Raw genomic sequence first — 922746 nt, 5'->3', positions numbered from 1 at the left:
CTAGAAATGAAGTGGCCCAGGATGCAGAACGCATTGCCCAGGAGATGGCTCCCGGCGGGCAGGTGGGCATGTATCTGGATTTGCAGGTGTTAAAGACCGTAAAAAATGCCGCCGGAGTGACGGCAGGGGATCATGAGACGCCTGTACCGGACCTGAAAGGCAAAAAACTCACGATTGTGATTCCGCTCCCTGAGGAGATAAGAAACAGGGCGCCCTACTTTGTATATAAGGTCCATGGGGGAACAGTATCTGCTGTGGACAATACGTATCAGGAGGAACATCATACACTGACCATAAGGGCGGATGAATTTTCAACCTACGCAATCGCTTATACCCAGGAAACAGAGGAAACAGCAGGAGCGGTACAGGCTGAACATGACTCAGGTACTGTCAGGGAAGGAAGATGGATGCAGAATGACACTGGATGGTGGTACGCCTACAGCAACGGCACATGGCCAAGCGCCCGCTGGGCATATCTGTATTACAATGGCCGTTACGACTGGTACTATTTCGATCCTAAGGGTTATATGAAGGACGGATGGATTGAGATTGGCGGAAAATGGTATTATCTGCACAAGCTGTATGACGGCAGGCGGGGATATATGTACACGGGTCTGCGGCAGATTGACGGGAAAATCTATTTCTTCGGCAGCGACGGTGTTATGTTCTCCGGCGGATGGAAGAATGTGAACGGACACTGGTGGTATTTTAACGCTGACGGTTCCATGGCAGTGAATGCCGTGGTTGGCGGCTGCAAGGTAAATCAGGACGGTATTATTATAAATTAAGAAGGATATATAAGAAGGATATTATTAAGAAGGATAAAAAAGGAAGGTTAAAGTGAAAATAGTATATTTTGGGTCAGATGTGTTTTTGGACGTTTTTGAATACCTGCATCTGAACCATGAAATTCTGGCGTTATATACATACCACATGGAGGAGGACTATTTTAATGAGCATAATGTAGTCCAGCTTGCCCACATGTCAGGCATACCTGTCTGTTATGGACAGATCACAGAAGATGAGATGCTCTCCTATATGGAAAAGGAGGGCTGTGAATTGTTTTTTGTGGCGGAATACAGCCACAAAATTCCTGTGCCGGATGACAGCCGGTTTTACGGCGTCAACATTCACAGCTCCTTGCTTCCTGAGGGGCGCAGCTACTATCCCGTTGAGTGTGCCATGGAGCGCGGGCTGGGGAGAAGCGGCGTGACCATGCATAAGATTGCAAAGTCCCTGGACCGGGGGGACATCCTGGCCCAAAGGAAGTATGACATACAGCCGGGTAATGACAGCGTGGATATTTATTTAAAGAGCGGGCGCCAGGCCCTTTCCATGGTAAAAGAGCTGATGGAGGATTTTGACAGGGTATGGTCAAATGCCAGGCCCCAGAAGGAGAAGCTTCCCTACTGGAACCGTCCCAAGAAGGAGGCGCTGGCCCTGAATCACAGCATGACGGTGGAGGAAGCCCGAGGGGTGTACCGGTGCTTCAATAAGATGACTACGGTGTGCATAGACGGACGTTCCTGCTATGTGGATGGATTTGCGGCAGGAAGCGTGCTTCTGGGGCAGGATGACAGCCATAATCTGTTTGTCCGTGAAAACAGGGTGCTGTACGGCGTGGCTGACGGGCATCTGCGTCTGGACCTGGTGCCGGTGTGGGAGGAATAGGCGTGATGAGAAGCAGAAAAAAAGGAAAGCTGCAGCTTAAGTTCCTTATAGGACTGATTGCAATGACCGTGGTCCTGATGATAACCCTGTGTCTTGTCATCACACGGCAGTACCGCCGCAGCATGGAATCATATTACACCAAGATGGCCTTTGACCAGGCTAAGATAGCTGCGGAGTATATTGACGGAGACACCATTAAGGACTATGCGCTGACACGAAAGACAGACAGCTACTACGACCAGGTAAGCCGTTATCTCCTGTATATGAAGGAGACTATAGGCATCAAGTATTTTTACGTGGTCATCCCCTGCGAGGACCATATGTACTATATATGGGATGTGGGAAAGACGGGGGAGGAGGGAGTATGCAGACTGGGGGATGTGGACGACTATTATCAGGGCGGCAGGGAAATCATGCGGGGCGCTTATCTGCATCCGGATGGTGAGGACACCATTCTCATAACAGATAATGAGGAGTACGGCTATCTGGCTTCCGCCTATGTGGCTATTCGGGATTCTTCAGACCGGCCAGTGGCCCTGTCCTGCGTGGATATTTCCATGGACATGATTAACAGGCAGATAGGGAGCTTCGCAGCCGCGGTGGTGCTGGTCATCCTGGCAGTCCTCCTTGTCTTTATCGTGGGATATTTTTTCTTTATCCGACAGTCGGTCTTAAGGCCCTTAAACCGCCTGAGTCAGGCGGCGAGGACCATTGTCAGCGAACAGATGGATGACCTTTCTAATTTCCATGTGGACGTAAAGACCGGGGATGAGATAGAGGAGCTGGGGGAAGCCTTCAGCCACATGGCCCATGAGCTATACAGTTATATTGAGAATCTGTCAGCTGTGACAGCGGAAAAGGAACGCATCGGGGCGGAACTGGACGTGGCCACCCATATCCAGGCCAGCATGCTGCCGGGCATTTTCCCGGCCTTCCCAAACCGGTCGGAATTTGATATCTATGCAACCATGCAGCCGGCCAAGGAGGTGGGGGGAGACTTTTACGATTTCTTTCTGGTGGACCAGGGACATCTGGCAGTGGTGATCGCGGACGTGTCGGGCAAAGGTGTGCCGGCTGCCCTGTTTATGGTCATCGCAAAGACGCTGATCAAGGACCACACCCAGGCAGGCGCCACCCCGGCTGAGGTATTCGGCGAGGTAAATGCCCAGCTCTGCGAGAGCAACGAGGAAGGGCTGTTTGTCACCGCATGGATGGGGGTTCTGGAAATTGCCACCGGGCATATGGTTTATGTCAATGCGGGCCATAACCCGCCGCTGGTGCGTCAGGCAGGAGGCAGCTTCGGATACATGAAGCTGAGGCCGGGATTCGTGCTGGCCGGAATGGAGGGAATCCGGTATAAGTCAGGTGAAATTGACCTGTCTCCCGGCAGTACGCTGTACCTCTATACAGACGGCGTCACCGAGGCCGCCAACAGGGAGAATGAACTCTACGGTGAAGAACGGCTTTTGTCTGTGCTTGCCGCTCATGAGGACGCTGCGCCGGAAGAACTTCTTCCTGCTGTAAAGGCGGATATAGACGCTTTTGCAGGGGACGCGCCCCAGTTTGACGATATTACCATGCTTGCATTAAAGCTGTCAGAAAAGTTAAAGCTGTCAGAAAAAAGGGGACAGCCAGCAGAGGAGGGAGCGCTATGATGGAGTTGACGGTACCGGCCGCATTGGAGGAACTGGAGCATGTACAGGAATTTGTGGAACAGGCGCTGGAGGAACAGGGGGTTTCCATGAAGATTCAGATGCAGATTTCCATTGCAGTGGAGGAAATCTATGTCAATATTGCCCGGTATGCATACCACCCCGAAATCGGGCAGGCCACGGTGCGGTGTGCGGTGGGAGGAAATCCCCTGCAGGTAACCATTCAGTTTTTAGACAGCGGCAAGCCATTTGATCCCCTGGCCAAGCCGGATGCAGACACCACCCTTTCCGCTGAGGAACGGGACATCGGCGGACTGGGAATCCTCATGGTGAAGAAGTCCATGGATGATGTTGTTTATGAATACAGGGACGGCTGTAATATATTGACATTGATGAAACGTCTTTGACCCATTGGGCAAAGGAAGAAGGGTCATGAGAGAGGAAGATAAAATATGAAGATAAATATCAGGAAATGTCTGCTTGCCTGCATGGCATCCATGACGCTCATATCGTTTACTGCCTACGGGTCGGAACAGTCAGACCAGGATCAGATTCTAAGGGAAATAGCGGAACGCATTGCCGCCTCCGGGGATATACTGGACAAAATACAGGAAGGCGCTCCGTGGGAGGATGTGCAGAAGCTGGTGGAGGATTTAAAGCCAATGGACGTGGGCGGTCCGGGGCTTGATTCAGAGGAAGGAGAAAGCCGGGGCGCGTCCATGACCGGGGCTATGGTAGGGGCAGGTGGCACGGACTCTGGGGGAGGCAGTTCTTCCAATATAAATCTTGAGCTGGCCAGGCTACAGATACAACTGGCCAACAGCACCAAAGATACCATGACGCCCTATATGAATGAGATAAACCGCATTCAGGAGGATCAGAACAGGGCAGGCAGCTTTTTATCCCAGGCACGGCAGATACAAAAAAGCGCAGAGAGCTCCAGAAAAAGCATTGCCATGCCGGATACGATGAAGTTCTACATGGATACCAATAAGATATCGTACCCCAAGTCAAACCAGGGCCTTCTGTATTCGTCGGACCAGTGGAAGTCTGTTATACGGGGCCTGGAGGATTATATAGAAAAAACCGGCGCACAGGTTCAGTCCCTTATGGTAAAGATGCAGGAGCTTATGGGAGAGTATAACAGTTACAGCCAGGGAGCCTCCTCATCCCTTCAGGGCGGGTATAAGCCCCTCCAGGGCATTACCAGGGGACAGAGCCTTTTTTCCCAGCATGGAGGAGCTGTGAATACAGCGCCCATTGCTACCAGTATGATAATCGGCGTGTTCATCGGAATGGCTGTTATGTGGGGAATTCTCAAAAAGAAAGGTCCGGGATCCGGGAAGGAGGCCCATTCGTGACCGGCCTGAAGCTGGCAGCCGCCCTGGTGTGCGTACTCTACGGGGGATGGGAGTGTATCCGCAGAAAGCAGCCCCTCTTTTTTAAGCTCCTTCTCTACGCCATGGCCAGTTATCTGCTGGGAACCCTGTTCACAGCCGGCTATGCATTGGTCTATGGCCATGAACCGGAGGGATTTCATGTGGGAATATTGGGTTACATGGGAACCTATTTCTTCCTGCTGTCCTCCTACTATGGCGCTATGAACCGGCTGGCGGACGGCGGCGAGGCCAGATACCGGGGATACAGGCTGGCTGCTGCCTCCGGTCCCCTTCTGGTGCTGGTGCTGCTTGCCCACTCGGTGCGGACCCTGGGGGACGGGGCCTGCCTGACCTATGCCCTCCTATGCCTGCCCATTGCCCCGACCCTGTATTTTTCCATCAAGCACCTGATATTGCCGGATGTGGATTTGGGAATCATCCGGGTGATGCGCCCTTACAATGCCTGTGTCATCGTATTCTGCATGGTGCAGGTCCTTTTACAGGCCCCTGCATGTTCTGGTTTGGATATCCGGGCGGCCGGGTCTGTCCTGTCGTCGGTGCTTCTTATGACGCTGCTGCCAATGGCCGAAATGGGGGTGCGCAAATGGTTTATATAATATTTCTCTGCCTGACCATCCCCATGCTTCTGATGCTTCCGCTGCTGGAGATCAGGTCGCGCTGCATAGTGGGTTTTATGCTTCTGGGGACCGTCACAGCCCTGTCCGCCTATGAAATCAATACCATCGTGTATCCCATGACAGGACTGAGCGCCAGAAGCTTTTCCGAGCTGGTTCCGCCCATGACGGAGGAATTGCTCAAGGCAATGCCGGTGCTTTTGTACGCGGTTTTACTGGATGACCGGAGAAACAGGGTGCTCCCGATTGCCATGGCGGTGGGCGTGGGCTTTGCCATTCTGGAAAATTCCATGATCTTAATTGACAACGTGGGATCGGTAACCGTACTGTGGGCCACGGCAAGAGGCTTCTCCGCCAGCCTGATGCACGGACTGTGCACCGTGGTGGCGGGAACCGGAATCACATACGTTAAAAAACAAAAAAAGCTGTTCTACACCGGAACCTTCGGGCTTCTGTCCATTTCCATCACCATGCATGCCCTGTTCAACCTGTTGATTCAGTCAGATTATGATTATATCGGTATGGCTATGCCATTGGTACTCTATGGGCTGATTTACTGGCTGTATAAGGGGCAGAGGGTCCGCCTTCCATTTTAGGGGGCCCGGAGTACAAGACCTGGTGAATCAGGATGCCCGGGTGCAGGTGGAATTTACCGGGAGCACGGAAGCATTCCTGACGAGCCAACATCCGTCCTGGATCCTGCCATGGCGGGTGAGGTGCTTTCCGTCATACGCGCCCTGGCAGGGGAAGGGCTCACCATGCTGATTGTTACCCATGAGATGAAATTTGTCTGGGATGTTTCCTCCCGCATCTTTTATATGGACCAGGGAGAACTATATGAGGACGGTCCTCCGGAACAGATTTTCGGCCATCCAAAAAAGGAGCGTACCAGGGCCTTTGTCAAAGGGCTCGAAGTCTTTGAACAGGAGATTACATCCCGGCGTTTTGACTACATCGAAATCAATACGGCCATTGAGGAATTTGGACGCAGGCAGATTCTTTCCCAGAGGCATATCAACAATATTGAACTTATCTTTGAGGAACTGTGTGTCCAGACACTGCTGGGGCGTATGGGGGATGAGATACGTTTGGGCTTTGCGGTTGAGGTGTCTGAGGCGGATGAATCCTGCCTGGTGACAGTGACATATGGAGGCAATGCATTTAACCCGTTTATGGACTGTGCCGATTCACTGTCCATGGTGCTGCTCTCCAGGATGGTGCGCCAGTACAGCCATCGTTTCCAGAATGGAAACAATCAGATGAACCTGTATCTGTAAGAGAATGCATTACAGATATCATATAATTCCCACCAAGACAGCCTGATATTCCATGCCTTTCCCATTTCAGAATCACATTGCCTGAAATATGTCGGGATGATAAAATGGAAACAGACAGGGCGAATTGGTGGGATTTAAATTGCAAAGGGGGAGCCGGAGTGAAAAGAAAGACATGAAAAGAAAAACATGGATTGCGGTTCTGGTCTTACTATGTTTCATCGCCGTATCAGACGTGAACACAGGCATACTGTCAGGTAAACAGTCCTTCTGTCTGGCGGGACCCATTGCCATTGCGAGAATCGCAGGCAAGGAGGATTTACTGAATTGGTATCAATCAGACAGTGCCAATGGAGGATTCGCCGTTCTTACCGCGGACCTGGTGATAGACGGTAAGGTGGAGCTGGGGATGGAACAGGGGAACGCAGGCCGGAGAAGGGAATTAAACACCAGGGATTTTACCATCCGTATCGCTAATAAAGGGCGGTTGACAGTGGACAACCCGGACCTTTATTTTATGGGAAACAAGGAAATCATGACCGTGGAGAGCGGAGGCAGACTGTCTCTGTCTCAGGGCGGGACATATGAAAGCCTGTATTCCGATCACATCCTGGTCCAAGCGGGAGGAAAATACGAGATTTCCTCCCGTTTTCATCTGGCGGGAGGAATCAGGGATGAAAATAGAGAGCCGGAAACCTCAGATCCGCCCGGCGAAAGCTGGGGAGAGGACGTGCCTGCGGCAAGGCCGCTGCTGCCCAATCCCGACAGCACTGTTCCCACTGTGGCCTGCGCGGAGGGAGAACCGCCGAAAAAGGAGGAGTATCCTGCTTATGACCTTGTGCTTTATCAGGCGGACAATGGGAAATATGAGTGGGCAGAACTACCGGTGCAGTGGGACTTGTCCTCCGTGGATTTTAACCGGGCGGGTGTGTATAGGGTATGGGGAAATTATTCCAAGGAGGCTCTGACAGACCGGAACCTGTGCAACCCAAGCGATCTGCGGGCATCCCTGGACGTGGCGGTGCAGAGCAGAACGTCAATGAAAATAAAAGCGGCAGACATTCTGTCAGCAGACGCGGACGGCTATGCAGTGATGCGGATACGGATTGCGGGAATTCCTGATAATGCAGTGGGACTGTATCTTTATTACAGTTTTGACCAGGTCAGCTATGAGATGGCAGCATGGACAGGGAAAGATGGGGAATATACGAACTACCTGGAACAAAATGCTGCTTCCGGCCAGGCCTATGATTATATTGTCTTTAAATACAACATAGGAAACCGGCCCATATGGCTGAAAATCCAGCTAAAGGTAAGAGATGGGGATGCGGTGCGTACTGTGACTTCCGATCCGGTAAAATGCCAGGTCAGTCTGGTGCCGGAAGCCACAAAGCCGTCGTCTGACAGCGACGGAAGTTCCGGGGGCAACAGAGGCGGAGGCGGACAGGGAACATCCGGAAGGGGCGGTGTGGTTTCCGGGAATGCCTCAGGAGGACCTGGAGTCGGCGGGGTAAACGGCGGCGGGGTAAATGGCGCCGGTGGGGTAGATAGCGCCGGCGGAGGAGAGATGGCAGGAGACCAGGCTGGTATGGGAGAGGGCAGTCCGGGAGGAGCCGGGGTGTGGGGAGGCGGTTTTGGCATTCCTGCCACAGGGCAGCCGGACAGCATCCGGCCGGATACGGCCCGGGTAACGCAAGGGGATGCGTCTGCATCAGACCATCCTGAGTATGGACTTTTTGGGGAACGAAACAGACTGGGCAGAGACGCATATGGAAGGCGGGGGATGCCTGGAGATGAAAACGGAGACAATACGGAAGAAGCCGGTGATGCGCTCCAGGCTAATGCCGGGAAGGTTGAATCAGGGCCAGGGGGAGACGGACAGGAAGGGGGAGAAGGGGACGGTTCTTCTGCTTCCGGCGGCCGGCATGGACGCGTAAAGCGGTTCGTGTATGTTTTTGCAGGCTCTGCCGGAATTCTTCTGAGCGCCAATCTGGGAGTGGGGCTGCTGAAAGGGAGCAGAGGAGAGAGTGGGGTGAAGCGTTTAGTGAGGAAATGGAGGCGGAAAGGGTAGCTGGCCGCTGTGTCCGAACGTACCCTGACGTGGGATAGAATCGACCGTAAAATATTAATAAAAGCAAGGCCCCGGGAGTTTGGCGCTCCCGGGGCTTTTGAATGTATTTGACCCAATATCTGTACTTGCAGGTGGGGGCGTTCAATCGAAAAAAATGAATTATAAATTCAAAACTATCAATTTTACAAAACTGAATATAACCGTTATACTCATATTATAGTTAGTGCAAAAGTTATAAAAAATTAAAAAAATAAAGTAAAAATTTATGGAAAGGTGATGATTATGTTGAAATTCAAAATTCTGGAAAAGGACGGCACTGAAGGAACCATCGAGTTTGAGGAGAGGTACGTTATCAATGCGGGATACACGGGCAGGGACCAGGCCGCTGTGAAAGCTCACATTGATGAACTGAAGGAAGAAGGCATTCCTGCGCCTGACAAGACACCGGTCTACTTCGTGAAGCTCCCCGGTAAAATCACACAGGAGAAGACATTTGAGGTGCTGGATGAGACAGACCACTCCGGAGAAGTGGAATTCGTACTTCTCTGTGACGGGGAATCCATCTATGTGGGAGTGGGAAGCGACCACACGGACCGCAAGCTTGAAGTGGTGGATATACCAAAGGCCAAGCAAATCTATCCAAATACCATTAGCCGTGAACTTTGGCGTTTGGAGGATGTGGCTGGCCACTGGGATGATATTATAATCCGAAGCTGGGTAATAAACAACGGAGATAAGAAGGTTCTCCAGGAAGCAAAGCTGACAGCTATGCTGGATCCGATGGATCTTTTGGAACGGGTAAAAAAGCTTCTTAAGAATCCGGATGACACACAAGGACTTGTTATTTACTCAGGAACCGTTGCAGCATTATTTAAGGCTGACTACAGCCTGTATTTTGAAAGCGAGCTGGAGGATCCGGTTCTTGGAAGAAAGCTGAACAATGTATATGAACTGAATTGTGTCTCTTCTTGGTATAAGGGCGACTGATTCAGTCAGAAATAAGAGAATAATATAAAAAAATCAAAGGAGGATTTTACTATGGCAAAACAGGAGTATGAAATCAGGGATGTGGATTTATTTGGAGAGTGGCGTTTGGTAGAGGGCGGTTATAATGGGACAATGGAGAAGATTCTCTCATATGACCCTGAGACTGGCAACTATACCCGCCTCTTAAAGTTTCCGCCTAAGACAGATATGCCGGAAGTACTGACCCATGATTTCTGTGAAGAGATTTATGTTGTGGATGGGTACCTGACAGATACCAAAAAAAACCTGACCATGTCAAAAGGCTACTATGGTTCCCGCCTTCCAGGAATGCTGCATGGTCCCTACAGCATTCCTCTAGGATGCACAACAATGGAATTCCGTTACCAGGATCCCGGCAAGCCCATTGATCCGGAATGCAGCCTCCTCAAATTAAAATTGGGTGGACCAAGGGAATAGGGAATCTGCCCGGATACAGCCGGAGAAGGGCTCAGGAGGTAAAAGTAAGGTATGAAAGTTGCAATTGTACAATTTGCGGTTAATGATGAAGAAAGTAAGGAACAAAAAATTATCCGTATGGAAGGTATCCTGGATAACTTAAAGGGAACTGACCTTATCGTCCTGCCGGAACTGTGGAATATTGGTTTCTTTGCTTATGAGGAATATGCAAAGCAGAGTGAGCTGCTTACCGGTCCCACCTTCAGCAGTCTGGCAAGGAAGGCAAAAGAATTGGGATCCTATATCTTTACAGGAAGCATTTCTGAACAGGATGGGGATAAGTGTTATAATACAGCCGGCCTGATAGACCGGGAGGGAAGACTGCTGGGTACATACCGGAAGATGCATCTTTTCGCAGCCGAACGCCAGTATATGGAACGCGGTGACAAGCCGGTGGTTATTGATACTGAATTTGGCAAAATAGGTATGAGTATTTGTTACGACATCCGCTTTCCTGAGCTCTTTCGCAAGGAGGTGGAAATGGGAGCTGAAATATTGGTTAACTGCGCAGGATGGCCATATCCCCGTGTGGAGAGTTGGAATATGCTGCATCCGGTACGGGCAATGGAAAACCAATGTTATATGCTGAGCTGCTGCTGCGCCGGTGCCAGCCGCGGCAACCCGTTTATCGGCCGTAGCATGGTGATTGATCCCTGGGGAACAGTCCAGGCGGCGGCAGGTAATATGGAAACAGTGGTAAAGAGTGAAATATTCCCAGAACAGCTGGCAGGCATCCGCGAAACCTTTACTGCGCTAAAAGACAGGCTTTTATACTAGAAGGGGGAAAATCATCTTGGAAGATTCAAAGGCATCAGCAGGTAACATTCAAACCTATTTAAAAGAACAAAACATAGAACTCACCTTTGACCGCATTGTTATCCAGGCAATGAGCGGAATGGCTCAGGGACTTTTTGCCTCTCTTCTGATTGGCACAATTATTGGTACAATCGGAAAGTTCATACCTGGGTCAGTGGGTGAATTCTGCAAGGGGATATCCGGATATACAGGGCAGATGCAGGGAGCTGCCATGGCTATGGCCATCGGTTACGCGCTGCAATGTCCGCCATATGTCCTGTTCTCCCTGGCTACGGTGGGATTTGCAACCAATGCACTGGGCGGTGCCGGCGGTCCGTTGGCAGTATACTTTGTCTCGCTGATTGCAATTTTTTTTGGAAAGCTGGTATCAAAACGCACAGCGGTGGACCTTCTGGTTACTCCAACGGTCACCATTGTTGTAGGTGTTATGGTGGCAAATTTTCTGGCGCCTCCCATTGGAGCCGGCGCATCCGCAGTGGGATATATGATTATGTGGGCTACGGAACAGCAGCCCCTGCTTATGGGGGTGCTGGTGGCAACCATTGTTGGTATTGCGCTTACGCTGCCCATCAGTTCCGCTGCAATCTGCGCAGCTCTCAGCCTTGTGGGGCTGGCCGGAGGAGCGGCGGTAGCCGGATGCTGTGCCCAGATGGTGGGACTGGCAGTATGTTCTTACCGGGAAAACCGTGTTAATGGTCTGTCTTCCATTGGATTAGGCGCTGCCATGCTCATGTTGCCGAATATTTTAAAGAAGCCTGTTTTGTGGCTGCCGCCTTTAATTACCGGGATGATTACCGGTCCTATAGCAACCTGTGTATTTCGCCTGAAAATGAATGGTACACCAATCTCATCCGGAATGGGAACATGCGGACTTGTGGGTCCAATCGGTGTGGTGACTGGCTGGTTCTCACCAGACCAGGCAGCGGTATTGATTAATGAGACTGCAATCTCACCGGTATTAAAGGACTGGATTGGACTTGCTTTGATTTGTTTTGTTCTTCCTGCCCTGCTATCCTTTGTTATCTCCGAGTTCATGAGAAAAAAAGGTTGGATACAACAGGGAGATTATACACTTATGTAGACAAGAGTGTGTTTGTGAATAAAAGAAGAGGGAAGCCCGGGAAGGTCGTAAGAACCCAGGGCTTCCTGCTTTTTGTCGTAAAGGGAATGATGCATTACGGATGCTGGCGGACCCCATCATCTAACCGGTCGATTTCAGACCAGTATTCCTGGGTCAGTTGGATGAGACCAGCCATCTGCGGCGTTAGATATTTGTTTTTGTGATAACAAATGTGTACATGAAAGGGCAGCTCATAATCTGTTATGGGAAGAACTGCCACTTTTCCGCTAAGGAAAGCGGAGCGGACAAGATGTTCCGGTAAAAACGATATGCCGAGATTTTGGCGTACTAAGTTGATGATGATGCTGGAACTTTCAGTCTGGATTACAGGGCATAGCTCTATACCCAGGCTTCGGGCCTTTTTGGTAAGTTCCTGACGCAGGAAAGTAATCTCACCGGTGAGAATCATAGGTTCCTCAAGGACTTTGGCCAGAGTGACCTGCTTCATCTGTGTTATGGGGTGCTCCGGCGCACTGATGAACACAGAGGATTCGGCATGGCTGCAGGCACACACACAATCCGACATGCTGATTTGGTCACCCATGGCAAAAATCAGGTCCACTTCATTACGGCGCAGCATTTCAAACAGAGGTCTGGTGACGGCAGGATAAATTTGGATTATCACATTTGGAAAACGTTCCCTGTATTTTTTAATATTAGTCAGAAGCAGGGAATTCATGATAGACTCCACAATACCAATCTTCAGTGTTCCATGTATTTCAGAAGGCGCTGTCAGACTGATGGAGGATATCTGCTCCTGAATCTGAAGGATTTGGTTGACATAGGGAATGACCTGCTGGCCGTAAACAGTCAAAGAGACACGGCGTCCAACATGCTCAAACAGGGAAAATCCCATCTCTGCTTCCAGCTGCTTGATCTGCGTCGTTATGGTGGACTGCGCATAGCCGAGCTCCTGGGCGGCTTTTGTAAAGCTTCCTAATTCTACCACGCGCAGAAAGCTATAGAGATTCCGAAACTCCATATTCACACCTCTATTTATCAATTTTTTTGAATTATAATTTCTATTATATCAATTTTACAAATAAAAAGCAATCACCTATAATGAAAACAAGAAATAAAAAAGGAGGCTTTAACTTGAGTACGATTACAATAAATCAGAAATGGTGCAAGACATGTGGAATCTGTATAGCGTTCTGCCCCAGGCATGTATTTAAAATGAATGAGAATGGGTATCCATATCCGGCCAGGCAGGAAGACTGTATTGGATGCAGGCTTTGTGAACTGCGCTGTCCGGACTTTGCAGTAAAGGTTGAGGAGGGATGATTATGGGAGAATTAAGGTTTATGCAGGGCAATGAGACGATGACTGAGGGAGCAATTGCCGCAGGTGCCAGGTTTTACGCCGGCTACCCAATCACCCCATCTACTGAGGTGGCTGAGACTTCGTCCATCCGCCTGCCCCAGGTGGGTGGGGTGTATATACAGATGGAAGACGAGATCAGCAGCATGGCAGCCCTGATTGGAGCGTCCTGCTCCGGAAAAAAGTCTTATACCGCCACCAGTGGTCCCGGCTTGTCGCTTATGCAAGAGAATCTGGGGGTGGCTGTGTTGGGTGAGATACCGTGTGTCATCATTGATGTACAGCGTTCAGGTCCAAGTACAGGTCTGGCCACCAAACCGGCTCAGGGGGATGTACTGCAGGCGCGCTGGGGTACCCACGGCGATCATTCCATGATTGTGCTTTCGCCATCCTCGGTACAGGATTGCTTTGACCTGATGATTACAGCTTTTAATTATTCGGAGCAGTACCGCACTCCGGTCATATTTCTTTCGGATGAGATTATCGGCCATCTGAGGGAACAGGTGATTATCCGCAGCCCGGAGGAAATCAAGGTAGTGGAGCGGAGACATCCGGATTGTCCGCCGCAGATGTATAAGCCATATGACCATACTGAGGGGTTGGCGCCTCTTGCGGCTTATGGAAGCAAGTATGTATTTAAGGTAAATGGAAGCATGCATGATGAAATGGGGTATCCCTGTGCCAGACCGGACAATGCAGACCGGATGATCCGCCATCTATCAGATAAGATTGAGTCACACCGTGATGAAATTGCTATTACCCGTAAGTATGCAATGAAGGACGCGCAGTACGTCATCATTGCCTATGGCGGCTCAGCACGTTCCGCTCTTGAGGCCATGAAGAAAGGCCGCAGTCAGGGAATACCCATTGGTGTTCTGCAGCTGGTCACAATCTGGCCGATAGCGGAAAAGGATATAAGGGAAGCTATGGAACAAGCTGAGGCGGTGGTGGTTCCTGAGCTGAACCTGGGACAGTACATTGGTGAAATACGTATGAGGAACCCGAAACATATTCCGGTGGAAGGTGTAAACCGTGTGGATGGAAAGCCCATTGAACCGGCTGACATCTTGAAGAAAATAGAGGAGGTTGCAAGATAATGCTGCAGGATTTTTTATTAGAGGAAAAGCTTCCGCATTTTTGGTGCGCAGGCTGCGGGAACGGCATTGTATTACATGCAATTCTGAACAGTATAGACAGACTGGGCTGGACCTGCCAGGACACGGTCGTTGCCACTGGTATCGGCTGCTGGGGCAAGGCGGATGACTATGTGAAGACAAACACATTCCATGGCACCCATGGACGGGCTCTGGCATTTTCCACCGGAATCAAGCTGGCTAATCCCAGATTACATGTACTTACACTGATGGGGGATGGGGACGGCATAACCATAGGAGGAAACCATCTGATCCATGCGGCACGCCGAAATGTGGATGTGACTGCCATCATGGTCAATAACTTAAACTATGGAATGACCGGCGGACAGTATTCAGGCACCACCCCAAAGAACGCAATTACAAAGACATCTCCTTACGGGCATGTGGAACAATCCTTTGATGTCTGCGATGTTGTGAAGGCGGCAGGCGGAAGTTTTGTGGCCAGGGGAACTGTGGTTGACGCGGTCCAGCTGGAACGTCTGATTGAACAGGCCATGTCCCATAAAGGGTTTTCCTTTGTGGAGGTCATATCACCCTGCCCTACGCATTACGGACGCTCTAATAAGTTGGGAAAGGCGCCTGCCATGATGGAATGGATAAAAGAAAACACAGTTTCAGATGCAAAGGCAAGTTCAATGAATCGGGAAGAACTAAAAGGAAAATTTGTGACCGGCATTATGGAAAACCGGGAACAGGAAGACTACAGCACTGCTTACCAGCATGTGATTGATGAGTTGAAGGGAGGGGAAGCGTGATGGGAAAACAGAATGAGATAATTATTAGCGGTGTAGGAGGACAGGGACTGATTCTGTGCGGGACCCTGATGGCCCAGGCAGCCGTGCTTCATGACCACAGACAGGCTACACTTTCATCCGAGTACGGTGTGGAAACCCGGGGGACCTTTGCAAAGTCAGATGTCATTATCAGTGACCAGGAGATATATTTTCCCGATGTGACAGAACCGGATATAATTGTCTGCCTGGCCCAGACAGCCTATGAGCGGTATGCAGGCAAGTATGGGCCGGAAGTCCTGATTATTTATAATCAGGATGAGGTGGCGGCGGACCCGGCGTACAGCGCTTCCCAGCAGGGAATAGATATCACAAAGATATCCAGGGAGCTGGGCAATACGGCAGTGGCCAATATTGTGACTTTGGGAATCGTGGCAGGAGTTCTGAAGGTGGTGACAGCAGAAGGAGTCTTGAACGCAATCAGGGAATTCTTCGGCAGCCGCGGGGAAAAGACAGTTGCGTTAAACATCAGGGCATTTGAGACAGGATATGAAATAGGAAGAAATATGGACGGGTGCCACAGCGGGCCGGTACCACTGTGTGGTTGAATGAGATAAGGAGGCGTTTGTATCATGACAGTCTGGACAGCGGCAGGTATTGCATTGGTCCTGTTTCTTATCGTAGGCGTGGGCCTGTTTTCCGGAAAAAGGGTAAAGGGCGCCAGTGATTTTGTGGATGGAGGCAAAAAGGCCGGTCCTTTTCTGGTCTGCGGTACCATTATGGGAAGCCTGGTCAGCAGCCAGGCCACGGTCGGGACAGCCCAGCTTGCTTTCCATTACGGCCTGGCCGCCTGGTGGTTCACCCTGGGGGCGGGAATCGGATGCCTGATTCTTGGCGTGATGTACGCCAGACCCTTAAGAGACAGCGGCTGTATCACTGAGTTACAGATTATCTCCAGATCATATGGCGCGGCTGCCGGAAGCCTGGGATCTGTATTGTGCTCCACCGGTATATTTATCAGTGTGCTGGCTCAGGTGGTGGCGTGTTCCGGTCTGGCCATTACTCTGTTTCCCCACATTCCTGTTTGGGCAGCGGCTCTGGCATCTATTATTATCATGTGTTTTTATGTGATTTTTGGAGGCGCCTGGGGCGCTGGAATGGGGGGGATTGTAAAGCTGGTGCTGTTGTATGCAGCTTCTCTGGTCGGTATGGTCTATGCTCTGTCAGTCAGCCATGGGATAGGTGGGATTTTTTCGGAGCTCATAGAGCAGCTTTGCGGGACCGGACTTGGTCTGGTCCAGCAGAGTGCAAATGGTGTGAGCAACCTGAAAGATACTGCGGACCTGGCAGACCGATATGGAAATCTGGTTGCCCGTGGAGCCATGAAGGATATTGGCTCCGGTCTGTCGCTGATGCTGGGAGTTTTGTCCACCCAGACCTATGCCCAGGCTGTTTTGAGCGCGGAGTCGGACCGGAAGGCGAAACGGGGGGCGCTGCTTAGCGCTATGCTGATTCCGCCTTTAGGAATCGCTGGTATATGCATTGGGCTGTTCATGCGTTCCCACTATATGCTGCAGGCAGAAGCAGAGACCCTTAAAGCTGCCGGCATGGCAATACCGGACCTGCCGGTATTAACCAGCACCATTCAGGTGTTTCCGGCTTTTGTTCTGGACTACATGCCGCCCTTGTTGGCAGGCATTGCGCTGGGTACCCTTCTTATTACATCGGTGGGCGGCGGGGCCGGACTTTCACTGGGAATGGCCACCATTCTTATCAAGGACATCTATCAACGTATGACCACTAAGAGGATGGATGAAAAAAAGGAGCTGGCAGCAACACGGGGTATCCTTGGGGCTATCCTTGTAACCGCAGCGTGTGTTGCGTCCCTGGTTCCCGGCAGTACCATTAATGATTTGGGCTTTTTATCCATGGGGCTCAGGGGGTCCGTGGTGCTGGTTCCCATGAGCTGTGCCTTATGGCTGAAATACGATATTAACAAGAGATGGGTCTTGACGGCAATTGTATTGGCACCGGCCGCTGTGCTGGTGGGAAAGCTGCTGGCCCTGCCTATAGATTCATTGTATTTAGGCATCCTGGTTTCCGTACTGTGCTGCTGCGCCGGTGGGATTATGGGAAGGGAGCCGGGAAAAAGGAGGATTTGTGATGATTAAAACGTTAGGTGATGTTTTGAGGACTGCAGCCCAGTCAAGGCCGCTTGTCATGGCAGTCGCAGCAGCCCAGGATGAGGCGGTTCTGACGGCTGTGCATCTGGCTGCAGAACATGGTCTTGTTAAGCCGTTGCTGGTAGGTGATAAAACAGGTATCATCCATATTGCACAGAAGGCCGGAATTGAGTTGGAGCTGGGAGATGTAATTGATGTACCGGATAAGGAATCAGCCTGTATGAAGGCGGCTGAATTGGTCAGAGATAAAAAGGCCGATGTGTTAATGAAGGGCATGGTGGATACTGGGTTAATCATGCGCGCCGTACTGGATAAGGAAAACAACCTAAGAAAAAGTCCTGTAATCAGCCATGTGGCGGTAATGCAGGTCCCTGGATTTGACCGTCTGTTTTATGTGACCGATTCCGCCATGAATATCGCGCCCACATTGGAACAGAAAGCCGCAATTTTAAAGAATGCGGTGGAGGTTGCCCATGCTCTTGAAAATGAGATGCCTAGAGCTGCTGTACTATGTGCCGTGGAAAAGGTGAATCCTAAAATGCCCTGCACACTGGATGCCAAAGAGCTGGCCCGGCAAAATAAACAGGGTGATATTCCCGGCTGCCTGGTGGACGGTCCTCTGGCTCTGGATAACGCGGTTTCAATAGAGGCGGCAAAACATAAAGGGGTCGACAGTCCTGTGGCCGGTCGTGCCGACATACTGTTGGTGCCGGATATTGAGGCGGGAAATATGTTAAACAAGGCCATGGAGTATTTTGCCGGTGCAGACAAGGCCGGAGTTATGATGGGGGCAAAGGTCCCGATTATCCTGACATCCAGGGCTGCCTCGCCTCAGTCCAAATTATATTCCATTGCATTAGGCGTATTGATTGCATCTAAAACAAAGGAGCTTTTCTAATGAGTGAAGTATATCAGATTATTGCAGTTAACCCCGGATCCACATCCACCAAGGTTGCGGTGTTTGACAATGATAAAAAACGCTTTTCCGTAAATGTGTCCCATCCGGTCAGCGAACTGAAACAATTCCAGGAGATTGTGGACCAGCTGGACTACCGGAAGAAGACCATTCTCAGCGCATTGGAGGAACACCATGTGGACCTGAGAAAAACAGATGCCTTTTCCGGGCGGTGTACAGGGCTTCTTCCCATGACAGGTGGAGTGTATGAGGTAAACGACCTTATGTACCGGCACGGAAGCATGGGGATAGGAAGTAAGCATCCGGGTAATCTGGGTCCTATGATAGCCAGGGACTTCGGCTTACAGTTTGGCAGCCGCAGCTTTGTGGTCAATCCCAGCAGCACTGATGAGTTCCGCCTGGAGGCGCGTCTCACCGGGCTGGGGGATATCCAGAGAACCAGCCGGGGGCATCCTCTAAACCAGAAAGAGGTAGCCGCACGTTATGCAGCCCGGTTAGGGAAATGTTACGAGGATATTAATGTGGTAGTGGTACATATGGGCGGCGGAATATCTGTAACTGCCCATGAAAAGGGGAAGATGGTGGATACGGCTGATTCAACCAGAGGAGAGGGGAGAATGGCCCCTACCAGGACCGGCGCATTGCCGGCCGCATCTTTGGTGGAATTGTGCTTTTCCGGCAAGTATACGCAAAAGGAGCTGATGGATAAAATCATGAAGACCGGCGGCTGGACGGATTTGCTGGGAACCGCTGACGCTCTGGAGGTGGAGCAAAGGATTGGCGAGGGCGATATGTATGCAAAACTTGTCTATGAAACCACCGGTTACCAGATTGCCAAAGATATTGGCGCCTATGCCGCGGTGCTGTGCGGTGAAGTGGACGGCATACTGCTGACAGGAGGTCTGGCCCATTCCCAATATCTGGTAGAAATTATCACACAGATGACCAAATTCATAGCGCCGGTCTGTGTATTTCCCGGTGAGTTTGAGATGGAGGGCCTTGCAGCTGGAGCCCTCCGGGTACTCCGCGGCATAGAGTGTCCAAAATTCTACACCGGAAGGCCCGTGTTCCAAGGATTCCATAAAATGGGACAGTTGGCATAATTACGGACTGCATGGACACGCCCTGCACCCCAGCGCCTTCCCTGTGGGCGTGGCCGCACATCCGCCCAGCGCTGTTTCGCGCAGGTCAGGGGACAGCTGTCTTCCCACACGGTACATGGCCGCGAGCATTTCATCAAAAGGAATCAGCTGGCGGATGCCGCTCAGGGCCAGCTCCGCAGCGGTCAGCGCAACAGCGGCGCCAGCGGCGTTCCTGCCCTGGCAGGGGCATTCCACCAGACCTCCCAGGGGGTCGCACACCAGGCCCAGCAGGTTCATGAGAACCGACGAGGCGGCATTGAGACACTGTTTTGCAGTTCCTCCCATGAGCTCCACGGCAGCCGAGGCGGCCATAGCCGAGGCAACCCCCACCTCTGCCTGGCAGCCGCCCACCGCGCCTGCCACGGTGGCGTTTCTCATGGCCAGGTAACCGATGGCGCCGGCATTAAACAGAGCATCTATTACCCTGCTGTCAGGAATGCTGTATTCTTCCTGGAGCGCCAGAAGCAGGCCGGGGACAATGCCGGAGGAGCCGGCCGTGGGAGCCGCCACAATGAGCCCCATGGATGTATTTGTCTCCAGGACTGCCATGGAATAAGTGATTGCCCTGGAGAGAACGCTGCCACAGATGGCGGCTCCTCTGGCCCGGTGCAGGTCTGCCAGCCTGGCTTCTCCGCCAATAAGCCCCCCTATGGATTTTTTTGGTTCCTGGATAGGAGAAGAGGCTGATTCACGCATGATGGAAAGGGCATGGTCCATCTTTGCATATATATCTTCCAGGCTGGTCTCAGCCAAGGTGCATTCCCTCTGTTTCATGATATCTGAGATAGGACAGTTCAGCTTTTGGCAGAAGTCCAGAAGCTCTTTTGCATTCTTAAAATCCATTTTCGTTTTCTCCCTTCACCGGTATAAACATAACATCCTGTACATCCGGGTTTTCGTAAATCCGTGATACCATATGGTCCGGCAGGCTTCCGTCAAATTCAATGATGCTGTAAGCCCTGTCTCCTTTTGTTTCCCGGAACAGCTTCATAAAGGCAATGTTTACATATCCCTCGCTGAGACAGCGGGTGATATGGGCCAGGACACCCAGGCGGTCGCGGTGTATGATGATGAGTGTGCTGTACTCGCCGGAAAAGTCCACGTCTATATGGTCAATGCGGCTGATCCGTACCTTCCCGCCTCCCAGGGATTCGCCCCGCACCGAGTAAGTGCGCCCGTTTAAGCAGGTTATGCGGATATCCACTGTGTTGGGGTGAGTGTCCGAATCAGTGTCATCGGTGATGAAACGGTAGGAGAGTCCCCGTTCTTCTGCCACGGAACATGCAAGGGGTATCCTTCTGTCGTCTGTGGAAAAGCCCATGATTCCTCCCAGGAGCGCCAGGTCTGTTCCATGGCCCTTATGGGTCTTTGCAAAGGACTGGTAGAGGGTAAATTCCACATGTGTAATGGGACTGTCCGCCATTTTCCCGGCCAGCAGGGCAATGGAGCATGCGCCGGCTGTGTGGGAACTGGAGGGCCCTATCATTTCCGGGCCCAACACGTCAAATATACTGATAAATGCCATATGTAATCTCATCCTTTTCTTTTTTTGCAGATGGTACTGCAGAGGCTTATCCTTGATTGAACCCAGGTAATTGACTTCTGCGTAAGTGCATTGTATCATAAAGGATAAATAAATCAAATTCATGAATTTTATATATATAATAAATTAAATTCATAGATTGTCAGGAGGTAGTTAAATGGAGTTAAGACAGCTGCAGACCTTTGTGACTATCACCCAGACCGAAAGCTTTTCCAGGGCAGCAGAGGTTTTAGGCTATACCCAGTCAGCCCTGACCGTGCAGATACGCCTTTTGGAAAATGAGCTGGGAGTAAAACTGTTTGACCGTATGGGGAAACGGGTTTACCTGACAGCGCCCGGCAGGCAGTTTCTGGGCCATGCCAACCAAATTATCCGGGATATAAAATGTGCCAGGGAATTTGCAAAAAGCGAGGAGGAGCTGTGCAGCCCCCTTCATGTGGGAACACTGGAATCCCTGTGTTTTTCAAAGCTTCCCCAGATACTGAATTCCTTTCGCAGCAGCCATCCCAGGGTTCCGGTCAAGGTGACTGCTTCCACGCCCAACCAGCTGATTGATATGATGGAGAGGAACCAGCTGGATTTGATATACATTCTGGACCGGCCAAGGTATAATGATAATTGGAATAAGGTCATGGAAGTCCGGGAACCCATTGTGTTCGTGGCTTCTCCCTCCTGCGGCCTTGGGGGGAACAGGGTAATCAGCCTGGAGGAAATCATGGACGAGCCGTTCTTCCTGACGGAAAAGAATGAAAATTACAGGCGGGAGCTGGATTGTTTCCTGGAATCACAGGGAATGGTCCTCACTCCCTTTTTGGAAATCAGCAATACGGAATTCATCATAAGGATGATAAGGAAGAACCGGGGCATATCATATCTTCCCCTGTTTGCGGTGCAGGAATATGTAAAACGTGGGGAGCTGGCTGTGCTTGATGTGGCTGACTTCAGGCTGGCCATGTATCAGCAGGTTATTTATAACAGGAATAAGTGGCTGACAAAAGAGATGGATGCGTTTATCCGTATTACAGCCAACCACTCAGGAACCGGGTCAATATGCGGCGGTAACGATATATAAAGCGGCAGAAGCAGCTGGATACAGGAAGGTCCGGCAGTGCGGGGCGCTTTTTAGGGGGAAATATGGGAAGGGTGCAGATGAGTACAGAAGAGAAAACCGGCCGCAGAGCCAGGGATAGAGAAAAGAAAAATTGGCGGGAAGAAAGCTTTGAAACCACAAAATCCCACAGCAGACCAGCCGTGAGCAGGATGTCAGCCAGCATCCTTCTTTTGGCTGGTCTGTTGTTTATGGTGACAGGATGCAGCCCCGCAGCGCCCCCTGGGTCCGTCGGCCGTCAGGACCCAGAGGTGAAAATACGGGTGGTCTGCTCATCAGGGGACATTAGATGGAAGAGCGGAATGGAGAATGCGGCAGAAGCTTTTATGAAATCTAATCAGGACATTAAGGTGGAGCTGTATTTCATGCCGGAAGCAGAAAACCAGACATACGCCAGGCGGCTGGAAGTGCTGGCTGCCCAGGGAGAGTTTAACGATATCGTGGAGCTGAGGGAGACGGACTCCCTTGTACAGGCAGGGCTTCTGGCCCCCATGCCGGAGGAAGTGTATTCGCTGGTGGAGAATCCCGGTACCTGCGGCGGCATATGCTATGGTGTTCCCCTTTACACCACCACCCTGGGGATGATTTATAATGCGGAGATATTTGAACGGCTGGGACTTTGCGCACCTCGCACATATGAGGAATTTCTTCGGGTGTGCGCCACCCTTAAGGCATCAGGATATGATGCCATTGCCCTGGGAGCTGCCGGCGACCGGCATATGAAATATTGGGGGAATTACCTGTTCTGCAACTACATTGCGTCAGGGGACGGACAGGCCTGCTGGACCAAAGAAAAGGCAGCGGAGATGCTGGGGGATTTCCGTGATCTGGCCAGCCGGGGATATATCAATTCCCGGTACAGGGCAGTGACAGACCGTGAGACAGCCAGGGCCATATCCACCCGGCAGGCGGTCATGGTGTATGCAGGGCCTCAGATGCTGCAGCAGATAGAGAACCTGAATCCTCAGATCCGCCTGGGCTTCTTCTTTCTTCCTGGAAAGAACGGGACTGTCTATGCAATGGACGACAGAAGTGTGCAGTGGGGGATTTCGTCGCTGACTGCCGGGGATGGAAAAAAGATGGATGCGTGTGCCCGGTTCCTTCAGTTCTGCTATTCCGTAGGCGTATATGAAACCATATTGGAAATCATGAACGGGAACTCTGTGACAGTCCGCCGGGTGAACATGCCGGACACGCCGGACAGGAAAATCATGGAGGCTGCTTATGAGGGAAATCCTGTGTATACGGAGTTTCTGCTTAAGGATGCCCAGCCGCCGGATGGTTTTATTGAATGCTATGACCGGATGCTGGTTGAGACGCTGTGGGGCGGAACATCAATTTCATCCCTGGCAGATAATATGTTGGAACGCTGGGAGGAGCCGTGATGCAGAGAAAAGTAAACAGATTGATTCGTCTGGCCACATCCTTTGTGATTCTGGGCCTGGTGCCTCTTCTGGCTGCCGGCACGGCGTTAACGGGACATTTCAGAAGCAATATGGAACGTGTGGTGCTGGATGACATAGGGCGCATGGTGAGCTATGGGGGCAGCAATACAGAGGCGGTGTTGGAGGAATGCAGCAGCCTGACAAAGCATATCTATGACGTTTCCACGGATGATGGAATGTTCCTGTACCAGATTTTAAAATCCCCCGGTCTTGGCCGGGAGGAAAGGAAAATGGAAATCACCCTTCTTCTGAGTGATTTTCTGGACAGGGACAGCAGGCTGCGCAGCGTTTATTTTAAGGACCGGAAAGGGCAGATTTATTATGCTACCAGGAACGCGTATAAGGTACTGGATGAGGACGCGTTCCGGTATTGGACCGGGAAAGAGGATGAGAAAGGGGATTTTTCGGTCCTGCCCGCCCATATGGATGATTATTTTCAGGATTCCGGGAGTCAGGTCATTACCTTCCGGCGCAGTTATCAGGATATCACCTCCTTAAAGACCATAGGAAGCTGTCTGGGCCATTTTTATATGGATATGGATGTAAGCAGGCTGCAGTCCGCGCTTTCCGATATAGATTTGGGATTCGGCGCATCCTTTTATATTATGGATGATAGCGGAGCATGCATTTACCGTGTTGATACCGACGGGAGCGGGAATACAGCGGACAGTATGGCGTCCCTTCTCCCGTCCATGAATCAGGAGACGGGCAGCCTTCTTGGGGACGGAACCTATGTGGTGTATAAACGTCTGGAACCTTATGGCTGGACCGTGGCCGTACAGGCAGCACAGGACCGGGTCCTGGTTATGGAGAGTACCATCCGGTATACAGCAGTGTTTTTAGGCGCGGTTTTCCTGGCGTTTTTATGCCTGTACTCCTATTTCCCGGAGCGGATTCACAGACCATAGGAGTCTTTGGAGAGCGGGATGGCTGAGATCCAGAAGGGCAGCCGGGAATCCCGGTTCCATTTCCACAACTTTATTTCTTTGCATTAGCCCCGGGATGCTGTATAATGGAAAAAACAATAAACCAACAATAAACAAACAGCAGGTCAAGAGAATAGGGCGGAAAAACAGCATGGAAATCAGAATATTGGAATTGATTGAAGGAGCAAAGAAAGCAGAGGGATTAACCGTTATCATAGATGTGTTCCGGGCTTTTTCCCTGGAGTGCTATCTGTATGCCCGGGGGGCGTCTGCCGTATTCCCGGCCGGAAGCGTGGAGGAGGCCAGGCATATGAAACAGGTACATCCGGAATATCTTCTCATTGGAGAGCGCTGGGGCCGCAGGTGTGAGGGCTTTGACTATGGAAATTCACCGTCCCAGACCCGGGACGCGGACTTGTCAGGGAAAAAAATCGTACATACTACAAGCGCGGGAACACAGGGAATCGTGAATGCCGTACACGCAGAGGAGATACTGACCGGAAGCCTGGTGAATGCCAGGGCAGTTGCCGATTATATCAGCAGAAGACAGCCGGAGACAGTATCCCTGGTAGCCATGGGAAACGGAGGAGAAAGGACTGCAAGGGAGGATGTGATTTGCGCCCGGTATATCAAATGTCTTCTGGAGGGCAGACCCTGCCTTATAGACGAGGAAATACGGTCCCTGAAGACAGCCGGCGGCGAACATTTCTTTAATCCCCATACCCAGGAAATCTATCCTCAGGAGGATTTCTGGCTCTGCACAAAGCATGATATCTTCCCCTTTGTCCTTCGGGTGGAAAAGCGGGATGACGGTAGTCTGGAAAGTGTGAAGATTGATTCAGGGGAAGGACGGGACGCGGAGAGCTGAGTCTGTCAGGAATGGGAGGATTTGTATGAAAAAGAGAGAGGGAGGAATACTGGCATGGGCGGCAGCGGTATTCCTGTTAGTAGGGATGGCAGCCGGCTGTTCACGCAGTGAGGAAGCCAGGTATCAGCTGAATCCCAAACAGCCGGTTATGATTACGGTATGGAATTATTATAACGGGCAGACAAAACAGGCCTTTGACAATCTGGTGTCCAGATTCAATGAAACACTGGGCACGGAAATGGGAATTATTGTGGACAGTGTCAGCTATGGAGATGTAAACCAGCTGGCGGAGGAGGCTTACAATTCAGCCAGCGGAAGGCTGGGAGCTGACGCCATGCCCAATCTGTTTGCAGCGTATCCGGAAAATGCCTACCGCATTGATGTGTTGGGCAAGCTTGTGGACCTGAATCAATATTTTTCCGAGGATGAGCTGAAGGTATACCGGGCGGATTTTCTTCAGGACTGCAGCTTCGGCGGGAATTATGGGCTTAAAATTCTTCCTGTTGTGCGCTCTACGGAAAATCTGTTTCTGAATAAGACGGACTGGGACAGGTTTGCAGGGGACACAGGGGTCCGGCTGGACCGTCTTTCTACCTGGGAGGGGGTGGCTGAGACAGCCAAGGCCTATTACGAGTGGTCGGGGGGCAAGGCATTTCTGGGCATTGACAGCCTGGCCAACTACATCATTGTTGCGTCCGTGCAGACAGGAAATGATATTTATAAGCTGCAGGACGGCCAGGTGACGTTTTCCTTTGACCAGGACCTGGCCAGGATTTTGTGGGATGAACTGTATGTGCCCTACGTAAAGGGCTATTATGCAAATCTGGGCAAGTTCCGTTCTGATGATGAAAAGACAGGGGATATACTGGCTTATGTAGGCTCCAGCGCAGGGGCGGTTTATTTTCCAAAGGAAGTGACCCTGAATCAGAATGAAATCTACCGGATTGAGAGCAGTGTTCTTCCATATCCCTGTTTCCGCGACGGGGACTTGTGCGCCATGGTCCAGGGGGCCGGATTCGCTATTGCACAAAGCGACAGTACCCATGAGTATGCATCGGCCGTATTTCTGAAATGGCTGACCCAGGAGGAGCAGAATCTGGATTTTGCGGTGAACAGCGGTTATCTGCCGGTGGAGAACAGTTCCCTGAACCAGGGATATGCCAAGGCTATGGCAGCCTATTCCGGTACGCCGGAATATAATCCCACGATAGGAGGGTCCGCAGAGGCTACTCTGAAAATGCTCTCTGAATACCGCTTTTATTCCAATCCTCCCTTTGAGGGAAGCTATGAGATGAGACAGTTTTACGGCGAATATATGGAGGCTTCTGTGGACAATGCCCGTCTGGAGGCTGAGGATAAGATGAAGGCCGGCATGACAAAGGAAGAGGCCCAGGCCCAGGTCACGGATGAGGCCCATTTCCAGGAATGGTATGAAGGGTGGCAGGATAATGCCGCTAAATTATTAGGGAGCTGATGAGGAATATGAAACAAAAGCAGTCCATAGCATCAAAATGCTCTGCCTTTACTGCGGGTCTGGTGATTCTTCAGTCTCTGCTGGTTCTGGGGATGCTGATAGCGGGCGGAATATTGAAGCAGACCAGGGATACGGCGTACCAGTCATTTGCGTCCACTGTGACCCTCAGGGCCAGCTCCATTCAGGACCAGATTGACAACCGGTGGACCAATATTCATCCCTATGTACAGGAATTGTCCGACCGATTGTCTGAGAGCGGCTATGGGGAGGGAAAAATGGATGCGGAGTCATTTCTGATTGGCTCTGCGGATACCCTTATATCCATGCTGCATGTCAGCGGTACCACGGGCACATTTCTGATACTGGATGAACCGGGGCAGGGAAAAAGCATGCCGGCTCTGTATTTCAGGGACTATGACCCGGAGACATACAGCGCGGACAACAGTGATTTGTTCCAGGTAATGGGACCTGCAGAGATATCCAGGAGATACCAGATTCCTCTGGACAGCGTTTGGCATTACGGCCTGTCATTGAATGAAGAAAACAGGAAGTTTTTTGATATGCCGTTTCAGGCGGCCGGCCAGTCCAGGGATTATGAAAAGCTGGGATACTGGAGCCGGCCTTTCTACATGACACCTGAGGATGTGCCTGTCATTACCTACACCGTTCCGCTCTTTGACCGCGCCGGCCAGGTCCACGGTGTGATTGGGGTGGAGATATCCCTGGAGCATATAAGAAAGCTGCTGCCTGCCAACGAGCTGTCTGCCCAGGATTCACCGGGGTACATGGTTGCCGCAATGCAGGAGAACCCGCAGGAGCTGTTTGTTCTGGTCAAGAAGGGCGAGTACCAGAACAGGCTTTTTGGGGATGAACCGCTGCTCAGGATAAAGCAGGAGGACGAAACGTACTCTATCTGTCAGGTATCCAGCCTTACAGGAGAAAAGATATACGGCTGTATTAAGAGCCTGGATTTATACGGCACAAAGAATGTTCCATATGACAGCGGGAACTGGGTGGTTCTGGGATTAATGAGAGGGGATGCACTGTATGGTTTTCTTCACCGGATCATAAAGATTTTTGCAGTGACATTGATGGTATCCCTTTTGCTGGGTGCCGGGGCCGCCGGGTTCATCAGCAGGAAAATCACGGAACCTGTGGCAAAGCTGGCCGCCAAAGTAAGGAATTTTGATTATACCAGAAAAATCAGGCTGGAGAGGACCGGGATAGAGGAATTGGATTTGTTGTCTCAGGCAGTGGAGATATCCAATCAGAATCTGCTGGACAACACACTTAAGATGTCTGAAATCATGGACCTTCTGGGCCTTCATATCGGTGCCTTTGAGTACAGTCCCGGCGGATATGGAGTACAGGTCACAAAACAGATCTTTCCCCTTATGGAACTTCCATGTGAGGACGAGAATCATTTGTATGTGGATGAGAAGGTATTTCTGTCCAGGCTGTCGGATATGCAAAGATGTCCGGTGCCGGAGGAAAACGGAATCTACAGAATCAGCGGAAAAACAGAGCGCTGGGTACGGATTACCCTGTCTCTGCGCCACGGCCATTCCCTGGGAATCATTGAGGATGTGACCGGTGATATGATGAAAAAACAGAGAATTAAATATGAGAGGGACCATGACAGCCTGACCAGGATTTACAGCCGGGCAGCTTTCCAGCGGGAGGCAGAGGCCATACTGGAACAGGCGGGAGAAATGCCGGGACAGACAGGAGAAATGCCGGGCCTGAGCGGAAACGGCCCTGTCAATCTGGGAACCGCCGCAATGGTTATGCTGGATTTAGATGGCCTTAAGTCAGTAAATGATACCTACGGCCATGAAAGCGGCGATATCTATATCAGAGAGACCGCAGTATGCATGAAAGGGATACCGGAGGACCATGCCATAGTTGGCAGGCGTTCCGGGGACGAGTTTTTCATTCTGTTGTTTGGCTATGAGGACAGGAATGGCGTCAGGAAACAATTGAGGGATTTCTATGATATTCTGGATAAACACCCAGCCGTTCTGCCTGACGGAATACAGCTGAAAATCCAGATTTCGTCAGGCATTGCCTGGTATGGAGGTGAACTCTGTACATTTGAGGAACTGGTAAGATGTGCGGACATTGCCCTGTACGAGGCAAAGTCCACCATGAAGGGACAGACCGTGGAGTACAGTAAAGGATGAGGCTTCTGCGGTTTTTCAGGGGGAACATGCAGGGTCCTGCTGAAAAACATGCAGGGTTGTCATGCCCGGAATTCACCGGCAGCCACCTCCTCATCCAATAGCCGGATGAATTCTTTTAGTATGGTATTTCCCTTTACTCCTTTATGATACAAGCCAAAAGCAAGGGGAGGTATTCCCGTTACCGGGATATAACAGAGCCCTTTTTTATCACTGCCCGGATAGAAGGGGAGAAGGCTGTATCCAAGGCCTGCCCTTACCAGAGCCAGTATGCTTTCATAGGTATCCACAAAGAAAAGCTCCGAAGGATGGCAGGAGGAGGAAGCACGGATTTGAGACTGGAGTACGGTGGCTGGCAGCCTGTGGGGCTCACCCAGGACTATGGGCCCCTCCAGCTCATCCACATTCAGGCAGGTGCGCCCGGCGTAGGGATGTCCGGCACTGCACACGCAGGCCAGCGGTATCCGGGCCAGCTCATGGAATAAGCCGATGGGTTTCTTCTGCTCATCCTGCTGGAAGCCGAACATGACGTGGATGCGCTCTTCATCCAGAAGATTGGCCATGGACTTAAACGGAATCAGTTTCACAGTGGGGTGGAGGGTGGGGAAACGATCCGCCAGCCTGCGTATGACAGGGGGAAGAAGATCTAACTCTGACTGGTTATGGCACCCCACGGTGAGAAACAGAACGTCATTGCTTCCTATGCCCAGCCGTTTTTTAGCGCCGCAGGCAATCTTCAGGATGCTGGATGCATCCTCCATGAACATGAGCCCGGCTTCAGTCAGGTTTACATTTTTACTGGTACGCACAAAGAGCCTGGTCCCCAGCTCGTCCTCCAGGGATGTAATCTGATGGCTTACAGCCGGCTGGGTAATTTTTAAAAAATCAGCTGCCTTGGAAAAATTCAGATATTCCGCCACGGCCAGAAAACATTCTAACTGCACTGTATTCATAGGAATCGCCTCCTGAATTTCCTTTGAATTTCTGTTGCTGTTTCTTTTCAATCTTTGTTAATCTTCTTTTGTTCGATTGACTCTAAAAACAATACTAATAGTAAACAATAAAATATTTTTATAGATTATAACATATTTGAATTTCACATTCAACAGGATATGAGGTATAAATATAGGGAGCTAATTATTAGCTAGTTAACTATTTTGCGCGTGTTCAGAACCGTTACCGGCTAATGGCACAGTCAGTTGCAATACCTAAAAAATAAGGAGACACTATATAAGGAGACAGAATATGAGAACGATTTTAGCACAGCTTAAGCAATATAAAAAAGATTCCATTCTGACCCCTCTCTTTACCGCCCTGGAGGTAATTATGGAGGTCATGCTTCCCTTTATCACAGCGCTGATTATTGATGAGGGAATCCAGGAAGGGAACATGAGAAAGGTATATACCTATGGAGGAGTCATGATTGTCATGGCTTTTATCAGCCTGATATCCGGGGCTATGGCAGGAAAGTACGCGGCCAGCGCATCCTCCGGTCTGGCCTGTAATCTGAGAAAGGGAATCTATGACAAGGTGCAGGACTTTTCCTTTTCAAACATTGATAAGTTCAGCACGGCAGGTCTGGTGACCCGTATGACCACGGATGTAACCAATATCCAGAACGCATATCAAATGTGCATCCGGGTGGCTGTCAGGGCGCCCCTCATGCTGGTATGCAGCATGGTCATGTCCTTCATGATTAGCCCCCGGCTCAGCATGATTTTCCTGGGAGCCATTCTGTTTTTGGCATGTATACTGGGAATCATCATGATGGCGGCCAGGAAGATATTCAACGTTGTTTTCACAAAATATGACGACCTGAATGCAGGGGTCCAGGAAAATGTTTCCGGCATCCGGGTGGTGAAGGCCTATGTGCGGGAGGATTATGAGAACCAGAAATTCACCAGTGCAGCAGAAAACCTCTGCCGCCTGTTCGTAAAGGCAGAAGGCACCCTGGCATTTAACAATCCAGCCATGATGCTGGTGGTTTACGGCTGTATACTGGCCGTATCCTGGTTTGGAGCCAGGTTTATCGTCATTGGAACTATGAGCAGCGGCGAGCTGACCTCCCTGTTCAGCTATATCATGTCAATCATGATGTCTCTTATGATGCTGTCCATGATATTTGTCATGATTGCCATGAGTGCTGCCAGCATAAGGAGAATTGAGGAGGTATTTAAGGAAGAGCCGGATATCCGCAACCCGGAACGGCCTGTCATGGATGTGGCAGACGGAAGCGTTGATTTTAACTGTGTATGTTTTTCCTATGGGAAGGGTAAGGAGGACGCTGGGGGAACGGATAAGGGAATGGACAAAGGCAGAGGCGGGCAGGCGTTGTCCGATATTGAGCTGCATATCCGGTCCGGTGAAACTGTGGGCATCATAGGAGGCACGGGAAGCGGCAAGTCCAGCCTGGTAAATCTAATCAGCCGCCTCTATGACGCGGACAGCGGCAGCGTATGTGTAGGAGGCAGGGATGTGCGGGAATATGATTTGGAAACGCTCAGGGACTCCGTGGCAGTGGTTCTGCAGAAAAATGTACTGTTTTCCGGTACGATTCTGGAGAATCTGCGGTGGGGAAATCAGGATGCCACAGAAGAAGAATGCCGGGAAGCCTGCCGGGCGGCCTGTGCCGACGAATTCATAGAGCGTCTACCCCACGGATACCATACCTTCCTGGAGCGGGGAGGAACCAATGTGTCAGGCGGTCAGAAGCAGAGGCTGTGTATTGCCAGGGCGCTGTTAAAGAACCCCAGGATCCTGATACTGGACGATTCCACCAGCGCGGTGGATACGGCGACAGATGCCAGAATCAGGGAAGCCTTTGGGGCGGCAATACCGGGAACCACCAAAATCATCATTGCCCAGCGCATATCCAGTGTGCAGCATGCGGACCACATACTGGTGATAGAGGACGGGCGTATAAACGGATACGGAACCAATGACCAGCTGGTGAGGTCCAATGAGATATACCGTGAAATATACGAGTCACAGAGCAGGGGCGGAGGGGACTTTGACCAGGTTCAGGCAGAAAACGCAGGAAAGGAGAGTGTGGCATGATGGAAGACAGACAGAGCAGCCGGAAAAAACAGAACAGCGGACAGGCGCAGAGCAGCCGGAAAGAACAAACCGGCAGACAGGAGCAGGCCAGGGAGACAAAGGAAGCCATCAGGGTCCTGGGCCGCGTCATCCGGTATATGGCAGCCAATTATAAACTTGCGGTGACCGCGGTGCTGGCCTGTATCATAGTGTCCGCCGGGGCTACCCTGAAGGGGATGGTGTTCATACAATCCCTGGTGGATGACTATATCCGGCCGTTGGCCCAACAGGCGTCAACGGGGAATACAGCGCCGGATTTTTCTCCCCTGGCAGGGGCGCTGTGCAGGATGGCAGTCCTTTACCTAATAGGCATTCTGGCGGCCTATGCGTATAACAGAATCATGGTCACAGTAAGCCAGGGCACCATGAAGCGGCTGAGGGTGGAACTGTTTACCAGGATGGAATCTCTGCCCATCAGATATTTTGATACCCACGCCCATGGCGATATCATGTCAGTATATACCAATGATGTGGATACCCTGCGGCAGCTCATGAGCCAGAGTGTTCCCCAGGTAGCCAATTCTGCGGTCACACTGGCGGCAACCGCTGTTTCCATGCTGATTTTAAATATACCTCTGTCCATACTTACCTTTGCTATGGCCTGTGTCATGCTGTTTGCCACAAAATGTCTTTCAGGCAAATCTGCCGCCCATTTTGGAAAACAGCAGAACTCCCTGGGAGAGGTGGACGGATATATAGAGGAAATGATGGACGGACAGAAGGTGGTCAAGGTATTTTGTCATGAGGAACAGGCCAAAAAGGAGTTTGAGGTGCTGAATGAAAGGCTTCGGGACAACGCTGATAAGGCTAACCGGTACGCCAACCTCCTCATGCCGGTCAATGCCAATATCGGCAATCTGAGTTATGTTCTGTGCGCAGTGGCAGGAGGAATCCTGGCATTAAACGGCATAGGTGGAATTACAATCGGCACCATCATTGCCTTCGTGGGACTCAATAAAAATTTCTCCCAGCCGATTACCCAAATCAGCCAGCAGATGAACTCTGTGGTCATGGCAGCGGCAGGCGCCGGAAGGGTATTTGAGCTTCTGGACCAGAAGCAGGAGGAGGACAATGGGTATGTGGAATTTGTGAATGTCCGGGAACGGAAGGACGGCACACTGGAAGAGACAAAAGAGCGCACCGGTGTCTGGGCCTGGAAACACCCCCATAAGGCAGAGGGGACTGTTACCTATAAGAAAATGGAAGGCGGCATTGTTTTTGACGGAGTGGATTTCGGCTATGACCCATCCAAGATGGTGCTCCATGACATCAAGCTGTTTGCCGAACCCGGTCAGAAAATTGCATTTGTAGGATCTACCGGGGCGGGCAAGACCACCATCACCAACCTGATTAACCGCTTCTATGACATACAGGACGGAAAAATCCGATATGACGGAATCAATATCAATAAAATTAAGAAACCGGCCCTCCGCCGCTCCCTGGGCATCGTGCTCCAGGACACCCACCTCTTTACAGGTACTGTCATGGACAATATCCGATACGGAAAGCTGGACGCTACAGATGAGGAATGCGTCAATGCAGCAAAACTGGCCAACGCAGACAGCTTCATAAACCGTCTCCCCCATGGCTATGAAACCATCCTTACAGGAGATGGAGGCAGTCTGAGCCAGGGACAGAGGCAGCTTTTAGCCATAGCCAGGGCAGCCGTGGCAGACCCGCCTGTACTGATTCTCGACGAGGCCACCTCATCCATAGATACCAGGACGGAATCCCTGGTGCAGGCCGGCATGGATGCCCTGATGAATGGGAGGACCACCTTCGTCATTGCCCACAGACTGTCTACTATCCGCAATGCAGACTGTATTATGGTCATGGAACAGGGAAGAATCATCGAGCGGGGGTCCCATGAGGAGCTGATTGGAAGGAAGGGAAAATACTATCAGCTGTATACAGGGAATTTTGAGGAAGCGGGTTAAGGAAGCAGGACAAAAGAAAGAGGTGTTGCGACAGTTAAGGAATCCCGGACCAGTTTATATAAAGTTAATGTTTATGAGGTATACTGGTGTATGGTTAAAAATATTTTTAAGACTTGCGCTGGAACAGGAGGCGGGATCGGATGAAAATAAGACACAGATTGGCTGGGGTTGCGGTCATGGTATCCATACTGGGCTGTACATTTCCGGCCTGGGCAGGGGAATGGATACAGGAGGAGAGCGGACAGTGGGTCTACGAAGAAAATCAGGAGCTCCTAAAAGGCTGGAACCGGATTGACGGAATCTGGTATTGCCTGGATACAGAGACAGGCGTATGGATTGAGAAGCCATCCATGACATCGGAGGCAGCCTGCCGCCTTCTGGAAAATAAGCTTCTGGAGATGGGAATGTACCAGGACGAAGAAGAACCCCTGCAGTTTAAGGTGGATTATGAGAATAATCAAATGGTCCAGGTTTCAGTTGGATATGAGGATAAGCCGGATGTGTTCCACCGGATCAATACATATGAGATAGACAAGAAGAAGGGAACCGCGGACCCTGTGGTGGGAGATAAGGAATTCTCCCTTTGGTAACAGATAACGACCGCATTAATTAAGAAAATAGAAACATCTTCCTGATGATATTCTGGTAAAATAAAATCAGAAGCAAATGGTTTTGGTTTTTCAGTCATTACAGGGGGAATGAATCATGAAACGCAATATAATATCCATTGCCGCCGCAGGCGTTCTGGCCACGGCCATATCCGTACTGGCCGCAGGAAGTCCTGCGGCCTTTGCCGCGCCTTTTAACGGTGTATCAGGAGAAGGTTATCAATGTGAATCCGGTTCCAGGGACCCGGATCCCATACCGTACAATGATTCAGGCAGCATGCGCGCCATAGCCCAGAACAACACGGTGAATCCGGAGTTTACAGATGGAATATCCCGGTTTTCCTATAAGGTGTTCCTGCCGCTTTTGAGGGACAGCCGGGAAAATATGAATTTTTCGCCGGTGAGTCTGTACTATGCCCTGGCCCAGGCATCCGAGGGCGCAGAGGGAAACACCAGGGCCCAGATGCTGGCGCTTATGGGAATCGGCAGTCAGACACCTGACGGGTCTCCGGAACCGGCCCAGGCTTTGCACACGGCACAGCCTCCGGCCGGCCTGGCGGCTTCCTGCGGACGTCTGTACCGGCAGATATTCAGGAACAATGAAAAGACAAAATTGAAGCTGGTAAATTCCATGTGGCTGAAGGAAGGGGCCCCGCTGAACGACTCATTTAAGAGAACATCGGAAAACGAGTACTATGCGTCTGTTTTCCGGGTGGACTTTGGAAATCCGGACCTGCCGGCCATTATCAGACAGTGGATTGGCTGGCAGACGGATCAGGCTATTTCCATGGACGTGGCAACCGCTTCCGGTGAAAGCATGAAACTTGTGAATGCAGTGAATTACCAGGCCCAGTGGACAGGAGGTTTCAGGACTGAGGACAATATAACAGATGTGTTCCATTCTGCCGATGGACAGGATATAACCTGTCAGTATATGACAGGACATTGGAACGGCACTTATTACCGGGGCCAGGGATTCCTGCGCGCATCACTCTCCCTTACGGATAACGCGTCCATGATAGTTGTTCTGCCTGACCAGGGAGTGACAATCCGGGAACTGCTCTCCTCAGAACAGTATACCAGGGAAATGTTTGGCAGGATTGATGAGCTTGAATCCTACGGCGGAATTTACTGGAAGATTCCTAAATTCCAGACCGCCACCACGGCGGATCTGGGTCCTTCGCTGGCTAGTCTGGGGCTGACTGGTGCATTTGATGTCAGCCGGGCTGATTTTACAGGTATTACAGGCGAAAGCCTTTCACTTTCCGGCGTGATCCAATCCACTGTGTTCAGCGTCAATGAAAACGGTGTGGGTCCATTTTCAGAGAACGGAGAAGCCGGATTTGCTGGATTGTATTCAGGTGAGCCAGTTTTGCAGATGAACCTGGACAGGCCCTTTTTATATGCGGTTACCGGATATATGGGAGCGCCGCTGTATATAGGGGTGTGTAATCGTCCCGCGGTGAACAATCCTTAAGTTTCTTTTTTCGGGCAGCTTTTGAGTACCGGCGGCATCCCCTCAAATATTTTGTTTGGCACAGGCCATGAATATGTTTGAATTCCCATCTTTATTTGATATAATCGGAATAGTACATTAAGAAAAGCTGGTGCATGCCATTGATGAATCAAACATATTCTGCCTTTTCGTTCCGGACCATCCTGTTTCTGATCACAACAGCTGTCTTATGCCTGGGCTTTCCTGGGGCATCCAACGGTGCCCCGGATTCCCAGGCTGTTTCCCGTTCATACAGTGAATACAGGCAGCGCCTTAACGCGGTCGGTCAGATCGGGGATATTGAAAGGGAAGGGTTTGAGGCGGTGGACAGCCAGATATTCCCCATGACCATGAAGGGAGAGGGGGAGGTGTCCTTTATACCGGCCTTTGACAGGGAGTCCAACCGGCTGGTGCTGTTTTTTGCCAGGGCGGACGGGACCATGGCATATAAGACAGACCAGCTGGAGACCAATAACCGGATAAGAGGTCAGCTCAGGCAGCCCGACAGCCGGGTGGCCGCCGTGTCCTTTCAGGATATGGACGGGGACGGATGGCAGGATATCGTGCTCATAACCGCCTGTGCCAATGAGGGCGCCGGTAAACAGGGAAAGCCCTACAAGGTGGGGGATGTGCTGTTTCAGAAAAATGACGGTTTTTACAGGGATTACAGACTCTCCGAAAAGATGAACCGTTTTGGCATGAATAAGAGCATCCGTTTCATCACATCTTTTGTCCGGGACGGATACTCTACCGAGTTTCTGTATACGGCCACTGCCCAGGATGAGCTTTTGTCCCACGGGATGACGGTCATTTCGGAGCAGAGCCGTTCTATCCGGTTTGAGAAGTTCGGCCGCCTTTTGGTTGTCCCGGGCACCTACCGGATGGCGGAGTACACGGTATTCATGCTGTACCTGGTAAATGAACAGGGCTATATTGTCTGGAGCTTCCAGCCCATGGGAGAATATGAACATCTCTATGCGTTAAAGGGCGTTATCTGCCAGGATATAGACGGGGACGGACTCAAAGACATTGTCATACTGGCGGATTACAGCTATGAGGGAAGTGACGGGGGGACGGTCGTGGAGGGAAGCTACGCCATTTACTATCAGCGGACCGGCGGATTTTTTGAAGATACGGACATGAAACAAACACTTATATTAGAGGAAGGCGATACCCTGTCAGGCTTGACGGACAGGGCCCGCGCATATTGGGGGTGGAGGACAGAACCATGATAAAAGTACTGATAGTAGATGATGAAAAACCAATTTGTGATTTGATTGATTTAAACCTGTCGGCCAGCGGTTACCATTGTACGTCTGTCCAGGACGGGGCGGAGGCCCTCCGGCTCATAGAGAATCAGTTTTTTGACCTGATACTGCTTGATATCATGCTGCCGGGAGTGGATGGCTACGATATCATGAGCTACATCCGCCCCATGGATATACCGGTGATTTTTATAACTGCCAGACATGAGGTAAAGGACAGGGTAAAGGGACTGCGCCTGGGCGCGGACGACTATCTGGTGAAACCCTTTGACGTGGTGGAACTGGTGGCCAGAGTGGAGGCTGTTCTCCGCAGATACAATAAGACGGAGCGTCTGCTGACAGCCGGCGACGTGACCGTGGATGTGGAGGCCCGCAGGGTTACCAGGGCAGGCAGGAATGTGGAACTGACCAACAAGGAATTCGGCCTTCTGGTACTCTTCATACAAAATAAAAATGTGGCTCTTTTCAGGGAGACCCTGTATGAAAAGGTGTGGGAAGGGGAGTACTCCGGGGACAGCCGCACCCTGGACCTGCATGTGCAGCGGCTGAGAAGAAAACTGGGATGGGAAAATAATCTGGTGGCAGTCTACAAGGTGGGATACCGCCTAGAGGTAGTTCAATGAAATTTTCGTTCAAACTCCTGCTGTGGACCATGATTGTCATGGCCCTGGGTTTTGGGTTCAGCGGATATTATTTTGTCAATTACGTGTTTCAGACCTCCATGGACCGGGAAGTAAACCAGGCCATGGATGAGAGCAGCATTCTCCGTTTTGCATTTGAGACAGCTGCCCTCAATGTGCCGGCCAAGTATGATGTGCTCCAGGATACCACGGTGAGTCAGATAGCATCCAATCTGGAGTCGGGAGGCAGGAGCTCCGGCCGCCTGCTGCGTATTTGTGATGAGCAGAAAAATGTGCTCTATGCCAGCACCGGATTCGGCGGGGGAGACGGGCTTTTGGACCGGACAGGCCAGGATACCAGGACATACAGAGTCATAGAACAGGATGGAGCATACTACATACAGACAGGTACGGCTGTCAATGCCCTGGACCGGGTGCTGTATCTGGAGACCATGAAGGACGTGTCAGAGGTGTTTCGGGACAGGTCCCGGGGTTTCTCTGTCTACCGCAGGGTGACTGTGGCCATGCTGCTTTGCGGTACGGCTGTTATGTATCTCATAGCGTCCTTTCTGACCAGGCCCATCCGTCTGCTGACCAGGGCCACCAAGCGCATGGCCTCCGGGGATTATCACCACAGGGCCAGGAAAGTCAGCAGCGACGAACTGGGACAGCTCACAACGGATTTTAACCAGATGGCCAATGCCCTGGAGGATAACATCAATCAGCTGGAAGATGAGATTCAGGCCAGGGAGGACTTTGTGGCTGCATTTGCCCATGAGCTTAAGACGCCGCTGACCTCCATTATCGGTTATGCGGATGCCCTGCGCTCCCGCAGGCTGGATGAGGAAAAGCAGTTTATGTCCGCCAACTATATTTACACGGAAGGGAAACGCCTGGAGGCCATGTCCTTCCGCCTGTTAGACATCATGGTCACCAGGAGGGGAGAGGTGGAATTTACCATGGTGTCGGCCGAATCCCTGTTTCTGTACCTGTATGACATGTACGTGATCAACAAAAGCATGAAAATATATTTTAACTATGATGACGGCATGGTGAGGGCGGAGGCCAATCTGATTAAGTCTGTTCTCATGAACCTGCTGGACAATGCGTTCAAAGCTTCCGAGGCGGACGGCCTCATTGAGGTCTACGGCCATCTGATGAAGGACGGATACTGTTTTGAAGTAAAGGATCACGGAGTGGGCATACCGAAGGAGGAACTCCACAAGATTACCAAGGCATTTTACATGGTTGACAAGTCCAGGTCCAGAAGCCGCAACGGGGCAGGGCTGGGACTGGCTCTGTGCGCGGAAATACTGGAGCTTCACAAAAGCCGCCTGAACATAAGGAGCGAGCTGGGGAAGGGAACCACCATGAGCTTCACCCTGCCCCTCTGGAAGGAGGACCAGTTATGAGAAGAATGGCAGCAAACCTGTTATTCCTGTTGTTTGCGGGGCTGATTATGGCCCTGTCCATCTGCGGTCCTGAGATGCTGACCAGATACAGGGACAGGACCATGTTGGGGGAGATACATGCCATGACAGCGGATACGGAGGGGGAGGGATACCGCTATACATTAAGCGCCGCTGAAAAGCTCCACATATTGTCAGAAAGCCTGAGCAGCCAGACCTTTCCCGAAACAGGACAGGCTCTGATACCTGAAACAGGGCAGGCGTTGACGGCGGCAAACGGCAGCCAGGCGGAATATGAGAGTCTGGAGGGGGCTTATGCATTTGTGATGAATCACAGAGGGCCTTCCGGCCAGGAAATCACGGACTCCCAGATTTATGAGACATGCAACCGGGGGCTGGAGGAACTGAAAACACTGGGAATCCTGCCTGAATCCGTTCGGCCAGTGGAAAAGGATGAGTATGACGCTGTCCTCTATTCAGCCATTGATGTGCTGGAGCCCAGGAATAATGTGGCGGTCTGGAAACTGAGCCTTATAAACAGCCAGAAAAATACGGACAAGGAAAACCGTCTCATGGAAGCCTATATAGATGGAGATAACGGAAGGATTTATGAATTCTATGCCAGGTCGTCCAGGCTGTGGGATGACATGGATCCGGAGCAGATTGTGGGTACGTGGAGTTCCTATATGGGGTTAGAGAAGCCGGCGGCCTTCGGGGACCAGAATCCGTTAATGGAAGCAACCCCTTACTTTGAAAAATATGTTATCAGCCAAGGGGAGGAGGAAGAAACCATAGTAACAGTTGGTTTTTATGAAGGAATCAATGAATTGTTCCTGAAAATTTCCAGATGATGCAACTTTGATGCAAAAATGATGATAATTTGATGCCGCTCTTGTGTATGCTGATTGCAGTACACAAGAGCTTTTTATATGAAAAGGACAGGCGTCATGGACAGAATAGAGATAAAACCGTATGATTATGGCAGACAGACAGAGCGCAGAAGGCAGGCCAGGCGCAGGGCCAGGAGAAGGGCATTTTTTCTGGCCGCCGCAGAATTGGCCGCAGGCGTATGCATGACCATGGCAGTGATGGCCATGGTCATACCGGAGAAACGGGAATTGGGAATGGCAGGAACAGAGCAGGGACGGATAAAGCAGGAAATAACAGAGCGGGAAAGGATAGAGCGGCAATGTACAGGACGGGGAGGGACAGAAATCCTGTCCCGTATATTGGAAGACACATGTGTCCTGCAAAGTTCCATAAAAGGCCAGGGGGAATCCCTCCTTTCTTTTGGCAGTCAGAATTCTTTATATACAGGTCCCCTTGTTATTGCGGTGGATGCAGGCCATGGCGGTGAGGATGAAGGCGCCAGCCAGGAAGGCGTAATGGAGAAGGACATCAACCTGGCCATTGCGGAGCGGCTGAAGGTGAAACTGGAGGATATGGGATATACTGTTGTGATGGTGCGGGAGGACGACGCATACCGTTCAAAGGAAGAACGGGTGGAGGCAGCACACAAGGTCCGGGCCGGCGCTTATGTCAGCATTCATCAAAATACATGGGAGGACGCGGCGGCAAGGGGAATAGAGACCTGGTATTCCGGAAAGGACGGGGCTTCGGACAGCGGGCGTTTAGCCGCGCTGGTCCACAAGGAAGCAGTCAGAAGTACAGGGGCAGAGGCCCGCGAACTGAGAGGGGATGCAGAATTTACAGTCACCGGACAGACCTTTGTTCCATCATGTCTGATCGAGACGGGGTTTCTGTCTAATCCCCGTGAAAGAGAACGGCTGACAGACCCGCAGTACCAGGAAAAACTGGCAGGGGGCATTGCCAAAGGCATTGATCTGTATTTTAATCCCAAAACCATGTATCTCACCTTTGACGACGGTCCTTCTGCTGAAAATACCAGTGCGGTGCTGGATGTGCTGAAAGCCAGGAATATAAGAGCTACCTTCTTCGTGGTGGGAGAAAATGTCAGGAAACACCCCGATGTTGCAAAAAGAATCGCGGCAGAGGGACACACCATTGGTATCCACTGCAACCGCCATGACTACAAGGAACTCTACGAAAGCAGGGACAGCTATCTGGCGGATTTTGAGGAAGCTTACAGGGCTGTTCTGGAAGTGACCGGGGTAAAGCCTGTTCTTTACCGGTTTCCCGGAGGCAGCATCAATGGCTATAACCGGAAGGTTTACAAGGAAATCATAGCCGAGATGGACGCACGGGGATTTGTCTATTTTGACTGGAATGCCAGTCTGGACGACGCGCTGAAAAAGTCCCGGCCCCAGGAGCTGATTGACAATGCCATGAAAACCATTATGGGAAGGCAGCAGGTAGTCCTTCTGGCCCACGACATGGTCCACAGCACATCTCTTTGTCTGGATGGTCTCATTGACCAGTTGCCGGAATACAGGATGGAGCCGCTGACGCCGGAGGTGGCGCCGGTGCGGTTCAGGGAACAGGACAGTGCTGGTGTTTACTGACTTTTAGTCCAGTGTACGGATGACCCTGGCGGGATTCCCTACCGCCAGGGAATTGGACGGGATATCTTTGGTTACAATACTGCCTGAACCTATGATGACATTATCTCCGATAGAAACGCCAGGGTTGATGATGGCACCGCATCCAATCCACACATCGTTGCCAATGGTCACGGGTGTGGCATATTCCAAATCCCTGGAACGGAGCTTTCTGTCCTGGGGATGATTCACAGTAATGATGCTGACGTTGGGGCCAATCAGGCAGTGGTGTCCAATGGTAACTTTATTACAGTCCAGTATGGTCAGATTATAATTAGAATAAAAATGGCTGCCAATATGGATGTTGTAGCCAAAGTCACAATGAAACGGCTGTTCAATACAGGCATCCTTTGGTGGATGGTTTAGGATTTGCTTTAGGAGTTTCCGACGTTTCTTACGTTTGTTCGGAGGCAAATGATTATATTGATGAAGCAGCATCTGGACATTCAGGTGTTCTTCCAGTAATAGAGGGTCCTGATTATAATATAACTGTCCATCTAAACGTTTCGATTTTTCGGTATTTATCACAGTCTATTTCTCCTTATTCAATGTATGATTATTGATTTTAACATGGATAAATAAATAAAGCAAGATTGATAACTGTATAAAATGTATAGTATTAGTCGTTGACAAGCTGAAAAATTGTGCTATAATCGAATTATCGAAACGTTTTTATGCAACTAGGAGGAAAATGAATGGAAAAGAGAGCTACAATCAAAGATGTAGCTAGACTAGCAGGTGTTTCCATATCAACAGCATCCTTGGCCATTAATGGGAAAGAGGGGGTTACAGACAAAACCAGGAAGATGGTATTGGATGCAGTAGAGGAGCTATCATACCAGCCCAATAATGCTGCCCGTAATCTGAGAACATCCGGAACAAAGGTAATTGGTCTGCTTATACCGGATGTGAGAAACTGCTTTTATAGTGAGATTACAGAATACATACGAAGAGAAGTGGAAAGTTACGGCTTTTTTCTTATATTAGGGATTACAGGAAACAGCAGTAATAATGAGAAAAAGTATATTTCTGAATTCATTTCGAGAAAGGTTGACGGAGTTATATGGGTTCCGCAGCTGACTTATGTCAATGATATTGAACATATGAAGAAGCTGGATGAATATGGAATACCCTATCTGTTTCTGGCCGCCTACTATGAGCAGAGCAGCGCACCCTTTGTTATGTGTAATCTGAAAAAGGGCTCCTATCTGATGACACAGTACTTGATTGAACGGGATATTCATAACATCGTGATGCTGATTGGCGACAGACGGGTTGATGAGACATATATCAGCGGTTATAAGATGGCGTTAGAAGAAGCCGGTCTGGTTTATTCCGAGTCCAATGTTTATGAGAGTACCTATCATTTTGATGATGTGCAGAAGCTGGCCATGGAGATATTGAAGGAGAGGCCGGAGGCAATCATGACTAACAGTGATTTTACGGCTTGTGCAGTGCTTCAGGCAGCCAGGATTAAAGGCTTATCTATTCCAAGGGATTTGTCCGTATGCGGTTATGATGATGTCATATACGCTACAATCAACCAGATTCCGCTGACAACCGTGAGCCAGCCTATCGAGCGTATGTGCAAGCTGGCAGTCAATAACCTGATGAACCTTTTGCAGTATGGTATTGTTCCTGACTCAGTTATTTTGGAGCCATCCTTGATTATCAGAGACACTGTCAAACGATAAAGAATTAAGGTGTTTATCAAACACCTTAATGTTTACCTGAAAATCGAAACGTTTCGAATCATTTTCCTGCCAAAAGGAGGTATATTCATGAAGAAAAAAATGGTAGCAATGTTGTTAGTTCTTTCACTTATGGGGACATTGGCTGGATGCTCTGCATCGGGTGGAAACGCGGGCGATAAGGCTGAACAGAAGCATACGGATACAGCCGCCACATCCGGTGGGGATAATAAGGCAGACTCCGGTATGGAATTTGTATATGTGACGCAGGACAGTGCCAATCCGTATTTTATCCAGGTTTACGATGGATTCCAGTCAAAATGTGCAGAACTGGGAATTAAGACACAGATCTTGGATTCCAAGTATGATGTAGCCACTCAGGTTTCCTATGTAGAGGATGCGGTACAGCGTGATGTAGACGGAATTATGATATCACCTTTGGATGAGAATGCCCTGAAAACAGTGGTGGACCAAGCTAAGGAAAAGGGAATCGTAGTATCCGCAGAGGCGCAGCCTGTGAGCAATGCGCAGATTGACGGCTCTCTGGATGAGTATAATATAGGATATGCTATTGGCAATGCGGCCGCTGAGTGGATTAAAGCAGAACAGGGTGGAAAAGGAAGAGCGCTGATTCTTGCTCAAGATGATGTGGAGGCGGTCATCCGAAGAGGAGACGGCATCAATGATGGTATTTTGGAGAACGCCCCTGAGGCAGAGGTGGTAGCCAGACAGAATGCCAGCAATACAGATCTGGGAATGAAGGTGACGGAGTCCGTTTTGTTGGCAAAGCCTGAGGTAAATGTGATATGCGCCTGCGATGACTTTACGGCAATCGGCGCGTACGAAGCAGTATCGGCCATGCAGAAAATTCCGGACAATTTTTATATCGGCGGCTGTGATGCCACGGATGAAGGAAAAGAAAAAATGAAAGTTGAAAACAGTGTTTACAGATCATCCTGCAACCTGTTCCCTTATGAAGCAGGTGAGGACCTGGCCGAAGCTATGTATAAATATTTAACAGAAAAACAGGAAGATGCAGTGGTTCAGAGAAGGTATGAGCCAGTTTGGCAGAAAGATGTGGTTGGAAACTAGCCATAATGAAGTGCGAGGAATGATGGAGGAAGTGGATGAATGAACAATCGGTTAGAGGAAACTCCTCAAATTGATGATACAGATATAATTCTGGAAGTCCATAAGATTTCCAAGCGGTTCGGGGGAATCAAGGCCCTTAATAATATTGATTTTTCTGTCAGAAGGGGAGAAGTACACGCTCTGGTGGGAGAGAATGGGGCGGGGAAGAGCACCTTTATTAAGATTCTTACAGGTGCCCACGCACCTAGCGAAGGTAAAATCATGTTTGACGGAAAGGAATATAGCGGATTGACTCCTGCATTGGCGCTGGACGCAGGAATAACAGCCATTTATCAGGAATTTAATCTGATACCGTTCCTGTCTGTAAGTGAGAACATTTATTTTGGCCGCGAACTCATGAAACAAGGTTTTTTGGATTATGAGCAGATGAATGAAAATACCAAAAAAATGTTTAAAGAGATTGGAACGGCCATTAATCCTAAAATTCGTGTTCAGAGACTGGGGATTGCACAGCAGCAGCTGGTGGAAATCGTAAAGGCTATCTCAAAGAATGCAAAATTGATTATCATGGATGAGCCGTCGGCACCGCTGACAGAACAGGAGACAGAGACTCTCCATACAATTGTAAGACAGTTAAAGGGAAGAGGAATCACTATCATTTATATTTCCCACAGAATGGAGGAAATCTTTGAAATATGCGATCGCGTATCAGTTTTTCGGGATGGGAAATATATATCTACTCATCCGGTTTCTGAGACCAGCCGTGAGACCCTGATTGCAGATATGGTCGGAAGGGAGATGGGGGAGACATTTCCCGATTTAGGCCACATCAACGAGGAGAAAGTTCTGGAGGTGAGCCATGTAAGCAACAGAAGGCTTAAGGATATGTCACTGGTTTTGAGAAAGGGGGAGATACTGGGAATCGGAGGTTTAGTAGGTGCAGGAAGGACTGAACTTCTCAGGGCGCTCTATGGGGCGGATGAAATTACGGAAGGTGAAATCATTCTAAAGGGGAAAAAGATAAACATTACCTCGCCGGCAGTGGCCCTGAAAAACAGTATTGCTCTTTTGCCGGAGGACAGGAAACAGCAGGGTGTAATTATGGGTATGAGCATAGAACATAATATATCATTTGCCATTCTGGACAGATTATCCCGCTTTGCCGTAATTAAGAAGAAGCAGGAAAAGGATATCTGCAATAAGCTGGTTGCTGACCTTTCCATAAAAATAAGCTCACTTCTGCAGCCAGTAATGAAATTGTCTGGAGGAAACCAGCAGAAGGTTGTTCTCGCCAAATGCCTTGCAACGGAATGCAATGTGCTATTTATTGATGAACCAACCAGAGGGATTGATGTTGGAGCCAAACAGGAGATCTATAAAATCATGCGACAACTGGCTGACAACGGCACCAGCATCATAATGGTATCGTCGGAGATGTCAGAGCTGATTGGAATGTCGGATAGGATTATCGTGATGAAGGAGGGGCAGGTTGTAAAGGAATTGATGCCTGAAGAATATTCCCAGGAATTAATTCTGAATTATGCAGCTTTATAGAAGGGGTATTCATATGAAGAATAAAATGAATATTAATACATTTATTGCAGAATATGCCATTATAATCATTTTTATTGTACTTTTTGCGGCTATGAGCATATTTGCACCTAATTTTTTAACGGGTAGCAATATTGCCAATGTGTTAAGGCAGGTATCTATCAATGGAATCTGCGCTATTGGCATGACGTTTGTCATCCTGACAGGGGGTATCGACCTATCGGTAGGGGCAATCATTGGGGTAAGCGGCGTCCTGACAGCAATGATGATGATAAACAATGTTAATCCAATTATTGCATCCCTGATTTCCCTAGCCTTATGTACCCTTATAGGGTTTGCAACCGGGCTTGTTATCAGTCACATAGGGATACCTCCTATGGTAGCAACCATGGGAACCATGACTTCCTTACGCGGCGTGGCGTATCTGATTACGGGAGGAACTCCTGTATTTGGATTCGATTCACGGTATGCTGTCATTGGTCAGGGCTATGTGGGAGCAGTCCCCATACCGGTCATCATACTTGTTCTGTCATTTGCGGCAGGTATATTCTTCCTGTCAAAGACGAGGCACAGCAGATACATATATGGAGTAGGCGGCAATGAGGAGGTAGCCAGGTTGTCTGGTATCAGTGTTCACAGAATCAAGGCGTTTGTGTATGCGGTAAGCGGATTCTGCAGTGCACTGGCAGGATTAGTCATGCTGGGGCGTCTTAACAGCGGACAGCCCAGGGCCGGTGAGAGTTATGAGATGGATGTCATTACGGCAGTTGTGCTGGGGGGTGTCAGCCTTACCGGCGGTGTCGGAAAAATCAGCCATGTGGTTTTTGGTGTATTGATTATAGGTGTTCTTACTAATGGAATGACAATGATGGCAGTTGATGATTACTGGCAGAGGGTGGTAAAGGGATTAGTGCTGTTATTGGCAGTGGGATTTGACCGATTCATACAGAAGCGGCAGCAGAAATCCGAGTAGATCATTATTTGTGCAGATTTTAAATAGGAAATTCGTTTGTTAAAGAAAACATTAATGTTGAAGTCAGGAGGGACTGAATTATGATGATAAGGCCAAAAATGGGATTTATCGTGTTTGGGGTACATAAGGATGGGTTAAAGGACCCTTTAGGAGTGCCGTTCATTAACCAGAAGATTATAGATGAATCCAAGGCTGCCATTGAGGCCAAAGGTGTAAAGCTGGTAGAAAATGAAATTGTAGTGGCCTATAAGCAGGAAGCCCGTGAGGCGCTTGCCAGATTAAAGCATGATGACAGTGTGGACGGAGTGATTCTTTTTTCCGGAACTTGGGTATGGGCTTCAGAAATCGTGGCAGCGGTAAGAGATTTTGAACGTGCCGGCAAGGGTGTTATTATCTGGACCGTGCCGGGCTCTCAGGGATGGAGACTGGTAGGAACCCTAGCATTAGGGGCATCCTTTAAGGAAATCGGCATGAAGTACCGTTCTGTTTATGGAAGTGACAATGATACGGTCGAAAAGGTGGCATGTTTTTCAAGGGCATGCGCACTGCGGAATAAGTTGAATATGACAACCATAGGGGCCTTTGGAGGAAGAGGAATGGGATTGACCTGCGGATGTGCGGATCCGTCACAGTTCATGAGAGAGTTTGGCGTGGACATTGATTCCAGGGATTCCATGGATATATTGAAAGCTGCCGAAGAAGTGACAGAAGAAGAAATTCAGGACGTAAAAGAGAATCTGATTAAGCCATATTTTCAGGAGATGCCCCCGGATGACGGTTGCACGGAGCGTTCAATCAGATTGTATTTAGCAGTAAAAAAAATAATTGAGAAAGAAAAATTTGATATGTATGTCATTCAGTCATTTCCTGGTCTGGCAGAGGAATATGCTGCCAGCTGCTTTACGCAGAGTATGATGCTGCAGCAGGGAATTCCCACAGCGACACTGTGTGATTATAATAATGTACTCACTGTATTCCTGTTAAGTAATCTGACTCCGGATCCAGTATATTATGGTGATTTCCAATGCATTGATAAGGAGAAAAAAGTGGTTAAGGTAATTGGTGATGGTGCCTGTGCGCCCTCCCTGGCCGGGCCGGACAAAGCCAGATTTGCACATCATGGATTACCTACAGAAGGTTCAGCCGGAGGCCTGTCCGTAGAGGCAGTTCTAAAACCCGGAAAGGTTGTAATGGGTCGCATAGGACGTGATAACGGAATGTTTGAGATGATTCTTCACCGGGGGCAGGTTTACACACCGGATCCGGATGATTTAAAGGACCAGCGGACTGAATCCGGCATGTGGTTCTGGCCTCACGCATTTATTAAGATGGATGTGGACTATGACTATGGTGTACAGGTGTGGGACAGTGAATATATAACTCTGGCCTATGGAGATGAAGAGATTTATGGAACCCTGAAAGAGTTTTGTTACTTAACGGATATTAAACTAATTGAGATGTAAACAAAGCCCTGTTTGTGCTGGAAGGCAGAAACAGAGGAGTCGGGAGTCTAAGCCATGATAAAAAAACAAGATTTATATAAATGGTGCAGTATACCTGCGGAAGAGTTGGAGTCCCATCCTGAGTTGGTCATACGGTTCAGAATGGTGAAGGATTCCTGTGAAATGGGACAAATGATGGCCAGAGAGCTTGTTGATGAAATCGCTCAGGCGGGCAGAGAAGAAAGGCAGTTTCGGGCGATTGTGCCATGCGGGCCAAAATGCTGGTATGCTCCCTTTGCTGAGTATATAAACAAAAACCGGATAAACATGAAGCATGTAACTATATTCCATATGGATGAATGTCTGGACTGGCAGGGAAATCTGTTGGCCCAGGACGATCCCTATAATTTTAGGACATTTATGCTTCGTGAATTTTATGGTCCCATTGCTCCGGATTTAAATATACCTGAAGCCAACAGGAATTTTCTGACCCCAAAGAATATGTATGAAGTAAAAGAAAAAATAGCGGAGGCACCGTTGGATTACACGCTTGGAGGATGGGGGCAGGATGGGCACATAGCCTATAATCAGAGCAGAAGACATCCCTTTTCCCATATTACTATAGAGGAACTGAAGGAATCCAGTATTCGTATCCAGGAGAATAACCTGGATACCATTATCACCTTGGGACAAAGGTCTTATGGAGCAGCATATCAGTTTGTCCCTCCTATGTCCATTACACTTGGAATCAGGGAATGTCTGTCAGCAAAGAAGGTCAGGTTATACAGCGATACAGGTTCCTGGAAACAAACGGCTTTAAGAGTGGCCCTATTTTCGGAGAAGGATTCGGAGTATCCTATGACGCTTCTGCAGGATCATGGGGATGCCATTATTACCGCCACTTATGAGACAGCCAACCATCCCATATCAAGGCATCCCGAATGGAAATTTGCAGGAGTAAATATATGAGAAAACTGAAATACGATTACGTGGTGGGAACCGGAGGGATAGGTTCGGGAATCCTCTTCCGTTTTTCAGATAACATCACTTTGGGAAGGAATGAGTCCAGGCTGGCAGAACTTATGGATGTGCGGGACTTCTGTAAGCTTCACATTATTCTTCATTATGTTATAACCTATCTTAATAAAAGTATACCTGTCTATGCAATCGGCAGAGTCGGGGATGACGTCAGCGGCAGAGAGGTCCTGGGACTAATGGAGCAGTACGGGATAAACTGCAGGTATGTAAATGTGGATTCTCATGAAAAGACCATGTATTCAGTATGCTTTGTATATCCTGACAGTGACGGAGGTAATATTACAACCAGCAATAGTGCCAGCGGCAATATGAGAGAGGAGGATATAGCTGCCTTTTTTGAACAGGAACAATTAAAAGGCAGGGGGCTTGTACTGGCAGCACCGGAGGTTCCTCTGGATATTCGCCTGTATCTGTTGAAAAAGGGAAGAGAGAATTCCTGCTTTAATGTTGCATCGTTTACTTCTGACGAGATGGGGGAATGCATAAGTTCAGGCGCTTTTCAATATGTGGATCTTTTGGCTATCAATAAGCATGAGATGGAAACCCTTGTGACGGCAGGCGGAGTGGAAGCTGAAAGTGGTGCACCGGAGTGTTATGGGTTTCTGCGCAGTCAAAATCCTGGAATTCAGTTGATTGTTACACAGGGGGGAGAGGGAGCCCAGTTCTTTGCCAATGGCTACAGCGAACGAATACCTGCTATATGGAAGCCGGTCAACAGTACGGCGGGAGCAGGAGACTGCTTCCTCGCCACGGTTATCAGCGGGTTGATATGTGGAGTTCCGTTTTACGAGCATGATTCCAGCGTAGGCTTGGGTGGATTAGCGGCTTTGGCATCTTCATTAAAGGTTACATGCAAGGATACCATAGATTTTACATTGGACAGGGAACGCCTGAAAGAAGAGGCTGCCAAGCTGGGGATTGATTTTTCAGAAAAAATAAAGAAACTGTTTTTTAATACGGACTAGAAAAGGTTCCGGGATATGCTCCCGGACCTTTTTTGAATTTTCCAATAGTAAATAACTCCCATATATGGTAGAATATAAACAAAATGTTAAGGGCTCAGAATAACTCAAATCATGGGGAGGGAAAAAGGATGGCTGACGGTGTGAATTCCTACCTGCTCTTTTTTTCAGCGGGTTCTCATTTCCTTCTTCCGCTTTCCTGTGTAAAGCGGGTGACGGACATGAAAGAACGGGAGCCGGAGATGGCCCTGGCTGACTTTTTGGAGCTGCCGGAGGCTGGAAATTTGTCAGACCAGGCCTATCTGATTATTGCAGACTGCGGTGACAGGGAAATTGGTATAAGGGCAGAGGTAGTGACTGGTCTGGTACAGGTGGAGGAAGAACAGATATATGCCATTCCTGAGGCGGTGAGAAGCAGCCGGAACCAGTATATGGATCGCATGGCGGCATTGGATGCGGAAGAGGAAAAAGGAAAACTGGCGTTTATAGTGGTCCCGTCTCTTCTTATACCACGGCCGGTGCTGTGAAGGAGACAGAATGATGGAGCTGGTGACCGTAAAAGACGGAAGCTGTACCGTGTATGTGGAAAAAAATCTTATCAAGCAAGTGGTGATACATCCGCAGATACAGCAGGTGCCTGGCGCGCCTGACCATATCTGCGGAATCATGCTGTATGAAAGGACTCCGGTTGTGTTCTGCCGGCTGGGAGACAGCGGCGGCTGTACCTGTGGATTCATCCTGGGACTCAGGGACGGGACTATGATAGGAGTCATCGGGGAACCGGGAGCTGAAGATAGCGGGGAACCCGAGAAGATGATGGAAGTCATGCCGGGAATATGGGAGAAAAAATGTGATACGATTGAATGACAGGGAGTTCTGTGAGATTGTGGGATACATCCGGGACAATTATGGTATAAATCTGGAAAAAAAGCAGGTGCTGATCGAGTGCAGGATGGCCAGGGAGCTGGAAAAAAGGGGATTGACCTCCTTTGCCCAGTATATGGAGCAGATGAGAAAGGACAGGACCGGTGAGATGGCTGGTGAGATGGTGAACCGCCTGACCACCAATTATACTTATTTTATGAGGGAGCCGGCCCATTTTTCTATCCTGAATAATAAAATATTGCCGGAGCTGTTTGAGAACCGGAAGATGGGGGGCTGCAGCATATGGAATGCAGGATGTTCCACCGGGGAGGAGGTCTACTCCATAGCCATGCTGATTCAGGATTACGGGGATAGGTTTGAGCGTATGCCGGCTGTCCGCATTCTTGCCACAGACATATCCGCAGAAGTATTGAGAAAGGCAGAAAAGGGAATATATCCGCTGAAGGAAATGGAGGATCTTCCGGAGCTTTGGAAGAGAAAGTACTGTACGGTGGAGGACAACCATACATTCCGGGTGGATGAGAAATTAAAATACAATATACGTTTCAGAAGGCATAATCTGATGGAGATGCCTCCTGGGCCGGAGAAATTCGATTTGATATTATGCCGGAATGTTATGATTTATTTTGACCGGATATCCAGGGAGAAGCTTATAAAGCAGCTGGAACGCTGCCTGAGTCCGGGCGGTTACCTTCTGGTGGGCCATGCAGAGCTTTTGTCCAGGGAGGAGACCAGGCTGGAAGCAGTTTTTCCGGCTGTATATAAAAAGCCTGTCAAAGAGAATGAGGATAGAGGGGGACTATATGGATAAGAAGATTCTGGTAGTAGACGATGCCATGTTCATGAGGAGCATCATTCGCAAGATACTTAAGGAGGACGGATATACCCAGGTGTGGGAGGCCCAGGATGGGGAAAGGGCCATGGAGCTGTTTCGGGAAGTCAGCCCGGATCTGGTGCTTCTGGATATCACCATGCCGGGACGTTCCGGCCTGGAGGTGCTGGAGGAGATGCTGAGCCTGGTCCCCAATATCAGGGTCATTATGTGCTCTGCCGTTGGGCAGGAGATGATGATTCAGAAAGCCCTGACCATAGGGGCTGCTGATTTTATCGTAAAACCATTTAAGGCGGATGAGTTCTCCAGGATAGTCAATCGCTGCCTGGAACAGTAGAAAAGCGGGGAAACAAAGGATGAGAGAGCGGTTCAGGAACTATAAGACAGGAAGGAAGATGGTCATTGCATTTTTTTCCATTATCCTTTTGTATGTAGTGACAGTGACAGTGGCCATTGTCAACGTGGAAACGATATCGTCGCGTATGGAGGCCATTTACGCTGACCAGTTTGCCAATGTGCAGTCATCCCTGCGGATGACTGCCAGTCTGCGGGCAGTTGGGAGAAATATCGCTATTTTGGCTGCCACGGAGGGGCTGGTGGACGAGGATGAATACCTGCAGAATACCAGGGAGCTGATCCGGGATGAACAGGCTGCATTGTCCGAGCTGTCCACCGGATATATTACAGCGCCGGAAAAGGTGGAGGAGCTGAACGAAAAGTTTCAGATACTGGCAGAGACAAGGGCCAGGATAATGACCCTTCTGGAAGCGGGCGAGGATGAGAGGGTGCTGTCCTTATATGCAGACGAGTATCTGCCCCGTTCCAATGATGTAAGGATAGTGCTCTCGGAAGTGGCGGACCTGTCAGCTGAAGAAACAGCTGCAAGCATAGAAACAGAGCACCACAGCAACCATCGGGTCATAATCATGCTGGTTATACTGTCGGCGGTATGTATAGCAGCCACCATCCTTATATGCTCCATGGTCACCAGAAATATCGTGCGCCCCATCAATGAGGTGAAAGAGGCTTCAAATACCATATCCAACGGCCGTTTGAATATTGCCCTTGGGTACAGGTCCAAAGATGAGCTGGGTCAGCTGGCAGATGACATCCGCCGTACTGCAAAGGTTCTGAACAGCTATGTGTCTGAGATACAAAGCGGACTGACCGCCCTTGGAAATGGCCGGCTGAATTACCGCTCTGAAGTGGAATTCAAAGGGGATTTCGTGGCATTGGGCAATGGGCTTAAGGAAATCAGCCGTCTGCTGCGCAATTCACTTCAACAGATTAACAGCAGTGCGGAGCAGGTGTCACTGGGAGCGGAGCAGGTATCAAACAGTTCTCAGGCTCTGGCCCAGGGAGCATCTGAACAGGCGGGTTCCATAGAGGAGCTGGCGGTCAGCATCAACGAGATTGCGCAGAGCGTAAAGGATAATGCTGACAGCGCCGTGGATTCCAGCAGGCAGGCGGCTCTGGTGGGACAGAAGCTGGAGGAATGTGATGGGCAGATGGAAACCCTGATGAAGTCCATACATGAGGTCAAGAACAATTCAGGAAAGATTACCGGCATAGTCAGACAGATTGAGGACATTGCTTTCCAGACCAATATACTGGCGCTTAATGCTGCTGTTGAAGCGGCCAGGGCAGGAGATGCAGGCAGGGGATTCTCTGTTGTGGCAGAGGAGGTAAGGCGGCTGGCCACCAAGACCGCAGGTGCATCCAAGCTGACAGCTGAATTAGTTGAAAAGAATTCCGATGCGGTAAGCGACGGCATGGATGCAGTGAATTTAACAGCACAAACCCTGAAGACTTCCGTGGAAGGCGCCAGACAGGTGAGCCATAAGATGGATAAGATCTCAGAGACATCTGTACAGCAGGCGGATGCCATTACACAGATAAGAAAGAGCGTGGAACTGATTTCTGAGATTGTTCAAGGAAATTCAGCTACATCCGAGGAGAGCGCGGCAGCTAGCGAGGAGCTGTCTGCCCAGGCCCAGTTGTTGAAGGAGCTGGTGGAAAGGTTTGAATTTTAATCACGGGAGATACAGGGAATGGATGGTTATGTACAGTTGGATGAGATATCCAGGGATATATTAAAAGAAATAGGAAATGTGGGGACGGGAAACGCAGTGACTTCACTGTCACAGATGATGGAACAGCCCATTGAGTTGGATATGCCTTCCCTAAAAGTGGTAAAGTACTATAAGATGCATGAACTCCTGGAACAGCCGGAGGAATTGCAGACAGGCATTCTGATTGAAGTTACGGGTCAGCTAAAGGGGATTTTCCTGTTTATGCTGAGCGAAGCCTTTACCAAGACCGTAATAAATACCATTTTGGGGGAGGAGGAACGGAACCTTACGTCTCTGGATGATATGGAGTGTTCTTTGATCAGCGAGCTGGGGAACATCATGTGCGGTTCCTACATACGGGCCCTGTCCCAGCTGATGGACATGGATATGGATGTGTCGGTGCCGGAGCTGTGCATTGATATGGGCGGGGCAATTCTCACCTATCCCATGTCCAAGTGGGTAATTGTAAGCGATGACATACTTCTCATAGAAAATATATTCCATATGTCCGGGGAAATCTTTAAAGGACGTATTCTTTTCCTTCCGGAGCAGGAAGATTTGGGAACTATGCTTTCACGGCTCAGGGAGCAGCGCTATGGATAAAATCATTGTGGGAATCGCGGAAGGAAAGGTTGCCAGGGAAAATCAGGTGCTTATATCCTATGCCCTAGGCTCCTGTGTGGGGATTTGTCTCTACGACCGCAGGGAGCGCATAGCGGGCATGGCCCATATTATACTTCCGGAAAGGAAGTATTCAATCCATTGGGATAACGCCTACAAGTTTGCCGATGAGGGCGTACATGAGCTGATAAATCAGATGAGAGAGCAGGGAGCGCGGCCCGCAGGTCTGATTGCAAAGATTGCCGGGGGCGCCAGAATGTTTGGTGCGCCGTCCGGAATGTTGGATATAGGACAGCAGAATGTAGTGGCCGTAAGGGAATGCCTTGCTCAGGAGGGGATTCGTCTGGTAGCCCAGCATACAGGTCAGAATTACGGCAGGACCATACTATTTTACGCAGAAAACGGAAGGCTGGAAGTGAATACGGTCAGGCATTCAGCCGTCGTATTGTAAGGCCGGGAGGGGAAATAATGTCCATGGATGAAAAACAGACAATACTAATTGTGGATGACAGTCTTTTGATTTGTGAACAAATCAAGACAGCGCTGAAGGAGGAGAGTATCATAATCTGTGAGGCTCACAGCGGACTGGAGGCTCAGGAGCAGCTGAGACAGTGCCAGCCGGATTTGATCCTTTTGGATGTGGTCCTGCCGGATGCCGACGGATATGAACTGTATAAAATATTACAGGACTTAGACCATAAAAATGCCGTCATTATTTTTCTTACATCCAGGTCCAGCGACGAGGATGTGGTAAAAGGCTTTTCTATGGGGGCATGTGATTATATCAAGAAGCCTTTTGTGAAAAAGGAGCTTCAGTCCAGAATCCGTGCGCATCTGATACAGAAAAAGCAGAGGGACGACCTGGACCGCCAGAACAGGGAGCTTCGCAATAATATGGAGAAGCTTAACTATATGGCCTACAGGGACGGGCTTACGGGGCTGTATAACCGGCGGTATGTGGTGGGAGATCTGATGGAGGATATGCGTTCCTGCGGTCAGGATGAGGTAAAAACCGTATTTATCATGGCGGATATCGACGACTTCAAGCAGGTGAACGATACATACGGCCATGACGCGGGAGATATGGCGCTGGTATGCATTGCCAATATCCTGGAATCAAACTGCCGCAGACACAGAGTGGTCCGGTGGGGCGGCGAGGAGTTTCTTTTAATTCTTTTTAATGTGACAAAGGACGAGGCATATGAACTCAGTGAGAAGGTGCGCCGGCAGGTGGAACAATTTGTGATACCTTACGGCGATAAGGGCTTTTTCTGTACCATGACTCTGGGACTTCACATCTTCCATGAGCAGGAAGGGCTGGAGGAAGGAATTGGCTGTGCGGACAAGGCACTGTATTATGGCAAACGGCATGGCAAGAACCAGAGCGTGTGGTATAAGGAGCAGTAATGGACGGAGTGTATTATGGGATATTTTGAGTCAGATGCCCTGGAGATGCTGGAAGTATACCTGTTGGAGACCAGGCAGTTAAACGGCCAGCTGTCAGAGATACTTTTAGAGGCTGAGAGAGCGGGCAGATTTAACGAAAGCAGTATTCACAGTATTTTCAGGGTCATGCATACCATCAAGAGCTCCTCCGCTATGATGGACATTAACGGTCTTTCTTCCCTGGCCCATAAGCTGGAAGATTTGTTTTCTTACTACAGGGAAAATATGGACAAGCTGGAGCATCCGGAACCGGACCTTTTTGACCTTTTGTTTGCTGCCTCTGATTTTATTGCCCAGGAACTGGAACAGATGAACAGGGAGGATTATGCGCCCGGGGATACGTCTGTGCTTGAGCAGATGACGGATGACTTTCTGGGGCATGTCAGCAGGGAAGAGGAGAAGGACAGCGGGAAGGGCGGGAAGACGCAGGGGGAGGAAGAGGGAAAAGAGGAACTGCCTGTCATACCTGAACTATTTGTCTCCAAAAGCGGAACCGTAGTCAATGTGACGCTGGAGGAAGGCTGCCGCATGGAGAATATACGTGCTTTCATGCTGGTGCGATCCATTACCGGTCTCTGTACCCTGGTGGAGACTTATCCGGAAAACCTGGAGAAACAGGGTGAAAGCGCGCAGTACATTGAAGGCCATGGTGTGTTCATCCGTTTTGAGAGCGGCGATAAGGAGAAGGTGCTGGAGACTCTGAGGAAGGGGCTTTTTGTGGCACAGTGCAGGGTATTGGCTGACAGCCAGCCTCAGGATACGGCTGCGGCTGCCCAGAAGGCGGCGCCTGAGCGGGAAAATACAGATTCCAGGGAAGGCGAATTTATGGAGGTTCGGACAGAGCGTCTGGACTATCTGCAAAACCTGGCTTCAGAGCTTCTGCTGCAGATGCAGGTGCTGGAAAATGAACTTAAACGGAATGGGATGGAGGATTTAGAGAGCGGACTGGGCCATCAGATCAGCCTTTTGGTGGGACAGATTGAGCGGTCCGTGATGGAGATGCGCCTTGTGCCTGTGTCCAGAATTGTGCCAAAGCTTAAGAGGGCACTGAGGGATATTTGCCGTGACCAGAAAAAGGAGGCTGACCTGGTGGTCAGATGTTCGGACGTGGAAGCGGATAAGAGTGTGGTGGATTATGTATCAGAAGCACTGCTGCATATTCTGCGCAATGCGGTGGACCATGGAATCGAATCCCCGGAGGAACGGCTGGCTGCCGGTAAGGACAGGAGAGGAAAGATTACCTTTTCGGCTGATAATGTGGCCGGGGAACTTAGAATGACCATCAGCGACGATGGAAAAGGCATTGACGAGGAGCGGGTCAGGGAACGGGCCAGGCAAAAGGGGCTGTTTGCCAGTGCGGACGAGGAGTATGACCCCCAGAAAATCAGGGAGTTTATCCTATATCCCGGCTTTTCCACCAATGAAAAAGTTACTGAATATTCCGGCAGGGGCGTGGGGCTGGATGTGGTAAAGAACATTATGGAAGACGTGGGGGGAAATCTTTCCATCCGCAGTACTATTGGACAGGGAAGCGCCTTTTCCATATCAGTTCCCTTGAATCTGGCATCTATCGAGTGCGTGCGTTTCCGCGTGGGCCAGTACCGCTTCTCCATACCGGCCCGGCATGTATATCATTTTCTGGAGTATGAGTCCTTCCGGGGACAGATTCGTGAAATTAACGGACGGGATTACATCCTGTATGAAGACAGGATGATGCCTCTTATTAATCTCCGCAGGTTCTATTCCCTGGGAGGGGAGATTCCGGAGCGGGCCATTCTGGTGTATGTGAAGGGTGCGGAGAAGGAAGGCTGCTTTTTCATAGATTCCATCTATGAACAGAAGCGCATTGTGGTGAAGAATCTTCCTGCACTTCTGGGAACAGGATTTCGGTCCAGGACAGGCATCTGCGGCTGCAGCATCATGGGCAGCGGCCGTATCTGCGCAGCGCTGGATACGGAAATTATCATAAGCAGATATGAGAAGGAGGGAAGGTATGGCGGATGAGGCGTTAAAGACATTGCTCTGTTTACCGGGAAAGCACAGGAATTACGCTGTTGAGTTTCCCTATGCGGAGGAAATCTGCAAGGATATGATGATATCCCTGATGCCATGTCTTCCGGGACATTTTGCAGGCGTCTGCAACTATAAGGGGAGCATTGTGCCGGTGGTTTGTCAGGAAGGCTCTGCGTCCGGCGGAGAAGAGGCAGAAGTCAGGCAGATGGTACTGGTCCTCCGTCATCAGAAATATTTTCTGGGCATCCTTCTGTATCAGGAGCCATATCTGACTCAAATTGGCGTGGATGAACAAATCAAGGGGCCGGAACAGCAGGAGTCAGGTTTATGGGTTGAAAAAGCATATTTTATGTGGAATGGCAGCCTGTATTCCCTGATAGATGTGGAAAAAACACTGGAGAAACTGGTCATCTTTGAATAGAACGCAAACCGGAGCTGGGAAATAAACGATTTCCTCCAGCTCCGGTCCTTTTTTATAGCGGATAGATATTAAGCCGCAGGATTTTGCCGTCCTCATCCACCCCGGACAGGAAGGCGGTTACAGGAACCACATGCTCGTTGTAGGTGATGAAATACCATACCGTATTGCCGTCCAGATATTTTACGCTGTGTATGGGAAAGGGACCTCCGTTAAAGCCGAACTTGTGGTGAAACATCATTTCCACTGCCATTCTGCCTTCCAGGTGGAGGGTGTCCATACCTGCCTTAATGAGAGACGAGTCATGAAGCACTCCGTATTCGTTGAACAAATCCGCCAGGGCCGCTTCGTCGCCTCTTTGCATACAGTCAATATAGCTTTCCAGAATTGTCATATCCATATCCTCCATTTTCATTTAGAAACGTTCGGACCGGAGCAGCGCGTCGATGCCTCCGTCCACGAACAGTATGACCCCGTTGATGCCGCTGGCCATGGGTGACGCCAGGAAGGTGATGCCGTTGGCAATCTCTTCCGCGTCAAGGAATTCCTTGCGTCCATAGCGGGTAGGAATGGGAATCAGCAGTGCGGATTCCATCTGGGCATCGGTCATGTTCTGTGTCATGGGCGTAGTGGTGTTGCCCGGAGCAACGGAATTAATGCGCAGTCCGTCCACTGCCCAAGATGGTGAAACCCGGCGGACCCACCGTGCCAGGGCATGCTTGGAGGAGCTGTAACAGGATGCGGCCTGGGTACGGGGAATGTCTTTTACAAATTCCAGGATGCGTTCTTCATCCATAACGTTGGACAGCATATCCACCCAGTCCATGCGCACCGTCATGTTGGTGATGGAGTTGGAGGAGGTTACCACACAATTGCCTTTCTTTTTCTTTAACAGGGGACGCAGTGCCTCGGCAATCTTGACGCTGGCAAAGAAATTCAGCGCAAATATCATCTGGGGCGGAGCCGTGGGTCCTACGCCGGCATTGCATATCAGTACGTCAATGCCGTCGGGATAGCGGCGGAATACCTCGTCAATAGCGCCCTGGCGTCCTTGCGGAGCGGACAGATCCGCAAGGCAGTCCCCTCCCTTAAAATCAATGTTAAACACTTCATGGCCCTGGGACAGGAGCAGCTTGCGGGTGGCAGCTCCTATGCCGGTAGTGCCGCCTGTAATCACGTATGTACTCAATGTAATTCCTCCCTTTTAATTGAAAATAATTTGTTAAATATTGATAATTCTGAATAAAAAATTTACTACAACAATATCATGAGTAAATTGCTTTGTCAATTTAAATAAATAAATAACAATATCGCACAATTTTTAACAGATAACACCTATATTGACAGTGATTTTCAGCCCATTATATACCGCTGCCTGGGGCAAAGCAGCCGGCTCAGACAGCTATCCCCCGTTGAACAATGTGTTTAGGAATGTTACAATAAGACTTTAGATATTCTTTTGTTTTTTATGAAGGTTAAATTTTGTTTTAGTTGTTAGTATAAATAGCGTAAGGAGGAAATGAACATGAATGGGGACCGGATTTTACTGGTAGAGGATGACAAAGAGATACGGGAAGGCGTGGAAATATTCTTAAAGAGCCAGGGATATGCAGTATTCCAGGCAGCAGACGGAGTGGAAGGGCTTAAGGTGCTGGAGGAAAGAGAGATTGATCTGGCCATTGTGGATGTGATGATGCCGCGTATGGACGGTATTACTATGACAGCAAAACTCCGTGAAAAATATGACTTTCCCGTTATTTTCCTGTCAGCCAAGTCAGAGGAAGTGGATAAGATACTGGGCCTGAACATGGGGGCGGACGATTACATCACAAAGCCCTTTACTCCAATGGAACTTATGGCCAGGGTCAACTCACAGCTGCGGCGTTACCACCGGTTTCTGGATCGTTTGAACTCAAAGCAGACGGAGAATCCGAAGGTGCACAGGCTGGGAGGTTTGGAGGTCAACGAGGAGACGGTAGAGGTGACCGTGGATGACAAAACGGTTAAGGTAACCCCTATCGAGTTCAAAATCCTTCTTTTATTGATACAGAACCCGGGGCGTGTATTTCCCGCAGAGGAAATCTACGAACGGGTGTGGAACGAGAGGGCAGTGAATACGGATACGGTCATGGTACACATACGTAACCTGAGGGAAAAGATAGAAGTGAATCCCAGGGAGCCCAAATATGTAAAGGTGGTGTGGGGAGTTGGATACAAAATTGAAAAGCAGCCATAGGCTGGGAATATTGATTATTATTCTGGCATTGCTTTTGGCATCAGCCGGAACCATAGGATTATACCCCTATATGAAAACAAAGGCGGAGAGCTACCACAACAGGAGGTCCGTCCGCCAGGTTGAGGAGAGCAGTAATTTTGGAAACCTGGCAACCCAGGTTATGAATTTCAGTTATGAAATCTGGCATCAGAAAATGCAGGAGGATACGGGACGGCGTCTGACCTATGCCCAGACATTCCTGCCGGGGCTGGAGGAAAAGATCCGCCAGCAGCAGCCGGAAGACGAAGCCGCGGTACAGATAGAGTATGGGGAAGATGGGGAACAGACCATGGTCTACGACAGTGGGGATCCCTATGACATTTACTATTACCAGTCCATGCAGCAGACCATTGACAGCGCGGGAAGCGAATGGGAAAGCCTCTACAGGCAGTATTATTCCAGCTTGTCCTATGGGATCTGTGAGCAGGATGGGACCTATGGACGCAGCAATGTGACGGATCCAAAGACATTTTTCCAGGAACCCCTGAAGGATGACCAGATTCAGTTCACCATAAACTTTAATTCAAACGGCATACTGAAGGTTCTGGATATAAAGGGAAACAGGGATGATGATATTACGCGCATCAAGGAGTCATTGACCAGATTTGAATTTTACGATCCGCTGGAGGTAAGACTGGACGAGAACTATCGCTACAGCGGCGTGGAATTCCAGGGACCCAAGGACATGACAGTGGTGTTCCGGTGCAGTCCATCCCAGATGTTCGGCTATACGGATGTCAGGTCTAACAGCGCGGATCAGCAGCTTACTATCCGGGATTACCGTTTCAGCAACGGCTATTTTGCCATAGGCGCATCTGTACTGGGACTTCTGACCGTGCTGGCCCTGGCTTTGCCGGCTGTGAAACGGTTTGAGATTGGTAAGAGCGCACTGTGCAGGCTTTCATTTGAGCCGCTGAGCTGTATCGGAGTGGCCTGGCTGGGTATTATTGGTGAGGGAACCATACCCATGGCGCTGATTGCTTCTACCATGGACGGCAGCTTAAAGAGCGAACTTATGAGAGCGGAATTTCTTCCCTGGTCCGCGGATGTGATGGCAGTGGTCATTAATCTGGCGTTCTGGATGGTGAGCTACGGAATGTTTTACTGGGGAATTACCTGTTACAGGGCTATCTTTTCCCTGGGCCCCTGGCGCTATTTCAAAGAGCGCACATGGCTGGGACGTTTCCTGCGCTTCATCAAGCGCTGGACATTAAATGCCCTCAATGTTTTTAACGAAACTGACTGGGAGCGCCGTTCCACCAAGATTATAGGCAAGGCCATTATTGCAAATTTTGTCATACTGACCATTATCTCCTGTCTCTGGTTCTGGGGAATCGGAGCCCTGGTAATTTACTCCCTGGTTCTGTTTTTCCTATTACAGAAATATTGGGGGCAGATGCAGCAGAAATATAATACGCTGTTAAAAAGTATCAATGAGATAGCAGAGGGAAACCTGGATGTGGAGATTCAGGAGGATCTGGGAATCTTTAACCCGTTTAAGGAGCAGCTGAGCCGGATTCAGGACGGCTTTAAGAAAGCAGTGGCCCAGGAGGTGAAAAGCGAGAGGACCAAGTCGGAATTGATTACCAATGTATCCCATGACTTAAAGACACCTCTTACGGCTATCATCACTTACGTAAATCTGTTAAAGCAGGAGAATGTGACAGCAGAGGAGAGAAAGTCCTATGTCCGGGTGCTGGACCAGAAATCCATGCGTCTGAAGGCGCTTATAGAGGACCTGTTTGAGGTCAGCAAAGCCAGCAGCGGCACAGTCAGCCTTCACCAGGAGGACGTGGATATCGTGAGCCTTTTAAAGCAGGTGCGGTTTGAGCTGTCTGATAAGATTGAGGCAAGCGGGATCGAGTTCCGCTACAATCTGCCTGAGGAGAAAATCCTTCTTTATCTGGACAGCCAGAAGACCTACCGTGTATTTGAAAACCTGCTGGTAAATATAACAAAGTACGGAATGCCGGGCACACGGGCCTATATCCAGGTGGTCAGGGAAGATGACGGCCATGTACTGATAACCATGCGCAATATTTCAGCCAGGGAGCTGGAGGTATCTCCTGAGGAGCTGACAGAACGGTTTGTCCGCGGGGATACATCACGCAACACAGAGGGCTCAGGACTGGGGCTTGCCATTGCCAGAAGCTTTGTGGAGGTCCAGGGCGGTACCATGAAGCTGGAAGTGGAGGATGATTTGTTCCGCGTATCCATTCGCTGGAAGATAGAGGAACCAGGCGGAGCCGGGCAGGAGCCTGGGAGGGATCCTGAGAGGGAGCCTGTGCGGGAAGAACGGGAAACTGCGGCTGTGCCGGGAGCAGCAGGAGAACCGGATATGTCATGTATGCCGAATATGCCGGAAATACCTAATATGCCGGAAATGCCGGGAGCAGCAGATGGGCCGGGAAAGACGGCAGCAGATGTGCAGAAAGGGAATGTGAGAGTATCTGCGGGAGCGGAAGCAGACCATGACATTGACATATCCGCAGGCACATTTGACATGGAAGGCGTGGTTTGGGGCGCTAAGGAGGCCCAGGAAGGTAAGAAAGACAGAGAAGAATAGAAGTAAAAAGAAACACCTCATAGAAATCCCCTGTATCTATATCACAGGTTGTTCTATGAGGTGTTTCTGCTATACTAATTTAAAATATCCTCCATGGGCACAAAGAATTTATGGCTGGATATTATCCGAATCCGGATTAGGATGAAGGGCCTTCTGCCCGCTTCCAAGGATAATATCAGGGGCGCCGGTCAGGTTCACGTTCCGGTTGACCTTGGCGTCATATGTATCCGCCTTCATGATTTCTGCCAGGTCCACGCCTGTGGTTTCTTTCATGGATTCAAATAGCTTTGCCATGACCACAGGCACATTGCCGGCAATGGCCCCTACGCCGTTATCCGAATCACTGCCGCCTCCGATAATTGTAATCTTGTCAATCTGTGACAGAGGCTCTGCAATCTTCCCGGCGATGTCAGGAAGCACCTGAATCATCATCTCAGCCATGGCCGCCTTATTATACTTCTGATAAGCCTCGGCTTTTTTCTCCATACCTTCTGCCTCAGCCAGTGCCTTGGCACGGATAGCGGCAGCCTCAGCCTCGCCCTTGGCCCTGATACCTTCTGCCTCCTGGACCATGGAATACTTCTGTGCCTCAGCAATGGCCTTCTGCGCCTCAGCGTCTTTTTCACGCTCATACTGTTCCGCGTCAGCCTGGGCTTTTTTGGCCAGGGCCTCCTGCTCCTGCTCGTACTTCTTTGCTTCGGCCTCGCGCTGGCGCTTGGTCAGGCCGGCAGCGGCAGCCTGTTCAATGGCATACCGGTCCGCATCTGCTTTTTTGTTGATCTCAGCTTCCAATGCCTGCTGCTGTACCAGTACTTCCTGTTTACGCAGTTCGGCCTCGCGTTCAGCCCTGGCAATCTGGGCGTTGACCGTGGCGGTCTGGATGGTTTTCTGCTGTTCCTGTTTCTGAATCTCGTAGGCAGCGTCAGCCTCCGCTTTTTTTGTATCGGACGCCTTCTGCAGTTCGGCCTTCTTGATGGCCAGCTCGTTGTTCTTCTGGGCTATCTCGGTCTCGGCAGCCACCCTTGCGTCATTGGCGGCATTGTCCGCAGCTGCCTGGGCAATGGCAATATCACGTTCTGCCTCTGCCTTTGCGATGGATGCGTCCTTGCGGATTTTGGAGGTGTTATCCATACCAAGATCCTGGATGAGTCCGTGTTCATCCGTCACGTTCTGGATGTTGCAGGAAAGGATGTCAATACCCAGCTTCTCCATGTCCTTGGAAGCCTTAATCATAACCTGGTCAGAGAAGGAATCACGGTCCGTGTTAATGGCCCTCAGTGTAAGCGTACCGATAATCTCACGCATGTTGCCCTGAAGGGAGTCCTGCAGGTCGGCGGCAATGTTTGCCGGCTCTTTGTTCAGGAAGTTCCTCATAGCCAGCTTCATCCGTTCGTCGTCGTCAGCCACCCGTATCTTGGCAACCGCATCCACCATAACATTGATGAAATCGTTGGTTGGGATGTATTCATCGGTCTTGATATCCACTGTAATCTGTCCAAGGTACAGTTTATCCAGCTGCTCAAAAAACGGAATTTTGATGCCTGCCCGTCCTATGAGCACCCTTGGCTGCTTGCGCAGGCCGGAAATGATGTAGGCGTGGTCAGGCGGCGCCTTGACGTACCCCTGGGTAATGATGATGATGACCAGAATGACCGGGACAATAAATCCCAGCGAGGTGAGAATAAAGTCTAAATCGAACATAAGGACTCCTTTCTGCATATGAAAATTTTTTGTATTTGATAGGTACTATTGTAACATATGCTGGAAAATTAAGGAATAGAGGTTCTGAAAATCGACAGAATTTGTAGGATAATATTAATAAATTTTCTGATATATAAAGTCAGAATAAATAAGTGTTGGGCTGTTTTTGAGATTGTTAAATATTAGATTGTATATTGACAAGTACAATGTCCTTGTGATATTATGGAAAAAATACAAAAAAAGTTATAATATACAAAAATTTTTAGGCACATTAATTTTTACGTGAAATCAAGACAGGGGGATGCGGTATGAAAATCAAAGGCGGACGCGGTCATTTACGATACCGCAGACGAGATAATTTTAAAAAGTCAGTAAAAGTTATACAGGGTCTTTTTGGCGGGAGTAACCGGTAAGGTTGCTCCCGCCTTAACTTTGTATAATTTTTCACAATACAATCCTCCGGACGCAATGGGGGGAACCTGCGGTGAGGGAGCCGACAGACAGACTGCAGCTGTCTGCCCGGCCAGCAGCGCAACGCTTTTAGAGGTGAGCCACTGCGCAAAACGGTCAAGGGACGGCCGTTTTCGTGCCAGTGGCATGTATTGCACACAAGCGCCGTATAACAGGCGGTAAGTGCTCATAACAAGGAGGAATGAAGTGATGGGTGAAAACACACATGCATGCTGCTGTGACCACAGTGAAGAAGCGCTGTTAAAGCGGATTGGCGAGTTGGCGGCAGAGTACAGGGGGAAAGAGGGAAGTCTGATACAGGTCCTTCATATGGCGCAGGGAATATATGGTTATCTGCCTCTGGAGGTCCAGAAGGTCATAGCAGACGCTCTGGATATCAGTCTGGCAGAGGTATCGGGGGTAGTGACGTTTTATTCTTTCTTTTCTACCCAGCCCAGAGGAGAACACACCATACGTGTCTGTCTGGGGACGGCCTGCTATGTAAGGGGCGGGAAGAAAATCGTAGAGCGGTTAAAGGAACTGCTGGATGTGGAAATAGGTGAGACCACGGCGGACAGAAGGTTTACCTTTGAGGTGGCCAGATGTATCGGGGCCTGCGGTCTGGCTCCGGCCATGTCAATTGACGACCAGGTTTACAAACAGGTAAATCCTGACAAACTGGAACAGATTCTGGAACGCTACTATGAAGAGGAGGGGCAGGAGTAATGGATGCAGTAAAAAACCGTGATGATTTATTAAGCATAAAAGAAGAATATCTGAGACGGCAAAAGTCCTACCGGCGTCAGGTGCTGGTGTGCGGCGGAGCAGGGTGCATATCCTCTAACTGCGGGGAAGTAAGGGATGCGCTTATAAAGTCAGTGAGTACATATAAGCTGGATGATGAGGTTAAGGTCATGGTCACCGGATGTATGGGTACATGCGCCATGGGTCCCGTCATCCTGGTTGAGCCGGAGGGAATCTTCTACACAAAGATGAATCCTGAAAAGGCAGAGGACGTGGTGGCCAGGCATCTTCTGAAGGATGAGGTGTGCGAGGAATATACATATTTTGACGAGGACGAGGGAGTCCATGTGCCGAGGATGGAGGATATTCCGTTCTTCAAGGGCCAGGTACGTGTGGCGCTGAGAAACTGCGGACACATGGAGTATGCTTCCCTGGAGGCATACATATCCAGGGACGGATACGGCGCCCTGGCAAGAGCACTGTCGGAGATGACGCCGGCCCAGGTGGTGGAAGAGATGAAGGCTGCCGGCCTCAGAGGGCGCGGCGGCGCCGGATTCCCTACCGGAGTGAAGTGGGAAGCAGGTATGAAGGCTGTGTCTGAGGACGGACGCAAATTCATGGTCTGCAATGCGGATGAGGGGGATCCCGGCGCATTTATGGACAGAAGCATCCTGGAGGGCGACCCGCACAGCATTATCGAGGGCATGATGTTAGGAGGATATGCCATAGGAGCCTCCAAGGGTTATGTATATGTGAGGGCAGAGTATCCCATAGCAGTGGAGCGGCTGGGCAATGCCATTGACCAGGCCAGGAAAGCGGGCATTCTGGGAGAGAATGTGATGGGAAGCGGTTTTTCCTTTGACCTGGAAATCCGTATCGGCGCAGGCGCCTTTGTCTGCGGCGAGGAAACCTCCCTTCTGGCGTCCATCGAGGGAAAAAGGGGAGAGCCAAGGCAGAAGCCGCCGTTCCCCTTTGAAAAGGGCTTGTTTGAAAGTCCCACCATCATTAACAATGTGGAAACCCTGGCAAATGCAGCGCCCATTATTCTGAACGGCTCACAGTGGTACAGGGGATTCGGCACGGAAAAGAGCGCGGGCACAAAGGTATTTGCCCTGGCGGGAGATATTGTCAATGCAGGTATTATCGAGGTTCCCATGGGTACGATTCTGGGAGATATCATATACAAGATTGGCGGCGGAATCATTGGGGGCAAAAAATTCAAGGCCATTCAGTCCGGCGGTCCCTCCGGCGGATGTCTGACCAAGACACATCTGAACACGCCTGTGGATTATGAATCCCTGTCCAGCCTGGGGGCAATCATGGGTTCCGGCGGACTCATTGTCATGAATGAGGATACCTGTATGGTGGATACAGCGCGGTATTTCATGGACTTTATCTGCGATGAATCCTGCGGTAAATGCCTTCCCTGCCGCAACGGCACCAGAAGAATGCTGGAAATACTGGAGCGCATCACCGAGGGAAAGGGGCAGCCTGAGGACCTGGAGCTTCTGGAGGAGCTGGCCGGAACCATTCAGCAGACAGCCATGTGCGGCCTGGGACAGACAGCGCCCAATCCTGTCCTGTCCACCCTTAAATATTTCCGCAGCGAATACGAGGCCCACATCTATGAGAAGCATTGCAGCGCAGGCGTCTGCGCCGAGCTTCAGACCTCACCCTGCCGCAATGCATGTCCTGCCAATGTATTTATACCCGGATATATGTCCCTGCTGGCAGCCGGCAGAACAGAGGACGCGTACCGCCTGATTCGGCAGGATAACCCGTTCCCGGCAGTGTGCGGACGTGTCTGTACCCATCCATGCGAGGACCATTGCCGGCGCGCCCAGGTGGATGAGCCTCTGGCTATCTGCAGCGTGAAGCGTTTCATCGGAGATTATGCGCTGCGGGATGAGTACAATGTGCCTCTGGTTGAACCCAGACCGGCTACCGGAAAACGTATATCCGTTATCGGAGCAGGTCCTTCAGGCCTTACATGCGCTTACTATCTGGCGAATATGGGCCATGAGGTACATGTGTATGAGTCAGAATCTGTGGCAGGGGGCGTTCTGTACTGGGGCATTCCGGAGTACCGTCTGCCAAAGGCCGTGCTGCAGAAGGAGATTCATGCCATTGAGAGGAGCGGTGTGCAGATTCACCTGAATACCAGGATAGGATCTGACATTACCTTTGAGGATATGAAGAAACAGTCGGATGCAGTGTACATTGCTTCCGGAACCCAGGTATCCAGGCTGCTTGATGTGCCGGGAGAGGACCTTAAGGGCGTGGAAAGCGGGCTTGGATTCTTAAAGCGCATCGGCCTTAAGAAGGATATGTCCGTGCCCAACAAGCTGGTGGTAATCGGCGGCGGCAGCACGGCCATGGACGTGGCCAGGACCGCGGTGCGTCTGGGAACCTCAGAAGTAACTGTAATTTACCGCAGGTCTGAGAAGGAGATGCCTGCCGGAAAGGATGAAATCATCGAGGCCAGGGAAGAAGGCGTGAAGCTGATTGCCATGGCGTCGCCGGTGGAATTCCTGGGAGCCGATGGAAAAGTGACAGGCATTCACCTGGTCCGCAGGAAAGAGACTGATTATGGAAGCGACGGGCGCAGGCGCACGGCCCATATTCCGGATTCTGACTTTTTCCTGGAGTGCGACGGCATCGTTACAGCCATCAACCAGGATGTGGATCATCAGGTTTACCGCACCACTCATGTGGAGGTGGCTAAGAACGGTAAGCTGGATATCGGCAGGTTTACATCTGAGACAGGAGAGTCAGGCGTGTTTGCAGGAGGCGATGTAAGCCCATGGGGCGCCAATGTTGTGATTCACGCCATTGCGGACGGCAAGAAAGCTGCCATGAAGATTGATCAGTACCTTGGAGGCAAGGGCGAGCTGAATATGGGCGAGTGGTTTGATATACCTGAGATAGCGGATATTGAAGTCAATGAACCTCATAAGCGTTTCCCGACTAGGTGTCTGTCTGTGGAGGAGCGCAAGGACAATTTCAGGGAAGTGAACTGCGGATTCCACAAGCTGGATGCCATGGGCGAGGCTCTCAGGTGCCTGCACTGCGACAGGAGATAGGAGGTAGATTATGATACATGTAACGATAAATGGAAAACCGGTGGAGGTTTCAGAGGGCTCCACCATTATGGAAGCGGCTGAGACAGTGGGAATCAGGATTCCCAGTCTGTGCCATATGAAGAATGTCCATCAGTACGGCTCCTGCCGTATCTGTGTTGTGGAAGTGGAGGGAATGAAGAACCTTCAGGCCTCCTGCATGGCTAAGGTAAGGGAGGGAATGGTCATAAGAACCCATTCTCCCAAGGTGCTGGCTGCCAGAAAGGTACTGTATGAGCTGCTGCTGTCCAATCATCCAAAGGATTGTCTCAACTGCAGCAGGAATACTAACTGTGAGCTTCAGGAGCTGGGCTATGAGCTGGGAGTCAGCGAGAGCCGGTTTGAGGGAGCCATGACCAAGCCCATGGTGGATATTTCCCCGTCCATCACAAGGGATACCAGCAAATGCGTTCTCTGCCGGAGGTGTGTCACTGTGTGTACCCAGATTCAGAAGGTGGGAGCGATCCAGGCCCAGAACCGCGGATTTGATACGGTGGTAAGCCCGGCCATGGGGCTGCCTCTTAACTCCACAGCCTGCGCCATGTGCGGCCAGTGTACTGTGGTCTGCCCCACCGGAGCCTTGAAGGAGACAGACGGCCTTGCACCGGTGTGGCGGGCGCTGGCTGACCCTGAAAAGAGAGTGGTGGTCCAGGTGGCCCCGGCAGTGAGGGCTGCCCTGGGTGAAGAGTTCGGCCTGCCGGTGGGAACCCCTGTCACCGGGAAAATGGCAACGGCTCTTCACGAAATCGGGTTTGACGATGTGTTTGACACCCTGTTTTCCGCCGACCTTACTATATTGGAGGAGGGAACTGAACTTTTAGGCCGCCTGAACGCAGCTCTGAAGGGGGATGAGTCCCAAAAGGAAAAGGCGGTACTTCCTATGATTACCAGCTGTTCTCCTGGCTGGATCAAGCATATTGAGCATCAGTTCCCCGAGGAGTTAGACCATCTGTCCACCTGCAAGAGTCCCCATACCATGCTGGGCGCCGTGGTGAAATCCTTCTATGCAGAGCGCACCGCAACCGCGCCGGAAAACATGTTTGTGGTATCTGTCATGCCCTGTACAGCCAAGAAGTATGAAATACAGCGCCCGGAAATGGAAGTGGACGGCAACCGCGATGTGGACGCCGTACTGACCACCAGGGAGCTGGCCCGTATGATTAAGACGGCAGGCATTGATTTTGTGAATCTTCCGGAGGGTGAGTTTGACGCGCCTCTGGGACTGGGAACAGGAGCAGCTGATATATTTGGCGTAACCGGAGGCGTTATGGAAGCAGCCCTGCGTACGGTATACGAAGTGGTGACCGGAAAGGAACTTCCCTTTGACAAGCTGCATGTGGCGCCTATAGTGGGATTGGAGCAGGTAAAGACAGCCTCCATCACAATTGAGGATACGCTTCCTGCATACGAACATTTAAAGGGAGTAACTGTGAATGTGGCGGTAACCAGCGGACTGGAAGGCGCCTCCATGCTTATGGATGAGGTGGCGGCAGGCACATCGCCCTATCATTTCATAGAGGTAATGGGATGTCCGGGAGGCTGCATAAACGGCGGCGGACAGCCAAGATGCACGGAGGAGAATTACCGTGAAAAACGTTCAAACGCTCTCTACAGTGAGGATGAGCGCAAGGTGCTGCGCAAATCCCATGAGAACCCTGATCTGATGAAGCTCTACAGCGAATATCTGGGTGAACCCAATGGACATTTGTCCCATCATCTGCTGCATACCCACTATGTGAAGCGGGGAAAATATAACCAGCTGGTTTAGCGGATGAATGGCCGGAGGGAAGGATTGGACTTTGAGGTTGGAGTTTAAGTAAGGAGCAGCCTGCGGCCGGGAAACCATGTGATTCATTTCCCGGCCGCTGCTGTTTGGAAATGAAGTTTTTTGCGGCTGGGGGTATGGATGAGTTTCTATTTTGAGATTGCAATAGGCACACTGACATGCTATATTAAAAAACAGACGCCGGGGCGTGAACGCATATGAGGGACCGCCGCCATAATTGTATAAGAATAAAAATCTAAGTTCTGATAACAGAATTCTGCAAAAATCAAATTACGTAGTATCTATGTAAAAATCTTCCCGCTGTACCGGGTGTGAAATCCAACGAATCAAGTAAAATAAGTAACTATAAATTGTATGATATCAGGCAGGGCGTCCTTGTCTGGCAGGGTGACATTAAGTATAATGGAGGCAGGTTCCTGTATGGTTTGCCGGAACAGGAGGATGTATGGGTGGATCATGAATACATCTGGAATTTGAGAGTGACAGCATAACGGAACGTGATTTGCGGCGTTTTCGTGAGTACGAGGCATATATAGGCATGATTTACAATGTGCCGGTTGCAACATTAGCACTGTGTACATCAAATGTAAAGGTGCTGAAGCGGGAACGGATGAACGGAAACAGCATATACCGCATTGAGCCCATACGTCTGAAGGACGGGAATGCAGATAAAGTATTCCAAAAATCAGAGCGAAAAATCAGAAAGAAAAAACGGCTGAAACGCTGCGATGTATTTTCGCTTCTTTTGACGCCTTTGATGTCAGGCACTATGGAAATCAGCGAACGCATCTGCCGCGGCATGGATATACTGGAGAATCCGGGATTGGATATGAAGGAAGAGGACGTCAAGAGAATGCAGTCCGTGCTGTACGCATTGGCAGTTAAATTTTTGGATCGGAACCAGCTAATGGATGTAAAGGAGAAGATAGGAATGACAATACTGGGACAGATGCTTTTTGAGGATGGAGAGAAAAAAGGAATGGAGCGGGGCGAAAAACAAGGAATACAGAGACAAGATGTTTAAAAGCCTGGGAGTCTGATGGGCTGCGGGGAGGGGACATCGGATGGGATATTTAGTGGAGGCGTTTGAAGCAGGAAGTGTTCTGACATATGACGGGATGCACTATGCATCAGAGTGCAGTGCAAAACAGAGTGCAGAGTAAAACAGAGTGCAGAGTAAAACAGAGCGCAGAACAAAACAGCGGACCCGGGACATAATCCCGGAGTCCGCTGTTCGCATATATAGGACTCATAAAAACTGATAGAAATTAATTATGCTCAAAATGCGTCCCATTTTTCAGCACATCGATCTGTTCCTTTCTGAATTGCTCGGCCAGTTGCAGGGAGTTGATGATTTTATTGTACTGTTCATTGCAGCGGTCGGCGGCCATGCGCAGGGACAGCAGCATTTTCCGGCAGGAGCTTTGGGCGGGGGAACCTTCGCTGCGTTTGTTTGCCACGGAGCTGCGCGGTGACTGTAAGGATGCCCATTCTGATTCTGTCAGCGTGGTGTCATGGCCCAGATGCTGTTTGCTGCTTTTGTTGAGCTGCTTTAAGGTGATTTTGCTGCTGGGATTATCACCCTGGGCCCGGACGGCTGAGGCGATGATATTGTGGGCGCTGCGGAACGGTATGCGGTCCTTTTGCACCAGAAAATCCGCCATATCCGTCAATATGGAGTCATTCATGCTGGCTGTAAATTCCATCCGGTCGTAGTGGAAGGTGATGTCCTGCAGGGTTCCGATGGACAATTCCAGCATTCCGGTGACCTGTTCCACCGCATCCCAGAATGGGGGCATACATTCAAAAAGGTCCCTGCAATGACCATAGCTGGTTCCCTTCAGGCACATTGCAATATCCAGATAAGTGCTGGTCAAGTGGGAGGATTTGCTCTTTATGTGTTCGATTGACAGAGGATTTTTTTTCTGGGGCATGATGCTGCTGCAGCAGGAATAAGCATCGGAAAAGCTTACATAGTTAAATTCTGCTGTGGACCAGAGGTACAAATCCTGGGCAAAGCGCGACAGGGTGGATCCCAGGGTGGAAAAATCAGCGGCAAGCTCCAAAAGATAATCCCTGGTGGCCACCGCGTCCAGCGTGTTGGTTATAATGCCGTCAAAGCCCAGAAGCTGGGCGGTGTATTCACGGTTGATGGGAAAGGAAGTTCCGGCCATGGCACAGGCTCCAAGGGGGGAACGGTTCAGGTTCTGGTAAGCAGACAGCAGCCTGTCCATATCCCGCACCAGGGCTTCTGCTATAGCCAGGAAATAATGGTCCAGGGTTATGGGCTGGGCCGGCATGCAGTGGGTATACCCTGTGATGATACGTCCCTGATTTTCTTCGGCAAGAGCCAGCAAGCGGCGTATCAGTGCCAGAAGCCGCTCGTAAACCGCAAGCATGCTGTCACGGATGCTCATTCGCATTACAGTTGGAGTCATATCGTTGCGGCTTCTGCCGGTATATATTTTTCCGGCCAGATCGATTCCCAGATGGGAAATCAGATATTGTTCAAAATTTAAGAAATAATCCTCGTTAAGCGGATTAAAGCCAATGGTCTGGGGATGCATATCCATCAGGGGGACAATGAAATCCAGGGCATTTTTTCCGTCTTCCTGGGATATCAGCTTTTGCTCGCACAGCATCAGTATATGGCTGATGTGGGTCAGCAGAAGGTTCTGGTAGGAATGCTCCATGTCATCCTGAAGAATGGGCATATAAATATATTTGCACACAGAATCACTGGGCTGCGTGGAAAGTCTGTTCCTGGAATAAGCGGGCTGTGTGACGTATGTGCCCGAACCCTGTTTGCGCATTAAAAGGCCGCCCTCTACCATTTTATTTACAGCCTGGCGTATGGTAGTGCGGCTGACCCCAAAATACTGGCATAATTCTGTTTCTGTGGGAAGCTTAAATCCAGAAGGCCACTCACCTGATTCGATTTTTGTCCGGATATAAGTCTCTACCTGATAGTAAAGAGAAACTCCTTTTTGATTAAAAGAGGTATTGGACAAGGGGATAACCTCCCTTCATAGGTAATATTTTGAATATTATATCATTGATTTGAATGCGTTTCAAGCAATATCAGGTTTTTGGACTGTTTGTATATCTGAATACATATCTAAATAGATATATATTTCGGGGCGTAAGAAGAAAAGTAATTTGCTGTAAATTGCTGCTAAAAATACGATGGGGAGGGGGATAATCCTGCAATTATCGGTATAACTTAACAATTAATCAAAAAAATATCGTTATATAGTTGACAATATTAGACACATCATATAGAATATAGGTATCGTAAATGATATGAATTTACATCATTCAAAAAAACTATAAGAGGAGGAAATGTATGAAGAAGCTGGGAAAAACACTGATCCAAGTGCAGTATGGCGCGTCAATTGTGGCTGCTCTCATGTTATTGCTCATGATAGGCTACGAGGTATTCGCGCGATACGTACTGAAATCATCACTGATGGGCATTGAGGAATTGATGTTATTTCCTATTATATGGCTTTACATGCTGGGCGGCGCCAATGCTTCCTATGAGAAAAGCCATATTGAGTGTGGAATCCTGACCCTTTATATCAAGAAGGAACGCTCAAAACTGATTTTTGATGCAATCAAACGTACATTGTGTATCATTATTCTTGCCTGGATTTGTTACTGGGGATTCTATTTCTTTTCCTATTCCCTGAAAACCTGGAAGCTGGCTGACATTACATACGCCCCTCTGTTTTTTGCGAATATAGCGCTTACCGTAGGATTTGTGCTGATGTTTATTTATGCGGTAAGGGATGTATATATGGCCTACCGGGCTTTGATTGGTCAAATGAAAAACAAGGATGAAGCAAGGGAAGGAGGTGAAAACCTATGACTTCTCTGTCAATCATACTTATGGATGTAATATTGCTGGTTTTTCTTCTGATGCTGAGCATCCCCCTTCCGGTCTGCTTTGCCGGCGCATTGCTGTTTTTGAGCCTCTTTGGCGACGTATCCATGAAGACCATGCTGATTTGGGTATTTTCCCAGTCCACGGGAACCGTGCTCCTGGCCAGTCCCCTATTCATCCTGGCAGGAACGTATATGGGCGGCAGCGGGATAGCAAAACGCTTGCTGGACTGTGTAGACGCATTTGTGGGTCACATCAAATCCGGCCTGGGCGTGGTGGCTGTTCTTGTGTGCGCCATTATGGGAGCCATATCAGGAAGCGGATTTACGGGCGTGGCAGCTACCGGCCCCATCATGATTCCTAAGATGGAAGAACAGGGCTACCCCAGGGGATATGCGACAGCACTGGTAACTGTATCCTCTGTTCTGGGGCTTCTGATTCCTCCCAGCGTTGTTATGATTATGTTTGGATGGGTGACGGAATGCTCGATTCTTGCCTGCTTTTTATCCACTCTTGGTCCGGGGCTTATCATTACGGCGTTATTTTGCATCATACATGTATTCTGGAGCCGCCAGTTTGATTTGAAAGTAACGGAAAAGAAACCTTTTGGGGAATTTGCGTCAAACGCCGGAAAAATGACCTTTAAGGCTGTACCGGCCCTTATTATGCCCCTCATCATACTGGGAGGAATTTATGGGGGTGTCTTTACTCCCACCGAGGCGGCAGCCATGGCAGCCATCTATTCCATTCCCATTGGATTGTGGGTGTATAAGGCCTGCACATTTAAGGGGTTCCTGGCAATGACAAAAGAGGCTACCAGTACAGTTGGATCCATTATGGTCATGATTGTATGCTGCCTGATGCTGAGCCGCGTGTTTACCGTGTATCGTGTCCCTGAGCTGGTTTTAGAACTTCTGATGAGCATTACCACCAATAAATATATACTGCTGTTCATCATTGACATCTTTCTGTTTATTGTAGGAATGATAGTAAATGACACCACGGGCGTTTTGATATGCGCGCCCCTGCTTATGCCTGTTATGAATCAGCTGGGAATCAGCCCCATTCACTTTGCCTCTATTATGGGTGTGAATCTTGCCATGGGCGGAGTTACGCCCCCATACGCAAGTATCCTTTATCTGGGAATGAGGATAGGAAAGGCTGAATTCCATGAGATTCTGAAGCCCACCATGACATTTTTGATACTGGGGTATGTACCCATTGTATTTCTCGTCACCTATTGGCCGGATTTGGCCCTTGCGATTCCGAGAATGGCTGGTTTTGCTGTATAAGAAAATGATTTCTTACCATAAAAAAGGAGAATACTATGAAAAATATTAAAAGAGGACTTTCTATAGCGATTGTTGCGGCAATGGTATTAGGCATGACAGCATGCGGCGGTTCCGGCAAGACGGAAAGCGCGGGCAAGGCCGCTGAGAAAAAATCATTTTCATTGAAACTCAGCCACTACCGGGCAGAGGGGTCACCGGCGGATATCAATGCCAAGGAATTTGCGGATAACGTTAAGGCGGCTGACGATTCCCTGGAGGTGGTGGTATATCCCGCTGCGCAGCTGGGAGATTATACAGCAGTCCAGGAGCTGGTAAGTGTGGGAGATGTGGAGATGCAGATGGCCACCCTCAGCTCCACTGTGGATAAATACCTGGGAATCACAAGTGCTCCCTATATATGCGCTACCTGGGATGAAGCAAAGGCAATTTTCAGCCGTGACAGTGAATTTACGGAAACCATCCGGACACATCTGGAAGATCAGAACATTAAACTGCTGTCAGTTTATCCTCTGTACTTTGGCGGCGCAATCCTGAATAAGGAACCAAATCAGCCGGCAAATCTGGATGTAAGGGAGGGCTATAAGGTCCGCTGCCAGACCATGAAGGGTGCGGAACTGGTGACAAACATGCTGGGCTACAATGCAACCCCAATGGCCCTTAACGACTGCTTTACCGCCCTGCAGACCGGGGTCATTGACGGAATGATTGGATCCGGAGCAGAAGGATATTACAGCAGCTACCGGGATGTGGCGACCTACTATCTGCCATACAATGATCATTTTGAGGTTTGGTACCTGTATATCAATCTGGACAAATGGAATGAGATGACAACCGAGCAGCAGGACGCTTTGCAGACCGCGGCCAATAAACTGGAAGATGACAGGTGGGAGGTAGCGCCCAAGGAAACCGCGGAGTATGAGAAGAAACTGGAAGACTATGGCGTCAAGATTATTGAATTTACAGATGATGAGCTTCAGAATTTCTATAACAAATGCTGGGAGTCTGTATGGCCTGAACTGACTGAATTATATGGGGAAGACGCTGTGGAGCTTGTGAAAAATCTGAAGGCAGAAGCCAAATAACGCTGTTTGCAAGGAGGAACCAGACATGGGTCACCCATTCCGTTGTATTACCAATAATCCAATGCTTATAGACCGCGGTTTCACAGACCTGGAGTATTACGAGACAGATGTGTTGGAACTGTTCAGAGTGGTTTTTCAGAAGGTGAATTGCGGATACCGTCTTCTTACGCATCCGCTGACAGGAAGCATCCGGCCGGATATCACACCCTATAAGACGGTTCTGCTGTCGGGGACGGCGGGGACCATTGATATGGAATCAGTGACCCTGATTGGGAAGGCCATTCGCTATGCTGAGGATTTGTACAGGCTGAGGGATATACCTGTTTACAAAAAATGGGGAAAGGCAGCCCGGGAAGATTTTCAGCTCATTGATTTATCCATCATTGAGCGGGCGCTGGAAGTGGAGGAAATGGGCAAATAAACTGATATTGGAGGAAACATAATGAAACTGACACTGAATAAATTTCATGTGCAGGACATCCAATTTGCAGAAGCAAGCAGCTTTTGCAGCGGTGTCTTATACATAAATAAAGCAGAATTGGCTGAGTATCTCATGGAAGATACCAATATCCGCAGTGTGGATTTTGATATAGCAAGGCCGGGGGAGTCTGTGAGAATCGTTCCCATCAAGGATGTGGTTCAGCCCCGCTTCAAGCAGAGCGGCTCAGGACAGGTATTTCCCGGATTTGTAGGAGATGTGGAAACGGTTGGAAATGGGGAAACGAATGTGCTGGAAGATTGCGCGGTTGCCACCTCAGGAAAAATTGTGGCATTCCAGGAAGGTATCATTGATATGTCCGGGCCGGGAGCGGAATTTAACAGTTTTTCAAAGATGAACATACTGGTACCGCTGATATACCCGGTGGAAGGCCTGGACAAGCATACCCACGAAGCCACGGTCCGCATCGCAGGTCTTAAGACGGCTGCGTATATGGCTAAGACAACCCTGGGGCTGGAACCGGATGAGAAGGAAGTATTTGAACATGAGAGCATCCTGGAAATGGGACAGAAGTATCCGCATCTGCCCAAGGTTGTATATGTGGACATGGTACAGTGCCAGGGATTGATGCATGATACGTATGTATATGGCCTCAATGTGAAAGGAATCCTTTCCACTATGATTGGTCCCCTGGAGGTGCTGGATGGAGCTATTATAAGCGGAAACTGCGCTGCTCCCGGACATAAGAATGCCACCATCCATCATGAGAATAATCCCATCATACTGGATTTGCTGCGCAGGCATGGGAAGGAGCTGTGCTTTGTGGGCGTTCTGCTGAGCAATGAGAGCGCCATGCTGAAAGAAAAGAAACGGGCGGCGTATTATACCAGCAGCCTGTCCCAACTGTTAGGCGTGGATGGTGTGATTGTCAGCGAGGAAGGCGGCGGTAATCCTGAAACAGATTTGATGTTCAACTGCAGACTCCATGAGAATAAGGGAATCAAGACCGTTTTGGTTACGGATGAGTACTGCGGGCGTGACGGAGCATCCCAGGGACTGGCGGATGTGACCCCGGAGGCAGATGCTGTGGTAACAAATGGAAACGGCAATCAGTTTGTGGTACTGCCAAAGATGGAACGGGTGATTGGAGATATAGAGACTGTCCGCATCATCACAGGAGGAAATGTGGACAGCATTGGTGAGGACGGAACTGTTTCGGTGGAGATTGCGGCTATCATGGGCTCATGCTGCGAGATGGGCTATGAGCATATGACAACACGTTTGCGGTAGAGGAGAAACCATATGAAGAGAATTGTACATTATCTGAATCAGTTTTATGGTCAGATTGGCGGAGAGGAGTTTGCCGATCAGGAACCAATCCTGCGGGAAGGCATTGTGGGACCTGGCACAGGTCTGCAGGCTGTTCTGGGGGAAAAGGCTGAGATTGTGGCCACTATTATCTGCGGGGACAACTATTTTGCGGATCACCAGGAAGACGCACTGGAAACAATACTGACCATGACAGAGGGACTGGCGCCGGATATGTTTATAGCGGGTCCGGGGTTCAATGCGGGGCGCTATGGCCTGGCCTGCGCAACTATCTGCGCTGAGGTTAAGAAACGCCTTTCCATTCCGGTTCTGACCGCATTGTACCCGGAGAATCCGGGGGCTGAAATGTTTTGCAGTAAGATATATATTGTGGAAACATCCATCTCTGCCGCAGGTATGCGTCAGGCGCTGCCTGTCATGGGAACGCTGGCGGAAAAACTGCTTGAAGGCGGGGAAATCGGATTTCCAGAGGAAGAGGGATATATTGCCCAGGGATTCCGTGTGAATGTGCATACAAAAAAGAACGGAGCAGAGCGGGCAGTGGACATGATGATCAAGAAGCTGCGGGGGGAACCGTATGTCACCGAGCTTCCCATGCCTGTATTTGACCGTGTAAAGCCTGCCCCTGCTGTGAAAGATATGGCTCATGCAAGGATTGCGCTGATTACATCCGGCGGCATTGTACCTCAGGGAAATCCGGACCATATCCCGTCCGCCAATGCCGGCATATATGGCATCTACGACATAGAGAACCTGGACCGTCTGACCAGTGAAGGCTTCATGACTGTCCATGGGGGATATGATCCGGTATATGCAACAGAGGATCCGAACCGTGTCCTGCCCCTGGATGTATGCAGGGAGATTGAGCGGGACGGGGGAATCGGGGAACTCTACGGACGCTACTACAGTACGGTTGGCAATACCACTGCGGTCAGCAGCGCCAAGAGATTTGCTGAGGAGATTGCCCAGGATATGATACGTAATGAAGTGCAGGCGGCAATCCTCACATCCAACTGAGGGACCTGTACTCGTTGCGGCGCAACGATGGCTAAGACAATAGAGAGTTTTGGAATTCCGGTTGTACATATCTGTTCCATTGTACCCATCTCCATGGCAGTAGGAGCAAACAGAATCATACCCGCAGTGGGAATTCCTTATCCTGTGGGAAATCCGGGCCTTCCAAAAGAGGATGAGCTTCAGGTGAGGAGGCGCATTGTTAAAAAGGCGCTGGAAGCATTGTCCACGGATATTGAAGAGCAGACGGTATTTGAATGAGCAGGAAGCATATGAACCATTGGCTGAAGAGTGAGACGTTGAGACGCTGCCTGTTTCCCCTGGCATTTGTGTGCATCTTCATTGTGTGGAGACTGGCGGAACACGGTGTACGGAGTGTATGGGTTTACCTGCTTCTGACGGTTGGCGTCATATGCCTGGCTCTGGACCGCGTTTTTAAGCCCTGGGAGCATGACAGGATGAGAAAACGGCAGGAGCGAGACCGTGGTTTAGAAGACAATAGCATAAAAAAACAGGGGTTGAATCAGTGATTCAGCCGGAAGCGGATGCAGGAGTGGCCATTGCATCCGCTTCTTTTATTCTGCGCCAGGCTTTGTTCTGCTAATGTTTTGTTCTGCCTGAATTCTGTACCCGTTATTTTCCCTCGTTTTTTCCTTTATGCAGCGGAAAAATCAAATTTTATCTTTTTATCCCGGCTTGTTATAATGAGTTCATAAAAGACAGGAGGGATTAAACGTGAACGATTTTTTATGGGGAGGAGCAACGGCCTCCTACCAATGCGAGGGAGGCTGGCAGGAAGGCGGAAGAGTGGAATCCATGTGGGATGTGTATTTGCACGAAAACCATCTGGAAAACGGGGACGTGGCCAGCGACCATTACCACCGCTTCAGGGAAGACATCCGCATGATGAAGGAAGGGGGACAGAACAGCTACCGCTTTTCACTGGCCTGGCCCAGAATTATCAAAAACAGGGAAGGGGAAGTGAACCAGGAGGGCATTGATTTTTACAACCGGCTCATCGACGCCTGTCTGGAATATGGAATCACACCCATGGTAACTATTTTTCACTGGGACCTGCCACAATACCTGGAGGAAAAGGGCGGATGGCTGAACCGTGATACGTGTGTGGCCTACACCCACTATGCGAAGGTATGCTTTGAACGGTTTGGGGACCGGGTAAAGCTGTGGGCAACCTTTAATGAACCAAGATATTATACCAACAGCGGTTATCTGATTGGCAATTATCCTCCGGGACATCAGGACATCCAGGAGACTGTCACTGCATCCTACTATATGATGCTGGCCTCGGCCATGGCTGTGGAGGCGTTCAGGACGGGCGGATATGACGGACAGATTGGAATTGTGCACAGTTTTTCTCCTGTCTATACCACGGACACAAGCGTGGAATCGGCCATAGCCAGGAGATTTGCCGATAATTTCTATAATAACTGGATATTGGATACGGCAGCCATTGGGGAGATTCCGGGAGATTTGCTGGGAGAGCTTAAAAAGACCTGCGACCTGTCCATGATGACTCCGGAGGACTTGGCTGTCATCCGCCGGAACAGGGTGGACTATCTTGGGCTGAACTACTATGCCAGGGTCATGGTGAAACCTTATGAGAGCGGGGAGACAACCCTGATTGTCAATAACCAGGGAAAGAAGGCAAAGGGAACCTCGCAGACCATTATTAAGGGCTGGTTTGAGCAGGTACGGCCGGAGAGCAGCCGCTATACTGAGTGGGATACTGAGATATTTCCCGAGGGGCTGTATGAGGGAATACAACAGGTATGGAATAAATACCATCTGCCCATCTATATCACGGAAAATGGTATCGGACTCTATGAGGACACATCAGTGAACCAGGTGGAGGATGATGACAGGATTGAGTTTATGGACATGCATATTGCGGCGGTGTTAAAAGCCAAAGAGGGAGGCTGTGATGTGCGGGGGTACTATGCCTGGTCGCCGTTTGATTTGTATTCCTGGAAAAACGGAACTGAGAAGCGCTATGGTCTGGTTGCCATTGATTATGAAAACGGCCTGGAGCGGAGACCGAAAAAAAGCTATTACTGGTATAAGGATGTAATTGAAACGGATGGAAAACATATCACAGGAAAATAATGGGGGAGTGTTATATGAATATACAGAGTATGAGCGTTTCAATGGAAAAATATGTTATGCCTCTTGCCAACAAGCTGGGGAATGAGATACACCTGCGGGCAATCCGGGACGCCTTTATGTCCCTTCTGCCCATCACCTTTACAGGAGGTATTGCAGCTGTACTGAGCTCTGCTCCCTCCGTGGACGCGGCCGGAACAGGAATCACCCTGGCCTGGGCCAGGTTCGTGGAGAGCAACAGCATGATTTTCTCCTGGATTAACGCACTGACCTTGGGGGCCATGTCCCTTTATATCTGCATCGGAATCATTCATTTCCTGTGCAAGAGCCGGAAGATAGAGTCGTTTCTGCCTATTCTTTTAGGTGTCTGCGGCTTTCTGATGCTTATTGTGGAGCCCATGTCCCTGGGATGGGACGGAAAAATGGCGGAGCTGTCCTATATGGACGGCAAGGGATTGATTCCGGCCATGTTCATATCTATTCTGACCGCGGATTTATATTGTTACATGAGAAAACGGGATTTTGGAAAAATTTCCCTGCCGGATACGGTGCCAGCTTCCCTTTCCGATGTATTTGCCTCCATCGTGCCGGGGGCGGTGCTGATGGTAATTTATATAGCATTGTACGCCATAATGAATAAGGCAGGAACCACGCTGCCAAAGCTGATATACAATGCCATTTCCCCGTCCCTGACAGCAGCGGACAGTGTTGGTTTTACCATTATCATAACACTGATGGTACATATTTTCTGGTTCTTCGGTATCCATGACGCTGCCCTTTCAGGTGTGCTTGCGCCTATCCGCGACGGCAATTTATCCATAAACGCGGCTGCCCATGCAGCCGGGCAGGCCCTTCCATCCATATTTACCACGCCCTTCTGGGTATATTTTGTGGTGATTGGAGGATGCGGATCCGTGCTGGCATTGACGGCACTGCTGTGTTTTTCGAAATCAAAACAGTTAAAGACCATTGGAAGGCTGGGAATTGTGCCTGCATTTTTCAATATCTCGGAACCTGTTATTTTTGGTCTGCCCCTTATGCTGAATCCGGTATTTTTTGTTCCCTTCCTGCTGACCTCGGTCATCAACGGTACGGCTGCGTATCTGACCATGCAGGTTGGCCTGATTGGAAAGAGCTTTGCCATGCTGTCCTGGCAGATGCCTTCTGTCATCGGAGCATTTTTCTCAACCATGGACTGGAAAGCGCCGCTGCTTATCCTGGTGCTGATTGTGGTTGACGGGCTGGTGTATTTCCCGTTCTTTAAGATTTATGAGAAGAATCTGGTTAAGCTGGAGAGCGGGGAAGAGGACATTTAAACTATAAATATAATATCAATCAAAAGAAGGAGGATTTAAAAATATGAAACGAATCGTATTATTGTGCAATGGCGGTTTATCCACCGGAATCCTTGTGAAGAAAATGAAAGCAGCAGCAGAGGCGCAGGACTTTGCATGTGAGATTTCGGCTGCCCCTGTTTCCGACGCGGAAGCAGTTGGAGCTGAGGCCGACCTGATTCTCTTAGGCCCCCAGGTGCGATTCCAGATGGAGACCGTAAAGAAGCAAGTGGCCTGTCCGGTGACAAGCATTGATCCTGTGTCATACGGTACAATGAATGGAGAGAAGGTATTAAATCAGGTTAAGAAAGAATTGGGGGAAGCGTGATGGAGGATATGGAACTGATATGCCTGCAGATTATCAGCAATGCGGGAGAGGCCAGGAGCGAGTCCATGGCTGCCCTGGCCGCTGCCAGAAACAGCAGGTTTGACGAGGCCGGGGAGCATCTGGCGGCTGCCGGGGAGAAGATGAAAGAGGCCCACCATGTACATACCAGACTGATTACTATGGATGCCAGCGGGGAGTTGGATAAAATAGGACTTATCATGATTCACAGCGAGGATATTATGATGGGGGCTGAAATTACATTGGCTCTGGCAAGGGAAATGGTGGAGATGTACAAAAGCAGAGCTTAAAATGGGGGAGGGGTATGAATATGAAGATAAGGAAGCTATGTTTAGGAGGTGCTATGATTTTGGGGGTGGTGGCTTTGGCTGGCTGTCAAAGGCAGGCTAATACGGAATCGGTGGTACAAGAGGCAGTAGAACAAGCAGCAGAACCGTCAGGAGCGCCGGAGAAGAAGGATGTCACAATTTATTTGGTACGGCATGGAAAGACTTTTTTTAACACCACAGGACAGGTACAGGGATGGGCGGATTCACCTCTTACAGAGGAAGGGGAATCCCAGGCTGACGCGGCCGGAAAGGGCATGAAGGATATTGTATTTACCACTGCGTTTTCCGGCGATTTAGGAAGACAGCGGGCAACAGCAAAGCATATTCTGGCTCAGAATCAAGGGGATATCCCTGAATTGCAGGAAGTCATCGGGTTAAGGGAAGAGTTTTACGGCGGCTTTGAGGGAAAACCGGACGAGGAATTGTGGCGTCCGATATACGAAGCCAACGGGGCTTCCTATGACGAGAAGGGATCAACCTATCTGGAGCTGTCAAAGAAAGAAAAGGTGGATACAATCGCTGCCATTGATCCTCTGCATATGGCGGAGACCTATGATGACATCTCAAAGCGTTCCATTGAGGTTATGGACACCATTGTAAAAGCAACCCAGGAGGCAGGCGGCGGAAATGCCCTGGCAGTTTCCAGCGGCGATGAGATTGCCACTATTTTAGATTTGCTGGTGCCTGAGCAGTATCAGGGGGAACGCATTGCAAATTGCAGTGTGACGGTCCTGACTTATAAGGACGGCCTATATGAACTGAAGGCATGTGGGGATGTGAGCTATATGCAGGCAGGAGAAGAAAGCAATAAATAAGGTAAAATATAAATACGCTTCAATGAAAATAACAGCCTGGCGGGTCAGACACATTGCCCGCCAGGCTGTTACCGCTTTATATCTGCTCCGTTAAATCAACAAATCCATAAACTGACGGCAATCCCTGATCTTTGCCAGTTTGTAGATGGTATTGGTCTTAAACAGATTATCAATCATCACATTATAGATGGGAATAATGGTATGGTTCCAGGTTGGCGCCAGGGCAAAAAGAAAGATGATCTTCACATTGTATTCGCCCCAGGGAAGCTTGTTTTTCAGCACACATACACAGACCGCGGTCCGTTTCGCGTTGTTTTCCATGGCATGGGCAAAGGCGAAACCCGGCTCAAAGGCAGTGGGAGCAATGGATTCGCGCTGCATGACGCTTTCCAGGAAGCCGGGTCCCACATAGCCCTGTTCCCTGAGTTTTCCGCACAGAAAGGCAACGGCGCTCCGGCGGGAATCGAACTCCATGTCGGTGAAGAACAGGGACGGTTTGAACAGCGTCCTAAAATAGGTTCGTATGCTGTTGACCTCGCTGTCCCTGACAACGGTGAGCAGTTTTTCCTTCTCATGATAGTTCAGGAAGTTCCTGCACAAAATTACCGGTACATCTGCGGGCTGGACGGGCAGGGGAACTGTGGTGAGGACAGCCAGGATATCCTTGGGCATTTCATGGGGATAATCAAAGACAGACCAGGTATAGGCAATCTGAAAACGGCACTCTCCCATATCCCCCAGGCGCTTGACCATGAGCTCCTTAATCTGTTTTCCATATGGATTAATCAGCCCCACCCTTTGCTCTGTCCTTCCGAGATTTGTCTCCATGGCCCTTATGAAGTGGATGGCAAACAGGCTGATTTCGTCTTCGCTCAGGGATATGCCTGAAAGATTTTTAAAACGGTCTGCAAAAAAGATGGCAATATCATATTCTAAGGGATATTTGGACTTGATAGTGGATAGGACAGGATTGATGACATGCTGCCTGTGCCGTCTCCGTTCCAGGGCTCCGTGGAGCTGTTCTGTCATTTCGTGGCAGAAGTTCTTGTCAACAGTGAAGTCAAAGCCATATTCCACATTGATTTCTATTAGTATTTTCTCCAGCAGGCTTTCAGCCTGGCTGTCTGGCTGCTCCCTTACATAATAGAAATCATTTTGGAAGAGCCGGGAAAAATACTCATATTCTGATGGGGGAAAGGAAATAAAAAGCCGGGAACCCAGTTCTTCTAAAAAGTGTCTGCCTGTGTTTACGGCGCCTTCTTCGGATGATTTGCCATAGGGCGTTTCCGGTGTGACAGAAGGCGTTTCAGGCATGAAAAAGCCGCATACAGCCCGTTCGGCCATGACGGCAGTGTCAATTATCAGGCGGACGATAGTAGTGTCATAAAGATGCCGGCTAAGCAGGTCCAGTTCACGGAACATAAGTTCCTTCAGCTCCTTTAAATCAACAATGTCAAAAAAGGGCTGGAATTGTTCCATGTCAAAATAATGGTTAACATTCCGGTTCATGATATATAGCGTATAGTAGGAACGCTTTTCTTCTTCTGAGGCAGCCAGGGAGAGGATGCCGTTTTGTTTGAGGATGGCGGGCAGGCTGTGTCGTCTGGTTATGTTCCGGTTCAGCTCGGACACGATTTTAGAAAGCAGTGTATCGCTGATGAACAGTTCTTCTGCCAGTTCCAGATAGGGCGTTTCACGGCAGAATAGAACCTGCCGGATAATGGCCCATTCCAGATCGTCTTCCGGACGTTGGGGTTTTGAGGCGGGAACGTTCTTTTCAGGCTGACCGGCGTCTATGAAGTATCCCTGTCCTTTTTTGGAGCGGATGACCTCAGAGGCGTGCTCTCCGTTGATTTCCTTGATATCGCTTCTAACTGTCCTGTCACTGATGTGCAGAAGGGCGGCAATCTGTTGGGATGTCAGGCAGTCGTGTTCTGCCAGTAAATCCCAAATCCGTTTCTGACGTGCTGTCATGGTATCCTCCTGGAATGTAGCAAAACAGCGGATGCAGGGGCAAGCCTGCGGTCCGCTGTTTTGCATATATGTACATTGCTTGCAAAAACCATTGAAAATCTGTCTTTACGGAATATACGTGATTATTACATGTGGATTACGGTATGGTGCTTAATGCTGGTTAATACTCCTCTTCACATAAGTGGTGTGGAGCAGGTGGTGAGCCTTCTCGCTTCCGGGCTCTCCCAGGTAAGTGGCGTAGAGCTCCTTAATAGCAGGATTCTCATGGGACTTACGGATTGGGTTGGCTGTATCTATATCATAGAGCACCTTTGCGCGCAGGCCGCGGATATCCGTGGTGTTGCGGACGTGCCCGGGCTGCTGGGGCTGTCCGCCGCCGTTTACACAGCCGCCTGGGCATCCCATGATTTCGATGAAGTGATAGTTGGCTTCTCCGGATTTAACCTTATTTAACAGCTCTCTGGCATTGCCCAGGCCGGAGGCTACCGCAATCTTTACTTCCATGCCTGCCACATTATAGGCGGCTTCCTTGATTCCCTTTGTGCCGCGGACTTCTGTGAAGTCCGGCTTGGGCAGCTCTTCGCCGGTCAGGGTTTCCACGGCAGTTCTCAGTGCTGCTTCCATTACGCCGCCCGTAGCGCCGAAGATAACGGCTGCGCCGGTTCCAAGGCCCAATGGTGCGTCAAATTCCTCATCCGGCAGGTCTAAGAATTTGATACCTGCCTTTTTGATCATGCGGGCCAGCTCCCTGGTGGTGATGGAGATATCCACATCCGGCATTCCGTTGGCATCCTCGTCCTCACGGCCAATCTCAAACTTCTTGGCGGTACATGGCATTACGCTGACACTTACGATGTCCTTTGGATCAATTCCTGCCTTCTCGGCATAGTAGGACTTGGCAATAGCGCCAAACATCTGCTGAGGAGATTTACAGGACGACAGGTTCTCTGTCATGTCCGGGAAATAGTGCTCGCAGTATTTAACCCATCCAGGTGAGCAGGAGGTGATGAGAGGCAGTACGCCTCCGTTCTGTACACGGTCAATGAATTCGTGTGCCTCTTCCATGATGGTAAGGTCTGCGGAGAAATTGGTGTCAAAAACTTTGTCAAAGCCCAGACGGCGCAGGGCTGCGGCCATCTTGCCTTCCACATCCGTGCCGATAGGAAGCCCGAATTCCTCGCCCAGTCCTGCGCGTACAGCGGGAGCGGTCTGAACGATTACATGCTTCTTCGGGTCTGCAATGGCTGCAAATACATCTGCGGTGTAATCCTTCTCGGTCAGTGCTCCGGTTGGACATACTGCAATACACTGTCCGCAGGATACGCAGGAGGTTTCTCCCAGACCCATCTCAAAGGCAGAACCAATGGAGGTTGAGAACCCGCGGTTGTTGGCGCCGATGACGCCGATGCCCTGTACGTTCTCGCAGACAGCCACACAGCGGCGGCAGAGGATACATTTGCTGTTGTCGCGGATCATGTGGGCGGCAGAGGTATCAATTTCAGACGGGGTAATCTCGCCGTCATAATATCCCTCATCGTCCACGCCCAGCTCATGGGCCAGCTCCTGGAGCTCGCAGTGTCCGCTGCGGACACAGGACAGGCAGGAACGGTTGTGGTTGGATAACAGGAGCTGTAATGTCTTTTTCCTGGAATCCAGAACCTTAGGTGTATTGGTATATACCTCCATGCCTTCCTCAGCGGGATAGACACAGGAAGTTACCAGCTTTCCGTTTTTTAATTCTACTATACAGATACGGCAGGCACCGATCTCATTGATTTCCTTTAAGAAACACAGAGTAGGAATCTCGATATGTGCCAGTCTTGCTGCCTCCAGGATTGTGGAACCCTTGGGAGCTTCGACTGCAATGCCGTTGATTTTAAGATTAATTGTCTCCATCGTATATTCCCTCCCTCATTATTTCTTGTAGATAGCGCCGAATTTACATTTTTCCATACAAGCGCCGCACTTGATACACTTGTTCTGGTCAATGACATGCGGATTCTTGACAGAGCCCACGATTGCTCCGGCAGGACAGTTGCGGGCACACAGCGTACATCCGCGGCACTTGTCACGGTCGATGTTGAAGGAGAGAAGCGCCTTACATACACCTGCCGGACAGCGTTTTTCCTTGATGTGTGCTTCGTACTCGTCGCGGAAGAAATGAAGGGTGGAGAGTACAGGGTTGGGAGCTGTCTGGCCCAGGCCGCACAGTGAGTTGGCCTTTACATAGTGGCAGAGCTCCTCTAACTTATCCAGGTCTTCCATTACAGCCTGGCCTTTTGTAATCTTGGTCAGGATTTCCACCATGCGCTTGGTTCCGATACGGCATGCGGTACACTTGCCGCAGGACTCCTCCACGGTGAATTCCAGGAAGAATTTGGCGATGTCCACCATACAGTCATCTTCATCCATAACAATCAGACCGCCGGAACCCATCATGGAACCAATGGAAATCAGGTTGTCGTAGTCAATGGGAATATCAAAATGCTCGGCAGGGATACATCCGCCGGAAGGTCCGCCGGTCTGTGCTGCCTTGAATTTCTTGCCGTTTGGAATTCCTCCGCCGATTTCTTCTATAACGGTGCGCAGGGTGGTACCCATGGGAACCTCCACCAGACCGGTGTTGTTAATCTTGCCGCCCAGTGCGAATACCTTGGTTCCTTTGGACTTCTCAGTACCCATGGAAGCAAACCACTCAGGACCGTTCAGGATAATCTGAGGAATGTTTGCGTAGGTTTCTACGTTATTTAAGATACTTGGTTTGCCGAACAGACCCTTCTGTGCAGGGAATGGAGGCCTTGGCCGGGGCTCGCCGCGCTTGCCCTCGATGGAGGTCATAAGAGCGGTTTCCTCGCCGCAGACGAAAGCTCCTGCACCCAGGCGCAGGTCGATGTCAAAGTCAAAGCCGGTTCCGAAAATGTTTTTGCCTAAGAGTTCCATTTCACGGGCCTGCTGAATTGCTATTTTCAGACGCTCCACAGCGATGGGGTACTCGGCGCGTACATAAATATAGCCCTGGTTGGATCCGATTGCGTACCCCGCAATAGCCATTGCCTCCAGAAGGGCATGAGGATCGCCTTCCAGCACAGAACGGTCCATGAATGCGCCGGGGTCGCCCTCGTCGGCGTTGCAGCACACATATTTCTGGTCTGCGTCGTTCTGCTTACAGAGCTTCCACTTAAGACCGGTTGGGAAACCCGCGCCGCCGCGGCCCCTGAGTCCGGCATCCAGAAGGGTCTGGATTACATCGTCCGGAGTCATCTCCGTGAGCACCTTGCCCAGTGCCTGGTATCCGCCTGTACCTATGTATTCCTCAATGTTTTCAGGATTGATGACACCGCAGTTGCGCAGGGCGATACGGTGCTGTTTTTTATAAAAATCAGTGTCAATCAGCGCCTTGATGCCGCCGGTTGGGCTTACGGTCTCCTGGTACAGAAGACGTGTCACCACACGGCCCTTTAACAGGTGCTCGGAAACAATCTCAGGAATGTCGTTTACCTGCACCATGGAGTAGAAGGTGGCATCGGGATATACAATCATGATAGGGCCTAAGGCACAGAGTCCGTGGCAGCCTGTCTCTACAACAGCCACTTCCTCTTCCAGTCCCTGACGCTTAATTTCATATTTTAAAGCTTCCATAATCTTCGGGCTGCCGGAAGAAGTACATCCGGTACCACCGCAGACTAATACGTGTGAACGATACATCGTACTTTCCTCCTTTATTTAAGACCTGCAGCGCCCATGGTGTACTTCTCCACGGGATGGCCGCCAACCAAGTGGCGTTCCACCACTTCCAGGGCTTTGTCGGCATTCATTTTTACATAAGTAATCTTATCCTTGCCAGGCTCCATAACTTCCACAATGGGTTCATACTGGCATAAGCCGATACAGCCTGTCTGGGTAACAGAAATTTTATTGGTAAGTCCTCTTTTCTGGACTTCGTCAGCAAGCGTATTCAGAACCGGCCTGGCGCCGGCAGCGATACCGCAGGTAGCCATACCTACAACCACACGGATATGATCGTGGTCTTCGGCACGCATATTGACCTGGCTCTGCATCTTTTCTCTGATTGCCTGTAATTCAGCAAGAGTTTTCATGTGCGATTATCCTCCTCGTTATGAGCACTTGGCGGCCGTCTTTTGGCCGCTTACGTGCGATACATGTCATCTCCACTTGGTGAGGTGTTTCACGAACCTAGTGGAGTGGCTCGTTATGAGCACCTGGCGCCTGTCTTTCAGGCGCTTACGTGCGAAACATGTCATGTTTGACGATACCCTTTTAAATCAGGGCACCTCCGTCAGTTTCCTGTTGATTTTCTTTCAGATATTCCATTATGTAAGCGGACACTTCGGGGGTGTTGAGCGGGATTCCTCCCAGAATCTCCCTCATCTGCCTGGTGTCCAGGGTGAATGATGCATCGTTGTATGTATAGGTATAAAGAAAATCCGTATCGGGATGATACACGATCAAGTTGTGTATGGTGGCGTTCATGTCACCCAAAGGCATCCTGTCGATATGGGACAGTCCAAAGACTGCTGTCACGGTGGTTCCCTTACCTGGTTCCGATTCAATATGGAAGCTGCCGCCGGTGCTTTCCGCGGCATATTTGAAAAATGGAATCCCAAGCCCGACCTTCCGGGTGGTCCTGGTGGTAAAGAAAGGATCCGTTACATGGGCTGCCTGTTCAGGGGTCATCCCGCATCCGTTGTCAGCTATGACAATGGTCAGCTTGTCAGCGCTTGTATCAGCGGTTACCAGAATGGTCACAAGCGAGGCGCCTGCCCGTGTGGAATTCTCCGATACATCCAATACATTCAGGGAAATCTCTGTCATCATAGGCTTAGTTGTACTTGGCTAAAATGCCTGGTATGTCATCGACAGTAAGCCTTCCGTATACCTCGCCGTTAATCATCATGACGGGCGCAAGTCCGCAGGCGCCAACGCATCGGCAGGAGTCCAGGGAGAATTTGCCATCTGCTGTGCACTCACCATTGGTGATGCCCAGCAATTCTTCCAGCTTCCTGAAGATTTCACCGGAACCTTTTACGTAACATGCGGTACCGAGACAGACAGATATCTTGTACTTACCCTTAGGCTGTAACGCGAACTGGGCATAAAATGTGGATACTCCGTAGACTTTTTCCAGCGGAATACCCATCTCATCAGATATCATGGTCTGCACTTCGATAGGAAGATAACCATAAATTTCCTGGGCCTTCTGCATAACCGGCATCAGCGCGCCCGGCTGGTCACCCAGCTCGGCAATCGCTGATTTCAGCGCTGCTTCCTGCTCAGGCGTCCCCTTAAAGGGAACAGTTTGTTTTTTGCAAGCCATCTTTTTATTACCTCCTCACTAGTTGTACATTGTGCAATGTATCAATATTTTATCACGTATAGGAAAAAAAATCTACTATTAATGTGAAAATTCTAACGATAAAAAACATGTAAAAAAACGGAATTATATTGAAAACACACAAAATGGATGGTATGCTATAATGTACGGAAATGTGTACAATTGACAAGTAATGATAGTGAGGAGAGACAAGGGTATGACGGTTAAGGATGTAAGAGATGTATTAGGGGCCAGAGTGCTGGCAGGAGAAGAATTCCTGGATCGGGAGGTAAAGTCGGCCTGCGGTTCAGATATGATGAGCGATGTACTGGCATTTTCCAAAGACCACTCCGTACTTCTGACAGGTCTGTGCAATCCGCAGGTTATCCGGACAGCGGAGATGTTAGACATTGTCTGTATCATTTTTGTTAGGGGAAAGAAACCGGATGAATCCATGTTGGAAATGGCCAGGGACCGGGGCCTTGTGGTCATGGAAACGGGCCACCGTATGTTCTCCGCCTGCGGTATGCTGTACCAGGCTGGGCTGCACGGCGGGGCTATCTGATGCTCCTGGTGTTTGATTCAGTGTGTCCCGGAATGGCTCAGCGTGTTCCGGCTGATACCGGGAGAAAATATATTTAATAATGAAGGGAACCAATTATGGAGGAAGCAATTGTATTAACATATGACATATCGGCAGATGACTTCACAAGGGCAGGTGAAGCCAGCAGCGATGTGAAGCGAAAACTGAAACAGATGGGCGTGAGCCCTGACGCCATCCGAAAGGTGGCCATAGCTATGTACGAAGGGGAAATCAACATGGTAATCCATGCCAAAGGGGGTGTCATTACCGTGGAGATAACCACGGAGAAAATTAAAATGATACTGGCCGACGTGGGGCCGGGTATACCGGATGTGAAGCTTGCCATGCAGGCAGGCTATTCCACTGCGCCGGATGAAATCCGTTCCCTGGGCTTTGGGGCCGGCATGGGTCTGCCGAATATGAAGAAGTACTCTGATTCCATGGATATTGACACCAGAATAGGTGAAGGGACCACCATCACCATGGTGGTGAATCTGTAGAATGCGAGAATGAAAGAATGAGGTGGTAAGATGGATAAATTTTATCATTCCGTAAGGCTGGATGAATCCCTGTGCAAGGGCTGCATCAACTGTATCAAACGGTGTCCTACGGAGGCCATCCGGGTGCGGGGCGGCAAGGCCAGTATCAATAACAAATTCTGCATTGACTGCGGTGAGTGCATACGGGTTTGCCCCCACCATGCAAAGCTTGCGACCTATGATAAGCTGGATGTGATGAAGAAGTATAAATACACGGTGGCGCTTCCGGCCCCATCCCTGTACAGCCAGTTCAACAATCTGGACGATGTGAATATTGTGCTCAATGCACTGCTGCTTATGGGCTTTGACGATGTGTTTGAGGTCAGCGCCGCTGCGGAGCTGGTCAGCGAGGCTACAAGGCAGTACATATCGGAGCATGAGGAGCAGCTGCCTCTTATCAGCACGGCATGCCCGTCTGTGGTGCGTCTGATTCGGGTCCGCTTCCCCAACCTGATTCCCCATCTCCTTCCCATCAATCCTCCGGTGGAGGTGGCGGCTGTTCTGGCTGTCAGAAAGGCCATGGAGGACACGGGGCTTCCGAGGGAAGAGATTGGCATTATGTTCATTTCCCCCTGTCCCTCCAAGGTGACCTATGTAAAGTCACCTCTGGGAACGGAAAAGAGCGAGATTGACCAGGTGCTGGCTATCAAGGACGTGTATCCCAAGCTGCTGGCCTGTATGAAGACCGTGGTGGGAGAGGATTATCCTGTCATCGGTACATCAGGGAAAATTGGAATCAGCTGGGGACACAGCGGAGGAGAGGCCAGCGGACTTTTTACGGAAAACTACCTGGCAGCGGACGGCATTGAGAATGTGATTCGTGTGCTGGAGGACATGGAGGACCAGAAGTTTACCAATCTCAGGTTTGTGGAGCTGAACGCCTGCAACGGCGGATGTGTGGGCGGTGTCCTGACTGTGGAGAATCCCTATGTGGCGGAGGTTAAACTGAAACGCCTGCGCAAGTACATGCCTGTGGCCAGGAGCCACATGCATGAGAGCGAGGAGAACGTAATTAAATGGACGACCGGCGTCCAGTATGAGCCCGTATTCCGCCTGGGCAATAACATGATGGAGAGCTTTTCCAGGCTGAACCAGGTGGAGCGCCTCATGAAAAAGTTTCCGGGGCTGGACTGCGGCTCCTGCGGAGCGCCTACCTGTAAGGCCCTGGCAGAGGATATTGTCAGGGGGGATGCCAATGAGACGGACTGTGTTTACTACCTGCGGGAAAATCTCCACAAGCTGTCCGAGGAAGTGGCTGTGCTGGCAGACGACCTGCATAACGGAGACCGGGGAGGCCAGGAGACACTGCGTATCCTGAAGGGATACATACAGAGAATCTCGGATGAGATGTCCGTGCTGGATAAGAAGGACGAGGATGAAGAGTGAAAGCGCCGCAGGCCGGAGTTCCGGAAATGACGACGCTTTGAGAGCAGAGGAGGATGTTATGACAGTTCAGGAATTGATTGACAAACAGATATTCGGCGTGGTGAACCTGGGTGACAGCCTGGACCGGCAGATTACGGTTCCGTTTTGCTGCGACCTGCTGAGCATTGCCATGGGCCGCGCCCCGGCGGGCTGCGCCTGGGTGACCGTCATGGCCAACATGAATACACTGGCGGTGTCTGCCCTGACAGATACGGCCTGTGTCATTCTGGCGGAAGGAGCGGTTCTGGATGACGCTGCCAGGAAGAAGGCCCTTGACCAGGAGATAACGGTGCTGTCCACAGATATGCCTGTCTTTGAAGCGGCCCTTAAGATTCACGGTATGCTGTCATGATGAACCTGGCTTATGACCTGCATATCCATTCCTGCCTGTCGCCCTGCGGGGATGATGATATGACGCCTGCCAACATTGCGGGCATGGCGGCTCTAAAAGGATTGGACGTGGTAGCCCTTACAGATCATAACACATGCCGCAACTGTCCGGCCTTCATGGCCGCGGCCGCAGAGTACGGCGTGCTGGCAGTGCCCGGCATGGAAATCAATACGTCCGAGGAAGTCCATGCAGTGTGCCTTTTCCCTACGTTGGAGAAGGCACTTGATTTTGATGCCTATGTTTATGGTAAACTGATCAAATTTCCTAACAGGGAAGAGATATTCGGAAAACAGCAGATTTACGATGACCGGGACCAGGTGTGCGCTTCAGAGCCCAATTTGCTGATTAACGCAACGGAAATATCCTTTGACAGTCTGTGGAATCTGGTCCGCTCCTATGACGGCGTCATGTTTCCGGCCCATGTGGATAAGGCAGCCAACAGCCTGATTGCAAATCTGGGCTTTATCCCTCCGGACAGCTGTTTTAAGACAGCGGAGGTCAGGGACCTGAAGAAACTGCATCAGCTGAAGCGTGATAATCCGTATCTGGAGCAGTGTAGGATTATCAGCAATTCGGATGCCCATTATCTGGAGCATATCAATGAAGCCAATCTTACCATGCAGGTGGAGGAACGGTCCGCAGAGGCGGTGGTGAGGGCTCTGCTGTAGGAATGGCGGCTTTTCGCTGCGGCAGTTCTGTGGGGCAGCCGGTGTCTTTTTGGGGCCGTCCCTTGGCAGCGCCGTGTCATAGAAAATAGCAATAACAGACTGGAAATGCATAGAAAAATTGAATTTGAGCCCTTTTGTCATATGTGCTATTCTTGACTTGCAAAAAATGTACAAATATGGAATTTATGACAATGGGAGGAAAATATGAAAAAGTTTATAGCAGTAGTTACATCCATGGCAATGGCAGCCAGCCTTCTGACTGCCTGCGGCTCTAATGCGGCATCAACTGAGACAACAACAGCTGCAGCCAGTGAAGCGGCATCTGAGAAGGAGACTGCCGGAAAAGAGGCAGAGGAGACAGAGCCCGGGGCAAAAACAGACGGGGCAGCTTCCGCGCAGTTCCAGTCATCCATCCTGTTCTGCGGTTCCACATCCCTGTATCCGATTCTGTCATCCCTGGCATCATCCTTTACTGAGAAGTATGTGACCTGGGATGCGGTGGATTCATCGTTTCCGGATTCCAATATCTCTGTTTACGTGGCACCGGGCGGTTCCGGCGTGGGCGTAAGCGCTGCCATTGACGGCACCGCTGATTTCGGTATGCTGGCCAGGGATATCAAGGACTCTGAGATTGAAGCCCTGGGAGAGCATTACCAGGATTTCGTGGTGGCAAAGGATGCCCTTACCGTGTCGGTCAATGCTGAGAATCCAATCTGCGGCATCATGGACGACATGCCTGTTGAGACCATCCGCCAGATTTTTGCAGGTGAGATTGCTACCTGGGACCAGGTGGACTCCACGCTGCCGGCTGAGGCCATCAATGTCTATATCCGTGATTTATCCGGCGGCGCTTATGAAGTGTTCCAGAAGAGTGTTATGGGTGACAGCGAGGTGACTGCGTCCGCAACTCAGTCAGCGTCCATGACAGAGCTGGCCACCAACATTGCCGGAGACAAATGGGGAATCGGTTATGCGGGATTCGGCGCTTATAATAAGGCCAACGCAGACGGACAGGTACTGACTGCCATGAAGGTGGACGGAGTGGAAGCCACGGCTGAAAACATCATAAGCGGTGCGTATACCATCCAGAGACCGGTTATGTTTGTTACCGGTGCAGAGATTACCCCGTCTGAGCAGGCATTTATTGACTACATTTTCTCACAGACAGGATATGACGTGGTGGAGGCCAACGGATACATACCTGCCTTTACACCTGAGGCTTAATCTGCGCCGGGAAAACGCCGGGGAGATTGTCAGGGAAATATTCCCTTGAAAGAATCCCCTGAAATGGAGTCAAACCAATGAATAAACAGCTGAATGCATTATTTTCAGTTCTGATAAAGGCCCTGACCGCCCTGACCGTGATGGTCCTGGCCTTTGTCATATACTTTATTGTCAAGGAGGCACTGCCCACGTTCGATGAAGTGGCAGTGCCTGATTTCCTGTTGGGCCGGAGATGGATGCCTATTGCTTACACAGGGGAGCCGTCCTTTGGCATTTTTAATTTCATAGCGGCTACGCTCTACGTATCTCTGGTGGCAATGGTCCTGGCTGTGACAGTGGGGGTGGGGGCCGCCATTTATCTTTCCTGCGTTGCCACCCAGCGGATGCGGGGAATCCTATATCCCTTTGTGGACCTTTTAGCAGGAATCCCATCCGTGATATATGGCTTCATGGGGCTGACCCTTATGGTCAGGCTTTTCATCAGGGCCGGAGTCCACACAGGCTCCTGTGTGCTGGCGGCCGGAATCCTGCTGGCCGTTATGCTGCTTCCATTTCTGATATCCTCCTGCAGTGAGACCATGCTGAAGGTGAGAAAACGGTATCAGCCCGCAGCAGATGCCCTGGGTATCTCCAAGTGGCATATGGTGGCCACCATTGTCCTTCCTGGGTCGTGGAAGAACATACTGCTGTCCATGATTCTGGCCATCGGCCGGGCCATGGGGGAAACCATGGCAGTGATGATGGTCATTGGAAATGCAAACCTGTTTCCCTCCCTGCTGGGCAAGAGTGAGAGCATTGCCGCTGTGATTGCGCTGGAGATGGGAACAGCGGTGGTGGGAAGCACCCACTACCACGCCCTGTACGCGGCGGGGCTGGTACTGATGCTCTTATTATTCCTTATCAATTCCGGCATCACCCTGCTGCGAAGTAAACTGGAGCAATAGGCCGGAACCATAAGCCGGAACCATAGGCCGGAACCATAAGCCGGGGCCATAGGACGGAACAGGCATAAAGGAGGGAAAACCATGCATCTGCGCGCATCACTTACAAAATTCTGGGCGTATTCCAGCATGTTATTGGTGACAGGCATCATTTTGTTCCTGTTCGGATATGTTTTTTACCGGGGGGCAGGCACAATCAGCTGGGAATTTTTGTCCCAGCCGCCCAGGGGAGCGGTACTGGGGGAGGAGGGCGGAATCTGGCCTGCCATTGTGGGGAGCCTGTGTTTTACGGCGACAGCTATTGTCCTGGGAGGAATCCCTGCTGTCGCCACAGCACTCTTTATGGTGTTTTACTGCAAAGGACGCAGGACAGCGGGATTAATCCGCATGGTAATCCAGTGTATTTCGGGAATCCCGTCCATTGTCCTGGGACTGTTTGCTTACAGCTTCCTGGTGCGGGACCTGGCCTGGGGGCGCTGCATCCTGTCCTCTGGTGTGGCTCTGGCCGTGATGATTCTTCCTTTTATAGAGGTCAGGGCAGAGAAAACCTTCAGGGAGCTGCCAAAACAGCTGGTACAGTCCTCCTATGCCCTGGGCTGTTCCAGGTTCTATACCATCCGGAAGATTGTGCTGCCGGCCTGTAAGGGGGAGATCGTGTCGGGCGTAATACTGGGAGGCTGCTACGCCATGGGGGCCACGGCCCCTCTCATATTCACAGGGGCAGTGGCGTATTCCGGCCTCCCGGCCCGGCTTACCGCCCCGGCCATGGCCCTGCCTATGCATCTTTACCTGCTGGTAGCCCAGGGAGCCACTTCCATGGACGCGGCTTACGGGACCGCTTTTGTCATGATGGCGCTGATTTTATTCAGCAGCCTTTTGGCAACAATTTACGCAAGGAGGAGCCAGAAAAAATGGAACATATCATGACGCTTCACAATGTCAGCGCATCCTATGACGGCAGGGAGGTATTGTCTGATTTGTCCTTAGACATACCGGTCCGCCGGATTACGGCCGTCATCGGTCCGTCCGGGTGCGGAAAAACCACGCTGTTGCGGTGTATGAACGGATTGCTGGCAGAGGAAAAGGGTGTATCTGTATCCGGAAGGATTTTGTTGGACGGACAGGAGATAAAATCCATGCAGAAGGATGTGCTTCGCCGCCGTGTGGGTCTGGTGTTTCAGACGCCGGCTCCCTTTCCATTTTCCATCTATAAAAACATGACATATGCGCCGAGATATTACGGCGTCCGGGATAAGGCTTCCCTGGAAGCGCTGGTGAAGGAAAAACTCCGGATGGCCGGACTGTATGACGAGGTCAGGGAAGATTTGGGCAGGAATGCTCTTAAACTTTCAGGAGGACAGCAGCAGAGGCTCTGTATCGCCCGTGCCCTGACAGTGGACCCGGAAGTACTATTGCTGGATGAGCCCTGTTCCGCCCTGGATGTGAAATCATCTGCCGTAATCGAGGAAATGCTGACAGAACTTAAGAAGCAGTATACCATTGTCATTGTCACCCATAACATAGCCCAGGCCCGCAGGATATCTGACTATGGGGCCTTTCTTTTAGGGGGCCGTCTGGTGGAGTGGGGGGAATCGGACCAATTGTTCGGGTGCCCGGCGCAAGAGGAGACAAGGGCGTTTCTGGCAGGAATTTACGGATAAACGGATTTGGGCCGGAATCTGCGGATAGACGGATTCGGGCCGGCAGGGATATGGGGATAAGTGATACGGGATAGAAGATACAGGACAGGAGATACAGGGAGGAGACAGACAGTGATTGTAATAGAAATACCCGGGCGGGAGCCTTTGAAAATCAACCATGTGGTCCTGGATTACAACGGGACAGCGGCAGTGGACGGCATGCTGCTGAAGGGGGTCAAGGAGCGTATTGCCCGGCTTAAGGAGCTGGCCCATGTGTATGTGCTCACTGCTGATACATACGGCACGGTGACGCGCCAGTGCGAACCTTTGGGCATAACTGTAAGGACTTTTCCGCGGGAGGGTGCTGCCGGATGCAAGGAAGAAATCGTAAAGGGGCTTGAGGGAGGCGTGGCCTGTCTTGGCAATGGCTTTAATGATATACAGATGTTTGACGCAGCCCAGCTGTCCATAGCGGTTCTGGAGCGGGAGGGTATGTGCGCAGCCCTGTTAAGCCATGCATCCGTGGTGGTTCGCTCCATTGAGGATGGGCTGGACCTTCTGCTGAAGCCGGACCGTCTGCGGGCCACACTGAGAAGCTGACGGACCGGCAGGCGGTTGTCCTTCCCTTGTCAGGGAATGAACTGTTTACAATGAAGTGCCTGCAATGAACAGCCCTCAATGGACGGTTTCAAAATGAAAGAAAACCAAAAAAGTTGCATGGTAAATTATGAAATTTTAGGAAAAGGATTGAAACAGTTTTTTAAGTTTAATTACGGAACCATTAATGTTGGCCTGGCTGCCTTGACAAAAGGAGCCAGGCTCTTTATGTTAGAGTGTATCACCGGACGCGGTGGATGAAATGCGTATTTCACAGGGGTGCATGCTCATACCGGACTCTGGAAATGCAGCTTTTACATAAAGAAAATGATACTGAAAATCAGATAGATGAGGAGACGTAATTATGAAAAGAAAATTAGCAGTTTTAGGAACAGCCATTATGGCGGCGGCAGCCATCACAGCCTGCTCAGGCAAGGATGCCAAGACCACTACAGCGGCAGAGGTGGTAACACAGGCCGACACCACAGCCGGGATGACGGATGGGGAGACAGAGGACGCAGGCGCTGCTTCGGACTCTGAAACCGCAGCAGAATCCCAGTCATCCGAATCCGCCTCCCAGGAGGCCGCACTCTTGGAGGAGGCAGAGGACGTGTCCCATGCCGGGGCAGAGCTGGAACAGAGTGAGATTAAGCCTTTCGCAGAGAAGGTGCAGAAGGCGGTGGCAGATAAGGATATGGAGGCATTGGCAGGCCTGTGCGTTTACCCGGTCTATGTTTCCCTTGGAGAAGGACAGGGTGAGGAGATTGCCGACGAGTCAGCTTTCTTAAAGATGGATGCAGGCCAGATTTTCACTGAGAGTCTGTTAAAGGAAATTGCTGATACGGATGTAGACACGCTGGAGCAGTTTGGCGCCGGAGTCATCATGGGCGAGGAAAACAGCATTATTTTCAACAATGTGGATGGACAGGCAGCCATTACAGGTATTAACCTGAACTAGAGCATGTCTGAACATGCAATGTCTGGACACACGGTGAAGAAGAACAAAATATCCCATTAATCAACAGGGCGTCCTCCTGCCGCAAGGCAGGGCGGGCGCCCTTTGCATCTAATCTTCCAGCGCATCCTTAAGTGCTCCTAAGAATTCCAGGTCGGATTTTTTGACCCGGATGTTGGAAGCAATGGTCTGGCCGGTGCTGGATGTGACGGTAATTTCAATCAGGGTCCCCTCGTCCATGACCCCGTCCCTGGATGCGGCTTTCATAAATGACAGCATTTTGGGATGGTTGGCCTTAAACTGGTTCCAGGCCGGTTTTAACTGAAGAAGATTCATTGGATTCATATGCTCACCTCCAAACAGGAATTTACGCTCTAGTTTACCATATTTGAAAGGCAGAGGTCCAGTCCAATCTTTCAATAAGGCAGTCCTCATAGTTCAATAAGGCGGTCCTCATGGAAAAGGACGGGCCGTATGGTCTTGTAAATGGTGCCCGGCTCGTGGTATTATGGTTAAAGATGTACATGAAAGGAAGAACTATGAAATTTATTCATTTATCAGACCTTCATATCGGAAAACGGGTCAATGGTTTTTCCATGCTGGAGGATCAAAAATATATATTAGACCAGATTCTCATGATTGCGGAGGAGGAAATGCCTGACGGTGTTCTCATAGCCGGGGATATTTATGATAAACCTGTGCCTCCTGCTGAGGCAGTACAGGTCTTTGACGCTTTCCTGACCGGGCTGGCGGACCGGAACCTGCCCGTGTTTGTTATCAGCGGGAACCACGACAGCCCGGAGCGGCTGGCCTTTGGAGGGCAGCTTATGAAGGACAGGAGAGTTTATATGGCGCCTGTGTATGACGGTCATCTGGAGCCGGTTCAACTGGAGGACCGGTACGGAAGCCTGCGGGTCTATATGCTGCCCTTTATAAAACCTGCTGTTGTGAGAAGGTGCTGCCCGGAGGAAGGCATTGAAACCTTTGAAGATGCGGTCCGCTGGGCTCTGGAGCATATGGCGGAACATAAGAAAGGGGAAGATGGCCGCAATATCCTGATTGCCCACCAGTTTGTCACCGGTGCGTCCTGCTGCGACTCGGAGGAGCTGTCCATAGGCGGCTTGGACCAGGTGAGTGCTGAACTGTTCGATTCCTTCGATTATGTGGCCATGGGACATATCCACGGGCCCCAGAAGGTGGGAAGGGATACCCTGCGCTATAGCGGGACTCCCCTTAAATATTCATTCTCAGAGGTGAACCACAGGAAGTCAGTGACCGTGGTGGAGCTGCTGGAAAAGGGGAATGTGACCGTGAATACCCGTCCTCTCAGGCCCCTCCATGATATGCGGGAGCTGAGAGGAAGCTATGAAGAACTGACCAGCCGTGATTTTTACCAGGGTACGGCTGTGGATGATTACCTTCACATAACCCTTACGGATGAGGAGGATATACTGGATGCAATAGGCAAGCTGCGCTCCATTTATCCCAATGTCATGAAGCTGGATTATGATAACAAGCGCACCAGGGAGGGCAGGGTGGTGGAAGCTGCCGCCAATGCGGACAAGCCCCCCATTGTTCTGATGGAGGAGCTGTACCAGCTTCAGAACAATCAGCCCATGACAGAGCAGCAGGCTGACTTTGCGGTAAAACTGATGGAAGAGATATGGGAGGGAAGCAGATGAGGCCCACAGAACTGATAATATCCGCATTTGGACCATATGCAGGTGAGGTCACCCTGGATATGGCCTCCCTGGGGGACCGGGGACTTTATCTCATTACGGGCGACACCGGAGCAGGCAAAACCACCCTGTTTGACGCCATTGCATTTGCCCTTTACGGCAACGCTAGCGGGGACAGCCGCAAACCCAGGATGCTGCGCAGCAAATATGCCAGGCCGGATGCCAGGACCTATGTGGAGATGGGATTTTCCTATAGTGGAAAGGAATACAGGGTGCGGCGCAATCCTGAGTATATGAGGACAAAGCAAAGAGGTGAAGGGGAGACACGGGAAAAGCCGGACGCACAGCTTCATATGCCGGACGGCAGGCTCGTTACAGGGGACAAAGCGGTAACGGTGGAGGTGGAAGGGCTTCTGGGCCTTAACAGGGAGCAGTTTTCCCAGATTGCCATGCTGGCCCAGGGCAGTTTTTCCAGGCTCCTGTCAGGCAGAACCGAGGATCGGGGCATCATTTTCCGGGAAATATTTAAGACAAAGCCCTACCAGTTGTTTCAGGAAAAGCTGAAGGACCGGGCCAAGGGTCTGTATGGCCGCTACGCGGACAGCAGAAAGAGCATGGAACAGTATGCCGGAGGTGTTATCACAGAGGGCCATAGTGAGGAACTTAAGCTGCGCTGGAAGGAGGTGCCCCAGGGGAGCCTGGAAGCTCTTTTGGAGGTGCTGGACCAGCTGATTGGGGCGGATGAGGCGCAGCAGCAGGGGAGGGACAGAGCCATGGCCCTGGTCAGGGACGAGATGGCTGCCCTTGGAATGGAGCTGGGGAAAATGCAGGGGGATGCCGCGGTCTGCCGGGATATGGCGGCTGCCGCGGATGTGCTCAGGGAAAATATGCCGGTTCTGGAACAGGCAAAGGTCAGGTATGAGAGGGAAAAGGAACGCCAGGCTGACAGAGACGGGCTGATTGGCGCTGTTACCAGGATGGAAGAAAACCTGAAAACCTATGACCGTTTTGACGGGCTGCAGGAAAATCTGAAGGCATGCAGGAAAGAGACAGAGAGCCTTGAAAAAAGGCTGGAGCAGGCGGCCCTGGAGGAAAGGCAGTGGAAGGAACGAAATGACAGCGATGAGAAGATACTGGAAAGCCTTCGCCAGGCAGGAGAAGAATACCAGGCAGCCCTGACAGCAGGGGAGAGACTGCGCGAATACAGCGGGCGCATCGGACTTCTGGCAGAGGAGCTGGGGCAGTACGGGCAGGAGCGGAAGAAGCTGGAGGCAGCCAGAGAGCGTTACAGGGCAGCAGGCGAGGAGAGCCGCAGGGCAGACGATGCCTACCGGGAGATGTACCAGAGATTCCTGGACAACCAGGCGGGAATCCTGGCTTCACGGCTCACAGAAGGCCAGCCCTGTCCTGTATGCGGCTCTGTCACTCATCCGGCGCCTGCACGGTATCTGGAGGAGGGAAAAGAGGCAGCCAAGGACAAGGTAGACCGGCTTAAGGCTGCTGCCGAGGAAAAGGATAAGGCGGCTGCCAGGCTGAGCCTGGAGGCAGGAAGACTGGCAGGCAGTCTGGATACCCGCTATGAAAGGATGAAACAGCAGATTGATGCCGAGGTGGCTACCTGGAAAGAGGACTGGCAGCAGCGGATTCGCCAGGCGGAAGCCGATGCCGGGGCGTTGGTTGCAAAGACAGGGGATGTACGGCAGGGGCGCAGGTATTTCCTTGAACAGTGGGAGCTGATGATGGGGCAGCTAAAAGGCCAGCTGGAGCGCCAGGCTGCTGCCCAGAAGGAGAAGATTCAGGAAAAGAAGAAGAGAAAAGAATATAAGGAAGCCATTGAAGGCAGAAGGGTCTTAGGGCGTCAATCCCTGGAAGCAGCCTCGGAGTTGAAACAGCAGGCCCAGAAAATGCTGGCAGAGAGCCAGGCAAAGGAAAGGGAACTGGAAAGCCGCCTTAAGGAGATGGAGTCCTCCCTGCCCTATGAGAACAGGAAGGCCGCCCAGGCGGAGCTGGCAGAGAAGAAGGCATTTCTGGCCGGACTGGAAAAGGCGTTTAAGGAGGCGGAAGAATCCTATAACCGGATAAGCCGCAGAGTGTCGGACGCTCAGGCCCGATTGGAGGCGCTGAGAGGCCGGATGGCGGAGAAGGACGCAGAGGGAAGAGAGTCTGTGGGAGAGGACCGGGACCCTGTGAATGGGCCGGACACAATGCTTCCGGGCGGCATGGACGTTAGAACCGTTATGGAACGCCTGGAGGCGCGGATGCAGGAGAACCGGCTTCGCCAGTCTGAGGCAAGGGAGAGGCTGACCGGCCTGGAGCAGGAAAAAAGCAGGCTTCACCACAGACTGGAAACCAACCGCATGGCAAGGGAACGTATTTCGGAACAGAAGGCGTCCATGGAAGAGATACAAAAGGAATGGACATGGGTCAAGGCCCTTTCCGATACAGCGGCAGGTGAAGTGGGGGGAAAGGAAAAAATTACCCTGGAAACGTATGCGCAGATGGCATATTTTGAGCGTATCATTGCCAGGGCAAATACCAGGTTCATGGTCATGAGCGGCGGCCAGTATGAGCTGAAACGGTGTACGGAGGAGGATAACAGGGGGAAGAACGGGCTGGGGTTAAATGTCATCGACCATTACAATGGTACGGAGCGCAGCGTAAAGACATTGTCCGGCGGGGAATCCTTCCAGGCATCCCTTTCCCTGGCTCTGGGCCTGTCGGATGAGATACAGTCAGCTGCAGGCGGAATCCGCCTGGACACTCTCTTTGTGGATGAGGGATTCGGGTCTCTGGATGAGGATACACTGAACCTGGCCATGAAGTCCCTGGGAGACCTGGCAGAGGGAAGGCGTCTGGTGGGCATCATTTCCCATGTGGGAGAGCTGAAGGAACGAATCCAGCACCAGATTGTTGTGGTGAAGGACAAGACAGGCGGAAGCAGGGCATATATTGAACTGTGATGGAACCATGGCGGCGCTGTGGGGGAATCATGGCAACATTATGGCAAAACCATGGAGGCACCGGGAAACCGCTTTGCCGGAATAGAACACGGATAAGGAGAATATGGTGAGAAGGAAGGACAGGGAAATTAAGGATACATATGGAATAAGGGAAATTATACGGGAGTGCGACTGCTGCAGGCTGGCTTTTCCAGATGGAAAGAGCGCCTACATTGTACCTCTCAGCTTCGGATACGACGAGGAGGAAAATGCGCTCTATTTCCACGGGGCTGCCGAGGGGAAGAAGATGGATTTGGTCAGGCAGACCGGGTATGCAGGGTTTGAGATGGACACTGCCCATGGCCTTAAGACGGCGGACCAGGCCTGCGGATATTCCTTCCGGTACCGAAGCGTGGTGGGGGAAGGACCCATCCGGGTAGTGGAGGAGACACAGGAAAAGAAAAAGGGCCTGAACTGCATCATGGGCCACATGTCAGGAAAGGACAGCTGGGATTACCCGGAGGCTATGCTTAAGAGAACCGCTGTACTGCGCCTGGATGTGGAACAGATGTCAGGGAAAGAACAGGTTTAGGAGGCTGTAACAAAGGAGGAAGAATATGTTTGAGTCAAGATGCGGAGTCTGCTGCAATCAATGTGAAAGAAAGGAAGCGGTCCGCTGTACAGGGTGCGCAACCATGGAAAAGCCCTTCTGGGGCGGTGAGTGCGGTGTTAAATCCTGCTGCGAGGCAAAAGGGCTGAACCACTGCGGAGAATGTCCTGATTTTCCCTGTGAGATGGAGGCGTCCATGGGAACAGATATGGGCTTTGATGCAGAGCCAAGGTTAAAACAGTGCAGGGAATGGGCAAAATAAAATCACCATGGAGGAGATATGCTGTCAGAGGATATGGCGGAAGCAGCCAATCAGGAATGTCCGATTTTGGATAAGGTTTATGAAGACCAGACGGTCGTTGGGATATCGGGAAAAAAAGTGGAGTTTGACACGGTGAAATTCGTCAGGTGCAGGATGGAGGAGTGTGATTTCAGCGGCGCGTCCTTCTGCAATGTAGTATTTGACAAGTGTGATTTTTCTAACTGCTCCTTCCGGGATACCTATTGGAAGAATGTGAATGTATCAGACTCAAAGGGGGACGGAAGCCAGTTCTGCAACTCCACGTTTAAGTGGGTGAAGCTTCTGGACAGTCAGTTCCACTATGGGAATTTCTCTACTGCCTTCTGGGAGTTCGGCGAAATAAAGGGCTGTAATTTCCGGGAATCCTTCATGTCTGAGGTGAAATTTAAAAAGACGGTTTTTTCCTCCACGGACCTGGCCGGTACGGATTTTTTCCGTACACCGTTAAAGGGAATGGATTTATCAGAGTGCGTCATTGACGGCATCATGGTCTCGGATCAGTTCACGGAACTGGCGGGTGTAAAGGTCAGCCTGCTGCAGGCCGCCGAGCTGGCCAGGCTGATGGGAGTTAAAATTGTGTAAATGGGTTATATAATATAAACTATATATAGAAAAACAGGAGGATGTTACAATGGTAGAGAGCATGACGATTCAGGAGTTTCTGGATGTATTATCTTCAAAGGAGCCGGTACCGGGGGGCGGCGGCGCTTCGGCCCTGGCCGGAGCCCTGGGCAATGCCCTGGGACAGATGGTGGCCAATCTGACCATAGGCAAGAAGAAGTACGCGCTGGTGGAGGATGAGATTAAGGAACTGGCAGAGCGGATGAAGGGAATCCAGGGACAGTTTAGCGCGCTGGCTGACCAGGATGCAAAGGTATTTGCGCCTCTGGCCAAATGCTACAGCCTTCCCTCAGGTACAGAGGAAGAAAAGGCATACAAGGCAGAGGTCATGGAAGCACGGCTGTTGGATGCCAGTCTTGTGCCAATGGAAATCATGGAAAAGGCATGGGAAATGCTGGAAATCATGGATATCCTTGCGGATAAGGGAAGCAGGATGGCTGTCAGCGATGTGGGCGTGGGAGTCCAGTTCATCCGGACCGCACTGCTGGGCGCGGTGATGAATGTGTACATCAATACCAAGTCCATGAAGAACAGGGAGAAGGCAGAAGAAATGAACGAGAAGGCGGAACGCCTGATTAAGGAGGGGACAGAAGCAGCGGACCGCATATATCAGAAGGTACTTGAGCAGCTGAGATAGAAGGTGTCAGGCAGAAAGGAAGGAGAAGGAAAATGAAAATATTAAAAGGCGCCGAGGTTTCGGCAAAAATCAAGGAACAGGTAACACAGATGATGGAAGGTCTGGAAGGCCCGGCTCCGAAGCTGGCCATTGTGCGGGTGGGGGAAAAACCGGACGATATGTCCTACGAACGGGGGGCTGTGAAGAAGATGGAGAACTTCGGCCTGAGGGTCCAGACATATGTGTTCCCGGAACAGATAAGCGACAGCGATTTCAAGGCTGAATTCAGTGCCATTAACCGTGACCCGGATGTATCGGGAATCCTCCTGCTCCGTCCGCTGCCAAAGCAGATTGCGGAGACGGACATCGAGAAGATGATTGACCCGGAAAAGGACCTGGACGGGATTTCCCCGGCCAATATTGCCAAGGTATTTGCAGGGGACAAAACCGGTTTTGCGCCCTGTACCGCAGAGGCGGTCATAGAGGTACTTAAGGCCAATGAGATAGATATGACAGGAAAGAACGTGACTATCGTGGGCCGCAGCATGGTGGTGGGCCGTCCGCTGTCCATGCTGATGCTGAAGGAAAATGCCACGGTCACCATCTGCCACACCAGGACCAGGGATCTGGAGACAGAGTGCCGCAGAGCTGAAATCCTGGTGGCCGCAGCAGGAAAGGCTAAAATGCTGGACGGCCGTCACGTGGGACAGGATGCCATAGTCATTGATGTGGGTATTAATGTGGATGAAAATGGAAAATTATGCGGAGATGTGGATTTCCCGTCCATAGAGCCTCTTGCATCCATGGCAACACCTGTGCCGGGAGGCGTAGGGGCCGTGACAACGGCCGTGCTGGCCAAGCATCTTGTGCTTGCAGGCCGGAGACAGAGAGGGAATTAGACGGCATCTTTGCTGATTCTTTGGTGATTCCCGTATTTTCCTCTTGCTAAACCAGAAAAATGCATTATAATATAAAATGTTGAATACATTTATAGTTATGCAATTTGATGCATAAAAGAAAAGAGGAGAATATTATTATGAAGAAGAAGGTTTTAGCGATCACCATGGCGGCACTGATGGCAGCTTCCCTGACAGCCTGCGGCGGCGGTGCAAAAGAGACAACAGCAGCAGCCACAACAGCAGAGGAGAAGGCAGAGGATACCACGGCAGCCGAGAGCAAGGATGAGACCAGCGCAGAGGCGGCTGAGACTGAGGCAGCCAAGGAAGCAGCAGGCGGCAAGCTTGTCATGGCAACCAACGCAGAGTTCCCTCCTTACGAGTATCATGACGGAGATGCCATTGTTGGTATTGACGCGGAAATTGCAAAGGCCATTGCCGATGAGCTGGGCATGGAGCTGGAGATTGAGGACATTGCGTTTGATTCTATTATTCCTGAGATTGTATCCGGTAAGGCTGATATGGGTCTGGCCGGTATGACTGTTACGGAAGACCGTATGCAGTCCGTAGATTTTTCCGATACCTATGCAAAGGCATCCCAGAAAATCATCGTTACAGAGGACAGCGAGATTGCCTCTCCTGATGACTTAAAGGGTGTAATCGTAGGCGTGCAGCTGGGAACCACAGGCGATATCTATGTATCTGACCTGGAAGCTGACGGAACCACGGTAGAGCGTTACAACAAGGGCTTTGAGGCTGTTCAGGCACTGAGCCAGGGCAAGATTGACGCGGTTGTAATCGACGGAGAGCCTGCCAAGACCTTTGTTGCTGAGACAGAAGGACTGAAGATTCTGGATGAGTCCTTTACCGATGAAGAGTATGCCATTGCTGTAAAGAAGGGCAACACAGAGTTACTGGAGAAAATCAACGGCGCTCTTAAGACCCTGAAGGACAACGGCACACTGGACGAAATCGTAGCCAAGTATATCAAGGCTGAGTAATCGTACCGGGTATGGAATCGCCCACTTAAGACAGACATGACAGTACCGGCATATACAGGAAGACGGCCGGTATAAGACTGCCGCAGGCTGCAGAAAGGGAGGTGCAATACTGCACCGCATCCCCGTTCCTGCAGGGCGGCAGTTTTTGACTGTATGACAGAGGAGAAACAGGGCGTCTGCCCTGCCTTATGAATCATAAAGAAAGAGCAGAGGATGATGAGCATGTGGAAGACATTTACAGATGCGTTTTACCTGAACTTTGTGTCAGACAACCGGTGGAAATATCTGACCGAGGGTCTGAAAACAACGTTGATTATTACCTTTTTTGCCTGCCTTATGGGCATTGTGCTGGGATTTCTGGTGGGAATGATACGATCCACCTATGAGAAGACCCATAAGCTTAAGGTGCTCAATGCAATCTGTAAAGTGTACCTGACCGTAATCCGGGGCACCCCTGTGGTGGTGCAGCTGCTAATCATTTACTTTGTTGTATTCGGAAGCGTCAGGGTAGACAAGGTCATAGTGGCCATCCTGGCCTTCGGAGTCAACTCGGGAGCCTATGTGGCGGAGATATTCAGAAGCGGCATCATGTCCATTGATCCGGGACAGATGGAGGCAGGCCGCAGCCTGGGCTTCAACTATGCCCAGACCATGTGGTACATCATCATGCCCCAGGCCTTTAAGACAGTACTCCCAACCCTGTGCAACGAGTTTATCTCCCTGTTAAAGGAGACTTCGGTATCCGGCTACATTGCCATCCAGGATTTGACCAAGGGCGGGGACATCATCCGAAGCAGGACATACAGTGCATTTATGCCGCTGATTGCGGTTGCCATTATTTATCTCATCATTGTAATGATATTTACAAAGCTGATACAGATACTAGAAAGGAGGCTGAGACAGAATGAGCGGTAATACAGGAATGTTTAACGGACAGCCCTTAATCCGGGTGCAGGACCTGGGAAAGAGCTTTGGCTCCATTGATGTCTTAAAGGGAATCACGGTGGATATCCACAAGGGGGATGTGGTCTTTGTGGTAGGGCCTTCCGGTTCCGGCAAAAGCACCTTCCTCAGATGTCTGAACCTGCTGGAGGAGCCCACAAGCGGGCACATTTTCTTTGAGGGCACCGACATCACGGACCCTAAGACAGATATTGACAAGCACCGCCAGAAAATGGGGATGGTATTCCAGCAGTTTAATCTATTTCCCCACATGGATATCATGAAGAACCTGACCATTGCTCCCATAAAGCTTCAGGGAAAGGGACAAAAGGAAGCCGAGGATGAGGCTATGGAGCTACTGGAGCGTGTGGGACTGGCAGACAGGGCCCACGCATATCCCAGCCAGCTTTCAGGCGGTCAGAAACAGCGTATTGCCATTGTCCGGGCTTTGTGCATGAAGCCGGATGTGATGCTGTTCGACGAGCCCACCTCCGCCCTGGACCCGGAGATGGTAGGAGAGGTATTAAGCGTTATGCGCGACCTTGCCAGGGAAAAGATGACCATGGTGGTGGTGACACACGAGATGGGCTTTGCCAGAGAGGTAGCCACCAGGGTTATGTTCATGGACGAGGGGCACTTTATGGAGGAAGCCGCACCGGAGGAATTCTTCTCCAACCCTAAAAATGAGCGTCTGAAGTCCTTCTTAAGTAAGGTATTGTAAAGAGGGGTGAGGATGCACCATGCAGCACCTGCTATCCACGCCAGAACCAAGCCTGCGGATCTAACCGCAGGGCCCGCTGCGTATCATAGCACCTCCATCGTTTATATCCAAATCAGAAGAAAAATGGCATGCCTGGGTAGATGGCATACCATTTATAAAGAGGACCGCATTATCTTGATATCATCTTGATATGCGGCCTTTTAGTTTAGGATTAATTATCAAGGATACAATCTAAGCGGGCAAAAAGTCCGCCAATTGTCCAATATCATTAGCGGGGATATTATTTTTTTCGCTGCGGGGAATACACAGCGGACGCAGGAAGAATGCAGTGGGTGAGAGGCGGGAACGCGGGGCAGGAGGTGGCTTTGGAGCAGTTCGGAGAGACTTAGGCGGAAGGAACAGGAAAAGCCGGGGTTGCGCAGGGCGCTCAACGCCCGGAGCAAAGCAAACATGGAGCCGGACTCATCAGGAGTCCGGCGTAATTTTTGCGGTCCCCGGGTTTTCCTGTTCCTTCCGCCTTAGTCTCTCCCACTGCGGAAACGGCCATCTTTTGCCCCGCATTCCCGTCTCTCACGGACGCGAATCACCACACGCGTCCGCGTACCTCTCCCCCATTCCCTACAACTCAGGAAAATCCCCGCAGGATGCTATATCCTCCGCAGCAGCGAATTTCTCCAACAGGGTGCTTAAACGTATCAGGCAGTCGTCCAGCTCCGCCAGTTCCTCCTGATTATACGAGGAAAGTCGGGACACCGTGCACTCCAGCATAGCTTCCCTCAGCTGCTTCATGATGGATGCGCCTTCCGGTGTAATCATCAGATATACATGGCGCCGGTTCCTGGAGCTGTGCTGTCTGCGGACCAGGTTCTTTTCTTCCAGATCATTGATAAGCTTTGTCAGCTGCTGTTTGGTAATGCCCAGCTGCAGGGCCATCTCCGACATGGTGGGCGCCTGTCTGTCCGGCTGGTTTAACTGCATCAGGACCTGGAAAGCAGCGGAATTCGCCCGTATCTGGTTCTGCTGGTGGTAGCTGTTCTTTGCCAGATTAAAAAAATCAATGGCAAATTCCATGAAATGTTCCCCCACATGTCTGCTGTCTGCTGGTTCACGGTTCATGCCGATTACCTCCTCGCTCTATTCTGTAATCGTTTTATCATATCTGGTGTAAAAAGTCAATAAATATTAAAAGTAAATAAAAACTTACAATCAACCATTGACAAAAGTTGCAAATGGTATTATCTTACATGGTGAACAGCGGGAAGCGGATGCAGCTGGAATCAGGCTGCGTGTATCCCGGCCTATGAGTATGAATTAAGAAAAGGAGACCTGGTATGGGTGCGAATGAAGACAGCGGAAAGAGAAACTTAAAAAGCGGCACGCCTAAAAAGCCGTTCATTTACTATTATTTCCTGGTCATATTGGCAGTGATGGTGTTAAATGCCCTTGTATTTCCCATGATGGAGCATTCCGTAGAAGTGCCGTACAGCGAGTTCCTGAAGGAACTGGACGCCGGTAATGTGAAGGATGTGTACGTCAGCAACGGGGAATCACAGATTCAGTTTACGAAAAAGGACCAGAAGCAGTGGAATGTCAGCTATAAGACAGGACCGATTCCGGGAGACGACCTGGTTAAGCGGCTGCAGAATGCGGATGTGGAGAATTTTACAGGAGAAATCCAGACAAAGGCTTCTCCGCTCTTAAGCTTTCTGATGTCCTGGGTTGCGCCCATTCTCATGTTTGTGGTCATTGGAAATATTATGGGGCGCATGCTTTCCAAGCGCATGGGCGGCAGCAATGCCATGACCTTCGGAAAGTCCAATGCAAAGATATACGCAGAGAATGAGACGGGAATCACCTTTGCCGATGTGGCAGGTGAGGAGGAGGCCAAGGATGCCTTAAAGGAAATCGTGGATTTCCTTCACAATCCGCAGAAGTATGCGGATATAGGAGCAAATCTTCCAAAGGGAGCGCTGCTGGTGGGCCCTCCCGGAACCGGCAAGACGCTTCTTGCAAGGGCGGTGGCAGGAGAAGCCCACGTCCCCTTCTTCTCCATATCCGGTTCTGAATTTGTGGAGATGTTTGTGGGGATGGGCGCTGCCAAGGTCAGGGATCTGTTTAAGCAGGCCAATGATAAGGCGCCGTGTATTGTATTTATTGATGAGATTGACACCATCGGCAAGAAGCGCGACGGCGGAGGCATGAGCGGAAACGATGAGCGTGAGCAGACCCTGAACCAGCTGCTGACGGAGATGGATGGTTTCGACGGAAAGAAGGGCGTAGTCATCCTGGCTGCCACCAACCGTCCGGAGTCCCTGGACAAGGCCCTGCTGCGTCCCGGCCGCTTTGACCGCAGAGTGCCGGTGGAGCTGCCTGACTTAAAGGGACGTGAGGCTATCTTAAAGGTTCACGGACAAAACGTGAAGATGTCGGATGACGTGGATTACAATGCCATTGCCAGGGCCACGGCAGGCGCCAGCGGCGCGGAGCTGGCCAATATCATCAACGAGGCAGCCCTGAGGGCAGTGCGTATGGGCCGCAGCGCCGTGGTGCAGGCCGACCTGGAGGAAAGCGTGGAGACGGTCATTGCCGGATACCAGAAGAAAAATGCGGTTATTTCCCAGAAGGAGCGCAGAATCGTGGCGTATCATGAGGTGGGCCATGCTCTGGTGGCTGCCTGCCAGAGCCACAGCGCTCCGGTTCAGAAGATTACCATTATCCCCAGAACATCGGGGGCATTGGGATATACCATGCAGGTGGAACAGGGAGAGCGCTACCTTATGAGCCGGGAGGAGGCACTGGATAAGATTGCCACCTTTACAGGCGGCCGGGCGGCGGAGGAGCTGATTTTCCATTCCATTACCACAGGCGCGTCCAACGACATTGAGCAGGCTACCAAGATTGCCCGTTCCATGGTGACCCGGTTCGGCATGACCGATGAGTTTGACATGGTGGCCATGGAAACCGTGAACAACCAGTATCTGGGAGGAGACACATCCCTGATTTGCGCTCCGGACACGGCAAAGCGCATAGATGAACAGGTGGTGTCCATTGTGAAGGAGCAGCATAGGAAGGCTCTTTCCATTCTCAGGGAAAATGAAGGCAGGCTCCATGAGATAGCCGCCTATCTGCTGGAAAAGGAGACCATCACAGGAGACGAATTCATGGAAATCTTCAACCGTGGAGAAGAAGAGCAGGTCCGGGGAGAATAGGATATGTTTAGTTGCATTTGACCACGGGCTGTGCTATTCTGGATATATAGACAGGTGGGGGAGCCATAGCCCTGCGCTGCGTATATCCTTTATAGATGATGAGAGAAGATGATTGGTTGATGAGAGAATGAGTTGAGAGCGGATGGAGAATGCGGCGTGACGGCCCCCGCCTTTCTGTGAAAATAATTTGACAAAAGAAAGGCAGGAAAAAGGTATGGGAAAGATTTTGCAGCAGTTGTACAGGGGGGACTTATGCCCGGCGGAAAATACCATACGCGGCAACGCGGAATACGATGCACTGACCAGGCAGTCCATGGACGACTTCAACCGGTTTACCGACAAGCTGGACAGGGACATGAAGGAGGAATTCGACCTTCTGATGGAACATTACCTGGAGCTAACCTTTATTGAGAAGACCCAGTGTTTTACAGATGGGTTCCGCATCGGTGCAGGTGTTATGTGCGAAGTATTTTATGAAAATGCAGCTGAAAGAAACTAAATTATAAGCATGGCTTAAGAATGAAAGGCAGGATTGCTGATAAATAAAAGCAATCCTGTCTTATTGTGTAAAAATGGGTCGATTTCCCTGGTTAATATTGACAATAGGGAAAAAAGTAGATATACTTAACTGGTATTTGTGTTACTTTTTAATGGGTAGGACAACGATGGAACGTCAGGTGTAATGGAGCAGCCAGTACCTGACGTATTTTAATCGGGTTCTGCAAACTTACACTTCATGGAGGAGAGTATTATGAAATTAAAAAAGTTAGCAAGCATGGCCATGGCAGGCGTGATGGCAGTATCACTGGCAGCCTGCGGCGGATCTGACACAGCAAAGACGACTGCGGCAGACGCAGCCACAACAGCTGAGGCTGAGACAACTGCGGCGGCAGAGGATGCAGAGACCAAGGAGACCGAGGCTTCAGAAGCACCGGCCGCAGGCGGCATTGCCAAGGAAGATTTAAAGATTGGCTTTGTCTACATAGGCGATGAGAACGAGGGCTACACAGCCGCTCATTACAACGGCGCCATGGAGATGAAGGAAAAACTGGGCCTGAACGATGACCAGATTATCGTTAAGTGGAACATCCCGGAGGATGAGACTGCAAAGGATGCGGCCATGGACCTTGCGGACCAGGGATGCCAGATTATATTTGCAAACAGCTTTGGACATGAGTCCTATGTGATTGAGGCGGCAAAGGAGTATCCGGATGTCCAGTTCTGTCATGCAACCGGCTTCCAGGCAGCTTCCAGCGGCCTGAGCAACATGCACAACTATTTCACATCCATCTACGAGTCACGTTACGTATCCGGTGTTGTGGCCGGACTGAAGCTGAACCAGATGATAGAGGACGGAACCGTGAAGGCGGATGCATGCAAGATTGGTTATGTGGGCGCTTATCCATATGCTGAGGTTATCAGCGGATACACCTCCTTCTTCTTAGGCGTGCGTTCCGTATGCCCGGACGCCACCATGGAAGTGAAGTACACCAACAGCTGGGCAAGCTTTGACCTGGAGAAGGAAGCAGCTGACGCCCTGATTTCCGACGGATGTGTTCTGATCAGCCAGCATGCAGATACCACCGGCGCTCCTACCGCATGTGAGGCGGCAGGCGTTCCCTGCGTGGGCTACAACATTTCCATGATTGCCACTGCTCCAAAACAGGCTCTTACATCTGCTTCCAATAACTGGGCCGCATATGTGACTGAGGCTGTACAGCATGTCATTGACGGAACCGAGATTCCGGTTGACTGGTGCAAGGGCTTCTCTGACGGCGCTGTGCTGATTACAGAGCTGAACGAGGCGGCTGTGGCACCCGGAACAAAGGAGAAGGTGGATGAGGTAGAGGCCAAGCTGGCATCCGGCGAGCTTCATGTATTCGACACCTCCACATGGACCGTTGGCGGCGAGACACTGGATACATATAAGAAGGACGGCAGCGACATCGAATATATCTCCGACGGATATTTCCATGAGTCAGAGTTTGGTTCCGCACCTGCCTTTGACATCCTGATTGACGGTATCACCACAATTGACAACTAAGATAGCAGATGCTATAATTTCCCGCTGGAAATTAAAGGCTGTAAAAGCGGAGCCATTCATATCTGGCTCCGCTTTTTTCCACGAGACAATGCAACAAGGCTAAATACAAAGAACGGAGGTTGGCCGGGTGAGCGAAGAATACGCAATTGAACTGAAAAATATCACAAAACGGTTCGGCAAGGTAACTGCCAACGACAAGGTATGCCTGTCTGTAAAAAGGGGGGAAATCCTGTCCGTCCTGGGTGAGAACGGAAGCGGAAAGACCACCCTTATGAACATGATTTCCGGTATCTACTACCCGGATGAAGGGCAGATATTCGTAAACGGAAAGGAGGTTACCATTCGTTCGCCTAAGGACTCCTTTGCTCTGGGTATCGGCATGATTCACCAGCATTTCAAGCTGGTGGATGTTCTGACAGCGGCTGAGAACATTATCCTGGGACTGTCAGGAAGGGAAGTGCTGGACATGAAGGCTGTGTCCGCCAAAATCAATGAGCTGACAGCCAAATACGGGTTTGAGCTGGATCCGGACCAGAAGATATACACCATGTCCGTATCCCAGAAGCAGACCGTGGAGATCGTAAAGCTTCTGTACCGCGGGGTGGATATCCTGATTCTGGACGAGCCCACAGCCGTCCTCACACCCCAGGAGACAGACAAGCTGTTTGCAGTGCTGCGCAACATGCGTGAGGCAGGCCATTCCATTATTATCATCACCCATAAGCTCCATGAGGTTCTGGCGCTGTCAGACCGGGTGTCCGTACTGCGCAAGGGCCAGTATATCGGTACGGTATATACGGCAGACGCCACCGAGGAATCCCTGACCGAGATGATGGTGGGCAAGAAGGTAAGCCTGAACATCGAGCGCCCGGATCCTATGAACCCGGAGCGCCGCCTGGTGGTGGAAGGCGTCACCTGCGTGGACAAGGAGGGAGTGACCACCCTGGACCATGCCTCCTTTACTGCTTACAGCGGGGAGATACTGGGGATTGCCGGTATCGCGGGAAGCGGCCAGAGGGAGCTTTTGGAGTCCATTGCCGGACTGGAACCCATGACGGGCGGAACCATCACCTATTATCCGCCGGAGGGCGGCGAAAAGCAGCTGTCCGGCATGAGCGCCTCAGCCATTAATAAGCTGGGGATAAAGCTTTCCTTTGTGCCGGAGGACCGTCTGGGCATGGGACTGGTAGGAGCAATGGACATGACGGACAATATGATGCTCAGGGGATATCGCAGGGGACGTTCCTTCTTTACGGACAGAAAGACGCCAAAAAACCTGGCGGAGCAGATCATAGAGGAGCTGGAAATCGTGACCCCCGGCGTCGCCACTCCGGTGCGCAAGCTGTCAGGGGGAAATGTCCAGAAGGTGCTGGTGGGAAGGGAGATTTCTTCCAATCCCAAGGTGCTTATGGTGGCCTATCCGGTCCGCGGACTGGATATCAACTCATCCTACACCATCTATCATCTCCTCAATGAGCAGAAGAAACAGGGAGCGGCCGTTATATGCGTGGGCGAGGACCTGGATGTGCTTCTGGAGCTGTGCGACCGTATCCTGGTGCTGTGCGCGGGACAGGTAAACGGTGTTGTGGACGGCAGGACAGCGACCAAGGAACAGGTGGGGCTGATGATGACCAGGACAGGAGGTGGATTAAGTGAGTAAGGAGATGACGGCAGTGTCCAACAAGGAACCTCTGATGCATATTTCCAAGAGGGATGAGATTGATATGTGGAAGGCCTGGGCCATCAGGCTGGGAGCGGTTCTCTTATCGCTGGTGGTCTGTGCAGGGGTCATCTATGCCCTGACAGGGCTTAATCCCCTGGAGGTTTATAAAGGAATCTTTGACGGGGCAGTGGGTACCAAAAGGCGTACCTGGATGACCATTCGCGATACTCTGGTGCTACTCTGTATAGCAATCGGCATCACGCCTGCATTCAAGATGCGGTTCTGGAACATCGGAGCAGAGGGACAGGTTCTGATTGGCGGCGTCACATCCGCTGCCATGATGATTTACCTGGGCAATTCACTGCCTCCCCTGGTTCTGTTTCCGCTGATGCTTTTGGGAAGCGCCCTGTCAGCCATGGTCTGGGCAGCCATCCCGGCATTTTTTAAGGCATACTGGAACACCAACGAGACACTGTTTACACTGATGATGAACTATGTGGCCATGCAGGTCATCACATACTGCATCATTTTCTGGGAGAATCCAAAGGGATCCAACTCCGTGGGAACCATCAACTCCTCCACAAAGGGGGGATGGCTTCCAAAGCTGTTCGGCCTGGAGTACGGCTGGAACCTGGTAATCGTGCTGGCGCTGACCCTGGCCATCTTCATCTACCTGAAGTACAGCAAGCAGGGATATGAGATTGCGGTAGTGGGAGAGAGCGAAAACACGGCCAGGTACGCCGGAATCAATGTGAAGAAGGTAATCATCCGCACCATGGCCCTGTCCGGCGCCATCTGCGGCATTGCAGGCTTCATCATAGTCAGCGGCGCCAGCCATACCATTTCCACCAGCACAGCGGGCGGCAGGGGATTCACGGCCATCATTGTATCCTGGCTCAGCAAGTTCAATGCATTTGCCATGGTCCTGGTGTCGTTTTTCCTGGTATTCATGCAAAAGGGAGCCGGGCAGATTGCCTCCCAGTTTAACCTGAATGAAAATGCCTCTGATGTAATAACAGGCATCATCCTCTTCTTCATCCTGGGCTGTGAATTCTTCATCAACTACAAGGTGGGAATCCGCAGCAAACGGAAAGAAGCAGGGGCAAAATTGTCATAAGGAGGCTGAAATATGGGTTTTTTAGTTATATTTATTCAGAAAGCAATCGGCCAGGGTATCGGCATCCTGTACGGAGCCCTGGGAGAAATCATGACGGAGAAATCAGGCAACCTGAATCTGGGTATTCCCGGCATGATGTATATGGGCGGCATTGCCGGACTGATCGGGGCTTTCCTGTATGAAAACGGGACAGACAATCCAAACGGTCTGGTGGGGCTTCTGATTTCCTTTGTGTGCGCCTTTGTGTGCGCTGCCCTGGGAGGACTGGTATACAGTGTACTGACCATCACGCTGCGGGCCAACCAGAACGTGACAGGTCTTGCCCTTACCACCTTTGGGGTTGGCTTCGGCAACTTCTTCGGCGGTTCCCTGGCAAAGCTGGCAGGGGGAGTGGGACAGATTTCCGTGGCAGTGACAGGCGCTGCCTATAAGACTCCTATTCCCGGACTGTCCAAGTTTGGCGTCATCGGACAGATTTTTTTCTCCTACGGATTTCTGACCTATCTGGCAGTGGCCCTGGCCCTGGCATTGGCGTTTTTCCTGGCTAAGACCAGACGTGGACTGAACCTGAGGGCTGTGGGCGAGAGTCCGGCCACGGCAGATGCGGCCGGCATCAATGTAACGGCCTACAAGTACCTGGCCACCTGCCTGGGAGGAGGCATCAGCGGCCTGGGCGGATTATACTTTGTCATGGAATACTCCGGCGGTACCTGGACCAACAACGGATTCGGCGACAGAGGCTGGCTTGCAATCGCCCTGGTCATCTTTGCACTGTGGAAACCGGTCAATGCCATCTGGGGTTCTATCCTGTTTGGCGGTCTGTACATCCTTTATCTGTATATACCTGGCCTGGACAGGGGCGCCCAGGAGATATTCAAAGCCCTTCCCTACGTGGTTACCATTGTGGTCCTGGTTATAACCAGCCTGAGAAAGAAGAGAGAATACCAGCCGCCCCAGAGCCTGGGACTTCCGTATTTCAGGGAAGAACGGTAGGGAATTGATGCCGGATACCAGGGAAGGAATCGTCATGCAGTACAGGAAACAGAGAAGCAAAGAACGAAACAGATAAGTAAAAACGAAACAGATAAGTAAAAAATAAAATTGATAAATGAGTAAGATAAAAGACCCTCCCGCAGGACGGATAGAATATCAGTATCTAACCGGCCCGGGAGGGTCTTTGCGGTTCAGTGTCACCACCGCATTTGTATTCAGGACTCCGATGTTTTTCAATGGTTTTCCCTCCGCTATATCTGAAATAAAATGAATACAGGAATTTCATGATATAAAAAAACTGCTTATAATACCCCTGTGAAAGTATTATTAACAGTCTTGCTTACCCTTACGTAATAACAAACTTGTTTTCTGCATCTACGATAGCAACCCTGTTGTTTTTTAAAACAGGGAATTTTATTTTCGTTAAAACAACCATTTTGGTACAAGGTTTTTTGTGCAGGTTATACAATGGGTATTGATATCCCGGAATGAATGGAATATACTGGGTCATATATAAAATAAAGGCAGTATTCAGGAAAAGAGGCGTTTGCTTTGTTGTTTGAAAAACAGATATATGATTACCTGCGGGGGATGGTTTCCATTCCCAGCGTGTCCAACACCCCACAGGAGAAGGAGGTTTCAGACTATATCGCAGGATGTCTGGAACGCCAGCCCTATTTTGCGAAACACCCGTCCCTCTGCGGGCAGTGCGCTCTGGAAGGCGACAGTCTGGGACGGACCGTTGTGTACGGCCTTGTGAGAGGGAAGGGAGCCGGGACGGTTGTGCTTACCGGTCATTACGACGTGGTGGACACGGACGAGTATGGACGGTTCCGCGCCCTGGCATATGATATGGAGGCATGGAAGCACATCCACGGGGAGGAACTGGAGGCGCTTAAGTCCATGCTGCCCCAGGAGGCCAGGGATGATTTGGCGTCAGGGGAGTGGCTGTTCGGCCGGGGAGTGAACGACATGAAAGGCGGGCTTTCCATTGGCCTTGCCATCATGGACTGGTTTGGACAGAAGGTGCTGGAATATCCTGAGACAACCGGAAACCTGCTCTTTGCGGCGGTGGCGGACGAGGAGGCATATTCTGCGGGGATGAGGGGAGCTGTTTCCCTGTTTACAGGGCTGCGGCAGGAATATGGGCTTACATATGACTGTCTTGTGGATTTGGAGCCCAGCTTTAATGAGGGCGGCAAGCAGCAGGTCTATATAGGGTCTGTGGGCAAAACCATGCCGGCTGTTCTTGTACAGGGCGCCAAGGCGCATGTGGTGGAATGCTTTCACGGACTGAATGCCATCGGCGTGCTGGCGGAGATGTTTATGGCCACGGAACTGGCGCCTGAATTTTCCGAGACCTTTGAGGGAGAGCATTGTCCTCCTCCCACCTGGTTTAATTTGCGGGACCGCAAGTACGGATATGATGTGTCTGTCCCCCTGCGGGCAGCCGGATATATGAGTATGCTGGGATTTTCAAAGACCACCAGCCAGGTCATGGAACGGCTGAAGGAAATGGGCCGGCGGTCCTTTGCGTCCTATATGAAGCGGATGGAGAGCCAGGAAGTCCTGGTCAGGTCGGGAAATATCCTGCCCAAGGTGGACTTGGAACACTGCGTGCTGGAGTACGGGGAGCTGGCAGAGATATGCCGGAAGAAAAAAGGATATGGGAAATGGTATCAGGACCTTTACGGAAGAATAGAGTCGGACGTGCGAACAGGTGCCATGAATTATCCCCAGGCTACGCTGGAAATGATGGATGCCATGCTGACGTTTTCGGGCATCACTTCGCCTGTCATGGTTATATCTTTTGCGCCGCCATATTATCCGGCCTTTCACAGCGACAGGCTGGGGGAGACAGATAGGGCGGGACGGACTGGAGGTATACAGGAAGGAGGTATACAGGAGGGAGGTATACAGGCAGGAGAGGGTACCCGTCTCTATAACCTGCTGCAAAAGGCGGCGGAGGACACCTGCGGTCTCTGTCTTGGAAAGCGCAATTACTGCTGCGGGATATCGGATTTAAGCTACTGCGGGGGACCGGATCGGGAGGAAATGGCCTCCTATGCGGTCAATGCCCCTCTGTGGGGAACCATGTACCGGATGGACCTGGATGCCATGGCGGATTTCAGGGTCCCCTCCCTTTTATTCGGCCCCATCGGCAAGGATGCGCACCAGATGTCGGAGCGGGTTCACGCCAGGAGTCTGCTGGAAGAGGTTCCAGTAATTTTGCAGCAATTCATCGAACAAATGTTTGCAAATGCATAGGCGATGTGCTATACTAGAGGCTGTCAGCGCTGTGTATCAGCGCTATGCAGAAAGAACATTTTTACAAGAAGCCAATTAAGATAAAAGACAAGGAGCATGTTCGATGGCAAAGCAGTACATTAAAATCCGCGGGGCGAATGAGCATAATCTGAAGGATATTTCCGTGGATATACCGAGGAACGAGCTGGTGGTCCTTACAGGACTGTCCGGTTCAGGCAAATCATCCCTGGCTTTTGACACCATTTATGCTGAGGGGCAGAGGCGTTATATGGAGTCTCTGTCTTCCTATGCCAGGCAGTTCCTGGGACAGATGGAGAAGCCGGATGTGGAGAGCATAGAGGGTCTGTCGCCGGCCATTTCCATTGACCAGAAGTCCACCAACCGGAATCCCCGTTCCACTGTGGGAACGGTTACGGAAATCTACGACTACATGAGGCTTTTATATGCCAGAATCGGTATACCCCACTGTCCAAAATGCGGCAAGGAGATACACAAACAGACCATTGACCAGATGGTGGACCAGATTATGTCCATGCCTGAACGGACCAAAATCCAGCTGCTGGCCCCTGTGGTCAGAGGGCGCAAGGGCGAGCATGTGAAGGTGCTGGACCAGGCCAGAAAGAGCGGTTATGTGAGGGTCCGCATTGACGGCAATCTCTACGAGCTCTCAGAGGAAATCCGGCTGGAGAAGAACATCAAGCACAACATTGAAATCGTGGTGGACCGTCTGATTGTAAAGGAAGGTATTGAAAAAAGGCTTACAGATTCCATAGAGACAGTCATGGCCCTGAGCGGCGGACTGATGATGGTGGATGTGAGCGGCGGTGAGCCGGTGAATTTCAGCCAGAGCTTTTCCTGTCCTGACTGTGCAGTCAGCATTGACGAGGTGGAGCCAAGGAGTTTTTCCTTCAACAATCCCTTTGGAGCCTGTCCGGAGTGTTTCGGCCTGGGGTATAAGATGGAATTTGACGAGGACCTGATGATTCCGGATAAGTCCCTGTCTATAGACCAGGGCGCAATCGTGGTCATGGGATGGCAGTCCTGTGCGGACAAGGGCAGCTTTACAAGGGCAATCCTGGAAGCGCTGTCCGAAGCTTATGATTTCAGGCTGGATACGCCCTTCCAGGATTACCCCAAGGAAATCCACGATGTGCTGTTATACGGAACCGGAGGCCGGGAGGTGAAGGTCCGCTATAAGAGTCAGAGAGGCGAGGGCGTCTATGACGTGGCGTTTGAGGGCCTGATTGAGAATGTAAACCGCCGCTACAAGGAGACTTTTTCCGAAGCGTCCAAGGCGGAATATGAGACCTATATGCGGATTACCCCCTGTCCGGTCTGTAAGGGGCAGAGGCTTAAAAAAGAGTCCCTCGCAGTTACGGTGGGCGGGATGAATATATATGAAGCCACCAACATGTCCATAGTCCGGTTTAAGGAATTCATGGACGGGCTGAAGCTGACTCCTATGCAGGAGACCATAGGCGCTTCTATTCTGAAAGAAATCAGGGCCAGGATATGCTTTCTCATTGACGTGGGTCTGGATTATCTTTCCCTGTCCCGGGCCACAGGCACTTTGTCCGGCGGTGAGGCCCAGCGCATCCGTCTGGCCACCCAGATAGGCTCCGGCCTGGTGGGAGTGGCCTATATCCTGGACGAGCCCAGCATCGGACTCCATCAGCGGGATAATGACAAGCTCCTTAAGACGCTGACCCATCTGCGGGATTTGGGCAACAGCGTATTGGTGGTGGAACATGACGAGGACACCATGCGGGCAGCGGACTGCATCGTGGACATCGGACCTGGTGCGGGAGAGCACGGCGGAAAGGTCATTGCCATGGGGACGGCCGAGGAAATCATGAAGAACCCGGATTCCATTACAGGAGCTTACTTAAGCGGGCGTGTGAAGATTCCGGTGCCTGCCGAGAGAAGAAAGCCCACGGGCTGGATTACAGTAAAGGGCGCGGCGGAGAACAATTTAAAGAACATCAATGTGGACATTCCCCTGGGAATCATGACATGTGTGACCGGCGTGTCCGGTTCCGGCAAAAGTTCCCTTGTGAATGAAATCGTTTATAAATCCCTGGCAAGGAAGTTGAACAGGGCCAGAACCATACCGGGCAGGCACAAGAGCATCGAGGGCGTGGAGCAGCTGGATAAGATTATCGACATCGACCAGTCGCCCATCGGGCGTACTCCCAGGTCCAACCCGGCTACCTACACAGGTGTATTCGACCTCATAAGGGACCTGTTCGCCTCCACTCCGGACGCCAAGGCAAAGGGGTACAGCAAGGGAAGGTTCAGCTTTAACGTAAAGGGCGGCCGGTGTGAAGCGTGCAGCGGAGACGGCATTATCAAGATTGAGATGCATTTCCTGCCGGATGTATATGTGCCCTGCGAGGTGTGCGGCGGCAAACGGTATAACCGTGAGACCCTGGATGTGAAGTACAAGGGAAAGAACATCTACGATGTGCTGAACATGACTGTGGAGGAGGCTCTTAAGTTCTTTGAAAATGTACCCTCTGTTACCAGGAAGATACAGACCCTGTATGACGTGGGACTGGGATACATCCGGCTGGGACAGCCGTCCACGGAGCTGTCCGGCGGCGAGGCCCAGAGAATCAAGCTGGCCACGGAGCTGTCCAAGAGAGGCACGGGAAAGACCATTTACATCCTGGACGAGCCCACCACCGGACTTCATTTCGCAGACGTCCATAAGCTGATTGATATACTTCACAGGCTGTCGGAGGGAGGCAACACGGTTGTGGTTATTGAGCACAATCTGGATGTAATCAAGACAGCGGATTATATCATCGACATTGGTCCGGAAGGCGGGGACAAGGGCGGAACGGTGATTGCAAAGGGAACACCGGAGGAAGTGGCCCGTTGTCCGGTATCCTATACGGGAATGTATGTAAAGAAATATCTGAATTGACAACAGTTATGACAGCAGATGCGGCCGGGAGCGGCCGGAGCGCGGCGGGGATGAGGTAGTCCCCGCCTTTTTCTAAAAAGACAGGAATCAGGTATAGAATGGAAAAAGTGTGGACAACAGACGGAATTTATAGGGAAACCAGGGATAAGGCGGCCCGCAGGAGGGCGTAGGTCTGTGCCTGTGTGGAGATGGAATGTGATGCCATAGCGGCTCCGGCTCAGTTCAGGAACCGGTCTGTCAGCCGGTCTTTTTACAGCTCGGACAATCTGGAAAATATCATGGATATTGAAAATCCTTTGACATTTGCGCAGGGCCTACGTTATAATGGACAGGTTAAAGAGCAGTGCTAGGAGCGGGGATTGTAATGGATAAGGAAAAAAAAAGAAGTCTTTCAGAGGTGGCAGCAGATTATGTGAGGGAGCAGATTCTTCAGGGAAAGCTGGCTCAGAGAGAAAAGCTGGTTGAAAATGATATAGCCGTAACGCTGGGGATGAGCCGGGGGCCGGTGCGGGATGCGCTGAAGCAGCTGATGTACGAAGGGTTTCTGGATTATGAGACCAATAAAGGGTACTCTGTCACCATGCTTTCGCCTAAGGATGCCTATGAGATATTCTTTCTGCGGGGCAACCTGGAAAACCTGGCTTTGGAGCGGTGCGGGGGCCGTCTCCTGAGCGACAGCATTTTTCTTATGGAGGATGCGGTGCTGGCCATGAAGGAGGCAGTGTCAGAGGACGACATGGGGAAAATCATCAAGTATGATGAGATATTCCATAAACAGATTTTATTATCAGGCCAGATGGAGCGTCTGACCAGTCTGTGGGAGACATTAAGCCCCTTAAACGGAGCCATGTTCTATACCATCAAGCAAATCAACGGGTATGTGTCTGAAGAACAGGTGGATTTGGACCAGGAGGACATTGCTGCCCAGGCAGGACGGCGGGGAAATAACTATCTGGAGCATAAATGGCTTTTGGAAATCCTGCAGCGGGGAAACCTGGAACAGTCCAGGAGCGCAATCAATACCCACTACATAGCCAACGGCGAGAGAATTTACCGGATCGGAATGAAGATGAAGAACCAGGAACTGTTTTATCATGTGTAATTGCGGATGCACAGGGACAAAAAATAAAAGCGGATGTGCAAAAGCGGAAATGCAGGACGTGAAGACGATTGTATCACGTTCCCGTATTTCCGCTTTTTAAATATATGTATGTGTTCGATCATGCTGCCGGTTCATACTTTTAATTCATATGCTTCCTCTATGTTTCAGCTCTTACTCTTCAGGCATCCCCTCTATCTGTCTGCATATATATTCCATATCCTCAGTTCCATATCTCTGGTCGCAGGTAAAGGACAGCACATGGCTGTAGATGTAGTCCGCGTCGCCATGGCCTTCGGTGTCCACCATGGGGCCCTGGGGCCAATAGGTGGTGGTCTTGGCGCCTTGTCCGGCCAGATAGGACTGGACCATGTCCCTGTCCTTTGCATACACGGTAAAGTGGCTGGGAACAGCGCCCTCTTTAAGAACCGGGAATATCACGGTAATCTGGGGATGTTCCGGCATATGCTCCAGAAGATACTGGTAATTGGCACGGCGTCTCTGTTTCAGCTGCTCAAAGTCATAGTGCCGGATGATGTACTCTGAATCCCGGTCGCTTCCATAGGAATCAAAGATGCGGCGCAGCATCATCTCGGCGTCCCAGAAGGTATCATTGAACTTCTGCATGGCCTGGGGGTCGGGAGTCCCTGCCTGCAGAAGCTGCTGTTTGCCTCTCATGGACATACTGCGCATGGAAAGATGGGTTTCATCAGGAGGCAGAACGGGAAGGGAAAAGCCGCCTTTCCTCTTAATAGCGAATCCGCCAGCCGGTACTCCAATCCATTTGCGCATGCTGCCCACCACATAATCGCAGTGAGGGTCAACACCGTCGGCTGAAAAGATGGAGTGGGTCGTATCCTCCACAATGATGATGCCCCGTTCGGAGCACTTCCGTATAAATTCCCTGTCGTAGCTGCAAAAGCCGTAATAGCCGCAGAGATTGACAACGCTGATGCGGTCCAGGACCCTTTCATCAAAAATGGGGGTCAAATCCCTGGATACATCGTAGAATAAAAGTTCATAGCCGGCTTTCAGAAAAGGGGCCAGGACTGTCTCGCAGGTGTAGACAGGCACATAGGCCACTTTTTTGGTGTCGGACAGGCAGATATCCTGGAGCGCATAGTAGTTGGCACATCTGCCGGACATGAAAAAGCGCAGGCTTCCTCCTGGCGGGCATAGGTTTTCCAGATAATGGTTCTCGGTTTCGGGCAGTGGTTCATATGTAAAAAATCCGCCAATCTGTTTCAAATTTTCTTACCTCCCAAACATGTGCCGGCTCCAGGATGTGTGCGCCCCAGAGAGACACTTAGATTTAATATACAGACAAGTATATCATAGATTTGAAAAAAAGCACAATAGAAATGTTGACAAAATATTTAAAGTGTAAAATTTAAACAATGATTGTTGACAATTTTGATATATTGTTTTATAATTTGAATGAAGCGAGGGAGTTTCAAATCCTAAGGCTTCTTTTTTATTATTTTGGTTTCAAACCCCTGTGCGGGGTTGTGAAATATGTATTTTGCTTCGCTGCGTTAATGCAGCAAATATACGAGGATTGGAGAGAGAAAAATGTACAAGTATGTGTTAAAAAGACTGCTTATGCTGATTCCGGTCATTATCGGCGTGACGTTCATTGTGTTTTTCATTCTGAACCTGTCACCGGGCGACCCGGCGGCAATCATCCTGGGTGACCAGGCATCAGCCGAGGCGCTGGCCATGAAGAGGGAGGAGCTGGGACTCAACGACCCTCTGCTGGTCCGTTACGGACATTATATGATTAATATGCTTCACGGGGACCTGGGCACATCCTATAAAAATAACCTGAGCGTATGGTCGCAGGTTATGGAGCGGTTTCCTAACACAGCGGTGCTGGCAGTGGCAGGTATCCTGGTAGCCATTCTGATAGGAATTCCCACGGGAATTATTTCCGCCAAGAAACAGTATTCCATGATGGATAATACAGCCATGCTGCTCTCACTGATTGGCGTGGCCATGCCTAACTTCTGGTTCGGCCTGCTGATGGTTATTCTGTTTGCGCTGACCCTGGGCTGGCTGCCTTCACAGGGAATGGGGGAGGGATTCATACCTCTCATCAAGAGCCTGGTCCTTCCGGCGGTGACGCTGGGCACAGGGGCTGCTGCCATGATTACGCGTATGACACGCTCATCCATGCTGGAGGTTATCCGTCAGGATTACATAGACACAGCCAGGGCAAAGGGGGTTTCCGATAAGAAAATAACCACCCGCCACATGCTTAAGAATGCCATGATTCCGATTATCACGGCAGTGGGCCTGCAGTTCGGCACCCTTTTGGGAGGCGCCATGCTGACAGAGACCGTATTTTCCTGGCCGGGCCTGGGACGTCTCATGGTGGATTCCATCAAGTCAAAAGATATTCCCATGGTATTGGGGTCTGTTATCTTTCTGGCAATCATGTTTACCGTGGTCAACCTGGCGGTAGACATCATATACGCCTTTGTGGACCCGAGAATTAAATCACAATACAAGAGAAAGTAGGTGCAGTTCATGGGAAAGAAACATCTGATTGCCGCGGAAGCGGAAGGCGACCAGCGCTCCCTGTGGGGCGAGGCATGGCGCAGATTCAAAAAGAACCGGCTGGCCATGATTGGCATGTATTTTATCCTGGCACTGGTCATCATAGCAATAGCAACCATCATCATTGACGCGGTTACAGGCAAATCCATTTACCTGAATTACGTGGTAAAGCAGGATCTGAGGGGACGTCTGCAGGGACCAAGCCTGGCACACCCCTTTGGGCTGGATGAGTTCGGCAGGGACATGCTGCTGCGCATGCTTTGGGCGGTCCGGTACTCCCTGTTTATGGGAACCGTGGCCATCATCATTTCATGTATCTTCGGCGGTCTCCTGGGAGCTTTCGCAGGGTATTACGGCAAGACCGCTGACAATATCATCATGAGAATTATGGACATTCTTCTGGCTATCCCGTCCATGCTTCTGGCTATCGCCATCGTGGCGGCCCTGGGGACCAGCATCACCAATGTGCTGATTGCCATTGCCATCTCCTATGTGCCCACCTTTGCCAGAACGGTCCGGGCATCGGTGCTTACGGTGAAGGACCAGGAGTTTATTGAAGCGGCCCGCTCCATTGGGTGCAGCGACTGGCGCATCATCATCAAGTACGTGATTCCCAATTCCATGGCGCCCATTATCGTGCAGGTGACCCTGGGAATCGCAGGAGCCATCCTTTCCATCGCAGGACTTTCCTTCCTGGGACTCGGCATCCAGCCGCCCACCCCTGAGTGGGGCGCAATGCTGTCCAATGCCCGAAGCTATATCCGCGACGCATGGCATGTCACCATCATCCCGGGCATGGGAATCATGCTCACCATCCTGGCCCTTAACCTGGTGGGAGACGGACTGAGAGATGCCCTTGACCCGCGTTTGAAGAGCTGACGGATGAACACTAAGAAAGGACGAGTATGACATGGCAGATAAACCATTATTGGAAGTAAAAGATCTGGTCATCCACTATGAAACGGATGACGGAGTGGTAAAGGCGCTAAACGGCGTCAATATACATATCGGCGTGGGAGAGACCCTTGGACTGGTGGGAGAGACCGGTGCGGGAAAGACCACGCTGGCAAAAGGAATTATGAGGCTGATTCCCAATCCTCCGGGCAAGATTCTGGGCGGAGAGGTGATTTTTGAGGGACAGGACCTGTTGAAGCTTTCCACCAATGGAATGGAGGCCATTCGCGGCAGGGACATTTCCATGATATTCCAGGATCCTATGACCTCCCTGAACCCGGTGCTCACGGTAGGCGAGCAGATCATGGAGGTAATCGAGAACCACAACACCAGCCTGTCCAGGCAGGAGGCCAGAAAATGGGCTGAAAACATGCTGGAAAGGGTGGGAATCCCGGCAGAGCGTTTTGGAGAGTATCCCCACCAGTTTTCAGGCGGTATGAAGCAAAGGGTGGTCATTGCAATCGCCCTGGCCTGCAACCCCAAGCTGCTCATTGCGGATGAGCCCACCACGGCTCTGGACGTTACCATACAGGCCCAGGTGCTGGAGATGATATACAAGCTTAAATCTGAAAATAACACATCCATGATCCTCATTACCCACGACCTGGGGGTGGTTGCCCAGAACTGTGATTACGTGGCAATCATCTATGCGGGGGAAGTGGTGGAATACGGAACCCTGCGGGAAATATACAAGGACACAAAACATCCGTACACGGAGGGACTCTTTGGTTCCATTCCCAGCCTGACAAGCGATGTGAAGCGGCTTCAGGCCATTGACGGCATGATGCCCGACCCCACCAAGCTGCCTGAGGGCTGCGTTTTCTGCGAGAGGTGCAAGTATGCGGTTCCTGAATGTTCCAAGACCCATCCCGGGATGGTGACTGTAGGCGGAACCCACCAGGTCCGCTGCATCCGCTACCGCTAAGAAAAGGAGATTGACATATGCAGGAACAGAAAACAGAGATATTACGTGTGGAACATCTGAAAAAATATTTTACAACCCCCAAGGGCACTCTCCATGCGGTGGACGATGTAAACTTTTCCATCCGTACCGGGGAGACACTGGGAGTGGTAGGGGAGTCCGGATGCGGAAAATCCACCATGGGAAGGGCTATCCTGAGGCTTCACGAACCCACAAGCGGCAAGGTTTATTTTGAGGGCAGGGATATCCTGGGCTACAACAAGAAGCAGCTAAAGGATTTGAGGAAGGATATGCAGATTATATTCCAGGACCCCTTTGCTTCCCTGAATCCCAGGATGACGGTCAGCGAGGCAATCATTGAACCGCTGCTGGTGCAGGGTATTTACAAGCCCAATGAAAAGGCCGCCATCACCCAGCAGGTGGAGAAGATCATGAACCTGGTGGGACTGGCCAAGCGTCTGGTAAACACATATCCCCATGAGCTGGACGGCGGCAGGCGCCAGAGAATCGGAATCGCCAGAGCGCTGGCGGTCAATCCAAAGTTCATTGTATGCGACGAGCCTGTATCGGCCCTGGACGTATCCATCCAGGCCCAGATCCTTAACCTGATGCAGGATCTGCAGGAGGAGCTGAACCTTACCTATATGTTTATTACACACGATTTGTCGGTGGTAAGGCACTTTTCCAATGACATCGTGGTCATGTATCTGGGACAGATGGTGGAGTCAGCACCTGCCAAGGCGCTGTTTAAGAATCCCATGCATCCGTACACAAAGGCGCTGCTGTCAGCCATACCGGTTCCTGATCCGGACTTTAAGATGGAGCGCATTCCGCTAAAGGGCGAGCTCACATCGCCTATCAACCCGGAGCCGGGATGCAGGTTTGCAAAGCGCTGTCCTTATGCAACGGAAGGCTGTACCAGCAATGAAATGACTTTAAAGGAAATGGAGCCGGGGCACTTTGTGAGCTGCCGTATGGTTCAGGAGCAGGGTTAAATTCCGGAGAAATCCAGGGCAGGAGCCTGTGGTCCGGTATTTATAGAGAGCAATATTGACAGAGAGAAATGTAAGAAAGAGAGGAGCTAGTATGAGAAAAACATGGAAGAAAGTCATTGCATTATCCTTAGTGGCGGCAATGGCAGTAAGTGCAGCCGGCTGTTCCAAGTCCGGACAGACCTCCACGGAAGGCGGCAGCGCTCAGACAGAGGCAGGTTCCAAGGGAGCAGAGGCAGGAGGAAGCGCCGGCGGTTCAGGGGAGTACAAGGATACGCTGGTATGGGCGCAGGGAGCGGATGTTACTTCCTTAGATCCCCATCAGGGAAAGGAGACGCCGGCTGTAGAGGTTACGGACCAGATTTTCGACACGCTGACTGTTGTTGACGCTGCGACCGGAGAGCTGCAGCCCCAGATTGCAGAGAGTTGGGATCAGAATTCCGATACATCCTACACATTCCACATCCGCCAGGGCGTGAAATTCCACGATGGTTCTGAGGTGAAGGCAGAGGATGTAAAGTTCTCCCTGGACAGGGCCATTAATTCCGCCGCTGTTTCCTACATTGTTGACTTTATCGACAAGGTAGACGTGGTAGACGATTATACAGTTAATGTAGAGCTGAAGGCGCCTTATGCACCGGCTCTGAGAAACCTTTCCGTACCATTTGCAGCCATTGTTCCAAAGGCAGTGGTGGAGGCAGACGAGGAAGCCTTCAAGCTTCATCCAATCGGTACCGGCCCATATAAGTTTGTAGAGTGGAAGCAGGGCGATTCCGTTACCCTGGAGCGCTTTGACGATTACTATGCAGGACCGGCAGAGACACAGAAGCTGGTTATGAAGGTTATCCCTGAGGCATCCCAGAGAACCATCGCCCTGGAGACAGGAGAAGTGGACCTGGCTTACGACCTGCTTCCAAATGACCTGGAGAAGGTAAGGAGCAATTCCGACCTCCAGCTGTTTGAGGCTCCATCCCTGACCTGCTACTACATTTCCATGAACATGAACAAGGCGCCATATGATGACCAGAAGGTAAGGGATGCCGTTAACTACGCCATTGACCGCCAGCTGATTATCGACACCATTGCCAGCGGATCCGGAGAGCCGGCTGACGCCATCATTGCACCGGCCGTATTCGGATACTTCAGCCCTGGCGCTTATGAGTATGACCCTGAGAAGGCAAAATCCCTTCTGGCCGAGGCCGGATATCCAAACGGATTCGAGACCAGCATCTGGGTAAATGACAACCAGACACGTGTAGAGGTATGCCAGGCTGTACAGGCCATGCTTCAGGATGTGGGAATCACCTGCAACATCGAGGTAATGGAATTCGGCAGCTTTATTTCCAGGACTTCCGCAGGGGAGCATGACATGGGATACTTTGGCTGGGTGACCTCCACCACAGACGCAGACTACACCTACTATTCACTGGAACACTCCTCACAGCAGGGAGCAGCCGGAAACCGCAGCTTCATCGGAGATCCTGAGGTAGACAAGCTCATTGAGACAGGAAGGACCAGCGCAGATGAGTCCGTGAGACTGAAAGCATATGAGGACCTGGCTGTGAAGTTAAAAGAAGTGAACAACAACGCACCTATCTACTACAGCACCATCACCGCAGGCGCCAACGCCAAGGTGGAAGGTTTCGTGATGGATCCAATCGGCTACCACAAGCTGGAGCATGTAAAGGTTGCAAAATAAGAGAAGTAAAAGGAGAGATGCATCATGAGATTATCAAAGATTACATGGCCAACAGCGGAACGGTATTTTAAGGAAAATGACATGGTCATTCTTCCAATCGGCAGTACGGAGTGCCATGGACGCCATATGCCGCTGGGAACAGACACCCTGATACCTGACAAAATCCTGGATCTGATTGAGGAGAAAAATGACAACATCCTCATCGCGCCCATGATTCCCTACGGAGCATGCCAGTCACTGGCTGATTATCCGGGAACCATCAACATTGATTCCGACGTACTGTACCAGTATGTATACCAGATTGTGGACGGGCTGTACAAGCACGGCGCGCGGAAAATTCTGGTGCTCAACGGACACGGAGGGAATATCAAGACCATCGAGCGCATCGGCCTGGAATTTGACAAGAAGGGCGCCATGGTCGTGATGCTGAACTGGTGGCTGATGGCCTGGGATATGAAGCCTGAGTGGAAGGGCGGACACGGCGGCGGCGAGGAGACAGCTGGCATCATGGCAGTTGACCCCTCACTGGTAGATATGAGCAAGATTGACCTCCCTCTGGAAATGACCAATCTCACCGAAAACCTGGTGGCTACCGGCTTCCGTACCGTGCGCTTCAAGGGTGTTGAGATTGAAATTCTCAGGAACACACCAAAGGTGACAGACAATGGATGGATTGGACCGGATCATCCAAACACTGCCACCGTGGAGTGGGGCCAGGAGATGGTACAGACCACAGCCGACTATATTCTGGATTTGATTGAGGAGCTTAAGAAGGTTTCACTGTAAGGCTTTTCCTGCGGAGACAGGGGAGGTTGGACAGAGATAGGTGAGGCAGAAATAAGTGAGGCAGATTAAGTAAGGCAGAAATAAGTAAGGCAGAAATAAACAGAGCAGAATTAGTTAGGCAGAAATAAGTTAGGCAGAAATAAATAGAGTAGAAATCAATAAAGCAGAAATAAGTTTAGAAGAAATAAGTTAAGCAGAAATAAGTTAAGCAGATGCAGTGCCGCAGGCATGGTATGGCAGGAGCGGTACCATGTGATGCGGCACTTTGCGTCTCATACCTGGAGGAAATCATGGCAAACATAAAAGAAATCGAAGCGTTGACCAATGCCTTTGGTCCCAGTGGATTTGAGGACGAGGTCATCCGGGAAGTAAAGAACTGGTGCGGGGGTTTGGACGTGGCAAATGATGCTATGTACAATGTTTACGCCACCATGAAGAAGAAAAAGGCCGGGCGCCCCGTGCTCATGCTGGACGCCCATCTGGACGAGTGCGGATTCATGGTACAGTCCATACTGGAAAACGGACTTTTAAGTATTCTGATGCTGGGAGGATTCCATCTCACCAGCCTGCCCGCCCACTCTGTCATCGTAAGGACAAGGGACGGGAAAAAGCACAGGGGAATCACCACATCCAAACCAGTTCATTTTCTGACAGCGGCTCAGAAAAACGACAACTCCCTGGCAATCGAGGATATCCTGGTGGATGTGGGTGCCAGCAGCCGGGAGGAAGTGACGGAGGTCTATGGAATCCGCCCGGGCGACCCTATTATGCCGGATGTAAGCTTTGAGTATCATAAGGAAAATGGAATTCTGTACGGCAAGGCTTTTGACAACCGTCTGGGCTGTGTGAGCATTATTGACACCATGCAGGCGCTTCGGGATGAGGCGGACCAGCTGGCAGTGGAAGTGGTAGGCGCATTTGCGGCCCAGGAGGAAGTGGGTACCAGGGGGGCCACGGTGACGGCACAGCAGGTTCAGCCTGATTTGGCCATTGTGTTTGAGGGATCACCGGCGGATGATTTCTATTTCCGTGCCGGTATTGCCCAGGGATGCTTAAGGAGCGGTGTGCAGATTCGCCACATGGACAACAGCTACATTTCCAACGTGGAATTCATACGTTTTGCCCAGGAGACAGGAGATAAGCTTGGAATCAAGTACCAGGACGCAGTGCGCCGGGGCGGCAGCACAAATGCCGGAAAAATCAGCCTCACGGGAAAGGCGGTCCCGGTACTGGTGTTAGGCATTCCGTCCAGGTATGTACACAGCCACTATAATTTCTGCGCGGAAGAAGACGTGGACGCCACTGTCAGAATGGCCGTGGAGGTAATACGCGGACTGGATGAGGAGAGGATTGCGAGGATTCTGCGGAAGGAAGTTATCTAATTAAAGGGTTTGCGGCAGAGCAGAAGATGGAGCGGAGCAGAAGATGAGGCAGTGCGGAAGATGGGGCGGAGGATGAGAGTCTGTTAAAAAGCTCCGATAAGGAGTTCCGGCAAAAAAATCTCGGCAAAAAATCATAATATAAATGCTCGTCAAATAGCCAGTAAAAAATTCTGAAAAAAGTGTCAAAATAGCTTGATATTTGTCGTTCTCTGCTTTATAATGTATTTATACGAAAGATAAAAAAGAGATTGTACTATTCTGTACAATCTCTTTCAATTTTATAGGGAATAAATATTTTTCGGTAAATTGGGTCAAGGTATATAATAAGGGCGGGTTTGGAAATGGTTTGTATCTGGTTAGACCTTTGGCACTGGCAGCAGCGGAAGCAGGCGGGTTACGCACAGCTTTCATCAGACAGGCTGCTGTGGGGTGTCGGATACAGGGTATTTTCAAACCCGTTCTAGGATACAGTTTTACTATAATTGTTTTGGTGGGAAAATCCGTAAAATAATGGAGGAACGAATCTCATGAACAGAGAGATGATTATTGTATTGGACTTTGGCGGCCAGTACAACCAGCTGATTGCACGCCGTGTCCGCGAATGCAGCGTATACTGTGAAGTGCATCCTTATGATATGAGCCTGGAGAAAATCAAGGAAATGAATCCAAAGGGAATCATTTTCACAGGCGGACCTGACGTTGTGTTTGAAGATGGGGCACCCCGCTGCTCAAAGGAGATATTTGAGCTGGGAATACCGGTTCTTGGAATCTGCTATGGTGCCCAGCTTATGAGCTACCTGCTGGATGGCGTTGTAAAGAAGGCTGTGGTCAGCGAATACGGACACACAGAAGTGGATGTGGATACTTCCTCCAAGCTGTTTGATGGCGTTTCTTCCAAGACCGTATGCTGGATGAGCCACGGCGTGTACATTGCAGAGGTGCCGGCGGGCTTCCGCATCACTGCACATACAGACTCCTGCCCGGTAGCCGGCATGGAGTGTCCGGAGAAGAATTTTTATGCGGTGCAGTTCCATCCTGAGGTGGTTCACACCAAGGAAGGCACCAGAATGCTCTCCAATTTTGTATATAATGTCTGCGGATGCTCCGGCGACTGGAAGATGGATTCCTTTGTGGATACCACCATCAAGGCTCTGAGGGAGAAGATTGGCAACGGTAAGGTGTTGTGCGCTCTGTCCGGCGGTGTGGATTCCTCTGTGGCTGCCGTCATGCTGTCCAAGGCCATTGGCAAACAGCTTACCTGCGTGTTCGTGGACCACGGTCTGTTGCGTAAGAATGAGGGAGACGAGGTAGAGGCTGTATTTGGACCAGAAGGTGCGTATGACCTGAACTTCATCCGTGTCAATGCCCAGGAACGTTTCTACGCCAGGCTGAAGGGCGTGGAAGAGCCTGAGGCAAAGCGTAAGATCATCGGCGAGGAGTTCATCCGTGTATTCGAGGAAGAGGCAAAGAAGATTGGCGCAGTGGATTACCTGGTACAGGGAACCATTTACCCGGATGTGATTGAGTCCGGCCTGGGTAAATCTGCTGTCATCAAGTCTCATCACAATGTGGGCGGACTGCCGGAGCATGTAGATTTTAAGGAACTGGTAGAGCCTTTAAGGCTGCTTTTCAAGGATGAGGTGAGAAAGGCCGGACTGGAGCTGGGTATACCTGAGTATCTGGTATTCAGACAGCCATTCCCGGGACCTGGTCTGGGCGTCAGGATTATCGGTGAGGTGACAGCTGATAAGGTCCGCATTGTACAGGACGCTGATGCGATTTACAGGGAAGAGATTGCAAAGGCCGGGGTGGACAAGAATCTGGGCCAGTATTTTGCAGCTCTGACGAATATGCGGTCTGTTGGCTGCATGGGCGATGAGAGAACCTATGATTATGCTGTTGCCCTGAGGGCTGTGCTTACATCTGATTTCATGACCGCGGAGTCAGCTCAGATTCCATGGGAAGTGCTGGGGAAGGTGACCAGCCGGATTGTGAATGAGGTTAAGGGGGTTAACCGGGTGCTGTATGATTGCACGGGGAAGCCGCCGGCTACGATTGAATTCGAATAACGTCCTAAGTTCCGGGAACCACGTATTTATGCGTGTTCCCGGGCTTTTTTATGCCTCCGTGACATTGCTGTGACATTATAACGTGTAGAGCCATTGTAGAACCAGCCTGGGAACCGCCGGTTGATTATCTGGAAATTTCCTGCTATAATGCTTTCATGAGCACCGTGTACAGGGTGGCAGCCTCCCATCTTACAAGAGAGGGGAGGTGGTGTGTTATGGGAACATATGAAATTTTAAGTCTGCTCTTTTTGGGCGGCTCGTTCCTTATCGCATTACTGACCTACATAGACAGGCATAACAAGAAATAAAAAAATGCCTACCCTGTCAGCCAACAGGATAGGCGCGTCCTCATGTAGGACGTAAATTGACTCGTAGGCTTCCACCTTGTGGGCGGTTGCTCTTTTATATGCTTATTATACATTATATTTTTAGATTTTGCAAGGCTCAGAGAAATTTCATCGGCAGGCCGCGGCTGGCGAGACAATAAACCATACCGCAAATTTCCAGGTACCCGGCCTGGAAGCATTGTTATAGTATGGAATGGAGGACTACCCAATGAATATACAAATCTTCGGAACAAAAAAATGCTTTGACACAAAGAAAGCCGAACGCTACTTCAAAGAGCGGAACATCAAATACCAATTAATCGACTTAAAAGAAAAAGGCATGAGTAAGGGGGAATACACAAGTGTGAAACAGGCCGTGGGCGGTCTGGATGTTATGTTGAATGATGATTGCAAAGATAAGGACGCACTGGCATTAATCAAGTACATTGCTGCTGAAGACCGGGATGAGAAAGTCCTGGAAAACCAGAAAGTCCTGAAGTCGCCCATTGTCAGAAATGGTAAGAAGGCTACAATTGGTTATCAGCCCGAAGTATGGAAGACATGGGATTAAACCGGATTAAATTATATGGGTCTAACTCGACTTGACTTATCCCATTGCAACTTACTCAATGCAACTTACTCAATACAATTTACCCCAATGCTGCGAAACTTACCCCAACCATGCCCAACTCAACCAAACCAAACTTAACCCCAACCCAACCACAAGCACCACCTGCCCACAATCATAAGAATAAAAAAGGGGGTCAATCCCATGGAAACACTCCGTGTGGCTGTCTGCGATGATGACAGGGTATACCTGGAGCAGATCAAAGAGGAAATAAAAGAGTATATCGGCAGTATGCCGGGAACCGTGGACATGCAGGTAAGTCTTTTTACCGATGGACGCAGGTTATATGAAGCAGGGCAGCAGCAGCCCTTTGACCTGGTGTTTCTGGATATTGAGATGCCGGAGAGGGATGGGTTCTGGCTGGCAGAGCAGCTGGGCATTAGCTGTCCGGAGACCCGGCTTATATTTGTTTCCAGTCATGAGAGCTGGGTGTTTGATGCCCACGAATATATGCCCCTGTGGTTTGTAAGGAAGGGACTTTTAAAACGGGATATGGGACGGGCGCTGCAGAAGTATTTTCAGGTGACGGCCCGCAGGAAAATCAGTTATAAAATTCAGGGGGGCTTTGGCGCAGGCGAGGTGCTTCTGCGGGATATCATGTACATAGAGTGTAATGGCCATACACTGACCTACAAAATGTCCGGCGGAGCGGAGTACTCTGTTTACGGGAGCTTAAAGCCTGTGGCGGAGGAACTGAGGGATTATGGTTTTTTACGTATTCACCGGAATTATCTGGTGAATCAGGCGTATATTTCCCAGATAGAAAAACAGGATGCTGTTCTTAAAACCGGGGCAGTTATTCCTATGGGAAGGGACAGAAAAAAAGGCGTAAGGGAGATGATGATGGAGTATGGGAGAAAGCACGGCAGCCGCTTATGTGATTGATGTATTGTCCACCCTCGTGGCAATGGAATATATGGACCATGGTTTTGATAAGAAATATTCCGGTGCTGCCCGAATCATGCTGTTTACAGGCGGATGCCTTGCCTATTATGGAATCATGGTCCTGCTCAACCGTTATATTGTCTTTGAAGGATTCCTGGGAATCAGCTATGGCGTGGTATTGACTGCATATGGCTTGATTGCCCTGAATGGGAAGGCGCAAAAGGTCATTGTTCACAGTCTTTTGTGGATTCTGATAGCCATCAGCAGTTCTTATATGATCTATGGGACATTGGGGATTATTACAGGCAGAAGTCTTAATACACTGATGATCATGGACCGGGACGCGGTGGTATTTCCCATACTGGCAGGATGTGCCCTTAAATTTTCCATGGGCCGGGCAGCTCTGGCACTGTACGGACGGAAAAAGGGACCGGTCCAGGCTGAGGATGGAATGCTGGCAGGAACATTTTTCTGCATGTTTATTCTGATTATGGGAATGTTTCTTATGGAGGAAGGCAGACTGGACCAGAGAGGGAGATATGTTCTGGCTCTTTGTATGTTAATGGGAATTTTTGGGGTGATTGTTTTTATAGGAGGCTTTTACCACAGGCTGGAGCGGTACCGGAGGGAAGAACGCGAGGCGGAATTCAGAAGAGAAACCAAGTGCCAGCAGGAGGAACAGATTCGGGATTTATACAGAATGGGCCGGGAGGTAAACCGCCTGCGCCATGATATGAAGGGGCGCTTTAATGTGTTGTACCGTCTGGTGGCAAAGGAACGGTACGCAGAGGCGGCCGAATATATTGAACGCATGGGAGCAGACCTGGGAAACTATCCTGAACTGCCCCAGGATACAGGCAATGAGGGATTAAATGCAGCCCTGATTAAAGCGGTTCAGGAGTGCAGGGAAAAGGGAATCCGGTTCCGGTATGTGGTTATGGGAAGGCCGGACAGGATTGACAGCATGGACATGGGCACCCTTTTGTATAATCTGCTTTCTAATGGAATCGAAGCCTGCATGGCGGTTGAGACAGAACGTGAACTGGAGCTGGTGGTGAGGGAAGAGGACGGAACAACCGAGATTTTCATGGAAAATACCATATCAGGGTCTGTGCTGAAGAACAATCCCAATCTTGAAAGCAGAAAACAGGATAAGAGGTATCATGGGTTTGGAATGGAGAGCATACGGGGGATTATTGGAAAATATCAAGGACATTACAGTTACAGGGAAGAATCAGGACGGTTCATTCAGGAAATTGATTTGCGAGATGGCTGAATGATACCGTCTTGCTTTTTGTGCCGAAATAGTACGGCTTATGCTGTACCAATTGTTTTTTTACGATTCATACGTATAATAAAACTGGAAAGAATGACTGAAACATTTCTGCATTCTATCACGGAAATGCCATTGTTACAAAAGAGGAGGAAACAGTATATGACAGCCCAGAACAAAGAAACATACTTAGAGAGTATGAACGAGGAGTACAAGCAAAAGCATTATCCGGAAGGATCTGTGTTTAAGGCTCATAAAAAGGCCATGAAGGGAGTCAATGCGGGCCTGGGCCTGTTTTTTATGGGAGCCTTTCTGGCGGGCAGCATAGCCGGCCTGGTCTGGTCCATAAACAGAACCCTGGAAATCATCCGGGATAAAGAGGAAAATATGCTGGGAGTGGGAATCGGGATTTCGGTTTTCTTTCTTTTGCTGGTGGCGGTATTCGGAGTAGCTGTTTTTTTTATAACCAAAGATATTAGAAAGACTGTGGATGATTGGATTCGCGTTGCTGCCAAGGCCGGCGGATTAGAGGAACAGGAGATACGGGAATTTGACAAACAGGCCATGGGTTCGGACAGCCTGATCCTGAATCACCTTGGAAAGCTGAAATCCTTTACCACCGGACAGAAGAGGGGAATTCTGACCAGGGATTATATCTGTCTTTACGGCGGCAACATGCCATGCGTATTGAAACTTAGCCGGCTTACACAAGCGTACATCAAGGATAATACATACTATGTGAAAGTCGGAAAAACCAGAAAGCAGGCTCATTACCTGACCATCCATCTGATGACTGAGGATAAAAAAACCGCATGGGCCGAGACATCACGGGAAGCTGCCAGGGCGCTTCAGGAGGAATTGGAGAGCCGGTGTCCCGGAATTGACACTGCCGGAGGATCGGTACTGCCGGGATAACAATGAGGGGGATATATGGTATGGGAAGCGATAATACAAACAGGAGAACGGTGGAAACAGAATTCAAAAAGGCCATGGTGCGCGTCAATGTGCCTGTAGGTCTGTTGGTAACTGCCTTTGGGATTGGCCTGATGGTACTGGTAGGCAGCTATCTGATAAAGTATTTTCGGGGTGCAGTTCCGCTCCGTGAAGTATACGGGACAGAACAGGCCGGGGATGAATATGTAAGCTTTGATATAAACTATGTGCTGGATGCCTTCATGGAAAGCTACCGTACCCGCAGCGGGGTGCGCACCAAGAGCAGTATATATTATCTGGTGCTGGATGAGGAGGCGGGAGCTGTTCCTGTGCGTATTTCCGGTAAAATGGAGGCGGAAATGGACCGGATTATGGACGAAACCTGGGATTATTTAAAGGGTGTGCGTTCCGATCCGCCTCAGGGGTTGCATGTGGAAGGCACCCTGAAGAAACTGAAGGGTGATGGCAAAAAATACTATGACAGGGCGGTCCGGAGTTTTGACCTGGAGACGGAAACGGAGGGTTATTATTTTTGGGCAGGCATGCTGGATAACCAGACACCCTCCAGTGCCATGGGCACCACCGGCCTCGGGGCCGTTATCGCGTTCCTTGGGCTATTTATCCTGTCCTCCATGCTGAAAAAACATCATGTCGCAGCAGTACGGACGTTTCTGGACAGCCATAAAACCATAAACAGGGAAAGGCTGGATGAAGATTTCCGGAATGCCCGGAAGATAAGCGGCACATTCTGGATTGGTGAGGATCTAACATATGGAATCGTGGGTAAGCCAGTGATTCTGGTGAACCAGGAACTTAAAAAGGTTCGGTTCCAGGTAAAGAAGGTTGGGCGCGGCACCAGTACGGAGCTGGTGTGCGTGATGGCGGATGGAAAGGAATACGAATTTACGATGAACCGGAAAGACGCGGACGAGGCCATAGCTCTTTATCACGCAAAATTTCCAACCCTTAAAATGGCTTCCAGCCTCAAGGGAAAGCTTATAGTGCCAGAGGATGGGGATACAGAAAGCAATTAAAGTCAATGAAATAAAATAGAAAAGCAGGGTATAAAAATCCTGCATAAGAAGTAAATTATGAGAACAAACACCGGTAGGTACGGACTTGGAGCCGTTATTTCCCGGTGTTTGTTTGTATTTTGCCTGTCCTGCCAAAACCGCAGGCACAGGCTTATGGGCCGGTTAATCTGCCGGTCCGCATCATCTCAAGTTCAACAATATTCCCAAATCCGGTATCCTGCGTAAATGTATTACCGGTAAGCATAAAACCCATATGCTCATAAAAACCAATTGCGGGGTTATTGCCCCGGAGGACATATAATACGGCTTCTTTATGGGGCATCATACTCAGGGATTTTTCCATAAGAGCTCTGCCTATGCCGTGGCCTTGATACTTTTTTAATACATAAAGGGCATTTATTTCAGACATGCCTGTTTTTCGTGTATATTCCCTTGCATCCGGTGAATACCATATGAAGCCCGCCACTGTTTCGTCCACAAGGGCCACATAGGTGTCCTGAGGATGCTTCAGCGTGGACTCATAACAAGACTCAAGTTTTCTGTTATCAAGAAATTCATCCGGCATTAATCCCCTGTATGTTTCAAACCAGGCCGCATACTGGACATATGCTTTGCCATAATAATGTTTTTCTGTCATTTCCGTAATTGTATAAATCATTTATCCACCTGCTGTGTATTGATATATGAAGAAGCTGCTGCGGCAGCCTGTTGCTGCTTAGCGGCATTATTATATCGCATAATGATGAATCTGTCCATTAAGGGCAAGAGAACCAATATGTCTTTAGATACTCTTCTGTATATATATGCTCACTGGTTGGAGCTGTCTTAAGAAGATAGGAGCAGGATATATGGAAAAATTCTGTTAAAGCCTTTATTTCAAAATTATAATTGCAGTACCATATTAATACCAATCAAACAAAACTACAAAATCTAATAGATATAGAATATGCACAAAAATTGATTAATATATTTTAAAATATGTACATATTTACAAAACATACAAAGTGTGTTATATTGACACTATGATAGAAACAATGGTAACAATGGAAACAAACAATAAAACATTATAAATGTTGCCCAACAGAAGGAAAGGACAATTGGAATATCTATGATTCATTACGCCGAAGTGTGGAAAATCAATAAGGACTCAAAAATCCCATACACGGACCAGCTGGTCAGGAATATCAGATGGAGCATTTTTACCGGAGAGGTGCGGTGGACAGAAAAGCTTCCTCCCATCCGCGTACTGGCGGATGAGCTGGGAATCAGCATTAATACGGTGCGCAATGCATACAAGCGGCTGGAGCAGCAGGAGCTGGTGGTTACCAGGCCCCATATTGGGACCATTGTGCAGACAGAATCCATGGACAAAAAAAAGCTGGAGGAGGAACTGGTCACATCCATTAAAAACGCCATTTATTATCAGCTTTCTGTGGACGAGGTACGGAGCATTGTGGACAAGGTCCTGAAGGAGATTGAAGAGAGCAAGAAGAAAAGCGTTATTTTTGTGTATGAGGAAAAGAATATAGGCCACCGGTTCGCCATGCAGATTGCCAGAGAAGCGGATGTACAGGTTGAGGAGGTCCATTTGGACCAGCTGCGGGATTATCTGGAGGAACACCGGGACCAGATTGAGCACCTGGACGCAATCATCACCACATATTTCCAGTATGCCCAGGTGAGGAGCATAGCCAGAAGCTACCAGCCTATTATTTACGGTATGACAGTGGAGGTTGCCCCGGATGTGATGGAGGCGCTGCAATCCCTGGAGTCAGGCTCCGTGGCAGCGGTTATCTGCAAAAAGGAAGAGTCGGCGGACGGCTTTGTGAACCTGGTTCACAGGATGTGTCCTGAGCTGGATGTGGAAGTTTACTACGAGGATAAGAGGAGCGGGTGGAAGAAGATTGCCCAAAAGGCATCGGTCATCTGTGTAAGCCCTCAGCTGGCGGAGAAGGTACGGCAGTGTGACTGGAAGATTCCGGTGTATGAGATGTGGGACAGAATCAATGAGCAGTCCATGAACATGCTTAAGGATTATCTTCATTAAATCATATCAGGAATGTAGATGATAACAGAAATGAAGACAATAACAGAAATGAAAGCTTTAAGAAGATAAAAACGGAATGGAGCTGGAATATGGAAGAGAAGCTGTTGGAAATTAAGGATCTGAGCGTGGAGTATACGACGGACGAGGACATTGTCAAGGCAGTCAATCACGTATCCCTCACCCTGAACAAGGGGGAGACCATTGGTCTGGTGGGAGAGACCGGCGCCGGTAAGACCACCCTTGCCCTTTCCCTCATGCGCCTTCTGCCAAAGGTATCGGGGAGGATTACCGGCGGAGAAATCATGTTTAACGGGGAGGATTTGGTAAAAGCAGCCGAGGAGGACATGCGGAAGGTCAGGGGAGAAAAGATATCCATGATTTTTCAGGACCCCATGACCAGCTTGAATCCGGTCCTTACAGTGGGGAACCAGATTGGTGAGGCCCTGGAGCTTCACATGGATCTGACGCCTGAGGAAAAGCAGGAGCGGATTGAGGAAATGCTTAAGCTGGTGGGGATTGCGGAGAGCCGTAAAAAGGATTACCCCCATCAGTTTTCCGGGGGTATGAAGCAGCGTGTGGTCATAGCAATGGCCCTGGCCTGCAAGCCTGAGCTTTTGCTGGCCGATGAGCCTACCACGGCCCTGGATGTAACCATTCAGGCGCAGATTCTGGATATGATGCAGGAGCTGAAGGAGAAAATCAACACGTCCATCATCCTGATTACCCATGACCTGGGGATTGTGGCTGAGATATGCGACAAGGTCGCAATCATGTACGCCGGAGAAATCATTGAGTACGGCACGGCGGAAGATATATATGAAGGAAAGAACAGACATCCTTATACGGAAGGACTGTTTGGCTCCATACCGGATTTGGAGGTGGAAAGCAGGAGGCTCAATCCTATTGACGGACTGATGCCGGACCCCACGGATTTACCCCCTGGGTGCAAGTTCCATCCCCGCTGTCCTAAATGTATGGATATATGTAAGAATGCCCAGCCGCCGGAATGTGTGGAGGGAACCCATATGATTCGGTGCCACCTGTACCAGGATGGACCGGAAGGTGTCTCATAACCCGCTCCCGCAGTCTGTACTGAGGAATCCGCCGGGCTCTGCCCGGGACCTCTGGGGACAAAGCAGGCTACGGCGCAAATATAATAACCGCTATATTTTTAAGGCACCAAGACAAGGTATAAGGAGAAATTGGCATGTCTGATAAAAAAATATTACTTGAGACGAAATCTTTAAAAAAGTATTTCCATACTCCTTCCGGTGAACTCCATGCAGTGGACGATGTGAACATGCAGATCGTGCAGGGACAGACCCTGGGAGTGGTAGGGGAATCCGGGTGCGGCAAGTCCACGCTGGGCAGAACCATACTGAGACTGTCAGAGCCTAATTCAGGGCAGATTTTCTTTGACGGCAAGGACATCTTAAAATGCGGAAGGAAGGATATGCAGAATCTGCGCACGGATATGCAGATTATTTTCCAGGACCCGTATGCGTCCCTGAATCCGCGTATGACAGTCAGCGAAACCATAGGGCAGCCTATGATGGTGAACAAGATCTGCCGGAAGAAATCTGAGGTGGAAAAGCGGGTGGCTGAACTGATGGACACGGTGGGCCTGGCCTCCCGTCTGTACAATGCGTATCCACACGAACTGGACGGCGGACGCCGCCAGCGCATTGGGATTGCCAGGGCCCTGTCCTTAAATCCAAAGTTCATTGTCTGCGATGAGCCGGTATCGGCTCTGGATGTTTCCATCCAGGCACAGATACTGAACCTGTTAATGGATTTGCAGGAGCAGAGAGGCCTTACATATATGTTCATCACCCATAACCTGTCTGTGGTAAAGCACATTTCCAATGAAATCATGGTCATGTATCTGGGCCAGTGCATTGAAAAGGCTTCCAGCAGGGAGCTATTTAAGAATCCGCTCCATCCTTATACCCAGGCGCTTTTGGATTCCATACCGGTACCCAGGCTTCAGGGAAGGAACAGGAAAAGACAGAGCATAAAGGGAGAAATCGTGAGTCCCATTGACCCGGCTCCGGGCTGCCGTTTTGCGCCGAGATGTCCAAGGGCAACGGAAAAATGTATGGGCCATGATATTCCTTTGAAAAATGTTTCAGAGAACCACCAAGTTGCATGTGTATTATTTAACTAAATTAAGGGAGGTAAACAGATGAAGAAGAAATTAATCAGCATGCTTTTAGTGTGCGCAATGGCAGCCGGTGCCCTGGCTGGGTGCGGAGGAAGTTCAGGGGGCAGCTCAGGGGGAGGCGCTGGTGCAGGAACCGAGAAGGCGGCGGATGCAGGAAACCAGGAAGGCGGAAAGGACACCATCAAAATTGCTGTGTATTCCGACTTTGCGGGCTTTGACCCATATAACAGCGGCATGGACCTGGATAAGGTGGTGTACAGCAATATATTCGACTGTCTGCTGCGTTATTATGACGGCAAATATGAAAATGTATTGTGCAAGGATTACAGCATCAGCGAGGACGGCACAGAGTATACCTTCAACCTGAAGGAAGGCGTTAAGTTCCACAATGGGGAGACCCTGACTGCGGGCGACGTGGTATTTTCCATGATGCGCGCCAAGGAATCCAGTGAGATGTCTAATTTCACAAAGAATATCGTGAAGGCGGAAGCCGTGGATGACCTGACGGTAAAAATCGTTCTGGACCAGCCATATGTACCGTTCCTGACAGCAGTGGCCTCCACGGTCTGTATCATGAATGAGAAGGCGGTAAATGAGGCCGGCGACAACATCAGACAGATGCCTGTCGGTACAGGACCATATAAATTTAAACAGTGGGATTCCGGCTCCCAGGTTGTCCTGGAACGCTTTGATGATTACCATGATGCCCTGCCTCAGATCAGAGAGGCCAACTATGTGGTGCTGACTAATCCGGAGACAGCGCTTACAGCTCTTCAGACAGGTGAGATTGACATGACGTACACCATCCCGCCAATCGCGGTGCAGGAGCTTAAGGACAGCCAGGATCTGGTGCTGGATTTGAATCCTACCATGGGTAGCGGATACATAGTCATGAACCTGGAAGCGCCCTTCTTAAGCGACCCGAATTTCCGTATGGCCCTGGCTTATGCCACCAACCGGGAACATATCGTGGAAGTGGGTATGGACGGCGTTGCCAAGGTATCCAGCCTGTTATGGGATGAGAGGACCGCTGGGTATTCCGGCAAGTACACAACACCTGAGTTTAATCTGGATAAGGCGAAAGAGTATCTGGCAAAGACTGACTATAATGGAGAGGAAATCCCCTTCGTGGTCGGCTATGAGAACTATAAGAAAATTGGCGTTGTCTACCAGGAAGAGTTAAAACAGATTGGTGTGAATATTTCCGTGGAACAGCTGGAGGCCAATACATGGGTTTCCGATATGAAGTCCGGTAATTTTGCCATGTCCACCATCGTACAGACTATGGACCCTGATGTGGATTTCTGGAGTACGGTGTTCATGTCCAGCGCTATCGGCGGATATAATTTCTCCAGGCTTAATGATGCGGATGTTGACAAGGCTTTTCAGGACGGTTCCGTATGTCAGGACCCGGAACAGAGAAAAGACATTTACTCTGTTATAGAGAAGAAGCTGTATGAAGATACAATCATAATCCCCATTTATGACCGTGTGGTTACATGCGCATACAATAAGGGAGTCACGGTAGACAGATCCTATGATTCCGGTTTCTCAACCCTTCGGGATATGCACTGGGATTAAGGCCGGCACGTTTTAAGCCGGATGTCTGAACTACCGATATCTGAAAGGAAGCATATCTATGATTAAATATGTTTTGAAAAGGTTGCTGCTGATGATTCCGGTATTGCTGGGCGTGTCGTTCATCGTATATGGTATCATGTCATTTACACCGGGTGACCCTGCCTCTGCCATCCTGGGAACATCGGCAACAAAAGAACAGATTGATAAGCTGAATGAAGAATTGGGGATGAACGACCCGTTTGTGGTGAGGTATGTGCACTATCTGGAGGATGCCCTTCACGGGGACTTCGGAACCTCCTACAGAACCCGTCAGCCTGTATTTGATGAAATCTTTTCCCGTTTTGGCGTGACATTCCGCATAGGTGTGCTTTCTATCTGCCTGGCAGTGATGATAGGTGTTCCCATCGGCGTCATATCGGCGGTGCGGCAATATTCGGGCCTGGATTTTGTCAGTACCATATTGGCCATGTTTTTTGCCGCAGTGCCCCAGTTCTGGCTGGCAATGATGTTTGTTATGCTGTTTTCGCTGAAGCTGGGCCTTCTGCCATCCACCTTTACAGGAGTGGTCACCATGAAGCATTTTATCATGCCTGTGGTGACCCTGGCCATGGCCACGGCAGCCAGCATACTCAGGCTGACCCGTTCCAACATGCTGGAGACCATCCGCCAGGACTATGTAAGGACAGGACGGGCAAAGGGAGCGTCTGAACATACTGTTATTTACAAGCATGCACTGAGAAATGCGCTGCTGCCGGTTATCACGGTCATTGGAAATGAATTCGGCTACCTGTTGGGAGGCACCGTACTGGTGGAATCCATTTTCGGAATACCGGGACTGGGCTCCCTGACCATCACGTCCATCCGCTCCAAGGACATTCCCCAGACAACTGCCTGTATCCTGTTTCTGGCAGCCCTCAATGTGGTGATTATACTGATTGTGGACATTTTATACGCATACATTGACCCAAGAATCAAAGCCAAATATGTAGGAGGTGTTAGACGTGCCAAACGACAACCTGCAACCTGATACAGTTAAGAAAGACAGGAAGAAACAGAGCCGTGCGGCTGAGATATGGAAACGCTTCCGAAGGAGCAAGCTGGCTATGGTTGGCTTTGTCATCATCGTAACCGTGGTCCTTCTGGCGGCCTTTGCATCGGTTATCTGCGACTATGAGGCGGATGCCATTACCCAGAATTATGACGCCAGATTTCTGGGGCCCTCCCTGCACCATTTGTTTGGAACAGACGATTATGGCCGCGACATTTTTGCCCGTGTGCTCTTCGGGGCCAGGGTGTCCCTGACCGTGGGTATTGTATCCACGGCAGTGGCCTGTCTGATTGCCTGTCTGCTGGGGTCCATCGTGGCTTATTACGGGGGCAAGGTGGATACGGTGCTGATGCGCATACTGGACGTATTTATGGGGATTCCAACACTGCTTCTGGCTATTGCCATAGCGGCGTCCCTGGGAGCCGGTATACGCAACCTGATTCTGGCGCTCATTATTTCCCAGGTACCCGGCTTTACCAGGGTGGTCCGGTCCGCGGTATTTAATATTGTGGACATGGAGTACATAGAGGCTGCCAAGGCTTACGGCTGTTCCCCTGTATTCATCATAGTAAGACACATATTACCCAATGCAGTGGGAACAATTATAGTGCAGGCCACCATGGCTGTGGCGGCGCAGATTCTGAATACGGCAGCCCTCAGCTATCTTGGCCTGGGCCAGCAGCCGCCGGCTCCGGAGCTGGGCTCCATGCTTTCCGACGCAAAGGAGTATATGCGCTACTCTGTATGGGGCGTACTGTTTCCGGGGCTGACCATTGCAACCATTGCCTTATCCCTGAATCTGGTGGGGGACGGCCTGAGGGATGCCCTGGACCCAAGACTGAAAAATTAGTACTGCGTTTAATGAATCTGCGCAATACAGCACCGGAGCCTGCAGGAACAGGCTCTGATGAAAGGGGAGAATTCCCTCCTTGCAGCCGGCCGGTATGGGCGGCCCGGGAGGGGGCTCCCTACGGTTATTTTAGCGGAGTATTTTCCCCGCAAAAAGGAGGATAAACGATTTGAAATATAATTTTGATGAACCCGTGGACCGCAGCCGTAATTTTTCTGCAAAGTATGATGAATGCGCCAGAAAATTCGGCAGGGAGGGCCTGATTCCCATGTGGATTGCAGATATGGATTTGAAAACTGCCCAACCCATCATGGACGCCATGGAGGAGAGAAACAAACAGGGGATATTCGGCTACACCACGCGGCCTGCTTCCTACTATGAAGCTGTGTGCCGGTGGCAGAAGGACCGCAACGGTTATGACTTTGACAAAAGCCTGGCAGCGTTTGCCCTGGGCGTCATTCCGGCTATCTGCACCATTGTGCGCGAGTTTACGGAGCCGGGCCAGGAGGTGATGTATTTTACTCCGGTCTACTCTGAATTCCATGATTCCGTTGTCAACAGCGGCAGGACTCCGCTGACTGTTTCACTTAAGGAGCAGGACGGGTATTATGAAATTGATTATGAGGCTTTTGAGGAAGCCGCAAAGCGCAGGCCCGGCCTTTTAATCATGTGCAATCCGCACAACCCGGTGGGGCGCTCCTGGACAAGGGAGGAGCTGGAAAAGGTAGGGGACATATGCGTCCGATACCAGATACCCATTATTTCCGATGAGATTCATTCCGACCTGATGCTATATGGACACCGCCATACTGTTATGGCAGGTGTTTCCGGAGAAATTGCTGATATTACCATCACCTGCACCTCGGCTACCAAGACATTTAACCTGGCAGGACTTCAGGCAGCTACCCTGTTCTTCCCAAATCATGAGATGAAGGATAGATATGAGAAATTCTGGTTCGGCATGGATGTACACCGCAATAATTGTTTTAGTCTGGTGGCTGTGGAAACCGCATTCCGGGAAGGCGGGGAATGGCTGGAGCAGCTTCTGGATTACCTGGAGGGGAATATTGACTATACATGGGATTACCTGAAGAAAAATATACCGGAAATTCATTTTCTTAAGCCGGAGAGCACGTATCTGCTGTGGCTGGACTGCCGGGAGCTGGGGCTTTCAGGGGATGAGCTTCAGACATTTATGGTGCAGGATGCAGGACTGGCCTTAAACGACGGACGGGGATTCGGACCGGAGGGCGGCGGCTACATGCGCATGAACATTGCGTGTCCGAGGGCGACCATTGAAAGGGCATTGGGACAGTTAAAGGCAGCCGTGGACAGGAAGATGGGACGGTAAATTTGCCGGACCATGAACTGGCAGATGTGCGGGGCAGCACATGCAGTTAGGAGCGCAGAAAAATGAAATATGAGAAGGTAGTCATAAAACCAAAGGAGCGCCGGATTAAGTCAATGCTCCGGGAAAGGGGCCTGGATGGCGCTATCGTGTCATCGCCGGAAAATTTCCACTATGTGACAGGGTTTGCAGGACACCAGCACACGGTTTCAAGACAGCCTGGTTTTGCTCTGGCAGTCATGTCCTCGGATGACAAGACTGCCACCCAGCTTACCACCATGGACTATGAGGAACTCACGTTTGAAAAGCGGGTGAGGGAACAGAAGGAAAGACTGGGAGAGGAGGCTTCGGAGTTTGTGGTTCGTCCCTATGATACCTGGGTGGGAGTAAAGACCTGGGACGAAATCACAGGGGCTGCCAAAACAGTCGATAAACAATCCATGGAATCCTCCTTTGACATGCTGAAGAAAATGGTACGGGACATGGACCTGGCCCATAAGAAGCTGGGAGTGGAGCTTGCGTATCTGAATGTACCCTATTTCCGGCAGCTTCAGGAGACGTTTCCGGAAGCCGAATTTGTGGATATATCGTCCATGTTTGTACTGGCCAGAAGCGTGAAAGCGGAGGATGAGATACAGATGTTCCGCACCCTGTGCCGGATTGCGGATGAAGGCTTTTACCAGGTGAGCCGGATGGTGCGGCCGGGGGTGAGAGAAAGAGAGATGGCGGACTGTTTCAGACAGTCAGTCATTGCAACGGGTTTCTGTGTACCCAGCTCATGGTCTATGTTTTCCACAGGCCCTTCGGGAGCCAGGCTCACGCTCCCGGAGGACGGAATCATAGAGAGCACCCATGTGGTCAAATATGATGCCGGGGTTAATGCGGAGTTTGATTTTTATACCACGGATACTTCCCGGGCATGGGTTATGAAGGATGCCGCCCCGGAGCTGTTCCGGCTGAAGGACCGCCTGTATGAGGGACAGAGAAGGATGATTGCAGCCGCAAGGCCGGGGCTTCCTGTCTGTGAATTGTTCCGGACTGCCTATGAATATGTAAAAGAGCAGTATCCCTGTTACAGAAGAGGCCACTGCGGCCACAGCATCAGCCTGGGTCCTGCCACGGCAGAGGAGCCGTATATCAATGCTTCCGCAGAACGGCTTTTGGAACCAGGCATGGTCCTGGCTATGGAGGTGCCCTGTTATATACGGGGAGTCAATGGATTTAATATTGAGGATATGGTGCTGATAACGGAGGACGGCAGTGAGGTGCTGACACCAAAGACCCCTCATTATCTGTAGGGAACCAGTCACTTTAAGACTATTTAAAATAAAAGGCCGGGCAGCCAGTCACAGGCGCCCGGCCTTTTGACGTCCTGGCTGTTCCGTGTTACAATGACATAAAAAAGCATGGGGGATACCATATGAAATACCATTGGAATGATCACAGCAAGGATGACCCGGATGCCGGTGTATCCGCCGGGCAGTCCCATCCGGTTGAAATCCTTACCATGGAAGAGTTTCGGACCGCCTGCCCGGATATTTACCGGAGAATATTTTCCGGCAGCGGTCTGAACCATATACGGTTCTGCAAGGCAGATGTGTTTAGAGCAGCGGTGGCAGGCACATTTGCCATTCCTTCCAAGGAGGACCCGTCAAAGGAAAAGCAGGTATTCGGCTATTGCCTTACCGGGGAAAAGCTGATCTTTATGGATGACAGCGGTTATGTAAGGGGGCTTCTGGATGAGATGCAGGATTACCAGATGACAGATGTAACATCTCCTTCCCTGCAGCTTTTTGATGTGATGGAATATCTGCTGAAGGAGGATGTGATTTTTCTCCAGCAGTACGAGGACCGCCTGACACGCCTGGAGGAAGGACTGCTTAAGAGGGAGTCAGAGGAATTTGACGTGAGAATCCTGGCAGCCAGGAAGGATTTGTCCGCATTGAGCGTTTACTATGAACAGCTCTCCGACATGGGGGAAACCCTGCAGCAGGATGCGGCCGAGAGAGGGAATGAAAGGGACAGCCTGCTGTTCGGCCTGTTTTCCGATAAGGCGGGGCGCCTTTATGCCACGGTGCAGATGATGAAGGAGTATTCCATGCAGCTGCGTGAAATGCACCAGACCCAGGTGGACATACGCCAGAATGAAATCATGAAATTCCTCACCATTGTGACCACTGTATTCATGCCCCTTTCCCTGATCGCGGGATGGTACGGCATGAATTTTATCAATATGCCGGAGCTGGGCTTTCCCTATGGCTACGCAGTGATCTGCATTCTCTGCCTGCTGATTGTGGCAGTGGAAATATGGTTCTTTAAGAGGAAAAAGTGGTTTTAGGACAGGGGATTTTGGAGCGGGGAATAAGCCAGGAGGAAAATGCATGAACCGGATTCACATGGAGCTGGTACAAACCATATATGATTACGGGGAATACTACTGGATGATTGACGGCAGACCCATTGTCAGATATCTGAATGAGGCGGTAAGTGCAGGGGCATGTCCCAGGCTGGAAGTATTCGGCTCCCTGGAAGGACTGCTGCCCGCATGGACAGGTGAGCTGGTGTGGAAGGCTGAGAACCGTTTTATCTGGGAGATGGTGGATTCGGTGGAGGACTTGAATGTGCCTGTACTTGTGTGCGAGGATGACTGCGATTTGAGCTGCATTGTCATAATGGCGAAAATCAGGAAGGAACCGGATACTGTATACTGGGACAGTCTGGGGGTGCTGAATTTGGAAAATCAGGATTTCCGGATGGAGAAGCAGTCTGGTATCCTGTGCCTGGAAGCATATTCGGACCAGGACTGGGAGGAATATGGGGACAACATAGCATGTGAGCAATTTGACAGTCCTGAATACAGGAAATGGGTGTCGGAACATTGGGATGAAGAAATGATTCGCAGGAGGCGAAACTATACGAAGCCCTATATGCAGAGGGAGGAAAATATCACCTGGATATGCTCTCCCTTGTGGCAGTTTGAACGGAAGGAATACGAACGCATGGTGGAGGATTACCGGAAGGTATATGAGGACAGGATGGGAAGGGATTGAGCCTTGGAGCAGAACGGTTCTGTTTGGGGGTGGGGGCAAGAATCTGTTAAATTTCCGTATATTAAAAATCCGCTAAGATTCCGTGTATACCGTTGACAACCCGCCGCCCATCCCGTATAATGCTGCATAATACAGAGGTATCTGCATTCACACAATGATTTCAATATAACTTTAACATAACTATGTAAAGACAACTATTTTAGTGATTGGCAAGAGGAGCTTGGAATAAGGATGGACGACGCTGACAGCGACGGAAGCCAGGATTGTGATTATAACAATATAGGATTATGCACCGGCAGATTCAAGGCATAACCTGCATCTTTCATAAGAATGCGGGCTATGTCTTTTTGCGTTGCCGTACCGTTCATTTTATCCGGCTCATGGCTTAAAAACAGTAATGACGCAAAGCGGAGGGACACACATGTATTACGGAAAAGATGGATACTGGAAGAAAGTACAGGAATACCTGCCGGAAGAAAACCGGCTGACCGGCGTTTGGCGGCCGGATGAGTATTTTGTGGGAATAGGCAGGTTTGGCATACATATAGACCACTACAGGGTAAAAGAAGCAAAAGCGCGGGTTATACTGTTTCACGGTGTGGGGGGAAACGGAAGGCTTCTGTCTTTGATAGCAGTACCCCTCATGAAGCAGGGTTACGAGGTAATCTGTCCGGACCTTCCCCTCTATGGAATGACCGAGTATTACGGAAAGGTGGTATACCAGGATTGGGTGGACTGCGCGGCCGAGATAGTCATGTACTATCAGGCCAGGGAGATAAGGCCCACCTTTCTGTTCGGCCTCAGCGCAGGGGGAATCCTGGCATATCAGACTGCATCCGGACTGCCTGAGATTCAGGGAGTGATAGCAACCTGCCTTCTGGACCAGAGAGAGCCGTTGGTCAGGAAAAACGTTGTGAGTTCCGGGTGGATGGCAGAACACGGCCTCAGGCTCATATCAAAGGTATCCGCATGGCTGGGCTTTATAAAAGTGCCTATAAAGTGGGTGGGGAATATGAAGGCAATCGTAAACAATGAGGAACTGGCTGAGGTGCTGATGAGAGACAGGCGTTCTTCCGGGGCAAAGGTGCCGGTGGCATTTCTGCACACGCTTTTAAATCCTCATATCCACCCGGAGCCGGAGCGCTTTAGCAGGTGTCCCGTGCTTCTGGTGCTCCCGGAAAATGACAGATGGACAGATGCCAGTCTCAGCAGAATATTCTATGACAGACTGAATTGCAGCAAGGATATGAAGCTGTTAAAGGGGGCGGGCCATTTTCCAATAGAAAAGGAAGGGCTGATGCATCTGGAACAGTACTGTATGGAGTTTCTGGAAGAATGTCTGGCGCAGCGCCTTGTAAGCAACTGCCAATAGGGGAAGCTGGCTGGATTGCCATGTGGTAAATCATATCAAAAGATGGTATGATAATACTCATTGAAACAGGCTGTATGATTGTATGGGAGAATGCGCGCATGGAAGAACGGATATTGCAAATCATAAAAGGTGAGGACAGTAAGAATCCCCTGACAGATGAGGAGATAGCGTCCCGACTGCAGGTATTCAGGGAGGATGTGACCACGGTACGCCGGGAGCACCATATACCTGATTCCAGGAAGCGGAGGAAGCCGGTTATATTTGAGGACATGAAGCGGATTCTGACAGAACATCCGGACGTGTCGGACCGCGGGCTTACCAGGATGCTGGAGGAAGCCGGCTACAGGATAGGAAAATATGCCGCAGGCAGGCTGCGGGAGGAACTGTTGGAGATATGGACTCCTTTTGGCGACTGCCAGGAGAAGGAGGGAGCCGGTCTGGCACCGGATTTAGCGAAACATACGGAATATGCGAAACATGCGGAATATGAAGAACCTGCGGAATCCGGGGCGGAGGATGAAAGGGCTAATGCGTTCAGCGCTTTTGTAGGGTTTGACGGTAGCATGAAGACTCAGATTACCCGTGCCCAGGCTGCCGTGCTGTATCCGCCCAGAGGGCTGCACTGCCTTATATACGGACCTTCTGGCGTGGGGAAAAGCTTTCTGGCGGAGCTCATGCATGAGTATGCCTGCGGTACTGAAAATTTTGGTAAGGACGCTCCCTACTTTGAGTTTAACTGTGCGGATTATGCGGATAATCCCCAGCTTCTGCTGGCCCAGCTCTTCGGATACAGCAAGGGGGCATTCACCGGCGCTTCTGACAACAAAAAGGGGGTAGTGGAGCTGTGCAATGGGGGAATTCTGTTCCTGGATGAGGTGCACAGGCTGCCCCCGGAGGGCCAGGAGATCCTTTTTTATCTGATGGATAAGGGGAGGTTCAGACGTCTGGGGGAAGTGGATACCCAGCGGGAAAGCCATGTGATGGTCATTGCCGCAACCACGGAAAATCCCCAGAGCTCCCTGCTTCTGACCTTCAGGCGCAGGATTCCCATGGTGATAGAAATTCCCTCCTTAAAGGACCGTCCGGCGGGAGAGAAGCTGCAGTTTATCCTGCGGTTTTTCCAGTGGGAATCCAGACGTCTGGGGAAACAGATAAAAATAAGGCAGCAGGCGCTCTGGTGTCTGTTGGGCGGGGACTGTCCGGGCAATGTGGGACAGCTTAAATCGGATATACAGGTGTGCTGTGCCAAAGCGTTTCTGGAAGGACGGGCCAGAAAGGACGGACGTATCACCGTATCATTCGCCAGCCTGACGGAGAACCTGAGGAAGGGTTATGTGCCTGACCGGATTACCAAAGAAATAAAGGAACTGTGCCCTGACGACTGTTATGTGTTTCCCGATGATACCGGGGAATCAGCAGGAAAATCAGGAACGGAAACCTTTTTGGAGGGCTTTAACATATATGAATCCCTGGAGGAAAAGTATGACCAGCTGCTGAGGGACGGCCTTAGGGAACAGGACATCGAAGTCCAGCTCACCGACGAGATAGAGTCAAGGTTCCAGCGCCATATCCATGAATTCCAGAAGTCGGGTATACGGGAGGACGAGATTGCCTCTATTGTGGGGGACGACATTCTGCGCATGACGAGGGATATCTGTGATCTGGCCAGGAAACGGCTTCCCGGGCTGGAGGAACAGGTGGTGTTTCCTCTGGCCATTCATCTGAACATGGCCATGGAGCGGATGCGCAGTCACGGGCGTATGGTGTACCCAGGCATGGAGAATATTCGCCAGCAGTCTTACGAGGATTATGAAGCTGCCTGCTATGCTGTGGATGAAATACAGAAAAAGTATTATCTGACCCTGCCGGAAGAGGAAAAGGCATTCCTGGCCATGTACTTCAGGAAATTCAAGAAAAAGGATATGGCCCAGGAGGGGAGAATTGGGGTGCTGGTGGTATCCCATGGCCCGGTGGCCAGCGGAATGGCCCAGGTTGCCAATGCCATCATGGGAACGGAACACGCTGTTGGAGTGGATATGAACCTGTGGGATACGCCGGCTCAGATGGCGGAAAAGACAGTGGATATGGCCAGGCGCGTCAACCAGGGAAAAGGCTGCATCGTGCTGGCTGACATGGGCTCACTCCTGAATGTGGGACAGAAAATTCGGGAGGAGACAGGCATGCAGGTCAGAGTGCTGCCCCGTACAGACACCATGATGGTGGTGGAAGCAGTGCGAAAGACCATGTGGACGGATGAATCCCTGAACGAGATTGCGGATGAACTGGACAAGATTAAACTTACCGGAACCAGGGAACAGAGCGAGTCCAGGAAAAAAGCGATTTTGTGCCTGTGCATCACAGGACAGGGAGCTGCCGTAAAATTAAAGGAACATTTGACGGAACGCCTGAAGAGCAACCTGGCCGGGACCGTTGTAGTGACCAGGGGGTACATTGAGGATTCCAGCATTGATCGCATCATTGCCAATACGGAAAAGGAGTATGAGATACTGGCTATTGTGGGCACCATCAATCCGGATTCAGGCACTTATCCGTTTATATCTGTAAGCCGGGTTTACAGCCCGGAGGGCATCAGGCAGCTTCGCGGCATATTAAAGCGGAGTGCCATGTTCGAAGAAAACCAGCTGTCGGAGGTTATCTCTCTGGGCCATATCTATATAAGGACAGAGGCGGAGTTTAAGGACCAGATTATAGATGAGGCAGTGGGACATATGGCAGAGGAAGGATTGGTCCGGCAGGAATTCCTTCTCAGCGTCTATAAGCGGGAGGGAATGATGACCACCCGGCTCAGCCAGGGGATCGCCATTCCTCATGGCGACCCTGGATTGGTTACAAAACCAGTCATTTCTGTTACAAAATTAGACAAACCCGTTTTATGGGATGGAGTCAACACCGTGGATGTTATTTTTGTGCTGGCCATTCAGGAGGATTCCAGAAAATATTTTGAACAGCTGTATCAGATTATTTCTGATGAATCCATGGTTTCTGCCATCCGCGCCAGCCGGACACGGGAAGAGATCCGTAATCTTTTATGTAAAAATACAAAATCAGTCAATTAGTTGGCATCATTCTTGCTTTATATATTGTCAGAAAGGAGCGAGAATGATGAATATAGAAAAATTTCCGAAAGTGACAGTAATCTTAAGAGGCTATACCTATTCACAGACCCGCACGGTTGTCAAGAACCTGGTGGGGACCTGCTTAGGCTCCGTTGAAATTACCATGAATACTCCGGGAGCCCTGGAATCCATACGGAAAATCAGCCAGGAATTTGGAGCACAAATCATGGTGGGAGCCGGCACGGTCCTTACTTATGAAGAAGCCGTGGAGGCCATTGAGGCAGGTGCAGCCTTTTTGTTGTCTCCCACGGTATTTGAAAAGCGCATATTGGACCTGTGCCGGGAGCGCGGCGTGGTGTCTGTACCGGGGGCTTTTTCACCTTCGGAAATCAGACAGAGTTTTCTGGACGGGGCGGATATTGTGAAGATATTCCCTGCCGGCAGGCTGGGGAGCAGATATGTGTCAGATATCCAGGCGCCTCTGGGGAAAATGCCGCTGATGGTCGTGGGGGGCATCGGTACCTCAAATGTACAGGAGTACTTTGCGGCAGGGGCATCATTTGCGGGAATCGGTTCGGGTATTTTCCTGAAAGAGGATATACTGAATGAAAATGAAGAGGGAATCCGCGGTTCCATAGCAGCCATGGAAGAGAAAATGAAGAGTATGGAGGAAAAAGAATCATGAGCGGCATTGCGTTTAATGAATCATTGATTCTGGAATTTGACAAACCTATGACGGACCGGGAGGTTCTGTCTGCCATGACAGATTATCTCTGTGAAAAGGGCATTGTAAAGGATACATATAAACAGGCCATCCTGGAGCGGGAGCAGTCCTTCCCCACGGGTCTTAAGACCGGGGGAATCAACGTGGCCATTCCTCATGCGGATATCTGCCATGTTAATGAGGCGGCCATCTGCGTGGCGGTGCTTAAGACACCGGCTCCCTTCAGGGCCATGGATGAGCCTGACAATGACGTACCGGTAAGCCTGGTCATCATGCTGGCCCTGACAGAGGCCCACGGACATATTGAGATGCTTCAGCGAATCGTAAAGCTGATTCAGAACCAGGAGGATATGAAACACATAGTGGAGGCAGGACAGCCTGACACCATCCATAAAATCATCAAGCAGTATCTGCTGGAAGATGAAAACTAAAAGAGACTATCAAAGGAGAAAATAAAAATGAAACGTATATTAGTGGCATGTGGAAATGGAATCGCAACATCAACGGTAGTGGCAACCAAAATCAGGGAGAAATGTGAAGACAACGGAATCCCGGTATCTGTAACCCAGTGCAAGCTTCTGGAGGTGGAATCCAAGGCGGATGATTTTGATTTGCTGGTTACCACAGGAAAGTTTACGGGCGGCAATGTGAATATCCCGGTGGTAGGCGCCATTTCCCTGCTGACAGGAATTAATGAGGATGCAACGCTGGATGAGATTCTGTCCCATCTGAAATAAAAAGGGGTTTGAGTGTGTCTCAAACGCGCTCAGGACAGACAGCCGTAGGCTATGAAAGACAAATGAAATCTTAGGGGAGATTAATCATATGCAGATACTTTATAATATTTTCAATACGATTCTGGATGCAGGCGCTGTGGTCATGCTTCCAATCATCATAACCATCATAGGGCTTATTTTCCGGGTGAAATTATCAAAGGCTTTCAGAAGCGGCCTTACCATCGGCATTGGCTTTGCGGGTATTAATCTGGTCATCAACATGATGAAGAGCAATCTGGGGCCTGCCGCCCAGGCCATGGTGCAGAATTTCGGTATTAAGCTGGACATTCTGGATGTGGGCTGGGGAGCCATCGCGGCAGTTACATGGTCATCGCCGATTATCGCTATCCTTATATTCTGTATTCTGGCCACCAACATTGTTATGCTGGTACTGAAGGCCACAGATACCCTGGATGTGGATATCTGGAATTATCATCACATGGCAATCGTAGGAATCATGGTTTATTTTGTGACTAAAAATGTGGCAATGGGTATCGGTGCAACGGTCATCATGGCCATTATCACATTTAAGCTGTCAGACTGGACCGCGCCTCTGGTGGAGGATTACTTCGGTATTCCCGGCGTATCCCTTCCAACCATGTCAGCTCTTTCCTCCATCATTATCGCAGCACCCCTTAACTGGCTGCTGGATAAGATACCCGGAATCAACAAGATTGATTTTGAAATCAAGGATGCCAAGAAATATCTGGGATTCTTTGGTGAACCCACCATCATGGGCCTGGTACTTGGCTGCGTTATCGGTGTTCTGGCCAAGTATTCAGTGGCTGATATTATGGCGTTGGGCGTAAACATGGCGGCTGTCATGGTATTGATTCCCAAGATGACCTCTCTTTTTATGGAAGGACTTATGCCAATCTCAGAGGCTGCCAAAAAGTTTACCCAGGAGAAGTTTAAGGGCAGGAAATTCCTTATCGGCCTGGATGCGGCGGTTGTAGTGGGAAATCCTGATGTCATCACCACATCCCTGATTGTCATTCCGCTAACCATCCTTATGGCTGCCGTACTTCCGGGAAACCGCGTGCTTCCCTTTGCGGACCTGGCGGTTGTGACCTTCCGTGTGGCCCTGGTGGTTGCTATCACCAGAGGAAACCTGTTTAAGAACATCATCATGGGCCTGGTGTGTACAGGGGCCATCCTGCTGGCAGGTACGGCTACAGCGCCTGTCCTGACCCAGCTGGCCACCTCCGTGGGACTGGACCTGGGGGAAGGAATGATTACATCCTTCGCTGCCACCAGCCTTACGGTAAGCTTTCTGGTGTACGAGGCATTCATCAAAAAGCCGTACATTTTTGTGCCGGTACTGATTGCGGTTATGGCAGCCGTATGGGTGTTCATGAATCGTTATAACAAGAAGAAAACAATGTTAGCAGGAGGAAATGATGTTGCGGGCAATTGATAAATTGGAGCCGTTCCAGAAAGCCATATCCAAGGCCCATCTGGCATCGGCAGGCGTTTCCATCGACTCCCTGGACCACAAGCCGCTCATTGCCGTTGCCAACAGCTGGAATGAGATATGTCCGGGACATGAGCCTTTAAAACAGCTGGCTGAGGAGGTAAAGAAGGGAATCCTGGAAGCCGGCGGCGAGCCCATTGAGTTTAACACGGTAGCCATGTGTGACGGTATTGCCCAGGGGCATTCCGGTATGCGATACTGTCTGCCCCACAGGGAAATCATCACGGATTCCATTGAAGCCATGGTGGTGGGCGAGGGAGTGTTTGACGGAGTAGTGTACATGGGTTCCTGCGATAAAATCGTGCCGGGAATGCTGAACGCAGCAGCACGGATTGACCTTCCTTCAGTTATTGTCACGGCCGGTCCCTGCTATGCCCAGATAAAACCCAATGAGTCAAAGGAACTGCGCCAGCAGTTCCTGCGGGGAGAGATAACAGAGCGGCAGCTGATTGAGGGGACGCTCAAATATTACACGGGCCCCGGAATCTGTCCCTTTCTGGGAACAGCCAATACCATGGGCGCTCTCTGTGAGTCCCTGGGTATGATGCTGCCGGGAGGAAGCCTGATTCCTTCAAGCACCAGCATGCGCCGTTTCAGCGCAAGAGAATCAGGGCGGGCTGTGATGAAGATGGTGGAGAAGCAGATTCGCCCCAGCCAGATTATGACACGGGAGGCGCTGGAGAATACCATCACCCTTCTTTCCGCTATCGGAGGCTCCCTGAATGCCCTGATTCATCTACCGGCACTGGCGGCAGAGCTGGGGATTTCCCTGGACTGGGATGATTTTTCAAAGATTACCACTGCCACGCCGGTACTGTGCTCCATTGTACCCAACGGAAACCGGACCGTGGTAGACCTGCACTATGCAGGCGGAATACCGGCTGTGATGAAAGAGCTGGAGTCTGTAATGAATAAGGATGTGCTGACAGTGACTGGGGAAACACTGGGGCAGATTCTGGAGCGTACGTCTCAGGGCGACAGGGAAGTTATAAAGTCCATGGACGATCCTGTATCCAGGGCAGACGGAATCCAGGTTCTCTATGGCAATCTGGCGCCCCAGGGAGCCCTGGTAAAGACATCGGCAGTTCCCATGGAAGTGCGGCGTTTTAAGGGCACGGCCAGGGTATTTGAGGGCGAGGATGAGTGTTATGCTGCTTTCCGGGCAAAGGAGATAAAGGAAGGTGATGCCGTTATTGTACGCTATGAAGGTCCAAAGGGAGGTCCGGGAATGAAGGAGCTGCACCGGATTACGGAAATCATCAAGGGAATACCCAACACAGCGGTCATCACCGACGGGCGTTTCTCAGGGGCCAGCGGCGGCTTAAGCATCGGATATCTGTGCCCTGAGGCAGCAGAGGGAGGTCCAATTGCCCTGGTTAAGGATGGGGACAGGATAACTGTGGATTTGTATAAGGATTACCTCCATCTGGAGGTCAGCGACGAGGAGCTTGAAGCCAGACGCAGGGAATGGAAGGCAGTGAGGCGTCCAAGAGAAAAGGGGCTTCTCGGCCGGTACGCCCGCCTGGTGAACACAGCCAGGTCAGGCGCTACCCTGAGCAGAGAGTAGAGAAAAAGAGTGCAAACCAGTTTCGGGAGCGGTTCCGTGCGGTTTGCGCTCTTTTTCGATTTGCGGTAAGAACCGTCAGGAAGAGGGCGGGGAGGGGGAACAGCGGAGGGCAGGAAGTGGATATGAAAACCGATATAAAAACAGAAAAATAAGTATTAACCGGGATAGGGATTATGGTATACTGAAATGAGATTGGCCTAAGAATAAGAAATGAATGGTTAACAGGAGGATACGGCAATGGAAGAACAAACAACGGGATGCCTGGTATGCGGTGCGCCGCTGGAATATTTCCCGAGTCAGATTGAAATGGAATGTACCTACTGTCACAAAACATTTATGAGCAATGCCAGATGTGTGAACGGTCACTTTATCTGCGACAGCTGCCATGAGCAGATGGGCCTGCGTGTCATTGAAGATATATGCAGGCATACAGACAGCAAGGATCCGGTGGCAATCATGAAGAAAATCATCCTGTCTCCCTATATCTATATGCATGGACCGGAGCACCATGTGCTGGTGGGCTCCGCGCTTCTGGCTGCCTATAAGAACGCCGGGGGAGAACTGGATTTGGACGCGGCCCTGGAAGAAATGAGGAACAGAGGGGCACAGGTGCCGGGAGGTATCTGCGGTTTGTGGGGAACCTGCGGGGCTGCTGTGAGTACAGGTATTTTTGTCAGCCTGATTACAGGGGCCTCACCCTTAAGCGGAAAAGAGTGGGGGCTTTGCAATGAGATGACCTCCAGAAGCCTTGGGGCTATTGCCAAAACAGGGGGACCCAGATGCTGTAAACGGGATTCCTACACAGCCATACTGGAGGCAGTGGATTTTGTGGGGGAGAAATTCGGGATATGGATGGAGCGGCCCAAAAAGACAGTATGCGGATTGTACGGCCGGAATGAACAGTGCCTGAAGGAAAAATGTCCTTACAATCCGCAGGGATAAACAGCGGGACATAGGGATCATTGTATGCCCCTTCCGATGGCTGACAGAAGGCTTTTGCCGGAATCGTCCGTGTCCTGGGTCAGTTCCCATATCATGATTCCGCCCAGGTTATTCCTGGCGTACGCGGCCTTTTTTTCAATGGTGGAAATGCCGTTATACCAGACATCCATTCCACTCACCATGGCATGGTCTTTATTCCCGGCATCCGGGTCAGCGGCCAGGATATCCCCGTAACCGGCCCAGCCGGGACGTCCGTAGAAGGGAACACCCAGCACCACTTTACCGGCCGGCATTTTTCTTGTGCCGCACCAGTAGGCGGCGCTGTTTACTGCAAAGTCATAGGAAGAATGGCGTTCCCCGTCACCGCCGTCATAGGCCATAACATGAATCCAGTCCACTGCGTTTAACACGGCATCGCTATGGGCCGCGGCATCATAATAAATATTGCCGTCTGCGCTGACCCCGCTGACGACAGCGCTGGTCAGAAGCTTTCCCTGGGCATGGAGCGCGTCTGCCAGGTAAAGAATCAGCTCCTGGTACTGGTCCTTGGAGGGCCCGTCTACCCTGGGATGCTCCCAGTCCATGTCCACGCCGTCAAACCCGTACTCATTGCACATGGCCAGTATTTCATTACCCAGCTGCCTGGTTTTTTCACTGGTTGAAGTGGCGCTCACGAAGACTGGTTCCAGCTCGGCACCGTTATAGCTCCATCCGCCCACAGCTAATAAGACCTTGACCTGGTTTTTATGGGCATCCTCTATCAGGCGGACTGCTGTTTCCGGGTTTTCCAGGGGGAGCAGTCTGCTGTCCGGTGTGGGTATGGCAAATGCGTAGGCGATGTGGGTCAGCACATCCATCTGCAGCTTTTGGGGCTGGTAGGATTTCCAGTCAGGGTAATAACCCACCACCTTTACCGGGGATGAGGCGCCGGCTTTGGGAGCGGCCTGGGAATCTGCGGGAGGGGGCGTCTGCGGAGCGGCTTCCCACACATCGGCCTGCCCTGGAAGCTCCCCTAAGGTCCACCACCTGGCTATATATATTTTACCGCCGCAGACCACCTGATCGCCGCCTGTATAGGTGGTGTTTTTGTCCCACTCAGGATAGGACGGTCCGGAGGTCAGGATGGCCTGGGGAGCAGATATGCTGACGGCAGCTTGTTCCGGGGAAGCCGGGAGTGCTGAGTCCTCTCCGGTGGTTATAAGGGGGACGTTTTCCTGTCTGCCGGATATCCGGGAACCGGAAGTATCTGCGGCTGCATGTCCTCTCACCGCGCTGGAGAGCAGGAATCCGGCTATGAGTCCAAGCAGGAATATGAGAAGAAAAATGCCTGTTTTCCGTTTGTCCATGATTGTTCCTTTCTTTTGTTTTATCAGATTTCTGCTGTATTTTCAGATTTTCATTCCCACAGGCTCTGATTCAGCCTGTTATTGATATGAGTATATTATACAATAAGATTAGGGTTAAGGAAACAGGCGGCGCCGGAACTGCTGCAAATGAAAGACCGGAAAAGACCTTTCAGAAAGGCAGTTCTGCCATGTCAGTCATAGACAGGCAAAACAGTGCAATGATATAATAATATAAATACCTGTAGTTTTACGGAACATAATCCGGACAACAGGAATGACACACAACTGCCCGCATGGAGGAGCTTATGCAAGAGGATACCCTTAAACAATTCCTGCCAGCCACTGAAAGCTGGTTTAGGAAAACATTTGGAGAACCCACCAAAATACAGAGAGAAGCATGGCCCGCCATTGCTGACGGAAAGCACGTGCTGGTAAGCGCTCCAACCGGTACAGGAAAGACCCTTTCAGCTTTCCTGGTGTTCATAGACCAGTTGGGCGGACTGGCTGAGAGGGGGGAACTTAAGGAGGAGCTGTATGTGATATATGTGTCTCCCCTTAAGTCTCTGGCGGGGGACATCAGGGAAAATTTACGCAAACCTTTGGAGGGGATCGGAGCGGAAGCTCCCGGGGAAAGCAAAGCGGAAAGCAGACCGGGTAATCCATCCATAGGGCAGATTCAGACCGCCATCCGTACCGGGGACACGCCTCAGAAAGAGCGCCAGAGGATGGTAAAGCATCCGCCCCACATCCTAATTATCACTCCGGAATCCCTTTATCTCATGCTGACATCCAAATCCGGCCGACAGGTGTTAAAGACTGCAAAAGCAATTATTTTGGACGAGATTCACGCCCTCATAGACACCAAGAGGGGGGCGCATCTGATGCTGTCAGTGGCCAGGCTGGATAAACTTTGCGGCCGCAGGCTTCAGAGAATTGGCCTGTCAGCCACCATTGAGCCGTTGGAGCTTGCGGCCGCCTACCTGTCCCCGGAACCGGCCGTTATCTGTGCACCTTCCATGGATAAACAGGTGGATATACAGGTTATTGGTACGGCCCCTGCTGTGGGAAGGCGGAAGGATCCGGTATGGGAAGAGCTGGGAATGGCAGTATACCGCCAGTGCTTAAGCTGTAAGAGTGTAATTGCATTTTCCGAAGGAAGGCGTTATGTGGAAAAGCTGGCATACTATGTAAATCTGTTGGGCGGGGACGGGTTTGCCAGAGTCCACCACGGAAGTCTGTCAAAGGAACAGAGGGATGAGGTGGAACGGGATTTAAGAGAGGGGAGGCTGAGACTGTTATGTGCCACGTCGTCCATGGAACTGGGCATTGACGTGGGGGATGTGGAGCAGGTTCTGCAGGTCGGATGCCCCCGCACCATTTCCAGCACCATGCAGCGCCTGGGCCGGGCCGGCCATAATCCGGGCCGGGTCAGCGTCATGTATATGTATCCCAGGACTGCGCCCGAATCAGTATACTGCGGCATGACCGCACAAGTGGCCCGCCGTGGAGGCGTGGAACGGGCCAATCCTCCGCGCATGTGTCTGGATGTACTGGCCCAGCATTTGGTTTCCATGGCTTCGGGAGAGAGCTACAGCATAGATGATGTGATGGATGTGCTGGAGCGGTCGTATCCATTTTACCAGGTGACCAGGAAGGATGTGGAGGACGTCCTTGCCATGCTGGCAGGAGATTACGAACACAGCCGGGAGATACCGGTGCGTCCGAGGATTTTGTATGACCGGATTCACGGCCGGGTGGCTGGGGATGTTTACAGCCGTATGCTGGCCACGGCAGCGGGAGGGACCATACCCGACAAAGGGATGTACGCAGCCAAAACAGAGGACGGGGTGAAGTTAGGAGAGCTGGATGAGGAATTTGTCTATGAATCCAGGATCGGGGACCGGTTCATGCTGGGGTCCTTTGGCTGGCGTGTGGTCCGTCAGGATAAGGACTCTGTTATCGTGACCCAGGCCCCGGCCGAAGGCGCCAGACTTCCATTCTGGAAAGGGGAGACAAAGGGAAGAGATCTTAGAACCAGTCTTGCCTTTGGCCGTATATTAGGAGAGCTGGAGAAGGCATGCCGTGAGGGAGAGCTGGAAAAAGCTCTGGAGAAACTGGGATTAGACGAGTCTGCGTCGGTCCATGCGTCCGGATTTATAACACGTCAGATTCAGGCCACAGAAGGACTGCCTGATGACAGAACCATAGTGGTGGAGCATTTTAAGGACAGTACAGGAAGCCACCAGGTCATGGTCCATGCTCTGTTTGGAAGACGGGTAAATGGTCCGCTGTCCCTCGTCCTGCGTCATATGATACGCAATACCATGGGGATGGATGTGGGGAGTGTGGATGAGGAGGATGGCTTCCTTCTGTATCCATATGGCAGGGAGCAATTGCCGGAAGGACTTTTATTCCAAATCAACCCGGACCAGGTACGGCCGGTGCTGGAAGCAATCCTGCCTGATACGCCTCTGTTCGGCATGACATTCCGCTACAATGCTGCCCGCGCCCTGATGATGGGCATGAAACGGAACGGGCGCCAGCCGCTTTGGATGCAGCGTCTTAAGAGCACGGAAATGTTAAGCTCCCTGATGGACCAGCCGGACCATCCGCTGATTCGTGAGACAAAACGGGAATGTCTGGAACACCAGTGGGATATCAGCGGAGTGATGGAGATACTGGCCAGGATCCGTTCCGGCTTCATTACGGTCAGAGAAATCTGGCTGGATGTCCCTTCTCCCATGTCTCTGCCCTTCCAGTGGCAGGCAGAGGCAGAAGAGATGTATGAGTACTCACCGGTGACGCCTAAAATCCGCCAGACCGTGCAGGAAGATTTGAAAAAAGCATTGCTTAAGCCCACACCAGAGGAACTGTCCAGGGGATGGTCACGGAGAAAAATGCCGGAAAATGAGGAAGAGCTCCATTCGCTTCTCATGATGGAGGGAGATTTGGAGGCAGGAGAGCTGGATATACCTGCTGACTGGCTGGAGGCCCTGGCCCGGCAGGGACTGGCCTGTTATGTGGAGCCGGGAATATGGATAGCGGCAGAACATGAGGACGAATATATGAGGGCATTGCAGCAGCAGGATGAGGAAGCCGCAATGCACATTGTCCGGCGCATGCTCTATTACCGCGGCGGTCAGACTGCGGTGGATGTAAGGGAACGGTATTTTCTGTCTGAGGAGATGACAGAGGCGCTTTTAGATAAACTATGCCGCTGCAAAAAAGCAGTGGAGGACCAGGGCGTATACTATCACGAAAAGCTCTATGAGAGGGCCAGGGAAGGCCATATACGCATCCTGCGCAGTCAGACAGCCACGCAGCCCGCATCTCATTACGCCGCGCTGATGGCAGCCAGGGCAGTGACACATTCCACGGCAGAAGAACAGTTAAGGGAAGCCGTGGAAAAAGGATGCAGAAAGCCATGCCCTGTACGCTTTTGGGAAAATGTGTACTTTGCCAGGCGGGTGGAGCGGTATGGAGCCAGTCTTCTGGACCGGCTGCTGGCCCAGGGGGACTATTTCTGGAGAATGTCGCCGGAAGGAACCCTTTGTTTTTGCAGCTATGAGGATATAGACTGGGAGGCATCTGCCGGGGCAGAGACAGCAGGGCTTAAGGGCGATGAGCTTCTCATGTACCAGGAGTTAAAGCGCAGAGGAGCCAGTTTTCTTAAATTCCTTACAAAAATACCAAAGGAAGGCAGCGCCCAGGAAGTATTGTTAAGTCTGGCTGAAAAGGGCCTGGTATGTGCAGACAGTTTTGTGCCTGTAAGGCAATGGCAGAATCAGGACAAGGTAAAGAAAGTTGCTGTGAGACAACGTGTGAATACCAGGGTCATGGCACTGTCAGCTGGGCGGTGGGATATAGTAAGGCCGGTAAGAAAATATGGACCGGAGGAATGGCTGGAGCAGTTTTTTGATGAAAATATGATTCTGTGCCGTGAGACTTTTAGAAAGTCTGTACAGGCTGTGTCAGACTCGCCCTATGTCCAGACCGGAGAAGATGGAAAAAAATGGGAGTGGAGCTGGGCCCAGGCATTGGAAATTCTTCGTATCTGGGAATATACAGGCCGCATCCGCAGAGGTTATTTTGTAGAGGGGATGTCGGGAGCCCAATTTGTCCGCGGAGAGGATTATGATGCCGTGACCGGCGCATTGAGGGAGCCGGATGACCATACGGTATGGTTAAACGGAACAGATCCGGCCCTGGTGTGGGGAAAAGTTCTGGAACTACCTGAAAAATGTGGATTTCTGGCAGTGGCCGGAACAGCGGTGGCCCTGAAGGCGGGAAAGCTGGCTGCTGTAATGGAACGTCAGGGCAGAGTACTGCGTATTTGCGATGCCGAAGATATGAAGGAAGTGATGGCGGAATTTGTCCGTGCGTTCAAGCAGGGAGCCATATATCCGGAACAAAAGAGGCTTGTATTGAAAGAGTATCCGGCGGAGGCGGCAGAGGCTTTGCAGCATGCAGGATATATGCGGGAAATGAAGGATTATGTAATATATAAGTAGAGTTGGTTTCTGTGAGTTGGGAGCCCTTCAAACCAGGTGCGAATGCCAAGCTGACATGAAATGCCAGGGAGATTCGCACCTGAAAAACAGAGGAAAAGGCCGTGAAAGCGGGCTGGGTGAATGGACTGAATTGGTTGAACTGGGGAGAGAAGAGCATAATGCATAAAATGTTAGGGGGGATGTGGAGTAGGTTTGGATAATTTTGCTGTCGAGGCTCGCGAGAGCCTTGTGGATTGAAATATAAAGCTGTGCCTGGGCGTTCTTTTCGGCCTCTGGTCGAGGCTCGCGAGAGCCTTGTGGATTGAAATCTATATCCCTGCTTTATTTTGGGCGGCTCCGTCGTCGAGGCTCGCGAGAGCCTTGTGGATTGAAATTCCCCGAACCGGATTACCTGGCTGTTAATCCCGGTCGAGGCTCGCGAGAGCCTTGTGGATTGAAATACTAAAGGAAATATGTTTAAGGTTGGGTACCATATGTCGAGGCTCGCGAGAGCCTTGTGGATTGAAATAAATACTCCACTGTGCGGTCCACATCCACGGAAGTCGAGGCTCGCGAGAGCCTTGTGGATTGAAATTCAGTCCGGCACCCGGTTCATATGGCTGCAAAGTCGAGGCTCGCGAGAGCCTTGTGGATTGAAATTCCGTTATTAGGTTATTTGTAGGTGTGTAACCGTGTCGAGGCTCGCGAGAGCCTTGTGGATTGAAATATTTGTAAGATAATCAACCAAATTTTGCGCAGAGTCGAGGCTCGCGAGAGCCTTGTGGATTGAAATACCGATAGCAGAGCCAGCCACATCAATATGTATACGTCGAGGCTCGCGAGAGCCTTGTGGATTGAAATAACGGTCTGTGTGCCAGCAGTTACAAAATCTGCGTCGAGGCTCGCGAGAGCCTTGTGGATTGAAATATCAGATGCTGCTTATCATTTTAAATCCATCAAGTCGAGGCTCGCGAGAGCCTTGTGGATTGAAATGTCAATGTAATTTATCAATCCTGCTTCCCGCATATCGTCGAGGCTCGCGAGAGCCTTGTGGATTGAAATCATGTTGATTATCAGATTATGAATCAACTGTATGTCGAGGCTCGCGAGAGCCTTGTGGATTGAAATGCCTATAGCAGAGCCAGCCACGTCCACATGAATACGTCGAGGCTCGCGAGAGCCTTGTGGATTGAAATACGAAAACCACAATCATCACAACCGTGAATATAGTCGAGGCTCGCGAGAGCCTTGTGGATTGAAATGTAAGGCCCGTGCTCTATGAGAAAATCAAAGAGGTCGAGGCTCGCGAGAGCCTTGTGGATTGAAATACCTTCCACCTGCGCATCCTTAAAAGCTGAATGCAGTCGAGGCTCGCGAGAGCCTTGTGGATTGAAATGTAATGTCCTCCCCTAAAAGGGGTAACTGAATCAGCGTCGAGGCTCGCGAGAGCCTTGTGGATTGAAATAACATAAGCATTTACGGCTGCGAGTATGTCTGCCCCGTCGAGGCTCGCGAGAGCCTTGTGGATTGAAATCTATATGTCACGTTATCTCACCTCCGCTCATAGTGTCGAGGCTCGCGAGAGCCTTGTGGATTGAAATGATATATAGTATAACAGACTAAAATGTATAAATCGTCGAGGCTCGCGAGAGCCTTGCAGACCAAAAGATACCTGTAAGCCCCTAAATTAATGCAAAAGGAAAATTGCTCCCCGCGTACCTAATGCATTGAAAGCAGCCATAATTATATATTGAGAATTCGCAAAACATCAGTTAAAAGAACATATTAACAGTATCCCGATCAACAGGGAATCCGTTAAGCGCATACCCCCCTCCGTAAAAAACATCCGCCCCAAAAAACACCAACATAAACAAAGGAGTAACACATATATGATTGAAATAATCTATAGAGACAAACGCTTTCTTGTTAAGGGCAGCTTTTCCATAGGAATAGCAGGAAACTATGTAAATGAGGATTTTGGGGATGAGAATATCATGATTAACGATACGTTAGAGGAAATCATGAAAGAATTGCAGGATGAGGACTCCTTTTGGTACAAGCCGCTGTTTCCCTATCTTAAATCTGAGACAGCAGACAGTGGCGGAATAGCCAGAGGTCTTACTGCGTACTACAATCAAAAGGAAAAGGAAATCAGGGAGAATGAAAAGCAAATTAATGATTGTATATTATATCGGCTTTTCAGTGACTTAACAGGCAGCGGATATCCATTTTGGGAGATAGAACAAGCGGTTATACCGGGGCGTATGAAAAATGGAGGCGGGGAGTTCCGGGAAAAAGAAGTATACTCAAAAGAAACAGCCGAAGTTTTCCAGTGGGCTGATGAATTCGACTGCGTACCCAATAATGGAACCGTGGATAAAACAGATGTGGAAGAAAGGCTTAGGGAATTGTTTCCCATGTTCAACTTTGAAGGGTTGGTTAAGACCATGATTCCGGAAGGCTTATCATTGCAGGGGCGGTTCATGGCATTTCAGTTTTCAGACGGATGGGGATCTGATTTGCTGGAATGCGCATATGATGAAATGGATGAGGAATTTGCCTTCAGGGATTGGCACAATCATTAAGTGAAAACCAATCCGGAAAAGGTAAGTTGAGTGCCATAATGGTGCCCAAGTCAGCAGACAGAATATGGACAGTAGCGTGAAGCAGTGAAACGAAATGAGCTGTTTGACATTTCCATGCGCTAAGATTAGAATGAAAAAAGCAAGTTATATGCAAGTTATTTGTTTGCCTGACTTGGGCAGATTACCCGGCATATCAGCAGTTGCAGAGGAGATAAAGATATGCATCCAAATTTTTGGTTAATTATTATTTGTGCTGTTATAGTGATTACAATAGCTATTGTAATGAACAAGAAAAAGAAATAGTGAAAGAAATTCCAGGTTATGGAGAGGGCGAATTCCTCTGTTAATTGAAAACTGCAGGAGGCGGTTATGGACTACAAAATCAGAACAATATCAGAGGGAGAAGAAAGCCTGCTTCAAGATTTTTTGTACCAGGCTGTCTTTGTGCCGGAGGGAGTGCCTGCACCGCCCAAATCCATTATCAGTCAGCCGGAATTGCAGATATATATAACCGGCTTCGGGACGAAAAAAGACGATATTGGTTTGGTTGCAGAGGTTAATAAAAAGGCTGTGGGCGCTGTTTGGGTACGCATTATGAATGATTACGGACATATAGATAATGCCACTCCGTCTATTGCAGTTTCCCTGTATAAAGATTACCGTGGATTGGGAATAGGTACAGCTTTAATGAAAGAAATGCTCCGTATTCTGAAAGACAGAGGATATAAGCAGGCGTCACTTTCCGTACAAAAAGCAAATTATGCTGTGAATATGTATCAAAAAACAGGATTTGAAATTGTGGATGAAAAAGGGGAAGAATATAGTATGCTTTGCCGTCTGTGATAATACAATTCCAGCTTTTTGCCCGTATACGGCAAAATCACAGTAAGATAAACTAGAACATGAGAATATCCGGTTTCTTAGTAATCATACAGATCCATTTCTGAAAGGAGAGATAAAAAGCCATGGAACAGATGTCATTATTCGATGACAGAGAAGTATACAATCCTCTGGCCAGCAGGCTGCGCCCGGATGACCTGGACGGATTTGTGGGACAGGAGCATCTTTTGGGAAAGGGGAAGCTGCTGCGCCAGCTCATTGAGCAGGATAAGATTCCATCCATGATTTTCTGGGGGCCTCCCGGTGTGGGCAAAACCACCCTGGCGGGAATCATAGCAAAGCGGACCAATGCCCAGTTCATTAATTTCAGTGCTGTTACCAGCGGCATAAAGGAAATCAAGGAGGTCATGGTCCAGGCTGAGAACAGCCGGAGGATGGGAATTAAGACCCTTTTATTTGTGGACGAGATACACCGCTTCAACAAGGCACAGCAGGACGCGTTTCTCCCATATGTTGAAAAGGGAAGCATCATTCTGATTGGGGCCACCACGGAGAATCCTTCCTTCGAGATCAACAGCGCTCTCCTGTCACGGTGCAGGGTCTTTGTGCTCCAGGCATTGACGGAGAATGACCTGGCCCGCCTTATAAAGACAGCGCTTAAGAGTCCTAAAGGGCTGGGTTATCTGAATGTGGAGATCACAGACCCTATGATTGATATGATTGCCGGGTTTGCCAACGGGGATGCCAGGACGGCTTTGAATACCCTGGAAATGGCAGTGACAAACGGGGTAATCAGTCCGGATAAGACCACGGTCACAGAGGATGTGCTGAAGCAGTGCATCGGGAAAAAGAGCCTTCTGTACGATAAGAAAGGGGAAGAACACTACAACCTTATATCCGCGCTCCACAAGTCCATGCGCAATTCCGACCCGGACGCAGCCGTATACTGGCTGGCGCGTATGCTGGAAGCAGGGGAGGACCCGCTGTATGTCGCCCGCAGGCTGGTCCGCTTTGCCAGCGAGGACATAGGAATGGCGGACAGCCAGGCTCTGACACTGGCAGTGTCTGCTTACCAGGCGTGTCATTTTCTGGGAATGCCTGAGTGTAATGTACATCTGAGCCATACCGTGATTTACCTGTCCATGGCGCCTAAATCCAATTCTGCCTATATGGCCTATGAATCCGCCAGGACTGACGCCCAGAACATGCTGGCTGAGCCGGTGCCCCTTACCATTCGCAATGCTCCTACCGGACTCATGAAAGATCTGCATTATGGCGACGGCTACGTGTATGCCCATGATACAGAGGAAAAGATAGCCCGGATGCAGTGCCTGCCGGACTCCCTGGCCGGAAGGGAATATTATCATCCTACGGACCAGGGCGCGGAGGAACCTGTAAAAAGCAGGCTGGAGGAAATCAAGAAGTGGAAGAGAGGGCAGTAATGCCCAATAGCCCTGGCATCCGTACCTGCCTCCGGCCATTCATACGGATTTCCGGCCATCCTTCTAAACAATCATCAGTTCCTTTGTCATGGTATTAAGGGATTCACAGCCTTTTTCCGTTATCACGATTAAATCCTCTATACGTATGCCAAACTGTCCAGGCAGGTAGATGCCTGGCTCATTGGAGATTACATTTCCGGTTTCCAATACACCTTCTTCGCTGGCTGAGGCAAAGGGCGGCTCATGAATATCCAGCCCTATGCCGTGGCCCAGCCTGTGGGTGAAGTATGCCCCATAGCCAGCCCGCTCTATGATACTGCGGCCTGCCAGGTCCATATCACGGCAGGCCGTGCCCGGGGCAGCTGCCTTCAGGACAGCCAAGTGGGCTTCCAGAACAATGGAATACACCTCTTTAAATTCATCTGATGCATATCCCACGGCGCAGGTTCTCGTCATATCTGCATGATATCCCTTATAGGTCCCGCCAAAATCGAACATTACCGTGTCTCCTGCCTGTACCTTGTTGTCCGACAGGATGGGATGGGGGGAGGCGCTGCCCGGACCGCAGGCAATGAGGCCGGGGCCTACTGCGTCAAAGCCTTCCTCCAGACGCAGTTTCATCAGCTGTTCTGACAACTGGCGCTCTGTTTTTCCTTCCAGGCCATTCTCCAGCAATCTGGCAAAGGCCCTCTCGGCCATATCCTGTGCTCTCCTGATTATGGTAATCTCTTCCGGCGTCTTGCTCTTTCTCAGGGGAACCAGGACGCTGTCTGCATTGTTCCATGAAATGCCGGGATACAGTTCCATGAGCCGGATAAGGCAGCTGCTCTGCATTCTGCCTGCCACAGCAGCTTTTATGCAGGATTTCCTGGATATGCCGGGAGCGGCGGACAGGACCGAGTACATTTTTTTAAATGGGTCCCCGCTGTCTTCCCAGAGGATGGGGGCTGCCTGGCAGTCCACCTCTTTAAAATAGTTTTTTTCCACGGCAGGACACAGGAAATAGGAGTCGTGTTCGGTTAGGAGCAGGGCGGTCAGACGGTCCGTGGCTGGTTTTGAGTAGCCTGTAAGGTACATAAGATCAGATGAAGGCGTGATGACCAGCAGTGAAATGCCGGCATCCTCCATGCGGTTTCTTGCTTTTGCAATGCGCTGGTCATAAATATTCATAAAAATTTCCTTTCTCACATTCAAAAATTACCCCGTGCTGATAATATTATAAAACATATTAGATATAGAATAAATGTACAAATTTAATGAATTATTTTATTAATAATAGCCAAATAACACAAAAAATGCTTGACATACACCCTGACTGATAATATTATTGATAATATCAACAGAGAGAATAATATACATATACATGCATCAAAAAGGGAAAGGAAGTAACAAAATGGAAACCATGACAAAGAGGGAACGTATCAGAAATGTATTAGAAGGAAAACCAGTGGACAGGACGCCTGTGGGATTCTGGCTTCATTTTCCGGAAGAAATGCATCATGGTGAGAAAGCCATTGAGGCCCATCTGGACTTCATGAAGGCCACGGATACAGATATCCTGAAAATCATGAATGAAAATATCCTGTATGACGGGAATACAAAAATTGAGCGGCTGGGTGACATCAGCAAGTTCAGGGGATTTTCCAGGAAGGATGCCATCTTCCAGGACCAGATGGAGATTATCAAGAGGATAGCCGACAAGGCAAAGGGAGAGTATCCCATCATGTCCACCATCCACGGCCTTATTGCCTCCGCCTTCCATGAGACAGGTTTTGCAGGCAACTACACCAGTATGGGATACCAGCTTACCCTATTCTGCCGGGAACGTCCGGCTGAGATGAAAAAGGTGTTCCGGACCGTGGCTGAGACTCTTATGGAATTTTCAGATTGTTCCCTGGAGGCCGGCGCGGAGGGCATCTTCTATGCGGCCCTGGGAGGAGAGCGGAATTTCTTTACAGATGAAGAGTTTGAGGAATTTGTGGCCCCCTATGAGAAAATGGTGTATGACCACATCAAAAAGACCACGGATTTCAATGTGCTGCACATATGCAAGAGCAATATTGACTTTAACCGCTATAAGGATCTGCACCCGGCCATTGTGAACTGGGGGATTTACGGAAATGATTTCAGCCTGACAAAGGGCGCCGGGCTTTTCAGTGACAGTATTATTCTGGGAGGATTCCCGGACAGGCACGGAGTCCTGGTCACCGGGACAGAGGAAGAAATCTTTAAACATACCAGCGAGGTATTGGAGGAGATGAAGGGAAGGCCCTTTATCGTGGGCTCAGACTGCACCCTTCCCACGGAAATCGCCTATGACCGCATCCGGTGCGTGGTGGACTCAGTGGAAAAGCTGGAGCAGAGGTAAAACCGGAACCGGCATCCATCAGGTGGTGATGCCGGTCCCCAGCAGTTCATCCTCCATAAACAGGATATCTTTTTTCAGATACTCATGAGCCGAGAATACGTCGTGTCTTTCCAGGCTGGACACGAAGAAGTCGTGGTAACTGGCTTTATTGGCAGCAATTACATCCTTTTTCAGGGTGTATAGCTGGGCATAGGCCCGGCGGTAGGTGGTCATGGCCTGCTCCATGGCATTGTTCACCTGCTCGTTGCCTGCCAGGCGCACCACCGTCATGTGAAACTGGTAGTTGTTGCGCCAGGCTATCCACAAATCCTTTTTTTCCGGATTTACCAGGCGCACCTGGTTCTGGCGCTTCAGCTCTTCGATGTCAGCCGTGGTGATGTTCTCCATGACCTTGGGGAGGCTGGACAGTTCCAGGTAGAGACGCAGCTCCGTCACATCGCGGACATTCTTACTGCTGATGGCAGTCACCTGATAACCGCATCTGGGAATGCTTTTCAGTACATTTTCATGGCATAGCTGGATTAAGGCTTCCCTGACAGGGGATTTGCTGACCCCGAAGTAGGATATCATATGGTTTTCCGTGAACAGGGTGTCAGGCAGCAGCTTTCCCTGGCAGATTAGCTCGATTAACTGCTGGTATACGGTGTCCTTTAAGGATAGTTTCGGTGACTGGTTGTCCATGTATAACTCCTTTTTGCATTGAGATAAGCGAAGGGAGAGAGAATCGCTTTTAATATTATAATAGGCCAATATAAAAAATTTGGCAACGGAATTTTTAAAATATGAAATGAGGAGGATATGCAGATGGAACGTTATAGGTACATTGCGAAACGGCTGTTGACAGCAATCCCTACCTTCTTGGGTATCACCATTCTGGTGTACGTGGTGGCCTCCCTGGCGCCCAGCTCGCCGTTGGAAATCCTGTTTAACGACCCTTATGCCACTGCCGAGGAGATGGCAAGGAAGAGTAAGGAACTGGGACTGGACCAGCCGGTTATCATCCAGTATATCAGATGGCTGGTGCAGCTGGTGCAGGGAAACATGGGAATGTCCATCCGCACCAACGGCCAGGTGCTGGATATGATTCTGGAGCGGATAGGGCCCACGCTGATTCTTACAGGAAGCGCCATGGCCCTGACCATTATCATTGCCCTGCCCCTGGGAATCATGTCGGCTTATAAGCCCTACTCCGGCTGGGATTATATTTCTTCCGGACTGTCATTTATCGGGTCCGCCATGCCGAATTTCTTCGCAGGACTGGTGTTGATATATTTCTTCTGCATCAAGGTGAAGCTGTTCCCTACCTCCGGCATGTACGACTCCTCCGGAGTCAGGACCTGGCCCATGTTCTTCCACCACCTGGTGCTTCCGGCCGTGGTTCTGGCCATTCAGCAGATAGGAAGCCTCATACGCCAGTGCAGGGGCTCTATGCTGGAGGTGCTCCAGGACGATTATGTCCGCACGGCCAGGGCAAAGGGGCTTCATGAGCCGTCGGTGCTGGTGCGCCACGCTTTGAGAAACGCATGGATTCCGCTGGTATCCTGGTTCGGCATGCAGATTCCTTTTCTGATAGGAGGGGCGGTTGTGACGGAGCAGATATTTGGATGGCCCGGGCTGGGAAGTCTGATGGTACAGTCCATCAATGCCAGGGATTATCCTGTTATCATGGGCATCACGGTGGTGATTGCCATTGTGGTGTTATTGGGCAACCTGCTGGTAGACCTGATGTACGGACTGTTGGATCCAAGGATACGTTATGACTAAGAAGAAGGAAGGTGAGAACATGAAACAGGATGAAAGATTAAAGGATATTCCGGCAAATTCTTATTTTCATGACGTGCTCCAGCGTTTTTGCGCCCACAAACCGGCCATGGTAAGCGCTTTTGTACTGACCCTGGAAATCATACTGGTCATTGCCCTGCCCTACATACTGCATCTGGACCCGTATACATCGGATTACGAGGTGATGTTCGGTTCTGCGCCCAGCGCCCTTCATTGGCTGGGAACAGACGATATCGGGCGGGATATCTTCGCCAGGTTCATTTACGGAGGGCGGGTATCCTTAAGTGTGGGTATCATATCCGCAGTCATCAGTATGGCGGTGGGTGTGCCCCTGGGACTTCTGGCAGGGTACTACAGGGGAATTGCCGAGACACTGATTATGCGCTGCGCGGATGTGTTCATGTCGTTTCCGGCCATGGTTCTGATTCTGGTGCTGGTATCCGTACTGGGGCCCTCTGTGGCCACGGTTACCATTGTTATCGGAGTCCTGGGCTGGCCTAAGTTCGCAAGGCTTATCTACGGAAATGTGCTGTCGGCCAGGGAACAGGATTACGTGGAGGCGGCCAGGGCCATCGGCACAAAGGACGGCACTATCCTGACAAAATACATACTGCCCAACACCTTTGCCCCGGTGCTCATTTCATTTACATTCCGTGCAGCCCAGGCCATTATTACGGAATCAGCCCTTAGCTTTTTGGGAATGGGGGTCCAGGCGCCCCAGGCATCCTGGGGAAACATCCTCTATGATGCCCAGTCCATCAGCGTGCTTTCCCAGAGACCGTGGCTCTGGTTTCCGCCCGGCCTGGCCCTGCTGATAACCGTGCTCTGTATCAATTTCCTGGGAGACGGAGCCAGGGACGCCCTGGACACCAAAATGGTGATCAAATAGATACATGAAAATAAGTTCAAAATCAATGCCGAAAAGGCTTGAATAAAAAGGAGGATATAGTAATGAGAAAACGTTTAACAAAAATGACAGCTCTTGCCCTGTGTCTTATGATGGGACTGTCCGGCTGTTCAGCGCCTTCAGCGCCCAGCGATACCAAGGCCCCTGCCGCAACAGGAACAGCAGCCGAAGGCGGGGACGCCAAGGCGGAAGGCAGCATAGACGGCAATGCCCAGGAGAACACTGCCTCCCAGGGACAGAAAATCGTGACCATGGCCATGACGGCCCCGTGGGACACCCTGATTCCCTTTAACACCACCAATGCCAACACGGATGCCGTGCTGGAGCTGATTTTTGACAAGCTGATTGTGGTAAAGGCAGACGGATCCTTTAAACCCCGTCTGGCAGATTCCTGGTCTATGGATGATGAGACCCATACCAAGATTACATTTAACCTGAACAAAAACGCCAAGTGGCATGACGGACAGCCTGTGACGGCTGACGACGTGGTATACACCGCAGAACTCATGTCCAACCCTGACATCAGTGTGGCCCGCCGTTCCAAGGTGGCTCCCTTTGCCGGTACGGAAGACGGAATCCGTGTGGAAGGAGAGGAATTCGGCGTGAAGGCCATTGACGCCAACACAGTAGAGTTCACACTGAAGGACCCCACCAACCTGGATTATATGCTGGACATCATGTTCCGCGATTTTTACATCCTGCCAAAGCACTGTCTGGAGGACATTCCTGTGAAAGACATGCTGGCAGCTGATTTCTGGAAAGCCCCCATTGGTTCCGGTCCATGCATTTACGAGTCTGAGATATCCGGCGAGCGCGTGGAATTCACGGCTAATAAGGATTACCACATCAACGCTCCTGAATTCGACCGCTTTGTTGTTAAAATCGTGCCGGCGTCCAACCTTCTGTCAGGTCTGATGAACGGAGAGATTGATATTGTGGCCGGCGCAGGCATCGGCAACATCCCGTTAAATGACTGGGATATGGCGGGACAGCAGGAAAACCTGACCACAGAGGCAGTGGAATCCCTGGGTTACCAGTATCTTTCCTGCAATACCAAGAACATTCCCCAGGAAGTGCGCCAGGCAGTAAACATGGCCATTAACCGCGACGCCCTGGTCAATAACCTGATGAAGGGCGAAGGCGTACCGGCTCCGGGCCCCCTGGCTCCAAGCCACAGATACTTTAATGAAGAACTTCTTCCCATCCCATATGATGTGGACAAGGCAAAACAGATGGTGGAGGAATCCGGATTTGATACCAGCAAGACCTACCGCCTCAATGTGTCAAAGGGCAATGAGGTGCGCGAGAAATCGGCGCCCATGATTCAGCAGGACCTTGCAAAGATTGGCATTAACGTGGAAATCATCACCACAGACCACCCGACCCTGCTGTCCACCGCAAGAAAGGGCGAGTATGATTTTGCGCTGATTGGATCCGGCGGTTCACCCGACCCGGGCGAGAGCGTGATGAACGTGACTCCGGGCCATCTGAATAACTTCTCCCAGAACGAGGATCCGTCCCTGGGCGAGGTGGGAAGAAAGGGCCTGAACCAGTTCAGCTTTGAGGACAGGAAGCCATACTATGATGAGTACCAGATGATGCTCAGGGAACAGTGTCCGTTTGTATGGCTGTATTTCCAGAAGGACCTGGTTGCCTACAACAAGAAAATCTCCAATGTATGCTTTGAGGATTACAGTCTTTTGAACCGTTCCGTTTGGGAATGGCATGTAGAATAGTCATGACGCAGCAAAGGCACCGGGATATTCCCGGTGCCGGCCCTGCAAAGGAGGTAGAATATGGCACAGCCATTATTAGAGGTTAAACATTTAAAGACACAGTTCAGGACCAAGAGGGGGACCGTGACTGCTGTGGACGATGTGAGCTTTTCCGTAAACCAGGGCGATACCCTGGGTATTGTAGGGGAGTCCGGCTGCGGCAAGAGCGTCACCTCCCTGTCCATCCTGCAGCTGCTTCCCCATGCAGTGGGTTCTGTGGCAGGCGGTGAAATCCTTTATAAGGGCGAGGATATTGCCAAAAAAGGGAATAAGGAAATGTGCCGGATAAGAGGCAGGGAGATTTCCATGATATTCCAGGACTCCATGACATCCTTAAATCCTGTGCTCACCATAGGAAGGCAGCTGGAGGAAACCATTTCCGTACACAGCAGTCTTTCAAAGGACGAGATAAAAAAGCAGGCCCTGGATATCCTTACAAAGGTTGGTGTCTCTTCTCCTGAGCAGAGGCTGAAGGAATTCCCCCATCAGCTGTCAGGGGGAATGAGGCAGAGGGTTATGATTGCCATGGCATTGTCCTGCAGTCCATCCCTACTGATAGCGGATGAGCCCACCACGGCGCTGGACGTAACCATCCAGGCCCAGATTATCGACCTGATGGTGGAGCTGAAGAAGAACATCAATGCTTCCATTATCCTTATCACCCATGATATGGGAGTGGTGGCTGAGATGGCTGACTACATCATGGTCATGTACGCGGGCAAGGTCATGGAGTACGGAAGCGCCAGACAGATATTCAAGGAGGCCATGCATCCTTATACACAGGGCCTTCTGGCCTCCATCCCCCGCCTTGACAAGGATTTGGACCGCCTGTTTTCCATTGACGGTACGGTGCCGTCCCTGGACAGGATGCCAAAGGGATGCAGGTTCTGCGCCCGGTGCCTCCAGGCCATGGACAAATGCAGGGAGCATCAGCCGCCGGTGTATATCACGGATGACGGCCACAAGGTGAGCTGCTGGAAGTATGAGAATCTTAAGGAGGAAAAGGTATGAGCGGCAACGAGACAATTCTGGAAGTCAGAAATTTAAAAAAATACTTTTTCTCCGGCAAGAAGCGCAGGGGCAGGGAACCGCGGGCGGTAAAGGCCCTGGACGGAGTCAGCTTTTCCATGGAGTACGGGGAAACCCTGGGCGTGGTGGGGGAGTCGGGCTGCGGCAAGTCCACCCTGGGCAGGACCATACTGCGCCTTCATGAACCCACGGAGGGACAGGTGGTTTACAGGGGAAAGAATCTGGCGGAATACGGCAGAGAAGAGATGCGCCAGATGCGCAGGGAGCTCCAGATTATATTTCAGGACCCCTATTCCTCGCTGAATCCGCGTATGACGGTCAAGGAGCTGATTTGCGCCCCGCTGGATGTATTTGCCATGGGTTCAAAGGAGGAAAAGGAAGCCAGGGTGATTGAAATTATGGATAAGGTGGGGCTTCCGCTGGAATTCATGAACCGCTATCCCCATGAGTTCTCCGGCGGCCAGCGGCAGAGAATCGTTATTGCCAGGGCCCTGGTGCTCAACCCAAGATTCGTGGTGTGCGATGAGCCTGTATCAGCCCTGGACGTATCGGTCCGGGCCCAGGTGTTAAACCTGATGATGGATCTTCAGAAGGAGCTGGACCTGACCTACCTGTTCATTTCCCATGACCTGAGCGTGGTGCGGTATATCTGTGACCGGATCATGGTCATGTATCTGGGAAATGTGATGGAAATAGCAGACAAGAAGGCGCTGTATGAAGACGCAAAACATCCCTACACCCAGGCCCTTCTCTCGGCTATCCCGATTCCGGATATGGATATTGAGTACAACAAAATCCACCTGGAGGGGGATGTGCCGAGCCCCTTTAACCCGCCCCAGGGCTGCAGGTTCCACACCAGATGCCGGTATGCAACGGAAAAATGCCGTGTTCAGGTGCCGGAATTAAAGGATGTGGGGGACAGGCATTTTGTGGCCTGTCATCTGTATGATGAATAAAGGCAGAAATTCAGACGGCAGGATGATGTGCCGTCTGAACTGCTATGAATAGAGGAAAATAAGGATATGGATGTAAAAGAATGGGTATTGTCCCAGAGAGAAAATATGCTGGATACTGCCATGGAGCTCATGAAAATACGCAGTGTCAGCGAACCGGGAACAAGGGAGCATCCCTACGGGGAGGGCTGCGCCATGGTATTGGACAAAGCTTTGGAGATAGGGAAGCAAATGGGCTTTGAGACGGAAAACCATGATTACCGATGCGGAAGTATTCTCATGCCGGGCCGGACAGGACAGGAAATAGGCATTTTTGTCCATCTGGATGTGGTGCATGAGGGAAACGGATGGACGACAGAGCCCTACAAACCTGTGATAAAGGACGGTTGGCTGTACGGTCGGGGAAGCGCGGACAATAAGGGGCCTGCCGCTGCCGCGCTCTACAGCATGAAATATCTGAAAGAACAGGAAGTCCCGCTGGAACACACCATACGGCTGTATCTGGGATGCAGTGAAGAGCGGGGGATGGAGGACATTGAGTACTATACCTCCCATTATCCTGCGCCGGAATTTTCCTTTACTCCGGATGCCTCATTTCCAGTGTGTTACGGGGAAAAGGGAATCCTGGAAGGGGAATTTTCATGTGCCATACCGGAGGGCCATGTGACCGGTTTTTCGGCCGGAGTGGCGTCCAATGCGGTTCCGGCAGAGGCACGGGTATGGCTGAGCCGGACAAGCTGCGATGCGGTCCGGGATTATGTGGACAGCCTTGATAACCCCCAGGATTTTACCGTAGAGGGAGGCAGCCAGATCGTTATAAAGGCTGCCGGAAAAACAGCACATGCCGCCTTTCCCGAGGGTTCTGACAGCGCGGCGGTGAAGCTGGCCCATATGCTGGCCAAAGCCCCCTTCCTGACAGAGGAGGAACAAGCCTGCTTCCGGTTCCTGGACCAGGGATTTGCTGATTATTACGGGGAAGGTATGGGCATTGCCTTTGAGGATGGGCTGTCCGGCAGACTTACCCTGGTGGGAGGCATGGCCAGGACAGAGAGAGGACGGTTCATCCAGAACTTTAATATCCGTTATCCGGTGACTGCCGGCGCGGAAGCACTGGTAAAGCAGATGAGCGCACAAGCCGGAAAGTACGGATGGATTCTGGACTGGAGCCGGGATAACCCGCCCTGTGTCATTGATCCGGAAAGCCCGGTGGTAAAAGAGCTGACCGCCCTGTGCCGCCAGGTGCTGGGGACAGAGACAAAGGCTTATTCCATGGGCGGCGGCACCTATGCCAGGAAACTGCCTAACGCGGTCGCCTTTGGGCCGGGCATCAGAGGACAGAAAAAGCCCTGCCCTCCGGGCCACGGCGGTGGTCACCAGCCGGATGAGTGTGTGAAGATTGAAAACCTTACCAATGCCATGGTGATATACATAGAAGCCCTGAAACGGCTGGATGTCCTGATAGGGGAGTGATACAGCGCCTGTTTTCTGCTTCCTGCTATTTTGACCGTAAATATTAAGAAAGCCGTCAGGTCTCTTCCTCCTTTTACATGCTATACTAAAACCACCACATCCTGCGCCGGGCGTGCAGGTTTGCAGGAACATGTATATAAAAGGAGGTTTGTGAGAGATTGGAAGAGAACAAGGAGAAAAAAGAAAAGACAGGCTTCATGGCTCAGGGCAGGTCTGTGATTATCGCAGTCATCGCGGCACTCAGCGCCATTATCTGCGTCAGCATCTTTACAGGCGGACTGGTGGATTATAAGAAGAGCGGCGGGGGAAGCGGAATCACGGCAACCGGTTCTGCCAGCTGTGATTTTGAGTCGGATTTGATTGTGTGGAGAGGCAGCTTTTCTGTCCACGGCGATACGCCCAGGGATGCCTACGCCATCATAAAGAAGGATGCGGAACTGGTGAGACAGTATCTGGAGGAAAACCAGGTGGCGGATGACGAGATGATATTCAGTTCCGTGAATATTTCCCAGACCTATACATCCAGATACGATGAGGAGGGCAAGTACCTGGGAGATGAGCCGGACGGATATGACCTGACCCAGAGTCTGACGGTTTCATCCTATGATATTGACAAGGTGGAGAATATCTCCAGGGATATCACTAAGCTGATCGAATCAGGGGTGGAGTTCGAGTCTGAGCTGCCGGAGTATTATTATACCAAGCTGGACGAGGTGAAGCTGGACCTGATTGAGAAGGCCACTGCCAATGCAAAGGAGCGCATTGACATTATGTCTGCCGGTTCAGGGGCAAAGGCGGGAAAGCTGTTAAGCGCCACTCTGGGCGTGTTCCAGATTACGGCAAAGAATTCCGGGTCGGAATCCTACAGCTACGACGGGTACCTGGACACCAGCTCCCGGTATAAGACTGCCAATATTACGGTGAGATTGAATTATGCGGCAGAGTAGGCAGTAAGATCAGGACGGCAAACGGGCTGTTCGGGAATATAATCTGTTCCCGGACAGCCCGTTTCGTATATGGGTGAGCCAAACATAAATCAGCAGCCGGCATCCGTCAGGCAGCCGCCTGTCCCAGGGGCTTTATCTTATCCAGATAAATCTTGCGGAACAGGATGGAGCTGAGCACCACAGAGGTGATTTCAGCCAGAGGCAGGGAGAGCCACACTGCATGCAGTCCAAAGGTCCGGGCAAAAAACCAGGCCAGGGGGAGGATACATACAAGCTGTCTGGCCACGGATATAATCAGGCTGTATACGCCGTTGCCCAGGGCCTGGAACACGGATCCCACGATGATGCAGTATCCTGCGAACAGGAAGCTGAGGCTGATAATCCGCAGGGCGGGAACGCCGATGGCCAGCATCTCCTCGTCTGCCTGGAAGAGCATGAGCAGCTGGGGCGTCATAAGGTGGAACACCATCAGTCCGATGAGCATGATGCCCACTGCAATGCCGATGCTCAGCCAGACCGTTTCCATGATGCGCTTTTTACTGCGGGCCCCGTAGTTGTAGGCCACAATGGGTATCATGCCGTTGTTCAGTCCGAATATAGGCATGAAGATAAAGCTTTGAAGCTTGAAATATACTCCGAATACGGCTACGGCTGTCTCGGAAAAACCAATCAGGATTTTATTCATCCCAAAGGTCATGACAGAGCTGATGGACTGCATGATAATCGAGGGAACGCCTACCTGGTAGATAATGGAAATAGTTCTCCAGTTAGGGGTGAACGAACGGAAATTAATCCGCACCTCCTTGTTTTTGGAGTGGTTCAGGATGAGGGCCAGGAACATGGCCACAATCTGGCCGAATACAGTGGCTGCGGCAGCTCCCTGGATTCCCATTTTCGGCACTCCAAACAGGCCGAAGATAAGAATGGGGTCCAGTATAATATTGATGATGGCCCCGGTGCCCTGTGTAATCATACAGTAAAAGGTCTGGCCCGTGGACTGGAGAATCCGCTCGAACATCATTTCCCCAAAAAGCCCGAAGCAGAAAATGCAGACAATCTGGAGATATTGTACGCCGTATTCAATGATGACCGGGTTGTTTGTCTGGCTTTCAAAGAACAGCCTGGATCCGAACAGGCCGAATACTGCAAAGGCCAGGAAGCTTAAGAAGGCCAAAAACAGGCCGTTGGCAGCAGCCAGATTGGCCGCCTTTGAATTTTTTTCTCCCAGGGAACGGGACAGCAGGGCGTTGACGCCCACACAGGTTCCGGCGGATACTGCAATCAGCAGGTTCTGGATGGGAAATGCCATGGACACCGCAGTCAGGGCAGCCTGGTTTATCATGGATACAAACACGCTGTCCACGATGTTGTACAGGGCCTGCACCAGCATGGAGATAATCATGGGCAGGGACATGGATATAAGCAGCTTATTAATGGGCATAACGCCCATTTTGTTTTCTTGTGACATGTAGTGCGACTTCCTTTCTCGTTTGTGCATAAAAGATATTGTAACATTACTTATTATGGTAAGTCAATGACATATAGGGGCATAAAACGCTGGACATTGCGGGTTGTTTGTGCTATATTTAAAATAGTAATAATTACTATTATTGACAATAATTTAGAGAAGGGGGAAACATAATGGCAGTATACCGTTGCAGATTCTGTGGTTCAATTTATGATGAGGAGAAGGAGGGAGTTCCTGTATCTGATTTAAAAGTCTGTCCCGTGTGCATGGTCACAGCCGATAAGCTGGTGAAGGCAGAGGATGGAGGGGCCGGCGCCAAGGCTCCGGACAGAGAAAAGGAGAAGCCCGTTAAAAAAGACGGAACCCGGGAAACATGCCAGGACTGCGGCGGCAGTACAGGGGAGGCTGCTGCCTATGATCCTGAGTATGCCAGGACACAGACCGATGCCCGCTATATGGACGAAATTCATGAGATGGCTGTAAAGGGACAGTCCATCATTGCAGCCATGGGAACCCAGATGCCCATGCCGGGCTGGGATGACATCCTGTTTCTGGGGGCCCAGCTGAACCCCATGCCGCTTGATGAACATGCTCCGGTAAAAACAGAAACCATTATAGGAAAACATGCGGCCAAGCCCATGGTGCTGGACCATCCGGTTTATATTTCCCACATGTCCTTTGGAGCACTTTCCAGGGAAACAAAGACAGCGCTGTCCAGGGGAAGCGCCATGGCCCGCACAGCCATGTGCTCCGGCGAGGGCGGCATACTGCCGGAGGAGAAGGCGGCGGCCTACAAGTATATATTTGAATATGTTCCAAACCAGTACAGTGTGACAGACGAGAACCTGAGGGAAGCAGACGCCATTGAAATAAAAATCGGGCAGGGCACAAAGCCAGGCATGGGAGGCCATCTGCCCGGAGGCAAGGTCACGCCGGAGATCGCGGCCATAAGGAATAAACCCTTGGGACAGGATGTCATCAGTCCGTCGCGCTTTCCGGGCATTGACACCAAAGAGGATTTGAAGGCCCTGGTGGACAGGCTGCGCCTCGTATCCGGCGGACGGCCCATCGGCATAAAGATTGCAGCGGGAAGAATTGAGAAGGACTTGGAATTCTGCGTCTATGCCGGACCTGACTTTATTACCATAGACGGCAGGGGAGGGGCAACCGGAGCCAGCCCCAAGATTATCAGGGATTCCACCAGCGTACCCACGATTTACGCCCTTTACAGGGCCAGGAAATACCTGGACCAGGCAGGCTGCGGGGCCCAGCTGGTGATAACGGGCGGCCTGCGGGTATCCTCTGATTTTGCAAAGGCGCTGGCTATGGGAGCGGACGCGGTGGCTATTGCTTCTGCAGCTTTGATGGCAGCCGCCTGCCAGCAGTACCGCATATGCGGCACCGGAATGTGTCCTGTGGGAGTGGCAACCCAGGACGAGAAACTGCGCAGCCGCTTCAAGGAGGACGCGGCCGCGCAGAGAGTGGCTAATTTCCTCAGGGTATCCCTGGAGGAGATAAAGACATTTGCCAGGATTACAGGGCATGACAACATTCACGACATGGATGCGGATGATTTATGCACGGTCAGCAGGGAGATATCGGAGTTTACCAATATACGCCATGCTTAAGGGCGGTCAGGAACAATACGCTCCGTAAACCTTTTCAAAAATTTCCACATGCAGCCGTTCATCCAGGATAATGCGCCTTAAGTTTTCGGTGATATTTTCATCCCGTATGTAGGAAATCTGGTGCTGGTACTTGCTGATGGCTGCCTTTTCTCCGTCGATAACATTGCGCATCAGGGTCCGCAGCTCTCCGGGATACTGGTTGTAGCTGGGGGACCAGTATATCTTCTTACATCCGTGCTGAGTCCACAGCCGCGGCTCCTCTCCCAGCTGCTGGGCCAGCTTGCCAAATATTTCCAGATGGTGCATTTCCACAATGCTGACCTTGTGGAATACAGCGCTGACATCGGGATTGTATCCGGTAATCAGTTGGTTGAAGACATAGAGGGATATGGCGGACATTTCTGAATTGCTCCCGCCTATGTTGTCCAACATCACCCTTGCATAGGCCGGATTCCCGGACTCTGCTTTGATGGGTGGATAGGGTGCATCGGAGGAATAATGAAAATCATGGATGGATAACATCATGAGCTCCTTTATATGTATAGTAGTTTCCATATTGCAGTCTATGCAGAGCGGAGTAAAAATATGACATGCCGGGACCTGCTTTCCATCCGCTTTATGGGATGACGGCAGACAGTTTCAATTGTTACAATAAATATTCAGACATGGACATGTTTATTGTGAAATTATCTAAAATTCATCCCGGAAAAATATTTGCCCTTGACTTTGATTCAGTGATGTACTATTTTAGTAAATAAATAATCAACAGCAATGAAAGAGACTCTGGCCTGAGAAATGTGACAGGAAGGGGGCGTCACCGACTGAGAGCGCCGCCGGGCAGGACTGGGCTAAGGGAACACTCTGGAGCTGGTATATCGAAGCGGCCAGGACACGGCTGATAGTAGGTATATCCGTTGTACACGTTACGTACATAGAGAGGGGAGCTGGAAGCGCAGGGCAGTCTGCTGCGGGACCAGGTCTCAATGCGGGTGGTACCGCGGGAAATGTCTGAATTGAATCCCGTCCCGGAATGCAGTTACTGTGTTCCGGGGCGTTTTTTTATTTGTGGACCAGACAGCCGGCTTATGTCCATGGAAAAGAAAATCAACCGGAACCGAAATCCAGTTTGCACTAGACATCTAAAAGACAGATGTCAAGTGCTCATAGCGAGGAGAGAGTGCCATGGAATTTGTGAACGGAGTTAAGGAGAAGAGGGTCCTGGATATCAGGGAAGTGCTTGAAGGGGAATATGAGGGCAAGGAAATACGGATGAACGGGGCTGTTCATACCATACGCCATATGGGCGAGGTGGCCTTCGTCATCCTGCGCAAGTCCCGGGGGCTGGTGCAGTGTGTATATGAGGCCGGGATTACGGATTTTGACATCAGGGAGTTGAAGGAAGAGAGCGCCGTGGAGGTAATGGGTGTTGTAAAGGCCGAGGAACGGGCGCCCCAGGGTTTTGAGATACGGTTAAAGGAAATCCGGGTGCTGTCCCGGCCTGCAGAGCCCCTGCCTCTTGCGGTCAGCAAATGGAAGCTGAACACATCCCTGGAGACAAAGCTTTCCCTGCGCCCCATCTCCCTGCGAAACGTGCGGGAGCGGGCCAAATTCAAGATTCAGGAAGGCATTGTAAGGGGATTTAGGGATTATCTTTTAAGCAGGGATTTTACGGAGATACGCACTCCTAAAATCGTGGCCAGGGGAGCAGAAGGCGGCTCCAACGTATTTAAACTGGAATATTTTAATAAGAAGGCAGAGCTGGGACAGAGTCCCCAGTTTTACAAACAGACCATGGTGGGCGTATATGACAGGGTGTTTGAGGCAGCGCCTGTGTTCCGGGCTGAAAAACATAATACCACCCGGCATCTCAACGAATACACCAGCCTGGATTTCGAGATGGGGTATATCGACAGCTTCCGGGACGTGATGGATATGGAGACGGGAATGCTCCAGTATGTCATGAAACTTCTGGAGCAGGATTATAAGAAGGAGCTGGATATGCTGGGTGTGACCCTGCCGGAGGTGGGACGGATTCCAGCGGTCCGGTTTGACCAGGCAAAGGAACTTGTTTCAAGAAAATATGACAGGAAGATACGCAACCCCTACGATTTGGAGCCGGAGGAGGAGCTGCTCATAGGACGGTATTTCCAGGAAGAGTACGGAAGCGATTTTGTGTTCGTCACACATTACCCTTCCAAAAAACGGCCCTTCTATGCCATGGACGACCCGGCAGACCCCAGATTCACTCTGAGTTTTGACCTTTTGTTTCGGGGGCTGGAGGTGACCACCGGCGGACAGCGGATTCACGATTACAGGGAAATCACAGCCAAGATGGAGAAGCGGGGCATGGATCCGGAGGACATTGCTTCCTATCTTATGATTTTCAAATACGGCATGCCGCCCCACGGCGGCCTGGGCATTGGACTGGAACGCCTTACCATGAGGCTTCTGGATGAACAGAATGTCAGGGAGGCGTCACTGTTCCCAAGGGATGTGACCAGGCTGGAGCCATAGGGACAGGAAAATGACTGAGAGGAGCAGGAAATCATGGCAAATATCATAAGTGACGAGACAATCGAGTATGTAGGCATCCTGGCAAAGCTGGAACTTTCCCCGGAGGAAAAGGAGGAAGCGAAGAAGGACATGGGAAGGATGCTGGATTATATAGATAAGTTAAATGAACTGGACACACAGGGCGTGGAGCCTATGTCCCACGTATTTCCGGTGCATAACGTGTTCCGGGAGGATGTGGTCACAGGCACGGACCAGAGGGACCAGATTCTCTCCAACGCCCCCCAGCAAAAGGACGGAGCATTCAAAGTGCCTAAGACCGTAGGATAGGAGGAATGGGAACATGAGCATATCAGATATGACAGCCCTGGAGCTGGGAAGAAGAATTCAGTCAGGGGATATCACTGCGGTCCAGGCAGCAGAAGCATCTCTGGCTAGGATAAAGGCCATGGAGCCATCTGTCCACGCCTTTGTAACCGTAAATGAAGAAAAGACCATGGAACAGGCCGGGAAGGTCCAGGCAGACATTGAGGCGGGAAGGTTGAAAGGCCCCCTGGCCGGAGTACCGGTGGCCATCAAGGACAACATGTGTACAAAGGGAATGCGGACCACCTGCAGTTCCAGGATACTGGGAAATTTCATTCCCACCTACACGGCCCAGGCAGTTTCCAATCTGGAGCAGGCAGGAGCCGTTATCCTGGGAAAGACCAACATGGATGAATTTGCCATGGGAAGCACCACGGAGACCTCCGCCTTTGGTGTTACTAGGAATCCGTGGAATCTGGAACATGTGCCGGGGGGATCCTCCGGCGGTTCCTGCGCGGCGGTGGCTGCCGGGGAGTGCTTTTATGCCCTGGGGTCTGATACAGGCGGTTCCATACGCCAGCCCAGCTCCTTCTGCGGCGTCACGGGCATCAAGCCCACCTACGGGACCGTGTCCAGATATGGGCTTATTGCCTATGGTTCATCCCTGGACCAGATAGGGCCTGTGGCAAAGGACGTGTCGGACTGCGCCGCTGTTTTGGAGGTCCTGGCCTCCCATGACCCCAAGGACAGCACATCCATGGAGCGGAGGGATTGTGATTTCACCTCAGCCCTGTCAGAGGATGTCAGAGGAATGCGCATCGGCATACCGGAATCCTACTTTGGGCAGGGGCTGGACCAGGAGGTGAAGGACGCTGTGCTGGAAGCAGCTAGGGTGCTGGGGGAAAAGGGGGCCATTGTGGAGACCTTTGACCTTAAGCTGGCAGAGTATGCCATACCTGCCTATTATGTCATTGCTTCTGCGGAGGCCAGCTCCAACCTGTCCCGGTTTGACGGTGTAAAGTACGGCTACCGGGCGCCGGAATACGAGGGGCTTCACAGCATGTACAAAAAGAGCCGGTCCCTTGGATTCGGACCGGAGGTGAAGCGACGCATCATGCTGGGATCCTTTGTGCTGAGTTCCGGCTACTATGACGCATATTATCTGAAGGCTCTCCGCACAAAGGCACTGATTAAAAAGGAATTTGACCGTGCATTTGCGTCCTATGACGTCATACTGGCGCCGGCAGCGCCGTCAACAGCCCCGCGGTTAGGCCAGTCCCTGGGGGATCCTCTTAAGATGTATCTGGGGGATATCTATACCATTTCCGTGAACCTGGCCGGTCTTCCCGGAATCAGCCTTCCCTGCGGCCTGGATTCAAAGGGACTTCCCATTGGACTGCAGCTCATAGGCGACTGTTTTAAGGAAAAAAATATCATCCGGGCCGCCTATGCTTACGAGAAAACACGGGAGTGGAAGCTGTCTCTTTTGGCTGCCGGGAAGGCCAAGGAGCCGTCCGGCGCCTTGACCGGGAGGGCAGAGAGGAGGAGCCATGAGTAAACAGTATGAGACCGTTATCGGCCTGGAGGTCCATGTGGAGCTGGCCACCAAAACCAAGATTTTCTGCGGCTGTTCCACCCGGTTCGGGGGAGCGCCCAATACCCATACCTGCCCTGTCTGCACCGGCATGCCGGGCTCCCTGCCTGTGTTAAATAAGCAGGTGGTGGAGTATGCGCTGGCTGTGGGGCTGGCAGCCAACTGCCGGATTAACCAGTACTGCAAATTTGACAGAAAGAACTATTTTTATCCGGATAATCCGCAGAACTACCAGATATCCCAGCTGTACCTGCCTGTCTGCCGGGACGGCTGGGTGGACATAGAGACGGAGTCCGGCCTTAAGAAACGCGTGGGAATCCATGAAATCCACATGGAGGAGGATGCGGGCAAGCTGATTCATGATGAGTGGGAGGACTGTTCCCTGGTGGATTACAACCGCAGCGGAGTCCCTCTGATTGAGATTGTGTCGGAGCCTGATATGCGCAGCGCCGAGGAAGTCATAGCCTACCTGGAGAAGCTGAGGCTGATTATCCAGTACCTGGGCGCCTCTGACTGCAAGCTTCAGGAGGGATCCATGAGAGCGGACGTGAACCTGTCCGTGAGAGAGGCGGGGGCCCCTGAGTTTGGCACCAGGACCGAGATGAAGAACCTGAACTCCTTTAAGGCCATTGCCAGAGCCATAGAGGGGGAGCGCAGGCGTCAGATTGAGCTGCTGGAAGAGGGCAGGCAGGTAATCCAGGAGACGCGGCGCTGGGATGACAACAAGGAGAGCTCCAAGGCCATGCGATCCAAGGAGGATGCCCAGGATTACAGGTATTTCCCTGATCCGGATCTGGTGCCGGTGGTCATAAGCGATGAGTGGATTGCCAGGGTTAAGGCCCGCCAGCCGGAGCTGCGCACGGAGAAAATAGCCAGGTACAAGGAGGAATACGGGCTTCCTGAGTATGATGCCAGGCTTCTCACCAGTTCCAAGCACATGGCGGACATCTTTGAGGAGACCACCCGCTTGAGCGGCCGGCCCAAGGAGGCATCCAACTGGCTTATGGTGGAAGCCATGCGTTTGATGAAGGAACAGGAGATGGAGCCGGAGGACATGGAGTTCTCCCCCTCCCATCTGGCTGCCCTTATCCGCATGGTGGAAAACAACATCATCAACAGGACGGTTGCCAAAACCGTGTTTGAAGAGATATTCAGGCACAATGCGGACCCTGAGGCATATGTGGAGGAAAATGGCCTTAAGGTGGTGAAGGATGAGGGTGCCCTGCGGGACACCGTAAAGGCGGTCATGGCTGCCAATCCGCAGTCTGTTGAGGATTACAGGAACGGCAGGGAAAAGGCCATGGGATTTCTGGTGGGCCAGACCATGAAGGCGATGAAGGGAAAGGCGGATCCGTCCATGGTGAACCAGCTTGTAAGGGAGCTGCTTGCCGGCGGAGATGTATAAGCTGTGATAGAGACAGATAGAAAAAGGCATAAGTATATCTTTTGACAATATAAGAAAATTTTGTATTGACGGAATGCTTTTATTGGTGTATGCTTGTGTACAATGTACGAAAATGTTGACCGGTGGCTGACAGATGTATGCCTGACGGACACATTTTATAGAAAATATAGTGAGCCAGGAGGATATTATGAAGCCATATGCAGAGATGACTAAAGAAGAACTGCTTTCACTGCGCCAGGATCTGAAAGCACAGTACCATGAGTTTCAGGCAAAGGACCTGAAGCTGGATATGTCCAGGGGAAAGCCGTGTGTGGAGCAGCTGGACCTTTCCATGGGTATGATGGACGTACTGAGCAGCACCAGCGACCTTACCTGCGAGGACGGTACAGACTGCCGCAATTACGGTGTGCTGACAGGAATTGACGAGGCCAAGGTACTGCTTGCGGATATGATGGAGGTGAATCCTTCCACCATTATCATTTACGGCAATTCCAGCCTGAACGTTATGTACGATACCGTATCCAGGGCCATGACCCACGGAATCATGGGATGCACTCCCTGGTGCAAGCTGGATAAGGTGAAATTCCTCTGCCCGGTTCCCGGATATGACCGCCATTTTGCCATCACAGAATACTTCGGCATCGAGATGATCAATGTACCTATGTCCGAGGATGGACCTGATATGGATATGGTGGAGGAACTTGTGGCTTCCGATGATTCCATCAAGGGAATCTGGTGCGTACCCAAGTACTCCAATCCCCAGGGCTATTCCTATTCAGACGAGACGGTCCGCCGTTTTGCAAGGCTGAAGCCGGCCGCGTCCGACTTCCGTATATTCTGGGACAATGCCTACGGCGTACACCACCTGTATGACCATGACCAGGATCATTTGATTGAAATTCTGGCAGAGTGCAAGAGGGCCGGAAATCCTGACCTGGTTTATAAGTTTGCTTCCACCTCCAAAATCAGCTTCCCGGGGTCCGGCATTGCGGCCATTGCCACCTCCCACAATAACCTGGAGGATATCAAGGCCCAGTTAAAGAACCAGACCATTGGCCATGATAAGGTAAACCAGCTGCGCCATGCCCGTTTCTTTAAGGATATCCACGGCATGGTAGAGCATATGAGAAAGCACGCAGACATCATCCGGCCAAAATTTGAGGCAGTGGAGGAGATATTGGAGCGTGAGCTGGAAGGCCTGGGAATCGGCCGGTGGACAAAGCCAAGGGGCGGATATTTTATCTCCTTTGATTCTCTGGAGGGGTGTGCAAAGGATATTGTGGCCAGATGCAAGAAGGCAGGAGTGGTTATGACATCTGCCGGAGCCACCTATCCTTACGGAAAGGATCCCCATGACAGCAATATCCGCATTGCGCCCACCTATCCCACATTGGGGGATTTGATAACGGCTGCCGAGCTGTTTGCACTCTGCGTAAAGCTCTCCTCTGTGGAAAAGCTTTTAAAAACAATGGCATAATTGGAGGTCAGATACCTTCAAAGGAAAATGATTCAAGTGTAAAAGTCAGCACTTCATCAGATAATGATAGGGAGCGGCACATCGCAAGCAGATGTGCGCGCTCCCTTCCTCATTGTCCCGGATATGCGGATAGCAGGCGAGCCGGGACAGATTTAAGAGCAGGGACTATCTGATAAAGGAGGCAGGACCATGCAGGGCCGGAATGTACGGTTTCAAGGAAAATACGACCTCTTCACGATTTATCTGATTCCCGGCGTGACCATATTCCTGGCTTCCTTTGACAGCTGGACCGGTACCAACCTGTCTGTCCTGGGCAACCGCACCGGCAACAAGCTGCTGTTTGCGGTGTGGGGATTTGCCACCGGCATCTATTACTGTGTGTATGTCCGTTATCTTTTTCACATAGGAAGATACAGGAATCCGGGAGGCAGGACCCTGATGTATACAGCAGCAGCCTTTCTTCTCATGGCGGTTATGATTCCCTATATGCCGGAGAAATATCCCCTGAAGGCAGACCTCCATGTGCTGCTTGCATTTTTTTCACCTGTGCTTCTGGCCTTCAGTATCATTGGCTTCCTCCGCTTTCTCAGTTCCCGCGACCGGATGCGTTTTCGCAGGGCATGGGGCATCCTGTGGATGATGGCAGCCTGCTCCGTCCTCTTCCTCCTGGAAGCAGGCTTTATCACCAGTTTTCTGGAAATATTCATCATTACAGGGCTGTGCGGGTATCTGCGCTATATGGAACAGCTTCTGGCAGCGTAAAAATAGCAATGTGAAAAGGGTGGGAAAGACGAATTCTTTCCCACCCTTTTCGGGCAGTAAAAACAAACCGTATATATGGAGTGTAACACAAAAGGGGGCAGTTAAAAATCTACTTCCTCGTCATAGTAGCAGCATTTTAACAGCTGTTCCATAACCTCAGGAGTGATGGTTCTTGGGTTGGAGCCGGTGCAGGCATCGCCTACGGCCAGTTCGGCAACCTTTGGAAGCTTATCCATAAATTCCTTCTCATCAATGATTCCGCCTTCATAATCCTTTATGCAGGCCGGGATGTCCAGGGCCTTGTTCATCTCTAAGAGACGGGCAATAAGGGCATCTGTCAGTTCCTCATCCGTGGTGCCGGGAAGGTTGATAAATTTAGCGATTTTCGCATATCTGGCGGCGGCCTCAGGTTCTTTGGAGTTGAATTTTATAACCTTGGGAAGGTACATTGCATTAGCACAACCGTGAACAATGTGACCGCCGGAATATGCAGCACCTGTCTTATGAGCCATAGAGTGTACGATTCCAAGCAAAGCATTGGAAAACGCCATTCCGGCCAGACACTGTGCATCGTGCATCTTATCACGGGCTTCCATATCCCCGTTATAAGAAGGTATCAGATACTCGTTAATCATCTCGATGGCATGGAGTGCTAACGGGTCCGTATACTCGCAGTGAAGGGTTGAGACATAAGCCTCAATTGCATGGGTCATGGCATCCATTCCTGTGTGTGCGGTCAGCTTCTTTGGCATGGTCTCAGCCAGGGCCGGGTCCACGATAGCCACATCAGGGGTGATGTTGAAGTCGGCCAGAGGATATTTGATGCCTTTCTTATAATCAGTAATAACGGAAAATGCGGTAACCTCAGTTGCTGTTCCTGATGTGGAGGAAATCGCACAGAATTTAGCCTTGGTACGAAGGGTCGGGAAGCTGAATGGTGTAATCAGGTCCTCAAAGGATGTGTCGGGGTATTCGTAGAATGCCCACATTGCCTTTGCCGCGTCAATGGGAGAACCGCCGCCCACAGCCACAATCCAGTCAGGTTCAAATTCCTGCATGGCAGCAGCGCCTTTTAAAACTGTATCCACAGATGGATCCGGCTCAACACCTTCAAATAATTGAACCTCCATGCCGGCTTCCTTCAGGTAATCAACTACCTTGTCCAGAAAACCAAACCGTTTCATGGACCCGCCGCCCACAACAACAATGGCTTTTTTGCCGGCCAGGGTCTTAAGGGCTTCCAGTGCATCTTTTCCATGGTACAAATCTCTTGGCAGTGTAAATCTCATGATAATACCTCCCAGTATATGTAAAATGTTGTTTTGGTGTGTTATTTCTTTAACGATTACATCTTAACACCTTTGACCTGGAATGGGTAGGTATGAAAAAGGAATACCGGTATTCCTTTTCCGGTATCTCCCGAACGGAATTATAAAAATATTGGAAACTGGAGAGAAATGCTATCCGGTATGTGAAACTTATGGTATACTTCTCTAAAATGACTGAGAAAGGGGAATACCGGATGAATTTTTTCATGGGTAAGAAGTTCGTGGGACCTGGAGGCGGTAAAAAAGATCAGGGACCGGAAGTAGTATTTGACAACGGGGAAGAAAGCAATAAGAGGATGAAGCGGATGCTCCGCCCCATAAAGATAGCCATTGCAGTGGCTGTTCTGGCCATTGCGGCCTTTGATTCTTTCTATACCCTGTCAGAGAACGAGATGGCAGTGCTTACCACCTTTGGCCGTCCAAGCAGCGTCACTACCTCGGGACCCAAGTTCAAGGTGCCTTTCATACAGAAGGTACATAAGATGTCCAAGGAAATCAAGGGCATGCCCATTGGATATGACCCGGATTACAATGCACAGAACCATGCGGACAGCGAGAACAATCCGATAACGGTTTCGTCTGAGTCAGAGATGATAACCAAGGATTTTAACTTTGTGAATGTGGATTTTTACATTGAGTACCAGATTGTGGACCCCATTAAGGCGTATATCCACAGCGACACGGCCATTCCGATTTTAAAAAACCTGGCCCAGTCCTATATCAGGGATACGGTGGGCTCCTACAGCGTGGACGAGGTCATCACCACCGGCAAATCCGAGATTCAGGCTAAGGTGAAGGCACTGCTGTCTGAGCGCCTGGAGCAGGAGGACATCGGCCTGGGTATTAACAATGTGACCATCCAGGACGCGCAGCCGCCTACAGACGCTGTAAACAATGCGTTTAAGGCAGTTGAGGATGCGAAACAGGGCATGGATACCAAAATCAACGAGGCCAGGAAGTACCAGTCCGAGCGGCTGCCGGCAGCCAATGCAGAGGCGGACAAGGCTGCAAGGGACGCGGAAGCCTACCGCCAGCAGAGAATCAGCGAGGCAGAGGGGCAGGTATCCAGGTTCAACGATATGTACCAGGAATATGCAAAGTATCCTCTTATTACAAAGAAGAGGATGTTCTATGAGACCATGGAGGATATCCTTCCAGGGCTTAAGGTCATCATAAACGGATCAGACGGGACACAGACCATGCTTCCCCTGGACTCCTTTGTCTCCGGAACCCAGAGCAGCACCGGCTCTCCGGCAGGTTCATACAACAGCCAGGCAAATCAGCCGGACCAGACAGGACGGGCAAATCAGGCAGGGGCCGACAGCGGCAGCCAGTCCGGCTCCTATGACCAGGAGGAATTGTATGAGGGCAATGACCAGAACGGAGGTGGACAGTAATGAAGACATTGACTAAATTTATGAGAAACATGGGAATCATTGTTATCGTGCTCCTGGCTGTCACCATTTTCAATCCGCTGGTGGTCACAAAATCCAACGAGTACTCCCTGATTATTCAGTTCGGAAAGGTGGTCCGGGTAGAGAATTCGGCAGGACCATCCCTCAGGGTTCCCTTCCTGCAGTCTGTGCAGAAGATACCTAAGTATAAGATGATTTCCGACCTGTATCCAAGCGATGTAACCACAAAGGATAAAAAGGTAATGACCGTTGATTCTTTCGTCATATGGGATATCAATGATCCGGTGAAATATCTGGCGTCCCTGAACGCCAGCAAGGAAAAGGCGGAGGTCAGGCTGGGGAACGTGGTATATAACTCCATCAAAAATGTGCTTTCCTCCACCAACCAGGCGGATATTATATCAGGCCGTGACGGGAACCTGGCTAAGACCATCACGGAGAATATCGGTGATGCCATGGATTCCTACGGCATCCACATCTATGCGGTGGAGACAAAGAAGCTGGATCTTCCTGATTCCAACAAGGAGTCCGTGTACCAGAGAATGATATCTGAGCGAAACAACATCGCGGCCCAGTATACGGCTGACGGCGATTACCAGTCATCCCTGATTAAGAATGAGACGGATAAGACGGTAAAGGAGACCATAGCCAAGGCCAACGCTGAGGCAGAAAAGATCAAGGCGGAGGGCGAGGCCAGATACATGCAGATATTGAGCGATGCCTACAATGACGAGGCAAAGGCCGACTTCTATAATTATGTGCGATCCCTGGATGCCCTTAAGGCTTCCATGAAAGGGGACAATAAGACTGTCATACTGAACGAGGACAGTGAGCTGGCGAGGATTCTCTCCGGGTCGTGGTAAAACGGATTACACTATATAAATAGGAACAAACTAAATAGGAAAAAACGGGATTTAAGAGTAAACGAAAAGCCCGTCAGCCGCTCAATGAAGGGGCTGACGGGCTTTTATGTACGTGCGCCCGGCGGGTCAATCGGAAAGACGGCTTACCATCCGTGAAAGGCACCGGAGAAACTCCTCCTCTTCCTTGGAAAAGCGGTATCCGTTCCTGTAAATCAGCAGGTCCTTGTGGATGTTTCCAGGATAACTGCATGTCTTTTGAATCAAACCTGAGGAGGTGAGACAGCCGTAAGGCACAGGAGAGGTCCACATATAGGAACCGGGCAGCTGGCGCAGCAGCTCAAACTGGCTTCCCCTGTCATAGATGGAAACGGTTTTCTTGGAGTTGCCGCCGGTGGCAGAGGCATCCTGGGCCTCAAAGGTAAAGGAAGGATTCTGGATGTCGCCCTGGACGATTTCAATGTAATCGGTAAAATCCAGGTAAGTCAGCTTGTCCCTGGAGGCAAGGGGATGGCTGGGGGACATAAGGACATTGCAGGAAAATTGCCACAGTTCCTTCCACTCCAGGTTCTCATCCTGGAGAAGCTTCATATAATAAGATTCATACAGGGCCTGACAGCGTATAATGCCCACGTCAAAGGTCTTGCCTGACACACCCCGGATGGTGTCCCTGGAATTGGTTTCCATGTAATGTACATTGACAGAGGGACAGCTGTCCATATGCTTAAGAAAATCAGAGAAGGCATAGGAAATATAGGTGGCTCTGGGAACACACAGATTCACCTCCAGGGCTTTTTCGCTGTTCTTCACGCACAGGGCCTCAATCTGTTCCTCCTGGACCAGGATTGCCTTTGCATAGCGCAGGAACTCCTCACCCTTCTTGGTGGGAACCATCCCGCGGCTGGTCCTGTCGAAGATGTCACAGCCCAGGTCACGTTCCAGCTCACGGATGATTTTACTCAGATGAGGCTGATTCATATAAAAATTCTGAGCCGCCTTAGTGATGGACCCAGTTTTTTCCACTTCTACCGCATATTTCAAATAAGAGAGATTCATAGTACAACTCCTGGATGATTTGTGTTATAATGTCCACGAAGCCTGTGACCCGGACAAAGGGCATAGCCCGGCGGCAAGGCGCACTGCGTACCGGGCAGTCACGGCGAGGGCAGTGCAGAAAATGCATTCTATCCACCTACCAGTATATACTACGAAATCACATTTGAAAAGCTAAAATAACAGGGGGACAAGATGGATAAACTTGACTATAAGATACTGAACATCCTAAAAGAGAACGGAAGGGAGACAGCCTCAGACATCAGCAAAGCCATTCATTTGTCCGTATCGGCCGTACTGGACCGCATCAAGAAGATGGAAGAGTCCGGCATCATCAAGGGCTATACGGTAAGGGTGGATGCCAAGGCCCTGGGGAACGATGTCACAGCCCTAATGGAAATCAGCCTGGAACATCCCAGGTTCCATGACTCCTTCACCGAGGTGATCATGGATCACCCTAATATCCTGGACTGCTACTATCTGACCGGAGATTATGACTTTGTGCTGAAGATATCCTGCGCCTCCTCCGATGAGCTGGAGCGCATCCACCGCACCATCAAGAGCATACCCGGTGTGTCTGCCACCAGGACCCATTTCGTTCTGAAGGAAATCAAAAACATGTATTCCGCCATACCGGAAGAAGAGAAAAAGCGGTTTTAGCATCATGTTTCAATGAATATTTTATTATAAAGGAGATTACATATATGAAAACGCTTGGATATTATAATGGAAAGTACGACGAACTGGAGAACATGAGCGTTCCCATGAATGACAGGGTATGCTGGTTTGGAGACGGTGTATACGATGCAGGTCCCTGCCGCAATTACAAGATTTTTGCAATTGACGAGCACGTTGACCGCTTCTTCAACAGCGCAGGCCTTATCAAGATGCAGGTGCCGTGCACAAAGGCAGAGCTGAAGGCGCTGCTTCAGGATTTGGTCAATAAGATGGATACCGGAGATCTGTTTATCTATTTCCAGGTAACCAGGGGTACCGCTGTCAGAACCCATGAATTTCCGGAGAATGTACCAGCCAATCTCTGGGTTATGTTAAAGCCCATGGGAACACCGGACCTGTACAAGAAGATTCGCCTGCTTACCCAGGAGGACACCCGTTTCCTTCACTGCAACATCAAAACCCTGAATCTGCTGCCCAGCGTCATGGCTGCCCAGAAAGCAAAGGAAGCAGGATGCCAGGAAGCAGTGTTCCACAGAGGCGACCGTGTGACGGAATGTGCCCATAGCAACTGCCATATCCTGAAGGATGGAATTCTCTACACGGCTCCTGCGGACAATCTGATTCTTCCGGGCATTGCAAGAGCCCACCTGATTCGCATTTGTAAGAAACTGGAGATTCCTGTAAGCGAGACTCCCTATACCCTGAAGGAGATGATGGATGCGGACGAGGTTCTGGTGACATCATCCACCAAACTGTGTGTGGCTGCCAATGAGATTGACGGCACGCCGGTGGGAGGCAGAGCGCCAGAGACACTTAAGAATATTCTGGACGCTGTGATGGATGAGTACATGGAAGAGACCAAAGCCTGATGGGGCTGCCTTGACTTTTACATGCCCGGGTGCTAGAATGTAAGGCATGAAAAATACAGGATTAAAGACAATAATAACAGCAGGTTTGATTATCATGTGCACGGCTTGGCTGGCAGGATGCAGCAAGAAAGTTGCGGATCCTGTCACCAGGTCGTCTTTTTTGTTGAACACATTTGTCACCGTCACCTTATACGATTCAGAGGACCAGACCATTCTGGACGGCTGCATGACACTCTGTTCCGACTATGAGAAGCTGCTCAGCAGAACCCTGGAGGGCAGCGAGATTTACAAACTGAACCACCGCAGGCCGGGCGAGAGGACCATCACGGTATCGGAGAAAACAGCCCAGGTACTGTCGGAGGGGCTGGAGTACTGCCGTATGTCCCGGGGGGCCTTTGATATAACCATAGAGCCCTTAAGTTCCCTGTGGGATTTTACAGGAAAGACGCCTCATGTGCCGCCTGAGGAAGAGATTGAGGCGGACCTTAAAAAGGTGGGCTATGAAAACGTGCTCCTGGACGGCAGACAGGTCACCTTTCTCAATGATGAGACAACCATTGACCTGGGCGCCATAGCCAAGGGGTTTATAGCAGATCAGATGAAGGCATATCTGGAAGAAAACGGTGTGAAAAGTGCGGTCATCAATCTGGGAGGAAATGTGCTCTGCGTGGGAAAACGGCCGGACGGCGCCCCTTTTAAAATAGGACTCCAGAGGCCGTACGCAACCCATACAGAGACAGTGGCGGCATTGAAAATAGACGACATGTCAGTGGTTTCGTCAGGGGTGTACGAGAGGCATTTTGTGGAGAACGGTGTCAACTATCATCATATACTGGATCCGGCTACCGGCTACCCATATGAAAATGGGCTGACCCAGGTATCCATCATTTCCCCCAGGTCAGTGGACGGGGACGGACTGAGCACCACCTGCTTTGCACTGGGATTGGAAGAGGGCACCAGGCTCATAGAATCCATGGACCAAATCTACGGCATATTCCTTACGGAAGACGGGGAACTCCATTACACCAGGGGAGCCGAGGATTTCCTGGACAGATAATGGTTTTTTCTTTACAATTCCATGATGCTACCATATAATAGAAGGGATTATTGCTCCAGGGATTGTGTGTGTGTACTCTGGAACAGGGCAGGAGCAGAAAATGTTACGTAAACTATGGGAAAAATGTGTTAACTACGAGACTGTAAGCTACATTATATGCGGGTTTCTCACCACGGCAGTTGATTTTGCGGTATATGCCCTGCTGAGGCAGATTGAGATAGGCGTAGGCCTGTCCCAGGCCATGTCATGGCTGGCGGCTGTGCTGTTTGCCTATGTGGTGAACAAGCTTATTGTGTTCCGCAATTATAATCTGCGGCCTTCCTACCTTGTGAAGGAAGTGGGTGCATTTGTGGCTGCACGGGCGTTCTCAGGAGCCGTTACCTGGGTGCTCATGGTGGTCATGGTGAAATTAGGCGGCGACAGGGGAATGCTGTATGAGCTGTTCTGCAAATTCACATCCTCTGTAATCAACATGGTACTGAACTATATTTTCAGCAAACTCTGGATATTCAAGAATAAGCCTGAATAGAGAAAGGTGACTGTGATGGAACGTGAAGAGATAGAACGGGTTGAACGGGAGCTTGACGCAATCCTGAAGCTTGTGCAGCCAGAACCGACCATGCAGGATAAAGCCCGGGAGGAAGCGCTCTCAAAGGAGCCGGTTTCCGGCGGGGATAAAACGACATCAGAGGAATATTTAACGGAAGAAGGCACACTGGAGGCGTATCTTTTCGGTGATGATTCATCAGAGGAAAATGCTTCGGAATATGATGGGGCGGATAAATATGCGGCGGATAAATATGCGGCGAATAAGTATGCAGCGGATAAATATGCAGTAGATAAATATGCGGTAGATAAATATGCGGCGGATAAGTATACAGCGGATAAATATGCCGCAGATGAATATGCCGCAGATGAATATGCGGCGGATAAATATGCGGCAGATAAGTATGCAGCGGATAAATATGCCGCAGATAATTATATAGCGGATAGATATACAGCAGACGAATATACATCAGAGGAAGACGAATACGGAATGGAAGAAGAGAATGAGACTGCCGGACAGGACAGGCAGCAGTACGATAAGAGAGAGACAGGGATGTCACAGACAGAAAACAGGCGCGGACTTCGGCTGCTAAAGCCTTCGGATGGTCTTGTGGCAGCATTTTTTGTCCCTGTGGTGGCCATGATAATCATATTTGCCCAGAGAGGTATCTTTCCATTTGGGGAAGAGTGTTTTCTCAGGACGGATATGTACCATCAGTATGCCCCGTTTTTTTCAGAGTTCCAGTATAAGCTGACCCATGGGGGAAGCCTGCTTTACAGCTGGGATATCGGCATGGGGGTGAATTTTTCTGCGCTCTATGCCTATTATCTGGCCAGCCCGGTAAACTGGCTTCTGATATTATGCCCGAAGAAGTTTATCATTGAGTTTATGACCATACTCATTGTTCTCAAGACAGGATTGTCCGGCCTTAGCTTTTCATGGTATCTGAAGAAACACTTTGGAGTTAAGAAGTTCGGCGTGGGCTTTTTCGGTATTTTTTATGCCCTTAGCGGTTATATGGCTGCTTACAGCTGGAACATCATGTGGCTGGACTGCATCATGCTGTTCCCGTTGATTCTGCTGGGGCTGGAGCAGCTGGTAAAGGAGAAGAAGGGGACGCTTTACTGCATTACGCTGGGCCTCTCCATCCTTTCCAATTACTATATTTCCATCATGATTTGCATTTTTATGGTTATCTATGTGATTGCGCAGATGACGCTCAATCCGCCCAAAAGCTTCGGGGAGTTCATGGGAACAGGGCTGCGGTTTGCCTTCTATTCCCTTCTGGCAGGCGGTCTTGCCGCGGTGGTGCTTTTGCCGGAGATTTATGCGCTGCAGGTCACGGCGTCAGGGGATTTTGATTTCCCTAAGACATTTTCATCCTATTTCTCCATCTTTGATATGATTGCCCGTCATATAGGAAATGTGGGAACCGAGATAGGATTGGACCACTGGCCCAATATATACTGCGGTGTGGCAGTGCTTATGTTCTTCCTTTTATACCTGGGCAGCAGGAAGATTACCTTCAGGGAAAAGGCAGTGTACTGCTCCATGCTGGTTCTGTTTTACGCCAGCTTTTCAGTCAATGTGCTGAATTTTATCTGGCATGGGTTCCACTATCCCAACAGCCTTCCCTGCCGTCAGTCCTTTATTTATATTGCACTGATGCTGTTTATGTGTTACCACGCCTATATTCATCTGGAGGATATGTCCTGGAAATCGGTATGCCTGGCGTTTTGGGGGGCTGTTTCCTTTGTGCTGCTGGCAGAGAAGCTGGTGGATAATCCGGAACAATACCATTTTTCCGTGTTCTATGCGGCACTCCTGTTCATTGCCATATATGGAGGTCTGATTTACCTGTACCACAAGGGAAAATGGAGTCTGGACGCCATTCTTCTCACTGCTCTGGCCGTGGTTGCCATTGAGGCGGCTGTGAATACCGCGGTAACCAGTATCCCTACCACCAGCAGAACTTCTTATGTGAAAGATAACCAGGACGTGGAGGATCTGGTGTGGAATATTAAGTCGGATACATTCTATCGTGTGGAAAAGACAGATAGAAAGACAAAGAATGACGGCGCCTGGATGAATTTCCCGTCCGTATCCCTGTTTTCATCCACAGCCAATGCCTCCCTGTCGGATTTCTTCCGCAGGATGGGGTGTGAGAGCTCCACCAATGCCTACAGCATCACAGGAAGCACGCCTCTGGTGGACAGTCTGATGTCCGTTCGCTATGGCATATACGGGGACCAGCAGCCTGCCGATGGACTTAGGGATTTGTCCGCGAGAAAAGGAAGTATGTGGCTGTATGAGAATAAATTTACCCTGCCCGTGGCATTTATGCTGCCGTCGGATGTGGAAGGAAACTGGATTTTGGATTCCGGGAATCCGGCCCATGTCCAGAACGATCTCTGCGATGTGCTGGATACAGAGCATGTACTGCTTCCCAACGAAAGTGTGACAGAGGGCAGGAAACTTACATTTACAGCCCAGGAAACCGGCGATTACTATGTGTATGTGACCAATAAGAAGGTAAAGGAGGTCACGGCTGTAATCGGAGAGCAGACCGAGAGCTTTGATAATGTGGACAGGGGCTACTTCATGGAGCTGGGCCGTATCAACAAGGATGTGGAGGTTCGCCTGGAGACAGGAGATGACGGCAGCCCGACCCTGCAGGCAGAGGTGTGGCGTTTTAATCCCCAGGCCCTGGAAGCTGTTTACGGAAAAATGAACCAGAATCCCATGGTGCTTTCCAGGTGGACGGATACGGAATTGTCAGGCAGCATCACCGCTGAGTCGGCCGGCGTTATGTATACCAGCATTCCTTATGATAAGGGATGGACCATACTGGTGGACGGCAAGGCCGTGACCCCGCGGAAAATGTTTGACACGTTTCTGGCAGTGGATATCGGTGAAGGGACCCACCGAATCAGCTTTTCCTATGAACCGGAGGGACTTAGGACCGGGGCTTGGATTACCGGAGCCAGCGCGGCTGTCCTGGGAGTCACTGTGCTGGTGGGAATCAGCCGGAAGAAGAAAAAGGACCGTGTAGTAAGCGGATACAGCATAAGAAAGAACAGCAAAGAGAACAAAAAGAGCCAGAAAAAAGAAAATAGCAGCAAACAGGAAAGCGGTGGTAAATAGGAAAGCCGCAGCAGGCCAGGAAAGCTGCAGCAAACCAGGAAAGCTGCAGCAAACCAGGAAAGCCGCAGTAAACCAGGAAAGCCGCAGTAAACAAGAATACAGGACAAAAGAAATTTAGAAATAAGGAGATAAGAGCCATGAAATTATGGGGCGGACGTTTTACGAAAGAGACCAATCAGCTGGTACACAATTTTAACGAATCCCTTTCCTTTGACCAGAAATTCTACCGTCAGGACATCAGGGGCAGCATAGCCCATGTGAAAATGCTGGCCAAGCAGGGAATTCTCACAGAACAGGACAGGGATGATATTATCCGCGGGTTGGAAAGCATTTTAGAAGACCTGGATAATGGGAAATTGGCCATATCATCCGATTCTGGATATGAGGATATCCACTCCTTTGTAGAGGGTACCCTGACGGAGCGGATTGGGGAGGCGGGAAAACGCCTTCACACAGGACGCAGCCGCAATGATCAGGTAGCCCTGGACATGAAGCTCTATACCAGGGATGAGATTGACGCCATCGAAGCGCTGGTGAAGGAACTGCTGGAAGAGCTGCTGGCGGTTATGGAGAAGAATACAGACACCTTCATGCCTGGTTTCACCCATCTTCAGAAGGCCCAGCCAATCACCCTGGCCCATCATATGGGCGCTTACTTCGAGATGTTCTCCAGGGACCGCTCCCGCCTTAAGGATATACGCAGGCGCATGAATTACTGCCCTCTGGGCTCAGGCGCCCTGGCAGGCACCACCTATCCTCTGGACCGGGAATACACGGCAGAGCTTCTGGGATTTGACGGACCTACCCTTAATTCTATGGATTCAGTGGCTGACAGGGATTACCTGATTGAGCTGCTCAGCGCCCTGTCCACTATCTCCATGCATTTGTCCAGGTTCTGCGAGGAAATCATAATATGGAATACCAACGAATACCGTTTTGTGGAGATTGATGATTCCTACAGCACAGGAAGTTCCATCATGCCTCAGAAAAAGAACCCGGACATCGCAGAACTGATCCGCGGCAAAAGCGGGCGCGTATACGGCGCCCTGGTATCCATGCTGACCACCATGAAGGGGATACCTCTGGCTTACAACAAGGATATGCAGGAAGATAAGGAGCTTACCTTTGACGCCATTGACACAGTAAAGGGATGCCTGGCCTTGTTTACCGGCATGATTTCCTCTATGAGCTTTCGGAAAGAGGTAATGGAAGCCAGTGCAAAGAACGGCTTTACCAATGCCACAGATGCGGCGGATTATCTGGTGAATAAGGGAGTGCCTTTCAGGGATGCCCACGGCATCGTGGGACAGCTGGTCCTTGCTTGCATTGCCAAAGGAATTGCCCTGGATGATCTCAGCCTGGAAGAATACAAGGCCATCAGTCCGGTGTTTGAGGAGGACGTATATGAGGCCATCAGCATGAAGACCTGTGTGGAGAAGCGCCTTACCATAGGGGCTCCCGGCCAGGAGGCCATGAAAAAAGTCATTGGGATATATAAAAAACAGCTGGATATGGATGATGTCCGGTGATGCTGAATGAGATTTTATCTCACAGAAAATCCCTCTTGACGGAAAAATCTCTTAATTATATAATATTTACAGCAAAAGAGTTGTAAATGCAACGGAAAGAAGGGCGAATATGGAGGAATGGCTGCCTCTTGTGAAAAAATCTCCGCTATTTTATGGCATAAATGATGACGAGCTCTATACCCTGTTAAAATGCTGTGCCTCGGAGCAGGTGCTTTATGAGGATGGGGAATACATTTTCCGCATGGGAGAATCCGTCAATAAGGTGCTGGTTCTGCTGAGGGGGAAGGCATGCGTTATCCAGGAGAATTTCTGGGGACATCAGGAACACATATATCATATAAAGGAAGGGGAGCTCTTTGGCCAGTCCTATTCCTGCGCCAGGACCCCGGTGCTGCCGGTGAGCGTGGTGGCAGAGGGGGGATGCGAGACCCTGTTCCTCAATTACCAGCGGATGATCACGTTTTGTCCTCTGGCCTGCGATTTCCATACCAGGTTCATACACAACATGCTGCGTCTGGTGTCGGAGCACAATGTGAAGCTGGAAAACAAACTGGAGCATGTGTGCCGCAGGACCACCAGGGAAAAGCTTTTGTCCTATCTGTCAGAGCAGGCCATGGCAAAAGGGGGCAGGGATTTTGACATACCCCATAACCGCCAGGAGCTGGCTGAGTATCTCTGTGTGGACCGGAGCGCTATGTCCAGCGAGCTGAGTAAGATGCGGGCTGAGGGGATACTGGATTTTCAGAAGAACCACTTTGTGCTCCATGATAGAGGTGCGGGGGATCGCAGGGAAGGGGCTTAAGGGCAATCCATATATTAGAACAGTTATAAAAAAGGGAGACAACAGGCAGAAATGCGGTGTTGTTTCCCTTTCATAATTTAGCACAACTTCATAGTATAATTCACATTACTTTGGGTAGGCAGCATTGAGACAACGCTCTGCCGCCTCTTTTGATATCAGATTCACGGCTCTGGAATCATCCTTTCTGGTATAGTAGCCTGTACCATCTTCGGTGGAATTTCCAATGGCCAATGATACGGCACTGTCCCTATCTCCGCTTTCATATGTCCAGGAAAGCGTCATAATCGGCTCAGACAGGCCATAGCTGCCTAATTCCTCATCGCTTGCCTTATATGATACACAGGACTGGAACGACAAACCGCTTATGGCATCCGCCAGATTATTAAGAGCGCCATTGTCATCCAGGCGGTTGGCCTCGTCCGCGTCAGAGTCCTTATACCAGGCAATATTGCCTGCGTCATCCACGGTCTTCTTACAGAACCGTCTGGTCTGTCCGTTCCTGGATACAGTGATTTCCCGGATGTCGGCACCAGCCACATGGGGAAGGGATTCTGTCTCAACAAAATCATAAAGTCCCTTGGCAGCTGTTTCGGTCAGATAACTGCCGATGGTATAAATCTGACTGTCCCCGTCCATAGCTGCATAATACTGGGCGGGGAGCTGGGAACCGTCCGGGCCTGAACCGCCGGTACCGGGAACCTGGCTTCCCACCAGGATAGAGTGAGAAGAACCATCAGAGGAAACGGTATCAAACCGTACGGAAGGGTTATCCAGGCCATATGCTTCCGGAGAATCCGCGCCTTCCAGCTTCCGCTCAGCTTTTAAGTGGGACAGAGTATCTGACAGGGTGGTCAGGGGATATTGGCGGATGGGGCAGTCCGTATCCCCTTTATAATACCAGGTACCGCCTTCCCGGGTAAAGGACAGACTCTTGCCGTCCTTTGTCCAGGACAGGGAAGACAGCTCCGGAAGGTCGGTCATATATACAGAAGCATTTTCCGGTGACAGGGCCTGTGATTCAGCATTCCTCCCCTGATGCCAGGTGATAATGCCGTAGGCTGCGCATAGAAGGACCAGGGCTCCCAGAGCGGGAACCATTGGCCGTATATGTTTCTTCATGTTTAACCTCCTTTTTATGAGCACGTAAGTGACCGTATTCCGGTCACTTACGTGCGATACATGTTATATGTGATGCGTATAAACGTGATTTATAGCTTCCGGCGCTTCAGCCAGATCACAAAGCCTGCAATCAGGAAAATGACAGGAATCACGATAATAAACAGCGCACTCCACAATCCGGCGGATGTTACCATATTATAGGTAATATCCAGACTTTTGCTGGGGATGGACAGCGGTGTGACTCCGGGCAGTCCGCTGGCCGCGGCGTTCATGAACAGAGTCAGGTTGGTGATGCTGGGGAAACGTGACAGGATGGAATCATCAATCATGCTTGGCGCTGTGATGACGGTAAGCATGGAGGATGTGCCTTCTTCCTCGTTTACAGTCTCCGTGGCCACAGCTCCCAGCACATAAGTGCCCTGCGTCTTTTCCTGCGTGGCAGGATCCACTAAAAATGCAGAATCAGAGGTAGTCAGGAAGGGCTGGACCGCAATGTCCTCCGAAGGATTTTCCTGTATGGTCATACCCGCAGGCTGGACCAGAAGGGCCGCTGCGGAGGAATCAATTCCTGAGAGAAGGCTGCTGGCAAAGTCGTAATCCGGAATTACGTTAAAGGGATTATTGTTGTAGTAATGCTGGGGAGCCGGGTCGGCCACAAATCCATTTTTCAGGTCCATTCCGTACTGGGAAATGAAATCTGTCAGATTGGACAATGTATCCTGGGTACAGCCGGCAAGGAGCAGCATGCGGCCGCCGTTTTTCAGGTAATCGGTCAGAGTTTCTTTTTCATCCGCGGAGATATCCTTGACAGGTGCGTTCATGATGAGAAGGCTGCAGTCCTGGGGAACGGCTCCCTGGGTGAGCAGATTCAGATCGGCTGCATTCATGCCGGATTTATCCATGGCATCTGAGACGGCTGACGAGAGGGCGGTTTCCCCGTGTCCGGCCAGGGTATATACGGTCGCCGCTGTATCGCTTGTGACATAGCGGATGGCGCTGGTAATCTGTCCTTCACCGTCAAAGGCGGTTTCCTTGATTTGCCCGTACTGGTAGTAAACCATGGGGTCAAACTGGATGATATCGTCAAATGAAATGGATGTTTTTTTTCCGGTGGACTCGCAGGATACAATCAGATTGCCGGGCTCTGTGTCCAGGGAAGCAAGTACATCCGGGTGAAGCACAGGGTCATTGGCTTCCACCGAAATATGCGGGGAAAGGTCCTTATACAGATTCACAAAGGATGTAATCCTCTCATCCACTGAGTTGGGATCGGCCACAATATGGATGGTAACGTCTCTGTCCAGCTGTGCCAGGATGTCCCTGGTTGTATCACCCAGGGTAAGGATTTTGTTGGAACTTAAGTCATGTTTCAGGTATTTGGCAGAAAGCTTTCCCACTATCAGGTTGAGTACAATGACAGCGGCAATGACCACAAGGGTGAACAGTGCCATATAGCTGCCTTTTTTACATTTTCTGGTCATATGATTCAACTCCATCTTCTTTTCTCGATTGACTGGACCGTCAGGAACAACAATATACCGGCCACACTCAGATAATAGACAAGACCGCTGACATCCAGCATATGGCTGCTGACAATGCCGTCAAATACGTCTGTCAGTACGATTTTTCCCAGAAGTCCGGTCAGAGCCCGTTCAAATATGCTCTGCTTTACGAAAAAGGTTCCTATAAGGACTGCCGCTCCGGCTGCTTCCAGTCCAAGGGAAAGGGGGATATGGCCGGTCAGCCGGTATAGGATAAAACACACCAGGGTCCACAGGATAAGGAAACCGACCAGGGAACCTGATGCGGCAGCCGGTATAAAGTTTAAAAGCCCTGGCCAGAGGATGCTGAGCAGCAGTATGCCGAAGGTCCCTGCAGCGGCTATGAGCTGGCTTTCCGTAAGGGAGGAGATGAAAAGCCCAATGGCAATATACACACATCCCAAAAGGAAGAAGGCCAGTATAGATGCATAGTCCTCGGTCAGATAAGCGGTGCCGGCGCTTCGGATGATAAGGGGACAGAGGCAGGCAATGGCCATGGGGACAGCCAAAATAGTGACCATGGAAAGAAATTTTCCCATAACAATGCCCCATACGGACACAGGGGAGGTGAGAAGCAGCTGGTCTGTCCGCGCCCTGTGTTCATCCGACATGCTGCGCATGGTCAGAATCGGCACCGCAATCATAAGTATCATCAGGATGGAATTAAGTGTATAAGAAAAATAGGGGTAACCGTTAATCATATTGTAAACCATGAAATAAATGCCCATGAACATGGTCATGAAAGCAATGAAAACATAGCCTGTCATGGAGCAGAAATAGGATTTCAGCTCCCGCTTATAGATAGCTCTCATTGGGAATCCTCCTCCTTTGATGGGTCTGTGGGGTCTGTGACGCCTCTGTCCTCCCGCAATTTCGGGGAGTCCTCTGTCAGCTCCAGGAATATTTCTTCAAGGGATGCCTTGGAGGGAGCCATGGACAGGATGGGAAGTCGATGATTGGCCAGGGCGTAAAAAATGGTTTCGCGGATATCTGTCTTAGCGCCGGAAGCAATGCCGCCGGGAGCAATGCCGCCGCCGGGAGCAATGCCGCCGCCGGAACCAATACCGCTCCCCGAAACACTGCTATCTTCATCCCCTCCAAACTGCAGATTCACCACACAGGTGCCTGCCTCGCCTCCGGCCCCTATACGCTCTATGGACAGACCGTGAATTTCCTCCAGCACAGGCATTACCGTTTCCTCGCTGCCTTTTACCGTCAGCTCCAGGCCCGCGGCGCCTTTTAAACGTTGTTCCAGGTTTTCAGGAGTATCGCTGGCAATCAGCTTTCCGTGGGCAATAATCATGATATGGTCGCAGACAGCGCTTACCTCGGACAGGATGTGGGAGCTCAGGATGACGGTATGCTGTTTGCCCAACCCCTTTATCATATCCCGTATCTCAATGATTTGTTTCGGGTCCAGTCCCACAGTGGGTTCATCCAGGATGATAACAGAGGGCTTCCCTAAAATAGCCTGGGCCATACCCACCCTCTGGCGGTAACCCTTGGACAGATTTCGGATCAGCCGTTTTCTGACATCCGTAATCTTAACCAGTTCCATCACTTCCTGTATAGCGTCCTTCTGCCCTGCTTTCGGCAGCTTTTTAAGGCAGGCCGCAAATTCCAGGTACTCATCCACGGTCATATCCATATACAGAGGCGGAATTTCCGGCAGATACCCGATGCGTTTTTTTGCGGCTTCAGGCTCTTCCAGTATGTCGTGGCCGTCTATGATGACCTGGCCCTCTGTGGCGCCCAGATAACCGGTCATGATGTTCATGGTAGTGGACTTCCCGGCTCCGTTAGGGCCCAGGAAGCCGTATATCTGGCCGTCTTCCACCCGGAAGCTTAAATGGTCCACTGCCAGATGGCCGCCGTAATCTTTTACAAGATTTTTTACTTCAATCACTGATTGTGTCCTCCTGTCAGTTTTTTATAAACATATACACCAAACAGTTTTAAAATTAAAATGTGATGAAAATGTGTTTAAATTATAATCTTTTTATAACAATTGTTTTTAAATTTGCAAAATAACGCAAAGAACCGCAAAATGTTGCACTGATTTTTGCGAGAAAAAGTATTGCCCTGCATGGATGGAATTGGTATAATAAAGGGCAGTTGGTAAAAAAATAACATCTATGATGCGTGGGCCCCCTCGGGGGCACCGGAATGGAGGGAACTATGAATCAGATTGATACCATGTCAGTCAATGCAATCCGCGTTCTGGCAGCAGATGCTGTACAGAAAGCCAAATCAGGCCACCCAGGTCTTCCTTTGGGAGCCGCAGCCATGTCCTTTGAGCTGTGGGCAAAACATATGAACCATAATCCTAAGAATCCGGGATGGGAGAACAGGGACCGTTTTATCCTTTCAGGAGGCCATGGCTCCACACTGCTGTATTCCCTGCTTCATCTTTTCGGCTACGGCCTTACAAAAGAAGATATGATGAATTTCCGCCAGATGGATTCTCTGACACCGGGACATCCGGAGTATGGCCATACAGTAGGCGTTGAGGCCACCACAGGCCCTCTGGGCGCAGGCATGGGCATGGCAGTCGGCATGGCTATGGCCGAGTCACATCTGGCAGCTGTATTCAACAAGGACGGATATCCGGTTGTTGACCATTATACCTATGTGCTGGGCGGCGACGGCTGCATGATGGAGGGCATTTCCTCCGAGGCGTTCTCACTGGCAGGTACCCTGGGACTGGGCAAGCTTATTGTATTTTATGATTCCAACCGTATTTCCATCGAGGGAAGCACAGATATTGCATTTACAGAGAACGTGCAGAAGCGCATGGAAGCCTTTGGATTCCAGCTGATTACCGTTGAGGACGGAAATGATCTGGATGCCATCGGCAAGGCCATCGAGGAGGCAAAGGCAGATACCGCACGTCCGTCTTTCATCACCGTAAAGACCCAGATTGGCTACGGCTGTCCCGCTAAGCAGGGCAAGGCCAGCGCTCACGGCGAGCCTCTGGGAGATGACAATGTAAAAGCCATGAAGGAATTCCTGAACTGGCCGTCTATGGAGCCTTTCTATGTACCGGATGAAGTATATGCCAATTATAAGGCATACGCTGAGAGAGGCGCTGAGACAGAGGAAAAATGGAACGCATTATTTGCGGAATACTGCGGGAAATATCCGGAGATGAAGGAATTATGGGATAAATTCTATAATCCCAATCTGGCTAATGATGTTTATGACAGTGAAGACTACTGGGCATTTGAGGACAAGCCGGATGCTACCAGAAGCCTGTCCGGCAAGCAGCTTCAGAAACTTAAGAACCTGATGCCGAACCTGATTGGAGGAGCAGCAGACCTGGCTCCGTCCACTAAGACCTATATGGCTGATATGGGGGACTTCTCCAAGGATAACTATGCCGGACGCAACCTGCATTTCGGCGTCCGCGAGCTGGCCATGTCCGCTATCGGAAACGGTCTTATGCTTCACGGCGGCCTGCGGGCATTTGTGTCCACCTTCTTTGTGTTCAGCGATTATACAAAGCCGATGGCAAGGCTGTCCGCTCTTATGGGTGTGCCCCTTACCTTTGTATTTACCCATGACAGCATCGGCGTGGGCGAGGACGGACCAACCCATGAGCCCATCGAGCAGCTGGCTATGCTGCGCGCCATGCCTAACTTCCATGTATACCGTCCGGCGGATGCCACGGAGACAGCTGCTGCATGGTACAGCGCCGTATCTTCCAAAAAGACTCCTACGGCTCTGGTACTCACAAGACAGAACCTGCCACAGCTGGCCGGATCCAGCAAGGAGGCATTAAAGGGAGCCTATATACTGGAAGATTCCGCAAAGGAAGTTCCGGATGCCATCATCATTGCCACTGGTTCCGAGGTGGAGCTGGCAGTGGGTGCAAAGGCAGAACTGGCAAAAGAGGGCGTGGATGTGCGTGTTGTCAGCATGCCCAGCATGGACGTGTTCGAGGAGCAGCCTGAGGATTACAAGGAGAAGGTCCTTCCAAAGGCAGTTCGCAAGAGAGTGGCGGTAGAGGCACTGGGCGATTTCGGATGGGGCAGGTATGTGGGCCTTGACGGAACCACCGTCACCATGAAGGGCTTTGGCGCCAGCGCACCAGCGGGACAGCTCTTTAAGAAATTCGGATTTACGGTTGAGAACGTTGTGGCAGCCGTGAAGTCACTGTAGACATAAACAGCTGCTGCTCAATGGCAGTTAAAACCGGACCCATGAAGAACAAGCTGCTTCTTCATGGGTCCGGTTTCATTTAAAGCAGGATAAAGATATATTCAGGCGGCACTGTGCGTATTTGTAAAATTGACAAATAGCTTCCCAAATAATATAATATTATTCAAAGCTGTTTAAAGTTATATGGTTTCCAGAAAAGCGAGGTACGGCAGATGAAACAGATACGAAAAAAACATAAGTTTTCTCTGCCGATAACCATCACAGTCTGTATCGCCCTTGCGATTGTCTTTTACTTATCATTATCTTATTTCCTGGAAGGATACCGCAGGGACATCTACGACCGCATCATCAATTCCAATATCTCTGCGCTGAAAGAGACAACCAGCACCCTGATTTCCAAGACAACCGAAGGTTTTGACCATTGCCGGCATGAGATACGCGTGCTGGGAATCGGCATGTCCGAAGAACTGAAGGAAAATGGTTTTGACTCCATTGACGGCCTCAGCAACGGGGACCGCAGTTATCTCAGGGATTTTAACAAAGTGTCTGTGTTCGATTACTGCGTACTGCTGAATGAATCAGGCCGCGGTGTCTACAGCCAGGGGGATAGTGTGAAACCCATCAACCTGTATTCCAGTCAGGCCTATGTGGACTGCCTGAACAGCCCGGACGGGGAGGCGATCAGCTTTATTTCAGACCCGTTCAGCGCTTCGGGGCAGGATGTGGTGGCATTCTCCTGCCGCGCGGGCTCTGTCATACTGATTGGAATTTACAGCCAGGAATCCTTTCGGGCCCTTTATGATTCCACTGCGTTCGGGGACAATGCTTCCTATATGATCACCACTGACTCAGGTCTGATTCTCTCCCGCACCCATGTGAACCGGGAACTGGGAGAGACCCTGAATCTGTTTACATATTTTGAGGAAAATCCCCTGAATGCGGAATTCTTTAAGCCGGACGCCCAGGGCGGCACGGAATATGAACGGGTGCTCTCTGATTTCAGGGACGATAAAGGCGGCAGCGCCGAGATTTACTTTGGGGATTCCCGCTATGAGCTTGTGTATGCGCCCATCCCGCGGACCGGCTGGGATTTCATTTCCTGTGTCTCCTATGACCACATTACGGCGGACGCGGCGCAGATTAACCAGGAGACCATCCAGCTGACCATGTTTATCATTGTGCTGATGCTGGGCATGTTTCTGGTGATTGTAATTATGCTGGTATTCGTGGTGCGCGCCAACGCATCCAGGGAAGCTGTTCGCCGCGACCGTATTTTCACCCTGATGACCCATTATGTGCCCAATGTGATTGTCATTGCTGACAGTGAAAGCGGTGCTATTGAGTATGCGTCCCGCAACACGGAACAGGTCCTGGGGATTGAGGATGCATTTGGAAATGCTATAGAAGATAAGTTCTTAAGCTGTATCAGCGGCAGCGACCGCCAGGCGGTCCTGGACCTGATAAGCCGGGTCCGCAAGGGAGATTGTGCCAGCGGAAGCCTGAAGCTGCATTTTACCCGGCCTGACATCCAGAAGGATATCGTGCTGTCCCTTAACGCCTATCTGATTTCGGAACAGGACAGCAGCCAGCGCTTTATCACTGTGACTCTGGAGGATATCACGGAACGGGAGCAGTCCCGCAGGCGCCTGGAAGAGGCGCTGGAGAGCGAGGCACGGGCCAATGCTGCAAAGAGTACTTTCCTGGCCAGTATGAGCCATGATATCCGTACTCCCCTGAATGCGGTAATCGGCCTGACCAATCTGGCTCTATATTCACCGGAGGACAGCAAAAAGGTGACCGAATGCCTTCAGAAAATCGCTAATTCCTCCCAATTACTGCTGGGACTGATTAACGATGTGCTGGACATGTCCAAAATAGAATCCGGCAAAATGCAGCTGGCAGAGACAGAGTTTGAACTGGGTGAATGGCTGTCCGGCGTGGTTACGGTGACCCAGTCCCAGACAGGCGTGCGTAGCCAGCATTTTGACGTCAATGTCTGGAACATTACCCATGAATTGCTGTGCGGCGATACGGTGCGCCTGGGGCAGGTGCTTACCAATGTGCTGGGAAATGCGGTGAAGTTTACGCCAAAGGACGGGGAAATCTATCTGGATATCACGGAGGTACCATCACAGGATCCTTCATTTGCCAGCTTTGTATTCCGGGTCAGCGATACCGGCGTGGGCATGAGCCGGGAATATATGGGCCGGATTTTCGAGATGTTTTCACGGGACCAGAATTCTTATAAACAGGGAATCCAGGGAACCGGCCTGGGCATGGCCATTACCAAGCGCATTGTGGATCTGATGGGCGGCACCATCCGGGTGGAGAGCGAGCCGGAAAAGGGCACCACCTTTACCATTGGGCTTTCCATCCGTTTAAGCAGCCGCCATGTGCCTCTGGCCGCAGGCTGCGCCATGCTGGTCATCGGCGAGCCGGGAAGTGAGGAAAAGTGCAGGGATGCAGTGGAAAAGCTGGAGGAAATCGGTGTGGATGCTGCCTGGGAGACAGACTATCAGGCAGCTGTTTCCCTGGCGGCCCAAAAGAGGGCGGCAGGCCGTCCTTTCTCCATGGCATTTCTTCCCTATAAAATGCTCCGCTTTGACCGGACCTTAACCGGAGAACAGCTGAAGCGGGATTTAGGCGGGGATACGCTTTGGCTTCTGGGACTGAAACCGGATGAGCAGGAGCTGTTTGAGGAGATTAAGCAGAAGGGATTTAAATATACAATCAGCCTGCCTCTGTTCCGGATGAGCCTGTACCGGAAAATTACCGGAATGCTGGGACAGGGGGAGAGCATATCCGGCGGACTGGCAGGGGAGTTAAAAGGCGTGCGTTTGCTGGTGGTGGAGGACAATGCGGTCAACCTGGAAATCGCAGTGGAAATGCTCTCCGGACTCATGGGAGCGGCGGTGGATACTGCCCGGAACGGAGAAGAGGGATGCACCCGTTTTCTGGATGCACCTGAGGATACATATGACGTGATTCTCATGGATTTACAGATGCCGGTTCTGGGAGGACTGGATGCGGCCCGCAGGATACGGGAGAGCATCCATCCCCGGGCAGCGTCCATCCCTATTATAGCCCTGACAGCCAATGCCTTTGAGGAGGATCGCAGAGAAGCCCTTGAGGCAGGGATGAATGGTTTTGTTCCAAAGCCCATAGACTTCGCGGTCCTGGCAAAGGAGATTGGCCGGGTGCGGCGTGAGGGCCGCTGCCTGCGGCTTTTGTTGGCGGAGGACAATGAACTTAACCGGGAGATAGCAGCAGAGCTGATACGGGCCGACGGCCAGCAGGTGGATGCGGTGGAAAATGGACACCAGGCACTGGAGGCATATCTCAATGCTCCGGACGGCACATATGACGCCATCCTGCTGGATTTGCGCATGCCGGTCATGGACGGCTTTGAGGCAGCGGCAGCTATCCGCAGCAGCCAAAGAAAGAGTGCCGGATCCATTCCTGTCTTTGCGTTTACATCCAGCAGTGAGGATGAAGTGCGGTCAGAGGCGGCGCGGGCAGGATTCGGCGCTGTACTGACAAAGCCCATCAATATGGAACAGCTGCGGGGCCTGCTGGGCTAAAAGGGCTGTCCCTGAACGGCTGGGGCAGCCGGTACGGCCGGAGCTGTGGGGATGGGGCTGTGGGGCTGGAGCTGTGGGACTGGAGCTGTGGGGATGGACAGGAGGATACCCGGTACGGCAGCGAAACGTGATTCACGAAAACCATACCCGGGGAAGAGGGAGAATAAATATGAAGAAACGGATGGTAATAGGGCTGTTTCTGGTGCTGGTGCTGATATCTGCTGCTACCGGATGCACGGCCGTTTGGGATACCGGGGCCACAGAGGATAAGAAACAGAGCGGTGCGCAGCCGGCTGAGGAGCCGGTTGTGCTGCATGTGTACAATACCATGGGTGAGAATATCAATACGGAGCAGGCGGAAGCCTATATCCATCGCACGATGCCCGGAGTTAAAATTGAGAGCACATATGAAATAGCGCCAAAGATGGAGAATGCCCAGCTGGCAGCGGTGCGCAGCGGAGGCGGCCCGGAAATCCTCTATACACAGGATTATTATACCTATGTCCAGAGCGGTTATCTGAAGGATTTGACCTCCGAACCATTTTTGAAGAACTACATGATCAGCGCCTTAAATGATGCGGAGGTAGGGGGTAAGGTATATGCCCTTCCGGTTGGAAACGGGTATATCTCAGGGCTGATGGTGAACAGACAGCTCCTGGCGGATATGGGATATGATATGCCCCGGACACAGGAAGAGTTTATAGGGCTCTGCCGCCGGATTCAGGAGAGAAGGGAGGAGACCGGGGTACGGGCCTATGCCTTTGGGATGCTTTACAATGACGCAGCAGCAGTGGTGGCCATGCCCTTTCTTCTGGATGCGTACACGGACAGCGAATATGTGCAGTGGCTGAATCTGTACCGGAATAATCCGGCAGGGGTTTCCTTTGAAAATCCGGCATTTGCCCGTGTCCTTAAGGGAATTGATGAGCTGGAAAGCATGGGGCTGTATGAGAACGGCGACTTCCTGATGAGCAGCAAACAGAATCTGCGGGAGGTGGTTCGGGGAAACGCAGTCATGTGTTCGGTGAGCTATGTGGACTATGCGGTTCATTTTGAAGAGAAGCTCAGGGATGTGAACGGGGTCCCAAGCTTTAAAATAGAAAAGGACGGCAAACAGGTATGGGTGAAGGCTGAGGACTTTGTATTCATACCATATATGGGAAGAACCAGGGAGGATCGCTGGCTGGCCACCAACGGGGACTGGTATCTGGGAATCAATGCAAACATAACAGACGAGACTGTCCTCAGGGCCTGCCGCCTGTATCTGGAATATGTGGCCTCCACAGAGTTTGCGCCGGAATATTACAGTGCTTCGGTTCCCGTGGGCGCTACCACCTACTACCGGCGGGATGACACATTAAATTATGATTATTTTCAGAATACCCATCCTGAATTTTACCAGTGCCTTACAGAACACTCCATTGTGAAAAATCCTTACCAGTTTTACGGTTCGGATTTGTTTACCTTTGCCCTGCGCCATTACCTGTGCGGACAGAACTATTATGCGGGTCTGGAAGGCGCCAGCTCCTACATGAAGATTGGCGGCACAGAGGGGATGCTGGAGGCGCTGGAAGAATACCGCACTACAGGGAAAAACCGTTACCAGGTCCCGGACCATGTGGTCGGGAAGACAGATAAGACATACAATTATGTGCGTATATTTTCCCGCTCCAATGAATCAGCTCTGGGAAACCTGCTGGCTGATGCCCTGCGCCGGTACACGGGCGCAGATCTGGCCGCCATCAATGCAGGAACTCTGACAGCGGAGCTTGAGGAAGGGGAGATAACAGAGTCTGATTTGGCCACCTCCATGCTCTACGGCCTGAACAACCATGTGGTCACTGTGCGCTGCAAGGGCGCGAACCTGATATCCATACTTTCCACCAATAACCTGACCGATGCGGTGAGAGCGGACCAGTCCAGTGTGTTCGGCGGCATGGTGATTCCCTCCGGTTTCACCTATACCATTACCTACGAACCGCTGGAGGATAATGCGTATGGGGGACAGGCGGAAATCAGCGATGTCCGCCTGTCAAACGGAGAAACGATAGACCCTGACGCCTGGTATACGGTGGCGACCACGGATTATGAGCTGGGGGGAAGCGACGGCTGGGACGCGTTTACGGTGTTACCACCGGACAAGCCGGCTCAGCTGCCTGAGGGGATTGCCCTCTACCAGACCTTTGACCCTGGAAATGAGAGCGCATGCAGGTTATTTGACCTGAGTACGGACACCTATGACGAGCAGTATCAGCAGATAACGGACTGGGCCAGAAATCAGCCCAACATCATTGACGCGGTGATTGCCTATATTGAGAGCCATAGTGAAAACGGAGTGCTTGAGCCGGTCACCATCGACGGAAGGATCCGGATTGTCAATATGCCGGAGGGGCTGGATGTGGAGAAAAACAAGATCCGACTGGATTGACGGCGGGGAAGGAGAATTCCTGGCGGCAGGAGCAGCCGGCTCTTTCCTGCAATATTAATATTTAGTTTCATCACATCCCTGAACCATGTAATTGGACTCATCAGGGACCGGCATCACGGGCTCCTCCCCGGATTCCGTGCTGCCAAATTTAAACTGCCCAACCAGATTTTTGAGGATCTGGGCCTGCCCGGACAACTCTTCGCTGGCAGCCGCGCTTTCCTGTGCTGTAGCTGAATTTGTCTGGACAACGCTGGAAATCTGGTCTATGCCCTGTGTGACCTGTCTGGCGGAGGACGCCTGGTCTGCACTGGCCGCGGAAATCTCATTGATGGCCGCAGATACATCCTCAACGCCATTTACCACTTCGTCCAGCGCCAGAGCTGTCTCACTGGCGATTTTGGTGCCGCGTTCCACCGCATGAAGGGATCCCTCAATCAGTGATGATGTATTTTTAGAAGCATCGGCGGATTTTCCCGCAAGATTGCGTACCTCATCCGCCACCACCGCGAACCCTTTGCCTGCTTCTCCTGCCCGGGCGGCTTCTACCGCGGCGTTCAGCGCCAGGATATTAGTCTGGAACGCGATATCCTCAATTGTCTTTATGATCTTACTGATTTCACCGGACCCTTGATTGATGTCATCCATGGCTGTCAGCATTTCCTTCATGCGCTGGCTGCTTTCTTTTGCCTGGTCCATTACAGAGGCAGCTTTTTCGCTGGCTGTTTTCGCATTGCCGGCATTTTTATCTATATGATTGGAAATCTCGTTTACAGTAGCAGCTAATTCCTCTATGGAGGACGCCTGCTCGGTCGCCCCCTGGGAGAGTGCCTGGGCTCCTGCCGCCACCTGTTCAGAGCCGCCGGCCACCTGCTCGGCACTCTGGTCAATGTTCCTTAAAACTGCTGATATCTCCTTTAATATTTTGTACATGGAGTCGGAAAGTGGTTTAAAATCCCCCACATATAAATCCTGGGACTGGCTGGTGATGGCAAAGTTACCTGCGGCCATCTGGCTCAGCCCCCAGTCAATATCATTGATAATATTGCTTATGGAATCAGTAATGAGACGGGTGGCTTCGGATAGTCTGCCCGTTTCGTCTTTGGAATGTATGACAGGTACCTGTGACTTTAAGTCACCTTCCGACAGTTTCTGGATCCTTTCCGTGCAGATGTGGATGGGATTGCCGATTTTCTTGGCCAGCCAATAAGCGATTGCCACTGCAGCAATCAGTGATATTACTAACAGAGCACATGTGATTCCGATAGAAGTAAGGGTCGCTCCCATAAAATCCGATGTGGGTGCCGTGATGGCCATGCCCCATCCGTCTGTGCCGGCGATTGGAGAGTAGGCGGCCAGCTTCTGCACACCGTTAATTTCATATTTGTCAAAGCCGCTTTCGCCCTTTCTTATTTTTCCATGTATGGCAGCCAGCCTGGCCAGTGATGAATCGGATTTCGCTTCCTCTTCTATGTTTTGTGTCATGATTGTGCCGGTGGTGTTGTCCGCAATGGTATAACCATCTGAATTGATGGCATAAGCTGCACTGTTATCGCTGATGTGCACTTGTGAAACGATATCATTTAAAAATGTACTCTGCGGAACAAAGAACACCACGCCTGCGATTGTTGTATTAGGCCGTCCGTCCTTCCATAAGGGAGCAGCCACAATAATAGACAATTCTCCGTTGACTTTGCTGACCAAAGGATCGGATATATTGGCCTGGCCGGCCATGGCTTTATGGAAATAATCCCGGTCAGAATAGTCCTTGCCGTCAAGGGCGCTGATTCCATCCGGCCCTATGATGTTCCCTCTCTGGAAACCGTACTGTTTTACCTTGTCATCAATCAGAAGCTGCTTATTCCCAGGGCTCTGCTGGGGATCCGTCAGCCGTGCGATGGTTCCTGTGTCAATAGCCACGTTAAGATAGGATGTAAGTTCATTTGCAACCTTGTCGGACGCGATCTTGACGGTTTCCCTGAGCGTCTGCTCCAACAGCTGATTGGTACTGCTGTAATTCAGACAGATGCCTGCGCCCCCTAAAATGCTCAGGCATATGACAACAGTCAGTGACATGCATAATAAAATTTTTCCTTTTATACTTTTCATCTTCCTTTTACCCCTCTTTTGTGCTGATGGATTTAATATACATACTATCTTATATATTCGACACATTTTTGGAAAAAAGAAGAGGATCTATGCAGATTTAAGGTTATATATTCGTATATTTTTTAATATATTACCGGTTTTTCAAGTTAAAAAGGCTCTAAGGAAATTCAGGAAAGCCAATGCCGGGCCGGATTCCCTTATCCATAACCTTGCTCCTGAGCGGATCGGATGCAGGGGGAGAACAGCGGACACGGCGCTGTCTTTCCATGGAAACAGATTGAGTCCTTTCCCAAGAGATTGAAATCCTGGCCAATCTGATCAGCATCATAAAGCTGCAAAGTCGTATAAATAAAAGTAGAATGAATTAATGAAACAGTTTCAACAGATAAAATAGCGCGGCTAAGATGGCAAAGGCATAAAGAAATGCCCCGGAGATGGAAAATGTAATATCTCCGGGGCATTTTCTTTATGTGTAACAGTGCATCCTGTCTCTTTACTGGTCCTTTTTGGCAGATTCCACCTCAGCCATTTTCATAGCCCTTACCTTAAGGGGCAGTCCGAACAGGGTAATGAAGCCGTCTGCGTCATGGTGGTCGTACAGGTCGCCTGTGGTGAAGGAAGCCAGGGACTCACTGTATAAGGAGTAAGGGGATGTGGTTCCGGCCTTGATGATATTGCCCTTGTACAGTTTGAATTTTACTTCGCCTGTCACATATTCCTGGGTGGACTCAACAAATGCCTGGACAGCCTCGCGCAGAGGTGTAAACCACTTGCCCTCATAAACAATCTGGGCCAGCTTATCAGCCATGGTCTTTTTCGTCTCCATGGTGGCACGGTCTAATACCAGCTCCTCTAACTGCTGATGGGCCTCCATGAGAATGGTTCCGCCCGGTGTCTCATACACGCCGCGGGACTTCATGCCAACCACACGGTTTTCCACGATGTCCACAATGCCGATGCCGTGTTTTCCGCCCAGCTCATTTAACTTGCGGATAATATCGGAAACCTTCATCTTCTGTCCGTTTACGCTGGTGGGAACACCTTTTTCAAAGGTCATGGTCACATACTCGCCCTCATCCGGTGCTTTTTCGGGAGTCACGCCAAGTACAAGCAGATGCTCGTAGTTGGGTTCCTGTGAAGGATCTTCCAACTCCAGGCCCTCATGGCTGATATGCCATAAGTTCCTGTCACGGCTGTAGCTGCTGTCTGCGGAGAAGGGCAGGTCAATGCCGTGCTGCTTGCAGTATTCAATCTCGTCCTCGCGGGACTGCATGGTCCATACATCGGTCATGCGCCAGGGAGCGATGATCTTGATATCCGGGGCCAGAGCCTTGATACCCAGCTCAAAACGAATCTGGTCATTGCCCTTGCCGGTAGCGCCGTGGCAGATGGCTGAGGCGCCTTCTTTACGTGCAATATCAACCAGTCTCTTGGCAATGGCAGGACGGGCCATGGAGGTGCCTAAGAGGTATTTGTTTTCATATACTGCATTGGCCTTTACGCAGGGCATGATGTAATTGTCGCAGAAATCATCCACTAAATCTTCGATATATAATTTGGAGGCACCGGATAATTTGGCTCTCTCGTCCAGTCCGTCTAATTCGCTGCCCTGACCGCAGTCAATGCAGCAGCAGATGACTTCATAACCAAAATGCTCCTTTAACCACGGAATGATTGCGGTGGTATCCAGTCCGCCGGAATAAGCTAAAACTACTTTTTCTTTCATATTGATATCCTCCTGAGATTGCTGTACTGATTGAACTTTCATAAATATACAACATTATGTGATAAAATGCAAGTGCTAAATAAAAATATTTAAAAGATGTTGCATATTATGCATTTATAATGTATAATTATGAAATCCAAACGGGAACCAGGAAACAGGGTTCACAGAAATGCTTCTTTTCATTTAAAGAAAAACTGACTATAATGAAGGCAGCAGCCAATATTTATAAATATAAGGAGATACGGATATGATTAAGGCAGGTATTATCGGTTCCACAGGATATGCGGGTGGAGAGCTGGCAAGGCTCCTGCTCCAGAGGGATGACATAGAGATTAAATGGTATGGTTCCAGAAGCTACATAGACCAGAAATATGCATCCATCTACCAGAACATGTTCCGAATCGTGGACGACGCGTGTATGGATGATAATATGAAGGAGCTGGCAGAACAGGTGGATGTGGTGTTCACCGCCACCCCTCAGGGACTGTGCGCCACCCTGATGGACGAGGACGTATTATCTAAAGTAAAGGTCATTGATTTAAGCGCCGACTTCCGTATTAAGGATGTGTCGGTTTATGAGAAATGGTATAAGCTGACCCATGCATCCCCGCAGTTTATCGGTGAGGCCGTATACGGGCTGCCTGAAATCAACCGGGAAAAGGTGAAAAAGGCCAGGCTCATTGCCAATCCTGGATGTTTCCCCACCTGCTCCTTCCTGTCCACCTATCCTCTGGTAAAGGAAGGGCTCATCGACCCCAATACCCTTATCATTGATGCCAAGTCAGGCACATCCGGCGCAGGCAGGGGAAGCAAGGTGGACAGTCTGTACTGCGAGGTCAATGAGAACATTAAGGCTTACGGGGTGGCCTCCCACAGACATACGCCGGAGATAGAGGAGCAGCTGTCCTATGCAGCAGGAAAGCCGGTAACCATCAGCTTCACCCCCCACCTGGTACCCATGAACCGCGGAATCCTGGTGACAGCCTATGCATCCCTTACAAAGGAAGTATCCTGCGAGGAGGTAAAGGCTGTATACGATAAATATTATGGGGATGAATATTTTGTGCGCGTCCTGGAAAAGGATGTGGTGCCTCAGACCCGGTGGGTGGAGGGCAGCAATTTTGCAGACGTGAATTTCAAGATAGACACCAGGACCAACCGGGTGGTTATGATGGGAGCCATAGACAACATGGTCAAAGGAGCGGCAGGCCAGGCCATACAGAACATGAATTTGATGTTCGGCCTGCCGGAGAATACGGGACTTAAGCAGATTCCCATTTTCCCCTGATGGTTCAGGCTGTTGGTTTAAAGACATCTCTGAAAAGGATGAAAGAGGGAAAGAGAAAGGAAATATGAGATCATGGCAGGTACAATGGATATCCTTATCCGCGAAATGACAATAGCGGATTACGACCAGGTCTACGGCCTGTGGACAGAAATCAAGGGCTTTGGAATCAGAAGTATTGACGATTCACGGGAGGGCGTGGATCGCTTTCTTGGGAGGAATCCCACTACCAGTGTGGTGGCTGTCCAGAACGGTCATATTATAGGAAATATCCTCTGCGGCCATGACGGCAGGACCGGTTGTTTTTATCATGTGTGCGTGGCGCCGGGATACAGGAAACACGGCATTGGATACCGCATGGTGCGCTTTGCCATGGAGGCCCTTCAGAAGGAAGGAGTCAGCAAAATCAGCCTGATTGCGTTTAAGGGTAATGAGGTGGGAAATGCGTTCTGGCAGGGAATCGGGTGGCAGGAACGGGAGGATGTGAATACATACGAATTCATACTGAATGAGGAAAACATCACCCGGTTTGTACGGTAAAATGAAAGGATGGTGCACCGTGATAAAGGCAGGTGCATCTTCATATGACATAAAGGTATGGAAATAAATGGAGGAATGAGTGATATGGATGAGACAGGCATGGGAATCAAAATCATAACCGGCGGCGTCACGGCTGCCAGGGGCTTTAAGGCTGCTTCAACAGCAGCCGGAATCAAATATAAGGACCGTCAGGACATGGCTATGATTTACAGCCAGGAGCCCTGCAGGTCGGCAGGAACCTTCACCACCAATATTGTGAAGGCAGCTCCTGTAAAATGGGATAAGAACCAGGTGACAAGCGGGGCGCCTGCCCGGGCAGTGGTTATAAACGCAGGCATTGCCAATGCCTGCACCGGAGAGGAAGGCATGGGGTACTGCGGACAGACAGCAGAGGCAGCGGCCCTGGCCCTGGGAATTTCTGCTGAAAGCGTCCTGGTGGCATCCACAGGCGTCATCGGCATGCAGCTGCCCATGGACAGGATTACGGCAGGGGTCAAGGCCATGGCTCCTTTGCTGGACGGAAGCCTTGAGAGCGGCACAGGCGCATCCATGGCCATTATGACTACGGATACAAAGAACAAGGAGGTGGCTGTCCGGTTTGAGCTGGGAGGAACCACGGTGACCATGGGAGGCATGTGCAAGGGCTCCGGTATGATTCATCCCAATATGTGCACCATGCTAAGCTTTGTGACTACGGATGCGGCCATCAGCAAAGAGCTGCTCCAGGAGGCACTCAGCCAGGATATACAGGATACATACAACATGATTTCCGTGGATGGGGACACATCCACCAATGACACGGTTCTACTTCTGGCAAACGGTCTGGCCGGCAACAAAGAAATTACAGAGAAGAATGAGGATTACCATACCTTCTGCAGAGCCTTAAAGATTGTAAACGAAACATTAGCCAAGAAAATGGCAGGCGACGGCGAGGGCTGCACCGCTCTGTTTGAGGTAAAGGTAGTGGGGGCAGAGACTAAGGAACAGGCCAAAATTCTGGCAAAATCAGTAATCTGCTCCAGCCTTACCAAGGCAGCCATCTTCGGCCATGACGCCAACTGGGGCAGGATACTCTGCGCCATGGGTTATTCCGGGGCACAGTTTGATCCGGAAAAGGTGGACCTGTTTTTTGAGAGCGCGGCAGGAAAGATGCAGATTATTAAGGACGGCGTGGCCGTGGACTACAGCGAGGAGCAGGCTACCCGGATACTGTCAGAGCCGGAGGTGACGGCTGTGGCCGACATCAAGATGGGGGATGCAAAGGCCGCTGCGTGGGGCTGCGATCTGACCTTTGACTATGTTAAGATTAATGCGGATTACCGCTCATAACGAGCCGCTGCACTAAGCTCGAAAAAGACCTCGCCAAGTGCCAGTGAGATGTATCGCACGTAAGCGCCTGAAGGACAGGCGCTAAGTGCTCATAAGGAGGAGTATGAAAATGAATTTGGAACCAATGCAGAAGGCGGCCGTGCTCATTGAGGCACTGCCTTATATCCAGCGTTTTAACAGGAAAATCGTGGTGGTAAAATACGGCGGAAGCGCCATGGTGGATGAGGAACTGAAGAAAAAGGTTATACAGGATGTGGTGCTTCTTAAGCTGGTAGGCTTTAAGCCCATCATTGTGCACGGAGGCGGGAAGGAGATCAGCCGCTGGGTAGGCAAGGTGGGAATGGAGGCCCAGTTTAAGAACGGACTCAGGGTTACAGACGAACCCACCATGGAGATTGCCGAGATGGTCCTTAATAAAGTCAATAAGAGCCTGGTCCAGCTGGTCAGTGAGCTGGGTATCAATGCGGTGGGAATCAGCGGCAAGGACGGCATGATGCTTAAATGCCGTAAGAAATACGCCGGCGGAGAGGACATCGGGTTTGTGGGAGATGTGGAGGAAGTGAATCCCAAAATCATATATGATTTGCTGGAAAAGGATTTTCTGCCCATCATCTGTCCCATAGGCTTTGATGAGGATTTCCTGAGCTATAACATCAATGCGGATGACGCGGCCTGTGCCATTGCAACGGCAGTGGAGGCGGAAAAGCTTGCTTTTCTTACGGATGTGGAGGGCGTGTATAAGGATTATGAGGATAAGTCCTCCCTTATCTCCGAGATGACGGTGGAGGAGGCCCAGAATTTTGTGGACAGCGGAATGCTGGGAGGCGGTATGCTTCCCAAGCTTCAAAACTGCATCAACGCCATAAAAAACGGCGTATCCAGGGTGCATATCCTGGACGGGCGTATTCCTCATTGCCTGCTGCTGGAAATCTTTACTGACAAGGGTATTGGAACCGCTATCTATAATTCCGAAGAAGATGAGAGGTATTATCATGGCTGATAAACAGTTGATGGAACGGGCAGAACAGGCCCTTTATAAGGTGTACAACCGGTTCCCTGTGGTGTTTGACCATGGGGAGGGAGTGAAGCTCTATGATACAGAGGGAAACGAGTATCTGGATTTCGGTGCTGGCATTGCGGTCATGGCGCTGGGATATGGGGATGAGGAGTATACAAAGGCCGTGGAGGAACAGCTTCACAAGCTGACCCATATCTCCAATCTGTTCTACAACCAGCCCTCCATTGAGGCCGGCGAGAAGCTGCTTCAGGTATCCCATATGGATAAGGTGTTTTTCACAAACAGCGGTACCGAGGCCATTGAGGGGGCTCTTAAGATTGCAAAGCGCTATCACTATAACAAACTTCATGAAACCATGGGAGACGGCTGCGACGGCTGCGAGGACGCGGAGCCGGACATGACCGGGGAAATCATTGCCATGAACCATTCCTTCCATGGAAGGAGCCTGGGCGCCCTGTCCGTCACCGGCAATGCCCACTACCAGGAGCCCTTTAAGCCCCTTATACCGGGAATCCGCTTCGCTGATTTCAATGACCTGGACAGCGTGAAGAAGCTGATTAACAGTAAGACATGTGCGGTCATCATGGAGACCATCCAGGGAGAGGGAGGTATCTATCCTGCAACGGAAGAATTCATAAAAGGGGTCAGGGCCCTGTGCGATGAACATGACCTGCTCCTTATACTGGATGAAATCCAGTGCGGCATGGGCCGTTCCGGGGAAATGTTTGCCTGGCAGCATTACGGCGTGAAGCCGGACGTGATGACAGTGGCCAAGGCGCTGGGAAACGGGCTTCCCGTAGGCGCTTTCCTGGCATGGGGCAAAGCGGCCAGCGCCATGGTTCCGGGCGACCACGGCACCACCTATGGCGGCAATCCGCTGGTGACGGCGGGAGCCAGCGCAGTGCTTGATATTTTTGAGAAACGCCGTATCACGGAACATGTAAAGGAGATTGGCGCCTATCTCTATGAGAAGCTGGAGGAGCTGTCAAAGGAACTGGATTGCATCAGGGCACACCGGGGAATGGGATTGATTCAGGGGCTGGAGTTCTCTGTACCGGCAGGCCCCATTGTGTCAAAAGCGCTACTGGAGCAGAAGCTGGTGTTAATCAGCGCCGGGACCAATATCATCCGTTTCGTTCCGCCTCTGGTGATTGAGAAGGCGGATGTGGATGAGATGATGAAACGTCTTAGGGCAGCGGCAGCAGAGTAGGGAATCGGTAACAGCGCAGGGAATAAGCAGCAGAGCAGAGAATAAGCAGCAGAGTAACGGTAACGGACCAAGGAATTGATTTAGAGAAAGAATCGGTTTCAAAGTAAGAATAGGCGGGTAGGGCAAAGGAAGATGCCCTGCCCGCCAAAGGCGGCAGGAAATACCTGTGTTACAGGGACCTGCCGTTTTTTTGTATGGTTGCCCCTTTCCTACTACAATATATTTATGGTTAATATCCCTTACAGCCAGTAAGGAATTATCCATCTTGTTGCTTAAGCTGTTACAATGTTGGAGCAATCGGTATATCGGCCTCCTTTCTTGGACTTCGCGTCCGTAATTAAGACTGATAACCAGCTCCTCATTTGCAGCGTTCGTTTTATGCAGGTTGAACTGCCTTTGGTACGTTCGTGTCACACCACAGTAGATTGAATAGGCAATGAGTAAAACTGGTACTTATCTATTGCAATAATCTTTAGGAGTGACAAATTTATGAACATGAACGCTGTTGGTATTGATGTTTCCAAAGGCAAAAGTATGATCGCCATTCTACGACCTTATGGAGAAATCGTTTCTTCTCCCTTTGAAATCAAGCACACCTCCAGTAACATCCAATCCTTAATTGAGCAGATCCGATCAATCGAAGGTGAATCACGCATCGTTATGGAACATACTGGCCGTTACTACGAACCACTGGCTCGTGAGCTTTCTCTGGCAGGTCTTTTTGTAACTGCCGTAAATCCTAAGCTCATTAAAGATTTTGGAGCTCATTCTCTCCGCAAAGTAAAATCTGATAAAGCTGACGCTGTAAAAATAGCTCGTTACACCCTTGACAGTTGGACGGAATTGAAACAGTATAGTCTTATGGACGAACTACGCAATCAACTAAAGACCATGAACCGTCAGTTTGGCTTCTACATGAAACACAAAACAGCTATGAAGAATAACCTCATCGGTATCCTCGATCAGACTTACCCTGGTGTTAATACTTACTTTGATAGCCCTGCCCGTGAGGACGGCAGCCAGAAGTGGGTTGATTTTGCTACTACATACTGGCATGTGGACTATGTTCGTAAATTCTCATTAAATGCATTTGTCGACCATTATCAGAAGTGGTGCAAACGTAGGAAGTATAACTTTAGCAAAGACAAGGCTGAAGAAATCTATGGAGCTGCAAAGGAGCTTGTTCCTATACTTCCAAAAGATGATCTAACCAAGCTGATCGTGAAACAGTCCATAGAACAATTAAACACTGCTTCCAAGACCGTGGAAGAGCTCCGTACCCTGATGAATGACACAGCCGCCAAGCTGCCGGAATATCCCGTTGTTATGGGTATGAAGGGTGTTGGCCCGTCTCTTGGCCCTCAGCTTATGGCTGAAATCGGAGATGTCACACGCTTTACCCACAAAGGGGCTATCACTGCATTTGCTGGTGTAGACCCAGGTGTCAACGAATCCGGAACCTATGAACAAAAAAGCGTTCCAACCTCCAAACGCGGCTCATCTTCCCTCCGAAAAACCTTATTTCAGGTCATGGACTGTCTCATCAAAACAAAACCGCAGGACGACCCTGTATATGCGTTTATTGATAAGAAACGTGCTCAAGGAAAGCCTTACTATGTCTACATGACTGCAGGCGCTAATAAGTTTCTGCGTATCTATTACGGAAGAGTAAAAGAATATCTAATGTCTCTTCCAGAATAGAGAATACCACATCCTTTCAGACCAGCAGATAATGGTGGTCTATTTGTTGAGGTAAGATAACGATACCTTTTTTGCAGAGGGTGTTATCTTACCTCTTTTTGATGTATGTTAGATAGCATAACTCTTTACGTCGGCTCCTATCTGTCTGAAATAGGAGATACTTTCAGTAGGCTTGTCGCCTGTATCAACTCTGCCGACAAAGCTATAAAAGATTTCGATTTTGCGGGTGTTCGTTTCCTTATCCAGTTCGTGAATAAGAATACGGTCAATAAATTCATGGACGTTTTCGTAGGTCAGTTCTTCAATCGCTGTGTATCTGCGTACCAGTGCGACAAACCTTTTTACGTCCGCGCTGCGCTCGGTGGCGTTGTCGATTTCCTGTGACAGCTCCGCAATCCTCCGGGTCAGCGTCTTTTTTTCTTCATCATAGCCGGAAGTCAGAAAAGCAAATTGTTCATCTGAAAGTTTCCCTAAAGCGTTGTCCTCGTAGAGCTTGCGGAATAAGATGTTCAGCTCGTTAATACGGTTCTGCGCCTTGTCAAGTTCTTTCCGCTGCTGTGTCAGCGTCTTTTGTACTGCCTTTGCGCTGCACTCGTTGGCGGTTTCGATAAACTCCTGTTCATGCTCTTTCACATAAGACGTTACTCGCTGCAAGTCTGCAAGGACAAGTTCTTTCAATACGCTTTTGCGGATATAATGCGTAGTGCAGAGCATATCATTTCTTGCCCGGTTGCGGTAGTTGCCGCAAGTGTAGGCGTGTTTCCGTTCAAGCGTCCCGGCTCCGCGTACTGCATACATTTTGTAGCCGCAGTCCCCACAAAAGAGCAGCCCGGAAAACAGGTCAATTTCATCAACCTTTGTCGGGCGTTGCCGGGTGGCAATCCGCTTCTGTGCAAGTTCAAAGGTTTCTTCATCAATCAAAGGTTCGTGAGTGTTGGGGAAGAAATACCTTTTTTCCTCCGGGTTCTTTTTCGTCTTTTTCGACTTATAAGATACCTTGTAGGTTTTCCCGGTTATGGTATGCCCTAAATACTCTTTCCTTGTCAGAATGTCGTACAGTGTCTTATCCGGCCAGTTGTACCATGCGTTGAGCTGTGGGCGGGGGTGGCGTTTGCTCCCTGTCCTGCGGTAGCGCAGTTCCCCGACGGTCAATATCTCATTGTCCCGCAGCCAGTTCTGGATTTCACACATACGGTCGCCCCGTACATACATTGCAAAAATCTGTTTTACGACGTGTGCCGTTTCCGGGTCGGGTATCAGATGATTGCGGTTATCCGGGTCGATAAGGTAGCCGTAAGGAGCTTCGCCGTTGACGCGCTCGCCTTTCTGTGCCTTTGCCTGTTTGACAGCCCGGATTTTCTTTGAGGTGTCGCGGGCGTAAAACTCGTTGAACCAGTTCCGCAGAGGGGTAAACTCGTTATCTTCCCTCGCTGTGTCTACACCGTCGTTAATGGCAATGTAGCGCACTTCGTATTCGGGGAAAACAATCTCTATCAGTTCGCCGGTTTTCAGATAATTACGTCCCAGACGGGAAAGGTCTTTTGTTATGACGGTCGCCACGTTCCCGGCTTCAACCTCATGCAGCATGGCTTGAAGCCCCTCACGCTCAAAGCTCACGCCGGAAAATCCGTCGTCTACAAAAAAGCGTGTGTTGAAAAAGTGGTGTTCGTCAGCATACTTTTGTAAAATCAGTTTTTGGTTCTGTATGCTTTCGCTTTCCCCGGCTTGCATATCTTCCTGGCTCAATCTGCAATATAAAGCGGTAATCTTGTCTGTCTGTAACATTTTGTCCTCCTTTCCGACGACAGACAAGCATGGTATTTGTACTGTCTATATTATACCACATACCGCTGCCTGTGTCATGTATAAAATGTGAAGAAACGCCCTATTTCCGGGCGTTTGCGGGGTTCAGCTCCATGTCCTTGCGAATGAGCTTCTTTATCTTTTTATCCAGTGTGTCCGTTGCGCGTTCACTTGCGGACGAACATACAAGGTAAGTAACTTTTCCGATTTTATGCTCCGTTGTGGTAACGGGCGTCTGGTTTTGCGTCAAAGAAAATCCCCCTTTCTTTCGCAAACATATAATACAGTCTATGAATAGCAGCAAGTCCACTATTCAAGAAAACAAAGGCTTTAATCGGACGGTTATTAGCATAACCTCATGGGAATTTCACCCCGGCATGGTTCTCATGCAGCCCTACCCATTGCCTGCGACGCTCTTAACGCTCGGACTGTGGCTGTAAGGAAGTATCATTGTATATTTTGCGTGTCGTCGCCCGCAAGCCGCTACACTTGCTTTCCGGCGCGGTGTTGGTCGCTCGGCTGTCCGGGCGGGGATAACCTCACCCGGATAGCGTCATGGCGCACCCACCGTATGGCTCGGCGCAAAAGGAACGTATCCGATTTGCCCTATGCTGCGCCGCCGTTATCTTGCGCCGCTTTCTTTGTCAAGGTTCAGAATGGCTTTGCTGCCGCGTCAGCAGCGGAACGGAAAAGGGGGAGAGAGAAAGCGTCCCGCCGCTGCGGTTTATTCCTCTGCCTTAAAGGTGAGGACAGCCATCATCAGTTTTGCTTGCAGCCGTTCCCGAATGTCGTGGTCTACGCCAAAATAGACGTTCCCGCGCTCGTCGTACAGCTTCCGCATGGAGAGGCGGGCTATGTAGCCGCTGAAATGCTGCAAGACAATCTTCATAGCGTCCGGGTCGCCCTTTGTCGCTGCCAAAATGACAGGATAGGGAACAAGGGCTTTTTCCGGGTAGCCGGGTTCGTTACCATTCGTCCCATTCATCAGCATTTTCCTCCAGATATTTTTTTAGCAGCTCAAAAGAGCTTGTCCGCCTGTACTGTATCGTGCTTCTCGACGTATCGAACAGCTCCGCAATCTCGGTGTCGTTCATTCCCTCGAAATAGTACAGGAGTACGGCTTTGCGCTTTTCTTCCGGCAAAGTACGGATTGCTTCAAGAAGCAGCTTCGGCGTGATTTTCTTCCCGGCTCTTTCAAAGGCGATTTCCCCTTTGAAATATTCATCAAAGGTATGAAGCTGCCGCGCTTCTTCTAAGGTCAAGTCGGAAAAGGTAATCTCCCTTGCCTTATGCCTGTGCAGCTCTTTGTGAGCGTCACACGCTTCATTGTGCAGTACCGTATTACAAAACTTCTGGAAAGCGCACTGTTTTATAAACTCCCTGCGATTAGGTTCCACATTCTCACCCCCTTTCTCGTTGGAAAGTTGGTGGTGCTTCCCCCTTTTCGCGGGGCAATACTGCCTTTTGAAAAAAACGCCGAAGATTTTCGGATTTTTTTCAAAAAATTTTTTGAGCAGCAAAATACGCCTGTCCGAAAAGCCCGGACAGACGTATAGGTATTGTAAGCGGTATTCAGATGATTAGACAGTTCATATTGATAGACGTAGTTTTCCCCGGCGGTGGTCGGGCTTTTTTTGATGTGTCAATGACCGTCGGATTTTGTCGATATGGTATGTGCTTCATGGCGGCTACCTCCTTTTAGCCGCCGCTTTTAACAGTGATACCGCGTCATTTCATTAGAAGATAAAAAGAAACGGCGGCTTTGGTTTTTCAAAGCTGCTGCGGAAATCAAAGAACGACAAGCAACAGTTCTGATTTTGCTCCAATATGGTTATTGGGGGCACAAATTAAATCAAAAAAGAGCCGATAACAGCAGTATTTCAAACTGCATATTATCGGCTCTGCGTCTGTGCGTCTGGCTCTTTTAATTAAATTATTTTTGTTGTTTTTTGGCTTTATTATATGTATTAGCTAACTGTCCACAAGCTGCTTTAATCTCTCTACCATGAGAAACTCTCATGGTAACTTCAAGTCCTGTTTGCTCTAATTGATGTTTGAACGCAACCATTTCTTGTTTTTGTGGTGCTCTAATTTTTGAATTACTCGTCGGGTTGTATTGCAGCACGTTAATCATAACATTTTTGCCCTTAAACCATTTTGCAAGTTGCCTTATATCTGAGGAACGGTCATTTATACCTGGTAAAAGCAAATACGCAAATACCACTTTTCGATTATGCCTTTGTGAATAGGACAATGCTTGCTTAACAACATCTTCAATAGCGTACATGTGCATATGAGGAATGATGCAGTTTCTCGCAGCCTGTGTTGCTGCATGTAAAGATATTGTCAACTGAATTTTTAGATGTTCTTCGCGCAATTTTTTTAATTGATTAACTGGACCAACTGTTGATACGGTAATGCCGTCGGTTGGAAAGTTAAGTCCATTTCTATCTCGAAGAATATGGATTGCTGCAATCAAGTTGTCGTAATTGAATAAAGGTTCTCCCATTCCCATAAAAACGATACGATTTACTTTTTGACGTATCAATATGACCTGTTGCACAATTTCAGATGGTGTTAGATTACGAACGAAACCATTGCGTCCGGACTCACAAAAAATACAGCCAACAGAACAACCAACTTGCGTACTTACGCAAACAGTCCCACCATCTCGCCGTTTAATAAAAACCGTTTCGATATACCTGTTGTCTTTCAATTCATAAACATACTTTTCAGTATCGCTACTTTTATAGACTTTTTTTGTTGATATTGATAGATTTTTTTTGTGAAATGGCTGTTTATACAATTCCGCATATAAGGCTCTTGCTTTATCCTCTCCAATTACTTCCGACATTTCTTTGTAAGTAAATCCGTATGGGTCATTCAATATTTCCGTAAGTGTACTTTTAGGTAAGTGTTTCATTTAATATCCTTCCTTTTGTTTTTCAGAGTTTTTGATTATGATTTCTAATTTTTCAACATCAATGATATGTGTTAATTTACATTTAGGGCAGAAAAGAGGAAAATTTCTTAATACCGTATTATAAAATACTTGAACCCTCGTCTTTCCGTTACAAATTGGACATTTTATCCAATATTTTTCAAGCATAATATTTCTCCTTTTGTGCAAAAAAATACAGGTCAATTCTCAACATGAGCATTGACCTGCATTTATACATATAACACTACAACAAAATTAAGGCATAGTTTTTATACTATGTCTATACATCGTTAGTTTTGTTGTATAGCATACGCAAAATAAGCATGACAAAAAAGCCCATATTGAAAATGGGAAAAATCTTTTTTGATTTCAATGCTTATCGAATACGCATGCTATGTAACATAAACATTTCCCCCTTTTAATAATACTATACAAAAAAAGCGGCTAATTGTCAACATATACATATGAATTATTTTGGCTAACTGATTGAATTGTGTAGACATATCCAAGAAGAAAGGGGAACAGTAAAATGTAACAGGGTGAATAACTATGGCAAAAAGACCAGTACCGAAATACGATTTCAAGGCTTTTGGGGCAGCGATAAAGGCGGCGCGGACAGGGCGCAAGGAGAGCCGCAAGAAAGTGAGCGACGAAATGTTTATCTCGCCGCGCTACCTTGCGAACATTGAGAACAAGGGGCAGCACCCAAGTTTACAGATTTTCTTTGAGCTTATGCTCCGCTACAATATATCCGTAGACCAGTTTCTTTTGGAAACGCCGCCAGAGAAGAACACGCAGCGGCGGCAGCTTGACGCGCTTCTTGACGGTATGAGCGATACAGGCATACGGATTGTGAGCGCAACGGCAAAGGAGATAGCGGAAGTCGAAACAGAGGGCAGATAAGAAGTGTCCGTCAGAATTGAATAAGGTTTAGAGAGCGTTGTAATCTTTTTTTGAGGATTGCAGCGTTTTTCTTTTGCGGAAGTTTGGCAAAACCGGGCATAGCTCCGTAGTAAGGCATAAGGGATAAAAACATTCGTAGCAAGCATAGGAAGCGGGTACCCACTTCCGTATTTTCCCCTCCCGCGCTGCGGCGCGTCGGTTGAAAATTGCTTGTTGGGAAGTGTCCCAAACCCTCGGAACGGAAAGGAAAGGAGCGAATACATGAACGGACGCAAAAGAACGGTGCAAATCAAATTCAGAGTGACGGAAGCGGAACGGGATTTAATACTGGAAAAAATGAAGCTCGTACCCACCCGGAACATGGCGGCATATCTGCGGAAGATTGCCATTGACGGGTATATCATTCAGATAGACCATGCCGATATAAAGGCAATGACCGCAGAGATACAGAAAATCGGTGTCAACGTCAACCAGATAGCACGCCGCGTAAACGCGACGGGGAACGCATACCAAGAGGACATAGAGGAAATAAAGGGGGTGCTTGCGGAGATATGGCGGTTACAAAGATTAAGCCTATTAAAAGCACTCTAAGCAAAGCCCTTGACTATATCGAAAACCCGGACAAGACGGACGGAAAAATGCTTGTGTCCTCTTTCGGCTGCTCCTATGAAACGGCAGATATTGAATTTGAATATACCTTGTCCCAAGCACTCCAAAAGGGGAACAATTTAGCCTTTCATCTGATACAGTCCTTTGAGCCGGGGGAAGTCGATTATCAGAAAGCCCATGAAATCGGAAAGCAGCTTGCCGACGCGGTAACAAAGGGGCAGCATGAATATGTACTCACGACGCACATTGACAAAGGACACGTCCACAATCACATTATTTTCTGCGCCGTAAATTTCGTAGACCACCGCAAATATAATTCCAACAAAAGGAGCTATTACGGCATACGGAACATGAGCGACAAGCTGTGTCGGGAAAATGGCTTGTCCGTCGTCGTTCCCGGCAAGGGCAGCAAGGGAAAGAGCTATGCGGAGTACCAGGCAGAAAAGACGGGTACAAGTTGGAAAGGCAAGCTAAAGATTGCCGTTGACGCGCTTATCCCCCAAGTTTCCAGTTTTGAGGAATTGTTGCAGCGGTTACAGGCGGCGGGCTATGAGATAAAGCCGGGGAAATATGTGTCATGCCGCGCCCCCGGACAGGAACGCTTCACCCGTCTTAAAACCCTCGGCGCGGATTATACAGAGGAAGCCATAAGGGAACGGATAGCGGGCAGACGGGCAAAGGCGGCGAAAGCCCCCAGAGAGCAGCGCGGCGTTTCGCTGCTTATCGACATTGAGAACAGTATCAAGGCGGCGCAGAGTAAGGGCTATGAACAGTGGGCGAAAATCCACAATCTGAAACAGGCAGCAAAGACCATGAATTTCTTGACGGAACATAAGATTGAACAGTACGCGGATTTAGTCAGCCGGATTGAAGAAATGGCAGCGGAAAGCGGACAGGCGGCAGACGCATTGAAGGACGCGGAAAAGCGGCTTGCGGACATGGCGGTGCTTATCAAGAATGTTTCCACCTACCAAAAGACAAAGCCCGTCTATGACGCATACCGCAAGGCAAGGAACAGGGAGAAGTACCGCGCCGGACAGGAACAGGCGATTATCCTACATGAAGCCGCCGCAAGGTCGCTGAAAGCGGCGGGCATTGCAAAGCTCCCGAACCTTGCCGCGCTGCAATCGGAATATGAAGCCCTCCAAGCGCAGAAAGAAGCCCTTTATGCCGACTATGGGAAGCTGAAAAAGAAAGTCCGGGAATACGATATTATCAAGCAGAACATTGACAGCATTTTACAGGCAGACAGGCAGCCGGAACGGGAAAAGGGAACAGAGCGCGGATAAGGATAGCAAAATCCCCGCCGCTGTGCTATGATAGGGCTATCAAAAAGCAGAGGAGCGTTGAGCATGGAAAACCAGAAAATGCCGGAATATGAAACCATACGCGCCGCCGTTGCCGGGGAAAAATGGGCGGTGGAGAAAGTCGTGGAGTGCTACAAGGACGAAATCGACAGGCTATCGACGGTAGCGGTCAGACAGCCGGACGGAAGCACGAAACAGGAAATCAACGAAGATATGCGCCAGTCCATCACAAAGAAGCTGATAGAAGCCCTCCCGCAGTTCCCGCTTGAAGAAATGGAAAAGGGAAATGTCAGATAGGCAAAAAAAGAACAGGGCGCGGAAGCCAGTATATGACTTCCGCGCCCTGTCTTTTTATGGGTGCTGTTTTCGTGAATGTTACGCAGTAGAACGCCATTTTTGGGGGTAAAGGTATAAAGTATCGCCTATCCGATTTTCACGCCCGGAAAGCCCTGTAAATCAAGGGATTTTCCGCGCCTACTGCGTAACAGGGGCGCGTCTTTTCCTCATGCGCTCGGCGGCTTGTCTGCGGGTGATACGTTTCCGGCAGACGGGGCAGTATTTGACACTGTTAGAGGTTGACGCAAAGAACGCGCCGCACTCGGTACATTTCTTCTTATCCCCTGTCTGGTAAAGCTCCGCATAAAGCAGCCTGTCGGCGGGAAGCACCGCAACCCGGAACCACTTGCAGAGAAGCGAATAGGAAATGAGCTGCGGACATACGCACTCGTCCCCGTCGTCCAGTAAGATACAGTTCCCGTTATCATAATTGCAGCACGTCCGGCGCACAAGGGCGTTGACTTTCCGGCTCTGGGGCGGCGTCAGCCGCTTAACCCCGTTCATACTTCATCAGCGGCGTAAATGGGAAGCTCTGCAAATTCCGCTTCGGTCAAAGCGTCCACTTTGGAAAGGGTGCGCTTTGCAAGCTCCCGCATATCCGCGTCCATGTAGGGCAGCGCGGCGTTGACATTCTCAATCAAAGCCCGCTTGCCGCCCTCGTTGTAAATGCTCAAAAGGTTTGTTTCTTCAACAGTCAGTCTAATCATGCTCATACCTCCATATCGTGATTTTTTGTTTTTGCCGCCGCCTTTTTCGGGGCGGTCTTTGCCTTGTCTGCTTTAAGCTGCGCCCGGATAGAGGGGCGGGGCTTCCTTATCTCCCTGTCCCGGTTCTCCCCCTTGTCAATCAGCGCATACGTCCCATGTCTGCCCTCGATTTTGGAAAAGGAAAGGGTCTTGTAGGGCAGCATGGAGAAAAGGCGGTCAGTGTCCTTTGTGGCTGCAAGCCGCATGAACGCCGGGGAAAGCTCTGCCATGAAATGGGTCTTGTTCGGGCTGTTCGGCTCGTAATGCCGCTTCATTTCCCGCACAATGCGCCGCGCTTCCGTTTCAATCAGCCCGTCCCGCAAAGCGGCAATATGCGCCTTGAAATCCCCCGGCGAAAGCTGCTCCCGGCTGCGCCGTTCTTCCTGTAAGAGCGATTGCAGCGCGTCCGGGTCGTTGGGTACGGCTTCAAAGCGTTCAAATTTCCCAAGCTGCGGGTCTGGGGTTCCGTCAAAATATCTCCCGGCTTCCTGTACCCTTTCCCCATGCTCATAAATCAGCTTCACCGTATCGGCGGGCAGCTCCTTTTCCTTGACGCGCTCATAATGTTTAGAGTAGTCCAGTTCGTACAGATTGCCCTTGATTTTCCCGCGCTCCTTTCCCGTCAGCTCGATTGCATAGGCAAGAACGCGGTCGCTTGTCTGCTCCATGTAGAAACGCCATGTGTTGTGGGGCGCGGTGTCTTTGAGGAAAACGTCGCGCTCCCGGAAACAGTGCGTCCCGGACGGGCGGCAGAACCACAAAAGTGTTTTGTCCTCCCTGTGGGGGCTTGCCGCCGCCTTTGCGATAATCTCTTTGTCAATGTCTAAGTCGCTCTGGTAAAAGCCTGTGTTCTGCTTCATAATCGCTTCAAGGGAAGCAAACAAATCCATGTTTTCAAATTTGCTCTGTTCCGGCATGGGTCAGCTCCTTTCCAAGTCCTGTGACTTCTGCTTTGCGTTTTTCTTCTGTGCCTTTTCCTTGTCGGCTCTAAGCTGCGCCCGGATAGAGGGTTTCTTTTCCGGCTTCGCTCCCTTGCCGCGCTCCTTGTCGGCTTTGACAGCGTTAGCCAGGTCAACAAGGGAAATCTGCTCGCCCGCCTTTACCTTTGCTTCCAGTTCGTCAACGGTGGGGGTGTTGTTGATGATACCGTCAATCATGTTCCCGTTCTGCTCTGTGGTCTGCTCGGCGGTTTTCAAGGGATTGTCCCGCTGCGCCTGTTCTGCGGCAACGGCAAACGCCCGCGTCCCATTCCCCATAATCAGATACTTTCCGTCGTCCGACTGGTGGTGAAAGCCATATCCGGCGGCTTCTATCTGCTCCCGGCTCATGGCGGTCACATGGAAAGTCCCCCTCGGTGTCTTGACAGTTTCGCCCGTTTCCAAGTCGTCCGGGGTAAGCTGCTTTTGCTCCTGTAAAAACTCCGGCACTTCCCGAAAACCTACACTGTCAACGAAATGCGCCGCGTCCTGTCCGTCCTGATGAAGCACTACCACGTCGGAAACGGAAAGGCTGTGTCCCTTAAAATCTTTGGGGTGGTCGATATTGAAACAGGTGTAAATATCTTCAAGGGAAGTTTCCGGCGCAAGGGGCGCGGAATAGACAAGCTCATAGTTCGCCCTGTCAACCACATTTCCCGCCGCCTGCAGGCGGTCGTATGGCTCAAAGCGGAAATCCCTTGTTTCGTCCCCGCCCTTTATCTGGTAAATGGAAAAGGTGTCTTTGTCCTGTCCGGCGGTCTGCGCCGTTTCCTGTGCCTTTGCGTAAAGCTGCTTCACGTCGCCCTCGGTCAGCTCGCCGCTTTTGAGCTGCCCCATAAGCTCGCGGCATTTCTCCGGCGTTCCCGTATAAAGCACGTCGCCCATTTTCGCCCGCCCGTTCTCCTGTGTCACATAGGCTTGCAAGAGGTAGCTGTTTTCCCGGCTGTCGCTGTAAGGGTTCCGGCGCACTCTGTAAATCGTTTCCGGGGTAAAGGCTTCTTTCGGGGCTGCGCCCGCTTTTTCCTGTGCGCCGGATTTTCCCGGTGCGGCTGCTTCCGGATCCGGCTTCTCCGGCGCGGCTTCCTGTCCCTCTCTGGTGGGCTGCTCCTGTCCGGCGGTCTGCTCCTTGTCCTGTGCCTTTTGCAGCTCCGCTAAGTTCTCGTCTATGGAATTGATAATCTCGGCGGCTGCGCTGCGTATCGTTTCAAGGGAGCTTTTCAGCTCGGACAGCTCCCGCCCGCTGCTCCACCCGGCGACATAGCCGAAAGAGTAGTCCGACGTGTCAAGCCCGTAATGTTGGCAGACAGTATAGGCGACGCTTTCCGCTTCGACTTCGCGGGTGCGGCGGTCAACGTGGGGCTGCTGCTCGTCCTTTGGCGCGTTGAGGTCAATGTCGTGCAGCTTCGCATGGGCGATTTCGTGAATAGCGGTCTTTAAGGTCTGTAATTCGCTCATGCCCTCGTTGATAGCAATGCGCTTGTCCTCCAAGTGGTAGTAGCCATGAGAGCCGCCCTCGATATTCTCAAAGGCGATAGGAACGGGGGAAGTCTTTTCAAGGGCTGCGAAAAAATCCTTGTAGCGGTCAACGTCGCCTGTCAGCTCGTCAACCGCAATGTCCGGCAGCTCCTTTCCCTCGGTCTGGGAAACGTCAAAGACGGATACCACCTTGTAGGCGGGTATGGTGACTTCCTTTTCCTCGGTGACGGGCTTCCCGTCCTTGCCGATAACGGGCTTCTGCGTGTGCGGGTCGATTTTCTGCATTTCCTGTTTGATTTTATAGGGTGACGGAGCAATGATTTTAATTCCCTTTTGCCCTTTCATCACGTTTCGTTCAAAGTTGTTCTTCCAAGCGGAAAAGCCCGCCACAAGGGAAGCGTCCGGCTTCTGCATGGCGATAAGGACGGTGTTTCGGAAGCTGTAATTATGGAATTTTGACATGACTTTCAGATATTCCCGGTAACGCTCGCTGTCAAAGAGTTCCGCAATACCCTGTTCCAGACGGTCGGTAATCTCTTTGAGCTTTTCGGCGGGCTTCTCGCTCGTCAGCACGATAGGGATAACCGGGCGCGGCTCCTGTGGCTGCTCTGCGGTCTGCGCCGTTCTCTGCCCCGGCGCGGCTGCGTCCATTTCTACCTTTGACGGGTCGGGTCTTTCCGGCTGCGGGGGCTGCGGCGTTACCCGGTATTCCTCCGGCACGTCGCGCCCGTCGTACCATTCTGTAAAGGTGTTGCGGTTGTTGTAGATATAGCCCTTTTCGGTAAACATACCGTCGTCGTTAATGGAAGCGTCCCGCCCGTATTCCTCATACATGAAATACTTTTTCGCTTCTTCGGGAAGTTCCGGTTCTTCCAGTTCATCAACCAGATAACGCCCGTATTCTTCTTCATTGTGGACGGACGGATAAATCCAGTAGCAGTCAAGGTTCTGTGCAAGGTTGATAATGTCCTGTAAGCTGTCGGCATGGTCGCCGTATTCAATGGCTGCAATGAATTTCTCCCGGTCGTCGTCAAACTGCATTTCCAAGAGCTTCCCTAAATAGTTCAGCTCGTCGGGGTGGGAATACTCGCTTAAATGCTCCGTCAAGCCGGGGATAGTGGATTGAAATTCTGTGAAATGCCATTCCTCATAGTGCTTGAAGTCAATCCCGATACGGTCAAAGACTTCTTTCAGATGTTCGGCAGTCGTGGGGAATGTCACCCATTCGCCCGCGGGTCTGCCCTCGGTGTACTTCCCAAGATTGGAAAGATAGCCGCTTAAAATCGGTTCTGCCATTTGTTCGCTCCTTTCTTTTTCAATCATGCGGTGCATAAGCTCAAAATCCTCAATGCTCATGCTCCCGTCAAATACATAGGGGTTAAAATCCTCCCCGTCCCGGTAGGGCTTTTCGGAAAAGGGAAGCCCCGCTTCATGGGCGGCTGCCCTCGCTTCCTCGATAACCTCCGGGGGAAGCCTGTCGTCATGCGCTCCGATAAAACCGTCAATGTCGTTCATGCTGTTTTCGTAGTGGTAACGCACTCCGGCGGTCAGCTCGTCAAGGCTCATGTCCTCGCCTAAATGCCCGCAATAGTAGCCGTTTAAGATAACGGCGGCGGGGTCAATGCTTTTTATTTCCTCTAACCGGCTCCTGTCCTCCGGGTAGAGCGTATCGTCCATATCAAGATGAAAATATTCCGCGTTCCATGAACGCCCCTGTTTCCAGAACGCCACCCATGCGATACCGTCCCTAAGCTCGTCTTGATAGTCCTTTACGGTGTCCCGTAAACTTGCCATAGTGAAAAACCTCCTTTCTCTGCGGCAGCGTCATAAGCTGCATTTTTTGGCTGCATGGTCTACTACGGGTACGCCCGCATTTCTGCCAAATATTTTTGAAAATTTTTAGAGGGTGAAGCCCTCCGCAAAAGAGGGTTTGGGAAACTTCCCAACAAGCAAAATCCCCGTCCGGCGCGTCAGCGTCGCAACGGGGATTTACGGAAGTGGGTACCCGCTTCCTATGCTTGCTATTCAAGTTTTTAGTTCTTCTGCACTTCGATACGGTAGTTGACGTATTTCCCGCCAGTGTCAGCCAGAACGATAGTTCCGTCGTAGGTCTTGCCTGTTTTCGGGGAGTAGAGCTTCTTCACATTCGCCTTGCCGGATTTAAGGAGCGCGGCGGCAATCTTCGCGGAAAAAGCGGTCTTGCGTTCCTCGAAAAAGCGGTCATTCTTCCACATGACAAAGGCACATTCTTTGTTGCTGCAATAATAGTTTTTCTTCCCCTCATGGACGGGGGAACCGCAACGGGGGCATTTGCCGACAGAGGGCTTTTCCTCCCGGAACAAATCCTTTTTCCCGTCCAGTGCTGCGGCGTGTGTCTGCACAAGCTCCCGCGCCATAGCTTCAATGCCGGACAGAAATTCGCCGGGGTCTGCGGCTCCCTTTGCTATCTGCGTCAGATTGTTTTCCCATTCTGCGGTAAGCTGTGGGGAAGTGAGTATATCCGGCAGAATACAGATAAGGCTGTTCCCGTTTTTGGTAGGGATAAGCTGCTTCCCCTTGCGCTCCGCAAAGCCGCCCTTTACCAGTTTTTCAATGACGGCGGCGCGGGTGGCGGGAGTGCCAAGCCCCCGGCGTTCCGCGTCCGGGTCGGTGTCCCCGTTCCCGGCGCGTTCCATAGCCGACAAAAGGCTTGCTTCGCTGTGGGGCTTCGGCGGCGTTGTGGTATGCTCCGTTACTTTTGCGGCGGGGTTAGGAAAGCCCTGTCCCTCGGAAAGCTTCGGCAGCGTCACGTCTGCATTTTCCCCGTCCTCCGCTTCGGGCTTATCTTTCAGCGTCGCCCGGTATCTGCGTTGAAGCTCTTTCCAACCCTCCGCAAGTACGGTCTTTCCCCTTGCGGTGAAGTCTGTCCCGGCGCATGAGAAAACCGCCGTAACCGCTTCATAAATATGCGGCTCGGCGGTGGCAAAAAGCAGACGCGCCCCCGCAAGGGTAAGGATATTCTTCTCGCTTTCCGGCAGCGCGTCCGGGTCAGCCTTTGCAAGCTCCATAGTGGGAATGATTGCGTGGTGGTCTGATACTTTTTTACTGTCTAATACCTTTACAACCTCCGGCGTGAAGTCCGCGCCCGCCATAAAGGGGAGTTTTTCGCAAAGCAGCGCGATAATGCCCGCTGCGGTGCCGCCCATGTCGTCAGTAAGAAAGCTGCTGTCCGTCCTCGGATAAGTAAGGAGCCGCTTTTCATAAAGGGATTGTGCAAGGTCAAGGGTCTGCTTCGCGGTGTAGCCGAAAATGCGGTTCGCTTCCCGCTGCAAAGAGGTAAGGTCAAAGAGCTTCGGCGGGGCTGCGGTTTTCTTCTCTCTGGTGAGGGAAACGCATACCGCCGTTTCTGCTTCGCAAGCCCCTTTCAGCGCGTCGGCTTCTGCCTTGTCGGAAATCCTCCCGCTTGCCGCTTCCGCGCCGGATAAATCAAGGCGCACATGATAATATTTTTCTTTCTGGAAATGGGAGATAGCCGCGTCCCGGTCGGTGAGCATTTTTAAGGTCGGGGTCTGGACGCGCCCCACGTTCAAGGTCTTTCCATACAGGCAGGAGAAAAGCCGGGTGGCGTTAATGCCGATAAGCCAGTCAGCCTTTGCGCGGCAGAGGGCAGACGCAAAGAGCGCGTCGTATTCCTGCCCGTCTTTGAGGGAAGCAAAGCCCGCCTTGATTGCCCCGTCCTCCATTGAGGAAATCCACAAGCGGCGCATGGGCTTCTTGCAGCCCGCCGCTTCGTAGACAAAGCGGAAAATCAATTCTCCCTCGCGCCCCGCGTCACACGCATTTACCACTTCGGAAACGTCGGCGCGGTGCATAAGCTCTTTTAGGGTTTTGAATTGCTTCCCCTTGTCCGGGTCAACGGCGTACTGCCATTCCTCCGGCAGAATGGGTAAGCTCTCAAAACTCCATTTTTTATATTGCTCCCCGTAGGCGGCAGCTTCCGCAAGCTGTACCAAATGCCCGACGCACCATGAAATGAGGCAGCCGCCGCCCTCGATATATCCGTCTTTCTTTTCCTTAACGCCAAGCGCGGCGGCGATAGTCTGCGCCACGCTCGGCTTTTCTGCAATAATCAGTTTCATTTTCTGTTCTCCTTTCGGTTGTTTTAGGTTTGAAATTGGTTTATACTTTAAGCATTACTATAAGAAACAGGTGACAATATGAAATCAATACATACTTTCGATGTTTTTGCTCCTACTGATGAACAGGAAGAAGCAATGAATAAAAAACGTGGCGGGCATTACAGGCGCGGTAAAAACAAAGAAATGGATTACTTTATTGAGTGTGCTACTTCGCTATTTCCCAACAACCATTATTCAAGGTTCACACCTATATATGATACGACAAAAGAGTTTTATCAACTGATTACTTCTTCCGATACAACAGAAAGAGCTATACTAAATTGGATAGCTTCTAATCGTGCATGGAATTATTTGTTTGGCTTATTACGGCATTATTACAGAACAGGACACCATGACGATAATTATATCTTTCCAGAGTTCAAAATCGGGTCGGCTTATGTGGCTGATTATCTGCTCATAGGTAATAGTTCAGACGGTTATCAATTTGTCTTTGTGGAATTAGAAGCTCCCAACGGGCGGATAACAAAAGAAAAAGGTACTCGTTTCGGGGAAGTAATCAATAAAGGGATTGAACAGGTTAGGGATTGGCAAATGTATATTGCTGCAAATTGGAATGTAATTGTAGCAGAATTGGAAAAGCACTCATTCTCCAATACAAAGTTACCCAGACAATTATACAAATATTGCCCTTATCAAATCTACTATGCTGTGATAGCCGGACTCCGTAAAGATTTTGAGAATATTCGTGATAGAAAGCTCCAACTGCAAAATGAAAATAACATAACACTTTTGCATTACGAAAATCTCATAGATGTTGCAAACGAAAATTAAAAGTCCATTTTCAGCGTTCCGGCTCACTTGCCTTTTTCTCCTGTACCTGTTTCAGACAGTAGCCCACACAAGGGAGCTGCCCTTTGTACGGACAGGAAGCGCAAGCCGGGGAATGGGGAACGGGCGGCGCATTGTCACGCCGCCCGCCCGGTCTTTGTATCATCATCTTTTCAAAGGGATTGTCGGTAAACAGGGTCATGCTTCCTCGTCCTCCTGTTCTTCATCAGAAAGCCCGTCCCCCTCGTCCGGCTCGTCCTCGTCGTAGTCGTCAAAATCGAAATCTTCAAGGTCGGTGCCGCCCTTGACGTTTTGCTTCGGCTTCATAAACTTAAAATAATAGAACGCGCCCCCGCCGCCAAGAAGTGCCACGACAAGGAAAAGCACAAGCCCGCCCGCATTGCCTTTCTCTTTGGGCAGCTCCGGCGGTTCCTCGGTTTCCGGCTCTGCTTCCTTGCCGCTGCAAGCGGTCATGTTGTCCTTGCAGACGGGGCAGCTCACATTTACCTTTCCGGCTTCGCATTTTTCGGTGCAACTGCAAACGGCGGGCGGGGCTGCTTCGGTGCTTCCGTCCTCCATAAGTGCTAAGAGGTCGGCTTCGTCCACTTGATTAAGGAAATGTACGGTGTTCTCGCCCTCGTCGTCCCGGTCAATGAGGATATAAAAGTAATTGCCGTTTTTGGTCGTTACGGTGATAAGCTGCTTGTTGCCGCCGAAATCGTCTACAAGGGTCGCGTTCCCGTCCGGGGTAAGGGGTTCTTCCTTTTGGGGTTCCTCGTAGACAACGCCGCTGTCGTTGGTGTCGTCCTCTCCCTCCGGGGTCTGTGCAAAAGCGGTGACGGAAAAGCCGCCCGAAAGCATAAGGGCGGCGCAAAGTGCGGTCAGTGTTCTAAGGATTTTCTTATTCATTCTCGGTGTCCTCCATTTCTTCGGTGTCGTGGTCTGCGGGTTCTGCGGGGTAGCCCGGCGCGGCTTCCATGCCCGGAATACCGCCCCCGGAAAGCATAGCGGAAAGCTCATGCGGGGAAAGGCGCATGGAGCGCACAAGCTGTACGATTTGCAGGTTTTCCGCTTCGGTTTTCTGCGCTTCAAGCCCCCTTAATTTATTCTGGTACTCGGTGATTTTCTCGCGGGTCTTTGCAATCTCCTTGTCGATACGTTCAATTTTGTTCATAGCCATCAATAAATTTCTCCTTTCAGATTTTCATTTTTTTGTTGTCAGTTCCAATTCATTAAGCCGTAGCCCTTGATACAGGAGTAATTGACGGGGTAGCTCTTTATCTTGCAGGCGTCGCCGGAATTGCCCTCGACGGTATAGACGCGCTCCCCGTCCGTCCCGATAACAAGCCCTACATGGTCTGCGCTCCCGTCCCCGTCCCAGTCGAAAAAGATAGCGTCGCCGGGGGCGATATTCTCATAGCCCCTCGCGCCCCATTGCCCGCGTGACTGGAACCAGGGTACGCCCTGTGACTGGCACCCGGCAAAGCGCGGCTCGCTTTTCCCGGCTTGATTGTAGCACCATGAAACAAAACAGGCGCACCATTCCACGCGGCTGTTAAATCCGTACCAGCTCCAAAAGGGTCGCCCGCCTACGTTGCCGACTTGCCGCTTCGCAAGGTCTACAACGGCGGTGTTGCCGGGGCGTGTGCCGTTTACAAGCTGTACGCCGCTTAAATCCTCGGACGCGCCCATATCGGGGGAGCCGCCGCCGAAAATCAGCGGCTTGTTTCCGCTTGTTTCCAGATAGACGCGGTACATTTCAAGCTGCTGTGGCGTTAGAAGTTCCTCCGCAATCTCGGAAATGGGCTTGTTCGTCAGCTTCACGTTGAGGATATGGTACTCGTAGGGTACTTCCTCGCTGGTCGTTTCCCCTGTTTCCGGGTCTGTGCTTGTTTCTGTGCGGTAGCGGATTTCCGTTTCTTCCGTCAGCGTCAAAGTGTACTGCATGGCAAAGACGCGGTTTAGTTCTGCCTGTGCGCTCTGCGGGGTGTAGGTCTGTAAAAGGGCGGTGAGGTAGGACGCTAACTCATGGGGGTTATGCCCGATACTGTCAAGGTCATAGCGGTATTCGTCATAGCCGGGGTGGGTGCTTTCGATATTGTCAATCTGCTGCTGAAGCTCGTTTTCCTTTGCGGCGTAATTATTTTCCGTCGCCACAAGGTCGCTGTCCTCCGACGTGTAGGAAGTCCCAAGTATGCCGTTCATCAAGCCGGAGAACATGGAGCCGCAAGAGGAAAGCCCCGCCGATACCATGATGAATAAGAGCAGCGCGGCAACGGCGATACATACGCCCGCCGGGTGCCGCCCTACAAAAGCGATTGCCTTTTTTGTTTCCTCGGCGGTCTTTTTTGCCGCCTTGCGGGTGTTCTCTGCGGCTTTCTGCGCCGTTTTTGCGCCGCCTTTCCTTGCCGACTTTGCATACTGCCGCTTGATTTGCTGCTTCTGCATGAAGCGGGAAAGGGGATTGCCCGCAATCTGCGGATTGTCATGTAGGGATTTATGGTACTGGAAATCCACATTCGCCTTGAACGCCGCTTTCTCTGCCTTTGCCGCCGCCCGGTAGGGTTTGAGCTTGTGGCTGCGGTAGCCCTCCTTGACTTTCCGCGTCCCGTACTTTGCGCCGCGCTCTGCCAGTTCTTCGGATTTGTGCGCCCCCTCAACGCCGGAATTGTCCTTTTCAACGGAATGTATCTTGTTGTGGACGAAAATACCCGCTTCCTGTGCGGGGCGGGATAGCGGGTTATTGTGGGGCTTATTCCTTCCTATGGGCTTTTCCTGTTCCTCAAAATGTAGGCGGGTCTTGCCTTTCCCGGTGGCTTCATCAAAGGTGCGCTCCCGTACAAGTTTCTTTTCTTTGGGGATAGCCGCCTTTGCCGCGTCCAGACGGTCGGCTGCTTTGTCCGATTTTCGGATATACCTTTCAAGCTCCGGCGTTGCCCGTTCCTCGTCGGTAAACTGCAAGCGGGAAGATTTTTCTTTTGCTGTGGCTTCTGCCTGTGCTTTCCTCGCCGCCTTTTTGCTCGCCTTTCTGGTACGCGCCCCGTCGATACGCTCCAAGACGCGCTCGGCTGCGGCGGTGTCCTGTTCCCGTTCTGCCCCCGGCGCATGGGGAAGCGGCGGCGCGGCGGCTGTGGGCGCGGGAGCTGCGCCGCCCGGTATGGTCTGCGCTGCCTGTTCCGGCGGCTGCGGTGCTTCGGTCTTTGCAAAGTCCGCGTCCCTTATCCGCTTGCTGATACGTTTCTTTTTCCCGGTGGCGGCGTTTACCTCGACAGCCCCCTCGCGGGTCATTTTCTGCGTGACTTTCTCACGCGCTCGATACTGTTTTATTTTTCTGTCCCTCCAATCCGCGCCCTTGCAAGGGCGCAATACTCGGCGTTTATCTCAATGCCTATATAATGCCTGTCAAGCTGCCTTGCGGCTGCTCCCGTCGTGCCGCTGCCGAAAAAGGGGTCAAGCACAACGCCGCCTTTCGGACAGCCCGCCTTGATACAGGTTTCGGCAAGTTTTGGCGGGAACGCGGCGAAATGCCCGCCCTTGTAGGGTACGGTATTGATAAGCCACACGTCCCGCCTGTTCCGCATGGTCGGCATGAGGGCTTCGTCGTAGTAGCTGCCGCTTCTCGCCCGGTTAAGCCCCTGTACTTTCCCCTGTCCGGGTACTTCGTCCGCATATTTCTGTCCCGCGCTGCGCCCGGTGCGGTACCGCGCCGCCGTTGTGGGGGCTAACGGCTCGGCTATGGCGGCTGCGTCATAGAAATATTTCTTTGACTTCGTAAGCAGAAAGATATGTTCATAGCAGCGGGTAGGGCGGTCTTTCACGCTCTCCGGCATGGGGTTTTCTTTCTGCCAGATAATGTCGCTCCGTAAATACCACCCGTCAGCGCGTAGGGCAAAAGCTAAAAGCCAAGGGATACCGATTAAGTCCTTTTGTTTGCAGCCGGAAACGCGGTTGTTTTTTGCAATCTGCTGTCCGTTTCTGCCTTTCGGGTTCTTCGGGTCTGCATGGTAGCCCTTGTTCCCTGTGCCGCAGTAGGTGTCCGCGATATTCAGCCAGAGCGTACCGTCAGAACGCAGTACCCGGCGCAGCTCGCGGAAAACCTCGGTCAGCCTGTCAATGTACTGCTCCGGCGTGTCCTCCCGCCCAATCTGCATATCAAGCCCATAATCCCTAAGCGCATAGTAGGGCGGGCTTGTGACGCAACAGTGTACGCTTTCCTCTGGAAGCTCCCGCAAGGCATAGAGCGCGTCCCGGTTGATGATGGTGTCAGTTTTCAGCCCGTTCATGCTTCGCCCACTTCCTCCGGCTTCGTCGTCATTACCCGGTAAAGCTCGGTGTCTTTCGGGAAGCGGTCTACAAAGGGCAGCACCACGTTCCCGTAGAAGATAAGCCCCTCGCCCGCTTCGGTGTGGGTGACATATTTCATCTGCTGCGGGGAGATGTTGAGCTGCTTCGCAAGGATAGCCCGGTCGCCCGCCGCCTGATTGAGCATGAGGACAAAATCAGAGTTTTCAAAGATATTCTCCACTTCGCGGGAAGCAAGCAAATCCTTGACATTCTGCGTAATGGCTGTGGGTATGCCGCCCCATTTTCTGAAACGCTTCCAGATTTCAACGGAATAGGCGGCGGTCTGTTCCTCTTTCAAGAGAAGATGAAATTCGTCCATAAAATACCGGGTGGATTTCCTTTCTGCCCGGTTGACGGTGACGCGGTTCCATACCTGGTCCTGCACAATGAGCATACCTAACTTTTTGAGCTGCTTCCCAAGCTGCTTGATGTCAAAGCAGACAAGGCGGTTGTTCAGCTCCACGTTGGTACGGTGGTTGAATACGTTAAGGCTCCCGGAAACATACAGCTCCAACGCCGCCGCAATACGCGCCGCTTCCGGCTCCGGCTGCTTCAAAAGCTCGTTGTAGAGGTCGCCCAAGATAGGCATTTTCTCCGGGTCGGGGTCTGCAAGGAAAGGGCGGTACACGTTCCTAACGGCGCGGTCAATGACGGTCTTATCGACGGGCTGCAAGCCCTCCTTGCCGCCTATGACAAGCTCGCAGAGGGAGAGGATAAAGTCGGATTTCAGCGCAAGGGGGCTGTCGTCCTCGCTGTAATTGAGGTTAATATCCATAGGGTTCACATACTGGGGCTTCCCGTCAATGCCCTTGCCCGTAGGGGATAAGCGTATCACTTGCCCGTCAAGCCGCTGCACAAGGGAAAAATACTCTGCTTCCGGGTCGCAGATAATTATGTCGTCGTCGGTAATGAGGAAAGCGTTTGTCATTTCCCGTTTGGCGGCAAAGGATTTCCCGCTTCCCGGCGTACCCAAGATTAAGCCGTTGGGGTTCTTTAGCTGCTTGCGGTCGCAGAGTATCATGTTGTTACTAAGGGCGTTTAAGCCGTAGTACAAAGCCGCGCCCGTCTGGAAAAGCTCCTGTGTGATAAAGGGGATAAAGATAGCGGTGCTTGACGTGGTAAGCCCTCTTTGAATGGGGATAAGGTTCTCCCCAAGCGGTACAGAGGACATAAGCCCCGCTTCCTGTTGGTAGTCAAGGCGGGTTAAGGCGCAGTTGTTCTTCTGTGCAATGCCCGCCGCCGCGAATACGTCATTTTCCAGTTTCCGCTTCGTGTCCGCCATGTTCACCACAAGGAACGTCAAGAGGAACATTCTTTCATTCCGGCTCTGCAAGTCCTGTAAGAGATTCTTCGCTTCGCTGCCGAAAGTGGCAAGGTCGGACGGTAATAGCGATAGGTAAGCCTTTGAAGTTATCTCCAGCTTTTCCCCCGCTTCACACCGGACATGCGACTTTCACCGCATCCGGCGTTCCATCAATCAAACAGTTTTCTTAGTCTCCTTAGTCATACCATTATGAGAATTATTCGTAAGATTTAGGTTCTCCAAATCAATAGGTTTCCGATTTGCCAGAATTCGCAGTCTGTTTAGCTTCATAAGTTGTGAAGCGTCCAATTTAAGAGCGGAGAGATAAGAACAAATAGTATCCTCATTGACTGCGTGTATCAGTTCGTGTACTGGTGCAAGCACCAATACCAGATTTTCATACTTGTCACTGCCACCATTACCCTTTGGTGTTTTATGGTGACAGTGGATTTCTGAAACACACTGAAATTCCTTTCCCGTTATTGCACATTTCCCCCATTGAGCGGAGAATAGTGAAATACGGTTGTCCGCATATTCTGCACTACGGCGGTATGTAGGCGCTCTCATAAGCTGTAACAGTAAGGAAGTGTTTATCCGTAAATCGTCATGGATTGCACTTCTGCCTGTCGCTGTGTAGGCGCATACTTTTCGCCGCAAATTCATTGGATTTGTGCATTGAACATAGCTTATCGGATAAATCGGTTCTTTGGATTGTGCTATATATCTTAGCTGTTCCGATTTCCCATATCTTTGGAGCTCCATTTTTGTAAGGTCTCGACCTTCTTCTTTTAGTCGGTGCGTTTTTCCTGATTTCAGCCTGTTTTTAAGGACTATATTAACAGTTCTGCCAATATCACCGCAATCAATGCTGATGTCTGTGGCTAACTGATAATAATTCTGGATTCCCATAACCATTGAGTTAAACAGCCGTACTTCTCCGGCCTCTCCACGGTCTTTTCTTGGAAATTTGATGTTCCCGACCTGCTTTGTCAGGTTGGCCTTGACCTTTCTATAGGCTTTATCGCACATGTGCGATTGAACGACATACTTTTTCCCCTTTTTGTGCAGTCTGATTTTGAATCCGAGAAATTCAGAATAGCTCCGTCTGGTGTCAACAACTCTCGTTTTCTCTGGCGAAACATCAAGACGTAAGCGTTCTTTCAGCCAATGCGTTACCGCAATCAGCGTCCGGTCTGCCTGTTCTTTCGTCCTGCAAAGAATCCGAAAATCATCCGCATATCTGACGATATACATTTCTTTCAACCTTGTATTCCGCATTGCCCGATACGCATGGCTTTGTATCGGACAGCCCGTCGCATTTTCCCTGTAGGAGTAGTTTTCCGTTACCGGGTTGCACTGCCACTGGCTTTCTATCCAATGGTCAAGTTCATTCAGAACCACATTTGCCAGCAGTGGTGAAATAATGCCGCCCTGCGGCGTTCCCTTTGCTGGGTGTTCTATATGGCCATCCGGCATGAGGATTGGTGCTTTGAGAATCCTGCGGATTACATAGAGCAATTCTTTATCCCGAATATTAAGTGACCATAACTGTTTTATCAGCTTTGAATGGTCTACATTGTCAAAGAAGCCCTTAATATCAAACTCCACAACATAGTAAAGTCCTGACCTCTGCATAAGCCTGTAGATTGCCGCTATCGCATTTTCAACCGACCGATTCGGACGGAATCCATAGCTGTTATTGCTAAATCTGGCTTCGCAGATAGGCTCCATGACTTGCTTGATACATTGCTGTACCAATCTATCCCATATACAAGGGATTCCCAGAGGTCTGGTACTCCCGTTTGGCTTAGGGATTTCTTTGCGTCTCACGCTTCTTGGGGTGTAGCCGTTTTTACCTCCCTTTACGATTCTACGTACCCTCGCTGTTACTTCGTCAGCGGTAAGTTTACCAATATCAGAAATTTTCAGCTTATCCGTCCCCGGTGTAAAACTCCCGGTATTGGATTTGATGTTCCGATAGGCCAATAGGATATTTTCTCTCGAAAGTATCACATCCATCAGGCCGTCAAAGATTTCTCCGGCTTGACTTCTGGCATACAGCTCATCAAAGGTACTCTGCATATCGTAGTATTCAGCATGGCGGAGATACTCCACGTATTTTGTTTTTGGTTTCTTCTCATTTGGCATCAGGCATCACTCTCCTTTACGGCGAGTGACTTCTTTTTGTCATACTCGCAATCCTAATTGCGACTAAGTGCTAAGTTGTCTGTTTGACTGACTTGAGGCCATTCCTCCGTTTTCCTCTTTTTCGCAGAAAACATCATCGGTTCGACCTCTGCTTTTCAGCAGTAGTACAGCAGCTTATATGATTCGTCTGCTTACTTCCTAATGGTGGAAGCCTACTGCCTTTCCTCGTTCCAACAATCCTATCTTTACATATACCTTTAGGTCTCCGCTTTAAGCCTGTCAGCTTGAACACGCCTGTAACGTGCTATGGTGTTTCATAACATCAATTTTTACTCCACCACACTGATTAGCGATTAACGCTACCGGCACATTTCTATGCCGTCATGGTATAGACCCTTACATTCGCGGTTTTCGTCAGTCATATTTCAAACATTCTGACCTTGGGTATTTTGTAGACCTCCGGCCTATAGGTAGCACCGTCCACCTCTGGACAGCTTTCGTGAGGCTGGTATTTATCCAGCAATCCATACGGCTACTCTCAGCCGACTTCACCGAGCTTCTGACAAGTCACATTTCTGTTGAAATGCCAGTCGGAGTATTAAGGGGGCGTTTCAGGGCGTTACCCCATCATTCCACCTCTCGGATTGTTAGTTCTCCTAACATTTGAAATTTTCGTTCTTTTGTTAATGCCTGATTTTGTCCTTCAACCACGAAGGCTTTGTTCAGGAACGAGTCGCACTAATATCCATGTCATAGCCGCTGCGTACCGCTTTCTTCTGTTCCTCGATTTTCATTTTGTCAAGGTCGGTAATCTTGCGCTTGATTGTCTTTATGGCTTCGGTCTGGTCGATACTGTGGATATGCAGATTGACGATAACGCCCGTTTCCAAGTCCAGAATGTCAGATAAGATACGGTCGTTTAATTCCGGCGCAAGGATTTCAAGGAATGAAACCGCGCCGATTTTGCGCCCCATGCGGAAATAACGCCCCTCGCCAAAACGGAAAGAGGACGGGGCGATAAAGTCCTTTGTGGAAAGCCCGGACGGGGCAAGCCATGAAAAATCAAAGGCAAACTGCCCGCCCTCCGGGTGGAAAATGCCATGCAGCATTTTAAGGCGTTCATAGCCTGTCATGGGGCGGGCAGACACGCCCAAGAGCTTAAAGTTGTTGAGTACGTCCGTTTCGATACGGGCAAGGCGGGATTTCGCCGCGCCCAGACTGTCGGCTTCAATGGCAAAGGTGATATATTTTGCTTTGACAAGCCCGTTGTTGCCCTTTGCAAGCTGGTTTTTCAGCATATCCCGGTATTCTGTGCGGATAGAATTGAAAGCGTCCTCCTGTGCCGGGATATTGACCGCCTTTTCCGCTTCGCCGCGCTGCGTCCCTTGATTGATGAAAGAAAGCTGCACCGAAACGGAAGCGTCAAAGTAGTTGAGGAAGTCGCACCAGTTCTCAAAAATGGCGGTCTTGTCGTCTGCCTGTGCAAGCTGATAGTTAATATCTTCAAAGGCGACGGTCTTTGAGTATTTCCGTCCCGTAACCTTGCAGATACCGTCCGGGTACATCTGGATATAGGGGATTGTCTGCTGCGCGGTGTGGGCTTTCCCGTCGCCCTTTGCCTGTCTGATGATTTCCGCAATCTGCTTTTTCTCGGCGCGGGTGAGCTTGCGGGGCGGGTTAGGCTTTGTGCTTCCCGCCGCGCTGTTTCTTCGTGTTTCCTTTTGCAATCGCTGATACCTCCTTTTCAAGTTTTCTCTGCCGTTCTAAGACGGAATAAAAGTTGTCTGTCCTGTATGGTCGTTCTTTGGGGGCTATGAATTTTGTCCGTATGATGTTCTTCACCACCACTTCAAGGGGCTGTCCATGCTTCTCATACATGGCAAAGAGGAAACAGGGCAGCATGACGGCAATCATAGCCATAGACGCAAGGCTTGTGCCTGTGCTGTCTTTGAGCAGAAAGAAAAGCGGCAAGCCGAACAGGAGAGCCGCCGCAAAACATACAATCTGCCGTTTGGTAAGGTTGAAAGCTACTTTTGTCTTGACTTTGGATAAGTCTTTGGGTACGGGTACATACGCCAAGTGAAAACCTCCTTTCTCTGGGTTTGGTGTTGCTGTAATTTTCCATAAGGGTAATCAAGGCAAAGGTCAATCTATGCCCTTTGCCCGCCCGTATTATATGGGGGTTATCCGCGTCAAGGTCGGGTCGTATTTTCGCCGCTTCGCTCTGAAAATCTCCACCCTGCCCTTGACACGCCGCTAATGCGCGGAGAATATCGACTTCGCCAGTGCGCCGGATTTGAACAGGGAGAAACAGAGGATAACGGTATAGGCTGCAAGGGAGAATATCGCGCTGTGCAGATTGTCCGCTATTATCATGTTGTTTACCAGAACCGCGTAAATGCCGACGCATATCATAATGAGGAAGCCTTGAAAACCGATAGCGAACAGGGATTTTAGGTAGTTGTTTCCTATCTGCCCCCATTCCCGGTTCGTCATAGTTGCAAACGGGATAGGCGATACCGAACAGTAAAGTAAGGTAAGAACCCGGCGCCTTGCCATATCACTATGGCAGGTTTCCGAAAACTCCCCTCCGAACCGGACTTACACCTCTCAATGTATCCGGCTCTCCAGATGTCAGTCTAATTTCCCTGCGTGTAACTTATCGTGACAGTCAATACAGAGTGCCATTGTCTTGCGCCTGCGCCCAATCATGGCGATTTCCCATTGTTTCCTGCCACTTAAATCTTTGAGTTTTCGTACATGGTGTACTTCAAGCGGCACATTCTCTGCGCCGCACCACTCGCATTTATTCGCTTGAAGTCTTTTTATCAAGCTGTTGCGCCCGTAGTTCTCAACCACTCTTGCCACTATGTCGGGGTTGCCGCTTTCGACTTTGGTATTCCGGCGGAACCCATTGTTGTAGAACAGCACTTTACCCACTTTGCCGTTTTTCTTCGGATATTCCACTGCAAAATCTTTCCCTTGGCGGTACTTGCGTATAATTCTGCTGATTCTTGTTCGGTATTTTCCAGCAAAAGTTTTGAGCATACTGTATCTCATTACATAGTAGAAGTTATTGAGTACGGACACGTTGTTTGCGAGCCGGTAGTAGTTATACAATCCACGGATTTCTGCATTGTACTGGTTTAGGATTTCCAAGTCGTCCAGGTGCAACAGGCGGATGCGCCGGACTGGTTCCCAGACCTCTTTGTTTCCATTCTGTTTGTCGTATTTAATCTTGAGGGCATTGTAGGAGAGCAGGCGTTTTAACCATTTATCATGGGGAACATAGAGCAGGACTTTTCCGTTGTTCACTCGTCTGGTAGCCCCGGTTTTGGTCTTTTTGCTGTACTCGCCTTTGGTGATTGTGACCTCGTACCCCAGAAACTTTGCAAAGTCATGTCCGTGGGTAATCAGTGTCTTTTCCCCGGACATTTCCAGATGAAGTTTTTCCCGGATAAAACAGCCCACTTCTTGTTTTACCTGTTCTGCGTCCTCTTTACTGCCGATAACCCCTATCAGAAAATCATCCGCATACCGGACATAGCAAATCCTCTTATAGCTGTCGTCCATCTGGTCACTGTACGGCATGGATTTCAAACTTCGCCGCAGTTCCCGGATTTCCGCAATTAAGTCCTCTTTTTCTTCCTCGCTCATTTTAGAAAGATTTCTTTTAAGCCGCTGTTCTTTTCCCCGGCAAACGTCCAGCTTCTTCTTGAACGCAGGATTGATTTTACGGCGGTTTCCGCAGTTGAATTTCTCTGCGTATTCTGCCATATAGCTGTCCAGTTCGTTCATATAGATGTTTGCAAGGATTGGACTGATGATAGAGCCTTGGGGAGTGCCGGAGTAAGTATTGTGATAATTCCAGTCCTCCATATATCCGGCTTTCAAAAACTTCCATAGCAGACCAATGAAATGTTCGTCTGCAATCCGCTTCCGCAGAATGTCAATCAGCACATGATGGTCTACATTGTCAAAACAGCCCTTTATATCCCCCTCAACGAACCACTTTGTTCCCGTAAAATATTTCTGCACATATTTGAGTGCCGTATGGCAGCTTTTGTTTATGCGGAAACCGTGGGAGTAGTCGCTGAAAGTTGGCTCATAGATGCTCTCTAAGATGAGCCGCACCACCTCCTGTATCAGTTTGTCGTCAAATGACGGTATTCCCAGAGGGCGCATTTTCCCATTGGATTTCGGGATATACGTTCTCCTCGCCGGGTTGGGCTGGTAGCTGAAATCACGCATTTTTTCAATGAGGGCGTTTATCCTTGCCATTCCCATACCGTCAATGGTTTTGCCGTCTGTTCCGGCTGTCATGTTGCCTGGTTTCGCCTGTATCCGCTGGTATGTCAGCAGATAGAATTGTGGATTGTACAGATTGCGGTATAACCGCCCATACTTGTAACTCTTGTTACACGCCTTGGATTTCAGGCTTTCCAACACATTTTCAGGACTTCTCATAATGCCTCACGCACCTTTCCTTTTTATGAATTGGTTGACATCCTGCCTCCCTTCGCCATGTAGACGGCTTTCCCGCCCTCGGACTACTACGGAGGCTCCGTTGCCATGCCGGATATTCAGCGTCATCTTTCTTGGGTTTTTACCCCTTGAAATTTATCGCCTTGCGGCATTACGCATAGCCGGATAATCCCGGCGTTCCGGTTTAGGCAATCTCCAGTTAGACACTTTGGGAAAAGCGTATTGTGATGTCGGTAATGGGTTTTCGTCCTTTTCCGCTTATTGCGGCTGGCTGTCATAAGTATCGTGCGGTCTGTGTTTACCTGTCACATTCCGCTATGACATACGGCGAATACAACCATCCTGCGCCGCCGGGTCGAGTATCCCGCCTCGGACTGCCCTTAAAGCAGTTTAGCCTTGTTCCTCATTCACAATGTTGCATCTTGCCGCTCAGTCGTGGGTAGATGGTTTCCCCAACTTGCGATTTTTCCGGTACGCTATTGTCCCCCTTATGGTTTCCCTCCGGAGTAAACCGAATGACGCTAAAGTGACGTTTTTCACATCTTTGATACTTTTCTTTACCGGCTTGCCAAAGCCGGATTCCCAGAATGCCCGCGTACCGCCTTTGGATGAAAAGCGGCACTTCTGGACGCGCGGTAAATTTCTATCATGCGCCCGTAGAGGATAACGGTTATCAGTACGGACATGATTTTCATGCACAAGCTCACAAGGCTTGTTTCCATGACAAGTAAGAGCAGTTCGGGGATTTCCATAGCGTCAAGCCCGCTCTGCATGGAAGCAAGGGCGGCGGCAACATCAATCTCTGTGCTGCCGCCGATTACCCCCGCCGCGCCGGAAACAACGTGCTGCGCCATATCGAACACCGCCATAGTAATGTCAAAGGTGTGCGTCACAAGGTAGACTGCCACAAACGCCTTGAACACCCACTTGAAGAACATGGAAGTGTCAACGTCGTGCATATTGTTCTTTTCCGTTACCATGCTGATAAGCTCATAGCATAGGACGTAGGTAATGACAAGCCCCGCAATGGGTACGATTACATTTTCACTAAGGGTCTGTATCATGGAGAATATATTTGCGTTCCACCCTTGCGGGGTCTGCCCTACCTCTGCGGCGATAGTGCCGACTTTTTCGTTTACGTCCCCGAACATAGTTGACAGATTACCGTTTATGGCTCCTATGAGGATTTCCTTTATCCATTCGTTAATCGCGTCAAGTATGCTCTGCATAAGCCTTTACCCGCGCTTCTTAACCGAACAAGCCGGAAAGCAGCGGTACAAGGGTCATGCCGATAAGGGCAACGCCGCCGCCCGCCATAAGCTGCTTCATGCCCTGGCTCTTTGCGCCCGGATTGTCATTGCCGTAGCCCTCCATCAGATTGATTACGCCCCAGATACCAAGCCCGGCTCCAAGTGCTACAACAAGGGTCTGCAAAACGTCTACTGCGCTATTGAAAAATGCCATAAATATATCCTTTCTGCCGCGTCTGCGGCTGTCCGGCAAGCGGACAAAAGGCGGTCAGCGTATGGTCGCCGCCGCACAAAAAAACCGCCCTCTGGTAAAGGCGGCTGTCCCCGCGCTGCGTAAGTTCTGCGGCGCGGCGGTATTCAGTTGTAAGGGGTGCGGCTCCTGCCGCTGTGTACTGCGCCGGAAAGTGGGGGCGCGTATCATGTAGCCGGTATGGATAGATGTGATTGCTTCAATCGCTCCTTTCTGTGTTCCGCTGTGCTGCCGGACGTTTTTTTCAGACTTGCGGGAAGTGAATAGCTTGCGTAGCAAGGTGTTCGCTTCCCGCAAGTTCACAAAGGGGTAGCTGCCGCAAGGCAGCGTAGGGGAAGTGTAGCTTCCCCTGTCCCCCGGCGGTCTGCCATGCTGTCACTGTTGCGGGATAAGCCCCCGGCGCGTGACATACTCCGTTGCAAAACGGCGGTGTTCCGCTTCCTTTTCCCGCCAATACTCCCATAATGCAGCGTCGGCGGCTTCCGCAACATTCATTAAAAACCGTTCAAGCTGCTTTTGTTTTTCCTCTGCGCTACGTTTCCTCATGGTCTGCGTCCTCCTGTAAGTCTGCCGCGTCAAGCTCGTAATAGTCAAAAACCTCGTCGGGCTTGACAATGGCGGGGCGGCGTTTAAGGTGCTTTTCCATGTCAAAGGCGTTCTTCGGGTCTGCGTCGGACAGGTACTTGTATTTCGGGTGCTTCGTTATGTCGAATTTGTCCGAAAAGAACGGGCGCACCCCGCGTAGCTGCAAGATACATTTCCCTCCGTCCATGACTGCAATTTCATCTTCCGTCATAAGCTGCTTTCCCAATTTCTGATAGTTCAGCCCATGCGAAAGCTCCCGCCCCCTTGTTTCGGACGTGTTAAAGCTGTCTATCGTTTCTTTTCCTAAAATTTCCGATATTTCTTTAAGGGTGGTTTTCTCCTTGCCGCCCAAGAAAAGCGTGGTGTCGCAGTTGCCGACTATGGTATCGGCGTTGTCTTTGTAAATGGCTTTTAGCTGTGACTGGCTCTGCAAGATGATTGACGCGGATATTTCCCGGCTCCGTATCGTTGCAATGAGCTTTTCAAACTTTGGTATCTGCCCGATATTCGCAAATTCATCAAGTAAGCACCTAACATGGACGGGAAGCCGCCCGCCGTATTCATCATCTGCCTTGTCACAAAGCAAGTTGAATAGCTGTGTGTAAAGGATTGAAACGACAAAGTTAAAAGTGTCGTCGGTGTCGCTGATGATGACGAAAAGGGCGGTCTTTCTGTCGCCTATGGTGTCAAGCTCCATTTCGTCGGTTTCCATAAGCTCCCGCAGCTCCTTAATGTCGAATGGGGCTAACCTCGCGCCGCATGAGATAAGTATGCTTTTTGCGGTCTTGCCCGCCGCAAGTTTGTATTTTTTGTACTGCTTGACTGCAAAATGTTCCGGGTCTTTTTCTTCCAGACGTTCAAACATGAGGTCAACCGGGTTCTGGAAATCCTCGTCGTCCTCGCGGGCTTCCGACGCATTTATCATCTCAAGCAGCGTCGTGAAGTTCTTCTCGTCCTCCGGGGCTTCATACCAGATGTAGCCGATTAGCGCGGTGTAGTAGAGCTTTTCCGCTTTCACCCAGAAATCCTCGCCGGATTTTTCCCCGTCGCCTTTGGTGTTGGCGATAATGGTATTGACTAACTTCAAAATGTCCTTTTCGCTCCGCAGATAGGCAAAGGGATTGTATTTCATGGATTTTTTGAAGTTAATCGTATTTAGCACTTTGATACGGTATTTGTACCGCTGTAACATTTTCCCGGTTTCCAAAATCAGTGTTCCTTTCGGGTCAGTGACGATATACGACGTTGGAAAATCCTTTGACGTACATTGCATGAGCGACGGTTTCACAAAGAACCGGGTCTTGCCGCTGCCGGAACCGCCGATTACAAGGATATTTTTGTTTCTTGCGTATTTCGGCTGCTTCGGGCGGCTGTTCATGGTGAGCCGTTCCGTCTGCGTTAAGGGGATATTGTTCTCAAATACCGGGTCGGTGTACGGCTTTATGTCGTCAGCCCCGCCCCAACGCGCCGAACCGTATTCTGTCCCGCGGCGGTATTTCTTCGCGTTCTTGCCTTTGGTGTAGATAATCAGCCGGACAATGACCGCCCCCGCAATGCCTAAAGCTAAGTCTGCCGGGTGGAAGCTCGGCGCGATACTGGAAAAGGCGGCGGTAAAACCGTCCCCAAGATGTAGCAGCTTTGCGCTTGCGTCCGCGCCGGGGGAGAGCCGGACAGCCGCGCCCACTTTATCAAAGAGCCAGACAAAGAGCAGATACGGGAGATTTAGGATAAGCAGCTTCTTGATTTCCGGCTTCATAGCGATACCTCCCTGTCCTTGTTCTTGACCTTTGCCCGTTCCGCGTTTCTGCCCTGTGCAGCTTCTTTGAGGGTAGAGAGCAGCTTTCGGATTGAGGGCTTTTTCTCCTGTGTCAGCTTTTTTGCGGAAAATTCCTTAAAGGCTGCGGTCAGTACGTCCGCGTCCCGCCCCTTGAAGAAAACCAGATAGCGGGGCGGGCTTTCCGTCGCGTCCTTTTTCAGCGCAAAGTCGATACCGTACTTTTTCGCCGTACTCTCAAAGGCTTTGATATTGCCCTCGGTAATCTCAATGTTGGAAACGCCCGCGTTCTGCTTCATAAGCTGCTTTAAGCTCTGCTTGCCCTGTGGCGGTTTTGCAAGCTGCTTTTTGCCCTTTGACAGTATGGCTTTCATTGCCTTTTGGAGCGTCTGCGCGGTCAGCTTCCCGGTCTTGATGTAAAGGGCTATGGTCTTTTCGTTTACTTCGTCCTGCAATTTGTCGCGTCCTCCTTTCGCGTTTCTTTATGGGGCGGCGGTCAGATACGCACCCGCAGCCCGTTCAAGTCCTCGGCTCTGATACCCACAAGATACCAGTTGTCGCCGTACTCAATCCGGGTCGGCTTCCACTTGCCCCGCACGAATACGTCAAAGCACTCGCCGCAATGCAAGCCCCCGTAGTAGCTGTTTAAGTCAAAGCGGATGTCGTAACGGTCGGTGCGCTCGTCAAATACCAATGCTCCTGTCATTTTCTGTGCCATAATAAAATCCTCCTTTTGTGGTTGTGGGTGGTTACAGGCTTTCGCCCTCATTGCATGAATAATAGTCCGGGTCGCCGTACTGCGGCTTTTTCGGTGACAGTGCGCCGCTTGCCATGTCATGGGCGACAAGGGAAGTGTAGTAGTTGCCGATTGTGGACGGGGCGTTGAAAAGGGCGGCTTTCAGATATTGCTTGATGTTGCGGATTTTGGTTGTGTTCTCCCGCATACAGTCAAGCACAAAGCGGATATGCTCGCCGTCTAGTTTCATAAACTTTGACTTCACAAGCTCTGCCGGGTAGTCGTCCCCCGCAATCCGTACCCGCTTTCTGGCGGTGCATACGGTTTCAAGCATGAGGTCTACAATCTCGTCCAGCCTGTCACTGTCAAACTTCATGTCCTGTTTGAGAATGTGGTAGTCGATATTGTCCTTGATGATTTCCCGGTATATATCAACTGCGCTCTGTGCTGCCGCTTCCGTTCCTTTCCGTTCCGGCGGCGCAGCCGCTTCTCTGCAAGGAGAGGGGTTAGGGGAAAGGATAGGAATGGAATGGGTACTTGATAAATCTGTATTTGATTTTTCTTTTTTTGGTAAGTCAGTTCTTTGTATATCTTTATTTAATTGCGTTGGATTTTCCAACGTAGGTTTTTCCAATGTTGGTTTTTCCTGCATTGGATTATCCAATGTTGGATTTTCCAATGTAGGTAAATCCGGCGTAGGCGGCTGCGGCTGCTCGAATATCACATAGTCCGCGCCCCGCAAGCGTCCTTTCTCGTCGCGCTCCCTTGAACGGACGATATACCCGGCGCGTTCAAGTTCCTTAATGGCTTCGCGGATAGCGTCTATCTTCTCCCGGTTGATAAGGGATAAGCCTTTCAAGGTGTAGTCCCAATCTTCGGGGAGTGACAGCATTTGCGACAACAGCCCCTTTGCCTTTAGGGAAAGCTCCTTGTTGCGTAGGTGGTGGTTGCTCATTACGGTATAGCCCTTGTTTCGTTCCACTCTGAAAACTGCCATAGTTCATAGCTCCTTTGCTTTGGATTTGTTACGCAGTAGAAGCGCGGTTTCGGGGGATAAGGTATAAATCCCTTTCCGCGCCAGATACGCGCCCGGAAAACCGCTTGTAGCAAGGCTTTTTCTGCCCCTACTGCGTAACAAAGGGCATGAAAAAAGCGGCGTTCCTGTTCTCCCATGTAGAGAGTAAGAAACGCCGCTTCTGCGTCGTATTCAGTTTTTAGTACAATACCCTGCTTGTCCGTCGCTCGAAAAACCTTGATTTTCCAGTGTTTTCAAAAGTATCGTTATCTAACGTCAGCTTTTGTTGTACCTGAAATTTAATCAACAATAAATCTTGAAAATTTCTCATTTTCCTATTGACTTTTTATTTGCAGGCTTAAGTAAATCTTTCGTTTTCATTTATGAAATGTTATGAAAATACAGGATGAAATATTTATGGCAAACCTATATAATAGCCTTATTAAATGAACAGCAATGGCGCAAATGTTTATTTTTTGTTGTATAAGTATGCCATATGTGATATAACTGTATTAATATAAATAATACAGTATCCGCTGGTATTAAGGAGGGAGTCATGGGAACAGAGAAAAAAGCTGGTGATTTAGAGGAAATCCAGGTTTTGGAAGGCATTTCAGAGTCTGAGGAAATTGACCGCCGTGTGGAGGAGCTGATGGCTCCGGAGGAGGAAGGAAACGGAAAGAAAAAGAAGAAAAAGCAAAAGCAAAAGACCGGACACCGGTCATCGGAGGGAGGCTTTCACCCCGTCCGGCGCTTTAAGGGGTTCAGCCGTAAGCGCAAGATAATCACGGTCCTGGTACTGGCGGCAGTGGTTTTGTTTGGGTTCTCCCGTATGTCTGGAGGAAAGAAGGATCTGGGGATCCCGGTTGCCGTGATGCCCCTTGCCAAACAGGACGTTCAGGAAAAGCTTACGGTAAGCGGTCCTGTATCAGGCACAGACAGCGTGGATGTGGTGTCCAATATTCATGCGGAAATCACTGCCATGAATGTGAAGGAGGGTGATACCGTGACAAAAGGACAGGTGCTGGCCGTGGTGGACAGCACGGATCTGGAGCGGGAAGTGCAGATTGCCCAGAACGCCTACGACCTTGCGGTGGCTAATAAGCAGGAAAAAGATAAGGAAGCAGCCCTTGGATACGAAAAGGCGGTCCAGGATTTCCAGAAGGCCAGCCTGGATCACAGCAGGAACAGCCAGCTCTTTGCCACCGGCGACATTTCACAGATGGAGCTGGAAGCCAGCGCCAATGCCCTGAATGATGCCAGAAGGCAGATGGAAGGCTATACGGTTGAGAATGGGAGAGGCGTTGCAGATTCGTCCTACGGCATACAGATACAGAACGCAGCCTTTGATTTGGAAAAGAAAAAAGAAGAACTGGATAATACCCAGATAAAGAGCACCATTGACGGCACTGTGGTCCGTGTCAATTCCAAGGTGGGCCAGTTTGCGGATAAGGTGGAGGATGATAAACCTATTCTCAGCATCGAGAATCTGGAGCAGCTGGAGCTGGAAATCAAGGTAAGCGAGTTTTCCATCGGCAAGGTAAAGGTGGGACAGATGGCGACCATCACAGCGGATATCCTGGACGGTGAGACTGCAGAAGGCGAGGTCGTAAAGATATCGCCCACAGGCGAGGAAAAAGGCGGCGGATCCACGGAGAGGGTTATTCCCACTACCATACGGGTGGACGGTGGAAGCTCAAAGCTTATTGCGGGAATAACGGCAAAAGCAGAACTTTTAATCAGGGAGGCAAAGGATGTTTTCGTCGTTCCCTCATCGGCGCTTTTTGACGACGGGGAAGTGACATACATAGCCATTGTGCAGGATATGAAGGTTAAACGAATACCTGTGACCATGGGAGTGGACGGCGACGTGGTGGTAGAGGTCATTCCCACAGACGGTACAGTGCTGGAGGAGGGAATGCAGGTTATCACCAATCCGGGACCCCATCTCATGGACGGTGCTGCCGTGCTGATTACCCAGTAGCAGGAGGCGCCGTATGAAGAAGTGGATGAAGTTTTTACACAGGGACAGCATGATTCAGGAAGAGGTCTATGACGGACCCCTGATTAAGCTGGAGAATCTGGTCAAGATATATGATACCGGGGCCATTAAGGTACTGGGACTAAAGAAGATAAACCTTACCATTGAACGGGGGGAGTTTGTGGCCATCATGGGACACTCCGGATCCGGAAAATCCACCCTGATGAACATACTCGGGTGTCTGGACCGGCCTACCCTGGGACATTACTACCTGGACGGCATTGACGTGGCAGACATGACGCCGGACCAGCTCTCCGATATCAGGAACCGGAAAATCGGGTTTGTGTTCCAGTCCTTTAACCTGATATCCAGGACATCGGCCCTTAAGAATGTGGAGCTGCCCATGACCTATGCCAGGGTGCCAAAGGCCAAACGGGCGGTCAGGGCCCAGCTGCTATTGGAACGGGTGGGGCTGGGAGCCAGGAAGGAACATATGCCAAACGAGCTCTCCGGAGGTCAGAGGCAGAGGGTTGCCATAGCCAGAGCCCTTGCCAATGAACCGCCCTTAATTCTGGCAGACGAGCCCACAGGAAACCTGGATACCGCCTCCTCGGTGGAAATCATGGAGCTGTTTACAAAGCTTCACCAGGAAGGGGCTACCGTGGTGCTGGTTACCCATGAGGAGGATATAGCAGCCTTTGCCCACCGCGTGATACGGTTCAGCGACGGGCAGATACAGAGTGACAAATTGAATGCGGCCAGGGTGACTTCTGAGGACGGGAAGGGGGGGAGAGCAGAATGCTGATTGAAAACATGAAGATGGCATTTTCTGCCATCCGGTCCAATAAGATGCGTTCCGCCCTGACTATGCTGGGAATCATCATCGGCATTGGTTCCGTCATAGCCATCGTGTCCATCGGAGATACCATGCGCGGACTTTTCTCTGATTTATACAAGGATGTGGGGATTACCCAGGCCTATATATCCATTGGTTACTGGGTAGATGATGTGCGGCAGAGCGATTATTTTACCCTGGACGAGATGGAGCGGGCCAAGGAGGCCTTTAAGGACCAGGTCGCCTATATAGACAGCAGTGCCTATACCAGCAGTGATGCCGAGTATAAGCGGACTAAGATTAAATTTGACTATCAGGGAATTGACTACAATTACCAGGATGTGCAGCCGGTGAACGTGGTGTACGGCCGCTATCTCAACGAGGGAGACATCCTGGGAAGAAGGAAGAACGTGGTCATGGATACCAAGAGCGCCCAGATGCTGTTCGGCACTGAGAATGCGGTTGGGCGGTCCTTCAGAACCACCTTATATGGCTCTACCGACGACTTTACGGTGGTGGGTGTGTACCGCAAGGAGGTCAACGCCTTCCAGGCCCTGATGATGGGCAACAGCGATGACAAGGGGTCGGCATTCATTCCATACACCCTTCTGACCTGGCCCAACGACTATTTTTACCAGCTTCATGTGTATGCAAAGGACGATGTGAACCTGGACCAGTTTTTCAGCCAGTTCAAGGCATATGCGGCCAAGATGCACGGCAGGCAGCCGGAGGATATGTACATGTATACGGCCATGCAGGAAATGACCTCAGTGGACAGCATGATGGGCAGCCTGTCCATGGCAGTGGGCGGTATCGCGGCCATTTCGCTGATGGTGGGCGGAATCGGCATTATGAATATCATGCTGGTGTCCGTGACGGAGCGTACCAGGGAAATCGGCATCCGGAAAGCCCTTGGAGCAAGGACCAGGGATGTGTTAATACAGTTTTTGACGGAGTCAGCCATATTGTCAGCCTGCGGCGGCATTATCGGTGTCATACTGGGAGTGGGAACCGTATCCCTGGGAGGATTCCTTCTGGGATTTGCGGTGGTCATAAAACCGGGGGTCATCGTGGTTGCAGTGTCATTTTCAGCAGTGGTCGGTATCTTCTTTGGATTATATCCTGCATCCAAGGCAGCCAAGGCAGACCCGATAGACGCGCTGCGTTACGAATAGACGGGATATCCCGACGGAGCAAATCAAGGATGCGGCCGGAGGAAATCAATGATGCGGCTGGAGGATATCAAAGGATGCGGCCGGAGGAAATCAAGAATCGAGACAGGAGGAAAGCAAGTGAGACGGATGAGCGGTACATGGAAGAGAGCAGGAGCCATGGGATTGGCCCTGATGCTGGCCCCGGTTCCGGGCATGCTGCGGCCGGTGACTGTATGGGCCAGTCCGGAGTTTGCCTATTCTGCGGACAAATGGGCGGCGCTGAGGGATGATGTGCTGGAATACGGGGAGCTGGCTGACCTGGTCCACGAATACAATGCCACGGTTATCAATAACCGTCTGGAATACGACGACTACAGGGGCAAGGACCACGATGAAATGAAAAATGCCTACCAGGATATTGCTGACAGGCTCTATGATTCCAGCGATAAGATAATGGATTCCGTCAATGAGGACCAGCCGGGATACGCGGGAACAGCGGTGGGGGCCATAAGCGCCCGCCTGCAGGCTGAACAGAACCAGGAGCTGGCTGATTCACAGAATGAGGACGGACGGGTGAAGAAGCTGGAGTACGACAGACAGGAGGCTGTTCTTGTAAAGGATGCCCAGACAAAGATGATATCCTACTGGCAGAAGGCCAAGGCGCGTCCTGCCCTGGAGGAGGATGTGAACCAGGCCAGGTCAAAGTATGAGGCCATGGCAGTGAAAGCAGGCCAGGGCATGGCTACCCAGGCTGAGCTGCTTGGGGCCCGGGAAAAGATGGAGGCAGCCCAGGCAGCCCTGGAGACCAATGACAGGGAGAGGGACGGACTGCGCAGAGAGCTCTGCGTCATGACGGGTTGGGATCACAATGCCCAGCCGGATATCAGGGAAGTGCCGGTGCCGGATGCCGGGGAGATGGATCAGATTGACCTGGAGTTTGATAAGGAAAGGGCCATAGAGCAGAACTTTACCCAGACAGCCAATGAGCGCCGTCTGATATTTACAGGCAACGGGACCCAGTGGGATGTGATGAACCAGAAGGTGGAGACTGGCCGCAGGCAGATTGAGGCGGATGTGGAAGCCAGATATAAGCTTTTGGAGCAGGCCAGGGCTGATTATGAACAGGCGGCGGGCGAGCTGGAGCTGGCCCGTACCGGGGCCCAGACAGCCGAGCGCAAATACAGCCTGGGCATGATTTCCAAAAATGAATATACACAGCAGCAGGGAACCATGGCCTCCAGCCAGTCCGCATGTGACACGGCAGGCCTGAAATACAGACAGGCCCTGGAGGATTACAGATGGGCGGTCAACGGCCTTGCACAGACAGAGGGGGCATAGGATATGGTGAAAAAATACTTACTGCTCTGCATGGGCCTCTTCTTTGCCTGCCTGTACCCTTTGGAGGCCCATGCAGATGCAATGCCCGATGTCATTCGTTATGAGGAGTTAGAGACGCTGGTAAAAGCCAGCAGCCCCCAGATACAGATGGAACAGGCGCAGTATGACAGCCGCCTGGCGCGGTACGAGAATGCCAGGGAGGAAATCATGGAAACCAGACGTCTTCTCAGGGAGGAGGCCGAGGACCTGGAGAAGAACGGGGACAAAGACAGTGCCGGCCAGTACCGGGCCCAGGCCAAGACCCTGGAGGATGCGGCCAAGGATATGGATAAGCAGATTCGCTCTGCCCAGGGCAGCCAGGCGTCCATGTCCCTTCGCAGGATGGAGGATACCGTACTCTGGACAGCCCAGAATCTTATGGGCACCTATAATACCCTTAAAACGGAACAGGAGGCGGCTTTGGCTCAGGCAGAGTGGAAACAGAGCCAGTATGAGAAGCTGCTGCGCCAGGTTCAGACAGGAAGCGCCTCTGCCGCCCAGGCGGACCAGGCAGGAAAAGAGGCTGATGCGGCAGCTGCCAAGGCAAAGGCTGTACAGGACGAGATGGAACGGGTGAAGAAGGAGTTATTCATTCTCACCGGAATTCCGGAAGGCTCCCAGGCAGAAGTCGGTCCCATGCCAGCGCCCCGGCCTGAGCGTGTCCTGGAAATGGGAGGCAGCACCGACAAATGGCGCGCGCTGGGCAACAATTATTCCCTGAGGGAACAGAGGAGTGGAGGAGCCAGCTCCAATAAAGAACTCCATGCCCGCCAGCGGGATATCCGCCAGAGTGAGGAGGCTATGTACGGCCAGCTGGATACACTGTATCAGGATGTCCTGGCCAGCCAGACACTCTGGACCAGCGCAGCAACGTCCATGGCATCCCAGGAAGCCGCGTTCCAGGCAGCATCCAACAAGCTGGCCCTGGGAATGCTGTCGCGCCAGGAATATCTGGAGGCAAAAGCGGCCTACATGGACGCCGCCGCTGCCAAAGAAAGGGCAGACACAGGCTTCCAGCAGGCCATGGATACATATGACTGGGCTCTGAAGGGTTTCATGACATAAATAATGACATAAATACCATCGGATTTCATCTATTGGTTGTATAATCCCTTACCGCTTCATCATCCGGTACCCCACTCCCACGTGGGTCTGGATGTACTGGGGCTGTGAGGGATTTTTTTCAATCTTTTTCCGCAGGGAGGCCATGAAAACACGGAGGGAGGCCACGTCCCCTTCCCAGGCTGCACCCCATATTTCCCGGGTTATGTAGGAGTGGGTCAGGACCTTTCCAACATTGTGGGCAAGGAGGCAGAGAAGCTTGTATTCATAGGGAGTCAGGTGCAGTTCCTCCCCGTCCAGGCAGGCGCATCCCGCCGCATAGTCAATGGTCAGCCCGCCGTTGGCAAACAGGGAGGTCTGTACTTCCTCCAGGGACTGCATATAGCTTAACCGTCTCTGGGTGGAGCGGAGTCTGGCTAAAAGCTCGTCCACGGAAAAAGGCTTGGTCAAATAGTCGTCCGCCCCGGCGTCCAGGGCCGCTATCTTGTCGCTGTCCTCGCTTCTGGCGCTGATGACAATAATGGGGGTATTGGTCCAGGAACGGATTTTAAGAATCACGTCCACTCCGTCCATGTCCGGAAGCCCCAGGTCCAGTAAGATGATGTCAGGTCTCTGGGAAGCAGCGGACAGGATGCCCTGTTCTCCCTTATCCGCCCATATATAATGGTAATCGTGCATCTCCAGGGTGGTGGCGATGAGATTTTTCACTGCTTTGTCATCCTCTATAATCAGGATGGATGGCTTATTCATGTAGGGATACCTCCTTGGCTGGTAATGTAAGCCGGAATATGCTTCCGGCAGGTTTGTTGTCTAAAACTTCGATGGTGCCCTTGTGGGCGCTCAGTATTGCCCTGCAAAGGGGCAGTCCCAGTCCCATGCCCCGCTTTCCGTCCGCGGATTTGTGGCCGGTGGTATAGAACATTTCAAAAATCTTTTCCTTTGACTCATCGGGAATACCGGGCCCGTTGTCGCTGACGTCAATGACGGCAGAGGCGCCTTCCTGGCGGCTGTTTACCATGATGGTGGAACCTTCCGGTGTGTACTTCACCGCATTGTCCACCAGGTTGGTTATGACTTGTATAATCAGCCTGGCATCCATGTCAGCCAGGATATAGTCACCCACCTGATTTACCCTGATGGTGTGGTGTTCGTGACGCCGGTTGATATGGCGCATGGCTTCGTCTATGACTTCCTCCAGCAATTCGGTTTCCATGTGCAGGTGGACGCCCTGGCCTTCCATACGGGTGATGGACAGAAGGTTTTCCACCAGATTGATAAGCCACATGGAATCATCGTATATGTCCCTGTATATCCGGCTACGGTGTTCGGCCGACAGGTTCTCCCCATCGCTCATCAGGACACCTGCATTGCCGGATATGCTGGTGAGCGGGGTGCGCAGGTCATGGGAGATGGAACGCAGCAGATTGCTCCGGAGCTGTTCCGCCCGGGCCATGGCCGCTTCCTCCTCCCGCTTCCTGGAAATATATTCTTTTTCCAGCGCCATGGAACACTGGGCTATGATGGCTACTGCCAGACTGTTTTCAAAGTCGCCGGGAGGCGTGGTGCCCACATGAATTCCCATGACGCCATAGACAGCGCCTGAGCTTTGAAGGGGCAGGAAGTGGTAAGCTGCTGCAGGAAACAGCCCTGTGGCAGCCCCTGTTTCCTTTCCCTCCTGAAAGCATTTCCGGGCAGCAGTCAGTTCCTCTAAGGTGTCAGGGGCTGGTCCCCTTCCTGTTGCGGGAGAAGAGTACTCACGGAAACAAAGGGGGGACTTAAGGCCGGCTCCATCCTGTTCAAAGCAGGTAATGTCCCTTTTGAGCAGTTTGTTCAGCTGTATGGCGGTACAGGTCAGGATATCCGCCGGTGCAGCGGCCTTCTGGAGCATCTGGCTGGTGTCCAGGATGACGCCGGAGCGGTAGGCATCCTGTTGGGAAAGCCGTGCCTTTTCTTTCATCTGCACGGTGAAGGAACTGGTAAATACAGCTGCCAGAAATGTAATCAGAAGGGTAAGCTGGGTGCCTGCGTCCTCTGCCTTCAGGACGAACATGGGCTCTGTAAATATGTAGTTGAACAGCAGTACGCTGGCCAGGGAAGCGCTGATGCTGTACCAGCGGCTGGCTGTGACTGCCGCCACCACCAGGACTCCCAGAATATATACGGTAATGATATTGGCCTGGGACAGGCCAAGGGTTTCTAACAGGAATCCAATGGCAGTGGCTGCGGCCAGGACTGCCATGGTTTTTAGGGTGTCAAGGATTCGGGAACGGGCCATGGAATGAAAAACCTCCTTCATTGTCTACCCGGACAGTATATCATATCTTTGGGTTAAATGACTGTATCTTTATATAATATTTATATAATCTTTATACCGGAGGCGGTTCCGTTATACCTGCTTTATGCCCTTAGTGGTAAGCTTGAAGGCACTAGGAGGTGATTATATGAAGTATCTGGAAAGGCAGTCTCCGGCCAGAATCATTGCCATTGGTTTTCTGGCCGTTATCCTTACAGGATCTTTTTTGCTGATGCTGCCGGTGTGTGTAAAGCCGGGAGTCAGGCTTCATTATGTGGATGCTCTGTTTACATCCACCAGCGCAGTGTGTGTTACCGGTCTTATAGCCGTGGACACAGCCGATACCTATACGACTCTGGGCCAGACCGTGGTGGCTCTTTTGATTCAGATCGGCGGTCTGGGTGTGACCTCAGTGGGCGTGGGCGTGATTCTGGCTCTTGGAAAAAGGGTGAATTTAAAGGAACGCCTTCTGGTAAAGGAAGCCCTTAACCTGGATTCCGGCAGGGGAATCGTGTGTCTGGTGAGAAATGTACTGATTACCACCCTTTGTTTTGAGGGAGTGGGAGCTGTCTTAAGCTTCCTGGTATTTTCCAGGGATTATCCGCCCTTAAAGGCGGTTGGCATCAGCCTGTTCCACTCTGTGGCCGCGTTTAACAATTCGGGGTTTGATATACTGGGGGGACTTAAAAACCTGACAGGATATCAGGACAATGTGCTGTTGAACCTGACTACGGCCGGACTGATTATATTTGGAGGGCTGGGCTTCCTGGTCATCATGGATTTGATAAAGAACCGCTCCTTTAAAAAGCTGTGCCTTCACTCCAAGGCGGTGATTGTGACAACCCTGATACTTTTGGCATCCGGCACAGTATTGATTTGGCTGACAGAGGATATTACCTGGCTGGGCGCGTTCTTTACCAGTGTATCGGCCAGGACAGCGGGCTTTTCCACATTTCCTCTGGGAGAATTCACTTCCGCCGGACTGCTGAGCGTTTCCGTGCTCATGTTCATCGGCGCTTCACCGGGGTCCACAGGAGGCGGCATCAAGACCAGCACCTTATTTACTTTGTTTCATACCATCAAAGGTGCTGCCTGCAATGAGGAGCCCCATGCCTTCCATTACCGGATTCCCCAGGAGGCATTTTACAAGGCAGCCATTGTGACGGCGCTGTCGGCCCTGGTGGTGTGCCTGGGAACCTTTTTCATGTGTATCCTGGAGCCTGGGATTCCTTTTGAGGATATTCTGTTTGAAATCACATCGGCTTTCGGAACCGTGGGTCTGTCCACCGGCATTACGCCGGGACTCAGCTCCCTAAGCAAGCTTCTGGAGGTGCTGGTAATGTATATCGGCAGACTGGGGCCGCTGACCATTGTGACGATTTGGGTATTCAAACCCACTAAATCCGTATCCTATGCGGAAGGAAGCATTTCCATCGGATAGGGGAAGATAAGTGAAATAGCGGTAAGCACATTTTGAATGGATAGAGGAGGTTTTATATATGGCACGAAAACAGACAGAGGCAATGTCCTATGGAATCATAGGTCTGGGAAGGTTTGGAAGCGCACTGGCGGCAACCCTGGCAGAGGCGGATAAGGAGCTTATGGTGCTGGACAGAAGCGAGGAAAAAATCAGGCAGGCCAGAAACTACACGGAACATGCGTATGTGGTAAAGGATCTGCAGAAGGAGACACTGCGGGAGACAGGAATACAGAACTGCGATGTGGTGGTGGTCTGCATCGGTGACAAGGTGGATGTGAGCATTCTCACCACTCTCAATGTAATCAATCTGGGTGTGCCCCAGGTGGTGGCCAAGGCCAACAGCCCGGAACAGGGCGAGATTCTGGAGAAAATCGGAGCCCAGGTGGTATATCCTGAAAGGGACATGGCAGTCCGCCTGGCCAGAAGGCTTATCTCCAAGCGCATATTCAATCTCTTTGAGCTGGACCAGAACGTGGATATATCTGAAATAAAGACCACCAGGAAGCTTACGGGCCAGTCTGTGCGGGATGCACAGCTGAGGAACCGGTACGGCATCAACATAATCGCTATCACCAGAGGCGGATGGCTGACCACAGATGTAAGCCCGGATTATGTGTTCCAGGACGAGGATACGGTGATTGTGATTGGGGAGCGGGAGAAGATCAAGCGCTTGGCAGACGATTTGGCGCGGTGACAGAGGATGGGATGCGTGGGGGAAAGTCATTTAAACAGATGACCAAACAGCTCTTTCTCTTTAAAAATGTAAAAAAACCAGGAGGAAATTTTCTTGATGGAGAGTTCCTTCTGGTTTTTTGCATAGGTTCATAACCGGCCTGTTTCTTCTGCTGTTATACTGTTTCTGTTAACCGGAATAAACAAAATCACACCGTAAAACGGCATATGCCAGCCGTAAACCATCCGGCGTTCCGGACACGTTTGGGACAGCTCCTCCGTCTGGCGGATCTATATTAACCACATCGTTATGTTTTGAAAAGAATATTGGTTTCGCACAAAGAAAAAGGAGGAATTTCATATATCTGCCAATTATTTTATACAAAATGTAGAAAATGCACAAAAAACACAAGATATATTGACATTGAGTTGTCTATTGTGATAGACTCAAGATGTCAGAAGATGACGCAATAGAATAGAAGTATAAGTATTCAAAACTTATATATGCTCAAGATAGGTTGAGCGTTTCTACCAACTACCGTAATAGTTGACTATAAGTTTTCACATCAGGTACTGCCCGGGGCGCCGGAGACAGGCTGATGTGGAGCCTTAGGAACAGCGGTGGTTTTTTTGTTTGCAAAAAAATGCAGATAGAAGCCCGGGCCCGCCGCTGTACGGGTGAATACAAGGGTGCGCCGGTCACCGGCGTATCACGGAAAAGGAGGAGCATATGGCAGAAAATTTTGTATTAAAGGGCAATATCTGCTACAGCCAGGATTCCCGCACACTGATTTGTGTTGAACAGGGATATCTGGTATGTGCAGACGGCGAATCAGCCGGCGTGTACAAAGAACTTCCGCAGATGTATGCAGGCTTTCCTCTGACGGATTATGGAGACAGGCTGATTGTGCCGGGTCTTACGGACCTTCATCTCCATGCCCCGCAGTATTCATTCAGAGGTCTGGGTATGGACCTTGAACTATTGGAATGGCTGAACACGCGGACGTTTCCAGAGGAGGCCAAGTACAGCGATATGGAGTATGCCGGGAAGGCATATACCATATTTGCGGAAAACATGAAACACAGTGCAACCACAAGGGCTTGTATATTTGCAACCATGCACAGGGAGGCTACGGAGCTTCTCATGGATTTGATGGAGGAGACCGGACTTAAGACCATGGTAGGCAAGGTCAACATGGACCGGAACAGCCCGGATATCCTGGTGGAGGAGACAGCGGAATCCCTGAGGGAGACCAGACAATGGCTGGAGGACATAAAGGGACGGTACAGGAACACGGCTCCCATTCTCACGCCAAGGTTCATTCCCACCTGCTCCGACACCCTGATGGAAGAGCTCAAGAAGATTCAGATGGAGTATGATCTTCCGGTCCAGTCCCATTTGTCGGAAAACAAGGGAGAGATTGACTGGGTGAAGGAACTTTGCCCGTGGTCTGAGTTTTACGGCGATGCATACGACCATTTCGGCATGTTCGGCAGCGGCGTGAAAACCATCATGGCCCACTGTGTGTGGCCGCCGGAAGAGGAAATACAGAGAATGAGGGACAACGGCGTATACGTGGCCCATTGTCCCCAGTCCAACACCAACCTGTCCTCCGGCATTGCGCCCGTCAGGACCTATCTGGAACAGGGTATCCCCACAGGACTTGGCACGGATGTGGCCGGAGGAGCGGGAGAGTCCGTGTTCAGAGCCATGGCTGACGCCATCCAGGTGTCGAAGCTGCGCTGGAGACTGGTGGATGAGACATGCAAGCCCCTTACGGCAGAGGAGGCATTCTACCTGGGAACAAAGGGCGGCGGCGGATTCTTCGGAAAGGCCGGAAGCTTTGAGGAAGGATATGAGTTAGACGCGCTGGTGCTGAACGACGAGAGCCTTAAGCATCCTCAGCCTCTGAGCTTAAAGGAGCGGCTGGAGCGGTTCATTTACCTCTCGGATGAGCGCCATATTGACGCCAAGTATGTGGCGGGCAGAAAGATATTTTAACAGAAGATGTTTTAAATGAAAATTGAATAGATACATAAAAGGGCGGAAAGGGGTACCGTTCTTTAAAATAGAAACAGCGGAAAACTATAGGTATGAATTCAAGGAGGTATGAAGTATGGAGAACAAATCAAATCAGGGATTCCTGGAAAAAGTATTTCACCTGTCGGAAAACCACACAGATGTCAAAACAGAGGTAATTGCCGGTATCACCACGTTCATGACAATGGCCTACATCCTTGCAGTGAATCCGAACATCCTGAGCGCCACGGGAATGGACAGAGGTGCTGTCTTTACAGCCACTGCCCTTGCATCCCTGGTTGCCACCCTGCTGATGGCTGCATTTGCCAATTATCCTTTTGTGCTGGCGCCCGGCATGGGACTGAATGCTTACTTTGCATACACCGTAGTACTCCAGATGGGTTATACCTGGCAGATGGCTCTGGCAGCCGTATTTGTGGAAGGCCTTATCTTTATCGCACTGTCTCTTACCAATGTGCGTGAAGCTATTTTCAATGCCATTCCCATGAATCTGAAACACGCAGTATCCGCTGGTATCGGGCTTTTTATCGCCTTCATCGGTCTGCAGAACGCTAAAATCGTGGTGGAGAGCGCCACCCTTGTATCCGTATTTTCATTCAAAGGCTCTCTGGACGCAGGAACATTTAATTCTGTTGGAATCACTGTACTGCTGGCCCTTATCGGCGTACTTATTACCGGTATCCTGGTTGTTAAGAACATAAAGGGAAACATCCTCTGGGGTATTCTCATCACATGGATTTTAGGTATTATCTGCGAAGTGACAGGGCTGTACCAGCCAAATGCAGAGCTGGGAATGTTCAGCGTACTTCCTGATTTCTCCAGCGGTTTCGGTATCCAGAGCATGGCGCCCACCTTCTTTAAGATGGATTTCAGCGGCATCCTGTCCCTGAACTTTGTAACCATCATGTTCGCGTTCCTGTTTGTGGATATGTTCGATACACTGGGAACACTGATTGGCGTGGCATCCAAGGCCGACATGCTGGATAAGGACGGAAAGCTTCCTAAGATTAGAGGCGCCCTTCTGTCTGATGCCATCGGTACCTCCCTTGGCGCTGTATTCGGTACCTCCACCACAACCACATTCGTTGAGAGCGCTTCCGGTGTTGCGGAAGGCGGAAGAACCGGACTTACATCCGTAGTGGCAGCTATATTCTTTGGTCTGTCCCTGTTCCTGTCACCGATTTTCTTAGCCATCCCGTCCTTTGCAACGGCACCGGCTCTGATTATCGTAGGTTTCCTGATGATCAGCTCAATTTTGAAGATTGATTTCAACGACTTTACAGAGGCAATTCCAAGCTACATCGCCATCATCGCCATGCCTTTCATGTACAGCATTTCCGAAGGTATTGCAATGGGCGTTATCTCCTACGTGGTTATCAACGTTGCAACCGGCCATGCGAAGGAGAAGAAAATCAGCCTTCTGATGTATATATTGGCTATATTATTTGTACTTAAGTATGTATTAATTTAAAACGAGCAGCATATAATGCAGACGCCTGGAATACAGGCGTTTGCGCATTCAGGATAAGGAGGTAGAGCACACCATGGGAATTGGTAAAAACATGACCCGCGTTGACGCATTTGACAAAGTCACAGGCAGTGCCAGGTATACAGCCGATTTAGAGCCACAGGGTCTTCTGGTGGCAAAGGTAATACGCAGCACCATCGCCAACGGCGTGGTAAAAAGCTTTGATTTGGAAGAAGCACGGAAGGTGCCGGGGGTAGTGAAGATTGTAACGTGCTTCGATGTACCGGACATCCAGTTCCCCACACCCGGCCATCCATGGTCCGTGGAAACGGCCCATCAGGATATTGCGGACAGGAAACTTCTCAATACCAGGGTGCGGGTCTATGGAGACGATATTGCAGCCGTGATAGCGGAGGACGATATAGCGGCAGCCAGGGCAGCCAGGCTTGTGAAGGTGGAGTATGAGGAGTATGCTCCCCTGCTGACCGTGGAGGACGCCATGGCAGAGGGCGCATCCCGACTTCACGATGAAAAACCGGGAAATGTCATTGCCCATTCTTCTTTTGTGGTGGGCGAAGGGACTTACGGGGAAGCAGTGAAGGAGGAGGGACTGGTGGAGATAGAAAAGGACTACCGGACCCAGAGCGTGCAGCACTGCCACATAGAAACGCCCATCTCCTTTGCCTATATGGAAAAGGGAAGAATCATCGTCACCACATCCACACAGATCCCCCATATTGTGCGCCGTGTCATCAGCCAGGCGCTGGGACTGCCCATGGGCCGTATCCGTGTGATAAAGCCCTACATCGGCGGCGGATTCGGCAACAAGCAGGATGTACTCTATGAGCCCTTAAATGCTTTCCTTACCACCCAGGTGGGAGGAAGAGGGGTCAGGATGGAGATATCCAGGGAAGAAACTCTGGGATGTACCAGGGTGCGCCATGCCATCGAGTTCAAGGTAAAGGCAGCGGCCAGGAAGGACGGCACGCTGGTTGCCAGGAAGCTGGAGGCATATTCCAACCAGGGCGGATACGCGTCCCATGCCCATGCCATCGTAGCCAACTCCTCCAATGAGTTCAAGCAGATTTACAAGGATGAGAAGGTGCTGGAGTCCGATGCCTGGACTGTGTACACCAATCTGGCCACGGGCGGCGCCATGAGGGGATACGGAATTCCCCAGGCAGCGTTTGCCGCGGAATGCATGGCAGACGACCTGGCCCTGGCCCTTCACATGGACCCGTTGGAATTCAGGAAAAAGAACTGCATGAGGCCGGGATACGTTGACCCCCACACTCATGTGAAATGCAATACATACGGCCTGGCGGAATGTATGGAAAAGGGCCGGGAATTCATCCGCTGGGATGAGAAACGCAGGGAATATGAAAACCAGACAGGACCCGTGCGAAAGGGAATCGGTATGGCTATCTTCTGCTATAAGACAGGCGTATATCCCATATCCCTGGAAACAGCATCCTGCCGCATGATACTGAACCAGGACGGCTCCATGCAGCTGCAGATGGGGGCAACGGAAATCGGCCAGGGCGCCGACACCGTGTTTACCCAGATGGCGGCAGAGGTGACCGGAATCACGGAAGATAAGGTAAATGTGCTGTCCACCCAGGATACGGACGTAAGCCCCTTTGATACCGGCGCATATGCTTCCAGGCAGACCTATGTCAGCGGTATGGCAGTGAAGAAAACCGGCGCTATATTTAAGGAAAAGATACTGGATTACGCTGCTTATATGCTGGAGAAGCCCCAGGATACCCTGGATGTGAGGGATAACCACATTGTGGATAAGGAGACCGGAACGCAGCTGTTGCCCATGGAGGAGCTGGCCACCACGGCATTTTACAGCCTGGACCGCTCCGTACATATCACGGCAGAGGCCACCAGCCATTGCAAGACCAATACATTTGCCACGGGTGCCTGCTTTGCGGAGGTGGAGGTGGATATGCCTTTGGGCAAGGTGAAGGTGACCAATATCGTCAATGTACATGACAGCGGAAAACTGATTAACCCCAAGCTGGCTGCTGCCCAGGTACACGGCGGCATGAGCATGGGACTGGGCTACGGACTCAGCGAGGAGCTGCTCTTTGACGCAAAGGGGAGACCGTTAAACGACAATTTGCTGGATTATAAGCTGCCCACAGCCATGGATACTCCGGACTTAAACGCACTCTTTGTGGAGTTGGATGATCCCACAGGTCCCTTTGGAAATAAGGCGCTTGGGGAGCCGCCGGCGATTCCGGTTGCCCCGGCTGTGCGCAACGCAGTTCTTAACGCCACAGGCGTTGCAGTGGACAGTCTGCCCATGGATCCACAGAAGATGGTGAAGCATTTCAAGGAAGCGGGATTAATATAGAAAGGGCGGTGAAACAGCATGTATGATATCGGAAAATTTTATCAGGCAGCAGATGTGGAAGATGCGGTGCGCGCCCTAGTGGAAGACCCTGAGGCAGTGGTCATCTCCGGAGGCAGCGATGTGCTGATTAAAATCAGGGAGGGAAAGCTGGCCGGCTGCTCCCTGGTTAGCATTCACGGGATTAAGGAGCTGGAGGGCATAAGAATGGAGGAGGACGGAACCATTGTTATAGGTCCGGCCACCACATTTTCCCATATTACCAATAATGACATCATTCAGAAGCATATTCCCATGCTGGGAGATGCGGTGGACATGGCAGGCGGTCCCCAGCTGCGCAACATCGGAACCATAGGCGGCAATGTGTGCAACGGCGTGACCAGCGCGGACAGCGCCAGCAGCCTGTGCTGCCTGGATGCGGTCCTGGTCCTTAAGGGGCCTGACGGCGTCAGGGAGGTGCCCATCAGCCAGTGGTACACCGGGCCGGGAAGGACTGTGAGGAATCACGATGAAGTGCTGACGGCTATCCGGATAAAGAAAGAGAACTACCAGGGCTACGGCGGTCAATATATCAAATACGGCAAGAGAAATGCCATGGAGATCGCCACCCTGGGGTGTGCTGTAAGCGTGAAGCTGACAGAGGATAAGAAACACATACAGGACCTTCGCCTGGCATACGGGGTGGCTGCGCCCACTCCGATCCGCTGCCATACGACAGAAGAGGCTGTAAAGGGAATGGAAACAGGGGAGGCCCTGGCCCAGGCTGTGGGAAAAGGCGCTCTGGAGGAAGTAAATCCGCGTTCCAGCTGGAGGGCTTCCAGGGAGTTCAGGCTGCAGCTGGTGGAGGAGCTGGGCAGGCGTGCCGTAAAGCAGGCCGTAATCAACGCAGGAGGTGAGTGGGATGCTTAACATAGTGCATATGACTGTTAATGGAAAAGAAGTGGAGTTGGCAGTGGACCCAAGAGAATCCCTTCTGGAGACATTGCGGAACCGCCTGGGACTGACCAGTGTGAAAAAGGGCTGCGAAGTAGGGGAGTGCGGCGCCTGCACAGTGCTGGTGGACGGAGAGGCCATAGACAGCTGCATCTACCTGACCATGTGGGCGGAAGGCCGCAGCATCATGACAGTGGAAGGGTTAAAAGGGCCAAACGGCGAGCTGAGCACCATCCAGAAGGCATTTATAGAGGAAGCGGCAGTTCAGTGCGGTTTCTGTACGCCGGGACTGATCATGACAGCGGTGGAGATCGTAGGTACCGGAAAGCGGTATAACCGCGATGAGCTGCGCAAGCTGATATCCGGCCACCTGTGCAGATGCACAGGGTATGAAAACATTCTCAACGCCATGGAGCGTATTGTGGAGGAAACGTACAAGGTGGTGGGAAAATAAAAGAGATATGCAGGTGCGGTAAAGGCGGCAGCCCTGAGGAAGCTGCGGCTGACACCTGGGTATACAGGATTTTAGGATAAGAAACGAAGGACCATAGTGAAAAAGAAGGGCGCCGCGGAATGGAAGCGGAGCCTTTCTTTTTTAACCACTTATTTTTAACACAGGTGGGTACTAACATTGCGGAGGCAGATTAAAATCACAAATATAATAAACCAGTTGAAAAAATACATATTTTAGGTAAAATATGGAGGGGCATTATTTGTATTTTCATGGATATACAACTGGTCTTACAATGACATTTATGTTAACATATAAATAGGACCTGATGGCTGAGGAGGATACAAATAGGAGCACACAAAGAGAAGCAGATTCTCTTTGAATACGGGATGATAGGTGAGCATGAATCATGTTTGATATAACATCGGATAAGGTATATGTAAAAACCTTTGGTGGTTTTGATTTGTATTATCAAGGTGAGCTGATATACTTTTCCAGCAGCAAAGCCAAAGAACTTCTCGCAATACTTGTGGACTGGAGCGGAAAGGAAGTAACATTATCTCACCTGGCTGAGATTTTAAATGAAGGAGAACGGGACGAAACCGCAGCCAAACAGGCTGTCCATTTAGCGTGGCACAGACTGAAGCAGACATTGAAGAAATATGGGATTGAGAAGATTGTGGTGAAGGGCAGAGGAACCTATGCCATTAATAAGGAGGCTGTGGTCTGTGACAGCTACGATATGGTCCGCCAGGTTCAGGGGGCTTCTAACTTTTTCGTCGGGGAGTACATGCCGGAGTATAGCTGGGCGGAGGTTACTTTGTCGAATTTGATAAGGGATTATTTTGAGGAGGGGGAGTCGTAGAATTATATAGTACATATGCTTAACTGTGTGAAGCGTTCTCATATGAACGCTTCCTTTTTTTGTAAAAAATCACCATAACCCCCCAGATTGGCAGGCTTTAGGATCAATGATATGATAGTTCAACACAGACAGTTAAGACTGACTGCAAAAATATTAGGGGGAAGATAAATAAATGGAGAAGATGTTGATGCAGGAATACATTGAGGATTATGCCAAATTTCTATGTTTGGAAGAAAATGAAGGAACTCTGTTTTATTTTTTATCGAATAGAGATAGACATATTGCAGTTGGGAGAGATCCCGGAGTATTCCAGGATAAAAACAGCCTGGATATATACCAACAAACGGAAAAGAACATAATAAAATACTATCTAAATTAGGACTTGTCTATAGGGAAATCACATAATCAGAATTATGTGATGTTTGACCTTCTTACTGTAAATCCAATTTTAAACAAATTCAAGCTTCTTTACGGCAGCGGCTGCAAACACATAATTTTGATTATGTGTTTAAATAGGTTATTTTTGTGATTTATACCCATTTTAAGTGGATAAATTATATTTAAAATTTCCATAATACTACAAAAGTTGCCAAAAAGTGCCTTCTGAAACGGTTTTGTAACGATGTTGAAAGCAATTGAGTGGTATATCCTTACAAAGAATGGTGGCATGCGGCCTGGAATAACGGGAGAAATAACGCTAATGGCAGATACGGAAAATGTAAATATATTTATAAAGACATTCGACGGATTCGATGTCTATGTGAATGGCAAAATGTTGTATTTTCCCAGCAGCAAGGCAAAAGAAATGCTTGCTATCATGGTTGAAAAGCGTGGAAGCAGCGTATCCTTATCCCAGATGACGTATCTGCTGTATGAAAATATAGAAGAACGTACAGCAAAAAATAATTTAAGGGTTGTATACTATCGTCTTCGCATGAACTTAATGGAACATGGGATTGAACAGATACTGATTAAAAAGAGAGGAAGCTATGCCGTTGATACGGAACTGTTTATTTGTGATTTCTACGAATTTATCAAGGGTAATTCGGATTACATAACTCTTTTTTCAGGGAGTTATATGCCTGAATATGCATGGGCAGAGGATATGCTTCCTTACCTTCGAAATCTATATCGAAAATATAACGGGGGACTCATATGACTGGAATTATTGACATTCATGCCCATATTCTTCCTGGAATTGACGATGGTTCCAGAGATTGGGATGAGAGCAGGAGAATGCTGGAAGAGTCTTACCGCCAGGGAATCAGATACATTATTGCGACCCCGCATTATTCAAGACGCGGCCTGAACCCTGACATATACGATTTGTCAGAAAAGCTGAAAGAAGAAGCACGAAGGATTGCACCTGATTTTCGGACTGGGTTGGGACAGGAGACATATTATCACGATGGATTGGTTGAGAATCTTAGGGATGGAAAAGCCCTTACCCTGGAAGGGAGCCAGTATGTACTGGTGGAATTTGACCCTCAGGTACCTTACATGAAGATGTACCAGGCTGTCAGGAAGCTGACGATGGCCAGATATATTCCAATCATAGCACATGTAGAACGTTATGCATGTCTGAGAGAAGATACCAATATGTCTGAACTATTCCAGTGCGACTGCAGGCTGCAGATGAATTTCAGCAGCCTGAAGGGAAACAGCATATTGGATAAAGAGGTTCGATGGTGCCGAAAACAGATTATGCAGGGCAGGATTTATTGTCTGGGAACTGACATGCACCGAATGGATTACAGAAAACCGGAAATTGATGAGAGTTTCCAATGGCTGGTTAATCATTTGGATGGTCTTAAATTGCATGGATTGTTGCGGGGAAATGCAAAGAATGTGATACGGAAAAGATAATATAAAAAAGTAAAACAGGAGAACAGAAAGACACATGGAAAAGACTTATGATGACGACGAAATTGAAATCGACCTTTTGGAACTGCTGGGGGAGTTTCGGCGGAAGATATGGATTATATTGGGCACCATTATACTGTTTGGCAGTGTTGCAGGTGCATTCAGTGCATTTGTACTAACTCCTCAGTATAAATCCACTGCAATGGTTTATATTCTTTCAAAAGAAACCACATTGACATCACTGGCTGATTTGCAGATAGGAAGCCAGCTGACAAAGGACTATAAAATTATTGTGACAAGCAGAAGAGTCCTCAATCAGGTAATTGAAGATATGGAATTGAGCCTTACATATAAAGAGTTAGTGGAAAAGGTAACCATTGATAATCCTCAGGACACGCGTATTCTCTCCATCTCCGTGGAGGACCCGGACCCCGCCATGGCAAAATTGATTGCAGACAAGATAGCCGTTACTTCTTCTGACTATATTGGCGACATCATGGAAATGGTACCGCCTAAACTGATTGAGGAAGGTGAGGTTCCGATTCTTAAATCTAGTCCGAGCAATACAAAGAACGCATTAATAGGCGGTTTTATAGGGGCAGTATTGGTATGCGGTTTCATTACAGTGAATGTAATTCTGAACGATACAATCCGCACCGAGGAAGATGTTACAAAGTACCTTGGATTGTCTGTCCTTGCATCGGTGCCGGAACGTGAGGGAGAGAAACCAGAAGATAAAGAGGCAATGATTTCCTCTAAACCAAAGAACAAACCAGCAGTAGGAAAATCCAGAAAGAAGAAAAGAGGAGGCCATGCGTCATGAGTCAATTTGTTACATTAAACAGGATAATGAAGGATGACTATCATTATAACGAAGCCATCAAGACGTTGAGGACCAATATACAATTCTGTGGAAACGGCATTAAGACAATCATGCTGACCAGTTCTCTTCCCGATGAGGGAAAAAGTGACATAACTTTTGCCATGGCCTCATCCCTTGCCCAGATTGGAAAACGGGTAGTGATGATAGACGCGGATATTCGTAAATCAGTTCTGGTTTCACGTTACCAGCTGGAACATGAGGTGCCTGGATTGTCACAATATTTAAGCGGACAAAGGCCGCTTGAGCATGTCCTCTATGATACGAATATAGAAAATCTCAGCATCATATTTGCAGGACCTTATTCGCCGAATCCGGCGGAGCTTTTGGAGGAAAGCCTGTTCAGCGACATGATTTCAAAATTAAAGGAAAAGTATGATTATGTCATCATTGATACGCCACCCATGGCAAACCTGATAGATGGAGCTATTGTGGCCCGTCAATGTGATGGGGCGGTGATGGTGATTGAAAGCGGTTCAATAAGCTATCGGCTGGAGCAGCGGGTAAAGGGACAGCTGGAAAAAAGCGGGTGCCGTATTTTGGGGGTAGTTCTCAATAAGGTAAGCATGGAACGAAATGGATACTATAGTAAGTACTATGGAAAATACGGGAAATACTCTAAATATGGTCATTATGGAAAATATGACAGATACGAGAAGGCAGAGGCATGAGTTGGATCCGAAACCATAAGAATTTGGTGCACCGGATAGCTGTGGGAGCTGCAGCACTTTCATTTACCTGTTTCATTTGGACTGGTGTTCAACTGTATCGGGGCAGGAAGGTCCTGGAGGCAGAGATTGCAGCCAGGAATCATGGGAAACAGTATGAGGTACAGGAAGACAGCATGTGCAGTTTTAGCGGAGATGTTGTGAAATATAAGGGAAAGCAGTACAGACGCAACAGCTATGTCAAGGCTATTTTGTGTATAGGGGTGGATCGGTCAGGAAATATGACGGAGAAGACCACCACTGGATTTGGGGGACAGGCAGACGGTTTATTTTTAATTGCCCAGGATACGGTCCGGAACACGGTGAAAATACTGATGATACCCCGGGACACCATGACGGATATTATGCTCACTGATTTAAGTGGAAATGAGTTGGGAAAAGACCTGCAGCATTTGAATCTGGCATATGCGTATGGGGATGGGCGGGAGAGAAGCTGTGAGTATATGGCGGAAGCAGTATCTGAGCTTTTTGGAGGATTGAAAATAGAATGGTACATGGCAGCTGACACAAGTGCCATCCCAGTATTGAATGATGAGGTTGGTGGGGTTAGCGTAACCATTGGAACAGATGGGATGGAATCCAGGGATCCTGCGTTGGTGAAGGGTGAAACTGTAATCCTGAAAGGAAAACAGGCGGAGATATTCGTCCGTTACAGGGATATTCGTGTTGACCACTCGGCAATATACCGTATGGACCAGCAGCAGCAATACATAAAAGGTTTTTTTGAGGCAGTCCAAAAGCATTCGGCTAAGGACAGCGGGCTTGTGGTCAGGTTATTTGACCGGGTTCAGGAATACATGGTTACTAATATGGCCAAAGACCAGTATCTAAAAGTAGCTATGGACGTAGTTGGAAGCGGGAAACTGAGTGATGAAGATTTCTACACAGTGCCTGGTGAAGGCGTGGTGACTCCCAGATATGATGAATTTTATGCTGACAAAGAGGCACTGACGCCTATACTGCTGGAGCTGTTTTATCGGGAGATAGAATAGGACGGCAGGGCAGAGAACCGCCATACCCGCGGTGCAGTAAAATACTGCAATATCCAGCATGGTATTATGCTGTTTATTGAATATAACTACTCTTAGGAGAGAAAGGAGAGGTGAAGGATATGAAAAAGAAATGCATAGCAGCTTTAGTGCTGGCAGCAGCTCTGGCATCTCAGCCTGCATGGGCTTTTGCAGCAGGCAGTGCTTCCAGCAGCGGCAGTGATGGCAGCGGTTCCATTAGCTCATCCAGCAGCAGTAGCAACAAAGGCACTACAAGCTCTAAGTCCAACACCACAGTATCTGTATCATCTACTGGTGTCAAGACTACAGGCGCCACAACCAGTGCAAGCCCAACAGGCAGTACGATTGGCGTTGCAGTAGACACAGTAACGACTACAGGACAGCAGGTAACAACCAATTCTAAAGGAGAGGCTGTTATCGGCGACACCGCTGTTGCATTTGCAGACAGCGTTGCAGCAACAACAGGACTTCCTTCTAATGTGGTATCAGCTATCAACGATATCAATGCAGGGAAGCCTCTGAATGAAGCTGTACAGGGGGTTGACCTGACAGGTTATAATGCCTTGACAGGAACACACGCAATCATCACAAAAGATGCAGCTACCGGCACAGTTAAGACTGGTGCGGTAGAGGTATCTCTGTATGTGCCTAACCTGGTTTCCAACGTTAACAACGTACAGGTTTTGTTCTATGACAATGCTACTGGCCAGTGGCAGCTGATTCCGGCTGTTAAGGTGGATCCGGTAACAAAAACAGTAGCTGTCAATGTTCCTGGGTCTGGTACATTATCCGTAGTGTATAAGAACTAGCAGCATTGAGAAAAGACTGGCCGGGGGCAGTAAATGGCTGAAGCCGGGCCCCCGGTTTTACAGAAGTGCTGTGGAGAAAAGAGTGGTGGGAGAGAGATGTATCGAAAAGCAGATAAAGGCTGGCTGAAGCATTGTGACTTCACCTTAATAGATGCAATATGCCTTCAGGCCGCATATATTGCTGCATACTTTATACGACAGGGGATCCGTTGGCCTTATGCCAGTCAGTTGTACCGAAATATGGCATTTGTATTTCTGTTCATACAAATTTTTGTGACCTTTTTTGGCGAGAGCTTTAAAAATGTGTTAAAAAGGGGGAAATTTAAGGAGCTTACAGAAACTATAAAACACGTATGCCAGGTTATTCTAATTGCGGCTTTTTATCTGTTTGCGACCCAAAAAGGGGAGGAGTATTCCAGGATAACCTTAGTGACAACAGGCATTTTATATGTTGTTATTAGTTACATAGCCAGAATTTATTGGAAGAAATATTTATTGACAAGAGGTTTGGAAGGAAAAGGCAAGCGTTCTTTACTTATTCTTACATCCAAGGGAATGGTGGAAGAGGTGGTACAGAATATACTAAATAAAAATTACGAACGTTTCCACATCATAGGCGTATCTCTGATGGATGCGGATTGGGCTGGCAAAACTATAAATGGAGTAACCATAGTGACAGACAGGACCGGAATTGCTGAATATGTGTGTCGGGAATGGGTGGATGAGGTGTTCATAAATCTGCCGAAGAACATGCCGCTGCCGCAGGAGCTTATGGATGATTTCATTGACATGGGAGTCACAGTACATCTTAAGCTGATTGAGATGGGTAGGCTGAAAGGACAGATACAGCATGTGGAGCGTTTGGGAAGTTATACGGTTCTTACCAGCTGTATTAATATGGCGTCATGGAGGCAGGCATTTTTTAAGAGGGTCATGGATATTGCGGGAGGGGTGTTAGGCTGTATATTGACAGGAATATTGTTCTTGTTCGTGGCGCCCTGTATCTATGTTCAGTCACCGGGACCGATTTTTTTTTCGCAGGTGCGCATTGGAAAGAATGGCAAGAGATTTAAATTATATAAGTTCCGCAGTATGTACATGGATGCGGAAGAACGGAAAAAGGAATTAATGAATCAGAACCGTGTAAAAGGCGGGATGATGTTTAAGATAGAGAATGACCCCAGGATTATAGGCGGAAAAAAGGGAATTGGAAATTTTATCAGGAATTATTCAATCGATGAGTTCCCGCAGTTCTGGAATGTGCTTAAAGGGGATATGAGTTTGGTAGGCACCAGGCCGCCTACTGTGGATGAGTGGGAGAAATATGATTTGCATCATAGGGTCAGATTAAGTGTAAAGCCTGGAATTACAGGTATGTGGCAGGTAAGTGGAAGAAGTGAGATTACGGATTTTGAAGAGGTCGTGAAGCTGGATAAGGAATATATAACTGAATGGAGGATGGGGTTGGATATTAAGATTTTGCTTCAGACAGTGCAGGTTGTGCTGGGGAGAGGCGGAGCGATGTAGGGATGGTGTACTGTAATGTATGTTATCACTACTGTTCTAAAGCGTGATTTTGAATTCGAGTTGAGTACCAAGCTTGCGGGATGGTACGCGGAAGTTTGCCGAAAGGTATAAAGAGTTTTTCTGTAATCCTAGGGACATATCTTGGAATATATGTCACCAAAAACGAGTGGCTGTAAATAAAAATGTCAGCCAGAGAGTGAGGATGCATCTGAAACAAGAACATTGGATCTGGTGGTCGCACTTGATGCAGAAGTTGCATATTCTGATGGAAATTTTGTGATTATTGTTGCATCAATGAATTACAACGGTAAGAAGAATTTCTTTGACACATATGTGGTCGAGGTGGTTATCAAGCTAGGGGGTCAGTATAATCCAGATACAATGCTGGTAATTAAGTCCACAATTTCGGTTGGATTTACTGCATTTGCGCATGAATTCTACCACTGTGACAATATCATCTTCAGTCCGAATTCTTGCATGAATTTAAGGGATTGTATGACAATGGCTAGCCTCATGAATTAATTGGCCAGAAAAGCGGTATGATGACCGGAAAATACATGAAAGTGGGTTGGAAAAGATGTTTTCGTGTAGAAGCGTTTGTATAGTGATCTCTTCATTATAAAGCGAAACTGTGATGAGTCAGGCGTAGGTCTTTCCTATTTTAAAGCGAAAGTGGGAAGTGTCATTGGCTGATAGGGGAATGAAATTATTCTTTTTGGATAGATGATTACAGAGAGTGATTACCTTATTATAAGGCGAAAGTCATAGCACGAAGAATGATGTCCATACCGCTGAAAGCTTGATAAATCAAGGACTTTTTAGAAATATTTGTTACATGATGGCAGGACTAGCCAAATGATATTAGTCGCATCCAAAGCATCGTTTTTCGGTTGTTATGTACAAAGGCTGTCTATCCAAAATGGATTATTGAAGTCAATAAGGTATTCAACATTCGAAGTGTTTGTCCAAACGGAAATAGTTGATGAATGGATAATAAGAATGAACATTTCAGGTATTGATTTTACTAGATTCTCGTTGCGTTGATTGGATAGACCAGACATGAAAAATTGACAGAATAAATTACTTGGCAGAAAGGACACTGTGGAAATCATGAAGATGTTATGAATACTTGGGTGATTATCCGCAGTGATTTCGATCATAGAGAAAAGAAACAAAGGGGAACCACGAGATGAGTTATGTGGATTTGAAAAACAAAACTATTTTGGTTACTGGCGCTGCCGGTTTTATAGGCTCTAACCTGGTAAAGCGACTTTATAAAGATGTGGAGGATGTGACAGTCATCGGCATCGATAACATGAATGATTATTACGATGTGCGATTGAAGGAAGCAAGGCTTTCTGAACTGTCAGCGCATCCTTCCTTTATTTTTGTTCAAGGTAGTATTGCGGATAAGGAACTGGTCAATAAGGTATTCGAACAGTACAGGCCACAGATTGTTGTAAATCTCGCTGCCCAGGCAGGTGTCCGATATTCTATCATTAATCCGGATGCCTATATTGAATCGAATCTGATCGGTTTCTATAACATCCTGGAGGCTTGCAGGCATTCTTTTGATGATGGCCACACGCCGGTAGAACATCTGGTCTATGCGTCCAGCTCATCTGTCTATGGTTCCAATAAGAAGGTACCGTATAGCACTGATGATAAGGTGGATAATCCTGTTTCCCTCTATGCAGCCACGAAGAAATCAAACGAGCTGACGGCTCACGCTTATGCGAAGCTGTACAACATTCCGTCTACAGGACTCAGGTTCTTCACAGTGTATGGTCCGGCCGGTCGCCCGGATATGGCGTATTTCGGCTTTACGGACAAGTTGAGGGCAGGAAAAACGATCCAGATATTTAACTATGGCAACTGTAAGAGAGATTTTACATATATCGACGATATCGTGACCGGCGTGGAAAAGGTGATGACCAAGGCTCCTGACAAAGCAATCGGTGAGGACGGGATTCCTGTTCCACCTTACGCTCTCTATAACATTGGAAATAACCATCCTGAGAACCTGTTGGATTTCGTGCAGATACTGAGCGAGGAATTGGTAAGGGCTGGCGTGCTATCGGAGGATTATGACTTCGATGTACACAAGGAACTGTTGCCAATGCAGCCCGGGGATGTCCCGGTGACCTATGCAGATACAAGTGCGTTGGAGCGTGATTTTGGGTTTAAACCAAGTACTGATCTGAGAAGTGGATTGAGAAGGTTTGCGGAGTGGTATAAAGAGTTCTATATGTAAGAGCGGTATTTGGACGGTAGAGATACAAGAGCTGGGAGGAGAACACGATTATGAGAGAGTTTAAAGATTTGAAGATCGCAGTCGCCGGAACTGGGTATGTGGGACTTTCGATTGCCACGCTTCTGGCGCAGCATCATAAGGTAATAGCTGTAGATATTATCCTTGAGAAGGTTGAATTGATTAATAATAGAAAGTCCCCTATTCAGGATGATTACATTGAAAAATATCTTGCTGAAAAAGATTTGAATCTGACGGCTACTTTGGATGCAAAAGAATCTTATGCGGATGCAGACTTTGTGGTGATTGCTGCACCTACAAATTATGACAGCAAGAAGAATTTCTTTGATACTTCAGCAGTTGAAAATGTGATCGGTCTGGTTATGGAATATGCCCCTGACGCAATCATGGTCATCAAATCCACCATTCCGGTTGGATATACAAAGAGCATTCGCGAGAAAACCGGGAGTAAGAATATCATCTTCAGCCCTGAGTTTTTAAGAGAGTCAAAGGCATTGTATGATAATTTATATCCCAGCCGTATCATCGTTGGTACTGATATGGAAGATGAACGTCTAGCTGAGGCAGCACATACCTTTGCTGAGCTTCTGCAGGAAGGTGCCATCAAGGAGAACATCGACACACTGTTTATGGGCTTTACAGAAGCAGAAGCAGTGAAACTGTTTGCCAATACATATCTGGCACTTCGTGTGGCGTATTTCAATGAACTTGATACTTATGCGGAAATGAAAGGGCTTAATACTCAACAGATCATCAAAGGCGTCTGCCTGGATCCGCGTGTCGGAGATTTTTACAACAATCCCTCTTTTGGATATGGCGGCTACTGCCTGCCGAAAGATACCAAGCAGCTGCTGGTCAATTATCAGGATGTTCCAGAGAACTTGATTGAAGCAATCGTAGAAAGCAACAGGACGAGGAAAGATTTCATAGCAGACCGTGTACTGGAGATAGCCGGCGCTTATGGAGCAAATGATTCCTGGGATGAAAGTCGGGAAAAGGAAGTTGTTGTCGGTGTGTATCGGCTGACTATGAAGAGCAACAGCGATAACTTCCGCCAGAGCAGTATCCAGGGCGTAATGAAGCGGATCAAAGCCAAGGGAGCTATAGTAATCATTTACGAACCGACTATGAAAGACGGGGATACTTTCTTCGGAAGTAAGGTCGTAAACGATTTGGATGAATTCAAGAGGCAGAGCCAGGCTATCATTGCTAACCGGTATGACAAGTGTCTGGATGAAGTGAAAGAGAAAGTATATACGAGGGATATTTTCCAAAGGGATTAATGGAGACAGATATGGATAAAAATTTTAAACATAAGCATGAAAAACCAAGGCTCTGCCTGGTATCCTCATCGGGCGGTCATTGGGAGCAGTTGCAGAAATTGCAGCCATTAATAGATAAGTACGATGGATTTATGATTACTGAAAAAACGCAGTTTCAACAAAATGCGAAGTATTTTATGATTCAAACAGACCTTAAGGATAAATTCATGCCTTTTAAGATGGCCATAAATTGCCTTAGATCCATTGTAATATGGATTAAAGAGCGTCCGGATTTTGTGATTACCACAGGGACTATGGTTGCTTATTCATTTTATCTTCTAGCTGTGTTGTTTCACAAAAAGTTTGTTTATATAGAGACGTTTGGCAGAGCGAATATGCCTACTGTGGCAGGAAAGAGGATGGAGAAGCACTCTGCTCTCTTTATCGTACAATGGGAATCTCAAAAGAAGTATTACAAGAAAGCCATTTATGGAGGATGTCTTTATTAAAGATTATACCAGAACTTATGGTTGTGGAGGATACATAAACGAATGATATTTGTAACTGTTGGCTCAAGAAAATATCCCTTTGATCGATTATTTAAAGAATTAGATGAGTTGTATGAGGATGGAACTCTATGTGAACCAATGTTCGCGCAAATAGGAACATCTACATATCAACCGAAACATTATAAATTCAAGGATTTTATTTCGCCTGAGGAGTTCATCGAGAAGATTAATGAGGCTGATATTGTTGTATCGCATGGCGCATCCGGTTCCATTATGAAAGCTCTTAATGCAGGTAAAAAGGTAATTGCTGTAACACGCCTTGAAAAGTATGGAGAACATATCAATGATCATCAGATACAAAATAACGAAGCTTTTAGCAGTAATGGATACGTTTTGATGGCAGGGTTGGAGCTTGACGATCTCGGCGAATGCTTCAAGAAAATATATGACGGTGCAGACGGGGTGAGACCTTGGGAGAACAAGGATCCGATGGCAATAGTGAATATGATTGATAAATTTATTCAGGAGAATTGGTAATATGAGCAGCAATAGATTAGCGAAGAAAGTCAGATATGCATTACGTTTTTTGCCCGATGAATTATATATACAACTGAATTATTTTGCACATTTTAAGAAATTTGCCAATCTTAAGAAGCCAGTTACATACAATGAAAAATTAAATTGGTTGAAATTACATGATCACAATCCGTTATATACGATGCTTGTGGACAAGTATGAGGTGAAAAAATATGTAGAAAAAATAATCGGGGATGGGGGGGGGGTATCATACCAACTCTTGGAATCTGGGAGCGCTTTGAAGATATAAATTTTGAGGCATTACCTAATCAATTTGTTCTGAAGTGTACGCATGACTCGGAGGGATTAGTGATTGTAAAGAACAAAAACCTTTTAGATAAAAAGGCTGCAAAAGTAAAGATTGAAAATTGCTTAAAACAGAATTTTTATTGCATAGGACGCGAGTGGCCTTACAAAAATGTTAAGCCTAGAATTATCGCTGAAAAGTATATGGAGGACGCTGAAACTGGAGAACTTCGAGATTATAAATTTTTCTGTTTTAATGGTGAGCCAAAGGCAATGTTTATCGCTTCAGATAGAAACTCTGGTCATGTAAAATTTGATTATTATGATATGGAATTTAATCATCTTGACATAACACAGAAATACCCAAATGCAGAGATTCCTAATAAAAAACCGAATTGTTTTAATGAAATGATAGTCCTGGCAGAAAAGCTATCGTTTGGAATCCCGCATGTCCGGGTTGATTTATACGAAGTAAATGGAAACATATATTTTGGTGAAATGACATTTTTTCATTTTAGCGGTTTTATACCATTTAGACCAAATAATTGGGACAAGGTATTTGGGGACTGGCTGATTCTTCCTGCTAAAAAAGTCAAACGCCAACTGTAATAAATGCCAGATGGTGAATCTGGACATATTATACAGGAGATAAAATTACAGATGAGAAGATAAAAATATTTTAGAAAATTAAAGTATATGTTTCATGCGGATTCCTGCAAAATCAGGCTCGATCTTTACAAAGTGGAAAGAAAATCTGTGTTGGAGAGTTTATACTGTATATATTATGTGCTTTCGTCGTCTTTAAGCCTAGTAAGTGGGATAGAATAATGGGAGACTGGGTAGAGCTACTCCAAAATATATCGTAGTGTAATATCCGATTTCTTGATATGGGAGGAAAACCACAGCGTGAAGAAAATAAAAATACTTATAGTTACAACTACAGGATTAGGGAAAAAAGAGGGAATATCTACAATCATCTTAGATTATTTCTCCCGCTTTGATAAAGATAAATTTGATATTGATATTATTGCATCAGGCTCATATAACTATGATCTGGTGGTTGAATTTCAAAACGCTGGTATAAATATACGTTGCCTTCCATCCAGAAAAGCAAGCGTGAGAAAATATATCATCGCGTTTTATAAACTTTTTAAACTACAACATTATGATGCTCTTTATATTCATGGAAGTAGTGCAATTATGTCAATAGAACTTGGAATAGCAAAACTTGCAGGTTGTAAGGTAAGAATTGCTCATTCTCATAATACAACCTGTGACCATAAAAAAGCCGATAAAATATTGCGACCTTTATTTTATATTTTATATACAGATGCATTTGCATGTGGGAAGGAAGCAGGAAAATGGCTTTTTGGCTCTCGTCCATATCAATTAATAAAGAATGGGCGTGATATAAAAGGATATAAATTTGATGAGCTTAAAAGAGCGGCGCTCCGCAGACAATTAAAAGTTCATAATGAAGACTTGCTGATAGGTCATGTTGGGAATTTTAATCGACAGAAAAATCAGGAATATCTGATTAATGTATTTGCTGAATTACTTCAATTAAAACCTAATTCCTGGCTTTATCTTATGGGGGATGGGAAGAATAAACAAAAGTGTATGGAACTTGCAGATAAATTGAAAATATCAAATAGAGTCATTTTTACCGGTTCCATTACTAATGTGTCAGATATGCTCCAGGCAATGGATGTAATGGTACTTCCTTCAATCCATGAAGGTCTCCCCTTAGTGGTGGTAGAATGGCAAATGGCAGGATTACCTTGTTTAGTGTCGGATACCGTAACTAATGAATGTGTATTCACGGATCTAGTTTATTTCATGTCACTAGAAGAATATTTGAAGTGGGCAAATAGAATTATTACTTTGGGAAAAACAGATCGATTAACAAATTCAAAAATTGCAATTGATAGTGCAATAGAAGCTGGTTTTGATATAGAATTAGATGCTTCACGTCTTCAGGAGTATTTTATAGAGCGCTGTGATAGGGGATGAAAATATGCTATCTATAGAGGGAATTCGGTTAAAAATCAGAAACAAAGTTTATATTCCGCTTACCTGTAGATCGCGGGGCAAGAAGTTAAATAATACGGATTTCACTATTATTTCCAACAACTGTTGGGGTGGCACTGTATATGAAGCATATAACCTGCCCAAAGAATCGCCTACAGTAGGTATGTTCTTTATGGCAGAGGATTACATAACATTTTTGTCGGATTTAAAAGGGTATATAAATGGAACACTTGAATTCATTAAGCCGGAAGAATCACGATGGAAAGACGCACCCCAAGTATCAGGAGATAGGCGTTTTGGTTCATATCCTGTCGGATTACTTTCAAATGGTAAAAGTTATATAGAGATCTTTTTCCTGCATTATCATAGCGAAAAAGAAGCTAAAGATAAATGGGAACGAAGGTGTAAGAGAATCAATTGGGATAGATTGTTGGTTAAATTTAATGACCAAAATGGGTGTGCTGTAAAAAATATATATGATTTTATGGATCTTCCGTTTAAGCACAAATTGTTCTTCACGTGTAAGAAATGGCCTGGAATTAGTGGGGGGGGGGGGACTATTATACGACAGTTCCCAAAACATGATTCTATAATGGCTTCTTATGAGCCTTTTGGAAAGAGTAAGTATATAGATATAACGAAATTGCTGAATTCCTTGTAAGGAAAACCGTTGGGAGGAGTTATGAGCGAAAATAAAGAGCCGTTGGTAACAACAGTTATTACTACATATAAACGAAAGCCGGAAATTGTAAAAAGAGCATTAGATAGTATTGTCGGACAGACATATGACAATATCGAGATATTTGTGGTTAATGATTGTCCGACTGATAAAAAACTGATTGAAGATTTGAAAAATATGATTGCTTCGTCTTCGGGAGATAGAACGGTCCATTATATTGTTGTTGAGAAAAACGGTGGCGCTTGTAGAGCGAGAAATATAGCTCTGGAAAAAGCAAAAGGAAAGTATTTTGCTTGCCTAGACGATGATGATGAATGGCTGCCAAAGAAAATAGAGCTTCAAGTGAGAGCGCTAGAAGAGCATCCAGATGCTGTAATAGCGTACTGTAATGCTGTAATTAGGTATGCAGATATAGGTAAGGAAACAGTGCGGTTTACAAAAAAACAAAATGAAGGAAATTTATATTATGAATTGATTGGAAAAAATAATATCGGCTCATGCTCATTCCCAATGTTCCGTGTAGATGCTATAAAGAGAGCAGGTGGCTTTGATGCAAATATGCTAGCATTACAGGATTGGGATTTGTACCTTCGGATTTTGAAAGAGAACAAGGCTGTGTATGTACATGAACCTGTAGCGGTTTACTATTTTTATGCAGGTCAAAGAATTTCTGCTCATCCAGAAAATAGAATTATTGCTTACGAACGGTTACATCAGAAATTAGGTAAAGATCTTGAAAATAACCGTAAATCAGCAGCTGCTTTTTATTTGATGGGGACATATTTTTACAGCTTAGCGGGCAATGTAAAGACGGCAATGCATTATTACATCCTTGGAGTTAAAAATGATCCCTGCAATTTTAAGAGAAATATTAAAGATTTCTTTAGAATGACAGGCAGAAAATTTGTAAAGACAAAGAATGTATAGCAGAGGTGAACGAACATGGATTACAATACCCTTGTAAAACAATTGGCAGATAAAGAACTGACCTATATATTAGAGCACGGATTCGCACATGCCGGTTTTAATGGTCCTTATTATAATCAGGATACACCGGTAAGAAATTCTGCTCACTGGATTGTAACATATAGTTATCTCTATGAGAAAACAGGAAAGCAAGAATACTATGATGCGGCAAAAATTCTGAGTGAATACCTGTTAAGAAAAGAAAATTATGGGACAAGCGGAAGCATTCGATGTAGAACAGATGCAAGATACGACCACACGAATGGACTAATTGGACAGGCGTGGGTTATTGAAGGGCTAGTGGAATCTGCTAGATTGTTTAAAGACCTTTCTTACTATGAAAAAGCTGTACAATTGTTTAAGATTCAAGAGTACAACTCTAATAACAACTTGTGGGAAGTAACCGATTGTAATGGTGAAAAGGACTATGATCTAACCTTTAATCACCAGCTTTGGTTTGCAGCATCAGGGGCGATGATATTAGAATTTGAAACGGAAAACAAGATAAATAAATCCGTATTCATCGACAATCAAATCCAAGACTTTTTGTCTGCGGCGGAAAAAAAATACTTTAAGGTAAAAAAAGACGGCTGTATTGTTCATGTAGTAGACTATCAAAAAAGTCCAGATGAGGTTGAACATAGTAAAAAATTACAGAATGCGCGGAAAATGGCCAGTATCACAGAAAATCCGGTAAAGGTCATTAAGAAAAAGATAACCGATAAGCTATCGAAATTTTCGCTTACCGAAGGATTAGAAGAAGGATATCATATTTTTGATCTGTATGGATTCGCCTTATTAAAGAAATTGTATGGAAATCATTCGATTTATAAATCTGATAATTTTAAAGCAGCAGTACATTACGCGCTGGACACGAACCAATTATTGAAATTACGAAATAGTTGTGGCGGCGAAAAATTCAATAAGTTTGCTTTCGGTTATAACTCGCCAGCATTTGAGTATCCTTTTGTTGCATACATGTTTAATGGAACAATTAATCAATTTTTAGTAGATAAATTATTTCAATTTCAGCTAGATGCAACATACAAAGAAGACAGATTATCTCAAAATTGTGTCGATCCCAATACGTTAGAAGCACGAATATATGAACTTGTACGCTATCTTCAACTCAATGAACTACATTTCACAAGAAGAAAAAAACAAAAGGTTTGTTTTCTAACAAATAACATTGCAGAAATGGGTGGAAGACAGAGGGTCAATGCCTTACTTGCAAGTGAAATGTCCAAAACTGATGATTTGGATGTTTCAATCGTTTTTACTTCGAATTATAAAACTGCAATGAAACGGTTTTATTACCTGAATAATAATGTGAGGGTGTTATGGAGTCAGAAATTGAGCCCAAGCAAGCGAGATTCCTTATATAAGATTGCTAGGTATATTAACAAGAAAATAATCCGATTTAGAAACACTAGCTTTTTACAGTTTGTGTATTTTCCTCCATATGAAGTAAGAAATTACAATCAATTTTTTTCTGATAATAAGTTTGACGTAGTCGTTGGTGTCGGTACCAGAGCGGGTGCGATGCTTTCGTTACTCAACGATAAAAGTAAGAAAGTTGTTTGGTTACATAATTCTTATGATGTATATTTCTTAAAGAAAGATTACTTTCAATGGCATCAGGACGGTTTATATAAGAAGTTATTGAGTAAGCCTGATGCGATGGTAGTTTTAACAGATGGAGACATTAATAGGTATAAGAGATACATAGAATGTGATCCAATTAGAATATATAATCCTCTCACTCTTGTCTGTAAGGATGAAGCAAAGCTGGAAAATAATGAGTTGGTCTTTGTCGGAAGACTTGATTATGATATAAAAGGGCTTGATTTATTAGCAGATATTTTTTCGATTGTAAAAATGAAAATATCTGAAGCTCGATTGACGATTGTAGGAGATGGAAATGGAAGAAAGCGGCTGGAAGAAACTTTAGCAAAGTTAAATCTGCAACATAGTGTAAATTTTGTTGGTCAAAGAGATAATGTTATGCAATATTATCAGCAAGGTTCAGTTGTGCTTTTGACATCTAGAAAAGAGGGATTTGGTCTTGTGACCACAGAGGCAATGGAGTGTGGCTTACCGGTTGTGTCTTTCAAGACGGAAGGTCCATCGGAAATTATAAATGACGGGAGAAATGGGTTTCTTATTGATAATTATGATGTTAATGCATTTGCGGAAAAGGTTATCTTGATATGCAAAAATAAAGAGTTAAGAAGTGTAATGGGTAGAAAGGCAAAGGAACGAGCGAAAGATTTTTCAATTGATAAGATTGTTAATGAATGGAGAGAATTGTTTGTTCGGATCTAAAAGGAGCTGTCATGCTAGTGGGAAAAAGTAATAATGGTGTGCATGGGAAAATGGACCAAGCGATACTATGGGTATTGATAGGGCTATTTGCTGTACCGATTTTTGTCAGAGAAATGGTGCTTTCAAATTTTTATCAAATTAATATTTTTGCTGCATTGGGCTGTTTGTTTGTATTTCATGTCACGCTAAAAGGAGGAAAGCTACGAAGAAAGGACTTTGTACCATATTTAATTATTGTATGCTTGATTGTAATATTGGCACTTTCTGAAATTCATGCAGGACGAACTTTGAAAGGTTTTGTCCGAGTATTTTTTGGACTTATAATGCCACTACCATTGCTTTTTTATGAAATGTACAACCCAAGGAAAACAATTCGAATTATTGTATATACTTTTAGGACTGTATCATTTTTAATAGTATGTCTTGGCATTGTGGACTTAGTCTTAGGAAGACGAATTATTGTATCCTATTTCAATTTGGCGCATGATGCCAACTATGCAAATATGGCATTAGGCTCCATACGTCTGTATTCATATATTGGTCATCCGCTTTATAACGCAGAACTGTTTTTAATGACTTTTGGATTGAACTATATATATGGTGAACTATTTGAGAAAAATCATAAGCAGGATAAATGGGTTATTTTAATAACAGTGATTGGTGTTGCGTTGACTGCTTCAAAATCTGCAATAGCAATCTTTTTGGTATTATTAATTGTTTTGTATGTAAAAAGCATTCGGTATACCGTATTCATTTTGGCCATTTTGGCCATTGGCTATTTTTATGGCGTGTTCGATCTTGTTTTACAACGTTTCAGTGGTTCTTTGACAACTGGACGAGCAGAGGTTTGGAGTCGTATTAGTTCGAAAGGTATAAAATTTTTCCATTTCTTTTGGGGAAATGGATCCGATAGCAAATATAGTTATGCGTACCTTGAGGAGTGGGCTAGAGCAGCATTTGAGTATCCATATAGATTGTACGCACTCGAATTTGGTATCTTATTTACTATATTGATTTTTGTTTTTCTCTTTGTAATCCCTGAGGTAAGAATTATTAAAAACTGTACAAGATGGATACTTTTTTCAATTGTATTTTTAGCTGTTGTTGCACATGTAAATACATATAATGGTATTGGTACCTACTCAGATCCGATGTATTTATACTGCTTATTTGGCTGTACCATGCTGAATATGAGTATGTTGCTGAAAAAGGAAAATTTAGATGAATAATAAATTTCTTAAGCACTTCTTGGTAATAGGAAGTGGAACCTTTATAAGCATGGTTATCGGTTTTTTGACGACACCGATAATTACACGCATTGTTAGTCCGACTGAATATGGACAGTTCTCTATTTTTACAATGTACTCCAATATGGCCTTAATGGTTTTATATTTAGGCTTGGATCAATCATTGGTTAGATTTTTTTATCAAAAAGAAACGGATCAATATAGAAGAGAACTACTATTTAAATGCTTGAAAAATCCTGTAATTGGTACAGCTGTTTCTGGAATTGTTGTATTAATATTATCGGCGATAGGCCTTATTCAATTTGAATTAGGAAAAGTGGCATTATCCTTAGTTTGCTTTTATACTTTTATTCAGATTATATATCGCTTTTCTTTACTTTTGGTAAGACTTCAGTATAAAAGTAAACTATATTCGATTCTCGGTATTGTCCAAAAAACTGTGTATGTTGTGCTTACAATACTTTTTGTTAAGCTAAACTTTTTCTCGGACACAATGTCTTTGGCCGTAGCTACAGTTTTAGCAGCACTGACATGCATGATTATTAGCATCGTAGCAGAGAGACGGTTATGGAATCCGGGGTTGCTAGGGAAAAACGAGTGTACAATCACCCAAGGAGAATTGATTGGATATGCTTATCCATATATTTTTTCTATGGGCGTGACAACATTGTTTCAATATATTGATAAAATATCATTGAATTATTATTGCTCATATGAAGAAGTTGGAATTTATTCATCAACAATGACATTGATCCATGTGTTTTCTATTATCCAGACAACCTTTAATACGCTTTGGGCGCCAATGGCGGTAGAACATTATACAAATGATAAGGAAGATGTGTCTTTTTACCAAAAAGGAAATCAAATTATTACAGTTATAATGTTTTTCATTGGATTTACATTGATTTTGTGCAAAGATGTGTTTTCTGTTTTGCTTGGAGCAAAATATAGAGAGGCTGCATACATATTGCCGTTCCTGATTTTCAATCCAATTATGTATACGATATCTGAAACCACTGTAAATGGATTGGTATTTAAAAAGAAGAGCAATATGCAGGTCGTGGTTTCACTGGGAGCGTGTATTGTGAACATTATAGGTAATACGATTCTTGTCCCTAAACTTGGTTGCCAGGGGGCAGCGATATCGACCGGTTTTTCCTATATTGTATTCTTTACATTAAGAACTATTTTATCAAATCGATATTTCTATGTAGATATTCATTTGAAAAAGTTTTATTTTATTACCGCATTAGCTATTATGTATGCGTTTTATAATACTTTTGTCAAATTTAATATAGGCTCCATTGTTGGATATATTGTATGTGCGGTTTCACTAGTCCTTCTGTACAGAGCAACAGTTAAATGTGGCATTCAATATGTAATGGATATGGCAACCGTATTTTTTAGAAAGAAGGCCGACAAATGAATATAAAAAATTACTATGTGTACCTAAATCACTAGTATATAATTTGGCTATATTTGGATGGTGAGGGGGGGGGGGGGTGGCTTCCGATATTTTTTCAAATAATGTCAGAATAAAAGGCATACAACCTTTTAAGAAAACCAATATCATAATCGGAAAAACAGGTAAGATTGAGTTCGCAGGAAAGGCATTTATCGCAGGAGGAACGACCATAAGAGTTGAAAATGGTGTATGTACATTTTGTGCGAATTTTAGTTGTAATACAAACTGCTTCATCTCTTGTACGGAAAAAGTTACTTTTGGAGATAATTGTCTTTTGGGGTGTTATGTTAATGTAAGGGACTCCGATGGACACACTATTATATTAAACGATGTAGAACAAGTCTCTTTAAAATCGGTTGAAATAGGTAAAGATGTTTGGATTGCTGCTAATGTGGATATCCTGAAAGGTGTTACCATCGGTGACGCAAATGTCATTGGTTATCGGAGCTGTGTTACAAAGAGTGTGAATGAAGAACACTGTATAATAGCAGGATATCCAGCTAAAGTAGTAAGGAGAGAAATAGACTGGAAAAGGTAAGGAGAAAATGAAAGATGAATCCATTATCTAAGCAGGCATACTTGATAATTACACACAAAGATGATTTGGTATTCCAAACACTGTTGAAGATGCTTGATGATCCAAGGAATGACATTTTATCCATATGGATAAAAAGAATCAGGTCTATGATGCAGGGATGGTTACAAGCCATATAAAGGAAAGTGCAGTTTATCATGTGGAGCGTACTTGTGTCACATGGGGGGGGGGGGTAAACGCTGAATTACTTTTATTGAAAAAAGCCGTCAGCGTTGGATCTTATCAACACTATCACTTGCTCTCTGGAGCAGATCTCCCGATTAAAACACAGGAGCAAATTGTTTCTTTTTTTGAAGCAAATAAGGATAAAGAAAACATTCCGATCTACATTTTGCTGTGATGAGGTGTTCTTGCAGACGCTATTGATTGCATTTCCTTATATAGATAATCTGTACCATAAGGAGTTTGATAATGATTTGCATGCGATTATGAGACTTATTGATTGGAAACGTGGTAAGCCATATACGTTTAGGTATTCTGAATTTGATGAGTTATGTGAATCAGAGATGTTTTTCGCACGAAAATTTGACGCATCTGTTGATTCTGAGATAATTAATTTTAATAAAGAAAAAGTTCTCGAATGAGTGAAAAATAAAACAGTGAGGATGGATATAACGTGGAACAAAGTAGGTGTAAAGAGGTTGACATATTTAAAGGATTGCTAATTATTCTGGTAGTTGTGGGACACTATGATTCGGACATTGTGCATGATGTTATTTTCCTATTTCATATGCCGCTGTTTTTTATCATATCTGGATTACTGCTAAAAAGAGAACATATTATGGAAGGAACAAAGTACATAAGGACGAAAATTCAAAATTTAATGATTCCATACTCTGTGTATCTTATCATTGATTTGTTTCTCATAAGACGAGATTATGCCGTTGGCTCAATTGTTCGGGCACTATGGGGTGGTCGTGCAGTTCCAGGAGTTTATTGGTATATAACTTGCTTCCTTTTTTCATTGATTTTGTTCTTTGGCTTGTTAAGAAAATTTTCAGATAAAACAGTAAAACGAGTTATTTTAATCTTTGGTGGGGGGGGGGTAATTGAATCACACATTGTTGAAAAGGTTCATTTTCTACAATCACCCGGCATACCGTGGAACTTAGATGTTTCCTTAATAGCGTTAGTCTATGTTGGTATAGGTTTTTTCTATAAAGATAAAATTAAAAACTTGCTGGAGTCAGATTCAAGAAAATATGATGCAGTAGCAGGTGTTACTGCTTTCGGATTGGTGATGTTTAGTTGGTTTATTTACAGAGATGGGAATAGGCTTTATTATTTTGATATGAAACCTGCATATTATAAAGAACTCCTATTGGCAGTGTTGATTCCATGTGCATTTGGAATTGTATTTGCTAGGTTTGCCTATTGGCTGGAAAAGGAAAAGTATTTTGAGATTTTGAAGCGGTTTTTATACCTATGTGGAAGGGCTACTATTCCCATTATGTTTATGCATGTGCCGCTTAATCATTGGAAAGACTGTGTGGGGTATGGTCGCCTAGAATACATGGTAATTGGAATAGGGATTCCTTTAATGATTATCTTTGCTTTTAATGAGAATTCAGTGATGCGTAAGGTGTTAGGAATTCCAAAGCTTAACAGATAATCGAAAATTTGGAGAGGAAGATAAAATGAACACAACGTTACTTATCATGGCGGCCGGAATCGACAGCCGATTTGGAGCAGGAATTAAACAGTTGGATCCGGTCGATGGTGATATCCATATCATCATGGACTACTCAATCCATGATGCGATTGAGGCGGGCTTCAATCATGTGGTATTTATCATCCGCAAGGATATCGAGAAGGAGTTCAAAGAGGTCATCGGTGATCACATTGCCTCCATCTGCAAGCCCAACAATGTAACTGTGAATTACGCTTTCCAGGATATCAACGATATTCCGGGAGAACTTCCGACAGGCCGCACAAAGCCGTGGGGAACTGGGCAGGCTGTGCTTGCAGCGAAGAAGGTCATCAAGACTCCGTTCATTGTGATCAACGCAGATGATTACTATGGCAAAGAAGGCCTCAAGGCCGTCCATGAGTATTTGGTGAATGGCGGCGAATCTTGCATGGCAGGCTTTGTATTGAAAAACACGCTATCCGATAATGGTGGTGTGATCCGTGGCATTTGCAAGATGGACGAGCAGAATAATCTGACTGAAAAGGTAAAATGACAGCGATACTTAATCATATTTCTCCATGGATGATTGCTAGTATTGGATTTTTAGTATTACTTGTTGTACGTCCATTGGGTTACATAGATTTGTCGGACAATAATATTGAGAATCCGATATATTTTCTGCTGGTGTCTGTCACAGGCTGGTTTATGATGTATGCCATAGCAGAAATGCTAAGGCGAAGAGATTTTATTGGCAACAAGTTCATTTCTTACTTGAGTCTGCGTTCTGTGCCCATCATAGGCCTGCATTTCCTGTCATTTAAGCTGGTTAGCTGGCTTGCAGTAGGAGTTTATCATATGAGAAATTATATGATAGCTACGTTTCCTGTGTTGATGCATGGATCATGGTGGATATTGTACATGATTTCAGGTATAGCAATACCGCTTTTGATTGATAAATTATATTTAGCTTGTAAAGGTAAAATTATTGATACGGTGTGTACTCTCATGCACTCAGAATAATTGAAACTGTCGCAGAGCACTCAAAATGCAGAACAGACCGCTAAGATAAGCAAAAAAGCTAATTACTGTGAATCCACTCATCTGCCTCTGTGTAATTAATGTGCGGTGGAAAGTGCGGTGCTGGTATGGGCTGCACAGCAGAGTGTGGACAGCCAAGCCAGCGCCAGATAGTATCGACATCCACACGCACATCGGATGGACCCGACACTACAAAGCCTGATATTTTGGCAGAACATAATTCTTCCCAGCCCGTTGCCATTCTTCATGGCAGAAACGGTTTGACTCTGAAGCTTCTTTTAGCAGTACCATCTGAGCTGGTAGACGCGGTACTTAAGGTGATGTCCCATGCTGAGTAAAAGCGAAAGTTCTACAAACACTGGTTTTGGCGGAGTCATGACACTTAGGTCTGCCTGACTTTCCTAAGGCGATAATAGTAGGTAGCTTTGTTGATTCCATGCAGCAGACACCAGGAATCCAATGTCATTTCACAAGGACGGTTCTGGTAGTCCCTGATCAAATCTGCCCATTATTGAATACGAACCTGCTGTGCAACGGAACTTGTTTGAGAACTCATACTTCTAAACCTCCATAGCTTGGTATAAAAGGTTGAAAACTCAACTGTTTATACTATAGTTTAATACTGAAGTATATTTTCTCAAATGTTTTGATTTTGCGGAAGAGTACGGGCTATGAAGCGTTTACAGTCTAACTGACACTAGGTAATGTCTTTAGCTTCTAATCTTTTTCGTGGCCGTCGATATTGCCCTTGGGAAATACTGTGATGCTTTTATAAAAGTACATATCTATCTGGTTCATGAAGCAACTCTTTGATGCGGTTACGACGTTTTCCACAGAATCGGAACAGAGAAGACTGGTTCGGCTCCATAGACAGTTTATCTCTTACGATACTGCACAATCTATCAATGGACTTTCGCATATCAGTCGTTCCTCAGGTGATGCAAATGTTGTCAGCACAGAAATGTCGCCTAGCATATAGAAGTTAGGGTCTGGTCCAGCTTGACCACTTCCTGCACAACAGGTGGTATAGGGGATTCCCTTGAAATCGGCTCTAGGATTTCGTAGTAGTTTTTTTCTTAGGCGTCTTACCCAATTGTAAAAAGTACCCGGATGGATTCCATCTATTTGCACCACTGGTAATCCGTGAGGCCGCTGCTCCGATACTTCATGCTCAGTTGATACTGATGTTTGGCCGGTACTCTGGCATTGTAAGTGGACATTGTTTGAAACATCTCCATAATTTTGTAGTAAAATGCCAGTATCTATTCAAACACAAGATGAATTTAGGAGTATGATGCTTGCATCTAGCGATACTCATTGTGAGGCAAATGGTGGTTGAACGTCAGCCACCCTCATATTTGGCGTTACGAATGCTTCATAGAAATACTCCCATATTTTCTGTTTTTTGAGTCAGACATGAACCTCAGACCACATTCGGTCAAGAGAGCTGTCTACATTGTAGGTGTCATTGGAGACAGGGGAAGTTGATTTTTTTTTGGTTTTTTTGGGGGTGGGGTGGCTGCGGAAATTTGTGGATGATGCTGGTATATAATTCAGTACGAGCGGATGTAAGTAGAATAAGAGATAATAGTGCAGCCACGAGGCGACGGAGGGAGAGCATCTCCGGGAATTGTTTTAAATAATCGTCCATAAAGGAACACCCCTAAAAAGGAAAGAGAATCGACTATCCTCTATCAGAAGGGACAAAAACTTGCGGATATGTAGTAGTTGAGGCCCCAAATCCATGATAAACTAATCATAGCAGTATTTTGGGAATAATTACGGTTATGTTAGAAGTAACTTAACAATACAATATATATTCAAAAACTGTTACTTATTTGAAAAAAGTAGTAGTTTTACATAACAAGGACTAGCCGCCGTGCCAGCGGCTTGGCACAATGTATTTATATAAAGGCAGGGGAGTAAGCATACCAAAATTTTACAGGCAATATCTTATAAGGAGCCAACCATTTGAATTTGTCGTTTTCCAAAACCATTCAATTTATTCTGCGGGATATATTAAAAGAAATGCAGTACCTCCCTTTAGCCATTTTATGGGGTACCGTGTTATATCTGGTAACTATTCTGTGCACGCGCCGTTACAAAAAGCCTATATTCAGCACCACATTCATTATCTACTTTATAATGCTTTTTATTATAACCATATTTGAGCGTGAGCCAGGGTCACGCACAGGAGTAAGCCTTAAATTTTTTGAGACACTAGGTGGACCAAAAGCAAATGCATATGTGGTTGAAAATGTACTTCTTTTTATTCCTTTTGGAATCCTTGTTCCATTAAAATGGAAGCAGTTAAGGAATACTTTTGTTTGCACATTCCTGGGATTTTGCTTGAGCTGCGTTATCGAAATAATACAGTTGATTACAGAGCGAGGTCACTTCCAGGTAGATGACATTCTAACCAATACGCTGGGAGCTTTAATAGGGGGGATTGTTTTCAGAGCATTTTCGTTTGTGATTATAAAATACAGATATCATTACAGACATGATTATGACTAATAATATCAAACAGTTAGACATTATATATTTAAGTTTTTATTTGTTAACCTGGATTCACATATCAAACATAAATTTACGAAAGTAATGTAATATTATAACGAGATACTATTTACAGAATGTTTTTTGCAATAAGTCCCCTCTGTGTTACTGGTTTTTTGGAATTCTGAGAGAACGGAGTGAATGATGCATAGCGGCTGTAAGAGGAATAACAGATAAAATAGTATAGTACACCGAGGCGGCTGACAATACAGGAATGGTTCCGTAGCAAATTCTGGCTTTGCTATTACTGTTTTTAGCTCATCTGTTCATATAAAAAGAAAGCCCCCCTCCATTTTTTTTTTAGATTTCAGCCCGGGAGCTGACCTATTAGGGATTTAAGACTTTCTCGCCTGTATATTGCGTTTTAAGGCATTTCCAATCAATGGTGTTTTACCATTTACAATACCTCCAGTTACCGGGATTCCAGATTTCTTCAGGAATTCCAGGGATTCTTCCACGGCGCCCCGCAATACCCAATCAGGACGAACAACTAAAATAACACTATCCATGAGTCCGCGCATCAGCTGTACATCAGACAGAGTACCTACTGGAGGAGTGTCAATCAGAATATAGTTAAATGTATCTTTCATGGAGTGAATGGCTGGAAAAATCTGATTATCAACCTGAAAGATATTTTTTTGTGAAAAACCCTGTATGGTGTAAATGCCATTATACATCTGTTCTACTTGCTGCCTTAGTTTTTCGCCAATGCGGGGCTCATTGCGTTCATCCCCATCTTTGGGCTTTATTTTTCTGGTAAATTGATACAGTACCCCTTTTTTGAAATCAAAATCCAACAATAAAACCTTGCATCCCAACTCTGTCAGATGAAGAGCCAGATTATAAGCAACGGTTGATTTTCCTTCTCCTGGAATGCTGGAGGTTACAGCAACTACCTGCTGCTTGTTCTTTTCGGTTAAATAGCGGAAGACAGCGGCTAGCCGTCCATATGCCACCTGATATTCCTCAGGAACATTCTTATTATCCAGAAATTCCTCAACTGTATGTTTAGTGGATTCGATATACGGTATCTCGCCGATTATGTCAATACCGAGAGTTTCCAAAGGACTGTTATTACGTATCTTGGGTACGAATAAATAGTAGATAATGCCCAGAATACTGCCTGTAATTAGACCAACAGCCATTCCGATTACCACATTACGCAGAGATGGCGAGGATACTCCTTGGGCCTGCCGAGCAGTATCAATAACACTGACTGAACCGATATCCATTACCTCCAGCATTACCTCTGGCAGGACTTCCATAAGATGATTCAGTATATCTATGGCCTGCTGTGGATTCTCCCAGCTCAGGGTAAGCCATAGAAAAGCAGTGTCATCCTCAGCCGTCACAGAAATGTTCTGTTTTAATTCTTCAAGAGGAATACTGCTGTATCCATCCTCATCCAATACAATCTCCAGAACACGATTGCTTGTTGCTAAAAGCTGCACTGTTTTTACAAGATTTCTTGCCATTTGGATATCTTCATTTCTGGGAACATTCGACCCATTTTGATAAAGATCATTAATATTTCTGGCGTTTACTATCATTGAAGCCCTTGTTTCGTAAGAGGGAGTGCTATCCCAGGATAGTATAGAGCCGGCTATTCCTCCCAGGGTAATAAGGAATAATACAATCCAGCGGAGCTCCCAGATGGAATGAAGCAGGTCTGGAATGTAGATTTCTATTTCATCATTTGTTTCTGACATCGGCGTACCTCTCACTTTATTCTTCAGTATCGGCGGATTATCCCCCTCCCTCATTATTTTACCAGAATACGCAGAAACATCAATAGTATCAAGGTGCATTTTCGGTTGTTAGTTTCATTATTTTATTACTTTTTCGATAAATTTTTAATAGGTCCCATAGCTTTAGACTATGCGCCATTGATATATCTGCACCCAGTACATATACTGGACATATCTGCTATATAAGAAATAAAAGAATCTGTGTGGAAAATCATCATTATTCTCCGCCTCCGCTCCAAAACCATCCATCCAATCATCCCCTATGTATCCTCCGAAACGCCGCTGGAGATACCTCTTACTTCTTCTTAAATGTCTTGAATAAGCTAGGATAGTCATTAAGCCTGCAGGCAAAGCACTTCTTATTGGTGGGGATGTATTCCGGTATCAGACTCTTGCCGATCAGATGAAGGTAACGGAAATGGTTGCCATGGACAAATTCTCTGTAAGATGGTTCTGTATATAACGCAGTATATCGTAACCGCTTGACGTTTACAGTATATCTGCCGGCAGATTATCCCGTACCCAGCTCTGTGTCATGCCGGAGTATTCCATGAGGGCAAGGTTATATTCCACCATAAGATGCAGAAAGAAGGCCTTGCTCTGGGCATGTCTCAGGTACTTCTGTTCTTTAAGGGCCTCTTTACCTGTTTTTTGACTCCCTATACTTACGCAGAAACTCCAACTGCGCCTCATCATCAGCCTCCCTGTCATAAGGTGTCGAGCCTGCCACAAAACAGCAGACCAGGATGGATAGAACAGTCAGTATCAGGAATATAATGAGTATAATCATGTCCGGTCCTTTCTATAATTAAATGTATCGTGATAAATGTACTACTATAAACCTACTACTATAAAACGACAGCCATATTTATACAACCACATGCCTACAGCCATAAACCTACAATAATACATCTTTATAACAAATCATCTCACATATAGTCTATCCGTTTTCCATCCTTCTGTTCATGGAAATTAAAAGAAAAATCCCTGAAATACCGTTGATGACTCAAGCTGCATCTGCACCAGTATTCAGGGATTTTCTACTTTTAAACCTATTTTTCAAGCTATTTTTAAACCTATTTCTCCTCACAAACCTGGAAAATATAAAATTTCAAGTAATAAGACTCATCCGCCGCCCACAAAATAGGATGGTCTGCAGCCTGGGTCCTGTACTCCACCTGCCTGAGCCGTTTGTGTACATTGCCCGCTGCTTCACGTATGGTTTTGGTAAACAGTTCCGGGTCCATGAAATGGGAGCAGGAACAGGTGGCCAGATAGCCGCCGTCCTTTACCAGCTTCATGCCTCTCAGGTTGATTTCGCGGTAGCCCTTGACTGCGTTTTTAATGGAATTTCTGGACTTTGTAAATGCAGGCGGATCCAGGATAACCACGTCGTATTTGCGGCCTTCCTGCTCCAGCCTGGGAAGAAGGTCGAAGACATCGGCACACTCAAACTGAACCTGTTCTGTCAGGCCGTTGAGGGCAGCGTTTTCCCTGGCCTGGTTTACTGCCAGCTCCGAGGCGTCCACGCCCAGCACATGTGCGGACCCTGCCAGACCGGCGTTGAGGGCAAAGGACCCGGTGTGGGTAAAGCAGTCCAGCACTTGCTTTGGCTGGATGCGGCGGCAGAGATTCTGGACAGCCAGCCTGTTGTATTTCTGGTCCAGGAAGAAGCCGGTTTTCTGGCCGTCCTCCACATCCACCATATACCGGACTCCATTTTCGAGGATTTCCACCTTGGTGTCAAATGCATCTCCCATGAATCCCTTATGGCGCTCCATTCCCTCCTGCAGACGGACCTTGGCATCGCTGCGCTCGTAGACGCCGCGGATGGTAATCCCGTCCTCCGCCATGACCTTTCTGAGCTTGTCCACAATGACCGGCTTCAGTCGGTCGATACCCAGGGCCAGGGATTCCACTACCAGCACATCTGAAAATTTGTCTATGACAATACCGGGCAGAAAGTCGGCCTCCCCGAATATGACGCGGCAGCTGGAGGTATCTGTCACAGCCTTCCTGTAGTCCCAGGCACTGCGCACCCGCATTTCCAGAAAATCGCTGTCAATGACCGTATCCTTTCTGCGGGACATCATGCGGACCGTCAGCTTGGATTTGGTATTGATGAAGCCGGTACCAAGGGGATATCCGTCAAAGTCCTCCACGGTTACCATATCGCCGTTTTCAAAGGCTCCATTGACACTCTCTATCTCATTGTCGTAAATCCAGGCGCCTCCGGCTTTCAGGGAACGTCCCTGTCCTTTGCGGATGCGGACCATTGCTTTGGGGCTGTATTCAATTCGTGTTTCCATTGTATTCTCCTGTTTTCTGTTGTGGTTTATTTCCCATCATATCATAACATGGAGAAAAATTCATCCGGTTTATGGATATACATGCCACTGCGCACACATGACTCTATTTTTAGGAAATGGAAACAGTTCAGGGGTCATTATACGTAGGGATCAATTTCCAGGACACCGATTCCCTTGGTGATGATGTGTTCTGTCAGCTTTGCCATTTGTTCCGGCGTTTCCTTGAGGCCTGTCTGGAGCCAGTACTGTACCAGGCCGATGCATCCTGACACGATGAAGGAGAAGAATGCGTCAAAGGCAGCTGCATTGCCGGAGCGGAATACCTCCATCCAGTCCTTCAGGCATTTTTCGCGTATGAGCTGTTTCAGACGGTTTACAAAATTCAAATCCCCGTTTTCCCCCAGAAGAATCTCAATCAGGTCCGCGTTATCATATACTAAGGAATATATTTCATTGAATATGACAGAAGGGCGCTGTTTTAGATCCACGGCGTCATGTTTACAGACCAATTGGTTGAAATCTTCCTGGAGCTCTGCTTCTGTTTTTTCCAGAAGGTCAAACACATCCTTATAGTGGAGATAAAAGGTGCCCCGGTTTAAGTCCGCCATGTCGGTCAGCTCCCGAACCGTGATATCCTGGACCTTTTTCTCCTTGAGCAATGTTATAAGACATTCACGAAGCTGTCTTCGGGTCTTACGCACCCGGCGGTCCACAGGTTCAATGCCCATTATCTGTTCCTCCTTTTGTTTATGTGGGTTTGCGTGTATTTACAAAGATTTAACAATTGTATTTTGCACAAAAATGGAAAAAATGTTGATTAACCATCAAAATGAAGGAAATTAATCATTGTATTTTTGCCATAATTTATTATAATCCATTATAGTCAATAAATAAACAAAAGTCAATTAACAAAATGGACGTTGTTTAACAGTATAAAAGGTGTATAATGGATATATATATAAGGAACGGGGGCAAATGGCATGAGATATAGAATATGTGCAGTCATTCTGGCTGCTGCGGGAGCTCTGTGGGCCTTTGAGGGGACCGGACCCGTGACGGCTCTGGCAGATGAACAGGCGCAGGAGATAAGCGTTTCATTTGTACCGGGCTGGAACCAGACAGAGGGAATATGGTATTGGCTGGAACCGGATGGAACTTTACACAGGGGATGGCTGCAGGCAGACGGAAGGTCCTATTACATGGATGAAATTGGGGCCATGGTTACAGGCTGGCGGGAAGTGGATGGGGAGTGGTATTACTTCCACGAAGATGGGGGCATGAACCTGGGAGAGCTGATACTGGATAACGGGAAATACGAGTTTTCAGCACAGGGAGCCCTGGTTTCGGCCGGCTGGGTGGAAAATACAGGCGGAGGGGCTTATGACGCAGGATGCTACGACCATATGGCCCAGGATTTGTTTGACCAGCTGAATGAGGAAAAGAAGTATTTATTCTTTGAGGAATATCCGGACCGTGAGGATGAATATGACGGTGATATGCACCGTGTCTATGACCGGTACGCGGGCTTTCAGATGGATATGACCCTCAACAAGGCGGCGGACCACAGGCTGGAGGGAGCCATGGCAGGGGGCTATGCAGATGACAGGATTCCCGGAGAAGGTACCATTAACGATTACCTCTCCGTTATCAACTACAGAAGGAGTGCTTCCTGTCTGGAGCTGTACGTGAGGGACTGTGAGGACGCGTCAGAGGCCTTTGATAAAATAAAGGAAAAGCTGGATAAACGTTTCCAGTCAAAGACCGACCGGAAGTATTCCCTGGAATATTACCGCAGCCTGGGGATGGCCCACAGGGAAAAGGACGGGAAGCAATATTTTGTGGTGATTCTGATGCGGTGAGCGTAAGGATTTTGTGGAGGAATATTGAAGCAAATTGCCGGAGCGGAAATTTCGCAGCGGTAATGCCGGAGCAGAAACGCCGGAGCGGAAATTTCGCAGCGGTAATGCCGGAGCAGAAACGCCGGAGCGGAAATTTCGCAGCGGTAATGCCGGAGCAGAAACGCCGCAGCAGAAATACCGGAGCAGAAATACCGCAGCAGAATTGCGCGGCACAGGGTATAAGGCCTGCAGGGCACAGCCGCAATGGGCGGCAGCATAAGGAGCATGGAAATATGGGACAGAAGCTGTTTGGCAGAATCAAGGACAGAATGCACAGGGTAAAAGGCCGGGAGCCGCAGGAGGGGGATAAGTTTTCCTTCCGTATGGCCCGGTTTATCATACATAAAAAAGGCTGGATTGAGAGCGTATTTGTGGCAGGGTGTGTTTTCTCCCTGATAGCGATGCTTTTTGTAAATGTGAATTATGACCTGACGGAGTACCTGCCTGCATCGGCCAGATCCTGTATCGGACTGGACCTGATGGAGGATGAATTCGGATATCCGGGCACTGCCAGGCTGATGATTAAGGATGTGAGCCTGTATGAGGCAAAGCAGTACAAGGATAAACTGGAAGCAGTGGACGGGGTGGACCAGATTCTCTGGTGCGACAGTACGGTAAATATCTATTCAGGCGAGGATTTTATACGCCAGAAGGATATTGAGGACTACTACAAGGACGGATGTGCTGTTATGGACATCACCTTTGACCAGGGGGATACGGCAAAGAAGACATCCCAGGCCATTGATGAGATGAAAGCTATTACAGGCGATAAGGGATATTATGTGGGAATGGCTGTACAGAACAAATCCCTGACGGAAAATGTGGAGAGCGAGATGAACCTCATTCTTACGGTTGCCGTCATTATGATATTTGCGGTGCTGTGCATCAGTACCACCGCCTGGTCGGAACCATTCCTTTTTCTGCTGGTTATGGGTGTGGCTATTTTGCTGAACCGGGGCACGAATATTTTTATCGGGACAGTCTCGTTCCTCACCAATAATGTGGCTATGGTGCTGCAGCTGGCCACCTCCATGGACTACTCTATTTTCCTGCTGGATGCATTTTCCAGGGAAAAGCAGAAGGGGCTCTCAGAAGAACAGGCCATGATCAATGCCATTGACGCTGCTATCAACTCCATATTTGCCAGCAGCCTGACCACGGTGGTGGGCTTTCTGGCATTGGTATCCATGAAGTTTACCATTGGATTTGATATGGGACTGGTGCTGGCAAAGGGAATTGTGTTCAGCCTTATAACCGTGCTGTTCTTCATGCCGGCTATGATTCTCAAATTTTCCAGGTGGAATGATAAGACCAGGCACCGTCCCTTCCTGCCCTCCTTCCGGAAATTCAGCGAATGGGTCTACAGGGTGCGTTACGCATCCCTTATCATTATGCTGATTCTGGCGCCGCCCGCTTATGTAGCCCAGGGAATGAATGATTTCCTGTACGGCAACAGCGCGGTGGGAGCCAGCGAGGGAACCCAGGTCTATGCGGATGACCAGGTAATCTCCCGGGAATTTGGAAGAAGCAATATGATGCTGGCCATGTATCCCAATACTTCGGCTGTAACGGAGAAAGAGATGTCAGATGAGATAGAGGATCTTCCCTATGTGAAAAGTGTGACGTCCATGTCCAATACCCTTCCGGAGGGAATACCCGAGGAGTTCCTGCCATATTCCGTTACCAGTGAGCTCCACACAAAGGATTACTGCAGGATGCTTATTTACATACGGACCAAGACAGAGAGCGACCAGGCATTTAAGGGCGCGGATGAAATACGGGATATTCTGGAGCGGTATTATCCGGAGAATTCCTATCTGGTGGGGGAAACACCTTCCACACAGGATATCAAGACTACGATTACGGCGGATAATTCCAGGGTAAACTTGTTATCCATGCTGGGCGTGTTCCTGGTGGTCATGTTCAGCTTCCGGTCCTTTGCCATACCTATGATTGTCATGGTGCCCATTGAGGCTGCGATTTTTCTCAATATGGCCATGCCTTACCTGGCAGGGGATACCATGGTGTTTATGGGGTACATCATAGTGAGCAGCATCCAGCTGGGAGCCACGGTGGATTATTCCATTCTGCTCACCAACAATTATGTGTCCTGTAGAAAGTCCCTGGAGAAGAAGGAAGCGTGTATCCAGGCGCTGATGCTGTCCTGTCCCTCTATTTTTACTTCGGGAACCATTATCATATTGGCTGGATATATCATTCATTTCATATCAACCACAGCGGCTATAGGGGACCTGGGCCATTTGATTGGACGGGGGGCGCTGTTCAGCGTGATTCTGGTGCTGACTGTGCTGCCGGCCCTTCTGGTGCTCTTTGACCGTATCATTACCAGCAATGAATGGGACCGCCTGCAGAAGTATCTGAAACGGCGCCATGAAAAGCGCAAAGCCCTGATAAAGGCAGGAATAGGTACCATTGTCAACAAGGCGTCCGCATTGAAACGGACTGATTTAGAACCAGCGGAGGTGGAAAGCGATGAAAATGAAATATAAGAGAATCATGGCAGCGGGAATGGTCTTTGTCATGCTTTGCACCGGCACTGGCAGCGCGCCTGTATACGGAGCACAGCCTTCTGTGGACGTGGATGAAACTATGTATGTGAACCTGGACTATTACGGCAGGGTGGATAAGATTAATGTGGTAAAGGGGGTGGGCCTCAACGGCCAGACGGAATTTATGGATTACGGAACCTATGAAAATGTGATTAACATGTCTAACAGCATCGAACCTGTGCTGGGGGACGGAATGGTGACGTGGCAGCTTCCGGAGGACCAGAGGGGAAGATTTTATTTTAAATGCTCTGTGGATAAAGGCATGATGGTACTGCCCTGGGACTTTGACGTATCCTACAAGCTGAACGGTGTACCCATGGACGGCGATAAGCTGGCAGGAGCTTCCGGGCTGATTGAGATCAATGTGAAGGCAGAGCCCAATGACAATGCCGGGGAGTATTACCGCAACAACATGATGCTTATGGTGGCTGTGCCCGTGGATATGAGCAAATGCTACAGCGTGGAGGCTGAAGGGTCCCAGACCCAGAACCTGGGTGAAACCACAGCGGTGGTATTTACCGCCCTCCCCGGGGAGGATGGGGATTACACGGTGCGCATCGGCACGGACAGCTTTGAGACCATTGGCGTGATCATGGCCATGGTACCGGGTACGGTGGAGGATCTGGAACATATCAAGGACCTGAAGGAAGCCAAGGATACGTGGCAGGATGCAGGGGATGAGCTTTACGACAGCCTGGAGCAGCTGGCAAAGTCTGTGGAGAACATGCGGCAGGGCGTGAACCAGGTCCGCCAGGGTATGGACTCAGCGGAGAGCGCCAGACAGAAGTGGAGTAATTCCAAGGACAGCATACTGGCCGGAAATGACCAGACGCTGGCAGCGCTTACATCGGTGTCACAGCAGATGGATACCATGATTCCCCATCTGCAGACAGCCAAGGACTGTGCCGAGGTGGTTCACAGCAGCATGAATGACATTGTCAACACGCTGGGAGACATGCAGGACCCTTTGAGAAAGCTGCAGACCAGACTTAAGAACATAGAAAACAGCGCAGGCGGTATCAGCAGCGATTTGCCGGAACTCCAGAAGACCATGGAATCCATCATTGCGCTGGATACCCAGCTTCAGGCATCCCAGGACACACTGCTGACGTATCTCAGTCTGTATAAGAGTTCCAGCACCAAGGCCAGAAGGCTCTATGACGAGGAGCTGGATGAGGAAGAACTGGAAAACATGGAGGATGTGGATTACGGGACATCAAATGGCGGGAGCCATTCGTCATCCGGCGGAGGCAGCAGCCAGGAAAACACCCAGAATAATAATCAGGGGAATGACCAGGGAAGCGGAAATTCCGGCGGCAGTACGGAGGGGAAAGATAACCCGGATGGAAGTGCCGGAGGAAGCGGAAGCACAGACGGAAACGGAAGCACCAGCGGAACTGGGAGCGGGAGCGGAAATGCGGACGGAGGCGCAACCGGGAGCGGAAGCGGAGCCGGAAGCGGAAATACAACCGGAGGCGCAAGCACGGACGGAAGCACAACCGGGAGCGGAAGCGGAAATACAACCGGAGGTGGAAGTACGGACGGAAGCACAACCGGGAGCGGAAGCGGAAATACAACCGGAGGCGCAAGTACGGACGGAAGCGGAACTGGAGCCGGAAGCGGAAATACAACCGGAGGCGAAAGCACGGACGGAAGCACAACCGGGAGCGGAAGCGGAAATACAACCGGAGGCGGAAGTACGGACGGAAGCACAACCGGGAGCGGAAGCGGAAATACAACCGGAGGCGCAAGTACGGACGGAAGCGGAAATACAACCGGAGGCGAAAGCACCAACGGAAGCGCAACCGGGAGCAGCAGCGCAAGCGCAGCAGAAAGTGGAAATTCCAGCGGAAACTCCGGCAGTAACACCCCGGATACAGGCACTGCTATTAGCTCTGCCATAAATACAGGAAACACCGGCCTGGCAGGCCTGGCGGCCACCGCATCCATAGAGAAGAAAAACATCCCTCTGGTAAGCAGTATCGACCAGCAGGCCGCCGCAGAAGCCGCGATAGCCATTGAACAATCCCTGTATGACAAGGTGGCAGTCCTTCAGGATTTATCTGCCCGGAGCAAATCCCTGACAGACAAGATGGCGAACCTGATGGATGACACGTCTGATTCTGCGAAATACAGCGCCGAGATAGTTGACAATATGGATTATCTGATTGAGGATTTAAAGGCCCTCAATGATTCTCTGGACGTATATTATCCGGATCTCCAGACTGCCCTGGATGACTCCCAGGAACTGGTAAGGCGTACCACAGATGCCCTCAACAATGGAATCAGCACCCTGACTATCATCCAGAACACATTAAAAGACAGCAGCGATGATTTTGACGCGGCTGCCAGGGACAGCCTGCGCGGCAGTATGGAACTTCTGGATAAAAGCCTGAACATCCTGGACAGCACCACGGTGATGCGCCAGGCCGGACGCACCATGAAGGATACCATTGACAATGAGCTGGATAAGTTTGATACAGATAACCGTTTCCTGTTTATGGATCCGTCCGCAGACAAGGTATCCTTTACCTCGGACCGGAACAAACCGCCCAAGACACTGCAGATTGTCATGCGCACCGATGAGATCAGCGTGGACGACGACACGGCCAAGACCGCGGATGCAGAGGTGGAAAAGGCCAAGGAAAGCCCCTTAAGGCGGATGTGGAATGTGCTGGTACAGATGTGGAAGGCAATGGTAAGCATTTTCAAAAACAGGTAGAAGCCTGTCTCAAAATTTGATATACTGTCCATAGAAGCAGCGGGCAGTGCAGCGCAACCAGGGCTGCACTGCCTGTTGTGGCGCAGGGATATGTTACAAAATACACAGGTACCGGAGGGTTTCCGTGCAGTACCTGCCGCAGGAGGAATACCATGGCCGTTACAGGAAAGCAGGAGAAAACAAAATACAAGCTGGCTGAATCCGTTAAGGAGTGCATGAAGACAGCGCCCGTGGATAAGATTACGGTCAAAAATATTGTGGAGGGCTGCGGTGTGACCCGGCAGACCTTTTACCGGAATTTTCTGGACAAGTACGATCTGATAAACTGGTATTTTGACAAGCTGGTGCTTCAGTCTTTTGAGCAGATTGGCATGGGGCATACGGTGGGGGAGAGCCTGACCCGGAAGTTTGAGTTCATTCTCAATGAAAAGGTGTTTTTCACAGAAGCGTTCCGCTCCGATGACAGGAACTCATTAAAGGAACATGATTTTGAACTGATTCTCCAGTTTTATACGGACCTGATTGCAAGAAAAACCAGCCAGCCTTTGGGCCGGGAGCTTCAGTTCCTTTTGGAGATGTACTGCCAGGGCTCTGTATACATGACGGTGAAGTGGGTTCTGGGAGGCATGAAGGACACACCCCGGGAAATGTCGGATAAGCTGGTGGAAGCCATGCCGCCAAAGCTGGCAGAGGTGTTCGGAAAATTGAAACTGCTTTAAGCCCCGGAAAGTCCCGGATATCCCCAGCCGCAGCAGAGACAGAACATGGTGATTATGCATAATCCTAAATGGTGAAACTGCACAAAACTTAAAGGAAAGTGACAGACAGGGATGTTTGTCACTTTTATTTTAAAACAGGACTTGTTATAATATTAACAAAAGCAACCAGGTAAATCCACGGACACTTAAGATGGGTCCGGCGGCATACTGTCAATGTAAAGGAGAAGAAAATCATGGCAAACAGAATCGTATTAAACGAGACATCCTATCACGGCGCAGGTGCAATCCAGGAGATTGCAAATGAGGCAAAGGCAAGGGGATTTAAGAAGGCTTTTGTATGTTCCGACCCTGACCTGATTAAGTTCAATGTAACCTGCAAGGTGACAAAGGTACTGGAGGATGCAGGACTGGCCTACGAGATTTATTCCAATATCAAACCTAACCCGACCATCGAGAACGTGCAGACCGGCGTTGCGGCTTTCAAGGCATCCGGAGCCGACTATATCATTGCCATTGGCGGCGGTTCCTCCATGGATACCTCCAAGGCTATCGGCGTTATCATCACCAACCCTGAATTCGAGGATGTGAGAAGTCTGGAAGGCGTTGCTCCGACCAAGAATCCGTGTGTGCCGATTATTGCAGTTCCCACCACAGCAGGCACCGCGGCGGAAGTTACCATTAACTACGTGATCACGGATGTGGAGAAAAAGCGTAAATTCGTATGCGTGGATACCCATGATATCCCGGTAGTGGCAGTGGTTGATCCGGAGATGATGTCTTCCATGCCCAAGGGACTGACAGCAGCTACCGGTATGGATGCCCTGACCCATGCAATCGAGGGCTATACCACAAAGGGTGCCTGGGAGATGACCGACATGTTTAACTTAAAAGCCATTGAAGTAATCGCCCGCAGCCTGAGGGATGCGGTGGAGAACAAGCCAGAGGGCAGGGAAGGCATGGCTTTGGGCCAGTATCTGACCGGAATGGGATTCTCCAACTGCGGTCTGGGCATTGTGCACTCCATGGCTCATGGCCTGGGCGCTTTATATGATACCCCCCACGGCGTTGCCAATGCCATCATCCTTCCAACCGTCATGGAATACAATGCGCCATGTACAGGAACCAAGTTTAAAGACATTGCCATTGCCATGGGCGTGGATGGTGTTGAGAATATGACACAGGAGGAATACCGCAAAGCAGCAGTGGACGCGGTAAAGAAACTGTCCGCTGACGTGGGAATCCCTGCTGACTTAAAGGAAATCCTTAAGCCAGAGGATGTGGACTTCCTGTCACAGTCTGCCATGGATGATGCCTGCCGCCCGGGCAATCCAAAGGATCCGTCCTTTGAGGATATCAAGAACCTGTATCTGTCACTGATGTAATTACATATACAGCCGCCTACGGCACAAAAAGGCCGCAGGACATGCCCCTGTTAGGGTATGTCCCGCGGCTTAACATTTGCCTGCGGCAAAGTCCTGCATGGGCCGGGAAACAGTCTGCGGCAAAGTCTGTTATCACCCCTGCAGCCACGCCTGTCCAGGTGCCAATTTCTCGCAGAATATACGGCCCTGGTCTTTTTCATATTTTGCCTGATGATATTTAAAAAGCATGTTTTTGTCGGGCATTTGGCCCAGGATTTCGATTTTACCGGTGACGTGGGACATGGCGTAGCGGATGCATTTGCCCTGGCCGTTCTGCATGTTTTTTGCCTCTTCCACAATGCGGCAGCCCTCTGTCAAAGGAATCTGGAACTGACTCTTTACCCCGGATACGGGACGGCACTGGAAAATGTAATAGGGAATGACACCGTATCTTGTCAGATTCTTTAACAGGGTTCCGAGACTCCCTGCGTCATCGTTGATTCCTTTTAACAGAACGGTCTGGTTCTTTACAATGATACCAGCGTCCATCAGGCACCGGATCGCTTTTACTGCTTGCGGAGTCAGTTCATTTGAATGGTTAAACTGGGTCACCACATAGATTTGTTTGATTTTTGTATAGCGGGCCAGAATATCCAGAAGTTCCGGGTCATCATAAATCCGCATAGGCAGCACCACCGGGGTGCGGGTGCCGAAACGGATTAGATCCAGATGTTTAATGGAGCTGAATGCCTCCAGATACCGGCGTATGATTTGATTGCTGTTCAGAAAGGAATCCCCGCCGGATATGAGCACATTGGTTATTTCAGGGTGGGAGACGATGTAGGCAGCCATCTGGTCCACATTTCCGGCTGTTTCGCCGCCGGAGATTCCCACCAGCCGCTTGCGGAAGCAATGCCTGCAATACATGGCGCACCGGTGGGTGGACAGGATGAGCGCCGTCTGCCTGTACTTGTGCTGCAGGCCGGGCAGCACTGTGTTATCCGCCTCCCCGCTGGTATCAAAGTCCCCCGACAGGTCGGTTTCACGAATGGAGGGTATAGACATCCTGAACACAGGATCCTGTTCCGGATTGTTCCAGTCAATAAGAGACAGATAGTATCTTGTGACTGTCATGGGAAACTGTTCCAGGATTCGGGTCATGTGTTCTTCCTCCTGGCTGGTAAGCCTCATATACGTTTTCAGTTCCTGGGCGCGGGTTACATTGTTTCTCAATGTTTCATTCCAATTCATCCAAACATCCCCTTCATTCATTATTTTTTCCATTATACCATCAGCAATATCAGGTTCTGATGAATAAAAAGTGAAGGTTTTGTAAATATTAGAATATTCGCTAATGCTTAAAATATTATAAAATTTCGCCTTTTTTGTATATGGTATTCCCTGGGACTCCATGGTAGAATGAAAGAACCCAAAAGAAATTGTTGGAAAGAGGAGTGTGTAAATATATGGGAATGCAGATTACAGTGAAGGATAAAAACGATGCGGTAAAGGCGGAGGCCGCAGGCAGGGAACAGGCCGTACTGGCATGGAAGGGTGAGTATGAGGAGGGAGACAGGATTATATTTTCTCTTCCGGAAAAGAACCGTTTCTATATCATACGTGTGGATGATACCATGGATGAAGCCTTTATCTATGGGGCGGGAAATGAGCTGGTTTATGAGGTTCCCTTTGCAGAGGGTAAGACATCCTATAACCCCAAATCATTTACAGGAGAGCGCCACTATCTGACTATGCGGTATGCCAGGGATTATGAAATTAAATCATACCGGAATCTGGCCAAGAACGTTATGGACCAGCACAGGGGCCAGGAATGTTATCCCCACGCCCACGCCAATGTGGAAACCAGGGGAGAGGCTGTGTTTGCGGCCCGCAACGCCATTGACGGTGTGACGGCAAACCTGTCCCATGGAAAGTGGCCATATGAGTCATGGGGAATCAATATGCAGGACGATGCCCAAATGACGCTGGAGTTTGGCCGCCCCGTGGATTTTGACCAGATTGTCCTCTATACAAGGGCTGACTTTCCTCATGACAACTGGTGGGAGAAGGTGACCTTTACCTTTTCCGACGGAACCTCTGAGACAGTGGAGCTTGAAAAGAGCGTTGAACCTCATATCATCAGCCTGGAGCGCAGGGGTATCACATGGCTTACCTTCGGACAGCTCATAAAGGCAGACGATCCGTCCCCCTTCCCTGCCCTGACACAGATTGAGGTCTATGGCCGGGAGCATGAGGCCGCGCTTTAGGGCTTTGCCGGAAGCGGAATGAAGGAAACGGAATGAAGGAAACGGAATAAAGAAAACGGAATGAAGGAAACGGGGAGGAGGGACCGCATAAGTGGCCCTTAAAGATAATTACAACCAAACATTGAATGCCAGCTGCCTGGGATATGTGGTCCAGGCAGTGGTCAATAATTTTGCTCCGCTTTTATTTCTCACTTTCCAGAAAAGCTATGGCATATCTCTGGCGCGCATTGCTATGCTGGTTACGGTGAATTTTGGCATTCAGCTTGCGGTGGACCTGTTGTCGGCGCGGTTTGTGGACAGGATTGGATACAGGACATGCATTGTGGCGGCTCATGTGTTCGCTGCCCTGGGGCTGGCCGGGCTGAGCTTTCTGCCGGATATGGTTCCGGGACATTTTGGAGGACTGCTTGTGTGCGTTGCCCTGTACGCAGTGGGGGGAGGTATCATAGAAGTACTGATCAGCCCCATTGTGGAAGCCTGTCCAACGGCCCGCAAAGATGCGGCCATGAGCCTGCTGCACTCTTTTTACTGCTGGGGGTCCGTGGCCGTGGTGGTACTGTCCACTGTCTTTTTTCAGACAGCGGGTCTGAACAGCTGGCGGGTATTGGCCCTTCTCTGGGCAGCAGTCCCTGTTATGAACGCTGTCCTGTTTTCGCGGGTTCCCATTCTGGCACTGACAGAGGATGGGCAGGAGATGGGGATTCGGGGACTGTTAAAAAGCAGCCTGTTCTGGCTTTTTATTTTTATTATGGTCTGCGCAGGGGCATCGGAACAGGCTATGAGCCAGTGGGCCTCCGCTTTTGCTGAATCAGGGCTTAATGTGTCAAAGACAGTGGGAGATCTGGCCGGACCTTGTATGTTTTCAATTCTCATGGGCATATCCAGGGCAATGTATGCCAGATACAGCCAGCGCATCCGTCTCACCGCCTTTATGACAGGCAGCGCCGTTTTGTGCATTTTCAGCTATGGGCTGGCGTCCACTGCCGCCAGCCCTGTTCTGGGACTGGCCGGCTGCGGGCTGTGCGGGTTTTCCGTGGGTATCCTGTGGCCGGGAGCATTCTCGCTGGCGTCCGTGAGCTGTCCGCGGGGCGGTACTGCCATGTTTGCCCTGCTGGCCCTGGCCGGGGATCTGGGATGTGCCGGCGGTCCGGCGCTGGTGGGACTCATAGCAGGGGCATCAGGAGGTAATTTGAAGGCGGGTCTGGCCGCAGCCGGCTGGATACCGGCAGTTCTTGCCATCGGTCTTTTAAAAATCATGTATAATAACAGGAAAAAACAATATACTCAATAAATGGATAATGGTGCGGCTCTGCTGCGGGGAGATTTGTAAATATATGTATTTCCAGAAGAAATTTTACACATAATTTACATAGACTTTACATTACTGGCGGGAAACGATATTGACGACATATGAAATATCCCGTATAATGAGTATGTGTAAAGAAGTCGTAAAGAAATGGTAAATAATCAGGAAAAGAGGCTATAGATATCATGGGAAACGCCCTGTGTGACGGATGCCGCAAGAATATGATAAAGGAGGCATAACCTGCGATCGTTTGTTTGGGATGGCGGGCTATGCCATATTTTTGCCCATTTTTACCCGGAATCATTCCGGAACACATAAGGTTATCCGTAAAATGATAATATAGCAGAAGCTAATTTCCTCGGACAAAAGGAGAAAACACATGGGAGTAGAATTGGTTTTAAGCCTGCTGGGCGGCCTGGCCCTGTTCATGTACGGCATGCAGATGATGAGTACCAATCTGGAAGCTGTGGCTGGAAACCGTATGAAGCAGATTCTGGAGCGCCTTACGGCAAACCGTTTTCTGGGAGTGCTGGTGGGGGCAGGAATCACAGCCCTGATTCAGTCGTCTTCAGCCACAACCGTCATGACAGTTGGATTTGTCAACTCGGGTCTTATGACACTTAAGCAGGCTGTATGGATTATCATGGGTGCCAATGTAGGTACCACCATTACGGGACAGCTGATTGCCCTGGACATAGGAGCATTGGCTCCGCTCATCGCCTTTGTGGGCGTTATGTCCCTGATTTTCGCGAAAAATAAAAAGGTACAGCATGTGGGAGGTATTATTGCCGGTATCGGCGTCCTGTTCATCGGCATGGGCATGATGAGCGATGCCATGGTTCCCCTGCGGGATTCCGAAACCTTCATCCATATGGTGACCAAGTTTTCCAATCCCCTTCTGGGAATCCTGGTAGGAGCGGTATTCACAGCCATTATCCAGTCCTCGTCTGCGTCTGTGGGTATCCTTCAGGCTCTGGCTATGGGCGGCGTCATCAACCTTCACAGTGCCGTGTTCGTGCTGTTCGGCCAGAATATCGGTACCTGTATTACAGCGCTTCTGGCTTCTGTGGGAACCAGCCGCAATGCAAAGCGCACCACCCTGATTCATCTGATGTTCAATGTGATTGGTACGGCCCTGTTTGTGACCCTGTGCATCCTGACTCCTTTTACGGACTTTGTGGTAAGCCTGACTCCGGATAATCCGGTGGCTCAGATTGCAAATGTCCATACTATTTTCAATATCAGCACCACCTTGATTCTTCTGCCCTTTGGCGCCCTTCTGGAGAAGATTGCCATTGCCATTCTTCCGGATAAGGCAGTTCCTGTAAAGGATGCGGACCAGTGGTTTGAGGGGCTTATGGCCTCCAAGCACCACCTTGGTATCTCCACCATTGCGATCAACCAGATTCATGACGAGATTAAGGGGATGCTGGCAACTGCGGCAGAGAATGTATCCCAGAGCTTCAAGGCTGTGGAGGAGGGAGCTTCGGAGGGAATCCAGGCCATCGCAGACCGGGAAGAGGAAATTGATTTAAGCAATATGAGACTGTCCCAGAAGATTTCCAAGATACTTGTGCTGGACCAGACGCCCAAGGATATTGACACCCTGAACCGGATGTATACCATTCTGGGAAATATTGAGCGGATCGGTGACCATGCCATGAACCTGGCGGAGTATGCCGAAACCATAGAGGCAAAAGGACTTCAGTTTTCCAATTACGCCAGGAAGGAATTTGCTGTCATGGAGGAAACCTGCCGGGAAGGCATGGAGCTTTTGAAGGCGGCGGCTGCCGGGGATACGCAGTCCCCGCTGTCAGAGGTGGCTGAGATTGAACAGAGGATTGACGATATCACCCGCAAGTTCCGGCAGAATCAGATTGACCGCATGCGGGAGGGAAACTGCAATGTGGAGTCCTCCATCCTGTATTCGGAAATGCTGACCGACTACGAGCGAATCGGTGATCATATGCTGAATATTGCCCAGGCCTATGACGCCATAGAGTGGTCAGGGGACAGGGGACAGACAGCGGCGGCAATCGCGTAAGCAGTGTAATCGAAATATAGAATTCGCAAGTACCACTTGAATCCGTAGTGCCATTAGAATCTGCATGTATGGGTTAAATAAATAACCTTAAAGCCCTGGGGGCGCCGTGATATTCACGGCCCCTCAGGGCTTTTTTGCATTTTCGGCGATTTATTACTTTTGTTTTTTGTATAGTGCATTTTGCATTGTGCAATATGCACATGACAAATGTCATATAAAATATTACCTATGTAATAATTGCACACAAAGCATTGGATTTATTCATGAAAACTGCTATGATTGGGTGCGGAAGGGGGAAGTAAGATGGAAGAAGGAAATAAAAAGGTAGCGGTGGCCGGGCATATTTCCCTGGACATTACGCCGGTTTTCCAAAACAGCGGGAAGCAGAAGCTCTCTGAACTGTTTCAGCCGGGAAAGCTGCTTAAGGTGGGAAAAGCCATGATGTGTACAGGAGGAGCTGTTTCCAACACAGGCCTGGGTCTTAAACGTCTGGGTGCAGACGTGGTTCTGATGGCCAAAATAGGGGATGATTATTTTGGCAATGCACTGAAGGACATGATAAGCGCACATGGCTGTGAGACCTGCATCAGCCAGGTTCCTGGTGAGAATACGTCCTATACCATTGTACTGGCGCCCAAGGGACTGGACCGTTTTTTTCTTCACGATCCGGGCTGCAATGATACCTTTGGCTGCGGGGACGTGGACTTTGAAAAAGTAGGGGAGGCATCACATTTTCATTTTGGTTATCCTCCCATTATGCGAAGGTTTTATCTGGATGAGGGGGAGGAGCTGGTACGGCTTTTTAAGAAGGTAAAATCCATGGGGCTTACCACGTCCCTGGACCTGGTGGCGGTGGACCCGGATTCTGAGGCAGCAGGCATGGACTGGGCAAGGATACTGGAGCGGGTGCTGCCCTATGTGGATTTCTTCGTGCCAAGCATTGAGGAGCTGGGATACATGCTGGACCGTCCTCTGTACTGCAAATGGCAGGAGAAGGCAGGTGGCGAGGATGTCACAGGCATATTATCCCTGGAGGAGGATGTTAAGCCTTTGGCTGCCAGAGCGCTGTCCATGGGGACCAGATGCGTTCTCCTGAAATGCGGGGCAGCCGGCATGTATCTGAAGACCGCACCTGAGCCGGTATGGAGGAAATTCCTGCCGGAATTTACAGGATGGAATGATATCAGCTATTTTGAGGACAGCTATGTGCCGGACTGCATCCTGTCAGGAACAGGGGCAGGGGATACCAGCATAGCCGCCTTCATAAAGGCAATGCTGGACGGCTGCGGGCCCCTTGAATGCATCCGTCTGGCAGCTGCCACGGGTGCGTCCTGCGTCACGGCCTACGATGCCCTGAGCGGCCTGCTGTCCTTTGAGGAGCTGAGGCAGAAGATGGAAGCTGGATGGGAGAAGCAGAACATCATCCATCCGTGACATAAAAAAAACCATCTTTGCGGCCAAACAAAAGGAATGCCGCATAGGGAAAACGCGGCTTCCTCCGTAAGAGGCAGAAGAAGCATTACTAAGGAATATATTTCATTGTATGTCCCGGCCCAGGCTGGAAGAAAGGAGAATATATAACATGTTAGTTTCAATGAAAGCAGTTTTAGACCTGGCAGATGCAAAAAAAATAGCAGTCGGCGCCTTCAACATCACATCTCTGGAGGGGATTCAGGCCGTATTAGGGGCGGCTGAGGAGCTGGGACAGCCGGTTATCCTGCAGTTTGCGCCGGTCCATGAGTCCATTATCCCTCTTAAGGTCATCGGGCCGGTGATGGTGATGATGGCAGAGAAATCCTCTGTGCCTGTATGCGTCCATCTGGACCACGGCGATAAGCTGGAAATCCTCAGGGAAGCCCTGGAAATGGGCTTCACCTCAGTGATGTATGACGGCTCCGTTCTGCCCTTTGAGGAAAATGCGGCAAACACAAGGATTGCGGTGGAAATGGCCGGAGACTGGGGCGCTTCCGTGGAGGCTGAGATAGGAGCCATGGGAAGGCAGGAATTCTCAAGCGTGGGAGAAGGCGAAGAAGGGGAAGCTGTGGAGAGCTGCTATACGGACCCGGAACAGGCACGGGCTTTCACCGGGCTTACCGGGATAGACGCCCTGGCCTGCTCATTCGGCACCGTGCACGGGCTGTATCTGACCACGCCAAAGCTGGATTTTGACAGGATACGCAGGATACGGGAAAGCATCGGCATTCCCATCGTGATGCACGGCGGATCCGGGGTCAGCGACGAGGATTTTAAGAAATGTATTGCCAACGGGGTCAGGAAAATTAATTACTACACGTACCTTGCCAAGGCGGGCGGCATGTATGTAAAGGAAAAATGCAGGGCAGCCGAAGAATATGTATTTTTCCACGATGTAACCCAGTGGGCGGTCCAGGCCATGAAGGAGGATGTGCTCCACACAATCAGGGTGTTCTCCCATCTGGAGTAAGTCGGCAAAGGAGGAAAAGCCATGAAACGTTCAGAAATCAACAGGGCATTGAGGGACATGGAAAAGATGATTGACAGATGCTCCTTTAAACTGCCCCCGTTCTGTTATTTTACACCGGAAGAATGGAACGAAAAGGGCCATGAATACGATGAGGTCAGGGACAACATGCTGGGATGGGATATCACGGATTTTGGGATGGGGGATTTTGACAAGGTGGGATTCTCCCTCATCACCCTGAGAAACGGCAATGTGTCCATGGATAAGTACACGAAACCCTATGCGGAAAAGCTGCTGTACATGAAGGAAGGACAGTCTGCGGCCATGCATTTCCACTGGAATAAGATGGAGGATATCATCAACAGGGGAGGAGGAAATGTGCTCATAGGCGTATATAATGCCGGCAGGGAGGAGCTGGCTGACACAGATGTGCGGATACACAGTGACGGGCGGGAGTACACGGTTCCCGCGGGAACGCAGATACGGCTGTGTCCCGGAGAGAGCATTACCATCCAGCCTTATCTGTATCACGACTTCCATTTGGAGCCGGGCACAGGGCCGGTTCTGTTGGGCGAGGTATCCATGTGTAATGACGATAACCGGGACAACCGGTTCTATCTGCCGGCAGGCCGTTTTCCGGTTATAGAGGAGGATGAGCCGCCCTTCCGTCTGCTGTGCAATGAGTATCCCCCGGCGGGCAGTTGTGCAAAACGATGAAAATTTGCGGCGGCTGAACGGGAAAGGGCAAAAGTGATGATGAAAAATATGACAAATGTCATATGAAAATGATTACATTGTGCACATGTGTTAAAAAGAAAAGCGTGATAAGATTTGATTACAGCAAAAACAACAAAACATTTTGCAAAAGGAGGTAACTTATGAAAAAAAGTACTAAGAAGCTGTTGGCGGTAATGATGTGCGCAGCAATGGCAGGTTCTGCCCTGGCAGGGTGCAGCAGCGGGGACTCCCAGACAACGGCAGCAGCCACCGAGGCGCCAACCCAGGCCCAGACCACAGAGGAAGCCAAGGAGGCGGCCGCTGAGCCTGAGAAGGCAGAGGAGAGCAAGGAAGCCACAGAAGCGGCAGCTCCGGCAGCAGCCGATATGGCATCTGCTGATGTGAAGAAGAAGGACCCGGACAAGCATTACAAATTCGGTTATACCTGTATGGATGGAACCAACCCGTTCTTTGTCACCATTGAGAAGAGAATGAGGGAAATGGTTGAGGCCAACGGCGACGAGCTGATTGCAGTGGATCCCGCCAATGATGTCACTCTTCAGATTACCCAGGTAGAGGATTTGATTTCCCAGAACATTGACGCCATGTTCATGAATCCGGCAGAGGCAGAGGGAATCCTTCCGGCCCTGGATCAGCTTAAGGAAGCAGGAATTCCCATCGTGGGATTTGATACAGAGGTAGCGGACTTGTCCTACCTGATTTCCTACACCGGTTCTGATAACTATAACGCAGGCAAGGTCTGCGGCGAGGACCTTGTAAAGAAATGCCCGGACGGCGGGGATATCATTGTACTGGATTCTCCTACCATGAACTCTGTTACGGACAGGACAAACGGATTTTTAGATGCAATTGAAGGAAAAGGCTTTAACATCGTTGCACAGCAGGATGCCAAGGGCAATCTGGAAGTTTCCATGGGTATTGCAGAGGATCTTCTGCAGGCTCACGGCGATGTGGTTGCCATTTTCGGAGGCAATGACCCCACTGCACTGGGAGCACTGGCAGCAGCCAACGCAGCCGGTCTTACAGACTGTATGATTTACGGCGTGGACGGCTCTCCTGACATCAAGGCAGAGATGGCTTCCGGGGAATCCCTGATAGAAGGAAGCGGCGCACAGTCTCCTGTTAAGATTGCACAGTCCGCAGTGAATATCATGTATACATACTTAAACGGCGATAAGGTAGAATCAAGATATCCGGTAGAAACCTTCCTTATTACATCAGAAAATGTAGATAAGTATGGCACAGATGGATGGCAGTAAGAGATTAGTCTGAAAAGTGCTGGGCCCCTGCGGGGGCCAGGCACTTTTTATCTGACAGGCTCAAAACGCAAAAGCACGGCAGGAAACTCTGTCAGGAACCATATGAATAGAAGAACAGGCAGGTGAGATTATGAGTGAAACAGTTCTGCTTCAAATGAAGAACATCCACAAATCATTTCCGGGAGTCAAGGCGCTTCAGGGGGTGGACCTGGAACTGAGGGCCGGCGAGGTCCACGCATTGCTCGGTGAAAACGGGGCAGGTAAATCCACGCTGATTAAGGTTCTGGGCGGCATCTACATCGCAGAAGAGGGCGAGATTTTTATTGACGGACAAAAGGTAACCATTGACGGGGTAAATGCATCTCACAACAACGGAATTTCCATTATCCATCAGGAATTGGTACTGGTACCTCACATGACTGTGGCGGAAAATATCTTTCTTGGCAGAGAGCCGTCAAAGGGGCTATGGGTCAGCCATGAGACCATGGAAAAGGAAGCCCAGCAGCTGCTGGATACATACCACATGAGCATTGACGCTGGGACGCTGGTCAAGGACCTGACCATTGCCCAGCAGCAGATGGTGGAAATCGTCAAGGCCATTTCCTATCACTCCAGGATTCTTGTGATGGACGAGCCCACTTCATCCATATCGGACAAGGAAGTGGAATTTTTGTTCAGCACCATGAGAGAGCTCACAAAGAAGGGCGTGGGAATCATATATATATCCCATAAGATGGACGAGCTGGAGCAGATCTGCGACCGGGTTACTGTGCTGAGGGACGGAACCTATGTTGGCACCGAGCGGGTGAAGGATACCACAAGGGACCATCTCATTGCCATGATGGTGGGCCGGGAGCTGACCAAGTATTACACCAGGGATTACATGGAGCCCGGACGGGTGGTTTTAAAATGTGAAAACATTGCAGACGGAAAGATGGTCAAAGGGGCCAGCTTTGAACTGCGTGAGGGGGAAATCATTGGTTTTGCAGGGCTGGTAGGCGCTGGAAGAAGCGAGACCATGAAGTGTATCTTCGGACTGACGCCCGGCTGCACGGGTGAAATCAGCGTGGATGGAAAAAAGGCGGCCATCAAATCTCCCATTGATGCCATGAAGTTCGGCATTGCCCTGGTGCCTGAGGACCGGAAACAGGAGGGACTGTATAAGGTTCAGAGCGTCCGGTTCAACTCCACCATTGAGGTGCTGAAGAGCTTTATAAAGGGCATATGGGTGGATGCGGACAAGGAGGAGGAGATTACCCGGCAGTATATCGAGATGATGGATACCAAGACCCCGTCCCAGGAACAGCTTATCGGAAACCTGTCCGGAGGCAACCAGCAGAAGGTAATGATTGGAAGATGGCTGGCCACCGCCCCCAAGATACTGATTCTGGACGAGCCGACCAGGGGCGTGGACGTGGGCGCCAAGTCTGAGATATACGGAATTATGAATGAGCTGGTGAAGAAAGGCGTGTCCATTATCATGATATCGTCAGAACTGCCTGAAATTCTCAACATGAGCGACCGGGTCTATGTCATGTGCGACGGCCGGATAACCGGGTGCTTCAGCCATGAGGAATGCGTCACCCAGGAACAAATCATGAAGCTGGCGGCAAAGTAAGAAAAGGGGGAAAGTCAAATGACAACCAGATTGCAGAAAAATGTAAAACAATATTTCAAGGATAATATCGGCATCATCGGGGCCCTGCTTATTTTGTGTATTTTCTTATCCGTGTTTCCAAAGACCAGCGGCTCCTTTCTGACCCAGAAAAATATATTCAATGTGCTGAGACAGATATCGTCCAACCTGTTCCTGGCCTGCGGCATGACCATGGTCATTATCCTGGGGGGCATTGATTTGTCCGTTGGCTCCATCATCGCCCTTTCAGGCTGCTTTGCAGCCGGCTGCGTGTCCCGTTACGGCCTTCCAATCGCAGTAGGCGTGCTGGGCGGCGTGCTGGTGGGCACCGTGGTGGGTATGTTTAACGGCGTTGTCATATCAAAGACAACCATACCGCCCTTTATCGTGACCCTGGCCACCATGAATGTGGCAAAGGGACTGGCCTATGTATATACAGGCGGTTCACCTGTGCGTGTGGTTACAAAGGAATGGCAGTTTTTGGGAGCCGGGTACGTGGGCGGAGTCCCCACTCCGGTTATACTTCTGGCAGTGGTGCTGGTTATCACGGCCATTATCATGAATAAGACAAAGCTGGGGCGCCATATCTATGCGGTGGGCGGCAACTCCCAGGCAGCCAGATTCTCAGGCATCAGCACAGCCAAGGTTAAATTCCTGGTACATACCTATTCAGGAATCATGGCGGGACTTGCGGGCGTGGTTCTGGCCTCCCGTATGTATTCCGGCCAGCCGACGGCAGGAGACGGAGCCGAGATGGACGCCATTGCGGCTGTTGTGGTGGGCGGCACCTCCATGGCAGGCGGCTCCGGTAAAATCGGAGGCACCATCATAGGCGGCCTGATTATCGGCGTGCTGAACAACGGACTGAATCTGCTGAATGTAAATTCCTTCTGGCAGTACGTGGTAAAGGGAACTGTTATTCTCCTGGCTGTTTTTGTGGATTATCTGAGAAACAAAAAGGCGGAATAGAGCCTGGTTTACGGCAAAAGCGTTTCACGGCAGTGGGGCGCTTTTTGTCGAAGCCAAAGTTTTATAAAAAGTTCCTATGAAATATTACAGATTTGCATCTTTGAGGTATAATGAGGAAGGACCGGGCAGCCGGGGGCATGACCGGACAGCCGGGGATATGACCGGCAGCCGGGAAGTTAAGCCAAGAATAGGGAGGCGGGAACCAGATGAAGATAGGGACAGGTCTGTTAATCCTGACAGCGGGCGCCATGCTCCTGCTGGGGGGCTGCGGCCATGGGGATGCAAGCGGGCGCCAGCATGAGGCCAGGCTGTTCGGGGCCACCTATATGACCAGGAATAATCCGTATTTTGATGTACTCAATGAGGGGATTGAAGAGGTGGTGGAAGCCAACGGCGATATCCTGCTTACCCGGGATCCCCTTCAGGACCAGGAAAAGCAGAATGAACAGATTCAGGAAATGATAGACGAGGGCATCCAGATGCTGTTTTTAAATCCCGTGGACTGGGAAAAGGTACAGCCGGCCCTGGATGCGTGCAGAGAGGCGGGAGTCGGCATCATCAATGTGGATACGGTGGTGAAGGACCGGGACTCCGTAATTTCCATTATTGAAACGGACAATTACCAGGCGGGCCAGCTCTGCGCCCTGGATATGATGAAACGAAAGGACGAGGCTAAAATTGTCATCCTTGACAACCCTATACAGACCTCCATTACCAACCGGGAACAGGGATTTCTGGACACCATAGCGGACAATCACAATTACCAGGTGGTATACAGGGAAGCTGCGGCAGGCGAGATTGAGGTGTCATCCCATGTGATGGCCGACCTGCTGCGCCGTGACATCAGCTTTGACGTGATTTTGGGAGGCAATGACCCCACGGCACTGGGGGCTCTGGCAGCCCTGCAGCAGGCCAGGAGGGAGGAGGGCGTCCTGATTTACGGAATCGACGGCTCTCCGGATTTCAAGGCAATCCTGGATGTGGGCTATGTGACAGGAACCAGCGCCCAGAGCCCAAGGTCCATAGGAAGGAAGGCGGCTGAGACCGCATACCGATACCTGGACGGGGAGCCGGTGGAGAAATACATAAGCATGCCCAGCACCATGATTACGAGGGATAACCTCCACGAGTTTGAGATAGACGGGTGGCAGTGAGAAGATGGATACGAACATGGATAACAGGCGGGTACGCATCCTGCAGCTGGGCATTCTGACGCTGAATGTGGTATCTGTCATGGGACTCAGCATATTTATATATGCCACAATTGAAAATATACGGCGCAGCTATGTGGCCAGGGAGTTTTTAAGCGGCATCCAGGCCATTGTCTGGTATCCTTACTGGAACATCTGGCTCTGCGCCCTCCTTCTGGCTCTTCTGGCAGGCAGTATGTTTGTGCGGGACCGGCTGTTTCCGGACAACAGCAAGGTGATTCTTTTCAGCCTTGTGGCTGATTTTGCCATATGTTTTGCCATCATCATACTTTTGAATTTTAATTACAACGGAATTCTGCTGCTGGTGTTTTCCAATGTCATTCTCTATGCCAAGAACGGGAAATCCAGGTATTTTCTGGCGGCAGTGGCAATCGGCAGTTTTATACTGGCTGATTACGAACTGCTTTCCATTTCATACCGCCTGTATTCCATACAGGATTATATCTCATTTTACAATGCAACCACCCAGCAGTATCTGCTCAGCAGCTATAATATCCTGGTATCCCTGAATGTAATCATGTTCGTGGTGTACTGTGTGAACATCATCAACCAGCAGCAGGGAAATCTGGACGAGATACACGCCCTGAACGAGCAGCTTCAGGATGTGAATGAGCAGCTTCAGGAGTATTCCGTGATGGCGGAAAAGATGGCTGAGACACGGGAGAGAAACCGCCTGGCCAGGGAAATCCACGATACCCTGGGGCATACCCTGACCGGAATTGCTGCGGGAATAGATGCCTGCCTTGCCACCATAGGCACGTCGCCCCAGCAGACAAAGGACCAGCTGGAGCTTATTTCCAAGGTCACAAGGGACGGCATTAAGGAAATACGGCGCTCAGTCAGCCAGCTGCGCCCGGACGCCCTGGAGCGCTTCAGCCTGGAATATGCCATCAGCAAGATGGTATCGGACATGAACGCTGTGTCCGGCGCAAGGGTGTATTTTGACTGCCAGGTAAAGAACCTGAAATTTGACGAGGACGAGGAAAATGCCATTTACAGGGTTATCCAGGAGGGAATCACCAATGCGCTGCGCCATGGCCATGCCAGCCAGATATGGATTACCATAAAGAAGGAGGATACGGATATCCTTCTGCAAATAAGGGACAACGGAATCGGATGCAAGGAGATAAAAAGCGGATTCGGAACAAAGCATATGAAGGAGAGGATTAAGATGCTGAGCGGCGTTGTTACATTTGACGGCAGCGACGGATTTACTGTTAATGCAAGAATACCAATCCGATGGGGGGAGACTTATGATTAAAGTATTGATTGCCGACGATCAGGAATTGATTCGCCAGAGCCTGCAGATTGTGCTCAACAGCAGGCCGGACATAATGGTTACGGATGTGGCTTCCAACGGACAGGAGGTCATCCGCAGCGTGAGGAAGAATAAACCCGATGTCATACTGATGGACATACGGATGCCCAAGCTGGACGGTGTGCAGTGCACGAAAATCATCAAGGAAAATTATCCTCAGATAAAAATTATTATTCTCACCACGTTTGACGATGACGAGTACGTTTACAATGCTTTGAAATATGGTGCCAGCGGATATCTCTTAAAAGGCGTGTCCATGGATGAACTGGCCAATGCCATCACCACGGTGTATAATGGATGGGCTATGATTAACCCGGATATTGCAACCAAGGTGCTGAGGCTGTTTTCGCAGATGGCCCAGGCAGATTACAGCATACTTGTGGGCGATAAGAATGTGGATGAGCTTACAAAGACAGAGTGGAAGATCATAGCCCAGGTGGAAGTGGGGGCCAGCAACAGGGAGATAGCTGAGGCTCTTAAGCTGTCTGAGGGAACGGTGCGCAATTATCTCAGCACTATACTGAACAAGCTGGATTTGAGGGACCGCACCCAGCTGGCCATCTGGGCTGTCCAGACCAACGTGAGAAAGCGGCTGGGCACATGAGATTTGACCGGACCAGTGTACGGGGATCGGGAGAGGTCAAGATGTTGGCAGAAGGAAGGATGAGATTGGGATGAAGGGATGGAAATGGACACTGGGGTTGGGAGCAGCCGTGTTCCTCCTTGCAGGCTTCCTTGGATGTATATATAAGTACTATGAGAAGGAGATTGTCCTGGAATTCGGCATGTTCACGGGAAGCAACTGGGATGTGGCCAGTGCCAGCAGCTTTGTCATGATAGACAAGGCCATCGCAAAGTTCGAGGAGGAGCATCCCGGGGTGAGGATACATTACTACAGCGGAATCAGCAAGGAGGATTACTCGGAGTGGTGCGCCAGAAAGCTTTTAGAGGGAAAGATGCCGGACGTGTTTATGGTGCCGGACACGGATTTCAACCTGTATTCATCCCTGGGAGTCATGAAAAAACTGGACGAGCTCATTGAACACGACGCCGGGTTTAACCGGAATGATTTTTTCACTACTGCCCTGGATGCGGGAAAGTACGACGGACACCAGTGCGCCCTTCCTTATGAAACGGTTCCCGTCCTTTTATTTGTCAACAAGTCCCTTCTGGCGAAAGAGCAGATTGAGGTGCCGGGGGAGGACTGGACCTGGGACGATATGTATGAAATCTGCCGTAAGATAACAAAGGATGTAAACGGAGACGGACTGCTGGACCAGTTCGGAACCTATAATTACAGCTGGAGAAATGCGGTTTACACCAGCGGGGGAAGGTTTTATGATGGGCATCAGCAGCAGCTTCCCTTTACAGACTCCCATGTCCTGGATGCCATTAAATACATGAAGCGCCTCAATGACCTGAACCAGGGACAGAGCGTGACCCAGGAGGATTTCAACAAGGGGAACGTGGCTTTCATGCCCCTGACCTTTGCGGAGTACAGGACCTATAAAACATATCCTTACCGGATTAAGAAATATACCAAGTTCCAGTGGGACTGCATCACATTTCCCGCGGGCAAGGAGGGGGAAAACCGTTCCAGAGTGGATTCCCTTCTCATGGGAATCAACAGCAATACAAAGCATGAAAAGCTGGCGTGGGAGTTTCTGAAACAGCTGACGGGAAATGAAGAGATGCAGATGGACATATTCCGGTATTCTCAGGGGGTGTCTGTGCTCAAAAGCGTTACCGGATCCGCCCAGGCAGCTGCCATTATACAGGAGGACATGGACGAGGGCGAGCAGGTTATCAACAGCAGCCTGCTTTATAATGTAATTGAAAATGGGGTTATAGAGCCTAAATACCAGCAGTATGAGCAGGTCATGAGTCTGGCGGACGGTGAAATATCAAAGATACTCATGGAAAACAGGAACGTGGACAGCAGCATGAAGATATTCCAAAGAAGCATTACTAAGTATTTACAGCAGCAGAGGTGAGTTTCATGCATGTTTTATAAGAGCAATACAAGCGCATGGAAAGAAAGTCCGGGCCGTAATCATCGTTACATTGGTTTGTACAATGATTACGGCCCGGACTTGTTTTATTTATTTGTTCTTAGTATGGTATGCGGTGGGAAGGTTCCAGTCGTACTTGGTCGCCAGAAGGCGGATGAGCACCACCAGGATTGCGCTCAATATCATGGAGGCATCCCTGGAGAGCCAGCCGTTAAGGCATACATAGCACACGGCCCCGGCAATAGAGGCAGAGGCATACACATGCTTGCGCAGGATATACGGGGACTGGCCTGCCAGCATATCTCTCAGGATACCGCCGCCCACGCCTGTGAGGACGCCCAGAAAGATGGAAAGGAAATGATATTCCCCGTAACCGGCTGTCCCCGCGGTATTGATGCCGGTGACTGTGAATGCGCCCAGTCCGATGGCATCAAACAGGTTCATCATCTTCTCATAGGCCGAGATATACCGGCTTTCCAGTATCTGCTGGTTCAGCCACACCAGGATGAAGAGCACCATGGCCGTGAGAAAGGCGGTGTACACGTAAACCGGGTTCATGAACAGGCTGGGCGGGACGATGCCCAGTAGGATGTCCCTGAGCATACCGCCGCCAACGGCAGTGGTGACGCCAAGGACCACCACTCCCAGCAGATCCAGACGCTGCTTGATGGCTACCAGGGCACCGGAGGACGCAAAGGCCACGGTACCGATTATTTCGATGATAAAAAAGATTGAGATATTCGATTCCATAATACGCTCCCAGCCAATGGCTACAGCAGATAAATCTTGTTCTCCCCGCAGATATCGCGCATTTTTTGGGGCCAGATACTGGCCTGTACTTCACCGATATGGGCGCGGTCCAAAAGCAGCATGCACAGACGTGACTGTCCGATACCGCCGCCAATGGTGTAGGGAAGCTCGCCGTTTAAAAGCATTTTATGATAGGGAAGGCTGCGGCGGTCCTCACATCCCGCCTTCTTCAGCTGGTATTCCAGGGCAGCCTCATCCACGCGGATACCCATGCTGGAGATTTCCAGGGCGCACTGCAAATGCTCAAACCAGAAAAGAATATCGCCGTTCAGCTTCCAGTCGTCATAGTCAGGCGCACGTCCGTCATGGGGCTTGCCGCCGGCCAGTTTGTCGCCAATCTGCATCAGGAACACACAGCCGTGCTCCCTGGTAATCAGGTTTTCCCTTTCCTTAGGAGTGTTATCAGGATACAGGTCCTCAAGCTCCTGGCTGGTGATGAAGTAAATATCTTTGGGAAGATGTTTGACAGCCTCCGGGTATTTATACCACACTTCATGCTGCATGTGCTTGATAATTTTGAAGATCTCCCGCACCGTATCCTTCAGGGTGTCCAGGGTGCGCTGCTCCTTTGTAATGACACGTTCCCAGTCCCACTGGTCCACATAACAGGAGTGAAGGTTATCCAGCTCCTCGTCCCTGCGGATGGCGTTCATGTTGGTGTAAAGTCCCTCGCCTGGCTTAAAGCCGTATTTCTTTAATGCCATACGTTTCCATTTTGCCAGAGAATGCACCACCTCCAGGGTTTCGCCGGGTAGCCCCAGCATATCAAAGGAAACAGGACGCTCGGTGCCGTTTAAGTTATCATTAAGTCCGCTGCTCTTTTCCACGAATAAGGGAGCGGAGATACGTTCAAGGTGCATCTCCCTGCCCATTTCCTTCTGGAAGGTATCGCGTATGTATTTGATTGCGTCCTGGGTCTCCCGTATGGAGAGGCGGGGATCGTAATCTTTAGGTATGATTAGTTCCATTTTAAAAACCTCCAAACTAGTTGAATTCATTACATATGTTTCTTATGGTATCATCATTGGGAAAAACGTGCAAGTGCTTCCACCAATTTTTTATGCCGGAAATGGCCTGAAAATGAGAAAATCCCCTGGAAAGATGCTGAAATACGGAGTTACACACAGATAAAAACATGGTAAAATAGAGTTAAAAATGAAATCGGGAGGTAATGAGATGAAACGTACAGTAAAGGTATGGGTGGCAGCGGTCATGAGCGGAGTGCTTCTGGCAGGAGGCGCGGCAATGACGGGACAGGCCCCGTGGGGAATGGAGGCCCAGGCTCATTCAGGCAGAACCGATGCCAGCGGAGGACACCGGGATAACAAGAATGCCAGCGGGCTGGGAAGCTATCACTACCACTGCGGAGGTCATCCGGCACACCTGCATCCCAATGGAGTGTGTCCCTATGCAGGAGGCGGGGAAAGTACCCAGACCCAGACCCGGGCCCAGACAAAAACCCAGACACAAGCCCAGACCCAGGCTCAAGCACCGGCCCAGACCCAGGCCCAGGCACCGGCCCAGGCGCAGACTCAGCCACAGGAACAGGCAGTGGTCCGGGCAGCTTCCGGGGCAGGAGAAGCTTCAGGTACTTCGGGCTGGCATCAGAATGGGGCATACTGGAACTATATCTGCGAGGACGGAACCCGTGTGATTGGATGCTGGAAGCAGATTGACGGCGTATGGTACTCGTTTGACGGTGACGGAAACATGAGGACCGGATGGTACGGGGAAAATGGTTCTCTCTATTACCTGGGAACAGACGGGAAGATGGCTGTGGGAACCTGTGTGGTTGATGGAAAGGAATACCAGTTTGACCAGGACGGGAAAATGATATCGCCGGATAACAGGTAGGGTATGGATGAATGGATGGAAGTATGACAGGAAGTACGGCAGGAAGTATGACAGGAAGGACAGCAGGAAGTATGGCAAGAACGACAGGAAGTATGGCAGGAGTATAACGGGTAACTTAACAGGAGCATAACAGAAAAGGCGGGCCCCATTGGCATAGACAATACGGGCCCGCAGTCATTTGTCATTTTTTGATTTTATTCAAACAGATCCATAAGCTTCTTCTTCATTTCACGCCGTCTTTTATCTGTTTCTTCGGAATCCAGGAAAAACCTGCCTTCCTCTTCTCTCAGCACGTCGCCTTCCTTAACTTCCTTTGGAAGATGGCTGACGGGAACAGAGATGCGTTTCCTTAATTCAGTTTCACATATGGCCAGACCCTCTTCCAGCCGGTCGATGATATATTTCATATAAAAATCCTTTCTGTGGGTTTGGTTTAAGGCTTGCACTGCTTACAGGGTTCATACCCCTCCTGTACCAGTTCATCCCTGGATGCTGCCACGTCTTTGCGGTTCTCAGGTTTCATCTGGGTGGCAGAGGCGCAGTCGGGGCGGTGGAATTTGCCTGTGTTGGTATTTATGACATAGCTGGAGCGTGTGGAGGGATTGCCGGCCTCATTTTCAGCAGCGGCCCCGTTGTCAGTATCTGGGATAGCGGCTGTCTGATTGCCGCCGCTGCCGGCGCTGGTGCCGGGAACCGCGGCAGTGCCGGTACTCCATGTAATTGTCTTGCCGTCACTGAATGCGGTAATGGTTCCCTCCTCGTCTGTGCGCAGTACCTGGCAGCCTGCCTTCTTAAGCTTTTCCATGGTTTCCTTATGTGGATGGCCGTAGGAGTTGCCCTTTCCGCACTGGATTACCACCCAGGAGGGGGATACCTTTTTCAGAAATGCGTCACTGGTGGAGGTGCTGCTGCCGTGATGACCTGCCTTCAGAACATCTGCTTTTAGCACTGCGCCGTTTTTGATAATATCTTCTTCAGCCTGATTCTCTGCGTCACCGCACATGACAAAGCTGTTATCGCCGTAAGTAAGGCGTACGCCCACGGACCAGTTGTTCAGGTCGCTGCCATAGTCTTTTACAGGGGAGAGTATGGTGAAGGAGGCGTCTCCCAAATCATAGGAATCCCCGGGGGTGGGTTTTGTGATTTTAAGTCCCCTGGAGGCAATGGAGTCAAGTACGTCCTCAAAGGTTTTTGTGGTGTGCTCCACAGGTGGCAGAATGACCTTGTCAACGGGAAAGGTATCAATGACCTTGTCCAGGCCCCCGATATGGTCGGAGTGAGGATGGGTGCCAATTACATAGTCCAGCTTTGTTACGCCCTGTGCTTTTAGATAAGAGATTACGGTGCCGGCCTGGTCATTTTCACCTGCATCAATAAGCATGTAGTGTCCGTCTGATTCGGCCAGTATACTGTCGCCCTGGCCCACATCAATAAAATGCACAGCCAGTCCATAACCGGATGGCGCGGTTATGGATGAACCCTTATCCGGTGAAAAAGAGGGGGAGGAATCCGTGCATCCTCCCAGCAAAAGAGATATTGCACATAAAATGGATATTATCAATATTCGGATATTCTTTAATTTTGTCATAAACTAGTCAGCCTTCCTGTCTTAATAATTACATATATACATGTGAGGATAATCCCTTTGGATAACAGCATCGCCTACAGATGCCGTCATTACCGGGAATCCTGCGCCTGGACCGCGCTGCAGAATGCGGTGTCCCACTGAGGGTAGGAACGTTTTAAGGATACAGGTCTGCCGCCTGTATCCAGGAAACAATGCCTGCTCTCGCCGGTGGTTTTGAGTTCACCGGTGGCTGCATCGCGCATCTCATAACCAAGGGTCATGCGGATGGCATTATATTCCTTTACCCATACATGTATCTTTACATGGTCATCAAAACGTACCATGGACCTGTACTGGCAGTGCACCTCCAGAACCGGGCTCATGATGCCGGATGCTTCCATGGCCTTATACCCGCAGCCCATCTGTTCCATTAAGTTTACCCTTGCCTCCTCCATCCAGCGGATGTAGTTGGAATGGTGCACACAGCCCATCTGATCGGTCTCGTAATACTGTGCGTGATGTTCGTAGTCTTTAAACATAGTTACCTCCTGGTTTTATTCGGAATCCATTTGATCCTGATACCATAATTCAAATCCTTCATCTGTCATATCCCTGGTATCTGTCTGGTAGTAGCCTTTCAGCTGTTCTTTGAATTGTTCCAGGTCCTCGCGGCAGTTGTGCGTGGGGAATCCGGATGTTTCCAGCAGACGGCATGCCGTGACAGAATGCAAGATAGCCTTGTCCAGACTGTCCTCTGATTCAGCGTATACGGAAGCCAGGGTATTCTGGACATTGGATTCAGCATAGGCATTGTCGCCATCCTGGTTAACAAACTCCAGCGCCTTGTCAAGGGCGGCCAGTGCAGGAGAATACTCTCCGCGCTCATGGTACATCTGTCCCATATTGTAGAAAGCCACCCCTTTTGTGTAGGAGTCGGCTGTTTCCGACCCGGAAGCCTTGCCATAAAAATGTTTTGCGGCATCATAATCCTTTAAAGCATTATAAATCCTTGCTATACGGATGTAGGACCAGGTCTGGTCGCTTCCATTGGATTCCTGGATCTCCAGGGCCTGCTGATAATTCTCCAGGGCCTTTTCATAGTCCTCGGTTTTCTTGTACGCGTCTCCTAAATCGGATAGAAAAATGGCTGTATACTCAGAGTCCTTTCCGCAGGCCTTTTTTATAGCCTTCAGACCTTTTTCATAATAGTTCAGGGCCTCGTCCATATGGCCGGCGTCCTTACAGACGTCGGCCATGGTGTTATAATCCCATGCCAGTTCTTCTGTATTGGAAGTCCTCTTGTCCACATCCGCGCACTCCTTCAGATAGAGAAGGGCCTGGTCATAGTTTTCCAGTTTATAGTATGCCATACCCAGGTTAAAATAGAGCGGACCGTTGGCCGGTTCATACCGCTTGCCGTTTGAAAAAACTTCGTCCACCTTTTCCTGGTAATAATCAGCAGCCTCCTGATATCTTCCTTCCTCGTAATACTGGCTTCCCAGGTTAACCTCCGGCTCCGGACCCATATAAAAGGTGAGGGTTGAATGTCTGTAGTTACAGGACCTGGACATGAAGATGAAGCACAGGAGAAGAATCACTCCCAGTACGCATTTGGCAGCGGCAGACCCCTCTTTATAGTGTGACATATCAATCTCCATTCCATCCGGAAGCTCATGGGAACTGTCTGAAAGCTCACGGGAACCGTCCGGCACGCCCTGGGTTTCGTTCAATCCTTCGTCTTGGTTTTGGCATACATCAGGCCCTTTATCTGTCTCATTCATTATTGTTTTCCTTTCCGGCAATATGGCGGCACATGGAAGTCATGGAAGTATTATACCATGAAATTTTCCAAAAGACGAGTAGGCGGAAACAGATGTTTGCATGGGCTTCTCTTTATGGGCTTCTCTTTATGGGACTCTCTTTATGGGACTCTCTTTATGGGACTCTCTTTATGGGCCTCTTTTTATCTGCCCTCTGCGGCTGCCCTTTTGTCCGGCTTACCGGAGCTGCCGGGCTTTGGATGATTCCGTTGATTTACCGGCTGCAAGGAGAGCTTACCTGACCCGGGACAGCGAACCTAAACCCGGAGCGGATTTTATACAGCTTATGTATATTTTGAAATTTGCTTACATATACTGGTAATAAATGGACCTGTCCTCCGAACAGATACCCGGAAGCAGATTCAGACCAGATATTATCAAAAAGAAAAGGAGCGCACGTTTATGGCACGGGGAGTAAGAAAGTCACCGGTTGAAAAAATGCAGGGAGAGCTGGCGGATGTACAAGCATCCATAGCACAGTATGAAAGCTGTCTGGAAACCATGAGAGAAAAGGAAAAGGCACTGATGGAACATATCCAGCTGGAGGAATTTAAGGTGGTCAACGAGATGTTAAAGGAACGGGACATGACCATAGATGATTTAAAAGAAATGCTGGCAGGAGGGGACGTGACGCTCAGCGCATGATACATGAAAACCTGTATAAGCGGTAAGTTGGGAAACATTCGGATTGGGCAGCCGGCAGGCGGAATGGGTTTTCCAAGGGGCACCCTTTGGCACACGGCTTTGGGCGAAGTAAGCGTATTATGCGCTCTGCCGGCGTTGCCGTGAAAATACCGCTGCCGCAGGCGCAGGTCTGGTTTCAGCATCAGACAGGGTGTATAGAAAGCCCATGTCCTGCTGAATGGGCAGACAAAACGGGCAAGCCCCTACTGTGCTTGCCCGCTTTGATTACATATCAGAAAAAAGTTAGAATTTATTCCGGGTTCATTTCTTTGGCACATACCATATAATAGTGCCGTCCGTTGGCGCTGGTTTCGTACTCCGCCAGTTTTTCCAGCGAGGAAGCCTTTAGGTGCAATACTTCCTCTTTTGCTGAATTCCCATTGGATAAAAGTAAATCGCATAGTTCCAGACACCATTGGTATTCTTGGTGGGAAAGGGCTGTTTTGGCCGCGTCCAAAACAGTCTGCACGCCGCCGATTAACGCAATCATCTTTTGTGAATGTTCTTCGGGGGACAGGGGGTGCAAATGCGTGGGGTTCCCGTCGAACCATCCCAGGTAAGCCGAGTAAATGGACCGTATCGTCCATTCCACACAGCCATAATGCTCTGCCAGATAGGGAAGACCTGCATATTCGGGGGGTAATTGTATATCAGCCGCCAACTGATCCGCAGTCTTTCCCGCGTTCATTCCCTCCAACGTTTGCGTCAGAATATATTCAAATGCATTTCTGAAATTCCCCAAGGTGCTGCTGATGGTTTTATGTCCCAGAATCGCCGCCGTGTGTCCCGGCAGGAGACACTCAGCCGGATAGGACATCAGTACGTCAATACTGTGAATCCATGCCGCAAGATCACGGTATTGCCCTCCGCGGATCGCATAGAGGTTGGGAAAACAGCCGTAGAAATTATCCCCGCAGCACAACACCTTTTTCTGCGGCAGCCAAATCATTATTTCTTCTTCCGATTCTCCGGGGAGACGAACCATTTCCAACTGTACGCCGTCGATTTCACGGCTTACCTTGTCTTGTTCATAAAGAGTGGTGGGCAAAACAAAGGCACGGTGTTCTCCGTGGGTAATCCCTTCACGGGGACCGATGCCCTGTGAAATTGCTTCTTGGTCGGTAAGGGGATAGCCAAATTGCCGTGCCCCCCGCAGATTTTGAATATCCTGTAAAAGCCCGGTTTTTTCTAAGGCTGGAGCCGCCGGCGCAAAGGCGATGACCTCCGGCCTGCTATCCATAAAAGCTCCTGCGCCGCCCCGGTGGTCAGGATGGCCGTGGGTGTAGATGATTGTACCGACTTCTTTTTTTGTATTTTGCCGGATCAGGTCCAGCAGCTGTTCCCCTCGCTCCCGTGTATCCAATGTGTCAATCAAAATAACGCTGGAACCCGCTTCAATAAAAATGGCGTTGCTGTGTCCCAATCCCAAAACAAACCATACGCCCTTTGTCACTTCAGTTATGGTTTGTTTATAGTTCTTATTCGTAAAGTCCTGTAATTGTTGATGCCCATTTTGTATCAGCATAAGCCCTTATACCTCCTAATCTAATTGCCCAAGAATGCCTAAAACAATCTCCGCGGATATTTCAGAGGCCGCTTCGCAGTTCTGGTCAAAGGTTTCGATGCCCTGATGCGTAACGGTATCCGTAATGGTCCGCACTGCCAGAAATGGAATGCGGTTTACATAGCAGACATGGGCAACGCCGGCCGTTTCCATGTCTGTGGAGAGGGGGTCAAATTTCTGATTGATTTCCTCTCTTTTTTCATCTTCAATAAATTGCTCCCCGGTAACCATGGTTCCAAACAGAACAGGATGTTTTGACGTCCGGCTATAGGCTCTGGCTATGGCGCACAACTCCTGATCTGCTAAAAAATAATTTGATTTCAGCCATGGGTGAAAGCCCGTCAGAATATCATCGGCCACATCATGGTAAATCACCCGTTCCGAGATTACAGTATCAAAAAGCTGCACCCCTTCCTTCATCCCGCCTGCGGTTCCTGCGTTGATGATTAAGTCCACATGGAACATATCGATCAAAAGCTGGGCCGCAATGGCGGCGTTTACTTTGCAGACGCCGCTGTATACGGCGGACACATTCACATGATTTATGGTTCCCGTATGGAATTTAAGCATTGCCTTTTCTGTAATTTGCTGCCCTTTCATATGTTCTAAAAAAGGGGCCAGTTCCGTATCGCCGGCGCAAAGAATCCCAATCTTTTTCACCGCATAACCTCCCTGCTGCGTTCAATCAGCTGTTCTCGGCGTATCTGCCAAAGACATTCTTGTTTGCCGCTTTGTTTTATCCATTCTATCACAAATCCGGGAATGTGGAAACAGTGTGTTTACCAGCAGGATATCCAACCCGCCGGATATACGGGACGTGGGGTCAAAACAGCGTACAATTTTATGTTTGTTTGAGTCCTTCTGTTGTAGATGGCAGCAGTTTTATGGTAGAATAATAAAAAACAGCAGGCTTGAAGGAGGTACATAAGATGGTGGAAGTTACTTTGGGGAAAACCGGTATAACGGTGAACAAAAATGGGTTCGGGGCCCTTCCCGTCCAGAGAATACCGAAGGAGGATGCCGTATACCTGATAAAAAAGGCATATGAAGGCGGAATCACGTTCTTTGACACAGCCAGGAATTATACGGACAGTGAGGAAAAGCTGGGAGCCGCCCTTGAGGGAATACGTGACAAGGTGTTTGTCGCAACCAAGACAGCCGCAAAGACTGCGGAGAAATTCAGGGAGGATTTGGAAATTTCCCTGAAAAACCTGAGGACAGACCATGTGGATCTCTATCAATTCCATAATCCTTCCTTCTGTCCAAAGCCGGGAGATGGCACTGGACTGTATGAAGCCATGCTGGAGGCTAAGGAGCAGGGCAAGGTACGCCACATAGGAATCACCAACCACAGGCTGTCAGTGGCCATGGAGGCAATTGATTCAGGCCTTTATGATACACTGCAGTTTCCATTCTGTTATCTGGCCACGGATAAGGATCTGGAGCTGGTTAAACGGTGCAGGGAGGCGGGCATGGGATTCATTGCCATGAAGGCATTATCCGGCGGTCTTATCAATAATTCACGGGCAGCCTACGCGTATTTGGCCCAGTTTGACAATGTGCTTCCGATCTGGGGCGTTCAGAGAGAGCGGGAGCTGGATGAATTCCTGTCTTACGTAGGAAATCCTCCTGAAATGACAGACGAGATACGGGCAGTGATTGATAAGGACAGGGAAGAGCTTCTGGGAGAATTTTGCAGAGGCTGCGGATACTGTATGCCATGTCCCGTGGGCATTGAAATCAACAACTGTGCCAGGATGTCCCTTATGATACGCAGAGCCCCTTCCGCAGCCTGGCTGACACCGGACGCACAGGAGAAAATGAAGAAGATTGAACAGTGTCTCCACTGCAACCAGTGCAAGGGAAAATGTCCCTATAACCTGGACACGCCCGCACTGCTGGAGAAGAACCTGAAGGATTATCAGGAGATTCTGGACGGGAAGGAATATTAGAGGAAGCAGAAAAAGAAAATAAACGGCGGTAAAGTAAAAGGAAACAGCGCCCCGCTGCCATTGCAGGCAGCGGAAGCGCTGTTTTTATAAAGCCATTACGGTTGGTGGCAGAAACTAATTGCGGTATCGGTTAAGGCAGGCGAAAATCTCCTGTATTCTGGGCATGGAAAAGCCGCAGGCCGCATAGGAGCTGTCTCCCACGGCTGCCAGTCCGCCTTTTTGTATCTCCTTAAGCAGCATGGCAACCGTATCCTTTAGCGTGTACCGCTCCAGCAGCTGGTGTTCCACACAGTAGCGCAGCATCTGTGCCAGGGAGTTGGTCTGTTCAGAGTCAATGAGCTGCTCCACGAACCGGAGGTCCACAGGGGACTTGCCGATTTGAAGGGAATCCTTTCCGTATACCTTGACCTTGATACGCTCATCGCGGCCGCCGTCGCGGGGGCCTCTGCCCCTGTAATTCCCCCTGTTTGATGAGGCATAATTTCCCGGTGCAGTCTGGGAACCGCCCTTATTGCTTAACAGTTTGCGCCCGCCGGACGGAAGAAGAAAGCCGGGGGCGGAGGTGATGGGCTCAACACCGTAGCCGGAACAGAAGGCCTTGGTCTTATCCGTAATGTCCAGTGGTTCATAGCAGTCCATCTGGAGGATGGTATCTGCAATATAGAAATATGCGCCTGAACTTCCCGCCACCATGACAGTTGAAATGCCTGATTTTTCATACAAATCCCTGGCTCTCTCAATGAATGGGGTAATGGGCTCCTGGTCCCGGCTGATGATTTTCTGCATCAGATCATCCCTGACCATGAAGTTGGTGGCGGAGGTGTCCTCGTCAATCAGAAAGACACGGCTTCCGGCCTCAATCCCTTCGATGACAGCGGCTGCCTGGGAGGTGCTGCCGCTGGCATCCTCAGTGGAGAAGCAGTGGGTGTCTTTTTTGTTGGGCAGATCGTTGATAAACAGGGAGATGTCCACATTCTGGACGCTTCGGCCGTCCTCTGCCCGCAGCTTCATGGCAGTGGAATCAGTGATGACATATTTCCGTCCATCCCCGGCCACATGGTTGTAGACGCCGGACTCCAGTGCCTTTAACAGAGTGGATTTGCCGTGATATCCGCCTCCCACAATCAGGGTAATGCCTCTGCAAAGACCCATGCCGGTAATTCTGCCGCCATGGGGAAGGTTTAATTCCATCCTGAGGGAATCCGGAGACTGGAAGGGGACGCTGCCCTTCATGGGACGGCTGGAAATGCCGCTTTCCCTGGGAAGGATGGAGCCGTCTGCCACAAAGGAGACAAGTCCCAGGCGTTCCAGCTCACAACGGATGAAATACTGGTCTTCCGCCAGGTCTGACACGGCCTTTACCTCCTGGGCCGGCCTGTTTTTATAGTAAAATACAGTTTTGACGCACCTGGGCAGGAAGTCAAACAGGATCTTAATCAGTTCACCGGAATTAATGGTCCTGCCGTTGGCCGGAAAACCTGCCTCAAAGCGGGCCGTTATGCCCTTAATACTGCATTCGCAGGCTGTCCGGCTGAGAATCTCAGGCCCTGGATGGCTGGTGGCTATCAGGCCGCTTTTGCCGGAACCCTTTGCCTTAAAATTGTATTTGGCGATCTCCTGGCAGAACTGCCTGACCAGATAATCCTCCAGGGCAGTCTGCTTGTGGGGGGCGTCAAAATATCCGCTGGGGTAGGCGGCCCTCTGGAGCGGAATAAATACACTTAATTTGGAAGGGGACGCAAAGGGATCTCCCTGTACATGGTCGATGGAAAGTACATAATCCGTAAAGTCATATGAACCCCGCGTATCTTTATAGGCCGGATACCCTTTCCGGTCAATGGATTCCAGTAATCGTCTCAGGTCTTGTGCTGATTTCATGATGATGCTTCACCTCTTCACCTGCGCCGCCAGGCCGGAATTCCATTCCGGTCTGCCTTTTGACAGGCTCCTTTTTCTGTATTTGCTTTCTATATTTTATAGCAGGTCCGGCAAAAATGCAACCGGGAAGAGCTGTCTGCCCATCCTTCTGCCCGTCCCCCACGGGATTAGGCAGCGTTGAAGCCCGCCCTATTTTATGATATGATAGCATAAGACGGCGCCGGGGACAGGAGCGGAATATCAGAGGTACACGGGTCCCCGGACAGCCTTATGAATGACAGGAGTGAAGATTGGATATGGACCAGCAGAAGAAGGATTTGTTAGAGGCGCTTTCCGGCGCGGAAAAGGTACTTATAGGCATCGGAGGGGAGTGGAGATTAAGGGATGACGGTAGAGATGTGCGCCTGCGCAGTCTGGGGGATCCGGTACAGAAGGAGCTGCGGGAAGCTTACGCGGTCCTGTGGAGCCTGGTCAGGGACAAGGACTATTATGTGGTTACCACTGTGACAGACGGAGCTGTCTATGACACGGATTTTGACAGCGGGCGGGTGGTGGCTCCCTGCGGAAATATCCATTGGAGGCAGTGTTCCAAAGCCTGTACCAAGGATATATGGGAAGAGGGTGAGGTGCCGGATGATATCTGCCCTCATTGCAGGGCACCCCTGACAGGCAATACGGTTGAGGCAGAGACTTACATAGAGGAAGGCTACCTGCCAAGGTGGGAGGCATACAAGAAATGGCAGACAGGAACCCTGAACCGCAGGCTGGTTATCCTGGAACTGGGAGAGGGATTTAAGACACCTACCGTTATGCGGTGGCCATTTGAGAAGATAGGTTTTTTCAACCAGAAATCAGTATTTTACAGAATACATGAAACCTTTTTCCAGATACCCAAGGAAACGGGAGAGCGGGCCGCGGGAATCCAGGCAGATTCAGTTGCCTTTATCCGCGGACTGGCAGATATTTAAGTGATTATAAAAACAAGTTGCCTTTATCACGTTACAATGCTAAAATATTAAATCATAGGAACGAGGTTGAATGTATGATTGCCATTATTGATTACGACGCAGGAAACCTGCGCAGTGTGGAAAAAGCCCTGCTTTCACTGGGGGAAACGCCTGTCATAACCAGGGACAGGAAAACGATACTCAAAGCGGACAAGGTCATTCTGCCGGGGGTGGGCTCCTTTGGCGATGCCATGGGAAAGCTGGAGCAGTATGGTCTGGTGGATGTGATTCATGAGACAGTGGACCAGGGAACTCCGTTTCTGGGTATCTGCCTGGGACTGCAGCTTCTATTTGCGGGCAGTGAGGAGTGCCAGGGGGCTGCCGGCCTGGGCATCCTTCCGGGAAAGATACTTAAGATACCGGAGCATCCCGGACTTAAGATTCCGCATATGGGCTGGAATTCACTGAAGATAAGGCCGGAAGCAAAGCTTTTCCGCGGGATTGAGGACGGATCCTATGTTTACTTTGTCCATTCCTATTATTTGAAGGCAGAGGATGAGTCCATTGTGGCAGCTTCCACGGAGTACGGCACCGTAATCCACGCTTCCGTAGAACGGGAAAATGTGTTTGCATGCCAGTTCCACCCGGAGAAAAGCGGAGAGGTGGGCCTTGCTATTCTTAAGAATTTCATCGGACTGTAAAAGTCCTGCGCTGTCTGAACGGGGATACCGGAGGCAGCGCCATACCAATTAAAACAGGAGATAGGAGAGGCGATATGTTTACCAAAAGAATCATACCATGCCTGGACGTGAACAATGGACGGGTGGTAAAAGGCGTAAATTTTGTGAACCTGCGGGACGCAGGGGACCCGGTGGAGATAGCCGCGGCTTATGACAGGGCAGGGGCAGACGAACTGGTATTTCTGGATATCACGGCATCCTCGGACAACCGCCGTACTGTGGTGGACATGGTGCGCAAGGTGGCGGAGACTGTTTTTATTCCGTTTACTGTGGGCGGCGGCATACGTACAGTGGAAGACTTCCGCATGCTTCTCAGGGAAGGCGCGGATAAGATATCCATTAATTCTTCAGCCATTGACAATCCCCGTCTTATCAGTGACGCGGCGGATAAGTTCGGCCGCCAATGTGTGGTGGTAGCCATAGACGCCAGGCGCAGGGCTGATGGAAAGGGCTGGAATATTTACAAGCACGGCGGACGTGTGGATGTGGGGACCGATGCCCTGGAGTGGGCCATGGAGGCAGACCGCCTGGGAGCGGGAGAGATACTGCTCACCAGCATGGACTGCGACGGAACCAGGAACGGATATGACAACGAACTGACTTCACTTATAGCATCCCATGTATCCGTACCTGTTATTGCCTCGGGAGGCGCCGGAAATAAGGAACATTTCTATGATGCGCTGACAAAGGGCGGAGCGGACGCTGCCCTGGCCGCCTCTCTGTTTCATTATAAGGAACTGGAGATACGGGATCTTAAGAAGTACCTGTGGGAGAGAGGGATTGCCGTAAGGATGTAGGGCGGGCGCAATCCCGGCTCTCTTAATTATTTTGTCGATATCCGTTGTTTCCTGCCGTTTCCTATGCTAAAATATGAAAATGTGAATTTATATTGTTGAAAAGGAGAAGCAGGATATGGCCGCTATTACAAATGACTGGCTGGGGCCCTTAAGCAGCGAGTTTAAGAAGCCCTATTATAAAGAACTGTATAAGACAGTAAAGCATGAATATGAGACTAAAAGGGTGTTTCCTGAACCGGATGATATCTTTAACGCATTTGCATTTACACCGCTGGCGGATGTAAAGGTAGTGATTCTGGGGCAGGATCCTTACCACAATTATGGTCAGGCCCATGGCCTGTGTTTTTCAGTAAAGCCGGACGTGGATATTCCTCCCTCACTGGTGAACATTTACCAGGAGCTTCACGATGATTTGGGGTGTTATATACCGAATAACGGTTATCTGAAAAAGTGGGCTGACCAGGGGGTCATGCTGTTAAATACAGTGCTCACAGTGAGAGCCCACCAGGCCAATTCCCACCGGGACATTGGATGGGAGAAGTTTACGGATGCAGCCATAGGCATTCTTAACCAGCAGGACAGACCCATGGTGTTTATTTTATGGGGACGTCCGGCCCAGACCAAGAAGGCAATGCTGAACAATCCCAGGCATTTAATCCTGGAAGCGCCCCACCCAAGTCCCTTGTCCGCATCCAGGGGATTTTTCGGCAGCAGGCCCTTCAGCAAGACCAATGCATTTTTGACAGAGCACGGCCTTACTCCTGTTGACTGGCAGATTGAGAATATATAAAACAGGTATAGGGATAGATAAGAATACATAAAATGTACAGCAGGCAGGGGCTTCTGCGGCAGGATGGCAGCAGGGGCCGGATGCCGGAAGGCGTCAGGGAATGGAGACTGTCTGCGGTAAGGAGAATTTATGAGTTTAGTTGAAGTGTTAAAAATCATTGTATTGGGAATTGTGGAAGGGTTCACGGAGTGGCTTCCTATCAGCAGCACCGGTCATATGATTCTGGTGGATGAAATCATACACCTGAACCAGCCGGACGCGTTTAAGGACGTGTTTCTGGTGGTGATTCAGTTAGGGGCCATCCTGGCTGTGGTTGTCATGTTTTTTCACAAGCTGAATCCCTTTAGCCCCAGCAAGTCCAGCCGGCAGAAGGATGCCACCTGGGCCCTCTGGATTAAAATTATCATTGCCTGTGTTCCGGCAGCCATTCTGGGACTTTTGCTGGATGACTGGATGGAGGCCCATTTGTTTAACGCCTATGTGGTGGCAGCGGCCCTGATTGTATACGGCGTACTTTTTATTGTACTTGAGAACAGCAGCGTGTGTACCAATCCCAGGTTTAACAAGGTGGGACAGATCTCAGCCAAGACAGCGTTCCTCATTGGCATGGTACAGCTTCTGGCTTTGATTCCGGGAACCTCCCGTTCCGGTTCCACCATACTGGGCGCCATGGTCCTGGGCTGTTCCAGGGCTGCCGCGGCAGAGTTTTCATTTTTCCTGGGAATCCCGGTTATGTTTGGAGCCAGTCTGCTGAAAATTGTGAAGTATTTCCTGGCAGGAAATGTGTTTACGGGACCGCAGATTTTCTATACCATACTGGGAATGCTGATTGCCTTTGTGGTTTCTATTTATTCCATTCAGTTCCTTATGAGCTATGTCCGAAAGCATGATTTTAAGTTCTTTGGATATTACAGAATTATTCTGGGTGTGATTGTGCTGGCATACTTTGGGATTACGGCGCTGGCCAGCTAGGGATGAAAACCGGGAGCAAAGACCAGAAGCAAAAAAACCAGAAGCAAAGACCAGAAGCAAAAACAGAAGCGTGATCATAAATATAAAGAATGGTTCACAGAATGGAAAAGGGCCTGCCATGCAAAACGCATGGCAGGCTCTTTTCCGGGCTCATATTTCGTTTGGGTTATAGTATGGTCCTAGTCCAGATTATCCGCAATCTCGTACAGCAGCCGCTCCGTATCATCCCATCCCAGGCAGGGATCGGTGATGGACTTGCCGTAGCAGTGTTCCCCGATTTTCTGGCTGCCGGGCTCAATGTAGCTCTCAATCATAAGGCCCTTTACCAGATTCTTGATATCGCCGGAGTGGCGGCGGCTGTGGAGCACTTCCTTGGCTATACGAATTTGTTCATGGTACTGCTTGTTGGAGTTGGCGTGGTTGGTATCCACGATGCAGGCAGGATTCTGTAACCCGCGCTTATTATAAAGGTCAAATAAAAGCTTCAAATCTTCATAGTGGTAGTTGGGGTTGCACTGGCCCCTCTTGTTTACAGCCCCCCGCAGGATAGTGTGGGTCAGAGGATTGCCGGGGCACTGCACTTCAAAGCCGCGGAAGATAAAGTCGTGGGGAAGCTGGGCAGCCACCACGGAATTCAGCATGACTGTCAGGTCGCCGCTGGTAGGGTTCTTCATGCCTACGGGCACATCGCAGCCGCTGGCTACCAGCCGGTGAAACTGGTTCTCCACGGAACGGGCGCCTACCGCCACATAGGACATCATGTCTGAGAGATAGTTCATGTTTTCAGGATAAAGCATTTCATCTGCAGTGGAGAAACCTGTCTCCCGCAGCACCCTCATGTGCATATGGCGGATAGCCAGAATTCCTTCAAACATATCAGGCCGCTTCTCAGGATCGGGCTGATGTATCATTCCCATATATCCCTCGCCGGTGGTTCTGGGCTTGTTGGTGTAGACCCGGGGAATAATAATTAGCTTGTCCTTTGTTTTTTCCTGGATTTTCACAAGGCGTCCGGCGTAATCACATACAGATTCCTCGTTGTCAGCTGAGCAGGGGCCGATGATGACAACAAACTTGCCGCTTTCACCGGTAAATACCCTTTTTATTTCCTCGTCCCGTGCGTGTTTGATTTCTGCCAGCTCTGGGGCCAGCGGGAATTGCTCCCGGATTTCTGCCGGCGTAGGCAGCTTATTGATGAATGTGAATCCCATTTTTTCGTCCTCCCATTATGTAAACACCGGACTGCGGTGTAAGATACATTTCAATGCTTCATTATAGTATAGAAAACCGGATTCGTAAATAGTGAATCCCACGAAAATATTGACAATAAGGTGTTTTCCAAGTATAAATAGATACATGACTGTTGCAGGAGATTAACGTGTGAGATGAAGAATGATAAGAGACAGACAGCGGGAACCATAATGGCCCTGGTAGGCGGAACCTGCTGGGGATTTTCGGGCTGCTGCGGGCAGTATTTGTTTGAACAGAAGGGAATCGAGGCGCCGTGGCTGGTGGCTGTCAGGCTGTTTTTTGCAGGCATTATACTGGTGCTGGCAGGATTTAAGCTTCACGGCAGGGAGAATCTGAGGGTGTTCCGGAAAAAAAGGGATACCATCCACTTGCTGGCATTTGCTATTTTCGGCATTACCTTCTGCCAGTTTACATATTTTATGGCAATCCAGGCATCCAACGCGGGAACGGCAACCGTACTCCAGTACCTGTCGCCCATTCTGATTCTGGCAGTGGTGTGCATGCGGGAGCTGCGGCTTCCCAAGGGGCTTGAGCTGGCAGCCATCGGTCTGTCTTTGTTTGGCACCTTTGTCATCGGAACCCACGGGGACATACATTCCTTCCACATTACGGGGGAGGCCCTGTTCTGGGGGCTTTTGGCAGCTGTGAGCTCCATGATTTATACTATTATACCAGGAGGTCTTATCCTGAAATATGACATATACCAGGTGCTGGGATTCGGCATGTTTTTTGGCGGGATTGCCATGGGAGCCGTGGTTCAGCCCTGGAATTACGGGGTGGTCTGGGATGCAGGTACACTGGGAGCGCTGGCAGGCGTGGTGGTGGTGGGCACTGCCATTGCATTTGGCCTGTACCTTCAGGGCGTCAGCATGATTGGACCCTTAAAGGGCAGCATCATGGGAAGCGTGGAGCCGGTATCCGCGGTGGTCATATCCGTGTTCTGGCTGGGAACCCGGTTTACGCTGCCTGATTTTCTGGGATTTGCCCTGATACTGGGAGCTGTGTTCGTGCTTACCTTTGCACACCGCTGATTCCCTTTGCATACGGCTGATGATTCCCTTTACATATGGCTGATTAACTCTTGACAAACCGGGAGAGTCTGTCTATAATGGTCATAATTTCATGAATTGGCTATGACGGGAACAAGTAGTAGCCTGCAGGAACAGACAGAAAGCAGCCGGATGATGAGAGGCGCATGGAAAGCAGGTCATGAATACATCCCTGAGCTTCGCACCCAACAGCGCTGCTTCATATAACAGCCTTAGTAGGCTGCGACGGGTCCTGCATCCGTTATCGTGCTAGAGTATACGGGCGTTTGGCCAGAGCCTGGCGCCAGTACTCGAAGAGGCAGGCAGCGTGAGCTGTCTGTGAACATCAGGTGGTAACACGGGGCTTACGGGCTTCGTCCTTTTGAGAAAGGGCGGGGCTTTTTTTCGTTCAGAAAGGGAAAATCGTGTCGGCGGTATGCCCTGTGCCCCTGCTGCCCCTGTATAAAAAATGTAAGAATCAAGCCCTTGCATGAAAGCAGAAGTATGGTAAAATAAAGAAAGTAAGAAGAGGAGAGAATCACCATGCAGATTTATGAAGAACTGGTTGCCAGAGGCCTTATTGCCCAGGTGACCAACGAAGAAGAAATTAAGAAAATGGTCAACGAGGGAAAGGCCGTATTCTATATCGGTTTTGACCCGACAGCTGACAGCCTCCATGTAGGCCACTTTATGGCGCTCTGCCTGATGAAGCGTCTTCAGATGGCAGGCAACAAGCCGATTGCCCTGATTGGCGGAGGCACGGGCATGATTGGCGACCCGTCGGGACGCTCTGATATGCGCACCATGATGACGCCTGAAATCATCCAGCATAACTGTGACTGTTTTAAAAAGCAGATGAGCCGTTTCATTGATTTCTCAGAGGGAAAGGCCATGATGGTGAACAATGCGGAGTGGCTCATGGGCCTTAACTATATTGAGTTCCTCAGGGAAGTGGGACCTCATTTTTCCGTCAACAACATGCTGCGGGCTGAATGCTACAAGCAGAGGATGGAAAAGGGCTTAAGCTTCCTGGAATTCAACTACATGATTATGCAGAGCTATGATTTCTATGAGCTGTTCAAACGGTACGGCTGCAACATGCAGTTTGGCGGCGATGACCAGTGGAGCAACATGCTGGGCGGAACAGAACTGATTCGCCGCAAGCTGGGCAAGGATGCACATGCCATGACCATTACCCTGCTTCTGAATTCTGAGGGCAAGAAGATGGGTAAGACACAGTCCGGCGCAGTATGGCTGGATCCTGAGAAGACATCACCCTTTGATTTCTACCAGTACTGGAGGAATGTGGGGGATTCCGATGTGCTTAAGTGCCTGCGCATGCTTACCTTCCTTCCGCTGGAGCAGATTGACGAGATGGATCAGTGGGAAGGAAGCCGGTTAAACCAGGCAAAGGAGATACTGGCATTCGAGCTTACAAAGCTGGTGCACGGCGAGGAAGAAGCAGCCAAAGCGCAGGAAGGCGCCAGGGCCCTGTTTGCGGCAGGAGCGAGCACCGAGAACATGCCTACTTTTGAACTTTCAGAAGAGGATTTTACAGATGGAACCATTGATATCTTAAGCATTCTTAACAAGTCCGGCCTGGCAGCTTCCCGTTCTGAGGCCAGAAGGAACGTGGAACAGGGCGGTGTGTCCGTGGACGGAAATCCTGTAAAGGATATCAAGGCCGTATTCTCCAGGGAACAGTTTGCCGGAGATGGCGTGGTCGTTAAGCGCGGCAAGAAGAATTTCAAGAAGATTATATTGAAATAATGGCTGGCGGATGCGCCGGGAATTCACCCTGGATGTCATCATGAGTAGTCCAAAGGTTTGAGAGGAGGGTACCGGATGAGACGGTATATGTCTGTTAAGCGGTTAGGCGCGCTGGTTCTGGCGGCAGTGCTCAGTGTGTCAGCTGCATTTGTCTCAGAGGCAGCGGCTTCGTATAAGACTGAGGTGCCTGTTACCCTGCATTTGGATGTTAACAGCAGAAGGACCACGATTTATGACGGATATTCGTCCTATCTGCTGGGGTACAGGGTATCGGAATACGATACGTTCACAGTTACAAAGGACAAAAGTGATGTGGACCTGAATGAAGTGACACTGAATTATTATCTTGTCACCTATAGGGGCGAGACCCAGAAGTATCTGGAGTGTACGGTGTACGGTTTAAAGGAAGGGACCCATTACCCTGTAATCCGGCCTGAGACCGTTGAAAAAGAGCGGTCCGCTGAGGGGGATTATAATTATCTGGATCAATGTTATATGGTAGAGTTTTGTTATCAGGATAAAAAGGAGAGCCGGTATTTCATGCTGCTTCCTGAGGAGGACATGAGCAACTACCGGAACATCCTGCTGGGCAAATGGAACAAGGATATGCGCGGCTGGAGGTATCTGTATCAGGATGAATACCTTACATCCTGGGCCATGATAAACGACAAGTGGTATTTTTTCAACACAGACGGCTATATGCAGACCGGCTGGCTGGAATATAAGGGACAGTGGTATTATATGGACCCTGAAAACGGAGTGATGCAGACGAACCGCACCATTGACGGTTACCAGCTGGACAGCAGCGGCGTCAGAATCTGAGACCGGGAAGGCTTAAGTTTCTGAGCCTGGGAACAGGATTTCAGACAGGAAAAGGATAATAAAAAGACAGTGGGGCAGCGTATTCCGAGAGGACGCTGCCCCGCCGTCTTTGCGCAGGTATGGCGGAATGGGAAGGTAAGGATGGTCTGCCGGATACTTATGTTTCGCTTACCCGAACAAAATCCCCAGGTGCTCCAGCAGTATCTTGAATCCCATGAGAATGAGGATGGCGCCGCCTGCCAGCTCGGCCTTGGATTTATAGCGGCATCCAAATGCGTTGCCTGCCTTTACGCCGGCCACGGACAGAAAGAAGGTGACGCTTCCGATAAAGGATACGGCGGGGAGGATGTCGACATTCAGGAAGGCAAAGGTCACGCCCACGGCCAGTGCATCAATGCTGGTGGCAATGGCCAGAAGCACCATGTTTTTAACATCCAGATCCGGGTTCGGACATTCCTCGTCTTTGCTGAAGGATTCTTTTATCATGTTTGCGCCGATAACAGCCAGCAGGATGAAGGCCACCCAGTGGTCGTAAGCACGTATGGCCAGGCTGAAGCTGGAACCCAGGAAATATCCGAACAAAGGCATGGCGGCCTGGAATCCGCCGAAGTACAGCCCAACCAAAAGGGCGCCCTTCCAGTTCATTTTGGGCATGGCCAGGCCCTTACAGACAGATACCGCAAACGCGTCCATGGACAGCCCCACGGCGATGACAAACAGTTCAGCTAATGACATAATGATTCCTCCCTGGTGATGTTTTAATATATGGATTGTGGTATAAAAAAAGACCCACCTACAGCCTTGGAATGCTGTAGATAAGTCTCATTGTTTCAAATAAAGCCAGATAGAAACTATCAGTATGTTGACCTTATTACATGCCCGGCAGGGCGGGGCATGCCAATTACTCCCTTATCACTTGCTCCATTTTAAAGGACGGGCCGGGAAATGTCAAGAAAATTCGCAGGTTTTCATGGCCTTTTAACCCATTGTAAAAAACGCGGCCCTGTGATATAACTGATAAGAACATATGCCATGGACTGGCATGGAGAAAGAATGACACAGGGAGTTAACAGAAGATGAAAAAGTCTTATGAGATTGACATGACAAGCGGCCCGCTTCTGGGCAAAATCCTTTTATTTTCCATTCCTTTGATGCTGTCAGGCATATTGCAGCTGCTGTTTAATGCAGCGGACATCATCGTGGTGGGCCGTTTTGCAGGCAGCGGGGCTCTGGCGGCAGTGGGATCCACATCTTCGCTTATCAACCTATTAATTAATGTATTCGTGGGACTCTCAGTTGGTGTCAATGTGCTGGTGGCCCGGTATTACGGGGCCCGCAAAGACAAGGATGTCAGTGAGACCGTCCACACGGCGGTGACCACCAGCATTGTGAGCGGCTTTATCCTGGTTGTGCTGGGAATTCTTCTGGCAAACCCGCTGCTGCGCCTTATGGGAACCCCTGAGGACGTCCTGAGCCAGTCGGTCCTCTATATGAGGATATACTTTCTGGGTATGCCGGTACTTATGGTCTATAACTTCGGCGCAGCCATTCTGCGGGCTATCGGGGATACCAGGAGACCTCTGTATTTCCTCTTTGCTTCCGGCGTGGTGAATGTGTGCCTGAACCTGTTCTTTGTGGTGGTGCTGGGAATGGGAGTGGACGGTGTGGCCTGGGCCACGGTCATATCAGAACACATCTCCGCTTTTCTGGTCCTGAGGAGCCTGATGAGCGCTCCGGGAGCACTTAAGCTGGATTTAAAGCAGCTGCGGATTCACCCCAGGAAGCTGAAACGAATCGTAAAAATCGGACTTCCCGCAGGCATGCAGGGAGCCATATTCTCCATATCCAATGTACTGATTCAGTCCTCGGTCAACTCCTTCGGCTCCATTGCCATGGCCGGGAACACGGCCTCCTCCAACATCGAGGGTTTTGTCTACACGGCAATGAACGCGGTGTACCAGACCAACCTGAGCTTTACCAGCCAGAATCTGGGCGGCAGGAAGTACAGCAGGATTAATAAAATCATGTACATATGCCTGGGAGTGGTGACGGCCGTGGGTTTAATCCTGGGACTCACAGCCGTGGCTGCGGGAGACGGACTTTTGCATATCTATTCCTCAGACCCGGAGGTGCTGCGCTACGGGATGCTCAGGCTGGAAATTATCTGCACAACCTATTTCCTTTGCGGAATCATGGACTGCATGGTGGGAAGCCTGAGAGGGCTGGGATATTCCATCATCCCCATGTTTGTATCCCTCACAGGGGCATGCGGATTCAGGGTGCTCTGGGTATTCACCGTATTTGCGGCGTACCGTTCCCTGGACGTGCTGTATCTGTCCTATCCTGTCTCATGGGCCATCACAGCCATTGCCCATATGGTGACATTCCATAAGATACGGCGCAAGATACCAAAGCAGGACGCTGTCTCCATGTAGCCTGCATCTCTGTGATACATGATTGATAAACTTTGATAGAAAGGGAATTTTCATAAATATGCTGTTTAGTTCACTGACGTTTGTATGGTTTTTCCTTCCTGCCCTGGCCCTGATATACTATATTTCACCGGGCAGGAAGCTTAAAAATGGGGTTCTGCTCATGGCCAGCCTTGTGTTTTACAGCTGGGGCGAGCCGCGGTATGTGGTTCTGGTGGTCCTTTCCATCCTGCTAAACTACGGGTTTGGCCTGGCCCTGGATGGCTGCGAGGAAAGGAAGGGGCTTAAGAAGGCAGTATTTATCCTGAGCATCCTGGTCAACCTGGGGCTTTTGGGGTATTTTAAATATTTCAATTTCTTCCTGGAACTGGCCATGTCCCTTCTGGGGCGCCAGGGCTTTGCTCCAAGGGATATCGCGCTGCCCATCGGCATATCATTTTACACCTTCCAGTCCATCTCTTACCTGGCTGATACCTTCCGCGGGGAGAATCCCGCCCAGAGAAATGTATTCCGTCTGGCGCTGTACATCTCTTTGTTTCCCCAGATACTTTCCGGTCCCATTGTCAAGTATCATGAGCTGGAACCGCAGATTGGGAACCGGCAGGAGAGTCTGTCCATGCACGCATACGGTATTAAGCGTTTTGTGTACGGCCTGGTGAAGAAAATGGTATTTGCCAACATGTTCGGCCAGGTGGTGGACCGTATGTTTGACCTGCCCCTGGAACAGCTAGGCACGGTTACGGTATGGCTGGCCGTGATTCTGTACAGCTTCCAGATTTACTATGATTTTTCCGGGTACTCCGACATGGCCATCGGCCTGGGCAGGATGTTCGGCTTTACCTACAAAGAGAACTTCAATTATCCGTATCTGTCGGCCTCTGTCAGCGAGTTCTGGAGGCGCTGGCATATCTCCCTCTCCACCTGGTTCAGGCAGTATCTTTACATTCCTCTGGGAGGCAACAGGAAGGGACTGGCGCGCACCTGCATGAATCTTTTCCTGGTATTCCTGGCAACGGGACTGTGGCATGGGGCCAGCATGAACTTCATATGCTGGGGCGTGTATTACGGCATTCTTATTGTGGCGGAACGCCTGTGGATTGGCAGGATTTTAGAAAAAAATCCCCTGAAGTTCCTGAATCATCTGTACACCCTTGGGGCGGTGGCAGTGGGTTGGCTGCTGTTTCGGGTGGATACCCTGCACAACGGAAAAATACTGTTAAAGGCAATGCTGATTCCCAGCAAGGGACTGTGGAATCCGCGGATTTTTGCGGATAACCGCATTCTGTTTCTGCTGGTGCTGGCAGTGGTATTCTGCGGGCCCATCCAGCAGCTGATGCCCCGTCTCAAAGCCCGGCTGTTTGATGAGGAGAACGTGACCGCAGCGGATGTGGCTGTGATGGCAGCCCTTTTGCTGCTGGGAACGTTGCTCATGGTCAGCAGCACCTATCAGGCCTTTATTTATTTCAGATTTTAGTCCATACGGAAAGAGAGCAGCACCTATGATGAAGAAGATTATGATTGCGGGGTTCTGGGCCCTGCTTCTGATACCCAACCTGCTGTTTCCCTTTGTGAAGGGAGGCAGCCAGACAGGCACCGGGGAAAACAGGAACCTGGCAGAGTTTCCCGTGTTTTCACCGGATACATATGAGGCGTATCCGTCTGCGGTCAACAGTTATATCAATGACCATGCGGCATTCAGGAACCTGTTCCTGAGCCTGAATTCCATGATTAATTTAAAGCTGTTCGGCTATGCGGATTCCCAGGATGTGATTGTGGGAAAGGATGGCTGGTACTTTTTTGCCGGGGGCATGAGCCTTTATGATGCCCTGGGAACACAGCCCTTTTACCCGGACGATGCTGCCTGGATTGGCGGACAGATCATAAAGGCAGCCGGATATTATGAGAGCCGGGGCATACCCTTTCTCATGATGATTGCTCCCAACAAGGAAGGAATCTACAGGGAATATATGCCGGATGCATATAAGCGGGTCTGGGATGGAAACCGGCCCGGACAGCTGGAGGATTACATACGGGAGCACTCGGATGTGACGGTTCTGGACCCCAGGGAGTACTTTAACACGAACCGGGATTATGTGTGGTATTATAAGACGGATACTCACTGGAACAGCGCAGGAGGATACGCGGCAGGCCAGATGCTCATTGAGGCATTGGGAGGGACACCGCTGCCCATAGAGGATGTGCAGGTGGATTATATCAAGGGAGCCCCGGGTGACCTGGCCAATCTGTTCCACCTGCCTGAGAAATACTGCGATGACCAGATTGCCCTTGTAAGCGGGTATCACGAAGACCTTGCGGTCACGGTGCAGGATGTAAACGGGGATAAGAATATTGTCCATACAAGTACACCCGGGGCGCCGGATAAGCGCCGGATTGCCGTTATACGGGATTCCTTCGGCACAGCCCTCATGGATTTCCTGCCCAGGTACTTTGCCAATGTGGACTTTTATCACTGGCAGGCCTTTGACCGGTCGCTTTTGGAGGAGAACCCTCCGGATGCAGTGATATATCTGATTGTGGAGCGGGACCTGACCCGGATTCCCCAGGATGTGGGGAAGATGGTGCCGGAAGAATAAAAAATCAAACGAATGGAAAGGAGAAGGAGAATCATGAAGATACTTAATTACGGTTCACTGAACATAGATTACACCTATAGCGTGGACCACTTTGTCAGGGGAGGGGAGACCATGTCCTCGGAAGAAATGCATGTGTTTTCAGGCGGCAAGGGGTTAAACCAGTCCATTGCCCTGAGTAAAAGCGGGGCAGAGGTATGGCACGCAGGTGCCATCGGCACCGGGGACGGGGATTTTCTCATTCGCCAGTTAAAGGAAGCCGGGGTGAATACGGAGTATATATCCGTGCTGGATGGAAAGACCGGCCATGCCATTATCCAGAAGGCAAAGGACGGGGGCAACTGCATCCTTCTCTTCGGCGGCGCCAACCAGAAGATTACCAGGGAAATGGTGGATGGGGTTATGGACCACTTTGAGAAGGGGGACTACCTGGTACTGCAGAATGAAATCAGCGAGATTGGCTATATCATGGAGAGAGCCCGCGAAAAAGGCATGGTGCTTGTATTCAACCCTTCTCCCATGGACGATAAAATCAGTACCTATCCCCTGGAATATGTGGATTATTTCCTGTTGAATGAGATTGAGGCAGGAGATATATGCGGGGAGCAGGGAAGCGGTGAGGAGCTGCTCCAAAAGCTTTCTGACAAATTTCCGGCGTCAAAGATAGTTCTGACACTGGGCGGAGACGGCTCCCTTTACAGGGACGGCCAACGAATCCTGACACAGGGAATCTATAAGGTTCCTGTGGCGGATACAACGGCTGCCGGTGATACATTTACCGGTTTCCTTATTGGCGGGCTGGTGCAGGGGCTGGATGCGGGAGAGGCCCTTGACCTGGCTGCCAAGGCAGCCGCAATTGCGGTTTCACGCCCCGGGGCAGCACCCTCCATACCCTCCAGGGAAGAAGTGGAAGCATTTAAGGGATGATTCAAACAGATAAAAAGTAAATAACAGGAAAAAGATACCTGTATCCGGTAGGAATAGGTATCTTTTTTTGAAAAAATCAGAATATTTAAACAATTAACACAAATAAAAGGTTAAGACATGTATAAAAAGAGAAACAATTGTAATAAAATGGATTCAAATATTAATAAACTAAAAAAATAATAAAAAAACTAAAAAAGTGTTGACAAATGCGGGGGCATTTACTATAATGAAAACAACAAAAGAACAGAGAACAAAAGATTTCAAGGAACTGTAGACAATCAGTTCACAAGTAATAAAATCCAAGCAAAGGAGGTACGGACCGCCAAAGACTTAAATTTCGTTTCATTTATAACTTAAAGAAATTTAATTATAAATGAGACCAGGAAAAACCAATCTACCAAAGTGAAACGCTCAAACAGATAAGTAATTTTAAGAAATTGATTTAAAGAAACAGGAATCCAATCGGTTGGTAAACAATTCAAGAAGTAGCAGGTTTTCATGAGTTAAAGAAATTTATATGTGAATGGGTAAGTTCACAGACAGATAATTTAATAATCGAAATACAAGTTATATAGATTGAATGTTTTAAAAGCAATTGCAGTTATTTAAAGATATGAATTAAAGATACAGACTGTTGAGTGAAGCATTTATAAACAAATGAATGATTGAATTTGTAACACTATCTCAAGAGTATCAGAAAAATAAATTCGGTTTGGTGATATGACGAGAAAGTATTATTAGAACGAAAGATGATACCGGATAGTAAAGAAAAAGCAATAAAAGAAATGAATCAGACATAAGTGAAGAAATGCAGAAGTAGGAGCGAAGTAACAGAACGTAGAATGGTGTAACAACTTAATATAGAAAAGCCAGAAATAATTAAAAGAATTGTTTCGGAAAAGTGAGGTTTAGTCCAATGGACGAAATAGTTAGAAGACGGATATCGTAATCTGCGAACGTGGTTAGTCAAAGATTCGATATCCGTCTTCATGTTTTTATGAGATTCAGGAAAGTCTTTAGAGAGCAGGTTTGGGGAACAGGGGAAAAGAAAAACGGGATGGCGCAGCCGGATGAGGCAGGCGCTTTTTTTGTTCTGAAACCCGTTCATCTGTCCCGAATACTTTTGTCCGGAATACCTTTGTCCGGAATACCTTATAGTCCTTCCAAATCAAAGGGCGGAGTATATTCTTCCCTGGCACTGCTTTTTTCCTGCATGAAGCCCTCGGTGAGTCCCAGACGGATGGCGGCATCCACCACCTTGTCATATTCGTATGATGTGATGCGGCGGTTTAGTTCCGGGAATTCCTGGTTTTGGATGTAGGGAGTGTACTGGCTCATAAGGCTGATCATATACCGGCCCCGGGGCAGATTGCCGCTTATCCATTCCAACAGGGCAATGGAATCACGGCGCTGTCCCGGCAGGACCATGTGGCGGATGATGACACCTTTTGCCAGCAGTCCGGGAGAGACAGACTGGTAAACAGGAGCGCCGGTCTGGTCAATCATCTGCCGGATGGCGGCAGCGGTCGTCTCAAAATAGTCCGCAGCCCTGGAATATCTCTGGGCCAGACGGTTATCATAGTACTTGAAGTCGGGAAGCCATATGTCCACGTAATCCTTTAATGCCTTTACTGTCTCCGCACGCTCATAGCCGCCGCAGTTATAGACCACAGGTATGGTGAGCTTAAAGCGTACCTGGTCCAGGGCGGAGATAATATGGGGCAGGTACTGGGTGGGTGTCACCAGGTTTATGTTATATGCCCCCTGGTCCTGGAGACGGAGGAAAACCTGGCCCAGTTCCTCAGCGGTCATCTCCCGGCCGAAGTGCCCGCTGCTGATTTTATGATTCTGGCAGAAGCAGCAGCCCAGGGTACAGCCGGAAAAAAAGACGGTGCCGCTGCCGCCGGAATCCGAATGGGCGCCGCCGGGCGCTGTTAAACCGCCGTCTGCATCCGCAGATCCGCTGATGCAGGGCTCCTCCCAGTGGTGAAGGGCGGCCCTGGCAGCCGTAAGGACGCTGCTGCAGCCGCAGTAGCCTGCGGCGCGGCTGCGGTCGGCTTTGCACATTCTGGGGCAGAGGATACAGTTTCTGTATGTGTCAAAGGAAAGGATGTCAGGTGTATTCATGTCAGTCAAATCCCCTTATATGGTGTAATCCTGCTGTTCAGGCAGGCGGTGCTGCTCCCGGTACTCCTTGGGGGAAACACCGTACTCTTTTTTGAATGCCCTGAAAAAGCTGGTGTAGTCCTTGAAGCCATACTGGAGGTAAACATGGCTGATGGGCTGGTCGGACAATATGGCGTTCTTGCTGGCGTGAAGCCGTTTTTTCAGGATGTACTGGTGGAGCGGGATACCCATGTTGTCCTTGAAGATGTGGGAGATATGGTATTTGCTCACATAGAAAAAGGACGACAGGCTGTCCAGGCTTAAGTCCTCCTCCAGGTGCCGGTTGATATAGTCGCAGATGTTCAGGTACAGAACATTTTCGTAGACAGCTGATTTCTGGTGGAGGCTGTCATAGAGAAGGCGGTTAATGTACACCAGGAAGGAGACAGCCATGAGCTCCGAGACAAGGCGGTGGAAGGAGCGTCCGCCCGCAAGCTCCTCCATCAGGTCGGTAAGCTTTCCCTGAATCTCCTGGGTGGTAATGGTGTCTGTGTGGAACCGGTAGGCCTGGTGGCTCTGGGCATAGTCAAAACAATATGTCAAATCTTCGTTGGTCTGGCGCAGCTTTTTGTGGTAATCCTGATTCAGCCAGAATACAAACCTGCGGTAGGGTTTATCATAGGAATGGAACTGGGGATAATGGGGGGTATCAGGCGGAATCAGCAGACAGTCCCCGTATTCCAGCTGATAGCTTTTATCACCGATGTGGTATGTAACATCGCCTTCCAGGAAAAAATAGAACTCGTAGTAGTCATGCTCATGGGCATCTACGGATTTAAGCGCAGTGTCATTGTAATAGAAGAGTTCAAAGTCTCCGGACTGCATGTATTGCCGTGTGTTAAAGTCCATGGACAGCTGTTTTTTCACGGGAGTCCCTCCTCTCGGGAAACATGATTTATCATGATTTTATCCCCATCTTAGCATGAAACAACAACATTTGCAATATGGACGGCAAGTATCACTATGGACGGAAAAATGGTTTCTGTTATAATAAAACCATAGGTTAGGGAACGTAAAACAACACTTATCAGGAGGAGTTTACACATGAAATTATCATTCAGATGGTATGGGGAAGACGACAAGGTAACACTGGAGAATATCCGCCAGATTCCGGGCATGCAGTCCATCGTTACGGCTGTATACGATGTTCCGGTAGGCGAAGTGTGGAGCAGGGAGAGCATTGCAAAGCTGAAGAAGCAGGTAGAGGATGCTGGCCTGGGCTTTGATGTGATTGAGAGTATTCCTGTCCATGAGGATATAAAGCTGGGCAAGGCTTCCAGGGACAAGTACATCGAGAACTACTGTGAGAACATCCGCCGTGTTGCGGAGGCAGGTGTTAAATGTATCTGCTACAATTTCATGCCTGTATTTGACTGGACCAGGACCCAGTTAGACCATGAGCTGGCTGACGGCTCCACCTCCCTGGTGTACTATCAGGAGCAGGTAGATGCAGTGAATCCTCTTAACAGCGACAGCGACCTGACACTTCCGGGATGGGATTCCAGCTACACCAAGGACGGACTTAAGGCTGTAGTGGAGGAATACCACAGCCTGACAGAGGAAAATCTCTGGGATAACTTAAAATATTTTCTGGAGCGCATTATTCCGGTTGCGGCCGAGTGCGACGTGAATATGGCAATCCATGAGGACGACCCATGCTGGAGCATCTTCGGTCTTCCCAGAATCATTACCTGTGAGGAGAACCTGGATAAGTTTTTAAAGCTGGTGGATGACAGGCACAATGGAATCACACTGTGTACCGGTTCCCTGGGCTGTTCCGCTAAGAACGACGTGGTTAGACTGGCCGGTAAATACGCTGCCATGGGAAGAATCCACTTCGCGCATCTGAGAAATGTGGCTGTGCTGGATAACGGCTTTGAGGAAAGAGCACATCTGTCCTGCTGCGGTTCCCTGGACATGTTCGGTATCGTGAAGGCCCTGGTGGAGAATGGTTTTGACGGCTATGTAAGACCTGACCACGGACGTATGATTTGGGGAGAGACAGGAAGAGCCGGATACGGCCTGTATGACAGAGCATTAGGCGCTACCTACCTCAATGGCCTGTTCGAGGCTGTGGAGAAAATGAGCAGGTAATGTCCTGACAGCCGGTCTGTACAGCACAAAATCAGACAAAAAACACAATATAAATCAGGAAAGGGCCGGGAAGAACGTTCTCAGGCCCTTTTTGTCCATCAGCCGGTGAGGATGAATGGGAAAAGAATGAAAGTAAAGAGCAGGAAAGGAGGAAGGAAAGGTGGTATTGGGGACGGATTTGACGGGAAAGATGGCGGTGGTGACCGGCGCGGGGGGAATCCTCTGCGGCATGTTTGCCAGGACGCTGGCCAGAGCCGGCGCAGCAGTGGCCCTTCTGGACATTAACCTGGAGGCGGCTGAGGAGACAGCCAGGGACATACGGGAGGCTGGAGGGACGGCTGCTGCCTATGGAGTGGATGTGATGGATAAGGATATGCTGGAGAGCGTTCATGCCAGGGTGCTGGCCCGGTTAGGACCCTGCGATATCCTGATAAACGGAGCGGGAGGCAACCAGGCCAGGGCTAATACATCGAAAGAATATTTTGAGATGGGGGATATAGAGGCCGATGTGGCTACCTTCTTTGATATGGAGTATAAGGGGGTGCAGGGCGTGCTGGATTTGAATTTTTTAGGAGGATTTCTGACCTGCCAGGTCTTTGCCAAGGATATGGTGGGACGGGAGGGATGCAATATCATCAACATCTCCTCTGCCAGCGCGGCCAGGCCCCTTACCAGAATACCTGTATACAGCGGGGCCGTGGCCGCACTCAGCAATTTCACCCAATGGCTGGCCGTGCATTTCGCAAAAGCCGGAATCCGGGTCAATGCCATTGCTCCGGGTTTCTTTGTGACCCGGCAGAATGAGGGCCTCCTCTATGAGGAGGACGGAAAGCCCGCGGCCAGAACCGCCAAGGTGCTGGCCGCCACCCCCATGGGGCGGTTCGGCAGGCCTGAGGAGCTGAACGGGGCCCTCATGTTCCTGCTCAACAATGAGGCGGCCGGTTTTATCACCGGAATCATACTTCCGGTGGACGGCGGATTTTCGGCATATTCCGGGGTGTGACGGCTGAGGCGCTTACTTCCTGCAGAGATATTTTGGCAGTCCGTTTTCCATGATGTGGTCCGGCTGCCCCTGAATCAGGGGAAGGGCATAGTCCAGGAATTCCGGTCCGATATCGGAGCCTTCCGCCGTGATCCACTCCACAGGAAAGGATTTTTCGCGGTTGCACACATTGCCTACCTCTGTAAGTCCATATTCAAGTTCATATCCGGGCCCTGACAGGCGGGAACAGGTAACCATTTTGCCGGTTTCTCCCTGCAGGGCCTTTTCTACGGCTGTTCTGCCGGAGCTCTCTGCCTCCTGCACATCGGCGGCAGAGGCCAGAAGGCTGCTGCAGCGCTGGTTTACATTCAGCTCCACGGAGCGGACCTTTACCTGGAAACGGTTGCGGACATAGCTTTCCAGTATCTTGGCGCAGCCGGTAAGCATCTTGTGGCCGAAGGTGTCAATCTGGGCGTCATTGGTGTATTCGCAGATAAAACGGCCGTTTTTGTCGCAGATGCCTTCGGATACGCAGATTACCACATTGGGCTGGCGGGACAGGGCCTGCTCCACGTCCTTAAAAAACTGTTCCATGGAGAACGGCACTTCCGGCATATAAATGAGAAGAGGATTGTCGCCGGGGAATTTTCTGGCCAGGGCGGCAGCAGCCGTTACCCAGCCTGCATGGCGTCCCATCAGTTCCACGATAGTGACAGCCGGCTGCTGGTACACAGAGGCGTCCAGGGAAATTTCACGGACCGTGGAGGCCACATACTTGGCGGCGCTTCCATATCCGGGGGTATGGTCAGTCACAGGCAGATCGTTGTCTATGGTTTTTGGCACTCCGATGAAGGAGATGGATTCACGGCGGATCCGGGCGCATCGTGAGAGCTTGTCAACCGTGTCCATGGAATCATTTCCGCCGATATAGAAACAGGCTCCTATGTTCATGGATTTGAATTTTTCAAATAAAAGGCTGTAAACCGGCGCATCCAGGTTTTCAGGCAGTTTGAACCGGCATGAGCCCAGATAAGCGGCCGGAGTCTGCTTAAGCAGGATGAGGTCCTCATGGGTAAGAGAGGACAGGTCCATGACGTGGCCTGAGAGGAAGCCTTCGATGCCGTTTACCATGCCGTACACATGGTCCACCTCTTCCGGCCGGGCCATGCCCTCTGCAATGACTCCATATAAGCTGGCGTTAATGACGGCTGTGGGGCCGCCGGACTGGCCCACCAGGATGTTTTTTTTCATAATCATTCTCCTCGCTGTAATGTTTCATGGTCAAACACGGTCAAGTATATAATAAACAGACACACAACGCAAGCCTTACTGTTGTGAACATGCATAGAAAATCACTGCAATTTTGTAGAATATGCCCATTGAAAAAGATATACGACTGTGTTAATCTGTATACAGATTTAAAAAGTTGTATACAAGTTGCTAGAAAGAAATACAAACTCAAACGCAATCTAAATCGCAAAGGCAAATGTAGACACAAAAGAAAGTCAAGATTAAAGGAATCTAAGATTAAAGGAAACTAAATTTAAAGGAAATCAAGTTTAAAGGAGGAAACAAGATAATGGATATTCGCTATTCTGCAAATCAGAGGGATGTAAAGCGTTACACCACCCAGGAGCTGAGGGATGAGTTCCTGATTCAGAACCTGTATGCGGCCAATGAGGTAGTGGCTGTGTATTCACATGTGGATCGTATGGTGACATTGGGATGTATGCCTACCACAGAAACTGTTTCCATAGATAAGGGAATTGACTGCTGGAAGAATTTCGGAACTCACTATTTTCTGGAGCGCCGCGAGATTGGTATTTTCAATATCGGCGGAAGCGGCAGGATTGTGGCTGACGGACAGGAATTCCAGATGGGATATAAGGACTGCCTGTACATCACAAAGGGAACAAAGGAAGTATATTTTTCCAGCGACGATGCTTCTGCACCGGCTAAGTTCTACATGGTAAGCGCGCCGGCCCATACTTCTTACACCACCACCTACATCCCCATTGCAAAGGCAGCCAAGAGGCCCTGCGGAGCTTCTGAGACAGCCAATAAGCGCGTTATCAACCAGTTTATCCACCCGGATGTACTTAAGACCTGCCAGCTGTCCATGGGCATGACTGTGCTGGAGGAGGGAAGCGTATGGAACACCATGCCGTCCCACACCCATGAGCGCCGCATGGAGGTTTATATGTACTTTGAGGTTCCAGGCGACAACGTGGTATTCCATATGATGGGAGAGCCCACCGAGACAAGGCACATTGTGATGAAGAACGAGGAAGCTGTTATCAGCCCTTCCTGGAGCATACACAGCGGAGCCGGCACATCCAACTATACATTTATCTGGGCCATGGGCGGAGAGAACATGGAGTTTGACGACATGGACACCATGATGCCCAATCAGATGAGATAAGCAAATCAAGGAGGAAAAAGAAATGGCAGATTATTTAAATAACTTTTCACTGGAGGGCAAGGTAGCCCTGATTACAGGTGCATCCTACGGAATCGGCTTTGCCATCGCCAAGGCCATGGCAGGCGCAGGCGCAACCATCGTGTTCAATGATATCAAGCAGGAGCTGGTTGACAAGGGACTGGCTGCATACAAGGAAGAGGGAATCGAAGCCCACGGCTATGTTTGCGACGTGACCAGTGAGGACGCCGTCAATGAGATGGTTGGAAAGATTGAGAAGGAAGTAGGCGTGGTGGACATTCTGGTGAACAATGCCGGCATCATCAAGAGGATTCCCATGTGCGATATGACGGCTGCCGAGTTCAGACAGGTTATTGACGTGGACCTGAACGCGCCGTTCATCGTGTCCAAGGCAGTTATCCCCAGCATGATTAAGAAGGGCCACGGAAAAATTATCAACATCTGCTCCATGATGAGCGAGCTTGGCCGTGAGACCGTATCCGCATACGCCGCAGCCAAGGGCGGCCTTAAGATGCTGACCAAGAACATTGCTTCCGAGTACGGCGAGTACAACATCCAGTGCAACGGCATCGGGCCCGGTTACATTGCCACTCCCCAGACCGCTCCGCTGCGTGAGATTCAGCCTGACGGCTCCAGACATCCATTTGACCAGTTTATCGTGAGCAAGACTCCGGCAGGGCGCTGGGGCGAGGCCGAGGATCTGGGCGGACCTGCCGTATTCCTGGCTTCCGACGCATCCAATTTCGTCAATGGACTGGTGCTGTATGTGGACGGAGGAATCCTGGCATACATCGGCAAGCAGCCTAAATAATCCGGCTTGAATTTTCCGGGGGAATCATTTATAATATAGACCAGTTGGCAGTCCGGCAGCTTTTGATGCGGCCGGACTGTTTGATAGGAAGAACGGCATTTTATGCCTGTGCTGTATGCGGGTATTGATAAGGGGGTCCAGCCATGGGAGAGATGAACTTCAAGAACCGGGGAGAGCTTGTATACGAGACACTTAAGCAGGAAATCCTGGATTTAAGGCTTAAGCCGGGCCAGATGATTAGTGAAAATGATATATGCGAGCGCTTTGGGGTGTCCAGAACACCGGTGCGTGACGCACTCCGGCTTTTGCAGGAGCAGGGATTTGCAGAGACCATTCCCTACCGCGGCACTTATGTGACTCTTCTGAGCCTGGATAACATCAAGCAGATGATATATATGCGCGTGGCCGTGGAAACCATGGTGCTCAGGGATTTCCTGGAAATCCAGACGCCCATGGTCATGGAGGACATCCGCCACAGTATTGCGCAGCAGAGGGCTGTTATCAGGGAACCGGGCTTTGAGCCGGAGCAGTTTTACCGCATGGACGCGCAGATGCACTCCATCTGGTTTGCGGCTGTCAGGCGCCAGAAGCTGTGGGAGATGCTTCAGGCCCAGCAGCTCCACTATACCAGGTTCAGGATGCTGGACTTTATCACGGAAACTGATTTTATGCGCATTATCGGTGAGCATGAGGATTTATTCCGTCTGATTGCGGATAAAAATGAAAAAGGGCTGGAGGAAGCCTTGAAGGAACACCTTTATTACAGCATGAAACGTATGCGCCGTTCTATTGAGGTGGACTATAAGGATTACTTTGAGGAAGAAGATGAAGAAGGGCGGTTTGTCATTTGACAGGCCGCTCTTTTACGTGATGGAAATATTGGATGGATACCTATTTTTTCAGATAGATTCTCTCGTCCGGGTTCTCATCCAGATATTCTTCCAGCTCCTCAGGGGACAGATGGGAGCGCACCTCCTCGAAATAGGCCGCACCATCCATGGCCATGAACTCCGTCAAACGGCGGACTACCTCTTCATCCTCCAGAAGCTTTTTCATGCCTTCTTTTGTGAAATAATCCATTTGCTTTGCCCTGCCTTTCAGATATGTAAATAACAGCATTTACATTTATATAGTATATTCGTAATTGCGAAGATATTCAAGATGTGAAATCTAACTTATGCTTAATCTATCTAAGAAACCAGCCCTTCGGCGGCTTGAGCGTATACAGGAGATAAAGATGATAGATTATTCACCATTCTGGAAGACACTGGAGCAATCTGAGGAAAATTGGTACACACTTACAAAGAAGCACCGCGTGTCGGACAGTACCCTTCACAGGCTGAAACACAACATGGACATATCCATGAAGACTGTGAATGACCTTTGCAGGATACTGGACTGCGATATTGAGGATATTGCAGTGTATGTGCCTTCCGAAAAGGACCAGCTGCTGTGATGGTCCGCGGCTTACGGCCGGCGGCCTCAGGAAAACGCCTATGTCAGTAAATACAGACTGCCTTACTGGCTGCAGGCGTTTTTTGCTGCGCAAAAATACAAAGTTCCGCCATGTTTTTGGTTTGTCTCTTCCAAAATGTTAAAAACTATTATAGAATAAGCTATGAACGATGGAGGTAGACTGGATGGAAGGAAGGCAAGGAAGAAAACTGCATGGTATTTGGATGTCCTGCTCCCTGGAGCGGAAGGTCAGATGGATTACCATTTCCACGGCTGCCGTGGTTATACTGTCCATAACAGCGGTGATGCTGATCGCCGGCTATGGCATGAAGGGATTCGGGGATTTGCTTATGGGCAATTCGCGGAGCCTGGCCTTCTGGTCGGCCATGGATGCTGAGAGCAGTTCCTTCCAGTATTATGCAGGGGACAGGTCGCCTGAAAACAGGGAGAAATATGAGATGTCCTGCGCCAGGACCCGCTCTGCGCTTAAGTCCCTGCCCTTTGACTATGAGGAGATCGGTGCGGACCGTTATGGGGTCACCTGGTCCATTTTAAATATGTATGAGAATTACGCCGCTGCCAGGGATGCGTTTCTGGAGATGGAGGAAGGGGCGCCGGATTATCTGGACCGTCTCTATACCATTTACCGGGTTCAGGGATATCTGGCAACCCATGCGGGCCGTCTGGAACAGATGACCGTGCAGTCGGGCAATGAGCGGTATGAGATGCAGCGCCCGCTGTTCATTATTGTGCCGGCAGTCAGTATTTTGTGGGGTGCAGCAGCCCTTTTGATGGTCAGATGGCTGAACCGTTCCGTCCAGAAAAACATTGTCCGCCCCATGGTAGAGCTGGCGGAGGACTCCAGACGGATAGGGGAAAATGATTTTACGGGCCCGGACACCTGTGCGGAGGGCAGTGATGAGATTGCCAGCCTGGTCAGGGCCTTTTGCACCATGAAAGCCAGTACCAGGGGATATATTGAAGCCCTGACGGAAAAGCACAGGATGGAGAAGCAGCTGGACGAGGTGCGGCTGCAGATGCTGAAAAACCAGATAAATCCCCACTTTCTGTTCAATACACTGAATATGATTGCCAGTACGGCCCAGATTGAGGATGCAGACACCACAGAGAAGATGATCCATGCCCTGAGCAGGCTGTTCCGCTATAACCTGAAATCCACGGACTCCGTGATGCCCCTGGAGCGGGAGCTTAAGGTGGTGCAGGACTACATGTATTTGCAGCAGATGCGGTTCGGACAGAGAATCCGCTATGACACGGACTGTAAGCCGGATACCATGGAGGTGCTGGTGCCCTCCTTCGCCCTGCAGCCTCTGGTGGAAAACGCCATTATCCACGGCATTTCTCCCAAGGGACAGGGGGGAAGGATACATGTCCGTTCCTGGATGGAGGGAAGGCGGCTCTGGATATCGGTGGCTGATACAGGACGGGGAATGGCGCAGGAACGGCTGGAGGAAATACGCCTCGCCCTGGCAAGGGGAGAGGAGAAGGCCACCGGCGTGGGCGTGGGAAATATTTACCGCAGGGTCCATGGAATGTACCGGGACGGCGAGGTTTTCATTTACAGCAGTGAGGGACGGGGAACGGTCGTGCAGATGGCCTTTACACCCTGATGACAGGACGAAAGGATGAGGTATATGTATCGTGTATTGCTGGCGGATGATGAACAGATTGAACGTATGGCGCTGGCCAAGCGTCTGAAGAGGCATTTTTGCGGCAGCCTGGATATCAGCGAGGCAGTGAACGGGGCAGAGGCCCTGGAGACATTCAAAAGGGAAAAAAGCCAGATTGTGGTCATGGATATATCCATGCCGGAGATGAACGGGGTGGAGGCGGCGGAACGCATCCGCAGCCTGGACGAGGACTGTATTATTATTTTCCTGACAGCCTATGATGAGTTTTCCTATGCCAAGAGGGCCATTGTCATACGGGCCCTGGATTATCTGCTGAAGCCCTGCGAGGAGGATGAGCTGGTGGCTGTCATGGAGGAGGCCATGCGGCTGACGGATAAACGGCTGAATGTTTCGGGCGTTCCTTCTCCGGGTGTTCCTTCTCCGGGTGTTCCTTCTCCGGGCGTTCCTTCTCCAGGTGTTCCTTCTCCGGACATCCGCCGGGAGGAACATGCAGAAGCCATGCCCAGGGATGACGGGGACGGACGCCTGGCCCAGGTGGCGGAAACCATTCGGGAGTATATACGGAATAATTATATGAAGGAAATATCCATGCAGGATGCTGCCAGGATGATGAATTATTCAGACGCCTATTTCTGCAAGCTGTTCAAACAGTGCTTTGACCAGAATTTCACCTCCTACCTCACCGGTTTCAGGGTAAACGAGGCCAAAAAACTGCTGAAGGACAGGAGCATAAGTGTCAAGGATGTGAGTATGCAGGTAGGGTATTATGATTCCAATTATTTTGCAAAAGTGTTCAAGCGCATGACCGGAATGATACCATCCGAGTACAGGGATAGTGAGACTGCACAAAAATAGAACAGGTTTTTTGTGCATTTATGCGAAGGTAACTAGAAAAAAATGGGGAAGGACAAAATCTTCTTCCTGTATGACAAACTTTTACGGTACAAAATAAAAGCCCCTGGCTATATAATTAAGAAAGTGTTAAGAAGGCGCCAAAAAATCTTAACGTTTTCTGGTTGATAGCCAAGGGGCTTTTGTTGTGGAGAAAAGGGCCGGGACTCTGAAAGAGCCGGGCAACGGGCAGCAAAAGGCCGCCGTTTTGCGGTATGGGAAACAGTATTTCAGTCCAGAATAAACAGGAACGCAGGTTTCTGGGATGTATTGAAACAAAAGAATTTGCCGTATAAAGGGAAAGGAATGAAAAAAGTGAGAAAATTCATAAAGAGAGTGGCGGCTGCCGCCCTTGCGGCTGCTGTGGCAGCAGGTCTTACAGGCTGTGGCTCAGTGACTTCCGGAAAACGGATTATCCGTGTATCCCATGCCCAGTCAGAGACGCATCCGGAGCATATAGGGCTTTTAGCTTTTAAGGAATATGTGGAGGAACGGCTGGGGGACAAGTACGAGGTCCAGATATTCCCCAATGAAATCCTGGGTTCTGCCCAGAAGGCCATTGAGCTGACCCAGACAGGGGCCATTGACTTTGTTGTGGCCGGAACCGCCAATCTTGAGACGTTTGCAGGCGTATACGAAATATTCAGTATGCCCTATCTTTTCGACTCAGAGGATGTGTACAAATCTGTAATGCAGGATACGGACTACATGGAAAAGGTTTATGAGTCCACGGACGAAGCCGGTTTCAGGGTGGTTACCTGGTACAATGCAGGCGTCAGGAATTTTTATGCCAAGACTCCGATTCATACCCCTGATGACTTAAAGGGAAAGAAGATAAGGGTTCAGCAGAGCCCGGCCAGCGTTGCCATGGTCAATGCCTTCGGAGCAGCGGCAGCCCCCATGGGATTCGGTGAGGTATATACGGCTATCCAGCAGGGCGTTATCGACGGTGCGGAGAACAATGAGCTGGCCCTTACCAACAACAAGCACGGCGAGGTTGCCAAGTATTATGCCTATAACAAGCATCAGATGGTGCCGGATATGCTGGTTGCCAACCTGAAATTCTTAAACGGTTTGAGCCCTGAGGAATACCAGGTATTCAAGGACGCTGCAGCCCTGTCCACAGAGGTGGAGCTTGAGGAGTGGGATAAGAGCATTGAGGAAGCCAAGGATATTGCACAGAATAAAATGGGCGTGGAATTTATAGATGTGGACGTGGATGCGTTCAAACAAAAGGTGCTGCCTCTTCATGAGACCATGTTAAAGGATAATCCCAAGATTGTGGACCTGTACAATCATATCCAGGAAATAAACGAAAAAGCGAAGGGAGGAAAGCAGGATGGAGACAATGCATAAAGTGAGAGCCAGAATCATGCAGATTCTGGGAGTTTTTATCATCTGCCTGTTTATGCTGATGACGATAATCGGGACCTACCAGATTGTTACCCGCTATTTCTTCAATAAGCCCAGTACTGTTTCAGAGGAGCTTTTAACCTACAGCTTCACATGGATGGCCCTGCTGGCTTCCGCCTATGTGTTCGGCAAAAGGGACCATATGAGGATGGGATTTCTGGCGGATAAGATTAGCGGTTCCGCCAAGAAATACCTGGAAGTCATCATTGACCTGCTGACCTTTGCCTTTGCCGGTGTGGTCATGGTTTACGGAGGTATCTCCATCACAAAGCTGACCATGATCCAGACCACAGCATCCCTCAGGGTGCCTATGGGATATATTTATGTGATTGTACCTGTGACAGGCATTATTATCATGATGTTCAGTCTGATGAATGCGGCAGACATGCTGCACACGGATTTTGGCAAAAAGGAGGATGCAGGAGTATGAATATAGCAGTAGTCTGCGGACTGATTATTTTGGTGCTTTTAGTAGTGATGCTCTTAGCGGGGGTTCCCATTGCGGTAGCCCTGGCAGTGTCATCCATCTGTGCCATTCTTCCGGTACTCAATACAGGAGCAGCCGTGCTTACAGGGGCACAGAGAATTTTTTCGGGCATATCCGTATTCAGCCTTCTTGCCATTCCGTTTTTCATCCTGGCAGGAAATATCATGAATAAGGGCGGTATTGCCATCCGTCTCATCAACTTTGCAAAGCTTTTTACAGGAAGCATTCCCGGCGCCCTGGCCCATACCAACGCAGTGGCAAACATGCTGTTCGGCGCCATATCCGGTTCTGGTACCGCAGCTGCCTCCGCCATGGGTTCCATCATCGGGCCTATTGAGGAAGAGGAGGGCTATGACAGGGATTTCTCTGCTGCTGCTAATATTGCCACGGCGCCAACCGGCCTTCTGATTCCTCCCAGCAATGTAATGATTACCTACTCCCTGGTCAGCGGCGGCACTTCGGTGGCAGCCCTGTTCATGGCGGGATACATTCCGGGCATCCTCTGGGGCCTTGCCTGCATGGCGGTTATCTTCTATTTTGCCAAGAAGAAAGGGTACCGCAGCACAAAGAAATATTCCAACAGTGAAAAGGTAAAGGTGTTCTTCCAGGCCATTCCCTGTCTGCTGATGATTGTCATTGTTATCGGCGGCATTATCAGCGGTATTTTTACAGCAACTGAGGGAAGCGTGGTGGCGGTGGTGTACAGCCTGATTCTTTCCCTGTTCTTCTATAAGTCCATAAAGTTCTCTGAGCTGCCTAAGATTTTCCTGGACAGCGCGGAGATGACTGGCATCATTATTTTCCTGATTGGCGTGTCCAGCATCATGAGCTGGGTTATGGCCTTTACCGGAATCCCCACAGCCGTGTCAGAGGCAATGTTAGGTATCAGCAATAACCGGTATGTGATTCTTTTTATCATCAATATCCTCCTGCTGATTATCGGTACATTTATGGACATGACGCCGGCCTGTCTTATCTTCACACCTATCTTCCTGCCAATCTGCCAGGCCCTGGGTATGAATACCGTACATTTCGGTATTATGATGATATTTAACCTGTGTATCGGAACCATCACACCTCCGGTAGGAACGACGCTGTTTGTAGGTGTAAAGGTGGGTAAGACCAAGATTGAAAATGTAATTAAACCCCTGCTGCTGTATTTTGCGGCCATATTTGTTGTGCTGCTGCTAGTATCCTATGTTCCGATTCTGTCCATGTGGCTGCCGGGACTGCTGGGATATGTATAGGCGGTACGGAAATCCGGAGTACAAAGCTGCCCTTTAAAGGAGACAGAGGACTGGGACACATGTGAGCATGTGTGCTGTCTCGCAAAGGGATTGGAGAGACCGGCGCCAGGTTGGGCGTCCGGTCTTTCTTTCTGTCCTCCTGCTGTACTGGGGCTGTACTGGAGATGTACTTGGGTTATACTGGGGGTGTACCGGAGACGTACTGGAGCTGTTCGGGGATTCCTGGGGATTTGTCTGCCTCAATTTGCCTGCCTCATATTGTTTTGTTATTGCAGTCTGCCGTTGTTTTTGATATTATAACAAGGACTTGCGATAACCAGGATTTGCGAAATGAAGGTTTAAATCAAAAGGTTTAAATCAAAAGGTTTAAACCAAAAGCCGGGGCGGGAAGAGAAAACGGATGGGAGAAATGATAAAATGGCAGAAGTGTTGATGAAGGCCGGATCTTTTGTGGCTGTCATAATAATGGGAAATCTGCTGAGAAGAGCAGGCTTTTTTAAGGAGGAAGATTTTTATGTCTTATCGAAAATCGTACTTAAAATAACCCTTCCCGCGGCGATTATATCTAATTTTTCAGGGATTGACCTGAAGCCGTCCATGCTGGTGGTGACACTGCTGGGCTTTGCAGGCGGGATTTTGTATATCGCCGTGGCCTTTTTCATGAGTATCGGAAAAGAACGGGAAGAACGGGCATTCAATATACTGAATTTGCCAGGATACAATATAGGTAATTTTACCATGCCCTTTGCCCAGAGCTTCCTGGGTCCTGTTGGTGTGGTGGCAACCAGTCTGTTTGATACCGGAAACGCGTTTATCTGTCTGGGAGGGGCCTACAGCGCGGCGGTGGCGACAAAAGAGAAGAACGCCAGGTTCAGCATGTTTCCGGTTATAAAGACGCTGCTCAAATCCATTCCTTTTGACGCATATCTGATTATGACCGTGCTGTCGCTTCTCCATGTGGGACTGCCGGCCCCCATTACCTCATTTACCGGAGTGATTGGAAATGCAAATGCATTTATGGCCATGCTTATGATTGGGGTGGGATTTAAGCTGAACGGGGACAGCAGCCAGCCGGGTAAAATCGTGAAGATACTTGCGGCCCGGTATTCACTGGCCATTGTACTGGCTCTGGTCTTTTATTTCCTGCTGCCCTTTGGGATAGAATACAGGCAGGCTCTGACCATACTTGCCCTCAGCCCCATGTCCTCTGCCGCACCTGCATTTACAGGAAACCTGGGGGCGGATGTGGGACTGGCAAGCGCGGTGAACTCTATATCCGTCGTCATCAGTACGGTGCTGATAACCGGGACACTGATGATGATACTGTAGGGACAGAGCGGAATAAAACAGACGGCAGGGGAGCGGGAATGGCGGGAAAAACAGGGGAGAGGAAAATAATTTAAAAAAATGTATCGGGTGTGTATAATTCTTTGGGATGGGGCCATAATAGGAGTATACACGAAAGAGAAAATAATTAATACTTATCCTCCCCTTTTTAAATCAGCTCCGGCGCCAGTGGCGTGCCGGGGCTGATTTTTTAAACACAGGGGCTTTGCCGGGGCGGAGATTTCTGATACTGTATATCTGATACATGTTTCCCACTGTCATGGTACATACTATCCCAGAGGTGATGAAAATGAAACAGGGAGAGCAGAAATCCACAAAGGAACTGGAAGAGCAGGCAAAGAATGTAGAGACATTCAATCCCAGATGGCACGGTGGCGAGTATCTGGGGCCTAACACACTGAGACAGAAAGCAGATACTGAGGTTTATGGGAAAATGGAAGAGGAGCCGTAGGGCTTCTCTTTTTTGGGCTTGGGACTGTCAAAACCTGTTCAGCTTAATATACTGATAGTAAGACAAGTAACAGGAGGAAAGTGTGTATGCAGATAACGGATTATGTAAAGCCGGAGTTAATTGTGGTGGCTCTTGTGCTGTATTTTGTGGGCATGTGGATTAAGCAGAGTGAGGCGGTGAAGGACAGATATATCCCCTTAATCAACGGCGGCCTGGGAATTGTCATATGCGGGATTTATGTGCTTGCCACAAGTACATGCCGGTCTGGGCAGGAAATTTTCATGGCAATATTTACCGCCATAACCCAGGGAATCCTGCTGGCAGGGCTGAGCACGTATGTCAATCAAATCATAAAGCAGATAGGCAGGGAGGAATAGAAGGGGGAATCCATGGAGTATCACTGTTCTGAATCTGTTTTAAGATATGTGGACCTGCAATGAATGCGCTATGTCTGAATAAGATATTGTAAAAGGCTGCGGGTATTAATATGACAACAGAGCAGTATATTATCACATTTTTTGGGATTGATACAAAATATTACACAGACGACTTTGTGGGAAGATGCTGGGAAATGGCTGCGGACGAGGAGTACGGCTCCACAGGAGTCTATGTCACCGGGACAGTGACAACACACAGCTTGATATGCGGTGAGATACGCGGCTGCCAACTGGGGAAAGTAGGGCATTGTGTCTCTGCTGTCAGGAACCCGGTGGAGGTGGCTGATAGCGGAACCTATAAGAAGTCGCTCATAAATGTTATAAACAGGACAAGAAGTTTGCTGGATAACCCCAATATGAGTATTATCATCAATGAGGTGGAGTATTTTTATTTTTGTCAGATATAAACTGGGGGAGGCGTCAGATATTGTTTGAATCTGGAGCCCTCATCCGCGGGTGGACAAGGTGTGGGAGGAAGAGTACAGGTCAAAAAGCCTTAAAAAAGGGAGGAGCCGGTCAGGATTTCTCCTGCCGGCTGTATTATGAAAAAAAGTCTGATTAGCAATATCAACTTACAAGATATAGTATATGGGCTAAATATGAGCATCCTATGAGCATCCTGTAGCGAAAATATGAACGATTTGTAAGAAAATTGTGAATATCAGCGACAGGGTATCAAAAAAGGAACCTAATCGGTTCCTGTCATGATCTCTTTCATTTGCTGGGTTACGGGGCGATAACCGTCATTGCTGAAAAGACCGTTGAATATGCTGTCGCCCAATGCCAATATAAGGAGAATAACCGCCAGGATGATGAGTGCCTTGGTGAAGAATTTCATTTTAATACCTCCCGTGGTGTGATTGATAGGTCAGTTTACTAGATAATATATCCTAATCATACTACATTATAAATCATGGGGCAATATTTTGGGGAGACAAATAAAATGGTAAATAAAACGGCGGGAAATGAAATATGGATGGAGGAACCATAAAAGGGAACCATAAAAAGGAATTATAAAAAGAAAACGGTTTGCATCCACATTTAATCCACCGGTTATCCACACACTTATCCACATTATCCACTAAAAACACAAGATAATCAGGATTGATATTGTGTTTATCTATATATAGTGGTATTATGGTTGTGGATAAGTGGCAGAGAGGAGTTTATTTATAAATATGAAGGGATTGGATATTTATAATTAAGGTCATTCTGGAATTACCCATGACAAAGTGGATGGAAGTGACACAATTAAAAGATGAGAAATTGTAACGTAGTGTATTTGATTACGAGGTGGACGAAATGCTGATATTATCATTAAAAATCAAGCTCCATGCGCCCTGGGTTCATTCATTGAAAGAAAAACGCATGGTTGTTAAAAGCCTGCTGTCTAAAATGCGGAACAAATTTAACGTGGCTGTGGCAGAGGTGGGAGAGCAGGATATACACCAGACCATTGTCATTGGCGTGGCTGCTATCGTATCGCATAGCGCCCAAGCCGACAGTGTGATGGAGGAGATACGGTATTTTATAGAAGAGAGTACGGAAGCTGAGATTACAGATATGGAAAGAGAGATATTTTAATCGGCATTATGGCAGTACCTATGTACGTGTGGCCTGGGAACTGACGGATGGTACGTGGATAAGAACGGAATCTGGAACGGGAAAGAGAATGATAGTAATTGAAAAACTGTTTGCAGAGAAGGGATTAGGCCAATCGGTTTAGTCCCTTTTTGAGCAATTGTCATCAGAATAATAAAAAATGTGCCAAGACCCTGTAAAAACAAAGGTTCCGGCACAAATATCCAGTGGAGACAACAGGACTCGAACCTGCGACCCTCTACACGTCAAGCAGATGCTCTCCCAGCTGAGCTATGTCTCCAACGAGACTAATTATATCATATAGGCAGGGAGGATGGCAAGCAATTCTTGTAATGAACAGTAAAAACAGAAAAAATAAACAGAAAAAATAAACGATAAAATGTACCATAAACAATGGTCCTTGGTATAATGCGCCTTTCATAATGTACCCCGATAATGTACCCCGATAATGCATCACGATAATGCATCACGATAATGCATCACGATAATGCATCCAAGAGAGGGCTCTCATAACCGTATAGAAATTGTGAGGCTTTCATTTCTCACGAAGTTCCGCAGTATAAGAACAAAATTGTAAACTGCTTCGGGCCTTATTTCATATTGTGTATTGTTTTATCGTAATAGTTCTCCTGATATTATAAGTGTCGGAAATAAATCAAAAAATACAAGCATACTGACCGAACAAAGGGAATTATTATACACTTCTCCGTTCTATTAGTAATGGAGGGGGAGAAATGAAAAAAATATGGAAATATATGGCCGCCGCAGGCCTGTTTATGGTATTGCTCCTGGCGGCCTGTTATATTCGGCTGCCTGATTACAGAATCTATAAGGTGTTCTCATATAGCGGTTTGAATGTCAGAGAAACGGACCTGTATGTCATTGTATATAAACCCTGGCGGATTGACCATGAGGTTCAGGGTATTGTTTCCCAGCATAATGAGATGAATGGAACACCCGATAAACTGACTGTGTGGCTCTATTACAGTAAATATAATCTGGACCGGGGGAAGGATTTTAACAAGGTAATATTCGAGTACAGTAAAAGCCAGGTAACGGATCCGCCTGAAGCATGGTAGGAAATCCGAATATACCAGGTTTAGAGATATCATGGCCAGGCTGTGACGTCTGGTTTTTTTGCATTTCAGAAAATATATTTTCGTATTAAGCTGTTTTGGGGCTGAACTCCTGCCGGGCAGATGAATTCCCTGAATGTAAATAAATGTATGACTATAGTCGAATGAAGTCAGAAATTGTAAAAAATATTTTAATTTATCGTTAAAATATTAGTAAATATGTTAAAATACAAACTATTGTTCTAAGTTATCGCGATTAGTGATATGATGGTACAATAAATAAGAGAGAGGGAGGTTTAACAGATGAAGATAACAGCAGCAGTTGTGAGAGAGAAAGGTAAGCCCTTCCAGTTTGAGGAATTGGACCTGCAGGATCCCCGTGAAGGGGAGGTGATGGTAAAGATAGCGGCCAGCGGTGTATGCCACACGGATGAGGTGGCACAGCATCAGATGATTCCGGTACCACTCCCGGCCGTCTTGGGCCATGAGGGATGTGGGATTGTTGAGAAGGTGGGAGAGGGAGTGACGGAGTTTCAGAAGGGGGATCATGTGGTATTTTCCTTCGGATACTGCGGACATTGTAAGAGCTGTCTGGCGGGCAGACCCTATGCCTGCGAGAATTTTAATGCCATTAATTTTGGCGGTGTCATGAGCGACGGCACCAAGCGTCTGTCCAAGAATGGCCAGGAAATTTCTTCCTTTTTCGGACAATCCTCCTTTGCAACCTATTCCGTTGTCCATAAGAACAGTATCATTAAAGTGGATGAGGATTTGGAACTGGATATCCTGGGACCATTGGGATGCGGAATCCAGACAGGAGCGGGCGCTGTCCTGAACCGGCTCAAACCCACGGCCGGCTCAAGCCTGGTGGTGTTTGGCTGCGGTACAGTTGGCATGAGTGCCATCATGGCAGCCCATCTGTGTCCCTGTAAAAATATCATTGCAGTGGGCGGAAATGAAGAAAGCCTTGTCCTGGCAAAAGAACTGGGAGCCACCCATACCATCAACCGGAAAAAATGTGACTGTATTGTAAGTGAAATCAAGAAAATTACGGAAGGCGGAGCGGATTATGCTATTGATACCAGCGGCGTACCTGACTTTGTAAAAAAGGCACTCGCCTGTGTGAAATTCCTGGGGACGGCCGTGGTATTGGGTGTGACGGGAGAGCTGACCATACAGGTCCAGGAGGAGCTGATGGGCGAGGGAAAGTCCCTCATAGGCATTGTGGAAGGGGATTCAAATCCCAAACTGTTTATCCCCCAGTTGATTTCATATTACAAGCAGGGAAAGTTCCCCTTTGACAAATTGATTCGCGTGTTTGAATTTGATGAGATTAATGAGGCGTTTGATGCTTCCCACAGCGGGAAAGCCATTAAAGCCCTGCTGAAGATGAGATAGGAGGCATTGAGAATGGAATATCAATTATACATAAACGGGGAATGGAAGGACACTGTGACAGGATATGTGGCTGAGGATAAGAATCCGGCTGATGATTCTGTGTTTGCCAGGGTGCATTTTGCAGGCGGGGCAGAAGTGGAGGAGGCCATTGCAGCTGCCCAAAGGGCATGGAGGCCGTGGGCAGACACACCGGCCGCCCAAAAGGAGCAGATTCTTCTGAAGGCAGCTGACTGGATGCAGGAGCACATAGATGAGGTGGCGGATGTGCTGATGGGGGAAAGCGGTTCTGCTTTTGGAAAGGCGTACTTTGAAGCTGGATTTGCAGTGGATATACTCAGAACAGCAGCCGGTGAGTGCCGGCGGGTATTCGGCCAGGTCCAGCAGCAGGAGGCGGGGGAAATATCCATGATCCGAAGGCTTCCCCTGGGGGTGGTTGCAGGGATTGCGCCCTTTAATTTCCCATTGTTATTGGCTCTTAAAAAGGTGGCCTTTGCCCTGGCAGCAGGCAATACCTTTGTGCTCAAACCAGCCAGCGCAACGCCTGTTTCAGGTGTGATGATAGCCAAGGCCCTGGACGGGGCAGGAATTCCAAAAGGTGTGTTCAATCTGGTTCCTGGTTCCGGTGAGGAGGTTGGAAACAAGCTTATTGAAGATGAACGCATCCGTATGGTGGCATTTACCGGATCTACTGCTGTTGGCAGGGGGATTGCCTCTAAAGCGTCCGTTCTTTTTAAGAAATATTCTCTGGAAATGGGCGGTAAGAATCCTCTTATCCTTTTAAAGGATTTTGACGTGGAACAGGCTGTCAGGATTGCGGGATTCGGAGCATTTTTCCATCAGGGAGAGATATGCATGTGTACATCCAGGCTGATTGTGGAGGAGCCGGTATACGACCCGTTCTGTGAAGCGTTTGCTGCCTATGCCAGAACCATGAAGGTAGGGGATCCGCACCAGAAGGATACCATCATCGGGCCTCTCATTAAACAGGAGCAGTGCCAGATCATTGACAGCCAGATTCAGGATGCTGTATCCAAAGGCGCCGTGCTGATGACCGGCGGGACCCATGAGGGAAACTTTTACCAGCCCACAGTGCTGAAGGATGTAACGCCGGATATGAGGATATTCTATGAGGAAAGCTTTGGGCCGGTCACTTCCATCATTAAGGCAGTGGATGCGCAGGATGCTGTCCGCCTTTGCAATGACAATCAATACGGACTTTCCTCATCACTTCTGACCAATGATTTGTCAAAGGCCATGTCCCTGTCTCTTGACATGGAGGCCGGTATGGTGCATATCAATAACGCGACGGTTTCTGATAACTCCACTGTGGCTTTTGGAGGAGTCAAGAACAGCGGTGTGGGAAGAGAAGGCGGTTCCTATTCCATTGACGAGTTTACGGAGCTGAAATGGATTACGGTCCAGTATACACCGGCACAGCTTCCATTTTGATGGCGGGGAGAGGCTGCCTGGGTTAAGGCTGCACGGCTTGGCAGGCGGCTTTATGCCCACCCTGCCATTTTCGCACAAGACGCCGGGCGTTGTATTGGTCTTTCCGGAATCAGCCGGTTCATCCATAGAATCTAAGAACCCCGGAGTCAGGCAGTGGAGAGAATGTCTCAGCCTTTTGTATTTTTTGAAAAATAGGCTGTCAATATCTTTAGGCTTTCGTCCCTCAGGACCCCGGACGTAACCTGCGGTTTCCAGGGGGAATGCTCAAAGACGATTTTGCAGCATTCGGCTCCTTTCTCATGAAGTATGCTGCACAAATCAATATCGCTGGCGCCATAGACCAGCCGCCCCAATTTGGTCCATACCATTGCGCCGCAGCACATGAAGCAGGGTTCACAGCTGGAATAGAGTGTATATTCGCGTAAATCCGTGATATGCGTCTCTGCGCAAAAACGCCGGAGCAGTCCGGCTTCTGCGTGGAAGGTGGGATCGGAGCCGGTATAAATCTGGTTCTCGTTGCTGAAGATAATTTCGCCGTCCTTGACCAGCACTGCTCCAAAGGGTTCGTTTCCATGGCTGACAGCCAGCTGGGACAGGCGTATGGCTTCTTTCATAAAGATTTCATCATTCATCATGTAGTTCCTCCTGGTTTCATTCATGTTACGGATGATTTTTATGTTTTACAGGTTTTATTTGGGATGTATATGGAATTTATAGGGGGATATAAAATAAAAAGGCCAAAATCCTTTCTGTGCAAAGGGTTTTGGCACACCATATAAAATGGAGACAACGGGATTCGAACCCGCGGTCTCTGCGTTGCGAACGCAGCGCTCTCCCAGCTGAGCTATGTCCCCATTGATTCGATTATAGCACGGTTGGAAAAAAATACAAGTTAAGTTTAGAACTTTTTACATATTTTTCTTCTTTTCGGGACATACTGTTGTCAGAGAAATCACAGCCGTGCATGCACCGTGTGTGCACCCGCGGATGCAGGCGGCGGATGGGAGACGGATATGGACAGATTTGAAGAAGAAAAGCAGGCCAGAAAAAAGTCAAATGAAATGTTTAACAGCATTACGGAAAAGGTAAAGCCGGAAAACCAGAACCAGACCCATAATTCCAGGCGGGAAGGAATGGGACCAAATACAAAGAGAAAACCATGTTAACATAGAAAGCATCCACTGTGATTGATGATATTATATCACTGCGGGTGCTTTTCTTTTTGACTGTTTTCGACAGGCTTGCGGATGAATCAACGAATTTGTCGAGTTATCCACAATGTTGTGGAAAAGAATGTGGATAATATGTTATTATCTGATAAATAAAAGAAAAAAGAGACTGTGCCAGACAGCAATATATCCTGTCCGGACACAGTCTCTGAGAACGGAATTACTGAGCCTTATTTACAAAAGACTCGCAATCTGTACATTCCTTCTTGGTTGGGTTCATCTCATGAGTTCCGACCTTGATGGCTTCAAGGGTGCAGTAATCCTCGGACTGTGCATTGTAAGCACAATTCTTGATGGTACATTTGATGCTCTCATTTTTTCCGTTTACTTTCATGGTAAAGCCTCCTTTTTAATTGAATTGGATTCAGGTATATTATTTGCAGAAAAACAGAAAAAATACCCTTGATCTGCAGGGGAAACAAAAACAGCGTATTGGGATGTATGGGGAATGCCTCAGGTTTTAGGTTTATTTGGCTGTATTTAGCTGTATAAAATAAAATATGTTTGAAAAATCTTATGTTTTGTTATATACTAAGGGTTATGGGCGGCCATGGACAGGCAGCAGAACGGTCCGGCAGACAGAAAGAGGCATGGCGCCCTGGACAGGAAGCACCTGGAACATAAATAATACAAAAAGGATGGTTTTACTATGGCACTGTTAGAGACATGGAGAAATCTGGCTTACGGCGACGGCCTGGATGATAAAAAGAAAGAAGAATTGTGGGCTGGATATTTTCAGATTGAGAAGGGAATCTATGAGCAGATTCTTTCTAACCCAACAGAGGTTATCACGGGCACTGTAAAGGACCTGGCAGAGAAGTACAATACGGAAATCCTTATCATGACCGGTTTCCTGGATGGAATCAATGAGAGCCTGAAGGGCTATGAGAACCCCATTGATACCATGGAAGAGGATACTGAGGTTAAAATTGAGATTGACCCGGAGAAGCTGTACTACAATATGGTAGAGGCGAAGGCTAACTGGCTGTATGAGCTTCCCCAGTGGGACGAGATTCTTACACCGGATAAGCGCAAGGAACTGTATAAGTCCCAGAAGGCGTCCGGTACCGTGCGCAAGGGCAAGAAGATTTTCCCAAATGATCCCTGTCCATGCGGAAGCGGCAAGAAATATAAGAAATGCTGCGGAAAGAACGCATAAAGCCCCTGATTTTACCCGCCTGCCCGGAACTGTTCCGGACAGGCGCTTTTGTAGTTTGATGATTTGGCGATGGCTGCGGGAATGAGACGCGGCGCCGTTGGGAAGGATGAGGACATGGAAGCTTACAGCAGTTTTGCGGAGGTCTACGATATTTTCCAGGATAATGTGCCCTATGAGGAGTGGTGTTCCTATGTAACAGGACTGCTCCGGGAGCAGGGAGTGGAGCGTGGCCTGGTACTGGACCTGGGCTGCGGCACGGGAAGCCTTACCGGGCTTCTGGCAGAGGCCGGGTATGATATGATTGGGATTGATAATTCCGGGGAAATGCTTCAGATGGCAATGGATAAACGGGCGGCCTCGGGCCAGGACATTCTTTATCTCCTGCAGGACATGCGGGAGTTTGAGCTTTACGGCACGGTGCGGGCAGTTGTCAGCATATGTGATTCCATGAACTATATGATGGAGTACCGGGATTTGGTGCAGGTGTTCCGGCTGGTTAATAATTATCTGGACCCAAGGGGGGTATTTATATTTGACCTGAACACAGAGTATAAATACCGGGAATTGCTGGCAGATAACACCTTTGCGGAGGCCAGGGAGGAGAGCAGCTTTATCTGGGACAATTTCTATGATGAAAGTTCAGGAATAAACGAATATGACCTTACCCTGTTTATCCGTGAGGGCCAGTTGTACCGCAAGTATGAGGAGACACATTTCCAGAAGGCCTACAGCCTGGATGAGGTGAAACGGGCAGCCTTGGAGGCCGGTATGGAGTTTGTGGCTGCTTACGATGCGTGCACCCGCAATCCGGTGCGGGAAGACAGCGAACGCATCTATGTAATCATGAGGGAACAGGGAAAGACAATGAGAGACGAGGAGTGAATCATATGGCAGATTATGTAATCAGAGCAACTGCGGCACAGGGGCAGATCAGGGCCTTTGCCGCCACCACCAGGGACCTGGTGGAACAGGCCAGAATATCCCATAATACCAGTCCGGTGGCAACGGCTGCCCTGGGCAGGCTGCTGACGGCCGGTGTGATGATGGGCTGTGACATGAAGGGGGAAAATGACCTTCTTACCCTTAAGATACAGGGGGACGGACCCATCGCAGGCCTGACCGTGACAGCGGATTCCAGAGGAAATGTGAAGGGATATGCGTTTAATCCCATGGTGATGCTTCCTCCTAATGAAAAGGGAAAACTGGATGTGGGCGGAGCGCTGGGCGTGGGCGTCTTAAGTGTCATCAAGGACATCGGGCTTAAGGAGCCGTATGTTGGGCAGACCATTTTGGTGACAGGAGAGATTGCGGAGGACCTGACATATTATTATGCCACCTCTGAACAGACTCCGTCCTCCGTGGCGCTGGGGGTCCTGATGAATAAGGACAACACGGTGCGTCAGTCCGGGGGCTTCATCATTCAGCTGATGCCGGGGGCTTCCGAGGATATCATCGGCAGACTGGAGAACAAGCTGAAGGAAATATCGTCCATTACCACCCTGCTGGACGTGGGCAACACGCCGGAGATGATACTGGAGTATGTACTTGGGGAATTCGGCCTGGAAATCGGCGGAAGGCTTCCGGCTGCATTTTACTGCAACTGTACAAAGGACCGGGTGGAGAAGGCGTTGATCAGCGTGGGCAGAAAGGATATAGGGGAAATGATAGAGGATGGCAAGCCCATTGAGGTGAACTGCCATTTCTGCAATAAGAATTACACGTTTTCCGTGGATGAACTGAAGGATATGCTGGAAAAAGCAAAATAACAATAAGAGCCAGTCGCAGGACTGGCTCTTACTTGTAATCATTTGAAATCAGATATAACTTACTTCAACCTCTATCAGTGATGATATATGTTTGAAAAAGGTACACTGTTGTTCATTGATTATAATTTGGTTACGTTTGTAGCCTGAGGACCCTTAGCTCCGTTTACTACATCGAACTCAACTTCTGCGCCCTCATCTAAGGACTTGAAGCCATCCATGTTCAGACCTGAGTAGTGAACGAATACATCGTTTCCCTGCTCGTCGGAAATAAATCCGTAACCCTTCTGGTTGTTGAACCACTTAACTGTACCTTTCATTACGATACCTCCAAAAAATATAAAAAATAAAAAAATGTGATATGTTGCAAACTATTTCGCAACTGTCCTAAGGATATCATAAATGTTGAAAAGTGTCAAACGTTTTTGGGCATTAAGTATAAACAATTTATATAAACCTCAGATTCTGTTGTTCAAAGGTTAAAATATGAAGAAATACAGCCAAAAAGGCGAAATTTATGATATACTAGAGCATATTTCAATGCAGTGCGCCATGCGTATTAATGTGTAAAGAAGGGATTTGAATGAAAATCTGTAATATATGGAACCATTTTTCTACCATTACAAGGCACAGAAACCTGGTCAGGAAGCATTGCTTCCAGATTGGCCTGTACTGGCAGGGACTTACCCATGATCTCTCCAAGTACAGTCCGGAGGAGTTCTGGACCGGGGTAAGGTATTATCAGGGAAACCGCAGCCCCAATGCAGCGGAGCGTGAGACCGTGGGGTATTCCAGGGCCTGGCTTCACCATAAGGGCAGGAACAAGCACCATTATGAGTATTGGATTGACATTTCCAACCATAAGGAGGAGGGCCTGGTGGGAAATAAGATGCCTCTGCGGTATGTGGCTGAGATGGTCTGCGACCGGATAGCTGCCTGCGAAGTGTATAAGGGCAAAGCCTACACCAGCGCGGCCCCGTTAGAATATTACGAGTATACAAAGAATTATATCACCATCCATCCCAGGACCAGAGCGCTTTTGGAGAAGCTTCTCCACATGCTGAAGGACCAGGGGGAGGAAGCCACCTTTGCCTATCTGCGTAAACTTTTGAAAAAGGGAACGTATTAAGGAAAGAGGGCATGGAAGAAGCCGCCTTGGGTCTGGCCGGATACCGGACAAAGGCGGCTTTTTGAATGACTGAAAATCTGCATGACTGAAAATCTGAATGTCTGAATGGATGGCTGGAGGCGGGCGGCGGAAACCGTCAGAACGGTTACCGGGGAAACAGCCGGCCCAGGGACAGCTGGCAGATAAAGCCTCCCAGAACCATGGCTGCCAGGTACAGTAGGTTTCCTGGGGCCGTACCTATGGTGAGGGCAATCTGGTGGAAAACAATCTGTCCGTTTGGATAATAGGGGCTGATATAAAACATATCGGCATTGCCGTAGGGATGGGAAGCCACATTTATGAACGTGGCTATGCATACGCAGGCCAAAAACAGGGGGAGCATGGATACAAAGTCGCCTGGGGTTCTGCCTCCCAGTCCGGTCATGGCGCAGTACAGGCCGATGAAGATGAGCATGAAATGCCACAGAAACCCATGGAGGGTCAAAAGCAGATAGGGGTGCATGAGGCCGCTGGGTTCAGCCAGGGCCATGACGCCTCCCAAAAGTGCAAAATCCTGCATGAAGGTGCAAATGCATTTTTCCGTCCGGCAATGGGGCGTATGCTTGAATAACGGAAGAATCAGACACAGGTACATGGGGACGCTGCACAGCTGGAAGGGAAAATACCACCAGTTGTACCGGCCCTGGCCTGCGACAAAATATAGGAAGCCCTGTTTATACAGTTCACTGACAGCTAAAACCAGGCCGCAGATAAACAGCACACCGCAAGGGTGAGTACTTGTGCGTGCCAGGCGCCGGGCCAGAAAGACGGCAAGCGGTATGCCGGCGGCGCAGAGCAGGATGTGAAAGGCGGAGTATGGCTCAGGTGCCTGGATGGGCCATGCGCTGGCCTGTAATAATGTTTTTATAAATGATAGCATAGCTGTGCCTCCTGACGGAACGATTATACATCATATGCAGAGAGAATGCCAGAATAAAATAGAAACCTGTGGGAATGCTAAGATAACGGTAAAATGAATGGAAAGGCAGGAAAATAATACATGGGATTTATCATAGCATTGCTGTCAGGCGCCTTAATGAGCATACAGGGCGTATTTAACACGGAAGTGACAAAGCAGACCAGCGTCTGGGTGGCTGCGGGCTGGGTACAGCTTACGGCCTTTATTACCTGCGTGGTCATATGGCTGTTTACAGGCAGGGAGCCTGTGGCCGGCCTCATGCAGGTTACGCCCAAATATGTGCTTGTGGGCGGTATCATGGGAGCACTTATCACCTACACGGTTATCCGGAGCATGGGAAGCCTGGGACCGGCCAAGGCGGCTCTTCTGATTGTGGTCTCTCAGATAATCATAGCTTATGCCATTGAGCTGTTCGGGCTGTTTGGCGTTGAGAAAGCCCCCTTTGCGTGGAACAAGATAATCGGGGCGGTCATTGCCATAGGCGGAATTGTAATTTTTGAAAGATAAAATTTGGAAATTAACGCTTGTATTTGCAGGGGGTTTCCGATAGAATAGGAGTATCAGGCTGGGACGGTGCTCTCTGGAAGGAGGGATACCGCCCAAGATGAAACTTACATCTTTCAAAGTAATAAAACTGGCAGTGATTGTCATATGTATGTTGGCTGCAGGCATATGCTATAGCTGCAGTGTGAAGAACCGGGATATCGAACCGGAAAATATGGTTATGGCATTGGAGTCTGACAGTGGTTTCGCTGTTGAGGAACGTGGGGGGATTGAAGGCCCGCGGTACCGGGACGAACCGGAAGGCGGGGCCGGGGCCATGTCCGGGGACGCGGATGGAGAGCATCTGCGTGTACAGGACAGTGTGCCGGGACAGGATGGCATGCGGGGACAGGAAGGTACGCCGGGACAGGATGGCATGCTGCCCCAGAAAGGCAGCCGGTCCGGGGAAGATACGCTGCCCCGGGAGGATACATTGTCCGGGGAAGATATGCCTCTGGTATATATTCATGTATGCGGCCTGGTGAGTACGCCGGGCGTATATGGACTTCCTGCAGGCAGCCGGGTATATGAGGCCATTGAGGCGGCGGGAGGATTCTCAGAAGCAGCAGTGCCGGATTATCTGAATCTGGCCCAGGTGTTAGAGGACGGCATGAAGATACAGGTGCCGGACCGCGAACAGGCAGAGGAGTGGAAGGCCCGTGGGCTGACCCAGTCAGGTATATCCATGGGCGGAGGAACAGCAGGCGTTCAGACGTCCGGCAGGACAGGGAGCGGCGAAGGCGGTTCTAAGGCCAGGGTGAATCTTAACACGGCTTCCAGGGAAGAACTGATGACCCTCAGGGGAATCGGAGCGTCCAGGGCAGATGACATTATCCATTACCGCCAGGAGTTTGGCGGATTTAAGTCCATTGAGGATATTATGAATGTATCCGGTATCAAGAATGCTGCGTTTGAAAAGATTAAGGACAGTATTACAGTGTAAATAACGGCAGGCGGCCTTGGTTATCGGGCCGCCGTTTAATAATAGATAAGGGGAATGGAACATGGCAAGAGTATTAGTGGTTGACGATGAGAAATTAATTGTAAAAGGAATCCGCTTCAGTCTGGAACAGGACGGGATGGAAGTGGACTGTGCATATGACGGCGAGGAGGCCATTGAACTGGCCAAAAAGACAGAATATGATATTGTGCTTCTGGATGTGATGCTGCCCAAGTATGACGGTTATGAGGTGTGCCAGGCCATACGTGAGTTTTCGGATATGCCCATCATTATGCTGACGGCCAAGGGCGGCGACATGGATAAGATTCTGGGGCTGGAGTACGGCGCCGATGATTATATCAGCAAGCCCTTCAACATACTGGAGGTCAAGGCCAGAATCAAGGCCATCATACGAAGAAGCGGGAAGAGCAAACGTCAGAAGCGGGAGGAGGCGGAATCCGGCGTGATTGGCGCAGGGGACCTTAAGATGGATACAGAGAGCCGCAGGGTATTTATCGGCGAGCGGGAAATCAATCTCACAGCCAAGGAATTTGACCTTCTGGAGCTTCTGGTACGCAATCCCAACAAGGTATACAGCAGGGAAGCGCTTCTGACCTATGTATGGGGAAATAAGGCCATGGACAGCGGGGATGTGCGTACCGTGGATGTCCATGTGAGGAGGCTGCGCGAGAAAATCGAACCCAGTCCCAGCGACCCAAGGTATGTACATACGAAGTGGGGCGTGGGATACTATTTCAGGGTAAAGGCTTAAGAACAGCAAAGGATACGAAAAGAGGACAGAAGATGGATGGTATTACCATAAGGACAGCGGTACCGGCTGATTTGGACGCAGTGGTGCAGGTGGAGGCAGCCTGCTTTCCGGCAGCGGAGGCAGCAGACAGAAAAAGTTTGAAGGAGCGTCTGGATGTATTTCCTCAGAGTTTTTTGGTGGCTGAGGATGGAAACCGAATCATCGGGTTTATCAATGGCGCTGTCACAAATGAGAGGACCATTGGGGACGAGATGTTTGAGGATACTTCACTCCATGAGCCGCAGGGCGCCTACCAGAGTATATTCGGCCTGGATGTGATTGAGGAATACCGGCACCGTGGGGTGGCTTCCCGTCTGATGAAGGCCATGATTGAACGGGCCAGGAGCCAGGGGCGCAGGGGACTTATTCTTACCTGTAAAGAACGGCTGATTGGGTATTATGAAACCTTTGGATATGTGAATATGGGCATTTCCAAATCCGTTCACGGCGGGGCTGTGTGGTACGATATGATACTGGAGTTTTAGCAGATGAAGATTACCCTTGTAACGGTTGGAAAGATTAAGGAACGATATTTTGAGGATGCCATCAGGGAGTATGCCAAGCGCCTGAGCCGCTACTGTAAACTGGATATTATCCAGGTAGCGGATGAAAAGACGCCGGACGGGGCCGGCGAGGCCATTGAGCGGCAGATTAAGGAAAAGGAAGGACAGCGCATCCTTTCTAATATTAAAGATGGGGCTTACGTCATTGCCCTGGCCATTGAGGGGAAGATGCTGACCAGCGAGGAGCTGGCAGGCAGGATTCAGAGGCTGGGAGTGGATGGGGTAGGCCATATTGTGTTTGTCATAGGCGGTTCGCTGGGATTGTCCGGGGACGTTATGAAGCGGGCGGACTTTGCCCTGAGCTTTTCTAAGATGACATTTCCGCATCAGCTGATGCGGGTGGTGCTGTTGGAACAGGTTTACAGGAGTTACAGGATTATTACGGGGGAGCCGTATCATAAGTAGTGGGAGTATAAAGCATCTGTAGTTAATGAAAGTGGCTGAAAAACAGCTGGATAATTACCAATAGTTACCAATGCGTTACAATTAGGTGGACGATTACCTGAATAAGTGTTAAAATGAAACAAAAAAGGGGAGGAGTATACATATGAAAAAATCGTTTCTGGTAATTTTATCAGCTGCAATGATTTTAGGGGGCTGCGGAGGTTCGGGGACATCCGCTGCAACAAACACGGAGAAGGCACAGGAGAGTGCGTCCGAAACAGCGGACATGCAAAAGGAGACAACACAAAAGGAAACCACTGAGGCTGAAACTACAGTTCCTCCTAAAGAGGTAAAGGAACTGTCTGTAGAAGAATTTGATGAGTTGCTGTCAGGCCTTCCGGTTTCGGTTGTTAAGTCGGAATACCTTGTACAGGATGAACAGTATAAGTCTCTTTACCCGGATATGCTGAATGCGGTGATTCAGAATAACACGGATGCGGACATTAAAGATGCGGTTCTTGCTTTTGTGGCCTGGGACAGCAATCATCTTCCGGTTAAGCTGGTGGGCAACATGGACTTTTCAGGAGGAGACTATTTTGCAGAAGTAAATTATAGTGATATCAATTTAGTGGGCGGAAGTACATTTGGGGAGGATTTCGGTTTTTCCATTAATGAATCCTGTAAGGTGGATACATTTAAACCCATCATACTGTCATTTGAAACATTTGATGGTGACAAATGGAAGAATCCTTATGTAGACAGCTTCCGCCAGGCCTATGAGGGAAAGAAGTATTCCGATGATATTAAAATTGAAGTGGAGATGCAGGATGTGACTTTTGCAAAGTCAGAGGCTCCGTCAGGGACAAGAGTGGAAAATGCATCCGCGGAAGAACTGGAGGCATCTTTGGCCGGACAGCCGGTGTTTGTGAGCAGCACAAAGTATGTGGTTCAGGATGAGAGATATAAGTCACTGTATCCGGATATGCTTCAGGCCGTAATTCAGAATAATTCAGAGGAGGACATCCGTGATGCGGTTGTGGCCTATGTTGGCTGGGATGCCAATGGTCTTCCTGTGAAAATCAAGGGACATCTGAGCTATGGCGATTCCACATATGTGACGGAAGTATTATTTGAGAATATTAATCTGGTTCCAGGCAGTTCTTATGGTGATTCCCAGGGGTATGCCATTGATGAAGATTGTGGTGTGGATACATTTAAAGCAGTTGTCGTATCATACACAACGTTCGAGGAGAAAACATGGGAAAACCCAGATTATAAAGCGTTTTGCGATTTATACGGAGGAAAACGGCTGGCACAGTGATGAGGTCAGGACCGTTTGAACTGAGAAAATTTAAAACTATAAAATATTGCCCATCCACACTATCAATATCTTGCGGCCATGTCTTATTTCTTATAGGACATGGCCCATTTTTTGTAGTTCAATTTAAAGCGGAAAAGTTTATAATCTTCCTGTAAAGAAAACGTTAAGAATCCCAACGGGGAGAACAGGAGAAAGATTATGATGAAAAAGGCATTAACATTGGTATTGGCCGGGGTAACCGCGTTGTCATTGACTGCATGCGGGGGAGGCGCGTCCGCGTCCGCAACCACAGCAGCACCGGCCGCAGGCGGAGAGACCAAGGCAGGCGAGGCCAAGGCACCTGAAAAGGACGTAAAGACAACTACATTAAAGCTGGCTTTTAACCAGTCGGAGAAGCATCCCCAGTATCTGGCTTTGTCCGAGATGAGCGATGCTTTCTATGAGGCAACCGGCGGCGCATATAGAATTGAAATCAGCCCCAACGAGCTTCTGGGCTCACAGAAGGATGCCTTTGAGCTGGTACAGAGCGGTACCATCCAGATGGCCATGGTGGCCAACTCCATTGTGGAAAATGTAAATCCTGATTTTGCCGTGTTGGGCCTTCCTTACGCCTATGACAGCGTGGAGCATCAGAAAAAGGTATTTACCAGCGGAGCCCTGGACGATATCTTTGCAAGTACAGAAGCCAACAATTTCAGCGTTATGGCGGCATTTACAGCAGGAGCGCGCTGCATCTATACAGACAAGCCGGTTCAGACCCCGGCTGATTTAAAGGGCTACAAGATCCGCGTTATGGAATCCCAGACCTGTATCGCTATGCTGGATGCAATGGGCGGAGTGGGAACACCTATGGCCCAGGGAGAGGTTTATACCGCGATTCAGCAGGGTGTAATCAACGGCGGCGAAAATAATGAGATTACCTATGCAGATTTAAAACACTATGAAGTGGCTCCTTACTTCTCCTACACACGTCATCTGATGATTCCGGATCTCCTGGTTATGAATACAGCCACCTTAAAGGGGATGAGCGAAGAGGACCAGCAGACCTTAAAGGATCTCTGCAAGGAATACACAGAGCGCGAATTTCAGCTGTGGGATGAAAACCTTGAGGGTGCAAAAAAGACAGCAGAGGAAGCTGGCGCCCAGTTTATTGATGTGGATATCGCTCCGTTCCAGGAAGCATGCCAGCCTGTTATCGACAATGTGACAATGAAGAGCGAGGGCGCAAAGGCATTATACGAAGAAATTCGCAGCCTTGCCAACTAACAGGGATTAGCAGAAAGCGGGGTCATGACTCATGGAATCAGCAAAGAGAATCCTGGACAGGATTATCGAATGGGTATGTGTGGTACTATTGGCTGTCATGACAATCCTGGTAACCTTCCAGGTTGTTGTGAGATATTTCTTTAACAGTCCCAACGCATATACGGAATCACTTTCCAAGTATATGTTTGTCTGGATGGTTATGTATGGTTCGGCCTATGTGTTTGGGCTGCGGGAGCATATGAATATCGGCTTTGTCCGTGACCATATGCCTCCAAAGACAAGAGTGGTTGTTGAAATGCTGGGTGAACTGATGGTTGCCTTATTCGCAGCAGGCGTCATGATATTCGGCGGCTATAAGCAGGTTACAAGCCAAATGATTCAGATGGACGCGGCGCTTCAGATTCCCATGGGAATTATCTATTCGGCAGTGCCTGTAAGCGCATGTTTCATCCTCTTCTATTTTGTCTACAATGAGATGAAGCTGGCAAAAAAACTGAGAGAAATCTAAGAACAAAGGAGATAGAATTATGGATCAGGCAATACTTGTAGCACTGGTTATGCTGGTCTGCGTGCTGACCATGCTGGTTTTGGGAATTCCCATCAGTATCAGCATCGGTCTGGCCTCCACCATCGCCATGCTGTGCGTGCTTCCCTTTGAGAATGCCATGGGAACAGCGGCACAGAAGGTATTTACAGGCGTCAATTCCTTCTCGCTGCTGGCAATACCCTTTTTCATACTGGCGGGGAATATCATGAATAACGGCGGTATCGCCATACGGCTGGTTAACTGCGCAAAAATCTTAAGCGGCAGGATGCCGGGAGCCCTGGCAGAGACCAATGTGGTGGCCAACATGCTGTTCGGAGCCATCAGCGGTTCCGGCGTGGCGGCGGCCGCGGCTATAGGCGGAACCATCGGACCGCTGGAGGAAAAAGAGGGCTATTCAAAGGATTATATGGCGGCTGTCAATATTGCATCCGCACCCACAGGAATGCTGATTCCTCCCAGCAATACCCTGATTGTGTACTCCACGGTTGCGGGCAGCGTGTCAATCTCCGCGCTGTTTATGGCGGGATATCTTCCAGGCCTTTTATGGGGAATCGGAGTAATGGTGATTGCGGGTATTATGGCATCCAAACGCGGATACAGAAACCGGGATGAAATCACCCTGGCCATTGTGTTGAAAACCGTATGGGCGGCCATACCCAGCCTGCTTTTGATCGTGATTGTTATTGGCGGTATTTTAATAGGGGCTTTTACGGCCACGGAAGGTTCCGCTATCGCGGTTGTATATTCCCTGCTGCTGAGCTTTATCTACCGCAGCATTAAGATAAGGGATTTAAGAAAGATTCTGTTAGACAGCGTAAAGATGACTGCCATTGTAATATTCATGATTGGCGTATCGTCCATCATGAGCTGGATTATGAGCTTTACCAATATACCTGCCATTATTGCGGATGTACTTTTGGGACTTACCAACAGCAAGATTGCCATTCTTCTGATTATGAACCTGCTGCTTCTGGTGGTGGGAACCTTCATGGACCCGACCCCGGCAATCCTTATATTTACACCCATCTTCCTTCCGATTTGTACCAGCTTTGGCATGCACCCCATCCATTTCGGAATCATGATTGTATTCAACCTGTGCATCGGTACAATCACGCCGCCGGTAGGACCTATTCTGTTTACAGGCTGCAAGGTGGCAAATGTGAAAATTGAAGAAGTATTTAAGACACTTCTTCCATATTTTGCAGTGACAGCGGCCATACTGTTACTGGTGACCTATGTACCGGCCATTTCCATGACCATCCCTAATGTACTGGGGCTTGTAAAATAAAATCATATGGCATCCAATATCCCTCAGCTTCGGTTGAGGGTATTTGGTGTTGTGGAAAGGAGGGAGTTATGATACAATGTCCGCAAAATTTATTTTCCTGAAAGGAAGGTCTCACGTGACTTTGAATATGCATCCACGTATCCCCGCGCAGACATCAGCAGCCCTGACAAAGGCCCTGGCAGCGGTTCTTATGGCGGCATCCGTCCTTCTTACCGGCTGCGCTTTTGACGGCGGACCGGAGAGTCCGTCCCTTCCCCGGAGCCAGGCCGTAATCCTGAGGCTGGCGGAGACCATGCCGGAGAATCATCCCTCCGCCCAGGCCATGGCGTATTTTGCGGAAATGGTGAGCCGTGAAACCCAGGGCAGGGTAACGGTCAAGATTTACTATAACGGAAGCCTGGGAACCCCCACGGAAATCATTGAACAGGTAAAGTTCGGCGGTATCGCCATGGCCCGCGTCAATGTCCTGGAGCTGTCGGAGGAGGTGGAATCTATCCGAAAATACTTTGTCCCTTCCAACTTTGCAGGCGGAGACGCACAGACAGAGTGGATACACAGCAATGAGGAAACCCTGAGGGACGAATGCCAGATGGACCGCATCACGCCCCTGGTCTGGTATTACCCCGATTTTCGGTGCTTCTATGGCACAGACTCAACGTTCCTGGATAAAAAGGATTTGGAGGGCAAGAAGATTGAGAGCAGCGAGTCCGCTCTGATGGCGGAGATTTTCCGGGATATGGGAATCGAGCTGGCAGGCTCCGTCAATACCAACACATATAAATCGCTGATATCAGGCAATATCGACGGGGCTGAGTCCTCATTTTCTGAATTTATATGCAATAACTACGACCAGTATATCCATTTTGTCACCAAAAATGATGCGTGGTGCCTTCCGGATGTGATGATCATTAACACGGAAAACCTGACCTCGCTCTCCAAGGAGGACAGGGAGGCCGTGGAAAAGTGCGCGCAGAGCACGTACCAATACCAGAAGCAGAGCATGGAGCAATTCCATCAGGTTTGGGTGGAAACGCTTACGGAGGAACCGGAGGTCAGCTTCAGCGAAGGAGTGTTCAGATGAAGAAACTAACATTCTGGTGGAAACAGTTCTGTTTTTCAGTGGGCGCCCAAATCAATGCGGTGCTGCTTCTGATGCTGATACTGTTTCTCTCATTTTCCATTTACAACCACTCCCTGTTTAACCAGTTTAATGCCAGATATCAAAAGGAAATCGACCAGTACTACTCCATACTGGAGCTGAAAAACCATTTTCTCCAGAGCGGCATCCTGTTTGAGGAGTACATGAAGACGGGAAACCGCACCACCTTGGCTGAGTTTAATGATACCTATGAAAAAGCCAGGTCTGTTATAGATATCCTGTATACAGAGAGCACCAATGAGGAATCCTGGTATCTTCTGCGGGGAATTGACCAGTCCTTTGAGTCATACTACAGTGAATGCTGCAATGCCTCCTTTCTGTACAACGGCAGCGATTACAGGTATTATGACAGTTTTTACTACAGCCAGACCATCGGCGGATATCTGGAGAAATACACCAATGAACTGCTCCAGTATGCGCTGGAGTCCAGTGTGGACAGCAACCGGGAGCTGACCTACAGACGGAAGGTGATGACCGCATTCAACATGGGAGCCGTGGCAGCTGCCTGTGTCCTCATTGCGGCGTCAGCCAGCTATATATTCGTGAGGGTGACGCGGCCCTTAAATGAGCTTAAAAAACAGGTGGAGGAGATAGGCAGGGGAAATCTGGACGCGCACGTTAAGGAGAGCTCCGGGGAAAATACAGTGAGCATGCTCTCGCGGGCATTTAACCATATGGCCTTCAGCCTGAAGGAAAAAATAGAGAGCGAAAAGCAGCTTCTGGTGGAACAGCGCAAAAATGAGGAGTATGAAAAGCTGCTGAGCCAGGCCCGTTTCCTTGCGCTGCAAAGCCAGATTAATCCCCATTTTCTCTTTAATACCTTAAACAGCATCAACAGGACCGTCATGCTGGGGCGCCGGGAACAGGCGCTGACCATGCTGGATTCATTGTCAGTGCTGCTGCGCTATAACCTGGCGGACGCTCAGATGCCGGCCCTTTTGGGAGAGGAGCTGGGAATTACAGAGGAATACCTGAAGATCCAGAAGATGCGTTTTTCATCCAGGCTGAACGTGGATGTCAGGCATGACAGGAAGCTGGAACAGGCTGTGACGCTTCCCAGGTTTACCCTGCAGCCCCTTGTGGAAAATGCGGTAATCCATGGCCTGGAGCCCAAGGAAGAAGGGGGAACCCTTATTCTGGATGTCAGAAAGACGGGGAATTATATACGGATACGGATTTGCGACAATGGAATGGGGATAGAAAAGGAACGCCTGGAGAGGATCAGGAGGCGTCTTTCGGAGAAGCAGCCGGAACGGATTGGAGTATGGAATATATGGCAGAGGCTTTCCTTATATACAGGCAGGGATGACAGTCTTAAAATCATGAGCAAAAAAGGTGCAGGCACCATTGTCAGTATTTACCTGCACAGGGGAGAAGAAGATGTATAAAATATTGATTGCAGATGACGAGGAACTGGAGCGGGAGGCACTGCGCTTCTTTATCAATGAATCCTCCCTGGATATAGACCAGGTTATAGAATGTGCTTCGGGAACAGAGGTTATCAAGCGGGTGATGCTCGACAGGCCGGATATCATTGTGCTGGACATCAACATGCCCGGCCTGAACGGCCTCCAGGCTCTGGAAAAAATAAAGAGTCAGGATTACAGGTTCCGGGCCGTCTTTTCCACTGCTTATGACTATTTTGAGTATGCAGTGGAGGCACTGCGCCTTGGGGCAGTGGATTTTATGGTAAAGCCTGTGAAAAAGGAGGCGTTTATCAATGTAATCATGCGGGCCATTGACGAGCTGGACGCGGAGGCGGAGAAGGAGTACCGTGAAACAAAGCTGTTAAAGACCCTGGATATGATGGAGAGCAAGATGGTTCATGATATGGTTCTGGGCAATATGCCGGAGGAGGTGCTCTACTATCTGGATTTGAAAAACATCAGAACTGAGTGCAGCGGAAACTGTTTCTGCATCCGCCTCCAGGGCTCCCTGGATAAATGCGCCAGGCAGAAGCTGTTTCAGGCTGTCAGGAAGGAATTTGATTATCTGGACCTGACCGTCATGTTCAGCGAGACAAACCACATGGTTACGGCTGTTGTTTTCTGCCGTGAGCCGGATGTGCTTCCGGGGATTTTCAGGAGGATGGAAGAATTCCTGGCTTCGATTTTAAAACAGCAGCAGATTGCCTTTATGATGGGAAGCGGAACCCCCTTTGTGGATGTCAGCCAGATAGAGGAAAGCTATGAGAAAGCCCGGGAGCGGGTGGGGGACATGGTGGCCCGGACCCGGTGCGGGGAGGAGGGCACGGAACAGGACAGGGACATGCCCAGGGAGGTGGAGGGCATCTGTTCCTTCATACAGGAACATTACCAGAAACGCCTGACCCTGGATACCATTGCCTCGGAGGCCGGGTTCAGCAAATACTATGTAAACCGCCTTTTCAAGCAGTATATGGGAACCACGGTGGTGGATTACCTGATTCAGATCCGGATGAAGAAGGCAAAGGAACTGCTGAGAAACGAGACCTACAGCATCAAGCAGATAAGCGGTATGGTGGGATATTCGGAGCCGAATTACTTCACATGGACATTTAAGAAAATGGAAGGTATGTCTCCGTTAAAGTTCCGCTATGAGCAGGCGGAAGGCATCAGAGAGGAGAATGACGGGGAATGAGAACAATATACAGGGCAGGGATTCTGACAGCGGCTCTGATGGTGCTGGTGCTGGGAGGCTGCAGCGGTTTTGATAGAGGGGGAGAGGAGATGGCATCCGCCGCAGGCCGGGGCGCGGATGCGCGTCTGGGGCTGGATGCAGGCCAGGGTCCAAATGCAGTAATAAAAGAAGGCGGACAGGGGAAGGAGGGGTTGGAAAAAAAACCTGAAAAGATATATTCCATGCAGATTGGCCATTCCCAGCCTGTGGACAACCCGCGCCACCAGTCCTTCCTGCTGTTTAAGAAGCTGCTGGAAAAGAAAACAGACGGCGGAATCCAGGTGGATATCTACCCGGCCGGTCAGCTGGGCAGCGAGGCATCCATGCTGGAACAGGTCTGCGACGGCACCATACAGGGATTTCGCGGGGGACAGCTGGAGATAGTTCCCAGGATGCTTGTGTTTTCCCTTCCCTTTCTCTGCGAAGACAGAACCCAGGCAGAACGTCTGGTAAACTCCGAATTTGCCAGGGAAATAAGCATGGATTCCCTGAAAAGCGGAGCCACCATATTGGGAATCGGCGATGCGGGCGGATTCCGGCAGTTTTCCAACAGCGTGCGGATGATCCGCAGGCCGGAGGATTTGAAAGGGCTTAAGATGCGCTCCAACGGCATGGACACCATCAATAAAACATTGGAGGCCCTGGGAGCCGAGGTCATGATTGTTCCCTACAACGACCTGTATATGGCCCTGAAGTCAGGCGCCATTGACGGTCAGGAAAATCCGTGGGTCAATTCCTCCGGAATGCGGTTTTATGAGGTCCAGAAGTATTTTACAGAAGTGAATTACCAGTTCCACCCGGAACCCTTCTATGTAAATACCAGGTGGTACGAGTCGCTGCCCCCGGAGTATCAGGAGATTCTGGCAGAATGTACGGAAGAGATGATGAAGGAAAATAACCGTCTCATTGATGAAAATGAAGTGCAGGCAATGGAAAATATCCGGGCCAACGCAGAAATTTACACCCTTTCCAGGGAGGAGCGGCAGGCCTTTGTGGAGGCCACGCAGGTGGTGTATGAGGAATACATGGACAATGGCCTTTTGACCATGGATGATCTGGCACGTATGAAACGAATCATCAGGGGGGAAGAAAAGTAAGAGTGCCCATACAGATGATTCCCTGTATGGGTTATCGGACTGGTATGGGTTATCGGACCGGAATGTAAATGTCAATCCGGCTGTCAGGATGATTAAATCCCAGGAACCGCTCATCGTACAGCTCAAAATCCTCCCTGCCGTCCAACTTCTCCTGGGCGGTCAGGGACCAGGTGCCCCAGATATACTGATAGGTCAGGGGCAGGCTTTTTAGGGAGCCTGTATGGGTGAACACAGCGTACTTTCCGCCGGGAATGGTTTTATACACCAGGGGAGGAGGAAGGACCGACATGGAGCTGACTTCCACGGACACCACCTCGGAGAACAGCAAATCATCGTTCATGGTGTACAGGGTGTTTCCCTCACCGCAGGATTCACATATGCCAAAGCCGCGGCCGTGGGGGATCTGATCGGGAATCTGCGGCATGAGGTCAAGAAAACGGGTCCACAGCTGGGGAATCCGGTTGTTTCGCAGGGTGGTGCGATCCCGCAGGCCGGCGGTGAGGATATCGGGAATCTCCACAATCCGGGGGCGGACCGTCAAGGATTGTGTCAGGTGGGCCAGCAGGTGCTGGTCGGCTTTTGGTTTCTGGCTTATGATGACATCCAGCCTGTTTTTGCGGTAGCCGGCCGGACTTGTGTGGTAGACGGCCTTGAAGGCCCTGCTGAAGGCTTCGCTGGATTCAAAACCATGGTCCAGCGCAATGTCGATGATGCGTCTCTCCGTGTAGATGAGCTCCCTGGCCGCATGGGACAGACGCCGTTTCTTTATATAGCTGCCGACGCTCTCCCCGAGGACGGCGGAGAACTGCCGGTTTAAATGGTAATAAGAATATCCCGCCTCCCTGGCCGCATCCTCCACGGTGAAGGATGCGGTCAGGTGGCTTTCTATAAACAGGATGGTTTTTTCTATGGCATTGTTGTAGTTCATACGAGGCTCCTGTATGCAAAGATGGATGGGTCCGCTGTCTGGTTATGGATTTCGATGGCAGCGGTTTCCTGGGGAAATGGATCCGAGAAGTTAAAGTCATGCCAGCCGTTTTGAGGCCGTCCTCCCCAGCACAGGGAAAGACTGCCCCGGACAGGGTCCAGGACCATGGTTTTTGTGGTGCCGAAAAATTGGCTGTAGTAACTGCATGACAGGCCCTCCGGATAAGGAGTCAGAAAGAAATCCTTCAGCTGCCCGGCAGTGATGCCCTTCTTGTGCCGCTCCAGGAAGGCGGTGATGTTATCATACCGGCGGATGGAGTGGACGAATGCTTTGGGTTCATAGGGAATCAGTTCCTCCAGCACAGGATGGTTGGTGGCATAGAGGGTCTGTTCCCCGGAGTCACTGTCAATGGCCTTCACTGCCATACGTCCGTCCAGGGTTTCCACCAGGGCGCAGCGGCCTTCCCTGTCCAACACAATCAGGTTCAGGTTGTATGCCACAGGCATGTCTTTCAGCATGGACAATGCCTCCTTTACATCGCGGCAGTTTTCCAGCAGGGTACGGACCACGGCCCAGAACTGCAGACCGGTAACCGCGGGCCTGCGCATCTCAGGCAGGGGGCCAACAGGAAAACCGCTGGAGCTCAGTGTAACGGTCAGGCCCATTTCATTGATGCCGTCGTCACGGCCGATTCCCAGCACACTGGTTCCTATATGCGTATATTTTCCCTTGATGCAGGTTTTTATGACGGTAAAATCCTCTGCCTCATCGTTAAACTCATAATTCCTGGCAGTCATGGGATGACCGGAGGCAGTCATGGAGGGCAGAAGGGCCAGGTGGCTGCAGCGCGGTGTAAGCCAGGTCATGCCGTAATAGAGAACCTGCTCAGGGGCGCAGCCCAGGGCATCGGCAAATCCGGCCAGCTCTTCGTTAAGCCCGGGACACCAGCGGCTAAAACATTGGCTGGCCTGGTTAAACTGCGTCAGGCCGAAGCCGGGGAAACCGCCTGAGAGGCGCTTCTTAAGACTGGGAACAGATGCCAGACGGCTGCCCAGCAGGCGGCCGGCCTCATAGCTGCTTCCTGAAAGCTCCAGGGCATGTGTATGTATGGTTTTCATAGGGATACCTCCTCTTGTTGTTATACCCCTATTTTAGGTGAAATAAAGGAGGAATCATGATATTTCCTGCGGAATTTGAAAGCAGCCTGCCATTGTCCGGGCGTATGGGTCCAATATATCATATCCGGGGTAAAAACAAAAGACGCCAAAAGAAGCCATGGGGGGCAAAAATAATGGCTAAAACAGCGGCAAAAACAATGGGGCAGACAAAAATTAAGTATAATATAGTTGTGAATGCAGGATGATAGAGATATAATGGCAGAAAATACAGTTTGCGCCGGACCGGCAGGAAATCTGCGGGACGGCCGGCAGAAAGGGGCGCTATGAAAAAGAATCCCCAGGGAAAACGGTGGCACAGGCTGGATAACACAGGTAAGATATTTCCCATGATAGCCAATGAAAACCTGAGCAATGTATTCCGTATTTCCGTAACATTGAAAGAAGAGATAGACCCCGGACTGCTGGGACAGGCGCTGGAAGAGGTACTGCCCTGGTTTGCCGGGTTCAAGGTGAAGCTTAAGAGAGGTTTTTTCTGGTATTACTTCGAGGAGAACAAACGCCAGCCCTTTGTGGAGCAGGAGGGAAGCTGGCCCTGCCGCTATATCGACCCCAAGAGCAACCAGCTCTACCTGTTCCGTGTAAGCTATTATGGAACCAGAATCAATCTGGAGGTATTTCATGCGGTGACGGACGGCATGGGGGCCGTGAATTTCCTGAAGGAACTGACCGCAGGATACCTGGAATTAAAGCGGGGAGGGCGCAGGACCGGCGCGGGGCCGGGAGAAGGCGTGTCCACCCAGACAGAGGACAGCTACCTTAAGAATTACCGGAAAATGCAGACCAGACGCTACAGCTCCCGGCCGGCGCTGCGCCTTACTGGGAGATATATTCCCTTTGGAGGGGAGAGTGTGGTCCACGGGTACGCGGACACAGGGGAGCTTAAGGCGGTAAGCCGTAAAATGGGGGTCAGTATCACAAAGTACCTGACCGCCTGCCTGATCTGGTCCATTTCCAGAGTATATGAGGAGGAAGGCCGGAAGGGACGCCATATCGGTGTGAACCTTCCCATTAACCTGAGGGCCTTTTTCGGCTCCGACACAGCCTCCAACTTTTTCGCGGTGACAGCCATTGACCATGAACCGGGACAGGGCAGGGATGAATTTGAGGAAATTCTCGCATCGGTATGCAGGCAGATGGACGAGAAGATAGTGAAGGAAAAACTGGAGGAGACCATTTCCTACAATGTCTCAAATGAGAAGAAATGGTATGTCCGCATCCTTCCGCTGTTTGTCAAGTGGCTGGCTCTGGGCTTCATCTTCCGGCGCAATGACAGGGCCCATACCATTACCTTATCCAATATCGGTCTTATCTCCATGGACCGGGAGTATCAGGATGACATTGAAGGGTTCCGCATGCTGATCGGGGTGTCAAAGCGCCAGCCGGCCAAATGCGGCGTGTGTTCCTTCGGCCACAGGACCGTCATCACCTTCACCAAGGTATTCCAGGATTCCAGGCTGGAGGAATGTTTTTTCGGCCGCCTGAGGGCGGACGGCATTCCGGTGGAGCTGGAGAGCAACGGCGTTATCATGCCGGAGGCGGATAAGGGGAATTATCCGGTGATTCAGCATGACGAGAGCATATGGAAAAAACTGGTGCTTGTATGCTACGGTGTATTGGCTGTGGTGGCACTGTTTCTGGGCCTGGTTAATATTGTTACCTATGACGGGCTCTGGTGGTCGGGCATTGCCATACCGGGTATCGCCTATGTGGGCCTGACCCTCCGGTATTCCATCCTGCGCCATGCCAATCTGGGAAAATCACTGCTGATAGAAACCATTGGCATGCAGATTCTGCTTGTGATGATAGACCGGGTCCTGGGATTTGAAGGCTGGTCCGTCAACTATGCTGTGCCGGGAACCATACTGTTTGCGGATGCGGCCGTGGTGTTCCTCATTGTTGTGAACCGTTTGAACTGGCAGAGCTATTTCATGTACCAGATCGCCATTACGGTTTTCAGCTTTATCCCGCTGATTTTGTGGGCCGCAGGGCTGGTCACCCACCCTGCCATGGCAATTATAACAGTAATACTGACCGTGGGAATCCTGGCTTTGACCATATTCCTGGGGGACAGAAGGTTTAAGAACGAACTCATCAGACGGTTTCATCTGTGATAACGGAGGGACCCTGCATTTACAGAGAGGATACAGATAAGCATGCGTAATAAAAATGTGAGTATACGGGGGGCGCTGGTGCGGGATATGATTCACGACATCATGGAAACGTCCCTGGGAAAACCCATCCAGACAGGGGAATTCAGGAAAAATCCCGTGGAACCGGCCTGGGTATGCCCATCTGGCTACGAGTATGAAATTATTGACAGGGAACCCTTTAAAATGGAATATCTTAAGCCGGAGGGAGTGGTCACCGGCAGGGTGGTGCTTCAGCTTCACGGAGGCGGATATATAGGCCCCATGAAGAATATTTACCGTAAGTTTTCCGTGCGCTACAGCCGTCTCAGCTACGGCGGGGATGTGCTGACCGTGGATTACAGGGTGGCGCCGGAACACCCGTATCCGGCGGCCCTGGAGGATGTTATTCACGCCTACCAGTGGCTGGTTAAGGAAAAACACTACAGGCCGGGCCAGGTGGTGGTTGCCGGTGATTCCGCAGGAGGCGGCCTGGCCCTGGCCCTGTGTCTTTACCTCAGGGACCATGGGATGCCTCAGCCCGCCGGGCTGGTGCTCATGTCCCCCTGGGCCGATTTGACATGCAGCGGTGACAGTTATGAATTTAATTTTGAAAATGATCCTCTCTTTGGCAATTCACGGGAGAGTATGCTTTACAATTCCTCATACATCAGCGGCGCTGATCCCAGGGATCCTTATATGTCGCCTGTATTCGGGGATTTCAGGGGCCTGCCGCCCATGCTTCTTCAGGCTGGCGGCCATGAGATGCTTTTAAGCGATACGCTGGAGGTGGCCCAGAATGCCCGGAGGGCCGGAGTAAAGCGCCGGGTGTCCGTGTATGAGGGGATGTTTCATGTGTTCCAGATGAGTATGGACCTGGTTCCTGAGAGCCGGGAAGCCTGGGACGAGGTGGCCCGGTTTATGCAGATTGTATACAAGATTGACAGGAGGCCTACGGGCCAGATTGTTAAGAAGGTAAAGAGAAGAAGATAGATAGATAGATAGAAGGAAACAGATAAGACAGATAAAACAGACACAGATGAATCAGAATTGGCAGCACAGCCCCCGCCGGGCCGGTGCTGCCTTTTTTTCGGCTCCAGTCATATTTTTGGACACGTTTCATATATTGAGGTAAAAGGGGTGAAGATTATGGCTGGCAGGGAAGAAGTCTTAAAAATATTCCCAAGGGATCTGCGTGCAGTACTTGGACAGGTTACTGTGGATTTCGACAGGGTACAGGAGATACGGATGAGGACCCAGAAGCCGCTGCTGCTTATCTGCGGCGGCCGGGAATATGCGGTTAAAACAGATGGAAGCCTGGCGGTGGGGGTTCCCGATCCGCCGGTAAGGGATATCCGGGGAAGCGGCCGCTGCCAGGAGCAGGAGCGGTACTGGGCCAGGGCCGGAATCGTAACGGTCAGCCAGGCTCAGATGAAGGAGACCGTGGAATATATGTGCAGCTTTTCCGTCTATGCAGCGGAAGAAGAGCTGCGTCAGGGATTCATCACCATACAGGGCGGGCACCGGATTGGTGTGGCTGGCAGGACCATGGCTTTTGGACAGGATATACGGCTTATGAAATCCATCTCCTTCATCAATATACGGGTAGCCCATCAGATTCAGGGCTGCGCCAACCAGGTGATGGATTATCTGTATTCAGACGATGGCCGTTTCCTGAATACATTGGTGATATCGCCGCCCAGGTGCGGCAAGACCACCCTGCTGCGGGACATGATCCGTCAGGTCTCGGACGGACCCAGGACCCAGCGATCCGGCAGAAGGATAACGGGGGTGTCCGTGGGAGTGGTGGATGAGCGGTCTGAGTTAGGAGCCTGCTACCAGGGAGTGCCACAGAATGATCTGGGCATGAGAACCGATGTGCTGGACTGCTGTCCCAAAAGCCAGGGCATGATGATGTTGGTGAGGTCCATGGCGCCCCAGGTCATAGCGGTGGATGAGATTGGGAGCAGGGAGGACGTGCAGGCCATTGAATATGTGAGAAACTGCGGCTGTTCTCTGGCAGCCACCATCCACGGCAGTTCGCTGGAGGATATCATGCAGAAGCCGGCTGTGGGAGAGCTGATACAACAGGGCGCCTTTGAGCGGATGATTCTTCTGGACTGCCGGGGAACGGCAGGCCATGTGGCGTCTATATGGGACGGCAGGGGAAATGTCCTGTATGCAGATGGAAGCGGAAAGGAGTCGGAAGGTGGCGGCATTTAAATGGACAGGGGCAGTTCTGGTGCTGTTTTCCGCTGGCGGACTGGGAATCTGGTCTGCCATGCAGTGGAAAGGGCGGCTGAGGATGCTGGAAACCCTGAGGCAGATGATATATTTCTTAAAAGGCGAGATTACATACAGCCGGGCGCCGCTGGCGGAAGCCCTGGAGCGGGTGGGGAAACGGGAGCCGGGACCTCTGGGGGGCCTGTTTGAGGCCGCGGCAGAGGGAATTTATATGCAGGAGGGAGAATCCCTTCAGGAGATATGGAAACGCCAGGTGATGAACCTGAATACGGATTCGGGCCCCATTCCCCTGGAACAGGAGGATTTGGAACAGCTGGCCCATCTGGGGGAGCATCTGGGGTATCTGGATGTGGACATGCAGGAACGGACCCTGAAGCTGTATCTGGAACAGCTGGATTTGACGATTGATTATCTGAGGCAGAACCAGAGGGAGAAATGCAGGCTGTACACAAGCCTGGGAATCATGGGCGGGATGTTTCTTGTGATTGTAATGTTTTAAGACAAGTCAGGGACATATGCTTCACGATGGTGATGTGACTGTGCGGCACAGGACACATTTATAAATATATTTTAAGAAGATTGAGGAGACGGCAATGGGTGTAAATCTGATATTTCGCATAGCGGCAGTAGGAATCCTGGTATCTGTCATCTGCCAGGTATTAAAGCACAGCGGCCGGGATGAACAGGCTTTTCTTACGAGTCTGGCCGGGCTGGTGCTGGTTTTATTTTGGATGATACCTTACATATACGACCTGTTTGAGACAATGAAGAATCTGTTTGCGCTGTAAAACGCGCCTTTTCAGGGAGGAAACCATATGACAATTATTACCATTGCGGCTGCGGGGATTGCCACGGTCCTGCTGGCGGTGCAGTTAAAGGGATTAAAGGGAGAATACGCAGCATATATGGTCATGGCGGCAGGCGCCTTTATCTTCTTTTACGGTACCGGAAAGCTGAAGGATATATTGGAGGCCCTGGAACGGATTCAGGGCTATATCAAGGTAAACAGCGTGTATCTGGTGACCCTGCTTAAAATGGTGGGCATTACCTATGTGGCCGAATTTGCATCCGGAATCTGCAAGGACGCAGGGTATGGTTCCCTGGGAAACCAGATTGAAATATTCGGGAAGCTGTCCATTCTGGGTATCAGTATGCCCATTCTGCTGGCGCTTTTTGGGACATTGGAGACATTTTTGGGATGAAGAGATGGAAGAAATGGGGAGTCAGGAGCGCGGCCCTGTGGGGCCTGGCAGTGCTGTTTGCCGGAGTCCTGGGATGGGCAGGCGGACCTGTTTACGGCGCTTCGGCGGGGGGACAGGGGACAGGCATTGGCGGGGAACAGGCCCCAGGCCGGGGATGGGACACCAGCGGAGCGCAGGGGGCAGAGACAGGGGCGGACCAGGCTTTGCAGGACATGGGACTTCAGGATGAAATGGAGGGGCTTCAGCAGTTTCTGGATGATGTCATGGGACAGCAGGACGGGGGAATGGAAGGACTTTCCTTCTGGGGGCTGATGAAGGAGCTGATGAAAGGAAACTTAAAGGGCATCCTGGGCCAGACCGGAATGGGGCTTAAGAACGCTCTGTTCTCGCAGGTGGACAGGGGGAGCCAGATGCTGTTTCAGGTGGCTGCCATTGGTCTGATTGGAGCTGTATTTACCAATGTTTCTTCCGTATTTAAGGGAGGCCAGATTTCCGACACAGGTTTTTTCGTTACATATCTCCTGCTGTTTACATGTCTGGCAGCCAGCTTTTCCGCCAGTCTGCAGGTGGCGGCCCAGGTGATGGAACAGATACTGGAATTCATGAAGCTGCTCATGCCGGCCTACTATATGGCGGTGGCGTTTTCCGGGGGCAGCATGAGCGCCCTGGCGCTGTATGAGTGTATGCTGGGCGCGGTGACCGGGGTACAATGGCTGTGCAGCACAGTCCTCATATCCATGGTCAGGATTTATGTGCTCATGGTATTGGGAAGCCATGTGGCAAAGGAGGCGCTTTTATCAAAGCTGACTGAACTGCTGGAGCAGGCCGTGGTGTGGAGCCTGCGGACCCTGACCGGGCTGGTGGTGGGATTTCATCTCATACAGGCCATGATACTTCCCTATGCTGACGCGGCAGGCCAGGCAGGAATGAAACGGCTTATGGAAATGATTCCGGGGCTGGGCCAGGGGGCCGGGGCCATGGCCCAGATGGTTCTGGGCTCAGGGGTGCTGATTAAGAATACAATGGGAGCCGCGGCCGTGGTGGTATTGGCTGTCATATCCGTTGTTCCGGTGATGAAGCTGACAGTCCTCATGATCATGTACCAGTGCGTGGCTGCCGTGATGCAGCCTGTGTGTGACAAACGGGTGGTGTCCTGTGTGTCGGGCGTGTCCAAAGGACATAAGCTGCTGCTGCAGATTGTGCTTTACTCCATGTTTCTGTTTATGGTAGCCATAGCCATTACATGCGCCACCACCAATGTGAATTATTTTGCCTCCTAGCAAAGCAGACTGAAAAATCCCGGAACCTATTGTGTTAAATAAAAGGAGATGCCTATGGAAGCTGTCTATGGATGGGTGAAGAACATCATATACTACATGATTTTTCTTTCTGTGGTAAATAATCTTCTGGCGGATTCCAAATACGGCAAATATATCCGCTTTTTTTCGGGCATGGTCCTGATTCTTCTGGTAGTGAGCCCATTTACAGGAGGGCTGCACCTGGATGAGCAGATATCGTCCATGTTTAAATCCATTTCTTTTCAGAATGATACGGATGATTTGAAGCAGGATCTTTGGGGGATGGAAGAACGGCGTCTGGACCAGGTCATCCGTGAATATGAGCAGGCAGTGGCAGCGGATGTGGAGGCCATGGCCAGGGCGGAGGGACTGGAATGCACCGGAGCCAGCGTACAGATTGACGGTGACAGAAACAGCAGCCGTTATGGGCAGATTGAAGGAATCGGTCTGGTCATCAGCGGGAAGAAGGCGGATACAGAGCTGGGCAGCTGGGATTATATGGGGAGCAGGCCTGTGAATGTGGACGCGGGGAGGATTGACAGTGTGAAGGTTGAGGATGTGGAGCTGGGAGAGCTGCCGGAGACCGGAGGCGTGGAGAATAACGGGGACACACCGGAACAGGGGGAGGGGGAGGCAGGAGGCATGGCGGCGGACAAAAAAATAAACCATTTAACAGGAAAGGTGGCGCAGTACTATGGGCTGGAAGAATCGGATATCCAGATTCAATGGAAAAATGACTAAGGAAAAGTGGCTGTTATTGCTTCTTATAGGAGTTCTTCTCATGATTCTCTCCTTTCCCCTGCCCGGAGGAAGCAAGAAGGATAAGAATACCGGCGGGCAGATCGCGGGGGCCGGCACAGAGGGCGCAGGAGCGGTTCCGCTGTGGACAAAGGACAATACAAACGGCAGCGGAGAGGACAGCGGCTTTGGCCAGGGCTCCTCCCAAAACGGGATGGCCCAGGGGCCGGACGGAAATGGGGCAGGCGCATCAGACGGCCGGGAAGATTCCTACCCGGCGGCGGCCCGCACATCCGAGGACGGATCCTATGAAGCACAGATGGAAAACAGAATCAGGAATATATTAAAGTCCGTGGACGGCGTGGGGAAGGTGGATGTCATGGTGGTGCTTAAATCCTCCAGCGAAAAGGTGCTGCGGGTGGATCGCTCCACGAATACCAGTACCACCCAGGAAAAGGATTCAGGGGGAGGCACCAGGGATGTGACAAACAACCAGATACAGGAGAATACCATACTGGCAGGAAGCGGTTCCGGCAGCAGTACAAACGCGCCCATTGTTGAAAAAGAACTGAGTCCGGAGATATCGGGAATCATCATCAGCGCAGAGGGCGGAGGCAGCCCAACTGTAAAAGCTGAAATTTCTGAGGCTATGGAAGCATTATTTGGCCTGCCGGCACATAAAATAAAAGTATTAAAGAGGGTGGAATAAATAAAGGAGTGCAGGATATGAAAATCAAGAATATGAAACAGGTAAAAGAGCACATGAAGGACATGAACATGAAACGTCTCTTCCGCAGGAACCAAATCATCATCACGACACTGGCTGTCATGATTGCGGCAGCCGGATATCTGAACTACGCGGGGAAGAAGGATTTGGCAAGCGGCAACCGGGTGTATGAGGCAGGCGCCATGGACATTTCGGATGAAGATATCCTGGCGGAGAACCAGGCAGCCTCCTTAAACGGCCAGGCCGGACTACAGGAGATTCCCAGCCTGGACCAGGACCCTTCTGACCTGGATGCGGTAAGCGACGCAGACGGCGCCCAGGCGGCAGCCGATACCGGGGCTGACCAGGGACAGCTGGCCCAGGCCGGAGACGGCACAGGAGTTGAGGAGGCTACCCAGGCAGCTGATCCGGGGCAGATGGCAGCGGCTGATACGGACAGCTCCGCCCAGGCCGGCCTGGAGAATCCCGGGGAAGCCGTACTGACCAGCGGCATGAACGTGGCTGATTACATAGCAAACGTGCAGCTCAGCAGGGAGCAGGTGCGCGCCAAGAACAAAGAGACACTGATGAGCCTGATTAACAGTGACAGCATTGACGAAGCAGCCAAACAGCAGGCCATCCAGGACATGATTGACCTGACCGAGGTTTCCGAGAAGGAAAATGCCGCAGAAACCCTCCTGATGGCAAAAGGCTTCTCAGATCCGGTTGTCAGCATCACCAAGGATAAGGTGGATGTGGTTATCAACGCTCCTTCCATAACGGATCCCCAGCGGGCCCAGATTGAGGACATTGTGAAACGCAAGGCAGAGGTGGGAGCAGACCAGATTATCATTACACTGCTCAATATGGCAGAATAGGCAGAAGGAACACAGAAGGCCGGGCTGCCGCTTTAACGGTTGAAAGACCGGAAAGGCGGCAGCCTTTTTACGCTTTGCCCCACTTTCCATTGCAACCCCCTCCAAATTTCCGTATAATGGAATAAATAACCAATCACATAGTTGTACCGCAGTTCGTGTACAGGATGGAGGATATTATGAGGGAAATCCCGGAACAGCAGATTGCCGCCATGGCTCCCAATGCCAATGCGGTCAATAATGCAAGAAAAATTGTCAAAAGCGGAGGTTTCACAGAACATGCCCGGTCAGAGGACGACACCTTTTACATGGGCTCCTGCAAGGGAAGCGGCAGTTCGGCCTACAGGGTGACCCTGGATTTTGCGGACAATGACGCCCCGGTGTGCCGCTGCAGCTGCCCCAGCAGGCAGTTTCCGTGCAAACATGGTCTGGCTCTCATGATGGAGCTGTCACAGGGCCGCCATTGGGATATCTGTGACATTCCCCAGGATATATTGGATAAAAGGGCGAAGAAGGATGTCAGGGCAGGAAAAAAGGAGAGTCAGGGTGACAGGCCCAGGGCCCCTAAAAAGACGAATCAGGCAGCCAGGACAAAGAAGCTTAAGAAACAGCTGGAGGGACTGGACCTGGCGGAGAAGGTGGTGAGGGAGCTGGTGGAGGCAGGACTGGGAACCCTGAACGGAACATCGGTGAAGGTATACCAGGACCTGGCAAAGCAGCTGGGGGATTACTACCTTCCGGGTCCCCAAAGACTGGTGCAGTCCCTTGTGCTGGAGGTTTCGCGGCTTAAGGAGGATGGAAAAGGGGATTACAAAGAGGCCGTAAGAATCCTGGTATTTCTCCGGGCCCTGATAAAAAAGTCAAGGGCTTATCTGACGGAAAAGCTGGAGCAGGGCCAGGTGGAGGATGACGCAAGCGTCCTGTATGAGGAGCTGGGCGGAATCTGGAACCTGGATAGGCTGATAGAGCTGGGGCTTAAAAAGGAAAACGTACGCCTGCTCCAGCTGTCCTTTCATGTCAGCTATGACGGGGCCAGAAGGGAACTGGTGGACAAGGGCTGGTGGCTGGATTTGGACAGCGGTGAGATTGATATTACCTATAATTACCGCCCTGTGAAGGCCCTCAAGTATGTGAAGGAAGAGGATTCCGTGACGGAAGCGCTCAGGGTGCCCATGCTGGTATATTATCCGGGAGAGAACGGACGGAGGATACGCTGGGAGGGACAGGAATTCCTGCCGGTGACCGGAGAACTGCTGGCAGAAGCCCGTGATAAGGCCTCTTCATCCCTTCCCGAACTGGTAAAGGCGGCAAAGAATGAGCTTAAAAACACATTGTCGGACGGGCGGTTCGGCTGTCTGGTATCCTATGACGGGCTGGGGACAGTCGGCACAGAAGGCGTCAAGGGGGAGCAGCGGGAATACATAATGTACTGCGGCAACAGCACCATAGAACTGAAGGACAGGCCGGGGGACAGGCCGTCTGTCTGCCGCCTGGACATCCTGCCTGACAGGCAGATGGCAGGAAATCAGGTGATGTTCGGAGTTCTCTGGTATGACAGGAGCAGACATAGGATATGTCTGCACCCCTATTCAATCATCACGGCAAAAGAAGTGGTCCGCCTGCTCTATTGACGGACAGAACCAGGAAAGGGAGGAATTACCATGGAATTGCAGGGATTATATGAACTCCATGAGCGCCTTGGAGCAGCGGCAGTGGCCGGGGTGAACCTGATTGGAGATGATTTCCGGCTCAGGAGGGCAGTGGAGCAGATCCGGCCCCTGGCCCAGGCCGTGCCGGTGATAAAAAAATTGTATACAATGGCAGAGAACGTTATGGCACCGGACTGTGAGGACCGTCCGGGCTGTCTGTTAGATGCCCTGGCCCTATCAGAGGCCCTTTTGTGTACCCAGGCCGGATATGAGACCGGTTATCATATAGGACAGGACAGCGGGGATGCACTGACCCGGCCTGAACCAGAGGCGGGGGCTGAGGCAGGGCCCCGGCCGCTGGAGCTGATATCACGCAGTTATGCGCCGTGCCTGCCCTACAGCCAGGTTCATCCCCTGGAGCAGGCGCTGACGGAGTCCGGAGGAGGACGGCTGGTGCCCATCACCGAGGCCATGGAGGAGCATCCCCTTGTTTTTGAGGATTACCGTCTGCAGGCGGCTGTCATAACGGCTCTTTCGGACCGGTATGCGGAGATAGCAGATGCGGCAGAGAAGTTTCTGTCTGGGAAGGATGGACAGATTGTTCCGCTTGTGAAGCGGGGATTCTGGGAGACCACGGATAACGGGCGGATACACAGGCTCAGGGTCATAGAGTCCATATGCGGCGGGGCGGAAAATGAATTTTATCTGGGCCTTCTTAAACGGGCGAAGAAGGAACTGAGGGCAGAGGCTATCCATGCCCTCCGGTTTAATACGGAAAACACAGGCGTGCTGTTAGATTTGGCACGGACAGAAAAGGGACTATGCCTGGAGATGACAGAGCAGGTGCTGGGCATGATGGAGCAGGAAGAGACAGATGCATACTGGGAGGAGCAGTTTAAAAAGAAGGGGCGGGAGATCGTGGGGTATCTCCGTTTTTCCAAATCCGACCTGGTTTCAGACCGGCTGGCCGGGATAATAGAAGAAACCCTGAACCAAAAGGAAACCATGAGCAAAAAAGAGTTTGACGGACTTATGAGCCAGCTGCTTACGGCCCTTCCGGGCAAAGGCTCCGGGGCCATGCAGGAAGTATACCGCAGGGCAGCCCGTATGAACCCGGCGGGCCCGGAGTTCTGGCTGAAATTTCCCGCCATGCTGATAGATTCCATTATTTACAGCCAGGATGAACGGCTGATTTCCCTGGCAGGGGAGCTGGCCGGTGAGCAGGAGAGGAGCTGGCTGGGACCAGCCCTGGCAGCTGATTTTCTGACAAAACCCGCTGCCTTTGTCTATGAATCCTATTGCAGAAAGATTCCCAGGGATTCCCTGCTGGGAAAAGAAGATAAACGCAAGACCAGAACGGCTGTGCTGGCTGTGCTGGGCCGGATTCACTGTATCCGGGAAGACGGGGAGTGTGAAATCCTCTGCCGTGTGGACGAAAAGTCCGGGACAGCCCACCGCATCGGGCGCAGGCTTTATGAGAAGCCGGATTCCCGATGGATGGATATGCTGATGGATGCCAGGATATTTGGAAATGACACAGCCGCGGGACTGGACGCAGCAGGCAGACAACGGGAAACTGACCGGGACAAAATCCTGTTCTCCATGCTGCCGGCAGCGAAAAGGGCTGAGAAGGGATCCTATTTTTATAAGAGGGCTCTGACCGTGACGGATAACCGGGAGCTGTACGGCATTCTGGTACAGTGCGGCTGGAAGGATTTCAAGGGACTTATAAGCACATATGTGAAAAAGAATCCCAATGCCGGCATATCACTGTGGTCCGTACAGCATCAGATGAATCAGCTTCCCATGACAGAAGAGGAGCGTCAGACGGAGCTTCGGGAGATCGACCGTATCTTGTGCGGCTTCCCGAAAGGAAGCTCCGAGAGAAGAAGCTGGGATGCCAATGATTATTGCAGAAAGGCCATCAACGAGGCTGCCGGTCTGCCGGAACAGGGCTGACGGACCATATCTGCGGGAAAATAAAGTGAGACTTGGAGGATATCATGGGAAAAATAGCAGGAAAAGAAGAGAGCGTGCAGCGACTGCCTGCGGAACAGCTCTACCAGGAGGAAATTGACGCACTGATTGCAGCGGAACAGGACCCGGTTCCCACGGGCTGGAGAATGAGTCCCCGTTCCGTCCTCACCTATATCACGGGAGGAACTGTTGGCGGAAAGGAAATCACACCTAAATACATCGGAAACCGCAGGCTGGTGGAAATCGCCATTGCCACCCTGGTAACGGACAGGGCCCTGCTCCTGATCGGGGAGCCGGGAACCGCAAAGTCCTGGCTGTCCGAGCATCTGACCGCAGCCATCAACGGGGATTCCACCAAGGTGATACAGGGAACCGCAGGCACCACGGAGGAGCACATACGTTATTCATGGAATTACGCCATGCTCATAGCCCAGGGGCCGTCCAGGGAGGCCATGATAAAAAGCCCTGTTTACCGCGCCATGGAGACAGGCAGCATTGCCCGTTTTGAGGAGATATCCAGGTGCGCCAGTGAGGTACAGGACGCATTGATTTCCATTTTGTCGGAAAAGCGCATCTCCATACCGGAGCTGGCGCTGGAACTGCCTGCCCAGAAAGGATTTTCCGTCATTGCCACAGCCAACACAAGGGACAAGGGAGTCAACGAGATGTCCGCAGCCCTGAAGCGGAGATTTAACATCGTTATCCTCCCGCCGCCGTCCGATATGTCCACGGAGATGGAGATTGTGAAGTCAAGGGTGGAGCAGCTGGCAGGTAGCCTGGAGCTCAGGGCCGGGATTCCCCATGATGAGGTGGTGGAAAAGGTATGCACCATTTTCAGGGAACTGCGGGGAGGCATGACCCTGGACGGCAGGCAGAAGGTAAAGCCGTCCTCAGGCGTGTTGTCCACTGCCGAGGCCATTTCGCTTTTAGCGGGCAGCATGGCTCTGGCAGGCAGCTTCGGAAATGGGGAAATAACAGATTATGACCTGGCGTCCGCCCTTCAGGGCGCTGTAGTCAAGGATGAGGATAAGGACGGACTGGCGTGGAAGGAATACCTGGAAAATGTTATGAAGAAACGCGGCAGCCGGTGGCTTGGACTTTATAAAGAGTGTAAGGAGTTGAACCAATAGATGGGACATCCGAATTGTTTTGGTATCCGTCATCTGTCGCCGGCCGGCGCCTATCATCTGAGAAGCTTTCTGGATGAAAAACAGCCGGATCTGATTCTGGTGGAAGGCCCCTCTGATTTTAACGGGCTGATGGATGACATGGTGAGGGAGGAGACCAAGCCGCCGTTTGCAGTCATGGCGTTTACTAAGGACTCTCCGATACGCACGGTTTTGTACCCCTTTGCAGAGTACTCTCCGGAATACCAGGCCATTGTCTGGGCCAAAGAACATGGGGCGCAGTGCCGGTTTATGGACCTGCCCTCGGATGTGTTTTTGGGAATCCGGCGGGCCGGGGAGGGTCAGGCGTCCCCGGAACATACGTCCGGCTCTGCGTCTGAGCATGTGTACAGGCTTTTGGACCGGTTTAACGGGGAGGACGGCCATGAGACCTTCTGGGAACGTGTCATGGAGCACTCAGAAAATCATGAGGCGTACCGGGACGGCGCGGACGCCTTTGGGCGGCAGCTGCGGGAGCTGACAGCAGGCGGTGACAGCGACTGGCCGGAGATACTTGTGCGGGAAGCATATATGAGAAGAAAGCTGGAGAACGCACTGAAGGAGGGATTTCAGGCAGAACGAATCGTGGCAGTGACAGGTGCTTATCATGTGGCGGGACTGGCCGGAGAGGAGCCTGCCATGACAGATGCGCAGTTGGGATTGCTGCCTTCTGTGCCCTGCAATGTGACGCTGATGCCTTATTCCTATTACCGTTTGTCCACACGCTCCGGCTATGGGGCGGGCAATCAGGCGCCTGCCTACTACGGGATGCTGTGGCAGGCACTGCTGGAGGGCGACAGGGACATGGGAACCTACCGCTACCTTACAGCCATATCCGGCTATCAGAGGCAGCATGGTTTTCCGGTATCCTCTGCCGGGGTCATTGAGGCAGTGGAACTGGCCAGGTCCCTGGCCTGCCTTAAGGGATACAGCGTGCCCTCCCTGCGCGATTTGAGGGACGCCGCAGTGACGGCCATGGGGCACGGCAGTCTGCCGGAACTGGCATTAGCCATAGCGGACACGGAGATAGGAACGGCTGTGGGGGAGCTTCCCCAGGGAGTCAGCCGTACCTGCCTGCAGGACGATTTTTACAGGCAGCTAAGGGAACTGAAACTGGAAAAGTATAAGACAGAGACTGCCTTTACCCTGAACCTGGACCTGCGGGAAAAACTGAATGTGAAATCGGAGGCAGCCGCTTACCGGGAGCTGCGCCAGTCATTTTTCCTGCACCGCCTGCGTGTGCTGGGAGTACATTTCGCAGTCCTGAGAAAGGAGCAGCAGGAAGCTGCCACCTGGGCGGAGAGCTGGGATATCCGGTGGACCCCGGAAGTGGAAATTGAATTGGTGGAGTCTGCCCTGAAGGGAGATACTGTGGCCGGCGCGGCATCCTTTGCCATGAAGGAGCAGGCCGTGAAGGCGGAGCAGATTGGGGAGGCAGCGGATATCATTGAGGCCGCATGCTGCTGCGGTATACCGGAGATGGTTGCTTATGCAACGGATATTCTGCAGGGGCTCTCGGTGGAGGCGGCAGGCTTCATGGAGCTGGCCGGGACAGCGCAGAGCATTTCCGCTGTGGTGCGGTTCGGCAACATACGTCATCTGGACAGCACACCCCTGCTGCCTGTACTGAATCAGATGTTTCTTAGGGCCTGTCTGGTGTTTCTTAATTCCTGTACCTGTGGCAGTCAGGCGGAAAAGGGCGTTATGGAGGCCATGGATCAGCTCAACAGCCTGTGTCTCCACCATGACTTTCTGGATGAGGAGCGTTTTATCCGCCTGCTTGCGGAGACAGCTTCCAGGGATGACCTGAACACGGGCATATCCGGTTTCGCTGCCGCCATCCTGCTGGAGCGGGGCCGGATGGAGGAAGAGGAATTAAGCCGTCAGGTCCGCCGCCGTCTTTCCAGGGGGATTCCGGCGGAACTGGGGGCAGGATGGTTTGCAGGATTGTCTAAGAAGAACCGGTATGCGCTTATTGCCAGGCTGGATTTATGGCGGGAGCTGAGCGCCTATATGGATACTCTGGATGATCAGGAATTTAAGCGGGCCCTGGTATTCTTACGCAGGGCGTTTGCTGTTTTCAGTTCCAGGGAAAAGCTGGATGTGGCTGAGAATCTGGGCGAAATATGGCAGGTGAATACGGCCCAGGCAGGAGAGATACTGAACGGGCCGTTAAAGGGAGAGGAAATGGAGCTGCTTGACAGCCTGGACGGTTTTGACTTTGACGATATATAGGATGGGTGGAATATATGGAGCTTGAAACCAGAATGAAACGATGGCGCCTGATACTTGGGGAGGAAAGCAGTCCCCAGTTTGGAAAAATGGGCGGTGTGGAGCTGACAGATGAACAGCTTTTAATGGACCAGGCCCTGGCGTCCATCTATAATCAGACGGACTCCGGCGGATTCGGAGACGGAGCCGGCAAAAAGGTACCGGGAGGCAGAGGCGCAGGAAACGGCCCTTCTGCCCCTGTCCTTTCCAAATGGCTGGGGGATGTCAGAACCCTGTTTGACAAGGAGCTGGTGACTATCATCCAGTCCGATGCAATGGAGCGCTGCGGCCTGAAACAGCTGTTGTTTGAGCCGGAGCTTTTGGAGAACCTGGAGCCGGATATGAACCTGGCTTCCATGATACTGGCCTTAAAGGACCAGATACCGGGGCGGTCCAAGGACCAGGTGCGGGCGTTTATATCCAGAATTGTGGAGGAAATTAACAGGCTGCTGGCCGATGATATCCGCCGGGCAGTGACCGCTGCCGTGGACAGAAGGAGACATTCCCCTATTCCGTCAGCGGCGGCCCTGGATTATAAGGACACCATACGCAGGAATCTTAAGAATTACAACCCTGAATTAAAGAGGCTGGTGCCGGAGCATTTTTATTTTTATGACAGGACCACGTCCAACGCCGCCAATAAATATACGGTTATCCTGGACGTGGATCAGAGCGGTTCCATGGGGGAATCGGTCATCTATTCCTCGGTTATCAGCTGTATTCTGGCCAGCATTGCGTCGGTTAAAACCAGAATCGTGGCCTTTGACACAAAGATCACGGACCTGACCGAACAATGCGAAGACCCCGTGGATCTGCTGTTTGGATTCCAGCTGGGCGGCGGCACGGACATTGAGAAATCCGTGGCCTACTGCCAGCAGTTTATGGAGAATCCGGGAAAAACCCTGTTCTTTCTCGTAAGCGACCTGATGGAAGGCGGCAACCGGGCGGGACTTTTAAGGCGCATCCGGGAGATGAAGGAATCCGGTGTGACAGTGGTCTGCCTCCTGGCCATTGCGGACGGCGGAAAGCCCTATTATGACGAGCAGATAGCGGGCAGGATTGCGTCCATGGATGTGCCCTGTTTTGCCTGTAATCCCCAAAAAATGCCGGAGCTTCTGGAGCGGGCCCTGAAAGGACAGGACCTGAACGCGTTTCAGAAGGAACTGTCGCGGTCATCAAATGCTTCCTGACCGCCTTTTTACGGGGAAATGAGCTGTCTGAAAGGCTGCGGCTGAGAAAAAGACGGAAAGAATGACGGGAGAAAGGACAGGAGAGGGCGCACAAATTAATCCTATACATATCCTTGCGGATTTGTTATAATACTAATAATTAAGTCTTGACAGGAGGTAAGTTGTGATGTCTGAGGAAAATCGCAGTACCCATAAATTATACGAGAAAGAGAAAATAGGCGAGGTACAGATTGCGGATGAGGTAGTGGCTATTATTGCCGGTCTGGCTGCCACAGAGGTGGAGGGAGTGGATTCCATGGCCGGCAACATTACCAATGAACTGGTAGGCAAGCTGGGCATGAAGAATCTGAGCAAGGGCGTCAAGGTGGATGTGACGGAGGAGCATGTGTCGGTAGACCTGTCCCTCAATATCCGCTACGGATACAGCATCCCGTCCGTAAGTGAGCAGGTTCAGGAAAAGGTAAGCACGGCCATTGAGAATATGACAGGCCTGACGGTGCTGGATGTGAATGTAAAGATTGCCGGAGTCAATATGGATGAAGGCAGATAAAACCACGGTTTAATATAATATCTGTAAACACTCCCCGGAGCGTTGCCTGGGGAGTGTTTTATACATTTTTTATTGTTTTTATGCACTGGGTTTGCTATAATATCTAAAGCGGCTTCATCTCCGGGCTATTTAGGACATGCCCAGGAAAGGGAAGAAGCGGACATCACGAAGAAAGGAAAATGTACGGAAAGCCACCGCTTTTTAGTACAAGCAGAGAAAATGACCAGAAGAGAATTGCGGGAGCATTGCTTTAAGATGCTGTTCTCGGCTGACTTCTACCCGACGCAGGAAGAGGCCATAGCCCAGCTGGGCCAGTATTTCCAGTCCCCGGAAGAAGACGATGTAGATGAGTCGGGTATTCTTCAGGTATTGCATAAAGTAGAATTAAAAGAGGCAGACAGTGAATATCTTCAGGCAAGAACAGCAAACATAATGGAGAAGATTCCTGAGATAGATGAGAAGCTGAACCAGGCAGCCGCCGGGTGGAAGACCAAGCGCATGGGAAAGGTGGAGCTGACCATCCTGCGCCTGGCCCTGTATGAGATGCTCCACGACGACGCCATTCCTGAAAAGGTATCCATCAATGAGGCAGTGGAGCTGGCGAAAAAGTTCGGCGGAAATGATTCTCCGTCCTTTGTAAACGGAATACTGGCCAAGTTTGTAGTCAAGGGAGCCAGGGCTGCCGCAGAGGCCAAAGCGCCGGAAGAGAACAGGGTTTGCGGGGAGACTCAGGAGCCCCGGGAAACGCAGGCTTCCCAGGAGATTCAGGCTTCCCAGGAGATTCGGGCTTCTCAGGAGCCCCAGGAAACTCCAGTTCCCCAGGAACCGCAGGAGATTCAGGCTTCTCAGGAGCCGCAGGAAATTCCGGAGAATAAGGAAAGCGAAGCGTAGGCAGGACGTATGGCAAGTGTTTACACCGTATCTCAGGTAACTGCATATATCAGGAACATGTTTACACAGGATTTTGCCCTGAACCGGATTTCCATTCGGGGAGAAGTGAGCAACTGTAAGTACCACACATCAGGCCATATCTATTTTACATTGAAGGACGGCGGCGCGCAGATCGCTGCTGTCATGTTTGCAGGACAGAGGAAAGGGCTGGATTTTGAGCTCAGGGAAGGCCAGGAGGTTACGGTGTCAGGCACCGTGGATGTGTACGAGAGGGACGGAAGATACCAGCTCTATGCAAAGGAGATTACCAGGGAAGGAAAGGGAGACCTGTTCCGCCAGTTTGAAAAGCTGCGGAATGAGCTGGAGGAAATGGGAATGTTTGACAGCTGTTACAAGCAGCCCATACCCAAATATGCCAGGAAGGTGGGAATCGTCACGGCCGGCACAGGAGCGGCTATCCGTGACATCATGAATATATCCGCCAGAAGGAATCCCTATGTCCAGCTCATATTATACCCGGCCCTGGTCCAGGGAGAGCAGGCAAAGTACAGCATCGCAAAGGGCATAGAGACTCTGGACCGTATGGGGTTAGATGTCCTGATTGTGGGAAGAGGCGGAGGTTCCATCGAAGACCTCTGGGCTTTTAACGAGGAAATGGTGGCCAGGGCCATCTTTAACTGCACCACCCCGGTTATCTCAGCCGTGGGGCATGAGACGGATGTGACCATAGCGGATTATGTGGCGGATTTAAGGGCGCCCACTCCGTCAGCGGCAGCGGAACTGGCTGTGTTTGATTATGGTCAGTTTGTGGAGCAGGTGAATCTGTACAGGCAGGTGCTGGAGCGCTCCATGGAGCGCAGGCTGGAAAAGCTGCATTTCCGGCTGGACCAGTGCGGTATGCGCTTAAAGCTTCTAAGCCCGGAAAAGCAGCTCAACGACAGGAGGCAGCGCCTGGCAGACATGGAGAGCCGCCTGGAACGGATGATGGAAGAAAATCTGGGATTGTCCCGGCGTAAGCTGGAGGATAGGAGACGGCGCCTTGAGGCGCGTATGGCCTTAGGACTTACAGAGGGAAAGCACAGGCTGGCCCTGTTGTCAGGGAGACTAGACGGATTGTCGCCCCTTAAGAAGCTGGGCGGCGGATTCGGATTTGTGACAGACGCCAGAGGCAGGGCGTTCACCTCCATTACACAGGCAGAGCCTGGAGACATAATACGCGTCAGCGTAAAGGACGGGCGTGTGGACGCCCGGGTCGTGGAGACGGAATCCATGAAACTGCCGGGAAGTGAGGGATAGAGGATGCCGCGTAAGAAGACGGACACACAGGAAAAGGAAGAGAATAAAGCCAGCATTGAGGAAAATTTTGCCCAGCTGGAGGAAATCATAAAAAAACTGGAAGCCGGGGACAGTACGCTGGAGGAATCATTCACCTGCTATGAAGCGGGGATGAAGCTGGTGAAGTACCTGAGCGGTCAGATAGACAATGTAGAAAAACAGATTCAGATATTGAGTGAGGGTGATGAAAATGAGTGATAAGGAAACATTTAAACAGGAACTTGATGCGCGTACAGCAGAGATTGAACAGTTAATTGGAACTTATCTTCCGGAGGAAACAGGCCATCAGAAGACTATCTTCGAGGCAATGAATTACAGCATGAAGGCTGGAGGAAAGCGCCTTCGCCCCATGCTCATGCAGGAGATGTGCCGGCTTTTTACAGGCACCCTTCTGGAAGCTGTGATTCCCTTTATGGCGGCTGTGGAGATGATACACACCTCCTCTCTGGTGCATGATGATCTTCCCTGTATGGATGATGATATGATGCGCAGGGGCAAGGCCAGCACATGGGCTGAGTACGGCGAGGACATCGGTGTGCTTACCGGGGACGCCCTTATGATGTATGCCTTTGAGACAGCTGCCAATGCCTTTGAAACAAGCATTGATCCGGACGAATTATCCAGGATTGGGCGGGCTATGGGGATTCTTGCCCGTAAGACCGGCGTGTACGGCATGATAGGAGGCCAGACCGTGGATGTGGAGCTGGCCGGAGGCCCGATACCGGGAGACAAGCTGGAATTTATCTACCGTCTGAAGACGGGAGCGCTGATTGAGGCTTCCATGCTGATAGGCGCTGTCCTGGGCGGCGCTGCTGAGGAGGACTGCAAGATTGTGGAATCCCTTGCAGCCAAAATCGGAATGGCATTCCAGATTCAGGACGATATCCTGGATGTGACGGGAAGCCAGGATGTGACCGGCAAACCTTCAGGAAGCGATGAAAAGAATAAAAAGACGACCTATGTAACCCTGGAAGGCCTGGACAAGGCAAAGAAGGATGTGGAACAGATTTCTACAGAAGCCATTGAAGAGCTGAACAAGCTTCCGGGGAACAATGATTTCCTGGAGCAGTTAATCCGCGCATTGGTGGGCCGTCAGAAGTAAGACTGGAGATACCGTTATTATGATACTGGAACAAATTAATGGGCCGGAGGAACTGAAAGCCCTTCCGCCCGAGGATTTAAAGATACTGGCCCAGGAGATACGGACCTTCCTGATTGAGAAAATCAGCCATACCGGAGGCCATCTGGCCTCCAATCTGGGCGTGGTGGAACTGACCATCGCCCTTTTTAAAACCTTAAATCTTCCGGAGGACAAGGTTATATGGGATGTGGGGCACCAGTCCTATACCCATAAGATATTGAGCGGGCGCATGGCGGAATTTGACGAGCTGCGTCAGTACGGAGGCCTGAGCGGATTCCCGAAGCGCAAGGAGAGTCCCTATGATTCCTTTGACACGGGCCACAGCTCCACCTCCATATCTGCGGGGCTGGGAATCGCCCTGGGGCGCGATATCAGAGGTGAGGACTACCGTGTGGTATCCGTCATTGGAGACGGGGCCCTTACCGGCGGCATGGCGTATGAAGCCCTGAATAATGCCGCCAGGATGAAGAAGAATTTCATCATTGTGCTGAATGACAATAAGATGTCCATTTCAGAAAATGTAGGGGGCATGTCCCGCTACTTAAACGGCCTGCGTACAGGCAGCGGCTACAACGACCTGAAAAAGAGCGTGGCAGACGCCCTGGACCGGATTCCGGTGGTGGGCACTGCCATGATAGATAAAATCAAACGCACCAAGAACAGCATAAAACAGCTGTTTATACCCGGTATGCTGTTTGAAAATATGGGCATTACCTATCTGGGCCCGGTGGACGGCCATAATATCCAGGCCCTCTGCAAGGTGCTGAGGGAGGCCCAGAAGCTGGATCACGCAGTTCTGGTCCATGTGATGACGAAAAAGGGTAAGGGATACCGTCCGGCGGAAAAGAATCCATCCTATTTTCACGGAGTGGGTCCCTTTGATATAAAAACGGGACAATCCCTGTCATCCCAGAAGAATCCATCCTATACGGATGTGTTCTCCAGAAAGCTCTGCCAGCTGGGGCAGGAGCATCCGGAATTGGTGGCAGTGACGGCCGCCATGCCTGACGGTACGGGGCTGGCTGCATTTGGAAAGAAGTTTCCGGACCGTTTTTTTGATGTGGGAATCGCGGAGGCTCATGCGGTCACGTCTGCTGCAGGCATGGCTGCGGCCGGGCTCAGGCCCGTGGTGGCGGTCTATTCCTCCTTCCTGCAGAGGGCCTATGACCAGGTCCTGCACGATGTCTGTATCCAGAACCTGCCGGTGCTATTTGCAGTGGACCGGGCAGGGCTTGTGGGTAGCGACGGGGAGACCCATCAGGGAATCTTTGACTATTCTTTCCTGACCTCCATTCCCAACATGAGCGTTATGGCCCCCAAGAATCTGTGGGAGCTGCGGGCCATGCTGGACTTTGCCATGGATTATAACAGCCCTCTGGCTGTCCGTTATCCCAGAGGCGAGGCGTACCGGGGACTGAAGGAATTCAGACAGCCCATATCATACGGTGTGGGTGAAATACTTTACGAGGAAGAGGATATTGCCCTTCTCGCTGTGGGCAGCATGGTCAGCACAGGCGAACATGTGCGGCAGAAGCTGAAGGCGGAGGGATACAGATGCAGCCTTGCCAACGGCAGGTTTGTGAAGCCCTTTGACAGGAAAATGGTATCACGTCTGGCGAAGAATCACCGCCTGATTGTCACCATGGAGGAAAATGTGCTCCAGGGCGGTTACGGCCTGGCGGTCACTGCATTCATACATGAGAACTATCCGGAAGTAAAGGTACTTAATATTGCCATTCCTGACGCATATGTGGAGCACGGCAATGTGTCCATATTAAGGGAAGGACTGGGAATCGACAGCGATTCCATTATCCGGACCATGAAGGCCGGCGGTTATATCGGCAAAAAGGATTGACAGATAGCAGATAATACAGGCGGCATTGCACCTTAAGCCGGAAGGCAGCGGGGAAATGCCGCTTCGGTATAAGGAGAACGGTAATGAAGAAAGAGCGGTTGGACGTGCTTATGGTCCAGAGAAACCTGGCGGAGTCCAGGGAAAAGGCCAAGGCCCTGATTATGTCAGGGATAGTCTATGTCAATGGACAGAAGGAAGATAAGGCGGGCACGTCCTTTGAGGAGACAGTACAGATTGAGGTCAGGGGAAACACCCTTAAATATGTCAGCCGGGGAGGGCTTAAGCTGGAAAAGGCCATGAGCCGCTTCGGCGTTCAGCTGGCAGGCAAGGTATGCATGGACGTAGGGGCTTCCACCGGCGGATTTACGGACTGTATGCTCCAGAACGGGGCGGTGAAGGTGTATGCCGTGGACGTGGGACATGGACAGCTTGCCTGGAAGCTGCGCAATGACGACAGGGTCATCTGTATGGAGAAAACAAACATCCGGTACGTGACCCCGGAGGATATAGGGGACCGCATTGAATTTGCCAGCATTGATGTGTCCTTTATATCCCTGACAAAAGTGCTGGGACCGGTAAAACAGCTTCTGACCGATGAAGGCCAGGTGGTGTGCCTGATAAAGCCCCAGTTTGAGGCCGGACGGGAAAAGGTGGGAAAGAAGGGCGTTGTCAGGGAAAAGAGCGTTCATCTTGAGGTCATAGAGATGGTTATGGATTATGCCCGGAGCATTGGTTTTGGTATACTGGGGCTGGAATTCTCTCCCATCAAGGGGCCTGAGGGAAATATCGAATATCTTCTGTACCTCCAGAATATTTTGCAGGAAAATGGGGGGCAGGAGGATAATGTACAGAAAATAACCGGAGAGAAAACAACCGATCAGGAAGAAATGAATCAGTCAAAAACAGAGCATGCGGAAATGAAGCAGACAGAAAACCATCAGGCGAAACGAAACCAAACAGAATATGAATTGTCAGCCCGTGCCATTGTGGAACAGGCCCACGGATGTCTGGATTAAACGGCCGGCGGTTTGCACAAATGGATAAATAACGTATAAAAACGTCAGGAGCCCCATAACCATGAAACATTTTTATATTATTGCCAATCTTGACAAAGAATATGTACAGGAGGCCCAGGTGTTTATCAAGGCTTACCTGGAGGCAAAGGGAGCAGAATGCCTCCTGCACCATACACCTGAGAGAACCAGGGGGGCAGCCCACATTGACGGGGCCCAGGTGCCGGAGGATACGGAGTGCGTCATAACAATCGGAGGGGACGGTACCCTCATACAGGCTGCCAGGGACCTGGCGGGCCGCAACATTCCCATGCTGGGGGTGAACAGGGGCCATCTGGGATATCTCAACCAGGTGAGCCGCCAGGAAGACATTGCGCCGGTCCTGGAGTCCCTGTTAAATGAGCGTTACCAGCTGGAACGGCGGATGATGATACACGGGACAGCATGGCGGAGGGAAGAGACTCTTTTAAAGGATATCGCCCTCAATGAAATTGCCATTACCAGAAAGGATCCCCTGAAGGTGCTTCGCTACAGCGTCTATGTCAATGACGAGTATCTCAATGAATACGCGGCAGACGGTGTCCTGGTAGCCACGCCTACAGGCTCCACAGCCTATAATCTTTCGGCGGGAGGGCCGGTCATAGCGCCGGGGGCCAGGATGATGGTGCTGACACCTATCTGCTCCCACTCCCTCAATGCCAGGAGTATCGTGCTGGCACCGGAGGACAGGGTTAGGATCAAGGTCCTTAACAGCGGTCAGGTCGTATCCTTTGACGGGGATACGTCCATGGAATTAAAGGCAGGGGACTGTATAGACATACGGTGTTCCGAGCTGCAGACAGTGATGATAAAGGTAAAGCAGATATCATTTATGCAGAACCTCAGCAACCATCTTGGAGGAATATAGACATCAGGATCCGCAGAACATTATAAATCAACAAGGAGGGAAGCGTCTCACATGAAGGTAGAGCGCCACAGCAAAATTGTCGAATTAATTGGAAAATATGAGATAGAGACACAGGAGGAGCTGGCTGAAAGGCTGAATGAAGCTGGTTTCAATGTGACCCAGGCAACTGTTTCCAGGGATATCCGTGAACTGAAGCTGACCAAGATGCAGTCGGAGAGCGGCAGACAGCGCTACATGGTATTGGAGAGCCCCAGGGGGACATCTGCCATCAAATATATCCGCATCCTTAAGGACGGATACATGTCCATGGACATGGCTCAGAATATCCTGGTAATCAAGACCGTATCCGGCATGGCCATGGCTGTGGCTGCTGCCCTGGACGCCATCCAGTTCCACGAAATCGTGGGCTGTATTGCAGGTGATGATACCATCATGTGTGCCATACGCAGTGTGGACGATACCATCATTGTCATGGAGAAAATCAAGAAAATGGTGGAAGACTAACGGAAAAGGGGTGTAATATGTTACTGGAACTGCATGTAAAGAACCTGGCCCTTATTGAGAAAGCGGATGTGGAATTCGGTGAGGGTCTCAATATCCTCACCGGTGAAACCGGAGCCGGCAAATCCATTATCATCGGTTCCGTAACCATGGCCCTGGGCGGCAAGGCACCGAAAGGCAGTATACGTCCCGGGGCAGACTACGCCTATATTGAGCTAGTGTTTTCCGTCACAGGGGAGGAAAAGCGGAAGGCTCTCAGGGAGCTGGATGTGGAACCCACAGAGGACGGACTGGTAATCATATCCAGAAAGCTGACTTCTGCCAGGAGCATCAGCCGTATCAACGATGAGACAGTGACCATGGCCAGACTGAGCCAGATTACCGGCCTGCTGCTGGATATACACGGGCAGCATGAGCATCAGTCCCTGCTTTACAAATCCAAGCATCTTGAAATTCTGGACGCCTATGTCAAGGCCGCGACCCAGCCTGTAAAACAGACAATTGCAGACAGGTACCGTATATACCGTTCCCTTGAAGAAAAGCTGAGGGGGTTTGATTTGGATGCTGAAAGCCGTATCCGGGAGGCTGACTTCCTCCGGTTTGAGATAGAGGAGATAGAGGCATCGGCCCTGAAGGAAGGGGAGGAGGAGGAGCTTACCTCGGTTTACCGCCGTTATTCCCATTCCAGGCGCATTGCAGAGTGTCTGGGAGCCGCTTACGAGGCAGTGGAGGGAGATTGGCTGGCAAGGGCTTTAAAAGAGGTGGAGCAGGCGTCAGAGTACGATGAGAGCCTGGGCGGCGTCCGGGACCAGCTCTATGATGCGGATTCCATTCTGAGGGACGCGGGAAGAGAGATGTCTGCCTATCTGGATTCCATGGAGATGGACGAGGAAACATTCAGAAAAACCGAGGAACGCCTGGATCTGATACATAACCTTCAGGCAAAATACGGGCCGACCGTGGAGGCTATATTCCAGAAATTGGAACAAAAAAAGAAAAGGCTGGGAGAACTGGAAGACTATGACGCTCACAAAAAGCGTATGGAGCAGGAATTAGAAGAATGCAGGAATGGTTTGGAGAAACTCTGCACACAATTAACAGGGATACGTAAAAAGGCATCCAGGACGCTTGTAAAGAAAATCAGGCAGGGTCTGGTGGATTTGAATTTCCTGGATGTGGAATTTGACATGGAATTTGAAAAACTGGATCATTTTACCCCATCCGGATGGGACGGGGCCCAGTTCCTGATTTCAACCAATCCGGGACAGCCCATGCGTCCTCTTATGGATGTGGCGTCAGGAGGAGAGCTTTCCAGAATCATGCTGGCTATCAAAACTGTGCTGGCTGATTCCGATGATATCCCCACACTGATTTTTGACGAGATAGATACTGGTATCAGCGGGCGAACCGCCCAGAAGGTATCGGAGAAGCTCATGCTCATAGCAAGGAGCCACCAGGTCATCTGCATCACCCACCTGCCGCAGATAGCGGCCATGGCGGATTCGCATTTTGAAATTGCAAAATCTGCCAGCCAGGGCAGGACCATAACCACCATCCGTCTGTTAGACAGGCAGGCTTCCGTAGAAGAGCTGGCCAGGCTGTTAGGCGGCGCCAGGATTACGGAGGCAGTGCTTAAGAACGCAGGTGAAATGAAGGAATTGGCAGACAGAACAAAATAAAACAGATTGAAATTCTGAGGATGGATAATACTAAGAAAGAGGCATTGAACGTTGCTTCTTTCTTTTTTTTGTTGTGGTTCATCCCCAAATGGAGGAACTATGGCTTTGTATTGACCCATTTAACATGAATGACTATATAAGGAGGCAGGGCGATGAAGGGGAAATCAATCTTTTACCGGTGGCTGGGGCGCATTTTCTGGCTGTCCGCTGTGGCTGTTACGGGGTACACGTGGTATTACATGGACCAGGCAGTGCCAGACCGGGTGAGCATTATAGAAAATGAAGAGGAGGAATTTTCCTTTGGCCTGCCTTTAAAGGCAACCATATCCAGCGACAGCCAGGAGGTAGCCCTGTCCAATGAGAGCAATATACCGGCAGATCAGATTACCATAAGCGGCAGGGACCATTTTTCCATGTTCGGGGGAGAAAAGGGAAGCTACCAGGTAGGTCTTAAGCTGTTTGGAGTTATAAAATTAAAGGACATACAGGTGGATGTGGTGGACACCAGGTATGCCATTCCCTGCGGCTCACCCATCGGCATCTATCTGAAATCGGATGGCGTCATGGTCATCGGCACCGGGCGAATCACGGGAAGCGATGGCATGGAGGTGGAACCGGCATACGGAATACTGAAATCAGGTGACTATATCGAAGCGTTCAACGGAAAGCCCATGAACACAAAGGAGGATCTGATACGGGCTGTCAGCGAGTCAGGGGGCCAGGACTGCGTGCTCCAGGTGCGCAGGGAAGGCGAGGACGTGGATATAAGCCTGAAGCCGGTCCAGGGCGCTGACGGGCAGTACAAGCTGGGAGCATGGGTCAGGGACGATACCCAGGGTATCGGCACCATTACCTATGTGGATATGAACGGCAGGTTCGGCGCGCTGGGCCATGGAATCAGCGACAGCGATACAGGCGATCTAGTGGAATCCTCCGACGGAGCCCTGTATTCCACGGAAATCATGGGAATAGAAAAAGGATCCATGGGAAAACCAGGACTGCTGTCCGGCGTAATTTACTACGGCCCCCAGTCCCATATGGGAGATATAGAAAAGAACACAAATGAGGGCATATTCGGCACGGTCAACCAGCAGTTTAAAAAGCAGATATCAGGAGAACCCATGGAAATCGCCTGCCGCCAGGATGTAAAGCAGGGACCGGCTTATATCCGCAGCAATATTTCCGGCGAGCTGAAGGATTACGCCATTGAGATCCAAAAGGTGGACTATAATTCCGGCCATAAGAACAAAAGTATGGTCATTAAGGTGACGGATCCGGAGCTATTGGAGCTGACAGGAGGAATCGTGCAGGGAATGAGCGGCAGCCCGATTATCCAGGACGGGAAGCTGGCCGGGGCAGTGACCCATGTGTTTGTGCAGGATGCCAGCAGAGGGTACGGGATTTTAATTGAGAATATGATGGAGCATTGAGTCCGGGCAGGACATAGTGAAAAGAAAGGCCTTGGGAGCCTGCTCATGGAGCAGGCGATAAAGAAGGACGACAGAGCCGCAGGTATCATCCTGATTTTTCTGCGCCCCCGCCATAAAACCACCCCCTCGTCAAAAATCGACAAATACTGCCTCACCCCCTCCTGAGATTTTGCCAAAGTTTTAAATATCAGGAGGAAAAATAGAGATGTTTGCGTTCTATAATCGTGCCTGTGAGAATATAATGAATTGAAACATCAACGTGCTGAAATTACAAAAATGGTGTCGAATTAATGTAAAATAAAGGAATAAAACCGATTGTTAGTTACAGAAATGTTAATCAATATAATTAATAATTGCAAAATGACACCAAAAATGATACAATTTAATCTCGACGCGTGTCTAAAATTGCGACCACGAATCGTTGCTATATGGTATGGGGACCATATATAATAAATTTCGCCAGGAATTATATTGACGAAGGAGATGGATTTGATGTTAAGGTGGTCGAATAGCAGCTACCGATTTTTTGGCAGGTAGTTCAGCACAGGCAAACAATTTTAGGAGGTAAAAGGAAGTGGAAAAGCTGAATGTTGCGATTGTCGATGACAATCCGCTGATTCTGAATACGCTGGATGAACTGATTAACGCAGAAGACGGATTATCTGTAATTGGAAAGGCAGACAATGGCGCTGATGCCATTAACATGATTGTTGACACAACGCCGGACATTGTACTGCTGGATTTGGTAATGCCGAAAATTGACGGTATATCCGTGGTGGAAAAAGTGAAAAGCGAGCATACTTTCCTGAAAAATCCTGCATTCATTATACTTAGTGCAGTAGGTGGAGAACAGATGACAGAAGATGCCTTTAAGGCGGGCGCTAATTACTATCTGATGAAACCCTTCGACAAGGAAATCCTGGTAAACAAGATTCGTCATATTGGAAAACTGCCCAATAAACAGCCGGCAGGAAAAGTAATAACGGCTCCTTTTGAGCCGGGGGAAGAATCCCATATAACCAGGGAAGAGTACATGAAGGAGCATCTGGAGACGGACATTACAAAGATGCTTCATGAGCTGGGCATACCGGCCCACATTAAAGGATATCAGTATCTGCGGGATGCCATCGCCATGTCGGTGGAAGACCAGGAAATGATGAGCAGTGTGACGAAAATTCTATATCCGGCCATAGCCAAACGCAACCAGACAACGGCCAGCCGGGTGGAACGAGCTATACGTCATGCCATCGAGGTGGCCTGGGGCAGAGGCAAGATGGAAACCATCGATGAAGTTTTCGGTTATACAATCAGTACCGGAAAGGGTAAGCCTACCAATTCTGAATTCATTGCGCTGATATCGGATAAAATACTCTTGGAATACAAAAAAATTTAAGACAAATTCATCAGAAACAACTTCCTAATTTCGGAAAAGTAAGGTATACTATTAGGAAAGGCATATAGAACCTGTTCGTCAGGAGAGGGAGGTTTTGATGAAGAAAATACTATTTGCAGCTTCAGAAGCAGTGCCGTTTATTAAAACAGGAGGACTGGCAGACGTAGTAGGCTCCCTGCCAAAATGCTTTGATAAAGAGTATTTTGATGTCAGGGTCATCATCCCCAAGTACCTTTGCATCAAACAGGAGTGGCGCGACAAGATGAAATATGTACACCACTTCTATATGGATTATCTGGGACAGAGCCGTTATGTGGGCATCCTGCAGTACGTACATGAGGGTATAACCTTTTACTTTATTGATAATGAGAGCTATTTTAATGGCGCAAAGCCATACGGGGACTGGTATTGGGATCTGGAGAAGTTCTGCTTTTTCTGCCGGGCGGCCTTATCAGCGTTGCCTGTGATTGGATTCCAGCCCGATGTGGTACACTGCCATGACTGGCAGACAGGATTGATTCCTGTTCTTCTCAAGGATAAGTTCCGCGAGGGAGAGTTTTTCTGCAATATGAAGTCTGTAATCACCATCCACAACCTGAAGTTCCAGGGCGTGTGGGATGTAAAGACTATCAAGCGCTTTACCGAGCTGCCGGATTACTATTTCACGCCGGATAAGCTGGAGGCCTATAAGGACGGAAACCTGTTAAAAGGCGGTATCGTATTTGCTGATGCCATCACAACAGTCAGCAGCACATATGCAGAGGAGATAAAGCTTCCATTTTATGGCGAAGGACTGGACGGCCTTATGCGTTCCAGGGCCGGAAGCCTCAGGGGAATTGTCAACGGCATTGACTATGATGAGTTTAATCCTGAGACTGATACGTATATTGCCCAGAACTATAATGCCAAGAATTTCCGCAAGGAAAAGATAAAGAACAAGAAGGCGCTCCAGCAGGAGTTAGGCCTTCCGGTGGACGAGAAGAAGTTCATGGTGGGCATTGTCTCCCGCCTTACGGACCAGAAGGGCTTTGACCTGATTCAGTGCGTCATGGATGAGCTGTGCAGCGACGATTTGCAGCTGGTAGTTCTGGGAACCGGTGAGGAGCGCTATGAGAACATGTTCCGCCACTATGACTGGAAGTATCATGACAGGGTATCTGCCCAGATTTACTACTCAGAGGCTATGTCCCATAAGATATACGCTGCCAGCGATGCGTTCCTCATGCCGTCCCTGTTTGAACCATGCGGCCTGAGCCAGCTGATGGCTCTGCGCTACGGCACGGTTCCCATTGTAAGGGAAACAGGCGGCCTTAAGGATACCGTGGAGCCTTATAACGAATACGAGGGCAAGGGCACAGGATTCTCCTTTGCGAATTATAATGCTCATGAGATGCTGGGAAGCGTGCGTTATGCCGAGTATGTCTACAGCAGCAAGCGGCGGGAGTGGAATAAAATAATCGACAGGGCCATGGCCAAGGATTATTCATGGTGGACCTCTGCCGCCAAATACCAGGAACTTTATGATTGGCTGATTGGATATTGACAACAGACCTGTAATGTCGGATAATATGCTGATGAACTAAGAAAGGTGTGATGCCCATATGGAGCCGTCAATGGTTTCAGAAATAACAGAAGACCAGGAGTACATGGAGTGTGTAAAGGATATATTGTGCCATCCTGTATTCCAGTCCATGGACCAGTACATACAGCACGGGACTACCACATGTAAGACCCACTGTATACAGGTTTCATACCTTGGATATAAGCTGTGCAAACAGCTGGGAGGAAACTGGAGAAGCGCTGCTCGGGCAGGGCTTCTCCATGATTTGTTTTTATACGATTGGCATACCCATGCTAAGGAGACGGGCCAGTACTTTCATGGATTCACCCACCCAAAGGCAGCCCTGGAGAACGCGGACCGGTATTTCCGGCTGACCGGGGAGGAACGGATGATTATTCTGAGGCATATGTGGCCCCTGACCCTTATACCTCCCACATCCAAGGCAGGATATGCAGTTACTTGTGCGGATAAATATTGCAGTACAGTGGAAACCACGGCCCGGTTTAAGCACTGGATTCGGATGTGCCTGTTTGCACAGCCGGCCAGACGGTAATCCAACGATTTGCTATAACCGTCCCGGAGCCCGTTTGAAAGGGGAAAGAATAATCCGATTATGAATGTATGGACACAGATGCTTGGCAATCAGCTTCTTATGAGTGCTGTTACAGGATGGGTGGTTGCCCAGTTCTTAAAGACTCTGATTGACTTTGCTTTGAATAAGAATTTTAACGCGGAGCGCCTGGTGGGGTCAGGCGGTATGCCCAGTTCCCACTCCGCCACAGTCTGCGGCCTGACCACAGCGGCCCTGCTCAAATACGGTGCCGGGTCCTTTGAGTTTGCCGTGTCCTTCGTGCTCTCCATGATTGTCATGTATGATGCTATCGGAGTGAGGCGTGAGACCGGGAAACAGGCCAAGCTTTTGAATTCCATCCTTTCAGAGAATCCGCTTAAGCTCAATGCGGAGGTACTTCAGGAGAAGCTTAAGGAGTATGTGGGACACACGCCTTTGCAGGTTCTGGCAGGGGCTATACTGGGAATTGGACTGGCTTTGGCCCTGAATTCCTATTATTAATACGGCGGGGGGTATCATGTTAGACAGGAAGGACAGAAGATACCATGAATATTTATGATTTCATCAACTGGTTTTTTATGTATAGTTTTCTTGGTTACCTGCTGGAATGTATTGTGCTGAGTGCAGAATATAAGCGGCCTGTAGTGGACCGTGGCTTTGGCCATGGCCCCTTTTGCGTCATATATGGTTTCGGTGCCCTGGGTGCATGCATGCTTCTGCGGCCTGTTTCCGGCAGCCCCATGGAGCTCTACACGGCATCCATGGCCATGGCCACTACCATGGAACTGGTCACAGCCAATATTATGGTACGGCTGTTCGGCTCCTTCTGGTGGGACTACAGCCACAAACCCTTTAATTATAAAGGAATGGTCTGTCTGGAAAGCAGCCTTGCATGGGGACTTCTGGGCCTGTTTTTCTTTTATTTTCTGGATATAAGGGTTCGTGCTGCCGTGATCAGTCTGCCCGGCCATGTGGGGACTGTTTTGGCAGTAGGGCTTACCATGTTTTATCTGGTGGATTTCATCCACTGTTTCCGCCTGCGCATGGGCGGTATGGAAGAGGAAGATGAGCCGGCAGTGGGCCGGCTGAAGATATATTAATTGGATGAAAGGCTGCTGCAGGTGGCTGTTACCATTGGTCTACATGCAGCAGTCTTTTCGTCGTTCTGACCCGCCGGTGTTTTGTGACGGATTGAATAAAGGAGAAAGACATGGATATGAGACAGACTTGGGGAGGATATCAGGTCGTGCTGGCCTCGGCGTCTCCCAGACGGAAGGAACTGATGGCACAGATTGGCCTGGAGCCTGAAATCAGGCCCAGCCGGATGGAGGAGGAGACCAGGGAGAAAAGGCCGGATAGGGTGGTCATGGAACTGTCCAGACAGAAGGCAGAGGATGTTGCGTCGGGATGTCCCGGGGGTACCATGGTGATTGGGGCGGATACAGTGGTTTCCGTGGGAAATGAGATACTGGGTAAACCGGGAACCCCCATGAGGGCCTATGAGATGCTGGAGAAGATTCAGGGCAGGACCCACCAGGTATACACCGGTGTGACGGTGCTTCTGTGCCAGGGGGAGGACAGGTGCCACGGGATTACATTTGCGGAGCGCACGGATGTCCATGTGTACCCCATGACCTGCGGGGAAATGAAGGAATATGCCCAGTGCGGGGAACCCCTGGATAAGGCGGGGGCTTACGGGATTCAGGGCAGGTTTGCCGCTTATATAAAAGGAATAGACGGGGACTACGCCAACGTGGTGGGACTGCCGGTGGGACGTCTCTATCAGGAGATAAAAAGACTTTTGGAGGACAGGGAAGATGATTAAGCTTATAGTATCGGATGTAGATGGAACCCTTGTACCGGACGGATCCCCGGATTTGGATCCGGAAGTATTTGACATCATTCTGAAGCTTCGTGAAAAGGGAATGCAGTTTGTGGTTGCCAGCGGGCGCCCGTGGGCCAGTGTGGAAAGCGCGTTTGAACCGGTTAAGAAGAAGATTTTCTATGTTGCCAACAATGGGGCGTACGTGGGATGCCATGGCAGATGCCTGTACGCCTATACGATGGAGCGTGAGCTGGCCCACCGCATCATACGCAAAGTACGTATGCATCCGGAACTGGAGATGGTCTATGCCGGCGTGAACGGGGATTATCTGGATTCTAAGGACGACACCCTGTGCGACTGGCTGACCAACGGCTATAAGTTTAATGTCATCCGGGTAAAGGATGTGCTGGAGCTGGAGGAGCCGTGTGTGAAGATTTCCATTTATAAGAAGGAGGGAATCGAGGCAGCCACCAGGGACATATATGATGAGTTCAAGGACCAGGCTAAGATGGCCTGCGCCGGTGATATGTGGATGGACTGTATGGCCAAGGATGTGAACAAGGGGAAGGCTGTACGCACCATCCAGGAAAGCCTGGGCATTAAGATGGAGGAGACCATGGCCTTTGGCGATCAGCTCAACGATATAGAGATGCTCAACCAGGCTTATTACAGCTTTGCAGTTGCCAATGCCAGGGAAGAGGTGCGAAAGGCTGCCAGGTTCCAGGCGGACAGCAATGTGCGGGGCGGAGTCCTCAAGATACTGAAAGGGCTGCTGTGAGAGGAGTGTGACAGTGGACAGAAGCAGGATATACAAGGTGCGGGGGAAGAGATGGAAAAGGGCCGTGGGCCTGTGTCTGACAGCCGTCCTGGCGATGGCTGTTTTGACGGGATGTTCAAGGAAGGCAGCTGCCACAACCGGCTCCAGGACAGTGGACAAGGAGTATACCAAGGGGCAGATGATGGTGATTGCCATTACGGAGCGCAACCGTTACCAGAATATATATACCAGTGAGCTCTGGTCTGTCAAAGCGGACGAGAACGGTGATACATTCGAGGACAAGCTGATGGACCAGGTGGAGCAGTTCCTGATTGAGCTGGCAGCCACCAATTTGATGGCGGACGAACAGGGAATTGAGCTTACAAGCCAGGAAAAGGATTCTCTTAAGTCCCTGGCCCAGGAATATTACAGAAATCTGTCGGAACAGGACCGCAGGTTTATGGATGTATCCGAGGATGAGGTGTACGACCTGTACTGCCAATACTACCGTGCGGATAAGCTGGTGGCAGAGCTGACCAAAAACGAGAATCCGGAAGTCAGCGACGCGGAGGCTAAGGTCATAGGCATTCAGCAGATTGAGCTGGATTCAAGGGCTGAGGCAGAGAATGTTTTGGCCCTGGCCCAGGCAGAGAAAGCGGATTTTGGGGCTATTGCAGCCAAATATTCAAAGGACAGCAGGACAGACAGGACGCTGGAATGGAAAAAGGATATGGATGGCCTTGAAAGAGCTGCATTTGAGCTGGAGCAGGACCAGGTCAGCGGGATTCTGGAGCAGGGCGGAAGATATTATATCCTTAAGTGTGTCAATGCCTATGACGAGGAGGCTACGGCTGCCAGAAAGAGCAGGCTGGCCCAGGAGAAGAAGACAAAGGCGTTCCTGGGAATCTATGAGCCGTATGTAAAGGAGCACATAGTGAAGCTTAAGAAGCTGCCCGGGGATGTGGTGGAGTTCTCCGGCGGTGAGGGCTGTACGGCAGACAATTTTTTCCAGCTGTATCACGGATATTTCAGTAAATAGTATTCACGGAACTACCTATAAGAATATTGCCTTTGACTCAGGGTGCTGCAACAGCAATTGATGGATTTCGATGGCTTTGCAGCACCTTTTACAGGAATTACATTTTTGTATATATAATTTGGGAAAGCATAGGCTTATGGTGCGCGGGATAAATTGACGGAATTTGTAATTTGATGTAATATATTAAAGAGATGTTAAAGAAATCAGCAAATAATAATAACCAGGAGGGGATACAATGTTTGATTTAGGTAAATGTATTCTGGTCACCAACAATGACCGGGCAGCAGAAAAATGGGGAGAAAACGTAGAGCAGGTGGTTATGGTGGAGACTTACGAGGAGGTACTGTTAAAAACCAGGGATTTGATTCATACAAACCACAAGCTTCTGACCCATCCCCAGGCATCCAGCTTAAAGCCCAACCAGACGCCCTATAGGACCATCCTTTTATACAGTGAAACCGGAAAAAGTGATGCAGGGGATATCCGTCTGATTGAGGAAGCCATAGAGGCCTTCAATAAGTGGACCGCCATTAAGAAGGTGCCTAAGTATGACGAGAAGATTGCCTACGATTACAAGACCATTGATTTGTCAATGATAGAGAATGTAATCCCTAAATTATAGGGATAATAAGGAACCGAATGTGAGGAAGTCATGAAAAAGAATGTGGGAACATCCTACTTTAAAGATTTGAGCAGGAAGGATTATGTGGTTCAGGCCAGCAGGATCATAAAGAAGGAGGGAGTGGAGGCCATCAGCATCCGGCGCATCGCGGCGGAACTGGGATGTTCTTCTGCCAGTATGTACCGGTATTTTCAGAATCTGGATGAGCTTTTATTTTATGCCCAGCTGGATGCGCTCAACGAGTATATCCTGGATTTGTCAAAATGTGAAAAGGAGTGGAATGATATCTGGGATGTGCATTTCGGTATATGGCGCTCCTATGCCAAAGAGGCATTTAAGAAGCCCCAGGCCTTTGAAGCTGTTTTTTACCGGAATATAAACCGGGACCTGGGAGAGGCCCTGAAGGAATATTATGAGATGTTTCCGGACGCCATCATACAGGTAAGCCCCTTCATCAAGGAGATGCTTGAGATACCCAGCTATTACCAGAGGGACTATTATATATGTAAGCTTCTGGTGGCAGAGGGAAAGATTTCTGAGGAAAATGCTAAAAAGCTGAACCATATCATATGTACCCTGTTTCTGGGATATTTTAAGTTTGTCCAGGAGCACGGCATCAGCCAGGATGAGATTCCGGAGCTGGTGAACCAGTTCATTCAGGAGAGTAAGGAAATCACACAGTGCTATGCCTATGATTTTACACCTAAATAGTGAATATACACAAAAAACATGACAAATTTATAACAAATTGACGAAAAAGTCGATTCCTACAAGAAGTAACAAAAAGTATCAACAGTTCCATTGATTATCGCGATAACATATGTTATATTATAGACATAAGTTATCGCGATTACTAATTTAAAGTATCATTTTTGCACAAATCCCAAATTTTGTAACTGAAAGAGTACTGTCAGGATTGCCAAGTTGGATATATGGGAATATCATGGACAATCAGGCAGTAAAATATAAAGAAGTGGAGGTATTTCATATGAAGCTTGAATTGGGAAAAATCTTTATCAAAGATATCCGATTCGATGACAAGACTCACGTGAAAGACGGAGTGCTCTATGTCAACAAAGAGGAAGTTGAAAAGCTTGTGCTGGAAGACGATAAGCTGACCGGCTGCCACGTTGACATTGCAAAGCCAGGTGAGTCCGTTAGGATTACACCGGTTAAGGACGTGATTGAGCCAAGGGTTAAGGTCAGCGGCGGAGAGATTTTCCCAGGCGTGATCGGAAAGGTAAGTCCTCAGGTGGGCACCGGAAGAACGCACGCTCTGGAAGGCTGCTGTGTAGTGACTGTTGGTAAAATCGTAGGATTCCAGGAGGGCGTTATCGACATGAGCGGCCCTGCTGCGGATTACTGCCCATTTTCACAGACCTATAACCTCTGCGTTGTAGTGGAGCCGGCTGACGGCCTGGAGACTCATGTATATGAGAAGGCTGCTCGTATGGCAGGCTTAAAGGTAGCGACTTATGTAGGCGAGGCAGCAAGAGAGCTGGAGCCGGATGAAATTGTTACTTATGAGACAAAGCCTATTTTCGAGCAGGCTGCTATGTATCCGGACCTTCCAAAGGTAGGCTACATCCATATGCTGCAGTCACAGGGACTTCTGCATGATACATATTACTACGGCGTGGATGCAAAGCAGTTTATCCCCACCTTTATGTATCCAACAGAAATCATGGACGGCGCTATTGTTTCCGGTAACTGTGTTGCGCCATGTGACAAGGTTACCACATACCATCATTTCCACAATCCGGTTATTGAGGACTGCTATAAGCACCATGGCAAGGATATCAACTTCATGGGTGTTATCCTGACAAACGAGAACGTATTCCTGGCAGACAAAGAGCGTCATTCCGATATGGTTGCCAAGCTGTGCAACTGGATGGGATTAGACGGTGTGCTGATTACCGAGGAGGGATACGGCAATCCTGATACTGACCTGATGATGAACTGCCGTAAGGTAGAGCGCGCAGGAACCAAGGTAGTTCTGATTACCGACGAGTTCCCGGGCAAGGACGGAAAGTCCCAGTCTCTGGCTGACGTGTGCGAGGAAGCTGACGCACTGGCATCCTGCGGACAGGGTAATGCCACACTCCAGTTCCCGGCCATGGATAAGGTCATCGGAACACAGGACTTCATCGAGATGCAGATTGGCGGCTGGGACGGCTGTAAGAACCCGGACGGCAGCTTTGAGGCAGAGCTTCAGATTATCATCGCCTCCACCATTGCCAATGGTTTCAACAAGCTGGCAGCTAGAGGCTATTAATCGAAAATAAAGGAGATGGAAAGATGGCTAAATATAAAATAGTACATTATATTAACCAGTTCTTTGCCGGAATCGGCGGTGAAGAAAAAGCCGACTATACCCCTGAGCTTCGGGAAGGGGTTGTAGGACCAGGTATGGGACTTAAGGCTGCACTGGGAGAGGATTATGAAATCGTATCAACCATTATCTGCGGTGACAACTATTTCGGAGAGAATCTGGACGCTGCAACCGATACCATTATTGAGATGGTAAAGAAATGTGAGCCTGATGTATTCGTGGCAGGCCCTGCATTCAATGCCGGACGTTACGGCGTTGCCTGCGGTACTATCTGTAAGGCAGTGGAAGAGCGTCTGGGCATCCCGGTTATCACCGGTATGTATATCGAGAATCCTGGCGTGGATATGTTCCGCAAGGACCTTATCATTGTGGATACACCTAACTCCGCAGCCGGTATGCCAAAGGTACTTCCTGTTATGTCCGCTCTGATTAAGAAGATGGCGGCCGGCGAGGAAATCCTTGGGCCGAAGGAAGAAGGATACATCGAGAGAGGAATCCGCGTAAACTACTTCGCTGAGAAGAGAGGTTCTGAGCGCGCCCTTGAGATGCTGGTTAAGAAGTTAAAAGGCGAGGAATACGGCACAGACCTTCCTATGCCTAAATTTGACAGAGTTGCGCCTGCTGAGCCTGTTAAGGATATCAAGCACGCAAAGATTGCAGTGGTTACCTCCGGCGGTATCGTTCCAACCGGTAACCCTGACCATATCGAGTCCTCCAACGCCACCAAGTGGGGCAAGTATGACATCACCGGTATGGACCGTCTGTCAGCGGATGAATTTACAACCATCCACGGCGGATATGACCGTCAGTTTGCTATGGCCAACCCTAATGTGGTTGTTCCGTTAGACGCATTAAGAGAACTGGAAAAAGCAGGCGAGTTCGGCGAGCTTGTGAACTATTTCTGCACTACTACCGGTACCGGAACTGCGACTGCATCTGCAGCCAAGTTCGGCAGCGAGATTGGACAGATGTTTATTGATGAGCATGTGGATGCGGTTATCCTCGTCTCTACCTGAGGTACCTGTACTCGTTGCGGTGCAACGATGGTTAAGGGTATCGAGAAATACGGCATTCCGGTAGTTCACATGGCTACTGTAGTTCCGATTTCACTGACAATAGGCGCTAACCGTATTATTCCTGGTATAGGCATTCCTTATCCTCTGGGCGATCCGCCACAGGGCGAGAAGGACAGCTACAAACTCCGCTTATCCATGGTCAGAAGAGCTCTCAAAGCACTTCAGACACCGGTTGATGGCCAGACTGTGTTTGAGAAATAATACAGAAATGACAAATCCGGCGCAGCAGGCAGCTTGCCCGCTGCGCCGGCATAAATTAGGACAGCGTTACGGCGCTGTATCAGACCATGGATAGGAGAAGGCGTATGGATAGTGATAAGAAAGTTAACTGGGGACGGGTACTTATACTTGCCGGAGCAGTCATCGCATTTACCATTGGTTCCGGGTTTGCAACAGGACAGGAGATTATTCAGTATTATACTGCATACGGGGTGCAGGGAATTTTTACGGTGTTACTGTTTGCGGTCTGCTTCATCTACTACAATTACAACTTTGCCAAGGCCGGAGCAGAGGAGCACTTTGAAAAAGGAAATGACGTATATAAGTTTTACTGCGGTAAATACGTTGGGACCTTCATGGATTATTATTCTACTATATTTTGTTACATGTCATTTTTCGTTATGGTTGGAGGCGCTGCCTCTACACTGAACCAGCAGTATGGCCTTCCTTCCTGGGTAGGCGGCGTGGTTCTGACAGCACTGGCAATCCTTACCGTGGTAGGGGGACTTAACTCACTGGTTGACAAGATCGGTGTGGTTGGCCCGGCTATCGTTGTACTGTGTATCGGTATCGGCGTGGTTACCCTGTTCAGGGATGCCGGTAATGTAGGAGCCGGACTGGAAGTTATCCGCACAGGTGCATTTGCCGAGGCGGGCAGTGAGACAATCAAGAACGCAGGACCTAACTGGGTGATATCCGCCCTGTCCTATGCGGGATTCGTGCTTCTGTGGTTTGCCAGTTTTACGGCGGCGCTTGGAGCCAATAATAAAAAGAAAGACGTGGAGTATGGCATCTACGGCGGAACCATCGCTGTATGCGTTGCCATTGTCCTTATCATGCTGGCACAGGTTGCCAATATTAATACAGCAGGTCTGGGAAATACAGGCATCTTCGTATGGAATGCAGACATCCCCAATCTGATCCTGGCAGAGCGCATCTGGAAGCCTTTTGCATCCTTCTTTGCAGTCGTGGTATTTGCAGGTATTTATACAACAGCAGTGCCGCTTCTGTATAATCCATGCGGCAGGTTCGCAAAAGAGGGAACCAGCCAGTTTAAGATCCTCACGGTTGCACTGGGAGTAATTGGACTGATTGTAGGACTCTTCCTTCCTTTCAGGGTCCTGGTTAACATCATTTACGTGCTCAACGGATATGTGGGCGCAGTACTGATACTGTTCATGTTATGGAAAAATATTAAGGATGTATTCTTAAAGAAGAAATAGGATGAGAATCTATATTGTGGACTGCGACAGGAATTCGCGGACAGAACTGAAAACAATGATTGAAGATGGCGGTATGGGAACTGTTGCCGGCATTGCATCCAGATGGGAGGAAGCCTATCTGGAGCTCCAGGAGATGTGCCCGGATATGATTCTGGCAGACCTTACCCTTTCCGCACCCAAAACCATTGCTTACATACAGAAAATCAGGGAGGTACTGCCCCAGACATCGGTTGTTATCCTTTCGCATGTCAATGATATGGATATTATCAGGATGGCTTATGAAAAAGGCGCTGAGCTTTTGATACATAAACCGTTCAATGAGATAGAAGTTAGAAACGTGCTGCACAATATGGAGATGTCCAGGGCCATGCAGTGGATGATTGTCAAGGCCAGGAATGATTTTTCCGCCGGGGCATTTTCATGGGAATCAAATGTGCGGGTACGAAAGATGCAGCCCGAGGAACTGGAAACAGATTATAACCAGTCCATACGGCGCTTAAAGAGCATCTTACAGGAAATAGGTATACTCAGCGAGGCGGGAAGCAAGGATATTATACGGATTGTCCGCTATCTGATTGAGGAGGACCTGGACATAAGAGACATCACGGTACGTGAGCTGTGCAGCAGGATGGGACAGAATTCCAAGAGTGTGGAGCAGCGCATACGGCGCGCGGCCTCTGTGGGTATGGCGAATCTGGCATACAGAGGAATGGATGATTATGCAGATCCTGTGTTTAACGAGTATGGAGCCAGGCTATACAGTCTGGAACAGATTAAACGGGAGATGAGCTATATCAGAGGAAAGAGCGACGGACACGGCAACGTGAGGGTCAGAAAGTTCCTTAGCGGCCTGTTGGTCTGCTGTAAGGATATTTAGAAATGTACTAAATGTAGCAGAGTGGAAGGGGGCAGGCTGTCCGCTCCCGGTTTGTAAAGCTGGGATAAGAGGTCTGCCTCCTTTTTGTGAAAATTTTGTCAAATCACCATGACCGGGTGGGCGGATGGCCCGTCCACATGTCCGATAACAGCCGGGGACTGGCAGGCTTTCTGAAGCGCTTCCATGATACGCCCTGCTTCCTGGGATGCCACACTGTACAGGAGGCCGCCGGATGTCTGGGGATCGAAAAGAAGGTCGTGTACATGGGACGGAAGGTCCTTTGGCAGCGCTACCTTATCCTTCAGGTGATTCATATTCTGGTATGCCACTGCGGGCACAAGTCCCATGGACGCATAGCTGTCCGCACCCGGGAGCAGAGGGACGCGGCTGCTGTCTATGATTACAGTAAGTCCGGATTCCCCGCACATCTCATAGCTGTGGCCCAGCAGTGAGAAGCCGGTCACATCGGTGCAGGCATGGACCCCGTCCAGGTTTCGTACCGCATCGGCTGCATACTTATTCAGCGCAGCCATACAGTCAACCATGGCCTTATGTTCTGAGTCAGATAAAAGGCCGCCCCTGTCCGCATTGGTCAGAACGCCGGTGCCCAGAGGTTTGGTGAGAATCAGAACATCGCCCTTTTGGATGGAATTATTGCGCAGGATGCGGTCCGGATGGACCACGCCTGAGACGCACAGTCCATATTTGGGGATGTCATCCTTGATGGTATGGCCGCCCACTACAATGGCCTCAGCTTCAGCCACCTTGTCATAGCCGCCCCGGAGGATAGCCTGAACCGTTTCAAAGGGCAGGTGCTCAGGGAACATGAGAATGTTCATGCATAGTCTGGCTTCCCCGCCCATGGCCCATACGTCGGACAGTGAGTTGGCAGCGGCAATCTGGCCGTACTCATAGGCATCATCCACAGCCGGCGGAAAGATGTCCACGGTCTGTATCAGGGCAAGTTCAGGGGTAAGCTGATAGACGGCCGCATCGTCGGAGGTGTCATATCCAACCAGAAGCCGGTCGTCGTGAAAGGTTGGTAAACCGCGCAGAACCTGCGCGAGGGTATCAGGCCCTATCTTGGACGCTCAGCCGCCGCAGGAACCTGTTAACTCAGTCAGTTTAATATCGCTCATCAGTGATACTCCTTATCATTGGATGAAAATTTTATTAGCTACTAACTTAATATATTATCTGTTTTCCAGGGTTTGTCAAGGACAAACACGGTGAAAAGCCCGGTTTTTGGAAATGGATATAAAGAAACTATTTAACCATAAGTTATCGCGATTACATTTGGGAGGTTAAAAATGATTGATTTGACCAAGGAAAATTTTGAGGAAGAGGTATTAAAGGCCCAGGGCTATGTGCTGGTAGACTTTTACGGGGACGGCTGTGTTCCCTGTGCAGCCCTTATGCCCCATATCCATAAGTTTGAGGAGGTGTACGGAACAACTGTAAAATTCTGTTCCCTGAACACCACAAAGGCCAGACGGCTTGCCATTGCCCAGAAGGTGCTGGGACTGCCTGTGATTGCCATATATAAGGATGGGGAAATGATTGATTCCAGGGTAAAGGATGACGCCACCCCGGAGGGCTGCGAGGAAATGATCAGGAAATATGCCTGATGCCAGGGCACGGCCAATAGGCCGGATACAAATGATGCATAACCGCAGACGCGGCTGATGTATAAAAACAGCGCTTTTAAGCGCAATAAAGAAAAGGAGGAACAATGTATGGCTATACTGAAAGACAAGTATGCTATCATCATCGGTGACCGCGACGGCGTACCCGGACCAGCCATTGAAGAGTGTGCCAAGACAGCAGGCGCAAAGATAGCCTACTCTTCCACAGAGTGCTTTGTCTGAACGTCCGCAGGTGCCATGGATCTGGAAAACCAGAAGAGGGTTTTAAACATAAGTGAGGAGCACGGCCCGGAGAACGTAGTAGTTCTTCTGGGAGCTGCTGAAGCAGAGGCCGCAGGCCTTGCAGCAGAAACCGTTACAGCCGGCGATCCAACTTATGCAGGTCCTTTGGCAGGAGTCCAGTTGGGACTAAGTGTATATCATATCTGTGAGGATGAAGTGAAGGCTGAGACAGATCCAGCTGTTTATGAGGAACAGGTGGGAATGATGGAAATGGTTATGGATGTTCCGGCCATCCATGAAGAGATGGAAGGAATCCGTAAGGAGTATTGTAAGTACTAGAGGTTAGGCTAATGCACCCCAATGCATATAGTTAGGCTAATGCACCCCAATGCAGGGAGAGCCGGCAGTCCTTTGTGGCTGCCGGCTCTTCTGTTACATGGGTTATTCTGCATAGGGTAAATCCACGACTGTGTGCGGATGTCCAAGGGCCGGGAGGATTTTATCCATTAAATCCCGGGTTGTGAACTTTAAGCTGGAGGTGTTGATGCAGGGATGGCAGGCGAAATACTCACCTTCCAGTATATCCTTGTCAATCAGCAGCCTGACGCGTTTTTCCCTGTCATTCATAAGCCCCATGACAGACACGGAGCCGGGTTTGATGTCAAGGAAAGACTCCATGAATTCTGCCTCCCCAAAGGACAGGCGGGCGCTTCCAATCTGTTTGGACAGGACAGCTGTCTTGAACTTTTTATTGCCTGGCATGAGCAGCAGGTAAAAGTCGGTCTTTTGGGCATTGCGGAGGAAAAGATTCTTGCAGATTTCCGTGCCCAGAAGCTGGTCTACCTCGCGGCAGGCTTCAATGGTTGGAAGGGCGTCGTGGTCCACACGGACAAAGGGGACCTGAAGGGAATCCAGCAAATCATAGGTGCGGATTTCTTTATCCTCACGGCCGGATGTGTCGGCGGGACGGCCCTCATATAGGGTGCGGTCAATATGGTATGCGGGAATAGACTCCCCGGTATCGTTAAGATTTGTCATTTCTATACCTCTGTTTTTTTGTTGGTGTGTTGGATGTGAATGCGATTAAAACATTTCAATTATAACAAATGGGACACGTAATGTCCATAGGCGGGACGACTGATTATGAAGACCTGAATATGAAGATGCGCGGCATAGGGAAAAAATATGGACAGGGCTGTATTTTACAGGCCTTTACAGGGTTTTATGGGGATATTAAAGCATCTGTATTGCATCGGCAGATAATATCTGATATAATAGGGAGCAGTTGAATGTGAACGCGATAACATTAAGTGGACTTATGTCCAAATTATAAATATGAAGGAGGTATTTCAGATGAATATTCTTAGTACTGACAAGGCGCCAGGTGCCATTGGGCCTTATTCCCAGGGATATGAGGTAAACGGGGTTATTTATACGTCAGGACAGATTCCGGTGGATCCGGCAGACGGAACCGTGGCAGAGGGAATCGCTGCCCAGGCTGAGCAGAGCTGTAAGAATGTGGGAGCAATCCTGGAGGCAGCCGGCACCGGATTTGACAAGGTGTTTAAGACCACCTGTTTCCTGGCTGATATGAATGACTTTGGTACATTTAATGAGGTGTACGCAACGTATTTCGTATCCAAGCCAGCCAGAAGCTGCGTGGCAGTCAAGACTCTCCCAAAGGGTGTGCTCTGTGAGATTGAGGCAATTGCTGTAAAATAATGTGCAGAAAAGCAGTAATGTTTCGGGCTTCTGCCATATAAGCGGATTGTGTAAGGCCGCCGGATATTTTCCGGCGGCCTTAACTTTCCAGTGAACATTTTCCTGATTGTTATACAGCTGTGCGGAAATTAGTGCTGTCTCCCAGACGGACAACGGTCAGGGAGGCATCCTCAAAGGTGTATCCGGCATCGCTGGTTACAACCTCCAGAGTACCAGCGCCGGTTACCGGGAATGGTGCATTCATGGAAAGGGTTACTTCTTCATTGGAAGCAGTGAAGGTGTGGCGAGCCACTGCTCCGGTAATGGGAACTCCGTTCAGTGTGAGCTGGACTGTGAGCGTAGAGGGGATGGTGGTCCCTGCATCAATCAGGACTGTACCGGTAAAGAAGGCCTGATAGATGCCGGGCTGGTTAATCTGCACATCAGGAGAACCAGCAGTATGGGTAATGGCAGTTCCGGATACCAGCGGAGTTTCGTTGAAAATCAGGGCCCCGTTAGCCGAAGTGGGCTGAGGGGTTGTATCTACTGTTGCCAGGACTTCCGGAGCCCCGCCGCCTCCGGGCTCCCCGCGGGGAATGACGAAATCAAAGACTGCATCTTCTGAGGTGCCGGAATTGGTTACAGATGCCTCGGTACCGGGGTCGCCTGTGGTTACGCTTCCGATGGTGATGGTGGCTGCTGCGCCTGTTGGTCCGGTTTCTCCGGTTGGCCCGGCAGGCCCCTCTGGTCCCATATCACCGGTAGCCCCCGTGGGTCCTATATCGCCGGTGGCGCCGGTAGCGCCAGCGGGCCCCTCTGCTCCCGTATCACCGGTAGCTCCTGCGGCTCCAGTGGCCCCTGTGGCGCCAGTTGGTCCGGCAGGTCCTTCTGGCCCCGTGTTACCGGTAGCCCCTGTAGCGCCGGTGGCGCCGATAGCACCGGTGGCGCCGGTAGCGCCAGTTGGCCCGGCAGGTCCGGCAGCGCCTGTGGCACCGGTAGCGCCAGTGGCCCCGGCAGGTCCGGCAGCGCCTGTGGCACCGGTAGCCCCGGCAGGTCCGGCAGCTCCAGTTGCTCCTGTTCCGCCCTGGGGGCCGGCAGGCCCGGTGACTCCACGTGGAATGGTGAAATCCAGCACATGGTTGGGACCGCCAGTTATATCTGTGACGCTGGCGGCAGCACCAGGTTCACTTGTTGTAGTATTGCGTATGGTTATAGTTTGTGCTTCTCCAGTTGCGCCAGTAGCCCCGGTAACACCAGTGGCCCCCGTAATACCGGTGGCCCCTGTAGCGCCCGTGGCTCCCGTAGCGCCGGTGGTTCCTGCGGCCCCTGCAGCGCCAGCCGGTCCGGTAGCACCGGCAGGCCCCTGTGGTCCTGTGGGTCCGGTGGCGCCAGCAGGTCCCTGTGGGCCGGTAGGTCCGGTAATGCCTGCAATACCTTGTGCTCCCGTGGCTCCTGTAGCACCGGTAGTACCTGTAATCCCCCGGGCTCCTGTGTCACCGGCAGGTCCTGTAGCGCCGGTAGCTCCTGTAGCACCTGTGGCTCCCCGCGGAAGATAGAAGTCCAGGATGTGGTCAGGGGAACCGGTTATATCCACTACTGCGGCTGGAGATTCAGGTTCGCTTGTAACAGTGTTGCGTATAGTTATCGTTTCAGCAGCGCCGGTAGTTCCGGTAACGCCACGGGGGCCGGTAGGTCCGGGTATGCCTTGCGGGCCCTGAGGACCAGTTGGGCCGGCAGCGCCGGTAGCGCCGGTTATTCCGGGAAAGCCCTGAGGTCCGGTGGGGCCAGTGGGGCCGGTGGGGCCTACATAACCCTGTGGCCCCATGGCACCGGTGGGTCCTGCGGGGCCAGGTGCGCCGGGGCACCCTCTGGGTCCCATTGGTCCCTGAGGTCCCATGGGCCCGGTGGGGCCAGTGGGACCAGCCTGTGGGCAGCAGCCGGGCGGCGGGCATGGATTGCACGGATCACACCAGCATCTGTTCCTGTCATTGCCGCTGTTATTGAGGCGGCAGCCGGCAGAGGAGGGGTCATAGTTGGAAGGCTGCGGATTTATATTATCTGAATAGTTATAATACATGGTAGTCTCTCCTTTTTGTTATAATGAATGGTGCAGGTCTGAAAATATAAGGCACGGCTGGGTAATTGTGGCAGGAAGGCCTGTCGCTTTATTCCTGCATTCCTCATGTCTTTAGACCTGAAGTGATGGCATTATGCCAGACGTATGATATTAGGTTTAGCTCCAGTTCCAGCCTGGAGAATTGGCTTGCAGCAACAGCCAGGGCATCAATGGTATCTGCCATGGGAATGTTAATTTAAAGAATATGCCAGAACATGAGCAGAGCGTCTGTTGCCTTAATATGATAGGTTATAAAGTAAGTGCCGGTTACGGGAAACGTAAAAATGGTATTGGCAGCATTTATTGTAAAGCAATTGAGAAACTGGTCGTTTGGAAGCGGGATTGCTATTTTGCCTATAATGATAGCCAGAGGGGATGCTGCAGTATTCTGAGCGTTCATGCTAATGGTAGCGGCTGCAGGTCCAGCCGGGCCAGCAGTATCTTTTGCCCCTGCAGTTTCAGCAGGTCCCATGGGACCGGTGGAGGCGCTTTTAATAGGAAACAGCAAAATTAGTTCGGCTCCCATTGATTGCTTAATTAAACAATTGTTAATGAGCGATTTATATAACCTAAAATCATAGGAAAGCCCATACAAATATTTACACCAACGTTATCTTTTGATGTTATGGCAGCCCAAAAGGCAAAGGTTGAGCAGTTTTTGTTAAAATTTTGTGAAGTTATATTCTTAATAACAGGCTTCCATCGGCAGTAATAATAGCATTTGAATACGGTTAATCCTGATTTGGTGCAGCAGTGGCTTCCCTGTTATTCAATCTGGTTGTCTGGCAGATTTCACGTTTGCTTGATATCAATGCTTTGTCCGTTTTGATGGATGTGACCGAATCCGATAAAAGTCTAAGGATATTAAATGCGGCGGGGATGAATGTTGTTTTTGCATCCTCCATTGACAGCCAATCAGTTGTACAAAGCATAATAAGCCTATATATAACGATGCCTCTATCTGTAAAGAGTCTTATTAATTTACTGCAACAGGTATAAAGCATATACTCAGGAGCCCGGACAGACGGCCCTGCGCGTACCCTGTAATTGATTTTGTATGAGGCATGATTTACTGCGTAAAGTTTTTTAATCTGCACTTTTTGACATATTATGCTTAGACATAAATTAAGCTATTTTCACAATATTAAGAGATGCACCGGTGCCGGTCTGTAATGAGACCGGACCATTTACGCCATATAATTGTAATGCCAAAATGTCACCTGCTGTTAAAGGCTGCATAAAAGTCACACTATATTCATTTGTAGATGTTGAAGAGGTATTAATTGAATTCGTTATTGGTGCGCCATTTAATGTTACTCTTGATGACATTGGTAATCCGGATGTCATTTTGATATCATAGGAAATTAAATAGGTTCCTGTTTGAGCAACTGTAAACTCTGTATTTGTAGCATTTACCGCAAATCCATCCATATAGGGTTGAACTGGCAGAGGAATATTAGTCCCATCTGTTGTTACTGAAATGGTACTTGCTGAAATATTAAGTGCTGACATTGCGCTTGAGATTGCAGATGTTCCCGTTGGTCCGGTGGCTCCTGTAGGGCCAGTCGCTCCCTGGATCCCGGCAGCCCCTGTAGCGCCCGCAGGTCCCGTGGCTCCGGTAACACCCGCAGCCCCGGCAGGTCCCTGAGTTCCGGTGGAGCCCGTAGCGCCGGCAGGCCCCTGGGCGCCGGTAGCACCCGTAGCACCAGTGACTCCGGCAGGCCCCTGAGCTCCGGCAGCTCCCGTAGCGCCAGTGACCCCGGCAGGCCCCTGAGCTCCGGCAGCTCCCGTAGCGCCAGTGACTCCGGCAGGCCCCTGAGCTCCGGCAGCTCCCGTAGCGCCAGTGACTCCGGCAGGCCCCTGAGCTCCGGCAGCTCCCGTAGAACCAGTGGGGCCGGCCGCCCCTGTAGCCCCGGTCATGCCGGGAATGCCCTGAGGTCCGGTGCTGCCGGTGGGCCCGGTCGGTCCTACATAGCCCTGAGGTCCCATTGCGCCTGTTGGCCCGGTGGGACCGGGCATACCGGGGCATCCCCTGGGACCCATTGGACCCTGTAATCCGGTTGGACCCATAGGTCCGGTCGGTCCGGGGAACGGGCAGCATGTGGGCGGCGCACATGGTGTACATGGGTCACAGCACCATCTGTTCCTGCCATTATTACAGCCATTTTGGCGGAATTCGGCAGAATATGGTTCAAGGCCATCCTGTTGTGGATTTATATTGTCTGGATAGTCATAATACATAATGGTCACTCCTTATTATTTTAATGGATAGATAGGTCCTGAACCGGAATCCGCTCTCCGGAATCTGTTTTAAAGCGTGTCTTAAAATTCATTCCCGCCATCTGACCTAAGGAGTCGGCCGTAGGTGTCTCCTTGGGACAAAGCTTGCCCCACTTGCGGTATATTCGGCCCTAATTCACTTGACGTGGCACATCATATCGCGTTTATCAGGACCAAATCTACCATAAGAAGAAACGAACAACTGACGGAGCGTATATTTGCGTTATGCCGGCCGGGTGACGGAGAATTTTCCGGTTGCAACGGCGGGTGCTTCTATGCTTCCTGCCATGGGTGCGTTATTAAGAAGAATACATGAGGACATGAGCAGGGCAGCTGTGGTATTCCGGGCGTGCGGACTAGGGGCGGTGACTACCGGCCGGTAGCGCCGGCAGCCCCTGTGGTTCCAGCAGGTCCTTGTGCCCCAATTGGTCCTTTTGGTGCAGCAGGCCGTACATAATAGGAAAATTGTTATGTCCCATAAATGAGGATAAAATAAAATATAGCATAATCACATCAATTTACATTGTTTAAAACACAAAGGTGTTTTAAACAATTATCAGCTAAGCTGCTTTACTGTCAATGTTGCATTTGTTCCTGTTGATAAAGTTAATGTTACGGCCAGTGCAGAAGACAAAACCATATCTATTACATCTCCAGCAGTTAAATTGAAAATAACGCTGCCTTCAAATAAACTTTCAACACCAAGTGATAATGTTCTTGTACTGGTGGTTGATGCAATAGGAACACTATTACGGCGTATAGCTAAAGTTAATGCCACTGCCACTGATGCTGTTGATACTAACTTCCAGTTAATCTCATATATACCGGTATTAGCTACGGTAATAGCATTGGCAGCTACGGTTGTATTTAATAATGGCATGGTATTATTAAAAGCTACTTGTTGTGTAGATGCAATACCGATAGAAATTGGCGTTGTGGTTGTTCTATACATTCCGCCGTATGCTGCAATCCCACCAGCTGCGCCTGTAGGTCCGGTAGCACCAGTTGGTCCGGTGGTCCCGGCTAAGCCGGTCGCGCCGGTTGCCCCTGTGGTTCCGGCAGGCCCGGTTATGCCAGTTGGCCCGGTTGCTCCAGTTGCGCCGGTTGCGCCAATTGCCCCGGTAGCTCCGGTCGGCCCGGTTACTCCGATTGGTCCGGTTGCTCCTGCGATACCCTGAGGCCCGGTAACGCCGGTAGCTCCCTGAGGTCCCTGTGGCCCCTGGATGCCCTGGATACCCTGAGGTCCGGTTGGCCCCGTCGGTCCGATGGGTCCGGTAGCTCCGGTCAGTCCCTGAGGCCCTGCGGCTCCGGTGCTGCCCTGAGGTCCCTGCGGCCCCTGAGGTCCCTGGGGTCCTTGAGGTCCGGCAGGTCCGGTAGCTCCCTGGGGTCCCTGGATGCCCTGAGGTCCGGCAGGTCCGGTAACTCCCTGAGGCCCCTGTGGTCCCTGGCTTCCGGTGGCGCCTGTGCTGCCGGCTATGCCCTGTGGTCCGGGAAGTCCCATTGGTCCCTGGGGTCCCTGAGGCCCTGTCTCACCGGTGAATCCTCTGGGTCCCTGAGGCCCTGTCGGCCCGGTGGGGCCTACATAGCCCTGAGGCCCCATGGCACCAGTTGGTCCGGTAGGGCCCTGTGCTCCGGGGCATCCTCTGGGTCCCATTGGTCCCTGAGCGCCTGTTGGTCCGGCAGGCCCCTGTGGTCCTCTGGGTCCTGGGCAGCAGCCCGGAAACCCGCCGCCTGGAAAATTGCCGCCTGGAAACCCGCCGTTACCTGGGCATCTGTTATCTGTCTGGGCTGTGCTGTCGCTGCCACAGCCGTCGCTGTCCTGGCAATCATCTTCCGGGTATCTTCCGGAACCTGGGAAACCATAGTCGCCGGGGCAGCCGCCATTACCTGGAAAACCGTTGTTTCCGGGGTATCCGCATGGTCTGCGTTGTTCTATATTATCATTTCGATTCATTCCGTTGGAAAAATTAAAATACATAATTACCTCTCCTTATTTTATAGTGCGGAAGGCTGCCCTTCCGCCGGATGTTTCAGTTTGTGTTCAAAGTAGGTCTGGTTCTGCCTGACAGATGGGTGTTCAGGTTTCAGCTTTTGTGACTTCAAGTGATAGTGCCATGCTCTTCGGTGGTCGCCCAGACGGTCATAGCATACACACAGCTGAATAGAAGGCAGGAAGCCGTAACAGTCCTTTCGGACAAAAGCTCCTGTCTGTTCCGCAGGCCGGGAGGATAATGCCTGGGTATACCAATAAGCAGCCTCCCTGTATTTTTCTTCCTTCATTTTCATCCGCCCCAGTTCACAGCAGGCTTCACCGCGGGGACTGTCATATAAGAAGCTCTTTAAAAGTGCCTCCACGGCCTTTTCCGTATGTCCCAGATGCTCCTCGCACAGAGCCAGATGGAGACAGGCGTCTATCTTGTTTTCCACCCATCCATCCGGTTCCTGCAGGAATGCCCTGAACACCCGTACCGCATCTTCATAGCGTTCGTGGTAATACAGCTCCCTGGCGTAGTAGAACTGGTGTCTGGGTTCCAGAGGTTCTCCCTGGCTCAGCATGGTTTCGTATATCCGAAGGTTGCGGTCCTTATCCCCGGCGCCCTCCTTCCGGTGCTGAATCTCAATATCGGTGTATAGGATATTGCCGGCAGGGGGGACAGCTTCATGCACCCGGCCCTGCCACTGGAATCCCTTGTGGTTTTTTAAGATACGCTCCCTGTAATAGGAAAAGGAGGTTCTCCCGTTTTCGTCAAAACCCGTGAGATATTTCATCATCACCACATCCACAGAGGGGTCCAGGGTTTCCTTCAAATTCTTTAAGCGGGCAGCCTGTTCAGGCTCCATTACATCGTCCGCGTCCATCCACATCCAGTAGTCCGACACCGCCTTCTGGCAGACGGCGTTCCTGGCAGCGGCGAAATCATCCGTCCACGGGAAATCGTAGACCTCATCCGTATAGCGGGCTGCGATTTCTTTTGTCCGGTCCGTGGAGCCGGTATCCATAATAACAATCTGATCCGCCACAGTGGACATGGTCCTTAGGAGCCGTTCCAGAACAGCCTCCTCATTTTTTACAATCATACAAAGACTAATGGTTATCAAAAGCAATCCCCCTGTATATCTGTTTCATTATAGGCCGGATGTCCATTAACGCCCCGGCATACTATACTATATGAAAATGGAACAAGTTTGGTGTGCCGGAGGATGACAGAAGCCGATGATATGTGCTATAATAGGAAAACAGACGCAAGCGGGAAGGAGGAGGTTCAAATGAGGAAAAGAGGAGCATATGCCGTGCTGGCAGGTGCAGCTCTGTTTATGGCCTGCACCCTGTCCTTTACAGCCTTTGCAAAAGAGGAAAGGACACCAGTGGGGAAAATTAAACTTAATTTCACATCGGATATCCAGGCAGGAGAAATAGGCGGAAACGTGGACGTGAGCCTGGAGGATGGGGAGTGTTCCATTGAGAGCGTGGATATTGTCAATGAGGGCGACAGCTGGGTAGGCGGGGACAAGCCGAAAGTGGAGATATGGCTTTCCGCTGACAGTGATTATTACTTTAAGAAATCGGGAAAGAGCGCGTTTTCATTTTCCGGCGATACGGTCAAGTATGTATCCAGTTCCACTAAGAATGATAAGGAAGAGATGGTCCTGGTGGTAAGGCTGGATAAGCTGGACGAGGATGATGAGGATCTGGATGTAAGCGGTCTGATGTGGGATGAAGATAACGGGGTGGCCCACTGGGACGATATGAGCCTGGCTAAGAATTATAAGGTCCGCCTGTGCCGAAGGGGAGGCAATTCTTATGAGGACGGCATCGGAGCCACCTATACGGTAAAGGAAAACAGCTATGATTTTTCCGGCAAGTTCCCAAAGGCAGGCACCTACTATTTTAAAGTCAGGGCCATGGATTCCAGGAACAATGCCGGTGAATGGCAGGAATCTCCCTATATTGAGATTACAGAGGAAGACCTGACCAGGGTGAACGGCCAGTGGCTCAGGGATGACCGGGGCTGGTGGTACCAGAAGGGAGACGGAACTTACACGTCAAACGGCTGGCAGTATATCAATTACAAGTGGTATTTCTTTGACCAGGAGGGATATATGAAGACCGGCTGGATATCCTGGGAAGATAAGCTGTATTACTGCGACCCGTCAGGGGCCATGCTGGTATCTGCGGTCACACCGGATGGATTTACAGTGGGCGCGGATGGGGCCAGGATAAATTAAGGATGGATGAGCCTGCTAAAATGACTGATTCCATACATATAATGTTAAAAAATGGCTATCCTTATATCAATGATAAGATTGATATGAGGAGGTCATTTTTTTATGGTAAACGAACTGGAGATAGAGGCGGTAACCGGCAGAGAGATACTGGATTCCAGGGGGAATCCTACGGTGGAGGTGGAAGTGTGCCTGACAGGAGGCGCCACCGGCAGGGCGGCCGTTCCCTCCGGTGCATCCACCGGAAAATTCGAGGCCGTAGAACTTCGGGACGGCGGGAATCGGTACAACGGACTGGGAGTCCGGGGAGCTGTAGAGCATGTGAATACTGTGCTCAGCGAAGCAGTTCTCTTTGAAAGCGCATTGGACCAGAGACACATCGACCGTCTGCTTCTGGAGGCGGACGGAACAGAGAATAAGGGAAAGCTGGGGGCCAATGCTATTCTGGGCGTGTCCATGGCCGTGGCCAGGGCTGCTGCAAATGGGCTTCGGATGCCTCTTTACAGGTATCTGGGAGGAATCCATGCATCCGTCCTGCCTGTTCCCATGATGAACATTCTAAACGGAGGAAAACACGCGGACAATACAGTTGATTTGCAGGAATTCATGATTATGCCGTTCGGAGCCTGCTGTTTTGCGGAGCGTCTGAGGATGTGTGCGGAGGTCTATCACACCTTAAAGAAGCTTCTTAAAGAAGAAGGCTACAGCACAGGAGTAGGGGATGAGGGCGGATTTGCGCCGGACCTTAAGGACTCCGAGGCTGTGCTTGAATTTCTGGTGAGAGCCATGGAAAAGAGCGGACTGAAGCCGGGAACCGATATGAAGATTGCCATTGATGCGGCGTCCAGTGAACTCTATGATGAAGCCAGCGGCATGTACCTGTTCCCGGGAGAAAGCCGCATGGCGGGAAAGGAAATCCGGCGCAGCGCACAGGAGATGGTGGATTACTACCGCCGTCTTGTAGATGCGTTCCCCATCTGTTCCATAGAGGACGGACTCCAGGAGGAGGACTGGGAGGGCTGGAAAATGCTGACCAAGGAACTGGGAGGACGTATTCAGCTGGTAGGAGATGATTTGTTCGTCACCAATACGAAACGGCTGTCAAAGGGCATTGAGCTGGGAGCAGGAAACGCCATTCTGGTGAAGGTGAATCAGATAGGTACGCTGTCTGAAAGCTTTGAGGCTATCGAAATGGCTAAGAGGGCCGGATTCGGCACCATTATATCCCACCGTTCCGGTGAGACGGAGGATTCCATCATTGCAGATATTGCAGTGGCTGTCAATGCAGGACAAATTAAGACCGGCGCTCCCTGCCGTTCTGACCGCGTGGCCAAATACAATCAGCTGCTGCGTATTGAGGAAAATCTGGAAGGTTAAAAGGTGATTGGAAAACGCATTTGTGCTGTCTGCGCACTTCACAGGGGCCTGCAATGACAGGAGATGCAGCGTAGGAGATGCAGCGTAGGAGATGCAGTGCAGGAGATGCAGTGCGGTAGATGCAGTGCAGGAGATGCAGTGCAGGAGATGTAGTGCGGTAGATGGGAAAGGGGATGCTTCCGGGCGGTGATTCGTCCGGAAAATTCTTTCCCCGTCCCATTTAAATCTTGACAACCGGAAAAAGCAGGGTATGATGTAAGAAGATGCATTGATTGCATCAAAAAGGGGAAAAATAAGGAGAGAGACATGAGAGAATTACTATTTATGGAACCTGTTTTTAAGGAGGCCATCTGGGGAGGAACACGTCTTAAAGATGTGTTTGGTTACGATATCCCAAGCAGCCGCACAGGCGAGTGCTGGGCTATCAGCGCGCATAAGAACGGGGATTGCCGTATTGCAGGCGGAACATGGAAAGGACAGAGCTTAAGCTCCCTGTGGGAGAGCCACCCTGAGTGGTTTGGGGCTGCGGCAGGCTGTCATAAGGAATTTCCATTGCTGGTAAAGATTATTGATGCCAGGAACGACTTAAGCATACAGGTTCATCCGGATAATGCCTATGCCGGGGAGCATGAAAACGGATCTCTGGGCAAGACAGAATGCTGGTATATCCTGGACTGCGATCCGGATGCCACCATTGTGATTGGGCACCATGCAGGCAATAAGGATGAAGTAAAGCAGATGATAGAGGAAAAACGCTGGAAGGATTTCATACGGGAAATTCCTGTCAGTAAGGGAGACTTTTTTCAGATTAATCCCGGATGCGTCCATGCCATAAAGGGCGGCACCCTGGTGTTGGAGACCCAGCAGAGCAGTGATATTACATACCGCGTTTATGACTACGACAGGCTGTCCGGCGGGAAGCCCAGGCAGCTCCATATAAAGGAGAGCATTGATGTGATAGAAGCGCCTTTTAAGGAGGACCAAAATGCAATGCCGGCAGTTGTGAAGGAGACGGACAGCGGTAGAAAAGAACATCTTGTGACCTGCGCTTACTATACTGTGGACAAGATAGACATGACAGGCTGCTGGACGGAGAATTATGGGGACAGCTTTGCCAATGTGAGTATTCTGGACGGAGAGGGAAGTGTAAACGGCATCCCGGTATCAAAGGGACAGCATTTTATTGTGCCTGCCGGATTCGGGGATGTTATCTTTGAGGGCAGCCTTTCCATGATTTGTTCCCAGGCGGTTTAAATGCGATGCCTGAATGAAGCTTCTGCAATGTCTTACCTATAAAAATATAGGAAAACAGGTTGTGTTTTAGGACAAAGTATGGTAAAATATTTTTGTTTGACTATAAGAAAATGGAGAGGTGCAGGCGGATGTCAGTAATACATGTTATTTTGTCAATCATATATGTAATTCTTGGTGTTGCAATATCAGTGGTTATCCTGATGCAGGAAGGTAAGTCCAACGGACTGGGGAGCGCAATTGGCGGAATCTCCACAGACAGTTACTGGAGTAAGAACAGAGGCCGTTCCATGGAAGGTGCGCTGGAGCACTTTACCAGGTATGGAGCCATTGCATTCATGCTCATTACCATTGCCCTGAACGTGCTGCTTAAGGTCATGGGGTAATTAAGATAACAGAAGGATAAGTGACGAAAACACCCTTGTATTCATATAAGGGTGTTTTATTTCATTCAGGCGGGTTTTGACCTGTTTTCGGACAGGCAGGACATTTATAAGAAAGAGGTTATATGGAAAAAGAAATATTGGAACAGAAGGCAAAGATGCTGGAAGAGGTGATGAACGACAAGTCCTACGTGCCCATGAAGGCAAAGGAACTGGCCATGCTTTTAGGCATTCCCAAATCACAGAGAGATGAACTGACACAGGTATTGGACTATCTGGTATCTGAGGGCAGAATCGGAATTTCCAAGAAGGGAAAATATGGAAAACCGGAAGTTTTTTCTGTCAACGGTATATTTTGCGGACATCCCAAGGGGTTTGGTTTTGTGACCGTGGAAGGCATGGAGCAGGATGTGTTTATCCCTGAGGACAGGACAGGAGCGGCCCTTCACGGGGACAGGGTCCAGATTGTGGTGGAATCCCAGGACCGGGGAGGCGGCCGGAGGGCTGAAGGCTCGGTGCTTAAAGTGCTGGAACATGCCAACAAAGAGGTGGTTGGGTATTACCAGAAAAGCAAGGGCTTCGGGTTTGTGATTCCGGATAACCAGAAGATTTCCAAGGATATTTTCATTCCCCAGGGCTGCGATATGGGTGCTGTCACCGGGCATAAGGTGGTGGCGCGGATTAAGGAGTTTGGAGACGCGAACCATAAGCCGGAGGGTGTAGTGACTGAGATTCTGGGCCATGTCAATGATCCGGGAACAGACATACTGTCCATTGTAAGGGCCTATGGACTGCCGGAGGAGTTTCCGCCGGAGGTCATGGACGAGGTGGAAGGGTGTCCGGATGAAGTGGCTGTGCCTGGTATGACAAGGGATGAGGAAACCTGGGACGGACCTTACGGCATTGGTGATTTGACATCGCCGGCAGACTGGACCGGTGATTTGGCCGGCCGCCTGGATTTACGGGGACTGCGCACGGTCACCATTGACGGCGAGGACGCCAAGGACCTGGACGATGCGGTAACCCTGTGCAGGAACGGACAGGGAGGTTATATCCTGGGAGTTCACATTGCGGATGTGAGCCATTATGTAAAAGAAGGCCGTCCGTTGGACAAGGAGGCATTAAAGCGGGGCACCAGCGTTTATCTGGTGGACAGGGTGATTCCCATGCTGCCCCATAAGCTGTCCAATGGAATCTGTTCCCTTAACGCTGGCACAGACCGCCTGGCCTTAAGCTGCATCATGGAACTGGATGACCAGGGAAACGTGCTGGACCACAAAATCGCGGAGACAGTGATTCATGTGGACCGTCGAATGACATACACGGCGGTGAATGCCATTGTCACGGACGGGGACGAAGCTGTCATGGCTGAGTATGAGGGGTTTGTGCCCATGTTCATGCTGATGAAAGAGGTATCTGACATACTCAGGGAAAAGCGGAAGAAACGGGGAGCCATTGACTTTGACTTTCCGGAGAGCAAGATTATCCTGGATGCCCAGGGAAAGCCCCTGGAGATCAAACCATATGAGCGCAATGCTGCCACAAAAATCATAGAGGATTTCATGCTGGCAGCCAATGAGACTGTGGCGGAGGATTACTTCTGGCAATCCCTGCCCTTCCTCTACAGAACCCATGACAATCCGGATCCGGAGAAGATGAAGCAGCTGGGAACCTTTATCCATAATTTTGGATATTTCATCCGGCTTCAGCAGGGGGAGATTCATCCCAAGGAATTACAAAAGCTTTTGGATAAGATAGAGGGAACGCCTGAGGAGGTGCTTCTTTCCAGGCTGACCCTGCGCTCCATGAAGCAGGCAAAGTACACCACCCTGTGCTCCGGCCATTTTGGCCTGGCTGCCAGGTATTACACACATTTTACTTCGCCCATCCGAAGATATCCGGACCTCCAGATTCACCGTATCATAAAGGAAAGCCTGAAGGGCGGACTGGGAGACAAGAGGGCCGGTCATTACGAAGCCATACTGCCTGGGGTCGCCATGCAGACATCGGCTCTGGAGCGCCGTGCAGAGGAAGCGGAGCGTGAGACGGACAAGCTTAAAAAGTGCGAGTATATGTCCAGATTTATCGGGCAGGAGTTTGACGGCGTGGTATCAGGCGTCACCAACTGGGGGCTGTATGTGGAGCTTCCCAACACGGTGGAAGGACTGGTCCGCATAAGCGAGCTGAGGGATGATTATTATATATTTGATGAACAGCATTACGAACTGGTGGGAGAGATGACCAGGAAAACATTTAAGCTGGGCCAGCCCATACGGGTCCAGGTGGCGTCCACGGACCGTCTGCTTAGGACAGTGGATTTTATCCTGCCCAGAGACTGGGACAGGAGCGCGGGTAAGGGAGCTTCCGTGTAAGGCTGTAAGTCATACATGCAATTATGACTGGAAAGAAAGGGAAACACCATGGGGAAGGAAAGTATTAAACTGGTTGCGAACAATAAGAAGGCATACCATGATTATTTTATTGATGAGAAATACGAGGCGGGCATCGAGCTCTTTGGCACGGAGGTGAAATCCATTCGCATGGGAAAATGCAGCGTTAAGGAAGCCTTTGTGAAGATTGACAGAGGTGAGGTGTATGTGTGCGGTATGCACATCAGCCCCTATGAGAAGGGAAATATATTCAATAAAGATCCTCTGCGTGTCAGAAGGCTTTTGCTGCATAAATACGAAATCATGAAGCTGAACGGCAAGATTGCGGAGAAGGGCTATACCCTGGTGCCTCTCCAGGTTTATTTTAAAGGCAGTCTGGTGAAGGTAGAGGTGGGTCTGGCCCGTGGTAAGAAGCTCTACGACAAGCGGGCAGACATTGCCAAGAAGGACCAGAGAAGGGAACTGGAAAAGGAATTTAAGGTAAAAAATCTGTATTAGGGATAGGAACGAGAGGATATTATGAGGATTGGCAGTAACAAGGGGAGTGAAGTGGAAGCATACACAGATTTCATAAAGGAGGCTGAGGGCCTTAAGTCCACTCTGCGCACTGCCTGGACTGCTGAGGGACGGCAGGAGAGCACTGCGGAGCACTCCTGGCGCCTGGCTCTGTTTGCCGGGGTGATGTGCAGGGAATTTCCGGAACTGGACAGGGAGAAAGTACTGATGATGTGCCTTGTTCACGACCTGGGGGAACGGTACAGCGGAGACATATCGGCAGCATTGCGGCCGGACGCCGGTGATAAACTGAACCAGGAAAGGGAAGATGTACAGCGGATATGCGGTTTTTTGCCAAAAGGAGAGGAAGGGGAGGTGTCCGGGCTGTGGGAGGAATACAGTCAGGGCATTACCCCGGAAGCCAGATTTGTAAAAGCCCTGGATAAGGCGGAAACCATTATCCAGCACAGCCAGGGAAGAAATCCTGCCGGGTTTGACTATGGATTTAATCTGGAATACGGAAAGGAATACTTTGAGCAGGATGAACGGCTGGAAGCCCTGCGCAGCCTGATTGATGCAGAAACAAGGACGCGCATGGAAATAAAATAATGCGCAAGAAACGGTGAAGAATAGAACAACAAAAAAGCAAGCAGTTTCATCTGCTTGCTTTTTTCATGACCTGACCGGGAATCGAACCCGGGTTTACGCCGTGAGAGGGCGTCGTCTTAGCCGCTTGACCATCAGGCCTTGTCTGTATATCTCAGCGACAGCTTGTTTATAATACCATAAAGTTTTTTGTTTGTCCAGTATTTTTTGAAAAAATGTAATTTGAAAATGTATTTACTTAATTTTACAATAGTTTGGAGTCCGAAAAAATAAAAAACAAGCAGTTTTGTCTGCTTGTTTTCATGACCTGACCGGGAATCGAACCCGGGTTTACGCCGTGAGAGGGCGTCGTCTTAGCCGCTTGACCATCAGGCCTTATCTGTGCATCTCAGCGACAGCTTATATATAATATCATATAAAATTCAGTTTGTCCAGTACTTTTAATAAAAAAACAGAAAAAATATTTTCCCGATATTTGCAAAAATATGGAACCAATAAAACAGCAAAGTAAAATGACCAGTCGGGGAACTGGTCATTTTAGGAGAAGGTATTTCGTTTCTTATGGGGTGTAACAAAAACTATATAATGTATTGGGGGGGTTTACGTTAATTATAATAGCATACGCTATCCAAAAAGTGTGCACAAAGTTTGCAGAATGAAAAAAACTATTTTATGCATTCTTACAACGGTCTTGTGAAAATGAAAAAAAATAATTCCTTACAGGTCTATGAACACAGCACTATGACCCGGTTAGGAGCTGTCTGTGGCGGTATGCTCTTTGTGGCAGCCGCATAATATACCAGCAGGAAATGATTTGCCGGGAAACAGAAATATGGCTGGCCGTTTAAGGTTGACAAAACTGTGGACTGATACAGGTTCAGCTTCAGCGATTGATCAGAGGCAGTGAGGGTTTCATCAAACCAGGAAAGGTTTACATCCTCCTCCGGCCTGACTACAGCGATTAAATCAGCCTGGTATTGAGGCGGGTAGATGAGGGGGACCGGCAGGGTGTTGTCATAAAACGCAGCCACACGCATACCTGGCATCAGGCGCATGGTGTCCACCACAAAGGTGTCATCGGATAGAATCATGTTGACGGGCTGTCCCTCAACACTGAGGGTTATAACCTGGGTACAGCAATCCCCTTCCTGTGTGGAAATGTTGGTAATGACCCCAACTACGGGAGTCAGATTTTCATATTTCATAAAAAAATATCCTTTTTTAATTATCATATGCCGGGATAGTAAAAAGAATCCAGAAAGTTGAATAAAAAGGAGGAGGCCGGAAGGATTTCATCCCTCCGGCCGAGTATTATGAAAAAAAGTTTAATTAGCATTAGCTCTTTACATAAATTAGTATATCCATAAAATGTGAGGAGAATTTTATGATTCTGTAACGGATTTATGAACAGAATGTGAGAAGTTTGTGAATAGACAGGCCGGGCTGAGCATCATGCTGATTAGGGCCTGATTACGGCCGTTATAGCTGTTATGCTATTGTTAATTTTCCTCCATTGTCTTGCAATAAGACAGAATTGTGATAGACTGGATTCAGACCATACATAAAAAAAGGAGGTACAACATGAAATTTTATATTTGTAATCACTGCGGCAACATAATTGCCTATGTGAAGAGCAGCGGTGTCCCGGTTGTCTGTTGTGGGGAAAAGATGCAGGAACTGGTTCCAAACACCACAGATGCAGCAGTTGAAAAGCATGTGCCTGTCATTCAGATAGATGGGTCTAAGGTCACTGTCACAGTAGGCTCAGCCGAGCACCCCATGATTCCGGAACACTATATCCAGTGGATTGCTCTGGCTACCAGACAGGGAAATCAGAGAAAAGAGCTGCAGCCGGGACAGAAGCCGCAGGCAGAGTTTATGCTCTGTGAAGGAGATGAGGCAGAGGCTGCATACGCATATTGCAACCTGCATGGTTTGTGGAAGGCAGAACCTTAATCTGACTCTGCCGGGAACCTGCCGGAACTTCTATCCAAAAGGTGTGCAGAGCTGTCTGGCGCAGCATAATACGAACGGACATAACCGGGAATAAACGAACATAACCGGGAATAAACGAACATAACCGGGAGTAAACAGACATAACCGGGCGTAAACAGACATAGCCGGGAGTAAACAGACATAGCCGGGCATAGACAAACAGCATTTTGGCCGATACGGCACGAAATGCTGTTTGTTTTATATACGCGTATTGCCAGCCTGTTCTTTGCTATTCTTTGGGAGTTTCATACAGAATGACGATATCCCCATCAACAAACCCTGCACCGATTCCCTGATACGCCTTTAACCTGCCGGAGTATGTTCCATTTGCCAGATAAGCACGTATTGTATGTACCGTATCCTCCAGCACCTGCTGCCAGCCGGTATTTTGTACCCAGTGGAGAGTGCTGTCACGGGAAGTAAATACTTCGTCACAGGCCCAGTCCGGGTCATACGCGTCGAAGCTGCGGGTTCCGGTGAACTCCATGGACCAGCAGCTGTCTCCATCATCATAGAGATTAAAGTTGACGGCAATGATTTCCTCCGGCAGGGGGCCGGCCATTATACGGTCAAGCCACGGTATGAATGATTGCATAAAAATGCCGCCTTTTATACGGTCTTGCGGTCCATTCAGCAGGAGATGCAGAATTTGCTGTTGGCTGCTCAAACTATCATAATCCCCCATCAGCAAATTGGGATAATGATATACAACACCACGGCATTGGTTTTTCTCCAGTGCGTCTATCAGGGAGTCCATGCCATATTCCTTAGCAAAATCTGCAAATACCTGAATCCTGGTTTTTTGCAAGATGGCAGCACCGCAGGGGAACTGAGGACATTCCCAGCATCCCTCCCATCTGTTTTTTATGCAGCAGTTAAACGGTTTGCAGGTTTCTCTGCCCGGGCAGCCGCCGCTGCGGCAGCCAGGACAAAGAACATTTTCGCTGCACACACAGCAGGCAAGCCCGCAGTATGCAATGCCCTTTTCTCTTTCCATGAATACACCTCACCTGTTTATCTGAAACTTATTTTTACTATGTGCAACTTTTATGAAAGCTCTCCCGTCTAATTGTATGAACCCGTATGGAACTTAAAATAATTTAGACGAAAAGGAGATTTACCATGAAAAAACATTTAGCTGTCATTACCATCTGTACACTGGCTCTTGCAAACGCAGTTCCCGCAATGCCTGTGTATGCTGCATCCAAAAAACCCGCGGCTGCTTATTCCGCAAAGCAGAGACGGGAGGGACAGAAAAAAATCAAGGACGCGGCTTCCAGGATAAAATCCGCATTTAAGAAACAAGACCTGAATGCATTGGCGGATTTATGCAGCTTTCCTCTTATCATATCATATGCATCCGGCGAATTGACTGAACTTAAAAGCAAGTCAGAGCTGCTGGCGCTGGGGACCGGTCCCGTTTTCACAGAGGGAATGAAGTCTGCCATCGCATCCACAGATGTTTCAAAGTTAAAGGAAGTGGGGAATGCAGGAGTACAGATGGGCGGCGATGCAGGTCTGAGCCTGTTTAAATTTGGAGGAAAATGGAAGATCAACAACATATATAGTGATTACAACAGCCAGGCTGGCAGTGATTCAGGGGCCCTCAAAATTGGAAACCTGGAAGAAGCAGCCACTACAGTCCAGAAATGCTTTTCGTACAGAGATATTGAAACTCTTTCCAGGATTTGCAGTTATCCGGTGAATGTAATTTACGAGGATGGGACATCAGCGGAATATAGTGATGCGGCCAGCTTCATTTCCAAATGCGGCGGCAGGCTGTTTACGGACCGTCTCTGTAATTCGGTTACTGCCACGGACGCATCCGGGCTGCAGGCAGTTGGAAATGCCGGAGCGCAGCTGGGAGGGGATTCCGGCCTGTCCATGTATCAGTTTGGAGGAGCCTGGAAGGTTAATAATATTTATCAGTAACGTATTTTTCATTGTCTGTATCAGTAATAAGGGTTAGGAAATCCAGTGTATTCCTGGAAAATAGCGGAATAATGCCTTGGCAGTTATGGCTTCCTCCGGAACAAAGGGGTCTGACCAGTCCCGGGCATCCCTGGAATGATTCCTGTTGTCACCCAGCATGAGATAGCAGCCTTCCGGAACCTGGAAATGATAGTTCTCTGAGTCCATGGGTTCCGGAAGATATGGCTCATCCAGGGGAGTGTCCGACTGATTGATGTATATTTGGTTATCACGGATATCCACGGTTTCCCCTGGAAGTCCTATGATTCGCTTTACCAGCCGGGTCTTGTCCTTGCCCGGCTCCGCTTTGTGGTCAAAGAGTACGATATCCCCCCTCTGAGGCTGTGCTCCGAAGGCGTATGAAAGCCTGGAGCCGATGATCCGGTCACCTGTCATAATGGTATTCTCCATGGAACCGGAAGGAATGTAGCTGTTGGCGATGACAAAGGTATTGAGGACAAAGGCAATGGCAGCAGCGGCCAACAGAATTTTGACCCACTCCAGAACCTCCTTTTTAAATCCGGAGTTTCCGGTATGTTCGCTTTTTGCTGATGTGTTCATGGAAGTCTCCTTTATAATAAATCATATTTGAATCGGATAAATGTTATTTACCAGTTTAGCATTAACGTCTTATAAAGTCTTTAGTATTTGCCAATACGTAAGAATAATTAATAGTTTATTTATTAAAAAAATCTTCCTGTAATGTTATTCTATGAATAAGAATGAAGCAAAGGGAGTGGAATATGAAACGGATTGTACATACTGTAAGCATTATACTGGCTGTTCTGTTAGCCGCGGCCGGCGGCTACTATGGGGGAAGAAGGAGCGTCCAACCACTGGTTGGAACCACATTTTATGCCGTCATCGAGGAGATAAGGGAAAACCGCCTTCTGGTTCAGGGATTGGAGATAAATGATATCAATGGACGCGGGACCTTTGAACTGGCAGTGGGAGATAAAACAGAGCTTATATGGAGAGGCGTTCCCATAACGGTGAAGGATTTGAGGGTAGGGAATACCGTATCAGTCACTTATATCGGAGAAGTTTTGGAGATATCTCCGGCTCAGGTCAGTGATGTGCTCCGGATTCAGCTGCTGGATGATGAAACGCCTTATTAGAGTATGCCCGGTGGACAATGTAAAATACAAAGTAAAATGGCCAGTCGGGGAACTGGCCATTTTAGGAGAAGGTATTTCGTTTTTTATGGGGTGTAGCAAAAACTATATAATGTATTGGGGGGGTTACGTCTATTATAGTATCACCTGTTGTCGAAAAAGTGTGCACAAACTTTGTTGGAGTTGAAAGCTTATTTTGTGTACTTTTTTGGGGGATAATCATGTTTTACATTTGCTCACGGACAATACATTCCGGGGTTGGGCAGAATGCTGTGGGGGGAGTATATTGTTTCGTGGTGGTGTGCAGATTATGAGGATTTCATAGGCTCTGTAAAAGATTGTATTGCAAACAAGATATAGATGAGAACGGTGTTGGTGAACTCATTCCTGAAGTGATCGAAACCACTCCGGAGCTTTGGCCAACATGGGATAGTGTTATCTATAATATCTATACAATTTCGGATGGAGCGTTTGTTCAAGTGTTAAACAGCTGAGAGAGAAACAGATATTATGGACCTGTTGACAAATTAAAGGAAATGCCCTTCTGGTATGGTATAATAATTATAGTAACAGTAATAATGACCGTGAAAAGTAATACTAAAAGGAATGATTACATGAACAAAGAATATGGGTATGGTAGAATATCAACAGGGGAACAGAATGTAGAAAGACAGGTTAGGAGTATACTGGCTGCTTATCCCTTTGCCATCATTGTGAAAGAGATTTTTACAGGAACAAAATCTGGGGGTAGAAAAGGACTGGATAAGATACTCTCAAAATTCAAACAGGAGATACGATTATATTTGATTCATTTTCCAGGATGTCCAGGAATGCAGAGGAAGGTTTTTCTCTATATGAGGAATTATTTACCAAGGGAGTCAACCTTGTGTTTTTGAAAGAGCCACATATTAATACGGACACATATAGAAGGAACAGGTTCCCAACATGGGAATTCGGTTCCTTCTTTTATGTCTGGGGCATTAATTTAGGTCTATTGTTCCATGCTTCTTCTCAAATTCAGCAACATGGTTTTTTATAAGCACTTCCAACTCACGATTGGCAGAACGACCATTATAATCAGCTACAATCCGTAATTTTTTCATTAATTCGGAATCAGTGCGTAAGGTGAATTTTGCTATTTCGTTAGTCATGCGTGTTACCTCCATATAAGTCATATGACCTCATTATAAAGTCAAAATGACGGCTAAATATTGATTGACGGCATAATGACGGCGTAATATAATTATGGGAGAAACGGGATAAAATTATGCTTATAGTGATATTATTTAAAATATAAATGGGGGAACTATGGAGGAGTGCAAAAAACTAATTTATGATTTGATGAATGGGAGGTTAGACTTTAAAGATAATCCGCCTGAAGAGTGTAAGTATGTGGAGGATGAATTCTCAATGAATTCTCAGAGGGAAAAGTGTGTGAACAGGCATATACAGAGATAATGAGTGCTTATCAGCGCCTATGCCAAAGGTTGGGGGCGGACGGAGAGGAAGATAAGGACATAGAGGTTATCATAAATAGCTATGAATTAATTACAGAATATTTGTGCATGAAAATGTTTGACTATGGGGTGTTATGCGCAAAGGGATTAGTTGAGTAGCTTATTATTTGTGGAATGACTTGTAAAATGATAAATTGGTTGAGAGGGACTGTTTTCTAGCTGTTTTCTGGTTGGAAGGCAGTTCTTTTTATTTTGTAGATATGTTATAATTCATATATATAATTTTGAGTTACCGCTATATGGAGAAAGGAAAATAATGGATGACAGTAAAAAAATGGATCGCTATGATTACACTTTCGATGCTTTTTTCGGGCACCTTAATATGGGAAGCATATGCAGGAACTTGGAAACAAGGAATTGACGGGGATGTATCCGCATGGTGGTATGATAATGGAGACGGAACATTTCCCATATCCACATGGATGTGGATTGATGGTAATGACGATGGAATTGCCGAGTGCTATTATTTTGATGATACAGGACGTATGCTGAGTGATACAGTTACGCCGGACGGCTATACAGTTGATAAAAACGGTGCGTGGAAGCTGGGATTTGTACGACACATGTATTCGTTGAATTCATATCAGGAAGAGATTTTCAAAGATGCTGCCGAAGGCCTTTTGAACCTATACGAAGATCAATTTTATGTTCCGTCTTTTACATATGGACAGCTCCGGTATTTAATGTATGAGGACAGGCAGAAATTAATGAATTCCCTTCTGGCTGCGGATACAGAGAAACATTTAAATAATCCTGATATAACTACAATGTTTGTTCCATTGCGTATAGAAGATGGAATAGGGTATTTTGACCGAGACAAGACGCTTGACGACTTTTACGCAGTGTTTAATATAGGTCTGAATCCTGAAAACATACCACAATCAGAGCAGGGCGAATTAAAAGGAATACCTTTTGAAAAAGAAAACAAGTATAAAATTACTGACTGTGAACAGAGTTCTGATGGAACTTTTTTGTATATGAAATTGAAATACGAAAAAACTGATGTTGTTACAAATAAGATATTGCGTACAGGGACTTTTTACATGAAGCTTTATAGGAATAAGTCAGATGATATTGGCTATTACATTGATATAATCAGTAATCAGGAGTCGTTTGGATGATTTGGGAAATTAAAAGGAGGTTATACGGCTGGGGACATATCCCTGGCCTTTTTTGCTCCTCTGCTGGTATGGTTATTAACGTTATCATCAGTAATGCAAGATAATTGGGAACACTATTAGTTTTTCAAAATGGATATCCATAGATATACCTCGAATGAAGTGGAAAACAAGCAGGAGTTATGGTACAATCTTTTCAAGGGAAATTTGGGAGAAGTAGGAATAAAAAATATGAATGATATATTCTTTGATAAAAATTTTAACAGAAAGATATTAAAAAAATGGGTAAGTTCACAAACAAGCATGTTAACTGAAAATAATGGGGTAACTTATATTGAAAAAATAGAAAATCAAGTTAATGATAGTGGCCAAAGTTCTATAGTGCCTTATGGCTCAGATGAGCTTGAGATATATGAAAATATTTTAACCCCCTTAAAAGTGGAACATGTACATGTTGTTGCAAGTAAAAGAAAACAGGGTGAAAGCAAGTTTGTTCTTGAATATATTGACGGATTAACGTGTAGTGATGCTCCACAAGCTATTCATTTATATAAAGCAGCTTTAAAAATCGGGGATTTATATAGAACATCACGAAATAACATTAGTTGTGTTAACGAGACAACATTCCAAAAGTATTATTTATCAAAAGAAAAAACACTTAATCATCTTTATGAAATTTCAAAAGCGTTTGATATAAGTGGCTTAGTAAGCTTTACCAGTGATAGTTATGAAAAATATAGCAAATACCCAATATTTCTGAACCATTATGATATGCATTTTAAAAATATGATTTATTCGAAGGGTGATATTCGTATTATTGATTGGGCAACGGCACAATTTTCACCTTTTTATTCTGATTTATATGTATTGCTTCGTCAAGCTGAACAAGTTGATGCTGATATTTCTGTTATTATAGATAATTATAAAAATTCGGCAGGTTTGGAAGAATTAACAGAAGAAGAAATGCTTGTTGGCAGAATTTTTTGGTGCATACCGGCTATTCATTGGCTTTTAGAATTACAAGGCACTGATAATGTGCCTTTTTATGAGTGGGCAGAGGATGAATATACAAGTTTGTTAACCGCTTTTAGGCGATATAAAGAAATATTAGCATAATACTGTATTCTCGCTTGACGCTTTTTGGTGCCCACGTTTACAAAAAGAATATATTTGAATCCTATTGAGAAGATATAAGACGTTTTTCGGCCAATTAATCAATAATAATAGAATTGTAGGGAAGCAATCAATGAAGAAAATTATACGTGTTACAGGTAAAGGGCAGATATCAGTACCTCCAGATAGAATATGCTTGCTGTTTGAGTTAGAGGAACGTAAGGATACATATCGAGAAGCCATTAAAGACAACTAACTTTGAGATTGATTCAGTCTTTGAAACTGAAAAAATTAAAAAGGGCGAATACAAACGAGTCTTTAAAGGATATAAGTATAGTCATGTATTGAAAAATAAATTACTTGAAAAGGCTGTAAAGGATTCAAGAGTGAAAGCAGAGGTTCTTGCTAAAGCAGCTGAAATGAAACTGGATGAGCTTGTGTCTATAGATTATTCATGGGGAAAGTTAAAGCTTACTACTTCACCATATGGGAGATTAAGGATGCTATGCCATTAAGTTTGGAAGAAGATACTTGCTATATGTCAGATGAACCCTTGCAGTTAGAACCTGAAGATATTAGGGCCAGCGATACAGTGACAGTTGTGTGGAAGCTGCGAAATAGTTAGGAGAAATGCGTATGAGAATTCTATTTTGTAAAATTTCTGCCATGAAGTTTTATAAAGGTGTAATCCCTGGTAAAGATGAGGCTTTTAATGGGGGCAGCTTTGTTAAGGAGCATGGGGAAGGAAATGAGCAGTATAATTTTGCTCCAGTTATTTCAGAAGATGGACAAGCATATTGTTTAGGGTTCGTGGAAACAAAGTCATCCAGCAAAGGGAAACACAATGAACTACATATCGAAAATATTCAAGGTTGTGATTTGCTTAAAGATGACCAAGAAGTTGATGATGTATTGGTAATATGGTGCGCTACTACAATGTTGAATGAAACATCAATCGTAGGATGGTACCAGAATGCAACAGTTTTTCGTAATTATCAGTCAGTGGAACTTGACAATGGAGATATACAAGATTATAACATTTTGGCTAAAAAAGAAGATTGCGTTTTACTACCAGAAGGGAAACGACATAATCACATATGGGATGCGCCTGTTTCAAGAAAACGTACGTATGGGTTTGGTCAATCATTGGTATGGTATGCGCAAGAAGAGAAAGCACAACCATATATAAAAAAATTATCAGAACAGATTTTGAACTATGATGGGGAAAACTGGATTGATAAAAGTGCAGAGGAATAAATGAATAATGAAAATAAGTCACTAGTATTTTGTGGAGCCGTATCAGCATTGGTACGGCTATTTTAATGAAAAAGAAGTTCGGCAATGATTTGAATATAAAGTATTTTTGTAAATCACTAAAATAATCGAATAATTTTCTACCCATTACAAGATATCCTATAATATAGTTGTTTTTCACTATATAGCTTCTTTTACATGGCATATTTAAACGGGCTAAAAAAAGAAATTGACTTAAATAGATATTGTTAGCTTTTTAAAATGCCTTGAATTGTCCAAAAACATATTTTCTAAAAAGATTATCAGCAAAGAAGAACAAGTATTCTCGGAAGATGAAATTCCTAAAGTAGTTGGATTTCTACAGTAATAAGAATAATAATACCAAAACACAGCAGATAAATCGGGCTGCAATTCCAATGAAAACAGCCTGAAAAGGTAATCAAGCATTTCTAAAAAGAAAATGCCGGAATCCCTTATAAAATAAGGAAAAACCGACATTATCCAGAGTGGAGCTGAGGGGAATCGAACCCCTGTCCGAAAATCAATTCCCTGTTCTTCTACTATCATAGTCCTTTATTTGACATTCCCTCTGCCATCAGAGAAAGGACACCCGGATGGTTTCAGTAGCTTCATCATACGCCCATATGCTCAAAGCTTTGCATACGTCGTTTCCCACATAGTCGATGCCAGGGTCTTAAAGTGCGGGTGCTCTAAGTCTGACAGCTGCCATTAGGCAGCGATTGCTAATTCGTCGTTAGCGTTTATATTTATTTTTGCCATTTAACCCATCGCATGGGGATAGCTTCACCAGCTGCATGACCCCCGTCGAAACCAGTACAACCCCTGAATATTCAGTGCTGCGCTTACCTGGTATGCTAACGAAATCCTGCGCTCACTCTATATTAGCAGTTTCCGGTGCCGCTGTCAAGGGCCGCGGTGAAATATCAGCAGGCAAGATATGGAGCCGAAGATATGGAGCAAAGATATGGAGCCCAAGTTATGGAACTGAAGATATGAAGAAGCTCCAGGCATTGCCGGAAATAAATTCGTATAAACTTTGTAATGAAACATACCTCTATAATTAAGAGAAAAGAAATACCAGAATTCCCTCTTTCTGGTAGTATAGGGATAGGGCATATTCGTGTGCCCGGTATCATATGATTAGATTCCGATAAAACAAAAAAGAGGGAGGCAATTATGAAACATATTATGAAGAAGACAGTATACACAGCAGGCATCAGCGCGGCAGTGGCCGCTGCAGCCTTGGGGCTGGGCGGATGCGGGGCCGGGGCACAGATGCCGGACACGCTGAAGGTACAGAATGTAGGAGCGGCAGAGAATGTAATTACGGTGACCGGGCGCGAGGAGGTAAAGGTTGTGCCGGATATGGCGCAGATTGAATATGCCGTCTATACCAGAGAGGATACGGCTGCTGCCTGCCAGGAGAAGAATGCCAATGACCTGAACGCTGCAATTGAGACATTAAAGGGCCTGGGAGTGGAGGAAACTTCCATACAGACATCTTCTTATGGCCTGAGTCCTATCCGCAACTGGAATTCAGATAAACAGGAGATAACCGGATATGAGATGACTACCAGTTTGATGGTCTCTGACATACCGATTGACAATGCGGGAACCATCATCACAAAGTCAGTGGCTGCAGGAGTCAACGGTATTAATTCCGTCAGCTATTTTTCCAGCAGCTATGATGCCAGCTATCAGGAGGCGCTGAAGGGAGCCATGGCCGTGGCCCAGGCAAAAGCCCAGGCTCTGGCGGAGGCCAGCAATAAGACACTGGCCGGTGTGGTCCATGTGGAGGAATTCGGCTATCAGCCGGAGACCAGATATGCTTCCTATAATGCAGGCGGTTCTGCCAAGATGGCGGCTGCGGTTGCGGAAGATGCGGCTGCTTCTGTTATGCCCGGACAGGTCAGTGTGGAAGCCCAGGTAACGGTTTCCTATGAGCTGAATGATTAGATTAAATGAAACTTACCCAATGGAAAACAAGTGAATAACGCCGTGTGTATACCCCGGAAACAGTATCAAATAACAGCATATGGTACTGTTTCCGGGGATATTTGTCATTGATATTTAAGTATAAATATATTATTATTATTTTAGAGTCTAAAGAAGACAGGGGTACTATGAGATGACAACTGCAGATGGCAGAGGAAAAAGCCGCAGGGACACGCTGCTTCCTATCATACTATGCTTATGTTTTATTGGCAGCAGTATTATTTTTCTTGTACAAATGATTTTGAAAAGCCAGAAAGAGAACGTGGCATACCTGTATGATGCTGCGAATCAGACAAGGACATCCATTTTGAAACAGATTGAGGGAGACTGGCAGACGCTGGAGGGGCTGGCTGTTAGCCTCAGAGAGCTGGTTATTCTGGATGAGAACCAGATCCTGACCATATTGAATGATATAAATGAGGAAAATGCCTTTATCCGTATGGGTTACGCGGATATTAACGGTAATGCCCGTATGGTGGATATGGAAGGCAATGTGGAAGAGGTTAATCTGAAAGGGATGGACTTTTTTGAACGGGCTTTACAGGGTGAAAAAAGCATATCCAACACATTTGCAGACCAACAGGATGCCAGCGGATATATAAACTATTTTGGCGTCAGAATCAATGACGAAAGCGGCAATGCCAGGGGCGTTCTCTGTGCGGTTCACTCGGCTGTCGTACTGAGGGAAATCATTGACGCACCGGTTCTTAAAGGAGCCGGTTACTCCAATATTCTGGATGCAAACGGCAATTATGTGCTTAAGACCATCAAGACATTTGAGGGTGACATTCTTCCTGATAACAAGGAGAAGATTGCAGAGGTCATAAGAGACACCGGCAGGGGGGATTTCATACTTACGGACAGGCAGGGAGTCAGGCAGATGCTGGTTATCCTTCCCATCATCGAGGGTCAATGGTATCAGGCGAGTATGGTTCCTGTGGATGTGCTGCGTTCCAGCTACATCCAGACAGCATGGGGGATCATGATTATCATTGTGGTTGCCTGCAGCCTGTTTATATGGCTGATGAGCAGACAGCGGAAGATGGCTGTGAATAATCAGAAGATGCTGATGGAACTGGCTTACAGTGATTCTCTTACAGGCCTGCGTAATTTTGCGGGCTTTAAACGTGAAGTGGAGATATTTCTTAACCGTCCTGAGATCTCCCGTTCTGAGCTTACCTCCTATGTGCTCTGGTATGGTGATTTAAGGAATTTTAAGCTGATTAATGATGTTCTGGGGTACGAGGAAGGCGACAGGCTTCTCAGGCTGGTGGCAGAGTTTCTGAGGACAGTGGAAGGACCTGGCTGTATCAGCTGCCGCATAGCGGCTGACAATTTTGCCGGTATAACCCGGTGTGAGGACACACAGGTGCTGGACAGCGGTCTGTGCCAGCTTAAGGAGTATATGAGGAATTCGGGCATGGATGAACAGCCATTCATGGAGATTCCTGTAGGCGTCTACCGGTTCCGGGCCGGTGACGGGAAGCAGTCTCTGGATGTGCTGGTGAATTATGCCAACATGGCCCATAAGATTGCAAAGGAAAGACCGGGAAGCTCCTATGTGTTCTATGACGACAGCCTCCGCAGGCGCATGCTGGAGGATACCGTCCTGGAGTCTGAGGCAGAGGCAGCCATGGAAGAGGAGGAGTTTAAGCTCTATATGCAGCCCAAGATAGATATTCAGAACGGTAATCAGATTACCGGGGCAGAGGTGCTGGCCCGGTGGCTCAGTCCAAGAAGGGGGCTGATACTGCCGGGGAATTTCATCCCATTATTTGAGAAAAGCGAGCTGATTGTGAAATTGGACCGCTATATGTTTGAGCATGCATGCCGTTGGTACAGGAGTCACCTGGAACAGGGCGGGAGGCCGGTGAGCCTGGCGGTCAATGTTTCCAAGGCAGGCCTGTTCCAGAATGATTTTGTAGATTACTATACGGATATCAAGGCTAAATATTCCATACCGGACCGCGTTATGGAGCTGGAGTTTACGGAAAGCATACTGGCTGCTGACACGGAGTTATTTGCGGAGCTGGTGGTCAATCTCAATGCGCGTGGGTTTATCTGTTCCCTGGATGATTTTGGCTCGGGTTATAGTTCCCTTAACCTGTTAAAGAACCTGCCCATTGATGTGCTGAAACTGGATATCCTGTTCTTCCAGAAGAGCCGGGACATCAGGCGCGAGCGCATTGTTGTGTCCAACGTCATTAATATGGCCAAGGAGCTGGATATAAAGACCATTGCCGAGGGCGTGGAGGATATGGACACCGTGGAATTTTTAAGAAAAGCAGGCTGTAATGTAATCCAGGGATATGTTTTTGCAAAGCCCATGCCCCAGGAGGATTTTGAACATCTGCTGACGGATAATCAGGATGGTTCTTTTGAAGGTTGTTAAGCCGTATGGTTTATCCAAAGCATAACTGAAAAACGGACTGCCCGGGAGCGATATGCTCAGGGACAGTCCGTTTTTCAGTTATACCATTACAATAATAGGATTAATTCTTTTTAACTTTTCCAGTATCCTTCGGAAGGGTGACATTCAGCAGGATAGCCACCAGGGTTGCGATGACAACCGGGGATTTTCCGAAGATTGTGGTAACCCATGTCGGGAATGCGGACAGGGAGGCGGATGCCTGTGACACGCCCATTCCCAGGGCAGCTGCAAGACCTACGATAGAGGTGTTGCGGTAGTTCATATCTTCCGTCATGACCAGTTTCATACCGGTCATGGCAATGGAAGCGAATACAGATACAGTCGCACCGCCTAAGACCGCATAGGGAATGGTGGTCAGAAGGGCGGAGAATTTGGGAAACAGTCCGGCAACCAGTATAATCAGCGCGGAAAGCCCTAATGTCACGCGGTTAACAACCTTGGTGGTAGCCACGATACCTACGTTCTGGCTGTAGGTGGCGGTGGGCAGACATCCCAGGAAGGCTCCTATGATGTTTGAAAAGCCGTAGCCCAGAATAGCGCCGTGAAGCTCGTTTGTGGTGGGCTCGCGGTCCAGGCCTCCTGCCGTGGTGGCAGAGAAGTCGCCGATTGCCTGCACGGAGTTGATAACGAACAGCAGTCCCAGGGCCACACAGGCAGATGCCTCAAAGCTGATGCCGAAATGCATGACCTGAGGAAGCTGGAACATGCCGGATTCAGCCACATTTCCAAAGCTTACCATGCCAAAGAACATGGAGAAGATATAGCCTGCAATCATACCCATAAGAATGGATGCCAGTTTCAGGAATCCCTTGGCAAAATGGTTCAGCACAGTGACAACCACCAGAGTGAAGATGGCTACCACCCAGTTCTGCCATGCACCGTAGGTGGGCTGGCCCGCGCCGCCTGCCATGTAGTTGATGGCAGTTGGGTAGAGAGACAGACCAATGGTAAACACAACCGTGCCTGCAATCAGAGGCGGGAAGAACTTTCGTATCTTCTTGATGGTAAGGCCTACGATAATGGCGCACACGCCGCCTACAATCTGGGCTCCCAGTATGGCGGGAATGCCGGACTGTTCCGCGATGGCCTGCATGCTGGGAACGTAGGCAAAGCTTACGCCCAGGATAACAGGAAGGCCGGCACCCAGATGGAAACTGTTCTTATTGCCTATGGGGAAGAGCTGCAGCAGGGTGGCCAGGGCAGATACAACCAGGGAAGCCTGAATCAGCAAAACCCGGTCTGCCGTGTCAATGCCTGCTGCGCCGGAAATAATAATGGCCGGCGTCACACAGCCTACAATCATGGCTACTACATGCTGAAGGGCCAGGGGAATTGCCTGGCTCATTTTTGGCACACCATCCAAATCAAACAGGGATGCGTGCTGTTTCGCTGTATTGTCTGTATTCATTTTTTAATTGCCTCCTTTACGCTAAATGGATATGAGTACCGGTTTTTCCCTGGATACCGTCTTTTGCTTTTTCCAACAGCGTAATGAGGGCAGTGCGTCCTGGTTTTGATTCAGCAAATTTAACAGCAGCCTGAACTTTGGGAAGCATGGAACCGGGGGCAAAATGTCCCTCTTTGATAAACTGTCTTGCTTCTTCTGTGTCCAGGTCATCCAGCCACTTTTCTTCCGGCTTTCCGAAGTTAACAGCAACCTTTTCAACTGCAGTGAGAATAATCAGGAAATCAGCGTTCAGATTCTCTGCTAACAGTTCACTTGCGAAGTCCTTGTCGATTACAGCGCTTGCACCCTTTAAGTGGTTTCCCTGACGGGTAACCGGGATACCGCCGCCGCCGCAGGCGATTACCAGCTGGCCTGAGTCTACCAGAGAGCGGATGGCGCCGATTTCAACGATTTCAGCAGGCTTTGGAGATGCCACCACGCGGCGGTAGCCACGTCCGGAATCCTCCTTCATGATGTATCCGTACTTTTCTTCTGCAATCTTAGCCTGTTCTTCGGTCATGAAGTGGCCGATTGGCTTGGAAGGAGCTTCAAAGGCAGGGTCGTCTGCATCTACACGGACCTGTGTAATCATGGTTGCAACCGGAATATCATACATTTCACGGTTATAGAGTTCCTCTCTTAAGGCGTTCTGCAGGTCGTAGCCGATATAAGCCTGGCTCATGGCCACACAGACGGAGAGAGGGGTGTTGGGCTGTTTTGCGTCTTCGCGGCTCAGCGCAGCCATTGCATTGTTGATCATACCTACCTGAGGGCCGTTGCCATGGGCTACGATAACCTCGCAGCCTTCCTCGATGAGATCTACGATGGCTTTGGCTGTGATCTTGACAGCTTTCATCTGCTCAGGAAGGGTATTGCCCAGTGCATTGCCGCCCAGAGCGATGACAATACGTTTTTTCTTGTTTTCCATAGTGATTTTCCCCTTTATAGGGCGGGATATGAGGGTATCCCGCCGAGTTTTTGCATAATTTGAGACAAAAAGGGCTGCAGGACTCAGTCCGGCAGCCCTTACATTGTATTGCTTGGTAAGATGAATGATTTATTTGAATACTCTAGGAGTTCCTTTTTCTTCCAGCTTCTTTAAAACCTCAGCCGGGTCAGCGAACTTAGCCAGCATAATCATGGCAGCGATTACGTATGGCTTGTAGCTTGCTTCTTTGTACAGAGGATCACGGTAGCGGTCAAATACAGTTGCCTCAACCTCGCCGTCCTTGCAGCTTACATCGTTGATGTCAGCTGGTAAGCAGTGCAGGTACAGAGCTTTGCCGTCTTTGGTGGTCTTCATCAGTTCCTCAGTACAGCACCAGTCTTTGTGCTCTGCGTTCTGAGCCAGCAGTTCTTTCTCCAGAGTCTTGATGCCCTCGGAATCGCCTTCTGCGTACAGGTTGGTTCTCTTTTCCATAGCTGCAAATGGAGCCCAGCTCTTTGGATATACGATGTCAGCATCCTTGAATGCGTCAGCCATGTCATGGGATACACGGAAGGAACCGCCGGTCTTTTCTGCGTTCTTTCTGGCAACTTCCTCAACCTCAGGCATGATTTCGTAGCCTTCCGGATGAGCCAGAACAACTTCCATACCCATACGTGTCATCAGGCCAACAACGCCCTGAGGAACGGAGAGAGGCTTGCCGTAGGAAGGAGAGTAAGCCCATGTCATGGCTAACTTCTTGCCCTTTAAGTTCTCTACGCCGCCGAACTCATGGATGATGTGCAGCATATCAGCCATACACTGTGTCGGGTGGTCGATGTCGCACTGTAAGTTAACCAGGGTTGGCTTCTGCTCCAGGATGCCGTCTTTGTGGCCCTGTGTAACAGCGTCAACAACTTCGTGCATGTAAGCGTTGCCCTTGCCGATGTACATGTCATCGCGGATACCGATAACGTCAGCCATGAAGGAAATCATGTTAGCTGTCTCACGAACTGTCTCGCCGTGAGCAACCTGGCTCTTGCCTTCGTCCAAATCCTGAACTTCCAGACCTAACAGGTTGCAGGCAGAAGCAAAGGAGAAACGTGTACGGGTGGAATTGTCGCGGAATAAGGAGATGCCGAGGCCGCTCTCAAATACCTTTGTGGAAATGTTGTTCTCTCTCATGAAGCGGAGAGCGTCAGCAACGGTCCATACTGCTTCCAGTTCCTCGTCAGTTTTCTCCCAGGTCAGGAAGAAATCGTTCTCGTACATTTCCTTAAAGTTGAGGCTGTTTAACTTATCAATGTAATCCTGTAATGTTTTCATTTGATTGACTCCTTTATTATATTAATTTTTAATTTGGGTATCGTTGTTGGATGTTACAAAAATAAAAGGGATATCCGTTCTTTCATGAATGTAAGCGGGCCTGAGCCGTTCCGGCGGCCTTCAGCATAGACCGCCGAAACAAACAGGTCACTTAGGACTTCATGGAAAACGGTAAACGAATGAGCAGTGTGAAGGGCGTATGCCCTATGCTTCCCGGCTGCCCCTCAGGCCAGAAGAACGGCTCTGGGGCCAGCGGACCAAGACCGCGGTTTAACGGCAGCCGGGACAACACCCTGCGGACAATAAACGAAGGTAGTTAATTACTTGCAGTAAACACTGGGCAGAGCAGCGTAAACAGCTGCGCAGGTAACCAGATCCTGCTTCCATGTAATCTCATTGGGAGCATGGGCCTGAGCCTCAGCGCCAGGACCAAAACCGATACAAGGAATGCCGTTGCGTCCCATGATGGATACGCCGTTGGTGGAGAAGGTCCACTTATCGGTAAGAGGACGTGCTTTTCTCATCTCTGCTGTTGCGTCCACACCGATACGCTCGTCGCCGAACAGATTCTTATAAGCTTCTTCCAGGGACTTGGTAACCTTGTGGTCCTCCGGGATAACCCAGGTTGGGAAGTAGCACTCGATTGGATATGTAAGGCCCTTATAGGAAGGACGGGAATACTCATACATGGATACGGTAACATCATCGCCGTACTTTTTAACTGCAGGAAGAGCACGAATCTCGTCTAAGCAGCTCTCCCATGTCTCGCCTGCCGTCATACGGCGGTCAAGGGATACGGAACAGGAATCAGCAACTGCGCAGCGGCTTGGAGATGTGAAGAAAATCTCGGAAACAGTAACAGTGCCGCGGCCTAAGAAGTTGGCTTCCTTATACTCAGGATTGTACTTCTCATCCAGCATCTTCACAAGGCCCTTAACTTCCTTGTCATCAGCAGCGTCGTTTTCATTCAGAGCACGTACATCCTGAAGGATGTCAGCCATCTTATAGATAGCGTTGTCGCCGCGCTCAGGAGCGGAACCATGGCAGGAAACGCCCTTAACGTCAACGCGGATTTCCATACGGCCTCTCTGGCCGCGGTAGATGCCGCCGTCGGTGGGCTCTGTGGATACTACGAAATCAGGACGAACCTTGTCTTCGTTGATGATGTACTGCCAGCACAGACCGTCGCAGTCCTCTTCCTGAACCGTACCGGTTACCAGAACCGTATATTTGTCGCTTAACATTCCTAAATCCTTCATGATTTTAGCGCCGTATACAGCAGATACGATACCGCCACACTGGTCGGACACGCCGCGTCCGCCAATCTCGGTGTCATTCTCATAGCCCTCATAAGGATCGAAGTTCCAGTTGTTCTTGTTGCCGATGCCCACTGTGTCGATGTGTGCGTCAAAGCCGATGAGGGTCTCGCCGGTTCCCATATATCCCAGAACATTGCCCATGGGGTCGATGTCTACCTTGTCAAATCCCAGCTTTGTCATCTCTTCAGCGATACGGTCGATGTGAGCCTTCTCATCACAGCTCTCGCCCGGGAATTTAACGATGTCGCGTAAGAACTTGGTCATGTCTTTTTCATAGTTCTTTGCTGCTTCTTTGATTTTTGCGTAATCCAGATTCATTTCTTCATTTCCTCCATTATACATTGATATTTGTTTTGGGTGTGATATAGGTGATTGTTATTTATCCAGACCTTTCCATACAATGTTCTTGTAACGGTCAGGGTCAGTGTCGCCTTCAGTGGAGAAGAGCAGTACTCTGGAATTCTCATCCAGGCCAATGTCTTTTCTCAGGTCAGCGTATTCATCCATGGACATAACGGCTGCCAGTGCGCCGAATGGAGCTGCGCCGGATTCTCCGGAGGTAACAGGCGCGTCGCCCTTGATAGGAGCGCCCAGCATACGCATACCGGTTGCGGCTACCCAGTCAGGGGCAGCGATGAATACTTTGACATGGTTCTTTAAGATATCCCATGAAATGGTGTTGGGCTCGCCGCAGGCAAGGCCGGCCATGATGGTTTCCATGTCGCCGTCCACGATACGGATTTGTCCGTCGCCGGCAGCAGCGCCTTTGTACAGGCAGGCGGCTGCCTCAGCTTCCACAACTACGAAAACAGGAGGATTATCAGCATACAGATTGGAGAAGTAGCCTACCACAGCGCCTGCCAGCGAACCAACGCCTGCCTGGACAAAGATGTGGGTCGGGCGCTCGCAGCCGTATTCCTTTAACTGCTCGCCGGCCTCCATGGCCATGGTTCCGTAACCCTGCATAATCCAGGATGGAATCTCCTCGTATCCGTCCCAGGCGGTATCCTGTACCATGACGCCTCTTGGGGTTTCGTCGGCTTCCTTGGCCGCAAGACGTACGCAGTCATCGTAATTCATCTCCTGGATGTCTACGGCAGCGCCTTCCTTGGCAATGTTCTCCAGACGTGTCTGGGTGGAACCCTTAGGCATATGTACCACTGCCTTCTGTCCAAGACGGTTGGCGGCCCATGCAACGCCGCGTCCGTGGTTGCCGTCTGTGGCGGTGAAGAAGGTAGCCTGGCCAAATTCTTCTCTTAACTGGTCAGAAGTGAGGACTGAGTAGGGAAGTTCGGATACGTCCCTGCCGGTTTCCTTGGCAATGTAGCGGGCCATGGAGAAGGAACCTCCCAGAACCTTGAATGCATTGAGGCCAAAACGGTAGGACTCATCTTTTAAGTAGATTTCCTTTACTCCCAGATAAGCTGCCATGTGGTCCAGCTTGGTGAGTGGTGTTTTGGTGTACTGGGGGAAGCTTTCGTGGAATGTCCTCGCCTTTGCAATCTCCTCCAGTCCCATAATCGGCAGGTTCTTGTCATCTGTCTTAGGCATTTGATTGACCGCCCATAGAATCTTCTGATCCATGTTACATAATCCTCCTTAATTATCATCACGCTTTTTTATCTTCCGACTTGCGGCTGTTTACATCAATGTAGCTGTACAAAGTAAATTTGGAGATTCCGAAGTACTTGGAAACCTTGTCCCCTGATTTTGTTATAAGGAAGGCGCCTGCATCGTTCAGGAACTGGATGGCAGTGACTTTCTCCTCCTTGTTCATCAAGGCGGCCGGCTTGCCGATAAGGGCTACCGACTGTTCAATCAGGGTATCTAACAGGTCGTTGACGTTGTGGACAATCTGTTCGGGCTGCTGCTTCACGTCCGCTTGGGGTTCGGTGTCGATGAGAGCTTTAATGGAACGGTCCACAGTCATCAGGCCTGTTATGTCGTAATTAATGGAGAGAAGATAGTCAATGGAATCTCCTTCCTCATTACGGATGTAGATGGTGCTGGACTTCAGTATCTTGCCGTTGGATGTACGGGTCAGGTATCCAAGATGGTCTTTTAAAGAAGCCGGATCCTTGTGAAGGGTTTCCAGGACTACTTTTGAAGGTCCGTCCCCCTCCTGGCGGTTTGTCACATGACCGTTGTTGATGTGCACGATGGAATGTTCCAGGTCGTGCTTTTCAAGGTCGTGTATGACAATTTCACAGTCAGGTCCGAACTGTCTCGCAAGGCCATCAGCAAGCTGTTTCAGTAAATCTAGTGTGTATGACATGGCTTAACCTCCTTTTCCTCGGACTCTTCAAATCTGGTGACTTTGTACAATAAACATTTCGCAAAGTTGTGATGCGTTGTTTATGATTCCATCATAGCACAAAAAAAAGGAATTGCAAGAGGTTTTTACAAAAAAATTTTGAATATCTAAAAATTTTTGCATTTTCTGCTTGCAAATGGATTTGTATGGTGTTAGTATAGGGGTACAGGAAGTCCTGTTCTATCTTATTAAAGTTTATGAAATCCCGATGGTGTTTAGGACAGATTTAAAGAGCAGGTACATAAAATAATAAAAAGCAAAGGAGAGAGGTTATGTTAGTGATTGGGAACGGTCGTCTGGTTACCAGAGACCCAGAACAGCCATTTTTTGAAAATGGGGCAGTGGCAATGGACGGTACCGCAATAAAGAAGGTGGGCACACTGGAGGAGATTAAGAAGGAGTTCCCTGATGCCGAATATGTGGACGCAAAGGGGGGCGTCATCATGCCGGCCTTCATCAACACCCATGAGCATATCTACAGTGCCATGGCAAGAGGTCTTTCCATTAAAGGATATGACCCCAAGGGTTTTCTGGATATTCTGGACGGCATGTGGTGGACCATTGACCGCCACCTGACCAATGAACAGACCCGCCAGAGCGCCAGGGCCACTTATCTGGATTCCATTAAGAACGGAGTCACCACCGTATTTGACCACCATGCCAGCTTCGGGGAGATAAAGGATTCCCTGTTTGCCATTGAGGACGCCGCTAAGGAGATGGGCGTCAGGACCTGTCTGTGCTATGAAATTTCCGACAGGGACGGCATGGATAAGGCAAGGGCGGCTGTTATGGAAAACGCGTCCTGGATCAAACACGCCCTGGCGGATGACACGGACATGATTGCAGGTATGATGGGAATGCACGCCCAGTTCACCATCTCAGATGAGACCATGGAGCTGGCGGCAGCCAACAAGCCGGCTGAGGTGGGATACCACATCCATGTGGCAGAGGGCATCGAGGATCTCCACGACTGTCTTAAGAAGTACGGAAAGAGAATTGTGGACCGTCTGATGGACTGCAATATCCTTGGGGAAAAGACCCTGCTGGCCCACTGCATTTACGTAAATCCTCATGAGATGCAGCTGATCAAGGATACGGATACCATGGTGGTACATAACCCTGAGTCCAACATGGGCAATGCCTGCGGATGCCCGCCTACCATGGAGATCGTGCACAGAGGCATTCTCACTGGCCTGGGAACAGACGGTTACACCCATGATATGACAGAATCCTTCAAGGTAGCCAATGTTCTTCACAAACATCACCTCTGCGACGCCAATGCGGCCTGGGGCGAGGTACCCCAGATGCTCTTTGAGGGTAATGCAAAGATTGCCAACCGCTATTTCAAGAAGCAGCTGGGCGTACTGAAGGAAGGCGCTGCCGCTGACGTGATTGTCACTGACTATATCCCGCTGACTCCAATGGACGCGTCCAATGTAAACGGACACATCCTGTTCGGCATGACGGGAAGAAGCGTGGTGACCACGGTATGCAACGGCAAGGTTCTGATGAAGAACAGGGAGCTTGTGGGACTGGATGAGGAGAAGATCCTTTATGAGGTAAGGGAAGAGGCAAAGAAGCTGGCCCATTCCATCAACGGTTAATTGCCGGGGCAGCAGCCGGCATCCATAGGAAACGCCTTCCAGGGATGGCTGGTCTTTCCTATATATAAACAACGCATACGCAATGTATAATTTATAAGTGATATCCGATTGCAGGGCGGCGGGAAAGCAGCACCCCGGGACGACAATGTCTTCCGGGCGGCTGAGCCGGATGGAGGACCCGGGGACAATGTCCCCGGTATCCGGTGCTGGGACCTGGTCTGGTTATAAAGGAGGATAAGAATAATATGAGCGACATTATGACCCCGATTCCATTTGGAAAACTGATGAACTGGATCCTTGAAGAGAACAAGAAGGGCGCTGTATTTGGCATCAAGAGACCATTCATTGCAGACCCGGACAAAACCTATGAGATTTTTGGCCGTAAGCTGGAGACTCCCTTCGGACCCGCAGCAGGACCCCATACCCAGCTGACCCAGAATATCGTGGCTTCCTACGTGGCAGGTAGCCGTTTCTTCGAGCTTAAGACCGTACAGAAGCTGGACGGCGAGGACCTTCCCGTATCCAAGCCGTGTATCAAGGCTGACGACGAGTGCTATAACTGCGAGTGGTCCACAGAGCTCTATGTGCCCCAGGCATTTGACGAGTATGTAAAGGCCTGGTTTGCCTGCAAGGTGCTGGCCAGGGAATTTGGACTGGGCAGTCCTGAGGGCTTCCAGTTCAACATGTCCGTGGGATATGACCTGGACGGCATCAAGACAGAGAAAATTGACCGTTTTATTGAGGGCATGAAGGATGCTTCCGAGACCGCCATTTTCAAAGAGTGCAGGCAGTGGCTCCTTGACAATCTGGACCGGTTTGAGAAGGTGTCCAGGGAGGATGTGGAAGCCATATCTCCAAAGGTATGCAACTGCGCAACCCTTTCCACCCTTCACGGATGTCCTCCCCAGGAGATTGAGCGCATCGCCAGATACCTGATTGAGGAGAAGAGGGTACATACATTCATCAAATGCAACCCCACCCTGCTTGGATATGAGTACGCAAGGAAGATCATGGACGATATGGGATATGACTATGTTGCCTTTGGCGATTTCCATTTTAAGGATGATTTACAGTACTCAGACGCGGTTCCTATGCTCCAGAGGCTCCAGGCCCTGGCAGACGGGAAGGGACTGGAATTCGGCGTGAAGATTACCAATACGTTCCCTGTTGACGTAAAGCAGAACGAGCTTCCCAGCGAGGAAATGTATATGTCCGGAAAGTCCCTTTATCCCCTTTCCATGTCTGTTGCCGGGAAGCTGGCTGAGGACTTTGGCGGGAAGCTGCGCATTTCCTATTCCGGCGGCGCTGACTTCTTTAATATCGCGGATATCGTGGATGCAGGCATCTGGCCGGTAACCATGGCCACTACCATGTTAAAGCCGGGCGGTTATGAGAGACTGGAGCAGATTGGACAGTTATTTGCAGCCAAGGAAGCTGCTGCCTTTGAGGGCGTGGATGCTGCCAGGGTAACCGGACTGGTGGAGGCTGTGAAATCCGACAAGCACCATGTAAAGGCGGTAAAGCCCCTTCCTTCCAGGAAAATCAACCGGCCGGTTCCGCTTACCGACTGTTTCATCGCCCCCTGTCAGGAAGGCTGTCCCATCCATCAGGATATCACCAGATACCTGCAGCTGGCAGGAGCAGGTGAGTTTGAGCAGGCTCTGGAGGTTATTCTCAATAAGAATCCGCTGCCCTTTATCACAGGTACCATCTGCGCCCACAACTGTATGAGCAAGTGTACCAGAAACTTCTACGAGTCCCCGGTGGATATCCGCAGGACCAAGCTGGAGGCCGCAGAGGGCGGATTTGAGGCGGTTATGGCTAAGCTCAAAGCGCCTGAGGTTTCCTCTGATAAGAAGGCGGCTGTGGTAGGCGGCGGCCCGGCCGGACTGGCGGCAGCTTATTTCCTGGCCAGGGGCGGGGTGAAGGTTACCCTGTTTGAGAAGGAAGAGAAGATGGGCGGCGTTGTCCGCAACGTGATTCCGGGATTCCGTATCAGCGGCAGTGCCATTGACAACGACGTGAAGCTGGTGGCAGCCATGGGCGTGGAGATGGTGAACGGTAAGGAAATCACCGATATAGAGGCCCTTAAGAAAGATTATGATTATGTTGTCCTGGCAGTGGGCGCGTCCGAGCAGGGCGTTCTTAAGCTGGAGGCAGGGGATACCATGAACGCACTGGATTTCCTGGCACGGTTTAAGGCAACAGAGGGCAAGGTGGAATTAGGTAAGAACGTGGTTGTGATCGGCGGAGGCAACACAGCCATGGATACGGCCAGGGCAGCCAAGAGAAACGCAGGCGTGGAGAAGGTTTCTCTGGTATACAGAAGAACCAGACGCTACATGCCTGCTGATGAGGAAGAACTGGTCATGGCTGTGGAGGACGGCGTGGAATTCGCTGAGCTCCTGGCTCCTGTTAAGCTGGAAAATGGAGTTCTGTACTGTAAGAAGATGGTGCTGGGAGATATGGACGCCAGCGGACGCCGGGGCGTGGTGGCGACAGATGAGACAGTGGAAGTGCCTGCCGACACCGTGATTGCCGCTGTAGGCGAGAAGGTTCCGGGGGCATTCTATGAGAGTTTCGGCATTGCCCTGGACAGCAGAAGACGTCCCCAGGTGAACCAGGAGACGCTGGAAACCTCTGTGAAGGGTGTCTATGTGGCCGGAGACGGCCTGTACGGTCCTGCCACGGTGGTGGAAGGAATCAGGGACGGCAAGATGGCTGCGGAGGCCATTATCGGAAAAGCCCTGGCAGAGGACCTGTTCAAGCTCTCTGACGCAGAGACCATCTACGGACGCAAGGGCAGGCTGTCAGAGGAAAATGACCATGTGGTTGACAGCGCCCGCTGCTTATCATGCAACAGCTACTGCGAAAACTGTGTTGAGGTATGCCCCAACAGAGCCAATATCTCTCTGGTTGTTCCGGGCATGGAGAAGCATCAGATCATCCACGTGGATTATATGTGCAACGAGTGCGGCAACTGTAAGAGCTTCTGTCCGTGGGACAGCGCTCCCTATCTTGACAAATTCACCCTGTTTGCCAACGAGGCTGACATGGAAAACAGCAAAAACCAGGGCTTCACGGTACTGGACGCTGCTGCCGGTGTGTGCAGGGTAAGGCTTCAGGGCAGGATCATGGATTACACGGTTGGTACCGTAAACGCAGATGTGCCGGACGGCATCCAGAATATCATCCGGACAGTCATCAACGACTATTCATATATGCTGTAGATAATGTGTGGTGACAGTTCACATCGGATTTCTGAACTGTTACAATGTGTGCGAATTGCCGTACAAAGGAGTCCTCAATGAAAATGTGGGGACTCCTTTGGCAAAGGCTTGTTAAAAAAGTAACGTTATTCTTTTGCAAGAATAATGAAAGGAGAAGAACAAAATGGCACAAAAGCGCAATAGAAAAGTAGCCGTGGTGCAATGCCTGGGGGGCTGTCACGCAGAGGCGGTTATTCCCCGTGGGGACCTGGCAGGGGATTGCAGCCAGGTCTTGGCAGAACATCCGGACGGCATATTGAAATGTAAATGGGGATGTCTGGGCATGGGCAGCTGCGTGGCTGCCTGTAAGTCGGATGCCATCCACATAAACAGTTTTGGAGCAGCGGAGGTGGACCGGGGCAAATGCGTGGGCTGCGGCCTGTGCGTGAAAGCCTGTCCTCTTGGTCTGATTCGCATTACCACACCAGAATACCCGGTTTATACGGCATGTATGAACCAGGACGGGGGAGCCCAGACAAGAAAGGATTGTTCAGTGGGCTGTATTGCCTGCGGTATCTGTGTAAAGAACTGTCCGGCGGATGCCGTCAGGATAGAGAATAACCACGCGGTAATAGATGAAGCAAAGTGTATCGCCTGCGGTATGTGTGCAGTCAAATGTCCAAGAGGAATTATACTGGATGCCGACGGCATTTTCACGGTAAAGGCGTAGAGGCAGGAGGCATAAAATGGGAGAGAACTTTTGTTTTACAGTAAATGGAGTGGAACGCTGCACCAGCGAGGATAAACCGCTGCTGCGCTATCTGAGGGACGACCTTCACCTTCATTCTGTCAAGGACGGGTGCAGCGAAGGCGCCTGCGGCACATGTACCATTGTGGTGGACGGCAAGGCGGTCAAGTCCTGCGTCCTGACCACCAGGCGGGCAGTGGGCAAAAACATCATTACCACGGAGGGATTAAGCGACGCGGAAAAGGAAGCCTTTGTGTATGCCTTCGGGGCAATGGGATCCGTGCAGTGCGGATTCTGTACGCCGGGCATGGTGATGGCCGGAAAGGCGCTGATTGACCGCGTTCCGGACCCCACTGAGGAGGAAATCAAGGTTGCGTTAAAGGGAAATATCTGCCGCTGTACAGGATATAAGAAAATTATCGAAGGCATCCAGCTGACGGCAGCCATTCTGAGGGGCGACGCCCGGATTGAGGAGTCACTGGAAAAGGGGGATGAGTACGGCGTCGGAAAGCGTGCCTTCCGCCTGGATGTGAGGGAAAAGGTGCTGGGCTACGGCGAGTACCCGGATGACGTGGAGATGGAGGGAATGGTATATGCTTCGGCTGTCCGCTCCCAGTATCCGCGGGCACGGGTTCTGGATATTGACTGCGGGAAGGCAGCGGCCCTTCCCGGCGTGCTGGCCGTGCTTACGGCCGAGGATGTCCCCAATAACAAGGTGGGCCATCTCCAGCAGGACTGGGACGTAATGATTGCAAAGGGAGATATCACCCGCTGTGTGGGCGACGCCATCTGTCTGGTGGTTGCCGAGTCCAGGGACATCCTTGAGAAGGCAAAGCGGATGGTGAAGATTGATTATGAGGAGCTGAAACCCGTGTGCTCCATTCAGGAAGCCATGGCAGAGGACGCGCCCAGGGTACATGAGAAGGGAAATCTGTGCCAGAGCCGCCACGTTACCCGTGGGGATGCAAAGAAGGCCCTGGAAAATTCCAGATACGTGGTGACCCAGACGTACCGTACGCCCTTTACCGAGCATGCTTTCCTGGAACCGGAATGCGCGGTGGCCTTTCCTTATAAGGACGGTGTGAAGGTATATTCCACAGACCAGGGCGTCTACGATACCAGGAAGGAAATATCCATCATGCTGGGCTGGGATCCGGACCGTGTGGTTGTGGAAAACAAGCTGGTAGGCGGCGGCTTCGGCGGTAAGGAGGACGTATCCGCACAGCACATAGCAGCCCTGGCAGCCCTTAAGGTGCAGAGGCCGGTAAAGGTGGTGTTTTCCAGACAGGAATCCTTAAGCTTCCATCCAAAGCGCCATGCCATGGAGGGGACATTTACCCTGGGATGCGACGAGAACGGTATATTTACAGGACTGGATTGTGAGATTTATTTTGATACAGGAGCCTATGCTTCCCTGTGCGGACCTGTGCTTGAGAGGGCGTGTACCCACTCCGTAGGGCCTTACTGCTACCAGAACACGGATATCCGCGGCTTCGGCTACTATACCAACAATCCGCCAGCAGGCGCGTTCCGCGGTTTCGGCGTGTGCCAGAGTGAATTTGCCCTGGAGTCCAACATCAATCTGCTGGCGGAGAAGGTGGGGATTTCCCCGTGGGAAATCCGCTACCGCAACGCCATTGAACCGGGCAAGGTACTTCCAAACGGGCAGATTGCGGACTGCTCCACAGCCCTTAAGGAAACTCTTCTGGCTGTAAAGGATGCCTATGAGAGCAATCCCGGCAGGGCCGGAATCGCCTGCGCCATGAAGAACGCGGGCGTGGGCGTGGGGCTTCCCGATAAAGGCCGGGCAAAGCTGGCGGTCCGCGACGGAAAGATTGAGCTGTACAGCGCTGCTTCCGATATCGGGCAGGGGTGTGCAACCGTATTCGTACAGATGGTTTCCGAGACAACGGGGCTTGGAAAGGAAATGGTCAGGAATATGGGGGCCAATTCCGAGGTGGCGCCTGATTCAGGAACCACATCAGGTTCCCGTCAGACCCTGATTACAGGCGAGGCTGTCAGGATGGCTGCGGCTGATTTGAATGAGGCATTGCAGGAAGCGGGAGGAGACTTAAGCCAGCTGGAAGGCCGTGAGTTCTTTGCGGAATTCTTTGACCCCACAGATAAGCTGGGAGCAGATGTACCCAATCCAAAGAGCCATGTGGCTTACGGATTTGCAACCCATGTGGTGGTGTTAGACGACGACGGCCGGGTAAAGGAAGTGTATGCTGCCCATGACTCCGGAAAGGTAGTAAATCCCATTTCCATACAGGGCCAGATTGAGGGCGGTGTTCTCATGGGACTGGGCTACGCCCTGACCGAGGACTTCCCCTTAAAGAACGGTGTTCCCCAGGCTAAATACGGCACCCTGGGACTCATGCGCTCCACCCAGATTCCGGATATCCATGCAATCTATGTGGAGAAGGAAGAACTGCTGTCCTTTGCCTACGGCGCAAAGGGGATTGGGGAAATTGCCACCATACCAACCGCTCCGGCGGCACAGGGAGCTTATTATGCAAAGGACCATGTGCTGAGGACAACGCTTCCCATGGATGACACGTACTATTCAAAGAAAAAGTAAAAATAACATTGGAAATGAACGGCGAAAGGCAGTCCACCTGCTTTTCGCTTGTTCCGCATAAGGAGATGACATCATGGACAACACCCTTGACAAGACAGGGCATGGAATGGAACATAAAAGGGCGGATAAGGCCGTTGAATTCCGGTTTGCCAAACCACAGGACATACCCTTGATTCTCAGGTTCATAAGGGAGCTGGCTGATTATGAGGGAATGCTTGACCAGGTGGTGGCTACAGAGGAGCTGCTGAACCAGTGGCTGTTTGAGAAGGAAAAGGCAGAGGTGATTCTGGGGATGAAGGACGGGGAGACAGTGGGTTTTGCTCTGTTCTTCCATAATTTCTCCACCTTCCTGGGAAGGGCCGGCATATATCTGGAGGACTTGTATGTGCGCCCGGAGTACCGGGGCCAGGGCTTCGGCACCGCCTTTTTGAACCGGCTGGCAGCCATTGCCGTGGAACGGGGGTGCGGACGCCTGGAGTGGTGGTGCCTGGACTGGAATAAGCCAAGCATTGACTTTTATCTGGGAATAGGCGCCCGTCCCATGAGTGACTGGACCGTGTACCGGATTGACGGGGAACGGCTGGAGGCCATGGCGGCTGATGCCCGCAGGTGACAGATGCCCATAGGCGGCAGATGGATGCAGGTGCCGGATGTCCGCAAGGCGACAGGAAAAAGGGAAGAAAGCCGGAACGTATCGTTAGATTGACAGAGAGAAACAGAACAGGAGAGTGATATATATGAAGAAGGTATTAAAAGGCGGAACCGTAGTTGGCGGAAGCGGCAGTGTCCGGGCAGATGTGCTCATTGACGGGGAAAAGGTGGCGGCAGTGGGAACCGGTGAGGAAATGGAGCGCCTGGCAGATGAGGATACCCAGATTGTGGATGTGGAAGGCTGCCTGCTCTTTCCGGGGTTCATCGACGCACACACCCATTTTGACCTCCATGTGGCGGGAACGGTTACTGCGGACGATTTTGCCACAGGAACCAGGGCGGCTGTTCGGGGCGGCACCACCACCATCGTGGACTTCGGGACCCAGTATGAAGGGGAGAGCCTGGCGGACGGCCTCAGGAACTGGCATGAGAAGGCGGACGGCAAGTGTTCCTGTGATTACGGATTCCACATGTCCATATCGGACTGGAACCCGTCGGTCAGCAGGGAACTTGACGACATGATGGAGGCCGGAATCACCTCCTTTAAGCTGTACATGACATACGATACCCAGGTGGACGACAAGACTATTTTTGAAATCCTGCGCAGGCTTAAGGAGGTGGGAGGAATCACCGGTGTTCACTGTGAGAACAGCGGTATGATAGCTGCTCTCCAGGCAGAGGCAAAGGCTGCCGGAAGAATGGGTGTGGAAAGCCACCCGGCCACCCGGCCGGCTGCCGCTGAGGCAGAGGCCATTGACAGGCTGCTCAGGCTGGCCGAGGTGGTGGATATCCCTGTGATTGTGGTGCATCTCACCTGCCGGGAGGGATACGACGTGATCATGGAAGCCAGGAGAAGGGGACAGAAGGTATATGCGGAAACATGCCCCCAGTATCTGCTCATGGATGACAGCCTGTACGGGCTTGCCGGCATGGAAGGGGCTAAGTATGTGTGCGCGCCGCCTCTGAGAAAGCAGGAGGACAGCGCATGCCTTTGGAAGGCTCTGGCGGACGGAACCATCCAGACCGTGTCAACGGACCACTGCAGCTTTACCACAGAGCAGAAGGCGCTGGGGAAGGATGACTTTACAAAGATTCCGGGAGGCATGCCCGGAGTTGAGACAAGGGGCACGCTGCTCTACACCTACGGCGTGGACGCGGGAAGAATTACAAAGGAAAAAATGTGCCAGCTTTTGTCGGAAAATCCCGCCAAGCTGTACGGAATGTATCCCACAAAGGGAGCCATTGCCCCGGGAAGCGACGCGGACATTGTTGTCATGCGCACCGGTGTGGAGGATATGGTTACGGCTGCGGACCAGGTACAGAATGTGGATTACGCTCCCTTTGAGGGAAGGAAGCTGACGGCACGCATAGAGAGCGTGTTCCTGCGCGGTACCCAGGTGGTGAAGGACCATCAGGTGGTGGTGGAGAAGGCCGGGAAGTTTGTGAAGCGCGGGAGATATGGGCTGTAATCAGCGGGGAATAACGGTGGAATAAAACCGGCTGGGAAGTTGGGAAAAGGGTGCAAATGCGGATCATTTATCTGCGTTTGCACCCTTTTTATGCACTTTTTTAGTGAGGGAGGTCATTTGCTCATCAGTATCTCGCGAAATCCCCTTGCCACAGGGGAAAGATTGGCGTCCCTGACCCATACCAGATATATTTTCTGGATAAGGGGGATACTGGTGGCGATGTGCAGTTCCGTAAATCCCAGGCTTTGGAATTGCTTATAAAAGGTATATGAGACAATAGAAATGCATTGGTTTGAAATCACCTCGTTAATCAGCCCATAGTCATTGTAAGCGGCTGTCAGGGTCTTGGGTCTGAATCCGGCGCCGTCGCATAATTCATAGAGCAGCCTGTTGGTACCGTTGGTACTCACGTTATAGACTGCAAATGGTTGGTTTTTCAGTTCGGCGGCCTCTACGGATTTTTTGTGCGCCAGGGGATGATTCCTGCTTATGACAAATTTGACGGGTTCCGTGTAAAGCAGGATTTTTTCCAGGCTGGTATATTCAGATTCATTGTCAAACTCTCCGCATAAACCAAAGGTGCTGTTATAGTTGGATACATCCTTGATGATAGCTGTTGTATATTTAAAGGTGATGTTTAGGCTGCAGTCTGGATAGGCAAGGTGAAACTGCGCGCTTTTCTTCGGCAAAAAGGTCGTATTAATGGAGCATAAGGCAGACAGGTCAACGGTATTCAGATCACTGTTGACCTGATGCTTTACGGCGGATATTCCATGGTTGATTTCTTCAAGGGAACGCCTTGCATAATCAAAAAAAATCGTTCCATATTTCGTAAGTTCAATATTCCGGCCCCGCTTCATGAACAAAGGTGCGCCGATTTCTTCCTCAATGCCAAGTATGGCCTTTGTAAGAGCAGGCTGTGTGATATGCAGATGTTCAGCGGCACGCGTGTAGTGCTGGTATTCAGCTGCTTTAAGAAAGTATTCCAGATGCTGGTAATTCATACGCCCTCCTATTTCCAAAAGTTATTAATTGGCAAAAAAAAGTAATTTGTAATAATTGCATAAATATGGTTGAATTATATTAAATAAATCAGTAAATATACTCGTTGACACTATAATTATAGATTGAATTATCAATATATTCAAGCAGGTGGGGGTGGATAAGGAAAAATATTAGGAATCACGGTTTGGTTAAGGCAGGTTTCAGACAACAATTTTATCAAAAGGAGGAACTAGAATGAAAAAAGTGATGAAGAAAGTGATTGCAGCCATGGTTTCAACCGCAGTGCTGCTGCCGCTGGCAGCCTGCGGAAACTCTGATACAGACAGTGCCGCCGCAACAACTGCCGCTGCCGCCACTACAGCAGGTGATTCCAAGGCATCAGAAGGTGGGGGTTCAGTGGGCGCGGACGGAGTGGACCACACACAGGGGGAGCCATTTAAAATCCGTTTTGCCACCAATGCATCAGCAGGGGATGTCGCCGGAGACGGAATCAGCCAGACTGGAAAGGGAATGATTTATTTCTGCAAACAGATTGAAGAGCGCAGCGGGGGCCGCATTACCACACAGATATTCACTGACGGCCAGCTGGCGTCCTCCACTCAGGAATATATTGGCGGTGCCCAAAATGGCGCGTATGAGATATTTATGCTGAACTGCGGTTCATGGGCTGATTATACCCCGGCCTACGCAGGCTTAAATATTCCTTATCTCTATATGGATTATGACGACGCATATGCGGTCCTGGATTCCGGGCTGCGCCAGGAGTGGGACCAGCGGGCCCAGGCCGATACACAGTGCATTCCTCTTGCCCACCTGGATATAGGGTTCCGCCAGCTTACGGCAAATAAGGAAATCCATTCCCCGGCTGATTTAAAAGGCGTCAAAATCCGCACTATGGTGGACCCGATTCAAATGAACTGCTGGGAAGCCTTTGGGGCCAGCGTGACGCCGGTGCCCTATGCGGAACTCTACACCGCTCTTCAGCAGAAACTGGTAGATGCCCAGGAGAATCCGCCCTCCAACATTGTTTCTTCCAAGATTTATGAGATGCAGAGCTACTGTATGAAGACGAACCATAATTTTACAACCACAATCATGGCTGCCAGTCCGGTATTCTGGAGTACGCTGTCGGAGGAGGACAAGGTATTTATCCAGGACCTTTGGAAGGAGACAGAGATGTATGTCCGTTCCCTGACCGAAGATTTATCTGATGGATTCTTCGACGAGATGCAGTCCAAGGGTACAACGGTGATTGAACTGACAACGGATGAACTCAAGGTATTCCAGGATGTGGCCAAGTCTGTGTGGCCCCAGGTAGAAGAACAGATGGGCTCAGAAGCTTACAATAAGCTGGTGGATTTTGTGCTGGATTACCAGGCAAAGAAATAAGCGGGGGGTAGATCGTATGAAAGATGGAAAGTTCGACCTGAAAACTTTTCTGGATAATATAGAGCTGTATATATCGGCTGTGTTATTCATAGCCCTTACCGTACTGCTTTTTGCAAACGTGTTCTGCCGGTATGCGCTGAAGCATTCTTTTGCATGGGTGGAGGAGGTTGCGACCATTGCCTTTGTGTGGATGATTTGGTTTGCCATGTCCGCGGCTGTCACCAAAAGAAAGCACCTGCGCATCGACTTTATACTTGAAATGGTTCCGTTTAAGGTGAAAAAGGCAATGCTTGTCATCTCCAATCTGGTCTTTGCTGCTTTTGATATATATTTGCTGTATATTGTCATGACCATTATCAGGAGACTTGGAAACAGCCAGACCACGCTGCTGAGGCTTCCCCAGCAGATGGTATACGCCATTATTCCTATCGGGCTGGTGCTCAGTGTCGTAAGAATCGCGCAGGATACCATAAAACTCATGCATGAGAATGAGGCCAATCTGGGCGCTTCCAAGCCTGCGATGGACCTTGATGAATGTGAGCGGATTTATCTGGAAAAGAAGGCGGCAAGGGAGGCGGCTGCTGTGAAGGGAGAGGTGAGATAGTGGCTACAGGTGTTATGTTTATTGTAATGTTTGGTCTCATGTTCCTTGGTGTGCCCATTGCAGTGGCAATGTTCATCAGTATGTTTGTACTGATAAATGTTGACCCGGTTACCACCAGTTCATTCATTGCCCAGACTACATATGGAGGAGTTGCCAGCTTCACCAACCTGGCTCTGCCCTTTTTCATGATTTCGGGTACCATCATGGAAACAGGGGGTCTGTCCAAACGTCTGGTGAGTGCAGCCAATTCAATCATAGGCGGTGTTACAGGTTCCCTTGGAATGGTTACGGTCATAGCATGCATGTTCTTTGGCGCAGTGTCCGGTTCCGCACCGGCCACAGTGGCGGCCATCGGCGCCATCATGATACCTATGATGGTGCAGGAAGGGTACAGCAAGTATTATGCAACAGCTCTGGCATGCTGTGCTGGCGGTCTGGGAGTCATTGTGCCTCCCAGCTATCCTCTGGTACTCTACGGCGTCACCTGTAATCAGTCGGTAGGAGATTTGTTCATTGCCGGACTGCTCCCATCCTGCGTGGTGGGCGGAGTACTTATCCTTATCAATTATGTATACTGCAGGAAGCACCGCCTGAAGGGCGAGAACCATTTCCATATCAAATCAGCGGTCAGCGCCTGGTGGGACGCAAAGTGGGCGTTAATCATGCCGGTTATTATACTCGGTGGAATTTACGGAGGCTTCTTTACTGCGACGGAGGCAGCGGTGGTGGCTGTTGTGTACGGCATATTTATCGGATTCGTGGTATACCGGGAGTTGAAGATTGAGAAGCTCTGGGCCGTGTTCAGGGACAATGCGGCGTTTATAGCAGGCACCATGTTCATCATGTGTCCGGCAAAGGCAACCGGTTCTGTATTCGCGTATCTGAACATCAACCAGACCATTGCTGATTTCATGTTCAGTATCTCCAGCAATTATTATGTGGTTATGTTCATGATATTCATTATCATGTTTATTGTGGGAATGTTCATACAGACAACGCCGGCCATAATCATTCTGGCTCCCACCCTTTTATCCGTTGTAACCCAGGTGGGATGCGATCCCATTCACTTTGGTATCATCCTGGATTTGGCCCTGGCTATTGCATTTGTAACACCGCCTGTGGCAATCAACCTGTTTGTGGGTTCATCCCTGACAGGCATCAGTATAGACAAGATAACAAAGGCCGAAATGCCCCTTCTGTTTGGCCTGATAGCAGCATTTTTCGTGGTGGCATTTATTCCGGCCATTTCACTCCTGCTGCTTGGCAGGATATGATGGCGGGGATGATAACAGGGATGATAGCGGGGATGACGCGGGTGTGATGCAGGAGATAACGCGACGCAGGCGTTACGCAGACTATAGAGCCGGTCATCCCGGACAGACTGGAGAAATTAGACTAAGCATCAGGAGGAAACATGGATATCCTATATCTTTCCATAGTGTTTCTGGTAATTGTTGTGATTATATGGCTGAAAAAGCCGCTGTTTGTGGCAATGATAGGGGGGATAGCAGCTACCATTATTTTGTTCCGGGTCAATCTGAAGGACGCGGCGGTTGTTCTGGGAAGGCAGACAGTGGCCTGGGATACAATAGATGTGCTGCTGAGCTTCTATCTCATCATATTTCTCCAGCTTATGCTGGAGAAAAAAGGAAGGCTGACAAACGCGAAGGATTCATTTAACCGCCTGCTCAGGAACCGCAGAATGAATACCATTGTATCACCTGCAATTATGGGACTTCTTCCGTCTGCGGCAGTCATGACAATCTGCGCGGATATGGTAGACAGGACATGCGGGGAATACATGGATGATAAAAACAAGACGTTTGTATCCTGCTATTACAGACATATACCGGAAATGTTCCTTCCAACCTTTCCGGCGGTCCTCTTGGGACTTACACTTAGCGGACAGAATGCGGGGGTGTTTGTGCTGGCCATGATTCCTATGGTGGTGGCGGCATGTCTTGTGGTATATATTACACATTTAAAAGGAATACCCAGGGAAATGCCCCTGCTTGAAGAGACCATTGATAAGAAAGCGGAAATTATCAATCTGGTGAAAAACCTGTGGACCCTGATAGCTGTGCTCTTAATCATTATTATATTTAATCTTTCCGTGTGCATAGCCGCGCCCCTGGTAATTGCTTCCAATTATATATTTGATCATTTCAGCTTAAAAGATCTTCCGGATCTTATGGTGAGGTCTGCGGAACCCATATTATTGGGCAACATGTACCTGATAATGCTTTTTAAAGGCATATTGTCGTATACCGGCGTCATAGGGCTTCTGCCTGATTTTATAGGACAGTTTCCTATTTCCATGACAATGTCCTTCGGCCTGCTGTTCTTTATCGGCACAGTTATAAGCGGCTCCCAGACAATCATTGCTCTTTGCATGCCCATGGCGTTTTTGGCGTTTCCCCAGGGAGGGATTCCGTTTCTTGTCATGCTGATGAGTGTCGCGTGGGCTGCAATGCAGATATCTCCCACACACGTCTGCTCCTTTGTTGCGGCTGATTTTTACCACACCACACTGGGAGACATCGTTGTGAGGGCCCTTGGACCGGTCATTATATTTTCAATTATTGCATATGGTTACGGACTGCTGCTGGGGCAGATTTTCTATTAGCGGATTTATAAACAAAAGCTCATGATACAAGGAGGAAAAATATGAAAATAACAAGCGCGAAGTTATTCCTGGCCGAATACAACCGTTATGAAACGCCTGAGTTTCCTAAAAAGAGTAAGGTGGTGGGAATCCGTATTTACACAGATGAAGGAATTTACGGGGACGGAGAGGTGGCGGGAATTCATGCAACCTACGGGGCCTTTGGTGTGATAAAGGATATGTGGCCTTTTATCTCGGGAAAAGACCCCTTTGACAATGAGGTGCTGTGGGACCAGCTGATGCTCAGAACCTTTTGGGGGCAAAACGGCGGTGCCTTCTGGTACAGCGCAGTCAGCGCCATTGATATCGCTCTGTGGGATATCAAGAGCAAGGCGCTAAATGTGCCGTTATATAAACTCCTGGGAGGAAAGCGGCGGGATAAGGTGCGCTGCTATGCCTCACAGCTGCAGTTTGGATGGGGGCCAATAGATTCCCCGGCCGTAACCGTACAGGATTATGTGGACAGGGCCAGGCTTGCCCTTCAGGATGGTTACGATGCCATTAAGATTGATTTCCTTAACTGGGATGAAAAGGGCAATATATTGAATGAGACCAACCGTCTGGGCCTGCTTCCTCCTGAGCTTGTACAGGTTTTCTCCGACCGTGTCCATGCTGTCAGGGAGGCCATAGGCCCCAAGGTTGACCTTATTATTGAAAACCACGCGGGAACCAATTCCAATTCGGCAATCCAGCTGTCGGCAGCAGTCCAGGACTGTAATATTTACTATTTTGAGGAGCCTAACACGCCGGTATTCTACAATAACAAATATGTAAAGGATAATGTGAAAATGCCGCTGGCCCATGGGGAGCGGGTGTTCGGCCGATGGGAATACATACGGTATTTCATGGATAATTCCATTCAGGTAATCCAGCCGGATATCGGCAATGCCGGCGGAATCACTGAAACAAAAAGAATCTGCGATATGGCGTATACCTTTGATGTGGGTGTTCAGATTCATACATGCGCGTCCCACCTGCTGACGCCGCCGTCTGTACAGCTTGAGGCATGTATACCTAATTTTGTCATTCACGAACAGCATATGCGCAGTATGAATCCTTCCAACCAGGAACTTACAGCAAAGGTAGTGATGCCGAAGAATGGGTATCTGGACGTGACGGACGATATTGGCATTGGAAACGAATGGTCTGACAAGGCGCTTGCATCGGAAGACCAGATAACACTTAATTAAAGGGGGAAATCAGAAGATGAAGATTACAAGTGTGGAATGCTATAAAGGAGCATTCATAACGGTTAAGGTAAACACGGACGAGGGAATCAGCGGTTTTGGCGAGGCCGGGCTTTCCTACGGCAGCTGCCAGAACGCGGCGTGGGGAAACTGCCAGGATTTTGCCAAGATGGTCATTGGAATGGATCCCTTTGACACGGAAAAAATTTATGAACATCTCCACCGCCATACGTTCTGGGGCATGAACGGGGGCGTTACGGTATCTGCCGCTATGGCCGCCATCGACATTGCCTGCTGGGATATTAAGGGAAAGGCATTGGGGCTGCCTGTTTATAAGCTCCTTGGAGGAAAGACCCATGATTCCCTCCGGGCGTACGCCTCCCAGCTGCAGATGGGGTGGAGGACCCTTATTACAAAACTGGACCGGTCTGAGCTTCAGTTTGAACCGAAGGATTACTATGACGCTGTAAAGGATGCCATGGCGGACGGATACGATGCAGTTAAGATTGACCCGTGCTTTGCCGGATTATCAAGAGAGGATTTTAACCAGGCGTACTTAAAACGCGGCGACAATCTGAAGGGAGCTTATCCGGAAGCATTGAGGAAAATTGCGGTGGAGCGCATTGCGGCTGCCCGTGAGGCGGGAGGGGACGAGCTTGACATTATCATAGAGATCCATTCCACCCTTGACGCCAACACGGCCGTGATTTTAGGAAAATCCCTGGAGCCTTACCGCATCATGTACTATGAGGAACCTACCATGCCTTCCAATCCTGAGGTATTTAAGCATATCAAGCAGAAATGCGATATCCCCCTTGCAACCGGTGAGAGGAGCTATACGCGCTGGGGATTCAGGCAGTTCTTTGAGGACAGGACACTCAGCATCGCCCAGCCTGACCTGTGCAATACCGGCGGCATCACGGAAGTAAAGAAAATCTGCGATATGGCCAATGTATATGATATCGGCATCCAGCTTCACGTGTGCGGCGGCCCCATTGCCACGGCGGCCGCCCTCCATGTGGAGACCGTCATACCTAATTTTGTCATTCATGAGGAGCACTGCGCTAATTTCAAAACAGATTACCAGAAAGCGGGGAAATACGCCTGGGCTCCGGAAAACGGCAGATATGTGATGAATGAACGGCCCGGAATCGGCCAGGAGATGAGCGAGGAGGCCATGGCTTCCTATGCCAGGGTGGTAGTTGACTAGATTTTTGAAAGCAGGCGGTAAAACGCCTGCTTTTCCTTATGAAGGGCGGCAGTCTGCATGAGGGGAGAGCCGTCCGGGCTTAAACAGGAATGGATTCCGGTACAGGCCGGCACAGATTCTGTTTTTCAGATGGTGCTTTTCCTCCCGGAATGTGATAAAATAACTAGAATATCGAACCAACATACAAAATTCCGGAGGTAACAGTATGAATAAGATGGAACATATAACCGTTGTGTATTTCAGCCCCACAGGCGGCACCAGGAAGGCCTGTCTCAATCTGGCTATGGAGATGGGGAAGAAGGTCAAGGATGTGGACCTTTGCAGCCTGGAGGGAGAGTATTCCTTTGGGCCGGAGGACACCGTGATTGTGGGCGTGCCCGTGTTCGGCGGCAGGATACCCGGATATGCGGCGGAAAAGCTTACATACCTGAAAGGCGGCGGGGCAGTGGCGCTGACTGCGGCAGTCTACGGCAACAGGGCCTTTGAGGATGCCCTTCTGGAACTGGATGACTGCTTAAAGGCCCAGGGGTTCAGGATTGGGGCAGGGACAGCGCTGCTGGCAGAACATTCCATGGTACGGGATGTCGCGGCCGGCCGGCCGGATAATCAGGACCGGAAGGAAATGGCTGACTTTGGGGCCAGGATACTTGAAAAGCTGGAAGAGGAGGGCTGGCAGGAGCCTCAGGTGCCGGGAAACCGTCCTTACCGTGACTGGAAGCAGATGCCGGTGATTCCCCTTACCAACGCATCCTGCATATCCTGCGGGCTGTGCGCTGCCAGATGTCCTGTGCAGGCTATCCCTGTAAGCAATCCTTCCTCCACGGACCAGGCGCGCTGCATCCTCTGCATGCGCTGTATTTCCGTCTGTCCGGTGAAGGCCAGAAGCCTGCCTGAGCAGGCCTGTGCCATGCTGGAGCAGAAGCTTTCCCCTGTCAGGGATATCAGACGGGAAAATGAGCTGTTTTTATAATCCCCCCTATTGAATCCTGACGCATTTCAGATTATAATTTTAGGATGTAGTTGTAAAAGGATGGAAATATATGATGGGTGATGGAGCAGACAGGCTGGCTGTCATTGGTATGGGATGGATTGGGGCGTATATGGTTCCCTGCTACAGAAGCCTGCTGGGAGAAGGATATGAAAAGCGGATGTTTGCGGTGAAGGCCGGTTCCAGGGGGATTGAAGAGCTGAGGCACAGATACGGCTTTGAAATCATAGCGGGCAATTGCCTGGATAAGCTGAAGGAATATAAGCCCGGCATACTGGTGCTTTCCGTCAGGCCCCATGAGGTGGCGGGAGTGGCAGAGGATACCATAAAGCCCTATGTAAAGTACCGCAGGGAACAAGGGGGTGGAGGGCTGCTGCTGTTGTCCTTTGCTCCCAGTCCGCGTCCTGAATGGTATACCAGGATCCTGGGTGACGGTGTCAGGACCGTATGCATCCTGCCGGCCATGGAGACTGTGATCGGCGGCCTGGATGTGTATTCACTGGCTTTCAATAAGATTACATACGACCCCGGCTGTCCTCCCGGCAGGGAGCAGCTGGACGCGGTCAGACAGTTTCTCAAACCCCTAGGACAGGTATTTGAATGTACGCCGGATGAATCCCTGCGTCTGCTGTCCATGAGCATTACCTATCATATGCTGTACCTCTTATGTTTTGGGCTGGAACCGCATTATGGGGATGAGAGCGGTCAAGGCGGCTGCGCCCGGGCGGCCGGCATCCTGTATGCGCTGAACCGCAGAAGGCTGGGCCTTCCCGGTCTTATTACGCCTGCCGCAGCGCCGGACGGGCGACAGATGGACGGGCGACAGATGGACGGGCAGCAGATGGATAGGCTGGCCTGGCTGGAAAAGGGCTGGTATGAAGGCGCCCTGGCCTTTGCCCGCGGGGCGGGCGGGGAGGCCGGAAACAAAGCCGGACCATATGACGGCCGGGAAGGCGGAAACGGGAATGGGAATGGAACCAGAGCAGGAACGGCCGGGAACGCGGACATTATTGCCCCCAGGTCCTTTGAGCTGCATCTTCTTTCTTTGCAGCTGGAGACCAGAGAGTTCCTGGAAGCAAAGCTTAAGGACCACGCCACGCCGGGGGGCATGACGGAGGAAGCGGTCAGTGGATTCAGGCAGCTCTGGACAGGGAAGGACTGGATGGACGGGGATGTGTCCATGGCCTATGATATATCCTACAGGCTGGCGGAACTGGTTTATAAAAAAGGGAAGGCATTGGAGAAAAGAAGATGAAGACGAAGAAAACCCTGAAAGAAACCGTGGTGGAGGGAATCTACCGGGAGATAGAAGAAGGCATCTATAAGCCTAACGATATCATCCATGAAGGGGAAATCATGGAAAAGTACGCCATGAGCAAATCACCGGTGCGGGAGGCCCTTATTGAGCTGTGCAAGGATAATGTCCTGAAAAGTATACCAAGGGTGGGCTATCAGGTGGTTCCTGTGACCCTGAAGGAGATACTGGATCTTCTGGAATTCAGAATTGATGTGGAGACAGGCAACCTGAGGCGGCTGTGCCAGAGAATTACCCCTGAGCAGATAGAAGATTTAAGACAGCTGGATACCATCACAAAGGATAACCATGAGAGGATGGTGGCCATTCATTGGAACCGGAACACGGATTTTCATTTGAAGCTCTGTGAGATGGGCGGGAACGGTTATATATGCGATGTGATTGCCGCAGCCCTTCAAAAATCCTGTTCGTATATTTCCCAATATTTCCAGACAGCCTGGAAAAAGAACGCAGAATCCAACAGCTTTTATCACAGGGAAATCATTGAAGCCCTGGTAAAACATGATACGGAGCGGGCCGTGGAAATGCTCCAGAAGGACATACTGAATGTGAAAGAGCAGATTCAGGAGAACTATTCCCTTTGAGAACAGGCCCCTGGATACGGGAAAATGCATAAATACTAAGGATGTAAGATTGATGCCGTCAATTTTACATCCTTTTTTTGAATAAAAATTGCATACAGCGTGAAAATAAACAAAAATTATGTCGGATGATAAAATTATTTTAATAAAATGGATAAAAAATATTTGACACGGCTTGTCGGCAGTGTTATAATCACGATTAGTAAGATTACTAATCACATTAGTGATATGATTAATGGAGGAGACAGCCATGACAAAAAAAGAGAGAGTGACAGCAGCTATCCGGGGAGAAGAAGTTGACAAGATACCCAGCGGATTTTCCCTGCATTTTCCTAAGGAATCAGCTTTTGGAGACGCGGCCGTAAAAGCCCATCTGAAATTTTTTGAGGAGTCTGATACAGACATCCTTAAAATCATGAATGAAAATCTGGTTCCCTATATGGGCGAGATTAACAATGGAGCCGATTACAGCATGGTAAAAGAGATGACCATGGAGGACGGCTTCATGCAGGACCAGGTGGAGCTGGTTAAGAAGATTCTGGCCGGATGCGACAGGGATGCATTTATCCTGGGCACACTTCACGGTATTACCGCATCATCCATCCATCCTCTGGAAAAGATGGACCCCAACTATACATACGACCAGGTAAGGGAGAAGCTCTGCCGCCTGCTGCGTGAGGATGAGGATACGGTTCTGGCAGGGATGAAGCGCATTGCGGACGTGATGTGCGAACTGGCAAGAACATACATTGAGCTGGGCGTGGACGGCGTGTATTATGCGGCTCTGGGCGGCGAGACCAGGTTCTTCACGGATGAGGAATTTGAGAAATGGATTAAGCCCTTTGACCTGCAGATTATGAAGGCCATCAAGGATGCGGGAGGATACTGTTTCCTTCACATCTGCAAGGACCAGCTGAACATGGACCGCTATAAGGATTACGGCCCCTACGCGGACGTGGTGAACTGGGGCGTATATGAAGCACCCTTCAGTTTAGAGGACGGACGGAAGATGTTTGCTGGAAAGACCATCATGGGCGGCCTTCCCAACCGCCACGGCGTACTGGTGGACGGACCGGCAGAGGCAGTGAAGGAAGAGACAAGGAAGGTCATCCGGGAATTCGGAAGAACTCATTTTATTCTGGGAGCTGACTGCACCCTTGCAACAGAGCAGGATATGGACCTTTTAAAGGCAGCCGTAGAGGCAGCCAGGGAATAATGTAACAGTGAATATCAAAAGGAGGAACAGAGAATGATGAAAAGAAAGTTAGCAATGGCACTTGCGGTATCCATGGTGGTGGGCTCCCTTGCAGCCTGCGGCGGCAAGACCGACCAGGCAGGCACCACCGCGGCGCCCAAGGCAGAGAATGCCCAGGGTGACCAGAGCGGGGCGGCAGACGGGGGCGCAGAGGCAGCGGACAGTGAAAAGACCGTATATCCCGCAGGAACCCTGGTGGTTTACGCCATGGGAAATCCCCAGTACAGACAGCAGTGGTTTGAGACATGGCTGGAGAACCACAAGGATATTGCGCCGGATGTGAAGATTGAGTTTGTCCAGACAGAGGGAACCGCGGACATCCGTGAGAAGATTACCATGACAGCACTGTCGGGAGCCACCGAGGATCTTCCCGACGCAGCTATGCTGGACCCTGTAACCATCATGGATTTGGCAGGCGCAGGCCTTTTAAAGGATGAGACTGAATATCTGACTCCTCTTCTGGATAAGATGGTAGATGGAGCCACCACAGACGCCACCATCGGCGGACGCATCTATGCGCTGCCGGATTCCGTAAGGCCCCAGGTGCTGTTTTACAACCAGGACATCTTTGACAAGTACGGCGTGGACGCAGAGCAGATGAATACCATGGAAGGCTACATAGAGGCAGGACGCCAGTTAAAGGAAAAGAGCAACGGGGAAGTTTATCTTTCCTACATCGACCCAACCAGCAAGACCTGGAGATACTGGGGCCGCAGGGGGCTTATGCCGTCAGCTGGCGCTAAAATCTGGGATGAGAACGGAGAAGTTGTAATCGGCAGCGACGAAGGAACACAGAAGGCATTAGGCGCCCTGGATACCATGAATTCCGAGGGACTTCTTTTAAAGACCACCATCATGGAGCCGGCTCTTTATGACGCCATCAACAAACAGCAGGTAGCTACTTTCTGCATCGGTGCTTTCTGGGATGAATTCATGAGAAAGAACTGCGAAGCCACCAAGGGACAGTGGAGAGTCATGTCAGCTCCTGCGTTTGAAGGCGTTGACAAGGCAGGCGCTCCTGTATCCCAGTACATGGCCATCATCGAGAAGGGCGATAATCCTTATTCAGAGCTGTTCCGCCAGATGTGGTATGATTTCACCTTTGACACCCAGGCAAAGGAAGTATGGGTCAATTCCATGGAAGAGCAGAATGCTCCTTATTCCAACCCAGTATCCAAGGAAATGCTGGAGGATCCATTCTGGAAAGAGCCATCTGACTTCTACGGCGGCCAGTCCTTCCGCGAGATGGAGGGCAAGTGCCTTGAGAACGGCGCTGCAAACCTGGTGGTAACACCTCAGGATGCAGAGGCAGATGAAATCATTTCTGCTGAGCTGGAGAAGTACGTGGCAGGCAACCAGTCCATGAGCGACGCTATCGCCAACATGGATAAGAACTTAAAAGCTAAGATCGGCAAGGCTGAAATCAGCCAGTAATGCAAAAAAGGCTCCCGCCCCGAGGAGGGAGCCTTTTATAAACCTTAAGGAGGAGGCAGCGAATGTTAAAAGCACTGAAAAAATACAGGGCTCCCTATTTGTTTATCATGCCCTTTTTTATCCTGTTTCTTGTATTTCAGCTGGTGCCCACCATATGGACATTCTACATCAGCCTGACAAACTGGAAGGGAATCGGGACTCCGGATTTCTGCGGATTTGACAATTACAGGAAAATGCTGATTGACGATATGTTCTGGGAATCCCTGGGCAACACAGTGGTCTACTGGCTCACCGGACTGGTATTCATTATCTGCTGTGCCCTGCTCATCGCGTCCCTGTTAAACAGCAGATACTTAAAAAGTAATTCCGCCAGGGCATTTTTCAAGACGGCTACCTTCCTTCCGAATATATGTGCAGCCATTGCCATGGGTCTTATTTTCCGAATGCTGTTTGATGAGAACGTGGGTCTGGTCAATGAGGTGGTGACAATATTCGGGGGCAGCAAGATCCCCTGGCTTACCAGCACCACATTTTCAAAGATACCTGTTATTATCCTGAATGTCTGGAGATATACACCATGGTTCACCATGATTCTCTTATCGGGACTGCTCAACATATCCAAGGATTACTATGAGGCAGCCACGGTGGACGGTGCCAACGGGTGGCAGCAGTTCTGGTTCATCACCCTGCCGTCCTTAAAGAATATCCTGTTTTTCTGTTCCGTGACACTGACAGTGGATATGTGGAAGCTGTTCAATGAATCCTATATCCTTCCAGGACCGGGAACCTCCAACTCATCCCTGTTCCAGTACATGTATGAGTCAGGCTTTAATGTATTCAACATGGGTTATGCATCGGCAATCGGCGTTATCCTGATTCTTATTCTGATTGTCATATCCATCATCCAGTTTGTGGTAAGACACAAGCAGGGCGAAATATAGAAGGAGGGAATAAAATGAACAGAAAGAAAAATGCGTCCACGGTCCTGGTATACGGCGTACTGATATTCATCACCCTTATCTGCCTGTTTCCCATTGTGTGGATGTGCCTGATTTCCATAAAGAGCACCAGTGAGAGCATCACGGGATTTAATTCCCTGATGGTGTCAAATCCCACCATGGCTAACTTTAAGCGTCTGTTTGAAATGATTCCTGTTGGACAGAATGCCTTCAACAGCGTGTTCACCACCATCATGGGAACCATTACCTCCCTGTTTTTCTGCGCCCTGGCAGGCTTTGCCTTTGCAAAATACAGGTTTCCGGGCAGGAAATTCCTGTTTTACTTTGTCATTGCCACCATGCTGGTGCCGCCGGAGGTGGGAAGTGTGCCTTTGTTCATCATCATGAAGAAGGTGGGACTGATTAACAGCCTGTGGTCCCTGGTAATCCCCAGGATTGCCACGGCAGTGGGTATCTTTTACATGAACCAGTATATAACTGATGTGCCGGATGAACTGGTGGAGGCGGCCAGGATTGATGGATGTTCCGACTTCGGCATCTTCACCAAAATCATTCTTCCGGTTATCAAGCCGGCCATGGCGTCCTGGGGAGCCATCACCCTGATTGCCAGATGGAACGATTTCTTCTGGCCTCTGCTCTACTTAAGGAAGCAGGCAAAATACACGCTGATGGTGACGATATCACTGCTGCCGGTCAGCGAGGGATTATCCACCCCGTGGCCCGTTATACTGGCAGGCACCACCCTGGTTATCATACCTATCATCATCCTGTACCTGATTCTGGAGAAGTTCCAGAAGGCCGGTATGATGGAAGGCGCTGTTAAGGGATAAGTGCATCTTAAAAGAAACATATATAAAAGCACATATATAAAAGTACATTGACAATCCAATGTTTTTTGCCTATGATTATGGCATAAGCAAAGACAGGAAAAGCAACAGCATTTTCAGGAATATTGCATAGGCAGTAAGCCTGGACGGACAGCGAGTCGCTGCCCGGAGTGAATAGCAGAGGGATAAGTCCGCAAGCTGCGCCGTGGTACATCCGCACATTTCATGTGCCCGCCGCTTTGCGGCCCGGTACCCCTATGCATCTTACGGTATCCGGATACGTGTTGCTTCTCCTGTCTTTGTTTTTGTAATAACTGTTTGATTTGTCAGGAATTAATTTGGAAATTGATCTGTGAAATGATCTGGAAAATGACCCGGAAAATGACCCGGGAAATGATCCGGAGAATCGGCATGGGTTCCAGGAGGTAAGAGATATGGCCCGGACGGATTTGTGGAAATATTGCAGCGCTGAGCAGTGCAGGGAGATGATGATTTCCTTCCGGCTGATAGGGGCCGGGGACTGGCCTCCTGAAAAAATAATGGGCTGTCTCTATGCCCTCAGTAATCACGCGGAAAAACATTACCAAAGGGTGAACATTCCCAAGAGAAGCGGCGGCTTCAGGACCCTGCTGGTGCCGGATCCCCTTCTGAAAAATGTGCAGAGGAATCTGCTTCATCATGTGCTGGACGGATTTACAGTGTCCGACAGCGCGGCGGCTTACAGGAAGGGGGCTTCGGTGGCTGCCAACGCAGGGAAGCATCAGGGCAGGAAGATTGTCATGAAGATGGATATTGAGGATTTTTTTGGGAGCATCACCTTTCCCATGGTGCTGCATCACGCATTTCCGACAGCCTATTTTCCACCGGCAGTGGGTGTCATGCTGGCCTCCCTTTGCTGCTGCCATGACCGTCTGCCCCAGGGAGCGCCTACGTCTCCGGCCATTTCCAATCTGGTGATGAAGCCCTTCGATGAGTATATGGAAGCCTGGTGCGGGGAACGGGAAATTGTATACAGCAGGTATTGCGATGACATGACATTTTCAGGTGTTTTTGATGGTTCTGAGGTGAAGGGAAAGGTATACGGTTTTCTCAGGTCCATGGGATTTGAGCCTAATCTGAGGAAAACCCGGATTCTGACCAGGGGAACCAGGCAGGTGGTGACCGGCCTGGTGGTGAATGAACGGGTCCGGGTTCCCGCCCCCTACAGAAGACGTCTGCGGCAGGAGATTTATTACTGCATGAAATATGGGGCAAAGGAGCATCTGACGCGTACCGGAAGGCAGGCATACCTGAATGATGGGGATGGGGGAACCAGACGGTATCTGGAGTCTCTGCTGGGCAAGACGGCCTATGTGCTGCTGGCCTCAGGGGATGGGGATGCCTGGTTTCGGGAGGCCCAGGTGAAACTTAGGGAGATGCTGGGGCAGGATATGTGTCTTTAACCGCTGTCAGCCTAAGATATTAGTTTATCAAATTTCTTTTCCGACAGTATCTCATGGGTTAAGAGTTCTCCATCGCGAAACAGTGAGAATGTTGTAAAGGGAGCCGGGGCGTTTTGGGCGTCCTCTCTTGTCTGTATATGCACGGTTTGAAGCTCCACATTTCTTTCTTTGGCTGTTTTTTCCAGAAGCGGCACATATTTTGCCGTAAAGGGACATTGGCTGGTGTAGTACAGGACCAGGCCCTTTGGCATGTCCTCACGGTTTTTAGCCGTATGTCTGAAACATGGTTTGTCAGCATTTCTGTCAAAGGCCAGATACATCAGTTCAAAATAGGGGCCTGCCGCGTCTGCGGTTTCAAACCCTTTATATTTCAGATATTCAGGGTCGGAAAGATATCCCATTTTTTTCTTTGAGGATAAGATAACAAGTCCTTTTTTACCTTTTTCCTTACTGTCCCGGATACATTCGTCCAGCAAAAGCGTTGAGTAGCCAAGTCCCTTAAACTGTCCGGATACCCACAGGCAGTTGATATACATATACCCGTCCGCTTCTATCGGCGCCCAGGCGTATTCAGCGGGAATATACTCAATAAAGCACTTTCCCCTCACATTGCATTTTAAGAATATAAGTCCCTCGTCAAGTCTTTCTTTGAGCCAGGCTTTTTTTGTCATGACCTGAATGTCTTTGTTGTTTGATATGGCACAACAGATATGTTCCTGTTCAAGGTTGCCGTGTGTTATTTTGATAAGCTCCATTTCCTTATTCCTCCGTATCGTATGCCTGTATCATAGGGCCTGGCCTGATGGGCGGTTTCTATGGCTCATCATGTGCCGGCTCCCTGAATTTAGTGATTCGCCAGATTGGTCCTTCAGGGCCTTTTTCTATAAGGATAGAACATTGAATATGACAACAGTATGTCATGTTCTTTCGTTAAGGGAATATATAATATTGAGCGAAATACTGGCGCGGATGTCTGCTGAGGGGCCGGGATCATGCTGTGGCAGCATGCTTCCGGCCCCAGTGATTTTTGCAGCGGAGAGATTTTGACGGAAGAGTCCTACAGCCCCTGTATAACCGGCTGTATCTGCCTGCCCTCCAGGGCCTCCTTAAGGGTATCCTCTATGAGTCCGGTATGGGCAATCATGGAGGTGGGCTTTTTCACCGGATCATCCTGGCCAAAGGGAACAAAGTAAATGTTCTTCATGTTGAACAGCAGGCCGATGTTCTTAAGGTTGATGCCAAGGGCATCGTTGGTGGATACGGATATCACCAGCGGCCTGCCGTTTCGCAGATGTGCTTTTGCAGCCATAAGGACCGGAGTGTCCGTGATTCCGTTGGCCAGTTTGGCCAGGGTGTTGCCGGTGCAGGGAGCGATGAGGAGGACATCCAGGTACCCCTTTGGACCAATGGGTTCGGCCTCCTCGATTTTCAGTATTGGCTTCATTTCCGTGATGGATGTGATCCGGTCCATAAACTGGCCGGTATCCCCGAAACGGGAGTCCGTGGACTGGACGCTTCCAGAGAAGACGGGGTGTAGGATGGCCCCTGTCTCCTTCAGATGCCTGATTTCCTGTTCTATTTTTGCAAAGGTGCAAAAAGACCCGGTGACGGCCAGGCCTACATGTTTTCCTTTTAATTCCATAGTATTCTCCTTATTCCTTACTGAGTCTGTGAATCCCGGATATACTCCATGACGGCCTCATAAAGAATCAGGGCAGAGGAGAGGGGTGAGCAGCGGCCGGGAAGTCCGGGACATAATCTGGCCCGTATATTCCGGCGTTCAAGGGCTTGGAAATCCACCCCTCCCGGCGCGGAGGCAATGTCGATGACAGCCGCATTTTCCTGAACCTGGTTTGCCAGGGCAGCGTCCAGTACCAGGGACGGTATGGTGTTGAAAATAAAGTCAGATTCTCCTATGACGGCGCCCAGTTCCTTTAACAGGCAGGTATCGTATCCCAGACAATGGGCCGGGACCAGCCGGGAGGCATTGCGGCCCGCCACGGTTACGCGGGCTCCCATGCCCTTTAGCCGGTCGGCCAGAATGGCGGCGCATCTGCCGTACCCGGTTACCAGGCAGCGGCTTCTGTAAAGATTTACCGGACTTAAGGATATGGCCTCTGCAACCGCACCTTCTGCGGTGGCAACCGCATTTTTCCATGCCACGTCCTCCATCTTCATGAAATCATGGCAGGGAATGGAAAGAAGGTCACAGCGCTCCCTGACAGCGGAAGGGATATTCCCTCCAAAGAGTATATGGGTGTTTTTCAGGCAGGCCGTGAAGGTCTGTATTTCCAGGCCGGGCAGGCTGTTTTCTGAGAAAATGGTTTTACCGTCCTTGGTAAAGGGAACGGGGCAGAGGATGATATGGGAATCTTCCATGGCTTCCCTGAGAGAGAAGGGGGAAGAGGGTCTGTCATAGTAAAAGCAGGTACTGGAACCGGACTGACTGAGAAGCCAGTTCAGGCAAACCTGCCTGGAGTCTCCGCCCAGTATGAGGAATTGATGCATGGATACTCTCCTTATGAGATTGGATTCATATTGTCACTATATGACAGAAGGAAATAATTGGTACCATAAAGACGGGTTTGTCATATTTTCATAGTATAATGATTGAATCGGGGGACTGATGTTTATGAGTCACAGTATTTTTGAGGGCAGCGCTGCGGCAGTGGTGACGCCCATGAACGGATATGGAAATCTTGATTTTGATGCCTTTGGAAGGCTTCTGGAATGGATGATAAGGGAAGGCACGGACGCTGTGGTGGTGAACGGCACCACAGGGGAGTCGGCCACCCTGGACGACAAGGAAAAAATGGCTGTTATCCGCTACGCCGTAAGACAGGTGGACGGCAGGATACCGGTGATTGCGGGTACGGGGAGCAACTGTACGGAGCATGCGGTGGAGCTGTCCAGAAAGGCCCAGGAACTGGGGGCGGATGCCCTGCTGCAGGTGACTCCCTATTACAACAAGGCATCCCAGGAGGGGCTGGTGCGCCATTTTACCCAGGTGGCGGACCATGTGAGCATACCCATCCTTTTATACAATGTGCCCAGCCGTACCGGGGTAACCATACAGCCGGAAACCTACAGGATTTTGTCGGAGCATCCCAATATACGGGGGACAAAGGAGGCCAGCGGCAACCTGTCCCTGATTGCCAGGACAGCAGCCCTGTGCGGGCAGGGATTTGACATCTATTCAGGCAATGATGACCAGACCGTACCCATCATGTCTCTGGGCGGCAAGGGTGTGGTGTCGGTGCTGGCCAATATCATGCCGAAAGAGACACATAAGATGTGCCGTCTGTACCTGGATGGGGATGTGAAGGAGAGCAGACGGATGCAGCTTCAGCTTCTGGAAATCATGGAAGCCCTGTTCTGGGATGTAAACCCCATACCAGTGAAGACGGCCCTTGGCCTGATGGGGGTCTGCGGGGATGACCTGCGCCTTCCGCTGACACCCATGGAGCCGGAGCAGAGGGAGAGACTGGCAGAGGTTATGAAACGGCAGGGAATCAGCCTGAAAAAAGAATTGCATAATCAGACAAATCTGCTATAATAAAGGGAGTGAAAGAATAGCAGTTTGGAGCTTTATGCACAGAGAATCAAAAGCCGGCGATTGCCCGGCTTTTATCTTTGAGGACGTTATTCTTGAAAAAACATAACCATTCAAAAAAGGGGGCATATCATTGGACCAGAATCAGCTTCACTATGGGATATCACTGAAATTATATTTTGAAAAAAAGGCATTCGGACCCGGCATGTCGGTACTGCTGAGGGGAGTGGAATCCACCGGTTCCCTCCAGGGGGCGGCCCAGGCCATGAACATGGCTTACAGCAAAGCTTGGAAGATGTTAAAGGAGTCAGAAAAGGCATGGGGGTTCATGCTGACGGAGCGGGAGACAGGAGGAAGGGACGGAGGCGGCTCCACCCTTACGCCTCAGGCAGTCCGGCTTCTGGAGGCATACGACGCCTTCATGGCAGAGACAAGGCAGGAACTGGACCGGTTATTTGAACAGCACTTTTCACAGGAATGGGTGGAAGAGCTGAAGCAGTCAGCTGAACAGGCAGACGAATAATTAAAGATGGAAGGAAATGGATGTAAAATGACGGAACGTGCAAAACAACTGGTAATTGTAAGAGGCGGCGGTGATATTGCCACCGGTACCATCCACAGGCTTTACCGCTGCGGATACCCGGTGCTGGTGCTGGAGTCGGGATACCCCTCGGCAATCCGCAGATGCGTGGCCTTTTCCGAAGCAGTATATGACGGTACGTCTGAGGTGGAGGGAATTACCTGTATCAAGGCTTCCGGCTATGAGGAAGCCTGCGCCATCATGGAGCAGGGAGCAGTGCCCGTCATGATTGACGAGAACTGCGCAGTGCTTGAAAAAGTGCGTCCCTGGGCTCTGGTGGATGCCATACTGGCCAAGAAGAACCTGGGGACCACAAGGGACATGGCGGATAAGACCATCGGCCTCGGGCCGGGCTTCACAGCCGGTCAGGATGTGGACCTTGTGATAGAGACCATGAGAGGCCACAATCTGGGACGCATCATTGGAAACGGAAGCGCTGCCCCCAATACCGGAATTCCCGGAGTCATCGGCGGCTATGGGGCAGAGCGGGTCATCCATGCCCCGGCCAAGGGGATTTTCTTTGGCAAGGCCCTGATTGGGGACATGGTGGAGCAGGGCCAGGCCATTGGAGTCATTGTGACCGGACAGGGCGAGGTCACGGTGGAAGCTTCCCTGACAGGGCTTTTGAGGGGTATCATAAAAGACGGGTATCCGGTAGTGAAGGGATTTAAGATCGCTGACATTGATCCCAGAAAAAGTGAATATGAAAACTGCTTCACCATATCGGACAAGGCCAGATGCATCGCAGGCTCCGTGGTGGAGGGCTTACAGATGCTGGAGGTGAAGCAGGGGTATTGATTGAAAAGCCTATAGGGCACAGACCGCGCATTTTTCTTCCAGGATTTCAGTGAGGGCTGTGCCGCTGCTGGTATGGCAGCGGACGATCTCCGTGCCGTTTCCCACCTCGTCCAGGGCGCAGCGTATCATTTTGTGGGACACAGTGTTGGTAAACAGGACCAGCAGGTCAGGACTGCCAATCTGTTTATCCAGGCTGGCGCTCATCTGGGTAAATACCTTTGCCTTACATTTGTAATTCCTGCAAATCTTCTTATATTGGCTTACCATGCGGTCATGGCCTCCGATAATGACAACGCTCATGTAAAATCCTCCTTTTTTGGTGTCCAGGTGGTTAGTCAGAACTAACTATGTAATGACATAATACAATAATTTTGTAAAATTGTCCAGCCCTTTACATGAGAAAGTTTATCATGTTACCGGGGTATATTTTGCGTTGTTTCGGCAGCAGGACTTTGAAATGATTCTGAAAACCCACCGAAGGAATGCCGCCGGCCGGAGTGCCGGAACCTTTGCCGGCTTACGTGCCGGATACCTTTGTCGGATGCCTGCATTTTACAAATAGGGAAAAGTGTGATATACTATATAGATACCCCGTTAACACTTGAACAGTATCTGTTCGGAAAGGTGGGAATTTGTTTAAAAAAGGAGAATATATTCTCTATGGAACTGTAGGCGTATGCCAGGTGGAAGGCATATCGAAACCTGACTTCTCTAATAATGACAAGGTGTATTACAGCCTTGTACCGAAGTTTGACCAGGATACCACCATCTATATACCGGTGGACAGCCCAAAGGTAAAGATGAGGGAAATCATGACCAGGCAGGAAGCAGAGCAGTTCATACTGGCCCTGCCGTCTGTTGAGGGAAAGCAGTATGCAAACGACAAGGAAAGACCCCAGGCATACAGGCAGATCCTTGAGTCCGGCGATTGTACTCAACTGGCATCTATGATTAAGGAGATATCAGAGATGGAGCAGAACCGCAGGGGAAAGGGAAAGCCCTTGTCCATCCGTGAGCGGGACGGCGTAAAGAGCGCCCGGAAGCTGCTGTTTGGAGAACTGGCCACTGCCCTGGATATCTGCCCGGAGGAGATACCGGACTATATTACCAGCCAGATTGGTGAAGCGTGATAAAACTGTGAAACATTTAACTATTTTATTTTAATCTGAACTGTGGTAAAATCTTGAGTTGGAAGAATCAGATTTATCAGATTCCTAACTTGGGAAAGGCGGCAGGAGAGATGGAAAAGAGTATGGGTACCCGTGGACAGATGTCGGAGGCTGTGTCAACGGGTATTTTTTTGACTTTATCCGGAGGGTTCCAGGATGCTTATACGTATTACTGCAGGGGAAATGTGTTTGCCAATGCACAGACAGGCAATATCGTTCTCATGGGAAGCCATTTGGCTGCCAGGGAGTGGAACCTGGCTGTGCGGTATCTGGCTCCTGTTCTGGCCTTTGCCGGCGGCGTGTATATGGCGGAGCATGTAAAACGGCTTCACCGGCAGGACAGAAGGTTCCATTGGAGGCAGCTGATTGTGGCTATTGAGATCATATTGCTTTTTGTGGTGGGATTCCTGCCCCAGGATATGAATATGGCAGCCAATATCATTGTCTCATTTGTATGCGCCCTTCAGGTCAATGCCTTCAGGAAAATCAAGGGAAGCCCCTATGCCACCACCATGTGTATCGGAAATCTGCGCAGCGCCACGGAAAACCTGTACTGGTACCGCCATACGGGCAAAAAGGACCATCGGGATAAATGTATCCGCTACTATGGAGTCATCGGCATATTTGCAGTGGGTGCCGTCATGGGCAGTGTACTTACAGCCTATCTCAGGGAGCGCACCATATGGGTCAGCTGCGGGCTTCTGCTGGTCAGCTTCCTGATCATGTTTGTGAAAGAAGATATAGAAGGCGGGCGCAGGTAGAAGCTCCCTTGTAAAGAAATGGAGATATATGGAAAATAATCAAAAAACGGAACCGGACCGCTGTTTTGGCGGCTACGGTTTATCCGGTGAAATCACGGAGACGCTGGCGCTGTTAGGGTATGAACATCCCACCAGAGTGCAGGAGGAGGTGCTGCCTCATGTGCTGGCAGGCAGGAATGTGGTGGTGCGGTCCCAGACAGGAACCGGCAAGACGGCTGCCTTTGCCATTCCTGTCTGCGAACAGATAGTCTGGGAGGAAAACCTGCCCCAGGCTCTGGTGCTGGAGCCAAGCAGGGAGTTGGCCGTGCAGGTCAGCCAGGAGATATTCAGGATTGGCAGGAAAAAACGGCTGAAGGTACCGGCTGTGTTCGGCGGCTTTCCCATTGACAAGCAGATACAGACACTGCGCCAGAAAACCCATATTGTGGTGGGGACACCGGGGCGTGTCATGGACCATGTGCGCAGGGGGAGCCTGAAGCTGACAGGGGTGAGATACCTGGTGATTGACGAGGCGGATCTGATGCTTGATATGGGGTTCATGGACGAGGTCAGGCAGATTGTGGGGCTCCTTCCTGAGAAACGGCAGACCCTTCTTTTTTCAGCCACCCTGGATGAGGATGTGAAGAACCTGGCAGAGGAAACGGTAAAGGATGCGGTTTCCGTTTTCCTGGAACAGGAGGGGGAGACGCCCCTTCCCATCCGGCAGTCAGTGTACGGCGTCGCACAGGACCAGAAGTATACGGCATTCAAGCGCGTTCTCATGAAGGAAAACCCGGAGCGCGCCATGATATTCTGCGGTACCAGGGAAATGGTCCAGGTGTTATTCCAGAAGCTGAGAAGAGACAGGATATTCTGCGGCATGATCCACGGTGATATGGAGCAGAAGGAACGGCTTAAAAATGTGGACGCATTCAGGCGGGGAGGGTTCCGGTACCTGATTGCCACGGATGTGGCCGCAAGGGGAATTGATTTTGAGGACGTGGGCCTGGTGGTGAACTACGATTTTCCCATGGGAAGGGAGACTTATGTGCACCGGATTGGACGGACCGGGAGAAATGGAAAGGCAGGCAGAGCGGCCAGCCTGGTGACTGAGGATGAGATAAGGACGCTTCACAAGGCGGAGGCGTATGTGGGAGTGCCGCTTCCGGTTCTTCCCTGTCCGGAGACAGAGGAAGAGGAGGAAAAGGCTTTCTGGGCCCTCCAGAGAAAGAAGCCGGATCCCGGCCCACATAAGGGGGAGAAGCTGGACCGGTCCATTACCAGACTGTCCATCGGGGGCGGCCGTAAATCCAAGATGAGGTCCGGCGATATCGTGGGCGCTGTGTGCAGCATAGAGGGCGTGGATGCGGAGGACATAGGAATCATAGATATCAGGGAAAGCCTCACCTTTGTGGAGATATTGAACCGCAAAGGCTCTCAGGTTCTGGCAGGCCTTCAGGACAGGACCATCAAGGGGAAAATCAGGAAGGTGAGAATTACTTCGCAGAATAATGGAGTATAGTATTCTGCGCGTTTCACTGTCATTTCAAGCAGATGGTTTCCATATCCGCTATGGCCAGGCTGCCGGTATCCGCAGGAGATACCGGCAGCCTGGCCATTCGTTTATTTATTGCAGCTGTTTTTTTGCATTTCCCATTCCCCCAGGATGTACGCGTGAAACAGAGACAAAAGGTGTAACAATTGCAACATCTGTGATATACACTTCTGGCAAGCGGAAGCGTTTCCTTCTACAATTATGATACAGGGAGAACGTAACAATTAGCAGGCAATAAAAAGAAGTGTAAGGAGGAAAACGTAAATGGTATTACCTCAATTCGAGTATCTTGCTCCTAAGACCATCGGGGAGGCGTGCAATCTGTTCCTTGAGCTTGGAAGCACAGCCAGGGTTATGGCAGGCGCAACGGATCTGATTCCGCCAATGAAAGACAAGGTTATATCACCAGAGTATATCATTGACCTTAAGAAAATTCCAGGTTTGGATTATCTGGAATACGATGACAGGGAAGGTTTAAAAATAGGGGCGCTGACAACACTGCGTACCATAGAGACATCTCCTCTGGTTAAAGAAAAGAATCCGGCAGTGGCTCATGCCGCCAAGGTAGTGGCATCCACACAAATCAGGACAAAGGGCACCATGGCAGGCAATATCTGCAATGCGTCCCCATCCTGCGATACAGCCCCCAACCTACTGGCTCAGGGCGCTAAGATATTGGTACAGGGTCCCAACAAGGACCGGGTCATTCAAATCGAAGACTTTTTCCTGGGTGTCAAAAAGACTTCCCTGGAGCCGGGAGAAATCGTGACAGGCATTGTGATTCCGCCGCTGGCTGAGAATGAGAGGGCTGCATACATAAAACACGCGGTCAGAAAGGCGATGGACCTGGCCATCATCGGCGTCGCAGTCAAGATTAAGGTGGAAGACGGCGTCTGCACAGACGCCAGGATTGCCCTGGGCGCGGTTGCGGCCACGCCGGTACGGGCACCCGGGGCGGAGGAAGCCCTGATTGGCAAAGAACTTACCGATGAAGTGATTGTGAAGGCATCGGAGGAAGCAATGAATTCCTGTCATCCAATCTCTGATATCCGCGCATCGGCCGAATACAGGAAGGATATGATCCGCGTGTTTACAAAACGTGCCATTAAGCAGGCCATGGAATGCTATAACTAGGAGGGAGACAGGAATGAAACATAGTATAAGTTTAATCATCAACGGAGATCCGGTTGATGCTATTGTGAAGGATAACCTGACGCTTCTGGATTTTCTTCGTGACCAGTTGTTTCTGACAGGCACGAAAAAGGGGTGTGAGGAAGGGGAGTGTGGCGCCTGTACCGTGATGCTTGACGGTAAGCCGGTTAACTCCTGCTGTACCCTGGCCGTGGAGTGCGACGGCCATGAGATCATAACCGTGGAGGGAATTGCCAGGGAGGGGATGCTTCATCCCATTCAGAAGCAGTTTATAGAGAAGTGGGCCATGCAGTGCGGCTACTGTACTCCGGGTATGATTATGTCCGCCAAAGCTCTTCTGGATGTGAATAAACATCCTACGGAACTGGAAATCCGGGAAGCCATTGAGGGCAATCTGTGCCGCTGCACCGGTTATGCAAAGATTGTGGAGGCAATCCAGGCAGCCGCTGCGCAGATGAACTGGGAGGAGGAAGCAAAGAATGCATAAAGACTGTGACAAACATTATTTTAAAAAACCGGAATTTTACCGTCTGACCGGCGAGAACAATTATGTCAGGATTGACGCTGAAGACAAGGTAACAGGACACGGCCAGTATGTGGGTGACATCATGTTTCCGGATATGCTTACCGGAAAAATGGTCAGAAGCCCTTATGCATCTGCAAAAATCCTGTCCATTGACACCAGCGAGGCAGAGAAGCTTCCAGGTGTAAAGTGCATCCTCACTGCCAGGGACTTTGAGTGGAAGTCCCTGGTGGGAAATGGAGAATTTGCAGCTGAGTTCGCGGACAAGGAAGTATTGTGTTCTGAGAAGGTGCGCCAGGTTGGTGACGATGTGGCAGCCGTGGCAGCCGTGGATGAGGAAACCGCCCAGCGGGCCGCGGATCTGATTAAGGTAGAGTACCAGGTGCTTCCGGGGGTGTTTGACCCCTTTGAGGCAATGGAGGAGAATGCCCCCGAGGTAAACTGGGAGGGCAAAGGCATACACAATATCGGCATGCAGTCCGTGATGAAGGCGGGCACGGATATTGATGAGGAATTTGACCGCGCATCCTATGTGCAGCACAGGGATTACAAGACCCACCGTATGGTACATGCGGCCATGGAGCCCCACGGTGCGGTGGCTACCTACAGGAATGGGACCTACACCATCTGGATGTCCACCCAGATGTCCTTTGTGGACCAGTTCTGGTATGCCCGCTGCCTTGGCGTTGGAGAGAACCAGGTGCGGGTAATCAAGCCTCTTGTGGGCGGCGGTTTCGGCGGCAAGCTGGATTCCTATTCCTTTGGCCTTTGCGCTGCCAAGATGGCGGAGATGACCGGACGCCCGGTACGCATGATTCTGTCCCGCGAAGAAGTATTCCAGACCACGCGCAACCGCCACCCCATTTACATGCATATTGACACTGCCTTTGGGACAGACGGTAAGCTGCTGGCAAAGAAATGCTACCATGTGCTGGACGGCGGGCCTTACGGCGGGTCCGGTGTTGCGGCCTGCGCCCAGTCCACATTGTGGGCCAACTTCCCTTACAAGATGAATTCCGTGGATTTCCTGGCAAGGCGTGTGTATACCAATAACCCTTCTGCAGGAGCCATGAGAGGATATACGGCATGCCAGGTGCATTTTGCCCATGACCTGAACATGCAGTTCGCGGCTGACCAGATGGGCATTGACCCGGTTGAGTTCCGCAAGATAAGCGCGGCAGACCCCGGATACGTGGCTCCGGCCGGACTGGCAATCACCAGCTGCGCATACAAGGAGACACTGGATACGGCTGCAAAGGAAATTGGCTGGTATGAGAAGAAGGATAAGCTGAAAAAGGGAGAGGGCATTGGTTTTGCGGGCACCGGCTTTGTATCGGGCACCGGATTCGCGGTGCTGGAAGCGCCCAACCAGAGCTCTGCGTGCGTGACCCTGCGCATGAACAAGCGGGGCATGGCCACCCTGTACATCGGCTCCCACGACATAGGACAGGGTTCCGATACGGTTATGACGGCCATTGTGGCCGAGGAACTGGGGCTTCCCATGGATATGGTCAAGACCTTTATGTCCGACACCTTCCTGACGCCCTGGGACTCCGGCTCTTACGGCAGCCGTGTTACCTTCCTGGCCGGCAATGCGGCCCGCCGCGCTGCCGTGGATGCAAAACGCCAGCTGTTTGAGGTCATTGCGCCTATGTGGGGGGTGATGCCGGAGACATTAGAGTGTCTGGACGGAAAGGTAATCAGCAAGGAGAAGGCAGAGTATCAGATGTCCATTGGAGACGCCATGTTCAAGTATATGACGGTCAAGGGCGGCGATGAACTGATTGGCGTGGGATCCTATTACCACCGTACCGACAATTCACAGTATAACGGCAACAATACCACCAACTACGCGCCTGCATACAGCTTCTCCACCGGAGCAGCCCATCTGACTGTGGACGAGGAGACCGGCGTCCTGGATATTGATGAATTTGTATTTGCCCATGACTGCGGCCGCGCACTGAATAAGAGGGCCGTGGAAGGCCAGCTGGAGGGATCCATCGGCATGGGCCTGGGCTATGCTGTCTATGAGCACAATGTAACCAGGGAAGGAAAGATTCTCAATCCCAACTTCCGCGATTACCGGCTGCCCACTGCCCTTGATATGCCGAAGATGCGCACCTTTTACGACTTTACACCGGACGAGGAAGGACCTCTGGGCGCAAAGGAAGCTGGCGAGGGCTCCGCAGCACCTGTGGCGCCTGCCATTGCCAATGCGGTCAACATGGCAACCGGCGTGTACTTCACAGAGCTGCCTCTGGACCCGGAGCATATCTGGAGAGCGCTGCACGGCATGAAGGATGACAGGAATTCAAAATAAAGGCAGTTCAGCGGATGATCAGATGAAACCAGGAAGGCGGCTTCATGCCGCCTTCTCAGACTGTAGACAAACTGGTTTTGGGCTTTGTATCCCAAAGCCAGTTTTCTTTTATTAACCAAATTGCGTTCAAAATAAAGTTTGTGAAATGGGCTGCTCCCCATTTCGCTTTCATCCTGGCCAGCTTTTTCAGATTCATGCAGGCAAATGTAAGCCCGACTTTCATTTCCATTCGGGCTTTTCCAAACATCTGTGTATATCGAAAACCATGATTCTCCTTTGCACTTCCAAAGATTCGTTCTATGGTTTCTTTCCTTTGTGAATATAATTCTTTCATACCCAGGGTTTGGCGGATCTCCTCACACATCTCCATGTAAGGTTCCCATATGTGGCGCATAACCGTCTTTACATGATCTTTGCTTTGGGTACATTTTGCAAGATAGGCACAGCTTGCACAGGCACTTCCACAGCTTTTGTACTCGCGATATCCCTCACGGTTGGTTGTTCGATAGGTCAGCACCTGATTGTTGGGACAGATATAGCAGTCGTAATACTCATCATAAACGTACTCGTATTTCTTGAAGAAACCCTCTTTTGTCAGGGGGCGTTTGTATGGTAGGAGCGGTTTGACTCCTTGATCGATCAAAAGTTTTGCTATACCGGGAGTTTTATATCCTGCATCGGCTATCAGGGTCTCTATTCCGATCCCTTTTATCTTGTCATATAAAGACTTGAAGGTTCTGCTGTCATGATTGTTCCCGGGATGAACGCTATAGCTGAGAATCCATCCATTCTTATCACATGCGGTCTGTACTGCATAAGCAAATACATGTTTATGTTCTCCTTTGCGAAACCATCCGCTTTCCGGATCAGAAGTGCTTGCTTTCACTGTCTTTTCTTCTTTGCCGCCGGCTCCACCGGATGGTGTATTGTTGTCATCCTCTTTTTCTTTCAGCGGACGTTTCCCGTGTGCTTCACGGTCTTCATTGATTTCCTGTTTCAGCAGATCTTCAAAAAATAATGCCTCATCATGAGCAATACGCTTCTGCATCTTTTTATTGTTTGCTCTGGCTTTTACATGGGTGGCATCCACAAAAACTTCATTAGGGTCTACCAGCTTAAATTTGTAGCATTCAGAAAGGATATGCGCGAATATCTGTTCAAACAGGTCGGTGTCTTTAAAGCGTCTCGTATAGTTCTTTCCAAAGGTTGAAAAATGTGGCACTTTATCCAGCATATCCAACCCGAGGAACCAGCGATAGGCGACATTTACCTCAATCTCTTTTACCGTCTGGCGCATGCTTTTAATGCCATAAAGATATTGGATGAAAGGAATCTTGATCAGCATGACGGGGTCCATACTGGGGCGTCCGTTGTCCTGACTGTATTTATCTTCTACCAGTTCATAAATGAAGGACCAGTCGATTGCTTTGTCGATGATCCGCAGCAGATGGTCCTGTGGAACCATGTCATCCATGCAAAACAACTGAATCTGTTCTCTTTTTTTATCCGCATTCTGTGTCATCATAAGCATCTCACCGCCTGTATTTGATACATCTATTATACCAAAAAAGAGCCTCAAAGTCTTGTAAGTGCTGACTTTTCTGGCTCAATCGCGAAGAAATTCCGAGGCACTTGTCCTCGGAATTTGTCTACAGTCTGGGAAGGCGGCTTCATGCCGCCTTCTTTCAAAATGGAAAGGAGGCTGCCATTATGGGCCGTCAATTAAAGAAAATGCGCCTGCCGAACGGCGTGGTAGCGGAGGAAAGGGCCTGCGGCGATTATGTCTGTAAGTATTGCGGGGGCAAAGCCACTGCCTGTAATTTCGTGGCTGATATGTGCCTTCAGGTATACGCCCGCCATCAGGGCATGTGCGGGGCTTATATTGAGACTGAGAAGTATGTGGGGTATGTCACGGATTGCAGCACCTGCCATTACCAGGGCATATCCGGGGAGTGCAGGTATGAAGGCAGGGCTGCCATGGGGCAGGGTGTCTGATTGAATGGGAATAGAGATAAGATTTGGATGATGCGGGCTTCCGGGAACAGGAGGCCCGTATTTGTTTGGCCGCAGGATCAAAATGAATGTGAATCAAGGTTGCATTTAAATTACAGTTGTAATATGCTGGTAGCAGATAGTTTTAAACATGCAGTAAGGACCAGGAGGAAAAAGAATGGACAGAGTATCACAGGCTGTAAAGGATCTGGTTGAGGAGATACAGAGAATGCCGGAAGCGCCGGACCCGGCAGAGACGGACAGGCATGCATTTACCCTGCTGCTCAGCGGGATTGCCGCATGCCGTAGGGCGCCGGGGATACCGTGCCACATGGGGTACCGGACCCTTTACCGGTGTGGGGATGAACCGGCGTCAGAGGAGCTGAAGGCCCATCTGTTCCGGCTCTATGGTATCTATGACAGGGAAAGCCTTGAAAAGGTCTGTATGGAGCAGTTTACCTCGGGCAGGGAGTATGAGCAGTTTATGACCTTCTGGTGCGATGCGCCGCTGTTTGATCTGGAGGAGCTGGAGGAGAAGGGCAGACGGGCGTTTGAGACCCGGTTTAAGCGGGCCTCCCTGTTCCGTCCCTATGTGGGGGAGCGGGGGTTCTATGCATGGGACATCAATGAGAGAATCGGACTGGGACGCCTGGCCTGTGCCTGCGGCATCATAGACAGGGAGACATTTGATGAGCTGACCGACTATCAGGTCCGCAAGGCCCAGGTATTTTACCACACCTTTAAGGACTATGCGGTCAGCTGTATCTGCGGGGCTGTCTACGATGTGCCGGGCGGTGATGAGGAAGACATGCTTTCCTTCCTGGACCTGAATAGAAAGCTGGCCTTACACTTGCTGGAGGAGGGCGGAGCCTGGTACAGGAATGCCTGGTACGCGCCGGAAAAGCGGGAATGGGTCAGTCTTCTGCCCCATAATGGAGGCTGCATTGTTTCAAAGCAGATTGAGGAGGGAAGGGCCATCGGATATATGTACAGGGACAGCCGGCCCAGCGAACAGTGGGCGGATACGGGATGGAGGTTTTTTGCCGGGGATGAGAGCGATGAATACAGCAGGAATCCGGACAACTTTACCATCTGGTCCCTAAATGATATATGCAACCTGGATGCCACCATCCTTGGCTATGCAGAGGCAAAGGAGGGCAGTGCCTTTGGCAGGAATGCAAAAGGGGAGTGGCAGAGGGAACGGTAGAAGGAACGGTAGAAGGAACGCAGAGGAAAAATGAAAGGAAAAAGGGCATCCGCGCATGGACCAGTCACGATGCGGGATGTCCTTTTTGGCCGTTATTCCTTATTGAAACTGATTCTGGGGTGAATGAGGGGATTTAAGTTCACCCACAGCCTGCTTTGCAATCCTGATGGCTGCCTTTGTCACGAAAAATGCGAATACATAGCTGATGATAAACATGATGGGCCAGTCGTGAAGCACGCCCTGCACAAATGCGGTCAGGGTATTTGGCAGAAAACCGGCTGCCACGGCAGCCTCAATTTCCGGGTTGTGAAACACATTGACTGCTGTGAGGACAATGGTGGCCGTGGTGTTAAAAAACAGGGTGGCCACAAAGTTTTCCACAAGTACATGGGGCAGGGTTTCGGGCCTGAGTCCCATTTTCCTGCAAAGGGCAAAGGACCAGTCCGTCAGAGGAAAGGCCATTCCGGTCAATGATATCACCAGGAAAGCCGTGCCCCAGTTCTTGATGAGCAGGGGCAGCGTGAACGTGAGTTTGTCAACAAAGATTGCCGATGTGGCCATAATCAGGGAGATACAGATAGCCACAACAGAAGATATAATCATACCAAAATGATTTTTGTAAAAGTTCATAAAATACGCCCTTTCTGGTCTTTAATACAAAGCATGGCGTATCCTGGGAGATTCGCCATTCAATTTCTCTACAACCAGGGTTGGATAACCGGTGTGCGGCTGCACAGGCCGACAGCGCTGTACCGGCTGCTTGATTACAGCCCCGAAAAAATTACCTTTTCCATCCCTCCTTGTCTGTACGCTGCCTGCGTATTCCCCAATACAGATGCATGCGTTTTTTGGCGGCGGGCAGTTATGCGCTCTTTTCCATCCTCAAAACCGCCAGGTGAAAGCCGGAACGTGCCATGTAAAGCAATTTTAAAGCACGCCATAGGAAGAACGTAAAGGATTGGGCTTTTTTGCCTGCGGCTGCTGCCGTTTCCGGATTCCATATGTCCGGAATCCATAAGTTGATTTTTATTCTATGATTTCCCATCCTACGGATGTACAATCATCACTGTGCCGTCTAAGTCTCCCACCGGAAGCATAAGAAGGGCGCCGTATCTGGTTTCCAGGTCCTCCACTGCTTTTGCAACGCCTCTGTACCGGGTGCCGCTGCATCCGCTTAAGAGGATGACGCCTCCTCTTCCCATGCGGGGAAAGAAAAATTCCAGGCCGGCCAGGGTGGGCTGGTACAGGCAGGCGTCCATGCAGACCAGACAAAATGTTTCATCTTCAATGTCAAAGGCGGTTTCGGGAAACCAGCCCTTCCGGATAACAACCTGTCCGGGCAGGGGCATCCGCTCCATCAGCTTTTCCTTGTCTGTCCCGGAATACAGGCCCGTCTGAGCGTCGGAGCATCCCAGCTTTCGTTCCATGTCAACATCCCGTTCATCGAACCCCTCAAAGGTGTCAAAGAGATACAGTTTCCGGTCCGGCATCAGCACGTTGAGCTGCCAGGAGGTGTCGCCCCGGTAACAGCCCAGCTCTGCCACATTTCCCTCCACCCCCAGCCCGGTGAGCCGCCGGCACAGACGCCGCAGCACGCTGCATCGGATGGAGAACTGCTCATGCAGGTCCCGGATGAAAACAATGTCGTTCAGGAATCCTGCGCGGATGGCCATGTATTCCAGGGCATGGCTTTTTTCGGAATCCGTGGCCGCGATGACCAGGACATCCGGCTGAAGGGCCACTGCCAGATCTGCCGGCATGATTGGCATTCCCTCTATTTCTTCCTTCAGTTCCCCTTTTTCCAGGTCTGAAAATACATTCCAGGTTTCCTGTCTGGTATCTCCCATACCGACCAGTTTCATTTCACGCGGATTCAGCATATCTGCCACAGTCATACCAAGATTGTCGGTGCTCAGAATAACAACTGTCTTCATGGATTCTCCCCCTTATCACCCTATCATACTGTCTGCAGATATTGTAGGTCATAAATTTAACAGACACAAGTAGCCCAGGTCACATGTGATGTCAGATTACAATTGTTGCCTGCTAATCACAAGGCTTTACAATCACCGCGCTTCCATGAAGGTCGCATAAGGGAACGAGACACAGGCGGCCGTATTGTTTTTCAAATTCCTCCACAGCCTGTCTGGCTCCGCGGAACCGCTCATTGTTGTAATCGTGGAGCAGAATCATGCCTCCGGGTACAAGGCGGGGGTAGAAAAATATAAGACCGGACAGAATGGGGGCGTACAGGTCGGCATCCAGGCTTACCAGACAAAAGCGCTCCTGTTCCAGTCCTGCCGCTGTATCCGGAAAATATCCCCTGCGTATGACGGCCTGTCCCGGAAAGGGGAGCCGCCCCAGCACGGCCTGTTCGCTGGTGTCAGAGAATTCACCTTCCCTGGCAAAGGAACATCCCTTACTTTTTTCTTCTTTTATATCCCGTGGGTCAAATCCCTGGAATGTATCGAATAAATAAAGCCTTTGCTGCGGAAACAGGGCGTTGAGCTTCCAGGCCGTGTCGCCCTTAAAAACGCCCAGTTCTGCTATGCTTTCCTGCAGGCCCTGTCCATGAATCCGCTCAGCCAGCCGTTTCAGGGTGGCGTTTCGTATGTCAAAATACCGGTAAAGCTGGCTCAGCATCAGAAATCTGCCTTCGTATCCCAATTCCAGGGCCTGATCCTTAAGCTGGCCGGAACGCAGCGGGTCCGTCACTCCGGTAATGATATAATCAGGTTTCAGTGAAAGGGCTTCATCTACCGGCAAAACCGGGACATTGGCTGGAAATCCTTTCTCTGTCCGCTCTGATTCGGTCAGCTGGTGCAGGGCAGGGTTATTATCCCCAAACGCCAGAAGGGCCATGTTTTCCTGATTCAGCAGTCTGGCAGCTCCGCGGCCAAACTGGCCAGCTCCCAGTATGATGACAGTTTCCATATAATTCCAATCCTCCTATGATTTAATTACGTGATTCATTGTATCACGAAATGATTATCTGTGGAAAGTTACTGCTGCAATATATATGACACTTACATCACATGTGAAAATTTGATATAATGTAGCATAGGCTACTAGTTGTTAAAATACTAACAGTGTTATAATTTTGTTGAAGGAAACAGGCGTTTTTGGGGATTCATATGGTGAAAATCCATAAAAGAGAGGGTGGTTATATGGTAGGTCAGGAGTGTAATACCGCAGTACAGATGCCGCATGCTAATTTTGTATCACGTCTTCTATATCTGCCCAGGGGAATATCGCGTCTGGAAAAGCTGGGACAGAGAAAGGTATTTCCAAAGAACCATATGCTGGTGCAGGCAGGTACAAAGCCCAACTACTGCTACATAGTCAAGACCGGGCGTGTGGCTGCGTTTGAGACAACGGTTACGGGCGAGGAGCGTATTTATAATTTCAATGAGAGCAATTCTGTTTTGTTGGAAGGAAACCTTCTCTTTGACCAGGAATCAGCTGTGAATTTCAAGACCGTGCAGCCGTCTGAATTAGTGTGTATCACCAAGGAGATGCTGTTAAAGGGCATTGCCCATGACCCGCAGCTCTCCATGGATATTATGGAGTCCCTCTCCACCAAATTCCTGTCAGCCATGGAGCAGGTGCGCCATACCAATTTCCACAACGCCGGCTGGAAGATTTGCGATCTGCTGCTTATATTTGCAGAGCACTACGGGGTTCCCTATGACGGGAAAATACTTATCAAAGAAAAGATAAGCCAGCAGCTCCTGTCAAATCTGCTGGGAATTAACCGGGTAACGGCGGTCAGGGCCATCAAGGATTTAAAGGAGATGGCGCTGATAGAACAGATTAACGGATATTACTGCATCCGCAGCCTGGAGAAACTGAAACGGCACCAGGAGAGGATGTGCCAGTAGGAATAATGAAAGAAAAACACGGAACCGGAGTAAAATCTGCTTCCGTGTTTTTCTTTGTTGCACATGTACAGGGTGTATCCTGCACTACTGGAATCCCGCACTCCGGCCGGATATAATACCTGTAAGGCAGCCTTTTAAGACGGTCTTTTACAGGAAAGGGGCGGGAAGCATGAAGAAAACAGGAGCTGTCCTGGCAGCGGCAGGACTGTCCTCGCGCATGGGGGATTTCAAACCTCTGCTGCCGTTTGGGGACACTACCATAGCATTTCACGTCACGTCCATGCTCAGGCGGCTGGGGGCAGACCCGGTGCTCGTGGTTACCGGTTACAGGGCGGAAGAACTGGAGGATCATTTAAAGGGCACAGGCGCCTGTTTTGTCAGAAACACCAGATACCGCCATACACAGATGTTTGATTCCGTAAAGCTGGGTATACAGGCGGCACTGGAAGGGTGTGAGCGGATCCTGGTCATGCCCATGGACCTTCCCGCCATAACGGATGATATCATTAAGCAGGTGATGGAAGCTCCCGGGCAGATTGTGCGGACGGTCCATGACGGCGAACCGGGGCATCCCATATGCATGGAAGGGGAGATTGCCAGACGCATCTGCACCTATACCGGGGACCAGGGACTTAAGGGGGCCATTGAAGCCTCAGGCGTGCCTGTAGAGGACCTGGAGGCCGGAAATGAGAGTATTTACCTGGATGTGGACACCAGGGAAGAGTACAGGGAACTGCTCAGGTGGGTCTGCAGGCAGGAATCAAGTCAAAGAAAATGTAAGATGCATTGAGGCGCTTTATATTTACAGCCATCCGCCATATGTGATATACTCAAATCAACGTTGTTTATGAGATTAAATAACGATAATTGAAGAATATGGCCTTTCTGGCTGCCTTATATTGTAATTTAAATGCATCTGTGCTACACTGGAAACACAGAACTAGGTCGGACGACCTATTTAGTATCGGCGATGCATCGAAATGAGGTGGCATATGAGGACGATATACCTTATAAGGCACGGGGAACCGGAACGGACCGGGCATGTGAGCAGATGTCTTGGACATACGAATCTCGCACTGAGTATCAGAGGGAGGAAGGAGAGCATGGAACTGGCTTCCTGGTTTAAGAGCCGCTGTGTGGAAGCTGTTTATTCCAGTCCTCTGTCCAGGTGTATGGAAACCGCGGAGTATATTGCAGGAGAGCAGCAGAGAGTGCATGTGGAAGAGGGACTGGTGGAGCTGGATGCAGGTGAATGGGAGAACATGGAATTCACTGAAATCCGCAGCCGGTATCCGCAGCTCTATGAAGAGAGGGGACGTTCCATCGGCACGGTCCCGCCTCCGGGAGGGGAATCCTTTGCCCGGGGCGCAGAGCGGCTTCAGGATGCCCTGGACCGCATTCTTGGGAATACCCGGGGGGATGTGGCGGTGGTGACCCACTGCGGTGTGAGCCGGGGGCTGATGTGCGGTATTCTTGGGTGGGATATCAACCGCGTACTGGAAGTTCCCCAGCCATATGGAGGAATCAGCCGGATTCTGGCAGACGATGACGGCGGGTTCAGAGGATTCTATGAGCAGACCGGTGTAAAGCCCCTTCTCTATCCTGACCACGGCATCTGCCGCAGGCTGTCGGACCGCTATAGCGTCCCTGAGCATATACGGCTTCATGAGGCAGCAGTGGCAAGACTGGCACACCAGTGGGCTGTAAGGCTTAAACGTCTGGGGTATGACATAGATCCTGAGCTTTTGAGGACAGCCGGGCTGCTTCACGATATCGCGCGTCTGAAGCCGGACCACGCAAGGGCAGGAGCCAGAATCCTGCGGATGGAGGGATACCCGGTGATGGCAGGAATCATTCAGTGCCATCACCGGCTGGAAGGCGGGGAAGAGTCAGGGCTGACGGAGAGAACCCTTTTGTTTCTGGCGGATAAGATGACGCTTGAGGACAGAATGGTGGATATTGATGAGCGTTTCCGTCAGAGCGCGCCCAAGTGCACCACCCCCCAGGCCAGGGAGAACCATAGACTTCAATATAATCAGGCTCAGGCAGTCAGGCATTGTCTGGAATCGGCCATGGGAAGCCTGGAGGCGGCAGATGCCTTCGGCACCAGTCCCCAGGCATCTGTGGACAGGAAGGCGCGGATACGGGAATGGGCTGCCGGCTGAGCATAAGGAGATGAAGTCACATGGAAGGAAATAATTCAACTAAGACAAAGCTGATAAAAGCCGGCATTAAGCTTTTTTCGCAGTACGGATATGCAGCCACATCCACCAGAATGATTGCTTCGGAGGCAGAGGTGAACCTGTCAGCCATTGCCTTTCATTATTCCAACAAGGAGAGGCTGTACGTAGCCTGCCTGGAATATATGCTGGAAAAGGTAAAGGGATATTATGCGGCCTCGTATATGGAGATTGAGGGGACCTTTAAACAGGATGCAATGACTCCGCAGAAGGCATATGAATTCCTTGAAAAGCTCATAGATCTTCAGATTGAGGTGGCCTTTGCCCCACAGTATAAGACCACCCTTGCCCTGATATACTGGGAGAACAATGGCCCCGGGGATATGAGGCCTTTGTCAGCCGCTGCCTTTGACCGGCAGGAACGGGTGATGGCTGAGCTGATTCAGACCGTGGCCCCTGTTTCCCAGTCCCAGGCCATTATAGCCAGCAGACATATCAACGGATCCATCATATCCTTTGGGGAACACCGGGGATTCATAGAGGATCTGATTCCAAAACCGCTGGAGGGGGAGTCTGTGCCCCTCTGGATACGGGAGGAGATAAAGGGAAATTGTCTGGCTATTGTCCAGCGGCTGATGAAGCCTGAGCTGTTTCCGCCTTATCCGGCCCAATAATCGTATTTAGACGATATACACAAATGAGAATAACCCTTTGGAGTGCAAGTTGCACAAATCCAAAGGGTTATTTGTCGTTTAAATCTGTAAAAATATACAAATAAATAAATTGATATTTATATATCATTGACAAATGTATCACATTGTGATAAAAATAAATCAAACGACCGACCTAGATTAGCATAATCTTAACAAATATATCCCATTAACTTAATCCAGATAAGGAGGCAAGGAAACGTTATGAAGAAACAATATGTTACTCTGACGGTAAACGGGAGGGAATATCGTTTCTCAATCGGGGACGGATTCGGACAGGTTCCCCCCTCAGAGACACTATCCCAGACCCTGCGAAAGAGGCTCCAGCTCACAGGCTCCAAGGAGTCATGCAGTGAAGGAGCCTGCGGGTGCTGCACCGTGCTCATGGACGGAAAAGGGGTCACGTCCTGTATGCTGCTGACCGTGGATTGCGATGGAAAGGACATTGTTACCATAGAAGGGCTGGAGGACCCTGAGAAGGGGTTAGATCCCCTTCAGCAGGCTTTTATTGACGAGTATGCATTTCAGTGCGGTTACTGTACCCCGGGAATCATCATGGCGGCCAAGGCGCTTCTGCTGGAAAATCCCCATCCCACGGGAGATGAGATTAAGGAAGCCATGTCGGGCAATTACTGCCGCTGCATCAGCCATTATACGGTGCTGCGGGCCATTAACAGGGTGGCGGGGAATGAGGAGGACCACCTGGCTGTGATGCACCGGGCCAATGATGATGTGGAAAATCCCATCCCGGTACGCCAGGAACTGTTCTTAAGTCCCTATGCAAATGGTACAAACAGCGACCATTCATTGGATTAGAAGGAGGGTTTGAAGAATGAGCAAGCTTGAATACCGCGATATCAAACAGCCCAATTACCGTCATGTGGGCAAGTACACACCCAGAAAAGACGCAAAGGACATTGTAACAGGAAAGGCAATTTTCCTGGACGATTTTTCAGTGCCCCACATGCTGTACGGAAAGACCAAAAGAAGCCCTTATCCTCATGCCAGAATCCTTTCCATAGACACATCCAGGGCAGAAGCCCTGCCGGGCGTACGGGCTGTCATCACCCACAAGAACATGCCGGAGCAGTGGGGACTGGGCCTTCCTGTACACAGGCTTTTGATGGAAGACAAGGTTTACTATGTAGGGGATCTGGTGGCTCTGATTGCAGCCGATACAGTGGAGAGTGCAGAGGAGGCCATAGACCTGATTGATGTGGAATATGAACAGCTGGAAGCCGTGTATACGGCTGAGGACGCCCTGAAGGAAGGGGCAGTGGAGATATATTCCAGGTTTAAGGGCAATCACGTTGACAACGGAATCAAGTATTTCCAGCCGGACGGTCCCTGGTGGCAGATTATCCGCGGGGATGTGGAGAAGGGATTTGAGGAAGCAGCCTATGTGGCGGAGGACAAGGTGGCCTTTGACAAGATGCCCTCTCCTCTGGCCCCGGAAACCCCGTCCTGCATCGCCAAATATGAGGGCGGCAATGAGTATACCATATGGGCATCATCCCAGAGCTCCCATATTCTTAAGCTCATGGGCGAGGGAAGGATTCCCAATTCCAACCTGAGCGTAAAGACCTTTAACGTGGGAGGAAGCTACGGCAACAAGCAGTCCCTTATGACAACGGTGCTCTCCGCCGCCATGCTGTCCCTTGTCACCAAGCAGCCGGTAAAGATTGTGCTCACAAAGGCAGAGCAGCTTATGGCCTACGAGGTACGTCTGGGCAGCACCATCACCGCAAAGGTGGGAATGGACAAGGAAGGCTATGTAAAGGCTGTGGAAGGCGACTGGCTGGTGGACACGGGAGCCATTGCGGACTCCATACAGGGCCAGGTGGGCGTGGGACTGGGAGAGGCGCAGCTGGTATGCGCCAAATGTCCCAACTGGTATATGGACAGCCACATCGCAGTGACCAACAAACAGGCGGCAGGCATTGTCCGCGGCTACGGCGGGCAGGAGCTTAACAGCTGTCTGGAGCGCCTGATGTGCGCCGTGATGAAGAAGGGCAATTTCGATCCTCTGGACGTGTTTAAGAAAAATTATATTGCTCCCGGCGACCGGTTTATCTGGCGTGACGGGCGGTGGTGGCAGAGCCGCTCCTCCCTGTTCTTCCCGGAAGCCATGCAGAACGCGGCGGACCGCTTTGGATGGGCCGGTAAATGGAAGGGCTGGAACGTGCCCACATGTGTAAACGGAACCAAGGCAAGGGGTGTGGGCATGGGCGTCATCGGAAATGCTGATATCAGCGAGGACAACACAGAGGCCATTGTAAGAATTGTTCCGGATTTGGTGGGCAGCCGCAGGGCGTCCACGGCCATCATTGAGTGTGACATCACGGAATCCGGCATGGGTACCAGAAGCAACGCGTGCAAGATTGTGGCCGAGGTCCTCAATGTGCCGGTGGAAAAGGTATCCATCACGGAGCCGGGCTCCAAGTTCAACCCGTCCAACTACGGTCTCTGCGGTTCCAGAGGCACCATCACCACAGGCAAGGCAGTATCCCTGGCAGCCATGGAGGCAAAGAAAAAAGCCCTGGAGCTGGGCGCCCTTTACTTTAAGCGCTCCGTTGACCAGCTGGACACAAAGGACTTTATGGTCTATGTGCGGGATAACCCGCAGCTGGTAGTGCCCATGTTCAAGCTGGCCCCCAAGGAACTGAGCATTGTGGGATATGGAAAGCACATGGAGATGTTTAATATCCCCAGCTGTATGGCCATATTCGTGGAGGCGGAGGTGGACCTGGAAACCGGCAATACCAAGCTGGTGAAGGTGGCCGGAGGCACGGACATCGGACAGATTATTGATTCCAAGGCAGTGGAGATGCAGCTGCACGGAGGATTTGGATCCGCCTGTATTGATACAGCCATATTTGAGGAGTGTATCCTGGATCCGTCCACAGGAAGGCTTTTAACCTCCAGCCTGATAGATTATAAGTGGAGAACGTTCAATGAATTCCCGCCATATGACGCCTATATCATGGAATCCCAGATAGATTCCTTCATGTTTAAGGCCCTGGGAATTGGCGAGATTTCCGGTGCGGCAGGAGCCAGCGCGGTGCTGATGGCCATTTCCAACGCAATCGGCGTGGACATCAAGGATTACCCGGCAACTCCGGCAGTTATACTTAAGGCGTTAGGCAAAGCATAAGAGGGGAGGATTCACTGTGAAATATTTCGAGCATGAGAGCGCTGCCACCTTTGATGAGGCAGTCTCCTTATTAAAAGAGTCCCCAAAAGGGAAAACAGTCGTAATGGCAGGGGGCTCCGACCTGATTGGAGTGTTAAAGGAACAGATTCTGGAGGATTATCCGGAAAAAGTGGTTGACCTTAAGACCGTCCGGGGCGGGGAATACATAAAGCAGGACGGGGACACCATAGAAATAGGCGCCCTGACAAAACTCTGCGACATCGTAAAGTCGGACCTGCTCAATGAAAAGGCTCCGGTCCTCTCTCAGGCGGCCCGCTCCGTGGCAACACCGTTAATCCGCAATGTGGCCACCATGGGAGGCAACATATGCCAGGATGTGCGCTGCTGGTTTTACCGCTATCCCCACGGCATCGGCGGCAGGATGGACTGTATGAGAAAGGGCGGAAAAGAGTGCTATGCCGTTATGGGAGACAACCGTTACCATTCCATATTCGGGGGCATGAAGGTCCACACCACACCGTGTTCTGTCCAGTGTCCGGCCAATACGGACATACCGGCCTATATGGAGCGGCTTCGGCAAGGGGATGTGGAGGGAGCGGCCCATATACTGATGGAAGCCAACCCCATTCCCATGATTACATCCAGGGTCTGCGCACATACATGCCAGGAGCAGTGCAACCGCTGCGGTTCCGATGAGAGCGTGTCCATCCACGGCGTGGAGCGGTATGTGGGGGATTACATACTGGAGCACCCGGACACATTTTACAGGGCGCCGGAAACAGAGACAGGCCATAAGGTGGCTTTAGTGGGAGCCGGTCCGGCCGGCCTAAGCGCTGCCTATTATCTGAGGAAGGCGGGCCATGATGTGACGGTCTTTGACAAGATGGAGGAGCCGGGCGGCATGCTGACCTATGCCATTCCCAACTACAGGCTGCCCAAGTCCTATGTGAAGCAGGTGGCTGCCGCCTATGAAAAAATGGGAATCCGTTTCCGCCTGGGCTGCTGTCTGGGAGAGGATATACAGGCAGAGGATCTGGAGAAGGAGTATGACAATGTGTTCTATGCCACCGGCGCCTGGAAACGTCCTGTGCTGGGATTTGACGGCGAGGAGTTCACGGAGTTCGGCCTCCAGTTCCTGATGGAAGTCAACCAGTGGATGAACAAAAAGGACCGCCGCCATGTACTGGTGGTGGGAGGCGGAAATGTGGCAATGGACGTGGCCATAACCGCCAGGCGTCTGGGCGCAGAGAGCGTCACCCTGGCCTGCCTGGAGTCCGAGCCTGAGATGCCGGCCAGCAGGGAAGAGATTGCAAGGGCCAGGGAGGAGGGCATTGAAATCATGCCGTCCTACGGCGTATCAAAGGCAATCTATGAGGGCAGCCAGGTCACGGGAATGGAGCTTATGCGCTGTACCTCCGTCAAGGATGAGAACGGGCGTTTCAATCCCCGGTACGACCGGGAGGAGACTCTCAGGGTATCGGCGGACTCCATTCTGATGGCAGCGGGGCAGAAGGTGGATTTAAGTTTCCTGGGCGACAAGTACGGCCTTGCCCTGGAACGGGGACTGATTCAGGTGGACAAGGACACACAGGCCACCAGCAAGTCCGGGATTTATGCCGGAGGCGACGCCACCACAGGACCGGCCACCGTGATCCAGGGCGTGCGCTCCGGGCGCAACGCGGCGGAGGCCATTAACAGGGGCTATGCAGTCATGCCTGAGCGGCGCAGGGAAGATAAGTTTATCCATTTTGACACCGCAGGCGTCAAGGAGGAGCACGCGGTAAAGGACAAAGAGCTGTCTGCCGCAGAGCGGGCCCTGGATAAGGAGGACAGCTTCACCCTGACCGGGGAGGAAGCGGCCAGGGAGGCCGGACGGTGCATGAACTGCGGCTGCTACTCCGTCAACGCCTCGGACATTTCACCGGTGCTCATCCTGTTAGATGCCCGGATTGTGACCACAAAGAAAACCGTAAGGGCGGCGGACTTCTTTACCACCCGCCTGAAAGCAGCTGACATGCTGGATACAGACGAGCTGGTGACGGCTGTCCGGTTCAGGGTACCGGAAGGATATACCACGGCCTATGATAAATTCAGGGTCCGTGAGGCAGTGGATTTTGCCATTGTCAGCCTGGCTTACGCATACAGGATGAAGGACGGCCTCATAGAGGATGCGCGGATCGTTTTGGGCGGCGTGGCCCCGGTGCCCATGGAGCGGAAAAAGGTGGAGGCGTTTTTAGCCGGCAGGAAGCCGGATGAGGCGCTGGCAGAGGCCGCTGCTGAACTGGCAGTGGAGGGGACCGCGGCCATGGCCAATAATTCATATAAGATACAGGAGGTAAGGGCTCTTATAAAGAAGATGATTCTGGATATGGGGGCGGTCCAGGCATAAAAGTACATGGATGACTGGGAGTTTATGGTTTCACCTTCCCGGAGCGGGTGTCAGATGTGCTCCGGAGGAGGTGGAACCGTAACTATATTTTTCAAATTAATGTTAAAAAAATAACAATTAACGGCAGGTCTTTAGGCGAACAAGGAAGAAGGTTATTTATGGATCTGATGAAAAAAAGGTGGGCGGTACTGGTTGCCAGTGTTATTGTTAATATATGTATCGGTACGGGGTTTGCATGGAGTGTTTACCAGACAGGACTTTTCAACGAAGGGGCAGTGATATTCGGCACAGAGGTGCAGAAGTCGCAGCTGGCCCTGGCATTTACAATCTGCAGCGGTGTGGCGCCTATTCCCATGATTGCGGGCAACGGACTTCAAAAGAAGCTTAAGGGGCCCAGAAATGTGGTGTGGCTGGGAGGAATCCTGTTCAGCGCGGGACTCATATGCACCAGCTTTATCCACAGCCTGACCATGCTCTATGTGACATACGGACTTCTCTGCGGTTTTGGAATTGCCTTTGCCTATGGCATTACCATCGGCAATACGGTGCGGTTTTTCCCGGACAAGCGGGGATTGATTGCAGGCATATCCACGGCTGCCTACGGGGCAGGCAGCATCATTTTCCCGCCTATTATGCAGTCCCTGATTGGTTCCGGCGGCGTCATGTTTACCTTCCGGGTGCTGGGAATTTTGTTTGGTGTTATGATAATCATAGCTGCCTGTTTCATAACCGAACCTCCTGAGGGATGGCTGCCCACTGGTTGGACGCCTCCGGCAGTGAAGAACAGTTCGGGTGCTTCTGCAGAAGGAAAGAACTGGAAGCTGATGCTGGCCGACACAAGATTTTATCTGATGATCATTGCATTTACCATATTTGCCACAGGCGGCCTTATGGTGGTGAGCCAGGGATCTCCCATGGCCCAGGCCATAGGCGGGGTGGACGCGGCAGTGGCGGCAACCGCGGTCAGTATCATTGGTCTGGCCAATACGGGAGGCAGGGTGCTCTGGGGATGGGTTTCCGATAAAGTGGGGCGGTATCCGGCACTGAGCATCATGGCGGTGATTGTAGCGGTAAGCGGCTTTGCCCTGTCCGCGTTTACGGAAAGCGGATCACTGGCCCTGTTCCTGGTATTTGCCATGCTGATCGCCATGTGTTACGGCGGAAGCATGGGTGTTTATCCGGCTCTGACGGCAGATGCCTTTGGAATCAAATATAACGGGGTTAATTACGGCATTATGTTTATCGGATTTGCCCTTGGCGGTTACATAGGGCCGATTCTGGCCAACAGTCTCTACGACAACACAGGGTCATACAGCGTGCCGCTGATGGCAGTGGGTGCCATGGGCGTGGTGGCATTGATTATATTGTTTGTTCTGACAGCTATGAAAAAACAGGCTCAGAGATAGGGGAAGGTTGGATGGAAGACCTGATTGACGGAAAGAGAAGAATAGAAGCAGTGGTTTGCAGGGATGAGAACGGTCCCGGGGAAGCCTCCTTTCTCTTTGACAGGAACGGCTGCCTGCTGGATTTCAGGGGCGCTGTGCCCTGTTCAGAGGCCTTCGCGGATATGCTTTCAGGGATATGCAGGAACAAACCCCTGGTATCCGGCCGGGAGTACGTGGAGGCCATGTGGGAGGGCAGGCCTTACCATGTCTGGCTCAACCGGTACATCCATCTGACCCTGGGTGAGCTGGCGGACATACAGGCACGGCGCTTTCCCGACAGGGAGGCTGTCGTTGACAGCCTGGCAGGTGTGCGCCTTACATACAGGGAGGTTAAGAGGCGCAGCGACGGTCTGGCAAAAGGGCTGATGCACATAGGTATCTTAAAAGGGGACCATGTGGCGGTTATCATGGATAATTGCTGGGAAAATGTGGTGACTAAAATAGCTATCGAGAAGACCGGGGCAGTGATAGTGAACCTGAACATCCACGAAAAGAAGGATATGCTGGAGTGCCTGCTCCACAGGGCGGATGTGAAGGCGGTCATCCTTAAGCAGGGAATCAAGAACAGGGAGCACATGGACATGTTTTACCAGATCAGCCCGGAACTTAAGGAGGCTGTTCCCGGAAGGATTTATGCGCCCCGTCTGCCTTTGCTGCGCCATGTGATTGTCACGGACCAGGAACGGCCCAGGAGCTGCGCCTGGCAGTTTGAGAAGCTGATGGAACTGGGAATGTCAATGGGTGACAGTCTGCTGAAGGAGAGGATGAAGGCGGTCCGTCCTTTTGACGACGCCACCATTATCCATACCTCCGGTACCAGCGGCGTGCCAAAGGGCGTGATGCTGAATCACTGCCAGATTCTGGAAAATGCTTGGATTCATGTACAGTACCTGGGGCTGGAGAAGGAGGACCGGCTGTGTATGACGCCGCCCATGTTCCACTCCTTTGGCTGTGTGGGATCCGTGCTGAGTTCCATGATGGCCGGCGCAGCCCTGGTCTGTTACGAGAAAACGGACAGAATCTGCCTTTTGGAAATGCTGAGGAAGGAGCGGTGCACGGTGCTGTGCAGCGTACCTACTGTCTATATCCGCCTTATCCGGGAGATGAGGGAAGGAAAGGCCGGCGGGGAGGATTTATGCCTGCGCCTGTGCGTTACCGCCGGGGCGCCCTGTCCGGAACATACCCTAAGGGACATGAAACGGGTTATGGGGGCAGAGGCGGCAGTTGTCATGTACGGCATGACAGAGGCGGGACCGGGAATCAGCAGCACCTCCATGGACGACAGTCTGGAAACAGCGGTCTCCACCGTGGGAAGGCTGTGGCCGGGGGTTACGGGCCGGATACAGGATTTAACCACAGGCCGGGTGCTGGGGCCGGGCCAGGCCGGTGAACTGTGCATCAAAAGCTACGGAGTGATGAAGGGGTATTACAACAATCCGGAGGAGACGGAAAAGGCAGTGGACCGGGAGGGCTGGCTTCACACCGGGGATATTGCCTCTCTGTCAGAGGACGGGCTCCTGACCCTGAAGGGAAGATGCAAGGATTTAATCATACGGGGCGGGGAGAATATAAGCCCCAGGGAAATAGAAGATTTTATACGCAATTATGAGCCGGTGGAGGATGTGGCCGTGGTGGGCGCGCCGGATGAACAGTACGGCGAGCTGGTATATGCCTTCATCCGTCCAAAGGAAGGTGCGGTGGTTACAAAGGAGGGCCTGAGGAACTGGTGCCGGGGAAAAATCGCCACCATCAAGATTCCCCAGGAGATAGAGCTGACAGACCATTTCCCCATATCAGCTACCGGGAAGATATCCAAAGGCCAGCTGCGAAGCCTTGCCAGGGAGCATCTGGAAGGAAGGGGGCCGCGGCAGACGGAGCCGGAAACGGGAGAGGGAGGACTGCGGCAGACGGAAGCGGAAGAACTGCGGCAGGCGGAAACGGAATCAGGAGGACTGCGGCGGTCAGATAGGGAGACAGCTGTCTCTGGTCAGAGGGCCGGAGAGACAGGAAAGGACGGTATGGATACATGGCAAAAATCATAACAGTGAAAGAGGCGGCAGAGCTGGTGCAGGACGGAGCGGTCATCGGTTCGGCAGTTCAGGGAATGACAGGCTGGCCTGAGGAAATCGGGCTTGCAATTGAGAACAGATTTATGGAAACAGGACACCCATCGGGCATTACCCATATCCACGGCGCAGGCCAGGGGGATTTCGGCCGGATGTCTGAGGACGGAAAAACCTGCAGGGGGGAGTGTGCCCTGGCTCACGACGGACTGCTTTCATGCAGCATACACGGCCATGTGGGATGTTCCTTTAAGGTGACAAAACAAATCGTGGACAACAAGATTCTGGCATACAACATTCCCCTGGGAGTGGTGGGGCAGATTTGGCGGGAAATGGGACGGGGTTTTCCCGGGCTTCTGACAAAGGTGGGACTGGGCACGTTTATGGACCCGAGATACGACGGGGCCATGATCAATGAAAAGACAAAAAAGGAAGGGAAACAGATTGTCACCTACATTCCCGACTTCCTTGGAGAAGAGTATCTGTTTTATACACTGCCCAAGCTGACAGTGGCCCTTTTGCGGGCCACCACCGCGGATGAGGACGGAAATCTGACATACGAGAAGGAATGCATGCCCTGCGAGCCGCTGGACCTGGCCATGGCTGCAAAGGCAGCGGGTGCTGTTGTCATTGCCCAGGTGGAGCGGGTGGCCGCCACAGGGACCCTGGACCCCAGGAATGTGAAGGTGCCGGGAATTCTGGTGGATTATATATGTGTTGCAGAGCATCCGGATCGCATGATGCAGACCCATATCACCCACTTTAATCCTGCCTTTACCGGAGAAATCCGCATCCCCATGAAGAACAGCGCAGCGCCCCTTCCGTTAGATGATAAGAAAGTATTCACAAGGCGCACTGCCATGGAAATACATGGGGGAGACAAGTGTAATCTGGGCATTGGGATGCCCGGACTGGTTCCCAATGTGCTCATGGAGGAAGGGGTTGACTCACAGGTGACCCTTATATCAGAGTCCGGCCTCATTGGGGGAATTCCTGCGCCGGGAGGAGACTTTGGCGCCCATTATAACCCGGTGGCCATGTATCCCCAGACAGACCACTTCAGCTTCTTTGACCAGGGAGGACTGGATGTGGCTGTATTCGGACTCAGCGAGGTGGACAGGGACGGCAATGTAAATACCACATTCCTCAACGGCAGGATAGCCGGGGTGGGCGGCTTCCCCAATATATCGGCCAACGCCAGACACTCCATTTTTGTGGGCTCATTTACGGCAGGAGGGCTGAAATGCCACATTGAAGACGGTAAGATGTGCATTGACCAGGAGGGACGTTTTGACAAGTTCGTGGAATCCTGCGCACAGCTTTCCTTTAACGCGCAGCAGTGCCTGGCAAAGGGAAACCGGGTTACATTCATCACGGAGCGGTGCGTGATTAAGAGGACAGCCCAGGGCATGGTGCTGGCCGAGGTGGCTCCGGGCATTGATATACAGACACAGATATTGGACCACATGGGCTTTAAGCCAATCATACCTGAGGGGGGACCGGCCCTCATGGATGCCGGCCTGTTCTCAGAGACCTGGGGACGCCTGGGAGACCATTTTTAGGGAAATGAGGAAACGTGTATGAGAAGGATGGAATCAGATAACTGCTTTGTCTGCGGAAGCCTGAACCCCATAGGGCTGCACCTGGACATTACAGAGGGAGAAGGCTGGGCCAGGGCTTTGTGGACCGTGGAAAAGCCGTATGTGGGATATGAAGGCATGCTCCACGGGGGCATCATGGCTTCCATTATGGATGACCTTATGGCACACGCCCTCTACTATACGGACCTGGATGTGGTGACAGCCCATCTGGAACTGGATTACAAGGCTCCGGTTCATGTGGGGGAACGGATTGAGTGTGAGGCGCAGGTGACGGAGTTTGGAACGGGACGTTCCATCCGGGCCCAGGGCACCATTAAGCGGGAAGGCGCTGTGGCTGCCCGGGCAAAGGGCGTCATGGTCATAGTGAAGGCGCCGGGACAGGAGGTTTAGCCAAAGTCCCGGGAAACACCGCAGTGACAAAAGCAGGAGGTATCTTCAGGAGGTATATTATGGAAAGGACCGGAGCAGTGATACTGGCGGCAGGTTTGTCCTCCAGGATGCATGAATTCAAACCCCTTCTGGAGCTGGGAGACAGCACCATTATTGTAAGGGCCATTGAAAATCTTAAGACAGCAGGGGCATCTCCGGTCATCATCGTGGCGGGATATAAAGCGGACCAGCTGATGGATTATCTGTGGCCTCTGGATATCATGTTTGTCCGCAATGAAAATTATGCCTCCAGCCAGATGTTTGACTCGGTGAAACTGGGGATATCCAGGGCCGCCGGCCTGTGCAGCCGGATTCTCATTACGCCTGCGGACGTCCCGCTGATAGAGCAGGACACCTTTAAGCAGGTGATGGAATGTCCGGGCGCTCTGGTGCGCCCGGTCTGCGGCGGCCGTCCGGGCCATCCTGTCCGGATGGATTCCCGGCTGGTACCGGATATCTGCGCCTATAAGGGCGCAGGAGGGCTTAAGGGGGCCATGGAGCACCTGGGAGTGCCGATTACAGAACCGGAGGTGGAGGATCCGGGAATATACCTGGACGCGGATACACCTCAGGATTACATGAATCTCAGATACTGGAATGATTACAGCCAGATACAGAAACAAGGTCCTAAAATGATACATTTCCGTATCTCAATAGGAATTACCTCATAGAGGTGTGGAAATGGTCAGGTGTGCCGCGCAGATGGAACACCCGGCCATTTTCTCTTATAAACTGATAAAAACATATATTAATTTCCATTTGTAGTGTATGTATCTTTACAAAATCGAACGCTGGTGCTATTCTATATGTAATGCGTTATTTGAAAATATAAATAACGGGCGGAGGTTAAATAGAATGAAACTGATTCAGACAGTGGATGCGGAAGGCACCGTACTGTGCCATGATATCACCCAGATTATTAAGGGAGTGACAAAGGATGCGGTATTCCGCAAGGGCCATGTGGTCACGAAGGAAGACATCCCGGTCCTCTTAAGTGTGGGAAAGGACCAGCTTTATGTGTGGGAGAAGGAAGACGGAATGCTTCATGAGAATGATGCGGCAGAGATTCTCTGCGACATGTGCAAAGGGCAGCATATGGAGCGTTCCCAGGCAAAGGAAGGAAAGATTGAGCTGACGGCAGCATGTGACGGCCTTTTAAAGGTGGATAACCGGGGGCTTAAGGCGGTAAACGGATTCGGACAGATGATGATAGCCACCCGTCACGGCAATTTTGCAGTGAAGAAGGGGGACAAGCTGGCAGGGACAAGGATTATCCCTCTTGTGATTGAGGAAGAAAAGATGGAGGCAGCAAAAAAGGCGGCCGCAGAGGCCACCGGGGGATGTCCCATCCTGGAGCTGAAACCATTTTTACATAAAAAGGTGGGTATCGTTACAACGGGAAATGAGGTGTTTTACGGCCGTATCAAGGATACCTTCACCCCTGTGATCCGGGGAAAGCTTTCAGAGTTTGACACAGAGGTTATTGACCATGTGACATGGAACGATGACGATACCAAGGTGACGGCCAGCATCCTGGATATGATACAAAAGGGCGCGGACGTGGTTGTCTGTACGGGAGGTATGAGTGTGGACCCGGACGACAAGACGCCGCTTGCCATCCGCAACACCGGGGCAGACATCGTATCCTACGGCGCGCCGGTGCTGCCGGGAGCCATGTTCCTGCTGGCCTACTACCAGGTTAAAGATGGGGAAAATCCCCGTACGGTTGCCATCATGGGACTTCCGGGCTGCGTCATGTATGCCAGGCGTACTATATTTGACCTGGTTCTGCCCAGAATCATGGCGGATGACCAGGTGACGGCAGATGATCTGGCCGCATTGGGCCAGGGCGGGCTTTGCCTTAACTGTCCGGAATGTACCTTCCCCAACTGCGGGTTCGGCAAAGGGATGTAACAAACCGTTGGAAAGGAAACAGACATGGAATTTACACATTTTGACGACCAGGGCAATGCCCTGATGGTAGATGTAGGGGATAAGGCTGAGACAAAGCGGGAGGCAGTGGCCAGAGGCAGTATTTTTATGAGCCCTGAGTGCCTTGAGAAGGTGGCCCGGGGAACCATGGCAAAGGGAGATGTGCTGGGGGTTGCCAGAGTGGCAGGCATTATGGGGGCCAAAAGGACCTCGGACCTGATTCCTCTGTGCCATATACTGAATCTTACGAAGCTCACCGTGGATTTCACCATAAAAAAAGAGAGCAATGAGATTGAGGCGGTCTGCACGGCCAGGACCACGGGAAAAACCGGGGTGGAGATGGAGGCGCTGACCGGGGTGTCTGTGGCGCTGCTGACAGTTTACGACATGTGCAAGGCCGTGGATAAGTCCATGGAGATCGGAGACATTTACCTGGAACATAAAAGCGGAGGCAAGAGCGGGGAATTCCATAACCCCAGATGTGCCCGGAACAGGGGATGAGCAATATGAAGGATGCATTGGGAAGAACCATTGACTATATGAGGATATCCATTACGGACAGGTGCAACCTGCGCTGTAAGTACTGCATGCCCTATGGGGTGGAGTGCGTGCCCAGATGGGATATCCTGTCTCTGGAGGAGATCCAGGCCGTGGGAATCTGTGCTGCCGGCCTGGGCATACGCCATATCAAGGTGACGGGGGGCGAACCACTGGTGCGCAGGGACTGCTGCCAGCTGGTGAAGCAGCTTAAGAGCACGCCGGGCATTGAGAAGGTAACCATAACCACCAACGGCGTGCTGCTGGAGCGGTATCTGGATGATTTGGCGGAGGCCGGGATAGACGGCATCAATATAAGCCTTGACACCCTGGACAGGGACCTGTACCAGAGGATAACGGGAACCGACGCCCTGGGCACTGTGATGGAAGCCGTCAGGCGGGCCTGCGCCATGCCTGTATCCGTAAAAATCAATGCGGTGTCCATTGATTTCAGCCAGATGGACGAGAAACAGCGGGAAGCCGGACAGGATGGCTGGCGGCAGATGGTGGAGCTGGCAAGGGAATATCCGGTGGATGTGCGGTTTATTGAGATGATGCCCATTGGCTACGGAAAGAATTTTAAGACCATCAACCACCAGGAGCTGCTGGAGGAGATGATGAGGGCATACCCCGATATGGAGGAGGATGACAGGGTCCATGGCTTCGGACCGGCTGTCTACTACCGGATACCGGGATTTAAGGGCAGTATCGGACTGATCAGCGCGATCCACGGAAAATTCTGCAGCGACTGCAACCGGGTGCGCCTTACGTCCCAGGGGTATCTGAAACCCTGTTTGTGCTATGAGGACGGAGTGGATCTGAGGCGGATACTGAGAAAAGGACAGGAACGGCCTGAGGAGGAGGGGCATTACCGCTGGCCCTATGCCGGCTGCCCTTCTGACGAGGGGCTTCAGAGGGAACTGAGGAAGGCCATGGAACAGGCTGTATTATGCAAACCCGCGGCCCACTGCTTCGAGCGTCCGGGTCAGATAACAGAAGCACACAACATGATTGCTATTGGAGGATAAGGTATATGTCAGAGCAGATTAAACAGGGTGTCTGTCCCACCGGAGTGGTGAAGGCTATCTGTATCAGTGATAAACGGGGAATCGAGAAGAGAGCCATAGAAGAGGGGCATTTCCTGGTGGATTTCGGTATTGAGGGAGATGCCCACGCAGGCCACTGGCACCGTCAGGTAAGCCTTCTCTCCTATGATAAGGTGATGGCGTTCAATGAGCGCGGAGCCAATGTCATAGACGGGGCCTTTGGCGAGAACCTGGTGGTGGAGGGCATTGATTTCAGAAGCCTTCCCGTGGGTACCAGACTATACGCGGGGGATGTGCAGCTGGAGATGACCCAGATAGGAAAGGAATGCCACAGCCACTGCGCTATCTACAAGCGCATGGGCGAGTGCATCATGCCGAAGGAAGGCGTGTTTGCCAGAGTCATCCGTGAGGGAATTATCCGCCCCGGGGATGTGATGCGGGTGGAGCCGCCTGCAGAGGAACGGCCCTTTACAGCTGCCGTCATTACCCTCAGCGACAAGGGCGCCAGGGGAGAGCGGAAGGACGAGAGCGGTCCTGCGGCCAAGGAGATGCTGGAGGCAGCCGGGTATGAGGTGGTGGAGCTTCTGCTCCTGCCGGATGAGCCGGGCCAGTTAAAGACCCAGCTTATACGTCTGGCCGACAGCCGCCAGGTGGACCTGGTGCTGACCAGCGGAGGAACGGGATTTTCCCTCAGGGATCAGACGCCGGAGGCCACCATGGCTGTGGCTGAGCGCAATGCGCCTGGAATCGCTGAATTCATCCGCATGAAGTCCATGGAGGTGACAGACCGGGCCATGCTCAGCAGAGGCGTGTCTGTTATCCGGGGAACGACCCTGATTGTGAACCTGCCGGGAAGCCCCAAAGCGGTTAAGGAGAGTCTTGGCTTCATTCTGGGAAGCCTTGACCATGGCCTTAAGATACTCAGGGGAAGCGCCTCGGAATGTGCCAGAAGATAACACGGCGCTGCGTAATTATCAGTGAATATAGCACCCGCTACCTATGCCAGGTGCGCGCCTGAGAGCAGGTTCAGACATGCTCCGGAGAGACCCATAACAGAAATATAGGAATACAGGTATTTGTCCGGTATAAATGCTCATCCTCAGCAGATGGGCATTTATGTGGGAAACGATATGGTCGTCTGAGTATAACGAGTACCTGTATTTGTATATAAAAAAGATTAAGAATTACAGGAGGAATTAATTATGAAGAAACAGATTTGCATGATGATGGCGGCAATGATGGCAGCGGCAGCTCTGACCGGATGCTCAGGCGGCGCAAAGGAGACAGCAGCAGCTACCGAGGCAGAGACAACGCAGGCAACTGCCACTGCAGCAGAGACAGAAGCAGAGACTTCTGCCAGGGAGACCACCGCAGCCCAGGCAGGCGAATCCACAGAGATTCTGGTTGCGGCGGCGGCCAGCCTTAAGAACGCCTATGAGGATGAACTGATTCCCATGTTCCAGGAGCAGTATCCGGGCGTGACAGTGAAGGGTACCTATGACAGCTCAGGCAAGCTTCAGACACAGATTGAGGAAGGACTGGAGGCGGATGTGTTTATGTCGGCTGCGGCAAAGCAGATGACAGCCCTGGACGAGGAGGGCATGATTGAATCTGACACCATCACCAGCCTGCTGGAGAACAAGATTGTGCTCATTGTTCCAACAGGCAGCAGCGCGGGCATAGAGAAGTTTGAGGACATTGAGAAGGCAGAGACCATTGCTCTCGGGGATCCTGCCAGCGTACCGGCAGGACAGTATGCAGAGGAAGCCCTTACCAGCCTGGGAATCTGGGATAAGATACAGGACAAGGTAAGCTTTGGAACCAACGTGACAGAGGTGCTTAACCAGGTGGCCGCATCCAGCGCTGACGCGGGTATCGTATACGCTACCGATGCAGCCAGCATGGCGGACAAGGTGGAAGTGGTGGCAGAGGCTCCGGAGGGAAGCCTTGCCAAGAAGGTCATTTATCCTGTGGCGGTGGTGAAGAACACGGCTCACCCGGAGGAAGCAAAGAACTTTGTGGAATTCCTTAAGACGGACGAAGCCATGAAGGTATTTGAAGAATACGGATTTACAAAAGGCGAGTAAGGAAAAGGGGAGGATCCATTCATGGACTGGTCACCGATACTGATATCTATGAAGACAGCCAGCCTGTCGATTTTCATTACGTTTTTTCTGGGAATCTTTGCGGCGTGGGCTGTGGTGAGCATGAAAAATGAAACATGGAAGCTGATTTGGGACGGCGTGCTTACGCTGCCCCTTGTCCTTCCCCCTACGGTGGCCGGTTTTTTCCTTCTCTATATGTTTGGGGTCAAACGGCCGGTAGGACAGTTTTTTATTGAATATTTCAGTGTTAAAATCGCATTTTCATGGACAGCTACGGTGATTGCAGCCGTGGTCATGTCCTTTCCTTTAATGTACCGCTCTGCCAGGGGCGCATTTGAACAGGTGGACCAGAACCTGGTGGCGGCAGCCAGGACCCTGGGCATGAGCGAGTGGGGCATCTTCTGGAAGGTGCTCATGACCGGAGGCCTGCCGGGGGTTGTCAGCGGAGGCGTCCTGGCATTTGCAAGGGGACTGGGAGAATTTGGGGCCACTGCCATGATTGCGGGAAACATAGCAGGCAAAACAAGGACCCTTCCCATGGCGGTCTATTCAGAGGTGGCCGCAGGCAATATGGATACGGCGTACCGCTATGTGGCGGTTATTGTGGTCATCGCATTCCTGTCCATTATATTGATGAACTGGGCAGCATTAAGGCCCGTGAACCGGAAGGGATGAAAGGGGAACAGCCGTGAACTCAGAATACAATCTTCATTTGGAAGTTGATATAAGAAAGAAATTAAAGGATTTCAGCCTGGACATCAGCTTTGAGGCCGGACGGGGATGCCTGGGCATACTGGGGCCGTCGGGCTGCGGCAAAAGCATGACCTTAAAATCCATAGCCGGCATCATCCGCCCGGACCAGGGCAGGATTGCCCTGCGCTATGCCCAGGGAGAGGCGGCCGGGGGCCGTGTTCTCTATGACTCTGCCCTCAAGATCAATGAGAAGCCCCAGGTAAGGCGTGTGGGCTATCTGTTCCAGAACTATGCCCTGTTTCCGGGCATGACCGTGGAGCAGAACATCATGGTTGGATTAAAGGGGGGACGGGGAAATGTGGGGCTTAGAAGGCGCCGGCCCATGTCCGGGGAAGCCAGGCAGCAGAAGGTGTCCGAGATGGTGGAGCGGTTCCGGCTCCAGGGGTTGGAAAAGCGATTCCCGGGCCAGCTGTCGGGAGGACAGCAGCAGAGAGTGGCCCTGGCCAGGAGCCTGGCCTATGAGCCTGAGGCGCTGCTGTTAGACGAGCCGTTTTCAGCCATGGACACATACCTGAGGGAAGGGCTGCGCATGGAGCTGGCTGACGCCCTTAAGGATTATGACGGTGTGACCATTATGGTGACCCATGACAGGGATGAGGCCTACCAGCTCTGCGACAATCTGCTGCTCATGGACCGGGGATGCGTGCTGGCGGCCGGAAGGACACGGGACATCTTCCAGAACCCGGTTACATGCCGGGCAGCCAGGCTTACAGGATGTAAGAACATATCCAGGATTGAACGGCTGGGGGAACGCAGAATACGGGCCGTGGACTGGGATGGGCTGGAGCTGGCCACGGACCGTCCTGTGGGCGACGCTATAACAGGCGTGGGCATCAGGGCCCATGATTTTGAACCCCTGTCGGAGAGCAGTGCCAGGGCTTATATGGAGCGGGAAGACGCAAATCTTATAAAAGTATGCGCTCCATGTATTTCCGAAATGCCGTTTGAGTGGTATATTACTTTACAGAACGGTTTGTGGTGGAAGAAGGAGAAGGATATCCACACCCACGATACGGCGGGAGTGGTTCCCCGGTGGCTCAGGGTAGAGCCCTCCGCCCTTTTGCTCCTGACAGGAGAACTTTAGGGGCGCGTACCAGACTGTTAATATACCAGGAAAGGCGGAACAGACTTATGAAGACAGGGGCTGTCATTATCGCAGCAGGCCACAAGAGCACAATCAGCCGTTTTCAGCCCATGCTTCCCGTGGGGGACAGCACGGTTATACGAAGAATCATCATCACACTGAAACGGGCGGGAATCGATCCGGTGGTAGTGGTTACAGGGCAGAAGGCGGACGAGGTGGAAAAACATATTGCCGGACTTCGGGTCATCTGCCTGCGCAACCAGGATTATGAGCAGACTCAGATGTATTACAGCATCTGTATGGGGTTAAATTATATAGAGGATTTATGCGACCGGGTATTTGTCCTGCCTGCCAAATTCCCTATGTTCCTTCCTGATACCATACAGCGGATGATGGGTTCCCGGGCCATGGCCGCCTGTCCTGTGTATGACGGGAAACGGGGCCATCCGGTTCTGGTGTCCAAGGCAGCCATTCCGTCTCTTTTGATCTATCACGGTGAAAGAGGACTCAGAGGGGCCCTGCGCCAGCCGGAAATCAATGGGCATCTGGAAGAGATTCCGGTGGAGGATGAGGGGATTATCATGGCCGTGGAATCGGACGAGGACTGCGCCCTGGGCAGCCTGGGCAGGGAAAAGCTGGCCGTATATCCCCAGGTACAGCTGACATTGGAACGCAATGAAGGGTTTTTCGGACCCCAGGCAGCCCAGTTCCTGTCTCTGATCGACCACACAGGCTCCATGCAGACAGCCTGCAGGCAGATGCATATGTCCTATACCAAAGGATGGAAGATTTTAAAAGAGGCGGAGCGGCAGCTGGGCTACCCGCTGCTGATTACACAGTCAGGAGGGGCGGAGGGAGGATTTTCACAGCTTACGCCCAAGTCTAAGGATTTTCTGGACCGCTACCTGCGGATGGAAAGGGAACTGCGCATGGAGGGGGAACGGCTTTACAAAAAATATTTTACCGGGGAGGAAGAGACGGAGTCATGAAAACATTATTTACAGAGTTAAGACAATTACTGGAACAGGGGGAGGAAGCTGTCCTGGTGACTATCATTGCCAGTTCCGGCTCCACTCCCAGGGGAACCGGATCCCGGATGCTGGTAAGGAAGGACGGGTCCATAGAAGGAACCGTGGGCGGGGGCGCCGTGGAGTACCAGGCAATACAGGCAGCCCTTAAGGCCATGGAGGACAAGGTTTCCTTTGCCAAAGGATTCACACTTACCAGGAACCAGGTGGCGGATATCGGAATGGTGTGCGGAGGAAATGTGGTGGTATATTTCCAGTACATCCGTCCCGGCGACCAGGTGCTGACCGGTTTCTGCGGCCAGGTCCTGGACGCCCTCTCAAAGGATGAGGACAGCTGGCTTATACTGGATATCACCGACGAGACATGCTGGCAGATGGGCCTTTACAGCCCCAGTCTGGGGCTGTCCGGTATTAAGGGGCTGGGACAGCTGTTAGAGGGGGAACTTTTCGGCAGCAATGCTTTCCAGAAGGAAGTGGATGGACGAACGTTTTATATCGAGCCCCTGGTACAGGCCGGGACTGTCTATATATTCGGAGGCGGTCATGTGGCCCAGGAGCTGGTTCCGGTTCTGGCCCATGTGGGATTCCGCTGCGTGGTTATGGATGACAGGGAGGCGTTTGCCAATCCCCAGGTGTTTTTGCGGGCAGAGAGGACCGTGGTGGGGGATATGGAACATATCAGCGATTATGTGGATATCCGTCCCAGAGACTATGTGTGCGTCATGACCAGAGGGCACCAGTTTGATTATTACGTGCAGAAGCAGGCCATGGCTCTGCATCCTTATTACATCGGAATCATGGGAAGCAGGAACAAGATACGGGTGGTGACGGATAAGCTGCTGGCGGACGGCTTCTCCCTGGAGGAAATCCAAAAGTGCCATATGCCTATCGGTACGGACATAGGAGCAGAGACTCCGGCGGAAATTGCCATCAGCATAGCAGGGGAACTGATCGCCCGCAGAGCTGAAAGGATGGGTAAAAAGAAATAAATACAAAAATTTTTAGGCAATCTAAAATATTTTGCATTCATGCACAAAAAACAAATGGGTGTTCACCAAAAGATTAGATATAATGCGGATTGCGCAACCGGTCTGCCTGACATATAATGAATCTATCACAGTGATGGAAAACATTTTGAAAGGAAGGAATCAGTTATGGCAGTCATCGGAGTTATATTAGTGTTTGGTATCCTGAGTTTTGATTTGTATGGTGTGATCAGGAATAACATCCAGAAATAAGGACAGGGTAAGGATGGAATAAGGCCCGGGCAGGCCGAAGTAAGGCCGGAGTAAGGCCGGAGCAAGGCCGGGCAGGATAAAATCCAGCAGAGATAGAACAGCAGGAATAGAAAGCAGGAATAGAACAGCAGCCGGAAGCAGGGGATTCCCCTTGTTTCCGGCTGTTTTTGAATGATGATTTTTGGATGTAAGTTTTGAATGGAAGGGAAAATCATCTTTCCCAATCCAATGTTTTATGATAAAATAGTCAAAGTATCAAAATAAGGGTTTGCATTAACTGTAAAAATGGAGAAATTGCCATGAGGGCTTATTTTTACCAGTGCGGCATATGGACCGGAACAGACAGCCTGTGGCATGGCCTGGGGCTTAATGGACGGATAAAGCAGGCACGGTCCGGGAAAGGACCGGGCCCTTTTGTGGTATCTCTTGCAGGAGCGGGCGGCAAGACATCCACTATCCGCAGACTGGCCTGGGAGGCTGTGGGACGGGGACTTAAGGTCCTGGTGGTTACCACGACCCATATGGCCCGCCCCGGTGCGTTCGGAGTATTTGACGGCAATGCAGAAGAAATCAGGACCGTTCTGGAACGCCGCAGCCTGGCGGTAGCCGGAAGGCCGGCAGAGAAGGGGAAAATTACATTTACAGGCTGGGAATTATATAAAGAAGCCTGTTCCCTGGCGGATTTGGTGCTGGTGGAGGCCGACGGCTCCAGACGCCTGCCTTTGAAGGTGCCGAGGGCCGGAGAGCCGGTGATACCGGACAATACAGATATGATTTTATGTCTCAATGGCCTGACATCCCTTGGAAAGCGGGCTGAGGAATGCTGCCTGAGGATTGAGGAGGCCGGGGCTCTGATGAAACGATATGGCCGGAAGATGTATGAGGATAGCCGGGAGCAGCGGGGCAGCGGGACAGATGCATTGGAGCTGAACGCAAAGCATAAGACAGACTGGATCATACAAAAAGAAGATATGATGACACTGATGAAGCATGGATATCTGCTGCCTCTGCGGGCAGCCCATCCGGGAACCGAGGTCCTGCCTGTATTCAACCAGGCCGACACCCCGCAGGAAGCAGCGCTGGCCGGAGAAATGCTGGATTGCATGGGAGAGACATCAGGGATTGCATGCGGACATCTTGACAGGGACGGCTCCGCCCGGTTATTTTAAAGGATGGTTAAGGGGAATGAGGATTTCATTTATCTATATGGCTTCCGGATTTGGAAGCCGTTTTGGCTCTAATAAGCTGCTGGTACCCTTTAAAGGAAAAGAACTTTACCGCCATGGTCTTGACTGCATCTGCCAGGCAGCAGGGGAGCTGGAGAAAGAGGGGCACCAGACAGAGGTTCTGGTGGTCAGCCAGTATGAGGCGATTTTAAAGCAGGCTGAGAGCCGGGGACTTCTGGCAGTTCCCAACAGATTCAGCGGTGAGGGAATCACCGCCTCTCTCAGATTAGGGACTTCATCGGCCTCTCCTGAAACAGAGGCCCTTCTGTTTTCAGTGGCCGACCAGCCATATATGAGTACGCCCACCCTGAAAGAATTCATACATGGTTTCCGGCTGTCAGGGAAGGGCATGGGCTGTGTGTGCCATCAGGGAAGGCGGGGGAATCCCGCTGTTTTCAGCAGCTTTTACAGGAAAGAACTTATGGCACTTCGCGGCGACAGGGGAGGAAGCGTAATCATGAAGGCGCACCCCGGGGATGTGTGGACCATGGAGGTGCCGGAGGAAGAACTTAAGGACATTGACCGAACAGAGGATTTGGGCGCGGTATAGACATTGCCGGCAGCATTTTCCAGGTATATTTGGTGCGGCCGGGTCAAAACAGACAGAATGTATGGAAATGTGGTGGGAGTATGAAACAGTCGGATAATCAAATGGACAAACAATCGGACAATCAGAAGAAAAACGATTTTTCCAGGGGCAGTGTGGTGGGAAATATCATGAAGCTGGCGGTTCCCATGACCCTGGCGCAGCTCATCAATGTGCTGTATAATATTGTGGACCGCATTTATATAGGAATGATACCGGAGAACGCCACCCTTTCCCTCACCGGGCTGGGTCTCTGCCTGCCCATCATATCCATTGTGATTGCCTTTGCCAACCTTTTCGGCATGGGCGGCGCTCCCTTGTGCTCTATTGAAAGGGGAAGGGGAAATGAGAAAGAGGCGGAGGCCATCATGGGCAATTCCTTTGTGATGATGGTGGCAGTGGGAATCCTGCTGACGGTCCTGGGCCTGATGTTCAAGCGGCCCATGCTGTATCTCTTTGGCGCCAGCGACGCCACCATACCCTACGCAGACGCTTATGTGACGATCTATCTCATGGGCAATATCTTTGTCATGACAGGCCTGGGCATGAACAGCTTTATCAATTCCCAGGGCTTTGGGACCGTGGGTATGATGACCGTGCTTTTGGGGGCGGTCACCAATATTGTACTGGATCCTGTTTTTATCTTTGTTTTCCACATGGGGGTAAGGGGCGCTGCCCTGGCCACCATTCTTTCACAGATGCTGTCGGCCCTATGGATTCTGGCCTTCCTCACAGGCAGGCGCACCATACTGAAGCTGCGGCCTTCGGCCATGAAGCTGGACGCCGGCCGGCTGCTTCGCATCGTGGGCCTGGGAATGTCCGGATTTACCATGTCCATCACAAACAGTCTTGTACAGATCATGTATAATTCCATGCTCCAGAAATTCGGCGGCGACCTCTATGTGGGAATCATGACCGTAATCAACTCGGTCAGGGAGGTTATTTCCATGCCGGTAAACGGCCTGACCAACAGTGCCCAGCCTGTGCTGGGGTATAACTACGGAGCCAGGGAGTATAAAAGGGTACAGAAGGCCATTGTATTCATGTCCGTGGTCTGTATCCTGTATACAGTTGTGGCATGGGGATTCGTGGACTGGTTTCCGGCGTTCTTTATCCGCATCTTCAACCGGGAGGGAGACATGGTGGAGGCGGGAATTCCGGCTATACGCATGTATTTCTTTGGATTTTTCATGATGTCCCTTCAGTTTGCGGGCCAGTCCGTGTTCGTGGGACTGGGAAAATCCAGAAACGCGGTATTTTTTTCCATTTTCCGCAAGGTTATCATTGTCATACCCCTTATCATCATACTGCCCACTGTATTCGGAATGGGAACCCAGGGCATACTGATGGCAGAGCCCATATCCAACTTTATCGGAGGCGCCGCCTGCTTCGGGACCATGCTGCTCACTGTGTGGCCTGAGCTGAAACGAGGCGGAGAAAAGAACCACAGCTAAAGGAGAAAGAACCAATGAAAAGACCATGTATGAAGGCCGCGGTTATACTGGGGGCGGCAGCGTTCCTGTTTACATCCGGGTTTGCCAGGGCAGAGGACCATGCTGCGGGGACAGCAGGTTACCTCAAATCAGCCACCTATTATTCCGATGACTGGGTCATCAATTTCTGGAACAGCGAGAGTGGCAATATGGACCAGGAGCTGGCCCGCATTGCCCAGGACGGCTTTAACAATATTATCCTGGTGGTGCCCTGGAGGGAATTCCAGCCCGGCATGACCCCCTGTACATACAACCAATATGCCTGGGACAAGCTGGACCGTGTTATGGATGCAGCTGCCGCCCAGGGACTGAGTGTGATGCTGAGGGTGGGATATACCTGGGATTACTGCGGGGGCGGCAATGTGATGGACCGGTACCAGGGGCTGATGCAGGAGGGGACAGAGCGGTCTGCCTGGCTGGAATATGTGGGCCGTCTGTACCAGGCGGCATCCTCCCATGAGAATTTCTGCGGAGGGTTCCTGACATGGGAGGACTTCTGGAACTTTACGGATTCCAGCGCGTCCCTGGGAAACGGGGTAAAGGGGCGCAGCATGGCCAAAGCCTTCGGATATGTGGATTACGCCATGGAAAATTATGAGCTGGAGGAATTGGAGGAAATGTACGGCCATGAGCTGGCCAGTTATGACGACCTGTATTTTCCGGCCAGGGATTCCCAGGCCAGAAGTGTATTTTATGGGTTTTACGACCAGTTTTTAAATGAACTTCTGGCTGACAGCCAGACGGTGTTTCCCGGTCTGTCCATGGAAGTGCGCCTGGATGTGGACCCGGTGGAGCACAAGGACGGAAGCCAGGAGGGCTTTATGCATTCCTCCACCTTCCCCAGCGGCAGCGCCGCCTATACCAGCGCAATGTACGGCATTCCCATGGGCTTTATGAATGAGCATGAGCGCGTGACGGCAGCGGAAGCACTGGAAAAGATTCCCGTGTTCCTGAACCGGCTTCATGTGTACAGCGGAGGCAAGCCTGTGTATCTGGACCAGTTCCTGTTTACGGACAATACAGTTGGATACGAGCACAATGCCCAGCTGCGGGATGATGAGAAATCATTGTACCTGGATGGCGTTGCTCCCATTCTTAAAAATTCCACCATGGGGTACGGCATCTGGACCTACCGGGATTATGGGGATAATAAGCTGTTCAATGCCCAGTTTGCACTCGGTATGGACGGATGGCGTTTTTCCGGAGGAAGCTACATTGCGGAGGATGAGACCGGAAAATCCGCAATGATTCCGTCGGGCGGAAATATATACCAGAACCTGGGCGGCCGGATGACCGGCAACACAGGCAAGGATACCTATGTGAAGCTGAGGACAGGGGCAGAGGAAAAATGCAGGCTGACCATACGCATGGGATCCCAGACAAGGACCGTGGACGTGAAGGAGGAGCGGAAGGTAGAGCTTAAATTCAGCAACTGCCAGCCTTCTGATGTTACCATCAGCGTAAGCGGCGGCAAAGGCGCCTATGTGGACGATATCCAGGTATATACCTTTGTGACCAGAGGAGAGCTTTATAACATGGACGGCAGTGAAGGAAAATGCATTGAAGCCCTGCGGCTTATGAATCAAAAATTATAATCCGTACATACTATCCTTGTCATTTGGTAAACATGAAGACCAGGAGAAGGAGGTAAGGACTATGACCAAGCTGGAATGTAGTGTAAAGAACTGCCTGCACAACGCTGACAACTGCTGCTGTAAGGCGGCCATTGCGGTGGATGGCAACAAGGCTAAGACGGCGGAGCAGACCTGCTGTGCAAGCTTTGACGAGAACAAGGGAGGCAAGTTCACCAACCTGTTCAAGACCCCTGAGACAAGGCTGGAGATTGCCTGCGACGCAGTAAAATGTGTCTACAATGAGGAGCACCGCTGCAGCGCTGAGCGCATTGATATAAGCGGTGACGGTGCCTGCGAGTGCACGGAGACCAGGTGCAGTACCTTTAAGGCCAGATAGATTCAGAATCAGGACAGGATGGGCGGGGACGTCTTACGGGGAACCGGAAGGCGTCCCCGCCCTTTTGCCGAAGACTGTAGAAGGGGTTATAAAGGTTTAGAAGAAAAGCATTATAAGAAATCATAAGAAAAGTTTTAAAATTAAAGTTGACAAATACGATCAAATGTAGTAAATTAATATAAGTTGTGAGAACGACTGACAGGAAAGCAGGTATCCGCCTCACCCTGGCACGAACATGTGACCCGGGTTCATAGATGAAACGATGTGCTGTATTATTTCAGGGAGTTTCCGTGTGAGATAGGGCAGCAGATGGTTTTATATGAGGAAGTGGATAGCCAAGCTGTCCGCTTTATTTTTTGCCCTACAGGGAAAGAACGGGGCATGCCGATTCCAGAACAACATGACTTATTTGGAGGTGTACGACTATTAGCGAATTAATGATTAACGAGCAAATCAGAGACAAGGAAGTACGGCTGATTGGCGAGGACGGGGAGCAGTTAGGCATCGTGCCGGGAAAAGAGGCACTGAGGATGGCTCAGGAAGCAGAGCTTGACCTGGTGAAGATTGCACCTACGGCAAAGCCGCCGGTATGTAAGATTATCGACTATGGCAAGTACCGTTATGAACTGGCACGCAAGGAAAAAGAAGCCAAGAAGAAACAGAAGGTAATCGAGATAAAGGAAGTTCGTTTGTCACCCAACATTGACACCAACGACTTGAACACCAAGGTGGGAGCTGCCAGAAAGTTTTTGGAGAAGGGCGACAAAGTGAAGGTGACACTTCGTTTCCGCGGTCGTGAGATGGCCCATATGTTCAAGTCCAAATACATCCTGGATGATTTCGCTGAGAGTTTAAAGGATATCGCAGTTATAGATAAACCCTCCAAAGTTGAAGGAAGAAGCATGGTTATGTTTTTAACTGCAAAACGTTAAAATAGAAAGTTTTAAGGAGGAAATTTACAATGCCAAAGTTAAAAACCAGCAGAGCAGCAGCAAAGCGCTTTAAAAAGACAGGAACCGGTAAGTTAGTCCGCAATAAAGCTTACAAGTCTCACATCTTAACTAAGAAATCCACTAAGAGGAAGAGAAATCTTAGAAAAGATATCGTTACCGATGCTACCAACTCAAAGGTAATGAAGAAGATTTTACCATATCTGTAAGTTTGAATTGTAGAAGGAGGAATTACCGATGGCAAGAATAAAAGGCGGTTTAAATGCAAAGAAGAAACACAATAGAGTCTTAAAGATGGCTAAGGGCTACAGAGGCGCCCGTTCCAAGCAGTACAGGATTGCAAAGCAGTCTGTAATGCGTGCCCTGACCAGCTCCTATGCAGGCAGAAAAGAGAGAAAGAGACAGTTCAGACAGCTGTGGATTGCACGTATCAACGCTGCAGCACGTATCAACGGCCTGTCCTACAGCAAGTTCATGTACGGCTTAAAGTTAGCTGAGGTTGACTTAAACCGTAAGGTTCTGTCTGAAATGGCTATCAATGACGCAGAGGGATTTGCAAAGTTAGCTGAACTGGCTAAGTCCAAGATTGCTTAACTTAGAATTGATATAGGATTACAAGAGGGTATTGCAGGACAAGCTGCAGTGCCCTCTTTTTTGAAACGGACTTTTCGCGGCTGTTTCAAAAAAGGGAGGAGAATGAGTTGAAGAAAGCGCTGATATACGGGATTCTGGCATCCTTTTTCTTTGCGTTTACCTTTATCCTGAACAGAAGCATGAATCTGGCCGGAGGATACTGGATGTGGGCGGCCAGCCTCAGGTATCTGTTTACATTTCCCATATTGTGGATTATGCTGGCAGGGAGCCCCTCGGCGGGCAGGGTGTGGAGCGCCGTAAAAGAGGCGCCTGTCTCATGGCTGGTATGGAGTACGGTGGGTTTCGGACTGTTTTACGCACCTCTTACCTTCGGATCCGTGTTGGGGGAATCCTGGCTGGCAGCGGCTACCTGGCAGCTGACCATAGTGGCTGGCGTGCTTTTGACGCCGTTATTTGGAAAAAGAATACCAATCCGGAACCTGGGGTGGTCTGTTCTCGTACTGGCAGGCGTATTTATGATGCAGGTGCCTCATCTGAAGCGGATGGAGGTGAGGACTGTGCTCTTTACGCTGGCACCCATACTGGTGGCGGCATTTTCCTATCCCCTGGGAAACCGCAAAATGATGGCGCTTTGTCCGGCAGGCATGACCACCCTGGAACGGGTTTACGGCATGACACTGTGCAGCATGCCCTTTTGGATTTTCATGTCTGGCTGGGCCTGGGTAAAAGCTGGGCCGGCAGGCCGCGGACAGGTATTCCAGTCCCTGTGCGTGGCTCTGTTTTCAGGTGTTATTGCAACGATCCTGTTCTTTAAGGCCACGGACCTGGTAAAAGAGAATCCGCGTCATCTGGCAGTGATAGAGGCTACCCAGTGCGGTGAGGTGGTATTTACCCTGCTGGGAGGAATCCTGCTGCTAAAGGACAGAGTTCCGGAGCCGGCGGGACTGGCCGGAATTGCGGTGATTGTGGCCGGCATGGTGGGAAACAGTCTGTCCGCGGGGAAACAGTGCGGTGAAAGCGCGGTATACCCGGCGGATTCCCGGCAGTAAATAAGGGAAAAAGCATCCTCCAAGCGTTATAATAACCAAAGGAGGTTGTGGGCAATGATTAAGGATGCATATGTACAATACCAGTCGCGGAAAGCGGCAAAGGACCTGTTTGATGCAATGGAACTGCTGCCGGGGCGGGTGAAGATGGAGCGGGATGTCCACTATATTGACGATAAGACAGCAGCTATGAATCTGCATCTGGTCCTGATGATGGCGGCTCTGGAGGACGGGTTATGGCAGTGAGGCTGTTCATGGAAAGTCAGACCGCAGGAAAGTAAGGGAGAAAAAGAGAGACAATGAAGAAGGCGGATAATAAAGATGAGAAACTGAATAGGAATCTTTCATGGAAAATACTGGATGAGACAACTGTAATTAAGGATTCATGGATTGATATGCGCGCCAGCACCTGCCAGCTGCCGGGCGGCATGGTCATTGCCCCCTTTTATGTCAATCATCTGCCGGATTTTGCGGTGGTAGTGGCGGTAACGCCGGAGCACAGGGTGATAATGGTGCGCCAGTACCGCCACGGTGTGGAGAAGGTGCTTCTGGAGCTTCCGGCGGGATGCATCGAGGCAGGAGAGGATCCAAAGGACGGTGCTGCCAGAGAACTGCTGGAAGAAACCGGATACAAGGCAGGGAGTCTGGAATTCCTCTTCAAAATCGCCCCGAATGCCAGCAACTGCACCAGCTATGCCCAGTGCTACCTGGCCAGGAATGTATTCCCGGCCGCACCCCAGAATCTGGATGAGACAGAGGCCTTGGAGGTAGTGGAGTTGGAGGGGGAGGAAGTGAAGCGTTTGCTGAGGGAAGGCGGGGTAGAGCAGGCCGTACATGTGGCGGCGCTGTACAGGGCGGCTGAGCTGGGAGCATTAGGTTAAATGGGATGACTGTAAACCGTATGGGTGATGCTATGAACAAAAAATGAAACTTTGATTTGATACAGGCGGGCGCCGGATGTGGCCAGGCCCGCCTTTCCATACCTTTAATGCTCTCCTGTTTTATAATCATCTCTTGCCCAGTTGGGAGCATTGATAGGGCCTGCTTTGGCGTTTCCGTTTTTGGCAGCCCCCTGGATTTCGGGAACCTGGGCCTGCTCATTTTTGGGATGGTTCATTTTGTGGTGGTTCTCGGTTCCGTGATTATCAGCGTCGTAAGGGCTGGGCCTTCTCATTCCTGCTTTTGCCATGGTAATACCTCCTGTCCATCGTAGTTTTTGTATGATTGGCGGAAAATATTCGGGAGAAGGTTCCTTTCCGATTTTGCATTTGGTTTTTCCGCCAAATCCACATATTGCCAGCTGTGAATTTGCCTGCGTACCCGATACAGAAACATTAAAAAAACAGTACTGAAACATTACAGATAACGTTGAAAACAACGAAAAAACGTTACTGTCATTATGGCATAGTTAAGGAATCGTTAATAATTATTATTTTGCATTCCCTCCCAATATATGGTACACTGAGTCCTGTATCATATATTGTTTTTACGGGAGTGATTGCGGCGATGCTGGAGATATCAGGAATTTATAAGTCCTATCACAGACAGAATATTTTAGCGGGAGCGGACCTGACAGTGGCTCCGGGAGAATGTGTGGGCATTGTGGGGTATAACGGCTGCGGCAAGACGACTCTTTTGTCCATTCTGGCAGGTGCCCAGAAAGCGGACCGGGGCAGTATCTTATATAATGGCAGGGAGGCGTCGGGCCATCCGCGGGTATTTGCGGAGGAGGCGGCTTATGTGCCCCAGGAGAATCCTCTTATGGAGGAACTGACAGTAAGGGACAACCTGCTATTGTGGTACAGGGGAAGCAGAAAGCAGATGGAATCGGATTTAAAGGACGGAGCAGCTTCCATGCTGGGTGTGGACCGCATGCTGGATCGTACAGCGGGAAAGCTTTCCGGCGGGATGAAGAAGCGGCTCAGCATAGCATGCGCCCTGTCCAACCATGCTCCTGTTCTTATTATGGATGAGCCGGGGGCTGCCCTGGATTTGGAGTGTAAGGAAATTATCCGGAATTATCTCAGGGAATATATGGCTTCGGGCGGGGCTGTTATACTGACGTCCCATGAGCTGGCGGAGCTGGCCTTGTGTACCAGGATGTGCATACTAAAAGGCGGAGTTTTAAGGGAAATCGAATGTGGACTGTCGGCAAAAGAGCTGATTAGCCAATTTCGATAGATTCATAACAAAAGGACAGCCGCAGCAGCATTTAAGGCAGCGGAAGGATCCTTTTACAAGGGAGGAGAGAGAAATATGAAATGTACCAAGTGTGGAGCAGAGCAGGAAGCAGATGTGAAATTCTGTACCCAGTGCGGGGCTCCGATGGAACATGAGGATCAGACACCGGAAAACAACGGCCCGGAGCCGGCAGACAAGGAACCGGCGTCCGGCGCGGAGGCAGTAAAGTCGGAAGAACCGGCATCCGGTGCGGAGGCAGTAAAGACGGAAGAACCGGCATCCGGTGCGGAGACAGTAAAAGCAGAGGAACCGGCGGACGAAGCAGAGGCAGTAAAAGCAGAGGAACCGGCGGCCGAAGCAGAGAATGTAAAAACAGAGGAACCGGCTCCGGCAGCAGTGACTGTGCCGGAAGAGCCCCAGCCAAATAAGAAGTTTATCAAGATATTGGCTGCGGTCATCGCCTTTGCCGCTGTCATTGCCGTTGCAGCGCTGGCCTATGTGAAGATGACCACAAAGGATCCAAAGCAGGTGGTCATTGACGCTTTTGAAAATGTATTCCCGGAAGGACAGGTTTACCCTTCTGAGGAGCTGTTCGGCCTGAAAGACTTTGCTGAGACAGTGAAGACAGCAGACAGCCAGGGCGGCCTGACACTTAAGATGGACAGCTGCTCGGATGCGACAGTCAATGCTTATGCAGGAAGCGGCCTGCGCTTTGAGGCAAAGGATGACAAGACCAACGGCAGGAGCTTCTTCAACATGGGAGTTATCTACAGCGGAATGGACCTTGCCAATCTGAACGCATATTACGGGGATGATACCCTGATGCTTGCGGTTCCGGAGCTGTCCGCCAAGGTGTTTACCGTGGACCTGGGAGAGGGACTGGCAGACCGTATTAAGAATTCGCCTACCGTGGGACCTCTGCTGGAGCAGAACGGCGTGGATGTGGAAGGCATGGCTGTTTATTTCACAGAGCTGATGGACGAGGCTGAAAAAGCACAGACAGAAGGCAGACAGCCCTTTGACGTGGAGGCGCTGATTAACCGTTATAAAGAAGGATGCAAGGCCCAGGAGAATTTCAAGGCTGCCCTGACAGTTGAAAAGGCCGCTAAGGGAACCTACACCATAGACGGCGCCCAGGTAAGCTGCAAGGGATATAATGTGACTGTCAGCAAGGATTCCATGATTGAATTCCTTCGTCAGTCCTCTGATTTCTTCCTTCAGGACGAGACCCTGAAAGCAGATTTTATGCGTCAGCTGGAGACCACCGTTAAGATGAGCGAGCTTATGGGCGGAACCATGTCAGGGACCGGAACCATGTCCGCGGAGGAGATGCAGCAGCAGTCCTACGAGGAGGCAAAGAAAATGGTGGACCAGATGATAGAATATCTGGACAAGGCGCTGACTGATGTAAACATGACGGTTTATGTGGATAAGAAGGGACGCCTGGCAGCAGTGGAAGGCTCCACCAATCTCTATGTTGAGGATACAGATGTTTCTGAAGAGGGATATATTGCACTGACCTTTAGCTGCCAGCTTCAGGGCGGCGCCTATCTGACTCAGAATGCCCTGGCCAGCATTACGCTGGAGGATGCCACGGATACGGTGAGCATTGATATGGTGAAGCAGGGAAGCTACGATAAAAGCGTGCTGACCAGCGACCTTTCCCTGGATTTGACTGTTCCCGGTGATGAGACCTATAACTTTACATACACCAGTACATATGATTCCAAGGACGGAAGCTACCACCTGTCAGGCGAGGTAGGAGGAAATGGCTCACAGCTTGTGAAGATTTCCGCTGAAGGCGCAGTGGACCAGCTGGAAAAGGGAAAATCCGTCCATGTGAACATTGATTCTCTGGAGACATCCATTATGGATGATTCCGTGAATGTGGTTCTCAGCGGTGAATACTACTATCAGCCGCTGGAAGGCGAAATCAGTCCTTTAGAGGGCGAGACCATGGATGTGCTGTCTGCCACGGAAGAGGATTGGACCAATGTAGGGATGGAAATGCTGTTTGGCGTCATGGGATTAGGCAGCCAGATGGGAGTATCCATGTATTAATAAGATAAAAGGAATGGGAAGATATGTCTGCACGTCTGGTTTATCTCAGGCTTGAGTTGAAACGAGCATGTAAAAAGCTTCCCCACATCTTTGCAGGGGCAATCGTGCTGTTACTTTTAGCGGGTACGATTGCCCTTTTGTCAGCCAGGATGCTGTATGGGGAAACATCGGCAGGGAGGATTACCGTAGGGGTAGTGCTTCCTGAAGGAGATGCTGTGGCGAAGAAGGCACTGGCCATGGTCAGTTCGCTGGAAAGCGTCAAGAGCATCTGCGATTTTGAATATATGAATAAAGAAGAATGCCTGGATAAGCTGAAAGCAGGAAAACTGTACGCAGTGATGGAGGTGCCGGAGGGATTTGTGCAGGATATTATGAATGGAACCAATACCCCGGTGAAAATTCTGCTGCCAAAAGGAGCGGGTCTGGAAAGCCGCATTTTCAAAGAACTGACTGATGCAGGCGCATCTACTCTGGGAGCCAGCCAGGCGGGAATCTACGCGGGGGACGAACTGCTGTACCTTTACGGCATGGCGGATTCGGTGAGCAGCCTGGAGGCGGACCTGAACCGGATTTATATGGGTTACAGCCTGCCGCGCATGGATTACTTTAAGAATGTAAGAGTCAGTGCCACAGGGGACGTGGATACGATTCACTTTTACGGCATCAGCACAGCTGTACTGTTTCTGCTTCTCTGTGCCATTCCCGTATCAGCCTATCTTGCCTCCGGCTCTGCGTCCATGAAGGGCCAGCTGGCCCTTATAGGAGTGGGGAAGGGGACTCTGGTTGCAGCCAGGATTTTAGGGGTGGGGATGCTGTTTCTGTCGGTGGCCCTGTGTACGGCTCTGGGAGCGTCTTTTGCGGGGCTGATAGAATTCAGCCTGCCCGGGCTGGCAGCCCTGGTGATGGTCTGCCTGGGGGCCGCGTCCCTGGTGGTGTTCCTCTACCAGGCGGCCGGAAGCCTGATGGGCGGTGTCATGCTGCTGTTTCTGGCGGTGACTGCCATGCACTTTTTGTCCGGGGGATTTCTTCCCCTGGTATTCCTGCCCACCACCTTCCGGGCTGCAGCGCCGTTTCTGCCCACCTATGTGCTGATGGAGGGGATGAAGCTGGTGGTCACATCTTCTTTTAGCCTGGCAGTATTTATAAAGCTGGCAGTCCTGGCCATGGCCGGGTTTCTGCTCAGCGTGGGAGCGGAGGTGGTCAGGGAATGAAACGGGTCGCTATGTGGTTTTTTCTGTCATGCAAGCGATATATGAGAAAATGGTCCTTTCTTTTCATCCTCCTGCTCCTTCCTGCCGGGGTGCTGGCAGCCGGCCAGGCCCAGAAAAAGGGAAGCCAGGACATAAGTATAGCCATCAGTGTGGAAGAGAGCGGGGAGAACTCCCTGGGTGATGCCCTGGCGGACAGCCTTGTGAACCGGCCGAGAGGAGAGGATGCGGGAATGTTCCGTTTCTATCTGTGCCGTGACGAGGAAGAGGTAAAGGCAGAAGTGGCGTCCCGGCGGGCGGAATGCGGTTATGTGATATATGCCGGACTGGAGGAGAAACTGGATACCAAATCCTATAAGCGTTCTATCGGCGTATATTCGGCGCCGTCCACCGTGGCTTCGTCTCTCTCCACGGAGACCGTGTTTGCAGCCCTTATGAAGATATACGATGGGAAATTGCTGGCGGATTATGTGGCTGAAAATGAACTGTTTGACCCTCTGGGAGCACCAGGCGGCGAAGCCAGAGAGGAAGCAGCCGTACAGGCAAAGGAGCTTTACACAAAATGGCTGGAGAGTGGTTCCACCTTCCGGTTTGAATACCAGTTTCAGGGCAGGGATGGAGAGGAAATAGATGTTGCCAGCAGCCGGACAGATGTCTTTCCGGTGAGGGGCCTGGTGGCTGTTTACGTGTTCATTACCGGGCTATATGGAGCTGTGGTCATGTGCGGCGATGAGGAGAGGGGATTATTTCTTCCCCTTTCATACGGATACAGGATACCCTGCCGCGTGGCTTCCATGGCGGCTCCTGCCGTCATGGTCAGCATATCAGGGCTTCTGGCCTTGTGGGCGGGCGGCGTGATGACATCCTTTCCAAGAGAGGCTGCGGCCATGGCCGGTTACTGCTGTGTTGTCATAGCATCGGCCTGGATTCTGCGCCTGGTGTGCCGCAGGCCCCAGGTTCTCTGCTGCATCATACCCTTCCTGGTTATCGGAAGCCTTGTGTTCTGTCCTGTTTTTGTGGATGCAGGGAGGTTCTTTCCGGGACTGGACCAGGTGGGGAGGCTGTTTCCTCCCTGGTATTATCTGCAGATGTTCAGGTGATTTGAGAATTGGATATAGTGACATTGGATATAAAAAGTGATGGATGAAATGGCTGATTGGCAATTTCATCCATCATTTTTTGTATAAAGTTGAATTTTACTATTGACAATTTGGTAAATGAGTGGTAATTTTATTGCATGAAAGTTACTTGCAAGAAAGATAAATACATGCAAGATAATTTCAAATCAATCTTTCACAAACCTAAACAAACTCATTGCAATAAAAGGGGAAAGGAAATAGAATGACTTTATAAACTATGTGAGGGGTGATTTAATGGGCATGAATATGAATTTCGAACAGGTAACACCAACGATTGTACTGGATATCAGATCTAAAATGCAAGATTTTAATCCAGCCCAGAAGGCTGTGGCTAATTATATCCTAAATAATTTCTATGATATGGAAGGTATGCCGATTCGTGACCTGGCGGTAGAGAGTGAAGTGAGTGAAGCAACTGTGTCGCGGTTTGTCAAGGCAATGGGATATGAAAATTACAGAGCGTTCCAGCTTGAAGTTACCAAGAGTAAGGCGGAACGAAGGAAGGGCAGCCTGAAGGGATACGCGGAGGTCACGGAGGAGGACAACGCGCCGGGCATCTGCAGAAAGATATTTGAATCTAATATCCAGGCTCTCCAGGATACGTTGACAGTAATTGATTACGATGCCCTTGAAAGAGCGGCTGACCTGATTGCGAGGGCAAGGCGGCTTTGCATTTTTGCACAAGGACGGTCAAAGGTGACTGCCAACAGTATCCGGCTGAGATTGCATCGTTTGGGGATAGAAGGGACTCTGTATACAGATCCCCATGAACAGGCTATTGCCTCTTCCCTTATGGGACCTGAGGATGTGGCGGTGGGAATCAGTACGTTTGGGCGAAGCAGATCTATATTGGTAAGTATCAGAAGGGCTGCTGCCAGAGGAAGCAGTATCATCGGGGTTACCAGTTACCAGAATACTCCGCTGGAGAAAGAAGCGGATATTCTTCTCAGGACTGTGAATAATGATGAGGCTGATTTTGGATCAGAACCATCCTGCGCGTCTGTTACGCAGATGGTCATGCTGGACTGCCTGTATATGCTGGTTGCAAAACGGATGGAGGGAAAAGCAGAGGAACGGTTTAAAATCACCAGAGATGCGATACAACAGGAGAAGGAGTAACTTTTTAAACCGAGGAATTTTTAGGAGGATGGCAGATGAAAAGAAAGGTATTGGCGGCATTACTTACATTGACGATTGCGGGGGCTTCTCTGGCAGGATGTTCCGGAGGAAAAACAGGGGAGACAACCACGGCGGCTCAGACTCAGGCAGAGACAAAAGCAGAAACAAAGGCAGAGGCGAAGGAAACTGCAAAAGAGTCCATTGCGGAAGTGAAGGAAAATGGAGGTAAGGAGCATTATAAGTTTGGCTTTGCGGCAACAACGATGAACAATCCGTTTTTCCATGCGATTCAGGAAGCCATAGAAGAGGTGGTCGATGAGAACGGGGATGAATTGATTGTCATAGACGCTCAGAATGACGCCCAAAAACAGATTTCCATGGTGGAAGATTTGTTGACCCAGGGAATTGACCTTCTTTTCCTGTGCCCCATTGATTCGGCCAGCATCAAATCTTCCCTTGAACAGTGCGGCAAGGCAGGCGTTCCGGTTGTAAATTTTGACACGGATGTATATGATGTGGACCTTGTCAATACCATAATCGTTTCAGATAACTATTATGCGGGAGAACTGGTTGCGGAAGATATGATGAAGAAGCTTCCTGAGGGTTCTAAAGTCTGTATCCTTACATCACCTAGCGCAGAGGCATGCATCAAGCGCCAGAACGGTTTCAAGGATAAGGCTGACGGATACTTTAAGATTGTTTCAGAGATAGACGGCAAGGGCGATACCGCCACATCCCTGGGAATCGCGGAGGATGTGCTTCAGGGAAATCCGGACTTAGGCGCGTTTTATGCAATCAATGACCCGTCAGCAATCGGGTGTGTCCAGGCTTTAGAATCTCAGAAAAAGACGGATGTTCTTGTATACGGCGTAGATGGCCAGCCCATGGGTAAACAGGCAATTTCTGAGGGAACCATGGAAGCCACAGCAGCCCAGTCTCCCATTAATATCGGTAAAGAGTCAGTGGCAGCGGCCTATAAGATTCTGAGTGGAGAAAGTGTGGAAAAGAATATACTTGTTCCTACGTTTTTGATTGACAAGAATAATGTGACAGAATATGGACTGGATGGCTGGCAGTAATTAGCAAGTGAATACGGAGTCAAACTGGGCTGTCCAATCTGTGAAACACAGGATTGGGCAGCCCGGTTTGTTTGGAGCATCCTTTCAAACTTCCATACGTGGAAAAGGAGGAACCCTTGATGAATCAGGTGTTACTGAAAATGAAGAATATCCGAAAGACGTTCCCTGGCGTACTTGCTTTGGATAACATTGATTTTGAGCTGGAATCGGGTGAAATCCATGGAATGCTGGGAGAAAATGGCGCTGGTAAATCCACTCTGATTAATGTGCTGGGCGGTATCTATATCCCGGACAGGGGTGAAATCATTATAAATGGCCAAAAGACCCAGATTAACGGGGTAAAAGATGCCCAGGAGGCAGGTATAGCGGTTATCCATCAGGAGCTGGTACTGGTTCCTCACATGTCCATTGCGGAAAATGTGTTTTTGGGCAGGGAAATAAAAAGTCCGGCAGGTCTGGTGGATAAGAAGAGGATGGAGCGTGAAAGCGTTGAAATTTTAAAGCGGGTAGGGCTGGAAATTTCTCCGTCCGTACCCGTGCGCAGCCTGAGCGTGGCCCAGCAGCAGATGGTGGAGATAGCCAAAGCATTGTCCCTTAACGCCAGAATCTTGGTGATGGACGAACCGTCTTCCTCGCTGACGGATTCTGAGGTGGAACGCATGTTTGCGATCATGCGGAAGCTGAAACGTGAGGGTGTAGGGATTATTTACATTTCTCATAAAATGAAGGAACTGTTTGAAATTACAGACAGGATAACAGTGATTCGCGACGGATCCTATATCGGCACAATACAGACATCAGAAGCTGATATGGACCAACTGGTCCATATGATGGTAGGGCGGGAGCTGACTAGCTATTACACGCGGACAGAGCATGAAATAGGGGATGTCATGCTTGAATTAAAAGATATAAACCGCAGCGGAGTCCTGAAAAACATTGATTTTTCTGTCAGGGCAGGCGAGATTGTGGGATTTGCCGGCCTGGTGGGAGCCGGACGTTCTGAACTGTTTAAGGCAGTTCTGGGAATTGAGCCCATGGACAGCGGTACGGTTCTGATTGAAGAAAAAAACGCAGGAAGGTTATCACCCAAAAAAGCCCAGGAAATGGGGATGGTGCTGGTGCCTGAAAACAGGAAAAAAGAGGGGCTAGTTCTGATTAACACGGTTGCATTCAACCTTACATTGCCGGTTCTGGACCAATTTGTAAAGGGAATATTTGTAAACAAAAAGAGGCAACTGGAGATTGAAAATACATACATAGACAGCATGAATATCAAAACACCAAGCAGGCTGCAGAAGGTTGGAAACCTGTCCGGTGGAAATCAGCAAAAGGTGGTTATCGGAAAATGGTTGGCGGCAAGGCCTAAGATACTGATTCTGGACGAACCCACCAGAGGGGTGGACGTGGGAGCCAAAGCGGAGATATATAAAATCATTGACCGTTTGGCAGAGCAGGGAATCGCCATTGTCATCATATCTTCTGAAATGGCAGAACTCATCAACATGTGCGACCGGATGGTGGTAATGAATCAGGGAAGCATAGCAGGCGAACTAAAGAAGAGTGAGATGGGATTCTCGCAGGAATCCATTATGAGACTGGCTACAGGAGGAGGCACACTATGAGCGGACAGGAAAAACAAAAGAGGGAGGCAGCATCTATTCCGGTTATAGGTTCAATCTACCGGTACTGCCGGGAAAATATAGGAATCATTATGGGATGTCTTTTGCTGGGAATACTGCTTACATTTGCATCGGAAAACTTTATGAAGGTCAGCAACTGGACTAATGTACTGCGCCAGATATCCACCAATTTTTACCTGTCGGTGGGAATCATGTTGGCTATCATACTGGGGGGAATCGATCTTTCCGTGGGCTCTGTGTTGGCTGTTTCAGGGGTTATCTCAGCCAGCCTGATTACAAACAATGGTATGCCGGTGGGAGCTGCCATCCTTTTAGGTTGTTTGGCGGGAACGGCAATCGGTCTGTTAAACGGTCTGATTATTGCCTTCACGGACATGCCTCCCTTTGTGGTAACCATTGCTACTATGAATATAGGGCGCGGGGTTGCATATCTGTATGCCGACGGAAATCCAATCCGTGTCTCAAACGATACCTTTGAGGCAATTGGCCTGGGATATCTGGGCCCCATTCCTCTGCCTGTCATCTATATGGCTGTCATTCTGGTATTCATGTATTTCCTAATGAACAAGTCAAAGATGGGAAGCCATATCTATGCGGTGGGCGGCAACCGGCAGGCGGCGGTTTATTCTGGAATCAATGTGCGCAAGGTCATTATCTTTGTATATACGCTCAGCGGCCTGGCCGCATCCTGGGCCGGCATTGTGCTTGCCTCTAGAATGGCATCAGGCCAGCCGGCCACAGGCGTGGGATACGAGGCGGATGCGGTTGCGGCAGCCGTGCTGGGTGGAACCAGTATGACAGGAGGCGCCGGAAAAGTCGGGGGAATGGTCCTTGGCGCGCTTCTGATTGGAATGCTGAACAATGGACTTAACCTTCTGGGCGTTAATTCATTTTGGCAGTATGTGGTTAAGGGAACCGTTATTCTTGTTGCGGTCTATATAGATATTTTCAGAAAAAGAAAAGAAAGATTTTAATAAGAAAAGGAGATAATACTATGTTAGTAAGCTTACAGGAAATGCTGCAGGAGGCAGAAAAAAAGAATTTCGCAATTGCATCCATCAACACACCAAACCAGATATCCCTGAGGGCGGTTATACAGGCGGCAGAAGATACAAACATGCCGGTTACCATCAACCATGCTCAGACAGAGGAGGATGTGGTGCCTATTGAAATAGCGGTTCCCCTTATGCTGGAATATGCCAGAAAATCCACAGCGCCTATATCTGTTCACGTGGACCACGGATATGATTTTGACCATTGCATGAAGGCTGTAAGGCTGGGGTGCACCTCTATTATGCATGATAACTCCAGATTCAGCCTCAGGGAAAACGTTGAAAGGACAAGACGATTTGTGGATATTGTTCACCCTCTTGGCATTGGCGTCGAAGCTGAATTAGGCGCCATGCCAAATAATATGCCCAGCGAGGTACACGGCCAGGAAACCAGTGATCTCTCAGATTTGAGCGTCTACTTTACGAACCCGGATGAGGCGGAAATTTTCTGCCGGGAGTCTGGCTGTGATGTCCTCACGGTTTCCTTTGGCACAGTACATGGGATGTATGCAGGGGAGCCTAATCTGGATATCGAACTTGTAAAAAAGATCCGGGCAAAGGCGGGAAATGTTGCTCTGGGAATGCATGGCGGTTCCGGCACTCCTTTTAACCAGATTCAGGCAGCCATTGATGCAGGGATAAGAAAAATTAACTATTTCACAGCAATTGATACCGCACCTGCGCCATATCTTGCAAAGACGATCAGCGAGGCAACCAATCCGGTTAATTTCTGCCACCTGGCAAATCAGGCCATGGAAATTATTTACGAGAAAACCGTAGAGATATTGACTGTATTTAAAAATGAGAAAAAGTTTTAGGAAGTATTAGAGGGTGCTTGCTGTAAGAGGGGAGGTATTGGCAGATGTATATGGGATTGGACATAGGAACGTCCGGGGTGAAGGCGGCTCTGGTGGACGGGCAGGGAAATATCATACGCCAGCATCAGGTATCATATGGTTTTTCCAACACCTCAGGCGGCTGGAGGGAATTAAATCCGGAAGAGGTGCGCTCGGGAGCCAGGGCATGTTTGGCAGCGGCGGGCGGAGGATATCCGGTGAGGACAATCACGGTGTCTGCCCTTGGTGAGGCCGTCATACTCTGCGGCGGTTCGGGAAATTGCCTTTGCCCCGGCATTACGGGAACGGATATCAGAGGAGCTGGACTGTTTCCGGCCTTTCTGGAAAAAGTAGGGGAGAAGGAATTTATAGAGATAACCGGCCTTAATCCCAGTACCATTTACTCGGTCAACAAGCTGATGTGGCTCAAACAGAATTGCCAGGACTTGTATGGAAGGGCTGTCATGGTTTTTACCTTCCAGGATTTTCTGATTCACACCCTAGCCGGAGTCAGAGCCATTGACTTTTCCATGGCATCCAGAACAGGCCTCTTTGACTGCAATGAAAACAGCTGGTCGGACAGGCTTCTGGAAACATCGGGAATCCGGGAAGGGCTTTTGTCGGAGCCAGTAAGGGGCGGAACGGTTGTGGGAAAAATCCTTCCGAATGAGGCATTCGAACTCAATCTTCCCCAAGATACCCTGATTGTGGCCGGAACCCATGATCATATCTGCAATGCCATTGGTTGCGGAGCCGTAAAAGAGGGATTGTGTGCCAATACCGCAGGGACCACAGAAGGGCTTACGGCAATTTTGAACGAAAAAAACATGATTCCCGGAAGGGCACAAAGACATCATATTGCCTGTGAACCTTTTGCCGCAGACGGCTTTTTCAATACAGTTGCATGGGAAAATACTTCCGGTGTTCTGCTTAAATGGTTTGCTTCTGAGTTTGTAAGGGAAAAGGGAATGGATTTAAAACAGGTCTTTTCGTGGCTTAACGGGCATATGGAGCCAGGCCCAACCGGAATCCTGGTGCTTCCTCATTTTTCGGGAGCAGCAACACCTCATATGGATGAGCATTCGAGGGGAGCGGTTTTGGGATTATCACTGGACACCCGGAGAGCGGATTTATACAAAGCCATGATGGAAGGAATCAATTATGAGCTGGCCCTGATTATGGATGCCCTACTGGATGCAGGCATTGAGGTTGGGCAAATCATATCAACGGGAGGCTCACTATCGCCCCAGCTTCTGCAGATAAAAGCGGATATCCTTGGCAGGAACATCCATACGGTCAGAAACCAGCAGACTGGCTCACTGGGAGGAGCAATGCTGGGAGCCGTGGCATTTGGGGAATACGATAATTTGGAAACAGCTGTAGCCGGAATGGTGCGCTCCGGAATCACCTATAAGCCTGACAGAACAGCCCATGAATTGTATGCAGAATATATGAATCAGTACAGACGCGTTTATTCTGCCGTCAGGTCGGTCTTTGAATGACGGAATATAGAGCTCTGAATAAGAAAAAAACAAACCGGAGCTGAAATCCTCTAACACAGATTTCAGCTCCGGTTTTAATTTCTAGTATCAGTCTTTTGTAAAGTACATGGAGATTCCCTGCCCGCCGCCAATACACATGCTTACCATGGCGTCCTTTTTATCGGTCCGCTGCAGTTCATAAAGTACCTTCACGGCCAGGATAACACCGGTTGCTCCGATGGGATGGCCGATGGAGATTCCTCCGCCGTAAATATTTACTTTTTCGGGGTCCAGTCCCAGGTCGCGCCGTACGGCAAAGGCCTGGCTTGCAAAAGCCTCGTTGATTTCAAACATATCAATGGCCTTAAGGTCCAATCCCAGTTTCGCTGCCAGCTTTTCACTGGAGAGCTTGGGAGCGTATCCCATGACGGCTCCGTCGTTGCCGGCAACCGTGCAGCCCTTAATGGTAAGGAGAGGCTTGACGCCCAGGGTGTCTGCCTTTTCCCTGGACATGACAACCACAGCGGCAGCGCCGTCGTTCAGACTGGAGGAATTGCCCGCAGTCACGGTTCCGTCCTTCACAAAACATGGTTTTAAGCGCTCCAGCTTTTCTATGGTCTGGCTGGCTCTGGGGCCTTCGTCAGTGTCAAAGACAGTGATGTTTCCTTTTCTGTCCTTTAATTCCACCGGGAGGATTTCGTCTTTGAACTTACCGGCTTCGATGGCTGCCGCTGCCCTCAGGTGGCTTTCCAGGGCATACTGGTCCTGCTCCTGGCGGGTCACATTGTATTTTTCTGCTACATTTTCAGCTGTCACGCCATTGTGGTAGGGGCCTAAGGGCCAGGTCAATATATCAATGACGCCGTCCTCAAACACCTTGTGTCCCATCCTGGCACCCCAGCGGGCGTCCTTCACATAGTAGGGGAGCTGGGAAATGTTCTCGGTGCCCGCAGCAACCACCACGTCTGCAAACCCTGTCTGTATCTCCATCACTGCGTCGGCAATGGCCTGAAGGCCTGAGCCGCACTGGCGGTTGACGGAATAGGCGCATGTTGTTTCGGGAAGTCCGGCCTTCAGGCTGACGGCTCTGGCTACAAAACCGCATTCCGCAATCTGGCCCACCTGGCCCACAATAGTCTCATCTACATCAGAGGGCTCTATACCGGCACGCTTCACGGCCTCTTTTACAACCATGGCGCCCATATCAATGGCGGAAATATCCTTGAGGCTTCCGCCGAAAGAGCCGACGGGAAGCCGGACTCCGCTGACAATTACTACTTCTTTTAAATTCTCCATATCCGTATCCTCCTCATTTTATATCATTAAAGAATCATACCGCCGCCCACGTTGATTACTTCGCCTGTAATGTAGTTTGCCTCGTCAGAAGCCAGGAAAGCAACCATATTGGCTACGTCCGCAGGGCTGCCGGCCCTTCCCATAGGTATCTTGCTTATCATGGTATCCCATACCTTTTCAGGTACGCCGCGGGTCATGTCCGTGTCGATAAAACCGGGGCAGATGGCATTGCAGGTGACGCCCTTTCTTGCCAGCTCGCGGCATGCTGTCTTGGTGAGGCCCACCACGCCGGCTTTGGAGGCGGCATAATTGGCCTGTCCGATATTCCCCAGCCAGCTGGCGGAGGAGATGTTGATGATGGCGCCGCTTCCCTTTTCCCTCATAATCTGGGCAGCATACTGGACGCAGTAGAATGTGCCGGTCAGGTTAACCGCAATGACCTGATCCCACTGCTCCACAGTCATCTTGTGCAGCATGGCGTCGCGGTTGATTCCGGCGTTGTTGACAATAACATCCAATGTGCCGAAAGACTCCACGGTAAAGTCCATCATTGCCTTTACCTCGTCCTGCTTGGCGATATTGACGGCAAAGGCCTTGGCTGTGCCGCTGGAAGCGTTGATTTCCTCAGCAGTTGCAGAGGCTGTTTCCATTGACATGTCGGCTACGATGACCTTGGCGCCTTCTGCTGCCAGTTTTAAGGCAATCCCTTTGCCGAGGCCGCGGCCGGCACCTGTTACAATTGCGGTTTTGTTTTCGAGTCTCATGATTAATCCTCCTTAATGTGAATATGTTATTGGAACTGTTCAGGACGGAGTCTCATCCTGACCGTCCCGAACTGCTGCGTATTAATTAGAAAATATATACTTTCTAAGTCCGAAGGGAGCACCCTCCATGAAAATGGCTGTATCCATCTCCTTCAGATCAGGGCTGATCAGGGGAGTGAATTCCATCAGGTCCAGGACCTGGGTCTGGATATCAATTCCGGGGGCGATTTCGGTCAGGGTCAGTCCCTCCGGACGAAGCTCAAATACGGCCCGTTCCGTTACATAGTGCATTTTCTGGCCCTTTTCTCTGGCGATTCTGCCGTTATAGGAAACCTGTTTAATCCGGCTGACAAATTTAATTAAAGAGCCCTCCTGGTTGATATGAAGCCTTCCTCCTTCAAAGGAGCAGTCCAGTCCTTTGGCGGTAAAAGAGGAGCAGAAGACCACGTGCTTGGCATTGGTGGTAATATCAATAAAACCGCCTGCTCCCGTGGGCTTTGGCCCTAAACGGGTGGCATTGACATTTCCCTCGGCGTCCACCTCGCCTGCACCCATGTAGGTGACATCCACACCGGGTCCGTTATAATAGTCAAACTGGTCGTCGTGCCGTACCAGGGCAAACTGGTTCCTGGCAATTCCAAAGTCGATACCGCCCATGGGAATGCCACCGTAGATACCGGATTCCACGGTTATGGTCACATCCTCCGACATCCCCTCCTCTGTGATAATGGGGCCGACGACATCATTGGGAATCCCGGTTCCCACATTCAGCACATCATCGGGCGCCAGCTCCATCAATGCCCTGCGCCCGATAACCTTGCGCAGCGAGATGGGGAGGACGTCGTCGGATGATACAGGCGCCTTGGTATCTCCGCAGTAGGCAGGGTCCATATAGAAACTGTGGGTCTGCCTGTGGTCCTCTTCGGGATTGGGACAGATGACAACCGCATCAATGAATACCCCTGGCACAATCACGCGTTTGCAGTGGAGGGAACCGGCCCTGACTTTATACTTTGCCTGGGCCAGCACCTTTCCGCCGAATTTTTTGCATGCCATGACGGCGGAGAACACTTCCAGCTGCATGGCCTCCTCGTCTGTGGTCAGATTGCCGTATTCATCCACATAGGTTCCCCGGATGATGCAGTAATCCAGAGGGATGGGTTTATAGCGCATATATTCCTCGCCGCCGATGGTAACCACCTCATTGATATCGGGAGCGCTCATGGTGATTTCGTTCATTTTGCCTCCGTCAATCCTGGGGTCGATGAAGGTGCCCAGGCCCACCTTGGTGATTTTTCCGGGCTCGCCTCCGGCCATGCTGCGGTATAACTGGGCAAACTGGCCCTGGGGAATGCAGTAGGCCAGAATCTTGTTGTCGGCAATCAGCTGCATCATTCTGGGCTGCAGTCCCCAGTGGCCCCCGATGATTCTGGAGAGCATGGTCTCATGGGCAAAATGCTGGATACCCCGGTCTCGGTCGCTCTGCCCGCAGGAATGGACCAGAGTCAGCCCTCTGGGACTTCCTGTCTCTAAAAAGCGCTGTTCAATGGCTTTGAGAATGGTTTCGGCTGCCGACACCAGGGTCATGCCGATGGTTGCCACGGTTGCGTTGTCGGCAATCATGGCAGCGGCTTCTTCGCCGGTGATAAAAACTGGTTTTCTCATTTTTGTGTAACCTCCTTACTGTTCTGGCTGCATGAAAAGTTTCCGTATGGCTGATTTATTTACTTTGTTATTGGGCGTGAGAGGGAGCTCGTTCAGGAAAAGGATGCGGGAAGGGATCATGTATTTGGCAATCCTGCATTTCAGCAAATCCTGTATCTGCTGTTCCGTCAGAATGCTTTCAGGAGACAGCTTCACCGCAGCCACAGGCACTTCGCCGTATATATCGTGGGGAATCCCCACCACAGCCGCCTCATCAATCCCGTCCAGCCTGTACAGCTCATTTTCAACATCAAAGCTCCATATTTTTTCTCCGCCCCGGTTTATCATGTCCTTTTTCCGGTCCACGATAAACAGATACCCCTCCCCGTTAAAATATCCCAGATCTCCGGTACGGAGCCAGCCGTCTTCGTCCAGCTCCCCGGTTCCCTTTTGATAATACCGGTCCAGGAGAACCGTCCCCCTGACTGCGATTTCCCCTACCTGGCCTGTCTGCATCTGTGAACCTGAGTCATCCAGTATACAAAAGCAGGTGCCGGGAATGGGAAGGCCCGAGGAACCAATGTAACTGCTGGTGGAAGCATCGCCCGGAAAGATGGTGGCAGGCGAACATGTCTCGGTCAGCCCGTATACAGTGTGAAATACGGCGCAGGGCAGCCAGCGGTGGATTTCTGTCAGCTTTTCCTTTGACATGTTGCTGCTTCCGCAGGCCAGAAGCCTCAGACTGGGCAGGGAAGGAAAACTGTCCTTTTCCCTCAGCAGCAGGGAAAATACGGCCGGTGCGGCGTGGAGAAATGTGATTTCCTTGTCGTTTACATCCCTGAGAACCCGTTTGGCATCAAAGAACTTGTGCAGGTAAACGGTTCCGCCTGCATACAGGGTCAGCCCCAGAAGCGCCACCAGCCCGGTTACCAGGTATATGGGAATGGGAATAAGGGTGGTGTCCCGGTCCGTTATCTGGAAAATTCTCTGGTAGGAGACAATGGCGTGCATGATGCTGTAATTCTTGATAATGACTCCCTTGCTCTGGGAGGTGGTGCCGGATGTAAACATGATGAGCGCGTCATCCTCCTCCCTGCCAAGGGAGGGAACGGGGCTGAGATAGGAGGCGCACAGGTGGGAAAAACCAAATCCGTCCTGACTCCGTCCGGGCTTCATCAGATGGACGCCGGAGGTTTCCAGCGGTACGAACCAGTCATAAAACTTTTCATCACACAGGATGTACTGGAGATCGGCCTTTGCTGTCAGTGAAAGCACTTCGTTCCGGCTGTATTTGCTGGGGAGCGGTATTACCACGGCTCCCAGTTTTGTAAGAGCCAGGAAGGTCACGCAGAATTCAACACTGTTGAACATCATGATGCCTGTCTTGGTTCCCGGCTTGATATCCGATATGTAATATAGGTAAGAAGAAAAATGGTCGGCCATGTCCCTTAGTTCTGTATAGGTATAAGCGGCGCCGCTGTCATCCACAACTGCTGTCTTGTCCGGATGGCGTGCGGCAGATAAGGATAAGGCGTCGTATAAATTGGCAGGAAGATTGGGATAGGTCAAATAAGTCTTACCGGAAAAGGTCTTTTCTATCATATCTGCAGTATAAGAGCGATTCCAAAGAGTTGTTCCGTTAATCATAATTAATACCCCCGTGTATTAGAGAAACCGATTTCGTTCTTTAAGGCTAATAGTAAACGAAAATGATTCAATAGTCAATAAGAAAAATATGTTTATTTTTGGCATTCTATTATAATAGAGACAATGCGATATAAAAATATGTAAAAAATATTATGCATATTGTACATTTGATGAAGAGGCGAGCCAGATTTAAAACGGGTAAAATCTGACCATCTGCACAATTACATTGATAAAAAATAAACAATTTTTGAAAAATAGACAATATATATACTGAAAATTTGTCAAAAAAGTAAAAAAGCATTAAAACAAGAGGAAAACAAGAATAAACTTATTGATTTTAACGAAACCGTGTGCTATGCTTGGAACAACGTAACGAAACTGTTTTCTAAAAAGAACGAAACATTACGAAACTGATTCGCTAATTACGATTGGCGGACACAAACTGTATGATGCAAAAGGAGGGGATTGATTCGTTGAGATACAGGGAAAGAAAGGGGGAAGATGGAAGATAATGATACTTGATTTAGAAGGACGCCGGGCGGTTGTCACAGGAGGCAGCCGTGGACTGGGATATGGAATTGCCCAGGCGCTGCACGATTCAGGTGCAGAGGTAATCATAACCGGCAGGACCGGGAAGGTGTGGGAAGCTGCCGCAGAAATAGGAAGCAGCGGACCTCCGGCTTATGGAGTGACAGGAGATTTAAGCAGGCAGCAGCAGAGGGAAACGGTCTGTGAGCAGATTTTGGAGATTTACAATGGACGTGTTGATATCCTGGTTAATGCGGCCGGAACATTAAACAGATGTGCCGCTTTTGAGGTGACGCAGGAGGATTGGAATGAAGTGGTGGAGCTTAATCTGAACGCTGTGTTCTTCATGTCTCAGAGAATTGGAAGGTCTATGGCGGCCCGCCGTTACGGAAAGATTATCAACATAGCATCCATGGATTCCTTTTTTGGCAGTGTTCTGGTTCCGGCCTACAGTGCCAGCAAAGGCGGGGTTGCCCAGCTGACAAAAGCATTATCAAATGAGTGGGCGGCAGAAGGAATCAATGTCAATGCCATTGCCCCTGGATACATGGCCACGGCGCTGACAGATACCATGAAGGTAAAGAATCCTGCCCAATACGAGGAAACCACCCGCAGGATACCCATGGGAAGATGGGGGACTGCGGAGGATCTTAAGGGGCTGGCAGTGTTTTTGGCTTCCGATGCCTCTGCTTATATATCCGGGGCAGTTATACCGGTAGACGGAGGTTTTTTGGGAAGGTAGAAACGGGTGGAAACGTGTTCGTGAACACGGAGCTGTTATCAAATTAGTTGGGAGGTAGTAACATGAATATATTTTTGCAGGCGGCTGCCAATGGGATTATGGTGGGCGGAATTTATGCACTGATAGGTATGAGCCTGACGCTGATTTTCGGAGTTATGAAGATTATCAATTTTTGCCAGGGCGAGCTTCTGATGCTGGGTATGTACATATCCTTTGTTCTGTTTGACCAATGCGGTCTTGACCCCTTTGTGGCAATCCCCATTGTGGCGGTGGTGATGTTCGCCTTTGGGGCGCTTTTGCAGTCAACGCTGATTACGCGGTCCCTGCACGGCAATGACGATACCAATGTGCTGTTTTTAACGGTTGGACTGGGAATTCTGTTCCAGAATGTAGCGCTTCTTTATTTTAAATCGGATTACAGAACGGCCCAGAGTATGTTTTCCGAGAAAATCGTGCAGCTGGGAGCCATAAACTTAAGCCTTCCCAAGGTGCTGAGCTTTGTGATTCTTCTGGCGGTAACCATCCTTTTGTTCGCTTTCTTAAAGTATACCAATATAGGAAAGCAGATTCGCGCCACTTCCCAGAACAGTACCGGAGCCCAGGTCTGCGGTATCAAAACAAAGCTGGTCTATGCCACTACATACGGTCTGGGAGCAGCCATTGCCGGAATCACCGGAGCCTGTCTGATGTCCTTTTATTATGTATTCCCTACGGTTGGCGCCGTGTATGGGACGAGGTCCTTCATTGTGGTAACCATGGGAGGACTGGGAAGCGTTATCGGAGCCTTTGTCAGCGGCATTGTATTGGGGCTTATGGAAACCGTGGGAGCCGTGGTTGTGGGTTCCTCCTTTAAGGATACCATCGTGTTCCTGGCATTTATATTGATTCTGGTAGTGAAACAGACAGTGAAAACAAGACGGGGGTAGATAGCAATGAAGAAAAAAATAGGTTCCAGACAGATTTTATTATTGATTTTACTTCTAATCGCAGCTGTGATACCCGTATTTGTCCGTACACCGTACCTGCTGTCGATTTGCGTGATGACATTTTACATGGCCAGCGCGTCCCTGGCCTGGAGTATCCTGGGCGGGCTGACAGGCCAGATTTCCCTGGGACATGCCTCCTTTATGGGGCTGGGCGCATATATGTCCACTCTTTTGCTGGTTAAGCTGAATGTATCGCCGTGGATCAGCATTCCTCTGGTGTTTCTGTTTGTGGGAGCGTTAACCGCATTGCTGCTGTCGCCCTGTTTCGTGCTGAGGGGGCCGTATTTTTCACTGGTTACCATTGCGTTTGGAGAGGCGTTCCGCAATCTGATGACCAACTGGGATTTTGCCGGCAAGGGGCAGGGGCTTTTGCTTCCCTTTGGCGATAATTCCCTGGCTCTGCTGCGATTTAAGAGTAAAGTGCCCTATTTTTATCTGTCCCTTCTTATGGTAATAGCGGTATATCTGATTGTGCGCGCAATTGACCGTTCCAAGTTTGGATATGCCTTAAAGACAGTGAGGGAGGATGAGGACACAGCCAATGCAATCGGAATCAATCCTCTCAAATATAAGGTGCTGGCCACCTTTGTCAGCTGCGGCCTGATTGCTGTATGCGGTGTGTTCTATGCAAATTATATCCGTTTCATTAACCCGGATATCATGATTCAGGCACAGTCCGTGGAATTCGTTCTTCCGGCTGTAATCGGAGGAATCGGAAGCGTGACAGGCCCCCTGATTGGAGCTATTATTCTTACACCGTTAGCTCAGTATCTCAACTCTACCCTGAGCAGTATAGCGCCCGGAGCCAATCTGCTGGTTTACGCCATCATTCTGATTGTGGTTATCCTGTTCCAGCCAAGAGGTATTATGGGCTGGTATAACGGCAGCAAATTCAAGGTAAAGGTCAATGATATGTTTGACAGGATGGACGGTAAAAAGTAAATCAGGAGAGGAGGCGTTTTAAGTGGGCAATATATTGGAAATAAAGGATTTGAGTAAGAATTTCAAAGGACTGAAGGCTGTGGACAGTGTCAGCTTTGCTGTGGAGGAGGGAGGCATTACCGGGCTCATCGGTTCCAACGGAGCCGGAAAGACAACGGTATTCAATATGATAAGCGGCGTGTTCCCGCCTACGGCCGGCCATATTATCTATAAAAATAAAGAAATTACCGGCATGAAGCCATATCACTATACGTCCATGGGAATTGCCAGGACATTCCAGATCATGAAGCCTCTGGCTTCCATGTCTGTATTGGATAATGTTGCTTCGGGTGCTCTATATGGAAGAAAAAAATATAAATCAGTAAAAGAGGCAAAGGAATACGCAGAGGAAATCCTGCATTTTACCGGATTGTACGAGCGGAAGGACTGGCTGCCGGGAGAAATGGGCACTCCCTTTAAGAAGCGTCTGGAGCTGGCCAGGGCCCTGGCCACGGATCCTGATATGCTGCTTTTGGATGAGGTTATGGCTGGCTTAAATCCCACGGAGACAGATGAGGCCGTGGAGCTGATTCGCAAAATCAATGAGAACGGGACCACCATACTGCTGATTGAGCATGTAATGAGAGCAGTGGCCAATCTCTGCCAGAAAGTGGTTGTTATGCATCATGGTGAGAAAATAACAGAGGGAACGCCGGAGATGGTAATGAATGACCCCTATGTCATCGAGATTTATCTTGGTAAGGAGGAGCATTGATATGGCAGACAGGTATTTTGAGGTAAATAAAATCAATGTCCGGTACGGGGACATTCAGGTGCTTTGGGATATTGAATTTACGGCGGATAAAGGGGAAATCGTAGCCTTGGTGGGAAGCAACGGGGCGGGCAAGAGCACCACGGTTAAGTCCTGCGCCGGCCTGATCAGGCCGTTTCAGGGAAATATCCGTTTGGACGGACATGATCTTACCGGAGCGGCTTGCAGAACCTTTATTGACCACGGTGTTATCCTGGTTCCGGAGGGCAGGCAGCTGTTTCCTTCCATGACAATCTATGAGAATCTGGAGATGGGAGCCAGCAGCAAGGCGGCGAAAGCGGCTAAGAAGGACACCATTGAACGGATCTATAACTGGTTTCCTAAGCTGAAGGACAGAAAGAACCAGCTGGCAGGCACCTTAAGCGGAGGCGAACAGCAGATGCTTGCCTTTTCCAGAGGCATGATGGGACTTCCGAAGCTTCTTATCATGGATGAACCCTCCCTGGGACTGGCCCCCAACATTGTGGACAACATATTTTCCATTGCCAAAGAGGTGGCGCAGGAATCCGGGCTTACCATTATCCTGGTGGAACAGGATGTGAGGAAGGCGCTGAGGATTGCCAACAGGGGATACGTGATTGAAAACGGCCAGATTACCGTATCGGGCACAGCCGAAGAGCTTTTGAACAACGATGAGGTGAAAAAGGCGTATCTGGGATTTTAGAGCGCGGTTGGCAGCTGTGTTCCTGCTGCTGCGGAAACAAACTAAAAATGAAAGATGGCCCGTATATGGGTTAATCAAATAAAAGGAGGAGAAATACATGAGGAAACAATTGGTGGCATTGACATTAAGCGCGGCTATGGCAGCGGGTATGCTGTCCGGATGCGGGGGATATGGTTCTGGTTCAGGAGGACAGAAGGATGCGGCAGAGGCAGCAGGAACGGCAGCGGGGGCGGCGGCCACGACCGCGGCCGCAGGCAGTGACGGGACGGCGGAGCCGGCAAAGGCGTCCACCGCAGATGGGGAGCCCATACTGATTGGCGCGCTTTATCCCATGACGGGAGCGCTGGCTGATTCGGGCCAGAACATGAAGGACGGTATTGACCTGGCAGTGGAGGAAATCAACGCGGCAGGAGGAATAAGCGGCCGGCCTATCCAGATTGTATACGGTGATACCCAGGGGGCCAATGCCACGGGCATGACTGAGATGGAACGTTTGATTACACAGGATAAGGTGATGGCGGTAATGGGCGCATATCAGAGCGGTGTTACCGAGGTGGTGTCCCAGGTGGCGGAAAACTACCAGGTGCCCATGATAACAGCCAATGCCACGTCGGATTCCCTTACATCTCACGGATATGAGTATTTCTTCCGCCTGGCTCCCACCAATATGATGTTTATACGTGATATGGAGCAGTATCTTCTGGATTTGTCGGCCAAGGATCCGGCGGATGATATCGACGTCAAGAGTGTTGCGGTCTGCGCGGACAATACTGAATTAGGACAGCAGACAGCCACCTGGGCAAAATACTTTGCAGAAGAAAATGGACTGGAATTTAAGGGAGAGGTTCTTTACTCCCAGGGCGCGGCGGATTTGACCAGCGAGGTGCTGCAGTTAAAGTCCCTGAATCCGGACGCCCTTATTGTTGACAATTATGTATCGGACGCGATTCTCCTTACAAAGACCATGAACGAGCAGGGGTACAAGCCCAATATCATGATTGCCAAGGCAAACGGTTATACGGAATCTTCTTATCTTCCGTCTGTGGGCGGCCTTGCAAACGGAATCCTTACAGCCACGGAATTCCTGCCGGGGGACAAGGGAACCAAGGTTTCGGACACGTTTAAGGCAAAGTACGGCGTTGATATGAACGGGCATTCCGCGGAGGCGTACACGGTAGTCTGGATTTTCAGGACAGCTCTTCAGAATCTTGCAGACGCAGGCAAGGAGATTACCTCTGAAGCATTAAAGGATGAGCTGAGTACTCTGGAGATTAAAGATGCCTTCCCGGGAGGCGAGGAGATTATTCTTCCTTATGACACTATCAAGTTCTCCGAGTCTGAATTTAACGGTATTCCTTATAAGAATACCAATATGGACGGCAAGCTGACAATCGCTCAGTTCCAGGATGGTTCGCTTGTTACTGTATGGCCGTTTGATATTGCAAAACACGATACCATTTATCCGGCACCGTTCAATTAAGGATGACGGGCGAAAGGGGGAACAGCTGGGGGCTGCTCCTCCTTTTTCGTTTCTCGCAATACCGATTGCATTACATTTTTACTTATATTATAATAATAGCAAGACGCTTATTGGGATAGGTGGATCACAGCCATGTTATTTCAAAGCAGATAAGGAAGTAAGAGAATGAGTATCCAGAAAAAAGATAAGTATACCATTTCCGACGTGGCCCAGATGCTGGGGGTATCGCGTTCCACTATTTCCAGAGCCATGAATAACTCGCCGGGAGTCGGGGAGGAGCTGCGCAAAAAGGTGCTGGATTTTGTGGAGGAGATAGGTTATCAGCCAAATACAATAGCCAGAAGTCTGAGCAAGGGCAGACAAAGCATCATTGCGCTGATTGTCAGCGACATCCGCAATCCGTTTTATGCGGATCTTACCTTTTACATCCAGAAGATTCTTCACAACAATGGATATATGCTGATGGTCCTGAACAGTGAATATGATATCAGGCGGGAAAAAGAGTTCATTCATATGGCTATCCAATTTAATTTTTCAGGTGTATTTTTGCTTACTGCCCAATCAGAGGAAATTGAAAAGGAATTAGATGATATTGAGATTCCGGTTGTGCTGGTAAACAGGATCCTGGGGTCCTATGAAGGGGATTCGGTGCTGTCGGACAATTTCAAGGCCGGTTATATTGCGGCCATGCATCTCATTGAGCTGGGGTATCCGGAGATTGCCTTTGTGAAGGGGCCGGATGTTTCGTCCGCATCGGAGCAGCGGTTCAGGGGATACAGGCAGGCGCTGGAAAATTACCGTCTCCCCTTTAAGGAACAAAATGTATTCAAGGGTGATTTGAAGCTGGACACGGGAAGTGAACTGGCAAAGATTTATATATCGGATTTGAAGAACCGTCCAAAGGGAATCGTGATTTCCAACGATATGATGGCCATTGGGTTTGTTGAGCACTGCCGGGAGTCCGGAGTCAAGATTCCGGAACAGATTTCCGTGGTGAGTTTCGACAATATTGTTTTTTCATCACTCTATGACATCAGCTTGACAACGGTGAGCCAGCATGTCAGGGAGATGAGCGAGCATGCCGCCAGACTGATGTTAAAACAGCTGAAAAACCCACAGGAAAAGCCGGAACGGGTGATACTTGACCCCACATTGATTGTGCGCAGAACCACATGTCCGTATGTTCCTGAACAGGATGGGGAATAGGCGGCCGGCTGCTGGGCCGGAGAAGGACCGGATGTGCCGGCGGTGCCGGACTGTCTGGTGCCTGGCCGGTCTGCTGCAGAAAAAATGAACATAAAAACAGGAATCTCCATACTGGAAATTCCTGTTTTCTGCCTGCAGAAGATGGGAGTCGAACCCACAAGGTATTACTACCACACGGACCTGAACCGTGCGCGTCTGCCAATTCCGCCACTTCTGCATTTTGTTTTGTTCTGCTGCTTTGTTCAAGCAACGAAGGTTATTATAAATGAGCAGCAGCGATTTGTCAATATTATTTTTTAAATTTTTTATCGAATTTGTTTTTTGAAAAAAATTAAAAAAATTTGTCAAAAATGGTTGCCAAGTCGAAAAATCTATGCTATACTACCATTCGTGTTGCGGGAGTGCTGGAATTGGCAGACAGGCAAGACTAAGGATCTTGTGGGTGTATGCTCGTGTGGGTTCAAGTCCCATCTCCCGCATTTTAGAAAAAGGAATCCTTCCAGGCAGGGTTCCTTTTTTGTTTCTCATAAACTTCCGCTTGTTCCGCACTTGTTCTGTAATTTCCTCATATCGTTGCACAAATATCCTCAACCTGCTATAATTTATACAATATGTTATATTTTTTTCGTCATTTTCATTTGAGAACGGTTTCTGTGACCAGAACCGGAATGAGGGGGATTTTCATGGATTTAAATACAATACTTGAATTAAAGGGCGCAGGGGTGGATATAGATGGCGCCTTACGGCGTTTCAGCGGCAATTCCGCACTGTACGAGAAGTTTCTGAAGAAGTTTCTGACAGACAGTACTTTTTCCCAGATCACAAAGGCCTTTGAGGGAGAGAACCGGGAGGATGCCCTGATGGCAACCCATACCTTTAAGGGTGTTACGGCCAATCTGGGTATGGATAAGCTGTTTAACATATCCTCTTTTATGGTGGACCATATCAGGGCAGACCGTTTTGATGAAGCTGCCGGAGCATATCCGGAGCTGGAAGAGGCTTACAAGGAGATATGCAGAATACTTGCAAATGACTAGCGGCAGCTTGTGTCTTACGGCTGCGGAGAGGAAGTGACGATATGCGTCAGCGGGATACCATACTGATTGTAGACGATATGGAAATAAACCGCGTGATTCTGGATGGACTGTTCCAGGAGGAATACCATCTGCTGGAGGCTGAGAATGGGGAGCAGGCCCTGCTTCTGCTGCGGCAGTATCACGAGAATATAGCCATCATGCTGCTGGATGTGGTGATGCCCGTGATGGATGGATACAAGGTGCTGCAGGAGATGGGGGCCAACGGGCTTCTGGACGAGGTTCCTGTGGTGGTAATCACGGCTGATAACTCCCTGGAAGGGGAGCTGAGGGCCTTTGACCTGGGGGCGTCCGACATCATTGTCAAGCCCTTTGAGCCCCATGTGGTCAAGCGGCGGGTACATAATATCATAGAGCTTTATCTTCATAAACATAATCTGGAGGACATGGTAGAGCAGCAGGCGCAGAAGCTGAGGGAGTCCAACGATGTGCTGGTGGACGCCCTTTCATCTGTCATTGAATACAGGAGTCTGGAGTCGGGGCAGCATATCAAGCGCATCCGTCTGCTGACCCAGGTGCTTTTGGAGGAGGTGTGCAGGAATTGTCCTGAATACGGGCTGGATAAGAAAAAGATTGAAGTCATTGCCTCGGCCTCGGCCCTTCACGATATCGGCAAGATTGCCATTGAGGATAAGATACTTAATAAACCGGGCCGCCTCACTGCGGAAGAGTTTGAAATCATGAAGACCCATACGCTCAGGGGATGCCAGATTCTGGAGGGCCTGGAACGCATGAGCGATAAGGGGTATCTTGAATACGCCTACAACATCTGCCGGTACCATCATGAGCGCTGGGACGGCAGGGGATATCCGGATGGGCTGTACGGAGATGCCATCCCTATCTGCGCCCAGGCCGTGTCCATTGTGGATGCATACGATGCCCTCACGTCGGACCGTGTTTATAAGAAGGCGATTCCCCATGAACAGGCCTTCAACATGATTCTAAACGGTGAATGCGGATGCTTTTCCTCCAGACTGCTGGACTGCTTTAAGAATGTGGAGCCGCAGCTGGCTGACCTGTGCAAACGGTACCGGGACGGCAATGTCCCTGCGCCTGCAAAGCTTTCCCACCACGGCAGTGTCCTGGGGGTGGGGGACGGCAGCCTGAGCGCCCTGCAGCTGGAACAGATGAAGTATTTTGCCATGCTGCGGTATGTGGATACCACGGTGGCTGAGGTGGACTTTTCCACGGGCAGCTATCATGTGGTATACGCGCCGGACGAGCGGATTAAGAAGCTGTTTCAGGGAGAATGCCTGGAAGCCGTGGCGGAATGCTGCATAAATGATTTGGTGGTGCCGGAGGAACAGGACAATGTGCGGCGGATATGGAAAACAGAGATACCGCGTTTCTTTGAAGAGGGGATGCTGAAACAGAGCTGGAAGTACCGGCTGAAGGATGAGCACAGATCTGAGGAGTGGTATGAGCTGACCCTTCTGCGGGTGGACATCGAACATCCCCGCCGCCGAAAGGCATTGCTGCTGTGGCGGCTCGTGGACAGAGCGCATCAGGAGGCGGATTTGGACGAAAACAGGCTCCGTGAGGACCGCCGGGTTCTTCACAACATATTGAAGGGAATCCTGCGCTGCCGCAATGACAGGTGGTTCACCATGATGGATGTTGACGACGGGTTCCTTGGATATACCAGGGAGGAGATAAAAGAGCGGTTCAACAACTGTTATATAGAAATGATACGCCCGGATGACAGGGAGCGGATGCGCAGGGAGCTGACAGAACAGATCAACCGGGGCGGGGAATATGAAGTGGAATACCGGGTGGAGGACCGCAGCGGCCGCAGCATCTGGATGCTGGACAAGGGGCGTCTGATGTATGATAACGAGGGCAGGGAATATTTTTACAGCGTAATCATAGACATTGACCAGACCAAACATGCCCAGGAGGAGCTGCGCCTGGGACTGGAACGGTATAAAATCGTTATGGAACAGACCAATGATATTTTCTTTGAATGGGACATCGGTTCTGACACAGTGGTATACTCCATCAACTGGAAGGCCAAGTTCGGATATGACCCCATCTCAGAGCAGGCATCGGTACGGATACCTAAGATATCCCATCTGTATCCGGAGGATATGGCGCCGTTCGGACATCTTATCGAAGAGATACGGGACGGAAGGCGGTATGGTGAGCTGGAGTTCAGGGTGTCTGATTCCAAGGGCCGCTATCAGTGGTGCAAGCTGAGGGCCACCACCCAGTTTGACGACCAGGGACAGCCCTGCAAGGCAGTGGGAATCGTTATTGACATAAATGATGAAAAGCTTGCCGCCCAGGAGTTAAAGGCACGGGCGGAGCGTGATACCCTGACCAGGCTGTACAACAAGGAATCAGCCAGGCAGAGAATCGAACACCTGCTGGTGAACCGGGAGGAAGGGGAAGGGGCTGCGCTGTTCGTCATTGATATTGACAATTTTAAGATGGTCAATGACCAGTACGGGCATATGTTTGGGGATGCGGTGCTCACAAAGATTGCAGGGCAGCTTTCCCGGCTGTTTCGCAGCAGCGATATTGTCTCCAGAATTGGAGGGGACGAGTTCATGGCCCTTTTGCAGGGAGTGGTCAATGAACAGCGGGTAAAGTCTGTGGCCGGCCGGCTCATCGAGTGCTTTGAGCGTGTGCTGGAGGAGCTGCCCAAGGACTGCTGTATTACATGCAGCATCGGAATTGCCGTATGCCCAAGGGATGGGGAGAACTTCCAGACTTTGTTCCGGCGGGCTGACGTGGCGCTGTACCAGGCCAAGGCCTGCGGAAAAAAGCAGTACCAGATCTACGACCAGTCCATGGAGGACAAGGCGTTCGGCCAGGGAGCGGGGCGAAAGGCAACTGTGAATACCACCATTGAGTCGGAACAGAATGGGGACATGATGTTAAATGACCTGCTTCCAAGAGCCTTTAACATCCTGTCCAAGTCAGAGAAGATGGACAAGGCCGTTGAAAGTGTGCTGGAGCTTTTGGGGGAGCGTCTGCAGGTGAGCCGCGCCTATGTATTTGAGAATTCGGAGGATGGGACCTGCTACAGCAACACCTTTGAGTGGTGCGCCCGGGGAATCCGGTCCCAGAAGGATTTGCTGCAGGGATGTTCCTATGCGGAGTTCAGTACAGATTACCAGAGCTGCTTTAATGAGAGCGGGATTCTCTACTGCGATGATATAGGCCAGCTTCCCGGCGACATCCAAAAACGGTTGAAGCAAAGGGGCGTCAAGTCCATGCTCCAGTGCGCCATCAGGGATAACGGCGTGTTCAAGGGATGGGTGGGATTTGATGACTGTACCTCCCACTGCCTGTGGACCATAAGCCAGATCGAGGTACTCTCCTTTGTGTCCGAGCTGCTGTCCCTGTTCCTCCTTAAGCAGAGGGCACAGGACAGCGCCGTGGATTTGGCAGAGGACTTAAGGACCATTCTGGACCACCAGAACTCATGGATTTATGTGGTGGACATGGAAAGTCATGAACTGTTGTTTATAAACGATAAGACCTACAGGCTTGCGCCGGATTCAAGGCTGGGCATGAGCTGTCATGAAGCGTTTTTTAAAAATGATAAGCCCTGCCAGCGGTGTCCCATGAAGCAGGTGGAGGATAAGATAAACTACACCATGGAGGTCTATAATCCAGTCCTTAAGGTCTGGTCATCGGCCGACGCCTCCCGGATTCACTGGGGCGGCAAGGATGCCTGCCTGCTGTGCTGCCATGATATCACATGCTATAAGAAGGCGGAAGAAAATAGTGCAAATCAATAAAACAGGTGAGCAGAACGTGGAATCTGGAATATTCTGACAGTAGAGACTTTTGTCAAGAAGGAGTTCCATATGAAACGTTGTGTACCGTTAGAGCCGGCGGCAGAGGAGGTCTGTCAGGCAAATTCCAAACCGCCCCTTATATTTGAGCTGCCGCCTGCCGAGGGAAGGATGGTTCTGGAAAAGGCCCAGGATACGCCTGTGTACAAATATCCCGCCCGGGTCGGCAAGGTGCGGGTCAATACAGGAAGATGGGGGACCATTCCGGTATGGCTGGTGGATCCGGGGGTTTCCTGCCAGCCGGCCAATGTGATCTTTTATATCCACGGCGCAGGCTGGGTGTTCGGAAGCTTCCACACCCATGAAAAGCTGGTGAGGGAACTGGCTGCCAGGACTGGCTGCCTTTTGATATTCCCTGAGTACTCCCGTTCGCCTGAGGTGCGCTGCCCCACCGCCATTGAGCAGTGCTACAGCGTCATGTGTACGGCTCCCGACCTTGTGAAGTCCATGGGATATGCCATGAATCCCGGAACCTTCACTGTGGCGGGGGACAGCGTAGGAGGCAATATGGCTGCGGCCATGACCCTTATGTCAAAGTACAGGAAGGGGCCCTTCATCCAGAAACAGCTGCTGTATTATCCGGTCACCAATGCCTGTTTTGATACCTGTTCCTACAATGAATTCGCAGCGGGATACTACCTGTACCGGGCAGGCATGCAGTGGTTCTGGAACCAGTATGCCCCCTGCCAGAAAGACAGGGCGCAGATTACGGTCTCTCCCCTCAGGGCGTCTGCGGAGCAGCTGAGGGGTCTGCCGGATGCCATGATACTGAACGGCGAGGCGGATGTGCTCAGGGATGAGGGGGAGGCCTATGCCGGGAAGCTGCGCGAAGCAGGGGTGGATGTGACGGCCCTGCGGTTCCAGGCCATAATCCATGATTTTGTTATGCTGAATTCCCTGGACCAGACAAGGGCCTGCCGGGCGGCCATGGATGTGTCAACGGAATGGATTAACCGGAAGAACCGGGAAAAACAGTAAGCCGGTAAAATGAAACAAAGGCGGAGACAGCGCACAGGTCTCTGCTTTTTCTTTTTTAGGAAGAATCTTGAAAATGAATGTGTTATATTTTATACTGTAAGACAGCAAATGGATGGTATGGAAAAAAATACATAAGAGGGGGGAACTGGATTATGATAAAGGTATTTCTTGTGGAGGATGAGATTGTCATGCGAAATGGCATCAAGAACAACATCCCATGGGAGAAGGAAGGGCTGGAATTTGCAGGGGAAGCCAGCGACGGAGAACTGGCATATCCGCTTATCAGGAAGGTGCAGCCGGACATCCTCATAACAGATATCCGCATGCCCTTCATGGACGGACTGGAACTCTCTGAACTGGTGAAGAAGGAATTTCCCAGAATCAAAATCATTATTCTCAGCGGGTATAATGAATTTGACTATGCCAAGCAGGCCATCCACATCGGGGTGACGGACTACCTTCTGAAGCCCATCACGGCTGCCAAGCTTCTGGAGGCAGTGAAGAAGGTGGCGGATGTGATTGAGAAGGAGCGGGAGGACGCCAGGCTTATGGATAAGTACCGCCTGGAGATGGCTGAGAACACGGTGCTGGAACGCCAGCGCCTTCTGCGGGACCTGGTGACGGGCCGGGTCAATTTTAAGGAAGCCCTGGAGAGGGGAGAACAGGTGGGGATGGATTTGTCCGCCTCCTTTTACCAGCTCATGCTGTTTAAGCTCATGCCTATGGGATCTGCCGTTGCCTATTCCGACCGGGTGGTATCCTGCCAGGAGGCGATTGAGGAACGGATGGAGGGCCGGCAGCACATTCTGGTTTTTGACCGCGGGGACGAGGGGTGGGCCTTCGTTCTCACGGGGGAGTCTGAGCAGGAGGTGGAACGCAGAATGAGCGAGTGTGCCGCCAGCCTGGGAAAGATGGCCGGAGCCTGTAAGGACATACAGTATTTCGGCGGAATTGGAAGCTGTGTGAACCGTCTGGGCGATTTGCAGACCTCCTATCTGCAGGCGGGGAGGGCGTTTGCCGCCAGATTTTTCACGGAGATGAACCGGATTATAAGCTACAGCCAGATGGACGGCATGGTCCACGGAACAGGGGAAACCATTGATATTAATTCAGTGGATGCGTCCAAGGTGAACAGAAAGACCCTGGAAAATTTTCTGAAACAGGGGACCGTGGGAGAGGCCTCCGGGTTTGTGGAGGAGTATTTCCAGAATGTGGGGGAAAAGAACTGCCAGTCTTTTATGTTCCGCCAGTACATTGTCATGGACTGCTATCTCTGTGTCAGCACATTTCTGGAACAGCTGGGACTGGACATGGGACGTCTCCCGCGGGAATTGTCGGATATGGAAAAGGTACTTAAGGACGGTTGTGCCCTGGACATGCTGAAAGAGAAGCTGGTGAGGCTTTTTGAGGAGGTCATGACCCTGAGGGACAGCCAGACAGCCAGCAAGTACAGTCAGGTTCTGGATGAGGCCAAGGCGTTTATCTATGATAATTACGCCAAGGAGGAGATTTCCCTGAACACGGTGGCTGCCAGGGTCAATATCAGTCCCAGCTATTTCAGCTCCATCTTCAGCCAGGAGATGGGAGTGACTTTTGTGGAGTTTCTGACAGGAGTGCGCATGGAAAAGGCAAAGGAGCTGCTGATGTGCTCTAATCTTAAGACCTCTGAAATCGGGTACGAGGTGGGATATAAGGATTCCCATTACTTCGGCTATCTGTTTAAGAAAACCGTTGGATGTACACCTAAGGAGTACAGGGCGGGAAGCAGGGAGGGGTCATGACGGGAAAATGGAGGACCGGGTCCGGCAAAAAAGGGCAGGACGGAGCAAATGAGAAGGAACAGGGCATTGGGAAGGATTGGGACACGAACCATATCCTGGATCGCCTGCCCCTGGAAAAGCGTCTGAACCTGATGACTTTTATCATCATCATTCCCCTGGCGGTGCTGGTTATCTATCTTATGGCCACGGTGGCCAAGTTTTGCAATGCCTACACCCAGAGTATCGCCAATATCACCCAGGCCAACAGTGTCACGGCCAACCTGCGGGAGGATGTGGACTACAGCATGTACCGCATTGTCATAGGAATGCGGACCTACCAGTCCATCCATGAGCTGATGGAGGAGGACCGGCCCTACGGATGGGAACAGATTAAGGACCCGCATCAGACCATAAGTGATGCCAGAAAGACATACCGCCAGCTGTTAAAGCGGACGCCGGAGGGGGCCAACCGGACCAGGATTAACTGGCTGCTCCACTGCCTGGACCAGCTGGAGCAGAGGGTGGACGAGATAGAGGACAACCTGCCCCACGGCATGTATGATAAAAACATGGAAATACTGGATTACGGCGTCCGTGTACTGACCGCTGATATTGAAAAGCAGGGCAGGGAGTATGTATACTATGAGACGCTCCATGTCCAGGAGATACAGAAGGAGCTGGAGAGCCAGGAGCACACAGCCATTGTGGTCAGCCTGACGCTGCTGGTGTCCATCCTGATTATCAGCCTTCTGCTCAGCCGCAGGATAACCAAGAGCGTCACCGTGCCCATACAGAAGCTCTGCAATGAGACGGAGAGGGTTGCAAAGGGGGACTTTACCTCCGGCCCCAAGATTGAGGCAGGGGATGAGCTGGCAATTCTTACGGGAAGCTTTGACCACATGAAGGAGGAAATCGGACGGCTGATTGAGGATATACGGCAGGAACAGAACCAGCGCCGCGTCATGGAGCTGCAGCTGCTCCAGGAGCAGATTAATCCCCATTTCCTCTACAACACCCTGGATACCATTGTGTGGCTGGCAGAGGGGGGACAGAACCGGGCTGTGGTGGACATGGTTACCTCCCTGTCCGAATTTTTCCGCACAACCCTCAGCGGCGGAAAGGATTTTATCACCATGCGGGAGGAAATCGGCCATATCAAAAGCTATCTCCAGATCCAGAAGATCCGGTACCAGGATATTATGGATTATGAGGTCACCCTTGAAAAATCCCTGGAGGAACGAAGAATCCTGAAGCTTACCCTCCAGCCCCTGGTGGAGAACGCCCTTTACCACGGAATCAAGAATAAAAGGGGCAGGGGACGCATCTGGGTCCGGGGATACGCAAAGGAGGACATGGCTGTGCTGGAGGTGGAGGACGACGGAGCCGGCATGACGGAAGAGGAGATGGAGGCCGTCAGGCGGAAGCTGAGAGGGGAAAAAGATTTGGCTTTCCAGGAGGGACCTGCTCCCAAGGGCGGTTTCGGGCTTTTCAATGTGGCGGAGCGCCTGCGCCTGAACTATGGTTCCCGGTGCAGCCTGGAGTTTAAGAGCGTCCTGGGGCTGGGCACAAGAGCTGTGGTGAATATTCCGCTGGAGTCCGGATATGACAGGGAAGGGGAGGATTGAAAAATATCCAACTATAATCGTAAAAAAACACCCAAATGTATGAACAAACTGTAAAAATTCTAAAAATCGTGTACAAAACAACGGAGAAATTCCGTTGTTTTTGTTATTAACAACTGATATGATTATACCAACAAGGGGAAACAAAATACAAATCAAGGAGGTTTACGTATTATGAGGAAAAAAGGATTAAGCGTTATGTTATGTGCAGCAATGGCAGCATCCCTGCTGGCAGGGTGCGGCGGCGGAAATAAGCCTGCAGAGACAACAGCAGCTCCCGCAGCAGCTGAGACAACGGCAGCAGCAGCCGACACCACGGCGGCTCCTGAGAAGTCAGAGGCTGAGACAGAGGCAGAGGCAAAGGATGACGCTGCATCCGGTGATTTGATTGTGGTTGGCTACGCTCAGGTTGGCGCTGAGTCTGACTGGAGAACAGCTAATACAGAGTCCTTCAAGTCCACCTTTACAGAGGAAAACGGCTACAAGCTGATTTTTGACGACGCACAGCAGAAACAGGAGAACCAGATTAAGGCCATCAGAAGCTTTATCCAGCAGGATGTTGACTACATCGTAGTGGCTCCCGTTGTTGAGACAGGTTGGGAAGCAGTTCTCCAGGAAGCACAGGAAGCAGGCATTCCGGTTATCCTGTCCGACCGTCAGATGGACGTGGATGAAAGCCTGTATGAGTGCTGGGTAGGCGGCAACTTCATCAAGGAAGGCGAGACAGCAGGAAACTGGCTGGCTGATTACTTAAAGGCACAGGGAAGAGACGGCGAGGACATCAACATCGTTACTCTTCAGGGAACCATCGGAGCATCCGCTCAGGTTGGCCGTACAGAAGGTTTCGGAAACATCTTAAAGCAGCATGACAACTGGAAAATGTTAGATATGCAGACAGGTGAATTCACACAGGCTAAGGGCCAGGAAGTTATGGAATCCTTCCTTAAGTCCTATGACGATATTGATGTGGTAGTAGCTGAGAACGACAACATGGCATTCGGCGCTATCGACGCAATCAAGGCAGCCGGCAAGACCTGCGGACCTGACGGCGACATCATCATCTTCTCCTTCGACGCAGTTAAGGCAGCATTTGACGCCATGATAGCCGGCGACTTAAACGCAGCATTTGAGTGCAACCCATTACACGGACCGCGTGTAGATGAGATCATCAAGAAGCTGGAGAAGGGCGAGACCGTTGAGAAGATTCAGTATGTAGACGAAGCTTACTTCGATACATCCATGGATTTAGAGTCTATCAAGGCTGAGCGTGCTTATTAATCAACATTTTCGTAACAGTTCAGGAAAGGCGGTGGGGAGAGTCGTTGCACGGCTCTCCCCCTTTTCAAGCCTGAGGCTGGATGTGTTCTAGTAACTGAGCCCTGGAAATGGGGCGTATAACGGTAGAAAGGCGGAAATCGCATGGAGCAGAACGTTGTTTTGGAAATGCGGGGAATCAACAAGAATTTCCCCGGTGTAAAGGCGCTACAGGATGTGGATTTTACTTTGAGAAAAGGCGAAATCCATGCCCTTATGGGCGAGAATGGTGCCGGGAAGTCTACACTGATCAAGGTGCTGACCGGCGTGGAGGAGTTTGAGACCGGTACAATCCGAATGGAAGGTTCATCCAATACCATCATCAACCGGTCGCCCCAGGAAGCACAGGAAAATGGCATCAGCACAGTTTACCAGGAGGTGAACCTGTGTCCCAATCTGTCAGTGGCAGAGAACCTTTATATTGGCAGAGAACCGAAAAAAGGTCCCATGATTGACTGGAGGACCATGAAGGAGGATGCCAGGAAGCTGTTGGAGGGACTGGATGTCCACATTGATGTGACCATGGCTGTGGAGAACTATTCCATTGCCATCCAGCAGATGATTGCCATTGCCAGGGCGGTGGATATGTCGGCCAAGGTGCTGATTCTGGATGAACCCACATCCTCCCTGGACGACGGTGAGGTGGAGAAGCTGTTTGTGCTGATGAGACAGCTTAAGGACAAGGGAATCGGAATCATCTTTGTCACCCATTTCCTGGAACAGGTATATGCTGTGTGCGACAGGATTACGGTTCTTAGAAACGGAACCCTGGTGGGAGAATTCAAGGTGGAGGAGCTGCCGAGGGTACAGCTGGTGGCCAAAATGATGGGTAAGGATTTCGACGATCTGGCAGCCATCAAGAAGGAGGGCGTGTCCACGGTCAAGGAAGATGTAATCATAAGCGCCAGGGGGCTGGGCCACAAGGGAACCATCAAACCCTTCAGCCTGGATATACATAAAGGCGAGGTCATCGGCCTTACAGGACTTCTGGGATCCGGACGTTCCGAGCTGGTCCGCGCCATATACGGCGCCGATAAGCCGGACAGCGGCGAGCTGGCCGTAAAGGGGAAGAAGTTAAAGGTCAACGCTCCCATTGACGCCATGATGGAAGGCATGGCCTATCTGCCTGAGAACCGCAAGGAGGAGGGGATCATCGCGGATCTGTCTGTGCGCGAAAATATTATCATTGCCCTCCAAGCCAAGAAAGGCATGTTCAGGCTCATGAGCAGGAAGGAACAGGAGGAATTCACGGATAAATACATTGATATTCTTCAAATCAAGACAGCCGACAGGGAGACTCCTATCAAACAGCTCTCCGGCGGCAACCAGCAGAAGGTAATTCTGGGACGCTGGCTCCTGACTAATCCTGATTTTCTGATTCTGGATGAGCCTACAAGGGGAATTGATATCGGTACCAAGACAGAGATCCAGAAGCTGGTGCTGAAGCTTGCGGAGGACGGCATGTCCGTGGTGTTTATATCCTCTGAAATCGAGGAGATGCTCCGCACCTGCAGCCGTATGGCGGTCATGCGCGACGGCGGGAAGGTGGGAGAGCTTAAGGAAGACGAGCTGAGCCAGGATTCCATCATGAAGGCAATTGCAGGAGGAGGGGAAGAATGATGGGGAAACTTAAAAAGTTGACAGGTTACAGGCTGTTTCTTCCGTTATCCTGTCTTATCATAGTACTGTTAATCAATCTGATTACCACGCCCACGTTTTTTAGGATTACGATTAATAACGGCGTCCTCTACGGATATATCATTGACGTAATCAACCGTGCCAGCGAGCTGGTGGTGCTGGCCGTGGGCATGACCCTGGTGGTATCTGCCTCCGCCGGAACCGATATTTCCGTGGGCGCTGTCATGGCAGTGGCTGCGGCTGTGTGTACCAGGGTCCTGGCAGGCGGTGAGGTGTCGGTCAATGAGTATGCCAATCCCTACGTCCTGGCTGTGCTGGCAGCCCTGGCAGCGGCCGTGGTGTGCGGCGGCTTTAACGGCTTACTGGTTGCAAAGCTTAAGATACAGCCCATGGTGGCGACCCTGATTCTGTTTACCGCGGGCAGGGGTATCTCCCAGCTGGTGACAAACGGACAGATCACATACATCCGCGTGGACGGATATAAGCTGCTGGGCAACAACATACCGGGAATTCCCATTCCCACCCCAATTTTTGTGGCTGTAATCGTGGTGGCGCTCACCTATATTCTGCTGAAGAAAACAGCCATGGGAATGTACATCCAGTCCGTGGGCATCAATGAGAGGGCATCCCGGCTGGTAGGTCTTAAATCCGTGAAAATCATCTGGATGGCCTATGCGTTCTGCGGACTGTGCGCAGGTATCGCAGGACTGGTGGCATCCTCCCGCATCTATTCCGCAGACGCCAACAACATCGGCCTCAACATGGAGCTTGATGCCATCGCGGCAGTGGCCCTGGGCGGCAACTCCCTGGGCGGCGGCCGGTTCTCCCTGCTGGGCTCCGTAATCGGCGCATATACCATCCAGGCCCTGACCACCACCCTCTATGCCATGAGCGTGCCTGCGGACCAGATTCCTGTATATAAGGCCATTGTGGTTATACTGATTGTGGCTGTGCAGTCAGAGGAACTTAAGAAATTCAGGAAACGTCTGGCATCCAGACATTCATCCAAGAACGTGGAAGGAGGAGTGGCATAATGAAAAACAGAAGTGAAAAGAAAAGACTGGACGGCAACTCCTTCCTGCTGGCTGTGACCATCATATTATTCTTTGTGATGTATATAGCAGGTATCATCATGTTTGGCGGCAGAGGATTTGCAAAGGTACAGAACTTCCTCAACCTGTTCATATCCAACGCGGGCCTGATTGTGGTGGCAACCGGCATGACCATTGTCATGATTACAGGCGGTATCGACATTTCCGTTGGTTCTGTGGTGGCCATGGTGTGCATGATGCTGGCCTGGATGATGGAGAGGGGAAATATCGGTGCGTTTCCGGCCATCCTTATCGTGCTGGTAACGGGATGTATATTCGGCCTGGTACAGGGCTTTTTGGTGGCCTACCTTAAGATACAGCCCTTTATCGTGACCCTGGCGGGCATGTTCTTTGCAAGAGGCATGACCTCCATTATCAGCCAGGAGATGATCAGCATCACAAATAAGACATTTACCGGCATTGCCACATTCAAGATGTACCTGCCCTTTGGCGGTTACCTGAATAAAAAGGGAGTCATGATTTATCCTTACGTATACCCCAGTGTTATCATCGCCCTGGTGGTTCTGGCCATTGTGTTTGTAGTGCTTAAGTATACCAAGTTCGGCCGTTCCATTTACGCCATTGGCGGAAATGAGCAGTCTGCCCTGCTGCTGGGTCTGAATGTGAGAAGAATCAAGCTCCAGGCTTATGTGCTGGATGGATTCCTGGCTGGACTGGGCGGCCTTCTGTTCTGTATGAACACATGCTCCGGTTTCGTGGAGCAGGCCAAGGGATTTGAGATGGATGCCATCGCGTCCTCAGTTATCGGCGGAACCCTTCTGACCGGCGGCGTGGGAAATGTTATCGGAAGCCTTTTCGGAGTTTTGATTAAGGGAACCATCGAGTCCTTTATTACCTTCCAGGGAACGCTTTCCTCCTGGTGGGTGAGAATTACCATTGCGGCCCTTCTGTGCTTCTTCATCGTGCTTCAGAGTCTGATTGCAGCACTGAAGAGAAAGAACAAGTAAGGGGAATCACCGAAACATGGCCGTCAGGCAAAAGTAAACAAAAAAGAGTTAAAAATTTAACAGAACATTGTGCCAGCAAGCCTGTCGTCGGCTTGCTGGCATTTTTTGCGTCCGGGGAACGGGATTCAGAACTATTTACAGGATGAGACAGGTCGTTTTTAGACGAAAATAGGAAAAATGACGTTAAAGTTGTACGTACAATAATAAAAAATATAAAAAAGTTCTAAATACCTATTGACAAACAAGCATCAAAAATGTATAGTGTATTTAAAGAAAAACGTAAGAAATATTGACGAAACGCACAATGCAGACAGAGTAAAATCTACAAAAGTGCAAAATAGTCCAAATGAATCAGATGGTATGACGCAAGGGTTGGCTGAATTAACGAAAGTACAAGCTTGTGAACATGTACACAAGTTGTATGTATAAATTAAACCATGGGAGGTAACATATGAAACGAAAAATTTTAAGCATGATACTGGGGACGGCAATCGCAGCTTCACTGTTAACAGGATGCGGCGGCTCACAGGAGGCAGCAGCTACCACAGCGGCAGCGGCAGCAGACACAACCGCAGCAGCGGCTGATTCCAGCGCAGCGGCAGACGCAGCTACCGAGGCAGCCAAGGCAGCAACCGGGGAAGGCAAGAAGGTAGGCGTTGCCATGCCTACACAGTCATCCGAGCGCTGGATTAACGACGGTGCCAACATGAAGAAGCAGCTGGAAGCACTTGGATATGAAGTAGACCTTCAGTATGCAGAAGATGATGTGCAGATGCAGGTTTCACAGATTGAGAACATGATTGCATCCGGTGTTAACTGTCTGGTAATCGCATCCATCGACTCCTCCGCACTTGTAAACGTAGAGGAGCAGGCTAAGAACGCAGGCATCCCCATCATCGCTTATGACCGTCTTCTGATGGATACCGACGCAGTTTCCTACTATGCAACCTTTGACAACAAGGGAGTTGGTACTGCAATCGGCAACTACATAAAGGAAGCAAAGGACCTGGACGCAGCCAAGGCAGCCGGCGAGTCCTACACCATCGAGTTCTTCATGGGCTCACCTGATGACAACAACGCACTGTTCCTGTACAACGGACTGATGGAAGTTCTTCAGCCATACCTGGATGACGGAACACTGGTCTGCAAGTCCGGACGTACCTCCTTCGAGGATACATGTATCCTGAGATGGTCCCAGGAAACAGCACAGCAGAACTGCGAGAACTATCTGACCGGCTTCTATGCTGACGAGAAGTTAGACATCTGCGCAAGCGCATTTGACGGTTTCGCATACGGCTGTAAGGCTGCTCTGGAAGGCGCCGGCTACAAGGTTGGCGAGGACTGGCCGCTGATTACAGGACAGGATGCTGAGCTGATGGCAGTTAAGAACATCATCTCCGGTTACCAGACAGCAACCATTTACAAAGATACACGTCTCCTGGCTGAGAAGTGCGTAACCATGGTACAGGCTGTTCTGGAAGGCGCAGAGCCGGAAATCAACGACACCGAACAGTACAATAACGGCAAGGTTGTGGTTCCTGCTTACCTGTGCACACCGGTAGCAGTAGACAAGGACAACTATAAGGAAATTATCGTAGACGGCGGCTACTATACAGAGGAGCAGCTGGCACAGTAAAGATGATTCGGGCGGCGGCATAGGTTCCGCCGCCCGATTGCGCTTTTTACAGAGTATCTTTCAAGAAAAGGAGTTGAAAAGATGTCCGATTATATTTTGGAGATGAACCACATCACGAAGGAATTCTCGGGCGTGAAAGCCTTGGACGATGTCAATATCAAGGTGAAACGCGGAGAAATCCATGCGCTGTGCGGTGAGAACGGGGCTGGAAAGTCCACCCTGATGAATGTGCTGTCCGGCGTTTATCCCTTTGGTTCATACAGCGGGGATATCGTGTATAACGGCAATGTGTGTCAGTTCCACAGCATCAAGCAGTCTGAGGCCAAGGGCATTGTTATCATCCACCAGGAGCTGGCCCTGAGCCCGTACATGTCGGTGGCTGAGAACGTGTTTCTGGGAAATGAGCAGAAAGCAGCCAAAGGTATCATTGACTGGACACTTACCCATAAGAAGGCCCAGGAAATGCTTGAAAAGGTTGGACTGGGAGGCGAAAACCTGAACGCGCCCATCAGCAGCCTGGGCGTGGGAAAACAGCAGCTGATAGAGATTGCCAAGGCCATGGCCAAGAAGGTGGAGCTGCTGATTCTGGATGAGCCCACAGCCGCACTCAACGACGAAGAGAGCCGCCGGCTTCTGGACATCATGCTGGACCTTAAATCCCATGGAATCACCAGCATAATTATCTCCCATAAGTTGAACGAAATCAGTTATGTGGCTGATTCCATTACCGTTATCCGTGATGGAAAGACCATTGAGACCCTGGAGAAGGGCAGAGATGAATTTACGGAAGACCGCATCATCAAAGGCATGGTGGGCCGCGAGCTGACCAACCGTTACCCGGAACGGCACTGTGAAATTGGTGATACGATTTTCGAGATAAAGGACTGGAATGTGTACCATTCCGACGACGCCCAGAGGCAGGTCATCAAGGACGTTTCCCTTCATGTGCGCAAAGGCGAGGTTGTGGGCCTGGCAGGACTTATGGGCGCGGGCAGGACCGAGCTGGCCATGAGCATATTCGGCAGGTCCTACGGACAGAAAATAAGCGGTACCATTAAGATAAACGGCAGGGAAGTACATATAAAGGACGTTAAGGACGCCATCAACAACAAACTGGCATACGTGTCCGAGGACAGGAAGAATTATGGACTTGTGCTGATTAAGGATATCAAGTGGAATATGACCCTGTCCGCCATGAGAAATTTCTTTTCCAAGAACGGTGTTCTCAATGAAAATGATGAGATTCTGGCTGCGGAGGATTACAAGAAGAAAATTAACATCAAGTCTAATTCCATTAACCAGACCGTGGGCTCCCTATCGGGCGGCAACCAGCAGAAGGTGGTTCTTGCCAAGTGGATGCTGACACAGCCGGATGTGCTGATTCTGGATGAGCCTACCAGGGGTATTGACGTAGGCGCCAAGTATGAGATTTACTGCGTCATCAATGAACTGGCCAAGTCAGGCAAGGCGGTAATCGTCATCTCCTCTGAGATGCAGGAGGTAATCGGTACCTGTGACCGTGTATACGTCATCAACGAAGGACGGATTGCAGGAGAGCTGACCAAGGAAGAGGTAACCCAGGAACGAATCATGAAATGTATTATGGCGGATAATGGAAAGGAAGCGTAGAGATGGATAAGAAGAAAACAGTTAATATTGATATGAAGCAGTATGGCATGGTACTTGCTTTAATCGCGGTGTTCTTGATTTTCGCAGTCATGACCGGCGGAAAGAATATGTCGCCGGCCAACATCAACAACCTGATCATGCAGAACGGATATGTGGTTATCCTGGCAGTTGGTATGCTGTTATGCTGTCTGACAGGAAACATTGACCTGGGCGTCGGCTCTATCGTGGCCCTGTGCGGCGCAACCGTAGGTATCCTGATGATTGACTACCACACCAATATGTGGGTCGCCATCCTGGCTGCCCTGGCAGTGGGCGCCCTGGCCGGTATGTTCGTGGGTCTGTTTGTATCCAAGCTCAGCATTCCGCCGTTCATCGTAACCCTGGCAACCATGCTTATGGGCCGCGGACTTACATATACCCTGTTAAAGGCCCAGACAAAGGGACCCCTTCCCACCAGTTATACTTATATCGGCGCAGGCTTTCTGCCGACTGTGAAGATTCCCTTTGGAAACGGCACCCTGGACCTGGTTTCCATTATTGTGGCAGGCATTGCCACGGTACTGGTTATTATGGCAGAGCTTAAGAGCATTAATACCAAGAAAAAATATGGTTTCTCAACCAATCCATTGTGGCAGGTTATTATAAAGGAAGCCGTCATTCTGATGATCGTATGGTTCTTCTTCTACAAGCTGTCACGCTATAACGGCATCCCGTTTGTGCTGGTCATCATGGGCGTACTGGTGGGCCTGTATCATTTCATCACCAGCAAGACCGTTGCCGGACGCCAGATATACGCCCTGGGCGGCAATGCCAAGGCGGCAAAGCTTTCCGGTATCAATACTGAGAAAGTGTTCTTCTGGGTATACACCAACATGGGTATTTTAAGTGCCATTGCAGGTATCGTGCTTTCCGCACGTAATGCCTCCGCAACCCCCAAGGCCGGCGACGGTTTTGAGATGGATGCCATTGCCTCCTGTTACATCGGCGGCGCGGCTACCAGCGGCGGTATCGGAACCATCATAGGAGCTGTGGTAGGTGCTTTTATCATGGGTATCCTGAACAATGGTATGTCCCTCTACGGATGGTCCACCGACATCCAGAAAATCGTAAAAGGCGCTGTACTTTTAGGTGCGGTTACGGTAGACTTGTTATCAAAGAGGAAAAAAGGATAGGTTTTGATTATGGGTACACAGGAGCTGAAATATAAAGCAGTCTATAACTGGGTGTTGGAAAACATTAACAGCGGGGCTTTGAAGGTGGGCGAAAAGTTGCCTTCGGAGAATGAACTCAGCGAGCGTTTCGGGCTGAGCCGCCAGACGGTGCGCCATGCCGTGGATATTCTGGAGCAGCAGAAGCTGGTCTTACGGGTGCGGGGAAGCGGTACGTATGTGGGCGGCAACGGCAAGGCGGAGCGCCAGGAGCGGTACATGAACATCGCTGTAATCAGTACCTATGTGGACAGCTATATTTTCCCTCCTGTGGTGCGGGGAATCGAGAGGGTTCTCTCCAAAAAAGGTTACACCACCCAGATTGCCTTTACCGGCAACCGGGTCAGCAGGGAACAGGACATATTGAATAACCTGATCGACAAAGACATTATAGACGGACTGATTGTGGAGCCGGCCAAAAGCGCCCTCCCCAATCCAAATCTGCATTACTACCAGGAGCTTAAGGAACGGGGAATCCCGATCCTGTTCTTCAACAGCCGGTATCCGGAGCTGGAGCTGCCCTGCGTGTCCATGAACGACGAGCAGGTGGGCAAAAAGGCTGTGGAATATCTGATTAAGAACGGCCACCGGAATATCGGAGGCGTGTTCAAAAGCGATGACGGACAGGGGCATTTGAGGTATAAGGGGTTTCTGTCAGGCATGCTGGAGGCAGGAATCAAGGTAAAGGATGCCAATGTGGTATGGCTGGACACGGAAGATTTTCTGGACCTGGACCAGTGGGCGGATTATCTGTTTCGCAGACTGGAAAGCTGTACGGGAGTGGTATGCTATAACGATGAGGTGGCCTATGTGCTGTCAGGACTCTGCGAGAAGCGGGGCATTGCCATCCCGGACCAGCTGTCTGTTGTCAGCATTGACAACTCGGACCTGGCAACCCTGGCCGGCGTAAAGCTTACCTCCTTCCCGCACCCCATGGAGGCGCTGGGCAGGAAAGCAGCAGAGAACATGATAAGTATGATTGAAAATCCCTATTTTGACGGTAACTATCTGTTTGATTCGGATATCATTGAGCGGGATTCGGTAAAGGTCCTGAAACAGCCGCATAAGGAGGAAATGTAATGGGTGCAAAAACCGGTGCAAAGAAAGAAGAAAATGCCGCGAAACCAACTCAGATAACCGTAATACTGCGTCTGGCGGCAGGAGGCTATCTTGTATACCTGGCCTTTGGCCTGCTGCAGGAGTTTTTAAAACCTGCGGGCGGAGGCAAGATGGTACAGCTTGGCTGTGCAGTTCTTTTTGGCGCCATAGGTGCATTTCTGGCCGGCTGGTCCCTTAAGAAATTCATAAAAGGCGAATATATTAAGTATGGCGAGATTCCGGATGATGAGGAAGAAGAACAGACAGAAGATTGACAGACAGCGATGCGCCAACCGGCCGGCAGCGGCCTGAGGGGCTGACAATTAAGGAGGATGAGAGATATGATAGCAGTAAAGAATTATAAGTTCTGGTTCTGTACAGGTTCACAGGATCTCTATGGAGATGAGTGCCTGGCACATGTGGCGGAGCATTCGGGAATCATTGTGGACAGTCTTAATAAATCAGGCATCCTGCCCTATGAGGTGGTGTGGAAACCCACACTGATTACCAATGAGCTGATCCGCAGGACGTTTAACGAGGCAAATGCGGATGAGGAGTGTGCAGGCGTCATCACCTGGATGCATACATTTTCACCGGCCAAGTCCTGGATTTTGGGACTGCAGGAATACAGAAAGCCCCTGATGCATTTTCATACACAGTTTAACCAGGAGATTCCCTATGATACCATTGACATGGATTTCATGAATGAGAACCAGTCCGCTCACGGAGACAGGGAATACGGCCACATGGTGACACGCATGGGCATAGAGAGAAAGGTCATTGTGGGCCACTGGAGCGATGAGAAGGTGGTGGGCCGCATAGCCGCATGGATGCGCACTGCTGTGGGCATCATGGAGAGCAGCCATGTCAGGGTGGCAAGGTTTGCGGACAACATGAGGAATGTGGCTGTCACCGAAGGCGACAAGGTGGAGGCCCAGATGAAGTTTGGCTGGGAAGTGGACGCTTACCCGGTCAATGAGCTGGCCGAGTATGTAAAGGCTGTGCCAAAGGGAGATATCACAGCCCTGGTGGACGAGTATTACAGCAAGTACACCATCCTGCCGGAAGGCAGGGATCCGGAGGAATTTAAGCGCCATGTGGCGGTACAGGCCCAGATTGAGGCCGGCCTTGAGAAGTTCCTTTTAGAGAAGGATTACCACGCCATCGTTACCCACTTTGGGGATTTGGGCGAGCTGCAGCAGCTTCCCGGTCTGGCTATCCAGCGTCTCATGGAAAAGGGATACGGATTCGGCGCAGAGGGCGACTGGAAGACGGCTGCCATGGTCAGGCTGATGAAGATTATGACCCAGGGCATGAAGGACGCCAAGGGAACCTCTTTCATGGAAGATTATACATACAACTTAGTGCCTGGCAAGGAGGGAATCCTGGAAGCCCACATGCTGGAGGTATGCCCCACCATTGCAGACGGGGAAATCAGCATCAAGGCCTGCCCGCTGTCCATGGGTGACAGGGAGGACCCGGCCAGACTTGTATTCACATCCAAGACAGGCCATGGTATCGCCACATCTTTAGTGGATCTGGGTACAAGGTTCCGCCTGATTATCAACGATGTGGAGTGCAAAAAAACAGAAAAGCCAATGCCTAAGCTTCCTGTGGCAACCGCGTTCTGGACGCCGGAGCCAAACCTGGCAACCGGGGCAGAAAGCTGGATTCTGGCAGGCGGCGCCCACCATACGGCGTTCTCCTATGACCTGACGGCCGAGCAGATGGGAGACTGGGCTGATGCCATGGGTATTGAGACAGTCTATATTGACAAGGATACAAGCATCCGCGCTCTTAAGAACGAGCTTCGCTGGAATGCGGCAGCTTACAGGTAGGCATGAGGCAGAATGCTTTGCGTCCGGAAGCTGCGGCGGTTTGAGGCGGCCTGCGGATTAGGAACAGGATATATGGGGCGGACCCTGGGAGCATATTTTTACTGTGCCCTCAGGCCCGCTCCTTAATGAGTAAGTGGAGGGGCAATTCATGAGTTTAGATATAAATAAGATAAAAGAACAGATTGAGCATGGAAATACTTCCCTGGGCATAGAGCTGGGCTCCACCAGGATTAAGGCAGTCCTTATCTGTGAGGACCACACACCCATTGCCTCCGGCAGTCATGATTGGGAAAACAGGTATGTGGATCACATCTGGACCTATACCCTGGAGGATATCTGGACCGGCATCCGGGACTGCTACGGCAAAATGGCTGAGGATGTGAAGGAAACCTACGGCATCACCCTGACCACCATTGGTTCCATTGGTTTTTCAGCCATGATGCACGGTTATATGGCATTTGATAAAGAGGGCGAGCTTCTGGTGCCCTTCCGCACCTGGAGGAACACCATTACAGGTCCTGCCGCCGGGAAGCTGACAGAGGTATTCCGGTACAATATCCCTCAGAGATGGAGCATTGCCCATCTCTACCAGGCCATCCTCAATAAAGAAGAGCATGTGAAGGATATCGACTACCTCATTACACTGGAGGGATATGTGCACTGGAAGCTGACAGGCAGACGTGTTCTGGGCATTGGTGATGTGGCAGGCATGTTCCCGGTGGACATCCATGCCAGGGATTTTGACCAGAAGCGCGTGGAACAGTTTGACCAACTGGTAGCAGGAGAGAATTTCCCATGGAAGCTGCGGGACATCCTGCCCAAGGCTCTGGTGGCGGGAGAGGACGCAGGTGTCCTGACGGAAGAAGGGGCAAAGCTTCTTGATGCATCCGGAAACCTGAAAGCCGGCATTCCCATGTGTCCGCCGGAGGGCGACGCAGGCACCGGCATGGCGGCCACCAACAGCGTGGCTGTGCGCACCGGAAACGTGTCTGCCGGTACCAGCGTGTTTGCCATGGTGGTATTGGAAAAGGAACTGGAGCACGTATATCCTGAGATTGATCTGGTGACCACGCCGGCCGGCGATATGGTAGCCATGGTGCACTGCAACAACTGTACGTCGGATTTGAATGCATGGGTGAACCTGTTTAAGGAGTTCTCAGAGGCCATGGGTATGAAGGCAGATATGAACCAGCTCTTTGGAACCCTTTACAACAAGGCCCTGGAGGGAGATTCCGACTGCGGCGGACTGCTGGCCTACAATTATTTCTCAGGAGAGCACATCACACACTTTGAGGAAGGCCGTCCCCTGTTTGTGCGTATGCCGGACAGCCGGTTTAACCTGGCAAATTTCATGAGAGTACACCTGTATACATCCCTGGGCGCCCTTAAGACCGGCATGGATATCCTGCTTAAGAAGGAGCATGTGAAGGTGGACAGTATTCTGGGCCACGGCGGTCTCTTTAAGACAAAGGGTGTGGGACAGAGAATCCTGGCAGGAGCCATGAACGCGCCGGTGTCTGTCATGGAGACAGCCGGTGAAGGCGGTGCCTGGGGCATTGCGCTGCTGGCCTCCTACATGCGGTGCAGGCAGGAGGGCGAGACCCTGGACGCTTACCTGGCCAACAAGGTTTTTGCCGGGGATAAGGGAACCAGAATGGAGCCTGTGAAAGAGGATGTGGAAGGATTCGAGGCATTCATGAAGCGGTATGCAGAGGGGCTTGCCATTGAGAAGGCTGCTGTGGAGCATATGAAGGATTAAGCTGTGAGCAAGAAGGACTAAGCTGTGAACAAGAAGGACTAAGCTGTGGAGCACAGAAGGATTAACAGGAACGGGAGCGGATACAGATTATGTTAGAAGAATTGAAACAAAAGGTATATGAAGCCAATATGGAGCTGCCCCGCAGGGGCCTTATCACCTACACCTGGGGAAATGTAAGCGGAATTGACCGGGAAAAGGGACTGTTTGTCATAAAGCCCAGCGGGGTGGATTACGACGTGTTAAAGCCATCTGATATGGTGGTCATGGACCTGGAGGGCAATAAGGTGGAGGGTGAGATGAACCCGTCCTCCGACACAGCCACCCATGTGGAGCTGTACAATGCGTTTAAGGAGATTGGCGGTATTGTCCATACCCATTCCCCTCATGCAACGGCCTGGGCACAGGCAGGCAGGGCTCTTCCCTGCTACGGCACCACCCATGCGGACTATTTTTACGGTGAGATTCCCTGCGCCAGAAACCTGACGGCAGAGGAAATCGAGGAAGGCTACGAGATGAATACTGGAAGGGTTATCATTGAGACCTTCCAGGGCAAGAACCCGGTTTACATTCCGGCTGTGCTTTGTAAAAACCATGGTCCCTTTACATGGGGGAAGGACGCGGCTGAGGCTGTCCACAATGCCGTTGTGCTGGAGGAGATTGCCAGGATGAATTTCATGACGGAACTCATCAATCCCCAGGCAGGACCAGCTCCCCAGTGTATGCAGGATAAGCATTTCATGCGCAAGCATGGGCCCAATGCTTATTACGGACAGGGGAAATAAATGCAGCAGATGTATATGAAATAGTAAGAAGGCCTTCGGGGCAGTCCTGTGTTTTTGGATTTGTCCTGGGGGCTTTTTGGGTTTTGTATTTTGTCTGTTTAAATGGTATGCTTCATGATACAATATATATATACTTTTTGTGGGCAGGATTCAGATATATAGAAATGGATTCCGAAAAAATAAGTGAGATAAATGGGCATGGCTGCTGCCGGAGGATAAGGAAGATGGATTTTTATAAACGGGTGGGAATTACGGTGAGGACAGTGCCGGAAGGAAAGGTAGCTACCTATGGTCAAATCGCCCTGCTCTGCGGAAAACCGAAAAACGCAAGGCAGGTGGGTTATGCGCTGAACCGCGGTCTGGCCGGAGAAGTTCCGGCCCACCGTGTGGTCAACAGCCAGGGATATCTGACCGGCGCAGCGTCCTTTGAACATCCGGACCTGCAGAGAATGCTTCTGGAGGAGGAAGAGGTCCTGGTATCGGCGGAGGGACGCGTGGACATGAAACGGGATGGATGGAAGAATACGCTGGAGGACGCCCTCAGGCTGAAGGAGATATTTGAGCGGGAGGGGATATGAATTCCGGAGGATGGATGATATATGGCGGAGAGAAAATATGCGTCGGAGAGAAACCATGTGACGGGGAGAACCATGAGACGGAGAAAAACCATGAGACAGAGAGAAACCATGTGACAGCGTAACGTTGACAATGAAAGAGCAGCAGAGGAGGCAGCGGAAAAAACCATGGAACAGCAGTTTGCAGGATGGAGAAAGAAGTTTTTTGTAATTTGGACCGGCCAGGGTATATCGACCCTGACCAGCTCTATTGTACAAATGGCAATCATATGGTATATAACCGGAAAGACAAAGTCAGCGGCCGTTCTTTCCTTTGCAACGCTGGCCGGGTTCCTGCCCCAGGCCGTACTGGGAATGTTCATCGGCGTGCTGATAGACCAGCATGACAGGAAGAAAATCATGATTTGCTCGGATCTGGTGATGTCCTCAGCCTGTGTGGCACTGGCTGTTTCAGGTATTTGGGGGGACATTCCGATCTGGCTGATTTTTATTGTATTATTCATCCGAAGCATTGGCAATGCGTTTTACGCCCCGTCCCTTCAGGCTATTATGCCGTCCATCTTACCAAAGGACCAGCTGACAAAATATGCCGGTTATTCACAGAGCTTTGAATCTGCGTCCATGATAGCCAGTCCTGCCATTGCGGCTGTATTGTACAGTATGTTCCCGCTGAAAGCCATTCTGATGCTGGATGTGTTGGGAGCGTTTTTTGCAGTGGGTACCCTGGTGGCAGTGGATATACCGGGAATTTTCAGGGAAGATAAGGAAAAAACGAATCTTCTGGCAGAGGTCAAGGAGGGGTACAACGTTATGCGCAGTGTACCCGGAATGCGGGAGCTGCTGGTGATTGGCGCATTATATGCAGTCATATATTTTCCCATAGGGACCCTGTATCCTCTGATTACCATGTCTTATTTTAACGGCGGTGTCAGGGAATCGGGGCTGGTGGAGACTGTTTTTGCAGCGGGTACCCTGGTTGGCTCTGTTTCCCTGGGTATATGGGGCGGACGGATAGACAAGATAAAGGCAATCGCCGGGTCCATAGGTATATATGGAGCCGGTACCCTGATAACCGGCCTGCTGCCTCCGCAAGGATTTTATATCTTTGCCTTCCTGTCATTTTTCATGGGAATCTCTGTCCCCTTTTATTTTGGGGTACAGACATCCATTTATCAGATCAAAATTCAGGGGGAATACCTGGGCAGGGCGCTGTCATTGTCCGGCAGTATCAGCATGGCGGCAATGCCGCTGGGGCTTGTTCTGTCAGGAGCCCTGGCCGGTCCGCTGGGAATCGAGAACTGGTTTCTGATATCCGGCGGGGCAACACTGGGGATAGCGGTGTTTGCCTTAACTCTTCCTGCTTTGCGGCACTGTATGGACGGATGATTCCGGCAAAGTATGTCTCAGGGAGGCAATCCATGATTCAATTGCCTGGGCCAGGATGAACTGTTGCTGCAGCACTGCCATACCTGTCTCAGGAATCTCCGGCAAATGTTCTTTCAGCGAGATATTTTCTTCCAGGTATGTTTTTAAAATGTTCACGTTCTGTTCAATCCTGTCCAGACAATCTGCCTGATTGTCCGGGGACAGGCTTGGCAGATTTACAATGACGGAGTTAAAATCCAGAAAGATGTGGATTGGTTTGGACGCAATTTCCAACATCAGGCCTTCAAATGCCTGTTCACCGGCTTCTGTCAGGGAATAGACTGCCTTTTCCGGCATTTTTCCTTCTTTTATCATATTGCTCTTAATATATCCCTTTTCTTCCAGCTGGATTACTTTTTTGTAGATGGATGGGGTGCTGATTTTCACCCACTTTGAAATGTTCCGGTATTCTACCAGCTTCTGGATATCATAGGCGCTCAGGGATTCCTTTTTTAAAATACCCAGTACAATTAAATCTATGGTTGCCATGGCGACCTCCTTTTTTCTCTTGACAAGTACTATAAATTATAGTATCATGTGCCCTATGGCCATTTTACTATAATTTATAGTACTATATTTTACAAGTTGTGTCAAGTGAAAGGAGAGTACAAGATGGAAGGACGTAATAAGAAAATGGAGCTGCTGGGAAACGCGCCCATACCAAAGGCACTGTTAGCCATGGGGCTGCCCACCATGATTGGAATGATGATTAATGCGCTGTATAACCTGGTGGATGCTTATTTTGTGGGAGGTCTGGGGACAAGTCAGATGGGGGCGATTTCCGTTGCGTTTCCCCTGGGGCAGGTCGTGGTAGGATTGGGCTTACTCTTTGGAAACGGCGGGGCATCCTATATATCCAGACTGTTAGGCCGCGGGGACAGGGAGACTGCGGACAGGGCGGCAAGCACGGCCCTGTACAGCAGTATTTTTGTGGGAGCGGCGGTCATCCTTTGCGCGGTCATTTTTTTGAAGCCCCTGTTAAAGTGTCTGGGAGCAACGGACAGTATACTTCCCTATGCTGTTACATACGCGGGTATTTATGTGGTGTCATCCATATTCAATGTGTTTAACGTCACCATGAATAATATTGTGACCAGCGAGGGCGCAGCCAGGACCACCATGTGCGTTCTGCTGACAGGCGCTGCGTTTAATATGGTCCTGGATCCTGTTTTTATCTATGTCCTGAAGCTGGGAGTGGCTGGAGCAGCCATTGCCACGGCTATTTCACAGGCAGTTTCCACCCTGATCTATCTGTATTATGTTATCAGCGGAAGGAGCATGTTCAGCTTTCGTTTCAGGAACTGCTGTTTTTCCAATGAAATCATGTCTGAGATACTGAAAATAGGGATTCCCACTCTGGCCTTCCAGCTGCTGACCAGCCTCTCCATCACCATGATTAATATGCAGGCAAAGCCGTATGGGGACTCTGTGATTGCCGGGATGGGAGCTGTCACAAGAATGATTTCCCTGGGAAGCCTGATGGTATTTGGATTCATCAAAGGATTTCAGCCCATTGCCGGTTATAATTACGGGGCAGGGAACTATGAGCGCCTTCATGAGGCAATCAGGATATCGGTGGTGTGGTCCACCCTGTTCTGCGCGGTATTCGGACTTACTATGGCAGTTTTCTCCGGCCCTGTCATTTCACGGTTTACAAAGAACGACATGGAAATGATCCGTATAGGACAAAAGGCTCTTAAGGCCAATGGATTATCCTTCCTGTTATTTGGATTCTACACCGTGTATTCCTCTCTGTTCCTGGCTCTTGGAAAGGCAGGGGAGGGGTTTGTTCTTGGGGCATGCAGACAGGGAATTTGTTTTGTTCCCATTATCCTGGTTTTCCCGGCGCTGTGGGGATTAAACGGCATCCTGTATGCGCAGCCGGCGGCAGATGTTCTCTCCGCCATGACAGCCTTATTCATGGCTGTTCATTTGAATAGGGATATAGGAAAGAAGGGAAAGGGGGATTTTGGGATGAACAGTGGTATAAGATGAACAGTGGTATAAGACGGTGAGTACGGGAGGATAGGATTATGTATCCCTGAAAAGGAGAGGAGCCGGCGCGATGGGGTCGCGCCGGCTGGGTATGAAAAAGCTGTATATTGTATTAATCAGGATGTTTTATCTATCTATGACTAAAGTATACAGTTCAGATATGTCAAAAGTTTGAGCAGCCTCTTAATAAAATATGAAAATATTTAATAATTACTTATGGGAATCTTATTTTTGACAGAGGTATTCATAAAAGCGGCTCAATGGGCCTGACTGCTTAAGTTGGTAATTTTGATAATTCTCTCATGGTTTATAAGAAATCCCTGCGGTTCGGCGTATTAAGATGCCCTTCATACATGAGGTATCGTTGTGGGCTTTGTATATCAACATCTTTTCTTCCTCCGTACAATCCAGGAGAATTTTGATTTCAGAATCCCGTTTCAACAAATCAACCGTACACAGGATGGCGTCAATCCCGGCCGTATGGTCACTGCCTGCCCAGATGTCTATGCCCTCCCTGTCCATGGATGATGTATTTCTCAGAAATCCATAATCCACCTGATAGATAAAGTCCGGATGTACGGGATGAACCGACCCCTTTGGACGGTCTATGATAATCTCTGACTGTTCCACTAATTTGTCCAGTGCGGTCCAAAATGTATGTTCCAATATTGTGCTCCTTTCCTGAAAACGGACTCCATTCCGGAATTAGACCTCCTTCCGAAATGGAGTTTCTTTTTGTATTGGGCTTTTTTCCTATGGGCAGAGGATTTTGGAGCAAGGCCCTATTTGTGCTGCGAAAGCCAGCGCTCCAGTTCATCCGACTCATCAAAGATTCCCTTTTGCTCATTGTACAGAGATAAATCCCTGCTAAGGGGAAAACCATCCATGAAATCCGACACGATCCTGTGATTCCGGCTTATGACAAGGGTGCAGGAACTGTCCCAGGGAACAATTTCCACCTGGGCCAGGGGGTGCTGGATGGAGACAGGATTGGTCCAGAATCCGGTGTACATGTCAGCATAGGGCAGGTCGTATTCCAGTACCTGGTCCAGGGAGATATGCCGGGGGAAGCCGGAGAGAACAGCCCCAATCCACTGGAAATCCTCTGTCTCAACCATGCGGGTCAGCTCCTCTCCGGAGAGCCAGCCATATCGGTCATACTGGAATATTCTCTGATAAAAGGCTTCGCTTTGGGTACAGCACTGACAGTCGGTGATGAGCCAGTTAAAGTCCTTCTGGGCGTGGCGGATTGAAAGGAACAGTTTTTTTAGATAGGTGTAACCTGTTTCACCTTTTTCGAGAATCGCGCCTTTCATTTCCTCTCCTCCTTTTTCCGGCAGTTATCCGTTCATATGGAACCATTATAGCAAAAGGTCATCCCAAAATACAGACATGTGTGAAATTAAGATTTCTTAAGATTTATATGAGGTATTTTCCAGGGGATTATTTTCTATCATAGACACATAAAAAGAGGAGTGACAAGATAATGGACCATGGAAAACCAATCATATATGTTAAAAATGTGCGCAAGGTTTACCGGATGGGGGACGAGGAAGTGGTGGCCCTTAAAAGGATTAATCTGAGGATTTATAAAGGCGAGGTCTGCTGTATTTTCGGAACGTCGGGGTCAGGAAAGAGTACGCTTTTGAATCAACTGGCCGGAATGGAGAAACCCACAAAAGGACAGGTGTTTATCCGCGGGAAAAATATATCGGATATGAATGAGGAGGAACTGGCCGCTTTCCGGCAGGAACATATGAGCTTTATCTTTCAGTCATATAATCTGCTGCCGTCCATGACAGCGGTTGAAAATGTGGCTATGCCCCTGATGTTTAAGGGAATGGACCGGAAGAGGCGGGAGGCCATGGCAGAAGAAATGCTGAAACGTGTGGGGCTTTCACACCGGCTTCATCATTATCCCTCCCAGATGTCCGGGGGCCAGCAGCAGAGAGCGGGAATAGCCAGGGCATTTGTGTCCAGACCTGAGGTAGTGTTTGCAGATGAACCAACCGGAAATCTGGATACAAAAACAACAGCGGAAATCATGGACATGGTCATGGGCTTTGCCAGAAGATTTAACCAGACCATCATACTGGTGACCCATGACCCGGGCATGTCCAGGTATGCGGACCGAATCGTGACCCTGGTGGACGGAATCATAACGGGAGATGAAAGGAAAGGACAGTGAGGATGGAGATAACAGGAAGGCTCAAACGGGCAGCGGCAGTGATGATTTCAACTGCTATGATAATAGGAATGTGCGGAAATGCTTTGGCAGAGGAGACAGACAGTTCCGGGGGGCGGGAAACGATTGCCGCAGAAGGGATTAATGAGAGAAACGAAGGCGGAATGGCTGGAGAGGGGACTGGAGGAATGGAAGCCGGAGCAGCAGGAGCCAACGGAGCAGGAGCCAACGGAGCAGGAGACAGCACAACAGAAAGTGCCGGAACGGAAACCGGTGTAGCGGGAACATCCCAGCCGGGCAGTGGGACGGGCCGTGAGATGGGCAGTGAGACAGGCGGTTCAGGGGCTGATTCCGTCAGCGGGGCTCAGGACGGCGGCAGCCAGGAGGGCAGCGGAGGACGGGTCAGAGGAAAGGAGGATTCCAATAATCCGGACGATGGTGCCCCGGGAAGTGGAAGCCTGTGGGTGGGTGAGTATGAGATTTTTGCACCGGGCGGTTCGAAGGACACCCTGGATGTGCTGCGCAAAGGGCGCCAGGCAAAGGTGGTGGTCAATGTAAGAAGCAATGGAATCAAGACAAGTGAGGTGGGAAAACGGGGAGTAACGGTAACAAAACTCAGCGACAGCTTCCGCAATGGGGAAAATCCAAAGGTAAAGATCACATCGGACAAGGAGGACGACCTGGAGTTTACAGTGACGTTTACCAGGCTTACTTATACGGGAAAGGGGGATGTTCTGAGGCTGAAGGTGGGATTTAAGAGTTCCGGAATTCCCTCTGAACAGCTGGAAGTAAATATTTCGGAATGCGAGGAGTCGGCTCCCAGGGAAAATGGGGATACGGGAAGTACCACAGGGCAGCCAATCATAAGAGTCAGGAGAATCTCGCCGCAAAATCCCGTTGGCCCCGGTGACCACTTCACGCTGGAAGTGGAGCTTGAGAACACCAGTAAAGATGCGGATATCGAGGATATGGTGGTAAATGTATCGCCGGGAAGTTCCCTGTTCATAGGCGGTGACACTAACACAAGGATCGTTAGCCGCCTGGATACCGGGAGAGCCGAGCTGGTTAAATTCAATCTGATAGCGGGACAGGATATATCCGGTCCCAGCCAGCTTATTGATTTGGAGTTAAAATACAACTATTATTCAGGAGGACAGCTTACATCGGCTGCCTCTGTGCAAAAGGTGCTTCTGCCTGTAAAAGGAGGCACGGCTACAGGACAGCCCGTGCTGCTCATAGACAGGGGACCTATGGGACCAGTGAGTTCCGGCCAGCCGTTTCAGATTACTTTAAAACTGGAAAATACCGACACAGTCAAAGGAATACGGAATCTTACAGCTACCTTTGAGCCAAATGACCAGATATCTCTTCTGGAGGCAACCGATACACGGCAGATTGGGGATATAGGGCCGGGACAGTCCGTGGACGTGTCTGTGAACCTTAAGGCGGGATCCGAATTGTCGTCAGCAGCATCCCAGCTTTTGGGTATCACCTTGAAATTTGATTATGATACAGATAAGGGAACGGTCCAGGGTACGTATTCCCAACGAATCGTGGTGCCTACCAATGGCAAGACAGCCACTCCGGGAGCCCCCACGCCAAATATCATACTGACTAATTATACATATGGAGATAAAGTCTCAGCAGGCCAGGTGTTTCGTCTGAACATGGAGTTTATGAATACCAGTCAGGTGTCTCCCATAGAAAACGTGGTCATTTCGCTGGAAACAGGAGAAGGTTTATCTATCAACTCGTCCTCCAACACATTTTATGTTCCAAAGATGGGGCCGGGTGAGAAAAAAGCACAGCAGGTGGATGTCCAGGCATTGTTCCAGACAAAGGATTCCAAGGTACAGTCCCCTAAGATAACCATATCGTGCAAATATGAGTACATTGATAAAACAGAGAGAAAACAGTCTACTGCCGCAGAAACCATTGCAGTGCCGGTTTACCAGCCAGACCGGTTCCAGGTGAGCCCGCCCTCTTTTGTGGAGGAAATCCGTCAGAATGAGGAGACCACCATCTCGCTTCCCTATGTAAACAAGGGAAGAGGACAGGTGTACAATGTGGAAGCCAGTTTGGAAGGGGACATACAGGTAATTGACAGAAGCCTGAATCTGGGGAATTTTGATGCGGGAAAAAGCGGGACCATTGATTTTATAGCAACCCCGAAAAAGGCAGGGACCTTTGAGGGCAGGGTAAAAGTGACATATGAGGACGAGTCCATGGAGATAAGGACCATGGAGATTCCTGTGACATTCGAGGTGAAAGAAGGAGCTGCTGAAGAAACGGACGGCGCAGATATGATGGACGGAGAAATGGATGGGGGAAGGAAAATGAACTGGAAAATGATGGCCGGTATTCTAACTGCAGCACTGGTGTCAGGAATTCTGTGGATTAAGAGAAAAAAAGCCAAAGGATTGAAGGACCGCAGCCGGTGCCAGGAGCAGAATGGCTGGGATGAACTGGAGGACGGTCAGAATTTGGAAGGCTGGGATGAACTGGAGGACAGTCAGGATTTGGAAGGCTGGGATGAACTGGAGGACAGCCAGGTCTTGGATGGCCGGAATGAACTGGAGGACAGCCGTGATCAGCCATCGGAAAATGAGGAAGATAAAACATGAAAACAAAGGACTTACTCACCATATGTCTCCAGAATCTGACCCGCCATAAAAGCAGGACCTTTCTCACTGTATTGGGAGTCATCATAGGCTGCTGCTCCGTGGTCATTATGATATCCATTGGAATCGGAATGAAGGAGGCACAGAAGAACATGCTGGCCCAGATGGGAGATCTGACCATTATCAATGTATATTCGGCCGGCAAAGGGAGCCGCTCGGCAAAGCTGAATAACCAGGCAATCCGGCGTTTAAAGGAAATGAAATCAGTGGAGGCAGTCACGCCAAAACTTACAGCTGAAAACATCCCCATCACCCTGTATGCCGGAAGAAACCGGCGTTACAAGTCCGCCTACACCACCATTGTGGGCATTGACGTAAAGGCAGCCGAAGCCATGGGATACAAGCTGACGGACGGGACCTGGGACAAGGGGGGAAGGGATGGTGTCTTTGTGGGGGAGAATTTTGCCTATATGTTTGAGGACACCAAGAGGCCTTCCGGCAGAAACACGGTTGATATGTACAGCGGATATGATAACCTGGATGAAAGTGGAATGCCTGTGAAGCCCCAGCCATATTTTGATTCCATGAAAACAGCCTATACGCTGGATATCAGCAGCGATAAGGAGGATGATAAGAAAATCACGCGCCAGCTGGAAGCCGCGGGAAGAATGAAGGAGGATTACGGAAAAGGAGAGGAGACATCCATGGGGCTTGTGATGGACCTGGAAATGCTTAAGACCTTATTGGACCAGCAGGCTAAGCTGAGCGGCAGGAAGCCGGAGTGGAAAAAGGGATATTCAGGCGCCCTGGTGAAGGTAAAGGATATGAACCAGGTGGCGGAGGTGGAGACGGAAATAAAACGTATGGGCTTTCGGACCAGCTCCATGGAGACCATCCGAAAGCCTATGGAGCGGGAGGCCAGACAGAAACAGATGATGTTAGGCGGCCTGGGAGCCATTTCCCTGTTTGTGGCAGCCCTGGGAATTACCAACACCATGATTATGTCCATATCTGAGCGGACAAGGGAAATAGGAGTTATGAAGTCGCTGGGGTGTTTTGTCAGGGACATAAGAAGGATATTCCTTCTGGAAGCGGGCTGCATCGGGCTGTTAGGAGGAGTGACAGGGACTGTATTCAGTTATGCCATATCCTTTGTCATGAATATGACCTCCGAAGGAATGTCGTCCTCATCCATGGCCGGAGCCATGGAAGCGGACATGGCGGGGCTTCCTTCCAGGCTGTCCGTGATACCGTGGTGGCTGTCCCTGTTTGCGGTCCTGTTTTCCATTGCAGTGGGCGTGGGGGCAGGTTATTATCCGGCTGGCAAAGCAGTAAAGATTTCAGCGCTGGAGGCAATCAAGCATGACTGACGGGAAAGAACAGCTGGAAGAAGGGACAAAAACAGTTGAATCAATAGGACTATTTGGTGGAAGTAAGAGAATATCTGAGATATAATGAAGATAGTTTGGCCATCCCGGAACATCCATACCCGGATGGTTAAAAATGAAACACGCCATTATAAAGAGAGGTGTCAGGTTGGACAAGCGGAAGATTTTATTTGCAGATGACGATCCGGAGATAAGGGAGGTAGTGAGAATCCTGCTGGAAAGTGAGGGATACCAGGTTGTGGAAGCAGAGAACGGGGAGCAGGCTGCGTCTGCGGCAGACGATACATTTGACCTGATTATACTGGATGTAATGATGCCGGGACGTAATGGATTTTCTGCCTGCGCAGAGATACGAAGGAAGTTAAATACGCCCATTTTGTTCCTCACGGCCCGCACCCAGGACTCCGACAAGACCATGGGATTTGGGGCAGGAGGTGACGACTATCTGGCAAAACCATTTTCCTATGCGGAGCTGGCGGCCAGGGTAAAGGCCATGATACGCCGGTACCATGTGTATAAAGGCAAGGAGGAGGATGGGGAGGAATCCATAACTGTTAAGGATCTGGTCATTCAGAAATCATTTAATGAGGTCATGAAAAACAGCCGGGAAATTCTTCTTACGGATTTGGAATACCGCATCCTTTTACTGCTGGCGTCCAACCGGGGAAAATTGTTTACCATTGAGAATATTTATGAGAGCGTGTGGGGGGAAGCCTATTTTTACAGCGCCAATAACACGGTGATGGTACATATCAGGAATCTCCGCAGGAAGCTGGAGGCGGACCCAAAGAATCCAAAGTATATTGTCAATGTATGGGGAAAGGGGTATCGGATTGAGTAAGAGCAGGAGAATCAGCAGGCTGGGGACAGAGCTTACCCTGGCGGCAGTGGCGTCGGCCCTTGTTTCACTGGCTCTCTACATGGCCCTTAATACACTGCTTTTTGGTATCCTGGACCGTGTGCTTTTCAGTGAGGACAGAATGATTCTGAGGGAACAGGCCTGCGTGGAGCGGCTTCAGGCGTATGTGACAGAGAACGGACTGTCCACGAATGACGGTAAAATGCTGGACAAGTGGGCGTCGGGAGAAAAGAACCTTCTCATAACCATCTATAAAGACGGCAGGTTTCGGTACAGCAATGACGCCAAGGTGATGGTTATGGTTCCGGAAATGAATGAGTGGGAAGATACCTCATGGCTTTATGAGGTGAAATTTGCAGACGGGACTGCCCAGGCAGGGGTCAGCTATTATGTGGAATATGGATATTATGCTGCCGCCAGTGTGCTGGGAGGCGTGATCTCCATGGCAGTGTTTGCGCTGATGCTGGTCATGCTGATTCGCGGAAAAATCAGGTACATAGATTTGATGGAACAGGAGATACAGATATTAAAAGGCGGGGACCTGGATTACCGGATTACGGTAAAGGGGAAGGATGAGCTTGCCTCCCTGGCAGCGGAAATTGATGCCATGCGCTGTGCCATCAAGGAACGGCAGCAGAAAGAGGAGGAAGCGGGAAAGGCCAACCGTGAGCTGGTCACTGCCATGTCACATGATCTGCGCACTCCTCTGACGTCCCTGTTAGGTTATGTGGACATACTTCAGATGGAGAAGGGGGAAGACCGGGGGCAGCAGAGAAAGTATCTGAATTCCATTCGGGATAAGGCATACCAGATAAAGGAACTTTCAGATAAATTGTTTGAATATTTCATTGTTTATGGAAGAAAAAGGGAAGAGCTTGAGGCAGAGGAGGTTAATGGGGCTGAATTCCTGGGCCAAATCGTGGAGGAGAGCCTTTTTGACATGGAGAGCGAGGGCTTTGACATCAGGCGCAGTTCCGATGAAATCAATTGCAGGCTTTTGGCGGACATTAATCTGTGCCGCCGGGTATTCGGAAATATATTTTCCAATCTGCTCAAATACGCAGACAGGAACCGCCCGGTAACCGTATCCTATCAGCAGCGGGCGGATTGTCTTATCATCTGTTTTGGCAATTATGTGGCAGAGGACGCGCAGGAAAAGGAGAGCACCGGAATCGGCCTTAAGACCTGCGCTAAAATCATTGGGGACCATGGCGGAAGTTTTTACAGCGGCCGGGAAGCCGGTTTTTTCCTGACAAAGATAAGCCTTCCCCTAATCGTTTCCTGAAAGCCAGCATACAGCCACCACAGCCAGAATACCGATTCCCGATACCAAAAACCACATATTTACCCCGAAAATCTGGGCTACAGGGCTGGATATGAGGAGCCCCACAGGCATGGCTAAGGACATGATGCTTCCCAAGAGGGAGAAGGCCCGTCCCTGGGCTTTTGCAGGTATGGTCTCCTGCAGATAGGCCACGAATGGAATATTGTAGGCGCTGCCGGCCCCGCCCATGAACATGCAGGTCGCTGCAAAAACATACCAGGCCCACATATCAGAGGGCAGGATGCCGCAGATAAAGCAGGTGATGCCGCTTCCGGCCAGTCCCAGGTAGGAGGCCTTCAGTTTATTGTTTACCTTGCCCAGGCTGCCGAATATGATGGCGGATACCATCATGCCAAGGGCATAGAGGAATTCCACCGCGCTTCCATGCCATGCACTGGCCTTAAAATAAGTGCTGGACATCAGCGGATAATAGGAGGCCAGGGGCAGATAAAATACCATGGTAATGGCTGCGGCCGCAGTCAGCTTCATCAGCCTGCGGTCGCTCATGCAGATGCTAAGCCCCTCCTTCATTTCCCGGATTAAATGAGGGGCCTCCTGATGGCTGTGTTCCGGTTCAGGGATGGTTACCACCGCCATTGTAAGGCTGGCAGCACATGCGCCTATAAAATCAGTCAGCAGGATGACCGGAAGCGGCAGCGCGGCATACATGGCAGCTCCTATGACAGGTCCCAGCATAAAGGCGCCGGACTGCATGAACTGGTTCCAGCCATTGGCCCGGACCAGCTTGTCCGGCGGTACCAGCTGCGGCACGATGGACTGGATGGCAGGTGTATGGAATACACTTCCCAGGGCCCGAATGCCCAGAACCGCGCAGGCAGACCAGTAGGGAGGATGGCCCACCCACAGGAGGACAGCAAAGACCACGGCTACCAAGCCGATGAACATATCCGCTGCAGTGGCCACATGTTTCCGCTTCAGGCGGTCAATCCACACCCCGGCAAAGGGACCCAGGAAGATTTGGGGCAGAAATGCCACCAGGCCGGATAACGCCATCATCATGGGAGAGCCGGTTTCGCTGGCCAGCCACCAAATCAGCGAGAACTGGACAGCAGAGCTTCCGATAAGGGAGACAGTCTGGCCTGCTGCAATGGTCAGAAATTTCTGTTTCCATCTTGAATAATCATTCATATTAAAAAATCCTTTCCGTATTCTGGATCTGACCTGACATGGCGTCCTGTTTTGGGTTTGTCCCAAAGCCTGTTTTGGCTGTATAGAGCATACATACTGCATAAATACAATATAAATACAACATGAAAAGGCAGATAAAGCCATTACGGTTCTATCTGCCTTGCCTGTATGTAGAAAACAAACTGTCCCCCGGATCAGCGGCGGGCAATTCACATATTACATAAAAATATATCAGGCGTATCTGCATCTCATCCGTAAAACAGGCACAACAAAAAAACCATATCAGGTTTTATTTAATTGCTGCTTATCTTAAACGAATGGATAAATACATCAAACGCCCTCCTTGTTATGAACACTTGGCGCCTGTCTTTCAGACGCTTCCATGCGATACATGTCACCGGCACTTAGCGGGTTCTTTCCGGGCTTCGTGCAGTGGCTTTTGTAAAGTAAAATCATCATATCAGAAAATGTGCGGTATGTCAAAGAAATTTTACCGGGGAAACTCATGGCAGAATTCATGGCAAAATACACGCCGGGAAATTCACATAGAAAATCACCGGAAAATCGCCGGAAAAATTCACAGAAACTTACAGAACCGAAGGCGGTGGGATAATAGGAAGGTTCACCGTAAAGGTGGTACCGATACCGGCCTCGCTGACGACTCGGATCTGACCTTTGTGGAGGTGTACGATTTTTTCCACCACCGTGAGGCCAATGCCGTTTCCCTCTGCAGTATGGGAGCTGTCTCCCTGGTAGAAACGGTCGAATATATGGTTCTTTGTCTCCTCATCCATGCCGCATCCATTGTCCAGAATCTGGAAAACCACCTGGTCTTTCTTCCTGTGCAGCTTCAGTTTTATCTTTCCGTTCTGAGGGGAAAATTTGATGGCGTTGTCAATCAGGTTAATCCATACCTGGTTTAGGAGCGCCTTATTTCCGCGGTATTCCAGTTCATCCATATCAATAAACAGTTCCAGGTCCTTTTTCTGCCATTTTGATTCCAGCAGCAGGACAGACTGGCGCACTTCTTCCGACAGGTCAAAAGATTCCATATCGGACAGGATGCTCATTTTTTCTATCTTGGACAGATTCAGCACATTGGTGGAGAGCTGGGACAGACGGTTGGATTCACTTATGATGATATCCAGATATTCGTCCCGTTCCTCCTTTGTGAGTCTGTCATTTTTCAGTATCTTGGCAAAGCCTCTCAGGGATACAATGGGAGTCTTGAATTCATGGGAAAAATTATTGATGAAGTCAGAGCGCAGCAGCTCCGTGTTCTCCAGTTCCTGGGCCATGCGGTTAAAGCTTTCGGAGAGGCGTTCAAATTCACGGTTCAGGTCCAGGTGGATGCGCACCTTGAAGTTGCCGTCCGCCAGCTGGTTGATGGCCTCAATCAGGTCGCGGATGGGCTTAAGGGGGATGCGGCTTAAGAGCAGGGTGAGGCCGGCGCCAACCACGGCGCTGAGCACGGCCAGCAGGGGAATGGGGCGCCAGAACTGGGGGATGGGAATATCAGCCTGGTAGAAAATCCTCCAGTACAGGTACATCAAAAATCCCTGCAGGGTCATGACCGTGAGCATGATTAAGAAGATACCTGCGGTCAGTATGAGGGTCATGGTACCCAGTGGTTTACGGTTTCTCCTGTGTCTCATAGATGTTTCACCGCCTTGTAGCCCAGGCCGCGTATGGTTTCAATGGTAAACTCGGGATAATCCTCAAAACGCTTGCGAAGCCGGTTAATGTGTACATTGATGGTATTGTCGTCCGACTGGGATTCCATGCCCCATATCTCATCCATGAGCTGGATACGGGTGAATATCTTGCCGGGATAGGACAGGAGCTTGTAAAGAAGATAGAACTCCTTGCGGGGCAGCGTCTGGCTTTCATCCCCTCGGCTTACGGTCAGGGAGTCGTAATCCAGGCACACATCTGCGATGGTGATGCGCCGTTCGTTCACAATCTGTGCCCTGCGCAGAAGGGCCCGGATGCGCAGAATCATCTCCTCCTCATCCACGGGCTTTGTCATATAATCATCTGTTCCAACAATGAATCCCTTCCGTTTGTCCTCCGGCAGCTGTTTGGCGGTGACCATGAGAATGGGCAGGGTGTAATCTGTAGCCCTCAGCTGTCTGGTGAACTCATAGCCGTCCATGCCGGGCATCATGATGTCCAGGATAACCAGGTCTACATGGTGGGTATCTAATAATTTCAAGGCCTCCAGGCCGTCGCATGCCAGGATGGGATGGTAGCCGTGTTCCTTCAGTACAGCTTCCATCAGCCGCCGGGTATTCTTGTCATCTTCCGCAACCAGTATCTGAAACATGTTCCATTACCTCCCTCTGCTACATTTCATTATACATATATAACATCTTTTTATAAAGTAAACATAAACGAATCATCAGAAAATGAAAGAATATTTATTTTTTTATTTAGGATGTTTATGTTTTACAATCGCGATACCAGACGCAGAGAGGCCGGTTACCGCTCCCTGCCGCAGGAAACCGAATCACATAAACTGATAAACAGCTGCATGAGCGGACTGACCCACTTGTTTTTATGGTGCGCGCAGACGGCAGTGATTTTTGTGCCTGAAATAGTGGTTGGAATTTTCACCAATTCACCACGGTTTAATTCCTCTGTTACTGTAAATTCGGGAAGAAAGGAAACCCCCACATTGTTTTTAACAAGATTTTTGATTGTGGGAATACTCCACAGCTCAATGGTATGGTCGAGAATAATTGATTTATCACGAAGATATTGTTCAAAAATCTGCCGGAAAATGCAGTTCGGTTCATTGATGATGAGAGGGAGCGGAATGGTTCTGTCCGGTGTCACAAAATCCGGGTATCTGTTTTGTATTTCGGGGGACGCCACCAAAACCACGGGATAATCACCTAAAGGCTTAACCGCAAGATTCGAGCCAAAACCTCCCACATCCTCATAAAATACGCCTAAATCCAATCCGCCGCTGAAAAGCTCATCCCGAATATCATAACAGTTCATAGAGCGCAGGAACAAACGGGCTTTCGGAGCCTGCCTGTGAAATTCCTTCAAAATAGCGGGAAGTTTGTAACATAGCAGACTTTCGCCAACGCCGATCTGGATATCTCCCTGGTATTCCGATAAATGTTCGCCTAAAAAAGATAACTTGTCCACGGACTGGAGAATGTCATCCACATAAGGAATCAGATGCTCTCCTGCCTTTGTCAAAACCATTTTCCTGCCGATTTTTTCAAATAAAGTAGTGGATAAGTCGCGTTCAAGCTGATTCATTTGAAACGTAATGGTAGACTGTGTATAATTCAGCTTTTTGGCAGCTTTGGAAAAACCGCCTTCATCAATAATCGTGCGGAATGTTCTTAAACATTTAAGCTCCATGGGTTTTCCTCCAATACTTCAATAAAATTGAACTATATATATAAATACTTTGATTTGTTCGCTGCATTGTTTTGTGTTATTATAACAGACAAGAGGAAGGAGGGCAAGTTCGATTTGTCAAAGCTGGTTTCCTTTTCACATGGTTTTGCGGAATGAAAATTCAGGAGAGTCAAAAATAAAATGACGGAGGTACAACGTATGGAACGATTTATTTTACAGCCAGCAAATAGGAAAGAAGCAGAGAAAGCAATGGCGTTGATCGATGAAGCCAAAGAGTTCTTAAAATCGCAGGGCATTGACCAGTGGCAGACCGGATACCCGGATATGGAAACCATCATCGGGGACCTGGCGCATGGGCGGGGATATTTTATCGAGGAGGGTTCTGACGCTGCGGCATACCTCTGCATTGATTTTGCGGGTGAGGCGTCCTATGAAACGCTGCAGGGCAGCTGGAAAAGCGATCTTCCCTATGCGGTAGTCCACCGTATGGCAATATCCGGGGCTTACCGTGGGCATGGTATAGCAAGTATTGCGTTTCAGCTCATTGAAGAGCTGTGTATTCAAAATGGAATTTACAGCGTTCGGGTTGACACCGATGAGAAAAATGCTATTATGAGGCATGTCTTGGAAAAGAACGGTTTTGACTACTGCGGAACCATATGGTTTGATAACAGTGTCAAATATGCTTATGAAAAAATGCTTAAGAGGGATGCCGGCGTCAATGGAGCAGTTTAATTCACATTGGCTGTCATCGCCTCCATCGCAAGTCCAAACAGAACTAAAAGACAGGCAGGTACCGTATGTGTGTACCTGCCTGTCTTTTAGTTCTGTTTTCGGACAGCTTATGCTGCTGCATCAGACATCAGGTAAAGTCACAAAAAATTCACAGAATCACGTGAAATAAATGACATTCATACCTGTTTTGTTAATGTTGAATTAATCTTCAACCTTTAATATTAGGAATCAGTTGAGTAAACCAGCAAAGGAGATTGGATATGAGCAAGAGCAGGAAAATAAAGATAGGCATTGCAGCCGGAATCATTGTCATACTGGCTGTGGCTATGATTGTAATGAAGGGAGGAAAAAAAGCAAAGGGCGGCATGCCTATGGGACAGGAGGCTTCTGTCACAGTGGTGAGGGCAGAACAGCCGTCCTCCGGCGATATTATCCTTACCACAGGGCTTACCGGCACAGTGGAGCCTTCTGATGTGGTTCATATCTATGCAAAGGCAGCAGGTGACGTCACGGCGGTATATGTGAAGGCAGGGGACATGGTGACACAGGGCCAGGTCCTGTTTGAGATTGATACAGAGCAGGTGGAGACGGCAAAGAACTCCATGGATGCTGCATCTGTATCCCTTTCAGAGGCCCAGAGCAACCTGAGAAGAATGCAGATTCTTTACAGCGGCGGCGATTTGTCTGAGCAGGAATACGAGCAGTATGTCAATGCGGTGAAGTCCGCGCAGCTCCAGTATGAGTCCGCTAAACTGGCTTACGAAAGACAGGTGCAGTACAGTTCCGTCACCGCTCCTATCAATGGGAAGATTGAAAGCTTTGACGTGGAGGTGTATGACAGGGTGAGCCAGTCCCAGGATTTGTGCGTGATTGCCGGCGAGGGAGAGAACATAGTCTCCTTCTATGTGACCCAGCGCATGATGCAGAACGCCAATGTGGGCGATGAGCTGGAAATCCAGAAGAACGGAACTACATACAAGGCATATATCAGCGAAATAAACTCCATGGTTGACAGGGATACAGGGCTGTTCAAGGTAAAGGCCCAGATTGAAAACACACAGGAGATTGCAGCCGGAAGCACGGTGAAATTAAATCTTGTGACGGAACGGGCACTGGATACAATGGTGGTTCCCATTGATGCCATCTATTACAGCGGGGGCAATGCCTATGTTTATCTGTACCAGGACGGCACCGCATCCATGGCCCAGGTGGAAGTGGGACTGGAGGACGAGGAACATGCCCAGATTCTTTCCGGCCTGTCAGCCGATGACATGGTTGTGAGCACATGGAGCTCCAACCTGTATGAGGGGGCGAAAATACGGTTGAGGGATGAGGTGCAGCCAGGAGAAGAGGCACAGTTTAGAGAAGAAACACAAGCCGGAGAGAAAACCCAGTCCGGAGAAGAGTTTCAGTCCAGAGAAGAGTTCCAGTCCGGAGAAGGGAACCAGTCCGAGGAAGAAACACAGGCCGGAGAAACAGCAGCACCCGGCGGGGAAGACAGCAAACATGCAGCATCACAGGCGGAACAGGAGGCATAACCCATGGGATTGACAAGGTTTGTATTAAAACGTCCGGTGGCCACGGTTATGGCATTGCTTTGCCTTCTGGTATTCGGTATTTCTTCCGTTTTTAATGCCACGCTGGAACAGATGCCGGACACGGATCAGCCCATGCTGATTATCATAGCGTCTTATTCCGGGGCTGGTCCTGAGGATATAGATGAACTTGTGACCCAGCCCATAGAAGACCAGGTGGGGACCATAGAGGGCGTGAAAAGCATGAGCTCCACTTCCAGCGAAAACAGGGCCATGATTATGCTGGAATATGATTACGGCACCGATATGGATGACGCATATAATGATTTATCCCAGAGTCTGGATGCATTGAGCCGCCAGCTCCCTGACGACGCGGAGACCTCTGTCATGGAGATGAATAACAATGCGGGAACCACCATGATGCTTTCCATATCAAATCCTTCCCAGGAGGATTTGTACGATTATGTGGACCAGACCGTGGTGCCTTTGCTGGAACAGATTTCCTCTGTGGCAGAGGTGGAGGCCATGGGCGGTAAGTCGGAATATTATAAAATTGAGCTTCAATCCGATGAGATGGCCCAGTATCAGGTGACCATGAGCGACGTGTCCACTGCTATGAGCACGGCAAATCTTTCCTACCCATCCGGCGATGCTGTATCCGGAAAACTGGAGCTTTCTGTTTCAACGTCCCTGGAGCATGAGACCATAGAAGCTCTGAAGGAAGTCCCCATCACCACCTCCAGCGGAAAAATTGTGTATCTGGAGGACATTGCCAAGGTTTATGAGGCAGAGGAGAGCCGGGGAGGTATCTCGCGCTACAACGGCCAGGACACTATTTCCATTTCCATCACCAAGCAGCAGAGCAGCACGGCCATGGATGTGTCATCCGAGGTCCAGGAGGTTATCGAAAGCCTGGAGGCGGACGACGAGAACCTGAATATCAGGATTGTCAGGGACAGCGCGGACAGCATTCTCAGCTCCCTTAAGGATGTGGCCCTTACCCTGGTGCTGGCAGCCGTGATTTCCATGATTATCATATTCATTTTCTTTGGGGACTATAAGGCGTCCCTGATTGTAGGAAGCTCCATACCTACCTCTATCCTGGTGTCCCTGATTCTGATGACCAGCGCCGGTTTTTCTCTGAACATCATTACCATGAGCGGTCTGGTGCTGGGCGTGGGCATGATGGTGGATAACTCCATCGTGGTGCTGGAGAGCTGTTTCAGGGCCATCGAGACAGAGGAGGACAAGGGCCTTCTGGGATATGCCAGGGCTTCCCTGTCAGGTACAAACATTGTGCTACAGTCCATTTTGGGCTCCACGGTGACTACCTGCGTGGTTTTCCTGCCGCTGGTATTTCTGCAGGGTATGTCGGGACAGATGTTCGGCTCCATGGGATACGTTATCGTGTTCTGTATGCTCGCCTCCTTTTTGTCGGCTATTACCATTGTTCCCCTTACATATATGGCGTATAAGCCCCAGGAGAGGATGCAGGCGCCGATGTCGCGGCCAATGGAGCGGATACAGAACGGATACCGCCGCATCATGCCCGGACTTTTAAACCACAAGGCCATTATCATGATTGCATCTGTAATCCTGGTGATTGCAGCCTATTTTCTGGCCAGCGGGATGGAAACCGAGCTTATGACCGCGGACGATACGGGAACGGTCAGTGTTTCCATCGAAACAAGGCCGGGGCTGCTGTCGGAAAATGCCGACGCCATGCTGCTGCAGGCAGAGGAGATTGTCCAGGGGCATCCGGATGTGGAATCCTACATGCTGCGCTATAACAATGACAGCGGTACCATAACAGCCTATCTGAGGGACAACAGGGATATGAGCACCGACGAGGTAGTGGAGCAGTGGGAGACAGAGATGGCGGATCTGGATAACTGTACGGTGACAGTGGAGGCATCCTCGTCCATGAGCTTCATGAGCAGGAACCGGGGATATGAAGTCATCCTTAACGGAACAGATTACGACGAGCTCCAGGAAGTCAGCAACAAGATTGTTACCGAGATGACGGCCAGGGACGATGTGATGAACGTCCATTCCAGCATAGAAAATACAGCGCCTGTGGTTACCGTGAAGGTGGACCCGGTACTGGCGGCAGCGGAGGGGCTTACTGCATCCCAGATTGGTTCCCAGGTAAAGCAGATGATGGACGGCGAAGAGGTGACCACCCTGGATGTGGACGGCAGGGAGGTCAGCGTGATGGCTGAGTACCCGGAGGATGAGTACCGCACGGTCAGCCAGATGAAGGATATTATACTCTCCAAGCCTTCCGGAGGCTATGTGGCCCTGACGGATGTGGCGGAAATCTATTATAAGGACAGCCCGGCTTCCATTTCCAAGACGGATAAGGCATATGAGATAACCATTACAGCAGATTATACAGGGGGAAATGTCCAGTCCGCCATAGACAGCGAGGTCATAAACCCCAACTTAAGCGGCACCATCAAAAGGGGCGTCAACTCCATGAACCGAATGATGCAGGAGGAATTTGCAGCCTTGTACCAGGCGATTGCCGTTGCTGTGTTCCTGGTATTTGTGGTACTGTCAGCGCAGTTTGAGTCACCGAAGTTTTCCTTCATGGTAATGACTACCATACCATTCAGCCTCATTGGCTCCTTCGGGCTTTTGCAGATTACGGGGGTCAGCATCAGTATGACGTCTATCCTGGGCTTCCTGATTCTGGTCGGCACTGTTGTTAACAATGGTATCCTCTATGTGGATACAGTGAACCAATACCGCATGACCATGGATTTAAAGACAGCCCTCATTGAGGCCGGCGCCACACGTTTAAGGCCCATTATGATGACCAGCCTTACCACCATCCTTTCCATGATTCCCATGGCCCTGGCCATAGGGGACAGCGGTTCCACCACCCAGGGTCTGGCCATTGTTAACATCGGCGGACTCAGCGTGGGCGTGGCGGTGGCTCTGTTCATACTGCCAATCTACTATGCGCTTATGAACGGTGATAAGAAACGGGTTGTACTGGATATTTAAGAAAGAGGTGTCAATCATATGAAACATGGAAAAATAGGGGCAGGATGCCTGGCAGTGGTATTGTGCCTTGGCACCATGCCGGTGACGGCATGGGCCGGCACCCCGGAGTTTGCCTATACCGCAGAACAGTGGGCTTCCCTCAGGGATAATCAGCTGGAATTCACAGAGATAGCGGATTTGATTCATGTATACAATAACACGGTGATCCAGAACCAGCTGGAGTATGAGGATTTCCGGGGCGAGGACGCGGACGATATCGCGGATGATTACTATGATGCCGCCGATGATATATACGGAAGCCTGGAATATCCTGATTCGTCGGATTCAGATTATGCCAGCCGCCTTTCCTCCTATCTGAGCAGCCAGATTCAGGCAGATAATCTGCGGGAGCAGGGAGACGACAATGTGGAGGACGGGGACGTCAAAAAGCTGGAATATGACAAGACAGAGGCAGGTCTGGTGAAGGAGGCCCAGGAGCTGATGATAAGCTACTGGAGCCAGACATACAGTCTGGAGAGCCTGGAACAGAATAAGATACAGGCCCGGTCCTCCTATGACCAGACGCTTAACCGCCTGAGTGCGGGTATGTCTACCCAGGCCCAGGTGCTGTCGGCCCGGGAGGCCGTCACATCGGCAGATGCATCCCTGCTGTCGGCCCAGAGCAGTCTGGGGCAGACAAAAGAAACTCTCTGCCTTATGCTGGGATGGACCTACGGGGCGCAGGTGGATATAGGGGATGTGCCGGAGCCGGACCTGGAGGGAATGACAGCCATTAACCTGGAGGAAGATGTATCCAGGGGAGTGGAAAATAACTACAGCCTTAAAATACTTGAAAAGAAAATAGCCAATGCAAAAAGCGGCACCAACAAAACCAGTCTGGAACAGAGCTTAAAGAGCCAGAAGGAGACAGCTGCTTCCAGCATAAAGAATGCATACGAGAGCATGATGATATCCAAATCCGACTATGAGCAGGCCCTTAATACGTATGAAATCGAGGCGGCAGCCATGGCGGCGGCGGAGCGGAAAATGGCAGCCGGAACCACGACAAGGAACGATTATGTAACACAGCAGACCGCCTTTGCCGCGGCCCAGGTCAATGTGCGCACACAGAAGTTGGCCCTGCTTAAGGCCCAGTTGGAATACCGTTGGTCGGTGGACGGACTGGCGTCTGTGTCATAGGATGTGAGCATATGGGAGACGGAATAGAACCGTGTAAAGCACAGGAAATGGCAGAACGAAACGAGGTGGGACAGAAATGAGAAACCGCAGTGATATAAAGGAGAGCGGCAGGAACAGGGGGGACATAATAACGGGAAATACAGAAACGGGAAACACGCAGACAGGAAACACCCAAAAGGTTAAAATAGTTCTTCTGGCAATGGTACTGTGCCTGTGGGGAGCCGGCGGCCGGACTTCCTATGCAGCTCAGGACACATCTCAGGACATATCTAAGGATATATCCCAGGCCGGAGCAGCCAGCACCACCCCGGAAACCGCAGGGAATACAGCGGGTGCCATAATCATTGAATACGGCAATCTGAGGGAACTGCTGAAACAGGGGAACCTGTCTTTAAAAGAGAGCATAGAGGATTATGAGGACAATATAAACGCCTACCAGGAAATATGGGACACCCTTAAGCGGGAGCAGGACAACATGGAGGATAAGGCGGAGGACATGGACGATGAGGACAGCCAGACAGCCGGAATCTATGCCTCCAATGCCGCCATGTTAAAATCCTCAGCCAGCCGTATATACAGCCAGCTGGATATCATGACCAGTGAAAAGAGCACCCGCAGCCTGGAAAAATCCGCGGATACCTTTACCATGACAGCTCAGACACTGATGAATTCCTACAACCAGATGGTGCAGAACGTGGAATACCAGGAAAAGCGGGGTGAGTCCTTACAGGCCGCCTTTGAGGCCATGGGGAGAAAGCAGGCAGCCGGTTCCGCCACCCAGGCCCAGCTGAAGGAAGCGCAAAAAAACCTGGACACTGCCAAAAATTCGCTGGAATCCCTCAGGCTCCAGGCCAGTCAGCTGCGGCAGCAGCTTCTTACCATGCTGGGGATTGAGGACAGCAGCCAGGTGGTCATAGGAACCGTACCGGAGCCGGATATGGCCGCCATTGAAGCCGTGGACTATGAGAGCGATAAGATCAGGGCCATGGGAAATGACAAGAGCGTGCAGAATGCCCGCCACACCTCAGCCAGCAGTACCACTGAAATAAATATCAGATTCAAGCTGGTGGATGAGGCGGAGGGGACAAAGGAGGCAGCGTTTTTGGCTTCCTACCAGAACCTCCAGGCCAGCAAGACAGCCTATGAGGCGGCCCTCACTGCCTTTCAGAGCGCCCAGCTGACCTACGAAGGACTCCAGAGAAAGCAGCAGGCCGGACTGCTGACAGGCACGCAGTACCTGGAGGGCCAGGCATCCTATCTGGAGAAAAAGGCAGCAAAAGAGACCGCTGCCATGAACCTGACAGCGGCCTATGAATCATATTGCTGGGATGTGAAAGGAATCAGTCAGACGTGATATGTCTGGCAGGGATCCGAACGGTTACCTCCGTGCCTTTGCCCAGGGTGCTGGTGATGGAGAGGCCGTAGGATTCGCCGTACAGGCTCTTCAGCCTTAAGTTGGTATTGTAGATGCCGATATGGCCGGAAAAGGCGGTGTGCCTGGGGCTGGCGGAGGAGCCGGTGCCGGCATTCACATCATCCTTTAAAGTATCAAGCGTTTCAGGCGGTATGCCTGCCCCGTCGTCAGAGATGATGAATACAATATCATCTCCCTCTGGCCAGCCGGTTAGCAGGATACTGCCTTTTTTTTCTTCCTTCATCATGATTCCGTGGAGAAAGGCATTTTCCACAATGGGCTGGAACGTCAGCTTGGGGATTGTGTACTCGCAGAGTTCTTCCGGCACATCCACCACAAAGGCCACACAATTGTCATACCGCATGTTCTGGAGACGCACATAAAGGCTTACATGCTCCAGCTCCTTCTCAATGGAGTTCATCAGCTCCCTGCGGCTCAGAGTCAGTTTATAAAAACGGGACAGGATCTGGACTGCTTCCGTTACTTTCTCGCTCTGCCCGGTCTGGGACAGCCAGTTAATCATATCCAGGGTATTATAGAGAAAATGGGGATTGATCTGGGCCTGAAGGGCGCGGAATTCCGCCATCCGAAGCTCATCCGAAGCCTTTTTCTGGCTGTCCATTAAGGTGATGATTTCTTCTGTCATGTAGTTGTAGGTATCGGAGAGCACACCAATTTCGTCGCAACCCGTGTCAGCCACATCCATGGGCTGGGGCGGGCCTGTGCGCACCGTCTCCATCTGCAGGGCCACACCTATGATGCGGTCCGCAATGGAACCCGACAGTCGGAAGGCAGTGTACAGGGCCAGGGCGGTGAACAGCAGGTAAATCATGGCAAAATGCGTCATCAGCGCCTTTCCGGCGTCTCCGATATGGAGGGCAGGAATAATGGACATCATGTACCAGTCCGTGTCCGCGATGGGAAAATAGGCGACATAGGCAGAGCCGTCCAGATAGGAAACAAGGGAAAAGGTCTTTTCCTTTCCCACCCGCTGCTCCAAATCACGGCGGGGAATGAAGTATTTCCCGGCCAGGCCCATATCTGAGGCGGACACAATTACATCCCGCTCATTAACCAGAAAGGCAGCCTCATCCGTGACCGTGGCGTCGTTGCGCAGCACCGTCTCAAAGGCAGGTCCGGACAGATACAGGGCCACATAGGCGGAGGCATTTTCAATGTCGGACACAGTACCGCCTTCATAGGTATAAGGGATTCGGGTAATATAGGCCAGCTTTCCGCTCTTTCCCGTCTCGTCCGGTGTCAGGTACAATTCCGGGCACAGCAGGCGCGACTGCTGTGAGGTGCTGAAAATGCCGTACCAGTAGCTGCTGCTGACGGAAGAAACCGGGTTAAACAGGGCATTCCCTATCTTGTTGTACTGCATCAGGTCCCCGTACACGCTGTCATCATAATAAATCTTCACATCCATAATCATGGAATGGTCCGTAATGCTCTGCACCAGGTGGAACAGGCTGTTCATCTTGGAGGTGGAGATATCCCGGGTACTGGCCTCTGATCTGGGTACCCGGAACAGATCCTGTACCATCATGGAGCCGGTGATGGTGTCAGAGGCGTGCCCCACATGGGAAACGAGACTCTCGATGGAGGTCACGGTCTGTGCGGACAAAGCCTGCTCCGAGCGGATGCTGTCATCCATAACAATGCCGTAAATGCGCAGGTAAAGAAAGCCTGACAGTACGGCGGTGGGCAGCAGAACCAGGATGATGTGCGATATGACAAGCTTTGTTTTCAGGCGCATGTCATAGGTATAATGGTGAATTAGCTTTGTGAACGGGTTTTTCATGCAAGCATTTTCTCCCTGTATTCAGAAGGGGACAGGCCCACGATTTTCTTAAAGGTCTTGCTGTAGTAATTGCCGTCGCTGTATCCTACCTTGGAGGAAATATCGGCAATCTTGTATCTGGGATCGCTTAAGAACTGCTTGGACATCTTGATGCGGTAATCCGTCAGGTACTGGTTTAAGGTCTGTCCTGTCTCATTTTTAAAAATAGTACATACGTAGCTGGATGAAAGGCGGACGTATTCGCTGACATCGGGCACGGAAAGGGACAGGACCGCATAGTTCTTATGGATGTATTCCTTTATCTGGAATACCACCGGATTTCCCACGCTGTTTCCACGAAGGCGCTCAAAGAACAGGCGCACCTTTGCCGCCAGAAGGTCGTTGAGCTCCCTCAGGATGGTGCAGTTCATAACCCCTTCCCAGATGGATTCAGACTCCAGTCCTTCCTTCTGCCACAGGGAAATATAGCTTCCCAGGCCGTGTTCGTCCAGCTTGCTGAAATACTTGTAATAGATATCCTTTACCTGGCTGGGGCCAATCATGTCGTTTGGCACAAAGGATTCGTACAGCCGCCTGACGATGTCCAGGGCTTCCTCCTCCTGCTTTTCGGACAGGGCCATGGAAAATTCCAGAAGGAGATCTGCCGGCGGCCGGAAAACAGCTGTTTCCATATTGCGGGTCAGTATGAATCCGTAGTCGTGGAAAAATGCCTCCTTCAGATGTTCGCTGGCTTCCTGGTAAGATAGATGCGCGCGGTCCATTCCGCTTACAACCGGGCCAAGAGAAATGAAAAAGGGACATATCTTAATAAGCTTTTGGGCCAGGAGACCGGCGCAGTCGTACAGGGTCTTGTCCGCGGGACGCACCGGGGAGTGGAGGAAAACAATAATGCGGTGGTCCCCCCTCAGCACATAGGCCTGGGATATGTCCATGGATGTGAGATACTCCATAAAATAATCCCTGATTCCGTCCATCTGTTCCTCCGGCAGTGCGGATAAGGGAGTGACACAGTCAATGATAATGCAGCAGAAGCAGGTGGTATGGGTGATAGAAAGACCCAGGTCCGCCGCCAGCTGTCCTGCCTTTATAAGACTTTCCTCCTCTGGCTGGGACAGCAGGAGGCTCAGATGGCCCAGCTGTTCCTTTTCCTGAAGCCTTGCTGCTGCCTGGCTTATTTTCTCGTTCCTGCTGCTGTCCACTGCCTCCTTTACGGCTGAGGCCAGTTCCTCCATGTCAAGGGGTTTTTCCACATATCCCAAAGCCTTCAGTTTGATAGCGGCTTTCAGGTATTCCTTGTCGGAATAAGCGCTCATAAAGATGATACTGGTCCCGGGCAGCTCCTTTAAAATCCGTTCCGCCATCTGGACCCCATTCATCCTGGGCATCCGGACGTCTGTGAGCACAATATCCGGGCGCTCCTCAAGGGCGGTTTTAAGGCCGTGTATGCCGTCGTCCTCTAACAGTACCTGGCTGATGCCAAGGCTCTCCAGGCCCAAGCTGTCCCGGATTCCCTCACGGGTCAGTTTTTCATCATCAACAATCAGAAGTTTCATCTATCATCATCCATCCTTTTCTAAAAGGCAGTGATTTGTATACAATAATCAATACCGATACAACTATTGTATCAAGAAATCATAAATTTGCAACGGAAATGGACAAAATACGACATTAGGTATATACTGGGAAAAAACAGCAGGAAGGCGGGAACGGCAGGGTGAAAGGAAAAAATTGGGCTTGGATAGCGGGGGCGGTCATGATGACAGGCGTGTTGTTCCTGTTTTCCTGCCAGAGCAGCCAGTTTAACAGGGGAAAATACGCCATTATCATGAAATCCAGAAACAACTGGTACAATGAGCTGGCCAGCGAAGGGTTTAAACAGACGGTGGAGGATGCCGGCAAGAACTGTATTGTGCTGTACCCCGACCACCCCTCTGCCCAGGAGCAGATACATCTGATACAGAACCTTATCGACGAGAAGGTGGAGGCCATTGCCGTGGCTGCCAACGATGAATATGCCCTGACTCCGGTCCTGACCCAGGCCAGGGAAAAGGGAATCTCCGTCATCACCCTGGATGCGGATGTGGAGGCGGGAAGCCGCAGTATTTACATAAGCCCGGTGGATGCCAGGGAGCTGGGCAAGGAACTGGTCAGGGAGGTGGACCGTATATGCGGTCACAGCGGCCAGTGGGGAATCCTGTCGGCGGGAAGCCGTTCCGCCAATCAAAACGAGTGGATATACATGATGAAGCAGGAACTGCAGAACCTGGAGTACCGTGACCTGCGTCTGGTGGACATTGCCTACGGGGAAGGGGAATATGAAAAGGCGGCTGAGAAGGCAAATCTGATGCTGGAGACTTATCCTGACCTGAAGGTAATGTGCTGCCTGTCCACGGAAGGAATCAAGGCAGCGGCTGATGTGGTGAAGGCGCGGGGCCAGGCCTCAAAGGTAAAGGTCATCGGCCTGGGACTTCCAGACCAGATGGAGGACTATGTGGGCAGCGATCCTGAGGATATCTGCCCGGTACTTTACATATGGAACCCCATGGACCTGGGAAGGGTGGCAGGGTATGTGTGCCTGGAGCTGTCTGAGGGACGTATTGAGGAGAGGGGGGACCAGGAGCTGCTTCTGGGAGGCAGGACATACCCCATGGATTACGGTCATGACGGCGGGCTGGAGGTCATAGCCGGAGAGCCCATAAAGGTGGATTCGGAAAATATTGGTTACTGGAAGGACCAGATTTAGATGATATAAGGATAATATTTGAAAATATTCCATGAGATAGAAAAATATTACCATGGAAATCCAGTACCTGAACGTGGTATTATAAATATGTCGGAAGACAAACAAAAGATAACGTTAGCAGGCATTGTCAGATGCGGACTTACCAGTAAGTACCATCCCCCAAGTATCTGACAGTGATACTAAATAAAATACCATACGGAGGTGAACAACATGAAACGTATCCTTGTTAAGTTTGACCAGGCAGACCAGATTATCAATTTTGTAAGAATCATGAACCGTTTTGAGTGCGATGCAGATGTGAAATGCGGCAGCCGTATGGTTGATGCAAAGTCTATTGTAGGTGTATTATCACTGGCAAAGTCCAAAACCGTAGAACTGATTCTTCACACAGATGACTGTGACCAGTTGATGGAGGAAATCGCTCCATTTGCAGCATAGTCAGATATCAGATACACTTTCCTTGATTTCTACATATAAAGAACCGGGTCCGCAGCAGATGCTGCGGCCCGGTTTTTTGTGCGCCAGAGAGCGTACGTTTTCTTTTTCTTACTCGTTTTCCTTTAAGGAGAAGCTGTCAATGATATTGTTCATGCTTCGTTCAATGTGGTGCTCCATTTCCTTTCGCACCAGATAGGGATTGCAGGACTGGATGTATTCCAGGATGTTCCTGTGTTCCCTGATGGAGAGAATCTGATGGTCCTTGGCTGAAACGGTTTTTCCAAAGGAACTTCCATTCCACAGTGAGGAGAGGGTGGAATACATCTTACTGTTGTCGGCAGCCTTCCATATGGAGGTATGGAGATTCTGGTTATAGGACTGATACTCGTCATCTGTGAAATTTTCTCCCAGGCTTTCGATGTGGACCTGGGATTCCATCAGTTCCGATACGTCAAAATGTCTCAGGGTGGCCCTGACAGCGGCCTCCCCTTCTAATAATGATCTCATCTCAAAATGCTCACGGATTGTTTTGGTGGTGATTCCTTTTACAATCGCCCCTTTATTCATTCTCAGCAGAATCAGATTTTCGGAGGAGAGAATCTGAAATGCTTCACGGACCGGCGTCCTGCTGACACCCAGGTTATTGGCTATGTCTGTAAGGGACAATTCTTCCCCTTCTTTAAACTCGCCTGACAGAATCGCCTTGCGAAGAATGGAAGCGATTCGGATGCGCGTGGGCATTATTTCCAGCGAATCCAGCTTTTTCATTTGTTTCACCCGCTTTTCTTAGAATAAAGCTATTTTAGCATACAAACCCAAAAGAGTCAAAACTTAGTTGCGTTGGTAAATGAAAAAGTGCACATAAAAATTAGTGATATTAGCCAAAATATAAAAATAATATACAAAAGTAATTGAAATTTCATCGAAAGTATGATAAAACTACAGTAAATCGTATACGATATACGATATTCAGAGGAGGCGGCATGTATCGCACGTAAGCGTCTGAAAGACAGACGCCAAGTGCTCATAACGAGGAGGATATGGGAATGAAGTGGAACAATCATCATGTATCAGATATCAAGATGGCTTACATAGGAGGGGGATCCAAGGCATGGGCGTGGAAACTGATGGCGGATTTGGCCCTGGAGCCTGCGCTGGACGGGACGGTCTGGCTCTATGATATAGATGCCAGGGCAGCTGAGGAGAACCAGATCATCGGCAGCCAGCTTAAGGAGAGAAAAGAGGCCGCAGGCCGGTGGGATTATAAGGTGGCATATTCCTTAAAGGAGGCGTTAAAGGGCGCTGACTTTGTGGTAATCTCCATTCTGCCGGGGACCTTTGAGGAAATGCGTTCCGATGTACACCTGCCGGAACGGCTGGGCATCTACCAGTCGGTGGGGGATACGGCGGGTCCGGGCGGTATGGTCCGCGCCCTTCGCACCCTGCCCATGTATGAGGAGATTGCGCTGGCTATCAGAGAGTTTTGTCCCTTTGCATGGGTCATCAGCTATACCAACCCCATGAGCCTGTGCGTGGCCAGTCTCTATAAGACATTTCCTGAAATCAAGGCCTTTGGCTGCTGCCATGAGGTGTTCGGCACACAGAAGGTGCTGGCCGCCATTGCTTCGCAGGAGCTGGGGACAGGCCCCATTGACCGTAAGGATATTCATGTAAATGTATTGGGAGTCAACCATTTTACCTGGTTTGACGCTGCTTCCTATGAAGGCGCGGACCTGTTCCCTGTCTATAAGAAGTACATTGGGACACATTTTGAGGAGGGTTACGACGACCCTGACCGTCCATGGGAAAAATCCACCTTTAACTGCCGGCACAGGGTGAAATTTGATTTGTTTAACCGTTATGGACTGATCGCTGCCGCAGGAGACCGGCATCTGGCAGAGTTCATGCCGGGAAACACCTATCTCAATGACCCGGAGACAGTCAGGTCATGGAAGTTCGGGCTGACCACAGTGGACTTTAGAATCAGTCAGATGGAGGAACGCCTGGCCAGGAGAAAGCGCCTGATTCAAGGAGAGGAGCAGATGGAGATTGTTCCGTCCGGTGAGGAGGGGGTACAGCAGATAAAGGCTCTGGTGGGTCTGGACCGGATGGTGAGCAATGTCAATATGCCAAACAGCTTCCTGCAGATTCCCAATCTTCCAAAGGAGGCTGTGGTGGAGACAAATGCAGTATTCTCCCGTGACAGCATCAGGGCAGTGGCAGCCGGTCCCCTGCCGGAACCAATCAGGGAATTGATACTTCCACATGTACAGAATCACGGATACATACTGGAGGCAGCAGATACATATGACCGGAATCTGGTGGTAAAGGCATTTATGAACGATCCGCTGGTGAAGCACAAATGCCGGGATGAGGGTGAGATAAGGAAACTGGCAGATGACATGATTCATAATACAGAACGTTACCTTCCGGCCGGATGGAAATAAACGTATGGGGGATAAGAATGAAAAAAAAGAAGAAGGGATTCTGGAAACGCAATATAGGACTGGCATTTGTCATGCCCTGGCTGATTGGACTGTTGGTATTTAAGCTGTATCCCTTTGCGGCCTCCTTTATTTACAGCTTCCATTCCTACAATTTGTTCAAGACAGCCTCCTTTACCGGGCTGGAAAATTACAAGTACATCCTTGGGGATAAGCTGATTATCAAGGCATTCATACAGACCTTTAAGTACGCGTTTTTAACCGTGCCGCTGGAGCTTATGTTCGCCCTGTTTATTGCCTACATACTCAACAATAAGATACGGGGACTCAATTTTTTCAGGACCATTTATTACATTCCCTCCATACTGGGAGGGTCAGTGTCCATTGCGGTCCTGTGGAAGTTTTTGTTCAAGACAGAGGGCCTTGTAAACATCATGCTTGGGGCGCTGGGTATTCCGGCCTTTAACTGGCTGGGTAATCCCGACGGGGCGTTCTTTGTAATCGTGCTTCTGAGGGTGTGGCAGTTTGGTTCTCCCATGGTCATCTTTTTGGCGGCCCTGAAAGGGGTGCAGGGAGATCTTTACGAGGCAGCGGCCATTGACGGAGCGGGAAAATGGAAGCAGTTCTTTCAAATCACGGTTCCGTTAATCACACCTGTTATTTTTTATAACTTCGTGACCCAGCTGTGTCATAAATTTCAGGAATTCAATGGTCCCTTCATCGTGACCCAGGGAGGTCCGCTGCGCTCCACCACCCTGGTATCGCTTCTGGTCTATAACGAAGCCTTTAAGCGGAATGAGATGGGGCTGGCCAGCGCTATTGCATGGCTGCTTTTCCTGGTAATCATGACCTTTACGGCGGTGGCTTTTATCAGCCAGAAGTATTGGGTTTACTATGCAGATGAGGATGGGAGGTAGGCATATGAACAGAAAAGAAAAAGCACGTCTTAACCTGTTTTTGCGGTATCTCCTGCTGATTGGCCTGGGAATTGTGATGATATATCCCCTGTGCTGGATGATAGGAGCGTCCTTTAAGACAAATTCAGAGCTGTTTTCCAGTGCGGGAATCATTCCCATGGCGCCTACTCTGGACGGATACAGAAATGGATTTAAGGGTTACGAGGGCATGAACCTGCTGCATTTTATGGGGAATACATACAAGTTTGTACTGCCGAAAGTGGTGTTCACCGTTATATCCGCGGTAATTACATCCTATGGATTTGCCAGGTTCCGGTTTGTGGGCAAGAACCTGCTCTTCGTGCTGCTGCTCTCCACACTGTTTCTGCCACAGGTGGTCTTAAATGTACCTCAGTACATCCTGTTTAACGAGGTGGGATGGCTGAATTCCTATCTGCCGATTGTGATTCCTTCCATGCTGGCAGGGGATACGTTCTTTGTATATATGCTGATACAGTTTTTAAGGGGGATTCCCAGGGAACTGGAAGAAGCTGCGGAGATTGACGGATGTAATGTGGTTGAGAGACTGTGGTACGTGATTGTTCCCATGCTGAAGCCGTCTATCGTTTCATGTGCCCTGTTCCAGTTTATGTGGGCCTCCAACGATTTCATGGGGCCGTTGATTTATATTAATTCAGTGCGCAAATATCCGGTATCCATATTTTTGAGAATGTCCATGGATACAGAGACGGGATTTGACTGGAACCGGATACTGGCAATGTCGCTGCTGGCAATTATCCCGTCCCTGGCCGTATTTTTTATGGCGCAGGATTCGTTTGTAGACGGAATTGCAGCAGGCGGAGTAAAGGGGTAAAGAAAAATAAATAAAATTATAATGGGAGGTTACACATGAGAAAACGAGGAAAACAACTGGTTAGTCTGATTCTGGCGGGTGCCCTGGCAGGGTCCCTGGCGGGATGTATGCCCACACAGTCAAAGGAGACCGCAGCCGCTCCGGCTAAGACCCAGGATACAAAGGCGGCGGAAAACGCAGCCGGAGCAGACCCGGAGGCAGCCGGGGCAGACACAGAGGCGGCAGCTTCTGCTGACATGGAGGTAAACACCACAGACCCAATCACCCTGCGTTTTAACTGGTGGGGAGGGGATTCCCGCCATGAAAAGACACTTAAGGCCATCGAGGCATTTGAGGCCAAATATCCCAACATAACCGTGGAGGCGGAGTACGAGGCTTTTAACGGCCATGAGGAGAAGATATCCCTGGCCCTTAATGCGGGATCCGCGGCAGATGTGGTGCAGCTGAACATGGACTGGGTTTTTGCTTACTCACCCAACGGAGATACCTTTTATGATCTGAACAAGGTTTCCAATATCATTGACCTGTCTAATTATGATGATTCCGACAAGGCCTTTTATACGGTGAACGGAGCCCTGCAGGCCCTCCCTATCGCCAATACGGGCCGCGGTTTTATATGGAACAAGACAACCTATGATAAGGTAGGGGCAAAGATACCCACTACCCTGGACGAGCTGTATGAGGCGGGGGAGAAATTCGCGGCTTATGAGGATGGATCCTACTATCCCTTTGCCTGTGCGGATTATGTAAAGGTGCATCTCATGATTTATTATCTCCAGTGTAAATACGGCAGGGATTGGATTAAGGACAATGCGCTTCAGTACTCCAAAGAAGAAATCGCAGAAGGACTGAACTTCATCAAGGAGCTGGAAGACAGGCACATCATCCCTGATTCCGAGAAGCTGGCAGGGGAAGGCACCTCTGAACTTTTGGAGACAAGCGAGAGCTGGATTAACGGCCATTACGGCGGCGCCATGTGCTGGGATACCAATATTGCCAAGTATGTGGATGCGGTCACTGACGGCGAAATTGTGGTGGGCGATATGATTAATATGGGCGAATACCATGGCGGTCCCATTAAGGCATCGCAGGTTATTGCAATCACTTCCACTTCTGAGCATCCGGTGGAAGCTGCTGCCCTGATACAGTTCCTGTTTGGGGACGAAGAAGGAGCTGTTATCCTTGGAGACAGCCGCGGCATCCCGTGCAACAAAAATGCGGTTAAATATGTTGAGACTGAGGGAAGCCTGGTGGCTGAAATGAATGAGAAACTGATGGCATGGTCTGCCTTCAAGCTGGATATATTCACAGAGCGGGCTGCATTAAAGGCGCCTGACGGTGTGTATACCCTTGCAATCCAGTCTTTGAGCTATGGGGAAGAGGACGCTGCTGCCTGTGCGGATATGCTGATTGACGGAATCAACCGGGAAATAGAGACAGCAACTGCCCAGTAAGGGCAGGAAGGAACAGGAGAGAGATGCCGCAGAATGGGGAGATGCATTTTGCGGCATTCCCTTTTGTAAAGGACATCATATGAAGATAACAGATGTAAGACAGGAATATTTCAGATGGGAGAAAAGCCGTCCCATCACCAACGGAATGCATACCTACACCCACTGCGGCCTGGCGGTTATCACAGTGGAGACAGACCAGGAAATTACAGGATACGGCCTTTCCGGTCCGGTACTGGGCATAAATCCTTTCATGATGGTGGATGAGCTGAAAGACCGGTTGATTGGACAGGATCCTATGCGCACGGAGTGGCTTTGGGATAGACTCTATGTGCCTAAGCTTACAGGGCGCAAGGGAATCAGCACCAGAACGATCAGCGGTATTGACATGGCCCTTTGGGATATCAAGGCCAAGTCACTGGGACTGCCGCTGTACCGGCTCTTGGGGGAATACAGAAGGAGCGTGCCTGTTTATATTGCCGGCGGATATTATGAACCTGGAAAAGGAATCGCGGATCTCCAGAGAGAGATGGAGGGTTATATGGAACAGGGGGTCTCAGGCGTCAAGATGAAGGTGGGTGCCCTGAGCATCCGTGAAGATGCTGCCAGGGTAAAGGCTGTGCGGGAAGCCATAGGCCCCCGGGCCCTGCTCATGCTGGATGCCAACTGTGCGTATTCCAGCCACAGGGCAGTCCAGTTTGCCGGGCTGGTGGAGGAATACGATATCTACTGTCTGGAGGAACCGGTGGCGCCCCATGATTACGGCGGGATGAAAAGGCTGGCGGACAAGACAGTGATTCCCCTGGCGGCCGGGGAGAATGAGTATACCAAATGGGGCTTTAAGGAGCTGATTGACACCGGAGCTGTTCCAATCTTAAACCCGGCGCCTTTCCTCATGGGCGGCGTCACGGAGTTCTTAAAGACAGCAGCCCTGTCCCAGGCCCACTGTCTGGAGCTGGCGCCCCATGGGGACCAGACCATCAATATTTCCCTGGGAGCGGCAGTGGGCAATGTGTCCTATATTGAGTATTATCCTCCGGCATACGATGAGGTGTGGCAAAATGCGTTCAATGACTCCCTGGAGATTGACAGGGAGGGGAGGCTGCCGGCCCCGGAACGTCCGGGAATCGGCTTTGAGCCTGACTACAGTGTGTTGGACAGATTCAGAATCATATAAGCAGGACAGGAGAAAAAAGCAGGACAGGAGAAAAGGATATGCATGCGATAGAGAAGATATTGGCAAAGCACAGCGGCCGTGACCGGGTGGTCAGCGGGGAAATCATAACGGCCGACATTGATTTTGCGGAGATTAACGACCTGTATCTCCAGACCATCTATTCCTTCCGGGAGATGGGAGGCGAGAAGGTATGGGACAGGGACAAGGCGGCCTTTGTGTTTGACCACTATGCGCCCTCCCCCACCATTGAGGCGTCCCGCAACCACAGGGAGATGCGCCTGTTCAGGCAGGAGCAGGGACTTACCCATCATTTTGACATCAACGCGGGTATCTGCCATCAGGTTATGCCTGAGGCGGGCCTGGTGTATCCCGGCATGATTCTGGTGGCAACCGATTCCCATACCACCACCCACGGCGCGTTCGGATGCCTGGGAACAGGCATTGGGGCCACGGATATGGCCACGGTCCTGATAACCGGAAAACTCTGGTTCAGGGTGCCGGAAATCATACGGATACACCTGGAAGGCATGCCGGGAAGCCATGTGCTTCCAAAGGACGTGATTTTGTATATCATAGGGAAAATGAAGGCGGATGGGGCAGTGTATAAGGCTATCGAGTTCACCGGCTCCTATGTGGAACAGCTGGATGTGGCTGGGCGCATGGTGCTCTGCAACATGGCGGTTGAAATGGGGGCAAAGACAGCTTACATGGAGCCCAACCAGGCGGTTTTGGACTATGTGGCAGGCCGGACCAGCCGCCCGTTTACGGTGGAGCAGACGGACGGTGATTTTGAATATGAGGAAACCTATGTCTTTGATATAAGCGGACTGAAGCCCCAGGTTTCCATGCCCTCCAGCGTGGATAATGTGGGTGCGGTGGCCCTGGCGGGCAGGGTCCGCATTGACCAGGCATTTGTGGGAGCATGTACCGGCGGACGTGTGGAGGATATAGGAGAGGCTGCCCGCATACTGAAGGGGCGCACAATTGCCCCCCATGTCCGTATGGTTGTGATTCCGGCATCCGCTGAAGTACTTAAAGAATGTATTGCAAAGGGCTTCCTGGACACCCTCATAGACGCGGGAGCCACCATATCCGCGCCTGGATGCGGTCCCTGTCTCAGCGCCCACCAGGGAGTCCTGGCCGCAGGAGAGGTGTGCGTTACCACCTCCAACCGGAATTTTCCGGGCAGGATGGGGAGCAGGGATTCCGCCGTATATCTGGCGTCGCCAGCTACCGTGGCCATGTCTGCGCTGACCGGATATCTGACCGATCCGTCCTGGGAAAATCAGGGGCAGGCAGAGAGACGGGAAACAGAAGCAACCGGGAAAGGGGAGTGAGAAAATGAAGGAAAAATTTGCAGGCCAGGCCCTGGCCCTGGGAAATAACATTGATACGGACCAGATTTATCCTGGCCGTTACCTGGCCCTTACCAATCCGGAGGAAATCGGCAGCCACTGCCTGGAAGGCGTGGATGAGGGGATTGCCCGAAATTTTCCAAAGGGAGGAATCATTGTGGCGGGCACTAATTTCGGGTGCGGATCCAGCAGGGAGCATGCAGCCATTGCCCTGCTTAACATGGGAGCAGGGGCGGTGGTGGCCGAATCCTTTGCAAGGATTTTTTACCGCAACGCCATCAATCTGGGCCTTCCGCTGCTGGTGTGCAAGGGTATCGGAGGAAAGGTGGAGAGCGGCCAGAACCTGGAAATCAATATGACGGCAGGGGTACTTAAGAATCTGGATACAGGGGAACAGCACCAGTGTGAAACAATCGGGGAATACGCCATGTCCATTCTGGAAGCAGGAGGCATCAAGCCATTGTTTATCAAGCGGATAAAAGAGGAGGGCCATGACAGCTGAACGATATATCAGTCAGTATGCAGAAGAGTTCATGAAACTGGACAGGAAGTTCTGGAACTATGAGGACGGCTGTGTCCTCACTGGCCTGGAGGCCATGTATAAGGCCACAGGCAGGAAACGCTATGCAGAGGCGGTAAGGGTGTTTCTGGACCGGTACATATGCCCTGACGGCAGGATACGGTGGTATGACCGGGAGGAGTACAGTCTGGACAAGATTCCGTCCGGCCGCGGCCTGCTCTTTCTGTATCGAGAGACAGGGCAGGAGAAGTACCGGCTGGCAGCAAAGCAGCTTATGGAGCAATTGCGGCGTCAGCCCAGGACAGAATCCGGAAGTTTCTGGCATAAGAAGATATATCCCCGCCAGATATGGCTGGACGGCCTTTATATGGCGGCGCCCTTTTACCTTCAGTATGAGATGGAGCTGGGGGATAAAAAGAACTGCGCAGACATCATAAAGCAGTTTGAAAACGCCAGGCGGTTCCTGTACGATGAGTCAGCCAGCCTGTATATCCACGCATATGATGAGGGAAAATGCCAGTTCTGGGCCGACCCTGAGACGGGGCGTTCCCCGAATTTCTGGTCAAGGGCAGAGGGCTGGTATCTGATGGCACTGGCAGACTGCTGTTCCATATTGCCAAGGGGGTCAGAGGACTGGCAGTACCTGGCCGGTTTGTGGAAGGAAGCCATGGAGGGAATGCTCCGGTATCAGGACCAGGAAAGCGGTCTGTTTTTCCAGCTGACGGCCCTGGGAAAGACACCGGGCAATTATCTGGAGACGTCTGCCTCGGCCATGGCAGCGTATTCCATTTATAAGGGATATGAGATGGGAATATTTAACAGGCAGACAGTCCAGCGGGCGGACCTTATCATGATGGCTCTGGAGACAGAGAAGCTGAAGCTCAGAAACGGATGCCTCCACCTGGAGGGAACCTGCGCAGGCGCAGGCCTGGGACCGGCTGACCGGCCGGAACGGGATGGAAGTGTTTCTTATTATCTGGGAGAAGCAGTTGTCTCAGATGAGCAAAAGGGCGCGGCTGCCTTTATGCTGGCTTACAGCCAGTGGGAGGTCCGCAGAAGAAGTATACAGGATACGGAGGTAACAGGGATGGTAAAGCTAAACGATGTGTATGAGCTGCGGCACAGGGCTGTGGAGGAGATAGAGCTTGGTTATGGTACAGGCACGGAAAAGGTAAAAATCCCCAGAGACGCCATTGCCCATATCCTGACTCCCCATAAAAAAGAGATGAGAGCGCCGGAGGAAGAGATTATTGAGAGGGCTCTGGATTCCCCCATAGGCACAGAACGGCTTGAAAAGATGGCATCAGGGAAAAAGGATGTGGTCATCATTACAAGTGACATCACCCGTCCCATGCCTTCCTGGAGGGTGCTTCCCCATGTGTTGAAACGGCTGGAAAAGGCCGGAGTCAGCCGCTCCCATATCACTGTGGTGTTTGCCATGGGGACCCACAGGAGACATACGTCAGAGGAGATGCGGCATCTGGCGGGGGACGAAGTATATAATACTTGCAGATGCATGGACTCGTCCGAATGCAGCTTTATTCATATGGGAGAGACAAAGGCCGGCACACCGGTGGACATAGCGGATAAGGTGGCGCATGCTGACCTGAGAATATGTCTGGGCAATATTGAATACCATTTTTTTGCCGGTTATTCGGGCGGAGCAAAGGCAATCATGCCGGGCGTTTCCACCATGCAGGCCATTCGGAAAAACCACAGCAGGATGATTCACCCCATGGCAAAGGCGGGAACCCTTGAAGGGAATCCGGTGCGGGAGGACCTGGAAGAGGCGGCAGGTATCTGCGGCGTGGATTTCCTTTTGAACGTGGTTCTGGACGAGCATAAAAATGTGATTCACGCTGTGGCAGGTGAGCTTAAGGAGGCCCACAGACAGGGATGCAGGTTCCTGGACGGGTTTTACCGTATGGAGATCAATGAGCTGGCAGATATCGTGATTGTATCCCAGGGAGGGGCTCCAAAGGATCTGAACCTGTATCAGACACAGAAGGCCCTGGCCAATGCGGAGCAGGCAGTACGTCAGGGAGGCATCATCATTCTGGCGGGCGCCTGTCCGGAAGGATTGGGGGGAGCTGTGTTTGAGCAGTGGATGCTGGAGGCAGAGGACCTGGACAGCATACTAAAACGGATACAGAGGGATTTCCAGATTGGCGGACACAAGGCTGCTTCCTTTGCCAGAGCGTTAAAACGGGCCAGGATATTTCTGGTGTCAGGCATTGACAGGGAACTGGTGCGCGATATTTTCATGGAGCCTTTTGACCATGTGCAGGAGGCATATGACGCGGCGGTAAAGGAGATGGGACCGGGGGCCAGGGTGATTGTGATGCCCTACGGCGGTTCCACTTTGCCGGTACTGTCCGGAGACGGGAATGGCGAAACCGATGGGAGGAAGGATTAGCAGACAGGAATGTGAACAGGCAGGGCATTTGAAACAGGCAGGGCATTTGAAACAGGCGGGGCATTTGAAGCAGAATGCCGCTGCCTGTTTTTTGTGTAATCTATTGAAGTTGTGAAGGAAATTTCGTATAAAGTATCCATATGCAAGAAAAAACAGATATGATAGACTGGGCATAAAGGTATTACCATGATACTATAATGCCATACGGAAAAGCCCGCAGATTGTGAAGCCGGATATAGAAAGGAAACAGAATATGCCTTCAATAGCACCCATCCGAAAAAAGACATTGAGTGACAGTGTGAAAGATTCGCTGCGAAAACTGATATCAGAGAAAGCCTTTAATGAGGCGGGGAAACTGCCGCCGGAGGAGGAACTGGCCAGACAGCTGGCGGTCAGCCGTATTACCATACGCAAGGCCCTGACGGACCTGGAGCAGGAGGGGCTGCTTCTGCGCATTCACGGCAGGGGAACATTTGTGAATCCCGCTGCCAGGCAGGTGAAGGTGAATCTGTCCGGCATGCTTGAATTCGGTTCGGTTATCAGCGGAAACGGATACCGGCCTGAGTGCAGGCTGGTTTCCGTGGACGAGGAGAGGATACCGGCCTCCGTTGGGGAACACCTTGGCACCGGAAAGGGAGGCAGGGGTATACGGGTGGAGAAGCTGTATCTGGCAGACGATATTCCGGCCATTGTCAGTGTAGGGCGTATTCCCCTCCATCTGTTTTCAGAAACACCTGCCCGGACGGACTGGCAGGAAAAGTCTAATTTTGAGGTAATCCAGGAATATACCGGCCGCATGGTGGTGCGGGACTGGATAGAAGTCAGTTCCCTGTCAGCGCAGGAGGCGGGAGAGATGCTGGGACATCCCTGTCCCCTTAAGGCAGCTTCTGTGCTTATGATTCAGGCAGTGGGATACGACCAGAACAGTGAGCCTGTCATACACGGGGTGGCTCTCTATGATACCAGCCACATCCGTTTTAATCTCCTGCGTCATGCGGAAGGGTAATCCATAGGGCCTGTGAGAGGGTAAGTTATAAAGATTCATTCCTGTGATGACGGCTGCATGTGACAGGAATGAATTTTTCCACAGCCTCCTATCAACCTGTATGCACAGATAAAAGCATGCTGTCAACAAGGTATTACCATAATATCATAGTACTGATTTACACAAAAAAGGGGTTTTATTTCGATTTAACTTTAAACTTAAATAATAAAAATACAAAGGAGGAAGCTATGAACACATTGGAAAAACATTTTAAAATCAGGGAGCGGGGGTCCAGCGTCAGGACTGAGGTGCTGGCCGGGATGACCACCTTTGCCACCATGGCCTACATCATTATCCTGCAGCCGGTAAACATGCGGGATACGGGGATGGACACAGTGGGAATACTGATTGCCACAGCGCTGGTTTCCGCGTTTATCACCATGCTGATGGGGGTGGCGGCCAACATGCCTATTGCTCTGGCTCCCGGGATTGCGTCCGGCATTGTGCTTACTTATTCTATCGTAGTGCCGGGATTGGCTGACTGGAAGGTGGGTCTTGGCATGTCCATGATTTCTGCTATATTGTTCCTGGTGCTGAGCCTGTTTAAGATTCGGGAAAAGATAGTGGAGCTGATCCCTAAAAATATCAAGATTGGCATTAGTGCAGGGCTGGGTATTTTTATCATCCGCACGGCCCTGGTCAATGCCAGGCTGGTGAATCCGGATTTCCGGGGATTCGGGGATTTCTCCGATCCTTCGGTGCTTCTGTCAGCCGTCAGTATTGTCATATGTTTCATACTGTATTTCCTCCGCATTAAGACGGGAGGAAGAGAGTACAGAATCAGAAGCTCACTGCTGATTGCCATTGTTGTCACTACTGTGATTGGCATTCCCATGGGAGTGGTCCAGGTACCCTCATCCATATTCACATCGGGAGGTGTTGCATCCCTGGGCAATATTGCTTTTAAAGCAGATGTGCTGGGAGCTTTGAGACCGGAGTACATTGCTTTTGTACTGGCTTTTTTTGTAAGCGATTTCTTTGGGACGCTGGCTACTGCCCTGGGGCTGGGGCAGCAGATGGGCATGCTGGATGAAAACGGAAATTTCCCTATTATCGGCAAGATCTTCCTGGTGGATGCCATCGGGTCCGTTGTAGGGACCTGCATGGGAGTGACTGTGGTCACAAGCTATGTGGAAAGTGCGTCAGGTATTGAGGTGGGGGGAAGGACCGGACTGGCCTCCGTGGTTACCGGGCTGTTTTTTCTGCTGGCCGTGTTATTCGCCCCTCTGTTTTTGATGATACCCACTGCAGCCACCACGCCGGTACTTCTCATTATCGGATTTGTCATGATGCAGGGACTTAAATCCATTGACTTTGGGATTGAGGAGTGGGTTCCGGTAGGAATGCTGATTATATCCACTTTGTTTTATGGGATATCTCAGGGCATTGGCATCGGCCTTCTGACTTACTGTGGTGTGAAGAGTGCGTACTACCTGTTTACGGATGAGCGGGGAATGGATAAGCTTCCATCTCCTTTCACCATTATATTTACCCTGTTGACCTGTATTCAGTTTTTTATCTAATCTGTTTCCGAGGAGGAGGAAATCGTATGAAAATAGCAGTGTGGATGGACCGTGGAAAAATGGTCAGGGCAGCTATGGGAGAAATCCCCTGTGACCTGACTGTCTGCAATATACAGCTGGTCAACATGTTTTCCGGGGAGGTTTACCCGGCCCAGGTAGATATACTGGACGGCATCATTGTGCGGGTGCGCACAGACAATGAATGTCCGGCCCTGCCTTCGGAACGGATTTTTGACGGGGGAGGACGTTACCTGATACCGGGGTTTATTGACTCCCATCTTCATGTGGAAAGTACCATGATGATTCCGGAGAATTTCGGAAGGGCCGTACTTCCCTGGGGGACCACTACCATTGTCATGGATCCTCATGAGATTGCAAATGTGCTGGGGATTGAAGGGGTCAGCTTCATGCTGGACAACGCAAAGAAAACACCCCTGCGCCAGTTTGCGCTGGCTCCCTCCTGTGTACCCTCTGTGCCTGGAGCGGAGAACAGCGGGGCTGTATTCGGCGAGGAGGAAATTGCCCGCCTTCTGGAACTGCCGGAGGTGCTGGGAATCGCGGAAATCATGAATTATGTGGATGTATGCAGGGGGGATGAAAGAATGAGCCGCATCATATCCCAGGGGCTGAAACGGAATCTGTATCTGCAGGGCCATGCCCCCCGCCTGGAGGGAGATGCCCTTGCAGCCTACTTGCTGGCAGGACCGGAGAGCGACCATGAATGCCGCAGTGCCCGGGAGTGCAGGGAGAAAGTCAGGCAGGGCATGCATGTAAACCTTAAGACCAGCTCTCTTTCCAACCATCTGCCGGATGCACTGGAGGGAATCAGGGACCATCGCTGGCATGACAGTGTTTCCCTGTGCACAGATGATGTCCACGCAGGGGTGATTTACAGAGAAGGACATCTGAACCGGGTGGTCCAAAAGGCCATAGGCTATGGTGCCCATCCATTAGACGCCATCCGTTATGCCAGCTATAACGCTGCCAGAGAGTATGGGTTTGATGACCTTGGAGCGATTGCCCCGGGTTATGTGGCGGATATGCAGCTGGTGGATGCCCTGGACGGCCGCCGGCCCAGCCATGTGTTCTGCAGGGGGAAACTTGTGGCTGAAGAGGGAAGGTATCTGGGAAGTCCCTACGACGGAGGACTCAAGTTCACCAATACCATGAAACTGTCCTATCTGTCCGGCCCCGGGGATTTCAGGCTGAAAGCGCCTGCTTCCCAGGGAGAGACGCTGGTGATATACAGCAAGTATGACGGACCCTTCAATAAGGCCTTTTATGAGACGCTGCCTGTTGAGGACGGATACATCTGCATCAGGCAAGATCCGAATCTGGCTATGGCATGTGTGTGCAACCGGCACGGACTGAACCAGAGGACCGTTGTTCCCATCCGGAATTTTGGAATTACGGAAGGAGCCATTGCCACCACGGTATCCCATGACTGCCATAACCTGACCATGATATACCGGGACCCGGAGGATGCATGGATTGCGGCGGAGACCTTAAAGAGAAGCGGAGGGGGCATAGCTGTGGTTCTCAATGGAAAGGTGCTGGCAAGCCTGGCCCTTCCGGCTGCCGGGCTGATGTCCCAGCTGTCTGTTGACAGCCTGGCCCCGCAGGTGGAACAGGTGGAAAAAGCAGTGTATGACCTTTGCGCGGGAAAGAGCTCGCTGCTTAAGATGTCCACCTTTGCCCTGGCTGCCCTGCCGGGAGCCATTATGACGGATAAGGGCGTGCTGGACGGACAGTCCCAGACATTTATGCCTGTTTTCCGGTAATCATAGCGGTTACAGGCAGTGTACGATACTGTCAGGTAATGACGGATGAAACGGGGGGAGGAGGACAGAGTATGCATCAACGGGGGAGGGATCTGAAGTTTTAAAGATTTTGTATTGATTCCCGGGCTTTTCGATGGTATAGTAAGCAGTCGTGAGATTATGAACGTAAAAGCGGGGAATGAAGGATGAATAAGGTTAAAGGGTTTGTCAAAAGGGAAACAGTTCTGAGCGCTGCTGTTATATTGGCGATTCTGTCTGCCATGGTCATAAGGCCGGACAGGGAATATGGGTCTTACATTGATTATAAGACAATTGGCCTTCTGTTTTGTCTGATGACCGTGATGGCCGGACTTCAAAGCCTGGGAGTGTTTAAAAAGGCAGGGGAGCGGCTGTTAGGTTATGTAAAGGGTCCGGGGGCTGTGTCGGCCGTACTGGTGTTCCTGTGTTTTTTCTTCAGCATGGCGATTACCAATGATGTGGCGTTGATTACGTTTGTTCCCTTTGCCATCGCGGTCCTTAAGATGGCCGGCATGGAACCGTTAGTGCTGCCTGTGGTGGTGCTCCAGACCATTGCGGCCAATCTGGGAAGCATGCTGACGCCCGTCGGCAATCCCCAGAACCTTTATCTGTATTCAAAAGCCGGTTTAAACGCAGGCCGTTTTATGGAGCTGATGGCTCCCTACACAGCGGTATCCTTTGGGATGCTGGTCCTTTGTCTGGCCGTAGTGGCTGCAGGAAACAGAATGCCGGGAAAAGAGAGGAACGGCAGGGGACAGGGGCCTATGGTCAGCGGGTTTCCCGGATTTTCACAGGAAGCAGCGGGTATGGAGGCGTCAGGAAAGAGGATTTACTTAGGCCGGTTAGGCCTGTATCTGTTCCTCTTTCTGCTCAGCCTGGGGTGTGTGGCCCGCATTCTTCCGTGGCAGCTTCTGCTGGCCGTTGTGATAACAGGGGTGTGGATTGCCGACAGGAGCCTGTTTCTGGCAGTGGATTATTCCCTCCTCCTGACGTTCTGCGCATTTTTTGTATTTATCGGCAATATGGGAAGGGTGCCGGCTTTCTGCCGGTTCCTGGGCCGGATTCTGGAGGGCCGGGAAATCATCACCTGTGTGGGCGCCAGCCAGATTATCAGCAATGTGCCTGCCGCCCTTTTGCTGTCCGGATTTTCCGGGGACTACAGTGCCTTAATTGTGGGGACGAATCTGGGAGGGCTGGGAACCCTCATTGCCTCCATGGCGAGCCTTATTTCTTATAAGCATATCGCCCGCATGTATCCCATGGAAAAAGGCCGGTATCTGGGATGGTTTACCGTGGTTAACCTGCTGTTCCTGGCAGTGCTTCTTGTGCTTTCTTTGTGGGTTATCCCCTTTTAAAATAGGATTTCCAATGCTATACTTAAACCAGAGCTTGTTAAAGATCGCAGGGTGCGGTGGAACGCACCGGACGGAAAGGAGCGGTATTATGGCTGTGGCTGCGGGGATCATGGTGCCCCATCCGCCTTTGATTGTGCCGGATGTGGGAAGAGGGCAGGAGATTCTGATTAAGGATACTATTAAAGCATACCAGGAGGCGGCCGGGATGGCAGCAGAGCTGAAGCCGGACACCATTGTGGTGATTTCGCCCCATGCAGTGATGTATGCGGACTATTTTCATGTATCGCCGGGAAAGGAAGCCAGGGGAGACTTTGGCCGGTTTATGGCTCCTCAGATAGGGGTAGAAGCCGGATACGACGAAGCCTTTGTAAGGGAACTGGACAGACTCTGCGGGGATGACGGTTTTCCTATGGGTACAGAGGGGGAGAGGGAAAAGGAGCTGGACCATGGGACTCTTGTCCCGCTGTATTTTATTAACCAGCATTACAGGGATTATAAGCTGGTGCGGATCGGCGGATCCGGACTGTCCTTTGCCGACCATTACCGGGCAGGACGCTACATTGCCAGGGCGGCAGAGAATCTGGGGCGCAGTGTATTCATTGTGGCCAGCGGGGATTTGTCCCATAAATTGAGAGGGGACGGGCCTTATGGGTACAGTGTCCAGGGGCCGGAATATGATGAGCGGATCATGGATGTCATGGGAAAAGCGGAATTTGGGGAGCTGCTGGCTTTTCCGGAAGACTTCTGCGAAAAGGCAGGAGAATGCGGCCACCGCAGCTTTGTCATGATGGCGGGAGCCATGGATAAAAAGGCAGTTATGCCCAGGCGCCTCACCTATGAAGGGCCCTTTGGGGTGGGCTATGGGATTTGCACGTTCCGGGTCACAGGGGATGACGGCAGGCGCGGATTCCTGGACTTATATGAGAGCTGCCAGAGGGAAACATGTAAAAAACGGCAGATGGAGGAGGATGAATATGTGTCTCTTGCACGCCGGTCGCTGGAGTATTATGTGCATGAGGGAAGGATGATTCCCTTTGGCAGGGCAGAGGAAGGCCTGCCGGAGGAAATGCTTCAGACAAGGGCGGGAGTGTTTGTATCTGTCCGCAAGGGCGGCGCTTTGCGGGGCTGCATCGGGACGATAGAGCCGGTTTGCAGGAATATTGCGGAGGAAATCATACAGAACGCAGTGAGTGCAGGCATCCATGACCCCAGATTCCCGTCTGTCCGCAGGGAGGAACTGTCTTTCCTTGAATACAGCGTGGATGTGCTGGGGGAGACAGAGCAGATTCAGGGTGAGGACCAGCTGGACCCGCTGCGTTACGGCGTCATTGTCACCAAGGGCAGAAAAAGGGGACTGCTGCTTCCAAATCTGGAGGGAGTGGACACGGTGAGGGAACAATTGTCCATCGCCAGGCAAAAGGCGGGGATAGGTGAGGATGAGACGGATGTGCAGCTGGAACGTTTTGAGGTTATCCGTCATGGTGCAAAGTCATGAGGGCTGTGTGCGGGGGATGCATGAACCGGTGCAGCCTGGAAGAAGGGCAGACCGGCATGTGCCGGGCCAGGAAGAATACAGGCGGCGCAGTGATTCCTGTTAATTACGGGAAAATCACGTCCATGGCCCTGGACCCCATAGAGAAAAAGCCTTTAAGACGGTTCCTGCCCGGCTCTGTTATATTGTCGGTGGGAAGCTTTGGATGCAACCTGCGGTGCCCCTTCTGCCAGAATCATAAGATATCCATGGCGGGAGAGGGGGATTTTGAGTCCGTGACCGTAAGTCCTGAGGAGCTGGCCCAAAAGGCTGCAGAGCTTGGGAAAAACGGAAATATAGGTGTTGCCTATACCTACAACGAGCCCCTGGTGGGCTGGGAGTATGTCAGGGATACAGGGCGTCTTGCGAGAAAAGCAGGGATGAAAAATGTAATTGTCACCAACGGAAGCGTATCCGATCAGGTACTGGATGAAATCCTGCCTGTGGCCGATGCCATGAACATTGATTTAAAAGGATTTACAGAGAATTATTACAGGAAGCTGGGCGGTGACCTTGAAACTGTAAAGCATTTTATCACATGTGCCAGCCGCCGATGCCATGTGGAGCTGACCGCGCTTATCGTTCCAGGGGAAAATGACTCGGATGAGGAGATGAGGGAGATGGCGGGCTGGATATCATCCCTGAGCCCGGAGATTCCTCTCCATGTAACCAGGTTTTTTCCGCGCTGGAAAATGGATGACAGACCCGCAACAGATGCGGCCAGGGTATATGCCCTGGTCCAGACTGCCAGGGAGTATTTAAGGTATGTGTGGACCGGTAACTGCTGAGCAGAAAACACCGGGCATAAAGTTTTTTCAGACTATACGAAGTCCCCTGATTTACAGACCCCGGAAACAGTGCAGGTCTGATGCATATATTGATAGTAATGTATTATTACAAAATATGTGCAGAAAGGGGAACTAACATGTGGAATGGCAATGAGGAGGATTTCAGGGAGAGAGCAGGGTGCTGGTATAAGGAGTGCTGCTGCTGTCCGGGTCCCGCGGGGCCGGTAGGCCCCAAGGGAGATACAGGCCCCGCTGGGCCCCGCGGTCCCATAGGAGCTGCGGGAATGAGGGGGGACACCGGTCCCCAGGGGCCCCAGGGTGTACCGGGGGAGAGAGGCGTGACGGGAGCGCAGGGCCCGGCCGGCCCTCAGGGAGCTCCGGGCCTCCAGGGAAATACCGGCGCTGAGGGCCCCAAGGGAGATACCGGACCACGCGGAGCCATGGGACCGGAAGGTCCCAGAGGGGAAATAGGCCCGGCAGGAGTCACCGGCCCCACAGGTCCACGTGGGCCAATGGGAATCCAGGGCCCCCAGGGGATTCAGGGAGTCATAGGGCCTACCGGTCCCCAGGGACCTCAGGGACCCCAGGGAAATCCGGGTACTGTTGGTCCCCGGGGAATACCAGGGGCAGCAGGAGTCCCGGGTCCGGTGGGGACAACCGGTCCTCGTGGGGAGACGGGGCCGACCGGAGCCACCGGACCGGCCGGAAATCCGGGACCAACCGGACCGACCGGAATCCCAGGCTCTGCCGGAGCCACGGGCCCAGCCGGAGCCACGGGCGCTACCGGAGCGACCGGGCCAACCGGAGCCACAGGCACGACAGGAGCGACCGGTCCAGCCGGAGTCCCTGGCACGACAGGAGCGACCGGTCCAGCCGGAGCCACAGGCACGACAGGAGCCACCGGTCCAGCCGGAGTCCCTGGCACAACAGGAGCCACCGGTCCAGCCGGCGCCACAGGCACGACAGGAGCCACCGGGCCTGCAGCAGGGGATGTGTTTGCATCCTTTATCACGTTTGCCGGCGTGTGGAATAATGCCCAGCGGATACCAGTGGGAGTGGGGGTCGCGGATACCACGGGAAACATTGTCCTGACAGATTCCACCCGCATTACGCTTGCTCCAGGGTATTACTGCATATCCTATCAGGTATCATCCATGCTGGCGGATGCCGGTTATATGCAGATAACACCTGTATACAATGGAAGTTCCCACATTGAATATGGCATATACTTTTGGACGGCAAATGCCAGAAGCAGCGCATTTGGAGCCAGTTCTCTCATTGTGGAAGTGCCCCAGTCCACTACGCTGTTCTTGTATTTTAACAGCAATACAAGGGCACAGGAAGGGACAGTCACCATGGTGATTTTTAAGCTGAACAGGCCTGTGTGAGTCATAACAGATATGGCAAAAGGGGCCTTGCAGGAATACAGGATGACGGTTTTCTAAATATGGTTTGCCGAGATTATTGTAAATCGTAAATGACAGGCAGGAAATGGAGGTGCAGGATGGATTTCAGATACGAGACAGTGATTCCCAATGATGATCTTCCTTTTCGGATGTTTATATTCGAGGGGAGGGATGGGAATTACCGGGTAAGCAAGCATTGGCACCAGTCAGTGGAGCTGTTCCTTGTGCTGGAGGGAACACTGGATTTTTTCATTAATTCCAGGCAATACACATTGAAGCCCAATGATTTTGTCATAGTGAATCCCAATGAAATCCATTCCATTGAATGCCCTGACCCCAATATTACCATTGTCCTGCAGATCCCAATGAAATCCTTTGAGGGATATATGAGCGATGAGTCCCGCATCACCTTTGCGGATAAGGATGAGAGCCAAAAGGCCAGGCTGGTAGCCCTGGTCACTGCCATGTACCGGACGTATGAGAAAGGGGAATTCGGCTATCGCCTGAAGGTAAAGAGCCAGTTTATGGAGTTCCTCTATCTGATTGTGACAGAATTCAGAATTGAGCAGATTGATAAGGTCCGGGTGCAGCAAAAACGGCATTTGGATAAGCTGTCCCAGGTTACGCAATATATGAAGGAGAACTATGATAAGGAGCTGAGCCTGGAAATGGTTGCGTCCAGGTTTGGCTTTACACCCTCCTATCTCTCCCATATGTTCAGGGAATATGCTCAGACAGGATACCGCACATACCTGATGGATTTGAGGGTTAAATATGCCATGCGGGAATTGCTGAATTCGGACCGTTATGTGGGGGACATTGCTCTGGACCATGGGTTTGCCGATGCAAGGGCATTTGCCAAAGCCTTTAAAAAGCGGTACGGCTGTCTGCCCAGCCAGTACCGTAAGCAGATGAACCAGAAACAGGTGAATCAGAAGCAGATGAATCAGAAGCAGATGAATCAGAAGCAGGCCAATCAAAAACAGAGGAACCGCAAGTCATTGGCGGGGAAGTCATTGGCGGGGGAATGAAGATCGCAAAAAAGTGCTGTTAGTTCGTAAAATAACAGCACGTTTTTTTTGCCCGTTTATATTATAATGGATACCAGAGAAAACAGGCTGGTGCTGATGGAAAATCGCACGGCCCGATATAAGGAGGTATGAACATTGGGGATGACAGTCAAGAAGGTGACAGATCCGGCATTTAAAGCCTATGGAAGGGTCATCACAGGTTATGATTTCAGCGGTCTGTTAAAGGCAATGGAGCAAACGCCTTTACCAGAGGATGTTATTTACATACCCTCACTGCCTGAGATGGAGGCCCTGCCTGCGGCAAAGGAGCTGGAGAATGGAATCTACGGACAAATGCCAATCCAGATAGGATGCTGCAACGGACATAACAAGAAACTGAATGCGGTAGAATACCACCGGGATTCAGAAGTGGACATTGCTGTGGACGACCTGATTCTGATACTGGGAAAACAGCAGGATATTGAGGAGGACCACACATACGACACATCCAGAATGGAGGCATTTCTGGTTCCGGCAGGAACAGCGGTGGAGGTATATGCAACCACCCTGCACTATGCGCCCTGCCATGTAAAGGACGAGGGATTCAGGTGCGTGATTGTCCTTCCAAGAGACACCAATCTGGACATGGAGCCGGTGGAAGTGAAGGACCCTGAGGACAGGCTTTTATTTGCCAGGAATAAATGGCTTATCGGCCATGCCCAGGGCGGTCTGCCGGAGGGAGCCTTTATCGGCCTTAAGGGTGAGAACCTGAGTGTCTGATATAGATGATAATGGATGTTTTTCAGATGCAAACAATAAAAATCAATCATGTATGAGGAGGAAAGTACAATGAACAATACACCAGAAGTAAAAATCGGAATCGTGGCAGTGAGCAGGGACTGTTTCCCGGAGTCTCTTTCTGTCAACAGAAGAAAAGCATTAGTGGAAGCCTACAAGGCTAAATATGACGCTTCAGAAATTTACGAATGTCCTGTATGCATCGTGGAGAGCGAGATACATATGGTTCAGGCATTGGAGGACATCAGGAAAGCAGGCTGCAACGCCCTGTGCGTATACCTGGGCAACTTTGGTCCTGAGATATCAGAGACCCTGCTGGCAAAGCATTTTGACGGACCTAAAATGTTCGTGGCAGCAGCCGAGGAGTCCGGGGATAATCTGTGCCAGGGACGCGGCGACGCATACTGCGGTATGCTCAATGCCAGCTACAACCTGGCGCTGCGCAACATCAAGGCATATATCCCGGAGTATCCGGTAGGGGATGCTGAAGACTGTGCTGACATGATTCATGAGTTTGTGCCCATCGCCCGCGCAGTGGCTGCATTAAGCGAGCTGAAAATCATCAGCTTCGGCCCAAGACCTCTTAACTTCCTGGCCTGCAACGCGCCCATCAAGCAGCTTTACAACCTGGGCGTGGAGATAGAAGAGAATTCCGAGCTGGATTTGTTCGAGGCCTTCAACAAGCATGCAGGGGATGAGAGGATTCCAGGCATTGTAAAGGAGATGGAGGAAGAACTGGGAGCAGGCAACAAGAAGCCGGAGATTCTCTCCAAGCTGGCTCAGTACGAGCTGACCTTAAAGGATTGGGTGCAGGAGCACAAGGGCTACCGCAAATATGTGGCCATTGCTGGAAAATGCTGGCCCGCATTCCAGACACAGTTCGGTTTCGTGCCCTGCTATGTGAACAGCCGCCTGACAGCCCAGGGAATCCCGGTGTCCTGTGAGGTTGATATCTACGGAGCGCTCAGCGAGTACATCGGTACGGTTATCAGCCAGGATACGGTTACTCTTCTGGACATCAACAACACCGTGCCCAAGGATATGTACGAGGCTGATATCAAGGGCAAATTTGATTACACACTTAAGGATACATTCATGGGCTTCCACTGCGGAAACACTGCTTCCGGAAAGCTGGCCTTCTGTGAGATGAAGTACCAGATGATTATGGCCAGGGCTCTTCCAATCGAAGTGACCCAGGGAACCCTGGAAGGAGACATCAAGCCGGGCAGCATTACCTTCTACCGCCTCCAGAGCACGGCAGACAACAAGCTGAGAGCCTACATTGCACAGGGAGAGGTGCTTCCGGTTGCCACACGTTCCTTTGGCTCCATCGGCGTGTTCGCCATTCCGGAGATGGGAAGGTTCTACCGCCATGTGCTCATCGAGAAGAACTATCCGCACCACGGGGCTGTTGCCTTCGGAAACTACGGCAAGGCATTGTTTGAGGTATTCAAGTACATTGGCGTGGATGTGGAGGAAATCGGCTACAACCAGCCAAAGAGCGTAAGATATAAGACAGAGAATCCATTTGCATAAAAATGCAGGGAGGGAAAGATATGCTTTACATAGGAGTGGACCTGGGAACCTCAGCAGTAAAATTGTTGTTAATGGATGGAAGCGGACGAATCCACAAGGTGGTTTCACGGGAGTATCCCCTGTATTTCCCCCATCCCGCATGGTCGGAACAGAACCCGGAGGACTGGTTTACGGCCTCCATGGACGGCATGAAGGAGCTGACCTCGGAGTGTGACAAATCACAGGTGGCAGGCATCAGCTTCGGAGGCCAGATGCACGGTCTGGTGACACTGGATCAGGCGGATGAGGTCATCCGCCCGGCCATCCTCTGGAATGACGGACGGTCCGAGAAGGAGACAGATTACCTGAACCAGACCATCGGCAAGGAAAAGCTGTCCGCTTACACGGCCAACATTGCCTTCACCGGCTTCACGGCCCCTAAGATTCTCTGGATGAAGCGAAATGAACCGGAGAACTTTGCGCGCATATGCAGGATCATGCTGCCAAAGGATTATCTGGCTTACAGGCTGTCAGGCAGCTTCTGTACGGATTATTCCGATGCATCCGGCATGCTGCTTCTGGATGTGGCCCATAAGTGCTGGTCCGAGGAAATGATGGAGCTGTGCGGCATTACCAGAAAACAGCTCCCGGATCTGTATGAGAGCTATGAGGTAGTGGGAAATCTGAAGGAGGAACTGGCTAAGGAGCTGGGATTTTCACAGGATGTAAAAATCATTGCCGGCGCAGGGGACAATGCCGCTGCCGCTGTTGGAACAGGAACCGTTGGCGAGGGATGTTGCAACATTTCCCTGGGTACCAGCGGAACCATCTTTATTTCCAGTGAGAGCTTTAAGGTGGACTGCAACAATGCCCTTCATTCCTTTGACCATGCGGACGGACATTTCCATCTCATGGGATGTATGCTCAGCGCTGCTTCCTGCAACAAGTGGTGGATGGAGGAAATCCTTAAGACCAAGGAGTTTTCCAGGGAACAGGAGGGAATCGTTAAGCTGGGTGAGAACCATGTGTTCTATCTGCCCTATCTCATGGGAGAGCGTTCTCCCCACAACGACCCAAGGGCCAGGGCATGTTTTATCGGCATGACCATGGATACCAGCAGGGAGGAGATGACCCAGGCCGTGCTGGAAGGCGTGGTATACGGACTCAGGGATTCGCTGGAGGTGGCCAGAAGCTTGGGCATCCGCATTGACCGCACTAAAATCTGCGGCGGCGGCGCAAAGAGCCCGCTGTGGAAGAAGATGGTGGCCAACATCATGAATGTAAAGGTGGATGTGGTTGAAAATGAGGAAGGCCCTGCCCTGGGAGGCGCCATACTGGCGGCCGTGGGCTGCAAAGAGTACCCGGATGTGAAAACTGCTGCTGACAGCATCGTGAAAGTGACGGAAACCATTGAACCTGATGGGGAACTGACGGAGAAATATGAAAAACAGTACAGCAAGTTCAGGCAGATGTATCCTGCGCTTAAGGCTGTATTCCAGAATTTAGGAGAATAGTGCGAACTGGGAGCCGGGTGCTCCAGGTTCCGGTGTATCATGATTGGATGCACCGGAACGCTGGAAACCAGGCTCCCTTTTTCGCAGCCAGGGCGGGCTTCTCATCCGCCCTGCGTTCCCGGCTCTCACCCGCTGCTTATTCGGGGGGCCGCTGTCTCATGCCTGCCAGAGGAAGAGGAAAAAATGAGGATAAGGGGCTTTTCAGTGGAAAATGTCAAAGAACTTGCATTGACGGCTTGGAACGTGCTAATATTTATAATATGGATCAATCATACTCTGAGAGAACAGGAGAGATAAGATGACAAGGGACAGGATTTATGAGTACTTCATCGAAAAGGATAATAACTGTGCGGAAGCCATGCTGCGGGCACTGAATGATGAATACTGCCTGGGTATACCGGATGATTCGGTAAAGCTGGTGGGCGGATTCGGAGGGGGAATGGGATGCGGGAAGGCGTGCGGCGCGCTGTGCGGAGGATGTTCCGCCATCAGCTATCGGCTCATTCATGAGAGGGCTCATGCCACCCCGGAGCTTAAACCGGCTGTGGCCGCATTTGCGGAGGAATTTGTGGAGCGTTTTGGTTCGGATGCCTGCTGTGAGCTGGTTAAGACCTATAAAAAAGAAGATACCCGCTGTCTCGACATGATTTGTATGGCTGCGGACATTGCGGATGCATGTTTTGAGAGAATTATATCAGAAGAAAGGGAACAGAGCAAATGAGAATATTGATTGTTGGCGGTGTGGCAGGCGGCGCGTCTGTGGCGGCCAGGGCCAGGAGACTGGATGCCCGGTCTGAAATTATCATGTTTGAGAGAGGTCATCATGTGTCATTTTCCAACTGCGCCCTCCCCTACTACCTCAGCGGCACGGTAAAGAACAGCGATGCCCTGGTTATGATGAGTCCGGAGAAGTTTAAGAAGCAGTATGACATAGAGGCGAGAACGGACAGCGAGGTGCTGTCAGTGGACAGGGAGAAGAAAACCATCCGGGTAAAAAACGGGTGTACCGGGGATGTCTATGAGGAGCGGTATGATATTTTGGTCCTCTCTCCGGGGGCGAGTCCCATCCGGCCAAAGAGCATAGAGGGCGTGGACAGGCCCAATGTATTCACTGTAAGGAATGTGACGGATATTGTGAACCTGAAGAAATTTGTCACCGACTGCCAGATCCGGGATGTGGCTGTGGTGGGAGGAGGATTCATCGGCATTGAAGTGGCCGAGAATCTGAACATGGACGGAAGGCATGTATCTGTCATTGAGGCCCAGGACCAGATTATGGCGCCTTTTGATTATGATATGGTTCAGATGCTCCAGAAGGAGCTGCTGGACCATGGAGTGGATGTAATTGTAAATGACGGTGTCAGCGCCATCGGGGAAGACAGCATTACCCTGGCTTCGGGTAAGGCTGTCAGGGCAGGGATGACTGTGCTGGCCATCGGTGTTGCGCCTGAGACCGGACTTGCTAAGGATATGGGGCTGGAGCTGGGAGAGACTGGGGCCATTAAGGTGGATCATAATTACAGGACCAGTGACCCTGACATCTATGCGGTGGGAGACGCCATCCAGGTGTTTAACCGGCTGACCCATAAGCCGTCCAGACTGGCTCTGGCGGGACCGGCCCAGAGACAGGCCAGGGCAGCGGCAGACCATATGTACGGCATACCCCATAATAACAAGGGGGTCATTGGTTCCTGTGCGGTCCGTATCTTTGACCTGAACGCAGCGGCCACCGGACTGAACGAAAAAGCAGCCGCAGAAGCCGGCATTCCCCATGATTCTGTGTATATCATACCCACGGACAAGGTGGGGCTTATGCCGGGAAGCGCTCCCCTGCACTTTAAGCTGGTTTATGAATATCCCACAGGAAAGATTCTGGGAGCCCAGGCCATTGGACGGGGAAATGCGGATAAGAGGATAGATGTCATTGCGGCCATGATTTCCATGGGAGGCACCCTGGAGGATTTGAAGGAGCTGGAGCTGTGTTATTCCCCGGTATTCGGCACTGCCAAGGATGTGGTAAACCAGGCAGCCCTGGCGGCCCTGAACCTGCTCTATGGAAGAGTGAGGCAGGTGCCTGTGACGAAGGTGCGGGAGCTGGTGGAGACAGGCGCGTGCATTATAGATGTGCGCGAAAAGAATGAGTACGGCCTGGGCCATTTAAAGACATCCGTCAATATCCCATTGTCGGAGCTTCGGGACCGTCTGGATGAGATACCCAGGGATCGCCCTGTGTATCTCCACTGCCGCTCCAGCCAGAGAAGCTATAATGCGTGTATGGCCCTTGTGAACCGGGGGTACAGGAATGTGTGGAATATATCGGGTTCTTACCTGGGAATCTGCCTGTATGAGTATTTTACAGATGTGACCACCGGGCGTGAGAAGATTGTAACTGAGTATAATTTCAAGTGATTTTTCCGGAGAATTCCGGAGGCAGAGAACCGGCGGACAGCCGGTTCTCTGCTGTCCGGCAGGAACAGGGGTGTCAGGACATGACAGCCGCAAAAGGAGAGGACGGGAACGCTGCTGTGCCGGGAACTTCTGGGCCTGGAGGGAACGGGAAAGGACAGCTTCATACCGTCTGACAGGACCGAAGCCTACTACCAGTCGCGCCCCTGCAAGGCGCTGGTTGGACTGGCAGCGGCCATACTGGATGCTTATCTGGCGGAGCATTCCGGCAGAGCATAAGCTGGCAGAGCATTCCGGCGGGGTATAAGCCGGTCTGGCAGCCGGCCTCGTCCGTCCCTGGCTTGTATGGATGCCGGTCAATTGGGAGACAATGACAGATAATGACAGACAATGGGGGTCATAAAGTGACCGGGAGGTGTATATGCACAGGTACGGCCGTTTACTTAAAATCCTAAAAATAGCCGTGGGAAGCATGCTGGCCATGGCGGCTGCCCAGGCGCTGGGCCTTAGATACAGCTCCTCTGCCGGTGTGATTACCCTGCTCAGTATCCAGGATACGAAGCGGGAAACCATACGGGTTACAGGCAGGCGGTTTCTGGCTTTCCTGGCGGCAATGGTCCTGGGGCCGGTATCCTTTGCATTGGCAGGGTACCGGCCTTTGGCAATGGGGATTTTTCTTCTGATGTTTACCCCGCTGTGTATGAAATGGGGCATACAGGAGGGGATATCCGTGAACACGGTCCTGATGACCCATATTCTGGCTGAGGGATCCATGGGAATGGCGGATATTGCCAATGAAGCCCTTCTGCTGTTTGTGGGCACGGGAGTGGGCGTTGTGCTCAACCTGTATATTCCCGGATCGGAGACAGCCATACGCTCTGCACAGGGGGAGATTGAAGAAACGTTCATCAGCCTGCTGAGCCGGATGGCATCAGAGCTGGAAACACCGGGAGAGAATGGGGAGCAGCCGGACGGCCGCGGGTTTCAGGCCCTGGAACAGGCATTGGGGCAGGCATTGGAGCAGGGCGAACGCAGAGCCTACGAGGGGATGGAGAACAGTCTTTTGGCGGACACACGCTATTATCTTGCCTATATGGGGCTGAGGAAGAACCAGTTTGCCATCCTTTGCAGGATGCGGGACTGCTTTTCAAGAATGGAGTCCACACCGGACCAGGCGCTGGTGGTGGCGGACCTGCTTCAATCTGTAAGCGGTTCCTTCCATGAAAGGAACAATGCCCTGGGATTGCTGGATGAGCTCGAACAGGTGAAATTACAAATGAAGGCCCAGCCTCTTCCTGTCCGCAGGCAGGAATTTGAGAGCCGGGCCTTACTGTACCTGGGTCTGCTGGAACTGGAACAGTTCCTGGTGCTGAAAAAGGAGTTTGCGCTGGGGCTGAGCCGGGATGAAATCCGCAGGTTCTGGGGGAGGGGATGATGACGGCCTGTGCCCGCCGCCATGGCCCGCCCCGGATGCCTGTGCCCCATTACCATCCACGAAAAACGCCAAAAGCAACCGGTTTAAGTAACCTTTGATCTTAAGCCGGGGCGGCAAACTGCTCCGACAGCTTGTGGAACAGGGACTGGGCTTCGTCTCCCTGCCGGTTGATATAATCTGCTTCCGGAATTTCAATATCGTGAATCAGCACATTGCGGATCTTGCGCAGGGATACAATCTGGTTGATGCACTCCTTGTCCAGCAGATTCAGCCGCTTCAGGATGTTGATATTGAAGGCTCCCCGCACCTTGGGGGAGTTTTTGGAGGAGACGCGGTTAAGCAGCTGTTCCAGGGGAACCCACTGGCTGAAAAAATATTCCACAGCATGGCGCTCGTCCTCGCCTATGCCGTCCTGGCCGGCCCGCAGCTCCTGGTAAATATGGTAACGCTTTTCACTGCCCGTAATCATCTGGTCAATGATCTGCTGGGAAATGTTGCGCCGGTCCTTCTCGAATTTCACGGATTTGAGTACTGGCTCCAGCTCTTTTACGCTGTTTATTTTCAGGCGGCTGCTGAGTTTGAACAGCAGCTCAATATTCCCCATGCGCAGCTCTATGTCCTCGGGACGGAAATTGTTGCTGAGATAATTATACAGGTAGGAAGCCAGCTCGTACTGGGAACCGAACTCTGCATTTTTGTTCCGTATGCGCTCATTGCCCGCGTTCTGCAAGCGCTCCAGGGCAATTTCCCCGGCAAGGACCAGGCCGTTCAGCTCGTCCAGAATCGCCAGCTCCTCATCGGACAGGGTTCCCTGCAGGGGCTTGTAGACCAGATCGTGCTCCACCTCGGACCAGGCGTGCATAAGGACCGAAGCCACCTGTATCTCAATGCGGGCCGTGGTATACTTTTTCTGGGAACGGTCCAGGGATTCCTCCCTCATATGAGCCCGGTAGTGGTTGGCCCAGTAACCGGAAAAACGCTTATTATAAGAAGGCGCCTTGGACTGTTCCGGAAACTGCTTGGTCTCCAGAAGGGTGAAAAGGTCGTTGATAAGGCTGTCCGCCTTGTCGCGGTCACCGGGGAAGTACAGTGACACCCTGACACCGCACAGATCTGCGATATCCTCGTATATTTCACGCATGTTTTTATAGGGGACCGCCCGCCTGGAATTGCGTATGAGGACCTTGCTTTTCAGACGCCCCGGGGCTTTTGCGCGGGAGGTCACGATGGCCCGTATACCGGCTGCCTGAAGGGCGCTCTCTAACTGCCGGGCAGCCATCCGGCCGGCTGTTTCATAAAAGTTCATCTTTTTCTTGTAATTCTCTATGAACTGGTTGATTAAATCCATATCTGTTCTCCGCATTGCTTTGATACCCAATATTATATAACATTTTCAGAAGGAAGTCACCCCTGTGGTAACAATTAGAATAAATAGTAAAATCCTGCTGGATTTAATGAAATTAAGTGTTATACTTAAGATATGAAAGTGCCGGAGAGCATCCGGTTATGAAGGATGGTACGTATGAAGAAAAGACTGATTCCCATTGTTCTTTTCCTGTCCCTGGTGGGACTGGGAGGCCTGTCCCTTGTGTCCATACACAATCTCCAGGGAAATGCCAGGGTTATCAACTATACAGGTGTTGTCAGAGGCGCCACCCAACGCCTTGTAAAGGAAGAATTGAAAGGGCGGGCGGATGACGCCCTTATTGCGCGTTTGGACGGCATTATGGAGGAGCTGGCCACCGGGGTGGGGGAAAACCGCCTCATCCGTTTGAATGATCAGGCCTACCAGGAGCTGCTGGCATCCATGGAGGACCAGTGGCAGGTGCTTAAGGAAGAAATCATGCTGGTGAGGCAGGGGAAGGATTCAGAAGAGCTGTTTGAACTCAGCGAGCATTATTTCCAGCTGGCGGATACAACCGTGACAGCGGCGGAGCAGTATACTGAGAAACAGGTGAACCGTACCAGCAGGGGATTCGGAATTCTGATACTTGGGGCCATGGGTGTGTGGGGAATCCTGGTATGGCAGGAGCGCAGGCAGGATAAGATGCAGGCCGTCATACGGGAAAAGGAAAATGCCAACCGGCAGCAGAAGCAGCGTCTGGACCGTATGTGGGATACGCTTCGCGCGCCCCTCAACGATATATCCGAGATGATGTATGTCTCTGACGTGGAGACCCATGAGCTGCTTTTTCTGAACGAGGCCGGAATGAGGAATTTTCATCTGGATTCCATTGAAGGAAAGCGCTGTTATGAGGTATTCCACGGACGCAGTGAGCCATGTCCGTTCTGCAGTGAGCATTTTACGGATTACGATAATATTGTCACATGGGAGAATACCAACCCCATAACAGGCCGCCATTATCTGTTAAAGGACCGCCTGATCGAATGGAATGACAGACCGGCCCGCCTGGAGATTGCCTTTGACGTGACGGAAGCGGAAAAGGAGAAACAAAGTCTTAAGTTTGCCCTTCGCGCAGAGGATATGCTGGTGGACTGTGTGCGCAGCCTTTATGAAGACAGGGGCATCGGGGAGATGCTTCCCGTTATCCTTGATAAACTGGGGCGGTTCATGAACGCGGACCGGTCTTATGTATTCATGCTGAGGGACGGCAAGCTGTACAATGAATACGAGTGGTGCGCCGAGGGCGTGGAATCCCAGATGGATATGCTGCAGGGTCTGCCTCTGGAATTCATCGACCGCTGGCTTAAAATCTTTGACAGGCAGGAATGTATGGTGTTAGAGGATGTGCAGGATCTGAAGGAGGACTACAGAAATGAGTATGAGATTTTAACGGCCCAGGGGATCACCAGTCTGGTGGCGGCGCCTCTGGAACGGGACGGTCATTTCTGCGGTGCCATTGGAGTGGATAATCCTCCTTTGGAACAGCTGGTCAATATCGGCCCACTTCTGCGCACACTGGGTTATTTTCTTATGCTGTCCTACCGCAGGGATGAGAATGAAAAGGAATTAAACAGGCTCAGCTATCATGACACCCTGACCTCCTTCTACAACCGCAACCGGTATACTGCCGATACGGATAACCTGAGAGTTACGGATTCCCCGGTGGGCATTGTATATCTGGATGTCAACGGCCTGAAGGATATCAATGATTTGAGAGGCCACGCATTTGGAGATAAGGTACTGGTGGAATGCGCCAGGAGGATGCGGGAGACGTTTGATGGAGCTGATTTCTACCGAATCGGCGGGGATGAATTTGTCATCATCTGCCGGGAATGGAGCAAGGAAGTATTTGAAGAAAAGGTGGAGCTGCTCAGGAAGAATTTTGAGCGGGATTCCATATGCAGGGCAGCTGTGGGCAGCCGCTGGGCAGAGGGAAGCGATGATTTGTCCCAAATCATTGCGGATGCAGATGCAAGGATGTATGAGGATAAGAAAGAATTTTACCGCCGGAGTCCTGTGTCCCGGCGCTACAGGCACCAGAGCGACGAGGTAATCAATCTGTCCAACCCGGAGGTACTGGCAGACGAACTGGGAAAGAATCATTTCGTGGTCTATGTGCAGCCAAAGGTTTCCTCTGCGGACCGGTCCGCGGTGGGGGCAGAGGCGCTGATACGATATCAGTCCAAGGAAGGGTCCATGGTGCTGCCGGGCAATTTCCTGCCCCTTCTGGAGGAAGCCCAGACCATCAGCCAGGTGGACTTCTTTGTCTTTGAATTTATCTGTTCCAAGGTAAAGGAGTGGGCTGACCGGGAGAAGCAGGCATTTCCTGTTTCAGTGAACTTTTCCAGGTTTTCACTGGCCCAGCCCTCCTTTGTGGAACAGCTGGTGAAGCTGTGTGATAAATATGGAATCTCTCCGGGACTGCTGGAAATCGAGATAACAGAGAGCATACGGAACGCGCCGGAAATCGACTTAAAGGAGCTCATAGGGAAACTGCGCCAGGCAGGATTTACAGTTGCCCTGGATGATTTTGGAACAGAGTATGTGAATCTGTCCCTGTTATCCTCAGTGGAATTCGACGTGCTCAAATTAGATAAGACCATGGTGGACGACATGGTCAATAACCCCAAGGCCCAGGCCATCATTGAGTCCATAGCGGGAATCTGCAAAAAAATGGGAATCCGGGTGGTGGCAGAGGGAATCGAGACAGAGGAGCAGATGTCCGTGCTTCGTACCTGCGGGGTGGAGACAGCCCAGGGATACCTGTTCAGCAGGCCCATACCCGTGGAGGAGTATGAGGAGAAGTATCTGTAAGTATACGGCTGTATACCATATGTCTGTATATGATACGGCAGTAAATACTCCTGGCCCTAGGTGGCCGGAGCCATCTTGTTTTCCTGGCGCCACTGGCGGGGCGGGATGCCGTATGTTTTTTTAAAGGCGCGGGAAAAATGGAGCTGGTTGGGATAACCCACAGCATTGCTGATGTCGTTTATGCTCAGCTCCGTAAGCTTTAGCAGTTCGGCGGCCTTGGTCATGCGGTAGCTGATAAGAAATTCCTGAGGACTCTTACCCACTGCGTCGCGGAAGATTTTGCCGAAGTAGCTGCGGTTCAGATTGCAGAAGGCGGCAATGTCCTCCACCGATATGTCGTTCTGGAAGTTCTGCTCAATGAAGGATGTGGCCTCACGGATATAAAAGTCCTGGAGACGGCCTGTCTTTAACAGCCTGCGGGAGGCAGAGGAGCGGGTCAGATAGTCCAGGAACAGATAAAGGTGGCCAATCAGGTGGAAGGGCGACTGGTCGGAGTGCCTGGCAATGTAGAGCATTTCATTTTTCAGTTCCAGGCTTAGGTCACGGGCGTTGGAATGGTATACAGGGGCATCCATGGTCAGTCCTGCCAGCTCCAGAGCTTCCTTAACGCGGAGGCCGTCAAATTCCACCCAGGTATACTCCCATGGATGGTTCTTGTCCGCAAAGTAGGTGTTGATCTGCTTGGGATAAATCAGGAACCCTTCCCCGCTTTTAATCTGGTAGGTGTGGGATTCCCCTTTGGAATCCGTGGATATGAGGGTGCCTGTGCCGGATATGCAGTAGTGGAACAGATAGTGGTTTCTGGCATAGGGACCATAAGAGTGCAGCGGTTCACACTGTTCCCAGCCGTATTGATATAACCCCAAATCCACGAAGCGCTCGTTGGGAAATATAGAAAACAGTACATTGCTCATTGCCTGAAAACCCCCTTTTTAATCATTATATACCCAAATGCCAGCCTATATCAAGTTATAGGTATAAAAATAGCATTTGGGTATATTTTTTGTGTAAACAGAATATTTACCTGCCTTAAAACCCATGATATCATGTAGTTATCAAAGAAATCCGGATGGAATGAAGGCGACAAATTGGATGGTTTTAGAATAGAAGGAACAGGGATGACAGGGGGTATATTATGCTTAAAACGTTCAGAAAGGGAATTCTCACAGCGGCCGCAGCCGTGCTGGGGGCAGCTTTGCTTGGAGGATGCGGCTCCGGAACAAGGGCCTCGGATGGATTGGTGCATCTGAACTTCCAGATTTGGGACAATGCCCAGAGAGGCGGTATGGAAGCAGTAGCCAGGGCTTATATGGATAAGAACCCGGAGGTGGAAATCCAGGTTCAGGTTACCAGCTGGGATGAGTACTGGACCAAGCTGGATGCGGCGGCAGAATCAGGACAGCTGCCGGACATCTTCTGGATGCACACCAATCAGATTCTTAAATATGCGGACTATGGAAAACTGGAGGATGTGACGGATTTATATGACGATGTGGAGCCGGATTATTATACCAGCCATTTTTCAGATATTTCGCTGGCAAATGCCAGGGGCTCCGACGGGCGGATGTATGGGGTTCCCAAGGATAAGGATACGGTCTGCCTGGTATATAACAAAGAGATGTTTGATGCGGCAGGGGTGGCTTACCCTGATGAGTCCTGGACGTGGGATGACCTTACATCGGCTTCGGCTCAGATTTATGAAAGAACCGGAAAATACGGATATATGGCATATGCGGATGAGCAGCTGGGATACTGGAATTTCGTATACCAGGCAGGAGGTTACATACTGAACGAGGATAAGACCAGGGCAGGGTTTCTGGATTCCGGCACAAGGAAGGCCATGGAATTTTATATCGGTCTTCAGAAGGAGCCGTGGTGCCCTGACCAGAACTATTTTGCTGAGACGGCTCCGGGCAACGCATTCATGTCAGAGCAGGGGGCCATGTACCTGGAGGGAAACTGGAACCTTATTTCCTTTATGGAGAATAACAAGGAGATGATCGGAAAATGGGATGTGGCCGTGCTTCCCAAGTGCCCGGACCCGGTCCGGGGAGACGGCAGAGCCACCATATCCAACGGCCTGTGTTATTCCACCGGAGCCAAGGGAAAGAAGCTGGAATATGCAAGGGATTTCCTGAAATTTGCAGGTTCCGAGGAAGGACAGAGGGTCCAGGGGCTGTCAGGCGCAGCCATACCGGCCTACAAGGGGCTGGAGGATACGTGGATAAGCGCCTTTGACCAATATGACTACAAATTGGATGTCCAAAAATGCGTGGATATGTTTCCTTATGGTGTACAGAGCGTCAACAATGCATCCAGACCCAACTGGAAAACCCAGATTAACGACCTGCTGTTAAAGATATACAGCGGTGAGCTGAGTCTGGACCAGGGACTGGAGGATATGCAGAAACTGGTGGATGAAGCAAAGGCGCCGTAATGATGGCAGGACTGGAGGAGAATGATGGGTAAGAAACAATATTTGACAGAGGATGCAAAATGGGGCTATCTGCTCATTGCCCCTACGATAATAGGTCTGATTGTGCTGAACGTGTATCCGTTCCTGCAGACCCTGGTACTGAGCTTTTCCACCACCCATCCCTTTGGGTACTATGAGGTCAGCGGAGTGGAAAATTATGTGCAGATGTTTGGGAACAAGGAGTTTTGGAAGGCCACCTGGAATTCCATTTACTTCTGTATTCTGACCGTGCCCCTGGGAATTTTCCTTTCCCTGCTGACCGCTGTGCTGCTCAATGCGAAGATTCGGGCAAAGGCTGCTTTCAGAGCCATTTATTTCCTGCCCATGGTGGTTGCGCCGGCAGCCATAGCCATGGTGTGGAAATGGATTTTCAACGCAGAGTACGGCATTATCAACCAGATCATCGGAAGCAGGATAAACTGGCTGACCAACCCCAAGCTGGTGCTTCCGGCCTGTGCGGTGGTGGCAGTCTGGAGCGCCGTGGGATATGACGCGGTTCTGCTGCTGTCAGGAATACAGAACATATCAAAGAGCTACTATGAGGCCGCCAGCCTGGACGGGGCTTCCAAAATACAGCAGTTTTTTAAGATTACGCTTCCCATGGTGTCGCCCACCCTCTTTGTGGTGTTAATCATGCGGCTCATGGCATCCCTTAAGGTGTACGACCTGATTTACATGATGGTGGACCAGACCAATCCGGCCCTTACAAACGCCCAGTCACTGATGTATCTCTTTTACCGTGAGTCCTTTGTGGCAGGAAACCGTGGGTATGCTTCCGCCATTGTTGTGTGGACCGTACTGCTTATAGGAGCCGTGACAGCTCTGCAGTTCTGGGGACAGAAGAAGTGGGTCAACTATGAAGTTTAGGATGGAGGGAAAATATGAAATCATTGGAGACAAACCGCAGTATTAATACCGCCCTTGTGTATGCGGCCCTGGGAGCGGGAGCCCTGCTTATGATATTCCCGTTTATATGGATGGTGTTCACCAGCTTTAAGTCGGCAGGGGAGAGCGTACAGATTCCGCCGACCATCCTGCCGAAGCAGTGGATGAAGGAGAACTACCTGCGAGCCATCGCCTCCCTGCCCTTTATGAAATTGTATGTGAATACGGCGCTGCTGATTCTGTTTCGGGTGCTCTGCGCGGTGGCGTTTTCCTCAGCAGCCGGGTTCGCATTTGCAAAGCTTAAATTCAGGGGAAAGAATCTTTTGTTCTCCCTGGTGATTGTACAGATGATGCTGCCGTCCCAGATATTTATTATTCCCCAGTACCAGATGTTAGCCAGAATGGGACTGACAAACAGCATGTTTGCGCTGGTATTTCCGGGGTTAGTCAGCGCGTTCGGCACCTTTTTCCTCAGGCAGGCTTACATGGGCATTCCGGATGAGCTGGGGGAGGCCGCATACCTGGACGGCTGCACCAAGTGGCAGACCTTTACCAAGGTCATGATGCCTCTGACCAAGGCCAGCATGGCTGCCCTTACCATCTTCACTGCAGTGTTCGCTTATGCAGATCTGATGTGGCCTCTGATTGCCAACACGGATCTGAACATGATGACCTTGTCTGCCGGTCTTTCTACCCTGAGAGGGCAGTTCACCACCAATTATCCGGTGCTGATGGCAGGCTCTGTCCTGGCTATGGTTCCCATGGTGATTCTGTATCTGGTATTCCAGAAGCAGTTTATAGAAGGAATTGCAATGACAGGCGGAAAATAGAGATGGAGATAAAGATAGAAAACAGAGACGGATAACAGAGACGGAGGATGACACATGGCAATACAGTATCAGGAAAATGGAAGGATATTCACCCTTCACACGGACCACTCCACATATCAGATGAAGGCAGATTCCTATGGGAATCTGCTTCACCTGTACTACGGGGACAGGACAGAGGGCTCCATGGAATATCTGCTTACCTTTGGGGACCGGGGGTTCTCACCCAATCCATATGAGGCAGGTGATGACAGAACCTATTCCCTGGACGCCCTTCCCCAGGAATATCCATATCAGGGCTCAGGGGACTTCAGAAGCCCTGCCCTTGCAGTGGAACAGGCTGACAAATCCTATGGGCTGAATCTGCGCTATGGAGGATATGAAATAAGCAAAGGGAAATACAGCCTTCCAGGCCTTCCTTCTATGTATGGGGAGGGCCTGGAGGACGCAGAGAGCCTTAAGATACACCTGACAGACCAGGTCAGCGGACTGGCGGTTACGTTGCTCTACGGCGTATTCCCCGGATACGACATTATTACCAGGGCAGTCTGTGTGAAAAATGAAGGGAATGGCCCGGCAGCCCTGAAACGGGTATACAGTGCATGTCTGGACTTCCTTCACGGGGAATACGATCTGATTCAGTTTTACGGACGCCACGCAATGGAGCGCAATTTCCAGAGAACCGCCCTGTGCCACGGCGCCCAGGTCATAGGAAGCCGCAGAGGGACTTCCAGCCACCAGTATAATCCATTTCTGATACTGGCAGGACGGGAGACAACCGAAAACCATGGCCCCTGTTACAGCATGTCCTTTGTGTACAGCGGGGCCTTTAAGGCAGAGGCGGAGACGGACCAGTACGGTCAGACCAGGATGTCTATGGGGCTTCAGGATGAGATGTTTTCCTATGAGCTTAAACCTGGGGAGATTTTCTTTGGGCCTGAGGTTATCATGGGGTACAGCAGCCATGGGCTGGGTACATTGTCGCGCAGCATCCATAAGGCCATGCGCCGCAGCCTTTGCAGGGGAAAGTACAAGACCATTCCCCGGCCTGTGCTGATCAACAACTGGGAAGCCACCTACTTTGATTTTACCGGGGAAAAGATACTGGACATCGCAAGACAGGCAAAGGAACTGGGCGTGGAAATGATGGTGCTGGACGACGGATGGTTCGGAAAGCGGGATTCGGATTGCTCCGGTCTGGGAGACTGGCAGGTAAACGTAAAAAAGCTGGGCGGTTCCCTGGGCAGCCTGGTTAGCCGGATTAACGGCCTGGGAATGAAATTCGGAATCTGGATGGAGCCGGAGATGGTGTCTGAGGACAGCAGTCTTTACAGGGAACATCCGGACTGGGCCTTTGCTGTGCCCGGAAGAAAGCCGGTCCGGGGCAGAAGCCAGCTGGTGCTGGATTTTTCAAGAAAAGAGGTGGCGGATTATATTTTTGACAGTATCTGCCGGGTCCTTGACAGCGCCCATATAGAGTATCTGAAATGGGATATGAACCGCAGCATAGCGGACGTATATTCCGCGGCAGGTAAAATGGCGGGTGGAGACAGTCCGGGCAGTATTTTGTACCGGTATATGCTGGGACTCTATGACTTCCTGGAGCGTCTGACAAAGCGCTATCCGGACCTTCTGATTGAGGGGTGCAGCGGCGGCGGCGGGCGTTTTGACGCAGGCATGCTGTATTACACGCCCCAAATCTGGTGCAGTGACAACACCGATGCGGTGGACCGCATCCGGATTCAGTACGGAACTTCCTTTGGCTACCCAATCAGCGCAGTGGGTTCCCATGTATCAGCAGTGCCAAACCACCAGACAGGCAGAATTACGCCCATGAAAACCAGGGGAGTGGTTGCCATGGCGGGAAGTTTTGGATATGAGCTGAATTTAAGCGCCATATCGGAAGAAGACAAGAATTGCGTGAGGGAGCAGATAGACGCGTACCATAAATACTGGCATCTGATTCATGACGGGGCGTATTACCGGCTGACGAATCCCTTTGAGGACAGGGAAGCGGCCGCATGGCTCTTTGTGAGTGAGGATAAGGGGGAGGCGCTGTTAAATACAGTTGCTCTGGAGACCCACGGCAATCCGCTGTCATTGTATATTCCTATGGAGGGGCTGGATCCCGAGGCCATGTACAGGGATGAGGATACAGGGACCGAATATCCGGGAGCAGGCCTTATGTCGGCCGGAATCCCCATTCCGTCCGGGACAGGGGAATACCAGGCGTTCCAGGTACATTTAAGGAGGATATGAAGGGGATGAAGCGCGATAACATCTACAGAAAACGTCTGGATAAGCATATGGACGAACTGAAATGGCTGTATATGGAGCTCTACAACAGTCAGGATATGTTTGACGGGCTGTTAAAGGGAATGGAAGGGTTTTACAAGGAGCGCGCAGGGTGTCTCAGAGCGCTGGACGCTGCCAGAGAGGAGGACCCGTGCTGGTACAGAAAGAGCTCCATGCTGGGCATGATGATGTACGCGGATCATTTTGCCGGCAGCCTGAAGGGCGTGGAAGGCAAGCTGGATTATATTGCTCAGTGCCATGTGAATTATCTCCACCTGATGCCTCTTTTAGATACCCCCAGGGGGCGTTCGGACGGAGGTTATGCCGTATCTGACTTCAGAAAGGTGAGGGAGGATTTGGGAACCATGGAGGACCTGGAGCAGCTGGCCCATGAATGCCACGACAGAGGCATCAGCCTTTGCCTGGATTTTGTGATGAACCATACGTCGGAGGATCATGGGTGGGCGAAAAGGGCAAGGGCAGGGGAAAAGGAATATCAGGACAGATATTTTTTCTTTGACAGCTGGACGGTTCCCTCTATGTTTGAGGAGACGGTGCCCCAGGTATTTCCCGCCACGGCGCCGGGAAACTTCACTTGTCTGCCTGAAACAGGGCAGTATGTGATGACCACCTTTTATCCTTATCAGTGGGACCTGAATTACAGAAATCCTGTTGTCTTTAATGAGATGATGTTCAATTTTCTTTACCTGGCAAACCGCGGGGTGGATGTGCTGAGGATTGACGCGGTTCCCTATATATGGAAGGAATTGGGGACGGACTGCCGCAATCTTCCCAGGGTCCACACCATTGTCAGGATGATGCGCGTGATTGGCGAAATCGTGTGTCCCGGTATCCTGCTGCTGGGGGAGGTGGTCATGGAGCCGGAGAAGGTGGCTCCTTATTTCGGAACCGTGGAAAAGCCGGAATGTCATATGCTCTACAATGTGACCACCATGGCGGCCATCTGGAACACGGCAGCCACAAAGGATGTAAGGCTCTTAAAAAGCCAGATGGAGACGGTCAGTTCCCTGCCCTCTGCCTGTACCTTCCTCAATTATCTGCGGTGTCACGATGATATAGGCTGGGGACTGGATTATCCTCTTTTGGAAAGGTGGGGGATGAGGCAGGTTCCCCATAAGAAATTTCTGAATGATTTCTTTACAGGAAGGATACCGGAGAGTTTCAGCCGGGGCGTCCTGTACAATGACGACCCGGCCACGGGCGACGCCCGGTTCTGCGGAACCACCGCCTCCATGTGCGGTGTGGAAAAAGCAGGATTCTGCCATGACAGGCAGGCCATGGAGGAGGCTGTCAGGCTGGATACCATGCTCCACGCGTTCATGCTGTTTCAGTCGGGCATCCCTGTGCTTTACAGCGGGGACGAGGTGGGACAGGTCAATGACTACACCTATAAGGACAATCCCGAAAAGGCACCGGACTCCCGGTATATACACAGGGGAGAATTTCAATGGGATCTGGTGGAACGGATAAATGAACCAGAAACAGTCCAGAATCGTATTTTCCATAATCTGGAACAATTGGAGGCCATACGGGCCGGGGAACCCCTATTGGATGCCGGGTGTCCTTTCCGCACCTTGGAGACTTGGGACAACTCTGTCCTGGGTATGGTAAGGCAGGACGGCAGAGGCAAAAAACTCATCGGTCTCTTTAATTTCAGCGGCGAACGCCGTACTGCGTGGGTTGATGAAAGGGACGGAATGTATGGGGATATGGTTACAGGAGATCTCATGGAAGCATCCGGTGTCAGTCTGCCTGGTTACGGATTTCTGTGGATGAAGCGTCAGTGCGGATGACAAAGCCGTATTCCGCCGTGCTGTTGTCATCCCACCGGCAGTTTACACGAAAACCTCTCAAAATACCTGCTTCTTCATACGAAGACATATCAGAACTCAGTAAAGCCGCGCTGTTGATATCCAGGGTAAAACAGGCCGCGCTGCCGGAACAGGCCAGGGTGAATTCCTCTGTGACCTGTTCCGTGTATTTCGGGGAGCCGTCGCCGCGGAGTATGAGGTCCTGAACCGTGACCGAATCTGGGACAGTGCCTTCCCTGAAATCCAGGGAAATATCTGTCCCCAATTTGACGTAGGGAATGTCCGGCACCTTTCCGACCAGATAGGAGAGAGGTTCGGCTCCGCAGGCAATGACAGCCTCTGCTGTCCCCTCATCATCCGGCGTATATAATTGATATCCTCCTGAAAAAGAAGGAATTTCCGTTTTGTCCGGTCCGTATGTGACAAGGAGCTGCGGGATGGCGGTGGGCGGTGTTATATGAGAATCCTTGGTTTTGTCAGCCGCGGTTATACCGGGGCTGTATGTGATGGCATACTGTCCGTTCCTGCCTTGGGGATTTGTGATATTTCCCTGTAAAACCAGCTTCCTGCCGTCGCTGGAAACCAACTTTCCCAGGAGAATGGAGTTATAGGTACCGCCTTTCTGGTGCAGCAGGTACCAACGTGATACGGCAGCCGTGCACAGGACAGTCAAAATAAATGCGAAAATCAATACAGGAATCAATCTGTGTTTTTCTTTCATGAAACGCTCCCTTCCTGCCAATAAAGGCCAATCATATTTCCGGACCATCATACTTCCATACAACCAATATAATACAATCAGCTCCATAAGACTTGAAGAAAAGCTGAAAAATTCTTACGATTCCATGAGAAAGGGGAATGGGAAAAAACATGAGGGAAGCTGTGAGTTTGTTATTGATACTTTGGGAAATGGGGTGTATTCTTTAGGAGAGAAAAATGGAAATGAAAGAGGAACCTTCATGAGTCACTATGAATTAATTGGTTTTGATATGGACGGCACCATACTGAACAGCCAAAAGACCATATCACACCGTACGCTTGAAGCCGTAAACCGCGCCGCCCGTATGGGAAAACGCGTCATATTATCCACCGGCCGCTGTATCAGCGAGCTGGAGGAATTCAGGGATGTCCTTGCCAATGTCAGCCACTATGTATGCGAAAGCGGCGCCCTGATTTACGACGCGGTGAACCAGAGCATCCTCCATTCAGAGACCCTGCCCCGGGATTTGGTGGAACAGGTTCTTGAAACAGCTGCCCATGAGGATGTGATGGTATACATGATGAGCGGCGGACAGGCTCTGGCAAACGCAAGCCAGGTGGCGGATACCAGCCATTACCATATGGGCGTCTACCAGGAGATGATGGACCGGGTAGTGAATAAGACGGATGACATTGGGGCCCTTTACAGGAAACATCCCTTCCCGGTGGAGAAGCTGAACCTGTTTTCCGCCTCCGCTGACATCCGGGAACGGCTTCATTCCAGGATATGCGGGCTTCCCCTTGCTATTGCCTTTGCGGAAGGCGCTTCCCTGGAGCTGTCCCCCCGTAATGTCAGTAAGGCCAGCGGCCTGGTGTGGCTGTGCGGACATCTGGACATACCGCTTCATAAGACCATCATTGTGGGAGATGCCGATAATGACGCCCAGGTGCTTCGGATTGCCGGTCTCTCTGTTGCCATGGGCAATGCCCTGCCGCACATAAAGGAACTGTGCGATGTGGTGGTGGCTGACAATGACCACGACGGCTGCGCCGAGGCAGTGGACCGTTACCTGCTGGAAGCGTGAGATTCGGGTACGGCGGGCAGACGGACCAGGAAACAGGCGCCTCCGTCCGGTGAATCCGACACGCTTATGGTGCCTTTGTGGAGCTGTACCAGCTCCTTTGCAATACTGAGCCCCAATCCGTAATTCTGCTTGTGGCTTCTGGCGCTGTCTCCCCGGTAGAACCGGTTAAATATATGCTTCTTGGTCTCGTCATCCATGCCGCTGCCCTGATCTGACACGGTGAGGCAGACTATGCTCCGGCTGCGGGAGAGCAGATGCTTATCTGTCTGTACGGATGCGGCAACAGTGACACTGCGTCCTTTTGGCGTGTAGCGCAGGGCATTGTCCAGGAGGACGGCAAAAATCTGTTCCAGGCGGTTTTCATCGCCGTATATCCTGGGAAGTGAGGCTTCGGGCAGGTCCAGCTTCAGGCAGACGCCCTTGTCCTGGTACAGCGGTTCAAACCGTTCGTAGATACTGATTAGAAGGGTATCCATGTCCAGGGAGGAGGTCCTGAGACTCCACTGTCCGGTGTCGGCCGAGGCCAGAAGCAGCATGTCCCCCACCAGACAGGACATGCGGGAACATTCCCGGTCTATATTAGCCATGAATTTTTCTCTCTGGTCAGGAGCTGTCCGTGCAGCGCATATGCTGGAGCGGATGACGGCAAGGGGAGCCCGCAGCTCATGGGATGCCGCCGCTATGAATTCATTCTGCTGTTTCTGGCTTTCTGCCAACGGTTTTAAGGACTTCCCCACCAATATCCAGCTGACGCACATCAGCGCGGCGATACCAGCCAGATTGAGAAGAAGGAACAGGATACCCTGACGGAACAGGCCGAATCCCATGGAGTCCTTGCTGGCCAGCAGTGTAAGACTCTGAAATCCTGTCTGCGTGGGAAGAACAAGCACGCTGCCCAGATAGGTGTCATTGCTGTCTCCTGTCACTGTAAATACAGAGCTTCTGAGAAGAGATGAGGATACCGGCCTTGATGACGGGTCAATGCGCTCGGCCATGGCAGCTTCCCTGGCCCGCATGATTAAGGTGTCCCGCCTGGTGTCCGGAGTCCAGGAACCGTGGTAGAGAAGAGGCCTGCCGTTGTCCTCGATATGTATAATCAGGCGGTTATCGCTTTCCAGCCTGGACAGCCAGGTACAGCTGACGGTGGAGCCGGACTGGAGCCGTGAGGTGATGTTCAGGATTTGGTTCTGAAAGGAGTCCAGGGTTTTTTTATTGAATTCCCTGGCGCTTATGACCAGGATGCCGATGACCACCAGGGTCAGAATCAGTCCGGTGGTAATGGTAAAAAGGGCGGTAAGCTGCCGCCGGAGCTGCTTAATCATGGGTCCCTCCGATTTCCAGGCGGTATCCGATTCCGTGGACCGTCTTAATCTGGGGCAGGGCTCCTATGGATTTGAGACGACGTCTCAGAAAATAGATATAGTTGTCCAGATTCCCCTCCTCCACATCTGAGTCAGGACCCCATATGTAAGAGAGAATCAGCCCCCTGGGGAGGACCTGGCCCTTATTGCGAATCAGGTATTCCATCAGGGCGGATTCGCGTTTGCTCAGCTGCAGGGTTCCCAGGGGTCCTGTGAGCTCCCTTTTCTCCGGATCCAGGCTGATGTTGGAGCAGGCGGCCGAGGGACTCTGCTTAAAATTTCCCGGCCGCCTGGTAAGGGCCCGGATTCTGGCAAGCAGTTCCCCGGCAGCATAAGGCTTCACCAGATAATCGTCGGCGCCTGCGTCCAGGCCGTCAATCCTGTCGTTGATGCCGTCCAGGGCAGTGGTGATGATGACCGGTGTGGTAATATTCATTCTCCTTAAGCCGCCCAGGACGCCAAGCCCGTCCATCTGGGGAAGCATCCGGTCCAGTATGATCACATCGTAGGGGTATTCCGATGCATAATAAAAGGCTTCCTGCCCCTGGCCGCAGCAGTCAGTCTCGTATCCCGCCCGCTCCAGCTGGAGCTTTATGGCGTCACATAATTCCTTATCATCTTCAACCAATAGAATCCGCATTGTACCATCCTCATTGTTATTGATATATAAAACCATTATATCAGACAAATCTCTAAAAAACCTAAAAGAAATTCTTCCAAATTTTAAGTTTTTTTAGAGATTTGTCTGGTATGATACAGGGGACATGAAGATTGTCCGGGAGGAGAAATGACAATGAAAAATAAACTTATGAGCCTGTGTCTGGCTGTCAGCATACTGTCAGGATGTTTGTGGGGCTGCGCTGCGCCGTCCGGTACAGCAGGCGGCAGCACAGGTGAACAGCAGACAAAATCAAAGACACAGGAGGAAAAGCAGCAGGAGGGACCGATGGGGAGATATGCGGAGAGCAGTATAAGCATTTCCCTGGAAGAAGGGGAGACAGCCGCCGATATCATCCAGACAGGGGACCAGGTTCTGGAGCTGTATACGGTCAAAGACAAAAAAGCTTCCAGATACATATGGACGGGTGAAAAGTGGGAGAAACAGGACAACAGCCTGCTGGAGGGACTGGAGTTTCCGTACGGGACCCTGCATATGATATGGGGAGAGGACAAAAACCGGTATGTGCTGTACCAGGGCGGGGATGATTATAAGACATATATGATGAAGCTGACAGAGGGACAGGAACCCATGATGCTTTTGGACCCGGTGTTTTCCGTTAAAAATGACCAGGGATATTACGATGTGAGGCCTGATTTTGCGGCGGTGTCCGAGGAGGGACTTATTTTCCTGTCTCACAGCAGGGTGACGGATGTGTACACGCCTGAAGGAGAACTGGTTCTTTCACTGCCCCAGCAGTGGAGTTCCATGGAATGGAAGGGAACAGGCCTGCTCAAGGGAAACCGGTATATCACGTACAGCGAAAGCTCCTATATCAGCTACGATATTTCCGGCATGTCGGCGTCCGCCAAAGAGGAGATACCATTTCAGTCACCAGATTTTGACATGTGGGCCCCCATGGCATCGGACGGCAGCGGGGGAATATACATTGCCAATCCCCGGGGAATCCACCATATGAACCAGGGGGGAAGCCTGTGGGAGACTGTTGCTGACGGCACCCTTAATTCCCTGAGCCTTCCAAGCGCCAATCTCAGGAAGCTGTTTGCGGGAAACCAGAATGATTTTTATGTCTGGATGTCCCAGGATGACAAGGAAGAGCTGAAGCATTATACCTATGACCCTCAGATGCCTTCCGTGCCCACCCAGACGCTGACTGTATATGGGCTGAACCTGGAACAGACAGATACCATTCACCAGGCTGCATCTATGTTCCAGCTGGAACACCCGGATGTCAGGGTGGAATTGATTGACGGCCAGATCACGTCGGGCAGCACCACGGTATCTGATACCATAAGAGCTCTCAATACAGAGCTTTTAGGCGGAAATGGGGCAGACCTGCTGGTTCTTGACGGTCTCCCGGCGGAATCCTATATAGAAAAGGGGATTCTTGAGGATATGAAGGATTTCTTAAGCCCCATGATAGCTTCGGGAGAGCTGACAGAGCAGGTGTCAAAGCCTTATACAGAGGAAAGCGGGAGTATTTACCAGATTCCCACCAGGATGACGCTGCTGGCTGCCTATGGGGACAGCCAGGCCGCAGCCAGCCTGGTGTCCATGGAAGCCATGAGGGCCTACCAGGAGGATCCGTCCCATCTTCCCCTGCGGCCCAAAACCAATTATGAAAGTCTGCTGCGCCAGATACTGATGCTGCGGTACGATGAAGTCGTGGATATGCGGACAGGAAAGCCGTATCCGGATAAAATTAAGGAGCTGCTGGAGACAGTGAAGGTCCTGGGAGAGGCAAATGGCGCCAAGTCTGCCTTTGATAAATCCGAGGATGGGGGACGGGGCAATGTCTATAACCTTATGCCGGGATTGGACGGACTTTTGGGCAGCGAATATAGCCGTGTGGACCAGGGGATGAGTGCCGTTGCAATCGACAAGATAGATGGCATGTACAATATCCTGCTGCCTCTGGCAGTACAGAGAAAACACGGATTTACCATGGAAAATGTAAACGCCTCCTACCTGCCCTCAGGCACCATGGGAATCAACCAGGCCTGCCAAAATAAGGAGATGGCAAGGGAATTCATTCTCTTTGTGCTGGGACGCGACGTCCAGTCAAAGGACCTTTCAGATGGCCTTCCGGTCAATACCCTGGCAGTCCGGGACTGGGTGGATCGGGAAGATAATAAGGATACATCCGTTGCAGTCAGCGGAGATGACGGTTACGAGCTGACCGGCAGCTGGCCTACAAAGGAAGAACGCCAGCTGGTGTTTGATGTGGCGGCAAAGGCGGATCACCCCATTCGGATGGACCGGGTTTTGACGGATATTATCATCAATGAGACAAAGGGATATTTTGAGGGGAGATTGTCCCTGGAACAGGCGGCTCAGAATGCGCAGAACAAGGCAATGCTGTATTTTTCGGAGTAGAAAAGCTATAAATCAATCTTCCGGGAACCGATTTGGCATTTATCTCAGGAATCTGAGGCCATGGCTGTTCCTGGCCCCAAGTTTGGCGGGGACAGCCGTATTTGTGCTCATACCCTTTGTGAATGTGGTGGTCCGCTCCTTTTTTCAGGCAGTGGGCGGACAGTTTGTGGGAATGGAGAATTTTATACAGGTCTTTCACAGCCAGGCATTCCGGCTGGCTGTAAAGAATACCCTGCATTTTATCCTGGTGTGCATCCCTGTGCTGATGGCCTTTTCACTGTGGGTTTCCATCCTTATGACGGGAGCTGCGGACAGCCGGAGCCTGTATAAAACAACCATTCTGCTTCCAATGGCCATACCGGTGGCCTCCGTTGTACTGTTGTGGAAGCTGTTGTTTTATCCCCAGGGGATTCTTGACCAGATGGTGGTATGGGCAGGCGGGAGCAGCCAGGACTGGCTGAATCAGGGAAGTGCTTTTTATATCCTGGTATTGACCTATATATGGAAAAACACAGGCTACGATATGATGCTCTGGCTGGCCGGACTGGACGGAATTCCAAAAGAGCTTTTTGAGGCAGCAAAGGTGGACGGAGCCGGTTCCTGGCAGAGCTTTTTCCATATTGCTCTGCCGGGGCTGAAAAGTACGGCCTTTCTGGTGCTGGTGTTGTCTGTTATCAATTCCTTTAAGGTGTTCAGGGAGGCATACCTGATATCAGGGGATTACCCACATGAGAGTATCTATATGCTCCAGCACCTGTTCAACCATTGGTTCGTATCCCTGGACATTCAGAAGATGAGCGCGGCATCCGTGATGGTGGAGGTATCCATTATGATTCCGGTGCTGCTGTGGACCTGGAAAAGGAAAAAGAGATGATAAAACGTATTTTAATACATGCGGTCCTCGTTTTGCTGTGTCTTTTTATATGGCTTCCCCTTTTACTCATGGCAGGCAGCGCGCTGATGTCCGAAGGGGAAATGCTGGAACGTTTCGGTGCTGTCTTTGGCATGGGAAACGCTCCCATAAAGGCAGCTTTTATTCCCTCCTACCCAACCCTGAGCCCCTTTGTGGAGCTGCTTTTGGATTCACCGGGATTTTATGTTATGTTTTGGAATTCCTGTCTGCAGACCGGGCTGGTGCTGGCAGGGCAGCTGCTTATAGCCCTTCCGGGCGCCTGGGCCTTTGCCCATTTCTGTTTTCCCGGAAAGAGGGCATTGTTTCTTTTCTATATCATTCTCATGATGCAGCCCTTTCAGGTGACCATGGTCCCGAGTTATCTGGTCCTTAAGCGGTTCCATCTTTTAAATACCCATCTGGCTGTCATTCTGCCGGGAATCTTTTCCGCTTTTCCCGTCTTTATCATGACAAAATTCTTTGCATCCATCCCAACGCCTCTCATAGAGGCGGCCAGGCTGGACGGAGCCGGTGACTTTTCTATATTTATGAAGGTAGGAATACCGGTGGGACGGCCGGGAATCATTTCAATGCTGGTGCTGGGATTCCTGGAATACTGGAATGCCATTGAACAGCCCATGACATTTTTAAAGGAGCAGAGACTCTGGCCGCTGTCCCTTTACCTGCCGGACATTACGGCTGATAAGGCAGGTGCTGCCTGGTCTGCCTCGGTCATTATGATGGTGCTTCCTGTTCTTTTGTTCCTTATGGGACAGGAGACGCTGGAGCAGGGGATTGCCGCATCAGGAATCAAGGAGTGAGAGTCAATGAACGTGAAAAAAGCAGCGGCCATATTCCTGGCCCTCATGGCTGCCCTGACCTTTCTGTCCAGAGCCATGGACTCCTTTACCGTCATACGGGTGAATACAGGGTTTGGAAAGCAGGATGTGGTTCTCTACACAATACAGGGAGAGGGAGAGCTTACTGCCGGAAGAACGGTATACATATCACTGCCGGAGAATATGCAGGTGGAGGAAATTGCAGCCAGGCCCGGACAATCCGTTAAGGCAGGAGACACGGTCCTGACCCTTCAGATGGAAGGACTTGAGGAGGAGCGCGACGCCCTGTCCCTGGAATACAAAAAGGCAGAGCTGGCGCTGAAACAGGAACAGATGTCCCTTGCCTCAGTGCCGCGGGTGACTGAAGAGACCCTGGCTCTGCAGCAGCTGGCCGCTGCCCAGAGAGCCCTGGAGCTGGGAAACCAGGATTTTGCGGAGGCGAAGGAGGACCATGAGCAGGCATCCATTGAGCTGGAACACGATTATGTGCAGAAAAAGAACAGAACCAGGGAACAGGTGAAGGAGGATAACCGCAAGGCCATGAAAAGTGCCAGAAGATCATATGAGTCAGCCCAGAAATCCAGGGATTCTGCTGTGAGAAAGGCGGAGCGGGAGGTGGAGGATAAACAGAAAAAACTGGACCGTTTGGAGGAGCAAGGGGGGTCCGATGAAGAGCTGGAACGGGCTGAGCTGGAACTTGAGAGAGCGGGGGAGGATTTGGAGGACATCCGGGAGGAAGAGGACCTGAAGGTGGAGGAGGCCAGGGCAAAAATGTATGCGGCCGAGGAAGATTATGAGGATGTGGATTACGGGGAAAGGGAAAATCAGGACGACTTGCTAAAGGCGTATGAGGATGCATTAAAGGCTGAGGATGAGAAGCTTAAGGAAGCTGGAAGAAAGGTTCAGGATTTGGAGGAAGTCCTGTATCAGGCCATGGAAAAGGTGGAAAATGCGAGGGTATCGGATGCCGGTACAGCGGCAGGGGAAGCTGCCGGAAGGGAGATGTCCGGTCTGAAACAGGAGTCCATGAAGCTTGACATGGAGGAAATTCAGAAAAAGCTGGGAAAGATAGAGCAATTCATAGATAACAAAGGACAAATCAAGGCACCGGTGGATGGGGTTGTAGTGGATACCGGATTACAGGCAGGGGACAGGATACAGGACGGACACCAGCTCAGGCTGGCTGTGGGAGGCCTGGAGATGAGGGCACAGATTGACAAGGAGACAGCCGGGGCAGGTCTTCTGAAAAAGGGTGTCATGATGCAGGTGAAGATGGCGGGACAGTCAAAGAATGTGGAAACAGAAGTGGAATCCGTGGACCAGATGGCAGAGGGCGGGAAAATCCAGGTAACAGCCTGGATACAGGAAGGCGAGGGAAGGCTGGGAGACCTGGTATCCTTTACCGTGAACATGGAGTCCGGGGCATACCCTTGTGTCATTCCCATTGAGGCACTGCGTGAGGATAATAAAGGATATTACTGTCTGGCTGCAGAGCCGGAAAAAACCATACTGGGTGACGAACAAAAGGCGGTGAGAATCCAGGTGGATGTACTGGAAAAGAGCAGTTCTGCCGCTGCTGTGTCAGGTCCTGTGACAAAGGATATGAAGCTGATTACAGAATCCAGCAAACCAGTGAGTGAAGGAGACCGGGTCAGGGTGGTGGAAGAATGAAAAAATGGATCATACTTATACTCATTGCCGCCTTATGGGGCTTTGGGACCATCCTGGCCTGGACCATGAGGGATGCCGGCTGCCATGTATTCATGTACTTTGGGGAAGGGGACGCGGTAGAGAAACAGCTGATTACCCATGCACTGGACAGTGAACAGGAACAAGGCAGGAATATGCTGCCTGAAATCACAGCATGGTCCCGTGCAAAAAGGCTGAAGGTAATGAACCCCGGACTGGGAAGGTCCGGGGAGGCGGACTGCATCGCTGTATACGGACTCATGGAAATGGCGTCATATTCCAGGCTGATTGGAGGAACATACGGCTACCGCTCGGACCAGGACGGATGCCTTATCAGCAGCGGTCTGGCCATGGAACTGTTCGGAGGTCTGGATGTAGCGGGAAAATACATCTGGTGCAGGCAGAAACCTTACAAGATACGGGGAGTCACAGATGACTCATCCCATGTCATACTGCTGCCTGCCAAGGACAAAGACGCCATGCGGTATATGATGTTTACATACGCAAGGAGCGGAGAAGGGCGTACGGGGGAGGAAGGGACATCCCATGGGATGGAGACAGGAAAAGCAGCAGCGGTAAATTTTCTTTACAGGAATGAGATTAAGTCCGGCAAGGTCCTGGTGGACGGAGCGTATGTTTCCGCTGCCGCCGGCCTTGGAGCGTGTCTGCCCCTGTGGATAACTTCGGTATGGGCGCTCTCCGTCCTGATGGGAAGAAGGGGGGCAAAGGCGGGAGCAAAGATGAGGGCAAAGACGAGGGCAAAGGCATTCATCCTGGCTGCCGTATTTTTTTTGGCGGGCTTATTCCTGGCATGGAAGCTGGAGCTTAAGATACCTCCTGATTTGATTCCCAGCAGATGGTCTGATTTTGAATTCTGGTCCGGGAAAATAGAGGAACTGCGTTCTGATATGGCGGCCGTGGGGGAGGCTGGGGATGTCTGGTGGCTGGCGCAGATGAAGAGCAGGCTGTTATTGTGTTTGTTCTGCAGCTTTGCAGGCACAGCGGGAGGCGTCCTGTGGGGAGTAAAATGTACAGGGCGTCCCGGAGAGTAAAACAGGTTCTCTCCGGGGCGCCCTGAAGCTGTGCGGTTTTGTTTACAACTGCCTTTGGTATATACTAATTCCGCTTTCCGCTGCCGTCCACATAATAACCGTCCGGTGTTGTCTGGTCTGCATACATGGCGCCGCTGCCATCCAGGTAGTACCAGGCCCCGTTGATGAACTGCCACCCGGTGAGCATGATGCCGCTGTCATTCATGTAATACCAGTGTCCGTTGATGAACTGCCACCCGGTAAGCATGGCGCCGCTGCCGTCCAGGAAATACCAGGCCCCGTTGATAAACTGCCATCCGGTGAGCATGGCGCCGCTGCTGTCCAGGAAATACAAGCGTCCGTTGATAAACTGCCATCCGGTGAGCATGGCGCCGCTGCCGTCCAGGAAATACCAGCGTCCGCCGAGATACTGCCACCCGGTGAGCATGACGCCGTCGCCGTTCATATAGTACCAGCGTCCGTTGACAGACTGCCAGCCACGGGTCATGGCTCCGTTTGCGCCAAGATAATACCAGGAGCCGCTTATTTGCTGCCATCCGTTCAGCATGTACCCGTCCCTGTTGAAATAATACCATGTATTATTGATTTTTTCCCAGGTATTAGAAGGGTATCCCCCATCATAGTATCTGTACCACCAGCCATACTGGTTCTGGATCCAGGAGCCGTTTCCATTGCTTGAAACCTGGCGTTCCGTGACCGTATTTTCATCGGAATACTCAGACCAGTCCCCGGCTCTGTCCGCATACCGGGCAATGGTCCGCACCCGGAAGGTGTAATCGCCGGCCCGGGTGATTTCATTTCGGAAGTCATAAGAGGTGCCGGAAGCAGTGACAGTGGTCACAAGATTCCTGTTGCGGTACAGGCGGACTTCATAATGCTTTATATCTTCTTCTGCCTTATCCCATCTGGCGCGGAATCCGCTCCAGTCCAGTCCCTGTATTTTACCGGGTTTTCCGTCTGCCTGGCTGAGATAGCACTCCAGGTTCAGGGTGCTGCCGCTGTCGGATATCTTGGCCTTGATAAAATCCGCGCCGCGTCCGCTGAGCTTGAAATGGCTGGATGTGGTGTAGGAGAAACGGTATCCGTCTGCCGCCTCCAGAACCACCCTGACCCTGGGTTTGTCTCCCAGGCTCCATACCTCCACATCATTGGTATACTCAGTGCTTTTTACGGTGAACTCCCTGCTGCCGGTCTTGGCAGTCACGGTCCCCGGTGCTTCTCCTGCTTTTGGGACAGGATCGCATGTGAATGATAATTTTACCGTGTCAATTTTTTCTGCAGCTGCAAATGCCGTAATTCCCATGAAAACAGTGAATATCATGAGAAGGAACAAACAGCGCAGAACAGGCCGGACGCAGGCCTTTGTGCCGCGGGCATTCCAATCTCTGGTCATCATATTCTTTTCCTCCTCAAACATTTCTCCCCGGAACCATGAGGCTGCTTGGGCCGCAGTGGTTCCTGCCATGATTTTATTATATTCCATTTTTATTATATTCCATGAGATAGCGTAGTTCAATTTCAAACCTATTACGTATCTTTACAATTTTCTTCCAAAACATCCCAGGCAATCGAAGCATCCCAGGCAATCGAAGCACCCCGGGCAATCGAAGCATCCCAGGCAATCAAAGCATCCCAGGCAATCAAAGCATCTCAGGCATTCAGGCGCAGAAAATCCTCATCGTCCAGCCCGGCTCCGGCGTGTTCCACCACAGCGGCAGATATACGGTTGGCTGTGCGGATGGCTTTGTCCATGGGAAAACCCTTCATGCGGCATGCAATCACTGCACCCATGTGGCTGTCCCCGGCCCCGGTGGCATCCACCTGCCGTGCCGGACAGCCGGGAATCAAGGCATGCTTTCCCGAAGGCTCCATATGGAACGCGCCATGGGCTCCCAGGGTGATGATGACATGATTGCGGGTAAGGGCTGTAAGACGGGAGGCAGCCTCCGGCAGACATGCTTCTAACCTGTATTCCCGGCAGGGGAGGTCCGCTTTTTTCCACGGTTTTTTATTCTCAGGGCTTCCTGTGGTGCCTGTATATTCCAGGGCTTCATCTCTATTGAGATGCAGGATGGGAGACAGGGAAAACATGCGCCTTAGACTGCTTTGGGGGATGAAGCTGATTCTGGGACCCGGCGCAAAGTATACAGTGTATTCCGGGTGCTCTTCCAGGTAATCCAGTATGAAGCCCCCTGTATCCTCCTCCAGTTCCAGCCCGCACACATAGACAGATCCCACGGACAGGGATTCTGCCAGGCTGAACCACTGCCTTTCAAAACGGTATTCCGCGCCGTGAAGGGCCGCAAAGGTCCGCTCACCTGATTCTTCCACAAAACAGTAACAGCAGCCGTTATCTGCCGCAGGCGCGGGGATGAGAATGGGAATCTGCTTCCGTTTTAGATGTTCCCTTACATAGTTGCCGTAAATCCCTGTCCCAACTGGAGAAAACAGGGTGTATGGGACACCGGACTGGCGGAGGATTTCCGACACATTATAGGCGCATCCTCCCAGGGACATGGACTGGCTCTCCACAATCACATCCTCGCCGGTAACGGGCAGATGGGGCAGTCTGACGGTCACGTCCGCCACAGTGGAACCGATGATCAATGCCTGCTTCAATTTTATTTCCTCCCATGAATCATATTTTTATATGGTGCAGTATAAGCACTGCTGCTTATAACTAAGGATATACTATTTGAACAGAGTATGCAATCCTGTGTAAAATGTAAGGGAAACGAAAGGGAAATGAATTTGCTTCCCGGGCCTGTATTATATACAATATTAGAAAGGGAAGGAAAATTAAGGAAGAAAAAGAAGAGGAGGGCAGTATGGACAGGCCAAAAGACCGATTCATTCATCAGTCCGCGTTTTTGTTTTATTTTTTTATGACAGCCGGAGTTTTAATCGTGGCGGCCGGCAGTCTGCTGCAGCATTATTTTGCGCTGAGGCATCCTGTGTTTATTCCTATGCACATAGAGCTGGAGATGTACTGGGATGGCGGTATGGATGGGGATACGATGGGGAGTACGGATGGGAATGCGGATGTAGATGCAGGGAGCGCTGCCGGTGAGGACAGATATGTGTGGAAGGAATTTCCCATATACTATATCCAGGACAGTGAGGATACCTCCAAAGTGGCGGAAATTACCTTTCCCCAGCTGGAAGGCATAGGGGAATACTGGATGACCCCATACGACGGAGCAGGCGGCCTGTTTCAGTCCTATTCAGGCTCTGTGCAGGACGGCCGGTACCAGTTTAAGCAGCTGTTTGTCAAGATGATGATGCCGGCCAGAAGCCTTGGAGCCAGAGGAATCACTCTGGATACCATAAAAGTCAGATACGGCGATGGCGCAGAGGAGGAGGTGTCCATAGGCCAAATCATCCTTACTCTGGATAAGCCCATGGAATATGTTACGGTCACAGGAGGATCGTCCAGTTCCGACGGAACCTCCATGACCCGCTATCTTGTGCAAAGGGATTGCCGTCTGGAAGGCTTTGAGATCCAAAACCCGGAACAGGTAAGAGGAGAATTCAAGGTTACAGTGGACGGAACGGATATATGGGAGTGGGAGCCTGCTGCGATGACAGAAGGGGATACCTTTCTGGTGGAATCTACATGGCGAGGGACCGGAGATATAAGGGAACAATTTGAACCCTATACCGCTCTGATTCAGTGGAAATGTTCTGACGGCTCAGGAGGAGAGTCCTGGTTTACCACGAACCTGGACCGGCAAAATAACAGAAACACAGACCGGTTTAAGCAGACATACCGTTACCTGAAGGAAAGGGGGATTAAACCGTGAATGAGGCCGCAAAATGGATGATGGCGGGAATGTTTCTTTTGTCATTTCACATTGATTTTATGGGGATACCCATAGTTCCGGGGATTGTGGGCTGCCTTGTATTTCGCAGCGGTTTCAGGATGCTGGAACGGGAGGGGGACGGGGAAGGATTTGAGTGGAACCGTAAGATGGAACAGACAGGCAGACTGTGGCTGGGCATTACCATCCTGGACCTGATTCTGGCAGTGTTCATGAGACAGAGCACAGGGATATCCATACAGATCACGGCAGTCCTTATGCTGGCAGAGACAGCCTGCGGGTGCAGTACGTTGAATCATTACGGAGAGCTTGGCAGGCAGTATACGCAAAACTGCAAAAAAGGACCTTCCTCCCTTGGATACCTCATATGGATGACAGCAGGGCTGGCGTCCTATGAATACTCGGTTGTATTGGGAAGCAGCGGGTGGAATACCGCGGGAGCTGTGTGTGTAATAATTGGGCGCATCATGCTGGTAAAGGAGCTGGCAGTGTGGGCGCCCGGGGAGAAAACAGAATATTGACAGGGTGATGGGCAGGGAGGAAGATTATATTCCCCCCTGTCTTTTATTGAGCCGTTAGAAGGTGTTATAATGAATCTGTTTGAATGACGTACTAAAATAAGAGGAAATAATGGCTTAACAGGGGGATTTCTATGCTGAGAATGGTAATTGCAGATGATGAGACATTTATATTAGACTGTTTGTCAAAGTACATACCTTGGAGAAATTATGGTATTGAAGTAGTTGCAACGGCTAAAGACGGTGTAGAAGCATTAAATTTTGTGAAAGAGAAACGGCCGGACATACTGATAGCGGATATAAAAATGCCGCTGTTGGATGGAATTTCATTGCTTGAACGTGTAAAAGAGGTCAAAAGCAATATAGAGGTAATCATTATCAGCGGATTTCAAGAGTTTGAATATGCAAGAAAGGCACTGAAACATGGCTGCATGGGATATGTACTAAAACCAATTGAACCAGAGGAACTGGTAACATATGTACAAAAGGCAGCCGATAAAATCTTAAAATCCCGGGAAGAACAGATAATGATTCAAAAGGTCATGCGACCGGAAATCTACATAAATGGAATGATAAATGGCACCCTGACTTCTGAAGAATGTGCTTATTATATGGAACAGTATCAACAATTTTCAGAAAAGACACTGAGGATGGGAATTCTCCTGTTTAACGGGTTTTCTTCTGAGACAGGAGGAGAAAGCAAACATCCTTATAAGCGGCTTATGGATGATATTGAAGATATGGTACAAAAGAGTGATTCATTTTTCATAGTTGAAAAGGGATTTGATAACGTTGTCCTTCTTTTTCATGCGCAAACAAAAGAGGAGATATTGCAAACCGAGGAGATGGTATCAAAACACGTGACAGTTCTGAATCATATACAAAACAGCATAAAGGTGACCTTTATAAGGGCTGGGGATTTTAGTTCAATTGATACGGTTCACGAACAATACTGGAGACTTGTCTGGGATTCTCTAAAAGAGGAAGATGAATCGGAAAAAGAGAAAGTTGATTCTGGTACACAGGGAACAAAGGATTTGATACAGGAAGCAAAGCTGTTTATCGAGAAAAATTTTAAGGATTCGGAGCTATGTTTGAATAAGGTAGCAGTAAATCTTGGAGTATCACCGGGGTATCTTTCTTCCCTGTTTTCCACAAAATGTGATTGTGGTCTGACATCATTTATCAACAGGGTACGTATTAACTATGCAAAGCTAATGTTAGAGAAGGATGATGACAAAATTGAGTATATTGCAGAATCCTCGGGTTATGAAAATGCCACCTATTTTTCAACTGTTTTTAAGCGGGAAACAGGATTGCCACCATCTGAGTATAGGAGAAACACCCGAAAATGAATAGGATAAAAACAAAGAAAAAGGAAAACATTGTACAGGTTCTTCGGAGGATGTACCTGTTAATTGCAATCATTCCGATGATTGTTATGACCATCATAACAGCAGTATTTTATGTAAATTCCTTGATTGATTCCACAAAACAAAATCTTCAGACAGTTTTGAATTTATATGCTGATAATATAGACGGTACAATCAGCCAGGGGATTAAAGTGATTGATATTGTTCAAAATGATTTGTCTGTTCAAAATGCCTTAAGGGTATCACGATTTGAGGAAAAAGAAGAGTACTATATTCAGCGAACGACCATCAATACAACCATGATGCTGATTAATCAGAATTATGGCAATACATTAGATGGTATCTATATTCTTTTGGATGACGGAAGATGTTTTAAATCCAGCGTATTTCCTTACAATAAAGAAAAATATAGCCAGCAGCAATGGTATAAAGATATAAGAGACACACAGGGAATACAGGGAAATGGTTTTTATAAGTATTCCAGGGTGATTGCAAATCCGGGAAAAGAGGGTTATATATCCATAGGTGAGCCCATTATCAATTATCGAAACGGGGAAATTGTAGGTGTCATATTGGTGGAAATTAATTTGAATACCTTCAGTGAAATGCTTTCCAAAACAGTTACAACACAAGACCTGAATGTATCCATTACAGAGGAGGATGGTACACCTGTATGGCAGTACGATTTAGGAGAGATAAGGAAAAAGGGAAATATACTAAAAACACATCTTGATGAATCAATTCACCGTGAATTAAGCAACGGATGGGAAATCAGTATGACAACAAATTGGTTCAACAAGATAAAAACCGAAGTGCTCAATACGCTTACAATTCTATTTATCCTTATTATAATGGTTACTTTTGCCTCCATTTATTTTGGAAGGCGATTTGCGGATACAATTAACCATCCTCTTAAGCAACTTCAGGATGGAATGAATCGAAATCGGGAAATTTGGAGAGGGGAGTACATAGCGGTAGAGACCGAATACCATGAACTGGATGATTTAAATGAAGGTGTAAATGATTTAATAAGCAAAGTAAATCAGATGTTTGAAGAGGTAAAGAATAAAGAACGTGCTATGAGAAAAGTGCAGTTTTCTGCTCTTCAGGCCTAAGTGAATCCGCATTTTTTATATAATATGTTAGATCATATTTCCTGGCAGATTAGAGTCGAACAGTATGAAAAGGCAATTCATTCCCTGATGTCGCTATCTAAATTCTTCCGAATATCTTTGAGGATGGAAGAAGAGATGGTTACATTGGAAAAGGAGTTGGACCACGCAAAAATTTATGTAGATTTGCAGATGATTCGTTATAGGGATGAAATTTCTGTTGAAATAGTGAATGATTTGGACGAACAATTGATGAAGACAGTCATTATACCTAAATTTACATTACAACCGTTAATAGAGAATGCGATTACGCATGGTCTAAGAGATAGTGGAAGAAAAGGGTTTATAAGAATACATCTGATGAAAAGCGGGGATATAGGAATCATAGAGATATATGATAATGGTATAGGAATTGCACAGGAAAATTTGAAAATTTTAAGACAGGCATTGGAAAAAGGAACGCCAGTCAGCAAGGAAATAGGGGGATATGGGATTGTTAATGTAAGTCAGAGAATACACTATTGCTACGGGGACAGCTATCAAGTGGCAATAGCAAGTAAAGAGGGCGCTTATACATCAGTAAAAGTGATTTTTCCAATTAAGTGAGATATAAGAAGCTGCTGGGTAGATGCTTTGAAAAAGTGTGGTATCCTGTAGCTTTTTTTGATTATGTAAATACTGCACAAATTGTTTGATGCAAAATTGTAATTAATATATATTATTACATTAAAAAGCGCAAAATAAGTGAAAAATGTTAAGAATTATATAAAAATGCTTTATTAAATAAAGAAATAATTATGGATATAATTAAAACATGAAAAATAATTAGCTTTTATGAAAGACACTAATAATTAGGAGGAGAAAGGCATGAGAAAAAAAGGTTTGGCAATGTTAATGGCAGGTATCATGATAGTCAGTAGTTGTGTTATGGGATGCGCAAAAGACGATTCAAATGATATTCCAGCAAAAACATCAGCTGCAGCATCGGAAACAGAGGCTCAGTCAGAGAAAGCAGGTACTGATACAACTCAAAAGGTATCGGGAGAAATAAAAGGAGATATAAACGGTGATGGTATTTTTAAAGTGGGATTTTCCGAATTGGCTATTGACGGTGCCTGGAGAGTTGCGCAGGTTGACAGTATGCAGAAGGAAGCAGAATCCAGAGGGTATGAATTTGTAATGTCCAATGCAGAACTGGATACAGCCAAGCAGATTTCAGATGTAGAGGATTTGCTTACACAGGATTTGGATTTTCTGTTTATAGCACCTATTGATATGGAGGCCATTATGCCTGCAATAGAGGCAGCAAAGGCTAAGGGTGTTCCTACAATTCTGTTAGACAGAGAGGCCAATGGAACACCGGGCGTGGATTATATCTGCACGATTCTTTCAAATTATATATGGCAGGGAGAAGCATGTGCTGACTGGTTAAGCGAGAATGGAGGCGCAGACAGTTATAAAATAGTTCAGATTACCGGCAAAGTAGGGGGAAGTGATGTACGCGACCGCCAGGCAGGATTCGAGACCGGAGTAAAAAAGTATGAGAATATGGAAATTGTAGCAACCCAGAGCGGTGAGTGGTCCAGAACAGAAGCTCAAAAGGTAATGCAAAATATTATTCAATCAACAGGCGGTGATTTTAATGTGGTTTACTGTCATAATGATGAGATGGCACTGGGGGTTGTACTTGCTTTAAAAGCAGCGGGAATGAATCCGGGAACTGATGTAAAGGTAATTGCTATTGATGGACAGGCTGAAGCAGTAGAGGCAATCATAGCAGGGGAAATGAACTGCATTGCTACCTGTAATCCAAGATTTGGTCCAGTTGCTTTCGATACTATGGAAAAGTATTTGAACGAAGAAAAACTGGAGCACATCATCAATAATGAAGAGTATATTATTGACAGTACAAATGCCGAGGAGAAATTGCCGGATGCGTTTTAAGTAAATAAGTCCCATGGTTTAACTGCCCCTTCTATGAAATAACCAGGAGGGGCAGTCAAATTATAAGAATAACTGAGTGTCAAAGAGAGTAGAGGGGTGAAATTATAGATGGAAGAAGAGTATATCCTTGAAATGCATGGGATTGTAAAAGAGTTTCCTGGCGTACGCGCTTTAAAAGGGGTGGATTTTAATCTAAAGCCAGGCGAAGTACATACTATAATGGGGGAAAATGGAGCTGGTAAATCCACTTTAATCAAAATATTGACAGGCGTTTATGAAAAGGATGGGGGAAATATTGTATTTAATGGCAGGGAAGTACATTTCCATAATACCTTTGATGCCCAGAAAACAGGCATTAGTACGGTATATCAAGAATTGAACATGATCCCATATCTGAGCGTGGGAGAAAATATATATCTGGGACGGTACCCCAGAACAAAAGCAGGAATAGACTGGAAATCCCTACATAAAAATGCACAAAAACTGCTCGATGATTTAGGTTTGGATATAGAGAGCAGACTTCCATTAAATCAATACGGTACTGCTTCGCAGCAGATGGTTTCTATCGTCAGGGCGGTAAGTTTAAATTGTCAGGTGGTGGTTCTGGATGAACCAACCTCCTCTCTGGATTCAAAAGAGGTCAGAATGCTTTTTAATATAATTAAACAGCTGAAGGAAAAGAAACTCGGTATTGTCTTTATATCACACCGTCTCAATGAAGTTTACGAAATATCAGACCGTATTACCATTTTAAAAGACGGGGCCTATGAGGGAACGTATTTTCCGGAACAACTGACCGAATTTCAGTTAATTGAAAAGATGGTGGGAAGGGATGTCAGGGAAATAAAAGGTAATAACCGTGTTTATGATGGGAATGGTGAACCGTTTATTGTCATGCTGAAAGACATAGTACGTCATCCTAAACTGTCAGGTGTAAGTATTGATGTTAAAAAAGGAGAAATTGTGGGACTTACCGGACTATTGGGCTCAGGAAGGACAGAAACCGCCAAAGTACTGTTTGGTTACGATATACCAGATTCCGGTGAAATCGTAATTGATGAAAAAAGGGTTGTTCTTAAAGCACCTAAGGACGGATTGAAAAATGGTTTGGCATTTGTGACGGAAAACAGGCGGGAGGAGGGGGTTATTCCAAATATGACAGTCCGTGAGAATATCTCAATTTCTAGTCTTCCGCAAATATGCAGAAGAGGGTTTATTAACCGAAAGAGACAAGAGGCATTGGCAGAAGAGTATATTCGGAGATTTAAAATAAAGACACCGTCCATGGAGCAACAGCTTAAGAATCTGTCTGGTGGTAATCAGCAAAAGGTATTGCTTGCAAGATGGATTGCTACCAAGCCAAAGTTGATTATATTAGATGAACCCACAAGAGGGATTGATGTGGGGGCAAAAAAAGAAGTGGAGGATTTAATAAAAGAGATTGCAGATACAGGAATCAGTGTTTTGTTGATTTCTTCTGAGTTATCAGAACTGGTGCGTGGATGTGACAGGATATTTGTTTTGAGGGATGGAACTGTCCGGGGTATGCTGAACAGAGATGAAATATCTGAAGAAAATATCATGAAGTGGATAGCCAATAGCCCTGCATAGAGGAGGTATCACTATGAAAAAGAATCCCAGTCAGAATCTGATGCGGCAGTATGGAGCGCTAATTGCATTGATTATACTGGTTGTTATTAACTGTTTTACTACTAAAAACTTTATCAGTGTCATGACTCTTTGGAATTTATTTACGCAGGCCACAACGGTTATGATACTGGGACTTGGAATGACAATTGTTATAGCAACAGGAGGAATTAATATATCGGTTGGGTCCGTACTTGCTTTGTCATCCATGGTTTTGGCAAAATTTATTCTGAATGGGCATATTGTCATGGGCGTGATTGCATCTTTGGCTGTGGCCGCATTAACAGGAGCAGTCACTGGCATTATAGTTACCAAATTTAAGGTACAGCCGATGATTACTACCTTGGCTATGATGTATACCTTAAGAGGTATTGCCAAGTTAATGAACGGCGGTACACGTTTAAGTTATAAGAATGCTGCATTCAGCCGTTTTGCCTACATAAAAATAGGCGGTTGCATACCGATTCAATTTGCTTTCATTGTAATCCTGTCTCTGGCTATTTTTATATTGATGCGAAAGACATATTTCGGTAATTATGTGGAGGCATATGGTGATAATGCGCTGGCAACCAGAATATCCGGCATCAATGTAGTGGCAGTTGTGACCATGTGCTATGTGCTCTGCAATGTCCTGGCTTGTGTGGCGGCCATTATTGAAACCAGCAGTATTACCTGTGCTGACCCTGTAAACATGGGATTGAATAAAGAGACAGATGCGATTGCAGCGGTTGTGGTGGGCGGGACCCCCATGTCAGGCGGTAAACCTAATATTGGTGGAATGCTGTGTGGGGCTTTGGTGCTCCAGCTAATCACTATAATGATAAACATGAATAATATTCCGTATTCATATTCGCTTATTATTAAGGCAGCCATTATTGTTGTGTCATTATATGTTCAGAATTGCAGGGATAAAAAGGTTTAAGCCATGAGAGCGGGGTAGAGGAAATGAAAAGAATTCAGATAAAAACACTACTAAAAAGACATAATGCCATTTTGGGTTTAATCTTCATGATTATCCTGGCTGCCTGTATCAACAAAAGTTTCCTTACTCTGGAAAATTTGACAAATGTACTGAGACAGGCAAGCATGAACGGAATGATTGCCGTTGGAATGACAATGGTAATTATATGCGGTTCGATTGATTTAAGTGTGGGAACCATGATTGGATTATGTGGATATATTGCATTATATTTCAGCAATTATAGTTTGATACTGGCAGTGATTGTTCCGTTGCTTACAGGCGTTATAGTTGGGACTATAAATGGATTTCTTATCAATAAAATAAAAATTGCGCCTTTTATTGCAACCCTGGCAACAATGATGGCTGTAAAGGGAACCACACTTGTTTTAACCAACGAGAATACATACTTTGCATCAAATTCCATTGAACAATTCCAGTATATAGGGAGAGGACTTCTGGCACCATATGTTACGGTTCCATCTGTAATGTTTATATGCTGTGCTGTTGCAGGAGCTTATATTCTCAGGCATACCATGCTGGGGAGAAATATGTATGCAGTAGGCGGTAATACTGAGGCAGCAAGGATGATGGGAGTAAATGTAGAAAAAACACTTATGTTTTCTCATATCTTTACAGGGGGGATGGCGGCTTTGGCAGGAATTACCCTGGTATCCAGGGTGGGAGCCGCTTATCCTCTGGCAGGTGAGGGGAAGGAACTGGATGTTATAGCTGCATGTGTCATTGGTGGAACTGCATTGACAGGTGGAAAAGGTCATATATCGGGTACCTTCATAGGTGTTTTAATTATGGGAATGCTGACGAATATTTTCAATATGCAGTCATTGCTGAATCCATTCTGGGAAAAGGTTATTATAGGCATACTGGTATTGATTGTGGTATTAATACAATCGGCAAGCGAAAGCGGAGTGACCTTTGGAAAAAATATAAAAACATTAATGAAAGGAAAGATGTAAAATGAAAAATTATCCGTCTGAAAAAGAAGCAAGGGAGTTAATCTGCGAAATAGGACACAGGATGTGGAGCAAGCAGATGGTAGCAGCTAATGATGGGAATATTACGGTACGAGTTGGGGAGAATACGGTTTTAATAACTCCTACAGGTGTCAGCAAAGGGGAACTGACACCAGATATGCTGTTTAAAATAGACCTGGATGGAAATATCCTTGAAAGTGCAGAGGGATATTCCCCAACTAGTGAGACAGCCATGCACCTTATGGTTTATAAACATAACAAGGATGCAATGTCCACCTGCCATGCTCATTGCATGTACCTCAGCACGTTTGCCTGTGCCGGCATTGAACTGGATATGGCCACTGCGCCGGAACCCACATTGATTACCGGTAAGATACCAGTTGCCCCGTATGCGTGCCCAGGAACCAGTGATTTGGCGCAATCAATCGTTCCGTTTCTGAACGATCATAAAGTAATCCTGCTGGCTAATCATGGGCCTATCTCATGGGGAACGTCACCTAAGGACGCATGGTATTGTCTGGAATCAGCAGAAGCATTTGCCAAGTCATCTTTAATACTGAAATATATTATCAAGGATTTTCGTCCTTTGAGCAACGAACAGCTGGATATACTGGAAAAGGCGTTCCATCCCATTTCTGCACTGAATAAGGTGAGGACAGGCCGGGAGACCGTTAATCTGGAAAAAGGGAAATCACTTCAGGATATTGAGGTGGATTCGGTGACACTGTCCGATGACTGTATTGAAAAATTGGCTGATATGGTGGTAAAAAGAATGACGAGTATATCTTAGTGGGGAGGGGACCCAATGGATGATTTAAAAAGACAGGTACATATCGCGGTCGATATCGGGGCATCTACAGGGAGGCTGATTGTGGGATGGATTAATGACGGACAGCTATGTACTGAAGAAATACATCGTTTCGTGACAGAGGATGTGTTTGTGATTCAAGACCGGATACGGGACGTATATAGATATTACGAAGAAATCATTCAAGGAATCAAACAATATACAAAACAGAATCAGGTTCAGATTATAAGCATTGGCGTAGATGCGTTTGGTTCGGATTTTGGACTGATCGATAAAGACGGAAATCTGTTGTTGCTGCCTAAATCATATCGGGGACTGACATTTGATGATGATATTTTTCAGTTGGCTGATGGCTGCATGGAACCATGGGAAATATACCAATACAATGGAAATCAGTGTATGCTGAGTGATACTCTTCACCAGTTGGTCCGTCTTAAAGAGAAAGGTGACTGCCGGTTGAGGGACGGCTGTCAAATCCTTTTCGTAGCTGATATTTTTCATTATCTTTTGTGTGGCAACAGAGGAGTTGAACATTCACTGTCCAGTTACAGTAGGCTATGGAATCAGAAAACAAATGGATGGGAGAATGCCATATTCAAGGCATTTGACTTACCATTGACTCTTCAAAGCAATGTGATACAATGTACAGAAACGTTAGGTTATGTTCATGCGCAGACAGCGGCTGATATGGAATTATCATATTGTCCAAAGGTAATAGCTCCTTGTTCTCATGATACGGCATGCGCGGCATTTGCAGTTCCGGATGATGGAGAAGACTGGATGTTCATATCCAGCGGTACCTGGTCACTTATAGGTATGGAGACAAGAAATCCTGTCATCTCAAGGGAAGGATGGGAATTTAACGCATCTAATTCGTCTATGCCCCTTCACTCAAACATGTTTAAGAAAATTGTTACAGGAATGTGGATTGTACAGATGTGCCATAAAAGATGGGAGACATATACGTTTGAGGATATTGTCCGCCTGGCAACCCAAGCAAAGGAAACGAATCTTTACATAGATCCGGATCATATTGATTTTTACAGACCTTCAGATATGCCGCTTGCAATTAGCCGTAATATTGAGAGGCGATATGGAATTAAAATAAATCCATATTTGCCTGGTCCTATTGCAAAAATTGTGTTTGAGAGTCTGGCGTTAAAGTATTGTCTGACCATACGCCGACTTATCCTTTTGTCTGGTAAGAATATTAAAAAAGTTTATGTATTGGGAGGTGGGAGTAAAAATGCCTTGTTAAATCAATATACCGCTAATGCATTGGGATTGCCGGTCCTAACAGGTGTGACTGAGGCTTCTTCCGTTGGAAATCTGCTTTGTCAGTTATATGGTGAAGGATTGCTTAAAAGCCGTAAAGATGTAAAAGATATATTAAAGAGGACATATCCACTGACAACATATATGCCCGAGGACACAGGGAAATGGAAAGAAAAATTTGAAGATTTTATGAGGGATGCATATGAACCGCTGAATGTATGTTCCGGCAGAAAATTTTGGAAGGAGTTTTAATGATAGAAATATAACAAACATTTTCTGGTGCCATCAAAAAAAAGAAGAAATTTTCTTCTCAGGCACCAAGTGTTAGCCAAGAAATTACAGTTTGATAATACTCTATCCAACCCCTGCCCGGACTATTCCGGACAGGGGTTTTTGCTCTCCGTCTCAAAAATATACCAATTAGAATTGTCGTTATTTTCGGACGAGAATAACTAATTTATCGGAAAATATCACAAAGAAGGAGTGGGGGAATTGTAAGTAATACATGAAAATGCTTTGTTTGGCGAAAATCTTTTGGTAGTATATTGACATTTTGAGATTAAGATGTAAAATGTAGACATAATCATAAAGCTCCACCAGGAGAGAAAAATTTTTGTTAACCCTAACAAGAGTTTGGCAACCTTTGACAAAGCGTTGCGGCTCTTGTTTTTTTTGTTTATATTTGTCTAAAAATTAACGATAATTGCGGTAAAAGCCGGAATAGGAAGCTGGTTTAACCGGGAATACGGGATAAAGTACAGGATAAAGAGGTGAAAAGGATGCTGCTAAAAAACGGAATTGTGGTCAGCGGGTCAGGATGTACCCGGCAGGATATCCGCATGGACGAGGGACGAATCCTACAGACAGGCGCTGGCCTGAATCCCCTTGAAGGGGAAGAGGTGATGGATGTGTCCGGCTGTCTGGTTGCGCCGGGAGGAATCGACGCCCACACCCATTTCGACATGCCCTGCGGCAGCATCATGACTTCCGATGATTTTGAGACCGGCACCAGGGCGGCTGTGGCGGGGGGAACCACCACCGTGATTGACTTCTCGGAGCCGGACCATGGGGCCAGCCTTCAAAGCGGCCTGGACCGGTGGCATGAGAAAGCGGACGGACGGTCATTTACGGATTATTCCTTCCACATGACCGTGGCCCGGTATGACGAGGGGATAGAGGAGGAAATCCTCTCCATGATTCGCCAGGGAGTCACTTCCTTTAAGGCCTACACGGCTTACAAGGGGGACCTGGGAGTGGAGGACCGTGATATGTACCGGCTCCTGTCACTGATGAAGAAACACGGTGTCCTTCTGATGGTACACTGCGAAAACGGCGATATCCTGGATGTGCGCCGGGAGGAACTGGCAGCCGGGCATCCGGCGGATATATCCCTCCATCCGATGTCCAGGCCCAATGAGGTGGAACATGAGGCCGTGTCCCGGATGATTGACATGGCAAGGCTTCTCACGGTTCCGGTTTACATAGTCCACACCAGCACCAGACAGGCGCTTGAGGAGATAGAGGAAGCAAAGGAAGAGGGAGTGAGGGTCTACTGCGAGACATGTCCTCAATACCTGTTCCTGACAGAGGAAAAGTACCATCTTCCCGGTTTCGAGGGGGCCAAATATGTCTGCAGCCCGCCGCTCAGAAGCAGCAGGGACCAGGAAGCCCTGTGGAGGGGACTTAAGAAGGGGATTGTGGATACGGTTTCCACGGATCACTGTTCCTTTAACTACAAGGGCCAGAAGGATTTGGGCCTGGGGGACTTCCGCCTCATACCTAACGGACTTCCGGGTGTGGAGAACCGGCTGGAGCTTATGTATTCACAGGCTGAGAGCCATGGCCTTACATACAGCGACATCGCCAGGATGACAGCAGAAAATCCAGCAAAAATATTTGGTTTATATCCAAGGAAAGGAGTGATACAGCCAGGCAGCGACGCTGATTTGGTGGTAATCCGGCCGGACAGCAGTCATGTCATAGATGCCGGCACACAGAAACAGTATGTAGACTACAACCCATACCAGGGAATGGTAGTTTCACATAAAGTCCAGCATGTATTTCTGAGAGGGCAAAAAATCATAGAGGACGGCGCATTTAAGACAGATGTACCGGCCGGCAACTATTTACTCAGGAACACATTGGTCAGATAGGCTTTTCTCCGGCTTTAGTCTATCTGTCAAGCCTGTACACTGGACGGATAAAGAACCATACCACAGGCACATCCTGGTACGAATCAGGGTGGGTAACGACGAAGTCAGGAACACCCGAAGGGAAGAAGCCCCCTTTCGTATTCTTAATCAGTTAAAGGAGAACAACATGAATAAGAATGCATCCAAAAGTACTTCAACTATTAAAACTGGCTCCATTTATGAGTTAAATGGACGCCCTCCATTCGCACAGGCATTTCCGCTGGGATTCCAGCAGCTTTTAGCCATGTTCGTGGGAAACATAGTCCCCATGATTCTGGTAGCAAATGCAAGCGGCATGGACACTTCACACGCTACACTGCTTCTGCAGTGCTCCATCCTGGGAGCCGGCGTGGCCACACTTCTGCAGGTATTCCCCATACGGTTCGGCAATATTCAATTCGGATCAGGGCTGCCTGTCATGATGGGACTGACATACACATTTCTTCCCATCTGCATTTCCGTATCTGTCAATTATGGGTTAGGGGTATTATTTGGGGCGCAGCTTATAGGCGGTCTTGTGTCTATTGCTATCGGTTTTGCCCTTCCAAAAATTAGGAGATTTTTCCCGCCAGTGGTGACAGGAACCATCATCACCTCTATCGGTATCTCCTGTTTCCCCATAGCTGCCTATAATCTGGCAGGCGGACAGGGTGACCCGTCCATGGGACAGCTCCACAATTTTGTCATCGGTCTGATTGTTATTCTGGCCATTCTGATTTTGAACGGCTACGGCAAGGGCATGGTCAGCGCGGCAGCAGTGCTGGGCGGCATGATTGTGGGATATGTGATAGCAGCCATCTTCGGATACATTAATTTTTCGCCCATCAGCGAAGCGGCATGGTTTGCTGTTCCAAGGCCAATGGCTTTCGGAAAACTGGAGTTCCACCTGAACTTTGTTTTGGTATTTATCCTGCTGTTCTTCATTAATGCAGTGGAGATGTCAGGAGACTTTACGGTTTCGGCCACAGGCGGTCTTAACAGACAGCCGAAGAATGAGGAGCTGCGGGGCGGTATCATCGCCAACGGCATTGCATGTATCTTTTCCTCCTTCTTCAACTGTTTTGCAACAGGAACCTACAGCCAGTGCTCCGGTATCGTTGCATTGACAAAGGTTTGTAACCGCTGGGTTATGGGCTGGGGCGCCATCACACTGACGGCAGCCGCGTTCTGTCCAAAGCTGGCCAGCGTGCTTTCCACCATCCCAAGCTGCGTTATCGGCGGAGCCACCATCGTGGTATTCTCCATGATATGTATGTCAGGCATGAGCCTGGTGGCAAGAGCCAGATTTACCAACAGGGCAATGCTTATATGCGGACCTGCCCTTGCACTGGGACTGGGCATCTCTCTGGCAAAGGATACGCTGTCAGGCATGGGTGAATATGTACAGATGTTCTTCGGGGAGTCATCCATCATCCTGGTGGCCGGATTTGCCATTATACTGAACCTGATACTTCCAAAGGACCAGACGGACAAGGAAGTGGAAGCAGAGTACATAAGGGAAATCAGCCAGACGGAAGATGACGCTGTATCTGCCAAGGACCAGGAGCTGGGAACAGCCAGGGCCTGATTGTAAGAGCCGTACGTGTGAGAGCCATACGTGCGAGAACCATACGTGTGAGAGCAGCATTTGTGTGAATCAAAGAGAAAAGGAGTTTTGACTATGATCAGCCATTTATTTAAAAACGGAATCATTGTAACGGTAAATCCTGACAGGGAGATATTCTTTCACGGTGCGGTAGCCGTTAAGGACGACCGGATTGTGGAAGTGGGACCTACCGAGGCAATGGAGGCCAAGTATACGGATTGTGAACGCGTGACGGACCTGGAGGGCAGGGTAATGTTCCCCGGCTTTGTGAACACCCACAACCATTTGTTCCAGACCCTGCTTCGGGGACTGGGAGATGATATGGTGTTAAAGGACTGGCTGGAAACCATGACCTTCCCCGCAGCCACCAACCTGACTCCCGATGACTGCTACCACGGCGCCATGCTGGGCCTGATGGAGGGCATCCACAGCGGTATCACCACCAACGTGGATTATATGTATCCCCATCCAAGGGAAGGGCTGGACGACGGCGTTATAAAGGCCATGAGGGAGCTGGGAATCCGCGGCATCTTCGGCAGGGGCTGCATGGACACCGGAATCCAGTACGGCGTGCATCCGGGCATCACACAGCAGAAGGACGACATCGAGAAGGGCGTCAGGGATATCTTTGAGCGCTACCACAACTGTGACAACGGCCGCATTAAAATCTGGGTGGCGCCGGCAGCCATGTGGTCCAACACCAGGGAGACGCTTCAGATGCTCTGGAAGGTGACCAACGAGTACAAATCAGGCATTACCATACATATCTCTGAGACAGAGTTTGACAGGGAGGCAGCCAAGGGCATCCACGGACTGTGGGATATCGACGCCATGATTGACATGGGAATCTGCGGACCCAACGTACTGATGGTGCACTGTGTGCATCTGACGGATGAGGATATCGAGAAGGCCAGAAAATATGACCTTAAGATCTCCCACAATGTATGTTCCAACATGTACCTGTCATCAGGTGTGGCACCTATTCCAAAGCTTTTAAAGGCAGGGGTCACCTGTTCTCTGGGCGTGGACGGAGCTGCTTCCAACAACGCCAACGACATGATAGAGCTGATGAAGAACACGGCCCTGCTGCAGAAGTGCGCTACCAGGGATCCGCTGTCCATGTCGGCTGAGAAGGTGGTGGAGATGGCCACTATAGACGGCGCAAGGGCCATTGGAATGGAAAAGGAGATTGGTTCCATAGAAGCAGGCAAGAAGGCGGATATGGTAATCTTTGACCCGTATGAGTGCGTCAAGGCAGTACCTCTTCACAACCCATGCTCCACCCTGGTGTACTCCGCGTCATTAAAGAACATTACAGACGTGTATGTGGACGGCAGGGCAGTCATGGAAAAGGGTGTTATCCTGACAGTAGAGGATGAAAAGACAGAGCTTCGGGCAGCCCAGAAGGCAGCGGAGGAACTCTGCGTGAGAGGCAATATCACCAACCGCTTAGAAGGACATAAGTGGAATGATACTTATAGAAAATATGAGAGGCAGTAGAGAATGATAAAAAATGGAAATCTGGCAGCGGCCATTATAAAACCAGACTATGTATTGACGCCGGAGGGCCTGAAAAAGGGCTGGGGCGTCCGGATAGAAGAAGGACGGATTGCCTGTGTGGGTCCATGGGATACCCTGGGCAGCGGAAGCAATGAGGAGGTGCAGACAGTCTGCCTTCCGGGACAGATGCTTCTTCCGGGCTTTGTCAATGGACACAACCATATGTACGGCGTCCTTTCCCACGGCATCACGGCAGAGGCAATGGTAACGGATTTCTCCGATTATCTGGAGGATTTCTGGTGGCCCTACGTGGAGGACAGAGTGGACCATGACCTGGCGCGTATCACCACCAGGTGGGCCTGCGTGGAGATGATTGACTCCGGGGTTACATCCTTTGTGGATATCCTGGAAGGACCTAATTCCATTCCCGGCGCTCTTGCGGTAGAAAAAGAGGAAGTGGAGAAAGCCGGCCTGCGGGGCTTCCTGTCCTTTGAGGCCTGCGAGAGAAAGAGCGGGGAAAACGGCCGGCTGGGTCTGAAGGAAAACTTCGACTTTGCAAAGGCCTGTAATGAGGAAAACGGTCTTGTGAAAGGCGTCATGAGCATCCACACCCTGTTTACCTGCGGCGAGGATTTCATACGTGAAGCAAAGCGCATGGCAGACGAAGCCGGATGCCTGCTTCACATGCATATGAGTGAAAGCGACCTTGAACCGGCATGGGCCAGGGAACATTTAAAAACCACGCCGGTGGAAGCATATGACGGCATGGGATGCCTGGACGAAAACGTCCTGGCTTCCCAGCTGGTACAGGTCACTGATAAGGAAATAGCTATCCTGGCAGAAAAAGACGTGAATGCCATTTCCATGCCGCTGTCCAACTGCGAGGTGGGCGGAGGAATAGCTCCCATAGAGAAAATGCTGGAGGCCGGCATGACCGTTGGCCTGGGCACGGACGGCTATGTGAACAATTTCTTTGAAGTAATGCGCGGAGCGTTCCTGATTCACAAGGGCTACCATAAGGATCCCCAGGCCATGCCTGCAAGGAAGGTGTACCGTATGGCAACGGAGCTCGGCGCAAAGGCAGTGGGCATAGAGGCGGGAGTCATAAAGGAGGGCATGCTGGCCGACCTGATTACCGTGGATGTGGCAAGACCCACTCCCATCAATGAATATAACGTATATGACCAATTAGTACTTTTTACCAACCCCCAGAATGTGATAAACGTGATGGTGGGAGGCGCATGGCTTAAGAGGGACGGAAAGCTGGTGACTCTTGACAAAGAGGCTGTGCGCAGAGAGATGGAAGAAAAGACAGAGAGGTTCTGGAAAGGAGATTCAGAATGTCGTTAACAAAAGTAGGCGAAAAACATTTTTCTGTGGTAAACCACTGCGTACCCCGTATTGACGGGGTGGATAAGGTAACGGGAAGGGCGCGCTACGCAGCGGACATATATATGGAAGGAATGCTTTACGCTGGCGTTTTAAGAAGCCCCTATTCCAGTGCCAGGGTAGTGTCCATTGATGCCGCGAAAGCAAAAGCGATTCCGGGCGTGGAGGCTGTTGTTACCTGTTTTGACATGCCCCGCACCAGAAGCTGGGCAGGATACATGTATCTGACGGATACCATCCGTTACTCCGGCGACTGTGTAGCCATGGTCGCAGCCCAGTCAAAGGAGCTGGTGGATGAGGCTCTGGAGGCGATTCATGCGGAGTATGAGGAGCTTCCGGGCGTGTATACCATCGAGGAAGCCTTAAGCGAGGGCGCCTTTGCGGTCCATGAGAAATATCCCGACAATATTTTTAAGGATTCCGTGTTCCATATCCGCAAAGGAGACCCGGACACAGCATTTGAAAAGGCGGATATTGTTCTGGAGAGGGAATACAGGACCCAGTACATTGAGCACTCCTATATTGAGCCGGAGGCATGTATCTGTTACCTGAATCCCAATGACGGCGCCATGACCGTACATTCCGCTTCCCAGAATCCCTTCTTTACAAGAAGGTATGTGGCGGATGTGCTGGGAGTGCCCATGAACCAGGTCCGCATGGTCCAGGAGACCCTGGGCGGCACCTTCGGAGGCAAGGAAGAAGGAGCAGGACTGGTGGCAGGAAGATGCGCCTACCTGTGCAGCCTGACGAAAAAGCCGGTTAAGTTCGTGTTCAACAGGGAGGACTCCTTCCTGGAATCCGCTAAGCGCCATCCCTTCCGCCTCCGCTACAAGGCCGGAATCACAAAGGACGGACGGATCGTGGCCTGGCAGGGCGAGCAGGTGGATAACTGCGGTGCCTACAACAACCAGACCCAGTTCATGAACTGGAGGGCAAATGTCCATTCAGCAGGCCCTTATGAGATTGATAATATCAAGACGGATACATACGGTGTGTTCACAAACAATGTACACTCCGGCGCCATGAGAGGCTACTCATCCCCTCAGCTGATTTGGGCGCAGGAGCAGTTCATCGAGGAGCTGGCCATGGCCTGCGGTATGGATGAACTGGAATTCCGCCGCAAGAACCTTCTCCACGACGGAGCTCTGACAGCCACCGGCGTACCCGTGGAACACTGCGTGATACAGGATATCATGGACGCCACCGCAGAGCAGACCGGTTACAAGGAGAAGCATGCGGCCTACTTAAACCAGCCTGAGGGAAGCCGTAAGCGCAGAGGCATCGGCCTGGCCGTTTGCCACAGGGGTTCCGGCCTGGGAGCTGAATCTCCGGACGCTTCAGGATGTATGATGATCTGCAACGAGGACGGTTCCGTGATGATTAATTCCGGTCTGGCAGAGAACGGCCAGGGATTAAAGACAGCCTATGCCCAGATTGCGGCAGAAGCCCTGGGTGTGAGCTATGAGGCAATCCGTTTCTTCGGCACCGACACCCATTCCATCCCGGACTGCGGCATGACAGTGGCTTCCAGAGGAACGGTCATGGGAGCACAGTCCGTCAGAAAGACGGGAGAGAAGCTGAAGGGAGTCATGATCCAGAATGCCCTGGAGCTTCACAGCCTTCCGCTGGAGGAAATCGAGAAGGCATACGGCCTTAAGAAGGGAACCCTGGATTACAGCAAGCTGACAGCAGATCAGGTGGAGCTTTTAGACAGCCAGTTTTATTTGAAGAAATATCCGGATGTGAAGGTCCCCTTCTCCGGCGTCTGCAATGCCTGTCTCTGGACCGGCAAACAGATGGCTGCCTTTGAGTGGTTTAAGCCCCAGGATTTGATTCAGGACCACGAAACAGGACAGGGAAAAGCATTCCCCACCTTTGCTTATGGCTGCATCGTGGCTGAAGTGGAAGTGGATATGAAGACCGGCTACGTGGATGTGCTGGAGGTAACAGCCAGCCACGACGTGGGTACCGCCATCAATCCGGCTCTTGTAAAGGGACAGATTTACGGAGGCATTGTCATGGGCCAGGGCTTTGCGGTGACAGAGGACGTGGTAACCGGAAAGCGGGGGCAGAAGACAAAGAATTTTGACAGCTACATTCTTCCCACCTCCATGGACGCTCCGAAAATGAACATCAATATATATGAAAACCAGGATCCGGCAGGAACCTATGGAGCCAAATCCATCGGGGAACCAGCCACCGAGGGCGTAGGGGCAGCCATTGCCAATGCCATCTTTAACGCCACCGGCCGCCGGGTCTATGAAAATCCTGCAGACTTAGAGACAGTATTGCTGGGACATAAATTACAGTAGAAGGGAGATTCGGCAAATGATTCAGTATAAGTATCACAGGGCCGCTTCCCTGGACGACGTAGTGAAAGTGCTTAAGGAATACGGCGGCAAGGCCCGTATCGTCGCCGGGGGAACGGACATCATGGTCCAGATTCACGAAAAGGATAAACGATGGAAGGACCTCCAGTGTCTGCTTGATATCACCTATTTAGACAAGGAGCTGCGCTATATCAGCCAGGACGAGGAGTATGTATACATCGGCCCGCTGTCCACCCACACGGATTTGGAACAGTCGGAAATCATTGCAAAGCACATCCCCTTCCTGGGATGGGCCAGCGCCACCGTGGGTTCCCCGCAGATACGAAACCGCGGGACCCTGGGCGGAAGCATCGGCAATGCATTTCCTGCCTCCGACCCCCTTCCGGCCCTGATTGCGGCGGACGTCCTTATCAAGGTGTACGGCCAGGACGGCGAGCGGGTATGCCTGCTTAAGGATTTTTATGAGGGAAAGGGAAGCCTTAAGCTTGAACCGGGAGAATTCATCCGCGAATTCGTGGTAAAGAAGCTGCCGGAGGGAACCAGAATGGGATTTTCCAAGCTGGGCAGAAGAAAGGCTCTGGCCATATCCAGGCTTAACTGCGCTGCGGCCCTTACCATGGACTCTGAGGGAACCATCACAGAAGCCAGAATCGCTCCGGGATGTATCTTTATACTGCCTGACAGAGTGGAGAAGGCCGAGCAGGTCCTGATAGGGCAGAAGCCGTCTGAGGAGCTGTTTGCCAAAGCAGGAAAAGCCGTGTCAGAGGTCATGATAGAGCGCACCGGCGTCCGCTGGTCCACCCAGTATAAGGAGCCTGCGGTCCAGGAAATCGTACTTCGGGCCCTGTGCCAGGCAGCAGGAATGGAGGTATAGCAGTGGAGAAGATGAAAATAAGTTTTACATTAAACGGAAAGCCCTGCCAGGTGGAGGTAAAACCCCACCAGAGGCTTTTGGATATGCTGAGAGACGACCTGCGCCTGACCGGTACCAAGGAAGGCTGCGGAATCGGTGAGTGCGGTGCCTGTACCGTGATTATGGACGGCAAGGCAGTTACGGCCTGTCTGGTGCCGGCTCCGGCGGTGGACGGCCGGAACGTGGTCACCATCGAGGGCGTGGGCTGCGACGGGAAGCTGGATCCGGTGCAGGAGGCAGTTCTTGAGAACCATGCGCTCCAGTGCGGATTCTGTACACCGGGATTCATCATGAGCGCCAAGGCTCTCTTAGACGAGAATCCGGATGCCACACGGGAGGAAATCCGCCGTGCCATATCCGGAAACCTGTGCCGCTGTACAGGGTATGAGCAGCTGACCGACGCCATCTACCAGGCGGCAGAGGAGCTTAAGAAGCTCCATATGGAGAAGCTGTAACCGGTAATAAGGGGCAGGACGCGTCTGACGTTTGCCTGTAATATTAAATCAAGGAGATATTGGAACATGAGCTGTGAAATCAAATGGGCTTTAAACAAGATGCCTAAGACAGAAGACAAAAATCTTCCCATCATGTCTGTGGTGGAGGTAAAGAAGGCAAGGGCTTTCCATGAAAGCATTCCCCAGTACCAGGTAACACCTCTGGCAGACCTTAAGAATATGGCGGAATATCTGGGCCTGGCAAAGGCCTGTGTAAAGGATGAGAGCTACCGGTTTGGATTAAATGCATTCAAAGTATTAGGCGGTTCCTATGCCATCGCCAGATACATTGCAAAAGAGACAAAACGCGACATCAGCCAGATGCCTTACAGCGTGCTCACTTCCAAGGAGCTTCGCGACGAGTTCGGCCAGGCCACCTTTTTCTCTGCAACAGACGGAAACCACGGCAGGGGCGTTGCCTGGGCCGCCAACCGTCTTGGCCAGAAATGCGTTATCCGTATGCCTGTGGGCTCCACTGAGAACAGGCGCCGCCACATCGAGGATGAAGGCGCTGAGTGCACCATCGAGAAGGTAAACTACGACGACTGTGTCAGGATGGTGGCCGAGGAGGCCAAACACGCGGAGCGCGGCGTGGTCATCCAGGATACTGCATGGGAAGGCTATGAGGAGATTCCGTCCTGGATTATGCAGGGCTATTCCACCATGGCTGACGAGGCAGTGGAGCAGTTTGAGGAGCGTCCCACCCATGTGTTTGTCCAGGCAGGCGTGGGAAGCCTGGCAGGAGGCGTGGTGGGATACTTTGCCAACAAGTATAAGAAGAATCCTCCGGTTATGGTAGTGGTGGAAGCAGAGCCTGCAGCCTGCCTTTACAGGGGCGCAGAGGCGGCAGACGGGGAGATACGCATTGTGGACGGCGAAATGCCCACCATCATGGCAGGCCTGTGCTGCGGTGAACCCAATATCACTTCCTGGGATATCTTAAAGAACCATGTGACCGCCTTCCTGGCAGTGAACGACGATGTGGCCAGAAGAGGCATGCGCATGCTGGCAGCTCCCTTTAAGGGAGACCCCCAGGTGGTTTCAGGTGAGTCCGGCGCAGCCACATTCGGCGCCCTGGCCACCATCATGAAGGATGAATCCTACCGCGAGCTGCGTCTGGAGCTTGGACTGAATCAGGATTCCAAGGTACTTATGTTCTCCACCGAGGGAGACACGGATCCGGACCGCTATAAGACCATTGTATGGGAAGGCGGACTGAAGTAAACAAATGCTGGAGGTAAAATATGTTAGATAAATCAAAATTAACCGGAGCGGATATCTCCATTGACTTCTGCGGATGCCATCTGCAGAGCCCCTATATTCTCTCATCAGGACCCTTATGCTACGGGGCGGAGGGAATGATTAAGGGCCATGAGGCCGGCGCCGGCGCGGTGGTGACAAAGACCATCCGCCTGGGAGCAGCCATCAACCCGGTACACCACATGGGCACCGTGAACCAAGATTCCCTGATCAACTGCGAGAAGTGGGCTGATTCCGACCGCCTGAACTGGTATGAGAACGAGATACCGAAAACCGTTGCAGCCGGAGCCGTTGTCATTGGTTCCGTGGGCCATACCTTAAAGGAGGCCCAGGCCATTGTAAAGGATGTGGAACGTGCCGGAGCCCATATGATTGAGCTGGTATCCTATACAGAGGACACACTGCTTCCCATGCTGGACTACACCAAGGAGCATGTGGATATTCCCGTTATCTGCAAGCTGTCCGGCAACTGGCCCGACACTGCGGCAACCGCCAGGAGATGCCTGGAGCACGGCGCCAACGGAATCTGCGCCATTGATTCCATCGGACCCACACTGAAGATTGACATTGAGAAGGCTGCTCCTGAGATGATGAGCGGGGACGGCTTCGGCTGGATGACAGGCGCTGCCATGAGGCCCATCGCCATGCGCTACAATTACCAGATTGCCAAAGAAAATCCCCAGCTTATGAACCTGTACGCGTCCGGCGGAGTCATGAAGGCGGATGACGCCATCGAGTACATGATGGCAGGAGCCATGGGTGTAGGCGTCTGCACGGCCGGTATCCTTAAGGGCGTGGAGTATGTGGAGAAGATGTGCTATGACCTGTCAAAGCGCCTGGCAGAGCTGGGATACAGCTCCATTCAGGAGGTAAACAGGGCAGCCCATCCAAACTTCCCCAGTGAAGAGCATATTTCCGGTCTGAAGTTCCATTTCACACCATTTAAGGAAGACGGCACCACAAAGAAATGTGTGAGCTGCAAAAAGTGCGAGACCGTCTGCTGCTATGACGCCAGGAAGCTCACCTTCCCGGAAATGACAGTGGATATGGATAAATGCAGGTGCTGCGGTCTCTGTCTGGACGTATGTCCCACAGGCGCCCTCACCGCAGAGCTGGCTCCTCAGACAGAAAAGGATCTGGAACTGGCACAGAAGTCAAAGGACTTCTACGAGTTGGTTAAGTAGCAGTATATAATAGAAAGGAAGAAAAAGAAATGTCAATGTTAAATGAGAAAAGGGCAGAGGAACTTCTGGCCCTCACAACTAAAATGATTCAGGCTCCCAGCTACAGCGGCCAGGAGAACCTGGTGGTGGACGTCATGAAGAAATTCTGTGACGAGCACAAATTTACCGATATCCACGTGGACAGATACGGCAACTGTATCTGCCACATAAAGGGATCCAAACCAGGTCCGAAGATCCTCTTTGACGGTCATATGGATACGGTACCTGTACCGGATAAGACAAAATGGGATCACGACCCATTTGGCGCTGAGATTGTGGACGGCAGGATGTACGGCCGCGGAACTTCCGATATGAAGGGCGCCCTGTCCGCTATGCTGGCAGCAGCACTTTACTATGCAGAGGATGCAGACTACGACTTCCCCGGCGATATCTACGTTGCGGGTGTTGTCCATGAGGAGTGCTTCGAGGGCGTGGCTGCAAGGGAAATCAGCGCTTATGTGAAGCCGGATTATGTTATTATCGGCGAGGCATCCCAGCTGAACATGAAGATTGGCCAGAGAGGCCGTGCTGAGATCGTGGTGGAAACCTTCGGTGTTCCCGCCCATTCCGCCAGCCCCCACAAGGGTGTAAACGCAGTCTATAAGATGTGCAAGGTAATCGAGGAAATCAACAAGCTGACACCTCCTCACCACGATGTGCTGGGCGACGGCATCCTGGAGCTGGTGGATGTGAAATCCTCCCCATACCCAGGCGCCTCTGTTGTGCCGGATTACTGCCGCGCAACCTATGACAGACGTCTGCTCACCGGCGAGACAAAGGAGAGCGTACTGGCTCCCTTACAGGAGCTTCTGGACGGCATGATGAAGGAAGATCCGCAGTTAAAGGCAAAGGTTTCCTACGCAGTAGGCCAGGAGAAGTGCTGGACCGGCGAGACCATCGAGGCAGAGCGTTTCTTCCCGGGATGGCTCTTCGACAAGAACGAGGACTGGGTACAGAACATTTATAAGGAAATGAAGGAAATCGGCCTGAACCCAACCATCACCAACTATGATTTCTGCACCAATGCCAGCCACTATGCAGGCGAGGCAGGAATCCGTTCCGTAGGCGTAGGCCCGTCCTTAGAGACACTGGCCCACACCATCAACGAATACATTGAGATAGACCAGTTAAACAAGGTCATGGAATCCTATTACGGAGTCATGAAAGCGCTGTTGAAATAGGATCACTAAAAGGATAGTCCCCTGGCAGACAGGGCTTAAGCGTGTACGGTTCACCCCGCACGCTTTGCCCTGTTTGCCGGGGTATAACTGGTTACGCAGAGAACATAGCGAGGAGGAAACTGATTATGGCAATGAAGAAGTGGGCTATGGTAATCATGAACGCGGGCTATGACCCGGAAAAGGACATGGCGCGCCTGGACCTGGAGCAGGTTGAGACACACATCCTCACGGTGAGGAATCCCGAAGAGGCTGTGGCGCTGGCCAAACGTCTGGGAGAGGAAGGCTTTGGAGCCATTGAGGTCTGCGGGGCTTTCGGGGAGGAACTGGCAAAGAAAATGTATGAGGCCACCGGATGCAAGGTTCCTGTGGGCTATGTGACCACCCCCCAGGACCAGTTTGAGAAGGCCCTGGCATTCTGGAGCTGATGGCCGGGCTTTGACACATAACCGGCACAGGCAAATCCAGAGAGAAAGGAATACATACTATGAGGCTGTTTGATTTACACTGCGACACCATAGAAGAATTAAAAAAACGGGGAGAAGATTATCTTAACTGCACCACCCAGTTCTCCCTCAGGGACAGGGAGAAATTCCAGAAGGCTGTCCAGGTCATGGCTGTTTTCGTGCCTGATGATATCCGCGGGCAGGAGGCAGTGCAGTTCGTACTGGATTACCACCAGTACATGGACGACCAGGTGAGAAGGACAGGAGGCCAGGCTGAACTGGTGGAGAAAATCACGGACCTGGACCGGATACTGGATGAGGGAAAATGGGCCTTTATCCGCTCCATTGAAAGCGGAGCCGCGTTAAACGGAGACCTGGACAACATAAACCGCTTTGCTGACTTGAATTTCAAGATGCTGGGACTGGTGTGGAACGGGGCCAATGAGCTGGGTTCAGGGCCAAACAACGATACCGGGCTCACTGCCTTTGGAAAGGAAGCAGTAAAGAGGATGGAGCAGGTGGGCATGATTGTGGACTGCTCCCATCTCAACGATGCAGGGTTTGAGGACCTGTTAAACATAGCAGAGCGTCCCTTTGTGGCATCCCATTCCAATGTCAGGGCCTGCTGCAGCCATCCCAGGAATCTTACGGACGCGCAGTTTAAGGAAATTGTGCGCCGTGGAGGCCTGTGCGGCCTGAACCTGTTCTCACGGTTCATTGACGACGATGACAATGGCAGCAAGGACTATCTGCTGCGCCACATCTACCACATGCTGGAGTTAGGCGGAGAGGACGTGATAGCATGGGGCGGGGATATGGACGGCGAGATTACCTGCGACCCCGACCTGAACACGCCTTACGGGGTGGGACGGTTTGCGGACTATCTGGTGGAACACGGCATCGGGGAAGCGGCCGTGCAGAAGATTTTCTTTGACAATGCATACCGGTTCTTCAAGCAACAAGTTAAATGATGTTCTGAAAGGAAATACAATATGGAGACAATTAGCCTGAATATCAACGGGGTCTGCCGGGAACTGGCAGTGGGAAAGAACTGGACGCTGTTAAAGACGCTGAGGGACGGACTCAGGCTCACAGGAACAAAATGCGGCTGTGAGACAGGGGACTGCGGAGCCTGCATGGTCATCATAGACGGCGTAGCCACCCGCTCCTGCCTGGTAAAGGCTGTCAATCTGGAAGGTAAGGCCATTGAGACCATTGAGGGCCTTTCAGACGGCATCCATCTCCACCCAATCCAGCAGGCCTTTGTGGATGCCGGAGCCGTACAGTGCGGTTTCTGCATTCCCGGCATGATTATGTCAGCCAAAGCCCTTCTGGACCAGAACCCGGACCCAAGGGAGGAGGAGGTCAGAAAGGCCATTGACCCGAATCTGTGCCGCTGTACCGGGTATGACAATATAGTAAAGGCCATTTTACTGGCTGCCAGTCGGATGGGAGGAAACCGGAATGGACAATGAATACACTGTAATCGGAAAACCGAGACCCATAGGCGACGCTGCCTTAAAGGTGACGGGACAGAAGATATATGTAGGTGATATGGAACTGCCGGGAATGCTCTACGCAAAGGTGCTCTTAAGCACGGTTCCCCATGCCAGAATAAAGAGCATCGACACCTCCGCGGCTGAGGCGCTGCCCGGAGTAAAGGCGGTTGCCACCTACAAGAACACGCCCCAGGTGCGGTACAACAGCGCGGTCCGTTTTATTGAGCACAAGCTTCCGGACACGGAACGTATCTTTGACGACACCGTGCGCTTTGTGGGAGACAGGGTGGCTGCCGTGGCGGCGGAGTCCCCGGACATAGCGAAAAAGGCAGTAAACCTGATTAAGGTGGAGTACGAAGCCCTCCCGGTGATTACCGATGTGGAGGAAGCCATAAAGCCGGAGGCCTGGCCCATTCATGAGGGAGGAAATATTGTGGGGATCTCCAGGGCAGAGGCAGGCAATGTGGATGAGGCCTTTCAGGAGTGCGATTATGTATTTGAGGACCGTTACACCACCCAGGCCATTCATCATGCGGCCATCGAGCCCCATGTTGCCATAGCTGACTTTGCTCCCAACGGAAAGCTGACCGTATACAGTCCATGCCAGAACACCTTTGCCTTCCGTGTTATCATGTCGCGTATCTTCGGCCTGTCCTATAACAGGATACGGATGGTGGCGCCGGCCATCGGCGGGGCCTTCGGAGGCAAGCTGGAGGTGACGGTGGAGCCTGTGGCGGCAGTGCTCTCCCAGATGACGGGAAAGCCTGTGAAGGTGGAGTACAACAGAAAGGAAAGCATTCTGTCCACCCGTGTGCGCCACGCTTCCGTAAACTATGTTAAAACAGGGTTCATGAAAGACGGAACCTTAAAGGCAGTGGATTTTAAAGTCTACACCAACACGGGAGCCTATGCTTCCAGCGCCCTGAATGTAAGCGGCGCCATGTCCCACAAGGTCTTTAAGGCATATAAAATTGACCACATGCGTTTCCAGTGCCAGCCCGTGTACACCAACACCGAGATAGCAGGAGCCATGAGAGGGTACGGCTCGCCCCAGGTCTATTTCGGATGGCAGAGACAGATGCAGAAGATTGCGGATTTCCTTCACATGGATATGGCGGCTCTGCAGATGAAGAACATGGTGGACCCGGACAGCTGCGACCCTATTTTCCACAAACCCCACGGCAATTCCAGGCCGAAGGACTGCTTAAAGAGGGCGCTGGAGCTCATTGACTATGAAGCTTGCCTGAAGGAGCAGGAGGCTACAAGAAATCAGGATATACGGATTGGGGTGGGCCTGGCTCTGGGAGTCCACGGCAACAACTGTGTAGGCGCCCACCGGGATGTGTCAACCCCCATGCTTAAGATGAATGAGGACGGATCCTGCATCTATTACACCGGCTCTCATGATATGGGTACCGATACGCTGGGGATGCAGATGCAGATTGTATCCGAGGTGCTGGGAATCAGCATGGACCGGATTGACTGCCTGGCAGCGGACACGGATGTGGTCCACTGGCACATTGGGGATTATTCCAGCCGGGGCGTGTTCGTGGCAGGAAGCGCAGCCAAAAAGACAGCTGAGGCCATGAAACGGGAATTGCAGGTTGAGGCAGCCAAGCTGTTAGAGACAGAGCCGGATGATATCGAGCTTCACCACGACAGGGCCTGGAGCAGGAAGAATGAGGAGAAAAACGCCTCCCTTCACGACGTGATGGTCCACTGCCAGTCCGTGAGCATGAGGGAGCTGATGGTGGCCGAGACTTACGAGGCAAAACGGGGAGCCACCTCCTACGGGGTACATATCGCAAAGGTGGAAGTAAACACCCTGACCGGAGAGGTAAGGCCCCTGGAATATGCGGCGGTCCACGATATCGGCCGCGCCATCAATCCCCTGATGCTTAAGGGACAGCTGGCAGGCGCCATACAGATGGGACTGGGTTACGGTCTTTGCGAGGATATGGCATATGACGGGGACGGAAAACCTCTGGTACAGACACTGAAAAAATACAAGGTGCTCCGGGCCTCCCAGATGCCAAAGCTATATATGGATTTCGTGGAAACCCCACAGGGAGAACCGGACGGTCCTTACGGGGCAAAGGCCCTGGGCGAGTGTCCTGTGGTTCCTGCGGCTCCCGCTGTGGTGAATGCCATCTGCAATGCGGTCCGCGGGGAAATCAATGAACTTCCGGCAAGGCCCGACCGGGTCCTGGCAGCCTTGGGAGATAAATAGATTTTATACGGTGCAGTGCGCTGCACCGGGAAAGGGGAAGAGAATATGGTAAAGATACTGGGAATCTGCGGCAGCCCGCGCCGCAAGTCCTGCTACAAGGCGCTGGAGACAGCCCTTGAAGCGGCTAAGAATGCAGAGGAAGGCGTGGAGGTGGAGCTGGTGGAGCTCCGCGCCAAGAAAATGAATTTCTGCATCCACTGCAACAAGTGCCTGCGGGATAAATCCGACCGCTGTACCGTGTTCAAGGACGATATGACGGAGCTGTACGACAAATTTTACGAGGCTGACGGCGTGATTATCGCGTCACCGGTCTACGAGATGAACATAACGGCCCAGCTGTGCACCTTCTTTGACCGGTTCCGCTCCGCATGGCTTAAGGGAGTGGAGGATCCTGATTTCTTCGCCCACAAGGTAGGGGCGGGAATCACGGTGGGCGGCACCAGAAACGGCGGCCAGGAGGCCACCATGAATTCCATCACCAACTTTTTCCTGACACAGGGAATGACGGTCTGTACAGGCGGCTCAGGGATGTATTCCGGCCCCATGCTGTGGAATCCCGGGGACGGATCCACGGAGATAGAGGACCCGGACGGATTCAGAAACTGTGAAATCCTGGGAAGGAAAATGGCTAAAATGTCCAGGATCATGAAAGAGGCAAGATTCTAGTATTTCGTAACTTGACAACTGATGTATAAAAACTTATAAAGGGGATATTTTTATGAAAATGCAATATGGATTTGACGACAAGGTTCCCGCCGGTAAGGCTGTACCTTGGGCCCTTCAATACGTGTTTACTATCTTTACAGGTTCTATGACAGGCTCCATCATGCTGGCAAGCGGTGCCGGAATGAACTCGGCCGACACGGCGTTTCTGATACAGTGCGGATTGTTTGCCTGCTGTATCACCACGCTGATTCAGTCTCTGGGAATCCGCATCGGCAAGTTTCAGATTGGCGCCAGGCTGCCCCTGGTATCTGCGGGAAGCTGGACCCTCATCACGCCAATGGTGCTGTTTGCCAATGATCCCAACATCGGAATTCCGGGAGCCTTTGGTGCTGCCTGTCTTGGCACGCTGCTCCTGTTCCTGCTGGGCCCCATTGTGATTGACAAACTGTACAAATACTTTACGCCCGCAGTAACCGGTTCTGTGGTTCTGGCAGTGGGAATGTGTCTGATTCTCAATGCATGGAACGACATGGTGGATTACAACCCCACGGGACCGGACGCCATGAAGATGTTTTTAATCGGCATTGCCATCGCGGCAATCTGCGTCATTATCGACCATTTTGCAAAGGGAATTGTGCAGTCATTGGCAGTACTCATCGCCATGGTGGCAGGTTATGTGTTCTGTTCCGTAACAGGAATGGTGGATTTCTCCCAGGTGGGAAGCGCGGCCTGGGTAGCTGTCCCCAGACCTCTTAACTTTGGAATGACCGTAAATCTGGGCGCCGTAATCACCGTATTTATCATCCATATTGCAACCATCATGGAGAACTCCGGCAACACCACCGGTGTTGTCACTGCCACGGACGAGGGCCTTCCCACCAAGGAAACCTTAAAGGCATCTGTGCGCGGCGACGCCCTGGGCGGCGTGTTCTCCACCCTGTTTAACGCCCTTCCCATGTGTGTGGCGGCCCAGAACTCCGGCGTGGAGGTTATGTCCGGCGTGGCTTCCAGGTTTGTAACAGCCATTGCAGGCGTTATCTTCGGCCTCATGGCCATATTCCCCAAGTTCTCCCAGGTGCTGGCCCTGATTCCCAATCCGGTTTTAGGCGGCATCCTGCTGGTTACCTTTGGAAACATCATTGCCAGCGGTATCAAGGTTATTGGCTTTGACGAGAACAACAAGAGAAACTTTACCATCATCGCCCTGGCGGCGGCAGTGGGAATCGGCGGCAACTTTGCCCAGGCCGCAGGAACCCTTGCGTTCCTTCCCTCCACGGTAGTTACGCTGTTTACCGGTATTTCCGGTACGGCCATCACTGCCCTGGTACTGAATATCATTCTTCCCGGCGAAAAAAAGGAAGAGGCATAGAGGCAGAATATAACTGATAGGGAGGTCAAGATGGAATTAGTAGCATTAAACGTTAACGGAAGAACTTATAATATAGCAGTGGAAAAAAACTGGACCCTGCTTTACACCCTGCGGGAGGTCATGGACCTGACAGGCACCAAATGCGGATGCAGTACAGGTGACTGCGGCTCCTGCAAGGTCATCATTGACGGCGAGGCTGTCAACTCCTGTTCCGTGAGGGCAATGGATATGGGAGGGAAGGCTATTGAAACCATTGAAGGAATATCACCTGGCCATGTAAGCCTTCACCCCATCCAGCAGGCATTCATTGACTGCGGCGCCGTGCAGTGCGGTTTCTGCACTCCGGGCATGGTCATGGCTGCCAAGGCTCTTCTGGATAAGAATCCGGATCCAACGGAGGAGGAAATCAAGGAAGCCATGAAGGGAAACCTGTGCCGGTGTACCGGTTACGTGAAAATACTGGAGGCTGTTAAGCGTGCGGCCCAGGTCATGAGAAAGGAGGGAAGATAGCTATGTCATGTGAGATACCCAAGAATGGAATGATAGGAAAAAGCGTGCCGGTCAGGGATGCCGCCATGAAGGTGACAGGGCAGATGCGGTATGTGGCCGATATGAAGCTGCCCGGAATGCTGTATGCCAAGATTTTATTTTCACCCGTTCCCCATGCCAGGATTAAGTCCATTGACACCACCCAGGCCCAGGCTCTGGAGGGGGTCCATGCCGTTGTCTGCTACAAGGATTCTCCCAAGAACCGTTACAATGGAAACGGTGAGGATAAGGACATCAATCCCTCCGAGCTGGTGTTTGACCAGACCGTCCGCTTTGTGGGGGATAAGGTGGCGGCTGTGGCGGCCGACACAGAGGAGATTGCAAGAAAAGCCCTTTCCCTTATCTCTGTGGAATATGAGGAGCTTCCCTTCTATCTGGATCCGGAGGAAGCCATGAAGGAGGACGCCTACCCCATTCATCAGGGCGGCAATATCATCATGGAATCCAACAACTCCGGCGGTGACGTGGACGGCGCCATAAGGGATGCGGACCATGTTTTCCGGCACAGATACGAGATGCCGGCCGTGAACCACTGTTCCCTTGAGACACATGTCTCCATTGCGGAGTATGATGCGGACGGCAAGCTGACCGTGTGGACGCCTACCCAGGATGCCTTTGGCCAGAGAATCAATCTGCAGCGTATTTTCGAGCTGCCCATGAGCAAGATACGCGTTATCAGTCCGGTGATGGGCGGCGGCTTCGGCGGTAAGATTGACCTGGTCACAGAGCCGGTGACAGCCCTCTTAGCCATAAAGACCGGCCGTCCCGTGAAAATGGTCTACAACAGGACCGAGGAATTCTGCTGTACCCGCACCCGCCATGCTGCCAAGGTGGATTTGACCATGGCAGTGAAAAAGGACGGAACCATCACTGCAGCCGATGAGACCATGATCTTAAACGCAGGCGCCCACACCAGCGCCACTATGTCCGTGTGCTGGGCGGCAGGGGGCAAGTTCTATAAGCTCTTAAAGACCCGCAATATGAGGTGCCGGGGAATACCGGTATATACCAATACGCCGGTGGCTTCCGCCATGAGGGGATTTGGTTCCCCGCAGCAGTTTTTCCCTGTATCGTCCATGATGAACGAGATTGCCCAGAGCCTGCGCCTGGACCCGTCTGACGTGTTCCTTAAGAACCTGGCGGATCCCTTTGAGGCGGCCTGCAATGACGGGGAATCCTTTGGCAACTTCCGCCTGAAGGACTGCGTGGTCCGCGGACGGGAGCTCATCGACTGGTACGAGGCCAAAAAGCAGATGGAGGCATCCAGGAAGGAGAAGGGCCGCTACCTCATAGGAGTGGGCATGGCCTGCGGTTCCCACGGAACATCCATGTTCCCCTTCATGCCGGATATCACGGGCATCACCATCAAGATGAACGAGGACGGGACCATCGTGTTTACCACCGGAACCTCGGATATGGGAAATGGATCCGTGACCACCCAGTGCATGCTGATTTCCGAGGTGCTGGGCATCCCGCTGGACCATATCGCCTACATAAAGACGGACACGGACGCGGCCATGTCGGATCTGGGAGCCTACGCGTCCAGAGGCACCTACACCAGCGGCCACGCGGCAGTGAAAACAGCCCAAATCATGCGTGACAAGATAGCTGTACTGGCGGCAGAGCTTCTGGATACCACCACGGATAACCTGGATTTCCACGACGATGCAGTGTGGTGCGTGGATATTCACAGGAAGTTTGTCAGCATGAAGGAGATTGCGGTTCATGCCAGGGAAAAGCATCAAGAGGATTTAAGCTGCTCCTATATGTTCCACTCAGAGGCAGGCCCCATGAGCAGCGGAGCCCATTTTGCAAAGGTGCAGGTGGACACGGTCACCGGCGGGATTAAGGTTCTGGAATACGCCGCAGTCCATGACGTGGGACGGGTGGTGAATCCAATGGGCATCACCGGACAGCTGGAGGGTGGTATTTCCATGGGTCTGGGCTATGCCCTCTGCGAGGAGATGAAGCTGGACAGCACGGGCAGGAACCAGACCAGCAGTTTCAAGAAATACCACATCCTTAACGTGAAGGAAATGCCAAAGCTTTCCGTGGATTTCCTGGACTCCGAGGAGGAGACAGGTCCTTACGGAGCCAAGTCCATCGGAGAGTGCGCTGTTGTCCCGGTGGCGCCGGCCATAGCCAACGCAGTGTCCAATGCAGTGGGCAGGCAGTTTTACAAGCTTCCCATCCGTCCGGAGGACGTGCTGGAGGCATTGTCATTGGCAAAATAGGAGCGCCCGGACCGTTTTTAAGGACCGGAACCAGATTATAATAACAGATGGATACAATGTCCCGCCGCAGCCAAGCATTTGCTGCGGCGGGACATTGCTGTCTCAGATATGCTGCGGCATGTTGTAAGGGATTCCCATGTTAAATCTTAAATACAAGGTAGATATCTGTATGATTTGGTAGTACAATAAACGGAGTTCCGTTAAAACAACAGGGGGTTTCTGCCTGGGAAGGCGGGAAACCGGAAGAATGAAAGCAGGAGGGACACAATGATACCGGACAGAGAGAGGGCAAATAAAGAGCTTAAGTGGGCGGCGGATTTAAATCCGGGACCCTGGAAGGAGCATTCCCTGTACGTGGCAGCTGCCTGTGAGAGCATAGCTTCCAGGTGCAGCCACATGGACCGGGACCGGGCCTATGTGCTGGGCCTCCTTCACGATACAGGCAGATATGCGGGCCGGACATCGGAGCGCCATCTGTTAGACGGATACCGCAGATGCATGGAACACGGATGGGAGGAGGCTGCCAGAATCTGTATGAGCCATGCGTTCATGATACAGGATATAGGCACGTCCATTGGTGAGTTTGACGTGACGCCCCAGGATTATGAATTTATGAAGGAATTCATTTCCGGGGCAGTCTATGACGATTATGACCGTCTGGTACAGCTCTGCGACAGCCTGGCCCTGCCTACGGGATTCTGTCCTCTGGAAACCAGGTTCGTGGACGTGACCATCCGGTACGGGGTTCATCCCAGCACCATTCCCCGGTGGAAAAGGGTGCTGGAAATAAAGGATTATTTTGAAGAACAGATGGGATGCACCATCTATGAAGCGCTGCCCTGCGGGGGAAGGCTGCAGCATTTATAAGGAGGTACAAATGATATACACATTTCCCCACTATTACAATCATTTTAAATGTACTGCGTCCGGCTGTCCGGACACCTGCTGCGCGGGATGGGGCATCATGATTGACAGCGCATCCCTTAAGAAGTACAGGAACATGGACGGACCCTTTGGCAGCAGGCTCCATAATTCCATTCATTGGAAGGAAGGTTCCTTTAAGCAGTACCATGGACGGTGCGCGTTTTTAAATGAGGAAAATCTATGCGACATCTACAGTGAGGCCGGGCCGGAGTACCTGTGCCGTACCTGCCGCACATATCCCAGGCATATAGAAGAATTTGAGGGATGCAGGGAAATGACGCTCTGCCTTTCCTGCATAGAGGCGGCAACAATCATATTGGGCTGTGAGGAACCGGTGCGGTTTCTTACCAGGGAGGATGAGCGCCAGGAGACATATGAGGACTTTGACTTCTTTCTCTTTACCAAGCTGATGGATGCCAGGGAACTGGCACTGGATATCCTCAGAGACCGTACCTGGTCTTGGGAAGACAGGACATCCATGTGCCTGGGACTGGCCCACGACCTTCAGGCCCGTATCAGAAAAGGGCGGCTCTATGAGGCGGACGGGCTTATAGAGCGGTACCGCAGGGCGGCGGGGCGCAGACGGCTTCCTTCAGGCTGGGACAGGGCGTCCTGTTCCAGGTATGAGGTCATGGAGGAGGCCTTTTCCCTGTTTTCCGAAATGGAGGTTCTGGGAAAGGACTGGCCGGCCTTTGTCTCCGGGATGAAGGCAGCTCTTTACGGGAAGGGCAGGCAGGCATATGAGACGCGGCGCAGGGCATTCCTGGAAAGTGAGATTGGAAAACGGCTGCCGGTGCTTAAGGAACAGCTCATGGTGTATTTTGTGTTCACCTATTTCTGCGGGGCTGTTTACAACGGGAATCCCTATGGAAAAATGAAGATGGCGGCAACAGCCACCCTGCTGATTGAGGAGCTGGCCCAGGCTCTGTGGACAGACCAGGGCGGCAGGCTTACTTTTTTGGATTTTGCGGATGGGGCCCACCGGTTTTCCCGGGAAGTGGAACACTCGGATTCCAATAAGGCAGTGTTGGAGGAAGCAGTGGTCAGGCGGCCGGGATTTGCCCTCAGGCGTCTGCTGGCCGCGGTGGAAAGTGATGGCAGTGGAGAGTGACGGCAGGAGAGTGACGGCAGCCAGAAAACAATGGACAATCTTGTGAAATGGATTTATAATGAAAATTAGGTTTAGAAATATTGGAAGGAGAACAAAAAAATGAGTGAATGTAACCATGACTGCGGCTCCTGCAGTGCAAACTGCGACAGCCGCAAGGCAGATAAAAGTGAGTTCCTGGAGGCACTGAATCCGGCCAGCTCCGTAAAGAAAGTAATTGGCGTTGTCAGCGGCAAGGGGGGCGTGGGCAAGTCCTTAGTCACCTCCATGCTGGCAGTGAGCATGAACCGCAAGGGCAAGAAAACAGCTGTCCTGGACGCTGACATTACAGGTCCGTCCATTCCCATGGCCTTTGGAATCGGCAATGAGGGCGTGGCCACATCACCTGACGGCAAACTGATGCTTCCGGCCAAGTCCATGGAAGGCGTGGAAGTCATGTCCGCCAACCTGCTTCTGGATAAGGATACGGATCCGGTTATCTGGAGAGGCCCTGTGATTGCGGGAGCCGTGAAACAGTTCTGGTCTGAGACCTTATGGCAGGATGTGGATTATATGTTCGTGGATATGCCGCCGGGCACAGGCGATGTACCCCTGACCGTATTCCAGTCCCTGCCTGTGGACGGCATCATCATTGTCACCTCACCGCAGGAACTGGTTGGAATGATTGTAGCCAAAGCAGTGAACATGGCAAAGAAGATGGATATCCCCATTGTGGGAGTTGTGGAAAATATGAGTTATCTGGAATGTCCCGACTGCGGCAAACGCATCAGCGTATTCGGAGAAGGCCATGTAGAGGAAATCGCGGCAGAGCACGGCATCAAGGTCCTGGCTCAGATACCAATTGATCCTGCCATTGCCCAGATGGTGGATGCAGGACGGGTGGAATATCTTGAAATGCCGTGGTTTGATGAGGCTGTAAAGGCAGTCGAGGCATTATAAAAAACTGCGGCAGCAGTAAACCATAGATAATGAGGTGAACCGATGAACATTAACATCAATCCCAACAGTGAGCTTCATCAGTCCATCGTCAATGTACCGGATATGGTCCAGGTGCCGGAGATGTGGGTTGACCAGGCTCGCCAGTTCCAGCAGGCTATGATGAGGTATACCTGTGCAATCAGGGAGGTCAAGACAAAGCTGGAAGTGTTGAACGACGAGCTGTCCGTAAAGAACCAGCGCAATCCCATCGAGATGATAAAGTCCCGTGTGAAGAAGCCCAAGAGCATAGTGGAAAAGCTGCAGCGCAGGGGATTCGAGATATCATTGGAGTCCATGGAGAAAAATCTGGATGATGTGGCCGGAATCAGGATTATCTGTTCCTTCCTGGATGATATCTATGAAGTGGCGGATATGCTGATAAGGCAGGATGATGTAAAGGTGATTGCGGTGAAGGATTATATTCAGAATCCCAAGCCCAACGGATACCGGAGCTACCACATGATTATCGAGATACCGGTGTTCTTCTCCGACAGCAAGAAGCCTATCCGTGTGGAGGTGCAGATACGTACCATTGCCATGGACTTCTGGGCCAGCCTGGACCATCAGTTAAAGTATAAGAAGTCCTTTATTGACGACAACGGAGAAATCAGCGAGGAACTGAAGCAGTGTGCGGAGGTCATTGCCGGCACAGACGTGAAGATGCTGGAGATACGCAAGAAAATTGAAGCCCAGGGCGTCACGGTGCGCAGGGACTGACAGAGACTGTAAATCAGATAGTTCAGACAGGCTCTAGTAGAGATAGTAAGACAGGGTTTCCGTTATGCGAAACCCTGTTTTTCTATAGAGATGCAGGGCAGGTTCATTGGAGCCGGATACCTGGAGGCAGATCCGCCGGATACCCTCACGCTCCAGATAGCGGATGAGCTGTATGAGAAAACAGCTGGCCAGCCCCCGGCGTCGCAGGGCCGGAGCGGTCTCCAGGCTGTACAGGTATGCGGCGGTGCTGTTCAGGGAAAGACGGCAGGTAACGCAGGCGTCCGGCGTGCTGTCTGTACCGGAGGTGTTATCCTGGGCGGTGCTGTGAACTTTGCTCCGGGCGGTGCTGTGAGCTTTGTTACGGGCGGTGATGTCATCCCTGTCCTGGGAAGTTATGCCATCCTTGTCCGGGGAGGGATGGTCCCCCGGCCTTCTGGCGCAGATGAGCAGCCCTTCTAGAGTTGGGCGGATGTCCATGTCCAGTTCCATATCCTGCTTTCTGCCATCCGCTCCGTCCGACGCTCTGTTCGGCAGGGAGGCGTGGGAGGCGGATTTTCCATCCTTAGAAGAATCGGCTGCTGTATTATATTCCATCATATATTCTTCATTCCAAAGCTCTGCCCCCAGTTCCCGGAGAGCGGCCGTGGCCGCCGGGCACTTGTTGTCGGTTACAAGGCAGAGTTCCGGCTCGCCCAGGGCCTCGCTGTACTGGCAGACCTGTTCCAGGAGCGCAGAAAAATATCCCTTTCTTCTAAAATCCGGGTGTGTGAAAGCATAGCATTCCCACATTGTTTCCTCTGTTTTATACACGGCCAGGAAGGCAGCCGCAGTGGCGTCCTCCTCCAGAAGCCAGTATTCATCCCCGTCCTCAGGGCAGGAAAGACTCAGGCCGTCCGTGAGGCGGCACAGGGCCGAAATCCTGCGTATATCTTCCTGTTCTTTCCGGGATAATGTGGTTGTATGGGTGATATTTGTATGAGTCATATTCGTACGAGTCAGATTTGTATGTGCGGTATTGGTATGCATCATATTCATGCGGGCGCGGCCTCCTGGATTCTTACCTTTGGACTTTCCTATATTGTAGGGCAGTAAGGCGTTCATTGCAATGGCAAGATTGTATTTCTTGTGTATTTATCTGTATTCTGGTTGATTATGGAAAAATGCAGTGGTAGAATAAAGGCCGTGCGAATTTCAAACATAATCGGAGCATGGCTTAAAACACGCTCTAACGCAGCAGGAGGAAACAAAAGATATGAGATATGTAAAACAGATAGGAATTATCCTGGGCATAACCCTGGCGGGAGAGATATTGAATCATGTGGTGCCCCTGCCTGTGCCGGCCGGTGTGTACGGCCTGTTCATCATGCTGGCAGCCCTGATGTGCGGGGCCGTGAAGCTGGAGAGCGTGGAGGGCACGGGTAATTTTCTCATGGATACCATGACCATGATGTTTATACCGGCAACGGTTGGGATTGTGGAATGTATCGGAGAGGTGAAGGCAGTTCTGGTGCCCTTTCTGATAATCATAGGAATATCCACCCTTCTGGTCATGGCAGTGACCGGATGCATGGCCCAGTGGGTCATGGGCAGAAAACACAGCGGGGAGGAGCAGTGACATGAGGGAAGGCATACGGTTGATACTGGAACAAACACAATATTTCGGTCTTGTGCTCAGCATAGGCGCCTATCTGTTTGCCTGCTGGCTTAAGAATAAAACAAAACTGGCTATCCTGAATCCTCTTCTGGTGTCGGCAGCCCTGATTATTGCCTGCATTCTGGGAGTAGGAATGGATTATGAAACATATAATAAAGGTGCATCCTATCTCAGCTGGCTCCTTACGCCGGCCACGGTCTGTCTGGCAATCCCATTGTATAAGCAGCTGCATCTGCTGAAGAAACATGCTGACGCCGTGGCGGTGGGCATCACATCGGGGGTGGTCACCAGTGCGGTGAGTATTTTCCTCATGTGCAAGGTGCTGGGTATGGCCCATGTCCACTACGTGACACTGCTTCCCAAGTCCATTACCACGGCCATCGGAATGGGTATCAGCGAGGAAGCAGGAGGCATCGTAACACTGACGGTCATGAGCATCATACTTACAGGGGTGTTAGGCAATATGGCCGGGGAGACCGTGTTAAAGCTTTTAAAGGTCCGCCATCCCGTTGCCAAGGGCCTGGCCATGGGAACCAGCGCCCATGCGGTGGGGACGGCCAAGGCCCTGGAGATGGGAGAAATCGAGGGCGCCATGAGCAGTCTCTCCATTGCGGTGGCAGGGCTGATGACGGTTATTGTGGTTCCTCTGGCAGCGAATTTAATTTAGCGTGTAATTTAAAATAATGTATATTTAATTGAGCGCCCATTTAATATTGTATTGGAAGGAGTGTGTTCTGCATGAAAAAACGAAGCGAAGCAGATAGTAAGTATACCTGGAAACTGGAGGATATGGTGGCGGAGGACAGCCAGTGGGAACAGATGTTTAAAGAGGCTTCCGGGGAAATAAGCGAATATGCTTCCTACAAGGGAAGACTGGCCGGGTCCGCGGATACCCTGTATGCCTGCCTCTTGTTCGACGACAAGCTTTCCCAGAAGATAGAGCGTCTGTATGTCTATGCCAGGATGCGTTCCGACGAGGATACCACCGTGCAGAGATACCAGGATATGTTTTCCAGGGCCCAGACGCTGTCCTACCGGGCAGCTGAGAACAGCTCCTTCCTGGTGCCGGAAATTCTGTCCATGGACCGGGAGCTTCTGGAACAGTATATGGCGGCGGATAACGGCATAGGCCATTTTAAACGGGCGCTGGAAATCATTCTTGCCAGGCGGGATCACACCCTGTCCGGCGAGATGGAAGAGCTTCTGGCCCAGTCCTATGACGCCACCCAGGGCGCCAGCCAGATTTTTACCATGTTCAACAATGCGGATGTGAAGTTCCCCGTTATCACGGGGGAGAGTGGGGAGGGAATCCAGATTACCCACGGCAATTACATTTCCCTGATGGAGAACCAGGACCGCAGGATACGCAAGGATGCATTCGAGGGGTTATACAGTGTGTATGAACAGTTTTCCAATACTCTGGCAGCTGCATTTTCCTCCAATGTGAAGCAGGCCGTATTCTACGCAAAGGCAAAGAAGTATGCCTCCAGCCGGGAGTATTACCTGGCTGACAACGAGGTTCCTGAGCTGGTCTACGACAATCTGGTGAAGGCAGTGCGGGAAAATATCGTGAAGCTTCATGAATACACCCGGGTACGGAAGGATGTGCTGGGAGTGGATGAGCTTCACATGTATGACCTTTATGTACCCATGGTGGCAGCGGCTGACCGCCGTTACACCTATGAGGAGGCAAAGTCCATTGTGCTGGAGGGCCTGGCTCCGCTGGGAGAGGAATATCTGTCCTTGTTAAAGCAGGGATTTGACAGCCGGTGGATTGATGTCTATGAAAATGAAGGCAAGCGCAGCGGCGCTTATTCCTGGGGGACCTACGGCAGCCATCCCTATGTGCTGCTGAATTTCCATGGCACCCTTAACGATGTGTTTACCCTGGCCCATGAGATGGGACATTCCATCCATACCTGGTATTCCGACAGGAACCAGCCGTTTACCTATGCCGGGTATAAGATATTTGTGGCAGAGGTGGCATCCACCTGCAACGAGGCGCTTCTGATACGCCATCTCCTTAAGAAGGCAGGCAGCAGGGAGGAAAAGGCATATCTGCTGAATCATTTCCTGGAGAGCTTTAGGGGAACCCTGTTCCGTCAGACCATGTTTGCGGAGTTTGAGGATATGGCCCATAAAAAGGCGGCCAGAGGGGAGAGCCTGACGGCTGAGAGTCTGTGCAGTATCTACCGCCAGCTGAATGCAGACTATTTCGGGCCGGCCATGACAGTGGACCGCCAGATTGATTATGAGTGGGAGAGGATTCCCCATTTCTATACACCTTTTTATGTATATCAGTATGCCACGGGATTCTCAGCAGCCGTGGCCATCAGCAGCCGCATTATGAGCGGGGAACCAGGCGCGCTGGAAGGGTATAAGAAGTTCTTAAGCGGAGGCTGCTCCATGAAGCCAATCGATCTTCTGAAGCTCTGCGGTGTGGATATGTCCACCACCCGGCCGGTGGATGAAGCCCTTGGTTTCTTCGGGGAGCTGATTGAGGAATTTAAGAAGTGTATCCATACAAATGAATGATTGAGGGAAGAACATGAATCAGAGTGCAGCAAAAAGCCGTGAACAGGGAAAGCAGATAAAAAAGCGGATTGACTTGACGGAAGGGAGTCCGGGGCGCCGCCTTCTCCTGTTTGCCCTTCCCATGATTCTGGGAAACCTGTTCCAGCAGTTTTACAACATGGCGGACTCCATGATTGTGGGCAATTTTGTGGGCGAGGACGCGTTGGCGGCTGTAGGTGCTTCCTATGCCCTGACCAATGTGTTTATTATGATAGCCATAGGGGGAGGAAACGGCGCGTCGGTTTTGACATCCCAGTATCTGGGAGCCAGGCAGCACGGAAAAATGAAAACCTCCATTTCCACGGCCCTGATCACCTTCCTCTTTGTGAGCATTCTGCTGGGGAGCGCGGGATTATACCTGAACGGCCTCATACTGGAGTCTCTTAAGACACCGGCCAATATCATGGGCCAGGCAAAGCTGTACCTTGGAATTTACTTCCTGGGAATGCCTTTCCTGTTTATGTACAATGTTCTTGCCGCCATATTCAATGCCATGGGGGATTCCAGGACGCCTCTGTACCTTCTCATATTTTCATCCATCCTGAACGTGGTTCTGGACATTATATCTGTCACATGGCTGGGGATGGGGGTGGACGGTGTGGCCATTGCCACTGTCATGGCCCAGGGAGTATCCGCCCTGATATCCTTCGGCATCCTGATGAAAAAATTAAGGGGATATGAGCAGGAGGACGGGGATAGTTTCAGGCTCTACGACAGCAGCATGTTAAAGGCAGGGACCAGAATTGCGGTGCCGTCCATTCTCCAGCAGTCCATTGTATCCATCGGAATGCTGCTGGTCCAGTCCGTGGTCAATGGGTTTGGCTCCGCTGCCCTGGCCGGTTACTCAGCGGGAAGCAGAATTGAGTCCATCTGCGTGGTGCCCATGATTGCAACAGGCAACGCCGTAGCCACCTTCACGGCCCAGAACATCGGCGCCGGGAAGATGGAGCGGGTGAAGGAGGGGTACAGGGCCAGCTACGGCATTGTAGCCGGTTTCTCCGCCATCATAGCCGTGATAGTGGTGCTTCTTAACGGCCCGATCATAACCTCCTTCCTGGGAGACGGCATGAGCCGGGAAGCCTATGGGGCGGGCACGGGATACCTGTCCTTTATCGCCTACTTCTTTGTGTTCATCGGTATGAAGGCGTGTACGGACGGAGTTCTGCGAGGCTCCGGGGATGTGCTGGTATTTACCATTGCCAATCTGGTGAATCTGACCATACGTGTCTACGCAGCCTTTCATTTTGCTCCCATATGGGGTGTGGCAGCCGTGTGGTACGCGGTCCCCATGGGCTGGATTGCCAATTATGTCATATCCTTCAGCCGTTACCTCACAGGAAAATGGAGGGATAAAAAGGTTATATAAGGAAGCGGAAGGGCTGCATCACAAAGCCCACCACCTTCCAGGCCGCCCTTTTATACGCCGGGACATCTGCAATGGTCAGATGTTCCGGTATTTCATATGTTCCGTCCGGCAGGAGACGTCGGCAGTCCTTCTGGTAGGAGACCATGTATTCTTCCAGCTGGGCTGTCAGCTCCGGGCTCTGGATGACCAGCATAAGCTCTGTGTCCAGATAGGTGCTGCGCAAATCGAAATTGTAGGAGCCCACGGCGCACAGCTCATCGTCAATGACAAGGGATTTGCCATGATAAGAGAGACCGCCGTCATATTCCAGAATCTCCATGCCCGTATCCCCAAATGCGTCCCTGTGCATGGGATAATCGCTGGAGGCAAAAAAATTGTCGCCGTTTTCAACTGAATTAATCATCATGGTCACCGGCACCCGAGCCGTGATTTCCTTCATGGTATCGTACATATAGTCATTGAATACAGCATAGGGAGTGTGGATCAGCACACTCCTTTTTGCGTCCTTCATAAGAACAGACATGGTGTGAAAGACCACGGGTTCCTTTCCGTAGATGCCGGTGGGGTTGGACACCAGGGTGATTTTCCCCGTGGGAACCGTGTTGGAACCGTAATACTCCAGGGCCTTTGACTGATTGGCGGTCAGGGATAAGGCCGGGAACAGGGGGGGAGCGGTATCCGGGGCGTCCGGGATATCCGGGGCGGCGGGGTAATCGTCATCGTTGATACTTGAATCCATGGGCAGGGCCGGACAGCCGGGCTGGCCGGGCGCGGCGGTGCAGCTGGCAGAATCCTCCTCACTGTCAAACAGATCCGGATATTGGATGGCCAGGACCTTATACCGCTCCCTCAGCATGGCCGCCGCGTTCCGGACAGAGGTCCTGTCACCGGTCTTTTCGCTGTCATGGAACAGGGAGGACACATCCAGATTCCATACCTGCTCAAAGTAATCTTCCACCTGATACAGAGAGCTGTCCTTTCCCCTGTCTGTGCCGTGGGCTGTATTGTAGACCAGGACTTCGCGGTCATGGCTTCTGGAATCCGTGGGATAGGAACCGATGAAATAATCAAAGGTATTCCGGCCGCCCAGTATATATCCATAATCATCCACAATCACATACTTGTCATGCATCCTTCCCTGGGTTTTCCACGGAAGCAGGGGATTCATTTTGTTGTAAATCTTGATTTCAATGTTCGGATGGCTGGAGAGGGCATAAAAAAGCTTGCTGGGCTCCATGCGCACCAGGCCGGAGAAACCGTCCACCAGTATCTTTATGCTGACTCCCTGGTCCGCCTTGTGGAGCATGACTGCCATCAGATCCCTGGGGCTCTCGCCATCCCTGAAATCAAAGGTGGACAGTATAATCCGTTCCCTGGCCAGGTTCATGAGGCGCATCCGTTCATCCCAGGCGCTCTGATTGGTTTCCAGTATCATGGCGCGGTCCCGGCTGTCTCCCTCCTGATAGAAGTTCTCAGCCGATACCGTATCTTGTGTTTCCTGGGAAATTGGCTTATAGTGATAGAAGGGAGCTGTGGCTCCAATCACCAGATACATCAGTATCAGGAAAAAGAGTGAGAGGACAGGGTGCTTTTTAATCCATGTAATACACCTGCATATCATAAGAAACTCCTTTTATGTGCATACTTTTAGTACTGCGGATAGCGGGCGCCGTGTGCACAAGGACCTGCGATACGCTGTACCAGTGATAATATAGGTACTATACTAAGAAAAACAGGGAAAGTCAATTCATAGAACAGGAGGACAGGACATGGCGCAGACGCTTTACTATAACGGCACCATTCTTACCATGGAGGACAGGTGCCCCCAGGTGGAAGCCGTGCTGACAGAAGACGGAAGAATCCTGGAGACAGGAACATGGGAAAAGGTAAAGGAAAGAGCAGGGGATAAGGCCCGCAGGCTGGATCTTCAGGGAAGGGTGATGATGCCGGGCTTTATAGATTCCCACAGCCATTTTACGGCCTGCGCCAGCCACACAATGGAAGTGGACCTGGGCGGGGCGGGCAGTTTTGAGGACATGATAACATGCATCCGGCAATACATTGAAGATAAGAAGATTCCAGAGGGAAAATGGGTCACTGCGTCCGGATATGACCACAACCGCCTGAAGGAACACAGCCACCCCCGCAGGAAGGTCCTGGACCAGGCAGCGCCTCAGAATCCATTGATACTGAAACACCAGTCAGGCCACATGGGGGTGTTTAACACCATGGCTCTCAACCTTCTGGGTGTGACCGGACAGACACAGGCGCCTCAGGGAGGCGTCATAGAAATGGAGGGCGGGCTTCCCACCGGATATATGGAGGAAAATGCATTTTTGGGCTTCCAGGGACGCATCCCCATGCCGTCGGCAGAAGATTTCCTGACTGCCTACGGCCGCGCCCAGGAGCTCTATGCTTCCTATGGAATCACCACGGTCCAGGAGGGACTGATGGCAAGCCAGCTGGTGCCGCTGTACCAGATGCTGCTGAAATCAGGACTTTTAAAGCTGGATTTAATTTCCTTTATGGATATACGGGACAGCGATGCTGCACGGACGGCATTTGAAAGCCATATAAAGAACTATAAGGGGCATATGAAGATAGGCGGGTACAAAATGTTCCTGGATGGATCGCCCCAGGGAAGGACGGCATGGATGCGTACGCCCTATCTGCCGGAAACACCGGATGCAGAGGAAAAGGCACAGGCGGATGCATTTCCCCGGACCCGGGCAACAAAAGAGGATTACTGCGGTTATAATACCCTGGAGGACAGCCAGGTAAAGGAAAATATTTTAAAGGCAGAGCTGGAAGACATGCAGCTTCTGGCCCATTGCAACGGTGACAGGGCGGCAGAGCAGTACATGGATATGCTGGAGGCAGTTTACAGGGAACTGGGGAGCGGGAACAGCAGGAAGCCTGGTTTTTACAGGGGCGATATCCGTCCGGTAATGATTCATGCCCAGCTTCTGGGGCTGGATCAGCTGGAACGGGTAAAGAGACTGGAAATCATTCCCTCCTTTTTCCTGGCCCATGTATACCACTGGGGGGACATCCACGTCCGCAATTTTGGTCAGGAGCGGGCGGGACGCATCAGCCCGGCTGCATCGGCCCTGAAGGAGGGCATCTGTTTCACCCTGCACCAGGACAGCCCGGTTATTATGCCGGACATGATGGAGACTCTGTGGTGCGCCGTAAACCGGCGTTCCAGGGAGGGTAAGGTGCTGGGACCGGAGGAGCGCATTCCGGTGCGGGATGCGCTTAAGGCAGTGACGGTCAACGGGGCATACCAGTATTTTGAAGAAAATGAGAAGGGAACCGTCACGCCCGGGAAAAAGGCGGATTTTGTGGTGCTGGAACAGAATCCTCTGGAAACAGGGGCAGATGAGATACGAAATATCAGGGTGCTGGCAACCATCAAGGAGGACCGGCTTTTGTGGAAAGCATAGGATGAAAGAAAGAATATAAAAGAACTAAAAAGGACACAGCCGGGATGGGGGATTCACGGCTGTGTCCGTTATTAGGGATAATATATATAAAAGGAGTTGGGCATTCAATGATGATTACAGAATATCAATATACTTGGGTGTTTCCTCCACCTTGGGCGCATCCTTTGGCACCTGAAGCCTCAGTATGCCGTTTTCAAAACCAGCCTTGATATCTTCCTGGCGAATCTGCTCGCCTACAAAGAAGGTTCTCTTACATGAACTGGTATAGCGCTCCTTGTGAATCAGGGTGCCCTTGTCATCCTTGCCCTCGCTGGACTTGGTTATATCAGCGCTGACAGTCAGATATCCGTCCTTAAGCTCTGCCCTGATATCCTCTTTCTTGAATCCGGGAAGTTCAATCTCTAAAATATAGTTTCCATCCTTCTCCATGATGTCGGTACGCATCACCGGAAGCTTCTTGGCCTCCTCACCCTTTTCGGAGGCGCTGGTAAAGAATGGGTCATTGAAAAAGTCATCAAATAAATTAAGTCCGTAGTTTCTTCTTGGTATTAACATCATCGTTATATCCTCCTCGCTCATAGAACTGTTTGGTTTCATTTGCTTTATGCTTGTATTATAGCACGATTGTTAGCACTGTCAAGAGGTGAGTGCTAATAAAATTATAAAAAAAGTATGAAGTATATTAAGAGAGCATTTGCAGCCTGTACGCAGCATATCCTGCGGCCTTCAGAGAAAAAACATAGAACCGTAAGCAGGGATTAAAGTAAAACGTGGAAGGATATGGTAAAGTAATCATAAGGTTTCCGCATATCTGCGGCAGGGAGGGGAATATGATGAAACATTTGATGCAAATGATAACGAAAAGGAAAAGGAAGTATCTGGGAGCTGGGCTGCTTCTGACAGCCATATTTTTATCTGCGCTCACATCCGGGTGTGCTTTAAATGGCCTTCATAAGGGCACCCAGGATCTTACCCGGAATATACCCAAGGAAGAAGTGGAGACAGTGGATATGATGGAGCCATCCTATGAATCTGTAAATCCACGGAAGGAACTTACAGAATTTTCTCTGGAACTTCTGAGTGAAAACCTGTCCCATGGCAATTGCCTGATTTCGCCTCTTTCCATTGTCTCCGCCCTGGGAATGACTGCAAATGGAGCGGAGGGCAACACGCGGGCGCAGATGGAACAGATGATGCATACGGATACGGCTGTCCTGAATGATTATCTGAAGGCATACACAGATTATATGCCCAACAGCGAGGCCTGCCAGGTCAACATAGCGAATTCCATATGGTTCAGGGACAGGGACAGCCTGGCTATAAATGAGGATTTTCTTAAAACCAGCCGGAATTATTACGATGCATCTATATTTGAGGCTCCCTTTGACGCGGGCACAAGGGATGACATCAACAGCTGGGTAAAGAAGGAAACCAACGGCATGATTCAGAAACTGCTGGAAGAGGCGCCGCCCCGGGACGCGGTTATGTATTTGGTCAATGCGCTGTCCTTTGACGGGGAATGGCGGGATATCTATAAAAAGAACCAGATACATAAAGGAACATTTAACGCGGAAAACGGGGAACACCAGTCCGCGGAGTTCATGTATTCCACAGAAGCAGTCTATCTTGAAAATACATTGGGGAGGGGATTCCTAAAACCATATGGGGACGGCGCCTATGCATTTGCCGCGGTCCTGCCTGATGAGGGTATGACGATGAAGGAGTTTCTGGAGAGGTTAAAGGAAAATGGGATTACAGATCTTCTTGAACAGACCCGTAATAAAACCGTCTGTGTCAGATTGCCAAAATTTACAGTGGAATACAATGTGGTTCTCAACGAGTCCCTGACGGAATCCGGAATGAAAGATGCATTTGACAGCCAAAAAGCGGATTTTTCCTCCATGGCCCATTCAGATAATGATAATATTTATATAAGCAAAGTGATTCACAAGACTAAAATTGATGTGGACGAAAAAGGGACAAAAGCAGGGGCAGTGACGGCAGTTGAGGTATCGGAGGGCAGTGCCGTTCAAACAGAGGAACCAAAGGAGGTTTTTCTTGACAGACCGTTTTTCTATATGATTATAGATACCAGACAGAACTTTCCTCTTTTTATGGGCTGTCTGATGCAGCTGGAATAAAACGGATTTTCCCAAAACGGATTTCCCCAAAATTGATTTCCCCAAAATTGATTTCCCCAAACCGGATTCTGTGCATTCTATGGAATTGCTGCCTGCGGGCTTGAAAAAAAGTGAAGGATTGTATAAGATATATCGTAAGGCTTGTTTTAAATATAATTTGACCTTATGAGAAGACGAGGAAAACCACATGAAATCACAGATTACCATGAAGGATATGGCACAGCATTTTAATGTGTCCCTTAATACAATCCATAAAGCGATTTATGGAAAGCCCGGGGTGAGTGAAGCTACCAGAAAAAAAATAGTATCCTATGCGGAAAAAAATGGTTACAGGCTGAACGCCATGGCATCCATGCTGAAACGGAAAAATATGAAAATTGCAGTATGCCTGCCCAAACTGGATCAGGACAGCAAGTATTTCTACAGCTATATATGGCAGGGATACAGAATGTACCTGGCGGAACAGAGCGAGTTTAACCTGGAGATTCAGGAGCTGGCCTATGAAAAGGGAGAACTTTCCCGGACACTGGAAGCATTATGTGAAAAGGTGAAGGCAGGGGAGGAGTTAGACGGACTTCTGACGGTTCCGCCGGGAGACGAAAAGGGAATCTGTGCAGTCAGATACTTTACAGATAAAGGGCTGCCTGTGGTTTTTGTGACCGAAGACCAGGACCGGTGCGGCCATTTAGGAACCGTGGTGGGGGATTATTACGCGGCAGGCCAGCTCATGGCGGAACAGGCCTGCAATATCCTGGCCAGGGGCCGGCGCATTCTCCTGATGACAGGTGACCCCTATAAGGATTCCCATTATCTGGTGGCAAAAGGGTTTCACGAATATATGCGGCAGGAGAAGAAGGAGTATGCTGTTGAGGATTTATACGGCTATTATGAATTAGACCATCTGGATAAAAACGTGCTGGATATTTTGAAGGAAAATCCCCCGGATCTGATTTGCTGCGTGTTTTCCAGAGGCAGCGCTGTCCTGTACAGGGCATTAAAGAAAAGCGGGATGGCAGGCAGGATTCCCGTCATTGCAAGCGATGTATTTGATGAGACGGTGAGGGCCTTAAAGGAAGGAACCTTTACCAATCTGGTGTTCAAGGACCCCTGTAAGCAGTCATATCTTGCCATCAAGATGCTTTATGAGTACCTGCTCATGGATAAGGAACCAGCGGAAAAGGTACGCAGGGTGGAAATAGTACTGATATTTAAGAGCAACGTAAACTACTTCTGGGAAAATATTAAGGACATGCAGTATACGCGGACATAAACCGCGGACTTAACTGGCTGAAGCCGGAAAACAAAAAGACAGGGGCAGCGTTTCCTTCATAAATGCTGCCCCTGTCCTGGTCAAAGCTGCCGTTTAGTATTTACTTCCGTCCGGGTAAACGGGAATTGGATCCATCTGTCTTGGAACATCCTGCATCACCATGGGGGCGCTTCCCATATCCTTTAACTTAAACTGGCTGATTAACCCCTTAAGAATCTGTGCCTGTCCGGATAACTCCTCGCTGGCTGCTGCTGATTCCTCCGCGGTGGCTGAATTGGTCTGCACCACATTGGAGATCTGGTCTATCCCCTGGGTTATCTGGCTGATGGAGGATGCCTGCTCCTCAGATGCCCTGGAAATCTGGTCTATGGTTCTGGTTACCTTCTGGGCGCCTTCCACGCTCTCTAACAGAGTGTGGGCTGTCTCGTCTGCAATCTTAGTGCCCTTTTCCACTGCCAGAATGGAGCTCTCTATCAGCGCCGCCGTATTCTTGGATGCTTCCGCTGACTTGCTGGCAAGATTACGCACCTCATCCGCAACCACTGCAAAGCCCTTTCCTGCTTCTCCTGCGCGGGCCGCCTCCACCGCTGCGTTGAGCGCCAGTATGTTGGTCTGGAAGGCAATATCCTCAATTGTCTTGATAATCTTTCCGATCTCGCTGGAGGAGGAGCTGATTTCCTTCATCGCTTCAATCATGGTCTGCATCTGCTGGTTGCTCTCCGTCATCTTTAGCCCCACATCATCTGCCAGCTTGTTGACATTGTGCGCATTCTCCGCGTTAGACTTCACCTGGTTGGAGATTTCATTGATCGTGGCGGCCAGCTCCTCCACTGAGGAGGCCTGTTCCGTGGCTCCCTGGGAAAGGGCCTGGGAACCGGACGCAACCTGGTCACTGCCGGATGCCACCTGGTCCGCAGACTGGTTAATCTGTCCCAATACAGATGAAAGCTTGTCAATGATCTGATACATGGATGTTGCCAGCTGTGCAAATTCGCCTACATAAAGCTCTTTGGCCTTAGAATCCACACTGAAATCCCCATTACCCAGAGCCGACAGCCCCATTCCCATATCCTGTATAATCCCCTTAAAATTATGGGTCAGGGTCCTCATGCTCTCAGAGAGGCTGCCCAGTTCATCCTCTGAAACGTAGCTGATCGACACCTCAAGATCTCCCGCAGACATCTTTTTAGCTGCTTCCTCAATCTCGCTGATTGGCCTGGTGAGGGCTTTTGTGATATAAATGGCAAGTGTGACCGTCAGTGCCAGAGCCAATGCAGCTATGGTGATCAGAAATACCAGGGCAGAGGTCTGGGCCTTGGCGGACTGAGAATAGTCCTCGGCCGCGATCGCAGTGGTATCAGAATCAGCTTTGTTCATTAAATTCATAAATTCCAGCATTAATGGCTGGTATTTAGTAAAAAGCAGGTCAGCCGCTTCTGTATTCTTATTCTGTCCTGCCAGGTCAAGAATCTCTATCCGGTATGGCTTTGCCTCTTCCAGAATTTTCTGGGCCTGGTCAAGCACCGCCTTATCACCTCTGAAATTCTGCCGTAAATAGTCGAATCCCGGAGACAATGTATTAAATTGTTCATTGGCCTGGGTAATATAATTCTGTGTTTCAGCAGCATCATCCGTAAGCATGCTGATTGCTATACACTTTAAGCCTGTCTGGGTAGCACGGCACATATCGGTTGTCTTATTGGAAACCGGGTATCCCACTGTGTAGAAATCTCCAAAATTCTTACCGGAGTTGCTCAGACTCATAATTGATACCATAAGTGAAATTAAAAAAAGTATAATGATAACTCCAAATGTAACAATTAATTTTTTTCCAATTTTTAAATTCTTCATAAAATTCATAAATCGACTCTCCTTAGTAATCATGCCCCGGTGATTGGGGGCATGGCAGTCTATGCATTCTGCAAATCATCTGTTTGTATGGCTGCTCTGTTACTCCTTCCGGTCTCAGCCATTCATCGCTGATTATACTCTCCCACTCAACAGCATGGTTGACTATAAAAATAGTTTGCATATTTCCCCCTTTTACATCATTTTTAGCAGAACCGTGGGAACAATTTACCGGCCTGAACCATGGCTGGACAAGATTGCCGGTATTTATTCCCCGCCCTGTGTGAGTGTACCAAACCAGCACACAAGGTATATGCTATATATCGGCATGAAAAGCTAAATTATAAATGATTTATTTTATTCAATGGCGTTCTACCGATGGATTCTTTCTCATAAAGATTAAAAAACCACCTATCCAGCTTTTTCCAGGAGAATGTCCCATGAACAATATTCAATATAATATCCGCGCAAACCCGGATTCTTTTCCGGTTGCGCACTCAAACTGGTATCCTCCCGTTGCTGTTCTGGAAAAGAACCAGCAATACGCCCAGATCCTTATGGCGGATTTAGCCTCAACCGCCAGCGAAATGACCACGGTACACCAGTATCTGTATCAATCCTGGACCATCAATGATCGTCATCAAAACATCCGCCGTGTCATTCAACGCATAGCCATCGTTGAACAGCACCACTTTTCCATAATCGGACAGCTCATTCACCTTCTTGGAGGCCAGCCCGAATGCCGTTCGTCCAGGCCCAATTCCTATTGGTGCGGGAATATGGTAAGTTACAGCTGTGAACTCCCTGCAATATTGTCTGATAATGCCCGGTCAGAACAGTTTGCAGCTCAGGCATACGCGGCCCAATCAAAAGAAATCAAAGACCCTCATGTTTCTAAAATGCTTGCAAGGTTATCATTAGACGAAAAACTGCATTATAAAATTTTTAGTGATTATCTGTCTCAAATTGAATGAACCTATCCGCCGTCCCAGGTTTTGATGGGGCGGTTTATTTAAATGGATTTCCTGCATCTAAATCAAAAAAGGGGATGGTGCAAAATCAGGTAACCAATCTGGTTTTGCACCATCCCCTTTTTTGTCGTTTTTTGCGGAATAAGGGAAACGTTACTTCTCGGAAATGCGAAGAGGATAAACGGGACGGCGGAAAAGATAATATGAAAAAATGTTAAGCATATGTTAATAAAATGATAAAATAGCAAAAAAATACCGAAAAATTATGCAAAATAACAATAAAGTCAACCTCCGCATCTTGACACCGGCAGAATAATATAGTAAGATGAAAATATGGTAAGGGAAACGTTTCACTAAAATGTATCAGGAGGTTTATTATGAAGACAAAAAAGGCGTATTCGTTGGCACTGGCAGCTGTCATGGCATCATCCGTACTGTGGGGGTGCGGTTCTTCCTCAACTGACCCGGGGACTGGGGCGGCTGAAGCTTCAGACAGCGGGACAAAGGAGGCCGGGGGAGGGCAGACCCTGCGGGTGACTGTTCAGGCGTGGATGATGGGGAAATATGATTTTGAGAGGATTGCAAAGGAATTTGAGGAAGAGAATCCGGGCGTAAAAGTAGTCTATAACCAGGTGGACAATGTGGACGTGACCTCCAGCATGCTGGAGTGGTCCCAGGGAAAGACAAACTGCGATTTAGCCTTGGGCGGCGACCGCTCTGAGACGGTTCCGTACGCTGCCAATGATTATGTGGTGGAGTTTACGGACGAGAACTTCTTTAACGGGGATTTTACCAAGGATAAGTTCATCGAGTCATTTCTGGAAAGCGGAAATGCTGACGGAGTACAGTACATGATTCCGCTGCTGGGAGAAGTCTTGGGATGCGTGGTAAATATACCGATGATGCAGGAGGCCGGCTACGTGGCAGAGGACCAGACTGTCACTGCCCCGTCAGACTGGAATGAGATGTACGAATATGCAAAGAACCTGACAAAGGACGGACAGACCGGCCTGGCGATTGACTGGGGCAACAACATGGCGGTAAAGGCCTACGACGCATGCGTCATGGGAGCCAACGGAAACTTGTACGAGTCAGACGGAAATACATTGAACTTCACGGCCGGGCCCGTCAAAAACATGCTCCAGGTATGGCAGGATTTAGTAAAGGACGGCTATACCACCACGGATGTATTCGCGGATGCCGATGCAAACAGGACAAATTTCAAGGCCGGAAGGGTAGCCATGCACATTGCCCCGGCTTCCAGATGGATTGAGGCAGGGGAGCTTCTGGGGGCAGAGAATGTAGGCGTTATGCCCATACCGGGCACAGATACCCATGGTTCTGTTTCCTACATACATGGCGCCGTTATTCCCAAGGCATCTGAAAACCAGGAGCTGGCCATTAAATTCATCAAGGATAAGCTTTTGCAGGAACAGTTCCAGGCTGATTCCATGAATTCCTACGGCAAGATGTCACCCATGAAGGCCCATTACGAGAAACTGGATAATCCATATTGGCCAACCGTACTTGATTTCACAGAAAAAGCAACGACGCCTCCTCTGTACAAGGACTACACAAAGCTGGATACCAACATGCAGATAGAGCTTCAGAAGATGCTGTCAGGCGGTTCCACGGTTGATGAGTTTTCTGCCAATATGAGTAAGTTCATGACGACCATTGACCTGAGCACTGGTATGAACAAATAAAACCAGCCGGCAGGGCCGGTTCAATGACAGTCTTTGCATTGGCCGGTTTTCCTGCCGCTATCATAGAAATAGGATGAGGTGGAATATGGGGAATAAAAAAAGTGTGGGCGTGCAGCTGAAAAAGATGATACCCGGCTATGCGTTTGCAGCTCCGGGGGTTATATTTGTGGCTGTTTACATGGGGTATCCGCTGTTACGCTCGCTTTACCTGAGCTTTACCAATTACAATTTTGCCTTTGACAAGAAGCCGGTATTCGCAGGTCTTTCCAACTTTGCAAAGATGTTTTCCGATGCATATTTTATGGATTCCCTGAGAAATACCGTGGTATTTTCGCTGCTGTTTTTCCCGTCCATCATGATTATTTCCCTGATAATCGCCATGCTTTTAGACAAGGGCGTCAGGGGATCGGGAATCTTTCGCACCTGCGTATTTGTATCCATGGTGGTGCCGCTTTCCCTGACCGGCATTATTTTCCAGTGGATTTTAAACAACCAGTATGGCCTTCTCAACAGCGTGCTCAGGGAAATGCTGCACCTGGACACATGGGCCCACAACTGGCTGGGAGAAGGAAAATGGGCCATGTTTTCCATCGTAATTGTCAGCTTATGGAAAAATATGGGAATGCTTGTTATTTTCTTTATGGCAGGCCTTGCAGGAATCCCATCGGATATCATCGAATCCGCCAAGATTGACGGGGCCAATGCATTCCAGAGGATTTTCAGGATTATTCTGCCTAATCTGAAGGAAAGCTATGTAATCTGCGGCCTGTGGGCCATTATCCAGTCCGTGAAGGTGTTTGAACAGCCCTTCGTCATGACAAACGGCGGGCCGGGCACATCCACTCTGGTTCTATACCAGTACACATGGATGAACGCGTTTAAATATTACGAGATGGGCTATGCGTCTGCCATCGGTTATTTTATGGGGGCGGTTATCCTGATCTTGTCATGTATCAATCTTTACATCAACAGGACAAAGGATGAGGATGAAGTGAAACGGAAAAAGACCGGAAAAAGGAGGAACAGGGCATGAGTATTAAGAAAAACGCCGGCAGCATAGCCGTGTTTATATTGCTGTTCGTCATATCCTTTATTTTCATTATTCCCTTCATATGGACGATGCTCACCTCGCTAAAGCCGGATGAAGAGATATATTCGTCAGTCCTTACCTTTCTTCCTGTAAATCCCTATCTGGGCCACTATACGGGTATTTTTACAAAACTGGGCAACTTCTTTAAATATTTTTCCAATTCCGTTGTGGTATCCTTTTGGAGCGTGCTGTTCAACGTGCTTTTCGCAGCCACCCTGGGATATTCCTTTTCCAAGTTTCAGTATTGGGGAAGGGACCTGTTCCTTGGATTTGTTCTGCTAATCATCACCCTGCCCTATGTTATTTACCTGATACCGATTTACATTATGCAGTCGCGTTTTGACCTGATTGATACCAGGCTTGGCCTCATACTTCCGTATATTGCAACCAACCTGCCCATGTCCGTATTCATCATGAGAGGACAGTTTAACGGCGTTCCCAACGAGATGATGGAAGCAGCCAGAATTGACGGGGCAGGCCAGTGGCAGACCTTCAGCCGTGTGATGCTGCCCATCGTGAAGCCCGGAATCGCCACGGTCATCATCATGACATTTATCTCGGTGTGGGGAGAGTTTACATACGCCAGAACCCTGTGCACCACGGCAAAATCCCAGACCCTTGCAGTAGGCATCACCTTTCTGCGGGATGAGGCTGCTTCGTGGCAGTACGGTACCCTGACAGCAACCATTATCCTGTCCCTGATTCCTGTGCTGGCAATCTTTTTGTCCATGCAGAAATATTTTATCAAGGGAATCATGGCAGGAGCAGTGAAAGGATAGGAGACAGCTTATGAAAATCGTAAAATTTGAAACCTGGTGGGTTAAACGAAATAAGTGCCTGTTTGATGAAAAACGCAAGGGCAAGAGCAGTATGGATTGGGATGTGGTGGTGCTTAAGCTGACAACGGATAACGGATACGAGGGAATCGCAACAGCCCTGGCAGCGCGGTCAGGCCGGGTGACGGAAAGCTATCTGCACGATAATATTGCTCCGGTGGTTCTGGGTGCCTCTCCCTATGACAGGGAAAAAATATGGCATGAGCTGTGGAACATTGACCGGCACCTGACCTTTTTTCCTGTATATCTGCCGGGCCCGGTGGATGTGGCTCTGTGGGATATCTGCGCCAAGGCAGCAGGACTTCCGCTCTATCAATACATAGGCGCCTACCGCCGGTCTCTGCCTGTATATGCCAGCGGGCTGTTCCATGAGGACCCGCAGGAGTATGTGCGGGAGGCCCTCTATTACAAATCCAGGGGAGTCAACTGTTATAAAGCCCATCCCTCCGGTCCCTGTGAGCTGGATATGGAAATCCACGAGAATATACGCAAGGCAGTGGGACCGGATATGAAGCTCATGAGCGACCCTGTGGCGGAATATACACTGGAAGAAGCAGTCAGGGTGGGAAGGCACCTGGAGAAGCTGGGGTATGAATGGCTGGAGGAACCCTTCCGGGATTTTGAACTGAACAAATATACCCAGCTGTGTGCCGCCCTGGATATTCCCATTGCCGCCACGGAGACTACCAGGGGATGTCACTGGGGGGTGGCGCAGGTCATCAACCAGAAGGCGGCGGATATTGTCAGGGCCGATGTGTCATGGAAATGCGGGGTTACGGGAACTTTGAAAATAGCACACCTGGCAGAAAGCTTCGGAATGCAGTGCGAGATTCATACCACGACCATGAATTACATGGACCTGGTAAACCTTCACGTTTCCTGCGCCATACGCAATTGCAGATATTTTGAGTATTTTGTGCCGGAAGAGGATTTCATGTTCCCCATGAAGGGACTTCTTCCCATTGATGAGAAAGGGATAATTACAGTTCCTGACAAGCCGGGAATCGGCGGAGAACTGGACTGGGAGCTGATTGAACGAAATTGTGTTTCCCATCAGATGGAGGTGTCGGAATGATGGAATTGGCGGGTAAGACGGGAATTATTACAGGCGGATCCAGCGGACTTGGGTTTGCCGCGGCCAATGTTCTGGCTGAGGCAGGGGCAGTGGTGTATGCTGTCAGCCGGAGCGGCAGGCCGAAGCTGGAAGGGGAGACCAGCCATGAAAATGTGATTCATCTGGCGGCGGATGTAAGCGATTATAAGGAGATGGGGGAACTAACAGAGAGAATCGGCCGTGAACACGGCATTGATTTTCTGGTAAACAACGCGGGAATCACGGTAAAGAGCCTGGCGCAGGATGTTTCGGACGCAGATTTTGAGAAGGTGCTCCAGGTAAACGTAAGCAGTGTGTTTAAGCTGTGCACCTTGTGCTACCCCTATTTAAGACAGTCTCCCAACAGGGGCAGAATCGTGAACATCACTTCCATGGCAGCCCATCTGGGGTTTTCGGAGGTGGTGCCCTACTGTACCAGCAAGGGAGCTGTGCTGTCCATGACAAGGGGGCTGGCGGTGGAATGGGCCCAGGATGGTATCAATGTAAACTCGGTTGCACCCGGATGGTTTCCCTCGGAGATGAGCCGCAAGGTCATGGACGAAGAGAGGAAGCAGAAAATACTGGCCAGAATGCCGGTGCACTGTTTCGGCAATCCCAGGGATATCGGCGCCATGGTAAAGTTCCTGGTGTCAGATGAATCAGAGTATATAACCGGACAGGACTTCGCCGTGGACGGCGGGGCTTTAAGCTTCGGTTATTAGCAGAGGAGGTAATGTCATGAAATTGTGGAATGATGAAAATGAAAAATTCGCCCTGATGAGGGAGAAGCTCTATACACCCGTGGTGGGCGACATACTGGACGAACTGGGATATTATCACCAGTTTCTGCCCCAGGATATCCGGCCTCTGCGCGAGGATATGAAGCTGGCGGGAAAGGCCATGACCGTGCTGATGACAGATGTGTACGGACCGCAGAAAAAGCCCTTTGGGCTTCTGACGGAGGCGCTGGACCAGCTGAAGGAAAATGAGATATATATTGCTGCGGGCGGAACCAAACGGTGCGCCTACTGGGGGGAGCTTCTGACTGCAGCGGCCAGAACCAGGAAGGCGTCCGGCGCCGTGGTGAACGGGTGGCACAGGGATACGCCCCAGGTGCTGTCCCAGAACTGGCCGGTATTTTCCTGCGGCTGTTATGCCCAGGATTCCAGCGTCCGCACTCAGGTGGTGGATTTTAGGTGCGACATTGAGATAGGACAGGTAAGGATTCATGACGGGGATTTGATTTTCGGTGATGTGGACGGAGTGCTGGTCATTCCCAGGGAAGCAGCGGATGAGGTACTTATAAAGGCCCTTAAAAAGGCTGCCGGGGAAAAGACAGTGAGAAAGGCCATCGAGGACGGTATGAGCGCCACGGATGCATTTGCGAAATTCGGTATTTTGTAGAGGAGGGACGACGGGCCGGATGGATGGAACAATGGAAATAATACAAAGGGCATTTCAGATTGAACAAAAAGACAATGTGGCCACTGCCCTGGAGGAGCTCATCCCCGGTGCGCTAAGGCTTCTAGGCGATGGATGCATGAGGGAAGCCGAGGCTGTTCAGAAGATACCAAAAGGCCATAAAATCGCTCTCCAAAACATAAGGGCCGGGGAGGATGTCATAAAATACGGGGTGCGCATTGCCAGGGCATCAAAGGACATAAGGGCCGGGGAATGGGTCCATCTTCACAATATCCGCAGCGTGTACGATGAGCGCTCCAGCCACCTGGACGTGATGACCGGAGCGCCCAAGGATACCAGATATGAGTAGGAGGCAGGCGATGGATAACCTTAAAAGGGAATATAGCTGGATGGGCTATGTGAGGAAGAACGGCGCAATGGGAATACGCAATAAGGTGCTGGTCATCTACACCGTGGAGTGCGCTTCTTTTGTGGCCAGGGAAATCGTAAGACTTGCAGGGGACCCGGAGACAGAGGTGGTCGGATTTTCGGGCTGTACGGATAATGAATATGCGGTGCGCCTTCTGATTGCCCTGATACGCCATCCCAATGTGGGCGCTGTGCTGACCGTTGGGCTGGGGTGCGAGTATGTGCAGCCGGAATGGCTGGCGGACATAGCCGGGAAGGAGGGAAAGGAAGCCGCCTGGATGTTCATTCAGCAGGAGGGCGGAACCAGAAAGACCATAGAGAAGGGCCTGGCTGTTGTGGGGCTGATGCGGGAACGGCTTAAGGATACCAAAAGAAAACCCATGGGAATCCGGGATTTAATCATAGGGGCAGAGTGCGGAGGGTCTGATTACACCAGCGGGCTGGCCGGAAATGTGGTGGTGGGACGGTTTTTCGACCGGCTGACCGATTTGGGAGGAACGGCCATTTTTGAGGAAATCGTGGAGGCCATAGGCCTTAAGGAGATGCTGGTGGGGCGCGCTGCAAATGAAAGGGCCAGGCAGGAGATTGGGGATACATATGATAAGGCCCTGGAGTACTGCAAATCCGTGCGCCAGTATTCGGTCAGCCCGGGTAATTTTGCGGGAGGGCTGTCCACCATTGAAGAAAAAAGCATGGGAGCCCTCATAAAAAGCGGAAGCAGACCCATTGAGGGAGTTCTTAAGGTGGGGGTTAAGCCGCCTCATCCTGGTCTGTGGCTGTTGGATTCCACGCCGGATCCATACTGGATGCAGTTTGGAATCACCAATCCCAATGACAGCGAAGGGCTGATGGATTTGGCTGCATGCCACAGCCATATTGTATTTCTGGTAACAGGCAGGGGAAATGTGGTGGGATCCGCTGTGGTTCCCTGTATTAAAATCACGGGAAACTCTGCTACCTACAGGGCCATGGAGGAGGATATGGACTTTGACGCCGGGCCGGTGCTGGAGGGGCGCTGCTCTCAGGATGAGATGGCACAAAGGCTTCTCAAAATGGCGGCAGAGGTGGCTTCCGGCACAAAGAGCAAAAGCGAGGCGCTGGGCCACAAAGAGTATTTTATACCGTATAAATATCAGGACAGGGACGCAACGAAAAAATGCAGGGAGGCATAGGCAATGTTTGATACAGGAAGTTATTTTTCATTAGAGGGGCAGACCGCAATTGTTACAGGCGGCACCACCGGACTGGGGCTTGCAATCACCAGGTGCATGGTGGGGGCAGGCGCAAAGGTGGCGGTGCTGAGCTATGAGAGCCGGGAACAGGGGCGGGAAGCCTTAAAGGAGTTTGGGGGAAAGGCTGTGTTTTATCAGTTTGACATAACGGACACAGACCATACCCAGGAGATGGCGGACCGGGTCATAGCGGAGCAGGGGCCGGTGACCATCCTGGTGAACAATGCGGGAAACCATTGCAAGAAATACATTGAGGACATGACGGTGGAGGATTACGTAAACGTGCTGAACGTACACCTGGTGGGCGCTTTTGCGCTGACAAAGGCACTGTTCCCCCACATGAAGGAGCAGGGGAAGGGAAGTATCCTGTTCCAGGCCAGCATGACCAGCTACATCGGCCAGCCGCAGGTGGCAGGCTATGCCACGGCCAAGGCAGGTTATCTGGGCCTGGTGCATACCCTGGCAGCAGAAGGCGGTCCTTACGGGGTGCGCGTCAACGCCATTGCGCCGGGATGGATTGATACGCCCATGTTCCATAAGGCCACGGACGGGGACCAGGTCCGTTTGGGAAAAATCCTGGGACGGATTCCCATGCAGAAGGTGGGAAGCGTGACAGATATAGGTATGGCTGCCGTATTTTTAAGCAGTGACGCGGCCGGATACATATCAGGCACCTGCCTGCCGGTGGATGGAGGTGCTCTGATTGGGTTCTGATTGTTTTTCCGAGGAGTTTCTTCTGACAAACCCCACGGGAAGCCGGCTGTACCACAGCTATGGGGAGAGGCTTCCTATTGTGGATTACCACTGCCATCTGGAGGCCAGGGAAATCTGTGAAAACAGGGAGTTCAAGGATTTGGGTGAAATGTGGCTGGCTCATGACCATTATAAATGGAGGGCCATGCGCACATTCGGAATCAGCGAGGAGTATATCACCGGAACAAAAAGCTACTATGAAAAATTTCTGAAATTTGCGCAGATCATGCCCTATCTTGCAGGCAATCCCCTTTATATATGGTGCGCCCTGGAGCTGAAGCGGTACTTTGACATAGAGGAACCCCTTGGACCGGATAATGCGGAGGAGATTTACCGGCGCACCAACCAGCGGATCAGGCAGCTTCACATGACGCCCGGATGGTGTCTGGAACGGTCCGGGGTAGAACTGCTCAGCACCACGGAGGATCCGGCGGACAGCCTGGAATATCACATGAAAATAAAGGAGAATGCAGTTTTAAAGACGCGCATTCTCACGGCCTTCAGGCCTGACAGGGCATTTTACTGCGAGCGGAAGACATTTTCGGATTATATGAAAATCCTTTCCCAGGCAGCGGGGCAGGAAATCGTGGATTTTTCCTCCATGATGGGAGCGCTGGAACAACGTCTGGCATTTTTTGCGGAATTTGGAACAACGGTCAGCGACAACGGCATTGCCCACATTGTGTGGGAGGAATACACCGAGGCCCAGGCGGAGGACATTTTTCAAAAGGCTGCGGCTGGGGAGCAGTTATCAGAGGTGGAAATAAACAGGTATAAATCCGCGTTCCTGATTGAAATGGCAAAGCTCTATAAAAAATATCATTTTGTGATGCAGCTTCATATCGGTACCTATCTGGACGCCAATCACAGGAAGGTGCAGGAAATCGGGCAGTCCACAGGTTTTGACTGTGTGGATGACTCCACGTCCGTAAAATCCGTGGGACGTATCCTGGACCGGCTGACAGAGCTTGATCAGCTTCCAAAGACAATTCTGTATCCCTTAAACCCTGCGCAGATGGAACCCTTTGCCGTTCTGGCAGCAGGCTTCTGCGACGGCACGGTAAGGGGGAAGGTACAGCTGGGCGCTCCCTGGTGGTTCAACGACCAGCCCTTCGGCATCATGCGCCAGTTTGGCGGAGCAGGGAATCTGTATCCCCTGAGCCTGTCCGTTGGAATGCTGACGGATTCCAGGAGTTTCTTAAGTTATCCGCGCCATGAGCTTTACCGCCGCTGTCTCTGCAGCTATCTGGGAGAACTGGTGGAGCGCGGAGAATATTTCTCCGGCGAGAAATATCTGAAGGAAATAATAGAAGGAATATGCTACAGGAATGTAAAAGAATACTTTGGATGGTGAGAACATGACTGCAGGTAAAATGAATGTAAAAGAAAAGATAAAGGATATACATTTTTACAGGGCTGTGTCTGATATCAGCAGACCCATTGCGGATTCCACACACACAATCAGCCAAATCGGTTTTTATATTGTGGAGCTGATGACAGCGGAGGGTGTAAGGGGCCAGGGGTATGTGCTGTCCTTCCACTATTCTCCGGGAGCAATGGAGGGAGCGCTCAGGGATGTCTGCAGCTTTATCAGCGCGGGAGAGTACGCTGTATATGATACGGTGCTGGCCAGGGCTGACTGGGACCGGGAGGCGGAATACTTTGGCAATACGGGAATCAACAACTGCGCCATTGCTGCCGTGAACCTGGCCATGTGGGATGCCTGGGGACATACATGCCGCCAGCCGGTGTGGAAGATGCTGGGGGCCAACCGGAGAAGGATACCTGTATACGGCAGCGGCGGCTGGATTTCCTACACGGACCAGGAACTGCTGGAGGAAGTGCTGGATTATAAAAAGAGAGGTTTTAAGGCCGTTAAAATCAAGGTTGGTTCGGGAAGCATCGAACGTGATGCGGAACGTCTGGCAAAGTGCAGGGAGGCGCTGGGGGACAGTGTGAAAATCATGATGGACGCCAATCAGGGATTCAATGTGCCGGATGCGCTGGAGCTGGCCCGCAGGGCTTCCTCCATGGGAATACAGTGGTTTGAGGAGCCGGTGGTCCACACGGACTATGCCGGATACCAGCTTTTGAGAAACCAGTGCGGCATTGCGCTGGCCATGGGGGAGCGGGAATATGATTTTGAGGCTTTAAAACAGCTTTCAGTGCGCAACGCCCTGGATTTATGGCAGCCGGACATCGTCCGGCTGGGAGGGGTGGAGGCGTGGAGGGAATCCGCTGCCCTGGCTGAGGCCTTCGGATTGCCGGTCCTGCCCCATTATTATAAGGATTACGATGTCCCACTGCTGTGTACGGTCAGGAGTCCTTATGGAGCAGAGTCCTTTGACTGGATTGACGGCATCATAGATAATGCCATGGAGATAGAAAACGGATTTGCCAGTCCCAGGGAAGGGGACGGATGGGGATTTCGTTTCAGGGAGGAGTGTATGACAGAAGTATAGGAATTGAGTTGGGATTTGCCGCCGGACAGGAACTGATATCACATCGGTTTTCCCTGTACGGCGTTTTTTTCGTTTACGGGTCCGTTAAAATAATTGCAATACTGGAATATCATTCCTTGAAACAAGGTACTTTATATGATAAAATGGGGAAAGAATTCATGCAAAGTGAAAAACTCGTAACAAAGGAGACCAGCTATGAAAAGTCAAGTATAAATTAGGTGGAAATTTCAATTCCGTGTTTCGCAGAAAGAAGGGTAACTTTAACAAAGCTCCCTAAAAGCCCTTTTTCAAAATCTATCGATTATGGTATACAGACCTCTTATTCGAGGTTGAATGCTACTTCGTCAGTGAGCATCTTCCAGATGACTCTGACAAGTTTGCCAGCACAGTGCCCAAGGGCATTGTAATGAGTCCGGCCTTCCGCTCTCTTGGCATCATAATAAGCTTTGAAAGTAGCATTGTTTTTTACGACATTGTGAGCTGCATTCATGAGGGCATAGCGTAGCACTTTAGATCCTCTTTTGGACATCCTGGTTCTGTGAGCCTGGAAGTTTCCAGACTGATAAACGGTCGGATCCAGTCCAGCAAATGCAAGCAGTTTCTTTGGATTAGAGAATCGGTGTATATCACCAATCTCACCAAGAATCATTCCGCCATTCACGACACCAATTCCGGGAATGGTCATAATTACAGAGTGCAGGCAGGTGACAAGATTTGCCATTTCAAGCTCTGTAGAAAAAAGTTGGCTATCCAGTAACTCGATCTGTTCAATGGTATGAGTTATTTGAATAGATAGAGAACTGTCATTGACACCGACAGACTTCTGTGCGAGAACTCTTAATTCTCTGGCTTTATCCTTACCGAAATGGCCGTGGGAAGCAACTTCGAGGGTGTGAGCAAGATGGGTCAAATGCATAGAAGCAATAGCGTTGGGTGTCGGAGCCTCCTTAAGGACGGCATAGACAGAGTTTTGATGCAAGCCAGACTTAAAGAAGTATTGTAGTTCCGGGAATGCCTGGTCTACATAGGAAGTCAGCTGAATTTTTAAGCGTGTACGCTGCTTCACAAGTTTCTGGCGGAATCTACCGAGCTCTTTGAGCTCAATGTAATCCAGATCCTCTAAGGCCATAAACCGAAGGGAATCCTGCATCATAAGGGTTTTAGCAATCACAAACGTGTCGACTTTATCAGTCTTCGTTTTGCGTACATTATTTTTACGCATGAACGAAGTCTGGATAGGGTTGAGAACACACACTTTAAAGCCCTTGCTGATGAGAAAACGAACAAGGTTGTCACCGTAGTGTGCCGTTGATTCAAGACCTATGATGATACTGTTCTGGTCAAGTGGTGCCAGATGAGAAAGCAGTAGATAGAAGCCATCATAGTTATTAGAAAATTTGAACGGCTCGATGAGTATTTCGCCGTCGGAAGAAATCGCGGCGGCGAAATGGTTGAGTTTGGCAATATCAATGCCTACGTAAATCATGAGGTTGTACCTCCCTTTCATAAAGTCTGATACCGTGATATCCACCAGCAGTTATCATCGTAGACTTGATTGAAATAAGTACTCAGAGCAAACGCTCCGGCAACATCCAGCTAATAAACAATTCAGATAAAAGAGATGGCAATACACTCCTGTCGAGTAGTCGAGGCTACAAAAAAACATCAAAAGTCACAGTATCTGAATGTATTAAACCACGAAACAGAAAAAGAAAGGAAGTATGTTGTGTTTGCTTCTAACAACATCATACAAGAACATTATGATAAGCCAGTTAATTGAAAAAATAAAGAAAACCAATGCCCCAATCTGCGTAGGACTGGATCCCATGCTGTCCTATGTGCCGGAACATGTGGTAAAGAAATCCCTGGATGCTTACGGAGAGACACTGGAGGGGGCTGCCGATGCCATCTGGCAGTTTAATAAGGAAATCATTGACCATACATTTGACCTGATTCCGGCTGTAAAGCCGCAGATTGCCATGTATGAGCAGTTCGGCATCGAAGGACTGACCGTATATAAGAGGACTGTGGACTACTGCCATGAAAAGGGACTGATTGTTATTGGCGACGCCAAGAGAGGCGATATCGGCTCCACATCCGCTGCCTATGCAGCAGGCCATCTTGGCAGGGTGCAGGTGGGAAGCAAATCCTTAAGCGGATTCAATGTGGATATACTTACTGTAAACCCATATCTGGGAACAGACGGCGTGAAGCCCTTTGTGGATGTATGCAGGAGTGAGGACAAGGGCCTTTTCGTTCTGGTCAAGACCTCCAATCCGTCCAGCGGCGAATTCCAGGACCGCCTGATTGACGGTAAGCCCCTCTATGAGTGGGTGGCCGCCAAAGTGGAGGAGTGGGGTGCCGGCTGTATGGACGGTGAGTACAGCAATGTGGGCGCTGTTGTAGGCGCCACCTATCCTGAGATGAGCGAGATTCTGAGAAAGCTCATGCCCCACACCTATTTCCTGGTACCCGGATACGGGGCACAGGGAGGAACAGCCGCTGACCTGAAGCATTGTTTTAATCAGGACGGGCTTGGCGCTGTGGTTAACTCCTCCAGAGGAATCATTGCGGCTTACAAACAGGAAAAGTATAAGAACTTCGGGCCGGAGCACTTCGGCGAGGCATCCAGACAGGCAGTGATTGACATGGTTGCTGATATCAGCAGCGTACTGTAAGAGACAGGAGATTCATGTTATGGCAAAAGTGAAAATAACAGCAGCCGTCACGCTCCAGGAGCAGCTGGCTGCCGATATATACGATATGAGGATAAAAGCGCCTGAGATAGCGGAGTCAGCAGTTCCGGGCCAGTTTGTATCCCTTTATTCAAAAGACGGGGCCAGGATTCTTCCGCGTCCCATCAGTTTGTGCGGCATTGATAAGGAAAAGGGAGAGCTGAGGCTGGTGTACCGCATTGCGGGGGAAGGCACGAAGGAGTTCTCCGGGCTCACGGCAGGCGATACCATTGATGTCCTGGGACCTCTGGGCAATGGGTTTCCCCTGGAGGCCGGAAAAAAGGCATTTCTGATAGGCGGAGGCATCGGTGTTCCGCCTATGCTGGAACTGGCAAAAGCTCTTCATGAGCTTAACAAGGACGAAGAGGACAATCTGGTCCAGTCCGTGCTGGGATACAGAGACAGCCAGATGTTCTTAAAGGATGAATTTGAGGCATACGGTCCGGTATACGCAGCCACGGAGGACGGCAGCTTCGGAACCAGCGGAAATGTGCTGGACGCTATCCGCGAGCAGGGCCTTACGGCGGATGTCATTTACGCCTGCGGTCCCACTCCCATGCTCCGGGCACTGAAGGCATATGCGGCCGAAAAGGGGCTGGAGTGCTGGCTTTCCCTGGAAGAGAAGATGGCCTGCGGAGTAGGCGCCTGTCTGGCCTGTGTGTGCCGGTCCAAAGAGGTGGATGACCATTCACAGGTACACAATAAGCGTATATGCAAGGACGGTCCTGTGTTTAGGGCAGATGAGATTGAGCTGTAGGCATGTATAGGTGAAAGATAGCGAGGTACCGTTTAGATGAATATGAGTGTAAATATTGCCGGTGTGGAATTTAAGAATCCGGTAATGGAAGCGTCGGGCACATTTGGTTCCGGCATGGAATACAGTGAGTTTGTGGATTTAAACCGTCTGGGCGCAGTGGTTACCAAGGGTGTGGCAAGTGTGCCGTGGCCGGGCAACCCAACTCCCAGGATAGCGGAAGTATACGGCGGCATGCTCAATGCCATCGGCCTTCAGAATCCGGGCATTGACGTGTTCACAAAGAGGGATATTCCCTTTTTAAAACAGTATGACACAAAAATCGTGGTCAATGTCTGCGGAAAGACCACGGAGGAATATATTGATGTGGTGGAGCGTCTTGGGGACCAGCCGGTGGATATGCTGGAAATTAATATATCCTGTCCCAATGTAAAAGAAGGCGGTATCGCTTTCGGCCAGGACCCAAAGGCGGTGGAGGCCATTACCAGGGAGGTAAAGGCACATGCAAGGCAGCCCATCATCATGAAGCTGAGCCCCAATGTGACGGATATCACTGTCATGGCCAGGGCGGCAGAGGCTGGCGGGGCAGATGCCATTTCATTAATTAATACCCTTACAGGCATGAAGATTGACATTCACAAAAGGGCATTCGCGCTGGCCAACAGGACAGGAGGACTGTCTGGTCCTGCTGTGAAGCCGGTGGCTGTGCGCATGGTATACCAGGTTGCCCAGGCAGTGAAGGTTCCTATCATCGGCATGGGAGGAATCAGAAATGCAGATGACGCCCTGGAGTTCATACTGGCAGGCGCCACGGCTGTTGCCATCGGCACGGCCAATTTCCATAACCCCTATGCCACGGTGGAGACTGTGGATGGAATCCGGGCATATATGGAAACGTACGGTATCGGAGATATCCGGGACCTTATAGGGGCTGTGAGGTAGCACCGGCAGGGTAAGGCAGTGATAAAAGGCAGTGATAAAAGACAGTGACAAAGGCAGTTTAAAAAAGGCATCAGCAAAAGAATTACAGAGCGGTTAAACGGCCCGTAAATACAGGAGGTTTAAGGAAGATGGAAAACTATAAGCAGGAATTTATAGATTTTATGGTGGAAAGCAGTGTGCTAAAATTTGGCGACTTCACATTAAAGAGCGGACGTAAGTCCCCGTTTTTCATGAATGCGGGAAGCTATGTCACAGGAACCCAGCTGAGAAAATTAGGAGAGTACTACGCAAAGGCCATCCATGACAATTTCGGACTGGATTTTGATGTGCTCTTTGGGCCGGCTTATAAGGGGATTCCCTTAAGCGTGGCAACCACCATGGCAATCAGTGAGCTGTACGGAAAAGACATCCGTTACTGCTCCAACCGCAAGGAGGTCAAGGACCACGGCGATACAGGCATCCTTTTGGGCAGTCCTATCAAGGACGGGGACAAGGTAGTTATCATCGAGGATGTGACCACTTCCGGCAAGTCCATCGAGGAGACATTCCCCATCATCAAGGCCCAGGGAGATGTGGAAATCAAGGGACTCATGGTTTCTTTAAACCGTATGGAGCGCGGCAAAGGCACCAGGAGCGCTCTGGATGAGATTAAGGATTTATACGGTTTCCCCACTGCCGCCATCGTTTCCATGGCAGATGTGGTGGAGCACCTCTATAATAAAGAAATAAATGGCAAGGTAGTCATCGACGATCAGATAAAGGCAGCCATCGACGCTTACTATGAGCAGTATGGAGCCCAGGCATAATGATGTTTCCAGGAAGAAAGGCGATGAATATGGAGAGAGTGTATAAAACCATGCGTAACACAGGGGCTGGCTGCATAGCGATAGGAGTCATCATAGCAGTGACCGGCCTTACGGTTGGAATCATTTCCATTGTAAATGGAGCGCTGCTGCTGAAACGAAAATCCGAAATTGAATTTTAGTAAGCGGGGCTGACAATGATAAGAAATACAACAAAGCGTCAAAAGCTGGGCTGGGTATTATTCATACTGTATCTTTGCTTTCTGGCGTATTTCATGTTTTTTTCAGAATCCTTCGGGCGCACAGACACTGACAGGGGGTACCAGTATAATCTGGTGCCCTTTAAGGAAATTACGCGGTATTTCCGGTATTATGACGTGTTGGGCCCCACATTGTTCATGATTAACATGATAGGAAATGTGGCGGCCTTCATGCCTTTTGGGTTCTTTCTCCCCATTATCAGCAGACGCAGCAAAAAGTGGTACAACACGGTTATGTTCGGCTTTGTTTTCAGTCTGATGTTAGAGACTCTGCAGCTGGTGTTCAAGGTGGGAAGCTTTGATGTGGATGATATGCTGCTCAACACCCTGGGAGCAGCCGCAGGTTATCTGTGTTACCGCCTGGTACAATGGACCCGGTGCAAATTGAGAAAAAGGAGGCTTTCCCGTTGAGGCAGATTGGCGATAAGGTATCGTATGTTAGAAATCCTTTTGCAAGAAACAGCTACTATTGTCTGACACTGGCAGTGCTGGGACTGGCTTTAGGCACGGCCAGCATGTATCTGTCTGTGGCCAGGGCGGGCCAGGGAGGCCTGAATACAGGGGCTTACGGCTTTTCCAGCCTTGCTGCAGCCCTTATGGGGCTGTGGTACGGTGTGCGCTCATTTATGGAAAAGGACCGCAATTACATACTGGCGAAAATAGGAATCAGTATCTGCGTGGTGCTGGTCATCGTGTGGGCTGTGATTATCGTAACCGGTATTGTAAGATAGATGGGAGTAAATGCAGATGGATTACAGAATCTTATTACAGGAAGAGAATGATGCCGTAAGGGAGCGCTACGAATTGTCCATGGAGCGTATCAGGTCCATGGATACAGAGGAGATGGGGCTGCCTTACGGCTGTTATTTTAAGAAGGTTTCGGCTTTTATCCGCAGGATAGAGAGACTGGCAAAGCGGGTGGAAGAAACCGGTTTAAGCGGGGAGGACGGGCTGGAGGGGACTTCTTTGACCCTGGAGGCGCTGCAGGAGGAAAATTACGCCCTGTACCAGGACATTCTGCCTGAAAATTACAGGGAGAGCTTTGCCAATCCGGATTACGCGGTGGAGGTTTTGGGGGATGGCTACGGCCAGCTTTTATCCTTTCTCTATACGGAAATCCGGGCTGATATTGTATATGCCTTTGAGATGCGGCTTATGAATATCACCATACTGAATGAGCTGTTCCTGGAAGTGTATAACCTTTTTGCACAGGCATGGGAGGAGGGAAAAAATGCGCCTCTGGAGCAGCTGATTAAGGATTCCCTGTACTGGTTTGTCAGCGACTATGCGGAGGTCACCGTGGACTGGCGGATTCGGGAGGGACTGGATCCGGCCCTTTCCTTTGGAACAGATATCGTGATGAAGCGGGATTTGACTGATTTGCGGTATCTCTATGCCTATGGGGAATATGTTTCGGAGACAGAGATAAAGCTTGCCTCTTTCATGAACAGTCTTCCCCAGGAGACCATTGACCAGATGGCATCCACTTATACGGAAGGATTCAGGAAGGGGTTTCAGGTCATGGGCAGGGACCTGAAGAAAAAACGAACCGTTGTGGTGGAATTCCAGCTGGGCTTTGAGCGGATGATCCGCAGGGCGGTGGAGTACTTCCGGGAGATGGGACTTGAACCCATCTGTTACAGGGCAGCGGTGGAGTCCGTGAACCGCAGGGCGAACGGACGCAGGGGATATTACGGCACATCTCCCAACAAGCAGTACGATTATGACCATCGTTATGACAGCGCCCTTTATATGGGCAATGCTTTTAAGGAGAGGAAGCTGGCCGTTCTGCGGTCCGCCTATGAGACCTACCGGAAGGAAGCCGCCTGGTGCGCTGGCCCTGCCCTGGTGGAGACATTTGGTGAGGAAGGCTTTGCTCCTGAAAATAAAAAAGCGGCTCTGGCTCTCAACGCCCATCAGGAGGCGCTGACCCTGGCTTATGCCAATGAATCCAGGCAGATTGTAAATCAATATATGCCGGGAGACGAGACCAGCTTCACCATCATTGCCTTTCCCAAACCAGAGATTGGGCCGGATTTCGAGGCTGTTTTCAGGGAAACCATCCGGATCAATACACTGGATTATGAGAAGTACCAGAAAATACAGCAGTGTATCATCCAGGCACTGGATGAGGCCGGCTATGTGCTCATAACAGGCCGTGACGGCAATGAGACATCCATGAAGGTGGCTCTCCACCCCTTAAGGGACAGGGAAAAGGAGACTAATTTCGAGAACTGTGTGTCTGATGTGAACATTCCGTTGGGAGAGGTTTTTACATCCCCCATACTGAAGGGGACAGAAGGACTGCTGCACGTAAAGAATGTTTATGTGGAGGATTATCAGTTCAGGAATCTGCGCATGGTGTTTAAGGATGGTAAGGTGACGGAGTATTCCTGCGGGAATTTTGAGGAAGCGGGGGCTGCCGGGGACGCTGGAAATGATAAGGGCGCTGGGGCAGCTGGAAATGATAAGGACACCGGGGACGCCCGCAGACAGGGCCAGGCCCTTGTGAAGCAGGTCATTATGCGAAACCATGACTGGCTGCCTTTGGGCGAGTTCGCCATCGGTACCAATACTACGGCCTATGCCGTGGCCAGAAGGTTTTCCATTGGCGATAAGCTGCCTATCCTTATTGCCGAAAAGATGGGGCCTCATTTTGCAGTGGGTGATACTTGCTACAGCTTTGCTGAGGATTCGCCCATGTATAATCCTGACGGCAGGGAGGTCATTGCCAGAGACAATGAGATATCCCTTCTCAGAAAGACAGATATGTCCAAGGCATATTTCAGCTGTCATACGGATATCACCATTCCCTACTCGGAATTAGGGGATATAAAGGCTGTCAGGGCAGATGGAAGCCGGATTGATATTATCCGTCAGGGCAGGTTTGTGCTGGAAGGCACAGAGGAGTTAAATGAGGCTCTGGATGAAGCGGATGACGGCGCGGCCGGGTTAGATTGTGAATAACAGTATGATTCGATGATGGATGAGGGAGACACTGCTCTGGTTGTGGGGGAGGGTGTGCTCTATATTAAAAAATCACTTGTACAATCCAATTCATGGATGGAACAAGTGATTTTTTCTGTTATACTAGATAAAAGGAAATAAAAAGGAAAAGAAAAAGGAAACAATTTTCCTGTGACCCCGAAACAGAAATGGTTCCTGCGTATTCTATGGTAAATGGAGGTGATATCTTGGGGGAAGAGTACCAGATAGTCCGTTTGGTCTATGAGGCAAAGAAGAGTCCGGAAGCTGCTGACAGCCTGATTAGCCAGTATATGAATTTCATACAGGCAGAGACAGTCCGCTTTACCCAGGGAGCTCCAACCCAGGTCAGGGAGGACCAGCTTAGTGTGGCCATGTTTGCCTTTTATGAGGCGGTCCAGGGGTATGAGCGGGGAAGAGGGGCGTTCCTGCCTTATGCTGCCGCGTCCATACGCAACCGGCTCATAGACTACATCAGGAAAGAGGGGCGCCATCAGGGATTGGTTTCCTTTGATGCCCCGGCAGGACAGGAGGATGATTCCCATGCCCTATTGGAAGTAACGCCTGATGAGAAAAACGGAATCCAGCTGTGGAATGTGAGAACGGCTACCAGGGAGGAGCTGGATGAGTTCCGAAGGAATCTGTCTGAGTATGGCATCAGTCTGTCTGATGTGGCGGATAACTGCCCCCGGCAGGACCGTACCCTCAGGGCATGCCACAAAGTGCTGGAGGCTGCCAGGAGCCATCCCAGGCTGCTGGAACACCTGATACAGAACCGCAAACTTCCCGTTGCGGAGCTGGCAGAGCTGTCCGGCGTATCCAGAAAGACCATGGAACGGCACCGGACGTATCTGGTTGCCATTTTGCTGGCTTATACCAACGGATATGAAATCATCCGGGGACATCTGTGTCAGATATCACCGGGAAAGGAGGGAACCGTATGACTTATCTTGTAATGGAGTGCCATCCGTCATATGCCATTGTCCTTGACAATGAAGGCAGAATGATAAAGGCTGCCAATATGGGTTACCAGGAGGGCCAGGTGGTAGGAGAGATAATTGCCCGGCAGACACCAAAGGCTCCCATCCTGTTCCGTCTTGCTCCGCTGGCCGCGGCTGCCTGCCTGTGCCTGGCTGTATTGGGAGGCGGGGCCTATGGCGCATACGGAATGCCGTATGGTACAGTGGAGGTGAGAATCAATCCGGATGTGAAAATGTCTGTGAGTTATATGGATCGCGTAGTTGGCCTGGAAGGTGTGAATGAGGACGGAAAAAAACTCATTGACCAGGTGTCATATAAGGGAAGAAACTCAGAATATATGACAGGTATATTGGTGGAACGGGCCATGGAAATGGGATATCTGACCGAAGGAGGGACCATATATGTGGCGGCATCCGGCGGGAGCGAGCGCTGGAAGGCAAAACGGGCCGATGCCATACGTACAGGGCTGGACACCCTTTTAAAGGATGGTATGCCGGTGGAAGTACATGTGGAAAGCATAGGAAAGGACAGCCCCCCCGCAGCCGCCCCCCATCATAAGGGTGAGATACCCGGAGGAACAGGAGGGGATAAGCCGGCATTCATCGGAATGCCTCCGGGAGGAACGGGGGAAGATGCAGACGGCAATGGTGAAGATGACAGGGACGAGGATGAGCGTGGGGATGACACTGAAAATGATGATGAAGAAAATGATGCTGACCCCGATAAGTATGATGAAGATGATGGCGATGACAGGGAGGAAGATGCCGGTAAAGATAAAGCTGGTGATAAGGATGACGGCAGGGACGATGACGGCAAAGACGATACGGATGACAGAGATGATGATATCAAAAAAGCCAGGGATAAATCCGGCAGAAACAATGTGGTGAGACAAAGCAGCGGTGCAGGCGATGATAAGGATTTGGATGATTTGGATGAAAGAGATAATGGGAAGGCCGGAAATGGATTAAATGATAACAGAGACCGGGACGAAGATGACGGCGGGGAGCATTCTGACCAGGACGATTCCGATGAAGGAGACTCTGATGAAGACGATATCGACGAAAACGATTCCCAAGAAGAGGATAACGACGGGCATGAGGATGGAGAAGATGATAAGGACGAAGATGAGGACGACGATGACTGATATCATGTGCTGGTCATGCAGCGTGTTATGTAACGTAAGAAAATAGAGGAGATGCCGCCGGGCGGAAATACCGCCAAATGACTACGGTATGGCCAAAAGCAGGACGGAACCAGATGGGCTGGGATATACTCCATCTGGTTCCGTCTTTATGTTATTACCTGCGGCAAAGCAAAAGCCGCAGCGTATTTATGGAGAAGAGTAATCCCCAATGTGTATTATGCGGTTTGCCCAGCTGCGGTAAAAGGATTCTTCATGGGAAACCAACAGTATGGTTCCGGGAAAGCTCTTAAGAGCTGCCTGCAGTGAATCCTTGGCCTGGATATCCAGGTGGTTAGTGGGTTCATCCAAAATCAAAAAGTTGGAGGGACTAAGCGTCAGAAGGCATAATTTGACCTTAGTCTGTTCGCCGCCGCTTAATGTGCCCATGGGCTGCACGGCCTGCCGGCTTAGAACCCCGCATCGGGTAAGATGCTGGCGTATCTTCTTAAGCGTGAGCTTCGGGTAGGCATTGGAGACAATTTGGACAGGAGTCAATGTATCATTTTCCCAGCTGAAATCCTGTCCGAAATATCCGATTGTAACCTGCTGTGAAAAAGCGAAGACCCCATCCAGGGGATTCAGGCTTCCCGTCAATGTTTTCAGCAGGGTGGATTTCCCGATGCCGTTAAAACCAGTGACCACCACCTTCTGTCCTCCGGTTACGGAAAAATCCAGATGGGACAAAATGGGATAATCATACCCCACAGATAAACGCTTTACGGACAAATGCAGGCATTTGGTCAAGGGAAGGCATTGGAAACAGAATTCCGGTTTGATTTCCTTTTGTTCCAGGGCCGCCAGCTTATCCATGCGGTCCAGCTGCTTCTGCCGTCCGCGGGCCATCTGTGCTTTCCTGCCGGCTATGTTCTTCCGTATGAACTCCTCTGTTTTTTTGATTTCTTTTTGCTGCGCATTGTACTGCCTTATATGGTCCTCGCGCAGAAATGCCTTCTTTTTCAGAAACTCCGTATAGCTGCCGTAATACTTGGACAGCCTGCCGTTGTCTATATCGCAGATACGTGTGCATATCCGCTCCAGAAATGTGCGGTCATGTGAGACAACCATAAAGGCATTTTCAATCGCCGAAAGATAACCGCCCAGCCATTCCACATGTTCCTTGTCAAGGAAATTAGTTGGTTCATCCAGGAGAAGGACGTCCGGTTTTACCAAGAGAAGCTTGGCCAGGATGACCTTGGCTCTCTGGCCTTGACTCATGTCCTTAAGAGGACGGGACAAACCGATTGAGACCAGTCCCAGACCGGAAACCACCTGGGCAATATGGGTATCAATGGAGTAGAAACCGCTGCGCTCCAACTGCTCCTGAAAAAGTGATGCCTGGTTCAGAACCTCCATATTGCAGGATAATGCGGCCTCGTCATAAAGACGATTTATTTTGGCTTCAAGCTCATATAGGCTGCGAAAGGATGATTTTAAAAACTGCTCCATGGTCAAAACGTGATTGGTACAGGCATACTGGTCCAGATAACCAATGGTAATGCCCGGCTGCCAGGCCACGCGGCCTGAATCAGGGATGACCTGTTCCGTGCATATTTTGATAAGCGTACTTTTGCCGGTTCCGTTCTGACCCACAATCCCCATATGTTCCCCGCGGTTAAGGGAAAGAGCGGAATCACTGTAAAGGCGGCTGTCCCCATAAGAATGGGAAAGTCCTGTTATATCTAATAAACTCATAATTGAAACACTCCTTTTATATTTAATGGTGCTGCGCTGTATTGCAATGTATGGATGAGCGGTGAAAGCTGTATGGGAGGTGAAAGCTGTATGTGAGGAGAATGCTGTATGGGAGGAAACCGTATTGTTTGTAACCGGACAAAAAAGGCAGAAGGTAGATGCCAAATTTGCACCTGCCTTCTGCCGTATTACAAAATCATACGATTTCCTCACATTACAAAAGGCCATGGACAAAACATTGTCCATAGCCTTTTATGCACGGATAACCACGGGAAAAAAGAGCAATCAAACCGACGGCAGCCTACACTGCTGCCTCCAGTCCATTACTCAGTTTCCCGATGAAATCACGAAAGCGCATAAGATACGCCATACTCTGTACAATGTTTCATCGGTATGAATTGTACAGAGATCTCTTTCTTCCGAGGTTGATTTAATATATAAAAGCCCATACCTGCCTCTCCTTCATTACAATGCGGCAACTATATCACAGCCAACTGCATTTGTCAATATTTTGGCAGCAGCAATGAGAAGGGAAATAAAATAAAATTTTTTGTCCGCGACCCCGGTTTTACATTTTGTCTCACGTATTCTACGGATGTAGATAAATAAATCACAGCAGACAGGAGGAAAATAATTATGACGGCAAAGAGGATTAAAAAGGCAGCTATATTGGTGTGTGCAGGTTTCATGGCCCTTTCTCTGCCTGGTGTGGGCAGCACGGCACTGGGTGCGCCCTCCAACAGGGAAACAAGGATTCAGGAAGAAACATGGGGACGTGTGTTCCTCAGCGCAGGTCCGAAGATATCCCTTTCCTATGACAGGGAAGGAGAGGTCCTGGAGGCAAAAGGACTGAATCAGGACGGACGAAAATTATTAGAGGGGGCAGGGAATTTTGCCGGTGCGGACTGTGATACAGCTGTACGCAGACTGGTAAAGCGTATGGATGATAAGGGATGGTTCCGCGGAGACAAAAATGAGAAAGAGCTGCTCATTGAGTCTGAAAAAGGATCTGTTTATCCCAGGGCCGACTTCATGAAAGAGATAGAAGAGGCTGCATGGGAAGCAGTAAACAAAAACGGCATTGATATCACCATAACACTTAAGGATAACGGGAAACAGTCAGAACAGTTATATATAGGGAAGAATGAGGCGAAGCGGATCGCCATAAAGGAATTGGGGCTGAAGGAAAATGAACTGACCTACAAGGGATGTGACCTGGACGACGGTGTTTATGAATTGAGGTTTCTGGTAAATGGAAGGAAACTCGAGGTGGATGTAAATGCCGCTACAGGCAGGATTGCGGATGTGGACTGGGACAATGATACGGGAGCCTGGGATGATGACCGGTTTGACGATGATGACCGATTTGACGATGATGACCGATTTGATGATGATGATCGTTTTGACGATGATGACGACCACGATGATGATGACGACCACGATGATGATGACGATGACCGGCACGATGATGACCACGATGGCAATGACTACGATGACTGATGGATGATTGAGATTTTTAATGCCCGGCTAAGACGGCAGCGTGCAATGGAAGTTACGGATGATAGAATGTAATGCTGAGGTGCAATGTGTGATAATACTGAAGAAAGCCGCAGAGAAGTATGATTACTGATGCCAAGGAAAACATAATGATAAATTTTATATTTCTGGAATTGAGATAATGTTTGGAATTTATCAGCAGGCAATAGGAACCGGAAAGAAACTTGAAGGATTTTGCAGGGGAATGTACGGCGGACCCATATGGGCTCCATACCGGCATTCCCCTGCGTATTTTGTTCACCAGCCTGTGTCGGAAATGATAGCCTGGCTGATAGATGCAGGAACCAGGCAGTTTTAGGCAGATACATTATAAAAACAATTTAAAATGCAGAAGACTTTTTTCAAGTTTTATATTGACGGCATACGCATTTCCTAGTATTATGATTATAAGTAGAATTGAGCTATATAAAGATACTTATAAGAAAAACTAATAATAATTATCTACAAGGATAATGAGCTTTAGAAAAGGAGAATGAACAATGGCAAAAGTAGGAATTGTAATGGGAAGCGACTCTGATATGCCTGTTATGGCAAAGGCAGCTGAGATTCTGGACAAGCTGGGCATTGATTACGAGATGACAATTATTTCCGCACACAGGGAGCCTGATGTATTCTTTGACTGGGCAAAGGCAGCTGAGGATAAGGGCTTTAAGGTTATCATAGCAGGTGCAGGCAAGGCTGCACATCTTCCCGGTATGTGCGCGGCTATTTTCCCTATGCCGGTCATTGGAATTCCTATGAAGACATCTGACCTGGGCGGTGTGGATTCACTGTATTCCATCGTGCAGATGCCAAGCGGTATCCCGGTGGCAACCGTGGCTATTAACGGCGGTGCCAACGCCGGAATCCTGGCGGCAAAGATACTGGCCACCTCCGATGCGGAGCTGCTTGCAAAGCTGAAAGCGTATTCCGAAAGCCTGAAGAACGATGTGGTGAAAAAGGCTGAGAAGCTGGAGCAGGTGGGCTATAAGGAATATCTTGCACAGATGAAATAAGACAGATTAAAGGAAACGGGCAAAGGAAATATCCAGCTAAATATAAAAGGGAAATAAAAGGAAATTTTAAAGGGAAATCAAATGAAATAGCAGATAAGAGAGGATAGAAACCATGATGGATTACAAGAAGGCCGGAGTTGATATTGAGGCAGGCTATAAATCAGTGGAACTGATGAAGGAATATGTAAAGGGAACCATGCGCCCTGAGGTATTAGGCGGCCTGGGCGGATTTTCAGGAGCATTTTCCATGTCCGCGTTCAAAGGGATGGAGGAGCCTACTCTGCTGTCCGGTACGGACGGCGTGGGAACCAAGCTGAAACTGGCATTCCTGATGGATAAGCATGACACGGTGGGAATCGACTGTGTGGCCATGTGTGTCAACGACGTGGCCTGCGCTGGCGGTGAGCCTCTGTTCTTCCTGGATTATATTGCCTGCGGAAAGAATGTTCCGGAGAAAATCGCTACAATTGTAAAAGGCGTGGCTGAGGGATGCAGGCAGTCCGGCTCTGCCCTGATTGGCGGAGAAACAGCAGAGATGCCGGGCTTTTATCCGGAGGATGAGTACGACCTGGCAGGATTCTCAGTTGGTATTGTTGATAAGAAGGACCTGATTACAGGCGAAAACCTGTGTGCAGGAGATGTTCTGATTGGAATGGCCTCTTCCGGTGTACACAGCAATGGTTTTTCACTGGTGCGCAAGGTATTTGAGAAGGAGCTGACAAAGGAAGGCCTGAATACATATTATGATGAGCTGGGGACTACCCTGGGCGAGGCGTTGATTGCCCCCACCAGGATTTATGTGAAGGCCCTGAGAAACGTAAAGGAAGCAGGCGTTACCGTAAAGGCGTGCAGCCACATCACCGGCGGCGGCTTCTATGAGAATATTCCGCGTATGTTAAAAGACGGCGTGAAGGCTGTCATCAGAAAGGACAGCTATCCCGTTCCTCCAGTATTCAAGCTGCTGGCTGAAAAAGGGCGGATTGAAGAGCAGATGATGTATAATACCTATAATATGGGATTGGGTATGATAGTGGCCGTTAATCCTGCTGATGTGGAGAAAACCATGGAAGCCATGAAGGCGGCGGGCGAAGCTCCTTATGTAGTGGGCTCCATTGAAAAAGGAGAGAAGGGTGTATCCTTATGCTAAGAGTGGGCGTACTGGTATCCGGAGGCGGAACCAATCTTCAGGCAATTTTGGACGCCGTGGATCATGGTGATATTACCAATGCAGAGGTATCTGTGGTCATCAGCAATAATCCGGGAGCCTATGCTCTGGAGAGAGCCAGAAAGCATGGGATCCGGGCTGTCTGCATTTCTCCAAAACAGTTTCCCACCAGGGACGCGTTCAACCAGGCATTTCTTGCCAAAATAGATGAATATGATTTGGATTTGATTGTACTGGCCGGATTCCTGGTGATGATTCCGGCGGCCATGACTGAGAAGTATAAAGGGCGTATCATCAATATCCATCCATCCCTGATTCCCTCTTTCTGCGGTGTGGGTTACTATGGACTTAAGGTTCATGAGGCAGCCCTGGCCAGAGGAGTGAAGGTGACAGGGGCTACGGTCCACTATGTGGACGGGGGCATGGATACCGGCCCCATTATCCTCCAAAAGGCAGTGGAAGTGGAGGAAGGGGATACCCCGGAAATCCTGCAAAGAAGGGTTATGGAGCAGGCAGAGTGGGTAATCCTTCCTAAAGCAATCAACATGATTGCCAATGGGCAGTAACATCTCTTTGACAGTAGCGCACGCCATGTGTGCCATGTTTTCAAAATAAGGAGGAACGTCATGAAAGTATTGATAGTAGGCGGCGGCGGTCGTGAACATGCAATTGCATGGAAGATATCACAGAGCCCGAAGGTGGAGAAGTTATACTGCGCTCCCGGCAATGCGGGCATTGCCAAGGTGGCTGAATGCGTTGATATCGGTGTCATGGACTTTGAGAAGCTGGTCGCATTTGCCGGAGAGCAGGCCATTGATTTAGTGGTCGTAGGACCGGATGACCCGCTGGCAGCCGGTGCTGTGGACGCATTTGAAAATGCGGGCATCCGTGTGTTCGGCCCCAGGAAAAATGCTGCCATACTGGAAGCTTCCAAGGCATTTTCCAAGGATTTGATGAAGAAGTACAACATCCCTTCTGCCGCTTATGAGACCTTTGATTCTCCGGAAGCAGCCCTTGCATACCTGGAGACGGCTCCCATGCCTATCGTGCTGAAAGCAGACGGTCTGGCGCTGGGGAAGGGCGTTCTTATCTGCAGCACCAGGGAGGAGGCAAAGGAAGGCGTCAAGACCCTGATGCTGGATAAACAGTTTGGCTCTGCTGGTGACAGGATTGTGATTGAGGAGTTCATGACAGGACGGGAGGTATCCGTACTCTCCTTTGTGGATGGAAAGACGATTAAAATCATGACTTCAGCCCAGGACCACAAGAGGGCTAAGGATGGGGACCAGGGACTGAACACAGGGGGAATGGGAACATTTTCACCCAGCCCATTCTATACGGATGAGGTGGATGCATTCTGCAGAAAGTATGTGTACCAGCCAACCGTAGACGCCATGAAGGCAGAGGGCAGGGAATTTAAAGGAATCATTTTCTTTGGTCTGATGCTGACGGAAAACGGCCCCAAGGTGCTGGAGTACAATGCCAGGTTTGGAGATCCGGAGACCCAGGTAGTGCTGCCCAGGATGAAGAATGATATTGTGGATGTGTTCGAGGCCTGCGTGGACGGAACCCTGGACCAGATAGAGCTGGAATTTGAGGACAATGCAGCCGTATGTGTGGTTCTGGCATCAGACGGATACCCGGAGCATTATGATAAAGGATATAAGATAGACGGCCTGGACCGGTTTGACGGACAGGACGGGTATTATGTATTCCACGCCGGAAGCAGGTTCGATAAGGACGGGAATATAGTGACCAACGGCGGAAGGGTGCTGGGGGTTACAGCAAAAGGAAATACTCTGAAGGAAGCCAGGGAAAATGCTTATAAGGCAACGGAGTGGGTGGAATTTGGGAATAAGTATATGAGGCATGATATTGGTAAGGCGATTGATGAGGTTGGAGTTGTGATGTAGATGACATCCCCTGGTTTGGGCAGCAGACCAGGGGATTTTCTTTTATCTGGAAGTTGTTTTGCCCATGTCTGTTTAAGATTGCTTGAATGGGGATGGAGCATGGGACAGGATTATACATATGCACAGAAGGTACCGTTATGTTCTTTTGGGTTGCTATGTGTTATAATTTATATAAATCCATGTTTGTAAGGGAGGTAAAGAAATGTTTAGCACAAAAAAATTGCTATTTTTTTTAGTTGGCATTATTAGTGTTGTCAGCTTGTTCGCGTGTCAAAAAGCCAGCGCTAATCAATCAAATGTATCAGATACTGAGGAAACACAAAAAACCGTTCTTGAAATGGAAATGAATGCAAATTACAGTAATTCAGATCCGTTTGAGAATGGACGCTTATTTTGTGTGTCTGAGGATATAGAAACTTTGGACGCAGAGGTCTATTTTCAGATGGATGGTGAAAGGGGTATTGTGGAAATAAAAGATAGAAATGCAGATGAAGTTTTATGGAGCAATACATGGGATGAAAAAGTAAGTGGTGATACCATCACAGTTTCGCTCAATAATCTACAAAAAGAGAAAGAGTACGATGTGCGGTTTACTGGAACGAAAATAAATCATGCTGTTGTAAACGTTACTTTTGAAAGTGAGTTGGTTCAGGAGAAATCAAGACCTTCAAAATAAATGTCCGGCTTGCGTGGGGAGTTGGACAAATCGGTATTTGAAACGGAGGTATTCTAAGGTCCCATAGGGCGGTCATAGGGCCAAGTCATTCGGGCAAGTCCATTTGGGTCAATCCATCTGGGCCAATCCATTTGGCCAACGAAGGGGTAGCAAATATCACTGTTCTGTGTGCGCACTTCGCGTGCCGTTTGCAGTCCGGCGGCTCCACTTCCTATTGTTTCCTTTTGTCTGGAACGTTGAAAAATAGACAAACAACTGATAAAAAGATGAGCAAACCTGATATGGAAAGGGCTTCCAAGCATCCGGCCGGATGTGGGGGCTCTTTTTTTTATAAAAAATAGTGGTTAATTATGCACAATTAAAAACAAATGAAAGAACATATAATAGCAGTATTGACATGAGATTGACGAACCAATTCCCAATGATATACGTACTAATGACTCTGCTATGTTAAAAAAACGATAATAAATTATAAAATTTTCATAAGTGTTGGAGCTCCAACACATCCCACGAAAAAAACCTGTTATAATTTTAACTATCTTAAGGGAGGGATTGGTGGAACGAATATGAAGACTGAGGAAACGAAACTTACATTTTATGGTAACCAGGCGTTTGCCATGCTGCCGTTAGTGGGATATATACTGATCGGCGGGACATTTTCAGTTGGACTTCACTATTATTCCATGAAGGGCCTGTCCTTTGCAGCGGCGGTCTCCCTCTTTGCAGGCTTTTTCCTATGCAGGGAGAAGGACAGATATTGGGACAGCGTGGTCCATGGTCTGGCCCAGTATGGCAATTCCAGGCTGATATTTGTTTTTATGGTCATCGGCATTTTTTCCAAGCTGATGAATACAGGAGGGATTGGGGACGGGTTTATCTGGCTCAGCCTCAAACTTGGTATTTCAAGAAGCGGATTCGTGGTATTCAGTTTCCTGGCGTCAGCCATGATTTCCATGGGGGCAGGTGCACCGATTGCAGCCATGTTTGCAGTGATACCGATTTTCTATCCGCCGGGAATCCTGCTGGGAGCCAATCCGGCCATGCTGGCAGGGGCCTTAATCAGCGGTATTTTCTTTGGGGATGCAATCTCCCCAAGTTCACAGGTCATCAATACAACGGTGATGATACAGCATGACGGCGTGACGGGACAGCCCGCAGACCTGTTGAAGACTCTGAGGATGAGAACCCCCTATATCCTGGCGGCTGGCGGGGCAGCCATGGTGGTTTATCTGATTTTTGGCGGACGCGGAGGTGCCATGGGGGATATTTCCCAGATATCAGCCATGTCCTCCCCCCAGGGACTTTGGATGCTGGTTCCGCTGGCAGTGCTGCTGCTTGTCTGTTTCAGGACCGGAAATCTGTTTATGGGATTGTCCTTTGCAATTGTGTCAGGATTCGCAGTGGGACTTCTGACAGGGGTTCTTGCCCCTTCCGACATCGTGGCCATTGACTATGGCACTTTGGGGCTCAAGGGAGTTATCTTTGAGGGAATCAGCGGAATGCTGGATGTGGTGGTTTCCACCATCCTGCTGTATGGGCTGATTGCAGTGGCTGTGGATGGGGGGGTGATGGAACGGTGCTGTAACTGGCTTTTACGCAGGAATATCATGGGAACCACACGCGGCTCTGAGACCGTACTGACAGCAGGAATCGTCATTACCAATATACTTCTGGCAGGCTGTGTGCTGCCGTCTATCCTGATGTTCGGCGGCATGGCGGACCGGATTGGGCAGGAAAGCGGCATATCCCCGGAACGCAGGAGCATTCTCCTGACAGCGAATGCCACCAACTTCAGCGCTATTATTCCTATCAACAGTGCATTTGTCATGGGCAGCGTGACAATTATCAATGAGATGGTGCAAAAGCATAGCTATCTTCCAACGGTATCCCCATTCCAGATTTTCAGTGCGGCATTTTACTGCCTGTTCCTTACGGGAATCTGTGTAATCTGGGTGGTTTTGGGAGAAAGGGCTGGAAAGGGCGGACATCAAAAGGCACAGGAGATTTCCCCGGTAAGGGGGAGCTGAAGCAGAGAATGATATGAACCAGAAAATAATGTGAACCAAAATCGTGTTTTATGATAGAAAGGAGAGTTGTTTATGGACTCAGTATATGATCTTATTATTGTTGGCGGCGGACCGGCAGGACTGTCAGCAGCCATTTATGCCGGACGTTCCGAGCGCAGGACACTGCTGCTGGAAAAGGGCAGCTATGGCGGAAGGATTAATGATACGTATGAAATCAGGAATTATCCGGGAACGAAAGCGGACAGCGGGCAGCACCTGATGGAACTGTTCAGGGAACACGCGGCCGGCCATCCCACGGTAGAACTTAAGCGCACTACCGTGACAGGGGTCCGGAAAGAGGACGATACATTCATTGTGGAGACAAAGCGGCGGGGGGATTTCATGGCACGCAGCGTCATCCTGGATCTGGGCACCAGGCCCAGGGAACTCAATATCAAGGGCGAGAAGGAATTTACCGGGCATGGGGTTGCTTACTGTGCGACCTGCGATGCGGAATTCTTCAAGGGAAAGGAAATCTATGTGCTGGGAGCCGGCGACCAGGCCATTGAGGAATCGGATTATCTGACCGGCTTTGCATCCAAGGTGACCATTGTAGTGCTTCATGAGGAAGGACATCTGGACTGTAACGAGGTTGCGGCCGAGCATGCCTATAAGAACCCGAAAATTGATTTTGTGTGGAGTTCCACGGTACAGGAAATCAAGGGAAGCGACCATGTGGAATCCCTGGTATTAAAGAATGTTGACACGGGCCGGGAAACAGAGGTGAAGGCTGACGGCCTGTTCCTGTTCGTAGGTATGGTGCCCCAGACCGGACTGGTGAAGGACATGGTGGACTGCGACAAGGCCGGTTACATTAAGGTCAATGAGAAAATGGAGACCAATGTTCCGGGACTTTATGCGGCGGGCGATTGTACCCAGACATTCCTGCGTCAGGTAGTTACCTCGGCGGCAGACGGCGCGGTGGCGGCAGTTGCATCGGAGCGCTATGTAAAGGAACTGGAACAGATACAGGAAATCCTGGGGCCGGATTCGGGCAGGACCGTATTTTTATTCTACAACCCGTACAGCAATGAGGAGATTGAGAAGACCGCCCGGCTGGAACAGGAGTTAAGCGGACAGTGGAGGGTATACAGGCAGGACGTCACAAGGCAGAGCCTGCTCTACAACAGCCTGAAGCTGGAACGGACGGTTGCGGGGGCATTTTACGATAACGGAAAGCTGGTTGAAATCAAACAGGCTTTTTAACAAATAATAATAATTAAATGGAGGATATGAATTATGGGACAGCCACTTGTTTTTCCACACGGAGTCACTGTTTACAACCCTGAAAAATGCTGGAGCGGTTATACGATTGTTCCGTTAATCAATGATGGCGTGTTATTGTTTGACATGAACGGCAACGAGGTAAGGCGCTGGAATATGCACGCCATGCCGCCAAAGCTTCTTCCCGGCGGATATGTGATGGGTCTTTCCGGATACCGCCATCCTGACTATGGCATGCAGGACGGGGTCAACCTGATTGAGATTGACTATGACGGCAATATTGTATGGGAATTTGACCATTTTGAAAATATCGACGACCCTGGCAGGGACCACAGATGGATGGCGCGCCAGCATCATGATTACCAGAGGGAGGGCAACCCGGTTGGTTATTACGTACCCGGAATGGATGCAAAGCCACTTTCAGGCAACACCCTGATCCTGGTCCACCAGACCATCCACAATCCCAAGATTTCCGATAAAAAACTGCTGGATGACGCCATGATTGAAGTGGACTGGGATGGAAATATCCTATGGAAATGGTCCATCAGCGAGCATTTTGACGAACTGGGATTTGACGAGGCCGCCAAGAACGTGCTGTTCCGCGACCCCAACCTGCGCGCATCGGACGGAGGTGTGGGCGATTACCTGCATGTGAACTGCATGAGCTATCTGGGACCCAATAAATGGTATGACCAGGGAGATATGCGTTTTAAGCCGGACAACATAATCTTTGACTGCCGGGAAGCCAATATCCTGGCAATCCTGGATAAGGAAACCGGAAAGATTGTATGGCGGATCGGACCTGATTTTAATGCAGCGCCGGAGCTTAAGAAGCTGGGATGGATTATCGGACAGCATCATTTCCACATGATTCCCAAGGGTCTGCCGGGCGAAGGCAACCTGATGGTCTTTGATAACGGCGGCTGGGGCGGCTACGGGACCCCCAACCCATCTTCTCCAATCGGCATCAAAAATGCATTGAGGGATTACAGCCGTGTGCTGGAGTTCAATCCTGTTACATTGGAAGTGGTATGGAAACTGACTCCCAAGGAGCTGGGCCATGCGATTCCCACGGACGCCAGCAAATTCTACAGCCCCTATGTCAGCAGCGCACAGCGCCTGCCCAACGGCAATACCCTGGTAACCGAAGGCTCAGACGGCAGACTCATTGAGGTAACGCCGGACCATGAGATTGTTTGGGAGTGGATTTCGCCGTATTACACGCACAATGAAAAGGGGCCCAGGAACAATATGATTTACAGGGCCTACCGTTACCCCTACAGTTATGTGCCGCAGGAGCCGGTTCCGGCAGAGGTACCGATTGAGCGCATTGACAATGTGACCTACCGTGTTCCGGGCGCGGGCGCGTTTGGGGCAAAAACGGTGATTGACGTTGAGGGGACTTTGCCGTATTATCAGGATGTGGCGCTCTGTGTGGCAACGGATGATGAGGAAGACCTGTCACAGAGGGAAAAGGTCTTTGAAGTGGATACGCAGGTATTCCATCCCGCCGGCGCGGCCAGCTGGAAGGATGAGGTCCTGGCAGTGGAGGATAAACCGGTCCTGGTACTGTTCGGCGCAGAGCGCTGCGTTCACTGTAAGGCCCTGCACCCTGTGCTGGAAGAGGCCCTGAAGGAAGAATATGACGGGGCATACGAAATCCGTTATGTGGATGTGGATGCAAACCAGGAGCTGGTGGACACCTACAATGTGGGAGGTATCCCGGTCGTAGTCATATTCCGGAATGGAAAGGAAGTACTGAGGTTTAACGGCGAGATGGATTATGACGATCTGTGTGATATCCTGGACCGCCCATTGGAAAAAGCCTGAACCTGCCGTAAGCAGTGTTAGAAAAACCAGAATGCAATATATTCGGCCACGTCCACAACAATCCCATGGATGCGGATGTGTCTGAACAGAGTTATATATAGATATGCTATGCGGTCCGCTTATTCCCGGCGGGCCGCATATTTATTTCAGCATGCACAGCATTGGGCGGCGCATGGGAAGGCCTGCTTTTTCGTGCATGTTTAATCCGTTATTTGGCAATGGATTCCGTTATGTTCTTTTGGACTGCTATGTGGTATAATTTACCTGAATCGGAAGTTATAGCAGCGTTTATTTATATGTTACGAGGAAGTAATGATATGGAAAAGAAGATTGTGTTTAAGTATCACCCCAACGTATATGATAACGATATTATTGTACATGAAAACGGCATCTGTCAGTGTTGTGGAAAAGAAGTGAATGAATACTGTAGTACTATGTATTGTATAGATGATATTCATTGTATCTGCCTGGAGTGTATATCAGACGGGAAAGCGGCAGAAAAATTGAGGGGTGATTTTATTCAGGATGCGGAAAGCGGCTTGGTTTCCGACCCTCAAAAAACAGAGGAATTGTTTAAGCGGACTCCGGGATATGCAAGCTGGCAGGGTGAATACTGGCTGGCTTGTTGTAATGATTATTGTGCATTTATCGGTGATGTTGGAACAGAAGAGTTAGAGCGGATGGGCATCGCGGATGAGGTTTTTGCCGAATACGATGCCCGTGATGAGTTTGACAATGCACGGGAGTATTTGGAAAAGAGCGGCAGCTTGGCCGGATATCTATTTCGGTGTCTGCACTGTGGAACATATCATTTGTGGGTAGATGCTGACTGAATAGTTTCGGTGGATATCAAAATAGATAACATAAAAACGGGAAATTATCTTATTGCAGATTCTTTTCCGTTTTTTGCGTACTGCGAACTCTTCTTTCACTTAAAGGTCCGGCTCCACCAATTTGTATTCCTGAAGTTTATGGGTCTGGAAGCGTATAGGATTAAATTGAAAATTGACCATTCCTACTCCGGGAAATGGGCTTTAGACATAAATAAATTCAGAATAATGTAAGTTTGAAATGCTTTTTGAAATGGTTTTCCTGTATAATGGTTATAATTGGAAAAATAGACGCTAAAAGGCGGTACCATAGATGAATGAGATAAACAAAAATAACCTGGCGGTCAGGAATACATTATATGCCCGGACGCTGGGAACACTGGAGATACTTTATAATGGAGAGCCGTGGGAGCTGCCGATGTCGGTTAAGGGAAAGGTGATGCAGCTTTTCCTGCTCCTGATATGGGCTGGAGAAAATGGAATCAGCCGCGTAAAGCTTCAGGATTTTCTTTATGACAGAAGAAGTACGGATGCTGCAAACGCGCTTAGGATTACAACAACACGTCTGAGAAAAATACTTTCCCAGTCTGTTCTGCCTTCGGGAGAATATGTGGTGGTCGAAAAAAATACATATTATTTGAAAATGGGGAGAGTGGGGGGAGAACTTGAACTCCAGATAGACGCCGCTCTCATGGAAGATTATTATAACCGGGCTATGGAAACAGAAGATGAAGCTGCACGTCAGCTGCTTCTGGAACAGGCCTGCCGTCTTTACGGCGGAGAATTCCTTCCTGTTCTGTCCGGCGAGGTGTGGGCGGAATCTCTTCGGAGCCATTACCAGGATATTTATTTCAAAGGCGTGAGGGAAGCCTGCCGCCTGATGAAGAACCATCGGGACCATCAGAAGATTGTGAGGCTGTGCGATGCTGCAACTGCGGCCTATCCCCTGGCAGAGTGGGCGGAGCAAAAGATCGGAGCTTTGTTGGCGTTAAAGCGGTATGGAGATGCATTAAAGACATATGATTATGTAACACAAACGCTGCTTGACGAGACCGGCAGCATTCCCCCGGATCACGTGCTGGCATATTTCAAACAGATTGGCAGCCAGATAGAGCATGTGAATGGCGGTCTGAAAGAGATCAGGGGGAATCTTGAGGAAAGGGAGTGGTCGGCCGGATCGTATTATTGTACTTATCCGGGATTTGTTGACTGCTTCCGTATGGTTATCCGGTCCGTGGAGCGGGGGAAACGCAGGGGATTTCTGATTGTATGCACGGTCCGGGACGGGAAAGATTGTCCGGTAGAGGATGGCGGGAAGCTTCAGGAGTATGAGGACGCTCTGTGTGAAGTGGTCCACAGTACCCTTCGCAGAGGAGACGTTTATACAAAGTACGGACCAGATCAGATTCTGATTCTGGCAAACGAACTGCGGGAAGATAAATGCCGCATTGTTGAAAACCGTATTGTATCCGGGATGCGCAGAAGGTATGGGCAAAAGGTAAGTCTGCATATAGAAAACGTGAATCTGAAGGATTGGTGTCCGGGGACAGAAAAAGGAAAAGAAGATAACAGGCGTGAAAAAACTGTAAGGAGAAGGCCATGACCGCGCAGAAGCGGCAGGAGTCCTTTGGGGATATGATGTCGGTGGCTTTGGAAACAGCGTGGAATACATTGGTATAAGCACCGTGCGTGTCTGTGTAAAATGGACAGGCAGATTTTTGCTTGGGCGGTCATTCTGTGCATATAGAAATAGCAAGGGAATCTTGAAAAAGGTTCCCTTTTGGTTACATTTCAGTCACATATTGGAAAAAGCTGAAAATAGACACGAAAAGGTGTTTCTTTGAAATGCTTTTTGAAATACCCTCTCCTATATTATATTACCATGAGTTGAGTAAAGGGTTGTATTTGTAAATATCAGGAGGTACTGGTTATGATAAAGAAAAATGTTATGAAAAAGCATTCACGCCATGCGGCGCTGCTGACAGCCATCGTGCTTGCTTTTTCTAATGTCGGCACATGTTTGAACGTGTCTCTGGCTCAGGAGATTACCAGTGAAGGCGGAAGCAATAGCACGGGAGGAAGCGGGAGTGACAGCTTGGGAGGAAGCGATAGCTCCGGTGGAAGCGATAGCACAGGTGGAAGCAGTAGTTCCGGTGGAAGCCACAGTTCCAGCGGAAGCCACAGTTCCAGTGGAAGCGACAGTTCCGATGGAAGCGGCAGTTCCGATGGAAGCGGCAGTTCCGGCGGAAGCGACAGTTCCGGCGGAAGCGACAGCACAGGTGGAAGCGATAGCTCAAGTGGTAACGGGAGCGGAGAAGGAACCGGAAGCGAAGGGGAAGGCGGAGAGACCGCCGGAGGCGAGAGCGGAGAAGGAACCGGAAGCGAAGGAGAGGGCGGAGAAAACGCCGGAGGCGAGAGCGGAGAAGGAACCGGAAGCGAAGGAGAAGGCGGAGAGACCGCCGGAGGCGAGAGCGGAGAAGGAACCGGAAGCGAAGGGGAAGGCGGAGAAAACGCCGGAGGCGAGAGCGGAGAAGGAACCGGAAGCGAAGGGGAAGGCGGAGAAAACGCCGGAGGCGAGAGCGGAGAAGGAACCGGAAGTGAAGGGGAAGGCGGAGAGACCGCCGGAGGCGAGAGCGGAGAAGGAACCGGAAACAAAGGGGAAGGCGCAGAAGATCCTGGAGTCGAAGGAGAAGAAAACGTCAATGGAGAAACAGGTGGTGTAGCAGCTGGCGGGGCGGCAGCTGGAGACCTGGCAGACAAAGAGGAAAAAGAGAAGGAATTTACAATCACCTATACGGTAAATCCGGAGGGTGCAGCTGAGGTTGAGGGTGAAACCTTAATACAGGAAGGTGAGGAGCTATCTTTCACGGTTAAACCTGTGGATGGTTATGCGATTCAGATTGTAACAGCCAATGGATACGAGCTGGCTGCTGAAGCAGAAGAGGATACGGAGGAAGACAGCGGGCTGGCCGGTATGGCAACGTATGTAGTAACGGATATTGAGGAGAATCTGGATATTGAGGTTGAACTTCTCGAAACAGAGGAGACGGTTTCTGATACAGCAGCATTTATGGCAGAGATTGACGGAATTACAATTTCAGTGGAGCCATTGGATGGTGAATTTGACGCTTCGGTAAAATCGTTATCTGCAATTGCTATTGATGATGAAGATACCAGTTCTGTTATTAAAGGAAAATGTGCAGCGGATGGTTACGGGTCGGTTGAAGTAAGGGTATTTGACATAACTCTGGAGGATGATAATGGACAGCCGGTTCAACCGGGATGTAATGTAAAGGTTTCATTTTCCGGCCTGGATATTCCAGAATCAGTTTCAAATGAGCGATCTGTAGAATCAGATAAAATTAACGTGTTTCACCTTGAGGATCAGGAAAATGATCTAAAAGTTAATGATATAAAATGTGATGTAAATGAAGGAGAGGGGACGGTTGCATTTGAAACCAGCCATTTTTCGGTATTTGCAATAGCATATCCGGATGGCAACGAATTCGGACATAGATATGTGCCAACATCATATTTATCATCTACAAGCACATTTGAGTATAGAAATAATTCAGAATATATAGTAATTGATACAACAAATAGTACTTTGAATAAAGTGCAGGGTGGGTATGATCTTACCGTAGATGCTGCAATCGCAGAAGATGCAGAGGGACCACTTACATTTGTGTTGAGTGACGCTTTTATGGAAGCAATGCGCAAATTTGGGGCGGACGATGGAGTCATGCCAACGTATAAATTTAATTTAAATTTAAACCTGACTAATAATTCAAAAATAAAGTATTTATATGAGGCAAACAGCCTATCGGTTCAAACGCCGGAATCAAATGTTGACACATCCTTTTCAGGAATGGATGTGACGATCAAAGGATTTGACGGACAGATAATTGACCGTACTTATGGAGCATACCGGGTTCAAAACAATGCAATAAAAGAGCTGTTTGGCAAAACAAAAATAAGTTTTGAAGACATGCTGACTATTTACGATGTCTTATATGAAAAAGGTTATGATGGCGATTATCCTTTAACGGATTATTATAAGAATTACTATCACACAGATGATTTAAGTACTGTATTTGGCAATTTATCAATGGAAAGTGTGGGTAATAACGGCACATTTGATTTAAGCGGTACAATTGATGAAGTAGCAGCTAAGTATGACGGTACTTATCCCTACTTTGACTTCGCTAATATTTTCACATCAAAAAGTAAACTTGAAGCGCGGCTTTATGAGGTGGAACCGGAGCTTGGAGGCCTTTTATATGACACTTTTTATAAGGAACTATTTGGTGTGACATTTGGTGAGAGAACCGGATATGATACACCCCTTGCACTGTTTAGGGATCATGATACCAGCGAATGGCAGAGCGCGGATGCAAGTTTCGCAGATACACTCGGCGATGGATTATCCAGCGGGGAAAGCTGTGACTTTACTCTGGGAATGTTTTTCCATCCCAGAATGGGAAATGCATATCAGGGTTACAATTGTGGATACTATGCTGCAATTACTTTAGTACCAGAAAACACCACCCCTCCGACCCCTCCGACTCCCCCTACCCCTCCCACCCCGCCAACTCCCCCATCCGGCGGAGGCACCAGTGGTGGAGGCGGAGGTGGTACCACCCCGGGCGGGCATCGCGCGACACCGGATACCAACGGACCTGGTGTTACCATTGAACCGGAAGCAGTTCCCTTAGCGCCTCTTCCCGAAGGAGTTACCATTGAACCGGGAGAAGTTCCGTTGGCGCCTCTTCCCAAGACAGGGCAGAATCCAATGGCACAGTGGGTATGTCTGATGTCAGGACTTATGCTTGGCCTGTATGGCTTCCTTGGCAGAAAAAGAGGGGATGACAATGAAAAATAAATGGATAAGCAGTGCAAAATTTAATTTTGGAAGTAGCTTTTAGAAAATAAAACATGGAATATGGAAATCCTGTAAAGACTGTCAGCCTTTACAGGATTTTTAATGGAATGACACTATATTTCTAAACAGTAAATATGTATACGTGAAGTATTGCCAGGCAATTCGAGAAAAGAAATTTTGCTTTTGTCTTTTATACGGTATTATATGTAAATCTCGCAGGGGCAGTTGATGAAATGAATCATAAAGCAGAATTCATGGAAATGTCTTACCGGCTCCGCCGGCTTAAAATTCTGGGTGATGTTGTTTGTGGAATGATGCGAAAATGAGAATAAAAACCGCAATGTACAGTGGCTATCAGGCGGAAAATGAAACTAACAGGAGATTGCCGGACCAGCGCTGTGAAAATTAATAAAAATATAATATTAAAAGATTTATAAATCGTATATAATTACAAATTAGACTATAATTCAAAACAAGCTTTATGATATTTTTTGAAAAAGTCTAATAATAAGCAAAAAGTCCAATATCTCAAAGGGGATATAGGATGTTTTTTGCCGTCTGAGCAAACTATATCATTTCACGTAATTTCAGGAGGCTAGAATGAAAAGAAAAGGTGAAAGGCTCATAACTTACCAGAAGATAGAAGCGTTTGGTCAATGGCTGGAAAGTTGTGAAAGAAGCATGGAAACAGTAAAGAAATACAGGCATTATTTAAAACAATTTAAAGAATTTATCGGAGAAGAGCCGGTTACAAAGGAGATGGTACTTTTATGGAAAGCAAACCTGAGGGAACATATCACCCCAGTTACCATTAACTGTGTCATAGCTGCACTCAATGGTTTCTTTAAATATTGTGGATGGGATGGCTGTGAAAGTAAATTTTTAAAAATCAGCAAAAGTTCTTTTTATCCTGAGAGAAAGGAATTGACAAAGGACGAATATAAGAGGCTGGTAAAAACTGCTTTTGACAATGGGAATGAACGGCTGGCCCTTGTGCTGGAGACTATCTGCGCGAGCGGGATCCGCGTATCAGAATTGTCGTTTATCACGGTGGCAGCTATTCATAAAGGCCAGGCTGAAATTGAGTGCAAGGGCAGGATAAGGACTGTGCTGTTAACAAGACAGCTATGTTCGCTCCTTCATTCTTATGCGCAAAAAAATAATATTAGTTCAGGTATGATTTTTGTAACGAAAAACGGTAAGCCGTTGGATCGGAGTAATATATGGAGGGAAATGAAAGCGCTTGGCATAGAGGCCAATGTTAAGGCTGAAAAGATATTTCCCCACAATCTGAGACACCTTTTTGCAAGGACATACTATGAAATAGAAAAAAATCTGTCAAAATTAGCGGATATCCTGGGACACAGGGATATTAATACCACCAGAATTTATACAAAGGAAAGCGGAAGCCAGCACAGAATACAGTTGGAAAAAATGAAATTGCTGCTGTATGATACAACAGAATATTTCTTTTGTTGTACTTTAGGATATTCCTGAAAGATTTAAAAAAAGTATACTACATTTGTTGACAAAATTCTACATAATTTTAAAAAAATTTCGATAAAAAAGGATATAAAAAGTAAGCTGGGTAACAAATTAAACCAACTTGGTATTATTTTCACATTTTTTGTTATTTATCTTTCTCTCAAACTTCAGAATTAATTCTCTTAAAATTTCCTATAGTCAGTAAATATCCCGTTTTACCATCCCCTCCCCCTTTTTTAGTTACAACAAAAGAAATATTTAGTTGTAAAAACAGGACGGGAGGGATGAGAAATCAAGCAATTTAGTTCTATTTGCTTTTTATTTGTTTTTGTATTTATCATGAACATCTGTTTTGCAAAAAATTTGTTTGCAATGCAGCAAACAGAATCCTCCGCTGGCCAGGTTGACGTTGCTGGGCAGCTTTCCAGCCAAATGTGCAGCCAGTATCCAGAATTTGAATGCCTTGGGGAAGATGTGCTGGATGCACTCGAAGGAGGAAGAGAAAACGGCAGTTTTATAAAAACTGATATTGTTTTTGACTCTCAGGAGGAAGCCTTTTCCTTTGGCAGATATTATTACAGGTACATATATTTGGGAAAAGAAGAGGTGACATTATACTCATTTGATGAAAATGGGAAGTTCGTCATTTATGTGTCATGCGGGAATCCGGCTCGGGCGGTATCAGAACACAGTCAGGTTCAGGACAGGCTTTCTGAGGTGGTGCAGAAATGCAGCACATTGGGAGATCGGGAGAAGGCTGAGTATTTTTATGATTGGGTCTATGATAATGTTTCCTATGACCAGACACTGAAGAACCGGACCATCTATGATGCGGTTATGAACGGTAATGCTGTGTGCTGGGGATACGTGTCTGCTTATCTTATGCTGTGCAGGAATGCGGGACTGATTTGTGAGCCTGTATATGCCGGAGATCATGCATGGAACAGAACCTGGCTTGATGGGGAGTGGAGATACTGTGACATTACTTGGGACAAAAGTTTGGGAGGCACCAGATGGAAATTTATAACACAAAAAGATATGGATATGGACTCCATGCATAATAATTTGTGATACTCGGGGGACAGGAGGATGACAGATAACATTCATGGATACAGGATGACGGAATTCCGCAGATCCTGCCGAAGGCATAATATGATGAGGAAATTTCTCAGGCCGGTTATCTTTGGATGCGGCCTGATTGGATTGGTGGCCTGGATTTTATTTTCCCAGCTGTCCACAGCGGGTGCTGAACAGATGCAGCCGGACCTGGAAGGAACCGGGACCGTTGATAATCCATATGCGGTAGAACGGCTGGAGATTATATCGAACCGGGAATCAACCCAGAGTGAACGCCAGACGGAACACCAGACGGAGTTTGAATACCTGGGGGATTGGGAGGTGGCGGCCTACAGTTCGGATGAAAGTGACATGACGTATTCCGGGGGAGTTCCGGTGGAACACCATACAGCGGCAGGCATACTGTCTGTCTTTAAAATAGGGGACACGGTACTGATTGACGGAGATACCTATGTGATTGAGGATAAGGTGGATGAAGACGCCAAAGAAAAACTGCGGATATATTTTGACAGCTATGAGGAAGCAAAGCGGTTCGGCCGGAAGAAATGCGCCATATACAGACATTCCGAGTTGCCTGAGGAGAGTCCCTATTATCTGGGAGAGTTTCAGGTTACAGGATACTGCAGCTGTACAATATGCTGCGGGGAAAAGGAGGAAAGGCTGACGAAATCGGAAACCGTGCCCAGGGCATCCCATACCGTTGCCGCAGACCCGTCTGTGATACCGCTTGGTACGAGGATTGTAATTGATGATGTGGTTTACACAGTGGAGGATACTGGAAAAGCGGTAGAGGGAATGCGGCTGGACATCTTTTTTGATTCCCATGAAGAGGCGGTACGATACGGAAGAAAAGAAAAGTATGTGTATTTAGAGGGGTAAAGCAACCCATAACAAAGGGTTTAAAATAAATATATATTTCAAATAAGGATTGGAAGGACAGTAGGATGATGAAAAAGAGAATAACGCTCATTGCCAGCACTCTGGTCGTTACAGCTTTTGCACTGACTAAGCTTCATCCAGTGACCGCCTATGCGGTTGAGGGATGGATGAGCGAAGATGGGGAGTGGAGCTATTTAGATGAAAACGATGAGCCGCTGCAAAATACGTGGAGACAGTCAAGAGATTCCTGGTTCTATCTGGGCGACCAGGGGCTTATGCTGAGGAATTGTTTTATTGACCAGGGGAACAGCCTTTATTATGTGTTTGATGATGGAGCGCGGGCTGAAAATATGTGGGTTCTGGTGGAGGAGGGGGATGAGAAGGGCCATGAGGCCGGATGGTATTATTTTGGCGCTAACGGTAAGGCATACCGAGATACCACATCTTCTTTTAAACGGAGTGTGGATGGCAGGAGCTACATATTTGATGAAAGCGGCCGCATGCTGACCGGATGGTTTGATGAAGATGGGAGGCCGTTGGATGAGGATGAAAACCCGTTGGAGGAAGGCGTGTACTATGCGGATAAAGACGGTGCCTTAAAGACTGAGAGCTGGTTGGATTATTCGCAGCTGGAGTTAAGTGGACTGGAGGATTTGAACAGTGATATCAGCGGCAGGGATTACGATGAATATGACCAGGTGTGGCTGTATTTTAACAACCGTTCCAAAAAGGTGAAAAGCAATGGAGACCGGCTGATACAAAAAAATATAAACGGCAGCACATACGGCTTTGATGAGTATGGAATCATGCTTCCCTGGTGGACCAAGGTGGCAAGTGTCAGCAATGCGGATAAAAGCAATCCCACCAGCGATGTGCCCGCCAAATTCTTTGCGGGGTATGACGGCGGAAGCCTTCTGAGGGACTCATGGCTTTGGATGTATCCATCGGACAATCTGATACAGGATGACTATGATGATGGGGAGTACAGTTGGTGGCGCACGGACCAAAATGGAAAGATTTTTCAGAATAAGATAAAAAATGTGAATGGCCGGTATTATGCATTTGACGGACTTGGCAGGATGCAGACGGGGTTTGTGCTCTTTGATACCCGTAGCACATTCGTAGCCCAGTATGATATGGATGCATGGTCGTCGGAGGATTTCATAGAAGGGAATATATATGGTATAGAGAAGGCGGACCTCTACTTCTTTTCGCCGGACGAACTGAATGACGGTTCCATGCAGACCGGCAGTGAATTGAAGGTGGAACTGGATGATGGAGTGCATACCTTTGGTTTTAAAAGTGATGGTGTCGCCTATGGGAACAGAAACCGTCTCAAACGGGTAAAAGATTCCTATTATATAAACGGACTCCGGCTGGAGGCGGATGAGGAATATGGGTACGGCGTGGTCCGGGACAGTGAAGATACCTACCGGGTGGTCGATACCAACGGAAAGACCGTCACCGGCAATAAGAAGGTTGTGAAGGATAAAGACGGCGGATGGCTGGTTATCATTAACGGCCGGTTCGCGGCCAGGGTGGACGATGAGTTTAAGCCGAGATGGTATAAGGGAGAAGAGGGGACCGGATTCTACCATTATGATTCTGACAACAGAGAAAATAAATATGCTGGAGGTCTGATCGCCGGCAGCAATACGGAACCTTTACTGGACGGACTGCCGGAGGAAGAATGTCTGAACTTTTAATGTGAGGAGACAATGTGAGCAATGAGTAAAGAATTATATCATATATGGAAACGTATTGTTTCCCTGATTTTAACGGTGTGTCTGACTGCGGGATTATGGTCGTCACAGATGGCTGTGGTCGCATATGCCTCCACAGAGCTGCCCGATGAAAACCTTGGAAATGGAGCCAGCGAGGGAACGGCCTACGCATGGATTACACCGAGAAACGGAACCGGGGAAAATCCCACCAACAGCACATACCGTTTCGATTTGTGCGGATTACAGGCCGGACAGACGGGATACAGCCAAAGCGGAATTAAGACTACATATAGCTGGCAGGGGTATGCCACCTACATTCAGGTGGAAAACGGTACCAAGTATAAGGCCAATGGAAGTGCCAACGGCGCGGTGGAAGATATAAGCAGTATGGGCATTGAATTTAAAATCGCCCTGTCACCAAGCCCGGATAACAAATATATATTTGTGGATTATTATGTGTATGACAAGACCGGACGGGGAGGAACCGAAGGCAGGTCCGTGAAACTGGGAACAGGTACGGATGTCATGATAGGCGGCAGCCAGGAAGACGACTATGCCACGGTCTATAAGAACAACCGCGGTTTCCACATGGTGAACCAGCATGTGAAAACTACCTTTGACTGTATTACCAATGACAGTAGCCTTGGCGTTACGCCTCCGACCACTAGATGGATTGGACGCTACAGCAATTGGGGAAGCAATGTGTTCAATGAAGACGGAGGGGATTCCTTAAGCGGACAAGACTCCGGTATGGCGTATTCCTGGCATTTCCAGCTCCATCCGTATGAAATCGTACATAAGCGTGTCGCCTTTGCAATCAGGGATACATCGTACTATGTATCGGAATCCGGAGTGGATTCAACGGCCGCTGATGGCACGTACAGCAGCCCTTTTAAAACCATAGAATATGCTTTGGAGAAGATAGGGAATAAAAAGGGATATATCTATATCATGGATTACCCGGACATCACATCCCCTATCGAGGTGTCAGGTTCAGGCAGGGATATTACCATAGCAAGCACGGATTATGACAGAAACGGCAATCCCACCAATGAGAATTCAGATTATATTAAGACACTAAAACGAGCCGGTTCTTTTAACGAGCCTATTTTTAAGGTATCGGGAGCAACTCTGAAGCTGACGGATCTTGTCCTGGATGGAAATGGCAGTGTGAGCAGTGAACCGCTGGTATCTGCCGGATCCGGCAGAGTGGAAATAAACAGTGGGGCGGACCTTCGTAATTGCCACGGAGACAACACAAGCAAGGGAAGTGCCGTCAATATAACAGGCAGTGCGGCTCTTTCCATGAACTACGGAACGATATCCGGAAATGTCTCGGAAGGCAAGGGTGCTGTTTACTTTGACAGCACAGGAAGATTCAACGTACTGAATGATGTGATGATAGAGAGTAATACAACCCCCTCAGGCGCTAAGGCCAATGTGTATCTGGCAGAGGGGAGGACCATCACGGTAACAGGTGACCTGAACACCTCAAGGATTGGTGTTACAACGGCCAGGCAGCCTGACGCGTCGCCGGGGGGAATATCCACGCTGGCCGGCCAGGAGATAAAAATTGCCGTTCCTTTGTCGGGAAGCGGTGTGGATACAGCTCCAAGTCCCTTTGCGGACAATTTCTTTGCGGATCAGGCAAAAACGGACGGTACAGGGGTATATGTGACGGTGGGCACTAAGAATCTGACAGGCGCCGGCACGGGAAATGACAGAAACGCCGTAATCAAACGAAACGGCCTTCAGATCAGCTTTACTGTTAGGGACGCTGATACGGGCGGTTCAATCCCCGGAGTCACCCCTATTCCCACCGTCTCAAAAGCTTCCGGAGAATCGGTGGATCTTGCGCCGGGACCGGCCATTACAGGATACGAGCTGGCCGGTGTGGTCATAGAGCAGGGGACGCCTCCCACACTTACGGCTAACCTGACACCCGGGGCGGACTTTGGCCGGGTTACCGGAACCATGCCGAACCAGGATGTGGCAGTCAACTATGAATACCGCAAAATCGGATCACAGATTATATTCAACAGCAACGGAGGAACACCGGAACCGGAGACACTGGTGGGAACAGCAGGCAATCCGGTCACTTCACTGCTTCCCACTACAACACGGTATGGTTACATATTCAAGGGATGGAGTGCGGTAAATGACTGGGAGCACCCCCAGTTCATAAGCAGCCTGCCGCCGGTGTACCCGGAGACACCTGTAACCTACTATGCCATATTTGAGGCGGACCCAAGTATAAAGTTTAACTATACGGTAGAGCACTCTAATGCATCGGGCGATATTATGTTCGCTTCCAACACTCTGGAAGGCGCCTACAGTGTGGAGCAGCCGCTTCTGGAAGAGAAAAGGGCGGTCAGGGGGTATTCCTGGAGCCAGGAGGATTCCAGCACCACTCCGTCTGAATACAATTTCAGCGGCACATCTGTTCCCATCGGCCAGTTTAACGGTACGGGTACATTCAGCGGAAAGATGCCGGGACAGGATGCGACCATACGGTACGGTTACAAAGTACGGTATGGGGATACAAGCGCCAGATCCCTATTTGAGGTACTGCATCAGACCAATAACGGTACCACGGTATCCACTGCGCAGTCTGAACTGTATTATCCGGAGAATGAGATCAGTGCACAGCCGGCGCAGGTTTACGGCTACCAGTGTACCGGCTACCGGTTTGACCTGGGAGAAGAGGCGGGTGAATTGGCGGACGGACTGGTGAATGGTGTGAGAGGAGAGTTTGATGACAGCTTTACGTTTAACGGTATCATGCCCAACCAGCCGGTGCGTCTTGTCTACCTGTATGAATCAACCATCGAGGGATATGGGATAACTGTTAAATATGAGGATAACGGAACGGCTGACAGCAGCTTAAAAGATATCATCCCTCCTGAAGTATCAGGCCCTTTCGAGGCGGACAGCAGTGTGGAGGGCGACTATCTGGAGCAGTATGGTTACAGCCTGGAATCCCATACGGTCCGGCCTGCCGGTACACAGATACAGTTTGATGACAGCGGATGGGCGGGAATCATGCCCAACGATGACGCCACAATTACGTATAGGCATGACAGGATTCCATCTAAGTGGGCGGATATTACTTATAAGCCTGGCGTTAACGGAACCCTGCAGGGCGGAAGCGGAGTATCCCAGGATGTGCAGGCCCTGTCGGGCGGAAGGTTCAAGGCCAGCGTGCTGTTGGACGATGGCGTATCCCCGGGGCATGAGAACTCCTATACCCTGGAAACCATCAAGGAAAAACGGCTTATGCCGGTACCGCAGCCGGAGAATAATTATTACCGCTTTGGCGGATGGTTTGTTGATACAGACGGGGACGGGGTCCTGAACAATGGGGAGACACTCCTGCCTCAGGATTACCGGTTTACGGCAGCGGCAGTCATAACCGCCCATTTTGAGGAAAATCCGGATGCCTGGATTCATATTAATTTTGAGGCGGGCAGCCACGGTTCTATCAATGCAGGGCAGCCTCTTACCCTGCGCACTACATTCGATAAGAAGTGGGGAGACATTGAGGCAAGCCTTCCGGAGTACACGCCGGAGGTGAACTACCTGGTGGATGACTGGTATGTACAGGGAGAGCTTGTGGATGATGATACGGACCTGGTGAACGGCCAGACTTATACCATCCAGTTCTATCCGGATCCAGCTATCTTCGGCACGGAGGTAGCGGAGCCCGAACCGGCGGCAGGACTTAACGGCCAGGGAAAGGGCCGCATTACGGTATTCGGAACCACACAGGGTTATAAATATATACTTACGGACCTGGACGGAAAGGTACTGGCAGTGAACAAGGGCAACATCCTCACCAGCCGCACTGTATTTGACAACCTGTATCCCGGCATGCGCTATGTGGTATATGAGGCCACCGGACAGACCGGGGTGGGGACCGGAGACATGATAGGGGATGTGCAGGGTACCCTCAGTGACGGTGCAGAGGTACTGACGCCGGTGGTGGATACCAATTATAAGATTCTCTATGACGAGGAAGACGAGGGCAAGACAGAGTTGATTATACGGCCCGCGGACACGGCCTCCGACTACGCGGTATTAGACAGCGACGGACATGTGGTGGCGACGCCCCAAACCGGCGCGGGCGGATGGCAGAGTGTGTCCGGAAACCCGGGAAGCGTAAGCTTTGGCGGACTGGATTACAACAGGGAGTATACGGTGGTGGCCCGGCCAAAAGGCCAGAATACCATCACGGCGGAGAGCTGCGAGGAAAATGGAAGTATTATCACTACGGACCCGGGAGGGGATCTGGAACTTCCGAACTACATCATCCAGACAATTTACGGTGAGGTGGTGAGCGCAGGTGATATAGAAGTGGGCGCGGACCGTTACGAGGAGGCCCACAAAGGCGATTGGGTGAAAATCAAAGCGGAACCAACCAATGACGAGGGCCGCCCTTTCTTACACTGGAAGTTCACCATCGGAGCGGTGGATGGAATGGATACCAAGATTAACTCCAGGGAAGCCAGCTTTGCCATGCCGGACACCAACTTGGTGCTGACAGCGGTATATGAACGGGCGGCAACCCCCAGCAACGCTGTTGTGGTGGATGAAGTCCGGGGCGGCAGCCGTGAGGAGCTGGCCCTGGATCCGGACGAGGTACCGGTTCTGGAGGACGAACTGACCACGGACGCGGACCGGGAGCTGATGGACGTGAACCATGCGGACGTGACCTATAAGGTGGTTTACAGAAAGAACAATGTACGCGCTTCCGAATCCAATGCCATCAAGATGGGAGGCGACTACGATACGGACCATGAAGCAGCCTATAAGGCGGCCTGGGGACTGGACGTATCCATTGAGAGATATGTGAACGGCAGGAAAGTCAACCGTGCAAGTGCGTCGGAGGCATCTTTTAACACCTATGTACAGCTGGGGAAGCGCGATGTGGACATGATGGATTACCAGCTGTATGAAATCGAAGAGGACGATGACACGGGAATAGCGGTAAGCCTTGTACCCATGGACTACGAGCCGGAAGAGACAGGCGGCCTGTTCACGTTCACGGCCACAGAGGGAAGCAGGTATGTGATGGTGTATAACCGTGCTTACCGGCTGTATTTCCTGAACAATACGGCTCCGGATATCTACCGGTACTGGTTCAAGGTGCGCAAAGAAGAATCCCCTCTTGATTCCTATTATGAGACCGAGTATGCGGGGATTGAGGAACAGCTCGACTATTTTATCAGCCCGGCAGGGGCAGAGTACAGCTACGTGGGCTGGAGCTACCGCCAGGACCGTTACAGGGAGTTTGAACCGGACCGCAGCATAACCCGCAAGACATATATATATGCGTACTATGACGATAATGAAAAAGAGGTGGACAACACCCGCAGGGAGCTGGAAGAGGCTATCCGTGAGGCCATCGGCATAAGCGATGACCATTTCCTGAAGCTTGGTGAGAGTAAGAAGCTGAAGGAATACATTGAAGCGGCATTAGAAGTACTGGACCGCGAGGAACCCAAGGCTACCATTGACCAGCTGGAGGAGGCGCTTTTTGAACTGAAGGACAAGACAGAACCATACAAGGAACTGTTAGACAACCGTTATGACCACTATGACGACCAGCAGAAAGGCGGCAACAAAGGCGGAAGCAAGGGCGGCGGCGGAGGCGGAGGCGGAAGCAAACAGGCGCCTTTTGCCGGAACTGCGCCGGAGAGTTACCTCATAGGAACCAACGGTAACTGGGTGGAAAGCACGGGTCCGTCCGGGGAGAGACAGCTGAGTTTTGTTCTCAACGGAGGCACAAGCCTGAGCGGCATGTGGGCCAGGCTGAAATACCCGGAAGGAAGCCGATCAGGAGACAGCGGCTGGTATTACTTTGACGATAAGGGAATCATGCAGAGCGGCTGGATCTGTGATAAGGCAGGAAAATGGTATTACTGCAATACAGAGAAGGAATCTCCTTATGGAAAGATGGTTACAGGCTGGAGACTGGATACAAGAGACGGCAACTGGTATTATCTGGATCCGTTGAACGGCGTGATGGCCCAGGGGTGGAGGAAGATAGACGGAAAATGGTATTATTTCTCCCCGGTGGGGGCAGGCGTATATGCCTATGACCCCGCAAAACAGCAATGGATCTATGGGGGAGGTACAGGACGCCCCTTAGGTTCTATGTATAAAAACGAAATAACACCGGACGGATACCAGACAGACGCCGACGGTGCATGGATTCAGTAGGAGGAACCGGATGAGAAAGAGATATAATATAAAATCAAAGCTGGCAGGGATGCTGGCGGCAGCCATGGTATTTTCCATGGCTGCCCCGGGATATCCGGCGTATGCGGTTAATTTTGGGGATCCGGTTAAGCTTAAATTTGATCCCCAAAACGGTCCGGGAGTCCAGCTTTCCAGTTATAGCAGCGTGGCATCCGGCGGGGCTATGGAGGGAAATCTGTTTGTGGCAGATGGACAGGCTGGGAGTCCTCTGACCAGTTCTGCCAACTTTGCCGGACTGCCCACAGATGACTTCGGTTCCGGGGCAAGGCCGAAGGTCCCGGATTTTAATGGTATTACATGGGACGGCTATACATTTGACGGCTGGTATGGAACCAGCGGCAATCGGGTGGAGACACTCCCTTATGCTTTCCCGTATGATTCCGTAACAACCTACAACGCGGTGTGGAAGGGAAATGAAACCACCCCATATACGTTCAGGGTAGAACATTACAGGGATTTTAACACAGCCAGAGATGAGGCGGATGACAGCAGCGGGTGGCCGGGGGATTATGATGATCCTGATTTAAGAAAATTCTTTGAATCAACCTGGGAAAGCACCCAGATGGCCAATAATCCCATCTCCGCAACATACAGAAGGGATATTCCGGGATATCGGTTTAAGTCCGTGCTTCTAAAGAATAATAAAGTCCGCAAATACGGCGAAGCAAGCGGACATGGCACCATGACAGAGGGAGGGGCAAGCATCAACGCTTCCACCAATGCGGTAAGGGGAAGTATGCCCAATGATTATCTGACAGCGGCTTACCGTTATGAACCTGATCCGACAAAAAAATTCCTGATTACTGTACGGTACGTGGATATGGAGGGCAATCAGATTAAAGCCCCGGAGAGCAGAACCCTTCCGGTGGAATCTGATTATGTTATTGAGCCGGCTGCCATTAATTCTTATCTGATTGCATCAGCGGAACTGACGGACGGCGGAATTACGGATCTGGAGGGGACGGGTGTTATATCCGCTGAGGATGCAGGGGTGAGTCTCAATACTTCCAACTATCATTTTACGGGTAAGATGCCGAACCAGGCCATAACATTTACCTATCAATATGAACTGGATCCCAGCTTTGTAACCACACTTCGGGTGAAACGCATGGATAACCACGGCAATATACTGCGTGAAGAGGAGACGCGGGCCGTGCAGCCGGGAGTACCGGTGGAAGTTGATGTGGATAAAATGTCAGGTTATGTTTATCCTCCTAATATAGTATGGGAAGACAGTCTGTCAGACGTATCCCTGGACCAGGAGACTAAGAAACTGAACCTGACCCCAAATCTTCAGGGTGGAACTGTAACTATCACCTACACCGAAGAGCTGACGGATGAGACATATTGGGCAAAAGTAGAATTCTACAATGGACAGAATGGCTCCTTTAATGGAAATACAGCCCCTAAGTTTGTTAAAAAGTCAGAAAACAATACCCTGGCCCAGGTAACGGAAGGGCTCATGCCAACTCCTTCACCTCACTACAGTTTTGACGGCTGGTACAAGGCTACATCCAACGGAAGTAATAAAACAGGACAAAAGTTGGCAGATGACACTGCAATTAATGCCTCCATTAAACTGTTCGCGAATTTTGAGGAAACAGAAGGAGAATGGTTTGATCTGAAATTTGTCTCCGGTCCCCACGGTACCATTGAGGGGAGCAGGACAAGCCATGTGGAAATAGGGACATCCTGGTCATCCCTGGCACTTCCCAGCACCCTGCCTGATAATTTCTATATGTTTGGCGGCTGGTTTGACGAGAATGGAAACCGGATGCAGAATGCACAGACAATCAATGCAGACCAGACCTATACTGCAAGGTTTATCCCTATTGGAATCAGTGATGACAACATATTGGCAATGCCGGATGCCCGGGGGACCGTAGACAACGATGGAAGCGGGAAAGTGAGCGTATCCGGCGCCAATGAAAACCGCAGATACGCATTGACTGATATGGATTACAGGGTGGTTGGAACCAAACTGGGAAGCCAGTTAAAAAACACTGGGTTTACCGGATTAAATCCATGTACAAGCTACTATGTCTATGAGCTTAACCAGAGCGCTAACCCGGATATAGGCGTAATCCTTCCGGAACATCTGGACCCGGATACCTTCGGCCCGCCTTCACGTGTGACAGTGCCCGCTCTCGGCACCAACTATGATGTGGAAGATGATGGGGCTGGTATGAAGCAGGTGGTGGTTGAGCCTGCAAATCCGGAAACCCTGTATGCAATCCTTAACATGGAGGGCGATGTAATAGATGTACCCGGGGCCGATGAGGACGAATGGGTCATGTCTTCCGGCGCATCACCTCGTGCGGTACTTGGAGGACTGGAGTCAAACCAGCTGTATGTGGTGGTTGCAAAACAGCCGGGAGAGGACACGGCCGCTGCCGATAAGATTCTTTTAGGTACGCAGGTTGCGGTTATAGGAAATACGCAGGAACAGCAGGATTATACCATAGCCCTGACAAACGGCGGTTTTATCACTAAAATCATGCGTGACGGAGCCATAATTGACTTTGATGATGATAAAACAGCAGTGGTAAAGGCCGGGGATGTAATTTCATTGGATGCTGAAACCACCAACAGCCAGGGGCAGGGGTTCCGGCAGTGGAGCGCGCTGATTGGCAAGCTGACACTGGCCGATAAGACCAGGAGAAACCCTGCTATCACCATGCCGGAAGGGAATCTGGTGCTTCAGGCGAACTATTATGCTGCGGCGGCAGCAACACCCGGCAATGCTTCTATTGATTATACCCCTAAGACAGGGGCTGTGGCCCTTGACCTGTCAGATGACAGGATGGAGGATTTAATTGATGAACTGACTAATAACAGCAGTGACCAGGATGCTATGACAGCAGGGGTTGACGTACTTTACACAGTCAAGTTCACCCAGCGCGCGCCCAAGGCATCGGAGTCCGAAGCGGTAAAATCTGAAGTCGGCAATGATTCGGTAAAGGTACCCTGGACATTATCGTCTGTACTGGCAAGACAGGTGGGCGGCAGCAATAAGGAGATTCCGTCCGATGTGAATAAAGAACCGGATATCAGGGTGTACGCTGTCCTTGACCGCAGTATGCACGGCTATACGGATTACCATCTGTGGAACTTGGAGGATTTGGATGGGGAATATACATGTACAGAGGTGCCTATGGAGCCGGCTCCGGATGATATGGATTCCGGTTTTACAGGAGTTGTCTCCTTTGATGCAAACGTGGAAAGCACCTATGTACTGACCTACCTGAAAGCCCATGAGGTAAAAATCATTGACGATAAACGTTCCATGGAACATATAATTAAGGTCAGGTCCGACACAGCCCTGGAGGACGCGGAAGGATTCATGGATCTGGATATATTTGAGGACTATACGGATCCGATTACCGGAATTGTATGGGAGTATAAGGGGCTGGGAAAGACTGCCTCTTCGGGTAACGGTTATGACACAGGCGAGCCGGTTACAAAGAACCTGACCCTGCATGTACTCTACCAGACGGAAGATGATGCGCAGTGGCAGGAAGCAAGACAGAAGCTATTAGACCAGATTTCCATTGCCCAGGTATTGAAGAACAATCAGTCGGTAAGTGAAGAGGACAGGGAGGAGTTAAGCGAAGCAATTGACATTGCCCTGGAGGTTGCCAACAGAATCTACCGCCCGACTGTTGATGAGCTTTTGGAAGCCTATGACACTTTAAAAGCCCTTGTGGACTCCATTACTTCCGGCGGCAACAATCCAGATGACCCGGACAATCCCAACCAACCAGGCGGCGGGGGTTCCGGCGGGGGTTCCGGCGGGGGTTCCGGCGGGGGTTCCGGTGGGGGTTCCGGCGGCGGCTCACGGGGGGGTTCCGGCGGGGGCAGAAGTCTTGGACCGGGAAATACCTTTAACGATTACAGAACATACACCATTGGTACGGAAGGGCGATGGGAAAGCATTGACACGGATGGCAGACAATGGTCATTTATACTGAGGAGCGGAAGAATCATCAAAGACCAATGGATAAACATCAAGTACAAGGATGCCCGGCAGACCTGTACCTATCATTTTAACGCAGCCGGTATCATGGATTACGGATGGTACATGGACGCGGGCGGACACTGGTATTATCTTAAAGAGGACCAGGGGGCTGACTTTGGACGTTTAGTCATGGGCTGGTACTATGACGCAAAGGATATGAAGTGGTACTATCTGAATCAGTTTACCGGAGGTATGGCAACAGGATGGCAGAAGCTGGGCGAGTACTGGTATTTCTTCAGTACCGGAAGCCAGAGCGGAAAGCCGATGGGTACATTATATGTAAATGAAATAACCCCTGATGGATATATGGTGGATGAAAACGGCAGATGGATGAGGGAGACACCGTAAAAACGGCGAATAAAGTTCCAAAACAATGTCTGCGGTTGTACTGCAAAGGAGTGGACCATGCTGAGTGAGGAAAGGAACCTTCAGATTGAAATGGCAGGTACGGACAGGGCGTGTATGATGCTTGTGTGTATAAACGGTCATGAAAATAATATGCCATATGGTATCATTGTAAATTATCATCTGCCTTGTCCTGTAAGCTTTAGAGGAATCCACGGGCTGATACTGGCCCTTGATGAGGTGTGTGAAATGGTGGGTGCCCCTATGGCAACAACAGAACCGCGGTTCCTGCAAAAAGAAAGGGAGCAGCAGTACAGGGCGCTGAGGGGGAAACGGCAAAAAAGTTCCGGGAAAGTTCTGGAAAAAGAGGAAGTGGCAGGGAACCTGTACCCATATGTAACAGCTGCGAAGGAGGTCATTCTGATCCATGTGTTGTTCCGGCAGAATTCCTCTATGCAGGGGAGGCTCCGGTGCAATTATACAGGGACGCATTATATTGCTTTTCGCAGTGCGCTGGAGCTGATGAGAATGTTGGAGGAGGCAAATACCTATATGTGCCAAAAACGGATAAATAAGGATTTAAAGATGTAAAAAAGAAGGAGTAACGGAGGCAGCCATGGTATCAGTCATGGCTGCTTCTGGAATTACCTGAAAGGGGGGAGTCATGGATAGTGGGAAGAAAACCAGTATTGCAAATATTAAAAGTTTTTATTCAAAATGGCGAGGGATGAATTCCGGACTGGCAGGTATTTTTGCGATCATTATAATAGGGGTGTTTCCTCTTGCGTTCAGGGACTATTACTTTGATATACTGAATTTTAAAACATTTTTTTATTACAAAGTAGTGATTATCTTTGCAGTTGTATTTCTGATGGTAAATGTAATTTTTTTAATTTTGTCAATCTATCTGGGCTGTGACAGGAGTACGGGCAGGAGAAGGAAAATCTGTGCCTCTGACTGGTCCATGCTGGATTTTATACTGATAGCCGGTATATCCACTCTGCAATCCGCAACTCCCGCAGCAGCATTGTTGGGAAATGATGGAAGGTATTCTGGTCTTCTGATATGGATTGCTTATGCTTTTATGTATTTTGCCGTAAGAAGGAGTCTGCGTTTAAGACAATGGTATCTGGACCTGTTTCTCGGAGCCGGCATGGGGGCGTGTATCATAGGAATCCTCCAATACTTCGATATAGATCCTATTGGATTTAAGAATCTTATGGACCCTGGACAATACTATATGTTTATGTCAACCATTGGCAACATTAATACATATACATCCTATGCAGCCATGCTGGCCGGAGCGTCTGTCCTGTTGTTCTTTACAGAGGAGGTCCGGATAAGGAAAACATGGTATCTTTTCTGCATGTCGATTTCATTCGCTGCCCTTATTACCGGGATGAGTGATAATGCCTACCTTGCAATCTTTGCTCTGATTGGGCTTTTACCGCTGTATGCATTCAAAAACCTGAGGGGGGTCAGAACCTACATTTTTATACTGGCAGTGTTAAGTTCGGAATTCTGGAGCTTGCACAGGATGACAAAGCCGCAATCAGGAGCTGCCGGTCAAATGGGAGGATTGTACCGTATCATAACCGGTTCACATTACCTGATTCTTCTGGTGGCAGTCCTGTGGGCCTTGTACTTCATACTGTGTTGGATGATGAAAATGATTCCGGACACCCATCCCCTTATGCGGGATGGAAACAAGGGGAGGTGGGCCTGGCTGGCATTCCTGTCCGTGGGAATTATCCTGACCGGCTTTGCCCTTTATGATGTGAATGTCTGTGGAAATGCAGGGAACTACGGCGGATTGGCACAGTACCTGACGATCAATGACGACTGGGGAACGCATCGCTGGTACATATGGAGAATCGGTATGGAAAGTTATGGGAAGTTTCCCTTTAAACAGAAAATATTTGGTGCAGGACCGGATACATATGGGGCGGTTGTCATGGAAAACCATTATGATGAAATGGTAATGCGCTATGGGGAATTTTTTGACAGCGCTCATAATGAATATCTTCAATATCTGGTGACGGTTGGTTTGGCCGGACTTGTGGCCTATCTGGCATTACTGGTTACATCCATCCGGAAAATGATTCGTTTATCCGGAAAACGGCCCTATGTAATGGCAATTGCCTTTGCCGTAATCTGTTATGCTGCCCAGGCAGCAGTCAACATCAGCGTTCCTATCGTGACACCTGTCATGCTGATGCTGCTGGCAATGGGAGTATCCGGGGAGGATGAGGCCGATAAAGAAATTTCGTAAATCAGCAAACTTTTAAAACCAACATAGAAGTGCCACACGCCGGGGTACTGAGGGGCTCATAGCCAGAGGCCGGAAAGAATGAATTACGCCAGTCCAGGAGTGGGAAAAGATATTGCTGTTTCTGATGGGATAAACATTTCCGGAGATTTCATTACAACCAAAGGGATATTGGAGATGTGCGTTTCAACACACACCAATATTTAGTACAGAACCTCTATTTTTATAGTATATAAAAGTTAATGTTTTGGAACCATGACAAAAAGCTAACTATAATCGTTTATACTAGATAGAATTCTTTCCATATTTAGTGATAGACTTACTATCAGTCTCCTGTATCCCATATTTGGCTAGCCGTTCAGATACAAATTGAACTGCCAGGTTTGATGCCTCTTCCAATATTGCAGCAAATCCCTCTGCATCGGAACTTTTTAGATAATTAAGCATAGATTGATGATATGGTCGGTAAATATCATTGATAACTTCCTGTGTTCCCATCATACCTCTAAGCGGGACTCCCCAAAATAATTGCTTGTATAATTCTGAGTAGAATGTTCTGATTGTCTGATAAGGTGCGGACTGGCTCATGAATTTCAAAGAAAACGGTACTATAAGCGCCAATTTGTCTAATTGTTCGAATAAAATGAGCTGTTCCATCCATATCGTCAGACTTGATTCATCCATGGAGGAAATCGTAAATGATGCAACATCTCGGCAGGACAATGCAAAGAGTTGCAAGCTTTGCTTACAGTCTAATAAGCGTTTCCTTACAATTGGATTCGCTAAATTACAGTTGTCTGCAATCTGATCCATCGAAAGAACCTGCGTGCCGACTCCATTGATAGTCTTTACAATACCGAGATTATTTAATAATGAGAGGGTTTGGCGGATTGTACTGACAGAGACATGTTTTTCTTTTGCGAGTTTTTTTTGGGAAGGTAAAAAACTTCCTACAGGGTAATATTCACGGGCAATTGAAGTTAAAATATCCATTCCCACAGAATAACAAATCTGCGATGCTCTTTTGTAACAACTCCAAGTAAATGTGATTTGGTTTTTTGAGGGAGGAACAGAAATTCTGGTTTTATAAAAACTGCTTATATTGGACTGGTGTTTCTCAAGGACATTTTTGGAAATGACCTGAAGTGCCGTCCAATTTTCCTCCCGGCGGAATTTTATTATATCTGGTATGGCACAGATGTCTCTGTCTACATATTTTTCATAATCAGTCAGACTCAAAAAAGGTAATGTATAAAAGGTATTCAACCAAAGGAAAAAATTCATTAATAGGTCATTATTCAGCGTTCTATATAGGGTCTGTATATAAAACAACACCCAAAAGGCAGGTTTAGTCTGTAAGGCATCAAGTTCAATCTTATCTAATTCTTCCAGTGGAATACTTTTCCATGTTGATACCTGAATACCTCTTAGCAGCAGCGGGATTGAACGGCATATATCGAGCAGAGAGTCAGCTCGTTCTGCAAAATAAGTCTGAATATTCTGTTCTACTTCTTTATCATCGTATTGAACTGTAACTACAGAACCAATACGTTTTGAAAGGGTAATATACCCATCTGTCTGCAATCGGCGATAAGCAAGCCGTATGGTATCTACAGATACAACCAGTATGTCCGCCATCTCTTCTATGGGCGGTAGATGTTCCTCAAAGCGATAAGTTCCAAATTCAATCTGGGTTTTAATTATGCTGTAAATGAGTTGATTTAATTCTAGTTGTTCTTTCAAAAGGATACCTCCTGGTAGACGAAATTTAAAAACTCATTACTTAAATCAGTATAACATTGAAAAAAAGAAATTTCTACTCATTTTGCAGTCGGTATCTATAAGCTGGTTGCTGTTTTTTGTATTTTATGCTATTCTTATAAATATGTATATAAACAAGGTGCAATACGTCAAGGTTACCGTGCTTGCTATATATCAATATAACTATCCATAATTATTATTGGCTATAGGGAGAATATAATGTTGAAAAATTTGAAAATCAGAACCAGGCTTTTATTGTCATATGTAGTTATCATATTTCTTTGCCTGTGTGCAAGTATTGTGGCCCTGATTATGCTTAATCACATCGGCGATAATTTAACCATTTTCTATGACAACAACTATACTGTGACAGTCAATGTAGCCACAGCCCGAAGGAAAATACAAGAGGCAAGAGGTGATATATTAAGGGCTATTGTGGAATCAGATCAGGAAATCTCAAAAGAGTTGATTGAGAATGCTGACAATAGCCTTATAATGATGCGTGAAACGTTTCCTATCATACGTCAAGTCTTTCGGGGTGATAAATCACTGATAGATGAAGTGGAATCAATTCAAAAAGAAGCGATTGTTTATCGCAACCAGGTGTTTGACGCAATACTGGCTAATAAGAAAGATAAAGCGTTCGACATAATGAAGAATGGTTATGTACCGCATTTGAATCAAATGGCGGATAAATTGCAGGCGATAGCCGATATTGCAGGAGAAAATGCAAAGAAAATGGTACAGGATGGTCAAAAAGCTCAGGAAATGTCTATCACCCTTGTAACAGTCATTATTATCCTAAGTTTTATATTGGCGGGAACAATTGGACTATATATATCGAACACCGTCCGTAAGCCTATAAAGGAAATAGAAATGGCAATCCAAAAGTTAGCTAGAGGAGAACTGGAAACAGCACAAGTCAAATATATATCAAAGGATGAGGTGGGTGACTTATCCAATAATATACGCTACTTAATTGGTATACAAAAGAAAATAATTTTTGATATCGCCCATATAATGGGAGATTTGTCAAAAGGGGACTTCACAACCTGTTCCAATGCCTTAGAAGCTTATATGGGAAATTATGAAGGGATTCTAATCTCAATGCGAAATCTCCGTAATAATTTAAGTGATATGCTTCAACTTATTAACCAGGCTGCGTTTCAGGTGGCAGCAGGAGGAGAACAGATTTCTGCCAGCTCGCAGACTCTGGCACAGGGGGCAGCAGAACAGGCATGTTCTGTCGAGGAATTGGCAAACTCTATTTCTGTAATATCAGAGCAGGTACAGGAGACGGCATCGAATGTGGAAAAGGCCCGCGAGCAGACGATGCAGGCAGGCGGATCTGTTAACGATTGCATGCATCAGATGCAGGAAATGGTTAATGCAATGAAAGATATCAGCCATAAGTCGTCCGAAATCAAAAAAATAATAAAAGTGATTGAAGATATTGCTTTTCAAACTAACATATTGGCACTTAATGCTTCGGTGGAAGCTGCACGTGCTGGTGCTGTTGGAAAAGGATTTTCTGTAGTGGCATCTGAAGTGCGGAATCTTGCTGAGCAGTCAGCAAGGGCCTCGAAAAATACTGCAGTCCTGATAGAAGGTTCCCTTCAGGCGGTAGAAACAGGGCGTAAAATCGCTGACAAAACTGCCCAATCCCTTGAACAAGTAGCCCAAAATACGCAGACAGTATCTTGCACGGTGGATGACATTGCCGATGCCGCCAGTCGACAGGCTTCCTCTCTGACCCAGGTAACACAGGGTATTAGACAGATTTCCTATGTGGTACAGACTAATACTGCAACTTCTGAGGAAAGTGCTGGTGCTAGCGAAGAACTAGCCAGGCAGGCTCAGTCATTAAAAAATTTAGTTGATGGTTTTAAACTGGAAAATAGCGAAGCGCGTTTGGTATCGAAATCCTGTAAGACTTAACTGGCAGGTATCAGCGTGCACTAATGTTAACAGATATCCAGAAAAACGAATAAATGATGGGCATGGAAAAGCACATCCGCAGGACTTCTTTTGAGTTCAGAAAAATGTGCAGAAGATGAACTTTGGAAGGTTAAAGGGAAGCGTATGAACTTAGAAATAAAGTCAAAAATAACAATTATTATCTGTGCCGTCACTATAATATTTGCATCCATCAGTATATATACTGCCAATAGGATGCAGGAAACAGCCCAAAATATATATGACCATCCCTATACATCCAGCAACAGTGCCAGGGGGATGAGGTCACGCTTGTTGGATATGAAACGTTTTGTGAGTATATTCCTGACCTATGATTTTAAGGGGGAGCAAAATGTTCGTTCGATTTTTCAGGAACGGTATGATTTGCAGTTCAGTGATATAGAGAGGCTTTATAGCTGTTATTCCGGCCCTAAGGAGGATGTGGACACCCTTCAGGCTGCCATGAATCAGCTGATTGCCCAGCAGGATAAAGCCGTAGACTTTGTGGTTGGACATACCGAGAACGAGATCTCAAACTATTTAGCTCTGTATGTATATCCTCAGTATGACAGGGTTAGTGACTGTTTAACAACAATAATAGATTTTGCTGATGATAAGGTCTGTGAGTTGACGGAAACATCAAAACACACCGCAGTACTTACCGTGTCAGTCTCCTTACTGCTTTCAATCGGTATTATATTACTGAGTATATATTCCGAATATATGGATAAAAAAAATTTAAAACTTTTATCTATCCAGGAGCAGGAGTTAAAGGATGCACTTAATAACGCGCAAAAAGCCTTCAAAGTAAAGAAAGAGTTTCTATCATGTATGTCCCATGAAATCCGTACCCCCTTGAGTATAATCATTGGAATGACAAAAATAGCGGCTACACATTTGGATGATTCCAACAGGATAGAGGACTGTCTTTCTAAAATTACATTTTCTTCCCGACATCTGATGACAATTATCAACGATGTGTTGGATATGTCTAAGATAGAAGAAGGAAAACTCTCCGTAAACCACGAACCTTTTCAACTACAACAGTTGCTGGAACCGCTTGTAGCTACCATTTATGCCCAAGCAGAAGAGCAGGGATTGAAATTTGAATGTGGTATAAAAAACGTTCCGGAAGCAGTGTATATTGGGGATTGTATGCGTATCAACCAGATTCTCCTTAATCTCCTCTCCAATTCAATTAAATTCACTCCAAAAGGCGGTGTGGTTCATCTGGAAGTAAACCCAGCACCTGTTGTTGATGGAAAAACCCATCTCCAGTTCATAACCAAAGATACAGGGATTGGTATGAGCGATGAATACCTGAAACGTATATTTAAACCATTTGAGCAGGCCGACAGCGGCACTTCCCGAAAATATGGCGGAACAGGTCTTGGGATGGCTATTACTTATAATCTGGTTAAATTACTGGGCGGTTCCATACAGGTTGAAAGCAAACTGGGTGAAGGAACTACCTGTACGGTTGTTCTGCCTGTCGATGTACCAAACGAAGGAAAACATAAAAAATGGGAATGGGAGCCTCTCAAAGTGCTGGTTGCAGACCCCGATGAGGACAACTGTAATTATGCTTCCATGCTTCTGAATAGAATGGGTATTCATGCAGACTGTGTAAGTGAAGGACATGAGGCTTTACAGAGGGTGTTTAATGCCCACAAAGCATTACAGGATTATGATATCTGCATGATTGATTGGAAATTGTCAAATGTGGATGGTATAGAGGTAATACGCTGTATTCGCGAAAAAATTGGTCCGAAGAAACCAGACATTATAATCTCTACCTACAATTGGGCTGAAATTGAGGACAAAGCAAGGTCAGACGGAGCAAATGCGTTTATCTTAAAACCGTTGTTTGAATCAAGCCTTTATGACATATTAGTATCGCTGACAAAGAATATACTTGGGCAGGAGCCAGAACAGATATCTCAGTTCATTCCTCCGGAATTTCCGGGCAGACATTTTCTGCTGGTAGAAGATAATATACTAAACAGAGAAATTGCCATGGAAATCCTTAAGGTGACTGGTGCCGAGATAGACTGTGCTGAAAATGGAAAAGAGGCGCTGGATATATTCCTTGCATCCCCTGGTGGCTATTACGATTTAATTTTAATGGATATACAAATGCCTGTTATAGACGGTTATGAAGCAACAAAACAATTGCGTGCCAGTAGCCATCCTGATGCTGAACGTGTGCCTGTCATAGCAATGACAGCTAATGCATTTAAAGAGGATGTGGAACATGCATTGGCTGCCGGGATGAATGGACATTTGGCAAAGCCCATTAATGTGGAAATCTTTTATGATACATTAGTATCAAAGCTGAGGTAGACAAAAGTATGATTGTCTACCTTTGAAAGAATCTCATTTAAGCTATACCAAGAGAAAAGGCGGACAGGTGAAAAATAGTTGAGATAAAAAGGAAATACAATCTATCATAATGAGTAATTATTTACTTGGCCGTCGCTAACGTGGCGGTCATTTTTCGTTTCAATGTTTACAGACCTTGCTGTCTGTAAAATCGGAACCCAGTACTCTATTTTGCTTTTCCCTTCTTCACCCACTTCCTCACCATGCTTTGCAAAAACATATGTTGCGGATTCATTTAACTGACAAGTCAATTGCGGAAACCCTATTTAATAAATGTTATCGGCAACTGGCTCTAAACTGTCTTGGCATTTTAGCCCCGAAATGAAACACTACATATTCGCTGGCAGGCATTTCTTTTATTATCATTCCTTAATCTCCGCCATATAATCCATCAAACCTGCACAATATATACAATAAAAAACCACCATAAATCCATATTCTTTACAACGATTTGTTGTCAAAAATAAATATAACCTTGTTTTACTGTTGTTAAAAAAGAATATATAATGATATCAGAAAATAAAAAGCATGCTGAATATTTTAAATGAAACAGAAGGAGGTTCAATATGACCAAAATAACAGAAGAGATGGTTAGATCATATTTTCCCCAATTATCAGAGATAAAAAATCAGGAATATGCAAAAAAGGCAGCTGAAATCTGGGTGGAAGCATTTGAAAACAGCTCATGGGAAGATATAGCGGACGCGCAGTTTGCAACCCGTGCTCCTGGGGTGGCACTGGTGAAGCATACGGAAAGTGTTACAGCGAATGCGCTTATGATTGCGCGAAATACCGTTGAAAAATATGGTTATGAGATTGATACTGATATTTTAATCCTTGCTGCGGTTTTGCATGATGTATGTAAGCTTGAAGAAATGGAGATGGGTGACCAGGGAAGCAAAACGAGCAGGAAGAGCAGTCTGGGTAAGATTTACCAGCATGGATTTTTGAGCGGTTATTATACACAAAAATACGGGCTTCCTAATGAGGTTACAGGGCTGGTGGTTGCTCATTCCGGACAGTCAAAGGTGATTCCCAGATCAATTGAAGGAATGATTTTATATTATGCGGATATGATGGATGCGGATATCCATTTTGTTCAGGCAGGAACAACACTTTGCCTGGAAACGCATTGATAAAGGAGGAGAAGGAAATGGCAGTTGGAAATCGTGTTTTTTTAAAGAGAAATTTACCGGATAACTATTTAGTAGAAGAATTCAGCAAATTACCGGCAGCAAATGTAGCAGATTGTATGGGACGGTTATGCGGCATGAATCCCAGTATCAGACTGATGTCAAACCCGTCTGAAGCAATTATGTGCGGTGTGGCTTTAACGGTGAAGGCAAGGCCTGGTGACAATATGATGCTTCATAAGGCAATGAATATGTCTATGCCGGGCGATGTGATTGTTGTTTCCAACGAGGGCGAGCGGAGCCGGGCGATTATGGGAGAAATCATGTATAATTACATGCAGGGTTTCAAAAAAATTGCCGGAATTGTGATTGATGGGCCGATTCGGGATATTGATGTGATTTCAAAAGGGCATCTGCCGATTTATGCAACTGGAACGAATCCGGCCGGCCCTTATAAAGAAGGTCCTGGCGAGGTAAATGTTCCGATTGCGTGCGGCAGCATTACTGTAAACCCCGGAGATATTATTCTGGGCGATAAAGACGGCGTAATCGTTATTCCGAGACAGGATGCGGCAGAGATTCTTGAAAAAGCCAGGACACTCTCAGCGGCAGATAAACAGAAAGCGGAGAATTCTGCAAAAGGGACTGTGAACCGCCAGTGGGTAGAAGATTTGATGGAAAAGAAAAATGTAGAGATTATAGATGACGTTTATAACTGCTAAAAGAGGAGGAGAAACAGATGAAAAATCGTCTGGTAAAAATGATACCGGTAGTTTTGTTTCCGCTCCTGACATGGCTTATCTCTGCTCCCGCAGGCCTGGAGACAGAGACCTGGCATATGTTCGGTCTGTGTCTGTCCCTGCTGTGCGGATTGATTTTGAAACCTTTTTCAGAGCCGGTAATCAGCCTGATTGTATTGGGACTTGGGGCCTGCTTTGTTGAAAAACCAGCTGTTTTGTACAGCGGATATGCTGCCCAGGGAGTTTGGTTTTTGCTTGCAGTGCTTCTTGCCTGTGGGGCGTTTAAGAAAACCGGATTAGGAAAACGTCTTGCATACATATTGCTTTCCAAATTTGGGGGAACCAAATTCGGAAGATCCTCTCTGGGTCTTGGATATGTCATGATGCTTTGTGATTTAATACTGAGTCCGGCCACCGGGTCCAATACGTCCCGTTCTGCCATTGTATTTCCTATTTTCCGGGGCGTCTCAGAGTCACTGGGTTCTTATCCGGACAAGGATCCGCAAAAGCTGGGAGGATATCTGGAGCTGCTGGAACATGTAGTTGCCATGTCCACAGCAGTATTGTTTCTGACAGGAATGGCATCCAATGCAGTGATTGCCTCAACCATTAAAGACATTGCCGGAGTGGAATTGACATGGATGCTGTGGTTTAAGGCGGCATTGGTGCCGGGACTGATTGTTTTGTTTTTGTGCCCGCTGGTTGTGTATAAGCTCTATCCGCCCCAGATGAAAGATTTGGGAGATATTAAACCCTTTGTTGTCAGTAAAATGCAGGAAATGGGCGCAATGAAAAAAGACGAGAAAATTCTGCTGGCATTATTTATCATGGCGATTCTGGGATGGATGCTCGGGGGAAAAATTGGAATCAGTATGTATGTGGTTGCATTTGCTTTTCTGGCATTGGAGCTGCTGCTTGGGGTCATGGATTGGAATGACTTGATGGCGGAAAAGGGTGCATGGAACATGTACATATGGTACGGTGCATTTTTCAGTATATCCGGCGCAATTAATGAAGGAGGATTTTATTCCTGGCTGTCTGGCCAGATACAAAATTATCTGGATCTCTCAGCTGTGAATGGAATGGCTGTATTAGTGATTCTGCTGTTAATAAGTTTTGTTACAAAGTACTTCTTCGTGTCCAATGCAGCCTATATCGCCTCTATTTACCCGGTTATTTTGACATTGGCGGCATCCACAAATGTAAATATAATGGCATTGTCTTTGATGCTGGCGTTTTTCGGCGGATATGGCGCGCTTTTGTGCAACTACGGAAACGGTGCAAGTATCTATATTTTTGGAAATGGTTATGTGAGCCAGAAAGACTGGTATCTGAAAGGAACCATTTTATTAGCTATGATTTTTGCGGTATTCCTTATTATCGGACTTCCGTATTGGAAAATCATGGGCATTTGCTAAGAATAATGAAGAATCATGAAATGAGAGGAAGAAATTATGGGTTGGAAAATTCTTTTACCACAGGAATTAAAAAAAGATGCACGCGATTTGCTGGAAAGCCATGGACATACGTTGATTGACGGCCGCGGATTTGAAACGGAAGATGTAATTGCGGACATGAAGGAGCATAAGCCGGACGCCATTATCGTACGAATTACGAAAATGCCCAGAGCTGTATTTGAAGCAGCTGCACCGAATCTCAAAGTTCTGGTACGCCATGGGGCCGGATATGACGCTGTGGACTTAAAAGCGGCAGCGGATTATGGAGTGAAATGCCTTTACGCTCCGGTTGCGAACAGCACATCAGTTGCGGAGACAGCTCTTATGCTGATGCTGTATATGAGCAGAAATGTAACACGTCTTCGCGATATGTTAACAGTGGATTTTTACGATGCAAAACTGAAAACATATATGACTACGCTGAACGGAAAGACTGTTGGTTTGATTGGATGTGGAAATATCGGAAGCCGCACGGCGAAACGCTGCCTGGCAATGGAGATGAATGTGCTTTGCTATGATCCATATAAGCCGGCATGTGATTTCCCGGAGGGGGTTGAAGTGGTCAGAGATATAGAACGCATTTTCAGAGAAAGTGATTATGTATCTTTACATACGCCAAATACCTCTGTTACAAGAAATATGATTAATAAAGAAACACTCTCGATGATGAAGCCCACCGCATTCCTGATTAATACAGCAAGAGGCGCGGTGGTCAATGAACAGGATTTATATGAGGCCTGTAAGAATCATGTAATAGCAGGCGCTGCGCTGGACGCTGTTGTGCACGAACCCATTCTTCCGGATATGCCGCTGATCACTCTGGATAATGTGCTGATTACTCCGCATGTTGGCGGCAATACGGTGGAAGCGGCAATGCGGGCTTCTTACATGGCTGCAATGGGAATTGTGGAGATGTATGAAGGAAAAGAGCCAACCTGGCCTATACCGGATATTGATTATGAAACAGCTCCCGTATATACTGATACGATTAAGCCGGACAGAAAACCGGTGGGTATGTATGATTATTAATAACTGAGATGAAAGAGCAGACATTCGGCTTTGAAAAAGCGGAGTGTCTGCATGTTCTGTATAAGGAAAAATCTAAAATATAAAAGGAAAAATTTAAAATATAAAAGCAAAAATCGAAACTATAATAGGGAGGAGAAAAATGGGGGATATTCAGGTTACATTATTAATAGGATTTTTTATGCTTATTAGTTATATCTGGGCAAAAATTCCTTATGGAATGACAGCGGTTTTTTGCTGTCTTGCATTAGAGATTACGGGGGTACTGTCATCAGCAGAAGCCTGGGCGGGATTTGGAAACACAACGGTTTTTCTGTTTGCTTCGATTTTCATTTTAGGCGCCGGACTTATGAAAACAAGTTTTATTATAAAGATACAGAAGCTTCTTCAGAAAATTGGCAGCAGTGAGAAGAAAATGAGATGGATTTGTATGTATATTGCCTCTTTTCTTGCAATGCTGACCAGTGCCACAGCAGCGGGGGCAACAATGCTTCCAATGGTATCCCTGCTTAGCAGGAAAGGGAATTTTCAGAAAAGACGTTTGCTGAAGCCTGTTATGGACGCAGCTTGTATGGGTTTCGCAATTATGCCATTTGGAATGGGAGCAGCTTTTATGGAACAGGGAAATTCGTATTTACAGATGATGGGGTCATCTGTTCGTATGAGTTTATTTGATTCAGCTATTGCAAGATTGCCGGTATTGATAGTGACAATCAGTTTTATTGGATTATTTGGCTATAAGTTTATTTCAAATCAAAAAGAAAATGGGGACAAAAATCAGGAAGAGATTATTTTGAACGAGAACTGCAATCTTTCTGAATTTAAGGATAAAATGGGAATTGGAATCTTTTTTGGCAGCATTGCTGCAATGATTATCAGTTCTCTGGTGGGGATTCCGTCACACTATGCGCCTCTGATCGGCGCATTGCTGATGATTGTCAGCGGCGTGCTGAGTGGAAAAGAAGCATTTGGAGCAATTGACTTAAATACTGTGTGTATATTCGCGGGAAGTCTGGGTTTTGCAAATGCGTTGACCAAAACCGGAATTGCAGACTGGATAGTAGAAAAACTGGTTTTCGCAACAAACTCCAGCCAAAGTGAATATGTGCTGGTTGCTATTTTTTTGCTTGTACCCTTTGCCATGACGCAGTTTATGGGCAATATACCTGTGATCAATCTGACGATGCCCATTGCGGCTACTGTGGCCTGTACAACAGGAATCAATCCCACTGCCATTATGGTTGCCACAGTGGCAGGCGCCACGCTTTCTATTTCTACTCCGATGGCGGCCGGAATCCAGGCGCTGATTATGGAAGCAGGTGAATACCGATTCAGCGATTATATAAAAGCAGGACTGCCAACGGCGGCTGTTTTTGCCGCCGCTTATATTATATGGGCACCATTTGTTTTTCCTTTATATTAATAATTAACAGGAAGAATTTTCAAATGATGCAAAAAAAGATTTTAACCGCTCCATGAAATCCTGTGCATATCTGGGAAGAAAACGGTCTTTATGGTATACAATGCCGAGTGGATTGAGCAAGGTTTTTCCATTCAGCTGTACCGGGAAAAAGTAAGTGTTTGGATGGGCGGTTTTGAGCGATGGAACCCGCATCCCTGTGCAGAAAAAGGCGCCCAGACTATATGGGAACAGAGAAATCATCAGGTCGATGGATTCCACTTCCAGAATCTGCCGTGGTTTATAGCCTACAGCCTGAAAACACTTGTCAGTCAGCATACGGAGCCGGTAAGTGGATTTCAACCGCATAAATGGTACCTCTTTAAATTCTTTCAGGGTGGTGCCATTGCTGCATTTTGTAATAATCGTATCAGTCTCTTTACCAAAATATTGCTCCATCAGCTCCCTTGTGATAGCCATATATACTTTGTCATTCATTAACGGAATAAATCGGAGCAGGGAATCATCGCCGTGCTTGATTCCTACGAAAAAGTCCAGGTCCCCCGAGACAAGAAGCTGTTCCATCTTTTCCGACCGTTCCATAGTGACCTGCACATTTATATTTGGCCAGCACTTTAGATAGTCAGGAAGAATGAGCGGAAGCCAGTACTGGCCACGGTACTGGCTTGCTCCGATGGAAAGAGAACCCACATTATTTTGAATGATATCATTCATTTGCCGTGAGATATTATCTTCCTCTGTGAGAATTTTAATGCATGAGTCATACAAGGCTTTGCCCGCTGGCGTCAATTGAAGCTTTGGTTTTCTGTAGAATAATGGGGTACGGTAGTGAGTTTCCAGTTTGTTTATATGCTGACTCAGATTTTGCTGGGAAATATACAGTTCTTGTGCTGTTTTGGTAAAATGAAGATTACGGGCTAATGCGACAAAGTACCGAAGGCTGGTTAAATCCATAATATTCTCCTTTTATAGTCAAATCTCGAAAGAATCTTTTTAAATCCCTAATAAAAAATTATAGCATAAACAAAGTTTTCTGCATAATAATTTTTAGAAAAGTAAAAAGGAACAACCGGATATCTGTGAAACACCCCGGCAGACATCTTCATAATTAAGAGTAAAAGTGTTCCCATAGCCATTTGTTGAAAGATGTATTGTGCCGATACAGGCATCGTTATATTATATAGGTTTTTTCAACATGCATCAAATTGCGTTTGGCCGGTATATGTGTTAAAATAGCCTTAAAGCTCAAAAAGGAAAGATGCAGTTTGTATGAATAATGGAGCCGAGCCGTTGAGGAGGGAATTCATATGCAGACAAAGGTAAAAGGGATGAATGGGATATTGATGATAGCCGTGCTTCTCATTGTATTCCTGTTCCCTCTGGACGTATCCGCAGCGGAGACGGCTTCTGCCGCGCTTGTAGGCTATTATGAAGATGGCGATTACATGTATCATAATGCGCAGGGGGAGTATGAAGGTTATAACTTCGAGTTCCTCCAGGAAGTCTCAAAACTGAGTGGACTATCTTACGAGGTAGTGGATTCCCCCAGCTGGCAGGAAGCGTTCCAGCTTTTGATTGATGGCAGGATAGACATTCTGCCTGCTGTATACCGCACGGAAGGCAGAATGGATCAGATGTTATTTACCGATGAGTCCATGTGTACGATTTATACTACCCTCAATGTGCGGATGGATGATAACCGTTACAATTATGAGGATTTTGACGCTTTCCAGGGCATGAGGGTAGGCATTATTAAGGGGGGTGAGGATGGCGAAAGTTTCAAACGCTACTGTGCGCAGAACGGCGTTGCGCTCACCATCATTGAATATGATGAGACGCAGGAACTGCTGGACGCGCTTGGGAGCGGGACCCTGGATGGTGTGGCAATTACCCACCTGGGCCGCAGCAGTGTGTTCCGCAGTGTTGCGCGGTTTGCCCCGACCCCAATGTACATTGCGGTCTCGAAACAGCGTCCGGACCTTTTGGCTCAGATTAACCGGTCCATTAATGACATTCTTCTGCGCAATCCTGATTATCGGACGGACCTTTATGACAAGTATCTCTCACCAAGCTCCAATCAGGTTCCGGTACTAACCAAGGAAGAAGTTGAATACATCGAGGCTGCGGATGAGCCGATACATATTTCTTACGACCCTTCGTTTGCCCCTTTCTCATATAAAGATGCTGAAGGCGAGTTAAACGGTATTATGGCAGATATTTTTGCCCGGATTGCAGAGAAGAGCGGGCTGGACTTCCAGTTTGAAGCCTGCCCTGCAGCCACGGCCTTACGTGCAGTGAAACTGGGGGAGACGGATGCCGTTTCCGTTGTGGATGGAGATTATCTGTGGGATGAGCGCAACCATATGAACACCACACTGCGTTTCCTGAATACTCCCAGTGCAATGATTACCCAGGCTGAAAGAACGGAGATAGAGGTGCTGGCTCTTCCGGAGGGGTATCAGCTCTCTGAACATGTCGCCCAAAACAATCCGGAAAAGGAAATCCAATATTACGATTCTATACAGGCGTGTTTTGATGCAGTCCTGGATGGAAAAGCTCAGGCAACTTATACCAATACCCAGACGGCAAATTACATAATCAGCGCCCCCAAATATGAAAAGCTTCATGTCACTGCGCTGACCCAGTACCCAAACGACCTCTGTATCGGCGTATCCAAATCTGCCGACCCCAGGTTGTTCTCCATATTGGATAAATATATCCAGTATATGTCCAATGAAGAGATTGATACCCTGCTGCTGAACAACTCCGTTTCTGTCCGTCCCATTACCATGGAAGCGTTTGTACATCAGAATATCTGGTTGATAACAGGGCTTGTGGCAGCTGTATCCGGCAGCATCATCCTGCTGCTGTGCATCAACCTGTTTAATATTTCCCGCAGTAAGCGCCGTATCCAGGACCTGCTCTACCGGGATGAGCTGACAGGTCTGGATAATATAAACCGTTTTTATGTCCGGGCGGAGGAACTCCTGGCGACGGGGAAATATGCGGTGGTTTATTGTGACATTGACCGTTTCAAGCTGATAAACGATACCTTTGGCTTTGAGGAGGGGGATGAAGTCCTGCGCGCATTCGGGAGTATCTTACAGAAATCAATGGAGGACAGGGAGTGCTGCGCCAGGCTTTCGGCTGATAACTTCGTGATGCTCAGGCATTACAAACAATGGGAAACGCTTGCTGCTGATTTGATGCATATCCAGGCGGTGCTGAACAAGTGGCGTGGGGAGAGGGGAATCATACCTTATGAGATCGCGGTATCCTTTGGTGTTTACCAGGCGGATGCCGGCGAGACTAACGACATGAAACAGATGCTTGACTTTGCGAACTATGCCATGCGTAGCGCTAAGACAGCGGCAGGCGGAAGCTGCTTCCTATATGATGAGCAGATGCGGAATAAGGCCCTGTTTGAACAGGGGCTGGAGGGAAGGCTGGCCTCCGCGATGGAACAGGGGGAATTTGAGGCGTATTACCAGCCAAAGGTGGACATGGATACAGGCAGGATTGTGGGCTGCGAAGCCCTGGTTCGCTGGAATCACCCGGAACAGGGGCTTCTGATGCCGGGGTCCTTCATTCCATTTTTTGAAAAGAAGGGTCTTATTGTCCGAGTGGACCTTCATATGTTTGAGCAGGTATGCCGCACAGTACGCAGATGGCTGGATGAGGGACGTCCCGCTGTTACAGTCTCATGTAATTTCTCGCAGATGCATTTCGGACATGACGGGTTTGCCGGCCAGGTTTCTGAAATTGCTGATCGGTTCCAGGTTCCCCATCATCTGCTGGAAGTGGAGATTACCGAAAGTGCGATTGCCGATGCACCTGAGAGTGTGTCCTCCGCCCTGACGGAACTGAAGATGCGCGGATTTCAGATTGCCATAGATGATTTCGGCTCCGGATATTCCTCCTTGGGGCAGCTGCAAAGGCTGAGGGCGGATGTCCTCAAACTGGACCGCAGCTTTGTATGTGCCGGGCTTCAGGGACCGCGGGAGCAGATTGTCATTGAAAATCTGGTGAACATGGCCTCGGAGCTGGGGATGGAGGTCGTATGCGAAGGAGTGGAAACCCAAGTACAGGTAAAAGTACTCCAGGATATTGGCTGCCACATCGCCCAGGGCTATTACTATTACCGTCCGATGCAGACAGCAGCGTTTGAGCAGCTTCTGGGCTAAAAACAACAGCATGGATGAGCTGCAATACTGCTGCGGCTTGTGAGGCGGCTCCAGAGTGCCTTTTTGCCAGGGTAATACTGTATGATGAGGCATGGGCAGGATCTTCCCTGCGGGTGATGTCCCTGGAAGGGGCGGTGGTAGACTGACGGTCTTTGCACCGGATAGCAGATTATAAATATTTCAGATTTAAATTATTGACCACTTAGTCAATTTGTGATATCCTAATCATAAATAGACCGAGTGGTCAATAATTTTGGAGGGGAATGTTCATGAAGCGGGAAGAGAAAAATCAACAGACAAAACACCGGATTATGGAGAGCGCGCTGAAGGAATTCGCGGAACAAGGATATGGAGCCAGTTCCGTTAACAATATATGCAGCTGTGAGGGTGTGTCCAAGGGAATCATTTACCATTATTTCCAGACCAAGGATGAGCTGTATCTGGCCTGTGTGGATGGATGTTTTCGGGCTTTGACGGAATATCTGAGAGAAAAGCTGATATTGGAAGGGGAAACCGTCCACAGACAGCTGCAGCTTTATTTTGATGCCAGGTTTGAATTTTTCCAGGCATTTCCCATGTACCGCAGGATTTTCTGCGAGGCGGTTATCATGCCGCCGGCCCATCTGGAATCAGCCGTCAGGCAGCGCAAATCCGGGTTCGATGAATTTAATATATCTATATTGAACCGGATATTGGAGCCTCTTAAGCTCAGGGGCGGGGTGTCACGGGAAACGGTGGTGGATATATTCCTGCAGTTTCAGGATTATATCAATGCAAAGTATCAGTCATCCGGGGAGAAGGAGATTGATTTCAAGACACATGAAGAGGATTGCAGGAGAGCATTGGATGTGCTTCTCCATGGTGTGGTGGAACGAAAGGATGTGGACATATGAAGAAAGAAAACGCACGTCAGGAATCCATACTGGGTGATATGAAGCCCTCCAGAGCCATTACCAGGCTGGCAGTTCCGGCCACCCTGGCCTTATTGGCAAAGGCCGTCTACAATATTGTGGATACAGCTTACATCGGAATGCTTGGTTCAGATATTGCGCTTGCAGCTGTAGGCGTTACCCTTCCGCTGCTGCTCATCATGGTTTCAGTGGAAAATATTTTTGCGGCAGGGGCAGCGGTGCTGGCTGGCAGACAACTGGGAGCGGGCGATAAGATGGGGGCTAACAGGACGGTCACATCCGTGGTTGGGTTATCTGTATTCATTGGAATGTTTCTATGTGCGGCAGGTATCATTTTCATGGAGCCTTTACTGCGGGCCTTCGGAGCCTCCGAAGCTGTGCTGCCCCAGGCCGGGGATTACGCATTCTGGATGTTTGTGGCGGCCCTTGCCAATCTTCCCGCCCAGAGTATGAACTGCGCGGCCAGGGCAGAGTCATCTGTAAAGATCTCATCTATCGCGGTTGTGACGGGTGCTGCTCTTAATGTGGTGCTGGACCCTGTCTTTATGTTTGACTGGGGGTTTGCAATGGGAGTGGAGGGGGCTTCCCTTGCCACAACAGTCTCACAGTTTGTCACATTTTTTATCCTGGGATGGTTCTACCTATCCGGACGTTCCATCATTAAAATAAAGAGGGAATATTTTAAACCCCAGTGGACTCTAATCAAATCCGTCACACTTATCGGTATACCTACAGCTGTTATACAGATCTGCCTTGCGGCGGCAACATCCCTTACCAATATAGCAGCAAAGTCCATGACAGACGCAGACCTTATTATAGCCGCATACGGTGTGGTACAGCGCCTGGTGCTGATTGGATGCTATGTAGTCATGGGGTTCATGCAGGGATATCAGCCGGTAGCCGCCTACTCCTTTGGGGCCAACAGGGAGGAACGGTTTCATGAGTCCGTACGCTTTGCATTGAGGACATCCCTGATTCTTACCGTGCTGGTGGCGGGAACCTATATTCTTCTGGCCAGGCCGTTGATTATGCTGTTTAACAGGAATCCGGCTGTCATTGATTACGGTGTCAGGCTTTTGATTTCCCAGGTGGCCCTTTATCCGGCTTTTGGGCTGTGCTACATGATGACAATTACATATCAAACCATTGGTTCTTCCAGATATGGATTATTCCTGTCCGTCATACGCCAGGGACTGTTTTATGTCCCATTCATACTGATTTTGCCCGGAATAATGGGTGTCACGGGAATTTATCTGGCACAGCCGGCAGCGGATATACTGACTATGGCGGTCTGCCTGTACTCAGTCAAACCAATGAAGCGGATGGCGTCGGAACATATGGCGGCATTCCGGTAAGAATGGACATAAAACAGAATGGGGCAGTAAATGCCAGGTACCAGGCGGGGCGGGAATCGGTGAAACATCGGATTCCTGCCCTGACTGCATTTTATGGTTAAAAAACTTAATCATATGCAACTTTTAAGACGAAAGAAGAATCTATATATCAGCAGCAAAGATGTACCGCTATGATGTGCCGCGAAACAACACTGCAAGGAGGGATGTAAACCCCATGAAGGAAGATTTATATAACAGAATTGTGGACTATATCGTCAGCAACCAGGAGAAATTTTACAGGCTGGCCTACAGTTATGTCCATAACCAGGAGGACGCCATGGATATTGTCCAGAATGCTGTCTGCAAGGCATTGGACCACTATGAGGCGATCAGAAATGAAAATGCCGTAAAAACATGGTTTTACCGTATTCTTGTAAATGAGAGCCTGCTGCTGCTCAGGAAACAGAAGATGGAGATTCCCACAGAGGAGGGAATGGGGCAGGAGATACCATATTATGAAGAAGGATACAACCATGAGTACGATGTTTACGAGCAGTTAAACCGGCTGGAGGAGGATGTGCAGACCATCATAAAGCTCCGCTATTTCGAGGAGCTGACGCTGAAGGAAATAGCTTACGTAACAAGGACCAATCTGAATACGGTGAAGGCAAAATTATACCGCGGTTTGAAACTGTTAAAACAAAACATACAGGAGGCGGACTTATGAGACAGATAGAAGATGCAAGAAAAAGATATGAGGAGATACCTATTCCCGCGGAACTGTCCGGGCGGGTCAAGGCAGCAATTGTCCGGTCAGAGGAAAAGCGGAAAAGTCAGAGGCAAAGAATACCAACGGTCAGGATACGCAGAAAACACAGGATATGGGGAACATGTGCAGGTATGGCAGCAGCCCTTGTACTGGTATTTACTACGGCGTTAAACACAAACACAGCTTTTGCGGAAATGGCGGCAGGACTCCCTGTCATAGGAGCAGCGGCGCGGATTCTTACCTTCCGGTCTTACGAGAGGGATGAAGGGGACTGGAAAATATCGGTGGAAATTCCCAGCGTGGAGATGATAGCAAAGGATACAAATGGGCTGGATTCTGCATTGAATCAGGAAATATACGATTTATGCAGCCAGTATGCAGACGAGGCAGTGGAACGCGCCAGGGAATATAAGAAGGCGTTTATGGAAACTGGAGGAACAGAGGAGGAGTGGGAAGCACATGATATTAACATTCATGTGGGATATGAAATCAAGGCCCAGACAGAGGCGTATCTTTCCTTTGCGGTACAGGGAACTGAGAACTGGTCCTCGGCCTACAGTGAAACAAAATATTACAATATTGATTTAAAGGATAATAAAATGGTTACGCTGGCAGATGTCCTGGGCCATGACTATGCCAGGATTGCGGATGAAAGCATACTCCGCCAGATGGAAAATATGGAGGAGAAGGAAGGCATCGCTTTCTGGTCCAAGTCAGAGGGCGGGTTTACAGGAGTCACGGATAAAACCGTGTTTTACATGAATGAGAAGGAAAATCCGGTTATTGTGTTTGATAAATATGAGATTGCTCCCGGAGCTTATGGAAAACTGGAGTTTGAGATAGACAAAACAGGGAACATGGCAGAAAAAACCGGCTATACGGATAATTTCATGGTGCCGGAAGAAGAGATAACTGCTTTTGCCGGAAAGGTAAAAGAGGCTGTTGCAGACCGGGATATGGATGCATTGGCCTCCCTGGCCTCCTATCCTTTGTATGTGGGATTTAAGGACGGCGGCGTTTCGGCGGGGTCACCGGAAGAACTGGCTGCCTTGGGAACAGACCGCATATTCACACCGGAATTGGCGGCGGCAGTGGAGGCGGCGGGAGATGAAACGCTTTCACCCAGCATGGCCGGATTCGTCCTTAAAAAAGACGGAACCCCGAACATTGTATTCGGGGTATCCGAGGGAGTGCTGGCCGTTAAAGGAATTAATTATTGATGGCCTTATCCTTACCAATCACACTTAATATGTAACTGCTCAGCAGGAATCCGGCGCCGGCGGACACGGCCATGATAAGGAATACAATGCGGTAGCCGCTGAGGCCGGGATTGTGGTCCAGGATACTCCCATAGATGGAGTAGAGGAATGCGCCGGGCAGATAACCGATGAAGGAACCAAGTGACATGGCGGAGCCGGTTATTTCCCTGGGTACGTTAATCTCATCCATGGGAGCGAAGAATATGGCCCGCATGCTGAATACACAGGCACCGATGCTGAGGGTCATGAGCATGCCGAAATATACATTCATATGGCTGTGGGGAAGGAACGCAAAGACAGTCAGGGCTGTTCCTGTAATAACAAATACCACGCGCAGATATTTTGTGGCGGAATGGAATACCTTATCGGTCAGGTAGCCGCCCACAGGACCGCCCAGCATTTTCAGGGCATATTGGTTGATGATTCCATAAGCGCCAACCAAAACAGCAGGTATCGCATACAGGTCTTTGAGGAAGGGAATAAAATATGTAAGTCCGCAGTAAACACAATAGACCGAAAAAACATTAAATGATACCAGCCAGATGTTCTTGTTTTTAAGGGCCAGAATTACATTATCCATAGCTGCCTTGTTTCGGCTCACTTTTTCTCCGGCAGCATTGACAGCCTTTATCTCGTCCGGCTCAAGAAGGAAATAAGCGATGATGCCGATTACCATGGGGACTGCTGAGTAAAAAAGGATGGCAGCCTTCAGGCTGGCGGCATTGCTTCCGAGCAGTGCGAAGACGCCCAGGGCGCCAAAGGCAATGACTGTATCCACAAGTCCCCGTCCGGCTTCCATGATACCGAACATACGGCCCTGTTCTTCTTCTGAACCCAAAAGACGGACCGTCTTTAACATGGTGGGCCAGTAGAGCATGTCCGCACAGACGGCGAGGCCGCAGTTGATTAACAGAAAGAGCCAGTAGGGCGGGAAGGTAGAAAGGCCGATGCCCAGTAAACCGATGCCCATAAGCGACATGGGAATCATGACCTTTTTAGACACCCGGTCCGTGAGATAGATGGAGATCAGAAAGCCGAAAGTGGAAATCAGTCCGGCCACACTCATGGCTGTACCTATCTGTGTGTGTGTGAGTCCCATAAATTCCTGCATGGGAACATAAAAAGCATCCTTTAAACACCCCAGCTTATAAATGGTTCCGGCACCCAGCACCAATGTTCCAAATGAAATCCACTTTTTTGATTGACGGTTGTCTGCAATTGTTTTCATTTTTTCATCTCCTGATTTTACTTTTTATTCTATTGTGTTTGGTTGTTTCCGTACACACAGTATATGTGGTAAAATAAGCTAAGTCAAGTTAATATGAGCTAAAATGAGTTAAATTGTGGAATTTATACGAAAATAAATAAGCGATTTTGTGATGTTTTGCGGAGAAAAAGGGTTGAATAGTGTGCTTGTGTGTGCTATTATGAGTTAAAAGTAGTTAAAAAAAGTACAAACAAGCTAATTAAGGGGAAGAAAGGAGCGTTTGCGGATGCTGGCGGAACAACGGTACCAAAAGATAATAAACCTGATGCAGACGGACGGAAGCGTTAAGGTTGCGGATTTAAAGAAGAAGATGGGGGTTTCTCCCGAAACAGTCCGCAGGGATTTGGAAAACATGGAGGCTCAGGGACTGATACGGCGTACGAGAGGAGGGGCTTTTTTAGCTGACAAGGAAGAGATGCCCGGGGAGCGGACCATCCAATATCAGAATTTTTCGGCCAGGGAGAGAGAGAATCTGGAGAGCAAGGTGGAGATTGCAGAGTTTGCGGTCCGCTTTATTAAAGAGGGCCAATCCATTGCGCTGGATTCGGGAACCACTGCCTATGAGCTGGCCCGTGTCATAAAGAGGACATTCCGTTCCCTGACAGTCGTTACCAATTCCATCGCCATATTAAATGAGCTGGCCGATGCAAAGGGAATCACTCTCATTGCCACCGGGGGTGTGTACCGCCCTGAGGAGATGGCTTTTGTGTCTGATATTGCCGGCATGATATTTTCTAAATTAAGTATAAACACATTTTTCCTGACCACCTGCGGTATCTCGGTAGACAGGGGGATCACTTACCAGCGCATGGATGAAATTATCGTGCAGGAAAAGATGATGGAAGCGTCAGACCAGACCATTGTCATTGCGGACAGTACCAAGCTGGGGGTGAATTCCCTGGTGAAGATGTGTGATATTGACCGGGTGGGGATGATTATTACTGATTCCGAGGCATCGAAGGAGCAGATACGGCCGTTTGAGCAGGCAGGCATATCTGTTGAGAAGCCGGAAAACTAAGGGGGATAAAGGATATGGAGAGAAATAAGGTAAGCGTATTGCTGGTATCCGTGGACGCGTTAAAACCGGAGTTTGTTTTTGAACAGGAGCGTCTGGGAATCAGTCTTCCTAATATAAGCAAATATTTTGTGGAGAATGGTACATTTGCAGGCGGGGGAGTTCAGAGTGTGTTCCCTACCTTTACGTATCCCTGTCATCAAAGCATCATAACGGGAACTAATCCAGCCACCCATGGTATTTATAACAATGGTATTTTTGACCCTATGGGGGAACATATGGGGGCATGGCACTGGTTTGCCAGCAAAAAGGCGGAAAATTTGTGGGAGGCTGCCGGAAAACATGGATATTTGTCTGCCAGCGTGGCCTTTCCCACTTCTGTGGCTGCCGGAGGAGACTTTATGGCACCTGAATTCTGGTGGGACGGCACGGAGCTTGACAGCCGTTTTATTGATGCCATGTCCGTGCCCCAGGGCATGATTCTGGAGATGGAAAAGGAGATTGGAAGGTACGCAGGGGGGCTGGACCTGACGGAAGCAGGGGACAGGCAGAGATACCGGGCAGCTATGTGGGTATTGGACCATAAACTAGCGCCAAAGGCTGGGAAATGTCCTTTCTTCATGACCGCCTATTTTGCATCCTTTGACGAGATGGCCCACCAATACGGAGTGTACAGCAAAGAGGCAGCACATGCAATTGAGGCCATTGACAAAATGCTGGGGGATCTGATTGAAAAGGTACATAGTATGACAGATGGCCAGGCCGTTGTCTGTGTGGTATCCGACCATGGGACACTGGATAACCGGTATAATATCCGGCCCAACGTAAAGCTGAGGGAAGCAGGGCTTATCACTACAGATGGGAACGGCAGGGTGACGGACTGGAGGGCCTGGTCCCAGCGCGCGGGGGGGATGTCTGAAATCCGGCTAAAGAATGGACAGGATGAGGATGCAAGAAGAAAGCTGGATCAGATAATGAAGGAGCTGTCATCCGATCCGGTTTTTGGAATCCTGGAGGTGTTGGACCGGGCGCAGGCCATAGAGAGGGGAGGTTTCCCACTGGCTGACTATGTGCTGGTTTCCCGGAAGGGATATGAAATACGGGATGACGCAGAAGGGGATTACTGTACGGAAACACTGCATCAGAAAGCCCAGCATGGTTATTGTGAACGATTTGAGGAGATGAGGGCATCCTTCATGATTGAGGGATGCGGGATAGAACGAAAGTGCGACATAGGGTCCATGAATCTGATTGATATAGCGCCTACACTGGCATCTGTCATGGGATTTGATATGCCGCAGGCGGAGGGAAGGAACCGGTTGAAGTGATGAAAACAGCAGAGGCAGTACTGGGGAATCTGGCCGGCCTGCTGTGGGGGAACTGGATGTTGTTTGTGCTGCTGGGGCTGGGAGTGTTTTACACCATTGCCACGGGCGGAATCCAGTTCAGGTCCATCCCCTGGATCATAAAGGAATTATGTCCAAAAAAAGAGAAAACAGAGGGTACCCGGGACCATAAGGGAACCGTATCCTCTATCCAGGCGCTTTATATGGCGATAGCCAGCTGTGTGGGAAGCGGAAATATTGTTGGTGTCGCCACTGCATTGATTGGAGGAGGACCGGGCGCATTGTTCTGGATGTGGGCAGCTGCATTTTTAGGCATGGCCACAAAGTATGCTGAAATTGTGTTGGGACTGGTGTTTCGTCAAAAAGGTGCGGACGGAAGCTATTACGGAGGCCCCATGTATTACATTGAAAAGGGGCTCCATGCAAGGCTGTTGGGCGTAGCCGCGGCGGTTCTCCTGTTTTTCCAGAATGCGGGAGGAACGTTGATTCAGTCCAATACCATATCGGATGTGGCCTTTCAGGTATTTGGAGTCCCGAAAGCAGTCACAGGGATTTTAATGGCGGCTGTCATGGTTTTCATTATAGGCGGCGGACTTAAGCGCCTGGCGGATGTGGCTCAGAAAATCGTGCCGGTCATGGCATCGCTGTATATTGTGGGAGGTATCGTGGTGGTGTTCACTAATCTGGATTCCATCCTTCCCATGTTCAGAAGCATTTTGCAGGACGCCTGTTCCATGAAAGCAGGGATGGGGGCCGCCGCGGGACTGACAATGAAGGAGGCCATGCGTTTTGGTGTGGCCAGGGGGCTGTATTCCAATGAAGCAGGCGAAGGATCTGCGGCCGTTATTCATTCGGCGGCGCAGGTGGACCATCCGGCCAGACAGGGATTTTATGGTGTTGTGGAGGTGTTCGTAGATACTATGGTTATCTGCAGCACCACTGGTTTTTCCATCCTGGCAAGCGGGGTGCCTCTGGAAGGTGCAAGTGCGGCGTCATTGGCGGCTGAGGCATTTGGGACCGTCGCTCCTCTTTTTAAATACGTGGTTTCGGTCAGCCTGATCTTGTTTGCATCCACCTCCATCATGAGCCAGTGGTATTTTGGCCATGTGAGCCTTATGTACATAAAGAGCCTGAAAGGAGACCGTTTTTACCGCATTCTGTTTCCCGTATTGATTTTATTGGGAAGCCTGAGCACGGCCGGGATCGTTTGGTCTGTTCAGGATTGTATGCTGGGACTTTTAATCATACCCAATGTGCTGGCTCTTCTTAAACTTTCACCGGTGGTAATGAGGATGACCAGGGAATTCTTCAGAGAGAACCAATAGGGCGCAAAGAAACTATAAATTTACAGACAGAAAGGAATGGATATTATGGATTCAAGAATAGAAGCATATATGAAACAGATACCGGTATTGGCGGAAGCTGCCGCCGGAAAAGAAGTGTTCTGGGTGAACAGCAGGGAGTGCCCGGAGAGCGGGCAGGGAGAAAAAGCAGTATCGAAGGAGCAGATACAGGATGCGGCAAGGCGGCTGGAACGTTTTGCGCCTTATCTGGCCGAGGTTTTTCCTGAGACGGCTGCCCGGAATGGCATAATAGAATCGGAGCTGCGGGAAATCAGGGCCATGAGACAGGAACTGAACCAGGAGTGGGGGGCCGGTATAACCGGAAAACTGTTCCTTAAAATGGACAGCCATCTCCCCATATCCGGTTCTGTAAAGGCCAGGGGAGGTATCTATGAGGTGCTGAAACATGCGGAGGACCTGGCCTTTGAGGCAGGGCTTCTCAACGAAAATGAGGATTACCGGAAACTGAACACCAGTGAAATGAGAGAGTTCTTTGGCCGGTATAAGGTTCAGGTGGGATCCACCGGTAACCTGGGGCTCAGCATCGGCATCATGAGCGCCAAACTGGGATTCCAGGTGACGGTACACATGTCGGCGGATGCCAAACAGTGGAAGAAGGATTTGCTGAGAAGCAAGGGGGTTACAGTTATCGAATATGAGTCCGACTACTGTGCGGCTGTGGAGGAAGGAAGAAAGAGTTCCGACCAGGACCCTATGAGTTATTTTGTGGATGACGAGAATTCTGTCAATCTGTTTCTTGGATATGCGGTTGCAGGACAACGGCTGAAACACCAGCTGGAGGAACAGGGAATCCAGGTGGACAGACAACATCCGCTATTTGTATATTTGCCCTGCGGGATTGGCGGAGCGCCGGGCGGGGTGGCCTATGGTCTGAAAGAGATTTACGGCGACTGCGTTCACTGCTTTTTCATGGAACCGACCCAGGCCTGCTGTATGCTGATAGGAATGGCCACAGGAGAGCATGATAAGGTCTGTGTTGGAGATTTTGGAATCAGTGGAAAGACAGATGCGGACGGGCTGGCCGTCGGAAGGCCGTCTGCGTTTGTGGGAAAGGTGATTGAGAAGCGGCTTGCAGGAATCTGCACAATCGAGGATGGAAAGCTGTATGAACTGATGCGCGCGCTTGTGAAAACAGAGGATATATTCATAGAACCTTCTGCATGCGCCTCCTTTGCCGCGTTCCTTCATGCAGATGAAATGGATAATTATATCAGGGAAAAGGGTCTCAGCGGCTGTATGGGGCAGGCTGTCCATATAGCCTGGGCGACAGGCGGCAACATGGTGCCTCCGGAGATGGTGGCGGAGTATTTGAATATCCGGACACAATCTGCCAGCCTCTAAAGAAAAAACAGCGGATTCTGCTATGGCGGCAAAATCCGCTGTTTTTTAGATGGATAAGCAGGCGATGTGACCCAGGTGTCCTTTTTGATATACAAAAGCCCCTGTCTTGCTGTAGCACGGCAGGGGAACTTTAACTGGATATGGCGGGGATTTCTCCCCGCCAGGTATGGTACGGCGGCATATTGTGATATGTCCCATTTATATCTTGAATATTATGCAGCGCAGACATTTACAGCCTGTAAGCCGCGGTTGCCATTGGTTATGTCAAAGGTTACGGACTGTCCGTCTTCTAATGACTTAAAGCCATCTGTAGCAATACCGGAAAAGTGAACAAAAATGTCCTCGCCGTTTTCTTCATTCGTAATAAAACCAAATCCTTTTTGTGAGTTAAACCATTTTACTGTACCTTTGTTCATGAAAGATACCTCCTAATATTTTATTGTGATTTTAAATAAAATAAAAAAATCACATATTTTTGTAAACCATCATAGGAATAATGACTTACAAAAACATGTGAAATCAAAATCTTATAAAAAATACTTCTTGAGTATACCTTGCTTTTAGAATATTGTCAAGGGGAAATTTTATTATTTTTGTCAGTCATGGCAGAATGTTTTAACTGTTCTTCCATTATATGGCTCCGCAATTTTATATATTCCCCTGTTTATCATTTATTTAGGCTTGTGAATAATCAGCGGGAGACGTATTATAATTGGGAAGGGAAGATGGCGCCATACAGCAAGTAAAATCAAGTATCAGCCCCATTTTTTTTGTATAATGAATCGCAGAGTGGTTGAAACGAGGTAAACAGACGGATGTATGAGTGGAAAAAGCAGATTCAGATAATTGTTGATGAAATTGACCGGTGTATTAAATGTTATAATGACGAAGCCTTGTCATTGCGTGCCCTTTCCTGCAGACTGGGATATTCTGAATATTATACGTCGAGGAAATTTAAAGAAATATCAGGCATACAATTCAGGAATTACCTGCAGCTCAGGAAATTGGCCTTTGCATTAAAAGAAGTCAGGGACAGCCAGAAGAATCTTTTGGAGGTTGCTTTTGATTATGGCTTTTCATCACATGAGGCTTTTACCAGGGCTTTTAAGGAAACATACGGTGTGACGCCCAGCGAATATCGGAAAAATCCTAAACCCGTGGTTCTCCGTACAAAGATAAGTGCTTTTGACCGCTACTTTTTAGGATTAGGAGAAATCGGTATGATTCAATCAGCAGATGGAGTTAAAATTTATTTTGTTACTATACCCGCTCACAAATTTTTGTATATTAAAAACCGTGAGAGCAACGGATATTGGGATTTTTGGCAGAAGCAGAATCTTATTCCAGGGCAGGACTATGAGACGGTCTGCGGCTTGCTGGACAGCATCAAGGGAAAACTGGACGATGGCGGAGGAAGCGAGGTCAACTGTGGAAGCGGTCAAATCATGGCCTATATGAATGATCCGGATGGCAGACTATGTGACTGGGGAATACTGCGCTCTGAATGCTGGGGAGTACGGCTTCCTCCTGAATACAAAGGAGCGGTTCCGCCGCAGATGCTTATGGATGACATTCCTGAAGCCGAGTATATTGTTTTTGAACACGGGCCATTTGATTATGAACAGGAAAACCGGAGTGTGGAGGAAAGAATAGAAAATGCAATGGCAGCGTTTGATTATGCTGATACAGGCTATTGCCTGGATACTTCTCCCGGCCGGCTCATGTATTTTTATTATAATCCCGAACAGTATTTTAAATATATCAGACCTGTACGGAGGGTATGAGCAGGTACCCGGTATAATCCTGGCAGAAAAAGGAGTATATGCCGGCTGCCGTGAGCCTGCTGTGGCCGTGAGTAATGCCCGGAGGCCATCCCGGCCGGTACAGAGTTTGCCGGCAGGGGAGGCTGTACGGCCTTTTAGCGGTGCGGGAGGGTTATGTTGCCTGCTGCTGACAGGCAGAGTCTGTAATTTCTTCACTGATGCCTCTCATCACTATATAATTTACCAGCGCGTCTATAAATGCCCCGTTGCGGGGTTTCTGGCTAAGTTCAAAATCAAAGATTTCATTTAGCAGTTTTCTGTCCCCATGTAACCAAATCGTATTGATAAGAGTGCGTATATTCCGCTCCACACAGCCGATTGAGGTCTGGTAATGGACCGCTATATCCACATATAACCCCTTGGATATATAAGCGAGCAAAGTGGGGTCATGGACGGTCCGGATGACGCCGTAGATTGTGTAACGAAACCCTACATAGGAGTTGTTTACACCGAGGCGCCGAAGCAGGTTACTGATTTCTTTTTCGTGGTTCATGTTAATCCCTCCTTGGTTTTTGTTACCAATGTTACGTTATACGCAGAGGCGTGGTTTGACAAGGGAGATTGGACGACAAAATTGATATAAATAAGTCGAAAAATGCGAATATCCTGGCAGTACTATCCTCAGTGACTTGAATTCATCCGTTGTTTTATCCGCTATTTCCAGAATGTCTTCTGTCCGTTTTCAGGGCAGCATCCCTTCCAGTGCTATATCCTTTAGCTGCTTTGACAGTGCGGGCCGTTAGATACGCAGGTAAGCAGCTGTTTTTGTTATGTTTTCCTCTCTGGCCGTAATCGTACCATCTGAGTCAGGACAGCGGAATTTTAACGATGGGCCTCATTCCATAAAAAATACCCCCCCGGTTTTTGGATGTATAAATATGATTTACAATATAAAAACTAAAAAAGGATATTCTGTATCCTATATGACATCAATGACAACTTGTTAACAGGGCTGAAATGGAGGGTTTTATGGAAATGGAAATGGAAATGCTGCTGATGAAATTTGAATCGTATTTGTGTGACGAGGAAAAATCAAAATCAACCATAAACAAGTATCTTCATGATGTGAGAGAGATGCTTGATTTTATGGGACAGGAATGTATCAGCAAAGAGTTGCTGATACAGTACCGGGGGCATCTCAGCCGTCGATGCAGGGCCCGGACCGTGAACGGAAAACTTTCAGCCATAAACGCATATTTAAAGTGTATGGGATTGGAGGCCCATAAAGTGAAATTCCTGAAGGTCCAGAAAAGAATCTATATGGATGAGAAACGGGATCTGACAGAACAGGACTGCAGACGGCTGTTGGAGACAGCCAGCCGTACAGGAAAGACCCAGTTATATTTCCTCATGCTGGTTTTGTACGGGACAGGCATACGAATCAGTGAACTGCCATATGTGACTGTGGAGGCTGTTTATCAGGGAAATGCTGAAATAAATATGAAGGGAAAATACAGGGTCATTATTTTTCCAAGAAATCTGGTCAGACAGCTTAAGGAGTATATAAGGGATGCAGATATAAAAAGCGGATGTATATTCAGGACAAAGAGCGGAAAATGTCTGGACAGAAGTAATATATGCCATTCCATGAAGAAAATATGCCGGGAGGCGAGGGTGGACCAGTCAAAGGTATTTCCTCATAATTTCCGTCATCTGTTTGCAAAGAGCTTCTATGCCATCGAGAAAAATCTGGCACATCTGGCAGACATTCTGGGACATACCTCCATAGAGACAACGCGGATTTACGTGGCATCCAGCCTGAAACATTATGAGAAGGTGATGAACCGTATGGGAATTGCAAAGGACATTAAAATACCACAGAATAATCATTCTGTGGTATCATGCCGGCATTTCTGCAAACCAAAATTACAATCTTCTTGTATTTTATAATAAAAGGCGGACTGCGTCAATATACATATATTATTTTTCCTCAAAGCAAACAAGACCGGGAAGGAAAAAAATACTTGCCGGTTTCTTGGTGTGTCAAATTTGCTTGATTGTTCCTCTGAGTTTCCTATAAAATCCTTAGCGGATTCTTTTTGATACACGCCCAGGCGGAGAAAGTACCACAGAATGATTATTCTGGGGTAATCCACATGAAAACGCCGGAATTCACATGCATCACCGGATTGGTGCTGCTTAAGGAAGGAGATACAGAGATGGTGAGTTGTTCCTTGTTAGAGTATCTGGCCTTGAAGGCAAAATGTGAGTATATGTCAGATTTACGATTCATGCACGTGGAAGAACGGTGGCTGAGGGAATTCATCCTGCGTAACAGAGATGACTTTACACAGGAAGAATGGAAGGAGGCGTGTATCTATCTGACAGGACAGAAGGCATCCACTGAGGATGAGGCAATCGGAACAATCCTGCATCGCTGGACGGATACGAAAGACCGGCCAGGCATGAATTACAGGACAGATATGAATTGCAGGACAGACAGGCAGGATAAAATTTAATAGGAGAGGGCCATGGGAGAAATAGAAAAATTTATAATCATGGAGGATGAAATTGCCCGTGACGGAGGGCGTTATCCGGAATATACATATACATTTCTGATTGGCCTCCAGTCATTTTCAGAAGGGATTGCCAGAGGGTATGTAAAATCATTCCATGTGGAAAAATTATTATACTTCCAGGGGCTTGACCAGATGATCTTCATTATGGAAGATATAATGGATGCAGTGGGTGCCCCCATGAGAGGGAGAGTCCCCCGGAGTCTGACCGGTAAACGGAATAAAGATGCAGTAACGGTTCCCTTTGTGGATTTGAGAGGGAAAATAAAGAAGGAGTATGGTTTTGAGCGGGAGGTTTTAAGGGAATTTCCGGTTTATCCCGCGGTCTCTGTCCGGGTTGTGGGCCGTCAGGACGCAGGGATACAGGGGATATTCCGCTCTAAATATGGGGATGTGGGATTCAGGAGCGGTGTGGAGCTTATGCGTTTGATGTACGAGTTTTTTGAGAAAATGTGCTAAAGCAATTTCAAGAGCTGTTGCCCCAGCTCTTTTTCTATTTTAATCAGCTGCCGGTCCAGGCCGGACTTTTCATAAAACCATGGATTCTCAGGGCTTTATATACTATAATTAATAATCATCAGGGCAATAAGGCCCTATTCCAGGTAATGGAATTAAACAGGAAAACAGGAAACAGCGAAAGAAGACCAGGAGATACCATATGCCAAATATAATTGAAATAACAGATTTTGCGGCCCCGGAGCTGGATATTTACGCCCGGCTTACAGAGGGGCAGCTTTTAAACCGTCATGAACCGGACAAGGGCGTTTTTATTGCTGAAAGCCCCAAGGTGATAGAGCGCGCTCTGGACGCGGGATGCGTTCCCATATCCATGCTGATGGAAAAGAAGCATGTGGAAAGCCAGGCACGGGAAATAATACAGCGCTGCGGTGAAATCCCAGTGTATGCGGCGGAATTTGATGTATTGACACAGCTTACCGGGTTTCACCTGACACGGGGCATGCTCTGTGCAATGTACCGGCCGCCCCTGCCCGGGCCTGAGGAAATCTGCGAAGGGGCGCGCCGGATTGCTGTGCTGGAAAATGTCATGAATCCCACCAATGTAGGAGCTATATTCCGCTCAGCAGCAGCCCTGAATATGGACGGAGTTCTGCTGACATCCGCCTGCAGCAATCCTCTCTACCGCCGCGCCGTACGGGTGAGCATGGGAACCGTTTTCCAGATTCCATGGACCTTTCTGGACAGCCGGCTGTCCTGGCCTCAGGAGGGGGTGGGATTTTTGCGGGAGCTGGGATTTGCGACAGCTGCCATGGCATTAAACGATGACTCTGTCAGTATTGATGATTCCGGTTTGATGTCAGAGGAAAAACTGGCTATTATCCTGGGGACAGAAGGGGATGGGCTGGCGGCAGGAACCATTGCGGGCTGTGATTATACGGTCCGCATTCCCATGTCTCACGGCGTTGATTCGTTAAATGTCGCTGCGGCAAGCGCCGTTGCTTTCTGGCAGCTTGGACGCAGGTAAGAGATTGATAAGATGCGGAGGAGGCGGAAAATATGGCTGATAATACACAGGAAAAATATATTCTTTTAGCAGTAAACGGAACGCTTATGCGCGGATTGGAACTGGAGGGGAATTTACGGGAGGCAGGAGCTGAATTCGGGTTTGAGGCCAGAACGGAGGTAAGTTAGAGAGGAAAGAGAAACGGATATTTTGCAGGAAGTTCCGTGGTTCAGAAGGCATGGCAAAAAGAATGCCGCAGGATGTTTCATATGCGGCAAGTGTGAATATATTTGTGCCTGCTACAGGCGAAGCACACCGATTCCCACCAGTCCGGGACCGGTGTGTACAGCCAGGGACGCGGTGATGGCCTTTTCCATAATCAGGCGTCCTTCCGGGATACCGGCAATCAGCCGGGGTCTCAGTTCATCGGATGCATCCTGCCCCTGACCGTTTAACAGGGCGGTCAGGCAGGGGCGGCCGCCTGCAAAGGACCTGGCTTCTGTCAGCAGCCGGGATAGTCCCTGCCTGGCTCCGCGTATCTTAGCGGCAGTATAGTATACTCCGTCCTCATTGCAGGAGATAATGGGTTTTATGTTTAGAATGCTGCCTACCACGGAGGTGACCAGACCAATTCGGCCTCCCTTTCGCAGGTAGGTCAGTGTATCCATATAATAGAAAACCTTGGAATCCCCCACCTTTTTGGGAAGCATTTCTTTCAGCTCATCAAAACTTCTGCCTTCTTCCAGCTGCATCGCTGCCCATACGGCCAGTATACCGGCTCCAAAGGAAATACTCCTGGTGTCCAGCACAAAGGAAGTCAGCTCCTTTTCATCCCCCAGAATGCTTCCCACCGTATTATATGTACCGCTTAATCCACTGGAAATACAGAATGCCAGCACATGGGTATAGCCCTCAGCCTTTATTTCTTCAGCCATATCTTTCACATCCTGGGGACTGGGGGTTGAAGTGGCGGGAATTTCTCCCGGAAAACGCTGATAAATGGTCTCAGGCAGAATATCCACCCCGTCAACATAATCTCGTTCCGGATAAATGATATGAAGGTGCATTACCTTCATGTGAAATCTCTGGATTAACTCATGGGATACATCGCAGCCAGAATCAATTAAAATCGCTGTTTTCATACAACACCTCCATATGTAGTATTCGATACTATATATAAAAGTATCTCATAACACAATGGCTGTGTCAACATGAAAATGAATATATCTCCTGTTTACTAAAACTGTAAGCGGAGCCGCACTGTTTCATGGAAGTCCGAAGCAGCGTTTCTTTAAGCATGTCCAGCAGGTCCCTTTCTGTAATCTGATTTCCGCCTGAAAGAATGCAGCGCCGTATATTAGTCTGGATATTGCCATGAACGGCGGGAAAGGATATAATATCAGCATGTATCAGCACAAGAGGTGCAAAAACAGTACAAGAAGGGTAAGAGTTGCGTTGGATGAGATAGCAGACAGCAGGAAAAAATTGTCAGAATCCATAGAATATCTGTTGAGCAGAAAAAGCCTGGATGATATCCCGGTAAGTGAAATTGTAAAGATGGCAGGCGTATCAAGAAGGACCTTTTACCGTCATTTCTGTGATAAGTACGAACTGGTAAACTGGTATTACGATGAATTTTACGAAGAGAGCTTTGGCAGCATTGTGTTGGGCGCCGGTCTGGAGGAAGCGCTGACCCAGTGCCTGAAGATTTACCGGCAAAAGCGCAGTGTCCTGAAACATGCATATGAGAGCCGTGATATCAATGGCCTGAAGAATCATGATATCGAGATTACCAGAAGGATTTATGAGACATTCCTAAAGCAAAGGGGAGCCGACATCCGGTCTGAGATTATGTGGTTTTCCATTGAAATAGCTGTGCGCGGCGGAAGCGACATGGTGATTCAGTGGATGCTTGGCAATATAGATCTTCCGGCTGAGAAGATGGCGCGGCTGATTTGTGAAACCCTGCCGGAAGAGATTAAAAAATATCAGATGTCTCCTGTCACACATGTGTAAATCTGTGACTTCCCTTTTGACGCGTCCCCTGCTATACTGCACATGTAATAAAGAATGCCATGAAGGAGAACAGTAGTACAGAGGCTTTTCTTACAGAGAGCGCCCGGTTGGTGGAAGGACGCAGGAAAGACTGTATGAATACGCTCCGGAGCAGCAGCCTGAAGGTTTTAGTAGGGTTTGACGGGAACGCCCGATACAGCGTGAGAGTGTTGACAGACACTCGATGAGGAATGTTCTGTGAAGGACATTCAAGTACAGAGGTGGTACCGCATAACCTGCCCTCTGCAGCAAGCTGCTGCAGGGGCTTATTTTTTTGTCTAAAAGGAGGAAGACATGGGAATTTATGAAGAATTGGAAGCGCGGGGACTGATTGCGCAGGTGACGGATGAGGCAGAGATAAGAGAGCTTGTAAATGCGGGAAAGGCTAAGTTCTATATTGGCTTTGACCCCACGGCGGATTCCCTGCATGTGGGGCATTTTATGGCACTGTGTCTGATGAAAAGACTGCAGATGGCGGGAAACCGCCCCGTGGTCCTGTTGGGCGGGGGCACCGGATACATCGGCGATCCGTCGGGCCGCACCGACATGCGCTCCATGATGGGGCCGGATGTGATTCGCCGCAACTGTGAATGCTTCAAGAGGCAGATGGAACGGTTCATTGATTTTGACGGGGAGAATGGAGCCATTGTTGTAAATAATGCGGACTGGCTGCTGAATCTGAATTACATTGAACTGCTCCGGGACGTGGGAGCCTGTTTTTCCGTAAACAATATGCTTCGGGCGGAATGCTATAAGCAGAGAATGGAAAAAGGACTGTCATTCCTGGAATTCAATTACATGATTATGCAGTCCTATGATTTTTACCATCTGTACAAGGAACTTGGCTGCAACATGCAGTTTGGAGGGGACGACCAGTGGTCTAATATGCTGGGAGGAACGGAGCTGATTCGGAGGAAGCTGGGAAAGGACGCGTATGCCATGACCATTACCCTTCTCATGAACTCAGAAGGAAACAAGATGGGTAAGACTGCAAGAGGCGCTGTATGGCTGGATCCGGAGAAGACATCTCCCTTTGAGTTTTACCAGTACTGGAGGAATATCGCGGACGCGGATGTGATGAAATGCATCCGTATGCTGACCTTTATTCCGGTGGAAGAGATTGATGCCATGGACGGATGGGAGGGAGCACAGCTAAACAGGGCAAAGGAAATCCTGGCCTATGACCTGACTGCTCTGGTCCACGGGGAAGAAGAGGCACGCAGGGCAAAGGAGACCTCCGTTTCCCTGTTTACCGGGGCCATGGATGATGACAACATGCCGTTTACAGAGGTTGGGGAGGAAAAACTTGTCCAGGGCAGCATCAATATCATGGATCTCCTGGTGCTGTGCAGACTGGCGGCCTCAAAAAGCGAGGCCAGAAGGCTGATCACACAGGGCGGCATCCAGGTCAGCCAGAAAAGGGTGGAATCCATAGACTTTACCGTGACCCGGAACATGCTGATGGACGGAATCATCATTCAAAAGGGCAAAAAGGTGTTTAGAAAAGCAGGGCTGAAATAGTAAAATGACTGCCGTATAAGCCGTCACATAGGTTTCAGATTTTTCTCCAGCCGTTCAACCATCCATGCAAAGCGTCTGGCGCGTCCGTCGTCTGTCCTGGCATCATAGTATGCCCTGGTATAGGTTTTTTGGACGGATGGAGGCATTTTCTGAAAATTAGTATAGGCCGGCTCATGTTCTTTTAAAAGGCCGGCCACGGTCCCGATTTGTTCTGCTGTGACAGCAGGCGGTCCGGAAGGCTTGTCCCATTGACCGTTCTTCCTGGCCTCCTGTATTTTCTCTCTTCCAAAATCAGTCATCAGGCCGCGTTTTTCCAGGTCTTCTGCCAGAGCTTTATTTTTTTCAGACCATTTGCTGTCCTTTCTGCGGGCAGAAAAATATTTGATATAGGATTCATCGTCAATCCGTTTCATCACTCCGTCAATCCATCCAAAGCACAGTGCCTCTTCCAGGGCGTCGCCGGCCTTAAACGCTGTATTCTTTGACTTTTCAAACTTCAGCCATATGCCGCCGCCGGACATGCAGTGATTTATCAGCCAAATGCGGAACTCGTCACGTGTCTTAAAGTGAAGGGGCTCGTTCATAATACATTCTCCGTTCTGTATTGGGGTGAATTCAGGTGCTTAAATTATAACATGGGTCAGGGAAAAAGAATAGGACCTGTGGGAAGATATCAGAGCGGGCAGACTGGAACCGAGGAAAAACCGCTGTAATCTGGTGATATATACTTTGTTTTTATGGGGTTGTCTGTTATAATATTCAAAACGATTGACGGTTCTGAGTGTGACGGCAGAAGGAGATATTAATGGAACGCAGAAAAGTGATGACCATTGCGGCAGTTTTGATTTCAGTTATGGTGGCTGTTGGGGCCTGCGGTAAGATGATGGGAGATGCCCCAGTGCCGGCAGAAAAGGCCGGAGTCTCATCGGGAGACAGGAAGGCACCGGCAGACAGTACTGAAAAAGCTGAGGCAGGTACGGCAGATACGGAAAAGAATGAAAAAGAAAGAACAAAAAAACAGAGTCCGACGGAGACACAGGCCGAATCAGAACAGGCTGCTCTCAACGTGCAGGAAGTGCCTGTTCTAAAGGGTGAAGCAGAGCCTGCGAAGCTGGATTCTTCCGGTCTCCTGGCTAAGGCATCGCCTGAAACCAGCGCCATGACTCTGTTCATATACGACGGAACCTCTGTGCGCCTTTACTATATGTTTGACAGCGAAAAGGAGAGGGAGATACTGGATGACTTAAGTTCCGTAAAGGCAGAGCCGGCGGAGGACTGGTCGGCCAAGGATGCCTCCCTGCCTGTTTACGGAATTGAGATTGGCCGGGAGGATGGACTGAGCCTGTTTGCGGCGTGGACCAACGGCAGGTGGATTGCCCAGGATGGGTCTGTGTATCAATTCGATTATGATTTTGAAGCTCTGAAGCAGAGGAAGGAGTGGGAGAGTGCAGGAGAGCTGCCCTCTTTTACAAACTTTCCGTGTGCGCGGGTATTTACACAGGAAAAAGAACAGTGGAATACCCGGTTCCTGGTTCCGGCAGCTCCTTTAAATCCTCCCAGGGGAATTACCATGACGCTGGATTCCTGGGATAATGATATAGCGGCAGTGACCATTAACAATGAGAGCGGAGGGGAATGGAGCTGCGGTGAATTTTATGAGCTGCAGGTTCTGATTGACGGCGTGTGGTATGAGATTCCGGCCATGCCGGGCAACTGGGGATTTAACTGCATGGGGTTTTATATACCGGACGGAGGCAAACAGAGCATGATCAATCATCTGACAATGTACGGGGAACTTCCGTCAGGAACATACCGTCTTGTCATCAAGGAATTGTCCGCAGAGCATGTCATACCGTGATTTTATCAGGAACACGCTGCGGGGCCTGCTGGCTGGGGAAGAAGGCAGCGTTCTAAAAGCACGATGCTGGAGGACGCAGACAGGAACTCCTGGGTGGTGAGCATGGATTTTTGCTGCTGCTTCAGTTCATCGTGCCGGAAATTCCGTCGGTATTCCTTGGGGGAGCATCCATACTGCCGCCTGAAGCCGCTGTTAAAATATTTGGAATCAGAAAAACCGCAGGACATGCAGATGTCTAACAATGGGAAGTCCGTCAGCAATAAAAGCTGGCGGGCTTTTTCGCATCGGATTTTGGCCAGGTATTCCTGAAAGGGAAGTCCCAGGTAATCCTTAAAAAAGTGGGATAGGTAGGTAAGGCTCAAATCTTCTTTGCGGGCAATGTCCGACAGGAGAAGTTTTTCTGAATAATGTTCGTCGATATAGTGGGTGATTTTGCGCATGCGTGAAGCCTTGCTCTGGGAGGCGTTTTTTTCCTTGTCGGACAGAAGCCTGTTGGGCAGGGTGTCCAGCAGGCCGGCAAAGAGCAGATTTAAAAGTCCGACACATTTTAATTCAAATTTGTCAGCTTTTTTCAGGTAAAGGCAGGCAAGCTCTATCATCATGTCATACAGTTTTTTGCAGACATCCGTCCCGTCCCTTTGAAGAATCAGGGAGGTAAATTCCAGATTGGCAATCCGCGGGTAGTAAGAAGAAAAAAAGGATGGGTGTACCTGTAATGAAACTAAGAGGGCAGGGGAATCAGCTTTCAGCTCATGGCTTTGAAATGGATTCACAACAAAGAAATCCCCGGTTTCCAGGCTGTGGGTTTCATTTTGGGCCTGAAGAAAGAGACTGCCGTCCAGAAGAAGGCAGAGCTCAAAATCCTTATGGATATGGGGGGTGCGGTAAAGCATATTTACAAGAAAAAGCTTAAAGTTCATCTGGCTGTGGGATATGATTTCAAACTCCTGGTTCATGGTATCTCCTCCCTTTCTGACAGTATACGTCCCCAGGGGCGGGCTTGTAAAGTAAAAAGCAAATTTGTCATGGTTTGAACCGTAAATTTGTTTGGGATTTGAGGCCGGGAACTTGATATAGTATAGGTATGAGATACAGATAACCGATGAATCAGGAGGGTAAGGATATGACAAAATTCAAGTTTTCCGTGGGACCGTGGAATGTGCATTCAGGAGCGGACTCCTACGGACCCGCGACCAGAGATGAAATTGCCTTTGAGGAGAAAATCAGAACATTCGCTGAGCTGGGGTTTTCCGCCATCCAGTTCCACGATGACGATGCGGTGCCCAACATCAATGATTATACGGAGGAAGAGATAAAGGAAAAGGCCAGAACCCTTAAAAAGATGCTGGATAAATACGGACTGGCTGCTGAGTTTGTGGCTCCCAGGCTCTGGATGGACGGGCGGACCGCGGACGGCGGATTTATGAGCACCTCAGAGGAGGACAGGGAATACGCCATGTGGAGGGCTTACCGCTCCATTGACATTGCAAAGGAGCTGGGCTGTAATATGGTGGTGCTGTGGCTGGCAAGGGAGGGCACCCTCTGCGCGGAGTCCAAATCCCCTGTATGGGCCACGAAGATGCTGATTCAGGCCATCAATAAAATGCTGGAATATGATTCTGATATCCTTATTTGCATTGAGCCCAAGCCAAACGAGCCCATTGACAGAAGCATCTGCGGGACCATGGGCCATGTGCTGGCAGTGTCGGCAGCCACCATTGACCCGGGACGGGTGGGCGGTAATCTGGAGAGCGCCCATGCCATCCTGGCCGGCCTTGACCCTGCCCATGAAATCGGGTTTGCAATGGCAATGGGAAAACTGATGACCGTCCATCTCAATGACCAGAACGGTATCAAGTATGACCAGGATAAAGCCTTTGGTGTGGAAAACCTGAGGGCTGCCTTTAACCAGGTAAAGGTGCTGAAGGAGAATGGCTACGGTGAAAACGGGGAGTATGTGGGCCTGGATGTAAAAGCCATGAGGACCACCAGGGATCAGGACAGCTATAAGCATCTGGAGAACAGCCTGAACATATTTAAGGCACTGGAAGAAAAGGCGGACCGGTTTGACTATGAGTTCCAGAAGGAATGTGTGAGGAACAGAGACTTTGAGGGGCTGGAAATGTATGTGATGAATCTCCTGATGGGCCTTGTCTGATGTGAATGTGAAGGATGGTAACAGCGGATAGGAAGGTAAAACGGGAAGGCCAACTGGAAAGGCCAAAGGCATAAACCCGTGAAAGGGGGTGTTGTGGTGGCTGATGAGAGGGCAGCGCAAAACAAGAGAGCAGCAAAAGGCAAAAGGGCGGTGGCGGCAGGACATATATGCATTGACATCACTCCCCTGTTCCCGAAAGGGAGCACAGGAGAGGCAGGAAGGATACTGGCGCCCGGACAGCTGGTACAGATGGAGGGGGTGAATATCCATCCCGGCGGGGCAGTGGCCAATACAGGCCTGGCCATGAAGCACCTGGGAGTGGATGTCCGTCTGATGGGTAAGATAGGAAAGGATGAACTGGGAACCCTTATCCTTAACTGCCTGGAGAAATACGGGGCGGCTGAGGATATGATTTTGGCGGACCAGGAAAAGACTTCTTATTCCGTTGTCCTGGCTATTCCGGGAATTGACCGTGTTTTCCTTCATGATCCGGGCGCCAATGTGAATTTTTCGGGCAGCGATCTGGATTTTGAGGCGATCAAAGAGGCGGACCTGTTCCATTTCGGATATCCCACCCTGATGCAAAACATGTACCGGAACCAGGGGGAAGAGATGGCCCGGATGTTCAGGCAGATAAAAGAGGGGGGAACCGCCATATCCTTAGACATGGCCGCCATTGACCCGGCCTCAAAAGCAGCCGGAGCGGACTGGAAAGGGATTTTGGGAAATATATTGCCCTATGTGGATTTCTTTGTGCCAAGCGCCGAGGAGCTGTGCTTCATGCTGGATGGGGAGCGTTACCGGGAGTGGACCAAACGGGCGGATGGAAGGGACGTCACAGAGGTGATCCGGGTCCGGGATGTAAAGCCTCTGGGTCAGATGGCCCTGGACATGGGGGCCAGGGTTGTCCTGATTAAATGCGGCGCTTTAGGCATCTATTACCGCACGGCATGCAAAAACGGCATAGAGGACATGTGCAGGCAGCTGAATCTTTCCATGGAAGCCTGGAAGGGCAAAGAGGGCTTTGAGCCGAGCTTTGAACCGGATACAGTGGTATCCGCCACAGGCGCGGGGGATACCAGCATAGCCGCCTTCCTGGCCTCTGTTCTCGGAGAAGCTGATTTAAAGGAGGCAGTGGAGATGGCAGCAGCAGAAGGGGCATGCTGTGTGGCTGCTTATGACGCCCTCAGCGGATTACGGTCCCTGGAGGAAATGAAAGAGAGAATCAGGAAGGGATGGAGCAAACGGGAATACAGACCGTGACAGGGCGGAGTGTAAAAAAGCAGCAGAACCAACCATGAAAGGAGAAAAAAGATGGCAAAGAGACTGACATACGCAATGGTAGGCGGGGGTCCGGATGGGTTTATCGGCGATGCCCACCGCCGGGCAATCGGGCTGGATGGAACAGCAGCCATCGCGGCAGGGGTATTTTCAAGAAACCGTGAGAAATCATTGCAGATGGCGGAAAGCCTTGGCATTTCCCCGGACCGGTGTTATGAGGATTACCAGACAATGGCCAGGGCTGAGGGGGAACGTGAGGACGGCATTGACTTTGTGACAGTGGTCACCCCCAACCAGTCCCATTATGAAATCTGCCGGGCCTTTTTGGAGGCGGGAATCCATGTGGTATGCGATAAGCCAGTGACAACAACGTACCGGCAGGCAAAGGAGCTGGAAGCCCTGGCAGAGGATAAGGGACTTCTGTTTATGGTTACCTATACCTACATGGGTTATGTGACTGCAAAATATGCCAGGGAGCTGGTGGCCTCCGGCGCCATCGGAGAGGTACGCACGGTCATGGCGGAATATCCCCAGGGCTGGCTTGCCTTTGAGGACGATTTCGGGGGAAAACAGGGAGAGTGGCGCTGCGACCCCGGTCAGTCAGGCGGAGTGAACTGTCTGGGAGACTTAGGCACCCATGTGGAGAACGCGGTGGCTGCCATGACCGGGCTTAAGATTAAGCGCCTTCTGGCTAAGATGGATGTCATTGTGCCCGGGCGGGTACTGGATGACAACGACAGCATTCTGGTGGAATATGACAACGGCGCCACCGGAATATACTGGACGTCGCAGGTGGCGGTGGGCCATGACAACAGCCTGAGAATCCGTATCTACGGCAGTAAAGGCACCATCCAATGGTTCCAGGAAACGCCTGATAAGATTACGGTTATTGACGCAGACAATACCATCCGGGAAATACACCGCGGATACGGCGCCATCGGGGAAAGGGCAGGTAAATACGCAAGGATTCCGGCCGGACATCCCGAAGGCTGGTTTGAGGCCATGGGCAATCTCTACCGCAGCTTTGCACAATGCGTAAGCGCAAAAAAGGATGGAACGTTTACAGCGGAAATGGTGGATTATCCCACGGTGAGCCAGGGCGCTGAGGGGCTGGCGTTTGTGGAAGCCTGTCTGGAAAGCAATCAGAACGGGAATACGTGGGTGGAGTTTAGGAGGAAATGATTATGGCAAGACCGGTAACGATTTTTACAGGACAGTGGGCTGATTTGGGTTTGGAGGAGATGTGCAGGACAGCAAAGGACATGGGATACGACGGACTGGAGATTGCCTCCTGGGGCCAGATTGATTTGCAGAAGGCAGCGGAGGATCCGGAGTATGTAAAGAACCTGAAGGGCACTCTGGAAAAATACGGACTTGGATGCTGGGCTATCGGCGCCCACCTGCCGGGCCAGTGTGTGGGCGATGTGTGGGACCCGCGTCTGGACGGGTTCGCGCCCCCAGAACTGGCGGGCAAGCCGGAGGAAATCAGGGCATGGGGCATACAGCAGTTAAAATACGCTGCCATGGCCGCGAAGGCCATGGGAGTCAAGGTGGTGACCGGCTTCATGGGTTCACCTATCTGGAAGATGTGGTATTCATTCCCCCAGACCACAGAGGAAATGGTAGAGGAGGGATTTAAACAGATTAAGGAGCTGTGGACCCCTATCTTCGATGTGTTTGACCAGTGCGGCGTGAAGTTTGCCCTGGAGGTCCATCCGACGGAAATCGCCTTTGACTATTACAGCACGCAGAAACTGCTGGAAGTGTTTGAATACCGCGAGACACTGGGTATTAATTTTGACCCCAGCCATCTGATTTGGCAGGGAATGGACCCGGCCATGTTCCTCTATGATTTTGCCTCCAGGGTATATCATGTACATATCAAGGATGCGGCCGTGAACCTGAACGGAAGAAATGGAATCCTGGGCTCCCATATCACCTTCGGAGATCCAAGACGGGGGTGGAACTTTGTATCGCCGGGCCACGGGGATGTGGATTTTGATAAAATCATCCGGATACTGAATGTGAAGGGCTATGAAGGGCCTCTTTCCATTGAATGGGAGGACAGCGGCATGGACCGTATTTTCGGGGGTACAGAGGCGTGCGCGTTTACGAAGAAGATCAATTTCTCACCGTCAGATATTGCCTTTGACGACGCATTAAAGACAAAGTAAGAAGGACAGGTAAAGGACAATGCTGGTAAACTTAAATGATGTATTGGTTCCCGCCAGGAAGGGGAAGTATGCGGTGGGACTGTTTAACACGGTCAACCTGGAGCTGGCCAGAGGCGTGATGGAGGCTGCCGAGGAACTGGATTCCCCTGTTATCATCGGAACAGCAGAGGTACTGCTGCCCTATGGTCCCTTAGAGGACCTGGCAAACCTTCTGATTCCCATGGCAGAGAGGGCGTCGGTTCCGGTGGTGGTGCATTTGGATCACGGCCTGAGGGAGGAGACATGCAGGCTGGCTCTGGAACTGGGATTCAGCTCCATTATGTACGACTGTTCCACTATGGACTACGGGGACAATATGGAGCATGTAAAAAAGATGGCTGAAACAGCTCATTCCTTTGGTGCTTCCATTGAGGCGGAGCTGGGCCATGTAGGGGATAATGAAGGAGGAAGCGCTGAAGGAAGCGGCCCTGGGGCCGAACCGTCGCAGTTTTACACGGATCCGGTCCAGGCGCGGGACTTCATTGACCGGACCGGGGCAGATGCACTGGCCATTGCCGTGGGCACGGCCCATGGAGCCTATAAGCTTCCGCCTAAGCTGGATTTTGACCGGATTTCGGAAATTGCAGAAACCATTTCCACACCTCTGGTCCTTCACGGCGGATCCGGTCTGTCTGACTCTGATTTCAGGACAGCGGTTGAACGGGGAATCAGCAAGGTCAATATTTTTACAGATATCAACCAGGCCGGGGCCAGGGCCGCAGGCAGCGGATACAGGGAAGGAATAGGACTTACGGATATGATACTGCCTGAGATAGAGGCGGTGAAACGGTCCGTGATGGAAAAGATGAGGCTGTTCGGCTCTGCGGGGCAGGGGAGCGGAAGATAATAATATGAAATAAAGAGGGATGCAGTACCGGCTTACGCTGGTTTTGCATCCCCTTTTGCTATATTGAGGAATTCCTCCATGGCCCGGCTGAAATACCGTCCGTTTTTCCAGTAAAAATACAGATTCCTCTGGCAGAGGCTGCCGTCCAGCTTATAGTACACCACGCCGGGGTGGAAGGGGACCTGTTTAATCAGAGTATCGCTGATGAAGGATATGCCCATTCCGGAACAGGTGATGTTGTAGGATGTAAGCTGCTGGTCCAGTTCAAACCGGATGTCAGGGGTAATGTTATGGCCGGCCAGGATTTTCACCGCCCGTTTTCTGGTATCATTATCCGGCTTAAGCATGATATAAGGCTCCCCGCTGAACCGCTCCAGGGGAACAGGCGCAATGCTGCTGTCCAGGAAGGAAGCGTCATGAATCATTTCAAGAGGAATCTGGTACCGGGCTGCTTCCCTGTTTACGTCAAGGGCTGCCGGCACTGCCAGAAGCAGGTATTCCGTTCGGTAGACACGGCTGTCAAAGGCAGTCTTGTCCAACTGGCAGTTATCAATCATAAGGTCGATTCCGCCGTTTTGCAGCAGTAATTTGAGTTCCGATGTATTTTCTTCCATCAATTCCACCTTTACCATGGGAAACTGCCGTGTAAAGCTGCCAATCAGAGGAGGAAGCACCCATGATGAAAAAAGACTGCTGCCGCCCAGAACCAGTTTTCCTGTTTTTAATCCGCCCCAGTCATTCATGAAGCTGCTGAATTCATGTTCTACGGAGATGATTTGTTCCACAGAGCTGATATACCGTTTGCCGAACTCAGTGAGGGTCAGGGGCTTTGTACTTCTGTCAAAAATAGGATAGCCTATGTGTTCCTCAACTCTTTTTACGGTGGCGCTTAAGGAGGGCTGTGATATGAACAGCTTCCTGGCTGCTTTGGAAAAGCTTTTTTCCTGATAGACCGTGTAGATGTATTCCATTCCCTGAAACATAACATCCCCCTTTATTTTCCAAAAAGTATACTTTCAAAGTTATAATCAATATAGAACCATATGTATTGGATTATATTATAACCCAGCCTTATAATAACATCAACTTGATATTATATCATTCGTATATGGGAGGTTTCGTTAAAATGGACGGAAGAAAAGATTACAGGGTGGAAATGGATTCAGTGGGCGCAAAGGATGTGCCGGAAAATGTATACTATGGGGTTCAATCCATGCGCGCGGCAGAGAATTTCCAGATTACTGGTCTGAATATGCACCCGGAAATCATCAACAGTCTTGCATACATAAAAAAGGCGGCGGCAATCACCAACTGCGAAATCGGGCTGCTGGAAAAAAAGACGGCGGAGGCAATTGTACAGGCATGCGACGAGATTCTGGAAGGCAGGTTCCATGAGGACTTTATTGTTGACCCCATTCAGGGCGGGGCTGGCACATCCCTGAACATGAATGCCAACGAGGTGATTGCCAACCGCGCCATCGAGATTCTGGGCGGCCAGAAGGGTGATTACTTTATAGTCAGCCCCAACGACCATGTGAACTGCGGACAGTCCACCAATGATGTGATTCCCACGGCCGGCAAGATGACTTCCCTGCGGCTGTTAAAAAACCTGAAATCAGAGCTTATGCGCCTTCACAGGGAGTTTAGCCATAAGGCGGAGGAATTTGACCATGTGATCAAGATGGGGCGCACCCAGATGCAGGACGCTGTGCCCATCCGTCTGGGGCAGGAATTCAAGGCGTACTCGGTAGCTGTCATGCGGGATATCCGCCGTATGGACAAGGCCATGGAGGAGATGTGCACCTTAAATATGGGCGGCACTGCCATTGGGACAGGAATCAATGCGGATGAAGCCTATCTGAGAAGAATCGTTCCCAATCTTGCGGAAGTGTCCAACATGGAGTTTGTGCAGGCCTTTGACCTGATTGACGCCACCCAGAATCTGGATCCCTTTGTGGCTGTATCGGGCGCAATCAAGGCCTGTGCGGTGACGCTGTCCAAGATTGCCAACGACCTCAGACTGATGTCCTCAGGACCAAAAGCAGGCTTTAATGAAATCAATCTTCCGGTTAGGCAGAACGGATCTTCTATCATGCCGGGCAAGGTCAATCCCGTCATACCGGAGGTGGTAAACCAGGTTGCCTTTAACATCATTGGAAATGACCTGACCATCACCATGGCGGCGGAAGCTGGACAGCTGGAGCTGAATGCCTTTGAGCCCATTATTTTCTACTGTATGTTCCAGTCCATCGACACTCTGGCCTATGCGGTCAGGACATTTGTGGACAACTGCGTATCCGGCATCACGGCCAATGAGGAGAGATGCCGCTCCCTGGTGGAAAACAGCATTGGAGTCATTACGGCCCTTTCTCCCCATGTGGGATATGAGAAGGCGGCGGATATTTCCAAGAAGGCCCTTCAGACCGGTACGTCTGTGAGAAGCATAATTCTCCAGGAGGGACTGCTGGATGAGGAGGAGCTGGACCATATCCTGGATCCGGTGCGGATGACTGAGCCCGGAATATCGGGTAAAGAGCTGCTGATGAAGAATAATATAGATGAAAAATAGTACGGAACAAAATGACGCGGGGAGGCACGGGATATGGATTATGCAGAGGCGGCTTTAAAAATGCACCGGGAAAATCACGGCAAACTGGAGATGGCAAGCAAGATTCCTTTAACCACAAGGGATGAGCTGAGCACAGCATATACACCGGGGGTGGCTGCCCCCTGTCTGAAAATTAAGGAGGACAAGAGCGAGGCATACACCTATACGGCAAAAGGCAACCTGGTGGCCGTGGTGACGGACGGAACCGCTGTGCTGGGACTGGGAGATATCGGCCCGGAGGCCGCCATGCCGGTCATGGAGGGAAAAGCCGTCCTCTTTAAAAAATTCGGCGGCGTGGACGCGGTCCCCATCTGTCTGGATACCAGGGACACAGAGGAAATAATAGAGACTGTAAAGCGGATCGCCCCCACATTCGGAGGCATCAATCTGGAGGATATAAGCGCGCCCCGCTGTTTTGAAATTGAGCAGCGGCTGGAGCGTGAGCTGGATATTCCTGTTTTCCATGATGACCAGCACGGCACCGCCATTGTGGCCACGGCCGCCCTGATCAATGCCCTCAAGCTGACAGGAAAGCAGATGGATGGGATTAAGGTCATTGTAAACGGGCCGGGAAGCGCCGGCACGGCTATCACTGAGATGCTGCTTGGTGCAGGGGTCAAGGACCTGATTGTCTGCGATGAGCACGGGGCGCTGTGTCCCGGCCGCGAAAAGATGGATGGACATAAAGAAAAGCTTTCCCTGATGACCAACGTAAGGAAGGAAAAGGGGCGGCTTGAGGATGTCATTGCCGGCGCGGATGTTTTTATCGGTGTCTCGGCAGCAGGCGTGGTATCAAAGGACATGGTAAGAACCATGAAAAAAGATGCCATAGTGTTTGCCATGGCAAATCCAGTGCCTGAAATTATGTATGAGGAAGCAAAGGAAGCCGGAGCCCGCGTCATGGCTACCGGGAGGAGCGACTGCCCCAACCAGATTAACAATGTGCTTGTATTTCCAGGATTATTCCGCGGAGCCCTGGACTGCCGGGCCAGGGACATCACCTGCGGCATGAAGCTGGCGGCAGCTTACGGGATTGCGGGCCTGGTCAGCGGTGAAGAACTGGGGGAGGAGTATATCATTCCTTCTGCTTTTGATGAACGTGTGGCTAAGGCAGTGGCTGAGGCGGTGAAAAGGGCAGCGGTTAAGAGGGATGCGGCGAAGAGGGATGCGGCGAAGTGGGATGCGGTGAAGCCTGCGGCAGTGAAGGCGGCCGGGGAGGTAAAGCAGGGCCGGGAATAGAACATACTAAAAAGGGGCGGATATTTTCCGTCCCTTTTTCTGCCATTTTTTATGGGTAGAATTTCTTATGGGTAGAGATTCATCTTTGCAAAACCTGTCAGACACTACAGAATACGGTCGAATTCACTTGTTGAGTAAGCTTTCCCCTCATCCTTAAGTTTTCTGGCGTTCTGCATGGCGCGGAAGCGGACTCTGTTTATGGGATAGAAACAAACAACCAGCGCGCACAGAAGCATCAGGCATCCGGGGATGATGGAAGCCATATTGGTGACAGCGGCTTTGGCGCTGTCCGGCTGTATGGTGAGCGACGCGTCGTAGCCGCCCAGGTCCAGAAGGATTCCCACTGCCTGGAGCGCGGTTGCCTTGCCCAGCTTGATGAAAAATGAGAAGTAGGAAATCATGACCCCGGTGAGCATCTCCCCTGTCTTAAACTCATAAACCTCACATACGTCGTAGAGCAGGTTATAGCTGAGCACCAGGAAGCCTATAATGGCAAAGTGCGCCATACAGAACTGGATAACCTGGTCCGTGATGCTGTGGAAGCCCACAAATTTGAATATCACCAGGGCAAAGCCCGCAATGGCCATGAAGGTGATAAAGACCCATTTTTTATCAAACACAACAGCCAGCTTTCCGATGAGTACGGACAGGATAACTCCCACAATGGTGCCTGCCAGATACACAACAGCCGTATCTGCCTCAGTTGCGCCCACCACCACGATGGTATTGTAAATAACGCTGGCATTGCAGGTGTTGAATGCAAAATAGAAGAGGAAGGAGGCCACAATCACCAAAATGTAAGGCTTATACGTCAGCACCTTGCCCAGACTCTTGAAAATGGGCTCATCCTTGCTCTGGGGCGGATATTTGATTTCCCATCCCCTGGTGGCGCGCCATGTGATAAAGATGGCAGTACCTGCTATGGCGCCCAGTGTGAGGGCTGCAAACGTCCAGGCACGTTCCTCGCTGATTCCCTGGCCCTTAAACAGGCTCACCAGTATCATGGGCAGGGCGTTGGCAAAGAACAGGCCGCAGGTGCCGAATACCTGGCGTATGGAGGACGCGCGGGTCTTTTCATCGTTGTTGGTGGTCAGCTCAGAACCCAGTGACAGGTAGGGAATATTGAACAGGGTGTAAGCGGTCCAGTAAAACACAGACACAACAACGAAATATACAAACTTTAAATTAGCTGAAAAGTTCACTTTTGTGAACATCATGGTAGTCAGCAGGATCAGGGGCACGGTGGATATCAGCAGGAACGGACGTCTGCGCCCGGCTTCCAGTGTGCACCGGTCTGACATGGTTCCTATGATGGGATCGCTGATGGCATCCCACATAACTCCCAGAAAGACAATGGTACCGGCCAGGGCAGGCCGCACGCCTGCGATATTTGTCAGAAAGAAGATGAAAAATGCTCCTACAAACTCAGTGATGACTGTGTCGCCTAAGTTGGCAATACCAAAACCCAGTTTTACCGGCATGGGCAATAGTCGGTCATAGTTATCTTTGTGCTCCATTCTTGTTTCCTCCTCTTATTTGCTTTTACCTGCTACTGGCCGAGAATATCCTTGCTGATTGTGCCGGCTTCCATGCGTTTGCGAAGCTGCCTGTATGTAACTGCTATTTTATCAAAATCCATGACTTCATCCAACAGGGTGTTATGGATGGGAGCGTTATGGGGAGCGCTCCTTATTGTCTCCGGCTCCTCATAACATTCCCTGGATATCTCTTTGAGGATGGCCGCGAATTCATCCAAATCATCCTTGGAAAATGACTCCGTAGGCTCCAGCGTAAATGGCTCAGGCACAATCCACGGATGGTGGGACTGCCAGTAATGCTGCATGCCGAAATCCACCAGACGCTTGGTCACATCCACGGTTCCAAAGCCGGTGTCCTCTTTTAAGGGCTGCCAGCTGTAACGGCATTGTTCAATCCGGCGTTTCCCCTCGGCATAGAATATCTTAACGCCTTTAATCTGTCCCACCTTTTTCATCATATACTGATTGTTGAGAACAGCGCACACAGCGGCTTCCCGCAGGCCGTCGGCTCCTAACTGGCGGATCCACATGTAAACGCGGAGGATTACGTTGGCATTTCCCATGAACATGCGGACCTTTCCAATGCTTTCAGGGCAATTGCAGTCCATATAATACTGTTTGCCGTCGTATTCCACCCGGGGTACGGGCAGAAATGCCTTTAACGGTTCCCTGACACAGAGAGCACCAACGCCGGGTCCCATGCCGCCGTGAGGGGAGGAGAAGGTTTTGTGCAGATTGTAGTGGATTAAATCAGCTCCGATTTCCTTTGCACGGGTAATGGTCATGATGCCGTTTACATTGGCCTGGTCATAGTAGCAGAGGGCGCCTGCTTCGTGGGCAGCATCCACGATTTCCTTAATCTGGGGATTGAAGATGCCTGTATCCTCCGGATTGGTGATAAAGATGGCGGCAGTGCGCTCTGACAAGGCGCTCCGGAAGGCTTCCAGGGAGGGCATGCCTGTCTCCGGGTCGCTCATCAGGGTGATCACCTTGTAACCTGCGGTGGCAGGGGCGCCTGCGTCACAGGGGTGAGAGAATATGGTGGTGATGATTTCATCCTTCTGGGTATTGCCCTTTGCCTCATGATAAGCACGAATCACGCTGGCTCCGGCAAAGCAGGCAGCGGCGCCTCCGCCCATGTGACAGCAGGCAGCGTCCATACCGGAAATTTCACAAATCATTTCTTCTGTTTTTTTGTATATTTCCAGGATGCCCTGGATGGTGGATGCATCCTGCAGCGGGTGTACGTCGATGATGTTGGGATGGGTATTGGCAATATGCTCCTGCACCTTGGGGCTGTATTTGATGGTACAGGTTCCTTCGCCCAGATCAGGGGTAATGTCGTTGCCCAGAATTTCCTGGGTCAGACGCAGATAGTGGCGGTTGACCCTGGCCTGGTGTACCTCAGGCAGGAACGGGGGTGTCTTTCTTCTCATGCAGGGAGGAATGTCGTCGGCGCCGTCGCCCACTTCTTCTGTTATCTGTGGACTTGGCTTTGTTACATTGACACCTCTCTGTCCGGGAACGGACAAATCAAAAATCAGCTCTTCGTCCCATTTTGCTTCATGGAACCTGCGTAAATGTTTGCTGTAATCTCGTTTCATATTCTAATGTCCTCCCTTAATTTAATATAGCCTGCAACGCACCAGCCAGCCGGTCTATGGATTCTTTGTCTGCAGTCTCGGTCACACAGTACAGAGCGCTCTGACCAAGTTCTGGATAATCCCGGGACAGGTCCACGCCGCCAAAAATCTGGCGGGAGAGCAGCAGCTGATTGATTTCCTCCACTGTTTTGCCGGTTTTATCGAAATTCACCACAAATTCCTTGAAGAACACAGATGGAAACCGGAGTGATACGCCGGGAATCCCAGCCAGTTTTTTGGCTGCGTATTTTGCGTTGGTCATAATGGTATGGCCGATTTCCTCCATGCCTTTCGGGCCCATGAGGGACAGGTAAACAGCCACGGGCGCGGTCCACAGATTGTTCTGGGTTCCGGTAAATTCTTTTCCGTTTTCCCTCATGGCATAGTGGGTGCGCTCGATGAGCACAACCGAATAGCCCTGTTCCCCGGGTACCGTGGTCTCCACCATTCCGTCCACCAGCTCCTTGAATTCCGTGATATAGCGCATATCGTCATGGCTGGCAATAAAACCTGCCTGGCCGCCGCCAAAGTTCAGATGAAGGCCCAGTCCGTGAAGGTCGCCCACACAGATGGTAGCGCCGTAGTTGGCAGGAGCCTCCAGCACGCCCAGGGAAATGGGGTCCGTATACACGATGAATTCGGCTCCCGCAGCCTTTGCCAGCTTCCCGATTTCCTCACCCTGGGTTTCGATGATGCCCAGAAAGGTTGGATTTTCAATGTAGACAGCTGCCGTATCCTGGTCCAGCCTGGATTTAAGGTCTTCCAGGTCCAGCATTCCGGTATCGCTGCGGCAGGCTATCAGTTCAATCTTAATTTCCTGGTCCGCATCTATCATTTTCAGGTAATTGCGCACCAGAGCCAGGTTCTGACGGTTCATGGTATGGGGAAGGAGGACCTTGTTCCTTCCGGTGATACGGCAGGCCATGCGAAGGCCTGTGGCTGATGCCTGACCGCCGCAGTGGCATGGGACGGTCAGGAAGGACATGTCTAACAGCTCTGCCATCAGGCTCTGGTATTCAAAGAATATCTGGTATTTTCCATGGTCGGCCCATGTCTCGGCTCCGTAAGTGGTCAGAAGCTCTCCCCTGGATGCAATTTCATCGCAGACAGCCGGCACATAGTGCTGGGCGCAGCCGGCTCCCATGAAGTTGGAGAATTCATTGCAGTTTTTGTTTTTTGACAGGATGCCTTCGATATGGCGTTTGATTCCCTGTTCATCCGGAATGGCCTCCGGCAGATTTAAAGCACCCTGGTAGCGGATGGCCTCCGGTATTTCTTCGTAGAGCTCCATTACATCACTGATTCCCACCTCAGCCATCATCTCAGCCTGTACATCCGGCGCGGAGTTAGGGATGTAGGGGTATACTGTTTTTTTGCTGTCCATTTCTTACCTCCTGATTTTTGATTTTATTTGTGGATTTAATAAATTACGTTTGCCATGATTACGTCCTTGTACCCGGTGGTGACCGGGATATAACCGGTGAGCATGCGGTTTACCTCCTCGTCGCCCGTGTCAATCAGAAGAGGGTTTCCGCCCAGAGAAAAGATTTTGTCCCTGGAGGCAATGACCATGATGTTTTTCGTCCCCACCCTGCGTATGACTTCGGCGGAGATCTGCTGGTTTCCCCTGCCGAAAATATATCCCTGTCCTCCGATCACAGTGACTATGATTTTAGCCCTGGGATACTTCTTAAGCGCTGCCAGGATATCCTGCTCCGTGCAGTCTGAGCCTATGACCTGGCCCTGGAAAAGGAGATCCACCCCTAACAGGGTGTTGGGCTTACCCATATAATTCATCAGCCGGGCCGTGGTGGATCCGGTACCCACAATGTAGAGATATTCCGGCTCCTGTTCTATGAGCCGGCTGACGTACATGCACATGGACTGGATGGACGCGTCCTCTGAGCAGCCCCTGCCGCTTTTTAAATTCTGGACAAATTTCTTTTCATTGGGGACCTTCAGGTATCCGTACAGCCTGGCGTCGCAGATGCCCTGGCGGAACAGATTTTCGTCAATATCCATGACTTCTGCTTCCCTGTATTCCATGACCCTGCCCTCTGCATACCGGAGCATCAGTTCGCCGGCTGCCCTGGGGGTGCGGGCATAGACTGCAGAATGTATCTTACATCCCGCCGGGATGCCCAGGACCGGAATAGAGGTTCCCACTGCATCCAGGATGTTGCGCGCGGTTCCGTCGCCGCCGGCAAACAGAATCAGGTCCACTCCTTCATTGCAGAGCATCCCGGCAGCGTCCATGGTGTCTTTGGGGGTAGTGTTCCGGGAAGAGGGGGAGCACTGGCTCCAGGCTTTGGTCCCCTCAGCTAAGCGGTAGTTTAACCCGGCCTGTTTGCAGATGTCCTCACCCATATTGCCTGGGCAGGTATGGATTTCCAGCTGTTGTTCCATTGGCTTTAAAAGCTTCATGGTGCCCAGAGCCTTTGCGCCTGCTTCAGGAACAGCGCCAAGCTCCAGGGCTTTTTTCAGGGTCTGTGTTCCGTCCGAACCCTTTAATCCTACTTTTCCTCCGATACCAGCCACAGGATTTACGATAAATCCTATTTTTTTCATATTATTTATGTACTTAATCCGCTGCTGATGATTTAAGTAATCTCCTTTCTTTATGGATTAATAATCTGATAATATGTTTAAAAATTAACTAATGTCATTATAAGGTATGCTCTATAAGGGATTGTCAAGAAATATTTTGAAATAAAACCGAATTGAAAAAGAAAAACCTTCCTCTTAAGGGGAAGGTTGCAGAAAAACAAAGCGCTATGGATTTTGGCAGATGACCATGTGAATTTTTGTGACAAACTCATCTGCGTTTTTAATCAGATTGGGTCCGATGAAATAGCTTTCAAAAGACTGGCCTGTCAATATGATTCCGTTTTTCTTTGCATAGGCCAGAGTCCGGTGGTAGGCCTCCATGATTTCCTTATAGCTGCCAAGGTGTATGGTGGTGAGACACGGATATTCCGGCATGACCTTGATTTGGCTGTCTCTGATCTGGGTTTCTTTAATAGGATAAAAAATCTGAAAGTGGGTGGGAATATCAAAAAACTGGTGGCTGAAATGGTCATAAAAGAATGCGGTCAGTTTACCGGCAATCTCCAGGTGGCGCGTGTCCATATAATTTTCCAGCTCTATTTCATACTCCAGAAAGAGGTTGCTGACATAGGCGCTGCTGTAATGATTGGAAAAGGCAATGAGTCCGGGAGAATAGATTTCACGTTTCACCTGTCCGGCAGTGGAGGACAGATTATCATAAAACTGGTCTGACAGGCGGTCGCGGAAATCGCTGAGGCGCAGTATGCTTTTGCGCAGGCGCGTAAGCTCCCTGGAGCAGTCCTCAATCTTTCGGTTGAGCAATTTGACCTTATCCTGTCTCTGGTTCTTTTGCAGGTAATCCCGGATTTCATTTAATTTCAAGCCTGCATTCTTTAATTTTTTTGTGGTGATAATATCCTGAATCTGGTCTTTTGTATAATAACGGTAATTATTGTTCTCATCAATATCAGGTATGATAAGCTGAATTTCATCGTAATACCGCAGTGTTTTTGTGCTCACATTGCTCAGTCTGGCAGCTTCCCCCACGGAATACTTATCCTTGATTTCAGACACGACCCCTTCCCCCGTTTCATAAGATGTTACCCACGATGTTCCAAAATAAGTATAGTCCATTGAAAGGGGTTTGTAAATATTTACACAGCAAGTACACAAAAAGGAAAAGCCCTTGGAAAGAGTAACACATTGTCCACCTGTCCCATACAATATACCATAATCATATTTATTAGAGGAGGTTTTGATATGTGTTGTAATAGATGCTGCTGTAGGTGTTGTAGATGTTGTAATTGTGGCAATAATTGCGGTAATAACTGCGGTGGTAACTGCGGTAATGGCTGCGGTGGCAACTGCAGATGCTGCCGGTGCTGCAGATGCTGCAGGTGCTGGGGCTCCAACCAGAATGACTGGGATAATAACTGGTGGCCGGTATGGGACCCGTGTGCAGGCGAGAGGCGCCAGGCTTACCGCGCAGGTTTTAACGAAGGATACAGAGTGGGATTTGAGGACGGAAGGCGGAATTGGCGTCCTATCAACCGATAAAACAGGAGGGCGGGTACCGGCAGTGGCCGGACCCGCCTTTTGCGTTGGAATTTTGTGTTGAAAATTTCCCCGGAGGGCGAAGGCGGCGGTCTTGCCGCATTGCCAGGACCGGTTTGAAGGGAGATGAAGAGCTTGTTTTGTAATCCTTCCCGTGGTAGAATCAAAAGAAGCCTGCACAGTCTGTCTGTGCGGGGCAAGGAGGCAATTTACATATGATGGATGACAAGACCATTTTATTCGAAAAGACACCAGTTCCAAAGGCCGTGATGCAGCTGGCAGTACCCACTATCCTGAGCTCGCTGGTCATGGTGATTTACAACCTGGCGGATACATACTTTGTGGGGATGATGAACAACCCTGTGCAGAATGCCGCGGTGACGCTGGCGGCGCCTGTACTCCTGGCCTTCAATGCGGTCAACAACCTGTTCGGCGTGGGAAGCTCCAGCATGATGAGCCGGGCATTGGGGCGCCGCGATTATGAGTCGGTCCGGCGCAGCAGCGCGTTCGGGTTTTACTGCGCCCTGTTTTTCGGCCTTCTTTTTTCAGTTCTGTGCACGGTTGGCCTGAATCCTCTGCTGATTCTTCTGGGGGCGGATGCCAACACAATGGATGCAACGGCCGGATATCTGAAATGGACTGTGCTCTTTGGAGCTGCTCCGGCTATCCTGAATGTGGTAATGGCATACATGGTCCGAGCTGAAGGTTCATCCCTTCATGCCAGCATCGGAACCATGAGCGGCTGTCTGTTGAATATCATTTTGGATCCTATCTTTATTCTGCCGTGGGGGTTTGATATGGGAGCGGCGGGAGCCGGCCTTGCCACGTTTCTTTCCAACTGTGTTGCCTGTGTCTATTTTTTTGTGCTGCTCCGGGTTAGAAGGAAAACAACCTTTGTCTGTATCAATCCAGAGAAGTTTTCGCTTCAGAAGTACATTGTGCTGGGAGTGTGCGCCGTGGGTATACCGGCGGCAATCCAGAATCTTCTGAATGTGACAGGTATGACCATACTGAACAATTTTACATCCTCCTACGGCGCCCAGGCAGTGGCTGCCATGGGCATTACCCAGAAAATCAACATGGTTCCCCTGCAGGTAGCCATGGGCTTTTCCCAGGGAATCATGCCCCTTATCAGCTACAACTATGCCAGCGGCAACCACAGGAGAATGAAGGAAACCATATTCTTTACCATCAAGACCCTGCTGCCGTTTCTGGTGGTGGTATCCCTGGGGTATTTTGCCGGGGCGGGCTTACTTACAAGGGCGTTTATGGACAATGAAGCGATTGTGGCTTACGGCACAAGGTTCCTCCGGGGGTTCTGCCTGGGACTTCCGTTCCTGTGCATGGATTTTCTGGCAGTAGGGGTATTTCAGGCAGTGGGCATGGGAAAGGCAGCACTGAGCTTTGCCATACTGCGTAAAATCGTGCTGGAGATTCCGGCCCTGTACCTGTTAAACCTCCTGTTCCCGCTGTACGGTCTTTCCTATGCCCAGCTGGTGGCGGAGCTGGTGCTTTCCATTGCATCTGTTATTATGCTGGCCCGTATTTTTAGAAGGATGCAGAGGGAGGACGGAGCCTTAAGGGAAGGTGCGGAAGGCGGAAGCAGTTCCTATGGTAAGTAATTCTTAACTGCCGCCAGGGGGGATAAAAAAACATGTCTGCGGGCTAGAAGTTACAGCCATGGTTTGCTATAATATACTTATTATAACAATAGCAGTTGGAGAAATAAGATGCAGAATACGAACGTGAATCAGTATATATTACAGTCAGTAGACAATTCGCTGTCATTAATTGAACTGCTCTGTGACCATGAAGAGCTTAGCCTGGCTGATATGGTGTCCATGACGGATTATGGGAAGAGCAGTATTTTTAGGATGTTGAATACCCTTGAAAAGCATAAGATGGTAACAAAAACAGAGAATAACCGGTACAGGCTTGGTTACCGCCTGGCTACCATTGGTTCCATTGTAACCAGCAGGATGGAGATTACAGGGATTGCACATCCTTATCTGGTGGATTTATCAGCAAGGACAAAGGAGACGACCCACCTGGCAGTCCTGGTGGATGATACGAAGGTCCAGTTTTTTGATAAGGTCCGGGGGGATTCCTCAATCTGGATGGAATCCTCAGTAGGTATGACCAGGAAAGCCCATCTGACAGGAACCGGGAAAGCCCAGCTTGCTTTTTGCGATGAAGCCCAGATTGAGAGTTATATTAAGAATACGGAGTTCAGCCAGATGACCCGATATACAATTAAGGACGAAAAGGAGCTGCGGGAGGAACTTGATAGGATAAGGCAGCAGGGATATGCTTGTGATAAGGAGGAGAGTGAGGAAGGCCTGGTATGCTTTGCCGCTCCGGTGGTAAATTTTAAGGGGAAGGTTGTTGCTGCTGTGAGTATTTCCGGGTTCAGGGACAAGATGTATGCCAGACAGGACGAATTCATCAGGGAGATAAAGGAGACAGCAAGGCAGATATCGGCTGAACTGGCGTAGCCGGTATAGAAGAGAATATGGTTTATTTGGGGAATGCACTGTTTTTCACAAAACAGCGCATTTTTTTTGATTGTTTATTGACATTTGCGTATATCGGTTGTATAGTAAAGATAGTTCTTTATAAGAAATGACGTTTCGTATAAAGAAACAAAAACGGGTAAGAATGTTTCTTTTACATTAAATAAGGGAATAGAATGCAGGTATGCATTTTAGATAAATCAGCACAGTGATTACTGTCTGGCAACACCAGGTAATGTCCGGACAAAACATGAATACGAAAGGAGGGAGAAGGTTCAGTTGAATCATACAGTAACAGGCTGATGAAAGTAAATGGGGGTGTGGCAGGGCATATGCCGGCCACGGATTAGCCTACACCTGAGGAAAGGTAATAGGCTGTCATTACAATATGAGGAGGATTTTTCATGGGTACAAATGCAGCTGATTCACGTAAGCGGTCACCAGGTATGGTTCTTGTCGTAATGCTGATATCAATGGTTGCAGGTTCCATCTGTATGAACAAGGTTGCGCCGGTATTGACAAACATTGTATCTGATCTGGCAATTGCTAACAGCACGCTTTCAGGCATGCTGATGTCCATATTTGTTATATCTGGCATATTCCTTTCCATACCGATGGGAATGCTGACAACCAAGTACGGAACATTTAAAACAGGGCTGTTTTCTCTTGCAGCCATCATCATTGGTTCTTCCATGGGTGCTGTTGCAGGTAATTACACCCTGCTGCTTGTCAGCAGGATGGTGGAAGGTATCGGGCTCATGTTTCTTGCGACCATTGGTCCGGCCGCAGTGGCATCGTCATTTTCAGACGAAAAGCGCGGAACTGCAATGGGACTGCTGATGTGCTTCATGTCATTCGGGCAGATTATTGCGCTGAACCTTGCGCCGGTCATGGCCGCCTCAGGTACATGGAGAAACTTCTGGTGGTTCAGTGCAGGGTTTGGGGCAGTGGGCATGGTGCTGTGGGTTATTTTCATCAAGGGGATTGACGATGGGGCCGACGGCGCGGCTGCACAGGAAAGCAGTGTGGGAGCCACCCTTGGAGATGTGCTTGCCAATAAGGGGGTATGGCTGGTCTGTATTACATTTTTTGCTTACATGATTACACATATGGGCGTGTTCAATTATCTTCCTACGTATCTTACCGAGGTGGGCGGCATCAGCGCCACACTGGCAGGAACGCTTACAAGCGTGGCCAGCCTGATTGGCATACCGGTAGGAATTGTGGGCGGCATGATTGCGGATAAGTGGGGCTCCAGGAAGAAACCTCTGGCTATAACCATGATTCTGTTTGCTGTCCTGATAGGGACCATTCCCATGTTTAACAGTTCAAACTTCATAATTCTTTTAGTATTGTACGGTATTGTCGCCATGGCAGAGGCCGGATTATGTTTCACATCCGTAACTGAAGTGGTTAAGGCAAACCAGGGCAGTTCTGCGTCTGCGGTCCTGAATACGGCGCAGTGGCTGGGAGCATTTTTAAGTACCATGATTTTTGGGACACTGCTGGACAGCTTTGGATGGAGCACCAGTTTCTATGTCATGGTTCCTATCGCACTGGTTGGAGCGGCAGCTGCACTATGTAACAAAGACTTAAAATAGAGGAGGATTTTAAAGATGAAGGATATCATAACCATAGCGGCGGTTAATTTTGACCCTGTCTGGGGAGACAGTGAAGATAACCTGAAACGGATGCTGGAACATATTGAGGCACAGGCAAAACAGGGATGCGACCTGATTGTATTTCCAGAGACAGCACTGACCGGATATGACGATGAAACAGGTAAACTCTTAGAGGAGAAGATGCACCGCAGGCTTGCCCAGACAGTTCCCGGGCCATCCACGGACGCTGTCTGTGAACTTACGAAAAAGTACGGGATATATGTTGTATACGGGCTGGCTGAGAGGGATGCACAGGATACGTCCAAGGTTTACAATGCAGCGGCTGTCTGCGGGCCTGACGGGGTAATCGGATGCTGCCGGAAGATACATCTTCCCTTTGCAGAGCAGAACTGGGCGGTACGGGGGGATACACCCATGCTCTTTGACTCGCCATGGGGGACCATTGGAGTGGGGATCTGCTATGATACATACGCTTATCCGGAGATTACCAGATATGCAAGGGCCATGGGTGCCCGGCTGTTCATCAACTGTACTGCCATCGGAACATCTGAGTCCGGCGGTGCAGGCGGATACACGGGTAACTGCTCCCTGGAATACCATGCCCATACCAACGATATGTTCATCGTATCCTCTAATATGTACGGAAAGGATGTAACGACTTATTTCATGGGTGGGTCCAGCATCATCGGCCCAGGAAGCAAGCCTCCCCATATTTTCTATTATGCAGGAACTCCTTTTGAGGAGGAAGGCGCAGATGAGGGAACCATTGCAAAGGCTACTATTGATCTTTCTATTGTGAAGAAATCCTTCCTGAATGGCATATGGGAGAACCCGGACTGGCGTCCGGACCTGTATGCGAGGTGGTTTGACAAGGTTACAGAGACAGGATTCCTGAAAAAATAGCGGTTTCTGTCAGAACAGAGCAGATACGGATAAATCAAATGGAGGCGGGGCGCGAGGGGGCGTACCGTCTCCCGTATAAAAGGATGGTGCTGGAATGGTTATATCAATAATAGGGGCCGGTGCAATGGGCTGCAGGTTTGGTGTGGCTTTTGCCGAAGCCGGTGCCCAGGTATGGCTGTACGATGTGTGGCAGGAGCATGTGAATCAGATGAATGCCAACGGCCTTGTGGTGGAAGACGGAGTTGGCGGGGAACGGACACTGGAAGTAAATGCCGTGTCAGATATAAGCAGGATGCCTGTATCAGATGTGGTGGTCATTTTTACAAAATCCATGTATACCATGGACGCAATTACGAAAGCTGTTCCCATAATAGGCAGGGATACAGCAGTACTGACCCTTCAGAATGGCCTGGGTAATATTGAGGCGATTAGAGAAGCCACGGGCAATAATCCGGTAATTGCAGGTGTGACCAATTATGCCAGCGATCTTTTAAAACCAGGCCGGGTGGAATTAAAGGGGAGCGGTGTCACGAAGATGATGGCACTGGATGAAGGCGCCAGGGAGAAAGCGGCCCGTCTGGTGGGGTTGCTGTGTGCAGTGGGACACAATGCCATGCTCTCTGATGATGTCCTCATTGATATATGGGAAAAGGTGGCGTTTAACGCGGCCCTTAATACGACAACGGCCATCACCGGACTGACGGTAGGCGGTGTGGGAAGCCTGTCTGAAAGCCGGCAGCTTTTATTTGACATCTCGTCCGAGGTTGTTATGGTGGCAAAGGCGGAAGGAATCAATGCCAGTGAGTCCCATGTACATGGGATTATTGAGAGTGTGTTTGATCCTGAGATGTCAGGTGACCATAAAACCTCTATGCTGCAGGACCGTATTCTGAAACGGAACACGGAAATTGAGGCGGTCTGCGGCCGGGCGGTACAAATCGGGAAGAAGCATGGACTTAAAACACCAAAGCTGGAATGTGTTTATGCTCTGGTCAGGGTCATTGAATGTAATTACAACAAAATATGCTTGTAAGCTTTTGGGGAGGAAAGAAATGATTAAACTTAAATTCTTCGGACTTGGAGGACAGGGGGTTGTCACCGCGGCAAAGATGTTTTCCGAGGCATATTCCCTGTACGAGGGGAACTTTGCAATTACAATACCAGCCTATGGTCATGAGAGGAGGGGAGCTCCTGTCAACACAAGTATTATTGCAGATGACAAGCCTGTGATGCAGAACTGCTTTGTGTATGAGCCGGATGTTGTGGTTGTGATGGATGCTTCTGTGATTGATAAGGGAGTTGATATAGCTGCCGGCATACACCGTGACAGTATTCTTGTTCTCAACACTCATAAGAAATCCGATGTGGAGCGGTACTCTGCCCTGGGGTTTGCAAAGGTTTACCATACGGACGGAACCGGGATTGCGCAGACCAACATAGGAATGGGCATACCTAACGGTTCCATGCTGGGCGCCCTTGCAAAGACCGGAATTGTGGGTATTGATGCAATTGAACATGCAATTATGGATACATTTGGGAAGAAAGCGGGGGAAAAGAATGCTAAGGCAGCAAGAGAAGCATATGAAAAAACGGAATGCTGAACATCTGATGGGGCCGGTTGCAACTGTATTTGCGGCCGGAAAGACAGGGTCGTGGAGACTGGAGCGCCCGGTTGTGGATTACACTTCCTGCATTAAATGCGGGACATGTGAACGGTACTGTCCGTCAGACATCATAACCATAGATAAAGATGCAGAGGAATGTGTGAGGATAGATTTTGACTATTGTAAGGGATGCGGCGTCTGTGCCAATGAATGTCCTAAGGATTGTATTGCCATGGTAGAGGAAGGAGGCGGGGAGAATGTATAAAATGCTGGATGGGAATTATGCGGCGGTGGAAGCCATGAAACTGGCCAAAGTAAAGGTTATCGCGGCATATCCGATTACACCCCAGAGTTCCATTTCTGAAAAACTCAGTGACCTGGTGGCGGACGGGACCCTTGACGCACAGTATATCCGCGTGGAGTCAGAACACTCTGCCATGTCTGCCACCGTGGCAGCCCAGATGGCCGGGGTACGCGCTGCGACCGCAACCGCATCCAACGGCCTGGCCCTTATGCATGAGGTTTTGACCATGGCCTCGGGCAACCGCCAGCCAATTGTGATGCCTGTGGTGAACCGGGCAGTGGCATCCCCATGGTCACTCTGGTGTGAGCACGGCGACACCATGAGCCAGCGTGACCTTGGATGGATGCAGGTTTACTGTCAGAACTGCCAGGAGGTACTGGACTTTATGCTGATGGCTTATAAGGTTGCAGAAGACAGCAGGGTCCTTCTTCCGGTGATGGTCTGCCTGGATGGATTTTTCCTATCCCATTCCATGCAGAAGATCGATGTGCCGGATCAGAATGAGGTGGATGCTTATATTGGTGAGTACACTCCCAAAAATCTGTACTTGAATCCGTCAGACCCCATGTTTATCTGTGATTTGACAACCTCGGACGAGTATACGGAAATGAAATTCCAGCAAAAGGTAGCAATGCTGGATTCTGTTAGTGTAATGGAAGATGCCATGGATGAATTTGAACATAAATTTGGCAGGAAACTTTCCATTGCCGAGCCTTACAGGCTGGACGATGCAGAGGTGGTGCTGGTAGCCCTTGGTTCCATGTGCGGAACCGCAAAATGTGTGGTAGATGAGCTGCGTGACAGAGGGGAGAAGGCCGGTCTTTTAAAATTGTCCGTATTTCGTCCATTCCCCACAGAGCTGATTGGTAAGTACCTTGCCGGTAAAAAGGTAATCGGGGTATTTGACAGAAGCAGCGGCCTGGGAAGCCAGGGAGGCCCGCTGTACAATGAAATCAGGAGCGCCCTGTGCACGCAGCAGTCCCAGATTGTCAGCTTCATTGGGGGACTGGGGGGACGGGATGTCTCAGACATGACACTGCACAGGCTATACAGTCAAATGATAGATATAAGCAAAGGCAGTACCGGTACATACACACAGTGGATAGATGTGAGGGATGATGCCATGCAGTTAAGGGAGGTGCAGCATGTATAAACTGGAACATGAATCAAAGGGGGCTGTCTCCCACGGTATCAGCACGTGTGCGGGATGCGGCCTGGAGATAGTGATGCGGAATGTTCTCTCAGTTGTGGGGGATGATATCATATTGATCATTCCGCCCGGATGCGCGGCTCTTTTTTCCGGGTGCGGCATTGAGACATCTGTAAAGGTGGCTGGTTATCAGTGCAACCTTGAAAATGTGGCCTCCACGGCAGCAGGGGTTAAGGCATCACTTCTTGCCCAGGGTAATGACCATACCACGGTAATCGGGTTTGCCGGGGATGGCGCCACTGTGGATATAGGAATCCAGGCTCTGTCAGGTGCTATGGAACGCAGGGATAAAATCCTCTACATCTGCTATGACAATGAGGCGTATATGAACACAGGAATCCAGGGCAGCAGTTCCACTCCCATGTTTGCCAGCACCACAACTACACCCGCGGGCAAGCGCACAGTCAGAAAAGACCTTGTGGGTATTGCCATGGCCCATGATATTCCCTATGCAGCCACTGCCAGTATCAGCAACCTGACTGATTTAAGGAGAAAAGTACAGAAGGCAAAGGATACACAAGGGCCGTCTCTTGTCCATGTCCATGCGCCGTGCCCAACAGGATGGCGTTACGCTTCTTCCAAAACAGTGGAGGTGGCAAGAAAGGCGGTTCAGACAGGATGTTGGGCTTTGTACGAATATGAAGACGGCAGGACAACGGTTAATTACAGGCCAAAGGAACTGAAACCCATAGAGGAGTACATTTCCCTGCAGGGGCGTTTTAAAAACATGACAGAGGATGAAAAGGCCCTGATGTCCGCAAATACAGAGAACCATTTCAGGCGTTTGATAAAACGGCTGGATGATATGAATGCTTGAGGTGCCTATGGAGAGATATGAGATTTTAGTAATCAATCTTGGTTCATCCTCAACCAAAGTGGCGTATTATATCAATGATACCTGCATGGTTAAGGCGAACCTTGCCCACCTGTCAGAGGAACTGAAACAGTATGACTCCATATGGAAACAGGCCGACATGCGTATGGATGCGATAGAGAAATTCCTGGATGAGAACGGCATAGACAAAGGAAAGCTGGCAGCTGTGGTATCCAGGGGCGGACACACAAGGCCGCTGACAGGCGGGACCTATTTGATTAATCAGGTCATGCTTGAGGAATCGGCCAGTGAGGTGTATGGCAACCACGCATGTGACCTGGGCCTTGTCCTGGCTAGCCGCCTGGCCCGATATGGGGCCAGGCCCATGACAGCCAACACGCCTGTTACAGATGAATTTGAACCTTTGGCAAGATATTCGGGTTTACCAGAAATAGAGAGGAGAAGCAGTTTCCACGCACTGAACCACAAAGGAGCTGCCAGACACTATGCAAAGGAAACCGGAAGGGATTACGGCTCTCTGAACCTGATTGTGGTCCATATGGGCGGAGGGATTTCTGTAGCAGCCCATAAAAGGGGGAAAATGGTTGATGCCAACAATGGACTGGCGGGCGATGGGCCGTTTTCCACCAACCGAAGCGGTGGGCTGCCTGTAGGAAGCCTGATTTCAGAATGCTTCAGCGGAAAATATACACAGAAGCAGATGATGCGCCGGGTTAATGGTGAAGGAGGTATGCTGGCATATGTGGGGGAGAGCGACACCCTTACCGTTGAAAGGCGGGCAGAGTCAGGAGATGAATCATGCGCCATGGTCCTGGACGCAATGGCCTACCAGGTATCCAAGGAAATCGGCGCGTGCGCAGCAGTCCTTGCGGGACAGGTAGATGCAGTCATCCTGACAGGAGGTATGGCTCATTCCGAACGCCTGACCGGATTCATAGAAGAAAGGGTGGGATTTATCGCACCTATTGTAAGATATCCGGGCGAGTACGAGATGCAGTCCCTGGCGGAAAATGCCTATGAGGTACTGTGCAAAAAACAGCCGTTGCTTATTATGGAGCAGGGGGGAGAACATGTTTAACAGTTTTAAGGATATTGAGAGTGCAGTACGCTTAAGCGGGCGCAGAATTACAATCGCTGTTGCGGGCAGCCACGACAGTCATGTGCTGGAAGCTGTTGCAAAGGCCTGTGAAAGAGGATTGTCAAAGGCTGTCCTTATTGGACATCAGGCTGAGACGGAGCGCCTGCTTAAGGACATGGGATATACAGGGCAGAATATGGATTTTACGTTTGCGGATATGGATGGGGATGAGGCAATTGCAGCCTATGCATGTGACATGGTAGTGCAAAAGAAAGCAGATATCCCTATGAAGGGAATTATCAGCACAGCATCATTTATGAGAGCAATCCTAAATAAGGAAAGAGGATTTGTTCCTGCCAATGCCCTGATAAGCCAGTCGACCTTGTTTGAGTGGCAGGGCAGGTTCATGATATTGACAGATTGTGCAATCAATATTGCGCCGGATTATGATGACAAGATAAAGATAATAAAAAATGCAGCAGCTCTTGCAAAAAAGGCGGGAATAGACTGCCCCAAGGTAGCTGTGCTGGCTCCGATGGAGGTAGTCAACCCCAAAATAGAGAGTTCGGTCCATGCAGCCATGCTTACCATGGCAAACAAGAGAGGCCAGATTAAAGAATGTATTATTGATGGTCCCCTGGCCCTGGATAATGCGGTATCCGAGGATGCGGCCAGGCGAAAGGGCATAGACAGTGAGGTGGCAGGACATGCTGATATTCTGGTTGTACCCGATCTGGATGCCGGCAATATGTTTACAAAGTCGCTGACATTCTTTGCGGGACTTAAGACCGCGGGAACTGTAAACGGGACAAAGATTCCTGTTATCATGTGCTCCAGGACAGACTCCACGGACGATAAATACCATACAGTGCTTGCTGCGCTGATGCAGTTAATCTGTGATTAAGGCGGCAGATGAGGGATCGGAGTATTATTTTAATATAATAGTTGGTAGAATAGTCAGAAGGGACGGCGAATTACGCTGCCTCTTCTGGCTATTTTGTTATAGATTCAGCCGGTTTACGGCATTGGAGTTTTTCGTGTTCAGGTAGTATTGAGTCCTTTTGCTGTCAAAGATAGGAATATAGAAGAACAACAGCCATAAGGCCTCATATAGAAAAAAACTATACATAACATTCAATGCATATATTTCACCGATTGGACAAAACAAGCAGGTGTTTTTATAATTATCAAGGTAATATAGAATGTGCAGCATAACAGATACATCAATATAAATTTGGGAGTGGAGAAGGATTATGAAAAGAAGATGGTTAGGCATTGCGATTTGCGCCGCCGCATTATTGGCAGCAGGATGTTCCTCAGGTACGGATGTGTCAAGGGCCGCGGATGAGTCTGATACCGGCACGGCTGCCGGCAAGGCATCTGAGACAACCGCTGATACGGCTGCGGCAAAGTCAGAAGCAGGCGGGACGGCCGCAGAAGCATCTGCGGTAAAGGCAGATCCGGTTGAAAAGAAGAAGGTCTATGTGTCGCCAGACTGGGTTCAGAGCGTTCTGGACGGCAATCAGGAGGAATCAGAGGATTATATGGTTCTGGAATGTGCCTGGGGTACAGTCCAGGATGCGGCGGCTTATAAGGAAGGCCACATTAAAGGCGCCTACCATATGAATACGGATGATATTGAATCGGAGGAGTACTGGAATATCCGGACTCCGGAAGAGATAAAGGATCTGATGGCTGAATACGGAATCACAAAAGATACAACGGTTATCTGCTACAGTGATAAGGGCACGAATTCAGCGGACGACCGCGTGGCATTTACCCTTTTATGGGCAGGGGTGGAGAATGTAAAATGCCTGGACGGCGGTTATGAAGCCTGGCTTAAGAGCGGATACGGAACAGAGAAAACCGTTAATACCCCGCAGCCCTCTGACAGGGAGTTTGGCGCGGATATCCCGGTTCATCCTGAATACATCCTGTCCATTGACGAGGTTAAGGACAAGCTGGCAGGAGACGATAACTTTAAGCTGGTCAGCATCCGCAGCAGGGACGAGTTCCTGGGCGGAACAAGCGGATACGGATATATTGACAGGGCAGGCGAACCGGAAGGTGCTGTATGGGGACATGATACGGATGACGGTTCCTATCATAATGAGGACGGAACCACAGCAGGCCTGGATGTATTGAAGGGCTATCTGGAGGAATCTGGCGCTTCCCTTGACAATGAGCTGTCCTTTTATTGCGGCACAGGATGGAGGGCTACTATTCCGTTTCTGATTTGCTATGAAAACGGAATGACCAATATGACCGTATATGACGGAGGGTGGTACCAATGGCAGATGGATGATTCTCTTCCGGTACAGGTGGGGGATCCCGCGGAAAGCAGCTGCCAGTTTACCACGGTGGGTGAGCTGTCCACAGACAAAGCAAAAAAATAAAGACTGATAAAAATAAGCGTTGCGTCTTGATTGAGCCAACGCTTATTAAATGTAAAAGGGAAAATGATAATGAAGAAAGTGGCATATATATCTGCGACAATTCTGGAAATCCTGTGCCTGGCAGGGGCCTGGGCCGTACAGTTCTTTACCCGCACAAAAATGGGAATGGCCCGGTATGTTGTATATAAAAACAGGGGATGGGAGTCCAGATATCCCATGGAACTGCTGGCAAAAGGGGCCGCGCTTGTGATGGTCCTCCTGACCGCCATGCTTCTTCTCTGTTTCCTGCGCCGGAGAAGGAACCTGACAAAAGCGCTGTGGGTTATGAGCGCCGGTATGGTGCTTCTGACATCTGGATATGCGGTATTTACATGGATGAATTCAATAAATGAATTTCGGGCATATTATTTCATCAGCGCAATATTGGGGGCTGTGTCTCTGATACAGTGTATCAAAACATGGATTGGAATGCTGGGGTGCCGGCAGGAAGGCAGCGGGGCGCTGTTCCTTCCATGACCTGACAGGGAGAGAAAACAGCGGGGGCAGCGGCTGTGCCTATTTCTGGGGAATATGCCTGGGATTCCGGAATGTGATGAGAAGCCGGATATGGGGAAATCAATGGTCAACAGGATGCTTACAAAGTTTTGGTGAAGGTTTGACAAGACAGAAAATGGAGAGAATCGTATAGATGAAACGCGCGATTATTATTTTTACAAGGGTACCTGAACCCGGACAGACAAAGACCAGGATGATGCCTGCGCTCAGCGCCAAGGGCTGCGCCCGCCTCCACACCTGTTTCCTGGAAGATATAAAAAGGGAATGCGGGAAGGTGGAGGGACAGCTTTTTGTATGCTTTACACCGGATGATGGCAGAGAACGTTTATATCCGGTTTTTGGCAGAGGGGAGCATTACATTTCCCAGAGAGGCAGCGGCCTGGGAGAACGGATGTATCAGGCCATCCGGGAGGTGCTGGGCCGGGGTTATGAGGCATGCATCCTCATGGGAACCGATGTACCTGAAGTGAGATCGGAGTATCTGGAACGGGCGTTTGGCCTGCTTGAGCAAAACGATGTGGTATTGGGGCCTACCAGGGATGGGGGGTATTATCTGGTGGGTATGAAGAAACCGCAGCGGGACGTGTTTGATGTGGAAGGGTATGGACAGGGCTCCGTGCTTCGGGATACCATGTACCGGCTTAAGACGGCTGGCTGCAGGGTGGGATTAACCGAAACCCTGTGGGATATGGACGTTTACCAGGATCTTCAGGGATACCGGCAGAGAATGCGGGAGGATAAGAGGCTGCAGGAGACGTCCACGGGACGGTATCTGGCCAAAACCAGCCGTATTTCCATCATCGTACCTGTTTACAATGAGGAGAAGACCATTGTACAGATGCAGGACCAGCTGGAGCCGCTGAGGGGAAAATGTGAAATACTGTTTGTAGACGGCGGCAGCACGGACAGAACCATGGAACGGATTCGCCCCTGGGTTAAAGTCATACATTCGGAAAAGGGACGGGCCAGGCAGATGAATACGGGAGCCATGGAAAGTCATGGGGACATCCTGTTTTTCCTCCACTGCGACAGTGAACTGCCTCCCCGCCCGCTGGCCGAGATACGCAGGGTGATGAAGGACCACAGCGCGGGATGCTTTGGAATTGCCTTTCATTCGTCCAATTTCTTCATGTTTACCTGCCGTGTAATATCAAACCACCGGATTAAGGACCGCAGGATCATGTTTGGGGACCAGGGCATCTTTGTGGACCGCAGCCTGTTTTTTGATGCAGGCATGTTCCCGGAGATTCCTGTGATGGAGGATTACCAGTTTTCCCTTACGCTTAAAGAGAGGGGAGTAAAGCTGGGCATGACAGGGCGGCGCATCTACACATCGGACAGACGTTTTCCAAAAGGAACCCTGCCCAAGCTTAAGCTGATGTGGAAAATGAACCGGCTGCGTAAGATGTACCGGGATCGGGTGCCCATTGAACAGATTGACCGGATGTACCGGGATGTGAGGTGAGATGAAATGGAACGGATAGCCGGGTTAAAGGAATATGTGGCCTGGAAGCAGTACCGCAGCGCGCTGGGACTGCCGGACCAGGTGACGGAGGAATACCGTATGCTGGCCCAGGGGGAGTACAACAGGAATTATCTGTTTACCCACCCTGTTACCGGAAGAAAGCTGGTGCTCCGGGTAAACTGCGGCAGCCAGATGCATTTGGAACATCAGATACAGTACGAATATGAAACATTAAAGCTGCTCTGGCAGTCGGGCAGGACACCGCGGCCTTTTTATGCGGACGGGAGTCTGGAGAAAATTCCTCATGGCATCATGGTAATGGAATTCCTGCCGGGTCACGCCATGGATTACAGGACAGAGCTGTCCTTTGGGGCGGAGTGTCTGGCGGATATCCACAGTGTCAGGGTGGGAAGCGGCAGCCATCTGGTCAGGCCAGAGGATCCCTTGGAGGCAATCCTGACAGAATGCGAGGCCATGGTCAGGACATACATGGATTCAGACCTGGGGGACCAGGGCATCAAAATGAAAATAAGACAGATGCTGGACCGGGGCTGGAAGCGCTGCCGGGAAGCAGCAGCCTGCAAAGGCTATGAATGCTGCATCAACACGGAGCTTAATTCCACCAATTTTCTCATCAACGGAGAGGGAAAGGGAAACTATCTGGTGGACTGGGAGAAGCCTGTCTATGGGGAGCCTGCCCAGGATCTGGGCCATTTTCTTGCTCCAACCACCACCTTCTGGAAAACAGATGTGATTCTGACCCCGGAGGAGATGGAGGACTTCATACATCTGTATATCCAGAAGGTGGACGGCAGATTTGACACAAAGGGGCTGATGGAGCGTACCCTTGCCTATATTCCCATCACCTGCCTGCGCGGCATTACCTGGTGCGCCATGGCCTGGGTGCAGTACCAGCAGCCGGATAAGCTGCTGTTTAACCAGTCCACGTTCCAAAAGCTGGGGCAGTATCTGGACATGGAATTTTTAGAGAAAATGGACAGGCTGTAGGAAAGGAATATAAATGGAGAAAAACAGAGTAAATGGATATGGAAAACCATGGTGGCCGCATGCATAGCTGCGTCCATACTGAGCTATATGTGCATACCATCTGTAAAAAATATGATGAACAAAATCGTGGCTATGTTTGCCGCCGGCTTAATGATATTATTTGCCTTATCTGCCTTTGTTGTCATGGTAAGGAAAATATATAGAAAAACAAGGAAAAACAAGGAGGAAGAAATGAAAAAGAAATTCGTAACATTAGGAATTATGATGGCGCTGTCCATGACAGTGGCGGCCGGATGCGGCCAGAAAGCAGGAAATGAAACAACAGCCCAGGAAACGGCTGAGAGTACGGCGGCAGATACCGCAGCCGCAGACACCACAGCGGCGGACACCGCAGCCGCAGATACAACAGGAGCGGACGGGGCAGGAAGTGAGACAGCGGCGGCATTACAGTCAGATGGCAGTTATCAGTATGTATCCCCAAAGGAGGCTGTGGCGGCAGCAAAAGATAAGAGTGCCCATGTGCTGGATGTAAGGGAATGGGATAACTATGTGAAGGGAAGAGTGGCTGATTCCATGTGGTGCCCTATTTTCCCGCTGGAGGATGACTCACTGGCAGAGGCCATGGGTACATATGCCAAGGAGAACTTAAGCGACGGACAGAAAATCTATATCATCTGCAACAGCGGCAAGAGAGGCGCTGAGAAGGCAACCGGTGTTCTTAAGGAGGCCGGCATTGACGGTTCCCTGATTTATACTGTGGAGGGCGGTGCCAAAGCCCTGGAGTCTGAGAAAGGCGCCCTTACCACCAACCGCGCTGAGGAGGATATTGACTGGAAGACGGTTGCGGCGGCAGATGCCTTAAAGGCAGTGGGTGGAAGCGATGTTCAAATCCTGGATGTCCGAGACAATGATACATATGCAGAAGGCCATTTAAAGGGATCCCTCCAGAGCTCCTTAAAGGAAATCGAGGACCCGGCCGCACAGACTGCCATGTACAAGATGGCAAAGGAGGAGATGGACCCGTCCAAACCTGTATACCTGCTTTGCTACAGCGGCAACAAGTGTGCCAAAACTGGTATTTCCGTTATGAAGGATGCCGGATTCGATGTTGATAATCTGTTTATCATTGAAAATGGCGCAAAGGATAAGGATATCCAGGCTGCATTTGTGACAGAATAGGATAACCCTTCCGGTGATGTGATTTCTCCTGTCCGTACTGCATAAGATTACGGCAGGGGGAATCATAGATTCATCAGACAGGGTTATTATTTTTAAGGAAAACAGCGGAGGAGAAAGTATGAAGAAAAGAATCATGGCAGCGGTACTGGCTGCCGCAATGACGTTGTCCCTTGGAGCGTGTTCGGGCAGCGGACAGACACAGGGCGCCGGAAGCAATCAGGCTGAGGATGCCGGAAGCAGTCAGGCTGAGGATGCCGGAAGCAGCCAGGCCGGGGATACCGGAAGCAGCCAGGCCGGGGATACAGACAGCCGCCGGTCCGGACGGGAGAATATGACCTTTGACCAGATGAAGGAGGAGGCAAAGGGAACAACGGTCACCTTCTACGGCTGGGGCGGGGATGAAAAACTGAACCGTTGGCTGGACGATGAATTTGCGCGGGTCATGAAGGAAAAATACGATATCACAATGGAACGTGTCCCCATGGATATCGACCAGGTTTTAAGCCAGCTCACCGGGGAGATTCAGGCGGGAGAGAAGGACGGAAGTATTGATATGATTTGGATTAACGGGGAGAACTTCCAGTCGGCAAAGGAAAACAATATGCTGTACGGCCCCTTTACAGACAAGCTTCCCAATTTTAGTGACTATGTGGATGGGGAAAGCGAGGACGTGACCATGGACTTTGCTTATCCCATCGAAGGGTATGAGGCGCCCTACGGTAAGGCCCAGCTGGTAATGGTGGCAGACCTGGCAGTGACGCCGGATGTGCCAAAGAGCGCCGGAGAGCTAAAGGAATTCGTGGAAAAATATCCGGGCAAGGTGACATATCCCGCGCTTCCTGATTTTACGGGCAGCGCGTTTGTGAGAAATATTATCTATGAAATCTGCGGCTACGAGCAGTTTATGGATATGGCGGCTGATAAGGAAACTGTCCGGGCGGCAGTGGCGCCGGCCATGGAGTACTTAAGGGAGCTGAATCCATACCTTTGGAATCAGGGCGCTGCCTTCCCGGATTCCTCCACTACCGCGGACAACATGTTTGCGGACGGGGAACTGGTGATGAGCATGACGTACGGAGCCTATGACGTGGCTCTGAACATTGAGGACGGAAAATATACAGATACCACGGCAGCCTTCCAGTTTGAAAAGGGAACCATCGGTAATACCAATTTTATGGCAATTGCGGCTAATTCCGGCAATAAGGCCGGGGCTATGGTGGCAATTAATGAGATGATATCGCCGGAGATCCAGGCAGACCGCTATGAAAAGCTGAGGGTCATTCCGGTTCTGGACAACGAAAAGCTGTCCGGTGAGCAGAAAGCGGCCTTTGACAGGGTGGATCTGGGTAAAGGTACAATCCCCCAGGATGAACTTCTCTCTAAACGCCTTCCCGAAATGCCCGCACAGCTGGTTCCCATTATCGAGGAAATCTGGGCTGAGGAAGTAGTGGGTAAATAACGGGGGAGAATCGGATGGGTGGAATCGGAGTGGAAGGGAACGTAATGCAAGGGAACAGCATAAGAGGGGACGGATGGAGAGGGAACAGAATGGGTGGGAACGGAGTGGTGGGAAAGATATGAGAAGGAAAAAAATGAGAAGAAATCTGATTCCGTACTTACTTCTGGTCCCCCAAATCATATTAACCCTGTTTTTTATCATAGGATTGACAACTGGAATTACCCAAAGTCTTGGGGTAATTCCAGCTTTTGGATTGAGGGAACCAACCTTAAAATACTACCGGGAAGTGCTGACCAGGCCGGATATGCTAAAGTCCGTGCTGTACAGCCTTAAGGTGGCATTTCTGTCTGCGGGTGTTGCCACTGCGGCAGGTGTGGGTTTAAGTGCTGTGTGTGTGATGCACAAAAGGACAAAGGGGTCCATGATGCGGGTGATACAGCTTCCCATCATTGTTCCCCATGTGGTGGTAGCCATTTTTATGGTCAACATCTTTTCTCAGAATGGTTTGCTGGCCAGAATTGGTTACGCCCTTGGAGTAATACAGGAACAGCAGCAGTTTCCCATGCTCATTTATGACACAAAGGGAGTGGGAGTCATCCTGGCATATCTGTGGAAGGAGATTCCCTTTATAATTTATTTTGTTATTGCTTTGATGGCGAATATCAATGAGAAACTGGGGGAGGCAGCCATAAACCTGGGGGCGGGCCGGTGGACTGCTTTTTGTAAAATCACCCTGCCGCTTTGTAAGGATGCGGTAATCAGCGGGTTCCTGATTATATTTGTATTTGCCCTGGGCGCCTATGAGCTTCCCTTTCTCCTGGGCGCAACCTCCCCAAAGGCCCTTCCGGTGCTGGCATACCAGCAGTATATCCATCCGGATTTGAGAAACCGGCCTTATTCCATGGCGTTAAATGGAATCATTATCGTTCTCTCCGTGCTCAGCGCCTGGATGTATTATTTCATCATGCGTAAAAATATGAAGGCACTGACAGAGCAGTAGAAGATGGAGCGGATGGAGATGAAGAAGAGAAAATCGTTTATCACAAATATGATTCTGGCCCTGCTGTGTGCATCCATTCTGATTCCCGCGTCCAGTCTGGTTGTATGGGTATTTACGGAACGGTGGGCCTGGCCAGATCTGTTTCCCCAGGTGCTCTCGGACCGGGCAGTCATGGAAATTGTCAGAAGAAAGGGAGAACTGGTCTCACTCATGGCATCCAGCGTCATGATTTCTTCTGTGGTGGCCGTCCTGTCGGCCGTCATCGGGATACTGACATCCAGGGCCCTTGTCCTGTACCGGTTCAGGGGGAAGGATTTGATGTCATTTTTTACCGTGCTTCCTCTCATGGTACCTGGGACTGTGTTTGCCATGGGGATACAGATTACGTTTATCCGGTTGGGACTTAACAATACAGTGGCGGGGGTCATTCTGGCACACCTGATTTATTCCCTGCCCTACGCGGTGTGCCTCATTATGGACGGCACCCGGGCAGTGGGCATTGCGCTGGAGGAGCAGGCCCGGGTGCTGGGGGCCGGTTCCTTTCAGGCATTCAGAAGGACCACACTGCCAATGCTGGTTCCGGTGATACTGTCGGCAGTCAGCATGTCATACATTGTATCCTTCAGCCAGTATTTTCTGACACTGCTTCTTGGAGGCGGCAGGGTAAAGACCTTTGCGGTTGTGATGGTTCCCTACTTACAGAGCGGCAGCCGGAATATTGCCTGTATTTACAGCATTTTGTTCATGGGCATCACCCTTCTGGTATTTGCTGTTTTTGAACGGATTGCGGGGTATTGGACAGGACAGATAGTTGGAGGATATTATGAGTCTTAACATAGAAAATCTGAGGGTATCCCTTCAGAAAAAGAAGATACTGCATGGAATCGACCTGGAAATACAGGAGGGAGAGTTTGTATCTCTCTTGGGAAAATCCGGCTGCGGAAAGACCACACTGTTAAAATGCATAGCAGGTCTTTTGGAGCAGGAGAGCGGGGATATACGGATACAGGGAGCATCTGTGATGGACCAGCAGCCAAAAGAGAGGGGAACGGTAATCGTGTTTCAGGATTTGCGGCTGTTTCCCCATATGACGGCGGAGAAAAATATTGCCTTTCCCATGGAACTCAGAAAGGTGCCGAAGAAAGAGCAGAAGGAGCGGGTGGAGGCACTGCTGCGGGCGGTTCAGCTTCCCGGATTTGAGAAGAGAAGGATGAAGGAGATGTCAGGGGGCCAGATGCAGAGAGTAGCCCTGGCCAGGGCTTTGGCAGCAGAACCCAGGGTGCTGCTTCTGGACGAACCCTTTTCCGGCCTGGACGAGGGGCTGAGGACAGAGATGGCGCGGCTGGTAAGAAAACTTCATGAGGCGTGGAAAATCACAACTATTCTCGTCACTCACGACAAGGCTGAGGCCCTTCGCTTGTCCGACCGCATAGCATTGATGGAGGATGGGAAGATTCTTCAGTACGGAACACCGGAGCAGATGTTCTGCCATCCGGGAACAAAAAAGGTGGCAGAGTACTTTGGAAAGGTAAATTATATTTCCGGGTCAGTGGCAGGAGGCTGGTTTGTCAGCCCTTTGTTTGAAAAAAGAACGGATTTGCCGGATGGGGTCTATGATGCCATGATTCGTCCGAACTCAGTGCAGCTGAAAGAGGAGGGCGATTATACCGTGGAGGAAGTTACCTTCATGGGGGAGATGACAGAGATAAGGGTGAGGGTGCCTGAGAAAATGGCTCCCGGCGGAAGCATCCTGTGCCAGAGAATGGAAGGCCCCGGCCGGCCGGCAAAATTACGGGCAGGAATGAAGGCCGGACTGGCCGTGGAAACGGAAGGGGCCGTGCTGTTCAGGCATGATATGGAATGAGGGATATGGGGCCGGAAACGGTATGTGGTGGCAGGTTATGTGCTGTGGCGGGGATTGTGTCCAGGCGGGGACTGTGTCCAGGTGGGGATTGTGCCCAGGCGGGGACTGTGCCGGGAAAACATGGACGGGAGGAGATGCAGATGAAGAAAATCATATTTGACTGTGACAATACCTTTGGAGTAAAGGACTGCGATGTGGATGACGGGCTGGCCCTGATGTATTTGCTGGGAAACAGGGAGACCCAACTTCTGGGAATTACGTCCACCTATGGAAACAGCAGCCTGGATGTGGTGCAGGCAGTGAATCTGCGGATGCTGGAAGAATTGGGGCGCAGGGATATTCCTGTAAAAAGAGGCGGGGAGAAGAGGGGCTGTTACCAGAGCGAGGCTGCCGTCTTTCTGGCGGAAATGGCGGACCGCCATCCGGGGGAGCTGTCGATTCTTGCCACGGGTTCCCTGACAAACCTGAAAGGCGCATATGAGAGGGACAGTCATTTCTTTGAAAAGGTAAAAGAAATTGTTTTAATGGGCGGAATCACAAGCCCCCTTGTATTTGAAAAGAAGGTGATGGAGGAACTGAATTTTTCCTGTGACCCGCCGGCTGCCAGGACCGTCCTCACAAAGGGCCGGAATGTTTCCGTGATAACAGGCAACAACTGCCTTAAAGTTTTATTTACAAAACAGGAATACAGGGAACGGTTATCGGGAACGGAAAACAGGGCGGCAGCGTATATTATGGAAAAAACAGATGATTGGTTCAGATATAATGATGAGGGCTACGGCATTCACGGTTTCTATAACTGGGATGTGACGGCAGCGGCTTATCTTATGCATCCGGAATTGTTTGCGGATAATGTGAAAGGCCTGTGTGTGTCGGACCAGGACCTGGAGACAGGATATCTGAGAATGGAGGAGGATGAGATGAACGGGGGATGGAAAGCCGGAATCAAAGCTGGGATGGAAGCCGGAATGAGAGGTGCTATGAGAGGTGCAATGAGAGATGGAACGAAGTCCCGGACAGCAGACGGGAGGTGTATATGCAATCTGCCGCTCATCAGGGATGGGGCGGTGTTTAAGGACAATATTTATCGGAGTTGGCTGAGTGTGACCGGAATCCTGGCGGATGTCTGAAGATGCCTTGAACAGGTATGAATCAGGTCTGAGCAGATAAGCATATGAAAAAGGACCCTGAAATGAGATGTAGGGGTCCTTTTGCGGTATTATAATCTTTTTGTCAGTCCGGCTGTCAGGAAAGCTTAAGGACGCACCAAAAGTTTGGCGGCTGTCATGCGTTCCACAATCTCATACATATTGGTGACGCTGCCGACCTGAAGCTTCTCGCTCAATCCATAGAAATTCAGGCAGGTTCCGCAGGTGAGAATCTCCACGCCCTGGGATTCCATGGATTTTAAATCCTCCAGGTTATCAGAGCCTTCGCAGGAAAGATAGGCGCCGCTGTTATACAGAAGAATGGTTTCCGGCAGGACATCCTGCTGTGTAAGGGCGTAGACAAACCCTTTCATGAGAGCCTTTCCAAGTTCAGGGTCACCGTGGCCCATAAGGTTGGAGGACAGAACCACTGCCATGCCCTTTTTGCGGCTGTCAGGCAGGCAGGCCGCCGGTTCCTCATCCGAATCATCCGGCGCTCCGGAAGCAGGGGTTACTCCCTGGCCAACTGGTATTTTTACGGAAAATTCATTGTCGCTTATTTTCTCGGAAACAGCTGAAAGGCCTTTGCTGGCAGCCATCTTGCTCAGGTTCTGGACCGCAATCTCATTGTCTACCAATACCTCAACCGTCTCCCCCGGATTGCAGGATTCCAACGCTTTCTTAGTGTCAATGACAGGCTTGGGGCACTGTTTTCCGCGTTCATCTAATTTCATAGTTCGTATCCTCCTTAAACATGTATCTGATTCTTCCTATTCCCGGAAGTGTGCTTTGAAATTATCATCACATGTCTCTAATTATAGCAGGTTTGAAAATGTATGCAAACGCTTTTGCCCCTTTGCAGGCCTGGCATTTATTTTTTCTATAAGGAAACAGCCGGCTATTTTTTTTATCTATACGGATGCGGAGCCGTTTCCTGTTTTTTGTACAGTTTATCCCGGTAAGTCTTAACCGGAGCTTCTCCGTCCGGAACCGTGTAAAAGTAATTCAGGGCAGCCATCCGGCAGTGCTCCATGTGGACACGCATTTTCTCGGTGGCAGTCTCCAGGTCGCGGTCCAGCAGAAGCCTGAGAATTTCCAGGTTCTCCCCGCTGTCATCGTGTACGGCTGCATGATTCTGGTGGATGAAAAATATAATCCGGCTGCTGATATCATAGACCCGGTGCATGATGTCCACCATGTAGCGGTTTCCGCAGTGTTCGATGATGAACAGATGCATCGCAGTGTCTAACCGGATCCGATCCATGACGGTGTCGTCCGGATCCGGGTTCTCAAAACGCTGTATAAAGTATAAAAGTTCATCCTTTGGAAGACGTGACGCGGACAGCCTCAGTATAGTGGGCTCAAATTCCGTCCGAATCTGGAAAATCTGAAGCACATCGCTTAAGAGGATATCCGTTACATGAATTCCCTTTTTGGGAATCACTTTCACAAATCCCTCTGTCTCCAGACGGCTGACAGCTTCACGCACAGGTGTGCGGCTGAGCTTCATCTCTGAAGTGAGATGGGCTTCATTCAGAATGCTTCCTGGTGCGTAGGTACAGTTAATCAACCGTTCTTTCAGTATGTTGTAAGCATAATTCTTCAAATCATTTCCCGCAGTATTGGTTATGTCTGTCATGGTACAATTCCCCCGATACGGTCTGAGACCGGTGATAGTAACAATTATATAGGGATGTACTTAAAAATACAATCATTAATAAATGAACGGTGCGCCGCTCTGCCATAACTTTGGCCGGGAGTTATCCATCAGCACATTCCTAAATATCTCCAGAGGGGAACGCTGGCCAGCAGCCCTAGTATATGTATGACCATATAGGCATGGGACATGGAGACTACATTTTTATGGGTAATCAGACCGTCCACCACTGCCTCGGCCTGAAGGTAATAGGGATTGTGGAAGGAAAGATTCCATACCAGCATGGCAAGGTAATCCGCAAACAGGGTGATGAAGGGATGGATTCCCAAAGGAGCTCCTATGGGAAGGAATATGGCAGCGATGATGGCAAGGGTGGCCAATCCGGTACACTCCAGGTATCGCAGCAGGTAGGTGCTGATACACAAAAGGATGATAAACACATACACGTTTGGTATGAACCGGATAATGACAGGAGCCGCCACGCTGGCCAGCCAGTTGTTGACTCCCACTACATTGAGCAGGGCGGAAATGGAAAGCAGGGAGGCTACCAGAGTAATCAGCCCGCCCCAGGGTACCATGTCCTGAAAGTCCTTCATGGTAAATATTCCTTTAAGAAACATGGCGCAGAAGGCAAGGGCCGCAACCGTGTAGGCCTTAAGTCCTGTATAGGATCCGGTAATCCAGAGCAGGATGGAGACAGCGAGGATGCCGGCCGCAGCCTTCTCATCACTGCTCATGGGCTTTAATTCCGCTATTTTCTGGTGTATCAGTTCCTTTGAAATGTTCAGCTTTTCTTTCGGCTTATAGTAGACCTGTATAAAGAGGAATGTCAATACCAGGTTTACGATAAACCATGGGGAGCAGCATACAAACCATTCTGTCCAGCTGAAGGCATACCCATCACCCATCATACCAATCAGCACAAAGGTCATGGCGCTGCCTGTCAGAAAGGCCATAGTATGGATGGCGGCCGGAACAAAGAATGCACAGAACAGTCCTGCGGCAGCCCTGCTTCCCTTTTTGATGTTATTAGCCTTTGCAACAGATGCGGCAAACGGTCCCAGAACCGCGCATTTGGAATAGGAATTAGGTACAATGGGCGACAAAATTGTGGAGGTGGCCATGATGGCTACTACCATGCCCGTATAGGTGGCTGGGAAAAACTTGATGATATTGTATGCAATCCGGTCAATAAGACCTGTCTTGGCAATGCCGGTGGCAAAAATCATCATCAGGATGACCGTCCACATGGTGTCGCCGCTCCAGGCAGAAAATGCTTCCGGAAACGTACAGACATGGAATGCAACAAATGCTATGCAGGCAAATAAGGCAACCAGAGGCGCCGGGTACAGCTGCAGAATCAGCAGAAGGACAGCGGTCATAAAAATACCCAGGTACCGCATGCTTTCCACGGTCAATTCTCCGGGCGGCCGAATCAGGCCAATCACAAGGCCAATCAATATGCACAGGATGCTCAAACAATATTTTCTTGTATTTACAGATTTCATGAAAACCTCTCCCTAACTCATTTTATTGGTATGTTTGGATGCAACGGTGCAAACGTAAAACACCCTGTGAATATAGTAGTCCCTGGAGTGAAATAAGTCAATGATATTTTGTGCAATTGATACATAAAACATGTATATATCATGTGTATTTTGTGGATATTTTTAAAACATATCAAAGATTATTTTGCGACATAACCGATTCATTAGATAATATGCATAAAAATATTTGAAATAATTAGTAAAAATTATCAAAAATTACTTGCTATTTGCAAAACGCTATGCTACAATCAGTCTCGCAAACGTAAAACAGGGCCTGCCTTGGAACAGACAGGCCAGACCTGTGAATGAACTGATATAAAAACGAAATAATGGAGAAAGGTAAATGAGTACACATAACTTTGTATTGATTGGGGAAGCGGGAAGCGGAAAGACGGAGATTGCTGCAAATCTGGCCCTGCGTCTGGCGGAAGACATGCCCGTACCAGTGTGTCTGATTGATATGGACCAGACAAAATGTATGTTTCGGGCCAGGGATTTTTCCTCCCTATTGGAAAAGGGGCACGTACATATGGCGGTCAACCCGGAACTGTGGGATTCGCCTCTGATGCCCCAGGGAGTCACTTCTTTGCTTAAGGACGACAGCATATGCTGTGTGTTTGATGCAGGAGGAAACGCTGTGGGCGCAGCCATGCTGGGACAGTTTGCGGGCCTGATGGCTGAGAAAAATACCAGTTATTACTATGTAATCAATCCCTGCCGCGCTTTTTCAGGAAGTATGGAGGACATCCTGGAGAGCCTGAGCGCAATCCTTATCTCAGCCAGGATACCGGCAGAAGGTCTGAAGTTCATTGCAAATCCGTTTATGGGAGAGTATACGACGCCTGAACTGATTATGGAATATGTCAGGCATCTGGAGGCAGAGCTGGGTAAGGCCGGCTTAAAGCTACACGGGCTGGCTGTCTCGGAACGGTTTTTTGGGGAAGTAAGAAAACTTACCGGACTTCCGATACTGGAACTTAATACGTTTGTAGACAAATTATATGTCTGAATGAAGCGTTCAATGTGGCGGTCTATAGGAAGGTCCCCATATGAATCATAATTAAAATTAGGAGAGGAAGTGTGATTATGGCAAAACTTGAAATCAGCAGGGAAAGCTGCAAAAGCTGCGAATTATGCGTAAGCGTATGTCCGAAGAAGGTCCTGGAGATCGGAGGGGAAATCAATAAAAAGGGCTACCGGTATGTAGTGGACGCCCATCCGGAAGCATGCATCGCGTGCTGTATGTGCGCCCAGGTATGTCCTGACTGTGTCATTGAAGTGTTTAAATGATGAACTCATATTTGAAGTAAGAACAACCATAAGAACGTATGAAAGGAAGAACAGTGATGGAAAGAAAATTTATGAAAGGCAATGAAGCCATTGCGGAAGCAGCGGTCAGAGCCGGATGCCGGTTTTACGCCGGTTATCCCATTACGCCTCAGAGTGAGGTGCCTGAGTATCTGTCACGGGCACTGCCAAAAGCAGGGGGGATATTTGTACAGGGAGAAAGCGAAGTGGCCTCCATCAACATGGTTTACGGGGCAGCGGCAGGAGGAACTCTTGCCATGACCTCTACATCCGGACCGGGAATCAGCCTGATGGCAGAGGGAATCTCATCCCTGGCAGCTGCCAGGGTGCCGTCGGTGATTGTGGACATCATGAGAGCCGGCCCCGGAACCGGGGTTATGAAGCCGGCCCAGTCCGATTATTTCCAGATTAACCGCGCATCGGGCCATGGCGGTTATCAGACTATTAACTATGCGCCGGCTACCATCCAGGAAGCAGTGGACCTGGTAACAAAGGCTTTTGATGTGACACAGAAATACCGTATGCCGGTGTTTGTCTTTGCAGACAGCTTAGTGGGCGGACTGATGGAGGCAGTGACGCTGCCGGAGGCAAAAGAACCGCCCAGGACCCCGGAATGGGCTGTAGTGGGCAAGGGATACCATGGCGGCCGGCCCAATATTGTGCTGAATGCCTCCTTTGTGGAGGAACAGCAGATGAAAAAGGCACTGGAGTGGGCTGAAATCTATGAGGGTTGGAAAAAGGATGAGGTCATGGTGGAGGAGTATATGACAGAGGATGCCGAATTTATTCTCACTGCATACGGTTCCTGCGGCCGTATCTGCCATACCTGCGTGGATGAGCTCCGGGAGGCAGGGTACAGGGCTGGTCTCATACGCCCCATTACCACCAATCCGTTCCCGTCGGACGCCTACAGAAAAATAGCGGATAAGGCCAGGTTTATCCTGGATGTGGAGATGGCCATTCCCGCGCTCATGGCTCAGGATGTGGAGCTGGCAGTGGGCGGCCGTCTGCCTGTTTACACGTGTCTGACGACCGGCGGTGTCATCGTGGATGCGGATGATGTGGCAGAGCGGGCTATCCGTCTTGTGAAAGGAGAGTAGAATCAATGGAAAAAGTATACAGCAGACCTGAAAGCCTTGATATAACAAATAATAAATTCTGTCCCGGCTGCATGCACAGTACGTTCATCAAGCTATGTATGCAGGTGATTGATGAACTGGGCATTGCGGACCGGGCAGTGGTTGTACAGCCCATTGGATGTGCCAATAACAGTTCACCATGCATTAAAATCGATCAGGGATGCGCGCTCCACGGCCGTGCTCCTGCCTATGCCACCGGATTAAAACGCTGTAATCCGGACAGCATCGTATTTACATATCAGGGAGACGGAGACTTAAGCTCCATCGGATTTGCGGAGGTGATGCATGCTGCCAACCGGGGAGAGAATATCTGTGTGTTCTACGTGAACAACTGTAATTACGGAATGACAGGAGGCCAGATGTCGCCCACCACCCTGATTGGACAAAAGACCACCACCTGTGTGGAGGGACGAAGGGCGGATTTGACAGGATATCCCATGCATATGGCAGAAATGATAGCGGCCTTAAGGGGCGTAGTGTACTCAGGACGTTTTGCCCTGGATACGCCGGCCAATATACGAAAGGCCAAAGAGGCCCTGCGCAAGGCATTCCAAAACCAGATGGACAACAAGGGATTCTCCTTTGTGGAGATGTTAAGCAACTGTCCCACCAACTGGGGACTGTCACCGCTTGAAAGCGTAAAGATGCTTCAGGAGAAGGTTATGAAGGAATTTCCGTTGGGTATTTATAAGGACAGCGAAGAGGAGGCGGCAGAATGATTAACCGATTAATGATAGCGGGCTTTGGCGGCCAGGGTGTTATGATGATAGGAAAACTGATTGGTGAGTGCGCCATGGAACAGGGGCTTTACGCTACCTTTTTCCCATCCTATGGGGCGGAGCAAAGGGGAGGAACCGCAAACTGTACTGTGATTCAGTCTGACAGGATGATTGGTTCCCCTACTTCCAACAAACTGGATGTGCTGTGCGCCCTGAACCAGCCCTCAATGGTGGATTTCCTTCCCAGGCTCAGGCCGGGCGGAACACTGCTGGTAAACAGCTCCATTGTGGACACATCCGGTGTGAGCCGTGATGATATACAGATAGTAAAGGTGGATATCGACAATATGGCTTACGAGCTGGGAAACCGGAAGGTGGCTAATGTCATTATGTTCGCAGCGTATATGGCTCTGACGAACACCATTCCCGCAGACAAGGCAGAGGAGATTGCCATGCATAAGCTGGGCAGGAAACCGGAGCTGATTGAACTGAACCGCAGGGCATTCAGGGCTGGAATGGATGTGATTGAGAAATTAAAGGAGGCAGGTGAGTGCCGATGAACCGGTATCTGGAACAATATAAGGCAAAGCAGTGTACGGTAGACGATGCCCTGGCTGCCATCAGGGACGGGGACTTTGTGGCTACCAGCGGAGGTGTGAACGCGCCGCTGCTGTTTTATAAGAACCTCCACAGGATTGCGCCCAGGCTCAGGGAAGGTTTTGACTTCTTTTACGGAACCACATATAAAAAAGGGGATTTTGAATTTCTGGACAGCGTGGAATGCAAAGAGAAGATACATACCCTGTCCGGCTTTGTTCTCTCCGGTGATGAGCGGGAATATATACGGCAGGGCCATGTGGACTATGTGCCAACCCACTACCACAGCCAGGGGAGCAAGATGATTCAGGCCAGGGGAGGTTTGGACGTGTACGTGGCGGCAGTGTGCCCCATGGATGAGAGGACAGGGTATTTCCGCACGTCCCTGTCCAATGTAAATGAAACAGATTTCCGCAACGCCGCGAAGAAAATTTATCTGGAGGTAGTCCCCAGCCTTCCTGTTATCTATGGAAACAACGAAATTCACATCAGCGAGGTGGAGGGAATCTATGAATATGACCATCCCCTGGAGACCATGGATCCCCTTCCCTTCGGAGAGGTGGAAAAACAGATAGGAGAATATGTGGCGGAGCTGGTGGAAGACGGTTCCACCATACAATTGGGAATCGGCGCAATCCCGGATGCAGTGGCCCATGCCTTTCTGGACAAGAAGGATCTGGGAGTCCACACAGAGATGATTACAAACAGCATTCTGGAGCTGGTGGAAGCCGGGGCTGTAAACGGACGGAAAAAGAGTATTAACCGGGGCATCATCGTAGGCGCCTTCAGCCGCGGATCCCAGAGGCTCTACGATTTTATGGACCACAATCCCTGTGTTGCCATGAATCCATGCAGCTATGTGAACAATCCCCATGTAATTGCCCGGAATTATAAGATGGTTTCCGTCAATACGGCCATGGGAATTGATTTGCTGGGCCAGGTATCCTCCGAGAGTATTGGTCCCATGCAGTACAGCGGAAGCGGAGGCCAGGTGGATACGGTAACAGGTGCCATCCATGCCACGGGCGGCAAGTCCATCATTGCTCTGGCATCCACCGCAAAAAACGGGACTTTGTCAAAGATATGCCTATCCCATGCACCCGGTACAGCCGTGACCCTCTCCAGAAATGATGTGGATTATGTTGCCACGGAATACGGTATCGTCCGTCTGAGCGGTAGGACGGTGAGGGAGCGCGCAAAGCTTCTAATCAGCATAGCGCATCCCAGGCTCCGGGATGAACTGACAGCCCAGGCTAAATCAATGGGATTCCTTCTGTAGTTTTTTTGTAATATATGGAATATGTGAATGGTAACATGAGTCGTAATATAGTGGTAATATGAATGGTGATGATGCAAAAGGAGCTGTCCTGGTCTGACGGCTCCTTTTGGTATGTCCCGAAGGCCTTTGTTAGTTACACGGGATGATTGGCTTACCTGGAATTGAATGTGAAATTACTTTTAAGCAAAGGCAGATAGTAGTCTGCGATTTCATGAAATTTTATCCCCATGGGCTCCTGATCACCCTTCTGCAGAGCGTCGTATTTCTCATCGCTGATTACTATATTATACGCTTCCACCTCAATATTTTCAAGTTCACCTTGAATGAGTGGAATGTAGCATACACCTGTTTTCAGTCCATTGCCCATACGGAACGATATACAATCGCTTTCTATTTTTATTCCGGCCTTAAACTCCGTTTTTCCTTTTTTCGGAAAGGCGCATAAATGCCTGGCAAACATATCAATATTTTCAGAGGCTGCTTTTGACAGATTTCCCCCTTCCCTATATACCGGTATGTTGCTAGATAGTACGTTATCTAAAATAGAGCCAAGGCTGTGCGCTAATGTGAATTTTACTAATACTTCATGATTCTGGCTCAGCCCTGTGGGGTCATCCGGGGAATATTGCCACAAGCCATCCGGAGAAAAATAGTTGCCGTTACAAGGCAGTTCCTTTCTGTTACAGAGATACGTGTATTCTGCAAACGTCATCTTTCGATATAATAGATTCGATGTAAGAAATGATGCGGTATCCTGAGCTTTGAATGAACTTTGAGACTGTCCCATTTTGCTGGAAAACAGAACATCAGGCGCAGGCAGTAAAATACGTTGGAATCTGCTGCCGTATATGCTCACATATGTGTTCAGAACATTCACGTCATGCTCATGCTTGGAAAGCTGCAAATCCAGTGCTTTTCTGAGCACAACCACCGGGGGTATCCCCGGAATGGTAAGCCTGTTTTCCTGAGCGGGATTTACACATCCCAGAATTTTTTGCTTAATGCCGTCTTGGGCAGGTAAATCGTGTATCTCGTTCGTCGTATCGGCGAGTGCTTCAAAACATATTTTCAATTTATCCTCATCGAAAATATGGACATATTCGCGGTCGCCGTCTACATCTTTATGATATAACATAATGCTTCCTCCTGGTAATTTTAATTTTATATCTGCAGATCTGCTGAGTCCAGGATATTATAAATGACATGACTTTTACAATAGGTGGCATAATCGGCATACTTTTAGGCATATATAGTATCAAAAACAACACTGTCATGTATATTGCCGGCCGTTATTTTACAATCAGGTATAAAGCTGTTTATATCACGTTATTAACCCGCTTTTGATAATGATGTATATACCAAGTCCAACAAAGACAGCCGGTACGGCAAAATACTTATACGTTTGAATGATTGCTTTTATCTTGGGGAAATCGGTTATCTTTTCTCCCAGGAAGCACCAAACCGCCATCATTAAAACAAACACAATGATAGTTATAATGACCTGTATTGATGAATAGCCAGTAAACAATGGAATATAAACGCCAATATTATCAGCTCCATTTGCCACGCCTACGAGAGCAACGCTTAAAATTTCAGGCTTTACGATTTTACTGGCCATAGATGTTACATTCCGCAATATATTCTGCAGCTTGTTGGGGTGGGCAGCTTCGGTTTTTTCTGTTTCCAACGGAAATTCTTTACGATTGGATTTGTTTTGGGCAGGTCTTTTGTATGATATCCATTCTTTGACGCCTAAAGCAATCGGTATAAAACCGAGCAGACCGACGTATTTTTGCGGAACAAAGTTGAGGCCGAAAGCGGCTGACAGGCTTATTGCTGTCAGTATGCCAATAGCAAGATATTGCCCAATGACAACATATTTCTTTTTAAAAGTTTCGTCAACCTTGGCATAGAGCACCATCATGACAAAAATATTATCTATGTTGGTACTGATAAATGAAACAATAGATGTAGTTACTATGCTGCTCATTGTTTGGAACGCCTTTCTGCAAAATATAAAAGCCCATGCACACATTTTAAGTGTGTATAGGCTTACTATTCCAGTTCTAACCAGTTATATTCTGATTGACTTTTATACCTGATGGTATGAACTGCCCCCGCCCTATACGGATACATTGATTATAGCATAGCAATACGTTTTCTTTCAATGACTTTGTTCGTTGACCTGCGTACAATCATTTTATCTTCAGGAACATAAAAAACGCCGGAAGAAGCAGGCATTGCCGCCGGAAGCTTAGTGACTGCTGCGGGAAACGAATCTGCATGTTAATTTTCATCCAGCTTGTCAAGTGCCTGGGCAATGTTGAACGCATGGTCGCCAATGCGCTCATAATCGGTCAGGATTTCCGAATACAGGATGGAAGTCTCCACATGGCATTTCCCCTTTCGCATGCGTTCAATCTGGTTGGAGCGGTACCGGGCGGTCCGGCTGTCAATGTCTTGTTCCAGCAGCAGGGCCTGTTCCAGAAGGGAGGCGTGCTGCGGTAAGGATATATGTTCTGCCGGAGCGTCATGTTCCGTCAGAGAGCCGCGTTTATCTGGAGATTCCTGCTCTGGAGCAAAAGTGAAATCAACGCAGCAGGCGCTGCAAATCAGGTTTACGGCGCGCATGCAGGAGGTCCTCATATCGGCCAGTTCAACCGATGCCTGGGAAGAAAGCTCCAGCCTGCGCTCCATCATGGTCCGGGCATAGCCGGCAATATTTGTTGCATGGTCGCCGATGCGCTCCACATTTCCGATGATGGAGAACATGCGGTTAAGCGCATTTACTTCAGACGGGGAATTTTCCACTGCAAGGACCCTGGAAATCCTTCTGGATAACTGGGCATTGTAAAGATCAATCTCTTCCTCACGTTTTTGAATCTGCTCCAATTCGTATTCATCCCTGTGCTCAAAAGCCAGAAAACTGGTTTCAACATTGGAGGCCGCCAGAGCAAGCATCCGGCTGATGTCCTCATTCAGCTGCTTCCTTGCTATGACTGATACGCCAAGTACATGTTCGGAGGCCAGCAAATCCTCAAACCAGCGCTCCTCATCCGTTGTTTTCTGCGGCTTATCAGGCAGAAGCTTTTCGGATATCCGCGCAAGCTGTGTGCCGAAAGGCAACAGAAGCAGGGTTGTGACAATGTTAAACAGTGTATGTACATTGGCAATCTGCGCCGCGGGATTGTCCGGTGTGAACGAGGCCATCCACTGTGTAAAGGGGGACACCAGGCAGATCAGGGTAAACACAGTTGTGCCAATGACATTGAATATCAGGTGAATCAGGGTGGTCCGTTTCGCGTCGCGGTTTGCCCCGATAGAGGCCAGGACTGCCGTGATGCAGGTGCCGATATTCTGGCCGAACAGGACAAAGACCGCGCTGTCCAGTCCGATTAATCCGCTTACAGCCAAAGCCTGAAGGATACCAACAGATGCAGAAGAGGACTGTATGATAGCAGTAAAAGCTGCTCCGGCCAGAATACCCAGAAAGGGATTGGAAAACTTTGTCATCAAATTGACAAAATGCTGGGAATCGCGCAGCGGTATCATTGCCGCGCTCATCATTCCCATGCCGAGAAAGAGGATACCCAGACCTGCAATAATACCACCGGCAAACTGGACCTTTTTCTGTTTGACAAAAAGAATCAGGGCAACACCTGCAAATGCAATCAACGGCGCGATGGCCCCGATGTCCAGGGCTATGAGCTGGCCGGTCACGGTGGTCCCGATATTGGCGCCCATGATGATCCAGACAGCCTGTTTGAGCGTCATGAGCTGGGAGTTGACGAAGCCTACCACCATGACGGTTGTGGCGGATGAGGACTGGATGATAGCAGTGATTCCGGCTCCCACGAACACGCCTAAAAACCGGTTGGCAGTCAGCCGCTCCAGAATCTGCTTCATGCGGCTTCCGGCTGCGGCTTCCAGATTGGTGCTCATCATCTGCATGCCGTACAAAAATAATGCCAGTCCTCCTAATAGACTGAAAAACGAATGAATACTCACAATGATTCCTCCTCTTTTATCTGTTTGGCAGTATTATTTCAAAAGAAAAAGGCATTGCCCGCATCCATGTGTATGAATGCGGGTCATGCCTTTTCTTTTAAACATATGAAGCGTGGTTTTTGGGTGAAAATTTGGTCATCGTCGTTGACGGTGGCGTCCATATGTATGTCATTTCCCTTCTGATGTTTTGTATATGGAAATATCCTGTCCTGCTGGAATTATATGAGGATAAAGGGACAATGTCAACGGGATGGGAGGAATATTAACGATACTTTAATGCCAAGCCGCATGCAGTTTTATTTGTTTTGTTATCATGCAGGTTTTATATGCGGAGGGAACTAAATATCTTATCGTAGAAGGACGGACAGTTTACATACGCTGGTCCGGTTCAATTTCCTTGAGGCGAAAGCAGTAGTAATCTATGACGAGCCCGGTCATATTTGGACTAGACGTCATAACTTTTCATGGCTCAGGGCCATCCCTGGGCCATAGTTCATAATATATATGATTAGGAGGTCTGCTATGAGAGACATTACATTTTGCCATCCCCGCCTGCAGCATCTGGCCGGTCAGTTAATAGAGGAGTGCGGCAGACAGGGGTTGAGTATTAAAATAGGCGAGACATTTCGTACTGTGGCGGAGCAGGACGCCCTGTTTGCCCAAGGCAGGACGAAACCGGGGAATATAGTAACCAACGCCCCAGGCAGCAACTACAGCTCCTATCATCAGTGGGGGACAGCATTTGATATTTACAGAAATGATGGGGCTGGAGCTTATAATGATTCTGCTCTATTCTTCCAGCGGGTTGGCGCCATCGGCATGTCCCTGGGCCTGGAATGGGGCGGGAACTGGAAATCCATTATGGATAATCCCCATTTCCAGCTGCCGGACTGGGGAAGTTCCACCAGTGGAATCAAAAAGGTATACGCCACTCCGGAGGCGTTCATGAAGACCTGGATCCCGGAAGAACGTACTGGCTGGATAAAGGACAATAACGGCTGGTGGTACCGTCGGCCGGACGGCAGTTATCCAGCCAACGCATGGCATACCATTAACCATCATTGGTACCTTTTTAATAAAGACGGATATGCCTGTACCAGCTGGCATCGCTGGAATGGTAGCGTGTGCGACCCGGAAGACGGTTCCGGCGATTGGTATTACTTCGACTCCACCGCAGGCGGACCATTGGAAGGTGCCTGCTGGCACAGCCGGAATAACGGGGCGCAGGGGATTTGGTTTGTAGATACGACGGATACTATTTAAATTAGACTAGTAAGCGCCAGGCATTTCCCGGTTCAAACTGAGCAGGGAAACGCCTGGTGTTTTTACTGCAGTGAAATAGAGGACGAGTTTACCAGTTCCTCAATCGGAATCTGCTCAACCTCATGGAAATATTTTAGTATCAGTTCCTGAAAATACTGCGTATAGGTGGAGAGATAGCGGTCCTTGTGATGAATCACGGATATCTGCTGAAGGAGGGGCTCTCCCTTGCAGTACAGCGGAAATACATTGATATCCTCAGAGATTTCACCCTTCTGGTTCAATATGCTGTTGCGGGTGGCGAAGCATGCGGCAAGGCCTTTTAGGCCGATGGATGTGCTGATCTGCACATAGGCGCTGGTGGTGTAAATGTTGGGGACAAATCCGGCCTCGTCAAAGCATTTCTGGATATTCTGACCCATGCGGTTATTGAGAATACAAAAAGGCAGCCTGGAGAAATCTTTTACATCCGCCATGTTTCGGGCCTTTCGTTTTAAATCCTCTGTCCCGTCGCCATAATATTTCCGAAGCAGTGTATCGGCAGCACAAAGGTAAATCTGGTCGGACATCAGGGGTTTTTCCTCTATACTGGGATGTTCGCCCCCGGATATGACGATGGCCAGGTCCAGGTCTCCGCTCAGAATCAACTGTTCCAGCCGCTTGGAGTTCATGTCGGTGATACGGATTTCCACATTGGGATACCGGGATGAGAACTCAGGCAGGATATCAGGCAGGCTGGCGCTCATGCGCAGGGTGCTGGCGCCGAACAGGATAAGGCCCCGTTTCTGCTTCTGTATATCTGCCAGAATATCCATAAGGTTTGCGTTTTCACGGTTCATGGTCTCTGCAAATGACAGTACATACTCTCCGGCATATGTAAGGGAGAGGGAGGGCTTACGGTTCAGCAGCTTTACCCCGTAATATTCCTCCAGTCTCATGATATGGTTGCTCAGTGTCTGCTGGGATATAAATAAACGGTTGGCAGTGCGGGTGATGTGCAGATCCTTGGCAAGCTCCGAGAAGTAATACAGGCTTAGTGTATCCATGATTTCAACCTCCACAAATTTATTTTGTTAAAAACTTGAAAATACATTGTTTGATTTGTGATTAGCTATATATTACAATAAAACTATCAGGAAAGCAAATGGTTTTAAGGAAAATTACAACAAAAAACTCGTAAGGAGTCAAGTGTTTGGTAAGAAAGGAAGGTAATGTTATGTCAGTAGGGAAACGTATTTATCTAAAAAGAGAGATGCCGGACATGGAGGTAATGAACCAGTTTAAGTCCATACCGGCCTCCAACACAGCGGATGTCATGGGAAGGAGCTGTGCCATGAACCCGCGCATCCGCCTGGTCAGCAGCCCAAAGGCGCAGATGATGGTGGGACCTGCCTACACGGTTAAATGCAGGGCGGGTGACAATCTGGCCCTGCACGCAGCCCTCAGCATGTGCAATGAGGGGGATGTGATTGTGGTTTCCAATGAGGAGGACAGTACAAGAGCCCTGATTGGCGAGGTCATGATGGCATATCTGCGGTATACAAAGAAGGTGGCGGGCATTGTTCTGGACGGTCCAATCCGCGACATCGACGAGATTGGCAAATGGGATTTTCCGGTTTACTGTACGGGAACCACCCCGGGCGGTCCTTACAAGGAGGGACCGGGCGAGGTCAATGTACCAATAGCCTGCGGAGGAATCAGTGTGAACCCGGGCGACATCATCCTGGCAGATCCGGACGGTGTCATCGTCATTCCGCGCAAGGACGCAGCGGTCATTCTGGAGGAAGCCAGGAAATTCCAGGCAGCAGATGAGGCCAAGCTGGAAGCTTCCAAAAACGGCACAGCCAAACGTGAGTGGGTGGACAAGGCGCTGGAGGCAAAGGGATTTGAAATTATTGACGATGTTTACAGGCCATAATCAATCGTAAATTGATTTGGTGCCCCAAACCTTACGTATATAAATGTAAATCACATATTATAAAAGAAAATTCACAGGGAGGGATAAGAACATGGGATGGAAGATTTTATTACCACAGGAAATCATGGATGAAGGTGAGCAGTTATTAGTGGATGCAGGACATACCCTGATTAGGGGACGCGGCTTTGAGACAGAGGACGTGCTGGCTGATATGAAGGAGCACCGGCCGGATGCAATGATTGTGCGTATTACGCCAATCACCAGGGAAGTAATCGAGGCCAACCCCAACCTGAAGGTGGTGGTACGCCACGGTGCAGGATTTGACGCACTGGATGTAAAGGCATGCCATGACAACGGGGTACAGACCCTGTACGCGCCGGTGGCAAACAGCACCTCAGTGGCAGAGACAGCCATGCTTCTGATGCTGGAATGCAGCCGCAATGTGATTGAACTGAGGAAAATATGGGTTCAGGATTACTACAAGGCAAAGCTTAAGACCAGAAAGACTACAGTAAACGGCAAGACAGTGGGTATCATCGGATGCGGAAATATCGGAAGCCGTCTGGCCGTGCGAGCGCTTGGCATGGAAATGAATGTCCTGGCCTATGACCCATATAAGAAAGCGGATGAATTCCCGGAGGGAGTTGAGGTGGTAAGGGACCTGGATCGGATTTTCAAGGAGAGCGATTACGTTTCCCTGCATGTGCCGAATACCCCAATTACCCGCGGTATGGTAAACAAGGAGCGTCTGGAAATGATGAAGCCGACCGCTTTCCTGATTAATACGGCAAGGGGCGGCTGTGTTGTGGAGCAGGATCTGTACGAGGCATGTAAGAATAAAACCATTGCAGGTGCGGGACTGGATGCCATCCAGAAGGAGCCGGTGGATCCTGCCAATCCTCTTCTGACCCTGGACAATGTAATCATTTACCCACACATTGGAGGAAACACAATGGAGGCAGCGCACAGGGCGTCCTATTTTGCGGCCATGGGAGTACAGGAGGTCTATGAGGGGAAGGAACCTACCTGGCCAATCAATGATATTGATTATGTGACTGCGCCGACTTATACAGACACGAAAAAGCCAAATAAGAAAAGTTCCGGTATGTTTGACTTTTAAATCATGGCAGGACAGAGTTTCATGCTATAATAAAGCTTGAAATTACAGGAGAAGACAGAAAAGAAAAACGGGGGATTTATCATGACAGTGTCATCTTTATGCAATGATATGTTAATATTGGCGGTTTTTATGCTGGCTGGTTTTTTCATCCGGGAGATCTTTAAGCCGGTACAGAAGCTGTTCCTGCCCTCGTCCCTGATTGGCGGACTGCTTCTGCTTCTCCTGGGCCATCAGGCCATGGGTATCATTGCGGTGCCGGAAAGCTTCCATGAACTGCCCGGTGTGCTCATTGACATTGTCATGGCGTCCCTTGTGTTCGGGGTTAATTTCAACCGGGAGAAGATCAGTTCCTATCTGGATTACTCCTGTGTAACCATGACCTCCTACGGGATGCAGATGTGCCTGGGTGTAGGCCTGGGCTGGGTTCTGTCAAAGATATGGACCGGACTTCCCCAGGGATGGGGCGTCATGGGCGTTTTCTCATTCCATGGAGGCCACGGAACAGCCGCTGCCGCGGCATCTGCTTTTCAGAAGCTGGGCGTGGACGGCAACATGGCAGTGGGAATGGTGCTGTCTACCTTTGGCCTTATATTTGCCATGGTTGTGGGAATGGCCATGGTCAATTATGGGATCAGAAAAGGATGGGGTACATATGTAAAGGAGCCAAAGAAACAGCCTTCCTATTTTTACGGCGGGACTCTGCCCCAGGAAAAACGGGCTGCTTCCGGCCATACAGTGACAACCGCCATCAGCATCAACCATCTGGCGCTTCAGATATCATGGCTGCTGGCAGCACTGTTTCTGGGAAGGACCATTTTCCATTTCCTTGGAACCTGCATTCCCTTTTTTACAAAATTACCGGGTGTGCTCCACGGCGTGTTTGGAGGAGCCATCCTGTGGAAGATACTTAAGATGACGAAGCTGGACCGGTATGTGGACATAAAGACAGTTAAGATGCTCAGTGGATTCTTTCTGGAAATCGTGGTGTTTACAGCCATGGCAACACTGAATCTGGAGTTTGTCTCTACCTATATAGCGCCTGTCCTGATATATACGGTTACTATCTGCGGATTGACGGTCCCCCTGATTTTTTACTTGTCTTACCGTTTCTGTAAGGATGAATGGTTTGAAAAGGCATGTATGGCCTTTGGGGCTGCCACCGGCAACACATCCACCGGGCTGGCCCTGGTGCGCGCAATCGATCCGGACTCCCAGTCAGGGGCGGGAGATACCCATGGTGTCTATTCCACCATCATGTCATGGAAGGATATATACGTGGGCCTGACGCCTGTGTGGCTCATGAATGGAATCGCACTGACATTCGGAGTGGGTTTTGTCATGATGATTGGGTTTGCCGTGACTGGTTTTGTGTTTTTTAACAGAAGGAAACGCCGGTAGAAACTGCCGGCTGATTGGAACATATGGAGGATATATATGGAAAAGAAACGGTTTTTAAAACTATTCCTCATAGCTGCCGTAACAATTGCTATCTGGAACATACCGGCGCCGGCCGGATTGGAAGTGGAGACCTGGCATATTGTGGCGCTGTACCTGGGGCTGCTGCTGGGACTGGTAATCAAACCATTTTCAGAGCCGATCATTACTCTGATTATCGTGGGCATTGCAGCCATGTTCATGGATACATCCATCCTGCTAAAGGGATATGGGAATAATATGGCATGGTTTATCGCTATGGTAACCATTGTCTGTACTGCGTTTGTAAAGACGGGGCTGGGCAGGCGTATTGCCTATAATCTGCTGCTTAAGTCCGGCAAGAATACCCTGAGTCTGGGCTACATTATGGTATTTACAGACCTTGTATTAAGCCCGGCAACCGGTTCCAACTCTTCCAGGACAAGCATTATTTATCCTATTTTCCAGAATATTGCGGAGGGCACCGGTTCAAGCGCCAAGAATGCACCCAGAAAGCTGGGCGCCTATCTGACCGTACTCATGTACGCAAGCTCTCAGGGAACATCAGCCCTGTTCCTGACCGGTATGGCCACCAATGCCATAACCGTGTCCCTGATTACCGAGATGTTGGGAATTACCCTTACCTGGGGAACCTGGTTTCTGGCATCCATTGTACCGGTAGGCCTGTTTTTGCTGCTGGCTCCCTATGTGATTTACAAAATCTATCCGCCTGAACTCAAATCCCTGGATGACATCAAGCCGCTTGCGCAAAAGGGGTTAAAGGAGCTGGGAGCTGTTACATCTGCTGAGAAGAAAC

807 protein-coding genes, 6 tRNA genes, 1 other RNA gene, 5 pseudogenes, 1 CRISPR repeat array, 1 riboswitch and 1 other annotated feature (2 of these 822 cut by a window edge) are annotated in these 922746 nt (G+C 50.0%); of the genes and pseudogenes, 646 read left to right on the top strand and 173 right to left on the bottom strand.

All coding sequences use genetic code 11. The features are described from left to right. The 13 genes from CGC65_RS22905 to CGC65_RS22845 form a co-directional block, all read left to right on the top strand. Nucleotides 1-788 carry the 3' end of an N-acetylmuramoyl-L-alanine amidase family protein gene (locus tag CGC65_RS22905; protein ID WP_002568655.1) on the top strand. 2812 nt of this gene lie to the left of the window's left edge, so the window shows 788 of its 3600 coding nt (coding positions 2813-3600); its start codon lies beyond the left edge, outside the window; it ends in the stop codon at nt 786-788. A gap of 52 nt (nt 789-840) precedes the next feature. Then, nucleotides 841-1671, top strand: coding sequence for a formyltransferase family protein (locus tag CGC65_RS22900; protein WP_002568654.1), 831 nt, complete (start codon nt 841-843; stop codon nt 1669-1671). 5 nt (nt 1672-1676) lie between these two features. Continuing rightward, nucleotides 1677-3326, top strand: coding sequence for a PP2C family protein-serine/threonine phosphatase (locus tag CGC65_RS22895; protein ID WP_002568653.1), 1650 nt, complete (start codon nt 1677-1679; stop codon nt 3324-3326). After that, nucleotides 3323-3730 carry an ATP-binding protein gene (locus tag CGC65_RS22890; RefSeq protein WP_002568652.1) on the top strand — a complete coding sequence of 136 codons (408 nt, stop codon included), beginning with the start codon at nt 3323-3325 and terminating at the stop codon, nt 3728-3730. Before CGC65_RS22895 ends, CGC65_RS22890 begins: the two co-directional genes overlap by 4 nt. Before the next feature lie 45 nt (nt 3731-3775). Continuing rightward, on the top strand, nt 3776-4684 hold the full coding sequence (locus CGC65_RS22885) for a hypothetical protein (protein ID WP_002568651.1): 909 nt from the start codon (nt 3776-3778) through the stop codon (nt 4682-4684). Beyond that, a complete protein-coding gene (locus CGC65_RS22880; RefSeq protein ID WP_002568650.1) occupies nt 4681-5319 on the top strand; it encodes a hypothetical protein in 639 nt (212 codons plus the stop codon). The genes CGC65_RS22885 and CGC65_RS22880 overlap by 4 nt, the downstream gene beginning before the upstream one ends. Further along, on the top strand, nt 5307-5933 hold the full coding sequence (locus tag CGC65_RS22875; protein ID WP_002568649.1) for a PrsW family glutamic-type intramembrane protease: 627 nt from the start codon (nt 5307-5309) through the stop codon (nt 5931-5933). The genes CGC65_RS22880 and CGC65_RS22875 overlap by 13 nt, the downstream gene beginning before the upstream one ends. 108 nt (nt 5934-6041) lie before the next feature. Further along, nucleotides 6042-6614, top strand: coding sequence for an ATP-binding cassette domain-containing protein (locus tag CGC65_RS22870; RefSeq protein ID WP_002568648.1), 573 nt, complete (start codon nt 6042-6044; stop codon nt 6612-6614). A gap of 172 nt (nt 6615-6786) precedes the next feature. After that, entirely contained in the window at nt 6787-8682 is a 1896-nt protein-coding gene (locus CGC65_RS22865) for a hypothetical protein (RefSeq protein ID WP_002568647.1), read from the top strand. A gap of 282 nt (nt 8683-8964) precedes the next feature. Next, nucleotides 8965-9669, top strand: a complete 705-nt coding sequence (locus CGC65_RS22860) for a DUF2848 family protein (RefSeq protein ID WP_227124152.1) — start codon at nt 8965-8967, stop codon at nt 9667-9669. A 51-nt stretch (nt 9670-9720) separates the two neighbouring features. Then, nucleotides 9721-10125, top strand: a complete 405-nt coding sequence (locus CGC65_RS22855; RefSeq protein WP_002568645.1) for a cupin domain-containing protein — start codon at nt 9721-9723, stop codon at nt 10123-10125. Nucleotides 10126-10176: 51 nt separating this feature from the next. Continuing rightward, nucleotides 10177-10941, top strand: a complete 765-nt coding sequence (locus tag CGC65_RS22850; RefSeq protein WP_002568644.1) for a carbon-nitrogen family hydrolase — start codon at nt 10177-10179, stop codon at nt 10939-10941. A gap of 16 nt (nt 10942-10957) precedes the next feature. Further along, the gene (locus tag CGC65_RS22845) at nt 10958-12061 is read left to right on the top strand and encodes a PTS sugar transporter subunit IIC (protein ID WP_002568643.1); all 1104 of its coding nucleotides are present in this window, start codon (nt 10958-10960) and stop codon (nt 12059-12061) included. 94 nt (nt 12062-12155) lie between these two features. On the opposite strand, the gene CGC65_RS22840 is transcribed toward CGC65_RS22845, so the two are convergent. After that, nucleotides 12156-13082: a LysR family transcriptional regulator gene (locus CGC65_RS22840; protein WP_002568642.1), complete on the bottom strand. Its 927-nt coding sequence runs from the start codon at nt 13080-13082 to the stop codon at nt 12156-12158. Between the two features lie 113 nt (nt 13083-13195). On the opposite strand from CGC65_RS22840, the gene CGC65_RS22835 reads away from it, so the two are divergent. The 7 genes from CGC65_RS22835 to buk (CGC65_RS22805) are packed head-to-tail and all read left to right on the top strand — an operon-like array spanning nt 13196 to nt 19507. Then, a complete protein-coding gene (locus tag CGC65_RS22835; protein WP_002568641.1) occupies nt 13196-13384 on the top strand; it encodes a 4Fe-4S dicluster domain-containing protein in 189 nt (62 codons plus the stop codon). 2 nt (nt 13385-13386) lie between these two features. Continuing rightward, complete coding sequence (locus CGC65_RS22830; protein WP_002568640.1) at nt 13387-14517, top strand: 2-oxoacid:acceptor oxidoreductase subunit alpha; 1131 nt, start codon at nt 13387-13389, stop codon at nt 14515-14517. Beyond that, nucleotides 14517-15329 (top strand): thiamine pyrophosphate-dependent enzyme, encoded by an 813-nt coding sequence (locus tag CGC65_RS22825; protein ID WP_002568639.1) that lies wholly within the window; start codon nt 14517-14519, stop codon nt 15327-15329. The genes CGC65_RS22830 and CGC65_RS22825 overlap by 1 nt, the downstream gene beginning before the upstream one ends. Further along, nucleotides 15329-15913, top strand: a complete 585-nt coding sequence (locus CGC65_RS22820) for a 2-oxoacid:acceptor oxidoreductase family protein (RefSeq protein ID WP_002568638.1) — start codon at nt 15329-15331, stop codon at nt 15911-15913. Before CGC65_RS22825 ends, CGC65_RS22820 begins: the two co-directional genes overlap by 1 nt. 24 nt (nt 15914-15937) lie before the next feature. Further along, a complete protein-coding gene (locus CGC65_RS22815; RefSeq protein WP_002568637.1) occupies nt 15938-17476 on the top strand; it encodes a sodium:solute symporter family protein in 1539 nt (512 codons plus the stop codon). Then, nucleotides 17469-18386, top strand: a complete 918-nt coding sequence (locus tag CGC65_RS22810; RefSeq protein WP_002568636.1) for a bifunctional enoyl-CoA hydratase/phosphate acetyltransferase — start codon at nt 17469-17471, stop codon at nt 18384-18386. The genes CGC65_RS22815 and CGC65_RS22810 overlap by 8 nt, the downstream gene beginning before the upstream one ends. Next, entirely contained in the window at nt 18386-19507 is a 1122-nt protein-coding gene (gene buk / locus CGC65_RS22805; RefSeq protein WP_002568635.1) for a butyrate kinase, read from the top strand. The genes CGC65_RS22810 and buk (CGC65_RS22805) overlap by 1 nt, the downstream gene beginning before the upstream one ends. On the opposite strand, the gene sdaAA is transcribed toward buk (CGC65_RS22805), so the two are convergent. Both sdaAA and sdaAB read right to left on the bottom strand, forming a co-directional pair. Continuing rightward, nucleotides 19508-20389 (bottom strand): L-serine ammonia-lyase, iron-sulfur-dependent, subunit alpha, encoded by an 882-nt coding sequence (gene sdaAA, locus CGC65_RS22800; protein ID WP_002568634.1) that lies wholly within the window; start codon nt 20387-20389, stop codon nt 19508-19510. It lies immediately after the preceding gene. Then, complete coding sequence (gene sdaAB, locus CGC65_RS22795; RefSeq protein WP_002568633.1) at nt 20379-21071, bottom strand: L-serine ammonia-lyase, iron-sulfur-dependent subunit beta; 693 nt, start codon at nt 21069-21071, stop codon at nt 20379-20381. Before sdaAB ends, sdaAA begins: the two co-directional genes overlap by 11 nt. Before the next feature lie 175 nt (nt 21072-21246). Between sdaAB and CGC65_RS22790 the strand changes: the two genes are divergently transcribed. From CGC65_RS22790 to CGC65_RS22765, 6 genes are all read left to right on the top strand, one after another. Continuing rightward, nucleotides 21247-22161 carry a LysR family transcriptional regulator gene (locus CGC65_RS22790; RefSeq protein WP_002568632.1) on the top strand — a complete coding sequence of 305 codons (915 nt, stop codon included), beginning with the start codon at nt 21247-21249 and terminating at the stop codon, nt 22159-22161. A gap of 77 nt (nt 22162-22238) precedes the next feature. Further along, nucleotides 22239-23582, top strand: coding sequence for an ABC transporter substrate-binding protein (locus CGC65_RS22785; protein WP_235622180.1), 1344 nt, complete (start codon nt 22239-22241; stop codon nt 23580-23582). After that, nucleotides 23582-24550, top strand: coding sequence for a cache domain-containing protein (locus tag CGC65_RS22780; protein WP_002568630.1), 969 nt, complete (start codon nt 23582-23584; stop codon nt 24548-24550). The genes CGC65_RS22785 and CGC65_RS22780 overlap by 1 nt, the downstream gene beginning before the upstream one ends. A gap of 169 nt (nt 24551-24719) precedes the next feature. Next, entirely contained in the window at nt 24720-25436 is a 717-nt protein-coding gene (locus tag CGC65_RS22775) for a 2-phosphosulfolactate phosphatase (protein WP_002568629.1), read from the top strand. A 25-nt stretch (nt 25437-25461) separates the two neighbouring features. Next, nucleotides 25462-26910, top strand: coding sequence for an extracellular solute-binding protein (locus tag CGC65_RS22770; protein WP_002568628.1), 1449 nt, complete (start codon nt 25462-25464; stop codon nt 26908-26910). 8 nt (nt 26911-26918) lie between these two features. Beyond that, complete coding sequence (locus tag CGC65_RS22765; protein ID WP_002568627.1) at nt 26919-29093, top strand: sensor domain-containing diguanylate cyclase; 2175 nt, start codon at nt 26919-26921, stop codon at nt 29091-29093. A gap of 59 nt (nt 29094-29152) precedes the next feature. Here CGC65_RS22765 and CGC65_RS22760 read toward each other — a convergent pair whose 3' ends face one another. After that, nucleotides 29153-30043 (bottom strand): LysR family transcriptional regulator, encoded by an 891-nt coding sequence (locus CGC65_RS22760; RefSeq protein WP_002568626.1) that lies wholly within the window; start codon nt 30041-30043, stop codon nt 29153-29155. A 292-nt stretch (nt 30044-30335) separates the two neighbouring features. On the opposite strand from CGC65_RS22760, the gene CGC65_RS22755 reads away from it, so the two are divergent. The 9 genes from CGC65_RS22755 (at nt 30336) to CGC65_RS22715 (ending at nt 42003) form a co-directional block, all read left to right on the top strand. Then, complete coding sequence (locus CGC65_RS22755) at nt 30336-32147, top strand: ABC transporter ATP-binding protein (protein ID WP_002568625.1); 1812 nt, start codon at nt 30336-30338, stop codon at nt 32145-32147. Beyond that, a complete protein-coding gene (locus tag CGC65_RS22750) occupies nt 32144-34123 on the top strand; it encodes an ABC transporter ATP-binding protein (protein ID WP_002568624.1) in 1980 nt (659 codons plus the stop codon). The genes CGC65_RS22755 and CGC65_RS22750 overlap by 4 nt, the downstream gene beginning before the upstream one ends. 140 nt (nt 34124-34263) lie before the next feature. After that, entirely contained in the window at nt 34264-34713 is a 450-nt protein-coding gene (locus CGC65_RS22745) for a hypothetical protein (RefSeq protein WP_002568623.1), read from the top strand. Between the two features lie 115 nt (nt 34714-34828). Continuing rightward, nucleotides 34829-36208: a serpin family protein gene (locus CGC65_RS22740; protein ID WP_002568622.1), complete on the top strand. Its 1380-nt coding sequence runs from the start codon at nt 34829-34831 to the stop codon at nt 36206-36208. A gap of 143 nt (nt 36209-36351) precedes the next feature. Beyond that, nucleotides 36352-37458: a hypothetical protein gene (locus CGC65_RS22735; RefSeq protein ID WP_002568621.1), complete on the top strand. Its 1107-nt coding sequence runs from the start codon at nt 36352-36354 to the stop codon at nt 37456-37458. Then, nucleotides 37455-38114, top strand: coding sequence for a response regulator transcription factor (locus tag CGC65_RS22730; RefSeq protein ID WP_002568620.1), 660 nt, complete (start codon nt 37455-37457; stop codon nt 38112-38114). Before CGC65_RS22735 ends, CGC65_RS22730 begins: the two co-directional genes overlap by 4 nt. Continuing rightward, nucleotides 38111-39523, top strand: a complete 1413-nt coding sequence (locus CGC65_RS22725; protein ID WP_002568619.1) for a HAMP domain-containing sensor histidine kinase — start codon at nt 38111-38113, stop codon at nt 39521-39523. Before CGC65_RS22730 ends, CGC65_RS22725 begins: the two co-directional genes overlap by 4 nt. Then, the gene (locus tag CGC65_RS22720) at nt 39520-40371 is read left to right on the top strand and encodes a hypothetical protein (RefSeq protein ID WP_002568618.1); all 852 of its coding nucleotides are present in this window, start codon (nt 39520-39522) and stop codon (nt 40369-40371) included. Before CGC65_RS22725 ends, CGC65_RS22720 begins: the two co-directional genes overlap by 4 nt. A 96-nt stretch (nt 40372-40467) precedes the next feature. Then, entirely contained in the window at nt 40468-42003 is a 1536-nt protein-coding gene (locus CGC65_RS22715) for an N-acetylmuramoyl-L-alanine amidase (RefSeq protein ID WP_039896917.1), read from the top strand. Between the two features lie 3 nt (nt 42004-42006). On the opposite strand, the gene CGC65_RS22710 is transcribed toward CGC65_RS22715, so the two are convergent. Further along, a complete protein-coding gene (locus tag CGC65_RS22710; RefSeq protein ID WP_002568616.1) occupies nt 42007-42567 on the bottom strand; it encodes a sugar O-acetyltransferase in 561 nt (186 codons plus the stop codon). A gap of 167 nt (nt 42568-42734) precedes the next feature. On the opposite strand from CGC65_RS22710, the gene CGC65_RS22705 reads away from it, so the two are divergent. The 17 genes from CGC65_RS22705 (at nt 42735) to CGC65_RS22625 (ending at nt 59078) form a co-directional block, all read left to right on the top strand. Beyond that, nucleotides 42735-43733 (top strand): LacI family DNA-binding transcriptional regulator, encoded by a 999-nt coding sequence (locus CGC65_RS22705; RefSeq protein ID WP_002568615.1) that lies wholly within the window; start codon nt 42735-42737, stop codon nt 43731-43733. An 87-nt stretch (nt 43734-43820) separates the two neighbouring features. Continuing rightward, nucleotides 43821-44822 carry a sugar ABC transporter substrate-binding protein gene (locus tag CGC65_RS22700; protein WP_002568614.1) on the top strand — a complete coding sequence of 334 codons (1002 nt, stop codon included), beginning with the start codon at nt 43821-43823 and terminating at the stop codon, nt 44820-44822. A 39-nt stretch (nt 44823-44861) separates the two neighbouring features. Next, nucleotides 44862-46376 (top strand): sugar ABC transporter ATP-binding protein, encoded by a 1515-nt coding sequence (locus CGC65_RS22695; RefSeq protein WP_002568613.1) that lies wholly within the window; start codon nt 44862-44864, stop codon nt 46374-46376. Between the two features lie 13 nt (nt 46377-46389). Further along, nucleotides 46390-47346 (top strand): ABC transporter permease, encoded by a 957-nt coding sequence (locus tag CGC65_RS22690; RefSeq protein WP_002568612.1) that lies wholly within the window; start codon nt 46390-46392, stop codon nt 47344-47346. 80 nt (nt 47347-47426) lie between these two features. Beyond that, entirely contained in the window at nt 47427-48809 is a 1383-nt protein-coding gene (locus tag CGC65_RS22685) for a hypothetical protein (protein ID WP_002568611.1), read from the top strand. Nucleotides 48810-48863: 54 nt separating this feature from the next. Next, nucleotides 48864-49757 carry a sugar phosphate isomerase family gene (locus CGC65_RS22680; RefSeq protein WP_002568610.1) on the top strand — a complete coding sequence of 298 codons (894 nt, stop codon included), beginning with the start codon at nt 48864-48866 and terminating at the stop codon, nt 49755-49757. Beyond that, nucleotides 49754-50791 (top strand): carbohydrate kinase family protein, encoded by a 1038-nt coding sequence (locus CGC65_RS22675; protein WP_002568609.1) that lies wholly within the window; start codon nt 49754-49756, stop codon nt 50789-50791. Before CGC65_RS22680 ends, CGC65_RS22675 begins: the two co-directional genes overlap by 4 nt. Nucleotides 50792-50919: 128 nt before the next feature. Next, on the top strand, nt 50920-51315 hold the full coding sequence (locus CGC65_RS22670) for a CheW domain-containing protein (RefSeq protein ID WP_002568608.1): 396 nt from the start codon (nt 50920-50922) through the stop codon (nt 51313-51315). A 10-nt stretch (nt 51316-51325) separates the two neighbouring features. Beyond that, nucleotides 51326-51655: a hypothetical protein gene (locus tag CGC65_RS22665; protein WP_007036048.1), complete on the top strand. Its 330-nt coding sequence runs from the start codon at nt 51326-51328 to the stop codon at nt 51653-51655. Beyond that, the gene (locus CGC65_RS22660; protein WP_002568606.1) at nt 51639-52484 is read left to right on the top strand and encodes a CheR family methyltransferase; all 846 of its coding nucleotides are present in this window, start codon (nt 51639-51641) and stop codon (nt 52482-52484) included. Before CGC65_RS22665 ends, CGC65_RS22660 begins: the two co-directional genes overlap by 17 nt. After that, nucleotides 52477-52842 (top strand): response regulator, encoded by a 366-nt coding sequence (locus CGC65_RS22655; protein ID WP_002568605.1) that lies wholly within the window; start codon nt 52477-52479, stop codon nt 52840-52842. The genes CGC65_RS22660 and CGC65_RS22655 overlap by 8 nt, the downstream gene beginning before the upstream one ends. 19 nt (nt 52843-52861) lie before the next feature. After that, on the top strand, nt 52862-54538 hold the full coding sequence (locus tag CGC65_RS22650) for a methyl-accepting chemotaxis protein (RefSeq protein ID WP_002568604.1): 1677 nt from the start codon (nt 52862-52864) through the stop codon (nt 54536-54538). 18 nt (nt 54539-54556) lie between these two features. Further along, nucleotides 54557-55180, top strand: a complete 624-nt coding sequence (locus CGC65_RS22645) for a chemotaxis protein CheC (RefSeq protein WP_002568603.1) — start codon at nt 54557-54559, stop codon at nt 55178-55180. Beyond that, nucleotides 55173-55649 (top strand): chemotaxis protein CheD, encoded by a 477-nt coding sequence (locus CGC65_RS22640; RefSeq protein ID WP_002568602.1) that lies wholly within the window; start codon nt 55173-55175, stop codon nt 55647-55649. Before CGC65_RS22645 ends, CGC65_RS22640 begins: the two co-directional genes overlap by 8 nt. Before the next feature lie 17 nt (nt 55650-55666). Further along, complete coding sequence (locus tag CGC65_RS22635) at nt 55667-56605, top strand: GGDEF domain-containing response regulator (protein WP_002568601.1); 939 nt, start codon at nt 55667-55669, stop codon at nt 56603-56605. A 15-nt stretch (nt 56606-56620) separates the two neighbouring features. After that, nucleotides 56621-58648: a chemotaxis protein CheA gene (locus CGC65_RS22630; protein ID WP_002568600.1), complete on the top strand. Its 2028-nt coding sequence runs from the start codon at nt 56621-56623 to the stop codon at nt 58646-58648. Then, on the top strand, nt 58638-59078 hold the full coding sequence (locus CGC65_RS22625) for a chemotaxis protein CheW (protein WP_002568599.1): 441 nt from the start codon (nt 58638-58640) through the stop codon (nt 59076-59078). The genes CGC65_RS22630 and CGC65_RS22625 overlap by 11 nt, the downstream gene beginning before the upstream one ends. Nucleotides 59079-59130: 52 nt before the next feature. Here the strand turns inward: CGC65_RS22625 and CGC65_RS22620 are convergent, their stop codons facing one another. Then, on the bottom strand, nt 59131-59469 hold the full coding sequence (locus CGC65_RS22620) for a hypothetical protein (protein ID WP_002568598.1): 339 nt from the start codon (nt 59467-59469) through the stop codon (nt 59131-59133). Between the two features lie 21 nt (nt 59470-59490). Next, nucleotides 59491-60264 (bottom strand): SDR family oxidoreductase, encoded by a 774-nt coding sequence (locus CGC65_RS22615; protein ID WP_002568597.1) that lies wholly within the window; start codon nt 60262-60264, stop codon nt 59491-59493. 336 nt (nt 60265-60600) lie between these two features. Here CGC65_RS22615 and CGC65_RS22610 point away from each other — a divergent pair, with 336 nt between their 5' ends. Both CGC65_RS22610 and CGC65_RS22605 read left to right on the top strand, forming a co-directional pair. After that, complete coding sequence (locus tag CGC65_RS22610) at nt 60601-61311, top strand: response regulator transcription factor (RefSeq protein ID WP_002568596.1); 711 nt, start codon at nt 60601-60603, stop codon at nt 61309-61311. Then, on the top strand, nt 61283-63916 hold the full coding sequence (locus CGC65_RS22605) for a sensor histidine kinase (RefSeq protein ID WP_002568595.1): 2634 nt from the start codon (nt 61283-61285) through the stop codon (nt 63914-63916). Before CGC65_RS22610 ends, CGC65_RS22605 begins: the two co-directional genes overlap by 29 nt. A gap of 108 nt (nt 63917-64024) precedes the next feature. Here CGC65_RS22605 and CGC65_RS22600 read toward each other — a convergent pair whose 3' ends face one another. Further along, nucleotides 64025-65617, bottom strand: coding sequence for an SPFH domain-containing protein (locus CGC65_RS22600; protein ID WP_002568594.1), 1593 nt, complete (start codon nt 65615-65617; stop codon nt 64025-64027). A gap of 660 nt (nt 65618-66277) precedes the next feature. Between CGC65_RS22600 and nuoE the strand changes: the two genes are divergently transcribed. The 4 genes from nuoE (at nt 66278) to CGC65_RS22580 (ending at nt 72740) form a co-directional block, all read left to right on the top strand. Beyond that, on the top strand, nt 66278-66793 hold the full coding sequence (gene nuoE, locus CGC65_RS22595) for an NADH-quinone oxidoreductase subunit NuoE (protein ID WP_002568593.1): 516 nt from the start codon (nt 66278-66280) through the stop codon (nt 66791-66793). Further along, nucleotides 66793-69894, top strand: a complete 3102-nt coding sequence (locus tag CGC65_RS22590; protein ID WP_002568592.1) for an NADH-ubiquinone oxidoreductase-F iron-sulfur binding region domain-containing protein — start codon at nt 66793-66795, stop codon at nt 69892-69894. Before nuoE ends, CGC65_RS22590 begins: the two co-directional genes overlap by 1 nt. A 10-nt stretch (nt 69895-69904) precedes the next feature. Beyond that, nucleotides 69905-71698, top strand: coding sequence for an NADH-dependent [FeFe] hydrogenase, group A6 (locus CGC65_RS22585; RefSeq protein WP_002568591.1), 1794 nt, complete (start codon nt 69905-69907; stop codon nt 71696-71698). A gap of 556 nt (nt 71699-72254) precedes the next feature. Beyond that, on the top strand, nt 72255-72740 hold the full coding sequence (locus CGC65_RS22580) for a hypothetical protein (protein WP_002568590.1): 486 nt from the start codon (nt 72255-72257) through the stop codon (nt 72738-72740). A 244-nt stretch (nt 72741-72984) separates the two neighbouring features. On the opposite strand, the gene argH (CGC65_RS22570) is transcribed toward CGC65_RS22580, so the two are convergent. Continuing rightward, the gene (gene argH / locus CGC65_RS22570) at nt 72985-74727 is read right to left on the bottom strand and encodes an argininosuccinate lyase (RefSeq protein WP_002568589.1); all 1743 of its coding nucleotides are present in this window, start codon (nt 74725-74727) and stop codon (nt 72985-72987) included. A 335-nt stretch (nt 74728-75062) separates the two neighbouring features. Between argH (CGC65_RS22570) and CGC65_RS22565 the strand changes: the two genes are divergently transcribed. From CGC65_RS22565 to CGC65_RS22510, 12 genes are all read left to right on the top strand, one after another. After that, on the top strand, nt 75063-75587 hold the full coding sequence (locus tag CGC65_RS22565; protein WP_002568588.1) for a TRAP transporter small permease: 525 nt from the start codon (nt 75063-75065) through the stop codon (nt 75585-75587). Further along, on the top strand, nt 75584-76894 hold the full coding sequence (locus CGC65_RS22560; protein WP_002568587.1) for a TRAP transporter large permease: 1311 nt from the start codon (nt 75584-75586) through the stop codon (nt 76892-76894). Before CGC65_RS22565 ends, CGC65_RS22560 begins: the two co-directional genes overlap by 4 nt. Nucleotides 76895-76929: 35 nt before the next feature. Further along, entirely contained in the window at nt 76930-77976 is a 1047-nt protein-coding gene (dctP, locus tag CGC65_RS22555; protein ID WP_002568586.1) for a TRAP transporter substrate-binding protein DctP, read from the top strand. Nucleotides 77977-78001: 25 nt separating this feature from the next. Beyond that, on the top strand, nt 78002-78397 hold the full coding sequence (locus CGC65_RS22550) for a GrdX family protein (protein WP_002568585.1): 396 nt from the start codon (nt 78002-78004) through the stop codon (nt 78395-78397). Nucleotides 78398-78418: 21 nt separating this feature from the next. Then, nucleotides 78419-79705 carry a glycine/sarcosine/betaine reductase component B subunit gene (locus CGC65_RS22545; RefSeq protein WP_002568584.1) on the top strand — a complete coding sequence of 429 codons (1287 nt, stop codon included), beginning with the start codon at nt 78419-78421 and terminating at the stop codon, nt 79703-79705. 12 nt (nt 79706-79717) lie between these two features. Next, complete coding sequence (locus tag CGC65_RS22540) at nt 79718-81019, top strand: glycine/betaine/sarcosine/D-proline family reductase selenoprotein B (protein WP_080548676.1); 1302 nt, start codon at nt 79718-79720, stop codon at nt 81017-81019. A gap of 11 nt (nt 81020-81030) precedes the next feature. Then, the gene (locus CGC65_RS22535; protein WP_002568582.1) at nt 81031-81288 is read left to right on the top strand and encodes a hypothetical protein; all 258 of its coding nucleotides are present in this window, start codon (nt 81031-81033) and stop codon (nt 81286-81288) included. A 205-nt stretch (nt 81289-81493) separates the two neighbouring features. Beyond that, complete coding sequence (locus CGC65_RS22530; RefSeq protein ID WP_002568581.1) at nt 81494-82882, top strand: glycoside hydrolase family 1 protein; 1389 nt, start codon at nt 81494-81496, stop codon at nt 82880-82882. A gap of 14 nt (nt 82883-82896) precedes the next feature. Beyond that, nucleotides 82897-84195, top strand: coding sequence for a PTS sugar transporter subunit IIC (locus tag CGC65_RS22525; protein ID WP_002568580.1), 1299 nt, complete (start codon nt 82897-82899; stop codon nt 84193-84195). A 43-nt stretch (nt 84196-84238) separates the two neighbouring features. Continuing rightward, nucleotides 84239-84541 carry a PTS sugar transporter subunit IIB gene (locus CGC65_RS22520; RefSeq protein ID WP_002568579.1) on the top strand — a complete coding sequence of 101 codons (303 nt, stop codon included), beginning with the start codon at nt 84239-84241 and terminating at the stop codon, nt 84539-84541. Next, entirely contained in the window at nt 84541-84849 is a 309-nt protein-coding gene (locus CGC65_RS22515; RefSeq protein ID WP_002568578.1) for a PTS sugar transporter subunit IIA, read from the top strand. The genes CGC65_RS22520 and CGC65_RS22515 overlap by 1 nt, the downstream gene beginning before the upstream one ends. A gap of 20 nt (nt 84850-84869) precedes the next feature. Further along, nucleotides 84870-85703, top strand: coding sequence for a histidine phosphatase family protein (locus tag CGC65_RS22510; protein ID WP_038281479.1), 834 nt, complete (start codon nt 84870-84872; stop codon nt 85701-85703). Nucleotides 85704-85793: 90 nt separating this feature from the next. Here the strand turns inward: CGC65_RS22510 and CGC65_RS22505 are convergent, their stop codons facing one another. The 6 genes from CGC65_RS22505 to CGC65_RS22480 form a co-directional block, all read right to left on the bottom strand. After that, nucleotides 85794-87677: a BglG family transcription antiterminator gene (locus CGC65_RS22505; RefSeq protein ID WP_039896901.1), complete on the bottom strand. Its 1884-nt coding sequence runs from the start codon at nt 87675-87677 to the stop codon at nt 85794-85796. 150 nt (nt 87678-87827) lie between these two features. Continuing rightward, on the bottom strand, nt 87828-89573 hold the full coding sequence (locus CGC65_RS22500; RefSeq protein WP_002568575.1) for an NADH-dependent [FeFe] hydrogenase, group A6: 1746 nt from the start codon (nt 89571-89573) through the stop codon (nt 87828-87830). Nucleotides 89574-89591: 18 nt separating this feature from the next. Continuing rightward, entirely contained in the window at nt 89592-91382 is a 1791-nt protein-coding gene (nuoF, locus tag CGC65_RS22495) for an NADH-quinone oxidoreductase subunit NuoF (RefSeq protein ID WP_002568574.1), read from the bottom strand. Between the two features lie 14 nt (nt 91383-91396). After that, on the bottom strand, nt 91397-91774 hold the full coding sequence (locus tag CGC65_RS22490; protein ID WP_002568573.1) for a (2Fe-2S) ferredoxin domain-containing protein: 378 nt from the start codon (nt 91772-91774) through the stop codon (nt 91397-91399). A 181-nt stretch (nt 91775-91955) separates the two neighbouring features. Continuing rightward, on the bottom strand, nt 91956-92513 hold the full coding sequence (locus CGC65_RS22485) for a sensor histidine kinase (protein WP_002568572.1): 558 nt from the start codon (nt 92511-92513) through the stop codon (nt 91956-91958). Between the two features lie 4 nt (nt 92514-92517). Beyond that, nucleotides 92518-93012 (bottom strand): NADH-quinone oxidoreductase subunit NuoE family protein, encoded by a 495-nt coding sequence (locus CGC65_RS22480; RefSeq protein WP_002568571.1) that lies wholly within the window; start codon nt 93010-93012, stop codon nt 92518-92520. A gap of 214 nt (nt 93013-93226) precedes the next feature. On the opposite strand from CGC65_RS22480, the gene CGC65_RS22475 reads away from it, so the two are divergent. From CGC65_RS22475 to CGC65_RS22420, 12 genes are all read left to right on the top strand, one after another. Further along, nucleotides 93227-93574 (top strand): DRTGG domain-containing protein, encoded by a 348-nt coding sequence (locus tag CGC65_RS22475; RefSeq protein WP_002568570.1) that lies wholly within the window; start codon nt 93227-93229, stop codon nt 93572-93574. 95 nt (nt 93575-93669) lie between these two features. Beyond that, nucleotides 93670-94092 carry an ATP-binding protein gene (locus CGC65_RS22470; protein WP_002568569.1) on the top strand — a complete coding sequence of 141 codons (423 nt, stop codon included), beginning with the start codon at nt 93670-93672 and terminating at the stop codon, nt 94090-94092. Nucleotides 94093-94122: 30 nt separating this feature from the next. After that, entirely contained in the window at nt 94123-95517 is a 1395-nt protein-coding gene (locus CGC65_RS22465; RefSeq protein ID WP_002568568.1) for a [Fe-Fe] hydrogenase large subunit C-terminal domain-containing protein, read from the top strand. Between the two features lie 58 nt (nt 95518-95575). Continuing rightward, nucleotides 95576-95908 (top strand): DRTGG domain protein, encoded by a 333-nt coding sequence (locus CGC65_RS22460; protein WP_038281856.1) that lies wholly within the window; start codon nt 95576-95578, stop codon nt 95906-95908. After that, nucleotides 95905-96615 carry a PHP domain-containing protein gene (locus CGC65_RS22455; protein ID WP_002568566.1) on the top strand — a complete coding sequence of 237 codons (711 nt, stop codon included), beginning with the start codon at nt 95905-95907 and terminating at the stop codon, nt 96613-96615. Before CGC65_RS22460 ends, CGC65_RS22455 begins: the two co-directional genes overlap by 4 nt. 204 nt (nt 96616-96819) lie before the next feature. Further along, entirely contained in the window at nt 96820-97839 is a 1020-nt protein-coding gene (locus CGC65_RS22450) for a phosphate ABC transporter substrate-binding protein (RefSeq protein ID WP_002568565.1), read from the top strand. Nucleotides 97840-97916: 77 nt separating this feature from the next. Further along, nucleotides 97917-98783 (top strand): phosphate ABC transporter permease subunit PstC, encoded by an 867-nt coding sequence (gene pstC / locus CGC65_RS22445; RefSeq protein ID WP_002568564.1) that lies wholly within the window; start codon nt 97917-97919, stop codon nt 98781-98783. Between the two features lie 81 nt (nt 98784-98864). Continuing rightward, nucleotides 98865-99707 (top strand): phosphate ABC transporter permease PstA, encoded by an 843-nt coding sequence (gene pstA, locus CGC65_RS22440; RefSeq protein ID WP_002568563.1) that lies wholly within the window; start codon nt 98865-98867, stop codon nt 99705-99707. Further along, complete coding sequence (locus CGC65_RS22435; RefSeq protein WP_002568562.1) at nt 99692-100441, top strand: phosphate ABC transporter ATP-binding protein; 750 nt, start codon at nt 99692-99694, stop codon at nt 100439-100441. The genes pstA and CGC65_RS22435 overlap by 16 nt, the downstream gene beginning before the upstream one ends. Before the next feature lie 111 nt (nt 100442-100552). Then, nucleotides 100553-101020, top strand: a complete 468-nt coding sequence (locus CGC65_RS22430) for an HAD family hydrolase (RefSeq protein ID WP_002568561.1) — start codon at nt 100553-100555, stop codon at nt 101018-101020. A gap of 93 nt (nt 101021-101113) precedes the next feature. Continuing rightward, on the top strand, nt 101114-101278 hold the full coding sequence (locus CGC65_RS31400) for a hypothetical protein (protein ID WP_002578279.1): 165 nt from the start codon (nt 101114-101116) through the stop codon (nt 101276-101278). A 103-nt stretch (nt 101279-101381) separates the two neighbouring features. Continuing rightward, a complete protein-coding gene (locus CGC65_RS22420; RefSeq protein WP_002568560.1) occupies nt 101382-101975 on the top strand; it encodes a hypothetical protein in 594 nt (197 codons plus the stop codon). 108 nt (nt 101976-102083) lie between these two features. Here CGC65_RS22420 and CGC65_RS22415 read toward each other — a convergent pair whose 3' ends face one another. Beyond that, the gene (locus CGC65_RS22415; RefSeq protein WP_002568559.1) at nt 102084-102317 is read right to left on the bottom strand and encodes a hypothetical protein; all 234 of its coding nucleotides are present in this window, start codon (nt 102315-102317) and stop codon (nt 102084-102086) included. Between the two features lie 194 nt (nt 102318-102511). On the opposite strand from CGC65_RS22415, the gene CGC65_RS22410 reads away from it, so the two are divergent. The 10 genes from CGC65_RS22410 to CGC65_RS22365 all read left to right on the top strand — a co-directional run bounded on the left by CGC65_RS22410 (nt 102512) and on the right by CGC65_RS22365 (nt 112298). Then, nucleotides 102512-103654, top strand: a complete 1143-nt coding sequence (locus CGC65_RS22410; RefSeq protein ID WP_038281858.1) for an exonuclease SbcCD subunit D — start codon at nt 102512-102514, stop codon at nt 103652-103654. After that, nucleotides 103651-106611 (top strand): AAA family ATPase, encoded by a 2961-nt coding sequence (locus CGC65_RS22405; protein ID WP_002568557.1) that lies wholly within the window; start codon nt 103651-103653, stop codon nt 106609-106611. The genes CGC65_RS22410 and CGC65_RS22405 overlap by 4 nt, the downstream gene beginning before the upstream one ends. Before the next feature lie 106 nt (nt 106612-106717). Continuing rightward, nucleotides 106718-107182 (top strand): pyridoxamine 5'-phosphate oxidase family protein, encoded by a 465-nt coding sequence (locus CGC65_RS22400; protein ID WP_002568556.1) that lies wholly within the window; start codon nt 106718-106720, stop codon nt 107180-107182. A 25-nt stretch (nt 107183-107207) separates the two neighbouring features. Next, nucleotides 107208-107462, top strand: coding sequence for a DUF3795 domain-containing protein (locus CGC65_RS22395; protein WP_002568555.1), 255 nt, complete (start codon nt 107208-107210; stop codon nt 107460-107462). Nucleotides 107463-107480: 18 nt separating this feature from the next. Further along, on the top strand, nt 107481-108083 hold the full coding sequence (locus CGC65_RS22390; RefSeq protein WP_002568554.1) for a pentapeptide repeat-containing protein: 603 nt from the start codon (nt 107481-107483) through the stop codon (nt 108081-108083). Nucleotides 108084-108132: 49 nt separating this feature from the next. Further along, nucleotides 108133-108759: a cyclodeaminase/cyclohydrolase family protein gene (locus CGC65_RS22385; RefSeq protein WP_002568553.1), complete on the top strand. Its 627-nt coding sequence runs from the start codon at nt 108133-108135 to the stop codon at nt 108757-108759. 32 nt (nt 108760-108791) lie between these two features. After that, on the top strand, nt 108792-109637 hold the full coding sequence (locus CGC65_RS22380; RefSeq protein WP_002568552.1) for a bifunctional 5,10-methylenetetrahydrofolate dehydrogenase/5,10-methenyltetrahydrofolate cyclohydrolase: 846 nt from the start codon (nt 108792-108794) through the stop codon (nt 109635-109637). Between the two features lie 137 nt (nt 109638-109774). Further along, entirely contained in the window at nt 109775-110635 is an 861-nt protein-coding gene (locus CGC65_RS22375) for a basic amino acid ABC transporter substrate-binding protein (RefSeq protein ID WP_002568551.1), read from the top strand. A 222-nt stretch (nt 110636-110857) separates the two neighbouring features. Then, nucleotides 110858-111550, top strand: coding sequence for an amino acid ABC transporter permease (locus tag CGC65_RS22370; RefSeq protein ID WP_002568550.1), 693 nt, complete (start codon nt 110858-110860; stop codon nt 111548-111550). Next, nucleotides 111540-112298 carry an amino acid ABC transporter ATP-binding protein gene (locus CGC65_RS22365; RefSeq protein WP_002568549.1) on the top strand — a complete coding sequence of 253 codons (759 nt, stop codon included), beginning with the start codon at nt 111540-111542 and terminating at the stop codon, nt 112296-112298. The genes CGC65_RS22370 and CGC65_RS22365 overlap by 11 nt, the downstream gene beginning before the upstream one ends. Nucleotides 112299-112916: 618 nt before the next feature. On the opposite strand, the gene CGC65_RS22360 is transcribed toward CGC65_RS22365, so the two are convergent. Further along, on the bottom strand, nt 112917-113414 hold the full coding sequence (locus CGC65_RS22360) for a MarR family transcriptional regulator (RefSeq protein ID WP_002568548.1): 498 nt from the start codon (nt 113412-113414) through the stop codon (nt 112917-112919). A 215-nt stretch (nt 113415-113629) separates the two neighbouring features. On the opposite strand from CGC65_RS22360, the gene ftsH reads away from it, so the two are divergent. The 9 genes from ftsH (at nt 113630) to CGC65_RS22315 (ending at nt 127623) form a co-directional block, all read left to right on the top strand. Next, entirely contained in the window at nt 113630-115507 is a 1878-nt protein-coding gene (gene ftsH / locus CGC65_RS22355) for an ATP-dependent zinc metalloprotease FtsH (protein ID WP_002568547.1), read from the top strand. A 214-nt stretch (nt 115508-115721) separates the two neighbouring features. Beyond that, nucleotides 115722-116006, top strand: coding sequence for a DUF6809 family protein (locus CGC65_RS22350; protein ID WP_002568546.1), 285 nt, complete (start codon nt 115722-115724; stop codon nt 116004-116006). A 252-nt stretch (nt 116007-116258) separates the two neighbouring features. Further along, nucleotides 116259-117551: a BMP family ABC transporter substrate-binding protein gene (locus CGC65_RS22345; RefSeq protein ID WP_002568545.1), complete on the top strand. Its 1293-nt coding sequence runs from the start codon at nt 116259-116261 to the stop codon at nt 117549-117551. A gap of 127 nt (nt 117552-117678) precedes the next feature. Beyond that, nucleotides 117679-119211 (top strand): ABC transporter ATP-binding protein, encoded by a 1533-nt coding sequence (locus CGC65_RS22340; RefSeq protein ID WP_002568544.1) that lies wholly within the window; start codon nt 117679-117681, stop codon nt 119209-119211. Continuing rightward, nucleotides 119204-120331 (top strand): ABC transporter permease, encoded by a 1128-nt coding sequence (locus tag CGC65_RS22335; protein WP_002568543.1) that lies wholly within the window; start codon nt 119204-119206, stop codon nt 120329-120331. Before CGC65_RS22340 ends, CGC65_RS22335 begins: the two co-directional genes overlap by 8 nt. Before the next feature lie 12 nt (nt 120332-120343). Beyond that, complete coding sequence (locus tag CGC65_RS22330; RefSeq protein ID WP_002568542.1) at nt 120344-121324, top strand: ABC transporter permease; 981 nt, start codon at nt 120344-120346, stop codon at nt 121322-121324. A 552-nt stretch (nt 121325-121876) separates the two neighbouring features. Then, nucleotides 121877-123592: a M20/M25/M40 family metallo-hydrolase gene (locus CGC65_RS22325; RefSeq protein ID WP_002568541.1), complete on the top strand. Its 1716-nt coding sequence runs from the start codon at nt 121877-121879 to the stop codon at nt 123590-123592. A 103-nt stretch (nt 123593-123695) separates the two neighbouring features. Beyond that, a complete protein-coding gene (gene uvrA, locus CGC65_RS22320; protein WP_002568540.1) occupies nt 123696-126521 on the top strand; it encodes an excinuclease ABC subunit UvrA in 2826 nt (941 codons plus the stop codon). A 364-nt stretch (nt 126522-126885) separates the two neighbouring features. Next, the gene (locus tag CGC65_RS22315; protein WP_002568539.1) at nt 126886-127623 is read left to right on the top strand and encodes a GntR family transcriptional regulator; all 738 of its coding nucleotides are present in this window, start codon (nt 126886-126888) and stop codon (nt 127621-127623) included. A 171-nt stretch (nt 127624-127794) separates the two neighbouring features. Here the strand turns inward: CGC65_RS22315 and CGC65_RS22310 are convergent, their stop codons facing one another. Beyond that, a complete protein-coding gene (locus tag CGC65_RS22310; RefSeq protein WP_002568538.1) occupies nt 127795-128868 on the bottom strand; it encodes an aspartate aminotransferase family protein in 1074 nt (357 codons plus the stop codon). A gap of 324 nt (nt 128869-129192) precedes the next feature. Here CGC65_RS22310 and CGC65_RS22305 point away from each other — a divergent pair, with 324 nt between their 5' ends. The 14 genes from CGC65_RS22305 to CGC65_RS22245 all read left to right on the top strand — a co-directional run bounded on the left by CGC65_RS22305 (nt 129193) and on the right by CGC65_RS22245 (nt 144062). Continuing rightward, entirely contained in the window at nt 129193-130140 is a 948-nt protein-coding gene (locus CGC65_RS22305; RefSeq protein ID WP_002568537.1) for an ABC transporter permease, read from the top strand. 9 nt (nt 130141-130149) lie between these two features. Continuing rightward, nucleotides 130150-131058, top strand: coding sequence for an ABC transporter permease (locus tag CGC65_RS22300; RefSeq protein ID WP_002568536.1), 909 nt, complete (start codon nt 130150-130152; stop codon nt 131056-131058). Nucleotides 131059-131089: 31 nt separating this feature from the next. Then, nucleotides 131090-132058, top strand: a complete 969-nt coding sequence (locus CGC65_RS22295; RefSeq protein WP_002568535.1) for an ABC transporter ATP-binding protein — start codon at nt 131090-131092, stop codon at nt 132056-132058. 17 nt (nt 132059-132075) lie between these two features. Further along, entirely contained in the window at nt 132076-133050 is a 975-nt protein-coding gene (locus CGC65_RS22290) for an ABC transporter ATP-binding protein (protein ID WP_002568534.1), read from the top strand. A gap of 91 nt (nt 133051-133141) precedes the next feature. After that, on the top strand, nt 133142-134746 hold the full coding sequence (locus CGC65_RS22285) for an ABC transporter substrate-binding protein (protein WP_002568533.1): 1605 nt from the start codon (nt 133142-133144) through the stop codon (nt 134744-134746). A gap of 24 nt (nt 134747-134770) precedes the next feature. Continuing rightward, on the top strand, nt 134771-135532 hold the full coding sequence (locus tag CGC65_RS22280; protein ID WP_002568532.1) for a creatininase family protein: 762 nt from the start codon (nt 134771-134773) through the stop codon (nt 135530-135532). 290 nt (nt 135533-135822) lie between these two features. Next, the gene (locus CGC65_RS22275) at nt 135823-136914 is read left to right on the top strand and encodes a M42 family metallopeptidase (protein ID WP_002568531.1); all 1092 of its coding nucleotides are present in this window, start codon (nt 135823-135825) and stop codon (nt 136912-136914) included. 527 nt (nt 136915-137441) lie between these two features. Beyond that, nucleotides 137442-138983: a glutamine-hydrolyzing GMP synthase gene (gene guaA / locus CGC65_RS22270; protein ID WP_002568530.1), complete on the top strand. Its 1542-nt coding sequence runs from the start codon at nt 137442-137444 to the stop codon at nt 138981-138983. A gap of 155 nt (nt 138984-139138) precedes the next feature. After that, the gene (locus CGC65_RS32815) at nt 139139-139291 is read left to right on the top strand and encodes a putative holin-like toxin (protein WP_330369685.1); all 153 of its coding nucleotides are present in this window, start codon (nt 139139-139141) and stop codon (nt 139289-139291) included. Between the two features lie 247 nt (nt 139292-139538). After that, the gene (locus CGC65_RS22265) at nt 139539-139880 is read left to right on the top strand and encodes an arsenate reductase family protein (RefSeq protein ID WP_002568528.1); all 342 of its coding nucleotides are present in this window, start codon (nt 139539-139541) and stop codon (nt 139878-139880) included. Nucleotides 139881-140081: 201 nt separating this feature from the next. Next, on the top strand, nt 140082-140822 hold the full coding sequence (locus CGC65_RS22260; protein WP_002568527.1) for a LytR/AlgR family response regulator transcription factor: 741 nt from the start codon (nt 140082-140084) through the stop codon (nt 140820-140822). Next, the gene (locus CGC65_RS22255; protein ID WP_002568526.1) at nt 140788-142098 is read left to right on the top strand and encodes a sensor histidine kinase; all 1311 of its coding nucleotides are present in this window, start codon (nt 140788-140790) and stop codon (nt 142096-142098) included. The genes CGC65_RS22260 and CGC65_RS22255 overlap by 35 nt, the downstream gene beginning before the upstream one ends. Before the next feature lie 159 nt (nt 142099-142257). Beyond that, nucleotides 142258-143010 (top strand): hypothetical protein, encoded by a 753-nt coding sequence (locus tag CGC65_RS22250; protein ID WP_002568525.1) that lies wholly within the window; start codon nt 142258-142260, stop codon nt 143008-143010. Between the two features lie 20 nt (nt 143011-143030). Then, nucleotides 143031-144062, top strand: coding sequence for a DUF6709 family protein (locus tag CGC65_RS22245; RefSeq protein ID WP_002568524.1), 1032 nt, complete (start codon nt 143031-143033; stop codon nt 144060-144062). Nucleotides 144063-144213: 151 nt separating this feature from the next. On the opposite strand, the gene CGC65_RS22240 is transcribed toward CGC65_RS22245, so the two are convergent. Then, nucleotides 144214-144720, bottom strand: coding sequence for a GNAT family N-acetyltransferase (locus CGC65_RS22240; protein WP_002568523.1), 507 nt, complete (start codon nt 144718-144720; stop codon nt 144214-144216). Nucleotides 144721-145170: 450 nt separating this feature from the next. Between CGC65_RS22240 and CGC65_RS22235 the strand changes: the two genes are divergently transcribed. From CGC65_RS22235 to CGC65_RS22150, 18 genes are all read left to right on the top strand, one after another. Next, nucleotides 145171-146109: a GntR family transcriptional regulator gene (locus CGC65_RS22235; protein ID WP_002568522.1), complete on the top strand. Its 939-nt coding sequence runs from the start codon at nt 145171-145173 to the stop codon at nt 146107-146109. Between the two features lie 89 nt (nt 146110-146198). Continuing rightward, nucleotides 146199-147182: an ABC transporter ATP-binding protein gene (locus CGC65_RS22230; RefSeq protein ID WP_002568521.1), complete on the top strand. Its 984-nt coding sequence runs from the start codon at nt 146199-146201 to the stop codon at nt 147180-147182. A 134-nt stretch (nt 147183-147316) separates the two neighbouring features. Next, nucleotides 147317-148276, top strand: a complete 960-nt coding sequence (locus CGC65_RS22225; RefSeq protein ID WP_002568520.1) for an ABC transporter ATP-binding protein — start codon at nt 147317-147319, stop codon at nt 148274-148276. An 18-nt stretch (nt 148277-148294) separates the two neighbouring features. After that, a complete protein-coding gene (locus CGC65_RS22220; protein WP_002568519.1) occupies nt 148295-149854 on the top strand; it encodes an ABC transporter substrate-binding protein in 1560 nt (519 codons plus the stop codon). 58 nt (nt 149855-149912) lie between these two features. After that, nucleotides 149913-150881 (top strand): ABC transporter permease, encoded by a 969-nt coding sequence (locus CGC65_RS22215; protein ID WP_002568518.1) that lies wholly within the window; start codon nt 149913-149915, stop codon nt 150879-150881. Next, nucleotides 150856-151752 carry an ABC transporter permease gene (locus CGC65_RS22210; RefSeq protein ID WP_002568517.1) on the top strand — a complete coding sequence of 299 codons (897 nt, stop codon included), beginning with the start codon at nt 150856-150858 and terminating at the stop codon, nt 151750-151752. The genes CGC65_RS22215 and CGC65_RS22210 overlap by 26 nt, the downstream gene beginning before the upstream one ends. 169 nt (nt 151753-151921) lie before the next feature. Beyond that, on the top strand, nt 151922-153103 hold the full coding sequence (locus CGC65_RS22205) for a MalY/PatB family protein (RefSeq protein WP_002568516.1): 1182 nt from the start codon (nt 151922-151924) through the stop codon (nt 153101-153103). A gap of 62 nt (nt 153104-153165) precedes the next feature. Continuing rightward, nucleotides 153166-154398 (top strand): M24 family metallopeptidase, encoded by a 1233-nt coding sequence (locus tag CGC65_RS22200; protein ID WP_002568515.1) that lies wholly within the window; start codon nt 153166-153168, stop codon nt 154396-154398. Between the two features lie 122 nt (nt 154399-154520). Continuing rightward, nucleotides 154521-155438 carry a magnesium transporter CorA family protein gene (locus CGC65_RS22195; protein WP_002568514.1) on the top strand — a complete coding sequence of 306 codons (918 nt, stop codon included), beginning with the start codon at nt 154521-154523 and terminating at the stop codon, nt 155436-155438. Nucleotides 155439-155481: 43 nt separating this feature from the next. Continuing rightward, nucleotides 155482-156150: a hypothetical protein gene (locus tag CGC65_RS22190; RefSeq protein ID WP_002568513.1), complete on the top strand. Its 669-nt coding sequence runs from the start codon at nt 155482-155484 to the stop codon at nt 156148-156150. 421 nt (nt 156151-156571) lie between these two features. Next, nucleotides 156572-157522 carry an alpha/beta hydrolase gene (locus CGC65_RS22185; RefSeq protein ID WP_002568512.1) on the top strand — a complete coding sequence of 317 codons (951 nt, stop codon included), beginning with the start codon at nt 156572-156574 and terminating at the stop codon, nt 157520-157522. A gap of 98 nt (nt 157523-157620) precedes the next feature. Further along, a complete protein-coding gene (locus tag CGC65_RS22180) occupies nt 157621-160599 on the top strand; it encodes a sigma 54-interacting transcriptional regulator (protein ID WP_002568511.1) in 2979 nt (992 codons plus the stop codon). A 46-nt stretch (nt 160600-160645) separates the two neighbouring features. Then, nucleotides 160646-161284 (top strand): bifunctional 4-hydroxy-2-oxoglutarate aldolase/2-dehydro-3-deoxy-phosphogluconate aldolase, encoded by a 639-nt coding sequence (locus CGC65_RS22175; RefSeq protein ID WP_002568510.1) that lies wholly within the window; start codon nt 160646-160648, stop codon nt 161282-161284. After that, a complete protein-coding gene (locus CGC65_RS22170; RefSeq protein ID WP_002568509.1) occupies nt 161281-161754 on the top strand; it encodes a PTS sugar transporter subunit IIA in 474 nt (157 codons plus the stop codon). The genes CGC65_RS22175 and CGC65_RS22170 overlap by 4 nt, the downstream gene beginning before the upstream one ends. 27 nt (nt 161755-161781) lie before the next feature. Then, a complete protein-coding gene (locus CGC65_RS22165) occupies nt 161782-162060 on the top strand; it encodes a PTS sugar transporter subunit IIB (protein WP_002568508.1) in 279 nt (92 codons plus the stop codon). Nucleotides 162061-162148: 88 nt separating this feature from the next. Beyond that, nucleotides 162149-163516: a PTS galactitol transporter subunit IIC gene (locus CGC65_RS22160; RefSeq protein ID WP_002568507.1), complete on the top strand. Its 1368-nt coding sequence runs from the start codon at nt 162149-162151 to the stop codon at nt 163514-163516. Then, nucleotides 163500-165140 (top strand): dihydroxy-acid dehydratase, encoded by a 1641-nt coding sequence (gene ilvD / locus CGC65_RS22155; protein WP_002568506.1) that lies wholly within the window; start codon nt 163500-163502, stop codon nt 165138-165140. Before CGC65_RS22160 ends, ilvD begins: the two co-directional genes overlap by 17 nt. A 237-nt stretch (nt 165141-165377) precedes the next feature. Next, on the top strand, nt 165378-166082 hold the full coding sequence (locus tag CGC65_RS22150; protein WP_002568505.1) for a DUF5714 domain-containing protein: 705 nt from the start codon (nt 165378-165380) through the stop codon (nt 166080-166082). A gap of 17 nt (nt 166083-166099) precedes the next feature. Here the strand turns inward: CGC65_RS22150 and CGC65_RS22145 are convergent, their stop codons facing one another. Continuing rightward, a complete protein-coding gene (locus tag CGC65_RS22145) occupies nt 166100-167428 on the bottom strand; it encodes a glycosyl hydrolase family 18 protein (protein WP_002568504.1) in 1329 nt (442 codons plus the stop codon). Between the two features lie 305 nt (nt 167429-167733). Here CGC65_RS22145 and CGC65_RS22135 point away from each other — a divergent pair, with 305 nt between their 5' ends. The 4 genes from CGC65_RS22135 to CGC65_RS22120 all read left to right on the top strand — a co-directional run bounded on the left by CGC65_RS22135 (nt 167734) and on the right by CGC65_RS22120 (nt 176785). After that, nucleotides 167734-171939, top strand: a complete 4206-nt coding sequence (locus CGC65_RS22135) for a DEAD/DEAH box helicase (RefSeq protein WP_002568503.1) — start codon at nt 167734-167736, stop codon at nt 171937-171939. Between the two features lie 207 nt (nt 171940-172146). Further along, nucleotides 172147-173586: direct repeats of the CRISPR family, unit length 33 nt; unit sequence GTCGAGGCTCGCGAGAGCCTTGTGGATTGAAAT. A gap of 221 nt (nt 173587-173807) precedes the next feature. Then, nucleotides 173808-174503, top strand: a complete 696-nt coding sequence (locus tag CGC65_RS22130) for a hypothetical protein (protein ID WP_002568501.1) — start codon at nt 173808-173810, stop codon at nt 174501-174503. A 369-nt stretch (nt 174504-174872) separates the two neighbouring features. Continuing rightward, nucleotides 174873-175346 carry a GNAT family N-acetyltransferase gene (locus CGC65_RS22125; RefSeq protein WP_002568500.1) on the top strand — a complete coding sequence of 158 codons (474 nt, stop codon included), beginning with the start codon at nt 174873-174875 and terminating at the stop codon, nt 175344-175346. Between the two features lie 122 nt (nt 175347-175468). Then, nucleotides 175469-176785: a replication-associated recombination protein A gene (locus CGC65_RS22120; protein WP_002568499.1), complete on the top strand. Its 1317-nt coding sequence runs from the start codon at nt 175469-175471 to the stop codon at nt 176783-176785. A 63-nt stretch (nt 176786-176848) separates the two neighbouring features. Here the strand turns inward: CGC65_RS22120 and CGC65_RS22115 are convergent, their stop codons facing one another. Next, nucleotides 176849-177955 (bottom strand): M24 family metallopeptidase, encoded by a 1107-nt coding sequence (locus CGC65_RS22115; RefSeq protein WP_002568498.1) that lies wholly within the window; start codon nt 177953-177955, stop codon nt 176849-176851. 223 nt (nt 177956-178178) lie between these two features. On the opposite strand from CGC65_RS22115, the gene CGC65_RS22110 reads away from it, so the two are divergent. Continuing rightward, complete coding sequence (locus CGC65_RS22110) at nt 178179-179153, top strand: uroporphyrinogen decarboxylase family protein (protein WP_002568497.1); 975 nt, start codon at nt 178179-178181, stop codon at nt 179151-179153. An 18-nt stretch (nt 179154-179171) separates the two neighbouring features. Here the strand turns inward: CGC65_RS22110 and CGC65_RS22105 are convergent, their stop codons facing one another. Continuing rightward, on the bottom strand, nt 179172-179834 hold the full coding sequence (locus tag CGC65_RS22105) for a GntR family transcriptional regulator (protein WP_002568496.1): 663 nt from the start codon (nt 179832-179834) through the stop codon (nt 179172-179174). Nucleotides 179835-179957: 123 nt separating this feature from the next. Here CGC65_RS22105 and CGC65_RS22100 point away from each other — a divergent pair, with 123 nt between their 5' ends. From CGC65_RS22100 to CGC65_RS22070, 7 genes are all read left to right on the top strand, one after another. Continuing rightward, on the top strand, nt 179958-180917 hold the full coding sequence (locus CGC65_RS22100; RefSeq protein ID WP_002568495.1) for an ABC transporter permease: 960 nt from the start codon (nt 179958-179960) through the stop codon (nt 180915-180917). Further along, nucleotides 180910-181824: an ABC transporter permease gene (locus CGC65_RS22095; protein WP_002568494.1), complete on the top strand. Its 915-nt coding sequence runs from the start codon at nt 180910-180912 to the stop codon at nt 181822-181824. The genes CGC65_RS22100 and CGC65_RS22095 overlap by 8 nt, the downstream gene beginning before the upstream one ends. A 62-nt stretch (nt 181825-181886) precedes the next feature. Continuing rightward, complete coding sequence (locus CGC65_RS22090) at nt 181887-183578, top strand: peptide ABC transporter substrate-binding protein (RefSeq protein ID WP_002568493.1); 1692 nt, start codon at nt 181887-181889, stop codon at nt 183576-183578. 60 nt (nt 183579-183638) lie between these two features. Beyond that, nucleotides 183639-184628 carry an ABC transporter ATP-binding protein gene (locus CGC65_RS22085; protein WP_002568492.1) on the top strand — a complete coding sequence of 330 codons (990 nt, stop codon included), beginning with the start codon at nt 183639-183641 and terminating at the stop codon, nt 184626-184628. Beyond that, nucleotides 184625-185602, top strand: a complete 978-nt coding sequence (locus CGC65_RS22080; protein ID WP_002568491.1) for an ABC transporter ATP-binding protein — start codon at nt 184625-184627, stop codon at nt 185600-185602. Before CGC65_RS22085 ends, CGC65_RS22080 begins: the two co-directional genes overlap by 4 nt. 66 nt (nt 185603-185668) lie before the next feature. Continuing rightward, nucleotides 185669-187069: a Sapep family Mn(2+)-dependent dipeptidase gene (locus CGC65_RS22075; protein WP_002568490.1), complete on the top strand. Its 1401-nt coding sequence runs from the start codon at nt 185669-185671 to the stop codon at nt 187067-187069. Between the two features lie 158 nt (nt 187070-187227). After that, complete coding sequence (locus tag CGC65_RS22070) at nt 187228-188016, top strand: SIMPL domain-containing protein (protein WP_002568489.1); 789 nt, start codon at nt 187228-187230, stop codon at nt 188014-188016. A gap of 106 nt (nt 188017-188122) precedes the next feature. Here CGC65_RS22070 and CGC65_RS22065 read toward each other — a convergent pair whose 3' ends face one another. After that, entirely contained in the window at nt 188123-189484 is a 1362-nt protein-coding gene (locus tag CGC65_RS22065; RefSeq protein ID WP_002568488.1) for an MATE family efflux transporter, read from the bottom strand. A gap of 173 nt (nt 189485-189657) precedes the next feature. Between CGC65_RS22065 and CGC65_RS22060 the strand changes: the two genes are divergently transcribed. Then, a complete protein-coding gene (locus tag CGC65_RS22060) occupies nt 189658-191112 on the top strand; it encodes a glutamate synthase-related protein (RefSeq protein WP_002568487.1) in 1455 nt (484 codons plus the stop codon). A 6-nt stretch (nt 191113-191118) separates the two neighbouring features. On the opposite strand, the gene CGC65_RS22055 is transcribed toward CGC65_RS22060, so the two are convergent. Then, the gene (locus CGC65_RS22055; protein WP_002568486.1) at nt 191119-191634 is read right to left on the bottom strand and encodes a ferritin-like domain-containing protein; all 516 of its coding nucleotides are present in this window, start codon (nt 191632-191634) and stop codon (nt 191119-191121) included. 660 nt (nt 191635-192294) lie between these two features. Between CGC65_RS22055 and aspS the strand changes: the two genes are divergently transcribed. The 6 genes from aspS (at nt 192295) to CGC65_RS22025 (ending at nt 199167) form a co-directional block, all read left to right on the top strand. Next, on the top strand, nt 192295-193626 hold the full coding sequence (aspS, locus tag CGC65_RS22050; RefSeq protein WP_002568484.1) for an aspartate--tRNA(Asn) ligase: 1332 nt from the start codon (nt 192295-192297) through the stop codon (nt 193624-193626). Between the two features lie 33 nt (nt 193627-193659). Further along, entirely contained in the window at nt 193660-193953 is a 294-nt protein-coding gene (gene gatC / locus CGC65_RS22045; RefSeq protein WP_002568483.1) for an Asp-tRNA(Asn)/Glu-tRNA(Gln) amidotransferase subunit GatC, read from the top strand. A 13-nt stretch (nt 193954-193966) separates the two neighbouring features. Further along, on the top strand, nt 193967-195487 hold the full coding sequence (gene gatA, locus CGC65_RS22040; RefSeq protein WP_002568482.1) for an Asp-tRNA(Asn)/Glu-tRNA(Gln) amidotransferase subunit GatA: 1521 nt from the start codon (nt 193967-193969) through the stop codon (nt 195485-195487). Next, nucleotides 195480-196928 (top strand): Asp-tRNA(Asn)/Glu-tRNA(Gln) amidotransferase subunit GatB, encoded by a 1449-nt coding sequence (gene gatB, locus CGC65_RS22035; protein WP_002568481.1) that lies wholly within the window; start codon nt 195480-195482, stop codon nt 196926-196928. The genes gatA and gatB overlap by 8 nt, the downstream gene beginning before the upstream one ends. 187 nt (nt 196929-197115) lie before the next feature. Then, complete coding sequence (locus tag CGC65_RS22030; protein ID WP_002568480.1) at nt 197116-198405, top strand: aspartate aminotransferase type Ic; 1290 nt, start codon at nt 197116-197118, stop codon at nt 198403-198405. Between the two features lie 189 nt (nt 198406-198594). After that, on the top strand, nt 198595-199167 hold the full coding sequence (locus tag CGC65_RS22025; protein WP_002568479.1) for a hypothetical protein: 573 nt from the start codon (nt 198595-198597) through the stop codon (nt 199165-199167). 101 nt (nt 199168-199268) lie between these two features. Here the strand turns inward: CGC65_RS22025 and CGC65_RS22020 are convergent, their stop codons facing one another. Further along, on the bottom strand, nt 199269-200456 hold the full coding sequence (locus CGC65_RS22020) for an iron-containing alcohol dehydrogenase (RefSeq protein ID WP_002568478.1): 1188 nt from the start codon (nt 200454-200456) through the stop codon (nt 199269-199271). A 233-nt stretch (nt 200457-200689) separates the two neighbouring features. Here CGC65_RS22020 and hflK point away from each other — a divergent pair, with 233 nt between their 5' ends. Next, a complete protein-coding gene (gene hflK, locus CGC65_RS22015) occupies nt 200690-201892 on the top strand; it encodes an FtsH protease activity modulator HflK (RefSeq protein ID WP_002568477.1) in 1203 nt (400 codons plus the stop codon). After that, nucleotides 201892-202773, top strand: a complete 882-nt coding sequence (hflC, locus tag CGC65_RS22010; RefSeq protein ID WP_002568476.1) for a protease modulator HflC — start codon at nt 201892-201894, stop codon at nt 202771-202773. The genes hflK and hflC overlap by 1 nt, the downstream gene beginning before the upstream one ends. Nucleotides 202774-202899: 126 nt before the next feature. Here hflC and CGC65_RS22005 read toward each other — a convergent pair whose 3' ends face one another. After that, nucleotides 202900-203826, bottom strand: a complete 927-nt coding sequence (locus CGC65_RS22005; RefSeq protein WP_002568475.1) for a LysR family transcriptional regulator — start codon at nt 203824-203826, stop codon at nt 202900-202902. A gap of 192 nt (nt 203827-204018) precedes the next feature. Here CGC65_RS22005 and CGC65_RS22000 point away from each other — a divergent pair, with 192 nt between their 5' ends. The 7 genes from CGC65_RS22000 to CGC65_RS21970 all read left to right on the top strand — a co-directional run bounded on the left by CGC65_RS22000 (nt 204019) and on the right by CGC65_RS21970 (nt 212449). Continuing rightward, nucleotides 204019-204483 carry an Lrp/AsnC family transcriptional regulator gene (locus CGC65_RS22000; RefSeq protein WP_002568474.1) on the top strand — a complete coding sequence of 155 codons (465 nt, stop codon included), beginning with the start codon at nt 204019-204021 and terminating at the stop codon, nt 204481-204483. Nucleotides 204484-204527: 44 nt separating this feature from the next. After that, a complete protein-coding gene (locus CGC65_RS21995) occupies nt 204528-205370 on the top strand; it encodes an aminotransferase class IV (protein WP_002568473.1) in 843 nt (280 codons plus the stop codon). A 94-nt stretch (nt 205371-205464) separates the two neighbouring features. Beyond that, nucleotides 205465-206427: an FAD:protein FMN transferase gene (locus CGC65_RS21990; RefSeq protein WP_002568472.1), complete on the top strand. Its 963-nt coding sequence runs from the start codon at nt 205465-205467 to the stop codon at nt 206425-206427. Nucleotides 206428-206527: 100 nt separating this feature from the next. Continuing rightward, nucleotides 206528-206956: a GtrA family protein gene (locus CGC65_RS21985; protein WP_002568471.1), complete on the top strand. Its 429-nt coding sequence runs from the start codon at nt 206528-206530 to the stop codon at nt 206954-206956. Between the two features lie 15 nt (nt 206957-206971). Continuing rightward, on the top strand, nt 206972-210118 hold the full coding sequence (locus CGC65_RS21980; RefSeq protein ID WP_002568470.1) for a YfhO family protein: 3147 nt from the start codon (nt 206972-206974) through the stop codon (nt 210116-210118). Between the two features lie 137 nt (nt 210119-210255). Continuing rightward, entirely contained in the window at nt 210256-211647 is a 1392-nt protein-coding gene (gene argH / locus CGC65_RS21975; protein ID WP_002568469.1) for an argininosuccinate lyase, read from the top strand. 109 nt (nt 211648-211756) lie between these two features. Further along, nucleotides 211757-212449 carry a Crp/Fnr family transcriptional regulator gene (locus CGC65_RS21970; protein ID WP_002568468.1) on the top strand — a complete coding sequence of 231 codons (693 nt, stop codon included), beginning with the start codon at nt 211757-211759 and terminating at the stop codon, nt 212447-212449. A 105-nt stretch (nt 212450-212554) separates the two neighbouring features. Here CGC65_RS21970 and CGC65_RS21965 read toward each other — a convergent pair whose 3' ends face one another. The 4 genes from CGC65_RS21965 to CGC65_RS21950 form a co-directional block, all read right to left on the bottom strand. Continuing rightward, nucleotides 212555-213568: a DUF4340 domain-containing protein gene (locus CGC65_RS21965; protein ID WP_002568467.1), complete on the bottom strand. Its 1014-nt coding sequence runs from the start codon at nt 213566-213568 to the stop codon at nt 212555-212557. A gap of 89 nt (nt 213569-213657) precedes the next feature. Further along, entirely contained in the window at nt 213658-215049 is a 1392-nt protein-coding gene (locus CGC65_RS21960; RefSeq protein ID WP_002568466.1) for a GldG family protein, read from the bottom strand. A 5-nt stretch (nt 215050-215054) separates the two neighbouring features. Then, nucleotides 215055-215921: an ABC transporter permease gene (locus CGC65_RS21955; protein WP_002568465.1), complete on the bottom strand. Its 867-nt coding sequence runs from the start codon at nt 215919-215921 to the stop codon at nt 215055-215057. Beyond that, a complete protein-coding gene (locus CGC65_RS21950) occupies nt 215918-217015 on the bottom strand; it encodes an ABC transporter ATP-binding protein (protein ID WP_002568464.1) in 1098 nt (365 codons plus the stop codon). Before CGC65_RS21950 ends, CGC65_RS21955 begins: the two co-directional genes overlap by 4 nt. A 272-nt stretch (nt 217016-217287) precedes the next feature. On the opposite strand from CGC65_RS21950, the gene tkt reads away from it, so the two are divergent. The 3 genes from tkt (at nt 217288) to CGC65_RS21935 (ending at nt 225279) form a co-directional block, all read left to right on the top strand. Continuing rightward, nucleotides 217288-219270 carry a transketolase gene (gene tkt / locus CGC65_RS21945; RefSeq protein WP_002568463.1) on the top strand — a complete coding sequence of 661 codons (1983 nt, stop codon included), beginning with the start codon at nt 217288-217290 and terminating at the stop codon, nt 219268-219270. Nucleotides 219271-219482: 212 nt separating this feature from the next. After that, complete coding sequence (locus CGC65_RS21940; protein ID WP_002568462.1) at nt 219483-222851, top strand: response regulator; 3369 nt, start codon at nt 219483-219485, stop codon at nt 222849-222851. A gap of 169 nt (nt 222852-223020) precedes the next feature. Continuing rightward, nucleotides 223021-225279 carry an extracellular solute-binding protein gene (locus CGC65_RS21935; RefSeq protein WP_002568461.1) on the top strand — a complete coding sequence of 753 codons (2259 nt, stop codon included), beginning with the start codon at nt 223021-223023 and terminating at the stop codon, nt 225277-225279. A gap of 54 nt (nt 225280-225333) precedes the next feature. On the opposite strand, the gene CGC65_RS21930 is transcribed toward CGC65_RS21935, so the two are convergent. Together CGC65_RS21930 and CGC65_RS21925 are read right to left on the bottom strand one after the other, a co-directional pair. Continuing rightward, nucleotides 225334-227385, bottom strand: coding sequence for a methyl-accepting chemotaxis protein (locus tag CGC65_RS21930; RefSeq protein WP_002568460.1), 2052 nt, complete (start codon nt 227383-227385; stop codon nt 225334-225336). 493 nt (nt 227386-227878) lie between these two features. Further along, a complete protein-coding gene (locus CGC65_RS21925) occupies nt 227879-229111 on the bottom strand; it encodes an argininosuccinate synthase (RefSeq protein ID WP_002568459.1) in 1233 nt (410 codons plus the stop codon). Between the two features lie 247 nt (nt 229112-229358). On the opposite strand from CGC65_RS21925, the gene argC reads away from it, so the two are divergent. The 6 genes from argC (at nt 229359) to CGC65_RS21895 (ending at nt 236194) form a co-directional block, all read left to right on the top strand. Beyond that, nucleotides 229359-230399: an N-acetyl-gamma-glutamyl-phosphate reductase gene (argC, locus tag CGC65_RS21920; protein WP_002568458.1), complete on the top strand. Its 1041-nt coding sequence runs from the start codon at nt 229359-229361 to the stop codon at nt 230397-230399. A gap of 72 nt (nt 230400-230471) precedes the next feature. Further along, the gene (locus CGC65_RS21915) at nt 230472-230936 is read left to right on the top strand and encodes a GNAT family N-acetyltransferase (RefSeq protein WP_002568457.1); all 465 of its coding nucleotides are present in this window, start codon (nt 230472-230474) and stop codon (nt 230934-230936) included. Between the two features lie 84 nt (nt 230937-231020). Next, the gene (gene argJ, locus CGC65_RS21910; protein WP_002568456.1) at nt 231021-232265 is read left to right on the top strand and encodes a bifunctional glutamate N-acetyltransferase/amino-acid acetyltransferase ArgJ; all 1245 of its coding nucleotides are present in this window, start codon (nt 231021-231023) and stop codon (nt 232263-232265) included. Nucleotides 232266-232374: 109 nt separating this feature from the next. Further along, a complete protein-coding gene (argB, locus tag CGC65_RS21905; RefSeq protein WP_002568455.1) occupies nt 232375-233265 on the top strand; it encodes an acetylglutamate kinase in 891 nt (296 codons plus the stop codon). Next, nucleotides 233258-234493 (top strand): aspartate aminotransferase family protein, encoded by a 1236-nt coding sequence (locus CGC65_RS21900; RefSeq protein WP_002568454.1) that lies wholly within the window; start codon nt 233258-233260, stop codon nt 234491-234493. Before argB ends, CGC65_RS21900 begins: the two co-directional genes overlap by 8 nt. A 495-nt stretch (nt 234494-234988) precedes the next feature. Next, on the top strand, nt 234989-236194 hold the full coding sequence (locus tag CGC65_RS21895) for an IS110 family RNA-guided transposase (protein ID WP_193466550.1): 1206 nt from the start codon (nt 234989-234991) through the stop codon (nt 236192-236194). A 108-nt stretch (nt 236195-236302) separates the two neighbouring features. Here the strand turns inward: CGC65_RS21895 and CGC65_RS21890 are convergent, their stop codons facing one another. From CGC65_RS21890 to CGC65_RS21850, 6 genes are all read right to left on the bottom strand, one after another. Beyond that, complete coding sequence (locus CGC65_RS21890; protein ID WP_002569190.1) at nt 236303-237979, bottom strand: recombinase family protein; 1677 nt, start codon at nt 237977-237979, stop codon at nt 236303-236305. A gap of 100 nt (nt 237980-238079) precedes the next feature. Further along, nucleotides 238080-238307 carry a transposon-encoded TnpW family protein gene (locus tag CGC65_RS21885; RefSeq protein ID WP_004607973.1) on the bottom strand — a complete coding sequence of 76 codons (228 nt, stop codon included), beginning with the start codon at nt 238305-238307 and terminating at the stop codon, nt 238080-238082. Nucleotides 238308-238721: 414 nt separating this feature from the next. Continuing rightward, nucleotides 238722-238982: a helix-turn-helix domain-containing protein gene (locus CGC65_RS21870; RefSeq protein WP_002590583.1), complete on the bottom strand. Its 261-nt coding sequence runs from the start codon at nt 238980-238982 to the stop codon at nt 238722-238724. Continuing rightward, the gene (locus CGC65_RS21865) at nt 238963-239394 is read right to left on the bottom strand and encodes an RNA polymerase sigma factor (protein ID WP_009255547.1); all 432 of its coding nucleotides are present in this window, start codon (nt 239392-239394) and stop codon (nt 238963-238965) included. Before CGC65_RS21865 ends, CGC65_RS21870 begins: the two co-directional genes overlap by 20 nt. Before the next feature lie 536 nt (nt 239395-239930). Further along, the gene (gene rlmN, locus CGC65_RS21855) at nt 239931-240920 is read right to left on the bottom strand and encodes a 23S rRNA (adenine(2503)-C(2))-methyltransferase RlmN (RefSeq protein ID WP_004607971.1); all 990 of its coding nucleotides are present in this window, start codon (nt 240918-240920) and stop codon (nt 239931-239933) included. Next, nucleotides 240921-241106 (bottom strand): cysteine-rich KTR domain-containing protein, encoded by a 186-nt coding sequence (locus CGC65_RS21850; RefSeq protein ID WP_004607970.1) that lies wholly within the window; start codon nt 241104-241106, stop codon nt 240921-240923. Nucleotides 241107-241487: 381 nt separating this feature from the next. On the opposite strand from CGC65_RS21850, the gene CGC65_RS21845 reads away from it, so the two are divergent. The 4 genes from CGC65_RS21845 to CGC65_RS21830 all read left to right on the top strand — a co-directional run bounded on the left by CGC65_RS21845 (nt 241488) and on the right by CGC65_RS21830 (nt 244054). Further along, complete coding sequence (locus CGC65_RS21845) at nt 241488-241841, top strand: helix-turn-helix transcriptional regulator (RefSeq protein WP_004607969.1); 354 nt, start codon at nt 241488-241490, stop codon at nt 241839-241841. A gap of 261 nt (nt 241842-242102) precedes the next feature. Next, a complete protein-coding gene (locus CGC65_RS21840) occupies nt 242103-242432 on the top strand; it encodes a plasmid mobilization protein (protein WP_002585086.1) in 330 nt (109 codons plus the stop codon). Further along, nucleotides 242393-243739 carry a relaxase/mobilization nuclease domain-containing protein gene (locus CGC65_RS21835; protein WP_002585087.1) on the top strand — a complete coding sequence of 449 codons (1347 nt, stop codon included), beginning with the start codon at nt 242393-242395 and terminating at the stop codon, nt 243737-243739. The genes CGC65_RS21840 and CGC65_RS21835 overlap by 40 nt, the downstream gene beginning before the upstream one ends. 63 nt (nt 243740-243802) lie before the next feature. Beyond that, nucleotides 243803-244054: a helix-turn-helix domain-containing protein gene (locus CGC65_RS21830; RefSeq protein WP_002585088.1), complete on the top strand. Its 252-nt coding sequence runs from the start codon at nt 243803-243805 to the stop codon at nt 244052-244054. A 177-nt stretch (nt 244055-244231) separates the two neighbouring features. On the opposite strand, the gene CGC65_RS21825 is transcribed toward CGC65_RS21830, so the two are convergent. From CGC65_RS21825 to CGC65_RS21805, 5 genes are all read right to left on the bottom strand, one after another. Next, nucleotides 244232-244597, bottom strand: a complete 366-nt coding sequence (locus tag CGC65_RS21825; protein ID WP_002585089.1) for a cysteine-rich VLP domain-containing protein — start codon at nt 244595-244597, stop codon at nt 244232-244234. Then, on the bottom strand, nt 244594-244806 hold the full coding sequence (locus tag CGC65_RS21820; protein ID WP_004607965.1) for a transposon-transfer assisting family protein: 213 nt from the start codon (nt 244804-244806) through the stop codon (nt 244594-244596). The genes CGC65_RS21825 and CGC65_RS21820 overlap by 4 nt, the downstream gene beginning before the upstream one ends. Continuing rightward, entirely contained in the window at nt 244803-245756 is a 954-nt protein-coding gene (locus CGC65_RS21815; RefSeq protein ID WP_002585090.1) for a hypothetical protein, read from the bottom strand. Before CGC65_RS21815 ends, CGC65_RS21820 begins: the two co-directional genes overlap by 4 nt. A 3-nt stretch (nt 245757-245759) precedes the next feature. Next, entirely contained in the window at nt 245760-249086 is a 3327-nt protein-coding gene (locus CGC65_RS21810) for an antirestriction protein ArdA (RefSeq protein WP_006859298.1), read from the bottom strand. A 239-nt stretch (nt 249087-249325) separates the two neighbouring features. After that, nucleotides 249326-251410, bottom strand: coding sequence for a DNA topoisomerase 3 (locus tag CGC65_RS21805; protein ID WP_007037046.1), 2085 nt, complete (start codon nt 251408-251410; stop codon nt 249326-249328). Between the two features lie 78 nt (nt 251411-251488). Here CGC65_RS21805 and CGC65_RS21800 point away from each other — a divergent pair, with 78 nt between their 5' ends. After that, a complete protein-coding gene (locus CGC65_RS21800; protein WP_004607960.1) occupies nt 251489-252241 on the top strand; it encodes a Shedu anti-phage system protein SduA domain-containing protein in 753 nt (250 codons plus the stop codon). A gap of 10 nt (nt 252242-252251) precedes the next feature. On the opposite strand, the gene CGC65_RS21795 is transcribed toward CGC65_RS21800, so the two are convergent. The 18 genes and pseudogenes from CGC65_RS21795 to CGC65_RS21715 all read right to left on the bottom strand — a co-directional run bounded on the left by CGC65_RS21795 (nt 252252) and on the right by CGC65_RS21715 (nt 270110). Continuing rightward, nucleotides 252252-252440 carry a hypothetical protein gene (locus CGC65_RS21795; RefSeq protein WP_004607959.1) on the bottom strand — a complete coding sequence of 63 codons (189 nt, stop codon included), beginning with the start codon at nt 252438-252440 and terminating at the stop codon, nt 252252-252254. Next, nucleotides 252437-253147, bottom strand: a complete 711-nt coding sequence (locus tag CGC65_RS21790) for a DUF4366 domain-containing protein (RefSeq protein ID WP_004607958.1) — start codon at nt 253145-253147, stop codon at nt 252437-252439. Before CGC65_RS21790 ends, CGC65_RS21795 begins: the two co-directional genes overlap by 4 nt. Beyond that, nucleotides 253140-253418 carry a DUF4315 family protein gene (locus CGC65_RS21785; protein WP_004607957.1) on the bottom strand — a complete coding sequence of 93 codons (279 nt, stop codon included), beginning with the start codon at nt 253416-253418 and terminating at the stop codon, nt 253140-253142. The genes CGC65_RS21790 and CGC65_RS21785 overlap by 8 nt, the downstream gene beginning before the upstream one ends. Before the next feature lie 38 nt (nt 253419-253456). Beyond that, complete coding sequence (locus tag CGC65_RS21780) at nt 253457-255526, bottom strand: C40 family peptidase (protein ID WP_007037045.1); 2070 nt, start codon at nt 255524-255526, stop codon at nt 253457-253459. A gap of 35 nt (nt 255527-255561) precedes the next feature. After that, on the bottom strand, nt 255562-256521 hold the full coding sequence (locus tag CGC65_RS21775; RefSeq protein ID WP_006876012.1) for a DNA-methyltransferase: 960 nt from the start codon (nt 256519-256521) through the stop codon (nt 255562-255564). Next, nucleotides 256518-258002, bottom strand: a complete 1485-nt coding sequence (locus CGC65_RS21770; RefSeq protein WP_463674839.1) for a VirB4-like conjugal transfer ATPase, CD1110 family — start codon at nt 258000-258002, stop codon at nt 256518-256520. The genes CGC65_RS21775 and CGC65_RS21770 overlap by 4 nt, the downstream gene beginning before the upstream one ends. Before the next feature lie 57 nt (nt 258003-258059). Then, entirely contained in the window at nt 258060-260033 is a 1974-nt protein-coding gene (gene ltrA / locus CGC65_RS21765; RefSeq protein WP_002569213.1) for a group II intron reverse transcriptase/maturase, read from the bottom strand. A 740-nt stretch (nt 260034-260773) separates the two neighbouring features. Continuing rightward, nucleotides 260774-261760 (bottom strand): annotated as a pseudogene (locus CGC65_RS21760) (VirB4-like conjugal transfer ATPase, CD1110 family); the annotation flags it as partial. Next, nucleotides 261711-262112, bottom strand: coding sequence for a PrgI family protein (locus tag CGC65_RS21755; RefSeq protein WP_007037042.1), 402 nt, complete (start codon nt 262110-262112; stop codon nt 261711-261713). The gene CGC65_RS21755 and the pseudogene CGC65_RS21760, both read right to left, overlap by 50 nt. 177 nt (nt 262113-262289) lie before the next feature. After that, nucleotides 262290-262568: pseudogene (locus CGC65_RS21750) on the bottom strand (hypothetical protein); the annotation flags it as partial. 99 nt (nt 262569-262667) lie between these two features. Further along, nucleotides 262668-264500, bottom strand: coding sequence for a reverse transcriptase/maturase family protein (locus CGC65_RS21745; protein WP_002569170.1), 1833 nt, complete (start codon nt 264498-264500; stop codon nt 262668-262670). A 575-nt stretch (nt 264501-265075) separates the two neighbouring features. Then, the gene (locus CGC65_RS21740) at nt 265076-265747 is read right to left on the bottom strand and encodes a VirB6/TrbL-like conjugal transfer protein, CD1112 family (RefSeq protein WP_007037038.1); all 672 of its coding nucleotides are present in this window, start codon (nt 265745-265747) and stop codon (nt 265076-265078) included. 19 nt (nt 265748-265766) lie between these two features. Further along, the gene (locus CGC65_RS21735; protein WP_002569168.1) at nt 265767-265982 is read right to left on the bottom strand and encodes a Maff2 family mobile element protein; all 216 of its coding nucleotides are present in this window, start codon (nt 265980-265982) and stop codon (nt 265767-265769) included. Nucleotides 265983-266393: 411 nt separating this feature from the next. Then, nucleotides 266394-266564: a hypothetical protein gene (locus CGC65_RS31395; protein ID WP_002569167.1), complete on the bottom strand. Its 171-nt coding sequence runs from the start codon at nt 266562-266564 to the stop codon at nt 266394-266396. Further along, nucleotides 266551-268359 (bottom strand): VirD4-like conjugal transfer protein, CD1115 family, encoded by a 1809-nt coding sequence (locus CGC65_RS21730; protein ID WP_007037036.1) that lies wholly within the window; start codon nt 268357-268359, stop codon nt 266551-266553. The genes CGC65_RS31395 and CGC65_RS21730 overlap by 14 nt, the downstream gene beginning before the upstream one ends. Continuing rightward, nucleotides 268356-268832, bottom strand: a complete 477-nt coding sequence (locus CGC65_RS21725) for a PcfB family protein (protein WP_007037035.1) — start codon at nt 268830-268832, stop codon at nt 268356-268358. Before CGC65_RS21725 ends, CGC65_RS21730 begins: the two co-directional genes overlap by 4 nt. Before the next feature lie 41 nt (nt 268833-268873). Then, complete coding sequence (locus CGC65_RS21720) at nt 268874-269095, bottom strand: DUF5348 domain-containing protein (RefSeq protein ID WP_002569164.1); 222 nt, start codon at nt 269093-269095, stop codon at nt 268874-268876. Between the two features lie 31 nt (nt 269096-269126). Next, on the bottom strand, nt 269127-270110 hold the full coding sequence (locus tag CGC65_RS21715) for a DUF6017 domain-containing protein (protein ID WP_007037034.1): 984 nt from the start codon (nt 270108-270110) through the stop codon (nt 269127-269129). 574 nt (nt 270111-270684) lie between these two features. Between CGC65_RS21715 and CGC65_RS21710 the strand changes: the two genes are divergently transcribed. The 5 genes from CGC65_RS21710 to CGC65_RS21690 all read left to right on the top strand — a co-directional run bounded on the left by CGC65_RS21710 (nt 270685) and on the right by CGC65_RS21690 (nt 276540). Then, nucleotides 270685-272112, top strand: a complete 1428-nt coding sequence (locus CGC65_RS21710) for an efflux RND transporter periplasmic adaptor subunit (RefSeq protein ID WP_002569835.1) — start codon at nt 270685-270687, stop codon at nt 272110-272112. A 13-nt stretch (nt 272113-272125) separates the two neighbouring features. Continuing rightward, the gene (locus CGC65_RS21705; protein WP_002569834.1) at nt 272126-272914 is read left to right on the top strand and encodes an ABC transporter ATP-binding protein; all 789 of its coding nucleotides are present in this window, start codon (nt 272126-272128) and stop codon (nt 272912-272914) included. Further along, complete coding sequence (locus tag CGC65_RS21700; RefSeq protein ID WP_002569833.1) at nt 272908-274119, top strand: ABC transporter permease; 1212 nt, start codon at nt 272908-272910, stop codon at nt 274117-274119. Before CGC65_RS21705 ends, CGC65_RS21700 begins: the two co-directional genes overlap by 7 nt. A gap of 117 nt (nt 274120-274236) precedes the next feature. Continuing rightward, entirely contained in the window at nt 274237-275436 is a 1200-nt protein-coding gene (locus tag CGC65_RS21695; RefSeq protein ID WP_038281868.1) for a TolC family protein, read from the top strand. Between the two features lie 3 nt (nt 275437-275439). After that, a complete protein-coding gene (locus CGC65_RS21690; RefSeq protein ID WP_002569831.1) occupies nt 275440-276540 on the top strand; it encodes a TolC family protein in 1101 nt (366 codons plus the stop codon). Nucleotides 276541-276588: 48 nt separating this feature from the next. Here the strand turns inward: CGC65_RS21690 and CGC65_RS21685 are convergent, their stop codons facing one another. After that, the gene (locus CGC65_RS21685; protein WP_002569830.1) at nt 276589-277287 is read right to left on the bottom strand and encodes a response regulator; all 699 of its coding nucleotides are present in this window, start codon (nt 277285-277287) and stop codon (nt 276589-276591) included. Continuing rightward, entirely contained in the window at nt 277280-278812 is a 1533-nt protein-coding gene (locus CGC65_RS21680) for an ATP-binding protein (RefSeq protein ID WP_002569829.1), read from the bottom strand. The genes CGC65_RS21685 and CGC65_RS21680 overlap by 8 nt, the downstream gene beginning before the upstream one ends. A gap of 166 nt (nt 278813-278978) precedes the next feature. Between CGC65_RS21680 and CGC65_RS21675 the strand changes: the two genes are divergently transcribed. The 34 genes and pseudogenes from CGC65_RS21675 to CGC65_RS31040 all read left to right on the top strand — a co-directional run bounded on the left by CGC65_RS21675 (nt 278979) and on the right by CGC65_RS31040 (nt 313098). Next, complete coding sequence (locus tag CGC65_RS21675; protein ID WP_002569828.1) at nt 278979-280271, top strand: TrkH family potassium uptake protein; 1293 nt, start codon at nt 278979-278981, stop codon at nt 280269-280271. 58 nt (nt 280272-280329) lie between these two features. Beyond that, nucleotides 280330-281004, top strand: coding sequence for a potassium channel family protein (locus CGC65_RS21670; RefSeq protein WP_002569827.1), 675 nt, complete (start codon nt 280330-280332; stop codon nt 281002-281004). Nucleotides 281005-281460: 456 nt separating this feature from the next. Continuing rightward, nucleotides 281461-281556: riboswitch (purine riboswitch) on the top strand. A gap of 156 nt (nt 281557-281712) precedes the next feature. After that, nucleotides 281713-282984, top strand: coding sequence for an amidohydrolase family protein (locus CGC65_RS21665; RefSeq protein ID WP_002569826.1), 1272 nt, complete (start codon nt 281713-281715; stop codon nt 282982-282984). A 115-nt stretch (nt 282985-283099) separates the two neighbouring features. Continuing rightward, entirely contained in the window at nt 283100-284494 is a 1395-nt protein-coding gene (locus CGC65_RS21660; RefSeq protein ID WP_002569825.1) for an NCS2 family permease, read from the top strand. A 73-nt stretch (nt 284495-284567) separates the two neighbouring features. Next, nucleotides 284568-286856 carry a xanthine dehydrogenase subunit XdhA gene (gene xdhA / locus CGC65_RS21655; protein WP_002569824.1) on the top strand — a complete coding sequence of 763 codons (2289 nt, stop codon included), beginning with the start codon at nt 284568-284570 and terminating at the stop codon, nt 286854-286856. 18 nt (nt 286857-286874) lie between these two features. Then, the gene (xdhB, locus tag CGC65_RS21650) at nt 286875-287762 is read left to right on the top strand and encodes a xanthine dehydrogenase subunit XdhB (protein WP_002569823.1); all 888 of its coding nucleotides are present in this window, start codon (nt 286875-286877) and stop codon (nt 287760-287762) included. Next, entirely contained in the window at nt 287755-288240 is a 486-nt protein-coding gene (xdhC, locus tag CGC65_RS21645; protein ID WP_002569822.1) for a xanthine dehydrogenase subunit XdhC, read from the top strand. The genes xdhB and xdhC overlap by 8 nt, the downstream gene beginning before the upstream one ends. A 406-nt stretch (nt 288241-288646) precedes the next feature. Next, on the top strand, nt 288647-289102 hold the full coding sequence (locus tag CGC65_RS21640) for a hypothetical protein (protein WP_002572086.1): 456 nt from the start codon (nt 288647-288649) through the stop codon (nt 289100-289102). A 172-nt stretch (nt 289103-289274) separates the two neighbouring features. Continuing rightward, the gene (locus CGC65_RS21635; RefSeq protein ID WP_007037027.1) at nt 289275-289481 is read left to right on the top strand and encodes a hypothetical protein; all 207 of its coding nucleotides are present in this window, start codon (nt 289275-289277) and stop codon (nt 289479-289481) included. A gap of 321 nt (nt 289482-289802) precedes the next feature. Beyond that, nucleotides 289803-290261, top strand: coding sequence for a hypothetical protein (locus CGC65_RS21630; RefSeq protein ID WP_002569819.1), 459 nt, complete (start codon nt 289803-289805; stop codon nt 290259-290261). Continuing rightward, complete coding sequence (locus CGC65_RS21625; protein WP_002569818.1) at nt 290258-290968, top strand: CpsB/CapC family capsule biosynthesis tyrosine phosphatase; 711 nt, start codon at nt 290258-290260, stop codon at nt 290966-290968. The genes CGC65_RS21630 and CGC65_RS21625 overlap by 4 nt, the downstream gene beginning before the upstream one ends. A gap of 34 nt (nt 290969-291002) precedes the next feature. Continuing rightward, nucleotides 291003-291788: a YveK family protein gene (locus tag CGC65_RS21620; protein ID WP_002569817.1), complete on the top strand. Its 786-nt coding sequence runs from the start codon at nt 291003-291005 to the stop codon at nt 291786-291788. Next, nucleotides 291785-292516 carry a CpsD/CapB family tyrosine-protein kinase gene (locus CGC65_RS21615; RefSeq protein WP_002569816.1) on the top strand — a complete coding sequence of 244 codons (732 nt, stop codon included), beginning with the start codon at nt 291785-291787 and terminating at the stop codon, nt 292514-292516. Before CGC65_RS21620 ends, CGC65_RS21615 begins: the two co-directional genes overlap by 4 nt. Then, the gene (locus CGC65_RS21610; RefSeq protein ID WP_002569815.1) at nt 292513-293565 is read left to right on the top strand and encodes an LCP family protein; all 1053 of its coding nucleotides are present in this window, start codon (nt 292513-292515) and stop codon (nt 293563-293565) included. The genes CGC65_RS21615 and CGC65_RS21610 overlap by 4 nt, the downstream gene beginning before the upstream one ends. Nucleotides 293566-293684: 119 nt before the next feature. Then, on the top strand, nt 293685-294392 hold the full coding sequence (locus tag CGC65_RS21605) for a hypothetical protein (RefSeq protein WP_002569814.1): 708 nt from the start codon (nt 293685-293687) through the stop codon (nt 294390-294392). Nucleotides 294393-294488: 96 nt separating this feature from the next. Then, nucleotides 294489-295919, top strand: a complete 1431-nt coding sequence (locus tag CGC65_RS21600; protein ID WP_038281499.1) for a sugar transferase — start codon at nt 294489-294491, stop codon at nt 295917-295919. A gap of 1189 nt (nt 295920-297108) precedes the next feature. Continuing rightward, nucleotides 297109-298173: an NAD-dependent epimerase/dehydratase family protein gene (locus CGC65_RS21590; protein ID WP_002569812.1), complete on the top strand. Its 1065-nt coding sequence runs from the start codon at nt 297109-297111 to the stop codon at nt 298171-298173. A gap of 50 nt (nt 298174-298223) precedes the next feature. Beyond that, nucleotides 298224-299474, top strand: coding sequence for a nucleotide sugar dehydrogenase (locus CGC65_RS21585; RefSeq protein WP_002569811.1), 1251 nt, complete (start codon nt 298224-298226; stop codon nt 299472-299474). Nucleotides 299475-299485: 11 nt separating this feature from the next. After that, nucleotides 299486-299962, top strand: a complete 477-nt coding sequence (gene pssD, locus CGC65_RS21580) for a PssD/Cps14F family polysaccharide biosynthesis glycosyltransferase (protein WP_002569810.1) — start codon at nt 299486-299488, stop codon at nt 299960-299962. A 42-nt stretch (nt 299963-300004) separates the two neighbouring features. Then, nucleotides 300005-300499, top strand: coding sequence for a glycosyltransferase (locus CGC65_RS21575; RefSeq protein ID WP_002569809.1), 495 nt, complete (start codon nt 300005-300007; stop codon nt 300497-300499). Between the two features lies 1 nt (nt 300500). Beyond that, on the top strand, nt 300501-300788 hold the full coding sequence (locus CGC65_RS21570; RefSeq protein ID WP_007037022.1) for a hypothetical protein: 288 nt from the start codon (nt 300501-300503) through the stop codon (nt 300786-300788). Next, a complete protein-coding gene (locus tag CGC65_RS21565; RefSeq protein WP_235622224.1) occupies nt 300710-301393 on the top strand; it encodes an ATP-grasp fold amidoligase family protein in 684 nt (227 codons plus the stop codon). The genes CGC65_RS21570 and CGC65_RS21565 overlap by 79 nt, the downstream gene beginning before the upstream one ends. A 297-nt stretch (nt 301394-301690) precedes the next feature. Then, the gene (locus CGC65_RS21560; protein ID WP_002569806.1) at nt 301691-302797 is read left to right on the top strand and encodes a glycosyltransferase family 1 protein; all 1107 of its coding nucleotides are present in this window, start codon (nt 301691-301693) and stop codon (nt 302795-302797) included. Nucleotides 302798-302801: 4 nt separating this feature from the next. Then, entirely contained in the window at nt 302802-303476 is a 675-nt protein-coding gene (locus CGC65_RS21555) for a DUF1919 domain-containing protein (RefSeq protein WP_002569805.1), read from the top strand. Nucleotides 303477-303497: 21 nt separating this feature from the next. Further along, on the top strand, nt 303498-304421 hold the full coding sequence (locus CGC65_RS21550; RefSeq protein WP_002569804.1) for a glycosyltransferase family 2 protein: 924 nt from the start codon (nt 303498-303500) through the stop codon (nt 304419-304421). A gap of 15 nt (nt 304422-304436) precedes the next feature. Beyond that, nucleotides 304437-306785, top strand: coding sequence for a glycosyltransferase family 4 protein (locus tag CGC65_RS21545; protein WP_002569803.1), 2349 nt, complete (start codon nt 304437-304439; stop codon nt 306783-306785). Nucleotides 306786-306796: 11 nt separating this feature from the next. After that, nucleotides 306797-308014, top strand: a complete 1218-nt coding sequence (locus CGC65_RS21540; protein WP_002569802.1) for a hypothetical protein — start codon at nt 306797-306799, stop codon at nt 308012-308014. Further along, nucleotides 308007-309458 carry a lipopolysaccharide biosynthesis protein gene (locus tag CGC65_RS21535; protein ID WP_002569801.1) on the top strand — a complete coding sequence of 484 codons (1452 nt, stop codon included), beginning with the start codon at nt 308007-308009 and terminating at the stop codon, nt 309456-309458. The genes CGC65_RS21540 and CGC65_RS21535 overlap by 8 nt, the downstream gene beginning before the upstream one ends. Before the next feature lie 76 nt (nt 309459-309534). After that, a complete protein-coding gene (locus CGC65_RS21530; RefSeq protein WP_002569800.1) occupies nt 309535-310035 on the top strand; it encodes an acyltransferase in 501 nt (166 codons plus the stop codon). Between the two features lie 124 nt (nt 310036-310159). Then, nucleotides 310160-310432 carry a beta-1,6-N-acetylglucosaminyltransferase gene (locus CGC65_RS31050; RefSeq protein ID WP_007037017.1) on the top strand — a complete coding sequence of 91 codons (273 nt, stop codon included), beginning with the start codon at nt 310160-310162 and terminating at the stop codon, nt 310430-310432. Nucleotides 310433-310708: 276 nt separating this feature from the next. Continuing rightward, nucleotides 310709-311704 (top strand): acyltransferase family protein, encoded by a 996-nt coding sequence (locus CGC65_RS21520; RefSeq protein ID WP_007037015.1) that lies wholly within the window; start codon nt 310709-310711, stop codon nt 311702-311704. A gap of 25 nt (nt 311705-311729) precedes the next feature. After that, a pseudogene (locus tag CGC65_RS21515) lies at nt 311730-312272 on the top strand (sugar phosphate nucleotidyltransferase); the annotation flags it as partial. Next, on the top strand, nt 312272-312742 hold the full coding sequence (locus CGC65_RS21510; protein ID WP_002569796.1) for a hypothetical protein: 471 nt from the start codon (nt 312272-312274) through the stop codon (nt 312740-312742). The pseudogene CGC65_RS21515 and the gene CGC65_RS21510, both read left to right, overlap by 1 nt. A 125-nt stretch (nt 312743-312867) precedes the next feature. Next, nucleotides 312868-313098: a hypothetical protein gene (locus tag CGC65_RS31040; protein ID WP_146111408.1), complete on the top strand. Its 231-nt coding sequence runs from the start codon at nt 312868-312870 to the stop codon at nt 313096-313098. 431 nt (nt 313099-313529) lie between these two features. On the opposite strand, the gene tnpB is transcribed toward CGC65_RS31040, so the two are convergent. After that, the gene (gene tnpB / locus CGC65_RS32740; RefSeq protein WP_080548704.1) at nt 313530-313679 is read right to left on the bottom strand and encodes an IS66 family insertion sequence element accessory protein TnpB; all 150 of its coding nucleotides are present in this window, start codon (nt 313677-313679) and stop codon (nt 313530-313532) included. A gap of 1052 nt (nt 313680-314731) precedes the next feature. On the opposite strand from tnpB, the gene CGC65_RS21495 reads away from it, so the two are divergent. Next, nucleotides 314732-315277, top strand: coding sequence for a VanZ family protein (locus tag CGC65_RS21495; RefSeq protein WP_002569795.1), 546 nt, complete (start codon nt 314732-314734; stop codon nt 315275-315277). A 374-nt stretch (nt 315278-315651) separates the two neighbouring features. Here CGC65_RS21495 and CGC65_RS21490 read toward each other — a convergent pair whose 3' ends face one another. The 4 genes from CGC65_RS21490 to CGC65_RS21475 form a co-directional block, all read right to left on the bottom strand. After that, nucleotides 315652-317025, bottom strand: a complete 1374-nt coding sequence (locus tag CGC65_RS21490; RefSeq protein ID WP_002569794.1) for a tyrosine-protein kinase domain-containing protein — start codon at nt 317023-317025, stop codon at nt 315652-315654. 528 nt (nt 317026-317553) lie between these two features. After that, nucleotides 317554-317760: a hypothetical protein gene (locus tag CGC65_RS21485; protein ID WP_227898803.1), complete on the bottom strand. Its 207-nt coding sequence runs from the start codon at nt 317758-317760 to the stop codon at nt 317554-317556. Nucleotides 317761-318140: 380 nt separating this feature from the next. Beyond that, the gene (locus CGC65_RS21480) at nt 318141-319373 is read right to left on the bottom strand and encodes a class I SAM-dependent rRNA methyltransferase (RefSeq protein WP_002569791.1); all 1233 of its coding nucleotides are present in this window, start codon (nt 319371-319373) and stop codon (nt 318141-318143) included. Between the two features lie 137 nt (nt 319374-319510). Beyond that, nucleotides 319511-320101, bottom strand: a complete 591-nt coding sequence (locus CGC65_RS21475; protein WP_002569790.1) for a TetR/AcrR family transcriptional regulator — start codon at nt 320099-320101, stop codon at nt 319511-319513. A gap of 252 nt (nt 320102-320353) precedes the next feature. Between CGC65_RS21475 and CGC65_RS21470 the strand changes: the two genes are divergently transcribed. The 5 genes from CGC65_RS21470 (at nt 320354) to fucO (ending at nt 328664) form a co-directional block, all read left to right on the top strand. After that, nucleotides 320354-321232: a hypothetical protein gene (locus CGC65_RS21470; protein WP_002569789.1), complete on the top strand. Its 879-nt coding sequence runs from the start codon at nt 320354-320356 to the stop codon at nt 321230-321232. Between the two features lie 272 nt (nt 321233-321504). After that, nucleotides 321505-323781, top strand: coding sequence for an efflux RND transporter permease subunit (locus CGC65_RS21465; protein WP_002569788.1), 2277 nt, complete (start codon nt 321505-321507; stop codon nt 323779-323781). Then, on the top strand, nt 323765-326563 hold the full coding sequence (locus CGC65_RS21460; protein ID WP_048928913.1) for a hypothetical protein: 2799 nt from the start codon (nt 323765-323767) through the stop codon (nt 326561-326563). Before CGC65_RS21465 ends, CGC65_RS21460 begins: the two co-directional genes overlap by 17 nt. Nucleotides 326564-326715: 152 nt before the next feature. After that, a complete protein-coding gene (locus CGC65_RS21455; protein WP_002569785.1) occupies nt 326716-327282 on the top strand; it encodes a TetR/AcrR family transcriptional regulator C-terminal domain-containing protein in 567 nt (188 codons plus the stop codon). Between the two features lie 233 nt (nt 327283-327515). Next, entirely contained in the window at nt 327516-328664 is a 1149-nt protein-coding gene (fucO, locus tag CGC65_RS21450) for a lactaldehyde reductase (protein WP_002569784.1), read from the top strand. Between the two features lie 132 nt (nt 328665-328796). On the opposite strand, the gene CGC65_RS21445 is transcribed toward fucO, so the two are convergent. Then, complete coding sequence (locus CGC65_RS21445) at nt 328797-329894, bottom strand: KamA family radical SAM protein (RefSeq protein WP_002569783.1); 1098 nt, start codon at nt 329892-329894, stop codon at nt 328797-328799. Between the two features lie 215 nt (nt 329895-330109). On the opposite strand from CGC65_RS21445, the gene CGC65_RS21440 reads away from it, so the two are divergent. From CGC65_RS21440 to CGC65_RS21380, 13 genes are all read left to right on the top strand, one after another. Continuing rightward, entirely contained in the window at nt 330110-330910 is an 801-nt protein-coding gene (locus CGC65_RS21440) for a DUF7402 domain-containing protein (protein ID WP_002569782.1), read from the top strand. Between the two features lie 91 nt (nt 330911-331001). After that, entirely contained in the window at nt 331002-332201 is a 1200-nt protein-coding gene (locus CGC65_RS21435) for an MFS transporter (RefSeq protein ID WP_002569781.1), read from the top strand. Nucleotides 332202-332595: 394 nt separating this feature from the next. Continuing rightward, nucleotides 332596-334260, top strand: coding sequence for a Na/Pi cotransporter family protein (locus CGC65_RS21430; RefSeq protein WP_002569780.1), 1665 nt, complete (start codon nt 332596-332598; stop codon nt 334258-334260). Between the two features lie 303 nt (nt 334261-334563). After that, nucleotides 334564-335694 carry a carbohydrate kinase family protein gene (locus CGC65_RS21425; protein WP_002569779.1) on the top strand — a complete coding sequence of 377 codons (1131 nt, stop codon included), beginning with the start codon at nt 334564-334566 and terminating at the stop codon, nt 335692-335694. Nucleotides 335695-335842: 148 nt separating this feature from the next. Beyond that, the gene (locus tag CGC65_RS21420; protein WP_002569778.1) at nt 335843-336703 is read left to right on the top strand and encodes a class II fructose-bisphosphate aldolase; all 861 of its coding nucleotides are present in this window, start codon (nt 335843-335845) and stop codon (nt 336701-336703) included. Nucleotides 336704-336724: 21 nt separating this feature from the next. Beyond that, complete coding sequence (locus CGC65_RS21415; RefSeq protein ID WP_002578288.1) at nt 336725-337417, top strand: D-lyxose/D-mannose family sugar isomerase; 693 nt, start codon at nt 336725-336727, stop codon at nt 337415-337417. Nucleotides 337418-337578: 161 nt separating this feature from the next. Further along, nucleotides 337579-338697, top strand: a complete 1119-nt coding sequence (locus CGC65_RS21410; protein ID WP_002569768.1) for a sugar ABC transporter substrate-binding protein — start codon at nt 337579-337581, stop codon at nt 338695-338697. A gap of 130 nt (nt 338698-338827) precedes the next feature. Next, a complete protein-coding gene (locus CGC65_RS21405; protein ID WP_002569767.1) occupies nt 338828-340315 on the top strand; it encodes a sugar ABC transporter ATP-binding protein in 1488 nt (495 codons plus the stop codon). Between the two features lie 18 nt (nt 340316-340333). Further along, nucleotides 340334-341302 (top strand): ABC transporter permease, encoded by a 969-nt coding sequence (locus CGC65_RS21400; RefSeq protein WP_002569766.1) that lies wholly within the window; start codon nt 340334-340336, stop codon nt 341300-341302. 206 nt (nt 341303-341508) lie between these two features. Next, on the top strand, nt 341509-342456 hold the full coding sequence (locus CGC65_RS21395; protein WP_002569765.1) for a sugar ABC transporter substrate-binding protein: 948 nt from the start codon (nt 341509-341511) through the stop codon (nt 342454-342456). Between the two features lie 4 nt (nt 342457-342460). After that, nucleotides 342461-343774, top strand: coding sequence for a sensor histidine kinase (locus CGC65_RS21390; RefSeq protein WP_002569764.1), 1314 nt, complete (start codon nt 342461-342463; stop codon nt 343772-343774). Further along, on the top strand, nt 343767-344435 hold the full coding sequence (locus tag CGC65_RS21385; protein ID WP_002569763.1) for a response regulator transcription factor: 669 nt from the start codon (nt 343767-343769) through the stop codon (nt 344433-344435). Before CGC65_RS21390 ends, CGC65_RS21385 begins: the two co-directional genes overlap by 8 nt. A gap of 70 nt (nt 344436-344505) precedes the next feature. Continuing rightward, nucleotides 344506-345825 carry an ABC transporter substrate-binding protein gene (locus tag CGC65_RS21380; RefSeq protein ID WP_002569762.1) on the top strand — a complete coding sequence of 440 codons (1320 nt, stop codon included), beginning with the start codon at nt 344506-344508 and terminating at the stop codon, nt 345823-345825. Between the two features lie 108 nt (nt 345826-345933). Here CGC65_RS21380 and CGC65_RS21375 read toward each other — a convergent pair whose 3' ends face one another. Both CGC65_RS21375 and asnA read right to left on the bottom strand, forming a co-directional pair. Next, nucleotides 345934-346593, bottom strand: coding sequence for a trimeric intracellular cation channel family protein (locus CGC65_RS21375; RefSeq protein ID WP_002569761.1), 660 nt, complete (start codon nt 346591-346593; stop codon nt 345934-345936). A 20-nt stretch (nt 346594-346613) separates the two neighbouring features. Further along, on the bottom strand, nt 346614-347621 hold the full coding sequence (asnA, locus tag CGC65_RS21370; protein WP_002569760.1) for an aspartate--ammonia ligase: 1008 nt from the start codon (nt 347619-347621) through the stop codon (nt 346614-346616). 208 nt (nt 347622-347829) lie between these two features. On the opposite strand from asnA, the gene CGC65_RS21365 reads away from it, so the two are divergent. Next, nucleotides 347830-348507, top strand: a complete 678-nt coding sequence (locus CGC65_RS21365; RefSeq protein ID WP_002569759.1) for a YHYH domain-containing protein — start codon at nt 347830-347832, stop codon at nt 348505-348507. Between the two features lie 7 nt (nt 348508-348514). Further along, nucleotides 348515-348637, top strand: coding sequence for a hypothetical protein (locus tag CGC65_RS32125; RefSeq protein ID WP_007036992.1), 123 nt, complete (start codon nt 348515-348517; stop codon nt 348635-348637). A 64-nt stretch (nt 348638-348701) separates the two neighbouring features. Here CGC65_RS32125 and CGC65_RS21360 read toward each other — a convergent pair whose 3' ends face one another. From CGC65_RS21360 to CGC65_RS21345, 4 genes are all read right to left on the bottom strand, one after another. Beyond that, a complete protein-coding gene (locus CGC65_RS21360; protein WP_002569758.1) occupies nt 348702-348914 on the bottom strand; it encodes a DUF3006 domain-containing protein in 213 nt (70 codons plus the stop codon). A gap of 26 nt (nt 348915-348940) precedes the next feature. Further along, nucleotides 348941-350095 (bottom strand): ComEC/Rec2 family competence protein, encoded by a 1155-nt coding sequence (locus CGC65_RS21355; RefSeq protein ID WP_002569757.1) that lies wholly within the window; start codon nt 350093-350095, stop codon nt 348941-348943. Between the two features lie 89 nt (nt 350096-350184). Beyond that, nucleotides 350185-350613, bottom strand: coding sequence for an acyl-CoA thioesterase (locus CGC65_RS21350; protein WP_002569756.1), 429 nt, complete (start codon nt 350611-350613; stop codon nt 350185-350187). Between the two features lie 15 nt (nt 350614-350628). Then, on the bottom strand, nt 350629-351855 hold the full coding sequence (locus CGC65_RS21345; protein ID WP_002569755.1) for a tetratricopeptide repeat protein: 1227 nt from the start codon (nt 351853-351855) through the stop codon (nt 350629-350631). Nucleotides 351856-352296: 441 nt separating this feature from the next. Between CGC65_RS21345 and CGC65_RS21335 the strand changes: the two genes are divergently transcribed. Beyond that, nucleotides 352297-352539: a hypothetical protein gene (locus CGC65_RS21335; RefSeq protein ID WP_002569753.1), complete on the top strand. Its 243-nt coding sequence runs from the start codon at nt 352297-352299 to the stop codon at nt 352537-352539. A 289-nt stretch (nt 352540-352828) separates the two neighbouring features. Here CGC65_RS21335 and CGC65_RS21330 read toward each other — a convergent pair whose 3' ends face one another. Both CGC65_RS21330 and CGC65_RS21325 read right to left on the bottom strand, forming a co-directional pair. Continuing rightward, complete coding sequence (locus CGC65_RS21330) at nt 352829-354103, bottom strand: alkyl/aryl-sulfatase (RefSeq protein ID WP_002569752.1); 1275 nt, start codon at nt 354101-354103, stop codon at nt 352829-352831. A gap of 15 nt (nt 354104-354118) precedes the next feature. Further along, on the bottom strand, nt 354119-354802 hold the full coding sequence (locus tag CGC65_RS21325; RefSeq protein ID WP_002569751.1) for a 5'-methylthioadenosine/adenosylhomocysteine nucleosidase: 684 nt from the start codon (nt 354800-354802) through the stop codon (nt 354119-354121). A 269-nt stretch (nt 354803-355071) separates the two neighbouring features. Here CGC65_RS21325 and CGC65_RS21320 point away from each other — a divergent pair, with 269 nt between their 5' ends. Beyond that, nucleotides 355072-356094 (top strand): aldo/keto reductase, encoded by a 1023-nt coding sequence (locus tag CGC65_RS21320; protein WP_002569750.1) that lies wholly within the window; start codon nt 355072-355074, stop codon nt 356092-356094. Nucleotides 356095-356208: 114 nt separating this feature from the next. Here CGC65_RS21320 and CGC65_RS21315 read toward each other — a convergent pair whose 3' ends face one another. Continuing rightward, on the bottom strand, nt 356209-357972 hold the full coding sequence (locus CGC65_RS21315) for an ABC-ATPase domain-containing protein (RefSeq protein WP_002569749.1): 1764 nt from the start codon (nt 357970-357972) through the stop codon (nt 356209-356211). 296 nt (nt 357973-358268) lie between these two features. Here CGC65_RS21315 and CGC65_RS21305 point away from each other — a divergent pair, with 296 nt between their 5' ends. From CGC65_RS21305 to CGC65_RS21285, 5 genes are all read left to right on the top strand, one after another. Continuing rightward, a complete protein-coding gene (locus tag CGC65_RS21305; protein WP_002569748.1) occupies nt 358269-358940 on the top strand; it encodes a hypothetical protein in 672 nt (223 codons plus the stop codon). Nucleotides 358941-359014: 74 nt separating this feature from the next. Beyond that, entirely contained in the window at nt 359015-359620 is a 606-nt protein-coding gene (hisH, locus tag CGC65_RS21300; protein WP_002569747.1) for an imidazole glycerol phosphate synthase subunit HisH, read from the top strand. Between the two features lie 74 nt (nt 359621-359694). Further along, nucleotides 359695-360456 (top strand): imidazole glycerol phosphate synthase subunit HisF, encoded by a 762-nt coding sequence (hisF, locus tag CGC65_RS21295; protein ID WP_002569746.1) that lies wholly within the window; start codon nt 359695-359697, stop codon nt 360454-360456. Nucleotides 360457-360571: 115 nt separating this feature from the next. Further along, nucleotides 360572-361246 (top strand): uracil-DNA glycosylase, encoded by a 675-nt coding sequence (locus CGC65_RS21290; protein WP_002569745.1) that lies wholly within the window; start codon nt 360572-360574, stop codon nt 361244-361246. A 129-nt stretch (nt 361247-361375) separates the two neighbouring features. Next, nucleotides 361376-362218: an undecaprenyl-diphosphate phosphatase gene (locus CGC65_RS21285; RefSeq protein ID WP_002569744.1), complete on the top strand. Its 843-nt coding sequence runs from the start codon at nt 361376-361378 to the stop codon at nt 362216-362218. 179 nt (nt 362219-362397) lie between these two features. Here the strand turns inward: CGC65_RS21285 and CGC65_RS21280 are convergent, their stop codons facing one another. Then, nucleotides 362398-363429, bottom strand: a complete 1032-nt coding sequence (locus tag CGC65_RS21280; protein WP_002569743.1) for a 3-deoxy-7-phosphoheptulonate synthase — start codon at nt 363427-363429, stop codon at nt 362398-362400. 174 nt (nt 363430-363603) lie between these two features. Between CGC65_RS21280 and CGC65_RS21275 the strand changes: the two genes are divergently transcribed. The 3 genes from CGC65_RS21275 (at nt 363604) to CGC65_RS21265 (ending at nt 367089) form a co-directional block, all read left to right on the top strand. Continuing rightward, nucleotides 363604-364500 (top strand): EamA family transporter, encoded by an 897-nt coding sequence (locus CGC65_RS21275; RefSeq protein ID WP_002569742.1) that lies wholly within the window; start codon nt 363604-363606, stop codon nt 364498-364500. A 540-nt stretch (nt 364501-365040) separates the two neighbouring features. Beyond that, the gene (tyrS, locus tag CGC65_RS21270) at nt 365041-366267 is read left to right on the top strand and encodes a tyrosine--tRNA ligase (protein WP_002569741.1); all 1227 of its coding nucleotides are present in this window, start codon (nt 365041-365043) and stop codon (nt 366265-366267) included. Between the two features lie 75 nt (nt 366268-366342). Beyond that, nucleotides 366343-367089: a hypothetical protein gene (locus CGC65_RS21265; protein WP_002569740.1), complete on the top strand. Its 747-nt coding sequence runs from the start codon at nt 366343-366345 to the stop codon at nt 367087-367089. Between the two features lie 168 nt (nt 367090-367257). On the opposite strand, the gene CGC65_RS21260 is transcribed toward CGC65_RS21265, so the two are convergent. Continuing rightward, nucleotides 367258-367824, bottom strand: coding sequence for a manganese efflux pump MntP (locus tag CGC65_RS21260; protein WP_002569739.1), 567 nt, complete (start codon nt 367822-367824; stop codon nt 367258-367260). A 341-nt stretch (nt 367825-368165) separates the two neighbouring features. On the opposite strand from CGC65_RS21260, the gene CGC65_RS21255 reads away from it, so the two are divergent. The 4 genes from CGC65_RS21255 to CGC65_RS21240 are packed head-to-tail and all read left to right on the top strand — an operon-like array spanning nt 368166 to nt 373039. Then, complete coding sequence (locus tag CGC65_RS21255) at nt 368166-369524, top strand: MATE family efflux transporter (protein WP_002569738.1); 1359 nt, start codon at nt 368166-368168, stop codon at nt 369522-369524. A 58-nt stretch (nt 369525-369582) separates the two neighbouring features. Continuing rightward, nucleotides 369583-370995, top strand: coding sequence for an MBOAT family O-acyltransferase (locus CGC65_RS21250; RefSeq protein WP_002569737.1), 1413 nt, complete (start codon nt 369583-369585; stop codon nt 370993-370995). A gap of 25 nt (nt 370996-371020) precedes the next feature. Continuing rightward, nucleotides 371021-372115, top strand: coding sequence for an alginate O-acetyltransferase AlgX-related protein (locus CGC65_RS21245; RefSeq protein WP_002569736.1), 1095 nt, complete (start codon nt 371021-371023; stop codon nt 372113-372115). A 33-nt stretch (nt 372116-372148) separates the two neighbouring features. Continuing rightward, nucleotides 372149-373039 (top strand): ribokinase, encoded by an 891-nt coding sequence (locus tag CGC65_RS21240; protein WP_002569735.1) that lies wholly within the window; start codon nt 372149-372151, stop codon nt 373037-373039. Nucleotides 373040-374191: 1152 nt separating this feature from the next. Here the strand turns inward: CGC65_RS21240 and CGC65_RS21235 are convergent. Both CGC65_RS21235 and CGC65_RS21230 read right to left on the bottom strand, forming a co-directional pair. Beyond that, nucleotides 374192-375166 carry a radical SAM protein gene (locus tag CGC65_RS21235; RefSeq protein WP_002569734.1) on the bottom strand — a complete coding sequence of 325 codons (975 nt, stop codon included), beginning with the start codon at nt 375164-375166 and terminating at the stop codon, nt 374192-374194. A gap of 15 nt (nt 375167-375181) precedes the next feature. Next, nucleotides 375182-376072: a helix-turn-helix domain-containing protein gene (locus CGC65_RS21230; protein ID WP_002569733.1), complete on the bottom strand. Its 891-nt coding sequence runs from the start codon at nt 376070-376072 to the stop codon at nt 375182-375184. Nucleotides 376073-376249: 177 nt separating this feature from the next. Here CGC65_RS21230 and uxuA point away from each other — a divergent pair, with 177 nt between their 5' ends. Continuing rightward, a complete protein-coding gene (gene uxuA / locus CGC65_RS21225; protein WP_002569732.1) occupies nt 376250-377299 on the top strand; it encodes a mannonate dehydratase in 1050 nt (349 codons plus the stop codon). Nucleotides 377300-377459: 160 nt separating this feature from the next. After that, entirely contained in the window at nt 377460-378302 is an 843-nt protein-coding gene (locus CGC65_RS21220) for an SDR family oxidoreductase (protein WP_002569731.1), read from the top strand. A 12-nt stretch (nt 378303-378314) separates the two neighbouring features. Here CGC65_RS21220 and CGC65_RS21215 read toward each other — a convergent pair whose 3' ends face one another. Beyond that, entirely contained in the window at nt 378315-379532 is a 1218-nt protein-coding gene (locus CGC65_RS21215) for a 6-phosphofructokinase (RefSeq protein WP_002569730.1), read from the bottom strand. Between the two features lie 328 nt (nt 379533-379860). Between CGC65_RS21215 and kduI the strand changes: the two genes are divergently transcribed. The 3 genes from kduI to CGC65_RS21200 all read left to right on the top strand — a co-directional run bounded on the left by kduI (nt 379861) and on the right by CGC65_RS21200 (nt 382383). Then, a complete protein-coding gene (kduI, locus tag CGC65_RS21210) occupies nt 379861-380703 on the top strand; it encodes a 5-dehydro-4-deoxy-D-glucuronate isomerase (protein ID WP_002569729.1) in 843 nt (280 codons plus the stop codon). Between the two features lie 22 nt (nt 380704-380725). Then, nucleotides 380726-381532 carry a gluconate 5-dehydrogenase gene (locus tag CGC65_RS21205; protein ID WP_002569728.1) on the top strand — a complete coding sequence of 269 codons (807 nt, stop codon included), beginning with the start codon at nt 380726-380728 and terminating at the stop codon, nt 381530-381532. Nucleotides 381533-381675: 143 nt separating this feature from the next. Further along, entirely contained in the window at nt 381676-382383 is a 708-nt protein-coding gene (locus tag CGC65_RS21200) for a GntR family transcriptional regulator (RefSeq protein WP_002569727.1), read from the top strand. 40 nt (nt 382384-382423) lie between these two features. Here CGC65_RS21200 and CGC65_RS21195 read toward each other — a convergent pair whose 3' ends face one another. Further along, nucleotides 382424-382612: a hypothetical protein gene (locus CGC65_RS21195; RefSeq protein ID WP_002569726.1), complete on the bottom strand. Its 189-nt coding sequence runs from the start codon at nt 382610-382612 to the stop codon at nt 382424-382426. A 157-nt stretch (nt 382613-382769) separates the two neighbouring features. On the opposite strand from CGC65_RS21195, the gene CGC65_RS21190 reads away from it, so the two are divergent. The 10 genes from CGC65_RS21190 to CGC65_RS21145 all read left to right on the top strand — a co-directional run bounded on the left by CGC65_RS21190 (nt 382770) and on the right by CGC65_RS21145 (nt 391319). Continuing rightward, the gene (locus tag CGC65_RS21190; protein ID WP_002569725.1) at nt 382770-382988 is read left to right on the top strand and encodes a helix-turn-helix domain-containing protein; all 219 of its coding nucleotides are present in this window, start codon (nt 382770-382772) and stop codon (nt 382986-382988) included. Nucleotides 382989-383172: 184 nt separating this feature from the next. Further along, a complete protein-coding gene (locus CGC65_RS21185) occupies nt 383173-384618 on the top strand; it encodes a sensor histidine kinase (RefSeq protein WP_002569724.1) in 1446 nt (481 codons plus the stop codon). 24 nt (nt 384619-384642) lie between these two features. Beyond that, a complete protein-coding gene (locus CGC65_RS21180) occupies nt 384643-385494 on the top strand; it encodes a response regulator transcription factor (protein WP_002569723.1) in 852 nt (283 codons plus the stop codon). A 342-nt stretch (nt 385495-385836) separates the two neighbouring features. Continuing rightward, nucleotides 385837-386886 (top strand): TRAP transporter substrate-binding protein, encoded by a 1050-nt coding sequence (locus CGC65_RS21175; RefSeq protein ID WP_002569722.1) that lies wholly within the window; start codon nt 385837-385839, stop codon nt 386884-386886. Next, complete coding sequence (locus tag CGC65_RS21170; RefSeq protein WP_002569721.1) at nt 386870-387373, top strand: TRAP transporter small permease; 504 nt, start codon at nt 386870-386872, stop codon at nt 387371-387373. The genes CGC65_RS21175 and CGC65_RS21170 overlap by 17 nt, the downstream gene beginning before the upstream one ends. Next, nucleotides 387370-388677, top strand: a complete 1308-nt coding sequence (locus CGC65_RS21165; RefSeq protein ID WP_002569720.1) for a TRAP transporter large permease — start codon at nt 387370-387372, stop codon at nt 388675-388677. Before CGC65_RS21170 ends, CGC65_RS21165 begins: the two co-directional genes overlap by 4 nt. A 417-nt stretch (nt 388678-389094) precedes the next feature. Beyond that, on the top strand, nt 389095-390006 hold the full coding sequence (locus CGC65_RS21160; protein ID WP_002569719.1) for an AEC family transporter: 912 nt from the start codon (nt 389095-389097) through the stop codon (nt 390004-390006). Between the two features lie 307 nt (nt 390007-390313). After that, complete coding sequence (locus tag CGC65_RS31390) at nt 390314-390475, top strand: hypothetical protein (protein WP_002569718.1); 162 nt, start codon at nt 390314-390316, stop codon at nt 390473-390475. An 86-nt stretch (nt 390476-390561) separates the two neighbouring features. Beyond that, nucleotides 390562-390852: a phage holin family protein gene (locus CGC65_RS21150; RefSeq protein WP_002569717.1), complete on the top strand. Its 291-nt coding sequence runs from the start codon at nt 390562-390564 to the stop codon at nt 390850-390852. A 110-nt stretch (nt 390853-390962) separates the two neighbouring features. Next, complete coding sequence (locus CGC65_RS21145; protein WP_002569716.1) at nt 390963-391319, top strand: hypothetical protein; 357 nt, start codon at nt 390963-390965, stop codon at nt 391317-391319. Nucleotides 391320-391600: 281 nt separating this feature from the next. On the opposite strand, the gene CGC65_RS31385 is transcribed toward CGC65_RS21145, so the two are convergent. Beyond that, on the bottom strand, nt 391601-391750 hold the full coding sequence (locus CGC65_RS31385) for a hypothetical protein (RefSeq protein WP_002569715.1): 150 nt from the start codon (nt 391748-391750) through the stop codon (nt 391601-391603). 464 nt (nt 391751-392214) lie between these two features. On the opposite strand from CGC65_RS31385, the gene CGC65_RS21140 reads away from it, so the two are divergent. Further along, nucleotides 392215-392496: a DUF503 domain-containing protein gene (locus CGC65_RS21140; RefSeq protein ID WP_002569714.1), complete on the top strand. Its 282-nt coding sequence runs from the start codon at nt 392215-392217 to the stop codon at nt 392494-392496. 225 nt (nt 392497-392721) lie between these two features. On the opposite strand, the gene CGC65_RS21135 is transcribed toward CGC65_RS21140, so the two are convergent. Further along, nucleotides 392722-392794: transfer RNA gene (locus CGC65_RS21135), tRNA-Val, on the bottom strand. 454 nt (nt 392795-393248) lie between these two features. On the opposite strand from CGC65_RS21135, the gene CGC65_RS21130 reads away from it, so the two are divergent. The 3 genes from CGC65_RS21130 to CGC65_RS21120 all read left to right on the top strand — a co-directional run bounded on the left by CGC65_RS21130 (nt 393249) and on the right by CGC65_RS21120 (nt 396437). Beyond that, nucleotides 393249-393593, top strand: a complete 345-nt coding sequence (locus tag CGC65_RS21130) for a hypothetical protein (RefSeq protein ID WP_002569713.1) — start codon at nt 393249-393251, stop codon at nt 393591-393593. A gap of 300 nt (nt 393594-393893) precedes the next feature. After that, the gene (locus tag CGC65_RS21125) at nt 393894-394988 is read left to right on the top strand and encodes an NAD(P)-dependent alcohol dehydrogenase (RefSeq protein WP_002569712.1); all 1095 of its coding nucleotides are present in this window, start codon (nt 393894-393896) and stop codon (nt 394986-394988) included. Nucleotides 394989-395000: 12 nt separating this feature from the next. Further along, nucleotides 395001-396437: an aldehyde dehydrogenase family protein gene (locus tag CGC65_RS21120; RefSeq protein ID WP_002569711.1), complete on the top strand. Its 1437-nt coding sequence runs from the start codon at nt 395001-395003 to the stop codon at nt 396435-396437. 167 nt (nt 396438-396604) lie between these two features. Here CGC65_RS21120 and CGC65_RS21115 read toward each other — a convergent pair whose 3' ends face one another. Further along, complete coding sequence (locus CGC65_RS21115) at nt 396605-397072, bottom strand: nucleoside deaminase (protein WP_002569710.1); 468 nt, start codon at nt 397070-397072, stop codon at nt 396605-396607. 146 nt (nt 397073-397218) lie between these two features. Further along, nucleotides 397219-397291 (bottom strand) — tRNA-Ala (locus tag CGC65_RS21110). A gap of 159 nt (nt 397292-397450) precedes the next feature. Here CGC65_RS21110 and CGC65_RS31380 point away from each other — a divergent pair. Then, nucleotides 397451-397603 (top strand): hypothetical protein, encoded by a 153-nt coding sequence (locus CGC65_RS31380; RefSeq protein WP_166433957.1) that lies wholly within the window; start codon nt 397451-397453, stop codon nt 397601-397603. Nucleotides 397604-397826: 223 nt separating this feature from the next. On the opposite strand, the gene CGC65_RS21105 is transcribed toward CGC65_RS31380, so the two are convergent. Next, the gene (locus tag CGC65_RS21105; protein WP_002569709.1) at nt 397827-398000 is read right to left on the bottom strand and encodes a DUF1540 domain-containing protein; all 174 of its coding nucleotides are present in this window, start codon (nt 397998-398000) and stop codon (nt 397827-397829) included. A 315-nt stretch (nt 398001-398315) separates the two neighbouring features. Between CGC65_RS21105 and CGC65_RS21100 the strand changes: the two genes are divergently transcribed. The 3 genes from CGC65_RS21100 to hslO all read left to right on the top strand — a co-directional run bounded on the left by CGC65_RS21100 (nt 398316) and on the right by hslO (nt 400591). Further along, nucleotides 398316-398825, top strand: coding sequence for an SEC-C metal-binding domain-containing protein (locus CGC65_RS21100; RefSeq protein WP_002569708.1), 510 nt, complete (start codon nt 398316-398318; stop codon nt 398823-398825). Between the two features lie 114 nt (nt 398826-398939). Continuing rightward, a complete protein-coding gene (locus CGC65_RS21095) occupies nt 398940-399707 on the top strand; it encodes a class I SAM-dependent DNA methyltransferase (protein ID WP_002569707.1) in 768 nt (255 codons plus the stop codon). 5 nt (nt 399708-399712) lie between these two features. After that, nucleotides 399713-400591 (top strand): Hsp33 family molecular chaperone HslO, encoded by an 879-nt coding sequence (hslO, locus tag CGC65_RS21090; protein ID WP_002569706.1) that lies wholly within the window; start codon nt 399713-399715, stop codon nt 400589-400591. Nucleotides 400592-400710: 119 nt separating this feature from the next. Here the strand turns inward: hslO and CGC65_RS21085 are convergent, their stop codons facing one another. Continuing rightward, the gene (locus tag CGC65_RS21085; RefSeq protein WP_002569705.1) at nt 400711-400908 is read right to left on the bottom strand and encodes a cold shock domain-containing protein; all 198 of its coding nucleotides are present in this window, start codon (nt 400906-400908) and stop codon (nt 400711-400713) included. 263 nt (nt 400909-401171) lie between these two features. On the opposite strand from CGC65_RS21085, the gene CGC65_RS21080 reads away from it, so the two are divergent. After that, nucleotides 401172-401717, top strand: a complete 546-nt coding sequence (locus CGC65_RS21080; RefSeq protein ID WP_002569704.1) for a DUF5662 family protein — start codon at nt 401172-401174, stop codon at nt 401715-401717. A gap of 145 nt (nt 401718-401862) precedes the next feature. On the opposite strand, the gene CGC65_RS21075 is transcribed toward CGC65_RS21080, so the two are convergent. After that, the gene (locus CGC65_RS21075; protein ID WP_002569703.1) at nt 401863-402636 is read right to left on the bottom strand and encodes a TMEM164 family acyltransferase; all 774 of its coding nucleotides are present in this window, start codon (nt 402634-402636) and stop codon (nt 401863-401865) included. Nucleotides 402637-402756: 120 nt separating this feature from the next. Between CGC65_RS21075 and CGC65_RS21070 the strand changes: the two genes are divergently transcribed. The 13 genes from CGC65_RS21070 (at nt 402757) to CGC65_RS21010 (ending at nt 415252) form a co-directional block, all read left to right on the top strand. After that, on the top strand, nt 402757-403182 hold the full coding sequence (locus CGC65_RS21070; RefSeq protein WP_002569702.1) for a DMT family transporter: 426 nt from the start codon (nt 402757-402759) through the stop codon (nt 403180-403182). Nucleotides 403183-403279: 97 nt separating this feature from the next. Further along, nucleotides 403280-404161: a helix-hairpin-helix domain-containing protein gene (locus CGC65_RS21065; protein WP_002569701.1), complete on the top strand. Its 882-nt coding sequence runs from the start codon at nt 403280-403282 to the stop codon at nt 404159-404161. A gap of 61 nt (nt 404162-404222) precedes the next feature. Continuing rightward, nucleotides 404223-404930, top strand: coding sequence for a response regulator transcription factor (locus CGC65_RS21060; protein ID WP_002569700.1), 708 nt, complete (start codon nt 404223-404225; stop codon nt 404928-404930). 32 nt (nt 404931-404962) lie between these two features. Continuing rightward, entirely contained in the window at nt 404963-405454 is a 492-nt protein-coding gene (locus tag CGC65_RS21055; RefSeq protein ID WP_002569699.1) for a GNAT family N-acetyltransferase, read from the top strand. 3 nt (nt 405455-405457) lie between these two features. After that, complete coding sequence (gene rlmH / locus CGC65_RS21050) at nt 405458-405937, top strand: 23S rRNA (pseudouridine(1915)-N(3))-methyltransferase RlmH (RefSeq protein WP_002569698.1); 480 nt, start codon at nt 405458-405460, stop codon at nt 405935-405937. 142 nt (nt 405938-406079) lie between these two features. Next, a complete protein-coding gene (locus CGC65_RS21045; protein WP_002569697.1) occupies nt 406080-407237 on the top strand; it encodes a DUF5780 domain-containing protein in 1158 nt (385 codons plus the stop codon). 198 nt (nt 407238-407435) lie between these two features. Further along, nucleotides 407436-408503: a TRAP transporter substrate-binding protein gene (locus CGC65_RS21040; protein WP_002569696.1), complete on the top strand. Its 1068-nt coding sequence runs from the start codon at nt 407436-407438 to the stop codon at nt 408501-408503. A 31-nt stretch (nt 408504-408534) separates the two neighbouring features. Further along, nucleotides 408535-409011 carry a TRAP transporter small permease gene (locus CGC65_RS21035; RefSeq protein ID WP_002569695.1) on the top strand — a complete coding sequence of 159 codons (477 nt, stop codon included), beginning with the start codon at nt 408535-408537 and terminating at the stop codon, nt 409009-409011. A gap of 19 nt (nt 409012-409030) precedes the next feature. After that, the gene (locus tag CGC65_RS21030; RefSeq protein WP_002569694.1) at nt 409031-410338 is read left to right on the top strand and encodes a TRAP transporter large permease; all 1308 of its coding nucleotides are present in this window, start codon (nt 409031-409033) and stop codon (nt 410336-410338) included. Nucleotides 410339-410414: 76 nt separating this feature from the next. After that, nucleotides 410415-411419 (top strand): TRAP transporter substrate-binding protein, encoded by a 1005-nt coding sequence (locus CGC65_RS21025; protein WP_002569693.1) that lies wholly within the window; start codon nt 410415-410417, stop codon nt 411417-411419. Further along, nucleotides 411416-412885, top strand: coding sequence for a sensor histidine kinase (locus tag CGC65_RS21020; protein ID WP_002569692.1), 1470 nt, complete (start codon nt 411416-411418; stop codon nt 412883-412885). Before CGC65_RS21025 ends, CGC65_RS21020 begins: the two co-directional genes overlap by 4 nt. Further along, nucleotides 412878-414116, top strand: coding sequence for a response regulator transcription factor (locus tag CGC65_RS21015; RefSeq protein WP_002569691.1), 1239 nt, complete (start codon nt 412878-412880; stop codon nt 414114-414116). Before CGC65_RS21020 ends, CGC65_RS21015 begins: the two co-directional genes overlap by 8 nt. Next, entirely contained in the window at nt 414113-415252 is a 1140-nt protein-coding gene (locus CGC65_RS21010) for a TRAP transporter substrate-binding protein (RefSeq protein ID WP_002569690.1), read from the top strand. The genes CGC65_RS21015 and CGC65_RS21010 overlap by 4 nt, the downstream gene beginning before the upstream one ends. Before the next feature lie 49 nt (nt 415253-415301). Here CGC65_RS21010 and CGC65_RS21005 read toward each other — a convergent pair whose 3' ends face one another. Both CGC65_RS21005 and CGC65_RS21000 read right to left on the bottom strand, forming a co-directional pair. After that, nucleotides 415302-416180, bottom strand: coding sequence for an effector binding domain-containing protein (locus CGC65_RS21005; RefSeq protein WP_002569689.1), 879 nt, complete (start codon nt 416178-416180; stop codon nt 415302-415304). Next, nucleotides 416177-417298: a C45 family autoproteolytic acyltransferase/hydolase gene (locus tag CGC65_RS21000; protein WP_002569688.1), complete on the bottom strand. Its 1122-nt coding sequence runs from the start codon at nt 417296-417298 to the stop codon at nt 416177-416179. The genes CGC65_RS21005 and CGC65_RS21000 overlap by 4 nt, the downstream gene beginning before the upstream one ends. A 56-nt stretch (nt 417299-417354) precedes the next feature. Here CGC65_RS21000 and CGC65_RS20995 point away from each other — a divergent pair, with 56 nt between their 5' ends. The 41 genes from CGC65_RS20995 (at nt 417355) to CGC65_RS20795 (ending at nt 459597) form a co-directional block, all read left to right on the top strand. After that, nucleotides 417355-417543, top strand: a complete 189-nt coding sequence (locus tag CGC65_RS20995; protein WP_002569687.1) for a hypothetical protein — start codon at nt 417355-417357, stop codon at nt 417541-417543. Nucleotides 417544-417621: 78 nt separating this feature from the next. Then, entirely contained in the window at nt 417622-419469 is a 1848-nt protein-coding gene (locus tag CGC65_RS20990; RefSeq protein ID WP_002569686.1) for a DUF6320 domain-containing protein, read from the top strand. Between the two features lie 42 nt (nt 419470-419511). Continuing rightward, the gene (locus CGC65_RS20985; RefSeq protein ID WP_002569685.1) at nt 419512-420477 is read left to right on the top strand and encodes an alpha/beta hydrolase; all 966 of its coding nucleotides are present in this window, start codon (nt 419512-419514) and stop codon (nt 420475-420477) included. A 156-nt stretch (nt 420478-420633) separates the two neighbouring features. After that, on the top strand, nt 420634-421707 hold the full coding sequence (gene spoIIIAA, locus CGC65_RS20980) for a stage III sporulation protein AA (protein ID WP_002569684.1): 1074 nt from the start codon (nt 420634-420636) through the stop codon (nt 421705-421707). Beyond that, the gene (locus CGC65_RS20975) at nt 421694-422227 is read left to right on the top strand and encodes a stage III sporulation protein AB (protein WP_002569683.1); all 534 of its coding nucleotides are present in this window, start codon (nt 421694-421696) and stop codon (nt 422225-422227) included. The genes spoIIIAA and CGC65_RS20975 overlap by 14 nt, the downstream gene beginning before the upstream one ends. Nucleotides 422228-422321: 94 nt before the next feature. Further along, on the top strand, nt 422322-422516 hold the full coding sequence (gene spoIIIAC, locus CGC65_RS20970; RefSeq protein ID WP_002569682.1) for a stage III sporulation protein AC: 195 nt from the start codon (nt 422322-422324) through the stop codon (nt 422514-422516). 27 nt (nt 422517-422543) lie between these two features. Beyond that, entirely contained in the window at nt 422544-422930 is a 387-nt protein-coding gene (locus tag CGC65_RS20965; protein ID WP_002569681.1) for a SpoIIIAC/SpoIIIAD family protein, read from the top strand. Further along, entirely contained in the window at nt 422927-424210 is a 1284-nt protein-coding gene (locus CGC65_RS20960; protein WP_002569680.1) for a stage III sporulation protein AE, read from the top strand. The genes CGC65_RS20965 and CGC65_RS20960 overlap by 4 nt, the downstream gene beginning before the upstream one ends. Nucleotides 424211-424264: 54 nt before the next feature. Continuing rightward, entirely contained in the window at nt 424265-424969 is a 705-nt protein-coding gene (locus tag CGC65_RS20955) for a stage III sporulation protein AF (protein ID WP_002569679.1), read from the top strand. Then, a complete protein-coding gene (locus CGC65_RS20950; protein ID WP_002569678.1) occupies nt 424923-425675 on the top strand; it encodes a stage III sporulation protein AG in 753 nt (250 codons plus the stop codon). The genes CGC65_RS20955 and CGC65_RS20950 overlap by 47 nt, the downstream gene beginning before the upstream one ends. 17 nt (nt 425676-425692) lie before the next feature. Further along, the gene (locus tag CGC65_RS20945) at nt 425693-426550 is read left to right on the top strand and encodes a SpoIIIAH-like family protein (RefSeq protein WP_002569677.1); all 858 of its coding nucleotides are present in this window, start codon (nt 425693-425695) and stop codon (nt 426548-426550) included. A gap of 176 nt (nt 426551-426726) precedes the next feature. After that, a complete protein-coding gene (locus tag CGC65_RS20940) occupies nt 426727-428178 on the top strand; it encodes an SWIM zinc finger family protein (protein ID WP_002569676.1) in 1452 nt (483 codons plus the stop codon). Nucleotides 428179-428208: 30 nt separating this feature from the next. Then, entirely contained in the window at nt 428209-430155 is a 1947-nt protein-coding gene (locus CGC65_RS20935; RefSeq protein WP_007036941.1) for a hypothetical protein, read from the top strand. A 44-nt stretch (nt 430156-430199) separates the two neighbouring features. After that, nucleotides 430200-431303, top strand: coding sequence for an AAA family ATPase (locus tag CGC65_RS20930; RefSeq protein WP_002569674.1), 1104 nt, complete (start codon nt 430200-430202; stop codon nt 431301-431303). After that, a complete protein-coding gene (locus CGC65_RS20925) occupies nt 431304-433574 on the top strand; it encodes a DUF5682 family protein (protein WP_002569673.1) in 2271 nt (756 codons plus the stop codon). A 14-nt stretch (nt 433575-433588) separates the two neighbouring features. Beyond that, on the top strand, nt 433589-434800 hold the full coding sequence (locus tag CGC65_RS20920; RefSeq protein WP_002569672.1) for a VWA domain-containing protein: 1212 nt from the start codon (nt 433589-433591) through the stop codon (nt 434798-434800). Between the two features lie 166 nt (nt 434801-434966). Then, a complete protein-coding gene (locus CGC65_RS20915) occupies nt 434967-435350 on the top strand; it encodes an Asp23/Gls24 family envelope stress response protein (protein WP_002569671.1) in 384 nt (127 codons plus the stop codon). 219 nt (nt 435351-435569) lie between these two features. Beyond that, nucleotides 435570-436241: a transcription antitermination factor NusB gene (nusB, locus tag CGC65_RS20910; protein ID WP_080548706.1), complete on the top strand. Its 672-nt coding sequence runs from the start codon at nt 435570-435572 to the stop codon at nt 436239-436241. Between the two features lie 9 nt (nt 436242-436250). After that, complete coding sequence (gene xseA, locus CGC65_RS20905) at nt 436251-437537, top strand: exodeoxyribonuclease VII large subunit (protein WP_002569669.1); 1287 nt, start codon at nt 436251-436253, stop codon at nt 437535-437537. 3 nt (nt 437538-437540) lie between these two features. Continuing rightward, nucleotides 437541-437774: an exodeoxyribonuclease VII small subunit gene (xseB, locus tag CGC65_RS20900; RefSeq protein ID WP_002569668.1), complete on the top strand. Its 234-nt coding sequence runs from the start codon at nt 437541-437543 to the stop codon at nt 437772-437774. After that, entirely contained in the window at nt 437767-438678 is a 912-nt protein-coding gene (locus tag CGC65_RS20895; protein WP_002569667.1) for a polyprenyl synthetase family protein, read from the top strand. The genes xseB and CGC65_RS20895 overlap by 8 nt, the downstream gene beginning before the upstream one ends. A 19-nt stretch (nt 438679-438697) precedes the next feature. Then, nucleotides 438698-440572, top strand: coding sequence for a 1-deoxy-D-xylulose-5-phosphate synthase (gene dxs / locus CGC65_RS20890; protein WP_002569666.1), 1875 nt, complete (start codon nt 438698-438700; stop codon nt 440570-440572). Nucleotides 440573-440655: 83 nt separating this feature from the next. Beyond that, the gene (locus CGC65_RS20885; protein WP_002569665.1) at nt 440656-441588 is read left to right on the top strand and encodes a TlyA family RNA methyltransferase; all 933 of its coding nucleotides are present in this window, start codon (nt 440656-440658) and stop codon (nt 441586-441588) included. Nucleotides 441589-441649: 61 nt separating this feature from the next. Further along, a complete protein-coding gene (locus CGC65_RS20880) occupies nt 441650-442492 on the top strand; it encodes an NAD(+)/NADH kinase (protein WP_002569664.1) in 843 nt (280 codons plus the stop codon). Between the two features lie 51 nt (nt 442493-442543). Beyond that, entirely contained in the window at nt 442544-442996 is a 453-nt protein-coding gene (gene argR, locus CGC65_RS20875; protein WP_002569663.1) for an arginine repressor, read from the top strand. 17 nt (nt 442997-443013) lie between these two features. After that, nucleotides 443014-444672, top strand: a complete 1659-nt coding sequence (recN, locus tag CGC65_RS20870; RefSeq protein WP_002569662.1) for a DNA repair protein RecN — start codon at nt 443014-443016, stop codon at nt 444670-444672. A gap of 152 nt (nt 444673-444824) precedes the next feature. Then, complete coding sequence (gene spoIVB / locus CGC65_RS20865) at nt 444825-446102, top strand: SpoIVB peptidase (RefSeq protein WP_002569661.1); 1278 nt, start codon at nt 444825-444827, stop codon at nt 446100-446102. Nucleotides 446103-446676: 574 nt separating this feature from the next. Next, nucleotides 446677-447495 carry a sporulation transcription factor Spo0A gene (gene spo0A / locus CGC65_RS20860; protein ID WP_002569659.1) on the top strand — a complete coding sequence of 273 codons (819 nt, stop codon included), beginning with the start codon at nt 446677-446679 and terminating at the stop codon, nt 447493-447495. 97 nt (nt 447496-447592) lie between these two features. After that, a complete protein-coding gene (glgA, locus tag CGC65_RS20855; RefSeq protein WP_002569658.1) occupies nt 447593-449038 on the top strand; it encodes a glycogen synthase GlgA in 1446 nt (481 codons plus the stop codon). Between the two features lie 70 nt (nt 449039-449108). After that, a complete protein-coding gene (locus CGC65_RS20850) occupies nt 449109-449609 on the top strand; it encodes an HD domain-containing protein (RefSeq protein WP_002569657.1) in 501 nt (166 codons plus the stop codon). 78 nt (nt 449610-449687) lie between these two features. Then, on the top strand, nt 449688-450128 hold the full coding sequence (locus CGC65_RS20845) for a divergent PAP2 family protein (protein WP_002569656.1): 441 nt from the start codon (nt 449688-449690) through the stop codon (nt 450126-450128). 44 nt (nt 450129-450172) lie between these two features. Continuing rightward, nucleotides 450173-450727, top strand: coding sequence for a putative ABC transporter permease (locus tag CGC65_RS20840; protein WP_002569655.1), 555 nt, complete (start codon nt 450173-450175; stop codon nt 450725-450727). 110 nt (nt 450728-450837) lie between these two features. Further along, nucleotides 450838-451452 (top strand): Maf family protein, encoded by a 615-nt coding sequence (locus CGC65_RS20835; protein WP_002569654.1) that lies wholly within the window; start codon nt 450838-450840, stop codon nt 451450-451452. Beyond that, nucleotides 451445-452230 carry an HAD family hydrolase gene (locus CGC65_RS20830; protein WP_002569653.1) on the top strand — a complete coding sequence of 262 codons (786 nt, stop codon included), beginning with the start codon at nt 451445-451447 and terminating at the stop codon, nt 452228-452230. The genes CGC65_RS20835 and CGC65_RS20830 overlap by 8 nt, the downstream gene beginning before the upstream one ends. 13 nt (nt 452231-452243) lie before the next feature. Further along, the gene (locus CGC65_RS20825; protein WP_002569652.1) at nt 452244-453248 is read left to right on the top strand and encodes a peptidylprolyl isomerase; all 1005 of its coding nucleotides are present in this window, start codon (nt 452244-452246) and stop codon (nt 453246-453248) included. Between the two features lie 235 nt (nt 453249-453483). Then, complete coding sequence (locus CGC65_RS20820) at nt 453484-453870, top strand: GrdX family protein (RefSeq protein WP_002569651.1); 387 nt, start codon at nt 453484-453486, stop codon at nt 453868-453870. Between the two features lie 30 nt (nt 453871-453900). Further along, nucleotides 453901-454581 carry a TetR/AcrR family transcriptional regulator gene (locus CGC65_RS20815; protein ID WP_002569650.1) on the top strand — a complete coding sequence of 227 codons (681 nt, stop codon included), beginning with the start codon at nt 453901-453903 and terminating at the stop codon, nt 454579-454581. Nucleotides 454582-454858: 277 nt separating this feature from the next. Continuing rightward, on the top strand, nt 454859-456145 hold the full coding sequence (grdG, locus tag CGC65_RS20810) for a sarcosine reductase complex component B subunit alpha (RefSeq protein WP_002569649.1): 1287 nt from the start codon (nt 454859-454861) through the stop codon (nt 456143-456145). Between the two features lie 23 nt (nt 456146-456168). After that, entirely contained in the window at nt 456169-457479 is a 1311-nt protein-coding gene (gene grdF, locus CGC65_RS20805) for a sarcosine reductase complex component B subunit beta (RefSeq protein ID WP_080548703.1), read from the top strand. 104 nt (nt 457480-457583) lie between these two features. After that, entirely contained in the window at nt 457584-458720 is a 1137-nt protein-coding gene (locus CGC65_RS20800) for a YkvI family membrane protein (RefSeq protein WP_002569647.1), read from the top strand. Nucleotide 458721: 1 nt separating this feature from the next. Next, entirely contained in the window at nt 458722-459597 is an 876-nt protein-coding gene (locus tag CGC65_RS20795) for a DNA-binding domain-containing protein (protein WP_002569646.1), read from the top strand. Between the two features lie 98 nt (nt 459598-459695). On the opposite strand, the gene selD is transcribed toward CGC65_RS20795, so the two are convergent. Next, nucleotides 459696-460736 carry a selenide, water dikinase SelD gene (selD, locus tag CGC65_RS20790; protein WP_080548702.1) on the bottom strand — a complete coding sequence of 347 codons (1041 nt, stop codon included), beginning with the start codon at nt 460734-460736 and terminating at the stop codon, nt 459696-459698. A gap of 171 nt (nt 460737-460907) precedes the next feature. Between selD and trxA the strand changes: the two genes are divergently transcribed. Next, entirely contained in the window at nt 460908-461225 is a 318-nt protein-coding gene (gene trxA / locus CGC65_RS20785; RefSeq protein ID WP_002569644.1) for a thioredoxin TrxA, read from the top strand. 108 nt (nt 461226-461333) lie between these two features. Beyond that, nucleotides 461334-461804 (top strand): glycine/sarcosine/betaine reductase complex selenoprotein A, encoded by a 471-nt coding sequence (gene grdA, locus CGC65_RS20780; protein ID WP_080548701.1) that lies wholly within the window; start codon nt 461334-461336, stop codon nt 461802-461804. Nucleotides 461805-461906: 102 nt separating this feature from the next. Here the strand turns inward: grdA and CGC65_RS20775 are convergent, their stop codons facing one another. Next, the gene (locus CGC65_RS20775) at nt 461907-462503 is read right to left on the bottom strand and encodes a prolyl-tRNA synthetase associated domain-containing protein (RefSeq protein ID WP_002569641.1); all 597 of its coding nucleotides are present in this window, start codon (nt 462501-462503) and stop codon (nt 461907-461909) included. Nucleotides 462504-462818: 315 nt separating this feature from the next. Here CGC65_RS20775 and CGC65_RS20770 point away from each other — a divergent pair, with 315 nt between their 5' ends. Next, a complete protein-coding gene (locus CGC65_RS20770; RefSeq protein ID WP_002569640.1) occupies nt 462819-463187 on the top strand; it encodes a RidA family protein in 369 nt (122 codons plus the stop codon). A gap of 109 nt (nt 463188-463296) precedes the next feature. Here CGC65_RS20770 and CGC65_RS20765 read toward each other — a convergent pair whose 3' ends face one another. The 3 genes from CGC65_RS20765 to CGC65_RS32810 all read right to left on the bottom strand — a co-directional run bounded on the left by CGC65_RS20765 (nt 463297) and on the right by CGC65_RS32810 (nt 467523). Next, nucleotides 463297-465243, bottom strand: a complete 1947-nt coding sequence (locus tag CGC65_RS20765) for a collagen-like domain-containing protein (RefSeq protein ID WP_002569639.1) — start codon at nt 465241-465243, stop codon at nt 463297-463299. Nucleotides 465244-465478: 235 nt separating this feature from the next. Then, nucleotides 465479-465682, bottom strand: a complete 204-nt coding sequence (locus CGC65_RS32735; protein WP_412912548.1) for a BclA C-terminal domain-containing protein — start codon at nt 465680-465682, stop codon at nt 465479-465481. 725 nt (nt 465683-466407) lie between these two features. Next, nucleotides 466408-467523, bottom strand: a complete 1116-nt coding sequence (locus CGC65_RS32810; protein ID WP_039897192.1) for a BclA C-terminal domain-containing protein — start codon at nt 467521-467523, stop codon at nt 466408-466410. 124 nt (nt 467524-467647) lie between these two features. On the opposite strand from CGC65_RS32810, the gene CGC65_RS32580 reads away from it, so the two are divergent. Beyond that, nucleotides 467648-467878 carry a DUF6783 domain-containing protein gene (locus tag CGC65_RS32580; RefSeq protein WP_105105469.1) on the top strand — a complete coding sequence of 77 codons (231 nt, stop codon included), beginning with the start codon at nt 467648-467650 and terminating at the stop codon, nt 467876-467878. Nucleotides 467879-468118: 240 nt separating this feature from the next. Here CGC65_RS32580 and CGC65_RS32575 read toward each other — a convergent pair whose 3' ends face one another. From CGC65_RS32575 to CGC65_RS20745, 3 genes are all read right to left on the bottom strand, one after another. After that, nucleotides 468119-469216, bottom strand: a complete 1098-nt coding sequence (locus CGC65_RS32575; RefSeq protein ID WP_416387633.1) for a BclA C-terminal domain-containing protein — start codon at nt 469214-469216, stop codon at nt 468119-468121. After that, complete coding sequence (locus CGC65_RS32805; protein ID WP_320945429.1) at nt 469141-469392, bottom strand: hypothetical protein; 252 nt, start codon at nt 469390-469392, stop codon at nt 469141-469143. The genes CGC65_RS32575 and CGC65_RS32805 overlap by 76 nt, the downstream gene beginning before the upstream one ends. 165 nt (nt 469393-469557) lie before the next feature. Then, the gene (locus tag CGC65_RS20745; RefSeq protein ID WP_002569635.1) at nt 469558-470661 is read right to left on the bottom strand and encodes a glycosyltransferase; all 1104 of its coding nucleotides are present in this window, start codon (nt 470659-470661) and stop codon (nt 469558-469560) included. Between the two features lie 168 nt (nt 470662-470829). On the opposite strand from CGC65_RS20745, the gene CGC65_RS20740 reads away from it, so the two are divergent. From CGC65_RS20740 to CGC65_RS20705, 7 genes are all read left to right on the top strand, one after another. Next, nucleotides 470830-471789, top strand: a complete 960-nt coding sequence (locus CGC65_RS20740) for a hypothetical protein (RefSeq protein WP_002569634.1) — start codon at nt 470830-470832, stop codon at nt 471787-471789. Nucleotides 471790-471891: 102 nt separating this feature from the next. Then, nucleotides 471892-473163, top strand: coding sequence for a phosphopyruvate hydratase (gene eno / locus CGC65_RS20735; protein ID WP_002569633.1), 1272 nt, complete (start codon nt 471892-471894; stop codon nt 473161-473163). 306 nt (nt 473164-473469) lie between these two features. Then, nucleotides 473470-474417 (top strand): type I phosphomannose isomerase catalytic subunit, encoded by a 948-nt coding sequence (locus CGC65_RS20725; protein WP_002569632.1) that lies wholly within the window; start codon nt 473470-473472, stop codon nt 474415-474417. 128 nt (nt 474418-474545) lie between these two features. Continuing rightward, nucleotides 474546-474800, top strand: coding sequence for a preprotein translocase subunit SecG (gene secG / locus CGC65_RS20720; RefSeq protein ID WP_002569631.1), 255 nt, complete (start codon nt 474546-474548; stop codon nt 474798-474800). Nucleotides 474801-474955: 155 nt separating this feature from the next. Then, nucleotides 474956-477169 (top strand): ribonuclease R, encoded by a 2214-nt coding sequence (gene rnr / locus CGC65_RS20715; protein WP_002569630.1) that lies wholly within the window; start codon nt 474956-474958, stop codon nt 477167-477169. A 48-nt stretch (nt 477170-477217) separates the two neighbouring features. Then, nucleotides 477218-477685 carry an SsrA-binding protein SmpB gene (gene smpB / locus CGC65_RS20710; protein WP_002569629.1) on the top strand — a complete coding sequence of 156 codons (468 nt, stop codon included), beginning with the start codon at nt 477218-477220 and terminating at the stop codon, nt 477683-477685. A gap of 21 nt (nt 477686-477706) precedes the next feature. Beyond that, the gene (locus CGC65_RS20705) at nt 477707-478291 is read left to right on the top strand and encodes an HD domain-containing protein (RefSeq protein ID WP_002569628.1); all 585 of its coding nucleotides are present in this window, start codon (nt 477707-477709) and stop codon (nt 478289-478291) included. Nucleotides 478292-478357: 66 nt separating this feature from the next. On the opposite strand, the gene CGC65_RS20700 is transcribed toward CGC65_RS20705, so the two are convergent. The 3 genes from CGC65_RS20700 to CGC65_RS20690 all read right to left on the bottom strand — a co-directional run bounded on the left by CGC65_RS20700 (nt 478358) and on the right by CGC65_RS20690 (nt 479493). Then, nucleotides 478358-478429: transfer RNA gene (locus tag CGC65_RS20700), tRNA-Glu, on the bottom strand. A 162-nt stretch (nt 478430-478591) separates the two neighbouring features. After that, nucleotides 478592-478663: transfer RNA gene (locus CGC65_RS20695), tRNA-Glu, on the bottom strand. Nucleotides 478664-479013: 350 nt separating this feature from the next. Further along, the gene (locus tag CGC65_RS20690) at nt 479014-479493 is read right to left on the bottom strand and encodes a hypothetical protein (protein ID WP_002569627.1); all 480 of its coding nucleotides are present in this window, start codon (nt 479491-479493) and stop codon (nt 479014-479016) included. A gap of 376 nt (nt 479494-479869) precedes the next feature. Here CGC65_RS20690 and CGC65_RS20685 point away from each other — a divergent pair, with 376 nt between their 5' ends. Continuing rightward, the gene (locus CGC65_RS20685; protein WP_002569626.1) at nt 479870-480244 is read left to right on the top strand and encodes a desulfoferrodoxin family protein; all 375 of its coding nucleotides are present in this window, start codon (nt 479870-479872) and stop codon (nt 480242-480244) included. A gap of 268 nt (nt 480245-480512) precedes the next feature. Here the strand turns inward: CGC65_RS20685 and CGC65_RS20680 are convergent, their stop codons facing one another. After that, nucleotides 480513-481280, bottom strand: a complete 768-nt coding sequence (locus CGC65_RS20680) for a DUF3795 domain-containing protein (protein ID WP_002569625.1) — start codon at nt 481278-481280, stop codon at nt 480513-480515. A gap of 125 nt (nt 481281-481405) precedes the next feature. Here CGC65_RS20680 and CGC65_RS20675 point away from each other — a divergent pair, with 125 nt between their 5' ends. Next, nucleotides 481406-482215: a hypothetical protein gene (locus CGC65_RS20675; RefSeq protein WP_002569624.1), complete on the top strand. Its 810-nt coding sequence runs from the start codon at nt 481406-481408 to the stop codon at nt 482213-482215. A 33-nt stretch (nt 482216-482248) separates the two neighbouring features. On the opposite strand, the gene lepB is transcribed toward CGC65_RS20675, so the two are convergent. Then, nucleotides 482249-482815, bottom strand: a complete 567-nt coding sequence (lepB, locus tag CGC65_RS20670; RefSeq protein ID WP_002569623.1) for a signal peptidase I — start codon at nt 482813-482815, stop codon at nt 482249-482251. A gap of 182 nt (nt 482816-482997) precedes the next feature. Here lepB and CGC65_RS20665 point away from each other — a divergent pair, with 182 nt between their 5' ends. Together CGC65_RS20665 and CGC65_RS32570 are read left to right on the top strand one after the other, a co-directional pair. Beyond that, nucleotides 482998-483372: a hypothetical protein gene (locus tag CGC65_RS20665; protein ID WP_002569622.1), complete on the top strand. Its 375-nt coding sequence runs from the start codon at nt 482998-483000 to the stop codon at nt 483370-483372. Between the two features lie 533 nt (nt 483373-483905). Next, nucleotides 483906-484408, top strand: a pseudogene (locus CGC65_RS32570) (recombinase family protein). Here CGC65_RS32570 and CGC65_RS20655 read toward each other — a convergent pair. Then, on the bottom strand, nt 484350-484520 hold the full coding sequence (locus tag CGC65_RS20655) for an Arc family DNA-binding protein (RefSeq protein ID WP_002569620.1): 171 nt from the start codon (nt 484518-484520) through the stop codon (nt 484350-484352). The pseudogene CGC65_RS32570 and the gene CGC65_RS20655 sit on opposite strands and share 59 nt — an antisense overlap. Nucleotides 484521-485146: 626 nt before the next feature. On the opposite strand from CGC65_RS20655, the gene CGC65_RS20650 reads away from it, so the two are divergent. From CGC65_RS20650 to CGC65_RS20640, 4 genes are all read left to right on the top strand, one after another. Then, nucleotides 485147-486007 carry a hypothetical protein gene (locus CGC65_RS20650; protein WP_002569617.1) on the top strand — a complete coding sequence of 287 codons (861 nt, stop codon included), beginning with the start codon at nt 485147-485149 and terminating at the stop codon, nt 486005-486007. Between the two features lie 228 nt (nt 486008-486235). Continuing rightward, nucleotides 486236-487120 (top strand): phosphotransferase, encoded by an 885-nt coding sequence (locus CGC65_RS20645; protein WP_002569616.1) that lies wholly within the window; start codon nt 486236-486238, stop codon nt 487118-487120. 341 nt (nt 487121-487461) lie between these two features. Then, on the top strand, nt 487462-487632 hold the full coding sequence (locus CGC65_RS32730) for an SIMPL domain-containing protein (RefSeq protein ID WP_007036903.1): 171 nt from the start codon (nt 487462-487464) through the stop codon (nt 487630-487632). Between the two features lie 121 nt (nt 487633-487753). After that, complete coding sequence (locus CGC65_RS20640; protein ID WP_002569615.1) at nt 487754-488374, top strand: hypothetical protein; 621 nt, start codon at nt 487754-487756, stop codon at nt 488372-488374. Between the two features lie 501 nt (nt 488375-488875). Here CGC65_RS20640 and ssrA read toward each other — a convergent pair. Next, nucleotides 488876-489215, bottom strand: a transfer-messenger RNA (tmRNA) gene (ssrA, locus tag CGC65_RS20635). A 353-nt stretch (nt 489216-489568) separates the two neighbouring features. Between ssrA and CGC65_RS20630 the strand changes: the two genes are divergently transcribed. Both CGC65_RS20630 and CGC65_RS20625 read left to right on the top strand, forming a co-directional pair. Next, the gene (locus CGC65_RS20630) at nt 489569-490348 is read left to right on the top strand and encodes an SIMPL domain-containing protein (RefSeq protein WP_002569614.1); all 780 of its coding nucleotides are present in this window, start codon (nt 489569-489571) and stop codon (nt 490346-490348) included. A 172-nt stretch (nt 490349-490520) separates the two neighbouring features. After that, nucleotides 490521-492779, top strand: a complete 2259-nt coding sequence (locus CGC65_RS20625; RefSeq protein ID WP_002569613.1) for a bifunctional diguanylate cyclase/phosphodiesterase — start codon at nt 490521-490523, stop codon at nt 492777-492779. 100 nt (nt 492780-492879) lie between these two features. Here CGC65_RS20625 and CGC65_RS20620 read toward each other — a convergent pair whose 3' ends face one another. From CGC65_RS20620 to CGC65_RS20595, 6 genes are all read right to left on the bottom strand, one after another. Continuing rightward, complete coding sequence (locus CGC65_RS20620) at nt 492880-494226, bottom strand: uracil-xanthine permease family protein (RefSeq protein WP_002569612.1); 1347 nt, start codon at nt 494224-494226, stop codon at nt 492880-492882. Between the two features lie 16 nt (nt 494227-494242). After that, nucleotides 494243-495193, bottom strand: coding sequence for a carbamate kinase (gene arcC / locus CGC65_RS20615; RefSeq protein WP_002569611.1), 951 nt, complete (start codon nt 495191-495193; stop codon nt 494243-494245). 129 nt (nt 495194-495322) lie between these two features. After that, nucleotides 495323-496516, bottom strand: coding sequence for a knotted carbamoyltransferase YgeW (gene ygeW / locus CGC65_RS20610; protein WP_002569610.1), 1194 nt, complete (start codon nt 496514-496516; stop codon nt 495323-495325). A gap of 320 nt (nt 496517-496836) precedes the next feature. Further along, nucleotides 496837-498153, bottom strand: coding sequence for a YgeY family selenium metabolism-linked hydrolase (locus CGC65_RS20605; RefSeq protein ID WP_002569609.1), 1317 nt, complete (start codon nt 498151-498153; stop codon nt 496837-496839). 57 nt (nt 498154-498210) lie between these two features. Further along, complete coding sequence (dpaL, locus tag CGC65_RS20600; protein WP_002569608.1) at nt 498211-499419, bottom strand: diaminopropionate ammonia-lyase; 1209 nt, start codon at nt 499417-499419, stop codon at nt 498211-498213. A 25-nt stretch (nt 499420-499444) separates the two neighbouring features. Next, the gene (locus CGC65_RS20595) at nt 499445-500110 is read right to left on the bottom strand and encodes a helix-turn-helix transcriptional regulator (protein WP_002569607.1); all 666 of its coding nucleotides are present in this window, start codon (nt 500108-500110) and stop codon (nt 499445-499447) included. 311 nt (nt 500111-500421) lie between these two features. On the opposite strand from CGC65_RS20595, the gene ssnA reads away from it, so the two are divergent. From ssnA to hydA (CGC65_RS20565), 6 genes are all read left to right on the top strand, one after another. Then, nucleotides 500422-501753, top strand: coding sequence for a putative aminohydrolase SsnA (gene ssnA / locus CGC65_RS20590; RefSeq protein WP_002569606.1), 1332 nt, complete (start codon nt 500422-500424; stop codon nt 501751-501753). A gap of 245 nt (nt 501754-501998) precedes the next feature. After that, nucleotides 501999-504983, top strand: a complete 2985-nt coding sequence (ygfK, locus tag CGC65_RS20585; RefSeq protein WP_002569605.1) for a putative selenate reductase subunit YgfK — start codon at nt 501999-502001, stop codon at nt 504981-504983. Nucleotides 504984-505146: 163 nt separating this feature from the next. After that, the gene (locus CGC65_RS20580) at nt 505147-505692 is read left to right on the top strand and encodes a 4Fe-4S binding protein (RefSeq protein WP_002569604.1); all 546 of its coding nucleotides are present in this window, start codon (nt 505147-505149) and stop codon (nt 505690-505692) included. 16 nt (nt 505693-505708) lie between these two features. Next, nucleotides 505709-508291 carry a selenium-dependent xanthine dehydrogenase gene (gene xdh / locus CGC65_RS20575; protein WP_002569603.1) on the top strand — a complete coding sequence of 861 codons (2583 nt, stop codon included), beginning with the start codon at nt 505709-505711 and terminating at the stop codon, nt 508289-508291. A 73-nt stretch (nt 508292-508364) separates the two neighbouring features. Then, the gene (locus CGC65_RS20570) at nt 508365-508904 is read left to right on the top strand and encodes a GNAT family N-acetyltransferase (RefSeq protein WP_002569602.1); all 540 of its coding nucleotides are present in this window, start codon (nt 508365-508367) and stop codon (nt 508902-508904) included. A gap of 124 nt (nt 508905-509028) precedes the next feature. Then, nucleotides 509029-510411, top strand: coding sequence for a dihydropyrimidinase (gene hydA / locus CGC65_RS20565; protein WP_002569601.1), 1383 nt, complete (start codon nt 509029-509031; stop codon nt 510409-510411). A 113-nt stretch (nt 510412-510524) separates the two neighbouring features. Here hydA (CGC65_RS20565) and CGC65_RS20560 read toward each other — a convergent pair whose 3' ends face one another. Then, the gene (locus CGC65_RS20560) at nt 510525-511415 is read right to left on the bottom strand and encodes a LysR family transcriptional regulator (protein WP_002569600.1); all 891 of its coding nucleotides are present in this window, start codon (nt 511413-511415) and stop codon (nt 510525-510527) included. A gap of 235 nt (nt 511416-511650) precedes the next feature. Here CGC65_RS20560 and CGC65_RS20555 point away from each other — a divergent pair, with 235 nt between their 5' ends. The 14 genes from CGC65_RS20555 to CGC65_RS20485 all read left to right on the top strand — a co-directional run bounded on the left by CGC65_RS20555 (nt 511651) and on the right by CGC65_RS20485 (nt 527272). Further along, the gene (locus CGC65_RS20555; protein WP_002569599.1) at nt 511651-512805 is read left to right on the top strand and encodes a TRAP transporter substrate-binding protein; all 1155 of its coding nucleotides are present in this window, start codon (nt 511651-511653) and stop codon (nt 512803-512805) included. A gap of 16 nt (nt 512806-512821) precedes the next feature. Continuing rightward, nucleotides 512822-513409, top strand: a complete 588-nt coding sequence (locus tag CGC65_RS20550; protein ID WP_002569598.1) for a TRAP transporter small permease — start codon at nt 512822-512824, stop codon at nt 513407-513409. Beyond that, on the top strand, nt 513409-514683 hold the full coding sequence (locus tag CGC65_RS20545) for a TRAP transporter large permease (protein WP_002569597.1): 1275 nt from the start codon (nt 513409-513411) through the stop codon (nt 514681-514683). The genes CGC65_RS20550 and CGC65_RS20545 overlap by 1 nt, the downstream gene beginning before the upstream one ends. Nucleotides 514684-514823: 140 nt before the next feature. Continuing rightward, a complete protein-coding gene (locus CGC65_RS20540) occupies nt 514824-516035 on the top strand; it encodes a DUF401 family protein (RefSeq protein WP_002569596.1) in 1212 nt (403 codons plus the stop codon). A 41-nt stretch (nt 516036-516076) separates the two neighbouring features. Continuing rightward, the gene (locus CGC65_RS20535; protein ID WP_002569595.1) at nt 516077-517264 is read left to right on the top strand and encodes a mandelate racemase/muconate lactonizing enzyme family protein; all 1188 of its coding nucleotides are present in this window, start codon (nt 516077-516079) and stop codon (nt 517262-517264) included. Between the two features lie 16 nt (nt 517265-517280). After that, nucleotides 517281-518471, top strand: a complete 1191-nt coding sequence (locus CGC65_RS20530; protein WP_002569594.1) for a mandelate racemase/muconate lactonizing enzyme family protein — start codon at nt 517281-517283, stop codon at nt 518469-518471. A gap of 205 nt (nt 518472-518676) precedes the next feature. Then, nucleotides 518677-519441 carry a 4Fe-4S binding protein gene (locus CGC65_RS20525; RefSeq protein ID WP_002569593.1) on the top strand — a complete coding sequence of 255 codons (765 nt, stop codon included), beginning with the start codon at nt 518677-518679 and terminating at the stop codon, nt 519439-519441. Between the two features lie 70 nt (nt 519442-519511). Further along, nucleotides 519512-520714, top strand: a complete 1203-nt coding sequence (locus tag CGC65_RS20520; RefSeq protein WP_002569592.1) for a hypothetical protein — start codon at nt 519512-519514, stop codon at nt 520712-520714. Further along, nucleotides 520711-521358 (top strand): GntR family transcriptional regulator, encoded by a 648-nt coding sequence (locus tag CGC65_RS20515; RefSeq protein WP_002569591.1) that lies wholly within the window; start codon nt 520711-520713, stop codon nt 521356-521358. The genes CGC65_RS20520 and CGC65_RS20515 overlap by 4 nt, the downstream gene beginning before the upstream one ends. A gap of 247 nt (nt 521359-521605) precedes the next feature. Next, nucleotides 521606-522571: a uroporphyrinogen decarboxylase family protein gene (locus tag CGC65_RS20510; protein WP_002569590.1), complete on the top strand. Its 966-nt coding sequence runs from the start codon at nt 521606-521608 to the stop codon at nt 522569-522571. Between the two features lie 33 nt (nt 522572-522604). Then, the gene (locus CGC65_RS20505; protein WP_002569589.1) at nt 522605-524044 is read left to right on the top strand and encodes an ABC transporter substrate-binding protein; all 1440 of its coding nucleotides are present in this window, start codon (nt 522605-522607) and stop codon (nt 524042-524044) included. 62 nt (nt 524045-524106) lie between these two features. After that, entirely contained in the window at nt 524107-524985 is an 879-nt protein-coding gene (locus CGC65_RS20500) for a carbohydrate ABC transporter permease (RefSeq protein ID WP_002569588.1), read from the top strand. A gap of 14 nt (nt 524986-524999) precedes the next feature. Next, nucleotides 525000-525833, top strand: coding sequence for a carbohydrate ABC transporter permease (locus CGC65_RS20495; protein WP_002569587.1), 834 nt, complete (start codon nt 525000-525002; stop codon nt 525831-525833). Between the two features lie 431 nt (nt 525834-526264). After that, nucleotides 526265-527272, top strand: coding sequence for a reverse transcriptase domain-containing protein (locus CGC65_RS20485; protein ID WP_002569586.1), 1008 nt, complete (start codon nt 526265-526267; stop codon nt 527270-527272). 11 nt (nt 527273-527283) lie between these two features. Here the strand turns inward: CGC65_RS20485 and CGC65_RS20480 are convergent, their stop codons facing one another. The 3 genes from CGC65_RS20480 to CGC65_RS20470 form a co-directional block, all read right to left on the bottom strand. Next, on the bottom strand, nt 527284-528027 hold the full coding sequence (locus CGC65_RS20480) for a GNAT family N-acetyltransferase (protein WP_002569585.1): 744 nt from the start codon (nt 528025-528027) through the stop codon (nt 527284-527286). Nucleotides 528028-528329: 302 nt separating this feature from the next. Then, nucleotides 528330-528914, bottom strand: a complete 585-nt coding sequence (locus CGC65_RS20475; RefSeq protein ID WP_002569584.1) for a dipicolinate synthase subunit B — start codon at nt 528912-528914, stop codon at nt 528330-528332. 17 nt (nt 528915-528931) lie between these two features. Continuing rightward, nucleotides 528932-529780: a dipicolinate synthase subunit DpsA gene (locus CGC65_RS20470; RefSeq protein WP_002569583.1), complete on the bottom strand. Its 849-nt coding sequence runs from the start codon at nt 529778-529780 to the stop codon at nt 528932-528934. A 124-nt stretch (nt 529781-529904) separates the two neighbouring features. Here CGC65_RS20470 and dapA point away from each other — a divergent pair, with 124 nt between their 5' ends. The 3 genes from dapA to yqeB all read left to right on the top strand — a co-directional run bounded on the left by dapA (nt 529905) and on the right by yqeB (nt 532203). Then, complete coding sequence (dapA, locus tag CGC65_RS20465; RefSeq protein ID WP_002569582.1) at nt 529905-530828, top strand: 4-hydroxy-tetrahydrodipicolinate synthase; 924 nt, start codon at nt 529905-529907, stop codon at nt 530826-530828. A 130-nt stretch (nt 530829-530958) separates the two neighbouring features. After that, nucleotides 530959-531348, top strand: a complete 390-nt coding sequence (locus CGC65_RS20460) for a winged helix-turn-helix domain-containing protein (RefSeq protein WP_002569581.1) — start codon at nt 530959-530961, stop codon at nt 531346-531348. A gap of 27 nt (nt 531349-531375) precedes the next feature. Further along, a complete protein-coding gene (gene yqeB, locus CGC65_RS20455) occupies nt 531376-532203 on the top strand; it encodes a selenium-dependent molybdenum cofactor biosynthesis protein YqeB (protein ID WP_002569580.1) in 828 nt (275 codons plus the stop codon). 9 nt (nt 532204-532212) lie between these two features. On the opposite strand, the gene CGC65_RS20450 is transcribed toward yqeB, so the two are convergent. Beyond that, nucleotides 532213-532503, bottom strand: a complete 291-nt coding sequence (locus CGC65_RS20450) for a DUF2325 domain-containing protein (RefSeq protein ID WP_002569579.1) — start codon at nt 532501-532503, stop codon at nt 532213-532215. A gap of 332 nt (nt 532504-532835) precedes the next feature. On the opposite strand from CGC65_RS20450, the gene CGC65_RS20445 reads away from it, so the two are divergent. The 6 genes from CGC65_RS20445 to CGC65_RS20420 all read left to right on the top strand — a co-directional run bounded on the left by CGC65_RS20445 (nt 532836) and on the right by CGC65_RS20420 (nt 539662). Beyond that, a complete protein-coding gene (locus tag CGC65_RS20445) occupies nt 532836-533333 on the top strand; it encodes a CarD family transcriptional regulator (protein ID WP_002569578.1) in 498 nt (165 codons plus the stop codon). A gap of 110 nt (nt 533334-533443) precedes the next feature. After that, on the top strand, nt 533444-534133 hold the full coding sequence (locus CGC65_RS20440) for a YoaK family protein (RefSeq protein ID WP_002569577.1): 690 nt from the start codon (nt 533444-533446) through the stop codon (nt 534131-534133). A gap of 28 nt (nt 534134-534161) precedes the next feature. Further along, nucleotides 534162-535634 (top strand): DEAD/DEAH box helicase, encoded by a 1473-nt coding sequence (locus tag CGC65_RS20435; RefSeq protein ID WP_002569576.1) that lies wholly within the window; start codon nt 534162-534164, stop codon nt 535632-535634. Nucleotides 535635-535931: 297 nt separating this feature from the next. Further along, nucleotides 535932-536801: an FAD binding domain-containing protein gene (locus CGC65_RS20430; protein WP_002569575.1), complete on the top strand. Its 870-nt coding sequence runs from the start codon at nt 535932-535934 to the stop codon at nt 536799-536801. A 13-nt stretch (nt 536802-536814) separates the two neighbouring features. Then, nucleotides 536815-537306, top strand: a complete 492-nt coding sequence (locus CGC65_RS20425; RefSeq protein WP_002569574.1) for a (2Fe-2S)-binding protein — start codon at nt 536815-536817, stop codon at nt 537304-537306. Beyond that, the gene (locus CGC65_RS20420; RefSeq protein WP_002569573.1) at nt 537299-539662 is read left to right on the top strand and encodes a xanthine dehydrogenase family protein molybdopterin-binding subunit; all 2364 of its coding nucleotides are present in this window, start codon (nt 537299-537301) and stop codon (nt 539660-539662) included. The genes CGC65_RS20425 and CGC65_RS20420 overlap by 8 nt, the downstream gene beginning before the upstream one ends. Before the next feature lie 55 nt (nt 539663-539717). Here the strand turns inward: CGC65_RS20420 and CGC65_RS20415 are convergent, their stop codons facing one another. Next, the gene (locus tag CGC65_RS20415) at nt 539718-541193 is read right to left on the bottom strand and encodes an IS1182-like element ISClbo1 family transposase (RefSeq protein ID WP_007037661.1); all 1476 of its coding nucleotides are present in this window, start codon (nt 541191-541193) and stop codon (nt 539718-539720) included. Between the two features lie 179 nt (nt 541194-541372). Here CGC65_RS20415 and CGC65_RS20410 point away from each other — a divergent pair, with 179 nt between their 5' ends. Next, entirely contained in the window at nt 541373-541657 is a 285-nt protein-coding gene (locus tag CGC65_RS20410) for a hypothetical protein (protein WP_002565248.1), read from the top strand. Nucleotides 541658-541832: 175 nt separating this feature from the next. Continuing rightward, on the top strand, nt 541833-542861 hold the full coding sequence (locus CGC65_RS20405) for an immunity protein Imm33 domain-containing protein (RefSeq protein ID WP_002565247.1): 1029 nt from the start codon (nt 541833-541835) through the stop codon (nt 542859-542861). Nucleotides 542862-542960: 99 nt separating this feature from the next. Here the strand turns inward: CGC65_RS20405 and CGC65_RS20400 are convergent, their stop codons facing one another. The 3 genes from CGC65_RS20400 to CGC65_RS20385 form a co-directional block, all read right to left on the bottom strand. Continuing rightward, nucleotides 542961-543491 (bottom strand): hypothetical protein, encoded by a 531-nt coding sequence (locus CGC65_RS20400; protein ID WP_002565246.1) that lies wholly within the window; start codon nt 543489-543491, stop codon nt 542961-542963. A gap of 416 nt (nt 543492-543907) precedes the next feature. After that, the gene (locus tag CGC65_RS20390; protein WP_002565245.1) at nt 543908-544795 is read right to left on the bottom strand and encodes a TylF/MycF/NovP-related O-methyltransferase; all 888 of its coding nucleotides are present in this window, start codon (nt 544793-544795) and stop codon (nt 543908-543910) included. Between the two features lie 112 nt (nt 544796-544907). Then, a complete protein-coding gene (locus CGC65_RS20385; RefSeq protein WP_002565244.1) occupies nt 544908-545795 on the bottom strand; it encodes a TylF/MycF/NovP-related O-methyltransferase in 888 nt (295 codons plus the stop codon). A gap of 233 nt (nt 545796-546028) precedes the next feature. Between CGC65_RS20385 and CGC65_RS20380 the strand changes: the two genes are divergently transcribed. The 32 genes from CGC65_RS20380 to CGC65_RS20225 all read left to right on the top strand — a co-directional run bounded on the left by CGC65_RS20380 (nt 546029) and on the right by CGC65_RS20225 (nt 579183). After that, a complete protein-coding gene (locus tag CGC65_RS20380) occupies nt 546029-546742 on the top strand; it encodes a Crp/Fnr family transcriptional regulator (RefSeq protein ID WP_002565243.1) in 714 nt (237 codons plus the stop codon). A 169-nt stretch (nt 546743-546911) separates the two neighbouring features. After that, nucleotides 546912-547532 (top strand): nucleotidyltransferase family protein, encoded by a 621-nt coding sequence (locus CGC65_RS20375; RefSeq protein ID WP_002565242.1) that lies wholly within the window; start codon nt 546912-546914, stop codon nt 547530-547532. A gap of 202 nt (nt 547533-547734) precedes the next feature. Beyond that, on the top strand, nt 547735-548907 hold the full coding sequence (locus tag CGC65_RS20370; protein WP_080548718.1) for a histidine phosphatase family protein: 1173 nt from the start codon (nt 547735-547737) through the stop codon (nt 548905-548907). A 20-nt stretch (nt 548908-548927) separates the two neighbouring features. Then, complete coding sequence (locus CGC65_RS20365) at nt 548928-549596, top strand: TetR/AcrR family transcriptional regulator (RefSeq protein ID WP_002565240.1); 669 nt, start codon at nt 548928-548930, stop codon at nt 549594-549596. Nucleotides 549597-549836: 240 nt separating this feature from the next. Further along, entirely contained in the window at nt 549837-550448 is a 612-nt protein-coding gene (locus tag CGC65_RS20360) for a (2Fe-2S)-binding protein (RefSeq protein ID WP_002565239.1), read from the top strand. Between the two features lie 16 nt (nt 550449-550464). Next, on the top strand, nt 550465-552786 hold the full coding sequence (locus CGC65_RS20355) for a xanthine dehydrogenase family protein molybdopterin-binding subunit (protein WP_002565238.1): 2322 nt from the start codon (nt 550465-550467) through the stop codon (nt 552784-552786). A 16-nt stretch (nt 552787-552802) separates the two neighbouring features. Then, nucleotides 552803-555175, top strand: a complete 2373-nt coding sequence (locus CGC65_RS20350; RefSeq protein WP_002565237.1) for an FAD-dependent oxidoreductase — start codon at nt 552803-552805, stop codon at nt 555173-555175. Between the two features lie 158 nt (nt 555176-555333). After that, nucleotides 555334-556581: an L-lactate MFS transporter gene (locus CGC65_RS20345; RefSeq protein ID WP_002565236.1), complete on the top strand. Its 1248-nt coding sequence runs from the start codon at nt 555334-555336 to the stop codon at nt 556579-556581. A gap of 11 nt (nt 556582-556592) precedes the next feature. Then, nucleotides 556593-558662, top strand: a complete 2070-nt coding sequence (locus CGC65_RS20340) for an AMP-binding protein (protein WP_002565235.1) — start codon at nt 556593-556595, stop codon at nt 558660-558662. Continuing rightward, complete coding sequence (locus tag CGC65_RS20335) at nt 558647-560245, top strand: acyl CoA:acetate/3-ketoacid CoA transferase (RefSeq protein WP_002565234.1); 1599 nt, start codon at nt 558647-558649, stop codon at nt 560243-560245. The genes CGC65_RS20340 and CGC65_RS20335 overlap by 16 nt, the downstream gene beginning before the upstream one ends. Before the next feature lie 18 nt (nt 560246-560263). After that, the gene (locus tag CGC65_RS20330; RefSeq protein WP_002565233.1) at nt 560264-560674 is read left to right on the top strand and encodes a PaaI family thioesterase; all 411 of its coding nucleotides are present in this window, start codon (nt 560264-560266) and stop codon (nt 560672-560674) included. A gap of 59 nt (nt 560675-560733) precedes the next feature. Next, on the top strand, nt 560734-561384 hold the full coding sequence (locus CGC65_RS20325; RefSeq protein ID WP_002565232.1) for a nucleotidyltransferase family protein: 651 nt from the start codon (nt 560734-560736) through the stop codon (nt 561382-561384). Nucleotides 561385-561568: 184 nt separating this feature from the next. After that, nucleotides 561569-562627, top strand: a complete 1059-nt coding sequence (locus CGC65_RS20320; protein WP_002565231.1) for a molybdopterin-binding protein — start codon at nt 561569-561571, stop codon at nt 562625-562627. Between the two features lie 24 nt (nt 562628-562651). Continuing rightward, nucleotides 562652-563146 (top strand): cyclic pyranopterin monophosphate synthase MoaC, encoded by a 495-nt coding sequence (gene moaC, locus CGC65_RS20315; RefSeq protein ID WP_002565230.1) that lies wholly within the window; start codon nt 562652-562654, stop codon nt 563144-563146. Then, on the top strand, nt 563143-564210 hold the full coding sequence (moaA, locus tag CGC65_RS20310) for a GTP 3',8-cyclase MoaA (protein WP_002565229.1): 1068 nt from the start codon (nt 563143-563145) through the stop codon (nt 564208-564210). Before moaC ends, moaA begins: the two co-directional genes overlap by 4 nt. Nucleotides 564211-564215: 5 nt before the next feature. Then, nucleotides 564216-565184 (top strand): MOSC domain-containing protein, encoded by a 969-nt coding sequence (locus tag CGC65_RS20305; protein ID WP_002565228.1) that lies wholly within the window; start codon nt 564216-564218, stop codon nt 565182-565184. Nucleotides 565185-565430: 246 nt separating this feature from the next. Then, nucleotides 565431-566315 (top strand): molybdate ABC transporter substrate-binding protein, encoded by an 885-nt coding sequence (gene modA / locus CGC65_RS20300; RefSeq protein ID WP_002565227.1) that lies wholly within the window; start codon nt 565431-565433, stop codon nt 566313-566315. A gap of 21 nt (nt 566316-566336) precedes the next feature. Beyond that, nucleotides 566337-567008: a molybdate ABC transporter permease subunit gene (modB, locus tag CGC65_RS20295; RefSeq protein ID WP_002565226.1), complete on the top strand. Its 672-nt coding sequence runs from the start codon at nt 566337-566339 to the stop codon at nt 567006-567008. A gap of 13 nt (nt 567009-567021) precedes the next feature. Next, nucleotides 567022-568170 carry a sulfate/molybdate ABC transporter ATP-binding protein gene (locus tag CGC65_RS20290; protein ID WP_002565225.1) on the top strand — a complete coding sequence of 383 codons (1149 nt, stop codon included), beginning with the start codon at nt 567022-567024 and terminating at the stop codon, nt 568168-568170. A 47-nt stretch (nt 568171-568217) separates the two neighbouring features. Beyond that, nucleotides 568218-569159, top strand: coding sequence for an NTP transferase domain-containing protein (locus CGC65_RS20285; protein WP_002565224.1), 942 nt, complete (start codon nt 568218-568220; stop codon nt 569157-569159). Beyond that, nucleotides 569156-570187 carry an XdhC family protein gene (locus tag CGC65_RS20280; protein ID WP_002565223.1) on the top strand — a complete coding sequence of 344 codons (1032 nt, stop codon included), beginning with the start codon at nt 569156-569158 and terminating at the stop codon, nt 570185-570187. The genes CGC65_RS20285 and CGC65_RS20280 overlap by 4 nt, the downstream gene beginning before the upstream one ends. A 548-nt stretch (nt 570188-570735) precedes the next feature. Beyond that, nucleotides 570736-571605 carry a selenium cofactor biosynthesis protein YqeC gene (gene yqeC, locus CGC65_RS20275; RefSeq protein ID WP_002565222.1) on the top strand — a complete coding sequence of 290 codons (870 nt, stop codon included), beginning with the start codon at nt 570736-570738 and terminating at the stop codon, nt 571603-571605. A 16-nt stretch (nt 571606-571621) separates the two neighbouring features. Further along, entirely contained in the window at nt 571622-572212 is a 591-nt protein-coding gene (locus CGC65_RS20270; protein ID WP_002572233.1) for a nucleotidyltransferase family protein, read from the top strand. 80 nt (nt 572213-572292) lie between these two features. Beyond that, nucleotides 572293-573702 (top strand): MATE family efflux transporter, encoded by a 1410-nt coding sequence (locus CGC65_RS20265; protein ID WP_002565220.1) that lies wholly within the window; start codon nt 572293-572295, stop codon nt 573700-573702. A gap of 14 nt (nt 573703-573716) precedes the next feature. Further along, complete coding sequence (locus CGC65_RS20260) at nt 573717-575336, top strand: hypothetical protein (protein WP_002565219.1); 1620 nt, start codon at nt 573717-573719, stop codon at nt 575334-575336. Between the two features lie 61 nt (nt 575337-575397). Then, the gene (locus CGC65_RS20255) at nt 575398-575712 is read left to right on the top strand and encodes a DUF1540 domain-containing protein (protein WP_002565218.1); all 315 of its coding nucleotides are present in this window, start codon (nt 575398-575400) and stop codon (nt 575710-575712) included. 437 nt (nt 575713-576149) lie between these two features. Next, nucleotides 576150-576644, top strand: coding sequence for a translation initiation factor IF-3 (infC, locus tag CGC65_RS20250; protein ID WP_002565217.1), 495 nt, complete (start codon nt 576150-576152; stop codon nt 576642-576644). 29 nt (nt 576645-576673) lie between these two features. Next, a complete protein-coding gene (rpmI, locus tag CGC65_RS20245) occupies nt 576674-576871 on the top strand; it encodes a 50S ribosomal protein L35 (protein WP_002565216.1) in 198 nt (65 codons plus the stop codon). Between the two features lie 28 nt (nt 576872-576899). Beyond that, entirely contained in the window at nt 576900-577256 is a 357-nt protein-coding gene (rplT, locus tag CGC65_RS20240) for a 50S ribosomal protein L20 (RefSeq protein WP_002565215.1), read from the top strand. A 107-nt stretch (nt 577257-577363) separates the two neighbouring features. Continuing rightward, a complete protein-coding gene (locus CGC65_RS20235; RefSeq protein ID WP_002565214.1) occupies nt 577364-578305 on the top strand; it encodes a DMT family transporter in 942 nt (313 codons plus the stop codon). A 54-nt stretch (nt 578306-578359) separates the two neighbouring features. Further along, the gene (locus CGC65_RS20230) at nt 578360-578548 is read left to right on the top strand and encodes a hypothetical protein (RefSeq protein ID WP_002565213.1); all 189 of its coding nucleotides are present in this window, start codon (nt 578360-578362) and stop codon (nt 578546-578548) included. 53 nt (nt 578549-578601) lie between these two features. Then, nucleotides 578602-579183, top strand: coding sequence for an NUDIX hydrolase (locus CGC65_RS20225; RefSeq protein WP_002565212.1), 582 nt, complete (start codon nt 578602-578604; stop codon nt 579181-579183). Nucleotides 579184-579287: 104 nt separating this feature from the next. Here CGC65_RS20225 and CGC65_RS20220 read toward each other — a convergent pair whose 3' ends face one another. Beyond that, nucleotides 579288-579491, bottom strand: coding sequence for a hypothetical protein (locus CGC65_RS20220; RefSeq protein ID WP_002565211.1), 204 nt, complete (start codon nt 579489-579491; stop codon nt 579288-579290). Between the two features lie 317 nt (nt 579492-579808). Between CGC65_RS20220 and CGC65_RS20215 the strand changes: the two genes are divergently transcribed. The 10 genes from CGC65_RS20215 (at nt 579809) to CGC65_RS20170 (ending at nt 592119) form a co-directional block, all read left to right on the top strand. After that, complete coding sequence (locus CGC65_RS20215; protein ID WP_002565210.1) at nt 579809-580483, top strand: ABC transporter ATP-binding protein; 675 nt, start codon at nt 579809-579811, stop codon at nt 580481-580483. A 75-nt stretch (nt 580484-580558) separates the two neighbouring features. Further along, nucleotides 580559-582544, top strand: coding sequence for a zinc ribbon domain-containing protein (locus tag CGC65_RS20210; RefSeq protein ID WP_002565209.1), 1986 nt, complete (start codon nt 580559-580561; stop codon nt 582542-582544). 23 nt (nt 582545-582567) lie between these two features. After that, nucleotides 582568-583755 (top strand): ABC transporter permease, encoded by a 1188-nt coding sequence (locus CGC65_RS20205; protein WP_002565208.1) that lies wholly within the window; start codon nt 582568-582570, stop codon nt 583753-583755. After that, nucleotides 583752-584852 (top strand): hypothetical protein, encoded by a 1101-nt coding sequence (locus CGC65_RS20200; protein WP_002565207.1) that lies wholly within the window; start codon nt 583752-583754, stop codon nt 584850-584852. The genes CGC65_RS20205 and CGC65_RS20200 overlap by 4 nt, the downstream gene beginning before the upstream one ends. A gap of 279 nt (nt 584853-585131) precedes the next feature. Further along, nucleotides 585132-586010: a MurR/RpiR family transcriptional regulator gene (locus CGC65_RS20195; protein ID WP_235622267.1), complete on the top strand. Its 879-nt coding sequence runs from the start codon at nt 585132-585134 to the stop codon at nt 586008-586010. Between the two features lie 35 nt (nt 586011-586045). After that, nucleotides 586046-587089, top strand: a complete 1044-nt coding sequence (locus tag CGC65_RS20190) for a sugar ABC transporter substrate-binding protein (RefSeq protein ID WP_002565205.1) — start codon at nt 586046-586048, stop codon at nt 587087-587089. A gap of 119 nt (nt 587090-587208) precedes the next feature. Further along, entirely contained in the window at nt 587209-588711 is a 1503-nt protein-coding gene (locus CGC65_RS20185; RefSeq protein ID WP_002565204.1) for a sugar ABC transporter ATP-binding protein, read from the top strand. Continuing rightward, nucleotides 588708-589703: an ABC transporter permease gene (locus CGC65_RS20180; RefSeq protein WP_002565203.1), complete on the top strand. Its 996-nt coding sequence runs from the start codon at nt 588708-588710 to the stop codon at nt 589701-589703. The genes CGC65_RS20185 and CGC65_RS20180 overlap by 4 nt, the downstream gene beginning before the upstream one ends. A gap of 20 nt (nt 589704-589723) precedes the next feature. After that, nucleotides 589724-590599, top strand: coding sequence for a class II fructose-bisphosphate aldolase (locus CGC65_RS20175; RefSeq protein WP_002565202.1), 876 nt, complete (start codon nt 589724-589726; stop codon nt 590597-590599). 44 nt (nt 590600-590643) lie between these two features. Then, nucleotides 590644-592119 (top strand): FGGY-family carbohydrate kinase, encoded by a 1476-nt coding sequence (locus tag CGC65_RS20170; protein ID WP_002565201.1) that lies wholly within the window; start codon nt 590644-590646, stop codon nt 592117-592119. Nucleotides 592120-592206: 87 nt separating this feature from the next. On the opposite strand, the gene CGC65_RS20165 is transcribed toward CGC65_RS20170, so the two are convergent. The 4 genes from CGC65_RS20165 to CGC65_RS20150 all read right to left on the bottom strand — a co-directional run bounded on the left by CGC65_RS20165 (nt 592207) and on the right by CGC65_RS20150 (nt 597449). Then, a complete protein-coding gene (locus tag CGC65_RS20165) occupies nt 592207-593394 on the bottom strand; it encodes a thiolase family protein (RefSeq protein WP_002565200.1) in 1188 nt (395 codons plus the stop codon). A 26-nt stretch (nt 593395-593420) separates the two neighbouring features. Beyond that, nucleotides 593421-594158 (bottom strand): 3-oxoacyl-ACP reductase FabG, encoded by a 738-nt coding sequence (gene fabG, locus CGC65_RS20160; RefSeq protein ID WP_002565199.1) that lies wholly within the window; start codon nt 594156-594158, stop codon nt 593421-593423. 81 nt (nt 594159-594239) lie between these two features. Next, nucleotides 594240-595823, bottom strand: coding sequence for an acyl CoA:acetate/3-ketoacid CoA transferase (locus tag CGC65_RS20155; RefSeq protein ID WP_002565198.1), 1584 nt, complete (start codon nt 595821-595823; stop codon nt 594240-594242). A 15-nt stretch (nt 595824-595838) separates the two neighbouring features. Continuing rightward, the gene (locus CGC65_RS20150; RefSeq protein ID WP_002565197.1) at nt 595839-597449 is read right to left on the bottom strand and encodes a class I adenylate-forming enzyme family protein; all 1611 of its coding nucleotides are present in this window, start codon (nt 597447-597449) and stop codon (nt 595839-595841) included. Nucleotides 597450-597960: 511 nt separating this feature from the next. Between CGC65_RS20150 and CGC65_RS20145 the strand changes: the two genes are divergently transcribed. The 7 genes from CGC65_RS20145 (at nt 597961) to CGC65_RS20115 (ending at nt 604808) form a co-directional block, all read left to right on the top strand. Further along, on the top strand, nt 597961-598719 hold the full coding sequence (locus tag CGC65_RS20145; RefSeq protein WP_002565196.1) for a glucose 1-dehydrogenase: 759 nt from the start codon (nt 597961-597963) through the stop codon (nt 598717-598719). 62 nt (nt 598720-598781) lie between these two features. Then, nucleotides 598782-599645, top strand: a complete 864-nt coding sequence (locus CGC65_RS20140; protein WP_002565195.1) for a branched-chain amino acid ABC transporter permease — start codon at nt 598782-598784, stop codon at nt 599643-599645. A gap of 6 nt (nt 599646-599651) precedes the next feature. Then, entirely contained in the window at nt 599652-600647 is a 996-nt protein-coding gene (locus tag CGC65_RS20135) for a branched-chain amino acid ABC transporter permease (RefSeq protein ID WP_002565194.1), read from the top strand. 22 nt (nt 600648-600669) lie between these two features. Then, a complete protein-coding gene (locus CGC65_RS20130) occupies nt 600670-601401 on the top strand; it encodes an ABC transporter ATP-binding protein (protein ID WP_002565193.1) in 732 nt (243 codons plus the stop codon). A gap of 1 nt (nt 601402) precedes the next feature. Next, nucleotides 601403-602122, top strand: a complete 720-nt coding sequence (locus tag CGC65_RS20125; protein WP_002565192.1) for an ABC transporter ATP-binding protein — start codon at nt 601403-601405, stop codon at nt 602120-602122. 97 nt (nt 602123-602219) lie between these two features. Next, on the top strand, nt 602220-603602 hold the full coding sequence (locus tag CGC65_RS20120; RefSeq protein ID WP_002578291.1) for an ABC transporter substrate-binding protein: 1383 nt from the start codon (nt 602220-602222) through the stop codon (nt 603600-603602). Between the two features lie 165 nt (nt 603603-603767). Further along, the gene (locus tag CGC65_RS20115; protein ID WP_002565190.1) at nt 603768-604808 is read left to right on the top strand and encodes a LacI family DNA-binding transcriptional regulator; all 1041 of its coding nucleotides are present in this window, start codon (nt 603768-603770) and stop codon (nt 604806-604808) included. A 133-nt stretch (nt 604809-604941) separates the two neighbouring features. Here the strand turns inward: CGC65_RS20115 and CGC65_RS20110 are convergent. Next, nucleotides 604942-605025 (bottom strand) — tRNA-Leu (locus CGC65_RS20110). A gap of 178 nt (nt 605026-605203) precedes the next feature. On the opposite strand from CGC65_RS20110, the gene CGC65_RS20105 reads away from it, so the two are divergent. From CGC65_RS20105 to CGC65_RS20010, 21 genes are all read left to right on the top strand, one after another. Then, nucleotides 605204-605287 (top strand) — tRNA-Leu (locus CGC65_RS20105). A 204-nt stretch (nt 605288-605491) separates the two neighbouring features. After that, entirely contained in the window at nt 605492-605845 is a 354-nt protein-coding gene (locus tag CGC65_RS20100) for an Hpt domain-containing protein (RefSeq protein ID WP_002565189.1), read from the top strand. Nucleotides 605846-605886: 41 nt separating this feature from the next. Next, nucleotides 605887-609651 carry a sensor domain-containing diguanylate cyclase/phosphohydrolase gene (locus CGC65_RS20095; RefSeq protein WP_002565188.1) on the top strand — a complete coding sequence of 1255 codons (3765 nt, stop codon included), beginning with the start codon at nt 605887-605889 and terminating at the stop codon, nt 609649-609651. Nucleotides 609652-609720: 69 nt separating this feature from the next. Further along, nucleotides 609721-610686, top strand: a complete 966-nt coding sequence (locus CGC65_RS20090; protein ID WP_002565187.1) for an alpha/beta hydrolase — start codon at nt 609721-609723, stop codon at nt 610684-610686. 152 nt (nt 610687-610838) lie between these two features. Continuing rightward, nucleotides 610839-612467 (top strand): response regulator transcription factor, encoded by a 1629-nt coding sequence (locus CGC65_RS20085; protein ID WP_002565186.1) that lies wholly within the window; start codon nt 610839-610841, stop codon nt 612465-612467. After that, nucleotides 612464-614071 carry a sensor histidine kinase gene (locus tag CGC65_RS20080; protein WP_002565185.1) on the top strand — a complete coding sequence of 536 codons (1608 nt, stop codon included), beginning with the start codon at nt 612464-612466 and terminating at the stop codon, nt 614069-614071. Before CGC65_RS20085 ends, CGC65_RS20080 begins: the two co-directional genes overlap by 4 nt. 171 nt (nt 614072-614242) lie before the next feature. Beyond that, nucleotides 614243-615346 carry an ABC transporter substrate-binding protein gene (locus CGC65_RS20075; RefSeq protein WP_002565184.1) on the top strand — a complete coding sequence of 368 codons (1104 nt, stop codon included), beginning with the start codon at nt 614243-614245 and terminating at the stop codon, nt 615344-615346. A gap of 141 nt (nt 615347-615487) precedes the next feature. After that, on the top strand, nt 615488-617002 hold the full coding sequence (locus CGC65_RS20070; RefSeq protein ID WP_002565183.1) for a sugar ABC transporter ATP-binding protein: 1515 nt from the start codon (nt 615488-615490) through the stop codon (nt 617000-617002). Next, on the top strand, nt 616999-618054 hold the full coding sequence (locus CGC65_RS20065) for an ABC transporter permease (RefSeq protein ID WP_002565182.1): 1056 nt from the start codon (nt 616999-617001) through the stop codon (nt 618052-618054). Before CGC65_RS20070 ends, CGC65_RS20065 begins: the two co-directional genes overlap by 4 nt. Further along, nucleotides 618054-619079 (top strand): ABC transporter permease subunit, encoded by a 1026-nt coding sequence (locus CGC65_RS20060; protein ID WP_002565181.1) that lies wholly within the window; start codon nt 618054-618056, stop codon nt 619077-619079. The genes CGC65_RS20065 and CGC65_RS20060 overlap by 1 nt, the downstream gene beginning before the upstream one ends. Nucleotides 619080-619530: 451 nt before the next feature. Continuing rightward, nucleotides 619531-620715 carry a multiple monosaccharide ABC transporter substrate-binding protein gene (chvE, locus tag CGC65_RS20055; RefSeq protein WP_002565180.1) on the top strand — a complete coding sequence of 395 codons (1185 nt, stop codon included), beginning with the start codon at nt 619531-619533 and terminating at the stop codon, nt 620713-620715. 81 nt (nt 620716-620796) lie between these two features. Continuing rightward, complete coding sequence (gene mmsA, locus CGC65_RS20050) at nt 620797-622344, top strand: multiple monosaccharide ABC transporter ATP-binding protein (RefSeq protein WP_002565179.1); 1548 nt, start codon at nt 620797-620799, stop codon at nt 622342-622344. 2 nt (nt 622345-622346) lie between these two features. Then, nucleotides 622347-623516, top strand: a complete 1170-nt coding sequence (gene mmsB / locus CGC65_RS20045) for a multiple monosaccharide ABC transporter permease (protein WP_002565178.1) — start codon at nt 622347-622349, stop codon at nt 623514-623516. A gap of 9 nt (nt 623517-623525) precedes the next feature. After that, entirely contained in the window at nt 623526-624632 is a 1107-nt protein-coding gene (locus tag CGC65_RS20040) for a GntR family transcriptional regulator (RefSeq protein WP_002565177.1), read from the top strand. Beyond that, nucleotides 624632-624925 (top strand): hypothetical protein, encoded by a 294-nt coding sequence (locus CGC65_RS20035; protein WP_002565176.1) that lies wholly within the window; start codon nt 624632-624634, stop codon nt 624923-624925. Before CGC65_RS20040 ends, CGC65_RS20035 begins: the two co-directional genes overlap by 1 nt. A 66-nt stretch (nt 624926-624991) precedes the next feature. Next, entirely contained in the window at nt 624992-626488 is a 1497-nt protein-coding gene (gene araA / locus CGC65_RS20030) for an L-arabinose isomerase (protein WP_002565175.1), read from the top strand. A gap of 148 nt (nt 626489-626636) precedes the next feature. Then, nucleotides 626637-628247, top strand: coding sequence for a xylulokinase (locus CGC65_RS20025; protein ID WP_002565174.1), 1611 nt, complete (start codon nt 626637-626639; stop codon nt 628245-628247). A gap of 89 nt (nt 628248-628336) precedes the next feature. Beyond that, nucleotides 628337-629029: an L-ribulose-5-phosphate 4-epimerase gene (locus tag CGC65_RS20020; RefSeq protein WP_002565173.1), complete on the top strand. Its 693-nt coding sequence runs from the start codon at nt 628337-628339 to the stop codon at nt 629027-629029. A gap of 224 nt (nt 629030-629253) precedes the next feature. Further along, entirely contained in the window at nt 629254-629607 is a 354-nt protein-coding gene (locus tag CGC65_RS20015; protein WP_002565172.1) for an MGMT family protein, read from the top strand. Then, nucleotides 629604-629729: a hypothetical protein gene (locus CGC65_RS32120; protein ID WP_007038335.1), complete on the top strand. Its 126-nt coding sequence runs from the start codon at nt 629604-629606 to the stop codon at nt 629727-629729. The genes CGC65_RS20015 and CGC65_RS32120 overlap by 4 nt, the downstream gene beginning before the upstream one ends. Before the next feature lie 43 nt (nt 629730-629772). Continuing rightward, complete coding sequence (locus CGC65_RS20010; RefSeq protein ID WP_002565170.1) at nt 629773-630990, top strand: MFS transporter; 1218 nt, start codon at nt 629773-629775, stop codon at nt 630988-630990. Here CGC65_RS20010 and CGC65_RS20005 read toward each other — a convergent pair. Further along, nucleotides 630952-631518, bottom strand: a complete 567-nt coding sequence (locus tag CGC65_RS20005; RefSeq protein WP_002565169.1) for a PadR family transcriptional regulator — start codon at nt 631516-631518, stop codon at nt 630952-630954. The genes CGC65_RS20010 and CGC65_RS20005 overlap by 39 nt on opposite strands. 123 nt (nt 631519-631641) lie before the next feature. Here CGC65_RS20005 and CGC65_RS20000 point away from each other — a divergent pair, with 123 nt between their 5' ends. Beyond that, nucleotides 631642-633024 carry an MATE family efflux transporter gene (locus tag CGC65_RS20000; RefSeq protein ID WP_002565168.1) on the top strand — a complete coding sequence of 461 codons (1383 nt, stop codon included), beginning with the start codon at nt 631642-631644 and terminating at the stop codon, nt 633022-633024. A gap of 300 nt (nt 633025-633324) precedes the next feature. Here the strand turns inward: CGC65_RS20000 and CGC65_RS19995 are convergent, their stop codons facing one another. Continuing rightward, nucleotides 633325-633690, bottom strand: coding sequence for a hypothetical protein (locus CGC65_RS19995; RefSeq protein WP_002565166.1), 366 nt, complete (start codon nt 633688-633690; stop codon nt 633325-633327). Nucleotides 633691-633806: 116 nt separating this feature from the next. Then, on the bottom strand, nt 633807-634340 hold the full coding sequence (locus tag CGC65_RS19990; protein ID WP_002565165.1) for a hypothetical protein: 534 nt from the start codon (nt 634338-634340) through the stop codon (nt 633807-633809). Nucleotides 634341-634510: 170 nt separating this feature from the next. Between CGC65_RS19990 and CGC65_RS19985 the strand changes: the two genes are divergently transcribed. From CGC65_RS19985 to CGC65_RS19965, 5 genes are all read left to right on the top strand, one after another. Beyond that, nucleotides 634511-635212, top strand: coding sequence for an ABC transporter ATP-binding protein (locus CGC65_RS19985; protein WP_002565164.1), 702 nt, complete (start codon nt 634511-634513; stop codon nt 635210-635212). Between the two features lie 2 nt (nt 635213-635214). After that, the gene (locus CGC65_RS19980; protein ID WP_002565163.1) at nt 635215-637833 is read left to right on the top strand and encodes a COG1361 S-layer family protein; all 2619 of its coding nucleotides are present in this window, start codon (nt 635215-635217) and stop codon (nt 637831-637833) included. After that, nucleotides 637830-639200 (top strand): ABC transporter permease, encoded by a 1371-nt coding sequence (locus CGC65_RS19975; RefSeq protein WP_002565162.1) that lies wholly within the window; start codon nt 637830-637832, stop codon nt 639198-639200. Before CGC65_RS19980 ends, CGC65_RS19975 begins: the two co-directional genes overlap by 4 nt. Nucleotides 639201-639333: 133 nt before the next feature. Then, the gene (locus tag CGC65_RS19970) at nt 639334-640059 is read left to right on the top strand and encodes a response regulator transcription factor (RefSeq protein ID WP_048928794.1); all 726 of its coding nucleotides are present in this window, start codon (nt 639334-639336) and stop codon (nt 640057-640059) included. Continuing rightward, on the top strand, nt 640052-641362 hold the full coding sequence (locus CGC65_RS19965; protein WP_002565160.1) for a sensor histidine kinase: 1311 nt from the start codon (nt 640052-640054) through the stop codon (nt 641360-641362). The genes CGC65_RS19970 and CGC65_RS19965 overlap by 8 nt, the downstream gene beginning before the upstream one ends. Here the strand turns inward: CGC65_RS19965 and CGC65_RS19960 are convergent. From CGC65_RS19960 to CGC65_RS19945, 4 genes are all read right to left on the bottom strand, one after another. Next, nucleotides 641348-642550, bottom strand: coding sequence for an MFS transporter (locus tag CGC65_RS19960; RefSeq protein ID WP_007037154.1), 1203 nt, complete (start codon nt 642548-642550; stop codon nt 641348-641350). The two genes, CGC65_RS19965 and CGC65_RS19960, sit on opposite strands and share 15 nt — an antisense overlap. 587 nt (nt 642551-643137) lie before the next feature. Next, the gene (locus CGC65_RS19955; RefSeq protein ID WP_002565158.1) at nt 643138-644205 is read right to left on the bottom strand and encodes a HAMP domain-containing sensor histidine kinase; all 1068 of its coding nucleotides are present in this window, start codon (nt 644203-644205) and stop codon (nt 643138-643140) included. Further along, nucleotides 644202-644876 (bottom strand): response regulator transcription factor, encoded by a 675-nt coding sequence (locus tag CGC65_RS19950; protein WP_002565157.1) that lies wholly within the window; start codon nt 644874-644876, stop codon nt 644202-644204. Before CGC65_RS19950 ends, CGC65_RS19955 begins: the two co-directional genes overlap by 4 nt. 155 nt (nt 644877-645031) lie before the next feature. Beyond that, nucleotides 645032-645931, bottom strand: coding sequence for a LysR family transcriptional regulator (locus tag CGC65_RS19945; protein ID WP_007037152.1), 900 nt, complete (start codon nt 645929-645931; stop codon nt 645032-645034). Between the two features lie 198 nt (nt 645932-646129). On the opposite strand from CGC65_RS19945, the gene CGC65_RS19940 reads away from it, so the two are divergent. The 5 genes from CGC65_RS19940 (at nt 646130) to CGC65_RS19920 (ending at nt 653746) form a co-directional block, all read left to right on the top strand. Next, nucleotides 646130-646666 (top strand): GNAT family N-acetyltransferase, encoded by a 537-nt coding sequence (locus CGC65_RS19940; RefSeq protein WP_002565155.1) that lies wholly within the window; start codon nt 646130-646132, stop codon nt 646664-646666. A gap of 260 nt (nt 646667-646926) precedes the next feature. Beyond that, the gene (locus CGC65_RS19935; RefSeq protein WP_002565154.1) at nt 646927-648204 is read left to right on the top strand and encodes an efflux RND transporter periplasmic adaptor subunit; all 1278 of its coding nucleotides are present in this window, start codon (nt 646927-646929) and stop codon (nt 648202-648204) included. Nucleotides 648205-648207: 3 nt separating this feature from the next. Beyond that, nucleotides 648208-651213, top strand: coding sequence for an efflux RND transporter permease subunit (locus CGC65_RS19930; protein ID WP_002565153.1), 3006 nt, complete (start codon nt 648208-648210; stop codon nt 651211-651213). Nucleotides 651214-651231: 18 nt separating this feature from the next. Beyond that, nucleotides 651232-652392: a TolC family protein gene (locus CGC65_RS19925; RefSeq protein WP_002565152.1), complete on the top strand. Its 1161-nt coding sequence runs from the start codon at nt 651232-651234 to the stop codon at nt 652390-652392. Between the two features lie 76 nt (nt 652393-652468). Continuing rightward, nucleotides 652469-653746, top strand: coding sequence for a TolC family protein (locus tag CGC65_RS19920; RefSeq protein ID WP_002565151.1), 1278 nt, complete (start codon nt 652469-652471; stop codon nt 653744-653746). Here CGC65_RS19920 and CGC65_RS19915 read toward each other — a convergent pair. After that, nucleotides 653733-655610 carry a sensor histidine kinase gene (locus CGC65_RS19915; protein ID WP_002565150.1) on the bottom strand — a complete coding sequence of 626 codons (1878 nt, stop codon included), beginning with the start codon at nt 655608-655610 and terminating at the stop codon, nt 653733-653735. The genes CGC65_RS19920 and CGC65_RS19915 overlap by 14 nt on opposite strands. After that, on the bottom strand, nt 655607-657163 hold the full coding sequence (locus CGC65_RS19910) for a response regulator (RefSeq protein WP_002578292.1): 1557 nt from the start codon (nt 657161-657163) through the stop codon (nt 655607-655609). Before CGC65_RS19910 ends, CGC65_RS19915 begins: the two co-directional genes overlap by 4 nt. A gap of 200 nt (nt 657164-657363) precedes the next feature. On the opposite strand from CGC65_RS19910, the gene CGC65_RS19905 reads away from it, so the two are divergent. Continuing rightward, nucleotides 657364-658353: a substrate-binding domain-containing protein gene (locus tag CGC65_RS19905; protein WP_038281552.1), complete on the top strand. Its 990-nt coding sequence runs from the start codon at nt 657364-657366 to the stop codon at nt 658351-658353. Between the two features lie 210 nt (nt 658354-658563). Then, nucleotides 658564-658791, top strand: a complete 228-nt coding sequence (locus tag CGC65_RS19900) for an HPr family phosphocarrier protein (RefSeq protein WP_002565147.1) — start codon at nt 658564-658566, stop codon at nt 658789-658791. A gap of 108 nt (nt 658792-658899) precedes the next feature. On the opposite strand, the gene CGC65_RS19895 is transcribed toward CGC65_RS19900, so the two are convergent. After that, a complete protein-coding gene (locus tag CGC65_RS19895; RefSeq protein WP_002565146.1) occupies nt 658900-659559 on the bottom strand; it encodes a GntR family transcriptional regulator in 660 nt (219 codons plus the stop codon). 278 nt (nt 659560-659837) lie between these two features. On the opposite strand from CGC65_RS19895, the gene CGC65_RS19890 reads away from it, so the two are divergent. The 22 genes from CGC65_RS19890 to CGC65_RS19780 all read left to right on the top strand — a co-directional run bounded on the left by CGC65_RS19890 (nt 659838) and on the right by CGC65_RS19780 (nt 688049). After that, nucleotides 659838-661238 (top strand): alpha-glucosidase/alpha-galactosidase, encoded by a 1401-nt coding sequence (locus CGC65_RS19890; protein WP_002565145.1) that lies wholly within the window; start codon nt 659838-659840, stop codon nt 661236-661238. A 17-nt stretch (nt 661239-661255) separates the two neighbouring features. Further along, complete coding sequence (locus CGC65_RS19885) at nt 661256-662152, top strand: carbohydrate ABC transporter permease (protein ID WP_002565144.1); 897 nt, start codon at nt 661256-661258, stop codon at nt 662150-662152. 4 nt (nt 662153-662156) lie between these two features. Continuing rightward, nucleotides 662157-663005, top strand: a complete 849-nt coding sequence (locus CGC65_RS19880; RefSeq protein WP_002565143.1) for a carbohydrate ABC transporter permease — start codon at nt 662157-662159, stop codon at nt 663003-663005. Between the two features lie 35 nt (nt 663006-663040). Then, on the top strand, nt 663041-664459 hold the full coding sequence (locus tag CGC65_RS19875; protein WP_002565142.1) for an ABC transporter substrate-binding protein: 1419 nt from the start codon (nt 663041-663043) through the stop codon (nt 664457-664459). Nucleotides 664460-664538: 79 nt separating this feature from the next. Then, nucleotides 664539-665633, top strand: a complete 1095-nt coding sequence (locus tag CGC65_RS19870; protein WP_002565141.1) for a mandelate racemase/muconate lactonizing enzyme family protein — start codon at nt 664539-664541, stop codon at nt 665631-665633. Between the two features lie 38 nt (nt 665634-665671). Further along, nucleotides 665672-666970, top strand: a complete 1299-nt coding sequence (locus CGC65_RS19865) for a 3-isopropylmalate dehydratase large subunit (RefSeq protein ID WP_002565140.1) — start codon at nt 665672-665674, stop codon at nt 666968-666970. 4 nt (nt 666971-666974) lie between these two features. Continuing rightward, nucleotides 666975-667490, top strand: a complete 516-nt coding sequence (locus tag CGC65_RS19860; protein WP_002565139.1) for a LeuD/DmdB family oxidoreductase small subunit — start codon at nt 666975-666977, stop codon at nt 667488-667490. Further along, a complete protein-coding gene (gene larAH6, locus CGC65_RS19855; RefSeq protein ID WP_002565138.1) occupies nt 667480-669924 on the top strand; it encodes a nickel-dependent malate racemase, LarAH6 family in 2445 nt (814 codons plus the stop codon). The genes CGC65_RS19860 and larAH6 overlap by 11 nt, the downstream gene beginning before the upstream one ends. Before the next feature lie 253 nt (nt 669925-670177). After that, nucleotides 670178-670930, top strand: a complete 753-nt coding sequence (locus CGC65_RS19850; RefSeq protein WP_002565137.1) for a GntR family transcriptional regulator — start codon at nt 670178-670180, stop codon at nt 670928-670930. A gap of 227 nt (nt 670931-671157) precedes the next feature. Beyond that, entirely contained in the window at nt 671158-672492 is a 1335-nt protein-coding gene (locus CGC65_RS19845) for an NCS2 family permease (RefSeq protein WP_002565136.1), read from the top strand. A gap of 26 nt (nt 672493-672518) precedes the next feature. Then, entirely contained in the window at nt 672519-674273 is a 1755-nt protein-coding gene (locus CGC65_RS19840; protein WP_002565135.1) for an adenine deaminase, read from the top strand. Between the two features lie 185 nt (nt 674274-674458). Beyond that, nucleotides 674459-675646 (top strand): SLC13 family permease, encoded by a 1188-nt coding sequence (locus tag CGC65_RS19835; protein ID WP_002565134.1) that lies wholly within the window; start codon nt 674459-674461, stop codon nt 675644-675646. A gap of 88 nt (nt 675647-675734) precedes the next feature. Then, nucleotides 675735-677141 (top strand): AmmeMemoRadiSam system protein A, encoded by a 1407-nt coding sequence (gene amrA / locus CGC65_RS19830; RefSeq protein WP_002565133.1) that lies wholly within the window; start codon nt 675735-675737, stop codon nt 677139-677141. Then, complete coding sequence (gene amrS / locus CGC65_RS19825) at nt 677138-677965, top strand: AmmeMemoRadiSam system radical SAM enzyme (RefSeq protein ID WP_002565132.1); 828 nt, start codon at nt 677138-677140, stop codon at nt 677963-677965. The genes amrA and amrS overlap by 4 nt, the downstream gene beginning before the upstream one ends. A 137-nt stretch (nt 677966-678102) precedes the next feature. Then, nucleotides 678103-679353, top strand: a complete 1251-nt coding sequence (locus tag CGC65_RS19820; RefSeq protein WP_002565131.1) for a collagen-like domain-containing protein — start codon at nt 678103-678105, stop codon at nt 679351-679353. Between the two features lie 116 nt (nt 679354-679469). Beyond that, nucleotides 679470-680402, top strand: coding sequence for an AraC family transcriptional regulator (locus CGC65_RS19815; RefSeq protein ID WP_002565130.1), 933 nt, complete (start codon nt 679470-679472; stop codon nt 680400-680402). A gap of 135 nt (nt 680403-680537) precedes the next feature. After that, entirely contained in the window at nt 680538-681161 is a 624-nt protein-coding gene (locus tag CGC65_RS19810; protein WP_002565129.1) for a DUF4867 family protein, read from the top strand. Between the two features lie 69 nt (nt 681162-681230). Continuing rightward, the gene (locus CGC65_RS19805; protein WP_002565128.1) at nt 681231-682715 is read left to right on the top strand and encodes an L-fucose/L-arabinose isomerase family protein; all 1485 of its coding nucleotides are present in this window, start codon (nt 681231-681233) and stop codon (nt 682713-682715) included. A 20-nt stretch (nt 682716-682735) separates the two neighbouring features. Next, nucleotides 682736-684208 carry a xylulokinase gene (gene xylB / locus CGC65_RS19800; protein ID WP_002565127.1) on the top strand — a complete coding sequence of 491 codons (1473 nt, stop codon included), beginning with the start codon at nt 682736-682738 and terminating at the stop codon, nt 684206-684208. Nucleotides 684209-684506: 298 nt separating this feature from the next. Further along, nucleotides 684507-684929 carry a C-GCAxxG-C-C family (seleno)protein gene (locus tag CGC65_RS19795; protein ID WP_002565126.1) on the top strand — a complete coding sequence of 141 codons (423 nt, stop codon included), beginning with the start codon at nt 684507-684509 and terminating at the stop codon, nt 684927-684929. Continuing rightward, nucleotides 684926-686617 carry an FAD-dependent oxidoreductase gene (locus CGC65_RS19790; RefSeq protein ID WP_002565125.1) on the top strand — a complete coding sequence of 564 codons (1692 nt, stop codon included), beginning with the start codon at nt 684926-684928 and terminating at the stop codon, nt 686615-686617. Before CGC65_RS19795 ends, CGC65_RS19790 begins: the two co-directional genes overlap by 4 nt. A 418-nt stretch (nt 686618-687035) precedes the next feature. Continuing rightward, a complete protein-coding gene (locus CGC65_RS19780; RefSeq protein ID WP_002565124.1) occupies nt 687036-688049 on the top strand; it encodes an aromatic acid exporter family protein in 1014 nt (337 codons plus the stop codon). A gap of 100 nt (nt 688050-688149) precedes the next feature. Here CGC65_RS19780 and CGC65_RS19775 read toward each other — a convergent pair whose 3' ends face one another. After that, entirely contained in the window at nt 688150-689397 is a 1248-nt protein-coding gene (locus tag CGC65_RS19775) for a RelA/SpoT domain-containing protein (protein ID WP_002565123.1), read from the bottom strand. A 174-nt stretch (nt 689398-689571) separates the two neighbouring features. On the opposite strand from CGC65_RS19775, the gene CGC65_RS19770 reads away from it, so the two are divergent. Next, nucleotides 689572-692268 carry a sensor domain-containing phosphodiesterase gene (locus CGC65_RS19770; protein ID WP_002565122.1) on the top strand — a complete coding sequence of 899 codons (2697 nt, stop codon included), beginning with the start codon at nt 689572-689574 and terminating at the stop codon, nt 692266-692268. Between the two features lie 56 nt (nt 692269-692324). On the opposite strand, the gene CGC65_RS19765 is transcribed toward CGC65_RS19770, so the two are convergent. Continuing rightward, nucleotides 692325-693182 carry an AraC family transcriptional regulator gene (locus CGC65_RS19765; RefSeq protein ID WP_002565121.1) on the bottom strand — a complete coding sequence of 286 codons (858 nt, stop codon included), beginning with the start codon at nt 693180-693182 and terminating at the stop codon, nt 692325-692327. A 221-nt stretch (nt 693183-693403) separates the two neighbouring features. Here CGC65_RS19765 and CGC65_RS19760 point away from each other — a divergent pair, with 221 nt between their 5' ends. The 5 genes from CGC65_RS19760 to CGC65_RS19740 are packed head-to-tail and all read left to right on the top strand — an operon-like array spanning nt 693404 to nt 700565. Next, nucleotides 693404-694705: an ABC transporter substrate-binding protein gene (locus CGC65_RS19760; RefSeq protein WP_002565120.1), complete on the top strand. Its 1302-nt coding sequence runs from the start codon at nt 693404-693406 to the stop codon at nt 694703-694705. Between the two features lie 24 nt (nt 694706-694729). Continuing rightward, on the top strand, nt 694730-695611 hold the full coding sequence (locus CGC65_RS19755; RefSeq protein WP_002565119.1) for a carbohydrate ABC transporter permease: 882 nt from the start codon (nt 694730-694732) through the stop codon (nt 695609-695611). 14 nt (nt 695612-695625) lie between these two features. After that, nucleotides 695626-696459 (top strand): carbohydrate ABC transporter permease, encoded by an 834-nt coding sequence (locus CGC65_RS19750; protein WP_002565118.1) that lies wholly within the window; start codon nt 695626-695628, stop codon nt 696457-696459. 54 nt (nt 696460-696513) lie between these two features. Further along, nucleotides 696514-698715 carry an alpha-galactosidase gene (locus tag CGC65_RS19745; RefSeq protein ID WP_002565117.1) on the top strand — a complete coding sequence of 734 codons (2202 nt, stop codon included), beginning with the start codon at nt 696514-696516 and terminating at the stop codon, nt 698713-698715. Nucleotides 698716-698720: 5 nt separating this feature from the next. Next, on the top strand, nt 698721-700565 hold the full coding sequence (locus CGC65_RS19740; protein ID WP_002565116.1) for an alpha-amylase family protein: 1845 nt from the start codon (nt 698721-698723) through the stop codon (nt 700563-700565). Here the strand turns inward: CGC65_RS19740 and CGC65_RS19735 are convergent. Further along, nucleotides 700516-701304: a hypothetical protein gene (locus CGC65_RS19735; RefSeq protein WP_002565115.1), complete on the bottom strand. Its 789-nt coding sequence runs from the start codon at nt 701302-701304 to the stop codon at nt 700516-700518. The genes CGC65_RS19740 and CGC65_RS19735 overlap by 50 nt on opposite strands. Before the next feature lie 238 nt (nt 701305-701542). On the opposite strand from CGC65_RS19735, the gene CGC65_RS19730 reads away from it, so the two are divergent. Continuing rightward, nucleotides 701543-702367, top strand: coding sequence for a Cof-type HAD-IIB family hydrolase (locus tag CGC65_RS19730; protein ID WP_002565114.1), 825 nt, complete (start codon nt 701543-701545; stop codon nt 702365-702367). Here CGC65_RS19730 and CGC65_RS19725 read toward each other — a convergent pair. Together CGC65_RS19725 and CGC65_RS19720 are read right to left on the bottom strand one after the other, a co-directional pair. Next, nucleotides 702349-703689, bottom strand: a complete 1341-nt coding sequence (locus CGC65_RS19725) for a sensor histidine kinase (RefSeq protein ID WP_002565113.1) — start codon at nt 703687-703689, stop codon at nt 702349-702351. The two genes, CGC65_RS19730 and CGC65_RS19725, sit on opposite strands and share 19 nt — an antisense overlap. Continuing rightward, entirely contained in the window at nt 703682-704368 is a 687-nt protein-coding gene (locus tag CGC65_RS19720) for a response regulator transcription factor (protein WP_002565112.1), read from the bottom strand. Before CGC65_RS19720 ends, CGC65_RS19725 begins: the two co-directional genes overlap by 8 nt. Before the next feature lie 153 nt (nt 704369-704521). Here CGC65_RS19720 and CGC65_RS19715 point away from each other — a divergent pair, with 153 nt between their 5' ends. Genes CGC65_RS19715 through CGC65_RS19695 form a run of 5 tightly spaced genes read left to right on the top strand, consistent with a single transcriptional unit; the run spans nt 704522 to nt 711255 of the window. Then, a complete protein-coding gene (locus CGC65_RS19715) occupies nt 704522-706783 on the top strand; it encodes a type 2 periplasmic-binding domain-containing protein (protein ID WP_002565111.1) in 2262 nt (753 codons plus the stop codon). After that, nucleotides 706746-707657: a carbohydrate ABC transporter permease gene (locus tag CGC65_RS19710; protein WP_002565110.1), complete on the top strand. Its 912-nt coding sequence runs from the start codon at nt 706746-706748 to the stop codon at nt 707655-707657. Before CGC65_RS19715 ends, CGC65_RS19710 begins: the two co-directional genes overlap by 38 nt. Beyond that, a complete protein-coding gene (locus tag CGC65_RS19705; RefSeq protein ID WP_002565109.1) occupies nt 707654-708496 on the top strand; it encodes a carbohydrate ABC transporter permease in 843 nt (280 codons plus the stop codon). The genes CGC65_RS19710 and CGC65_RS19705 overlap by 4 nt, the downstream gene beginning before the upstream one ends. A gap of 6 nt (nt 708497-708502) precedes the next feature. After that, nucleotides 708503-710185 (top strand): efflux RND transporter periplasmic adaptor subunit, encoded by a 1683-nt coding sequence (locus CGC65_RS19700; protein ID WP_002565108.1) that lies wholly within the window; start codon nt 708503-708505, stop codon nt 710183-710185. Further along, nucleotides 710182-711255 carry an ABC transporter permease gene (locus tag CGC65_RS19695; RefSeq protein WP_002565107.1) on the top strand — a complete coding sequence of 358 codons (1074 nt, stop codon included), beginning with the start codon at nt 710182-710184 and terminating at the stop codon, nt 711253-711255. The genes CGC65_RS19700 and CGC65_RS19695 overlap by 4 nt, the downstream gene beginning before the upstream one ends. Before the next feature lie 64 nt (nt 711256-711319). Here the strand turns inward: CGC65_RS19695 and CGC65_RS19690 are convergent, their stop codons facing one another. Beyond that, nucleotides 711320-712651 (bottom strand): N-acetylmuramoyl-L-alanine amidase family protein, encoded by a 1332-nt coding sequence (locus CGC65_RS19690; RefSeq protein WP_002565106.1) that lies wholly within the window; start codon nt 712649-712651, stop codon nt 711320-711322. 254 nt (nt 712652-712905) lie between these two features. Then, complete coding sequence (locus CGC65_RS19685) at nt 712906-713874, bottom strand: PfkB family carbohydrate kinase (RefSeq protein ID WP_002565105.1); 969 nt, start codon at nt 713872-713874, stop codon at nt 712906-712908. Between the two features lie 209 nt (nt 713875-714083). Between CGC65_RS19685 and CGC65_RS19680 the strand changes: the two genes are divergently transcribed. The 33 genes from CGC65_RS19680 to CGC65_RS19525 all read left to right on the top strand — a co-directional run bounded on the left by CGC65_RS19680 (nt 714084) and on the right by CGC65_RS19525 (nt 752490). Then, the gene (locus tag CGC65_RS19680; RefSeq protein ID WP_002565104.1) at nt 714084-715058 is read left to right on the top strand and encodes a hypothetical protein; all 975 of its coding nucleotides are present in this window, start codon (nt 714084-714086) and stop codon (nt 715056-715058) included. Further along, nucleotides 715055-715597, top strand: coding sequence for a hypothetical protein (locus CGC65_RS19675; protein WP_002565103.1), 543 nt, complete (start codon nt 715055-715057; stop codon nt 715595-715597). The genes CGC65_RS19680 and CGC65_RS19675 overlap by 4 nt, the downstream gene beginning before the upstream one ends. A 131-nt stretch (nt 715598-715728) precedes the next feature. Next, a complete protein-coding gene (locus tag CGC65_RS19670; protein WP_002565102.1) occupies nt 715729-716949 on the top strand; it encodes a response regulator transcription factor in 1221 nt (406 codons plus the stop codon). Further along, nucleotides 716946-718082, top strand: coding sequence for a cache domain-containing protein (locus tag CGC65_RS19665; protein WP_007037123.1), 1137 nt, complete (start codon nt 716946-716948; stop codon nt 718080-718082). Before CGC65_RS19670 ends, CGC65_RS19665 begins: the two co-directional genes overlap by 4 nt. Next, nucleotides 718083-718685, top strand: a complete 603-nt coding sequence (locus tag CGC65_RS31865; protein ID WP_268742031.1) for a sensor histidine kinase — start codon at nt 718083-718085, stop codon at nt 718683-718685. It abuts the gene before it with no gap. Nucleotides 718686-718946: 261 nt separating this feature from the next. Further along, nucleotides 718947-720023, top strand: a complete 1077-nt coding sequence (locus CGC65_RS19660; protein WP_002565100.1) for an ABC transporter substrate-binding protein — start codon at nt 718947-718949, stop codon at nt 720021-720023. A 108-nt stretch (nt 720024-720131) separates the two neighbouring features. Beyond that, nucleotides 720132-721634 (top strand): sugar ABC transporter ATP-binding protein, encoded by a 1503-nt coding sequence (locus tag CGC65_RS19655; RefSeq protein WP_002565099.1) that lies wholly within the window; start codon nt 720132-720134, stop codon nt 721632-721634. A 13-nt stretch (nt 721635-721647) separates the two neighbouring features. Then, a complete protein-coding gene (locus CGC65_RS19650) occupies nt 721648-722592 on the top strand; it encodes an ABC transporter permease (protein WP_002565098.1) in 945 nt (314 codons plus the stop codon). A 23-nt stretch (nt 722593-722615) separates the two neighbouring features. After that, the gene (locus tag CGC65_RS19645) at nt 722616-723605 is read left to right on the top strand and encodes an ABC transporter permease (protein ID WP_002565097.1); all 990 of its coding nucleotides are present in this window, start codon (nt 722616-722618) and stop codon (nt 723603-723605) included. A gap of 1 nt (nt 723606) precedes the next feature. Then, nucleotides 723607-724413 (top strand): class II aldolase/adducin family protein, encoded by an 807-nt coding sequence (locus tag CGC65_RS19640; RefSeq protein WP_002565096.1) that lies wholly within the window; start codon nt 723607-723609, stop codon nt 724411-724413. A 15-nt stretch (nt 724414-724428) separates the two neighbouring features. Next, nucleotides 724429-725958 (top strand): rhamnulokinase, encoded by a 1530-nt coding sequence (locus CGC65_RS19635; protein ID WP_002565095.1) that lies wholly within the window; start codon nt 724429-724431, stop codon nt 725956-725958. Between the two features lie 527 nt (nt 725959-726485). Next, nucleotides 726486-727859, top strand: coding sequence for a dihydropyrimidinase (gene hydA, locus CGC65_RS19630; RefSeq protein WP_002565094.1), 1374 nt, complete (start codon nt 726486-726488; stop codon nt 727857-727859). Between the two features lie 166 nt (nt 727860-728025). Next, nucleotides 728026-729465, top strand: a complete 1440-nt coding sequence (locus CGC65_RS19625) for a uracil-xanthine permease family protein (RefSeq protein WP_002565093.1) — start codon at nt 728026-728028, stop codon at nt 729463-729465. A gap of 93 nt (nt 729466-729558) precedes the next feature. Then, nucleotides 729559-730983: an amidohydrolase family protein gene (locus tag CGC65_RS19620; protein ID WP_002565092.1), complete on the top strand. Its 1425-nt coding sequence runs from the start codon at nt 729559-729561 to the stop codon at nt 730981-730983. Between the two features lie 3 nt (nt 730984-730986). Further along, a complete protein-coding gene (locus CGC65_RS19615) occupies nt 730987-732333 on the top strand; it encodes an amidohydrolase family protein (RefSeq protein ID WP_002565091.1) in 1347 nt (448 codons plus the stop codon). Continuing rightward, nucleotides 732324-734684: a xanthine dehydrogenase family protein molybdopterin-binding subunit gene (locus CGC65_RS19610; RefSeq protein WP_002565090.1), complete on the top strand. Its 2361-nt coding sequence runs from the start codon at nt 732324-732326 to the stop codon at nt 734682-734684. Before CGC65_RS19615 ends, CGC65_RS19610 begins: the two co-directional genes overlap by 10 nt. 16 nt (nt 734685-734700) lie before the next feature. Next, nucleotides 734701-735576 (top strand): FAD binding domain-containing protein, encoded by an 876-nt coding sequence (locus CGC65_RS19605; protein ID WP_007037120.1) that lies wholly within the window; start codon nt 734701-734703, stop codon nt 735574-735576. Between the two features lie 2 nt (nt 735577-735578). Next, on the top strand, nt 735579-736070 hold the full coding sequence (locus tag CGC65_RS19600) for a (2Fe-2S)-binding protein (protein ID WP_002565088.1): 492 nt from the start codon (nt 735579-735581) through the stop codon (nt 736068-736070). 66 nt (nt 736071-736136) lie between these two features. Beyond that, nucleotides 736137-737333 carry a diaminopropionate ammonia-lyase gene (dpaL, locus tag CGC65_RS19595; protein WP_002565087.1) on the top strand — a complete coding sequence of 399 codons (1197 nt, stop codon included), beginning with the start codon at nt 736137-736139 and terminating at the stop codon, nt 737331-737333. Between the two features lie 20 nt (nt 737334-737353). Further along, entirely contained in the window at nt 737354-738553 is a 1200-nt protein-coding gene (locus CGC65_RS19590) for a 4Fe-4S binding protein (RefSeq protein ID WP_002565086.1), read from the top strand. Between the two features lie 29 nt (nt 738554-738582). Then, a complete protein-coding gene (locus tag CGC65_RS19585) occupies nt 738583-739773 on the top strand; it encodes a YgeY family selenium metabolism-linked hydrolase (protein WP_002565085.1) in 1191 nt (396 codons plus the stop codon). A 125-nt stretch (nt 739774-739898) separates the two neighbouring features. Next, complete coding sequence (locus CGC65_RS19580) at nt 739899-740198, top strand: DUF6506 family protein (protein WP_002565084.1); 300 nt, start codon at nt 739899-739901, stop codon at nt 740196-740198. A 59-nt stretch (nt 740199-740257) separates the two neighbouring features. After that, nucleotides 740258-741187, top strand: a complete 930-nt coding sequence (locus CGC65_RS19575; protein ID WP_002565083.1) for a dipeptidase — start codon at nt 740258-740260, stop codon at nt 741185-741187. A 21-nt stretch (nt 741188-741208) separates the two neighbouring features. After that, nucleotides 741209-741691 carry a (2Fe-2S)-binding protein gene (locus tag CGC65_RS19570; RefSeq protein ID WP_002565082.1) on the top strand — a complete coding sequence of 161 codons (483 nt, stop codon included), beginning with the start codon at nt 741209-741211 and terminating at the stop codon, nt 741689-741691. Beyond that, nucleotides 741681-743945 (top strand): xanthine dehydrogenase family protein molybdopterin-binding subunit, encoded by a 2265-nt coding sequence (locus tag CGC65_RS19565; RefSeq protein ID WP_002565081.1) that lies wholly within the window; start codon nt 741681-741683, stop codon nt 743943-743945. Before CGC65_RS19570 ends, CGC65_RS19565 begins: the two co-directional genes overlap by 11 nt. A gap of 45 nt (nt 743946-743990) precedes the next feature. Beyond that, nucleotides 743991-744611, top strand: a complete 621-nt coding sequence (locus CGC65_RS19560; RefSeq protein WP_002565080.1) for a flavodoxin family protein — start codon at nt 743991-743993, stop codon at nt 744609-744611. A 52-nt stretch (nt 744612-744663) separates the two neighbouring features. Beyond that, nucleotides 744664-745980, top strand: coding sequence for a uracil-xanthine permease family protein (locus CGC65_RS19555; protein ID WP_002565079.1), 1317 nt, complete (start codon nt 744664-744666; stop codon nt 745978-745980). 30 nt (nt 745981-746010) lie between these two features. Continuing rightward, the gene (locus tag CGC65_RS19550; RefSeq protein ID WP_002565078.1) at nt 746011-746490 is read left to right on the top strand and encodes a (2Fe-2S)-binding protein; all 480 of its coding nucleotides are present in this window, start codon (nt 746011-746013) and stop codon (nt 746488-746490) included. 2 nt (nt 746491-746492) lie between these two features. Beyond that, nucleotides 746493-748763 carry a xanthine dehydrogenase family protein molybdopterin-binding subunit gene (locus CGC65_RS19545; RefSeq protein WP_002565077.1) on the top strand — a complete coding sequence of 757 codons (2271 nt, stop codon included), beginning with the start codon at nt 746493-746495 and terminating at the stop codon, nt 748761-748763. 267 nt (nt 748764-749030) lie between these two features. Further along, nucleotides 749031-749630: an HD domain-containing protein gene (locus CGC65_RS19540; RefSeq protein ID WP_002565076.1), complete on the top strand. Its 600-nt coding sequence runs from the start codon at nt 749031-749033 to the stop codon at nt 749628-749630. Nucleotides 749631-749640: 10 nt separating this feature from the next. Then, complete coding sequence (gene fliB / locus CGC65_RS19535) at nt 749641-750798, top strand: flagellin lysine-N-methylase (RefSeq protein ID WP_002565075.1); 1158 nt, start codon at nt 749641-749643, stop codon at nt 750796-750798. A gap of 99 nt (nt 750799-750897) precedes the next feature. Beyond that, complete coding sequence (locus tag CGC65_RS19530) at nt 750898-751734, top strand: Mrp/NBP35 family ATP-binding protein (RefSeq protein WP_002565074.1); 837 nt, start codon at nt 750898-750900, stop codon at nt 751732-751734. Between the two features lie 42 nt (nt 751735-751776). Further along, nucleotides 751777-752490: a GTP pyrophosphokinase gene (locus CGC65_RS19525; RefSeq protein ID WP_002565073.1), complete on the top strand. Its 714-nt coding sequence runs from the start codon at nt 751777-751779 to the stop codon at nt 752488-752490. Between the two features lie 33 nt (nt 752491-752523). Here CGC65_RS19525 and CGC65_RS19520 read toward each other — a convergent pair whose 3' ends face one another. Then, nucleotides 752524-753525, bottom strand: coding sequence for a GNAT family N-acetyltransferase (locus tag CGC65_RS19520; RefSeq protein ID WP_002565072.1), 1002 nt, complete (start codon nt 753523-753525; stop codon nt 752524-752526). 217 nt (nt 753526-753742) lie between these two features. Here CGC65_RS19520 and CGC65_RS19515 point away from each other — a divergent pair, with 217 nt between their 5' ends. The 4 genes from CGC65_RS19515 (at nt 753743) to CGC65_RS19500 (ending at nt 758084) form a co-directional block, all read left to right on the top strand. After that, the gene (locus CGC65_RS19515; protein WP_002565071.1) at nt 753743-754105 is read left to right on the top strand and encodes a CidA/LrgA family protein; all 363 of its coding nucleotides are present in this window, start codon (nt 753743-753745) and stop codon (nt 754103-754105) included. Nucleotide 754106: 1 nt separating this feature from the next. Continuing rightward, nucleotides 754107-754811: an LrgB family protein gene (locus CGC65_RS19510; RefSeq protein ID WP_002565070.1), complete on the top strand. Its 705-nt coding sequence runs from the start codon at nt 754107-754109 to the stop codon at nt 754809-754811. A 71-nt stretch (nt 754812-754882) separates the two neighbouring features. Then, complete coding sequence (pepF, locus tag CGC65_RS19505) at nt 754883-756679, top strand: oligoendopeptidase F (RefSeq protein ID WP_002565069.1); 1797 nt, start codon at nt 754883-754885, stop codon at nt 756677-756679. 13 nt (nt 756680-756692) lie between these two features. After that, on the top strand, nt 756693-758084 hold the full coding sequence (locus CGC65_RS19500; protein ID WP_002565068.1) for an MATE family efflux transporter: 1392 nt from the start codon (nt 756693-756695) through the stop codon (nt 758082-758084). On the opposite strand, the gene CGC65_RS19495 is transcribed toward CGC65_RS19500, so the two are convergent. Beyond that, nucleotides 758077-759705 (bottom strand): phospholipase D family protein, encoded by a 1629-nt coding sequence (locus CGC65_RS19495; protein ID WP_002565067.1) that lies wholly within the window; start codon nt 759703-759705, stop codon nt 758077-758079. The genes CGC65_RS19500 and CGC65_RS19495 overlap by 8 nt on opposite strands. Nucleotides 759706-759853: 148 nt before the next feature. On the opposite strand from CGC65_RS19495, the gene CGC65_RS19490 reads away from it, so the two are divergent. Then, nucleotides 759854-761530, top strand: coding sequence for an amidohydrolase (locus CGC65_RS19490; RefSeq protein WP_002565066.1), 1677 nt, complete (start codon nt 759854-759856; stop codon nt 761528-761530). 114 nt (nt 761531-761644) lie between these two features. On the opposite strand, the gene CGC65_RS19485 is transcribed toward CGC65_RS19490, so the two are convergent. After that, nucleotides 761645-762088: an Hsp20/alpha crystallin family protein gene (locus tag CGC65_RS19485; protein WP_002565065.1), complete on the bottom strand. Its 444-nt coding sequence runs from the start codon at nt 762086-762088 to the stop codon at nt 761645-761647. Between the two features lie 272 nt (nt 762089-762360). Here CGC65_RS19485 and CGC65_RS19480 point away from each other — a divergent pair, with 272 nt between their 5' ends. Then, nucleotides 762361-763671 carry a serpin family protein gene (locus tag CGC65_RS19480; RefSeq protein WP_002565064.1) on the top strand — a complete coding sequence of 437 codons (1311 nt, stop codon included), beginning with the start codon at nt 762361-762363 and terminating at the stop codon, nt 763669-763671. A gap of 187 nt (nt 763672-763858) precedes the next feature. Further along, the gene (locus CGC65_RS19475) at nt 763859-764941 is read left to right on the top strand and encodes a substrate-binding domain-containing protein (RefSeq protein ID WP_002565063.1); all 1083 of its coding nucleotides are present in this window, start codon (nt 763859-763861) and stop codon (nt 764939-764941) included. Nucleotides 764942-765034: 93 nt separating this feature from the next. Here CGC65_RS19475 and CGC65_RS19470 read toward each other — a convergent pair whose 3' ends face one another. Next, nucleotides 765035-766801, bottom strand: a complete 1767-nt coding sequence (locus tag CGC65_RS19470) for a methyl-accepting chemotaxis protein (RefSeq protein ID WP_002565062.1) — start codon at nt 766799-766801, stop codon at nt 765035-765037. 428 nt (nt 766802-767229) lie between these two features. On the opposite strand from CGC65_RS19470, the gene CGC65_RS19465 reads away from it, so the two are divergent. From CGC65_RS19465 to CGC65_RS19405, 13 genes are all read left to right on the top strand, one after another. Beyond that, nucleotides 767230-767763: a ferritin-like domain-containing protein gene (locus tag CGC65_RS19465; RefSeq protein ID WP_002565061.1), complete on the top strand. Its 534-nt coding sequence runs from the start codon at nt 767230-767232 to the stop codon at nt 767761-767763. A gap of 374 nt (nt 767764-768137) precedes the next feature. Next, the gene (locus CGC65_RS19460; RefSeq protein ID WP_002565060.1) at nt 768138-769466 is read left to right on the top strand and encodes an ABC transporter substrate-binding protein; all 1329 of its coding nucleotides are present in this window, start codon (nt 768138-768140) and stop codon (nt 769464-769466) included. An 85-nt stretch (nt 769467-769551) separates the two neighbouring features. After that, nucleotides 769552-770499, top strand: coding sequence for a carbohydrate ABC transporter permease (locus tag CGC65_RS19455; protein WP_002565059.1), 948 nt, complete (start codon nt 769552-769554; stop codon nt 770497-770499). Beyond that, on the top strand, nt 770496-771335 hold the full coding sequence (locus tag CGC65_RS19450; RefSeq protein ID WP_002565058.1) for a carbohydrate ABC transporter permease: 840 nt from the start codon (nt 770496-770498) through the stop codon (nt 771333-771335). The genes CGC65_RS19455 and CGC65_RS19450 overlap by 4 nt, the downstream gene beginning before the upstream one ends. A 10-nt stretch (nt 771336-771345) precedes the next feature. Beyond that, nucleotides 771346-772467, top strand: a complete 1122-nt coding sequence (locus tag CGC65_RS19445; protein ID WP_002565057.1) for an enolase C-terminal domain-like protein — start codon at nt 771346-771348, stop codon at nt 772465-772467. Further along, the gene (locus CGC65_RS19440) at nt 772464-773207 is read left to right on the top strand and encodes an SDR family NAD(P)-dependent oxidoreductase (RefSeq protein ID WP_002565056.1); all 744 of its coding nucleotides are present in this window, start codon (nt 772464-772466) and stop codon (nt 773205-773207) included. The genes CGC65_RS19445 and CGC65_RS19440 overlap by 4 nt, the downstream gene beginning before the upstream one ends. Before the next feature lie 16 nt (nt 773208-773223). Further along, complete coding sequence (locus CGC65_RS19435; RefSeq protein WP_002565055.1) at nt 773224-773889, top strand: RraA family protein; 666 nt, start codon at nt 773224-773226, stop codon at nt 773887-773889. Between the two features lie 19 nt (nt 773890-773908). After that, nucleotides 773909-774256 (top strand): UxaA family hydrolase, encoded by a 348-nt coding sequence (locus CGC65_RS19430; RefSeq protein ID WP_002565054.1) that lies wholly within the window; start codon nt 773909-773911, stop codon nt 774254-774256. 10 nt (nt 774257-774266) lie between these two features. Beyond that, complete coding sequence (locus tag CGC65_RS19425) at nt 774267-775487, top strand: UxaA family hydrolase (RefSeq protein ID WP_002565053.1); 1221 nt, start codon at nt 774267-774269, stop codon at nt 775485-775487. 3 nt (nt 775488-775490) lie between these two features. Further along, on the top strand, nt 775491-776261 hold the full coding sequence (locus CGC65_RS19420) for an SDR family NAD(P)-dependent oxidoreductase (protein ID WP_002565052.1): 771 nt from the start codon (nt 775491-775493) through the stop codon (nt 776259-776261). Next, a complete protein-coding gene (uxaC, locus tag CGC65_RS19415; RefSeq protein ID WP_002565051.1) occupies nt 776251-777654 on the top strand; it encodes a glucuronate isomerase in 1404 nt (467 codons plus the stop codon). Before CGC65_RS19420 ends, uxaC begins: the two co-directional genes overlap by 11 nt. Before the next feature lie 4 nt (nt 777655-777658). Beyond that, nucleotides 777659-778762, top strand: coding sequence for a mandelate racemase/muconate lactonizing enzyme family protein (locus CGC65_RS19410; RefSeq protein WP_002565050.1), 1104 nt, complete (start codon nt 777659-777661; stop codon nt 778760-778762). After that, nucleotides 778720-778980 carry a hypothetical protein gene (locus CGC65_RS19405; RefSeq protein ID WP_039897257.1) on the top strand — a complete coding sequence of 87 codons (261 nt, stop codon included), beginning with the start codon at nt 778720-778722 and terminating at the stop codon, nt 778978-778980. The genes CGC65_RS19410 and CGC65_RS19405 overlap by 43 nt, the downstream gene beginning before the upstream one ends. A 101-nt stretch (nt 778981-779081) precedes the next feature. Here CGC65_RS19405 and CGC65_RS19400 read toward each other — a convergent pair whose 3' ends face one another. Beyond that, complete coding sequence (locus CGC65_RS19400; RefSeq protein ID WP_039896941.1) at nt 779082-780248, bottom strand: IS110 family RNA-guided transposase; 1167 nt, start codon at nt 780246-780248, stop codon at nt 779082-779084. Between the two features lie 274 nt (nt 780249-780522). On the opposite strand from CGC65_RS19400, the gene pyrF reads away from it, so the two are divergent. From pyrF to CGC65_RS19350, 10 genes are all read left to right on the top strand, one after another. Continuing rightward, nucleotides 780523-781440, top strand: a complete 918-nt coding sequence (gene pyrF, locus CGC65_RS19395; protein ID WP_002572783.1) for an orotidine-5'-phosphate decarboxylase — start codon at nt 780523-780525, stop codon at nt 781438-781440. A gap of 19 nt (nt 781441-781459) precedes the next feature. Further along, a complete protein-coding gene (locus CGC65_RS19390) occupies nt 781460-782254 on the top strand; it encodes a dihydroorotate dehydrogenase electron transfer subunit (protein WP_002565048.1) in 795 nt (264 codons plus the stop codon). Between the two features lie 36 nt (nt 782255-782290). Beyond that, nucleotides 782291-783193 carry a dihydroorotate dehydrogenase gene (locus tag CGC65_RS19385; protein WP_002565047.1) on the top strand — a complete coding sequence of 301 codons (903 nt, stop codon included), beginning with the start codon at nt 782291-782293 and terminating at the stop codon, nt 783191-783193. A 128-nt stretch (nt 783194-783321) separates the two neighbouring features. After that, complete coding sequence (gene pyrE, locus CGC65_RS19380) at nt 783322-783999, top strand: orotate phosphoribosyltransferase (RefSeq protein ID WP_002565046.1); 678 nt, start codon at nt 783322-783324, stop codon at nt 783997-783999. Continuing rightward, entirely contained in the window at nt 783999-784178 is a 180-nt protein-coding gene (locus tag CGC65_RS19375; RefSeq protein WP_002565045.1) for a hypothetical protein, read from the top strand. The genes pyrE and CGC65_RS19375 overlap by 1 nt, the downstream gene beginning before the upstream one ends. 15 nt (nt 784179-784193) lie before the next feature. After that, the gene (locus CGC65_RS19370) at nt 784194-784667 is read left to right on the top strand and encodes a VanZ family protein (RefSeq protein ID WP_002565044.1); all 474 of its coding nucleotides are present in this window, start codon (nt 784194-784196) and stop codon (nt 784665-784667) included. Then, the gene (locus tag CGC65_RS19365) at nt 784664-784987 is read left to right on the top strand and encodes a hypothetical protein (RefSeq protein WP_002565043.1); all 324 of its coding nucleotides are present in this window, start codon (nt 784664-784666) and stop codon (nt 784985-784987) included. Before CGC65_RS19370 ends, CGC65_RS19365 begins: the two co-directional genes overlap by 4 nt. Nucleotides 784988-785003: 16 nt before the next feature. Continuing rightward, nucleotides 785004-787223, top strand: a complete 2220-nt coding sequence (locus CGC65_RS19360) for an aminopeptidase (protein ID WP_002565042.1) — start codon at nt 785004-785006, stop codon at nt 787221-787223. A 227-nt stretch (nt 787224-787450) separates the two neighbouring features. Beyond that, nucleotides 787451-788185: a sigma factor gene (locus CGC65_RS19355; RefSeq protein ID WP_002565041.1), complete on the top strand. Its 735-nt coding sequence runs from the start codon at nt 787451-787453 to the stop codon at nt 788183-788185. Then, on the top strand, nt 788182-789366 hold the full coding sequence (locus tag CGC65_RS19350) for an anti-sigma-I factor RsgI family protein (protein WP_002565040.1): 1185 nt from the start codon (nt 788182-788184) through the stop codon (nt 789364-789366). Before CGC65_RS19355 ends, CGC65_RS19350 begins: the two co-directional genes overlap by 4 nt. 186 nt (nt 789367-789552) lie before the next feature. On the opposite strand, the gene CGC65_RS19345 is transcribed toward CGC65_RS19350, so the two are convergent. Next, entirely contained in the window at nt 789553-791097 is a 1545-nt protein-coding gene (locus CGC65_RS19345) for an ABC-F family ATP-binding cassette domain-containing protein (RefSeq protein ID WP_002565039.1), read from the bottom strand. 61 nt (nt 791098-791158) lie between these two features. Here CGC65_RS19345 and CGC65_RS19340 point away from each other — a divergent pair, with 61 nt between their 5' ends. The 22 genes and pseudogenes from CGC65_RS19340 (at nt 791159) to CGC65_RS19235 (ending at nt 826296) form a co-directional block, all read left to right on the top strand. After that, a complete protein-coding gene (locus CGC65_RS19340; protein ID WP_007037094.1) occupies nt 791159-791494 on the top strand; it encodes a hypothetical protein in 336 nt (111 codons plus the stop codon). A 239-nt stretch (nt 791495-791733) separates the two neighbouring features. After that, nucleotides 791734-792597, top strand: coding sequence for a PepSY domain-containing protein (locus CGC65_RS19335; protein WP_002565038.1), 864 nt, complete (start codon nt 791734-791736; stop codon nt 792595-792597). Nucleotides 792598-793133: 536 nt separating this feature from the next. Further along, nucleotides 793134-793649 carry a 5-(carboxyamino)imidazole ribonucleotide mutase gene (gene purE / locus CGC65_RS19330; protein ID WP_002565037.1) on the top strand — a complete coding sequence of 172 codons (516 nt, stop codon included), beginning with the start codon at nt 793134-793136 and terminating at the stop codon, nt 793647-793649. Nucleotides 793650-793761: 112 nt separating this feature from the next. Then, the gene (gene purM / locus CGC65_RS19325; protein WP_002565036.1) at nt 793762-794796 is read left to right on the top strand and encodes a phosphoribosylformylglycinamidine cyclo-ligase; all 1035 of its coding nucleotides are present in this window, start codon (nt 793762-793764) and stop codon (nt 794794-794796) included. Further along, nucleotides 794790-795380, top strand: coding sequence for a phosphoribosylglycinamide formyltransferase (gene purN / locus CGC65_RS19320; RefSeq protein ID WP_002565035.1), 591 nt, complete (start codon nt 794790-794792; stop codon nt 795378-795380). The genes purM and purN overlap by 7 nt, the downstream gene beginning before the upstream one ends. Nucleotides 795381-795440: 60 nt before the next feature. Continuing rightward, nucleotides 795441-796727 carry a phosphoribosylamine--glycine ligase gene (gene purD / locus CGC65_RS19315; RefSeq protein WP_002565034.1) on the top strand — a complete coding sequence of 429 codons (1287 nt, stop codon included), beginning with the start codon at nt 795441-795443 and terminating at the stop codon, nt 796725-796727. Nucleotides 796728-796929: 202 nt separating this feature from the next. Continuing rightward, nucleotides 796930-797403 carry a DUF4624 family lipoprotein gene (locus CGC65_RS19310; protein ID WP_002565033.1) on the top strand — a complete coding sequence of 158 codons (474 nt, stop codon included), beginning with the start codon at nt 796930-796932 and terminating at the stop codon, nt 797401-797403. A gap of 566 nt (nt 797404-797969) precedes the next feature. Beyond that, on the top strand, nt 797970-799430 hold the full coding sequence (locus CGC65_RS19305; RefSeq protein ID WP_002578293.1) for a Na+/H+ antiporter NhaC family protein: 1461 nt from the start codon (nt 797970-797972) through the stop codon (nt 799428-799430). Between the two features lie 72 nt (nt 799431-799502). Further along, nucleotides 799503-800675, top strand: a complete 1173-nt coding sequence (locus CGC65_RS19300; RefSeq protein ID WP_002578294.1) for an NAD(P)/FAD-dependent oxidoreductase — start codon at nt 799503-799505, stop codon at nt 800673-800675. Between the two features lie 33 nt (nt 800676-800708). After that, on the top strand, nt 800709-802523 hold the full coding sequence (locus CGC65_RS19295; protein ID WP_002565030.1) for an aryl-sulfate sulfotransferase: 1815 nt from the start codon (nt 800709-800711) through the stop codon (nt 802521-802523). A gap of 317 nt (nt 802524-802840) precedes the next feature. After that, a complete protein-coding gene (locus CGC65_RS19290) occupies nt 802841-803356 on the top strand; it encodes a CbrC family protein (RefSeq protein WP_002565029.1) in 516 nt (171 codons plus the stop codon). 310 nt (nt 803357-803666) lie between these two features. After that, nucleotides 803667-804956 carry an AfsR/SARP family transcriptional regulator gene (locus tag CGC65_RS19285; protein ID WP_002565028.1) on the top strand — a complete coding sequence of 430 codons (1290 nt, stop codon included), beginning with the start codon at nt 803667-803669 and terminating at the stop codon, nt 804954-804956. A 448-nt stretch (nt 804957-805404) separates the two neighbouring features. Then, nucleotides 805405-806076, top strand: coding sequence for a hypothetical protein (locus CGC65_RS31860; protein WP_007037085.1), 672 nt, complete (start codon nt 805405-805407; stop codon nt 806074-806076). 155 nt (nt 806077-806231) lie between these two features. Then, a complete protein-coding gene (locus CGC65_RS19275) occupies nt 806232-808235 on the top strand; it encodes a doubled motif LPXTG anchor domain-containing protein (protein ID WP_007037084.1) in 2004 nt (667 codons plus the stop codon). A 600-nt stretch (nt 808236-808835) separates the two neighbouring features. Beyond that, nucleotides 808836-809764, top strand: a pseudogene (locus tag CGC65_RS19270) (tyrosine-type recombinase/integrase). A gap of 562 nt (nt 809765-810326) precedes the next feature. After that, nucleotides 810327-810791, top strand: a complete 465-nt coding sequence (locus CGC65_RS31855) for a transglutaminase domain-containing protein (protein WP_227177646.1) — start codon at nt 810327-810329, stop codon at nt 810789-810791. Nucleotides 810792-810809: 18 nt separating this feature from the next. Then, nucleotides 810810-811676, top strand: a complete 867-nt coding sequence (locus tag CGC65_RS19260; protein ID WP_002565024.1) for a 3D domain-containing protein — start codon at nt 810810-810812, stop codon at nt 811674-811676. A 68-nt stretch (nt 811677-811744) separates the two neighbouring features. Further along, a complete protein-coding gene (locus CGC65_RS19255; protein ID WP_002572699.1) occupies nt 811745-813382 on the top strand; it encodes a PspC-like choline-binding domain-containing protein in 1638 nt (545 codons plus the stop codon). Nucleotides 813383-813403: 21 nt separating this feature from the next. Beyond that, the gene (locus CGC65_RS19250) at nt 813404-819622 is read left to right on the top strand and encodes an InlB B-repeat-containing protein (protein ID WP_002565022.1); all 6219 of its coding nucleotides are present in this window, start codon (nt 813404-813406) and stop codon (nt 819620-819622) included. A gap of 10 nt (nt 819623-819632) precedes the next feature. Then, on the top strand, nt 819633-824027 hold the full coding sequence (locus CGC65_RS19245) for an N-acetylmuramoyl-L-alanine amidase family protein (protein WP_002565021.1): 4395 nt from the start codon (nt 819633-819635) through the stop codon (nt 824025-824027). Nucleotides 824028-824084: 57 nt separating this feature from the next. After that, a complete protein-coding gene (locus CGC65_RS19240; RefSeq protein ID WP_002565020.1) occupies nt 824085-824615 on the top strand; it encodes a hypothetical protein in 531 nt (176 codons plus the stop codon). Nucleotides 824616-824688: 73 nt separating this feature from the next. Beyond that, nucleotides 824689-826296, top strand: coding sequence for an O-antigen ligase family protein (locus CGC65_RS19235; protein WP_002565019.1), 1608 nt, complete (start codon nt 824689-824691; stop codon nt 826294-826296). A gap of 282 nt (nt 826297-826578) precedes the next feature. Here CGC65_RS19235 and CGC65_RS19230 read toward each other — a convergent pair whose 3' ends face one another. Continuing rightward, entirely contained in the window at nt 826579-828036 is a 1458-nt protein-coding gene (locus CGC65_RS19230) for a GntR family transcriptional regulator (RefSeq protein WP_002565018.1), read from the bottom strand. Nucleotides 828037-828273: 237 nt separating this feature from the next. On the opposite strand from CGC65_RS19230, the gene CGC65_RS19225 reads away from it, so the two are divergent. From CGC65_RS19225 to CGC65_RS19195, 7 genes are all read left to right on the top strand, one after another. Continuing rightward, a complete protein-coding gene (locus CGC65_RS19225; protein WP_002565017.1) occupies nt 828274-829992 on the top strand; it encodes a methyl-accepting chemotaxis protein in 1719 nt (572 codons plus the stop codon). Nucleotides 829993-830136: 144 nt separating this feature from the next. Then, nucleotides 830137-832353 carry a response regulator gene (locus CGC65_RS19220; RefSeq protein ID WP_002565016.1) on the top strand — a complete coding sequence of 739 codons (2217 nt, stop codon included), beginning with the start codon at nt 830137-830139 and terminating at the stop codon, nt 832351-832353. 605 nt (nt 832354-832958) lie between these two features. Then, nucleotides 832959-833528, top strand: a complete 570-nt coding sequence (locus tag CGC65_RS19215) for an HD domain-containing protein (RefSeq protein ID WP_002565015.1) — start codon at nt 832959-832961, stop codon at nt 833526-833528. Nucleotides 833529-833545: 17 nt separating this feature from the next. Next, nucleotides 833546-834247: an RraA family protein gene (locus CGC65_RS19210; protein WP_002565014.1), complete on the top strand. Its 702-nt coding sequence runs from the start codon at nt 833546-833548 to the stop codon at nt 834245-834247. 17 nt (nt 834248-834264) lie between these two features. Further along, nucleotides 834265-835683 (top strand): DASS family sodium-coupled anion symporter, encoded by a 1419-nt coding sequence (locus CGC65_RS19205; protein ID WP_002565013.1) that lies wholly within the window; start codon nt 834265-834267, stop codon nt 835681-835683. A 36-nt stretch (nt 835684-835719) separates the two neighbouring features. Beyond that, nucleotides 835720-836751 carry a hydroxyacid dehydrogenase gene (locus CGC65_RS19200; RefSeq protein WP_002565012.1) on the top strand — a complete coding sequence of 344 codons (1032 nt, stop codon included), beginning with the start codon at nt 835720-835722 and terminating at the stop codon, nt 836749-836751. Nucleotides 836752-836890: 139 nt separating this feature from the next. Beyond that, complete coding sequence (locus CGC65_RS19195; RefSeq protein ID WP_002565010.1) at nt 836891-838171, top strand: SLC13 family permease; 1281 nt, start codon at nt 836891-836893, stop codon at nt 838169-838171. 3 nt (nt 838172-838174) lie between these two features. Here the strand turns inward: CGC65_RS19195 and CGC65_RS19190 are convergent, their stop codons facing one another. Next, on the bottom strand, nt 838175-839122 hold the full coding sequence (locus CGC65_RS19190) for a LysR family transcriptional regulator (RefSeq protein WP_002565009.1): 948 nt from the start codon (nt 839120-839122) through the stop codon (nt 838175-838177). A 353-nt stretch (nt 839123-839475) separates the two neighbouring features. On the opposite strand from CGC65_RS19190, the gene CGC65_RS19185 reads away from it, so the two are divergent. The 5 genes from CGC65_RS19185 to CGC65_RS19165 all read left to right on the top strand — a co-directional run bounded on the left by CGC65_RS19185 (nt 839476) and on the right by CGC65_RS19165 (nt 846586). Continuing rightward, entirely contained in the window at nt 839476-842352 is a 2877-nt protein-coding gene (locus tag CGC65_RS19185) for an EAL domain-containing protein (protein WP_002565008.1), read from the top strand. Between the two features lie 269 nt (nt 842353-842621). Beyond that, a complete protein-coding gene (locus tag CGC65_RS19180; protein ID WP_002565007.1) occupies nt 842622-843245 on the top strand; it encodes a TetR/AcrR family transcriptional regulator in 624 nt (207 codons plus the stop codon). Then, the gene (locus CGC65_RS19175; RefSeq protein ID WP_002565006.1) at nt 843242-844618 is read left to right on the top strand and encodes an MATE family efflux transporter; all 1377 of its coding nucleotides are present in this window, start codon (nt 843242-843244) and stop codon (nt 844616-844618) included. The genes CGC65_RS19180 and CGC65_RS19175 overlap by 4 nt, the downstream gene beginning before the upstream one ends. A gap of 214 nt (nt 844619-844832) precedes the next feature. Beyond that, complete coding sequence (locus tag CGC65_RS19170) at nt 844833-845324, top strand: sigma-70 family RNA polymerase sigma factor (RefSeq protein WP_002565005.1); 492 nt, start codon at nt 844833-844835, stop codon at nt 845322-845324. After that, nucleotides 845321-846586 (top strand): RsiV family protein, encoded by a 1266-nt coding sequence (locus tag CGC65_RS19165; protein ID WP_002565004.1) that lies wholly within the window; start codon nt 845321-845323, stop codon nt 846584-846586. The genes CGC65_RS19170 and CGC65_RS19165 overlap by 4 nt, the downstream gene beginning before the upstream one ends. Here the strand turns inward: CGC65_RS19165 and CGC65_RS19160 are convergent. Continuing rightward, nucleotides 846576-847853 (bottom strand): MFS transporter, encoded by a 1278-nt coding sequence (locus tag CGC65_RS19160; RefSeq protein WP_002565003.1) that lies wholly within the window; start codon nt 847851-847853, stop codon nt 846576-846578. The two genes, CGC65_RS19165 and CGC65_RS19160, sit on opposite strands and share 11 nt — an antisense overlap. A gap of 265 nt (nt 847854-848118) precedes the next feature. Here CGC65_RS19160 and CGC65_RS19155 point away from each other — a divergent pair, with 265 nt between their 5' ends. Genes CGC65_RS19155 through CGC65_RS19140 form a run of 4 tightly spaced genes read left to right on the top strand, consistent with a single transcriptional unit; the run spans nt 848119 to nt 852958 of the window. Continuing rightward, a complete protein-coding gene (locus CGC65_RS19155; RefSeq protein WP_002565002.1) occupies nt 848119-848910 on the top strand; it encodes a DeoR/GlpR family DNA-binding transcription regulator in 792 nt (263 codons plus the stop codon). A gap of 14 nt (nt 848911-848924) precedes the next feature. Further along, nucleotides 848925-850235, top strand: a complete 1311-nt coding sequence (locus CGC65_RS19150; RefSeq protein WP_002565001.1) for an alkaline phosphatase family protein — start codon at nt 848925-848927, stop codon at nt 850233-850235. Continuing rightward, the gene (locus tag CGC65_RS19145; protein WP_002565000.1) at nt 850235-851578 is read left to right on the top strand and encodes an alanine/glycine:cation symporter family protein; all 1344 of its coding nucleotides are present in this window, start codon (nt 850235-850237) and stop codon (nt 851576-851578) included. The genes CGC65_RS19150 and CGC65_RS19145 overlap by 1 nt, the downstream gene beginning before the upstream one ends. Nucleotides 851579-851623: 45 nt before the next feature. Then, nucleotides 851624-852958 carry a D-serine ammonia-lyase gene (locus CGC65_RS19140; protein WP_002564999.1) on the top strand — a complete coding sequence of 445 codons (1335 nt, stop codon included), beginning with the start codon at nt 851624-851626 and terminating at the stop codon, nt 852956-852958. 212 nt (nt 852959-853170) lie between these two features. On the opposite strand, the gene CGC65_RS19135 is transcribed toward CGC65_RS19140, so the two are convergent. Beyond that, the gene (locus CGC65_RS19135; RefSeq protein ID WP_002564998.1) at nt 853171-853374 is read right to left on the bottom strand and encodes a cold-shock protein; all 204 of its coding nucleotides are present in this window, start codon (nt 853372-853374) and stop codon (nt 853171-853173) included. Between the two features lie 399 nt (nt 853375-853773). Here CGC65_RS19135 and CGC65_RS19130 point away from each other — a divergent pair, with 399 nt between their 5' ends. Further along, the gene (locus tag CGC65_RS19130) at nt 853774-854742 is read left to right on the top strand and encodes a helix-turn-helix transcriptional regulator (protein ID WP_002564997.1); all 969 of its coding nucleotides are present in this window, start codon (nt 853774-853776) and stop codon (nt 854740-854742) included. A gap of 151 nt (nt 854743-854893) precedes the next feature. Here the strand turns inward: CGC65_RS19130 and CGC65_RS19125 are convergent, their stop codons facing one another. Beyond that, a complete protein-coding gene (locus CGC65_RS19125; protein ID WP_002564996.1) occupies nt 854894-855274 on the bottom strand; it encodes a sporulation initiation factor Spo0A C-terminal domain-containing protein in 381 nt (126 codons plus the stop codon). A 482-nt stretch (nt 855275-855756) separates the two neighbouring features. Here CGC65_RS19125 and CGC65_RS19120 point away from each other — a divergent pair, with 482 nt between their 5' ends. The 5 genes from CGC65_RS19120 to CGC65_RS32115 all read left to right on the top strand — a co-directional run bounded on the left by CGC65_RS19120 (nt 855757) and on the right by CGC65_RS32115 (nt 858947). Further along, on the top strand, nt 855757-856671 hold the full coding sequence (locus tag CGC65_RS19120; RefSeq protein ID WP_334291986.1) for a tyrosine-type recombinase/integrase: 915 nt from the start codon (nt 855757-855759) through the stop codon (nt 856669-856671). Between the two features lie 206 nt (nt 856672-856877). Then, nucleotides 856878-857240, top strand: coding sequence for a hypothetical protein (locus tag CGC65_RS19115; RefSeq protein WP_227124405.1), 363 nt, complete (start codon nt 856878-856880; stop codon nt 857238-857240). 12 nt (nt 857241-857252) lie between these two features. Further along, the gene (locus CGC65_RS19110; RefSeq protein WP_002564993.1) at nt 857253-857756 is read left to right on the top strand and encodes a hypothetical protein; all 504 of its coding nucleotides are present in this window, start codon (nt 857253-857255) and stop codon (nt 857754-857756) included. Between the two features lie 199 nt (nt 857757-857955). After that, on the top strand, nt 857956-858780 hold the full coding sequence (locus tag CGC65_RS19100; protein WP_002564992.1) for a TrmH family RNA methyltransferase: 825 nt from the start codon (nt 857956-857958) through the stop codon (nt 858778-858780). A gap of 32 nt (nt 858781-858812) precedes the next feature. Continuing rightward, nucleotides 858813-858947, top strand: coding sequence for a hypothetical protein (locus tag CGC65_RS32115; RefSeq protein WP_002564991.1), 135 nt, complete (start codon nt 858813-858815; stop codon nt 858945-858947). A gap of 111 nt (nt 858948-859058) precedes the next feature. Here the strand turns inward: CGC65_RS32115 and CGC65_RS19095 are convergent, their stop codons facing one another. Beyond that, entirely contained in the window at nt 859059-859901 is an 843-nt protein-coding gene (locus CGC65_RS19095) for a DegV family protein (RefSeq protein WP_002564990.1), read from the bottom strand. Nucleotides 859902-860133: 232 nt separating this feature from the next. Here CGC65_RS19095 and CGC65_RS19090 point away from each other — a divergent pair, with 232 nt between their 5' ends. After that, entirely contained in the window at nt 860134-860775 is a 642-nt protein-coding gene (locus CGC65_RS19090) for a TetR family transcriptional regulator (RefSeq protein WP_002572680.1), read from the top strand. Between the two features lie 50 nt (nt 860776-860825). Continuing rightward, nucleotides 860826-861061 (top strand) — a binding site (T-box leader). Nucleotides 861062-861108: 47 nt separating this feature from the next. Continuing rightward, on the top strand, nt 861109-862335 hold the full coding sequence (gene tyrS / locus CGC65_RS19085; protein ID WP_002564988.1) for a tyrosine--tRNA ligase: 1227 nt from the start codon (nt 861109-861111) through the stop codon (nt 862333-862335). A 23-nt stretch (nt 862336-862358) separates the two neighbouring features. Here tyrS (CGC65_RS19085) and CGC65_RS19080 read toward each other — a convergent pair whose 3' ends face one another. After that, on the bottom strand, nt 862359-862919 hold the full coding sequence (locus CGC65_RS19080) for a YdeI/OmpD-associated family protein (RefSeq protein WP_002564987.1): 561 nt from the start codon (nt 862917-862919) through the stop codon (nt 862359-862361). 221 nt (nt 862920-863140) lie between these two features. On the opposite strand from CGC65_RS19080, the gene CGC65_RS19075 reads away from it, so the two are divergent. After that, nucleotides 863141-864193: an immunoglobulin-like domain-containing protein gene (locus tag CGC65_RS19075; protein ID WP_002564986.1), complete on the top strand. Its 1053-nt coding sequence runs from the start codon at nt 863141-863143 to the stop codon at nt 864191-864193. A 5-nt stretch (nt 864194-864198) separates the two neighbouring features. Here the strand turns inward: CGC65_RS19075 and CGC65_RS19070 are convergent, their stop codons facing one another. After that, complete coding sequence (locus tag CGC65_RS19070; RefSeq protein ID WP_002564985.1) at nt 864199-865149, bottom strand: AraC family transcriptional regulator; 951 nt, start codon at nt 865147-865149, stop codon at nt 864199-864201. 167 nt (nt 865150-865316) lie between these two features. Between CGC65_RS19070 and CGC65_RS19065 the strand changes: the two genes are divergently transcribed. The 5 genes from CGC65_RS19065 (at nt 865317) to CGC65_RS19045 (ending at nt 870692) form a co-directional block, all read left to right on the top strand. After that, nucleotides 865317-866351, top strand: a complete 1035-nt coding sequence (locus tag CGC65_RS19065; protein ID WP_002564984.1) for a TIM barrel protein — start codon at nt 865317-865319, stop codon at nt 866349-866351. Between the two features lie 96 nt (nt 866352-866447). Next, nucleotides 866448-867614, top strand: coding sequence for a carbohydrate kinase family protein (locus tag CGC65_RS19060; RefSeq protein WP_002564983.1), 1167 nt, complete (start codon nt 866448-866450; stop codon nt 867612-867614). 51 nt (nt 867615-867665) lie between these two features. Continuing rightward, nucleotides 867666-868814, top strand: a complete 1149-nt coding sequence (locus CGC65_RS19055; protein WP_002564982.1) for a Gfo/Idh/MocA family protein — start codon at nt 867666-867668, stop codon at nt 868812-868814. Between the two features lie 2 nt (nt 868815-868816). Further along, nucleotides 868817-869806, top strand: a complete 990-nt coding sequence (locus CGC65_RS19050; RefSeq protein WP_002564981.1) for a sugar phosphate isomerase/epimerase family protein — start codon at nt 868817-868819, stop codon at nt 869804-869806. 19 nt (nt 869807-869825) lie between these two features. Then, on the top strand, nt 869826-870692 hold the full coding sequence (locus CGC65_RS19045) for a class II fructose-bisphosphate aldolase (protein WP_002564980.1): 867 nt from the start codon (nt 869826-869828) through the stop codon (nt 870690-870692). A 32-nt stretch (nt 870693-870724) separates the two neighbouring features. On the opposite strand, the gene CGC65_RS19040 is transcribed toward CGC65_RS19045, so the two are convergent. Beyond that, on the bottom strand, nt 870725-871675 hold the full coding sequence (locus CGC65_RS19040) for a LysR family transcriptional regulator (protein WP_002564979.1): 951 nt from the start codon (nt 871673-871675) through the stop codon (nt 870725-870727). A gap of 143 nt (nt 871676-871818) precedes the next feature. Here CGC65_RS19040 and CGC65_RS19035 point away from each other — a divergent pair, with 143 nt between their 5' ends. Both CGC65_RS19035 and CGC65_RS19030 read left to right on the top strand, forming a co-directional pair. After that, on the top strand, nt 871819-873261 hold the full coding sequence (locus CGC65_RS19035) for an aspartate ammonia-lyase (RefSeq protein ID WP_002564978.1): 1443 nt from the start codon (nt 871819-871821) through the stop codon (nt 873259-873261). A 33-nt stretch (nt 873262-873294) separates the two neighbouring features. Continuing rightward, complete coding sequence (locus CGC65_RS19030; RefSeq protein ID WP_002564977.1) at nt 873295-874539, top strand: NAD(P)-dependent malic enzyme; 1245 nt, start codon at nt 873295-873297, stop codon at nt 874537-874539. A gap of 104 nt (nt 874540-874643) precedes the next feature. Here the strand turns inward: CGC65_RS19030 and CGC65_RS19025 are convergent, their stop codons facing one another. The 5 genes from CGC65_RS19025 to CGC65_RS19005 all read right to left on the bottom strand — a co-directional run bounded on the left by CGC65_RS19025 (nt 874644) and on the right by CGC65_RS19005 (nt 881341). Then, complete coding sequence (locus CGC65_RS19025; protein WP_002564976.1) at nt 874644-876056, bottom strand: MFS transporter; 1413 nt, start codon at nt 876054-876056, stop codon at nt 874644-874646. 32 nt (nt 876057-876088) lie between these two features. Next, complete coding sequence (gene gcvPB / locus CGC65_RS19020; protein WP_002564975.1) at nt 876089-877681, bottom strand: aminomethyl-transferring glycine dehydrogenase subunit GcvPB; 1593 nt, start codon at nt 877679-877681, stop codon at nt 876089-876091. 16 nt (nt 877682-877697) lie between these two features. Then, on the bottom strand, nt 877698-879104 hold the full coding sequence (gcvPA, locus tag CGC65_RS19015; RefSeq protein WP_002564974.1) for an aminomethyl-transferring glycine dehydrogenase subunit GcvPA: 1407 nt from the start codon (nt 879102-879104) through the stop codon (nt 877698-877700). A 35-nt stretch (nt 879105-879139) separates the two neighbouring features. Next, complete coding sequence (locus CGC65_RS19010) at nt 879140-880288, bottom strand: ATP-NAD kinase family protein (protein WP_007038249.1); 1149 nt, start codon at nt 880286-880288, stop codon at nt 879140-879142. A gap of 204 nt (nt 880289-880492) precedes the next feature. Then, on the bottom strand, nt 880493-881341 hold the full coding sequence (locus tag CGC65_RS19005; RefSeq protein WP_002564972.1) for a MerR family transcriptional regulator: 849 nt from the start codon (nt 881339-881341) through the stop codon (nt 880493-880495). A gap of 181 nt (nt 881342-881522) precedes the next feature. Here CGC65_RS19005 and CGC65_RS19000 point away from each other — a divergent pair, with 181 nt between their 5' ends. The 22 genes from CGC65_RS19000 (at nt 881523) to CGC65_RS18890 (ending at nt 903946) form a co-directional block, all read left to right on the top strand. Next, nucleotides 881523-881885 (top strand): hypothetical protein, encoded by a 363-nt coding sequence (locus CGC65_RS19000; protein ID WP_007038247.1) that lies wholly within the window; start codon nt 881523-881525, stop codon nt 881883-881885. 151 nt (nt 881886-882036) lie between these two features. Continuing rightward, on the top strand, nt 882037-883443 hold the full coding sequence (locus CGC65_RS18995; RefSeq protein WP_002564971.1) for an MATE family efflux transporter: 1407 nt from the start codon (nt 882037-882039) through the stop codon (nt 883441-883443). Nucleotides 883444-883551: 108 nt separating this feature from the next. Next, nucleotides 883552-884316, top strand: a complete 765-nt coding sequence (locus tag CGC65_RS18990) for an IclR family transcriptional regulator (protein ID WP_002564970.1) — start codon at nt 883552-883554, stop codon at nt 884314-884316. 422 nt (nt 884317-884738) lie between these two features. Then, complete coding sequence (locus CGC65_RS18985; RefSeq protein WP_002564969.1) at nt 884739-885935, top strand: MFS transporter; 1197 nt, start codon at nt 884739-884741, stop codon at nt 885933-885935. Nucleotides 885936-885950: 15 nt separating this feature from the next. After that, entirely contained in the window at nt 885951-886859 is a 909-nt protein-coding gene (locus CGC65_RS18980) for a carbon-nitrogen hydrolase family protein (protein WP_002564968.1), read from the top strand. A gap of 94 nt (nt 886860-886953) precedes the next feature. Then, nucleotides 886954-887892, top strand: a complete 939-nt coding sequence (locus tag CGC65_RS18975) for a ketopantoate reductase family protein (protein WP_002564967.1) — start codon at nt 886954-886956, stop codon at nt 887890-887892. Nucleotides 887893-887911: 19 nt separating this feature from the next. Next, entirely contained in the window at nt 887912-888460 is a 549-nt protein-coding gene (locus CGC65_RS18970) for a 2-oxoacid:acceptor oxidoreductase family protein (RefSeq protein WP_002564966.1), read from the top strand. Beyond that, nucleotides 888441-888728 carry a 4Fe-4S binding protein gene (locus tag CGC65_RS18965; protein ID WP_007038244.1) on the top strand — a complete coding sequence of 96 codons (288 nt, stop codon included), beginning with the start codon at nt 888441-888443 and terminating at the stop codon, nt 888726-888728. Before CGC65_RS18970 ends, CGC65_RS18965 begins: the two co-directional genes overlap by 20 nt. Then, nucleotides 888721-889920: a 2-ketoisovalerate ferredoxin oxidoreductase subunit alpha gene (porA, locus tag CGC65_RS18960; RefSeq protein WP_002564964.1), complete on the top strand. Its 1200-nt coding sequence runs from the start codon at nt 888721-888723 to the stop codon at nt 889918-889920. Before CGC65_RS18965 ends, porA begins: the two co-directional genes overlap by 8 nt. Further along, nucleotides 889913-890794 (top strand): thiamine pyrophosphate-dependent enzyme, encoded by an 882-nt coding sequence (locus tag CGC65_RS18955; RefSeq protein WP_002564963.1) that lies wholly within the window; start codon nt 889913-889915, stop codon nt 890792-890794. The genes porA and CGC65_RS18955 overlap by 8 nt, the downstream gene beginning before the upstream one ends. Nucleotides 890795-890801: 7 nt before the next feature. Beyond that, a complete protein-coding gene (gene buk, locus CGC65_RS18950) occupies nt 890802-891890 on the top strand; it encodes a butyrate kinase (RefSeq protein WP_002564962.1) in 1089 nt (362 codons plus the stop codon). Then, the gene (locus tag CGC65_RS18945) at nt 891883-892794 is read left to right on the top strand and encodes a phosphate acyltransferase (protein ID WP_002564961.1); all 912 of its coding nucleotides are present in this window, start codon (nt 891883-891885) and stop codon (nt 892792-892794) included. Before buk (CGC65_RS18950) ends, CGC65_RS18945 begins: the two co-directional genes overlap by 8 nt. Nucleotides 892795-893143: 349 nt before the next feature. Continuing rightward, nucleotides 893144-894286: a sulfurtransferase gene (locus tag CGC65_RS18940; RefSeq protein WP_002564960.1), complete on the top strand. Its 1143-nt coding sequence runs from the start codon at nt 893144-893146 to the stop codon at nt 894284-894286. 69 nt (nt 894287-894355) lie between these two features. After that, nucleotides 894356-894802 (top strand): hypothetical protein, encoded by a 447-nt coding sequence (locus tag CGC65_RS18935; protein WP_002564959.1) that lies wholly within the window; start codon nt 894356-894358, stop codon nt 894800-894802. 172 nt (nt 894803-894974) lie between these two features. Beyond that, nucleotides 894975-896306, top strand: coding sequence for a TIGR04283 family arsenosugar biosynthesis glycosyltransferase (locus CGC65_RS18930; RefSeq protein WP_002564958.1), 1332 nt, complete (start codon nt 894975-894977; stop codon nt 896304-896306). 6 nt (nt 896307-896312) lie between these two features. Next, nucleotides 896313-897314, top strand: coding sequence for an aminoglycoside phosphotransferase family protein (locus CGC65_RS18925; RefSeq protein ID WP_002564957.1), 1002 nt, complete (start codon nt 896313-896315; stop codon nt 897312-897314). Nucleotides 897315-897545: 231 nt separating this feature from the next. After that, complete coding sequence (locus CGC65_RS18915) at nt 897546-898493, top strand: rhodanese-like domain-containing protein (protein ID WP_038281896.1); 948 nt, start codon at nt 897546-897548, stop codon at nt 898491-898493. A gap of 118 nt (nt 898494-898611) precedes the next feature. Further along, nucleotides 898612-899952 (top strand): ABC transporter substrate-binding protein, encoded by a 1341-nt coding sequence (locus tag CGC65_RS18910; RefSeq protein WP_002564955.1) that lies wholly within the window; start codon nt 898612-898614, stop codon nt 899950-899952. Nucleotides 899953-900085: 133 nt separating this feature from the next. Beyond that, nucleotides 900086-900952 (top strand): ABC transporter permease, encoded by an 867-nt coding sequence (locus CGC65_RS18905; RefSeq protein WP_002564953.1) that lies wholly within the window; start codon nt 900086-900088, stop codon nt 900950-900952. A 3-nt stretch (nt 900953-900955) separates the two neighbouring features. After that, a complete protein-coding gene (locus tag CGC65_RS18900; RefSeq protein ID WP_007038239.1) occupies nt 900956-901786 on the top strand; it encodes an ABC transporter permease in 831 nt (276 codons plus the stop codon). Beyond that, nucleotides 901776-902816 carry an ABC transporter ATP-binding protein gene (locus tag CGC65_RS18895; protein WP_002564951.1) on the top strand — a complete coding sequence of 347 codons (1041 nt, stop codon included), beginning with the start codon at nt 901776-901778 and terminating at the stop codon, nt 902814-902816. The genes CGC65_RS18900 and CGC65_RS18895 overlap by 11 nt, the downstream gene beginning before the upstream one ends. A 140-nt stretch (nt 902817-902956) precedes the next feature. Next, on the top strand, nt 902957-903946 hold the full coding sequence (locus CGC65_RS18890; protein ID WP_002564950.1) for a nucleoside hydrolase: 990 nt from the start codon (nt 902957-902959) through the stop codon (nt 903944-903946). A gap of 125 nt (nt 903947-904071) precedes the next feature. On the opposite strand, the gene yedF is transcribed toward CGC65_RS18890, so the two are convergent. From yedF to CGC65_RS18875, 3 genes are all read right to left on the bottom strand, one after another. After that, nucleotides 904072-904698, bottom strand: coding sequence for a sulfurtransferase-like selenium metabolism protein YedF (gene yedF, locus CGC65_RS18885; RefSeq protein WP_002564949.1), 627 nt, complete (start codon nt 904696-904698; stop codon nt 904072-904074). A gap of 173 nt (nt 904699-904871) precedes the next feature. Beyond that, a complete protein-coding gene (locus CGC65_RS18880; protein WP_002564948.1) occupies nt 904872-905603 on the bottom strand; it encodes a GntR family transcriptional regulator in 732 nt (243 codons plus the stop codon). A 128-nt stretch (nt 905604-905731) separates the two neighbouring features. Beyond that, the gene (locus tag CGC65_RS18875) at nt 905732-907129 is read right to left on the bottom strand and encodes an SLC13 family permease (protein ID WP_002564947.1); all 1398 of its coding nucleotides are present in this window, start codon (nt 907127-907129) and stop codon (nt 905732-905734) included. 382 nt (nt 907130-907511) lie between these two features. On the opposite strand from CGC65_RS18875, the gene CGC65_RS18870 reads away from it, so the two are divergent. From CGC65_RS18870 to CGC65_RS18845, 6 genes are all read left to right on the top strand, one after another. Beyond that, entirely contained in the window at nt 907512-908177 is a 666-nt protein-coding gene (locus CGC65_RS18870) for a P-loop NTPase family protein (RefSeq protein ID WP_002564946.1), read from the top strand. 77 nt (nt 908178-908254) lie between these two features. Further along, on the top strand, nt 908255-908458 hold the full coding sequence (locus CGC65_RS18865) for a 4Fe-4S binding protein (protein ID WP_002564945.1): 204 nt from the start codon (nt 908255-908257) through the stop codon (nt 908456-908458). A gap of 56 nt (nt 908459-908514) precedes the next feature. Further along, complete coding sequence (gene vorB, locus CGC65_RS18860) at nt 908515-909576, top strand: 3-methyl-2-oxobutanoate dehydrogenase subunit VorB (RefSeq protein WP_002564944.1); 1062 nt, start codon at nt 908515-908517, stop codon at nt 909574-909576. A gap of 5 nt (nt 909577-909581) precedes the next feature. After that, entirely contained in the window at nt 909582-910334 is a 753-nt protein-coding gene (locus CGC65_RS18855) for a thiamine pyrophosphate-dependent enzyme (protein ID WP_002564943.1), read from the top strand. Next, nucleotides 910331-910894 carry a 2-oxoacid:acceptor oxidoreductase family protein gene (locus CGC65_RS18850; protein ID WP_002564942.1) on the top strand — a complete coding sequence of 188 codons (564 nt, stop codon included), beginning with the start codon at nt 910331-910333 and terminating at the stop codon, nt 910892-910894. The genes CGC65_RS18855 and CGC65_RS18850 overlap by 4 nt, the downstream gene beginning before the upstream one ends. After that, the gene (locus CGC65_RS18845) at nt 910891-912210 is read left to right on the top strand and encodes an acetyl-CoA hydrolase/transferase family protein (RefSeq protein ID WP_007038233.1); all 1320 of its coding nucleotides are present in this window, start codon (nt 910891-910893) and stop codon (nt 912208-912210) included. Before CGC65_RS18850 ends, CGC65_RS18845 begins: the two co-directional genes overlap by 4 nt. A gap of 151 nt (nt 912211-912361) precedes the next feature. Here the strand turns inward: CGC65_RS18845 and CGC65_RS18840 are convergent, their stop codons facing one another. The 3 genes from CGC65_RS18840 to CGC65_RS18830 all read right to left on the bottom strand — a co-directional run bounded on the left by CGC65_RS18840 (nt 912362) and on the right by CGC65_RS18830 (nt 916218). Further along, the gene (locus CGC65_RS18840; protein ID WP_002564940.1) at nt 912362-913345 is read right to left on the bottom strand and encodes a hypothetical protein; all 984 of its coding nucleotides are present in this window, start codon (nt 913343-913345) and stop codon (nt 912362-912364) included. A 186-nt stretch (nt 913346-913531) separates the two neighbouring features. Next, complete coding sequence (locus CGC65_RS18835) at nt 913532-914200, bottom strand: cadmium resistance transporter (RefSeq protein ID WP_002564939.1); 669 nt, start codon at nt 914198-914200, stop codon at nt 913532-913534. A 296-nt stretch (nt 914201-914496) separates the two neighbouring features. Beyond that, complete coding sequence (locus CGC65_RS18830; RefSeq protein ID WP_002564938.1) at nt 914497-916218, bottom strand: Na/Pi cotransporter family protein; 1722 nt, start codon at nt 916216-916218, stop codon at nt 914497-914499. Nucleotides 916219-916740: 522 nt separating this feature from the next. On the opposite strand from CGC65_RS18830, the gene CGC65_RS18825 reads away from it, so the two are divergent. Continuing rightward, nucleotides 916741-917481 carry a M15 family metallopeptidase gene (locus tag CGC65_RS18825; protein ID WP_002564937.1) on the top strand — a complete coding sequence of 247 codons (741 nt, stop codon included), beginning with the start codon at nt 916741-916743 and terminating at the stop codon, nt 917479-917481. 62 nt (nt 917482-917543) lie between these two features. On the opposite strand, the gene CGC65_RS18820 is transcribed toward CGC65_RS18825, so the two are convergent. Further along, nucleotides 917544-918524, bottom strand: a complete 981-nt coding sequence (locus CGC65_RS18820) for a LysR family transcriptional regulator (RefSeq protein ID WP_002564936.1) — start codon at nt 918522-918524, stop codon at nt 917544-917546. Between the two features lie 170 nt (nt 918525-918694). Between CGC65_RS18820 and CGC65_RS18815 the strand changes: the two genes are divergently transcribed. The 4 genes from CGC65_RS18815 to CGC65_RS18800 all read left to right on the top strand — a co-directional run. Then, a complete protein-coding gene (locus CGC65_RS18815; protein WP_007038222.1) occupies nt 918695-919396 on the top strand; it encodes an RraA family protein in 702 nt (233 codons plus the stop codon). 91 nt (nt 919397-919487) lie between these two features. After that, nucleotides 919488-920516 (top strand): hydroxyacid dehydrogenase, encoded by a 1029-nt coding sequence (locus CGC65_RS18810; RefSeq protein ID WP_002564934.1) that lies wholly within the window; start codon nt 919488-919490, stop codon nt 920514-920516. Between the two features lie 81 nt (nt 920517-920597). Then, nucleotides 920598-921914 (top strand): sodium/glutamate symporter, encoded by a 1317-nt coding sequence (locus tag CGC65_RS18805; RefSeq protein WP_002564933.1) that lies wholly within the window; start codon nt 920598-920600, stop codon nt 921912-921914. Between the two features lie 36 nt (nt 921915-921950). Then, a protein-coding gene (locus CGC65_RS18800) for a DASS family sodium-coupled anion symporter (protein ID WP_002564932.1) crosses the window boundary here: on the top strand, nt 921951-922746 show its 5' portion. The gene runs 617 nt beyond the window's last position; the window shows 796 of its 1413 coding nt (coding positions 1-796); it begins with the start codon at nt 921951-921953; its stop codon lies off the right edge, out of view.

It is taken from the genome of Enterocloster bolteae (assembly GCF_002234575.2).
In the GTDB taxonomy this organism is placed as follows: Bacteria; Bacillota; Clostridia; order Lachnospirales; family Lachnospiraceae; genus Enterocloster; species Enterocloster bolteae.
The sequence above is the reverse complement of the archived record's forward strand: the minus strand, read 5'-3'. Positions and strand labels throughout refer to the sequence as shown.

Coding starts and splice junctions, on each gene's coding strand:
- CGC65_RS20845 (WP_002569656.1), top strand. CDS start 449,688: ATGCTTGGCAATCAGCTTCTTATGAGTGCTGTTACAGGATGGGTGGTT.
- CGC65_RS21775 (WP_006876012.1), bottom strand. CDS start 256,521: ATGAACGGGCTGAAAACTGACACCATCATCAACCGGGACGCGCTCTAT.
- CGC65_RS20880 (WP_002569664.1), top strand. CDS start 441,650: ATGAAACATTTTTATATTATTGCCAATCTTGACAAAGAATATGTACAG.
- CGC65_RS20595 (WP_002569607.1), bottom strand. CDS start 500,110: ATGTCATACACACTAGATTTACTGAAACAGCTTGCTGATGGCCTTGCG.
- CGC65_RS22055 (WP_002568486.1), bottom strand. CDS start 191,634: ATGTTATCCATCCATGATTTTCATTATTCCTCCGATGCACCCTATCCA.
- CGC65_RS18850 (WP_002564942.1), top strand. CDS start 910,331: ATGATTAACCGATTAATGATAGCGGGCTTTGGCGGCCAGGGTGTTATG.
- CGC65_RS22610 (WP_002568596.1), top strand. CDS start 60,601: ATGAATGGGGACCGGATTTTACTGGTAGAGGATGACAAAGAGATACGG.
- CGC65_RS19155 (WP_002565002.1), top strand. CDS start 848,119: ATGCTGGCGGAACAACGGTACCAAAAGATAATAAACCTGATGCAGACG.
- CGC65_RS18940 (WP_002564960.1), top strand. CDS start 893,144: ATGAAAAGAAGATGGTTAGGCATTGCGATTTGCGCCGCCGCATTATTG.
- CGC65_RS20940 (WP_002569676.1), top strand. CDS start 426,727: ATGAGGGAAATCCCGGAACAGCAGATTGCCGCCATGGCTCCCAATGCC.
- CGC65_RS20425 (WP_002569574.1), top strand. CDS start 536,815: ATGAAACATAGTATAAGTTTAATCATCAACGGAGATCCGGTTGATGCT.
- CGC65_RS19010 (WP_007038249.1), bottom strand. CDS start 880,288: ATGAAAAAAATAGGATTTATCGTAAATCCTGTGGCTGGTATCGGAGGA.
- CGC65_RS21150 (WP_002569717.1), top strand. CDS start 390,562: ATGCAGATAACGGATTATGTAAAGCCGGAGTTAATTGTGGTGGCTCTT.
- CGC65_RS22085 (WP_002568492.1), top strand. CDS start 183,639: ATGGCACAGCCATTATTAGAGGTTAAACATTTAAAGACACAGTTCAGG.
- CGC65_RS19695 (WP_002565107.1), top strand. CDS start 710,182: ATGAAAAAATGGATCATACTTATACTCATTGCCGCCTTATGGGGCTTT.
- CGC65_RS19200 (WP_002565012.1), top strand. CDS start 835,720: ATGGGTTGGAAAATTCTTTTACCACAGGAATTAAAAAAAGATGCACGC.
- CGC65_RS21700 (WP_002569833.1), top strand. CDS start 272,908: ATGCTGATTGAAAACATGAAGATGGCATTTTCTGCCATCCGGTCCAAT.
- hisF (WP_002569746.1), top strand. CDS start 359,695: ATGTTTACCAAAAGAATCATACCATGCCTGGACGTGAACAATGGACGG.
- CGC65_RS20640 (WP_002569615.1), top strand. CDS start 487,754: ATGAGAATTCTATTTTGTAAAATTTCTGCCATGAAGTTTTATAAAGGT.
- CGC65_RS20990 (WP_002569686.1), top strand. CDS start 417,622: ATGAAAAAGAATCCCCAGGGAAAACGGTGGCACAGGCTGGATAACACA.
- CGC65_RS19150 (WP_002565001.1), top strand. CDS start 848,925: ATGGAGAGAAATAAGGTAAGCGTATTGCTGGTATCCGTGGACGCGTTA.
- CGC65_RS20705 (WP_002569628.1), top strand. CDS start 477,707: ATGAGGATTGGCAGTAACAAGGGGAGTGAAGTGGAAGCATACACAGAT.
- CGC65_RS21025 (WP_002569693.1), top strand. CDS start 410,415: ATGTCCGCAAAATTTATTTTCCTGAAAGGAAGGTCTCACGTGACTTTG.
- CGC65_RS20570 (WP_002569602.1), top strand. CDS start 508,365: ATGGACAACACCCTTGACAAGACAGGGCATGGAATGGAACATAAAAGG.
- CGC65_RS21180 (WP_002569723.1), top strand. CDS start 384,643: ATGTATCGTGTATTGCTGGCGGATGATGAACAGATTGAACGTATGGCG.
- CGC65_RS22560 (WP_002568587.1), top strand. CDS start 75,584: ATGACTTCTCTGTCAATCATACTTATGGATGTAATATTGCTGGTTTTT.
- CGC65_RS19960 (WP_007037154.1), bottom strand. CDS start 642,550: ATGAATGATTATTCAAGATGGAAACAGAAATTTCTGACCATTGCAGCA.
- CGC65_RS21510 (WP_002569796.1), top strand. CDS start 312,272: ATGACAGCGATACTTAATCATATTTCTCCATGGATGATTGCTAGTATT.
- CGC65_RS22850 (WP_002568644.1), top strand. CDS start 10,177: ATGAAAGTTGCAATTGTACAATTTGCGGTTAATGATGAAGAAAGTAAG.
- CGC65_RS18820 (WP_002564936.1), bottom strand. CDS start 918,524: ATGGATACACTAAGCCTGTATTACTTCTCGGAGCTTGCCAAGGATCTG.
- CGC65_RS19390 (WP_002565048.1), top strand. CDS start 781,460: ATGGCAAAAGTGAAAATAACAGCAGCCGTCACGCTCCAGGAGCAGCTG.
- CGC65_RS20560 (WP_002569600.1), bottom strand. CDS start 511,415: ATGAATTACCAGCATCTGGAATACTTTCTTAAAGCAGCTGAATACCAG.
- CGC65_RS20725 (WP_002569632.1), top strand. CDS start 473,470: ATGAGAGAATTACTATTTATGGAACCTGTTTTTAAGGAGGCCATCTGG.
- CGC65_RS19375 (WP_002565045.1), top strand. CDS start 783,999: ATGATGTTTCCAGGAAGAAAGGCGATGAATATGGAGAGAGTGTATAAA.
- CGC65_RS20375 (WP_002565242.1), top strand. CDS start 546,912: ATGAAGAAAACAGGAGCTGTCCTGGCAGCGGCAGGACTGTCCTCGCGC.
- CGC65_RS20500 (WP_002569588.1), top strand. CDS start 524,107: ATGTTAAAAGCACTGAAAAAATACAGGGCTCCCTATTTGTTTATCATG.
- amrA (WP_002565133.1), top strand. CDS start 675,735: ATGGCTGTGGCTGCGGGGATCATGGTGCCCCATCCGCCTTTGATTGTG.
- CGC65_RS19510 (WP_002565070.1), top strand. CDS start 754,107: ATGAGGGAAGGCATACGGTTGATACTGGAACAAACACAATATTTCGGT.
- CGC65_RS22810 (WP_002568636.1), top strand. CDS start 17,469: ATGATTAAAACGTTAGGTGATGTTTTGAGGACTGCAGCCCAGTCAAGG.
- CGC65_RS20835 (WP_002569654.1), top strand. CDS start 450,838: ATGGATATGAGACAGACTTGGGGAGGATATCAGGTCGTGCTGGCCTCG.
- CGC65_RS22290 (WP_002568534.1), top strand. CDS start 132,076: ATGCAGGAACAGAAAACAGAGATATTACGTGTGGAACATCTGAAAAAA.
- CGC65_RS20680 (WP_002569625.1), bottom strand. CDS start 481,280: ATGGAAAGAGAAAAGGGCATTGCATACTGCGGGCTTGCCTGCTGTGTG.
- CGC65_RS19310 (WP_002565033.1), top strand. CDS start 796,930: ATGTTTAGCACAAAAAAATTGCTATTTTTTTTAGTTGGCATTATTAGT.
- CGC65_RS22115 (WP_002568498.1), bottom strand. CDS start 177,955: ATGAATATTTATGACCAGCGCATTGCAAAAGCAAGAAACCGCATGGAG.
- hflK (WP_002568477.1), top strand. CDS start 200,690: ATGAATTTTTTCATGGGTAAGAAGTTCGTGGGACCTGGAGGCGGTAAA.
- CGC65_RS22125 (WP_002568500.1), top strand. CDS start 174,873: ATGGACTACAAAATCAGAACAATATCAGAGGGAGAAGAAAGCCTGCTT.
- CGC65_RS21815 (WP_002585090.1), bottom strand. CDS start 245,756: ATGCCGGAACAGAGCAAATTTGAAAACATGGATTTGTTTGCTTCCCTT.
- CGC65_RS20915 (WP_002569671.1), top strand. CDS start 434,967: ATGTCTGAGGAAAATCGCAGTACCCATAAATTATACGAGAAAGAGAAA.
- CGC65_RS22120 (WP_002568499.1), top strand. CDS start 175,469: ATGGAACAGATGTCATTATTCGATGACAGAGAAGTATACAATCCTCTG.
- CGC65_RS22650 (WP_002568604.1), top strand. CDS start 52,862: ATGAGAGAGCGGTTCAGGAACTATAAGACAGGAAGGAAGATGGTCATT.
- CGC65_RS20950 (WP_002569678.1), top strand. CDS start 424,923: ATGGGCTGGAAGAATCGGATATCCAGATTCAATGGAAAAATGACTAAG.
- CGC65_RS21925 (WP_002568459.1), bottom strand. CDS start 229,111: ATGAAAGAAAAAGTAGTTTTAGCTTATTCCGGCGGACTGGATACCACC.
- CGC65_RS22585 (WP_002568591.1), top strand. CDS start 69,905: ATGATACATGTAACGATAAATGGAAAACCGGTGGAGGTTTCAGAGGGC.
- CGC65_RS21900 (WP_002568454.1), top strand. CDS start 233,258: ATGGCTGATAAACAGTTGATGGAACGGGCAGAACAGGCCCTTTATAAG.
- CGC65_RS22500 (WP_002568575.1), bottom strand. CDS start 89,573: ATGGAGACAATTAATCTTAAAATCAACGGCATTGCAGTCGAAGCTCCC.
- glgA (WP_002569658.1), top strand. CDS start 447,593: ATGAAGAAAATACTATTTGCAGCTTCAGAAGCAGTGCCGTTTATTAAA.
- CGC65_RS20020 (WP_002565173.1), top strand. CDS start 628,337: ATGTTAGAAGAATTGAAACAAAAGGTATATGAAGCCAATATGGAGCTG.
- CGC65_RS19790 (WP_002565125.1), top strand. CDS start 684,926: ATGAGAATATTGATTGTTGGCGGTGTGGCAGGCGGCGCGTCTGTGGCG.
- CGC65_RS20645 (WP_002569616.1), top strand. CDS start 486,236: ATGAATGATATATTCTTTGATAAAAATTTTAACAGAAAGATATTAAAA.
- yqeC (WP_002565222.1), top strand. CDS start 570,736: ATGAGGGCTTATTTTTACCAGTGCGGCATATGGACCGGAACAGACAGC.
- CGC65_RS21715 (WP_007037034.1), bottom strand. CDS start 270,110: ATGGCAGTTTTCAGAGTGGAACGAAACAAGGGCTATACCGTAATGAGC.
- uxuA (WP_002569732.1), top strand. CDS start 376,250: ATGAAATTATCATTCAGATGGTATGGGGAAGACGACAAGGTAACACTG.
- CGC65_RS20150 (WP_002565197.1), bottom strand. CDS start 597,449: ATGATTAACGGAACAACTCTTTGGAATCGCTCTTATACTGCAGATATG.
- CGC65_RS22820 (WP_002568638.1), top strand. CDS start 15,329: ATGGGAAAACAGAATGAGATAATTATTAGCGGTGTAGGAGGACAGGGA.
- moaA (WP_002565229.1), top strand. CDS start 563,143: ATGAGCAATATGAAGGATGCATTGGGAAGAACCATTGACTATATGAGG.
- CGC65_RS22665 (WP_007036048.1), top strand. CDS start 51,326: ATGATGGAGCTGGTGACCGTAAAAGACGGAAGCTGTACCGTGTATGTG.
- CGC65_RS19130 (WP_002564997.1), top strand. CDS start 853,774: ATGTATGAGTGGAAAAAGCAGATTCAGATAATTGTTGATGAAATTGAC.
- CGC65_RS20195 (WP_235622267.1), top strand. CDS start 585,132: ATGAATATGAATTTCGAACAGGTAACACCAACGATTGTACTGGATATC.
- CGC65_RS19520 (WP_002565072.1), bottom strand. CDS start 753,525: ATGAATATGATGCATACCAATACCGCACATACAAATCTGACTCGTACG.
- CGC65_RS22195 (WP_002568514.1), top strand. CDS start 154,521: ATGAAATACCATTGGAATGATCACAGCAAGGATGACCCGGATGCCGGT.
- CGC65_RS32115 (WP_002564991.1), top strand. CDS start 858,813: ATGGCTGATAATACACAGGAAAAATATATTCTTTTAGCAGTAAACGGA.
- modB (WP_002565226.1), top strand. CDS start 566,337: ATGGACTGGTCACCGATACTGATATCTATGAAGACAGCCAGCCTGTCG.
- CGC65_RS18930 (WP_002564958.1), top strand. CDS start 894,975: ATGAAACGCGCGATTATTATTTTTACAAGGGTACCTGAACCCGGACAG.
- CGC65_RS20070 (WP_002565183.1), top strand. CDS start 615,488: ATGGAGCAGAACGTTGTTTTGGAAATGCGGGGAATCAACAAGAATTTC.
- CGC65_RS20965 (WP_002569681.1), top strand. CDS start 422,544: ATGACAATTATTACCATTGCGGCTGCGGGGATTGCCACGGTCCTGCTG.
- CGC65_RS19350 (WP_002565040.1), top strand. CDS start 788,182: ATGACTTATCTTGTAATGGAGTGCCATCCGTCATATGCCATTGTCCTT.
- CGC65_RS22655 (WP_002568605.1), top strand. CDS start 52,477: ATGGATAAGAAGATTCTGGTAGTAGACGATGCCATGTTCATGAGGAGC.
- ltrA (WP_002569213.1), bottom strand. CDS start 260,033: ATGCCAAATGAGAAGAAACCAAAAACAAAATACGTGGAGTATCTCCGC.
- yedF (WP_002564949.1), bottom strand. CDS start 904,698: ATGAAATTAGATGAACGCGGAAAACAGTGCCCCAAGCCTGTCATTGAC.
- CGC65_RS19840 (WP_002565135.1), top strand. CDS start 672,519: ATGAAAATAGCAGTGTGGATGGACCGTGGAAAAATGGTCAGGGCAGCT.
- CGC65_RS19740 (WP_002565116.1), top strand. CDS start 698,721: ATGAAGCGCGATAACATCTACAGAAAACGTCTGGATAAGCATATGGAC.
- CGC65_RS19610 (WP_002565090.1), top strand. CDS start 732,324: ATGTCGTTAACAAAAGTAGGCGAAAAACATTTTTCTGTGGTAAACCAC.
- CGC65_RS22460 (WP_038281856.1), top strand. CDS start 95,576: ATGACAGTTCAGGAATTGATTGACAAACAGATATTCGGCGTGGTGAAC.
- CGC65_RS20065 (WP_002565182.1), top strand. CDS start 616,999: ATGATGGGGAAACTTAAAAAGTTGACAGGTTACAGGCTGTTTCTTCCG.
- CGC65_RS21930 (WP_002568460.1), bottom strand. CDS start 227,385: ATGAAAAGTATAAAAGGAAAAATTTTATTATGCATGTCACTGACTGTT.
- CGC65_RS19865 (WP_002565140.1), top strand. CDS start 665,672: ATGCATGCGATAGAGAAGATATTGGCAAAGCACAGCGGCCGTGACCGG.
- CGC65_RS20985 (WP_002569685.1), top strand. CDS start 419,512: ATGCGTAATAAAAATGTGAGTATACGGGGGGCGCTGGTGCGGGATATG.
- CGC65_RS20775 (WP_002569641.1), bottom strand. CDS start 462,503: ATGACAAATCTTAACGATACCGGGGAGTCTATTCCCGCATACCATATT.
- ssnA (WP_002569606.1), top strand. CDS start 500,422: ATGTTAGTGATTGGGAACGGTCGTCTGGTTACCAGAGACCCAGAACAG.
- CGC65_RS20060 (WP_002565181.1), top strand. CDS start 618,054: ATGAAAAACAGAAGTGAAAAGAAAAGACTGGACGGCAACTCCTTCCTG.
- CGC65_RS20535 (WP_002569595.1), top strand. CDS start 516,077: ATGAAAATAACAAGCGCGAAGTTATTCCTGGCCGAATACAACCGTTAT.
- CGC65_RS22005 (WP_002568475.1), bottom strand. CDS start 203,826: ATGAATCTCTCTTATTTGAAATATGCGGTAGAAGTGGAAAAAACTGGG.
- CGC65_RS21080 (WP_002569704.1), top strand. CDS start 401,172: ATGAAAATCTGTAATATATGGAACCATTTTTCTACCATTACAAGGCAC.
- CGC65_RS22715 (WP_039896917.1), top strand. CDS start 40,468: ATGGACAGAATAGAGATAAAACCGTATGATTATGGCAGACAGACAGAG.
- CGC65_RS19890 (WP_002565145.1), top strand. CDS start 659,838: ATGAAGTGGAACAATCATCATGTATCAGATATCAAGATGGCTTACATA.
- CGC65_RS20265 (WP_002565220.1), top strand. CDS start 572,293: ATGAAACAGTCGGATAATCAAATGGACAAACAATCGGACAATCAGAAG.
- CGC65_RS20815 (WP_002569650.1), top strand. CDS start 453,901: ATGAAAAAGAATGTGGGAACATCCTACTTTAAAGATTTGAGCAGGAAG.
- CGC65_RS22080 (WP_002568491.1), top strand. CDS start 184,625: ATGAGCGGCAACGAGACAATTCTGGAAGTCAGAAATTTAAAAAAATAC.
- spoIVB (WP_002569661.1), top strand. CDS start 444,825: ATGAAGGGGAAATCAATCTTTTACCGGTGGCTGGGGCGCATTTTCTGG.
- CGC65_RS20690 (WP_002569627.1), bottom strand. CDS start 479,493: ATGAAATATGAAAATCTGACTCCCGTAGTTGGGGTCATTACCAACATT.
- guaA (WP_002568530.1), top strand. CDS start 137,442: ATGAACAGAGAGATGATTATTGTATTGGACTTTGGCGGCCAGTACAAC.
- CGC65_RS20355 (WP_002565238.1), top strand. CDS start 550,465: ATGAGCAAGCTTGAATACCGCGATATCAAACAGCCCAATTACCGTCAT.
- CGC65_RS19755 (WP_002565119.1), top strand. CDS start 694,730: ATGGGTAAGAAACAATATTTGACAGAGGATGCAAAATGGGGCTATCTG.
- CGC65_RS21840 (WP_002585086.1), top strand. CDS start 242,103: ATGAACGGACGCAAAAGAACGGTGCAAATCAAATTCAGAGTGACGGAA.
- CGC65_RS21055 (WP_002569699.1), top strand. CDS start 404,963: ATGGATGGTATTACCATAAGGACAGCGGTACCGGCTGATTTGGACGCA.
- CGC65_RS18835 (WP_002564939.1), bottom strand. CDS start 914,200: ATGAGCAGCATAGTAACTACATCTATTGTTTCATTTATCAGTACCAAC.
- CGC65_RS22285 (WP_002568533.1), top strand. CDS start 133,142: ATGAGAAAAACATGGAAGAAAGTCATTGCATTATCCTTAGTGGCGGCA.
- CGC65_RS21105 (WP_002569709.1), bottom strand. CDS start 398,000: ATGAAAGTAAACGGAAAAAATGAGAGCATCAAATGTACCATCAAGAAT.
- CGC65_RS20555 (WP_002569599.1), top strand. CDS start 511,651: ATGAAAAAAGTGATGAAGAAAGTGATTGCAGCCATGGTTTCAACCGCA.
- CGC65_RS22690 (WP_002568612.1), top strand. CDS start 46,390: ATGAAGAATAAAATGAATATTAATACATTTATTGCAGAATATGCCATT.
- argC (WP_002568458.1), top strand. CDS start 229,359: ATGATTAAGGCAGGTATTATCGGTTCCACAGGATATGCGGGTGGAGAG.
- CGC65_RS19205 (WP_002565013.1), top strand. CDS start 834,265: ATGAAAAATCGTCTGGTAAAAATGATACCGGTAGTTTTGTTTCCGCTC.
- CGC65_RS22435 (WP_002568562.1), top strand. CDS start 99,692: ATGGAACATATCATGACGCTTCACAATGTCAGCGCATCCTATGACGGC.
- CGC65_RS21380 (WP_002569762.1), top strand. CDS start 344,506: ATGAAGGGATGGAAATGGACACTGGGGTTGGGAGCAGCCGTGTTCCTC.
- CGC65_RS22740 (WP_002568622.1), top strand. CDS start 34,829: ATGAAACGCAATATAATATCCATTGCCGCCGCAGGCGTTCTGGCCACG.
- CGC65_RS22675 (WP_002568609.1), top strand. CDS start 49,754: ATGAGAAAACTGAAATACGATTACGTGGTGGGAACCGGAGGGATAGGT.
- CGC65_RS21615 (WP_002569816.1), top strand. CDS start 291,785: ATGAGTCAATTTGTTACATTAAACAGGATAATGAAGGATGACTATCAT.
- CGC65_RS21570 (WP_007037022.1), top strand. CDS start 300,501: ATGAGCAGCAATAGATTAGCGAAGAAAGTCAGATATGCATTACGTTTT.
- CGC65_RS21665 (WP_002569826.1), top strand. CDS start 281,713: ATGGCAGAAAATTTTGTATTAAAGGGCAATATCTGCTACAGCCAGGAT.
- CGC65_RS19215 (WP_002565015.1), top strand. CDS start 832,959: ATGACCAAAATAACAGAAGAGATGGTTAGATCATATTTTCCCCAATTA.
- CGC65_RS20475 (WP_002569584.1), bottom strand. CDS start 528,914: ATGGAATTAAAAGGAAAACATGTAGGCCTGGCCGTCACCGGGTCTTTT.
- CGC65_RS31040 (WP_146111408.1), top strand. CDS start 312,868: ATGGGCTGCACAGCAGAGTGTGGACAGCCAAGCCAGCGCCAGATAGTA.
- CGC65_RS21285 (WP_002569744.1), top strand. CDS start 361,376: ATGAGTTTAGTTGAAGTGTTAAAAATCATTGTATTGGGAATTGTGGAA.
- CGC65_RS20505 (WP_002569589.1), top strand. CDS start 522,605: ATGATGAAAAGAAAGTTAGCAATGGCACTTGCGGTATCCATGGTGGTG.
- argJ (WP_002568456.1), top strand. CDS start 231,021: ATGGATGAGACAGGCATGGGAATCAAAATCATAACCGGCGGCGTCACG.
- CGC65_RS20075 (WP_002565184.1), top strand. CDS start 614,243: ATGAGGAAAAAAGGATTAAGCGTTATGTTATGTGCAGCAATGGCAGCA.
- CGC65_RS20010 (WP_002565170.1), top strand. CDS start 629,773: ATGGAACAGCAGTTTGCAGGATGGAGAAAGAAGTTTTTTGTAATTTGG.
- CGC65_RS19245 (WP_002565021.1), top strand. CDS start 819,633: ATGAGAAAGAGATATAATATAAAATCAAAGCTGGCAGGGATGCTGGCG.
- CGC65_RS19910 (WP_002578292.1), bottom strand. CDS start 657,163: ATGAAACTTCTGATTGTTGATGATGAAAAACTGACCCGTGAGGGAATC.
- CGC65_RS21720 (WP_002569164.1), bottom strand. CDS start 269,095: ATGGCACAGAAAATGACAGGAGCATTGGTATTTGACGAGCGCACCGAC.
- CGC65_RS21820 (WP_004607965.1), bottom strand. CDS start 244,806: ATGAGCATGATTAGACTGACTGTTGAAGAAACAAACCTTTTGAGCATT.
- CGC65_RS19850 (WP_002565137.1), top strand. CDS start 670,178: ATGCCTTCAATAGCACCCATCCGAAAAAAGACATTGAGTGACAGTGTG.
- CGC65_RS21095 (WP_002569707.1), top strand. CDS start 398,940: ATGGAAGCTTACAGCAGTTTTGCGGAGGTCTACGATATTTTCCAGGAT.
- CGC65_RS20415 (WP_007037661.1), bottom strand. CDS start 541,193: ATGCTTATGATGACACAGAATGCGGATAAAAAAAGAGAACAGATTCAG.
- CGC65_RS21085 (WP_002569705.1), bottom strand. CDS start 400,908: ATGAAAGGTACAGTTAAGTGGTTCAACAACCAGAAGGGTTACGGATTT.
- CGC65_RS21060 (WP_002569700.1), top strand. CDS start 404,223: ATGGCAAGAGTATTAGTGGTTGACGATGAGAAATTAATTGTAAAAGGA.
- CGC65_RS22300 (WP_002568536.1), top strand. CDS start 130,150: ATGGGAAAGAAACATCTGATTGCCGCGGAAGCGGAAGGCGACCAGCGC.
- CGC65_RS21735 (WP_002569168.1), bottom strand. CDS start 265,982: ATGGCATTTTTCAATAGCGCAGTAGACGTTTTGCAGACCCTTGTTGTA.
- CGC65_RS22135 (WP_002568503.1), top strand. CDS start 167,734: ATGCAAGAGGATACCCTTAAACAATTCCTGCCAGCCACTGAAAGCTGG.
- CGC65_RS31390 (WP_002569718.1), top strand. CDS start 390,314: ATGAAACAGGGAGAGCAGAAATCCACAAAGGAACTGGAAGAGCAGGCA.
- CGC65_RS19225 (WP_002565017.1), top strand. CDS start 828,274: ATGTTGAAAAATTTGAAAATCAGAACCAGGCTTTTATTGTCATATGTA.
- CGC65_RS20215 (WP_002565210.1), top strand. CDS start 579,809: ATGCTGGAGATATCAGGAATTTATAAGTCCTATCACAGACAGAATATT.
- CGC65_RS21705 (WP_002569834.1), top strand. CDS start 272,126: ATGAAGAAGTGGATGAAGTTTTTACACAGGGACAGCATGATTCAGGAA.
- CGC65_RS22770 (WP_002568628.1), top strand. CDS start 25,462: ATGAAAAAGAGAGAGGGAGGAATACTGGCATGGGCGGCAGCGGTATTC.
- CGC65_RS19730 (WP_002565114.1), top strand. CDS start 701,543: ATGAGTCACTATGAATTAATTGGTTTTGATATGGACGGCACCATACTG.
- CGC65_RS20135 (WP_002565194.1), top strand. CDS start 599,652: ATGAAGAAAAAAATAGGTTCCAGACAGATTTTATTATTGATTTTACTT.
- CGC65_RS21445 (WP_002569783.1), bottom strand. CDS start 329,894: ATGAATTGGAATGAAACATTGAGAAACAATGTAACCCGCGCCCAGGAA.
- mmsB (WP_002565178.1), top strand. CDS start 622,347: ATGGATAAGAAGAAAACAGTTAATATTGATATGAAGCAGTATGGCATG.
- CGC65_RS19490 (WP_002565066.1), top strand. CDS start 759,854: ATGGCGCAGACGCTTTACTATAACGGCACCATTCTTACCATGGAGGAC.
- CGC65_RS19540 (WP_002565076.1), top strand. CDS start 749,031: ATGATACCGGACAGAGAGAGGGCAAATAAAGAGCTTAAGTGGGCGGCG.
- CGC65_RS21120 (WP_002569711.1), top strand. CDS start 395,001: ATGGAATATCAATTATACATAAACGGGGAATGGAAGGACACTGTGACA.
- CGC65_RS22225 (WP_002568520.1), top strand. CDS start 147,317: ATGTCTGATAAAAAAATATTACTTGAGACGAAATCTTTAAAAAAGTAT.
- CGC65_RS20430 (WP_002569575.1), top strand. CDS start 535,932: ATGGTATTACCTCAATTCGAGTATCTTGCTCCTAAGACCATCGGGGAG.
- CGC65_RS20005 (WP_002565169.1), bottom strand. CDS start 631,518: ATGGCAACCATAGATTTAATTGTACTGGGTATTTTAAAAAAGGAATCC.
- CGC65_RS19650 (WP_002565098.1), top strand. CDS start 721,648: ATGAAAAAGAATCCCAGTCAGAATCTGATGCGGCAGTATGGAGCGCTA.
- CGC65_RS22280 (WP_002568532.1), top strand. CDS start 134,771: ATGAGATTATCAAAGATTACATGGCCAACAGCGGAACGGTATTTTAAG.
- nuoE (WP_002568593.1), top strand. CDS start 66,278: ATGGGTGAAAACACACATGCATGCTGCTGTGACCACAGTGAAGAAGCG.
- CGC65_RS21405 (WP_002569767.1), top strand. CDS start 338,828: ATGAGTGAAACAGTTCTGCTTCAAATGAAGAACATCCACAAATCATTT.
- CGC65_RS32575 (WP_416387633.1), bottom strand. CDS start 469,216: ATGGGACCCAGAGGATGCCCCGGAGCACAGGGCCCTACCGGACCAACT.
- CGC65_RS19345 (WP_002565039.1), bottom strand. CDS start 791,097: ATGAGTTTATTAGATATAACAGGACTTTCCCATTCTTATGGGGACAGC.
- CGC65_RS19900 (WP_002565147.1), top strand. CDS start 658,564: ATGAAACGTATCCTTGTTAAGTTTGACCAGGCAGACCAGATTATCAAT.
- CGC65_RS21195 (WP_002569726.1), bottom strand. CDS start 382,612: ATGGATTATTTCACAAAAGAAGGCATGAAAAAGCTTCTGGAGGATGAA.
- CGC65_RS22095 (WP_002568494.1), top strand. CDS start 180,910: ATGACTAAGAAGAAGGAAGGTGAGAACATGAAACAGGATGAAAGATTA.
- CGC65_RS20945 (WP_002569677.1), top strand. CDS start 425,693: ATGAAAATCAAGAATATGAAACAGGTAAAAGAGCACATGAAGGACATG.
- CGC65_RS22745 (WP_002568623.1), top strand. CDS start 34,264: ATGAAAATAAGACACAGATTGGCTGGGGTTGCGGTCATGGTATCCATA.
- CGC65_RS18975 (WP_002564967.1), top strand. CDS start 886,954: ATGGTTATATCAATAATAGGGGCCGGTGCAATGGGCTGCAGGTTTGGT.
- CGC65_RS22475 (WP_002568570.1), top strand. CDS start 93,227: ATGACGGTTAAGGATGTAAGAGATGTATTAGGGGCCAGAGTGCTGGCA.
- CGC65_RS19055 (WP_002564982.1), top strand. CDS start 867,666: ATGGCAAAGAGACTGACATACGCAATGGTAGGCGGGGGTCCGGATGGG.
- CGC65_RS21145 (WP_002569716.1), top strand. CDS start 390,963: ATGACAACAGAGCAGTATATTATCACATTTTTTGGGATTGATACAAAA.
- CGC65_RS19485 (WP_002565065.1), bottom strand. CDS start 762,088: ATGATGTTAATACCAAGAAGAAACTACGGACTTAATTTATTTGATGAC.
- CGC65_RS22775 (WP_002568629.1), top strand. CDS start 24,720: ATGGAAATCAGAATATTGGAATTGATTGAAGGAGCAAAGAAAGCAGAG.
- CGC65_RS21835 (WP_002585087.1), top strand. CDS start 242,393: ATGGCGGTTACAAAGATTAAGCCTATTAAAAGCACTCTAAGCAAAGCC.
- CGC65_RS21675 (WP_002569828.1), top strand. CDS start 278,979: ATGAAGTATCTGGAAAGGCAGTCTCCGGCCAGAATCATTGCCATTGGT.
- argR (WP_002569663.1), top strand. CDS start 442,544: ATGAAGGTAGAGCGCCACAGCAAAATTGTCGAATTAATTGGAAAATAT.
- CGC65_RS22565 (WP_002568588.1), top strand. CDS start 75,063: ATGAAGAAGCTGGGAAAAACACTGATCCAAGTGCAGTATGGCGCGTCA.
- CGC65_RS20205 (WP_002565208.1), top strand. CDS start 582,568: ATGTCTGCACGTCTGGTTTATCTCAGGCTTGAGTTGAAACGAGCATGT.
- CGC65_RS21785 (WP_004607957.1), bottom strand. CDS start 253,418: ATGGCTATGAACAAAATTGAACGTATCGACAAGGAGATTGCAAAGACC.
- CGC65_RS22185 (WP_002568512.1), top strand. CDS start 156,572: ATGTATTACGGAAAAGATGGATACTGGAAGAAAGTACAGGAATACCTG.
- CGC65_RS20625 (WP_002569613.1), top strand. CDS start 490,521: ATGACAACTGCAGATGGCAGAGGAAAAAGCCGCAGGGACACGCTGCTT.
- CGC65_RS22160 (WP_002568507.1), top strand. CDS start 162,149: ATGCAGATACTTTATAATATTTTCAATACGATTCTGGATGCAGGCGCT.
- hisH (WP_002569747.1), top strand. CDS start 359,015: ATGATTGCCATTATTGATTACGACGCAGGAAACCTGCGCAGTGTGGAA.
- CGC65_RS19950 (WP_002565157.1), bottom strand. CDS start 644,876: ATGTTTCAGATACTGGTTGCGGAAGATGACAAGAATACCCGGCGGCTG.
- CGC65_RS18895 (WP_002564951.1), top strand. CDS start 901,776: ATGAGTCTTAACATAGAAAATCTGAGGGTATCCCTTCAGAAAAAGAAG.
- tnpB (WP_080548704.1), bottom strand. CDS start 313,679: ATGCGAAAGTCCATTGATAGATTGTGCAGTATCGTAAGAGATAAACTG.
- CGC65_RS22165 (WP_002568508.1), top strand. CDS start 161,782: ATGAAACGTATATTAGTGGCATGTGGAAATGGAATCGCAACATCAACG.
- CGC65_RS19125 (WP_002564996.1), bottom strand. CDS start 855,274: ATGAACCACGAAAAAGAAATCAGTAACCTGCTTCGGCGCCTCGGTGTA.
- CGC65_RS20345 (WP_002565236.1), top strand. CDS start 555,334: ATGGATCTGATGAAAAAAAGGTGGGCGGTACTGGTTGCCAGTGTTATT.
- CGC65_RS20400 (WP_002565246.1), bottom strand. CDS start 543,491: ATGAACTTTTACAAAAATCATTTTGGTATGATTATATCTTCTGTTGTG.
- CGC65_RS19445 (WP_002565057.1), top strand. CDS start 771,346: ATGAAAATCGTAAAATTTGAAACCTGGTGGGTTAAACGAAATAAGTGC.
- buk (WP_002568635.1), top strand. CDS start 18,386: ATGAGTGAAGTATATCAGATTATTGCAGTTAACCCCGGATCCACATCC.
- CGC65_RS20080 (WP_002565185.1), top strand. CDS start 612,464: ATGACGGGAAAATGGAGGACCGGGTCCGGCAAAAAAGGGCAGGACGGA.
- CGC65_RS22075 (WP_002568490.1), top strand. CDS start 185,669: ATGGATGTAAAAGAATGGGTATTGTCCCAGAGAGAAAATATGCTGGAT.
- argH (WP_002568469.1), top strand. CDS start 210,256: ATGAAATTATGGGGCGGACGTTTTACGAAAGAGACCAATCAGCTGGTA.
- CGC65_RS20285 (WP_002565224.1), top strand. CDS start 568,218: ATGAAGACAGGGGCTGTCATTATCGCAGCAGGCCACAAGAGCACAATC.
- CGC65_RS20960 (WP_002569680.1), top strand. CDS start 422,927: ATGAAGAGATGGAAGAAATGGGGAGTCAGGAGCGCGGCCCTGTGGGGC.
- CGC65_RS22725 (WP_002568619.1), top strand. CDS start 38,111: ATGAAATTTTCGTTCAAACTCCTGCTGTGGACCATGATTGTCATGGCC.
- CGC65_RS22255 (WP_002568526.1), top strand. CDS start 140,788: ATGGGAGAAAGCACGGCAGCCGCTTATGTGATTGATGTATTGTCCACC.
- CGC65_RS19175 (WP_002565006.1), top strand. CDS start 843,242: ATGAAGAAAGAAAACGCACGTCAGGAATCCATACTGGGTGATATGAAG.
- grdG (WP_002569649.1), top strand. CDS start 454,859: ATGAAGCTTGAATTGGGAAAAATCTTTATCAAAGATATCCGATTCGAT.
- CGC65_RS22680 (WP_002568610.1), top strand. CDS start 48,864: ATGATAAAAAAACAAGATTTATATAAATGGTGCAGTATACCTGCGGAA.
- CGC65_RS21845 (WP_004607969.1), top strand. CDS start 241,488: ATGGCAAAAAGACCAGTACCGAAATACGATTTCAAGGCTTTTGGGGCA.
- CGC65_RS21170 (WP_002569721.1), top strand. CDS start 386,870: ATGGAGACAATGCATAAAGTGAGAGCCAGAATCATGCAGATTCTGGGA.
- CGC65_RS22295 (WP_002568535.1), top strand. CDS start 131,090: ATGGCAGATAAACCATTATTGGAAGTAAAAGATCTGGTCATCCACTAT.
- CGC65_RS20930 (WP_002569674.1), top strand. CDS start 430,200: ATGGGAAAAATAGCAGGAAAAGAAGAGAGCGTGCAGCGACTGCCTGCG.
- CGC65_RS19820 (WP_002565131.1), top strand. CDS start 678,103: ATGTGGAATGGCAATGAGGAGGATTTCAGGGAGAGAGCAGGGTGCTGG.
- CGC65_RS22365 (WP_002568549.1), top strand. CDS start 111,540: ATGAGCGGTAATACAGGAATGTTTAACGGACAGCCCTTAATCCGGGTG.
- CGC65_RS22510 (WP_038281479.1), top strand. CDS start 84,870: ATGAAGATAAGGAAGCTATGTTTAGGAGGTGCTATGATTTTGGGGGTG.
- CGC65_RS19180 (WP_002565007.1), top strand. CDS start 842,622: ATGAAGCGGGAAGAGAAAAATCAACAGACAAAACACCGGATTATGGAG.
- CGC65_RS21075 (WP_002569703.1), bottom strand. CDS start 402,636: ATGCTATCATTTATAAAAACATTATTACAGGCCAGCGCATGGCCCATC.
- CGC65_RS19590 (WP_002565086.1), top strand. CDS start 737,354: ATGTTAGATAAATCAAAATTAACCGGAGCGGATATCTCCATTGACTTC.
- CGC65_RS19135 (WP_002564998.1), bottom strand. CDS start 853,374: ATGAACAAAGGTACAGTAAAATGGTTTAACTCACAAAAAGGATTTGGT.
- CGC65_RS20495 (WP_002569587.1), top strand. CDS start 525,000: ATGAACAGAAAGAAAAATGCGTCCACGGTCCTGGTATACGGCGTACTG.
- CGC65_RS20280 (WP_002565223.1), top strand. CDS start 569,156: ATGAAAACATTATTTACAGAGTTAAGACAATTACTGGAACAGGGGGAG.
- CGC65_RS20840 (WP_002569655.1), top strand. CDS start 450,173: ATGAATATTTATGATTTCATCAACTGGTTTTTTATGTATAGTTTTCTT.
- CGC65_RS19305 (WP_002578293.1), top strand. CDS start 797,970: ATGAAGACTGAGGAAACGAAACTTACATTTTATGGTAACCAGGCGTTT.
- CGC65_RS21395 (WP_002569765.1), top strand. CDS start 341,509: ATGAAGATAGGGACAGGTCTGTTAATCCTGACAGCGGGCGCCATGCTC.
- CGC65_RS21490 (WP_002569794.1), bottom strand. CDS start 317,025: ATGTCAGAAACAAATGATGAAATAGAAATCTACATTCCAGACCTGCTT.
- CGC65_RS18845 (WP_007038233.1), top strand. CDS start 910,891: ATGAACCGGTATCTGGAACAATATAAGGCAAAGCAGTGTACGGTAGAC.
- CGC65_RS22755 (WP_002568625.1), top strand. CDS start 30,336: ATGAGAACGATTTTAGCACAGCTTAAGCAATATAAAAAAGATTCCATT.
- CGC65_RS21335 (WP_002569753.1), top strand. CDS start 352,297: ATGGCACGGGGAGTAAGAAAGTCACCGGTTGAAAAAATGCAGGGAGAG.
- xdhA (WP_002569824.1), top strand. CDS start 284,568: ATGGGAATTGGTAAAAACATGACCCGCGTTGACGCATTTGACAAAGTC.
- CGC65_RS18990 (WP_002564970.1), top strand. CDS start 883,552: ATGCAGAATACGAACGTGAATCAGTATATATTACAGTCAGTAGACAAT.
- CGC65_RS21205 (WP_002569728.1), top strand. CDS start 380,726: ATGGCAGATTATTTAAATAACTTTTCACTGGAGGGCAAGGTAGCCCTG.
- CGC65_RS22600 (WP_002568594.1), bottom strand. CDS start 65,617: ATGTTCGATTTAGACTTTATTCTCACCTCGCTGGGATTTATTGTCCCG.
- CGC65_RS22685 (WP_002568611.1), top strand. CDS start 47,427: ATGATGATAAGGCCAAAAATGGGATTTATCGTGTTTGGGGTACATAAG.
- CGC65_RS21190 (WP_002569725.1), top strand. CDS start 382,770: ATGATAGATTATTCACCATTCTGGAAGACACTGGAGCAATCTGAGGAA.
- CGC65_RS19370 (WP_002565044.1), top strand. CDS start 784,194: ATGATAAGAAATACAACAAAGCGTCAAAAGCTGGGCTGGGTATTATTC.
- CGC65_RS22815 (WP_002568637.1), top strand. CDS start 15,938: ATGACAGTCTGGACAGCGGCAGGTATTGCATTGGTCCTGTTTCTTATC.
- CGC65_RS19920 (WP_002565151.1), top strand. CDS start 652,469: ATGAGAAACCGCAGTGATATAAAGGAGAGCGGCAGGAACAGGGGGGAC.
- CGC65_RS22455 (WP_002568566.1), top strand. CDS start 95,905: ATGATGAACCTGGCTTATGACCTGCATATCCATTCCTGCCTGTCGCCC.
- CGC65_RS20925 (WP_002569673.1), top strand. CDS start 431,304: ATGGGACATCCGAATTGTTTTGGTATCCGTCATCTGTCGCCGGCCGGC.
- CGC65_RS21740 (WP_007037038.1), bottom strand. CDS start 265,747: ATGCAGAGCATACTTGACGCGATTAACGAATGGATAAAGGAAATCCTC.
- CGC65_RS19440 (WP_002565056.1), top strand. CDS start 772,464: ATGATGGAATTGGCGGGTAAGACGGGAATTATTACAGGCGGATCCAGC.
- CGC65_RS18925 (WP_002564957.1), top strand. CDS start 896,313: ATGGAACGGATAGCCGGGTTAAAGGAATATGTGGCCTGGAAGCAGTAC.
- CGC65_RS21265 (WP_002569740.1), top strand. CDS start 366,343: ATGAGACGGTATATGTCTGTTAAGCGGTTAGGCGCGCTGGTTCTGGCG.
- CGC65_RS21200 (WP_002569727.1), top strand. CDS start 381,676: ATGGGAGAGATGAACTTCAAGAACCGGGGAGAGCTTGTATACGAGACA.
- CGC65_RS22385 (WP_002568553.1), top strand. CDS start 108,133: ATGGTAGAGAGCATGACGATTCAGGAGTTTCTGGATGTATTATCTTCA.
- CGC65_RS21800 (WP_004607960.1), top strand. CDS start 251,489: ATGAAATCAATACATACTTTCGATGTTTTTGCTCCTACTGATGAACAG.
- CGC65_RS21780 (WP_007037045.1), bottom strand. CDS start 255,526: ATGACCCGCGAGGGGGCTGTCGAGGTAAACGCCGCCACCGGGAAAAAG.
- CGC65_RS19745 (WP_002565117.1), top strand. CDS start 696,514: ATGGCAATACAGTATCAGGAAAATGGAAGGATATTCACCCTTCACACG.
- porA (WP_002564964.1), top strand. CDS start 888,721: ATGTATAAAATGCTGGATGGGAATTATGCGGCGGTGGAAGCCATGAAA.
- CGC65_RS19715 (WP_002565111.1), top strand. CDS start 704,522: ATGAAAAATAAACTTATGAGCCTGTGTCTGGCTGTCAGCATACTGTCA.
- CGC65_RS21630 (WP_002569819.1), top strand. CDS start 289,803: ATGGCAGATACGGAAAATGTAAATATATTTATAAAGACATTCGACGGA.
- CGC65_RS19190 (WP_002565009.1), bottom strand. CDS start 839,122: ATGGATTTAACCAGCCTTCGGTACTTTGTCGCATTAGCCCGTAATCTT.
- purM (WP_002565036.1), top strand. CDS start 793,762: ATGATGGATTACAAGAAGGCCGGAGTTGATATTGAGGCAGGCTATAAA.
- CGC65_RS21315 (WP_002569749.1), bottom strand. CDS start 357,972: ATGAAATCAGCACAAGACCTGAGACGATTACTGGAATCCATTGACCGG.
- CGC65_RS22860 (WP_227124152.1), top strand. CDS start 8,965: ATGTTGAAATTCAAAATTCTGGAAAAGGACGGCACTGAAGGAACCATC.
- CGC65_RS19160 (WP_002565003.1), bottom strand. CDS start 847,853: ATGAAAACAATTGCAGACAACCGTCAATCAAAAAAGTGGATTTCATTT.
- CGC65_RS19030 (WP_002564977.1), top strand. CDS start 873,295: ATGGATTATGCAGAGGCGGCTTTAAAAATGCACCGGGAAAATCACGGC.
- CGC65_RS21690 (WP_002569831.1), top strand. CDS start 275,440: ATGGTGAAAAAATACTTACTGCTCTGCATGGGCCTCTTCTTTGCCTGC.
- hflC (WP_002568476.1), top strand. CDS start 201,892: ATGAAGACATTGACTAAATTTATGAGAAACATGGGAATCATTGTTATC.
- CGC65_RS22480 (WP_002568571.1), bottom strand. CDS start 93,012: ATGGCTTGCAAAAAACAAACTGTTCCCTTTAAGGGGACGCCTGAGCAG.
- pstA (WP_002568563.1), top strand. CDS start 98,865: ATGCATCTGCGCGCATCACTTACAAAATTCTGGGCGTATTCCAGCATG.
- gatA (WP_002568482.1), top strand. CDS start 193,967: ATGAGCATATCAGATATGACAGCCCTGGAGCTGGGAAGAAGAATTCAG.
- CGC65_RS22780 (WP_002568630.1), top strand. CDS start 23,582: ATGCAGAGAAAAGTAAACAGATTGATTCGTCTGGCCACATCCTTTGTG.
- CGC65_RS22830 (WP_002568640.1), top strand. CDS start 13,387: ATGGGAGAATTAAGGTTTATGCAGGGCAATGAGACGATGACTGAGGGA.
- CGC65_RS22730 (WP_002568620.1), top strand. CDS start 37,455: ATGATAAAAGTACTGATAGTAGATGATGAAAAACCAATTTGTGATTTG.
- CGC65_RS21365 (WP_002569759.1), top strand. CDS start 347,830: ATGAAACGTACAGTAAAGGTATGGGTGGCAGCGGTCATGAGCGGAGTG.
- CGC65_RS19475 (WP_002565063.1), top strand. CDS start 763,859: ATGAAATCACAGATTACCATGAAGGATATGGCACAGCATTTTAATGTG.
- CGC65_RS21415 (WP_002578288.1), top strand. CDS start 336,725: ATGAAACGTTCAGAAATCAACAGGGCATTGAGGGACATGGAAAAGATG.
- araA (WP_002565175.1), top strand. CDS start 624,992: ATGATAGCAGTAAAGAATTATAAGTTCTGGTTCTGTACAGGTTCACAG.
- CGC65_RS22620 (WP_002568598.1), bottom strand. CDS start 59,469: ATGACAATTCTGGAAAGCTATATTGACTGTATGCAAAGAGGCGACGAA.
- CGC65_RS21140 (WP_002569714.1), top strand. CDS start 392,215: ATGCTGATATTATCATTAAAAATCAAGCTCCATGCGCCCTGGGTTCAT.
- CGC65_RS21045 (WP_002569697.1), top strand. CDS start 406,080: ATGAAAAAATCGTTTCTGGTAATTTTATCAGCTGCAATGATTTTAGGG.
- CGC65_RS18900 (WP_007038239.1), top strand. CDS start 900,956: ATGGAGCGGATGGAGATGAAGAAGAGAAAATCGTTTATCACAAATATG.
- CGC65_RS22215 (WP_002568518.1), top strand. CDS start 149,913: ATGATTAAATATGTTTTGAAAAGGTTGCTGCTGATGATTCCGGTATTG.
- CGC65_RS21375 (WP_002569761.1), bottom strand. CDS start 346,593: ATGGAATCGAATATCTCAATCTTTTTTATCATCGAAATAATCGGTACC.
- CGC65_RS32125 (WP_007036992.1), top strand. CDS start 348,515: ATGAATGGATGGAAGTATGACAGGAAGTACGGCAGGAAGTATGACAGG.
- CGC65_RS22395 (WP_002568555.1), top strand. CDS start 107,208: ATGTTTGAGTCAAGATGCGGAGTCTGCTGCAATCAATGTGAAAGAAAG.
- dpaL (WP_002565087.1), top strand. CDS start 736,137: ATGAGCTGTGAAATCAAATGGGCTTTAAACAAGATGCCTAAGACAGAA.
- CGC65_RS19145 (WP_002565000.1), top strand. CDS start 850,235: ATGAAAACAGCAGAGGCAGTACTGGGGAATCTGGCCGGCCTGCTGTGG.
- CGC65_RS19645 (WP_002565097.1), top strand. CDS start 722,616: ATGAAAAGAATTCAGATAAAAACACTACTAAAAAGACATAATGCCATT.
- CGC65_RS22245 (WP_002568524.1), top strand. CDS start 143,031: ATGGGAAGCGATAATACAAACAGGAGAACGGTGGAAACAGAATTCAAA.
- CGC65_RS31380 (WP_166433957.1), top strand. CDS start 397,451: ATGGACAGATTTGAAGAAGAAAAGCAGGCCAGAAAAAAGTCAAATGAA.
- eno (WP_002569633.1), top strand. CDS start 471,892: ATGGTAAACGAACTGGAGATAGAGGCGGTAACCGGCAGAGAGATACTG.
- CGC65_RS21970 (WP_002568468.1), top strand. CDS start 211,757: ATGGAGGAATGGCTGCCTCTTGTGAAAAAATCTCCGCTATTTTATGGC.
- CGC65_RS21485 (WP_227898803.1), bottom strand. CDS start 317,760: ATGATGAGGCGCAGTTGGAGTTTCTGCGTAAGTATAGGGAGTCAAAAA.
- CGC65_RS21010 (WP_002569690.1), top strand. CDS start 414,113: ATGAGAACAATATACAGGGCAGGGATTCTGACAGCGGCTCTGATGGTG.
- CGC65_RS20260 (WP_002565219.1), top strand. CDS start 573,717: ATGAAAAGACCATGTATGAAGGCCGCGGTTATACTGGGGGCGGCAGCG.
- CGC65_RS20800 (WP_002569647.1), top strand. CDS start 457,584: ATGGATAGTGATAAGAAAGTTAACTGGGGACGGGTACTTATACTTGCC.
- hydA (WP_002569601.1), top strand. CDS start 509,029: ATGAAGAAGGTATTAAAAGGCGGAACCGTAGTTGGCGGAAGCGGCAGT.
- CGC65_RS18945 (WP_002564961.1), top strand. CDS start 891,883: ATGTTTAACAGTTTTAAGGATATTGAGAGTGCAGTACGCTTAAGCGGG.
- CGC65_RS22220 (WP_002568519.1), top strand. CDS start 148,295: ATGAAGAAGAAATTAATCAGCATGCTTTTAGTGTGCGCAATGGCAGCC.
- CGC65_RS20685 (WP_002569626.1), top strand. CDS start 479,870: ATGAAATTTTATATTTGTAATCACTGCGGCAACATAATTGCCTATGTG.
- CGC65_RS20770 (WP_002569640.1), top strand. CDS start 462,819: ATGAATATTCTTAGTACTGACAAGGCGCCAGGTGCCATTGGGCCTTAT.
- CGC65_RS19065 (WP_002564984.1), top strand. CDS start 865,317: ATGACAAAATTCAAGTTTTCCGTGGGACCGTGGAATGTGCATTCAGGA.
- CGC65_RS21130 (WP_002569713.1), top strand. CDS start 393,249: ATGAAAAAAATATGGAAATATATGGCCGCCGCAGGCCTGTTTATGGTA.
- CGC65_RS20090 (WP_002565187.1), top strand. CDS start 609,721: ATGAAACGTTGTGTACCGTTAGAGCCGGCGGCAGAGGAGGTCTGTCAG.
- CGC65_RS18980 (WP_002564968.1), top strand. CDS start 885,951: ATGAAGGATATCATAACCATAGCGGCGGTTAATTTTGACCCTGTCTGG.
- CGC65_RS19805 (WP_002565128.1), top strand. CDS start 681,231: ATGAACAATACACCAGAAGTAAAAATCGGAATCGTGGCAGTGAGCAGG.
- CGC65_RS19710 (WP_002565110.1), top strand. CDS start 706,746: ATGCGCAGAACAAGGCAATGCTGTATTTTTCGGAGTAGAAAAGCTATA.
- CGC65_RS22580 (WP_002568590.1), top strand. CDS start 72,255: ATGATTTACAATGTGCCGGTTGCAACATTAGCACTGTGTACATCAAAT.
- CGC65_RS21070 (WP_002569702.1), top strand. CDS start 402,757: ATGGGATTTATCATAGCATTGCTGTCAGGCGCCTTAATGAGCATACAG.
- CGC65_RS19565 (WP_002565081.1), top strand. CDS start 741,681: ATGGACAATGAATACACTGTAATCGGAAAACCGAGACCCATAGGCGAC.
- CGC65_RS22705 (WP_002568615.1), top strand. CDS start 42,735: ATGGAAAAGAGAGCTACAATCAAAGATGTAGCTAGACTAGCAGGTGTT.
- dxs (WP_002569666.1), top strand. CDS start 438,698: ATGATACTGGAACAAATTAATGGGCCGGAGGAACTGAAAGCCCTTCCG.
- CGC65_RS18875 (WP_002564947.1), bottom strand. CDS start 907,129: ATGAAATCTGTAAATACAAGAAAATATTGTTTGAGCATCCTGTGCATA.
- CGC65_RS21475 (WP_002569790.1), bottom strand. CDS start 320,101: ATGGGCATTGAACCTGTGGACCGCCGGGTGCGTAAGACCCGAAGACAG.
- CGC65_RS20795 (WP_002569646.1), top strand. CDS start 458,722: ATGAGAATCTATATTGTGGACTGCGACAGGAATTCGCGGACAGAACTG.
- CGC65_RS21460 (WP_048928913.1), top strand. CDS start 323,765: ATGAAAATGAAATATAAGAGAATCATGGCAGCGGGAATGGTCTTTGTC.
- trxA (WP_002569644.1), top strand. CDS start 460,908: ATGATTGATTTGACCAAGGAAAATTTTGAGGAAGAGGTATTAAAGGCC.
- CGC65_RS20175 (WP_002565202.1), top strand. CDS start 589,724: ATGTTAGTAAGCTTACAGGAAATGCTGCAGGAGGCAGAAAAAAAGAAT.
- buk (WP_002564962.1), top strand. CDS start 890,802: ATGGAGAGATATGAGATTTTAGTAATCAATCTTGGTTCATCCTCAACC.
- CGC65_RS19025 (WP_002564976.1), bottom strand. CDS start 876,056: ATGGAGCACAAAGATAACTATGACCGACTATTGCCCATGCCGGTAAAA.
- CGC65_RS22750 (WP_002568624.1), top strand. CDS start 32,144: ATGATGGAAGACAGACAGAGCAGCCGGAAAAAACAGAACAGCGGACAG.
- CGC65_RS21165 (WP_002569720.1), top strand. CDS start 387,370: ATGAATATAGCAGTAGTCTGCGGACTGATTATTTTGGTGCTTTTAGTA.
- CGC65_RS19575 (WP_002565083.1), top strand. CDS start 740,258: ATGAGGCTGTTTGATTTACACTGCGACACCATAGAAGAATTAAAAAAA.
- CGC65_RS20580 (WP_002569604.1), top strand. CDS start 505,147: ATGGCACAAAAGCGCAATAGAAAAGTAGCCGTGGTGCAATGCCTGGGG.
- CGC65_RS19075 (WP_002564986.1), top strand. CDS start 863,141: ATGGAACGCAGAAAAGTGATGACCATTGCGGCAGTTTTGATTTCAGTT.
- modA (WP_002565227.1), top strand. CDS start 565,431: ATGAAGAAACAGATTTGCATGATGATGGCGGCAATGATGGCAGCGGCA.
- CGC65_RS20480 (WP_002569585.1), bottom strand. CDS start 528,027: ATGGAGCTTATCAAAATAACACACGGCAACCTTGAACAGGAACATATC.
- CGC65_RS22345 (WP_002568545.1), top strand. CDS start 116,259: ATGAAATTAAAAAAGTTAGCAAGCATGGCCATGGCAGGCGTGATGGCA.
- pssD (WP_002569810.1), top strand. CDS start 299,486: ATGGATAAAAATTTTAAACATAAGCATGAAAAACCAAGGCTCTGCCTG.
- yqeB (WP_002569580.1), top strand. CDS start 531,376: ATGACGGAACGTGCAAAACAACTGGTAATTGTAAGAGGCGGCGGTGAT.
- CGC65_RS31050 (WP_007037017.1), top strand. CDS start 310,160: ATGGATAAAAAGAATCAGGTCTATGATGCAGGGATGGTTACAAGCCAT.
- CGC65_RS22110 (WP_002568497.1), top strand. CDS start 178,179: ATGGAAACCATGACAAAGAGGGAACGTATCAGAAATGTATTAGAAGGA.
- CGC65_RS31400 (WP_002578279.1), top strand. CDS start 101,114: ATGAAAGAAAACCAAAAAAGTTGCATGGTAAATTATGAAATTTTAGGA.
- CGC65_RS18810 (WP_002564934.1), top strand. CDS start 919,488: ATGGGATGGAAGATTTTATTACCACAGGAAATCATGGATGAAGGTGAG.
- CGC65_RS19260 (WP_002565024.1), top strand. CDS start 810,810: ATGACAGATAACATTCATGGATACAGGATGACGGAATTCCGCAGATCC.
- chvE (WP_002565180.1), top strand. CDS start 619,531: ATGAAACGAAAAATTTTAAGCATGATACTGGGGACGGCAATCGCAGCT.
- CGC65_RS21035 (WP_002569695.1), top strand. CDS start 408,535: ATGGAATCAGCAAAGAGAATCCTGGACAGGATTATCGAATGGGTATGT.
- CGC65_RS19240 (WP_002565020.1), top strand. CDS start 824,085: ATGCTGAGTGAGGAAAGGAACCTTCAGATTGAAATGGCAGGTACGGAC.
- CGC65_RS22315 (WP_002568539.1), top strand. CDS start 126,886: ATGGATAAGGAAAAAAAAAGAAGTCTTTCAGAGGTGGCAGCAGATTAT.
- CGC65_RS21280 (WP_002569743.1), bottom strand. CDS start 363,429: ATGGGATTCACATTCATCAATAAGCTGCCTACGCCGGCAGAAATCCGG.
- CGC65_RS21850 (WP_004607970.1), bottom strand. CDS start 241,106: ATGCTTGAAAAATATTGGATAAAATGTCCAATTTGTAACGGAAAGACG.
- CGC65_RS21250 (WP_002569737.1), top strand. CDS start 369,583: ATGCTGTTTAGTTCACTGACGTTTGTATGGTTTTTCCTTCCTGCCCTG.
- CGC65_RS20820 (WP_002569651.1), top strand. CDS start 453,484: ATGTTTGATTTAGGTAAATGTATTCTGGTCACCAACAATGACCGGGCA.
- CGC65_RS19040 (WP_002564979.1), bottom strand. CDS start 871,675: ATGTTTCAGGGAATGGAATACATCTACACGGTCTATCAGGAAAAAAGC.
- CGC65_RS22890 (WP_002568652.1), top strand. CDS start 3,323: ATGATGGAGTTGACGGTACCGGCCGCATTGGAGGAACTGGAGCATGTA.
- CGC65_RS20540 (WP_002569596.1), top strand. CDS start 514,824: ATGGATATCCTATATCTTTCCATAGTGTTTCTGGTAATTGTTGTGATT.
- CGC65_RS19975 (WP_002565162.1), top strand. CDS start 637,830: ATGAAAACAAAGGACTTACTCACCATATGTCTCCAGAATCTGACCCGC.
- CGC65_RS19605 (WP_007037120.1), top strand. CDS start 734,701: ATGATTCAGTATAAGTATCACAGGGCCGCTTCCCTGGACGACGTAGTG.
- fliB (WP_002565075.1), top strand. CDS start 749,641: ATGATATACACATTTCCCCACTATTACAATCATTTTAAATGTACTGCG.
- ilvD (WP_002568506.1), top strand. CDS start 163,500: ATGTTGCGGGCAATTGATAAATTGGAGCCGTTCCAGAAAGCCATATCC.
- CGC65_RS22240 (WP_002568523.1), bottom strand. CDS start 144,720: ATGATTTATACAATTACGGAAATGACAGAAAAACATTATTATGGCAAA.
- CGC65_RS19815 (WP_002565130.1), top strand. CDS start 679,470: ATGGATTTCAGATACGAGACAGTGATTCCCAATGATGATCTTCCTTTT.
- CGC65_RS22250 (WP_002568525.1), top strand. CDS start 142,258: ATGACAGCCCAGAACAAAGAAACATACTTAGAGAGTATGAACGAGGAG.
- CGC65_RS19530 (WP_002565074.1), top strand. CDS start 750,898: ATGAGTGAATGTAACCATGACTGCGGCTCCTGCAGTGCAAACTGCGAC.
- CGC65_RS19070 (WP_002564985.1), bottom strand. CDS start 865,149: ATGAACCAGGAGTTTGAAATCATATCCCACAGCCAGATGAACTTTAAG.
- CGC65_RS20380 (WP_002565243.1), top strand. CDS start 546,029: ATGGTAGGTCAGGAGTGTAATACCGCAGTACAGATGCCGCATGCTAAT.
- CGC65_RS22390 (WP_002568554.1), top strand. CDS start 107,481: ATGCTGTCAGAGGATATGGCGGAAGCAGCCAATCAGGAATGTCCGATT.
- CGC65_RS18825 (WP_002564937.1), top strand. CDS start 916,741: ATGAGAGACATTACATTTTGCCATCCCCGCCTGCAGCATCTGGCCGGT.
- CGC65_RS22230 (WP_002568521.1), top strand. CDS start 146,199: ATGGAAGAGAAGCTGTTGGAAATTAAGGATCTGAGCGTGGAGTATACG.
- CGC65_RS21605 (WP_002569814.1), top strand. CDS start 293,685: ATGAAAAAGAAATGCATAGCAGCTTTAGTGCTGGCAGCAGCTCTGGCA.
- CGC65_RS21360 (WP_002569758.1), bottom strand. CDS start 348,914: ATGAAATATATCATCGACCGGCTGGAAGAGGGTCTGGCCATATGTGAA.
- CGC65_RS20435 (WP_002569576.1), top strand. CDS start 534,162: ATGGAAAATAATCAAAAAACGGAACCGGACCGCTGTTTTGGCGGCTAC.
- CGC65_RS19880 (WP_002565143.1), top strand. CDS start 662,157: ATGAACAGAAAAGAAAAAGCACGTCTTAACCTGTTTTTGCGGTATCTC.
- CGC65_RS20165 (WP_002565200.1), bottom strand. CDS start 593,394: ATGGAGAATTTAAAAGAAGTAGTAATTGTCAGCGGAGTCCGGCTTCCC.
- smpB (WP_002569629.1), top strand. CDS start 477,218: ATGGGGAAGGAAAGTATTAAACTGGTTGCGAACAATAAGAAGGCATAC.
- tyrS (WP_002569741.1), top strand. CDS start 365,041: ATGCAGATTTATGAAGAACTGGTTGCCAGAGGCCTTATTGCCCAGGTG.
- CGC65_RS20920 (WP_002569672.1), top strand. CDS start 433,589: ATGGAGCTTGAAACCAGAATGAAACGATGGCGCCTGATACTTGGGGAG.
- CGC65_RS19110 (WP_002564993.1), top strand. CDS start 857,253: ATGGGAGAAATAGAAAAATTTATAATCATGGAGGATGAAATTGCCCGT.
- CGC65_RS19700 (WP_002565108.1), top strand. CDS start 708,503: ATGAACGTGAAAAAAGCAGCGGCCATATTCCTGGCCCTCATGGCTGCC.
- CGC65_RS19680 (WP_002565104.1), top strand. CDS start 714,084: ATGGACAGGCCAAAAGACCGATTCATTCATCAGTCCGCGTTTTTGTTT.
- CGC65_RS19425 (WP_002565053.1), top strand. CDS start 774,267: ATGGATAACCTTAAAAGGGAATATAGCTGGATGGGCTATGTGAGGAAG.
- CGC65_RS20740 (WP_002569634.1), top strand. CDS start 470,830: ATGAGGAAAAGAGGAGCATATGCCGTGCTGGCAGGTGCAGCTCTGTTT.
- dctP (WP_002568586.1), top strand. CDS start 76,930: ATGAAAAATATTAAAAGAGGACTTTCTATAGCGATTGTTGCGGCAATG.
- CGC65_RS22630 (WP_002568600.1), top strand. CDS start 56,621: ATGGGATATTTTGAGTCAGATGCCCTGGAGATGCTGGAAGTATACCTG.
- CGC65_RS21065 (WP_002569701.1), top strand. CDS start 403,280: ATGAAACTTACATCTTTCAAAGTAATAAAACTGGCAGTGATTGTCATA.
- CGC65_RS19720 (WP_002565112.1), bottom strand. CDS start 704,368: ATGCGGATTCTATTGGTTGAAGATGATAAGGAATTATGTGACGCCATA.
- rnr (WP_002569630.1), top strand. CDS start 474,956: ATGCTGGAAGAGGTGATGAACGACAAGTCCTACGTGCCCATGAAGGCA.
- CGC65_RS20530 (WP_002569594.1), top strand. CDS start 517,281: ATGAAGATTACAAGTGTGGAATGCTATAAAGGAGCATTCATAACGGTT.
- CGC65_RS19925 (WP_002565152.1), top strand. CDS start 651,232: ATGAAACATGGAAAAATAGGGGCAGGATGCCTGGCAGTGGTATTGTGC.
- CGC65_RS21825 (WP_002585089.1), bottom strand. CDS start 244,597: ATGAACGGGGTTAAGCGGCTGACGCCGCCCCAGAGCCGGAAAGTCAAC.
- CGC65_RS21470 (WP_002569789.1), top strand. CDS start 320,354: ATGAGATATAGAATATGTGCAGTCATTCTGGCTGCTGCGGGAGCTCTG.
- CGC65_RS19655 (WP_002565099.1), top strand. CDS start 720,132: ATGGAAGAAGAGTATATCCTTGAAATGCATGGGATTGTAAAAGAGTTT.
- CGC65_RS20675 (WP_002569624.1), top strand. CDS start 481,406: ATGAAAAAACATTTAGCTGTCATTACCATCTGTACACTGGCTCTTGCA.
- CGC65_RS19985 (WP_002565164.1), top strand. CDS start 634,511: ATGGACCATGGAAAACCAATCATATATGTTAAAAATGTGCGCAAGGTT.
- CGC65_RS21730 (WP_007037036.1), bottom strand. CDS start 268,359: ATGAAGCCGGAAATCAAGAAGCTGCTTATCCTAAATCTCCCGTATCTG.
- CGC65_RS19500 (WP_002565068.1), top strand. CDS start 756,693: ATGAATCAGAGTGCAGCAAAAAGCCGTGAACAGGGAAAGCAGATAAAA.
- pyrF (WP_002572783.1), top strand. CDS start 780,523: ATGATAAGCCAGTTAATTGAAAAAATAAAGAAAACCAATGCCCCAATC.
- CGC65_RS22840 (WP_002568642.1), bottom strand. CDS start 13,082: ATGGAGTTTCGGAATCTCTATAGCTTTCTGCGCGTGGTAGAATTAGGA.
- CGC65_RS32120 (WP_007038335.1), top strand. CDS start 629,604: ATGAATTCCGGAGGATGGATGATATATGGCGGAGAGAAAATATGCGTC.
- purD (WP_002565034.1), top strand. CDS start 795,441: ATGAAAGTATTGATAGTAGGCGGCGGCGGTCGTGAACATGCAATTGCA.
- CGC65_RS19870 (WP_002565141.1), top strand. CDS start 664,539: ATGAAGATAACAGATGTAAGACAGGAATATTTCAGATGGGAGAAAAGC.
- CGC65_RS18935 (WP_002564959.1), top strand. CDS start 894,356: ATGAAGAAAGTGGCATATATATCTGCGACAATTCTGGAAATCCTGTGC.
- CGC65_RS20040 (WP_002565177.1), top strand. CDS start 623,526: ATGGGTACACAGGAGCTGAAATATAAAGCAGTCTATAACTGGGTGTTG.
- CGC65_RS22875 (WP_002568649.1), top strand. CDS start 5,307: ATGGTTTATATAATATTTCTCTGCCTGACCATCCCCATGCTTCTGATG.
- CGC65_RS21100 (WP_002569708.1), top strand. CDS start 398,316: ATGGCACTGTTAGAGACATGGAGAAATCTGGCTTACGGCGACGGCCTG.
- CGC65_RS22090 (WP_002568493.1), top strand. CDS start 181,887: ATGAGAAAACGTTTAACAAAAATGACAGCTCTTGCCCTGTGTCTTATG.
- CGC65_RS19210 (WP_002565014.1), top strand. CDS start 833,546: ATGGCAGTTGGAAATCGTGTTTTTTTAAAGAGAAATTTACCGGATAAC.
- CGC65_RS19035 (WP_002564978.1), top strand. CDS start 871,819: ATGGACGGAAGAAAAGATTACAGGGTGGAAATGGATTCAGTGGGCGCA.
- CGC65_RS21600 (WP_038281499.1), top strand. CDS start 294,489: ATGTATCGAAAAGCAGATAAAGGCTGGCTGAAGCATTGTGACTTCACC.
- CGC65_RS20225 (WP_002565212.1), top strand. CDS start 578,602: ATGAAGAAGGCGGATAATAAAGATGAGAAACTGAATAGGAATCTTTCA.
- CGC65_RS21420 (WP_002569778.1), top strand. CDS start 335,843: ATGTTAGTTTCAATGAAAGCAGTTTTAGACCTGGCAGATGCAAAAAAA.
- CGC65_RS21290 (WP_002569745.1), top strand. CDS start 360,572: ATGGCCGCTATTACAAATGACTGGCTGGGGCCCTTAAGCAGCGAGTTT.
- CGC65_RS18915 (WP_038281896.1), top strand. CDS start 897,546: ATGAAAAAGAAATTCGTAACATTAGGAATTATGATGGCGCTGTCCATG.
- argB (WP_002568455.1), top strand. CDS start 232,375: ATGAATTTGGAACCAATGCAGAAGGCGGCCGTGCTCATTGAGGCACTG.
- CGC65_RS18970 (WP_002564966.1), top strand. CDS start 887,912: ATGATTAAACTTAAATTCTTCGGACTTGGAGGACAGGGGGTTGTCACC.
- CGC65_RS22895 (WP_002568653.1), top strand. CDS start 1,677: ATGAGAAGCAGAAAAAAAGGAAAGCTGCAGCTTAAGTTCCTTATAGGA.
- CGC65_RS19400 (WP_039896941.1), bottom strand. CDS start 780,248: ATGATTTACGTAGGCATTGATATTGCCAAACTCAACCATTTCGCCGCC.
- CGC65_RS22415 (WP_002568559.1), bottom strand. CDS start 102,317: ATGAATCCAATGAATCTTCTTCAGTTAAAACCGGCCTGGAACCAGTTT.
- CGC65_RS19580 (WP_002565084.1), top strand. CDS start 739,899: ATGGCAATGAAGAAGTGGGCTATGGTAATCATGAACGCGGGCTATGAC.
- CGC65_RS21635 (WP_007037027.1), top strand. CDS start 289,275: ATGGAGAAGATGTTGATGCAGGAATACATTGAGGATTATGCCAAATTT.
- CGC65_RS19970 (WP_048928794.1), top strand. CDS start 639,334: ATGAAACACGCCATTATAAAGAGAGGTGTCAGGTTGGACAAGCGGAAG.
- CGC65_RS22825 (WP_002568639.1), top strand. CDS start 14,517: ATGCTGCAGGATTTTTTATTAGAGGAAAAGCTTCCGCATTTTTGGTGC.
- moaC (WP_002565230.1), top strand. CDS start 562,652: ATGGAATTTACACATTTTGACGACCAGGGCAATGCCCTGATGGTAGAT.
- CGC65_RS21940 (WP_002568462.1), top strand. CDS start 219,483: ATGAAACAGATACGAAAAAAACATAAGTTTTCTCTGCCGATAACCATC.
- CGC65_RS18815 (WP_007038222.1), top strand. CDS start 918,695: ATGTCAGTAGGGAAACGTATTTATCTAAAAAGAGAGATGCCGGACATG.
- CGC65_RS20270 (WP_002572233.1), top strand. CDS start 571,622: ATGAGGATTTCATTTATCTATATGGCTTCCGGATTTGGAAGCCGTTTT.
- CGC65_RS20365 (WP_002565240.1), top strand. CDS start 548,928: ATGGAAGGAAATAATTCAACTAAGACAAAGCTGATAAAAGCCGGCATT.
- CGC65_RS19625 (WP_002565093.1), top strand. CDS start 728,026: ATGAATAAGAATGCATCCAAAAGTACTTCAACTATTAAAACTGGCTCC.
- CGC65_RS19435 (WP_002565055.1), top strand. CDS start 773,224: ATGAAATTGTGGAATGATGAAAATGAAAAATTCGCCCTGATGAGGGAG.
- CGC65_RS21235 (WP_002569734.1), bottom strand. CDS start 375,166: ATGAATACACCTGACATCCTTTCCTTTGACACATACAGAAACTGTATC.
- CGC65_RS20325 (WP_002565232.1), top strand. CDS start 560,734: ATGGAAAGGACCGGAGCAGTGATACTGGCGGCAGGTTTGTCCTCCAGG.
- CGC65_RS31385 (WP_002569715.1), bottom strand. CDS start 391,750: ATGAAATTCTTCACCAAGGCACTCATCATCCTGGCGGTTATTCTCCTT.
- vorB (WP_002564944.1), top strand. CDS start 908,515: ATGGAAAGAAAATTTATGAAAGGCAATGAAGCCATTGCGGAAGCAGCG.
- CGC65_RS18890 (WP_002564950.1), top strand. CDS start 902,957: ATGAAGAAAATCATATTTGACTGTGACAATACCTTTGGAGTAAAGGAC.
- CGC65_RS20330 (WP_002565233.1), top strand. CDS start 560,264: ATGAGAAGGATGGAATCAGATAACTGCTTTGTCTGCGGAAGCCTGAAC.
- CGC65_RS21355 (WP_002569757.1), bottom strand. CDS start 350,095: ATGACAAAATTAAAGAATATCCGAATATTGATAATATCCATTTTATGT.
- CGC65_RS22180 (WP_002568511.1), top strand. CDS start 157,621: ATGGAAGAACGGATATTGCAAATCATAAAAGGTGAGGACAGTAAGAAT.
- CGC65_RS21540 (WP_002569802.1), top strand. CDS start 306,797: ATGCTAGTGGGAAAAAGTAATAATGGTGTGCATGGGAAAATGGACCAA.
- CGC65_RS20185 (WP_002565204.1), top strand. CDS start 587,209: ATGAATCAGGTGTTACTGAAAATGAAGAATATCCGAAAGACGTTCCCT.
- CGC65_RS20210 (WP_002565209.1), top strand. CDS start 580,559: ATGAAATGTACCAAGTGTGGAGCAGAGCAGGAAGCAGATGTGAAATTC.
- CGC65_RS18880 (WP_002564948.1), bottom strand. CDS start 905,603: ATGACAGACATAACCAATACTGCGGGAAATGATTTGAAGAATTATGCT.
- CGC65_RS19430 (WP_002565054.1), top strand. CDS start 773,909: ATGGATGGAACAATGGAAATAATACAAAGGGCATTTCAGATTGAACAA.
- CGC65_RS20255 (WP_002565218.1), top strand. CDS start 575,398: ATGACCAAGCTGGAATGTAGTGTAAAGAACTGCCTGCACAACGCTGAC.
- CGC65_RS22490 (WP_002568573.1), bottom strand. CDS start 91,774: ATGAAAACTCTTGCTGAATTACAGGCAATCAGAGAAAAGATGCAGAGC.
- CGC65_RS20470 (WP_002569583.1), bottom strand. CDS start 529,780: ATGCATCAATTCCTCATACTGGGCGGAGACTCCAGGCAGGTTTGCCTG.
- CGC65_RS22645 (WP_002568603.1), top strand. CDS start 54,557: ATGGATGGTTATGTACAGTTGGATGAGATATCCAGGGATATATTAAAA.
- CGC65_RS19990 (WP_002565165.1), bottom strand. CDS start 634,340: ATGAAAGGCGCGATTCTCGAAAAAGGTGAAACAGGTTACACCTATCTA.
- CGC65_RS22105 (WP_002568496.1), bottom strand. CDS start 179,834: ATGGACAACCAGTCACCGAAACTATCCTTAAAGGACACCGTATACCAG.
- CGC65_RS20360 (WP_002565239.1), top strand. CDS start 549,837: ATGAAGAAACAATATGTTACTCTGACGGTAAACGGGAGGGAATATCGT.
- CGC65_RS19895 (WP_002565146.1), bottom strand. CDS start 659,559: ATGAAAAAGCTGGATTCGCTGGAAATAATGCCCACGCGCATCCGAATC.
- xdhC (WP_002569822.1), top strand. CDS start 287,755: ATGCTTAACATAGTGCATATGACTGTTAATGGAAAAGAAGTGGAGTTG.
- CGC65_RS18865 (WP_002564945.1), top strand. CDS start 908,255: ATGGCAAAACTTGAAATCAGCAGGGAAAGCTGCAAAAGCTGCGAATTA.
- CGC65_RS22525 (WP_002568580.1), top strand. CDS start 82,897: ATGAATATACAGAGTATGAGCGTTTCAATGGAAAAATATGTTATGCCT.
- CGC65_RS22150 (WP_002568505.1), top strand. CDS start 165,378: ATGGAAGAACAAACAACGGGATGCCTGGTATGCGGTGCGCCGCTGGAA.
- hydA (WP_002565094.1), top strand. CDS start 726,486: ATGCTGCTAAAAAACGGAATTGTGGTCAGCGGGTCAGGATGTACCCGG.
- CGC65_RS20405 (WP_002565247.1), top strand. CDS start 541,833: ATGGACAGAGTATCACAGGCTGTAAAGGATCTGGTTGAGGAGATACAG.
- CGC65_RS20155 (WP_002565198.1), bottom strand. CDS start 595,823: ATGAGAAAACCAGTTTTTATCACCGGCGAAGAAGCCGCTGCCATGATT.
- spoIIIAC (WP_002569682.1), top strand. CDS start 422,322: ATGGGTGTAAATCTGATATTTCGCATAGCGGCAGTAGGAATCCTGGTA.
- CGC65_RS22695 (WP_002568613.1), top strand. CDS start 44,862: ATGAACAATCGGTTAGAGGAAACTCCTCAAATTGATGATACAGATATA.
- CGC65_RS22375 (WP_002568551.1), top strand. CDS start 109,775: ATGAAGAAGAAGGTTTTAGCGATCACCATGGCGGCACTGATGGCAGCT.
- CGC65_RS22640 (WP_002568602.1), top strand. CDS start 55,173: ATGGATAAAATCATTGTGGGAATCGCGGAAGGAAAGGTTGCCAGGGAA.
- CGC65_RS20335 (WP_002565234.1), top strand. CDS start 558,647: ATGGCAAAAATCATAACAGTGAAAGAGGCGGCAGAGCTGGTGCAGGAC.
- CGC65_RS19550 (WP_002565078.1), top strand. CDS start 746,011: ATGGAATTAGTAGCATTAAACGTTAACGGAAGAACTTATAATATAGCA.
- CGC65_RS21255 (WP_002569738.1), top strand. CDS start 368,166: ATGAAAAAGTCTTATGAGATTGACATGACAAGCGGCCCGCTTCTGGGC.
- CGC65_RS21990 (WP_002568472.1), top strand. CDS start 205,465: ATGTGCACGGCTTGGCTGGCAGGATGCAGCAAGAAAGTTGCGGATCCT.
- CGC65_RS32735 (WP_412912548.1), bottom strand. CDS start 465,682: ATGAACGCTCAGAATACTGCAGCATCCCCTCTGGCTATCATTATAGGC.
- CGC65_RS20200 (WP_002565207.1), top strand. CDS start 583,752: ATGAAACGGGTCGCTATGTGGTTTTTTCTGTCATGCAAGCGATATATG.
- mmsA (WP_002565179.1), top strand. CDS start 620,797: ATGTCCGATTATATTTTGGAGATGAACCACATCACGAAGGAATTCTCG.
- CGC65_RS32810 (WP_039897192.1), bottom strand. CDS start 467,523: ATGTATTATGACTATCCAGACAATATAAATCCACAACAGGATGGCCTT.
- CGC65_RS19195 (WP_002565010.1), top strand. CDS start 836,891: ATGGGGGATATTCAGGTTACATTATTAATAGGATTTTTTATGCTTATT.
- CGC65_RS22330 (WP_002568542.1), top strand. CDS start 120,344: ATGGGTTTTTTAGTTATATTTATTCAGAAAGCAATCGGCCAGGGTATC.
- CGC65_RS20420 (WP_002569573.1), top strand. CDS start 537,299: ATGCATAAAGACTGTGACAAACATTATTTTAAAAAACCGGAATTTTAC.
- CGC65_RS19635 (WP_002565095.1), top strand. CDS start 724,429: ATGGATGATTTAAAAAGACAGGTACATATCGCGGTCGATATCGGGGCA.
- CGC65_RS21040 (WP_002569696.1), top strand. CDS start 407,436: ATGATGAAAAAGGCATTAACATTGGTATTGGCCGGGGTAACCGCGTTG.
- CGC65_RS21625 (WP_002569818.1), top strand. CDS start 290,258: ATGACTGGAATTATTGACATTCATGCCCATATTCTTCCTGGAATTGAC.
- CGC65_RS19470 (WP_002565062.1), bottom strand. CDS start 766,801: ATGAATTTTATGAAGAATTTAAAAATTGGAAAAAAATTAATTGTTACA.
- CGC65_RS21275 (WP_002569742.1), top strand. CDS start 363,604: ATGAAGAATGATAAGAGACAGACAGCGGGAACCATAATGGCCCTGGTA.
- CGC65_RS20510 (WP_002569590.1), top strand. CDS start 521,606: ATGACAAAAAAAGAGAGAGTGACAGCAGCTATCCGGGGAGAAGAAGTT.
- CGC65_RS19045 (WP_002564980.1), top strand. CDS start 869,826: ATGCTGGTAAACTTAAATGATGTATTGGTTCCCGCCAGGAAGGGGAAG.
- CGC65_RS20305 (WP_002565228.1), top strand. CDS start 564,216: ATGTCAGAGCAGATTAAACAGGGTGTCTGTCCCACCGGAGTGGTGAAG.
- CGC65_RS19765 (WP_002565121.1), bottom strand. CDS start 693,182: ATGAGCAATGTACTGTTTTCTATATTTCCCAACGAGCGCTTCGTGGAT.
- spoIIIAA (WP_002569684.1), top strand. CDS start 420,634: ATGGCTGGCAGGGAAGAAGTCTTAAAAATATTCCCAAGGGATCTGCGT.
- uvrA (WP_002568540.1), top strand. CDS start 123,696: ATGGCAAAGCAGTACATTAAAATCCGCGGGGCGAATGAGCATAATCTG.
- CGC65_RS22870 (WP_002568648.1), top strand. CDS start 6,042: ATGGCGGGTGAGGTGCTTTCCGTCATACGCGCCCTGGCAGGGGAAGGG.
- CGC65_RS20830 (WP_002569653.1), top strand. CDS start 451,445: ATGATTAAGCTTATAGTATCGGATGTAGATGGAACCCTTGTACCGGAC.
- CGC65_RS19735 (WP_002565115.1), bottom strand. CDS start 701,304: ATGAAAGAAAAACACAGATTGATTCCTGTATTGATTTTCGCATTTATT.
- purN (WP_002565035.1), top strand. CDS start 794,790: ATGCTAAGAGTGGGCGTACTGGTATCCGGAGGCGGAACCAATCTTCAG.
- CGC65_RS22635 (WP_002568601.1), top strand. CDS start 55,667: ATGTCCATGGATGAAAAACAGACAATACTAATTGTGGATGACAGTCTT.
- CGC65_RS22505 (WP_039896901.1), bottom strand. CDS start 87,677: ATGACAGCACGTCAGAAACGGATTTGGGATTTACTGGCAGAACACGAC.
- CGC65_RS19460 (WP_002565060.1), top strand. CDS start 768,138: ATGAAGACAAAAAAGGCGTATTCGTTGGCACTGGCAGCTGTCATGGCA.
- CGC65_RS20655 (WP_002569620.1), bottom strand. CDS start 484,520: ATGACTAACGAAATAGCAAAATTCACCTTACGCACTGATTCCGAATTA.
- CGC65_RS20485 (WP_002569586.1), top strand. CDS start 526,265: ATGGCCCGGACGGATTTGTGGAAATATTGCAGCGCTGAGCAGTGCAGG.
- dpaL (WP_002569608.1), bottom strand. CDS start 499,419: ATGGATCAGAAGATTCTATGGGCGGTCAATCAAATGCCTAAGACAGAT.
- CGC65_RS18965 (WP_007038244.1), top strand. CDS start 888,441: ATGAAAAAACGGAATGCTGAACATCTGATGGGGCCGGTTGCAACTGTA.
- CGC65_RS21680 (WP_002569829.1), bottom strand. CDS start 278,812: ATGGCCCGTTCCCGAATCCTTGACACCCTAAAAACCATGGCAGTCCTG.
- CGC65_RS22360 (WP_002568548.1), bottom strand. CDS start 113,414: ATGAACCGTGAACCAGCAGACAGCAGACATGTGGGGGAACATTTCATG.
- CGC65_RS21455 (WP_002569785.1), top strand. CDS start 326,716: ATGGCCGTTACAGGAAAGCAGGAGAAAACAAAATACAAGCTGGCTGAA.
- CGC65_RS22370 (WP_002568550.1), top strand. CDS start 110,858: ATGTGGAAGACATTTACAGATGCGTTTTACCTGAACTTTGTGTCAGAC.
- purE (WP_002565037.1), top strand. CDS start 793,134: ATGGCAAAAGTAGGAATTGTAATGGGAAGCGACTCTGATATGCCTGTT.
- CGC65_RS20605 (WP_002569609.1), bottom strand. CDS start 498,153: ATGAATCTGGATTACGCAAAAATCAAAGAAGCAGCAAAGAACTATGAA.
- CGC65_RS19570 (WP_002565082.1), top strand. CDS start 741,209: ATGGAGACAATTAGCCTGAATATCAACGGGGTCTGCCGGGAACTGGCA.
- secG (WP_002569631.1), top strand. CDS start 474,546: ATGTCAGTAATACATGTTATTTTGTCAATCATATATGTAATTCTTGGT.
- CGC65_RS22790 (WP_002568632.1), top strand. CDS start 21,247: ATGGAGTTAAGACAGCTGCAGACCTTTGTGACTATCACCCAGACCGAA.
- CGC65_RS19955 (WP_002565158.1), bottom strand. CDS start 644,205: ATGAGACACAGGAGAAACCGTAAACCACTGGGTACCATGACCCTCATA.
- CGC65_RS19120 (WP_334291986.1), top strand. CDS start 855,757: ATGGAAATGGAAATGCTGCTGATGAAATTTGAATCGTATTTGTGTGAC.
- CGC65_RS22025 (WP_002568479.1), top strand. CDS start 198,595: ATGCAGGGCCGGAATGTACGGTTTCAAGGAAAATACGACCTCTTCACG.
- CGC65_RS22470 (WP_002568569.1), top strand. CDS start 93,670: ATGGAGGAAGCAATTGTATTAACATATGACATATCGGCAGATGACTTC.
- CGC65_RS21240 (WP_002569735.1), top strand. CDS start 372,149: ATGAAGATACTTAATTACGGTTCACTGAACATAGATTACACCTATAGC.
- CGC65_RS21400 (WP_002569766.1), top strand. CDS start 340,334: ATGACAACCAGATTGCAGAAAAATGTAAAACAATATTTCAAGGATAAT.
- CGC65_RS20145 (WP_002565196.1), top strand. CDS start 597,961: ATGATACTTGATTTAGAAGGACGCCGGGCGGTTGTCACAGGAGGCAGC.
- CGC65_RS21385 (WP_002569763.1), top strand. CDS start 343,767: ATGATTAAAGTATTGATTGCCGACGATCAGGAATTGATTCGCCAGAGC.
- CGC65_RS20320 (WP_002565231.1), top strand. CDS start 561,569: ATGAAACTGATTCAGACAGTGGATGCGGAAGGCACCGTACTGTGCCAT.
- CGC65_RS22670 (WP_002568608.1), top strand. CDS start 50,920: ATGGCTGACGGTGTGAATTCCTACCTGCTCTTTTTTTCAGCGGGTTCT.
- CGC65_RS19450 (WP_002565058.1), top strand. CDS start 770,496: ATGAGTATTAAGAAAAACGCCGGCAGCATAGCCGTGTTTATATTGCTG.
- CGC65_RS19885 (WP_002565144.1), top strand. CDS start 661,256: ATGAAAAAAAAGAAGAAGGGATTCTGGAAACGCAATATAGGACTGGCA.
- CGC65_RS22405 (WP_002568557.1), top strand. CDS start 103,651: ATGAGGCCCACAGAACTGATAATATCCGCATTTGGACCATATGCAGGT.
- CGC65_RS18855 (WP_002564943.1), top strand. CDS start 909,582: ATGGAAAAAGTATACAGCAGACCTGAAAGCCTTGATATAACAAATAAT.
- CGC65_RS18995 (WP_002564971.1), top strand. CDS start 882,037: ATGATGGATGACAAGACCATTTTATTCGAAAAGACACCAGTTCCAAAG.
- CGC65_RS20885 (WP_002569665.1), top strand. CDS start 440,656: ATGAAGAAAGAGCGGTTGGACGTGCTTATGGTCCAGAGAAACCTGGCG.
- CGC65_RS21955 (WP_002568465.1), bottom strand. CDS start 215,921: ATGAGAGCTATCTATAAGCGGGAGCTGAAATCCTATTTCTGCTCCATG.
- CGC65_RS21020 (WP_002569692.1), top strand. CDS start 411,416: ATGAAGAAACTAACATTCTGGTGGAAACAGTTCTGTTTTTCAGTGGGC.
- CGC65_RS19875 (WP_002565142.1), top strand. CDS start 663,041: ATGAGAAAACGAGGAAAACAACTGGTTAGTCTGATTCTGGCGGGTGCC.
- CGC65_RS20035 (WP_002565176.1), top strand. CDS start 624,632: ATGGGTGCAAAAACCGGTGCAAAGAAAGAAGAAAATGCCGCGAAACCA.
- CGC65_RS20650 (WP_002569617.1), top strand. CDS start 485,147: ATGACAGTAAAAAAATGGATCGCTATGATTACACTTTCGATGCTTTTT.
- ygfK (WP_002569605.1), top strand. CDS start 501,999: ATGAGCGACATTATGACCCCGATTCCATTTGGAAAACTGATGAACTGG.
- ygeW (WP_002569610.1), bottom strand. CDS start 496,516: ATGAAAACATTACAGGATTACATTGATAAGTTAAACAGCCTCAACTTT.
- CGC65_RS20085 (WP_002565186.1), top strand. CDS start 610,839: ATGATAAAGGTATTTCTTGTGGAGGATGAGATTGTCATGCGAAATGGC.
- CGC65_RS19935 (WP_002565154.1), top strand. CDS start 646,927: ATGAGCAAGAGCAGGAAAATAAAGATAGGCATTGCAGCCGGAATCATT.
- gatB (WP_002568481.1), top strand. CDS start 195,480: ATGAGTAAACAGTATGAGACCGTTATCGGCCTGGAGGTCCATGTGGAG.
- CGC65_RS19465 (WP_002565061.1), top strand. CDS start 767,230: ATGAACAATATTCAATATAATATCCGCGCAAACCCGGATTCTTTTCCG.
- CGC65_RS19585 (WP_002565085.1), top strand. CDS start 738,583: ATGTCAATGTTAAATGAGAAAAGGGCAGAGGAACTTCTGGCCCTCACA.
- CGC65_RS19295 (WP_002565030.1), top strand. CDS start 800,709: ATGGGACAGCCACTTGTTTTTCCACACGGAGTCACTGTTTACAACCCT.
- CGC65_RS19480 (WP_002565064.1), top strand. CDS start 762,361: ATGATGAAACATTTGATGCAAATGATAACGAAAAGGAAAAGGAAGTAT.
- CGC65_RS22265 (WP_002568528.1), top strand. CDS start 139,539: ATGAATATACAAATCTTCGGAACAAAAAAATGCTTTGACACAAAGAAA.
- CGC65_RS20190 (WP_002565205.1), top strand. CDS start 586,046: ATGAAAAGAAAGGTATTGGCGGCATTACTTACATTGACGATTGCGGGG.
- CGC65_RS20450 (WP_002569579.1), bottom strand. CDS start 532,503: ATGAGCGTTGTCATTATCGGAGGCCATGACCGCATGGTAAGCCAATAT.
- pyrE (WP_002565046.1), top strand. CDS start 783,322: ATGGAAAACTATAAGCAGGAATTTATAGATTTTATGGTGGAAAGCAGT.
- CGC65_RS21810 (WP_006859298.1), bottom strand. CDS start 249,086: ATGGCAAGTTTACGGGACACCGTAAAGGACTATCAAGACGAGCTTAGG.
- CGC65_RS20180 (WP_002565203.1), top strand. CDS start 588,708: ATGAGCGGACAGGAAAAACAAAAGAGGGAGGCAGCATCTATTCCGGTT.
- CGC65_RS32815 (WP_330369685.1), top strand. CDS start 139,139: ATGAGCACCGTGTACAGGGTGGCAGCCTCCCATCTTACAAGAGAGGGG.
- CGC65_RS20390 (WP_002565245.1), bottom strand. CDS start 544,795: ATGAAGACAGTTGTTATTCTGAGCACCGACAATCTTGGTATGACTGTG.
- CGC65_RS21960 (WP_002568466.1), bottom strand. CDS start 215,049: ATGACCAGAAAATGTAAAAAAGGCAGCTATATGGCACTGTTCACCCTT.
- CGC65_RS20120 (WP_002578291.1), top strand. CDS start 602,220: ATGAGGAAACAATTGGTGGCATTGACATTAAGCGCGGCTATGGCAGCG.
- CGC65_RS21685 (WP_002569830.1), bottom strand. CDS start 277,287: ATGAATAAGCCATCCATCCTGATTATAGAGGATGACAAAGCAGTGAAA.
- CGC65_RS21005 (WP_002569689.1), bottom strand. CDS start 416,180: ATGAACTACAACAATGCCATAGAAAAAACCATCCTGTTTATAGAAAGC.
- CGC65_RS22865 (WP_002568647.1), top strand. CDS start 6,787: ATGAAAAGAAAAACATGGATTGCGGTTCTGGTCTTACTATGTTTCATC.
- CGC65_RS21430 (WP_002569780.1), top strand. CDS start 332,596: ATGGGAGTAGAATTGGTTTTAAGCCTGCTGGGCGGCCTGGCCCTGTTC.
- tkt (WP_002568463.1), top strand. CDS start 217,288: ATGAATCAGATTGATACCATGTCAGTCAATGCAATCCGCGTTCTGGCA.
- CGC65_RS19860 (WP_002565139.1), top strand. CDS start 666,975: ATGAAGGAAAAATTTGCAGGCCAGGCCCTGGCCCTGGGAAATAACATT.
- sdaAA (WP_002568634.1), bottom strand. CDS start 20,389: ATGGATTTTAAGAATGCAAAAGAGCTTCTGGACTTCTGCCAAAAGCTG.
- CGC65_RS21245 (WP_002569736.1), top strand. CDS start 371,021: ATGATGAAGAAGATTATGATTGCGGGGTTCTGGGCCCTGCTTCTGATA.
- CGC65_RS19980 (WP_002565163.1), top strand. CDS start 635,215: ATGGAGATAACAGGAAGGCTCAAACGGGCAGCGGCAGTGATGATTTCA.
- CGC65_RS19725 (WP_002565113.1), bottom strand. CDS start 703,689: ATGATTAAGCAGCTCCGGCGGCAGCTTACCGCCCTTTTTACCATTACC.
- CGC65_RS19665 (WP_007037123.1), top strand. CDS start 716,946: ATGAATAGGATAAAAACAAAGAAAAAGGAAAACATTGTACAGGTTCTT.
- CGC65_RS19940 (WP_002565155.1), top strand. CDS start 646,130: ATGGAACGATTTATTTTACAGCCAGCAAATAGGAAAGAAGCAGAGAAA.
- sdaAB (WP_002568633.1), bottom strand. CDS start 21,071: ATGGCATTTATCAGTATATTTGACGTGTTGGGCCCGGAAATGATAGGG.
- CGC65_RS22000 (WP_002568474.1), top strand. CDS start 204,019: ATGGATAAACTTGACTATAAGATACTGAACATCCTAAAAGAGAACGGA.
- CGC65_RS21965 (WP_002568467.1), bottom strand. CDS start 213,568: ATGAAGAAACATATACGGCCAATGGTTCCCGCTCTGGGAGCCCTGGTC.
- gcvPA (WP_002564974.1), bottom strand. CDS start 879,104: ATGGACAGCAAAAAAACAGTATACCCCTACATCCCTAACTCCGCGCCG.
- amrS (WP_002565132.1), top strand. CDS start 677,138: ATGAGGGCTGTGTGCGGGGGATGCATGAACCGGTGCAGCCTGGAAGAA.
- CGC65_RS22535 (WP_002568582.1), top strand. CDS start 81,031: ATGAACCATTGGCTGAAGAGTGAGACGTTGAGACGCTGCCTGTTTCCC.
- CGC65_RS20100 (WP_002565189.1), top strand. CDS start 605,492: ATGGATTTAAATACAATACTTGAATTAAAGGGCGCAGGGGTGGATATA.
- CGC65_RS21480 (WP_002569791.1), bottom strand. CDS start 319,373: ATGGAAACACGAATTGAATACAGCCCCAAAGCAATGGTCCGCATCCGC.
- CGC65_RS22625 (WP_002568599.1), top strand. CDS start 58,638: ATGGCGGATGAGGCGTTAAAGACATTGCTCTGTTTACCGGGAAAGCAC.
- CGC65_RS22130 (WP_002568501.1), top strand. CDS start 173,808: ATGATTGAAATAATCTATAGAGACAAACGCTTTCTTGTTAAGGGCAGC.
- CGC65_RS20170 (WP_002565201.1), top strand. CDS start 590,644: ATGTATATGGGATTGGACATAGGAACGTCCGGGGTGAAGGCGGCTCTG.
- CGC65_RS19545 (WP_002565077.1), top strand. CDS start 746,493: ATGTCATGTGAGATACCCAAGAATGGAATGATAGGAAAAAGCGTGCCG.
- CGC65_RS21030 (WP_002569694.1), top strand. CDS start 409,031: ATGGATCAGGCAATACTTGTAGCACTGGTTATGCTGGTCTGCGTGCTG.
- CGC65_RS19290 (WP_002565029.1), top strand. CDS start 802,841: ATGGAAAAGAAGATTGTGTTTAAGTATCACCCCAACGTATATGATAAC.
- CGC65_RS21545 (WP_002569803.1), top strand. CDS start 304,437: ATGGATTACAATACCCTTGTAAAACAATTGGCAGATAAAGAACTGACC.
- CGC65_RS20220 (WP_002565211.1), bottom strand. CDS start 579,491: ATGGCAAAAGCAGGAATGAGAAGGCCCAGCCCTTACGACGCTGATAAT.
- CGC65_RS22145 (WP_002568504.1), bottom strand. CDS start 167,428: ATGGACAAACGGAAAACAGGCATTTTTCTTCTCATATTCCTGCTTGGA.
- CGC65_RS21790 (WP_004607958.1), bottom strand. CDS start 253,147: ATGAATAAGAAAATCCTTAGAACACTGACCGCACTTTGCGCCGCCCTT.
- CGC65_RS21745 (WP_002569170.1), bottom strand. CDS start 264,500: ATGAGAAGTCCTGAAAATGTGTTGGAAAGCCTGAAATCCAAGGCGTGT.
- CGC65_RS22410 (WP_038281858.1), top strand. CDS start 102,512: ATGAAATTTATTCATTTATCAGACCTTCATATCGGAAAACGGGTCAAT.
- CGC65_RS19115 (WP_227124405.1), top strand. CDS start 856,878: ATGAAAACGCCGGAATTCACATGCATCACCGGATTGGTGCTGCTTAAG.
- CGC65_RS19690 (WP_002565106.1), bottom strand. CDS start 712,651: ATGATGACCAGAGATTGGAATGCCCGCGGCACAAAGGCCTGCGTCCGG.
- CGC65_RS21390 (WP_002569764.1), top strand. CDS start 342,461: ATGGATACGAACATGGATAACAGGCGGGTACGCATCCTGCAGCTGGGC.
- CGC65_RS19090 (WP_002572680.1), top strand. CDS start 860,134: ATGAACGGCGGGAAAGGATATAATATCAGCATGTATCAGCACAAGAGG.
- CGC65_RS19515 (WP_002565071.1), top strand. CDS start 753,743: ATGAGATATGTAAAACAGATAGGAATTATCCTGGGCATAACCCTGGCG.
- CGC65_RS19555 (WP_002565079.1), top strand. CDS start 744,664: ATGAAAATGCAATATGGATTTGACGACAAGGTTCCCGCCGGTAAGGCT.
- CGC65_RS20115 (WP_002565190.1), top strand. CDS start 603,768: ATGAGTATCCAGAAAAAAGATAAGTATACCATTTCCGACGTGGCCCAG.
- xseB (WP_002569668.1), top strand. CDS start 437,541: ATGCCGCGTAAGAAGACGGACACACAGGAAAAGGAAGAGAATAAAGCC.
- CGC65_RS20230 (WP_002565213.1), top strand. CDS start 578,360: ATGATTAAGGATGCATATGTACAATACCAGTCGCGGAAAGCGGCAAAG.
- CGC65_RS21425 (WP_002569779.1), top strand. CDS start 334,564: ATGGAAGAAGGAAATAAAAAGGTAGCGGTGGCCGGGCATATTTCCCTG.
- CGC65_RS20015 (WP_002565172.1), top strand. CDS start 629,254: ATGGATTTTTATAAACGGGTGGGAATTACGGTGAGGACAGTGCCGGAA.
- CGC65_RS19300 (WP_002578294.1), top strand. CDS start 799,503: ATGGACTCAGTATATGATCTTATTATTGTTGGCGGCGGACCGGCAGGA.
- CGC65_RS21345 (WP_002569755.1), bottom strand. CDS start 351,855: ATGAATGAGACAGATAAAGGGCCTGATGTATGCCAAAACCAAGACGAA.
- CGC65_RS19455 (WP_002565059.1), top strand. CDS start 769,552: ATGGGGAATAAAAAAAGTGTGGGCGTGCAGCTGAAAAAGATGATACCC.
- CGC65_RS19335 (WP_002565038.1), top strand. CDS start 791,734: ATGACGGCAAAGAGGATTAAAAAGGCAGCTATATTGGTGTGTGCAGGT.
- rlmH (WP_002569698.1), top strand. CDS start 405,458: ATGAAGATTACCCTTGTAACGGTTGGAAAGATTAAGGAACGATATTTT.
- CGC65_RS22590 (WP_002568592.1), top strand. CDS start 66,793: ATGGATGCAGTAAAAAACCGTGATGATTTATTAAGCATAAAAGAAGAA.
- CGC65_RS21160 (WP_002569719.1), top strand. CDS start 389,095: ATGGCAGAAGTGTTGATGAAGGCCGGATCTTTTGTGGCTGTCATAATA.
- CGC65_RS22060 (WP_002568487.1), top strand. CDS start 189,658: ATGGCAGTATACCGTTGCAGATTCTGTGGTTCAATTTATGATGAGGAG.
- CGC65_RS19670 (WP_002565102.1), top strand. CDS start 715,729: ATGCTGAGAATGGTAATTGCAGATGATGAGACATTTATATTAGACTGT.
- CGC65_RS21125 (WP_002569712.1), top strand. CDS start 393,894: ATGAAGATAACAGCAGCAGTTGTGAGAGAGAAAGGTAAGCCCTTCCAG.
- CGC65_RS21935 (WP_002568461.1), top strand. CDS start 223,021: ATGAAGAAACGGATGGTAATAGGGCTGTTTCTGGTGCTGGTGCTGATA.
- CGC65_RS32805 (WP_320945429.1), bottom strand. CDS start 469,392: ATGATTGCCAGGACAGCGACGGCTGTGGCAGCGACAGCACAGCCCAGA.
- CGC65_RS20850 (WP_002569657.1), top strand. CDS start 449,109: ATGGTTTCAGAAATAACAGAAGACCAGGAGTACATGGAGTGTGTAAAG.
- CGC65_RS21980 (WP_002568470.1), top strand. CDS start 206,972: ATGGAACGTGAAGAGATAGAACGGGTTGAACGGGAGCTTGACGCAATC.
- CGC65_RS22100 (WP_002568495.1), top strand. CDS start 179,958: ATGGAACGTTATAGGTACATTGCGAAACGGCTGTTGACAGCAATCCCT.
- CGC65_RS22200 (WP_002568515.1), top strand. CDS start 153,166: ATGAAATATGAGAAGGTAGTCATAAAACCAAAGGAGCGCCGGATTAAG.
- nuoF (WP_002568574.1), bottom strand. CDS start 91,382: ATGTATCGTTCACACGTATTAGTCTGCGGTGGTACCGGATGTACTTCT.
- CGC65_RS18905 (WP_002564953.1), top strand. CDS start 900,086: ATGAGAAGAAATCTGATTCCGTACTTACTTCTGGTCCCCCAAATCATA.
- CGC65_RS22465 (WP_002568568.1), top strand. CDS start 94,123: ATGGATAAATTTTATCATTCCGTAAGGCTGGATGAATCCCTGTGCAAG.
- CGC65_RS19405 (WP_039897257.1), top strand. CDS start 778,720: ATGGGGATTTCGTTTCAGGGAGGAGTGTATGACAGAAGTATAGGAATT.
- CGC65_RS21660 (WP_002569825.1), top strand. CDS start 283,100: ATGGAGAACAAATCAAATCAGGGATTCCTGGAAAAAGTATTTCACCTG.
- CGC65_RS18955 (WP_002564963.1), top strand. CDS start 889,913: ATGTATAAACTGGAACATGAATCAAAGGGGGCTGTCTCCCACGGTATC.
- CGC65_RS21610 (WP_002569815.1), top strand. CDS start 292,513: ATGAGTTGGATCCGAAACCATAAGAATTTGGTGCACCGGATAGCTGTG.
- CGC65_RS22420 (WP_002568560.1), top strand. CDS start 101,382: ATGAAAAGAAAATTAGCAGTTTTAGGAACAGCCATTATGGCGGCGGCA.
- CGC65_RS19640 (WP_002565096.1), top strand. CDS start 723,607: ATGAAAAATTATCCGTCTGAAAAAGAAGCAAGGGAGTTAATCTGCGAA.
- CGC65_RS19750 (WP_002565118.1), top strand. CDS start 695,626: ATGAAATCATTGGAGACAAACCGCAGTATTAATACCGCCCTTGTGTAT.
- CGC65_RS22700 (WP_002568614.1), top strand. CDS start 43,821: ATGAAGAAAAAAATGGTAGCAATGTTGTTAGTTCTTTCACTTATGGGG.
- CGC65_RS21465 (WP_002569788.1), top strand. CDS start 321,505: ATGGGACAGAAGCTGTTTGGCAGAATCAAGGACAGAATGCACAGGGTA.
- CGC65_RS20895 (WP_002569667.1), top strand. CDS start 437,767: ATGAGTGATAAGGAAACATTTAAACAGGAACTTGATGCGCGTACAGCA.
- CGC65_RS20525 (WP_002569593.1), top strand. CDS start 518,677: ATGAATAAGATGGAACATATAACCGTTGTGTATTTCAGCCCCACAGGC.
- CGC65_RS22235 (WP_002568522.1), top strand. CDS start 145,171: ATGATTCATTACGCCGAAGTGTGGAAAATCAATAAGGACTCAAAAATC.
- CGC65_RS21000 (WP_002569688.1), bottom strand. CDS start 417,298: ATGAAAACCATACATACACATGCCCTGGAGCTTTCAGGAAGCAGCTAT.
- CGC65_RS22450 (WP_002568565.1), top strand. CDS start 96,820: ATGAAAAAGTTTATAGCAGTAGTTACATCCATGGCAATGGCAGCCAGC.
- CGC65_RS21585 (WP_002569811.1), top strand. CDS start 298,224: ATGAGAGAGTTTAAAGATTTGAAGATCGCAGTCGCCGGAACTGGGTAT.
- CGC65_RS22885 (WP_002568651.1), top strand. CDS start 3,776: ATGAAGATAAATATCAGGAAATGTCTGCTTGCCTGCATGGCATCCATG.
- CGC65_RS19795 (WP_002565126.1), top strand. CDS start 684,507: ATGACAAGGGACAGGATTTATGAGTACTTCATCGAAAAGGATAATAAC.
- larAH6 (WP_002565138.1), top strand. CDS start 667,480: ATGACAGCTGAACGATATATCAGTCAGTATGCAGAAGAGTTCATGAAA.
- CGC65_RS20125 (WP_002565192.1), top strand. CDS start 601,403: ATGGCAGACAGGTATTTTGAGGTAAATAAAATCAATGTCCGGTACGGG.
- CGC65_RS20095 (WP_002565188.1), top strand. CDS start 605,887: ATGCGTCAGCGGGATACCATACTGATTGTAGACGATATGGAAATAAAC.
- CGC65_RS21640 (WP_002572086.1), top strand. CDS start 288,647: ATGTTTGATATAACATCGGATAAGGTATATGTAAAAACCTTTGGTGGT.
- CGC65_RS21805 (WP_007037046.1), bottom strand. CDS start 251,410: ATGAAACTGATTATTGCAGAAAAGCCGAGCGTGGCGCAGACTATCGCC.
- CGC65_RS22065 (WP_002568488.1), bottom strand. CDS start 189,484: ATGTCACAAGAAAACAAAATGGGCGTTATGCCCATTAATAAGCTGCTT.
- dapA (WP_002569582.1), top strand. CDS start 529,905: ATGAGTCACAGTATTTTTGAGGGCAGCGCTGCGGCAGTGGTGACGCCC.
- CGC65_RS18985 (WP_002564969.1), top strand. CDS start 884,739: ATGGGTACAAATGCAGCTGATTCACGTAAGCGGTCACCAGGTATGGTT.
- xylB (WP_002565127.1), top strand. CDS start 682,736: ATGCTTTACATAGGAGTGGACCTGGGAACCTCAGCAGTAAAATTGTTG.
- CGC65_RS22515 (WP_002568578.1), top strand. CDS start 84,541: ATGGAGGATATGGAACTGATATGCCTGCAGATTATCAGCAATGCGGGA.
- CGC65_RS19140 (WP_002564999.1), top strand. CDS start 851,624: ATGGATTCAAGAATAGAAGCATATATGAAACAGATACCGGTATTGGCG.
- pepF (WP_002565069.1), top strand. CDS start 754,883: ATGAAAAAACGAAGCGAAGCAGATAGTAAGTATACCTGGAAACTGGAG.
- CGC65_RS22735 (WP_002568621.1), top strand. CDS start 36,352: ATGAATCAAACATATTCTGCCTTTTCGTTCCGGACCATCCTGTTTCTG.
- CGC65_RS19080 (WP_002564987.1), bottom strand. CDS start 862,919: ATGAACGAGCCCCTTCACTTTAAGACACGTGACGAGTTCCGCATTTGG.
- CGC65_RS20140 (WP_002565195.1), top strand. CDS start 598,782: ATGAATATATTTTTGCAGGCGGCTGCCAATGGGATTATGGTGGGCGGA.
- CGC65_RS19525 (WP_002565073.1), top strand. CDS start 751,777: ATGAACATTAACATCAATCCCAACAGTGAGCTTCATCAGTCCATCGTC.
- CGC65_RS20440 (WP_002569577.1), top strand. CDS start 533,444: ATGGAAAAGAGTATGGGTACCCGTGGACAGATGTCGGAGGCTGTGTCA.
- CGC65_RS21260 (WP_002569739.1), bottom strand. CDS start 367,824: ATGTCATTAGCTGAACTGTTTGTCATCGCCGTGGGGCTGTCCATGGAC.
- CGC65_RS19220 (WP_002565016.1), top strand. CDS start 830,137: ATGAACTTAGAAATAAAGTCAAAAATAACAATTATTATCTGTGCCGTC.
- CGC65_RS21215 (WP_002569730.1), bottom strand. CDS start 379,532: ATGAAAAAAAACATCCTGGTGGGCCAGTCCGGCGGCCCCACAGCCGTC.
- CGC65_RS21670 (WP_002569827.1), top strand. CDS start 280,330: ATGGCACGAAAACAGACAGAGGCAATGTCCTATGGAATCATAGGTCTG.
- CGC65_RS19615 (WP_002565091.1), top strand. CDS start 730,987: ATGATAAAAAATGGAAATCTGGCAGCGGCCATTATAAAACCAGACTAT.
- CGC65_RS19360 (WP_002565042.1), top strand. CDS start 785,004: ATGGATTACAGAATCTTATTACAGGAAGAGAATGATGCCGTAAGGGAG.
- CGC65_RS31395 (WP_002569167.1), bottom strand. CDS start 266,564: ATGAGGAAACGTAGCGCAGAGGAAAAACAAAAGCAGCTTGAACGGTTT.
- CGC65_RS21590 (WP_002569812.1), top strand. CDS start 297,109: ATGAGTTATGTGGATTTGAAAAACAAAACTATTTTGGTTACTGGCGCT.
- ftsH (WP_002568547.1), top strand. CDS start 113,630: ATGGGTGCGAATGAAGACAGCGGAAAGAGAAACTTAAAAAGCGGCACG.
- CGC65_RS19760 (WP_002565120.1), top strand. CDS start 693,404: ATGCTTAAAACGTTCAGAAAGGGAATTCTCACAGCGGCCGCAGCCGTG.
- nusB (WP_080548706.1), top strand. CDS start 435,570: ATGACCAGAAGAGAATTGCGGGAGCATTGCTTTAAGATGCTGTTCTCG.
- CGC65_RS21330 (WP_002569752.1), bottom strand. CDS start 354,103: ATGCTGATACAAAATGGGCATCAACAATTACAGGACTTTACGAATAAG.
- CGC65_RS20935 (WP_007036941.1), top strand. CDS start 428,209: ATGGAATTGCAGGGATTATATGAACTCCATGAGCGCCTTGGAGCAGCG.
- gatC (WP_002568483.1), top strand. CDS start 193,660: ATGGCAAATATCATAAGTGACGAGACAATCGAGTATGTAGGCATCCTG.
- CGC65_RS22485 (WP_002568572.1), bottom strand. CDS start 92,513: ATGATGACAGAGATTTCCCTGAATGTATTGGATGTATCGGAGAATTCC.
- gcvPB (WP_002564975.1), bottom strand. CDS start 877,681: ATGAAACGAGATTACAGCAAACATTTACGCAGGTTCCATGAAGCAAAA.
- CGC65_RS19420 (WP_002565052.1), top strand. CDS start 775,491: ATGTTTGATACAGGAAGTTATTTTTCATTAGAGGGGCAGACCGCAATT.
- CGC65_RS22020 (WP_002568478.1), bottom strand. CDS start 200,456: ATGAGATTTACACTGCCAAGAGATTTGTACCATGGAAAAGATGCACTG.
- CGC65_RS20000 (WP_002565168.1), top strand. CDS start 631,642: ATGGAAGGACGTAATAAGAAAATGGAGCTGCTGGGAAACGCGCCCATA.
- arcC (WP_002569611.1), bottom strand. CDS start 495,193: ATGGAAAACAAGAAAAAACGTATTGTCATCGCTCTGGGCGGCAATGCA.
- CGC65_RS19165 (WP_002565004.1), top strand. CDS start 845,321: ATGAGACAGATAGAAGATGCAAGAAAAAGATATGAGGAGATACCTATT.
- recN (WP_002569662.1), top strand. CDS start 443,014: ATGTTACTGGAACTGCATGTAAAGAACCTGGCCCTTATTGAGAAAGCG.
- CGC65_RS21870 (WP_002590583.1), bottom strand. CDS start 238,982: ATGAATGGGACGAATGGTAACGAACCCGGCTACCCGGAAAAAGCCCTT.
- CGC65_RS21350 (WP_002569756.1), bottom strand. CDS start 350,613: ATGTTTAAAGACTACGAACATCACGCACAGTATTACGAGACCGATCAG.
- CGC65_RS21915 (WP_002568457.1), top strand. CDS start 230,472: ATGGCAGGTACAATGGATATCCTTATCCGCGAAATGACAATAGCGGAT.
- CGC65_RS19250 (WP_002565022.1), top strand. CDS start 813,404: ATGAGTAAAGAATTATATCATATATGGAAACGTATTGTTTCCCTGATT.
- CGC65_RS21535 (WP_002569801.1), top strand. CDS start 308,007: ATGAATAATAAATTTCTTAAGCACTTCTTGGTAATAGGAAGTGGAACC.
- CGC65_RS19235 (WP_002565019.1), top strand. CDS start 824,689: ATGGATAGTGGGAAGAAAACCAGTATTGCAAATATTAAAAGTTTTTAT.
- CGC65_RS21890 (WP_002569190.1), bottom strand. CDS start 237,979: ATGTTACAGACAGACAAGATTACCGCTTTATATTGCAGATTGAGCCAG.
- CGC65_RS20385 (WP_002565244.1), bottom strand. CDS start 545,795: ATGGAAACTGTCATCATACTGGGAGCTGGCCAGTTTGGCCGCGGAGCT.
- CGC65_RS20025 (WP_002565174.1), top strand. CDS start 626,637: ATGAGTTTAGATATAAATAAGATAAAAGAACAGATTGAGCATGGAAAT.
- CGC65_RS19945 (WP_007037152.1), bottom strand. CDS start 645,931: ATGGAGCTTAAATGTTTAAGAACATTCCGCACGATTATTGATGAAGGC.
- CGC65_RS20410 (WP_002565248.1), top strand. CDS start 541,373: ATGGGCCGTCAATTAAAGAAAATGCGCCTGCCGAACGGCGTGGTAGCG.
- CGC65_RS19905 (WP_038281552.1), top strand. CDS start 657,364: ATGATGACAGGCGTGTTGTTCCTGTTTTCCTGCCAGAGCAGCCAGTTT.
- CGC65_RS19255 (WP_002572699.1), top strand. CDS start 811,745: ATGAAAAAGAGAATAACGCTCATTGCCAGCACTCTGGTCGTTACAGCT.
- CGC65_RS19660 (WP_002565100.1), top strand. CDS start 718,947: ATGAGAAAAAAAGGTTTGGCAATGTTAATGGCAGGTATCATGATAGTC.
- CGC65_RS18840 (WP_002564940.1), bottom strand. CDS start 913,345: ATGTTATATCATAAAGATGTAGACGGCGACCGCGAATATGTCCATATT.
- CGC65_RS19620 (WP_002565092.1), top strand. CDS start 729,559: ATGATCAGCCATTTATTTAAAAACGGAATCATTGTAACGGTAAATCCT.
- CGC65_RS21185 (WP_002569724.1), top strand. CDS start 383,173: ATGGAAGGAAGGCAAGGAAGAAAACTGCATGGTATTTGGATGTCCTGC.
- CGC65_RS19780 (WP_002565124.1), top strand. CDS start 687,036: ATGCACAGGTACGGCCGTTTACTTAAAATCCTAAAAATAGCCGTGGGA.
- CGC65_RS19185 (WP_002565008.1), top strand. CDS start 839,476: ATGCAGACAAAGGTAAAAGGGATGAATGGGATATTGATGATAGCCGTG.
- fabG (WP_002565199.1), bottom strand. CDS start 594,158: ATGAGACTCGAAAACAAAACCGCAATTGTAACAGGTGCCGGCCGCGGC.
- CGC65_RS19930 (WP_002565153.1), top strand. CDS start 648,208: ATGGGATTGACAAGGTTTGTATTAAAACGTCCGGTGGCCACGGTTATG.
- CGC65_RS22550 (WP_002568585.1), top strand. CDS start 78,002: ATGGGTCACCCATTCCGTTGTATTACCAATAATCCAATGCTTATAGAC.
- pstC (WP_002568564.1), top strand. CDS start 97,917: ATGAATAAACAGCTGAATGCATTATTTTCAGTTCTGATAAAGGCCCTG.
- CGC65_RS19050 (WP_002564981.1), top strand. CDS start 868,817: ATGGCAAGACCGGTAACGATTTTTACAGGACAGTGGGCTGATTTGGGT.
- CGC65_RS21710 (WP_002569835.1), top strand. CDS start 270,685: ATGGGAACAGAGAAAAAAGCTGGTGATTTAGAGGAAATCCAGGTTTTG.
- kduI (WP_002569729.1), top strand. CDS start 379,861: ATGGATATTCGCTATTCTGCAAATCAGAGGGATGTAAAGCGTTACACC.
- CGC65_RS21555 (WP_002569805.1), top strand. CDS start 302,802: ATGCTATCTATAGAGGGAATTCGGTTAAAAATCAGAAACAAAGTTTAT.
- asnA (WP_002569760.1), bottom strand. CDS start 347,621: ATGGAACTAATCATACCTAAAGATTACGATCCCCGCCTCTCCATACGG.
- CGC65_RS20765 (WP_002569639.1), bottom strand. CDS start 465,243: ATGTATTATAACTATTCAGATAATATAAATCCGCAGCCTTCCAACTAT.
- infC (WP_002565217.1), top strand. CDS start 576,150: ATGATTAACGAGCAAATCAGAGACAAGGAAGTACGGCTGATTGGCGAG.
- CGC65_RS19775 (WP_002565123.1), bottom strand. CDS start 689,397: ATGGATTTAATCAACCAGTTCATAGAGAATTACAAGAAAAAGATGAAC.
- tyrS (WP_002564988.1), top strand. CDS start 861,109: ATGGGAATTTATGAAGAATTGGAAGCGCGGGGACTGATTGCGCAGGTG.
- CGC65_RS21995 (WP_002568473.1), top strand. CDS start 204,528: ATGAAAACGCTTGGATATTATAATGGAAAGTACGACGAACTGGAGAAC.
- CGC65_RS22175 (WP_002568510.1), top strand. CDS start 160,646: ATGAATATAGAAAAATTTCCGAAAGTGACAGTAATCTTAAGAGGCTAT.
- CGC65_RS21830 (WP_002585088.1), top strand. CDS start 243,803: ATGGAAAACCAGAAAATGCCGGAATATGAAACCATACGCGCCGCCGTT.
- CGC65_RS22765 (WP_002568627.1), top strand. CDS start 26,919: ATGAAACAAAAGCAGTCCATAGCATCAAAATGCTCTGCCTTTACTGCG.
- CGC65_RS21410 (WP_002569768.1), top strand. CDS start 337,579: ATGAAAAAAAGTACTAAGAAGCTGTTGGCGGTAATGATGTGCGCAGCA.
- CGC65_RS22350 (WP_002568546.1), top strand. CDS start 115,722: ATGGGAAAGATTTTGCAGCAGTTGTACAGGGGGGACTTATGCCCGGCG.
- CGC65_RS20340 (WP_002565235.1), top strand. CDS start 556,593: ATGGAAGACCTGATTGACGGAAAGAGAAGAATAGAAGCAGTGGTTTGC.
- CGC65_RS19285 (WP_002565028.1), top strand. CDS start 803,667: ATGAATGAGATAAACAAAAATAACCTGGCGGTCAGGAATACATTATAT.
- CGC65_RS22545 (WP_002568584.1), top strand. CDS start 78,419: ATGAAACTGACACTGAATAAATTTCATGTGCAGGACATCCAATTTGCA.
- CGC65_RS19835 (WP_002565134.1), top strand. CDS start 674,459: ATGAATAAGGTTAAAGGGTTTGTCAAAAGGGAAACAGTTCTGAGCGCT.
- CGC65_RS20620 (WP_002569612.1), bottom strand. CDS start 494,226: ATGAATACAGACAATACAGCGAAACAGCACGCATCCCTGTTTGATTTG.
- CGC65_RS21620 (WP_002569817.1), top strand. CDS start 291,003: ATGGAAAAGACTTATGATGACGACGAAATTGAAATCGACCTTTTGGAA.
- CGC65_RS19410 (WP_002565050.1), top strand. CDS start 777,659: ATGACTGCAGGTAAAATGAATGTAAAAGAAAAGATAAAGGATATACAT.
- CGC65_RS21895 (WP_193466550.1), top strand. CDS start 234,989: ATGAACGCTGTTGGTATTGATGTTTCCAAAGGCAAAAGTATGATCGCC.
- CGC65_RS22760 (WP_002568626.1), bottom strand. CDS start 30,043: ATGAATACAGTGCAGTTAGAATGTTTTCTGGCCGTGGCGGAATATCTG.
- CGC65_RS21320 (WP_002569750.1), top strand. CDS start 355,072: ATGGTGGAAGTTACTTTGGGGAAAACCGGTATAACGGTGAACAAAAAT.
- CGC65_RS22275 (WP_002568531.1), top strand. CDS start 135,823: ATGGCAAACATAAAAGAAATCGAAGCGTTGACCAATGCCTTTGGTCCC.
- CGC65_RS19170 (WP_002565005.1), top strand. CDS start 844,833: ATGAAGGAAGATTTATATAACAGAATTGTGGACTATATCGTCAGCAAC.
- rplT (WP_002565215.1), top strand. CDS start 576,900: ATGGCAAGAATAAAAGGCGGTTTAAATGCAAAGAAGAAACACAATAGA.
- rpmI (WP_002565216.1), top strand. CDS start 576,674: ATGCCAAAGTTAAAAACCAGCAGAGCAGCAGCAAAGCGCTTTAAAAAG.
- CGC65_RS20995 (WP_002569687.1), top strand. CDS start 417,355: ATGATATTTCCTGCGGAATTTGAAAGCAGCCTGCCATTGTCCGGGCGT.
- CGC65_RS19705 (WP_002565109.1), top strand. CDS start 707,654: ATGATAAAACGTATTTTAATACATGCGGTCCTCGTTTTGCTGTGTCTT.
- CGC65_RS22520 (WP_002568579.1), top strand. CDS start 84,239: ATGAAACGAATCGTATTATTGTGCAATGGCGGTTTATCCACCGGAATC.
- fucO (WP_002569784.1), top strand. CDS start 327,516: ATGGCAAACAGAATCGTATTAAACGAGACATCCTATCACGGCGCAGGT.
- lepB (WP_002569623.1), bottom strand. CDS start 482,815: ATGAACACATCAGCAAAAAGCGAACATACCGGAAACTCCGGATTTAAA.
- hslO (WP_002569706.1), top strand. CDS start 399,713: ATGGCAGATTATGTAATCAGAGCAACTGCGGCACAGGGGCAGATCAGG.
- CGC65_RS21985 (WP_002568471.1), top strand. CDS start 206,528: ATGTTACGTAAACTATGGGAAAAATGTGTTAACTACGAGACTGTAAGC.
- CGC65_RS22785 (WP_235622180.1), top strand. CDS start 22,239: ATGAGTACAGAAGAGAAAACCGGCCGCAGAGCCAGGGATAGAGAAAAG.
- CGC65_RS22260 (WP_002568527.1), top strand. CDS start 140,082: ATGGAAACACTCCGTGTGGCTGTCTGCGATGATGACAGGGTATACCTG.
- CGC65_RS19845 (WP_002565136.1), top strand. CDS start 671,158: ATGAACACATTGGAAAAACATTTTAAAATCAGGGAGCGGGGGTCCAGC.
- CGC65_RS19770 (WP_002565122.1), top strand. CDS start 689,572: ATGAAGAAAAGACTGATTCCCATTGTTCTTTTCCTGTCCCTGGTGGGA.
- CGC65_RS21440 (WP_002569782.1), top strand. CDS start 330,110: ATGGGAATGCAGATTACAGTGAAGGATAAAAACGATGCGGTAAAGGCG.
- CGC65_RS19495 (WP_002565067.1), bottom strand. CDS start 759,705: ATGATATGCAGGTGTATTACATGGATTAAAAAGCACCCTGTCCTCTCA.
- CGC65_RS20520 (WP_002569592.1), top strand. CDS start 519,512: ATGATGGGTGATGGAGCAGACAGGCTGGCTGTCATTGGTATGGGATGG.
- CGC65_RS20370 (WP_080548718.1), top strand. CDS start 547,735: ATGAGGACGATATACCTTATAAGGCACGGGGAACCGGAACGGACCGGG.
- CGC65_RS18805 (WP_002564933.1), top strand. CDS start 920,598: ATGACAGTGTCATCTTTATGCAATGATATGTTAATATTGGCGGTTTTT.
- xseA (WP_002569669.1), top strand. CDS start 436,251: ATGGCAAGTGTTTACACCGTATCTCAGGTAACTGCATATATCAGGAAC.
- CGC65_RS22190 (WP_002568513.1), top strand. CDS start 155,482: ATGAACCGGATTCACATGGAGCTGGTACAAACCATATATGATTACGGG.
- CGC65_RS22030 (WP_002568480.1), top strand. CDS start 197,116: ATGAAGCCATATGCAGAGATGACTAAAGAAGAACTGCTTTCACTGCGC.
- CGC65_RS22855 (WP_002568645.1), top strand. CDS start 9,721: ATGGCAAAACAGGAGTATGAAATCAGGGATGTGGATTTATTTGGAGAG.
- CGC65_RS20630 (WP_002569614.1), top strand. CDS start 489,569: ATGAAACATATTATGAAGAAGACAGTATACACAGCAGGCATCAGCGCG.
- CGC65_RS21015 (WP_002569691.1), top strand. CDS start 412,878: ATGTATAAAATATTGATTGCAGATGACGAGGAACTGGAGCGGGAGGCA.
- CGC65_RS21305 (WP_002569748.1), top strand. CDS start 358,269: ATGGACCAGCAGAAGAAGGATTTGTTAGAGGCGCTTTCCGGCGCGGAA.
- CGC65_RS19915 (WP_002565150.1), bottom strand. CDS start 655,610: ATGAAAAACCCGTTCACAAAGCTAATTCACCATTATACCTATGACATG.
- CGC65_RS19560 (WP_002565080.1), top strand. CDS start 743,991: ATGGTAAAGATACTGGGAATCTGCGGCAGCCCGCGCCGCAAGTCCTGC.
- CGC65_RS21550 (WP_002569804.1), top strand. CDS start 303,498: ATGAGCGAAAATAAAGAGCCGTTGGTAACAACAGTTATTACTACATAT.
- rlmN (WP_004607971.1), bottom strand. CDS start 240,920: ATGAAACACTTACCTAAAAGTACACTTACGGAAATATTGAATGACCCA.
- CGC65_RS19385 (WP_002565047.1), top strand. CDS start 782,291: ATGAATATGAGTGTAAATATTGCCGGTGTGGAATTTAAGAATCCGGTA.
- xdhB (WP_002569823.1), top strand. CDS start 286,875: ATGTATGATATCGGAAAATTTTATCAGGCAGCAGATGTGGAAGATGCG.
- CGC65_RS22380 (WP_002568552.1), top strand. CDS start 108,792: ATGAAAATATTAAAAGGCGCCGAGGTTTCGGCAAAAATCAAGGAACAG.
- CGC65_RS20665 (WP_002569622.1), top strand. CDS start 482,998: ATGAAACGGATTGTACATACTGTAAGCATTATACTGGCTGTTCTGTTA.
- CGC65_RS21175 (WP_002569722.1), top strand. CDS start 385,837: ATGAAAAAAGTGAGAAAATTCATAAAGAGAGTGGCGGCTGCCGCCCTT.
- xdh (WP_002569603.1), top strand. CDS start 505,709: ATGGGAGAGAACTTTTGTTTTACAGTAAATGGAGTGGAACGCTGCACC.
- aspS (WP_002568484.1), top strand. CDS start 192,295: ATGGAATTTGTGAACGGAGTTAAGGAGAAGAGGGTCCTGGATATCAGG.
- CGC65_RS21795 (WP_004607959.1), bottom strand. CDS start 252,440: ATGACCCTGTTTACCGACAATCCCTTTGAAAAGATGATGATACAAAGA.
- CGC65_RS20955 (WP_002569679.1), top strand. CDS start 424,265: ATGGAAGCTGTCTATGGATGGGTGAAGAACATCATATACTACATGATT.
- CGC65_RS22720 (WP_002568618.1), top strand. CDS start 39,520: ATGAGAAGAATGGCAGCAAACCTGTTATTCCTGTTGTTTGCGGGGCTG.
- CGC65_RS20515 (WP_002569591.1), top strand. CDS start 520,711: ATGAAGACGAAGAAAACCCTGAAAGAAACCGTGGTGGAGGGAATCTAC.
- CGC65_RS20550 (WP_002569598.1), top strand. CDS start 512,822: ATGAAAGATGGAAAGTTCGACCTGAAAACTTTTCTGGATAATATAGAG.
- CGC65_RS19100 (WP_002564992.1), top strand. CDS start 857,956: ATGCCAAATATAATTGAAATAACAGATTTTGCGGCCCCGGAGCTGGAT.
- CGC65_RS18870 (WP_002564946.1), top strand. CDS start 907,512: ATGAGTACACATAACTTTGTATTGATTGGGGAAGCGGGAAGCGGAAAG.
- CGC65_RS22305 (WP_002568537.1), top strand. CDS start 129,193: ATGTACAAGTATGTGTTAAAAAGACTGCTTATGCTGATTCCGGTCATT.
- CGC65_RS18910 (WP_002564955.1), top strand. CDS start 898,612: ATGAAGAAAAGAATCATGGCAGCGGTACTGGCTGCCGCAATGACGTTG.
- CGC65_RS21575 (WP_002569809.1), top strand. CDS start 300,005: ATGATATTTGTAACTGTTGGCTCAAGAAAATATCCCTTTGATCGATTA.
- CGC65_RS21115 (WP_002569710.1), bottom strand. CDS start 397,072: ATGATGAATGATGAAATCTTTATGAAAGAAGCCATACGCCTGTCCCAG.
- CGC65_RS22170 (WP_002568509.1), top strand. CDS start 161,281: ATGAGCGGCATTGCGTTTAATGAATCATTGATTCTGGAATTTGACAAA.
- CGC65_RS19095 (WP_002564990.1), bottom strand. CDS start 859,901: ATGAAAACAGCGATTTTAATTGATTCTGGCTGCGATGTATCCCATGAG.